This is a genomic window from Psychrobacter sp. 1Y6 (assembly GCF_052258385.2).
In the GTDB taxonomy this organism is placed as follows: Bacteria; Pseudomonadota; Gammaproteobacteria; order Pseudomonadales; family Moraxellaceae; genus Psychrobacter.
The window spans coordinates 1,153,427-2,076,172 of the sequence record NZ_JBQQEW020000001.1 but is presented as its reverse complement, the minus strand read 5'-3'; the positions used below and the strand labels follow the sequence as shown (position 1 = coordinate 2,076,172).

General features: G+C 43.1%; 744 protein-coding genes, 3 tRNA genes, 1 other RNA gene and 6 pseudogenes (2 of these 754 only partly in view). 332 read left to right on the top strand and 422 right to left on the bottom strand.

Annotated features, from left to right (window positions below):
• The 3 genes from ACTXGF_RS22375 to ACTXGF_RS22365 all read right to left on the bottom strand — a co-directional run.
• Positions 1 to 1,121 carry the 5' portion of a cation:proton antiporter gene (locus tag ACTXGF_RS22375; protein ID WP_443532707.1) on the bottom strand. Its footprint begins 127 nt before the window's first position, so the window shows 1,121 of its 1,248 coding nt (coding positions 1-1,121); the start codon lies at positions 1,119 to 1,121; its stop codon lies off the left edge, out of view.
• A gap of 250 nt (positions 1,122 to 1,371) precedes the next feature.
• Complete coding sequence (gene ilvD, locus ACTXGF_RS22370) at positions 1,372 to 3,258, bottom strand: dihydroxy-acid dehydratase (protein WP_443532709.1); 1,887 nt, start codon at positions 3,256 to 3,258, stop codon at positions 1,372 to 1,374.
• Positions 3,259 to 3,479: 221 nt separating this feature from the next.
• Positions 3,480 to 4,340, bottom strand: coding sequence for a hypothetical protein (locus tag ACTXGF_RS22365; RefSeq protein ID WP_443532711.1), 861 nt, complete (start codon positions 4,338 to 4,340; stop codon positions 3,480 to 3,482).
• 233 nt (positions 4,341 to 4,573) lie between these two features.
• On the opposite strand from ACTXGF_RS22365, the gene ACTXGF_RS22360 reads away from it, so the two are divergent.
• The 3 genes from ACTXGF_RS22360 to dusB all read left to right on the top strand — a co-directional run bounded on the left by ACTXGF_RS22360 (position 4,574) and on the right by dusB (position 8,523).
• A complete protein-coding gene (locus tag ACTXGF_RS22360; protein ID WP_443532713.1) occupies positions 4,574 to 5,014 on the top strand; it encodes an HIT family protein in 441 nt (146 codons plus the stop codon).
• 311 nt (positions 5,015 to 5,325) lie between these two features.
• The gene (locus tag ACTXGF_RS22355; protein WP_443532715.1) at positions 5,326 to 7,371 is read left to right on the top strand and encodes a BCCT family transporter; all 2,046 of its coding nucleotides are present in this window, start codon (positions 5,326 to 5,328) and stop codon (positions 7,369 to 7,371) included.
• 120 nt (positions 7,372 to 7,491) lie between these two features.
• Positions 7,492 to 8,523: a tRNA dihydrouridine synthase DusB gene (gene dusB / locus ACTXGF_RS22350; RefSeq protein WP_443532716.1), complete on the top strand. Its 1,032-nt coding sequence runs from the start codon at positions 7,492 to 7,494 to the stop codon at positions 8,521 to 8,523.
• 91 nt (positions 8,524 to 8,614) lie between these two features.
• Here dusB and ACTXGF_RS22345 read toward each other — a convergent pair whose 3' ends face one another.
• Positions 8,615 to 9,016, bottom strand: coding sequence for a DUF1622 domain-containing protein (locus ACTXGF_RS22345; RefSeq protein WP_443532717.1), 402 nt, complete (start codon positions 9,014 to 9,016; stop codon positions 8,615 to 8,617).
• A gap of 218 nt (positions 9,017 to 9,234) precedes the next feature.
• Here ACTXGF_RS22345 and ACTXGF_RS22340 point away from each other — a divergent pair, with 218 nt between their 5' ends.
• The 5 genes from ACTXGF_RS22340 to ACTXGF_RS22320 all read left to right on the top strand — a co-directional run bounded on the left by ACTXGF_RS22340 (position 9,235) and on the right by ACTXGF_RS22320 (position 14,116).
• A complete protein-coding gene (locus ACTXGF_RS22340) occupies positions 9,235 to 10,122 on the top strand; it encodes an SDR family NAD(P)-dependent oxidoreductase (protein ID WP_057759469.1) in 888 nt (295 codons plus the stop codon).
• Positions 10,123 to 10,431: 309 nt separating this feature from the next.
• The gene (locus ACTXGF_RS22335) at positions 10,432 to 11,469 is read left to right on the top strand and encodes a DUF1852 domain-containing protein (RefSeq protein WP_443532719.1); all 1,038 of its coding nucleotides are present in this window, start codon (positions 10,432 to 10,434) and stop codon (positions 11,467 to 11,469) included.
• A gap of 54 nt (positions 11,470 to 11,523) precedes the next feature.
• Entirely contained in the window at positions 11,524 to 12,552 is a 1,029-nt protein-coding gene (locus ACTXGF_RS22330; RefSeq protein ID WP_443532720.1) for a methionine synthase, read from the top strand.
• Between the two features lie 105 nt (positions 12,553 to 12,657).
• Complete coding sequence (locus tag ACTXGF_RS22325; protein WP_443532722.1) at positions 12,658 to 13,173, top strand: flavin reductase; 516 nt, start codon at positions 12,658 to 12,660, stop codon at positions 13,171 to 13,173.
• Positions 13,174 to 13,300: 127 nt separating this feature from the next.
• The gene (locus ACTXGF_RS22320; protein WP_443532723.1) at positions 13,301 to 14,116 is read left to right on the top strand and encodes a sulfite exporter TauE/SafE family protein; all 816 of its coding nucleotides are present in this window, start codon (positions 13,301 to 13,303) and stop codon (positions 14,114 to 14,116) included.
• 147 nt (positions 14,117 to 14,263) lie between these two features.
• Here ACTXGF_RS22320 and ACTXGF_RS22315 read toward each other — a convergent pair whose 3' ends face one another.
• The 3 genes from ACTXGF_RS22315 to lipB all read right to left on the bottom strand — a co-directional run bounded on the left by ACTXGF_RS22315 (position 14,264) and on the right by lipB (position 16,414).
• The gene (locus ACTXGF_RS22315; RefSeq protein ID WP_443532725.1) at positions 14,264 to 14,728 is read right to left on the bottom strand and encodes a hypothetical protein; all 465 of its coding nucleotides are present in this window, start codon (positions 14,726 to 14,728) and stop codon (positions 14,264 to 14,266) included.
• A 157-nt stretch (positions 14,729 to 14,885) separates the two neighbouring features.
• Positions 14,886 to 15,416, bottom strand: coding sequence for an inorganic diphosphatase (locus ACTXGF_RS22310; RefSeq protein ID WP_443532726.1), 531 nt, complete (start codon positions 15,414 to 15,416; stop codon positions 14,886 to 14,888).
• Between the two features lie 194 nt (positions 15,417 to 15,610).
• Positions 15,611 to 16,414, bottom strand: coding sequence for a lipoyl(octanoyl) transferase LipB (gene lipB / locus ACTXGF_RS22305; protein ID WP_443532727.1), 804 nt, complete (start codon positions 16,412 to 16,414; stop codon positions 15,611 to 15,613).
• 406 nt (positions 16,415 to 16,820) lie between these two features.
• Here lipB and ACTXGF_RS22300 point away from each other — a divergent pair, with 406 nt between their 5' ends.
• The 4 genes from ACTXGF_RS22300 (at position 16,821) to pncB (ending at position 23,183) form a co-directional block, all read left to right on the top strand.
• Positions 16,821 to 18,305 carry a coniferyl aldehyde dehydrogenase gene (locus ACTXGF_RS22300; RefSeq protein ID WP_443532728.1) on the top strand — a complete coding sequence of 495 codons (1,485 nt, stop codon included), beginning with the start codon at positions 16,821 to 16,823 and terminating at the stop codon, positions 18,303 to 18,305.
• A 453-nt stretch (positions 18,306 to 18,758) separates the two neighbouring features.
• Entirely contained in the window at positions 18,759 to 20,687 is a 1,929-nt protein-coding gene (locus ACTXGF_RS22295) for a glycine betaine ABC transporter substrate-binding protein (protein WP_443532729.1), read from the top strand.
• Positions 20,688 to 20,772: 85 nt separating this feature from the next.
• Complete coding sequence (locus ACTXGF_RS22290; protein ID WP_397477006.1) at positions 20,773 to 21,684, top strand: ATP-binding cassette domain-containing protein; 912 nt, start codon at positions 20,773 to 20,775, stop codon at positions 21,682 to 21,684.
• A 272-nt stretch (positions 21,685 to 21,956) separates the two neighbouring features.
• Complete coding sequence (gene pncB, locus ACTXGF_RS22285; RefSeq protein WP_298807784.1) at positions 21,957 to 23,183, top strand: nicotinate phosphoribosyltransferase; 1,227 nt, start codon at positions 21,957 to 21,959, stop codon at positions 23,181 to 23,183.
• Between the two features lie 82 nt (positions 23,184 to 23,265).
• On the opposite strand, the gene xseB is transcribed toward pncB, so the two are convergent.
• The 3 genes from xseB to ACTXGF_RS22270 all read right to left on the bottom strand — a co-directional run bounded on the left by xseB (position 23,266) and on the right by ACTXGF_RS22270 (position 25,840).
• On the bottom strand, positions 23,266 to 23,511 hold the full coding sequence (xseB, locus tag ACTXGF_RS22280) for an exodeoxyribonuclease VII small subunit (protein WP_101205385.1): 246 nt from the start codon (positions 23,509 to 23,511) through the stop codon (positions 23,266 to 23,268).
• A 58-nt stretch (positions 23,512 to 23,569) separates the two neighbouring features.
• A complete protein-coding gene (gene xseA, locus ACTXGF_RS22275) occupies positions 23,570 to 25,102 on the bottom strand; it encodes an exodeoxyribonuclease VII large subunit (RefSeq protein WP_443532732.1) in 1,533 nt (510 codons plus the stop codon).
• 369 nt (positions 25,103 to 25,471) lie between these two features.
• Positions 25,472 to 25,840, bottom strand: coding sequence for a hypothetical protein (locus tag ACTXGF_RS22270; protein ID WP_397477009.1), 369 nt, complete (start codon positions 25,838 to 25,840; stop codon positions 25,472 to 25,474).
• Between the two features lie 302 nt (positions 25,841 to 26,142).
• On the opposite strand from ACTXGF_RS22270, the gene ACTXGF_RS22265 reads away from it, so the two are divergent.
• The 11 genes from ACTXGF_RS22265 (at position 26,143) to purF (ending at position 36,978) form a co-directional block, all read left to right on the top strand.
• Complete coding sequence (locus ACTXGF_RS22265; RefSeq protein ID WP_397477010.1) at positions 26,143 to 26,793, top strand: alpha/beta hydrolase; 651 nt, start codon at positions 26,143 to 26,145, stop codon at positions 26,791 to 26,793.
• Between the two features lie 142 nt (positions 26,794 to 26,935).
• Positions 26,936 to 28,036, top strand: a complete 1,101-nt coding sequence (gene zapE / locus ACTXGF_RS22260; protein ID WP_443532734.1) for a cell division protein ZapE — start codon at positions 26,936 to 26,938, stop codon at positions 28,034 to 28,036.
• Between the two features lie 122 nt (positions 28,037 to 28,158).
• Entirely contained in the window at positions 28,159 to 28,827 is a 669-nt protein-coding gene (locus tag ACTXGF_RS22255) for a nitroreductase family protein (RefSeq protein ID WP_443532736.1), read from the top strand.
• 126 nt (positions 28,828 to 28,953) lie between these two features.
• Positions 28,954 to 30,246 (top strand): NAD(P)H-dependent glycerol-3-phosphate dehydrogenase, encoded by a 1,293-nt coding sequence (locus ACTXGF_RS22250; RefSeq protein ID WP_443532738.1) that lies wholly within the window; start codon positions 28,954 to 28,956, stop codon positions 30,244 to 30,246.
• A 57-nt stretch (positions 30,247 to 30,303) separates the two neighbouring features.
• Positions 30,304 to 30,762, top strand: a complete 459-nt coding sequence (locus ACTXGF_RS22245) for a SixA phosphatase family protein (protein ID WP_443532740.1) — start codon at positions 30,304 to 30,306, stop codon at positions 30,760 to 30,762.
• Positions 30,763 to 30,952: 190 nt separating this feature from the next.
• Entirely contained in the window at positions 30,953 to 32,224 is a 1,272-nt protein-coding gene (gspL, locus tag ACTXGF_RS22240; RefSeq protein ID WP_443532741.1) for a type II secretion system protein GspL, read from the top strand.
• 32 nt (positions 32,225 to 32,256) lie between these two features.
• The gene (locus ACTXGF_RS22235) at positions 32,257 to 32,826 is read left to right on the top strand and encodes a type II secretion system protein M (protein ID WP_443532742.1); all 570 of its coding nucleotides are present in this window, start codon (positions 32,257 to 32,259) and stop codon (positions 32,824 to 32,826) included.
• Between the two features lie 201 nt (positions 32,827 to 33,027).
• Positions 33,028 to 33,429 (top strand): DUF4870 family protein, encoded by a 402-nt coding sequence (locus ACTXGF_RS22230; protein ID WP_227526596.1) that lies wholly within the window; start codon positions 33,028 to 33,030, stop codon positions 33,427 to 33,429.
• Positions 33,430 to 33,643: 214 nt separating this feature from the next.
• Positions 33,644 to 34,678 carry a quinone-dependent dihydroorotate dehydrogenase gene (locus ACTXGF_RS22225; protein WP_443532744.1) on the top strand — a complete coding sequence of 345 codons (1,035 nt, stop codon included), beginning with the start codon at positions 33,644 to 33,646 and terminating at the stop codon, positions 34,676 to 34,678.
• A 30-nt stretch (positions 34,679 to 34,708) separates the two neighbouring features.
• Positions 34,709 to 35,206 (top strand): CvpA family protein, encoded by a 498-nt coding sequence (locus ACTXGF_RS22220; protein ID WP_102090972.1) that lies wholly within the window; start codon positions 34,709 to 34,711, stop codon positions 35,204 to 35,206.
• A gap of 236 nt (positions 35,207 to 35,442) precedes the next feature.
• Positions 35,443 to 36,978 (top strand): amidophosphoribosyltransferase, encoded by a 1,536-nt coding sequence (gene purF, locus ACTXGF_RS22215; RefSeq protein WP_102094783.1) that lies wholly within the window; start codon positions 35,443 to 35,445, stop codon positions 36,976 to 36,978.
• Positions 36,979 to 37,095: 117 nt separating this feature from the next.
• On the opposite strand, the gene ACTXGF_RS22210 is transcribed toward purF, so the two are convergent.
• From ACTXGF_RS22210 to yajC, 6 genes are all read right to left on the bottom strand, one after another.
• The gene (locus ACTXGF_RS22210; RefSeq protein ID WP_160020849.1) at positions 37,096 to 37,455 is read right to left on the bottom strand and encodes a branched-chain amino acid transport AzlD family protein; all 360 of its coding nucleotides are present in this window, start codon (positions 37,453 to 37,455) and stop codon (positions 37,096 to 37,098) included.
• Positions 37,445 to 38,176 carry an AzlC family ABC transporter permease gene (locus tag ACTXGF_RS22205; protein ID WP_443532746.1) on the bottom strand — a complete coding sequence of 244 codons (732 nt, stop codon included), beginning with the start codon at positions 38,174 to 38,176 and terminating at the stop codon, positions 37,445 to 37,447. Before ACTXGF_RS22205 ends, ACTXGF_RS22210 begins: the two co-directional genes overlap by 11 nt.
• Positions 38,177 to 38,331: 155 nt before the next feature.
• Positions 38,332 to 39,738: an MATE family efflux transporter gene (locus ACTXGF_RS22200; RefSeq protein ID WP_443532747.1), complete on the bottom strand. Its 1,407-nt coding sequence runs from the start codon at positions 39,736 to 39,738 to the stop codon at positions 38,332 to 38,334.
• Positions 39,739 to 39,969: 231 nt separating this feature from the next.
• Positions 39,970 to 41,232 (bottom strand): protein translocase subunit SecF, encoded by a 1,263-nt coding sequence (gene secF / locus ACTXGF_RS22195; protein WP_443532749.1) that lies wholly within the window; start codon positions 41,230 to 41,232, stop codon positions 39,970 to 39,972.
• 9 nt (positions 41,233 to 41,241) lie between these two features.
• Complete coding sequence (secD, locus tag ACTXGF_RS22190) at positions 41,242 to 43,119, bottom strand: protein translocase subunit SecD (protein ID WP_101205370.1); 1,878 nt, start codon at positions 43,117 to 43,119, stop codon at positions 41,242 to 41,244.
• Between the two features lie 392 nt (positions 43,120 to 43,511).
• Positions 43,512 to 43,841 (bottom strand): preprotein translocase subunit YajC, encoded by a 330-nt coding sequence (gene yajC / locus ACTXGF_RS22185; RefSeq protein ID WP_057759529.1) that lies wholly within the window; start codon positions 43,839 to 43,841, stop codon positions 43,512 to 43,514.
• A gap of 547 nt (positions 43,842 to 44,388) precedes the next feature.
• On the opposite strand from yajC, the gene ACTXGF_RS22180 reads away from it, so the two are divergent.
• From ACTXGF_RS22180 to ACTXGF_RS22170, 3 genes are all read left to right on the top strand, one after another.
• Positions 44,389 to 45,687, top strand: a complete 1,299-nt coding sequence (locus ACTXGF_RS22180) for a CNNM domain-containing protein (RefSeq protein ID WP_443532943.1) — start codon at positions 44,389 to 44,391, stop codon at positions 45,685 to 45,687.
• A gap of 355 nt (positions 45,688 to 46,042) precedes the next feature.
• Positions 46,043 to 46,537, top strand: coding sequence for a hypothetical protein (locus ACTXGF_RS22175; protein ID WP_101205368.1), 495 nt, complete (start codon positions 46,043 to 46,045; stop codon positions 46,535 to 46,537).
• Positions 46,538 to 46,782: 245 nt separating this feature from the next.
• Positions 46,783 to 49,773 carry a LysM peptidoglycan-binding domain-containing protein gene (locus ACTXGF_RS22170; protein ID WP_443532752.1) on the top strand — a complete coding sequence of 997 codons (2,991 nt, stop codon included), beginning with the start codon at positions 46,783 to 46,785 and terminating at the stop codon, positions 49,771 to 49,773.
• A 164-nt stretch (positions 49,774 to 49,937) separates the two neighbouring features.
• Here the strand turns inward: ACTXGF_RS22170 and ACTXGF_RS22165 are convergent, their stop codons facing one another.
• Together ACTXGF_RS22165 and ACTXGF_RS22160 are read right to left on the bottom strand one after the other, a co-directional pair.
• Complete coding sequence (locus ACTXGF_RS22165; RefSeq protein ID WP_160020845.1) at positions 49,938 to 51,146, bottom strand: transglycosylase SLT domain-containing protein; 1,209 nt, start codon at positions 51,144 to 51,146, stop codon at positions 49,938 to 49,940.
• A gap of 1,095 nt (positions 51,147 to 52,241) precedes the next feature.
• Positions 52,242 to 53,066, bottom strand: a complete 825-nt coding sequence (locus tag ACTXGF_RS22160) for a Nif3-like dinuclear metal center hexameric protein (protein ID WP_443532753.1) — start codon at positions 53,064 to 53,066, stop codon at positions 52,242 to 52,244.
• Positions 53,067 to 53,446: 380 nt separating this feature from the next.
• Between ACTXGF_RS22160 and ACTXGF_RS22155 the strand changes: the two genes are divergently transcribed.
• On the top strand, positions 53,447 to 54,772 hold the full coding sequence (locus tag ACTXGF_RS22155) for a S1C family serine protease (RefSeq protein WP_201566687.1): 1,326 nt from the start codon (positions 53,447 to 53,449) through the stop codon (positions 54,770 to 54,772).
• 170 nt (positions 54,773 to 54,942) lie between these two features.
• On the opposite strand, the gene yfaE is transcribed toward ACTXGF_RS22155, so the two are convergent.
• The 7 genes from yfaE to ACTXGF_RS22120 all read right to left on the bottom strand — a co-directional run bounded on the left by yfaE (position 54,943) and on the right by ACTXGF_RS22120 (position 63,172).
• A complete protein-coding gene (gene yfaE / locus ACTXGF_RS22150) occupies positions 54,943 to 55,212 on the bottom strand; it encodes a class I ribonucleotide reductase maintenance protein YfaE (RefSeq protein ID WP_101205363.1) in 270 nt (89 codons plus the stop codon).
• A 171-nt stretch (positions 55,213 to 55,383) separates the two neighbouring features.
• Positions 55,384 to 56,517 (bottom strand): class Ia ribonucleoside-diphosphate reductase subunit beta, encoded by a 1,134-nt coding sequence (gene nrdB / locus ACTXGF_RS22145; RefSeq protein ID WP_057759544.1) that lies wholly within the window; start codon positions 56,515 to 56,517, stop codon positions 55,384 to 55,386.
• Between the two features lie 97 nt (positions 56,518 to 56,614).
• Complete coding sequence (locus tag ACTXGF_RS22140; RefSeq protein ID WP_443532757.1) at positions 56,615 to 56,986, bottom strand: hypothetical protein; 372 nt, start codon at positions 56,984 to 56,986, stop codon at positions 56,615 to 56,617.
• 437 nt (positions 56,987 to 57,423) lie between these two features.
• Positions 57,424 to 58,479 carry a DUF2971 domain-containing protein gene (locus ACTXGF_RS22135; protein WP_443532758.1) on the bottom strand — a complete coding sequence of 352 codons (1,056 nt, stop codon included), beginning with the start codon at positions 58,477 to 58,479 and terminating at the stop codon, positions 57,424 to 57,426.
• Between the two features lie 121 nt (positions 58,480 to 58,600).
• Entirely contained in the window at positions 58,601 to 60,877 is a 2,277-nt protein-coding gene (gene nrdA, locus ACTXGF_RS22130) for a class 1a ribonucleoside-diphosphate reductase subunit alpha (protein ID WP_102090443.1), read from the bottom strand.
• A gap of 490 nt (positions 60,878 to 61,367) precedes the next feature.
• Positions 61,368 to 61,694, bottom strand: coding sequence for a YbeD family protein (locus ACTXGF_RS22125; RefSeq protein ID WP_320158009.1), 327 nt, complete (start codon positions 61,692 to 61,694; stop codon positions 61,368 to 61,370).
• A 518-nt stretch (positions 61,695 to 62,212) separates the two neighbouring features.
• Positions 62,213 to 63,172: a bestrophin family protein gene (locus ACTXGF_RS22120; RefSeq protein ID WP_443532760.1), complete on the bottom strand. Its 960-nt coding sequence runs from the start codon at positions 63,170 to 63,172 to the stop codon at positions 62,213 to 62,215.
• Between the two features lie 350 nt (positions 63,173 to 63,522).
• Between ACTXGF_RS22120 and ACTXGF_RS22115 the strand changes: the two genes are divergently transcribed.
• Together ACTXGF_RS22115 and ACTXGF_RS22110 are read left to right on the top strand one after the other, a co-directional pair.
• Positions 63,523 to 65,058, top strand: a complete 1,536-nt coding sequence (locus ACTXGF_RS22115) for a methyltransferase regulatory domain-containing protein (protein WP_443532762.1) — start codon at positions 63,523 to 63,525, stop codon at positions 65,056 to 65,058.
• 976 nt (positions 65,059 to 66,034) lie between these two features.
• Positions 66,035 to 67,534: a SulP family inorganic anion transporter gene (locus ACTXGF_RS22110; RefSeq protein WP_443532764.1), complete on the top strand. Its 1,500-nt coding sequence runs from the start codon at positions 66,035 to 66,037 to the stop codon at positions 67,532 to 67,534.
• A 261-nt stretch (positions 67,535 to 67,795) separates the two neighbouring features.
• Here the strand turns inward: ACTXGF_RS22110 and ACTXGF_RS22105 are convergent, their stop codons facing one another.
• The 7 genes from ACTXGF_RS22105 to bamD all read right to left on the bottom strand — a co-directional run bounded on the left by ACTXGF_RS22105 (position 67,796) and on the right by bamD (position 76,784).
• Entirely contained in the window at positions 67,796 to 68,104 is a 309-nt protein-coding gene (locus ACTXGF_RS22105) for an ArsR/SmtB family transcription factor (RefSeq protein ID WP_101204781.1), read from the bottom strand.
• Positions 68,105 to 68,647: 543 nt separating this feature from the next.
• Entirely contained in the window at positions 68,648 to 69,178 is a 531-nt protein-coding gene (locus tag ACTXGF_RS22100) for a DUF2798 domain-containing protein (protein ID WP_443532767.1), read from the bottom strand.
• A gap of 30 nt (positions 69,179 to 69,208) precedes the next feature.
• The gene (locus tag ACTXGF_RS22095; RefSeq protein WP_443532769.1) at positions 69,209 to 70,003 is read right to left on the bottom strand and encodes a siderophore-interacting protein; all 795 of its coding nucleotides are present in this window, start codon (positions 70,001 to 70,003) and stop codon (positions 69,209 to 69,211) included.
• Positions 70,004 to 70,019: 16 nt separating this feature from the next.
• On the bottom strand, positions 70,020 to 70,463 hold the full coding sequence (locus tag ACTXGF_RS22090; protein ID WP_427620581.1) for a MarR family winged helix-turn-helix transcriptional regulator: 444 nt from the start codon (positions 70,461 to 70,463) through the stop codon (positions 70,020 to 70,022).
• A 352-nt stretch (positions 70,464 to 70,815) separates the two neighbouring features.
• Positions 70,816 to 72,738, bottom strand: coding sequence for an RNA polymerase sigma factor RpoD (gene rpoD / locus ACTXGF_RS22085; protein ID WP_443532771.1), 1,923 nt, complete (start codon positions 72,736 to 72,738; stop codon positions 70,816 to 70,818).
• 517 nt (positions 72,739 to 73,255) lie between these two features.
• Positions 73,256 to 75,463: a DNA primase gene (locus tag ACTXGF_RS22080; protein ID WP_443532772.1), complete on the bottom strand. Its 2,208-nt coding sequence runs from the start codon at positions 75,461 to 75,463 to the stop codon at positions 73,256 to 73,258.
• A 139-nt stretch (positions 75,464 to 75,602) separates the two neighbouring features.
• The gene (gene bamD / locus ACTXGF_RS22075) at positions 75,603 to 76,784 is read right to left on the bottom strand and encodes an outer membrane protein assembly factor BamD (protein WP_057759574.1); all 1,182 of its coding nucleotides are present in this window, start codon (positions 76,782 to 76,784) and stop codon (positions 75,603 to 75,605) included.
• A gap of 924 nt (positions 76,785 to 77,708) precedes the next feature.
• On the opposite strand from bamD, the gene ACTXGF_RS22070 reads away from it, so the two are divergent.
• Positions 77,709 to 78,764: an RluA family pseudouridine synthase gene (locus ACTXGF_RS22070; protein WP_413786726.1), complete on the top strand. Its 1,056-nt coding sequence runs from the start codon at positions 77,709 to 77,711 to the stop codon at positions 78,762 to 78,764.
• A 40-nt stretch (positions 78,765 to 78,804) separates the two neighbouring features.
• A complete protein-coding gene (locus ACTXGF_RS22065) occupies positions 78,805 to 79,683 on the top strand; it encodes a purine nucleoside phosphorylase YfiH/LACC1 family protein (protein ID WP_443532775.1) in 879 nt (292 codons plus the stop codon).
• A 236-nt stretch (positions 79,684 to 79,919) separates the two neighbouring features.
• Here ACTXGF_RS22065 and ACTXGF_RS22060 read toward each other — a convergent pair whose 3' ends face one another.
• Complete coding sequence (locus ACTXGF_RS22060; protein WP_443532777.1) at positions 79,920 to 81,173, bottom strand: YeeE/YedE family protein; 1,254 nt, start codon at positions 81,171 to 81,173, stop codon at positions 79,920 to 79,922.
• A 694-nt stretch (positions 81,174 to 81,867) separates the two neighbouring features.
• Between ACTXGF_RS22060 and ACTXGF_RS22055 the strand changes: the two genes are divergently transcribed.
• The 5 genes from ACTXGF_RS22055 (at position 81,868) to guaD (ending at position 90,263) form a co-directional block, all read left to right on the top strand.
• Positions 81,868 to 82,485, top strand: a complete 618-nt coding sequence (locus ACTXGF_RS22055; RefSeq protein ID WP_443532779.1) for a flavodoxin family protein — start codon at positions 81,868 to 81,870, stop codon at positions 82,483 to 82,485.
• A gap of 915 nt (positions 82,486 to 83,400) precedes the next feature.
• A complete protein-coding gene (locus ACTXGF_RS22050; RefSeq protein ID WP_443532780.1) occupies positions 83,401 to 85,119 on the top strand; it encodes a xanthine dehydrogenase small subunit in 1,719 nt (572 codons plus the stop codon).
• A gap of 95 nt (positions 85,120 to 85,214) precedes the next feature.
• On the top strand, positions 85,215 to 87,788 hold the full coding sequence (gene xdhB, locus ACTXGF_RS22045) for a xanthine dehydrogenase molybdopterin binding subunit (protein ID WP_443532782.1): 2,574 nt from the start codon (positions 85,215 to 85,217) through the stop codon (positions 87,786 to 87,788).
• The gene (locus ACTXGF_RS22040; protein WP_443532784.1) at positions 87,781 to 88,752 is read left to right on the top strand and encodes an XdhC family protein; all 972 of its coding nucleotides are present in this window, start codon (positions 87,781 to 87,783) and stop codon (positions 88,750 to 88,752) included. Before xdhB ends, ACTXGF_RS22040 begins: the two co-directional genes overlap by 8 nt.
• A gap of 104 nt (positions 88,753 to 88,856) precedes the next feature.
• Positions 88,857 to 90,263, top strand: a complete 1,407-nt coding sequence (guaD, locus tag ACTXGF_RS22035) for a guanine deaminase (protein WP_443532786.1) — start codon at positions 88,857 to 88,859, stop codon at positions 90,261 to 90,263.
• A gap of 125 nt (positions 90,264 to 90,388) precedes the next feature.
• On the opposite strand, the gene ACTXGF_RS22030 is transcribed toward guaD, so the two are convergent.
• The 7 genes from ACTXGF_RS22030 to uraD form a co-directional block, all read right to left on the bottom strand.
• Positions 90,389 to 91,183: a DUF5020 family protein gene (locus ACTXGF_RS22030; protein WP_443532788.1), complete on the bottom strand. Its 795-nt coding sequence runs from the start codon at positions 91,181 to 91,183 to the stop codon at positions 90,389 to 90,391.
• 499 nt (positions 91,184 to 91,682) lie between these two features.
• Positions 91,683 to 92,213 (bottom strand): ureidoglycolate lyase, encoded by a 531-nt coding sequence (locus tag ACTXGF_RS22025; protein WP_443532790.1) that lies wholly within the window; start codon positions 92,211 to 92,213, stop codon positions 91,683 to 91,685.
• Complete coding sequence (gene alc, locus ACTXGF_RS22020; RefSeq protein ID WP_443532945.1) at positions 92,213 to 93,313, bottom strand: allantoicase; 1,101 nt, start codon at positions 93,311 to 93,313, stop codon at positions 92,213 to 92,215. The genes ACTXGF_RS22025 and alc overlap by 1 nt, the downstream gene beginning before the upstream one ends.
• 143 nt (positions 93,314 to 93,456) lie before the next feature.
• Positions 93,457 to 94,437 (bottom strand): allantoinase PuuE, encoded by a 981-nt coding sequence (puuE, locus tag ACTXGF_RS22015; RefSeq protein ID WP_443532792.1) that lies wholly within the window; start codon positions 94,435 to 94,437, stop codon positions 93,457 to 93,459.
• An 81-nt stretch (positions 94,438 to 94,518) separates the two neighbouring features.
• The gene (locus ACTXGF_RS22010) at positions 94,519 to 95,877 is read right to left on the bottom strand and encodes a urate hydroxylase PuuD (protein WP_443532793.1); all 1,359 of its coding nucleotides are present in this window, start codon (positions 95,875 to 95,877) and stop codon (positions 94,519 to 94,521) included.
• A gap of 111 nt (positions 95,878 to 95,988) precedes the next feature.
• Positions 95,989 to 96,357 carry a hydroxyisourate hydrolase gene (gene uraH, locus ACTXGF_RS22005; protein ID WP_443532795.1) on the bottom strand — a complete coding sequence of 123 codons (369 nt, stop codon included), beginning with the start codon at positions 96,355 to 96,357 and terminating at the stop codon, positions 95,989 to 95,991.
• Between the two features lie 77 nt (positions 96,358 to 96,434).
• Positions 96,435 to 96,956, bottom strand: coding sequence for a 2-oxo-4-hydroxy-4-carboxy-5-ureidoimidazoline decarboxylase (gene uraD, locus ACTXGF_RS22000; RefSeq protein ID WP_443532797.1), 522 nt, complete (start codon positions 96,954 to 96,956; stop codon positions 96,435 to 96,437).
• A 523-nt stretch (positions 96,957 to 97,479) separates the two neighbouring features.
• On the opposite strand from uraD, the gene ACTXGF_RS21995 reads away from it, so the two are divergent.
• Positions 97,480 to 98,145: a TetR family transcriptional regulator C-terminal domain-containing protein gene (locus ACTXGF_RS21995; RefSeq protein WP_298807721.1), complete on the top strand. Its 666-nt coding sequence runs from the start codon at positions 97,480 to 97,482 to the stop codon at positions 98,143 to 98,145.
• 158 nt (positions 98,146 to 98,303) lie between these two features.
• On the opposite strand, the gene ACTXGF_RS21990 is transcribed toward ACTXGF_RS21995, so the two are convergent.
• The 5 genes from ACTXGF_RS21990 to tolQ form a co-directional block, all read right to left on the bottom strand.
• A complete protein-coding gene (locus ACTXGF_RS21990) occupies positions 98,304 to 99,710 on the bottom strand; it encodes a nucleobase:cation symporter-2 family protein (protein ID WP_443532799.1) in 1,407 nt (468 codons plus the stop codon).
• A gap of 505 nt (positions 99,711 to 100,215) precedes the next feature.
• Positions 100,216 to 101,508, bottom strand: a complete 1,293-nt coding sequence (locus ACTXGF_RS21985) for a beta-propeller domain-containing protein (protein ID WP_443532801.1) — start codon at positions 101,506 to 101,508, stop codon at positions 100,216 to 100,218.
• Positions 101,509 to 101,644: 136 nt separating this feature from the next.
• Positions 101,645 to 102,667, bottom strand: coding sequence for a cell envelope integrity TolA family protein (locus tag ACTXGF_RS21980; RefSeq protein ID WP_443532803.1), 1,023 nt, complete (start codon positions 102,665 to 102,667; stop codon positions 101,645 to 101,647).
• 73 nt (positions 102,668 to 102,740) lie between these two features.
• Positions 102,741 to 103,199 carry a protein TolR gene (gene tolR, locus ACTXGF_RS21975; protein WP_443532805.1) on the bottom strand — a complete coding sequence of 153 codons (459 nt, stop codon included), beginning with the start codon at positions 103,197 to 103,199 and terminating at the stop codon, positions 102,741 to 102,743.
• Positions 103,196 to 103,918, bottom strand: coding sequence for a protein TolQ (gene tolQ / locus ACTXGF_RS21970; RefSeq protein ID WP_057759620.1), 723 nt, complete (start codon positions 103,916 to 103,918; stop codon positions 103,196 to 103,198). Before tolQ ends, tolR begins: the two co-directional genes overlap by 4 nt.
• 627 nt (positions 103,919 to 104,545) lie before the next feature.
• On the opposite strand from tolQ, the gene ACTXGF_RS21965 reads away from it, so the two are divergent.
• From ACTXGF_RS21965 to ACTXGF_RS21955, 3 genes are all read left to right on the top strand, one after another.
• On the top strand, positions 104,546 to 105,841 hold the full coding sequence (locus ACTXGF_RS21965) for an NCS2 family permease (protein ID WP_101204806.1): 1,296 nt from the start codon (positions 104,546 to 104,548) through the stop codon (positions 105,839 to 105,841).
• Between the two features lie 738 nt (positions 105,842 to 106,579).
• On the top strand, positions 106,580 to 109,843 hold the full coding sequence (gene putA / locus ACTXGF_RS21960) for a bifunctional proline dehydrogenase/L-glutamate gamma-semialdehyde dehydrogenase PutA (RefSeq protein WP_443532807.1): 3,264 nt from the start codon (positions 106,580 to 106,582) through the stop codon (positions 109,841 to 109,843).
• An 11-nt stretch (positions 109,844 to 109,854) separates the two neighbouring features.
• Positions 109,855 to 110,547, top strand: coding sequence for a 1-pyrroline-5-carboxylate dehydrogenase (locus ACTXGF_RS21955; RefSeq protein ID WP_057759629.1), 693 nt, complete (start codon positions 109,855 to 109,857; stop codon positions 110,545 to 110,547).
• A 191-nt stretch (positions 110,548 to 110,738) separates the two neighbouring features.
• Here the strand turns inward: ACTXGF_RS21955 and ACTXGF_RS21950 are convergent, their stop codons facing one another.
• Positions 110,739 to 111,911, bottom strand: a complete 1,173-nt coding sequence (locus ACTXGF_RS21950) for a JmjC domain-containing protein (RefSeq protein WP_443532809.1) — start codon at positions 111,909 to 111,911, stop codon at positions 110,739 to 110,741.
• Between the two features lie 190 nt (positions 111,912 to 112,101).
• Here ACTXGF_RS21950 and ACTXGF_RS21945 point away from each other — a divergent pair, with 190 nt between their 5' ends.
• Positions 112,102 to 112,287, top strand: a complete 186-nt coding sequence (locus ACTXGF_RS21945; protein ID WP_057759633.1) for an NF038104 family lipoprotein — start codon at positions 112,102 to 112,104, stop codon at positions 112,285 to 112,287.
• 212 nt (positions 112,288 to 112,499) lie between these two features.
• Here ACTXGF_RS21945 and purB read toward each other — a convergent pair whose 3' ends face one another.
• Positions 112,500 to 113,891: an adenylosuccinate lyase gene (gene purB, locus ACTXGF_RS21940; RefSeq protein ID WP_443532811.1), complete on the bottom strand. Its 1,392-nt coding sequence runs from the start codon at positions 113,889 to 113,891 to the stop codon at positions 112,500 to 112,502.
• A gap of 212 nt (positions 113,892 to 114,103) precedes the next feature.
• Complete coding sequence (gene mnmA / locus ACTXGF_RS21935; RefSeq protein ID WP_522885866.1) at positions 114,104 to 115,330, bottom strand: tRNA 2-thiouridine(34) synthase MnmA; 1,227 nt, start codon at positions 115,328 to 115,330, stop codon at positions 114,104 to 114,106.
• A 260-nt stretch (positions 115,331 to 115,590) separates the two neighbouring features.
• Between mnmA and ispF the strand changes: the two genes are divergently transcribed.
• The 5 genes from ispF (at position 115,591) to ACTXGF_RS21910 (ending at position 120,730) form a co-directional block, all read left to right on the top strand.
• Positions 115,591 to 116,094, top strand: coding sequence for a 2-C-methyl-D-erythritol 2,4-cyclodiphosphate synthase (gene ispF, locus ACTXGF_RS21930; protein WP_443532813.1), 504 nt, complete (start codon positions 115,591 to 115,593; stop codon positions 116,092 to 116,094).
• A 116-nt stretch (positions 116,095 to 116,210) separates the two neighbouring features.
• On the top strand, positions 116,211 to 116,561 hold the full coding sequence (grxD, locus tag ACTXGF_RS21925) for a Grx4 family monothiol glutaredoxin (protein ID WP_057759647.1): 351 nt from the start codon (positions 116,211 to 116,213) through the stop codon (positions 116,559 to 116,561).
• A 268-nt stretch (positions 116,562 to 116,829) separates the two neighbouring features.
• Positions 116,830 to 117,378, top strand: coding sequence for a hypothetical protein (locus tag ACTXGF_RS21920; protein ID WP_443532815.1), 549 nt, complete (start codon positions 116,830 to 116,832; stop codon positions 117,376 to 117,378).
• A gap of 257 nt (positions 117,379 to 117,635) precedes the next feature.
• Positions 117,636 to 119,531, top strand: a complete 1,896-nt coding sequence (mnmG, locus tag ACTXGF_RS21915; protein WP_443532816.1) for a tRNA uridine-5-carboxymethylaminomethyl(34) synthesis enzyme MnmG — start codon at positions 117,636 to 117,638, stop codon at positions 119,529 to 119,531.
• Between the two features lie 239 nt (positions 119,532 to 119,770).
• Entirely contained in the window at positions 119,771 to 120,730 is a 960-nt protein-coding gene (locus ACTXGF_RS21910; protein WP_379544172.1) for an AEC family transporter, read from the top strand.
• Between the two features lie 111 nt (positions 120,731 to 120,841).
• Here ACTXGF_RS21910 and ACTXGF_RS21905 read toward each other — a convergent pair whose 3' ends face one another.
• From ACTXGF_RS21905 to katG, 5 genes are all read right to left on the bottom strand, one after another.
• The gene (locus ACTXGF_RS21905) at positions 120,842 to 121,006 is read right to left on the bottom strand and encodes a hypothetical protein (RefSeq protein ID WP_156410686.1); all 165 of its coding nucleotides are present in this window, start codon (positions 121,004 to 121,006) and stop codon (positions 120,842 to 120,844) included.
• A 48-nt stretch (positions 121,007 to 121,054) separates the two neighbouring features.
• Positions 121,055 to 122,056, bottom strand: coding sequence for an LLM class flavin-dependent oxidoreductase (locus ACTXGF_RS21900; RefSeq protein WP_191115163.1), 1,002 nt, complete (start codon positions 122,054 to 122,056; stop codon positions 121,055 to 121,057).
• Positions 122,057 to 122,402: 346 nt separating this feature from the next.
• Positions 122,403 to 124,946 (bottom strand): membrane-bound PQQ-dependent dehydrogenase, glucose/quinate/shikimate family, encoded by a 2,544-nt coding sequence (locus ACTXGF_RS21895; RefSeq protein ID WP_443532818.1) that lies wholly within the window; start codon positions 124,944 to 124,946, stop codon positions 122,403 to 122,405.
• A 204-nt stretch (positions 124,947 to 125,150) separates the two neighbouring features.
• The gene (locus ACTXGF_RS21890; protein ID WP_057759664.1) at positions 125,151 to 126,080 is read right to left on the bottom strand and encodes a LysR substrate-binding domain-containing protein; all 930 of its coding nucleotides are present in this window, start codon (positions 126,078 to 126,080) and stop codon (positions 125,151 to 125,153) included.
• Positions 126,081 to 126,459: 379 nt separating this feature from the next.
• A complete protein-coding gene (gene katG, locus ACTXGF_RS21885) occupies positions 126,460 to 128,643 on the bottom strand; it encodes a catalase/peroxidase HPI (RefSeq protein WP_443532947.1) in 2,184 nt (727 codons plus the stop codon).
• A 784-nt stretch (positions 128,644 to 129,427) separates the two neighbouring features.
• Here katG and ACTXGF_RS21880 point away from each other — a divergent pair.
• The 5 genes from ACTXGF_RS21880 (at position 129,428) to ACTXGF_RS21860 (ending at position 136,024) form a co-directional block, all read left to right on the top strand.
• Positions 129,428 to 131,344, top strand: coding sequence for an AmpG family muropeptide MFS transporter (locus ACTXGF_RS21880; protein WP_443532820.1), 1,917 nt, complete (start codon positions 129,428 to 129,430; stop codon positions 131,342 to 131,344).
• Between the two features lie 50 nt (positions 131,345 to 131,394).
• Complete coding sequence (prmC, locus tag ACTXGF_RS21875; protein WP_443532822.1) at positions 131,395 to 132,267, top strand: peptide chain release factor N(5)-glutamine methyltransferase; 873 nt, start codon at positions 131,395 to 131,397, stop codon at positions 132,265 to 132,267.
• A gap of 47 nt (positions 132,268 to 132,314) precedes the next feature.
• Entirely contained in the window at positions 132,315 to 133,118 is an 804-nt protein-coding gene (locus ACTXGF_RS21870; RefSeq protein ID WP_443532948.1) for a HesA/MoeB/ThiF family protein, read from the top strand.
• Positions 133,119 to 133,288: 170 nt separating this feature from the next.
• The gene (locus ACTXGF_RS21865) at positions 133,289 to 134,632 is read left to right on the top strand and encodes an ABC1 kinase family protein (RefSeq protein WP_443532824.1); all 1,344 of its coding nucleotides are present in this window, start codon (positions 133,289 to 133,291) and stop codon (positions 134,630 to 134,632) included.
• A 126-nt stretch (positions 134,633 to 134,758) separates the two neighbouring features.
• Positions 134,759 to 136,024: a YbfB/YjiJ family MFS transporter gene (locus ACTXGF_RS21860; protein WP_443532826.1), complete on the top strand. Its 1,266-nt coding sequence runs from the start codon at positions 134,759 to 134,761 to the stop codon at positions 136,022 to 136,024.
• Here ACTXGF_RS21860 and ACTXGF_RS21855 read toward each other — a convergent pair.
• Positions 136,021 to 136,509, bottom strand: a complete 489-nt coding sequence (locus ACTXGF_RS21855; protein WP_443532828.1) for an Lrp/AsnC family transcriptional regulator — start codon at positions 136,507 to 136,509, stop codon at positions 136,021 to 136,023. The genes ACTXGF_RS21860 and ACTXGF_RS21855 overlap by 4 nt on opposite strands.
• A 221-nt stretch (positions 136,510 to 136,730) precedes the next feature.
• On the opposite strand from ACTXGF_RS21855, the gene leuA reads away from it, so the two are divergent.
• Both leuA and ACTXGF_RS21845 read left to right on the top strand, forming a co-directional pair.
• Positions 136,731 to 138,515 carry a 2-isopropylmalate synthase gene (gene leuA / locus ACTXGF_RS21850; RefSeq protein WP_443532829.1) on the top strand — a complete coding sequence of 595 codons (1,785 nt, stop codon included), beginning with the start codon at positions 136,731 to 136,733 and terminating at the stop codon, positions 138,513 to 138,515.
• A 218-nt stretch (positions 138,516 to 138,733) separates the two neighbouring features.
• Positions 138,734 to 139,369: a hypothetical protein gene (locus ACTXGF_RS21845; protein WP_443532831.1), complete on the top strand. Its 636-nt coding sequence runs from the start codon at positions 138,734 to 138,736 to the stop codon at positions 139,367 to 139,369.
• A 150-nt stretch (positions 139,370 to 139,519) separates the two neighbouring features.
• Here ACTXGF_RS21845 and accC read toward each other — a convergent pair whose 3' ends face one another.
• The 4 genes from accC to ACTXGF_RS21825 all read right to left on the bottom strand — a co-directional run bounded on the left by accC (position 139,520) and on the right by ACTXGF_RS21825 (position 143,918).
• Positions 139,520 to 140,881, bottom strand: a complete 1,362-nt coding sequence (gene accC, locus ACTXGF_RS21840) for an acetyl-CoA carboxylase biotin carboxylase subunit (protein ID WP_057759692.1) — start codon at positions 140,879 to 140,881, stop codon at positions 139,520 to 139,522.
• A 125-nt stretch (positions 140,882 to 141,006) separates the two neighbouring features.
• Complete coding sequence (gene accB, locus ACTXGF_RS21835) at positions 141,007 to 141,438, bottom strand: acetyl-CoA carboxylase biotin carboxyl carrier protein (RefSeq protein ID WP_443532833.1); 432 nt, start codon at positions 141,436 to 141,438, stop codon at positions 141,007 to 141,009.
• A gap of 240 nt (positions 141,439 to 141,678) precedes the next feature.
• Positions 141,679 to 143,046: an MATE family efflux transporter gene (locus ACTXGF_RS21830; RefSeq protein WP_443532835.1), complete on the bottom strand. Its 1,368-nt coding sequence runs from the start codon at positions 143,044 to 143,046 to the stop codon at positions 141,679 to 141,681.
• Positions 143,047 to 143,429: 383 nt separating this feature from the next.
• A complete protein-coding gene (locus tag ACTXGF_RS21825; protein ID WP_191115172.1) occupies positions 143,430 to 143,918 on the bottom strand; it encodes an EVE domain-containing protein in 489 nt (162 codons plus the stop codon).
• Positions 143,919 to 144,234: 316 nt separating this feature from the next.
• Here ACTXGF_RS21825 and hemW point away from each other — a divergent pair, with 316 nt between their 5' ends.
• Positions 144,235 to 145,545 carry a radical SAM family heme chaperone HemW gene (gene hemW / locus ACTXGF_RS21820; RefSeq protein WP_443532949.1) on the top strand — a complete coding sequence of 437 codons (1,311 nt, stop codon included), beginning with the start codon at positions 144,235 to 144,237 and terminating at the stop codon, positions 145,543 to 145,545.
• Positions 145,546 to 145,646: 101 nt separating this feature from the next.
• Here hemW and ACTXGF_RS21815 read toward each other — a convergent pair whose 3' ends face one another.
• Complete coding sequence (locus tag ACTXGF_RS21815; protein WP_057759705.1) at positions 145,647 to 145,787, bottom strand: entericidin A/B family lipoprotein; 141 nt, start codon at positions 145,785 to 145,787, stop codon at positions 145,647 to 145,649.
• A 256-nt stretch (positions 145,788 to 146,043) separates the two neighbouring features.
• Here ACTXGF_RS21815 and ACTXGF_RS21810 point away from each other — a divergent pair, with 256 nt between their 5' ends.
• Positions 146,044 to 146,604: a tRNA (cytidine(34)-2'-O)-methyltransferase gene (locus tag ACTXGF_RS21810; RefSeq protein WP_443532838.1), complete on the top strand. Its 561-nt coding sequence runs from the start codon at positions 146,044 to 146,046 to the stop codon at positions 146,602 to 146,604.
• A 127-nt stretch (positions 146,605 to 146,731) separates the two neighbouring features.
• Here ACTXGF_RS21810 and ACTXGF_RS21805 read toward each other — a convergent pair whose 3' ends face one another.
• The 4 genes from ACTXGF_RS21805 to tusD all read right to left on the bottom strand — a co-directional run bounded on the left by ACTXGF_RS21805 (position 146,732) and on the right by tusD (position 148,321).
• A complete protein-coding gene (locus ACTXGF_RS21805) occupies positions 146,732 to 147,076 on the bottom strand; it encodes a TusE/DsrC/DsvC family sulfur relay protein (RefSeq protein WP_443532951.1) in 345 nt (114 codons plus the stop codon).
• An 8-nt stretch (positions 147,077 to 147,084) separates the two neighbouring features.
• Positions 147,085 to 147,414 (bottom strand): hypothetical protein, encoded by a 330-nt coding sequence (locus tag ACTXGF_RS21800; RefSeq protein ID WP_443532840.1) that lies wholly within the window; start codon positions 147,412 to 147,414, stop codon positions 147,085 to 147,087.
• Between the two features lie 54 nt (positions 147,415 to 147,468).
• Positions 147,469 to 147,792 (bottom strand): hypothetical protein, encoded by a 324-nt coding sequence (locus tag ACTXGF_RS21795; protein ID WP_057759713.1) that lies wholly within the window; start codon positions 147,790 to 147,792, stop codon positions 147,469 to 147,471.
• Positions 147,793 to 147,859: 67 nt separating this feature from the next.
• Positions 147,860 to 148,321, bottom strand: a complete 462-nt coding sequence (gene tusD, locus ACTXGF_RS21790) for a sulfurtransferase complex subunit TusD (protein ID WP_443532842.1) — start codon at positions 148,319 to 148,321, stop codon at positions 147,860 to 147,862.
• Between the two features lie 408 nt (positions 148,322 to 148,729).
• On the opposite strand from tusD, the gene glnE reads away from it, so the two are divergent.
• The 5 genes from glnE to ACTXGF_RS21765 all read left to right on the top strand — a co-directional run bounded on the left by glnE (position 148,730) and on the right by ACTXGF_RS21765 (position 155,977).
• Entirely contained in the window at positions 148,730 to 151,594 is a 2,865-nt protein-coding gene (gene glnE / locus ACTXGF_RS21785; protein WP_443532843.1) for a bifunctional [glutamate--ammonia ligase]-adenylyl-L-tyrosine phosphorylase/[glutamate--ammonia-ligase] adenylyltransferase, read from the top strand.
• A 376-nt stretch (positions 151,595 to 151,970) separates the two neighbouring features.
• The gene (locus tag ACTXGF_RS21780; RefSeq protein ID WP_296207733.1) at positions 151,971 to 152,900 is read left to right on the top strand and encodes a branched-chain amino acid transaminase; all 930 of its coding nucleotides are present in this window, start codon (positions 151,971 to 151,973) and stop codon (positions 152,898 to 152,900) included.
• 106 nt (positions 152,901 to 153,006) lie between these two features.
• Positions 153,007 to 153,843, top strand: coding sequence for a glycosyl transferase (locus ACTXGF_RS21775; RefSeq protein WP_443532845.1), 837 nt, complete (start codon positions 153,007 to 153,009; stop codon positions 153,841 to 153,843).
• 102 nt (positions 153,844 to 153,945) lie between these two features.
• Positions 153,946 to 154,812 (top strand): glycosyltransferase, encoded by an 867-nt coding sequence (locus ACTXGF_RS21770; RefSeq protein WP_443532847.1) that lies wholly within the window; start codon positions 153,946 to 153,948, stop codon positions 154,810 to 154,812.
• 64 nt (positions 154,813 to 154,876) lie between these two features.
• Positions 154,877 to 155,977, top strand: a complete 1,101-nt coding sequence (locus ACTXGF_RS21765; protein WP_443532849.1) for a glycosyltransferase — start codon at positions 154,877 to 154,879, stop codon at positions 155,975 to 155,977.
• On the opposite strand, the gene ACTXGF_RS21760 is transcribed toward ACTXGF_RS21765, so the two are convergent.
• The 4 genes from ACTXGF_RS21760 to ACTXGF_RS21745 all read right to left on the bottom strand — a co-directional run bounded on the left by ACTXGF_RS21760 (position 155,974) and on the right by ACTXGF_RS21745 (position 160,106).
• The gene (locus tag ACTXGF_RS21760; RefSeq protein ID WP_443532851.1) at positions 155,974 to 156,741 is read right to left on the bottom strand and encodes a hypothetical protein; all 768 of its coding nucleotides are present in this window, start codon (positions 156,739 to 156,741) and stop codon (positions 155,974 to 155,976) included. The genes ACTXGF_RS21765 and ACTXGF_RS21760 overlap by 4 nt on opposite strands.
• 93 nt (positions 156,742 to 156,834) lie before the next feature.
• A complete protein-coding gene (locus ACTXGF_RS21755; protein WP_443532853.1) occupies positions 156,835 to 157,848 on the bottom strand; it encodes an NAD-dependent epimerase in 1,014 nt (337 codons plus the stop codon).
• Entirely contained in the window at positions 157,848 to 159,014 is a 1,167-nt protein-coding gene (locus ACTXGF_RS21750) for a nucleotide sugar dehydrogenase (RefSeq protein ID WP_443532854.1), read from the bottom strand. Before ACTXGF_RS21750 ends, ACTXGF_RS21755 begins: the two co-directional genes overlap by 1 nt.
• A 90-nt stretch (positions 159,015 to 159,104) precedes the next feature.
• Positions 159,105 to 160,106, bottom strand: a complete 1,002-nt coding sequence (locus ACTXGF_RS21745) for a stealth family protein (protein WP_443532856.1) — start codon at positions 160,104 to 160,106, stop codon at positions 159,105 to 159,107.
• 295 nt (positions 160,107 to 160,401) lie between these two features.
• Here ACTXGF_RS21745 and ACTXGF_RS21740 point away from each other — a divergent pair, with 295 nt between their 5' ends.
• Positions 160,402 to 161,523 carry a glycosyltransferase gene (locus ACTXGF_RS21740; protein ID WP_443532858.1) on the top strand — a complete coding sequence of 374 codons (1,122 nt, stop codon included), beginning with the start codon at positions 160,402 to 160,404 and terminating at the stop codon, positions 161,521 to 161,523.
• A gap of 69 nt (positions 161,524 to 161,592) precedes the next feature.
• On the opposite strand, the gene ACTXGF_RS21735 is transcribed toward ACTXGF_RS21740, so the two are convergent.
• The 4 genes from ACTXGF_RS21735 to aspS form a co-directional block, all read right to left on the bottom strand.
• Positions 161,593 to 162,450, bottom strand: a complete 858-nt coding sequence (locus ACTXGF_RS21735; protein ID WP_443532860.1) for a WaaZ-like lipopolysaccharide core biosynthesis protein — start codon at positions 162,448 to 162,450, stop codon at positions 161,593 to 161,595.
• Between the two features lie 96 nt (positions 162,451 to 162,546).
• A complete protein-coding gene (locus ACTXGF_RS21730; protein WP_443532862.1) occupies positions 162,547 to 163,347 on the bottom strand; it encodes a glycosyltransferase in 801 nt (266 codons plus the stop codon).
• A 150-nt stretch (positions 163,348 to 163,497) separates the two neighbouring features.
• Positions 163,498 to 164,511 carry a lysophospholipid acyltransferase family protein gene (locus ACTXGF_RS21725; protein ID WP_443532864.1) on the bottom strand — a complete coding sequence of 338 codons (1,014 nt, stop codon included), beginning with the start codon at positions 164,509 to 164,511 and terminating at the stop codon, positions 163,498 to 163,500.
• A gap of 67 nt (positions 164,512 to 164,578) precedes the next feature.
• Positions 164,579 to 166,405: an aspartate--tRNA ligase gene (aspS, locus tag ACTXGF_RS21720; protein ID WP_443532953.1), complete on the bottom strand. Its 1,827-nt coding sequence runs from the start codon at positions 166,403 to 166,405 to the stop codon at positions 164,579 to 164,581.
• A 374-nt stretch (positions 166,406 to 166,779) separates the two neighbouring features.
• Between aspS and sohB the strand changes: the two genes are divergently transcribed.
• The 5 genes from sohB (at position 166,780) to ACTXGF_RS21695 (ending at position 172,545) form a co-directional block, all read left to right on the top strand.
• Positions 166,780 to 167,760, top strand: a complete 981-nt coding sequence (gene sohB / locus ACTXGF_RS21715) for a protease SohB (protein ID WP_160021877.1) — start codon at positions 166,780 to 166,782, stop codon at positions 167,758 to 167,760.
• A 258-nt stretch (positions 167,761 to 168,018) separates the two neighbouring features.
• The gene (locus ACTXGF_RS21710) at positions 168,019 to 169,269 is read left to right on the top strand and encodes an acyl-CoA dehydrogenase family protein (protein WP_443532955.1); all 1,251 of its coding nucleotides are present in this window, start codon (positions 168,019 to 168,021) and stop codon (positions 169,267 to 169,269) included.
• Between the two features lie 229 nt (positions 169,270 to 169,498).
• Positions 169,499 to 170,743, top strand: a complete 1,245-nt coding sequence (locus ACTXGF_RS21705) for a phosphotransferase family protein (RefSeq protein WP_443532866.1) — start codon at positions 169,499 to 169,501, stop codon at positions 170,741 to 170,743.
• Between the two features lie 48 nt (positions 170,744 to 170,791).
• Positions 170,792 to 171,556, top strand: a complete 765-nt coding sequence (locus ACTXGF_RS21700; protein WP_443532868.1) for a histidine phosphatase family protein — start codon at positions 170,792 to 170,794, stop codon at positions 171,554 to 171,556.
• 119 nt (positions 171,557 to 171,675) lie between these two features.
• Positions 171,676 to 172,545 (top strand): SDR family oxidoreductase, encoded by an 870-nt coding sequence (locus ACTXGF_RS21695; protein WP_443532870.1) that lies wholly within the window; start codon positions 171,676 to 171,678, stop codon positions 172,543 to 172,545.
• A 91-nt stretch (positions 172,546 to 172,636) separates the two neighbouring features.
• On the opposite strand, the gene ACTXGF_RS21690 is transcribed toward ACTXGF_RS21695, so the two are convergent.
• The 5 genes from ACTXGF_RS21690 to ACTXGF_RS21670 all read right to left on the bottom strand — a co-directional run bounded on the left by ACTXGF_RS21690 (position 172,637) and on the right by ACTXGF_RS21670 (position 179,493).
• A complete protein-coding gene (locus ACTXGF_RS21690) occupies positions 172,637 to 174,337 on the bottom strand; it encodes an AMP-binding protein (protein WP_443532872.1) in 1,701 nt (566 codons plus the stop codon).
• 641 nt (positions 174,338 to 174,978) lie between these two features.
• Positions 174,979 to 176,676, bottom strand: coding sequence for an AMP-binding protein (locus ACTXGF_RS21685; protein WP_443532874.1), 1,698 nt, complete (start codon positions 176,674 to 176,676; stop codon positions 174,979 to 174,981).
• Between the two features lie 461 nt (positions 176,677 to 177,137).
• Positions 177,138 to 177,914, bottom strand: a complete 777-nt coding sequence (locus ACTXGF_RS21680; protein WP_443532876.1) for an ABC transporter permease — start codon at positions 177,912 to 177,914, stop codon at positions 177,138 to 177,140.
• 147 nt (positions 177,915 to 178,061) lie between these two features.
• Positions 178,062 to 178,898 carry an ABC transporter ATP-binding protein gene (locus ACTXGF_RS21675; RefSeq protein ID WP_443532878.1) on the bottom strand — a complete coding sequence of 279 codons (837 nt, stop codon included), beginning with the start codon at positions 178,896 to 178,898 and terminating at the stop codon, positions 178,062 to 178,064.
• A gap of 7 nt (positions 178,899 to 178,905) precedes the next feature.
• Entirely contained in the window at positions 178,906 to 179,493 is a 588-nt protein-coding gene (locus ACTXGF_RS21670; RefSeq protein WP_443532880.1) for a thioesterase family protein, read from the bottom strand.
• A 205-nt stretch (positions 179,494 to 179,698) separates the two neighbouring features.
• Here ACTXGF_RS21670 and xthA point away from each other — a divergent pair, with 205 nt between their 5' ends.
• The 3 genes from xthA (at position 179,699) to ACTXGF_RS21655 (ending at position 182,705) form a co-directional block, all read left to right on the top strand.
• A complete protein-coding gene (gene xthA, locus ACTXGF_RS21665) occupies positions 179,699 to 180,523 on the top strand; it encodes an exodeoxyribonuclease III (protein ID WP_443532882.1) in 825 nt (274 codons plus the stop codon).
• A gap of 190 nt (positions 180,524 to 180,713) precedes the next feature.
• On the top strand, positions 180,714 to 181,937 hold the full coding sequence (gene argJ, locus ACTXGF_RS21660) for a bifunctional glutamate N-acetyltransferase/amino-acid acetyltransferase ArgJ (RefSeq protein ID WP_443532884.1): 1,224 nt from the start codon (positions 180,714 to 180,716) through the stop codon (positions 181,935 to 181,937).
• A gap of 369 nt (positions 181,938 to 182,306) precedes the next feature.
• Positions 182,307 to 182,705: a DUF4377 domain-containing protein gene (locus tag ACTXGF_RS21655; RefSeq protein WP_057759787.1), complete on the top strand. Its 399-nt coding sequence runs from the start codon at positions 182,307 to 182,309 to the stop codon at positions 182,703 to 182,705.
• A gap of 114 nt (positions 182,706 to 182,819) precedes the next feature.
• Here ACTXGF_RS21655 and ACTXGF_RS21650 read toward each other — a convergent pair whose 3' ends face one another.
• Positions 182,820 to 184,256: an L-serine ammonia-lyase gene (locus ACTXGF_RS21650; RefSeq protein WP_443532957.1), complete on the bottom strand. Its 1,437-nt coding sequence runs from the start codon at positions 184,254 to 184,256 to the stop codon at positions 182,820 to 182,822.
• 519 nt (positions 184,257 to 184,775) lie between these two features.
• Here ACTXGF_RS21650 and ACTXGF_RS21645 point away from each other — a divergent pair.
• Entirely contained in the window at positions 184,776 to 186,200 is a 1,425-nt protein-coding gene (locus tag ACTXGF_RS21645; protein WP_443532887.1) for a solute carrier family 23 protein, read from the top strand.
• 137 nt (positions 186,201 to 186,337) lie between these two features.
• Here ACTXGF_RS21645 and ACTXGF_RS21640 read toward each other — a convergent pair whose 3' ends face one another.
• Positions 186,338 to 187,270, bottom strand: coding sequence for a DMT family transporter (locus ACTXGF_RS21640; RefSeq protein WP_347162264.1), 933 nt, complete (start codon positions 187,268 to 187,270; stop codon positions 186,338 to 186,340).
• A 481-nt stretch (positions 187,271 to 187,751) separates the two neighbouring features.
• Between ACTXGF_RS21640 and ACTXGF_RS21635 the strand changes: the two genes are divergently transcribed.
• Positions 187,752 to 188,774 (top strand): WG repeat-containing protein, encoded by a 1,023-nt coding sequence (locus ACTXGF_RS21635; RefSeq protein ID WP_443532889.1) that lies wholly within the window; start codon positions 187,752 to 187,754, stop codon positions 188,772 to 188,774.
• Positions 188,775 to 189,032: 258 nt separating this feature from the next.
• Here ACTXGF_RS21635 and ACTXGF_RS21630 read toward each other — a convergent pair whose 3' ends face one another.
• Positions 189,033 to 190,082 (bottom strand): alpha/beta fold hydrolase, encoded by a 1,050-nt coding sequence (locus tag ACTXGF_RS21630; protein WP_102092481.1) that lies wholly within the window; start codon positions 190,080 to 190,082, stop codon positions 189,033 to 189,035.
• A gap of 27 nt (positions 190,083 to 190,109) precedes the next feature.
• Positions 190,110 to 190,274 (bottom strand): rubredoxin, encoded by a 165-nt coding sequence (locus ACTXGF_RS21625; protein WP_057759803.1) that lies wholly within the window; start codon positions 190,272 to 190,274, stop codon positions 190,110 to 190,112.
• Positions 190,275 to 190,639: 365 nt separating this feature from the next.
• Between ACTXGF_RS21625 and ACTXGF_RS21620 the strand changes: the two genes are divergently transcribed.
• A complete protein-coding gene (locus ACTXGF_RS21620; protein ID WP_102092480.1) occupies positions 190,640 to 191,206 on the top strand; it encodes an adenine phosphoribosyltransferase in 567 nt (188 codons plus the stop codon).
• A 236-nt stretch (positions 191,207 to 191,442) separates the two neighbouring features.
• Here the strand turns inward: ACTXGF_RS21620 and ACTXGF_RS21615 are convergent, their stop codons facing one another.
• Together ACTXGF_RS21615 and ACTXGF_RS21610 are read right to left on the bottom strand one after the other, a co-directional pair.
• The gene (locus tag ACTXGF_RS21615) at positions 191,443 to 191,910 is read right to left on the bottom strand and encodes a hypothetical protein (protein ID WP_443532892.1); all 468 of its coding nucleotides are present in this window, start codon (positions 191,908 to 191,910) and stop codon (positions 191,443 to 191,445) included.
• Between the two features lie 110 nt (positions 191,911 to 192,020).
• Positions 192,021 to 192,965: a transaldolase gene (locus ACTXGF_RS21610; RefSeq protein ID WP_102092478.1), complete on the bottom strand. Its 945-nt coding sequence runs from the start codon at positions 192,963 to 192,965 to the stop codon at positions 192,021 to 192,023.
• 475 nt (positions 192,966 to 193,440) lie between these two features.
• Between ACTXGF_RS21610 and pheA the strand changes: the two genes are divergently transcribed.
• The 6 genes from pheA to ACTXGF_RS21580 all read left to right on the top strand — a co-directional run bounded on the left by pheA (position 193,441) and on the right by ACTXGF_RS21580 (position 200,478).
• The gene (gene pheA, locus ACTXGF_RS21605; protein ID WP_102092477.1) at positions 193,441 to 194,613 is read left to right on the top strand and encodes a prephenate dehydratase; all 1,173 of its coding nucleotides are present in this window, start codon (positions 193,441 to 193,443) and stop codon (positions 194,611 to 194,613) included.
• Between the two features lie 117 nt (positions 194,614 to 194,730).
• On the top strand, positions 194,731 to 195,873 hold the full coding sequence (gene hisC, locus ACTXGF_RS21600; protein ID WP_443532894.1) for a histidinol-phosphate transaminase: 1,143 nt from the start codon (positions 194,731 to 194,733) through the stop codon (positions 195,871 to 195,873).
• 110 nt (positions 195,874 to 195,983) lie between these two features.
• Positions 195,984 to 198,317 carry a bifunctional prephenate dehydrogenase/3-phosphoshikimate 1-carboxyvinyltransferase gene (locus tag ACTXGF_RS21595; RefSeq protein WP_443532896.1) on the top strand — a complete coding sequence of 778 codons (2,334 nt, stop codon included), beginning with the start codon at positions 195,984 to 195,986 and terminating at the stop codon, positions 198,315 to 198,317.
• A 195-nt stretch (positions 198,318 to 198,512) separates the two neighbouring features.
• Positions 198,513 to 199,475, top strand: a complete 963-nt coding sequence (rarD, locus tag ACTXGF_RS21590; protein WP_443532898.1) for an EamA family transporter RarD — start codon at positions 198,513 to 198,515, stop codon at positions 199,473 to 199,475.
• A 42-nt stretch (positions 199,476 to 199,517) separates the two neighbouring features.
• Complete coding sequence (gene folB / locus ACTXGF_RS21585) at positions 199,518 to 199,955, top strand: dihydroneopterin aldolase (protein WP_443532900.1); 438 nt, start codon at positions 199,518 to 199,520, stop codon at positions 199,953 to 199,955.
• Between the two features lie 25 nt (positions 199,956 to 199,980).
• The gene (locus tag ACTXGF_RS21580; protein ID WP_443532959.1) at positions 199,981 to 200,478 is read left to right on the top strand and encodes a 2-amino-4-hydroxy-6-hydroxymethyldihydropteridine diphosphokinase; all 498 of its coding nucleotides are present in this window, start codon (positions 199,981 to 199,983) and stop codon (positions 200,476 to 200,478) included.
• A gap of 187 nt (positions 200,479 to 200,665) precedes the next feature.
• Here the strand turns inward: ACTXGF_RS21580 and cysE are convergent, their stop codons facing one another.
• From cysE to ggt, 5 genes are all read right to left on the bottom strand, one after another.
• The gene (gene cysE, locus ACTXGF_RS21575) at positions 200,666 to 201,574 is read right to left on the bottom strand and encodes a serine O-acetyltransferase (RefSeq protein ID WP_443532902.1); all 909 of its coding nucleotides are present in this window, start codon (positions 201,572 to 201,574) and stop codon (positions 200,666 to 200,668) included.
• A 189-nt stretch (positions 201,575 to 201,763) separates the two neighbouring features.
• Positions 201,764 to 202,645: an RNA methyltransferase gene (locus ACTXGF_RS21570; RefSeq protein WP_443532904.1), complete on the bottom strand. Its 882-nt coding sequence runs from the start codon at positions 202,643 to 202,645 to the stop codon at positions 201,764 to 201,766.
• On the bottom strand, positions 202,645 to 203,025 hold the full coding sequence (locus tag ACTXGF_RS21565) for an Hpt domain-containing protein (RefSeq protein ID WP_057759831.1): 381 nt from the start codon (positions 203,023 to 203,025) through the stop codon (positions 202,645 to 202,647). Before ACTXGF_RS21565 ends, ACTXGF_RS21570 begins: the two co-directional genes overlap by 1 nt.
• Positions 203,026 to 203,097: 72 nt before the next feature.
• Complete coding sequence (gene dnaE, locus ACTXGF_RS21560; protein WP_443532907.1) at positions 203,098 to 206,817, bottom strand: DNA polymerase III subunit alpha; 3,720 nt, start codon at positions 206,815 to 206,817, stop codon at positions 203,098 to 203,100.
• Between the two features lie 295 nt (positions 206,818 to 207,112).
• Positions 207,113 to 209,071, bottom strand: coding sequence for a gamma-glutamyltransferase (gene ggt / locus ACTXGF_RS21555; protein ID WP_443532909.1), 1,959 nt, complete (start codon positions 209,069 to 209,071; stop codon positions 207,113 to 207,115).
• Positions 209,072 to 209,410: 339 nt separating this feature from the next.
• Between ggt and ACTXGF_RS21550 the strand changes: the two genes are divergently transcribed.
• Genes ACTXGF_RS21550 through ACTXGF_RS21540 form a run of 3 tightly spaced genes read left to right on the top strand, consistent with a single transcriptional unit; the run spans position 209,411 to position 214,069 of the window.
• The gene (locus ACTXGF_RS21550; RefSeq protein ID WP_443532911.1) at positions 209,411 to 211,504 is read left to right on the top strand and encodes a hypothetical protein; all 2,094 of its coding nucleotides are present in this window, start codon (positions 209,411 to 209,413) and stop codon (positions 211,502 to 211,504) included.
• Positions 211,505 to 211,559: 55 nt separating this feature from the next.
• Entirely contained in the window at positions 211,560 to 213,146 is a 1,587-nt protein-coding gene (locus ACTXGF_RS21545) for a hypothetical protein (RefSeq protein WP_443532913.1), read from the top strand.
• A gap of 44 nt (positions 213,147 to 213,190) precedes the next feature.
• Positions 213,191 to 214,069: an exonuclease domain-containing protein gene (locus ACTXGF_RS21540; protein ID WP_443532914.1), complete on the top strand. Its 879-nt coding sequence runs from the start codon at positions 213,191 to 213,193 to the stop codon at positions 214,067 to 214,069.
• A gap of 105 nt (positions 214,070 to 214,174) precedes the next feature.
• Here the strand turns inward: ACTXGF_RS21540 and ACTXGF_RS21535 are convergent, their stop codons facing one another.
• Complete coding sequence (locus ACTXGF_RS21535; protein WP_339343414.1) at positions 214,175 to 214,690, bottom strand: Spy/CpxP family protein refolding chaperone; 516 nt, start codon at positions 214,688 to 214,690, stop codon at positions 214,175 to 214,177.
• Positions 214,691 to 215,064: 374 nt separating this feature from the next.
• Here ACTXGF_RS21535 and ACTXGF_RS21530 point away from each other — a divergent pair, with 374 nt between their 5' ends.
• The 3 genes from ACTXGF_RS21530 (at position 215,065) to ACTXGF_RS21520 (ending at position 223,985) form a co-directional block, all read left to right on the top strand.
• The gene (locus tag ACTXGF_RS21530) at positions 215,065 to 215,751 is read left to right on the top strand and encodes a response regulator transcription factor (protein ID WP_057759848.1); all 687 of its coding nucleotides are present in this window, start codon (positions 215,065 to 215,067) and stop codon (positions 215,749 to 215,751) included.
• A 14-nt stretch (positions 215,752 to 215,765) separates the two neighbouring features.
• Positions 215,766 to 217,403 (top strand): sensor histidine kinase, encoded by a 1,638-nt coding sequence (locus ACTXGF_RS21525; RefSeq protein WP_443532916.1) that lies wholly within the window; start codon positions 215,766 to 215,768, stop codon positions 217,401 to 217,403.
• A 429-nt stretch (positions 217,404 to 217,832) separates the two neighbouring features.
• Positions 217,833 to 223,985 (top strand): YadA-like family protein, encoded by a 6,153-nt coding sequence (locus tag ACTXGF_RS21520; protein WP_443532918.1) that lies wholly within the window; start codon positions 217,833 to 217,835, stop codon positions 223,983 to 223,985.
• A gap of 171 nt (positions 223,986 to 224,156) precedes the next feature.
• Here ACTXGF_RS21520 and ACTXGF_RS21515 read toward each other — a convergent pair whose 3' ends face one another.
• Positions 224,157 to 225,335, bottom strand: coding sequence for an acyl-CoA dehydrogenase family protein (locus ACTXGF_RS21515; protein ID WP_443532919.1), 1,179 nt, complete (start codon positions 225,333 to 225,335; stop codon positions 224,157 to 224,159).
• A 349-nt stretch (positions 225,336 to 225,684) separates the two neighbouring features.
• A complete protein-coding gene (gene maiA / locus ACTXGF_RS21510; RefSeq protein ID WP_443532961.1) occupies positions 225,685 to 226,335 on the bottom strand; it encodes a maleylacetoacetate isomerase in 651 nt (216 codons plus the stop codon).
• Between the two features lie 157 nt (positions 226,336 to 226,492).
• On the opposite strand from maiA, the gene ACTXGF_RS21505 reads away from it, so the two are divergent.
• Entirely contained in the window at positions 226,493 to 227,350 is an 858-nt protein-coding gene (locus ACTXGF_RS21505) for an IclR family transcriptional regulator (protein WP_443532921.1), read from the top strand.
• 45 nt (positions 227,351 to 227,395) lie between these two features.
• Here the strand turns inward: ACTXGF_RS21505 and ACTXGF_RS21500 are convergent, their stop codons facing one another.
• From ACTXGF_RS21500 to ACTXGF_RS21480, 5 genes are all read right to left on the bottom strand, one after another.
• Positions 227,396 to 228,448 carry a TRAP transporter substrate-binding protein gene (locus tag ACTXGF_RS21500; RefSeq protein WP_443532962.1) on the bottom strand — a complete coding sequence of 351 codons (1,053 nt, stop codon included), beginning with the start codon at positions 228,446 to 228,448 and terminating at the stop codon, positions 227,396 to 227,398.
• Positions 228,449 to 228,585: 137 nt separating this feature from the next.
• Entirely contained in the window at positions 228,586 to 229,161 is a 576-nt protein-coding gene (locus tag ACTXGF_RS21495) for a VOC family protein (RefSeq protein ID WP_179797180.1), read from the bottom strand.
• A gap of 146 nt (positions 229,162 to 229,307) precedes the next feature.
• The gene (gene fahA, locus ACTXGF_RS21490; RefSeq protein ID WP_443532923.1) at positions 229,308 to 230,609 is read right to left on the bottom strand and encodes a fumarylacetoacetase; all 1,302 of its coding nucleotides are present in this window, start codon (positions 230,607 to 230,609) and stop codon (positions 229,308 to 229,310) included.
• 308 nt (positions 230,610 to 230,917) lie between these two features.
• Positions 230,918 to 232,114: an amino acid aminotransferase gene (locus ACTXGF_RS21485; RefSeq protein WP_114701101.1), complete on the bottom strand. Its 1,197-nt coding sequence runs from the start codon at positions 232,112 to 232,114 to the stop codon at positions 230,918 to 230,920.
• 157 nt (positions 232,115 to 232,271) lie between these two features.
• A complete protein-coding gene (locus tag ACTXGF_RS21480) occupies positions 232,272 to 233,219 on the bottom strand; it encodes a LysR family transcriptional regulator (RefSeq protein ID WP_443532925.1) in 948 nt (315 codons plus the stop codon).
• Between the two features lie 178 nt (positions 233,220 to 233,397).
• Here ACTXGF_RS21480 and hppD point away from each other — a divergent pair, with 178 nt between their 5' ends.
• The 4 genes from hppD (at position 233,398) to ACTXGF_RS21460 (ending at position 237,598) form a co-directional block, all read left to right on the top strand.
• Positions 233,398 to 234,498: a 4-hydroxyphenylpyruvate dioxygenase gene (gene hppD, locus ACTXGF_RS21475; RefSeq protein WP_057759888.1), complete on the top strand. Its 1,101-nt coding sequence runs from the start codon at positions 233,398 to 233,400 to the stop codon at positions 234,496 to 234,498.
• Between the two features lie 132 nt (positions 234,499 to 234,630).
• Entirely contained in the window at positions 234,631 to 235,593 is a 963-nt protein-coding gene (locus tag ACTXGF_RS21470; RefSeq protein ID WP_443532927.1) for a phenylalanine 4-monooxygenase, read from the top strand.
• Between the two features lie 162 nt (positions 235,594 to 235,755).
• Positions 235,756 to 236,097, top strand: a complete 342-nt coding sequence (locus ACTXGF_RS21465; protein WP_443532929.1) for a 4a-hydroxytetrahydrobiopterin dehydratase — start codon at positions 235,756 to 235,758, stop codon at positions 236,095 to 236,097.
• 97 nt (positions 236,098 to 236,194) lie between these two features.
• Entirely contained in the window at positions 236,195 to 237,598 is a 1,404-nt protein-coding gene (locus tag ACTXGF_RS21460; RefSeq protein WP_522885865.1) for a Na+/H+ antiporter NhaC family protein, read from the top strand.
• 68 nt (positions 237,599 to 237,666) lie between these two features.
• Here ACTXGF_RS21460 and ACTXGF_RS21455 read toward each other — a convergent pair whose 3' ends face one another.
• Both ACTXGF_RS21455 and ACTXGF_RS21450 read right to left on the bottom strand, forming a co-directional pair.
• Entirely contained in the window at positions 237,667 to 238,413 is a 747-nt protein-coding gene (locus tag ACTXGF_RS21455; protein WP_443534912.1) for a siderophore-interacting protein, read from the bottom strand.
• A 73-nt stretch (positions 238,414 to 238,486) separates the two neighbouring features.
• Positions 238,487 to 240,664: a TonB-dependent siderophore receptor gene (locus ACTXGF_RS21450; protein WP_443534910.1), complete on the bottom strand. Its 2,178-nt coding sequence runs from the start codon at positions 240,662 to 240,664 to the stop codon at positions 238,487 to 238,489.
• 435 nt (positions 240,665 to 241,099) lie between these two features.
• Here ACTXGF_RS21450 and ACTXGF_RS21445 point away from each other — a divergent pair, with 435 nt between their 5' ends.
• Positions 241,100 to 242,605: a PepSY-associated TM helix domain-containing protein gene (locus ACTXGF_RS21445; protein WP_443534908.1), complete on the top strand. Its 1,506-nt coding sequence runs from the start codon at positions 241,100 to 241,102 to the stop codon at positions 242,603 to 242,605.
• Positions 242,606 to 242,774: 169 nt separating this feature from the next.
• Here ACTXGF_RS21445 and ACTXGF_RS21440 read toward each other — a convergent pair whose 3' ends face one another.
• A complete protein-coding gene (locus ACTXGF_RS21440; protein ID WP_443534907.1) occupies positions 242,775 to 244,523 on the bottom strand; it encodes a multidrug ABC transporter permease/ATP-binding protein in 1,749 nt (582 codons plus the stop codon).
• 96 nt (positions 244,524 to 244,619) lie between these two features.
• The gene (locus ACTXGF_RS21435) at positions 244,620 to 246,926 is read right to left on the bottom strand and encodes a TonB-dependent receptor (RefSeq protein WP_443534905.1); all 2,307 of its coding nucleotides are present in this window, start codon (positions 246,924 to 246,926) and stop codon (positions 244,620 to 244,622) included.
• A gap of 396 nt (positions 246,927 to 247,322) precedes the next feature.
• On the opposite strand from ACTXGF_RS21435, the gene ACTXGF_RS21430 reads away from it, so the two are divergent.
• From ACTXGF_RS21430 to ACTXGF_RS21415, 4 genes are read left to right on the top strand one after another with little or no spacing between them, the layout of a single operon-like run.
• A complete protein-coding gene (locus ACTXGF_RS21430; RefSeq protein WP_443534903.1) occupies positions 247,323 to 248,639 on the top strand; it encodes a flavin-containing monooxygenase in 1,317 nt (438 codons plus the stop codon).
• A complete protein-coding gene (locus ACTXGF_RS21425) occupies positions 248,636 to 249,523 on the top strand; it encodes a bile acid:sodium symporter family protein (RefSeq protein WP_443534901.1) in 888 nt (295 codons plus the stop codon). Before ACTXGF_RS21430 ends, ACTXGF_RS21425 begins: the two co-directional genes overlap by 4 nt.
• Complete coding sequence (locus tag ACTXGF_RS21420) at positions 249,516 to 250,496, top strand: SDR family oxidoreductase (protein WP_443534900.1); 981 nt, start codon at positions 249,516 to 249,518, stop codon at positions 250,494 to 250,496. The genes ACTXGF_RS21425 and ACTXGF_RS21420 overlap by 8 nt, the downstream gene beginning before the upstream one ends.
• A gap of 32 nt (positions 250,497 to 250,528) precedes the next feature.
• On the top strand, positions 250,529 to 251,323 hold the full coding sequence (locus ACTXGF_RS21415) for an SDR family oxidoreductase (RefSeq protein WP_443534898.1): 795 nt from the start codon (positions 250,529 to 250,531) through the stop codon (positions 251,321 to 251,323).
• A 279-nt stretch (positions 251,324 to 251,602) separates the two neighbouring features.
• Here the strand turns inward: ACTXGF_RS21415 and ACTXGF_RS21410 are convergent, their stop codons facing one another.
• A complete protein-coding gene (locus tag ACTXGF_RS21410) occupies positions 251,603 to 252,619 on the bottom strand; it encodes a bile acid:sodium symporter family protein (protein WP_443534897.1) in 1,017 nt (338 codons plus the stop codon).
• Between the two features lie 331 nt (positions 252,620 to 252,950).
• Between ACTXGF_RS21410 and ACTXGF_RS21405 the strand changes: the two genes are divergently transcribed.
• A complete protein-coding gene (locus ACTXGF_RS21405) occupies positions 252,951 to 254,408 on the top strand; it encodes a phosphatase PAP2 family protein (protein WP_522885864.1) in 1,458 nt (485 codons plus the stop codon).
• A gap of 104 nt (positions 254,409 to 254,512) precedes the next feature.
• Positions 254,513 to 255,160 carry a glutathione S-transferase gene (locus tag ACTXGF_RS21400; protein ID WP_443534893.1) on the top strand — a complete coding sequence of 216 codons (648 nt, stop codon included), beginning with the start codon at positions 254,513 to 254,515 and terminating at the stop codon, positions 255,158 to 255,160.
• A gap of 47 nt (positions 255,161 to 255,207) precedes the next feature.
• Here the strand turns inward: ACTXGF_RS21400 and ACTXGF_RS21395 are convergent, their stop codons facing one another.
• Positions 255,208 to 255,471: a hypothetical protein gene (locus tag ACTXGF_RS21395; protein ID WP_443534892.1), complete on the bottom strand. Its 264-nt coding sequence runs from the start codon at positions 255,469 to 255,471 to the stop codon at positions 255,208 to 255,210.
• Positions 255,472 to 255,998: 527 nt separating this feature from the next.
• Positions 255,999 to 256,208, bottom strand: a pseudogene (locus ACTXGF_RS21390) (TRAP transporter substrate-binding protein); the annotation flags it as partial.
• Positions 256,209 to 256,418: 210 nt separating this feature from the next.
• Between ACTXGF_RS21390 and ACTXGF_RS21385 the strand changes: the two are divergent.
• Positions 256,419 to 256,886: an OsmC family protein gene (locus tag ACTXGF_RS21385; RefSeq protein ID WP_443534890.1), complete on the top strand. Its 468-nt coding sequence runs from the start codon at positions 256,419 to 256,421 to the stop codon at positions 256,884 to 256,886.
• Between the two features lie 121 nt (positions 256,887 to 257,007).
• A complete protein-coding gene (locus ACTXGF_RS21380) occupies positions 257,008 to 257,262 on the top strand; it encodes a hypothetical protein (RefSeq protein WP_443534888.1) in 255 nt (84 codons plus the stop codon).
• Between the two features lie 101 nt (positions 257,263 to 257,363).
• Here ACTXGF_RS21380 and ACTXGF_RS21375 read toward each other — a convergent pair whose 3' ends face one another.
• From ACTXGF_RS21375 to ACTXGF_RS21340, 8 genes are all read right to left on the bottom strand, one after another.
• Positions 257,364 to 257,591 (bottom strand): hypothetical protein, encoded by a 228-nt coding sequence (locus tag ACTXGF_RS21375; RefSeq protein ID WP_443534886.1) that lies wholly within the window; start codon positions 257,589 to 257,591, stop codon positions 257,364 to 257,366.
• Positions 257,592 to 257,600: 9 nt separating this feature from the next.
• A complete protein-coding gene (locus tag ACTXGF_RS21370) occupies positions 257,601 to 259,697 on the bottom strand; it encodes a hypothetical protein (protein WP_443534885.1) in 2,097 nt (698 codons plus the stop codon).
• 17 nt (positions 259,698 to 259,714) lie between these two features.
• Entirely contained in the window at positions 259,715 to 260,029 is a 315-nt protein-coding gene (locus ACTXGF_RS21365) for a hypothetical protein (RefSeq protein WP_443534883.1), read from the bottom strand.
• The gene (locus ACTXGF_RS21360; RefSeq protein ID WP_443534881.1) at positions 260,029 to 260,913 is read right to left on the bottom strand and encodes a hypothetical protein; all 885 of its coding nucleotides are present in this window, start codon (positions 260,911 to 260,913) and stop codon (positions 260,029 to 260,031) included. The genes ACTXGF_RS21365 and ACTXGF_RS21360 overlap by 1 nt, the downstream gene beginning before the upstream one ends.
• Positions 260,914 to 260,923: 10 nt before the next feature.
• The gene (locus ACTXGF_RS21355) at positions 260,924 to 264,565 is read right to left on the bottom strand and encodes a hypothetical protein (protein ID WP_443534879.1); all 3,642 of its coding nucleotides are present in this window, start codon (positions 264,563 to 264,565) and stop codon (positions 260,924 to 260,926) included.
• A gap of 55 nt (positions 264,566 to 264,620) precedes the next feature.
• Positions 264,621 to 265,022: a hypothetical protein gene (locus ACTXGF_RS21350; RefSeq protein ID WP_443534877.1), complete on the bottom strand. Its 402-nt coding sequence runs from the start codon at positions 265,020 to 265,022 to the stop codon at positions 264,621 to 264,623.
• Positions 265,019 to 268,360, bottom strand: a complete 3,342-nt coding sequence (locus tag ACTXGF_RS21345; protein ID WP_443534876.1) for a tape measure protein — start codon at positions 268,358 to 268,360, stop codon at positions 265,019 to 265,021. Before ACTXGF_RS21345 ends, ACTXGF_RS21350 begins: the two co-directional genes overlap by 4 nt.
• An 83-nt stretch (positions 268,361 to 268,443) precedes the next feature.
• Complete coding sequence (locus ACTXGF_RS21340; RefSeq protein ID WP_443534874.1) at positions 268,444 to 269,028, bottom strand: hypothetical protein; 585 nt, start codon at positions 269,026 to 269,028, stop codon at positions 268,444 to 268,446.
• A gap of 401 nt (positions 269,029 to 269,429) precedes the next feature.
• Between ACTXGF_RS21340 and ACTXGF_RS21335 the strand changes: the two genes are divergently transcribed.
• Both ACTXGF_RS21335 and ACTXGF_RS21330 read left to right on the top strand, forming a co-directional pair.
• Positions 269,430 to 269,969: a hypothetical protein gene (locus tag ACTXGF_RS21335; protein WP_443534872.1), complete on the top strand. Its 540-nt coding sequence runs from the start codon at positions 269,430 to 269,432 to the stop codon at positions 269,967 to 269,969.
• A 1-nt stretch (position 269,970) separates the two neighbouring features.
• Positions 269,971 to 270,162 (top strand): hypothetical protein, encoded by a 192-nt coding sequence (locus tag ACTXGF_RS21330; RefSeq protein ID WP_443534870.1) that lies wholly within the window; start codon positions 269,971 to 269,973, stop codon positions 270,160 to 270,162.
• A gap of 87 nt (positions 270,163 to 270,249) precedes the next feature.
• On the opposite strand, the gene ACTXGF_RS21325 is transcribed toward ACTXGF_RS21330, so the two are convergent.
• From ACTXGF_RS21325 to ACTXGF_RS21140, 38 genes are all read right to left on the bottom strand, one after another.
• On the bottom strand, positions 270,250 to 270,993 hold the full coding sequence (locus ACTXGF_RS21325; protein ID WP_443534868.1) for a phage tail tube protein: 744 nt from the start codon (positions 270,991 to 270,993) through the stop codon (positions 270,250 to 270,252).
• Positions 270,994 to 271,061: 68 nt separating this feature from the next.
• A complete protein-coding gene (locus ACTXGF_RS21320) occupies positions 271,062 to 271,265 on the bottom strand; it encodes a hypothetical protein (RefSeq protein WP_443534867.1) in 204 nt (67 codons plus the stop codon).
• A 24-nt stretch (positions 271,266 to 271,289) separates the two neighbouring features.
• Positions 271,290 to 271,763, bottom strand: coding sequence for a phage tail terminator protein (locus tag ACTXGF_RS21315; protein WP_443534866.1), 474 nt, complete (start codon positions 271,761 to 271,763; stop codon positions 271,290 to 271,292).
• The gene (locus ACTXGF_RS21310; protein WP_443534865.1) at positions 271,756 to 272,205 is read right to left on the bottom strand and encodes a phage virion morphogenesis protein; all 450 of its coding nucleotides are present in this window, start codon (positions 272,203 to 272,205) and stop codon (positions 271,756 to 271,758) included. The genes ACTXGF_RS21315 and ACTXGF_RS21310 overlap by 8 nt, the downstream gene beginning before the upstream one ends.
• A gap of 2 nt (positions 272,206 to 272,207) precedes the next feature.
• Entirely contained in the window at positions 272,208 to 272,639 is a 432-nt protein-coding gene (locus tag ACTXGF_RS21305; protein WP_443534864.1) for a gp436 family protein, read from the bottom strand.
• Positions 272,640 to 272,650: 11 nt separating this feature from the next.
• A complete protein-coding gene (locus ACTXGF_RS21300) occupies positions 272,651 to 272,875 on the bottom strand; it encodes an Acb2/Tad1 domain-containing protein (protein WP_443534862.1) in 225 nt (74 codons plus the stop codon).
• A 69-nt stretch (positions 272,876 to 272,944) separates the two neighbouring features.
• Complete coding sequence (locus ACTXGF_RS21295) at positions 272,945 to 273,934, bottom strand: major capsid protein (protein ID WP_443534860.1); 990 nt, start codon at positions 273,932 to 273,934, stop codon at positions 272,945 to 272,947.
• Between the two features lie 70 nt (positions 273,935 to 274,004).
• Positions 274,005 to 274,349, bottom strand: coding sequence for a hypothetical protein (locus ACTXGF_RS21290; RefSeq protein WP_443534859.1), 345 nt, complete (start codon positions 274,347 to 274,349; stop codon positions 274,005 to 274,007).
• A gap of 85 nt (positions 274,350 to 274,434) precedes the next feature.
• Positions 274,435 to 275,427 (bottom strand): hypothetical protein, encoded by a 993-nt coding sequence (locus ACTXGF_RS21285; RefSeq protein WP_443534857.1) that lies wholly within the window; start codon positions 275,425 to 275,427, stop codon positions 274,435 to 274,437.
• 319 nt (positions 275,428 to 275,746) lie between these two features.
• Entirely contained in the window at positions 275,747 to 276,097 is a 351-nt protein-coding gene (locus tag ACTXGF_RS21280; RefSeq protein WP_443534855.1) for a hypothetical protein, read from the bottom strand.
• Positions 276,094 to 277,758, bottom strand: coding sequence for a phage head morphogenesis protein (locus ACTXGF_RS21275; protein WP_443534854.1), 1,665 nt, complete (start codon positions 277,756 to 277,758; stop codon positions 276,094 to 276,096). The genes ACTXGF_RS21280 and ACTXGF_RS21275 overlap by 4 nt, the downstream gene beginning before the upstream one ends.
• Positions 277,751 to 279,241, bottom strand: coding sequence for a phage portal protein family protein (locus ACTXGF_RS21270; protein WP_443534852.1), 1,491 nt, complete (start codon positions 279,239 to 279,241; stop codon positions 277,751 to 277,753). The genes ACTXGF_RS21275 and ACTXGF_RS21270 overlap by 8 nt, the downstream gene beginning before the upstream one ends.
• Positions 279,242 to 279,256: 15 nt before the next feature.
• Positions 279,257 to 280,879: a phage terminase large subunit gene (gene terL, locus ACTXGF_RS21265; protein WP_443534850.1), complete on the bottom strand. Its 1,623-nt coding sequence runs from the start codon at positions 280,877 to 280,879 to the stop codon at positions 279,257 to 279,259.
• Between the two features lie 108 nt (positions 280,880 to 280,987).
• Entirely contained in the window at positions 280,988 to 281,488 is a 501-nt protein-coding gene (locus ACTXGF_RS21260; protein ID WP_443534848.1) for a DUF1804 family protein, read from the bottom strand.
• Between the two features lie 3 nt (positions 281,489 to 281,491).
• Positions 281,492 to 281,755, bottom strand: coding sequence for a hypothetical protein (locus tag ACTXGF_RS21255; RefSeq protein ID WP_443534847.1), 264 nt, complete (start codon positions 281,753 to 281,755; stop codon positions 281,492 to 281,494).
• The gene (locus ACTXGF_RS21250) at positions 281,755 to 282,039 is read right to left on the bottom strand and encodes a hypothetical protein (RefSeq protein WP_443534845.1); all 285 of its coding nucleotides are present in this window, start codon (positions 282,037 to 282,039) and stop codon (positions 281,755 to 281,757) included. Before ACTXGF_RS21250 ends, ACTXGF_RS21255 begins: the two co-directional genes overlap by 1 nt.
• Positions 282,036 to 282,257 (bottom strand): TraR/DksA C4-type zinc finger protein, encoded by a 222-nt coding sequence (locus ACTXGF_RS21245; protein ID WP_443534843.1) that lies wholly within the window; start codon positions 282,255 to 282,257, stop codon positions 282,036 to 282,038. Before ACTXGF_RS21245 ends, ACTXGF_RS21250 begins: the two co-directional genes overlap by 4 nt.
• Before the next feature lies 1 nt (position 282,258).
• On the bottom strand, positions 282,259 to 282,480 hold the full coding sequence (locus ACTXGF_RS21240) for a hypothetical protein (protein ID WP_443534842.1): 222 nt from the start codon (positions 282,478 to 282,480) through the stop codon (positions 282,259 to 282,261).
• The gene (locus ACTXGF_RS21235; RefSeq protein WP_443534840.1) at positions 282,470 to 282,694 is read right to left on the bottom strand and encodes a DUF7940 domain-containing protein; all 225 of its coding nucleotides are present in this window, start codon (positions 282,692 to 282,694) and stop codon (positions 282,470 to 282,472) included. The genes ACTXGF_RS21240 and ACTXGF_RS21235 overlap by 11 nt, the downstream gene beginning before the upstream one ends.
• A 27-nt stretch (positions 282,695 to 282,721) precedes the next feature.
• The gene (locus ACTXGF_RS21230; protein ID WP_443534838.1) at positions 282,722 to 283,189 is read right to left on the bottom strand and encodes a hypothetical protein; all 468 of its coding nucleotides are present in this window, start codon (positions 283,187 to 283,189) and stop codon (positions 282,722 to 282,724) included.
• Positions 283,189 to 283,974: an N-acetylmuramidase family protein gene (locus ACTXGF_RS21225; protein WP_443534836.1), complete on the bottom strand. Its 786-nt coding sequence runs from the start codon at positions 283,972 to 283,974 to the stop codon at positions 283,189 to 283,191. Before ACTXGF_RS21225 ends, ACTXGF_RS21230 begins: the two co-directional genes overlap by 1 nt.
• A gap of 135 nt (positions 283,975 to 284,109) precedes the next feature.
• Positions 284,110 to 284,709, bottom strand: coding sequence for an HNH endonuclease signature motif containing protein (locus ACTXGF_RS21220; protein ID WP_443534834.1), 600 nt, complete (start codon positions 284,707 to 284,709; stop codon positions 284,110 to 284,112).
• Positions 284,693 to 284,950, bottom strand: a complete 258-nt coding sequence (locus ACTXGF_RS21215; protein WP_443534832.1) for a hypothetical protein — start codon at positions 284,948 to 284,950, stop codon at positions 284,693 to 284,695. The genes ACTXGF_RS21220 and ACTXGF_RS21215 overlap by 17 nt, the downstream gene beginning before the upstream one ends.
• Positions 284,951 to 285,024: 74 nt before the next feature.
• A complete protein-coding gene (locus tag ACTXGF_RS21210; protein ID WP_443534830.1) occupies positions 285,025 to 285,303 on the bottom strand; it encodes an HU family DNA-binding protein in 279 nt (92 codons plus the stop codon).
• Positions 285,304 to 285,307: 4 nt separating this feature from the next.
• Entirely contained in the window at positions 285,308 to 285,703 is a 396-nt protein-coding gene (locus ACTXGF_RS21205) for a hypothetical protein (RefSeq protein ID WP_443534829.1), read from the bottom strand.
• The gene (locus ACTXGF_RS21200; RefSeq protein WP_443534827.1) at positions 285,700 to 285,993 is read right to left on the bottom strand and encodes a hypothetical protein; all 294 of its coding nucleotides are present in this window, start codon (positions 285,991 to 285,993) and stop codon (positions 285,700 to 285,702) included. Before ACTXGF_RS21200 ends, ACTXGF_RS21205 begins: the two co-directional genes overlap by 4 nt.
• 5 nt (positions 285,994 to 285,998) lie before the next feature.
• Positions 285,999 to 286,283, bottom strand: coding sequence for a hypothetical protein (locus ACTXGF_RS21195; RefSeq protein WP_443534826.1), 285 nt, complete (start codon positions 286,281 to 286,283; stop codon positions 285,999 to 286,001).
• 12 nt (positions 286,284 to 286,295) lie between these two features.
• Positions 286,296 to 286,922 carry a DUF3164 family protein gene (locus ACTXGF_RS21190; RefSeq protein WP_443534824.1) on the bottom strand — a complete coding sequence of 209 codons (627 nt, stop codon included), beginning with the start codon at positions 286,920 to 286,922 and terminating at the stop codon, positions 286,296 to 286,298.
• Positions 286,915 to 287,184, bottom strand: coding sequence for a hypothetical protein (locus ACTXGF_RS21185; RefSeq protein WP_443534823.1), 270 nt, complete (start codon positions 287,182 to 287,184; stop codon positions 286,915 to 286,917). Before ACTXGF_RS21185 ends, ACTXGF_RS21190 begins: the two co-directional genes overlap by 8 nt.
• Positions 287,165 to 287,425, bottom strand: a complete 261-nt coding sequence (locus ACTXGF_RS21180) for a hypothetical protein (RefSeq protein ID WP_443534822.1) — start codon at positions 287,423 to 287,425, stop codon at positions 287,165 to 287,167. Before ACTXGF_RS21180 ends, ACTXGF_RS21185 begins: the two co-directional genes overlap by 20 nt.
• Before the next feature lie 13 nt (positions 287,426 to 287,438).
• The gene (locus tag ACTXGF_RS21175) at positions 287,439 to 287,852 is read right to left on the bottom strand and encodes a hypothetical protein (RefSeq protein ID WP_443534820.1); all 414 of its coding nucleotides are present in this window, start codon (positions 287,850 to 287,852) and stop codon (positions 287,439 to 287,441) included.
• Between the two features lie 41 nt (positions 287,853 to 287,893).
• Positions 287,894 to 288,355 carry a Mor transcription activator family protein gene (locus tag ACTXGF_RS21170; RefSeq protein WP_443534818.1) on the bottom strand — a complete coding sequence of 154 codons (462 nt, stop codon included), beginning with the start codon at positions 288,353 to 288,355 and terminating at the stop codon, positions 287,894 to 287,896.
• A 68-nt stretch (positions 288,356 to 288,423) separates the two neighbouring features.
• Positions 288,424 to 288,873, bottom strand: a complete 450-nt coding sequence (locus ACTXGF_RS21165) for a gp16 family protein (protein ID WP_443534817.1) — start codon at positions 288,871 to 288,873, stop codon at positions 288,424 to 288,426.
• Positions 288,863 to 289,123: a hypothetical protein gene (locus ACTXGF_RS21160; RefSeq protein WP_443534815.1), complete on the bottom strand. Its 261-nt coding sequence runs from the start codon at positions 289,121 to 289,123 to the stop codon at positions 288,863 to 288,865. The genes ACTXGF_RS21165 and ACTXGF_RS21160 overlap by 11 nt, the downstream gene beginning before the upstream one ends.
• On the bottom strand, positions 289,120 to 289,557 hold the full coding sequence (locus ACTXGF_RS21155) for a hypothetical protein (protein ID WP_443534813.1): 438 nt from the start codon (positions 289,555 to 289,557) through the stop codon (positions 289,120 to 289,122). The genes ACTXGF_RS21160 and ACTXGF_RS21155 overlap by 4 nt, the downstream gene beginning before the upstream one ends.
• A gap of 13 nt (positions 289,558 to 289,570) precedes the next feature.
• Positions 289,571 to 290,446 carry an AAA family ATPase gene (locus ACTXGF_RS21150; protein ID WP_443534811.1) on the bottom strand — a complete coding sequence of 292 codons (876 nt, stop codon included), beginning with the start codon at positions 290,444 to 290,446 and terminating at the stop codon, positions 289,571 to 289,573.
• A 15-nt stretch (positions 290,447 to 290,461) separates the two neighbouring features.
• The gene (locus ACTXGF_RS21145; RefSeq protein ID WP_443534810.1) at positions 290,462 to 292,447 is read right to left on the bottom strand and encodes a Mu transposase C-terminal domain-containing protein; all 1,986 of its coding nucleotides are present in this window, start codon (positions 292,445 to 292,447) and stop codon (positions 290,462 to 290,464) included.
• A 22-nt stretch (positions 292,448 to 292,469) separates the two neighbouring features.
• Complete coding sequence (locus ACTXGF_RS21140) at positions 292,470 to 292,733, bottom strand: helix-turn-helix domain-containing protein (RefSeq protein WP_443534808.1); 264 nt, start codon at positions 292,731 to 292,733, stop codon at positions 292,470 to 292,472.
• 197 nt (positions 292,734 to 292,930) lie between these two features.
• Here ACTXGF_RS21140 and ACTXGF_RS21135 point away from each other — a divergent pair, with 197 nt between their 5' ends.
• The 4 genes from ACTXGF_RS21135 (at position 292,931) to ACTXGF_RS21120 (ending at position 295,507) form a co-directional block, all read left to right on the top strand.
• Complete coding sequence (locus ACTXGF_RS21135) at positions 292,931 to 293,428, top strand: helix-turn-helix domain-containing protein (RefSeq protein ID WP_443534806.1); 498 nt, start codon at positions 292,931 to 292,933, stop codon at positions 293,426 to 293,428.
• A gap of 4 nt (positions 293,429 to 293,432) precedes the next feature.
• Positions 293,433 to 293,876, top strand: coding sequence for a hypothetical protein (locus ACTXGF_RS21130; protein ID WP_443534804.1), 444 nt, complete (start codon positions 293,433 to 293,435; stop codon positions 293,874 to 293,876).
• Between the two features lie 69 nt (positions 293,877 to 293,945).
• Positions 293,946 to 294,158 carry a hypothetical protein gene (locus ACTXGF_RS21125; protein ID WP_443534803.1) on the top strand — a complete coding sequence of 71 codons (213 nt, stop codon included), beginning with the start codon at positions 293,946 to 293,948 and terminating at the stop codon, positions 294,156 to 294,158.
• A 314-nt stretch (positions 294,159 to 294,472) separates the two neighbouring features.
• Positions 294,473 to 295,507 carry a hypothetical protein gene (locus ACTXGF_RS21120; RefSeq protein WP_443534802.1) on the top strand — a complete coding sequence of 345 codons (1,035 nt, stop codon included), beginning with the start codon at positions 294,473 to 294,475 and terminating at the stop codon, positions 295,505 to 295,507.
• A gap of 256 nt (positions 295,508 to 295,763) precedes the next feature.
• Here ACTXGF_RS21120 and ACTXGF_RS21115 read toward each other — a convergent pair whose 3' ends face one another.
• From ACTXGF_RS21115 to ACTXGF_RS21100, 4 genes are all read right to left on the bottom strand, one after another.
• Entirely contained in the window at positions 295,764 to 296,858 is a 1,095-nt protein-coding gene (locus ACTXGF_RS21115; RefSeq protein WP_443534800.1) for an NADH:flavin oxidoreductase/NADH oxidase, read from the bottom strand.
• A gap of 133 nt (positions 296,859 to 296,991) precedes the next feature.
• On the bottom strand, positions 296,992 to 297,837 hold the full coding sequence (locus ACTXGF_RS21110) for an IclR family transcriptional regulator (protein ID WP_443534799.1): 846 nt from the start codon (positions 297,835 to 297,837) through the stop codon (positions 296,992 to 296,994).
• Between the two features lie 220 nt (positions 297,838 to 298,057).
• Complete coding sequence (locus ACTXGF_RS21105) at positions 298,058 to 299,290, bottom strand: MFS transporter (RefSeq protein WP_220455972.1); 1,233 nt, start codon at positions 299,288 to 299,290, stop codon at positions 298,058 to 298,060.
• Positions 299,291 to 299,451: 161 nt separating this feature from the next.
• Positions 299,452 to 300,606, bottom strand: a complete 1,155-nt coding sequence (locus ACTXGF_RS21100; RefSeq protein ID WP_238069931.1) for an acyl-CoA dehydrogenase family protein — start codon at positions 300,604 to 300,606, stop codon at positions 299,452 to 299,454.
• A 329-nt stretch (positions 300,607 to 300,935) separates the two neighbouring features.
• Here ACTXGF_RS21100 and ACTXGF_RS21095 point away from each other — a divergent pair, with 329 nt between their 5' ends.
• From ACTXGF_RS21095 to ACTXGF_RS21065, 7 genes are all read left to right on the top strand, one after another.
• On the top strand, positions 300,936 to 301,712 hold the full coding sequence (locus ACTXGF_RS21095; RefSeq protein WP_443534797.1) for an enoyl-CoA hydratase: 777 nt from the start codon (positions 300,936 to 300,938) through the stop codon (positions 301,710 to 301,712).
• Between the two features lie 131 nt (positions 301,713 to 301,843).
• Positions 301,844 to 303,409, top strand: coding sequence for a 3-hydroxyacyl-CoA dehydrogenase (locus ACTXGF_RS21090; protein ID WP_443534795.1), 1,566 nt, complete (start codon positions 301,844 to 301,846; stop codon positions 303,407 to 303,409).
• A 73-nt stretch (positions 303,410 to 303,482) separates the two neighbouring features.
• Positions 303,483 to 304,685, top strand: coding sequence for a 3-oxoadipyl-CoA thiolase (locus ACTXGF_RS21085; protein WP_443534793.1), 1,203 nt, complete (start codon positions 303,483 to 303,485; stop codon positions 304,683 to 304,685).
• A gap of 169 nt (positions 304,686 to 304,854) precedes the next feature.
• On the top strand, positions 304,855 to 306,525 hold the full coding sequence (locus ACTXGF_RS21080; RefSeq protein WP_443534791.1) for a fatty acid--CoA ligase: 1,671 nt from the start codon (positions 304,855 to 304,857) through the stop codon (positions 306,523 to 306,525).
• 167 nt (positions 306,526 to 306,692) lie between these two features.
• Complete coding sequence (locus ACTXGF_RS21075; protein WP_443534789.1) at positions 306,693 to 307,172, top strand: acyl-CoA thioesterase; 480 nt, start codon at positions 306,693 to 306,695, stop codon at positions 307,170 to 307,172.
• 204 nt (positions 307,173 to 307,376) lie between these two features.
• Positions 307,377 to 308,372, top strand: a complete 996-nt coding sequence (locus ACTXGF_RS21070) for a hypothetical protein (RefSeq protein ID WP_522885863.1) — start codon at positions 307,377 to 307,379, stop codon at positions 308,370 to 308,372.
• A 135-nt stretch (positions 308,373 to 308,507) separates the two neighbouring features.
• The gene (locus ACTXGF_RS21065) at positions 308,508 to 309,335 is read left to right on the top strand and encodes a hypothetical protein (RefSeq protein WP_443534785.1); all 828 of its coding nucleotides are present in this window, start codon (positions 308,508 to 308,510) and stop codon (positions 309,333 to 309,335) included.
• Between the two features lie 37 nt (positions 309,336 to 309,372).
• Here ACTXGF_RS21065 and ACTXGF_RS21060 read toward each other — a convergent pair whose 3' ends face one another.
• From ACTXGF_RS21060 to ACTXGF_RS21040, 5 genes are all read right to left on the bottom strand, one after another.
• Positions 309,373 to 310,368: a glycosyltransferase family 2 protein gene (locus ACTXGF_RS21060; protein ID WP_443534783.1), complete on the bottom strand. Its 996-nt coding sequence runs from the start codon at positions 310,366 to 310,368 to the stop codon at positions 309,373 to 309,375.
• Positions 310,369 to 310,429: 61 nt separating this feature from the next.
• Entirely contained in the window at positions 310,430 to 311,731 is a 1,302-nt protein-coding gene (locus ACTXGF_RS21055; RefSeq protein ID WP_443534781.1) for a hypothetical protein, read from the bottom strand.
• Positions 311,731 to 313,044, bottom strand: coding sequence for a glycosyltransferase (locus ACTXGF_RS21050; protein ID WP_443534780.1), 1,314 nt, complete (start codon positions 313,042 to 313,044; stop codon positions 311,731 to 311,733). Before ACTXGF_RS21050 ends, ACTXGF_RS21055 begins: the two co-directional genes overlap by 1 nt.
• Positions 313,045 to 313,219: 175 nt before the next feature.
• Positions 313,220 to 314,731, bottom strand: coding sequence for a glycosyltransferase family 2 protein (locus ACTXGF_RS21045; RefSeq protein ID WP_443534778.1), 1,512 nt, complete (start codon positions 314,729 to 314,731; stop codon positions 313,220 to 313,222).
• Between the two features lie 474 nt (positions 314,732 to 315,205).
• Positions 315,206 to 316,081 carry a LysR substrate-binding domain-containing protein gene (locus ACTXGF_RS21040; protein WP_443534777.1) on the bottom strand — a complete coding sequence of 292 codons (876 nt, stop codon included), beginning with the start codon at positions 316,079 to 316,081 and terminating at the stop codon, positions 315,206 to 315,208.
• A gap of 127 nt (positions 316,082 to 316,208) precedes the next feature.
• Here ACTXGF_RS21040 and ACTXGF_RS21035 point away from each other — a divergent pair, with 127 nt between their 5' ends.
• Entirely contained in the window at positions 316,209 to 316,910 is a 702-nt protein-coding gene (locus ACTXGF_RS21035; protein ID WP_443534915.1) for an SDR family oxidoreductase, read from the top strand.
• 126 nt (positions 316,911 to 317,036) lie between these two features.
• On the top strand, positions 317,037 to 317,915 hold the full coding sequence (locus ACTXGF_RS21030; protein ID WP_341610643.1) for a DMT family transporter: 879 nt from the start codon (positions 317,037 to 317,039) through the stop codon (positions 317,913 to 317,915).
• 225 nt (positions 317,916 to 318,140) lie between these two features.
• Here the strand turns inward: ACTXGF_RS21030 and ACTXGF_RS21025 are convergent, their stop codons facing one another.
• From ACTXGF_RS21025 to ACTXGF_RS21005, 5 genes are all read right to left on the bottom strand, one after another.
• The gene (locus ACTXGF_RS21025; protein WP_443534776.1) at positions 318,141 to 319,061 is read right to left on the bottom strand and encodes a homocysteine S-methyltransferase family protein; all 921 of its coding nucleotides are present in this window, start codon (positions 319,059 to 319,061) and stop codon (positions 318,141 to 318,143) included.
• Between the two features lie 178 nt (positions 319,062 to 319,239).
• Positions 319,240 to 319,917, bottom strand: coding sequence for a DUF4377 domain-containing protein (locus ACTXGF_RS21020; RefSeq protein ID WP_443534775.1), 678 nt, complete (start codon positions 319,915 to 319,917; stop codon positions 319,240 to 319,242).
• Between the two features lie 184 nt (positions 319,918 to 320,101).
• Positions 320,102 to 320,602 (bottom strand): META domain-containing protein, encoded by a 501-nt coding sequence (locus ACTXGF_RS21015; protein ID WP_296210449.1) that lies wholly within the window; start codon positions 320,600 to 320,602, stop codon positions 320,102 to 320,104.
• Between the two features lie 331 nt (positions 320,603 to 320,933).
• Positions 320,934 to 322,061, bottom strand: coding sequence for a zinc-binding dehydrogenase (locus ACTXGF_RS21010; RefSeq protein WP_397477967.1), 1,128 nt, complete (start codon positions 322,059 to 322,061; stop codon positions 320,934 to 320,936).
• 127 nt (positions 322,062 to 322,188) lie between these two features.
• Positions 322,189 to 322,866 (bottom strand): glutathione S-transferase family protein, encoded by a 678-nt coding sequence (locus ACTXGF_RS21005; RefSeq protein ID WP_443534773.1) that lies wholly within the window; start codon positions 322,864 to 322,866, stop codon positions 322,189 to 322,191.
• Positions 322,867 to 323,050: 184 nt separating this feature from the next.
• On the opposite strand from ACTXGF_RS21005, the gene ACTXGF_RS21000 reads away from it, so the two are divergent.
• Both ACTXGF_RS21000 and ACTXGF_RS20995 read left to right on the top strand, forming a co-directional pair.
• Positions 323,051 to 323,962: a LysR family transcriptional regulator gene (locus ACTXGF_RS21000; RefSeq protein WP_443534771.1), complete on the top strand. Its 912-nt coding sequence runs from the start codon at positions 323,051 to 323,053 to the stop codon at positions 323,960 to 323,962.
• 149 nt (positions 323,963 to 324,111) lie between these two features.
• Positions 324,112 to 324,615 carry a hypothetical protein gene (locus tag ACTXGF_RS20995; protein WP_443534770.1) on the top strand — a complete coding sequence of 168 codons (504 nt, stop codon included), beginning with the start codon at positions 324,112 to 324,114 and terminating at the stop codon, positions 324,613 to 324,615.
• A gap of 14 nt (positions 324,616 to 324,629) precedes the next feature.
• Here ACTXGF_RS20995 and cueR read toward each other — a convergent pair whose 3' ends face one another.
• Both cueR and ACTXGF_RS20985 read right to left on the bottom strand, forming a co-directional pair.
• Positions 324,630 to 325,022: a Cu(I)-responsive transcriptional regulator gene (gene cueR / locus ACTXGF_RS20990; RefSeq protein WP_397477979.1), complete on the bottom strand. Its 393-nt coding sequence runs from the start codon at positions 325,020 to 325,022 to the stop codon at positions 324,630 to 324,632.
• Between the two features lie 97 nt (positions 325,023 to 325,119).
• Positions 325,120 to 327,597: a heavy metal translocating P-type ATPase gene (locus ACTXGF_RS20985; RefSeq protein WP_443534767.1), complete on the bottom strand. Its 2,478-nt coding sequence runs from the start codon at positions 327,595 to 327,597 to the stop codon at positions 325,120 to 325,122.
• Between the two features lie 410 nt (positions 327,598 to 328,007).
• Between ACTXGF_RS20985 and ACTXGF_RS20980 the strand changes: the two genes are divergently transcribed.
• Positions 328,008 to 328,721: a DarT1-associated NADAR antitoxin family protein gene (locus ACTXGF_RS20980; protein WP_443534765.1), complete on the top strand. Its 714-nt coding sequence runs from the start codon at positions 328,008 to 328,010 to the stop codon at positions 328,719 to 328,721.
• An 87-nt stretch (positions 328,722 to 328,808) separates the two neighbouring features.
• On the opposite strand, the gene ACTXGF_RS20975 is transcribed toward ACTXGF_RS20980, so the two are convergent.
• The gene (locus tag ACTXGF_RS20975; protein ID WP_443534764.1) at positions 328,809 to 329,717 is read right to left on the bottom strand and encodes a LysR family transcriptional regulator; all 909 of its coding nucleotides are present in this window, start codon (positions 329,715 to 329,717) and stop codon (positions 328,809 to 328,811) included.
• Positions 329,718 to 329,878: 161 nt separating this feature from the next.
• Here ACTXGF_RS20975 and ACTXGF_RS20970 point away from each other — a divergent pair, with 161 nt between their 5' ends.
• Together ACTXGF_RS20970 and ACTXGF_RS20965 are read left to right on the top strand one after the other, a co-directional pair.
• Complete coding sequence (locus ACTXGF_RS20970; RefSeq protein WP_443534763.1) at positions 329,879 to 330,325, top strand: DoxX family protein; 447 nt, start codon at positions 329,879 to 329,881, stop codon at positions 330,323 to 330,325.
• 88 nt (positions 330,326 to 330,413) lie between these two features.
• Positions 330,414 to 331,241, top strand: a complete 828-nt coding sequence (locus ACTXGF_RS20965; protein ID WP_443534761.1) for a DODA-type extradiol aromatic ring-opening family dioxygenase — start codon at positions 330,414 to 330,416, stop codon at positions 331,239 to 331,241.
• A gap of 231 nt (positions 331,242 to 331,472) precedes the next feature.
• Here ACTXGF_RS20965 and ACTXGF_RS20960 read toward each other — a convergent pair whose 3' ends face one another.
• On the bottom strand, positions 331,473 to 332,360 hold the full coding sequence (locus ACTXGF_RS20960) for a LysR family transcriptional regulator (protein WP_443534759.1): 888 nt from the start codon (positions 332,358 to 332,360) through the stop codon (positions 331,473 to 331,475).
• 170 nt (positions 332,361 to 332,530) lie between these two features.
• On the opposite strand from ACTXGF_RS20960, the gene ACTXGF_RS20955 reads away from it, so the two are divergent.
• Together ACTXGF_RS20955 and ACTXGF_RS20950 are read left to right on the top strand one after the other, a co-directional pair.
• Positions 332,531 to 333,670: an alkene reductase gene (locus ACTXGF_RS20955; protein ID WP_443534758.1), complete on the top strand. Its 1,140-nt coding sequence runs from the start codon at positions 332,531 to 332,533 to the stop codon at positions 333,668 to 333,670.
• A 109-nt stretch (positions 333,671 to 333,779) separates the two neighbouring features.
• Positions 333,780 to 334,001, top strand: coding sequence for a putative antibiotic biosynthesis monooxygenase (locus tag ACTXGF_RS20950; RefSeq protein ID WP_443534756.1), 222 nt, complete (start codon positions 333,780 to 333,782; stop codon positions 333,999 to 334,001).
• A 35-nt stretch (positions 334,002 to 334,036) separates the two neighbouring features.
• Here the strand turns inward: ACTXGF_RS20950 and ACTXGF_RS20945 are convergent, their stop codons facing one another.
• From ACTXGF_RS20945 to ACTXGF_RS20915, 7 genes are all read right to left on the bottom strand, one after another.
• Complete coding sequence (locus ACTXGF_RS20945; RefSeq protein WP_224737935.1) at positions 334,037 to 334,504, bottom strand: DUF305 domain-containing protein; 468 nt, start codon at positions 334,502 to 334,504, stop codon at positions 334,037 to 334,039.
• A 43-nt stretch (positions 334,505 to 334,547) separates the two neighbouring features.
• Positions 334,548 to 335,642 (bottom strand): copper resistance protein B, encoded by a 1,095-nt coding sequence (locus ACTXGF_RS20940; protein WP_443534754.1) that lies wholly within the window; start codon positions 335,640 to 335,642, stop codon positions 334,548 to 334,550.
• Positions 335,643 to 335,667: 25 nt separating this feature from the next.
• Positions 335,668 to 337,368, bottom strand: a complete 1,701-nt coding sequence (locus tag ACTXGF_RS20935; RefSeq protein ID WP_443534752.1) for a copper resistance system multicopper oxidase — start codon at positions 337,366 to 337,368, stop codon at positions 335,668 to 335,670.
• Positions 337,369 to 337,485: 117 nt separating this feature from the next.
• Positions 337,486 to 338,136 (bottom strand): DUF411 domain-containing protein, encoded by a 651-nt coding sequence (locus ACTXGF_RS20930; protein ID WP_443534750.1) that lies wholly within the window; start codon positions 338,134 to 338,136, stop codon positions 337,486 to 337,488.
• A gap of 155 nt (positions 338,137 to 338,291) precedes the next feature.
• Positions 338,292 to 338,909, bottom strand: coding sequence for a c-type cytochrome (locus ACTXGF_RS20925; RefSeq protein WP_443534748.1), 618 nt, complete (start codon positions 338,907 to 338,909; stop codon positions 338,292 to 338,294).
• A gap of 194 nt (positions 338,910 to 339,103) precedes the next feature.
• Positions 339,104 to 339,382, bottom strand: a complete 279-nt coding sequence (locus ACTXGF_RS20920) for a hypothetical protein (RefSeq protein ID WP_058025813.1) — start codon at positions 339,380 to 339,382, stop codon at positions 339,104 to 339,106.
• 177 nt (positions 339,383 to 339,559) lie between these two features.
• The gene (locus ACTXGF_RS20915; protein ID WP_201569095.1) at positions 339,560 to 339,844 is read right to left on the bottom strand and encodes a hypothetical protein; all 285 of its coding nucleotides are present in this window, start codon (positions 339,842 to 339,844) and stop codon (positions 339,560 to 339,562) included.
• 219 nt (positions 339,845 to 340,063) lie between these two features.
• Between ACTXGF_RS20915 and ACTXGF_RS20910 the strand changes: the two genes are divergently transcribed.
• The 3 genes from ACTXGF_RS20910 to ACTXGF_RS20900 all read left to right on the top strand — a co-directional run bounded on the left by ACTXGF_RS20910 (position 340,064) and on the right by ACTXGF_RS20900 (position 343,671).
• Positions 340,064 to 340,786, top strand: coding sequence for a heavy metal response regulator transcription factor (locus ACTXGF_RS20910; protein ID WP_443534746.1), 723 nt, complete (start codon positions 340,064 to 340,066; stop codon positions 340,784 to 340,786).
• Between the two features lies 1 nt (position 340,787).
• Complete coding sequence (locus ACTXGF_RS20905; protein WP_443534744.1) at positions 340,788 to 342,335, top strand: ATP-binding protein; 1,548 nt, start codon at positions 340,788 to 340,790, stop codon at positions 342,333 to 342,335.
• A gap of 208 nt (positions 342,336 to 342,543) precedes the next feature.
• Positions 342,544 to 343,671: a M14 family metallopeptidase gene (locus ACTXGF_RS20900; RefSeq protein WP_443534742.1), complete on the top strand. Its 1,128-nt coding sequence runs from the start codon at positions 342,544 to 342,546 to the stop codon at positions 343,669 to 343,671.
• A gap of 191 nt (positions 343,672 to 343,862) precedes the next feature.
• Here ACTXGF_RS20900 and ACTXGF_RS20895 read toward each other — a convergent pair whose 3' ends face one another.
• The 4 genes from ACTXGF_RS20895 to ACTXGF_RS20880 all read right to left on the bottom strand — a co-directional run bounded on the left by ACTXGF_RS20895 (position 343,863) and on the right by ACTXGF_RS20880 (position 349,046).
• On the bottom strand, positions 343,863 to 344,294 hold the full coding sequence (locus ACTXGF_RS20895) for a DUF6789 family protein (protein WP_443534740.1): 432 nt from the start codon (positions 344,292 to 344,294) through the stop codon (positions 343,863 to 343,865).
• 420 nt (positions 344,295 to 344,714) lie between these two features.
• Entirely contained in the window at positions 344,715 to 346,145 is a 1,431-nt protein-coding gene (locus tag ACTXGF_RS20890) for a patatin-like phospholipase family protein (RefSeq protein ID WP_443534738.1), read from the bottom strand.
• A gap of 278 nt (positions 346,146 to 346,423) precedes the next feature.
• Entirely contained in the window at positions 346,424 to 347,410 is a 987-nt protein-coding gene (locus ACTXGF_RS20885; protein ID WP_443534736.1) for an EamA family transporter, read from the bottom strand.
• Positions 347,411 to 347,666: 256 nt separating this feature from the next.
• Entirely contained in the window at positions 347,667 to 349,046 is a 1,380-nt protein-coding gene (locus ACTXGF_RS20880) for an aminotransferase-like domain-containing protein (RefSeq protein WP_443534734.1), read from the bottom strand.
• A gap of 265 nt (positions 349,047 to 349,311) precedes the next feature.
• Here ACTXGF_RS20880 and ACTXGF_RS20875 point away from each other — a divergent pair, with 265 nt between their 5' ends.
• The 4 genes from ACTXGF_RS20875 (at position 349,312) to ACTXGF_RS20860 (ending at position 354,370) form a co-directional block, all read left to right on the top strand.
• The gene (locus ACTXGF_RS20875; RefSeq protein ID WP_443534733.1) at positions 349,312 to 350,493 is read left to right on the top strand and encodes an MFS transporter; all 1,182 of its coding nucleotides are present in this window, start codon (positions 349,312 to 349,314) and stop codon (positions 350,491 to 350,493) included.
• Positions 350,494 to 350,751: 258 nt separating this feature from the next.
• The gene (locus ACTXGF_RS20870; protein ID WP_427611252.1) at positions 350,752 to 351,969 is read left to right on the top strand and encodes an acetamidase/formamidase family protein; all 1,218 of its coding nucleotides are present in this window, start codon (positions 350,752 to 350,754) and stop codon (positions 351,967 to 351,969) included.
• Between the two features lie 348 nt (positions 351,970 to 352,317).
• Positions 352,318 to 353,172 (top strand): SDR family oxidoreductase, encoded by an 855-nt coding sequence (locus tag ACTXGF_RS20865; RefSeq protein WP_443534731.1) that lies wholly within the window; start codon positions 352,318 to 352,320, stop codon positions 353,170 to 353,172.
• A gap of 289 nt (positions 353,173 to 353,461) precedes the next feature.
• Positions 353,462 to 354,370, top strand: a complete 909-nt coding sequence (locus ACTXGF_RS20860) for a helix-turn-helix domain-containing protein (protein WP_443534729.1) — start codon at positions 353,462 to 353,464, stop codon at positions 354,368 to 354,370.
• Positions 354,371 to 354,799: 429 nt separating this feature from the next.
• On the opposite strand, the gene ampC is transcribed toward ACTXGF_RS20860, so the two are convergent.
• Positions 354,800 to 355,975, bottom strand: a complete 1,176-nt coding sequence (gene ampC / locus ACTXGF_RS20855) for a class C beta-lactamase (RefSeq protein WP_443534728.1) — start codon at positions 355,973 to 355,975, stop codon at positions 354,800 to 354,802.
• Between the two features lie 363 nt (positions 355,976 to 356,338).
• Between ampC and ACTXGF_RS20850 the strand changes: the two genes are divergently transcribed.
• From ACTXGF_RS20850 to ACTXGF_RS20840, 3 genes are all read left to right on the top strand, one after another.
• Positions 356,339 to 357,520, top strand: a complete 1,182-nt coding sequence (locus ACTXGF_RS20850) for an alpha/beta fold hydrolase (RefSeq protein ID WP_443534726.1) — start codon at positions 356,339 to 356,341, stop codon at positions 357,518 to 357,520.
• A gap of 121 nt (positions 357,521 to 357,641) precedes the next feature.
• Positions 357,642 to 358,826, top strand: coding sequence for an L-lactate dehydrogenase (locus tag ACTXGF_RS20845; RefSeq protein WP_443534724.1), 1,185 nt, complete (start codon positions 357,642 to 357,644; stop codon positions 358,824 to 358,826).
• A 24-nt stretch (positions 358,827 to 358,850) separates the two neighbouring features.
• On the top strand, positions 358,851 to 359,828 hold the full coding sequence (locus tag ACTXGF_RS20840) for a dihydrodipicolinate synthase family protein (protein WP_443534722.1): 978 nt from the start codon (positions 358,851 to 358,853) through the stop codon (positions 359,826 to 359,828).
• Positions 359,829 to 359,836: 8 nt separating this feature from the next.
• On the opposite strand, the gene ACTXGF_RS20835 is transcribed toward ACTXGF_RS20840, so the two are convergent.
• Together ACTXGF_RS20835 and ACTXGF_RS20830 are read right to left on the bottom strand one after the other, a co-directional pair.
• The gene (locus ACTXGF_RS20835) at positions 359,837 to 360,445 is read right to left on the bottom strand and encodes a Crp/Fnr family transcriptional regulator (protein WP_443534720.1); all 609 of its coding nucleotides are present in this window, start codon (positions 360,443 to 360,445) and stop codon (positions 359,837 to 359,839) included.
• Positions 360,446 to 360,988: 543 nt separating this feature from the next.
• Positions 360,989 to 362,635 (bottom strand): BCCT family transporter, encoded by a 1,647-nt coding sequence (locus ACTXGF_RS20830; protein ID WP_443534718.1) that lies wholly within the window; start codon positions 362,633 to 362,635, stop codon positions 360,989 to 360,991.
• 326 nt (positions 362,636 to 362,961) lie between these two features.
• On the opposite strand from ACTXGF_RS20830, the gene ACTXGF_RS20825 reads away from it, so the two are divergent.
• The 9 genes from ACTXGF_RS20825 (at position 362,962) to ACTXGF_RS20785 (ending at position 372,844) form a co-directional block, all read left to right on the top strand.
• Positions 362,962 to 364,155: an aromatic ring-hydroxylating oxygenase subunit alpha gene (locus ACTXGF_RS20825; RefSeq protein ID WP_443534716.1), complete on the top strand. Its 1,194-nt coding sequence runs from the start codon at positions 362,962 to 362,964 to the stop codon at positions 364,153 to 364,155.
• A gap of 1 nt (position 364,156) precedes the next feature.
• Positions 364,157 to 365,587, top strand: a complete 1,431-nt coding sequence (locus ACTXGF_RS20820) for an aldehyde dehydrogenase family protein (RefSeq protein WP_443534715.1) — start codon at positions 364,157 to 364,159, stop codon at positions 365,585 to 365,587.
• Positions 365,588 to 365,613: 26 nt separating this feature from the next.
• Positions 365,614 to 366,969 carry an FAD-dependent oxidoreductase gene (locus tag ACTXGF_RS20815; RefSeq protein WP_443534714.1) on the top strand — a complete coding sequence of 452 codons (1,356 nt, stop codon included), beginning with the start codon at positions 365,614 to 365,616 and terminating at the stop codon, positions 366,967 to 366,969.
• Between the two features lie 10 nt (positions 366,970 to 366,979).
• Positions 366,980 to 368,296 (top strand): NAD(P)/FAD-dependent oxidoreductase, encoded by a 1,317-nt coding sequence (locus ACTXGF_RS20810; protein ID WP_443534713.1) that lies wholly within the window; start codon positions 366,980 to 366,982, stop codon positions 368,294 to 368,296.
• A gap of 19 nt (positions 368,297 to 368,315) precedes the next feature.
• Entirely contained in the window at positions 368,316 to 368,666 is a 351-nt protein-coding gene (locus ACTXGF_RS20805; RefSeq protein ID WP_201607756.1) for a EutQ-related cupin domain-containing protein, read from the top strand.
• 297 nt (positions 368,667 to 368,963) lie between these two features.
• Positions 368,964 to 369,881 (top strand): LysR substrate-binding domain-containing protein, encoded by a 918-nt coding sequence (locus ACTXGF_RS20800; RefSeq protein ID WP_443534711.1) that lies wholly within the window; start codon positions 368,964 to 368,966, stop codon positions 369,879 to 369,881.
• Between the two features lie 503 nt (positions 369,882 to 370,384).
• Positions 370,385 to 371,254, top strand: coding sequence for an SDR family NAD(P)-dependent oxidoreductase (locus ACTXGF_RS20795; RefSeq protein ID WP_443534709.1), 870 nt, complete (start codon positions 370,385 to 370,387; stop codon positions 371,252 to 371,254).
• A 142-nt stretch (positions 371,255 to 371,396) separates the two neighbouring features.
• The gene (locus ACTXGF_RS20790) at positions 371,397 to 372,446 is read left to right on the top strand and encodes a zinc-binding alcohol dehydrogenase family protein (protein ID WP_443534914.1); all 1,050 of its coding nucleotides are present in this window, start codon (positions 371,397 to 371,399) and stop codon (positions 372,444 to 372,446) included.
• Between the two features lie 92 nt (positions 372,447 to 372,538).
• On the top strand, positions 372,539 to 372,844 hold the full coding sequence (locus tag ACTXGF_RS20785; protein ID WP_341609381.1) for a putative quinol monooxygenase: 306 nt from the start codon (positions 372,539 to 372,541) through the stop codon (positions 372,842 to 372,844).
• 166 nt (positions 372,845 to 373,010) lie between these two features.
• Here the strand turns inward: ACTXGF_RS20785 and ACTXGF_RS20780 are convergent, their stop codons facing one another.
• Positions 373,011 to 373,178: a zinc-binding dehydrogenase gene (locus tag ACTXGF_RS20780; RefSeq protein ID WP_443534706.1), complete on the bottom strand. Its 168-nt coding sequence runs from the start codon at positions 373,176 to 373,178 to the stop codon at positions 373,011 to 373,013.
• Between the two features lie 79 nt (positions 373,179 to 373,257).
• A complete protein-coding gene (locus ACTXGF_RS20775) occupies positions 373,258 to 373,731 on the bottom strand; it encodes a winged helix-turn-helix transcriptional regulator (protein WP_443534705.1) in 474 nt (157 codons plus the stop codon).
• A gap of 102 nt (positions 373,732 to 373,833) precedes the next feature.
• On the opposite strand from ACTXGF_RS20775, the gene ACTXGF_RS20770 reads away from it, so the two are divergent.
• Together ACTXGF_RS20770 and ACTXGF_RS20765 are read left to right on the top strand one after the other, a co-directional pair.
• Positions 373,834 to 374,562 carry an SDR family oxidoreductase gene (locus ACTXGF_RS20770; RefSeq protein WP_443534703.1) on the top strand — a complete coding sequence of 243 codons (729 nt, stop codon included), beginning with the start codon at positions 373,834 to 373,836 and terminating at the stop codon, positions 374,560 to 374,562.
• Between the two features lie 63 nt (positions 374,563 to 374,625).
• Positions 374,626 to 375,213, top strand: coding sequence for a 2-hydroxychromene-2-carboxylate isomerase (locus ACTXGF_RS20765; protein WP_443534702.1), 588 nt, complete (start codon positions 374,626 to 374,628; stop codon positions 375,211 to 375,213).
• A gap of 171 nt (positions 375,214 to 375,384) precedes the next feature.
• On the opposite strand, the pseudogene ACTXGF_RS20760 reads toward ACTXGF_RS20765, so the two are convergent.
• Positions 375,385 to 376,110 (bottom strand): annotated as a pseudogene (locus ACTXGF_RS20760) (carbon-nitrogen hydrolase family protein).
• 143 nt (positions 376,111 to 376,253) lie between these two features.
• On the bottom strand, positions 376,254 to 377,144 hold the full coding sequence (locus ACTXGF_RS20755; protein WP_298810786.1) for a LysR family transcriptional regulator: 891 nt from the start codon (positions 377,142 to 377,144) through the stop codon (positions 376,254 to 376,256).
• A gap of 131 nt (positions 377,145 to 377,275) precedes the next feature.
• Between ACTXGF_RS20755 and ACTXGF_RS20750 the strand changes: the two genes are divergently transcribed.
• Together ACTXGF_RS20750 and dddP are read left to right on the top strand one after the other, a co-directional pair.
• Positions 377,276 to 378,145 (top strand): DMT family transporter, encoded by an 870-nt coding sequence (locus tag ACTXGF_RS20750; RefSeq protein ID WP_443569804.1) that lies wholly within the window; start codon positions 377,276 to 377,278, stop codon positions 378,143 to 378,145.
• A gap of 198 nt (positions 378,146 to 378,343) precedes the next feature.
• On the top strand, positions 378,344 to 379,693 hold the full coding sequence (gene dddP, locus ACTXGF_RS20745; protein ID WP_443534699.1) for a dimethylsulfonioproprionate lyase DddP: 1,350 nt from the start codon (positions 378,344 to 378,346) through the stop codon (positions 379,691 to 379,693).
• A 20-nt stretch (positions 379,694 to 379,713) separates the two neighbouring features.
• Here the strand turns inward: dddP and ACTXGF_RS20740 are convergent, their stop codons facing one another.
• Together ACTXGF_RS20740 and ACTXGF_RS20735 are read right to left on the bottom strand one after the other, a co-directional pair.
• Complete coding sequence (locus ACTXGF_RS20740; protein WP_443534697.1) at positions 379,714 to 380,328, bottom strand: GNAT family N-acetyltransferase; 615 nt, start codon at positions 380,326 to 380,328, stop codon at positions 379,714 to 379,716.
• 132 nt (positions 380,329 to 380,460) lie between these two features.
• Positions 380,461 to 381,336, bottom strand: coding sequence for an MBL fold metallo-hydrolase (locus ACTXGF_RS20735; RefSeq protein WP_443534695.1), 876 nt, complete (start codon positions 381,334 to 381,336; stop codon positions 380,461 to 380,463).
• Positions 381,337 to 381,483: 147 nt separating this feature from the next.
• Between ACTXGF_RS20735 and ACTXGF_RS20730 the strand changes: the two genes are divergently transcribed.
• Positions 381,484 to 382,377, top strand: a complete 894-nt coding sequence (locus ACTXGF_RS20730) for a LysR family transcriptional regulator (protein WP_443534693.1) — start codon at positions 381,484 to 381,486, stop codon at positions 382,375 to 382,377.
• 170 nt (positions 382,378 to 382,547) lie between these two features.
• On the opposite strand, the gene ACTXGF_RS20725 is transcribed toward ACTXGF_RS20730, so the two are convergent.
• The 3 genes from ACTXGF_RS20725 to ACTXGF_RS20715 all read right to left on the bottom strand — a co-directional run bounded on the left by ACTXGF_RS20725 (position 382,548) and on the right by ACTXGF_RS20715 (position 385,055).
• A complete protein-coding gene (locus ACTXGF_RS20725; protein WP_443534691.1) occupies positions 382,548 to 382,937 on the bottom strand; it encodes a nuclear transport factor 2 family protein in 390 nt (129 codons plus the stop codon).
• A 183-nt stretch (positions 382,938 to 383,120) separates the two neighbouring features.
• Positions 383,121 to 383,777, bottom strand: a complete 657-nt coding sequence (gene nfsB, locus ACTXGF_RS20720; RefSeq protein WP_443534690.1) for an oxygen-insensitive NAD(P)H nitroreductase — start codon at positions 383,775 to 383,777, stop codon at positions 383,121 to 383,123.
• A gap of 303 nt (positions 383,778 to 384,080) precedes the next feature.
• The gene (locus ACTXGF_RS20715; protein ID WP_443534689.1) at positions 384,081 to 385,055 is read right to left on the bottom strand and encodes a hypothetical protein; all 975 of its coding nucleotides are present in this window, start codon (positions 385,053 to 385,055) and stop codon (positions 384,081 to 384,083) included.
• A 175-nt stretch (positions 385,056 to 385,230) separates the two neighbouring features.
• Here ACTXGF_RS20715 and ACTXGF_RS20710 point away from each other — a divergent pair, with 175 nt between their 5' ends.
• On the top strand, positions 385,231 to 386,145 hold the full coding sequence (locus ACTXGF_RS20710; protein ID WP_443534688.1) for a LysR family transcriptional regulator: 915 nt from the start codon (positions 385,231 to 385,233) through the stop codon (positions 386,143 to 386,145).
• An 82-nt stretch (positions 386,146 to 386,227) separates the two neighbouring features.
• Here the strand turns inward: ACTXGF_RS20710 and ACTXGF_RS20705 are convergent, their stop codons facing one another.
• The 6 genes from ACTXGF_RS20705 to pqqA (ACTXGF_RS20680) all read right to left on the bottom strand — a co-directional run bounded on the left by ACTXGF_RS20705 (position 386,228) and on the right by pqqA (ACTXGF_RS20680) (position 390,594).
• Positions 386,228 to 387,277 carry a dipeptidase gene (locus ACTXGF_RS20705; protein WP_443534686.1) on the bottom strand — a complete coding sequence of 350 codons (1,050 nt, stop codon included), beginning with the start codon at positions 387,275 to 387,277 and terminating at the stop codon, positions 386,228 to 386,230.
• Complete coding sequence (gene pqqE, locus ACTXGF_RS20700) at positions 387,274 to 388,446, bottom strand: pyrroloquinoline quinone biosynthesis protein PqqE (RefSeq protein ID WP_443534684.1); 1,173 nt, start codon at positions 388,444 to 388,446, stop codon at positions 387,274 to 387,276. The genes ACTXGF_RS20705 and pqqE overlap by 4 nt, the downstream gene beginning before the upstream one ends.
• Entirely contained in the window at positions 388,443 to 388,739 is a 297-nt protein-coding gene (gene pqqD, locus ACTXGF_RS20695) for a pyrroloquinoline quinone biosynthesis peptide chaperone PqqD (protein WP_057760106.1), read from the bottom strand. The genes pqqE and pqqD overlap by 4 nt, the downstream gene beginning before the upstream one ends.
• A complete protein-coding gene (pqqC, locus tag ACTXGF_RS20690; protein WP_443534681.1) occupies positions 388,736 to 389,494 on the bottom strand; it encodes a pyrroloquinoline-quinone synthase PqqC in 759 nt (252 codons plus the stop codon). The genes pqqD and pqqC overlap by 4 nt, the downstream gene beginning before the upstream one ends.
• A gap of 42 nt (positions 389,495 to 389,536) precedes the next feature.
• Positions 389,537 to 390,448, bottom strand: coding sequence for a pyrroloquinoline quinone biosynthesis protein PqqB (pqqB, locus tag ACTXGF_RS20685; protein WP_443534679.1), 912 nt, complete (start codon positions 390,446 to 390,448; stop codon positions 389,537 to 389,539).
• A gap of 71 nt (positions 390,449 to 390,519) precedes the next feature.
• Positions 390,520 to 390,594 (bottom strand): pyrroloquinoline quinone precursor peptide PqqA, encoded by a 75-nt coding sequence (gene pqqA, locus ACTXGF_RS20680; RefSeq protein ID WP_082894360.1) that lies wholly within the window; start codon positions 390,592 to 390,594, stop codon positions 390,520 to 390,522.
• A gap of 364 nt (positions 390,595 to 390,958) precedes the next feature.
• Between pqqA (ACTXGF_RS20680) and ACTXGF_RS20675 the strand changes: the two genes are divergently transcribed.
• Positions 390,959 to 391,210 (top strand): hypothetical protein, encoded by a 252-nt coding sequence (locus ACTXGF_RS20675; RefSeq protein ID WP_201569055.1) that lies wholly within the window; start codon positions 390,959 to 390,961, stop codon positions 391,208 to 391,210.
• A 255-nt stretch (positions 391,211 to 391,465) separates the two neighbouring features.
• Entirely contained in the window at positions 391,466 to 391,711 is a 246-nt protein-coding gene (locus ACTXGF_RS20670) for a hypothetical protein (protein WP_057760113.1), read from the top strand.
• A 164-nt stretch (positions 391,712 to 391,875) separates the two neighbouring features.
• On the opposite strand, the gene ACTXGF_RS20665 is transcribed toward ACTXGF_RS20670, so the two are convergent.
• Both ACTXGF_RS20665 and ACTXGF_RS20660 read right to left on the bottom strand, forming a co-directional pair.
• Positions 391,876 to 392,772: a 3-hydroxyacyl-CoA dehydrogenase gene (locus ACTXGF_RS20665; protein WP_443534677.1), complete on the bottom strand. Its 897-nt coding sequence runs from the start codon at positions 392,770 to 392,772 to the stop codon at positions 391,876 to 391,878.
• A gap of 531 nt (positions 392,773 to 393,303) precedes the next feature.
• Positions 393,304 to 394,209, bottom strand: a complete 906-nt coding sequence (locus ACTXGF_RS20660; protein ID WP_443569802.1) for a LysR family transcriptional regulator — start codon at positions 394,207 to 394,209, stop codon at positions 393,304 to 393,306.
• 200 nt (positions 394,210 to 394,409) lie between these two features.
• Here ACTXGF_RS20660 and ACTXGF_RS20655 point away from each other — a divergent pair, with 200 nt between their 5' ends.
• The 4 genes from ACTXGF_RS20655 (at position 394,410) to ACTXGF_RS20640 (ending at position 397,676) form a co-directional block, all read left to right on the top strand.
• Positions 394,410 to 395,162: an outer membrane protein gene (locus ACTXGF_RS20655; protein WP_443534673.1), complete on the top strand. Its 753-nt coding sequence runs from the start codon at positions 394,410 to 394,412 to the stop codon at positions 395,160 to 395,162.
• Positions 395,163 to 395,434: 272 nt separating this feature from the next.
• Positions 395,435 to 395,875 (top strand): antibiotic biosynthesis monooxygenase family protein, encoded by a 441-nt coding sequence (locus ACTXGF_RS20650; RefSeq protein WP_296206809.1) that lies wholly within the window; start codon positions 395,435 to 395,437, stop codon positions 395,873 to 395,875.
• A gap of 118 nt (positions 395,876 to 395,993) precedes the next feature.
• Positions 395,994 to 396,842 carry an NAD(P)H-binding protein gene (locus tag ACTXGF_RS20645; protein WP_443534671.1) on the top strand — a complete coding sequence of 283 codons (849 nt, stop codon included), beginning with the start codon at positions 395,994 to 395,996 and terminating at the stop codon, positions 396,840 to 396,842.
• Between the two features lie 87 nt (positions 396,843 to 396,929).
• Positions 396,930 to 397,676 (top strand): glutathione S-transferase family protein, encoded by a 747-nt coding sequence (locus ACTXGF_RS20640; protein WP_443534669.1) that lies wholly within the window; start codon positions 396,930 to 396,932, stop codon positions 397,674 to 397,676.
• 92 nt (positions 397,677 to 397,768) lie between these two features.
• On the opposite strand, the pseudogene ACTXGF_RS20635 reads toward ACTXGF_RS20640, so the two are convergent.
• A pseudogene (locus ACTXGF_RS20635) lies at positions 397,769 to 398,438 on the bottom strand (IS1595 family transposase).
• Positions 398,439 to 398,690: 252 nt separating this feature from the next.
• Here ACTXGF_RS20635 and ACTXGF_RS20630 point away from each other — a divergent pair.
• The 3 genes from ACTXGF_RS20630 (at position 398,691) to ACTXGF_RS20620 (ending at position 412,333) form a co-directional block, all read left to right on the top strand.
• Entirely contained in the window at positions 398,691 to 399,611 is a 921-nt protein-coding gene (locus ACTXGF_RS20630) for a helix-turn-helix transcriptional regulator (RefSeq protein WP_443534667.1), read from the top strand.
• 605 nt (positions 399,612 to 400,216) lie between these two features.
• Entirely contained in the window at positions 400,217 to 411,787 is an 11,571-nt protein-coding gene (locus ACTXGF_RS20625; protein ID WP_522885862.1) for a YadA-like family protein, read from the top strand.
• A gap of 81 nt (positions 411,788 to 411,868) precedes the next feature.
• Complete coding sequence (locus ACTXGF_RS20620; protein ID WP_443535362.1) at positions 411,869 to 412,333, top strand: outer membrane protein assembly factor BamE; 465 nt, start codon at positions 411,869 to 411,871, stop codon at positions 412,331 to 412,333.
• A 632-nt stretch (positions 412,334 to 412,965) separates the two neighbouring features.
• Here the strand turns inward: ACTXGF_RS20620 and ACTXGF_RS20615 are convergent.
• Positions 412,966 to 413,892 carry a hypothetical protein gene (locus ACTXGF_RS20615; protein WP_443535361.1) on the bottom strand — a complete coding sequence of 309 codons (927 nt, stop codon included), beginning with the start codon at positions 413,890 to 413,892 and terminating at the stop codon, positions 412,966 to 412,968.
• A 469-nt stretch (positions 413,893 to 414,361) separates the two neighbouring features.
• Here ACTXGF_RS20615 and ACTXGF_RS20610 point away from each other — a divergent pair, with 469 nt between their 5' ends.
• The 5 genes from ACTXGF_RS20610 (at position 414,362) to ACTXGF_RS20590 (ending at position 417,990) form a co-directional block, all read left to right on the top strand.
• Complete coding sequence (locus ACTXGF_RS20610; RefSeq protein WP_443535359.1) at positions 414,362 to 414,658, top strand: hypothetical protein; 297 nt, start codon at positions 414,362 to 414,364, stop codon at positions 414,656 to 414,658.
• A gap of 26 nt (positions 414,659 to 414,684) precedes the next feature.
• Positions 414,685 to 414,987 carry a hypothetical protein gene (locus ACTXGF_RS20605; protein ID WP_443535357.1) on the top strand — a complete coding sequence of 101 codons (303 nt, stop codon included), beginning with the start codon at positions 414,685 to 414,687 and terminating at the stop codon, positions 414,985 to 414,987.
• A gap of 126 nt (positions 414,988 to 415,113) precedes the next feature.
• Positions 415,114 to 415,656 (top strand): hypothetical protein, encoded by a 543-nt coding sequence (locus ACTXGF_RS20600; protein WP_443535355.1) that lies wholly within the window; start codon positions 415,114 to 415,116, stop codon positions 415,654 to 415,656.
• Positions 415,657 to 416,005: 349 nt separating this feature from the next.
• Positions 416,006 to 416,734, top strand: coding sequence for a hypothetical protein (locus ACTXGF_RS20595; protein ID WP_443535354.1), 729 nt, complete (start codon positions 416,006 to 416,008; stop codon positions 416,732 to 416,734).
• Between the two features lie 542 nt (positions 416,735 to 417,276).
• Positions 417,277 to 417,990: a hypothetical protein gene (locus ACTXGF_RS20590; protein ID WP_443535352.1), complete on the top strand. Its 714-nt coding sequence runs from the start codon at positions 417,277 to 417,279 to the stop codon at positions 417,988 to 417,990.
• A gap of 333 nt (positions 417,991 to 418,323) precedes the next feature.
• On the opposite strand, the gene ACTXGF_RS20585 is transcribed toward ACTXGF_RS20590, so the two are convergent.
• On the bottom strand, positions 418,324 to 419,229 hold the full coding sequence (locus tag ACTXGF_RS20585; RefSeq protein WP_379544349.1) for a LysR family transcriptional regulator: 906 nt from the start codon (positions 419,227 to 419,229) through the stop codon (positions 418,324 to 418,326).
• A gap of 266 nt (positions 419,230 to 419,495) precedes the next feature.
• On the opposite strand from ACTXGF_RS20585, the gene ACTXGF_RS20580 reads away from it, so the two are divergent.
• The 3 genes from ACTXGF_RS20580 to ACTXGF_RS20570 all read left to right on the top strand — a co-directional run bounded on the left by ACTXGF_RS20580 (position 419,496) and on the right by ACTXGF_RS20570 (position 424,999).
• The gene (locus ACTXGF_RS20580) at positions 419,496 to 421,202 is read left to right on the top strand and encodes an L-lactate permease (protein WP_443535350.1); all 1,707 of its coding nucleotides are present in this window, start codon (positions 419,496 to 419,498) and stop codon (positions 421,200 to 421,202) included.
• The gene (gene dld / locus ACTXGF_RS20575; protein WP_443535348.1) at positions 421,199 to 423,007 is read left to right on the top strand and encodes a D-lactate dehydrogenase; all 1,809 of its coding nucleotides are present in this window, start codon (positions 421,199 to 421,201) and stop codon (positions 423,005 to 423,007) included. The genes ACTXGF_RS20580 and dld (ACTXGF_RS20575) overlap by 4 nt, the downstream gene beginning before the upstream one ends.
• A gap of 309 nt (positions 423,008 to 423,316) precedes the next feature.
• Positions 423,317 to 424,999, top strand: coding sequence for an NAD-dependent malic enzyme (locus tag ACTXGF_RS20570; RefSeq protein WP_101205849.1), 1,683 nt, complete (start codon positions 423,317 to 423,319; stop codon positions 424,997 to 424,999).
• A gap of 248 nt (positions 425,000 to 425,247) precedes the next feature.
• Here the strand turns inward: ACTXGF_RS20570 and ACTXGF_RS20565 are convergent.
• From ACTXGF_RS20565 to ACTXGF_RS20555, 3 genes are all read right to left on the bottom strand, one after another.
• Positions 425,248 to 425,323 (bottom strand) — tRNA-Arg (locus tag ACTXGF_RS20565).
• Positions 425,324 to 425,396: 73 nt separating this feature from the next.
• Positions 425,397 to 426,203, bottom strand: coding sequence for a hypothetical protein (locus ACTXGF_RS20560; RefSeq protein ID WP_443535346.1), 807 nt, complete (start codon positions 426,201 to 426,203; stop codon positions 425,397 to 425,399).
• Between the two features lie 66 nt (positions 426,204 to 426,269).
• Positions 426,270 to 426,797 carry a hypothetical protein gene (locus ACTXGF_RS20555; RefSeq protein ID WP_443535344.1) on the bottom strand — a complete coding sequence of 176 codons (528 nt, stop codon included), beginning with the start codon at positions 426,795 to 426,797 and terminating at the stop codon, positions 426,270 to 426,272.
• A gap of 439 nt (positions 426,798 to 427,236) precedes the next feature.
• Here ACTXGF_RS20555 and ACTXGF_RS20550 point away from each other — a divergent pair, with 439 nt between their 5' ends.
• The 3 genes from ACTXGF_RS20550 (at position 427,237) to recD (ending at position 438,643) form a co-directional block, all read left to right on the top strand.
• Positions 427,237 to 431,751 carry an exodeoxyribonuclease V subunit gamma gene (locus tag ACTXGF_RS20550; protein WP_443535342.1) on the top strand — a complete coding sequence of 1,505 codons (4,515 nt, stop codon included), beginning with the start codon at positions 427,237 to 427,239 and terminating at the stop codon, positions 431,749 to 431,751.
• 68 nt (positions 431,752 to 431,819) lie between these two features.
• Positions 431,820 to 436,358 (top strand): UvrD-helicase domain-containing protein, encoded by a 4,539-nt coding sequence (locus tag ACTXGF_RS20545; RefSeq protein WP_443535340.1) that lies wholly within the window; start codon positions 431,820 to 431,822, stop codon positions 436,356 to 436,358.
• Positions 436,359 to 436,432: 74 nt separating this feature from the next.
• Complete coding sequence (gene recD / locus ACTXGF_RS20540) at positions 436,433 to 438,643, top strand: exodeoxyribonuclease V subunit alpha (RefSeq protein ID WP_443535338.1); 2,211 nt, start codon at positions 436,433 to 436,435, stop codon at positions 438,641 to 438,643.
• A 92-nt stretch (positions 438,644 to 438,735) separates the two neighbouring features.
• Here recD and ACTXGF_RS20535 read toward each other — a convergent pair whose 3' ends face one another.
• Positions 438,736 to 439,299 (bottom strand): hypoxanthine-guanine phosphoribosyltransferase, encoded by a 564-nt coding sequence (locus ACTXGF_RS20535; RefSeq protein WP_057760160.1) that lies wholly within the window; start codon positions 439,297 to 439,299, stop codon positions 438,736 to 438,738.
• A gap of 102 nt (positions 439,300 to 439,401) precedes the next feature.
• Positions 439,402 to 440,070 (bottom strand): hypothetical protein, encoded by a 669-nt coding sequence (locus ACTXGF_RS20530; protein ID WP_201579714.1) that lies wholly within the window; start codon positions 440,068 to 440,070, stop codon positions 439,402 to 439,404.
• Positions 440,071 to 440,372: 302 nt separating this feature from the next.
• On the opposite strand from ACTXGF_RS20530, the gene ACTXGF_RS20525 reads away from it, so the two are divergent.
• The 3 genes from ACTXGF_RS20525 to ACTXGF_RS20515 all read left to right on the top strand — a co-directional run bounded on the left by ACTXGF_RS20525 (position 440,373) and on the right by ACTXGF_RS20515 (position 443,572).
• Positions 440,373 to 442,055 (top strand): carbon starvation CstA family protein, encoded by a 1,683-nt coding sequence (locus tag ACTXGF_RS20525; RefSeq protein WP_057760164.1) that lies wholly within the window; start codon positions 440,373 to 440,375, stop codon positions 442,053 to 442,055.
• Between the two features lie 115 nt (positions 442,056 to 442,170).
• On the top strand, positions 442,171 to 442,482 hold the full coding sequence (locus ACTXGF_RS20520) for a cory-CC-star protein (RefSeq protein ID WP_160021768.1): 312 nt from the start codon (positions 442,171 to 442,173) through the stop codon (positions 442,480 to 442,482).
• A 73-nt stretch (positions 442,483 to 442,555) separates the two neighbouring features.
• On the top strand, positions 442,556 to 443,572 hold the full coding sequence (locus ACTXGF_RS20515) for an ArsA family ATPase (protein WP_443535336.1): 1,017 nt from the start codon (positions 442,556 to 442,558) through the stop codon (positions 443,570 to 443,572).
• Positions 443,573 to 443,597: 25 nt separating this feature from the next.
• Here the strand turns inward: ACTXGF_RS20515 and ACTXGF_RS20510 are convergent, their stop codons facing one another.
• From ACTXGF_RS20510 to ACTXGF_RS20500, 3 genes are all read right to left on the bottom strand, one after another.
• On the bottom strand, positions 443,598 to 445,274 hold the full coding sequence (locus ACTXGF_RS20510) for a GTPase/DUF3482 domain-containing protein (protein WP_443535334.1): 1,677 nt from the start codon (positions 445,272 to 445,274) through the stop codon (positions 443,598 to 443,600).
• 249 nt (positions 445,275 to 445,523) lie between these two features.
• Positions 445,524 to 446,495 carry a sterol desaturase family protein gene (locus tag ACTXGF_RS20505; RefSeq protein ID WP_443535333.1) on the bottom strand — a complete coding sequence of 324 codons (972 nt, stop codon included), beginning with the start codon at positions 446,493 to 446,495 and terminating at the stop codon, positions 445,524 to 445,526.
• 211 nt (positions 446,496 to 446,706) lie between these two features.
• The gene (locus ACTXGF_RS20500; protein ID WP_443535331.1) at positions 446,707 to 448,107 is read right to left on the bottom strand and encodes a DUF2868 domain-containing protein; all 1,401 of its coding nucleotides are present in this window, start codon (positions 448,105 to 448,107) and stop codon (positions 446,707 to 446,709) included.
• A gap of 219 nt (positions 448,108 to 448,326) precedes the next feature.
• Between ACTXGF_RS20500 and ACTXGF_RS20495 the strand changes: the two genes are divergently transcribed.
• Complete coding sequence (locus tag ACTXGF_RS20495; RefSeq protein ID WP_443535330.1) at positions 448,327 to 449,118, top strand: SDR family oxidoreductase; 792 nt, start codon at positions 448,327 to 448,329, stop codon at positions 449,116 to 449,118.
• Between the two features lie 38 nt (positions 449,119 to 449,156).
• Here the strand turns inward: ACTXGF_RS20495 and ACTXGF_RS20490 are convergent, their stop codons facing one another.
• The 12 genes and pseudogenes from ACTXGF_RS20490 to ACTXGF_RS20435 all read right to left on the bottom strand — a co-directional run bounded on the left by ACTXGF_RS20490 (position 449,157) and on the right by ACTXGF_RS20435 (position 464,421).
• On the bottom strand, positions 449,157 to 450,710 hold the full coding sequence (locus tag ACTXGF_RS20490) for a bifunctional 2-methylcitrate dehydratase/aconitate hydratase (protein WP_443535328.1): 1,554 nt from the start codon (positions 450,708 to 450,710) through the stop codon (positions 449,157 to 449,159).
• 143 nt (positions 450,711 to 450,853) lie between these two features.
• Positions 450,854 to 451,480: a GNAT family N-acetyltransferase gene (locus ACTXGF_RS20485; RefSeq protein ID WP_443535326.1), complete on the bottom strand. Its 627-nt coding sequence runs from the start codon at positions 451,478 to 451,480 to the stop codon at positions 450,854 to 450,856.
• Positions 451,481 to 451,551: 71 nt separating this feature from the next.
• Positions 451,552 to 453,405 carry an ABC transporter ATP-binding protein gene (locus ACTXGF_RS20480; protein ID WP_443535324.1) on the bottom strand — a complete coding sequence of 618 codons (1,854 nt, stop codon included), beginning with the start codon at positions 453,403 to 453,405 and terminating at the stop codon, positions 451,552 to 451,554.
• 38 nt (positions 453,406 to 453,443) lie between these two features.
• Entirely contained in the window at positions 453,444 to 454,697 is a 1,254-nt protein-coding gene (prpF, locus tag ACTXGF_RS20475; protein WP_443535322.1) for a 2-methylaconitate cis-trans isomerase PrpF, read from the bottom strand.
• 80 nt (positions 454,698 to 454,777) lie between these two features.
• A complete protein-coding gene (locus tag ACTXGF_RS20470; protein WP_037025847.1) occupies positions 454,778 to 455,038 on the bottom strand; it encodes a Txe/YoeB family addiction module toxin in 261 nt (86 codons plus the stop codon).
• A 107-nt stretch (positions 455,039 to 455,145) separates the two neighbouring features.
• Positions 455,146 to 455,406: pseudogene (locus ACTXGF_RS20465) on the bottom strand (type II toxin-antitoxin system Phd/YefM family antitoxin); the annotation flags it as partial.
• A gap of 228 nt (positions 455,407 to 455,634) precedes the next feature.
• Positions 455,635 to 458,268, bottom strand: coding sequence for a Fe/S-dependent 2-methylisocitrate dehydratase AcnD (gene acnD / locus ACTXGF_RS20460; RefSeq protein ID WP_443535366.1), 2,634 nt, complete (start codon positions 458,266 to 458,268; stop codon positions 455,635 to 455,637).
• 307 nt (positions 458,269 to 458,575) lie between these two features.
• Positions 458,576 to 459,703, bottom strand: coding sequence for a bifunctional 2-methylcitrate synthase/citrate synthase (gene prpC, locus ACTXGF_RS20455; RefSeq protein WP_298809825.1), 1,128 nt, complete (start codon positions 459,701 to 459,703; stop codon positions 458,576 to 458,578).
• Positions 459,704 to 459,795: 92 nt separating this feature from the next.
• Entirely contained in the window at positions 459,796 to 460,452 is a 657-nt protein-coding gene (locus tag ACTXGF_RS20450; RefSeq protein ID WP_443535320.1) for a DUF2059 domain-containing protein, read from the bottom strand.
• 100 nt (positions 460,453 to 460,552) lie between these two features.
• Positions 460,553 to 461,446 carry a methylisocitrate lyase gene (prpB, locus tag ACTXGF_RS20445; protein WP_114700000.1) on the bottom strand — a complete coding sequence of 298 codons (894 nt, stop codon included), beginning with the start codon at positions 461,444 to 461,446 and terminating at the stop codon, positions 460,553 to 460,555.
• 372 nt (positions 461,447 to 461,818) lie between these two features.
• Complete coding sequence (locus tag ACTXGF_RS20440) at positions 461,819 to 463,105, bottom strand: NRAMP family divalent metal transporter (protein ID WP_379544368.1); 1,287 nt, start codon at positions 463,103 to 463,105, stop codon at positions 461,819 to 461,821.
• A gap of 284 nt (positions 463,106 to 463,389) precedes the next feature.
• Positions 463,390 to 464,421, bottom strand: coding sequence for a LysR family transcriptional regulator (locus tag ACTXGF_RS20435; protein WP_443535318.1), 1,032 nt, complete (start codon positions 464,419 to 464,421; stop codon positions 463,390 to 463,392).
• A 234-nt stretch (positions 464,422 to 464,655) separates the two neighbouring features.
• On the opposite strand from ACTXGF_RS20435, the gene ACTXGF_RS20430 reads away from it, so the two are divergent.
• Together ACTXGF_RS20430 and ACTXGF_RS20425 are read left to right on the top strand one after the other, a co-directional pair.
• Positions 464,656 to 465,675: a hypothetical protein gene (locus ACTXGF_RS20430; protein ID WP_443535316.1), complete on the top strand. Its 1,020-nt coding sequence runs from the start codon at positions 464,656 to 464,658 to the stop codon at positions 465,673 to 465,675.
• Between the two features lie 162 nt (positions 465,676 to 465,837).
• Positions 465,838 to 466,290, top strand: a complete 453-nt coding sequence (locus tag ACTXGF_RS20425; protein ID WP_443535314.1) for a hypothetical protein — start codon at positions 465,838 to 465,840, stop codon at positions 466,288 to 466,290.
• Positions 466,291 to 466,552: 262 nt separating this feature from the next.
• Here the strand turns inward: ACTXGF_RS20425 and ACTXGF_RS20420 are convergent, their stop codons facing one another.
• From ACTXGF_RS20420 to ACTXGF_RS20390, 7 genes are all read right to left on the bottom strand, one after another.
• On the bottom strand, positions 466,553 to 467,716 hold the full coding sequence (locus ACTXGF_RS20420) for a TauD/TfdA family dioxygenase (RefSeq protein WP_443535313.1): 1,164 nt from the start codon (positions 467,714 to 467,716) through the stop codon (positions 466,553 to 466,555).
• Between the two features lie 257 nt (positions 467,717 to 467,973).
• A complete protein-coding gene (gene ppc / locus ACTXGF_RS20415; RefSeq protein WP_443535311.1) occupies positions 467,974 to 470,754 on the bottom strand; it encodes a phosphoenolpyruvate carboxylase in 2,781 nt (926 codons plus the stop codon).
• A 160-nt stretch (positions 470,755 to 470,914) separates the two neighbouring features.
• Positions 470,915 to 472,372: an alanine/glycine:cation symporter family protein gene (locus tag ACTXGF_RS20410; RefSeq protein WP_394123458.1), complete on the bottom strand. Its 1,458-nt coding sequence runs from the start codon at positions 472,370 to 472,372 to the stop codon at positions 470,915 to 470,917.
• 67 nt (positions 472,373 to 472,439) lie between these two features.
• The gene (locus tag ACTXGF_RS20405) at positions 472,440 to 473,927 is read right to left on the bottom strand and encodes an aldehyde dehydrogenase (protein WP_443535309.1); all 1,488 of its coding nucleotides are present in this window, start codon (positions 473,925 to 473,927) and stop codon (positions 472,440 to 472,442) included.
• A 52-nt stretch (positions 473,928 to 473,979) separates the two neighbouring features.
• Positions 473,980 to 474,843 (bottom strand): 4-hydroxy-tetrahydrodipicolinate synthase, encoded by an 864-nt coding sequence (gene dapA, locus ACTXGF_RS20400; RefSeq protein WP_443535308.1) that lies wholly within the window; start codon positions 474,841 to 474,843, stop codon positions 473,980 to 473,982.
• Between the two features lie 100 nt (positions 474,844 to 474,943).
• Complete coding sequence (locus tag ACTXGF_RS20395) at positions 474,944 to 476,206, bottom strand: NAD(P)/FAD-dependent oxidoreductase (RefSeq protein ID WP_443535306.1); 1,263 nt, start codon at positions 476,204 to 476,206, stop codon at positions 474,944 to 474,946.
• A gap of 69 nt (positions 476,207 to 476,275) precedes the next feature.
• The gene (locus tag ACTXGF_RS20390; RefSeq protein ID WP_443535305.1) at positions 476,276 to 477,265 is read right to left on the bottom strand and encodes a proline racemase family protein; all 990 of its coding nucleotides are present in this window, start codon (positions 477,263 to 477,265) and stop codon (positions 476,276 to 476,278) included.
• A gap of 234 nt (positions 477,266 to 477,499) precedes the next feature.
• Between ACTXGF_RS20390 and ACTXGF_RS20385 the strand changes: the two genes are divergently transcribed.
• Positions 477,500 to 478,297, top strand: coding sequence for a helix-turn-helix domain-containing protein (locus tag ACTXGF_RS20385; RefSeq protein ID WP_443535303.1), 798 nt, complete (start codon positions 477,500 to 477,502; stop codon positions 478,295 to 478,297).
• 41 nt (positions 478,298 to 478,338) lie between these two features.
• On the opposite strand, the gene ACTXGF_RS20380 is transcribed toward ACTXGF_RS20385, so the two are convergent.
• Both ACTXGF_RS20380 and ACTXGF_RS20375 read right to left on the bottom strand, forming a co-directional pair.
• Positions 478,339 to 479,604: a tyrosine-type recombinase/integrase gene (locus ACTXGF_RS20380; RefSeq protein WP_443535302.1), complete on the bottom strand. Its 1,266-nt coding sequence runs from the start codon at positions 479,602 to 479,604 to the stop codon at positions 478,339 to 478,341.
• Between the two features lie 1,308 nt (positions 479,605 to 480,912).
• Positions 480,913 to 481,404, bottom strand: coding sequence for a hypothetical protein (locus ACTXGF_RS20375; RefSeq protein ID WP_443535300.1), 492 nt, complete (start codon positions 481,402 to 481,404; stop codon positions 480,913 to 480,915).
• 202 nt (positions 481,405 to 481,606) lie between these two features.
• Between ACTXGF_RS20375 and ACTXGF_RS20370 the strand changes: the two genes are divergently transcribed.
• Positions 481,607 to 482,275, top strand: a complete 669-nt coding sequence (locus tag ACTXGF_RS20370) for a hypothetical protein (protein ID WP_443535299.1) — start codon at positions 481,607 to 481,609, stop codon at positions 482,273 to 482,275.
• Positions 482,276 to 482,410: 135 nt separating this feature from the next.
• On the opposite strand, the gene rhuM is transcribed toward ACTXGF_RS20370, so the two are convergent.
• The 5 genes from rhuM to ACTXGF_RS20345 all read right to left on the bottom strand — a co-directional run bounded on the left by rhuM (position 482,411) and on the right by ACTXGF_RS20345 (position 486,745).
• Entirely contained in the window at positions 482,411 to 482,698 is a 288-nt protein-coding gene (gene rhuM / locus ACTXGF_RS20365) for a RhuM family protein (RefSeq protein ID WP_443535297.1), read from the bottom strand.
• A gap of 45 nt (positions 482,699 to 482,743) precedes the next feature.
• A complete protein-coding gene (locus ACTXGF_RS20360; RefSeq protein WP_443535295.1) occupies positions 482,744 to 482,887 on the bottom strand; it encodes a virulence RhuM family protein in 144 nt (47 codons plus the stop codon).
• A 74-nt stretch (positions 482,888 to 482,961) separates the two neighbouring features.
• On the bottom strand, positions 482,962 to 483,705 hold the full coding sequence (locus ACTXGF_RS20355; RefSeq protein WP_443535293.1) for a M90 family metallopeptidase: 744 nt from the start codon (positions 483,703 to 483,705) through the stop codon (positions 482,962 to 482,964).
• Between the two features lie 176 nt (positions 483,706 to 483,881).
• The gene (locus ACTXGF_RS20350; protein WP_443535292.1) at positions 483,882 to 485,936 is read right to left on the bottom strand and encodes an autotransporter domain-containing protein; all 2,055 of its coding nucleotides are present in this window, start codon (positions 485,934 to 485,936) and stop codon (positions 483,882 to 483,884) included.
• A gap of 224 nt (positions 485,937 to 486,160) precedes the next feature.
• Positions 486,161 to 486,745, bottom strand: coding sequence for a TetR/AcrR family transcriptional regulator (locus tag ACTXGF_RS20345; protein WP_443535290.1), 585 nt, complete (start codon positions 486,743 to 486,745; stop codon positions 486,161 to 486,163).
• Between the two features lie 118 nt (positions 486,746 to 486,863).
• Here ACTXGF_RS20345 and ACTXGF_RS20340 point away from each other — a divergent pair, with 118 nt between their 5' ends.
• Both ACTXGF_RS20340 and ACTXGF_RS20335 read left to right on the top strand, forming a co-directional pair.
• Positions 486,864 to 488,303 carry an NAD(P)-binding protein gene (locus ACTXGF_RS20340; RefSeq protein ID WP_443535288.1) on the top strand — a complete coding sequence of 480 codons (1,440 nt, stop codon included), beginning with the start codon at positions 486,864 to 486,866 and terminating at the stop codon, positions 488,301 to 488,303.
• Between the two features lie 33 nt (positions 488,304 to 488,336).
• Positions 488,337 to 489,437 (top strand): DUF2855 family protein, encoded by a 1,101-nt coding sequence (locus tag ACTXGF_RS20335; protein ID WP_443535286.1) that lies wholly within the window; start codon positions 488,337 to 488,339, stop codon positions 489,435 to 489,437.
• 160 nt (positions 489,438 to 489,597) lie between these two features.
• Here the strand turns inward: ACTXGF_RS20335 and ACTXGF_RS20330 are convergent, their stop codons facing one another.
• Entirely contained in the window at positions 489,598 to 490,236 is a 639-nt protein-coding gene (locus ACTXGF_RS20330) for a GDSL-type esterase/lipase family protein (protein ID WP_443535284.1), read from the bottom strand.
• Positions 490,237 to 490,457: 221 nt separating this feature from the next.
• Here ACTXGF_RS20330 and ACTXGF_RS20325 point away from each other — a divergent pair, with 221 nt between their 5' ends.
• The 7 genes from ACTXGF_RS20325 (at position 490,458) to ACTXGF_RS20295 (ending at position 509,935) form a co-directional block, all read left to right on the top strand.
• Positions 490,458 to 492,815, top strand: a complete 2,358-nt coding sequence (locus ACTXGF_RS20325; protein WP_443535283.1) for a circularly permuted type 2 ATP-grasp protein — start codon at positions 490,458 to 490,460, stop codon at positions 492,813 to 492,815.
• Between the two features lie 86 nt (positions 492,816 to 492,901).
• The gene (locus ACTXGF_RS20320; RefSeq protein ID WP_201579743.1) at positions 492,902 to 493,687 is read left to right on the top strand and encodes a transglutaminase family protein; all 786 of its coding nucleotides are present in this window, start codon (positions 492,902 to 492,904) and stop codon (positions 493,685 to 493,687) included.
• A gap of 42 nt (positions 493,688 to 493,729) precedes the next feature.
• Entirely contained in the window at positions 493,730 to 494,470 is a 741-nt protein-coding gene (locus tag ACTXGF_RS20315; protein ID WP_201570928.1) for a proteasome-type protease, read from the top strand.
• A gap of 608 nt (positions 494,471 to 495,078) precedes the next feature.
• Complete coding sequence (locus ACTXGF_RS20310; RefSeq protein ID WP_443535280.1) at positions 495,079 to 498,480, top strand: BRCT domain-containing protein; 3,402 nt, start codon at positions 495,079 to 495,081, stop codon at positions 498,478 to 498,480.
• Positions 498,481 to 498,551: 71 nt separating this feature from the next.
• Positions 498,552 to 506,222 (top strand): HEAT repeat domain-containing protein, encoded by a 7,671-nt coding sequence (locus ACTXGF_RS20305; protein ID WP_443535279.1) that lies wholly within the window; start codon positions 498,552 to 498,554, stop codon positions 506,220 to 506,222.
• Positions 506,219 to 508,486, top strand: a complete 2,268-nt coding sequence (locus tag ACTXGF_RS20300; protein WP_443535278.1) for a hypothetical protein — start codon at positions 506,219 to 506,221, stop codon at positions 508,484 to 508,486. Before ACTXGF_RS20305 ends, ACTXGF_RS20300 begins: the two co-directional genes overlap by 4 nt.
• 3 nt (positions 508,487 to 508,489) lie before the next feature.
• Positions 508,490 to 509,935 (top strand): reverse transcriptase family protein, encoded by a 1,446-nt coding sequence (locus ACTXGF_RS20295; protein WP_443535276.1) that lies wholly within the window; start codon positions 508,490 to 508,492, stop codon positions 509,933 to 509,935.
• Positions 509,936 to 510,219: 284 nt separating this feature from the next.
• Here ACTXGF_RS20295 and uvrA read toward each other — a convergent pair whose 3' ends face one another.
• From uvrA to yghU (ACTXGF_RS20270), 5 genes are all read right to left on the bottom strand, one after another.
• Positions 510,220 to 512,787 carry an excinuclease ABC subunit UvrA gene (gene uvrA / locus ACTXGF_RS20290; protein WP_443535275.1) on the bottom strand — a complete coding sequence of 856 codons (2,568 nt, stop codon included), beginning with the start codon at positions 512,785 to 512,787 and terminating at the stop codon, positions 510,220 to 510,222.
• A gap of 250 nt (positions 512,788 to 513,037) precedes the next feature.
• Complete coding sequence (locus ACTXGF_RS20285; RefSeq protein WP_443535273.1) at positions 513,038 to 514,282, bottom strand: DUF819 family protein; 1,245 nt, start codon at positions 514,280 to 514,282, stop codon at positions 513,038 to 513,040.
• A gap of 277 nt (positions 514,283 to 514,559) precedes the next feature.
• Entirely contained in the window at positions 514,560 to 516,230 is a 1,671-nt protein-coding gene (gene csdA, locus ACTXGF_RS20280) for a DEAD/DEAH box helicase CsdA (protein WP_179799169.1), read from the bottom strand.
• 604 nt (positions 516,231 to 516,834) lie between these two features.
• Positions 516,835 to 518,130, bottom strand: a complete 1,296-nt coding sequence (locus ACTXGF_RS20275) for a DUF1176 domain-containing protein (protein WP_443535272.1) — start codon at positions 518,128 to 518,130, stop codon at positions 516,835 to 516,837.
• Between the two features lie 264 nt (positions 518,131 to 518,394).
• Complete coding sequence (yghU, locus tag ACTXGF_RS20270) at positions 518,395 to 519,216, bottom strand: glutathione-dependent disulfide-bond oxidoreductase (RefSeq protein ID WP_443535270.1); 822 nt, start codon at positions 519,214 to 519,216, stop codon at positions 518,395 to 518,397.
• A 342-nt stretch (positions 519,217 to 519,558) separates the two neighbouring features.
• Here yghU (ACTXGF_RS20270) and ACTXGF_RS20265 point away from each other — a divergent pair, with 342 nt between their 5' ends.
• Positions 519,559 to 520,935 carry a DHA2 family efflux MFS transporter permease subunit gene (locus tag ACTXGF_RS20265; protein ID WP_443535269.1) on the top strand — a complete coding sequence of 459 codons (1,377 nt, stop codon included), beginning with the start codon at positions 519,559 to 519,561 and terminating at the stop codon, positions 520,933 to 520,935.
• 175 nt (positions 520,936 to 521,110) lie between these two features.
• Here ACTXGF_RS20265 and bfr (ACTXGF_RS20260) read toward each other — a convergent pair whose 3' ends face one another.
• The 3 genes from bfr (ACTXGF_RS20260) to ACTXGF_RS20250 form a co-directional block, all read right to left on the bottom strand.
• Positions 521,111 to 521,590, bottom strand: coding sequence for a bacterioferritin (gene bfr, locus ACTXGF_RS20260; RefSeq protein WP_443535267.1), 480 nt, complete (start codon positions 521,588 to 521,590; stop codon positions 521,111 to 521,113).
• 68 nt (positions 521,591 to 521,658) lie between these two features.
• The gene (gene bfr, locus ACTXGF_RS20255; RefSeq protein WP_443535266.1) at positions 521,659 to 522,147 is read right to left on the bottom strand and encodes a bacterioferritin; all 489 of its coding nucleotides are present in this window, start codon (positions 522,145 to 522,147) and stop codon (positions 521,659 to 521,661) included.
• A 360-nt stretch (positions 522,148 to 522,507) separates the two neighbouring features.
• Positions 522,508 to 522,699: a (2Fe-2S)-binding protein gene (locus tag ACTXGF_RS20250; protein WP_101205900.1), complete on the bottom strand. Its 192-nt coding sequence runs from the start codon at positions 522,697 to 522,699 to the stop codon at positions 522,508 to 522,510.
• Between the two features lie 388 nt (positions 522,700 to 523,087).
• Between ACTXGF_RS20250 and ACTXGF_RS20245 the strand changes: the two genes are divergently transcribed.
• Positions 523,088 to 523,417 carry an ArsR/SmtB family transcription factor gene (locus tag ACTXGF_RS20245; protein ID WP_057760261.1) on the top strand — a complete coding sequence of 110 codons (330 nt, stop codon included), beginning with the start codon at positions 523,088 to 523,090 and terminating at the stop codon, positions 523,415 to 523,417.
• Between the two features lie 164 nt (positions 523,418 to 523,581).
• On the opposite strand, the gene ACTXGF_RS20240 is transcribed toward ACTXGF_RS20245, so the two are convergent.
• From ACTXGF_RS20240 to ACTXGF_RS20220, 5 genes are all read right to left on the bottom strand, one after another.
• Positions 523,582 to 524,304 carry a sulfate/molybdate ABC transporter ATP-binding protein gene (locus tag ACTXGF_RS20240; RefSeq protein WP_082624600.1) on the bottom strand — a complete coding sequence of 241 codons (723 nt, stop codon included), beginning with the start codon at positions 524,302 to 524,304 and terminating at the stop codon, positions 523,582 to 523,584.
• A 96-nt stretch (positions 524,305 to 524,400) separates the two neighbouring features.
• The gene (gene cysW / locus ACTXGF_RS20235) at positions 524,401 to 525,351 is read right to left on the bottom strand and encodes a sulfate ABC transporter permease subunit CysW (RefSeq protein ID WP_102093573.1); all 951 of its coding nucleotides are present in this window, start codon (positions 525,349 to 525,351) and stop codon (positions 524,401 to 524,403) included.
• 1 nt (position 525,352) lies between these two features.
• Positions 525,353 to 526,237 carry a sulfate ABC transporter permease subunit CysT gene (gene cysT / locus ACTXGF_RS20230; RefSeq protein ID WP_443535265.1) on the bottom strand — a complete coding sequence of 295 codons (885 nt, stop codon included), beginning with the start codon at positions 526,235 to 526,237 and terminating at the stop codon, positions 525,353 to 525,355.
• Positions 526,238 to 526,460: 223 nt separating this feature from the next.
• Positions 526,461 to 527,552, bottom strand: coding sequence for a sulfate ABC transporter substrate-binding protein (locus ACTXGF_RS20225; protein ID WP_443535263.1), 1,092 nt, complete (start codon positions 527,550 to 527,552; stop codon positions 526,461 to 526,463).
• 268 nt (positions 527,553 to 527,820) lie between these two features.
• A complete protein-coding gene (locus ACTXGF_RS20220; protein WP_443535262.1) occupies positions 527,821 to 528,948 on the bottom strand; it encodes a sulfate ABC transporter substrate-binding protein in 1,128 nt (375 codons plus the stop codon).
• A gap of 405 nt (positions 528,949 to 529,353) precedes the next feature.
• Between ACTXGF_RS20220 and ACTXGF_RS20215 the strand changes: the two genes are divergently transcribed.
• Complete coding sequence (locus ACTXGF_RS20215) at positions 529,354 to 529,851, top strand: hypothetical protein (RefSeq protein ID WP_443571689.1); 498 nt, start codon at positions 529,354 to 529,356, stop codon at positions 529,849 to 529,851.
• Between the two features lie 133 nt (positions 529,852 to 529,984).
• On the opposite strand, the gene sat is transcribed toward ACTXGF_RS20215, so the two are convergent.
• Positions 529,985 to 531,247, bottom strand: coding sequence for a sulfate adenylyltransferase (gene sat, locus ACTXGF_RS20210; RefSeq protein ID WP_443535259.1), 1,263 nt, complete (start codon positions 531,245 to 531,247; stop codon positions 529,985 to 529,987).
• Between the two features lie 343 nt (positions 531,248 to 531,590).
• On the opposite strand from sat, the gene ACTXGF_RS20205 reads away from it, so the two are divergent.
• The 6 genes from ACTXGF_RS20205 (at position 531,591) to ACTXGF_RS20180 (ending at position 542,360) form a co-directional block, all read left to right on the top strand.
• Positions 531,591 to 533,282, top strand: a complete 1,692-nt coding sequence (locus tag ACTXGF_RS20205) for a nitrite/sulfite reductase (RefSeq protein ID WP_443535257.1) — start codon at positions 531,591 to 531,593, stop codon at positions 533,280 to 533,282.
• Entirely contained in the window at positions 533,275 to 533,895 is a 621-nt protein-coding gene (locus ACTXGF_RS20200) for a DUF934 domain-containing protein (protein WP_443535255.1), read from the top strand. The genes ACTXGF_RS20205 and ACTXGF_RS20200 overlap by 8 nt, the downstream gene beginning before the upstream one ends.
• 84 nt (positions 533,896 to 533,979) lie before the next feature.
• Positions 533,980 to 534,618, top strand: a complete 639-nt coding sequence (locus ACTXGF_RS20195) for a phosphoadenosine phosphosulfate reductase domain-containing protein (protein WP_443535253.1) — start codon at positions 533,980 to 533,982, stop codon at positions 534,616 to 534,618.
• A 294-nt stretch (positions 534,619 to 534,912) separates the two neighbouring features.
• Complete coding sequence (cysG, locus tag ACTXGF_RS20190; RefSeq protein WP_443535251.1) at positions 534,913 to 536,553, top strand: siroheme synthase CysG; 1,641 nt, start codon at positions 534,913 to 534,915, stop codon at positions 536,551 to 536,553.
• A gap of 152 nt (positions 536,554 to 536,705) precedes the next feature.
• Positions 536,706 to 538,322, top strand: a complete 1,617-nt coding sequence (locus tag ACTXGF_RS20185) for an exonuclease SbcCD subunit D C-terminal domain-containing protein (protein WP_443535250.1) — start codon at positions 536,706 to 536,708, stop codon at positions 538,320 to 538,322.
• A 93-nt stretch (positions 538,323 to 538,415) separates the two neighbouring features.
• The gene (locus ACTXGF_RS20180) at positions 538,416 to 542,360 is read left to right on the top strand and encodes an AAA family ATPase (RefSeq protein ID WP_443535248.1); all 3,945 of its coding nucleotides are present in this window, start codon (positions 538,416 to 538,418) and stop codon (positions 542,358 to 542,360) included.
• Between the two features lie 118 nt (positions 542,361 to 542,478).
• On the opposite strand, the gene ACTXGF_RS20175 is transcribed toward ACTXGF_RS20180, so the two are convergent.
• Positions 542,479 to 547,326, bottom strand: a complete 4,848-nt coding sequence (locus ACTXGF_RS20175) for an NAD-glutamate dehydrogenase (RefSeq protein ID WP_443535246.1) — start codon at positions 547,324 to 547,326, stop codon at positions 542,479 to 542,481.
• 459 nt (positions 547,327 to 547,785) lie between these two features.
• Between ACTXGF_RS20175 and purD the strand changes: the two genes are divergently transcribed.
• On the top strand, positions 547,786 to 549,102 hold the full coding sequence (purD, locus tag ACTXGF_RS20170) for a phosphoribosylamine--glycine ligase (protein WP_341609433.1): 1,317 nt from the start codon (positions 547,786 to 547,788) through the stop codon (positions 549,100 to 549,102).
• Between the two features lie 449 nt (positions 549,103 to 549,551).
• Positions 549,552 to 550,946, top strand: coding sequence for an ABC1 kinase family protein (locus ACTXGF_RS20165; RefSeq protein ID WP_191113630.1), 1,395 nt, complete (start codon positions 549,552 to 549,554; stop codon positions 550,944 to 550,946).
• A 134-nt stretch (positions 550,947 to 551,080) separates the two neighbouring features.
• Here the strand turns inward: ACTXGF_RS20165 and ACTXGF_RS20160 are convergent, their stop codons facing one another.
• Positions 551,081 to 551,755, bottom strand: a complete 675-nt coding sequence (locus tag ACTXGF_RS20160; protein WP_443535243.1) for a class I SAM-dependent methyltransferase — start codon at positions 551,753 to 551,755, stop codon at positions 551,081 to 551,083.
• Between the two features lie 189 nt (positions 551,756 to 551,944).
• Between ACTXGF_RS20160 and ACTXGF_RS20155 the strand changes: the two genes are divergently transcribed.
• Both ACTXGF_RS20155 and ACTXGF_RS20150 read left to right on the top strand, forming a co-directional pair.
• Complete coding sequence (locus tag ACTXGF_RS20155) at positions 551,945 to 552,136, top strand: DNA gyrase inhibitor YacG (RefSeq protein WP_057760289.1); 192 nt, start codon at positions 551,945 to 551,947, stop codon at positions 552,134 to 552,136.
• A 40-nt stretch (positions 552,137 to 552,176) separates the two neighbouring features.
• On the top strand, positions 552,177 to 553,358 hold the full coding sequence (locus tag ACTXGF_RS20150; protein WP_443535241.1) for an aspartate aminotransferase family protein: 1,182 nt from the start codon (positions 552,177 to 552,179) through the stop codon (positions 553,356 to 553,358).
• Positions 553,359 to 553,478: 120 nt separating this feature from the next.
• On the opposite strand, the gene ACTXGF_RS20145 is transcribed toward ACTXGF_RS20150, so the two are convergent.
• The 6 genes from ACTXGF_RS20145 to ACTXGF_RS20120 all read right to left on the bottom strand — a co-directional run bounded on the left by ACTXGF_RS20145 (position 553,479) and on the right by ACTXGF_RS20120 (position 562,323).
• A complete protein-coding gene (locus ACTXGF_RS20145; RefSeq protein WP_057760292.1) occupies positions 553,479 to 554,378 on the bottom strand; it encodes a LysR family transcriptional regulator in 900 nt (299 codons plus the stop codon).
• A 233-nt stretch (positions 554,379 to 554,611) separates the two neighbouring features.
• A complete protein-coding gene (gene dnaX / locus ACTXGF_RS20140; protein ID WP_522885861.1) occupies positions 554,612 to 556,735 on the bottom strand; it encodes a DNA polymerase III subunit gamma/tau in 2,124 nt (707 codons plus the stop codon).
• Positions 556,736 to 556,804: 69 nt separating this feature from the next.
• Positions 556,805 to 558,067, bottom strand: a complete 1,263-nt coding sequence (locus tag ACTXGF_RS20135; protein WP_443534323.1) for a hypothetical protein — start codon at positions 558,065 to 558,067, stop codon at positions 556,805 to 556,807.
• A 115-nt stretch (positions 558,068 to 558,182) separates the two neighbouring features.
• The gene (gene lysS, locus ACTXGF_RS20130) at positions 558,183 to 559,721 is read right to left on the bottom strand and encodes a lysine--tRNA ligase (RefSeq protein WP_296209946.1); all 1,539 of its coding nucleotides are present in this window, start codon (positions 559,719 to 559,721) and stop codon (positions 558,183 to 558,185) included.
• A gap of 130 nt (positions 559,722 to 559,851) precedes the next feature.
• On the bottom strand, positions 559,852 to 560,943 hold the full coding sequence (prfA, locus tag ACTXGF_RS20125) for a peptide chain release factor 1 (protein ID WP_057760300.1): 1,092 nt from the start codon (positions 560,941 to 560,943) through the stop codon (positions 559,852 to 559,854).
• 234 nt (positions 560,944 to 561,177) lie between these two features.
• A complete protein-coding gene (locus ACTXGF_RS20120) occupies positions 561,178 to 562,323 on the bottom strand; it encodes a beta-ketoacyl-ACP synthase III (RefSeq protein ID WP_057760302.1) in 1,146 nt (381 codons plus the stop codon).
• 295 nt (positions 562,324 to 562,618) lie between these two features.
• Between ACTXGF_RS20120 and pnuC the strand changes: the two genes are divergently transcribed.
• From pnuC to creD, 4 genes are all read left to right on the top strand, one after another.
• Positions 562,619 to 563,329, top strand: coding sequence for a nicotinamide riboside transporter PnuC (gene pnuC, locus ACTXGF_RS20115; protein WP_443534320.1), 711 nt, complete (start codon positions 562,619 to 562,621; stop codon positions 563,327 to 563,329).
• Entirely contained in the window at positions 563,301 to 563,888 is a 588-nt protein-coding gene (locus ACTXGF_RS20110) for an ATP/GTP-binding protein (protein WP_443534318.1), read from the top strand. Before pnuC ends, ACTXGF_RS20110 begins: the two co-directional genes overlap by 29 nt.
• Positions 563,889 to 563,949: 61 nt before the next feature.
• Complete coding sequence (locus ACTXGF_RS20105; protein WP_298807645.1) at positions 563,950 to 564,474, top strand: TIGR00645 family protein; 525 nt, start codon at positions 563,950 to 563,952, stop codon at positions 564,472 to 564,474.
• Positions 564,475 to 564,643: 169 nt separating this feature from the next.
• Positions 564,644 to 566,281, top strand: coding sequence for a cell envelope integrity protein CreD (gene creD, locus ACTXGF_RS20100; RefSeq protein ID WP_443534315.1), 1,638 nt, complete (start codon positions 564,644 to 564,646; stop codon positions 566,279 to 566,281).
• Positions 566,282 to 566,395: 114 nt separating this feature from the next.
• Here the strand turns inward: creD and ACTXGF_RS20095 are convergent, their stop codons facing one another.
• A complete protein-coding gene (locus tag ACTXGF_RS20095; RefSeq protein ID WP_443534314.1) occupies positions 566,396 to 567,079 on the bottom strand; it encodes a DUF421 domain-containing protein in 684 nt (227 codons plus the stop codon).
• A 323-nt stretch (positions 567,080 to 567,402) separates the two neighbouring features.
• Between ACTXGF_RS20095 and ACTXGF_RS20090 the strand changes: the two genes are divergently transcribed.
• Positions 567,403 to 568,320, top strand: a complete 918-nt coding sequence (locus tag ACTXGF_RS20090; RefSeq protein ID WP_443534312.1) for a DMT family transporter — start codon at positions 567,403 to 567,405, stop codon at positions 568,318 to 568,320.
• A 186-nt stretch (positions 568,321 to 568,506) separates the two neighbouring features.
• On the opposite strand, the gene ACTXGF_RS20085 is transcribed toward ACTXGF_RS20090, so the two are convergent.
• A complete protein-coding gene (locus ACTXGF_RS20085) occupies positions 568,507 to 568,920 on the bottom strand; it encodes an organic hydroperoxide resistance protein (RefSeq protein WP_160021698.1) in 414 nt (137 codons plus the stop codon).
• A 166-nt stretch (positions 568,921 to 569,086) separates the two neighbouring features.
• Here ACTXGF_RS20085 and ACTXGF_RS20080 point away from each other — a divergent pair, with 166 nt between their 5' ends.
• Both ACTXGF_RS20080 and ACTXGF_RS20075 read left to right on the top strand, forming a co-directional pair.
• A complete protein-coding gene (locus ACTXGF_RS20080; RefSeq protein WP_296209964.1) occupies positions 569,087 to 569,938 on the top strand; it encodes an AraC family transcriptional regulator in 852 nt (283 codons plus the stop codon).
• Positions 569,939 to 570,202: 264 nt separating this feature from the next.
• Positions 570,203 to 570,532, top strand: a complete 330-nt coding sequence (locus ACTXGF_RS20075; protein ID WP_102091713.1) for a hypothetical protein — start codon at positions 570,203 to 570,205, stop codon at positions 570,530 to 570,532.
• A 171-nt stretch (positions 570,533 to 570,703) separates the two neighbouring features.
• Here ACTXGF_RS20075 and ACTXGF_RS20070 read toward each other — a convergent pair whose 3' ends face one another.
• From ACTXGF_RS20070 to ACTXGF_RS20045, 6 genes are all read right to left on the bottom strand, one after another.
• Positions 570,704 to 571,309 carry an SAM-dependent methyltransferase gene (locus ACTXGF_RS20070; RefSeq protein ID WP_443534311.1) on the bottom strand — a complete coding sequence of 202 codons (606 nt, stop codon included), beginning with the start codon at positions 571,307 to 571,309 and terminating at the stop codon, positions 570,704 to 570,706.
• Between the two features lie 140 nt (positions 571,310 to 571,449).
• On the bottom strand, positions 571,450 to 575,724 hold the full coding sequence (gene hrpA, locus ACTXGF_RS20065; RefSeq protein WP_443534309.1) for an ATP-dependent RNA helicase HrpA: 4,275 nt from the start codon (positions 575,722 to 575,724) through the stop codon (positions 571,450 to 571,452).
• Positions 575,725 to 575,930: 206 nt separating this feature from the next.
• The gene (locus tag ACTXGF_RS20060) at positions 575,931 to 576,521 is read right to left on the bottom strand and encodes a DUF1543 domain-containing protein (protein ID WP_443534307.1); all 591 of its coding nucleotides are present in this window, start codon (positions 576,519 to 576,521) and stop codon (positions 575,931 to 575,933) included.
• An 85-nt stretch (positions 576,522 to 576,606) separates the two neighbouring features.
• On the bottom strand, positions 576,607 to 577,401 hold the full coding sequence (locus tag ACTXGF_RS20055) for a metallophosphoesterase family protein (protein WP_443534305.1): 795 nt from the start codon (positions 577,399 to 577,401) through the stop codon (positions 576,607 to 576,609).
• Positions 577,394 to 578,332, bottom strand: a complete 939-nt coding sequence (locus tag ACTXGF_RS20050; RefSeq protein WP_443534351.1) for an alpha/beta fold hydrolase — start codon at positions 578,330 to 578,332, stop codon at positions 577,394 to 577,396. Before ACTXGF_RS20050 ends, ACTXGF_RS20055 begins: the two co-directional genes overlap by 8 nt.
• A 218-nt stretch (positions 578,333 to 578,550) precedes the next feature.
• Positions 578,551 to 579,972, bottom strand: coding sequence for an SLC13 family permease (locus tag ACTXGF_RS20045; protein WP_341609267.1), 1,422 nt, complete (start codon positions 579,970 to 579,972; stop codon positions 578,551 to 578,553).
• A 409-nt stretch (positions 579,973 to 580,381) separates the two neighbouring features.
• Between ACTXGF_RS20045 and ACTXGF_RS20040 the strand changes: the two genes are divergently transcribed.
• Complete coding sequence (locus tag ACTXGF_RS20040) at positions 580,382 to 580,534, top strand: hypothetical protein (protein WP_166739249.1); 153 nt, start codon at positions 580,382 to 580,384, stop codon at positions 580,532 to 580,534.
• 93 nt (positions 580,535 to 580,627) lie between these two features.
• Here the strand turns inward: ACTXGF_RS20040 and ACTXGF_RS20035 are convergent, their stop codons facing one another.
• Together ACTXGF_RS20035 and ACTXGF_RS20030 are read right to left on the bottom strand one after the other, a co-directional pair.
• A complete protein-coding gene (locus tag ACTXGF_RS20035; protein ID WP_443534303.1) occupies positions 580,628 to 581,323 on the bottom strand; it encodes a YoaK family protein in 696 nt (231 codons plus the stop codon).
• 135 nt (positions 581,324 to 581,458) lie between these two features.
• Positions 581,459 to 582,268 (bottom strand): enoyl-ACP reductase FabI, encoded by an 810-nt coding sequence (locus ACTXGF_RS20030; protein ID WP_341609266.1) that lies wholly within the window; start codon positions 582,266 to 582,268, stop codon positions 581,459 to 581,461.
• A gap of 541 nt (positions 582,269 to 582,809) precedes the next feature.
• Between ACTXGF_RS20030 and folE the strand changes: the two genes are divergently transcribed.
• Positions 582,810 to 583,406: a GTP cyclohydrolase I FolE gene (gene folE, locus ACTXGF_RS20025; RefSeq protein WP_185156591.1), complete on the top strand. Its 597-nt coding sequence runs from the start codon at positions 582,810 to 582,812 to the stop codon at positions 583,404 to 583,406.
• Positions 583,407 to 583,538: 132 nt separating this feature from the next.
• Here folE and ACTXGF_RS20020 read toward each other — a convergent pair whose 3' ends face one another.
• The 8 genes from ACTXGF_RS20020 to ACTXGF_RS19985 form a co-directional block, all read right to left on the bottom strand.
• The gene (locus tag ACTXGF_RS20020) at positions 583,539 to 585,227 is read right to left on the bottom strand and encodes a YadA-like family protein (protein WP_443534300.1); all 1,689 of its coding nucleotides are present in this window, start codon (positions 585,225 to 585,227) and stop codon (positions 583,539 to 583,541) included.
• A 211-nt stretch (positions 585,228 to 585,438) separates the two neighbouring features.
• Entirely contained in the window at positions 585,439 to 586,653 is a 1,215-nt protein-coding gene (gene msrB / locus ACTXGF_RS20015) for a peptide-methionine (R)-S-oxide reductase MsrB (protein ID WP_443534298.1), read from the bottom strand.
• Positions 586,654 to 586,932: 279 nt separating this feature from the next.
• Positions 586,933 to 588,237 carry an iron-containing alcohol dehydrogenase gene (locus tag ACTXGF_RS20010; protein WP_443534297.1) on the bottom strand — a complete coding sequence of 435 codons (1,305 nt, stop codon included), beginning with the start codon at positions 588,235 to 588,237 and terminating at the stop codon, positions 586,933 to 586,935.
• A 283-nt stretch (positions 588,238 to 588,520) separates the two neighbouring features.
• The gene (locus ACTXGF_RS20005) at positions 588,521 to 590,125 is read right to left on the bottom strand and encodes an ABC transporter ATP-binding protein (protein WP_443534349.1); all 1,605 of its coding nucleotides are present in this window, start codon (positions 590,123 to 590,125) and stop codon (positions 588,521 to 588,523) included.
• 76 nt (positions 590,126 to 590,201) lie between these two features.
• Positions 590,202 to 591,251 (bottom strand): ABC transporter permease, encoded by a 1,050-nt coding sequence (locus ACTXGF_RS20000; protein WP_443534347.1) that lies wholly within the window; start codon positions 591,249 to 591,251, stop codon positions 590,202 to 590,204.
• Positions 591,252 to 591,313: 62 nt separating this feature from the next.
• Positions 591,314 to 592,384, bottom strand: coding sequence for a microcin C ABC transporter permease YejB (locus ACTXGF_RS19995; protein WP_179798986.1), 1,071 nt, complete (start codon positions 592,382 to 592,384; stop codon positions 591,314 to 591,316).
• Positions 592,385 to 592,487: 103 nt separating this feature from the next.
• Entirely contained in the window at positions 592,488 to 593,267 is a 780-nt protein-coding gene (gene gloB / locus ACTXGF_RS19990; protein ID WP_443534296.1) for a hydroxyacylglutathione hydrolase, read from the bottom strand.
• A 126-nt stretch (positions 593,268 to 593,393) separates the two neighbouring features.
• Entirely contained in the window at positions 593,394 to 595,226 is a 1,833-nt protein-coding gene (locus ACTXGF_RS19985) for an extracellular solute-binding protein (RefSeq protein ID WP_443534345.1), read from the bottom strand.
• 233 nt (positions 595,227 to 595,459) lie between these two features.
• Here ACTXGF_RS19985 and ACTXGF_RS19980 point away from each other — a divergent pair, with 233 nt between their 5' ends.
• Together ACTXGF_RS19980 and ACTXGF_RS19975 are read left to right on the top strand one after the other, a co-directional pair.
• Positions 595,460 to 596,386: an RNA-guided endonuclease TnpB family protein gene (locus ACTXGF_RS19980; protein ID WP_443534294.1), complete on the top strand. Its 927-nt coding sequence runs from the start codon at positions 595,460 to 595,462 to the stop codon at positions 596,384 to 596,386.
• A gap of 12 nt (positions 596,387 to 596,398) precedes the next feature.
• Positions 596,399 to 596,614 (top strand): annotated as a pseudogene (locus ACTXGF_RS19975) (transposase); the annotation flags it as partial.
• Positions 596,615 to 596,886: 272 nt separating this feature from the next.
• Here ACTXGF_RS19975 and serC read toward each other — a convergent pair.
• The 5 genes from serC to ffs form a co-directional block, all read right to left on the bottom strand.
• Positions 596,887 to 598,014 carry a 3-phosphoserine/phosphohydroxythreonine transaminase gene (gene serC / locus ACTXGF_RS19970; RefSeq protein ID WP_443534292.1) on the bottom strand — a complete coding sequence of 376 codons (1,128 nt, stop codon included), beginning with the start codon at positions 598,012 to 598,014 and terminating at the stop codon, positions 596,887 to 596,889.
• A 92-nt stretch (positions 598,015 to 598,106) separates the two neighbouring features.
• Entirely contained in the window at positions 598,107 to 599,033 is a 927-nt protein-coding gene (locus ACTXGF_RS19965; RefSeq protein ID WP_443534291.1) for a DNA polymerase III subunit psi, read from the bottom strand.
• Between the two features lie 114 nt (positions 599,034 to 599,147).
• A complete protein-coding gene (locus ACTXGF_RS19960) occupies positions 599,148 to 602,108 on the bottom strand; it encodes a M48 family metalloprotease (RefSeq protein WP_443534290.1) in 2,961 nt (986 codons plus the stop codon).
• A 13-nt stretch (positions 602,109 to 602,121) separates the two neighbouring features.
• Positions 602,122 to 602,718 (bottom strand): LemA family protein, encoded by a 597-nt coding sequence (locus ACTXGF_RS19955; protein WP_443534288.1) that lies wholly within the window; start codon positions 602,716 to 602,718, stop codon positions 602,122 to 602,124.
• A gap of 268 nt (positions 602,719 to 602,986) precedes the next feature.
• Positions 602,987 to 603,083, bottom strand: an RNA gene (gene ffs / locus ACTXGF_RS19950) — signal recognition particle sRNA small type.
• A 308-nt stretch (positions 603,084 to 603,391) separates the two neighbouring features.
• Here ffs and ACTXGF_RS19945 point away from each other — a divergent pair.
• The gene (locus ACTXGF_RS19945; protein ID WP_371547160.1) at positions 603,392 to 604,108 is read left to right on the top strand and encodes an SIMPL domain-containing protein; all 717 of its coding nucleotides are present in this window, start codon (positions 603,392 to 603,394) and stop codon (positions 604,106 to 604,108) included.
• Positions 604,109 to 604,187: 79 nt separating this feature from the next.
• Here the strand turns inward: ACTXGF_RS19945 and ACTXGF_RS19940 are convergent, their stop codons facing one another.
• The gene (locus ACTXGF_RS19940) at positions 604,188 to 604,931 is read right to left on the bottom strand and encodes a DUF4124 domain-containing protein (protein WP_404692939.1); all 744 of its coding nucleotides are present in this window, start codon (positions 604,929 to 604,931) and stop codon (positions 604,188 to 604,190) included.
• 202 nt (positions 604,932 to 605,133) lie between these two features.
• Positions 605,134 to 606,543, bottom strand: coding sequence for a type I glutamate--ammonia ligase (gene glnA / locus ACTXGF_RS19935; protein WP_057760355.1), 1,410 nt, complete (start codon positions 606,541 to 606,543; stop codon positions 605,134 to 605,136).
• A gap of 828 nt (positions 606,544 to 607,371) precedes the next feature.
• On the opposite strand from glnA, the gene ACTXGF_RS19930 reads away from it, so the two are divergent.
• The 5 genes from ACTXGF_RS19930 to ACTXGF_RS19910 all read left to right on the top strand — a co-directional run bounded on the left by ACTXGF_RS19930 (position 607,372) and on the right by ACTXGF_RS19910 (position 611,933).
• A complete protein-coding gene (locus ACTXGF_RS19930) occupies positions 607,372 to 607,995 on the top strand; it encodes an anthranilate synthase component II (RefSeq protein WP_443534286.1) in 624 nt (207 codons plus the stop codon).
• 97 nt (positions 607,996 to 608,092) lie between these two features.
• Positions 608,093 to 609,214 (top strand): anthranilate phosphoribosyltransferase, encoded by a 1,122-nt coding sequence (gene trpD, locus ACTXGF_RS19925; RefSeq protein ID WP_443534285.1) that lies wholly within the window; start codon positions 608,093 to 608,095, stop codon positions 609,212 to 609,214.
• 170 nt (positions 609,215 to 609,384) lie between these two features.
• Positions 609,385 to 610,254 carry an indole-3-glycerol phosphate synthase TrpC gene (gene trpC / locus ACTXGF_RS19920; protein ID WP_443534283.1) on the top strand — a complete coding sequence of 290 codons (870 nt, stop codon included), beginning with the start codon at positions 609,385 to 609,387 and terminating at the stop codon, positions 610,252 to 610,254.
• Between the two features lie 107 nt (positions 610,255 to 610,361).
• On the top strand, positions 610,362 to 611,093 hold the full coding sequence (locus ACTXGF_RS19915; RefSeq protein WP_179798976.1) for a Smr/MutS family protein: 732 nt from the start codon (positions 610,362 to 610,364) through the stop codon (positions 611,091 to 611,093).
• Between the two features lie 207 nt (positions 611,094 to 611,300).
• On the top strand, positions 611,301 to 611,933 hold the full coding sequence (locus ACTXGF_RS19910; RefSeq protein ID WP_443534281.1) for a DNA-3-methyladenine glycosylase family protein: 633 nt from the start codon (positions 611,301 to 611,303) through the stop codon (positions 611,931 to 611,933).
• 60 nt (positions 611,934 to 611,993) lie between these two features.
• Here the strand turns inward: ACTXGF_RS19910 and ACTXGF_RS19905 are convergent, their stop codons facing one another.
• The gene (locus ACTXGF_RS19905) at positions 611,994 to 613,919 is read right to left on the bottom strand and encodes a mechanosensitive ion channel family protein (protein WP_443534343.1); all 1,926 of its coding nucleotides are present in this window, start codon (positions 613,917 to 613,919) and stop codon (positions 611,994 to 611,996) included.
• Positions 613,920 to 614,418: 499 nt separating this feature from the next.
• Between ACTXGF_RS19905 and ACTXGF_RS19900 the strand changes: the two genes are divergently transcribed.
• The 8 genes from ACTXGF_RS19900 (at position 614,419) to ACTXGF_RS19865 (ending at position 629,378) form a co-directional block, all read left to right on the top strand.
• On the top strand, positions 614,419 to 616,341 hold the full coding sequence (locus tag ACTXGF_RS19900) for a TonB-dependent receptor plug domain-containing protein (protein ID WP_443534279.1): 1,923 nt from the start codon (positions 614,419 to 614,421) through the stop codon (positions 616,339 to 616,341).
• A 351-nt stretch (positions 616,342 to 616,692) separates the two neighbouring features.
• The gene (gene ahcY / locus ACTXGF_RS19895) at positions 616,693 to 618,117 is read left to right on the top strand and encodes an adenosylhomocysteinase (RefSeq protein ID WP_191113667.1); all 1,425 of its coding nucleotides are present in this window, start codon (positions 616,693 to 616,695) and stop codon (positions 618,115 to 618,117) included.
• Positions 618,118 to 618,130: 13 nt separating this feature from the next.
• Positions 618,131 to 618,979 carry a methylenetetrahydrofolate reductase [NAD(P)H] gene (gene metF, locus ACTXGF_RS19890; RefSeq protein WP_101204983.1) on the top strand — a complete coding sequence of 283 codons (849 nt, stop codon included), beginning with the start codon at positions 618,131 to 618,133 and terminating at the stop codon, positions 618,977 to 618,979.
• Between the two features lie 300 nt (positions 618,980 to 619,279).
• Entirely contained in the window at positions 619,280 to 620,176 is an 897-nt protein-coding gene (locus ACTXGF_RS19885; RefSeq protein WP_443569794.1) for a 16S rRNA (uracil(1498)-N(3))-methyltransferase, read from the top strand.
• 173 nt (positions 620,177 to 620,349) lie between these two features.
• The gene (locus ACTXGF_RS19880) at positions 620,350 to 622,062 is read left to right on the top strand and encodes a putative bifunctional diguanylate cyclase/phosphodiesterase (RefSeq protein WP_443534276.1); all 1,713 of its coding nucleotides are present in this window, start codon (positions 620,350 to 620,352) and stop codon (positions 622,060 to 622,062) included.
• Positions 622,063 to 622,770: 708 nt separating this feature from the next.
• The gene (locus tag ACTXGF_RS19875) at positions 622,771 to 624,564 is read left to right on the top strand and encodes an acyl-CoA dehydrogenase C-terminal domain-containing protein (RefSeq protein WP_443534274.1); all 1,794 of its coding nucleotides are present in this window, start codon (positions 622,771 to 622,773) and stop codon (positions 624,562 to 624,564) included.
• Positions 624,565 to 624,911: 347 nt separating this feature from the next.
• A complete protein-coding gene (locus ACTXGF_RS19870; RefSeq protein ID WP_101204979.1) occupies positions 624,912 to 626,696 on the top strand; it encodes an acyl-CoA dehydrogenase C-terminal domain-containing protein in 1,785 nt (594 codons plus the stop codon).
• A 237-nt stretch (positions 626,697 to 626,933) separates the two neighbouring features.
• Entirely contained in the window at positions 626,934 to 629,378 is a 2,445-nt protein-coding gene (locus ACTXGF_RS19865; protein ID WP_443534273.1) for a site-specific recombinase, read from the top strand.
• A gap of 139 nt (positions 629,379 to 629,517) precedes the next feature.
• Here ACTXGF_RS19865 and ACTXGF_RS19860 read toward each other — a convergent pair whose 3' ends face one another.
• The 6 genes from ACTXGF_RS19860 to rsmA all read right to left on the bottom strand — a co-directional run bounded on the left by ACTXGF_RS19860 (position 629,518) and on the right by rsmA (position 634,589).
• Positions 629,518 to 630,039, bottom strand: coding sequence for an endonuclease V (locus ACTXGF_RS19860; RefSeq protein ID WP_443534271.1), 522 nt, complete (start codon positions 630,037 to 630,039; stop codon positions 629,518 to 629,520).
• 50 nt (positions 630,040 to 630,089) lie between these two features.
• On the bottom strand, positions 630,090 to 631,007 hold the full coding sequence (locus ACTXGF_RS19855; RefSeq protein WP_443534269.1) for a hypothetical protein: 918 nt from the start codon (positions 631,005 to 631,007) through the stop codon (positions 630,090 to 630,092).
• 236 nt (positions 631,008 to 631,243) lie between these two features.
• Positions 631,244 to 631,906 carry a tetratricopeptide repeat protein gene (locus ACTXGF_RS19850; RefSeq protein WP_443534267.1) on the bottom strand — a complete coding sequence of 221 codons (663 nt, stop codon included), beginning with the start codon at positions 631,904 to 631,906 and terminating at the stop codon, positions 631,244 to 631,246.
• A 187-nt stretch (positions 631,907 to 632,093) separates the two neighbouring features.
• Entirely contained in the window at positions 632,094 to 632,573 is a 480-nt protein-coding gene (locus ACTXGF_RS19845; protein WP_443534266.1) for a hypothetical protein, read from the bottom strand.
• A gap of 174 nt (positions 632,574 to 632,747) precedes the next feature.
• Positions 632,748 to 633,584 carry a symmetrical bis(5'-nucleosyl)-tetraphosphatase gene (locus ACTXGF_RS19840; RefSeq protein WP_443534264.1) on the bottom strand — a complete coding sequence of 279 codons (837 nt, stop codon included), beginning with the start codon at positions 633,582 to 633,584 and terminating at the stop codon, positions 632,748 to 632,750.
• A gap of 141 nt (positions 633,585 to 633,725) precedes the next feature.
• Positions 633,726 to 634,589, bottom strand: coding sequence for a 16S rRNA (adenine(1518)-N(6)/adenine(1519)-N(6))-dimethyltransferase RsmA (rsmA, locus tag ACTXGF_RS19835; RefSeq protein ID WP_201567912.1), 864 nt, complete (start codon positions 634,587 to 634,589; stop codon positions 633,726 to 633,728).
• Positions 634,590 to 635,105: 516 nt separating this feature from the next.
• On the opposite strand from rsmA, the gene ACTXGF_RS19830 reads away from it, so the two are divergent.
• Complete coding sequence (locus ACTXGF_RS19830) at positions 635,106 to 635,885, top strand: transglutaminase-like domain-containing protein (protein ID WP_443534262.1); 780 nt, start codon at positions 635,106 to 635,108, stop codon at positions 635,883 to 635,885.
• A 160-nt stretch (positions 635,886 to 636,045) separates the two neighbouring features.
• Here ACTXGF_RS19830 and pdxA read toward each other — a convergent pair whose 3' ends face one another.
• Positions 636,046 to 637,146: a 4-hydroxythreonine-4-phosphate dehydrogenase PdxA gene (pdxA, locus tag ACTXGF_RS19825; protein ID WP_443534260.1), complete on the bottom strand. Its 1,101-nt coding sequence runs from the start codon at positions 637,144 to 637,146 to the stop codon at positions 636,046 to 636,048.
• A gap of 298 nt (positions 637,147 to 637,444) precedes the next feature.
• Between pdxA and dnaB the strand changes: the two genes are divergently transcribed.
• The 3 genes from dnaB to argF all read left to right on the top strand — a co-directional run bounded on the left by dnaB (position 637,445) and on the right by argF (position 641,291).
• The gene (gene dnaB / locus ACTXGF_RS19820; protein WP_057760393.1) at positions 637,445 to 638,848 is read left to right on the top strand and encodes a replicative DNA helicase; all 1,404 of its coding nucleotides are present in this window, start codon (positions 637,445 to 637,447) and stop codon (positions 638,846 to 638,848) included.
• A 195-nt stretch (positions 638,849 to 639,043) separates the two neighbouring features.
• Entirely contained in the window at positions 639,044 to 640,150 is a 1,107-nt protein-coding gene (gene alr / locus ACTXGF_RS19815) for an alanine racemase (RefSeq protein WP_443534258.1), read from the top strand.
• Between the two features lie 217 nt (positions 640,151 to 640,367).
• Positions 640,368 to 641,291 (top strand): ornithine carbamoyltransferase, encoded by a 924-nt coding sequence (argF, locus tag ACTXGF_RS19810; protein WP_057760398.1) that lies wholly within the window; start codon positions 640,368 to 640,370, stop codon positions 641,289 to 641,291.
• Positions 641,292 to 641,399: 108 nt separating this feature from the next.
• Here the strand turns inward: argF and rpiA are convergent, their stop codons facing one another.
• The gene (rpiA, locus tag ACTXGF_RS19805; protein ID WP_057760400.1) at positions 641,400 to 642,059 is read right to left on the bottom strand and encodes a ribose-5-phosphate isomerase RpiA; all 660 of its coding nucleotides are present in this window, start codon (positions 642,057 to 642,059) and stop codon (positions 641,400 to 641,402) included.
• 306 nt (positions 642,060 to 642,365) lie between these two features.
• Here rpiA and ilvA point away from each other — a divergent pair, with 306 nt between their 5' ends.
• Positions 642,366 to 643,919 (top strand): threonine ammonia-lyase, biosynthetic, encoded by a 1,554-nt coding sequence (gene ilvA, locus ACTXGF_RS19800; RefSeq protein WP_443534256.1) that lies wholly within the window; start codon positions 642,366 to 642,368, stop codon positions 643,917 to 643,919.
• A 187-nt stretch (positions 643,920 to 644,106) separates the two neighbouring features.
• Here ilvA and ACTXGF_RS19795 read toward each other — a convergent pair whose 3' ends face one another.
• Positions 644,107 to 644,328, bottom strand: a complete 222-nt coding sequence (locus tag ACTXGF_RS19795) for a hypothetical protein (RefSeq protein WP_443534353.1) — start codon at positions 644,326 to 644,328, stop codon at positions 644,107 to 644,109.
• Between ACTXGF_RS19795 and ACTXGF_RS19790 the strand changes: the two genes are divergently transcribed.
• The 7 genes from ACTXGF_RS19790 to ACTXGF_RS19760 all read left to right on the top strand — a co-directional run bounded on the left by ACTXGF_RS19790 (position 644,306) and on the right by ACTXGF_RS19760 (position 649,141).
• Positions 644,306 to 644,410: an excalibur calcium-binding domain-containing protein gene (locus tag ACTXGF_RS19790; RefSeq protein ID WP_201579448.1), complete on the top strand. Its 105-nt coding sequence runs from the start codon at positions 644,306 to 644,308 to the stop codon at positions 644,408 to 644,410. The genes ACTXGF_RS19795 and ACTXGF_RS19790 overlap by 23 nt on opposite strands.
• Before the next feature lie 98 nt (positions 644,411 to 644,508).
• Positions 644,509 to 644,937 carry an Hsp15 family ribosome-associated heat shock protein gene (hslR, locus tag ACTXGF_RS19785; RefSeq protein ID WP_443534254.1) on the top strand — a complete coding sequence of 143 codons (429 nt, stop codon included), beginning with the start codon at positions 644,509 to 644,511 and terminating at the stop codon, positions 644,935 to 644,937.
• A gap of 199 nt (positions 644,938 to 645,136) precedes the next feature.
• Positions 645,137 to 645,634 carry a low molecular weight protein-tyrosine-phosphatase gene (locus ACTXGF_RS19780; protein WP_443534253.1) on the top strand — a complete coding sequence of 166 codons (498 nt, stop codon included), beginning with the start codon at positions 645,137 to 645,139 and terminating at the stop codon, positions 645,632 to 645,634.
• A 315-nt stretch (positions 645,635 to 645,949) separates the two neighbouring features.
• Entirely contained in the window at positions 645,950 to 646,990 is a 1,041-nt protein-coding gene (murB, locus tag ACTXGF_RS19775; RefSeq protein ID WP_443534341.1) for a UDP-N-acetylmuramate dehydrogenase, read from the top strand.
• Between the two features lie 49 nt (positions 646,991 to 647,039).
• Complete coding sequence (locus ACTXGF_RS19770; RefSeq protein ID WP_443534251.1) at positions 647,040 to 647,768, top strand: YdcF family protein; 729 nt, start codon at positions 647,040 to 647,042, stop codon at positions 647,766 to 647,768.
• Between the two features lie 115 nt (positions 647,769 to 647,883).
• Positions 647,884 to 648,144: a cbb3-type cytochrome oxidase assembly protein CcoS gene (gene ccoS, locus ACTXGF_RS19765; protein ID WP_443534250.1), complete on the top strand. Its 261-nt coding sequence runs from the start codon at positions 647,884 to 647,886 to the stop codon at positions 648,142 to 648,144.
• 97 nt (positions 648,145 to 648,241) lie between these two features.
• Positions 648,242 to 649,141, top strand: coding sequence for a sulfite exporter TauE/SafE family protein (locus ACTXGF_RS19760; protein WP_443534249.1), 900 nt, complete (start codon positions 648,242 to 648,244; stop codon positions 649,139 to 649,141).
• A 106-nt stretch (positions 649,142 to 649,247) separates the two neighbouring features.
• Here ACTXGF_RS19760 and ACTXGF_RS19755 read toward each other — a convergent pair whose 3' ends face one another.
• Positions 649,248 to 650,402, bottom strand: coding sequence for a DEAD/DEAH box helicase (locus tag ACTXGF_RS19755; RefSeq protein ID WP_102091784.1), 1,155 nt, complete (start codon positions 650,400 to 650,402; stop codon positions 649,248 to 649,250).
• A gap of 290 nt (positions 650,403 to 650,692) precedes the next feature.
• Positions 650,693 to 650,908, bottom strand: a complete 216-nt coding sequence (locus tag ACTXGF_RS19750) for a cold-shock protein (protein WP_057760416.1) — start codon at positions 650,906 to 650,908, stop codon at positions 650,693 to 650,695.
• Between the two features lie 446 nt (positions 650,909 to 651,354).
• Here ACTXGF_RS19750 and aroQ point away from each other — a divergent pair, with 446 nt between their 5' ends.
• Together aroQ and ACTXGF_RS19740 are read left to right on the top strand one after the other, a co-directional pair.
• A complete protein-coding gene (gene aroQ, locus ACTXGF_RS19745) occupies positions 651,355 to 651,891 on the top strand; it encodes a type II 3-dehydroquinate dehydratase (RefSeq protein WP_443534248.1) in 537 nt (178 codons plus the stop codon).
• Positions 651,892 to 652,014: 123 nt separating this feature from the next.
• On the top strand, positions 652,015 to 653,316 hold the full coding sequence (locus tag ACTXGF_RS19740; RefSeq protein ID WP_443534246.1) for an ABC1 kinase family protein: 1,302 nt from the start codon (positions 652,015 to 652,017) through the stop codon (positions 653,314 to 653,316).
• Positions 653,317 to 653,349: 33 nt separating this feature from the next.
• Here ACTXGF_RS19740 and ACTXGF_RS19735 read toward each other — a convergent pair whose 3' ends face one another.
• Complete coding sequence (locus ACTXGF_RS19735; protein ID WP_057760421.1) at positions 653,350 to 654,180, bottom strand: ion transporter; 831 nt, start codon at positions 654,178 to 654,180, stop codon at positions 653,350 to 653,352.
• Between the two features lie 317 nt (positions 654,181 to 654,497).
• Here ACTXGF_RS19735 and ACTXGF_RS19730 point away from each other — a divergent pair, with 317 nt between their 5' ends.
• The 4 genes from ACTXGF_RS19730 to ACTXGF_RS19715 all read left to right on the top strand — a co-directional run bounded on the left by ACTXGF_RS19730 (position 654,498) and on the right by ACTXGF_RS19715 (position 657,937).
• Positions 654,498 to 655,247, top strand: coding sequence for a YebC/PmpR family DNA-binding transcriptional regulator (locus ACTXGF_RS19730; RefSeq protein ID WP_443534245.1), 750 nt, complete (start codon positions 654,498 to 654,500; stop codon positions 655,245 to 655,247).
• 194 nt (positions 655,248 to 655,441) lie between these two features.
• Entirely contained in the window at positions 655,442 to 655,786 is a 345-nt protein-coding gene (locus ACTXGF_RS19725; RefSeq protein ID WP_443534243.1) for a FeoA family protein, read from the top strand.
• Positions 655,787 to 655,882: 96 nt separating this feature from the next.
• Complete coding sequence (feoB, locus tag ACTXGF_RS19720; protein WP_443534241.1) at positions 655,883 to 657,802, top strand: ferrous iron transport protein B; 1,920 nt, start codon at positions 655,883 to 655,885, stop codon at positions 657,800 to 657,802.
• 9 nt (positions 657,803 to 657,811) lie between these two features.
• Positions 657,812 to 657,937, top strand: coding sequence for a FeoB-associated Cys-rich membrane protein (locus ACTXGF_RS19715; protein ID WP_443534240.1), 126 nt, complete (start codon positions 657,812 to 657,814; stop codon positions 657,935 to 657,937).
• A 112-nt stretch (positions 657,938 to 658,049) separates the two neighbouring features.
• On the opposite strand, the gene ACTXGF_RS19710 is transcribed toward ACTXGF_RS19715, so the two are convergent.
• Together ACTXGF_RS19710 and ftsY are read right to left on the bottom strand one after the other, a co-directional pair.
• On the bottom strand, positions 658,050 to 658,622 hold the full coding sequence (locus tag ACTXGF_RS19710; protein ID WP_443534239.1) for a methylated-DNA--[protein]-cysteine S-methyltransferase: 573 nt from the start codon (positions 658,620 to 658,622) through the stop codon (positions 658,050 to 658,052).
• Positions 658,623 to 658,676: 54 nt separating this feature from the next.
• Positions 658,677 to 659,588: a signal recognition particle-docking protein FtsY gene (gene ftsY / locus ACTXGF_RS19705; protein ID WP_443534339.1), complete on the bottom strand. Its 912-nt coding sequence runs from the start codon at positions 659,586 to 659,588 to the stop codon at positions 658,677 to 658,679.
• 762 nt (positions 659,589 to 660,350) lie between these two features.
• Here ftsY and ACTXGF_RS19700 point away from each other — a divergent pair.
• The 3 genes from ACTXGF_RS19700 to ACTXGF_RS19690 all read left to right on the top strand — a co-directional run bounded on the left by ACTXGF_RS19700 (position 660,351) and on the right by ACTXGF_RS19690 (position 663,707).
• Positions 660,351 to 660,500, top strand: coding sequence for a hypothetical protein (locus tag ACTXGF_RS19700; RefSeq protein WP_156410696.1), 150 nt, complete (start codon positions 660,351 to 660,353; stop codon positions 660,498 to 660,500).
• A gap of 65 nt (positions 660,501 to 660,565) precedes the next feature.
• A complete protein-coding gene (locus tag ACTXGF_RS19695) occupies positions 660,566 to 662,062 on the top strand; it encodes a M16 family metallopeptidase (RefSeq protein WP_443534237.1) in 1,497 nt (498 codons plus the stop codon).
• A gap of 67 nt (positions 662,063 to 662,129) precedes the next feature.
• Positions 662,130 to 663,707, top strand: a complete 1,578-nt coding sequence (locus ACTXGF_RS19690; RefSeq protein ID WP_443534235.1) for a M16 family metallopeptidase — start codon at positions 662,130 to 662,132, stop codon at positions 663,705 to 663,707.
• 148 nt (positions 663,708 to 663,855) lie between these two features.
• Here the strand turns inward: ACTXGF_RS19690 and ACTXGF_RS19685 are convergent, their stop codons facing one another.
• Both ACTXGF_RS19685 and ACTXGF_RS19680 read right to left on the bottom strand, forming a co-directional pair.
• Positions 663,856 to 664,431 (bottom strand): hypothetical protein, encoded by a 576-nt coding sequence (locus ACTXGF_RS19685; protein ID WP_443534233.1) that lies wholly within the window; start codon positions 664,429 to 664,431, stop codon positions 663,856 to 663,858.
• A gap of 268 nt (positions 664,432 to 664,699) precedes the next feature.
• Positions 664,700 to 665,647, bottom strand: a complete 948-nt coding sequence (locus ACTXGF_RS19680; protein WP_443534231.1) for a D-Ala-D-Ala carboxypeptidase family metallohydrolase — start codon at positions 665,645 to 665,647, stop codon at positions 664,700 to 664,702.
• A 284-nt stretch (positions 665,648 to 665,931) separates the two neighbouring features.
• Between ACTXGF_RS19680 and rodA the strand changes: the two genes are divergently transcribed.
• Positions 665,932 to 667,074 carry a rod shape-determining protein RodA gene (gene rodA, locus ACTXGF_RS19675; protein ID WP_057760433.1) on the top strand — a complete coding sequence of 381 codons (1,143 nt, stop codon included), beginning with the start codon at positions 665,932 to 665,934 and terminating at the stop codon, positions 667,072 to 667,074.
• Positions 667,075 to 668,181: 1,107 nt separating this feature from the next.
• Positions 668,182 to 668,523: pseudogene (locus ACTXGF_RS19670) on the top strand (septal ring lytic transglycosylase RlpA family protein); the annotation flags it as partial.
• A 162-nt stretch (positions 668,524 to 668,685) separates the two neighbouring features.
• Here ACTXGF_RS19670 and radA read toward each other — a convergent pair.
• The 11 genes from radA to ACTXGF_RS19615 form a co-directional block, all read right to left on the bottom strand.
• A complete protein-coding gene (gene radA / locus ACTXGF_RS19665) occupies positions 668,686 to 670,122 on the bottom strand; it encodes a DNA repair protein RadA (protein ID WP_290176845.1) in 1,437 nt (478 codons plus the stop codon).
• Positions 670,123 to 670,515: 393 nt separating this feature from the next.
• Positions 670,516 to 671,226, bottom strand: coding sequence for an LPS export ABC transporter ATP-binding protein (lptB, locus tag ACTXGF_RS19660; protein WP_379544987.1), 711 nt, complete (start codon positions 671,224 to 671,226; stop codon positions 670,516 to 670,518).
• A 143-nt stretch (positions 671,227 to 671,369) separates the two neighbouring features.
• Positions 671,370 to 671,927: a lipopolysaccharide transport periplasmic protein LptA gene (gene lptA / locus ACTXGF_RS19655; protein ID WP_057760441.1), complete on the bottom strand. Its 558-nt coding sequence runs from the start codon at positions 671,925 to 671,927 to the stop codon at positions 671,370 to 671,372.
• A gap of 89 nt (positions 671,928 to 672,016) precedes the next feature.
• Complete coding sequence (gene lptC / locus ACTXGF_RS19650; protein ID WP_443534229.1) at positions 672,017 to 672,601, bottom strand: LPS export ABC transporter periplasmic protein LptC; 585 nt, start codon at positions 672,599 to 672,601, stop codon at positions 672,017 to 672,019.
• Complete coding sequence (locus ACTXGF_RS19645; protein ID WP_443534227.1) at positions 672,598 to 673,164, bottom strand: KdsC family phosphatase; 567 nt, start codon at positions 673,162 to 673,164, stop codon at positions 672,598 to 672,600. The genes lptC and ACTXGF_RS19645 overlap by 4 nt, the downstream gene beginning before the upstream one ends.
• A gap of 77 nt (positions 673,165 to 673,241) precedes the next feature.
• Entirely contained in the window at positions 673,242 to 674,234 is a 993-nt protein-coding gene (locus tag ACTXGF_RS19640) for a KpsF/GutQ family sugar-phosphate isomerase (protein ID WP_443534226.1), read from the bottom strand.
• A gap of 219 nt (positions 674,235 to 674,453) precedes the next feature.
• The gene (gene hfq / locus ACTXGF_RS19635) at positions 674,454 to 674,987 is read right to left on the bottom strand and encodes an RNA chaperone Hfq (protein ID WP_443534225.1); all 534 of its coding nucleotides are present in this window, start codon (positions 674,985 to 674,987) and stop codon (positions 674,454 to 674,456) included.
• Positions 674,988 to 675,314: 327 nt separating this feature from the next.
• The gene (miaA, locus tag ACTXGF_RS19630; RefSeq protein ID WP_443534224.1) at positions 675,315 to 676,481 is read right to left on the bottom strand and encodes a tRNA (adenosine(37)-N6)-dimethylallyltransferase MiaA; all 1,167 of its coding nucleotides are present in this window, start codon (positions 676,479 to 676,481) and stop codon (positions 675,315 to 675,317) included.
• Positions 676,482 to 676,563: 82 nt separating this feature from the next.
• Positions 676,564 to 678,342, bottom strand: a complete 1,779-nt coding sequence (gene mutL, locus ACTXGF_RS19625; RefSeq protein WP_443534222.1) for a DNA mismatch repair endonuclease MutL — start codon at positions 678,340 to 678,342, stop codon at positions 676,564 to 676,566.
• Positions 678,343 to 678,395: 53 nt separating this feature from the next.
• Positions 678,396 to 678,926 (bottom strand): tRNA (adenosine(37)-N6)-threonylcarbamoyltransferase complex ATPase subunit type 1 TsaE, encoded by a 531-nt coding sequence (tsaE, locus tag ACTXGF_RS19620; RefSeq protein WP_443534221.1) that lies wholly within the window; start codon positions 678,924 to 678,926, stop codon positions 678,396 to 678,398.
• Complete coding sequence (locus ACTXGF_RS19615; RefSeq protein ID WP_443534219.1) at positions 678,919 to 679,536, bottom strand: 6-pyruvoyl trahydropterin synthase family protein; 618 nt, start codon at positions 679,534 to 679,536, stop codon at positions 678,919 to 678,921. Before ACTXGF_RS19615 ends, tsaE begins: the two co-directional genes overlap by 8 nt.
• A gap of 351 nt (positions 679,537 to 679,887) precedes the next feature.
• Between ACTXGF_RS19615 and ACTXGF_RS19610 the strand changes: the two genes are divergently transcribed.
• A complete protein-coding gene (locus ACTXGF_RS19610; RefSeq protein WP_021815223.1) occupies positions 679,888 to 680,010 on the top strand; it encodes a hypothetical protein in 123 nt (40 codons plus the stop codon).
• Between the two features lie 141 nt (positions 680,011 to 680,151).
• On the opposite strand, the gene ACTXGF_RS19605 is transcribed toward ACTXGF_RS19610, so the two are convergent.
• The gene (locus ACTXGF_RS19605) at positions 680,152 to 680,484 is read right to left on the bottom strand and encodes a YnfA family protein (RefSeq protein ID WP_057760460.1); all 333 of its coding nucleotides are present in this window, start codon (positions 680,482 to 680,484) and stop codon (positions 680,152 to 680,154) included.
• A gap of 221 nt (positions 680,485 to 680,705) precedes the next feature.
• Between ACTXGF_RS19605 and htpX the strand changes: the two genes are divergently transcribed.
• Complete coding sequence (gene htpX, locus ACTXGF_RS19600) at positions 680,706 to 681,620, top strand: protease HtpX (RefSeq protein ID WP_443534218.1); 915 nt, start codon at positions 680,706 to 680,708, stop codon at positions 681,618 to 681,620.
• Positions 681,621 to 681,686: 66 nt separating this feature from the next.
• Here htpX and ACTXGF_RS19595 read toward each other — a convergent pair whose 3' ends face one another.
• The 3 genes from ACTXGF_RS19595 to ACTXGF_RS19585 form a co-directional block, all read right to left on the bottom strand.
• Complete coding sequence (locus ACTXGF_RS19595; RefSeq protein ID WP_443534217.1) at positions 681,687 to 682,226, bottom strand: hypothetical protein; 540 nt, start codon at positions 682,224 to 682,226, stop codon at positions 681,687 to 681,689.
• Between the two features lie 207 nt (positions 682,227 to 682,433).
• The gene (locus ACTXGF_RS19590) at positions 682,434 to 683,708 is read right to left on the bottom strand and encodes a saccharopine dehydrogenase family protein (protein ID WP_102091503.1); all 1,275 of its coding nucleotides are present in this window, start codon (positions 683,706 to 683,708) and stop codon (positions 682,434 to 682,436) included.
• 275 nt (positions 683,709 to 683,983) lie between these two features.
• Positions 683,984 to 685,225, bottom strand: a complete 1,242-nt coding sequence (locus ACTXGF_RS19585) for a carboxynorspermidine decarboxylase (RefSeq protein WP_443534215.1) — start codon at positions 685,223 to 685,225, stop codon at positions 683,984 to 683,986.
• Between the two features lie 174 nt (positions 685,226 to 685,399).
• Here ACTXGF_RS19585 and ACTXGF_RS19580 point away from each other — a divergent pair, with 174 nt between their 5' ends.
• Positions 685,400 to 685,990, top strand: a complete 591-nt coding sequence (locus tag ACTXGF_RS19580; protein ID WP_443534337.1) for a DUF924 family protein — start codon at positions 685,400 to 685,402, stop codon at positions 685,988 to 685,990.
• A gap of 136 nt (positions 685,991 to 686,126) precedes the next feature.
• On the opposite strand, the gene ACTXGF_RS19575 is transcribed toward ACTXGF_RS19580, so the two are convergent.
• From ACTXGF_RS19575 to lpxB, 3 genes are all read right to left on the bottom strand, one after another.
• Positions 686,127 to 687,380, bottom strand: a complete 1,254-nt coding sequence (locus ACTXGF_RS19575) for a CAP domain-containing protein (RefSeq protein WP_443534213.1) — start codon at positions 687,378 to 687,380, stop codon at positions 686,127 to 686,129.
• Positions 687,381 to 687,716: 336 nt separating this feature from the next.
• Entirely contained in the window at positions 687,717 to 688,595 is an 879-nt protein-coding gene (gene rnhB / locus ACTXGF_RS19570; protein ID WP_443534211.1) for a ribonuclease HII, read from the bottom strand.
• Between the two features lie 22 nt (positions 688,596 to 688,617).
• A complete protein-coding gene (lpxB, locus tag ACTXGF_RS19565; protein WP_443534209.1) occupies positions 688,618 to 689,934 on the bottom strand; it encodes a lipid-A-disaccharide synthase in 1,317 nt (438 codons plus the stop codon).
• Positions 689,935 to 690,358: 424 nt separating this feature from the next.
• On the opposite strand from lpxB, the gene ACTXGF_RS19560 reads away from it, so the two are divergent.
• Positions 690,359 to 691,441 (top strand): 3-deoxy-7-phosphoheptulonate synthase, encoded by a 1,083-nt coding sequence (locus ACTXGF_RS19560; RefSeq protein ID WP_102078467.1) that lies wholly within the window; start codon positions 690,359 to 690,361, stop codon positions 691,439 to 691,441.
• A 212-nt stretch (positions 691,442 to 691,653) separates the two neighbouring features.
• Here the strand turns inward: ACTXGF_RS19560 and pepN are convergent, their stop codons facing one another.
• On the bottom strand, positions 691,654 to 694,254 hold the full coding sequence (gene pepN / locus ACTXGF_RS19555) for an aminopeptidase N (protein ID WP_443571679.1): 2,601 nt from the start codon (positions 694,252 to 694,254) through the stop codon (positions 691,654 to 691,656).
• Positions 694,255 to 694,687: 433 nt separating this feature from the next.
• Here pepN and ACTXGF_RS19550 point away from each other — a divergent pair, with 433 nt between their 5' ends.
• The 3 genes from ACTXGF_RS19550 (at position 694,688) to ACTXGF_RS19540 (ending at position 696,959) form a co-directional block, all read left to right on the top strand.
• Positions 694,688 to 695,296 carry a DUF6231 family protein gene (locus ACTXGF_RS19550; protein WP_443534206.1) on the top strand — a complete coding sequence of 203 codons (609 nt, stop codon included), beginning with the start codon at positions 694,688 to 694,690 and terminating at the stop codon, positions 695,294 to 695,296.
• Positions 695,297 to 695,437: 141 nt separating this feature from the next.
• Positions 695,438 to 695,956, top strand: coding sequence for a peptidoglycan-associated lipoprotein Pal (gene pal, locus ACTXGF_RS19545; protein ID WP_057760480.1), 519 nt, complete (start codon positions 695,438 to 695,440; stop codon positions 695,954 to 695,956).
• A gap of 187 nt (positions 695,957 to 696,143) precedes the next feature.
• Positions 696,144 to 696,959, top strand: coding sequence for a 4'-phosphopantetheinyl transferase family protein (locus ACTXGF_RS19540; RefSeq protein ID WP_443534205.1), 816 nt, complete (start codon positions 696,144 to 696,146; stop codon positions 696,957 to 696,959).
• Positions 696,960 to 697,095: 136 nt separating this feature from the next.
• On the opposite strand, the gene ACTXGF_RS19535 is transcribed toward ACTXGF_RS19540, so the two are convergent.
• Complete coding sequence (locus ACTXGF_RS19535) at positions 697,096 to 697,974, bottom strand: hypothetical protein (protein ID WP_443534203.1); 879 nt, start codon at positions 697,972 to 697,974, stop codon at positions 697,096 to 697,098.
• 593 nt (positions 697,975 to 698,567) lie between these two features.
• Here ACTXGF_RS19535 and ACTXGF_RS19530 point away from each other — a divergent pair.
• Positions 698,568 to 699,326 carry an IclR family transcriptional regulator gene (locus ACTXGF_RS19530; protein ID WP_191113714.1) on the top strand — a complete coding sequence of 253 codons (759 nt, stop codon included), beginning with the start codon at positions 698,568 to 698,570 and terminating at the stop codon, positions 699,324 to 699,326.
• 206 nt (positions 699,327 to 699,532) lie between these two features.
• On the opposite strand, the gene mmsB is transcribed toward ACTXGF_RS19530, so the two are convergent.
• The 8 genes from mmsB to ACTXGF_RS19490 all read right to left on the bottom strand — a co-directional run bounded on the left by mmsB (position 699,533) and on the right by ACTXGF_RS19490 (position 711,666).
• On the bottom strand, positions 699,533 to 700,477 hold the full coding sequence (gene mmsB / locus ACTXGF_RS19525; protein ID WP_443534201.1) for a 3-hydroxyisobutyrate dehydrogenase: 945 nt from the start codon (positions 700,475 to 700,477) through the stop codon (positions 699,533 to 699,535).
• Between the two features lie 169 nt (positions 700,478 to 700,646).
• Positions 700,647 to 701,912 (bottom strand): enoyl-CoA hydratase/isomerase family protein, encoded by a 1,266-nt coding sequence (locus tag ACTXGF_RS19520; RefSeq protein ID WP_443534199.1) that lies wholly within the window; start codon positions 701,910 to 701,912, stop codon positions 700,647 to 700,649.
• 55 nt (positions 701,913 to 701,967) lie between these two features.
• On the bottom strand, positions 701,968 to 702,750 hold the full coding sequence (locus tag ACTXGF_RS19515) for an enoyl-CoA hydratase (RefSeq protein WP_443534197.1): 783 nt from the start codon (positions 702,748 to 702,750) through the stop codon (positions 701,968 to 701,970).
• A gap of 32 nt (positions 702,751 to 702,782) precedes the next feature.
• Complete coding sequence (locus ACTXGF_RS19510; protein ID WP_443534196.1) at positions 702,783 to 703,943, bottom strand: acyl-CoA dehydrogenase family protein; 1,161 nt, start codon at positions 703,941 to 703,943, stop codon at positions 702,783 to 702,785.
• A 219-nt stretch (positions 703,944 to 704,162) separates the two neighbouring features.
• Positions 704,163 to 705,647: a CoA-acylating methylmalonate-semialdehyde dehydrogenase gene (locus tag ACTXGF_RS19505; protein WP_443534195.1), complete on the bottom strand. Its 1,485-nt coding sequence runs from the start codon at positions 705,645 to 705,647 to the stop codon at positions 704,163 to 704,165.
• Between the two features lie 343 nt (positions 705,648 to 705,990).
• Positions 705,991 to 708,012, bottom strand: a complete 2,022-nt coding sequence (locus tag ACTXGF_RS19500) for a propionate--CoA ligase (protein ID WP_443534193.1) — start codon at positions 708,010 to 708,012, stop codon at positions 705,991 to 705,993.
• A gap of 313 nt (positions 708,013 to 708,325) precedes the next feature.
• Entirely contained in the window at positions 708,326 to 709,996 is a 1,671-nt protein-coding gene (locus ACTXGF_RS19495) for a fatty acid--CoA ligase (protein WP_443534192.1), read from the bottom strand.
• Between the two features lie 479 nt (positions 709,997 to 710,475).
• Positions 710,476 to 711,666, bottom strand: a complete 1,191-nt coding sequence (locus tag ACTXGF_RS19490; RefSeq protein ID WP_443534335.1) for an MFS transporter — start codon at positions 711,664 to 711,666, stop codon at positions 710,476 to 710,478.
• A 535-nt stretch (positions 711,667 to 712,201) separates the two neighbouring features.
• On the opposite strand from ACTXGF_RS19490, the gene ACTXGF_RS19485 reads away from it, so the two are divergent.
• The 3 genes from ACTXGF_RS19485 (at position 712,202) to ACTXGF_RS19475 (ending at position 715,061) form a co-directional block, all read left to right on the top strand.
• The gene (locus tag ACTXGF_RS19485; RefSeq protein ID WP_443534191.1) at positions 712,202 to 713,134 is read left to right on the top strand and encodes a dienelactone hydrolase family protein; all 933 of its coding nucleotides are present in this window, start codon (positions 712,202 to 712,204) and stop codon (positions 713,132 to 713,134) included.
• A 313-nt stretch (positions 713,135 to 713,447) separates the two neighbouring features.
• Positions 713,448 to 714,194, top strand: a complete 747-nt coding sequence (locus ACTXGF_RS19480) for a hypothetical protein (protein WP_443534189.1) — start codon at positions 713,448 to 713,450, stop codon at positions 714,192 to 714,194.
• Between the two features lie 120 nt (positions 714,195 to 714,314).
• A complete protein-coding gene (locus ACTXGF_RS19475; RefSeq protein WP_443534188.1) occupies positions 714,315 to 715,061 on the top strand; it encodes a hypothetical protein in 747 nt (248 codons plus the stop codon).
• 125 nt (positions 715,062 to 715,186) lie between these two features.
• Here the strand turns inward: ACTXGF_RS19475 and ACTXGF_RS19470 are convergent, their stop codons facing one another.
• From ACTXGF_RS19470 to ACTXGF_RS19455, 4 genes are all read right to left on the bottom strand, one after another.
• Complete coding sequence (locus ACTXGF_RS19470) at positions 715,187 to 715,702, bottom strand: Rrf2 family transcriptional regulator (RefSeq protein WP_443534186.1); 516 nt, start codon at positions 715,700 to 715,702, stop codon at positions 715,187 to 715,189.
• A gap of 111 nt (positions 715,703 to 715,813) precedes the next feature.
• A complete protein-coding gene (locus ACTXGF_RS19465) occupies positions 715,814 to 717,061 on the bottom strand; it encodes an NnrS family protein (protein ID WP_443534185.1) in 1,248 nt (415 codons plus the stop codon).
• Positions 717,062 to 717,271: 210 nt separating this feature from the next.
• Complete coding sequence (locus ACTXGF_RS19460; RefSeq protein ID WP_443534183.1) at positions 717,272 to 717,709, bottom strand: DUF3429 domain-containing protein; 438 nt, start codon at positions 717,707 to 717,709, stop codon at positions 717,272 to 717,274.
• 69 nt (positions 717,710 to 717,778) lie between these two features.
• Positions 717,779 to 719,161, bottom strand: coding sequence for a DASH family cryptochrome (locus ACTXGF_RS19455; RefSeq protein WP_443534181.1), 1,383 nt, complete (start codon positions 719,159 to 719,161; stop codon positions 717,779 to 717,781).
• A gap of 213 nt (positions 719,162 to 719,374) precedes the next feature.
• Here ACTXGF_RS19455 and ACTXGF_RS19450 point away from each other — a divergent pair, with 213 nt between their 5' ends.
• On the top strand, positions 719,375 to 719,623 hold the full coding sequence (locus ACTXGF_RS19450; protein WP_443534179.1) for a hypothetical protein: 249 nt from the start codon (positions 719,375 to 719,377) through the stop codon (positions 719,621 to 719,623).
• Positions 719,624 to 719,739: 116 nt separating this feature from the next.
• Here the strand turns inward: ACTXGF_RS19450 and ACTXGF_RS19445 are convergent, their stop codons facing one another.
• A complete protein-coding gene (locus ACTXGF_RS19445) occupies positions 719,740 to 721,218 on the bottom strand; it encodes an aldehyde dehydrogenase family protein (protein ID WP_443534177.1) in 1,479 nt (492 codons plus the stop codon).
• A gap of 427 nt (positions 721,219 to 721,645) precedes the next feature.
• On the opposite strand from ACTXGF_RS19445, the gene ACTXGF_RS19440 reads away from it, so the two are divergent.
• The 7 genes from ACTXGF_RS19440 to ACTXGF_RS19410 all read left to right on the top strand — a co-directional run bounded on the left by ACTXGF_RS19440 (position 721,646) and on the right by ACTXGF_RS19410 (position 730,054).
• Positions 721,646 to 722,245 carry a TetR/AcrR family transcriptional regulator gene (locus tag ACTXGF_RS19440; RefSeq protein ID WP_057760518.1) on the top strand — a complete coding sequence of 200 codons (600 nt, stop codon included), beginning with the start codon at positions 721,646 to 721,648 and terminating at the stop codon, positions 722,243 to 722,245.
• A 368-nt stretch (positions 722,246 to 722,613) separates the two neighbouring features.
• Positions 722,614 to 723,825 (top strand): iron-containing alcohol dehydrogenase, encoded by a 1,212-nt coding sequence (locus ACTXGF_RS19435; RefSeq protein WP_101205076.1) that lies wholly within the window; start codon positions 722,614 to 722,616, stop codon positions 723,823 to 723,825.
• A 167-nt stretch (positions 723,826 to 723,992) separates the two neighbouring features.
• Entirely contained in the window at positions 723,993 to 725,042 is a 1,050-nt protein-coding gene (gene curA / locus ACTXGF_RS19430; RefSeq protein WP_443534174.1) for an NADPH-dependent curcumin/dihydrocurcumin reductase, read from the top strand.
• Positions 725,043 to 725,281: 239 nt separating this feature from the next.
• Positions 725,282 to 725,959 (top strand): type 1 glutamine amidotransferase domain-containing protein, encoded by a 678-nt coding sequence (locus tag ACTXGF_RS19425; RefSeq protein WP_443534172.1) that lies wholly within the window; start codon positions 725,282 to 725,284, stop codon positions 725,957 to 725,959.
• A 30-nt stretch (positions 725,960 to 725,989) separates the two neighbouring features.
• Entirely contained in the window at positions 725,990 to 726,619 is a 630-nt protein-coding gene (locus ACTXGF_RS19420; protein ID WP_191113732.1) for a glutathione S-transferase family protein, read from the top strand.
• Positions 726,620 to 727,017: 398 nt separating this feature from the next.
• Positions 727,018 to 728,706: an MFS transporter gene (locus ACTXGF_RS19415; RefSeq protein WP_443534170.1), complete on the top strand. Its 1,689-nt coding sequence runs from the start codon at positions 727,018 to 727,020 to the stop codon at positions 728,704 to 728,706.
• Positions 728,707 to 728,791: 85 nt separating this feature from the next.
• Entirely contained in the window at positions 728,792 to 730,054 is a 1,263-nt protein-coding gene (locus tag ACTXGF_RS19410; protein WP_443534168.1) for an HlyD family secretion protein, read from the top strand.
• A 142-nt stretch (positions 730,055 to 730,196) separates the two neighbouring features.
• Here ACTXGF_RS19410 and pdxH read toward each other — a convergent pair whose 3' ends face one another.
• The 5 genes from pdxH to cysS form a co-directional block, all read right to left on the bottom strand.
• Positions 730,197 to 730,868: a pyridoxamine 5'-phosphate oxidase gene (gene pdxH / locus ACTXGF_RS19405; RefSeq protein WP_443534333.1), complete on the bottom strand. Its 672-nt coding sequence runs from the start codon at positions 730,866 to 730,868 to the stop codon at positions 730,197 to 730,199.
• 124 nt (positions 730,869 to 730,992) lie between these two features.
• Positions 730,993 to 732,360, bottom strand: a complete 1,368-nt coding sequence (glmM, locus tag ACTXGF_RS19400; RefSeq protein WP_443534166.1) for a phosphoglucosamine mutase — start codon at positions 732,358 to 732,360, stop codon at positions 730,993 to 730,995.
• A gap of 212 nt (positions 732,361 to 732,572) precedes the next feature.
• On the bottom strand, positions 732,573 to 734,045 hold the full coding sequence (gene guaB / locus ACTXGF_RS19395) for an IMP dehydrogenase (protein ID WP_057760534.1): 1,473 nt from the start codon (positions 734,043 to 734,045) through the stop codon (positions 732,573 to 732,575).
• A gap of 277 nt (positions 734,046 to 734,322) precedes the next feature.
• The gene (locus tag ACTXGF_RS19390) at positions 734,323 to 736,308 is read right to left on the bottom strand and encodes a mechanosensitive ion channel family protein (RefSeq protein WP_443534164.1); all 1,986 of its coding nucleotides are present in this window, start codon (positions 736,306 to 736,308) and stop codon (positions 734,323 to 734,325) included.
• Positions 736,309 to 736,462: 154 nt separating this feature from the next.
• Positions 736,463 to 737,923, bottom strand: a complete 1,461-nt coding sequence (cysS, locus tag ACTXGF_RS19385) for a cysteine--tRNA ligase (protein WP_443534163.1) — start codon at positions 737,921 to 737,923, stop codon at positions 736,463 to 736,465.
• A gap of 232 nt (positions 737,924 to 738,155) precedes the next feature.
• On the opposite strand from cysS, the gene ACTXGF_RS19380 reads away from it, so the two are divergent.
• Positions 738,156 to 738,752, top strand: a complete 597-nt coding sequence (locus ACTXGF_RS19380; protein WP_179798902.1) for a cob(I)yrinic acid a,c-diamide adenosyltransferase — start codon at positions 738,156 to 738,158, stop codon at positions 738,750 to 738,752.
• Between the two features lie 131 nt (positions 738,753 to 738,883).
• Here ACTXGF_RS19380 and ACTXGF_RS19375 read toward each other — a convergent pair whose 3' ends face one another.
• A complete protein-coding gene (locus ACTXGF_RS19375; protein ID WP_443534160.1) occupies positions 738,884 to 739,822 on the bottom strand; it encodes a hypothetical protein in 939 nt (312 codons plus the stop codon).
• A gap of 331 nt (positions 739,823 to 740,153) precedes the next feature.
• Between ACTXGF_RS19375 and ACTXGF_RS19370 the strand changes: the two genes are divergently transcribed.
• The 7 genes from ACTXGF_RS19370 (at position 740,154) to ACTXGF_RS19340 (ending at position 749,517) form a co-directional block, all read left to right on the top strand.
• Positions 740,154 to 740,882, top strand: coding sequence for a glycerophosphodiester phosphodiesterase (locus ACTXGF_RS19370; RefSeq protein ID WP_443534158.1), 729 nt, complete (start codon positions 740,154 to 740,156; stop codon positions 740,880 to 740,882).
• A gap of 471 nt (positions 740,883 to 741,353) precedes the next feature.
• Positions 741,354 to 742,532 carry an acyl-CoA desaturase gene (locus tag ACTXGF_RS19365; RefSeq protein ID WP_443534331.1) on the top strand — a complete coding sequence of 393 codons (1,179 nt, stop codon included), beginning with the start codon at positions 741,354 to 741,356 and terminating at the stop codon, positions 742,530 to 742,532.
• A 335-nt stretch (positions 742,533 to 742,867) separates the two neighbouring features.
• Complete coding sequence (locus tag ACTXGF_RS19360; protein WP_443534156.1) at positions 742,868 to 744,334, top strand: protein adenylyltransferase SelO; 1,467 nt, start codon at positions 742,868 to 742,870, stop codon at positions 744,332 to 744,334.
• A 382-nt stretch (positions 744,335 to 744,716) separates the two neighbouring features.
• Entirely contained in the window at positions 744,717 to 747,035 is a 2,319-nt protein-coding gene (locus tag ACTXGF_RS19355) for an NADP-dependent malic enzyme (RefSeq protein ID WP_160021186.1), read from the top strand.
• A gap of 278 nt (positions 747,036 to 747,313) precedes the next feature.
• Positions 747,314 to 748,495: a tRNA nucleotidyltransferase/poly(A) polymerase-related protein gene (locus tag ACTXGF_RS19350; protein WP_443534154.1), complete on the top strand. Its 1,182-nt coding sequence runs from the start codon at positions 747,314 to 747,316 to the stop codon at positions 748,493 to 748,495.
• Positions 748,496 to 748,532: 37 nt separating this feature from the next.
• A complete protein-coding gene (locus tag ACTXGF_RS19345; RefSeq protein ID WP_443534329.1) occupies positions 748,533 to 749,345 on the top strand; it encodes a pteridine reductase in 813 nt (270 codons plus the stop codon).
• 95 nt (positions 749,346 to 749,440) lie between these two features.
• Positions 749,441 to 749,517 (top strand) — tRNA-Ile (locus ACTXGF_RS19340).
• Positions 749,518 to 749,706: 189 nt separating this feature from the next.
• Here the strand turns inward: ACTXGF_RS19340 and ACTXGF_RS19335 are convergent.
• The 6 genes from ACTXGF_RS19335 to ACTXGF_RS19310 all read right to left on the bottom strand — a co-directional run bounded on the left by ACTXGF_RS19335 (position 749,707) and on the right by ACTXGF_RS19310 (position 758,405).
• Positions 749,707 to 752,103 carry a TonB-dependent receptor gene (locus ACTXGF_RS19335; protein ID WP_443534152.1) on the bottom strand — a complete coding sequence of 799 codons (2,397 nt, stop codon included), beginning with the start codon at positions 752,101 to 752,103 and terminating at the stop codon, positions 749,707 to 749,709.
• 317 nt (positions 752,104 to 752,420) lie between these two features.
• Positions 752,421 to 752,768, bottom strand: a complete 348-nt coding sequence (locus ACTXGF_RS19330; RefSeq protein ID WP_443534150.1) for an RraA family protein — start codon at positions 752,766 to 752,768, stop codon at positions 752,421 to 752,423.
• The gene (locus tag ACTXGF_RS19325; RefSeq protein ID WP_443534148.1) at positions 752,744 to 754,228 is read right to left on the bottom strand and encodes an MFS transporter; all 1,485 of its coding nucleotides are present in this window, start codon (positions 754,226 to 754,228) and stop codon (positions 752,744 to 752,746) included. The genes ACTXGF_RS19330 and ACTXGF_RS19325 overlap by 25 nt, the downstream gene beginning before the upstream one ends.
• A 201-nt stretch (positions 754,229 to 754,429) precedes the next feature.
• Positions 754,430 to 756,607, bottom strand: a complete 2,178-nt coding sequence (fhuB, locus tag ACTXGF_RS19320; RefSeq protein WP_443534146.1) for a Fe(3+)-hydroxamate ABC transporter permease FhuB — start codon at positions 756,605 to 756,607, stop codon at positions 754,430 to 754,432.
• Positions 756,604 to 757,527 carry an ABC transporter substrate-binding protein gene (locus ACTXGF_RS19315; RefSeq protein WP_443534144.1) on the bottom strand — a complete coding sequence of 308 codons (924 nt, stop codon included), beginning with the start codon at positions 757,525 to 757,527 and terminating at the stop codon, positions 756,604 to 756,606. The genes fhuB and ACTXGF_RS19315 overlap by 4 nt, the downstream gene beginning before the upstream one ends.
• A gap of 113 nt (positions 757,528 to 757,640) precedes the next feature.
• Positions 757,641 to 758,405, bottom strand: coding sequence for an ABC transporter ATP-binding protein (locus ACTXGF_RS19310; RefSeq protein ID WP_443534143.1), 765 nt, complete (start codon positions 758,403 to 758,405; stop codon positions 757,641 to 757,643).
• A 193-nt stretch (positions 758,406 to 758,598) separates the two neighbouring features.
• Here ACTXGF_RS19310 and ACTXGF_RS19305 point away from each other — a divergent pair, with 193 nt between their 5' ends.
• Positions 758,599 to 759,942 carry an SIP domain-containing protein gene (locus ACTXGF_RS19305; protein ID WP_443534141.1) on the top strand — a complete coding sequence of 448 codons (1,344 nt, stop codon included), beginning with the start codon at positions 758,599 to 758,601 and terminating at the stop codon, positions 759,940 to 759,942.
• 278 nt (positions 759,943 to 760,220) lie between these two features.
• On the top strand, positions 760,221 to 761,138 hold the full coding sequence (locus ACTXGF_RS19300) for a haloalkane dehalogenase (protein WP_443534139.1): 918 nt from the start codon (positions 760,221 to 760,223) through the stop codon (positions 761,136 to 761,138).
• A 199-nt stretch (positions 761,139 to 761,337) separates the two neighbouring features.
• On the opposite strand, the gene ACTXGF_RS19295 is transcribed toward ACTXGF_RS19300, so the two are convergent.
• Both ACTXGF_RS19295 and ACTXGF_RS19290 read right to left on the bottom strand, forming a co-directional pair.
• A complete protein-coding gene (locus tag ACTXGF_RS19295) occupies positions 761,338 to 761,922 on the bottom strand; it encodes a TetR/AcrR family transcriptional regulator (RefSeq protein WP_443534137.1) in 585 nt (194 codons plus the stop codon).
• Between the two features lie 139 nt (positions 761,923 to 762,061).
• Positions 762,062 to 762,742, bottom strand: a complete 681-nt coding sequence (locus tag ACTXGF_RS19290; protein ID WP_443534135.1) for a glutathione S-transferase family protein — start codon at positions 762,740 to 762,742, stop codon at positions 762,062 to 762,064.
• A 287-nt stretch (positions 762,743 to 763,029) separates the two neighbouring features.
• On the opposite strand from ACTXGF_RS19290, the gene ACTXGF_RS19285 reads away from it, so the two are divergent.
• The 6 genes from ACTXGF_RS19285 (at position 763,030) to yihG (ending at position 768,207) form a co-directional block, all read left to right on the top strand.
• Entirely contained in the window at positions 763,030 to 763,320 is a 291-nt protein-coding gene (locus ACTXGF_RS19285; protein ID WP_443534133.1) for a putative quinol monooxygenase, read from the top strand.
• A 392-nt stretch (positions 763,321 to 763,712) separates the two neighbouring features.
• Positions 763,713 to 764,267, top strand: a complete 555-nt coding sequence (locus ACTXGF_RS19280; protein ID WP_101205249.1) for a carboxymuconolactone decarboxylase family protein — start codon at positions 763,713 to 763,715, stop codon at positions 764,265 to 764,267.
• Between the two features lie 110 nt (positions 764,268 to 764,377).
• Positions 764,378 to 765,031 (top strand): DsbA family oxidoreductase, encoded by a 654-nt coding sequence (locus ACTXGF_RS19275; protein ID WP_443534131.1) that lies wholly within the window; start codon positions 764,378 to 764,380, stop codon positions 765,029 to 765,031.
• Between the two features lie 70 nt (positions 765,032 to 765,101).
• Entirely contained in the window at positions 765,102 to 765,989 is an 888-nt protein-coding gene (gene yghU, locus ACTXGF_RS19270) for a glutathione-dependent disulfide-bond oxidoreductase (RefSeq protein WP_443534129.1), read from the top strand.
• Between the two features lie 187 nt (positions 765,990 to 766,176).
• On the top strand, positions 766,177 to 766,719 hold the full coding sequence (locus ACTXGF_RS19265; RefSeq protein ID WP_101205252.1) for a peroxiredoxin-like family protein: 543 nt from the start codon (positions 766,177 to 766,179) through the stop codon (positions 766,717 to 766,719).
• A gap of 519 nt (positions 766,720 to 767,238) precedes the next feature.
• Positions 767,239 to 768,207 (top strand): 1-acylglycerol-3-phosphate O-acyltransferase, YihG family, encoded by a 969-nt coding sequence (gene yihG, locus ACTXGF_RS19260; RefSeq protein WP_443534127.1) that lies wholly within the window; start codon positions 767,239 to 767,241, stop codon positions 768,205 to 768,207.
• Positions 768,208 to 768,362: 155 nt separating this feature from the next.
• Here yihG and ACTXGF_RS19255 read toward each other — a convergent pair whose 3' ends face one another.
• Together ACTXGF_RS19255 and ACTXGF_RS19250 are read right to left on the bottom strand one after the other, a co-directional pair.
• Positions 768,363 to 769,046 carry a cupin domain-containing protein gene (locus tag ACTXGF_RS19255; protein WP_443534125.1) on the bottom strand — a complete coding sequence of 228 codons (684 nt, stop codon included), beginning with the start codon at positions 769,044 to 769,046 and terminating at the stop codon, positions 768,363 to 768,365.
• A 92-nt stretch (positions 769,047 to 769,138) separates the two neighbouring features.
• Complete coding sequence (locus ACTXGF_RS19250; protein WP_443534124.1) at positions 769,139 to 770,002, bottom strand: universal stress protein; 864 nt, start codon at positions 770,000 to 770,002, stop codon at positions 769,139 to 769,141.
• 405 nt (positions 770,003 to 770,407) lie between these two features.
• Here ACTXGF_RS19250 and ACTXGF_RS19245 point away from each other — a divergent pair, with 405 nt between their 5' ends.
• From ACTXGF_RS19245 to ACTXGF_RS19215, 7 genes are all read left to right on the top strand, one after another.
• Entirely contained in the window at positions 770,408 to 770,941 is a 534-nt protein-coding gene (locus ACTXGF_RS19245; RefSeq protein WP_102078489.1) for a DUF2058 domain-containing protein, read from the top strand.
• 455 nt (positions 770,942 to 771,396) lie between these two features.
• Positions 771,397 to 771,801 carry a hypothetical protein gene (locus ACTXGF_RS19240; RefSeq protein WP_102078490.1) on the top strand — a complete coding sequence of 135 codons (405 nt, stop codon included), beginning with the start codon at positions 771,397 to 771,399 and terminating at the stop codon, positions 771,799 to 771,801.
• Positions 771,802 to 772,163: 362 nt separating this feature from the next.
• Positions 772,164 to 774,212 (top strand): dihydrolipoyl dehydrogenase family protein, encoded by a 2,049-nt coding sequence (locus ACTXGF_RS19235; protein WP_443534123.1) that lies wholly within the window; start codon positions 772,164 to 772,166, stop codon positions 774,210 to 774,212.
• Positions 774,213 to 774,395: 183 nt separating this feature from the next.
• Positions 774,396 to 775,694: an ABC transporter substrate-binding protein gene (locus tag ACTXGF_RS19230; protein WP_443534121.1), complete on the top strand. Its 1,299-nt coding sequence runs from the start codon at positions 774,396 to 774,398 to the stop codon at positions 775,692 to 775,694.
• Positions 775,691 to 777,454, top strand: coding sequence for an ABC transporter permease (locus ACTXGF_RS19225; protein ID WP_443534119.1), 1,764 nt, complete (start codon positions 775,691 to 775,693; stop codon positions 777,452 to 777,454). Before ACTXGF_RS19230 ends, ACTXGF_RS19225 begins: the two co-directional genes overlap by 4 nt.
• Positions 777,455 to 777,569: 115 nt before the next feature.
• Entirely contained in the window at positions 777,570 to 778,202 is a 633-nt protein-coding gene (locus ACTXGF_RS19220; protein ID WP_443534117.1) for an ABC transporter ATP-binding protein, read from the top strand.
• An 80-nt stretch (positions 778,203 to 778,282) separates the two neighbouring features.
• On the top strand, positions 778,283 to 778,909 hold the full coding sequence (locus tag ACTXGF_RS19215; protein WP_443534115.1) for a CDP-alcohol phosphatidyltransferase family protein: 627 nt from the start codon (positions 778,283 to 778,285) through the stop codon (positions 778,907 to 778,909).
• 43 nt (positions 778,910 to 778,952) lie between these two features.
• On the opposite strand, the gene ACTXGF_RS19210 is transcribed toward ACTXGF_RS19215, so the two are convergent.
• The 9 genes from ACTXGF_RS19210 to speB form a co-directional block, all read right to left on the bottom strand.
• A complete protein-coding gene (locus ACTXGF_RS19210) occupies positions 778,953 to 779,564 on the bottom strand; it encodes a TetR/AcrR family transcriptional regulator (RefSeq protein WP_443534113.1) in 612 nt (203 codons plus the stop codon).
• Positions 779,565 to 779,814: 250 nt separating this feature from the next.
• Positions 779,815 to 781,341 carry an aldehyde dehydrogenase family protein gene (locus tag ACTXGF_RS19205; RefSeq protein ID WP_443534111.1) on the bottom strand — a complete coding sequence of 509 codons (1,527 nt, stop codon included), beginning with the start codon at positions 781,339 to 781,341 and terminating at the stop codon, positions 779,815 to 779,817.
• Positions 781,342 to 781,496: 155 nt separating this feature from the next.
• Positions 781,497 to 782,903, bottom strand: a complete 1,407-nt coding sequence (locus tag ACTXGF_RS19200) for a YjiH family protein (protein WP_443534109.1) — start codon at positions 782,901 to 782,903, stop codon at positions 781,497 to 781,499.
• The gene (gene dld, locus ACTXGF_RS19195) at positions 782,884 to 784,686 is read right to left on the bottom strand and encodes a D-lactate dehydrogenase (RefSeq protein WP_443534107.1); all 1,803 of its coding nucleotides are present in this window, start codon (positions 784,684 to 784,686) and stop codon (positions 782,884 to 782,886) included. Before dld (ACTXGF_RS19195) ends, ACTXGF_RS19200 begins: the two co-directional genes overlap by 20 nt.
• 104 nt (positions 784,687 to 784,790) lie before the next feature.
• A complete protein-coding gene (locus ACTXGF_RS19190) occupies positions 784,791 to 786,512 on the bottom strand; it encodes a 5-guanidino-2-oxopentanoate decarboxylase (RefSeq protein WP_443534105.1) in 1,722 nt (573 codons plus the stop codon).
• Between the two features lie 91 nt (positions 786,513 to 786,603).
• Positions 786,604 to 787,347, bottom strand: coding sequence for an MBL fold metallo-hydrolase (locus tag ACTXGF_RS19185; protein WP_443534103.1), 744 nt, complete (start codon positions 787,345 to 787,347; stop codon positions 786,604 to 786,606).
• A complete protein-coding gene (locus ACTXGF_RS19180; RefSeq protein WP_443534102.1) occupies positions 787,344 to 788,144 on the bottom strand; it encodes a carbon-nitrogen hydrolase family protein in 801 nt (266 codons plus the stop codon). Before ACTXGF_RS19180 ends, ACTXGF_RS19185 begins: the two co-directional genes overlap by 4 nt.
• Complete coding sequence (locus tag ACTXGF_RS19175; protein WP_443534100.1) at positions 788,141 to 789,487, bottom strand: purine-cytosine permease family protein; 1,347 nt, start codon at positions 789,485 to 789,487, stop codon at positions 788,141 to 788,143. The genes ACTXGF_RS19180 and ACTXGF_RS19175 overlap by 4 nt, the downstream gene beginning before the upstream one ends.
• A gap of 139 nt (positions 789,488 to 789,626) precedes the next feature.
• Complete coding sequence (gene speB, locus ACTXGF_RS19170; protein ID WP_057760617.1) at positions 789,627 to 790,595, bottom strand: agmatinase; 969 nt, start codon at positions 790,593 to 790,595, stop codon at positions 789,627 to 789,629.
• 184 nt (positions 790,596 to 790,779) lie between these two features.
• Here speB and ACTXGF_RS19165 point away from each other — a divergent pair, with 184 nt between their 5' ends.
• The gene (locus ACTXGF_RS19165) at positions 790,780 to 791,682 is read left to right on the top strand and encodes a LysR family transcriptional regulator (RefSeq protein WP_227680805.1); all 903 of its coding nucleotides are present in this window, start codon (positions 790,780 to 790,782) and stop codon (positions 791,680 to 791,682) included.
• A 16-nt stretch (positions 791,683 to 791,698) separates the two neighbouring features.
• Here ACTXGF_RS19165 and ACTXGF_RS19160 read toward each other — a convergent pair whose 3' ends face one another.
• From ACTXGF_RS19160 to ACTXGF_RS19150, 3 genes are all read right to left on the bottom strand, one after another.
• On the bottom strand, positions 791,699 to 793,489 hold the full coding sequence (locus ACTXGF_RS19160; protein ID WP_443534098.1) for a potassium/proton antiporter: 1,791 nt from the start codon (positions 793,487 to 793,489) through the stop codon (positions 791,699 to 791,701).
• Positions 793,490 to 793,940: 451 nt separating this feature from the next.
• Entirely contained in the window at positions 793,941 to 794,276 is a 336-nt protein-coding gene (locus tag ACTXGF_RS19155) for a GlpM family protein (RefSeq protein WP_443534096.1), read from the bottom strand.
• A 189-nt stretch (positions 794,277 to 794,465) separates the two neighbouring features.
• Positions 794,466 to 796,136 carry an alpha-keto acid decarboxylase family protein gene (locus ACTXGF_RS19150; RefSeq protein WP_443534094.1) on the bottom strand — a complete coding sequence of 557 codons (1,671 nt, stop codon included), beginning with the start codon at positions 796,134 to 796,136 and terminating at the stop codon, positions 794,466 to 794,468.
• A gap of 260 nt (positions 796,137 to 796,396) precedes the next feature.
• Here ACTXGF_RS19150 and ACTXGF_RS19145 point away from each other — a divergent pair.
• Positions 796,397 to 796,471: transfer RNA gene (locus ACTXGF_RS19145), tRNA-Gly, on the top strand.
• A 470-nt stretch (positions 796,472 to 796,941) separates the two neighbouring features.
• Here ACTXGF_RS19145 and ACTXGF_RS19140 read toward each other — a convergent pair.
• The gene (locus ACTXGF_RS19140) at positions 796,942 to 797,172 is read right to left on the bottom strand and encodes a helix-turn-helix domain-containing protein (protein WP_443534092.1); all 231 of its coding nucleotides are present in this window, start codon (positions 797,170 to 797,172) and stop codon (positions 796,942 to 796,944) included.
• A gap of 122 nt (positions 797,173 to 797,294) precedes the next feature.
• Between ACTXGF_RS19140 and ACTXGF_RS19135 the strand changes: the two genes are divergently transcribed.
• From ACTXGF_RS19135 to ACTXGF_RS19120, 4 genes are read left to right on the top strand one after another with little or no spacing between them, the layout of a single operon-like run.
• Positions 797,295 to 797,510: a hypothetical protein gene (locus ACTXGF_RS19135; RefSeq protein ID WP_021815097.1), complete on the top strand. Its 216-nt coding sequence runs from the start codon at positions 797,295 to 797,297 to the stop codon at positions 797,508 to 797,510.
• 26 nt (positions 797,511 to 797,536) lie between these two features.
• Positions 797,537 to 798,781, top strand: a complete 1,245-nt coding sequence (locus ACTXGF_RS19130; RefSeq protein WP_443534090.1) for an Arm DNA-binding domain-containing protein — start codon at positions 797,537 to 797,539, stop codon at positions 798,779 to 798,781.
• Positions 798,778 to 799,071: a hypothetical protein gene (locus ACTXGF_RS19125; RefSeq protein ID WP_201573068.1), complete on the top strand. Its 294-nt coding sequence runs from the start codon at positions 798,778 to 798,780 to the stop codon at positions 799,069 to 799,071. Before ACTXGF_RS19130 ends, ACTXGF_RS19125 begins: the two co-directional genes overlap by 4 nt.
• A 7-nt stretch (positions 799,072 to 799,078) precedes the next feature.
• Positions 799,079 to 799,402, top strand: a complete 324-nt coding sequence (locus ACTXGF_RS19120) for a hypothetical protein (RefSeq protein ID WP_443534089.1) — start codon at positions 799,079 to 799,081, stop codon at positions 799,400 to 799,402.
• A 138-nt stretch (positions 799,403 to 799,540) separates the two neighbouring features.
• Here the strand turns inward: ACTXGF_RS19120 and ACTXGF_RS19115 are convergent, their stop codons facing one another.
• From ACTXGF_RS19115 to ACTXGF_RS19060, 12 genes are all read right to left on the bottom strand, one after another.
• Positions 799,541 to 800,908 (bottom strand): sigma-54 interaction domain-containing protein, encoded by a 1,368-nt coding sequence (locus tag ACTXGF_RS19115; protein ID WP_443534087.1) that lies wholly within the window; start codon positions 800,906 to 800,908, stop codon positions 799,541 to 799,543.
• Between the two features lie 6 nt (positions 800,909 to 800,914).
• Entirely contained in the window at positions 800,915 to 802,261 is a 1,347-nt protein-coding gene (locus tag ACTXGF_RS19110; RefSeq protein ID WP_102092562.1) for a hypothetical protein, read from the bottom strand.
• A 14-nt stretch (positions 802,262 to 802,275) separates the two neighbouring features.
• Positions 802,276 to 803,439: an iron-containing alcohol dehydrogenase family protein gene (locus ACTXGF_RS19105; RefSeq protein ID WP_443534085.1), complete on the bottom strand. Its 1,164-nt coding sequence runs from the start codon at positions 803,437 to 803,439 to the stop codon at positions 802,276 to 802,278.
• A 468-nt stretch (positions 803,440 to 803,907) separates the two neighbouring features.
• Positions 803,908 to 805,146, bottom strand: coding sequence for a PDDEXK-like family protein (locus ACTXGF_RS19100; protein ID WP_443534084.1), 1,239 nt, complete (start codon positions 805,144 to 805,146; stop codon positions 803,908 to 803,910).
• A 36-nt stretch (positions 805,147 to 805,182) separates the two neighbouring features.
• Positions 805,183 to 805,635, bottom strand: coding sequence for a DUF1810 domain-containing protein (locus ACTXGF_RS19095; protein WP_443534082.1), 453 nt, complete (start codon positions 805,633 to 805,635; stop codon positions 805,183 to 805,185).
• Between the two features lie 50 nt (positions 805,636 to 805,685).
• Positions 805,686 to 806,360 (bottom strand): hypothetical protein, encoded by a 675-nt coding sequence (locus ACTXGF_RS19090; protein WP_443534080.1) that lies wholly within the window; start codon positions 806,358 to 806,360, stop codon positions 805,686 to 805,688.
• 27 nt (positions 806,361 to 806,387) lie between these two features.
• Positions 806,388 to 807,479 carry a helix-turn-helix transcriptional regulator gene (locus ACTXGF_RS19085; protein WP_443534079.1) on the bottom strand — a complete coding sequence of 364 codons (1,092 nt, stop codon included), beginning with the start codon at positions 807,477 to 807,479 and terminating at the stop codon, positions 806,388 to 806,390.
• Positions 807,480 to 807,519: 40 nt separating this feature from the next.
• On the bottom strand, positions 807,520 to 808,662 hold the full coding sequence (locus ACTXGF_RS19080; RefSeq protein WP_443534077.1) for a PD-(D/E)XK nuclease family protein: 1,143 nt from the start codon (positions 808,660 to 808,662) through the stop codon (positions 807,520 to 807,522).
• Between the two features lie 87 nt (positions 808,663 to 808,749).
• Complete coding sequence (locus ACTXGF_RS19075; RefSeq protein ID WP_443534075.1) at positions 808,750 to 809,631, bottom strand: PP2C family protein-serine/threonine phosphatase; 882 nt, start codon at positions 809,629 to 809,631, stop codon at positions 808,750 to 808,752.
• Positions 809,632 to 809,814: 183 nt separating this feature from the next.
• Positions 809,815 to 810,336 (bottom strand): hypothetical protein, encoded by a 522-nt coding sequence (locus ACTXGF_RS19070; protein WP_443534073.1) that lies wholly within the window; start codon positions 810,334 to 810,336, stop codon positions 809,815 to 809,817.
• A gap of 97 nt (positions 810,337 to 810,433) precedes the next feature.
• The gene (locus tag ACTXGF_RS19065) at positions 810,434 to 811,453 is read right to left on the bottom strand and encodes a WG repeat-containing protein (RefSeq protein ID WP_443534071.1); all 1,020 of its coding nucleotides are present in this window, start codon (positions 811,451 to 811,453) and stop codon (positions 810,434 to 810,436) included.
• A gap of 400 nt (positions 811,454 to 811,853) precedes the next feature.
• The gene (locus ACTXGF_RS19060) at positions 811,854 to 812,480 is read right to left on the bottom strand and encodes an AAA domain-containing protein (RefSeq protein WP_443534070.1); all 627 of its coding nucleotides are present in this window, start codon (positions 812,478 to 812,480) and stop codon (positions 811,854 to 811,856) included.
• Between the two features lie 479 nt (positions 812,481 to 812,959).
• Here ACTXGF_RS19060 and ACTXGF_RS19055 point away from each other — a divergent pair, with 479 nt between their 5' ends.
• The 10 genes from ACTXGF_RS19055 to ACTXGF_RS19010 all read left to right on the top strand — a co-directional run bounded on the left by ACTXGF_RS19055 (position 812,960) and on the right by ACTXGF_RS19010 (position 823,764).
• A complete protein-coding gene (locus ACTXGF_RS19055) occupies positions 812,960 to 813,952 on the top strand; it encodes a phosphotransferase family protein (protein ID WP_443534068.1) in 993 nt (330 codons plus the stop codon).
• Positions 813,949 to 814,290 (top strand): hypothetical protein, encoded by a 342-nt coding sequence (locus tag ACTXGF_RS19050; protein WP_102094028.1) that lies wholly within the window; start codon positions 813,949 to 813,951, stop codon positions 814,288 to 814,290. Before ACTXGF_RS19055 ends, ACTXGF_RS19050 begins: the two co-directional genes overlap by 4 nt.
• Positions 814,283 to 814,993: a histidine phosphatase family protein gene (locus ACTXGF_RS19045; RefSeq protein ID WP_404692794.1), complete on the top strand. Its 711-nt coding sequence runs from the start codon at positions 814,283 to 814,285 to the stop codon at positions 814,991 to 814,993. Before ACTXGF_RS19050 ends, ACTXGF_RS19045 begins: the two co-directional genes overlap by 8 nt.
• 4 nt (positions 814,994 to 814,997) lie before the next feature.
• Positions 814,998 to 816,158 carry an acyl-CoA dehydrogenase family protein gene (locus ACTXGF_RS19040; protein ID WP_404692793.1) on the top strand — a complete coding sequence of 387 codons (1,161 nt, stop codon included), beginning with the start codon at positions 814,998 to 815,000 and terminating at the stop codon, positions 816,156 to 816,158.
• A gap of 10 nt (positions 816,159 to 816,168) precedes the next feature.
• Positions 816,169 to 816,936: an SDR family NAD(P)-dependent oxidoreductase gene (locus ACTXGF_RS19035; RefSeq protein WP_404692792.1), complete on the top strand. Its 768-nt coding sequence runs from the start codon at positions 816,169 to 816,171 to the stop codon at positions 816,934 to 816,936.
• 24 nt (positions 816,937 to 816,960) lie between these two features.
• Positions 816,961 to 818,865 carry a sigma 54-interacting transcriptional regulator gene (locus ACTXGF_RS19030; protein WP_404692791.1) on the top strand — a complete coding sequence of 635 codons (1,905 nt, stop codon included), beginning with the start codon at positions 816,961 to 816,963 and terminating at the stop codon, positions 818,863 to 818,865.
• A 115-nt stretch (positions 818,866 to 818,980) separates the two neighbouring features.
• Complete coding sequence (locus ACTXGF_RS19025; RefSeq protein WP_443534065.1) at positions 818,981 to 820,615, top strand: AMP-binding protein; 1,635 nt, start codon at positions 818,981 to 818,983, stop codon at positions 820,613 to 820,615.
• 27 nt (positions 820,616 to 820,642) lie between these two features.
• Positions 820,643 to 820,954: a DUF485 domain-containing protein gene (locus ACTXGF_RS19020; RefSeq protein WP_443534063.1), complete on the top strand. Its 312-nt coding sequence runs from the start codon at positions 820,643 to 820,645 to the stop codon at positions 820,952 to 820,954.
• Positions 820,947 to 822,566 carry a cation/acetate symporter ActP gene (locus ACTXGF_RS19015; protein ID WP_443534061.1) on the top strand — a complete coding sequence of 540 codons (1,620 nt, stop codon included), beginning with the start codon at positions 820,947 to 820,949 and terminating at the stop codon, positions 822,564 to 822,566. Before ACTXGF_RS19020 ends, ACTXGF_RS19015 begins: the two co-directional genes overlap by 8 nt.
• A gap of 397 nt (positions 822,567 to 822,963) precedes the next feature.
• The gene (locus tag ACTXGF_RS19010) at positions 822,964 to 823,764 is read left to right on the top strand and encodes an alpha/beta fold hydrolase (RefSeq protein ID WP_443534059.1); all 801 of its coding nucleotides are present in this window, start codon (positions 822,964 to 822,966) and stop codon (positions 823,762 to 823,764) included.
• A gap of 228 nt (positions 823,765 to 823,992) precedes the next feature.
• On the opposite strand, the gene ACTXGF_RS19005 is transcribed toward ACTXGF_RS19010, so the two are convergent.
• The 11 genes from ACTXGF_RS19005 to ACTXGF_RS18955 form a co-directional block, all read right to left on the bottom strand.
• Entirely contained in the window at positions 823,993 to 825,246 is a 1,254-nt protein-coding gene (locus ACTXGF_RS19005) for an NAD(P)/FAD-dependent oxidoreductase (RefSeq protein WP_404692786.1), read from the bottom strand.
• 96 nt (positions 825,247 to 825,342) lie between these two features.
• Positions 825,343 to 826,371: an ornithine cyclodeaminase family protein gene (locus ACTXGF_RS19000; RefSeq protein ID WP_404692785.1), complete on the bottom strand. Its 1,029-nt coding sequence runs from the start codon at positions 826,369 to 826,371 to the stop codon at positions 825,343 to 825,345.
• A 92-nt stretch (positions 826,372 to 826,463) separates the two neighbouring features.
• The gene (locus tag ACTXGF_RS18995) at positions 826,464 to 827,861 is read right to left on the bottom strand and encodes a D-2-hydroxyglutarate dehydrogenase (protein ID WP_522885870.1); all 1,398 of its coding nucleotides are present in this window, start codon (positions 827,859 to 827,861) and stop codon (positions 826,464 to 826,466) included.
• A gap of 167 nt (positions 827,862 to 828,028) precedes the next feature.
• The gene (gene amaA, locus ACTXGF_RS18990) at positions 828,029 to 829,315 is read right to left on the bottom strand and encodes an L-pipecolate oxidase (RefSeq protein ID WP_443533624.1); all 1,287 of its coding nucleotides are present in this window, start codon (positions 829,313 to 829,315) and stop codon (positions 828,029 to 828,031) included.
• Between the two features lie 17 nt (positions 829,316 to 829,332).
• Positions 829,333 to 830,790 (bottom strand): Na+/H+ antiporter NhaC, encoded by a 1,458-nt coding sequence (gene nhaC, locus ACTXGF_RS18985; protein ID WP_443533626.1) that lies wholly within the window; start codon positions 830,788 to 830,790, stop codon positions 829,333 to 829,335.
• Between the two features lie 106 nt (positions 830,791 to 830,896).
• Complete coding sequence (gene amaB, locus ACTXGF_RS18980) at positions 830,897 to 832,387, bottom strand: L-piperidine-6-carboxylate dehydrogenase (protein WP_443533628.1); 1,491 nt, start codon at positions 832,385 to 832,387, stop codon at positions 830,897 to 830,899.
• 148 nt (positions 832,388 to 832,535) lie between these two features.
• Entirely contained in the window at positions 832,536 to 833,984 is a 1,449-nt protein-coding gene (gene hglS, locus ACTXGF_RS18975; RefSeq protein ID WP_443533630.1) for a 2-oxoadipate dioxygenase/decarboxylase HglS, read from the bottom strand.
• A 63-nt stretch (positions 833,985 to 834,047) separates the two neighbouring features.
• Complete coding sequence (locus tag ACTXGF_RS18970; protein WP_443533632.1) at positions 834,048 to 835,325, bottom strand: 2-aminoadipate transaminase; 1,278 nt, start codon at positions 835,323 to 835,325, stop codon at positions 834,048 to 834,050.
• Between the two features lie 225 nt (positions 835,326 to 835,550).
• Positions 835,551 to 836,459 carry a LysR substrate-binding domain-containing protein gene (locus ACTXGF_RS18965; protein WP_443533634.1) on the bottom strand — a complete coding sequence of 303 codons (909 nt, stop codon included), beginning with the start codon at positions 836,457 to 836,459 and terminating at the stop codon, positions 835,551 to 835,553.
• Positions 836,460 to 836,884: 425 nt separating this feature from the next.
• Positions 836,885 to 837,307: a hypothetical protein gene (locus ACTXGF_RS18960; RefSeq protein WP_443533636.1), complete on the bottom strand. Its 423-nt coding sequence runs from the start codon at positions 837,305 to 837,307 to the stop codon at positions 836,885 to 836,887.
• Positions 837,308 to 837,500: 193 nt separating this feature from the next.
• Positions 837,501 to 837,869, bottom strand: a complete 369-nt coding sequence (locus tag ACTXGF_RS18955) for a hypothetical protein (protein WP_298810882.1) — start codon at positions 837,867 to 837,869, stop codon at positions 837,501 to 837,503.
• Positions 837,870 to 838,118: 249 nt separating this feature from the next.
• Here ACTXGF_RS18955 and ACTXGF_RS18950 point away from each other — a divergent pair, with 249 nt between their 5' ends.
• The gene (locus tag ACTXGF_RS18950) at positions 838,119 to 838,412 is read left to right on the top strand and encodes a hypothetical protein (RefSeq protein WP_443533638.1); all 294 of its coding nucleotides are present in this window, start codon (positions 838,119 to 838,121) and stop codon (positions 838,410 to 838,412) included.
• A gap of 800 nt (positions 838,413 to 839,212) precedes the next feature.
• Here the strand turns inward: ACTXGF_RS18950 and ACTXGF_RS18945 are convergent.
• Both ACTXGF_RS18945 and ACTXGF_RS18940 read right to left on the bottom strand, forming a co-directional pair.
• Positions 839,213 to 840,508, bottom strand: coding sequence for a PQQ-dependent sugar dehydrogenase (locus ACTXGF_RS18945; RefSeq protein ID WP_443533640.1), 1,296 nt, complete (start codon positions 840,506 to 840,508; stop codon positions 839,213 to 839,215).
• A complete protein-coding gene (locus ACTXGF_RS18940) occupies positions 840,505 to 840,933 on the bottom strand; it encodes a DUF2231 domain-containing protein (protein ID WP_443533642.1) in 429 nt (142 codons plus the stop codon). Before ACTXGF_RS18940 ends, ACTXGF_RS18945 begins: the two co-directional genes overlap by 4 nt.
• 455 nt (positions 840,934 to 841,388) lie before the next feature.
• On the opposite strand from ACTXGF_RS18940, the gene pqqA (ACTXGF_RS18935) reads away from it, so the two are divergent.
• Both pqqA (ACTXGF_RS18935) and ACTXGF_RS18930 read left to right on the top strand, forming a co-directional pair.
• On the top strand, positions 841,389 to 841,463 hold the full coding sequence (pqqA, locus tag ACTXGF_RS18935) for a pyrroloquinoline quinone precursor peptide PqqA (protein WP_075107140.1): 75 nt from the start codon (positions 841,389 to 841,391) through the stop codon (positions 841,461 to 841,463).
• Positions 841,464 to 842,461: 998 nt separating this feature from the next.
• Positions 842,462 to 842,773 carry a DUF1244 domain-containing protein gene (locus ACTXGF_RS18930; RefSeq protein ID WP_427568082.1) on the top strand — a complete coding sequence of 104 codons (312 nt, stop codon included), beginning with the start codon at positions 842,462 to 842,464 and terminating at the stop codon, positions 842,771 to 842,773.
• Between the two features lie 76 nt (positions 842,774 to 842,849).
• Here ACTXGF_RS18930 and ACTXGF_RS18925 read toward each other — a convergent pair whose 3' ends face one another.
• From ACTXGF_RS18925 to ACTXGF_RS18895, 7 genes are all read right to left on the bottom strand, one after another.
• The gene (locus ACTXGF_RS18925; RefSeq protein ID WP_443533644.1) at positions 842,850 to 843,293 is read right to left on the bottom strand and encodes an SRPBCC family protein; all 444 of its coding nucleotides are present in this window, start codon (positions 843,291 to 843,293) and stop codon (positions 842,850 to 842,852) included.
• Between the two features lie 81 nt (positions 843,294 to 843,374).
• Entirely contained in the window at positions 843,375 to 844,379 is a 1,005-nt protein-coding gene (gene rluF, locus ACTXGF_RS18920) for a 23S rRNA pseudouridine(2604) synthase RluF (RefSeq protein ID WP_443533646.1), read from the bottom strand.
• 312 nt (positions 844,380 to 844,691) lie between these two features.
• Entirely contained in the window at positions 844,692 to 845,396 is a 705-nt protein-coding gene (locus ACTXGF_RS18915; protein ID WP_443533648.1) for a hypothetical protein, read from the bottom strand.
• 303 nt (positions 845,397 to 845,699) lie between these two features.
• Positions 845,700 to 846,839 carry a CaiB/BaiF CoA transferase family protein gene (locus ACTXGF_RS18910; RefSeq protein ID WP_443533650.1) on the bottom strand — a complete coding sequence of 380 codons (1,140 nt, stop codon included), beginning with the start codon at positions 846,837 to 846,839 and terminating at the stop codon, positions 845,700 to 845,702.
• Positions 846,832 to 849,021 (bottom strand): 3-hydroxyacyl-CoA dehydrogenase NAD-binding domain-containing protein, encoded by a 2,190-nt coding sequence (locus ACTXGF_RS18905; protein WP_443533652.1) that lies wholly within the window; start codon positions 849,019 to 849,021, stop codon positions 846,832 to 846,834. The genes ACTXGF_RS18910 and ACTXGF_RS18905 overlap by 8 nt, the downstream gene beginning before the upstream one ends.
• 72 nt (positions 849,022 to 849,093) lie before the next feature.
• Positions 849,094 to 850,302, bottom strand: coding sequence for an acetyl-CoA C-acetyltransferase (locus ACTXGF_RS18900; RefSeq protein WP_443533654.1), 1,209 nt, complete (start codon positions 850,300 to 850,302; stop codon positions 849,094 to 849,096).
• Positions 850,303 to 850,364: 62 nt separating this feature from the next.
• Positions 850,365 to 851,516, bottom strand: a complete 1,152-nt coding sequence (locus tag ACTXGF_RS18895) for an acyl-CoA dehydrogenase family protein (protein WP_443533656.1) — start codon at positions 851,514 to 851,516, stop codon at positions 850,365 to 850,367.
• Positions 851,517 to 851,896: 380 nt separating this feature from the next.
• On the opposite strand from ACTXGF_RS18895, the gene ACTXGF_RS18890 reads away from it, so the two are divergent.
• Entirely contained in the window at positions 851,897 to 852,535 is a 639-nt protein-coding gene (locus ACTXGF_RS18890) for a TetR/AcrR family transcriptional regulator (RefSeq protein ID WP_443533658.1), read from the top strand.
• Positions 852,536 to 852,701: 166 nt separating this feature from the next.
• Here ACTXGF_RS18890 and ACTXGF_RS18885 read toward each other — a convergent pair whose 3' ends face one another.
• The 5 genes from ACTXGF_RS18885 to ACTXGF_RS18865 form a co-directional block, all read right to left on the bottom strand.
• Positions 852,702 to 853,337 carry a hypothetical protein gene (locus tag ACTXGF_RS18885; RefSeq protein ID WP_443533660.1) on the bottom strand — a complete coding sequence of 212 codons (636 nt, stop codon included), beginning with the start codon at positions 853,335 to 853,337 and terminating at the stop codon, positions 852,702 to 852,704.
• 403 nt (positions 853,338 to 853,740) lie between these two features.
• Complete coding sequence (acuI, locus tag ACTXGF_RS18880; RefSeq protein WP_443533662.1) at positions 853,741 to 854,724, bottom strand: acrylyl-CoA reductase (NADPH); 984 nt, start codon at positions 854,722 to 854,724, stop codon at positions 853,741 to 853,743.
• Positions 854,725 to 854,806: 82 nt separating this feature from the next.
• A complete protein-coding gene (gene acuR / locus ACTXGF_RS18875) occupies positions 854,807 to 855,439 on the bottom strand; it encodes an acrylate utilization transcriptional regulator AcuR (protein ID WP_443533664.1) in 633 nt (210 codons plus the stop codon).
• Between the two features lie 97 nt (positions 855,440 to 855,536).
• Entirely contained in the window at positions 855,537 to 856,121 is a 585-nt protein-coding gene (locus tag ACTXGF_RS18870) for a YqiA/YcfP family alpha/beta fold hydrolase (RefSeq protein ID WP_443533666.1), read from the bottom strand.
• Positions 856,122 to 856,177: 56 nt separating this feature from the next.
• Complete coding sequence (locus ACTXGF_RS18865) at positions 856,178 to 857,092, bottom strand: hypothetical protein (RefSeq protein WP_443533668.1); 915 nt, start codon at positions 857,090 to 857,092, stop codon at positions 856,178 to 856,180.
• A gap of 738 nt (positions 857,093 to 857,830) precedes the next feature.
• Between ACTXGF_RS18865 and ACTXGF_RS18860 the strand changes: the two genes are divergently transcribed.
• The 3 genes from ACTXGF_RS18860 (at position 857,831) to ACTXGF_RS18850 (ending at position 862,943) form a co-directional block, all read left to right on the top strand.
• On the top strand, positions 857,831 to 859,030 hold the full coding sequence (locus ACTXGF_RS18860; RefSeq protein ID WP_443533670.1) for a sugar transporter: 1,200 nt from the start codon (positions 857,831 to 857,833) through the stop codon (positions 859,028 to 859,030).
• Between the two features lie 353 nt (positions 859,031 to 859,383).
• Positions 859,384 to 860,661 (top strand): MFS transporter, encoded by a 1,278-nt coding sequence (locus tag ACTXGF_RS18855; protein ID WP_443533672.1) that lies wholly within the window; start codon positions 859,384 to 859,386, stop codon positions 860,659 to 860,661.
• 413 nt (positions 860,662 to 861,074) lie between these two features.
• Positions 861,075 to 862,943 (top strand): autotransporter domain-containing protein, encoded by a 1,869-nt coding sequence (locus ACTXGF_RS18850; RefSeq protein ID WP_443533674.1) that lies wholly within the window; start codon positions 861,075 to 861,077, stop codon positions 862,941 to 862,943.
• Between the two features lie 157 nt (positions 862,944 to 863,100).
• Here the strand turns inward: ACTXGF_RS18850 and arfB are convergent, their stop codons facing one another.
• The 6 genes from arfB to ACTXGF_RS18820 form a co-directional block, all read right to left on the bottom strand.
• Positions 863,101 to 863,514, bottom strand: coding sequence for an alternative ribosome rescue aminoacyl-tRNA hydrolase ArfB (gene arfB, locus ACTXGF_RS18845; protein ID WP_443533676.1), 414 nt, complete (start codon positions 863,512 to 863,514; stop codon positions 863,101 to 863,103).
• Positions 863,515 to 863,871: 357 nt separating this feature from the next.
• Positions 863,872 to 864,714 carry an HpcH/HpaI aldolase/citrate lyase family protein gene (locus ACTXGF_RS18840; RefSeq protein ID WP_443533678.1) on the bottom strand — a complete coding sequence of 281 codons (843 nt, stop codon included), beginning with the start codon at positions 864,712 to 864,714 and terminating at the stop codon, positions 863,872 to 863,874.
• Between the two features lie 344 nt (positions 864,715 to 865,058).
• Positions 865,059 to 865,820 carry an SDR family oxidoreductase gene (locus ACTXGF_RS18835; protein WP_443533680.1) on the bottom strand — a complete coding sequence of 254 codons (762 nt, stop codon included), beginning with the start codon at positions 865,818 to 865,820 and terminating at the stop codon, positions 865,059 to 865,061.
• A gap of 174 nt (positions 865,821 to 865,994) precedes the next feature.
• Positions 865,995 to 866,777: an SDR family NAD(P)-dependent oxidoreductase gene (locus tag ACTXGF_RS18830; RefSeq protein ID WP_102078818.1), complete on the bottom strand. Its 783-nt coding sequence runs from the start codon at positions 866,775 to 866,777 to the stop codon at positions 865,995 to 865,997.
• Between the two features lie 3 nt (positions 866,778 to 866,780).
• On the bottom strand, positions 866,781 to 867,788 hold the full coding sequence (locus tag ACTXGF_RS18825) for an NADP-dependent oxidoreductase (protein ID WP_443533683.1): 1,008 nt from the start codon (positions 867,786 to 867,788) through the stop codon (positions 866,781 to 866,783).
• Positions 867,789 to 867,810: 22 nt separating this feature from the next.
• A complete protein-coding gene (locus ACTXGF_RS18820; protein ID WP_443533685.1) occupies positions 867,811 to 869,616 on the bottom strand; it encodes an acyl-CoA dehydrogenase family protein in 1,806 nt (601 codons plus the stop codon).
• Between the two features lie 181 nt (positions 869,617 to 869,797).
• Between ACTXGF_RS18820 and ACTXGF_RS18815 the strand changes: the two genes are divergently transcribed.
• On the top strand, positions 869,798 to 870,820 hold the full coding sequence (locus ACTXGF_RS18815; RefSeq protein WP_443533687.1) for a GlxA family transcriptional regulator: 1,023 nt from the start codon (positions 869,798 to 869,800) through the stop codon (positions 870,818 to 870,820).
• Between the two features lie 19 nt (positions 870,821 to 870,839).
• Here the strand turns inward: ACTXGF_RS18815 and ACTXGF_RS18810 are convergent, their stop codons facing one another.
• Complete coding sequence (locus ACTXGF_RS18810) at positions 870,840 to 872,117, bottom strand: LD-carboxypeptidase (RefSeq protein WP_443533689.1); 1,278 nt, start codon at positions 872,115 to 872,117, stop codon at positions 870,840 to 870,842.
• A 203-nt stretch (positions 872,118 to 872,320) separates the two neighbouring features.
• On the opposite strand from ACTXGF_RS18810, the gene ACTXGF_RS18805 reads away from it, so the two are divergent.
• The gene (locus ACTXGF_RS18805; RefSeq protein ID WP_443533691.1) at positions 872,321 to 872,800 is read left to right on the top strand and encodes a YkvA family protein; all 480 of its coding nucleotides are present in this window, start codon (positions 872,321 to 872,323) and stop codon (positions 872,798 to 872,800) included.
• A 122-nt stretch (positions 872,801 to 872,922) separates the two neighbouring features.
• On the opposite strand, the gene ACTXGF_RS18800 is transcribed toward ACTXGF_RS18805, so the two are convergent.
• A complete protein-coding gene (locus ACTXGF_RS18800) occupies positions 872,923 to 873,228 on the bottom strand; it encodes a hypothetical protein (RefSeq protein ID WP_102078823.1) in 306 nt (101 codons plus the stop codon).
• Between the two features lie 116 nt (positions 873,229 to 873,344).
• The gene (locus ACTXGF_RS18795; protein ID WP_443533693.1) at positions 873,345 to 873,890 is read right to left on the bottom strand and encodes a hypothetical protein; all 546 of its coding nucleotides are present in this window, start codon (positions 873,888 to 873,890) and stop codon (positions 873,345 to 873,347) included.
• A 348-nt stretch (positions 873,891 to 874,238) separates the two neighbouring features.
• Between ACTXGF_RS18795 and dnaQ the strand changes: the two genes are divergently transcribed.
• The 8 genes from dnaQ (at position 874,239) to ACTXGF_RS18755 (ending at position 883,486) form a co-directional block, all read left to right on the top strand.
• Positions 874,239 to 875,873, top strand: a complete 1,635-nt coding sequence (gene dnaQ / locus ACTXGF_RS18790) for a DNA polymerase III subunit epsilon (protein ID WP_443533694.1) — start codon at positions 874,239 to 874,241, stop codon at positions 875,871 to 875,873.
• Between the two features lie 147 nt (positions 875,874 to 876,020).
• Positions 876,021 to 877,703 (top strand): hypothetical protein, encoded by a 1,683-nt coding sequence (locus tag ACTXGF_RS18785; protein WP_443533696.1) that lies wholly within the window; start codon positions 876,021 to 876,023, stop codon positions 877,701 to 877,703.
• A 245-nt stretch (positions 877,704 to 877,948) separates the two neighbouring features.
• Entirely contained in the window at positions 877,949 to 878,893 is a 945-nt protein-coding gene (nudC, locus tag ACTXGF_RS18780) for an NAD(+) diphosphatase (RefSeq protein WP_443533699.1), read from the top strand.
• Between the two features lie 258 nt (positions 878,894 to 879,151).
• Positions 879,152 to 879,997 carry an RnfABCDGE type electron transport complex subunit B gene (locus ACTXGF_RS18775; protein ID WP_443533701.1) on the top strand — a complete coding sequence of 282 codons (846 nt, stop codon included), beginning with the start codon at positions 879,152 to 879,154 and terminating at the stop codon, positions 879,995 to 879,997.
• Positions 879,998 to 880,168: 171 nt separating this feature from the next.
• Positions 880,169 to 880,813: an endonuclease III gene (gene nth / locus ACTXGF_RS18770; RefSeq protein ID WP_520714942.1), complete on the top strand. Its 645-nt coding sequence runs from the start codon at positions 880,169 to 880,171 to the stop codon at positions 880,811 to 880,813.
• A gap of 483 nt (positions 880,814 to 881,296) precedes the next feature.
• Positions 881,297 to 882,463, top strand: a complete 1,167-nt coding sequence (gene metK, locus ACTXGF_RS18765) for a methionine adenosyltransferase (RefSeq protein WP_443533703.1) — start codon at positions 881,297 to 881,299, stop codon at positions 882,461 to 882,463.
• Positions 882,464 to 882,539: 76 nt separating this feature from the next.
• Positions 882,540 to 882,896: a DUF3144 domain-containing protein gene (locus ACTXGF_RS18760; RefSeq protein ID WP_102078350.1), complete on the top strand. Its 357-nt coding sequence runs from the start codon at positions 882,540 to 882,542 to the stop codon at positions 882,894 to 882,896.
• Between the two features lie 233 nt (positions 882,897 to 883,129).
• Positions 883,130 to 883,486, top strand: a complete 357-nt coding sequence (locus ACTXGF_RS18755) for a hypothetical protein (RefSeq protein ID WP_443533705.1) — start codon at positions 883,130 to 883,132, stop codon at positions 883,484 to 883,486.
• 142 nt (positions 883,487 to 883,628) lie between these two features.
• On the opposite strand, the gene ACTXGF_RS18750 is transcribed toward ACTXGF_RS18755, so the two are convergent.
• From ACTXGF_RS18750 to ACTXGF_RS18690, 13 genes are all read right to left on the bottom strand, one after another.
• Entirely contained in the window at positions 883,629 to 885,281 is a 1,653-nt protein-coding gene (locus ACTXGF_RS18750; protein ID WP_443533707.1) for a BCCT family transporter, read from the bottom strand.
• A 243-nt stretch (positions 885,282 to 885,524) separates the two neighbouring features.
• Complete coding sequence (locus tag ACTXGF_RS18745) at positions 885,525 to 887,177, bottom strand: BCCT family transporter (protein WP_443533709.1); 1,653 nt, start codon at positions 887,175 to 887,177, stop codon at positions 885,525 to 885,527.
• Between the two features lie 244 nt (positions 887,178 to 887,421).
• A complete protein-coding gene (locus ACTXGF_RS18740; RefSeq protein ID WP_443533711.1) occupies positions 887,422 to 889,065 on the bottom strand; it encodes a BCCT family transporter in 1,644 nt (547 codons plus the stop codon).
• A gap of 178 nt (positions 889,066 to 889,243) precedes the next feature.
• Complete coding sequence (locus ACTXGF_RS18735; protein ID WP_443533713.1) at positions 889,244 to 890,509, bottom strand: PQQ-dependent sugar dehydrogenase; 1,266 nt, start codon at positions 890,507 to 890,509, stop codon at positions 889,244 to 889,246.
• Positions 890,510 to 890,716: 207 nt separating this feature from the next.
• On the bottom strand, positions 890,717 to 893,314 hold the full coding sequence (gene clpB / locus ACTXGF_RS18730; protein WP_443533714.1) for an ATP-dependent chaperone ClpB: 2,598 nt from the start codon (positions 893,312 to 893,314) through the stop codon (positions 890,717 to 890,719).
• Between the two features lie 308 nt (positions 893,315 to 893,622).
• Positions 893,623 to 894,204, bottom strand: a complete 582-nt coding sequence (locus ACTXGF_RS18725) for a L,D-transpeptidase family protein (RefSeq protein ID WP_443533716.1) — start codon at positions 894,202 to 894,204, stop codon at positions 893,623 to 893,625.
• 111 nt (positions 894,205 to 894,315) lie between these two features.
• Positions 894,316 to 895,110, bottom strand: a complete 795-nt coding sequence (locus ACTXGF_RS18720; RefSeq protein ID WP_443533718.1) for an SDR family NAD(P)-dependent oxidoreductase — start codon at positions 895,108 to 895,110, stop codon at positions 894,316 to 894,318.
• 72 nt (positions 895,111 to 895,182) lie between these two features.
• The gene (locus ACTXGF_RS18715; protein ID WP_443533720.1) at positions 895,183 to 896,898 is read right to left on the bottom strand and encodes an AMP-binding protein; all 1,716 of its coding nucleotides are present in this window, start codon (positions 896,896 to 896,898) and stop codon (positions 895,183 to 895,185) included.
• Between the two features lie 308 nt (positions 896,899 to 897,206).
• On the bottom strand, positions 897,207 to 898,337 hold the full coding sequence (locus tag ACTXGF_RS18710; RefSeq protein WP_443533722.1) for a DNA topoisomerase IB: 1,131 nt from the start codon (positions 898,335 to 898,337) through the stop codon (positions 897,207 to 897,209).
• 210 nt (positions 898,338 to 898,547) lie between these two features.
• Positions 898,548 to 898,832, bottom strand: a complete 285-nt coding sequence (ppnP, locus tag ACTXGF_RS18705; protein ID WP_057760713.1) for a pyrimidine/purine nucleoside phosphorylase — start codon at positions 898,830 to 898,832, stop codon at positions 898,548 to 898,550.
• Positions 898,833 to 898,893: 61 nt separating this feature from the next.
• A protein-coding gene (gene prfB, locus ACTXGF_RS18700) for a peptide chain release factor 2 (protein ID WP_102078362.1) occupies positions 898,894 to 899,989 on the bottom strand; the annotation gives its coding sequence in 2 pieces (ribosomal slippage) (positions 898,894 to 899,916 and positions 899,918 to 899,989; 1,095 coding nt in all).
• 124 nt (positions 899,990 to 900,113) lie between these two features.
• Positions 900,114 to 900,815, bottom strand: a complete 702-nt coding sequence (locus ACTXGF_RS18695; RefSeq protein WP_394123709.1) for an HAD family hydrolase — start codon at positions 900,813 to 900,815, stop codon at positions 900,114 to 900,116.
• 179 nt (positions 900,816 to 900,994) lie between these two features.
• On the bottom strand, positions 900,995 to 901,531 hold the full coding sequence (locus ACTXGF_RS18690) for a gamma carbonic anhydrase family protein (RefSeq protein ID WP_443533723.1): 537 nt from the start codon (positions 901,529 to 901,531) through the stop codon (positions 900,995 to 900,997).
• Positions 901,532 to 902,033: 502 nt separating this feature from the next.
• Here ACTXGF_RS18690 and carA point away from each other — a divergent pair.
• The 8 genes from carA (at position 902,034) to ACTXGF_RS18650 (ending at position 913,492) form a co-directional block, all read left to right on the top strand.
• A complete protein-coding gene (gene carA / locus ACTXGF_RS18685) occupies positions 902,034 to 903,275 on the top strand; it encodes a glutamine-hydrolyzing carbamoyl-phosphate synthase small subunit (protein WP_443533724.1) in 1,242 nt (413 codons plus the stop codon).
• Positions 903,276 to 903,428: 153 nt separating this feature from the next.
• A complete protein-coding gene (gene carB / locus ACTXGF_RS18680) occupies positions 903,429 to 906,692 on the top strand; it encodes a carbamoyl-phosphate synthase large subunit (protein WP_102091162.1) in 3,264 nt (1,087 codons plus the stop codon).
• Between the two features lie 330 nt (positions 906,693 to 907,022).
• Positions 907,023 to 907,499 carry a transcription elongation factor GreA gene (gene greA / locus ACTXGF_RS18675; RefSeq protein WP_443533727.1) on the top strand — a complete coding sequence of 159 codons (477 nt, stop codon included), beginning with the start codon at positions 907,023 to 907,025 and terminating at the stop codon, positions 907,497 to 907,499.
• Positions 907,500 to 907,970: 471 nt separating this feature from the next.
• Entirely contained in the window at positions 907,971 to 908,864 is an 894-nt protein-coding gene (locus tag ACTXGF_RS18670; RefSeq protein ID WP_443533729.1) for a hypothetical protein, read from the top strand.
• Positions 908,865 to 909,154: 290 nt separating this feature from the next.
• A complete protein-coding gene (locus ACTXGF_RS18665; RefSeq protein WP_443533731.1) occupies positions 909,155 to 909,652 on the top strand; it encodes a hypothetical protein in 498 nt (165 codons plus the stop codon).
• Between the two features lie 141 nt (positions 909,653 to 909,793).
• On the top strand, positions 909,794 to 911,062 hold the full coding sequence (locus tag ACTXGF_RS18660; protein WP_057760729.1) for a putative DNA modification/repair radical SAM protein: 1,269 nt from the start codon (positions 909,794 to 909,796) through the stop codon (positions 911,060 to 911,062).
• A gap of 75 nt (positions 911,063 to 911,137) precedes the next feature.
• Positions 911,138 to 912,010 (top strand): TIGR03915 family putative DNA repair protein, encoded by an 873-nt coding sequence (locus tag ACTXGF_RS18655; protein ID WP_443533733.1) that lies wholly within the window; start codon positions 911,138 to 911,140, stop codon positions 912,008 to 912,010.
• 150 nt (positions 912,011 to 912,160) lie between these two features.
• Positions 912,161 to 913,492, top strand: a complete 1,332-nt coding sequence (locus ACTXGF_RS18650; RefSeq protein ID WP_443533734.1) for a glycosyltransferase family 4 protein — start codon at positions 912,161 to 912,163, stop codon at positions 913,490 to 913,492.
• A gap of 122 nt (positions 913,493 to 913,614) precedes the next feature.
• On the opposite strand, the gene relB is transcribed toward ACTXGF_RS18650, so the two are convergent.
• Entirely contained in the window at positions 913,615 to 914,373 is a 759-nt protein-coding gene (relB, locus tag ACTXGF_RS18645) for a type II toxin-antitoxin system RelB family anti-toxin (RefSeq protein WP_443533736.1), read from the bottom strand.
• The gene (locus ACTXGF_RS18640; protein ID WP_394123717.1) at positions 914,348 to 915,088 is read right to left on the bottom strand and encodes a gamma-glutamyl-gamma-aminobutyrate hydrolase family protein; all 741 of its coding nucleotides are present in this window, start codon (positions 915,086 to 915,088) and stop codon (positions 914,348 to 914,350) included. The genes relB and ACTXGF_RS18640 overlap by 26 nt, the downstream gene beginning before the upstream one ends.
• 466 nt (positions 915,089 to 915,554) lie before the next feature.
• On the opposite strand from ACTXGF_RS18640, the gene ACTXGF_RS18635 reads away from it, so the two are divergent.
• The 6 genes from ACTXGF_RS18635 to ACTXGF_RS18610 form a co-directional block, all read left to right on the top strand.
• Positions 915,555 to 916,898, top strand: coding sequence for a glutamine synthetase family protein (locus ACTXGF_RS18635; RefSeq protein WP_298807278.1), 1,344 nt, complete (start codon positions 915,555 to 915,557; stop codon positions 916,896 to 916,898).
• 1 nt (position 916,899) lies between these two features.
• The gene (locus ACTXGF_RS18630; RefSeq protein ID WP_379544665.1) at positions 916,900 to 918,276 is read left to right on the top strand and encodes an NAD(P)/FAD-dependent oxidoreductase; all 1,377 of its coding nucleotides are present in this window, start codon (positions 916,900 to 916,902) and stop codon (positions 918,274 to 918,276) included.
• A 198-nt stretch (positions 918,277 to 918,474) separates the two neighbouring features.
• The gene (locus ACTXGF_RS18625; RefSeq protein WP_443533739.1) at positions 918,475 to 919,968 is read left to right on the top strand and encodes a Na+/H+ antiporter NhaC family protein; all 1,494 of its coding nucleotides are present in this window, start codon (positions 918,475 to 918,477) and stop codon (positions 919,966 to 919,968) included.
• 135 nt (positions 919,969 to 920,103) lie between these two features.
• Positions 920,104 to 920,973, top strand: a complete 870-nt coding sequence (gene aguB / locus ACTXGF_RS18620; protein WP_227676906.1) for an N-carbamoylputrescine amidase — start codon at positions 920,104 to 920,106, stop codon at positions 920,971 to 920,973.
• Positions 920,974 to 921,041: 68 nt separating this feature from the next.
• Positions 921,042 to 922,157 (top strand): agmatine deiminase, encoded by a 1,116-nt coding sequence (aguA, locus tag ACTXGF_RS18615; protein WP_443533741.1) that lies wholly within the window; start codon positions 921,042 to 921,044, stop codon positions 922,155 to 922,157.
• Between the two features lie 97 nt (positions 922,158 to 922,254).
• Positions 922,255 to 922,746: the start of an NAD-dependent succinate-semialdehyde dehydrogenase gene (locus tag ACTXGF_RS18610; protein WP_443533743.1), read on the top strand. It continues 882 nt past the right edge of the window; the window shows 492 of its 1,374 coding nt (coding positions 1-492); it begins with the start codon at positions 922,255 to 922,257; the stop codon falls past the right edge of the window.

The window sequence follows — 922,746 nt, the reverse complement described above, 5'->3', positions numbered from 1 at the left end:
CCTTGATTAAGCGCATAGGACAGATAATATAGGGTACCGATACCGCGAATACCCAAAGCTGATATTGCGTATTTTTCAGTATGAGGTAAGTTCAATCCTGATAAAGCAATAAACCCACCAATCGGCCGTATAAGTAGTAGGAAGGTAAAGCTGACGATATAGACGCGCCATGTCAGCTCGACACCTGCTTGCAACCCTTGACCGAGGAACATGCCGAAGATAACCAGCACTAATGACATCAATAAGCCTTCTGATTGCTCAGCGAAATCATGCAGTTTTTGATGATAGGTATGCTCACACTCTGAGCGACGAAACGCAAATGCAGCCACAAATACAGCGATAAAGCCATAACTGTGTACATATTCTGCAAGTCCATAGGCTAGTAGCGTCAATGCAATAACCACATAGCCTTGCGAGATGGTAGTCTCGCGAGTATGTTTAGAAAACACGACTTTGGCCAATATCTTACCAACCAATACACCTACCACTACACCTGCGCCAACCTTCCACAAAACGTCATGAGTAAACCACGACCATAGCATCTCGTAAGTAAAGGCTTTGCCTTCACTGAATGCTTCCGCAATTTTAATCGCTAGGTACACAAACGGAAAAGCCAAACCATCGTTTAACCCTGCCTCTGACGTTAAGGTAAAGCGCGGAGTGTCTTCTCCTCCTGTATTGGGAGGTCCCACCTGAATGCTCGAAGCCAACACTGGATCAGTAGGCGCTAACACTGCACCTAACAAAATAGCTGCACCAAGGCTCAAACCAAACGCGTAATACCCCAAGACTGCCATCGCAAAAATACCAATAGGCATGGTAATAAGTAGCAGTCTTACTGTTGGTCGCCATAATCGCCAAGACAACTCTGTGTCGATTTTAATACCAGCACCAACCAATGAGACCAATACAACAATCTCAGTCAGTTTTTCGATGAGTAAACCGTTATCAAGTGGGTCTAAAAAGGATAAAGACGTCCACCAGTAGCCCATCATCAGACCGAAGCTGACTTGGAGCATCGGTAAAGAGATAGAGGTGCGCTTAAAAATAACAGGAAACAAGGCCCCTAGTAAAAAGGCAATCCCGCAGATTAATAAGAATAAGTTATATTTTTCAATCATAAGGTTTACGCACGTCGTTATGTTTTAAGGGTCGATTTTAAGAGGGTAATTTTAGATATTGATGATAATTCACAGCAATAGTTGATAGTCAGTCACTGATACCCTTTATCATGACGCCAAAATAAAATAATTACCGCAAAAAATAGTTATCAAAACGACAGCTACGTTGTTTTTTGGTGAAAAAAAAGCCTGCATTGCGCAGGCTTAATATATTCTTATCAGTATGTTTGAAGCGTTGATAGCTTACAGACTAGCGCTCCACTTGGCTCACGTCACGGACGGCACCAGTATCAGCGCTGGTAGTCATAGCAGCGTAAGCACGTAATGCTGGCGAGACATGACGATTACGGTTGACAGGTTTCCATGCATCACGTCCACGCGCTTCCATGGCTTCTCGGCGAGCAGCTAAGTCTGCATCGCTTACTTGCATGTTGATGGTACGATTTGGGATATCAATATGAATGCTATCGCCTTCTTCAACCAAACCAATCGCCCCACCTTCAGCAGCTTCTGGGCTAGCATGGCCAATTGATAAACCTGATGTACCACCAGAGAAACGACCATCAGTCAGTAGGGCGCATTCTTTACCCAATCCTTTTGACTTCAGATAAGTCGTTGGGTACAGCATCTCTTGCATACCAGGGCCGCCTTTAGGGCCTTCGTAGCGAATGATGACCACATCGCCTGCAACGATTTGATCAGCCAATACCGCAGCAACCGCATCATCTTGTGATTCAAATAGACGTGCGCGACCAGTAAAGGTCAAGATACTTTCGTCGACGCCTGCGGTTTTGACCACACAGCCGCGCTCAGCGATATTGCCGTATAGTACGGCTAAGCCGCCATCTGTAGAATAGGCGTGTTTGGCGCTACGGATACAACCTGACTCACGGTTGACGTCGAGGTTTGACCACTCTTTTGATTGTGAGAATGCTTCCGTGGTACGTACGCCACCAGGTGCTGCAAGGAAGCGTGCGCGAGCTTCATGATTGTCAGGATTCATGATGTCCCACTTATCGATGGCCTCTTTCATCGTTGCGCTATGGATAGTTGGCACGTCAGTCTTTAGTAACTCGGCGCGATCAAGCTCAGCAAGTAATGCAAAGACACCGCCAGCACGATGCACGTCTTCCATATGATATTTCTGTGAGGCAGGGGCTACTTTTGCAAGGCAAGGCACACCGCGACTCAAACGGTCAATATCAGCCATCTTAAAGTCGATCTCTGCTTCATTGGCCGCAGCAAGTAGATGCAAGATGGTATTGGTTGAGCCGCCCATGGCGATATCTAAGCTCATAGCATTTTCGAAGGCGGCTTTGGTAGCGATAGAGCGTGGTAGTACAGAGTCATCATCTTGCTCGTAGCGGCGTTTCGCAAGCGACACAATGGTACGACCAGCTTCTAAGAATAGTTCGCGGCGCAATGAATGGGTAGCTAGCAGTGAGCCGTTGCCTGGTAAGGCTAGGCCTAAAGCTTCGGTCAAGCAGTTCATCGAGTTGGCGGTAAACATACCAGAGCATGAGCCACAAGTAGGGCAGGCTGAAGCTTCGATAGCGGCGACGTCTTCATCACTGATGCTATCATCAGCCGCGTCCATCATCGCATCGACGAGGTCAAGTTTGCGAACAGCACTGCTATCACTACTATCGGTATTGTGGCTCTTACCAACAGTACTGGCTAAGATTTTGCCCGCTTCCATTGGGCCACCTGAGATAAACACCACTGGAATGTTAAGGCGCATGGCGGCCATCAACATACCCGGAGTGATTTTGTCGCAGTTAGAGATACAAACTAGTGCATCTGCACAGTGAGCATTGACCATATACTCGACAGAATCAGCGATCAAATCACGGCTTGGTAGCGAGTACAACATACCGCTATGGCCCATCGCAATCCCATCGTCGACCGCAATGGTATTGAACTCTTTTGCAACTCCGCCTGCTTGCTCAATCTCACGGGCGACCAGTTGTCCAAGGTCTTTTAGATGCACATGGCCGGGTACAAACTGGGTAAAAGAGTTAGCAATCGCAATGATTGGCTTGCCAAAGTCGCCGTCAGTCATGCCGGTTGCACGCCATAATGCGCGCGCGCCTGCCATATTACGACCGCCGGTAGAAGTTTTTGAGCGATAATCCATGTGATATTCCTTACAAATAGGCGGGGTTGTTAAAATGTGCACCCTCAGTTTTAATAGGGATAGTGTGCTTTTTATAGAGAGTGAGTACTAGTGAATAATACTAATTCGTTACCATACCATTAGATATGAATAACTAAAAACAATATGCTAATAACAGTGAATTAATAATAACGAATTAATAACCACAAGCGATGAGCAAAAAAAACAGTTATTTAAAATATCTATTCAATACGTTCTAATATGGCTTTGTCAAACCAAGGAAGATCGGCTTTGTCTGCTTCTAATTTCACAATGGCTGCAAGCGCATGAGTAGCCAGTAGCTGCTGATAATCACTACTAGCTTTAATCGTCAGCAATGATTCGGCAGGTAGTGCTTGCGTATTGGGGTTTTGCTCGTCAATACTAATTAATGTCTGCTTATTATTTTTATAAAGGACGTCTACACGACCAAAAAACTGCCAGTCTTTAAAAGCGGCAATAATAGCGTCGGCAGCATCCTTGGTATATACCTGCTGCGTCTCTTTACCCGTATTGGTCCAATGTAGCCGTACAGCCAACTGCAATGCCTCACTAAATACTACCAACGAGCCAATAATTTTCACATGCCAAGGACTGGTCAGCAGCTCCTCGTCAATGCCAATTAACTTGGCAGCTTGATGAGCCGACATGGGTGTGTTGAATTGAATTAGTAGCTCAGGAGTAAGCGGGTGCGTTTGTTTGATCGCATCATCTAAACTGTCATAGTGATACAAAAAAGGCAGTGGCAAATCTTGCGTGACAGTTTTCTTTATAATTTTACAATTGTGTATCTGCCAGCTGATGGCTTTATCAGTCAATGCTTCTGCTAATATGATAGCGTTCGGATCGATGGTTTGAGTAGTGTTTGTAGACTCAATGTTAGGTTGCGCTGGGTCAAGTTGGTCTGAGGCAAGGTTGTCAGACACAGAGAGACCTTCTCCAAAAACTAGGGTCGCTCCAGACACTTGAGCTGCTTCATCGCGCACAGCGTCAGTGTTGTTATCTGAGCTATCTAAGTTGTTTGAGTTATCTGATGTATTGGTCGGCAAAGTAGGCAAATCCATAAACATAGCGTTATTAAAATAGAGGGTTAATATAACATTTTAAGGGCATGACTCGCCAATAAATTAGTGAGCTAGCATGGTTGGAATATGGCTTGATATTTTTCAAATTCGATTGTCATACTGACTTGTACTAAAGTCATATTTCGTCCACTATATGACAGACACTTTTATCTATTTTTGATAGCTATTAAGCTATTAATCAACTAATAATAAAACCCTTAAAGGAAGAAATAATGACTGAATTGAATCAACAGACTACTTATGACGACAATAATATCTTTGCCAAAATGTTAGATGGTGATATTCCGTATCATAAAGTGTATGAAGATGATAAAACGCTCGCCTTTATGGACATCATGCCACAAGCAGAAGGCCATGTATTGGTGATACCGAAGCAAAAAGCGGTAGATTTGGCCGATCTGGAGCCAGAGTATGCCGCTGCAGTATTGATGACCTCTAAAAAAGTTATGCAAGCCCAGCGTCAAGTGTTTGAACGTGAAGGTGTTATCCAAATGCAGTTGAATGGATCACAAGCAGGTCAAACGGTCTTTCATTATCATGTGCACCTCATTCCATCAAGTATCCATGAACTGGGTCGTCATGCAGTGACCCAAGCCGATAATAGTGATTTAGCAGATATTGCGCAGAAGTTGGCGGCAGTGATTAATGCCTAGTTAGGAAACAGAGTGCTTCTGTTTAGGTATAAAAAATATTGGTATTTACGAATTAGCGAGCATTTATAGATTATAGATCACTAAAAAAATACATATACAATCAAAAGGCAGCTAGCAAGCTGCCTTTTTTATTTTCTTGGTAATAGTCATGTAACATTCGTTAAAGTCATGTTACGAGTTGAACGCTTGTCTAGGGTTTTGGAAAAGAGTGTGATAATTATTATAACCATTCACACACATTTTCTAATATTTGCCTTAATTAAAAATTTTCTATAAAAAGGCATTGTCAACTTTTGAGGATATTATCTTTCATGAGTAAATTACCTCGTTCGACTATTTTATTACCAGTCTTTGTACCTGCAGCAATTATTATGCTGCTATTGGTCATTGGTACGGCTATTAATCCTGAAGCAGCGGGTGCTCTGTTTAGTGATGTGCTTAGTTTTACGACTGAGACATTCGGTTGGTTTTATATGCTGGCAGTGGCACTGTTTTTGATGTTCATTATTGTACTGGCGTTTTCGTCTTATGGCAGTATCAAGCTAGGCCCTGATCATGCTGAGGCGGAGTACGGATTCCTTGAATGGTTTGCCATGCTGTTTTCGGCAGGTTACGGGATTGCGCTACTGTTTTATGGGGTAGCGGAACCAGTAATGCACTTTTCTAGTCCGCCAATGTCGGATCCGCAGACTATTGCTGCGGCAAAAGAAGCGATGCAAATTGCGTATTTCCATTGGGGTTTTCATATTTGGGCAATTTATGGTGTCGTTGGTTTATCACTAGCTTATTTTGCGTTTCGTCATGGTCTACCACTATCAATACGCTCGACGCTGTACCCGATTATCGGTGACAGGATTCATGGCCCTATCGGTCATACGGTTGATGTGTTTGCGATATTAGGTACGATGTTTGGTATTGCGACCAGTCTTGGCTTATCAGTGTCGCAAATCAATGCGGGACTCAATTATCTATTGCCAGATATCATACCAGTGAATACGACCGTACAGGTGATCGCCATTGCCTTGGTGACCGCCGCGGCACTGGTATCGGTATTGGCAGGGATGGATAAGGGTGTAAAACGCTTATCTATTTTAAATATGCTATTAGCAACTGCGCTGATGCTGTTCGTATTTGTTGTCGGTCCGACCATTTTTATCTTGAATGCCTTTATGGAAAATACAGGTAGCTATTTGGGTAATATTGTCGAGCGTACCTTTAGCTTGCAGGCATACGAAAATAGCAGTTGGATCGGCAGCTGGACTTTATTTATTTTTGCATGGACGATTGCATGGGCACCTTTTGTAGGTCTGTTTATCGCCAAGATTAGCCGTGGTCGTACTATTCGTGAGTTCGTATTGGGTGTGATGCTGGTACCGACCTTCTTTACATTCTTTTGGTTTTCGGTGTTTGGCGATACCGCGCTACATATGATTATGGTCGATGGTTATACCTCATTAATCAGTGAAGTACAAAACAACCAAGCAATTGCTTTGTTTAAACTGTTAGAGAATCTACCGTTTACTGAATTTGTGTCGTCGTTGACCATTTTATTGATTATTACCTTTTTTGTGACGTCATCGGATTCTGGCTCATTGGTAATCGACTCGCTAGCGGCAGGTGGTCGCAGTGATACACCATGGTGGCAGCGTAGCTTTTGGGTAGTGACTGAAGGTGCTGTCGCAGCAGTATTGCTACTTGCAGGTGGTTTAGAAGCCCTACAAACAGCGGCTATCGTTAGTGCGTTACCATTTGCGATTATTATTCTTATTTCAATGTTTGGGATGTGGCGTGCGCTGCGTATCGAAGGACATCGTAATCAGAGCCTTGGTAATGACAACAGACTGCCGCCGCATTTACTCAAACCGTCTGCATGGCGCGAGCGTATTGATTATATGACCGATAAGCCAACGCGTGAAAAGGTTCTTAGCTATATCAAAGAAGTGGTTATGCCTTCGATGATGGAAGTGTCGTCTAAATTTGCAGAAACTGGCTGGACGACTGAGGTCAATTATGACGCGGTCAATAACCGAGCCGTATTAGAGCTACAGCGCGGTGACGATGTCGAGTTTTGGTATGAGGTGCGCTTATCTGAGCATGATGCGCCTGATTATTATACTGAAGACAGCGCAGATACTTTGCCACAAGAGCACCATCATCGCGCTGAGGTGTATCTACGCCGTGGTGGTCAGACCTATGACTTATACGGCTACAAATCTGAATCAGTGATTAATGACATCATTGATCAGTTTGAGAAGTATTTACATTTCCTCAATGTATCGCCTGATAGTCTGCCGTGGCGCATGCAAGAGCATGATGATGACATCACGCTAGAGCAGGGCAGTGTGCTTGATAAATAATGCATGGGATGTATTAAAAACGAGTAATGCTTATGCAAGCTATTCACGTTAATCGCTTGCAATAAGTGCAAGAATCCTTAGAATAACGGCTTGTTTTCCTTACAAATCAAGCCGTTTTTTATGTCTATTGATTCTCCCATTTTACCTTCGTCCTCGACTTTGTCTGACCATCCATTGTTGCAGCCATTAAATATCGGTGGCCTGACGATTGAAAACCGTCTAATGGTCGCACCGATGGCAGGCGTGACAGACAATCCTTTCCGCCGATTGTGCAAGTCATTTGGTGCAGGTCATGCGGTCAGTGAAATGATCATCGCTGATACGGCACTTTATGCGCGCAAAAAATCCTTGTATCGTGCCAATTTTGACAATGAGATTGCGCCTATCTCGGCACAGATAGCAGGTGCTGAGCCGGATAAATTGGCTGAAGCAGCTCGTTATCAAATTGATAATGGCGCACAGATTATCGATATCAACATGGGCTGTCCGGCCAAGAAGGTCTGTCGTAAGCTGGCAGGCTCTGCATTGTTGCAAGACGAAGATTTGGTCGCGCGTTTGCTAGATGCAACGGTCAATGCCGTTGATGCGCCTGTCACGCTAAAGACACGTTTAGGCTTTGAAAACGGTCGTGAAAACATCTTACGAGTCGCCAAGCGTGCTGAGCAGGCAGGCATTGCAGCGATTGCTATTCATGGCCGTACACGTGAAGACATGTATACAGGCAATGCACGCTATGAGCTAATACGTGAAGTCAAAGAAAGTATCGGTATTCCTGTCATTGCCAATGGCGATATAGATAGCGCACAAAAAGCCCAACACGTCTATGAAATGACAGGCTGTGATGCGGTGATGATTGGGCGTGCTGCACAAGGGCAACCATGGATATTTCGCGATATTGAGCATTTCTTGCGTACTGGCGAGCGTATAGAGGCACCGAGCGTTAGTGAGATAAAAGAGATCGTACTGGCTCATTTGCAAGAGCTTTATGATTTCTACGGGGAGTACTCAGGGTGCCGCATCGCTCGCAAACATATTGCATGGTATACGACAGGTATTCCAAATTCTAATGCCTTTAGACAGGCGATGTATGGTGAAGAAAGTACCGCTGGGCAATTCAAAGTGGTCGAGACTTTTTTACAGGCACACGAGTAGTAATCGCTTAAATCTTGTTTTATAAACTCGTGCTAATTACTTTCAATAGTGCTTTTTACGTACTGCCTTTTGATAGCGTTTTATCTAACAGCTATGCTTTATCAATTGGCACAGTATGATTATCAGTATCGGACTTTTTATCAGGCGCAGGTTTCCTATTTTGCCAAGGGAATCGACCTTCTAGTTCAACCTGTAACGATAAGCTTAAAAAGGTTCGAATCAGTACGATAAAACCTAGCACCAGTACGCTGCGTAGCGATGGCTCGGTGACAACAGTAGCCACGATATCAGCGGCGATTAGCACCTCTAACCCCAACAATATAGACTTGCCTACGGTCTGTCTGATTTCAACATAAGTAGCATTGTTGAAATGGCCAGACGCTCGAAAAGCTCTATATAAAGCAAGAAATAGCCCAAAAAACATAATGAGGACGCCAATGACTTCGATCATTTTGGCAATTAAGTCGATATAGTGAGTTAGTGTGTCTATCAAAGCAGGTACTCCTCATAATTGATCAGAAAAAAGCTTAGCACTTAACACTTAGTACTTAACAATAAGCTAAAAATGTATCTATAAATATTTATGTCGACGAAATTTGTAAAAGTCCCGTTAGCTAACGCCCACTATGGTTTTGTTCACTCCATACGACATTTTTTTGCTATGCTATAACCGAATACCAATAACTATAGAATAAACGAAAAGGACTTTTTATGGCCAATCTCTCGAAAAAAGCAATTACCAAAGCCGTCAAAGGCAAGAATATTATCATCACAGGCGCATCAAGTGGTATCGGCGAGCGTACGGCTTTTTTGCTCAGTGAATGTGGCGCGCATGTTATTTTGCTAGCCCGTACTGAAGATAAGCTAAAAATGGTCAAGGAAAATATTGAAACGCTTGGCGGCGCGGCTAGCTACTATCCATGCGACCTTACCAATATGGATGAGATTGAAAAAACCAGTGAAAAGATTTTGGCTGACTTTAAGCATGTCGATGTACTAGTCAACAATGCAGGGCGTTCGATTCGCCGTTCAGTGCATGAGTCGGTTAACCGTTTTCATGATTTTGAACGTACCATGGAGATTAATTATTTTGGCGCGGTCAAAATTATTCTTGGCTTCTTGCCAACGATGATTGGTCGTCAAACCGGTCAAATTGTGAACATATCCTCAATTGGGGTATTGGCAAACAGTCCGCGTTTTTCAGCGTATGTCGCGTCAAAGGCGGCTTTAGATGCATTTAGTCGCTGTTTGGCTGCTGAAGTCAAAGGCGATAATATCAAAGTAACCAATATCTTTATGCCACTTGTACGTACCCCGATGATTGCGCCAACCAAGCTATACCGTTATATGCCAGCACTGATGCCTGACGAAGCAGCGATGATGGTCGCAAAAGCCATCGTTCATAAGCCAAATAGCATTGCTAGTAATATGGGTAAATTTGCCTCGGCGACTTATTCACTGGTACCAGCCTTTAACGTTGGCGTTCAGTCCATTGGCTATCGCATTTTCCCAAGTTCGACTGCTGCACAAACGACTGATAGCAAGCCTAATCTTGCTCAGCGTGCCTTTGCCAAAATTCTTCCTGGTGAGCATCACTAGAATCAATTTGTTATCAGGCTCGAATTTGAATAAGAAGGATACTACGGTATCCTTTTTTTATGCCTCAAATACTCTTAAGCAGTATAAGAACCTTCTTCGCCGTTTGTATTTGAAGGGCTTAGTTATACGTTAAATGAACTCTTAAAACTTCCTCTGTTAAATTTCCTTTATATCTATAATTTTCAGGAAGATGAATAAAATTCATCTTATGTTTAAATAGTATCGTTTTTATTCATGTTTAGATTTCGGTATGATTCACCTCATACAAAGATTTGGTTTTATCTCAGATAAATAAGGTAGCGGATCACCATGAGTAAAGAATTCAATTGTTCAATTAAGCACATTCGTTTTGACGAAAACTATCAGCCTGCAGATAGCACGCGTTTGACGACTAACTTTGCAAATTTGGCACGCGGCGAGCACCGCCAAGAGAACTTACGCAAAACGTTAACCATGATCAATAACCGATTCAATGCATTGGCGCATTGGGACAATCTGACAGCAGATCGTTATTCTGTTGAAGTTGATATCATCTCTGTCGACCTAGATGTTAAAGGCAATGGTCAGACGTTTCCTATTATCGAAACGCTAAAAACCACGATTGTGGATCATAAAGAAAACAAGCGTATCGACGGTATGGTTGGCAACAGTTTCTCCTCTTACGTACGTGATTATGACTTTAGTATTGTGTTACCAGAGCATCGCGACAAAAACCTAGCATCCATAACGCCAGATAATTTTGGTGAGTTGCATGGCAAACTGTTTCAATACTTATTGAATTCAGAAGCTTACAACGCTCACTTTCACAAAAAACCTGTGATTTGCCTGAGCGTGTCAACCAGCAAGACTTACTACCGTACTGTCAATCAGCATCCTGTATTGGGCACTGAATACAAGCAAGATGAATACTCGTTGACCGACGACTATTTCCATAAAATGGGCTTAACGGTACGTTATTTTAAGCCTAAAGGTAGCGTCGCGCCATTAGCATTTTATTTTGCAGGGGATTTGCTAAGTGATTACACCGATCTTGAGCTGATTAGTGCAATTAGCACCATGGAGACCTTTCAGAAGATCTACCGTCCTGAGATTTACAATGCCAACTCAAGCGCTGGTCAAGTGTATCAACCTAGCTTGAATTACCAAGACTATTCATTGACGCAAGTGGTCTATGATCGCGCCGAACGTAGTCAAATGGCAGTGACCCAAGGCAGATTTACTGAGACACATTTTATCAAGCCGTATCAAACTATCCTTGAGGAATGGGCTGCAAGCTATGATGTAACAGGCGATACTGCTCAAAAAGAAGCTGCTGACAAGAAAACGGCTAGGAAGCAAGCAGCTTAACTGAGCATCACTCATCAACATAATAAAAAATAAATTAATTAGAAGATAAATCGTATGAAACTACTATTACCGACGTCTACCGCTGGCAGCTTACCAAAACCGTCTTGGCTAGCAGAACCAGAGAAAATTTGGTCACCTTGGGCGTTAGAGGGCGAGCAGTTGCTTGAAGCCAAGCGAGATGCGCTGCGTGTATCATTGCAAGAGCAGCAGCATGCAGGGATCGATATTGTCAGTGATGGCGAGCAGACCCGTCAGCATTTTGTGACTACATTCATCGAGCACCTTGATGGTGTTGACTTTGAGAAGCGCGAAACGGTAAAAATCCGTAATCGCTACGATGCGAGCGTGCCATCAGTCGTTGGTGCGGTGAGCCGTCCAAAGTCCGTATTCGTTGATGATGCCAAGTTTTTACGTCAGCAAACCGATCAGCCAATCAAATGGGCGTTGCCAGGACCGATGACGATGATTGATACGCTATATGACGGTCATTATAAAAGCCGTGAAAAATTGGCTTGGGAATTTGCTAAAATTCTGAACCAAGAAGCAAAAGAATTAGAAGCGGCTGGCGTTGATATTATCCAGTTTGATGAGCCTGCATTCAATGTATTCTTTGATGATGTAAACGACTGGGGTATTGCAACTTTAGAGCGTGCCATTGAAGGCCTAAAATGTGAGACAGCTGTCCATATTTGCTATGGCTATGGCATCAAAGCCAATACTGATTGGAAAAAGACACTGGGCTCAGAGTGGCGCGAATACGAAAAAGCGTTCCCTAAACTGCAACAGTCTAAAATAGATATTATCTCACTGGAGTGTCAAAACTCACGTGTACCTATGGATCTGATTGAGCTGATTCGCGGTAAAAAAGTGATGGTCGGTGCCATTGATGTGGCAACCAACACTATTGAGACACCAGAAGAAGTGGCAGATACGCTACGCAAAGCGCTACAATTTGTCGATGCCGATAAGCTGTATCCTGCCACTAACTGCGGCATGGCACCTTTGTCTCGCCAAGTCGCACGTGGTAAGCTCGCGGCATTAAGCGCTGGTGCTCAAATCGTTCGTCAAGAACTGACTACTTAGAGTTGAGCCGTTTAGGAAATTCTATTTAAAGAATTTCCTTTGCAAAGCTAAAATTTAAGCACAATTTTTTAACGTTATTTTTTAACGTTTCTCGGGATTGAAGCAATGATTAAAGATAGGATTGACGCGACCGACTTTAGAGATGCCATGTCTTTGCTAACGACTGCGGTCAATGTGGTGACCACATCAGGCGCGACGGGCATACATGGGTTTACAGCATCGGCAGTATGTAGTGTCACAGACACACCGCCGACCTTGCTTGTCTGTATGAATCAAACATCTCGGTCACATGGCTATTTTCTGGAAAACAAGATTTTAACTGTCAATGTGTTAGGCGCGCAACATGAGCAGCTGTCCAATGCTTTTGCCTCTAAACTGTGTTCAGAAGAACGGTTTGAATATGGTTCTTGGACACAATTACAAACAGGCGCTCCTGTATTGGAAGATGCGTTGGTCAGCTTTGATTGTGAGATTGAACAAATTCAAGAAGTCGGCACGCATAGCATCTTTATGTGCCGCGTTGTCGCCATCAATCAGGCTGAGCCACAAGGCGTAACTGATGAAGGGTTGGTTTACTTTAACCGTGCCTATTCTAGAGTTGGGCAAGTAGAGCTTATTTAATCCAATATTTATAGTCCAACATCTATAATCCAACACCTAAGCCTATGGACTATTGCTCGTTCAACAGTAAGCAGTCATTTAACTATAATAATCATCTCATTAAATCTAAATAAGAAGTAACTATCCTGTGGAATTAATAACTTTTTTAATAATAGGGGCGCTAGCAGGATTTGCTGCGGGGCTATTTGGAGTAGGCGGTGGCACTATTATCGTGCCACTGCTATTTATTGTCTTTACGCAAATGGGTTACAGTCCTGACAGTATTATGCACTTGGCCTTGGGTACTTCACTAGCGACTATTATTGTCACATCTATAAGCTCGGTCATGGCGCATAACAAAAAGGGCGCAGTCATGTGGCCTGTCTTTAAAAATCTGACGCCAGGCTTAGCGATAGGCTGCTTTTTAGGGGCGGGGATCGCAGGACAGATATCTGGATTATATCTGCAGTTGATTGTTGGTGTGTTTTTGCTTTGGGTCGCTTATAAAATGTTTATGGGTGGCAAAAAGAAAGCAAATAGCGATGCTGGTAATGTCCATATAGCTTTGCCTTCAAAACCTAAGCAACTAGCAGCAGGAGCTGGTATCGGTATCGCTTCTGCTATTTTTGGGATTGGCGGTGGTAGCTTAACCGTACCTTATCTCACGCGTTACGGTGTAGTGATGCAAAAAGCCGTTGGAACCTCAGCCGCTTGTGGATTGCCTATCGCGATTGCAGGTGCGCTAGGATTTATGTTCTTTGGTATGCAAGCTCAAGTCGACGTGCCCAATACGATTGGCTTTGTCCATATCTATGCTTTTTTAGGTATTAGTATCATGAGCTTTTTTACCGCCAAGCTAGGCGCAAAAGTTGCTCACGCATTATCGCCACAGTTGCTGAAAAAATGCTTTGCAGTACTGTTGACTGTCGTAGGCTGTTACTTTTTATATAAAGGGTTGCTATAAGTGATTTGAGAGTTATAAACGTTTTGAGATGCTTTAAGGGCAGGTTTTCAATTAGCATACCGACTAGCTACATTCTTAAATTATAGCTAGTCGGTATGCAGTTTTATAGAAGGTATGTTGATTCAGTCCTTTATTTAGCTAAATCACTTAACCAAATACTCGCCATAATATCCAAAATATTCCTATCATCAAGACAGCAATGACGAGCAGTCGTTTTAGCCAATAAGGTAGTAGAGGTTTCTTGTAGCCTAAGTCATTCAACTGACTATCGACACCATCTTGCAGCCCTTTAAACCCTTGGCTCTGCTTAGTCGTTTTAACACGGTTTTTTACCAATGGTCCAGGCTCTTCTTCCTCTTGTTCTCTATCAAAGCTAATGGCTTGATTTGGAATGCCTTGTTTACTAGCGATGGTATTAAGCTTCTGTTGTTGCTTTACCTTTAGCTGGGTCTCATAAGCATCAATTTTACTTTTGGCTTCATCCATACTGATGTTCTCGTCTGCCGCCAAAGTTTTAATGGCCATTACTAAGTTGTTTTTTTCGACCATCATAATGACGTCTCTTGGCAACTTGGTATTGACCGGTTTTGCGCTAGGGTCGGGGTTAAACATGACTGTCCTTATTACGGCGTATAAGTGTGAATGAGTAATATGCTCATTATAACCATGTTAGATAAGCAATGTTCAAGCAGAAAAATACCGCGGCCACTATGGTGACTGCGGTATTTTATTATTTATCATTATTGGCATTTTTGCCAATATTTGATAATTATAGATCTTTCCAACGTTGGATAGACTCTTTGATAACTTCTTTCGCTTCTGCAACATCACCCCAAGATTCAACAACCGTCGTACCAGCTTTTTTCAGATCTTTATAATGACTGAAATGGAACTCTAATTGGTTGATCAACTGCTTTGGTAGGTCTTCTAAGCTGTTGTAAGCATTGCCTGTGTCACGGTCATCAGCAGGGACAACAACGATTTTGTCATCTACTTCGCCATCATCAACAAACTTCATCACGCCGATAATTTTGGCTTTTAAGAAAATACCAGTCGGTAATGGCTGTTCAGTCAATAGCAATACGTCAAGCTCATCGCCGTCTTCGTCAAGTGTTTGTGGGATGAAACCATAGTTACAAGGTTTGGCAAAAATCTGTGGGTCAATACGGTCAAGCTCAAATACTGCTAATTCGCGATTCCACTCAATTTTATGGCTGCTACCAGCTGGGATCTCTACTACTACGTTGATGATGCCGCCGTCTACGTCGCCTGCGTCCAAAATTTTGTTAAAATCTGCCATAAAATGCTCCAATTTGCTTTTGTTTTAAATGTTTGAATAAGGGGTTGAGCTAGGGATCCAGCAAGGATAGTTGCTGCGTCCGATTTGTACTGCATGCGATTATAGCAAGTTTGTACTGAATTTTCTCTTAATGCTTAAGTCTAAGCGTGCAAGATATTATGCAAAAAAAGATTATGCAAAAATGGGCTCAAAACTTACTTAGGCGCGATAGCTCGCAACTCAATCAGTCCAGCATGGCGCTTGGCAATATTATCGATAAGTTTTTGAGTGACTGTCTCATAGCTGAATGAGTTACTCATCTGCTGCTCTGTTTGCTCTGAATCTGTCTGCATGGCTACAAAATCAGACAGTCGCAACATTTGCATGCCGGCATAGCCACAAGGGTTGATGGCGTTAAATGAAGACAAGTCACAATTTAAATTAATCGCAATACCATGGTAGCTAAAGCCATGCTTAATCTTAAAGCCTAGCGAGGCCATTTTGCCAAGCATAATCTTATTATCCAGAGAACTGTCATCTGTTGCAGCAGTATCTGCATATAAGTAGACACCTGGGGCATCGCGGCGTGCATGAGCACTGATATTGTCGCTACTAGATGGTGAGCTACGCAAACAGTCATTGATGACGTCTTCTATCGCTTGCTCAGCATGGGAGACAAGATTGCGCACACTCCATTTAAGACTGTCCAAGTCAAACAACCAATAGATCACTAACTGCCCATGACCATGCCATGTCACTTGACCACCGCGATCGGTCTTGATGATAGGCGTATCAGTGCGCTGTAATATGTGTTCTTCTTTGCCTGCCTGTCCAAGCGTGTAGACGTCGTTATGATCTACAATCCATAATTCATCAGGCGTACGCAGCCCTTGTCGTTTCTTTAGATCGATACGTTCAAGGGTGCGTGCTAGCATCGCATCGAGAGTAGGGACATAATCGGCCGCTGAGAGAGATTTGCTGACAAGCGTATCATTAAGGAGTTGTGTGTCATTTTGCATGAGAGTATCTGTCTTATTATTATCAAGTTTAAAATAAATAATGCTCATCGGTAGTGTAGCAGTTTTGGCGACTATCGCCCAAAGATATATACTGTCGTAATGTCTGCAAGTGGTGTAAATGCTAATAATAAACAGCTAACAATGGACGAAAAAGTAACTGGTATAGAACAGTGGTAGGTCGCTTACAAAGGTACTGCTAGTACAGACGCAGTAGTCAACCAAAGGTGCTGTTCATTGCTCAGTCGATGCGCTACATTAAAGTGTGATGAATGGAATCTGATGAAATTTATAGTCAGAGTAGGTTATCAAAGAGTGCACCTGACTAGAAAGATAGAGCCTCTAACCCAATATAATGTAGTGACTACAAACCTTATGACTATTACTATGATTATGACAAGGAAGACAAATGACAGATAGCAACCAAAGCGCCCATGAGCAGGCAGTGACCGAGACCGGTTTTGCGCTGCAGCGTGTGCCTGAAGCCCTAAGTACGGCGACGACTATCGATGAGATGAAAGTGCAATTTTCACGCTTGCAAATGTTAAGCCGTACCCAGCCAATCAATGATTGGGGCACTCGTACGATGCAGCTAGACAATCTAGAAGTGATGCTTAGCGATAACCAAGAGAGTTTTGCAAAGGCGATTAGTGCAGATTTTGGCTATCGTAGCCAGTCAGAGACGCAGTTTGCTGAGTTATTTCCTAGCTTTACCGGTATCAGCCATGCCAAAAAACACGGCAAAAAATGGATGAAAGCACATCGTGCGCCTATCTCAGCGCTGTATATGCCAGCCCACAATGAAATTCAGCCGCAGCCTTTGGGTGTGGTCGGTATTATGGTGCCTTGGAACTATCCGTTATTTCTAGCAATCGGCCCTATGATTGATGCAATCACCGCGGGCAACCGCATCATGGTCAAGATGAGTGAAGCTGCGCCGCAATTTGCCCAGACGTTTGCTGACGCAATTGCTCGTTATTTTTCGCCAGATATGATCTGTGTGGTACTCGGTGAAGTTGAGATTGCCGCCGCCTTTAGTGAGTTACCGTTTGACCATCTGCTGTATACCGGATCAACTGCGGTGGGCAAAAAGGTCATGGCTGCCGCTGCACCAAATCTAACGCCAGTGACGCTTGAGCTTGGTGGCAAATCACCAGTGATTGTACTGGATGATGCCAATCTAGAGTCTGTCGTCAATCGTGTGATGATGGGGAAGACACTAAATGCTGGGCAGACGTGTATTGCGCCAGATTATGTTTTGATTCAGCGCCAATACCATGACCAGTTTATCCAACTTGCAAAAGAGTGGATGACCAAGCATTATCCTGATATCGAAGAAAACCCAGATTATTCTCGCATTATTAATAGTGAGCAGTTCAAACGGGTAAAAGGCTATCTAGATGCGTTAACCGGCGGCGAGGTACATGCGTTAACTACCGTTGAGCCTAATATAGAAACCCGTCTAATGCCACCAGTCATCGTCAGCGAACCTGCGCCTGACAGCGACCTTATGCAAAACGAAATTTTTGCCCCGATTTTGCCGCTGATGCATTATGAGACGCTTGATGATGCCATTTATTTTGTGAACGCGCGTCCACGTCCATTGGCGCTATATGTGTTTAGTGACAACTACAGCAGTATCGAAAACGTACGTAATAATACGGTCTCAGGTGGCTTATGTATCAACGAAGTTTTGATACATGTAGCTCAGCATGATTTGCCATTTGGTGGTGTGGGTGACTCTGGTACTGGCGCGTACCATGGTAAGGCTGGCTTTGAACGCCTCAGCCATATGAAACCGATTTTTGTACAAACCAAGCTCAATGGCCTGAATTTATTACTGCCGCCTTATGGTGGACTGTTTAAAAAGGCGATGGCGCTGTTTTTAAAATAACTGTTCTTGAAATAAAGGTCTTTAAAATAACCGCTCTTAAAAGAGTTGTCTTTAAAGTAACTATTCTTGAAGTAGACGTTTTATAGTAGCTATAGAAAGTAATAGTGACCTTTTTAATCGATATCATAACCAATAGCACTTATCCAGATAGGTGCTATTTTTTTATCTAAAATATGAATTTTCAAACATGGATTTCTAAAATTAAGAGCGACTTATCTTAAGAGCTTTATCAAGATTATCGTAAATTTATATACTGAACTAATCGACAAATAAGCGTTTGTCATCACTTCTATAAATCGCTACACTTTGTAGTAAGTCTAAACAACAGTAGATAGTAGCTGAATGGTCTATGGCTAGCATTGGTAAACTTGATATAGCGACGTTTAGCTGTTTTTTAGTTCTATTGTTTCAATGGTGATTTCATGCCGATACAACATAATAATAGGAAAGAGTATGCGCCAATGGATTGCATTAAGCTTACTGTGGATGAGCGCGATACTACTGCCTGTATCGGCGTCTGCTACCTGTAACTCAACGATTAAATTTGGGGCACTGACATGGGAGAGTGGGCAGTTCACCTCCGGCGTACTCAGACATATCGTAGAAGATGGATACGGCTGCACAGTAGAGGAAGTACCAGGAGCAGGGCCTGCACTTGATACGGCGCTATCACAGAATGACATTCAGGTCATCGGGGAGCAGTGGGTTGGTCGCTCGCCAATCATGGAAAAAGCCATTGAGCAGAATAAAGTAGCCATCATCGGTGATACGCTAAAAGGTGGTGCAACTCAAGGCTGGTATGTCCCGCGATACGTCTTGGAAGAAAACCCAGGACTTCGTAGCTATCAAGATTTGCCTAAATATACTGAGCTATTTAAAGACCCTGAAGATCCTGGTAGATCACGCTTTATGAACTGCCCCTCTGGTTGGACATGTGAGATTTTTAACACACGTTTGCTAAAAACCACCGGTCTAGACAGTCTTTTTAACAACGCACATCCTGGTACGGGTGCTGCTCTCGATGCCGAAATTGCCTCCGCTTTTGAACAGCATAAGCCACTGTTGTTTTACTACTGGCAACCCACTGGGCTAATGGCAAAATATGACCTTGCGCCATTAGAGTTCCCAGCTTATGAGGATGCTTGTTGGCAAAATCTGCTGCTCGCTGATGGTAAGATGGATTGCGTGTCAGGATTCCCAGTATCGCCGCTAGGTATTGCCGTTTCTACCCCGTTTGTCGAATCCAATCCTGAACTAGCAGCTGTCTTTGAAAAGGTGCAATTTACCTCTGATGAGCTAAACGGTGCTATCTTGGAGATGAGCGAAAGTAAACACACTGGCGATGAGCAAGCCATGGTGTTTTTGCGTGACAACCCAGAGGTTTGGCAAGCATGGCTGTCCGATGAAGCCGCTACCAATCTCGCTACCAAGTTAGGTCTTAGCTCAACGGGTGCTACCTCTACCGGTACAACTGCATCTAATATCAATGCGTCAGCGCTTGCATCAAGCTTTCCTTCATGGTCGCTTGAGACCCCACTCAATAATGCCTTAGCAAACGTCGTCCAAAACTATGGCGATGTATTCCGTACTATTAGCACGATGGCCCTTACTTATCTGCTACTACCTATTGAGCGATTATTAACGGTTATCCCGCCTTGGTTGATTATTGCATTTGTGACTGTGCTTGGCTGGTTTGGTGTCCGCAAGATTTGGTTCGCGCTGGCATGTGGTGCAGGGCTGTTTTTGATTGGTGCTTTTGGTTTATGGGGCGCCCTGATTGATACTTTAGCGCTGCTTATCGTATCGGTACTGGTCACGGTGGTGATTGGCATTCCTATTGGTATCGCTATGTCAGGTAGCAAACTGCTACGCAAGATTGTGACGCCAGTGCTAGATATCATGCAGACCATGCCGAGTTTTGTATATCTTATACCAGTGTTGATGCTGTTTGGCATTGGTAAAGTGCCTGCGTTATTCGCGACCGTGATTTATGCGTTGCCGCCCTTGATTCGCCTGACGACATTAGGGATTACACAAGTCAATCATGAAATGGTCGAAGCAGGGCGCTCTTTTGGTAGTACGCATTTACAGCTACTTCTCTGGATTAAATTGCCACAAGCGTTGCCCAGTATTATGGCAGGTATCAATCAGGCTGTGATGATGTCACTTGCCATGGTGGTATTGGCCTCAATGATTGGTGCTCCTGGGCTTGGTGAAGACGTATTGCAATCTATCCAAACGCTCAATATCGGTCAGGGTCTACAAGCAGGTACGGCCATCGTTATCGTTGCTATTATCATTGACCGTATCACACAAGCATTTGGTCAAGGTAAGCGTACCCGTCAAAAAACCATCGAAGCAGGCAGACGTCCGATTGGATAAAAAATTATCTAGTGGTATACGATTGGACCAATGGTAATTGACCGAAGCCCTAATGATAAAAACCACGTGAATAGTGAGAGCACCGATGAATCATATCCAATTAAAAAATATCAGTAAAATCTATAATGCGAGTAGTACGCAAGCACAGTCTGCATTGGCATTGCTGGCTGAGGGTATGGATAGTATCAAGGTAAAAGAGCAAACGGGCTATTCAGTGGGTCTTTATGATATTAATCTAGATATTAAGGCAGGCGAGTTGCATTGTATTATGGGGCTATCAGGCTCAGGAAAATCAACGCTGATACGTCATATTAACCGCTTGATAGATCCAACCAGTGGTGAGATATGGGTAGATACTGCTCTGAATAGAGAAGATGCGACTCATACAATGGCTGATAGGCAATCAGTGACAGATAATACAAGTACGGCAGTAGAAGACAGTTCTGCTATGGCTATTAATATTTTAGCGCTCAACGATAAGCAGTTGCAGCATTATCGTCAGCAGACAGTCAGTATGGTTTTTCAGCATTTCGGCTTAGTGCCGCACATGACGGTCATACAAAATGTCGCTTATGGACTGCGTGTTCGAAAAATGAGCGTAAACGAGCGACATGAAACGGCACGACATTGGCTCAATGAAGTCGGTCTATCGAATTTGGAAAACAGCTACCCTGATGAGTTGTCAGGGGGTATGCAGCAGCGCGTTGGTCTGGCTCGTGCCTTAGCGACGGACAATCCAATTCTACTAATGGATGAAGCATTCTCTGCGCTTGATCCGCTTATTCGCGCTCAACTGCAAGACCAACTACTTGAATTGCAAGAACGATTGAACAAAACCATTGTATTTATTACCCATGATATCGATGAAGCTGTCAAAGTAGGTCAGCGTATCAGTATGCTAAATGGCGGTCGTCTTATACAAACGGGGACGCCAAACGAGTTACGGCATAATCCTGCTGATGATTATGTGGAGCAGTTTATGAGTGCAAAAGCGTAAGCCGTGTTAACCATCCATGAATAGGTTGTCTGGATAGACTTATACGATGTTTTTATGAATGGTTTAAATAATCGCAATCGTTTTACTGGCTTTTCACTATCATTTTGCTGCAATCAAAAGTGAACTCTGAAATAAATACCAAACTTCGTTATACTGAACGGTTTATCGATGGCTCATAATGAATGAGCGTGTATTGTTTATCGTCCACATATGATGTCGCTTTGTCTATCAAATGACGTTTGTTTCTTATTTTACACTTTTAAGGCCATAGCATGACCGTTTCTTATGCACCTATTATTACTTCATTGCTTGATAATGATTTGTACAAATTTACGATGTTACAAGCCATGCTGCATCAATTCCCGCAAACCCATGGTGTTTATCGCTTTCGCTGCCGTAATAACAAAGATGCAGCCTATCCATTGGCTGATATCCAAAAAGATCTAGAGCAGCAACTAGACAGCTTATGCGAATTGCGCTTTTTGCCAGATGAGCTAGAGTACTTACGTAGCTTACGCTTTATTCGCTCAGATTTCGTTGATTATCTAGAATTGTTTAAGCTAAAACGGCGTTTTATTACGGTAAGTACAGACGATAAAGGTCGCTTGTTTATCGATATCGAAGGGCCGATGATTCAAGCAATGTTCTTTGAAGTATTCGTACTAGCCATTGTCAATGAGCTGTATTTTGATGCGCTATCTAATGACAGCGTGATTGAAGAAGGACAACGTCGCCTCGATGCAAAAGTAGCGCTATTACATCAGTACGCCGAAAAGCAAGCTCAGTACGGTCAGGATATGCCGCCATTTATAGTTGCTGATTTTGGCACGCGTAGACGTTTTAGTCGACGCTGGCAAGCACATGTTGTAGAGACGCTACATAAAGCTGAGCCAAAGATAGTCGGTGGTACATCAAACGTGTATTTGGCCAAGCAATTAGGGATGACACCAATAGGCACAATGGCGCACGAGTTTATGCAAGCGTTTCAGGCATTAGATGTGCGTCTGCGTGATTCACAAAAGGCCGCACTTGAAGCATGGGTGCATGAGTATCGTGGCGACTTAGGTATTGCATTAACAGACGTAGTCGGCATGGATGCGTTCTTACGTGATTTCGACTTGTATTTTGCCAAGCTATTCGACGGTCTACGTCATGATAGCGGCGACCCTTACATCTGGGGCGATAAGGCAATTGCCCATTATGAGAAGTTAAAAATAGACCCAAAGACAAAGATTTTGACTTTTAGCGATGGCTTAAATTTAGAGAAGGCGTGGGAGCTGCATCAATATTTCAAAGGTCGCATTAGAACCAGTTTCGGCATCGGCACCAATCTAACCAATGATATGGGCATTACGCCGATTAATATCGTGCTCAAGTTGGTAGAGTGCAATGGTCAGCCAGTCGCCAAGCTGTCTGACAGCCCAGGCAAGACTATGATCAATAACGACACGTATCTTGCCTATCTGCGCCAAGTCTTTGAGGTTGACGAACCAGAGTAAACCAAATATCAAACTGTTGCGGCATTAAATGAGATTGATACGCTTGGCTTGACCAAACAGCTGCTATCTAGTGGCTGTTTTTTTAACTATCAACACTACTGGTAGATTTTTCTTCGGCAAAGGCCGCATCTAGTGCTTGCTGTACAGCATTGATACGAGTCTCGCAAACGCGATAAGCGGCAATAGATTCTTCGACCGTTGTCATCAGATTATCAATATCAGGCTCATCTTGCTGCTGCAATTCAGCGGCATTGGTTTTTAGAATATCGTAAGCCGCCTTAAAGGTCTTTGGGGCGGCTTTTTTGCGTCTGCGAGTAGGGGTAGTCATAAAATTTCCTAATTGTTAAAGGTAAGTCGGTGAGTAATCTGTAGATATTATTATGTGATTAAGTTGGAACGCCTGAGGTTTCCGTTGCTTTCTTATCCATATTGACACCGACAATCTGCGCTTTTGCGTTGCCATCTTTTAAAATGATATTAACGGTTTGCTCAGGATACAGTTGGGTACTACTAGTGAGTGTTTGCTTGTTTTGAGCATCCGTGAGCATGGTGTAGCCTTGCTTGAGCACGCGAGAGGGGCGATGTAATAGCACGATGTCACGTAGATGTTCGCTATCGCGCTGTGCTTGCACAATTTTCTGCTGCGCGTTCTGCATGATTGACTCTTGATGATTTCTGCTATTAGTAGCGGCTTTAGCGAGCTGTTGATGCGCTAAGGTTTGCGTTTGTGTGTATCGCTCAGCTGTCAGCCTGACTGCTTGCTTTACTTGGCGCTGGGCACTTTGTTGAATACTGCGCCATGCATAGTCACTGTCTTTTCGTAGAGCGGTGAGCTGCCCAATCGTTTGCGACTGTATTTGGCTTAACTGGCGTGCGGTTTGTTGCTCAGCAATATTCAATTGACGCTGAGCCGCTTGCTTGATTTGCGCTTGATATTGTAGCGTCTGAGTGACGAGCTGGGCTAAATGGCTATGGATAGCAGCAATCACCTTTGAGGGTGTGTCAAAACTGGTATGTGCCACTTCATCTAAGATGACTTTGTCACGCTCATGACCGATACCTACCCAGACAGGAATAGGCTGCTCGGCAACCAAAGCTGCCAGCTCATAATCATTGAGATAAGCCAAGTCACCAACCGCACCGCCGCCGCGAATAATAACCAACAAGTCTGGTAGACGCTGATAAGTATCGTAAAACTGCTGCTGGGCGCTAACGATGGCTTGGCGGATTTCAGCAGGCGCATGATTACCCTGAAAAGTCGCATTATGGTAGTGGAAGTGACACGCACCTGTACTGGCTAGACGATCGGCATCCGCTTGAAAATCACCCAATCCTGCTGCCTTTTCAGGAGCGATGACTAGCACATGCTCGATATCAAAAGGAGCAGGTAACTGCTGATTAAGATGTAATAGCCCTTCGCCTGTTAAGCGGTCGACCATTTCTGCATATTGCCGTGCTAAGTCGCCTAGCGTATAGCTGGGATCGATATCTTCAATCGTGATTGAGAAGCCGTACTGGGCATGAAATCCTGCCGATACTTTGAGGAGTACGGTCAAGTCACGCTCAAGCGGCATACCCGTTGCGCGCTCAAACTTGGCTAATACACGAGCAGCTTTAAAACGCCATAGATTGCCGCGGCAGCTGGCGACCACTTTGCCATCGTCATCTTTTTCTGCTAGTTCAAAGTAGTAATGACCACCTTTACTCGACAGATTACGAATTTCAGCTTTTACCCAGACACGGTGGTCAAAAGTTTGTTTGATGACCATTTCAACCGCTGATAAGTAATCACTCAGGCGTAGGACCGTATCCTCTAAATGATCTTCCTGCTCAGCGAGTTCCGCCTCTAGAGTGGCCAAATCTTTGGCAGGTGCTAATACTTTGGCCTGTTTAATATTTGAAAGATTGGGTTTGCGCATAATATTAGACCAAAGATAATGAAAATATAAAGACTGACGAGGATGTGCTGAATACGTAGCGGATAGTTTAACTTAAAAAGGAGAGCACAAAAAGCGAAGCCAACAAGCTTTGATTGATATATTATCTATATCGCAGTTTGTTGGCTGTTTAATCAGAGAACGATTGTATGTCACTTCATGTTAGCGGTTAGATCGTAAACCTGTTTGCGTCTAAAAGAGATTGTCGTGTAGAGAAAAGTAGATAGATATTTTTATCTAGATATAGTCGGTTCGAGATAATTTAGATACAAGGAAGGCAAGCGAAAGTGCTACAAATAGTAGACTGAGTGAGCCTGACACTGTATCTGATTTATATGGTATTGACGATATTTATTGGCAGCGAAAGTTAATGGTATATTCATAATCATCGTTACGTGACAGATCTGGTGTACCCGTGCCAAATATCGAGCCAACGACAGCTCCTACTTGGCCAACCATACGGCCAGTACGCTCATTTAAGATACCGTTATATTTTACGTTGTCATCAACGATAATCACTTGCTTGCTTCGACAAGTTTTTTGAGCACTATCGATCGCATTTTGTTGTGCTTTGACCTTGGTATCAGCGATACCGGTTGTCTCATAGATAGAGTTGGCACGCTGAATCACGGGTGAGGAAGGTGTACTTTGACAGGCGCTCAAAGCAAGTGCAGCCACTAACGTTGCCGTCAAACTGGCAGTTTTATTAAAAGTGTTCATAAGTAATTCCTGATTTATATAAGCAGAACGTCTTAGCTATAGGCAAAGCTTTATGAATGTAACTTATCCAGATATTAAGTGTCTAGACAGTTATTGTGTGCTGTATTACCGGTATATTGCCGATGAACCTTGCCCTAGATATAAACGAGTTTAATATCTTAAGAACAGCAATATTTCAAAACTACAGACAACCGTTATGGACCAAAAATAAAACAAGTCGCATCCGTACACAGCAAATCACTTGAAATATAAATTGTATCTAGGATAATTGAGCCATTCATTTTTTATTAATAAGTAATACTATGCAATTAATTCCTGCTCCTGCTGGCGTGCTCGAGGTTGACGCACTGTGGCAAAATGATAATCCTAATGATCCAAATACAGACACGGTGGCGCTACTGTGCCATCCCAATCCGTTGTTTGATGGTACGATGAATAACAAAGTGGTCACCACCATGTATCGCTTTGCCCGTGATAATGGTATGCATGTGGTGCGCTTTAACTTTCGCGGTGTGGGGCAGTCCACCGGCGAGCATGATTACGCGGAAGGTGAAGTGGTCGATGCAATGACCGTGCTACAATGGATTGCTGAACAAACCAATGCTCGAAAGCTATGGCTGGGTGGTTTTTCTTTTGGTGGCTATGTCACGGCACGCGTGGCTGAGCAAGTGCTTGAAGCTGCACATATATGGGGACTGGGTGACTTTGAAGTCACGAAAATTGCCCTTATCGCACCATCAGTCGAAAAAAACGACAGTACTGATATTAATCTGCCTGCGGATAGAACTTTTGAGATTTATGGTAATGCGGATGAAGTGATTGAACCTGACAATATGCAGGCATTTGCAGACCGATTAGGTATTGAAGTCAGCGTGGTCGATGGCGCGGGTCATTTCTTCCATGGTCGCTTATCAGAGCTCAAGGGCTTATTAGACAAGCATAGCTTTGGGTAGGATAGCTAATTTATTTGCTACCTAGCTCAGCTTGATAGCTTCCGTTTTGATATGGTTTAGCATGGCTTGCTTGGCAGCACCAGCATTATGCTAAATTATCCTACTATTTTGATATTTATTTAATCCAACGATGAGTCGTATTATGAGTTTATCTCCATTGCAACGTTACGAGAAAGCCGTCAGTACAGATGAGTTTACTCGGGATGAGCAGCAATTTCAGGCCATGAGCTATCTTGATGAGATATACGATCAGCTCATCAATAGCGCACCGCAAAAGAAAGGTTTTTTTGGCTTTTTAAAATCTAAGCCAGTCGCGCCAACGGGCCTTTATATGTGGGGCGGTGTGGGCCGCGGTAAAACGTGGATGATGGACATGTTTTATGACTCGTTGACCATCGAGCGCAAGATGCGTCTGCATTTCCATCATTTTATGCAGCGTGTCCATAGAGAGCTTAACAAACTACAAGGTGAGAGCGATCCACTCGAAAAAGTCGCTGATATTATTTATAAAGAAGCGGTTATTATTTGTTTTGATGAGTTTTTTGTTTCTAATGTCTCTGATGCCATGATATTGGGCGATTTGTTCACTATGCTGTTCAATCGCGGTATTACTTTGGTTGCCACCTCAAACATTGAGCCAGCTGGACTGTATAAAGATGGCTTACATCGTGACCGTTTTATGCCTGCCATTGCGGAAGTTGAGCGTCATACGACGGTAATGAATATCGACTCGGGAATTGATTATCGTCTGCGCGTATTGCAGCAAGCTGAATTATACGAAGCGCCGCTTACTAAGGCGAACTATCATTGGCTAGCCAACCGTTTTGCGAGCTTATCTAATAATCAGAAAATCAGTAAAGAGCCCATTACTATCAATGGACGAGAAGTAAAAATCAACGCTTGTACCGAAGATATCTTATTCTGTGACTTCCGTCATCTCTGTATGGCACCGCGCTCAGCCGCTGATTTTATTGAGCTTGCCAAACGCTTTAGCACTGTTTTAGTTGACTCTGTGCCAGCACTGGATGACGACTTGCGTGATCCAACGCGCCGTTTCATTTATCTCGTTGATGAATTTTATGATCGCCGTGTAAAATTATTGGTACGGGCAGAGCAGCCTATTCTAGACTTGTACCAAGGAGAGAAGCTAGCGTTTGAGATTGAACGTACTCGCTCACGTCTGCTTGAGATGCAGTCAGAAGACTACCTACGCATGGACCACCGAGTCGAAGATGTTGCGTAGTTTATCGCTGAGTTGAGACTGCCTATGTGTAGCTCTCAACTGCTCTATAGCTGTTAAAAAATAAGAAAATGATATTATAAATAATAAGTAGTGATAGATAATAATAAATTAAGGATAAAACAATGACTACAACTGACAATGCTGATAATGAAAGTCAAGAAGTAGAAGATAAAAAACTGTCTGTGAAGAACGTAGCAGCGAATGATATCTCATCTACCAGTGACGAGCTGATAGGTTGGATCAATTCAAGACGCAGTATGGGCAATCTAGATGAGCCAGCCCCGACGCGTGCGCAGATTGAATCTGCCATTGAGTGTGCGGCGACTGCGCCAGATCATAAAAAATTGCGTCCGTGGCGCTTTATCGTGACGCAAGGTGAGGCGCGCCATGAATTAGGCCGTGCCTTGCTCGAAGCTGCCCAAGCAAAATCGCTACAAGATGGCGAAGAGTTGTCTGAAAAAACCATCACTAAAACTAAAAATATGCCGCTGCGAGCACCGCTAATCATAACGGCCGTGACTCAAATGCAAGAACACAAAAAAGTGCCACCTTTTGAACAGATGCTCAGTGCGGGTGCCGCTGTGCAAAATCTAATTTTGGCATTAAAAGCCCAAGGATTTAGTACGGTTTGGCGCACTGGGCTGCTGTGTAATGAGCCTGCGGTAAAAGCATATTTCGGTGTAGGCCCAGATGATTATGTGACCGCTTTTGTTTATACTGGAACAAGTCCCAAGGATGAGTCCAAACGCAAACCTATCGATATCGAACCGCTAGTTCGCTTCGAGTCGTAATGTAGCTCATTACTGTCTATTTATAAGATTATAATTGCACAAAGTTGTAATTCAAAGATAATAAGGCCAGTAGCTGAGCACGATAGATTCTATTGATAATACGTCAGTCAACACGGATAAAAGAACATGACAAGCCCTAACAATAGTAATAAAAACAACACCAGTGCTAATAATGAAACGGACAAAGAGTCGTCTGAAAAGCAGAACGGCATGCTTGCAGGGATCTTTGAGCGAGCAACCAAGTCAGGTCTCGGCCGTAAAAAGTCAAATCCTAGTCCTGTTGAATCAGCTGTGGCAAAGGATATGGCCGACATTCATAGCAATCCAACCAAGCTGCGTTTGGCGTTTTTAGGTGGTGGTAGCTTCGGTACGGCAATGGCAAATTTAGCCGCACGTAATGGCTGTGATACTACGCTGTGGGTACGTAATAAACGTACCGTAAAAGCGATGGCGAAAACACAGACCAATAAAAAGTATCTACCAGGCTATAAGCTTGATGATCGATTGAAATACAGCCATGATTTGGCGGCAAGCGTCAAAGATAAAGACATTATTTTTATCGCTGTGCCAGGTTTGGCCTTTCGTGAAACGCTAAAAAACATCGCGCCTTTTATCAGTGGTCAGTCTATTGTGTCGTTGACTAAAGGTATGGAAAAAGACACCTTTGCGATGATGAGCGATATCATCAAAGAAGTGTTGCCAGAAGTGAACTTTGGCGTTATGTCAGGGCCGAACCTCGCTATCGAAATCATGAAAAATATGCCGTCTGCTACGGTTATCGCAAGTGAGTCAGAGCCATTACGTCATGCCGTACAAGCAGCATTACATAGTGCCTTCTTTAGAGTATTTGCTAGTGATGATATACGCGGCGTCGAGCTTGGCGGCGCGCTCAAAAACATCTACGCAATTGCCATGGGTATGGCGGCCGCTTATGAAGTAGGTGAGAATACTAAAGCGATGATTCTTACTCGCGCTTTAGCAGAAATGAGTCGTTTTGGCGTTGAAGAAGGTGCCAATCCGCTCACTTTCTTGGGCTTATCTGGCGTAGGCGATTTATATGCTACTTGTAGCTCAGAGCTAAGTCGTAACTATCGTATCGGTAATATGCTTGGACGCGGTATGAGTATCGATGCCGCGGTCAAAAAGCTTGGCCAGACCGCTGAAGGGGTGAATACCATTCAGCAAGTACATGAAAAAGCGACCAAAGCGGGTATCTATATGCCAATTACCCATGCACTCTATGCAGTCATTTATGAAGACAAGGCCGCTCTAGGCGTTGCGCTACATCTGATGGAAGCTGGGTTCCGTAGCGATGTTGAGTTTGTCATGGCGCATGATCATAGCAATGCTGCACTTACCGCTCATATGAAAACCTCTGGTAGCAATACTGAAAGCAAAGACAGCGATGCTGATAAGTAAGACATACCATTAAAAATCAGTATTAAGAAAGTCGAACTTAGCGCTCCAAGGAAGGTTATGAAAATTATATTAGTACGTCATGGTCAAGCAGAAGACGAGACACGTCCAGATAGTGCACGTCAGCTGACGGACTTTGGTCAGCAGCAGGCAGCACAAACGGCAGAGTATGTGACTACTCACTATCGTCCAGATCGTTTTGTGGTTAGCCCTTATACGAGAGCGCAGCAGACTTTATCTGCGTTCCAGTCACGAGCACCGCAAGTAGCCTCATCTGTGCAAGACAATATCACGCCCTCGGATGACGCTCGCCAAGCTTTGATAGATATTGCCAATATTGAAGCTGAGTGTTTGGTCGTTGTTTGTCATATGTCTATAGTCGCCTATATCGCGGGATTGCTGACAGGTGATTATCCTGAGTCATTTTCTCTAGCGGAAGCCAGAGTGTTTGATATGGAGTTTGTGATGACTGGCATGGCAACGGAAGTTGATCGTTTTGTTCCTGACCAGCCTTATTAGACTAGACATTCTAATATTTTGCTTAGAAACGATTTGCTAGAGCAGAATTGATTAGATATGACGGATTTAAAATGGTATTGGCGAGAAGCATGCCAGTTATTAATCATATAAAATCATCCAGCTGTTTCAAAAACCGCATCAATCATTAACGATATTTTGATAACCGCAGCAATAATTGAGGACACGTTTAGTGTTACATGTTTGGTTACGAGCGCAGCATAGCCCGCTAGCTGTCTGGCACGAAGATGTACAGCAATGGCAAATGGTTGATGGTTGGCAACAGCTGCAAACAATCTATGGTAACTATAAGTCCAGTAGCCAAAAGACGCTTTGTCTATATTTTCCCTCAAGTCATGCGTTGCAAGTGGACACGGCGCTCAATGCTGCTCAGCTTAAACAGCTTGGTAATAGCGGCAAGCAGTACTTATTTGAAGAAACGTCATTAACGCCTATTGAGCAATTGAACATCCGTCAATTGAGCCATGCTGATACGACGCAACTGTACGCACTGGCACAAAACGATATTGAGTCATGGCAACAAAGCGCGCAGCTAGCCGGTATGAATATAGTAGCATTACTGCCAGATTTTTTATTGTTGTCACCGCCAGAAGAGGGCGCAGGTCAACAAGTAACCCTTTATCAAGATTCGCAGACTATGCTGCTGCGCCAATCATTGCGTCAGGGTATGGCCGTCAGCTACTTACCGCTAATGTTTGAGCGTTTCCCGCATTTAAGTGAGGTAATGGTACTGCCGTCTATTGAGGCAGCTATTGACGCATCGGTCGACTCACTAGATTCCTCATCGCCCATGGATTTAGTGGCGCAAACTAAAGCGCTGATCGCTGATCATCAGCTGCTACTGACGACCCTGCCTACAGTACCTAAGCCAATTGACAGTCCCGAACGTCACGCGCTTAATTTCTTTATGAAATCTACTGACTCACAACTATCACCATACTTGCGAGTGGCAATGATGGTTGCGCTATCAGCGTTAGTGCTGCAAATGGCAACCGATGGTGTGCAGTGGTATAAGTATAATGAAGCGACCGCCGCAACCAAGACTGCAATTGCAGCACAATATCAGTCTTGGTTCGCCAATGAGCCACTGAGTACGCGCACCAAACTGCAGGTACAGCTGCAACCAAAACTGCGTAGCGATAGCCAAGCGCCTGCATCGCATATGGCCGCACTGTCACGCATATCACCATTAATTAAGCAGTCCTCATTGCATGCACAGTCACTGGTAATGCAACCATCGGCGCTCAGTTTTACCTTGATTGCTCCAGATCGCGGTAGTCTTGATAAATTTACGAGCACGCTGGTAGCACAAGGCTTAAATGCCAAACTTGCACAAGTGAATAGTAATGAGCAAGGTCAGTTTAGTGGTCAAGTCACTGTCAATGTGATAGAAAATAATATTGCAGAAAACAGTGCCATGGCAAATAATGCGGCAGCGTCGTAACTCATCAAGGTATTGGTAATAAAGGTCAAAACATGAAACGATTACAACGCCGTACCAAACGTAATGCAGCTGTCTCTGCAACCAGTACTAAGGCTCATGTATTGTCAGAGCGTATGAATAATTATCAAAATGTACTCACAACGCGCTGGCAAGCATTACCTCCCCGTGATCAACTAGCGCTAGCTATATTGTCTATATTTTTACTGTTATTTATTGGCGGCTATGGTGGCTATAGCGTTCATCAAGCAGCGAGCGATAGTAAAAACGACTATCAGGAGCAAGTGGCAGATTATTTTTGGTTGCGTGCTCAAGCAGGTAATATTGATAGTAGTGTATTGAATACTGGGAATAACGCTACTGGAGAGGCTGATATGCCGCCTGCTAGTCGTATTAACGCGCTGCTCAATAACTCAGGTATAGCAGGTGCTCAGGTAGTTGCCACGGGCGATGCAGTACAATTGAGCTTTACGCATCCTAGTCAAGCGGTGGTCAGCACTGCATTGGGTAAGCTTGAACAGCAAGGCTGGCAATTTACACAGCTATCTATGCAGCAAGACCTGACCAATAAATCTATTCAGGTACAAGCAACGGTCACTTCATAAAACGCATCATTTTGTGATGAAGATTTTAGATACTTATATCACTATGTGCTTTTACTCGACACTCGATATTAGACAGCAGAATACTGCTTTATCGTTGGTATCATTGAAAAGCCATTTATCCGGCTCCATTAAATAGTTAATCATATGACTATTAAACAAAAATATTACCAGTAAGGAAAACCTCACATAATGCGGGACAGTATGAGCAACGATAAGCGCCGTTCTTTAATTACTTATAACCATATCACTTATTTCTTATATGTGATCAGCTACTTTACTGCAGGTCTATTGTGGATTGTGCCGATCGTCATGAACTATGCCAAGCGCCATGATGCTAATGGGTCATGGTTAGCCACGCATTTCGATTGGCAAATCAAGACCTTTTGGTACAGTATCGTTTGGTTCGTCATTGGCATTATTTTGATTACCTTTGCACTAGGCGGCTTTGGCGTTAGCGTACTAGCGGATAGTGGCAATATTGCTATTGGTTCAATATTATTGGCCGGGCTTGGTTTACTGATTATGACTTTCACCTTTATCTGGCATTTATATCGCATTATACGTGGTTGGATTGCGTTGACTGATGGGCGTCCAGTACCTTAGATGTCTAAGAGTACCTTTGTACTATGTTTTTAGCTTAGAAAACGACAATTCATCGTTATGTAGGAGAGATTCATCAGTATTGGTTACTGCTTAAATGTAGAAATTTAGCGACTGAAACTTTGCTCTTATTTCTGTTAAGCTGATATAATCGCTGCGCCCGATTTCATTCGCATTTTTTATTCACTATTTCTTCCAAGCAGGGTCTGCCATCACTATGTCTTATGCCTTACTTCGTCCTTTTTTGTTTAATATGGATCCCGAACACGCCCATGAGATGACACTATCTTTATTGGATAAAGCGCATAAAGCGCGTGTTTTAGGCTTGGCGTATGGTCAGTCAATGCAACCAACAGACTGTATGGGTTTGCAGTTCTCTAACCCAGTTGGTCTGGCAGCAGGCTTGGACAAAAACGGCGATTATATTGACGCGCTGGCTGAGTTAGGATTTGGTTTTATAGAAGTAGGAACCGTCACGCCAAGACCGCAAGCAGGCAACGACAAGCCAAGGCTGTTTAGAATCAAGCAAGCAGACGCAATTATCAATCGTATGGGCTTTAACAATGAAGGCGTTGATTATCTAATCGAGAATGTTAAACGCTGCAAATACAAAGGCAATATCGGTATCAATATTGGTAAAAATGCCGATACGCCGGTAGAGCAAGCCGCCGATGATTATGTGTATTGCTTAGAGCGTGTGTATCCGCATGCCTCATACATTACGGTCAACATCTCATCGCCAAACACCAAAAACTTACGTGATTTGCAAAGTGGTGAAGCACTAACTCAGTTGATGGATACGATTAAAAACCGTCACAGTCAGTTGGCTACTGAATATGGTTTTTATGTCCCATTAGTGCTTAAGGTTGCTCCAGATTTAGAGCCACTACAAGTTGATTATATCTCGCAGCAATTAATAGACTTTGAAATTGATGGTTTGATTGCTACTAATACGACATTAAGCCGCGTGGGTGTCGAAGACTTGCGTGATGGCGACCAAATGGGTGGTCTATCAGGTCGTCCTGTGAGTCATATTAGTACTCAGATTTTGCAACAGTTCTCTGATCAGTTAGATGGTAAAGTCGCTTTGATAGGCGTAGGCGGTATCGATAGTGGTGCCAAAGCCGTCAAAAAAATCGAAGCAGGCGCAGACATGGTACAGCTCTACACAGGGCTTATTTATCGTGGGCCTGGACTGGTGCAGTCTTGCATTCAGGCAATCGGTGGCTATTACGATGCCATGGAAAGCTAATCCAATAAATAAGGTGATAAGGCGTAAAGCATGAGTGGTTTAGATATTGTGATTGCTATCGTTGTCTTGATTGGCTTATGGCGCGGCTTTCAAGTAGGACTGATTAAAACAGCAATAGGCTTGGTAGGTTGGTTTATCGCTCTTATCGCTGCTACTAGGCTGGCAGGAGTAGTGTCGCCCCAATTAACGGGTATCGTACAAAACCCTGTACTACAGATGGCCATGGCCTTTCTATTGGTAGTGATTGCCATATTGGCAGTCATGCATCTGATGGCTTTCGTGTTCTCAGGCGTGCTCAAAACCTTACGTTTGGGCGTCTTGGATAAAATGGCGGGCGGCGTACTGGGTGCTGCCAAAAACGTATTGATGGTCTTGGTTGTACTGAGCGTCAGTGCGCCATTGCTAGTACAGATGCCGCAGTGGCAAACCTCCGTACTAGCGCCAGAGCTAATGCCATATGCACCGATGGGTAAGGCGTTAGTATCGGACGTATTAGGCATGGCTTGGGATCAGGTCAATCAGTCATAATGGTTTAATTGCCTATTATTTTATCTAACTGTCTATTATTTTACTTCTTTTTATACTTCTGAATTTTTGCACGTGTCACTGATAATCAAAAACAGATTATCGAAAAATCTCGTTAAGTTTCTTACAATATCATCAGGTTAGCGGCGTGCGACAGTGAATTATTTTAGCAATATACTGTCGTTAAGTTTGCCGTTATTGTCGTACTAATGTATGAGTCAAAATAGGATATAGCTATTATGTGTGGAGTCATTGGAGTTGCAGCTCACGAACCAGTCAATCAGATTCTTTATGACGGTTTGACGATGCTACAGCATCGCGGGCAAGATGCAGCAGGTATTGTCACTTTGCAAGATGGGCGACTCTATCTACGTAAAGAAAATGGTATGGTACGTGACGTATTTATGAATCGTCATATGATGAAGCTGGTTGGTAAGTTCGGTATCGGTCACGTTCGTTACCCGACAGCTGGTACTTCTAGCAGCGCTGAAGCGCAGCCATTTTATGTCAACTCACCGTATGGTATTACCCTTGCGCACAATGGTAACCTGACCAATGCTGAGAGTTTGGCCAAATCTTTGTACATCGAAGATCGTCGCCACCTTAATACTGACTCAGATTCTGAAGTACTGTTAAACGTACTGGCACATGAGATGCAGAATCTAGGCAAAACACATCCAACGGCTGATGATATTTTTGAAGCAGTAAAAGCCGTCTATAAACGCTGTGAAGGTGCTTATGGCGTTGTCGCTTTAATCACGGGTCATGGCTTACTGGCGTTCCGCGATCCAAATGGTATCCGTCCACTTATCTTTGGTAAGCGTATGGCACCGAATGGCGGCACTGAGTATATGGTTGCCTCTGAATCAGTTGCATTGACAGGTTCTGGCTTTACTATCGTTCGTGATGTAAAACCAGGCGAAGCAATCTTTATCGATTTAAACCATAAGCTGCATACGCATCAGTGCGTAGAGCAAAAAGAATACACGCCTTGTATCTTTGAGTATGTTTATTTTGCTCGTCCAGATTCGATTATGGACAATATCTCAGTTTACAAATCACGCCTACGTATGGGTGAAAAACTGGCAGACAAAATCCTTGCTGAATGGGGTGATGATCACGATATCGATGTGGTCATTCCAATTCCAGATACCTCGCGTACTTCAGCGATGGAGCTGGCACTAAAAATGAACGTCAAGTACCGTGAAGGGTTTATGAAAAACCGCTACATCGGTCGTACATTTATTATGCCAGGTCAGCAGCAGCGTAAAAAATCAGTTCGCCAAAAGCTGAGCGCTGTGCCACTAGAGTTCAAAGGCAAAAACGTATTGTTGGTTGATGATTCTATCGTTCGTGGTACGACCTGTCATGAAATTATTCAAATGGCACGAGATGCTGGTGCTAATAAGGTGTTTTTTGCCAGTGCTGCGCCACCAGTGAAATTTCCAAACGTATACGGTATTGATATGCCCGTACGTAGCGAGCTTATTGCTTCGGGTAATAGCGTTGAAGAAGTACGTGATATCATCGGCGCCGATCGTTTGATCTTCCAAGATTTGGATGATTTGATCGACGCAGTAAAAGATACCAAACACAGCCGAGTGGAAGGTTTTGATTGTGCGGTATTTAACGGCTGTTACATCACTGGTCAGATCAATGAAGCGTATCTTGATCACCTGCAAGAGCAGCGTAACGATACTGCCAAGACTGGTAAAAAAGGCGTACAAATAGTGGCTGATACCCCAGTTGATATGATGGGCGTAGAAGAGCTTTAAGTCGTACTAAAGCCATTGTTTTCAGATAACAAAAAGCTAGATTCTAAATAGAATCTAGCTTTTTTATGTTTAAAATATCGCTAAGGGTACTGACGTTTATATAAGTGGGCGGAATTTTTAGCCTAAGAAACTGCTAAATAGCCAAAACAGACCATTGATTGCTGCTATACCGACAACCATACTGACCAAAAGCTGACGGCTGATATGATAGATAAACAATACCAAAATAAGTGCACCGACTTGTGCCATTAATAGATGTAATTCGGTATCGCTGAAAGCAACAGTCGTCGATATGTCTTGATAGGAGAGGCTAGTCAAAATAAGCAGCACCATCACTGATAATGGCAAACTCTCATTTAATCGATGTAGCCAAGGTGTATCGAGCAGCTTTCTAGGTATCAGTGCGGGTAGCGCACGAGTGATAAAGGTCACTGCTGCCATGGCAAGCGTAGCAAAAATAAGATAACTACTGGTCATAAGAGTCTCCCGTCTTTTGACGCTCTATCCAAAACCCACGTACCAAAATCATAAACATACAGATAGTGATGGCTACTAGTAGCAACCAGTCACTGGTAAATAGTGAAGCAATGATTAAGCCAAGCACGGCAATACCAATTGGGAAGTAGCGTTTGATACTTTGAAATTGCTCATACGCGAGAATTGCAAACAGACAAACCAAAGCAAAATCTAAATTTGGCACCAAATCACTGAGCGTACTGCCAATCATGACGCCAACCGTACTCGCCAGTACCCACCAGCTTTGGTTAAATAGGCTGATAGGAAGTATCAGCGCTTGTCGTGACTCATTTGGTAAGCTAGTCATGATCGAAAAAGTCTCATCAGTCAAAGCGAACAGACAATACGTCTTGGCCAGCTTATTTTTCGGTAAATACTGTAATAACGGCATACCATAGAATACGTGGCGTAGATTAATCGCGGCAATATTGGTGGCGATATTACCAATCGGTAGGCCAGCGCTCAGCATAGGCAGACAAGCATACTGAGCTGCACCAGCATAGAGAACGATACTGAGCATAATCGTTGCCCATATCGGGATACCTGCTACCTGTGCGAGTACACCAAAGGCAATACCGGCAGGCAGATATCCCATAGCAACTGGCAAGCTTTTCTTAAAGCCTTCAGCCCAGTGGTAGCGGTTTTCATGTTGATGGCTTAGTTCATTCGAATGAGTATTCACATGACATCCTAAATTTTTCTTATGATATTTTTATAAATCTATCTATATAAAAACTATTGATTCAAACGGTATTGCTGCAAAATTAAAAAGTGAAAAACGAGCGTAATGAAAACGTTCTATCGAAAATTGATAGAGCAAACACGATATAAAATCAACTAAGCTTCAGGTTGTAGTTTCTCATAACTGCCAGTCTGATTAGCACGGTACAAAAACCCACCTAGGATGACTAGTCTCAATAATAATAGACACCACACGCTAAGCCAAATACCTGTCATATCCCATTGCTGATAGAGCAACCAGCTCAAAGGGAAGAAAATCGCAGCCAGTATCAGCGCCGCATTACGGATCACGCTACCAGCCGTCAAGCCAAAAAATATCCCATCTAGCCAATAGGCACCAACGCCGACAAGAGGCAATAATACAGCATATAAATGGTAATCATAGGCAAGGGTAAACACTGACTCAATATTGGTCATAAATCCCAAATACGTAGGCATCGAAAGCCACCAAATGGCGCTCAACATAATAGCAAGGCCATAGCTAACTATGCCTGTACGCTTTATGATAATACGAAAACGTGGCCAATCACGTCGCCCTGCAGCTTGTCCACTTAGCGTTTCAGCAGAGACAGCGACGCCGTCCAGAGCGAAGGCAGATATGCTTAATACTTGCAATAAAATAGCATTAGCAGCCAGTATGACATCACCGCTTTGCGCAGACAGTCGAGTAATCCAAGCAAAGCTTAGCGTTAAAATAAGGGTACGTACAAAGATATCTTTGTTTAAAGAAAATAGCCTAAGCATTTTTTCTTTTGTAAAATACTGTCGATCTGCTTTGAACAATACAGGCCACGATATTTTTAGATGTTGGCGGCTCAACCATAATGCCATCAGTATTCCAAACCAAAATGCAATAGTCGTTCCCAGTGCAACACCAGCCAATCCCATTTGCATTGCAAATACAAAAAACAGAGTCAGTACAATATTAAGTACGGCAATAAAGCCTTGCTGATACAGCATATAACGGGTCTTACCTTGTCCTGCAAACCAACCGATAAATGCAAAATTCATCAGCTCCGCAATCACGCCCCAAAAGCGTACGTCTAAATAGGTTTTCGCCGCGCGTCCACTTTCAGGATTTGCTGATAGGGCTTGTAAGCCAAAATCAATCAGCCATGGCTTTGCGAGTAGTAATATTGCTCCAATAACAAACGCCAATAGTAACGCGCGTTGTAAGATAGACAGCAAAGGCGTGGGCACTGATACGGCCGATGTATTGCTAGTATTATTAGCCAGCTGTCCCAATGCCTGCGCAGCAAGCCCAGATGATGCATACTGCAAAAAGTTAAAGCTAACAAGCAATAGCGACAGCAACTGTATGGCTAGACCCATACCAGCAAGTTTCGCCGTGTCATTCATATTGCCGACAATGGCCGTATCAATAACGCTCTGCAATGGCATAGCCAAATTGGCCAGTAGCACAGGCAATGCAATCGCGACAATACGCTTATAGCTTGTGTCAATAGGTGGCATCGCGTGAGAAGTTGCGGAATTAGCTGACATGGGTGACTCGTTTATACGTGAACGATAAAGAGGTGTGTTCGTTAAATGATAATAGACTCGTAAGGCAATACATCTAATATGAGGGACAAAATAGCTATAAAGACAAAAGCACCTAGACTCATTATTCATGAGTCAGGTGCTCTTATTTAAACATTGTAGCTGTGCACTCAGTAATTATATAAAGTGTGATGACACGCTAGTTCACCGTATCAATCTATCTAATATACCTTACTAAACGTTGTCTTGCTCAAACATTTTTGGATCATTGAAAGTAACGATTTCTTCTTCAAACTCTGGTTTTACTTTTACGATAAAGTCATCACGCGACAAACCCATGCGCAGCGGAATCGAGCTGGCGATATAAGTCGATGAGTAAGTACCCGCAAGCAAACCAATGAATAGAGCTACTGAGAACCAGTATAACCCATCACCGCCCAAGAAGAGCATAGCTAATACGACCAATAGAACAGTTGAGATGGTCATAATCGTACGACGTAGCGTCTCGGTCAATGACAAATCAATCGTCTGTTCTGGCGTAATACCACGAACACGGCGGAAGTTTTCACGAATACGGTCATACACAACGATGGTATCGTTCAATGAATAACCAATCAATGCCAATACCGCAGCCAATACTGTTAAGTCAAACGGGAAGCCGAATAGCGCAAATACACCGATGGTTACGACAGCATCATGGAACAGTGATAGTACAGCACCTAGAGACAGTTTGAACTGGAAGCGTAGGGCAACATAGCCAAGCATACAAACCAGTGCCAACACCAATGCCATGACTGAGTTTAGATAAACCTCATTACCAACTTGGCTACCAATGATATTCACGTTGCTAATCGTAGCGGTATTGCTAGGTAATGCCAGTGCTTGCGTCAGATTTGCGCTTAGCCCATCGACGTTATCAGACTGAGGGGGTAGGCGTACGAGTAGCTCTTCACGCGTACCTAGGTACTGTACAACCGCATCATCGAAGCCATTGTCTGCCAGTGCTTGTACAACAGCAACTTGCTCAACAGGCTGCTCATAGCGTACATCAGCAGAGACACCACCAGTAAAGTCTAATCCTAAGTTCAGACCATTTACCGCGATAGCAATGATACTACCGATCACCATAAATAAAGATAGTAGTGCCATTGGCTTTTCTATCTTCATAAATGGAATGATACGCTGGTTGCCAACCGCTTTGATCCCACCTTCAGCGACAGCTGCGGCATCATCAGCGGCGTCACCTGATATTACGTCAGAATCAACAGCGGTAGACAGTGCTTGACTGTCTTTGGCATTTTGACCTTTACCGCCGCGACGACTAGGGCTTTTTCCTGACTTTGCGGTAGTAGGGTTATTGGTTTTAGTATTGCTACCTTTACCATCACGACGCGGTTTGTTACGGCGACGCGTACTTGCATTGGTCATGTCACCGTTTGAGCCATTTCGATCAGGATTATTCTGCTGTTCTAAAGGGTTGTTATTATCGATCGCCATAATATTCTCCTAACCGATGCTCAGACTTTTGATGGATTTACGCTTACCATAAGCAATTTGTACCAGTGCACGTGTCACCAAGATTGCAGTGAATAGCGAGCTGACAATACCAATAGCTAACGTAATCGCAAAGCCTTTAATCGGACCAGTACCAATCGCAAATAGGATAAACGCGACCAATAAGGTTGTAATGTTGGCATCAAAAATACTGCTAAATGCGCGATCGAAACCTGCCACGATGGCTGATTTTGGCCGGACGCCATTGGCAATCTCTTCTCGTATTCGCTCAAAAATCAGTACGTTGGCATCAACCGCCATACCGATGGTCAAAACAATACCTGCGATACCAGGTAGGGTAAGTGATGAACCCAAAATTGACATAATCGCAATGATAATAATAACGTTAACGGCTAGCGCAACGTTGGCAATCACACCAAACAGACGATAGAAGATAATCATAAACGCGAAGACTAATAGATAGCCGACCTGCGTAGAGAACAATCCTTTATCAATGTTTTCTTGACCGAGTGATGGACCAATAGTGCGCTCTTCTACGAAATACATCGGTGCAGCAAGTGCGCCTGAACGTAGCAATAGCGCAAGCTCAGCTGCTTCAGCACTACTGTCTAGACCAGTAATACGGAATGATGAACCTAATACCGCTTGAATGTTGGCGCGGTTGATGACTTTGGTTTCAGCGTAAGGTGTGCGTACTTCAGTTGTCTCACCGGTCGCTGGATCTTCTTCGTAAGTGATTCTTTGTTTGTTTTCAATGAACAATACAGCCATCTGTTGACCAACCGCTGTACGTGTGGCGTTCTGCATGAGCTTGCCGCCCGCACTGTCCAAGGTAATACTTACTTCAGGTAAACCACTTTCATCCAAGCCAGTTTGCGCGTTGGTTACTTTGTCCCCGGTGACGATCGCTTGACGATCTAACAATACAGGAGGACCATCGAGTGTTTCGAATGGGAATGCCTCTGTACCTGCTGGAGGTATGCCGCCAGTATAGGTATCAGCATCTTCTGCCACCATACGGAACTCAAGGTTTGCAGTACGACCAAGTACACGTTTGGCTTCAGCAGTATCTTGTACACCAGGTAGCTCAACGACGATACGGCTAGCGCCTTGCGACTGTACCAAAGCTTCGGTAACACCCAGCTCAGCGATACGATTACGTAGAGTCGTCAAGTTCTGATTGACCGCGTAGCTATTGATTTCGTCAAGTGTCGCATCGTTATACGATAAGACCAATGCAGGACCTTGATCATCAATAGAAGACTGCAAGTTAAACGTATTGCTCATCGAGCCTTGTAATACGTTTTGGGCACGGTTACGAGTGTCAGTATCGGCAAAATGCAATACCACGCCTCGATCTTCGGTCTTGATACCTTTGATTGCTACTCGCTCAGCACGTAGCTCACGTCGCATATCACGACTGGCACTGGTCAAACGCTGTTCAAGCGCTTTGTCCATATCGACTTCGAGTACAAAGCGTACACCACCACGCAAATCGAGACCAAGCTTCATCGGTCTTGCACCAATATCGCGTAGCCACTGCGGAGTAGTCTGTGCTAGGTTAAGGGCAACGACATAGTCTTCGCCCAAGTTTTGACGTAGCACTTCTTGCGCTTTTAGCTGATCGACTGGGTTATTGAGGCGTACCAGCGCGCTGTTGCCCTCAAACGTACCATCGTGGTTATCTAGACCTGCCTCTTCGAGTAAGCTTTGAGACTCAGTTAAGATGCCTTCAGATAGCTGAGTTCCTGCGGCTGCGCTCGTAATCTGCACAGCAGGTTCGTCAGGGTAAAGGTTGGGGGCAGCATATAGACCGGCAACGAGTAGCACGACGGCAATTAGTAAGTATTTCCAAGCGGGATATTGCATAATCACTTCTTTAAGTTGATAAACGACTGGCGACGTAGGCCACAAGTTAGCAGATGGGAAGTTAGCGATAGCAACGGTCGAGTGCTATGTTCAGCAGCCGTCATCATGCACCATTGCGATCATCCGCGATGATAGTAACGCATAAAACAGTAAAGCAAATAATACAGATGTCTGTTTATCTGGTCACCAAAAATTATATGGCAGACTTGGATAAAGATAGGACATCTAAACAGTAAGCCTAATTTATATAGCAATTTTACCTTACTGTGTTAATAGCGAAAAATGACCGTAAATCATATACGGTCATTTTTTAGTCATTACATTCATTAATGTGACGACTATTGAATGTTCACTAATAAATGTTCACTAATAAAAGCTAGTGAACATTCTAATTAAACGCTTTCGATCGTGCCAGCAGGTAATACTGAAATAACAGAAGCACGTTGTACTTTCACGTCAGTATTGTTGTTTAGGCTCACAACGGCATAGTCGCCTTCGATTGCTTTGATACGACCCATTAAACCACCAGCAAAAATGATTTCACTACCAACGGTTAATGCGTTAACCATGGCACGGTGCTCTTTGGTACGCTTAGACTGCGGGCGAATGACCAAGAAGTAAAAAATCGCAAAAAACGCAACAGGCAGTAAAATCTGACCGAATAGACCTGCAGCACCTGCAGTCTCTGGTGCAGCATGGGCAGCTTGAATAAATAAGCTCATAATATCTCTCAGTAAGTCATAGACAATAATAAAATTAGACGCATAGTAACAAAAAATCCCAGACTTGGTAACTGTTAATCATAGGCTGAGCGTGTTTTTCTTAGCGTAAGGCATACTATCAGCCAACGGGTAGGACAACAATGTTTTTACTATATTCAGATAACTTATATAAAGCCTCAGGCTAAATAGCTGTCATGAATTGGCTAGTAAAGATGTCGTCATACAACCGTTAATAGTAGGGCAATAAAAGTCATCAAAAAACAAAAACTTAAAAATGGTGACTTATTGTGAAATGGTATCATCAATGCTACTATCAAATGGCAATGATTGCCTGTATTTAGTATGCTATATATTGAACCATATTACGGATTTTTAAAGCATAGTATGGCTTTGAAATAGCGATTAAATCAGCTTTGAGTAACTATTTATACGATAGACAGATATCTTTTATTACTTTGTTAAAGATAATCTGAAAATCAATATAAATTGCTCATGACATTATCTTCCTTTTACTCTTTTTAGGTTACCTAACTTGTTCACCACTTTTATGTTTGTACCTCGTTTATGTCGTCCGCGCGCTCATCGTAAAGACGCATCTGCAGAACCTCCCCCGAGAATGACTACTAGTTCTCGATTTGGTTATACTTCTTTTTCAGCACTATTTGCATTAGCAATACTTATGCTACCGCAGGCAGTGTGGGCAGCTGGTGTTGTATCAACATCCAGCGAGGCGGCAGCACCAACTGCGCTTAGCGTTTCTTTATTGATATTTTTTGTCTTACTCGCTATTGGTGTCTCTTTTGTCTGTTCATTAGCAGAGTCTGTTTTGCTAAGCATGACGCCATCGTTTATTGCAGATGTGCAAGAGACCAGTCCCAAAAAAGCAGAAATGCTTAAAAGTCTCAAAGTGGACAATATTGACCAGTCACTAGCCGCTATTTTAACGTTAAATACCGTTGCCCATACACTTGGCTCTATCGGTGCGGGTGCACAGGCTACGATTGTATTTGGTAGTGCGTGGTTTGGTCTGTTTTCTGCCCTCATGACGCTTGCTATCTTGTTCTTATCTGAGATTATCCCAAAAACTTTGGGTACAGTTTACTGGCGTCAACTAAGCGGTCTGGTTGCTTATTTCGTTCGTGGTATCATCATGCTGCTATATCCGTTAATTTGGTTCTCAGAGCGTCTGACAAAACTATTGGTACGTGGTAAAGAACCGCAAACATTTAGCCGCCGCGAATTTGCTGCTCTTGCTAGTATCGGTGAAGAGTCAGGACAAATTGACCCACTTGAATCGCGTATCATTCGTAACTTGCTCGCGTTTGGCGCCATTAAAGTCGAAGACATCATGACCCCGCGGTCAGTGATGCTTGCATTCGAAGAAAATAAAACTGTTGCTGAGCTATTAGTTGATCGTCCAAAGCTAACGTTTTCTCGCTTGCCAATCTATGATGGTGACTTGGATAACATTACAGGCTTTGTCCTAAAAACGGACATGCTATTGGCTAAAGTCAATCATGCTATGCATAAGCCGTTGACGCAATTTCAGCGTGATATCACTTTTGTTTTCTCTAAAATGAAGCTGTTTGATTTGTTAGAGTTGATGCTAAAAAATCGTATTCATATTGCGATTACAGTCGGTGAATATGGTGAAGTTAAAGGACTTGTCACGTTAGAAGATGTATTTGAGACATTGTTAGGTCTTGAGATTGTTGATGAAATAGACCGCGTCGAAGACATGCAAGCCTTGGCTCGTCAGATGATGGACAGACGGGTAGAGCGTTTGGGTATGAAGCTCAGTGATGATGAGCAGTATGAAGATAATAACAACGAACCTAAGTCCTAACGAAGCCTTAACTATGCCTTCATGAAGCCAAACTATAACGTTGACAGTTTAACCATAAGTATTGATGGTTTAACAATGGTCAGCTCATTATGGGCTGACTATCAAGCTAGAGCCACGAAGCATCTAACCGTTTGAGCTAGGATTTACAGCATAAAATGTTAAGAACATTTGATTTGATATCCTGTGTTTCTATTCGCAATAATTACACAGGGTGTCACATGGCTGTGAGAATTTGATGATAGGCTCGGCATATGATATGAGTATACTTATACAGATACACTGCCAAAATAAATGATAAAAGAGCGTTAATCGTCACTATATGACACTAACGAAAAAAATATCGCTAAGGATTATCATGAAAAAATTATTGGGAAATAGGCTATTAGCTCTATTGGTGAAAAGCGCCAGCATCACTGCAATCGTAGCAGTAGCCAGCACCATCAGTATCAATGCGCAAGCGGCTACTATGACCGAAGATTTGGTACAGAACTATGCCGCCGCAATGAAAGCATCAGCGAATAGCCAGAGTATCAATCAGGTATCGCGCCTTGTGTCAGATGACGCGCTTATTTCTTTATCTAGAAAAGGTAAATCTACCAGTTTAGATAAAGATGCGTACTTAAAGCTGCTTCAAAACAGTTGGAATGATACGTCTAATTATCGCTATGATATTTCGGTAGACAATGTGGTAATTACTGGTTCACAAGCCAAAGCCAATGTGACGACCAATGAAAGCTGGGTAAAAAATGGTCAGCAAGTATCATTTGTTACCACATCTCGTGTGACCTTGACCTTATCCACTGGCAATGCAGTGCTCTTGCGCGCAGTATCACAGGTAGCTATTAATTAAGTCGCCATTGACCAAGCAAGACTTAAAATATAATAGGTAACATAAACAATAGCAGATTGAGCTAGCTGCGATTTTGACCTATAAAAAGTCTTAGCTGGATAATAATAGTCATTACTTAGTTTTATAGGCTACTTGAGCGTCTATTATTATCTTTTATATTAGGCTAGTCTTTGCTTTACATTGCATACTATACTATCCATCAACTTTATCTTATTAATTTCTGTCGTTAGGAAACCTCCAATATCATGTCTACTGTGCTATCACACTCTCGCTCATTTATTGCGTTGCCATTGACGCTTGCGGTATCCACTTTACTGATTAGTGCGTGTAGCAATACATCAGCGGTAAAAAACAAAGGTGCGACCAATAGCTCATCTGTTATCACCAAAAGTCCTACCAGTCAAGGGGCTAATACAGGTAGTACAGACTACTCAACTGCGTTTTTGGACGCAGAGAGTTTGGATGAGTTGGCTGACTTGTTAGAAGCCACTGACATGACCATGGTAGAAGGTAACCAGCTTGCTATTCAGCAATATGGTGATTTGTGGAATCGTCTACGCGCAGGCTACCGCATGAATGGTGGTAAGCCAATCTATAATCAGCGTATTGAAGGTCAAAAAAGCTGGTTTACCAGTAGACAGGATTATCTTAATCGTCTAACTGCACGTGCCAGTCGTTATATTTATCATACGGTACGAGAGGCAGAGCGTCGCAATATCCCAACAGAGCTTGCCTTGTTACCAGTTATCGAGAGCTCTTACGATCCAAGTGGTACGAGTAGTGCAGCAGCTGCAGGTTTGTGGCAGTTTATTCCAAGTACGGGCCGTATTTATGGCTTGAATCAAAGCAGCACTTATGATGGTCGCCGCGATGTTATCGAGTCGACACGTGCTGCCTATGACTTCTTGACAGCATTGCACAACCAGTTCGGTAGTTGGGAGCTAGCATTGGCTGCTTATAACGCTGGCCCTGGTCGTGTACAGAAAGCAATCGATGCCAACGCAGCGCGCGGACTGCCAACAGATTATTGGTCGCTTCAATTACCGACCGAAACGATGAACTATGTGCCGCGTTTCTTAGCTGTAGCTGAAATCGTCGCCAAGCCTGAGCAGTATGGTGTGTATTTACCCGCTATCGCTAACCGTCAGCATTTCCGCAGTGTACCTGTTAACTATGGTGTGAGCTTGGCAGAAGTATCGCAGTTAACTGGCGTTAGCTACGATGAGCTAGAGCGTCTAAATACTGCACTGACATCAGGCCGTGTTGACTCTTCAGGTCCACAGCGTGTCATCATTCCTAACGACGTCAGTCTCAATGCCGATGCCAAATTAAGTGGGCTCAGAGGTAATGGTACAGGTAACGTGCTTGCATCAAATAACGCAAGTAGTTCAAGTACGACAGCGACTACGCCAAGCTATAATAATAAACCATATACTGCCTCATCTCTGCCATCTACTGGTAGCGCATTGGCTGATTATGCAGCTAGCGCAAGTGTACCTCAGCAGACTACCAGCTATATCTCACCATCTGCGACGCCAACTAGCAGCTCGGTATACAGTGGCAATTCCTCAGCTCGTACAGAGCCACCACTGACTACCGCAGAGACCAACAAAATCAATGCTGAGCTTAAGAGCAGTAACAGTCTACCGACTACCTCAGCTCAAATTACTCAGAACAATACGATTGTCCAAGAGCCACCGCTTAGCAAAGAAGAGCGTGATTTTATTGCTAATCAAATCCGTAGAAATACCTCTGAGACCAATGTTATCAATGCTGACGGCAACATCAATCTATCAGCCGTACAGACGCAGCAGTCTATCTTAGAAGCGAGTGGCGCAGAGAAAAAACTTAGCTTTGCTAAAACCTCGGTAAGTAAACCAAAACCACAAGGCACTCGTACCACTTATACGGTAAAACGTGGCGATACGCTCTCGAACATTGCGAGTCGAGCAGGGGTTAGCTGGCGTGATATCGCAGAATGGAACCAGATAGATGCTAGTGCCAATCTGCTCTCTGGCAGCACGTTATATCTATATGACGCCAAGACTATCGAGCCATTGAGTACTGCTAACAACGCAACCGCTAGTCAGCCTGACAGTTATGTTGTACAAGGTGGTGATACGCTTATCGGTACGGCCAATCGCTTTGGCTTATCGGTCACTCAGCTAGCCAGCTATAATAATCTGAGCAGCCGTGCTGATCTGCTCAGAGGTCAAAAATTATGGCTCATACCGGGTAAAGTGACTGCACCTGCGACGACACCTGCAGCGCCTTCTACCAAGCCGAGTAAATCAAGCACTGCGACCAAGAATTATAAAGTAAAAGCAGGGGACGGCTTAATTGCATTGGCACGTCAATTCAATGTGTCGACAGATACTTTAGCCAGTCTCAACGGTATCAACAGCACAAGTTCGCTATATGTTGGCCAGACGCTTAAAGTGCCAGCTAGTGTTGATTTTGATGCTGCAAGTACGACAAGTGCTAGCAGTAGTAACAGCTCAAGTTCGGTCGCGACCACCAATTACAAAGTGAAATCAGGTGATACGCTGATTGGCATTGCGAACAGCATCGGAGTGAGTGCAACGGAACTTGCTGCGGTAAACAGCAACTTTGATGCGAAAGCTCGCTTGCAACGTGGTCAAACGATTAAAGTACCTGCTTCTAAGGAGTTGGTCGACCGTCAGTTAAATGACAAAGCGGTCAGCTACAAAGTTAAATCTGGCGATACCTTGACGGGTGTCGCTAAACGTTACAATATTGGCTTAAGTGATTTGGCATCAGCAAATAATTTAAATACCAATTCGAATCTGATACTGGGCCGTACTATCACTATTCCTGCGAGCGGAAGTGTTGCAAGTGCATCTAATAGCAGTCAAAGCAGTAGCTCTACTAGTAGTAACAGTAGTAGCTCAGCAAGCAGCGGTACGAAATTAGGTAATACTGAAAGCTACAAAGTTAAATCTGGCGATGGTTTGATTGCTTTGGCACGTCAGTTTGGCATCTCAGTAGAGGATTTGGCGGCGACCAATGATCTAGCGACCAATGCACAACTACAACGCGGCCAAACGCTTAAAGTACCAAAAGCGACGGTAAGCTACACGGTTGGCTCGGGTGATAGCTTGATTGGTCTAGCACGTAAATATGGCGTATCGACGCAAGAGCTGGCTGATATGAACAATATCGCCGCTGATACGATGTTGCAGCGTGGTCAGCGTCTGACTGTACCTAATCGCTAATGAATAAAATATTAATGGATACCGTTTAAACGAGACGTCATTAATATTAACTATGAATCGTAACGCACAAAAAAGCTGCTCTTTATAAGAGCAGCTTTTTTTATTCAATAAAAATGACTTACTGTTAGAAGTTAGCTTGCGAACTGTCTAGTAATAGCTACGAATTAGACAGTCTGGGTTTTGATAGTCTCAAGATAGCTTCTGATATTACTGACATAATGCATGGCTTGACCATAGCGGCTATTCGACGCTCTATTATCTGCTAAATAGGCATAGACGTTCGCCCAGCTCTTATCATCGATACCTTGAGCTCGTAGTTCGCGCTGGATTCTTTTTACCGCATTGGGACCCATGTTATAACCTGCAAGGGCAAACCAGATACGGTCAGTTTTTGGCACGTCAGAGAAGTCTGCTTTCACTTGCTCTAGATAGCGTGCACCGCCACCAATACTTTGGTAAGGATCAACACGGTCTGAGACGCCCATCGCTTTCGCAGTGTTATTGGTCAGCATCATCAACCCGCGTACGCCAGTCGGCGAGACAGCGTTGGCATCAAGATGTGACTCTTGATAACCCATCGCGACCAATAGTTCCCAATCATGATTATAATTGCGTGCTTGCTCTTCAAACGAAGATTGATAGTCCGGTAACTTTTCCGTCAACGTTCTCTGGAAATGATCCTGACTATAGGCATCTTTAAGCAAGTTTTGATTGTAGAACGCGGCAAGTTTCTGTGTGTTTTGTAGCTTGATGCTATCGCACAAAAAGTAACTGGCCTTTCTTGATAGTGGGTCATTGGATGAGCTAAACGTCCAACTTACCTTAGGGTGTAGTCCGTTCTTAGTCAGACTAGAATCGTAACCACAGCTGACATTGATAGACGATAGGTTCAGCTGACTTTTTAGCTTGGTGCTAGCCGTAGTCAGCGCCATGTCAGCGTTGCCGGTTCTTAGTGCTTTTAGCGCCGCTTCTTCACTGGCGTAGGCTTTTAGATTGATATCGACACCGAGCTCGTCAGCATAAGTGCGCACCAGATCAAACCCAAAACCATGTTGGAAGCCATCGGTAGCAAAGTAAGTGCTATCGCCTGGTACCGCAGCAATGGTCAAGGTGTTTTCCAGCATGACGTTGTCATAAGCTGGTACCGATGTGTTCATGGTCGTCAAACTCTCAGCGGGCAACGAGAGTAGAGCGATGCTAGAGATTTGTGCCAGCTTCTTGGTTCTGGCAAAATGATTAGACGCAATAGGGGTAACGGATGAAACGATGTTACTTTTGGTGTTCAGTAGGCGTTTAGATGGACGCAGTAAATAAGAAATACGGCGTTTGGCCCCTTGCGCAGATACTTTTACACGATAAGTAATACGCTGCATGGATGTCTCCTGATTTTAGCCATCCTTCTTACCGCAAAAACACGTATAAATATATGTGCATAATATTGACATATATCGATATCGTGTCTCAAATAGAGTGGCATTTTTAATAGGATAAATGCCGCTCTATCTTGTTTGACTATAGCGCCACTAGCGTACTCTCTCTAAGAGTTAGTGGGATAGTTTGTCGTCAGCCAGCTATCGATATGTCATAAAAACGTTCTAAACAGTGTTTATAAGTACTGGTTTAAAATACTGAACGCACAACGACGCGAAGGATATAAATCAGATGATTCCTTCATCGATAACTAAATATGGCTAGTGGCCAAACAACTATATATCAAACATAGGTAAGGTCATGATTAAGTTATTGAGACAAAGACATAGCTTGAAACATTGATGTAAGGTTTTGCCAATGAGGCAAATACATTCATCTGTTTTAACTATGCTAACTTTGATGGCTGGCTATACTTTGAATCACTAATATTAAGTTACTAGTAATAGAATAGTTGGCTACTAAAGTTGTTTGTTCAGCGATGAGGGTAAGCAAAATAACCAGAATTGATAGTTTATAGCTGTCTATCAAACTGACTATGTCGTACCGTCATCGCGACACCAAAAATAAAAAAATACCATGCTGCTAACATATATAGTGCAAACATAGTATTTCAATGGGTAGCGGTTTAAAATCTTATCGTTGATATAGCATGATAAAGTCTTAAACAATTACCAGCATTATTTTAGTGCCATAACCGGAAGCTGTAATAATGGGAAGTTTCATGACAAAACGTTCTTTCTTACGGGTAGTAATATGCGGTTACTAATTGCATTATTCAAGTGGAGTTAAGAAAAAAGCGATAAAACTTAACAATTGAGATATAAACGGTTAATTTTACAGATATTTGGTACATAATAATCAAAAATAGAATAACAAAGTTTAAATAGTAGTCAAACTAGACTTTATGCATACGATGTGACTATAGCTATTAGCAAGTCTAGTTTGACTTTTGAACTATCATTTTTTCTACGAGTTTTTATCTGCAAATTTTTCTCTATCAATGATAACCGTTTAAACTGAGCTTTTGAGTGGCTAGTTTATGCTGGGTTTTCGATATTGATAAAGGTAACTGGCAGATCAAACTTTTGAGCGACTATCTCTCCTAACGCTTGAATACCGCCACGCTCCGTTGCATGATGACCACAAGCAAAATAGTCAATCCCAAGCTCACGTGCGCTATGCGTAGTACGCTCAGATATCTCACCAGAGATAAACGCATCACAGCCCATGCTAGCCGCTTGCTCAATCATATCCTGCGCACCGCCCGTACATATACCCACACGTTTGATCAGCCTACCACTTGTCTGAGCAGAAGCGTCTGTATGATACTCAGCTGAAATATGTAATGGCGTGCGACCTAAGGCTTGAGTAATGGTGGCAATAAGAGCGTCAGCACTTTGCGGTGTACAAGTAGCAATATTGCCAACAGGATGGGACTCGGTAGGATAGAGCGCACCGTTGATCGTCATGCCGAGTACGTCAGCAAGCTTTGCGTTATTGCCAGAGATCGGGTGTGCATCAAGCGGTAGATGATAGCCAATCATAGAGATACTGTGTTGCATCAACTTGCGCACGCGTCGACCTTTCATCCCAGTAAGCGTAGCAGGTTCGCCTTTCCAGAAGTATCCATGATGCACCATAATTGCATCGGCATTGTCAGCGATCGCAGCATCAATTAATGCTTCACAAGCTGTGACACCAGTGACGATACGCTGAATCGGTCGTCCGCCATCGACTTGTAGACCATTTGGCGCATAGTCTTTAAACGCGCTGGTAGATAAGTAGTCGTCACAGAACTGTGTCAATGTCTGAGCGCTGATGCTTTGAGTATTGGGTTCAGCTGTCGTATGATTTGCAGTCACTATGTTTTCCTGTCATCAATAAAATGTATGTCGTAAGGTGCTATAGATTAACTAAGCAAAAATTATGTATTATCTATCATGTTTGAGAGTGTTTGGTTTTGGGCTTCTAGCTTTATGTTCAATTCTCGAAATGTTTAAGTGTCGAGTATCGTAAAAGCTATTTTAACATGCCGTTGTAAGCGAGCAGACAAGCTGGATAACTGAAATGGTACACGATACGTTACTATTTACTGGTATTGCGGTTATAATTTATACACGTGAGTCTGCCTAGCTGTATAGCATTTGACCATCCTATGAATGGATCAAGACTAGCTAAGCGGTCGCTATTATCTCACATCGTTTTTCACTGTCTGTTTGCAATAAATTTATAGAGGTTTTATATGTCGTCATCCCGGAACACCAATAACAAGGCGTCTTTATTAAAATGGTTACCTTGGGTCTTATTGCTGCTAGTGTTGGCAGCGTTTATCTGGTTGTTCACGAGTATGAAATCGACGTCGGAGGCCACATGGGAGCCGCCGAGAACCCCGCCTGCGGAACAGCAAGCAGCAGAACCAGTGTCGGACACGCCAGCGCCTATCTCTTCTTATCATAATGCAGTTGCGCGTGCGTCGCAGTCTGTAGTCAATATCTATACGACACAAACCATGACCGAGCATCCTTATATGGATGATCCCGTACTGCGCCGGTTTTTTGAATATCATGGTGGCCCATCACAAGAGCAGGGTAATACCAATTTAGGCTCTGGTGTGATCGTATCAGAAGATGGCTATATCGTGACCAATGCCCATGTGATCGAAAAAGCAGATGAAATCACAGTCGCGTTCAATGATGGTCGTAAGAGCCGTGCCAGAATCATTGGTACAGATCCTGATAGTGACCTAGCTGTGATCAAGGTCGATATGACAGGGCTGACGCCACTTGGCTTCCGCGAAGATCCGATTCGTGTGGGTGATTTGGCACTAGCGATTGGTAATCCATTCGGTGTGGGTCAGACAGTGACACAGGGGATTATCTCAGCGACTGGTCGTACTGGACTGGGCGTCAATAAGTTTGAAGACTTTATCCAGACGGATGCGGCGATCAATCCGGGTAACTCAGGCGGCGCACTGGTCGATGCTCACGGTGAGCTAGTTGGTATCAACACCGTCATATTCTCGCGCTCTGGTGGCTCGATGGGTATTGGCTTTGCGATTCCGACGGCATTGGTTGAGCAAGTGATGAATGCATTAATTAAAGACGGCCGTGTCAGTCGTGGCTGGTTGGGTATCGAGATTCAGTCACAGCTACGTGACCCAACGCAGCTAGAGACGTCAACAGGTGTAGAAGTACTAAACGTCATTGATAACAGTCCAGCGGCGAAAAGCGGTCTACGTGTCGGTGATATCGTCCTAACCATCGACGATGTCGAGATGACAGATGCCAATACCTTGATTCAGTATGTTGCTCGTAAGCCACCAAATACTGAACTGGATGCGCAAATATTGCGTCAAGGTAAAAACGCCCAGGTAAAAATCACGCTAGAAGAGCGTCCAGCACAAGAACCACTTGAGCGTCCTGTTGTACTACAAAATGAGAGCATGGGCGGAATGGAGCAGCCAAACATTCAAGGTGATGAAGAAACACCGATGATGTCAAAGGCAGAGCGTGATCGTATGCGTGAAGAGCTGATGAAACTGTTTGAACAAGATGCCGCGTCGCAGTAAGTCGTAGGTTATTCTTACCACTATGTGCTGACTCATAATTTGTGTATGAGACAGCACATGCATTTAGCTGATAGCATAAAAAAGCGCGTTCCTTATCTAAAGGAGCGCGCTTTTTGTTGGAGCTAGTTTTTCTAAATTTTAAAGGCTAGGTTCATTTATACGTAACGCTGCTATAACTTCTCAATCGGGTCATGATTGATATAAATGACACCTTGCACACGGCAACAGCAGGGCAGGATCTCATCTTCTTCAATCATCGCCAATGGGTCAAATGGATAATCGACCGTATGCGAGCTAGCAATACGCTTGACTCGGCAACTACCACAGTAGCCTTCGCGGCATTGATAGTTTACCTCGTGTCCGGTGCGTAGCAGTCCATCTAGCAGACTCTCGTCATCATGTAGATAGAACTGCTTTTTACTGGTCATTACCCAAGTCATCGTTAATCCTATTGGGATATGTCTGTGCTACTGCTATCCCTACTATTAACCCATAAGACGATTACAGCGGTAAAAATTTTATAACTTAAAATCTCTACCGCTCAAGCCTTTATCATTCCAAGCTTTTATAATTTAAAGTCTTTCTAGCTCAAAGCTCTTACAACTCAGCTTTTATAATTCAAAGTCATCAAAATCACTGTCTGATAAGTCAGAGTCAATCTGACCAACCAAGTACGAGCTAATCTCAGTCTCTTGCGGTGCTACTTGCACATTGTCAGACGACAACCACGTGTTGATCCATGGGATTGGGTTTGATTTTGAGTTCGGGAACGCCGCTGGCAAGCCGACGGTTTCCATACGCAAATTAGTGATATATTCGATATATTGGCAAAGAATGTCTTTGTTTAGACCAATCATCGAGCCATCTTTGAACAGATAGCCTGCCCATTCTTTTTCTTGCTCAGCAGCTTTGCGGAAGATTTCGATACTTTCCTCATAGCACTCTGCGGCAATCTCGACCATCTCAGGATCGTCACGACCGTTGCGCATCAGGTTCAACATGTGCTGAGTACCTGTCAAATGCAGCGCTTCATCACGAGCGATTAGCTTGATGATTTTGGCATTACCTTCCATCAATTTACGCTCAGCAAAGGCAAACGAGCAAGCAAACGATACATAGAAACGAATGGCTTCTAGGACATTGACCGCCATGATGCATAGGTACATCTGCTTTTTCAGTGATCTTAAATCAACCGTTACTTGCTCGCCATTGATATTGTGCGTACCTGGCCCGTACAGGCTATATAGCTGTGAGTTGCGATACAGCTCATCATAATACTGGGCGATATCAGAGGCACGGCCTAAGATATGCTCGTTTTGCATGATGTCATCAAAGATAATATTTGGGTCATTGACGATATTGCGAATGATATGCGTATAGCTGCGCGAGTGAATGGTCTCAGAGAATGACCATGTCTCAATCCACGTCTCAAGCTCAGGGATAGACACCAGCGGCAGTAGCACCACGTTTGGACTACGACCTTGGATCGAGTCGAGTAGGGTCTGATACTTGAGGTTGCTCAAAAATATGTGCTGCTCATGCGAGGACAGATTGCTAAAGTCGATACGGTCGCGTGATACATCGACTTCTTCTGGACGCCAAAAGAACGATAGCTGCTTTTCAATCAATTGCTCAAAGATTGGGTGCTTTTGTTGGTCATAGCGCGCCACGTTGACGGGCTGACCAAAGAACATCGGCTCTTTTAGCGCATTGTTTGGCGTTTGAGAAAAAATCGAGTAAGTCATGGGACTGCCTTTATAATTGATACGGTTATTAATTTATAGGGGTGTGACTGGTTTTGATTTGAGGTTATGACACGTTTTTGGATTATAGCGTTTTAGCTTAGAGGTTCTCTAGTGATATCTGTGATGACTCTTGCCCATCGTTCATATAGGCTTTGAATATTTCGCTCAGCTCACTATCATCGAGTGCTTCTAATTCATCAAGTGCGCTTTTGCGTAGGGTACTTACATCAGACTCTTCTGCTGCTGTTTTTAAGTCTTTTTTAGCCGCTCTTGATGCTGGTTTTTTGGCTGCTTTTGCCACGCTTTTTTTGGCGACAGTTGTCTTTGGTGCTTCATCCACACCTAACTGCTGACGCACCTCTGCAATATCAACCTCGACTTGTACGATATGCGAGCCACCATCGTTTAGGTCTGAAAATACGTTTGGGATAAACAAACCACCGTCTTTGATGATTGCGGTATATTGCACATGACCTCCGTCGTTTTATTCTGTCTGTATGTTTTAATGATAACAGTAGCCAATCCCGCCTACCGCTTGTATCTGCTTTGCCGCTGGCGATGCAGTCTATTGTGTCTGACCGCATTTCTGTTGTCTCGATACTACGTCCAGCCATAGACTGCATCGCCATCGTCGTCAGCAGGATAGTTGCTACAGAATTTGCGAAAATGCAAATTCTCTTGCGCTCGGACGAAGCAATGCTTCGTTATTTCCTCGCTCAGGGACTAAAAAGCCTTGCTAAGGCATCTTTCTTTATCCTTAAGGACTTTTTCGTTTGGGCGCACCCTACAATTTCCTATGCATTTGAGTAGGTTGGTGTCGAGGCACAAGACCCAACAAAGACTCAAAACGTTGGGTTTCCTTCGTCAACCCAATCTAGGTGCTGGGCGCACCCTACATCTAATTAATCATAAATCTACGATATTGATATCACCAAAAATATCAAACTTAGCTTGGCTAAATGTTAAGTGACGCAAATCAGGATTTTTCCGTGCTTTTTCAATAATATTTTGTTGTTGAAACTCATTAACTGAAACACCAAAAACAATCGACTCAAGAGCGTCAAATGGTATTTTCTTGAGGCAAATTTCATGATAGCTACTGAACTCTTCAAGCAAATAGTCAGGTATATTTTCGTTTAATTTTGGAGTAATAACCTTGCCTTTCTTTTCTTCGCAAACTTCTAAAGGACAAATTAATCTTTTTTCTTGTTCCTCACTCCACTTTCCATTCTTCGTATATAGCAACTTTTTTGTAATCCCACTAAGTTTATCTTTTTGTTGAGAAATAAAATTATAAAGACTTAATAAGTTTATAGGCTCATTCAGTTCTAAGTTTCTTAAAGGCTCACCGTTTATTCTTATAGTATTTTTATAATAAGTTATAGACGCTCTATCTTCGCGTTTATAACTGATGTCTTGAACACGGAAGTCTTGAAAGAATGAATGTTCTTCTTTGAATTCAACAGCTAATCCCATATGGTTATTAGCGTAGTGTACCCACATTTTTTCATTATCAACACTCTTGGACAGTGAAAAGATACCTATATGACTACTGATAGCTTCCAATATTGAATTGTTAAATTCTTCCACTGACTTTTTTAGCTCTATACTTTTTGCCTCGTAATATTCCTCCTTGGAAGCATAGTCTGTAAAACCTAAAAGAGTTGGAGTATTTTCCAAAGTATAATGATCTCCAGATGGCTCCAAATGAAGCCTGATGAGGTCTTCATCAGCTACCTGTTTAGTTCTAGAACCCGTATTAAAACTGTTTGAACACTTTCGAGCATAAGCCAAATCGGCAGGAGAAAACTCATTTAAATATGGATAGAATCTGGCTTCACTACCTTTATCATTTAAAAATATAGGCTGTGTCATTCTAAACAAGCCATTTTCTAGAAATTCAGAACGCGGTATATGTTCATTTCTTTCATTAATTGTAGTGCCTAGATATTTTACTAACATAAAAATCCTTATTTAATGATAGTCAAAACTAGTACTATACGGATAAAAAACAGCGAGCTTAACCCAAAAGCCAAACCCGCCATACTTTAGAAATTCTCTTTAAAGAACTTCTCTTTCAAACTTAAATCTTACACGCACCGCCAGCACAATCATCTTCCATATCCGCTTGGGCATCGTTCGCACCATCACGAGTGTTATGGTAGTACAACGTCTTCACACCCATTTTATAAGCGTTTAGCAAGTCTTTTAGCAATATCTTCATCGGTACACGGCCACCAGCATAACGAACTGGATCGTAGTTGGTGTTGGCAGAGATGCTTTGATCGACGAACTTCTGCATGATAGCGACCAGCTTCAGGTAACCGTCATTGTTTGGCATTTGCCATAGTAGCTCGTACTGATCTTTTAGCTTATCAATCTCAGGCACGACTTGCTTTAGGATGCCATCTTTTGACGCTTTGATAGAGACCAGACCACGTGGTGGCTCGATACCGTTGGTCGCGTTAGCGATCTGACTAGAGGTCTCAGACGGCATCAAGGCGGTTAGGGTAGAGTTGCGTAGACCGTGCTCAGTGATCTCGCCACGTAGCGTTTCCCAATCGAGATGTAGCGGCTCTTGGCAGATTTTGTCTAAGTCGGCTTTGTACGTGTCAATCGGCAAGATGCCTTGCGAATATGTAGTCTCATTGAACGCAGGACACGCGCCTTGCTCTTTGGCCAATTTGTTTGACGCTTTTAAGAGATAGAATTGCAATGCTTCAAACGTCTGATGGGTCAGACCCAATGCTGAGTCGTCTGAGTAGCGTGCGCCATTCTTAGCTAAGTAGTAAGCATAGTTAATCACGCCCACACCAAGCGTGCGACGACGCATGCTGCCGTTTTGAGCCGCTTTTACGGGATAGTCTTGATAGTCGAGCAGGGCATCAAGCGCACGGACGATTAGCTCAGCTGGCTCTTCGATGTCGCTGACGTTTTCGACTTTACCCAGGTTGACCGCTGATAGCGTACAAAGCGCGATTTCGCCTTCTTCGTCATTGATGTTATCAAGTGGCTTGGTTGGTAGTGCGATTTCCATACATAGGTTTGACTGGCGAATCGGGGCAACCGTCGCGTCAAATGGGCTATGGGTGTTGCAATGATCGACGTTTTGGATATAGATACGACCCGTACTGGCGCGCTCTTGCATCATTAGGCTGAACAAGTCTGCTGCTGGGATCTGACGGCTACGTACGTTAGGATCATTTTCGTACTTGGTGTATAACTCTTCGAATTTGTCTTGATCTTCAAAGAACGCGTCATATAGGCCTGGTGTGTCACCTGGTGAGAATAGCGAGATGTCTTGGCCTTTGATTAGGCGCGTGTACATTGTCTTGTTTAACTGTACGCCGTAATCCATATGACGGACACGGTTGTCTTCGACGCCGCGGTTGTTTTTGAGTACCAGTAACGACTCAACTTCTAAATGCCACAATGGGTAAAATAGAGTCGCAGCACCGCCACGTACGCCGCCTTGTGAGCAGCATTTCACAGCAGTCTGGAACAGTTTGTAGAACGGGATACAGCCAGTATGCTGTGCTTCGCCGCCACGGATAGGGCTACCAAGGGCACGGATACGGCCTGCATTGATGCCGATACCAGCACGCTGTGACACATAGCGTACAATGGCGCTAGTAGTTGCGTTGATAGAGTCTAGGCTATCACCACATTCGATCAATACGCACGAGCTGAACTGACGAGATGGCGTACGCACACCAGACATGATAGGTGTTGGTAGTGAGATTTTGAATTCTGAGGTCGCATCATAGAAACGTTTGACGAAATCAAGACGATCTGACTTGTCGTATTGGCTAAACAGACACATACCAACCAGCATGTACAAGAACTGCGGGCTCTCATAGACAGTCTTGCTCACGCGATCTTGTACTAGATATTTACCAGCCATTTGCTCAACAGCAGCATAAGCAAGATTCATATCGCGCCAGTGATCGAGATATTCTTCTAACTCATCAAATTCAGCACGGCTATAGTCAGCTAGGATATGCTGATCGTATTTGCCAGCGTCAGTCAAAGTTTTGACATGATCATATAGGTGCGGCGGAGTAAATTTGTTATAAGCAATCTTACGTAGATGGAAGATGGCCAAACGCGCAGCCAGATACTGATAGTCAGGCGTGGTTTCAGAGATTAGGTCGGCGGCAGATTTGATGATGGTTTCGTGAATGTCACGAGTCTTGATACCTTCATAAAACTGGATGTGCGACTTTAGCTCAACTTGAGACACAGATACGTTGTCCAAGCCGTGAGCTGCCCACGCTATTACCTTGTGAATTTTGTCTAAATCAATAGGCTCTAAACGTCCATCACGTTTGGTTACTTGGATTTTGTCAATATGTGTCATGCTGGCCTCTATTTTGATTGCTTATTGTGATGCTGCGCGCTGAATCAGCGGCAGACATTCTTTATAACGCTATTATGCTGGGTTGTGCTAGCTGGTTTTTTTGGACAAAAAGCTACCACTACTCATAGTGACGGTTAAAATCACTGAGTACTACATATAGCGTGTTTGTTAATTGGTAGGCACAATATAGCGGGAAAATTTTGAAAATACTATATTGATTTTAGAATAAAACTATGTTGCTACAAGGTTGTAGGCAGTCCAAATTTTGGCAAAGGACGATGGGATAAGGGTTAGACGCAAATGCGGTCAATAATAAAATTTTTGTAAAAATATCGTGAGTTTTACTTTTCATTCTCTCGGTTATTGTCAACTGATAACGGTAGTCATGGCGGCAATAATGCGGGCGCAGATTGTACATCAAACCACAAAAAATCGCCACCCGTATGAGTGACGATTTGGACTAAAAAGGCGTTAAAGTTTTTTATGCCACTTATAAAACAATACGAACCGTTTTTGCATTATCCAGTGAGGCATAAAGCGCATTCACTTGCTCAGCAGCGGTTAGGTACAAATTGACCCGTGCTGAGTGAAAACGACCCGTTTTAGACGGCTTAACTTCGATAGACGCCAAATCAAAATCAGGGAATTGGCTACCCAAAATTAGCTTCACTTCATTAAGCAAACTCTCACGCTCGCCTTCATGACCGATGATGCTCAGTGGGTAGTTCATCGGGAACTCCCAAAGCTCTGGGTTTTGAATATCGGTCTTCTTGCCTACCAATGCGCCCTTATTTGGCGTCAGGTCAGTGACTTTCACTGATGGCTGATTGCTGGTTGGGTTATTTGCGTTGTTGTCGACGTTGTCGTTGTTGTCTTTTGAATCATCACTCATGATATGAGCCTCGCTTATATAGGTAAATAGAAAAAAGTTAATCAGTCATTAGCAGTAAATAAGTAAATAAGTAACTAACATTAAGTCATTCGAAAATCGCTGCTATAGACATTCAGTTAGTTACACATCTGCTCAAATCATACCAAAATCATAACGCCAAAATCTGAGACTTGCTCAGTGTGGACATCAGTGGCATTTAAATCAGTCAAGCTATAGTCGATTCAATCTAAAAGTAGCACAAGGCAACCGAGTATAGATGTATGTGTGATACTTCAAGCGAGGTTAACGCTGTCATACTTTTATAGTGGAATGGCTATATTAGGCAGAGAATATATGCACTGTTTATAGTGGTCTATAGATGATTATTCAAGTGAAGTCTGTATTTAGTCCGTTCTATCTTGAAGTAGTAAGCCAAATGGCTTTTATTAAAACTATTATAAAAGCTATTGCAAATAGCCGTTGATAGGAGTGATATCAGGCGGAATATCCGTCTCTCCCAATGCTTCTCGCAGGTTAATCTCTATAGTGCGTGACAAGGCAGTTAGAGGTAACTGGTTAGCCGCCAAGCCAAAAGGCTCTTCTAACTCTTCACTAAGCGCATCCAGACCAAAAAAGGTATAAGCAATCACCGCACAAATCAACGGGGTCGCCCAACCGAGTGATGCCACCAAACCAAAGGGCAACATAATGCAATACAGATAGGTGGTGCGATGTACCAGCAGCATGTAAGCAAAGGGCAGTGGCGTGTTATGAATGCGCTCGCAAGCTGCCAGTACAATTGTCATAGAGGTCAGGCGCTCGTCCATGTTTTGTATGACTTGCTCCGATACCAGTCTTTGACGCCGAATATCGCCTAGCTGCTTACCCATTAGGCGCATTATATAATCAGGTACGTTTTTCGCTTGGCGCATACGGTCATGATGTAACGCTGCGACAAGAGGCTCGATATCCGCCCAAGGTGGCGTACCACGCAATCGGTGGCGCACAGCATGGGCAAACGCAATGGTCAGATATACCATCGTTCGCTGAGTATCGCGTCCAGTCGCATTGTGAACCTCGCCATCTTCTATACCAGTCGCATCGTCATTATCTATAAAGGACAGTACTTGGCGGGTTAAGCTACGAGAATCATATACCAGCTGACCCCATAGTCCGCGAGCTTCCCACCAACGCTGATAACTGGCGTTGTTCCGAAACCCAAGAAACAATGATAACGCAATTCCTAGCAAGGTAAACGTTGCCATACCATAATAGGGAAACGAGTCAGGAAGCCAGTGCTGGATAATCGTGATGAGCGTACTAAGAATAGTAATCAGCAAAATTTGCGGATAGATTTTTGGAATGATTGATCCACGCAGGGTGAAAAATATCTTAAGGGCATTGGGTGTTTGCCGGACAATCATGTCAGTTTCCTAGCGATGGGGTATATGGAGACATTATTCAATGTCTCGTGTGATTCTAATATAGAAACGAAATCTGTAAAGGGTGTTTTGCAATTAGGGAGGTGGTAACATTTCAATAAGATTCAATAGCATTCTTTATAATCAGGTAGTTGTATAACAGTGAAAATAAAAAATGTGGAAAACTATTAAAACCACTTTAGCCAATTAATAGCAAAAAGGGTATTATTCTAAATGATCAAACTAATTTCGGTAGCTTTATTAACATTATTAGGTTGGATGAGTTTGCAATAAACACATTAAGATATTTTGAGTAGCGTGTATTTAAATTAATCATATATAAGGATATAAACATGGCAAATTGGTCAGAGGGTTACATTAGTGATATCGATTATACTTACGGCTATTATCCAGAACTTAGCCCTAATAATGTCAAAATCCCTTTCTTGATGTCAGGACTTGAAGTACCGAAATTCAATACGGCATGTGAACTTGGCTTTGGTCAAGGAATATCAATCAATACACATTCCGCTGCATCGGATGTCCAATGGTATGGCACTGATTTTAATCCTTCACAAGCAAGCTTTGCTAAAGAATTATCTGATACTTCAGGCAGTAACACCCATATCTATGATCAGTCTTTCAGTGACTTTTGTAATCGTGATGACCTACCGGATTTTGACTTTATCGGTTTACATGGTATCTGGTCTTGGGTGTCTAACGAAAACCGTGGCATTATTGCCGACTTTATTCGCCGTAAACTAAAAGTTGGTGGGGTGCTATATATTAGCTACAATACTTTACCAGGTTGGGCTGCAGCTTCTCCTATACGCCATATGCTAACAGAGCATGACCATATGCATGGTAGCCGTGGTAAAAGTATTAGCAGACGTGTCGAAGATTCTATCAAGTTTACACAAGAGCTTCTTGAGCTTAGTCAGCCTTTAGTACAACAAGTCCCCTCTATTCCACACCGCTTAGAAAACATTAGTAAGCAAAACCCTAATTATTTGGCTCACGAATACTTTAACCGTGATTGGCAACCTATGTACTTTTCTGAAATGGCAGATTGGTTATCACCCACCAAGACCAGTTTTGCTTGTTCAGCCAGCTTCTTGGAGGATTATAGCCCTTGCTGCTATACCGATGAACAAAGCGAGTTTCTCAAAAGTGTCGATGACCCCATGTTTGAACAAAGTATCAAAGATTATATGCATAACAAACAGTTTCGCCGCGATTACTGGGTAAAAGGAGCACGAAAAATATCTAGTGCTAAGTTAGAAATGACGTGGTACCAATTGCGCTTTATGTTGATTGCTAGTGAACAAGACATCCAATATGATCTGAACGGTGCAGTTGGTAATGTCTCTCTAAACAAAGATATTTATAAGCAAGTTGTCGGTCTCTTAAATGATTATAAGATACATCAGGTAGTTGATTTGAAAAAGAAATTGCCTGATGATTTTAAACAAAGTTGGTTATGCGAGTCTTTGGCTATCTTACACAGTCAAAGAGCAATTGTTCTTGTCCAAGATGATAATGTGATAAAAGAGGTCCAAGAACAGTGCAAGAAGCTTAATGCATATATTATGCAGCAGAGTCTTGTAAGTCCTGAATTGACAGCGCTGGCTAGCCCACTGACAGGGACTGCTTTAACATTCGGAAGATTCCCGCTTATTTTCTTGCATGCTTATATCCAAGGTAAAAATAAACAGGCAGACTGGGTAGATTATGCGTGGCAAGCGCTTAAGAAAAATAACCAACTATTACTCAAAGATGGAAGTACACTTCAAGCAGAAAAAGATAATATCGATGAATTGTATAAAATGGCTGATAACTTCGAAAAATATACTCTCCCATTGGTGAAAAGATTAAAAATCGTCGAATAATAAGTGAAGTTGTGCTCTCATTTATGTGAAGGATTATGCTTTTCATTACATTGAGGTATGAAGCTATTCTCAACAATGGATATAAGCAGATGGTCTTATCAGAACGTCGAGCGCTCTTTAGAAGAGGGCTCGTTTAGTTAGATATGTTCAATCAAATTCTAAACTTTAAATTCAGATAGCATCGTGCTGAAGGGGATCACTAGGGCAGCGTTCATAGCAGAACCATTAATCAGAATAGCAGCGAGTTCTGGATCTACCTCTTTCTTTTTTCCTTCTCTTTGGTCCAGTTAGGCCATCTAATAAAATAATTCTCTGAATTTCTGGATCTAGCGCACCCTTAATGTAAATTTGTGCCTTAATTAGTAATCTTTCCCAAAGGCTCTCGAACCCTGTTGTTCTAGCCCTTGTGTCTAAACTTATTAAGGGAGGTGATCTGAAATTTATAGCTAAAAAAGTTAAATCCTCAGCGTAAAGGGCGATGTTTTTATTAATCCACTTTATGTATGTTAAAATGACGCGGAATATCACTTCTTAACTCTATAAAAGCTGTCACCACAAAGATGAATACGCCACCCTAGCTGTACCCCTCCTCAGTAATGATTGCTTCCTATAGCAATTACTCTCATAAAGCGTATAACGCTTTTTCTTGTGCGCACGCACTGCTTTAACGTTTGTATCACTATTCGATATATCTAGTGGATCATAAAGATTATCCCACTAAAAATATGTTATGACGATAACTCGCTAACTATGATCGTTCGCATTTTTATATTTATTACCTGACAGGTAATGGGCAACGTGTCTGGATATCAAAGGGTATAAATAGAGATGTGCCTAGATAGAGATGCGTCAGACTTTTCATGTGAGCTAATTTCTAACTACTTTTTAGATACTTTCCAAATAGATGTTTTCTAAACAATGATTAGATACCTCGTTTATTGACAGACTACAGCAGTTCCCCAAAACTGAGTTAAATATGTTAAATACAATTAAAGAACATTGGTTATCCAATGCGCGCGGCGATGTCTTGGCTGGCATGGTCGTCGCTTTGGCACTTATCCCTGAAGCGATTGCATTTTCTATCATTGCCGGTGTCGATCCCCAAGTAGGGCTTTATGCCTCGTTTTGTATCGCGGTAGTGATTGCGTTTGTCGGTGGTCGTCCAGCGATGATTTCGGCGGCGACTGGTGCGATGGCGTTACTAATGGTGACGCTGGTCAAGGATTATGGATTGCAGTATTTGTTGGCAGCCAGTGTGCTGACAGGTGTTATACAGATTGTCTTTGGCTTCTTAAAGCTGGGTAATCTTATGAAATATGTGTCGCAATCTGTGGTACTGGGCTTTATCAATGCCTTGGCTATTTTGATTTTTATGTCGCAGGTTCCTGAGCTGATGCCGCAGGCAGGTTCAAACCTAGTACACGTATACGGTCTTGTAGTGCTAGGTCTCGTCGTTATCTATGGCTATCCATATATCCCAAAGATCGGTAAAGTGATTCCATCACCATTGGTTAGTATTGTACTGGTCACAGCTATAGCCATCCTATTAGGTGCAGAGGCGCGAACCATCAATGACATGGGTCAGCTGCCTGATACCCTGCCGATGTTTTTGATACCTGATATCCCGTTGAACTTGGATACGTTGATTATTATTTTTCCGTATTCTATCAGTTTGGCGATAGTGGGCTTACTTGAGTCTATGATGACCATGACTATCGTAGATGATTTGACTGATACCAAAGGCGACCGTACGCAAGAGTGCAAAGGCCAAGGTATTGCCAATGTGGTTAGTAGCTTTTTTAGCGGGATGGCAGGCTGTGCGATGATTGGGCAGTCGATCATCAATGTCAAATCAGGCGGTTATACACGTCTTTCTACTTTAGTAGCAGGCGTATTTTTATTATTGATGGTAGTGTTCTTAAGCGATTGGCTAAAGATTATTCCAATGGCCGCATTAGTCGCTGTGATGATTATGGTGTCTATCGGTACTTTTAACTGGGGCTCTTTTAAAGAGCTAAAAACCAAGCCGCTGCAAAGCAATGTGGTCATGATTACGACCGTTGCTGTGGTGGTCGCAACGCATAACTTGGCCTATGGCGTATTGATTGGGGTACTGCTGTCAGCATTGTTCTTTGCCAATAAGATTGAGCGCTATATGAGCGTGCATAGTCATATGGATGAAGCAGCGCAAACGCGTTATTATCGAGTTGACGGACAAGTGTTTTTTTCATCAGCAGAGCGTATGATTGATTCCTTTGATATTAAAGAATCTGTCTCTAACGTGGTCATTGACGTGTCGCGCGCGCATTTTTGGGACGTGACAGCAGTCGCTGCCATAGATAAAGTCATCATTAAATTTCGCCGCGAAGGCACTGAAGTAGAGCTCATCGGTTTGAACGAGGCGAGCCAAGCGATGATAGACAATTTCGGTGTGCATGATAAGCCAGATGCTGAGCAAAGCTTAGGCGCGCATTAAATTAGCTACGTATTAATAGTGTCATATTGATAAATATTATAAAGCTGAGTGTATCTCGGCTTTTTTTATGCAGATTAAAAGACTATATTCTTTTATGGATAAATATCTTAGAAGGTAATAGGACGGCAGAAAGGAAGGGGTAGCTAGAAGGGAAGAAGTAACAGGTTTGGATGATGCGGTATGGAGATAGTTAATCGTTATATTGAAATATCTAGATGTTTTGTGATAAAGAAGAATAGCTCTATAGATTATGAGAATTTTTTAAAGCTTCAACAGCTCTTTTTCAACTTCATTGAGAAATGCTTCGATGTTAGCTTCATGACGCTGATAAAACGTCCATTGTCCATGGCGTTCGGACGTAACCAATCCTGCTTTTTTTAACACACCCATATAGTTTGAAATGGTTGATTGCGACAATCCAGCTTTTTCTTGGATGTAACTGACGCATACACCATCCAGATTAGCATGCTCTGGTAATGAGGCTGGAAAGTTTGATCTGTCTTTCAACCACTTTATGATTTGGCGACGCATGGGGTTGTTAAGTGCAGATATTATGTTTTCTGTATTCATAAAATGTGTGATATCGATACCTAGTTAATAATCAACAACTGTCAGAGTGGAACATTAGATTTTTAGCTTACTCATTATGAATATAAACACTAAAGCGTAGTAGTATTTGTTTACTACCAATGTGTCAACCATATACAAATAAACGGCTACTAGTAGGATACTGCTTGTAACTAGCGTTTATATTCTGACTATACGTTTCTATAACAGTAGAGTATACAGCCAAAACCAGTTTAATTATGACAGTTGTACTGTCTAGTCATCGGAATATTGTCGAATAGTAACAATATATGATGGACAAAAAAAGACTGTTTCAAATCGAATCTAACAGTAAAGGTTGTTACGACTGACTCATTAAATACACGTTAGTTCTTTGCCAAACTAGCAGTAAAATAGTATTAGAAAGCTTCCGACATGACAAGGGCGTGTTGAATATTCAACACGCCCTTGATGCTTTATGTTCTTCAATTTTATTAAGCTTTTTTATTAATCTGGTTAGCGTCGTGGTAAAGTACCGAAAAACCTAATAAGCATCGTCGTGATATCTTAGCTTTTTAGAAATGCCTCAATTTTTGGTTTAATAGTCATAGAAACGATGACCATTAACGTCAATCCTACTGGTAATGCAACTAGAAACCCTTCTAACCAGCCATTTAAAAATGCCGTTTGATTAGCAAAACCAATCGTCTTTGAGGCAGTACTAAAGGCCAACATAGACTCCATTATACAAGCCATCAACACACCTGTAATGAGATTGCGCTTGTATGCTTTGGTATTAGGTAGCTTGTGATTAATAAATTTTGTGACCAGTCCCATCAGTAAGAAGCCAATCGGCATGATCGCATACGCCGCCAGTAGCGCTCTAGACCAGTCTATAAAAAACGTATCGGAGTATCCGACATTTATATAGGTCATCACACCTGTTAAGAGACCACCTATGACAGTCATTAAGGCAAGTATTAATAACACTTTGTAGAGCAACGGTGTTTTTTTAGTGCCATCATTCTTAGCGCCACTATTTTTAGAGCCATCAATGAGCAGGGTCTCGGTATTTGACGGCATAGTATTTGGAGCCATAGTCATTTTCCTCTCATAAAGAGCGTTTAATTAGTCAGTGTTTTTTTCTGCCTGTCGATCGCTTACAGATTGGTCTTCTGCAACACCTGCTTTCCAGTAAGAAAAGGCATATAGCTCATCTTTAGACCACTGTTGCTCGACTTTTAGGTAATGACGAAGGGCTTTGACAGATGAGAATTCGCTAGCGATATAAGCAAATCGGCTCTGTTCTGCAGTTGGTAATGTGAGAGATTTTACTGTATTGATTAATTGACTGCCTTGCGTTGGATCTGGGTTATGTAACCATGTCATGGTGATATTGGCTGCTGTCGGCAACTCTTGTTCATCTTCTGTACCGTGCACTTCGATGATGCATTGACCAGTCGCACTGGCAGGCAAGCTTTCTAATATTGAGCCGAGCACTGGTATCGCTGTGGCATCGCCAATCAGTAGAAAATTATCTGCATCAGGACAAAGCGCTTTGGTTTTAGGCTTCATTAAGATACCAATCTCGTCGCCAACCTCAGCATGAGTAGCCCAACCTGAAGCAGGCGCCTCGTCACCATGAGCGACAAAATCAATCCAAATCTGTTGTTTTGCTACATCAGCGCCGCGATGAGTATAAGTACGGACAATGAAAGTAGTATTGTCATTTAGATCAATTGACTGAGCTTTATCGACAGGGATAAGTACTTTATTGTTTGCGCCAACTGTCATGGTCGCGATATTGGCAATAGTATCTGCTTGGCCTGTGAGGTATATACGGATGTAGTGCGGAGTAATCATTTGCTTGTGAGCAACGGTCATGATTTCGCGTACGGGTTTTTGATTTATTGTGTTATTCATATGGATCTGTCCTTACTTATTTATCGGTAGTCTTGCTGCTGCTAACGTTGTCTATCATGGTGCGACTGACACGGAAAAATAACGCAAGCTCTACGAGGCTTAAATCTTTCGTTAATTGCTGTCTTGTCCACTCTTCTGCTGCATCAAGCTTTGTCATAACCTCTTCGCCTTTAGAGGTCAGCTGTAGTAATTGGCTGCGACCATCAAGCGGGTTGTCTGTCTTTAATATTAGCTCAGCCGCCAATAGGTCATTTAAGGCACGGGTGATTTGCGCTTTGTCTCGCTGCATATGCTTAGAGATCGATAGCGCAGTGCTATTCGGGTTATAACAAACGCCTTTTAAGGTTCTGATATTGGTCACGGACAACTCTACCCCTTGCTGACGAATGCCTTCTAGTAGTAGGTTGGTATAGGTATGCATCAATTGATGTAGTGTTTCGCTTAATGAATTGTTAGACATAAAAACTCTTTGATATAGTTGATAGAAGCAACTATATAGAATAAGGTTGATAGTGTCAACTATAAAGTGTTTTTTGAAGGATAGTTTGTATCTATAGTTAAATAATTTTTAATGAAAGAAGGTAGTAGAAGATAAAGAAAATAGAGGTATATATTGAATGAGGAGCGCTTGGGTTAAAAAGATTTATGACTAGGACGCTTTGCAATTAATAAGCTTTGTAATTAACAAATGCTGTGATTAATAAGTTCTAGAATTAAAAAGCAGGCACAAAAAAAGCTGAGATATACTCAGCTTTTCTATTTCTAGCAACTATCTGAAACCTATTAGCTAGGCTCAGTACTTCTCTGAAAATTTAGTCATTTTCAAGGAAAGAGCGCAAGTGCTCAGAACGTGATGGATGGCGCAATTTACGTAATGCTTTTGCCTCAATCTGACGAATACGCTCACGCGTTACATCGAACTGTTTACCGACTTCTTCTAGAGTATGATCGGTTGGCATATCGATACCGAAACGCATTTTTAGGACACGCGCTTCACGTTCAGTCAGGTTACCCAATACATCACGCGTCGCTTCTTGTAGACCAGCAGCAGTCGCATCATCGACAGGGCTTGAAATCGTACCATCTTCGATAAAATCACCTAGGTGCGAATCTTCATCATCACCGATAGGGGTTTCCATAGAGATAGGCTCTTTGGCAATCTTCAGCACTTTACGGACTTTAACTTCGTCCATCTCTAAGCGTTCGCCTAATTCCTCAGGTGTTGGCTCGCGGCCCATTTCTTGTAGCAATTGACGTGAGACACGGTTGATTTTGTTGATCGTCTCAATCATATGCACAGGAATACGAATGGTACGCGCTTGGTCAGCGATAGAGCGGGTAATCGCCTGACGAATCCACCAAGTGGCATAGGTCGAGAACTTATAACCACGGCGATATTCGAACTTATCAACGGCTTTCATCAGACCAATGTTACCTTCTTGGATAAGATCCAAGAACTGTAGACCACGGTTGGTATATTTTTTGGCGATAGAGATAACCAGACGTAGGTTAGCTTCAACCATTTCTTTTTTCGCACGGCGAGCTTTTGCTTCACCAACAGCCATACGACGTGCCACATCTTTCATATCGTGGATTTTCATATCGAGCTGCTGCTCGTAATCACGAATACGGCGCTGAAGTAAAATAACGTCATCAGTGACTTTTTCTAGCGTACCAGCAAATGCAGGCTTACCTTTGATACGTTCAATCAACCAATCAACATTGGTTTCATTGCTAGGGAAGGTCTTACGGAACTCTTCACGCGGCATACGACCACGGCGAATCACCAAACGCATGATTTGACGCTCTTGCTTACGCACGTCGTCGTAGACGTCATGCATGATAGCCATGACTTGGTCTGACAAGCGATTGTTTAGCTTTAGCATCATAAAGCGTTCAGCAAGTAGGGCATACGCGGTATCAGCCTGTATGCTACCACGGCCATAATCAAGCAAGGCTTGCTTGGCTTTGATAAATAGATGCTCGATCTCTTCTAGACGCAAACGAACTTCTTCTGGATCAAGACCGCTGGTTTCTTCTTCAGCTTCGTCTTCAACGTCATCTTCGTCTTCGTCGTCATCATCAAGCGCAGCTGCTTTCGCATTGACCTTGGCTTTGATAACTGGTGGGTTTTCTTTTTCTTCTTTGATGCGCTCACGCTCTTCTTTCGCCGCTTCTTTTGCTTCTTGGGCTGCGATTTTGTCTTCTTCGGTCTCAGGGTCTAAGAAACCAGTGATGACATCAGATAGTTTCTTTTCACCGTCTTGTACTTTTTGATACTCGTCAAGGACAAACTGTACGGTACCAGGCCAGTAAGACATGGCATGCTGTACATCGCGAATACCTTCTTCGATACGCTTAGCAATGGCAATCTCGCCTTCGCGAGTCAGTAGGTCAACCGTACCCATTTCACGCATATACATACGTACAGGGTCAGTGGTACGACCAGGCTCAGTTTCAACAGAGGCGAGTACTGCCGCTGCCTCATCTGCTGCCATATCATCATCGCTTGAATCATCGTTCATCAAGATGTCATCGGCATCAGGAGCTGATTCAAAGATTTTGATACCGACATCGGTCAGCATTTGCACAATGTCTTCGATCTGATCGCTTTCGGTAATAGAGTCGGGCAGCTGGTCATTCACCTCAGCGTAGGTAAGATACCCTTGCTCTTTGCCCATTTGGATTAAGGTGGCCAGTTGAGATGTGGACTTAGAAACTGACTTATCGTTCATAAATACTCGCTTACTTGCATCGGACATTTTTATATTGTGACTCGCTATCGCTCGCTCTTTGCGTTGATCTTATCAATCGATTGATCAAAATATGGCGTAGAGGTTGTCAATAATATCAAAAATGAGTTGATATGAATAAAGGCTCAAAACACTACAATAACAATGCTGAAAAACAGCTAAAAATTAGAAAAGCTAAAAAGACTTCAATATGGTACTTAAAAAAATACAGTACTTAAAAAATAGTATCTAAAAGCGGATACGTAAAAATAATACCTAAAATTTGTGCTTAACGATGCATGCTCACAATCATTCACCAAGCAGTGCTGTCAATATACAGCGACACAGTTTAACACAGACCACAGTCGTCAAGCACGAGCTAGTGATAGCTACCGACCATTTTTTACTGATTATTTGCCATCAGCCAAATGATTTGGGAGCGACTCATGCTACTGGGTATAATCATTAGTAGTGGGGGCAGCTGCTAGACTTTTAAAGGGTCAACATTTGAAATTAAACATTAAGACTGCACAGTGACCATCTGTGCCGATTGCTCTGCCTGCTGTGCCCGTAGCCAATCATTCAATAATTGGGTTTGTTTACGGACGATCGCAAGCTTAATATGATCTGGGTTCTGTATCAGCTCTTGTATTTTTTTCTTCATGTTGCGCTCAAGCAGCTGGCTGACTAGCTCTTCGATTAGGCCATCAAGCCCCAAAATATTGCGTGCGGTTAGCGCTTTATAGAAGCCGCCCCAATTACGGCTGAGCATGTCTTGGGTTGCAGGCTTTACGTTCGATAAAATAAAATGCGCCGCTGCATTAACGTCTTTTGGTAGGTAATTAAGACAGCGCTTGATAGTGCTTACGATGTCTAGCAGGGCAGCATCTTGCAAGTCTTCCCAGGCAAGCGGACGCAGAGTATCAGGTGATGCTTTTTGTTTGATATGGGCAGGTAGGTGTAAGCCATTAATCCCTGACTGTTGCCAAATCGACTCAATAGGGTCGTCGATTAACGCGCGCGGCTGAAACAAAAAGCACAGCTGCAATTGCTGACTGATGGTCATATCACCATCAAAATCTAGCAGCGCATCTTTGGCCTCGACATTTTGACTGCGTTTACCGCCAAGCTTTTGATAAACGTCATTGTTGAGCAAATAGCGAAAGCTACTGCCTTTGGGCAAGGCGGTCGTCAACGAGCGTACTTGAGACATGAGCTTGGCTTTGCCTTCAGCCAGACTCATGTCATAACGCTCACTCAAATACGCAAAAATATACTGTGATAGCGGCATGGCATTAGCGATTTGCTCACGCATGGCATCGCTGCCCTGACTCTTAATAAAAGTATCAGGATCATGATTGTTCGGCAGGGTTAAAAACCGTAGTTCTTTATCATCGGCTAGTACAGGCAGTGCAACTTCAAGTGTACGCCAAGCGGCTTTTTGGCCTGCGCTATCTCCATCAAAGCTCAAAGTAAGCGTTGGATTGAGTGTCAGTAGACGCGATATTTGGCTTTCATTAATCGCTGTACCCATCGAGGCAATTGCCCCATAGATACCTGCTTGATAAAGGGCTATCACATCCATATAGCCTTCGACTACCAGCCAGCTATCTGCACGCTGCTGACGTGATTCATAATAGCCGTATAGTACATGCTGCTTATGAAAGACGGGCGAGTCTGAGGAGTTGATATATTTAGGCTTTACTTCGTCATCGAGTGCCCGACCGCCAAAACCGATAGTGCGGCCTTGGTTATCACGAATTGGGAAGATGACTCGGTCGCGCAATAGATCGTAGTCACGCCCAGACTCTGATTGACGTACCAATCCTAAGGCTTTTAGACCATCAATATCCTGCGGAAATTGATGCTCAAGATGCTGCCAACCAAATGGTGCATAGCCAAGACCAAAGGTCTCAAAGATGTCTTCGGTGATACCGCGCGATAAAAAGTAGTGCTTGGCATGGGGATGCGTGGTTAGGTTGTGCTGATAGAATTGCTGGATTTGTTCTAGTAGCTCATATAGATTGCCATCTTTATCATCGCTTTGCTCAATACCATGAGCGTCCTGCATACCAGCGCTAGTATCGGTATCTGTCAGCCATGCTGGCGGATAGCCACTGTCGTCTGAATGGTTTGGTGAATACGGCTCTGAGGAATACGAGTCCATCGAATAGGACGCTGAATCATACGCCTCTAACGGCGGGAAATTCTCGTAGCCCTGATTGTCATTATAAATGGGCTGGTCGATGTAGTTTTGGTCGCTTTGGGCGACATTGTTTTGATGACTGTCTTGACGATTGTTTTGATGGTTGTCTTTATTTGTACTGTCTTGATTTACTTTGCTATGTTCTACGGTTGGGTTAGGTACATTGTGCACAGGCGGCGGCGCAATAGGTTTGGGTGCGCGACGTTGATAACTAACGTTTTGCTGTTCTTCTTTAGGTACTTCGATGCCTGTTTGCTTTGATAGTTCATTGACCGCTTCAATGAATGTCAAATTTTCATAATCACGCAAAAAACTGATGGCATTGCCACCGACGCTACAGCCAAAGCAGTGATAGATGTTTTTTTGTGGATTGACATAAAAAGAAGGCGATTTTTCACCGTGAAAAGGGCAGCAGCCTTTATATTCACTACCAGCGCGTTTAAGCGTGGTGTGTTTGCCAATGATACTGATCAGGTCAGCTTGGCTATTTAGTTGTTCAAGAATATGGTTAGGAATGCTCATACAAAAAACAGTTTACCATAGGTCGATTATGTTGGGGCAGAGGTAATAAGGTACTGCTAGAAAAATAAGGCCAACATAATGTTGACCTTATTATCAATGAATACAGACAGTGTTGGCTAGGCTAAAAGACTTAAGGTAATCAATTATTATCCATATCACTCACACTGTCGTCATTTAGCGTAGTGCGACGTGTTGGATTGGTATTTAAGGGATCGACGTTGGCTTCTCTTGCAGTCGAGCCAGTACTTGATTGGCTGGTCACGCGCTCAGCTGACGCTTCAGGTAGACCTAGGCCTACGCTAATACCATTACGCGCAGCAGCATTATTGGCGACTGGAGTATTGGCAGGCGTCGTATTTGTCCCTGCTAGTCTCAACTGGGCTGCATTACGAATCATTTGTGTCTTGGTTGCGCCGTTATACTCGCCAGACGCGACTGATTTGTCAGTCGTGTTCGAACGTCCAAGCTTGCCAAAGGTGATCTTATTGAGCCAAGTACGGTCACGTTTGGTGCTCAATTTCACACTACCGTTGCTGGTTAGCATTTCTGGGTAGTTGATCTGCAACAGCGTTTTGTATTCATTGGCCAAATCGGTTAGACCAAGTTTTTCATGGCTATAAGCTAGTACCGCAAGAGCATCTGGTGTTGACTCACTTAGCGGGTAGTACTGGAATACCCATTTGGCACGGTTAACCGCTGCTACATAAGCTTCACGCTCGATATACCAGTTGGCTGCGCTCATTTCGCTCTCAGCAAACTGATTGTAAATGAACGTCATACGCTGAGCGGCATCTGGTGCATATGGGCTGTTTGGATATTTATTGATAAGCTCTTGGAAGTTGGCAAAGGCAATACGCAAATACGCGGTATCACGCTCAGCTTGGTTCAGTTTAAAGAGTTTTAGGCTCTCAGATGAACCTTCCATATTGGCAACGCCGCGCACATAGTAGGCGTAGCTGACTTGTGGGTTAGATGGGTAGAGACGGATAAACTGCTCAGCACTTGCTGCTGCCATCTCATACTTGTCGCCTTCGTATTGTGCATACATCATGTCAAGCAAAGCTTGCTCAGCGTACTGTCCGGTTGGGTAGAATGTGCGCAGATTGGTCAGCTCTTCGATACCTTGGATATAGTGACCTTTGTCAATCTGATTGACGGCCTCGTTATAATACCCTTGCTCTGATTTTTCAGCTGTTTCTACTGCCTCACCATCTTTGGCGCCAGTTAGATTTTTGAAAGTCTGGCAACCCACTAGATTGACGCTAAGCGCCAGTAGGGTTATTGAGGACAGTTTGATAAACGTATTGCCAACAGCTTGCATACTTCTTCTCCGACACAAGACGCATAATAGCAGCGGCGCTATCATGCTATATAAAAGGTTAGTGATAAAAAACGACGCTAAATAGTCAGCGATCCACCAGCAAAAATTTTTTATCGAATGCAGTTTTTGTTATGACGTATTGTACTGATAGATTGGGTCTGATACATAGTGCTTGTATAGTAAGTCAGTCATAGACCACATGTATTTAGCCATAGTCAAACGGTTTAAATGGCAAACACGGTCAACAAAACCCAATGCTATTTTTATACTGTATCTAAATACGGCATTCGCATACAGTGCCATAGCATACAGCAAAACATGGCTATACTTTATAGAATAACATTTGCTACGTCTATTTTTTCGCCATCTATATTGTATAGGCAGTTTAACATGAGCGGCTGTCACGAGCGATATCGAATGTCGCTAGCATGAGTAAATATACAGTAAATTACAGCAATGTCATGTTCTAGAGAGTTAAGCGAGGCATCTTACAGCCCAAAGGTATGCTCAAAAATTATCAGATAGCATGCAGCTTCTATAGGGCTTATGCGTGCGACATGATACACTAGAGCGGTATTGTCTTCGCTTTTTTGTACCTTGAAGGTTGTTATCTGCTATTTATAGGCAAAAAACGACAATTTTTTATACTGCTATTTATAATACTATCTTCGAAGTCACCTCACAAAACACTGTCAGGGGCTTTGCCACGTATCAATGTATCAATCCGCTATGAATAATGATGCCATGACTACCAATTTATCACCGAATCAATCGCTAGATACTGATTCATCAGCACAAGAGTCACCAATGCCAAATGATGTTTTGAACAATAATGAGCTACCTGATAATCAACCAGTAATAAATGAGCAAGTGCATGATGATGCGTTTGATAATGAAGAGTTGCTCATCGATGATGGTAATGGTCTGAACGATAGTGACATTGATGATAATGATATTGATGACAGCGATATGGACGGCGACGACGATGAAGCCCCAGTAGCGGGTCAAGCTGTGCCAGTGATTGTAGATATGACGCATGTGGTCACAGAAGATCAGGCTGGTCTGCGTATTGATAAGGTCGCCTCACAAGCGTTTTCGGACTTTTCGCGTGTACAACTCCAGAACTGGATCACTGACGGCAGTCTGCTCTATAACGGCAGTGTTCAAAAACCGAAAGTCCGTGTCAAAGCAGATGACGTATTGCATCTATCAACGACGTTACAGCAGCATGGTGAAGACCAGCCAGAAAACATAGATATCGATGTCGTCTATGAAGATGATGACGTATTAGTAATCAACAAACCTGTCGGTATGGTGGTTCACCCAGGCGCGGGTAATCAAAACGGCACTTTGGTCAATGCATTGCTATATCATTATCCTCAGCAGCATCATTTACCGCGTGCAGGTCTCGTACACCGTATTGATAAAGACACCTCTGGATTGCTATTGATTGGCAAAACCAAACCTGCTCAGATGGCACTGATGGAACAGCTAAAAGACAAGTCTGTTTATCGTCACTATAAGTGTGTGGTAGCAGGGGACCAAGCAAGTTTATCTCGTCATCGTCGTATCGATGCCCCGATTGGTCGACATCGTAACCAGCGTACTAAGATGACGGTGATGACCGCTGGCCGTGAAGCAGTAACGCATCTGCTAAATGTCACACCATTGAACGAAAACTACTGTCTACTAGATGTTGGGCTTGAGACTGGACGTACGCATCAAATTCGTGTGCATCTAAGTCACATTACTTATCCACTAGTCGGTGACCGTGTCTATGGTGGCCGTCGTCAGTTGCGTTCTGGATTGACAGAAGCTCAGCGCCAAGCTATTAATAATTTCCCGCGCCAAGCACTGCATGCCTATACGTTAGGATTCGTGCATCCGACGACAGGTGAGGACATTGAGGTGACGACGCCGCTACCTGAAGATATGCAAAAACTGATGGCCGTACTCAGCGACGGTTATTATGAAGAGTAAACGCTAATGTTTACTAGATGAGAGGTGAGAGCGAGCAGCCATGACGAACACGTTACCGATGACAATGATTGCGCAAATTGATAATGTGGCTGTTTTTCAGACAGCTGCTTTTGTGCATGATGATATTGATGACTCTGCTACTAAAAACCAGCGTACAGGGTATGAAGACCAGTCAAATTACGGTGAGCTAAATCTAGGTCTTCATGTCAATGATAATGCATTACAAGTATTAGATAACCGCATGAGTCTATTGGCTGCTATCAATGAGCAGCTGACAGATAAGTCTGCACAGAACGAGCAGAATATAGCCATTAATCGCTTGCATTGGGTCAGTCAGGTTCATGGCAAACACATTCATGACGTCGATGCTACTACGTTAAATATGGCGCCGATGTCTGCTGATGCGATGGTCAGTCAACAAAGTGGTCGCGGTCTGGCAATCATGACGGCAGATTGTGTGCCTATCGTATTATATCAGCCTACCAGTGGCAAAATCGCAGCGATTCATGCAGGCTGGCAAGGATTGGCCTGCGGTGTGATACAAGAGACTGTTAGTCGCTTTACTGATTCAGGCCCTATACAAGCTTGGATAGGAGTGTGTATCAGTCAGGAAAATTATGAAGTAAATACAGACGTTCGCGATAAGTTATTGGATGGGTGTATAGTCAACCAGACGTTGCCAGAGAAGCATATTGATGACTTTGTGTCGCTATTTTCTATATCGTCTCATGATGACAAGATAAAGCTGGATTTACCGAAGCTTGCTGCCATGCAGTTAGAAGCTGCTGGTGCTACAGTCATGAATAATTTGCCTGTTGACTGTAGTTACGCAGATACTCACTATTACTCGTATCGCCGCCAGACTCATATGCAGCAACCTGCCACGGGTCGGATGGCACTGGTCATCGTCCGTCGCTAGCAGCTTTATAGTCAGCGAACTACTAAACTGCTACGGTGTTACCCTCCCTAGATGTACTATATATACAATCTACGGTCGGCTGCCTTGTAGCTGTTTTAGATTTCTTTGACTATATAATAATGAGTAGTGGCAAGGAAGTGATAAACAATAAAAAAACAGCAGATTATTCTGCTGTTTTTTTTGTTTGAGTGCTACATTTGTATTAATACAAGGTCTGTATTAACACGAAATTTGTATTAACAAACGGAGTCGCTAGATTTTGGTACTGACAGGCCAAATAGAGGACGTAAATACAGTGCCAAGAACGTACCTGCCATTGCCAGTATGCCCCAGATATAACCATGCAAGCTAAAAGAAGCGATACCACCGAAGTAAGCGCCGATATTACAACCGAACGCGAGACGTGCGCCATATCCCATCATCAATCCGCCAATGACCGATGCTGCAAAGTTACCTGCAGTAATCTTAGTAAACTTGAACAAGCCACCAGCAGCAGAGGCGATAAACGCGCCAATGATAATGCCGATATTTAATACAGTGGTCGAATCTGCAAATATAGAAGCCTCAAGCGCCGCTGCATTAGCGCCTTGCCAGTAGCCCCAGCTAGCCACATCCATGCCAAAGCCGCTTGCAATTTTAGAGCCCCATAATGTAAATGCTGACGTAATACCCCACGGTTGACCACGTGTAAGTAATGTCAGACCATTAAGTAAAGCCAAAACGATTGCGGCAGCAAATAGCGGCCAAGAACCACGGAAGATTCGTTTCCAGCCAGACTCAGAAGGCACTGGTGCCATCTTTGGTGCGTTTCTTTTTTTCTCAACGACTAATGTTACCCATGCGATAATGCCGAATATGGCCAGCGACACCAGCCATGCCCCTGTATAACCAAGACCTGTAGAGGTTGCCAAAGAGAAAGGTGCATAAGCAGGCATCTCTTCTGTCCAGAATGGCAAGTGATAAGCCCCAATCGTGGCGCCCACTATGAAGAAAATAAAGGTGATGAACATAACAGAGCGTCCACCGCCTACCGCATAGAGCGTACCAGAGGCACAGCCACCGCCAAGTTGCATGCCGATACCAAATACAAATGCGCCGACGACCAAACTAACCCCTAGTGGTGCGACATAACCTGTAACAGGACCACCAAACAGCGTCGTGCCATAAGCAAGAATAGGCGCGAACAGCGTGACAGCAACTGCCAGCATCAGCATGTGTGAACGCATCGCCTGACCGTTACCCACTGACATCATACGTCTAAAAGCAGACGTAAAGCCAAAGCGGGCATGAAAAAGGGTATAGCCTAACAAAAGACCTATCCCAAGTAGCAATGATTGAGAGATATGTTGAGTGGCTAATAGATACACAAGCACTATCAATCCTATGATGCCACCACCCATAATCAAGGATTTTTGCGGTGCATTTAAGGCCAGATCATCTCTGACGATAGGATCTTTTGTGTCGTTTACAGGTTGAACGAGAGTAGTCAAGGTAATAGCTTCCTTATCCGATGATGTTATCAGATATCATTTTTATAAGAATTTATATGAGTATAATTGCGCAGGTTTGCAGAATTGGAAACTGTATTTCTGTTAATTTGGTTAAGCAGTAAGAAGCGTTACATCATAATCCTATTGTCATTAATGTAAATACGGAAAGATTAGAAAAAATAGAATTAGTATATGACTATATGGAATAAATGGGCTGCTGTGTATATGGTCTTATATCAATAGTTATCTATAGTGCTGATAATTATAGGCTTATCAGCTATCACAGAATGGTTTTTACCATTTCATCAGTTAATGCGACTGACCCATTTATACAAAATATATTAAAAGTATATGTGATCTGATTAGTCAGACTTTAATAAATAACTTAAAAACGAAAATACGTCTGATACAATGGGCTTGAATTCAATGAAGTTCATCGCATATATACTGGTATGTATATGCTGCCGTATAAAGACTATGCGATTGCTCCATCACCATTGATATTTCTACCAGTTAAATTGACTCAAAAAAGCGTTATTTGATTCTATTGTATCGTATCGCCTGATAGTTTAAGAGCTTGAGTTATCGATAAGTATTTACCAGTGAAAATAAGGCCACTAACTGTCGGCTGTGGCTAAATATCAATATTTTATAAGCTTTACTATTCAACCAATTATTTATTATTAGAGTATGTATGAATACACCTGCTAAATCGTCTGACACCTCTACACCTACTGATAACGGGCCTAATGTCTCAATCGCTGTTATCTTCCATAGTAACTATGGTCATACCAAGCGTGTCGCTGAGGCGATAGTACAAGGTGCGCATCAGCAATTGCCAGAAGCGCAAGCCAAAGCTGTCGATGTTTATGATGTTGATTGGGACTATTTAGATCAGGCAGATTTGCTGGTTTTTGGTAGTGCGGTGTATATGGGCAGTGTGACGGCTGAGTTTAAGACCTTTATGGATGAGACATCTAAGCGTTGGTATCATCGTAAATGGGAGGGTAAATGGGCAGCAGCGTTTGCCAATTCGGGCGGCCTGAGTGGTGATAAACTTGCTGTATTGCAGCAGATTTCCCTATATGCGATGCAACATGGTATGAATTGGATTGGTCTGCCATTGATGCCGACAGGTCATGAGGCTCACGACTTAAACCGTCTGTCTAGCTTTTTGGGTTTAATGACTCAGTCGCTTGATGGCCCACCTGAAGAGACACCAGGTTCGGGCGATATTGATACTGCTATTTGGTTTGGTGATCATCTAGCCAAAACAATTATTAAGCATCAACCAGCTGATACTAAGCTCTAAAAACAGCTAGAACCGACAGAGCAATCGAATAAAAAAGCAGGCATTATTGATGTCTGCTTTTTTTGTGCCCAATTTTTATTGAGCGATAAGTGCTATTAATAGCTAGGCTGCTTTATGGAGCGGCAATCTTAGTAGGGGCGGGCTTCACAGGGATAGGACTGTCAACGAATTGAAACGATTGACAACCTCCTAATAGCATCGTTGCTACTAGCAAATAGGTAAAGACAAATGACTTCATATTAATATCTCGAAAACGATTTTAGCCCAACGATATGTCACGATTACTTATCATTAGAAGTCACAACAGTGAAGAGTCAGGCTTATTTTCAGACATTATATATAAAAATCAGCTGTTCATAGCAGTTAAAGGCGATATATATTCGGTACTGTTCTTACGCAGGCTATCTAGCTGTTTATAGTATGGCTTATCTAACGCTTCGTTTAATTTATTATGTATAAAATTAAATCTGTTTATAAAAACAATGTCTAATATTGAGTAGCTGAGCAGTGAATAAAGTCTACAAAACGTATAGATATTCCCTTAGATTTAAGATATTCATCAATTATTTGCCAACTATTCGATAGTATCTATAGGCATTTTAACGGGTTGTGTTATAAATAAGAATAGTGATAATATGTTGAAAGCTGACCAAATAGTCAAGTATCCTACAGTACGAGTTTTCTAACAAAATTGTTTGATGCTTGCTGATATTTGCAACCGATTTACCTGATATTAAAAAGCGCGATGTACTGATTTTTTTAACTCTTAAGAGTGTACTAGCAAATAAAACAGAATAACCGTACTTGAACGGTTGCACCACGATATGAACCAAGTACTTACGTTCAGCATTTAAGCCAACAAATTCCTTAAGCCTTATGCTTATCTTCATTATTTTATTTTAGCCGAGTCTTGCTATGATTAGTTTTTACTTAAATGGGAAACGCCACGAGCTAACCCAGCTTAACCCTAATACGACGGTGCTTGAGTATCTACGATTGCATGAAGGCCAAACGGATACGAAGGAAGGCTGTGGTAGTGGTGATTGCGGTGCCTGTACCGTAATGGTTCAGCGCCTGCCTAACGCTAGTCAGCCAGCGCTTAATGATGAAAATAGCGACGAAAAAAATGTGACGCCACCGTTCTATACAGTCAACTCCTGCATTACGCTAGTGTCGCTTATGGATGGTCATCATCTGATGACGGCTTCTTATTTAGCAGATAATCCAGAACATCATCCAGAACGTGCTCTGCTGCATCCAGCCCAGCAAGCGATGGTTGAATGTCATGGATCACAGTGCGGTTTTTGCACGCCTGGGTTTGTGATGTCGCTGGCTTGTGTTTACGAAAACAATCGTATGCAGACAAGTCAAGAGACAGCAAGTCAGAACTATGCCAAGCAACTAAGCTATGATGAAGTGGTTGCTTCAATCTCTGGCAATCTATGTCGCTGTACAGGCTACAGGCCAATTATCGAGGCTGGCCTATTGATGAGTGATATCGGTCAGCAGAGAGAGGCGGAGCAGTCAGCGGTGAAAGACTTGACTATCAGTCTAGCCACAGACGCGATGCGTAGTACAAAAGAATCAGCAGTATCTGAAAACGTGCTAGATAACGTCGAATTAAAGAATGAAGAGTCGAAAGCGATTGCCCCTGTAATCAGTGATGCTGGGCGACAGTTATATATGCCTAAGTCACTAGATGAGCTTAATCAAGTATTAGCGGCTAATCCAAAAGCTACGATTTGGGCAGGCGGTACGGATTTGGGATTGAGTGTAACCCAGCATTTGGTTGATCACGAGGTCATTATCCAGCTTTCAGGTGTTGAGGCACTAAAGTCATGGTCACTACTTGACGCAAAGTCCGACTCAAGCAATGAAGGGTCAGATAACGAGCAAGCTTCTAGCCAATCACTAGTACTGGGCGCTGGCATGAGCTATCAGCAGATGTTGCCTGTGCTTGAGCAGTATTTTCCAAGCTTTGCGCAAGTATTTGAGCGTATTGCTTCTCCGCAAATCCGTAATATGGGCACCATCGGTGGCAATATAGCCAACGCTTCTCCAATTGGTGATTTACCACCGATTTTATTGGCGTTAGATGCATCAATTCATCTGCGTCATTGTGCGCCTGATAGTCGAGAGTCAGGTAATGATTCAGATAATAGCGATGCGATCTATATTGATGAGATCATACCTTTATCAGAGTTTTTCTTAGATTATAAAAAGACCAAACTGCAAGCAGGCAGTTACGTAGTCGCTATCCATATTCCTCTGATGCATGACAATCAGCACTTATTTATTCATAAAATTAGCAAACGCTACGAAGATGATATTTCTGCTTGTTTACTAGCGGCGCGAATTGATGTGTCAGCAGATGGCATGACGATAGAGAATGCAAAGATTGGACTTGGCGGCATGGCCGCCATACCGTTATTAGCCACAACCTGTCAGCAAGCGCTCGTGGGGCAAGCGGCAGAAGTTGCGAGTTTTGAGCAAGCAGCACAAGTCTTGTCTGCAGACGTTACGCCTATGACTGATGTCAGAGCCAGCCGTGAATATCGCTCACATGTGGTACAGCGTCTACTGGTGAAGTGCGGTAAGCAGTTGGTAGCAGATAGACAGACCGAAACCGCTTAACTAGCAAAGTTGTTGTTTGCTAATACTACCCCATCGTTATATTTGCCAAGAATAAAAGAGCATTAATAAAAGCGTCCTAATAGAAGAGATCCGCCATGAGCCATCATTCGTCCTTATTTGACAGTTATAGTATCCGCCGCGTGCGTCCGCCAAAAAACAAAATTGGCACCTCGGCTAAGCATGATAGTGCGATCAGCCATGTCATGGGGACGGCAACCTATGTGGATGATATTGCAAAGCCGCAAGGCACGCTACATCTGGCAGTAGGTAAAAGCAGCCACGCTCATGCACGTGTACTGAGTATGGATTTAAGCGCTGTCAGAGATGCGGATGGGGTGGTAGATGTCTTAAGTTTTAAAGATTTGCCTGCGCAGACGGATATCGGTGCGGTGTTCGACGGTGAGCCACTGATGGTGGATGACATCACAGAGTATGTGGGTCAGACGCTATTTGTAGTGGTGGCTACCAGTCATCGTGCTGCCAAAAAAGCGGCTACCAAGGCAGTGGTGGAGTATGAGCCATTGCCAGCGGTACTTAGTATAGATAAAGCGTTAGAGCAAGAGTTGTTTGTGCGTCCGAGTCACTTTATGAAGCGTGGTGACGCGGCGACTGCGCTCGAGAACGCACCGATTCGCATTGCAGGTCATATTCATATGCGCGGGCAAGAGCACTTTTATCTCGAAGGCCAAGTGTCTTATGTGGTGCCTTGCGATGATGGCGGGCTAGAAGTTTATACGTCTTCACAGCATCCAAGCGAAGTACAGCAGCTCGTCGCCGAAGTGACAGACTTGCCATTTCATGCGGTAAATACAGTCGTGCGCCGTATGGGTGGCGGGTTTGGTGGTAAAGAAACGCAAGCCGCTGCTTGGGCGTGTCTATGCGGTATCATCGCCAAACGCCATAATGTCCCTGTCAGTATGCGTCTAGATCGTCAAGATGACATGGTGGTGACGGGTAAGCGTCATGAGTTTGCCAACCGTTATGAGGTTGGTTTAGACGAGTCTGGGCGTATATTGGGCGTCGATATGCAGCTGGCTGGTTTGTGTGGCTATGCGCCAGATTTGTCTGATGCCATCGTTGATAGAGCGATGTTCCACTGTGATAATGCCTATTACTATCCAGCTGCTCATGTAGCAGGGCATCGCTGCAAAACGCATACTGTATCCAATACTGCCTATCGAGGATTTGGTGGTCCACAAGGTCTGATGACTGCTGAATATATGATGGATCATATTGCTTATACGCTGGGGCAAGATCCATTACAAGTACGCTTGGCAAACTTATATCAAGATGGTCAAAGTACGCATTACGGTCAGACGATTGAGCATTTTGATTTAGCGACTATCATGACCAAGTTGGCAGACGATTGCGATTATGACAATCGCCGTCAACAAATTCTAGAAGCCAATCAAAAAGCTGCCGCTGAAGGCAGTGATAAGCGCTTAGGGCTTGCGTTGACGCCAGTAAAATTCGGTATTTCATTTACGGTACAAACGCTCAATCAGGCAGGCGCATTGGTACATATTTATACCGATGGCAGTATCCACCTTAATCATGGTGGTACGGAGATGGGGCAGGGTTTATATATTAAAATCGCCCAAATTGTTGCCAATGAATTTGACGTTGATCTGGATACAGTTAAAGTATCAGCGACACGTACGGATAAAGTGCCTAACACTTCACCAACCGCCGCGTCATCAGGTACCGATATCAATGGTAAGGCGGCTCAAAACGCTTGCTTGAATATCAAAGCGCGTATACTTGAATTTGCTGCTGAGCATTTCGACGTAGCGCAAGAAGACATACGTTTTGAAAAGAACCATGTCTATATTGGCGATAAAGAAACATTGACTTTTGCTGAGATGATTCAACTATCGTACCAGAACCGTATCAGTCTATCGTCTACTGGCTACTACAAAACGCCGAAGATATTTTATGATCGCTCTAAAGCATGGGGACGTCCGTTCTTCTACTTTGCCTTGGGTGCTGCCTGTGCTGAGGTGGAAATTGATACATTGACAGGTGAGTACAAAGTCCTGCGCTGTGATGTGCTGCATGATGCGGGACAATCGATCAACCCTGCCATTGATATTGGCCAGATTGAAGGTGGCTTTGTGCAAGGCATGGGTTGGCTCACAGCAGAAGAGCTAATCTGGAATGACAAAGGTAAGCTCGCATCTGATAGTCCTGCTAATTATAAAATTCCAACCGCGCATGACTTGCCTAAGCAGTGGAATGTCAAATTGTACGATCGCAAAAACGAAGAACAAACGATTTATAACTCTAAAGCCGTTGGCGAGCCGCCGTTTATGTTGGCAGCCAGTGTTTGGTGTGCCCTTAATAATGCAGTGGCTAGCCTTGGTGATTATAAAAAGAATCCAGAGCTGACCATGCCTGCGACGCCAGAAGCGGTTTTAAAAGCAGTCATGCACATGCAAGGCACGTCGTGGGATTTAACAACTAAAGCAGATACAGATACGGTTGATAGTTTAGTAAAAGGCGCAGAAGAGAACAGTGACCTTTACAACGAAAAAGCAATGCCGCAAGACGTACGTCATGCTAAAGACATCGATCCAAAAGAAGTCGAAGGCAAACAAACCGATGACCAGCCTAACGCGATAGAGCATCCAAATGTAGCAGGGGCAAGAGGTCCTGCGCACAGTGAATGAGTCGTTAGCACCGCCAGTCGTTTGGTATGAAGGTCTAGCGCGATATCAGCAGCAAGGCATCGCTCACGTGTTGGCGACGGTCGTAGCCGTAAATGGATCTGCTCCTCGAGCACTACAGGCAAAGATGATCGTCACGCAAGATAGTATCGTGGATACGTTAGGCGGCGGCGGCCTAGAGCACGACGTTGTCAATACGGCACGGCAGCTATTGAATGGTGAAATAGCGGCAACGGTATCAAAAGAAGTCAAACCAAAAGTTTATGAAGCTAATGATACAAGCGCGCTAACCCCTTCTAAAGGGGTACGCCGTGATACTGTCTACACCAAGCACTACCCGCTAGGTGCGAAATTGGCACAGTGTTGCGGCGGTAGCGTCACCGTTATGTTCGAATGCTTCAATGTAACGCCGCCGATGTCAGTACTAGTGTTTGGTGCAGGGCATGTAGCATCAGCGCTAATGACCATCCTCGCTGAGCTACCTTGTCAGGTAGATTGGGTGGACAGTCGCCCAGAGATGTTTAAGCGTTACTTAGTTGATGAGTCTAATGCTAATCCATCCAAACTTTATAACTTACCAGCGCATATCCGTCCGCATATCAATGATGAGCCTGTAGATTTTGTGCGCCCATTTATCGAGCAGGGTGGTCAGCGTTTTATTCTGGTTATGACTCATGACCATAGTGTTGATTTTGAGTTAGTGCGGGCAGCATTAGGTACTATTTCTGATACTAGCTCACCTCATGATAAACGCTCAAATATTTCAGTACCTTATGTAGGTTGCATTGCCTCGGCAACCAAAGCCAAGCGCTTTAGAGATCGCTTGATTCAGCGTGGCTACAGTGAGCAACTGGTCAATCAGTTGGTCATGCCAATTGGATTGCAAATTGGCGGAAAAGAGCCGATGGCAGTGGCAGTTTCTATCGTGGCACAGCTCCTACAACATTATCATCAGGCTACTCCTTGAACGGCTCACTCCATATAACTTTTATACTTGTTATTAAATCATTAAAACGCTCAGTACTATTTATCAAAACGCTCAGGACTACTAAGCCATTGTGAGATCTACGAATGACCCTACATATCTATCAAGCTCGACTGCTGCACTACTTGACCGAAAGCGATCGTACTGAGCGTACAACTTCTAATCATTCACAGACATTAGCTGTGGAACGAGACATTACGTTGCTACCAGTGATTAAAGGTATACAGGTTTATCCTGAATATATCGCTGATGGTGCGCTTGTCGTAGATGATGTGACAGGGTGCATTGTAGAGTATGGGCATAACGAGACAATACTAGCGAAATATACTAATACCTTTGAGCAAGTAGACCAGCCAGTAGTCAAAGTACATGATTATCGCGATAAGTTAATCATGCCAGGCTTTATTGACACTCATGTACATTATCCGCAAATAGATATGATTGCTGCTTACGGTGAGCAATTACTTGATTGGCTTAATAATTATACTTTCGTCACCGAGGCCAATTTTGGCGATCCAAAAGTAGCACATGACACAGCGCAGTTCTTTTTAAATCAGCTGCTGGCCAATGGTACAACGAGCGCCATGGTGTTTTCTACCAGTCACCCTGAATCAGTGAACGCATTTTTTACGGAAAGTCACAAGCTCAATACTCGTATGATCACAGGCAATGTCTTGATGGATCAAAATGCGCCTGATAATTTGTGTGTACCTGCTGAGCAGGGCATTCGAGATACCCAAAACATCATTGATAATTGGCATGAGCGCGGCCGCCAACATGTGGCGATTACCCCGCGCTTTGCTATTACTTCGACACCCAAGCAACTACAAATGGCAGGTGAGCTGTATGCCAGTTACGAGAGTGTTTATCTGCAAACGCATCTAGCAGAAAATCATGATGAGATTGCCTTTGTGAAACAATTGTATCCCAATCATAAAGGCTATCTCGATGTCTATGATACGATGGGATTATTGGGTCGACGCACCACCTTAGCACATGGTATTCATCTTGAAACATCGGAGTATGAGCGTCTGCGCGCGACTGGCACACAAATATCACACTGTCCGACGTCTAATCTGTTTTTGGGTAGCGGACTATTTAATTTACCCAAAACGTTAAGTTATACCGGTGTCAGTATCGCTACTGACGTTGGAGCAGGGACGAGTCTGTCGATGCTGACCACTCTGTCAGAAGCATATAAAATCCAACAACTACAAAGTAATCAACTATCTGCTCACCAAGGGCTATACCAAATTACGTTGGGTAATGCCCAGTCGCTATTATTGGACGATAAAATCGGTAACTTTATGCCAAATAAAGAAGCGGATTTTGTAGTCATCGATATGGGTGCAACGGAATTGCTTGAGCGACGTATGGCGCAGACCAAGACACTGGAAGAGCAGCTGTTTGTACTAATGATGCTGGGTGATGATAGAGTAATTGATCAGACAATCATCGCAGGCGTGAGTCGCTATCGTAAATCAACTTTATAGGTGTAGATAAACGCTGTACCTAAATTAGAAACAAGTGAGAATTTTTTCAGATATAAAAAACAAACCCTTGTTTCTATATTGTAGGAACAAGGGTTTATTACTGCCAAGAGAGTTTCTATTGAGTATTAAAAATGGAATTTTACCAACGCACTAGGAGAGTTTTGATTTACGCCATCAACACCGTATTTATTTTTCCAATAACTATACTCCATACCGACTTCTAAGCGGTTATCAATACCGAGCATTTCTTGTAAATTGTATTTAATTTGCGGATTAATATGAATATTATCTTCAATGTCATCATTATTAAATGAATAATCAATAAAACCATCCACTACGAAGTTGTTGCGCTCCCAACCATAGGTTAAGGTAATTTGCTGATCATCGTCAGTATTGTCATTAAACGCATGATATAGAGTAGCCGACGCAAACTTCATTCCTGGAATAGGTACATTGAGATCTGCGCCAATACCAACCAGATAATTATCTTGGTCAAAGCCAGTGCTGTTCGAACCAAATTCATACGTAGCGGCTAAATTAACCTGCTTGATAAAACTGTCATTCAAAGTTGCTATTTTGAATGTAGGAGACAACTCGCCATAAGTTTCTCTAAATCTATTGTTTTCAATGTCATCGGCACCTTGGTTTCGATCGACAAAGAAGAACACGCCGCCCCAGTCGTGCGCAGAGGCATGCTCTAATGTAACGGTTGTCAGCTCTCCGTCTTCTACGAGTTCATAATCATTACCGTAAAGTACGGAAACACTCGTATCAGTAAAAAAGGTCTTAGCATGGATGTTCGACATGCTACCTAAAGCCGCGATAGCAACAGCTGCCATCGACAAAGGTTTGAGTAAAGCTAGCTTTTGGCTAGATGAATTGGTATGACAGGATAAGCTCGTTAATAAATCAAAACGCAAAATATGACCCCTTTATGTACAATTGATTGTTGATTGCCCCAAAACTGCATCGTTATTATTTGCTAGCAAACAAACTATTAATCCAATGCTCGTTAGACAACGGTTGGTTGATAGCGCTTAAATGCTTACTACTAAAGAGCATTCAATAACCGTGCCATAAATGCCCTAGAAGGCTGTCTTCTACAGAGTCGCCTAACTTTTAGTCTTATTAGCCATTAATAAGGATAGAAATAAGCAAAATAGTCCTTAACTATTCTCAAGTGAGAGAGCCAATTTCCGTGTATTTAGATATATGTGGCAAACAATGTTTTTCGAAGGATCAGATGCGTCATAAAAGCACCAAAATGGATATCTATGTGCCCCAAATTGGGTCGTCTGACGGACTTTAATCAATTGATAGGCCTATGATTTAACAACTCAATGAACATAAAAAAGCCAGCTAATAGACATTAGCTGGCTTTAAGTTTGTATATGTCGGAGGCGACTATTTTATATTCAATTAACTGCATTCATCTTCTAACTCAATAAACACATGCCAATCTGTGATATCAACCTCATGACAATTATTACCCTCGCCATTGATACGATCAATAACTAAAAAGTCACTGTCACGTCCAAGCGCGAGTAGAGGGTGATGCCAGACATTAGCATCGTACTGTACACCTTGGTAAGATTTCGCATAAAACACTGTTAGGTCATCAGGCGACTGCGGCGGCACACCAGCTTTAGCGACGACGACGATATAGTCTTGGCCTTCCATAGATACAAATGCTTGTGTTCCAAGCGGATGGTATTCCATGACTGAGAGTACAATCGGGTTCTCACGTTTCTTGGCCCGAAAGATACTCATACCAACTGAGCCACCGTCTAGCTTACTTTCGGCAAGTGCATGATGACGAACCGCATAGCCATTATTGATCTCATAAGTATTGTCAGCCGTTTGCTCATTATCACTATAGCGCTCGATAACCGAGCCGTAAGGGGCAAAGTTTGCCTTGGTTAAAGGCTTAGCTGTTAAAGTGACACTCATTATTTAGCCTCTTTACTATCAACATCAGTACCAGTTTCAATATTAGCCTCAGCAATTTTGCCATACACACGTACACGGCTAATGCCACCATCTGGGAAGATATTGACCCGAATATGCGTGATAGGCTGGTCTATCTGAAGCTTGTCTTTACCAAAGTGATGAATGTCATCCGCATTGGTTTTTTGTGGTTCAAGTAGGGTTTCCCAAAACATACTCTGAGTCACTAAAGTTTGCTCTGGTGTATTTGGAGAGTAGACGGCTTGGATCGAGACTTTATCAGGGTAATTGCCTTTAAAGTGGGCAGTATCTATCTCGATGGAATCAACGATACCTGCTTGACCTAGTGCGATGATGCACCAGTCATTGCCTGGCTCACGGCGACGACGAGTCTCCCAACCATCACCCATGTTAGGCGCTTTAGTTGGTAGTAGTAAATTACTAGCCGCACCAAAGTGCGCATCGTTACTGGCAATGGCACGACCACCATTTAATGCGCCTGCCAAGTCAAGCGTCTCGCCTTGTATGTTTAGGCTGGCATCAAGTTGGATGTCACCATAGACACGTAGTCGGGCAACGCCGCCATCTGGATAAATATTCAAACGAATATGGGTGACCGTTTGCTCATGATCAATCTCGACAAGCTCATGATTGTGACCTTGAAGCGGGGTCATACCCACTAGTGCCTGCCAATTTTTATTGTCCCAATCTTCTTTGCTTAGACTAGTAAGTTCAGCTTCATCTTGCTGCAGTAGCTCGGGCGCGTATAAAGCATCGACACTGGCGGAAGATGGAAAATTACCCGTAAAGTGACTGGTATCAATATCGAGACCAGAAATTTTGGTTGGGCGAGCAAGCTGGATAACTAAATAATCGTAACCCAAGTGGCGCTTGCGACGAGTTTCCCAGCCGTCCATCCACTTACCGTTGTCATCGAACTTACCCACGACAAATATAGGTGCATCAGGATTTAGAATACGGCTTTTATCCGCAAAGAAGTCATCGGTAGCGAATAGTGATTTTGCACCCAAGCGACTGTCAGCGACGTTTGATTTTTTGGTAAATGCTGGTAGGGTATCAGGTAGATTATTTGCGGAGATAATTTGTCCAACTTCTGAAGTATTTTGACTCACAATGATTCCTTTTTAATAACGGTGTGTGTTGATAGTGTGGGTGCTATCTTATTTATTCATCTATGCGCACTCGCTTAGCTAAGTAGAACGAGTGCTATGACGATAGCCTAAGCTTACATCCAGTTAGCAGTGTTGTCTGACGTAGCAGGATGGTTTTCGTACCAGTGTTTGGCGATATCATCACGGCGGCATATCCATACGTCATGCTTATTAGTGATATATTGCAAAAACTGCTTTAACGCTTTGATGCGTCCTGCACGTCCAATAATGCGGCAATGCAACCCAATGGTCAGCATTTTAGGTGTGTGTGCGCCTTCTTCGTATAAGGTGTCAAAGCTGTCTTTGAGATACTGATAAAAGGGCTCTGCATGAGTAAACCCTGGACTTGAAGAAAAGCGCATGTCATTGGTCTCTAAACTATAAGGGATGACCAAATGCGGCTTGCGCGTGATCAGATTGCCATCTTGGACCTTTACATTGAGCCAATATGGTAACTCATCACCGTACGAGTCAGAGTCATAGGTATAGCCACCTTGTTCAGCGACCAGTTCACGAGTATTTGGACTATCGCGTCCTGTATACCAGCCAAGAGGTTGACCACCGAGCATGCGTTTAAATATCTGGGTGGCACAGCGAATGTGTTCGCGCTCCGTCTCACGGTACATATCCTGATAAGTAATCCAGCGTAGACCGTGACTGGCAATTTCATGACCATCTTCTAATACACGCTCAATAATATGCGGGGTTTTTTCAGCAGCGGCGGCACAGGTAAACGTGGTGATAGGAATACCATAATCTTTAAAGACATCTAATACACGCCATACACCGACACGGCTACCGTATTCGAATGCAGACTCAATAGACTGGTGACGGTTGTTAAATTCTGGTGTGCCTAAGATATCAGACAAAAAACGCTCTGATTGGCCATCGCCATGGATGACGCTATTTTCTGCACCTTCTTCGATGTTTAATACAAACTGTACGGCGATTTTTGCGCCACCTGGCCAGTTCGCTTTCGGTGGATTGCCAGCATAGCCTTTTAGGTCGCGGGGATACGTACTGATATCAAAGTCACTGGTAATTTTTTTGCTCATTATCTATATTCCTATATCGCTTAGAGCCTTAGATATTTGTTTAAATATTGCTCGTAAAGGACAGTTATTTTTTATCAAAAATTAAAGTGATGATGCATAGGCCACAAGCTGTTGGCGCTCAGCATCCGTCAACTGAGTAATATTACCAAGCGGCATATAGCCAGTCTGTACCGCAGTGACGATTTTCGCTTTATGTATTTTTAGGTCTTCTGGTGTCTGCAAAATGATTCCTGCTGGCGGCGCGGCAAAGCCTTGCTGTGTTGGCTGCACAGCATGACAGGTGCTACAGCGTGTATGCACGACATCCATCATGGCGTCATCTGCTGACGCGCTCACGGGTACGGCTTCAGCAGTAGCTGCATCAGTGCTAATACTTTTATTAGCACTGCTAATAGCACTACTATCAGAATTGCTATTAGCGTTAGCAACAGTATCAGTGTTTGAGTTAGTAGTCGCGCTTGTAGCTGGCGGCGTGCTTTCAGTCGTTGTAGATGCTACGGAGACAGTAGCAGGCACTGGCTCAATTGGTTCAGGTCGCATCCAAATAATTAATAATACGGTTAATACGGCTGGAATAACCAAGTAACGAGGTTTTTTATGACCCAAATGCTTTTGGTTAAAGTAATGACGGGCAGTCGCGGTAATGATACCGACGAAGACCAATACTAACCAACCTTTCTCATGAGCATACATCATTGGGTAGTGGTTGCTGATCATGGTAAAGATAAGCGGTAGGGTAAAATAGTTATTCATCAGTGAGCGATTTTTGGCTTGTAATGCCAATTCAGCCACTTCTTTACCAGGCTTTTCGCCGCGCCGCACACAGTCAACGAGTGCGCGCTGAGCTGGCATAATACCGAAGAATACGTTACCTACCATCACCGTGCCCAAGATAGCACCAATATGTATAAATGAGGCGCGATCACTGAACAGCTGGTAAGAACCCCAGCTCGCGATGACCAGCAAGATAAAAATCAGCGTACTAAAGATAAACGCATTTTTACCCAAATGACTGCGCACGATAACTTCATAAATGAAATAACTACCAAACAAGAAAAGCAAGCTGGTGGCAATGGCACCGATACTGGTAAAAGGTACTTTGCTTGGGTCAATTAGGTAGGCAGTTGCATTGGCATAATAGACGATAGACATCATCGCCGCACCCGTCAGCCAAGTGGTATAAGCTTCCCATTTAAACCAATGTAGCGTTTTTGGCATCTCTTCGGGTTCGAGTTTGTATTTGGCAATTTCATAAAACCCGCCGCCATGGACGGCCCAAAGATCACCCGAAATACCTTTGTCTGTTTTCCACTGTGGCGGTTTGCGTAGGCTTAGATCTAGCCACACAAAATAAAACGATGCACCAATCCATGCTACCCCAGCGATAACATGAAACCAGCGGAAAAATAAACTCAACCATTCGAGAAGATAGGCGCCCATGTAATAAATGTCCTTTAATATGACAGTGTCTTAATAAAATGTCTTGGTAATTTCTTTTGATAGTATTTCTTGTAAGCTAATAACAAATCAGAGAGCTAAACAACGCCAAAGCTATGATCCGCGATAAGTGCTATAACCGTGCGCACTAAGCAGAAGTGGCACGTGATAATGACTGGCATCGTTTACCACAAAGTCGATAACCACTTGCGGGTAAAATGCTGTCAGCTGCTGAGCATTAAAATAAGACTGAGTATCGAACGTTACGGTATAGCGGCCAACATTTAGCTGATGCTCTGTGCTATCGATGGCTGTATCAAACTGCCAAGCGTCTGGTGTGATACGGCCATCACGATTGGTTGTACCATGCGCTAGTAATGTGGTGACACCATTGTCTTGTACGCGGTGTAAGGTAACGGCGACATCAGCGGCAGGTTTGCCAAGATGAGTGTCTAAGATATGTGATGATAGGGTGGCAGACATAATGCTTCCTTTAAATTTGTGAAAAATATAAATCGGGTAAAAATGCTAGTCTAACTCTGCGACTACTATTTGCATGTCTAAGCATTGTCTAGTAGTTTGTTTAAACGTAGACGCGTAATTTTGTTTTGTTCAGCGGCTGCATTGGCAAGCTCTGTAGCACGATCGTTAGGCAGGCGCGCTAATAACAGGTCGAGCATTTGCTGCGCGCTTTTGCCCGTCGCAAAGACAATAAAAATAAAGCCAAATTTATCAAGATAGTCGTGATTGCCTTTGGCAAGTGCTTCGAGCACCTCATCGGCTGCATCGTTAGCGCCTGATTGTTCGTGTGCAGCGCTACTTTGTGTGTTGCGGTATTTTTCTTTTAGAGATGCCACGTTACCGATTTGCGGATGTCCATCAAACGCTTCTAATAAGTTAGCCTCATCATTTTGTACTTTGTTCCAGATAGCGTCGCTACTTGCTAGCAGTGCGTCAACGTCTGCAAAAGGGCGGGCGTCTGCAAGTTTATATGCCCAGTTTTTACTAGTGCAGCAAGTCAATAGCTGAGCGATGGCGACTTCTTGTGATAAATCGTTGAATTGCGCTAAGGTTAAGCTCACGATGACATCCTTTTCTAATAGGGTAGCCCGTTATCTGTATTGGGCGATAAATGTTTGATAGAGGTTTATACCTTATGATCATTTGCATAAACTTATAGGTACAAGCAGTAATTTTGATAAGTAGCGGTTGCTTCAGCTTTATGGATAATTTGATTAAGCTAGTCGCTACTAATTTGCTTAAAATCAAAAGCTGATAATCTATGTGTTCGTAGTCAGAGCTTTGGCGCTTATATACGATTTGCATAATTTCAAGTTATAGTGAACTGACAATATGAAACAGATTTGCTAAGGAAACACTGATATTTTAGCCGTCTAAAACGTCTGGCAAGAGGCAATTAATGACGGCGTAATTGATTTACAGTTCCCATTTTGCTAAAACCTGACTAATTGGTCAACTGTTTTATGCGAAATATTTTTATTTAACAGGTTATGCTGATCAAATCTATGTGTTTATATAAGAATACATAGCAAAATATAGCGACTATTTTGTCGAACCTGTCTCTTAGAGTGAGATACCACTGCTATGACTCAAAACAATCAAAAGGAAGAAACCTCAGTGACTGATACGCCTTCGCACCGTAGCCAACAAGCCATTCGCGCACAGAATCAAGCGCTTATCTTAGCGGCAGCTGAAGAAGAGTTTGTGCTTCAGAGCTATCGCGGCGCTACGATGCAGGGCATTGCCGATAGGGCAGGCTTGCCTAAAGCCAATGTTCACTACTACTTTAAAAATAAAAAAAACCTCTACATGGCAGTGCTACGCTCGATCATTCAAGAATGGAATGAAGGTTTGGTAACCATGACAGTAGATAGCGACCCAAAAACAGTCATCGAAAAATTCGTCCGTACCAAGCTACATCAGGCATTTGTCAATCCAAGTCGGCATAAACTATTTGCGATTGAAGTCATCGGCGGCGCACCGCATCTGCATGAATTTATGTCCACTACGATGAAGGAGTGGGTACACGATAAAGCACAGGTAATGAAAGAGTGGCACAAGCAAGGCAAAATTGGGATTACTGACCCTCTCCAACTACTGATTTTGATTTGGGCGACTACCCAACGTTATGCTGAATTCGAGATTGAAATCGTTGGATTAATGGATAAGACGGCATATGACGCAGCAGATGAAGCACGTGCGGCAGACTTTCTGGTGCCTTTTATTCTAAGGGGCTGTGGCCTTGAATGATGACAAGATAGATATTTGACAAGGTTCCTATTTGACAGAATACCTATTTAATAAGTCAGGTGCTTAATCAGCGAAGTGCACAGATTGTTTCTATTTTTCTGTGCACCTCGTTTACGGCTAAACACTTCGATATATTTAACCCTAGCTTTTTCTTACCCTTACGCTACTTCTTGCGTTGGTTCCAAGTTGTCTTTTGCATGCTGTGCTTTGGTATCAAACTCGATGCCATAGTTTTTGGGTAAAATCATATCAAGGGTGATAGCCACAATCCCTGCCATCGTTACTGCTGAGCCAAAGATATTCTGAAAAAACTGCGGCGTTTGTGACAGTACGTCAGGGACAAAGGCGATACCCGTTGCCAGACCCAGTGAGGTGGCAATGATTAAGACATTACGATGCGTAAATTGCACGGTAGATAAGATACGAATACCAGCAGTCGCTACCGTCGCAAACATCAGTAGCGTGACGCCGCCAACGACAGGCTTCGGTAACTGCGTAAAAACAGCACCAAGGACAGGGAATAGCCCCATCAGGCATAAGAGACCGCCCACATAGAAACCCACATAGCGACTGGCAATACCCGTCATTTGGATCACACCGTTGTTTTGGCTAAAGGTTGTCACAGGGAAGGTGTTGAATACCGCCGCAATCAGAGAGTTAACACCATCTCCTAGTACGCCGCCTTTGATGCGTTTCTCATAGATAGGGCCTTTGATCGGTTCACCTGATATCATTGAGGTAGCCGTCAAATCGCCTGAAGTCTCGATACTGGTAATGATATACATAAAGGCAATAGGAATAAAAGCCTGCCAATCAAAACCAAAGCCATACTTAAAAGGGATTGGCACCGTAAAAAAAGCCGCTTCAGAAACCAGTGAGAAATCGATACGTCCCATAAATACGGCCGCGATAAGGCCGAGCATCAAACCGATAAAGATGGCGCTTGAGCGAATGACTTTATTATTGATGATACTAATCAGTACGACACTTGCCAGCACACCACCGCCCAAAAGTAAGTTCGGAATACTACCAAAATCGTCAGCACCAAACCCGCCCGCTAAGTCAGTCAGACCTACTTTAGTTAATGACAAACCAATCGTGACAATTACGCAGCCTGTAACAATAGGACTCATAAAGGATTTGAGTTTGGTAATAAATTGACTCAAAAATATCTCAACAAATGCACCGAGAAATGAAACGCCAAAAATAACTGATAATATCTCTTCTGGACCACCACCGCGGTTTTTTACCACAAAACCTGCTGTCAGTACCGCTGCCAAAAATCCAAAGCTAGTGCCTTGTAATGCCATAAGGCCAGAGCCAACAGGGCCTACTTTACGAGTCTGAATAAAGGTTGCGACGCCAGATACTATCAATGACATACTGAGAAGGTAAGGGATATGCTCTCCTAAACCTAATGTGCCACCTATGATAAGAGAGGGTGTGATGATACCTACAAACGCTGCAAGTACGTGCTGTATAGCACCTAAAAAAGCTTTAATGGGGGTGGGACGGTCATGCAGTCTATACAGTAAATCGGTATTCGCTGGAACGTTTTCACTCATGGTGGTTTCCTCCTAAAATAACTGCTTAGTACCCGCTTGACTGTAGATATCAGACAATGTGGTAAATCACGAGATCAAAGTTTTAACCCAATCTTTGATTTGTTTTTTATCGATGTAAACAATAGGGGTACGCATCCGTCTGTAAGATAAACAATGAAAATAACTAATATATATCGGCTAATATTTGAACAACCTGACCAATTAGTCAAGTCTATTTAGGGTATAGGTAAAATACAAGTCATTGCAATGTTTTTTTTGGTACTAGTGCGTTTACAGGTTTGTTACGAAAGAGGGAGGGTTAGGTAACATTGAAAAGCAGATCAAAGACGAGGGGGTGCTGACCATTGAAAGTAAATAAGTACTAAGATCTATCGGCCTCTCTATTGCTGTTTTTTAATCAAAAAAAGCCCCAATCATAACGACTATGATTGGGGCATTTCAATTTTGCTTAACAGTTGATCTTTATTCCACTATAACCAAAATTGCTACTTTGGTGGATGACCAGTTATTTTGGACTTGATGACCATACAGGTGAGCGAATAACGCCTTGTCCTGACTTACCAAACGCTTCGCTACCATTGAGAGATTTGATGGTCAGCACGCCTTTGCCGCCTTGGGTCGATGCGTAGACCACGCGTTTACCGTTTGGTGAGAAGCTTGGAGCTTCATCGATACCTGTATTGCCAAGATTGGTAGTAACAGCACCATTACTATTCATAATAGCCGCTGAGCGCCCACTCAAAAAGGCAATTTGTGTACCGTCACTGCTAAACTGCGGGCTGGTTGCATAACCACCGTTTGACACTTTAGTTGTTTGTCCTGTGGCAAACTCGTAGCGATAGACTTGTGGCTTGTTAAAGCCAGTTTTATCACTGACGAAAACGAAAGATTTGCCGTCTGGTGCATAGCTTGGCTGCACTTCACTGCTTGGTAAATTAGTGAGCCTTCTAGGTGTACCGCCGCTGGCACTCATCTCATAGATATCAGCGCTACCTTCAAAGCTGCTAGAGAATAATATCTTGCTGCCATCAGGAGAGAACGAAGGGCTTAGGTTACTACCTGAAAAAGGCGTCAGAGCAGTTGCACCGCCGCCACTGACGTTTTGCACGTAGATAACAGGATATGATTTTTCACGTTGTACCGAGTAGGCGATACGGTTGCCATCAGGTGACCATGCTGGTGAAAAAATAGAGCCCGCCACTTCAGTAATGGTTCTAGCGTTTTCGCCATCAGCATCCATCACTTTGAGACGAGAGATCTTTTGCTTGCCAGTTCCTGTTTCTTCAATATAAGCAATGCGTCCTGAGAAGTCTCCTGGAGTACCAGTAATCAGCTCGTATACTTTGTCTGCAATGACATGACCAGCGTAACGCATGCTTTCTCTATTGTTGTCAGCGGTTAGGCTTTGCTTGCCTTCTATCACGCGACCAGATTTGACATCAATGACTTCATAATCGGTGATTATTTTGCCACGATTGGTACGCGTACTGCCGACGACCAGATACGGTATACCCATGCTTTGCCAAACAGGTAATGTACCTGTCAGCTCTTTACTACTGTGCGGCTGCTGCGGTAGATCTTGATTGGTTACTTTTAGCTCGGTTTTACTCAAGTCATTTAATACAATCGGTGATAAGACCGAGTCACCCGCAAACGATACAAACGCGACTTGGTTTTGCTGAACAGGAATTTCATAGTCCAATTCTAGTACAACAGGTGCAGCGAGCACGCTTTGCGATATTAGCAATGCTGAGGTACTGGCGAGTAATGAGACTAGTAGTTTTTTGTGGGTACGCATGGGTAAATGGAGCTCCTAAAATTAGTATGATATTCATTTTTTATTTAATGAGACAAGCATCTAGATGAGGCAGCAACCTATGCGAAACAAGCCGCTTAACGTCACGTTACCAATATTATAAGGACCTAGCAACTGATTAATTGCTGCCTTTAAACTGTATGGTAAAAGTCGGGTATTTAGGGTCATCAGCATCAATCGGGAGGCTGCCAGTATTGAGTACCGCTTGTCTTGCCGCTTCGTTGACCGTGCTATCAGGTCCAGAGGCGGTCACATTGATCACATCGCCATTTGCATTGACAGTGATGGTTAGGGTGGCACGTTGAGTAGAGCCTCGCGCGGCGGTAGGCGGCGTATAGTTGCGCTTGATTAAATTGATGATTTCGCTGTTGCTGGCACCGCGACTGCCACTGGATGCAGAACGACTACTGCCCTTGGATGTACTAGAGGTTGACGTATCACCAGACATAGTAGACTGCCCATCTGATAGGCTAAAGGTTTTACCTGCATTGCCAGAGCCGGCAGTATCAATCTCAATATTGCGATCAGTAGCAGTGGGACGTTTTATCTTTGGTGGATTGTTTTGCTTTTGACGAAACTCTCCCAGCCTTTTTTGTTCTTCTATGAGCTGATCACGTTTGCTTTGATCGACTTGGTCAAGCTCTTCCATGGCTGACTCGTCTAATTGTGCTGCCCACTCAGCCATTTTGCGCTCATATTCTTGATTTTGCTCAAGCAAACGTTGTTGATGGTCTTCGCTCATCAGTATGGGTTGACCAGCGGGCTCCTCAGATCGTGTAAATACAGGCACGCGCTGAGAGCTTGACTGACTTTGATTTTGCGCACTTACGCTACTACCAGATATTTCTGGCTGGGCACTACTAGACGAGTCGCTAGTGCTACTATCCATCTGCATTGCGCTGGCTGCTGCACGGTTGGCCAATATTTGTCCTTGCATTTCAGCAAGTTGCTCAGGAGATACCATGACCGTTTCGATACTACCAGCAGTCTCAACTTCAGTGGTTTGATAGTTATAGACCAGTATGCCAATGACAAGGCCATGCGCCAGTAAGCTTAGCAATGTCGGCAGTGTTAGGCCGTTGCTTTCTGGTTCGGTAGGTACATAGACGGCAGGAGCATTATGCATGGTAAGGATACTCATGAACGTGATTTATCAGATTGATTACTAGGATTGGCTATTATGATATAAGACATTTACTAAAGGGCGCTTATCACTATAAAGAAGGCGTGGGTAGTGGTGCACCAGTCAGTAATCCAACTTTTTCGATACCTGCTTGTTGCAAAGTCGCCATGAGTGTCATGATGGCACCATATTGATTGTTTTGGTCGGCATTGATCATTACCTGTACTGGCTCAGCGTTACTATTATCGCTCTGAGACTGCAGGTTAGATAATGTATTAATCAGCTCAGGCTCACTTACAGGCACGTCAATATTACTTTCATAGCTGATAAAAATATCACCCTTGTCAGTCAAAGAAACAATCACAGGTAGTTGGCTTTGACTCATGGTATTGGTTTGCTCTTTTGGCAAATCAACATCGACGCCTGTAATCAGCATCGGCGCTGTCACCATAAATATCACCAGTAGCACCAGCATGACGTCAATGTAAGGTACGACGTTCATTTCTGCATTCAGGGCTTTTTTTTCACGGCCGTAGGGGTTTGGTTTCATAGCCCTGTCACCTGACCTGCATTAACTTGGGTTTCTTTACTAATAGGCGCTTGTACGCTGGTCTCACGCTGCAACATACCTGTCATCTCATCACAAAATAAAGCACGCGAGTCATATAATCGGCTCGATTTTGCTGTGAAATGATTGTATGCCAATACCGCAGGGATAGCGGCAAACAAACCCATGGCTGTGGCAATCAGCGCTTCGGCAATACCGGGAGCTACCGAGGCGAGGGTAGCTTGCTCAGTTTGAGACAGTCCCAAAAAGGCATTCATGATACCCCACACGGTACCGAACAATCCGATGTACGGAGCAACGGAGCCAATGCTGGCTAGTGTCGTCAGTCCTGACTCTAGCAATTGCTGCTGGCGACCTAGGCCGACGCGTAGCTTGCGTTCAACACCATCGATAATGTCATCTTTAGGTTGACGCTTTTTATGCATTCTTAGGTATTCTGAAAAGCCCACATAAAAAATCTGCTCAAGCCCTTGACGGTCAGGAGAGCCCTGAATGCCTTGATATAGCTTGGCTAAGTCTTCGCCTGACCAAAACCAAGTCTCAAATTGTTGATCAAAGTTTTTGGCTGTACCAAGTCGCGCACTCATGCGAAAGATAATAACCCAGCTGAGCAAAGAAGCTAATAACAGTAGTGCCATCACAATCTGCACCAATAGACTGGCTTGGGTAATAAGATCGACAATATTTAATGATTCAGGCATGTAATGGACTCACGAATAATTGATAACAGCTGGCTGGAATAGTGATATCCGAACCAGACAACCCCTAAACAAACACTATTTGCTTTTTAGTATTTAATAAACTGCACGTTTCTTCACTAAAAATTTGTAACTGTGCTCAGAAAAATGCTGCAACAGTAAGTATCGCGATTTAGGTATCGGTATAATAACCCCCTAGTTTACTTCTAAATGAGAGAAAGGTCATTATTAATGTGTTAAACGACTATTTAGTTGGGCTACTACTGATTAAGTCAGTAGTTAGTTGGATAACATGAATAATAACCGAGCAAATACTTACTACCTAAACTTATGACCCAAATCGAATATTACTTTAATGACGAATAGAAAGTAGTTTTTCGAATAGCGTAGGGCAACATGGCTGTATGTGGCTTTTCATATGGCTTTTCTGACCAATAGTCTTGAAGTCTCTCAAAATCGCATTTTGTACGAGATAGACATTATCAACGATTGAGTTTGTAAGATAACTGGTCTAATATGTTACGCTTTGTTACTACATTATTCTTATTGTGGCATCGTTATTTTTTCGCTGAGGTCATGTTTAATTTTAGGTAATGATGACTTTTTATTAGCCAGTCGGGGGCGACACTTATGAATGCAATTGAACGCTATTTTGGGATTAATGGTGAAAATACCACGATCAAAACAGAAATCATCGCTGGTATAACCACGTTCTTGACGATGGCTTATATTATCTTTGTCAACCCTAACGTCTTAGCCGATGCAGGTATGGATAAAGGGGCCGTATTTGTAGCGACCTGTATAGCAGCAGCAGTAGGTTGTTTCATCATGGGTATCTACGCCCGACTACCAGTTGCGCTCGCACCAGGTATGGGTCTTAATGCCTTCTTTACCTATGGTGTGGTGCTTGGTATGGGCTACGCATGGCAGACAGCGTTAGGTGCGGTGTTCTTGTCTGGTTGTATCTTCGTACTATTGAGTCTATTCAAGATTCGTGAAGCAATCATTAATGCCATTCCAACGTCTCTCAAAAACGGCGTAGTCGCTGGTATTGGTGCGTTCTTGGCGTTTATTGCATTGCAAAGCGCAGGTATCATCGTCAATCATGATGCAACCTTAGTTGGCCTTGGTGACATGACATCATTTGGTCCTGTCATGGCTTCATTAGGTTTTGTGGTTATCATTGGCCTGTCTTATAAGAGAGTCCCAGGTGCGGTAACCATTGGTATTTTATTGGTTGCCCTGATTAGCTTATTAATGGGCTATACACAGTTCACAGGTATCATCTCTTCACCGCCTTCTATTGCACCGACGCTGATGCAATTAGACATTGCTGGTGCATTTGATGTGGGCATGATCAGTGTTATCTTTGCTTTCTTATTTGTCGATTTGTTTGATACTGCTGGTACTTTGATTGCTACCACTAGCCAAGCAAAACTAACGGACAAAGATGGCAATATCCCGAACATGGGCAAAGCACTACTCGCTGATTCAACCGCGACAGTAGCGGGTTCTTTACTGGGTACTTCATCAACGACCAGTTATATTGAGAGTATCTCTGGTATTGCCTCAGGTGGTCGTACAGGCTTAATGGCTGTTACAGTAGGTGTGCTATTCCTGTTTAGCATTTTCTTCTCGCCACTAGCAGGTATGATTCCAGCTTATGCAACGGCTGGCGCTATCTTTTATGTAGCCGTACTTATGATGGGTACTTTAAAGGACATTAACTGGAGCGACTTAACAGAAGCAGCACCAGTGGTCGTGGTATTGCTATTCACACCGCTTACATACTCTATCGCTGACGGTATCGCACTTGGTTTTATTACCTTTACAGCTGTAAAAGCAATTGCAGGCAAGTTTGCAGATATCAGTATCGCTGTCTGGATTTTGACTGCTATATTGTTGTTCAAGATTATTTTCTTATAATGCAAAGTGTAGTAAGACATTAATAGCATCTTAAACAAAAAACCCTCCTTACCAGCTGATGATAAGGAGGGTTTTTTTTGTCAGCATTATAAGCCTATCGTCTTAATTTGAGCTCAGTATTCTTGGGGGTAATGTTTAGTATTTCTGATACCAGTATTAAGTAGGGTGATGCCAAACTATGGGCAATAGTAAACAAAAAAACGTAACCAAAGCGTCATGGCCAATAAAGTGCTTGTAAGTTATTGTTATTTAGATATATATTAATTTATGAAAATAATAAATTTCGTTAGTTTGAAAAAAACTTTCGTGATATTATAGCCGAGTTAAGCGCATCACCTCAATCAACGCCGTAGAGGTTTTTCTTACAGTGAATTAGCATCACCAAAGATGACAGATTTGTGATTATTAGAGCGATTTTTCGGTTCAATAAGGCGATATTTGGTCATCACACTCCTTTCACTACTAACAAGAAGAAGGCACTAATGCCGCTTAGCTTTTCGTTGTTGCCTTTGTATTGTTAACGTAGCCCGTTTAACAGTCGAACGACCTACTTAACCGTCTCCAGCCTATGCTGGATTTTTAGTTTTGTGATGGCGCCGTTTGGTCTTTTGATTATTGCTGTGAATATCCGTCAATAACCACTATTTTTTGATAGCGGTTATGAGCAGTTATACAGGACGATCAGACTTCCTAAAGCACCATTTATTATGGTTTTTAAACGATAGTTATGGAGTTATTATGAACCCAGTAGACCAGTTTACCCCGCAAGAGCCGATCTTGTTTAATCCTGTTGATATGCTGTCGCCTGAGTATCTCGCCCAGTCAGCAGAAGCGCTAAATAAGCGTATCTCACCGCTATATAGCGCCGATGAAGAACGTTGGTTGTCTGAGTTATTGCCACTTGCCAAACCCAGTATAGAAGAACGCGATGCTGCTGCTGAGCAAACGCGCAAACTGGTCGAGCACGTGCGTAATGATGGTAAAGCCGTCAAGATGGTTGACTCATTATTGCTGGAGTATAGCCTTGATACCCAAGAAGGTATCTTGCTAATGAGCTTGGCAGAAGCCTTGATTCGTGTGCCAGACAACTATACGGCTGATGCATTGATTCATGACAAAATGAGTGTGGCTGACTGGAAAAAGCACATTAAAAATGACAATGGCTTTATGGTCAATGCCTCTACTTGGGGCATGATGATGACTGGTCGCGTTGTCAGTATTGACAGCAGCACCACTGCATCAGGTTTCTTGGATCGCATGACTAAGAAGATGGGTGAGCCTGTCATTCGTAGTGCGATGCAAAAAGCCATGCGTATCATGGGCCATCAGTTTGTATTGGGCGAGACCATTGAAGACGCCAATAAAAATAGCCAGCCATATCGTAATAGAGGCTATACCTATTCATTTGATATGTTAGGCGAAGCGGCGATCACGCATAAAGATGCGGAAAAATACTTCAACGACTATCTACATGCGATCAGAGCTACGGCCAACGTAAAAGTCAAAGAAGGCATGCCAAAGCCGTCAGTGTCTATCAAATTATCAGCACTGCATCCTCGCTATGAAGCCACGCAAGAAGCACAAGTAATGGGCTTATTGCGTCAGCGCTGCCTGCTATTGATTGAAGCGGCACGTGAAGTCAATGTCGATATCAGTATTGATGCTGAAGAAGCAGATCGCCTTGAGATTTCTCTAAAACTGTTTGAGTCTTTGTACCGTGATAATTTGACAGCGGACTGGGATGGTTTAGGTATCGTTGTACAAGGGTACTCTAAACGTGCTATCGCTGTATTAGCATGGCTTGCTCGTTTGTCTACTGAAGTCGGTGATCGTATACCAGTACGTCTAGTAAAAGGCGCTTACTGGGATACTGAGATCAAACTTGCTCAGCAAAAAGGTCTATCAGGCTATCCAGTTTGGACACGTAAGGAAGGTACGGATACTGCATACCTTGCTTGTGCGCGCTTCTTATTGTCAGACCATCTGCGCGGACTAATCTGGCCACAGTTTGCGACGCATAATGCGCATACACTGTCATCAATCATGACCATGAGTGCACATAGAGACTTTGAGTTCCAACGTCTGCATGGTATGGGTGATGCGCTTTATGATCATATTTTGCAAGCTTATGAGATTCCTGTACGTATCTATGCGCCAGTAGGTGCACATAAGGACTTGCTACCGTACTTGGTACGCCGCTTGCTTGAGAACGGTGCCAACAGCTCGTTTGTTCATCAGTTGCTAGACAAGTCTTACCCAATCGAAAAGCTAACAGTGCATCCATATGACAAGCTGCTTGGTAATGCAACATTGCACAATCCAGACATCCCGTTACCGTTAGAGATTTACGGTGAACGTCGTGCAAGTTTCGGCCCTAATATCTTTGTAGAGTCACAATGGCTGCCGTTCAAATCAGCTATTGATAGCCATCTGCATAAGACATGGTCAGCAACCTCTATCATTAATGGTAAAGCTGTTGATACCTATGAAGTAGATGGTCAAACGAATCAGCTTGATAAGCAGACTGTACTTGCGCCTTGGAACCACGAAGTTAGTGCTGGCAAAGTAACTTATGCTAACGCTGAAGTGGCTCGCCAAGCGATTGACGTTGCTGTTGCTGGTCAAGTTGTATGGAAAAATGTACCAGCTGCTAAGCGTGCTGAGATATTACGTAAGATTGCTGAGCTATACGAAGAAAACTACGCTGAACTAATGGCACTATGCCAAGTTGAAGCGGGCAAAACCATGCAAGATGGCATCGATGAAATCAAAGAAGCTGTTGATTTCTGTCGTTTCTATGCTGACGAAGCAGAGCGTCTAGATGACGTCGTACATGAGTTCACAGACTTGGCTGGCAAGCAGTCTCGTCAAGTGTATAAAGCACGCGGTACTTTCGTTTGTATCAGTCCATGGAACTTCCCATTGGCTATCTATACGGGACAGATTGTAGCTGCACTTGCTGCAGGTAACACGGTAGTAGCGAAACCTGCTGAACAAACCAGTCTGGTAGCTCACTTTGGTGCCCAGTTGATGTATCAAGCGGGTATACCAGCCGAAGCATTGCAATTGGTCATTGGTGCAGGCGACGTAGGTGGTGCTTTGACGGCTGCTGATAATATCGCAGGTGTGATATTTACAGGTTCGACTCAAACAGCCCAACGTATCAACCAAAGCTTAAACGACCATGCACAAACCAGTGGCGAATTGCCTGTCTTTATCGCTGAGACTGGCGGTCAAAACGCAATGATCGTTGACTCAACAGCATTGCCAGAGCAAGTCGTTAGAGATGCGGTACTATCAGCATTTGGTTCAGCAGGTCAGCGTTGTTCAGCTTGTCGCATATTGTGTGTACAAGAAGAGATGGCGGATGATTTAATCGAGCTGTTGCAAGGTAATATGGCTGAGCTGTCTGTAGGTAATCCTCTATATGCTGCCACAGATGTAGGTCCAGTGATTGATGCGGATGCTAAGCATGGTTTAGAGGCGCATATCGAACGTATGAGTGCTGAGCCGACTGCTACTATCTTGGCACAGACGCCGATGAGCTCAAGCTCAGTCGTCAGTCAAGAGAAGTCTACCTTTGTATTGCCAACCGCAATCGAAGTGAAGAGCATTGATGTGATCGGTGGTGAGCACTTTGGCCCAATTCTACACGTACTGCGTTATCAAGCGCGTGATTTGAATAAGCTGATTGATGCTATCAACAATACAGGCTTTGGTTTGACGTTAGGTATCCATAGCCGTATCGAAAATACTGTTGAGCACATTGAGCGCCGTGCCTTTGTCGGTAACACTTACATCAACCGTAACCAAATCGGCGCGGTCGTAAACGTACAGCCATTCGGTGGTTGTGGTCTATCTGGTACTGGCCCTAAAGCTGGTGGCCCGCACTATGTCGCGCGTCTAATGCAACTTAGTTCAGAAACAGTCAACGCTGAACAGTCAGCTGCTCATATGACTGCGACTGAAACCCAAACTACCACTCAAACAGAACTCGCATAAGGAGTAGCAACATGGCGACTGAATTCAAAAAAAATCATGCCCAGGTTTGTGAATCTTGGCGATTACTCGGCGCAGTCAACCGCGCAACGTATCTACAAGCAGCCATTCCAAAACTGGCATTGCTCACTGGTGACGCCAATAAAGCAAAGCGTTTATTCAACCATTTGTTGAGCGCTGCGCCTAGCTTGGATGAGATGCATCGTATGACAGGTGCGACAGGCGAGTCCAATGACTTGTATGTGACTGGTCGTGGTAAAACCATGGTCATCGGTGGCGAAACTGCTAGAGCCATGGCAGTATTAGGTCAGCTTATCGCGGCACTCCTAACAGGTAATGAAGTTATATTGCATTGCCCAAGCCAAGATGAGATGTGTAATGAAGCTGCTAAGATACTGCACGACACAGGTATCAGTGAAGATGTATTGAGTGTGGCTAACGATTCGCAAACGGTCACGCTTTTATATATCGATCGTCTAGCACAAGTGGCTGTCTCTGGTAGCCGCAGCGAAGTGCAAGCCGTCAGTCAAGAGCTTGCCAATACTGACGGTATTTTGACACAGGTTATCAGTGTCACTGATATGGAAGGCTTGTCAGAAATGCTAACGCCTGACTATCTGCATCGTTTTGTCACTGAGCGAGTCAAGACTATCAATACCACAGCAATCGGTGGTAACGCGAGCTTGCTTGAGCTTGGTACAGAGTAGAATCAATGCAGTAATTACGAATCCGCTTCGCTTTTATATCAACTTTTATAAATTCTAAGCGGTATTTGGTAGCGCTATAACTACCAAACTAGTGATTGCATAAGATGTATAAGAAAAAACCGCTATCTGAGTAATTATCAGATAGCGGTTTTTTTGTTTATGCTGTTTAACTGAAGCCTGATGACAGGATGTTATTCAGCAATATCAACCCATACCCAACCGTTTTCTAGCCATTCGCTCAAATCATCTGCATCCACATCGGTGACGTCGCTATGTTGTAATGCTTCACCATTAGCCAAGCGTACTAGTACTGCTATCGCCGCTTCATCAAGCCCATCGATACGTTGACCGTTGGCATACAGCACGGTGCCATCAGTGGTCTGGCTATAGAGTAGGCGGTTGCTATAGTCCGCCTGCAATGTGGCTCCTTCTGATAGCGCTTGCATAAGCTCATCGGTATCTAACGTTTCTTCTGGCATCAGCGCATCATATTGGCGCTTACTAACCACTTCAGAGACTGCTTGGCGAATCATGTCATCACCGCGATCAGATTGTAGCATTTCTAGCAATTGCGCCTTGATAGCGGCTATACTATCTGATTGCAATTCACCTGACGCTTGTAGCGCTTGCGGTAGTAACATCGGGATAAATAACTTGCTGTCATTGGTTGCGATATCGGCCACGCTATCGATGATTTGCATCAGGTTTGGACGGCGGCAACCAAACGAGAAAGTCAGACAGTCGTCTTGTGCCACACCGAAATGTGATAATTTAGGCGGTACATAAAGGACATCACCCGCTTCTAGTATCTCATCAAAGATCAGTTCGCCCATGTCGTCAAATAAACGAAGCGGCTCATCAGCAACAAACTCTGTCTGGTCATCACAAAACTTGCCCAACTGCCAACGTCTAGAGCCATAGCCTTGTGCCAAAAATACATCGTAGTCGTCATAATGCTTACCAACCGACCCACCTGCTGGCGCATAAGAGACCATGATGTCATCGCGTTGCCATTGCGGAATAAAGTCAAATGCTTGCCACAATTGACCAAGCTCTGGTGACCACTGCTCAAGATTCTGTACCAATACGGTCCATTGCTCTGGTAGATTTTCAAAATTAGTCTCATTCAATGGGCTTTTTTTAAGTTGCCACTGTGCCTGACCTTCTTTTTTACTGGCTGCTTGGGTCAGCAGTCTTGCACTAGCATCTTCTTCAAGCGCAAGACCAATCATGTCATCTGGCTCAAACATATCAACTAGCTGCGGCAACCCTTGCTTGATAAGCAGTGGCTTCTTTTGCCAGTATTCAGTTAGGAATTGCTCAGGCGTGATAGAGTCGGGTAAACAAAGAGGAATAGAAGTCATTGATAAATCCATATTTTGGCGGTGTACAAGATTAATAATAAGGGATGCTTTATAGGAAGGTTTTAATAGTTTAAGATTATCATCTATTTGATGTCTATTATTTTGGTGACGTTTATATAGTACATATAAGCGATAACGATTATCAAAATAATAGCTGTCAGCAGAGCATCCACTCAATCGTAGGAACGTTATGAAAAAGCTGCATTTTGTTGTCATCATCGCTAGCGTATTTTTGCTACAAGCCTGTGTCCATAAAATCGTCACAGTACCCGCAAAAATCGCTTATAAAACTACCAAAGGCGTGGTTAAAGGAACCGTTGCTGTGGGTAAAGCCATCATACCGGGCGACAGTGATGACGATGATGATAAAAAATAAAACCTTACTTATCGACTATGGGTTTTGAATCAAAAGCAATCGAATCAAAACCAATCATAGCGTTCAAAGTAAGGTTATTATTTATTCAGACAATAGCTATTAAGATAACAACTGAATAAGATAAAAATACTATCAAGTAGGAGCGAGTAACTAATACTAGGCGCTCCTACCTCTCTAGTCCGATCTTATTATCAGTATGCTCTTATTAGCTATTAAAGCTTGGCAATCCATTCTTTAATAGCGCGTGCTTGCTCAGCGGCATTACCGATATAAGTAGCAGGCGTTAATGCACGTAGGCGTTCTTTATCCGCATCACTAACTGCCGATAGCTCATCGCTTTCGACGAACGTTAGCATGGCTTCACGAGTCATGGCATTACCACGAGTCAAGGCTTTTAGTTTCTCGTATGGGTTTTCAACACGGTAGCGACGCATGACCGTTTGAATCGGCTCTGCCAACACTTCTTGCGCTTGATTCAAATCATCATTTAAACGCTGTGCATTTAGCTCAAGTTTACCTACGCCTTTTAGGCAAGCGTCAAACGCAATCATGCTCTGTGCTAGGCCAACACCGATATTACGCAACACCGTCGAGTCAGATAGGTCACGCTGCATACGTGAAATTGGTAGCTTCTCACCCAGATGGGCCAGCATCGCATTGGCAACGCCCAAGTTACCTTCAGAGTTTTCAAAGTCGATTGGATTAACTTTATGCGGCATGGTAGAAGATCCGACTTCACCGTCTTTTAGGCGCTGCTTAAAATAGCCTAAGCTAATATATTGCCAAATATCACGGTTGAAATCGATCAAGATTGTGTTGAAGCGCTTAACAGCATCAAACAACTCAGCGATATAGTCGTGTGGCTCAATTTGAGTCGTATAAGGGTTAAATGTTAGCTCTAAACGCTGATTGATAAACGCTTCAGCATGGCTCTGCCAGTCGACGTCAGGATACGCTGAAAAATGCGCATTATAGTTACCGACTGCGCCGTTGATTTTACCTAATAGCTCTACTTGATTGATTTGATTGATTTGACGGGCTAGGCGGTAGGCCACGTTTGCCATCTCTTTACCAAGTGTCGTTGGACTGGCTGTCTGACCATGTGTACGTGATAGCATTGGCTGATCAGCGTGAGCAATAGATAAATCAACGATACTGTCAGTCACTTGCTGCATTTTTGCAACGACTAGCTCGCGGCTGTCTTTGAGCATCAATGCATACGATAGGTTATTGATGTCTTCACTGGTACAGGCAAAGTGAATGAACTCAAGTGAGTCAATCAAGGCATCCTGACCACGGAACTTGTCTTTGATAAAGTACTCAACCGCTTTTACATCATGATTGGTCGTCGCTTCGATGTCTTTGATAGCTTGAGCATCTGCTTCGCTAAAGTCATCAACGATTGCATTCAAAAAAGCGTTGGTCTGGTCATCAAATGCTGCTAATTCACCAATTGCGCTGTTGTTAGCTAAAGACTGCAACCAGCGAATCTCTACCGTAACGCGAGCTTTGATTAGACCAAATTCAGATAAATAAGGACGTAAGCTGTCAGCCTTTGATGCGTAACGACCATCAATTGGAGAGAGAGCGGTAAGTGGGGTCATGGTTATGCCTCAGTAGTTATGAAATAAAAAACTGCAAGAGTCTGGATAAAAAATTACCATATAAAAAACGACGTTGAAATCGTTGCGCGTAATATAGCAGAAATATAATATTAAAAAAGCGGTCTATGCAAATAAAGCGATGTTGACGCTCGTTAAAATAAATCTATTTACTGCGTCAACATCTGTGTTTTAAGTTGGGTCTTAGGAAGTAATTAAAATCCGCAAGGTGCATCGATAGATTCAATCACGCCGCCGCCTAGACATACTTCATCGATATAAAATACCGCTGACTGACCAGGGGTGACGGCGCGCTGTGGCTCATCAAATACCACGCGCACTTCGCTGCCATCAGCATTGGTCGCAAACACGCGACATGCTTGGTCTGGCTGGCGATAGCGAGACTTTTCCATACAGGTTAGACCTTCGTCGCTAAACACATCCGCAGGTGGTAAACCATCAATCCAATCGAGCTTATAGGCTTTTAGCTCGTTGCTCATCAGCATGGGATGTTCATGCCCTTGACCGACGATTAAACGATTTTTCTCTAAATCTTTTGCCAATACAAACCACGGTTCTTCAGGACGGTCTTTAACCCCGCCAATGCCGATGCCGCCGCGTTGACCCAGTGTGTAATACATGAGGCCGTCATGAGTGCCGATGACTTTATTATCATCAGTAAGTATCTCGCCTTTTTGGGCAGGCAGATATTGCTGTAAGAAGTCTTTAAAACGGCGCTCACCAATAAAGCAAATACCTGTAGAGTCTTTCTTTTTAGCCGTCGCTAGGTCATGCTCTTCAGCAATCTGACGTACCACTGGCTTTTCAAGCTCGCCAACTGGGAACAGCGTTTTGGCGATTTTGTCACCGCCAACCGCATGTAAGAAATAGCTTTGATCTTTATTATTATCAAGCCCGCGTAAGAGCTGCGCAACCTCGTCACCTTCGGCATTGGTATAGTTCACACTGCGGCGCGTATAGTGACCGGTCGCGATATAATCTGCCCCAAGCGTCAACGCATAGTCCAAAAACGCCTTAAACTTAATTTCTTTATTGCACAAGATATCAGGGTTTGGGGTGCGGCCTGCTTTATATTCCGCCAAAAAGTGCTCGAATACGCGATCCCAGTATTCCATAGCAAAGTTGGCCGTGTGTAGCTTCATACCGATTTTGTCACATACGGCTTGCGCGTCTGCTAGATCATCCATCGCCGTACAGTATTCGGTGCCGTCATCTTCTTCCCAGTTCTTCATAAACAAGCCTTCAACCTTGAAGCCTGCCTGTTGAAGTAATACGGCTGATACAGAAGAATCGACCCCACCTGACATACCGACAATCACATGCTTGGTGCTAGGATTTTCGACATCGGCAAGTGTTAAAGGGCGATGAGCATTAAAAGACTCAGAAACGGTTGTGCTTGAGGTATTTTGTATGGCTGACATAAAACGGCTCAACTATTTATACGTTATCCAAAGTACATGCCGACGCCAAGTGTTATACCATCACTACAATACGTAGTCTCAGCACAACAACGTCAGCTTGTCTTTTGGATCTGGTATTATGATAAAATAAACGTCATATTATACCAGTTAATTGAAACTGGTGGCGACCGATGGTGTCTGGCTACTAGTAAAACCACTTTGAAAATTCAGATAGTGGTTTTGAATTATTTTAATCACCTTTAACTTATCTTGGAATAATAATGATAAAAATTGGTCAAGGTATCGATGTTCATGCTTTTCATAATAATGGTCAGCAGCAACAATATGTCATTCTAGCAGGCGTGCCTATTGAGCATACTCACAGTTTGCTGGCACACTCTGATGGTGATGTGGTGTTACATGCATTGGCTGATGCGCTACTTGGTGCATTGGCGCTTGGTGATATTGGGCAGCATTTTCCCGATACCGATGCGGCACATGCTGGATTGGATTCACGAGTATTGCTGCGTTATGTCTATAGTAAAGTGCAAGAGGCTGGTTATAGCCTAGGCAACGCTGATATTACGGTGATGTGCGAGCGTCCAAAGCTAGCGCCGCATAATCTAGTCATGCGCGCTAATATCGCTAGCGACTTACAAACAGATATTAGCAATATCAGCGTGAAAGCCACCACGACTGAAAAATTGGGATTTACGGGTCGTCAAGAGGGCATCATGGCCAATGCCGTGGTATTATTAGTCCCTAATGCTATCGAACCTATATAGATAGAAATTCGTGCTTGTAATACAGCGGCAGTCGCCCCATGTATCAGCCACGTCTTTATACAATTATTTTATATAAATAATCATTTTAATGAACCGCTTTATCAATAGGAGCTTTTATGAGTGAGCAAACCCCAAACACTGCTGCAAACGACGTTGAACAATTGATCCGTGATCAAATCCGTGACAATAAAGTTATTATCTACATGAAAGGCACACCGCAATTTCCACAGTGTGGCTTTTCAGCGCGCTCTATCGAAGTGTTGACTCAGATTGGTCGTCCATTTGCGTTTGTAAACATTTTAGAAAACCCAGAAATCCGTGCAACGTTGCCAAAAATCGCTAACTGGCCGACGTTCCCGCAGTTATGGATTGATGGCGAGTTGATGGGTGGATCAGACATCATCTTGCAAATGTATCAATCAGGCGAGCTAAAGCCATTGGTTGAAGCAAACAGCCCTGCTGCTTAATACTTAAAAGTGTTGGTTAGATGTCTTTGATGTCTAATTAGACTTTGCAAGATACAAGCACAGCAAACCCAGATAGTCATTTAATGGCTGTTTGGGTTTTTTTTATTGTCGCTATTAATGTCGTTAGTAGCGTATCTATTCTTGTCCCCATTAGTATTTTCACGCGCCTATGTCATTAGGCTTCGTTGTTTTTATAGGATTTACCCCCATATAGTGTCCAAGATGTCAGCGATATAAATAATAATTATCAGATGAGTAAGAGAGCTTTATGAATAACCAAACCAGCGAACAGTTAAATGAGCAAAGAGAAGCGGCTGAGCAGGCAGCGATCGAGAAGCGCCGTGAACGTTTAAAAAATGAATCGACACGCATTATTGAGATTGCCAACAATGAGTCATACTCAGCACTTAAATGTATTCATCAGCTTAGTGTGGCGGGCGGTGCAACTGAAGCAACATATGTCGCTATCGAGCAGCGCATCGTTGTAGACCAAGATCCTGCAGGTGCTTATCATTTGGCACTGTTGGCACAGAACACACCAGATTTGCCAATCGATGCCCGTCAGCTTATCGAGTTGGTGGTCAATAAGGGTGATAATCATCAGCGCTTGGCCTTGCTTAAAAACTTACCATTACCGCCAGTTGAGCTCATCAAAGAGCAGATCTTGGCCAGTGATGATGGTGAGGCGATTGGTCAAATGAACGCCTATCTACAGATCAATCCAGAAGGGTATGGTAGCCATCATATGCTGTCTAGTGGTCAATCAGATCAGATCGTACCGCTTAGCCCTGGCAATAATAACCAAAATGATTATTAAAATAGTCATTAGTAAGGCAACAACTAGCAAGACAGTAACCAGAGTAGAGAACTTTTTGCTTAATTTTAATAGTTTTTGTTCTAACGTTTTTTAAGTATCAAAAAATTGTTATAATTATGGGTTATTTACTCAATTATGAACGACTTATCTGAGTCGTTATCTTCTTATAAATTCGACTGACGTTTATTTGCTGATTGTTTTCTTATTTGAATATAGGATATGGCAATCAGCAGCGTTATGAGTCAAGTGAGGCACACATGCAATACCCAAAACATTACGACGTGATAGTGATCGGCGGTGGTCATGCTGGTACAGAAGCTGCTCTGGCAGCGGCACGTATGGGCGCACAGACCTTATTGTTGACGCATAATATTGAGACGCTCGGGCAGATGAGTTGTAACCCTGCGATTGGCGGTATCGGTAAATCGCATCTAGTACGTGAGATTGATGCGTTAGGCGGTGCAATGGCATTGGCCACGGACAAGGCTGGTATCCAGTTTCGTGTACTAAACAGCCGCAAAGGAGCTGCCGTTCGTGCCACGCGCGCGCAAGCAGACCGTATTCTTTATAAAGCAGCTATCCGCCATACATTAGAAAATCAGCCAAATTTAGATATATTCCAGCAAGCCGCTGATGATATCTTGGTTGAAAACGATCGTGCGACGGCAGTCGTTACTTCTACAGGTATTATCTTTAAGACCGAAACAGTGGTACTGACCTCAGGAACTTTCTTGGGTGGTGTGATTCATATTGGTATGGAGAACTCAAATGGTGGCCGCGCAGGGGATCAGCCTTCTATCAAGTTGGCAGATCGTTTACGTGAACTTAAGCTACCAGTCGGTCGTCTAAAGACAGGTACGCCAGCACGTATCGATGCACGTAGCGTTGACTTTAGCGTGATGACTGTACAGCCAGGTGATACGCCATTGCCAGTGATGAGCTATATGGGTGACGTCTCTATGCACCCTGAACAGGTCAATTGCTATATCACGCATACCAATGCGCGTACTCATGACATCATCCGTGAAAACCTTGACCGTTCACCAATGTTCTCTGGGAAAATCGAAGGCGTAGGCCCGCGTTATTGCCCATCTATCGAAGACAAAATTCATCGTTTTGCGGATAAAGACAGCCATCAGATCTTTATCGAGCCAGAAGGTTTGACCACGCATGAGCTATATCCAAATGGTATCTCAACCAGTTTGCCATTTGATGTGCAGTTAGACTTTATTCATAGTATGAAAGGCTTAGAAAATGCCCATATTACTCGTCCAGGTTATGCGATTGAGTATGATTACTTTGACCCACAAAACCTAAAGCCAACGCTTGAAACCAAGTCGATTGATCGTCTTTACTTTGCGGGTCAGATCAATGGTACGACAGGCTATGAAGAAGCGGGCGTACAAGGTTTGCTCGCAGGTACCAACGCAGCATTGGTCACTACTAACAATAGCGAGTTTGACACATGGACACCGCGCCGCGATGAAGCGTATCTTGGTGTGCTTGTCGATGACTTGATTACCCATGGTACTACCGAGCCATATCGTATGTTTACGAGTCGCGCAGAATATCGCTTGCTCTTACGTGAAGACAATGCAGATCAGCGTTTGACTGAAACTGGTCGTAAGCTGGGTCTAGTAGACGATGTACGCTGGCAAGCCTATCAAGAAAAAATGGAAGCCATTGCGACAGAAACCTCACGCCTAAAAGATATGTGGGCAACGCCTGCTAATGCATTAGGTAAGCAAGTCACTGAGCAAACAGGTGAAGTGCTGTCTAAAGAGTCTACTGCCTTTGATTTGCTAAAGCGTCCGCAAATACATTTTGCTGATATCGCGGCTATCACTGACTCAACTGTCGATGCACAAGTGGGTGAGCAGATAGAGATTTCTGTCAAATATGCCGGCTATATCGATCGTCAACAAGAAGATATCGATCAAATGAAGCGACTAGAAAATACGGCGCTACCGTTAGACTTTGATTATAGTATCGTGTCAGGTCTATCGAACGAGATAGTACAAAAACTTACGCAAGTTCGTCCTGCGACGCTAGCTCAAGCGGGACGTGTGAGTGGTGTAACCCCTGCTGCCATTCAGTTATTGGCAATGACGGTTAAAAAGCATAAAAAAGCAAAAGCTGCATTGGACTCATAATAGCTATGCAATAAAGCCTTTTATTATAAAGCACTTATCGTATAAAAAGCCCGTAACGATATTTCGTTACGGGCTTTTGTTTGTCAAAAAAACAGTCGATTTTGAAAGAAAGTCACATGTAACCTTGTCCTACTTGCTACTTTGTCTCTATACTAGGTCAGTAAATTTTCTTACTACTTGTTAATTTGTCTCGCTGATGTCCATATATTGATGGGCTTGTCGCCGAACTGAGTCTACTTATGATTGATGCTATTGTTTTTGCTATTACCATTGTCTTACCCAACCTTGCCTTAATGTGGTTGGGTTTTTTTATGCAAAGACGCGGTGAGGCAAGCCAAACTTTTATCGATCAGGCATCAAGTTTTGTCTTTAATTATTGCTTGCCGTGTTTATTGTTCTTTAGCGTGGTCGATAGCGATGTCGATTATGGTAAGCAAATTACGCTTATCCTTGTTGGTATCTTGGTGACGTTTATATTATTTATTGGCGCAGAGTTTTATGCCAAACGCTTCGTCAAGCGTCCTGAAGACCAAGGTGTGTTTGTACAAGGCGTATTCCGTAGCAACATGGCCATCATCGGCCTTGCAACCGTGGCCAACGCTTACGGCACGCAAGGATTAAGTATCGGTGCTGTCTATATGGGCGTGGTGACGATACTGTTTAATATCTTGGCAGTCATTACCTTGAGCCGCGTATCTAAAAGTGTGGATGATACATGGATTAGTCGCGGTACAATGATCGTAAAAAAATTGCTGACAAATCCTCTAATTTTGGCATTGGTTGGCGCATTCGTCTACAAAGCACTACCATTACCACCGCTTACTGGGGTGATTCATACCACTGGCGACTTATTAGCAGCGGTGGCTCTGCCGCTAGCACTAATCTGTGCAGGTGCTAGTATTAACCTAAAGTCTATGTTGCATCCTTCTGGCTTATCCATGCAAGCAAGCATTGGGCGAATTGTCATTGCACCATTGATTGCGATCGCTGTTGGGCTCGGGTTCGGGTTGTCAGGGGTGCATATGGGGGTGTTGTTTTTGATGGTCGCATCACCCACAGCTGCAGCCAGCTATGTCATGGCAAAAGCAATGGGTGGTAATGATGTATTAGCGGCTAATATTTTGGCATTTACCACTGTTGTCGGCATGTTTGGTATGGCGATTGGGGCAGCGACGTTACGTGCCCTTGGGTTAATGTAATGCAAATTTTATACTATTTTTAAATAAGTAAGTACTTTCGCTTTATCTGATTTTGGCAGCATTAAAAAAAGCCCTCTTTTCAAATAAGAAAAGAGGGCTTTTGATATTAACTTAGCGTTCACTATTACGCTTGTCTTCACGGCGCTGCTTGCGCTTTGGACTAGTACGGTAGGTCAAATAACCACCGATAGCCATCACTGCAAGAAAGGCGACGATATACATAAATATTGACGAGCCAATCATGAGCGATGCACCGATAATGGGAGTTGCTTCCATGTCAAAAATCCAGTTAAGGTTCATCAATAATTATGCAAGCGTCTCATTTCATTGTAAAGTAAATAAGTTTAGCTCCGGTGTAAGTTCAAGTGAACGGATACGAGCGGCTTGGTCATAGATATTGGCCGTCACAATTAGCTCATCTGGCTGATAGGTTGCCAAAAACGCAGCAAGTCTTGGTTTGACCGTGTCGACAGAGCCAATGAATGATACTGACAATGCGTTATCTACCATCATTTTCTCTGCTTGACTCCAGATACTGTCCATATCGTGAGTAGGCTTAGGCATTTGACCTGTTTCGCCACGACGCAGACGTACAAAGCTCTGCTGTGCTGAAGTAAAGTGATATTGAGCGGTCGCATCATCATCAGCCAGCAATAAGTTAGCAGCCAACATCACATAAGGCTTATCTAGATAGACAGACGGTTTAAACTGCTCACGGTAAGCCTCAATTGCTTGCCCAAGCATTTGCGGAGCAAAGTGAGAGGCAAACACATAAGGTAGTCCTAAATGCGCAGCCAAAGTCGCACCAAATAGAGAAGATCCTAATATCCAAATCGGTATGCCTGATTTTGCGCCAGGGAATGCCTGTACAGGGCTGCCATCTGTATCATTACCTAAGAAATACATCAGCTCTTGCACATCTTGTGGGAAGCGTTCTGCATCTTTCATTTGTCGACGAAGTGCCTGAAACGTCGCACCATCAGTACCAGGCGCACGGCCTAGGCCTAAGTCTACACGGTCGCCATATAGTGCCTGCAAAGTACCAAACTGCTCAGCAATCACGAGAGGGGCGTGGTTCGGTAGCATAACGCCGCCAGCACCAATACGGATACGGTCAGTTTGACTACCGATATGCGATAGCAGTACTGAGGTGGCTGCACTGGCGATACCCGGCATATTATGATGCTCTGCCATCCAGTAGCGGTTTAAGCCTGATTTTTCTGCTTGCTGTGCGGTTTCCACCGTTTGGGCGATGCCTTCAGCGATGGTTTTGCCTTGAGGGACAGGCGCAAGATCTAGGAAAGATAAAGGGATTTTATTACTCATAAATGTTCCAGTAGTGTGTAAATTATTTTCTACTGATATGCTTATAGACAGTGGTAGTTTCAAGTGCCGCTAGTTACTGTTAATGAATCATAACAAAGTCAGCTAACTCTGTTTTTAAGCTCGCTTAACAATTATTAAGGTGTATTTATAAAGGTTGTCACTGGTCAAAATAAGCGATAAATAAACCATAAATAAGGTCATAAAAGGATTTGGCAGCATTACACTATGGCATTAAAAAAAGATGGCATTAAAAAAGCAGGCAACCTAGGTTACCTGCTTCTCTAATTAGTCGATTATAAGATAATAATAAATTGAATAATCAATATCTTAAGAACCAAATGCAACACTACTTATCTTGGTCACCAAGCTTATAAGCTAAGACATAATCACCAATGGTTGTGCCAACTGAACCATGGCCACCTGCGACCAATACGACCATTTGCTCACCTTTAGAGTTTAAGTAAGTCATTGGCGTGGCTTGACCACCTGCTGGAATACGGACATTCCATAGTACGTCGCCATTTTTCAAGTCATAAGCTCGGAAGTTGTTTTCTGTCGCCGCTGACAAGAACGCGACACCGCCTTTAGTGATGATAGGTCCACCGATACCAGGTACGCCCAATTCCAGTTTGATAGGAATAGGAGACAAGTCTTGTACCGTACCATTTTTGCGTTGATAAGCAATATCACCTGTGGCTAGGTCAGCACCAGCGATCGTGCCCCATGGTGGCTGCTGACATGGCACGCCTAATGGTGACAAGAAGGGACCTAATTCTACTGCATAATCTGCCCCTTCATTGGCATTGACGCCTTGCTCGCCTTTATTGGTCTCTGCATCGCCTAACGTGTCTCTAGGAATGAGTTTCGAGGTAAATGCTAAGTAAGTTGGCATACCGAACATCACGCCATTCTCAGGATCGACTGCGATACCGCCCCAGTTAAAGGTACCAAAGTTACCAGGATAGACCAAGCTACCATTGGTTGATGGCGGGGTGTAGCGACCATTATAGTTGAGCTGATTGAACTCAATACGGCACATCATTTGATCGACGAGACTGGCACCCCACATGTCTTTTTCAGTCAGTGGTTCAGGCTCAAAGCTCAAGCCAGAATAAGGCTGAGTTGGCGCTGCGTGCTCTCCTGCTATGAGATAGCCTTGCGGTGCAGGACGCTCCTTGATAGGTACAATAGGCTCACCCGTTGCGCGGTTCAAGACGTATACATCACCTTGTTTAGTTGGTACAACCAGCGCAGGCTGTACACCATCGGCCGTATCTAGATCAAGTAAGGTTGGCTGAGCAGGCGTGTCCATGTCCCAAAGGTCATGATGGACAAACTGCTGAACCCAGCGTGCTTCACCAGTTTCGATATCTAGAGCGACAACAGACGTTGCATATTTTTCTTCAGCGGCATTTCGGTAGCTACCTAGCTGATCTGGCGTACGGTTACCCATAGGGAAGTAGGCCAATCCAAGCTCTTCATCGGCAGTAGCGACTGACCATGAATTTGGCGAGCTGGTCTTATAAGTTTGGGTTGGATCATTGACATCGAAAGGCGCTGTATTATCAGGATCGCCTGAGTCCCAATTCCAAAGAAGCTCACCGGTATTGACATCATACGCACGTATCACACCAGAAGGCGAGTTGACATCATAGTTATCATTGACAGCACCAGCTACGATGATAGTATCACCCGCGATAACTGGTGGTGACGTAGAATAATAGTAACCTGCTTGATTGAATGGCATGTTATGCATCAAGTCTAATGCACCATCATCACCAAAATCTTGGCAGCGTTGCCCAGTATTTGGATCGAGTGCATATAGTTTCGCATCAGAAGTTGGGATAAATATCTTGGCATCGCATTGCTTAGATGCGTTTTCAAAGGTATTACCAGCAATTTTCTGTACTTGCACGGGGCTAGCTGTACTGTTGCTATTCTCTGCTGAATTATTAGCAGCGGTAGAGATAGGGTCAGGACTGGTTGCTTGACCAGCATAATAAGACACACCGCGACAGGTTTGATGCTGGCGTTGTAAGTTTTCCTCTACTTGAGGATCAAACTTCCACAGCGTCTCACCAGAGTCGGCATCTAGCGCTAGTACCCAGTTATGAGGGGTACATAGGTATAAGCCATTGCCGATTTTCAATGGTGTTGCCTGATAAGTTGTCTCACCGACATCGTTAGGCCCTTTGACATCACCTGTTTGGATTTGCCATGCTAGCTCTAAATCTTTGACATTATCGGTATTAATTTTATCGAGAGGTGAGTAGCGCTGACCATAATCAGTACGACCATACGCGCTCCACTCGCCATCTGGCGTTTGCTGACCGTTTGATAATGGGTCACCAAGGTTAGCTGACGTCTCATCTGAGCTGACGTTTTGCTCGTCATCATTTGCAGCAGTCAAATCAAGCTCACCGAGTTTGTCAGTGGCATTGTTGGCTAGACTACCAAAAGAGAGTAGTGCCCCTACGGCCACGCTTACGAGCAGTCCCCAATAATACAGAGGGCTTTTCTTAACAGTGTTTGTGGTTGATGTATTAGCTGCAGCATTTGCGTTTACTTGAGTTTTAGGCCCACGCATTTTGTTGGATACCCATGGCAGTAGCATGAGCAAACCAAATATAAGCGGGAAGCCAACACGAGGTGCTAGCGCCCACCAATAGAACCCAGATTCCCAAAGTGCCCAAGCCATGGTTGCTACGATAAATAGCGCATATAACCCGTAAGCACTCCAGTGTTTTTTGAACAATAAAAAAGCTGTCGTTAGTATAATAACGCCAGCAATAAGGTAGTAAGGACTACCGCCTAAGGACAATAAATAAGCGCCGCCAATAAGTAGAGGGGCGGCAAAAATTGCCATAATGATCGCTACGAATTTTTCCATGAGCGGTATCACCTGTTTACAGAAGAGCAAGTTAATATGTATTGATATTTAGTCGCTAATCAATTTTATTCGACCAAATATCAACACAAGTGTGAATAATATATAAAAGAAACATTGAATAACGTTCTAGAATCTATTTTATCATCCACAGCTCAGTCGAGTAAGGGTGAGCAAGTCTGAGATACTTTATTTAACAAATGCTCATTAATTTGCAAATTGCTTTTGGCATAGCTCCATGAAAGCGCGACCATACTGACGGATTTCTGCATCATCACGTACCGCCATCCAACTGGTAAAGCGACCAAAATGATCGACGGGGATGGCCGTCAGGTTTTGATAATGGCTTGGCTCAAATGCCATTTCTGCGATGATACCAATACCTAGGCCCAGACCAACATAGGTGCTAATTACATCGGCATCGAGCGCCGCTAGTACGATATCTGGCTCCAGTCCTGCTTCATCAAACGTCTTGTCAATCGCGCCGCGTCCTGTAAAACCACCGTGATAAGTCACAATCGGATAGCTGGCAAGCGTGGGCAGGTCAATAGACTCTTGGCTAGCCAGTTCGTGATCACTCGGTACGATAACGCGATGCGTCCAGTCATAGTAACGATAGCATCTAAGATAATTATTATGTAATAAGGATTCAGTGGCAATACCGATATCGGCTTGACCGCGGATGACCATCTGAGCGATGGTCTCAGGATCTGCCTGTTGCAATATCAAATTTACTTTAGGAAAACGATCTTTGAACTCTTTAACCACTTGCGGCAGTACATAACGCGCTTGTGTGTGAGTGGTGGCAATCGTCAGCGTACCGATATTAGGATTATTAAAATCTAAACTTAGGTTTTCAATGGTACGAATTTCAGCAAAAATAGACTCGATATGCGGCATAAGCGCTGTGCCCATGGTAGTCAGTCCTGTCAGGCGTTTGCCTTGACGCACGAATACTTCCGTCTTTAACTGGTTTTCTAGCGCCGCAATATGCTTTGATAAGCTTGATTGACTGGTATGTAGCACGGTCGCCGCTTGGCTTAAGTTATAACCGTTAATCACCGTATGCCATACTGTTTCTAGCTGTTTGAGCTGAATCTGCAAATGCCGTTGGTTGACCACTACGTCGATTGCCATAACTTAATCCTATTGTATAAATATACAAACCTCGTCTGTATATGAAAGTAAAAATGTCTGAACATACAGTAATAAAGTAGTGTAAAACAAAGCTATTATTCTTGTATATAATAAATAGCTATCAATTTATGATAATTATGAATATAGAGTTTGTATTTTGCAATGCTAAAAAATTATTTGTTCAGTAAATGCTACTTATTCAGTAAATACTTTTTAACCAGTGAGGTAATTCGATCTAACAATCCATAAAGAACAGTCATTATCGAGCATAAAAAACTAAGCATAAAAAAACAGCTACCTTCTAGAAGATAGCTGTTCGTTAGTTATAAAGTTATTTATTACTATTAGTTAGTCGATACTGACCAACTTCAAACTCAGTTTATTTTGCAATATCAAAGCGATCTGCATTCATAACCTTGTTCCAAGCGCGGACGAAGTCACGAACGAATTTCTCTAAGTTATCATCCTGCGCGTATAGCTCAGCATAAGCACGTAATATAGAGTTAGAGCCAAATACCAAGTCTACACGGCTTGCTTGCCATTTGACGTTTCCTGTACCACGCTCACGTACTTCATAGCTATTAGCAGTATTGTCGGCTGCTTTTACAGGGTGCCATGTGTAGTTCATGTCCGTTAAATTAACAAAGAAGTCATTGGTAAGCACGCCAGCACGTTCAGTAAAGACGCCATGTTGGCTCTGGCCGTGGTTGGTATCAAGCACTCGCATACCACCAAGCAATACAACCATCTCAGGCGCTGTCAGTCCCATTAGCTGCGTGCGATCAAGTAGCATCTCTTCCGGTGATACCGCATAGTCGCCCTGAATCCAGTTACGATAGCCATCATGTAGTGGCTCTAAATCAGCGAAAGATTCGGCGTCAGTCATTTCAGCGTCAGCATCGCCGCGACCTGGATTAAACGGTACAATAATATCTACGCCTGCATCGTTTGCTGCTTGTTCAATAGCGGCGTTACCAGCCAATACAATAAGGTCTGCCAAGCTAACGTCTTTCTCAAAGTCAGACTGAATGCTGGTCAATGTCTCAAGTACACGCTGTAATTGTTCTGGCTCGTTTCCTGCCCAGTCTTTTTGTGGGGCTAAACGGATGCGTGCACCGTTGGCACCGCCGCGATAGTCCGAAGCGCGGAAGGTACGAGCGCTGTCCCATGCTGTAATGATCAACTCGCGACGACTAAGGTCACTGTCTAATATTTGCGATTTTAGCGTTGCAATATCATCAGCAGTCAAGTCTGCATTACCTGTAGGAATAGGGTCTTGCCATACAAAGTCTTCGCTCGGTACATCAGCACCTAAGTAACGAGATTTCGGCCCCAAATCGCGGTGAGTCAGTTTGAACCATGCTCTAGCGAATACTTCATCAAAGTATTCTGGGTTGTTATGGAACTTCTCTGAAATCTCACGATAGATAGGATCTTTGCTCAATGCCATATCTGCATCAGTCATAATTGGGTTACGACGAACACTTGGATCATGAGCATCTAACGGACGATCTTCTTCTTTGATGTCAGTTGGTTCCCACTGCCATGCGCCGGCTGGACTTTTGGTCAGTGCCCATTCATGGTTTAATAGTAGCTCGAAATAACCGTGGTCCCACTGGGTCGGATTGGTAGTCCATGCGCCTTCGATACCACTTGAAACAGTATCGCCTGCATTACCACGACCTTTAGGATTGCGCCAGCCTAGACCTTGCTCTTTGACGTCAGCGGCTTCTGGCTCGTCTTCCAGTATCGTCGCATCACCATTACCGTGACATTTACCAACGGTATGTCCACCAGCGGTTAGAGCGACAGTCTCTTCATCATTCATTGACATACGAGCAAAGGTAGTACGCATATCTTGAGCAGTCTTTAGTGGGTCAGGATTACCATCGACACCTTCAGGGTTGACATAAATCAAGCCCATTTGTACTGCTGCTAGTGGGTTTTCTAGTGACGCGCGGTCTTCGTCGCTGTCATAACGGTTTTTGGTAGCGGCTAACCATTCGCGCTCAGAACCCCAGTAGATGTCTTTTTCTGGATGCCAGATATCAGCTCGGCCACCGGCAAATCCTAGGGTTTTGAAGCCCATAGATTCATAAGCCATGTTACCTGCTAAAATCATCAAATCGGCCCACGACAATTTATTGCCATATTTTTTCTTGATTGGCCATAATAGACGACGGGCTTTATCAAGGTTGACGTTGTCAGGCCAGCTGTTCAATGGTGCAAAGCGTTGGTTACCAGTGTTAGAGCCGCCGCGACCATCAGCACCGCGATACGTACCAGCTGAATGCCAAGCCATACGAATCATCAAGCCGCCATAATGACCCCAATCCGCTGGCCACCATTCTTGCGACTCAGTCATTAGATTTTTTAGGTCAGTTTTGACCGATTCTAGATCTAGCTGTTTAAAAGCTTCAGCATAGTCAAAGTCTTCACCCATTGGGTCAGTCTTTTTGTCTTGCTGATGCAATATGTCTAAGTTCAGTGCATTTGGCCACCAATCTGTCGCAGCAGATGCAGTGGTAGTATGTGCCTGATGCATAACAGGGCAGCCGCCCATGCTCGGACGCTCAGGCTCATGCGAGTTATCAACGTTTTCGCTATGGATCGTTGGGCCTTGACCATCGCCTTTGTCATAAGTGGTATTGGTTGATGCAGTATTATTGTTGCTTTCGTGATCTACAGGACAACGAGCAGCATCTGGGGCAGTGTTTTTATCAATGGTGTTATTGGCTGAGTCGGACATGGTATAACTCCTAGGCTATGATAATCGAAAAGAACAAACCGTGAATCTCGGTAGTCGTTGTTTATGTACAAAGCATAACTAAGCTGAGTAGATTTATAAAACTAATATATAAGAATTATAAGTTTTAAATTACCAATCGTAAAAGACTTGATGTTTTGTTTATCTCAATCATTATTAACGCCTATGCTTATCATCGCCAGTTAAGAGTAAACCAATAGAGTGCCCCCAACCAATCAAGCCTGCGTCAGTTTTACTACTACCTTTATATTACCTATAAATAATGTCATTGTCAGACATCTTTCAAAACAGAAATTAGCAATAAAAAAGAGAGCTAAGATAACCTTGGTAAAACACTGCAGTTTTTTGCGTTACTATTAAGAAATATAAGCGATTGCCCATGGCCTGCAATCGCTAAGTTAATGCAAAAACATCTAGTCAAGATAAAGGTTCTCAAGTACCATAACTGGATTTTGTTGTAATGATAATATTGGTGCAACGTAGAGCAATTTTTATCGATCCTTTTGTCGATAACTGATTCTAAAGATTGATAAAAATTGTGCGCGGTTGTGTTCTTTGTCTGAATTGTTGGTGAGTTATTATGTCTGCTGTCAAATCTGTACCGCCCAATCAACCAATTGCCAAAAAGTCATGGGGCGAGGCTACAAAAGCTTATCTCGATCCTCGTGTCATTATTATGCTGTTTTTGGGGTTTTCAGCGGGTATACCTATTCTGCTGATTTTCTCAAGTCTATCGCTATGGCTGAGAGAAGCAGGCATAGATCGTAGTGTCGTCACTATGTTCAGCTGGGCAGCATTGGGTTATTCGTTCAAATTTATTTGGGCGCCATTGATTGATGCGCTCCCTGTACCATTTTTGACCAAGTGGCTGGGGCGTCGTCGTAGTTGGATGGTGGTATCACAGCTGCTTATCGTGCTGGCGATCTTTTTGATGGCAAGGGTAAATCCTGTTAGCGAAGATGTCTTGGTTTATATGGCAGGCGCGGCCGTGTTGCTTGGGTTCTCTTCTGCGACGCAAGATATCGTAATTGATGCGTACCGTATTGAGCTTGCACCGCCGTCTATGCAGTCTATCTTGTCCTCTATCTATGTGTCAGGCTACCGTATCGGCATGATTGTCGCAGGGGCAGGCGCGTTATATTTGGCTGATTATTTCGGCTCAAATGAGACATTTTATAGTTATGAAGCGTGGCGCAATACCTATTACATCATGGCAGGGGTTATGACATTAGGGGTATTAGCGACGTTTGCCAGTTATGAGCCAACCGCTGAGACCCTGCAAAGTAAAAAGCAAAAGGGTAACTTAAAAGTATTCCTGATTTATTCAGCGTTACTGCTTATCCCAGGCCTGCTGTTTGGTGTTATTTACCTAGTTAATATTTTGATCAATACAGTATTTGATAGCACAGTGGCCTTGATACCACTAATGGTAATGCCAGCGATTAAGTTTTACTTTTTAGCATTGGTCGCGTGCGCACCATTGTTATTGCTGTACTTTATTATCAATCAACCAAAAATCATTAACAAAGCTCCGTTGGTCGCTGAAACTCGTGAAGACTACGTCAGACTGGTAGCGTTGTTTGTATTTTCAGTGATTGCCTTCATCGCTGCTTATATATTAATGGGACAGGTCTTACCAGAGTTCGAAGGCGCTTTTTCTAGCTTCTTTGTAGAAACTTTGCACTTATTAGTAAGCCTAGGCGCGGCGATGGCAGCAGGTTATGCACTGGTACAAGTAGGACTGGTGAAAAAAGAAGTGGCCATGGCAACATGGATCGAGCCTGTCTTAGACTTTTTCCGACGTTATGGCAAAAAAGCCCTGCTGCTATTAGCATTGATTGGTCTATACCGTATCTCAGATATCGTCGCAGGCGTGATCTCCAACGTCTTTTATCAAGACATGGGCTTTAGCAAAACTGATATCGCCAATGCCGTAAAACTGGTCGGTGTGATTATGGCAATTGCAGGTGGCTTCTTGGGCGGGATTTTGGCTCAGCGTTTCCGTATCATGCATGCCATGATGATTGGTGCGATTTTAGCGTGTGCGACCAACCTGTTGTTTGTGGTATTGACATACAACCCAGGTAGCCTGCCGATCATGTATATGGCAGTGATATTTGATAACTTGGCTGCGGGCCTTGCGAGTGCTGTATTTATCGCTTTCTTATCAGCACTGACATCGATTCGCTTTACCGCAGTACAGTATGCGATTTTTTCCTCATTGATGACCCTGATACCAAAAGTGATGGGTGGGTACTCAGGTGCTATCGTCGATAATATGGGTTATCCATTTTTCTTTATCTTTACCTTCGCTATTGGTATTCCAATTCTGGCACTGATCTACTTTGTCGATAGACATATTGTCATTGGTGATAACGATGATATTTATGGCGATGACAATAATGATGGCAGCGGTGGCAATAGGGTAGGTGACAAACTGAGTAAAACCAATCCTAACCTGACCGATACCAAAGAGCCACCACGCGCATCAGAATAGGCTAAGCAGTATTTTACCTTTATCCATTCATTGTTTTTTAAGAGCTATCTATGACCGTATCAACCATTCGTCAAATTAAGCAGCAGATTCAACAACTGACGAATGGTGAGTCAGATAATCAGCTGCCGTCGTTTTGGTTCACTGATTGGTTATTGCATGTCATTGATAAGCCTGCGATAGCGTTAATGACGGATGAAGATTATCAGTTAGCTGATAGTGAGGTCGCACGTTTCAATGACGGTGTGGTAAAAATGCAGCAAGGCATACCGCTTGCGTACATGACTGGACAGCAGGAGTTTTGGTCGCTTAGCTTTAGGGTAAACGAGCATACCTTGATTCCTAGACCCGATACCGAAGTATTGGTTGAGCAAGTATTGAATTGGATAAACACTCAGCCAGCGCAACTCAATAATAAGCGATTGTTAGACTTGGGCACAGGGTCAGGTTGTATCGCTATCAGTCTTGCCCATGAATTAAAACACGATAACTGGCAAGTCGTGGCGGTTGATTTATCGTCAGAGGTGCTTGAAGTTGCTCAGTACAATGCCATGAGCAATAATGTTGCCACTGTTGAGTTTGTCCAAAGCAGTTGGTATCAAGCGCTACCTACTAATGATGAGCATCAGTTTGATATTATTGTGTCAAACCCTCCTTATATTGACGAGACAGACGAGCATTTGGCGGGTCTAACAGCTGAACCTATTAGTGCGCTCAGTGCACCCAATCATGGTCTGGCTGATATTGAGCATATCGTCCAGCAAGCAACGACATATCTCTGTACAGGTGGGTTATTGGCTATCGAGCATGGCCATGATCAAGGTGATGCGGTTCGGCAGCTGTTTCTAGACAATGGGTTTGAGTCAGTACATACCGTAAAAGATTATGGTGGTAATGATCGCGTTACGCTAGGGCAAGTTCAATAGATAGTTTCTTGATAGTAGATTTCTTTGGTTATAGGTTGTAGATGAATATGGTAAAAGAGATGGTACAGCTATCAGATGACGAGCTGCTCCGTTATGCTCGGCAAGTTTTATTAGACGGTTGGGATATGGATGCTCAGCTGCGACTAAAGACAGCTCGTGTGGTCATAATAGGGGCAGGCGGCCTTGGTTGTCCTGCGTCTGAGACATTGGTGCGTGCTGGGGTGGGTTATGTCCATCTGATTGATGATGACGAGATTGAGGCGAGCAACTTACAACGGCAGACGCTGTTTTTACCTGACGATATCAGTAAGCCCAAAGCACTGACCGCAGTAGCCATATTAGCGCGCATCAATCCCTTGATAAAGACTCGTGGTACAGTCGCACGACTAGATGAAGACAACGCCTATGAATTGCTCGATATAGCAGCAGGCAAGCCTGACTTACTCTTAGACTGTACGGATAATTTTGCCACGCGCGACATCATCAATCGTATTAGTGTACGCTACCAGATTCCGCTGTTATCAGCCTCAGCGATTGCGATGCAAGGGCAGTTGGCACTGTTCGAACCTCAGATCGATACAGGTTGTTATCATTGCGTATTTGGCTCAGTAGTGCTCGACGAAGCCGCTGACGAGCGTACTTGTGCCAATTCAGGAGTACTGGCTAGCACTACTGCCGTCATGGGTAATTTGCAAGCCAATGCTGCACTGCAATATTTAGGATTAACCAAAAATCCACTGACAAACAAGCTGCTCATATGGGATGGTAGCCAGATGCAGCAGCGGCTAATGGGTTATCGAAAAGACCCACAGTGTCCTGTCTGTAGTAGTCCTATAGTCAACTCTCTATAAATTGGATACGGTGTCAGGCTTGCTTAGTCTACGACTTGTAGTACTTTCACTCGCCTTCCTTGTATCTAAATTATATTGAACCGACTATAACTGTGTAATCTGATTTTAATGCATTTTTATATTGTATTGCCTATCTTCAAACCTCCTTCTTATTACCATAGTTGTTTTTTATGAAAATTCATCGTCCGCATTTATTAAAGCATACTTTTAATGTCATGAACCGTGTTCGCCAAACAGCGAGTGTGGCAGGTTTGTCTGCGCTAAGAGTGGCAAAAGGTGAGAAACCTGACGCGATGCTACTCAAAGAAACCTTTGAGCAGTTAGGTACGACTTATATCAAAATCGGTCAATTTATCGCCAGTACGCCGTCATTGTTTCCACGTGATTATGTCAAGGCTTTTCAGAGCTGCTTGGATCAAACTACGCCATTGTCTTATGCTTATATCGAGCAAGTGCTAAAAGAAGAGCTGGCGACTGATGGCATGAACCTTGATGATACGTTTGCGCATATTGACTCAGAGCCGCTAGCATCAGCTTCTATCGCTCAAGTGCATGCAGCTCGTCTGCACAATGGCGATGAAGTAGTGCTAAAGGTGCAAAAGCCTGGCGTCGAGACCATCATGCAGACCGACTTGGGCGTATTACATGGCGTAACTAAGCTACTTGAAATACTGATGCCATCGATGAAATTTGCGAGTATTGCGCCGATTATCGATGAGATTCGCCTGCGTATGCTTGCCGAGACTGACTTTATCGCTGAAGCACAGAATATTCGCGATTTTCAGCAGTTCTTAGCGGTATCAGGCAATACTCGTGTCGTTGCACCAGCAGTATATGAAGAGCTGACTACCAAGCGTGTGCTAACGATGAGCCGTCTCTATGGCGTTTCTATGGTCGATGAGTCGCTCATGCGCCAATACTGTGCAGATCCTGCTCAAGTTATGGCAGACACTTTAAATACATGGTTTGCCAGTCTTATGCTGTGCAATAGTTTCCATGCTGATCTGCATGCGGGCAATCTAATGCTATTGACCGATGGCCGTATTGGCTTTTTGGATTTTGGTATCGTCGGCAAGCTAAAAGCTGAGAGCTGGCGTGCATGTATGGGCATGATGCAAGCCATGCAAGACAGTGACTATCAAGCCATGGCTCGCCATATGATTGATATGGAAATGACGCATGGTGGCAATAAAGTCGATGTGGCTGCACTGGGGAATGACTTACAGCGTATGATGACAACCATCATGGCAGAAGATAAAACCTTTACCAGCGGTGTTCCTTTCAATAGTAAAGAGCAAGCCGATGAGCTTAATAAAATGATGCTTGAGATTGTTGAGGTTGGTAAACGTCATGGCATCCATTTCCCACGCGACTTTGCTCTATTGACCAAACAGATGTTGTATTTTGATCGGTTTATGCGTACGCTAGCTCCAGATATGGATATGTTTAGCGACCAGCGGGTACAGATGCTAGGGCAGGATACGGTAGAGACGACAACGTTAGATGTGTCATAGTTTTTCTAGTACTTTATGCTGGCCTAATACATCTGATAGCTTCTCTATTTCTGCGTTTATTTATTACTGCTTTTGACTGTCTAACACAAAGGATTGTGTGCTAATTGCCGCAAAAATGGCTCTGTCATGATGACTGCTTTTAAAAGCCGTATGGTTCCGACGATTACCAACGAAGCTGCCATTGCCTGTATCGGTATGTACTGCATGGCAGTCGTCATGGGTTATGGACGCTTTCTGTTTACCGCCACCTTACCTGATATTATGGTGCAATTGTCGCTATCAACGACGATTGCAGGCTGGCTGGCATCAATCAATTATATCGGTTACTTTATTGGCGCTCTTATTGCTATGTTTGTGCCTCAGCGCTCGACATGGCAGGCGATGACACTTTGGGCGATTATAAGTGTTGTTACCACGATGTTACTCGTCATACCAAATATGTCGCTCACACTATGGTATATCATCCGCTTAATTGCAGGTATTGCAAGTGGCGTGGCGATGATTCTAAGCTCATCGTTTGTCATTCAAACCCTTAGCCCTGAGCGCCGTTCTGTATTGTCAGCAGTCCATTATGCAGGTATTGGCGTTGGCATTAGCGCCTCTGCCATCGTGACGTGGTGGCTATTAAAACTAGGCTATCACTTCGATGTAATTTGGCTAGTCGCAGGTGTCACCAGTTTACCGCTTGTGTGGCTACTGTATGCGATAAAGCCAAGACAAGTACGGGCTGTTGATTCACAGCAGATTGATGCCAAACAACACGTGTCAGTGCACCAGACCTATTTAAACTTTAAACGCTCCTTATATGAGGCAATTTCTGGACACCATAAAGCGCTTGCTTTACTTTTCGTCAGCTACGTACTGGCAGGGTTTGGTTATATCAGCTCAGCAACTTTTTTACCCGTCATGGCAGCACAGCGGCTAACGACACAGACGTATGCTGGATTGATGATTTGGTTGGTTGTTGGTATTTTTGCAATGTTGTCAAACCCTCTATGGGGCGCGCTTGCCAAACGTATCGGTGAGATAAAAACCCTAATGGGGCTGACGGTATTGCAAGCATTTGGGATGTGCTTGCCGATATGGTTTGATGGTGCACTTGGATTGTATGGCAATGCTGCGATTTTGGGATTGACCTTTGTCGGTATGGTATCGATGACACTGACTTTATTTAAAAACATCAATCCTGCCTATTCTAATTTACTGATTGCACTAGCGACGTTAGCTTATGCATTGGGGCAGTTTTTAGGACCCTTGGTGACAGTGGCACTGGCAGGGAAAGATGGCAATTTCAACGCAGGATTACTTGTCGCTGCTGTCGGGTTGATGATCGGATTTGTACTATTGGTATGGTTCCGTCGACAGTCGCCAAAGACCGCTCAGATCGTCTAAACCACGCTACGGCTAAATACTTCTCGTAATTCAAAACTGGTATGAACTTGAGCCACGCCTTCGATACGATTAAGGCGATGCAATAAAAACTCTTCGTAATGTGTCATATCACGTACTCTGACCTTAATCAGATAGTCTTCGGTGCGACCTGTGACAATACTACAACTGATGACTTCCTCAAAGCTCTGAACCTTGCGTTCAAACTGCTCAAAACGTTCTGCTGTATGACGATCCATACTAATAGCGATAAACACGGCTAGCGGATAGCCAAGTTTTTGTGCATCGGTTTTGGTGTGGTAGCCAGTGATAATGTTCGCATCCTCTAAGCGCTTTATACGACGTGCACAAGGGGTAGCAGACAGGTTGACGCGCTCAGCAAGTTCAGTAATGCTCATACGCGCCTGTGTTTGCAATAAGCGTAGCAACTGTCTATCTATCTCGTCTATGTCTGCTGTCCCTGTATTATCAATATAATTGTCTGGCATTTTTCAAGCCTTAATAGTGAATTTATTCGATTATAATGTCTAAATTGTGTTTTTCCACTAAAATAACAGAAAATAAAGTAAAAGAAAGCAGGTTTCTCTCTGTTAAACTTTGATATTATTATGGTATGAACACTAGTTATCTCATATGATAAATACTGATCTAATCAACAGCTAATCGCCTAGCTAAATATATAAATAACCAAGTCATCTAAGGATTGATTATGTCTGACCAAGCCACGCACACTGCAGCCACAGGGACTGCAAAGATTACACCAAAAAGTGCCGCTTTTGACTTCCGTAAATACCGTCCATTTGCATTTGCGCCATCGCTGCCAGATCGTATTTGGCCAAGCAAGACGATTGAGAAGTCACCGATATGGGCAAGTGTGGATCTGCGTGACGGTAACCAAGCACTGATTGATCCGATGACCATTGAACAAAAAATGCGCTTCTTTAAGACCTTAGTAGATGTGGGTTTTAAAGAGATTGAGATTGGTTTCCCGTCAGCGGCGCAGGTAGAGTTTGACTTTGCGCGTAAGCTTATTGAAGAAAACCACGTACCTGAAGATGTAACGCTACAAGTATTGGTACAAGCGCGCGAGCATTTGATTGCCCGTACTTTTGAATCATTAAAAGGTGCGAAACGTGCGGTTGTCCATGTTTATAACTCAACCAGCCGTGTACAACGCGAAAAAGTCTATGGCAAAGATAAAGCTGAAATCAAAGAGATTGCTATTGCAGGTGCCAAGCTATTACAAGAATATGCAGCAAAGTATCCTGAGACAGATTGGGTATTTCAGTACTCGCCAGAGAGCTTTAGCCAGACAGAAACTGAATATGCAGTAGAGGTTTGCGATGCAGTGTGTGACGTGTGGCAACCACAGCAGGGTCAGGAGGTTATTTTTAACTTGCCAGCGACGGTTGAGGCTTCTATGCCCAATGTCTTTGCTGATCAAGTAGAGTACTTCTGCCGTAATCTAGCGCAGCGTGAGCACGTGATTGTGAGCTTGCATACCCATAATGACCGTGGCTGTGCGGTAGCGGCAGCTGAGTTAGGTGTGCTTGCAGGCGCGGATCGTATCGAAGGCACATTGCTTGGTAACGGTGAGCGTACAGGTAACATGGATATCATGGTCATGGCCATGAACTTGTTTAGTCAAGGTATCGATCCTGCGCTTGATTTTAGCAACATGAGTGAAATCGTACAGGTTGTGAGCGAATGCAATAACTTACCATTGCACCCACGTCATCCTTATGTAGGCGAGTTGGTCTTCACGGCATTTAGTGGCTCACATCAAGATGCAATCAAAAAATCTCTCGACTACAATGAAAGCAATCAGAGCGAAACAGACAACGTCTGGGACGTGGCTTATCTACCTATCGATCCTGCGCATATTGGGCGTAGCTACCAAGATGTAGTACGTATCAATAGCCAATCGGGTAAAGGCGGCGTCGCATATATCTTGCAACGTAATTACGGTTTCAACTTACCACGTTGGATGCAGATTGACTTTAGCCGTGTGGTACAAAAGCAAGCTGAAGCAGCTGCACGCGAGTTGCAGAATGATGAAATCTTGCAGACCTTTGAAGATACTTACTTGCAGCAGGGCAAGTTTGAGCTGCTAGACTATAGCGTCAACAATAAAGGCGGTGCGGTTTACTTTAGTGGTCAAGTACAAATGAATAGCGACACCATCGATATTGATGGTACTGGTAACGGCCCATTGTCATCGTTTATTGATGGACTTGCACAGCATACTGGCAAATCCTTGCATATTATTAACTATGCAGAGCATGCGATTAACCCGCATCATAACAGTGGTAATGGTATCGATGATGATACCAATAGTGATAACAAAACCAATGCCAACGCTGCCGCTTATATACAGCTTAATGTAGATGGCGAGGTATACTCTGGCATCGGTACTTGTAGCAGTACGGTGTCAGCCATGCTAAAGGGGGCGTTATCAGCTTTTGCTCAAGCGCTAAATACAGAAGCTGCTTAATATTAAGTAGTCATTGATATCACGCAGAATTCTGTATGCTAATAACGCCATCGCTCCTTGTATTCATACAAGTAAAGCGATGGCGTTATTTTTTGCTATAAATACCTATGAAATTCCAACTACAGGTTTATGAGCAATAGCATAATGTTACTTGTGTTTTTGGTGTCTAAGACTTACGCTAATGTATATATTAAAATATTATAAATAAAAGGTTAATTATGGAACCTATTTCATTTGCTTCATTCACGCTGGCATCTATTCTAGCCTCGTTGCCTGCGAACGGTGAGGCTATTACCAAGCCGACCATCACCACTCATATTAGTCCAGCCATTGCCGGACAGTGGGAAATAGACTTGGACAGTAGCGCTTATTCTACTCACGCCATGATGACCAAGGAAGCGGAAGCTAACCAGTCAGTATCAAATAGTGCGCAACAGCTTAACAGTGTAGAGCCTAAGGTAACGGTAGACATGGATGGCGGCGTACTGACTCAAAGTGAAGAGCGGGTTCTAAATATCAAACCAACTACTAGTAAAAACTTACTTGCATCAGTTGGCAAGTCTAACCAGTGCCGTGAACTATATAACTTTAGTGCGGATAATGAGATGTGGTCTGTCAGTGGCAAAGAATGGACATACGGCCGCTATCTAGTCACCCACCGTGAAGAAGGGCTGCCAGTTATTGCGATTAAGACTGTTTATGATAATAATGAAGTAGACTGCTCAGGTAATCAGATCGACCAGACTGATGAAGCGTTGATTGCATTTATCAATCATGATGGTAATCAGATGCAATGGTGCGCTGACCCTGATGGTAACGAATGCTTTATGAACTTCAATAGAGTGTTGCCATAATTAGAAATGCTCGTTGCACTTTACGTATGATTGAGAGTTTATTGATGACATAAAAAAACCACTATATTGATAGCGGTTTTTTTATGTGCTGTTTTAATTAAAGTCACGACTAAATTTAATAAACTTAGCGAACTCTATAAGTATTTCAGCCTATGAGTCTTTTTTAGCTTTATTCGCAGTCAGCAGCTCTCTTTCGAGATAGTGAATGTTTTGCGCTTCACGAGTAAAGTTATCATCCGCTAAAATCACATCACGATGCAAAGGAATATTGGTTTTGATACCTTCGATAATCAGCTCATCAAGGGCATGTACTGTCTTAGCAATGGCTTGCTGACGAGTTTGACCGTGACAAATAAGCTTACCAATCAATGAATCATAATAGGTCGGTATTTCATAGCCAGGGTATAGATGAGAGTCAAAACGGATACCAGAACCACTTGGCGTGAACAATTGACTGATAGTACCTGGGCAAGGTACGAAAGTCGCTGCATCTTCGGCATTGATACGACATTCGATCGCATGACCCTGAATCTCAATCTCACTTTGACGATAGGATAGGCCGTAACCGGCAGCAATTTTAAGCTGTTCGACCACAACATCAATACCAGTAATCATCTCAGTCACTGGATGCTCAACCTGTACACGAGTGTTCATTTCAATAAAGAAAAACTCGTTATTTTCAAACAAGAATTCAAACGTACCAGCACCGCGATACTTAACAAGCTCGCAAGCTTTTACGCAAGCTTTTAAGATTGGCTCACGTACATCATCTGGTATGTCTGGAGCAGGTGCTTCTTCTAGTACTTTTTGATGGCGACGCTGTAATGAGCAATCACGGTCATATAGATGGATAGCATTACCATTACCATCGCCTAACACCTGTACTTCTACGTGGCGCGGGTTTTGTAGATAGCGCTCCATATAGACAGTGTCATCACCGAACCAAAGCTCAGCTTCTTGTTTAGCAGCTTGTACTTGACCAATCAATTCGTCAAAGCGTTCAACCACACGCATACCGCGTCCACCACCGCCAGAGGCCGCTTTAATCAATAGTGGAAAGCCAATATTGCGTGCTTGCTCTTCAGCATTGTGCAGGGTCACAGCGCCAACTGAACCAGGTACGGTTGGTACGCCCGCTTTTTTCATGGCGTTAATGGCAGAAACTTTGTTGCCCATGAGGCGAATATGATCAGCATTAGGACCAACGAAGGTCAATCCTGCTTCTTCTACTTGTTCAGCAAATTCAGCGTTCTCAGACAAAAAGCCATAACCGGGATGGATAGCATCTGCACCAGTGATTTCAGCAGCGGTTAAGATGGTATTGATATCAAGGTAGCTTTGGTTAGCATTAGGCTTGCCAATACAAATTGCCTCATCAACAAAGCGCAAGTGCATCAAGTTGGCATCTGCAGTAGAGTAGACACCTACCGTTTCGATACCTAGCGCTTTACAGGCGCGGACGATGCGCAGGGCAATTTCACCTCTGTTGGCAATGAGCAATTTTTTTATCATGGGTTCATCCTTGTCGAAGCGTCAGTCATTGACTGAGTTTCGATACATAGCATCAAGTTATTTAGCATTGACGCGGTATATATACCAAAAGTCAGCCATAATGAAATAAAGTATGGCAAATATCGTTACGCTTTATAGCGTATGACAGGTTGACCGAACTGTACGACTTCAGAGTTATCTACCAAGATTTCGTCAACAATACCACTTTGAGTCGCTTCAAGCGGGTTCATGATTTTCATAGCTTCGATGATACCTAAAGTATCACCTGCCTGAACCTTTTGACCGACTTTCACAAATGGTGGGTCATTAGGGCTTGGTGCTGAATAGAAAACACCAACCATTGGTGAAGACTCAACGCTACCCGCTTTTTCTGCAGGTTTGCCTTCAACAGTGGCAGCAGGAGCAGCGCTCGCAGCTGGGGCAGCCATCATAGTTGGCGCAGGCGCGTCATAGTGACGAGTTAAGCTAATATGCTCGTCGTCAGAACTGATTTCTAAATTAACCAGTTCACTTTCTTCCATAAGGGCGATGAGGGTGCGTATTTTTTCAATATCCATAGTTTTTATCTGGCCTTGTACTAAATTCGAGAAATAGTGTAACTAAATATTGTCTAATTAATTGCTAATGATACCTAGATTCAGGGCAATGAGCAATCAATGTACAGTTGTTAACTGAGAATTTTTACATATTTTGACGTAAGCCATCTTTTTAGCAAGAAAATATCTACGATTTTTCATAGTCTGTATGATCAAATAACGCTAACAATGATTATAAAATGCAATCCATAAGCAATTGGCTTAACCCCATAACACAGTTAAACGTTTTTGCTGATAGCGTAGACGCAAAGTAAGTAAGATAGATGATAAGAACAAACCTGTAATCAACGCCATCCAAAACCCTTGTGCACCAACGTCAGTAAAACGCACCAGATAGACGCCAAGTGGTAGGGCAACTAACCAATAGCAGAAGAGCGTTACCCACATCGGTATGGTGGTATCTTGCATGCCGCGCAATATACCAGCGACGTTAACCTGCCAGCCATCAAATAACTGATAGGCGAGTGCAAAGATAAGCAAATGCATAGACTGGGCTCTGACCTCTGGGTTATCAGTGAATGCTGCTGCCAGTTCTGGTCTGAATAGCCATATCCCAACCATACAGGTCAAAGCGATCAATACGGTCCATACCAGTCCAGTAGCTTGCACTTGGCGCAGTGCTAATAGGTTTTTTTGGCCAAATCGATTGGAGACCATGATAGTGAGCGCCATGGCGACAGATATCGGTATCATAAATAGCTGTGAGGTCACTGACAGCGCCACTTGATGCGATGCTGTTGCTAGCTCACCCAATGGACTGATAACGAGTGCGCCTAAGCTAAATAAACTGGCTTCAAAGAAGATAGAGATACCAATAGGGATACCAAGTTTTAACAGCTTTTTAATCTGTGTTCGATTAGGGCTAGAGAAGCCATAAAAAAATCGCGTGCTCACAAATTCACGGCGTTTTGTGAAGCTAGTATAGGCCACCAATAATAGGACATTTATCCATAAGACCAATGCTGTCGCCACCCCGCAGCCTGCACCGCCCATTTCTGGCATCCCAAATAACCCATGAATAAAAATATAGTTCAAGGGAATGTCTGCGAGTAGGCCAATGATACTAATGACAGTCACGGGCTCAGGACGACCCAATGCCTCACAATAACTGCGTAGAACGGCATATACAGCGAGCGCTGGGAAACCAAATGAGACACCATGTAAATACTGTGTCGCTATCGGCTGAATGTTTTCTGGGACACCCATAATGCCAAGAACATTGGGAGCCAAATTGACAATGATAAAACCGATAATGCCAATGACACCTGCGGTCCATAGAGACTGCTGCGTGATATGTGGTACTTGGCCGTGCTGGTCTTGACCAATCGCTTCACCAATTAGAGGCGTGGTTGCGATAAGCACACCTGTGGCCAATAAAAACAGTGGTAGCCAAATACCAGACCCAACGGCTACCGCAGCCAAGTCAAGTGCCGAGACTTGACCTGCCATGATGGCATCGACCACGCCAAGTGCGGCTTGGCAAAACTGAGTGATTAAAATAGGGAGGGCGAGTACGCCTAAACGTAAGCTGTAGCTTTTAAAATCTTTGAAAGACAATGGAAAAACCATGGTAAGCAACTTTTTATTCTTTGCGGTAATTGTTATTAAGGTAGTTATTATTAATAAACAAACACTGCTATCAATCGACTAAGATTGACGCAGCAAGGAGAGCGTAGTGCCGACGATAATACTCCGATAAATAATATGAGCAAGCTTATAATGTTGCATAAGTAGATAGACAGAGTATGAAAATAAAAGTAAAGACACTAAAATAAAAATAACCCGTCGATCCAAGTAGTGGATTGACAGGTCATATACATAGTAAGATGGTAAAGAAGCCGCACTATGATGTCAACGCTTTAGCGCCGCTATGCAGGTATTAATCTTAGGTTTTTTGTACTCTGCTTCATAGCCAATAGCCAATAGCCAATAGCCAATAGCCAATAGCCAATTCAATAAGTTTGCTCCGGTAACAACTCAAGTGTCTCCGCCATATCCATAATCGCTCGCCAATGTTTGGGCTCTAATGGAATCACTGTTAATTGCTGACAGCCTTTCCTTAGTAATAACGAGTCTTCCAAAGCTGGCAAAAACTTTAGCTCTGATAGTGGTAACACCTCTGTAAAAGCTTGCTCAAAAGTGAGATCGACCATATACCAACGAGGTTCCTCTTCAGTCGCAATAGGATCATAATGACGATGCTCAGGGTGAAACTGAGTAGGATCGGGATACCCTGCTGTAGTGACTGTCATGATACCAGCGACTCCAGACGGTTTGGCGCTAGAGTGATAAAAGAATACCTTGTCACCAACTTTCATATCATCACGCATAAAATTACGCGCGCGATAGTTGCGAACGCCGTCCCAACCGTCGGTGCCCAAGCGCTGCAAATCTTCAATACCAAAAAATTTAGGGTTGGATTTCATTAACCAATACGCCATATATTTGTCCTTCGATTTTTTATTTATTTTTTAATTTGTTCTTAAAATTATCAGAGTTAGTTTCTATTGACTCACTCTCAAACCCATTTTTAATAGTTTCTGTTCTTAGTAGAGGCTGTTTTTAACAGAGTCTCTATATATTGCCCATAAGTTGTCATGGTGAATAGGGCGTTTCTACGTGTTTTTGTTAATAATTTTATGATAGATAGGCTTTTCTTTATCTCATCTAGTCGCTATCCTAGCCTTACTTTTGATATCGATCATTATTGCTCACTACAAAATAAGTTTATTTATGCCCAAAGTGAATACAGACAGTATGCTAAATGACCTGAATACGTTAAGTCTTACTGAACCAACGACGGATACTATCGCGGTAGACGTGACCGACATTCCATTGTCTCTTTACATTCACATTCCGTGGTGTGTGAAGAAGTGTCCTTATTGCGATTTTAATTCGCATGAGCTACCGATAGACAGTGAGCTATCCATGTATGAGGAATACGTCGATGCATTATTGTTAGACGCCGCGATGCAGCAACCTTTAACTCAGAACCGAAAAATTGGTTCGATATTTATCGGTGGCGGCACGCCGTCTTTGCTACCTATTGCTCAATATCAGCGATTATTTACTGGGTTACGTACGTGTTTTGAATTTGCAGAAGACATCGAAGTCACGATGGAGGCCAATCCCGGCACGCTTGAGCATGCACCATTTGCGCAGTATTTAGAGGTTGGTATCAATCGTCTGTCTATCGGCGTACAGAGCTTTGCCGCTGATAAGCTAAAGGTACTTGGGCGTATCCATGATCCTATGCAAGCATTATCAGCAATTCGAGCTGCCAAAGCAGCTGGATTTGCACGGGTCAACGTCGACCTGATGCACGGTCTACCGAAGCAAACCATGAATGAAGCGCTAGAAGATATCCAAATGGCGCATGATGCTGGCGCAACGCATATCTCTTGGTATCAACTGACTATTGAGCCGAATACCGTGTTTTACCGTAGCCAGCCTATTTTACCCGATGAGGACAATTTGGCAGATATTGAACAAGCAGGTCAGTCGCTATTGCAGCAATTAGGTTATAGCAACTATGAGGTGTCTGCGTGGGCAGGTGAGTCAGATAAACCATGTCGTCATAATATCAACTATTGGCAGTTTGGCGACTATTTAGCCATCGGCGCTGGAGCACATGGTAAGGTGACGATTGGTCGTAACGATAGCAATGGTGGTCATTCATCAGACGTAAAAGATAAAATGGAAGATGACTTGTTAATAGCGTCAGGTATCTATCGCTTTAGCAAATCACGTTTACCAAAAGATTATGTAGTAATGAATCCAGATGCCACTGAGATGTCCGATACACGTCAAATCACACCAAAAATGGTTGGCTGGCAAGTGATTGATCAAGAGGAGTTAGTGAGCGAGTTTATGCTAAACGCACTGCGCTTACAAGGCGGTGTCGCTTGGTCACTGTTTGAAAAGAGAACTGGATTAACGCTTGATAGTATTACTGAACAAGTAAACAGTCTGGTCAAACAAGGATTGTTGGTAGATAGTGATACGCAGTTGCAACCGACCGTATTAGGTCAGCGTTATCTCAATCAGATATTACGCGCGTTTTTATAAAATCATACTTGGGTGATTGTTTAACAGCAGCGAAGTAAGAACACAAAAAAGGCTTATCAAATAAATGATAAGCCCTTTTGAAAATCTAAAAAAAGCAGACCTTAGATTTTGTTTTGTACTTCTTGTGCGCCGCCAGTTACAGCATCGCCAGCGCTTGATACGTCTTGGCCAAAGCCTTTGAACGTGTTGCAACCAGTTAGAACGAACATAGCAGTTAAAGATGCGATGATTACTTTTTTCATAATAGTATCCTCAAAGATAAATGAATGGTTATAAATAACAACAGTGACGCTAAGCGTGTGCTCAAGCTTCACTGAAGGGGTATTGGATGAGACAGTCATACATAAATGCTATCGCGTTATCCATTACAGACATCATAGTGAAAGTTAAAAACGCTGCACAGTATCAAAATGTAATTATTGGCAGTAAACTGTAACTTTCGATTACCTACCGCGCATAAATTTAAATAATAGAGCGCTGAATATTTGTGGAGTAAGAATGACCATCCATATCGTGCTAGTAGCACCAAAAATGCCAAGTAACACTGGCAATATTATTCGACTGTGTGCCAATAGCGGGGCACAGCTGCATTTAGTCAGACCGTTAGGATTTGAGCTTGATGATAAAAAGCTACGCCGTGCAGGTCTTGATTATCACGAATATGCTCATTTGCAAGTGCATGATGATTGGACGGCTGCGAGACAAGCTCTAAAAGCCGCTGACTGCCATGTCGTTACCGCATTGACAACCAAACTGAGCAAACCGTTCTACGATTATGACTTTGGCAAAAACTCGGACTCTGAAGCATCTAATAAGGCTGCTATGCCCAATATCGCGCTAGTCTTTGGTTCTGAGACGGCAGGTCTGGCAGATGATATACGTGAAGATATCGGTGCTGATAATTGGCTAAGACTGCCTATGCTAGCTGACTCGCGCAGTTTGAACTTATCAAATAGCGTAGCTATATGTCTATATGAGATATGGCGACAGCAAGGATTTTCAGGCGATGAAGGTCGTAGCGTTGGTTATGAGACATTGACAGTCTATGACCCAAAATAGCGATTCCACAAAGCAATAACTATAGACTTAAAAATATTTGTGTACTTAATGAGCAGTTATACACTGCTCAAAGCATATGATAAGTTTCTAGTGCGCCATCGATTGTATCTTATCGCCTATAAAGCACTTATAAACAGTTTGGTGGTTTTGGTAGTCCTGCTAAGCGATTGACATGACGCGCGACTAAACCTGTATTAAACAACTGCTGTAGCTTTTGATTGCTAATATCGAGTTCTGGCAAAGTCTTTTGTAGCCATTTGATTAATGGACGGGTTGCTGGCGCGTGATTAAATTTGTCAAAAAATGCGCGCACTTGTTGCAAAATTTCTAAATGCTCATCGCTTAGATCAACCTCTAGTGTGTCTGCTAATTGCTGCGCGATAGCAGGCGTCCAAATCGTATGGTCACACAGATGGCCGTCTTGATCTAATTCGATATCAGCCGCCGATAATGCAGCGTTGTGAGTGGTCATATCATTACTCATAAGGCAATCGTCACCACTTTATCAAACTGACTGCTCTGAGTCAGGTTCACCCATTCTGCATCGGTTAAAATAGCAGTCAACTTAGTCTCTAAATTAAGCTTGGCAGTTGTATTTGCTGTGAGCTGTGCGATGTCATCTGCTAATGCGTAAATACCAGCAATATCCTCGATATCGCTATCATTTAAATAAGCATTGAGCCAATCAATAAAAGCTGGAGTGCTGCCAAGCAGAAGGATGCTGTCGCCCGTGCGCCAAGTGCGAGACATCTCTTCGGTGCTGCGTCTAAGGGTAGCCATCGTGCTATGCAATTGATATAAAGTTGCCATAAAGGTATCCGATTACGTGCTTTATTATTTTATAAATCTAAGTTATATAGCGATTTAAAAGGTAAGTATCTGCTCAAAGTCTTGTGCGTTGATGACCTCTGGCACGAGTGTAAGCTGTGATGCCAGATCTGTCGGCAACATACCAGTGACCCAGCCACTAAAGACGTCATCAGGTAGCCAAGCTGCTGGCATATCGTAAAGCTCAAGTGACTGAATCATGCCATGCAGCCGCGAGTCAGATTGCATCAATAAGCCAAAGACAGGCGCATCTAAGAACAATTGCACCTCATGACCAAATGTCGCTAAAGTTAGCGCAAGCGCACAACCTTCGTAGCTTGCTGCTTCAGTGGGCGTATGCAGCTGAATTAATAATCTCATTATATATTCCTAAAAATAGTTACCGCTACCAGTGATCCCAATAGACAAGTTATCAAACGACATGCTATCAAAACTGTATCAAACGACAGTTATCCTGCATCATCATCGCAAGCTCACTGAGTCCCACTAACGTAAACCCTGTCGCAAGATTGGCACCGTCAAGCTGATGGCGTGAGCTGTTGTCTACATCACTCACACCGCGGCTAAGTGCTGTACTGACACAGACAGGCAGGGGTAATTGATACTGCTCAGCCAATGACTGCCATTCTTTGGTCAAGTCTAATTGATCGGCTGACTGCCAACGCAATCGATTGGCTATGTGAGCCGAATCCCCATAAAAGAAGACATTGAGCAATGGTTGTTCAAAGGTAGCATTATCGCTGCTGCCTATGCTATTAGTGTCAGTGTTATCAATATCATGACTATTCGCTGCGCCCTTCAAATAAGCACGTGCATAGCGTAACGCCAAGTGTGCCAATGGGTGACTAGGGTCAGCAGTAATCAGTAGTAACGGGGTAGTGGTCGTCATAAGGCGCGGTATCACATATTATAAATAAGAGTTTAAAAATTATGGCCGAGTTGCTATAAATGCTTTGTATAAAGTCATTTGGTCGTTATTATTATAGTGCTTGTGTGCAAATTTGCGTGATAGAAAACAGAATTTATACTGATAATGCGACATACAGCGGATCATACTGTCACGTCAAATATCGTTATGTCATAAAAGAGCGGCGCGTCGTCTCTATCAAAGATGTTTATGCTAACATAAAGCGCCGCAAACCAAATAGAGTCACTGTTATTTAACGTGGTTTTATCTCAAGTGTAGGCACACTGAGTATTATTATTTGATGCTGTGACTGCCTCGTAAGAAAAAACAATAAACTTATGAGCTAGGTTCACGTAGTCTTACCATTCTATGTAAGGAGTTTTTGTCACTATGTTACCTGCTATGCCCTCACGTGTGAACAATGGTACAGATTATCAGCCTACCGTAGAACAACTGCAAGTCCTGCAGACAGCGAGCGAATTTGCTTATCAGATTTGGGAAAGTCGGACCGTTTCATGTCAGACGTTTTTGCGTAGCTATCCATTGAATAGTACGTTGACCCGCCAGCAAATCGATGATCTGATACAAGATTATACGTTAGATGAGAACTATCAACTCGCTGATGAAACCAAGGTCATGAGTGGTCTGCGTCACTTGCGCACGCTACTAATGATGCGCTGGATTTGGCAAGATGCCTTGCAGACGATCAGTCTGGAGCAGCTGACCGATGAGTTGTCTGAATTTGCAGATGGCTGTATCTCTTTTGCTAAGGATTATACTTATCAGCATTTGGTTGCTAAATATGGTGAGCCGACCTTTATCAATGAACAAGGCAATATACAAATCGATGATATGGCAATCATGGCCATGGGTAAACTTGGTGCGCAAGAGCTGAATTTATCAAGTGATATTGACCTAATATTTGTGCATCAAGCACGCGGCGAGACCAATGGCAATAAGGCAAAAGGCACACGTAGCATAGATAACAAACGCTTTATGACCAGATTGGGTCAAGGCATTATTAAACTGCTTGATAACAAGACCGCTGACGGTTTTGTCTTTCGAGTAGATATGCGCTTACGTCCATGGGGCGATGGAAGTGATTTGGCCATTCATCTGTCCGCATTGCAAAAGTACTTTACGATGCATGGGCGTGCATGGGAGCGTTTTGCTTGGTTAAAAGCACGCGTGGTCGGACAAATAGACCAGCCATTTTATGAAGAGATACAAGCGCTGATTAAGCCATTTGTCTTTCGTTATTACGTGGACTACAGTGCGTTTTCGGCATTGAGAGAGATGAAGTCTCTTATTCAAAACCAAGTTGCACAGCGTGAAGACTTGGACAATATCAAGCTTGGCGCGGGCGGTATCAGAGATATCGAGTTTATCGTACAGGCATTTCAGCTTATCTATGGCGGTCGGCATCCACAGCTGCAAATCAAACCTTGCTTGCAAGCGATGCAAGTATTATGTGAGCTTGGCTATCTGGAGCATTCAACTTATGAGCAGCTACAGGCAGCGTATCGGTTTTTACGCCGGCTTGAACATGCTATTCAAGCGATTAATGATCAGCAGACCCAGCGCTTACCACACGATGAGCAATGGCAGCATAATCTAGCCGTGACGCTAAATTTTGAAAACTGGCATGCCTTATTAGATCAGCTTAATCGTCATCGCGAGAGTGTCAATGTACCGTTTGAGCGTATGGTCACTGAACGTCAAGTACCTGATAATGAAGATACTGATCTAGAACCAGAGCACTTAGATGAGCAAATTGCCCGTTTAAATGAAGTGCTAACAGAAGAAAATCGCGAGTTACTACAGAACTTTTGGCAATCAAAAATGGTGGCTAACTTAAGTGATGAGGCCAGAGAGCGTTTAGACGATGCATATCCTGTCATTGTCCATGCGTTGTTAGCCCATCAAGAACAGCAGCAACTTGCCAATACTGCTTTACCAAGATTAATCTCACTGCTTGAAGCGATTTGCCGTCGTTCTATCTACTTGGTCATGATTGCTGAAAACCCTAATGCAACGATTGAGCTGATTCCAATGCTATCTGCCAGCCCGTGGATTGCAAAAGAGTTGGCTCAGTATCCTGTATTATTAGACACATTTTTGCAGCAGCGTTATCGCCATCTGCCAGATAAACGTGAGCTGCGTGATATCTTGCGTCAACAGTTGCTACGCGTCGAGCCAAACGATGAAGAAGAGCTGTTGAGCGTCCTACGTCTGTTCAAGAAGAATCAAGTGTTGGCTGTCGCTGCTAGTGATGTATTGGCTGAACGCCCGATTATGAAAGTATCGGATTCATTGACTTACATCGCTGAAGTGGTACTAGAAGCAGCATTAGAGCGCGCTTTTGCAGAGATTGTTAACCGTTATGGGTATCCCATTGGCCAAGATGGCGACCCAGTCACTGAAGCGGACTGCGGCTTTGCGATTATCGGTTATGGCAAGCTTGGTGGCTTAGAGTTATCGTATTCTTCAGATTTGGACTTGGTATTCTTACACAAGATAAAAGAGCAAGGTATGACCACTGGTGAAAAATCAGTCAGTGGTATGAAGTTTGCCGCGCGTCTTGTACAAAAGCTGATGAATTATCTCAATACTCAAACCCGTGATGGCCGTGCCTATGAGATTGATATGCGCCTGCGGCCTTCAGGAAACGCTGGCATGATGGTAGTGTCTTGTCATGCCTTTGAAACCTATCAAATGGATAAAGCATGGTCATGGGAGCATCAAGCGTTGGTACGTGCTCGTGCAATTTGCGGGGACAGACGAGTCACTGCACGCTTTTGTGATATTCGCCGCGACGTATTGTCGTTGCCACGGACACTGGATCAAGTACGTAGCGAAGTCACCAGCATGCGTATCAAAATGCAAAAGCATCTAGGCACGAGTCAATGGCAGCAGGAAGCGGGTAAGTTTCATCTTAAGCAAGATGCAGGCGGTATTGTAGACATTGAGTTTTTAGCACAGTTTGCTGTATTGGCTTACTCGCATGAATATCCGAGTTTGACCAAATGGAGCGATAATGTGCGAATTTTTGCAGAAGTTGCTTTGCTTGGTATTTGGAATGACCAAGTCTGTCAGGATTTGACCGATGCCTATCTAAGAATACGTGCTGCCACGCATCAGTTAGCACTATCAGAGCAGTCTTTGCTCGTTGATGAGTCACTGTGGCAGGAGACGCGAGCGTTAGTACAGTCACAGTGGCAGCATCTCATGGGCGTGGAGACAGATGACGAGTAATATCGAAACTTGTATGATTAAGGCCTTGCCGATAGTCCAAGAGACGCTTAAACTGTAATGCGTTACGATAAATAGAAGCTATAAACAAAAACTATCAATAAAAGCTATAAACGAAAACTATGGATAGAATTGGTAGCTAGGAACGATATAATTAAAAACCATATAGTGCCAAACCAAAAGAATTCATTTGCCAAGACGGCCAGTGATATAATCGGTCACACATCATCATAATACTGTCAGTCGTTTGTCATAATGAAGCTGTTGTTTAGGCAGTAAAAATTGACGCTGCGGTGTTATCATACGATGTTGATCAATACTGTTAAATAAAACCTACCTAAAAAAAGTTAGACGTCAGTGCTAGCATAAGGACAATAAAATGAATATGGCAACACAAGATGGTAAGCTTTGGATGAATGGCACGATGATCGAACAGCCAGATGCTAAAGTTCATGTGCTTACACATAGCTTGCATTACGGTATGGCTGTGTTTGAAGGCGTACGAGCTTACCAAACAGCGGATAATCGTACCGCTATTTTCCGCCTAAAAGAACACACCGAGCGTCTACTTGGCTCAGCTAAAATCTTTCAAATGGACGTACCTTTTGATGCTGCCACTTTAGAGCAAGCACATAAGGATGTGGTCAAGCAAAACAACTTGGCAGAAGCTTATATTCGTCCGCTCATTTGGGTAGGTGCAGAAAAACTTGGCTTGTCTTCACGTGATAACAGCATCAATGCAATGGTTGCTGCTTGGCATTGGGGTGCTTATCTTGGTGAAGAAGGCATCAAAAATGGTATCCGTGTAAAAACGTCATCTTATACACATCACATGCCAAACGTGACTATGTGTAAGGCTAAAGCCTCTAGTAACTATCCTGTGTCTATCATGGCCAATCAAGAAGTGACGCGTAATGGCTATGACGAAGCTATCTTGATGGATCCACAAGGATTTGTATGTCAGGGTGCGGGCGAAAACTTATTTTTGGTGAAAAATGGTGAGCTACATACGCCAGACCTATCAGGTGGAGCGTTAGACGGTATTACCCGCCGTACTATCTTGCAGTTCGCGGCTGACCTAGGTATCAATGTTATCGAACGCCGTATCACTCGTGATGAGTTTTACTTGGCTGACGAGATATTTATGACAGGTACTGCTGCTGAAGTGACACCTATTCGTGAATATGACGATCGCATCATCGGTAATGGTGGCCGCGGACCATTGACTGAAAAACTACAGACCTTATACTTTGATGTTGTTCATGGTCGTAATGAGCAATATATGGACTGGTTAAGCTTTATTGATTGATAATGCCGTTACTTTAAAGACCAAAAAGGCTGAACATAATTGTTCAGTCTTTTTTTTATGCTAATATAGCCATCATATTTATTCATACGATTAAAGTGAGCAGTCAATGCCAATAGATTCTAGTACAGCCGACAATAAAAATATCAAACAAATTATTTGTATTAAATGGGGTACAAAATACGGTGCTGATTACGCCAATAAACTATATGGTATGGTATCTCGTAATATCACTCCACCGTTTCGCTTTGTCTGTTTTACGGATGATACGACTGACGTACGTCCAGAAATCGAATGTCAAGAATTGCCACCATTAGATGTCACTATGCCAACGAATACGTTAGGAAAGTGGCCTAAATCTCGTTTGTGGGGTGAAAAGCTCGGTGATTTGACAGGGACAGTATTATTTGTAGATTTGGATGTGATTATCGTCGATAGTCTCGATCCTTTCTTTGAATATGGCGAGCCAGATGATGTTATCTTGTCTTATAACCCAAGTAATCCATTAGAGCGCCTAGGGCAAACGTCTTGCTTTAGATTCAAGATCGGGTCGCTTGTCTCATTACAAGAGAAGTTCAAAGCTGACCCACAAGGTATCGCTGATGAGTATCGTTTTGAGCAGCGCTTCGTCACCCGCAATGCACCAGGCGGTGTAAAACTATTTCCAAAAGCTTGGGTGGCACACTTTAGACGTAAATGTCGCCAACCATTCCCGCTTAACTACATCAAAGAACCGAAGATTCCTAAAGGCACTCGTATTGTTATCTTTCCAGGTGATTTGTATCCTACGCATGCTATTGAAGGCAGATACAATAAAAACGCCGCCAATAATGCTAAAGACCATCTAAAAAGACTTACTGAGCCTAAAAACTTGAAACGCCCATTGCGCCATTTGCGTCATTTTATCTTGCCAGTAGGGTGGATTGAAAAGTACTGGAAAGAATAGATTTAACTTTATAGTTATTACCATATTAGCAAACGTTAGTATTGATGCTTCTATCTTTATATTCGTGAAGATAGAAGCATGACCCAGTGAATGGATAGAATTATGAAAACAAATGATACCATCAGAGTCTTTGTTGGCTGCGACCCAAATAACTGTGATTTAGAGCAGATGATGGTTCTAGATTATAGTATTCATAAACATACTAGTATGCCAGTGGAAATAGTATGGATGCAGTTATCGCGTGATCCGGACAGCTACTGGTATTCAAATCCTGAGACTGGTAGGGGCTGGGATACTACTAAATGGTCAACGCCTTTTTCTGGTTTTAGATGGGCGATTCCAGAGTATTGCAATTACTCTGGACGTGCGATCTATATGGATGCTGATGTTGTTATTTTAGACGATCTAGCAAAGCTATGGCAGCATCCTATCCAAGGGCAGTCTATAGTAGCCGCTAAAGCAAATGCTGATATGACTCGCCTATGTACCTGTGTGTGGGATTGTGATGCTGCAAAAAATGTGGTTTTGCCTATCGAGAAACTTAAAAAAGATCCCAAAAGTCACAAAGAGATGATGGCTTTATTTAAGAAAAAACCGCAACTGATTGAGCCTTATCAAGATAGCTATAACTGTATCGATGGTGAAGACTTAGCAATAGAAGAAGTCAAAATTTTGCATTATTCGGATATGGGAACGCAATTCAGTCATAAGTACTCCTTACCTAGAGTGAATGCGGAAGGAATTGAGCATTGGTTTGACGGTGAGGTATTACCACATCCAAGACAGGATTTGGTCGATCTTTTCGATACCTACTATAATGAAGCGCTTACTGCTGGATATGATTTAGAAAGTTATCGAATTGAGCCATTTGGTAGTTTTCCAAAAAAATCACAACAAGGATACATAGGCAATAAAGTAACTCGTCCAAAGGCTTCTAAATCGCTATTTGCAAAATTATTTAAACGTTGATTCATTTAATATAATAATATTTCACACATTAAATGAATAGAAATTCATCCATAGGTTGTCGTTTATGAAGCAGGATAAAAAAGTAGCGTTGCTCGCTATTAATTGTTTACAAGGTGGAGGGGCAGAGCGAGTCGTTCTTACTTTGGGGCAGGGGTTTTACGAATTAGGATACGAAGTACATATTTTAAGATTCAAACCACGGGTTGAATATGATCTTAATCCAAACCTTATTTATCATGTGCTCAAATTCAAGCCCTACAAGATGATACCAGGAACACAGCGTCGCGATAAATTTTTCGCTCATGCGGTAGATCGTTATGTCAAAAAAAATATCGGACAGCCTGATATCATTTTGTCTAACCTTGATCGTTCAGACAGTATTTTCAGCTATAGTAGCTTGCCGAACATCATTTACGTGATTCATAATACTTTGTCATTATTGTATAAGTTTGCAAAAACAGATGTTGGTCATCAGAGAAAAGAAAACTTTACGAGAATTTATTCCAAAAATCCTTGTGCCTGTGTTAGTAACGGAGTAGAAAAAGATTTTGTAGAAAACTTTGGTCATGTTACCTCAACTACAGCAATACATAATCCTATTGATAGAGACGGTATTCAAAAGTTAGCTGATGCTTTCATTCCAGAATATCAAAATTATATTATTCACGTTGGTAGTTTTAAAGAAGCAAAACGTCATGATGTGCTATTGAGAGCTTACGCAAAGACAGATCAGTCTTTGCCGTTGCTTCTTTTGGGCAAAGGTAAGCTTCAAAGCAGTACAGAGGCGTTGGTAGCAGAGCTCAACTTAGAAGATAAAGTTGTCTTTTTAGGTTTCCATGAAAACCCTTTTCCGTATATAAAGCATGCGCAATTTAAAGTATTGACTTCTGATTGGGAAGGGTTTGCCTTGGTGATAGCAGAGTCTTTAGTGTTAGGAACACCAGTTATCAGTACTGACTGCCAATCCGGGCCAAGTGAGTTGTTACCTCAAAAAAACCTAATGCCTATGAGAGACATAGATGCTATTGCAGCTAAATTAAGCCTAGCTATGAAAGATCCAGAGCAATTCCACTCTGAGTTTAGTGAAGCACTTCTTCCTGTCACAATAGCCAAGAAATATATCGAATTCGCATCGAATGTTAAGAATGTAGATAAAAGGTCTTAATCTAACCACCATTTGGACCAATCATCTCTATGCAATTGCCGTAGAGTAGCGAAAGCACTTTGGTTGTTCTGTAGTTTTTCGAATACAGCGAGTAGTATAGTCGTAGCCAATTTATCGACTTTCTGAAATTTATTATAGCGTTTACGCATATTTCTTAAGCTATCATCGGTACCAATACGGAAATAAGTAAGTCCATCGTATAGAGGCAAATCGCCGGCATAAAGTATGTCGGTTTTTTCGTCTAATAACGGCTTAGGTTCAGCATTAGTGCTCAGTTGTAAAAAGTTTTTGGTCTCATGAACTCTTAAGGTATTCATTAGAGTGATGACGTTCATTAGAATAGCAGCTCTAATACTGTTATTTGAGTGATCAATGAAAGTATCGCAGGCTGAGACAATCCAGCGTAGCGAAAGGTGCTCTAATAAATATTCGCTTTCTGATTCCCAAAGCCTCTCAAATTCAGCAAAAGTTTTATCTATTTTGTATTTGCGGCGCATCAATATAATAAGCGTATTGTGATAAAAGCAGAGCTCAGAATCTCCTAATGATTGATACTTTAAATTATTTAAGTGGATTTCTAAGTCTGTACTTTTACGCTCATCTGTCAGTGCTTCAATATCACATGATGACTCGGTGATTATTGTCGTTTTCATCTCATCAAAGCTTTTACCATCATAGTTTTTGACAATCTTACCCGCATTCAATCTTTTTTCACTTAGAAATATCAATAGCAGTTTTCTTTGCCAGTTTGAAGGTGTAGTCATGTCACTAAAATCCTTTGAACAAGTATGATGCAATTAGAGCTTAAACGTCTGTCGAAAAAATTGATACCAAAATAATTTATGAAATATTTCTGCTTAAACTGAATAGTATTGCTTATACCATTCGACAAACTTTGTGATTCCATCTTCGATACTGGTATCAGGTTTGAAATCAATATCATCTACTAGCTCGTCTATATCTGCATAAGTAATAGGCACATCACCTGCTTGCATCGGTAATAAATTCTCTTGCGCTTTTTTACCACAAGCGCTTTCGATGGCAGTGATAAAACGGCGTAAAGTTACTGGTTGATTATTGCCAATGTTATATATTTTATAAGGGGCGGTCGCTGTAGTGATAGTAGAGTATTGAGGAGAGGGGGCTTTATCCATTATTCGAATAATACCTTTTACAATATCATCAATGTAGGTAAAGTCACGCTGCATATCACCATTATTGAAGATATTGATTGGCTCACCAGCTAGAATTTTTTTGGTAAAAGAAAAATAGGCCATATCAGGTCGACCATAAGGACCGTAAACGGTAAAAAACCTTAATCCTGTCGTAGGGATATTATATAAATGGCTGTAGCTATGAGCCATGAGCTCGTTTGATTTTTTGGTAGCCGCATATAAGCTGATAGGAAAATCAACACAATCAGCGGTAGTAAAAGGCTGTTTTATATTCATACCATAGACAGAGCTGGAGCTAGCATAGATTAAATGCTTGATATCATGATGGCGGCAGCCCTCAAGTATATTAACAAAGCCAACCACATTTGAATCAATGTAAGCATTCGGATTTTCAATAGAGTAGCGCACACCTGCTTGGGCACCTAAATTAATGACAATATCGAACTGATAGGTAGAAAAAAGATCAGACATAGCTTCGCGATCAGCAAGGTCTAGCTTAATGAACGTAAAGTATTTTGTTTCTGATATTTCGTTTAGTAGTGTTAAGCGATCTTCTTTTAAACTCACGTCATAGTAGTCGTTGATGTTATCAATACCAACGATGCAGTTATTGTTATTAGGCAGCTGTATTTGTAATAGGGCTTTGATTAGATGAAAACCAATAAAACCTGCCGCACCAGTGACTAATATATTCATCAGTCGCTCCCGAATAAATCTCTAGTAAAGACCTTGTCCGCCACATCTTCGATTTCAGCAGATAAACGGTTTGCCACAATGACATCACTCATTGATTTAAACGCTTCTAGGTCTTGAATAACTTGTGAGTTGAAAAAGGTACTTTCTTTCAATACTGGTTCGTAAACAATGACTTTGATACCTTTTGCCTTAATACGTTTCATGATGCCTTGTATGGCAGAAGCTCTAAAGTTGTCTGATCCGCTTTTCATAACCAATCGGTGTATACCTACAATTTTCGGTTTTCGTTCAATAACTTTATCAGCGATAAAATCTTTACGAGTTCTGTTGGAATCGACAATGGCTTTTATTAGGTTACTTGGCACCTCGTCATAGTTGGCTAATAGCTGTTTGGTATCTTTAGGCAAGCAGTAGCCACCATAGCCAAATGATGGGTTGTTATAATGATCACCAATGCGCGGGTCTAAACCAATACCTTCTATAATTTGTTTGGTTTCGAGCCCAAAGGTTTGAGCGTAAGTATCAAGCTCATTAAAATAGGCCACGCGCATTGCTAAATAAGTATTAGAAAACAGCTTGATTGCCTCAGCTTCAGTGGGCTTTACAAACAGTAGTGGTACGTCCTTTTTGATCGCGCCTTCAAGGAGTAAGTTAGCGAATAATTGAGCCCGTTCTGACTGTTCACCTACAATGATTCGAGAAGGGTAAAGGTTGTCATGCAGCGCTTTACCTTCTCGCAGAAATTCGGGTGAAAAGATAATACGGTCAGTTGCATAACGCTCTCTAATACTCGCCGTATATCCTACTGGTACGGTAGACTTTATAATAATGGTTGCTTGTTGATTGACCAAAAGTACTTGCTCAATCACTGCTTCTACCGTTGATGTATTAAAGTAATTGGTCTTGGCGTCATAATCAGTTGGTGTCGCCACAATAATAAAATCAGCGCCTTTATAGGCCGCCGACGCATCAAGTGTCGCAGAAAAGTTGAGATTTTTATTTGATAAAAAATCCTCAATATCATCATCTTCAATAGATGACTGCTGAGTATTCAATAAGTCGATTTTTTCAGGAACAATGTCGACAGCGACGACTTCGTTATGCTGTGCCAATAGCATTGCATTTGATAAGCCTACGTAGCCTGTACCTACTACTGCTATTTTCATAATATATCCAATTGATGTTTATGCTTTAGAGATTCTAATCCAAAATTGGTTTATGCTAAATATGATTCAAAATAATGCTACCGTGTCAGCTCAGCTAACTGGCGTTCCCGTCACAGAAACGGGGAGATACGCTAAAAATTTATGCTTCATAGCTTGGCTAATTTTTTTGTGTAAATCTGGTTCCAGAAGGTCTAGGCTCTGGATACAACCGTACTTGATAGACTTATCTTCTAAAGCAGTAATAAAGTCATCGACACTATTTTCATTTTTTAGATAGTTGACAGAGATATCGGGTTTTAGATTTGCTTCATCTTTTTGAATTTTCAGATGATTCATCAGGGTTATCGGATTCACCTGAGCCACATCTCTAAATTTATATCTAATCTGCTCTGTCAGTAGCTGAGGCTGGTTTAGCAAATAATCTTTCAGTATGTTCCTATCAACGATATGAGGATAGTGATGAATTTCAAAGAATTGATCCATACCGATTATTTTGGCGCTTAGCATTTGGGCGATAGTATGCCTTGGTTGAATCGGTGTTCCAAACAATTTAAAGCGCGATTTTCGGAAATTAAGCTTAGCATTTAATGCCGCACTTTTACGCCAGTGGCCGTGAATGTTTAGCTTTTTACCATCTAAAAAGTCATCTATTTTTACTGGTTGGTTAAAAAAGAAATCATCGTTCATATAGATGAAGTAATCAGACAGCCCCTCAATATTCCATATCATCGACTCAATCGATCGGGTATTAAACGTAGGCAAAAACTGCTCGTAACCGGAAAATATGTCCTTATGATCAACGACACGTATTTTATCTACTGAGCAAATACCTTGCTCGGCGAACTCATCGATGAACGCTGGCTTTTGTTGATCTGTGACGATATATATATGACGACAAAAAGGCACATATTTGATGATAGAAGCAATATTATAATATATCTCATCGTCACTGGCGAAACGCGTGTCAGTTATTGCGTCAGATGCCACTTCTTTAGTTGGCTTATACTGTTCTCGCTTTTGTTTGAGTATAGGGTCTGCGCCATCTACCCAAGCAATGACGATGTCTAATGTATTTTCATTAGGCTGCTTCATAACTGATCCTGCTCTCATCGGATATGCATCTATTTTAGTAGCTATATTAGACCAGCTATGATATTTGCTGATGCAATTATTAACAAGGTTTAATCGATTTAGATAGTTAGACTCATTATAATTTTTATAGAGATACCGTTAAATCCCGCTCGTACTTTACTGAGTAGATGCCGAGCACCAGCGGTAGGTGAGACTAGCATATAAAGTCAGAATGCTGCAATAATTATGACCATAGTTGCATTCATTTGGCTGACCTATCATACCTATACCGTTAAAAAATCAAGCTGAGACACTGATGCCACCTATTATTCTACTTGTTTTAAAAGCGCTTGAAGGTCGCGGTGCTGAGCGTATGGTTACGACTTTGGCAAGCGCTTATGCAGATATAGGCTATCGTACTCATATCCTATGCTTGGAAGCGACGCAAGATATGCTACTAGACGCTCGTGTGCAATATCACATCGTGCCATATGACGAGGTGTTTTCTGAGCAGAATCTTGACCCAGAATCTACACAAGCACAAGCCTACGAATCAGTTGCTAAACGTATTGATACTTACGTGCTTAGCCAAATAGGAGTGCCAGATTTGATACTGGCCAATATCTATAAAATAAACTGGATTATGGCATATAGCCAGTTGCCAAACATCGTAAATGTACTGCATACAGCGCTATCAAAGCAGTTCCAAAACCAATTATTAGAGGCGTCAGTACAGACTGTAAATCATTTGAAAATGGTCTATGGCGCTCATCCTTGTAGCTGTGTGAGTAAGGGTGCACGCCAAGATTTGATTGATCTTATAGGAAATATTACCAAAACTACAACAATCTACAATCCTTGTGATGCTACTGATATAAATACCAAAGCAGTAGCGTCTAGCCATCTTGAACATTTCGGCTTAGTAGATAAAGAGTACATTATACATGTTGCCTCTTTCGATAGCATGAAAGGTCATCGAGACTTACTACAGGCGTATGCCAAAACAGAACGAAAGCTACCATTAGTACTAGTAGGTAAAGGTAGGCTTGAACCAGAGATTAAACAGTTGGCTGTCCAACTAAATATTAGCGATTGGATTAAGTTTTTAGGCTTCCAGACCAACCCTTATTCATTAATTAGGTCAGCCGCACTGATGGTGCTTACTTCTAAGTTTGAAGGCTTTGGCTATGTCATTGTAGAGGCGCAAGCACTGGGTGTGCCAGTGATCAGTACGGATTGTCCTTTTGGTCCACGAGAGTTATTACCTAAGCAAAACTTAATTGCGGTAGGTGATATTGATGGCTTGGCCATTCTCATTGATCAAGCCATAGACAACCTTACAGATTATATCGTGCCGCTAAACCAGCAGTTACTACCTAAAAATATTGCAAGACAGTACTTAGCCTTGGGTTCTGTTTTAGATTCAGATAAAAAATGAGAGTTTATAAGTCTTAGTGGTTCTTAATTAAACGCCATCAAGTAGAGGTTACTAACGGCGAGTTATTAACTAGAAAGTGTCGAATAGTGATTTAGAGATAGGAGAGTGATTGACGACGGGTACACCATGCGATTGATAGATTCTGCCGAGCAAGTTAAACGAAGGGACAATCCGCTCGTTCATGACTTTGCTAAGCATACTTGGTGCACTATTATTTTTATTTTCATAAAACCGTGGTTGCTTGCTGTTAAGCAGATCAATACCGTACAGATGAATACTCGCTGCTTGACGCGAAAACGCTAACTGCGCCGCCACATAAGCGACAGTGCCTGCTTCCACAAATCCATGAGTAATGTTAAGAGAGACACCGATGTCAGCCGCTTTATGATCGCTATCAATAATAAAGTTTGGATTATTGATAAAGTACGATAGCGGCATTTTTTTATTGAGCAATTTTTTCTTAAAGATAAGCTTATTAAAAGATAGCTTGTTTGACTTGACTCCCCATGGCCTATCTACTGGGTACAACACTCGCATAGCATGATGGTACGTTTGCATAATATCAGGGTGCGTGGTGGCCATCGCTTCAAAGACAGCTAGCGTTGCATATAGAGGTTGCCCTGTATAGTACTGCTGTAAAATCTCAGGCTGATGATTGATAAATCGCGCATCACTGATGACGTAACCAGCAATATCGGTAAACTGATGCTGCCCAATCAGGCTGATACTGCCATTAACAAAAATAGTAGGTGTATCTAGTAGCTCTGCTAACGGCAGCTGCTGTATAGATGGCCCTGAGGCGATAATATTGACGTCTTTTCCATGCAGGCTTTGTGCTGGCTCATTAGCATTAAAAGCATTGATAATGATGAGCTCATTATCAATATTGAACCCAGCAGTAGCAGGTAATCTCAAATATAACGCCATACTATTTTCCAGTTGTTTATCTCACATATCTTATATCTTAATACACTGCCTTTACGCTAATTATAAATTGTCTACATACGGTTAATTGCTAAGCATCTATTGCCAATGGTTTTTTAACCATGGGCTTGGCTTCACATGTCGATACCATTTACCGCCACTACCAGCAATTGCATCGGGCGGGTTAATCTCACCGTGGAAAATAACGATTTTTGCATCATCCGGCAGAGTAGGTGTGCGTACAAAATTAAAAGGAATCGGCGCAATACATTGGTACTTAAAGCTGACACACCATGTCTTATCCCAATACTCTAGGTGGTGATGCTCACGCAAATAGTTAGAGAGGTAAGCCTGCTCGTGACGTACTTGGGTGCGAATGGTTTCAAAGTTCCGCTCAAAATTGGACAGCAAATCAGGATAGGTATTCATGCCAATATTAAAGCGGTAGACGGAGCTGTTGCCAATCATGCGCCAAGGTTTTTTCCAGTCGCGGATGATGACGACACTGTCTTCATTCTCAGCTTGGTAAGTAAAAAACGCATCGATATTATCAACAATGACGATATCGATATCTAAAAATAGGGCCACACCTTTCAAATCATACAGCTCAGGCTTAAAGGTAGTCAGTTTTTTCCAACCACGTTCAGGACCTGCTGGCAAATCCATATCGGGTATCGGATAACAGGCAATCGCAGGATCAATACCTGTGCTGTCATCGGTCAAGCAAACCATTTGGAAATCTAAGGTTAGATGTCGACTAACCATGTTGTAGAGACGATTGACGTATTCAGGACCATATTTGTCGCCCCATTTCATACAGATGATATAACGCTGTTCAGCAGCATTTGTGCTGGTCTGATTAGGATCTGTAGATGAAGTCTTAGTTACGTCAGATGTCATAATGCACTCGTATTGAGATAATAGTCAGATAAATGAAGGATTAATAAAAGTAAAAGAATATAGAGTTCAGCCAATATTAGCATAGCTGTGACTGATGGTACGTCTAAACTGATGGTATGTCTAAATAGTGCAACGCTAGGTTGGTGATGACTAATGATTGTCGAGCTTAGTGTTATCGGTTTTAACATTGTCGATTTTAACGTTGTCATTTTGAACGCTATCGTTGATATCGTTATCAGAACGACTAGAAACGTTAGAATGGTGAGATTGGATAAAGGCTGCTAAAGTCTCTTTATCTTTTCGGTAAGGATTACCTAAGTTTGGTATACGCTTAAAACGTCGATAGCCCCACATATAATGACTGTAGTTATCTGTAATTATACGCTCCATGGCCTGATTGAGAGCATGAGTTGCCACTTCAGCATTGCGGTCATATAAGGCTGGATCATCGAGTTTGTAGCAGTAAATATCAAAGCCGCGTCCATCGGTACGGCGAATACAAGATAAGCCAACCAGCGCACATTTGGTTTTGCTGGCCAGTTTAGAGGCAAGTGTACTGGTCAATGTTTCGATACCAAAGAATGGAACGACAACGCCGCCTGATGGCTCTGGAACGTGGTCGGGCAGTACGATACTAAAACCACCTTGCTTGAGCGTTTTAAACACGGCTTTGACGCCGCTCCCATCAGTAGGTACCAAAGTGGCATTGAGTCGCGCTCGACCCTGAAGGATAAACTCATTAGCGAATTTGCCGTCAACTGGCTTATACATAATGGTTGGCGCACCAAACTGGTTGAGCCAAGCATTCATCATCTCCCAAGTGCCGAGATGCGGTACGATAGCAAGCATGCCATTTGGATTGGCAAGACCCTCTAAAAAAATGTCTTTATTATGGACATCACGAATCTGAGCGATACTCCATTCAGGTGGCATCGCCCAGCTTTTTATAGATTCAATACTGGTCAGACATTGATGATAAATAATGTCTTTGGTCAACGCTCGCTTTTGCTGCTCAGACAGTGTATGAGTAATCAGCGCCATATTGATCTGAATGGTACGCATGATACTTAGACTGGGTATCTTAATAATCACCCACGCAATAAAACGTGCCAGCATCTGCAGTACAGACAATGGCACGATTTTGAAAATATGGTACGGATTCATGACCACTCACATGGTAATGAATCACGTAACAAGCACTGTAGACAGCAACCGCGCATCATCAAACGATTTATTCAGCAGGCTTGTTGGTATCAGCCTGTGCTTTTTCACGCACACGGATACCAAGCTCACGTAGTTGTTTGCTATCAACGCCAGCAGGTGCTTGGGTCAATGGGCAGTCAGCCGTTTTGGTTTTTGGGAAGGCGATAACGTCACGGATAGAGCTTGCGCCTACCATCAACATAATCAAACGATCCAAACCAAATGCTAGGCCGCCATGCGGTGGCGCACCAAATTTTAGAGCATCAAGTAAGAAACCGAATTTGTCTTCAGCTTCTTGCTCACCAATACCCAAGGCTTCAAGTACAGCTTGCTGCATATCATAAGTGTTGATACGTAAGCTACCACCACCAATCTCAGTACCGTTCAATACCATGTCATAAGCGATAGAAAGGGCAGATTCTGGATTGCTTTTCAACTCTTCAACTGAGCCTTTAGGCTTAGTAAACGGATGATGCATCGACGTCCAACGACCATCGTCAGTCTCTTCAAACATTGGGAAGTCGGTCACCCAAAGTGGTGCCCATTCACAAGTCGTCATTTCAAGATCGAGACCGATTTTTTGACGTAATGCACCAATCGCATCATTCACGACACTGGCTTTATCCGCACCAAAGAAGATAATGTCGCCATCTTCTGCAGCAGTACGCTCGATCAAGCTGACAAGTACGTCATCAGTCATGTTTTTGATGATTGGAGACTGTAGGCCTGACTCTTTATCCACACCGTTGTTGATGCTACTAGCGTCATTGACTTTGATATAAGCCAAACCGCGCGCGCCATAGATACCAACAAACTTGGTATAAGCATCGATCTGCTTACGGCTTAATGATGCGCCACCAGGGATACGTAGGGCAGCCACACGACCTTTAGGATCGTTAGCAGGGCCAGCAAATACTTTGAAGTCAACGTCTTTCATCAAATCTGCAACGTCAACCAACTTTAGAGGAATACGTAAGTCAGGCTTGTCTGATGCATAGTCACGCATGGCTTCTGCGTAAGTCATGCGTGGGAACTGTTCAAACTCAACGTCCATCATTGTCTTAAACAAATGCTTGATAAGACCTTCGTTGATGTTCATGATTTCTTCTTCGTTCAAGAAAGAAGTCTCAATATCTACCTGAGTAAATTCAGGCTGACGATCGGCACGTAAATCTTCATCACGGAAGCATTTGGCAATTTGATAGTAACGGTCAAAACCTGACACCATCAATAATTGCTTAAATAGCTGTGGTGACTGTGGTAGGGCAAAGAAGTTACCTGGACGAGTACGTGATGGTACAAGATAATCACGCGCACCTTCAGGCGTTGCACGAGTCAAGATAGGCGTCTCAACATCCAAGAAACCATGATCGTCTAAATAACGACGAATCGCTGACGTTGCCTTGGCACGGAACACCATACGCTCTTGCATTTGCGGACGACGCATATCAAGATAACGATACTTTAGACGCAGGTCTTCAGATACGGTCGTTTTTTCGTCATTTAATGGGAATGGCGGTGTTTCAGATTTAGCCAGTACTTCAATCTCTTTGCCCAATAGCTCAATCTGGCCACTGGTCATATTATTATTTTCAGTACCTTCATAACGGCGACGTACACGGCCAGTTATCTTTAGCACGTATTCAGGACGTACAGCATCAGCTGCTGCGAAAGCTTCTGGGGTATCAGGGTCGACCACGACCTGTAAGATACCCGCGCGGTCACGCATGTCTAAGAAAATCACGCCACCGTGATCGCGACGACGATGTACCCAGCCTACGATACTAATGGTTTGCTCAAGCAAGCTCTCGGTTACAGCTCCGCAATACTCGTCTCGGTATTCGCTATGCGTCATAGTGCTTTGCGTCATAATATGGTTATCCAGTTATCAGCCCAATTCGAAGTACAATAATGCAGCCATTGTTGTGCGTTTCAAGCTATTTGCAAAAAAAACACACAAACAACGCGATTAAGACATATGGTCATCACGTTGGCTGCAGAAAATTTGTTATAAACGCATATTATGCCTAATCTGCCTTTGTTATACAACCGGCTGAGTTCAATCAAAGAACGGGAGTCTGCAAGTATCTGAAGTATTTATTCTGCGTTATTTATATTGGGTTAAATATCGTCATCATGCTTGAAAAAACCGCTTAGTGTGCACATATCAACCGCACGCTAATAAAAACAGCCATATCAATATATTTACTGACTTGAGGATTTGTAACCATGCTATTTCATCCCCCTAAAAACCCTGTTGAGCTTAAAATACGCCACTTGAATGATGCTCAAAAGCAGCGCCGCGAAGATTTGATGGAAGCCACCCAAGGCAAAGCTGCCCTCAAACAGTTCAAAAAAGTCATGGCCAAAAAAGCCAAGCAAGCATTGAAAGCAAAAACCAAAAATAAGAAAAAACATACCGATGATAAGGCACAAGTTTTTGTGCTCGATTTTGACGGTGATATCAAAGCAACTGCGGTCAAACATTTGCGTGAAGAAATCAGTACTCTAATTAGTACCGCAAATAAAGGTGACGAAGTTATCGTCCGTCTCGAATCAGGCGGTGGTCTGGTACATGGTTATGGTTTGGCTGCAGCACAGTTGGTTCGCCTAAAGGATGCTGGCTTAAAATTGACGGTCTGTGTTGATAAGGTGGCGGCAAGCGGTGGTTATATGATGGCTTGTGTTGCAGACAAGGTAATAGCCGCACCATTCGCTATCATTGGTTCAATCGGTGTGGTGTCGCAATTGCCAAACTTCCATAAATGGCTAAAAAACCATGACGTCGATTATGAGATGTTTACCGCTGGTGACTACAAGCGTACGGTAACTGTATTTGGTGAAAATGATGCCGAAGACCGTGCCAAATATCAAGAAGAGCTAGAGCAGACGCATGAGCTATTTAAGCATTTCGTTAATACCTATCGTCCAGAACTCGATGTTGCCAAAGTAGCTACGGGTGAGCATTGGTATGGCGAAGATGCGTTAAAGCTTAACTTGATTGATAGTCTACAGACTTCAGACAGCTATATTTTAGAGCGTATGGAAGACAACGAAGTGTATGCACTATATTCACGTCAGAAGCCGACGTTAGCAGAAAAGTTAGGATTGGCTCAAGCAGCAGAAGCGACACTGAGCATGGCCGTAGATAAATTACCTGATGCACTTGCACGTTTTGATTTGAATAGTCGTCTAAATATTCTAAAATAATGTTAGTTATCATTATGATAGTTAAATAATGGTATTTTAGTACTTAGAAGTTTTTAGATACATTGTTTATATTTTGTAAAAGGCGTGGCCTAGCTGGTCGCGCCTTTTTGCTGTTTATTGACAATTGCTGTGTTATAAATGTAGAACACGGAAAACAGTATACGTGCGTGCACTAAAGCTCTAGTAGAGCTTTTTATCAACATTTGATTTAGACAATCAATAAAGAAAAGGAAGTCATTTATGTCTAACGACAATTTAATGTTTACCGCAACAGAACATGGTCAAGCCATGCATGCCAAAGTCAAAGCGTTTATCGAAACGAATATTGAGCCTATCGAAGCCCAATTCTGGGAAGAGTGTCATAAGAAAAACCCTGATGGTAATTGGGAAAACTGGGAGTGGCCAGAAGCCTACGAAAACCTGCGCAAGCAAGCGCGTGAAGAAGGCTTGTGGAATTTATTCCTACCAGATGATACGTTAGGTGCAGGACTGTCAGTCACTGATTATGCGCCTATCGCAGAATTGACGGGTCGTAGTTTGCTAGCACCTCATGTATTCAACTGTAATGCCCCTGATAGCGGTAATATGGAGCTGTTGTGGCGCTACGGTACTCAAGAGCAGCAAGACAAGTGGCTTACCCCAATCCTAGAAGGTAAGACACGCTCTGTGTTTTGTATGACTGAGCCTGATGTGGCATCAAGTGATGCAACCAATATGCAAGCAACCGCCGTAGTAGATGGTGATGAGATTGTCATCAATGGTAGCAAGTGGTGGTCATCTGGTCTTGGCGATCCAGCGGTTGATGTCTTGATTGTGATGGCATATACCGCGGATGAAAGTGCCGACCGTCATCATCAGCATTCGATGGTGCTTGTACCAGTCAACACTCCGGGTGTGAACATTAAACGTATGCTTAAAGTGTTTGGCGATTACGATGCACCGCACGGCCATGGTGAGATTAGCTTTGAAAATGTACGTGTGCCAGTCAGCCACTTCATTGGTGGACCTGGTAAGGGCTTTGAGATTGCACAGGGTCGTCTAGGGCCAGGCCGTATTCATCATTGCATGCGCTGTATCGGTGCTGCCGAAAAATCTCTTGAATTAGCGGTCAAACGTGGCATGTTACGTACTGCCTTTGGGAAGCCATTACTACAATTGGGTGGTAACTTTGAGCGTATCAGCGAGGCTCGTATCAAAATTGACCAAGCACGCTTGCTAACATTGTACGCCGCCCAAAAAATGGATGCTCAGGGCACCAAAGCAGCATTAACGGAAATCTCTGCTATCAAAGTAGTGGCGCCAACTGTACTACAAGAAGTCGTTGATATGGCGATTCAAATTCATGGTGGTATGGGCGTCTGTCAAGACACATTGCTACCAAACTTTTATGCGCAAGCACGTGTACTACGTTTAGCGGATGGCCCTGATGAAGTACATAAAACCATGATTGCTAAGCTAGAACTAAAACGTCAGGGCTTTAGTCGTTCTGCTAAATCTGACAAAGTTTAAGCTTAACAAACGGTTGTGTGAGTTAGTTTTGATTTGCTCACGCAACTATTAAGAATAAGCCAATCGAAATGCTAATTTAAAATTCACTATTAACGATTTAGTAGTGAATTTTTCATCACTAGAGCGAGTCCTCATTTCAAAAATAGCGAGAAGAATGAGATAAATTGAATTGAGAACTAGTTCGCATATCTGTTATAAAAATAAATGACCACATGATAAGGAATATCTCATGGCAACTGATAATAAAGTACTAGACAAAGGCGGTGCCGTACGCGAGGGTGAAGAGCTTGATGCCAAAGCAGTCAGTGAATGGCTTCGTGGTCAAGGTGTCGGCGTAGTAGGCGAGCCTACAGTCACTCAGTTCTCAGGCGGCGCATCAAACTGGACATATCGACTACAGTATGAAGGTGAAGATAAAAACCAAGATCTCATATTACGTCGTCCACCAAAAGGTACCAAAGCAAAATCTGCCCATGACATGGTGCGTGAGTACACCGTTCAAAAAGCATTAAAAGATGCTTATCCTTATGTACCTGAGATGATTGCGCTATGTACGGATGAAGCTGTTATCGGCGCTGATTTTTATGTGATGGAGCGCATGGAGGGTATTATCCCTCGTGCAGAATTACCAGAAGGTATCGATCTAAATCCTGAGCAAACGCGTCTGCTTTGTACCAATGTATTAGACGCTTTGGTAGAGTTACATCAGATAGACTATACCGAGCATCCTGATTTGGTCAATTTGGGCCGCGGTGAAGGTTACTGTGAACGCCAGATCAGTGGTTGGGATAAACGTTATGTCAAAGCAAAGACGCCAAACGTACCAAGCTTTGCATTGGTCAGACAATGGCTTGCTAAGCATACGCCTGCTGATAGCAAAACTTGTATCATTCATAATGATTGGCGCTTTGACAATGTCATACTTGATGCAGATGAGCCGACCAAAGTGATTGGCGTGCTCGATTGGGAGATGGCAACCCTTGGCGATCCACTGATGGACTTGGGTAGTGCGTTGGCTTACTGGATTGAAGAAGATGACAATATCATCATGCAGCAGTTCCGTCGTCAGCCAACACATTTAGAAGGCATGATGAAACGTGATGAAGTGGTTGAATATTATCTAAAACAGTCAGGTTTAGAGATAGATAATTGGACCTTTTATGAAGTGTTTGGATTGTTCCGCCTCTCAGGCATTATTCAGCAAATCTACTATCGTTATTATCATAAGCAAACCACCAATCCAGCTTTCAAAAACGCTTGGCTCGTTATACATGTCATGCATGCTAAATGTCTCAAATTAATTGCGCAATATGAAGGTGAAGCTTTATTCAATGCGCATGTGCAGCCGCATTTAGAAGACATAGGCGTAGATGCTGCTGCTATTGAGCAGTTACCAAGCCCTGTTCAAAAAGTGGTCAAAAGTATTTTACCAAAAGGTTATTTTGCAAAAGCACCTGACTCTCCTGAAGCGTAAGCATTCAGCAAACCGTACTTTAGCAAATATGATAAAAGGTAATAATTTATGACAACCATACTTTTAGCACGTCATGGCCAAGCGTCTTTTGGGCAAGAAAACTATGATCAACTCTCAGAACTAGGCACTGTTCAGGCACAAATGCTAGGTCAGCACTATGCAGCTACGCAGCGCCGTATTGATGCCATATTTACTGGTAGGTTGGTTCGACAACAAGACTCAGCACGTCATTTTTGGGAGCGTTACCAATCGTCTGTACATGCCAATAATAGCAATGGAACAGCTGTTGCGCCCGCAATCAACTTTGATCAGCCTGACAGTTATATTCTGCCGCAGTTTGATGAGTTTAATCATAAAGACGTGTTTGTTAAGTCAGCAGAGGCATCTGGTAATCGATCTGACATCTCAGCTGAAGTCGCCAAAGCAGAATCGCCAGCCACGCGACTGGCTGAGCTATTTGATCAAGCGATGCAGCGCTGGCATGCTGGTGACAATGACCAAGATTATATTGAAAGTTGGCCACAGTTTAATAACCGTGCACAGCAAGCGCTTGAACAAGTGCGTACGAAAGTAGCAAGTATGAGCTTAGATCAGGACAGTACAGTACTCGTATTTACTTCAGGTGGTGTCATCGCTGCAATCACTGCACAATTATTGCGACAAGGCAGTCAGACGGCCTATCAATTGAATAAAAGCTTGGTCAATACGGGTGTGACCTCTATTACTTTAAAGAATCAAAGTTCTCGCTTGTTGTCTTTGAATGAATACAGTCATTTATTCTCTGATGGTAAACCATTCGTGACATGGCGATAATTTTGCGTGTAATTTTGCGAATAATGTAGTGTCATATCTGTTTAAAGTATAAGCCTTACTGACGTTTATACTAGATACCAATTTGATTCTGTGCAATATCGATATACAAAGGACGGTACATGCAAAATAAATTAATAAAATTGGTTGCTAAAAGTGCGCGCCATAGCAAAAACCAGATAGTAGGCGCGGTTCGACCTGCAAGCTATCTAAAAGACCTGAGTAAGCAGCAAGTAGGCACAGGTAAAACGGTGCTTATCACAGGGGCCAGTTCAGGTCTGGGTGAAGGTATGGCCAGACTGTTTGCTAGCCTTGGCTACAACTTGGCCATATGTGCGCGTCGCACTGATCGTTTAGAGCATTTAAAATCGGAGATAATGGACAAGTATCCTGATATCCGAGTCGAATACCAAGCACTAGATGTAAGTGATTATGATACGGTTTTTCAAGTATTTGATGCTTTTGCATATGATTTCGGTAGCATTGAGCGAGTAGTGGTCAATGCGGGTATTGGTGACAGTCGGCGCATTGGTAAAGGGCATTTTGAAACCAACCGTCGCACTGCTGATGTCAATTTTGTAGCAGCACTGGCACAGTGTGAAGCCGCTATGAATATCTTCCGTGCTCAGAACAATGGCCATTTGGTAGTGATATCGAGCATGTCAGCCATGCGTGGATTGCCTAGACACTTGACAACCTATGGTGCAAGTAAAGCTGGCTTGGCTCACTTAGCAGAAGGCATTCGTGCTGATATGCTTTTGACTAATCTTCCTATTAAAGTTTCTACGATTTACCCTGGTTATATTCGCACTGAAATCAACGAAGGGTCTAAGCCATTACCGTTCGAAGTCGATACAGATACTGGTACTCAAGCCATTGTCGCGGCTATTGAAGCGGGTGTGGATGAAGCCTGTGTACCGAGCCTGCCTTGGTCTATGGTCAGTCATGCGATGAAACACTTGCCATTACAGGTAATGAATAAACTAAGCTGATCAGGTTGGTTTTCCTAAGGTAGAAAAGAAGAAGCCCACTACAATAGTAATGGGCTTCTTCTTTTATTTACTCTAAATAGCAGGGCAAGTATTACAATGTTTGAGGATTGTTTGACATATGCTGTTCACGCAATTTTTGACGCAGTACTTTACCAACATTACTCTTTGGTAGTTCACTGACAAACTCAATATGGCGTGGACATTTATAACCAGTCAAATTTTCAAGTGCGAATTCCTTGATGACTTCTTTAGTGACGTTATTATCAGCAGGTACGATATAAATTTTAACCGCTTCACCTTGATTTTCATCAGGAATACCAATCACGGCACAATCGACGATACCATCACAATCAAGCATGACAGATTCGATCTCATTCGGAAATACATTGAAGCCTGAAACTAAGATCATGTCTTTCTTACGATCTAGTAGAGTAAAGTAGCCTTTCTCATCCATGCTAACGATATCACCAGTGCGGAAGTAGCCATCGCGAGTAAAGTCATTGCTATTGTCTTTATTAAAGTATCCTGACATTACGTTTGGACCTTTGATACACATCTCGCCTGATTGATGCATGCCAACACGCTCACCGTTTTCGTCAACCACGATAATATCGACACTCGGTACAGGTATACCAATAGTACCGTTGAATTTGCGATCAGTGATAACGTTGGCAGTACCGCCAGCCACACCTTCCGTCATACCCCAACCTTCAACCATGGGGCAGCCAGTCACTTCTAACCAACGTGCTGCGGTTTGCTCGGTTGCCGCCATACCACCTGCTTGCGTAATACGTAGCGAGCTAAAGTCCAAATCTTTAAAGTTTGGTTGGTCAAGTAACCCTTTAAATAGAGTGTTGACTGCAGGGAAGATATGGAATGGTTGTTTTGATAAGGTTTTGACAAACCCTGGCATATCGCGCGGATTAGGCACTAGGATAAAGGTATAACCTGAACGCATACCGAGCAAACTCAGCATAAAGGCAAAAATATGATACAGCGGTAAGGCCATAACCATATTGATGTATACCTCGTTGATACCTGAGGTCACAGGGCGATACCATGCCTCTGATTGCATAGCAGCAGCAACGACATTACGTTGTGTTAGGACAGCACCTTTAGATAAACCAGTCGTACCACCTGTATACTGCAAAATCGCTTTTTGTTGTAGGGTAGTCTTTGGTGCTTGAATCGGTAGGTTTTTTCCCTTTTTTAATACTTCAGGGAATTTAGTGACATTGTACTTAGGGTCATTCAGGTTGTATTTTGGAACCAAGCGTTTAACCTGACGAATAACGGTATTGACCAAAATACCTTTCAGACCCATCATATCGCCCATTTTCGATAGCACGATACGTTTGATATTGGTCTCTTCAATAACTTGCTCAAGCGCTTGGGCAAAGTTGTCAACAACAAAGATAACCTGAGCGCCCGAGTCATTCAATTGGTGACGCAGTTCACGACCCGTATATAGTGGGTTTATCGGCGTACAAACATAACCTGCACGCAGAATACCAATCATAGTAGGTAGGTATTGTGGAACGTTCGGCATCATCAGAGCCACCACGCTGCCTTTAGGTAAACCTTGAGCCTGTAACCATGCTGCGACTGCCAGTGAAGCGTTATCAACATCACCATAAGTATGCGTAACACCCATACAGATAGTCATCGGATGCATACGAAAGCGGTTAAAACACTCTTCATATAACTCTATGAGGCTTTCATATTGATCCGGATTAATCGTCTTGGGTACGTTTTCCGGGTATTGAGCAAGCCAAGGTTTATCTACAGTCATGATTAGCGTCCTTAAATATTAAAATAAATTAAGGCTCTATAAAAAAGTAGTCACATCCATGTCAACAATTTATATTGCTGTTCCGTTAGCAAGAAATTGTCGAGTGTTATCCTATATATTCACATACTGCTAAAATACGAGGCCCTTATAAAGTTTGATTCAACCACAGAGCATAAATATCTCATCAGGTTAAAAAACAGTTAATGTTTTGGTAATGAAAATAGCTACTAGTAATGCTGCTAATCAATCGATATTAGTCATAATTATATAAGATCAAAATAACAGAAAGTATAGTGACACATTTTGGCAATACATTAACATAACTACAACCGTGCCTGTTATTCTTATACAAGAACTTGATAGTTTACAGTTAAATTTGATAAATGAAACAATATATGTTGAATAATTAGAAAATAGCTAGACAAATAATTTACTTTCTTATCAAGTAATTAACATGAAATTTATTCAAAAAATGTCATATACCTGAACATAAAGGTAGATTTGTAGTAATGGTAATAGAGAAATTTTATATTTGAATGACAGAAGATGAATATATAAAAAGGGCATCTTACAATTACTGTAAGATGCCCTTTAGTAAAAATAAATTCATGTTTTTAGAATTTTTTAAAAATTGTCTCTATTTATACTTGAGGGTAGTCTGCATTGTGTTTTTCACGCAATTTTTGACGCAGTACTTTACCGACATTACTTTTTGGTAAGTCGCTTACAAACTCAATGTGACGTGGACACTTATAACCCGTTAGATTATCTAATGCAAAGTCTGTAATTACTTCTTTGGTAACATTATTGTCTTCAGGTACTACGTATATTTTGACCGCTTCACCTTGATGACTATCAGGAATGCCAATTACCGCGCAGTCAAGAATACCATCACAATCAAGCATCACAGACTCAATTTCGTTTGGAAATACGTTGAATCCTGAAACCAAGATCATGTCTTTTTTGCGATCGAGCAGTTTAATATAACCTTTGTCATTCATGCTGACAATATCACCAGTACGGAAATAACCATCACTAGTAAAGTCAGCACTACTGTCTCTATTCAGATATCCAGAGGTTACGTTAGGGCCTTTAATACATAGCTCGCCCCCTTCGTTTAGATCTACATGCCTGCCGTCTTCATCGATAATAATGACATCTACGCCAGGAGCGGGTACACCGATAGTACCGTTAAACTCACGATTGGTAATAACGTTAGCGGTGCCAACTGCAACGCCTTCTGTCATACCCCAACCTTCGATCATCGCACAGCCAGTCACTTCTAACCAGCGATTTGCAGTTTGTTCAGTAGCCGCCATACCACCAGCTTGTGAGATACGCAAAGAGCTAAAGTCCAAATCTTTAAAATTAGGATTATCGAGCAGTCCCTTAAAGAGGGTATTAACCGCAGGGAAAATATGGAACGGCTGTTTTGATAAGGTTTTAACAAATCCAGGAATATCACGTGGATTAGGTACTAGTATAAAGGTATAGCCTGAGCGCATACCAAGTAAACTCAGCATGAATGCGAAGATATGATACAACGGCAGTGCCATTACCATATTGATATATACTTCGTTGATTTCTGACGTAATAGGGCGGGTCCATGCTTCTGATTGCATCGCTGCTGCTACGATATTACGCTGTGACAAAATAGCGCCTTTCGAAAGACCTGTGGTACCTCCTGTATATTGTAAAAATGCTTTTTGATCCAAAGACATTTTTGGTTGCTGAAAAGGTAGGTTTTTACCTTTTTTCAATACTTCAGGGAATTTAGTAACGTGGTATTTAGGGTCATTAAGGTTGTACTTGGGTACTAAGCGTTTGACCTGACGAATAATCGTATTAACCAAAATACCTTTCAAACCCATCATATCGCCCATCTTCGATAGGATGACACGTTTGATAGCCGTTTCTTCAATGACTTGCTCAAGCGCTTGGGCAAAGTTATCGACCACAAAAATTGCTTGGGCACCAGAATCGTTAAGCTGATGGCGTAATTCTCGGCCAGTATATAGTGGGTTGACAGGGGTGCATACATAGCCTGCACGCAGTATCCCAATCATAGTTGGTAGATACTGTGGAACGTTTGGCATCATGAGAGCGACGACACTACCTTTTGGCAAGCCTTGGTTCTGTAGCCAAGCAGCGACTGCCATCGAAGCATTATCAATATCACCATAGGTATGAGTCACTCCCATACAAATGCTCATCGGATGTCCACGGAAGCGATCGAAGCATTCTTCGTACAGCTCCATGATGCTGCTATATCTATCGGGGTTAATGGTTTTTGGCACACCGGCTGGATATTGAGAAAGCCAAGGTTTGTTCGATATCATAGTTAGCATCCTTGCGATTTGATATAGGCTAAAGTATTTTGAAAAGGTAGTTGTCAATCTATCAATGGTACAAACCACTACTTATTTAAGTGGTATCTACCGTATTCAATAGCATCCCTGTCTATTGATTAATAGCTAGTTTTTTGCTGCTGTCACAACATTTTATTTAATAAATATTTATATAAAGCATCAAATAAAACAAATAAATAAAAAGTTCAGTAATAAAAATAATGTTTGTTCTAAAAATATTTATCTGCAACTTACAAATAAATTATCAAAAAAAACGATACATTTGAGCAATACATTAGCATGAATTTAGTCTAAAACAATAACAGTAAGCGATACTGATCAGTACATATATTAACTTATAAGAATATATTGACTTTGTTAGCTGATAAAAGAAGGATTAGATAATTAATATTGGTGAGTTGATGAAACACAAAAGAATGTAGATGCCAAAATTATTGCGGTAAAATGAATTGATCTTTTTTATTAAAGAATCTTCGATAAATAAGTAAGGCACTGATGGTGCAGCCAAGCGTGCTGCTGACACATATCAGGAACATAGTGACTATTTGATAGCGTACGGCTTGAGTAGGATCGGCGCCCGCTAGGATTTGACCCGTCATCATACCTGGTAAACTAACAATACCGACGACTAGCATAGAGTTCAAAGTTGGAGTCATGCCATTAGTAATAGCTGCTTTTATCTGTTCATAGACGGCTTCGAATGGCTTAGCAGATAGACTGAGCATCATTTCGATACGTCCTGATTGCTCATGAAAGGATTCAATCAGTTGATTGCTCGTTAACGAAATGGCAGTCAGAGAGTTCCCTAATATCAGACCTAATATAGGAATAATAAATTGCGGTGTATACCAAGGCTCAACATTCAAAATCGCTATAATCGCAATCGCCGTTACTAATATTGCTGAGATACCGACTGCTAATAACGTATCTGTTAATAACCCTTTATAGCTGCGTTTGACACGATTTTTGGCGGCACTTCCTGCAATTAAAGTCATGACCGTTAAGATAAGTAGCACTTCATACCATTGTTCACGTGCAAAAATCCACGCCAGTATCAGCCCAATAAAGCTAAGCTGTATAATCGTACGAAGTGCCGCTATCAAAAGGGTCTTGCTGAGCTTTAAACGTAAGCGCCAAGAGATGAGTAATACAATGATAACCAGGCTGCTAGCAAGAGCGATATCACCATAAGTGAGAAAAATTTGCATATCATTCGTACCACTCATATGAGCTTATTTATGAAGTAATTATAGTAATAATACAAGGTGATGGTTAAGGTTATTAACGTGCCAAATTGTCTGAGCAACTAAGCGACGACTTACTCATTTGATTAAATATTGCCAATCAAGAAGATGTCAAGGGTCTACGGTGAGTACACCTGCTTGCATGTGCCAATGTCTATTTGCCAAAGGCATGATATCTTTTGTGTCGTGAGTCACCCATAGGAGTGTGCGCTGTGCATCTGCGTGCAACCAGTTGATGAGCAAGTTGACTAGCTGTGCTGAAGTGTCCATGTCCAAAGCAGCAGTTGGTTCATCTAAAAATAGAACTTGTGGATTGAACTGTAATAGACGCAATGTATTGACCAGTTGGCGCTCGCCACCAGATAAGTGCTTGGCGTCTTGTTGCAAAAAATCTGCACTTCTATCTAAGTGTTCAAGCTGAGCAACATGCCAGTCTCTATCAAAAGTCTGCGACTGGTGAGCATGCAATTGATAAGGCATTTGTAAGTTTTCAAGGACACTGCTGTCTAACAACTGTGGGTGCTGAGCGAGTAGGGCGACCTGCTTGCGCCACCGCACAGGTGCAGTCTCATGAATATCGTGATAAACATTACTCGACGTGTCATCGTGCAAACGAACAGTACCGCTGCTCATGGAAAATAATCCTGCCAATACTCGCAGCAGTACTGATTTACCGCTACCAGACGCTCCTGTCAAAACAGTGACTTGCTCTGACAATAGCGTACCGCTCGCACCGCTTATTAGCGTTCGATCATGAATTGATGGCTCTTTATCCAGTGAGGTGTTTGCGGTTAGCTTGCTTGTCCATTTTTGATAAATGCTAGACGGCATAGAGATTTTATTCGAGGCTTCTTTGCTATCTTTAATGCTATGAGTACGTATCGTTCGTTGGCTATGTACCCATAGATTATCAAATTCAAACAACACGATATCCGTATCTATGCTCATAGCAGTTCTACTGCTGACCATTTAATTGCTCGTCGATAGCTTGTTCGATCGTAACGCGCAGTTTTTTTGGTACACGAATAGGACGCATTGGTGGGGTTGTCGCTGCAGTATCTGGTTTATCGCTGCCTATTTCATCATTACTCATTGGCTCTGGTTTGACAAGGTTTTGTACGCAGGCAATAACGATTTTGGTGCTGCTTAGTAGCTGGCTATCATCTGTTTCCGTAGTACTATGATTTGGTAGATTGCGATATATACTTTGGTAAAATATGATGCTGGCAGGTTTTAGCTCCACTTTATCAATACGTACGCTAATTACCTCATCTAATAGAATAGCTCTTTTGTATTGCAAGTCGGCCTGACTCACGACAAAATGCTGCACTTCACCACTGTCAGTCTGCAAAAAATAGCCATTTAAGCCCAGCTCAGTAAACCAGTCGCGTCGGCAGTTTTCAAAAAACACCAAATGATTGGCGTGATAGACTATACCGCCAGCATCAGTATGGTTAATATAGACGTTATAATCTTTAGCAAATAATGGTTTGGTGTCATCATTCATGGCTGATGTCGTATTTTTTTGCTTAATTGTTGTCATAGTGATGCTCGATATTTTTAATAAGTATTGTTGAATAAAAGTGTTTCAGATAGACCAATAATAGATAGTGCTTACAATATAGTTACTCTAGCTCAAGATATCAGGCCATGCAACCGCTAGAACCGCTTACATTTGTTATCATAGTCGTTTATATTTCACCCATTTATAGAGCGCTATATTCTAACCAATCAGTATAGGACAGTTTATGACCCGTTTTGTCAGTTTTAACATCAATGGTATCCGTGCACGTCAGCATCAGCTCGAGGCGGTGCGCGAGGTAATCGATCCTGATGTCATGGGCCTACAAGAAACCAAGGTTCATGATGATCAATTTCCGCTTAGCGATATCGAAGGTCTGGGCTACCACGTAGAGTACTTTGGACAAAAAGGGCATTACGGCGTTGCACTATTATCCAAAGCTACACCTGTATTCGTACAAAAAGGCTTTCCTGGCGAAGATGAAGAAGCCCAAAAGCGCTTTATCCATGCACGTTATGAGTTTGAAGGTCGTGAAGTAGATGTGCTTAACGGATATTTTCCGCAAGGAGAAAGCCAAGATCACCCGACCAAATTTCCAATGAAGCGCGCTTATTATGCCAATCTGATGGCTTATATTGATACGCTAAAAGCGGAAGGTCGTTCGATTATCGTCATGGGTGATATGAATATCGCACCAGAAGATATCGATATTGGTATTGGTGAAGTTAATGCCAAGCGTTGGTTGAAAAATAGAAAAACCTCATTTCTGCCAGAAGAGCGCGAATGGTACTCAGCATTGATGTCACGTGAGTTAACAGATACTTACCGTCTGCATTATCCAGAGAGCACTGAGTTATACAGCTGGTTTGATTATCGCAGTCGCGGCTTCAATGATGAACCTAAGCGCGGGTTACGTATTGATCATATTCTATGTACTTCAGACTTAATCGATAAATGTATCGATGCTGGTATCAGTTATGAGCTACGTGCTATGGAAAAACCATCTGACCATGCACCAATTTGGTCAGCATTTGACTTAAAGAAACCGTAATACTTATATACCGTGATACCTATATATAGTCAATCTCATGTCAATTAGATACGATGATTAGCTTGTTCAGTCTGCTTATTGTAGCACTGTAGCTAGCTCTCCTTGTATTTAAACTGTCTTGAACTGACTATATATTTATCACTTCGTATTTCATAAATAACGATAAAAATTGAAGAATAAGGATTTTATTATGGCTGTTGGAAATGTATCAGTACCTGACGTTATCTATCCTATCGATGGTATCAAACTCAGTGCCACAGCGGCAGGCGTTCGTTATAAAGACCGCGATGATCTAGTAGTCATCGCAATATCTGACAAAGCTACTACTGCGGTTGTCACCACTAAAAATACCTTTTGTGCCGCGCCAGTGCGAGTATTGCGTGAGCACTTTGCTAAGGTTAGTCCGCGCTATTTAGTCACCAATACGGGTAACGCAAATGCAGGTACGGGCGCTGATGGCAAGCGCCGCGCTATTGATATCTGTACAGCGTTGGCTGAAAAGGCCGGTGTAGATACCAATGCGATATTGCCATTCTCTACCGGTGTGATTGGTGAGCCGTTAAATAGTGATGCGGTCATCGCAGGTCTGGATAATGCATTGGCTAACCTAGCGCCTGATAGCTGGCTAGCCGCTGCTAATGGCATTCGCACGACAGATACTATTCCTAAATTGGCCAGCCAAAAAATTGATGTAGCAGGTACTAGCTATCATATCACTGGTATGTCTAAGGGCTCAGGAATGATACGCCCGAATATGGCGACTATGCTAGGCTATGTGGCGACAGATGCTAATATCGCTGCTGACTTATTACAAGAGATGCTAAGCGCTATCAATGAGCAGTCTTTCAACCGCATTACTGTCGATGGCGATACCTCAACCAATGACTGTTGTGTGTTGATTGCAACAGGTGCTGCTAGCTCAGAGGTGATTGATAGTCCAGAGCATCCACATTATCAGCCTGTATTCGATGCATTGGCTGATGTGTTTGTCCGTCTGGCACAACTGATTGTGCGTGATGGTGAAGGCGCTACTAAATTTATGACAGTCAAAGTGACTGGCGGTCAAACTACGCAAGAATGCTGCGATGTGGCTTATGCAGTCGCACATTCACCCTTAGTAAAAACGGCATTCTTTGCCAGTGATGCTAACTGGGGACGCATATTAGCAGCAGTGGGCTATGCTGGTATCGAAGACCTAGACACAGAGCAAGTCGATGTGTATCTAGATGAGGTAATGATTTGCCAAAATGGCGGTGTTGCACCTGACTATACAGAAGAAGCAGGCAAAACAGTCATGAGTCGACCTGAGATTACTATCCGTATCGACCTTGCACGTGGTAATGCTAGTGATACCGTATACACCTGCGACTTGTCATACGATTACGTCAAAATAAACGCTGATTATCGTAGCTAGTCATTCTTAACAAAACAGAATTTGCATAGTTGTATCAAAGCCAGAACAATATTTGTTCTGGCTTTTTTATGTCAAACTTCTGCTCAGTAGCAAATAACTCCGCTATTCAATACGCTTCATTAACATCAGTTGCAAAAGCTGACGTTACTTTACAAAGTAGTCATAGAGGGTAAGACAGCTAGCGACCTATACTGGTTTCAGTAAGAAGTAAACAACCTTATTAGCTTGTAGCAAAGCAAGAGAAGGTGTTCAAAATAATAAGTTTATCTAAGTAACAATGAGTACAATGAATTATTAGCAAAGCCAATAAATGAGCCAGTAATTAAGCTATCAATAAAGAATTAATAACAATTATCTGAGGATTGAATAATGAAGAAATTAGCACTTGCAGCATTGATGACGACTTTTGCCCTTTCTGGTTGCTCTACGATGGGTATGGACAATGAGCGCACGATGGTTGTTGAAGGACAACCTATGAATGTAAAAGTAGTAAACATCCCAAGTTTTGAAGTGGAAATTGCACCGCGTAAAGCAGTGTGTGACTTAACTGCTACTGATGGCAGCATGGTTGAATCACAGTGCTTGCAGTATCGCCAAACCTATCAAAAAAACTACACTACGCTAAACGGTAATATTCAGGGCTTTACCTATGAGCCGAACTATCGTTATGTCCTAGATGTACGCCAAGAAGCAGTAACAGCAGAAGGCTCAAACGTAGTGCAGCCAGTATGGATTCTAAACGAAGTGGTATCAAAAACTGCTGAATAATATTGATAGCAATATATAGACGATAAAGCAGTTATACATGATAAAAAGGCCTCTAATTCGTTAGAGGCCTTTTTACGTGTTTATTGTTAGTAAATTATTTTTCGAGAAGTCGGATTAGCATTGACTGTAGTTGACACTGACGCCGCGCGTTGCTGTAGGGATTCTATTATCAGCATAAACCGCCAGGCCGCCTCGTGCCGTCTCTTTATATTTATCAGACATATCGGCACCTGTTTGCTTCATCGTCTCTATCGCTTTGTCTAAAGAGACGAAGTGCTGACCATTACCTCTACAGGCTAGACGTGCTGCATTGATTGCTTTAACTGCACCCATCGCATTACGCTCGATGCAAGGCACTTGTACCAGTCCGCCAATAGGATCACAAGTAAGACCTAGATTGTGCTCAATGCCAATCTCTGCTGCATTTAGGCATTTAGCTGGCGTGCCATTCATGATTTCTGCCAGTGCAGAGCCTGCCATTGCACACGCAGAACCAACCTCACCTTGGCAACCGACTTCAGCACCAGAGATTGAAGCATTTTGCTTGATAAGGCTACCGATAGCAGTGGCGTTTAGCAAAAATTTACGAACGCCATCTTGGCTGTAGTTGGGCAAAAAATCACGATAGTAGTGCAGTACGGCAGGAATGATACCTGCTGCGCCATTGGTTGGAGCCGTGACTACTTTGCCGCCATTGGCGTTTTCTTCATTGACGGCGAGCGCGTACAAATCGACCCAGTCCATAGCGGCTAACTTATCAGTCTTGGTGATAGGTTGGTCTTTTTCCGCGCACAGCTGCGTATGCAAATCTTGAGCACGGCGTTTAACATCTAATCCGCCCGGCAAGATGCCGCCATTTTCACAGCCTTGTTTGACGCAGTCTTGCATTACTTCCCAAATGCTATCTAAGTAAGCAAAGACTTCTTCTTTGACATGAAAGTGACATTCGTTTGCCAGTACCAATTCGCTGATACTCAAATCATGCTCACGACATTGTTCTAGTAGCTCTGCTGCGTTATTGAACGGATAGGGAACTCTATCGATGGTCGGGCTGGCATGATCTTCGTCTGGGTTAGTTGCATCTTCTTCATTAATGACAAAACCGCCACCGACTGAATAATAAGTCTGCTGATAGCGAACACCTTCAGTTGAGATAGCGCGTAGCGTCAATGCATTAGGGTGATAAGGCAGCACAGTATCGTCATACCAGTAGATGTCTTGCTCTGTATCAAAAGCAATCGTATGCGTGCCTGATACATTGAGAATTTTGTCAGAGAAGATAGGAGATAGGTAGCTACTGGTCATGCGTGTGTCTATCGTGCTAGGCGTGTGCCCAAGTAGGCCTAGTAAAATAGCCGTATCGGTTGCATGGCCTTTTCCAGTCGCCGCCAAAGAGCCATATAGTTCAATCTCAATGGTCTTAACCGCAGTCAGTTCCATCTGCTCAGTTAGTGAGGTCAAAAATAAGTTTGCAGCGACCATCGGTCCGACGGTATGCGAACTGGATGGGCCGATGCCGATTTTAAATAAATCAAAAACACTGATCATAATAAGTCACCAAAAATTTTAAGCGCTTTAGCCTATTTTATCTATGGCATTGGGCGCTTTTGTGAAAAATATAATAGACAGCCATCGCTCCTAGTCACCATTGATAGGTGGGCGCGAGACACTATTTATGAAGGTTATAAGGTAAATGAGCACTGAGGGCAGTTGAATAATAACTTTTATTTATTTTGAAACTCCGTTATCATGCTCGCAGTCAACAACTATGTAACATCCTGTAAGTTGGTTATCATCGTAAAATAAGACGGATTAAAAAAGACTGAGTTTTTCAGTTAGACATATCCGTATTCATACATCTAGCAAGATATGGCTATCATACCAAATAATACTTTTGGTTTGTCATATTACAACATAAATGAATGAATTGGGATGACATATTATAGATAGAAAGACTTAACGTTCTGCTATTTATACAAGCCTTTAGAAATATGTCCATTTATTAATATACTTATTTTATCAGTTATTCTAGCCTATTACTTTAGCTTAGCTCACATAGGACAAGCGCGCATGCCATCTCAAAAAGACCCTTCATCAGCGTCAGACAATAGCGCTCAAGATCTATCGACTCAAAATGCCTTGGAGTCTGCAGGCATTGATTCAGCTACTATCAATTATCCGCACAATCCAGATTTTGAAAATGGCCGTTGGTTTCCGACATGGCGTCCTTATAAGGGCGACTTGGATCGTGATCCAGTCGGCATCAATGACTATTTGCCACCATCCAAGAGTATATTACTCGGTGTGCAGCATACGTTTGCCATGTTTGGTGCAACTGTGCTGGCGCCTTTATTAATGGGGTTTGATCCTAACTTAGCCATCTTGATGTCTGGTATCTGTACGGTAATGTTCTTTATGATTACCGGTGGGCGCATGCCGAGCTACTTGGGATCAAGCTTTGCTTTTATCGGTCCAGTCATCGCGGTGACCGCTTATGCAGGCGCAGGGTTCAATGACAATCTAAATGTTGCGCTAGGCGGTATTATGGCCTGCGGTATTATTTATGCATTGATTGGTCTGCTAGTGATGAAGACAGGTACAGGTTGGATTGAGCGCTTGATGCCGCCTATCGTGACGGGTGCGATTGTCATGATTATCGGTCTTAACTTGGCGCCAGTGACTATTCAAGGGGTGTCTGCCAACCAGTTTGATGCTTGGATGGCCACTTTGACCGTATTGCTCATTAGTGGTGTGGCAGTATTTACTCGCGGTATGTTGCGTCGTCTGTTGTTACTCGTCGGTCTGGTGCTGTCGTACGTTGCTTATTTTGTCATGACCAATATTTTAGGCTTTGGTACAGCGATTGATTTTAGTACAGTAGCTGCCGCTTCATGGTTTGGACTACCAAGCATTCATACGCCGCGCTTTGAGATGAGAGCTATTATCCTAATTGCACCTGTGGCCTTTATTTTGGTGGCTGAAAACCTAGGGCACTTTAAAGCAGTAGAGGGCATGACCAAGGCTCGTGTGACGCCTTATATGGGCCGAGCATTTTTGGCGGACGGTTTAGCCACGACCTTTTCGGCAGGATTTGGTGGTACAGGTGTTACTACTTACGCTGAAAACATCGGTGTCATGGCGGTTACCAAAGTGTATAGCACGACGATATTTGTCGTAGCAGGTTTGGTTGCTATCATATTGGGACTCTCACCAAAGTTTGGTGCGATCATTCAGACCATACCAGCGGCTCTATTAGGTGGTGCTTCTATTGTTGTTTTTGGTCTTATCACAGTTGCTGGGATAAAAATATGGATCGATAGCCATATTGATTTTAGTAAAAACAGCAATTTGATTATTGCAGCAGTAACGGTCATTATGGGTACTGGTAATTTTAGCTTGCACTTAGGCGGCTTTGATTTAGGCGGTATCGGTACTGCTACTTTAGCCGCTATCGTGTTGAATGCTTTGTTTAACCAAAGTTCTGAAACTAAATAAGTAAGGCTGATGAGATTGAAGTTTGAGCTGATCAAATAAAGATGGTCAAAGCATATCTCATCTAACAAAAAGCGCCCATGTTATCGATAGCATAGGCGCTTTTTTGTATGGCCATATTGAGCAATAGTAGTAGCAAGCTACTTATAATCTCGCTTATAAAATCTTGAAAAAAATCGATAGCGGCGAAGGGCGCGTGGCTTTGGCTTTAATGAGCCTAAATAAATAGCAAACATTGTTAATAGTGCGCCACTCCACTGTAAAGTGTTAATCGGCTTGTCGAGCCAGCTATAGTCAATGACAAGGGCTGCAATAGGTTCAGTCAACAATAGCAGCCCAGTCAGTGCCAGAGATAGCTTAGGAATAGAGTAGGCAATCAATCCCCATGCCAAGCACTGCATTACCGTACCATAGATAAGCACCCAGCCAATCTCAGACCATGTATTGGGCAGGATATTACCTGTGTCAAATACAAACATCGGTATAATCATGGCTAAGACGCCGCCGATACTGATCAGCTGCATTAGCATAAATATAGGTGTCGGTTCAGTGTCATGCGTTTTGCGGATAAAGGTCATTGATGCCGCTAGCATGGCACCTGACACAATACCAGTGACAAAGCCCCAAGTCGCAGCGGTATTATGTGCGAATTCAGGACTACCTATCATCGCCACGCCTATCATGGCCAAAAACAAACTAATAAGCTGCACGATAGACTGACGCTCATTGAAATACATAAACCCAATCGCAGCCAAGAAAAATATTTGCAGACTATTCAGCAGCGTCGAAATACCAGGCCCAACCGCATAAATACTCTCATGCCACAGCGCCAAATCTAATCCTAAAAACGCCCCTGATAGTAGCGCATAAAAAATGGCGCGTCTTGATTTGGGCATACGTTGGCCCATTATCTTAGCCAATACCGCAAATACAATACCAGAAACAGCCAATCGCCAAAACGACATGGCCCAGCCACCAATATCGACGTGAGCGACAATTAAGCTGCCCAATCCAAAAATGATACAACCAATGACTAAGCCAATAGGTGCAGATCGCGTTGAAGCAATAGCCATAATTTATCCTTATAACAGTATTTGAATAACAGCATTTTGAATAACAGCACTCTTATTATCATTGCATCATGTCAGAACTTATGTTGACATAGAGCCATATTGTCGTGGTTTTAAACGCAAAATGAAATGGCAAAACCATAATTTATTACGGTGAATACAGGTACTATCGCTATGCGGAAAATTATTGGGCATGTTGGACGAAAATAAATAATCAAAGTGTTTGATATAGCTGCGTTTTTCAAAATAAACCTATGGCAGTTGGGTAATGGTACTTATATCAAAATATTTGTATCAGGGCGACGATTCGTAGGAGTATGAAAGCGCATAATGTATATAAGTGATATTTCTGCACGGAGGATATGTGTGTAGCACTTTAAGCGACATTATTGCTGCAACACATGTATAGTAGATTGACGATATAATGTACTTAACGTCTGATTGGTTATATCAAACAATCTATATTATTTGTCTAGGTTTATTTATGCTTCAACGATTGCTATCAAAAAAACAGCCACATACATTGTCTGGCTTGCTACCAAAAATATCGCAATACAGTGTCGTCGTAACGATGCTATCTAGTGCATTGTTTTTGATGCCTAGCGCACACGCCGCCAGTTGTAAAATCCCAAAAAGTTATTATAAAAACGTCTTCTGCACGGCTAGTAGCAGTTACTTTTTGGCGATCAAAGACTTTGGTGCACCAGTGGCTTTAATTGATAAAAAAGGCAAACGAGTCGTTGATTTGTCACGTTATCAAAAAGTCGATGCCGATAAACTGTCAGGCGGTCTGTTGCCTGTACTGCGCAACAGTCGCGTCGGTTATCTTAATATGCAGGGCCGTGAAGTCGTGCCTGCCATGTACGATATATTGACAGAGAGTCAAGGTTGGGCGCGCCCTGTATCGGATGGGCGTATCGTGGTAAAAAAAGAGGGTAACTATGGTGTGATTAACACAGCCAATAGTACCGTTGTCTCGTTTTCTGCAGCGATTGATGATATCGATAATTATCGTAATGGGGTGGCGCGTGTACGTAAAGGTCGTGCCACCAGTTGGGTGGATAAAAATGGTAATGCAGCGAATGATCCAAATGCCCAGAATAACACTCAGGTAGTGAATAAACCTACTTCTTCTAACGAAAAATCTAGTAAAGCATCACAGTCTGTACCAGCGCGTTTTACGACGCTTCAATCACGTCAGCAAGATGGCAAATGGGGTTTCGTCGATGACAATAATGTCACGATGATTACCTACTCATTTGATGAAGTGCGTCCGTTCTCTGAGGAATATGCTGGCGTGCGTATCGGTGAAGAGTGGGGCTTTGTCAATTTAGGCGGTGAGCTAGTGATTCCTTTTCGCTTTGCTAATAATGGTGTGAACGCTAACGATAGCTATCAGGGCAAACCATCCTTTGTATTTACAGGTGGTAAGGCGTGGATTGGCAACCTAAAGAATGGGAATAAAATGTGTATTGATAAAGAAGGGGCTGGTGTTGCTTGTGATTGATGCAATTACTAGGGCGTGTCCTCATTTTAAGAATGGTGATAAAAATGAGATAAATCGCAGTCAAACAAGGATAATATCGAGATATTAGTCAGCTATTTGACGCCATTTGGCAAGATTTAGCCATTTTTAACCCATTTAGATAACTATCGATTGAATTGAGGACACGCCCTAGGATTAAATAGGCAACAAAAAAGAGTGTAAAACCTGTGATTTTTCGCTAGGTTTTACACTCTTTTTTTGACATTGATGTTTTTAAAGCTATTTGCTCGATAAATGATTGCTGATTAAGTCAACCATATAAGGCTGATAATACTCTGGAATATCGTGTGCCATGCCTTCGATGAGATGGAACGTAGCATTAGGGATGGTTTTAGCAACGACTCGGCCCTGCGAGGCAGGCAGGAGTCCGTCAGCGCTACCATGTAATACAATCGTTGGTGCTTTGACTTGCTTACTAAACCGACTGATAGAACCTGATGCCAAGATAGCATTGAGCTGCTGCACCGTACCAAGCGGGTGGAAGTTGCGCTGATAGCGAATCTTAGCGATTTCACGGACCATACGCACATTCACATGACCTGGTGTACCAACGGTCTTCATAAACCAAACACTATGACGCACGATATCACGCTCAGAGTGGCTCTCTGGACGATTGATAAGGGTGTATAGCTGTTTGGGCTTGGGCGGCTTCAAAAACGCACGATTGGTCGTGGTAAACATAAGCGCCATTCGCTGCACTAAGCTTGGATAACGTGCCGCCACGATTTGTGCAATCATACCGCCCATTGAAGCCCCAAGCAGATGTGTCTTACCAAGCTTGAGTGCTTTAATTAGACGTGCGGTGTCTTCAGCCATGTCCGTCAAGTTATAAGCAACTTGTGTGCTTTTGTTAGACAGCCCTGTCTGTAGACGAACCATCATTTTAAGCTGACTAATACGCGGCAAGCCTTCTATTTGCACTTTAGAAGACAAACCGATATCACGATTATCAAAACGAATCACAAAAAAACCAGCATCGATAAAGCGCTTAATAAAATTGTCTGGCCAAAATATCATTTGTGAGCCTAGCCCCATGATCATCAGCAGCGGCGGATTGTTGGGATTACCGCCAGCTTCGACACACAACTCAATACCATCACCGATGTCAATCATTGCTTGACGAAGGTGCTTACTCAAGTCAGAGTCGCGCCATTGATGCTCCCCAAACTTGCGCCACTCAGGAGTAGGGTAGTTATTCAGATGATCTTCTAGATTGTTATCTAGCGTTTCAGGCAATTTGGCACTATTGATGTCATTTGATTTTGTCATGAAGTGTCCTAATTAGAGGGTCATCTACTACAGCTCAAGCATCTCAAAATCAAGCTTGCCGACACCGCACTCAGGGCAAGTCCAGTCATCAGGGATGTCTTCCCACTTAGTACCAGGTGCGATACCTTCTTCTGGGCAGCCAAGCGCCTCATCATATATCCAGCCGCAGACAATACATTCATAACGTTTCATAAATAGTCCTATCGATCATTACCAGTATTACAGTTACAGCGTGCTATAAACGCTCATTTTTAATATTACAGCTATTATATTAGACTGCAAAAACGCACGTAGTTTAGCATATAACCGCAATTTTCATAGTTAAGTTTACACTTGTATATTGAGATGACTTTTCTTTTATCAAGTCAATCACATACGTTACCTTATTAGCGCTTAATAACAAGACTGGACGCCAGCCCGCCATACGAAAACCAATTATGCTATAATAATCGCCGCTAAATTCACAGTAATGCTTAGCATTTATCGCTGATATATCATCCAGTTGTTGTCTTATCTAAACTAACTAAACCATCTAAATACATAAGCTAAGGGTCATCATGAGTACCAATGCCGCCGCCACATCCGCCACCAACAATGATACGTCACATATGCTCAATACTGACCATCCGTTTTGGCAGATTATTCGCACAGTACCAGACTTTCCAAAAGCTGGCATTGATTTTTATGACATTACCCCGTTACTGCGCAGTCATATTGACGCTGTTATCGATGCGCTACTTGCCGCTTTGCCAGAAGGGCTTATGGACGAGGTAGATTGTCTGGGTGCGGTAGAAGCGCGCGGTTTTGTATTTGCTAGTATGCTAGCAGGCCGTCTAGGCAAAGGCATGATCTTGCTACGTAAACCAGGTAAGCTGCCGCCACCTGTTGCCAACAAAGCCTATGCACTGGAGTATGGTAAAGACACGCTTGAGATGCAAAACAATCTACCGCCTGAGCGCGTACTATTGGTCGATGATATCTTAGCGACTGGTGGTACGTTGACCACCGCTTACGAGCTGTGTCAATCAGCTGACCATACCGTGGTCGGCGCGCTAGTGTTATTGGACTTGGTCGACTTGCATGGCGAGTTCCCAGTACCTGTTTATACGGTACTAAAAGCTTAAAATGAATGGCTATATTTTTGACTACTAGACACATTGGATAGTCGATATATAGTCGGTGAACTACTAAATCGCTACGGCGTTACCCTCCTTAGATGTATTATTTGTACAATCTGCAGTCGGCTGCCTTGTACCCATTTTAGAGTTCTTTGACTATAGTTAAACGACTCGCCAAATGAAAAAGCGCCCTGATATAGTATCAGGGCGCTTTTTTTAGTACTGTATTGAGTAGGCTGTATTTATTGTTCTTCGTCTTGTTCGTAGTCTTTACAAGACTGCTCTATCACCGTACGACCGACTGTCTTTGGGGTGGTGACTTTAAAATCTTTTGTAGTCAATATTGGTTTTTCTGACTGCCATGATTTGGTTACTTTGCCTTCAGTATCGTAGTTAACAAAGGCTCGTCTATAGTAGCTGGCATCTTTACATGAAATGAGTAGTTGTTGCTCACTATGGTCAATATTGCTTTTTTCTTCCTTCGAGTCATCTTTATCGGCATCTTTGTCTTTAGGATAGGTTCTAAGGATAGATACCGTGATATTTTCGACGTCTTTTTCATCTATGATACTGATGTCAGAGCTTTCAATAGAATCCAAATCTATACTAAAAATTGATCCAGAGCTGCTCTCGGACACCTCTACCCAGTTAACTGCCTGGGCGCTGATCGCTAAAGCACTGCCTGCCAATAATATTGATAGCCGTTTCATATAAGCCTTGCTTCTTGTCATTTGAAGTAGGTAATGATAGCCAACTTACTATTAGTAGGCAAATATCTTTTGTGCCAGCTCAGTATCCGTCGTGCTCCATCGTGTGGCTATTATTGTCCGCGAATGGCTGCTAATGTTTTAGCCAGCTCGTCACGCGCTCCGATAAAACCGTCAATACCCTTAGGTAACAAGTCCTGTGTAACCTTGTCTTGCTGATACGCAGCACTAAACTCTTCATGCGTTAAGCTTACTTGAGTCATCGCTTTCATATCCATCGACATACTCGGAGACAGTTGGCGAGTTACCTCGGTATCCATGGCTGCCAACTCATCAATGAGGTTAGGAGCTATAGTCAGTAAGTCACAACCTGCCAATGCCAAAATTTGCTCGGTAGAGCGGAAACTAGCGCCCATTACTTGCGTCTCGTAACCGTGCTGTTTGTAATACTGATAAATGAGCTTGACTGACTGTACGCCCATGTCATCAGAAGCCGGTACGTTTTGACGGCTTTGTTGGCGTTTTTGCCAATCTAAAATACGGCCAACGAAAGGTGATATCAGGGTCACGCCAGCATCTGCACAGGCAATCGCTTGGTGTTGTCCAAACAGTAGGGTCAGGTTGCAGTGGATATTTTGAGTCTCAAGATAGCGCGCCGCCTCAATACCTTGCCAAGTTGCCGCCATTTTGATCAATACTCGCTCTGAATCGACGCCCGCTTTTTGGTAAGCATCCATAAAGGCCAGTGCCTTATCTATCGTCGCTTGAGTATCATAAGATAAGCGAGCATCCACTTCGGTAGAGACTCGGCCTTCGATCAGCTCTAAAATATCGCAGCCAACCTGAATGGTCAGCGCATCGATTACGGCATCCACGTCACCATTGTGACGACTCATGGTCTCTGACAGCATACCTTGGTTATCAGGATGAATCAGAGCCTTGGTAATAAGGCTTGGGTTGGTGGTTGCATCGATAGGTTTTAAACGGGCAATAGCGGCAAGGTCACCAGTATCAGCAACAATCGTGGTCATAGTGCGTAGCTGTTGTAATGCGCTCATCAGGTATCCTTTTTCTTATTAATCACATGATGCTCCTCTTATATATAACAGGGTAGGGAGCTGAACTGGAACTGTAACACAGTTTTGGGCAGGTGTTGCCCCATAGTTATGCTATGCGTCACTGTTATCTGGCTCAGCTGTGCTAATATTAATAACAGTTGGTATATTTATACGCATTTACGCATGGGCACTGACCTTAGTTTTTGCTATAGTAGAGCCGGCTATGTATCAAGCTGCTGTATTTGGCAGTAAATATAGTATTAACGCTAAATGGCACTAGCAATATAGGGTGTTTTTGATAGACTGTTTTGAGGTTGATTTTGAAGATAGTTTCTATCATCAGGCTTAGTCTTTAACTAAAAACAGAAAACAGTCAGATTTGGCAATAGTGCTACCTAAGTAATAGCAATGTAATAGTAGAATTTAAATAATAGTAATATCTAACAGCGATAAAATCTAAAAAGGATGGGCGGTAATGAGCGAGCAGTCACCAGAGCAAACAATGGATAATCTAAATCAAACCACTACAGGCGCTAGCGATACCGCAACTGAAAAAGAGTTTTTAGACAATATTCGCCAAAATATTGACGCAGTAGACTGTGAGATCCAAACGTTAATCAACAACCGTGCAAAGCTGGCTCAGCAAGTAGCCATGGTAAAGAAAAATCATACCGCCGCTGATGACAATAGCAATCCTATCTTTTACCGCCCTGAGCGTGAAGCACAGGTACTAAAAGCTGTCATGGAGCGTAATGCAGGTCCAATCGCTGATGAGAAAATGGCGCGTTTATTCCGTGAAATCATGTCAGTATGCTTGGATTTAGAAGCGCCGCAGCGTATTGCCTTCTTGGGTCCTGTCGGTACCTTTACGCATGCCGCTGCGCTCAAGCACTTTGGTAAAGCCGCTGATACCGTACCGATGACAACCATTACTGATGTGTTCCGAGAAGTCGAAGCGGGTACAGCGATGTATGGCGTGGTTCCTGTCGAGAACTCTTCAGAAGGCGTAGTCAACCATACTCTAGATGGTTTCTTGTCTTCTACCTTGAAAATCATTGGCGAAGTTGAATTGCCAATTCATCAAAACTTCTTGGTTGCTGAGCATACTAAGATTGATGGCTTGAGCCGTATTTATTCGCATCAGCAGTCGCTTGCTCAGTGCCGTCATTGGCTAGATGTAAACTTCCCTAATGTTGAGCGCGTTGCTGTATCAAGTAATGGTGAAGCCGCTCGCCGCCTCAAAAACGAATGGCATTCAGCTGCGATTGCAGGTGACGTCGCTGTTGCAGAGTACGGCTTGCATAAACTTTACTCAAATATTGAAGACAATCCAAGTAACACCACACGCTTCCTTATTATCGGTCATGAGGCGATTGCGCCATCTGGTCAAGACAAAACCTCTATCGTCGTCTCAGCTCATGATAAAGCAGGCGCACTGATCGAAATCTTGAAACCTTTGTCATATCATGGCGTATCGATGACTAGTATTGAGACGCGTCCTGAGCGTCCTAATAAGTGGGCATACGTATTCTTTATCGATATGAATGGTCACGTTAATGATCCGAACGTTAGCGCTGCCATCAATGATATTCGTCCATTGGTCAAAGATTTGCGCATATTGGGCTCATATCCAAAAGCTGTCCTATAGATAACTACCTATAGGCAACTACAGGCTTACTCACAGGTATTCATACATAATAGATGGGTCTTAGCTTTTGCAGATAGCATTAAAAAAGCATTTACAGATACCATCTAAGGATAAACCATGCAGACTACTCAATTGACCGCGTCAGATCTATCGCCGTTAACGCCAGCTTACGACAGTATTTTGGCATTGGCACCTTATCAAACTGGTAAGCCAATTGAGGAGCTGACACGTGAGTATGGTGTCTCAGACGTGGTAAAGCTGGCTAGCAATGAGAATCCAATGGGATGCTCACCACGAGTGACGCTAGCAGTGACTGAGCAGCTAGGACAGTTGTCACGTTATCCTGATGGCAATGGTTACTATCTAAAGCAGGCGCTGGCTGACTTTAACGATGTCAATGCCAATCAAATTACCTTGGGTAATGGCTCTGATGATTTGCTCGATATTTTGGCACGTAGCTTTGTGGGTGCTGATGATGCCATCGTTTATAGTCAGTATGCTTTTGTGGTTTATCCTATGCTAGCGAAGATGCAAGGTGCCACGGGCATTGAAGTGCCTGCTCAGCGCTTCGGCCATAATCTAAAAGCCATGAGCCAAGCGGTTCAAGACAATCCAAATACCAAAATCGTCTTTATTGCCAATCCGAACAATCCAACGGGTACGCAGCTAGAGCAAAAAGAGCTACACCAGTTCGTTGCTAGTGTACCAAGCTCAGTCCTGGTAGTACTAGATGAAGCTTATATCGAGTATAGTCCTGAGAGTAATAACCGCGCCTTATTAGATGAGTTCGATAATGTCATTATTGTGCGCACTTTTTCTAAAGCTTATGGGCTGGCAGGTTTACGCGTCGGTTATGCTCTAAGCTCGGTGGCAGTGGCGGATTTACTAAACCGTATTCGTCAGCCATTTAACGTCAGCCGTGTCGGTTTGGCTGCTGCTGCTGCTGCACTTGCTGATCAAGACTTTATTGAAAAAACTCGTCTGATAAACGATGAGCAGATGCGCTGGTTAGAAAAGCAGTTTGACGCGCTAGGATTGGGTTTTGTGAAGTCGCATGCCAATTTTATTATGGTCGAAGTGCAGGTTGAGATGGAAGATATAACCGCTGCTTCTATCCATCAGGCACTACTTGAACAAGGCGTTATCGTCCGTCCGCTGGATGCTTATGGATTACCTAACTGGCTGCGTATCACAGTAGGTGTGGCTGAAGACAACCTACGTTTGATTGATACTCTGCGTTCTATTTTGACTGAAGACTAAGCGCATCCATAAGTGCTTTGTAATTTAAAAATTGTTCTTAATTAGCCATTAAAATTTATAACACTAAGACTGGCCCTATCTATGTCTTAGTGTGTCCAACGAGAAAAGCCGTGAGTAGTCAGAAAAATAATAAACTTCAATCGTCTCTAAATACTACGCCACCTATATTTAAACAAGTTTGTGTGATTGGGCTTGGGCTGATTGGTGCCAGTTTTGCGCAAGCTATTAAAGATAATGGCTTAAGCGCGCGTCTGGTAGCAGTCGATAGACATGCGCCAAGTATCACAGAAGCTATTGAGCATGGTCTACTTGATGCTGGTAGTGCAAACCTACAAGACGTCATCGCTGGCAGTGATTTAATCATCATTGCAGTGCCAGTACAGGCAGTTCAAGCAGTGTTCGTTGATATCAAACAAGCGATGGATAACGGACAGCTTGCCAGTGACTGTATCATGACGGATGTCTGTAGTACCAAAGTCAATATCATTGATGCCGCTAAAGCAGTGTTCGGCTCGCTACCGATAGGATTAGTGCCAGCGCATCCAATTGCTGGGGCTGAAAATTCAGGGTATCATGCGCGCCGCGCCAGTTTATTTGTTAATCATAGTGTCATTATTTGCGAGCTACCGACAACCAGTGCAACTGCTATTGCAAAGCTGCGACTATTATGGGAATCAGTAGGCGCAAATGTCATGTCAATGGATGCTGAGCATCATGATCGCATATTAGCGCACACCAGCCATTTGCCACACCTGCTTGCCTTTAATTTGGTTGAGCAATTGGCAAGCCATGATGATAATTTAGATATGTTTCGTTATGCCGCTGGTGGGTTTCGCGATTTTACGCGTATCGCTGCCAGTGACCCTAAAATGTGGCATGATATATTTTTTGCCAACCAAAGCGCGATTGTTAGCGCCCTTGATGAGTATGGTGTCTATTTACAGACGATGCGCCAGCTTATTATTGATCAAGATTCAACCGCCCTGATGGGACTTTTGGGCCGCGCGCAAGCCGCACGGCGACATTTCGGCCATATGTTAGCCAGCACCCCTTATACGGATACTTCTGCTATGTCAGCTTCTTATAATATCACCCCTAGCAATACTGTTTCTGGCACCATCGCGATTCCTGGTGACAAATCTATCTCGCATCGCAGCATTATGCTCGGCAGTCTTGCCACAGGCGTGACAAATGTGACTGGGTTTTTGGAAGGGGAAGATGCGCTAGCGACGCTACAAGCATTCCGTGATATGGGTGTGACTATCGAAGGTCCTGATAATGGTAACGTGACTATTCATGGTGTCGGTATGCATGGTTTAAAACCTAGCAAAACCCCTTTATACATGGGTAATTCTGGCACCAGTATGCGTCTGCTGTCTGGTATCTTAGCCGCGCAATCATTTGATAGTGTGTTGACAGGTGATACTAGCTTGAATAAACGCCCGATGGAGCGCGTAGCGGCACCGCTACGGTCTATGGGTGCCGTGATTCAGAGTACTGGTCATAGTGGTACGGCGCCGCTGAGTATCACTGGTCGTGATACAGCTGGTAAGCCATTACAGGGCACTGAATATGATATGCCAGTTGCTTCAGCTCAGGTAAAGTCTTGCTTGCTACTAGCAGGTCTATGGGCAGAGGGTACGACAACGGTAACACAGCCGGAGATTAGCCGTGACCATACTGAGCGTATGCTATCAGCCTTTGGTTATCCAGTAACCGTAGAAGGCAATCGTATCAGTGTCACTGGCGGCGGCACACTAACAGGGGGCGATATCGCGGTTCCTGCTGATATCTCATCTGCAGCGTTTTTTATGGTGGCAGCAGCCATCAGTCAAGACAGCGAGCTGACCTTGACCCAAGTAGGTATCAACCCTACGCGTACTGGCGTCATTGATATTCTAAAATTAATGAATGCAGATATTAGCCTAAGCAATGAGACGCATGTGGGCGGCGAGCCAGTTGCTGATATTACGATTCGTAGCTCAAACCTAGTCGGTATTGAAATACCAGAGCATCTTGTACCACTGGCGATTGATGAATTTCCTGTACTGTTTATTGCGGCTAGCTGTGCAAAAGGCCGTACGGTCTTGACTGGTGCCAAAGAGCTGCGTGTTAAAGAATCAGACCGTATCGCTGTGATGGCAGAAGGGCTACACACACTTGGTATTGATTGTACTGTAACTGATGATGGTCTCATTATCGAAGGCAAAGGCGCCGCTACTGAAAGCGGTGAAGTCAACAATGACCAACCTGTCTTTGGTGGCGGTCATATTGTCTCGCATCATGATCACCGTATTGCAATGAGCTTCTCTGTTGCCAGTCTGCGTGCATCCAAGCAAATCACCATTGAAGGGGTTGAAACGGTTAATACCAGTTTCCCAGGATTTGCTGAACTTGCCAACCAAATCGGTATGTCTATTCAAGTGGATACTGGTGCTGAGTAAGTCGCTAAGCTACTATTAACTCTTAAAGATTTAATCTAACATCGTTAGCAATGTACTCATGTCACTATTGGCATGAGTACATTGCTTTTTACCTTATAATCTCACTGTAGTAACCCTGCGCTTTCACGATTCGATTGACAATAATAATTAGAATTAGGTGAGAGTGCGCTTTGCTCTAAAAAGTTGTCCTATATTATGACTACCCAAAATGTCATCAAAAAACCCGTTGCCCCCATCACCACAACTAGACGCGGCATTATTACTGCGCTGATCGCGTTCTTTATTTGGGGTGGATTTCCGTTATACTTCAAGCAGTTATCCGAATACGATGCCACTGAAATTATTGGCCATCGCATTATTTGGACATTTTTATGTTTGCTGGTGCTGCTGGTAGTGACCAAGCGCTGGCAGTGGATTGACACCTTAAAGCAAAATCCAAGATGGATTGTATTCACCTTTTTGTCTGGTTTAATTATTGCGACCAACTGGCTGACCTATGTATGGGCGGTCAATCAAGACCGTATTCTTGAGGCCAGTTTGGGTTACTTTATCGGGCCATTGGTCGGCGTTGCGCTATCCATGATTTTGTTCAAAGAGCGTTTGCGCACGCTACAATGGGTCGCTATTGGATTTGCACTGCTGTCTGTCATCATTCAAGTGGTGATGCTTGGTAGTCTGCCGTGGATATCGTTGATTTTGGCGTTCAGTTTTAGTACTTACGGGACGATTCAACGACAAACGCCATTGACTGCTGTCGATGCCATGTTTGTCGAGACCGCAATGCTAGTACCTGTATGTCTTTGGTGGTTTTGGCAATCTGATGTGGCAAGTCATCAACTGAGCTTTTGGTTTAGCTCAAATATTTGGCTGCTTATGATCGCAGGTCCGATTACGCTAATACCGCTTTTATTATTCAATAAATCTACCAAGCTCGTTGCATACAGTATTCTGAGCTTTATGAACTATCTGACGCCGACCTTTATTTTCTTTTTGGCGGTGTTCTATTATAAAGAACCGTTCGATTTACAACGTTTGGCAGTATTTGGTTTGATTTGGTTAGGTCTGCTATTATTCAGCATTGACCTGTGGCGCCATCGTCCAAGTAAAGTGTTAAAAGCGGCGCGCCTACGTGAAGAAGCGCTACAATCGGTTAAGTAAATATTAAAAACACGAAAAAAATTAGCAAACAAGGATGAAAGCATGTTCCATAATCAGTCTGACGTGGTATTTATAAAAGGTCTAAAAGTTGAGGCAGTCATCGGTGTTTTTGATTGGGAGCGTGCTATCACTCAGCCATTACTCATTGATATCGCGCTTGAGACTGACATTAGCCGTGCTGCTGTGTCAGATGATGTCAGCGACGCGCTGAGCTATAAAGAAGTCTGCGATGATGTGAGTGAATGGTGCAAAGAGATTCAAGCAAAGCTGCTTGAGCATTTAGCTGGTCAAATCTCTGATAAGATATTTGCAAAATATGACTGTCAAAAAATAACGTTGAGCATTGCTAAGCCTACTGCTATTGCTCAAGCTGATGCGGTAGGGGTGCAAATAACGCGCTATGCGTCAGCATCAACCAACGAGCTAGCTACTAAAAAAGCTGCCAAAGAAGTTAACGTCAGCCAAGCTGATGATGCATAAAACGTCAGTGGATTTGAATTTGGAAATGCTAACACAATGCGCACCTGAGACTGTGCAAGCGCATCCCGTGGTAGAGCTAGTGTTAGCGCTAGGTAGTAACTATCAAGCCGACAAGTATCTCCCGCTTGCTCGGCAGCGCTTGGCAGCGCTAGGTGAGGTGCGATTGTCTACGGCTTTTCAAAATCCTGATTTTACTGCAACACTGGAACAACCAAAGCCTGACTATACCAATCAATGTGTCCATTTAGTACTGACCACACCGATGAGTCTAAAACAACTACAGCAAACCTCTAAAACTCTTGAAAGTGATTGTCATAGATGTCGGCAGACTAAGCCGAACCAAGTACGGCGAGTGACAATGGACATTGATATTCTGATGATTAAATTGGCTGACAAAGAAAATAGCCTAAGCAAAGAGTCGATATCTAAATCAATGTCTGATTGGATTGTAATGGCCGATCGTTATCCATTTAAAGTGCACGAGAAAGCGGGAGTCAGGGAATTAACTGCATGCATCTATTGATTAAGCGTTTGAATAGAGTTTGAATAGCGTTTTAAGGGAAAGTCGATGATAGATTTAGACAGTTAGTGGGGTGACTTATTTTAACTGACACTGAAAACGTCTGATATTTTTGCAGTAGATAAAACTAAGGGGCGTACAGTATATTGTACGCCCCTTAGTTTTATTTCTTTTACTGAAGTTCTAGTAGTTACTTCTGCTCGTTATCTACGTCATTGATATCAGCACGACCAATCACATCTAAATCTTCTAGACAAAGCTTGTCATATTCTTTTTTGCAAAAATTAGGATCAATATCACACATCGCTGACTGCAGTTGATCGAGGCGATTCTCTGACTGTTGAATATGTTCGAGCATTTTGGCAAAAGCTTCTGCGACAGGGTCTTGTGAATAAGGATCGATACCATAAGCACGGAAGGTATTGGTGCGTTTGGCAGTAGGGATGGTGTCGTTAGTTTGATCGTTGCTCTCACCAGCTTGTGCGACTTTTTCTTGTTGCTTAGCGTCTTGTACTTTTGTCGCGATTGGATTGCCTTTTTCATCGTGATGATCTGAGATCATACGCGCGGCACTGCCGACCATCGTAGCGCCTGCTGGTACTGGCTTGACTACCACTGCATTCGAGCCGATTTTAGCGTTTTTACCGACCGTAAATGGACCCAAAACTTTTGCGCCAGCACCGACCGTTACACCGTCTTCTAGCGTTGGGTGACGCTTGCCATTATTCCAAGACACACCGCCCAAAGTGACACCATGGTATAGCGTCACATCGTTACCAATCTCAGCCGTCTCACCGATGACGACGCCGACACCATGATCGATAAAAAAGCGTCTACCAATCTTGGCAGCAGGGTGGATTTCGATACCTGTCATGATGCGCGAGCCGTAAGAGATCACGCGAGCGGCTAGTTTCTGTTCATTGTTCCAAAGACAGTGTGCACCGCGATGCAAAACAAGAGCATGTATGCCCGGATAAGTTAGGATCACTTCCAGACTATTACGCGCCGCAGGATCTCGGGTGAATACTGCATCAATATCTTCTTTCAAATCATTCTTGATAGTAACAAGTGATTTGAATAATTTGGATGGCAATGACATAAAGCGTCCTATCTATTCGTCGGTAGAGTGTCGTTGCGAAAACAGCGATGCCTCTAACCTGTGGTCATAAAGTTCGGATAATCAGGAATATATATTTTCGCTAAGCTTCTGCAAGTTATAACAGCTTTATACGGCAAAATATAGTAAAAAGCTGTCAAACAAAGGCAAGCTTATAAACTACGGCTTGTTTTAGTCTTTCGATAGTTTGGCAATCAAAGCGCTTAATAGCTGATATTCTTTTTGATCAAGCTGTAGGCGTGACCCAAGTCTAGACAAGCGTGATGGCAATGACTTTAAATGTTCGCTATTGGCTAGTCCACGCTGCACCATAAGTTCAGTGGTGCGCTGAGTGAGCTGTTGCAGCTGCTGCTGATTAATAGCAGGCTCATCCCATTGCTGACGCAAATTCACATTGATTGTCGATTGGGTGTCTGTGCTTGTATCCGAATCTAAACTATCAGCTGTCTGAGCATGCGTTTGAGCATAAGCAAAAATAAAACTGGCGATGACTTGCACCGCTGATGCGACATTTAGCACAGGGTAAGCAGGATTGGCGTCAATTTGAATATGATAATCGGCATAAGCCAATTCTTCATTGGTCAATCCACGGTCTTCACGTCCAAATAGAATAGCAATATTTGGTTTGTTAGAAGTAGCAGCAGATGAGGTATCAGCATTACTATCGTCTGCACTTAGAGCTGCCTGTGCATCGATAAAGTCAAACATAATCTTAGCGGCTTGCGTAGATGTCACGACAGGGCGAGGTAAGTGACGGCTACGACTGCTAGCGGCAAACACCAACTGACAGCCAGAGATAGCAGACTCTAAAGTAGGTGCAATCAAAGCTGACGATAATAGTTCACTGCCACCTGCTGCATGAGACACACTAGTTTCATCAATCGGTAATTTGGGGTCGACCACCGTTAAACGAGACAAGCCCATGGTGTGCATCGCGCGGGCAGCCGAACCAATATTGGCAGGCAAAGTTGTATTGACCATGACTACTTGTAGGCAAGCAAGATAGTCGTTCACTGTGCGTGATGATACGGGTGATGAATCGTCGTTACTCATTATTGTCCCAGTCTCTGATTGATTTCTTGTTCAGCACGGTGTAATGCAATGGCAATCTCTTCGATCAGGACGGCTTGCTCATTAATCCGGCGCTCACGGCAGTATTCTTGTAACTGGCTGCTAAGACGGACTAATTGAGTCGTACCTAAGTTGGCGCTGGCACCTTTTAGAGCATGAGCAGTTTCGAAGCCATTGGCGTTATCGTCTTTTTGATGGGCAATTCGCAGTGCTGCAACTCTTTGCTTACTATCAGCAAAATATACTTGTATCAAATCAACAAAGTCTTCTTCGAGCAGGTCACGCATGTCCTCGAACTGTTCATGATTGATAATCTCTTCATCAGTTTGTCCGAGCATATTATTATTTGTAGTGTCATCCATGGTGGTTGTCCAATTTATAAAAGTTAAAGCAATAAGATTACTATAATGAATTTTTAAAACGTAATGTACGTCTTAGCTGTAATGGAAATGTAAGTTCTCTTCACTGACCAAAGTCTTTAATGTCTGCAGGTTGTCGTCATTTGGGTAAACGCGCCAGTGTTCAGACAGTCCAACATTTGCGATGCCATAGACTTCATAAATGCTTAGTCCAAGTGGCAGACAGTTATCATTGATAGAAGCGTCAGTATTACTCAGGGCATTATTGGCATAACTGGCTGACATACCGTTTTGATTGGCCGCATCATGGTTCATGTCGCTCTCTAATGCCAATAAGTCATTACCGTTCTCATCATACAAGCTGCCACCCATTGCAGGATCGTAGACATTGTTACCGCTGCTACCTTGCTCGTCTTGCTCTTGGTTATAAGCCAGACGCGGCTCAGGAATAATGTCAGCTTGGGCTGATTTGAGTAACGGCTGTAGACGTGTGAGCAAATTAATATCACTACCGTGAACTTTGATACTGATTTTTTTGAGCCAACGTAGTCTGGCATCTACCATGCTCATGGCACTATCGAGACGTGCGAACAAACGTCCATCACGCTCACGGATACTGCCTTTGATGATGACGACCTCATCGATTTTCAACTGTTCTTTGACACGATTAAAACGCTCAGCGTAGCAGCTGACCTCGAGTCTCGATGTACCATCATCTAAAGTAATCACATTGCGATTACCAAAGTTGGCAATATCTATAATAAGCCCCGAGAAATAGCAGCTGCCGTTATAGCCAGTATCTGTTAACTTATCGAGACGTGCACCAGAGGTGTAGCGTTTCAACTCATCCAAATACTCATTGATTGGATGTCCCGTTAAGTACAGCCCCAAGGTGTTCTTTTCAGCTTTTAGACGGTGTTTGTCACCCCAGATGAGCTCTGGCGTCATGACTAACGGCGGTGCTGCGACCACACCATCCATTTCACCAAACAAATCCATCATACCGATTTCACGGTTTTGACGGTCTTGCTCAGCGGCTTGTACGGCGCTTGGCAATTGACTCATCAAGGCGCCGCGAATCTCGTAAGCTTCCTCGGTTGGTAAGTCGGGTCGTAGCGTGGCGGCAAAGTCATCAAAACAGCCAGCGCTGACTAAGGCTTCAAGTGTGCGCTTATTGACTTTTTTGATGTCGACACGGCGGCAGAAGTCGTATAAGTCTTTAAAAGGACCATCCGTGCGGCGTGCATCTACGATAGACTCTACCGCACCTTCACCCACGCCTTTAATTGCGCCAAGACCATAGATGATATTGGTCGGAGTATCGGCAACGAAATGCCACTCACTACGATTGACCGAAGGATTGACTACGGTTAACCCAAAGTTTTCACGGCAGTCATTGATAAAGAACACGACGTTGTCGGTGTTGTTCATATCAGAAGTTAAGACCGCTGCCATAAATTCGGCAGGGTAGTATTGCTTTAGATAAGCCGTTTGATAAGCCAATACCCCGTAAGCCGCAGAATGCGAGCGGTTAAAACCGTAACCTGCGAACTTTTCCATCAAGTCAAACACACCGCCTGATGTGACTTCATCGATACCTTGTGAGGTGGCACCCGTGACAAAAATATCGCGCTGCTTGGCCATCTCTTCAGGTTTCTTTTTACCCATCGCACGGCGTAGCATATCAGCACCGCCCAAACTATAGCCTGCCATCACCTGTGAAATTTGCATCACCTGTTCTTGATAGACAATAACGCCATTGGTGTTCTCTAAAATCGGCTCAAGATTAGGATGGTCATAAATGACTTCTTCGCGACCATGCTTACGGTCGATATACATCTCTACCATGCCTGCATCGAGTGGGCCAGGACGATACAGCGCACACATAGCGATGACATCCTCGATATTGGTCGGTTGCAGTTTAGCCAGATATTTTTTCATGCCCATACTTTCTAGCTGAAAGACCGCCGTGGTTTTGGCATCTTGCAGCAGCTTATAGGCTTTGCTGTCATCTAACGGCAAATCTTCTAAAACTAAGGCAGGTACGTTTTCTTTTGCACGGCGTAAATTAATATTCTCAACCGCAGCGTTGATGACGGTTAAGTTACGTAAACCCAAAAAGTCAAACTTCACCAAACCAACAGCTTCTACATCGTCTTTATCAAACTGGCTGACACGGTGACCTTCATCATCACAGTAAATGGCACTAAAGTCAGTGATTTTGTGCGGAGCAATCAATACACCACCAGCATGTTTACCCACATTTCGGCAGACGCCTTCAAGCTTAATCGCCATCTCCCAAATCTCAATGGCATCTTCATAATCCATATTGTCAGGATTAGAGATCAAGTCTTTGAGCTGTGGTTCTTGCTCAAGCGCTTGGCTCAGTGTGATGCCAGGCGTTTTTGGAATCAGCTTGGATATTTTATTGGCCAAAAAGTACGATTTGCTTTGTACGCGTGCCACATCACGCACAACCGCTTTTGCGGCCATCGTACCAAAGGTAATAATCTGTGAGACGGCATCACGGCCATAGGTCTGCGCAACATAATCAATAACGCGGTCACGACCTTCGATACAAAAGTCGATATCGAAATCGGGCATCGATACACGCTCAGGGTTCAAGAAGCGCTCGAATAGTAGATCGTAATGAATCGGGTCAAGGTCGGTAATGTTTAGGGCATAGGCGACCAACGAACCTGCACCAGAACCACGTCCAGGGCCTACTGGTACGCCATTGGCTTTTGCCCAACGGATAAAGTCCATGACGATTAGGAAGTAACCTGGGAAGCCCATGGATAGAATAATATCTAACTCATATGCAAGGCGCTCATCGTATCTCTGACGGAAGTCGCTCCAATTGTCCGTACGTGCTTCGACAGGAAACAGCTTATCTAAGCGCTGCTCAAGCCCGCGTTGCGACTCGGCACGGAAAAACGATTCAATCGTTTCGCCTGCAGGCACAGGAAAATCAGGTAGGACGTTAATACCAAGCGTTAGGGTGACATTGCAACGTGTAGCGAGGCGCAAGGTATTATCAATAACTTGCGGAATATCAGCAAATAATTGCTCCATCTGAGCTTGTGTTTTTAGATACTGCTCATCTGAGTAAGTCTGCGGACGGTTTGGGTCAGCAAGGACATAAGAGCCTGCAATACATACGCGGGCTTCATGAGCATCAAAATCATCCTGCTCTAAGAAACGCACGTCATTGTGCGCAATGATAGGGATATTGTGTTTGGCGCCTGAATGGATAGCTGCTCTAATAAAAGCATCTTCGCCTGAACGATTGGTACGCTTGATCGCAAAGTACAAACGATCATCAAATTTTGACTGCCATTCAGTAAGTAGTTCATCAGCTTTTTCTGGCATCGAGCCGACCAATGCTTGACCCACGTCTGACTTTTCGGTGAGCAGTACAATGACACCTGCTGCATGCTCTAAGATATGACTGCGCTTAATAACCGGCGTGCCATGATTAATAGGATCAGCGCGACCTTCGGTGAATCCAAGCGATACGATACGGGTAATGTTTTGATACCCTTCGTCATTCATCGCGAGTAGGGTGAGGCGTGTGTCTTCATTATCCATGATGACTTCACTACCAATAATAGGCTTGATACCCGCACCTAAGCAGGCACGATAAAATTTCACCGTGGCATATAAATTGGACAAATCGGTCAATGCCAACGCGCGCTGGTTATCAGCCGCAGCAGCTTTTACCAGCGGTTTAATACGCACGATAGAATCGGTGATGGAATATTCGCTGTGAATGCCAAGATGTACAAATGCCATAGAAGACTCTTACTGGTACGATCAAAGAAATAAGCTACCGATAAAATAATTGATTATTATCAATCAATTATACTGATATCTAGGGGCCGATAAGACCTCGATAGCCATATTGATACGTTTTAAATGGGGTCGTCAATAATAGCATTATTTGCCGCAGACAGCCACAGGTTCAAAGGGTTTAATCTGCGTGAGTTAAGTCATTAAGATATAAAAACTCGGTTATAGACAACAGCAAAAAGCCCTCAATACAACGAGGTATAGAAGGCTATGTGATTGATAATTAAAGTCAGTTTGTTTAATAACCAACCACTGCCGCATCGACAATACGTGGATCAGACGATCCATACACGCCATTTGGTGTCAGCATGATCGATTGCGTAGATCCCATCGCGGATTTTGGACTGACGGTATGACCCATCGATTCGAGCTTTTTCACGGTATCGATATTCAGTGCTTTTTCCACCCGAATCTCATCAGGTAGCCATTGATCGTGGATACGCGGCGCATGCGTTGCCTCCGCGATATTCATATCATGGTCAATGACGTTAGAGATAATCTGAGTGACAGTCGTGATGATACGGCTACCACCTGGACTACCAGTAACGATGTAAGGTTTGCTGTCTTTGAATACGAGCGTTGGACTCATAGAGGACAGTGGACGCTTATTGGCTTCCACAGCATTGGCATCGCCACCAAGTAAGCCGTAGCCATTTGGTACGCCCGGTTTGGCAGAGAAATCATCCATTTCATTATTAAGCAGAATGCCTGTACCATCCGCAACGAGACCAGTACCATAAGAGAAGTTCAACGTATAAGTATTGGCTATTGCATTACCGTCTTTATCTACAATAGAGAAGTGCGTGGTTTGATCGCTTTCATAAGGTAGCGGATTGTTTGCTTTGATAGTGGCTGCTGGCGTGGCTTTATTGGGATTAATCAACGTACGCAGTTTGTCCGCATAGGCTTGTGACGTTAAGCCGCTGGCAGGGACATCAATAAAGTCAGCATCTCCCAGATACTCAGCTCGATCTGCATACGCTAACTGCATCGCTTCCGCCATTAGATGAATAGTCTGTGCGCTGTTTTGTCCGTAGTCTTTGAGCGGATAGCCTTCTAAGATATTTAAAATCTGGACGATGTGAATACCACCAGAGGAGGGCGGCGGCATAGAGACAATCTCATAGCCACGGTAGTAGCCTTTGACAGGTTCGCGAGCGATGGCTTGATAATTGGCCAAATCCTGCAGGCTCATGCTGCCGCCTGCTTCATTGACTGCTTTGACCAGTTTTTGAGCGGTTTCACCCTTATAAAATCCATCGGTACCCTGTACCGCAATCCGCTTTAGTGAACGCGCAAGCTCAGGCTGTTTCAACCGCTCACCCGGCTGATAAGCGCTGCCATCAGGCTTAAAAAACACTTTTTTGGTACTTGGCCATTTCTGCAAGCGATCACTCAACGCCGTGAGTGACTCGGACAAGCCAGCGGTGACTTCTATACCGTCTTCAGCCAGTGCTATCGCTGGTGCCATAACTTGCTCGCGGCTCATCGTACCATGCTCTTCTAGTGCTTTTAGTAGTCCTGCTACTGTCCCTGGCACGCCAACTGCTAGGCCGTGATAACGAGACAAGTCGCTGACAGCATTGCCTTCGTGATCAAGGTACATATCGCGTGAGGCGCTACTTGGTGCTTTTTCACGGTAATCAAGCGCCACTGTTTTGCCTTGCTTGGCATCATAAATCATCATAAAACCGCCACCACCGATATTACCTGCACGCGGCAAGGTTACTGCTAGGGCAAAACCCACCGCAACGCCAGCATCTACCGCATTACCGCCGTCCTTTAGAATCTGTAAACCGATGTCAGAGGCAAGCGCTTCTTGGGTAGCGACCATGCCGTTTTTTGCCCAAACTGGATGGTGAATGGCGTCTTCAGAATAGATGGCTTGGTCACTATTAGTATTGTTAGCATTGTTCGATGTGGTGTTAAGTGTATTGGTCTTCGCTCGCGTGATGCGCTTGGTTTCAGATAATACCGTTGGAATATCAACCATGATGGCCAAGTTTATGGCACTGGTATTGATTGATGTGTTGTTGACCGTCGCATTACTTACTGAGGTCGTTGACTCTACAGCCTGTGCGGATATAGATAGCAGTAGCGTACTGGTAATGAGCACGATGCTAGATTTGAGTAAGGTATTAATTTTCGGTTTACGCTGCTGAGCGGTTCGATGGTGGCGAGATAATAACTGTGACATCGCAAAGTCCTTTTTACGCGAGTGGAAAGCATAGAGCTAGGAAATAGATAAGCCTAAATAGTAACGAAAATATGAAATAGTAGAAAGTTGTTTATTATCTTTTGTGGTGTACGCTTTTATAGCGCTTGTCTGTATCAGCTGTATTTTAAATAAACGAAGCTAGTTTTCAAGTAAATGAAGCTACTGATAAGACAACAGTTATACAGAGAAAGTTATTTATGAATGAAGACATTCTTTAAAAATATTCGCTAATATTACTAAATTGTAACGTCTTGTGATATAAATAACGGTACCAATATACACTCATTATCGACTGTCTATTCATACAAAGAGATTACTATGTCATCACACCATATTAATAACCGCAATCGACAGCGCTACTCTGAGACTGCGCCTACTTATTTATCTACCACTGATCATAAAAACTATAATGGTAAAAATAACAATGGTCATCTATATCCAACCAGTAAATTGACTTCTATCGCATTGCTAGTTGGTAGTGCCTCGCTTGTACTCGCAGGTTGCCAATCAACTCCAGCCAGCTCATCTTCCAATCTGTCGTCGAATAGTAGCGCCTCTAGTAACATGATGGACTTTAGTGTCGCCGATGCCACGCAGAGCCAACGTCAGGGTCAAGCCTTTACTGCCAGTCAAAACGCTCAGGCCGCGCGTTATGAGCAGCTGTTTGATCAGGAGAAGTATCCAAGTACCGAAAACCAAGCCAAGTCGCACTTGTTAGCAGCCATTCGTCAGCACTTGGCGACCGAGCATGTGGCAGTCGCCACAGCCAATTATCGATCAGCACCATTCATTGACCCAGATAGTATCGACGCAGGATCTAGTAGCTTGCTCAGAACTATTATAGAAACCTACGTGTATCAGCCTGAGGGTATGTATGATAGTAGCGATGATGAGCCATACAATGATCACTATAACGATTATGATGACGCAAAAGATTCGATAGAGTCCGACTATCCTAGTGATTACGATAAGTCTAGAGCAGAAGCTGAAGCAGAGAGAAGAGCCATTGCTGCTATATTGGCTGAAGCGGGGGAGAATGAGCCGACGAGCAATGATGCTAGCAGCGATAACGAGTATGCTTACGATACAGCAGATGACTATAGTAGCGCTGATTATAGTAGTGAGGACTATGATAATTATGATGAATACAGTAGCGGTGCTGAAGGTATGCTCTCAGGGATGTCGGGTTTAAGTCCCAAGTCAATGGCTGCAAAATATGAAGCCATGCAAATGGCAAAACAGCAAGCTAAGACAAAGACGGTAAATCGTGGCAGCCTACCAATATCATCTACAGGTATGATTGGCAATATACTTGATATGTTCCATCGTACTCCTGAGCAAATAGCTGCATCCAATGCTTATCAGTATGAGCATTTAACATTCAATAGTGTCAGTCAATACCGTCCCAAGCAGCGCCAACTACAAAGTGTCTATAGTTACGACTACGCCACACCAACGATTAGCTCATCGATACAGATACCGTTGGCATTTGATTTTAATAACAGCAGTGTCGTAGTAGATCCATCGGCCATTATGCCGATTGTTGCACTTGTTAACCCTGAGAATACGCCATTGCCAGCACAGATGACCTCGCACACGGTGCGCTTTGGTTTGCCTGAAAGCATCACGGCACAGTTGCCACCAGCGGTGCTCTACGATGCGGTGCTCAATGCGATACAGAACAGTATGGCTGAGCTCGCGCCTGAGCATTTTAGCGCAGTAGATATCAGTGGTGACGCGTTTGCCAAAGAAGTCGGTGCGACTCGTGCAGTCAAAGTCTATTTCGGTAGTCAGCAAAGCGGTGAGATGATTGGTAAGACGCTCAAATATGTGACAAAAACACTGCAAGAATACGTAGATGCCAATCCAGATAAATATCCTGATGGTGCTGCACTAAAGACAGCACTTGCTAAAGCGCAGCTATACAATAAAGGCTATCAAAGCGCAGATGTCGGTTCGCTATTGCAGCTTATCGAAGCTATCGGCCCTATCTCGTTTAATAAAATCAACTACTATTACTTAGACAGCTCAGATCGACTGCTGGCCAAGCAGCAACGTGTCAATATCGGTAGTGATTTTATGGGGTCGACCACAACCATGCTAAACCAAGTACGTTACGATAAAGCCAGCTTCAACCGTAATGCCTTGACACCGCTCCTCGCTGAGTCTTTTGGTCCAGACGCTACGCCTCCTATCGATGGCAATGCATGGATAGCTAAGCAGCGCGATAAAAAAGACAGATTACAAACGGCTCGCTATGCACGCTACGACTATCAAGATAGCGGTGTCGAAGGTGCTTATAGCAGTAATGAATATGGTACTGATGAGTATGGTAACGATAATGACAATGGCGTAGACGCTGTCGATGAGAGCCGAGTTGACGATGCTCAAGATGATATGAATGAAAAATAGAAGTCAAATGACATCATCTCATTGCATTTACGCTCATATCTATTAAGGATAAAAAATGAAAACAGTACATCACACCATTGCACAACGTCTGCCATTTAAGACTAAAAACAATCTGCTAGTCACCAGCGCATTTTTGACAGGGGCGCTGTTGTTAACAGGTTGCCAGTCTACCAGTTTGGGCCAGTCCAATACGGTGGCTGTAAAACAAGCACCTAGCATGGCCAAAAAAACACTAGAAACAGCACTACAAAAACAGCGTCGTCAGTCCTTTAGCTATCATAGTAATCTTGAGATTGGCAATAACCAACAATTTACAGATGCCGATACTAATACTAAGAAAATGGCGGCATCAAACTATGTAGATGAACACTGCGAAGAAGCGCATGACCAAGCGTACGCTGCTCTAATCCTGCAAGCCGAACAGCAAAACAAAGATATCTTAGCGGTAGATTACGATACTAAGCGTGACAGCGTAAGGCAGTCGTACTTTGAGTGCGTAGCTGCCTATCATGCATGGGATGACCATCAATACGATAGCGATGTAAAAGTAGCACCAGATTATCAAGCGCTATTTGATAATTATGAGGATAAACAAAGACCGTTAGATGTGAAGAAAGCACAGTTATTAGATGAGTATTTACTAAAGCCGCTTTCTATCGACTCTCAAGGGATCTATCAACCGATGGCAGGCAAGGCTACGATGCTCGCTAGTGCGCAATATCAAGCACGTAATCATCACAGCAGTATCAACCAGCCTATTTATATGGATTTTAAAAACGGTGATATTTACCTATGGGCAGATAATTTTGCAATTCTAAACTCAGAATTGTTAGATGATAAACTCGGTACAAAATGGCAAAATAAGTGGTTAAAAATAGCCATTGATGATGGTACATTGCCTAAAGGTTTTGGTGGTGAAGTAATCAAAAGCCACTTTGCGGCGTTAGATGCGACTTATGATGCGGCTCCTGTCAGCCAGTTTAATTATGTGACAGCTAACTCACTTGCATCACTGTCTCCAAAGCTGTCCGCGCACCAGTTATCGGCTATGCTACCAAGCGATCAAATCATTCGCCGAGTACAACGCTTTGAGGATTATCAAGCGTCGCAACAGAAATATATGCAAATTTTCTACGATCGGATCAGTGAAAAATACCCAGAGCTGGTACAAGAACCCGAACCGATGACAGCGTTTGAGTCGATTCAAAATCCAAAGGCATTTACCAGTAAGTCTATTGTACAAAAAATACTGGCTATGATAAAAGACCAAATGAATGAGGAAGCAACGACAGGTGAAACCGTTGCCAAAACAGAAGTACAGGAACTGTACGGGTTTGATAAACGCGGTCAACTCAAGTGGGAGCACTTACGTCGTCAGTTAGATAACACTAGCGAAGCGAATAACAACAAAGGCATGAGGATAGATGTGTTGCAGCAGTATTCTGCTATCAGCACTAAGGACTTGGCGTTTCCTAACCTACCAAGCAATGTGCAGATGCCGAACACTAGCAATAGCATTGATTTACGAAAGTATGCTCCAGAGCTGCTGCAATATTACCAAGATGGTAATGGCACGGCAGTAGGTAAGATGGTCTTTAACATGTTGCCGATGGTCAGAGAGCGTATTGGTTCGGTTGAGTAGGTAAAGATAATTTAGAGTAGGCCTACTGTATTAAGGAATATATAGTGAACTTTGTTACCATTGATGTTGAAACCGCTAATAGCGATGTAGGGTCTATCTGTCAAATAGGCCTAGCAAAATACTTAAACGGTAAGTTAATTGATACCTACTGCACTTTAGTATTACCCCAAACTTCTTTTAGTGGTCAAAATGTAGAAGTACATGGGATTACTAGCAGGATGGTAAGAAATGCGCCGTCTATGTACGATATATATGGGCAGATACTAAAGTTTATTGGCGATAACGTTGTTGTTAGCTACACTAACTTTGATCAAAGAGCTTTGATAAAAAGCTTAGAAGCTCACAAACTACCAGTACCAGAGCTACAGTGGGTAGATGCAACTGTATTAGTACGTAGGACATGTCATCGTTTCGCAGTAAAAGGCTATAGTCTGGCAAATGTATGTAAAGAGTGGAATTACCAATTTAATCATCACGATGCACTTGAAGATGCTAAAGCATGTGGCTTTATAACGGTAACTATCCTTAGAGAAAATAGTCTATCAATTCATGATTGGGTGACAGATAGCAACTATAATCGTATTTATCACCAGCAAAGACGTCTTAATAGTAGAAGTTATCCAAGTAATATCACGAAGGTAGGGAGTGAGTCCGGAAGATATGCAGGTCTTAATATTTGTTTTACAGGAGACCTTAGTATTAGTAGAGCAGAGATTGCTGACATAGCAGCTCAAAATGGTTTTAATGTCAAAGCAGGGGCTTCAAAAAAGTTAAATTATCTTGTAGTTGGTTCTCAGGATCTAACATTGCTAGCAGGTCATGAAAAAAGCAGTAAGCATCGAAAGGTAGACGAGTTGATACAGAGTGGGCTGGATATTAAAATTCTTGCAGAAAAAGAGTTCTTAAAATTAATCAAAATTTAAGATTAGTTTGAAAGCGAATATAGAAAAAGCGCACCTATTAACGGCGCGCTTTTTCATTTTATACGTATACAGCTAGGTAAAATAACACTTTTCCGGAGTGGCTTATTACATACCTTGATGCTGTTTGTCATGGCCTTTACGATCTTTTGAATGCTTGCGACCTTTTTCTTGTCTCTCTGACTTCATCTGTTCCATCTTTGCACGTTGCTCAGCAGTCAACACTTGAGCGATGGCATGTTGGGTTTGTACACGTTCGATAAAGCGTTGCTTTTCTTTTGCCGCTCGTTGATCAGCCAGACGATTTAAAGCAGCAGTATTCAAAGTGCTAGCATTGGTCAGTGCTTGTATTTGCTGATCCATTTGCGCGCGTTCTGCTTGATGTTCTGCACGGTCAGCAGTGCGATCGCCACGTTTGTTTTGCATGATGGCTTTAATTTGCGCTTGCTGTGTCGCTGTTAGATCCAATTTTGACATTGGGCCTCTCATCGCGCCATCTTTGTGGTTCTTTTGCATTTGTGCAGTTGGCGTTGTATCAGTAGTCGCGTTAACGCTGGTGCAAGCCGTTACTGTAAATATACTAGAAGCTGCTAATACTGAGCCTAATAGTAATTTTTTCATCATAATATCCTTGATTACATTGAGTTTGATTTCATAAACACTAAATTTTTATCTCGCAAGTAGCATCTGTCGAACGTTATCGCTCGTTATGGTCAGCCATCTTAGAAATGCAATACTTGCTGTTGATAGGAGTATATTACGACAGTTAAAGGTTACGAACATTTATGAAGTATTAAGAAAGGTAACGTTTCTGGTGAATTGGCAAGTGCTTGCCTGATAATATGCTTAACTACAGTCTACCGGCAATAAAAATGCCACGGCGGCAATTTCGCTAACCATATCACAATGACACTTGTACGCGGATTTATTGCGTCATGATTACTATAGAGTGATTGGATTGAGTAAATAGAGATAAATAAAAATTAAAGGAGAGAAGCATGCCAAACATCCTGATAGGCGATGACGACGAAGAGTTGACTCAGTTATTGCAAGAGTACTTGGACAATCACGGCATTCGCTGTGACTGCGTACATGATGGTGCAGCAGTCATACAACGACTCAAGGCAGTGGCACACGAAGATACGGTTTATGATTTACTCGTGCTCGATATTATGATGCCAAAACTAGATGGGTTAAGTGTGCTGCGCCAATTACCAAATATTATCGATATCCCAGTCATTATGCTGACAGCAAAAGGGGAAGAGATTGACCGTATTATTGGTCTAGAGCTTGGTGCTGATGATTATATTACCAAACCTTGTAACCCTCGAGAGCTGCTAGCGCGTATCAATGCAGTGATTAAACGTACCAATACAACCGCATCAGAGCATACTCCGTTGCCAGAGAGTCGTTTGCATCTTGACCAAAACCAACGTGCCTGTCAGATAGATGGGGTGACGCTACAAGTCACGGGCACAGAGTTTGATCTGCTCGTGGCCTTGCTCAAACAAAAAGGGGAAGTGGTAAGTAAAGCATGGCTGTCAGAAAACGTCTTGCAGCGTGAATTACAGCCATTTGACCGTAGCCTCGATGTACACGTATCTCGCTTACGCAAAAAACTTCAGCCTTTCCATGATGAGCCAATAAAAGCGGTGCGTGGAAAAGGTTATCAACTGGTGCTGTAATGACGGACATATCGATGAAAGCTTCTGAACAGACCTTCAAAAAAGCACCTAAGTTTAAGGTGCGCGTCACCTTGTTTTGGCGTCTGTTTTTGAGCCTATTATTGACGATTTTAATCACCTCTGTATTGTCTATCCTAGTAGAACGCTGGTTGGCTGAAAAAGAGCTGACCTCTCGTATGGACGTACAAATCGATAGCCTATTGATAAAGCGTGAAGAGATGGTCGCGTCACTACGGGCTGGTGATGTAGAGTCTGTCAGGCAGATGTATCGTCAAGACCGACAGCTGATGAATCAAATCAGAGTTTATGATGAGCAAGGCGCTATTATATTCCCGCGTTACCGTGACAAAGACGAGCGCGCGCAAGGACAACTGCAAAGTGGTCGGCAGCTGATGGATCGTGCGATACAACCGGTGCGACCAGTGTCACCTAGACCACCTAGAGTAGAGAATAATGTTTATGGCGTAGAAGGTCGTAATGCTGATAATAGACTACGCGAACACGACAATGAGATACCAAAAGATGAGCCGTCTTTTTGGCAGAAATTCCTAAAGCCAAGAACGGCAAGTAGTGCCGCAGTAGCTGATATCGATACTCGTCCTGAACTGGCCGATATGTCTGTTGAATTACCTGATGGTCAGTCAATCATCATACAGTTACGTCCGCACTTGCGTTTTTCAGACGTGGTAGAGATACAGCACGGCAATTTTCCAATACGTTTGCTATTGATCATTATCTTTAGTGTACTGGTCTGCATATGGCTCAGTCGTACGCTAACCCAGCGAATTGGCCGTGTACAAAATACCGTACACCGTATGATTGAAGGTAATTATCAAGCCAATCCAGAACTGTCCAAGATGGGTGATGATGAGTTGGGGCTACTAGCTAAAGACGTTGCCCATCTATCGACTAGGCTGGTTGACAGTGAGCTGGCACGCAAGCAAATGCTCAGTGATATCTCACATGAGCTGCGTTCGCCGCTTGCTCGTCTGGATGTCGCGACTGAACTGACTCGAGACTTTGCGCCCAATGCCAATCGTTATCTAGACCGCATCGATAAAGAATCTACACGAATGAATGAGCTAATTGAGCAAATCATTCATATTCAGTCTCTACAAATGCAGCAATATACCGTTGATAACTTGGAGAGTGAGGCAGTCGATATATCTGACATCATTAGTAATATCGGAGAAGATGTCTGCTTTGAGTTTCAACATAAAGACGTACATTGGCAATGGCAACCGCCTGAAGCCTCAGCGCTAGATGGTTTGGAAGGATTTTGGACAGTCCAAGGTAATGCAGAGCAGTTGTATAGTGCACTTGAAAATGTCATTCGCAATGCTTTTATGCACACGGCAGCGGGTTCGAGAGTGATTGCGGAAATTAAAGCAATACAAATGGACAATAAGGCACCAGCTGTTCAAATTAATATAACAGACGAAGGTGGCGGTGTCGCAGAAAAAGACTTAGAACGTATTTTTCATCCCTTTGTGCGGCTCGATACTGCTCGGCATCGTGATACTGGCGGCTATGGTCTTGGATTGGCTATTGTTCATGCTGTAGTCATGGCGCATAAAGGATATATTAATGCTCATAACCGCCAAGATGGTATTCAAGGGTTAGTGGTTCAAATAGTGCTACCTAGCAGATAAAAAGATAAATAATGTAGAAACAATTTATGTAACCAACATGCGCTTATCATGTATTTTTAATATGTATAAGCGCATATTTAGTAGTAGATAAAAGCTGACTCTTTTTAAAACCGACGTAATTTATTATAAATAGACACAAATTAAAAGTAATTATATTCGTTTATATGAATATAACTGACGAACGGTATCAAAACACAGATGAACGGCATTGTCTCTCTGTATATATTCGGTAATACTAATATATACAGAGAGTGATAAAGATTATACAAAACAGAACGTCTTATTCCTTAAAGACTACTACAACTATTATTTGAACAAGGTCTCGTTATTATAAGCTTATAACCCGTTTTATTTTGTCACATCGTCTCTCTGACATAGATCTTATCTCTGATTTTTTAAATCTGACAAGTCTGTAAGGGAGTACGCATCATGAACCGCATCTATAAAGTCATCTGGAATGAAGCCTTAAGTTGTTTTACCGCCGTTGGTGAATACGCGAAGGGACGTGGCAAATCTTCCAAATCTAGCGTTAGCTCTAACGCTACCATCAACACAACGTCTAACCTGTCCGTTATCCATACGTTACGTCTAAGCACTATAGCGCTTGGGCTACTAACTGCTGGCTTTGGTATGCAGGCAAATGCATTGGGTACCTACTTTGTTGGAGACGACCCAACACCTAGAATACATACCAATTCATTCCTTCATCAAACACTAACGGTGCAGGGTGGAGAGACGGTCATTGGCGATCCCAATACCAAAAATATCAGCGTGACTGCCAATAGACATGATAAGTCGTTAACGATAAAGCTCGATGAAAATGTCGACTTAGGGACTGATGGCAGTCTTAAGATGGGTGATACTTTAGTCGATAACTCTGGCATTAAGATTACAGCCATAAATCCTGCCAATAGTGTCATTTTGAGCAGTAGTGGCCTAAATAATGGCAATAACAAAATCACCAATGTATCCAATGGTGCTGTGATGGCAGGGAGTAAAGATGCAGTTAATGGCTCGCAGCTATATAGGCTAGTTAATATAGTCAAGGATAACAAGACTAAGTATTATAGTGTTGACTCTGAAGCTATTGGCAATGCAAATAATGATGGTGCAACAGGCTACAATGCGATGGCCATGGGTGGCAACGCAAAGGCGACTGGCAGCCAAACCATCGCTATTGGTAGCTCTGAATTTGGACAACAGACGCTGGCAAGTGGTGAACAATCTATTGCTATTGGTGCCAATGTCGTTTCAAGAGGCGGCTCTTCTATTGCCATCGGTGGCGATGACCTAAACTTAGCATCGATATACAATATCGACGGTAGTATCACTAGCACTGATCTAAACAGTGGTACAGTCAATACGGCTTTTAATGAATATGCGGGTCGAGATCTACTGGATGCAAGTGATCCATATACAGGAAATACTGAATCGGGCGGGGCAGCTTCCATAGCAATTGGTGTCAAAGCTCGTACAGCGGGTCATCTTGCAACTGCAATAGGTACGCATGCGAATGCTGCTGCAACCGCGTCATCAGCGTTCGGTGTGGCTGCCTCTGCTACTGAAAAAGGGGCCTTGGCACTGGGTGCTGGCGCTCAGTCTAATGCTCAAGATGGTGTGGCACTAGGTTCGCAATCTGTGGCTAACGTTGCAGGTGGTGCGGTTGGGTTTGCTCCAACAAGTGCTAGTGTCGTAGACAAAGCAGCTATTACAGCAACTAATAGTACAGGTCTTGGTGCAGTTTCTGTTGGTAGCTCTACTAATGGTACTCGCCAAATTGTAAATGTCGCAGCAGGTACTCAAGACAGTGACGCAGTAAACGTATCTCAATTAAAAGCGTTAGATACTATCGTTGCTGGCATTGATTTCCCTATCCGCTCTAGCAGTGCACAGCCATATACTACGTCAGTAACAGGTACTGACGCTCTTGCCGTTGGCTCGAATGCCAATGCAAAAGGTAATAATGCAACCGCTGTTGGAGAGAACGCATTTGCAAACGCAAATGCAACCGTTATCGGTGAAGGCGCAAGATCTTCATTCAACGGCTTTGCTGGTGGTCAAGATGCAAAAGCAGGGGTTAATTCAGTTGCGATAGGTCAACGAGCCACAAACGGCAGTGCAAGTCGTGCGGTTGCGATAGGCTATCAAGCAAAAGCCATGGCTCAAGACACCATTGCAATTGGTCTTGATGCACAAGCTAAAGCGCAAGGCGGTGTGGCACTCGGTAAAGGTGCTAGTGCAAATGCTCTAAACAGCGTGGCTTTAGGTCAAAACTCTATTGGGGCGGTACAAAGCGGCGCATCTTTCTTAACCAATGTTGCGGCTGATGCCAATAACGGCACCGTCTCAGTAGGCGCTGTTGCAAGCGAACGTCGTATCGTTAACGTTGCAGGTGGTTCAGCAGATACGGATGCAGTGAACGTATCTCAGCTAAAAGTGGTTACAGAAACAGCCAATAGAGGCTGGGATATCAGCGCACAAGGTGATAGTGCTACCGCAAGTACGGTAGAACCTGGCGACTCAGTTGACTTCAATAGTAAAAACAGCAATATCACTGTTTCTAAAGACACTACTAATAATGATGTCTCGTTCGAACTCAACAATAACTTAGACCTAGGTAATAACGGTAGTGTAGAAATGGGCTCAAGCTCTCCATTCGGTTTTGGTGATACAACGACACTTGATCGTTCTGGTCTTAAAACAGGTAACTCATACCTTAGTACTACCGTTGATGGCTTAGGTGTTAAAACGGGGAATAGGTTTGTTAACACAAATGTTAGTAGTTTAGGCGTCGCTGTATCAACGCCATTTTCTAAAACTCTTCTATCTAGTAATGGTCTCAATATTATTGGTGGTCCAAGCGTAACAAAATCTGGTGGTATCAATGCTGCCAACAAAAAGATTATCAATGTTGATAACGGTGAAGACCCAAATGATGCTGTCAATGTCAGTCAGCTAAGTAGCTCGTCTGCCGCTGCCAGAACCAAAGTCTTAAAGGGAACCAATGTTTCTAGTGTTGATTTCTCAATCGACAGTGACACAGGACAAGATGTTTATACTGTTAATGCTAATGGTGCTAAAACCTCAGCAGGATCTGCAGCTGTCACAGTTACTGCAGGTGAAAAAGACTTAGCGACTAACACGACCGATTATGCCGTTGACTTAAGTGCCGATAGTAAAGCCAGTCTAGTTAAAGCAGACAGTGCCATGCAGACTATTATTGCCCAAATAGATGGCGTTAATGTCAAAACGCTCAATAAAACGGATAATAAGGCTAACTTCCTAACGGGAGATAACATTGTTCTTAATGCTGAGGATGGCGGTATTAAAATCGCTACAAAAGAGGATGTCACTTTCACTAGTGCCAGCTTTGCTAATAGTACAGTTCGTTTGAGTAGTGAAGGTCTTGATAATGGCGGCAACAGAATCATCAATGTAGATGATGGTGATGCGCCTATGGACGCTGTCAACGTCAGGCAGCTAAACGTCGTGACAGAAACTGCTAATAGAGGTTGGGATATTAGTGCACAAGGTAATAGTGCTACCGCAAGTACGGTAGAACCTGGCGACTCAGTTGACTTCAATAGTAAAAACAGCAATATCACTGTCTCCAAAACAGCTAACAACAATGATGTCTCGTTCGAACTCAACAACAACTTAGACCTAGGTAATAATGGTAGTGTAGAAATGGGTTCAAGCTCTCCATTCGGTCTTGGTAATACAACGACACTTGATCGCTCTGGCCTCAAAACAGGTAACGTATTATCTAGTACTACCGTTGATGGCTTAGGTGTTAGAACGGGTAATGCACTGGCTAGTACATCAGTTAATGGCTTAGGAGTATTTGTGAATGGTCCACTAGGTATTCCTAGAACTGTTCTAACCATGGATGGTTTAACAATTATCGGTGGTCCAAGCGTAACAAGATCTGGTGGTATCAACGCTGGTAATAGAAGGGTTGTCAATGTTGATAACGGTGAAGACCCAAATGATGCTGTCAATGTCAGTCAGCTCAATAGTGCCTCCGCTGCCGCTAAAACAGAGGTCGCCGCAGGTACTAATATTGCGGGTGTTGTGAAGTCTACAGGTGGTAACGGTCAAGATGTCTATACCGTTAATGCTGATGGCGTTACTGCTTCAGCAGGATCTGCAGCTGTCACAGTTACTGCAGGTGAAAAAGATGATACAACTAATACGACCGATTACGCTGTTGATTTAAGTGCTGATAGCAAAGCCAGTCTGGTAAAAGCGGACAGAGCCATGCAGACCATTGTTGCCCAAATAGACGGCATTGATGTCAAAACGCTTAATCAAACTGATAATACGGCTAATTTCCTAACGGGAGATAACATTGTTCTTAATGCTGAGGATGGTGGCATCAAAATCGCTACAAAAGAGGATGTCACTTTTACTAGTGCTAGCTTTGCTAATAGTACAGTTCGTGTAAGTGGTGAAGGTCTTGATAATGGTGGTAATAGAATCGTCAATGTAGATGATGGTCAGGGAGACACAGATGCCGTCAATGTTAGACAATTAAATGCAACCAACAATACAGTGGACCTAGGACTGAACTTCACAGGAGATGATACAACCGTTGTCGTCAATCGCAAGTTAGGTCAAACGTTGACACTCCAAGGAGGCGCGACAGAGTTAACTGAGAACAATATCGGTGTGATCGCTGATGAAGAGGGCAATCTAAATGTTAGATTGGCTGAAGATGTCATGCTTGGTAAAAACGGTAGCGTGAGAATGGAAAGCACGGTGCTTAACAATGCAGGCGTCACCATCACTGATGGTCCTAATCAGACCATTACGTTAAGCAACGAAGGTCTTGATAATGGTAATAATAGAATTATCAAAGTTGATAAGGGAATTGCCCCAACCGATGCCGTAAACTTTGCACAGCTCACTATGACTAATGATGAAATTGCTAAAGGTATCAAAATTGGTGACGGTAATGTTGCTAATGATCAGCAATTTGCATTAGGCGATACCATCAATGTCACAGGAGATAGCAATCTGACTACTGTCGCTTCTGCAACTGGCGTCCAAGTGAAACTGAATAATCAGTTAGACCTCGGAGATGATGGCAGTATACAGATAGGCAATAGCATCATGAGTGATGCAGGCTTTACCTTCGTTGGAAATGGCGTGAATAGAATGGTTTCACAGGTCTCATTGAGTAGTCGTGGTCTAGACAATGGGGGCAACATCATTCGCAACGTTGGGGAAGGTGTGCTAAATACGGATGCTGTTAATGTTGGGCAGCTAAAAGATGTCGCCATTGCCTTGGATCAAGGTTGGGGCATCACCGCTCAAGGTGATATCGCTACGATGGTAAAACAAGGAGATGCCGTCGACCTCAGTAGTAAAGACGGTAATATCAAGGTATCTAGGAAAGCAGTGAGTGATGTGGCTGCTTTCGATAGTAGTCCATCACTACAAGCTGCAGCCATACCTACCAATGCTAATGATATTAGCTTTGATTTGAACCCAGATATTACTTTGAATAGCGTAACCACTGGTGGTACGGTTATGAATGACGATGGACTGACCATTGCAGGTGGCCCAAGCATCACAAAAATTGGTATTGATGCCGCTAATACCAAAATTACCAACGTTCAAAATGGGGAAGTTTCGGCGACAAGTCAGGACGCCATAAATGGTGGTCAGCTTTATGCCCAAGGCACTGGTATCAGTAGTATTATCGGTGGTGACACTGTTTATGATGCTGAGAGTGGTACTTTTACCAACAGTGATATTGGTGGAACGGGTGAAAGCAATATTGATGGTGCTATTGCTTCTATCAGACAAGGCACGATTGAAATTAGTGAAAATGTGCAAATTAACACAGAGAGCATTACCACTAATACAACCAATATCGCGACCAATACGACAAATATTGCTACGAATACCAGCAATATCACGACCAATACCACGAATATCAAAACCAATACGGATAAGCTAGATGCTGGACTCAATTTTGGCGCAGACAGTGGCGCTAATATCAACAAACCAATTGGCGATGAGAGTGTCCTCAGTTTCACTGGTGGCAATAACATCACCACCACAGCAGATGGCAGTAGTATTAAGTTTGATCTAAACGGTAATATCAGCGTTGACAGTGTCACAGTTGGGACAACGATTATCAATAGTGAGGGCATCAGTATGCAAGATGGGCCAAGTATGACGTCTCAAGGTCTATATGCTGGTAACCAACGTATGACTGGTGTCGCCGATGGGGTCGAAGCAACAGACGCCGTCAATTATAGTCAGCTTAGCGCGCTTGATAGTCGACTCAACAATAACATGAGCGATCTTGGCTACAAAATCGACGAAGTAGAAGACGATGCAAACGCAGGTATCTCAGCTGCGATGGCAATGTCGGCAATGCCTCAGGCTTATATCGCAGGTAAGTCATTGATAGGTGGCGGTGTCGGTACCTATAATGGAGAGAGTGCTGTAGCAATTGGTTTCTCTAAGTTATCTAATGACGGTCGCTGGGTCATCAAGGTAAATGGTACGGCAGATACTCAAGGCAACGTAGGCGGTGCAGTGGGTGCAGGCTTCCATTTTGACTAACAAAACCTCTCAATTGTAGTTATTGGTAGGCTATAAAAAAGCAAGACATTGGATGTCTTGCTTTTTTACGGTTTAAAGATAAACAATTAAAGTAATAAAGCTATCGATAAATCAAAATAAGCGCTTGCAAATTGTGTCTTACAGGCGTTTATTATTTCTAATTAAGGGCTTCTATATTCTGAACATTGCGCCATTCGGTGTCAGTCCAACATAGGCCATACCTGCTTGATTCATCCAGTGAGGTTGAATAATGCCATGCTGTAAAATCGCATGAATATCTCTATGTGCTCGTTCTATTTTATGCTTTTTATATAGAGAGGCTGTGCCAGCTACTGCGTAAATTTCAGATAGCATCTCGCGAGCTTCTCTTGCGGCTTCACAAGACGCTGCCCATACATCTGCAAGCTGTATATCAGTAAAGGTGTTCTTCTGCTGTGTTTCTTCCCATAATATATCTACACTGTGATGCAGTTGGGTGCGTTTTGATGCTAGTACTGTTTTACTCTTAGCAATGGTAGCTTGTACCGTTGCACGGTCGCGTAAATCTGGACTCTTACCAGGCGTTACTCTCTCAAGGCACATATCAACCAAGTCATCCATAGCGGCTTTTAATACGCCTAGCGCCATCGCCGCACAGCCAGCAGCATTGATACAACCGATAGGCAGACGACTGTAGGCAGTGTCGATAGCCACAGGACTATCGAAGTCAACTGCATAAGCCTCTTTGACAAAAGCGTCTTTGACGACTATATCGTGGCTACCTGTGCCATTTAAACCGCCCACATCCCAGGTATCAATGATTTTTACATCTTTCTTGGGAATAAAAAACAGCTTTAATTTTGCACCTGGGCCAAGGGTCGTAGGAGAGCCTTCGGAGATAACGAGGCAACGGAGCACAAACCAGTCAGCCAATTGGCATCCAGAGACGAGTGTCCATTGTCCTGATACCATATAGCCATTATCTACTGTTTGGGCCACGCCTTCAGGCCGTGCGGAATTGGCATAAATATGAGAGGGGTTACTGTATACCTCTTTCATACTGGACTCGTCCAAAAATCGACCGAATGTACAGGCCAAATGGTTGTTCCAAACGATCCAAGCAACGGAGGCCTCAGCACTGGCCAAGGTCTCATAAGTTTTTAGCGTTTCTATTGGGTTTCCTGCCCATCCTCCTAACGATTTAGGCAGCCCCATTCTAAATAATGCAAATTCTGAAAGTTTATTGACTACCACAGGTGCAATTTTTCTAGCGCTTTCTGTTTCATCTCTGAACATGACTGCAGATGCATAAATCTTGTTTGCTGCATCCGATGGTAGGGTGGTTATCTCTGCTGAGGATATATCATTCATATTGTTCAACCTTATTATGATGAATAAGACAGTACTTTTTTCTACAGCTGATAAAGTACAAATTTGAGCGATGACAAATGCTTATATAAAGAATAACCAACAGCTGCCCACCATACAACCGTTAATATGAATATATTAAAAATTATATTGTAAAAATTGAATAAATAATAATCAATGAGGCTGAATTCAGCAATTAAGCTAGGAATTAAGCTGTAAAAATAGGTAGGGGTAAAGAATAGCGAAGAATAAAGCTCGACCAAATATTAAGTGTTAATTCTAAGCCACTTAATATTTGGCCGAGAAGATAAATATTCTATAAAGATAGGTATCCTATAAAAACTGTCTTAAATTAGGCATCACGTTTCGGCGCATCAGGCTGCATCATAGGATCCGCATCTGCAAATGCCTTTAGTGTACGGCAATGAGTATCAATGGCGACGATATTGGGATAAGCGCTCAAATCTACTTTGAAGCGGCGAGCAGAAGAGACTTGCGGAATCAAATAACAATCTGCGAGAGTAGGACTGTCCCCATAGCAGAACTGTCCGCGATTGTTATCCGCTGCCAAACGTGTCTCTAAAGCGGCAAAACCTTCACTGATCCAGCGATTGCACCATGCAATCACATCTTTCTCGTCTACTGACAGCTCATTGCGTAGGTACTGTAAAATGCGGCGATTATTAATTGGGTGGATGTCGCAACCAATCATGGCGCTCAGCGCGCGTACTTGCATATGCCCAGCAGCATCGTTAGGTAATAATGGATGCTCAGGGTAGACCTCTTCTAACCACTCCAAGATAGCTGGACTTTGATATAATAATAAATCATCAGTTTGTAGGACAGGTACTAATCCTTGCGGATTAATCGCTTTAAAAGCAGCTTCTAACTGTTCATCTTGTGCCAGATTGATCGTGATATCATCGTAATCTAAGCCTTTTAGGTTCATAGCGATACGAGTACGGTAAGACGTGCTACTACGAAAGTAGCCATAAAGTGTCATCATGATTCATGTCCTTATATTGATGTGTTTTTATAAAGATAAATATTATGAAGTAGGGGCTGTATCTCAGTGATATTTGATCGGATAAACCCTTATTGAACAGACCACTAACAACCAAAATTAAAAAATAACCAAGCACACCAGAATCGAGCAAATCATGCCAGCAGACAAAACCCTTATAGACAGCTCTATCACCAGTAAAAACCAAAGTGGCGTCCAGTCGCTTGAGATTGGGCTGTCGATACTCGATGTGCTGATCGACCGCAATGAGCCTATGATGTTAAAAGATATCGCTGAAGCCATGCAAATGCATCCAGCAAAATCCCATCGTTACTTGGTCAGTCTCATCCGCAAAAACTATGCGCGTAAGCTTGATGATGGACGCTATGGGCTTGGCGATAGGGTCAATGCATTGGCATCACTAGGACATACTGAACTCAACCAAAACAATCTTTTGGCACGTCTCACGCAAGTGGCTAATGAAATCAAAGACACGTTAAATTGCGGTGTGCAAATTGCCAAATGGTTTAGCGAAGGCCCTATTATTATTCAGTCCGTCGAGCCAGACAGTCCGATTAGTATCATCACTCGCATTGGCTCACGTATGCCTCTGACGACATCGGCTACAGGGCAGTTATTTGCCAGTTATCAACCTGATGCCGTCATTCAGCCATTGGTCACAGCTGAATGGTATACGAGTAATACCGCCGCAGATATGGCCGAGAAGAGGCAGCACTTTACCCAGCTACAAGCTAAAATACGTACTCAAGGCTATGCGACAGTGACGGGCGATATGCTCATGGGTATTAACGCCATTACGATTCCTGTCATATTGCCACAGCTTGCCAGTAGCGCTGTTAACCCACCCACGAGTAGTGATAAAATTGTTAACGAAGCGCTACCGCTAGAATATGCTATCACTATCATTGGAACAACAGAGCAGTTACCGATGAGCGAGCAACATAACGTGGTTAAGCAAATACTGGCGATAGCACAGCGTTATCAAATTGCCTAGCCAGTATATGGTGCTATAAGCTAGGACGTGTCTTCAATTCATCCTCTAAACCATACAGCCGCTACTGGCCGCTTTTGCTTTTTCGTATACGTTGTCAGCGTCTAGGCCAGTTGCATTCACTTCATTAAGGTAATGTTGAGAACCTTCCATTAATGGACCTCTCCAATCTGGATCATTAAGTGGATCAGGGATATCAATCATAATATCGCCTTTTTCTTTGGCAGCGGCCATTGCTTTGGCATTGCTGACGTCAAATACTTTAGATATATGTGCTGCCAACTCTGCGCCAGAATTATCATCGATTACTTTTTTGAGGTCATCAGGCAAACGGTTGTATTTCTCTTTGTTCATGCTAATCACAAAGGTGGAATTATAAAAAGGAATGTTGGTGTGCGTATTGATCAGCTCATCAAGGCGAAACGCTTGAATGGGTTGCCAAGTAAAGCTGAGCCCATCAATGACACCACGCTGCAGAGAGGTATAAGTATCACTGGCAGGCATGCCGACAGGTGCAGCACCAGTGGCCTCGATAATGTGGCTAGCAACCGCAGAAGGTTGGCGAATACGCAGACCTTTCATATCAGCTGGCGTGCGAATCGGTTTATCAACCGTATGAAGCGCACCTTGTCCAGTTCCTATCAACGCGAGCAAGTGAGTGTCTTCATACTCATCTTTAATAACACCATCATCATATAGCTTATGAAGTATACAGCTCTGCTGCTGTGCGGTATTTGTGATACCAGGCAACTCTACAATTTGCGTCAAAGGAAATCGTCCAGCTGTATATCCTTGTGCTTGCATACCAATATCTACGCTACCTTTAGCTGTAGCGTCATAGGTAGCACCTGGTTTGCTGAGCGTCGCAGAAGGGTATATCTCAACCTTTAAGCGACCTTTTGAATCTGCTTCAATTTTCTTTGCCCATGGCTCTAACGCTTCGGTATTTATATTGTCAGTGGCAGTCATGAAATGCGAGAACCGCAACGTTGTCACTTCACCTGCATCTGTAGACGCGCCTGTTGCTTGGTCGTTATTGGAGCAACCAGTCATCGCAAGCGAGGCGGCTAAGAGTATTCCTAGAGGGGTTCTTATTTTCATCATAGAGTCCTTTCATGATGGTGATATATGGTTCGCTATTTATTGTTACATAGAGTAGGTCGTCAATTAGCACCTTTATAATTAAAGCGATGATTAACTAATCATTTAAAAACGTAGCAAGCAGGATTACAGGAGAGTTACTCGCCGACAGGAGCAACTTCGCGTGCTTCAGCCAACTCATCACTATGCAAAAACTGTGTATGTGCTGGGGCGCGTTTGGTACGAGACCACTCATCTAGCATGTCTTGCTTGATGGCGTCTGTAATCATCGATACTTTGTCTTCTGAGGTTGGATCATCATAGGTCAGCTCGAGACGATGACCGTTGGGATCAAAAAAGTAAATCGAGTGAAAGATGCCGTGATTGGTCACGCCAATGACATCAATGCCGGCATTTTCTAAATGCTCTTTGGCAACGATTAGCTCGTCACGGTCCTTAACCTTTAGCGCTAAGTGCTGCACCCAGCTTGGGGTATTTGGATCAAAGCCCATCTCAGGTTGATTGGGTACTTCGAAAAATGCTAAGACATTGCCATTACCAGCGTCCAAAAAGACGTGCATATAGGGGTCAAAGGCTTTGGTCGAAGGCACATGGTCTTCTGCGAATGCCAAGATAAAATCCATGTTTAGATTTTTTTTATACCATTCGACGGTTTCTTTTGCATCTTTGCAGCGGTAAGCCACATGATGAATTTTCTCAATTTGAAAGCTCATATCAAACTCCTTTTGATAAGACGTGTTACTCATTTGGCTGTATTCACATAACGATGAGTAGGTGAATGCGTTTGTCTTCCTATCCGCCTGCATGAGAATTTTCACGCCTATTTTGCTATTTCTCTATCTATGTTATTTCTTAAATGCTACTTGTCAAAATCAAAGCTAAGCGCTGGTAACACCTTGCCGCGTACTTCACCAAAGCCAACACGAATGCCGTCTTTTTCGCTATAGCCTTTCATGATGATCGTGTCACCATCTTCGATAAAGCTGCGCGTCTCACCGCCTTCAAGCGTGACTGGTTTGGTAGCGTTCCAAGCAATCTCTAGCATCGAGCCATAAGAATCAGGCGTTGGCCCTGAAATCGTACCTGAGCCCATCATGTCGCCAACTTCAACTTTGCAGCCAGTGATGGTGTGGTGGGTGAGCTGCTGTGCCATTGACCAGTACATGTATTTAAAATTGGTCTCGCAAATGACTGTTGCTGTTTCTGCATTTTCAGGCAGTAGCTCAACTGATAGATTGATATCAAAGCTGTTGTCGCTCGATTTTTCATTTAAATATGCAAGCGGCTTGGGTTCTTGAGTTGGGCAAGCTGTTTTAAACGGAGCCAATGCATCCATAGTGACAATCCAAGGAGAAACCTCGGAGGCAAAGGTCTTGGCATTAAATGGACCTAATGGCACGTATTCCCATTTTTGGATATCTCGGGCTGACCAGTCATTGAGCAACACCATGCCAAAGATATGATCAGCGGCATCATCTACGGCGATTGGCTGACCGATATGATTACCTTTACCAACGACAAAGGCGGTCTCTAGCTCAAAATCCAAGCGCTTACAGGCAGAAAAAATAGGACGCTCATCAGGGCTAGGCTTTAGCTGACCTGATGGACGCACGATATCCGTCCCGCTAACGATGACGGTACTGGCGCGTCCATTATAACCAACAGGCATTTCGGTCCAGTTAGGCAATAGGGCGTTGTTTGGATCGCGGAACATGGTGCCGACGTTGGTCGCGTGCTCTTTCGATGAATAAAAATCGGTAAAGCCCGGTACTTGCACTGGCAAATGCATGGTGACGTCTGCCTGCTTAAATAGCGCCTTTTTTTGCAAGTCTGCATTATCACGTAACGTGTCATTGTCATTAGACAGCAGTGTTTGAATAGTCGAGCGTGCCTGCGTCCAGTTGTCTCGACCTGAATCAATAAAAGCATTTAGAGTGGATTGGCCAAAATAAGGGCCACCGTCCAAACTTAACAAGCCTTCTGTCTCTAATACAGACAGGTCGAGCACATGCTCACCGATGGCAACGCCTGCACGGCGCTTGTTATCACCAGCATCGTCTTTGGTAACGCTAAAGATGCCATAAGGGAGATTGTGAATAGAAAAGTCAGAGTCAGTAGCGATATCGATAAAAGAGGTGAGGGTGCTGTCAGTCGTTGACATGATTTGCTCCTTGCTAATACAAATTAGGAATTACGTTATAATTAATTACTTACGTATAATGTAATTTATTGATATATGGATTGCAAGTTTTTTGTGCAATGTCTTTCGTAAAAAGGCTACTTTGAAAAGTGGTTGTCGTTGTTTTGACTAAACGGTTCTGACTAGATGATTTTAATAAAATAGTTCTGACGAAATAATTTTGATTAAATGTTAGGTACAAAAAAAGGCCGAGCAATCGCTCAGCCTTTATTATCCACGTTTATTTTTTATCAAGTTACATATTGAGTAACATGGCTTACGTGGTTTAATCAGTCTTTTAAGACGTCTGCCATGGCATTGGCCACATAGTCGATGTTACTAGTATTCAGTCCAGCCACACACATACGTGAGTTAGAGACCATATAGATACCAAACTCGGTCTGTAGGCGTTCGACTTGCTCAGGCGTGAGACCAGTAAAGCTAAACATACCGTTTTGACGAGTGATGTAATCAAAGTTACGGTTAGGGATTTTAGCCTCTAACACTGACTTTAACTTTAGGCGCATGGCTTTGATACGGTCGCGCATCGCATAAACTTCGCCAACCCACTGCTCATGTAGGGCTTCATCGTTCATGACGATATCGACCACGCGTCCACCATGTGATGGCGGGCTTGAGTAGATACGGCGTACGGTTGCGTTTAGCTGACCGAATACGCGATCGGTTTCGTCTACGGTTGGGCAGACGACTGATAGGCCGCCGACGCGCTCGCCATATAGCGACAAGTTTTTAGAGAATGAGTTGCTAACAAACAATGGCAAGCCCATCTCAACCGCTTTACGAATAGCGTAAGCGTCGCTGTCCATGTCTTCGCCAAACCCTTGATAAGCGATGTCCATGAATGGAATCAGCTCACGCGCCTTCACGACGTTGAGTACAGTGTCCCATTGCGCTTGGGTCAAATCCATACCGGTTGGGTTATGGCAGCATGGGTGTAGCAAAATGACGTCATTTTTGTTCAATGTTTCAAAAAACGCAATCATTTCATCGAATTTGATGCTGCTGTTGGCTTTGTCGTAGTACGGGTATTTACCGACTTCTACATCAGAGCCTTCAAAGATAGCGATATGGTTGCCCCATGTCGGATCGCTCACATAGCACTTAGCTTGTGGGAACCAGTCATGAATAAATTCAGCACCAACTTTCAACGCGCCAGAACCACCGATTGTAGCGATAGTAGCGACCAAGCCATCTTTTAAAATCTGAGCGTCTTTACCAAACAGTAATTCCTGACAGCCTTTACGGTGGCCTGGTAGACCTGCCATTGGTAGGTATGGACGCGGTGCGATAGGATCAGCAATACGCTCTTCGGCTGTTTTTACACAGTCGAGTACAGGCAATACGCCATTCTCATCATAATAAATACCAATACCTAAATTGACCTTGTTAGGATTGCTATCTGCTGAGTATTTTTCCATAAGACCTAAGATTGGATCACCAGCGTAATAATCGATACGTTCAAACATGCCATTTCCTTATAAAAATATAAATCGAGCAGCCGAAAATCATAGAGCAAATCGCGGCTGAACTCAACACGAGAGTGGGTTATATGCGGCAATTAATAAAATAAATAGCCAAATAGATTGTTTCTATGCTTATCAAGCGCATTTGACATGCTATACGTCATTCGCTAGACGACGATTCAGAGTGATGTAGGTCGTTATAATGGGTCGCAAAATAGGTTTGCAAAAAATGCTTAAAAGCAATTGTCGCCGGAGAGAGCGCACGTGAAGCACGTTGATAGATAAAGAATTGCCGCATTTTGACTGGTTGAGTGAGTGGACGCATCAGCAGACCATTGGCGCTGACCCAATCAATAACTTCAGGCATATAGGGTAGACACAGCGTGATACCAAAGCCTTGGCGTGTCATCTCAAGCGCGGTGGACATAAAATTCACCTTGTAGCGGGCTTGTTGCACATGAGCGGAGATAGAATCATCGAGCTCTGAGGTTACTTGCTCAAGGAACGGGCCTTGTAAGGTAATCAGCGGCGTTTCTAATAAATCTTGCCAAGTGATTTCGTCTCTTTGTGCCAGTGCATGGCTGTCTGGCATAACCACACAAAATGGTAGCTGATACAACAAGTCAGCCCCGATATCATCTTCAGTTTCTATAAAACCAAGCTCAGTACCAACGCCTAAATCGACTTCGATATCTTGAATATGCTTAAGTAAATTTTCGGCTGAGCAGTCCAATAGTGAGACGCCGATATTTGGATATTCTTTGGCAAATTGAGCGATGACGGCAGGTAGGGAAGACGCCGCGAACTGTGATACAGCCAAGCGCACCTGACCTTGTGCCAAGTTGGTCAAGCTACTCGCTTCATTTTCAAACAGCTGCATCTCATTCAAGATACGCCGCGCTTGTGGTAGTAGATGCCGTCCTACTGCTGACAGAGACAACTGGCGAGTGGTTCGATCAAACAGCACGATACCGAGACCAGTCTCTAGCTCTTTAATCAATCCACTGACGGCAGATTGAGTTAGATACATCTGTTCACTGGCACGAGTGAAACTGCCGTTGTCAGCGACTTTGATAAATGCGGTCAATTGGCGAATGCTGATATTCATAAGTAAACCTGATAAATAAATCATAAAAAACAATTAGTCTTATAAATAAAGCTAATCTAATATAAATACAACGTCAACAATAAAGATTGATTATTAATCGTTTTATAGACTTTCGCTAATAACCGACTTTTACTACTCATCGATTTTCTATTACCAATTGAAATTAAGGATAATTACAATGGCAGATTTATTTGACAACCCAATGGGACTAAATGGATTTGATTTTGTCGAGTTTGCTTCTCCGCAACCTGATGCAGTCGACGCATTGTTTAAGCAGCTTGGTTTTGCCCATGTCGCCAATCATCGCTCGAAAGACGTTGCTCTATATCGTCAAGGTGATATCAACCTTATCCTAAACCGCGAGCCAAAAAGCCAAGCCAGTTATTTCGTTGAAGAGCATGGCGCAGGTGCTTGTAGCATGGGCTTTCGGGTAAAAGATGCCAAAAAAGCATATGAGCGTGCGGTAGAAATGGGCGCGCAGCCAGTAGATGTGCCAACTGGGGTGATGGAGCTTAGGTTGCCAGCTATCAAAGGCATCGGCGGCTCACTAATCTATTTGATTGACCGCTATAAAGATGGCGAATCTATCTATGATGTCGACTTTGAGTTCTTTGCAGATATCGACAGAAACCCTGTCGGCTATGGCTTCAAAGTCATCGATCATTTAACGCACAACGTCTATCGTGGACGCATGGCGTATTGGGCAAAATTCTATGAGCGTATCTTTAATTTCCGCGAGATTCGTTACTTTGATATCAAAGGTGAGTACACAGGACTAACCAGTAAAGCCATGACCGCACCCGATGGAAAAATCCGTATTCCACTGAATGAAGAAGCCAAACAGGGCGGTGGTCAAATCGAAGAGTACCTAATGCATTTCAATGGCGAAGGTATTCAACATATTGCGCTAGCCAGTGATGACTTGTTTGCCAGTATCGATAAGCTAAAAGCGGCTGGTATTCCGCTTATGACCGCCCCAAATGCTGCTTACTATGAAATGCTGAGCGAGCGCTTACCGAACCATGGTGAAAATGTCGCTGACTTGCAAACGCGCGGTATCTTGTTAGACGGTACGACAGAAGGCGGTGCACCGCGTCTGCTACTACAGATTTTTTCTGAAACTATTTTGGGTAGTCCAGTGTTCTTTGAGTTTATTCAGCGTAAAGGCGATTATGCAGATGGCTTTGGTGAAGGTAACTTTAAAGCGTTGTTTGAGTCGATAGAGCGCGACCAAGTACGTCGCGGCACAGTCGGTCAGCCAGAGACTGAAACGCTATAAAGCTACCTAACGCTTAGCCCAAATCTAACAATTGGACAAGACAAAAGGAGTTTGTGTTGTCCTTAATAGGAGTATTACCTACAAGCACGACAGCAAAGGTAATGCTCTCATTGCGATAAAAGGAATACAGGCATGGAACGCCTATCACAGATAGATTCTCTTAATACTGCCATCGGTACCAATAACGTTGCTACTAGTAAGCAAGGCAACGATGCGTCCAGTCATTCTAACGCGACAAATAAAAGACAGCCGTATATTTCACACCAGCCCGATAGCAATGGTCATATTCACTATAGTGATGATGAGCATGTGATGTGGCAAGCGCTGCTAGCACGTCAAGCGGAACAAACGCCCAATCGTGCATGTAATGCATATCTAGAGGGTTTGACTAAGTTAAATTTACCGACAACGCATATCCCGCAGCTGCATGATATCGATGAGGTATTGCAAGCGACCACAGGTTGGCAAACTGCCGCTGTGCCTGCGTTAATCAGCTTCGGTAAATTTTTCAAATTACTGGCCAATAAGTCCTTCCCTGTGGCGACTTTTATTCGCCGATTCGATGATATGAACTATATTGAAGAGCCTGATATTTTTCATGAAATCGTTGGGCATTGTCCACTATTGACCCATCCTGCGTTTGCAGCATTTAATGAGACGTATGGTAAGCTTGGTCTTAGCGCAACGAAAGAGGAGCGTTGGTTTTTGGCACGACTGTATTGGTTCACTATTGAGTTTGGCTTGGTTGGCAGTCGCATAGAAAATCGTAGAATCTACGGCGGCGGCATATTAAGTTCACCTTCTGAAACGGTCTACGCACTTGATCATACATCGTACGGCCAACCAGAAGCTCAAAATACAATACAATATCAAACTAAACAGCATCAGTCTAAACCGCAGCCTGAGCACCGAGCATTTGATTTGCTCGATGTATTGCGTACGCCTTATCGTATTGATCAAATACAGCCGATTTACTATGTCATTGATGAATTAGATACCTTATTTGATATCGTCAATAGTGACATCATGGGAGCGGTAAAAAAAGCTATGTCGCTTGGACTATTTGAGCCGACCTACCCAGAAAAAACTCGTTAAAAACGTCAATTCAAAATTAAACATGAAAACCAACACTTCAGTGCGGAATATTGAGATAGCAGCAAAGCTATATCAGCATTGATGTACGAGTATTAGAAAGTAGTTATCAAAACAACCATTAAAAACTGACATCGAAAACAGCCATTATAAAAGGATTTTATTATGACAGCACTATCACAAAACAGCTGCGAAGCTTGCCGCATTGGCGCACCGAAAGTCGATGAAGCCGAAGCACGAGAATTATTACCGCAAATTCCTGATTGGTCACTAATTGAGGTGGATGGTATTCAACAATTGCAGCGTCAGTATAAATTTAAAAACTTCGTCTCAGCAATGGCATTTGCCAATCAACTGGCAGACATCGCTGAAGTAGAAGGGCATCATCCGGGTATATTGGTAGAGTGGGGTAAGGCTACGGTCACTTGGTGGTCGCATAGTATCAAAGGTTTGCATCGCAATGATTTCGTCATGGCAGCTAAGACCGATGACTTACTGGGTAAGTAATAGGTTGCTTTACTAACAAATCACTTTAACCATACTTCTACCATCAAAATTAAAATCAATTTAGTGCCAGTATTTACTGGCATTTTAAGGATGTGTCATGCCACCAAAACCCCTCACATTAATCAGTGCCAAGCTCGCCTTTATCATATCCGCCATCGTCATCGGTATCATGGGCATTACCATGATTGGCTTTGGCTGGGTGCCGCACTTGTCTCTTATATTGGCCATCTGTGTACTACTGGCTATCGGTATGTATAAAGGACTCAGCTTTGATGACATGCAAGCTCAAATGGCCTCAGGTGTCATGCGTGGTATTGGTGCCATCTATTTGTTCTTCTTTATCGGACTGATGGTTGCGGCTCTGATGATGTCAGGAGCGATTCCAACGCTTATGTATATGGGCTTTCAGCTGATCTCACCTGAGTACTATTATATTTCCGCCTTTATCTTGACCTCTATTATTGGTATTGCTCTAGGCAGTAGTTTGACGACTGCAGCAACGCTTGGCGTGGCCTTTATTGGTATGAGTAATGCGTTTGATGCCAATGTGGCGATAGCAGCGGGGGCGGTAGTATCAGGGGCGTTCTTTGGTGATAAGATGTCGCCATTATCTGATACTTGTACGATTGCCTCTTCTGTAGTGGGTATCGATCTGTTTGAGCACATTCGCAATATGATGTATACAACCGTACCTGCGTGGATACTGACGGTGATATTGTTTTGGATGTTCTCAGGACAGACGACCAGTGCTGATCTGAGTCAAGTGACTATATTACAAGGTCAGCTGATAGACAGTGGTTTGGTACATGGGTATTCAGTATTACCCTTTGTCGTATTAGTCGGACTAGCACTGTTTCGGGTCAATGCGATTTATACGATTATCTGTACTATTGCTGCGGCACTTATCATTACTTATATCCACAGCTCACCAAGCTTTGGTCAATTGGGTGGTTACTTGTTTGCAGGCTATGCCCCTGCTGAGTCATTAGAGCTGGGTGAGGTAGGTGGTATGCTGTCGCGTGGCGGTGTACAGAGTATGTTCTTTACTCAGGCGATTGTGATACTAGCATTAAGCTTAGGTGGGTTACTAACCGCACTAGGGATTCTGCCAGCACTGCTATCTGGTATTAAGGATACATTGACGACATCAGGACGAGCGATATTTGCCGCAGCGATGTCGGCACTAAGCATTAACGTGCTGATTGGTGAGCAGTATTTGAGTATTCTATTGTCAGGTACGGCATTTCGGTCGACGTTTGAGCGCTTACACTTGCATCCTAAGAATTTATCTCGGACGATTGAGGATGCAGGAACGGTGATTAATCCATTGGTGCCTTGGAGTGTGTGCGGGGTGTTTATCAGTCAGGCATTAGGGGTACCGGTGTTAGATTATCTGCCTTATGCATTCTTCTGTTATTTGTCATTACTGCTGACACTGCTATTCGGGTTCACGGGGCTGACGATTAGTAGAGTGAAAGAGGGGAAGGTAGTCGAAGCATGATAGATAATGATTGATAAAAAAAGGTGGGACTAATATTAGCCCCTCCTTTTTTGTTTCGAAATACGTATTTACTGATCTTCCGTTTGCGCATCCTGACTTTTGACGATTTTATGCTGATCTTCTGTGCTATCGACTTTCCAGTAGCTAGAAACATATAAATGCGTCTTTGGTATCGCGCACTCAACTTTGAAGTATTGGCGCAGTGCACGCATACTATGAAATTCACACGCTGCCCATACAGCAGGTTGACCATCAAGCCAATTCAATGATTTAACACAGTTCAGTAAGGGGCTATCGTCTGCATTTGGATGCGCATTAATCACCCAATGTATCTCGACGTTCTCTGGTTTTTTGAGCGTCTGACGATCTGCCTCAGTCGTCACTTCAAGTGCTGCGTAACCATGAGCATCAATAGGTAACTGGGCTAGGTTGACCGTAATCGCTGGTAGCGCGGTCATATCGCCGACTAATAAAAACCAATCTGCTTCATTGTTAATGAGTTTCTTTGGCCCTGGACCACCTATCAGAATTTGATCACCGACTTGCGCATGTCGTGCCCATGCCGATGCAGGTCCTTCCGTCTCATGTAAAGCAAAATCAACATCTATTGCGTCATCACGTTGCACGCTCACCGTATAAGTACGCATCAATGGGCGACTATCTGCATCTTGAGGAAATATCAGTTTGATATAAGCACTTTCTTGATCGATAGGGAAATCAACCATGCCAGCACCGCCAAGCGTGACACGGCACATATTTGGCGTAATGTATCTAGTGCCAATAACTTCTAGTACTCTTGGAGTAGGTTTTGCCATATTGTGCTTTCCTTCCAACAGCGGGTTAAGGGTTAGCTTACTAATACAACCAACCCGCTGCTTGTAAATTTGATTAAAAATTAGCTTTTAGGCTGACTGACATTTGACGTTCAGGTCCCATCCAGCAGTCAGCGATGCTATAACAAGAACTAACATAGGTCTTATCAAATAGATTGTTGATACTCGCACCCACAGCCAGCATAGGGTTGATCTGATAGCTACCGCCGACATCTACCAGCGTTACGCTTGGCAGTTCATCTGAGTTTTGTTTATCAATCTGCATACCATCTTCATAGCGAATGCCAGCATTTAGAGTGAGTTTGTCCGTAGCATAGTAGTCTGCCCATAGTGTGGCTTTGTGTTTAGCAGTTTGGGCAGGAGTGTTGCCGACCACATCAGGGTTGAACTCATCTTCTGTGATCTCAGCATCGGTATAGCTGTAGCTTGCCGCGAGATCTACCCAGTCATTAAGCATACGACTGCCTGATATCTCAAAGCCTTTTGATTCAATTTCACCAGTTTGAACTTTCTGTCGATAATCAGCGGGATTGGTTACTACGACATTTTTCTGTGTGATATCGAATACGGCAAGCGTTCCTTGAGTGGCACGGTCTGGAGACAGATATTTGAGGCCTGCTTCTAGCTGATCAGCAGTACTTGGTTCAAAAGGTTCATTAGTAATAAAGTTGCTACCAACAACGGGCTGGAATGACTCTGAATAGCTGACAAATGGTGATAAACCATTGTCAAAATCATAAATCGCAGCAAAACGGCCGCTAGTTTCTGATGCATCATTACCAAACGTCTCATTATTATAAACTGCACCTTGAGAGGCGTCAGTTTGCTCGGTCGTACTCTCGAAGTTGTCGTGACGTAGTCCGGCTACAACGGTCAAATCTTGCCACCTCATCTCGTCTTGCACATAGAATCCAAGCTGGCTTTGTTCGATATCTTGCGTCTGACGATAGGTATCTAGCGGTAGCGTAGCCGTATTTATTTGTGAGTAGTCTGGATTAGACAAGTCAAGATTTGGCGTGCCATTTGCACCAGCATCATAGTAAATCGCGCTGCTGTCTGTCTCTTGATACTCAGCACCGAACAGTAGATTGTGCGAGGTATTGGCAGTATCGAATGTATAGGCCAGTTGGTTGTCCGTGGTCCAATTATTCATGCTCTCATCCGTGGTATATGCCACGCGATTGAGAATCGTGTCACTACCTTCTACAAACCCTCTATTATACATATTGCGTTGCTGTGCTTCGGCATCGGTATAGCGCGTGATATGTTTAAAAGTTAACTGGTCATTGATATCCCAGTTTACGGTGACGCTTGGCATAAATACTTCTTTACTAAACTTATTCCATTCATCGCCTGCATAGGCATCACTGTCTAGCTTGCCATAGCTTGCCTTATATACGGTGCCGACAGCAGGCAATGGGGTAGAAGGTACCATCTCTGGATCATCTTGATAAAACAGATTGGCAAGTACCGAGACATCATCAGTTGCCTGCCATTCAAGCGACGGATTAATCAGCAAGCGCTCTTCTTCTGTGGTTTGCATTTGTCCATCTTTTTGACGTTTTAGCGCGACTAAGCGATAGTTCAAGGTGTCGGTGATAGGCCCCGTGCTATCGACGGCCACTTCTTTTAGGTTTTGATTACCGAGTCGTAGCTGTACTTCGTTCTCTTGAGTGCTTTTAGGGGCTTTGGCTATTTGGTTCACCATGCCACCGGGTGCTGCATAGCCATAAAGGGAAGAGGCGGGTCCTTTCACGACTTCGACCGCTTCAGTCGCATAGACATCGACTTGTGGCATTAGGTTCCAAGCGCCATCGTAGGGCAGTCTTAGTCCGTCATAAAAGTTTGAATAGGTTTTAAATCCGCGGATATTGTACTCATCAAAGACAGATACCGTACCGCGGCTTTCAGAGCTTACGCCTGGCTCATAACGTAATGCAGCATTGACACTATCTGCCTGACGCTTTTGCAACAGGTCTTGATCGATTCTGGTATAACTCATTGGCGCGTCGTTTGGGTCCAATGCAGTTTTGGTGCCAGTACTACGATAGCCATCTGAGTAGACAGTAATAGCATCTAAGGTGGCTGATGGTGTAGCAGCCTCATCGTTTTCAGTATTGTTTGTCGTCTCTACAGCGTAAGCGGCGTGACTCATACCCATGATCAGGCCAATTTGTACTGCTGTGGTGAGATATTTTTTGCGAATGACGTTAGTGGTTAGATGAGACCGCATCAGATTTCCTCTTGGACTAAAATGATTAAATATTATGTATAACAGTTAAAGCAAATTTACAACGACGCCAATAATAACACTAATGATAATTATTATCATTAAAAAATTACAACGAGACAGTTTTGAGAAGTATTTGCAGAACTTAAAAAGGTAGAGGCGCAGTATTGCAAATGAAGCAGTATTGCGAATAGAGTCACGCAGACTTGCTGTTTTGAGTGATGTATTTTAAACAATAGTTTTTTTTAGATTTTTCTCGTATTATGCAGCAGCATTCTGAATACAATTATTTACAGTATAGTTTTTACATCACTGTATCGGCGTTATTCTAGCTTTCTGCGAGACCTTTTAAGATTGGTCTTGCAAGCAGATATATCACTATTATCGATAGGTTTACGTTGTTCATTGAGCAACCAAAGATTGTTTAAGGTCACATTTATGGACACACCCTCCAACCAATCCACCAATAACCAACGCTATTTCACAGTGTGGCGTTGGCATTTTTATGCAGGTGTTTTTGTTGCTCCCTTTCTAGTTGTCTTGGCGATAACGGCGCTCGGTATGCTGTTTATGTCTAACACAGTAGGACGTGACAACGACCGCTTAACGGTTGTCGTGCCAGAGTCTACAGTTCAAGCACCTGTCTCTACTCAAGCAAAAAACGCGCTGAGCACCTTGCCTGATAGCACACTGATTAAATATATCGCCCCTCGTGATACTGATACGGTGGCTTTATTTCAGATAAAATCAGACGACCAAAGCAATATGGTGGCAGTCAACCCTTATACGGCTGATATCGTCCAAAGTGTGCCTACTAGTAGCGATCTTTATAGTACGTTCAATGATATTCACAGTGATTTGCTGATTGGTAAAGTCGGTGATTATCTGTTAGAAACGGCGGCATCATTGACTATTTTGATGGTTCTGTCTGGTTGGTATCTGTGGTGGCAGAAACGTAAATCAGTCAAAGCGATGTTGATACCTAACGAGAGGGTAACCAATAAGAAAAAACGCTCTTTTATCCGTACGATTCATGCGACATTGGGCAGTTGGATATCTGTGCTGCTACTGTTTTTCTGTATATCAGGTATGGCATGGGCAGGTGTATGGGGCGAAAGAGTGGTGCAAGCATGGAGCCAGTTTCCTGCGGGTAAGTGGGGCGTTGCGCCTGTTCCGGTATCGATTGACCACAGTCAACATGCTGCTATGCAAGAGTCTACACCAGCGCCGCATGTACATGGTGCGGCAGCGTCTGAAGCGCATACTGAAGTACCCACGCATGGCAGTGCTCTAAACTCGGGCGACACCAAAGAAGTTCCTTGGGTGCTTGAGCTGACGCCAATGCCTGTGTCAGGCACGACTATGGGTAAAGATGGTATTGCCGCCAATATCCCAATTATGATTGATACAGTGGATCGTTACGCTCGTGAAATCGGTTTTGAAGGGCGTTATCAATTGAACCTACCACAAGGTAGTACAGGCGTCTGGACCATTAGCCAAGATTCAATGAGCTATGATATGAAAAGTCCGACAGCAGATCGTACGGTACATATTGACCGTTATTCGGGTAATGTCTTAGCTGATATTCATTTTGACGACTATAATGCGTTTGGTAAGTTCATGGCGGCTGGTATCGCGCTGCATATGGGCACGCTCGGATGGTGGAGCGTACTGGCTAATGTGCTGTTTTGCCTAGCAGTAATCGCTATTTGTGTCAGTGGCTATATCATGTGGTGGCAGCGTCGCCCTCGTCAGGCGAGTGATAGCGTGGGATTAAACCCACCAGCTCGCGGCTTAAATGTTTCCGTCTGGTGGCCGCTTGCTATTCCTTTATTAGTTGTGGCTATCATATTCCCGACTGCTATTATTGCGATTGTGGCTATCGCGCTATTAGACTTCTTGGTGATTTCTCGAGTTGGGTTTTTACAGAAGTTATTAAAATAAGTGAATAGCAGAATAATGTTGTTCCTTATATAGCAAAGGAGCGTCTTGTAGTAAGGCGCTCCTTTTTTTGCTTAAAAAATGCTTAGATTAACTGCCATTTAGCTTAAAGTTGATCAAACGTTTTATAGGATTGAAATAGCTCGGTTCATGCTAGTAGTTAAAGCATTGCTTACTTAAGCATAGCAATGGCATCTTTGCTGGCACGCTGTCGCTCTTCGGCATTTAGCTCAATGAGACGGCCTTCTTTCATTAGTAATAATCGATCAGCATGCTCAAAATAACCATCATCATGACTAATAATAAACAGTGTCTTACCCATGGCTTTTAGCTCAGGGATGAGCGTCTGATAAAACACGCGGCGAAAGGCAGGGTCTTGGTCGGCTGCCCACTCATCGAGCAGTAATATATCCTTCTGTTCAGCGACAGCGATTAGCATTGCCAAGCGTTTTCTCTGACCTTGCGACAGCTTATCTGTAGAGAGTTTATGGTCAGACACACTTACTTTTTCTTGTAGATTGAGCTTATGCAGCCAGTCAGATATCAGTGCTTCATTAGGTTGATTGCCCTGATTTCCAATGAGCTGTTTAAACAGATGCTGATCACTAAAGATAGCAGAAAACAGCTGTCTATAATCGGCATTACTCTCTGAATCAACGATGCCTTGGTCTACGTGTATAGAGCCTGTGGTAGGGGTGAAAATCCCCGTGATGATTTTGGCGAGAGTTGATTTGCCACTACCATTGGCGCCGATTAAGAACACCACATCGCCACGTCTCACAGTAAGGTTGACCGATTTCAAGATATCATCAGCAGGGTTATTTGCGTCAACAGCTATCTCTTGTGCCTGCGTATTGATGCCGCCGTAGCGATAACCAACGTCAGTCAGTGATATCGATTGCCAGTCTTTTGCCACATGGTCAGTCATAAATGCTGCTTGATAGTCAGCCAGCTCTAGAGACTGTATTTTGTCTAGTGCCACTTGGGCAGTCTGTAGGGTCGGATACGCACCAACTGCATGCAGAATGGGTGACTGCATAAATAGAATCGTTAAGGAAAAGGTGGTGGCGACACCCATCGGTATATTCAGATAATTCGATACCGCGAACACCACGCCAATCGAGGCAAACATCATAATATTGGACCAGTTCACCGCTGATAAATGAAAAGTATCAGACTTGGTTACGGTCTTCTCGTACGATTTGGCATGAGCCAAGAAGTCATCTGTATACAGTTTTTCTGCTCGGTGTTGGTTAAGTGCTAGCTCTTTGCGTCCTTCTATTATCGATTGATAATCCTGATATAACGCGTCATTAATCTCTCTCAACTCGGTCAAATGCGTATAGACATGCTTGACCAATATGGTACTGATCCAAATCGTCATCACAATCCAAAACATGACAATAAACAATAATGGCAACGATAACCATCCCAGATATAGCCCAACGCCAACAGATAAAATAATACCTTGTACAAGCTCTGGCATACGGACAAAAGCAACGGTAATCGATTGAATATCTGAAGACAAGCTGGCAAGTAAGCGTGCACTACCCAAATGATCTATTTGAGGAACGGTGGTATCGATGATTTGTTTGACCAATTTGGTTCTAAGCTCATAGACAAATCGATGCCCCAATCGCGTTAAGGCATATTGCGACAAAAATGTCGTCACCAGCAGTAACAGTACCAGCAGTGAAAACTGCCCCAAGCTGAGCCAAGATAAAGTATCAAATACTGGCTGACTAATAAAGGTGTGATTGATATAGGCAATGATACCGACACTGACAGCTGCGTTGACCAGATTTAGCAGAATGACTTTGAGAAAAGGCAGACGATAATTCGCCCAAATCATATGATATAAAGAAGGGGTCGTACGATAGGACACTGTGGTATGAGAAGACGCTGTGGTACGAGAAGGCATAGTAACTCAGTAATAAAATAAATTTTTGATAGCATAAAAGGGAGTAGGTCGCGCCTAATCCCTTTTATAGAACCTAATAAAGCCTACTAATAAAGCTTAAAAGTCGAACGTTGCCGATACTTTTAAGGCCGTTGGCTCGCCCGCATTTAGATAGCCATAGCCTGGTAATCCACCTACAGATTGCCAGTAGTCTTCACCTGTGACATTGGTCACCATACCTTTTAGAGTAACGTTTTGTCCTGCCAGCATAGTACGATAGCGAGCACCCAAATCTAGGGTAGTATAGCCATCAACTTTTAAGGTATTGGCGGCATCGGCATAACGCGCACCTGTATGGATGATATCGCCCGTTAATGTCAGTCCTTCAACGGCGGCTAAATCATACTCTAGGTTGACGTTGCTCTGTAAAGTAGGCAGGCCAATGACGCTATTGCCATCTAATGCACTATCGCCAGTATCTTTTTGCTTAGCACTTAGATAGGTAACACCAGCATTGAGGCGCATGTTTTCGCTTGGACTACCAAAGACAGTTAGCTCAGCACCTTGATGACGGTTCTCGCCAGTCGCGGTAAAGGTATTATTGTCATCGATATAAGCTCGTGGCTCATCAGTATGGAATATGGCAAAACTGCTACCGATCACACCATTGTCGTATTTAACACCTAGCTCAGTTTGTTTGCTTACATAGGGATCTAGGTTTTGTCCTGCATTGGTTATGGCATTGCCAGAATTATCAACCAATGGCGCAGCGGCACCTTTGGCAAGACTTTCAATATAGTTGCCATATACAGACCAGTCCATCGTTGGCTGATAAACGATACCGACGCTTGGTGTCCATGCGCTTTCATCATAGCTAGCTGTTTTGGCTTGGGTATTATAGTCATAGCTGGTTGTTTTGATATTTTGATGACGTACGCCTACCGTAGTTTTTAGCTTATCGTTGAACAGTGAGAACGTGTCTGCGAGCGCAAAACTCTGTAGTTGAGTTTCGCCCGTAAGTGTTGGATTATCTGAATTACCTACAAAAACGGCACTATCCGACCAGTTGTTATCATGATAACTAGTAGGATTGTATAAATTAGTAGGACGTCCATCTTCAAAAGCGTAAGCGCCTTTTTCCTCTTGGTCGTAAAGATTAGCTGCGATTACCCAGTTGTGATCAATCTTACCTGTTTGCCATTGACCACGCAGACCAAGCTCAGCACTTTGGACTTTATCTTCTCGAACGTTATCAAAGCGGGAGGTTGAGCCAGTGCCATCTGCGTCAGATACTGTAAGATTGGCTAACGAGTTGTCCTCATCACCATGTCTGATACCGTAGGCACCATAACCAGTGATGTTGTCATTAAAATCATATTCTCCGCGAATCGTACCAAAGACATCCTCTTCGTTTGAATAACTCCAAGGTTGCGCCCAGTTTTTTAAGCCGTCTGGTGCTTTTGATACATGAGAGACACCAGCAAGCGTCACACTAGGACGAGTCTCTGACAGCTTATTGTCTTGCCAGCCCAAATCGGCTGATAGACGATACTGATCTCCTCTATAGTCTAAACCAAGGGCAGCCAAACCCAAAGTCAATGACTCATCATCGATAGCGCTGTCACCATCTTGATAAGCAGCATTAAAACGAACACCAATAGCATCATCGCTACCAAAGCGATCACTGACATCTACTGCGACCTTACCTTGGTCACCTTGACCATAACCAACCGTTAGCTGACTTAGCGGCTCATTATCCGCTCGTTTGGGTAACAGGTTGATAGTACCACCTGCGCTACCACCACTCGGTGCTGCGCCATTTAGCATCGCTGAGGCACCGCGCTGTACTTCGACGCGCTCAAACAATTCAGTTGCAATATATTGTCTAGGTAGTATGCCGTATAGACCATTGAACATCGTATCGTCTGAGGTGGTCACAAACCCACGCATAAAATACGCTTCTTGAAAATTACCGAAACCTCTAGCCACACGTACAGTAGAATCTTTTTTGAGTAGGTCACCCACACTTTGCGCTTGCTGATTGGCGATATATTCATTGGTATATGAGGTGGTAGAGAACGGCGTGTCCATGATGTCTTGGTTGCCCAAGAGTCCAACGCGGCTGCCTGTTGCTACCTGTCCACCTTCATATGCGCTAGGTAGCCCATCTGCGGACGCATCAGCACTACTGGTCACGACGATAGTGTCCAGTACCACATTAGGGGTGGTTTGAGTATCTGCATCATCTACTAGCGCCCATGCCGAGTGACTTGTGGTTAGTATGATGACTGAACATAGTGTTTTTAGAGGTAGCGATTTCGTTGATGGCAAACGTGAGGGTATGGACGCTAGTCGTAGAGAAGCGCCAGACACATTCAGAGAGTTAAGACGAAACAAAGCAGCAGATAAGCGAGACAGTTGCATGAATATTTCCAGCATGTAATTTAAATCGTTATTATAATGATAATCATTTCTATTACAATGAATTACTGAGTCAATTTTAAATATACTAGGTTTGGTAAAGTACGGCTGTTGCTTGATAAGGTGCTAATAGCATCATCTATAAGTAGGGCAATGCTTTTATATTTGGGAGAAGATTAGGCTGTATAGAGCGAGCAAAAAAGAAGTATAAAGCAGAGGATGGATTTACCTATTATAAGTAGTCTATATGGACAATTTATTCATTTGAGCCAGTTCATGTATCAATGTATGATATTGTTTTATCACGGGCATGGAGTACGCTGGTATCGCCCACCAGAGGTGCAGTCAAACGGAATTGACTGATTTATATAATTGAAATGGATTTTAAAGGTGGCGCTTATGTACGCAGTAATTGGAGCAGGTCCAATGGGGCTCGCTGCAGCCCGAAATTTGCAAAAACTCAATATTCCTTTTGTCGGCTTTGAGCTACATACAGATGTAGGGGGGCTATGGGATATCGACAATCCGCACAGTACCATGTATGAAAGTGCCCATTTGATTTCGTCCAAGCGTATGACGGAGTTCAAAGAGTTTCCTATGAGTGACTCAGTCGCGGCGTATCCTCATCATACCCAGCTCCGTCAATACTTCCGCGATTTTTCAGATACGTTCAATCTAAAATCACACTACGAATTCTCCACGCGTGTGGTCAGCATGGTGCCTGAAGGGGACGGCTGGCGCTTAGTCAGTGAGTGTAATGGTCGAAAGCAATCGCGACTGTTTGATGGTGTCCTCATGGCAAATGGCACTTTACATACCCCCAATATGCCAAGTTTGCCAGGTACGTTCGCAGGCATGTTGATGCATTCTTCTGAATATCGTAGCCCGTCAGTGTTTAATGACAAACGTGTGTTGATCGTTGGCTGTGGCAATTCGGGTGCTGATATCGCTGTTGACGCGGTACATCATGCCAAGTCGGTCGATATCAGTCTGCGCCGCGGCTATTACTTTCTGCCTAAATTTATCAAAGGTCAGCCGATTGACACACTAGGCGGAAAACTAAAATTACCGCGTCCAGTTAAGCAGCGTATGGATGCAGCGATGATTCGTATGGTCATCGGTAAACCTTCTGATTATGGACTGCCAAACCCAAACTATCGCATGTACGAATCACATCCTGTGGTCAATTCATTGGTATTGCATCATTTGGGTCATGGCGATATTAAAGCACGCCGTGATATTCGCCGCATCGATGGTCATACGGTGAGCTTTAGTGATGGTGAAAGTCATGATTATGATTTGATTCTTATGGCGACTGGGTATTTACTAGACTATCCATTTATTGAGCGCGCGCAGCTTAATTGGCCTGCCAATCATGACGCGCCGCAGCTTTATATGAATGTCTTTCATCCTGAGCATAATAATTTATTTATGATGGGTATGGTTGAGGCCGCAGGGTTGGGCTGGGAGGGTCGAAATCAACAAGCGAGGCTTGTCGCACTATATATTCAGCAGCGTCAGCAAAATACAGCAGCCGTTAAACAGTTCAATAAAGTGAAGCGTAAGCGTGCAGGCAAGACACTCGATGGGGGCTATGACTATATTAAGCTTGCGCGTATGGCATATTATGTGAATAAAGATGAATACTTAGAGACGCTGTCCAAGCATATCGCTGAGCTCGAAACAGAACAGCCTGTATTGGCATCAGAGGTATGATAGCGGCAGTGGCGTTTGAGCCACGGAGCTTGATTCTGCTCAATCTCATCTTGGCGCTGATGATGTTCGGCGTGTCATTGAGTTTACGTCTTGAAGATTTTAAGCGTATCGTTTTGTCTCCTATTGCGCCGATAGCGGGTCTGTTCGCTCAGTTCTTTTTATTGCCAATAGCCACGTGTCTGTTTACGTGGGCGTTGAATATCGATCCCGAGCTGGCGCTAGGAATGATTTTGGTCGCGTCTTGCCCAGGTGGTAGTTTTTCTAACATTATGACTTGGCTGGCACGCGGTAATGTCGCGGTGTCAGTCAGTATGACAGCGGTATCAAGTCTCGCTGCGGCTATATTAACGCCAGTCAATTTTGCATTTTATGGTTGGCTTAACCCACACACGCGTGAGTATCTGACAAAGATAACGATTGAGCCTAGTAGTATTCTGATACTGGTTCTATTAGTGCTAGCGTTACCTTTAGTACTAGGGATGATAACAGGACGACGCTTGCCCGATCTGGTCGTACGTATCCAAAAACCGCTACGTATCTTCTCGCTACTTGTACTGATGGCTTTTGTGACGATCGCTTTTTCTAGCAATTTTGCGCTCTTTTTAGAACGTTTTCATAGCTTTTTTTGGCTGGTCGTTGGTCATAATTTATTGGCGCTTTCGTTGGGTTATGGCATGGGGCTGATGCTCAAGTTGCCAGTCGCGGATCGGCGCGCGGTGACTTTAGAAGTAGGAATACAAAACTCAGGGCTAGGACTGGTTATTTTATTTACTTTTTTCCCAGAAGCAGGCGGCATGATGCTGATTACGGCATTCTGGGGCGTATGGCATTTGGTGTCAGGACTGACACTTTCACAAATTTGGGCACGGATACCCTATGAATAAAAGCGCAATGAATAAACGCATAGTGAATAAACGCATAGTGAACAAGCGTATATTAATCACTGGTGCCGCAGGTTACATCGGCCATCAGTTGGGCAATCGTCTGGCTGCTCATTATCATGTAGTCGGCACAGATCTTCGTAAGCGTGATGATCTAGACTTTCCGATTCACGTATTAGATGTACGCGATGAGGGTTTGGCAACGCTACTAAAAGAAGATGGCATCACCCATGTCGTGCATCTCGCTTCTATCTTGCAAGCGTCAAAAGATCGTGCTCGTGACTATGATATCGATGTCAATGGCACGCGCAATGTAATTGATTGCTGCATCAAAGCAGGTGTCGCACATATAACGCTCACTAGCTCGGGTGCTGCCTACGGCTATCATGCTGACAATCCTGAATGGATTGATGAGCAGGATGCCCTACGCGGTAATCCTGAGTTTGCTTACTCGGATCACAAAAGACAAGTCGAGGAAATGCTTGCAGAATTCCGCGAGCAGCATCCACAATTACAGCAGTTGATTTTTCGGCCTGGCACAGTACTAGGTGCTGATACGCGAAATCAAATTACCAGTCTGTTTATGGCACCGCGTGTGCTTGCGCTCAAAGGCAGTGAGTCGCCTTTTGTGTTTATTTGGGATCAAGACGTGATCGGCGCTATGGAAATAGGTATTTGCGAGGATAAAACAGGCATCTACAACATGGCAGGCGATGGCGCATTGACGATGAGGGATATCGCAAACCGACTTAATAAACCGCTATTGACTCTGCCAGTGGGTTTGGTTAAAGCTGGCTTACAGGTGGCAAAGTGGGCCGGTAAGCCAACGGGACCAGAACAGGTTAATTTTTTGCGTTATCGCCCAGTACTGAGTAATAGGCGACTCAAAGAAGAGTTTGGTTATTGTTTAGAAAAAACGTCTGCCGAAACCTTCGAGTACTTCATCGAATGTAATGGATTGCGTAAACCCAAATAGGGAGATAATCATCGATGCCATCAATGTCATCAATGTCATCAATAAATGTTACTTTAATCACTGGTGCTGCATCAGGACTTGGTTGGGCAATGGCACAGCACTGGTATGCTGCTGGACATCACTTAGTACTCGCTGATATAGATAAGCAAGCGCTGATCGCCCGCGCTCGTGAGTTAGAGGACTCAGTTAGAGTTATGACAGTCGTCACTGATATCACTCAAGTTAATGATATTGCTGCGCTTATTGAGCAAGTCGGTGAACGTTTTGGCCGTCTTGATCTATTGGTGAATAATGCTGGGATTACCCATCGATCACCAGCACATCAGACTGATCCTGCGGTGTTTCGCAAAGTAATGGCGGTAGATTGGCAGGGGGCAGTGGAGCTGACTATGGCTGCGCTACCGATGCTAAGAGAATCTAAAGGTCAAATTATATGTATCGGCTCAATGGCTGGCTGGATGCCCGTTCCTGGACGGGCAGCGTATTGTGCGGCAAAAGGTGCGCTGACACAGTTCTTTGAAGTATTGCGCTTGGAACTAAAGTCTGAGGGTATACATATCCTTATGGTCTATCCCAGCTTTCTTGATACACCTATCGAGAACCATGCGCTCGGCCGTGATGGTAGTATTGCAAAGCATCCACGGTCAATGATCGGTAATATGCGTAGTGCTGAGTGGATGGCCGAACAGATCGATCAAGGTTTGCAGCTGCGCAAACGTTGGATATTGCCGGACCCTATCTCACGCTTTGGCAGTTTACTGTGGCGTATTGCGCCAGCTTTATACTTGCGTCAGGTGCGTAAACGTTTTGGAAATGAGTTACGGTAGACTACGTTAAGTGAGAACCTAGAAGAGAGGCTAGTAGTTCATGCAAATTGTCGACAGTGCTGTTCTAAAAATACTATGCTGGAGAGCGCTATATTAGAAGGTGCTTTATTAGAAAACACTATGTTAAAAGTCTCTATGTTAAAAGACTCTGTATTAAGAGGTACATTATTAGAGAACACTATGCTAGAAACAATGATCTAGCATAGTATTTTAACTCATAGCGTTTTAACTTTATTAGCTAGTTAAGTATTACCTAGCTTAGTATTATCTTTATTAGTACTAATGATTTCTGATTGGTTTACCAAGCTCCATGGTCTCTTCAGTCTCGATGACGGTAGGATTTTTCGCTTCCTGACGCTTATCCCACCAAGCGAAGATATTGGCCAATATAGAGCCAGAAACAGAGTGCCAAATACAAGCGACGGCGGCAGCGATGGCGGACTCTGCATTGCCAGGGAAAAACTTCGTACTTAAGCCCGTGGCCAACCCTGCATTTTGTACGCCAACCTCGATAGATATGGTGCGTTTTTTGGGTTTACTCATACCAAATAAGGCACCTGAGTAGTAACCCAATATATAACCGACGATATTGTGTACCGCGATGGCCAAGATAACGACTAGCCCTGACCGCAAGAACTGATCACCAAATACAGCGGCAACGCCACCGACGATAGCGGCGAAAGCTAATACGGCCACGCCTGGCATCACTGCACGTACATCATTAAACCAGTGTTTGTTTTGAAATAGTATGTTTAACATAGAGCCGATAGCGACTGGCAACAATGTCACTAATAGCATAAAGCGGAACATACCCCAGCCATCCATTTCTACAGACTGACCAACCAAATAATTGAGCCAAAGTGGCGTCACTAACGGTGCAATGATGGTCGATACGGTGGTCATACCTACCGAAAACGCCACATCACCTTTGGCAAGGTAGCTCATAATGTTTGAAGACACACCACCAGGACAAGTACCAACCAATACTAGACCCAGTGTCAGCCCAGGCGATAAATCAAACAATCTGGCCACGCTAATCGCTAAAATCGGCATAATGGTATATTGGATAATTGAACCGATAAAAATATCAAGCGGGCGCTGGGCCAACACCTTATAGTCTTCTTTACCTAGTGTCATACCCATTGCGAGCATAATGACACCTAGAACGATGACTTGGGTATCACCTGTCACCCAAGAAAAAGTCGCAGGCTCTATAAATGTCACTGCGGCCGCTAAAATAATAACCAATGCCGTAAATCGACTCAACTGCTGACTTATCATCTTCAAAAACTGCATTTCTCAAATCCTTCTAAGTCCGGAAAATAGTCAAGTATAAGTTCAAAACCACTGTATTTCCAATGGGTTTGGGCAGTTTTTAGCCAACAATAAGTTGCTATTATGACAACTTTAACTATGATTATATTGCCAAAGTTTTTTGAAATGTTTATTCAATATTCAAATGAGGTACTAGGTGTTGCAAACTCCATCAAATTTAAATCGATTCAAGCACCTAGGTCTTGCGTTATCGATATTTTATTTGCTCTATAATTTGACGACTGTTTATAGCGTATCTTTACATACACTCTACCCATCGCAAATTCATAATCTTGCCACGCCATTTGACAGTATGATTCCTTTCATTCCCGCTATGATCGTTCCTTATAGCTGGTCGTTGATTTTATTTGTGGCTAGTTTTTTCTTAGTGCGGACGTCTACGCAATTATCTTTATTGACCTACCGCTTAATTTTGACGACCATTGTTGCCTGTTTGATTTTCTATTTCTATCCCGCTCGTTTCTCATTCAATCGATCGATACCTGATGATTGGACGCAGTTTGGTTACCAGTTTTTGCAATTGTTGGACAAGCCATTCAATCAGCTGCCATCATTGCATGTCAGTTATGCCATGTTGCTTGGCGTATCATTATGGGATGTTGTAGCGTCTAAAAAGAGATGGATTTTAGCGGCTTATCGATTGTTGCTGACTGGCATATGTGCATTGATTGCCCTGTCGACAGTGTTGACGTATCAACATCATTTGTTAGATATGTTTGGCGGGGCAGTGTTGGCAGTGTTGGTGCTGATACTCTCAAATCGAATCCGTAATACACTGGTAATCAAGCATCTGACACTAGGAGTAATAGGATTCTTATTGATAGCGGTAGCAGGGTTTTACTTTGCTAATATGAGTATGATAGCGTCTGAAGTTGCAGAAGATTTAGCCATTATTATTGCTTCATATTGGTTAATCAGCTTTACGATGTTGGCTGGTGCCTATCAACAGGTCAAGCCAATACAGGATATACGCTGGTTTCAAAAATCCAGTAGCGGTCGACTGACCTTACATACTTGGATTAAGTTTGCGCCAATCATTATTATTTATAATGGCATGTCACTTTTAGGGCAGTGGTATTTTAAAGTTTTCTCCAAAAGTCAAAAGTATCCACTCACGCCGTATGCTATTAATGACAAGGTCAAAGTTGTTGCTTCAGCTCGCTTGATGCAGACGGATCTAAGTAGTTATTTAACGTATTGGTTATTTGGCTCCAGCTCATTAGAATTGCCGAGTTCGCCAGAAAGCAATCGGCCTACAGTTCGCTATCAAATTATTGTTGTTGATTTGGCTGCTGAGATATCTAGCCACGCTCATAATCTTAAAATAGCTGCTAATAGCAGCGTGAGTACGACAGTTCATTATTTGTATTTGCCTTTGTTGGATTTGCAGCCATTAAATGATGTATTGCTCCAAGACTACATTGATCTATTTCAACAAATTGAAGCGTTGATACAATCAGCAGAGACACAACCGATAACCGCTAATAATGAGAATTTGGTAGAGGGTAGTCAGGTAGAAAATAGTCAGGTAAAGGTTAGCCTCATCACACTTATTAATTTTCATTGCGTAATGGGGTTGTCACGTAGCATCGCCGTTCAGGTTTTATATTTATTATATTGTGGTACGCTAACTGTCTATAACTATCAATCATGGATTGAGCAGCATTATCCGCACGCGCACCTGAAAGATGCTTATCTACCACAGTCATTAGTAGAAACTATGGCCAATTATAAGTCTGTCACCTATTAAACAGCGCCTTAATAACTATTAATGTCAGTAGGTTTGCGTCTGCTAATTTTTGTTTGTTTGCTTTTTACCTATTGCTTAATTCCTATTCAACTATGGAGGAATCTATGAACACCTCGTTGCCTCGCTTATATTCTTTTCGTCGCTGTCCTTATGCTATGCGCGCTCGTCTCGGTCTAATATTCGCCGAGTTGCCAGTAGAGCTACGAGAAATCACGCTGAAGAATAAGCCAGAGCAGATGCTAGCGATTAGTCCAAAAGGCACGGTGCCTGTGTTACAGCTTTCAAATGGATCTGTCATTGAAGAGAGTGCGGAGATCATGATGTGGGCGCTTGAGCAAAACGATCCTCAGGGTCTGCTGGATGGAAACGTTGTATCTCAGGCCAATGCACTGATAGCACAAAACGACAATGAGTTTAAGCAGTGGCTCGATCGCTACAAATATTCCGATCGTCACCCTGAGATGACTCAGACAGAGTACCGGCAACAGGGTGAAGTTTTTCTGCAGGATTTAGAAGCGTTATTGACTAAGAATACGTATCTACTAGGTAATAACGTGACGGTTGCTGATATTGGTATCATGCCGTTCGTTCGCCAGTTTGCCCATGTAGATCGTGATATTTTTTATGAATTGCCTTATCCCAAGCTACAGCTGTGGCTACAACACTGGTTGGAACACCCGTTATTTGTACAAGCCATGACTAAGTTTCAGCCATGGCAGGAAGACGATGAGGTAGTGGTGTTCTCTGCTTAATATAACGGGTTCTACATAAGCTGTATAGGGTATCAGTCTTGCTTGGTTTATCTTGATTTCACAACGACCACTTTTTGTGCTGGATGTTTATCTTTAACGACGATTACTTTTTTGGCTTTAGGTTTTGCTTTTGCTACGACCACTTGTTTCGCTTTGGGCTTTGCCTTCACGACGACAGCTTGTTTTGTTTGATGTTTGTCTTTTACTACGACAACTTGTTGTGCAGCATTTGCTGGACCGATCATAGCAAAGCAAGTAGATACGGCCAATAGTGAGCTGATAGCGATTTTTTTCATGTTGAAGTTTTTCATAGTAAGGTCCTTTTAGGCTAATTATAAGTAAGCGTGTTTATTTAATGGTTGAAGGTATCTGAATTGAACGTCGTTCTATTGAATAAGTAGATAATAGCGAGTTATAGCGTTACGTACTTTTATGAAAGTTAAAGAAAGGTGACTTTTTCTAATAGGTACTGAACCATTAATGCAATCTTAAGAGCTTTTTGCGAAAGGTCGGCAGGCTAGCAACACTCTAGAGATGATACTTACTGAACTTCATCTAAATTCGTAGCTATGATACGAGAGGAATGGTAATTTCTGCATGGATTTGAAAGGTTTTAAGCGACTAGAAGTGATGAGACATAAAAAGGGGCGACTTAAGATAAGTCGCCCCTTTTTATATAGGTATATTAGATGCATTAGTGATTAAAAAAGTTTAATAATTTTTCAATGAACCAGACTGTTATTAACTCATTATTCATCAAGATCATTGGTCAAAGCAAACAGCACTCCCCATTTCATAGCGGCTTTCACGATTTACTTTCCTAAATGAGTAATGTCGTTTAAACCTTACAAGCCGCGCTCGCTTCTTTGGCTTTTTCATAGACAGCTTGAGGGTCTAAACCTAATGCTGCGACATCGTTTAGGTATTTTTTAGTATCCGCTTCTAATGGGCCTTTCCATTGTGGGTCATTTAATGGATCGGGAATGTCTATCATAGTGTCGCCTTTTGCTTTGGCTTCTGCCATGAATTTTGCGTCTTCTGCATCGAACACGAGGCGACCGCCAGACTCTGCTTCGACCTTAAAGGTCCTTGGCCTGAACAGACAGATGAGCGCCAAGATGACTTAGTTCCTAAAGAATATGGTTGTAGTCTTGATACATCAAGCAGATAGCGCTTTAGCCCAATAAGCGGTGATGTAACAAAAACTGTGTGTCGCATAAATACTAAAATTTTAGGCTATTTGCAACGCGGAGTTCAAATGTCAGAGTATTTTACCAAAATCAACTGGGTGAGAGACAGCCAAGAAAGCTATATTGATAATAAATATAGCCGAGAGCACGAATGGGTTTTTGATGGGGGTGTCGTCGTGCAAGCATCGTCTTCTCCTCACGTTGTTCCGGTGCCTTATTCTGTTGAGGAAAATGTAGATCCTGAAGAAGCTTTGGTTGCCTCTCTTTCAAGCTGTCATATGCTATTCTTTTTATCTATTGCCGCAAAAAGAAAATATGTGATTGATTCATACATAGACAATGCGGTAGGCACTATGGAAAAAGACAGCGATGGTAAAATCTTAATGACTAAAGTGATATTAAAACTGCAGGTTGCATTTTCGGGTGATAAGCAGCCGACCATAGAGCAGCTGGAAAAAATGCATCATCAGGCGCATGAGCCATGCTTTATCGCGAACTCGGTAAAAACTGAGGTGGTGACGGAGATTGTGGTTTAATAAAGTGTCAAATAAGGACGAAAAAACAGTTGGTTTTCCCTTTTTTGTTAATTTTAGCCAACCATTTTTCGCCTCTTAGTGAGACGTTAGATTATTCTCATTCCAAAAGGGTATTCGTGTAATGAAAAAATTAGTTGGTCAAGTTATTGCCCTTACCAAGAACATTCTCCTAAATGAACCTGAAGATAAAAAGCTTGGTATGGAACAGTTTTCCGCAGGGAGAACCAATCCGTTTAGTTTTGGTGGGTTTGGTATTGAGTGGTGGTATACAGAAGCAGCCTATAAACTTGTAGAAAATATATCCTTTATGATTATCACTGAATATCCTTCATTTTCTGACTGTGATCATTGTAAAACGGCGATTAGTTGTGCATAAATACGCATTTAATTGTGCATGACGTAAAACGTAAAAAGCATTTAATTGTACATAGATATGTACAATTAAATGCTTATAGTTTAGCAGCCTTTAAACGCTCATTAAACGGGATATTCTGCGTAAGTGACATTAGGTGCTTCGCCTAGTACCTTGCTGCTCACTCGGTCATAATAGACCTTCTTACCTGTCTCCATCTCTCCATCAAGCAATATAGTCGCTCCTGATTCAGTCTGAGCCACTAACTTGCCACCGCCACGCTGTCCTGTCACGAGAGCAGTGCCTCGCTCAGTACGACTGAACAATTGGTCAAACTGACTTAATAGATTCATCTATAGCTCCTATGCGTCCAAATAACGATCGACGCTGATTGACTGCCACACTGTAGGCGCATCGTTGTCTTGATCGACATCGACGCTAACACCAGTAATCACGCCACGCCATGCGCCCTCTGGGTCGTTGAATTGCCATATCTCGCCTAGCTGTGCAAGCGGTAGGTTATATTTGTCTGCCCATCGTAGCTTTAGCGTATAGTCGCCGTGTGTGCCACTGTCAGAGAGTATAGCAGTGCCTGCGGGTAACATTACGTCTCTATCAGTGTAAAGCGGATGGTCTTGTGTCGATGCTTCAGCGTCACGTCCTTGCGTTTGTCTATAAACCTCCGCGCCATCGCTTGCGCTATTGAGTCGCACGGTGTTGTAGCGTGGATTGACACGCTTTTGGTCATTTATCTGTCTGATAACGTCTGCTGGTACTATCACATCAGGCGTAGCAGTTGTCATGTCCCACGCTGCGACTTTCCAGCGGGGCTTTAACGACACCGTAGGCTCACTAGGATGGCTTGTAAGGAATCCACCAGCTGCCTTGGCAATGTCTGCTAATACAGCAATGGGCGTCTTACCTGCTACACTGTAAGCGGCGGCTGGGACTAACCAATCATTGATATCCCAGTCCAAAATGCTGATAGACAGTCCATTAAGCTGCTGCGCTGCAATTTGACTGACGTAGCTTGCCTGGTCAATTAATCCACCTTGCGAAACCGCATAGTCTGCACCCAGACGCGCTGTGATTGATCGTCCGCTCAAGCTGTACGTCTGCTGTGCAAACTGACGACTGCGCTGCTGATCCTCTGCTATAAAGCTCAACGGGAAGCCGTTTACTGTCACATTAATCATCGGCTCTGATCCGCGCGGTACGTCAAGCTTTGCTTTGATCTTAGCGTAATCTTTGGCAGTGATAGTGATATTGCCTTGCCAATAATAGCCATCCATATCCGTTTTGATACCAAATGACAGCGGGTCAATAGCTATACCGCCGACATTGGCCGTAATGATGTTATGCACGATATAACTCCTTAAATTGGGTATTGCCTGCGGTGGATCATCATGCCAACACGTCATCGACAGCGGTAAATTGCTTGATAATAATCCGCGTCGCTGCCGTGACATACGTAGCGGTAACTCGCTGCTTGGCGGTCTAATGCGGCAGACGTTAGGCGGCTTAACAGGCGGCAGTATCGGGATTGGGTAATAGCGATCTGGCACTTGGACAGCGTGTTGCACTTTAATGCTTTGGCATCTATCAATACCAACGCCATGTACTTTATGACCTGCGCTAGTTGCAAAATTAACCGCTGGGTCGAGCGGTAGCGTCTTGCAGGTGCGATGGTGCAATACCTTTGTACTGTGCGCCTTAACACACCTCGTATAGCCGACTGTTGAGCTATGTTTAAATTGACGCTCATTGTATATCGGTATAAACGCGATATAGCTAATACGTGCGTCGCGTGCTAACTCAAATACTTGTGATGTGAGCGTAAACGCATCATTAGCGATCGGTATCAGTCCGCGCATCTGCATGGCGTAGCGCTGTGCAATGTTGACGACGTCTGTACGCGTGACAGTACGGTCATTAGCTACATCACGCCCGTTATGATGCCAGTCACGACATTGATTAATGCCACGCACACCCGTAATGACATTGCTAATACTCGCAGCCAATGCCGTCATCGGTAGTGCATACTCAAGCGGCGGCTCTGGATCGACTGGATCAGTTGGGTCGGTAGGATCAACGGGCGGATCAATTGGTACAACTGGCGTACCAAATATCGTACCGAGCTTACGTGTCATACCTAGCGGCAGGACGTTAGATGCTGGTTGCTCAGATATCAATACAGACAGCGGTAACGGTAGCACGTTTGGGGTAACGTAACGCGGCGGCATCAGCACACCACGCGGATTGGTCATTGCCAGTGTTAAAGCGCTAGGCAATGGCTGCTCGCTAATCCTGCGCTCCATGCGGAGTGGTAGTGCATTACCGTAAACGTATGTATAGCGCGACAACTCACCAAGCTTGCGGTCAAGCGGTAGCTCTAGCGCATTAGAGCGCCGCGAGCTACTTATCGCACGCTCAAGTAAAAGAGGTAACGAGTTAGACATAATTACCTCAGTTTAGTTTAAGTTTGCCAAGATGCATACAGTGCTTGCTGCTCCGCGATGGTTAAATCGTCAGCAGGCTGGACGTAATCCCATACAAATGGCTCATACTCTTTTTTGTAGTCGCGTACCATGACTAGATAACGCTTGTCAGGATCAAGATCCATAAATATATAGTGACCATTTTCGATTGATACAATATTTTTCTCGACTTGCATTGTCGTGGCATCAAATAGCAGGATTGAGCGAGCAGCAGGCTTGTTTTGCACCGTAACAATGCCGTCGTTAGCGCCTGCGATATAACCAGGCTTAGCAACTCCGTAGTAGATATGCATTAGTAAACCCAACCATCAATAGCGACATAAGCATTGTCGTTGTTATTTCCGCTTGTAGCAAAAACAATACATTTTGAGGTAGTGTTAGAAACGACATCTTTAACTGTGAGGTTTTTTTCAGCCGCACCATTGAAAGGTAATAGCAACCCTGGTATCAAATACAATTTCTTATTCGCAGTCAGAAAGACATCACTCAGATGTGCGTTATCAGTGAGCGCTGTTTGGCCATTCGCGCCACTCTTTAAAAGTATATCTGTCGTAACAGTTGTACCATCTAATAATTTACCGTAGACAAATGCTTGAGCGTCTAGACGTAAATTACCTGCATAATGTCCAGTAACGTTGGAGTGCGAAGGCTCTGCGTTTGTGCCACCTGTGTGCTGCAAGTAAACAGCTCTAGCAGATTGGACGGCGGGTATAACATCGCCCACAAACATATAACCGCCTGTTTTATCAGCTTCGCCACCGTAACGCTGTTCACTAAAAAACCAAAATCCACGAGTCGACGCTACTAATAACCATTTGCCAGTTGAGTTTCCAGTCGCATACTTGAAGGGTGTGGCGCATTGTAGTTTTAAATCACCTATATTTGCATCAGTCATATTTAAATACACTTGAGTTGTCATCATTACGCCTGTGTCCGCTGACACCCGCACATAAAAATCAGTATGCGGACTAACCTCTGGGCGTAGCACCTTAATTCCTGCCGATGCATCCTCGAAAGGCATTGTCCATCCCGCAGGCTCTTTAGTACCGTAACCTGTAACTAGACAAGCTTTAAAGATTACTGCCAAACAGCTAGGACTCTTATCAAGTAACGGCGCATTCGCGTCATCCCATTTATAAACTTTAACCGGCACACGCTCTGGTGTTAATAAACTCATCTCTCTCTCCTTAAACTGTCATTTCTGTCGTGTCACCGTACAGACACATCGTATAACCATCAGTGCCTGTCGGTGGGTTTGGGTTTGGTTGCACAGCGCACAGCACCAGTATTGGTAGCAGCGTGCCCCATGTATTAAAGCGGATAATGTCTTGATTAGCCCACGGCGCATCGGCACCGAAAGCTTGTTTTGGTAACGTAAAATAAGGCTTACCTGTGGCGGGATTAAGTGGGGCGAGGTCGGTCAACGTATCACCACGCTTGACGAAACCCAGCGTCTCGCCGTATAGCTCAAACTGATTCGTGCCCGTCATCTTAATCATCCAGCGCTCTTTAATTGCACCATCATCAGTCAAGATCATGGGAAAGTCTTTAAGATTGAGCTTGTTGAGCAGCTGATCGCCTACGGGTGTATCAAGCCAGACGTTATTCCACGATTTTTGCGTAAATGGCACTGAGACGCGCACTTGCAAATCACCACCGATCAACACGCTAGACACGTATGTATCGGCGATTGGATAGCTGCGACGATTAGCAAAGATGAGTGATAGTGTGCCGTCGATATCAGCTTCGCGGATGCGGTTGCGTTCTTCTTGTGCGTGCATCACTTTCAACGGCATTTTATAGTCAGACAAATCAAGCGGCGTACGCCATGTAATCGTCCCCGCTGCAAGGTCGTAGTCCCACAGCTCAGCATTGATTTGCTTATCGTCCGCATCCACGACAGCGATACGTGTGACGTCTGTGCGTGGTAGCGTGACAGTCTGACCGCCTGTGTGAGCACTACCAATATCAGTCGTTTGGCGGTTGCCGATGATGATCGTGTCGCCGCGACGGAAAATCGGGATGCGGCCATCTTGTGGTAAGCGTACCGTATCAATTTTGACGACGTTGCTATCAATCGGTAGATAGCTGTACGAGCGCGTATCGTAAGTGATGGTATTGGCGAATACGTGCTCTGGTCGCCATATTTTGCCATCAGCATTGACCGCATCGGCGTTATACCAAGGCTCTGACTCGTTGCCAGCTGCTGTCATCCAACTACCAAACTGCACTTGCCCCAAGCCATACTCAGCATCGACAAAACCTTTGACACCTGGCGCGTCTAACTTACCAGACAGGTCGGCTTTGGCGCTGAGATTAACGCCGTCTAGCGTTGTGGCTCGCACCTCTAAGCTACCTGGACGGATGGGTGCGGATGGCGTGCGGAATGTCACGGAATCGACTGGATTGCCGTTTAAGCTAGTCGCTAAAGATTTGAGCGCGGGCTTTGCGCCATCCGTCCATTGCCATTGTGTCAGAGTTACATGCGCCGCTTGATAATCGACACTACCCGCAAGCGTGGCCGCACCTGTTTTGGGATCTAAATCGGTATAGATGCTACCGTTTTTGTCAAAGTAGTTTTTACCCGCATAGCTAAAATTCACACTCGACGGTGTAACGATTTCAGCGTAAGCTGGCAATAAGTCTATATCAATATTGCCACTACTGAGCTGCTCAGTGATAGTAGTCGCAGCAGTAGCATCAAAAGCTGAAGCATCGGCACGAGTGGTGCCAGCCGTCGATAGCGAACATTCAATCTCTGCATACTCATAACCTGACAAAAAATAGTTTTGCATATAGACACCGCCGCCAGAGCCGCCACCGTTGCCAAATGCGCCGCCATTTGCGACGAGCACTAAGTTACTAGGTGAATATATCGCTTTTGCCAGACGACGAGTGATAGCGGGATTGAATCGTCCTTGTCCTGTCTCGTAGTCGATAGTGCCCACAATCACGTTAGCATCATTGAGTAAGTTGCCAACGCCATCATCACGTACCGTGCTGTCGATATAGCCGTTAATCGATTCAGTGTAACCACTTGGCAATACCGTCTGATAACGGATAGACAAAGTGTTTGGTAAAAAATCAGGCGCGGTAAATGTTGTGTCACCGTTGCTGTCAATCGCTGATAACGTGATATTAAAATCACTTGCTGTGCCGGTGCTATAACTCACAGTGATGTCTAATTTACCAGCAGGATGGTTGAAGTTAGCGCCAGTATCAATGAGGATTTGACGGGTGTCTTTGTTGTATTTACCTGTCCAACTGCCTGTGATATTACCGCGTGCATCAGACACCGCAGTTTTTGCCGTGCCATCATTCCATCCAATAGATATCGACGCAGGTACTGCTGCTTGCGACAGTTGTAGCACCATCTTTGCCGTTGGCACAGCATCTGAGCGGTTAAAGTAGCGAGCGCGTGTACCCCATGAGTAGATGATTGCGCTACCCACGTCGGGCAACTCACCCGTGCTCATCTGTACGCCACCAGTCACAAAGTTAACGTTACCTGAGCCATGAGCAGCTGATGCCCCGCGTAGCACACCTGTACCATCATCACGCAACTCGTACCAGCGGCCTTGGGCACGGTAGCTGACGATAAGACTGCCTGGCGCGGGTGGCGGATTGATATTTTTTGTCCAGCTGCTGCCGCGATTATTGATCGTAACTTCTTCGCGTGCAGTATCTGCAACTTGCAGCTCGCTACCAGCAGGGCGGAACGATACTGAATTGATATAGCCCGTGTAGTTGGTCGCATTGATAAGTATCTCACCAGCGCTATAATTAATCGTACCGACAGCGACATCCCCTTGCATCAACGTGCCACCGTTGTCAGCGATTAAACCACCATTATTGGAGATAAATACGGTATTAGGCACAGCAGCATTGCCTAAATATATCGACGTGGTGCTGCCAGCACTATGTGATTTATTGACAGCCAATGTAACCACGCCATCATTGCCTGCCTTAGCACCATCAAGCAAGGTTTGACGTTGCCCAGCAGCCGTTAAGTTGGTCAAAAAAGTTTCAATCTGATTGGTCGGTACGATTTTCTCCATCAGGCTTGGGATTTTCAGCGTTTGACTGTCCTTGGCAATGGCTGCGGCCAGCGGCTTAACCCCGTAATACTGCGCGGCATCAGCAACGCTGGTCTCACGGATTTTGCACGGGTTATCAATATAGCTCTCAGCTGGATAATCACTACCGACAAAGTCAGCTTCTAGTTGACTGCTGATTTCCATCTTGACGACTGTGCGCGTAAATTCTTTTTTACTGTTGTCTTGTGCGGTAAAGGTACGATCCTCAGACGTGACACGAGTAACCTGTATGTATTGCTCAACTTTAGGGAAACCTGCCTTGTCCTGGCGCAGACAATAGACATCACCAACCAATGGCAGCGGCTCACCGACGCGCTGATAGGCTTGGATCAGACGACTGTTTTGTGATTGTGTCGATAGCAGTAGCATCCGCGACTCAATAGTTGCCACGTTGTATGCCTCAATGCGGTCAAGAGACTCATGACGCAGCTCACCAAACTTGTTCGCACGCGACAATAGATAGCTGACCGTCTCATCAGATGGTGGCTTTGTGATTGCTGCAAACGAGCCGATCAATGGCTCGTCATCAGCACGTAGTACGCCTGCATATACAAGGCGTGAGTAAAACCCGCCGTTGACGCGAGCAATGCCTGAGATGGGATTAAACAGCTCATTCGCCTCACCGCTAATAGGTGTGCCAAGCGGCATACCACCGCCATCGTCATTGTCTGTGAGGCGTTCCGATGGGAAAAACTGTAAGTCGCTGCGGTTAATCTTGGTTTCAGTTGCCATTTAATAATCCTTTGAGCTGCTTTTGAATTGGGTTTAATACCGACTTGATAGCCAGTTAAACGGTCAATAAATTGATGTTGGCCGTAAACTTGTCATCAGGATGCTCATCACCTGCGCGTATGACTTTGACGGGGGTTATGTCAGTCAATGCAGGGGCAGCAAAGAGGACATTAAAAGTGCGACCATCAGGATGCCTCAGTGTCATCGTCAGCTCTGGAATCTGCGCCCACGCTTGCAGCTGCTCAAGCTCGCTGCGTTTGATACGAGCATTGGTACAATCAAGCGTAATAGGACGACCTGCGAGCATCGTGCCTTGCTGGATATCAACCGCGCCGCTTAAGGTGTAGACGGGCGCTGACTGCTTAAGTGATGACCACGCGTATTCATCAATCCAGTGATATTGACTGTGTAGGCTCATCACGGCCTGATCGGTATTGCGTTTTAGTGTCCAGGTCATGTGCGTCGTTTCGCCTCGTCTTTTAGTTGTTGTGCAAAGTTTGCGACTGCTTCAGCTGCCGCTTGTTTTTTGGCAGCTTCTATACGTGCGTCCAGAGCATCTACAACCTCAACTGCATTGTTATTACTGCGAGTACTGTTGGTCGTGTTAGACGTACTGCTATTAGATTGACGGCTAGATGGTATCGGCGCATTGGACTGCTTTGTTTCTCGTTCACGATCACGCGCTTGCTTACGTTCTTCTTGATTAATCTCTTTTTGCAGTTTCAGCGCCTCACTGTAATACTTGATTTCTTCGGGATAACCACGTTCACGAGCATCAGCAAGTAGATCTTCAATTTCTTTCAATTCTCTAGCTTGTTCAATTTCGAGCGCTCTACTATCATCACCACGTAGCTTTGCCAGCTCTCCTTCGAGCTGTTCAGCCGTTTCTCTTGCATTATCAGCAAAATCTTCCATTTTCTTTTTCGTTTCGTCGATCGCATTTTGAAGGTTGTTGAGTGTAGACTGATCCATACGGATAAGACCCTTTACGCTCGCATCAGTTGCTTGACGTAGTGCGTGCTGGGCTTCGACCAAATCACGGCTAGTCACAGTGCTACCACTGAGTGCCTGCGTCATCTCTTCAGCTCTATTTTTGGCATTCTCAAAGCTGGTGATTTGCTTACTGACAGCATCGTCGACGCGCCGCATGTTGCTTGCAAAATCAGCGATGCCATTAAACTTAATACCATTCATGCTATCGGTGAAACTGCGCCAGACACCATCGACTTGTTCAGTCGTTGCGCCCATTTGTTCCAGTGCGCTTATTTTGTTTTTGATTGTGCCTGTGATCTGCTGCATGACGGCAAGGCTAGCGCTTTCGTTTTGGGTAGATTTGGCAATAGCAGCAGCCGCTTTATCGGCGGCATCAGCCTGTTCTTTTTTAGCATTTGCGTTATCAGCTGTGGTATTGGTGTTGTAGGTGTTTGCGAGGGCATTATTGTTTAACGCCTTGGTTTGCGCGTCTACAGCTTCAGCACCGCCTTGCATTCCCACGCGTAGTAGTGCCATTTGCTCAGCAGTGACTTGACCAGACACACCAGCTGCTTTAAGCGTTTGGCTAATAGCTTCAAAATCCGCTTTGGTCTTGGCCGCAGCAAGTGAAGTATCTAATGCTTGAGTCAGCGCCGATTTTAAGGCATCAGCACTGGTGGCTTGTTCTTTGATAGCGGTGATGCCATTGCGTAGCGTCGTCACCATTTCTAAGCCAGACGCGCTCATGCTTTGATTGACGGCATCCATGCTGATGCCGAGACGTGACAAAGCAGCGGCTTGATCGTCCGCAGCACTTTTTGCATTCTTCTGCTCGAGCGCAACACGTTTGACTTCGTCAGCGAGTTGGCTGTTACCGTTGGTGGACGCAAGCAGTTGCTGTTGCAGCATGGCTTGAGCTTGGACGTTGGTACCGATCTTTTCAGATGCAGCGCCATAGGCGCGAGCGAGCATAGCGGTATCGTCACCCGCTATTTGCGCCACCTCACTGAATGCGGACAGCGACGCTGTGACCTTACTATCCATGCCAGTTGCAAAATATTCAGCATCAAGACCTAGCGTCTTAAACGATGCCGAGGCTTTATCAATCTCGCGGCTTAGCTCTTCTGAGATGCCAGCAGCATCTTGCATGGCTCTAGATTGCTCAGCGATAGCAACAATAGTAACGCGACCTGTCTCGCTAATTTGAGCTTGTAGGTCTTGCTCAGCAAGCTCAGCCTCTAATCTTGCATCGACGACACCACCATTGGCTTTGATAGCATCCAGCGCTGCTTTGACATAGGCTTCTTGAATCTTACCCGCTGATGCTGTACCGTCAGCAGCCATTTGCTCATAAGCTTGGCGTGACTTAACCGCTGTTTCATCCAGTCTTTGTTGATGTGTCTTAGCGGCGTTGTCAGCAGCAGCGACCGCAGATGATTCAAACTCTAAAGCATTCTTTTTGGCACGGGCGACCATCTCGTCGCCTTTTGCCATCATGGCATCAGCGGCGTCAGTGCTGCCTCCTGTTAGCTTGGCGTAGGCTCCAAGCAGCAAGCTTATACCCTTGAGCATTCCTCCCCAAGCAAGGTCGCTTGCGATTTGCAAACCTTTGACACCATCGGCAATATGACCGATAAAAATAGACAGCTCTTGAACTATCTTAGTTAAGAGTCCAACCTTTTCGCCAGCAGCAGTAGTACCATCAAAAGCGTTCCAAAGATCGCCTAAGTTTTCAGATGTCCTTAAGACGTTCGTGCCTAATAATTGAGCGACTTCGCCAAGCTGGGCAAATGCCTCTTTTACGGCATCAACGGTAGCGGGATCGATATCCTCTAAGCCCTCTGCCATTTGCTGAATAATAGACGACACGCCGCCTGATGAATTGAGCTGTTTATCAATATCACCGACGAAACTTAAAAAATTGTTTTTTAACTGTGTTAACGATTGACCAATCGTAAGTGGCATCGCATCAAATTCAGACTGGATCGCTTCGCCTTGTGATTGCACCGCATTGATGACGACCTCAGATGTCAGCTTGCCTTCAGCTGCCATTGACCGTAGTTGACCCAATGTGACGCCTAAACCATCTGCCATTGCGCGTGCGAGGCGTGGCGACTGCTCCATAATGGAGTTGAACTCTTCACCACGTACGACACCTGATTGCAAGCCTTGGATCAGCTGCGTAATCGCGGCTTGATTAGACTCAGCGCTACCGCCTGATAGCTGTATCGCCTCGTTAATCGTTTTGGTAACAGACAGCACGTCTTGCTGTGCCAGATTCATCTCTTTACCAGCACGGCTAATACGAGCAAATAGCTCGCCTGTATCCTCTATACTGGTAAAAGTCTCGTTAGCGATGTCTTGCACACCGCCAAAGCCATTGATAAAGTTGACACCCTCACCAGTGGCTAGTTTTATTTTTGCTTCTAGGGTCTTGTAAGAGTCTGCCATCTCTAGCAGTTCTGTCGCACCGACTGATATACCAAGCGTGGCTATCAATCCTTTTAGACCATTGAGCGCACCTTTGACGCTATCGACACCTTGACCCAGTCTATCGGCTGAATTGTTTGCTTCATCTGTACGGCGTCGCAACAGCCCTAAGTCACCAGCGCTATTATTGGCAGCATTACCAAGGTCACGTAGCCTAGAGGCTTGCTCTTCAGCAGACAAATCATCCCATTCGCTATTCAATCGACGGGCAGCATCGCGCAGCTGCTCGGTATCACCACCAGCTTCTTCGATTTTTGCGATAAGCTTGTCGATATGCTGTAAGCCGTCCACACCAGCAGTGATGAGCAGCTCAGTATCTAAGCGATTGGCCATAAAAAAACCCTAGTAAGTTACTAGGGTCATTGTTACGGATTGGGTCGCTGGCGGTTAGATGATGCGGTTCAGGTAGTTAGTGCTTAACGCATAAACTTAGTATCGTAGCCACTGAAGTCAAAAAAGAACTCAGCTTCAGGTACATCTGTGAGAGGTAGCGTTAAGGAGGCGTTAGAAGATACTTGCACAGCTTTTATAATACTACGTAGATCGCGGGCGCTGAAGCTGTCATTTGTCAGCAAGCTCTCGGACGTTTCGCGAACCGTATAAACATCGCCAGTCGTACCATTCTTTTTAAGTCTTAGATTACACGATACATCACAAGCAGTATCGGCAAAGAATACAGCGACCGTAATAGACAAGCTTACCTCACCATTGCTCGCAGTAAAGCTCTGCAATCTAATTTGCATCAAAGCATCGTTAAAGTTATTACTGGTAGCTACAGTATTCAATGAACGTATCTCAGCGAACCTAGACGATCCCACTTGGCTATACTCCCATAAGCTATCACTATCAGGTGTAGGCACAGACGGATTGTCATTATTGCCACCGCCGCCAGTGCCAGGAACGCCAGGGCGATCTAACGCATCTCGGATAGGTTCTATATCATCGTCACCGCCACACCCAACCAACGCCAAACACAGCGCAACCACTGCCAATCGTCTCATATCTCACCTATGATAAATATATTATTTATCGCATCATATACGAAAAAACAGTAGTAAACAAAATTTGTCTATCTCGCATCATATAAGCATCAATCATATTTATGCACAATTAAATGCTTATTTTACTTGATAATCATGTTTTGGTTCGCTAACATACGTTTTAAGGACTCAAAACCTTATCAAACAGCGGAAAATCGCTCCCGACAGACCAGCGGTATTTTTATGCCCAAATTTTGCCAGTTATGGTATCATTTAGCCATTGAAGACCCTCTATGTCGGGAGGGCGGAGAATACAATACCTTAGTGGAAATAATCCCGACTGTCTGTTTGCAGTTTTTGAGTCTCCCGACGCCCTAATATCTTTAGGGTACAACCTCAAAATTATCAAACAGGAACCACCCATGAAATACACTTTTGCTATATCCTCTGACACTGCCCAATCTATGAGCAGCCTGCAAATATCTGAACTTGTTAATCAACGTCACGACAATGTTAAACGCACTATCGAACGGCTTGTAGACCAAGCGGTTATTGAATTACCTCAAATTGAGGAGATTAAAACCGCAACCAAACCAGCTAAAACCTACATTTTTAGTGGCGAACAAGGTAAGCTCGACAGCATCACCGTCGTCGCTCAACTGTGCCCGCACTTTACCGCCATGATCGTTAAGCGATGGCAAGAATTAGAGCGGTTCGTCTCTACAGACAGCTATCAGATCATGCAAGCGCAAAACCAAGCCCTGAAAGACGAGTTACTACGGGCACGTCCTGCGTGGGCTGATATCATTCATTACAAGCACATGGGCTTGGGTACATCAGAAGTCGCACGGCTGATTGATCGTGCCAACAGCACAGTCAACACCTATATACGCACTATGCAAGCGCTCGGCTACGATATCGCCAACGAACCGCAGCCTGCCCAGCTCACACTGGAGGTGTAATATGGATCGGACACATCTTGATATCGCTTACGCTATGTTGTATCGCATACAGTTTATGCAAGCACTGGCGTTTTCAGCGCAGAACGAGCTAGATAAGACCTACCATATTATCGACTATGTCGATACGATAGATGACTCGGTCAAGCAGTTACAAGCCGCATTAGATGGTTTAGAGCGCAGCTTAGCTGCTTAGCTGCTTAGCTGCTTAGCTTTTGTATCTTATGACATAAAAAAAAGGGACGCCATAAGTGGCGTCCCTTTTTTGTCTATACAGCAACAGTCAAGACTGCTGCTTGTACTCAGTAAAGCGCATAGTCGGTTTGCCTGGGTCTTTGATAAGTGGGCCAGATAGTCCGCCTTCCCACCAGTCGTCGCTAAACCAGTTGATATCGCTATCGCTCGATAGATCAGAGTGATACATATCTAGGATGCCATCTTGACCAGAGATACGATCCTTACCGTCAAGGTACATCTCAAGCGGTAATGACGTCAGCGTATTGGCATCGATCTGATAACCTGCTGAGCCTTTGGTTGAGCCGCTATAAGTAATATTAGCGCCTGCGGTGACTGTGGCCGTATCTTTAAATCGCACCAAGCCTAGACGTGGATTGACTTCATAAGTCGTCGCATCAATGACCGCATCAGCATCATCAGTCAGCACCAGCGTCGTCTCATCGATGTCACGATAGGCAAGTTTTAGCCAGTTTAAGCCTACGGTCAGTGGCTCATCAGTAAACGCGATAGGCGTGGTCGATAAATCAACTGCTTCGCCCATCATCACTCGTGCCAAGGCGTGCTTATCAAAGGTGTTAAATTTCATGCTGACATTGGTAGCACCTGCCACGCTTTCTGACTCTAGTACTTCACCATATTCGCCGCGACCCGTACTGGTGAGCTGATTACTTTCAGACTCCTTAGTCGTCGTCAGCTCCGTCACGTTGCCGATTTTTTCAAAGCCGTCGTCTGTGCCGTGTTTTCGAGCATACAGATCACCGCTATACTTTTTGCCTCGTTGTTGTGCCATGTGCTTATTCCTTCTGGTTTAAATGTCGTTTAATGGATGTATAAACGTATGTTAATAAAGCGTTAAATTTACTTTTTAGACTTAGTGCGGCGGTTATTACGTGCGTTATGTCCGATGTAAAACCAAGGCGCGCGAAAGTCCAAAGTACTAACTGAATATGTAATGGCGTAATCTTTATTTACAGTGAGTGGCGATTGAAAACAGTTTTTTACGCCTGTCGCTAATCCCATTAATAAAGTCGCCAACATAGGTTTTAGATATCGTTTGAGCATGGTAAATCCTTATTGATTATCAGGTCAGTTATCAGAAAGTATTGCCACTTCAGCGGTGAAGCGCAGCGGGAAAAAAGCAAAGCCATCTTCGTATTGGATCGGTAGCGGGGTGCGTGACTCAAATGGCTCGGTCACTAACGCTTGACCTTGCTCATTCTTTGGATCAAAGCCTTGTAGCGCTTTTGATATTGCTGTCAGTGTCTTACCGACATCGTCAGCCGCAGGGTTAGGTGTAAATTGCTGCTTGGTCAATATCACACTAAAGCCAATCTCAATCAGCTGCTCACGGCTGTTGCCATTGCTTAACGTTGGCGTATAGCCATCAAGGATTAAGTAGACCGCGCCATCAAGCGGAACTTGAGTACGGTTAGCGCCGCTAATCGCTGCAAAGTCAGCCGCTTCTAGCACGCGCTTTACTTGAGTCACTTCGTTCAAGCGTTCGAGCAAATATGGATAACACGCCAAAGCGTTGTCGCTCCAAGCTGGTACATTAGCCATTGACTACTCCTGCCATAAAGTCGTTCATTAAGTCCAGCACATCAGTACGATCTTGAGTCGAGATACCAAATATCGGACGGGCTTCCATTCGCTCTGAGCCGTCTTGATTCTTGGTGCCCGTCTGGTGATACTTGGCATACGGTCTGTCTGTACCGACTGCCGCCGACGTGCTGTTGGCATAGCTGGTGATAGAGCGCATGAGATCGCCATATTCGACCATCTTGCTACCACGTCCGTTTTTGGCCTCAAGCGTAGACGGTTTTAGATCTGCCCAAGTCGAGCCATCAGGCGCGGTCTTGGTGCGGAATCTATCGCGGGTGCTGTTCTCAATGACAGCAGCCACACCGCGCATGAGCGGCGTTAGGTCGCCGCCAAGCTTGAGATAGATCTCGCTGACATTGTCACGTAGCTCTGGTAATTGACTGTTGACATTGATTTGCATAGTCAGTCCTGGTAAAGATTAGGGACAGTTTGAGGTATGACACTAATACCACCACTAGCATTGGGCTGCTCAGCGATAGGCCCTGTCAGCATCGTTGGGTCTTTTTTGACCTTATCGAGCCACTTAACCGCATCGTCATAGCGTTTTTCGACCGTTTCGGTTGTACCGTTGCCATACAGATAATAACGAGCGATATTACAAGTATGCAGTGCTAGATCAGATGGCAGTTTTGCGCCATTGCGGTAGATAACTTTACCCAGCGCATCGACACTAACCAGATTGGCTGATCGCAAATATGAGGCAACTTCACCCTCAGCATCAGCGATAGCCGTATCAATGACAGACTCAACAATGAACTGATAATTGTCCCTATCCGTCAGCTTGATAAGCTCTTTTTCGCCAAAGCGGTCAATTAAGTCTTGTTGCGTTATCATAGGATGCTCGCTTAAAAACTATCTGGCTGGGCGATACCGCGCGTTAACCACATAAAGCCAGTTTGCAACTCAGTTTTGCCGATATTGATTGCGCGTTGGTCTAAGCCACTAGACATCTGTAACTGCGAAACCAACTCACCAACTTCTTCAGCCTTAGCTTTGATTTTATTGATAGCCGCAATCTCAGCATCTGTTAGCTGGCGGTAGCCTTTCACTTTTGGTTTATCATCACTCATGATTTTGTCCTAGTTAGAATTTGAGTAAAACACCTTGACCAGCCGTAGCCAGTCAAGGGTTTTAGGCGTTTAGGTCATCTTGAGTGTAGCGACCAGCTCAGGACGTAGTAACAGCGGCAATGGGTTAGATTGCGCCTCAAGACTCCAGCCTTTGTCATGGTCCAGCTTTTCACGACTGGCGTAGTACGGTAGCGCCTTGGTGTTGACCGTGGACGACATATCAGCAGGGGCAAAGAACTCTTTAAACGTGTTCTTGGTACCAGCAGGTAAGATAATTGCTTCGCCTTCTTTGATTTGCAGACCAGAGTCAAACACATGATCGTAGTTGATAAACTTCAATTTCTTATGCTCAAAACCGACGCTAGTATCGCCGCTACGATAGGCAGAGCCTTCTTGGTAGCGCTCATAGATCGCAGTAACAGTCTTGTGATAAATAACCGCATCCATAAACTCTGGTGAACAAAGCACGATCCAACCATTGACTGGCTCGCCGCCACGCTTTTTGCTTAAATTACGCACGGCACTGTCAATCATTGATCCAACGTTGCCGTTGGTCGCTGATAAATTCCAATTGATGGTTTGGCGAGTGATCCCAAAGCGATCATAGATATCAACAATTGGGTCGCCGTTAGCGTTCAAAATCTTGCCTGATAACGCACCTAGCATCAGATGCTCACGGGTATATTCGATGTCTGATTTCATATCAGCCAATTTATCATTGACCTTTTCGGCGACCGTTTGCGCTTTATTGCCACCGCCAAAGGCTCGCACGTTTTGCACATCATCAGCGCGAACAATATCGCTCTTAGGCAAATGCAACATCTCAAAGACTTGACGATTGCCAAGATTGCTTGCTACAGGATCACCAGGCGTTCCACGAGGCACAGCATTGACTAGCGTCAACACACCGTTTTTGGACTCCACAGCGACAGACGTTGTGCTTTCGTACTGCGGTTTAAACAAGCCAAGCTCGCGAATGATGGTAGGATTGGCAGGCAATCGATTGATTGCCTCGGTCATTGGCACCACACCATACTGACTGTCATTAGATAAAGGCATAAATAATTCCTAGTATTGTTACTGCGTTAAATATGATTTAAATCGGGTTTAAAGGGCTGTTAGTCAGCGCTTAAGTGGTTGCAGCTTTAGGCGTGCCGATATACTTGATACCGTACAGATCGCCTTGGGTTTTTAGCGTGGCAACTGTCAGCGGCACCAAACCTTCTTCATCGGTAAACACCGCATCAATATTTGCTTGCGGGATACTGCCCAAAAACACGGTGCAATTGTGCGGTTGTACCAACACTTCGCCGTTGGTCTCGTCAGTCAACGCAATGAGATACTCGTTGCGCTCGGTATATTTGACCAGCTGTCCTGTCTTGGTGCCGTCAGTAGCAGGAATAGCGATACGGTTGCTTGAGTCCGCTTCAGACTTCAAAATATCGCCAATAGTGACGTAAGGTTCGCTTGGCATGTTGTGCTCCTAGGATTAATCGATAAGGCTAATAAGTGGTTGAAACATCTGTCCGCGCTGGACACTAGTCCAGCACGGCTATCGCTTAGATATAGTTCTTGGCTTCTACTGCACGCGCTTCAGCATTGGCAAGCATCGGATTAGACGACAACTGACGGTCTTGACCACCGTTGCCATTTGGCTTGTGCTGCTCACCTAGCAAGTAATCAGGCACATTGTTTTGCTGACTTGGCGCTCGCAAATCACCGATCATAGCCTTGGCATCTTCGGGACTGGCAGACAACAGCATATTGACCGTCGCTGTGCCTACGCCATTCCATGCTTTGCCATCTTCAGTTTTGGTAAAGCCTGCTTGTGACAGTTGCGCATCGATAGCGGCAGCTTTTGCCTCAGCCTCGGCTTCGGTCTTTTCTTTGACCAGCTCTGCGTTTTCTTCTTTGAGGGTTTTGATTTCTTCCGCTTGGTCAGCGACTTGCTTTTGTAGGGCTGCGATTTCTTCAGGAGTCATGGTGGTGTCCTTTTGCGTATTGGGTTGAGAGTTGGTTGTTTGGGCTTTACCATCATCGCCAAGCGCGACAGCAGAGGTTTCATTGTCTACACCAGTTGGAGTAAATGAGATTTCAGAGACGCTACAATTTTTTAGGATGACCATTGGGCCAGTGATCGTTTGACCATTGACCGTTGCTGTCTCGTTTTGTCCCAGCTCTGTGATGCTATTGGCATTGATATGCGCAGACATCTGCCACGGGAATCCAGCATCTGACTCTTCAGCGACTTCACGCCCGAACTGGTTGTCGAGTAACGTGCCATTGATGAGTAATTGGTTGTTTGTGACACTGAGTGCGCCAAAGCCTGCACGTTGGGCGCGGTCATGTAGCAATAATGCTGGGACGTTTGCTTTATACTGAATATCAGTCAGATCAACGACAACCATTTCACCGTAATGATTAAACGGCTTGCCGCTATTGGCGACGCCGCTAAACTTACGTGGCAAAGATTTGTCAGCATCGGCAGGGGCGTCAGCGACATTGACTTCAGAGAGCAGGTAGATATTTGGCTTTTTGTGGTCTTTTGGCATAATGACGTCCAGCTAATGAGTAAAATCGTGACAACGTAAAATACAGAGTGTCGATAAAGTCTCATTATGATGGTCGGTGTTATAGTCGGTTAGATGATGCGGTTCAGGTAGTCATGCATGAAAAGTAAAGTTGCTCAAATTTGCGATTTAAGCGGTCATAGAGGGATTATTCACATAAGGGTAGGACTTTGGCGTCTGCGCCTCACAGTCGAGCGATTAAACGGGTGTTAAACGCTATTGCAACGGCAAGTAAGAGGGTCATAAACGGTAGACACAAAAAAACCCACCGATTAGGGTGGGTTTTTTGATTAATACGATACTAATAGATCATTAAATCGTCTAACAGCTCAGCGGCCACTTGCTCATCGTCTGTGAGCGGCTCCAAATCATCAGGCCATTTTGCGACATAAGGCGACAACGTGATTGGGAACTCATCAGCAGGTAACTCAAACATCAAGCAAGTGGCAAACTGCTCAATGTTGCGATAAGCATCGTCTATCGCAATCGCAGGGACTGGCGTATAGTCTGAGCCGTAGTACATCGCTGACGACTGCGCACTATCGATGATAGCTGCCAACTTATTTTTGGCAGCACTATTACCGATCAATAAACCTTGCTTGAGGTCTAAAGTCAGTTTTTGGCTATCAAACATAAAGTCGATGGTCGTCATGGCGTGTATCTCGTTAATAGAGCTATGGCTAAGTATAGCATATCAGGATCATTATCTAACAAGTGTTTTATCGTAAGCGATTGCGCTTGACCACTGCCTAAGATTGTTTGCATCGTCATAGTAATCAGCTCAAGCGGCTTAGGGTCTGTATCACTGCCATAGTTACGACCGATATAGACATTGGCAAAGTTGTCTCGTCTGCCGACTTCGCTTGGTGCGTAATACGGATACTCGCCGCGCTCTTTTTGTATCAGTGCCAGTGGGCGCGTGCGCTCGCCTTTGGTTCGGTCTATCCATAGCTGTTTAAAATAAGCGTCTAGCTCAGGCATGATGGCTTGCAAACGATGACCGTATTCATGAATAGCAACATCAAAGCTTGCCGCATCCATCTTACCTTTGGTCATCTTGCCAACTTTCATAAAGCTGTCGCCTGGCGCAATATCATCGACGAATTTAGCAAACACTTTTAACTGCTTATGCCTTGATATTTGTGTTTTTAAGACGTTCGAGGTTTGATCGCTATCAACATACAAGTGAAATGCACGAGTCGGCAATTCTCTGACATAGGTCGTACCAGCTTCATTTGCTTTATCGACCCATGATGACGGATAGCGCCCCAATATCGCTTGCACCTCGCTGGTCTTGTCACCGCCAAGCTTAGCAAGCGCCCCAGTGGGCACGCCCTCACGCTCCATCACCTCTATAAGCGCATCTGAAAATGCGTACTCTTTATCCAAATCGACGGCATCAAATGTCTCGGCGTGCTTGCGGTAGATTTCTTTACCAATGGCAGCAGCCTCTTGCCACTGAGCAGCAGCGGGCAATATAGCCGTTGCTATTTCAGGTACGTTGTAGCGTGCTAATATCTTATTAGCCTCGTCTTGCAGCTGTTTGGCAAAGTCACTGCCATGCTTACCTTCAGCAATTTTTAGTAGTGAGCCGATCCTATCGCCGTGATTATGCGCAAAGCTTAAGCTGATGCCCGTCGGCACACGCTCTATCTTGCCTGTACGCGGGTTTTCGACGTCCTCGTACTCGATGTCTTTATCTTCAGTGACGCCGCCCGCACGTTCGGCTTGAGTGCGTGTTAGCTGCTTAACCCAGCACAGACACCCGTAGCCGTTCGGCGGTAGTATTTGCTGCCAGATTGCGTCGTCAACGGGTCTAATGATGCCATAATACTGCTTGTGGTCGCGTCGTCTACGAGTCGCGAGAGACGGCATATATTGCAGGTATGGCAGTGCCTCTTTAGTCTGCTGTATACGATCCCATTGACCAGCCGCGTATGCGGTGTGCAGGTTTGTTTGGTAGATAGTACGCAGACGACGAGTTGAGCCTAGTTGCACCTTTTGTATTGAGCCGTCTTTTGGGTCGCTCATGACTTGCTCACCCCACCAGCCTTTGCTCATCAGATACGGCTTCAGACGCTTTTGAAAGTCTCGAAAATCTGTGCCGTTTTCTAATGCCGCGCTGATAGCATCACGAGTCTCAGCCAGCATATCAGCGTCCATCATCTTAGCGACGGTAAAGGCGACAGCGTGCTCATGCGCCAGCACGTCTAGATAACTAAAGCTTGAGCCAACCATCTTGGCATTGAATGCAGCAATCGCCTCAGCATTGGGCAAGATGTTAAAGTTGGCATCGGTGTAAGCATCAGGCATCTTTATCGTCCTTGTTGATGCCTAGGCCGTCAGTAAAGCTATTGACCAACTTGTCAGCGAGAGCGGCAACCAAACCCTCATCAGGCAAATCAAGCTTGGCAAGCCCTAGCTTTAGCTCATCATAGCTGTCACATTTTTGTGATAGTGCTAAGAGTGCGGCCATTTTAGGCTCCATCAAACCGCGCTCTTGCTCGATATCGTCATCCGTCGCAGGGTCAGTAATGATGGTTGGTAGGTTTTGCGACAGCTTGTATTGTAGTGATAGCTGGTCAAGTATTTGCTGCGTAGACGGTACTGGCGTCGGTGCAGGCGCAGTACTATCGATAATCTCAAACTCAGACTCTTCATAGCCGACATTGAGCAGCCTTTGCTTAGTCAAGCGCACTTGCCCAGTACTGACGTATTTTGCGTCAATCTCGGCCTCATCTTTATTAAACTTTTTGACGACTGGATATTCGAACCAGATGCCTTGTGGGGCGTTTATTGGCACACCCCATGCTTGGTTTACCGCAATGATGGCATCGATAGCATGTTGTATGCCGCGAGTCATCAGCCCTAGATAGGACATCACTCGGTCTTGGCGTGCCTCGTCGTCCGTTTCTTGCGCTGAGCGTGAGCCTGCGGTCAACTCGCTGGTCTTGACGCGTCCCAGTAGCAGCTTTTGGATACGTCTATTGGCAAGGCGTTCAAACAGCTCAAACGCTGAGCCGTCGCCTGATAGTTGGTGCATCTCAATCTTATCGTCTTTACCGATGCCAGCAGCACCGCCATTGATAAAGCTAAATATCTTACTGGTAAAGTCACCAAGCGTCGTGCCAAACCCACTGTCAGAGCCTTGCATACCAACGACATAGGGCTGCGAGTAGCGAGCAATAAACTGTCCAGCATACGCCCATTCGCGTCGGCGTAGTGCTACCGCAGGATAAGCACGGACAATCATCAGCTCACCCGCTGGACGCGCGGGAACGGCCTTACTGGTAAGAACCAAGTACTTAATCGTTTGATTGATTTCAATGTTGTCATCTTCAGTCTTGAGCTGCATTGAGCCATCACGCATGGGCGTATAGTTATCAAGCTCACCGTCTTTTGACAAAAGACTGTGTAGCGTCAAAAATCCGTCAGGCTCTTTTTTAAAGACGTATTCAGCCACGGCGTAACCGTTGAATTTTGCCAGTACTGCAAGCGACGCAAAATCATTATGCAAGCGGCGTATGATGCGATAGAGCCGATTGACTGTGTCTTCATTGACATCGTCGCCCCAAATACGCCATGCAGCAGCGCTGATAGCACCTTCGATATCCTCACGGCAGCTGATGACCTCGTCGTCTGCCATCACTGCATCGAGCAGCTCTTGGCGCGTCTTACCCGTCTCTTGTAGCAGTACGTCAGCACTGACCGCATCGCTACTCTCAAGCGCACTATCAAAAGCGACATAGAGTGTTTTTTGGTCTACCTTTTGCTTCTTGGGTTTTATGCCAAACATAATCTATCCTTATCGCTAATTGTGGTACAGGCTGGGCTGAGGCACGTTGAATGCAGCCATTGGCGTAGCGGCAGCTTTGGCAAAGCTAGTCGCAAGCTTCCAGACCATCTCAGTCGCATCGGGGCCGTCATCGTTTTCGTGTTTGGGGAAATGGGTAAAATGTGCAATTAGCGTCTTTTGCTTGTGATGCAATAACAGCAACTCGTTTTCCATATGCGGCTGCAATGCCGTAATGCGCAATATCTTGTCGCTATGCGGATGGACAGCAATAGCAGGCACATGCACCCCAGCAGCGGCGGATCGCTTGACAATCTCAGTACGCAAAAACTCCTGAAACTGCACAGCTTCAACAGCCCAGCCAAGACAGTTATATTCCTTTTGATAGCGGATGACGTCGGATATAATCTTGTCAGGCGTACGGCGCTGGATATCTGCTAATACGATATACAGCTTGCCATGCAAGCGGTCATAGCCGCCAATAACGATAGCAGACGGGTCGCCGCGTTTACGCTTAGCGCCTTTTTTACCCAGTGAAGGATCGAGCGCGGCAAAGTAGACCAATCCCGCAGGCAGATCGCGCCAGTAATTGATTGAATCGGTAAATGGTGAGTCTTCACCCGCAGCAGGGTCGTTTTGCAGCTCGCTATCAAAGTTACTGTGTCCGTCACGGGCGCGGATAATCATCAGCTCAAGAATGGGCCTAGCATCCCACGACACAACAGCGCCTTTGTTCATCTTGCGTTTATACTTTTGATAAAACGCGATGGCGGCAAGCTCACCTTTATCGTGGTAAATAGCTTCCCACTCATCCCACAATTTCATGTTGTCAGGCCATTCGATCAGCGCTCTGAAGACACGCGTCGTCCAACCTTTATTTTTTAGTATGCGATTGAGTACGCTATCGTGATGCAGTATCGTACCGATATAGACGACGTCCATCTTTTCGCCAGCGGCGGCAAGCTTCAGCGGTGTACGCTTTAACCAGCGCTCTAGTTTGTCGCGCTGATCTGGATTCTCTACATTTTCATCGTTCTCTAGGTCATCGAGCAGCACCAAATCAGGACGATAAGCCCCATAAACCCAACCACGCATTTTCTTACGAGCACCGGCACACTGTATCTTGATACCATTGGCAGTATTGATGGTTTCTGTCTGCCAAATACGGCCAGTACCGAATGCTTTAGGGAAGTCGGCCTTAATGCGCGGATTGAACTCAAGCTCGGTTTTGATGGCTTGTAAAAATTCGGACGACTGATCGATACTGTCAGAGATAATAGCGATGTATTTCTTCTGATCTGTGACGACGCAGTACAGGGCAAACAGACGGGTGACAATGGTTGATTTGGCTTCACCACGCGGCGCGGCCAGTGCATCCAATTCTGAGCGCTCAGACGATAGGATTTGCGGTAAGCGAGCAAACAAATACTTGTGCAGGTGCGACTGGGATGGGTTACGCAGGTAGTGCGGAAAGTAATGTGTGACAAAGTATTCAAAGCCCGTGACTTTATCATTGACCTTTTCGACGCGCTCTGCGATTGCAGCGGGATCATTATCCCAGTCATTGCAATGCGCATCGATGTCGGCTTGCAGCGCACGGGCAATATCCTTAAGACGATCAGCAAACTCTTTGTTTCTCATATTATCTCGCACACGTCTTTAGCATAATAATAAATAGCCAGATGCAAACCCATGGCAGCTTGCTGCTAATGGTCTTTAATTGTTCAAGCAGCTTGGTTTCAAAGTCGGTCACTTCAGTTCCTTAGATATCAAATCACCAAACGGATCAAGCACACTCATAAACTCAATAAGCAGGTCGGGCTTGTGCTCTTGGATGTACTTTGCGAGCAGCTCCAGTACTTGCAGGGCAATAGCGAGCTTGGATGTTTCAGGCAATAGCTTACGGCTTGATGCGACAGTTTTGTTATACGCATCAGCAAGCGAGGTTAGCATCTCAACGCGCTGTCCTGGCCCAATATCATCAGTCGCTTTGATAGACTCCATCGTCGCCTTGAACTGGATGATAAAATCAGTCAAGATTTGGCGCGATATGTCTTCTAGGTCACCACCCGCCATCGTGTGTGCAACTTTGACTTTGTCCCAGTCATCACCTGCATCAGCTGCTTGGTTTTTCCAGCGCTGTGCGGTTGCATAGCCGACATCAGTTGTGACAGCCGCCATTGTTAGCGATAGGCCATCAAAGATGTATTTCTTGCGTAGATCGTCTTTTGTAGCCTGCGAGTGCGCCATCGATCAGCCTCCAAACTTAGCTTTGATAAGCTCTATGCCGACGCTGATGACCGTGCCACCAACGCCACCAGTAAAGGCACCCGCCATTGCACCCGCCATCGTGGCGCGTTTACTGATATTGGTCTCTAGTGCGTCAAACTGACTCATCATGGTCTGATTTTGCGCTTTGATATCGCCGAGTAGTTGGACGACTTCATTAGGTGCGTCTGTCGCATCTGTAGACGTTGGCGCGGCTTGCTTATTAAAGTGCTGTTGCTGATTGGGCATTACTTGTCCGCCTTTTTGTCCATTTTGTCGCCAAGTCGGACGACATCGGTTTTAATCTCACGCAGCATACCGAGGATCTGCTCGCTATCACGATGCGACTCAGACTTGCTTTGATAGTCGCGATATACTTCAGCCTTAAGCGCTGCCACGTCTGCCGCAACCGTATCAATCTGATTGCCGTTTTTTTCTTGGACTTGGCTAATAGAGCTGACCCAGCGCCAAAACACGGTAGACACGAGAGTGACAACGGTAGCGAGTCCAAACATAATCAAGGTATCAGTCATCGTCTGCGCTCCCATGCTTCAAACTCATTCTGGCAAGGGATGCAGCGCGTCGCTGAGGGCATGTATTGCTTGCGCTTCTCACCGATAGGCTTTTCGCAGTCCTCGCACTCAGTTGCATCACTAGGCGTCAGCGCTTGCTGTTTAAGCCGTGCAGCTGCTATAGCGGCGTCACGATGGCGCTGCGCTTGTTCGTTCGCTTTATCGATGAGATCGTCCATGCTATAGCTCGGATTCTAGTGCAGCGGTTTTTTTGAGGTGCAATTGCATCTCTTTTATCAGCTTTAAGGTTTTCAGATTGTGCTGACCCAGCTTGCGCACCTTTGGATTGGTAGCCTCAAAAGGAGTACGGCTATTTGATTGCTTTAAATACCAATCTTCTTGCTCTACAAAGTCTTCATTGGTCAGCTCAATAATCTCACCGCATACATCTTCAATACTCATGATCGTGTCCCATTCTTTTTGATTGATCGATAAACCGCAGGATAAGTCCCGCAAAAGCAACAATAGCAATGGCTTGTTTTTGGTTCTCTTCTGGCAGTAGCATGAGCAGCTCAGGCGGTAACGGCGTGGTTGCTAAAAAAACCACGAGCACAAACGCCCAGTTGCTAAGCCATTTCCAGCCATTTCGCCAATTCTCTACGGGTTTAATATTCATTTTTGACTCACTCATTCGTTGCAACCATCATCTTGCGTCTTGCAAGAGTCTGATGTCGTTGACGTGTCCATCAGCTGCTTTTGCCAGCGCTGTAATTGATCCGCTACATTCTTTGAGTAGCTGACCTGTGGTAGCGGCGTACTGAGCACGATAGGTGGCGTCGGTTTCGGCATTGGCGGCGAGTCGGTCGATAGTCTGTGACAGCCGCTCATTAGCAGTATTAGCACTAGCAATGGCGCTAGCATTAGCCGCTTCGCGCTTTTTATGATCGTTGATGGCAGTGATTGTCTGGTCATATTGCTCTTGCTCCAGTTTGCGCGCACGGGTCTGATAGTCAGCGTTTAATGTGGTCAGCTCAAGCGCGTGCTCGGTTTTGAGTTGCTTGATCTGCTTATCTTTTTCTCTACAGCCATCGACGGCAAAAGCAAACGTAAAAACAAAGCACAATGTCAAAATCTCATAGCGCCATCGCCATGCAATCATTAAGTAAGTCATTACCAGCCCTCACGTTTGGCTTTGGCATAAGCGCTCATCAGCTTGTTGTCGTAGTCATTGCGCTGATAGTCTGAGCCGTTATAACCCTTAGCAAATGCAGCCCAGTCATGCTTACGCAATGCAGCATCAAGCCCCGTCACTTTGATATAACGACACACCGCATCAAGCTGCTGACCTTCCGACTCATACATTCGCGTGACAAAATCACGAATAGACTCATAGCCCAGCTTTTGCCAGTTAAAGCCCATCACTTGCCCAAAGCCCCATGATGCTGACTCATGCGCGGCATCCCAATTAAGGGTTGCTGCTATCTCTAATTTTTCATATTGCGGTCGTACGTTATACGCGCCACTGCTTCCATTACAGACATCAGGATACTTAGCAACCATTTCATTGCGTTTGGTATACCAGTGGCGCTTAGTCAGTGCGTCATAAAACTTATGGCGCTCAAACAAGATGACAGGCGTACCATCTGCATAAAACCCACCTTTTGGTGACTCAATATCATTGAGCGCTTTGATAGTAGCGGGATCGACATTGATACGCTTAGCAGCGCTAATGATCTCCTCGCGCGTGGCTTTTGGCGGGTTCTTACGAGGGATGAGCAGCACAGGCAAAGACGCTAAGCCCATGCTAATGAGTACGGCCATAAGACGGTCAGGCGGTGTGTGTTCAAGCAATTCTTTAGCGCCATCGACATTCAATTGTGTCAGTTTGCGATCTGGCACTTGTGTGCGTAGCCAATCATAAAACTGGGTATCATCGGGTAGTGTGTCAACTGTCATCACAATCTCATATCAATAATTGATGTAAGCCCATTATGATGATGGTGAGATAGAGCGGTTAGATGATGCGGTTCAGGTAGGCAATAAAAAACCCGCTATCAGAGGACTGGTAGCGGGTTGGGTAAAGGCGGTTATTTATCTTGCTCTATTGTTCACATGATAATTAAGGGTTTCGGTCAGTAGCACTGCTTTATTGATATCGACATCATCGGCAAATCGCTCATCGCGGTGATTGACTTTACCGTTGACTTCGACCGGCACACAGATCAGATTTTCAAGGCTGCAATTGCTGCGGTCATTATCCAAAAACCGTATCACATGCCGCGCTGGTATCTTACCATTGGTTTGCTGCCACACATGACGATGCTTTAACTCAAACTTACGCGGCTCTGCGACTTTAATCATGATGTAGCCTTGAGTGTTTTTATACTCGTGTCCGACGGGCTTGTGATTGTAAGGCATTTGACCTTTTTTAAACGTCGTTCTGTTGCGGCCAGTCAGTCCTTTAGTGCCTTTATTCCACGACTCTTGACCTTCTTTAAAAACAGTATCAAGTCCATTTGCCCATTTTTTACGTTTGCACAATGCGCCTAGGTTGTCAGCACTAAGCTCACGCTTGAATGCGGCGTTAAATTTAGTCGCCAAATCTTTGCGACTGATGCCCGTTTGATTGGTCTCTATCCAGCTGAGTTCCTCATCTGAGTAAGGAATAGCGCGATTATTTCGACCCTGCATGGCTGATCTCCTTTGGCATAAGTGTCTCAACCATACGCTCTGGTGCGTACTCCGCGATGATCTTAGCTCGTTCGTTGATGACGCGCTCACCGTCGATGATTTGTGCTGATAGATTGGTAATGGCTTTGCTGCGTTTGATTTCAGCTTCGATGGCTTCACCTTCTAGATCAGGGTTTAGCAGTCGTTCGAGTTGGTCATGCAGGTGGCCGTTAAGGGCGTTTATGCTGCGATCCTTTGACATAGTATTACTCCAATTTGATGTAAAAAAGACTGGCTCAATGCCAGCCTTTATAGGGGTTTAAATGGCATTTAAATCTAATCTAAATTAACGATGTCTTTTAATCCTTTACCAGCGATGAAGCTGATACGCTTTTTGGCAGGGACTTCGACAGGTTCGCCGTTTTGAGGATTATGCGCCATGCGTGCTGGTTGATGAGTTGCCTTAAACGTGCCAAAGCCGACCAGCTTCACATCTTCACCTGATGCCAGCGTATCAGTTATGGCATCAAGAACGACTTGCAGAGCTATCGCAGCGCTCGTGTCAGTACGATGCGAGTCTTGAGCGATTTTCTTGATTAATTCTTGCTTATTCATAATTTCATCCTTTTGATTTAATTTCATAATTGGTTGCTATTTCATAATCGAAGTCAAATTCGATAACGTTGACAGTGATAAACTTAGTGCCAACCAAACCTTCAACCTCATCAAGCATCTGATTGACACCTCGTGGACTCCAAGGCTTGCCATCCGCGAGATACTCAATAATCCTTTGACCATAAAACTTGATGACACGTCTTATAACATCACCACCGCACTGCTTCAGACTTTGTTCATGCCACATATAAAACTGGTGCATTTCAATCCAGTACTGGTAAGGCATATCAACTTGCATCTCAAATATCAGTTCGATATCGTCATTGATGGTATCCATATTTACTAGATACGTATTCGTATCCTGCTGCTGCGCTATTTTTCTAATCTCTTCTAGTCTCATGACGCCTTCCTTGTTTTTGATAGTTGATGAATGGTTTTTTCACGGTGCCAGGCTTTAAAATAAGCTGCTAGATCAGCGTTTTTTAATTGCATCAGCTTTTTGTATCTGACTTCACTCAGATAGACGCTGCAATCGCCTTGTCTTGAAGCGGGTCTACAAATAACGATATGACGTGTCTCACGCTCAAAGCGGACGATGATGCCGTGTTCATTGAGCCGACTGTTTAGCTTTTTGATATATCGTTTGATACGTCTTGGCGCTGCGTTTGGGTCATGTTGTTGTCGTTTCATGATAACTACCCCCAGTTTTTGCAGTATCTGAGCAAGGTTCTATCAGTCTTCAGCATTAGACGCAGCAACTTTTCATCATCTAAGTTAAAGCTAATACCAATACTTTTATCAGCCGCTGTTTGATTAATCATGTACTCTTCACCGTCCCACCAAACCATCATGTCATAATGTTCAAGGCGCTCATTCAAAGGCTCAACCATTCGATCTAGACATATTTTAGTCCTATCGCTAACCAGTTTGAGCTTGTCGATACTGTGCATGATTTCATGTATTGTTGCTTTTTTAGCCATAACGCATCACTCCTACACATTACTAAAATCAAGTGAGATTTGATGATAAGCGCCTTGCTCATCACGCTCATAAAAGCGGATATACTCTTTGGTATCGGTGACTTGGATAGCATCACTAATGGCATCCATCGCGCTTGTCCACTTGTCGTCATTGATATCTAAACTACGTAGCGCAAGTACACGGCCCGTTGAGATATTGCCTTCTTTGTCAACTTGGAACGCTTGATTAATCAGCACTTTGATATTGTCGTTACTGTCTTGCGTCCAATCGGTGAGACATTCATCAATCAGCTTTTTGGCAACTTGCAGACGCTCATCAAAGACAATATTTTCAGAGACAGCGACTTGTACTTTATACTTACCATCAAACGACAGCAGCGTTGTATTGCCTTTTTTACCGCCTAGAGTCACTTTGTACTCTTGAGCTGACAAGGCGACAAAGTCATTAAACGTATCAAACAGCTTGTTTTTAGCAATGCGCATCTCAGCACGTTGTTTGATAGCAATAGCGATCATGTCTTTGACGACTTCGTCACGCAGTTTATCGACAGGCTTGACCTTATCGACAGGGATCAAGTGACCTTTGGCGTTTTGCATATAACCATCTGGCACTTGAGTCGTTTGATTTTGATTATTCATGGGTAGATTCCTTTTGGTTTTTTGCTTTATCAGCAGATATTTTGTTAATAACTCTTTCAGTCGTGAACCTCACTGGCTCGGCTAACGACTCATGATGGATCTCTGGCTGTGCGTCAATAAACTCTTGCGCTGATACGACGATTTCGTCTGTTAAGTTAGGTGCGAGTCTGACGATTGTTCTAACAAGTAACTCGTACTGGATGCTTTCGCACATCTCTTTCCAGTCAGCATCATTGTTCACTTTAAATTCTCTGGTTTGCATTGGTTTCTCCTTCCGTGGGTGCGTTATCAAAAATATCAGCAGCATTTGTAATAACGGCATATGTATGATAATTAACGAATTTCACAGTAACTTGATACGTCGGCGTGTTATGACCATAACCATTAGTACTACAAACGATTTTTATCTCTCTGTTTTTTGCCGTTTTGGGTATTAGCTTTAGAGCAGCTTCTGTCGCTTGATCTTCATTACCTAAAAAGTAAAAATTGATTGTGTTTTCCATTACCTTTATCTCCCTAAGCCACCAAAAACATAAGCCAGACACCCAGTGCCAGTAGCAAACCTAGCAGCACCACAATGACCATGTTGAAGACGTACATCTGATCCATTCGCAGCTTCAGCTTTGCGATGTCATTCTCAGTCGCCACCTCAAAATCAGGATAGCGAGCGAGCATACAGGCTTGATATTGCTGCTTGAGATACTCATCGACACTGGGACGCAGCGCATGAGGATAGTCATCATGGGCAGGCGCATCCCAATTAAACTCGCGCAGCTCATCGGCCATCGCTTGCTCATCAGTGCTCAGCACAGGACAATCGATTTTTGCACGCATCTTGTTCATGCCGTCACGATAGTCATCAGCACTAGGTAGTACAGGCACGTCAAGCGGTACAGGCGGTTTTTTCATCGTCGTATTCGTCATCATCATCACCATTTCGTTAATTTTAAAATTAGGGTTAAAAACAAAAATCAGTTATCAAACAAGCTCAGTTGCGTATCAGCTCGCTTGCTCTCAGCGCTTAGCACTACGTATGCCCAGCGCTCAGTAAAGCCGTACTGCGGCGCGTATAGGTGGATAGCGGCGGTCTGTGTGTCACCGCGTGCGACCATCATCATCACTTTTTGACGAAACTCTTGATTGCGTAGCTGTATCAGTGCCACATGACAGCGTGGGATGTAGACATCATCACCACCAAAGGCTTGCATAAGCTTTCGAGCGGCATCTTCACCGACAGTTGCGATCAACTTATCCATCGCGGCGCTTGATACTTCACCCTTTGGCATCGGAAAATCAACACCACCAAAGGCTTGCACAAGTTTCAGCGTCGTTTCATAACCAATGAGGTTAGAGATATCGACGACGACATCAGGCAATAACTCTGGTAACAGCTCGTTTACTAATGCGTCGATGTCGATGTGTTGCTTGCTCATTGGCGGCTCCAGCTGTGTTTATTTGATAAATTTGCGTTCATTTATGCTTTGGTATTACAGGTTTGCGTTCATTTCGGTTCTGGTACCGCTTTTTTCTGTGCGTTTGCCGCCGCTTTTTTGGCTTCTCGGCGCTGATGCACGCTCAACGCTTGGGTTACTTTGTATAGTTGGTTGTCATTTAAGAATTGCAGGCGCTTAATCTGGAACATACTGTCTGCCATGCCGTGTGCGTAGTTCCAATGCAGCCCCATATCAGCCAATATCGCCTCAATCTTGCTCATTAGGTTCTTGCGACGCTTGATAACATCAGGTTTTTTGCCGTGTTTTGGCGTTGCTTTTGGCTTAAAACCGCTGTTTTGCATGTCTTTGACCACGCTCTCAAGCTGGGCGATGGTCATATCAGAGCATGAGCGCTTACCTGTGACGCGCCACAGCACGTCGCGGTAGGTGTCATCGTCAAGACCGAGGTCTTTTTTGCCGATATGCACCTTTGCCATAAGGATTTTTTTAGAGTTCATTGGGCGTCTCCCTTTCTTTACGCTGTCTCAAAACCGTATCCCATGCCCGTACTGCTGCTACATGAGCATCTTTTACTTCTTGACCGTCTTTGACAAATAGCGTGGTGACGTATTGGCCTTTCATGACTTCCGTACCGTGACAACCTGCATATTGATTTTTAAAATGCAGTTCATTAAGGCGGTTTGCCATGCGTATAGCTGACTCTTTGCTGAGCGCACCAACCTTTATGCTTTTGAATTGCTTGCTCATTGGTCGTCTCCTAATACCGATGAAACTAAATCTTCGCAATGTTGCTGTGTTGCAAAATCAACCTTTGCGCTCGGTTTGTCTTCAATCACTTCAACGCTATCGCAGACGGTGTTTAAGTGGCGTAGCGCCTGACCGATACTGGCAAAGTCAACTCTGCGAACCCCCATATCAACCTTTTCCTTCTTCTTGCTACGTGGGCTTTTTCTTACATATCGAACATTTGGCATATAAAACTTACTTTCAGGATGCAGCTCAGGATCAAGTATCCAACCACCCTTTAGCTGGCCGTTAACATATAAAACCACTCGCAATTTGCGTTTGTACAACCGCTCTTGTAGCGATATGGCGTAGCCGTCGCACATGAGTTTGAGTCCTGAATATATATAGCTTTCAGTACTCAACGTCTTAATCTGCTCTTTACTTAACTTTGGCATTCCGTGTTCCTTATTAGTCAATCAACATGTCGGCAAAACGATCAATCATCTCTACCGTGACAGGCGCTTTGTTAATCACAGCGAGGCGATTGATACCGCGTAGCAGCTTGTTTAAACGACGCGCATTACCGCCAGAAACTTTCTCTAAACGCTCGTTAAACGCATCTGTACCCAGCGCCGCTTCACAGAACATCGCGATATCAGTAGCAGGTAGGCGCATTTTGAGATCATGCACCATGCCGATACGGCTGTAGATTTGCTTGTACTGTCCACGCGCACCGCGCAGGTTGGCACGTAGGCGTGGCATACCAGCGAGCACGATACCGATGCCCGCCTTGTCATGAATGCGGCGCAGTATCTCAAGCGAGTTCAGTGTCAGTAGCTCAGCTTCATCGACGATGAGTAGACGGTCAGAGCCTTTTAGCTTTTCGATCACAGCCGTCATCATGGCGTTGTTGTTGCGCCCAGTTGTCACACCCAGCAAGTTGCAGAGTTCAGCCAGTAGTACTTTCGCGCTAAAGGTAGGATCAACTTCTAACATCACCACATTGCTATGACGGGCGGCATACTCTTTAAGCGCCATTGTTTTACCTAGCCCAGCATCACCGATGACCAGCTGCATATCGTTCATGGCGTGAGCAAAACCACAGCTTTCAAGCGTGCGTTTGGCAGTTGGCGTAGCGATAAACTCACTCGATACATCAGTCGATTTGCTCTCTTGGCGCTGGGTCAGCTCAGCAACCGCTTTATCAATGCTTTTAACGTCGCCGCTATAAGTCCCTTTAAGGTACTGATTGATGACTGAGGCAGAGTAGCCAAGTTGTGAGCCAACCTGCTTTTGACTCATGCCAGTGGCTTCGATATGTGCTTTTAATAGTTCGATACTCATGATTAATGTCCTTATTTATTTAGCTTGTTTGTTATTGGTGTCTTCAGCATCTGTGAGGAACATAAAATATTCGGTTTTGGCTTCTGGTGTCACAGTCGTCGGCATCAGCTCATGCAGCGTCTGCGCCTTTTCGTGCTCAATAGCTGGGCGGGTCTCAGCGATTGCCTGTGCTTTTTTCTCATCCAGTTTCTTGATACGAGTCTCAGCACGTTGACGCTTGGTGCGTTCGACCAGTGTTTCAGGGAATGCCAGACGCTTATTGCCATTCAGAACACCATCACAGATATAGCTGCCGTCTTTGTCGCGGATGATGACCGTTGCCGCGTCGTGCTGATCGATAAAGATATCGACATACTTGCCGTCCCAAGCTTCTAGCGCCTGATGCCAGTACTCATTGTTATAGACCGTGACCCATGCGCGTTGCACTTTACGGCTCACCGCAGGGCGGAACATGTCGCGAGCTTCAACTTCAGTCAGCGGGATGATGTCTTCAGCATCCATCTGATTAAAGATATGCTGACGCATCGCCGCTGGGGTCACATTGCCAAGCGCGGTATGCTTGTGCTCTGTGTTGTACGAATGGATGACCGCTTCAGTGACATCAAGCAGTTGCTGCCAGCTTGGTAGTTTGCCTTTGGCCCATGCTTGCTTAGGCGTCAGTACTTCACGTCCCGCAGCTTGTGCATTGGCAAGGCTTGTCGTCGCGGTACTGATTCTGCGGTGCGTGTCGCTGTCAACGTTCGGGCCGTGATACGTTTCAAACTGACGGGCGATAGGCTGGGCAATCGTTTTCATGACACGCTCAATGATGCCGCGTCCTTGTGGGTTTCCTGGTATACCCGTCTCATGATGGACGCCAAGACGCGGGAAAATGCCGATCACATCCGTATCAAACGTCTTATTTTTCTGACCTGAGCCGTTATCCGAGTAGTAAATCGCAGGGATACCGTGCTTGGTCATCGCATGACGCAGCGCATCACCGACAGCGAGCATGTTTTCTGAGTAAGCCATCGACCAACCAACGATATAGCGACTTGCCGTGTCCATAATCAAAGTCAGCTCAGGTGTAAACGGCTTGCCGTGGTCAGGATGGGCGACTTTCATTTTTAAGCTGTGACCATCACCCGTCCACACATCGTTATTGACCAGCGTTGACCAGTCGCGCTTCACATAAGTCTTAAGTGCTTTCATACTTGCGCCAGTCAGACGGCCACATTCGCGCACATATTTCGGCATCTTATCCATCGCACGGCGTACCGCATCATAATGAGGGACGGCGTCAGCGCCATGCTTTGCGCCGTATGACAGCTCAAACGTGCGATACGCTTCAGCCATGCTCAGACCATTGGTATTGCGATACACCGCCATAAAATCTGGCAGCCACTCCATACGGGTTGGTTTAATCACAGGCTGTCCTTGCTTTTGTGGGGCAAGCGCCAGCAGTCGTTCGGTTGGCGTCTCACACTTCGCAGCATCTAGACACCATTGGTGCAACCTGCGTACACCGACGCCAGCCTTACCGCGAGTCTTAGCCAAAGCCGTTGCACAGACCGTGTTGTAGTCAGTTGACTCATCAACAGGCAGCGCCAAATCACGACTCATCTCAGACACCAGCTTGATAGCAGCAGTACGACTACCCGCAGACACCTCGTATTGATCGACCAGTAAGGTCATACGCAGACGAGCATCAGCAGTGGCGCGTTGGTCGCTGTCTAGCGTGTCGATACTACGGTTAGCGATCATCGCGATATCACGTTGTGCCTTTGTCGATTGCTTAGGCATCAACGCCTTATAAGCCTTGGCTTTGATTTCTGCTTGTGCGTCAGCGGGTAAACTATCAAACGCATATTCCAAACCGCCACCGCGACCCGACCTTTTTCGAGACACCCAGTTTTCTTTTTCAGCTGTAGTTCGCACATTGCGATGGAACGTAGGCAATGACTTTAATCGCATATCTGCGATCTCTTTAGCTGTGTAATAGGATTTAATTTCAACACTCATGTGCATTTCTCCCAATTATGAGTTAACATGAGCGTAAGGTTGGTGTAAAATTACGTTCAGCAAAACGTTCTGGCCAGATAGTTTCAGGGGCAACGCCAATTGCCTCCGCAATTAACCGCTCAGATTTAGGATAAGGTTTATCCAAGGCACTGCGTACCGTGCTTTCACCTAATTTATGCGCCCTTGCTAACGCTGCTACTGACCAACCTCGCTTGTGTAAAGCTGCAATCACATCCGCACGATGCCAGTCGTGTGGTTTTTTTTGATTGTCTTGTACGTGGTTCATTTTAGTTGCTCCTTTGAGTTGATAAACATATTTAAACATGTGCGTTTGATTAAATCAACATCTATTTAACCGCACATGTTAAATAAAAAGGATAATTAAACATGAATAATCATAAGCCCTTGTTTAATATCAATTTATTTTTAATATGTGCGCTAGATTTCATTTTTATGAAACGCACATGATTGGAGTAACCTTACATGTGCAATAAAGATTTCGAAAAACGCTTAGAAATAGCTATCCAGAAAATAGGAGGGGTTGGTTTGGCTTGCGCAAAAGCAGGCATTACTTATCCAACATTGACGAGATGGAAGGAAGGAACTTCAGATCCGAAACTGTCTAACATAGTAGCCTTTGCAAAAGCGGCTAATGTAAGCTTAGACTGGTTGGTTAACGGGTTAGATGGAAATACTGGAGAGGTTAATACAGAAATACCTGATATCGCCGCTATAAGTGCTGCAAAGGGTATCAGCGTAGAGGACGCTATAGATACTCTCAAGGCCATGATTGATACCCAGCATAAGCTCACAGAAGAAGAGAGATTCCTACTTAGTGAGTTTAGAGTCTTAGATGATGACCAGCGCCGCATGATGCTACGCTTTATCATTGGCGGATTTGACAGCCTCAACAGTGGTGGTGATAAGAAAGGCATCTTTGGCAGTCCACACGCAAAAATAGAAGACAGCTTCAAAGGGTAGTGCAATGAAAGCACCTGATTACAAAGGGGTTTTTGCTAGCCCTAACGCCCAAATAGCTGACAGCTTCAATGTATATCGGCAGAAACCGCCGCCAGAAGATCATCCTAACGCTATTGTTTGTGTGCAGTGTGATGAACTTACTTGGCGTCTGACTGATTGTTGCATTCATTGTGGGTTTAATATGGATGCTTACGCACAAGAACTGATTAGGCTAGAAAACCTAGACCAACTAAGGTTTGAGCAGCAACAGCTTAAGAAAAAAATACTGCCTCTTCTGATTCTAATGTTAGTTCTTGCTGGAGGTGTAGCGTTGGCGGCACTTCTAACCGATATCCACCCTTTCGCATACTGGATATTAATTGGCGGAATGGTAACAATATCGATATTTATCAAACCTTTAGTTGAAAAGATAGAAAATACTCGTCATCAAATACGAGAGTTACAGTAGCTCGACAAGCTATAACCTGCCTGATTGGAGGTATTATAATTATGAAAACATATAATTTAAGGAATTAGAATGGCTATCGACAATACCATGAGCCAAAAAAGCTTAGATATTCAAAAAGATGTAGACCGACTACGCAATGAGCTGGACAATATCAAAGCTAAACTCAAAACCACGGCTGACAAGGAAGATCTTCTAGAACTCAAACTATTGCTTAGCATGAGGAAAACGGAATTAGTGTCTCGTGAGTTGGACTTAGAGCTATCCGCGAAAGGTTGTAAATAACAATGCAGTGTTCATAAAAAAGGGCAACCAACGCGGCTGCCCTTAATCACTATTTAAACATCGTTTAAACGCCTATCAAACTATCCTCATATATGCACAATTAAACACCGCAATTATATCAACATCTCTCATTCCTGCTCAAAATCTATTCGTGCATAACCAGCGCCACCAAATATGCTTAACCCTTGATATCATTAGCCTAGTGGTTGATAATAGAGGCACATCTTCTTCACTATCCCTATGCACAACTAATCACTGCCCCACATCATAAATCTATTCAAACTAGCGTACGAAGTACTTTACGTGAAATATGTGTGGATAAGCATGTTTTTAATAGTGATGATGTCTGTTTTGGCAGAAAGAAAACACTATTTGAATGTCGTTCAGTTTCTAATACTGAATACTTTGCAAAGTACTTATTAGAAAAAATAATAAAAAATGTCAAATCCTCTATTACAGATTGGTGTGTTATATACACCGCACCAAGAATATCGGGAGATACATTTTTCATTGAGTCAGAAAGAATCCATGTCATACATAAATCTGATAAAAGTTATTGGAGTAGACTATCTGATATTGGATATGTAACCAATGATATAAACCCTGAAACTGGCAATTATAAAGATAGAGAGACAACTCAATTTAGTCGCTTAAGCTATGAGTATTTATTTATAACTGAGTCAAGAGGCACACTAAGTGGTAGTAGATTTTCATCATCATTAAAACTCAGAAAGTTATTTTCTGTCATTTACGCTGTATCCACTAAAAATAGACTTCACAAAGTAATGGCAAGAGCTTACTCGCATTCAATGCAAATTCCGCATAAAGACTCAAATATTAATATGTTTACAACCTCTGAAATAGGTAAACTCTTACCATACTATTTAGAGGAAAAGGTATTAAACGCTGAGGACATAAATAAAATTAAAGCATGGTATGAGCTGGAAGCTAGGTTACCAAAAGAACAGAGAGATCGAATTAATAAATGCGCACATTTTATTAACAAAGGTATGAATTCAAAAGATATCGAGTCATATATTCAATATTTTGTAGCTCTTGATGCGCTTTATGGGAACAGAGGATCTGTTGAAAAATCTATTGTGAATGGTGTATCAGAACTCCCGCAAAATAATGGTTGGAAAGAAAAAATTACGTGGCTATTCGACTTGCGAAATGAGCTGGTACATGGAGGAAGTCGGTTTATTGAAGAGTGGCCTGATTATATGCGATATTACAAGCACTTCAACTCTGAGCCTGCTTTAGATATAGAGCAACTTGCATTTTTGGCATTATCCAGTATGCCGTCAATATTTACAGAGTCTAACAAGTTGCTCAATAAAGAAAAATAACTGTTGGCCATCGACTTGTAATTTTGGCCAGTCATTATTTTTCCTCCTAGCAAGGCGTTACCACAGCCCACTTTTGGCACTAAGCCAACCGTCAATACTTAAATAGTATGAATCTTTACTTTTCTTTTAATCTTACAAAACAGCCTAAGCTCGCGTTTTAGCGACTTCTATGCTGAAAAGCACTCGCTAAAGACTCCATTCATAACAACAAAGCTCAATTGGTCATAACCCATTGAGCCAATACTTGCCTATACATTTACTCTATCGGAGACGGCTTACCATGTGGGCTTGAGCGTATATATTGTTTGGGTGCTTTGACGGTTGCACCAAGCTCGGCAGCAGCGTGCCAAGGCCAGTGCGGGTCATAAAGTATACCGCGTGCTAATGCAACCGCATCCGCTTGCTGCTCAGCAATGATGCTTTGCGCTTGCTCGGCTTCGGTGATTAAGCCCACTGCGATGACGGGTATATCTACAGCTTCTTTTATGGCGGTTGCGAAAGGCACTTGGAAGCTAGGCTCTACAGGGATCTGCTGGTCTGGGCTAAGTCCTGCGGTGCTCACATGGATATAGTCACAGCCTAACGCCTCCAATGCTTTAGCCAGCTCGATCGTTTGGGTGAGATCCCAGCCGCCTTGGGCCCAATCGGTTGCAGACACACGCACGCCCACTGGCTTTTTACTTGAAAATTCGGCCCGAACCGCTGTAAACACGTCAAGTAACAAGCGCATTCTGTTCTCAAGGTTGCCGCCGTATTGATCATCACGGTTATTAGAAAGTGGCGATAAAAACTGATGTAATAGATAGCCGTGCGCACCATGCAGCTCAATTAAATCAAGACCCAGCGCATCGGCGCGTTTTGCCGCATTCACAAAATCACTTATTAGCGCATCAATGTCATTTTGACCCATTGCTTTAGGCACGTTTGAGTTTTCGTCATAGGCAAGCGCCGACGGTGCCACCGTTTGCCAGCCATTTAGCTGATCAGGGGCAATTGAACCGCCGCCGTCCCATGGTTTTTCAGTTGACGCTTTACGCCCAGCATGGGCAAGTTGTACGCCTATTGGCATAGGACTGTACTGCCTAATTGCTGTTAGCGTTTTATCCAGTGCCGCTTGCGTCCTGTCATCCCATAATCCCAAATCAGCATAGCTGATACGCCCTTGTGGATTGACAGCAGTCGCTTCTAAAATAAGTAGTCCTGCGCCGCTCAAACTCATTTGGCCCAAATGGATCGTATGCCAATCGCTTGCCGCGCCATCGTTGGCAGAGTACTGGCACATAGGGGCGATGATAATACGGTTATCTAGTGTGAGTTGCCCAAGTTTTAAAGGCGAAAAAAGCTGGCTCATGGTGAATCCTCAAAAAACACGTCTAAAGGCATGTAACATAAAATGCAAAAGCGATATGAATGATTTATATGATTACCGCTTGAATAGTTGGTGGAGATGAATCGTTATTTTTATAGGGCTCATTTGAGTGATGCTAGTTAATATATAGATTACTCTCAATCATATTTTTCATATGTAGTAGGCGAGGGGCAATATCTTCTTCTAGTTTGGTGCGACTAAGGATAAAACTTGGTGCGCCGCAGTTAAAAGTGAGCAAGCCTTCCGTCGGGTGCATCAGCGCAATGGCTACCGCATTGACATCCTTTTGCCATTCACTAATTGAAAAACAATAACCGTAGTCTTCATAGTCTTGAAAGGCTTTATCTAATCCTCGTCTAATCTTTAGCCAATCATCCTTATACTTATTACGAATCGCATTAAGAATAAACTCTTGCTCAGCAGGTGGCATACTCGCCAAACAGGCTCTCCCCATCGAACTTAAATGAATAGGCAAATAAGAGCCGACATTGCGTTGCATGGTCGTGGTCCCTTGGCCTTGTACAACGTTTAGATACACCATCATCAGTCGATCACGAGTAGCCATGGCAACGGCACTATTGGCATAGTCTGCTAGCTCTTCCATATAAGGAGTCGCAAGGTTATTGATAGAGATATTAGTCATCATCGTATAACCAAAACTTAGTACCCCTGTTGAGAGCTGGTACTTACTGCTATTGGTCGATTGTTTTAAGTATCCCAATTTGACCAATGTATAGGTCAGACGAGTGATGGTTCCTTTAGGAAGTCCTGTCAGCTGACTTAAGTCTTGGTTACCTAGATAAGGCCGCTGCGGGGTAAAACAACGCAGCAGCTCTAATCCTCGAGCCAACGCTGTGACAAACTGTCTGTCGTTTTTATCTCTCATCTCTGCAATGGGTTCTAACAGTTCAATATGCATCTCATTGTTAGTGTCTTCATCGGCAAGGGTATCATTAGTCATATGTCGTCTATTATCCCCAATCAAATTCATACAAACGTTATAAAATCACAAAACTTTATTATTCATAGCATTCTGTGAGCGAATATCAGCTCACAGTTACCCACTGTCTCTTTGATTATATTATATCAATTTACTTTCACATTCTCAGCATAGCATAACGAGAAACTATTGTTTCGCTATGCGGTATGAACGGTAGCGATAGTCATTATAAGAGGTATGGTTAGGCTTGTTGTGGATCATATTGCTTTTCTTTAATGAATAAAGTAGGGATAAGACCACATAAGAAATATGCACCTGCCATAAGTAATAAACCTGCGCCGATAGAGTTATGCATGGCCATATAACCAATGGCAACAGGAGCAATCACAGAGCCAAGCCGTCCAATATTAAATGCACCACCGATAGCAGTACCTCGGATAGCAGTAGGGAAACTTTCGGTTAGATAGGTGGCATTAATGGCATAGGGGATACCGTATAAGAAACCAAAGGTGATCATTAACCAACCGATATTTTCTGGAGTATGCATATACACTAGAATAGGAATAAACAATGCAGTGCCCATCGTACCAAAGGCAAATACTATCTTACGTCCGATTTTATCAGCCATAAATCCAGCCACAACTTTGGCAAACATCATAGTCAGGTACGTTCCCGCCATATACAGTGCCATTTCTTTGAACTTGATACCCAATTCAGTTTCTAGATAAGAAGGTAGCCAGTTACTGACACCAAAATAGCCGAATAACAAAAGTCCTGAGCTCATTGACCATAGGATAAACATAATACGGTGTTTCGGATTTTCCATTATCGCTTTGTATGGGTTCTCTGCTTTTTTGAGAGTATCTAGTGCGCCGCTCAGTTTTAGTGCTCGAGCGTCTTTCCAAGACTGGGGTTCGGGGACTAAAAAGTACATTGATACTGCCAAAAGTATCGGCAAAAACGTCAGTAGATATAGTGTGCGCCAACCATAGCTAGGAATGATCCAAGCGGATACACTGGTGATAACCAATGAGCCTAAAGTAAATCCAGTCATTAATGCAGCAAGTACAGTGGTTCGATGCTTGGTAGGTACCATCTCTGACATAAGCGTATTGGTAGCGATATAAAGACTACCAAGCCCCAAGCAGGCAATAACCCGTAGCGTGACAAACTGCTCATAGCTCTGCACCAATCCACTAAAACCAGACAATATAGAGAACATGCCAGTCGCAAGAACGATGACACGTACTCGGCCAAAGCGATCGCAAGCCCAGCCACCAAAGAACCCACCGATTGCCATCCCAAATAACGACCAACTGCCTAGAGCGCCAGCTTGTACATTGGTCAGTGCAAACTCTAGTTTTAGGCTGGATAAGGTAAAGGCAAGAATACCGATATCAGCTCCATCACATAGTAAAACTAAAAAACAAAAAACAAAGGCCAGTTTCCAAGGTTGTTTTTGGGTGGAGCTCATACTTGGATCTGCAGTTATAGCGACACTTTTCACAATTTATATCCTTAACGTTGTGAGAATGAAAAACTAATTTGATGCGTAGTGGTAAAAATAGAGGGGAACGGTATCAGCATCCTAGCAAATACCGCCGTGCATTTTGGTGGATGAAAAGGTGGTAAGGATTACTCACTGGCTTCTTTAATCATATTGCGGGCAATGATGACTTGCTGAATTTGCGTGGTACCTTCATACAAACGATATAGACGTACATCACGATAAAAACGTTCAATACCGTAGTCTGCGATATAACCGGCACCGCCATGGATTTGTACCGCTCTATCAGCAACACGGCCACACATCTCAGTGGCAAACATTTTGGCGCATGAGGATTCGGTAACGACGTCTTTGCCTTCGTCACGCAGACGTGCCGCATCTAGCACCATGGATTTGGCGGCATAGATTTCTGCTTTTGAGTCAGCGAGCATGCCTTGAATCAGCTGAAAACTAGCAATCGGTTGACCAAATTGCTTACGCTCGACGGCATAGTTGAGTGCATCATTTAGCATGCGAGTAGCAGCTCCAGTACTGGCTGCCGCAATATGCAAGCGCCCTTTATCAAGAACTTTCATGGCCGTTTTAAAGCCAACCCCCTCAACACCGCCGATGAGTGCATCCGCTGGTACGACGCAATTATCAAAGATCACATCACAAGTATGCGCGCCTTTTTGGCCCATTTTTTTGTCAATTTTGCCCAAAGTAATACCAGGTGTGTCGCTTTCAACAATAAATGCCGAAATACCGCCAGAGCGTTTGTTTTGTGGATCGGTGCGTGCCATGACAGTGAATACACCAGCCTGCGGGGCGTTGGTGATATAGCGCTTGGTACCATTGATGATATAAGTATCACCATCCTTAATAGCGGTCGTTTTCAATGATGCGGCATCTGATCCTGACTCCGGCTCGGTCAAACAGAATGAACCGATGATTTCACCACTGGCCAACCGAGGTAGATACTTTTGCTTTTGTGCTTCAGTGCCATCAATGACTAGGCCAGATGAGCCAATACCATTATTTGTCCCTATTAATGAGCGAAACGCAGGAGAGGTACGTCCTAACTCAAATGCCAGCGTGACCTCTTCTTCCATAGTGACACCAAGTCCGCCGTACTCTTCAGGTATGGTCAGTCCAAAAAGTCCTAATTCTCGCATTTGCTCAATGATCTCTTCTGGAAGGCGGTCATTTTCGGCAACCCAATGTTCCATAGGGATAAGTTGATTGTTAACGAAGTTACGAATGGTTTGGGTGATGTGGTCGAGGGTCTCTTTATCTCTAATCATATGAATCTTCCTTGTTTGATTGATGCCTAATATCAGTATCGGCGCTGTGACTGTAATAAATAATGTGACGTCCTTGGATAAACAGCATAATCGATGAATTATTAAATTACAATAGTTTTGGTTTAAAAAACCGCATTGCGGTATTTATATAATTGAATATAGCGTTTTACTTTACATTTATTCTAATTTATCAAATTTTTATGCTTCACAAACCAAAATAAACAGTATATATTGATATTAAATACCGCATAGCGATATTTAATATTCAAAATAAATGCTTTATTACGGTGTTTATACTTTATGCAAGAATGATGTTTAAGGAGTCGATCATGGAAGAGCCACTCATTATTTGTGAGAAAAAAGGAGAAGGCGTGAGTGTCGTTAGACTTAATCGCCCTAAAGTGCGCAATGCACTAAACAGCGAGCTACGTCAACAAATGGCAGATCTGTTCATTCAACTAAATGATGACCCACAAACCAAAGCGATCGTCCTTACTGGTGGTGACAAGGTGTTTGCCGCTGGTGCGGATATCAACGATTTTTTGACTACAAGTACAGTGGATATGTACCTGCGTCATAGTGAACGCTATTGGGATGCCATTACTAACTGCCAAAAACCCATTATTGCTGCCGTCAATGGTTATGCGCTGGGCGGTGGCTGCGAGTTGGCCATGCATGCTGACATCATCATTGCAGGCAAGTCTGCCAAATTTGGCCAACCCGAAATCAAGATAGGACTCATGCCAGGTGCTGGCGGGACGCAGCGTTTGTTTCGCGTGATTGGCAAACATAAGGCCATGAAGATGGTACTAACGGGCGATATGATCAGCGCTGATGAGGCGGACACAATGGGGCTGGTATCTGAAGTCGTTGAAGATGAGGCTACTATCACACGCGCCATTGAGATTGCTGAGCAGCTATCACATTACTCTCCTATTGCCTTAGCACAAATCAAAGAAGTGGCAAATCTAGGTGTTGATATGCCTTTAGAAGGTGCGTTGGCTTTAGAGCGTAAGGCTTTCCAGATTTTGTTCAATACCGATGACCAAAAAGAAGGCGCTAAAGCCTTCTTGGAAAAGCGTCCTGCAGAGTACAAAGGGCACTAATCCATAGCTGCGTTAATTCATAAGCACGTGAATTCATAAGCACGTGAATTCAGAGCCACATTGTGATCGCTTTTGAACCAAGTTATCACCTTTGAACCGAAATTTCATAGCAAACTATGTAGAGAGTTATTATGACTGTGAACACAATCGCCATTATTGGCACTGGTATTATGGGCATGGGTATTGCTCAAATTGCTGCTCAAGCTGGTATCCAAGTACTGTTATATGACGCCAAATCAGGCGCTGCTGAACAAGGACGACAATCCTTGCAAAGTACCCTAGAAAAACTAACTGCTAAAGGCAAATTTAGCGATGAGCAGCTACAGGATACTTTAAGTAATTTGACCGTACTACAAGAGCTTAGCCAAATTGCGACTGCTGAGATAGTGGTTGAAGCCATTATCGAAAATCTAGACATCAAAAAACAACTTTTTGCCCAGTTAGAAGGTGTGATCACTGCCGATACTATTTTGGCGACCAATACCTCCTCCTTATCAGTGACCGCCATTGCTGCTGACTGTGATTATCCAGAACGTGTGGCAGGGTTTCACTTCTTTAATCCAGTCCCTTTGATGAAAATTGTAGAGGTCATTCCAGGTCTGTCTACTCAGCAATCAGTGATTGACGTTCTCTCCGATTTGGCCAAACGTATGGGTCACCTAGGTGTGGTAGCAAAAGACACACCGGGTTTTATCGTCAATCATGGCGGTAGAGCGTACGGTACAGAAGCGTTAAAAATATTGGGTGAAGGGGTAACAACGTTTGAGAGTATTGACCGAATTTTGCGTGAAGGCGCAGGGTTTCGCATGGGGCCGTTTGAGCTGTTAGACCTCACTGGTATCGATGTGTCGCACCCCGTGATGGAGTCGATTTACAATCAGTTCTATCACGAAGCGCGTTATCGCCCGCATCCACTGACCCGTCAAATGCTAGTAGGTAAAAAGCTCGGCCGTAAGGTTGGTGCAGGGTTTTATCACTATGAAAACGGTCAGAAGTTGTCAGCAGCTACTGCTCAAGATCAGTCGTCCGAAGCACTCATATCTGATGCCGTTATTACCTCAGTTTGGGTTGGCGCTGATCTGGCAGAAGACAAAACTCAGCTGGTCGATTACCTAAAGTCTCAGGGTATCACTATTGATGACAACGACAAGCCAAACCCTGATAGTTTGGTTTTGCTAGCACCCTATGGCGAAGATACGACCAATGCTGCCATTCGTTATCAAGTTAATCCTAAGCAAGCCGTTGCCATTGATATGCTCATTGGACTAGCAAAGCATCGTACTTTGATGCCAAGTCTCGTCACGCAGGAAAAATTTGTCGCACAAGCTTATACGTTATTTGGTAAAGGCTTGGATGCTAATGAAGCAGCCACACAGCCTATAGTCGATGCCACGCTGATTTCCGAAAGTATCGGCTTTGTGACACAGCGTGTGGTCGCTATGGTGATTAATCTCGGTTGCGACATTGCCATGCAAGGGATTGCTTCACCTGAAGACATCGATAATGCTGTCAAGCTTGGGCTAGGTTATCCATATGGTCCTATCTCTTGGGGCGATCATCTTGGGGCCTCGCGTGTATTGCTCATTTTAGAGCGTATCTACGGGCTGACAGGTGACCCACGTTACCGTCCAAGCCCTTGGTTGCAGCGCCGTGCCAAGCTTGATGTGTCATTGTTTACTCAGCAAAACACTTACTAATTTGAACGACAAGATATGGTTATTAAACCATAAAACCATTATTTAGAGTTAAAAAATACAACAAGGAAAGGTTATGTTAGATGCCTATATTTATGATGGATTAAGAAGTCCTTTTGGTCGATATGTTGGCGCATTAGCAACCGTACGCGCTGATGATTTGGTTGCCGGCGTGATGAAAGCGTTGGTCGAAAAGCACCAGCTATCTGCTGATATCTTTGATGAAGTGTTGCTAGGCAGCGCTAACCAAGCAGGCGAGGATTCTCGCAATATCGCGCGTAACGCGGCTTTGTTAGCAGGGTTGGATGTAACAACTCCAGGTCAGACAGTAAACCGTTTATGTGCGTCAGGTCTGTCTACTGTTGTCGATGCTGCTCGCAGTATTACGTGCAACGAAGGGGATATTATTTTAGCAGGTGGGGTCGAGTCGATGACGCGTGCGCCGTTTGTATTTGCCAAGACAGAGCAGCCTTTTAGCCGTGACTTTAAAGTATTTGATACCACTATCGGTAGCCGTTTTCCCAACCCAAAAATTATTGAGAAGTTCGGCTGTGATACCATGCCGCAGACGGGCGATAATGTCGCGCAGAAGTATGGTATTACACGAGAGGAAGCCGATAAATTTGCAGCCGCATCACAGGCCAAGTACCAAGTCGCCAAACAAGCAGGGTTTTTTGACGATGAGATAACACCTATCACTGTATCCCAAGGTAAGAAATTGCCTGCAAAAGTAGTCATAGATGATGAGCATCCGCGTGCCAGCTCTAATATTGAAGCACTACAAAAGCTCAAACCGTTAAACAAAGATGGAATCGTCACCGCAGGTAATGCGTCTGGTATCAATGATGGTGCTGCCGCGCTCATCATTGGCTCAAAGCAAGCAGAGGAAAAGCTAGGCTTTAAACCGATTGCCAAGATCCTATCATCAGGTGCAATGGGTATTGAACCCAATATCATGGGCGTGGGTCCTGTTGAAGCGATTAAGCTTGCACTAAAGCGTGCTGGTTTGAGCCTCGAGGACATGTCTATCATTGAGATCAATGAAGCTTTTGCCTCACAGGTACTGGGTTGTCTAAAAGGGTTAGATATTGATTTTGATGATAAGCGTGTCAATCCCAATGGTGGAGCCATCGCTGTCGGCCATCCGCTTGGCGCATCAGGTGCCAGAATCGCCTTGAGTACTGCTCGAGAGCTACAGCGCACAGGTGGCAAATATGCCGTTGTCAGCCTGTGTATTGGTATTGGGCAAGGGCTTGCCATGGTGATAGAACGCGTCTAAGACTCAAAAGTATGCTCGCCCCATTATTGACTATAGTTGAGTCAGTTTAAAAGAGAGACAAAGCAACCGAGCGCAGATGTAACTGTGATACTTCAAGAGAGGTTAACGCTGTCACTCTTTTATAGAGGATTGACTATATCAAGGACAATTTATTATCAAGGAAGATACCATGACAACCATACTCAACGAACACGATAATTACCATCAAGCCGAAGAGGCGTATGGGTTCCCGTTAATTATCAAACAGCTACTAAACCGCGCCAAGATTGCTTCCACCAACCAAACCATTAGCTATGCCGACAAAGTCACTTATACCTATGCTGAGTTTTTTAAACGTATTAATCGCTTGGCCAATGTGTTAAAAAATATGGGCTTGCAGGCAGGTGATGTGGTCGCGGTCATGGACTGGGATAGTCATCGTTACCTTGAGGCCTACTTTGCAGTACCAATGTCGGGCATGATTTTGCAAACCGTTAATGTCCGTCTGTCTGAAGAAAAAGTGCTATATACCGTCAATCATGCTGCGCCAAAAGCCTTATTATTGAATGCTGAATTTGCGCCGATGATTAAAGATTATCGTGACGATGCGCCTTCTATCGAGCATGTAATGTGGGCTGATGATGCAGACGATAAAGCTGAGCTGCCAGACTATGTCGATGGCGAATATGAGGCGCTATTAGCAGCTGCCAGTGACGAGTTTGACTTCTCAGACTTTGATGAAAATACCATCGCTACTACGTTCTACACCAGTGGCACGACAGGTGATCCAAAAGGGGTTTTCTTTACTCATCGTCAGATCGTACTACAGACGATGGCAAGCACTTTGGCGTCAGCCCTCAATGCCGAAGGTCAAGGCGCGCGCTACAACGATGTCTATATGCCGATGACGCCTTTGTTCCATGTACATGCGTGGTGCTGGCCGTATGGCGCTACCATGATAGGACTCAAGCAAGTATATCCCGGGAGATATCTGGCACCAAAATTGGTCGACTTGATCGAGCAGCACAAAGTCACATTGTCACATGGTGTCCCAGCAATACTACAGATGCTCCTCAAAGAAATGGCAGAGCGCGGTCGCAAATTTGAAGATCTTAAACTGTTACTAGGTGGCTCAAAGCTTAATGAGGGCTTAGCCAAAGCCGCTATCGAGTGCGGTATCGAGTTTATGTCAGGGTTTGGAATGTCAGAGTCTTGCCCTGTACTGTCTCGAGCAGTATTCGATGACAAAACAGAGTCAATGACGCTAGAGGATAATCTTAACTATCGTTGTCTGTCAGGTTCACCCATTATGCTAGTGTCGATGGAGATCTGGGATGAAAATGGTAAACCACAACCCATGGATGGCAAATCGACAGGCGAGCTTGTGATACGCGCGCCTTGGTTGACCCAAAGTTATTTTAAAAATCCTGACGCAGGTAATGAGTTATGGAAAGGCGGCTGGATGCATACTCAAGATATCGCCTGCATGACCGCTGATGGTACGCTAAGCATTACCGATAGGCTAAAAGATGTTATCAAGTCAGGCGGTGAGTGGGTGTCCTCGCTCGAGGTCGAAACCATTTTGTCCTTTCATCCTAGCGTTGCTGATATCGCGGTGATTGGTGTGCCAGATGAGCGTTGGGGCGAGCGCCCCTTGGCATTGATCGTGCTAAAACCAGACCATGTCGACACAAAAATGGAAGATATTTTGGCATTGGGTCATCAAGCAGTAGAGAGAGGCCATCTGCCAAAATACGGTGTGCCAAGTGAAGTGAGGTTTTTGCCAGACATGCCAAAAACCAGCGTCGGTAAACTCGATAAAAAACGCATGCGTTCGATGTACTCAGAAAATCTCATCTAGTCAAACAATCCGGTCACCATCAAATCGACTTTGAAAAAAGTGAAAGCTTGCATAAACCCTAGTGTTTGACTAAATGCTAGGGATGGGGAAGGTGTGTGAGTCACGAGAACCCTGAGTTACACTCATCATCTATATAACAAAACCTGTCTAATAAAAAGAGAGAAACTATGGAAGCTGCGCCTACGTTCCCAAAAATACAAGAGATTGTCACAAGCGATGACAATCATCCATTGCATGACTTTACCGTTATTTATCCTCAGCAAGTGGAGTGGGGTGATATGGACTCCTTTGGTCATGTCAATAATGTGGTTTATTACGAATATGCTCAAAACGCTCGTATCTACTACAACAGGCGGCTTGGTCTATTTAACGAACAAACGTCTTCGGTGATGGCAGCCTCGTCATGTCGATACCTTAAATCGGTTGCTTACCCTGATGAATTATGGATTGGCGTCAAGGTCAAAAAAATCGGTAATTCAAGTCTGATTCATGAATATACCTATTACAGTACAGTGCAGAAAATAGTCGTTGCAATCGGTGAGTCGGTGTTGGTATATCTCGATAAATTGAGTGGGCAAAAAAAGCCGATCGATGAGTCGCAAAAAGAAGCGATTGCTGCGTTAGAGAATATTAATCAAGAAGCGTAACACCTAATATATCGGTCAAATAATGATTGGGGTTTTTAGTTAGGAAGTATTTATTAAGTAGACGTTAATTTTCATCTAAAAGGATTATTTATTTTTATGTATTAAAGAAAACGTAGTAGCAATTGGGATTGATAAGGATATCAACATAAAACAGGGAATAGATGAATGATGCTTTATATAGAAAGGCTATCTGTAGCTTTTGCTATGGTTGTAACATGCGTATCTGCACAAGCAATTGATCTTGTGACAACAGGCGACACGACTTTGAGTATCGGTGGTTACATCAAAGCAGAAGGTGCTTTTAACTCTCCTGATGAAGGCGAGTCGGAATTCAAGGGTAATTTACGCCAGTCTCGTATCAATATTAAGACGACCAAGTCGGTAGATGATAAAAAACTCACGGGGTTTGTCGAAGGTGATTTTTATGGCGATTACGCCAAGGGCGGCTCAAATCTGCGCTTGCGTCATGCGTATGTTCAGGTTGATGATTTGACAGTGGGTAAGACTTGGAACGGTCAGTTTTTGGCAGTGGCACCTCTGTCTACGGAGCAGCTTGACTTCTGGGGTACTGGTTTGGGCACGGCCTCTGGTGGTGGCTCTTATATTCGTCCAGATTTGACGTTGCACTATACTTATAAGGGGCTGCGCTTCACGGCTCAAGACCCTGTTTATGATAATGCGAGCTTACCTGATATGGTGGTAAGCTACAAAGATAAGATATCTAACTTTGACTATAACGTGGCTGTCACGGCTCGTGATGCTGAGAACGGAGATGGTTCAGATGTGGGTATCGGTGTTTCTTTAGCGGGCAAGCTGACATTGGGTAAAGATTCACTCCATGCCAGTATATACAATGGTAAAGGCATGGGTGCCTATTCTGCCATCTGTGTTGGAGGACCGCTAGTTATGAATGGCGGCGTAGACTGTGATGCCGAGGATGGGAAGCTCATCTCGCAAACGGGCTATAGCGTAGGATATAAGCATCAATTCACCCAAAAGCTGCGTGGCAACTTGCGTTATGGTGAGGTAAATGTAGACGATGCGGCAGACACTTCTGCCAATGTAAAAAGCGCAAACCTTATCTATGAGTATTTACCAGATTTAGATTTGGGTATTGAGTGGAGAAATCAGGATGTGACGACATTCCCATGGATGCCAGCAGGTCAGCAAATTGAAATTATGGCAAAATATGATTTTTAAATTAAATAAGTATGAAGTAGTAGACTTTTATTAAGATAAGGCTTTATCCATGCATAATAGGGGTAAAGCTTTTTCTATAAAAATCGCTAATAATGCTAAAGTAGCAATCAAAAGATTACATTAACTAAGGTTGCTATGTCTAATACAGAGTCCAATACAAAAAAACCAATACTTAAACAGAGTATCTCGCTGTCAGAGAAGAGCGAATACATATCTAATGACATAAGCACAGCGCGGTCTGCTTTCTTAACGCTACCAGTCGTTATACAGACTGCCTTGGATCAAGCTAAACGAGTCGTTCTAATTGCAAATAATCCTGCTGTGACCACGACGCAGCTTGAGATGCTATTACAGCCCGATGATGTCTTAGTGTTATTTAATCACTTTATTCACGCTGATTTTTTTGCTAGCCATCAGTTAGCTAGTTCACTACCTAAGCTGTTGTTTTTTCGGCAGATTGGTGATAGTAAGCTGCATTTTGGTCTACCACCTAGAAGCAATCATATATCAGTGATAGAGCAAATGGCAGAGACCGCGCCACTAGGGGTATTGACGAGCAACCAGCCTTATCAGTTTCCAACATTAGCTGATGATCCAAGCCTTAATGACGATCCTATCACTGCTCATCGCATCTTAGATATTTCTTCGAACATGCAAAAACTATTATCAAGCCCTACCTACCACAGTGTGCTATCAGAGCGTCATGAAGTCGTTGCTGACTATCCATGCTTTACCGATATTCATTCATCAGCGCCTTCATCCGGTTTTTTATTGTATCGGCTGATGCTGGCAGCTCGAGCATACTTACACCATATTCGAAAAACGAAACTACCGTTAGAGATAGTAATGATCGGCTTCAATGACAATGATAAAACTGCTCACTTTTGGCATGGTCATAATTGGGATTTTGAACGTCAGGAAATGAGTCGACTACCTAAAGGAGTGTCTATTCATCGGTACTAGAATATTGATTAGCTAAGTTTTCGTTAGCTAAAAATAGTCAAACATAAGGAGCGTCTGGACAATGGGCGCGCTTTATCTCGTTATCGCTAGGCTCTCGTCGTACAGCTATCAATACTGACTGTTCTTCGGTCCAATCAATCAGATCCATATCGGAAAACTGTGACAACCATCCTGCCATGGGCCAACAGTGCCATTTTTGATAGAAGCGATTGGCATTGACAATGATACTGTCCAAATGATTAAGAGGTGGCCGGTAGACACTATGCTGCTGATGATAAGCGATATCGGCAGTAAGGTAAAAATCGATACCTAACCGACGTGCTGTAAAGGCAAAATCGGTATCCTCTGCGCCATAACCTGTATATTGGGTGTCGAAACCGCCAATTTTATCAAAAGTCTGTCGCTTGATAGCGAAGCACAGGCTCCAAAATGCACCGTAATCATCAGTTTGTTTGATAGCGGTTTGCTCTGTTTCAGTAGGATATGAGTCAGCTTCATCAAAATTATAACGATAAGGGTTATAGACAGACAGCTCATCTAAAATAGAGACAGGCAGATGGTTAATTTTTAATTGTGCATTTTCTTCTACTGATAAAGGTCGCGTTAGATAGCGTGGTTGACCCATCAAAAGTGCATTAGGATATTGCAGAAGCTTCTCATACATTTGCTCAATAAACGTAGGCGCTACGATACAATCAACATCCAAAAAAATCAGCATATCGTGAGTTGCCTGCAACGCTCCAAGATTGCGATTATGTCCGATATCAAACTCTGTAGTTTTAATATCATCACCGTTATTCACAGCTGATTTAACCGTAGTCGGTAATTTCACGATATTTAATGAAAATTCAGCTAACTGATTGGGGTCAGCGTCGTCGTTGACGATAATGACTTCGGCTGGCTTTACACTACTGTTTTCTAGACTACTGAGTAGGTTGTAGAGATGACGATTACGACCATAGCAAGTCGTAATGACGGTCATCGATACAGTATTAGAAGTCGTGCTAGCGTTACTAGTTGGCTGAATGGTCATCGCTTGTCTTTACCTCGCTATCAGGTTGCCTTTTGTTTTTAATAAGTCAATATTTAATAAGTCAGTCTTTAATTGTTGATTTAGGTGTTAAGTTGAGTTGAGGAAGCAGCCAGTTTTCAAACCAACGCTTAGTGGTAGGATAATCAGTGGTGCTATGCATAAACGCTTGAGCAGCTGTTAGCGTAGTTGCGTTGGTTTCCTCGCCGCTATCTTCCTCACTGTTAATTTTTTCAATGCTATCGACCGAGGTAGTGAGGTGTGGTTTGCTTCGGCCATGAATGGTTTGGGCAATAGATTCAGATTGACCATCATTGACGCTCATTAAGGTTTTAAACTGCTGCCAATTTAGCGCTTTGTTTTGAGCGACTAACGCTTCAGCCATGACGGCCTGTTCATTATACGGCCTGTCATCAGGCACTACTATGAGCGGCGTATCGTAATGATACGCTTGCGCAACAGCGTTTAGGCCACAGGCCATCATCAAATAATCGCTATGACAAATAAATGGTATGACGTCATCTACCTCAGCTGAGATATCGACATAACATCGTTTGTCATCGTCTATAGGCCCGAGAGAGACAATTAATGCATCGGGTAGCAGTGAGCGTAAATCTGGTAATTTTTCGTCAATCGCTTTATGTCCACCGTAGCCTTTAATGACGGTGATAATAGGTGTTGTAGCTCCGGAATTGTATGTTAATTGAGCCTTGATAGATGGTAGGTTTGTAGATTTAAGATCAGAAGTTTCGCCACCTACGCTTAATTTTTCCAAAATATCTATAAAGCTCTCATAAGTGTATGACTCGGTTTTTTGAGAGTAGATAAAGTCAAGATAGAGCGTTTTATCACAGACCCATTCGGATGTCTGGGCAGACTCTAACGCTTTAGGATAAGGCGCTAGTAAGGCAAGCGCGCCAGCAAAAGCACCTATATGTGGCGCATCGTCGCGAATACCCGGAAGCCTAACGTAAAGGTAAGGAATACTTGCCGCACGGCAGAGCATGGCCACCTCGACGCTGACATCGATAATCATCAGATCGATCTTATGTTGAAAGATAGTATCTAGTATTTGGTGACTGCGTTTTTGGATATCGGTATTGCCTACGGGCGAGTAGTGTAGGCTGGCTGGTTGCCAATATTCTCCCGCACGACCTGCTAATATGTCATCGGGTCGTTCATCTTCTGCATTCAAACGCACGATTTGTTGTTCATTAATAGCGGTAAAACGATAGCTATCTATATCTAAGCTTGTAAATACCGTTAATTGCGATCTTACGTTATTAGGTAGCAATGCAGCCAGTTTGTCTGCCTGTCGGCAATGTCCTGAGCCGTGATGATGAGCATAATATCCAATACGCATCATTATGATCCCTCAGAAAAGCTAACAAGATTATTCTCAGTTTCAACTGGTGCTTGAATGGCTTGATTAAAAAATTGTAGGAAGTCTTTTGTTAAATCAGACAGCTCATAGCTGTTGATACCGTTAATACTATTGATATAACTTTCTGAATTGTCTTCTATTAACGCAGTTCTATTTTTTAACGCTGCTCGGTAAAGTTCCAGATAGCCGTCTACCATGGCTGACACTGAACAAAACTGCAAAGCACGGTCACGGCAGGCTTGGCGTGATATGTTTTTAATCGTAGAAAAACCATTGATAAAGGCGGCTTTGTCTTTTTTAGGTACGATGACTCCTGTCTCTGGAGTAATGATTTCGGCACTGGCTCCTGCATCGAAACCAATGACTGGTGTGCCACATGCCAAACTCTCAGCTAAGGTCAATCCGTATGGCTCGTCCCAAGTACTGGTAAATAGCATGGCAGTTGCTTGGCACAAATAATTATTGATCTCGTCCTGGGTGACATGACCTACATAACTGAATAGTTTGTCGTCGCCACTCTTACTGTCTTTAAATAACAAAGGGGCTACTTTTTGATTGAAGTAGTCTTCGTTGCTTTTAGGTCCTGCTATGATAAGTTTCTTCCCAGCTTCCATACAGTACCGCATGGCTAAATGAGTGCCTTTCTCAGGGCAGATGCGTCCATACCAGAAATATACCTCGTCATCGCTACCATTTGTATTGCCAAGCGATTCTGTATTGGCAGTAAAGGATTCGACGTCGATACCGTTGTATACCACTTGTGAGGGGACAAACTCAGCGAATAACTGCTGTTGGTGCTTACTAATTGCTGTAAATTGAGTGGTTGTACCAGAGCGCAGCGTCAAAAGAGCCAAACGTAACTGCGGAAAAATAGGCGTGTGAAAAGTGGTAAAAAACCTTTCGCCAAACGCTTGGCCTGTCATCATCGGAATGTGATGCAGACTGTGGTTATGTACGATATCAATCTCACCACGCTCATCACGTTCGATAATATCTCGTAAGGCTATCTGATAGGTGAGATATTGGTACATCTCTTCACGGCCCATGGCGACCGTTTCATGCTCATTATCATAGACCATCTTATTAAACTCATGACGAGTCAATAAAGGCACCAATGTTGCTTTCGTCTCGCTATCTTTATGAGCGTAAAGCAATACCTCATGACCTTGCGCCACCAATTCGTCACAAATCAATTGGGTAATCATTTCTAGACCACCCGCATATGGCTGGGCAATGGGATACAGTGAATGCGCAATAATGGCAATACGTAGCGGTGAATTCGAAGACCTAATCATGTTTTTAAGACCTTTATAGTTATAAGCATCATGGCTATAAGCGTTATGGTTAGTAGAATGGTGTATAGGGGACCTAGTATAGAAACGATAAAAGACAATAGAATGACCTTGGTTCAAAACTGGCTTATATAAATCGCAAGTTTTTGAGAATCACTATCTTTATAAGTACTGACTTTTACGAGTCGATAGTTTTTTTATCTTTAAATAAAGACGTCGCATAAGATGTCGTGATAGTCGTCTTTTTTTCATGGGCTACTTTTAGAGTCTTTTTTAGAACCTTACTCATACTTGGCATATCTGCTCGAGCATTAGAGAAATTATCCATTGCTACCTTGGCTGCGCTTAGTTTGAGAATACAAACTGCCGCTGCACATATAAATAGTACTGGTGAGTAGAGCGGTGAAAACGGTGCTACAACTAGGGCTGTAATGATATTTAGCACTAACAGCAGTTTTGGTAACGCCGCTATATTCTTAAGGAATAATGAATGTCGACTTTGGATATATTTTTGTTTTGGCGTACAGACAAAAGGTTTCTCTCGTCCCCACAGCACCGGAAGCCATGACAAGGCACCAATTTCCCAAAAGTTCAAATGCATCAACCATGCTCGTACTTTTCTGCCAAAACGTGGCTGATGGTCGTCATCTATTTGTTGATTGAGAGGCGATTGATCACGGCAATATGCCCACAAACGTCTAAAGATAAAAAACGCATAAACCGCATAAACCACATATAAAGGTGCAAGCATCGACATGTCAGCGTTATTTACCAAAAGCATGTCAACCATCACCAGTAATGAGCAGATATGCAAAAGGATAAAGAACCCTGTAAAATTGACCCAAGCACTCAATTGAGACAGATGAGCGCGTATATATGCTAGACGTTCACTCATACTTTTGGATTGCGATACATACTGAACTGGAGAGTGGTGCGGGACTGACAGGTAATCCGTGAGTACTTGCATATTGCCGTAGATCCAGCGTCGGCGTTGACATATTAGGTCATCTAGCGTGTTAGGCAGTAAACCCGTGGCAATAACTTCTGGTACAAACTGACTGCGAAAACCTTGTCGATGCATAAGCACGCCCATCTGAGCATCTTCAGTGATAGAAGCGCCTGACCAGCCTCCTATGCTCAAAAGATCCGAGCGTCGAATGACTGCATAAGTACCCGTTGATAAGGCGCGATTGCGATTAAAAGAGCGGTACAGATGATGGTTAAAATAGTGATTCAACTCGCTACGCGCATCGAGCTGTCCTTCATTACGATAAAACTGCGGAAACTGCAGTAGGGTATGCTCAGGATACTGGGCAATAGCCTGTGTAATAGAGGCTCTAGCATGTGGTAATGCTTGGTAATCACTATCGACCACCACAATGTGACTACAGTCTGGACTCATTAACCCAAGTGCCAAGTTTAAAGCGCCCGCTTTGAATCCTTCGACACGATCAATGTGATAAAAATGGACGTTCAATTTAGCGTCTAAGCTTTGGCAAAATGCTGCCAACGGCTCATATAACGATGTCTCTTTATTATTATTATCGATAATCAATATCTCATCGTGTGCTTCTTTTACTGCTAATAACGACTTTATCGTAGCAATAACCAACTCTGGAGGCTCAGCTCGCGTCATTAATTGAAAACTGAGTGCTGCGCTAGTCAAAGCTTCTTGTGTGTTAGCAGTCATGTCTGGTCCTTAAGCAGGTACAACAAGTGAAATTTATATAAAAAGAATGGCTTATAGACAATGTAAGTACTTGTATCTTCAATCTTTTATTGAATACCAATGCATACTAATACAAAATTAAGTAATGATTTAGCCGATAATTGTTTATGATAAATTAACTGTGTAAGTTGTACGTAATGTGACATAAAAAATTAGTGGTTTAACCACGTGAAAATCGGCTGCTTCTGGATTGAGAAGAGAGTAGGTAGCTGTGTTTTATTTTTGAGTTAGGATAGTTAGATATAAGGAAAAATTAGAAAAGACGAGGATAAAAAAGAAAGAAGGTCTGCATCATTATGTTGAAGCACGACTGTAGTAGGATAGAAAAGCACGACTGAAATCTTAGTTAGCTTTACAGGTTAAAAACGTTAATAAGTTTGAGATTAGATTATTTATATTGACGTTTAACTTAATGCTTAGCTAGCCCTGACTAAATCAAGCCAGTGCTAAATGAGTGACACACCAGTTCCAGACAGCGTCGACAGTTGGTGTTGATGATGAGTGTTTTTTGCGAACAAGATAATAATCTGGATCGACTGTTAGCGTTGACTCGCTTATCTGTACCAATCTTCCTGCATTCAAATCCGCTTGTACAAACGCCTGACAAGCAATCGCAACGCCTTGACCCGCTAGCGCTGCATCTAAAGCCAATGCGGTCTGGTTAAATACAGCACCGGCTAGCTTACCTGTAGTACCAAAAAATCGTGGCCAATGATGATGTGAGTCATGGAGCAATGGCATCTCTTGTAGCGCTTCAAGTGATATAGGCAGTTCTCTATTGGCCATTAAGTGAGGGCTAGCCACGGCTACGAGCGTTTGTTTGAACAGCAGCTGAGTATCAAATACCGCAGGGAATGGTGGGCGCGTCAGGCGTACCGCGATATCTACCTGATCACGGTCAAAGTCTGCAACGGACTCGGTCGCTACAGTACGCAACTCGACATCAGGGACCGCAGCAGTCAAAGCCGATAAGCGCGGCAATAATAGCTTAGTGGCAAAAGTCGGCGTCACGCTAATAGTGACAGTTTTAGGTTCTCTGAGTAGCTGAGCTGTTGCTTTATCCAAAATCTTAAAAGCGCAAGTAACTTCTGCAAAGTAAACAGAACCTTGGCTGGTGAGCGCCACGCCTTTTGGTAGTCTTTGAAACAAAGCAAAGCCGATATGCTTCTCTAGCATTCTTACCTGCTGAGCGACCGCGCCCTGTGTCACAAACAGCTCATCCGCCGCTGCCCGAAAATTAAGATGACGCCCTGCAGCCTCAAATGCACGTAAGGCATTGAGCGGTGGCAATGTACGATGACTGTTTGTCACTTTATTTTCCTAGACTGTAGATTTTCTACAGTCTAGCATCTTTTATTATGATGTTAGGAAGCTGATTTTATTGGTTATGATAAATGAAACGATAACTAATGGAGAAAGACATATGGATAATATTACAATGACAAAAAAAGTGGCGCTTATCACAGCAGGCGGGTCAGGCATGGGTGCTGCCGCTGCTCGTAAACTTGTAGCCGATGGTTATCATGTCGCTATTTTATCTTCCTCTGGTAAAGGTGAGGCCTTGGCAAAGGAGCTGGGCGGTATTGGTGTTACTGGCTCCAACCTTATTAATGAAGATGTACAACGTTTGGTTGATTCGGCGATGCAACAGTGGGGACGTATTGATGCGCTTGTAAACTCTGCTGGTCACGGCCCGCGCGCAACTATTTTAGACATCACTGATGAGGATTGGCATAAAGGGCTAGAGGTTTACTTTCTTAGTGCGGTACGTGCAATTCGTTTGGTCACGCCAATCATGGTGGCACAAGGTAGCGGTGCTATCGTCAATATATCTACTTCTTGGGTAACGCAGCCGACTGCGCTTTTTCCTACGTCAACGGCTTTTCGTGCCAGCCTTGGCGCTTTTACCAAGATTTTCTCAGATGATTATGCAGCAAAAGGTGTGCGTATTAATAATGTCTTACCTGGCTGGATTGATAGCTTGCCTGAAGTCGATGAGCGACGCGAGAGTGTACCGATGGGGCGTTATGGCACTTCTGAAGAAATCGCCTCAACGATTGCCTTTTTATTATCCGAAGCTGCTGGATACATCACTGGGCAGAATATACGGGTTGATGGTGGCGTCATTCGCTCTGTGTAACGAGTTAGTCAGTACAAGCCTATTGATACAAGATAGTTAATACCAGACTGTTAATACAAGCAATAAAACACTGTCGACGCTAGCTGTTTGAAAAAAGCAGCTCATCTATTTGTTAAGGCCAATGTTATGTTTCGAGCATATGCTGCACTGGTGCTTCTCGGGGTCATCTGGGGGTCGAATTTTATTTTTATGAAATGGGCGACGGCTCTAATCAGCCCCTCACAAACCGTATTTTTACGCCTGCTATTTGGGTTCTTGCCATTGGTTGCCGTTGCTTGGCACAGCAAAGTAATTACTCGGGCGCAGTTACAGCATTTGCCACACTTTATAGTGATGTCGGTGCTTGCAACTTCATTTTATTATTATGGATTTGTCGCAGGTACGGCGCTATTGCCCAGTAGCATTGCAGGTCTATTAAGTGGCTCAATCCCTATATTTACCTTTTTAGGCGCGGCGCTGTTCTTACCTGAAGAGCGTCCGACCAAGCAAATGGCGATTGGACTTGCGCTAGGATTTGCTGGTATCGCATTAAGTGCGCGACCATGGCAAGGCGCTACTGGTGTCTCACTCGTTGGCGTTTTATGGATGTTGGCAGGATCTTTGAGTGTGGGTGCATCTTTTGTGTATGCGCGGCGCTATCTGTCTCCTCTGAGATTGCCACCACTAGCGTTAGCCACTTGGCAAGTGGGGTTAGCCGTCATAACGCTTTCCGTACTCATTGATTTTGATGGTATAACCCAGCTGACGACAGATACTAGGGCAATGTGGGGAACGATACTTGGTCTGGGTGCTTTGGGTACTGGCGCTGCTTTTTTGATTTATTATTTTATTATTGAGACGTTAGGTTCAGTGCGGGCTGCTGGTGCTACTTATATTGCTCCAGTCGTTGCTGTAATCATTGGCGCGTTAATTGGCGAGGACATCACCAGCTTAGAAATTATAGCGTTGGTACTGATTTTAAGTGGGGTCCTACTGATACAAACGGGTAGACAGACTTCAGGGTAGCGGGAAAGAGGGTAGACTGTTAAGAATACAATACGCGTACTTATAACAAGCTAGTCGATAATTTCATTCAAGCCTGTAGCTGCTACTGAATTTTTCGATACGCTTACAGCCCTAGCTCCATGACCAGCAACATGCCGACCATCAAACAACATTCGATGGTCGTCAGCATGATGAACTCAATATTCTAACTATCTTACATTTTTCTATATTCAGATCAGCCTATATCTAAGCAGTAGTAGTGAAATGTTGGCTTAATTCCTGAATATGCTCAGGACCAATACCGCAGCAGCCACCGATTAATGAAGCGCCCTGTGCTTGCCACTTTTGTGCCCAGAGCAGATAGGCAGGCGGGGTTAAATCATCACGCACTTCATTAAGCGTATCATTTGCCACAGCATTTTTTGGTTGCGGCGGAAAGGCATTGGCATAAGCGCCAAGTTTGATATGCTGCGCTCGTTTTGCCTGCAGTACAGTTTGCGCAACATCTAGTGCTTGTTCGATGACATCAGGTTGGCAGCAGTTAAAGAGTATTGCCTCGACATCGAGAGCAGCCATCGTTGCTACGGCTTCCTCGACGGTTTCTCCTGAACGCAGACGTGGTACATCGATATTCATACTGTCTTCTAAAGTAAAAGCTACCCATAGCGGTTTATTGTCTGTATCTAGCGTACTAAGTAGCTCACGAACAGCGATAGACTCGGCGATTAGACTCTGAGTCTCAGCGAGCCAAAAATCGACATACGGATTTAGACCTTTGATCAGTGGGGTAGCGATATCTTCTACGTGGTCAGCATCAAACAAGTCTGCACGGTAGGAGCCAAACAGTGGCGGTATAGAGCCTGCTACTTTGGTTGCTGCGCCCTCTAGCGTCACTGCTGCACGTGCCATTTCACCTGACGCTGCTGCCAAATCTTGTGCTTGCGCCGCAAAACGTTCCTCGCCGATATGAAAGGGTACTAGCGCGTAACTGTTGGTCGTAATGACTGCCGCGCCGCTCTTAATATAAGCACGGTGTACATCACAAACGATCTCTGGCGCTTCTATCATTGCCAGTGCTGACCATTCAGGTTGACGAAACGGTGCACCGCGTTTCGCCAGTTCTCGTCCCATGCCACCATCAATAATTGTGGTTGTATTTGTTGGCATAACGAATCCTTCTTTATTGTGAGTAGACAAACCTGTAGAGGTGTTATTGTTAAAAATAGAATTATTTAAAGAAGCGAAATACTAGGCGTAATAAATGTCAGATGCAACCACAGGTTGAATAATGTTAACAATTAATCGTGTGGTTGCTTGTCTGTTTAGAGGGGTTATATCTTTATCACTAAGGCTGGGTTCTTTTCTTTTCAATGACTTGAATCAGTTTGCTCTGCACTGACGATGCATCAGCAGGTGGTCTAGCAACGGCTGTATTTTTTATAAGCAAGGTATATTCATAATCCGGCTCATAATCAAAACCCTCTATACCACTGTATCTATACTGCCAATCTGTTTGACTGCCTACTTGGTCAGCTGGCTTTGTTAAAAGGCAGGATTGTGGCGCAACGCCTACGCAGTCTACTTTATGGTCAGCGACAATGATCTTGCGTAATACATATGGCATGGCACGTACAGTTAGCTGACGCTCGCCATCTGGCTTTGATTGCTTGGCTGTTACTTCTACGTCACCTTCGACTTCTATATAGTCACCCATCGCCAATTTTTGCATTTGATAAGCATTCTGCTGACCAAAATTAGCTTTGCTAATAGACGCGGTATAGGACTTTCCATCTTGGGCTACGATAGTGACTTTTTGCTGATTTCTATCTTGCGAAGTAATACCTGTTACTTGACCGATTATCGCTTCAGCGCTGTTTGGCTTTAGGGTGCTTAGGAATGAGTTACTGTCTTCAATCTGGCTAATACTCGTTTTAGCATTCGAGTTGGCTTGGTTGTGACTGCTACACGCAGTTAGAGAGGATGTGGCAATGAGTGCCAAAGTGCAAAATTTAATAAACGACATGACATATCCTTATTATGGTTGATTTATATATTTATTTTTAATGCTCGATGAAACTGCCTAGAGCGATTTCTGTTACTGTTATTGTTGTGATGCTGAGGCTAGCAGTTTGTTGATATAAATAATGCCTCGCTGATTCATAGTGAGGCATTATTCATAAATTTAAGATAGAGCTACGTAACAGTCCTTAAGGTGTTTTTGTTTTAGGAACGGCTTTGAAGTGAGCCGTTTGATTGTCATTCTTAATGACTAGCACAGGGTTGTTATCGCTATTTTTACCAAAGCTGTATTTGCCTTGTACTGTTGTAGCAGCAGCACTATCAAACTGTGCTAAGTGTTCAGGGCAGGCCATTCGAGTACTTCTGATTGCACTCAGTTCTACCTCGCCATTCGTCACACTGTATCCTGCGCTCATATTGTTGCAAGTATTCATAAGGCTTACCATATTGCGACCTTCAACAGTCATAAAATCCAGCGTTAATGGTCTTGATGGATCAAAAAATAACGCTTCAACCAAGTCTCCATTATTAAGCTTGGCATCTATAAGGCGCCAATTATTCGCCTCTAACGTCTCTACTGTGATTGGCTGTACGGCTGGCTTGGTAACACTAGTCGTTGTTTGGCAGCCAGTCGCAAGTGCACTCATAACAAGCGTGGAGGCCATCATTATTTTCATTGTATTTTTCATAGTCATCTCTCAAAAAGTAGATAGTTTAAAATGTCTAATATTTTTATTTAAAAGTTAGCGTGTCTGGATTTTAATTATCACAAAGAAGTCATATAACTACAAGGACGCTTTGATTTTCAGATAAGGAGTCTACAGAAAGGCAATACTCGAAAAGACAATGTTCATAGAGTCAGCATTTAAAAAGGCTAAGTTACCGCCTTTTACTTACATCGTTCAATAACAATTAAGTACAAAAAAAGCAGATACCGTTATCAGTATCTGCTTTTTATATCAAAAATCAGTCTATGAGAAAGTTGCTATATCTTAAGTTATAACAGCTTTTTAGACATTATTAAGCTTGAGGCTTGATCAAGTACTTCTCACCAGTCGCCTGTTTGCCATAAGCGGCGATTGATTTTAACTGTAGCGCTTCTTCTAGGGTCACTTCATGCGTATAGCTGCTCGCAAAGGTGGTGGTGATTTCTTCTGCCACGCGTTTGCGCATGGACTGAACCGTTTCACTACCAAGTTTGCCAAGTGCATTGAACAATAAGAATCCATTCACACCCCACGCAAAACCAAAGTTACGGTTTAAGGTGATCGGACCACGGTCTAAGGCGCCATAAATATAAGCTTGTTTAAAGGTATTTGAGCCATAGACGCTGTATTCTTCTACGTCACGAGTAATAGCTGCTTCCATACAATTTAGAATATCGCTGGTGAGCTTACCGCCACCGATAGGGTCAAAAGAAATCGTAGCGCCTGTTTCAGTAATCGCGGCGGTCAAATCGGCAAGGAACGTCTCGCTGCTTGAGTTCACCACATACTTTGCGCCCATATCGCGCAATAGCTTTTCTTGCGAATCTTTACGTACGATATTCACCAAATCAACACCGTCTGCCATACAGATACGGTTTAGCATTTGGCCAAGGCTAGAAGCGGCTGCTGCATGTACGATGGCTTTGTGACCTTCAGCGCGCATGGTTTCGACCATTGCCAGTGAGGTGAGCGGGTTTACAAAAGACGATGCGGCCTCGGTAGCTGTCGTGCCGTCTTGCATTTCTATGCAACTTCTTACATTGACACAGTGGTATTGACGATATGTACCGCCACCAATCACCGCAACCATTTTGCCCATGAGTGCTTGTGCGGCTTCTGATGAGCCTGCTGCGACGACTGTACCAGCGCCTTCGTTACCGACAGGCGTGTCTTTATTTACCCGCGTTTTGAGTGATGGCATGAATTTCGCAGGCACATCAGCGGTAATGATCGGGCTGTCATCAGTGCCTGATTGTACAGCGGTTGACATATCAGCGGCGCTGAACATCACACCAAAATCAGAGGGGTTCAATGGCATGGCTTCCATGCGAACGACAACTTCGTCAGCACCGGGCTGTGGCATCTCGATGTCTTTTAAAGACAGGGTTAATTTGTTGTCATCACTGATGGTTGAAACCAGTTGTTTATTTTTATCGGTCATAAGATTTGCTCCTGCAAATAGTTGGATTTTTAGACCAATCCCTTTACGGCATTGGTCGTTCTTTAGATTATCGAGTTTTAGTAATTTTCTTAATGTGGCTCATTTTTAGTGGCCACATTGTCATATGTTATTTAGCGTTTGCGGCTTGGATTTGAGCTTTAACGTGTTGCATAAATTCAGGCATGTTTGCTTGACTGTCTGCCTGAACACTTTTTGCAATGTCAGTTTCACTCATGGCTTTGTTCCATTCTTTCATGCCATCCACTTCTGCCAGTACATCCCACTCAAGCTGAGTCGCGCCAAAAGCGTTGACAATGGTATTGACGTGATGAACATAAATATCAGCCATTGTGAATTGCTCACCTGCAATCCAAGGAGAAAATTTACATAAGCGATTCATGGCAATAATACCGCGGCCCAATACTTGACGTACTTCCTCTTTGATTGCGTTAGGTGCTTGAGTACCAGAAAATACATATGGAATCAGACGGCGGCTTGGTAGCTCAAAATACAGCTCTGCTATTTTCATAATCTGACGTACAGTCGCGCGTTCTGCTGCATCGGTAGGATATAGCGGCTGTTCAGGATAGGTTTCTTCCAAAAAGTCACAAATCACGTTAGATTCCGACAGATTAAAACCGTCAGGCATGGTGATCGCAGGTACTTTACCCACTGGACTGACGGTCAGTAGATCATCACTACCAGCGTACAAAAGGTCCTCTTGAAATGGAATGCCCTTATATAAAAGAGCGTGTTTTACTATGTTGTAATAGTTGCTTGCAGCAAAGCCGTGCAAAGTAATCATAAGTCATTCTTCCATTGTTGACGTAAAAGTTATTTTTAATCGTGTTTTCATTGCAACGTTTAAGTTAAACACATTATTACTGGTTTTAATGTGGTTATATATAAGGAATAACGTGAATCACTATTGCTTTTAAGACAATAATAAAGCGAAAATACTTAAACATTCATCTAAATGGAGAGGTCAGTTGGATCAATTACGTGCCATTAAGTATTTCAGCAAAGTCGTAGAAACGGGCAGTTTTACTAAGGCGGCAAGTGCATTCAATGTACCGCCATCCTCACTATCGAGACGAGTATCTGATTTAGAAAAGAGCTTGGGCGCGACACTGTTAAAGCGCTCGACCCGAATCGTTAAATTGACCGAAGTAGGGCAGGTTTATTATGACGATATGCAGCAAGTATTGGATCAGCTCGAGCAAAGCAAAGAAACAGTACGCAGTTATCAAACGACGCCAATGGGACGGTTACGCATAAGCTCTATGGTGGGTTTTGGTGAAAAAATACTGCTACCACTGTTGGATGAGTTTGGTAAGTTATACCCAGAGATTGTGCTAGATGTTAGTCTCAGTGATGAGCTATCGGCATTAGGACGTGACGATGTCGATATTGCGATTCGCGGGGGTTATGCACCAAATGAGCGAGTGCTTGCCATTAGGCTCATGGACAATGGGTTTATACCGGTTGCGTCGCCCAGTTATTTAGAGATGCATGGCGAACCTAGTCATGTGATGGAATTAAAGGAACATAAAGGCCTGTATTTTAAAGCGCCAAACGGGCCAACGCCTTGGCTCTGCTATGTGGACGATCAGTGGCATGATGTCTCAGGGCCAGCAGTGGCAATTTCAAACAATGGACCATGGCTTGCCAAGAAGGCTTGTAATGGTGAAGGGATTTTGATGTCCACTCGGTGGGCACTATCCTCATACCTTGAGTCAGGCGCATTGCAAGAGATTAAATTTGAGCATCCATTAGCAATCACGCAGCACGCTGATATGGCCGTATATCTGCTGTATCAAAAGCAGCGCTATCTAGTACCAAAAGTAAAAGCCGCCGTCGATTTCTTGGTTGAGAGGATAAAAGTAGGAAATGAGCGTTGATATAAGGGAAGTGTGCTAGTCAGCTTATTTGGGGTATGAGAGGTACTCAATGCAAATTAACTCCTTTTATGAGTACATTAAGTAACCTTTATAGTATGAGAATCATTACGTCTACATACACGTTTCGAAATCTGCATTGTGAGGTAATTTTGAAATTTAAAGATTTGATGGGCCTTCATTCAGATCAAGCAGGAAATATAGATATTGACGAACTGATCTTGAAACTGCCTAATACACCAAGAGATGTGTTAGAACAGTTCTATCGAGATCATGGACGTAAAGATCAGTTTCAAGAACAATACTCTGAATTAGACATTTATAATTTAAGTTGGGAGCTTATTAGCGTCACCTTTGACGAAATATCATGTGCTACAGTTTTTCCTAGTTTTCAGAAGTGGGTGAATACCTGCTATATAAAGTCTTGTGGCGTTTCTATAGATTCAGACTGGAAACTAATTGGGCATACAAAACAGACTGCAATGTATTGGGAGCATAATCACACGTGGAAAAGAGCACCACTTTTTCTTGAGTTAGATTATAGGTTACATTTGATCGAAGGTCATTCCAGATTTGGATGTTTAAAAGGACTTGTAAGCAAAGGGCTAATTCCTAAAAATAAAACCCACAAGGTATGGTTAGCAAAAAATGTATAACTAACTCATTTACTTTATTGACCCTGTCCTAGATCCTCTAAAATAGCGCACTCTGCATTATCATCGCCTGCGCAATGATCAAAAGAGTTCTGTAGCGAGTCGACCATCTCTTGCAATTGAGCGATTTTTTGGTTTAACGTTTCAATATGCTCTTGTGTCAGTTGCTTAACATCCGCGCTCTGACGATTGGCATTTTTACGCAGATACAGTAACTCTTTCATTTGCTTGGATGAAAACCCCAAGTCACGAGAGTGTCTCAAAAAGCATAAGTCGTCGATATCGTCTTTAGAATACAAGCGATAACCTGAGTTCGAACGATTGACTGTTTCTAGCAAGCCAATCTGCTCATAGTAGCGAATCATTTTGGTAGAGATACCTGATTGCTTTGATGCTTGACCAATATTCATATTTCTCCTCCTAACCTAAAAAGGGACTTAAACAACAAAAGGGTTTAAATAATCTATGTATTTAAACCCTATATGGATATCCTTTACGATTCTATATTCACTCTGTAATGACAGGTGCTTTAAAGTACTTGAGACGTAACGCATTACCCAACACGAAAACAGAAGAGAGCGCCATGGCGGCTGCCGCAAAAATGGGTGAGAGCAGGATACCAAATGCGGGATACAAGACACCTGCGGCAATCGGAATCAAGGCGACATTATAAATAAATGCCCAAGCCAGATTTTGTCTGATATTACTGATGGTGGCTTTACTCAAGGCAATCGCGGTAGGCACGCCTTGCAGACTACCTGACATTAGCACCACTTCAGCCGCCTCAATCGCCACGTCTGTGCCTGTACCAATGGCCAATCCAACATCGGATTGAGCCAATGCAGGGGCATCATTGATACCGTCACCGACAAATGCAACTCGGCCATATTGTTCTTGCAACTGGCGTACTGCATCCACTTTTCCTTCGGGTAATACTTCTGCCACTACCTGATCGATATTTAATTTTGCGGCAATCGCTTGGGCGGTATGGCGATTATCACCTGTAATCATGGCCACTTTTAAGCCTAACTGATGTAGTGCGGCGATGGCGGCATGAGTCGTCTCTTTAATAGGATCGGCAACGGCGATGATAGCGGCCAACTGCTGGTCAATAGATACATAGAGTGGGGTTTTACCTTCTTGCCCCAAACGTAGCGCATCTTGTTCAAAAGGCGCAACATCAAGCCCCAATTGTTGCATATAACGATCCGCGCCAATATGAATCACTTGGCCTGCCACGTTTGCTTGAATACCCAAACCTGTCATCGCCTCAAAGTCAGTGATAGGTAGCAGTTGAATATTCTGTTGTTCTGCGGCTTGTACAATGGCTAAGGCAATGGGATGTTCAGACTTTGCTTCAACCGATGCCACCACACGTAAGACCTGTTCTTTCTCAAATCCTTGTTGAACTTGAAAGTCTGTCAAGGTAGGTTTGCCTTCAGTCAATGTGCCTGTTTTATCAACGGCAACCACGCTCACGTCCTGAAGCATTTGTAGCGCTTCACCTTTACGAAATAGCACACCCAATTCTGCACCGCGACCTGTACCGACCATAATAGAGGTGGGAGTGGCCAATCCCATTGCACAAGGGCAGGCTACAATGAGGACGGCAACCGCATTGATTAAACCAAAGGTTAAGGCAGGGTCAGGGCCAAAAATCAACCAAACTATAAAGGTTAATGCTGATAAAAACATCACCGCTGGTACAAACCACAGGGTGACTTTATCCACCAATGCTTGAATCGGTAATTTAGAGCCTTGGGCTTGTTCTACCATACGAATGATTTGGGCCAATACAGAATCTTCACCAATGGCCGTTGCCCGAATATTCACGGTACCGTTTTGATTGATAGTACCGCCGACCACTTGATCACCGGCTTGTTTTTTCACAGGAACAGGTTCACCAGTAATCATAGATTCATCAATATAACTGTGACCGTCAACGACTTCGCCATCGATAGGTACACGCTCGCCTGGACGAATCTCAACGATCATTTTTGCAGTGACGTCTTCTACAGGGACTTCAATGACTTTGCCATCTTGGTGTACACGGGCGATCTTTGCCTGCATGCCTATTAAATGCTGAATGGCCCCAGAAGTACGTCCTTTAGCCTTTGCTTCAAAATAACGACCTAATAATATCAAGCTTACAATCATGGCAGCAGCTTCGTAATAGACGTGCACCGTGCCTTCAGGTAGCGCTTGCGGGATAAAGGTCGCTATTAGAGAGAACCCATATGCTGCGATGGTACCAATCGCCACTAGCGAATTCATATCTGGCGCAAAACGCAATAGGGCTGGCACGCCTTTTTGATAAAAGCGTCGGCCTGGAAAGAGTAGTACCAATGTGGTCAAAACAAACTGTATCAACCAACTTTGCTGAGTGCCGAGGTTATTCACCACCCACATATGAAAGGCGGGAATCATATGCGAGCCCATTGCTAGAATGAATACGGGCAGTGACAACAGCGCAGAAAGTCCTAAATCTCGTTTAAGCTGATTTTGCTCTGAGGCTTTTTTATCTTGTCGATCACTTTGGTCTTGTTCTACCAGTTTGGCCTCGTAGCCTGCTTTTTTAACGGCCTCAGTCAATTCACTCGTTTGTATTTGAGCGTCGCTTTTAATCCAAGCACGCTCAGTCGCAAGGTTTACTGTGGCTTGTTGCACGCCAGCGACTTTGGCCAAGGATTTTTCGACCCGTCCAACGCAAGAGGCACAGCTCATGCCTTCTATAGATAGCTCGATAGGCTTGGTTTCAGTCACCTTATAACCTGCGCGCTCTACCGCTTTGTTTAACTGGGCAACATCTACAGGCTGCGATGAGTAAACAGTCGCCTGTTCAGTGGCAAGATTTACCTCGGCGCTTTCAACGTGCTCAATATTTTTTAATTGTTTTTCGATACGCCCGACACACGAGGCGCAACTCATGCCTTCAATGCTCAGCACTTCATGATAAGTAGGGGCTTTAGTATTTTTTGTTTTCATAACAACCTCTGTCGTTTTTAATCTATAGTGACAGCATATAGGTTGACATCATGGTAAGGTCAAGCGTATTTCTATAATACTTTTAAACCCGTTTATAGTAGCGTCTTATATTTATCGTTGAATACAAAATAGCTCAATTATGGTTTATTGTTGAAGGTATGGCGGCATTAATTCTAAAATAGGGCAGGATAAATGGCTGATAATAAGATAAACTGCCCAGCGAGCGCTGATAGGGTTCGATAGCTCTCGATAGCTATCGATCAATTCACTGTATTTGGCTACTAGCGAATAAAACACCAATAATAATAAACGCTGCTAACAATGACAGAGTACGCCGTCAACAGCAGGTGATATCAGCACCGTTAACACAAAACATTTATACAAGACCATTGATATTAAGGCACATCACTATGGAAGAAGTACCAAATACGATAGAACAAAGACCCGTATTCATGCCCAAAGTCAACAGTGACAATTTGGTAAAAACGGATATGGTTATGTTTGAGCGACATGTGGGATTTGCGACCAGACAAAAGAAAAAATCCATCAATGACTTACAGCAAGTCATTCGCAAAAAGTATGGATTTAAGCAAGTTTTAGAGCTGTCTAGCAAATCTGGTAATAAGCTGAGTTTTCCGCTAAGCCCGTTTAGCTTAAAAATTACCGATGAGCATGATGGCAATCCATATAGTGTCGAAAATGCTTTTCAAGCCAGTATGGTTTTTGAAGATGGTGGTCCTTATACGGATTTGCTAACAGTAGCGCCAAGACAAGCCCGAAAGGATGAGCGGTTGATGACCTCGGGCGAGCTCATTGGCTACAATTACTTTGGTATGGAATGGGGCGTAGAGCCGTTAACGACATTCTATGATTGGCTGTACGTGAATGCGCTCAAGCAAAACCCTCAGCTGCATGAAGAAGTGGTTCAATATCAGGGATTTACTGATATTACCTTTAATCCTAAAAAATCTATCCATAGTGCAGCGTATGCGTTGGCGCTGTTTGTGGCACTGCATAAAAGAGAGTTGCTCGATAATGTTGAAGATCCGATGGCATTCTATGACTTATGTAATAACTTTAAAATCAGCAATACTGAGCACCTATTAGAAGAAGGTTGGATCTGATCGTCAAATCAGCTCGCTTAAGTTTGCTTGAACCAAAAGCTACGATACATAATGTATCGTAGTTTTTTTATGTCTCTATATTTAGAGCTATATATTCTCATCCCAATATGGCGGCGTGCCGTAGTAGTCGGTCATAAAGTCGATAAAGCATCTGACTTTGTGAGGTAGTAGTTTTCTATGGGCATAGACTGCATACAACCCCAAAGGGCTAGGTTCATGTTCTGGCAACACTACCACCAACTTGCCAGTACTTAATGCTTCGCTAGCAATAAAAGTCGGCTGTAATATCAATCCTCCGCCTGCAATAGCTGCTTCAACGAGTACGTCACCATTATTACTATGGAAAACGCTACGTTCTTTGAATTGTTTGGTCTTTAGGTATTTGTAGATTTGACCCTTAGTTTCTACATTCATATAGCTATAATGCAAATAGCGATGCGACTCTAAATCCTCAAGTTGCTTAGGTGTGCCATGAGCTTTGAGGTACTCGGGCGAGGCGCACAATACCACGCGAATCGGAGCAATCTGCTTGGCGATAAGCGATGAGCTTTGGAGCTGTCCGATACGCAGAGCAATATCAAACCCTTCTTCAACGATATCTACTTTTCGATCACTCAGCTGCAAATCAACGGTAACTGACGGATAGCGCGCCTGAAAATCAGTGATGAGTTTTGCCATATGCTTTAGGGCAAAGGAGACGGGCGCACTGATTCGCAGGACGCCTTTGGGATGCTGTTGTAAGCCGCCTAACTGCGATGCCATCTCATCAATACTCAATAAAATCTGCTGCGCATGCGTAAAGTATTGACTGCCAGCTTCAGTTAGGCTGACTTTGCGCGTAGTGCGGTTGAGCAGGCGAGTATGTAGTTCCTCCTCTAGCTTTGCTACATACTTGCTTACTAGCTGCGGCGAGAGCTGCATCGTAATAGCCGCTTTACTAAAGCTACCTTCTGTCACTACCGCGACGAAAGCACGCATAGCATCGATTCTATCCATATCTGTCCCTATCATTGTCTCGATATCAAATTCATTATAAACAGTATATTGATAATTATTCAATATAACTGAGATTACTCTTTTATAGCGTTGATAGTAAAGTGTGCCTATATCATTTTCGACACTATTTATTCTAATCACACCTTATGGAGTAAGCATCAATGAAATCATCACTATTAAATACTATTTTGTCATCAAAAGCTGGACTGGCGGCCTTAGTTCTTCGGGTACCCGTTGGCTTAATTTTAGCAGCCCATGGCGCCCAAAAGTTGTTTGGTTGGTTTGGTGGTAACGGACTGGCAGGTACGGCTCAATGGTTAAGCAGTATGGGTATGGAGCCGGGTTATTTGATGGCGTTACTAGCAGGCGGTGCTGAGTTCTTCGGTGGTCTGGCTCTGGTATTAGGTCTGCTAACCAGACCAGCGGCTTTAGCCGCAGCCTTTACCATGTTGGTGGCTATTTTTTCTGTCCATATTAGCAATGGGCTATTTGCTGATAATGGTGGTTATGAATACGCGCTAACCTTGATGGTAGCTACACTTGCTTTAGCCATCCAAGGTGGCGGCTCCCTCAGTATGGATAAAGTATTATCAGAAAAATTAGGCTAGGTTTTATAGTTGTAAATAGTTTTATACAATTTTAGTGAATAAAGCCATTTGAAAATAGCCATTTAAGACAAGCAACAAGGAGAAAGCCATGACAGCACTTTTATCTAATGAGCCAGTCAGCCAGCCTGTACTGTTTATACCGCATGGTGCAGGGCCTTGTTTTTTTATGGATTGGCAACCAGCAGATACATGGTATGAGATGGCAACGTTTTTAAAGGGCATTTCTGCTCATTTGCCTGAGCGACCAAAGGCTATCTTAATCATTAGTGCGCATTGGCAGACGGCTGAATTTAGTATTACTTCTAGTAAACAACCTAATCTCATTTATGATTATTATGGCTTTCCTGAGCATACTTATAGTTTGAGTTATCCAGCCTCAGGCGCGCCAGCATTTGCGGAGCAAGTCAGTAGTCTATTGACAGAGGCAGGGGTAGGTAATCAACAAGATGCGGAGCGCGGTTTTGATCATGGGGTATTTATACCGCTTAAGCTAATGTTCCCTGAGGCGGATATTCCAGTGGTCCAACTATCCTTGCGTCATGATTTAGACCCACAAGCGCATTTGGCTGCTGGTCAAGCGTTGGCATTACTGCGTACAGAGGGTGTACTAATCGTCGGTAGCGGCATGAGCTTTCATAATATGCGCGGTTATGGCGATACCAGTTTTACTGAACCATCAGAGCATTTTGATGAATGGCTAACGAATACTGTAGAATCAGCAGATTCGGATAAACGACTCACGGCCTTGGCCAATTGGAAAAATGCTCCTCACGCGCTTGACTCACATCCGTTAGAGGCAGCGGAGCATTTGTTACCGCTTATGATAGCGGTGGGTGCAGCAGGACGTGACAAAGGGCAAAAGATTTACTCCCAGCAAGTGCTAAAAACGCAATTGTCTGCCTTTCAGTTTGGGTAAGTATTCTAAAAAGCATAGATCACAGTGTTTCAGCGTAATTGTCAAAAATAAGACAACCTTTGAATCTCAGAATCAAAGGTTGTTTTATGTTAATAGAGCAGTTATTAACAGTATATCAAATAAGAGATGTTATCTCTTATTTGATATATTTTGCCACTACATTATTTCCGTCAAGCTCAAGTTTAAAAATGTTCGATGTCGTTTCAAAGTTGGCTATAGCTAAGTTAATTATTATAGATTTCGTAATTGCTCGATTAACCAACGATGTATGCCACTGTCAGCAGTACGTGGATGCCATGCTGCGATGACCTTAAAAGTAGGCGGCAATGCTTCCACCTTAAGTTCTTTGACCTTACTGCTCGGCAGTAACCGCGAAGGATAAAACGCAATCATATCGGTCGTGTGCAAAATATCTGGTACGGCCGAAAAGCTCGGAACTGACATCACAATATTTCGTTTTAGACCTCTTTCTGAAAACCATTGATCATGAGAGCCTCGTAAATTAGCCCGCGACGGTGATACCACCAGCTGCGGGTGTGCGGCAATTTGTGCCAGTGTAAATACCTCTGTGGCAAAGGTGTTTTCACAACCCGTCACGCATAAATGTTGCTCTTCAAATAAAGTCACATACGATAAGTTATCGGGGATAAATTCAGGGAAGGTAATCAACAAATCAAGCTCGCCTGCTGCAATCAGCTGATTGATATTGTCTGAGGCAAAATCACGTACGATTAACTTTAAATCTGGTGCGTCGCGTCGCGTAATATTAAACAATTGCGGTAATAATGCCTGCGTCGCATAGTCAGTCGCACTAATCGTAAAGATGCCCTTGTAGGTCTGCGGCATAAAAACCTCTGGCTCTAACAAATCTTCCAACTTTTTTAAGATATGGTCAAGGGGTTGCTGCATCGATAGCGCCTTTGGCGTTGCCACCATGCTATTCCCTTGACGAATAAACAAGCGATCATCAAACACCTCGCGTAACTTACGCAGCTGCTCACTGATGGCTTGTTGGGTCAGCCCCATCTTGCGTGCGACTTGTGACAAGTTTTTTAGATCAAGCAGTGCTTGTAATACTCTAAGCTGCTTAATATCGAGCCGATTCATTCCATTCATCATGCATACCATTAATAGTTGTATCTTAAACAATAACTGGTTGTTTCTAATTGTACCCTCAAAACGCTATGCTGACTAACATTGCTTAAGTAGCCACTAAATGAGCTATTAAGCATCAAAACAGGCCGAATACCTTTAATAATAAGCCATCAGCTGCTTTAAAAGAGACACTTATGACACAAACCACTCTAAATACAAATACACTATTTTCCTCTGTAGCACTTGGGCCTTATACACTCAACAACCGTATCGTCATGCCACCATTGACACGCTCTCGTAGCACGCAACCTGACAATATCCCTAATGACTTAATGGCCAGCTATTATGCACAGCGTGCGTCAGCAGGCTTTATGGTGACGGAAGGTACGCAGATTGAGCCAAGAGGTCAAGGTTATGCTTGGACGCCAGGCATCCATTCATTAGCCCAAGTTGAAGGTTGGAAAAAAGTCACGCAAGCAGTACATGACAAAGGCGGTATTATTTTTGCTCAGCTTTGGCATGTAGGCCGTGTGTCGCACACCAGCTTGCAGCCTAATGGTGCTCAGCCGGTAGGGCCTTCTGATATTACTGCTGATAACGTCAAAGTATTTATTGAAACAGGTCCAGGTGAAGGCGCATTGGCCGATCCAAGTGAGCCACGCGCCCTCAGTACCGATGAAGTTGGTGAGCTGGTAACGATGTATGCGACAGCTGCGCGCAATGCATTGGAAGCGGGTTTTGATGGGGTAGAGCTGCATTGTGCTAACGGTTATTTGGTCAATCAGTTTATTTCTGAGCATAGCAACACCCGTGATGATCAATATGGTGGGTCATTGACCAATCGTTTGCGCTTCTTAAAAGAAATCGTGGCTGCTGTCAGTGATGTGGTCGGTGCTGATCGTTTAGGCGTGCGTTTTGCGCCTTTGTTTGCGAGTACGGATGAGACGCGTGTGTATTTAGGCTTGGTAGAGTCAGATCCCCATCATACGTATATTGAGGCGATTAAAGTCATTGAGCAAGCGGGTATTGCTTATTTGTCCATTGCAGAAGCTGATTGGGATAATGCGCCTGATTTACCAGACACTTTTTATCGAGCGGTCAGAGAAGAGTTTTCAGGCCGTATTATTTATGCTGGCAAGTACACGGTACAAAAAGCCGTAAACATTTTAGAAGAAGGCTACGGTGATTTATTCGCGTTTGGTCGTCCTTTTATCGCTAATCCAGATCTACCTGAGCGTATCGCCAATAACTGGCCACTCAATGAAGTAGATCCTACCACGATGTATGGTGGTACCGATGTTGGCTATAGTGATTATCCTCGCTATCAAGAGTAGCGAAGCACTTAAACAATGAATAAGATAAGGCCATTAATGGCCTTATTTCTATTTACAAATTTAACGCTTTTATACAAGCAGAGGCTTAATTATCAGTCGGCATCATACAATGAATAAAAATTCCAAAGACAGACTTATACGCATATTGGTAGGGTATGTTGGACTTTATCCAACGCTCCTGATTGTATTGACGTTATTGAAGCCTATAACCCAAGGCCTAAGCCTACCGATAGTGGTATTAATTGAAACGATAATACTTGTTCCACTGACACAGTTGGTGTCTTTCCCACTAGCAGGCTGGGTCATTGAACGTCTGAGCAGAAAAGAGTGATCACTTTTCGCAGCGTTCACTGGTACACCATTCTCTTATTCAAGCTCATCAATCAACTGTTTCATTTCATCAATTTCACGTTTTTGAGCTTTTATAATATCATCAGCAAGCTGCTGCACACGCGGATCTTCAATATCAGCGCGGCTACTGGTGAGAATGGCAATCGAGTGATGCGGTATCATCGCCTGCATCCAATCGACTTGATCGACAGTCGCTTGAGATCTAACGCCCCAGATACCAACTGCAAACATCAATACACTTAGACCATAGATCATCAAATTGACCTTGGTCTTCTTATACATATTGGTCATAAATGCCAACATGACGACTGCCATACCGGCACCCATATATAGCGCCATATAAGCTCGGGTTTCACTAAAGTAAATGTGATCCCACTGGTAGGTATTGAAGTACATCATGATATACATGATGACAGTCGATGTCAGAATCATTAAGGTAAATTTTACATAAGGGTTCATATTTTTTTGCTTAGCAGCTTCCATGATATGACCTCCATTGTTTTGTTAAATTAAAATGGGTAGACAGTTAAAACCAGAATTTAACTCCCGCAGTCAAACTACTGCTATCAACCGATTCATCTTCTTGACGTCGTTGACCACGAGCTTTGCCAAGTGCTGTCTCATAACTAACACCCACATAAGGTGCTAGCTGGCGACTGAACGTCTCGTAAGTCAGCCTAACCTCAGCTTCCATCTCATTAAAGCCCTTGGTAATACCATTATCATGGTCATCTTTACTAAAGGCAGTCAGTCCAACCTCCGGTATGACTACCCAATGCTGATCCAAACGCCATTCGTACTCTGCGCCCAGATCAAGACGAAGTTGACCATCGGTATATAAGTAGGCTCTTGCATCCGTTTCGATAAAATAAGGCGCGGTACCGACAATACCTGCCATTATGGCAGCGTTATCGTTTTCAGTATCGTAAGCGACACCAGCTTCACCATTCCAAAAAATGCTCAGCGGTTTCCAATAAGCAAGCGAGCTCAAGCTATCGATTCCTTTATCATCTTTAGTCTGAGCACTACCTTCAGTGCGTAGTCTTATACGATTGCTATCAGTACCGTACCAACCCGTCGCTTCGAAGTTGATTTGATCTTGGTCAAACTGATAGCCCAAGTCGTCTACTGAGACTCCCCATAATGGCATGCTGCCCATCATCATTGGCTTACCATACTGCCCGTAGGGAACTCCGTTTGAATAGTCTGGACTGCGAGCATCGGCTGGTGGCTGCCCACCTTGCATCCCTGACATATCCATACTGCCATGATCCATATCGGACATATCGCCTGACATGTCCATGCCGCTGTGATCCATATCAGACATATCACCTGACATGTCCATGCCGCTATGATCCATATCGGACATATCGCCTGACATATCCATGCCGCTGTGGTCCATATCAGACATATCACCCGACATATCCATGCCACTGTGATCCATATCAGACATATCGCCCGACATATCCATGCCGCTATGGTCCATATCAGACATATCACCTGACATATCCATGCCACTATGATCCATACTCGACATCTCAGCAGCTGTTGCCAAAGAGGATGTGAGCAAGACTAGCGATGACAAACCAATGAATGACAGATTTTTCTTAGATATTTTCATAATAAGCCTCATATTCGAAGGTTTGTTAAACGACGGCAACTTCTCTGAACATGCCGGCTTCCATGTGATACAGCAGATGACAGTGCCATGCCCATCGTCCAACTTCTCCCGTCACATCGAAGCTAATTTTTTGCGCTGGCTGAACCACAATCGTATGTTTACGTACCTGAAAGTCTCCAGATGGCGTGCGCAAGTCGCTCCACATACCATGCAGATGCATAGGATGGTTCATCATCGTGTCATTGACTAAGGTGATACGCACGCGCTCGTTAGGCTTAATATTGACAGGCGTTGCATCCTTAAACATGACACCATCTAACGCCCAAATATAGCGCTCCATGTTACCCGTTAAATGTAGCTCGATCTCTCTAGTAGGCTTGCGCTGCTCCGCAAATATAGCCTCATCCACGGAATGTAATTGGTCATAAGTCAAAACCTTTCTATCAATATCACGCAGGTTAATACCGGGGTCATCGAGGTTCATACGTGGACTGTCGACACGCATATCAGATTTAAAGTCATACTCGGTCTTAGCATGCTTTGCTTTGTAGCCTTTATCACCCATCGCACCCATCATATCTGCCATGGTCAACCATTCGATCTTGTCCATAGCAGGTATGGCAGCTCGCGCGCCTTTTTTGGTCGCAAGCGTGGTCGCGACATAGCCCGAACGATCAATGTTTTGGGCAAATATGGTATGTGCGTCTTGAGTCGGCGTGACAATGACATCATAAGTCTCAGCCACCCCAATGCGGAAATCATCAATCGCAACGGGTGCGACGTCAATACCATCTGTTGCCACCACAGTCATTTTGAGACCCGGTATACGCACATCAAATATCGTCTGTGCTGAGGCGTTGATAAAGCGTAGTTTGACGGGCTGTCCCGCTTTCACTAGTTGTGTCCAATTGGCGGCTGTGGTCTTACCGTTCATAAGGTAGGTAAAAGTCTTTTCGCCAGATAAATCAGTAAAATCCGTCGGCATCATGCGCATCTGATTCCACATTTTGCGCTTGTCATAAGCGGCTTCTAAATCTGTTGCGGCAATATCAGACAATAGTTTTTTGAAGTCTGGCAGATGATAATTATCAAAGTCAGCGCGCTGTTTGAGCAACTTCAAGAGATTGTGTGGATCGCGGTGCGTCCAATCACTCAGCACGATTACATGGTCTTCTGCGACTGGATGACGCTCACGGCCTTTTGGTTCAATGACAATAGCACCGAGCATACCGGTTTGTTCTTGAAAGCCACTGTGTGAGTGATACCAATAGGTGCCTGATTGTTTAAGTTTGAATTTATAAGTAAAGGTGCTGTTCGCGGGAATGCCATCAAAACTGATACCTGGTACGCCATCCATCTCGAAAGGTACGAGCAAGCCATGCCAATGAATAGAGGTTGACTCATTCATCTGGTTATGAACACGAATAGTTACGGTATCGCCTTCACGCATCTTTAGCGTTGGTGCTGGTAGCGAGTCATTAATCAGTGTTGCCATACTCGACTTGCCATTGACAGTGACGGGCTTCTTGCTGACATACAAATCAAACTCATTCCCAGTTAAGATAGGTACGATATAGTCGGCTTTATCACTGTTGACGGCTACATTCTGCTGGCCTTTTCCTAGCGCACTATTGGCAATAGACGGTAGGGTGGACAGCATGGATGCCCCTAACAAGGTAGAAGATCCTGTCAAAAAACGCCTGCGGTTAAGCATAGTTTTGTTCATAATAATTCACCTGATTTATATTCATAAAGTGAGAGTTGAGTCTGTATTTATCAGCTAAGCCTATGCCTTTGGCCGCTTATTAATAGAGCTGGATAAGCTATTTAAACGACAACCAAGCTAGATTTGCTGCTGCGGTGTGTCAATAGTTGCATAAATAGCTGTTGAGCCATCTTTATTAAGCTGCATCACTTTATATGGCATAAATTTATCTTGGTATTCCATACCTGGGCTACCGACTGGCATGCTCGGTACAGCAAGTCCGATCGCATCACTTGGCGGGTTTTTTAGGAACTGCGCCATATATTTAGCAGGGACATGACCTTCGAAAACGTAGCCATCAGTAGTGACGGTGGTATGGCAAGAGCGCATTTGCTGCGGTACGCTGTATCGCTCTTTAAACAAGGACACGTCTTCGACATTCTGTGCGGTTGCGTTTAAACCATGACCTTCGGCATAACCAACCCATTCTTTGCAACAGCCACAATTGGCATCTTTATAGACGGTGGCTGAGATATTTTTTAGGATAGTTGATTGGGTATCTGAAGGAGCGCTGACTGGCATTATTTCAGCTGTTGGTTGCTCCGTTTGCGTAGTTTGCACGTTTTGCGTAGCAATAGTTGGCTCAGTCGCTGGTGTTGAGTCAGCAGCGGAATTAGGTTGACTACAAGCAGCAATGGTTAACGATAATGGCAATACCACGATCGCCGAGAGCACACGGCCAGATATCAGATGATGATCATTAATAAATCTATTAGTATAGCGTCTCATAAAACTACTCCCGAGCGTCTGTCTGACGATTAAATATTATAAAAATTAGAGCCACATCACTGGATAAAATAGCACTGGACAAAATAGTGCTAGCAAAGCTTAAAACGCAAATCGCAAAAAGCAGCACTATTGAGCACTGCATTTTGTACAAAAAATCAATGTTGCATTTCGGATCCATCACCTGACATATCCATCTCACCATCACCTGACATATCCATCTCACCATCAAATGACATATCCAACATACTATCGTCTAACCGAGTCGTTAGCATGGTGTACTGGTTTTCATTTAGGTCAGGTAACGATCTAATAAAAGCGACCATCGCCCATATCCTGTCATCATCGTGAGTAGCGCCCCAAGCGGGCATGCCAGACGCCATAATGCCATGTTTAATCGCCCAAAAGCTTTGTCTGGCACCAGCTTCGGTTTGATAGCGCTTAACGATATCCGCCTCAGTAAAGTTAGGAGGCTTTGGGTACATACCGCTATTTAAATCTGTACTGTTGACGCCGGGAGACAAATGGCAGCCTGCACACATATCTTTGTAATCTGCACCGCCCGAGCTGATCATCTCCGCCTTCTTTAAATTGGGAACCAAAATATTCTTACTGGCATGTTCAATTGAGCGTGTGCGGGCAGTTTCCAAAAAATCGTAAACCAGCGGACTATGAGCTCGATCAGCACCGATATTTATCATGCCACTAGTCACCGTAATAAAAATACCCGTAATAGCGACAAAGACAGTAAAAAGTATTCCTAACAAGAACTTCATAGGTTTGTCCTAAAAATCCATTTTCTTTAATATTCCATTACTGCTTGATCAGCTTCTCTGACAATATAGTCAAGTCTATATAAATCTGCTACAGCGTCATCCTCGCTAAGCATACTAATGTATAACTTGCACTCGGTTTCCTTGTATCGAAATTATATTGAACTGACTATAGTGTTGAACTTATAAATTGATATTTAAGAGTCGCTATCGCTGCTCACACAGTGCTTTTGGTACATCGCTTTCATTTTGCTCATGTTAGCCATCATGGCTTTCATAGCAGGATCATTCATATCCATTTTGCTATGATCCATTTTTTGCATCATCTGCATATGCTTTTGCATTTTCTCACAGTTCATCTGGTCTTTTTCAGCATGCATTTTTGGGTCGTGCGCCAAAGCAGAGGTTGAAACAACTAAGGCTATAGCAGTTGCTACGATTGATTTAGACAGTGGCATTGATTTGAATAGTGACATGGTAAATCCTTATTTGATTTGGTATGTAGTCGAAAAGACTTTAAGATATTAAGTTACTTTAAAGCATACTTTAGTGATTCTGACAGAGAGATGACGGTAAGATTACAATTCTGTCATCTTAGTATTTATGGTTTTTAATGTTGTCAGTAATCCTTTAGTATGACATCAGAGCTGATATCACTTATCGCTACCATATTTATTGATAAAGTATTTTTCAGACTGTAGATGTTGATCTTTGTGTTCAATCTCACAAGCCACTCTCGCATCGATATAGCTTTTCATTTGTGAATTTGAGAGCTGAGCATCGTTATGATCCAAGTTTTTTGCAAACTCAGTCACAGCGTCGCAGTTGTTGATGATTGAAGTGCTTAGATCAGTCGTATGCGCATTGGCAGTGGTAGTACCAATAAGTACAGAGACTGATAGCAGTACTGCTTTTTTGAATGAACCGTGAATTTTCATATAAAACCTCTTTTGTAAGTTGTTTATATTGATTACCGATAAAAATAATTCATCGTAGCTAAGTATTGAAACGAGCAGCTATGTACCGTTTATATAGATTAGCAAAATAAAACTGACAGTCTGATTACGAGCACATGACATCTTTGTCAGCTATCAGCCAATGTTGTCACCTGTGCTGGTTAGAACGTTAAACAATCATGACCGTATTGAGGAATTACAATGAAAGTACTGCTGGTAGAAGATGAATTGAAGCTTGGCGAGTATATAAAAAAAGGCTTAACCGAAGCTGGGTTTATTGTGGATCATCAGCTAACAGGATTAGATGGCTATCATGCATTGATGACGGAAGAATTTAGTGTGATATTGATGGATGTGATGCTACCTGACGTTAGTGGCTTTGAGCTGGTGCGTAATTACCGAGCGGCTGGCAAGCATACGCCTGTGTTATTTCTAACGGCAAAAGATGACTTGAGTGACAAGATAAAAGGGATTGAGATTGGTGGTGATGATTATCTGACCAAACCTTTTGCCTTTGCAGAATTGATCGTCAGGATGAAAAGCTTATTACGACGTGCCAATCAAGCCGACTATCAAAGTACGATTATGCAAATAGCGGATCTCAAGATGGACATTGCCAAGCGCACGGTGCATAGAGGAGTCAAGCCTATTAAGCTCACGGCAAAAGAGTTTTCCTTACTACAGTTTTTATTAGAGCGCCGCGGTGAAGTGCTTCCACGCTCAATCATCGCTTCCCAAGTATGGGATATGAACTTTGAAAATGATACCAATGTGATTGATGTGGCGATAAGGCGTCTTCGTATAAAAATAGACGATGATCATGACGCAAAGCTGATTCATACGGTGCGCGGGATGGGCTATCGGTTAGAAGCTGTCGATACAGCACTTGATAGCAAACCATCTCACGAAGCTGGCAATGTCTAATATGAAATATAGGTTTGATAATCGGCGCTTGCCACTATTATGGCGTACTGTATTGCTGCTCACGATATTTGTTGTTATATCGCAGGTTATTATTTATATATGGATACAACGTTCTGTTAAAGGCCATTTTGAGCAAATGGACGCTGAGATTATGACTCATGCGGCTTTTAACCTACGTAAGCGAGTGATAGAACCTAGTAGCCCTATAACTTCCCAAACCCTACCAATCTCTCAAAATCTATTGAATAATCAACAGTCGCTAAGAGCGGCACCTGACGTAATGCCTGATGGAGATACTTCTACCGCAGTGATATCAGATGAAGTTGATCATCAGCATTCTTCTTGGCTAGATTACGATCTAAAAACCATTATCGCTAATAAAGAAGGGCAGATACTGTCTAGTACACCCAATAACTTTGCTCAAGAACTAGGGGAAGGGTTTAATCTGTCATCACTGAAACAAGATAATGATAAGCAACAGTTTGTGATGAATATCAATAGCCGATACTATCGAGCAATGGTCATTGAAGACGACAAAATGCTCGCGCTTATCGCATTGCCTATAGATGTGCATCATCAGTATTTATTACAGTTCAATCGTCAGCTTAGTATGATTTTGTTCGCGATTACCTTGTTGCTCGTCTCAGTAGCGGCGTTGGGTGTGTACTGGGGTTTTGCACCTTTGGCGACCATCGTCCAAAAAATGAAAACAATGAATCCTGAAAGGTTGGATGACAGAGTCACGGTCAGTGATATGCCGTTAGAGCTGCGACCACTAGCAGAATCTTACAACTCGATGATGGCCAAGCTTGAAAGTAACTTTGAGTCTTTGTCTCGGTTTTCAGACAATATTGCCCATGAGCTGCGCACTCCAATAGCGACACTCAGCACGCAAACGCAAGTCATGTTAAATAAGCCAAGAGCTGGTGATGAATACATTGAGCAGCTACATCATCAACATGACACGTTAGAGCAGCTGTCGGCCATGATAAATAATATGCTGCTGCTGGCAAAAACCCAAAAAGGATTGAGTGACTCGCAAATCAGTCATGTGGATACGGACAGTTTAATCACCAAGCTCATTGATTACTACGAAATGATTGCAGAAGACAGAGGTATCGCTATTGAAACCAAAGGTGAGTTCAGCGCTGTCTTAGGAGATAAAAGTTTATTACAAAGGCTCTTTGCTAATCTGATATCGAACGCGATTTATTATGCTGCTCAAGATAGCGTTATAACCATTAGGGCAGATAGAGTAAACTCAGATGAGATGGTGGGCACAACGATAAGCAGTCTTCAACAATCAAAACAAGCTATTTTACGAATGACCATCACCAACCAATTAGATGAGCCGTTGACACAAAGTGAGGCAGATAAGTTGTTTGAGCGCTTTTATCGACATCACAAAACAATAAATCGCCATACAGGAACAGGTTTGGGGCTGTCTATCGTACAGTCTATTGTTGGGGCGCATAACGGTAACGTCAGTATTACTATAAAAGACGATGATTACTTTCAAGTGAGTGTCGAGTTATTGGCAGACGTTTAATCTTTTAGCAGTCAACGATAGATATTCAATCCGAATAGATATATTCGATAGATGATTGCCTTGAAAATGAGCTGGTAATGACCAAGTAAATGTATGTCTAATGCCCAATATAAAGCTAGAGATTATTAAAAGGCAATAGGTAAAATAGTAAGTCGATAACGAACATAATACTTAAAACACAATCATAAAAACCAATTAGGGAATGACTATGCATATCACGGCTAATTTTGATGCAGGCAACATTGACATTATTAATGCAGATGACAAAAAAGACATTCAATTAGCGATTCGTCCAGATGTTGGTGGCGAGTTTTTTCAATGGTTTAACTTTCGTCTGTCAGGTCAAATAGGGGAGCAGTATGTTCTCAACATTTTGAATGCAGGAGAGGCGTCTTATCTAGAAGGGTGGGAGAACTACCAAGCGGTGGCTTCTTATGATCGTCAGCATTGGTTCCGTCTGCCAACCTCTTATAAAGATGGCAAGTTGACCATCGTGGCAGAGTTAGAGTGTGAAACCATTCAGATTGCGTATTTTGCGCCTTATAGCTATGAGCGTCATCAAGATTTATGGGCTGCCGTGCAAGTGCATCCGCTAGTGACGTTAGAGCATCTAGGCGAAACGCTTGATAAACGTGACTTGACTCTAGTCAAAATCGGGGATGGAGATGCTAGTAAGCGTAATATATGGATTACTGCCCGTCAGCATCCAGGTGAAACGATGGCTGAATGGCTCATTGAGGGTTTGTTGTATAGCTTGTTAGATAGTGATAATGCGACTGGCAAACAGTTGTTAGACAAGGCCAACTTCTATATTGTACCCAATATGAACCCCGACGGTAGCGTGCGCGGACACCTGCGTACTAATGCTGCCGGAACCAATTTAAACCGTGAATGGCAAAGTCCAAGCTTAGAGAAAAGCCCTGAAGTATTTCATGTGATTAATAAAATGGAAGCGACGGGCGTGGATCTATTTTATGATGTGCATGGTGATGAAGCATTGCCGTACGTATTCCTCGCTGGTTCACAAGGGACGCCAAGCTACAGTGACCGTCTTGCTGGACTACGTGATAAGTTTTCAGACGTATTGAAATTAGCTAGTGCTGATTTTCAGTCTGAGATTGGCTATGAGATCGATGCACCAGGTGCTGCCAATATGACCGTTGCCACCAATTGGGTAGCAGAGCGTTTTGATTGCCTCGCTAATACGTTAGAGATGCCATTTAAAGACAATGATAATCTGCCCGATGAAGAGATGGGTTGGTCGCCAGAGCGTTCTATCAAATTAGGCGAAGCATCACTGGTAGCAATGCTAGCTGTCGTGGATGATTTACGATAACTATAGAAAAAAAGCTGCAGAAAATAAAAAGCTGCTAATGATGGCCAAGTGTTTTAGTGGTCATCGTTAGCAGCTTATTTCAAATACTTATAAAGGCACTTAAGTTTATACTTTTGATGTCATTTTCTAATGTTGATTTTTGATATCGAACTTCAATCAAACATTCTTATAGCTAATTGGTTTTCAAGTGTTTAGTGTGCGGCAACCAGTTTGGCATAAACTTTGCCCAATACTACACCAAATACGAGATGTAGCATAAGAGTAGCGATGGGAATCATAATGCCGCTTGGCATAGATAAACCAAATAAGCCATTGCCCATCATGGGCATAATAGCAATCATCATCATAAACCAACCAATTGCACCTACCATTGCGCCAGTCAGCGTAAAGTTCTTACTCCTATCCGTACCTGCTATCAATGCCATGACGATACCATAGCCGATCGATCCGATCATAAAGTGAGCAATCCACGCTATTATGTGACTGCCACCCATCATCGATGCAAGCATCGTAATAATATCTAAATCAGGCATGAGGCCTATTGCACTTTTTAGCATGAGAAGTAGCGACATAACGATGGTCGCGATAAAAGCAGCTATTATTCCAGCCATATATTTGTTCATAGTAGTCATTCCTTTTTCAGGTTTGAATCGTTATTATTTTCTTAACGTTTTTAATTTTGGTTATTATCCAGTCGTAATACATTGGAGGTAGACGGCTGCTTATGTATACGGTAGAGATATTGAAGAATATGGGTAATCTTCAAGACTATCGTGTACTACCTGCCAAGTATTAAAAACCCCAATATGTATTGTTTCTACGATAAAAGGTCTTGAACAGTCATTCAAGTAATTTTGAGTAATCGTTCAATATTACTTGTAACCACAAGCACGTTATGAATGTTCAGTTCGAGAAGAAATGAGGCGGATATAGTAGGCAGAGAGAGAAAAGCGATAAATATAGGCTGGCATGCTATCAGTCATGATGCTGCTAAGAAATTTTGACAGTCACGCATACTTGGTTATTGGCAAGCAAGATGACGGTCATTGGAGGGCATCGCGGAAATTTTGAAACTCTTTAGATTGTTCAAGTAAATCACTGCCCAAATAGCGTAGGTCATCTACTTGTTCAGGTTGTAAATGAAAGGTGGTCGGCATGGCATCGAACTTTGCACGCTCTGTTTTATCTTTGACTTGATCAAAGGTTAATACGGAGAAATGCACTTCTACCTGAGGCGCATTTGCAGATCGCTGAGCATTTACATGCTCTCCCCATTGTAAAAATTCTTTTTTGGCCAATGAGACAGTTTCGTTATTTAGTGTGCCTAGTGCGACTTCACTCGCCGCTGAAATGGTATCAAGAAAACTCGGGTCTTTATTTTTTACTGACCACTCATGCTCTGAATAGGTCTGAGCATTGGCTACAACGACCAGTACTTGTTTGACTTGGCGTAATTTCGCAGGACTGAAGGCGCCTGCCATGTTGGGCACATCACCATATTGGGTCACAGGACTCATCATTGAGCCGCGCACACCTAGATTATCAGTTACCCCACCGTCTACCAAGCGCACTACTGGCATTCGATCTGGCTGCGAATACCTATCTAGTGCGCGAGCTATCGCATAACTACGCGGCAAATGACTGTCTTGATTTAGTGCGTCATTAACCCAAGGCTGCGAGCGCTGCGAACAATCAGAAAAGTTGTGTAGGGCAATAGGGGCAAAGATGCCAGGGACTGAGGAAGACGCCATCACCGCATTGGCAACTGGGTAGCTTGATAAGTCCGAACACAAAAAGTCGAACTGCTGCTGAGTAAATGAAAAGGTCATGGCGTTGTTTAAATCACTTGCATTTAGGATAACGTAAGGCAATTTTCCACGGCTCATATCAGCAAAGGTCTTTTGTTGAAATAGACTGTTGTCTAAATTGTTAGCCACCAAATCCCCACGATTGTATTCAGAACTGCTCATCGCTATTAGGCTTTGCGGACGTATCGCAAGTCTAATCAGTCGTGATTGCCAGTCTTCATACAAGAATTCTGGAGCAAACTTCTCAAAAATGTCATCGCCAAATAGTCCGTAATATGCTGCTGTGTAACTCCCGCCAGATACCGAAGAAATGACATCGACTTCATCTAATAGTCGGCGCTCTACGCCATTGATAGTTACTGGTGTATCACGTAGCTTTTCTAGCACCCCGTAGCTGAGTGCTGCCGCCCGTGTACCACCGCCAGAAAAGGCAAGTACAACAAAGACTTCGTCTGAGTTTTTTGGGAGGTTGTTATGAAAATCATAGCGAGCAGTGCTCTTATCTATAATGGGCTTGTTCCAGACTCGTTTTGCGCAACCAGTGAATAACAGCGAGATAACAATGATGATAAATAAAAAAAACGCAAAGCATAATCGAGGTGAAACCATCAGTTTTGAGAGTTTCTGCAGCAGACGATCATAGTAAGTCGGTATGTCTATACGCATGCAAATCACCTCAAAGTTTGTAGACTATGGTTCGCTCTGTATTTTTTACTTGATGACAGAGCAAATCACGTCAGTTTTCGACTTCCATGTCGGTTGTGACTTAACACTTAAGAGCAGTAAACTTAAGAGCAGTGGATACTTTCTAAATATGACGTATATAAAACAAAGCTGATATAGATTGATTTCTTACTAGTATCAGTCACGGTGAGCAATTTAATTACTATGAATAAACCTTAACTGGACGGTAATAGCGAGTCAAGATAAAACTGAGTAACCATTCAAATAGCCCTTCTTTTCATTTTCATCTTCACATTTGCTAATAGCAGCCCTGATAAGATCAACATCATGGCCAGCATCTTCCACCACGTCACTACTTCTCCTGTGAGTAGTACTGAGGTCACCATACCGAATACGGGCACCAATAGTGCAAACGGCATAACCTTGGACGCGGTATTTTGACTGAGTAAGTGTGCCCACAGACCAAAGCCAATTAAGGTTGAGATATAGACGATAAACCCAAGTGAGAGCCAAGACTTGAGTGATGCTTTAGTAAACGTCGCCATCTGCCATGCATCAGTCTCAAATGTAAGAGAAGATATCGTTAACATCACGCAAGCAATGAGACCGCCCCAGACTACCAACGCTAGCGCAGACAAAGCAGAGGCTTTATTTTTTCCAGTGCTAGATGTAGCAACAGATACACTTGTTCCTTGCTGCATCGCTTTTAGAGCCGTTTGCTCTGACGCTTTTTCTAACGTTTTTTCTGAGGCCTGTTTTGATGCTTGCTTGGATGCAATATTGCCAAAGCTCCAACCGATGGCAGCTATCAGGATACAGATGAACCCTGCCAAAGGCATATCACCGCCAAGGTTTAGCGCAATCACGCTGAGTCCTAGTACACCGACCAACATACCGACGATTTGCATACGGCTGACTGCTTCGCCCAATATAAAGTACGCTAGCAATACTGTGATAAAAATCTGAATTTGTAGCAGTAGTGCCGTCAGCCCTGGGGATGAACCCAGATGCATCGCTGTGAAGACAAAGGCATACTGCATGACAAATGTACCGATGGCATAAATAAACAAGGTACGGTTGAATTTAGGCGGCTTTAGAAACAAAACCAGTGGCACAGCAGTAAAGAAAAAACGCAGAGCAGTAAGCATCAATGGTGGAAAGCTCTCAAGACCCCACGCAATAAAAGTAAAGTTTACGCCCCAGATAAAGGTAACCAGTACAGCCAATGCAGTATATATAGGGGACATATGAGCTATCCTAGAGAAATAGTATTCGTTGTCGGAAGTGATTAGATTTGACTGTGTTTGGCTTATGTTTGACTGATATTTAGGCTATAGAATTATAGTCGAAAGGTCACTATATAATAGGACGGTACTAGCACTATAGTCGATTCGATTTAAAAGTAGTACAAGGCAACCGAGTGTAGATGTACATGTGATACTTTAAGCGAGGTTAACGCTGTCATACTTTTATAGTGGAATGACTATATAAGTCTCTGATTGGTCAGTCTAACGATTTAGCCAATACCTCGAAAACTTTTGAATGACTCATCTGTGCCACATTGAACCGCATAAAGTTTTCAGCATTTTCCGATTGACTAAAAACATTGCCCGGTGCCAATACCACACCTTTGGATAAACAGCGATTGGCCAATTCGGTCGCATTATTATTCTTAGGTAATCGACACCACAGGAACATACCTGCTTGTGGGAGCAGCCATGGTACGATGCCTAATTTAGCCAATCGTGGTAGCGTATGAGTACGCGCGCTTGCCAGCCGAGTATGGATATCATTCATATGCTTACGGTAGCCGCTATCAGTCAACGCTGAGAACACAACCGCCGCTGCTAACTGACTGCCACCAAAGCCAGTCGCTATCTTTAAATCTACCAAACTCTCGATCCATTCTGTAGGCGCTGCAATATAACCACAGCGTAGGGATGCGGATAACGTTTTAGAAAAACTGCCGATATAGAATACTCGTGATAACCCATCCAAGGCCGCCAATCTCGCCGCAGGCTTCACTTCAAAATCTGCAAAAATATCGTCTTCGATAATGTACAAACCAGCAGTCTGGGCCAACTGTAATACACGGTATGCCGTAGCAGGTGATAACGTTGCGCCCGTAGGATTATGAATGGCAGCATTGGTGATGTACAGGCGCGGCTTATGCTCATCTAAAATCGCTGCAAAGGCATCTACATCTGGCCCATTTGGCGTATAAGGGACGCCAACCACTTTGACCCGATGGGCAAGCAGCTGTGCTCGAAAGTTAAAATAACAAGGATCATCGACGATGACCGTGTCACCTGGCGTCAGCAAAAATCGAAAAATCAAATCTATCGCCTGAGTGCCTGAATCCGTCAATATGACCTGTGACGGTTCTGCATGGATACTCAATCCTGCCATACGCCGCATGAGTAGTTGACGCAATGCTAACAGTCCTAGCGGCGTTGCATACTCACTGATAATAGACGCGTCAGCTTTTGCTACATTTCGCAGACCACGGCGTATACCTGCCTCAAATAGCCAGTCCGCTGGCAACCACCCACAGCCTGGCTTTAGCGCACCATCGGGTGGCTCCAACGACTGCCGTGATACCCACAATGGATCTACCACTCGATCAATTTTTGGTGCTATATCTGTCAATGATAGCGGCGCTGTCGTCTCTGCCACATAGAACCCTGAACCAGGGCGGGAGTAAATAAAGCCCTCAGTTTGCAGGCGTTCATAGGCTTCAACCACGGTCGATGGTGAGAACCCATAATCTTTGGCAGCGGCACGGACGGAGGGTAATCGCGACTCTGGCATGTAGATAACGGTCGCTATTTTCTCTTTGACGTCAGCCATGACAACTTCGATGCGTGTTAGCTTCTTATTCATATTTTTTACAATTTTTGGTAAGGCGGCTTTTATGAATGTCTTATCTCAAGGTTACAGCTATGACGATATATGGGTAGGATATCCCAACTGTATGGGTTTTATAGACCAAACAGTTCTGTCTAATTGTACTGTATTGTATATAGATAACCTACTGTACTTTTGTTTTAATTATTGAACGTAAACGATGTGGAGGTAGATGTGTTTCTATTGTGAACCGCACTTACCTCAGTCAATTTAACGATTGTTCTTCAAAAAGCAGTGATATATGACCACGAAAAAATATAATAAATATCTGGCTTTTGCCTTATGTGTGATAACGACAAGCGTCAATATCCAAGGGCCGCTTTATGCTGTTTATGCGCACAATGATGGCTATGGTGTGCTAGCAACTACGATAGCGTTTTCCTTTTATGTATTGGGTGTCATACCTGTATTGTTAGCTTTTGGCGGATTGTCTGATCGTATCGGACGGCGCAAGGTGATTTTAATCTCTCTAGTACTATCGATAGCAGCGACGGCTCTTATGTTGTTTTATCCATACACGCGAGCGCTAGCATTAGCGCGATTCGTACTGGGTGTGGGAACAGCTCTAATGGCTGCTACGGCGACAGCCTATATGATTGAGCTGCTTGGTTCATCAGATACGATGCGTGCGACAGCATGGGTGACAGCCAGTACAACGATAGGTTTTGGTCTTGGCCCTGTATTGACGACAGTTTCTTTGATGTTTTATGAAACCAATCAGCCAGCCAGTTTTTTCTTACTGCTAGCGAGCGGGCTGTTCGCTATGTTTTTGTTATACCAATTACCAGAGACAGCACCTAAACGCACTAATTTGCCCACCTCTATGCTACGGCTACCTTATTTTAACCGTGAAGTCATTTGGTATGGCAGCGGTATTTTGATTTGTTGGGCGACGACAGGTTTGGTACTGTCAGTTATTCCCTCAGTACTGGCCACGCATGGACTCGCTAAGTATGCAGGGATATCCTCTATGTTAGCCATCAGTTGTGGATTGATCGTTCAGCCAATCGCCCGAAAACTTGACCCTCAAGTTTCAAGCAAGCTTGGTCTTCTGATCTTACTACCAGCCTATGCTTTGTTGGCTTGGGGGACGTTGAATGCCAATCTACCAGTGATTCTTTTGGCGGCATTTTTGGCCAGTACTAGTTGCTATGGCTTTGTCTATTTAGGCGGTATGTTAGGAGTCGCACGCTCTGCCGGCAATGAGCAGGCACGTGCAAGTGCAGGCTATTTTCTGATGGCATATATAGGGTTTAGTGTACCCGTCATTTTTACTGGTTTGATTGTGGATAGGTATGGTCCTGCCACTGCGTTCTACGCCTTTGGTGTGTTTTCATTAGTTGGTGTGATTGTCTTATTTGCCAGTCAACCTATATTGAGAATTGGACGTCGTTCGAACGCCAATTTGCATAGCGTGTCTTAAAATAAGATTGATAGTACAGTTCTCTATCCATTATCGTTTCATTCAATACCTTTTAATTTAATACCTCTGCATGCAATGTCTATGCTCTAAAACAATGCTTTTTTTATGCTGAAGCACCACGATAAAGCAAACAATTGTATCAATATAGTGCTTTTATCCCTAACTTTAATAGAAAACACCGTTTTGCCCATGGCATAGAACTTGCCCTTATACAGGTATGACAATATTGTCATGTTTTAACTAAAGAGGGTATGTTCTATGTTCAAAAAAACCATTCTTTCACTGTTTATTCTAAGCGCGTTTGGTATATCAGTATCCCAAGCAGAAGACTTTACGGTTCTCAAGCAAATAGCAGATAAACCTACTCAGTTGAGTAGTGGTGAATATAAAGGAAATTACTATGTACCTTCTACTTTAGACACCATAACATGGGGATATTTGCCCAACAGAGACGCCAGTCCCGTTATGTCTGTTGCCTCTGGTAGTGTGGTGACTTTTGATACCGTCTCACACGAAGGTTTGCTCGAAGATCAGGGCCGTGATGCAGCAAAATACTTTAAGTCAAAAGGGGTCAAAGACGACTTTATTTTAGATGAAGCAAAAACAATAACAAAATCAAAATTAAAACATGACTTTGATAAAGATGGTCCACATATCGTGACAGGCCCTATCGAAATCAAAGGGGCGCAACCAGGCGATATCCTAAAAGTAGAAGTCATCAACGTTGAGCCGCGTGTGCCGTATGGTGTCATCTCTAACCGCCATGGCAAAGGCGCATTGGCAGGCGAGTTTCCCAAAAAAGCAAAACAAGACAACGCGTCTGCCGCTCACCCTGAGCGCTACGGCAATGTCTCCGTATTTACGCCTATCGAAAAAAATGCCAAAGGTGAATACGAAGGTATCCTAAAAACAGATTCTGGTAAGTCTATACGTTTTCCACTCAGTCCATTTATGGGTCTAATGGGTGTCGCAGCAAACACCTCAGAGCGAGTACATTCAGTTCCACCTGCGATGTATGGCGGCAATATTGATATCAACGAATTGGGTGCAGGGGCAACGGTTTATTATCCGGTACAAGTGGCAGGTGCACTGTTTTATACAGGTGACAGTCACTTTGCCCAAGGCGATGGCGAGGTTGCATTGACTGCCCTTGAAGCGTCTGCTCGCGCCACTTTTAAATTTACATTGCTAAAAGCAGGTAAGGATAAGATTCCGGGTAAAGAGATTGTGCAACCGTTGGCAGAGAATGCTGAATTTTGGATCACGCCAGGGCTAGATGAAGATTTGGATGAGGCGATGAAGAAGTCTACTCGTGAAGCGATTCGTTTCTTAAATCAAGAGTATGGCATTGATGAGGCAATCGCTTATGCTTACCTAAGTGCAGCGACAGATTTTGAAGTATCGCAAGTCGTGGATAAGACCAAAGGTATTCACGCCAAAATTCGTAAAGCAGATTTCAAAGAGTTTGAAAAATAGTACAAATTAACGATCTCAACTTCAGAAAAAAAGTCCTTTATACTGATATAAAGGACTTTTTTACATTCATTATATTAGTTTAAAAAAGGTGAATGTCACTAGAGACACAGTAACGTTCTGTTTTTCTATACTCGTAGAGTGGAGATGAATGGAGCAGATAAAAATAGATTCGAGTAAAGCATAAAACAGCAAAAGAAACTCCGCTGCTGAATATATGTGATTTTGTCCACCCTAAAAGCAGTTTTGTGCACTGCGCCAATATTAGCTATGAATATAATAACTTCCTGAATCGCTAGAGGGGCAAACCTCCCTTCTAAAAATAATCACAGCTGCATTGAGGAAGTTATAATGAATAAAGTTATTTTGGTAACAGGTACATCAACGGGCTTAGGTTTAACCCTAGCGGTAAAACTGGCTAAACAAGGCAATACTGTTTATGCCACTATGCGTGATTTAAATAAAGCTAAATCCATTCGCGAAGCTGCTGCAGCTGTTGATGTAACCTTACATATCAAACAACTAGATGTGCAAAAACAGCAAAGTATTCAAACTTGTGTCGATGAAATTATCCAAAAAGAAGGTCGAATTGATGTACTGATCAATAACGCAGGTGCAGGTTATGTGCGAACGACAGAACAATCGACAGAAGAAGAAGTGAATTGGGTTATGGATGTTAACTTTCATGGTGTGGCGCGCTGCACTAAAGTCGTACTGCCACATATGAGAAAAGCAAAAAGTGGCCATATCATCAATATTTCATCTGTCGGCGGTTTAGTTGGCCAGCCCTTTAACGAATATTACTGTGCAGCTAAATTTGCCGTTGAAGGTTATATTGAGTCCCTTGCCACCTATGTTACACCTACTTTTGGTATTCATTTCACTAATGTTGAACCGGGTGGTATTACATCTGAATTTGCCAACAACGTGATGGAAAAGATTAGTGCAACAGGAGGTATTCTAGATGATGAATATCGTCCTATTCTGGAAAAATACATGGCAGGAGCTGCCGCTAGATCAAAAGAAGGACTATATCAAACACCTGCAGCAGTCGCTGACGTAGTAATAAAATGTATGCAAACGGACAAGCCGCCAATTAGACAAAGGACGTCTCCTTGGGCTAAAAACTTCACTCGTTTTAAGACTGAATCGGACCCAACTGGGCATAAACAGAATGAGCAGGTATTTAACCAGTTTTTAGCTTGATTTATTTTATTGAAGTAAATGGTCTGTGCTGATTATATCAGGATAAGGACACGTTTAACTGCAACCTTATCTATGCTTAATACCGCTTATTTCAACGATTCAATTACCTAGGGCATTCATGTCCTAGGTTTTCAAATTAGCTTTACACAGAAATTTTGTCATCGAGTAAGTATTTGAATTATAAGAAACATAAATATAAAAAAGACGATTTTTATTCAGATCTCAGGTTATGCAAGCAGTGTGGGAAAGGCAATGGCATAATGGCAATGTTTAAATTTAGGATAAACGGATGAAAAATATACATTATAAATCGATAGGTGAATATTTAGCGGATGTAGGTAAACCAGCACCAGAACATCCACTATTTACCATTATTTCAGTCAATACAGATACCTCTGGTACTCAACTAGATTGCCCCGATTTTGAGACGACAATTACCACAGACTTTTACGCTATATCCTTAAAAAATGTGATTGAAGGTGAGATTTTATATGGCAAAACACGTTATGACTGCAGTGATGGCACTATGCTATTTCTTGCGCCGAACCAAGCTTTTAGTACTCAAGGAATTAAAATTAAATCTGAGGGTAGACTAATACTTATTCATCCAAATTATTTTGTTGGCCACCCACTGAGCGATTCAATTAGGCATAGCGATTTTTTTGATTACTCAGTGAATGAAGCCCTTCACCTGTCGTCAAAAGAAGAACAACTAGTAGCCGGTGTTTTTGATAGTATTTTACAGGAATACCAGTCGCATTATGATGATTGTAGCCGTGAGATTATTTTATCTTATGTCAAAACATTGTTGAGCTACGGCCAACGTTTTTACAAAAGGCAATTTATCCAACGAAGGGAGTTAAATGATTCATTGTTCACTAAATTTACTCAATTGCTTGAACATCATTTTAATCAGCCTGAATCTAATGGCTTACCAGCATTAAGCGATATAGCAGATTGTATGCGGCTATCTAATCGATATCTAAGTGATGCCCTTAAATCAGAAACAGGCAAGTCGGCTAAGGAATGTATGCAACAGTTTATTATCGACAGAGCAAAAGCAATGCTGATAAATTCAAATACCTCTATCACCAGTGTTGCTTACGACTTAGGTTTTGATTCACCACAATATTTTGTGCGTCTTTTTAAAAAGAAAACGGATATGACACCAACCGAATTTAGAGACAGTTTGTATTAAAAGCAGAGCGACAAAAATCAGAATACAGCAGATAAAAGTAGACTCGAGATTCGAGCAAAAGAATAAAACAGCAAAAGACTACAAGTAATTATTTCCATAGGAAAATATGACAAAATACTAATTTAATTTAACTTTATATGTTCCTTACACTTAATGTATTGGCAATTTTCTAATTTATGGTTTCCAACGAACCTGACTGCACTGGTATAGAGAACAGTCAGGTCTTCCCCCTTTTTATTTTTTTTGACTTTAGCTTTATGGCAAAATCCGTACTCGAATGCAGCCAAATCGGCGCTGTCATTTCATGCAAATACAAGTCTTTTACTAGGTCATTTTTCTATAATCGTGCATCTTTCCAATCACGCCATATATTGGTTTAAAAAAGGTGGACGTCACTAGAGACACAGCAACGTTCTATTTTCTTCTACTTCAATTAGCCATCGCACTTTGCAGGATGGTGTAAGCCGCTTTGACCCTCTCTGCGTTGGGGTAGTTCTTATTTGCCAAAATGACAATGCCAGATTTTTTTGCGGGAATATAAGCGATATATCCACCGAACCCATTGGTAGCGCCTGTCTTGTTCACCCATACATCGTTTAAAACAGGTGTCGGCTGATTGTTTGCTATGATGGGCTGTGGCTTGAGTACCACATCCGTTGAATTACCTTCAAGTAGTGTGTCTAGGTGAGTGGGGAATGGATACATTTCCCACGCCAATCCCTGTGTAACAGTGCTCGATTGATAGTATCCCTTTCTAGTGTTTTGCAATGACTGTTGAATATCTTTATCCAAAGGAATTAACCCCATATTAGCCGCCATGTAATGGGTCATATCCGCGCTGGTTGATTTAATACCATAAGCTTCGGCGTCCAAAATCCCAGGGTTAACTCTTATCGGCTCTCCAGCAGCGTTATAACCAAACGCATAATCGTCCATTTTGTCGTTAGGAACATTGACAAAGGTACTAGGCATATTGAGTAAGGGCAGTATTTTATCTTCCATCACCTGTGTGTAATCCGCGCCCATACTCAAGGCTGATATATGGCCGAACAGTCCTATACTGGCGTTAGAGTATAGACGTTTTGAGTTGATAGGGAAGGCAGGTTGCCACGACTTATAGTAGCGGAACAATTCCTTATTGTTTTTGATATCGTTAGGTACTTGAAGTGGTAGACCACCTGCCGAATAGGTGGCTAGGTTGATAAGCTTGGTGTTACCAATGGCGCTGTCTTGTAGATAAGGAATGTATTTATCAGCGGTATCCTCCAAGTCGAGTGTGCCATTGAGTTCGGAGTAACTGGCCAAAGTCGCGGCAAAGGTCTTACTGATAGAGCCCAACTCAAAGATAGTGTTTTCTGAAACAGCCTTACCAGATTGCTTGTCAGCCAAACCATAGTTATAAAAAGACGACTTTCCATCGACAATAATACCAAACGCCATACCTGGAATATCATGTGCTTTCATTAGCGACTTGGCTTGTGCATCGACTATGCTTTTCAGATGACTATCGCTGTCTGCTGCTTGCACTTGTCCAGATATCAATGAGGCGGCAACGACAGCAGTCAGACCAACTCGGCTAAAAAGTGTTTGCACTGATTTTTTCATGATTAGATTACTTGTCCTTTTTGTTAGAAGTAGCGGTGGTCTATTCCTTTAGCGAGTCTGCAAATAGGTTACTGACTTCCAGAATATCACTTCGTATTTCCCTATTTTATTTCTACAGAACCTCCGTATTTTTACAGAATACCAATATTCCGGCAAGCTGAAATCGGTTTATTGAATATAGATTAAGGGCTAATTCATACTTCTACTATAAGTATTTAAGTGTATTTATCTCTCATTTATTGAGGAATTGTCGTGTGCACGACAAACTTCTAAGCGCTGTTATGAAATTATAGTCTACAGGCAAGGGATGTCGTCAATGATAAACCTTAACTTATCACTAAATAAATTAATCAGGGATGAATGATGAATAGTAATAAAAATGCTTATGGTACCGATACGCTTGATCCAAAAATCAGATCGCGTTTTGTTGATAACAACAATGGCCTAAATGTTCATGTTTTAGAAGCAGGGTTTGAAGAAGCGGAGTCTGAGAAAGGAAGCCGACCAGTCGTGCTGCTTTTGCATGGTCATCCAGAGCTGGCCTATAGTTGGCGCAAGCAGCTGGTGCCTTTGGCTGACCAAGGGTTTCATGTGATTGCTCCGGATTTACGCGGTAGTGGCAGAACAACAGGGTGGGAGACAGGTTTCGACTGTAATCTTGACCAGTTTAGTTTATATAACAACGTACAAGACATGATTGGGTTGGTATATGCATTAGGCTATAAAACAGTTGCAGCCGTTGCAGGACATGATTTTGGTTCTCCTGCGGCAGCACTATGTAGTTTTATCCGTCCTGATATTTTTAAGTCTTTAATCATCATGAGCACACCTTGGCCAGGCACGCCGCAATTTCCATTTAATTCAGCCAATCTACCAAAAGATACTACAAACTACGATCCAACCTTGACCAAAAGTATGGAAGAGCAGCTTGGCTCTTTAGTACCACCCCGCAAACACTATCAAATGTACTTTGCCTCATCGCATGCTAACGATGAGATTATGAATGCACCTCAGGGAATTCATGATTTTATGCGGGCATACAATCATGCCAAAAGCGGTGACTGGCAAGAGAACAACCCACACAATCTACAAGCCAAAACGCTTGAAGAGTTTTCTAAAATTCCAAAATACTATGTGATGGATCTGGATAAAAGCATGCCTGAGCAAGTCATGGAGTTTATGCCAACCCAAGCGCAAATAGATGCCTGTGAATGGTTACCCGATAACGAGCTAAAAGTGTTCTCTGACGAATTCGCCCGCACGCAATTCCAAGGCACTATGAATTCTTATCGCTGTGCCACTAATCCAAAATATTTCCATGCGATAAAAACCTTCAGCGGTAAATCTATCGATGTGCCCGTGGTATTTATAGCAGGCGAAAAAGACTGGGGGCCGTATCAGAGCTATGGCAACTTTGAAGCAATGAAGGCGAGTATCGCGCAGCTAGAGATTCATTTTGTAAAAGGCGCAGGGCACTGGGTGCAACAAGAGCAGCCAAAAGCGGTGAATGACATCATGATTGAATTTCTCAAAGATAAAAAATAACAGCGCAAATACTTGGCATTGCGGTTCATTATTTGAATCTGCAATGCTCACTACGTGGCTGATTTTAAATATGGCTGGCTTTAAAGGTGGCTGACCTTAGAGGTAGCTTTGGAGAAAAGCAATGAGTAAATATGATGTCGTGGCTATTACGACCAATGATTATAAAAGACAGGCCAAACAACGCTTGCCCAATTTTTTGTTCGATTACATAGAGGGCGGCGCAAATGCTGAGCAAACATTGCAAGCGAATACAGCAGATTTTAAAAGATATACGCTAAGACAGCGAGTCATGCGAGACGTGTCAGCTGTCGATACCTCAACGACTCTTTTTGGAGAGTCTCTGTCTATGCCGTTAGCATTAGCACCAGTCGGCATGGCTGGACTGTTTGCAAGGCGCGGAGAAGTGCAAGCGGCGAGGGCAGCAGAAAAGAATGGCATACCATTTACCCTGTCTACCGTAGCGATATGTTCGTCTGAAGAAGTGCAAAGTGCGACCAATCAGCCTTTTTGGTTTCAGCTGTATATGCTGCGTGATAGGGCACTTGTGCTAGATATGTTAAACCGTGCTGCTGCATCAGGTTGTAAAACGCTGGTATTCACGGTCGATTTAGCACTGCCTGGTATGCGTTTAAGAGACTACCGAAATGGTATGTTAGGTGGCTCTACAAAAGGAAAAATGTCTTATCTAACGCAGTTGTTAATGCGGCCAGGATGGTTGCTCGATATTGGCATTTTGGGAAAACCACACAGTTTAGGCAACCTGAAACACAAGGTTGAGAGTGCAAGTGACCTTGATCGATACAAAGCGTTTGTAGAAAGCCAGTTTGATCCAAGCGCCACATGGAAAGATATTGCATGGCTTCGTAATAATTGGAGTGGCAATATTATCATCAAAGGCATCATGGATGCAGATGATGCGAAAGCAGCGGTCGATGCAGGTGCAGATAGCATTATTGTCTCCAATCATGGAGGCCGTCAGCTAGATGGTGTCTCGTCTACCATTGATAAGTTGCCGAGTATAGCGAATAGCGTTGGGCAGCAAACCAAAGTTTTATTAGATGGTGGTATACACAATGGTGTCGATGTCGTGAAGGCCATAGCGCTGGGGGCAGACAGCGTTTTGATAGGGCGCTCTTGGGTATATGCGATGGCAGCGCAAGGAGAGGCTGGCGTGAACAAGCTGTTGGCTCTCTATCAGCAGGAGATAGCTGCGACGATGGGATTGATGGGGGTAAGCCGTATCGAAGCGCTCAATAGCGATGTCATTGAGCGATTCAATCAACCACTTAATAACCTGCTCAGTTAAATACCTTCTATTTGGAGAAGCCACATGACTTGCATGACGACTAAGACTAAGACCATGACACATGGCGTATATCCCGTTGTTCATACGCCATTACATGAAGATGAAAGCATTGATTTTGAGGGTTTAAAAGGGTGTTTAGAGTATTACAATCAAACAGATTTACCGGGTGTTACTTTGCTTGGAAGCGGTGGGGAGTTGCCTTATTTTTCAGACAGTGAGCAATATGACATTATTAAGGCAGCTTTTAATTATCTAGACGGTAGCAAGGCGATTATTGCTGGTGTCCATGCGTATAGCAGTGCGCAGGCGATAGAAAAAATAGCCTCATATAGGGCTTACGTTGACTACATATTGCTATTGGTTCCTGATTATTACCAAAGCACTTTTGAAGATTATCTACAAACATTAGAATGTATTGCGCAACACTCTGCAAAACCTATTTTGTTTTACTATTTCCCGCAAATCACTCAAAAGACATTTACGTCAAATCAGTTGATTGCCATTCTTTCAATCGACAATATTATTGGTATCAAAGACAGTTCTGTACATATTCCAACGGCCAAACGCATCTTGTCTGATGTACCAGATACACTCTACTTTAGCGGGCTTAGCTTGTTATTAGAGCCTTTGATAAAGCTAGGTGCAGTAGGTGCGATTTGTCCTATTGCCTCAGTACTGCCACAGCAAGCACATGAGTATTTTTGTGCCATCAAAAACAGCGATAAAAATCTCACAAAACACAGAGCACCATTAAAGCGTATGTTGCCGATTGTTAATGTATTAAATCTATCGGAAAAAACCCAGTATCTGGCGTTAAGTCTGCTTAGCACGAGCCCAGTGAAGCTGATAAAAAATGTGACCAGCTCTCACGCTAAAATCAAAGAGGCTCTAAGATTTAAGGGCTTGCCTATTCAAAGAACGGTCAGAGCGCCTTTACCTGGTCTATCTGATACAGAAGCTGAAAAAATTGCGCTAATTATGGATGATTTAGCATCGCTTTGATCGCTTGTCTAATTAGCATCGTGATAGGCTTTTGAGAGTGCATCCATACTGTTGATAACGATTTTTCCATATTGAATACAGATAAGCTTGTCTCTCTCCATTTGTTTAAGCTCTTTGCTAACGCTCTGCCGAGAGGCACCTACCATCCTTGCTAAGTCTGCGTGTGAAATAGTAATTTCTAGCTCATTGCTTTGTGCCATTTTTGAGCTTTGATTGACCACTATCCTATATATACATCGTGACAATCTTTGATGTAAGGGAAGCGTCAGGTTGTCAGTATTGATCTCAAAGGCCACCCGCATTCGGTGAGAGAACATGATTAGGAGCTGAGTGTTTATCTCAGGGTACTTGTTGTTAAGTCGAAAAAAATGTCTCTTGCTCAATACATTGACAACAGAATCACCTACTGAATAGGTATTGGTGGCTCTGGGTAATTCATCTATCAATCCTTGCTCACCAAATGTCTCTCCTGACAATAGCGTACCGATGACTACCTCTGTACCATCATGGCTATATATATTACATTTTATGTTACCCGATATTACTTGGTACAGCTCATTAGACGGTTCTTGTATACGAAACAAGGCTTCTCCGTCAGATAGCGTTCGCTGAGTCATCGCTGAACGAATGTCCTCCTGAATATCTGTAGGAAGTTTTTCAAACCAGTTATAAAATATTAACGTATTCAGAAGAATGCCCTCATTTGAGTTAAGAATAATAATCTAACATACTTTGATTCAAGCATTCCTATTCGTTTATACGAGAGACGGTGACGCTAATTTTTATGTAAAAGAGAGGTGTGCTTAGGTCTGTCTAGGGCGTGTTCTCAATTCAATCGATAGTTATCTAAATGGGTTAAAAATGGCTAAATCTTGCCAAACGGCGTCAAATAGCTGGTCAATATCTCGATATTATCTGCGCCATTTTCCTTGTTTGACGGCAATTTATCTCATTTTTATCACCATTTTTAAAATGAGGACACGCCCTAGTAGTTACTCTAGGTAGTAGTCGTTTCAAGTAATAGAAAATTGAAGCAACAGCAATTCCAAGCAACAACAATTCCAATCAACAGCAATTCTAAATAACGGTCATTTTAGGTATCAAACAAAAAAATAGAAACTCCTAAGAGTTTCTATTTTAATCAGGTAAAGCAGATTTTATTATGATGCTTTTGTTATATCTTGATCTATAGTCTTAACGTTTGAATGAAGAGCACTATAATTCTCTATCCTGTCTGCTTCTTTGTTTAAGCTCTTGTATAGAGTAATACACATAATGAAAAGGAAAATTGAAATTGGGAAACCAGCGATGATAGAGGCTGTTTGCATGGCTTTTAGCCCGCCAGCATAGAGTAACCCACCAGCAATAATAGCGATTAATACCCCCCAAACAACCCGCATTTTTTTGGGAGATGTCTGCGCGCCTTCTGCATCCAGAAAGCATAAAACATAAGTACCACTATCAGCGGAAGTGATTAGAAATGTAGCAAGTAATATACAAGCTAGAATGCTTAATACCTGTCCGATTGTGTCGCCGCCCACGCTATCAAACATAGTAAATAAAGCAAAAGTGGTGTCTAGCTGGACAGCTTCAACGATAGGTCCACCGATAAAAGCTTCTTGCGCAGGTAGTCCTGATTCAACCAATGCTGCCGCTTGCGTTTCATAAACGTGGCGAGCATCCTGCTCAACTTTTAAAGCAGAGCCACCTACGACTGACATCCAAATCGCTGTGATCAAAGTTGGCACCAGCAGTACGCCACCAATTAGTTCACGGATAGTGCGCCCCTTAGAGATACGAGCGACAAACATACCAACGAAAGGTGCCCAAGTCATCCACCATGGCCAGTAGTAAGCCGTCCACCAGTTCTGCCAGCCTGAGTCTTTTTGTGCGTCACTCCATAAGCTCATGCCTATGATGTTTTGAGTATAGTTTCCAGTGGTTTCTAGCAGCGTATGTAGGATATAGCGAGTTGGACCGATAACAAGGAGGATAATAATCAAAGCAAGTGCCAACAGCATGTTGAGATTAGATAAATATTTCATCCCTTTATTGACACCGGTTACTGCCGAATAAGTCGCAATCGTACACAGCACGCCCAATAATAGCAGCTGATTAGATAGACCATTATCAATACCGAAGACTTGGCTTAGGCCTGTGTTGATTTGGAGCGCACTCATACCGAGAGATTGAGCAATGCCGAACGCTGTAATGACGATAGTGAAGATGTCAATGACATGTCCAATGGGCCCATAAATACGGTCTCCAATGACTGGATAAAGTATGGAGCGTAAACTAAAAGGCAATCCTTTTCGATAGCTAAAATAAGCCAATGCTAGAGCTGTGATACAGAATATCGCCCACGGATGTAACCCCCAGTGAAAGAAGGTGAGCTGCATCGCCATACTTGCAGACTCATCGCTCAAATTAGCAGCGAAAGGGTTGCTCATATAGTGATAGATAGGTTCGGCCGCAGACCAAAAAACTAGACCCACGCCCATACCACCAGAAAACAGCATGGATATCCAACTGATAAAGCTGAACTCTGGCTCCTCATCGTCTTTACCTAAGCGTATATGACCAAGACGGCTGAACATCACAAAAAACAGGAAGCCGACCACACCTGTCATCAGAAAAATATAAAACCACTTAAAATTTTGCAACAGCATGGTTGAAAAGCTTTCGAACGCTACACCTGCCTGTTCTGCTTGGAGCGCACAAAATAATACGAAAGCAATAACCAACACTTTTGAGACAACCGTTATGGTTGGATTTAGTCCTTTAAAAATGCCTGATGTAGCTAGCATGATCACTCCTTGAATACGTTACAACAGCCAGATTTCCATAGCCAGCTGCGTGTTTGGGTTATTCAGAGTAGTGCTATGTGCTAGTACCTTTCAACCTATTTATTATCATAAATACATGAGTTTTATTAATAGAAAACAATTGTAGGTATTTAATACAAAGAATCTTTATAAAATACATGACGAAAACTCATGAATATCTAGCAAAAAAGTCGTTTGTCAAACTCCGCAATGTCTAGCAGAATCTTCATCAAGCAGTACACATTGCTCATAAATGGCTACAGCCAACGCAAGGAAGTATGCGTCATTTTATTACATGGAGATTCAACATGAACCAAACTAACCACAACCGCATCTCAATCAAACAAGTAGAGAGTGTTTTGCACCCCATCACTGAAGCAAATGGTATGCCTAATACTGCTTATGTCAGCGAAGAGTATTTCAATTTTGAGCGCGATAACATCTTAAGTAAAACTTGGGTATGTGTCGGGTTTGCCTCTGATCTTATTAAAAACGGCTACATCAAACCTGTCGAATTTATGGGATTGCCATTATTGATGATGCGCAATCGTGAAGGTACGGTACAAGTGTTTCATAACGTTTGTAGTCACCGCGGTATGAAACTGGTTCATGAAGAGGGCGTGGTACAGGGCGTGATTCGCTGTCAGTACCATTCTTGGAGCTATGATTTAGACGGAAACTTAAAAGGAACACCGCACGTAGGCGGTATAGGCAAACACAAAGATGAGCGTTTTAAATGCGAAGACCATGGTCTACGTGCATTACGTTCTAGTGTTTGGATGGATATGGTCTTCGTAAACATATCAGGGGATGCCGCACCGTTTGAAGCGCATATCGCTCCTTTGTTAGAGCGTTGGAAGCCGTTTTGGGGAGAGAATGGTGTTAATCAAATCCACCGTGTGGATATGAGTGAGGGTTTAGAGATTGAGGTAGATAGTAACTGGAAGTTGACGGTCGAAAACTACTGCGAAGCCTACCATTTACCTTGGGTACATCCAGCATTGAACACGTACTCAAAGCTAGAAGACCATTACAACATTATGTTTGAAGACCGCTTCGCAGGACAAGGTAGCTATAAATACAACTTGTCTGATACTCAAGGCACTCATTTGCCTAAGTTCCCAAGCTGGCCAGAGGACAAGTTGCGTCACGCTGAATATGTGGCTCTGTTTCCAAACGTACTATTAGGCATTCAGGCAGACCATGTATTTGCGATGATGATTGATCCTATCAGTGCCGAAAAAACAACTGAAAAACTCCGCTTGTACTTTGTCAGTGATGAATCTGCCAAAGACATTTATGCAGCTTGTCGTACAGCGACGCTAGAGTCTTGGCGTGTGGTATTCAGTGAAGACATTACGGCGGTCGAAGGTCTACAAAAAGGTCGTCATTCTCCAGGGTTTGGTGGCGGTGTGTTTTCACCCGAGATGGACTTACCAACACATTTCTTCCAAAAATGGCTAGCCACACAAGCGAAAGCTGCACTAGAAAAGGAGGCATAAGATGCAACATTACCTCAATTATATCAATGGCGAATGGAAAGATTCACACAGTCAACTGACTGTGATGAACCCTGCTACTGGTGCACCCTATGCCACTGTTGCTCAAGCAAGTATCGAGGATGCTGATCTAGCAATGGCCGGAGCAAGGCATTGTGTGAGCCAAGGATTGCTCACCGATATACGCCCAGCGCAGCGTCTTACTTGGATGCTCAAGGCAGCTGAGGAAATTCGTAAAATTACGGAAGAGGCCGCTTTAGTGCTGTGCTCAGAAAATGGTAAAAACTTGGATACGGCTCGTGATGAGTTCATCGAAGCGGCCCGTTACTTTGAGTATTACGCTGGCCTCGCAGACAAAATTGAAGGGATATCTGTGCCATTGGGCAAAGACTACATCAATTTTACTCAATACGAGCCAATGGGGATATCAGTACAGATTGTCCCTTGGAATTTCCCTGTATCAATTTGCGCGCGTTCTTTGGCGCCAGCTTTAGCCGCTGGCAATGCGGTGGTTGTAAAATCTCCTGAGATTTCGCCCATCGCTATGACATTGTTATTTAAAGCGATCGAAAAAGCTGGTTTTCCACAAGGCGCGGTGAACTTACTTTGCGGCAAAGGCTCAGAGGTTGGCTCGCACTTAGTCAAGCATTCAGAAACCAATCAAATTGTATTTACAGGTTCAGTACCAACTGGGCAACGCATCTTAAGAGATGCTGCTGAACGCGCAACGCCTTCAGTAATGGAACTGGGAGGAAAGTCTGCTGCCATCGCACTAGCAGATGTGGATCTAGACACGTTATTGAGCAGTGTCAAGGTCGGTATTTTCTACAACTCTGGGCAAGTATGCTCAGCGATGTCACGCTTACTGGTACATCGCAGCCGTTATGACGAAGTAAAAAATGCAGTCGTTGATTTGGCACAGAGCTTAAGTATCGGAGTAGGTGAAGATAACTCTGATTTAACGCCTGTAGTATCTAAGAGTCAACAGCAGCAGATTCTAAAAATGATTGAGTCTGCTCGTGAAGAGGGTGCATGTATTTTGACAGGTGGCAGTGCACCTGACTTAGATGGTTATTTTGTATCGCCAACGATCATCGAAGCCAGCCATGAGATGAGTATCACGCAGCAAGAAGTCTTTGGACCTGTCTTAGTGATAATGCCATTTGATGAAGAAGAGCAAGCGATTGAGATGGCCAATGGTACAGAGTTTGGTTTGGTGGCTGGGGTGTTTGGCGAAGGGTTAAGTCAGACGTTACGGGTGGCAAACAAACTGGTTGCTGGGCAGATATTCATTAATGAGTGGTTTGCAGGCGGGGTTGAGACGCCTTTTGGCGGCGTAGGATTGTCAGGTTTTGGTCGAGAAAAAGGGCAGGAAGCCATCTATAGTTATGTTCAGACGCGCAATATTGGTATTCGTCTGAGACACAACAAGTAGTCACAGAGTAAAAGGGAGTAGGCACAATGAAAAAATGGTTATGTATTGTCTGTGGTTGGGTTTATGACGAGGCGAAAGGCTGGCCTGCTGATGGAATCGCACCTGGCACAAGATGGGAAGACATTCCAGAAGATTGGTTGTGCCCTGACTGTCAAGTGACAAAAGCTGATTTTGAGATGCTCGATATTACCGATGAAGAAGAGGAAAGTATTGGCAACGCTATCGTTGATAATACTATTGAACCAATCGTTATTATCGGAAGTGGTCATGCAGGTTATCAGTTGGCGTCAGCATTGCGTAGCCAGTCTCCAGATTTGTCTATTACCTTATTCACCGCCGATGATGGTTCGGTCTATAGTAAACCCGCATTATCTAATGCGCTTGCTCTAGGCAAAAGCGGTGATGATCTAGTAAGAGAGTCTGCGCTGAGCTGGGAGCGACGTTTAGATATTCGTGTATACGCACACACTCGTATCAACAAAATTGATCGTTCACAAAAAAGACTCTACACCACAATAGGTGAATATACCTACGGACGCTTAGTATTAGCGACTGGCGCGACGCCAATCGTCATTCCGGTAGAAGGTGAGCAATCCGCTCTATTCAGTGTGAATGATCTAGCAGATTACAAACAGTTCCGCTCTCATCTAACCGATAAAAAACATATCACTATTTTAGGTGATGGCTTGATTGGTTGTGAGTTTGCTAATGATCTGGCAGCACATGGTATGGCTGTCACAGTGGTAGGGTTGGGAAAATGGCCTATGGAGCGACTAATCCCGCAGCAGTTGGGTAGTGCGTTGCAGCAATCGTTGAGCGGAATTGGTGTGGAATGGAAGCTGGAGAATAGTATCCGCTCTGTTCAATCAATCGGTGGTCGTTATCAGTTAGCGCTACAAGATGGACAATGTATAGAGACAGACTTGGTACTCAGTGCCGTTGGCTTGAGACCAAATATTGCATTGGCTCAAACAGCAGGTTTAGTAACGGGCCGAGGTATCCAGACTGATTTAAATCACCAGAGTAGTGACCCTGCAATATATGCATTAGGGGATTGCGCTGAGGTGAATGGTGAATGGGCACCTTATATCAATCCTATTAATCAGGCGCTACCTGCTCTGGTCAATAGCTTATTAGGGAAGCCGACGCCGGCATCATTGAAGGCGACGCCGATCATCGTAAAGACGCCTGTTTTACCGCTGAGTATATTGCCCGGGGTTGGCGCTGGGGACTGGAGGGTTGAACAGTATGGACAAGAGCTGGCTGCAGGTTTTTATGATAAGACAGGCAATCTAACAGGCTTTGCACTGCTTGGTGCGACATTACAAAGCCAGCGCAATCAATGGCTTGAAAAAATCACGCTCAATAAAACGGCAGCTTGAGGAAATAATAATGGTTAATTTACCGAACGATGACAAAAGCTGTGGTTGGTATTCCGTATTGCCTGCGCCAGAACCTGCCAAAAAGCTGCTTGGAACACAACAAGCCGACTATGCGATTATTGGTGCAGGCTTTGCTGGCCTAGCGGCCGCAAGACGATTGGCTGAGCTAAAGCCAGAGGCGCGTATTATATTGGTAGATGCGCAGCGTGTGGCAGAAGGGGCCTCAGGGCGCAACTCAGGCTTTGTGATAGATTTACCACATAAGTTTTCATTAGAGCACCCAGATCCTGAGCTTAAGAAAAAGCTATTACACCTAAATAGAACCGCCATATCTCAGTTGCAAGGATTGGTCGAACAGCACAACATCGATTGTCAGTGGTCGGCGGTAGGTAAGTACCAAGGCGCAGTTGGCGAACGTGGTGAGGAGCACCTAAAACATTTTGAGCATTTGATGAAAAACCTAGGGGAGCCTTATCACTGGGTAGATAAAGCAGAGCTCAGTAGCGTTCTTGGAACCAATTATTATAGCCGTGCTATTTTTACGCCTGGCTCTTACCTCATGCAGCCTGCCGCTTTAGTACAAGGAATGGGTAACAATCTACCTGAGAATGTAGAACTGTTTGAAGAATCACCAATTACAGACATACAGAAATTAAATGGTAATTGGGTACTGACCAGTAATAAAGGAACAGTGATTACACCTAAGTTATTGCTGGGCACTAGTATCTTTACACGAGAGTTTGGCTATCTCAAAAATCGTCTATTACCCGTGATGACTTTTGCCAGTTGGACTCGTCCGTTAACTGATGAAGAGATGAAGATATACAAAGGTGACTTAAACTGGGGGTTAACACCAGCTGACCATGCTGGCACGACATTACGCATGACTGCGGATCGCCGCATCCTTATTCGTAATACCTACAAACATGTACCAAAATATGGCAAAAGCATCAGTGATGAGACACGCCAATGGGTTCAGACGGATCATCGAAAAGCATTCTTAGCCCGTTATCCTGAGCTGGCAGGTGTGCCTTTAACCCATACATGGGGAGGTGTTTATGCCATCTCACGTAATTTTACGAACTTCTTTGGAGCGTTAGAAGATGGCGTGTATGCCAGCGCGTGTGACAACGGTGTTGGTGCGGCGTGGGGAACCATTTCTGGAACGCTACTCGCAGATCTGGTGGTAGGAGCAGACTCCCAAGATTTGCGTGATATTCAATATGTGACTGATATGCCAAGCTTAAACCCACCAGAACCGTTTTTAGGACTGGGGGTCAAATTTCGCATCAATCTCGCAAAATGGCAAAGTCGCAGTGAACTATAGCAATCGCTAGGAAATAATAATGAGTGAAGTAAGATTAATAGATAGTAAGAACCTCGAATTTAGTGTACGTGGCGACTCTCCAGGCATGGCTTATGTGGCTAGGGCATTAACGCCTGACGTTTCTCCAAATATGGGGATAGGCTTTGCTCGTTGGGAAGGTGCAGAGGTCTCATGGCAAGTACTCTACGATGAGGTTGTCTTTGTGATAGAAGGCTGCTTTGAGTTGACGGCTAATGGTCAAAAGTACGAAGTGCGTCCAGGACAGATGCTTTGGATTCCTGAGGGAACAGAGCTTATATACGGTGGTCATGCCTTATTTGGCTATGTTGTGCACCCTGGTAACTGGAAAGAAATCCATGGATTGACATAAATGCGATATTTAAGCACAAAGCTCTTTAAGTCTTAGGATTTAAAGGGCTTTGTGCTTTTATAACCATTCTTATAAATATTGATATTAGAGTCAATAGCCACGTACTTAAGTGATAATGATTAACATACATATATCTTAATGTCCTTACTTTTGAAGTGTGAAACACCGCGATCAGTTTTTACGACGTCTAGTGATATACTCAAGCTTTCAGGTATCTCTATTTATAATCTAATTTTATTTACGTTCTAATCTAAGGAATAGATTAGCTATTGCCAAGATGACAAGCTAGGAGTGTCGATGAAAATCAAGCCATTACCACCGATGAACAGCCTTATTATGTTTGAAGTAGCAGCTCGCTACCAGAGCTTTACCTTAGCTGCTGATGAGCTAAACGTCACGCAAGGAGCCGTCAGTCGTCAGATACGCCAATTAGAAGAGTATCTTGGCAAAGAGTTGTTTATTCGAGCCAACCGTAAGATTTCTTTATCGGCCACTGGATTGCAGTATTATCAAAGCATTTATGGTGCGCTGATTAATATTGCCCAAGCGACCGGAGAAATCAAAAAATGGCGCGGTGAAAATCAAGTCACAGTAGCCACCACACATGCAATGGCAGCACTTTGGCTACTGCCTAAGGTTGCACGATTTCAGCAAGAAGAAGGCATAGACCTGAGAATACTAGCAACTGATAATGTTGTAGATTTGCATAGTATGGACTGCGATTTAGCTTTGTTTTATTGCCGAGTACCACCTGCAGGAATGGAGGTAACCCCTCTATTTCCAGAAGAAGTGTTCCCTGTCTGTAGTCCAGATTATTTGGTACAGTTTAATAATGATAGATCGCTAGAGAAAATATTTGGTGGTACTTTATTGAATCTTGATGAGGCACGAATAGACTGGATGACTTGGCCTGAGTGGTTTAGTGAAGTAGGTTATCCTACTATCACGCCTAAAAACAAAGTCCATATCAATAATTACACGATGTTGCTTCAGGCTGCAATCAATGGTCAAGGTATTGCTTTGGCGTGGGGCTCACTTGTAGATGACTATCTGAAAAGTGGCGCTCTAGTGCGCCCAGTGGATACCGTTCTACGTACTGCAGAAAACTTTTATATGTTAGAGCCTTTAGGTCGACATAACACGTCAATGAGTGTGACCAAATTCCGGAAATGGTTATTACAACAGCTTCCTGAACTTGTAGGGGTAAAAAATTGATTGAATCAACGAATCTTCTGATGAGCCATTTCTTTACTCAAGCCAATATACTGCATATAGTCGATTAAATGTTTTTGTATGGCACTGACTGTTTAACTTAACTTCCTAAACCGACTTTAATGAGCAGCTTCAACGATCCGCTTCAACGAGCCGCCCTTCTTTTATATCAACGCGACTATCTAGACGGTTTTCAGTGCAATACCATCTAGATAGCATTGCTTAATGTCTCGACTCCATTACTATCAACTTGTGAGATCTACAATGAAATAGAGTGGCTTTGTCGATAGTTACATTATCTTCAGTCTAACTAGCAACCACTTAGATCACAGTCTAAATAACCCATTAAATATAACTCACTTTCAAAATTATATTGAAAGTGTTTTAGGTGATGACTACTGTTTGACCCACAACACTTTCATTACAATGGACGCTATCACGACGGATAAAATAGAGCAGGTATCCAAAACTGAAACAATAATTCAAACAAATAATAAGGGCGGTTTATGACTCTGAATACAACTAAAACTAAAACGATTTTAATCACTGGCAGCACAGATGGCATTGGCAAATTGGCAGCGCTAAAACTGGCAGAAGCTGGGCACCAAGTGTACTTGCATGGCCGCGATGCTGACAAACTTGCTAGCGTCATTGCAGAAGTTCAAGCAGTCGCGACAGGCGCAGCAGTAGATAATATTGATGGGTTTGTGGCTGATTTTTCTGATTTAACGGATGTGCTAAAGATGGCAGCAGACGTCAATGAAAAACTGCCCAAGCTTGACGTGCTCATAAATAACGCAGGGATTTATACCACGGCATCAGCATTGACTAAAGACGGTTTGGATGTACGTTTTGTAGTCAATTACCTAGCGCCTTATGAGCTGACCAATGCTTTATTACCTTTGCTCAAGCAGTCTGATAAAGCGCGTATCGTGAACTTAAGCTCAGCTGCGCAAGCGTCAATATCTTATCAAGCACTTGCAGGCCAGACCCGCCTCGATGATAAGGATGCTTATGCCCAAAGCAAGCTGGCACTCACGATGTGGAGTATGGCATTAGCTGACACCGTCGCTAGCAACGATATTAATGTCATTGCCGTCAATCCAAGCTCGCTGCTGAACACAAAAATGGCCAACGAAGCGTATGGTCAGCATTGGTCATCAGCAGACAAGGGCGCAAATATCTTAGCGGAGTTGGCCATCTCGGATGAGTTCGCTGATGATACTGGTAAATACTTTGATAACGATATAACAGATGGCGCACATGGCGATGCAAGAGGGGCGTTTGGACGACCACATGCTGATGCTCTAAACCAAGCAGCCATTACAGAGCTTGAGCAGCAGACTCAAACAGTATTGCAGTCAATTTTTGCATAAGATGCATAAAATTTGCATTTAGCAGCATTAATAAATTTCGAACAATTGAACCATTAATAACTATATTTTCAAATAACTATATTTTCAAATTTTATTATTAAAAACTTTCTCATTAAAAACAGGACACAATATTATGCAAACTATCAAAGCCATTGGTTATCAAAACAATCTACCTATCGATAACGAACAATCGCTACAAGACATTACCCTTGATAAGCCAGTTGCTTCAGGCCGCGATATTCTCGTGGAAGTGAAAGCCATATCAGTCAATCCAGTAGATTACAAAATCCGTGAAGGGCGTCCTGCCGCAGAGGGTGAGTATGCTGTTATTGGTTGGGATGCTGCTGGTACTGTGACGGCTGTCGGTGAAGACGTCAGTTTATTCTCAGTAGGCGACAACGTCTACTATGCTGGAGACTTGACCCGTTCAGGCAGCAATGCTGAATATCAGTTGGTCGACGAGCGTATCGTTGGACACATGCCAGCCTCTTTGTCTTTCGCTGAGGCAGCGGCATTACCACTCACAACGATTACGGCTTGGGAGATGTTATTTGACCGTTTACAAGTGCCTGTCTCTGATAGCGCAGCGAATGACAGCGGTAGTAGCGAGAACGCTGATGACGTCTCAGTATTGGTCATTGGCGCAGCGGGCGGCGTTGGATCTATCCTAACTCAGTTATTAAAAACAAGAACGTCTGCCACGATTATTGGTACGGCTTCGAGAGATGAGAGTGTGCAGTGGCTCAAAGATTTGGGTGCTGATCATGTTATCAATCACCGCAACCCATTGTCTGATGAACTACCAAAAACAGGTATTGCTGAAGTAGACTACGTGGTGAGTCTCAATAATACTGAAGATCATTATGAAGAAATCATTAAATGCTTAAAGCCGCAAGGTAAGCTTGGACTGATTGATGATCCAAAATCATTAGATGCCAACCCTCTTAAAACCAAAAGCTTAAGCCTGCATTGGGAATTTATGTTTGCACGCTCAATGTTCAATACGCCAGACATGATTGAACAGCATCATTTATTAAATGCAGTGGCAAAATTGATTGATGCAGGCGAGATCAAAACCACAGTTGCTCACAATCTTGGGGCTATCACCGCTGAACATCTACGTAGTGCGCACCAAATGCTAGAAAAACAGCAAGCGCATGGCAAGATTGTATTAGAAGGCTGGTCTGCATAACGCCATTTAGATTAGTAGGTCCAATGTGACGCTTTTAGTAGACACGTTGGACATATTTAAATCAATGATAATAATAAACATAGGATAAATAGATGAGCACGCAAGCAAACAAACCACTTACCATCGTCGCCACTATCAAAGCCAAACCTGAGCACGTTGAACAAGTTAAAACTGAGCTGCTTAAACTGACAGCAGCATCACAAGATGATCAAGGTTGTATTCAATATGACTTACATCAAGAAAATGCAAATAGTAACGGTTTCGTGGTTTATGAGATTTGGGAAAACAACGAGTGTCTTCAGCAACATGTACAAAGCCCGCATTTCCAGAACTATGTACAAGTAACAGATGGGATGGTCGATGAATTCATCGTCACTGAAATGACAGTTATCTCATAGGTTTAATCTATATTCTGCTGCTAACAATAAAATGAATGGTTGAAAGTCACTACTGAAACGACTGACTTTTATGCTTCAAAACAGTAGCTATTGATCTAGATATGAATGGCTTTGAATAAAATATTCAAAGCCATTCATACGCTATTTATTTGCTATTGAACGATGATTATTCTTGAGCAACGTTCAAAACGATTTTACCGACATGTTTCTTTTCTAAGAAAACCGCTTGAGCAGTATGTATCTCTTTTAATGGAAAGGTACACGCCACGATTGGATTTATTTTACGTTGTTCGATACAGTTAACAAGGTTTTGGAACACTTCAGGCTGAAGCACAGTACAACCGTAAAAGGTTAAGTCTTTTAAATAAAGTGTTCTGATATCTAGCTCCAGTTATTCATAAACCCCTACTATATTAAATATGCACTTCATCATTACCGATCCATTTGGGTCCTATCTCAACCTCAATATCACGTGCAGTAATGGGCTCAGCGCACTTGGAGCATACTGTCACCGGATGCATAATGTGACCACATGCCTTGTGTCTATGCAACAGCGGTGCCCCGCGTTCATCAGCCATGTATTTATCACCCCAACTGACCAATGCCAGTACGACAGAGTGCAAATCTAATCCACACTCTGTCAGTCTATATTCCTCACGTAGCGGCCGCTGCTGATAGGCGACTTTTTTTAAAATATCGTATTCAACCAGTTTGCGAAGACGGTTAGATAGGACATGGCGTGTAATGCCCAAGCGTTGCTCAAATACGTCGAATCGTCTGACTCCCAAAAAACAATCACGCAAAATCATGAGCGTCCAACGATCACCAATGACTGCTAAAGTGCGAGCCACCGAGCAAGACTGTTGGTCCAGTTCATCCCAGCGCATAGGTTATCTCCTTTATCGTTAAGTCATAGGTTAGCTTGACAGGGTCCAAAAATAAAGCTATGTTTTTGTTAGTTCTAAAAAGGAACCTATAAGGAAATAGACATGAACAGAGCACCCGTAGCAGTTGTAATCGGCGCAGGCGATGCCACTGGCAGTGCTGTTGCCAGACGTTTTGCGCGAGAAGGTTTTACTTTGTGCGTGACCAGAAGGACTGTTGAGAAGCTAGAGGCATTAGTCCGTGATATCGAAGCGGCTGGGGGAGTAGTCAAGCCATTTGGTTGTGATGCACGTGTCGAGCAAGAGATGGTTGAGCTGTTTGCTCATATTGAAAAAGACATTGGGCCGATTGAAGTGGTGGTGTTTAATATCGGGGCAAACGTTCATTTCTCCATCTTAGATACGACAGAAAGGGTCTATCGAAAAGTGTGGGAGATGGGTGCCTTGGCTGGATTTTTGACAGGTAGAGAAGCGGCAAAAGTTATGATTCCACGTGAGAGTGGGACAATTATTTTTACGGGTGCAACAGCGTCTTTACGCGGTAGTAAAGGTTTTTCGGCTTTTGCTAGCGCTAAGTTTGCTCTGCGGGCATTGGCACAAAGCATGGCGCGCGAGTTGGGACCTAAAGGCATCCATGTCGCACATCCCATTATTGACGGTGCCATTGATACTGATTTTATTCGTGACAACTTTCCCGAGCGCTATGAGCTAAAAGACCAAGACGGTATTTTAAATCCAGAACATATCGCTGAGCAGTATTGGCAGTTGCACTGTCAGCCAAGGGATAGCTGGACGCATGAGCTAGATTTACGCCCATGGATGGAAACTTTTTAATCTTATCTAGTTAGTAACCGTCAAATTTTAATGGATCTTTGATATATTGCAAGGAATGCAAAGATGAGTAAACAGATAGAGTTTTTCTTTGATGTGGGTAGCCCAGCCAGTTATTTGGCATGGACACAGTTAGCGAGTATCGCGCAGCGTCACAATGCCGAGATCGTTTGGCGACCTATGTTACTTGGCGCAGTGTTCCAAGCCATTGGTAACACCTCACCAGCTGCCATACCTGCTAAAGGCGCTTATATGCTCAAAGACCTTAAGCGTTTTTCAGCCATCTATGACGTACCTTTTCGCTTCAATCCATCTTTCCCAGTCAATACGATGCAGCTTATGCGCGGTGTTACCGCTTATTTGGGGACACCTAAATTTGAGAGTTATTTATCCGCTGTCTTTAATGCGCTATGGGCTGAAAAGTTAAATATGGAATCACCAGAAGTCGTGGCTGAAGTTCTGTCGAAAGTAGGCATTGAGGCGACTGATTTTATGGCACGTATTAGTGAGCCTGAGGTTAAGGCGCGTTTAAAATCTAGCACCGAAGAAGCAGTAGCACGAGGCGTATTTGGGGCACCAAGTTTCTTCGTAAATGGTGAGATGTTTTTTGGTCAAGACCGGTTGAGCTTTGTTGAAGATGCTTTGAGAGACTGAGAGTAGTAAGTCATAGGATATATAGATTGCGCTGTACTAGCTCAACGATAGTCCATTGGCTTTCAAGCCACCAGACATCAGCCGCGATACGTAACCGTGATTTTTCTTCACTGTGGTTTCTCTAGAAAACAACCTTGCCACTCAGTTTAATGATTAAGCTCTATGGTTACATTAAGACAAGTCTATATATTGATAGTTTTGCTTAGACTGCTCTAGTTCCTCTAAATCTATATTTACTGTTACTATATCTGGCGACGAACCAAGTTTTTTGATAATTCGTCCTGTAGGAGAGACGATTAGGCTCTCTCCTACAAACTGACCGCCATGACCGACGCCGACACCATTGCAGGTAATCACAAAACATTGGTTCTCTATAGCCCGAGCTTGAGTCAATACATAGTGGGTATTTGCATAGGGAGACATATTGCCGTTTGGCATAAATATGATCTGTGCGCCTTTTTTTGCCAGTGCTCTTGAGCCTTCTGGAAATTCTAGCTCAAAACAAATCTGAGCACCGCAAACCACATCATTAATGCTAACCACTGACAGGTCTTCTCCGCTGGTAAATACCCCAACATCATCAAGTCAAAGCTTTGACTTTCGGTGTTTATGAATGATGTCTCCGTTTTTTATAAAAGAGCATGCGTTATAGAAAAGTTGATCTTGTTTGTCAACATGTCCAATAATGATGGTTGAATCTGTATTTTTGCTTGCTTCCAATATGCTGTGAAAGTGCTCTGTTGATTGATGATACAACGCTTCAATATTGTCTAGCGTCGGAAAGCCAGTCAAAGCAAGTTCTGGAAAAATCATAAAGCCATCGCAAACTTGATGATCATGGATTGATTTTAATATCGCAGCAGCATTTACTGATACTTGATAATCGGTAATCTCCATTTGATTGAGGATTATTTGCATAGGTCTTGCTCTTTATCGTAGGGGGTTGATACTTTCACAGTGCTTATTGGTCGCAATTATAGGTAATACTCGTTAATGACGGTCTTTAGAAACACTTATTTAAAATGCTATTTAAAACACTTTTAAAGACATTGTGACTCTAACCAACGACTCAATTTAATGATGTCTGGTTGATTTGACTTTAAGTCATTATAAAAGAAATAGAAACTGTCGCCAGTGAGTAATTCATGCATTGGGATTTTGACAAGATTTTGCTGATGTGTTTGTTCTAGCATCATATAGTTGTCGGTAAGCGTAATACCTAAGTTATAACGTGCAGCCTGTGCGGCAAGCAGTACATGGCTAAATTGATTAATCTTTACCTCGCTTGGCAGCTCAAACCCGCCTGCTTTACACCATTTTAACCAATCATTAGCCGTACCTTCACTTTTGTCAGAATATTTTACGGACAGTATAGGGTGTTGCCATAACGCCTCAGGCAATGGCTGATCCTTTATTTCCGCCCAAAGTTTTTGGCCACAGACAGGAAATAGCTTCTCAGCGAATAAAAGCTTGCTGACTACATTGCGTTTCGGTGGATTGACGGTAATAAAGCAATCCGAACACTGCTCATTATAGTCGTCTTGGTCTGTCACCATATTTAAGGTCAGCTCAATCTCTGGGTGCTGTTCGCGGAAGTTTTCTAACCGAGGAATCAACCAATTGACAGCCACTGAACTATACAGTGCTAGGCGAATATGCCCAGGCTTATCATGGCGAATGGCCTGACTGGTATTGGACAGAGCCGTCAGCGATTGATTTACTTCTGTGAAATAACGCTCGCCTATATCTGTTAAAGAAAGGGTTCGGCCCTGCCTATAAAACAACGCTTCACCAAGATATTCTTCAAGCGTTCGAACCTGGTGACTCACGGCACTTTGCGTCACGTTGAGGCTTTCTGCTGCCTTAGAAAAACTATTAAGCCTTGCTACAGATTCAAAGCATTGTATGGCACGTAATGGGGGGAGTTTCATTATGAGTTCAACTAATACTAAACGTTTTTATATCATTATACGTCATGAGTATACGCGAATATACTATTTATCTGACCATTAGATTAAATGGCTTAATTTAAAATTTTATGTATTTTGAGATAGGTATAAGCATGATAATGCCGAAGATAAGTGTTGGGTTTGCAATGTTACTATTGGTTGCAGGAAACATGATTGCAGTCCTTTCGGATGCGCTGATAAAAGAGTTGCCAGATGGCGCAGCGGTCTATCAGTTTGTGCTATTGCGTCAGCTAACAGCTGTCTTGATACTGCTACCGTTTTGTTTATTCAACCAAAAAGCCAAGCTACTTAGTAACGTAAAATGGCATTTTGTACGGGGGCATATTTGGTTATTTGGCGCGGTATTTATGGTGTTGTCTATCCAAGCGCTACCGCTGGCAACGGTGAATGCGATTTTTTATACTGCACCTTTACTGATGTTGCCGTTAGGGTTTCTGTTTTATAAAGACAGGCTCACAGCACCAAGCATCATTGTGGCAATACTAGGCTTCATAGGCATTCTTGTCGTGGTAAAACCAACACAAATTAATATGGGTGCTATATTTGCGTTGATCGTGGCCTTAACCATGGCGACAAACAATCTATTGGTTCGTAAATTGCCTTCGAATCACACCGTTGCTCAGACCTTGTTTTTGACCAATTTAGTCGGGATACCGTTGGGGCTTGGTTTGGCTATTTGGGAAAATGCCCCTTTGAGTTGGTATGCGCTATGGATAGCAGCAGGCTCAAATTTGTTTATTTTGATTTATGCGGGTATCTGCGTGCTGGTCTACCGAGCGGTTGAAGCCCATAAAATATCTAGTGCAGAATATACTGGTCTGTTAGGGGCAGTGGTTATCGGCATCGTATGGTTTGATGAAATACCGGATATCAGTCTTTTGATAGGTTCGGCTCTGATTGTCTTACCTTTGATTTGGCTCGCCACGCTTGAGTCTATTAAATATAAAAGAACAGCCTTATAGCGTTTTGAAACATAGAGAGCGGATAAAGAAAGCGTCATAATATTAGCATGACTTTATGTCATGAATTCGTGTGTTTAAATCGTTTTTTCATACTCATTTTTTGTGGCAAATTACTATAGATACAACCATTCAGGCAAGGCTCTATTCTTCAATGGCGCTCTTGTTTGCTGAAGTTATTACTATGAGGTAGGCCAAATAATGAGCAATATAACCACATTCTCAGTCACATCTTCAAATCGAAAAATCGACCCTTCACGGCGTCGAGGTGGCGCGTTTAAAGCTGATGGCTCTCTGAACGATAATGACCGTGTCGAGATAGGTCCAACAGATCTTGCATTCAATGAGTGGGCTGAGCTAGGGCTGACACCTCCTAACCTTGCACGAATGCGCGAATACCGCCTCCAAAGAATCGTAAAAGAACTACAGAAAAGAGATCTTGGCGGCATCTTATTATTTGATCCTCTTAATATTCGATATGCGACTGACTCCACAAATATGCAGGTATGGGTGACCCACAATCACTCTAGAGCCTGTTTTGTATCTGCATCAGGACATCTTATTTTATGGGATTTTCACAATTGTGAGCACTTATCAGCACACCTTCCTTTGATCAAAGAAGTCAGAGGAGGCGCTTCTTTCTTCTACTTTGAAACCGGTGATAGAACTGACGAACATGCCTCTAGATTTGCTTCAGAAATTCAATCTATTTTACAGGAGCATGCTGGAGACAATAAAAGATTGGCTATCGATAAAATTGAAATTGCTGGTTTCAATAAGATAAAACAGTCAGGAATCGATGTTTTTGATGGTCAGGAAGTGATGGAGTTTGCTCGATCTATTAAGAACGAAGATGAAATTAATGCCATGCGATGTTCAATTGCCTCAACAGAGGTTGCGATGAAGTGCATGCAAGAAGCAATAGTACCCGGTATCACTGAGAATGACATATGGTCTATTCTTCATGCGGAAAATATTCGTCGAGGTGGTGAGTGGATAGAATGTCGAATTCTTTCTTCAGGGCCTAGAACCAATCCTTGGTTTCAAGAAAGCGGCCCTCGAATTGTGAAGGAGGGTGAGTTACTTGCATTCGATACAGATCTGATTGGCCCTTATGGAATGTGTGCAGACTTGTCTCGAACTTGGATGATTGGAGAGAGCTTGCCAAGTGCAGAGCAAAAGCATCTCTATCAGGTAGCTTATGAACATATCCAACACAACATGACTATATTGAAACCAGGAATGACATTTGAAGAGGTGACAAAATCTGGTTTATTACTTCCTGAAGAATATAGAGCGCAAAGATATGGTGTGATGATGCATGGCGTTGGTCTTTGTGATGAATACCCGTCTATTCGTTACCCCGAAGACCTTGAATGCCATGGCTATAGTGGTGTGTTGGAGCCGGGCATGGCACTCTGCGTTGAAGCGTATGTAGGGCGAGTTGGTGGTAAAAATGGTGTCAAACTTGAAGATCAAATCATTATTACAGATACTGGGTTTGAAAACCTTACTAACTATCCATTCGAAGCTGCTTTATTGGCTAATTAAAGATAGTCTATACAAGCTTGTCAAGATAAAGATTTGACATAGGTATAGTGCATTATCTGCGGGTTTAGATGGTTGGGATACTCATCAACACGCTGATAGCCATTATTATCGTAGTACTGATAAGTGCACAGGGTATCTGTATGTAGTGCATACGTGGTTACGCCCTGTGCCACGAGATAAGCCTCAAATGCTTGAATCAACGTCGCTCCAATACGGTGGCGACGATAGTTTGGATCTACACAGAAGAACTGTAGCTCGCTATCAAAATTGACTGTCTTTCGTTTCGCACCAGCCGTTTCTTTTTTCTGTAAATCAATTAATACCTGTCGACCTTGTTTAGATAAACGCAGCTTGTTTTCTATCTGATCAATAATAGGCTTATTATCGAATAATAAAGCTTTATGTGGATATTCTTTAGTGACCCCTATCACCACACCACAAATAATGTCATCATATTCTGCAACTTGTATAAAAGTAGCACGATGACAGTCTTTCGCAAGAAATAGGGTAGCCAGTTGCTTTAGAACCTGCTTATCTGTAGCAGTAGTAAATACACTCAAATTCATATTGACGACAAAGAGGTCGACAATGGCTGTAAAGTCTTCAGGCGTAGCACGACGATACTGTATTGTCATTAGTCACTCTCATTTATCATTAAAAGTGCTAGCGTATGCTGATTGACCAAGCATTTATACGCCAGCATTTTGACACTCGTATTTCGCTAACAGACTTACCAAATAATGATATTTTTATCTAATAGTCCGTACTTACCACTTCATTTCACCTGTATTTACTTTACTGCTCAACTCTAAATCACTTCCTCCGGGCAAGGCTGGATAAGCCGATTTCATGATGGTAATCACTTTTTCTGATTGCTTAGAATCTTGTTTTTTTGCTTCGTCGAGTGCTTGCTCAAAGGTTTTTAGATAACTGAGAGTGAAATCAACAGCGTAGTCTTTTTTGAGTAGGTTGCCTGAATAGTGACCTGGTATCACAAGGTTTGGCTTTAATTGCTTCATGTGTTCCAATGATTGCATCCACTCGCTACGAGCTTCTTTAGTTTGGGTATCAGCAGTCCACACATGCATACCTGATGTTACCGATACACCGCCGAAAACGGTTTTTGACTCTGGTACCCACATATATGCTTGATGGGTTCCGAACGCTTTGATTTCAATTTTATGGCCTTCTAAGGTCAGTGTAGACTGATCAAGTGTTTGAGGTACTGTAATTTTGGTAGGTGCATGTTTACCAAGGATTGGACCCCAATGCTCTAATTTTGCATCTTTAGTCGCCTCAATGTGTTTAATAATAGAAGGGCTAGACATAACCTTTACATTGGGGAAGGCTTTAACTAAAGGTTGAAGACCGAAATAGTAATCTGGATCGCCTGCCGTGATATAAATCATTTTTAGGTCTTTATTGCTTTTTTTGATCATATCAACCAATGCTTCACCATCTTTGACACTAAACTGTGCATCGAACAAGATAGCATCTTTCTCGCCACTTGCCAGCACAGAGGTCACTGGGAAAATAGCATTTTGATCTGGTTTATATGCTTGTAGTTGTAGATCGGCTGCGTTCGTTTGGGTTGCAAGCAGTAGAATACTGGCCGCCATAGAAGCTGTCATTAATTTTTTCATAATTCACCTATATTTTCGTTTGAGTAAATAGACCGCGTTAATGGCGGTATTCGTTGTTAGTGGCTATTCTATTCGATTGTATTTCGTTTAAATACGCTATAATTCGGCATTTACTGTTTCATTTTTCGCGCAAATAAGGATAGATAAATGGATAGGCTGACCGCGTTACAGGTGTTTGTTACGATCGTTGAGCAAGGTAGCTTGAGCCGTGCCGCGGACAATTTAGACATGTCTAGAGCTAAGGTAACGCGCTATCTGACAGAGCTTGAGAGCTGGATGGATATGCGCTTATTACATCGCACGACTCGAAGTCTGAGCCTCACTGCACCTGGTGAGCAGACTCTTGAGGTGGCGTACCAGTTGCTTGGATTGACCGACTCGTTGGATCAGATACGCAATCAGAATACTTTGGAGCTAAAAGGTCAGCTACGAATCACTGCCAGCTTTTCGCTGATTGATAGCCTTTTGATGGATGTGGTTGGTCGCTTCGTATCTCACTGGCCGCAAACAGCGATTGATATTCTTACCACTGATGATTCGGTCAATTTGGTTGATGCCCGTATTGACTTGGCGATTCGTATCACCAATGATTTGGAGCCAAATGTCGTTGCCAGACGTATCGGTGAGTGCCACTCTATCGTATGCGCTGCACCTGAGTATTTACAAAGGCGTAGCAGACCTACAGACGTACAGTCGCTTGTACATCACAACTGTCTATCGTTTGCGTATTTTGGACGGTCGGCATGGGTGTTTGACGGGCCAAATGGTCCAGAGTCTGTTCCTATCTCTGGCAACATCAGCGCCAATATCTCTGAAGTCTTGCTCTCTGCCACGTTGCGTGGACATGGGATCAGCTTACAGCCATCTGGCGCAGTCAAATCTTTGATTGCATCTGGACAACTTATTGAGTTATTGCCTGAATGGAAACCCAAAACCTTGGGTGTTTATGTGGTTTATGCCAATCGAAAGCAGGTGACACCACTACAAAGAAAGTTTATTGATTTTCTTGCCGAAGAAATAAAGCGTTCGCCTTATTGGTAGCAAGAAACTCATAAACTAGGATATTAATAGATAGGAAATATCTTACGACGGCTCCAATGTTAACGTTAGCCAATAGGTCTCTATTACTACTATGATTAAGGATTAAAGGCGTAGATTATGCACAGTCTGATTACGCATAAAAGGGGTTGTCACCTCTCTATATATATGAACTAATACATGGTTTGATCATTAGTAGAATCTTTGGGTATTTGTTGGATAGAATCCCAATGCTCAACAATTTTCCCACTATCATCAAATCGAAAGAAATCCATCGTCACGAATTCATCGATGGTTTTATCTTCGTTATGCCAGACTTGATGGGTATGCAATGAGACTAAGTCATCTTCAGCGATACAACGTACAAACTCAATTGACTTGTTCGGATACTGTGCTTGCATCCGTTCAAAGTATTCAATAAATCCTGATTTACCATTGGCTACGGCGGGATTGTGTTGAATATAATCATCGCCCACATAATCAGCGACGGCTCTTTGTGGATTACCCTCGTAAGCGGTCTGATAGAACGCGATAGCATTCTTTTTATTGTTTGCCAAATTCATCGTCGGCTCCAGTTATTATTTATGTTTATTTTAAAAGCAATACAGTAAATTAATAAGAAATATTATTAAAAAACGTCAGAAAATCTTCAGAAAATCTATAGCAGAAACTCAAACGGCCAATAGCAACGCTAAAATTATGCTTATTGACCATTTGATAATGTTTAGACTTCGCTTAGTGATTGCTTAAGCCTTAATAAAAATAGTCTCTTCACTCAAGCGTGATTTAGGTATTTTGGCATTAAAGTCATCATCGCTGCGGTAGCCAAACGATACCACTGCCACAGCAGAATATCCTTTGCTACGTAAGTCGAACTCCGTATCAAGCGCCTGTAAATCAACCCCTTCCATAGGGACGGTGTCAATACCCAAAAGCGCACTGCCCAATAGTACCCCGCCCATGTTGAGATATACCTGTTTGGCAAGCCAATGTGGCTCATCTTTGGTATCGAATCGATGCATATCTAAGAACAATTGGCGACCTTGATGCATCTGTGCTTTGAATTCTGACTGCGCATAGCGACCATCTTGATCTTCTTTTTCTAACACCGCCTGCATGTATTCATCGTCGGCATGAATACGAGTACAGAAAACCACCACGTGTGAGGCATCTAGGACTTTAGGTGTATTAAAATGAAAGGCACCTTGCGTGCTTTTGGCAATGCGTGCTTTGCCTGCGTCATCATCTGCAATGACAAAGCTCCATGGTTGAATATTGGTGCTTGACGGACTCATTTGTAGCATGTCTTTGATCTGCTCAAAATCTTCAGCAGATATCTTTTTATTGGCATCAAATACTTTGGTGCTGTAGCGCCAGTTTAGTGCTTCATTAATGGTTTTCATGATTGTCCTTAAGTAAAGTAAGTTTCAGTTTTTTAGTCAGCTGGTAATACAAACGGATTTAACAAACGGTGCCACTCAACCCTTATCGTTCATCGTTAAGTTAACTGATTAGTCCGTCCTAGTGATGATTCATAATAGTAAAGTTCATACATTAGAACCACTAGCTACAAGAGAAAACACTTTCAATATTATTTTGAGAATATGGCGTTTTTAATCTGTTTAAAGGTTATTTATTAGCTATATTAGGACGTATAATGAAGGTGCTTTATCAATTGATAAATCCATTAAACGCATAAGCTCATCTTAAAACGGCGCGAAATTATCAGGCTGACTGTGCGTAGCAGTCCAACGTTGATTGGCATCAATATGACTATTAAGCCCAACTCCTTGTGGTACTTGCATATTATCGCCATACAGCCAAAGCACCATATTGGTACGTTTGCCACTAGTGATTGGATGTGCGGCGTGCGGCACCGAGCCTCTATGAATAATCGCCATACCAGGTTTAAAGATGGCACGTTTGGTTTGCCCTAAATGGCGATCAACAAAGTCAACTTCTGATCCAGTAAAGTCTTCGCCTGGCAGATTTAGGTTAATATTCATAGTCACCGCTGAAGCATCGGTATGAAGTTGTAGCGATGTATCACCTGTCGGCTGGTATTGAATCGAGAACCCAAAGGTCTGAGTGTCATAGCCATAAATATTGGCAAATAACAACCGAGCGATAGGGCGCATATATTGATTCATGACTCTATGATAAAACGCCTGAAAATTAGGGGTGGCCAGATAGCCTAGCGAGCGCGCATCTAGCATGGCCCCATTACTGTTCAATGCGATACCGTAAGGAGGACGTACAGGAATGTTAGCGTCTGCGATTGCTTGCAGATAACGGCGCAGTGTTGATAGTTGTGCTGGGTCAAAGAGTTGCCCCTGATATACGTCAGGTAGTATCTCTTGCCATAAATTTTTAACAGCCGTCTCCGTAGAAGGAGTGCGCCATGCTTGCGTCACTGCATCACGTAGAGTTGGATCAAATAATGAGTCATCAAGTACAGGTAAGTCATGCTCAGTGGTTTCCCACTCTGCCCATGCTTGCTCTAGTAACTGGCTGTTTTGATGCCAAAAATGCTCTACCGATGGTGCACGTCTAAGCATGTCTGATTTTGAAGGTAGTGGTAAGTTGCGTGCTTGCTGTAGTGCGCTTTGTTGATTATCTCCATCATAGTGGCTATGGTGTTGAGTATCCTGTGTGCTCGTAGGCCGTATTATAGTATCCATCGTGTATCTCCAAATGTGTGAGTAAACCTTATAGGTGCATGCTACTATAATTAATGATTTTGATAATCAGCAGGTTTAGAGAAACAGTTTCAATAGTTTTTATATAATGATGAGGCTAGCAGCAGCAAGCGATGGTGGTTGCTAAGTTAGACGCTAATTGAACGAAGGCATGACGATGAAAAATTTGCAGGATTTACGTATTTTTATTGAGACCGCTCGCTTAGGCAGCCTATCTGCCTGTGCTCGGCACTTAGATCTGTCGCCTGCAGTTGTGAGTGCAGCGATCAAGCGATTAGAAGCCGAAATTGAGACGGTATTGTTTGTTCGCTCTACTCGTAGGCTGCGTTTAACTAGCAAGGGTGAGCAATATTTAAAACATTGCCGAGATGCGGTGGCTATTTTAGACAATGCTTATGCAGGACTGCATGACAATGATGCTGAGCTGACGGGTACAATTCGGCTGTCGGCGTCATCAGATTTGGGACGAAACCTAATTTTGCCTTGGTTGGACGATTTTATAGACATTCACCCAAAAGTGACGGTGCAGCTACATATGTCAGACAGCTATGTGGACTTGTACGGTCAGCAGATTGATTTGGCACTACGTTACGGCGCGCCCAAAGATTCATCACTGGTCGCACTACCCATAGTGTTGAATAATCGCCCTATACTGTGTGCGTCAAAGGAGTATTTGAGCAAAATTGATAAAGGTATCGGTATCCCAAAAATGCCAGAAGATTTATCGCAGCATAACTGTTTACGTTTGGGGCATGATGAAAAGTATTTGAGCGAGTGGACTTTTGAGAAAGCGGGCAAGACTAAACGTGTGGCCGTGGATGGCAATCGCAGAAGTAAAGACGGTGACGTTGTACGCCGCTGGGCAGTGGCGGGTAAAGGCATCGCATTAAAGTCTCAGTTAGATATAGCCGGCGATTTAAAGGCAGAGAGACTTGTCGAGGTAGAGTTGGACGGCTGGCAAGTGGCCAACTATCCGCTGTATTTGATTTGTCCAGAACGGCGCTTAATCGATCCACTGTTTAATGCGGTCAAAGAATACTTGATTGAACGGGTAGAGCAGGTATTAAGGTAAAACGAAAACTGATGGTTACCCTGTTTGCTCAGACGAGCAAGACAGCAATCCCTAGACAGTAATTGCTGGATGGCTATTATAATTATTGCCATACCTTATCAAGCACCGTAAACCAGTTTTTTGACGTCACCTTTTCAATAAGTCGGTTTGAGAAGTGACGTTGTTGCATTCGCTCAATCAGCATAGAGATTTGACTGATATCAGATAACTCATCAGGTAGTAGGCAACCATCGAAGTCAGAGCCAAACCCAACGTGATCTTCGCCTAGATGGTCGATCAGATAATCAAGATGATCGACCATCACATCAAGTGAGGTTTGCGTATTACGTTGCCCATCTGCACGAAGAAACGCCACATCGAAATTCACCCCAACCAAACCATCACTTTGTTTAATAGCAGCCAGCTGCTGATCAGTTAAGTTCCGTGCTTGCTGACAGAGAGTATGTGCGTTTGAATGTGTCGCAACAATAGGCTGGCAGGCAATTTCTAACGTATCCCAAAAAGCGCGTTCATTCATATGCGACACATCTATCAGCATATGCTTTTCACTGCACTTAAGAATGAGGTCTTTGCCTTGAGTCGTGAGCCCAGCTCCCGTATCTGGAGAATGCGGAAAAGACGCATTTAAGCCATCACCGAAGAGGCTCTTTCTATTCCATAGTGGGCCAATGCTTCTGAGTCCTGCCTCATAAAACACATCCAGCAGTTCAGGCTCAATAGCCAAAAACTCAGCACCTTCTAAATGTAATACAATGCCCAGTTGCTTATTCTGCTGACAGGCTTGAATTTGTTCTAACGAGGTGCAAATCTGAATCTGACCGTCAGATCTTGCCTCTAGTTGCTGGGCTAGTTTCAATTGCGCACAGCAGATATCGACGATTTCTTGCGGAGTAAAATCTGAATGTGATGGGTTGGCTAATTTGTCAGGATGGTTGTTTTTCACATAAGCGTAGGGCGGCAGGAAAATAGAAAATAATCCGCCCATCCAATTCGCTTCTTTGCAGCGTTGTAAATCCAAATGTCCCGGTAACGTGCCATAAATAAAGTCATGTACCGGATCGGCAGCTGAACTTAGCCAAAGGCGAGTCAATAGATCATTATGTCCATCAAATATCACAGGCTGGGTATTCATATTTCACCTGTTACCATACGAGTAGGAATCAATTTGTCTTTATTCAGCTGCTTGTTAATCAGTGATTTAGAATTCTTTGGATTGCGAAAGCGCAATTCCTCAAAAGGTACAGGCGTCTCGCTGTTGATACGTGCCTCCTCAATCAGGTAGTGATAAGGCGATTTGCCACAGACAGGATCAGCATTTTTGGCATCCCCAGTTAGCATAAACGCTTGGCAACGGCAGCCGCCATAATCGCGCTCTTTATCTGGGCAGCTTTGGCATATATCGGGCATCCAATCGTCACCGCGAAACTGATTGAAGCTCGCAGACTCATACCATATATCTGACAGCGGTGTCTCTCGTACATTGGGGAACTGTATTGGCATTTGTCTGGCAGCATGGCAAGGTAGGGCTGTACCGTCTGGTGCGACTGTTAAGAAAATCTTGCCCCAGCCATCCATACAAGGTTTCGGACGTTCTTCATAATAATCAGGCACCACAAAAATAAGTTTGCATTTGATACCACGTTTTTCAATCTGCTTACGGTATTCATTGGTAATGCGTTCAGCTCGGACCACTTGCGCTTTGGTTGGTAGTAAACCCTCTATATTTTCAAACGCCCAACCATAAAACTGACAAATAGCCAGCTCAACCGTGTCGGCTTCCAGCTCTAAGCAGAGATCAATAATCTGGTCAATCTGATCGATGTTTTGCCGATGAATGACAAAGTTAAGCACCATCGGATAGTCGTATTGCTTAACCAGACGTGACATCTCATACTTTTGCTCAAAGGCATGTTTTGAACCTGCCAAGGCATTGTTGACCGTTGGATCACTGGCTTGAAAGCTAATTTGAATATGCTGAAGACCTGCTTCTTTTAAGCACGCAATCCGAGCTTCGGTCAATCCCATACCTGAGGTGATTAAGTTGGTATAAAAGCCTTGATTGTGCGCATAAGCGACCAGTTCTTCTAGGTCTTGACGAACCAGTGGTTCACCGCCAGAAAAGCCAAGCTGCACCGCACCCATTTGCCGCGCCTGATCAAAGACATCAAACCATTCTTGCGTCGTTAGCTCATCTTTATACTGAGCATAGTCAATAGGGTTTGAGCAATAAGGGCATTGTAAGGGGCAGCGATAGGTTAGCTCAGCAAGCAGCCATAGCGGTAGCCCGACTGGCGCAGTCATACTAAGTCAATCCAATGTTCACGCTGGGCGACCAGCATATATTCAATGATATCTTGCTCGATTTCGGGAATATCACCAAACATAGCTTGCACCTTTTGGATAATATCAGCAATGGACGCTTGACCATCAATATGTTGCCCAATGATGCTGGCACTGTCATTGAGCTTAATCATACCCTCAGGGTAGAGCAAGACATACGCATTTTGCGCTGGCTCAAACTGAAAACGATAACCGTGACGCCATACCGGTACGATGGATTGATCCAGCTCAGGTAAACTAGCAGGTATACTCATTTGAACAATCCTTTATGCCAGACATTGTCAGTGGTAACGCTTTGATAAGGGGCTTGATTATGCACATAGGCTAGGCTCAAGGCGTCCAATATCGTCCACAAAATATCGAGTTTAAATTGTAATATCTCAAGCATACGCTCTTGTTGCTCAGCTGTTTTGAACGAGTCGAGCGTGATGGTCAGACCATGCTCAACATCGCGGCGCGCTTGACTCAAGCGTGAGCGGAAATAGGTATAGCCTTGCTCCTTTATCCAAGGGTAATGCTTGGGCCAAGATTCTAAACGCGACTGGTGAATCTGCGGGGCAAACAACTCTGTAAGTGAGCTACTAGCGGCTTCTCGCCATGAAGTCCGACGTGCAAAGTTCACATAAGCATCGACGGCAAAACGCACACCCGGTAGCACCAGCTCTTCAGAAATCACCTGCTCACGAGTCAAACCAACTGCCTCTGCCAGACCTAACCATGCTTCACGGCCGCCGCCGTCAGGATACACACCATCTTGATCAATCATGCGCTGGATCCATTCTTGACGTACGCGCTGATCAGGACAGTTTGCCATAATGGCCGCGTCTTTCAATGGGATATTGATCTGATAATAAAAACGGTTAGCAACCCACGCTTGGATCTGCTGCTGGGTCGCTTTGCCTTCATGCATCATGATATGAAAAGGATGGTGGATATGATAATACTGACCTTTTGCCATAATCGCTTGTTCAAACGCTTCTGGGCTTAGCGCTGTGTTTTCTTCTTGCATTGTTCTCACCTTACGATTGCTATCTTTGCCTTACCGTTTGTCTTAAAGCTCAATCTGCATACCATCAAATGCTACTTCAACACCATGTTGTTTTAATGTCGCGGCTTGTTCAGACTGTTCATTCAATATCGGATTGGTGTTATTAATATGGATCAGCACCTTACGAGCGTTATCGAGCTGATCTAGATAATTCAGCGAGCCATCTTCACCACTAATATGTAAATGCCCCATGTCTTGGCCAGTCTTTGTACCGACACCGCACTCTTGCATTTCATTGTCAGTCCATAGCGTACCGTCAATCATCAAGCAATCAGAGCTCTTCATGATCTGCATCACTTGATCGTCAATCTTACCGAGACCTGGCGCATAAAAGAGTTGTTTTTGTGTTTTCAAGTCTTTTACAATCAGGGCAATATTGTCGCCATCATGCGGGTCATTGCGATGCGGAGAGTAGGGCGGTGCAGAGCTTCTAATCACCAAAGGCGTCAATTCTAAATTATCAAAACCTTCAATCTTAAACGTCTTTTCTGGATCAATTTGATGATATTGCAAGCCGCCATTCCAGTGCTTCAACATGTTAAAGAGAGGGAATCCTGTCGTTAGATCTTGATAGACCATGTCAGTACACCAAACAGGCATTGGACAACCTTCACGCAGGGTCAATAGCCCCGTCGTATGGTCAAGTTGACTGTCCATCAAGACCACATTGGTGATGCCTGTATCTCTCAATTGACGTGCTGGCTGTGCTGCCTTGAACTCAAATAATTGTTGGCGGATATCAGGTGACGCATTGAATAAGATCCAATCCACACCATTTTCTGATATGGCTATCGAAGATTGGGTACGGGTTTTTGCCTGAATTGTGCCTTGACGCACACCGTGGCAATTATCGCAGTTACAGTTCCACTGCGGGAAACCGCCACCAGCAGCTGAGCCTAAAACGTGAATATACATAAATCAATATTTCCAAAAAAATAAAAGCCCTAATCATCTAGGGCTTTTAATGGATTGAGTGCTAATGAGTTTTAGCGTGCTTCGAAATACATAGTCACTTCGAAACCGATACGAATGTCTTGAAAAGCTGGTTTGGTCCACTGCATGGGATTACTCCGGAACGATCTTACTATTTAAGAAGTAAGATTAATAAAGTGAATGAGTGATAAAGGGTAGTATAAGCTGCCCCCCGCTGTCAATTTCTTAGATGTTAGTAAAGCGTTAACGGGCATCGTTCAAGCAGTCTTTTATAGCACAAATGCAAGCCGATTTATCATACCGAAAAGACAGTATATCGAGCATAAGATTAAAAATATCTTTGAATAGATTGAGCATAAATTCTAACTATAAAAAATCTGTTCGAGGGAAGTCAGGTGTATTTCGAGAACTTATGAGTTATACAGATATATTGCAAAAACCGAATTTATCTATAAAGTAATAGATTAACTTGATAGATACTGGAGCCTGAAGATGATTGCTGAATTACAAGGCAGTGAGTTAACCAAAGCAATCTTGGAAAATGTCAGCAACTATGTATGGTGTGCTGTCAGCAACGTTAGCGATGATTATGCTGTAGCAACCATAGATAATGGTTACTACGAATTATTGGTTCCTATTGTAGCCTTTAATAACGACCAGTTCGTTTGTGATAAAGGTGATCTATGGGAGTACGCTGTCTCAGTAAAGAGAGTGGCACTTACTCATGATGATGTAGGGCTATAACTCATTATCAATATAATGACTGTTGCGTTCTACATACAGATTAGTTTTACAGCCTATGCATGAAAATCTACCATCTGTCTACAACTTCTTGTTCTAGCTGACAATACATCTGTACTATATATTTATAAGCTCATCTGTCTAACCATCAATATTTTGCAACGATAGATAAAACAGGTTCGAAGATGCTCAAGTGATTGCTGTTACAAAACCGCTTGTTTAGCTTACTAATCATTGTCATTGAATAGGAGTAACAACATGGATACGGTAATTGTTGGAAGCGAACTAACTCGTTCAATGCTTGAGGACGGTCATAAAAATATATGGTGTGCTGTAAGTGATGAGAGTGATGAGAATGCTCTAGAAGATCAGGTAGGTAATGACTTCACATCTCGCATTGTGGCTTTTGAAGATGGCCAGTTCTATTGTACGGGCGGTATGCCTTGGAAGTATGCAGTGCCAATTGAAATAATTGCATTGACGCGATATGACTTTTCTCTTTAGTGAACAACATAACTTAGATAAGTTTGGATAGTCATCGCCGAAAGTAAATCCTAATATTAAGATATTTAGTTAAATAAAATGCGCGACTGACAAGGCCATTCAAGCGATGCAATATACAGCTTGAATGGCCTTTTGTGTTTTGGAGCCAGTTTGAAAGCTATCTATTATTTCAAAAAATCAGGCTGCATAAAGGCAGGGTTTGGATAAGTGTAGAATCCTTCACCAGTCGCGAATCCTAGTTTGTTTTGATCGATTAATTGCTCTTTTAAATATTGAGCAGCCTTAAACCTTACAGGATTTTGAGTTTTTTCAGCAGATAGCTTTGTGATGTTGTAGGCAGTATTGATACCGATAGTGTCCAATATGGCAAAGGGACCTGACGGCGCGCCAGTTACTATCATCCACGTTTTATCTATCGTATGTGGATCGGCAACCTCTTTTGCAACCAATTGCAAAGCTGCATCTATAAAAGGCGCCAACAAACTGTTCATGATATAGCCGGGTTGCTCCTTATCCAGCGGCATTGCCACCATACCGATGGCAGTAGCAAAAGCAACAACCTCATCAAATACTTTAGGATCTGTGCCAGGATGTCCCATGATTTCGGCGACATTATGCATCCAAATTTTATTGGCAAAGTGTAGCGCTAAAAACTGCGCAGGTCGTCCCGTTGACTCTGCAAACTGACTAGGAAGTAAGGTAGAGGTATTGGTTGCAAAGATGGTTTTCTCTGGCGCTAGTTTGGCAAGTTTTTCATAAAATTCGATTTTAATTTCAGGAATCTCAGGAATGGCTTCAATCATCAGGTCAGCATCTTTGACCGCTTCTGCTAAGTCTGAGGTATAGCTCAGATTGTCAAAGGCCATGTCCAACTGCTCTTGAGTTGCCCTCAAATCCTTTCGAAAAGCTTTACACATCAATTGAAATTTTGATTTTGATTTTTCTAAAACCTCATCATTGATGTCATAGACACTAACATTAAAACCATGAAATGCGGCTTGAAAAGCAATTTGATAGCCTAGGATGCCGCTTCCAGCGACAGTTACATTTTTATACGTCATTGTATTTATTTCCTAATAGTAGTGGATATAAGTTGCTAGATAAATGTCTAGAACTTATAGATCTATTATTAGATGGTTTTACCTTATTATTCAACCTTCATTTTTATAAAAACATTAAAGAAAACCCAAAAATATCGCTATGCAAGTATCAAATAATTTCATACTACTTGACTTATTATATTATTAAATAATTCAATAACTTGCTGACTGTATTGCTAGCTTCATACCTAATGATTTTATGATAACTGAAGGCTAATTTAATATCATAACGACATTTTTAATGACTGCTGATGTCAAAATCTTGTCGACGAGGTTATAAAGGAGGACGTAAGCAGTGATGTAGGAATACTCAACAGACTCTAGGGCGTGTCCTCAATTCAATCGATAGTCATCTAAATGGGTTAAAAATGGCTAAATCTTGCCAAACAGCGTCAAATAGCTGACTAATATCTCGATATTATCTGCGCTATTTTCCTTGTTTGACTGCGATTTATCTCATTTTTATCACCATTTTTAAAATGAGGACACGCCCTAGTACGTTCTAAAAATATCAGTAGACGCGACAACCTGTTCCCTAAACCACTGATGCTTAGGGTTTTTTTGATATTTCTTGTGCCACAGCATCCGCATAGTAATCGGTGTGGGTTGATAAGGTAATGCCACGCTGTCTAAATGCTCAAATCCCAACGTATTCAATTTACTAGGGACAATCGCCATTAACTCTGACCCTTTAACGAACGTTGCCATCGTCGCAAAGCTATTGGTGCGTATGACGGTATTGGCATCTATCGCTTGAATAATGTGTTTATCCGTTTGGCTGGCAGACGCTCCTTTGGTAAAGCTTAGCCCCACGTAGCGAGCATTATCAAAATCTTGCTCGGTTACTGGAGGTGAGCGGTACGCAGGATCGTAATAACACCGTGCCACATCGTCAAATAAGCGTACGCTCATAATGTCATTGTGATCAGGGGCAAAGGGGGAAAATGCCACATCGACACTATGTTGCCGAAGTTGCTCAATATTCGGCTTGCGAGAAGGCAATATATTCAAGCGAAATGAGGCCACTTGTGCGCTAATTTGTTGCATTGCCTGTGTTAAAAACACACCCACCTGATAATCATTTGCCAAAATCGTGTAATCAAAATGAGCCAGCTTTGGCTCAAACTCTTGGGTCTGCGTTAACTCATCGAGTCGAACTAATAACGGCTTAATTTCTTGATACAAGTACTCACTTTTTTGGGTCGGCATCACGCTTCTACCCGAACGCACAAACAATTCATCGTCAAATATTTGCCTTAATTTTTGCAAACTGTGGCTAATGGTCGATTGTGTCAGATCCAGTTGTTCGGCAGTTTTAGTCACTGTGCCGACCTCGTGCAAGGTGGTGAATACCAACAAGTGCTGTCCGCTTAACGCTAAATAATCGAAATCTTTCATAATAAGTATGAATAAACCTCTGTTTTTATTCATGAGTTGGTAGCATATGATGGTTGTCATCGGGTTGCAAGAATTTAATATTCCAAAAACCCCAATTCTTAAATACTGCTTTATTAAATACTGCTTTATCAAACATTAGGTCTTTAATAAAGCAGTCACTAACCATTGGCTTTGAACACCTTCTTAATTAGGGAACACTTATGACATCTTTAACCAACGCAAAAGCATTATCTACCTTTGCTGTTTTAGGCTTATTTGCACTACCTACAGTCGCCATGGCAGATATGGCAGATATGGCAGAAGGGCTGTATGGCACAGCACAACTGGGCTATAGCATTGCGGATACTGACTCGAAAGCCTATGGTAATAACATTGCAACTGACAACGATTTCCCAAGTTCATTTGAAGCTGATAATAGTATGGTCGGCGGTATAGGCTTGGGTTATCAGTTTAACCAGAACCTACGTATAGAAGGTCGATTGGCAAAACGTAGCTTTGATATTGATGACTCACGTTACGGTACAGGCGCTCGTGATGGCGAGCAATACATTTTAAACGGTGAGTTTGAAAGCTTAACGATGACTCTTGAAGGATTTTATGATTTCCCTATTAGTGCCTCATTTACCCCTTATGCTAAGGTAGGTATTGGCATCTCAAAAAATGACTATTCTGCTCGATTAGGCGGAACTGGCGTAGCAGGGTTTGACGCATTTGATGGCAAAGCAGATGGCTATTATGACAACTACGCTGATGGCGACTCTAGCGAATTTACATGGAATATCGGAGCAGGTGCAAGCTATGCATTGACCCCAAGCACCCATTTATATGGAGAGTATCAATACATCGATTTTGGTGGCGACGTACAAACAGGGCAAGACGGCTTCAGCGATGGCTTTGAGATCAACGACGCCTCTGCTCATGAATTTAACTTAGGCTTACGCTATCAGTTTTAAGGTTTTTTAATTTATCAACTTATCTTAGGGCGTGTCCTCAATTCAAACGAGTGTCCTCTAAATGGGCTAAAAACAGCTAAATTTTGCCAAACATCGTCAAATAGTTGGTCAATATCTCGATATTATCTGCACTATTTTCCTCGTTTGACGGCAATTTATCTCATTTTTATCACCATTTTTAAAATGAGGACACGCCCTAGTCTCGATATTTCATCTGTATCTAAATACTTAAAACAAATTTTAAATCATCAATCTATCCAAAAGGTATCACTATGAAGATTTCAAAAGCTGCTTTATTAACCACTGTCGTTATCAGCACATTTGCATTGACTGCTTGCAACAATTTGCAACCTGCTCATCAAGCTCAAAAGCATACGCAGCATAATAGCCATCATCAAGGTGCTGACGTAGTATCAAACGCTAAAGTGATTGAGATTGCCTCTTTCAAACTTAAACCAAGTATCTCTTACGATGATTTTGCCGTTCTTGATCACAGCGTTGAGGTCAATCATGTGGCAAAACAAAAGGGCTTTGTGTCTCGTGAGTCAGCAATGGGCGAAAACGGCGAATGGGTGGTTGTGGTGCATTGGGAAACGTTAGCGGATGCGGATGCTTCCATGACAAGTTTTACTAAAACACCTATGGCAGCTGAATTTATGGGCAGTATAGACTTAAAGACGATGGCAATGAATCGTTATACCTTAGTAGATTAGTAGGTTGGTTTGGAATAAACAGCAATTTCAATCGGTTGCAAACCAGTAGATCGATTAGGGTTTATCTATTAACCCTAATCGACGTTCATTCTAGTTAAGCGAATCAAAGAGGTGCACTATGAAGATCGCAGTTACAGCCGCTAATGGAAAACTAGGGTCTGCCATTATCGAGAATCTCCTACAGGCGCATGCTGCAACAGACATCGTGGCGCTGGCACGCACTCCTGCCAAAGCTGAGTTTTTGACTAAGCAGTATGGCATAGAGGTCAGAGCAGGTGATTATGATGATGTACAACAGCTTGAGAATTCATTACAAGGTATAGATAGCGTTTTACTGGTATCTAGTATGGATGAGCCTGCTAAGCGTATTGGTCAGCATCGCAATGTTATCGAGTCTGCGAAAAAAAATGATGTGACAAAAATCGTGTATACCAGTATTCAGGGTTCTAGTACTCAGACTGCGTTTGCGCCGATTGTGAAGAGTAATCAGCAAACAGAGCAAGATATCAAAGATAGTGGTCTCAATTGGGTGATAGGTCGCAATGGTATCTATATCGAGCCTGATGTGGATTATATCGATAGCTATAAGGCACAGGGTGATATTGCCAACTGTGCAGGTGAGGGCAAGTGTGGCTATACCACTCATGAGGAATTGGCGGTCGCTTATAGCCAAATGCTAATCAATGCTAAGCACGATGCCAATACTTATAATTTAAATGGTGAATCCATTACCCAGCAGCAGCTCACTCAGTACTTAAATGACAGGTTTGGTACGACGCTTAGTTATCGCTATATGACCGTGGAGGCGTTCAAACAAGACCGTATTGATGAACTAGGCGAGTTTATCGGTACAGTGATCGCTGGTATTTACGAGCAGATAGCAATAGGTGCTATGCACAACCAAAGCGATTTTGCCAAGGTAGTGGGGCGCGAACATATGAGCTGGACTGAGTACTTTAATAATTAATAAGACCGCGCATACTCAAGCTAGATATTATTTGAACGCGATAAATGAACGCTCTTTTATGTAATGCGAAATGTAAGGAAGACTATTATGCCTGTTATTACGCCTACGAATAAATCCGTTACCAAATTCGAAGGTTTACACTTGTATCACGCGCCATTTTCCAACTGTGCCATGCGCGTAAGGATTGCATTAGCTGAGAAGCAGCTAGAGTGGACAAGCCATCTTATTGACCTATCTAAAGGTGAGCAGCGTACCAAAGAATATCTAGGAATCAACCCTAATGGTGTGGTACCAACCTTGGTAGATGAGGGTGTGGTTATTATTGATTCGACCGATATCATTGATTATTTAGACACCACCTATGAACCCAATTCGTTGCGTCCTGATACTGAAGCTGAAATGCAGGCCATGTATGATTGGATGCATATGGCAAAAGACAATCATCTGCCTATAAAAACTTATATGTATTATAAATTAGGTGCAACGGGTCTTAGCGAAGAAGAGCTAATAGAATACCGCAAAAATCAAACTTACGACAGAACACTGTTAGCGTTTCACGAGCATCGTAGTACACATGGTTTTAGTCAAGAGGATATTGATAAGGCAACCGCAGTGCTTGATGACTGTTTTGCAAAAATGGACGTGCGTCTCAAAGATCATGATTGGCTAGTTGGCGACGCCTTTTCATTGGCGGATATTACTTGGATTCCGCAACTGGTTGTTTTAGGTAGAGCAGGCTATCCTTTTGCTCAGTATGCACACTTTGAGCGTTGGAAAAATGCAATTATGGCACGCCCTAGTTTCAACCAAGCAGTTACTGATTGGTTGAAGTAGAGATGAGTAATGACACCGGTAAGACTATAATAAAATGCAATTATGACAGTAAAACTTTGGTGTAAAACCTAAGGGACTGTAGTAGATAAGGATTAAATATTACACCATTTTCTTAGGGTTTTAAGCTTCAAGCTGATTAGATGGCAAACCATAGTTAAATCTAAACTCACACTCTTTTCAAAATAGAGGGAAGTTTTTCTTATCAATACTCACACTCTTTTCAAAATAGAGGGAAGTTTTTCTTATCAATTCCATTATACCTTCTAAGTATTCGTTTAGACTGATTCCAGGAGTTCTCGATGCCATTAATGTGATTATTTTTACCGCAAGTAAACTCTTTAGAGTGATTGACTCTAAAGAGTTTAAACTAACTCACATCTAACGCATTGTAACTTCGATAGCTATCAGTATAAACAAAGCTGTTGGGCTTGATAACGGGTATTAGTGTACTTTGTTTGATGTCTGCTACGACAATGGTATAAACCTTACCATTTTGCTTAAAGATACTAAATATGGCTGTTTTACCAGCAGCACCGCGACCTCTTTTGCCTTTGCGTACACCGCCAAAGTAACTTTCATCTAATTCGAACTCACCCTCAAACAGCTTATCGGCTTATCGGCTTCTAGTGAGAGATGGTAATCTATTACAAGTCTAATTTTATGATAAAAAAGTGCAGCAGTGTTAGGTTGGGAGTCGAGCGAGATTGGACTTACTCTGGTGAAATTTACAAAGGTGCAAAACCGCAGAAATGGTAGTAACATGCGTAGATTTGAACCATCTATCTAAAGCACCCCCTTGTTTTATTCTACTCATTTGTGTATTAGTGAATATAAGTAATAGTTGATCGTAACCGAGCCTAAAAGAATGATGAAAACTGAACACAGTACCCATAAAAGTATAATGATTGCTATAAGAGAAGCAGCGACTCTGTACCTATTTAATAGGAATCGCGAAAAGGATATTCCTAAATTGCAGATTTTTTTTTATCTTTAGATGACTACCCCGGCGAAAGGGTGCCTGTAGCAGAAGTTGTTAAGGAAGTTAACGCTTTATCTAGCGTGTTACAAGACAGTCACTTAGGTTTGAATTTAAACATGTTGGTTAAGATAGAGTCATTACCTATTTACAAGGCCATTAACGAATGTTTAAAGCCTTTCTCTCATATGACTAATGAACTGCCCTTTTTATTAGTGAGTCGAATTGTATTTCGTTTTTTCTTTTTGTTGACACAGTCTATTGAGCTTAAACTCAATACGGAGAGAGGCTTGATTCGATTCGAATTTATCTCCAATGCACCGGAAAGTATGAATAAAAATCAAATGGACGGAGCTATGGTATTGGTTCATCGAATACTAGAGGACTTTTCCCCTGGAATGTTAAATAGAGTATGTGTTGCATATCGTCATAGCGATTATGAGTTGGAGTACTATCAATCAGTATTTGGCGTATTTGTTGAGTCTGCTGATACAACAAGCTTGATATATAACTTAGATTGTCATGATCACTATAAAAAAGCTGCCAGTTTATTAATAAAGTCAGAAGAAGAGCTTGGTAGAAAATTTTTCATTAACCCTTTATTTAATATGTTGTCTACTCAGTTCTCTGGGCTGAGCTACAAAGAGCGCTGTGAGATAGCCATTACTACAATCATGGGTATTACTCCGCCAACGCGCGATCATGTTGCAGACGCAATGAGTATTAGTGTAAGTACGCTACAAAGAAGGCTCAAGGAGGAGGGGACATCCTTTCAAAGGATTCTAGAAGAAACCAGAAGACAACTGGCTGAGCTGTACTTAACAGAGAAACAACTATCTACAACTGATGTTGCTTATTTATTAGGCTACAAGTCCCATAGTCAATTCTTTAAAGCGTTCAAAGCTTGTTTTGGGATAACGCCGAAAGCCTATCAAACCAACCTTATCAATCGTACATGAGTTAATAGTGATTAATATCATGCCCATATGGATGATATCTCAGCATTACCATATTCAAACTAACTTACCTTTCAAAAGGTCAGATCTGAGTATATAAAAAAGCCATTTATCTTTAAGTGGCTTTTTTAATGGGTAACTTATGCTAGCAAAACTTACTAGTATAAAAACGACCATCATTATTAATCGCATTGTGGAACGTTTATTGCATAAAATTACTTGGTCAGTATGTTGCATTTCGAGTCAGTGCTATTGCGCTTTGTCCGTTTATGAGTGACATTTGTTTAAAAACTGTCAAGTAACAACATCTATACTATCAAGTAACAACATCTATATAGTACAATCTTTATTTTATATTACATCGTAAGTGTTAATTTTTAGTAACAATTGTACGTACAAATCACATGGGCTTCATATTCTCTAGTGCCACCGAAAAAAGCTCACATCAAATTTTGTTCTGTATTTTCACTGCTCTTAGAGTAGTTAATACGTTTGGTATACCAGTAGTGTTATATAAAACTTAATGTAGACACTGTCTCGTTTAAGACTAATGGCTACAGGTTTTATTCATATTTGCTCACTTTTAATATATATAGGATGTATAAGTTATGAATCGTAGCTATAAAGTCATCTGGAACGAATCATTAAACTGCTTTATGGCTGTTGCAGAATATGCCAAAGCCCGTGGAAAATCTTCTCATAGCTCAGTCAGTTCAAACTCTGTAGCATCAGAAGCGACCAACTCAGGCGCGAAATTATTGCGGTTGACGGCGATATGTGCAGGAATTGCGGCATCTGGATTTAGTATGCAGGCGATAGCCGATGATGGTAATTTTGATAACGTTACAGCTAATGGAAATGTTACGGCTACTGGAAACGTTACCGGAGCGAGTATCACAGCTAGTGGTATGGTGAATGCGAATGGTGGCTTGACCGTTGCTGGTGGTCAGATGGTAAATATGAGTGGCAATAAGGTGACTAATGTCGCTAATGGTACCGCTACCACAGATGCGGTGAACTTTGGTCAGTTAGAGGCAGTTAAGACAACTGCTAGTCAAGGCTTTAATATTCAAGCCAACAGTGGCGTTGCAGAACAGATAGGTCCAGGAGAAACGGTTACTTTTCAAGATGGTGATAGTAATATTAAAATCACACGCACGGGCAACACGATTTCTATTGCCACTTCCGCAAACCCCAATTTTACGACAGTAACCACTACAGGTAATATCACTGTTGGTGGTACGTTAAATGCGAATGGTGGTCTCACCGTTGCCAGTAACAAAGCAGTCAATATGGGCGGCAATAAGGTAACTAACGTTGCTGATGGTACCGTCGTCACAGATGCGGTGAACTTTGGTCAATTGGATGCGGTTAGAACAACCGCCAACCAAGGCTGGAATATTCGAGCAAATGGTGGCCCCACACAAACGATTGCTCCTGGGGATACGGTTAACTTTACGAATGGCAATAATGTTGTCATCAGTCGTAGCGGCAATGCAATCTCTATTGCCACCTCACCAAACCCCAATTTTACGACAGTAACCACTACAGGTAATATCACTGTTGGTGGTACGTTAAATGCGAATGGTGGTCTCACCGTTGCCAGTAACAAAGCAGTCAATATGGGCGGCAATAAGGTAACTAACGTTGCTAATGGCACTATTGCAGAAAACGGCAAGGACGCCGCGACTACCGGTCAGCTGTGGAGACTCACTGAGGGCGGAGATGGCGTTAAGTACTTTCATGCTAATTCTGAACAGCCAGACTCCGAAGCCATAGGTCAAGAGTCTGTTGCTATTGGTCCAAAAACTAAAGCTGAAGGCGTCAGTGGTTTAGCAGCGGGTGATAGTGCGTCAGTAACGGCACAAGGCGAAGGTGCAATTGCGCTAGGACAAAATGCCATTGCTGGGGGTGCTGCTCCAGGTAGTGGTGGCGCAGGTGCAGTAGCTGTAGGTCGCAATAGTGTCGCTTCCGGTAGTAGCACCACAGCGCTAGGTGATGGTGCTCAAGCACGCGGTGGAAATGCTACGGCGTTAGGTAAGGGGGCTCAAGCAAATGGTGGTAATAGCATTGCTCTTGGTCAATCTACGGCTAGTGCGAGTAACGCTTTCGCTGCAGGTAATGGCGCTGTAGCTAATGTATCGGACGGTATATCAATAGGTACTGGTGCGGGTGTGGGTACTACTAGTACGGTAGGCAATGACCAAAGAGATAACATCGCCATCGGTAGGCAGTCTGGTCAAAATGTAGGTGCTAAAGAATCTATCGGTATCGGATTTGAAGCCGGCTCAAATGTTAAAGGTGACAATAATACAGCCATTGGCACTCAAGCTGGTATGGGTGTTACTGGCGAGTATAATATTTCTATGGGCTATCAGGCTAATAAAAATGCTGGAGTCCTTGATCATTCAACTGTAGTGGGTAGTAAAGCCAACGCTGGTAGCAACTCAGTCGCTTTGGGGTATGAGGCGCAGGCAAGTAGTACTGACGCAGTAGCCGTAGGTAGTGGCGCTATCTCTGATGCTCAAGGGCTAGCGCTAGGTGCTAATTCAAAATCTGAAGCCAACAATATAGCATTAGGTTTTAACTCGAAGGCGCTTGTTAGTGACTCGACTAACAGTAGCTATTTGACAGGTAACGTATCAGGTCAAGGCGTAGTCTCCGTTGGTAGCACCAGTGCAAATATCAAACGTCGTATCGTCAATGTGGCAGATGGTGCTAATGGTACTGATGCGGTGAACGTCAATCAGTTAAAAGGCGCACAACAAAGTGTTGCCAATCTAGTGGGCGGTAGCGTACCGCTTAATGCTGATGGAAGTTATGGCAAGATAACAGTAAACAATATAGGTGGTGGTACAACAGAGTTTGATACTGTTGTAGATGCTATTGGTGCAATTACTAGTGGCACAGTTAGTATTCTTCCTGCAGAAGCAGCAAAATATAACTCAGACGGAACACTTGATGTGGCCGCTGGCACAATGAATGGTCAGGCTGTCAACCTAGGGCAGCTAAATACTGCTATCGCAGAAAACGGTATTCAGTATTTTAGTGTTAATTCCACCGAGGGTGCTAACCGTAATAATGGCGGAGCTGCTGGTACCAGCGCGATAGCAATTGGTCCTGAAGCATCTGCATCGGCTGATGAGTCTCTAGCGCTAGGTCATAAAGCGCGCGCTGATGCTGATGTTTCAATTGCAATCGGCAATAATGTTCGTGCTGAAGGGAAACGATCTACTGTGCTTGGTAATGAGAGCCGGGTATATGATGCTAACGGTGTAGCAATTGGTTACGAGGCAGTTAGTAACGGGGAAAACTCATTAGTAATGGGTACCGGTGCTGAATCTAACGAAAAAACAACTGGTGAAGGTGTCGATAATGCAATCGTCATTGGTACTGAAGCTAGATCCACCGCATCAAATGATGGTATCGCAATTGGTAGAACTGCGCTGGCTAGAGAGGAACGTGCTGTTGCCCAAGGTTTTAATGCACAATCTACTGCAGTAGATGCTATTGCACTTGGTAGTCGTTCTCGAGCCAGTGGCATTAGTTCCCAAGCAAGTGGTACTGATGCGAGAGCGAGTGGTGGAAATGCTCAAGCGAGCGGTACTAGCGCTAATGCCAGTGGTACAAACGCACAAGCCAGTGGTACGAATGCAAGCGCCAGTGGTTCTAGTGCTATGGCGCAGGGAACTCGTGCGACAAGTTACGCCACTGATGGTATCGCTATGGGTACCGGTGCAATATCTGGATTTGAAGATCCAACTAACCAAGATCCTCAGCGTAATATGGCAGGTATTGCAATTGGTAAAAGCTCACTAGCAGATGAGAAAAACGCCTTAGCGCTAGGCGTTGAAGCAAATGCTCGTGCCCAATCAGCAACAGCAGTGGGTGACGGAGCCAATGCTAGTGGTATAAATGCATTGGCTATAGGAACAGGTGCTGCCGCTAATAAACAAGATGCGACAGCGATCGGTAACGGTGCAAGCGCTAGCGCCCAGAATGCCACCGCTTTTGGACGCGGTGCTGCTGCTAGTGCCCAAGATGCCATAGCCTTTGGTCGTGAAGCGCAGGCCGTAGCACAAGGCGCAATAGCGCTTGGTCAAGGCGCCAAAGCAAATACCAATGTCAATGATGTGGCATTAGGCACAGGCTCAGTAACGGGTGCTGTTGTCAATACTCCAAATGCTACGATCGACAAGAATACTTATACTTATGCAGGTACCAGTGCAACTAGCACGCTCAGCGTAGGTGCAGTAGGGAAGGAGCGCACGATTACTAACGTCGCTGCAGGGCGTGTATCGGCAACCAGCACCGATGCTATCAACGGCTCGCAGCTTCATGGCACTAATCAAGCAGTAACTGCATTGGGGAATAATCTAGATACCGCAGGTCAAAGCGTTGCTAATGCTCTTGGTGGTAGTTCAGCCTATAACTCAACGACTCATCAAGTCAACGCAAGTCTAAACGTCAATGGTAATACATATACTACCGTCGAAAGTGCCATTAAGTACGCAGCACAAGGTTGGAATGTCCAAACTAACAGTGATACGGCGAGCAACGTTGCTCCTGGTAGCACTGTACAGTTCAAAGATGGCAAAAATATAAAGATTACGCGTAACGGCAAAGACATTACAGTCGCTACTGCTGACGATGTAACCTTTACTAAAGTTACATCAGGCAGTATGACGGTTAACAACACTGATAGCATCGCCAATGGCAGTACTAAAAACTATGTCACCCAAGGCAGCACTTCTGTGGTTAATGGTGGAGACGTCTATACCGCCATCAATACCACTAATCAGCAATACCAAGGTGATAACGGCGCAGTCGTCACTCGTAATCCGAACCAAGTATTGAAGGTGAAAGGCGGCGCTACGACGGGTACAGAAAACAATATTCAAACCGTATCTAACGATACAGATGGCAGTATCAGCGTTAAACTGGCTGAAAAAATCGATCTAGGCACTGATGGCCGTGTAAAAATAGGCAGCACGACTGTTAATGATACTGGCGTGACCATTGTAGGTGGTCCAAGCGTTACCTCGACAGGTATTAATGCTAGTGATAAAGTCATTACAGGTGTCGCTAATGGCTCAGTAACTGCTGGTAGTAAAGAGGCGGTTAATGGCGGTCAGCTCAGTAGTGCTGCTGCTGCTGCCAAGACAGAAGTTGTGGCAGGCACCAACGTAGCCGGTGTGACTAAGAGCACAGGCGGTAACGGTCAAGACATCTACACCATCAATGCCAAGGGTGCTAGTACAACAGCAGGCTCAAGTGCAGTCACGGTAACTAATACCACTGATGCTAACACCAATGTAACTAATGCTGCAGTTGATCTTAGTGCTGATAGTAAAGCAAGCTTAGCTAAGGCGGATAACTCTGTACAGTATGACAATGCGGGTAAAACCAGTGTCACCTTAGGCGGATCAGGGGCTAGCCCAGTTAAAATAACAAACGTAGCTGATGGTACGCTTAGTACAAGCTCAAAAGATGCGGTTAATGGCTCTCAATTGCATACTACTAACCAAAATGTAACTAAGAATGCAGGTGATATTACAACTCTTCAAGGTGGTTTCACCCTAAATAGTAATGGTGCTAATGGCGCAGCTATCAAAGCTGGTGACACTATCGATATCGGTACTGCAAATGGTGAGACCAACCTTACAGTCAATAAGTCAGGCAAAACCATTGACTTTGCTTTGAACAAAAACCTGGATCTAGGAGCTAGTGGCAGCGTAACGACTGGTGCCACAACCGTTAATGATAATGGCATCATCATCACCAAAGCGGCAGGGGCTCCTGCTGGAATCACTAATGTCAGCTTGACCAATACAGGGCTTGATAATGGTGGCAGCAAGATCACCAATGTAGCAGCCGGCACTATCGGCACAGGTTCAACTGACGCGGTTAATGGCGGTCAGATTCAAGCAGCTGGCGACAGTTTAGCGACTAACGTATTAGGCGGAAATGCCGAGTATGTAAATAACAGCTTCACCATGAGTGATGTTGGCGGCACCGGTGAGAACAACATCAATGACGCCATTGCCTCAGCCAACACCGCTGCAAATGCAGGTTGGAATGTGAGTGGTTCGGGCGCCAATGAAGTAAACATCGGCCCGAATGGCAAAGTTGACTTTGTTGGTGACAGTAACATTACTGTGGCGCAGACCGGCTTAGAAGATGACGGTAAGATTGGCATTACCTTAAACCCAGACTTAGACGTTGACAGCGTTAAAACGGGTAACAGCAAGCTTGATAATAGCGGCTTATCTGTCACTAATGGTACTTATACCAGCAGTGTTGGTGCCACGCAGATTGTGGCCGGAGGTGTCAATCCAGTCACCGTGAATGGCGCAACAGGAACCGTCAACGGACTCACCAACAAAACCTTTGACCCTACAAGCTTTACCTCAGGCCAAGCCGCGACTGAAGATCAGTTGAAGTCAGTTAGTGATGTGGCAAATACCGGTTGGGACGTCAAAGTTAATGGCATCGCATCTGACAACGTAGCTCCAGGTGAGACCGTACAATTCGTTGATGGTAAGAACATCAAAGTCACCCGCGACAATGATCAAGTCATCAAAGTGGCGACCAGTGACGAAGTTGAATTCACCAAAGTCACCTTAGGAGATGCTACTAACAACACCATTCTAACCAGCAATGCAAATGGTTTAGATGTCGGCGGTGACAAGATCACCAATGTAGCAGCCGGCACTATCGGCACAGGTTCAACTGACGCGGTTAATGGCGGTCAGATTCAAGCAGCTGGCGACAGCTTAGCGACTAACGTATTAGGCGGAAATGCCGAGTATGTAAATAACAGCTTCACCATGAGTGATGTTGGCGGCACCGGTGAGAACAACATCAATGACGCCATTGCCTCAGCCAACACCGCTGCAAATGCAGGTTGGAATGTGAGTGGTTCGGGCGCCAATGAAGTAAACATCGGCCCGAATGGCAAAGTTGACTTTGTTGGTGACAGTAACATTACTGTGGCGCAGACCGGCTTAGAAGATGACGGTAAGATTGGCATTACCTTAAACCCAGACTTAGACGTTGACAGCGTTAAAACGGGTAACAGCAAGCTTGATAATAGCGGCTTATCTGTCACTAATGGTACTTATACCAGCAGTGTTGGTGCCACGCAGATTGTGGCCGGAGGTGTCAATCCAGTCACCGTGAATGGCGCAACAGGAACCGTCAACGGACTCACCAACAAAACCTTTGACCCTACAAGCTTTACCTCAGGCCAAGCCGCGACTGAAGATCAGTTGAAGTCAGTTAGTGATGTGGCAAATACCGGTTGGGACGTCAAAGTTAATGGCATCGCATCTGACAACGTAGCTCCAGGTGAGACCGTACAATTCGTTGATGGTAAGAACATCAAAGTCACCCGCGACAATGATCAAGTCATCAAAGTGGCGACCAGTGACGAAGTTGAATTCACCAAAGTCACCTTAGGAGATGCTACTAACAACACCATTCTAACCAGCAATGCAAATGGTTTAGATGTCGGCGGTGACAAGATCACCAATGTAGCAGCCGGCACTATCGGCACAGGTTCAACTGACGCGGTTAATGGCGGTCAGATTCAAGCAGCTGGCGACAGCTTAGCGACTAACGTATTAGGCGGAAATGCCGAGTATGTAAATAACAGCTTCACCATGAGTGATGTTGGCGGCACCGGTGAGAACAACATCAATGACGCCATTGCCTCAGCCAACACCGCTGCAAATGCAGGTTGGAATGTGAGTGGTTCGGGCGCCAATGAAGTAAACATCGGCCCGAATGGCAAAGTTGACTTTGTTGGTGACAGTAACATTACTGTGGCGCAGACCGGCTTAGAAGATGACGGTAAGATTGGCATTACCTTAAACCCAGACTTAGACGTTGACAGCGTTAAAACGGGTAACAGCAAGCTTGATAATAGCGGTTTATCTGTCACTAATGGTACTTATACCAGCAGTGTTGGTGCCACGCAGATTGTGGCCGGAGGTGTCAATCCAGTCACCGTGAATGGCGCAACAGGAACCGTCAACGGACTCACCAACAAAACCTTTGACCCTACAAGCTTTACCTCAGGCCAAGCCGCGACTGAAGATCAGTTGAAGTCAGTTAGTGATGTGGCAAATACCGGTTGGGACGTCAAAGTTAATGGCATCGCATCTGACAACGTAGCTCCAGGTGAGACCGTACAATTCGTTGATGGTAAGAACATCAAAGTCACCCGCGACAATGATCAAGTCATCAAAGTGGCGACCAGTGACGAAGTTGAATTCACCAAAGTCACCTTAGGAGATGCTACTAACAACACCATTCTAACCAGCAATGCAAATGGTTTAGATGTCGGCGGTGACAAGATCACCAATGTAGCAGCCGGCACTATCGGCACAGGTTCAACTGACGCGGTTAATGGCGGTCAGATTCAAGCAGCTGGCGACAGCTTAGCGACTAACGTATTAGGCGGAAATGCCGAGTATGTAAATAACAGCTTCACCATGAGTGATGTTGGCGGCACCGGTGAGAACAACATCAATGACGCCATTGCCTCAGCCAACACCGCTGCAAATGCAGGTTGGAATGTGAGTGGTTCGGGCGCCAATGAAGTAAACATCGGCCCGAATGGCAAAGTTGACTTTGTTGGTGACAGTAACATTACTGTGGCGCAGACCGGCTTAGAAGATGACGGTAAGATTGGCATTACCTTAAACCCAGACTTAGACGTTGACAGCGTTAAAACGGGTAACAGCAAGCTTGATAATAGCGGCTTATCTGTCACTAATGGTACTTATACCAGCAGTGTTGGTGCCACGCAGATTGTGGCCGGAGGTGTCAATCCAGTCACCGTGAATGGCGCAACAGGAACCGTCAACGGACTCACCAACAAAACCTTTGACCCTACAAGCTTTACCTCAGGCCAAGCCGCGACTGAAGATCAGTTGAAGTCAGTTAGTGATGTGGCAAATACCGGTTGGGACGTCAAAGTTAATGGCATCGCATCTGACAACGTAGCTCCAGGTGAGACCGTACAATTCGTTGATGGTAAGAACATCAAAGTCACCCGCGACAATGATCAAGTCATCAAAGTGGCGACCAGTGACGAAGTTGAATTCACCAAAGTCACCTTAGGAGATGCTACTAACAACACCATTCTAACCAGCAATGCAAATGGTTTAGATGTCGGCGGTGACAAGATCACCAATGTAGCAGCTGGCACTATCGGCACAGGTTCAACTGACGCGGTTAATGGCGGTCAGATTCAAGCAGCTGGCGACAGCTTAGCGACTAACGTATTAGGCGGAAATGCCGAGTATGTAAATAACAGCTTCACCATGAGTGATGTTGGCGGCACCGGTGAGAACAACATCAATGACGCCATTGCCTCAGCCAACACCGCTGCAAATGCAGGTTGGAATGTGAGTGGTTCGGGCGCCAATGAAGTAAACATCGGCCCGAATGGCAAAGTTGACTTTGTTGGTGACAGTAACATTACTGTGGCGCAGACCGGCTTAGAAGATGACGGTAAGATTGGCATTACCTTAAACCCAGACTTAGACGTTGACAGCGTTAAAACGGGTAACAGCAAGCTTGATAATAGCGGCTTATCTGTCACTAATGGTACTTATACCAGCAGTGTTGGTGCCACGCAGATTGTGGCCGGAGGTGTCAATCCAGTCACCGTGAATGGCGCAACAGGAACCGTCAACGGACTCACCAACAAAACCTTTGACCCTACAAGCTTTACCTCAGGCCAAGCCGCGACTGAAGATCAGTTGAAGTCAGTTAGTGATGTGGCAAATACCGGTTGGGACGTCAAAGTTAATGGCATCGCATCTGACAACGTAGCTCCAGGTGAGACCGTACAATTCGTTGATGGTAAGAACATCAAAGTCACCCGCGACAATGATCAAGTCATCAAAGTGGCGACCAGTGACGAAGTTGAATTCACCAAAGTCACCTTAGGAGATGCTACTAACAACACCATTCTAACCAGCAATGCAAATGGTTTAGATGTCGGCGGTGACAAGATCACCAATGTAGCAGCCGGCACTATCGGCACAGGTTCAACTGACGCGGTTAATGGCGGTCAGATTCAAGCAGCTGGCGACAGCTTAGCGACTAACGTATTAGGCGGAAATGCCGAGTATGTAAATAACAGCTTCACCATGAGTGATGTTGGCGGCACCGGTGAGAACAACATCAATGACGCCATTGCCTCAGCCAACACCGCTGCAAATGCAGGTTGGAATGTGAGTGGTTCGGGCGCCAATGAAGTAAACATCGGCCCGAATGGCAAAGTTGACTTTGTTGGTGACAGTAACATTACTGTGGCGCAGACCGGCTTAGAAGATGACGGTAAGATTGGCATTACCTTAAACCCAGACTTAGACGTTGACAGCGTTAAAACGGGTAACAGCAAGCTTGATAATAGCGGCTTATCAGTTAACGATGGTGCAGGCAACCTAATCACCGTCACCAATGATGGCTTAACCGTCACTGGTGGTCCAAGCGTCACTAAGAGTGGCATTGATGCTGGTGGTAAAGTCATCACAGGCGTTGCCAGTGGAGTGGGTAGTGACACTAACGCGGCAAACATTGGTGACCTAAAGGATGCAGTGACTAGCGTTACAAATGCTGGTTTAAGCTTCAAAGGCGATCGCGGCATTGCTGTCAATCGAAAACTTGGTGAGACTCTCAATATCACAGGTGGTGCAGCAACAGGAGCAGCACTAACGACAGGTAATATCGGTATTCGTAATGATGGTAGTGAGGGTTTGATTGTAGAGATTGCCGAAAAAGTCGACTTAGGTATTGATGGTAGTGTTAAGACTGGTGTTACTATTATAGACAATACTGGTTTGACTATTGTAGGCGGTCCAAGCGTTACACAAAGTGGTATTGATGCTGGCGGTAAAGTGATTATAGGAGTTGCTGATGGTTTAGTGGCTACTGGTAGCAAAGAGGCAATCAATGGCGGTCAACTGTTCGGTACTGCAAACTCCGTTGCCAACAACTTCGGTGGTGGTTCTAAAATGAATGATAATGGAACTATTAGCGCTCCAAAGTATGAGCTAAATGATGGAGTAGATATATACGATAATGTAGGCGATGCACTTGGCGGCCTAGACGATCGTGTTTCTGCTAATGCCGATAACATTACTAATATAACCAATGGTACGGCAGGTATTGTCCGCCAAGATCCTACTACTGAAGATATTACTGTAGGTAGTCAGACAGGCGGAAATAGCGTTGACTTTTCTGGGATAGATGGTAATCGAGTGTTAACTGGCGTTGCTGACGGTAAAGTTGAGTTAGAAAGTAAAGATGCGGTTAACGGCGGTCAGCTACATAATCTTGGTAGTGATGTTGCTGGTATTATCGGTGGCGACGCTACCTATGATGCGAATGGCAATCTAACCGCTAATAACATCGGTGGTACAGGTAAAGGAAACATTAACGACGCTATTGCTTCTATTAATCAAGGTAACGCACAGGCCAACGAAGACATCAAAGTCAATGCCGATAATATCCAAGCCAATACTGATAGACTCGATTCGGGTCTTAGCTTTGGAGCAGATACTGGTGACAATATTAATAAGCCTATTGGTGACAGTAGTGCGCTTAAGTTTGAGGGCAGCGATAATATCACCACCTCTGCTACTGGCAACAGTATCAAGTTTGACCTAAACGGTAATATCAGTGTGGATAGTGTCACGGCTGATAATGTGACTACAGGTAACACGACAGTCAACACCAATGGCATCACTATCAAAGATGGTCCAAGCATGACCACTGACGGCATCAATGCCGGTGATAAAGCGATCACTGGTGTCGCTGATGGTATCGAAGTCAATGATGCTGTCAACTTTGGTCAGCTCAATGCGCTTGATGGGAAGCTCAGTAACAGCGTTAACGAGCTCGGTTACAAGATCAATGAAGTAGAAGACGATGCCAACGCTGGTATTTCAGCAGCAATGGCAATGTCTTCACTGCCACAAGCTTATATCCCTGGTAAGTCAATGGTTGGTGGCGGTATCGCTACTTATAATGGTCAAAGTGCCGTGGCGATTGGTGTGTCTAAAGTGTCTGATAATGGCCGCTGGGTCATTAAAGTAAATGGTACCGCAGATACCCAAGGCAATGCTGGTGGCGCAGTGGGTGCAGGCTTCCATTTCTAATCTACCACGCGATGTAGTGACAGCGTCTATTCATGAATAGACGCTGTCAACTCACTTATAAAACATATTTAGGGATGTATAATGAAAAAATCTGTATATCGTTATGGCTTACTAGCGACAACGGCGTTACTCTTCACGATGACGGGTTGTAGCCAAAAGAACATTTTACCAACTTGGCACTTAACACCTGGGGCGCAGTATGGCTCTGTAGATGCCGATAGCTTGGTATTCCCTGATCCAAACAAAGCTTGGCAAAAAGGCGGTACTATCGTCAATCATGATGATGTCGCCAAGATTAGTGTAGGAACTACTAAAGATGAGATTTATAAACTCATAGGTACCCCTCATTTTAGTGAAGGCTTCAACGCTCGTGAATGGGATTATATTCTCAAATTTTACAATACCGATAATGAAGTAGAGGTTTGCCAGTATAAAATTATTTTTGATGACAGTTATGAAGGGAGAATGCGTGACGACGAATTCTTTGCAACTGAATTCTATTGGCTGCCTGCATCCTGCGAGAAGTATTCGGAGTTTGCGCGTTAACTAAAAAATCTAACGTCAGAACATCGACCAAGGTAAGGTTCGTTATTGTCATTGTTAATACTGCCTTCCAAGCTATGAATATAGCTTGGAAGGCTTTTTTATGGTTTTTGGGTTGCTCTAATAACATTTAGCTAATTCATTTAAAAAACTAGATCCATAACCTTTAAAGTTTATTTGTATACGGTGTCTCTTAGTCTTATCCGCTAAGCAATCATACTTAAAATCAAAGCCATGGAAAATATGAGTCTGAGACTGAATCGGCAGTTGAGACACTGGCTATTTAATTGTTTTGGACATTTATGGAGTTTAGTAGCCTATCCAATTAAACGCTATCCATAGAATACTGTTCTTATTTATAAACAATATGACTTTCTAATCAAAGGCGCTCTTTAGATATCATTATTTTCTAGATAGTGCTAAAAATTCAGCGATGTCAGACTCTATATAAAGACCGACATATAAAACGGTGATAAGCTATTGAGTACTTTTATGATCCAGTGATTAGCCAGTGAGTTCCTCTTTGCTTGAGTTTAATATTAGTGATCAAACATAAAAAAAGCGCCTATTACAGGCGCTATTTTTTATTCTATTTTATAAACAAGACTCATGATAGCTTTTTGGTAAAAACTATTTTAGTAGTTGGCTTTGATTTGTGTTTCTAGGAAATTAGCCGCGACGTCATTGTAAAGACTACAATAAACTTCTTCGATATCAGGGTTAGTATTGAAATTCTCTTGGACTCCGCTTTGATTATAGAAAGCATCATATATCAAACCGTTGTATCTAACAGCTGCCACGATTTCGCCATCTTCATCAGTATACCGAGCAGCTGGTAGCTCGTTGTCGATTCCGATGTTTTCTTTGACAAGATTGGTGACAGTGTTATACGTTTTCTCGTTAGCAATCCACTCATCTATAGTCATGCTACCTTCATCTTCGTCTTCAGAAAAGGTATAGAAATTTTGATTAGGTGTCTCTAGGAATATATAGCATTGAGAGCCGCTCGGAAAAACAGGGTTAACGCTGCTAGGAAAAGAAGATAACTCAGTGTCAATACCAGTTTTAGCATTGAATGGCTGTTTGCCTACGCCTTCAAGGTTAAGGGTTACAATGTCATAAGTTGAATTGACGGAAGCATTTCCTGAACGAATATTTAGCTTGAACGTATCACTATCAACAAAGCTAATGTTATAAAACTGACTATCAAAATCCTCAGGAACCGCAATGAACAAATTTTGGCTAGCGTAAAACTCCAATTCAGAGACATCACCTACGCTATCCTGATATGCAGTAGGTGAGCTTCCTACAATAGTAGATATTGTCTGCATTAAGCCGCTATTGCTAAGTCTATAAGCGAGCTTACCCCATCCATCTTTATATTGGTTATTTGATATATCAGTAAAGGGATCAAACTCTGTATAGCTCAGTTCACTATTAACGATAGGACCACCATCATCACCATTGCTTGCGACGTACTGACCGTCACTATCTCCGCCACATCCCGTAAGTACTAAGGCACTGGCCAATGCGAGGCCCGTATATAATTTATTGATTTGCATATTGTTACCTATCGTTAGCTTCCTGTAAGAAAGCAATCATAGTTAAAGCTATATTAAATTGCAAAACAAAATTTCAGTCTTAACGTTATCGCTACAATTGTAATATATTTTACTTAGTGAGATTGTCCTGATTATTTATTAAAAATCTACAATTTATAACTTGGGTTACTTGAGCAGCTAATAGCAATGGTCTGATTTATAGCAAGAGAAAAAGGCATTGATACAGGTACTATTGCCGGAAAAAAAGTCAATGATTATTAATGGAAAAGATTATCGTATCGTTTTATTAGCTAGCTTTAGACAAGTTATTTATATTTATCATATAAAATATATTCATGGAAAATGATGAATATTTCTGATATACCTAGTTATACTAATTAATTTGGTTAGTTTATCTAATTAAACTAATTGGCTATATGGATTTTTAATCTTATGTATTGGAGTTAAGCAACCATAAAGGACGATAACTATGAAATTAGCAAAAGCTGTACTCGCCAGCATCTGTATTTTACCTTTAGCCACCATCGCTTATGCTGAAGACGTTGATACCCAAAACTTACGTATCTCTGAAACCTCAATGATGAGCGTCAATGAAGCGACACCATCAACCATGAAAATGCACAACGAAAATGACCACATGAGCGAAAAATCGAACGCCATTCAAGACGGCAGCGATGTAGAAGTTGATGCTAAACGAGGATGGCGCTGGCCTTGGCAGAAGAAGAACAAAGAAGTAGCGACACCTGAGCGTCCAAAGTGCTGTTAGTTCATTAACTATAAAGGACTACCACGATGAAATTATGGAAAGCCATCTTAACCAGTATCTGCATTTTACCGTTAGCTGCTATCGCTTATGCTGAAGACGTTGATACTCAACACTTACGCATCTCTGAAACCTCAATGATGAGTGTCAATCACGCTGCACCCTCAAGTATGCAGCAAAAAGAAGCAACGCAGATCAGCAATCAATCAAGTGCCATCAATAATTCAAATGATGTCGAAGTGGATAAGGAAGAGGGCTTTAGATGGCCTTGGCAAGGGTTAAAGGAAGCTCTCAAGTTTAGAAAAGACTTTAAGAACCAATCAAGACCCTAAAGAGACTCGGGCAGATAGTCCGTCATATGGATCATTTGATGGCAAATCTACGTAGATTCTTACAGTGGTTTCAGCTGTTCACAGTGATTTATTGATATTAAATACTTTTACACAAGGATGTATATTATGAATATTTATAAGCAAATAACGATACTGACACTGAGCATGTCTTTAGTAGGGATCAGCCATGCCGCCGATGATATGGCAGGTGCCAAAAATGGTATTACTTTAACTGAGAATAGTGACGTGAGTATCAGAAACCACAACTGGAGCACAACGAATAGAGAACCTAAGCATAAGCGTAAACGTAGTACCGTTAAAGTGAGTGCACCGATGGAAGAAACCGCCTCGCAAGTAGCTCTTACTAAGTTTGCTAAAGAAAATAACATGATTGAAAAAAGCTATGGCGACGTTTGTGGCGCCTTTATGGAAAGCCAAATGACAGAGACTAAATCGCAAGGACATCGCTGGGGCAAGTCTGAGTCACATTGGACCAAAAAATCATTTAAGATTTTTAAAGCACGTGAATTTACGATTGGTGAAGAAGAGCTGGCGCAAAGCGCAGGTCATCTATTTGGTAAAACTATAAAAAAACATAACTGTATTACTACTAAAGTAGGGATCAATGACGAAAACGTTGAACTTGAGTCCATGAAACTAGCAAAATAATCGAACAATGCTATATATGCTATCTAGGAGTAGAACAAAGTGACAGTTAAAAATTTAGCTGTCATTTTTTATGTACTAAGCCACATTTTGGAGAGTATTCATGAAAACCTTTTGTTACCTACTGGTGAGTCTGCTTTTTTTGTATTCTGCTCAAGCCAATGCCCTAAATACTAACGAGAAAATGATCAATGAGCTGTATCAGGATACTGAGCTTGATATTGATAATGTAGATGACGTTTTTGCATACGTGTTATCACAGACTGACGATACCCTCACTATTTACCCTTCAGAGGGCTATTATTACTTTAACTTTTACCATCAGGGCAACTTAATAAAAGGCAATATGTTGGTGGGTCATAAGTTAAGACAGCAGAGCAGCTTATCTTTTATATATTTTTATGACATAGCCGGCAAAGAACGAGGTGAGTTTAAAACGCATCATAAACTATATAAATTATCAGATATATTTAGCCTGAAAGAGCAGCAACCTAACTTATATCAATTAACCTTCAAAAATATCAAAAAAGACCTTGAGATTAATCAGATAGAGACAGATGCTGATTTTGTAAAGACGCTTGAGAGTCAAGGTTTTGAAGTCAACCTACCAATGATGGATGATTCGGGGGTTACGTTTTATTTGGCATTTCATCCTACTACCAATAACTTTTATTATATTAATCCTTTATCCAGAGATGATGAGTTTTACTATCCTGTTGGCGAGGTGCTTAAAGTGGGTGCTAGGACTCAATTTGTATACCTACCTATGGAAAAATTTGCCATATTAGTAGGCGTCAATGCCAATAATGTTTATAAAAATAACTATTACGATGGCCCTTTTGATCAGCTCCCTGACGAGGCGTTAGCTGATATAGACTATAAGTCTTATTTGTATCGAGTAAATCCAAGTTGGAAAGATAAAATATATGATGACGGCTATTTTATAGATGACCCCGATGCTCGTGTTGCACTGACCAACTATTTTGAGTATCTATCACTTGATGAACTCAAAAAAATCCAACCTTGTGCGTCTGATAAAAATCCGTTGCAGTGTTTAGAAGACAGTGGGATGCGTTTTTGATTTTGCATGATGCTTTCTCATATAAGAACACTGCTAGTTATCGCCGTACGTTGCATCACGATTGATGATAGTAAAGCAGGCGAAGATATAGTCTACTTGATTTCCATAGTAAAAATCGTAATAGGGCTTAACACTTATTAAAGTTTCTCTAAAGTAAAAATTGATATTATCATTGCAATATAATCGATCTACTATTTCGTCACTATAATTTTTTGAGTGAGTAACGACAAGTAGCCACGACGTTTAGACAGGTGCGTATACGCATATCCGTCTGACTATGACTAACTTTCAAATATCAATCCAAACGAGAGCGTGTTATGACCCTTACAAAAATAGCTAAAGCTTTCAGCTTGCTTGCTATTGTCACCGCCATACAAGTTTCATCACTGATCTCTGCCTACGCCCATAATCCTAGTGCACATACTCTGCCTGCCAAAGAATGGTAGATCACCGGCCAGCCTAGTGTCGCTGCTGATTTTATTAAATTAGAAGACGACATGGTTTATTTGACAGACAATCACCATTAGCTACTCTCTTTTAACTTGTCAGACTTTTCAGCCGATGATCAAACTTATATTTTGGAAAAAAACGCTCATATTCAAGCGCTCAATCAGCTAGCAGTGATTGAAAATCTAGTAAGTAGTAATCAATTAACGGCTATCCAAAATCCAAGCGATACTACTGTTATCGCCAATGATAATGGAACTAAGCTAAATAAAATTGATGCGGAAAGTTCTGTTATAACGGATAACAGTGACACGCGCTCAGTCTTATTCTTCTACTTGTTGGGCGGCTTGGTCTTAGCGAGTGGTTTGGTTTTGTTCTATGTTTTGAATATATGCCACAAAAAAAACCGAACCTCAAAAGTAGCTTATTCAGTTTTTGGTGTATTGGGTTCAGCTGCTTTACTTGTCGCCTGTAGTAGTACTGAGACGGCCCAAAATATCGGTGCAAAGACGAAAGAGGCGATTGCTCATTTGCCAGTACCAGCCAATGACATTGATTTTATGACGTCAGTATTTGGCTCATTTGATAACGTCAGCACCCATCATGATGATAAATATCTGTATGTCGAGTCAACTGGTATCCCAAGCCATGAAATGATGACAGGTATCACCAGTTGGCAACAGCAAGTACCTATCGACCAGGATTATACCAATGAGAACAGTTGGGTTATTCCCTTACAGCCTGAGCTTGCCGATGAGCCTTTAATGGCCAAAGATAATTTTATGAAAGGGGCTATCGCTTATTTTTGATAACGAAAAAGCAAATGCTGAATTCATTTGGTCAACCAATGTAGTACTCGATAATGAAGTTATCGTACGCTATACAGTAAATGGATTATAAAACTTTATTTAGATTGGTCAGCTTTTATGAAAGCTACTAAGCAATAAAGTTGCAGCTATTAAACGCCTATATTGATAACATTATCTAGTACAACTGAACTTCATGTCTGAGCACTTTATACTTATAGCTAATAGTGCTCAGGTATTCTTTGCTTTGATTAAAGCGAAGTCGACATATATGACTATTATCGTCAAACATTCTCATCCATCTTTGCTTATTCATATGAAAAACAGGCTTATTACTTAGCAGTAGTAAGCCTGTTTTTGATGTAATGATTCTCGCAAATGCGCTACAAGCAGTTTCAATTTTTGGTCCGGTTGCCGTGCCTTGGGGTAAACCGCATACATGCCCATTTTCTTTCGTGTAAAGCGTTGCAAAATCTGAGTGAGCGTGTTTTGCTGCATCTCTTCATAAACAAGTGCTTGTGGTAAAAAGGCAATACCTAGGTCGCTGAGCGTGGCTTGTTTAATCGCATTAAGATGATTGCTATGAAACCGACCCTGTACAGGAAGCAGTTGCTCCGTGCCATCTATATATAGCGGCCATATACCATTTGCCGTATGATCAAACTTATAGACCAAACACTCATGACTCCGTAATTGTTCAGGAGTTTGAGGTGTACCGTGTCGTTCTAAATAGTCTGGTGTTGCACATATGACCCACTGGCTATCTATAAGACGTCTGGCAATGAGTGATGAGTCTTCAAGCTCTGCTGTCCTTATCGCCAGATCAAATCCTTCTTCTATCAAATCAACCAATCGATTGGTAATCTGTAAATCTACTGATATTTCTGGGTGTTGTTTACAGAATTCGGCAATGGATTCGCTCAATATTAGATTTGCAGAGACCGCTGGCATGGTTATACGTATGTTGCCTTTCATGTCCTCACCATAGCCTGTAACGGCATTTTCAGCTTCCTGAAAGGCAAATTTAGCGATTTTAGCTTTGTTATAAAGCGTCCTTCCTGCATCGGTTAAGCTTAACTTTCTGGTTGTTCTATACAGTAGCTGTGCATTTAAGCTTTCTTCTAATCTTGCAATGCGTTTACTTACCACTGAATTCGTTAATGACAGCTTTTCAGCGACCCGAGAAAATGAACCTTCATCAACCACTTGGACGAATAAAACCATATCGTCAGCTTTGCTCATACTTGTTCCCCAATTGGTGTAATACGTTTTGGATTATAGCAAAAAAAGAAAATAACATTGTCCTTTGATGCAATATATCAATGTATTGACAAGGCGTAGAATATTTTAGGGAATTTTGAGCATTTGTTTATTTAACCATTCTATTAATCATGTCACTGACAGAGATTGTTTTCGGCTTCGTCTGACCGACAGCATGAAGTTATAAAAACAAATGCTTAGATGAAGTTGTTCAAGGAAGATTACACGATAACAAAAGGATTATGATTTTGAATCAAACAATATATGGACTGTTGGCATTACTGCCAATCGTTCTCTGTGGTATTTTTTTGATAGGCTTGCAATGGTCAGCCAAAAGGACTATGCCAATCGTTCTGGCGGTTACTGCCGCGCTTGCCCTCTTTGTATGGGATATGACGCTTAATCGCGTGTCTTCATCTATTATTCAAGGGATGGTCATTACCGTCTCAGTATTGTGGATCGTATTTGGGGCTATTTTTTTACTGAATACGTTGAAGCATACTGGCGCCATCGCCGTTATCCGTGCTGGGTTTACCAATGTATCGCCAGATAGGCGGGTGCAAGCCATTATTATTGCTTGGTGTTTCGGTTGCTTTCTTGAAGGAGCTGCTGGCTTTGGTACAGCGGCCGCTATTGCCGCGCCTTTACTCGTCGCGATAGGGTTTCCAGGGCTGGGTGCTGTGTTGATGGGAATGATGATACAAAGTACGCCTGTATCGTTTGGGGCAGTCGGTACGCCTATCGTTATTGGAGTAAATAAGGGGTTAGATACAGTAGCCATTAGCGCCCAACTGGCACAACAAGGACTAGAGTGGGGCGATTTTTTACAACTGATCACCAGCCAAGTGGCCATTATGCACGGTGTTATTGGTACATTTATGCCACTTTTTATGGTGATGATGCTCACGCGCTTTTTTGGGAAAAATAAAAGCTGGAGAGAAGGCTTCGCTATTTGGCCATTTGCTATTTTTGCGGGTTTAGCATTCACAGTCCCTTATACCCTAACAGGTGTTTTTTTAGGGCCAGAGTTTCCATCATTGGTCGGTGGTTTGGTCAGTATCACTATTGTTGTTAATGCGGCAAAACGTGGATTTTTAGTACCAAAAACCACATGGGATTTTGAACCGAAAAAAAGCTGGCCAAGTGAATGGCTTGGTAAGCTAGTAGTCAGTAAAGAAGACATCACTCCTGCGTTGAGTGATAAAAAGATGTCCACGGTCATGGCGTGGTTTCCTTATCTATTAGTTGCCCTTTTATTGGTGTGTTCTAGAGTATTAACAGGCTTTCAGTCTTTGCTGAACAGTGCGACAGTAGACCTAACCTCGATTTTAAGTGAGGCAGATATCAGTGCCAGCTTTAGTCCTTTATACTTACCAGGCGGCTTGTTATTAATTAGCGCCTTGGTTGCCGCCGCTTTTCAAACCAAAAGACCTGCCAGTGCACTAAATAATGCCTTTAAAGAATCAGGCAAGACTGTATTAGGGGCTGGGTTTGTCCTTATTTTCACGATTCCAATGGTTAGAATTTTTATTAATTCAGGCGTAAACTTATCAGATGTGGCGAGTATGCCTGTCGCCAGTGCAGAGTTGTTTGCGGGTACTTTTGACAGTGTTTTCCCCTTAATTAGTGCAACCATTGGTGCGTTAGGTGCCTTTATCGCGGGCTCCAATACCGTATCTAACATGATGTTTAGTCAATTCCAATACGAAGCCGCCATGAGCTTACATATTTCACCTTCTTTAATCATTGCGGCTCAAGCAGTCGGTGCGGCTGCTGGTAATATGATTGCAGTACATAATGTTGTGGCTGCATCGGCAACGGTGGGCCTACTCGGTATGGAGGGTGCCACACTTAGACGTACTATTTTACCTACCATCTATTATGTGTTGTTCTGCGGGATTATCGTCATGGCTGCCATTTACCTCTTTGGTTTTCAAGGGCCTTTAGCATCATGAGTGACACACAATCACCAAATAAAGAGCGTCATATGCCGTCATTAAATAGAACTTCATCAAACCTTTTCTCATCAAATATAGCGCATCAAGACCAAGACACACTTCATCCTGAGCAAGTGTTAGACAAGCTAACCCATTTACTGGGAGCCGGCAATGTACAGGCCGATCCAGAAAAAAATGAACACTATAGAATGGGGTGGCGCTCTGGTGGCGGCAATGCTTTGGCTGTTCTGTTTCCACAAACACTGCTGGAGATTTGGCGTAGTCTAGAAATATGTGTGGAAGGCGACTGTATTATTATCATGCAAGCAGCAAAAACAGGCCTGACGGAAGGCTCAACCCCGAGCGGTAACGACTACGATAGACCAGTGGTTGTGATCAATACCCTTGCAATGAATCAGTTGTATTTGGTGAATGATAACGAGCAAGTGATTAGCTTACCTGGCGCCACGTTGCATCAGTTGCAAAGTGAGCTTAAAGCCGTAAATAGAGCACCTCACTCGGTCATCGGTTCATCGACGTTAGGCGCGTCAATTATTGGCGGTGTCTCTAATAATTCAGGTGGGGCACTGGTTAAAAGAGGTCCTGCTTATACCGAGCTTGCTTTGTTTGCCCAAATAGACAAGCACGGTCAGCTAGTATTAGTTAATCACCTAGATGTAGAGTTAGGCGACACTCCAGAAGAAATACTCACTAATCTGCAAACAGGTAATTTTGATAAAAGAGAACTACCTGACACTGGCAAGCTCGCATCTGACAAAGAGTACATCGCTAGAGTAAAAGATGTTGATGCAAGCACACCAAGCCGCTTTAATGCGGATAGGCGAAGACTTTATGAAGCCAGTGGCTGCGCTGGCAAGCTTGCCGTGTTTGCAGTACGTCTTGATACCTATCCAACGGCTGTAAAAGAGAAAACATTTTATATAGGTACCAACAGTGTGAGTGAGCTTGCACAGCTCAGAAGGCAAATATTATCGAGCTTCGATAATATCCCTGAAGTGGGTGAGTACATGCATCGTGATATATTCGATGTATCCGCTAAATACGGAAAAGACACGTTCCTGAGTATTAAGCATCTCGGTACCAATGCCTTACCTAGATTGTTTTCTATCAAAGGCGCTATGGATGCAAAATTCCATAAATGGTCATGGATGCCAAAGCATTTCACTGACAAAGTCATGCAGTTCATCGCCAATATATTTCCAAAGCATTTACCGAAGCGAATGCTAGAGTATCGCCACCAATATGAGCATCATCTCATCTTAAAAATGAGTGATGATGGCATAGCAGAAGCACAGGATTTTCTAAAGGTATTTTTCGACGCTTCAAATACGGGTAACTATTTTGAATGTAGTCAAGAAGAATCGGAAAGCGCCTTTTTACATCGCTTTGCCGCTGCAGGTGCCGCACTAAGATATGAAGTCATACATGAAAAAGAAGTCGGCGATATATTGGCATTGGATATTGCTATACCACGTAACGAATTAGAATGGCTGGAAACCCTACCTGAAGAAATTGAACAGCATTTGGAGAAGAAGCTGTATTACGGACACTTCTTTTGTTATGTATTTCATCAAGACTATATTCTGAAGAAGGGAAGTGATGCACATCTTGTTAAAAAAATGATGTTAGAGCTACTGAGCGCACGCGGAGCCAAATATCCTGCTGAGCATAATGTAGGGCATCTATACGAAGCAGAACCTGATTTGCAAAATTTCTATAAAAGCCTAGACCCAACCAATACCTTTAATCCAGGTATTGGTAAAATGTCGAAAACCAAACGTAATTGCTCGTGTTGTTTATAACTGAACTCTATAACAGATATTTAAAACTGGCATTGGGCTGATTATTTATCAGTAGCTAAGTAGCTGAATAGTTCAGTGTTTGTCTATTATAAATGTTCAATACACCCTCAAAAGCACTGCCGATTGGTAGTGCTTTTTTATTATTTCTAGATAAATTTATCAGTGACCTCGAGTTCAGAAGCACATTTATTCAAAATGATTTTGTTATCTATTGTTAAATACCAGTCGATGCTATGTATAATGCAGCACTAGCATAGCTTTCACTCAGTATGGCTTTCACTCATATGCCTTTAATAAGAAGATTACATTATGTCAAACAAGCGTCCTTTATATATTCCTGTTGCTGGACCCGCTCTTTTAGAGACACCTTTACTGAATAAAGGTAGTGCTTTTTCATCAGAAGAACGTAGTAGCTTTAATTTAACAGGGCTATTACCTCATAATATTGAAACGATTGAGGAGCAATCATTACGTGCTTATCATCAGCTAAGCTCATTCACTGACGCGATGGATAAACATATTTACTTGCGTAATATACAAGATACCAATGAAACCTTATTTCATCATCTAATTGAGCAGCATATCGAAGAAGTCATGCCGCTCATTTATACCCCAACCGTTGGTCAGGCGTGTGAAAAATTCTCGCAAATTTATCGTCGTAAACGTGGTTTGTTTATCTCATATCCTGAGCGTCACAAAATCGACGACATGCTACAAAATGCCACCAAACAAAACGTCAAAGTGATCGTTGTTACTGACGGTGAACGTATCTTGGGCCTAGGAGATCAAGGTATTGGTGGTATGGGTATTCCAATCGGTAAGTTGTCTTTATACACGGCTTGTGGTGGTATTAGCCCAGCTTACTGTCTACCTATCTTGCTGGATGTCGGCACCAATAACCAACAGCTGCTTGACGATCCTATGTATATGGGCTGGAGAAATCCGCGCATCTCTGGCGATGAATATAATGAATTTGTGGACTTATTTATTCAGGCCGTTAAGCGCCGTTGGCCAGAAGTATTATTACAATTTGAAGATTTTGCTCAGGAAAACGCGACCCCGTTATTGAATAAATATCGTGATCAGCTATGCTGCTTTAATGATGATATTCAAGGGACTGCTGCGGTTTCAGTCGGCACTTTGATTGCAGCGTGTCTAAATAAAGGTCAAAAACTTAGCCAACAGAATATCGCATTTTTAGGCGCAGGGTCTGCGGGTTGCGGTATTGCTGAGCATATTATTCGCCAAATGCAGCGTGAAGGATTGACTGAAGAGCAAGCTCGTAGTCAAGTATTCATGGTTGATCGTTATGGCTTGCTAACAGATGGCATGACAGAGCTGCAAAAATTCCAAGAACCATTAGTACAAAAGGAATCAGCTATTGCTAGCTGGGACAAAAGTAAGAAACTCGGCTTAGCGCAAGTAGTTAAACAAGCAAAAATCACCGTATTGTTTGGTGTTAGCGGACAAAAAGGTCTGTTCACCCAAGAAGTGATCGAGTCGCTATGTGCTAATACTGAGCACCCAATTGTACTACCACTTTCAAATCCAACGTCTCGTGTGGAAGCAACGCCGCAAGAAGTCATGAATTGGAGTAAAGGTAAGGCAATTGTTGCGACGGGTAGTCCGTTTCCTCATACCACTTATAACGGTCAGTCTTTTGAGGTTTCTCAGTGTAATAACAGCTATATTTTCCCTGGTATTGGTCTGGGTGTTTTAGCAGCACGTGCGACAGGTATCAGCGATAATATGCTAACGGCAGCAAGCCAAGCCCTTGCAGATATATCCATGGAATATGAAAAAGCACCTGGTGCCATCTTACCGCCGATTAAGGTTATTAGAGAGATCAGTGAAAAAATAGCGTATGCAGTGGCATTGCAAGCAGCTCAAGATAAGCTAGCACTACCTATCACATCGGAGAACTTACAACGCCGATTAAAAGCGAACTTTTGGTTACCTGAATATCGTAACTATCGCCGTACTTCTTTCTAGGTTAGAGATTAGATATAAAAATTTCTAATATTAGGTACATTATCTAAGTAAAGCATTAAATAAAAAAGGTTGCTAACGCTATATTATATATAGTGTCGGCAACCTTTTTTGTTTATGTAGTGATATAAAACTATAAGGTTTGTATGGTCGCTTAGCTTGTTTTAGTTATGTGTAAATCAATATACGTAAAAAAACCCTTGTTGCTCCAGGCTTACAAGGGTTTAAATAATTACTACTCATATCTTAACTGGTGCGCCCACCAAGACTCGAACTCGGATCGATCGCTTAGGAGGCAACTGCTCTATCCTGTTGAGCTATAGGCGCATTATGGAGTGACATTGTAGAAAAAAGCAGTCATAAAAGCAATCAACAAAAGATAAATAAAGACAATTTATCCTTACTCACCATTGCTAAGCGCGTCAGTGACATCTACAGCATGATCACCTGATGCATTTTTTGCCTGTGAGGTTGGTTTAAATAAGTCATTTACACTATTCTTATAACCACTGATATTTTGATAATCATATTTTTTTAGTATATCTTGACCTGTGCTCGATAGTAAAAAATTACGGAAGCTAATAGCAGTTGTATCGTCTGTCAGGATGACACCCTCAAGCGCTTGTTCATCTTTTAGAGCATAGTTGAAGGGATTTAGAGTGTGTATCTCTTTATCTTTATTATGCGTTCTATTATCGCTATTTTTATCAGAAGCGTCATTTATACTAGCACTATCAATGCTTTTTTGACTTTGACCATTTCTATCTTGTGCCTGTTGCAATTCTGACTGTAGGAGTGATACTCGTTCTGTAGATAGGCTATCGTCATTGGTAATAATCATATCTGTATCAAAGACAAAGTCAGAGAGTTTATCTTTGGTAGAACCACTACTTGGTACTGTAAGAAGGTCGTTAGAGGGGACATAGCTCGCTAACACTTGTACGTGCGGATAACGAGATTCAAAGCTCACAATGATATCGTCCAAAGGTATCTGTAACTTCTCCTCTGCTCGAATATATAGAACACTGTCAGCAATCTCTCTTGATTCATCACCTTTCGTACTAGGGTCTGCTTCACTTTCACTTGCCATGATTGGCAATGGGTCTGTGTTTTTTCGATTACTGGTCCACAACCAAATAAAGACTGCGATAAAGATTGTGAGCAGTAGCAAAATTAGCCCAGCCAGCAGTAGTTTGTAGTCTTTCATATATTACTGCTCTTTTATTATTAGTTGATTCATAGCAAAGTTTATATACAGGGTGGTATCTAGTTTTTAAAGCTTTTGTTCTAGTACTTCATCGGTTAATTCAGCCAACATGTCTGCAAAGATATCCGTGTCTGTAGAAGGGGTAGATACTTGTTCTTCATTAACTTCACTACTTTCATCAGTATGATTATTGGTTTGGCGATTTATTAGAGAATCAGGTTGGTCGTTTAATACCTTGGCAGCAGATGTAGTAGTTTGATGCGCTGCTAACGGCGATTCACCGGTTAACAATCTGTCTTTTAACCATCTAAACCCATGTGCCTCCCACCATGCTTCAAAACGTGGCAACGTGCTACCACGTACTGCTACAGGTAGATCTAGCGTTCTCAGTTTCTGCGCAAGGATAGGGTCGTTGATAGCTTGATGGATGCTCAAATAAAGTGAGCTACTATCATCCGTATAGGGCCGTCTGTTTTGCCATGATCTGTCATCGATTTTCATACGTGGCAGTTGCCACAACTCACCGCGATAATACACGACGTATAAGCGTTGTTTTGGATGGACAAAAATGGCATCAATGGGACGCAATGGCATAATATTAAGTAATCCCGTCAATAGAAAGTATTATTTAGATACAGGTTGTAAAGGCCCATTTAAAAACCGCAATGAGATTATTTTATAGTAAATATGAATGATAGTATAAAACGACACTAAATGTCGCAAGCTTATTATAATATCGGCATTTACACTAGTAAACGATAACCATCAATGGCACACTGATAGCAAATTTGGCAAGTCAACGTTATCAATGGATATGTAGAATTTGCTACTATGATTGTTTTTGTTTATGGCCCTCATGCTAGCAGAAATGCATCATAGTAACGACCATCAAACATGGATTGATGAGTATCGATTTTTGTTTTGTCTTGACGTTTTATAGCGTTTTTGACATTGGATACAGACATCTCATCGTAAGTGAAGCCTTTTTTATTAATCCTAATATCTCACCTTTATTGCAATCAGATTATTGTCTATGTTCACTATTATTCAGTCGCACCGTACCGAAAACCTCGTTGATCAATTGCTTGTACAATACCAGTCCAAGGATCAGCCTATTTTTGAACCCTTTATTGTCATTGTGCCATCAATGGTATTGGGCGATTGGTTGGATAAAACTATTGCTAGCCGTGCTGGTATTAGTACCTTGGTGCGTACTAAATTTTGGGGTCAGTATCAATGGACGCTGATGCAAGATGTATTGACTCGCCATAATGCATACTTACTGGCGCAAAGCCCTGAAGCGACAACTCTAAATGTACCCGAAGTGGCGGTGTTATCACCGACAGTAATGCAGTGGCGATTGTTTGGATATTTGACTTATTATCAAGAGTCGATCGTTGCAGATGAAAAGCATCCAGTTCATCCGTTGTTAGCGTCTTTGATTGATGACCCACAGGCAATTGCTCAACAAGATAGCTTACAACAGGACAATTTACAGCAAGGCAATGTGCTAAAAGACAATGTGCGACAGGATAAGGCGCAACAAGATGCTCGTATTTGGCAACTGGCAAGCGATTTGGCTAGGGTGTTTAACCGCTATTTGACTCACCGTGAGGATTGGTTGGCATTATGGTCGCAAAACAAGCCGTTGAGCGTAAGTGAGTTGATAGCAGATAAAGACGCTTTATCCCTGCGCTTTGATAAGTATGCGCGCGGCACGCCTGAGTGGTTGGTCGACCATTATGTTGAGTTAGAAATTGCCCAACGATTCTTGTGGTCGCATTTGTTTGCCGATGTCCATCTACACCGTGTAGCACTAGAGCGTGCGTTTTGGTCAGCTTTAAAAGGCAACAAGGCGAATGAGCGTGATCAGTTACCCAAAGTATTGCGTATATTTACCATCCAGCAACTGCCACAGACCGAGTTGGACTTTCTACAGCGCTTGTCGCAATACATGAATATCACACTATTGCATTACAATCCATCAAAGCTGTTTTGGGCAGATATCGTCGATAAGTCTTGGTTACAGCGTCAGCAGATTATCAACCCTGAGAGTGTCTTTTTGCGTGATTATGGTCATAGCTTGCTATCGCGTTTAGGCAAGCAGTCGCGCGATGCTTTTGCCATGCTTGCCAACTTATCGGGTAATGAGCAGTACGACGATGCACTGGTTGAATGGCAAGATAATTTTAATGATACGCTGAGCATTGCTTCTAATCATGGGGTTGCTGCTGAGTATATCGACGATGCTAGTAGCGCTCAGAATAGTCCAAGTTTGTTAAAGCGTTTGCAGAACGATGTGCTGATGCTTGATGAGCAATCGACCCAGCAAGCAACGGCTGCTACAGTCTCGCAAGCAGTAAGTCAGCAACTAGAGCCAAGCTTTGATGGAGATAAGCCAGCAATGGCCTGGTATGAAGATGAGGCGTTAGAGAATAAGCGCTTTGAAAAAGACCGTTTTTGGGCAATCTCTTCTCAAGATAATAGCCTAAGCATTCATTCGTGTCATAGTTTGCAGCGTCAACTTGAAGTATTGCGTATTATGATTGGTCGTTGGCTAAATGAACCTATCAAACTAGGTGAAAAGAAACGCCATATCTCCGACATTGTTGTACTGCTACCCGATGTTGAACGTCATCATGCGCTGATTGGCTCTATCTTCGTCAACGGTAAGGGTCAGGATGGTTTGACATTGCCTGCTAAGGTAACTGGTGTTGTTGATGCCGACATTCGCCAGTTATGGGAAGCCATTATCGGGTTTTATAAACTATTGGGTAGCCATAGCGCTCGTTTTGAAGCGGCTGAAGTCTTAGACTGGCTCATGTTACCGCCCTTGTTTGAAAGCTTTGGACTGACTCATGAGCAGATGAGCCGTGGTTGTGACTTATTGGTAGAGGCGGGCTTTATTCGCGGTTTTGACGAGCTGCATCTTAAGCAAACGTTGGACAGTAATGATTACGACTATCGCTTTAGCTTTGCACAAGCACTAGACAGATTAACTTTAGGTCTGGTCATGCCAGAGGCTGAGTTGAGCGACTGCTTATATGCTCTAAATGAAGATGAATGGCCAAGCACTGCGTTACCAGAAATGACCTTGCCATTGCCACAAGTGAGCCTAAATGATGCGTTGATTGTTGAAGCACTTTGTCGTATTTATACTGGTTTGGTTGCACGACGTGATGATCATACACAAAAAATGAAAGCGGAAGATTGGCTCGATCAGATTGAGACACAAGTTATCCATCGCTATTTTGGTGATGTGGATCAAACGCGTACCATGCGCGCCATCTACAACGCGATGAATGGCTTTAAGTCGAGTCTACGAGCCAATCGTCACTATAGACAGTACGCTAGTGGTGATGTCGACAACAGAGAAGTGGAGCAAAGGCTGGCAGGTGTGGAGCAATTGCCGCTCAAGCTGAGCTTTATGCTAGACAGTATTGAAAACGAGCTTGAAAGTCAGCAAGTCAGTGCGGAGCCGACGGGGGTGATTACCTTTGGTCGATTCGGTGCACTAAGAAACGTGCCGTTTGAGTTGGTGGTGATGCTCAATATGGATCTCTCTGAGTTTCCTGGGCGTGACCGAGATAACCGCTATGATTTGATGAAAGCGACCAATGCACGCCGCGGTGACAGAGTTAGTGAAGATGATGACAACGGTGCATTTTTAGATGCGCTACTATGTGCGCGCAGTGCATGCTGGATGTTCTACAACGGCCAAAGCTTGACGGACACCCATGAGCATCTGCCAGCCAACCCAGTGAGCGAGCTATTGCAATTCCTACAAGGCGAGGTGCAATGGCAGGTGAACTCGCTTGAGACATTGCCTGAGAATATTGATCCCACTACCGAGAGTCTCAAGCGCTATTTGCCTAAATTGATTAAGCAGTGGTTGGTGACCGAGCATCCTGCACTGCCTTTTCATGAGAGTCTGTTTGAGACAGAAATCGAAGGCACTGATGTTTTTGAGCAAGCATCTCCTGATATTGATGACAATGCTAATGCCAATGTTCAGGATTCTAGCCCTGTCGATATGATTGATGAGCTGGATACTTTATTAAATAGAGCCATGCGCAAAACCAAACTGGCTCAGAAAAAGCAATTTCCGCCTGCGCCGCTTTGGCAAGCGGTGTTTGACACATTGAAAGGGCGAGTATCTAGTGAGCCTATGCAACTGGTGGGCTTACCTACAAAGGCGCAGTATGAGTCAATCGCTCAGGTGTTGGGTCAAGGCTTAGGTCAGCTAGGTCAAGTAGACAATCAAACCTTGTCTGCATTGGCTAATATGCTAGCACTAGATACATCTGTTGATGCTAGCGATGTCAATGGCATGACAGAGGTGCTATCTGATAGCATATTTAACATCGGAGAGATAGATATTGAAGGGGCATTGGCTTACCAAGTGCGCCATCCTGCCAAAGCATTCTTACGGTCTCAAAAGGTGCATGTAGTACAAGGTGAAGAAGCATTGTCGCAGCAAGAGCCGCTATTCTTAGACAGTTTAACTACCTATCAAATCAAAGATCATTTGATTAAGAAATTGGTCGCCGATGAGACTAAGAAGGATGATAGTAATGCAGCGGCTGAAACCATCACTCCAATCCTGATGTATCAAAAAATTATGCCCGCTGGTGTCGCTCGCCAAACTACATTACCCAATCAACAAAAAAAACTACAACAGCAATGCTTGGAATTTAAAGAGCAATTAATGGCTAATGGCTTTGATGAGAGCAGTATTCTCAACGAGAGTGGAGCAGATGTCGCTACAGTATTAAAGCTACTGACGCCAACTGCCGAGCATCCGGTTCAGATAGAGCTAAAAAATATACTGAACAATACTGATAACGAGTCAGGCAATCAGACGAATATAGAGGGTATAGAAACACTGCTTAAGCTGCTGCCAAAAATCATTAAGATCAAAGGTTCAGTACCAATATTAGCACCCATATCAATTATTCAGGCGGGCATGCCTTATGCTCAGCAATCACCCAAGCAGTGGTTAAACATATTGCCCAATTCTGCCAGTCCTAGGCATTTACTCAAGTTTTGGTTGTCACATTTGTATTGGCAAGTGGCCAGACGTACCACTGCCGAGCAAGTAGCCTCAAATGATGGCGTGAGTATTTGGCGTTTTAATAAGCCTAGCTCACAAGTCAAAAAGTATGACAAAGTGATCGCATTTAAATTAAGCCCGATCGTGTATGAAGATGCTGTGATTGAGCTGATAAAATGGGCTGTTTTTGGCAAATTAACGGGTCAAGTGCCCATTACGTTATTACCAGAATATGCACTGAATTACCTTGATAAGTATCTAACCGCTGAAGAAGGTGACAGCAACCGCTACTGGCCAAAACGAGCCGACTTCTCAGACTGGTTAAGACCCAACTACAACTCAGACACGGTATACGATACTTGCTCGCAGCATGCTATTTGGCAGTACGTGCTACGTGACCAAGATGCGTTTAAGGCGTTATCATCAGCGTTGACTACATTAGCCCAGCCATTATACGCGCCGATGTTTAATGCGTTAACTAACTTAGATGGTTAGCCCATTATCTAGAATCGTTCTTTTTGATCTCTTGCTCTAATAAATAATAATTAAAAGTATGCGCCCATATGACAGACTTTACTGACCCAACCAGTACCATTGACTTGTCTACACAACCGAATTTATTTGATGAATATTCAGATGAGCTGCCTTTATCTGCTGTGCCTGAACGTAAAAATGATGTCATACCGGCAGTTGATGTTGATTTAACTGGTAAACACCTGATTGAAGCCTCAGCGGGCACGGGCAAAACTTGGACGTTGACTGGTATCGTACTACGCCTACTGATCGAAGCGCGACGTGCGCCAGAGCAAATCATCGCCACGACTTTTACTCGAGCTGCCGCTGCCGAAATGCGTCAGCGTATCCACGATCGTTTGGTAGATTTCTATCAGTTGTTACAATGGGTTAATAGCCTAAGTGCTAATACTAGCAATAAAGAGAGTCTCTATCCCAACATACTGCAAGTTATGCCCGAGGGTAATAAAGACGCAAAAGCAGGCAGTAATTCAGACCTAGACGCAAACGTTGAAACAGATATTGACGAGTTAAATCAAGACCTTGCTGCTGATAAGCAAGCGGCGGCAGAGAAACGTAAACAAGCAAAAAAAGACCGCGAAGATTGGTTGGTGAATCAGGCCAAATATGTGCGCTTAGATGGCATCATGCAAGATCCTATTAACTTGCATCTCGCCGGCTATTTGCTAGATCACGTGTACAGTTACCCCATGGCGGAAGCTATTAGACGTACGGCACTGGTACTCACCACATTGGATAAGCTGTTTGTAGGCACGCTCGATAGCTTGGCGCAAAAATGGTTGACTGAGTACAGTAGCGAAACTGGTCACCAGCAGGGTATGGGGATTATTGAAGACAGCAGTATTGAACAAGTTACCGATAGCATTGTTCATGATGAGCTGCGTCAGTTTCAGAGCCGCTTATACTATGAGCAGCCTAAACTTTATGCGCTAATGGATCAGCAAGGTAAGTTGTCTGCAGTAGGTGATCATAAGAAGTATGTGACTCGCTCGCTTAATTTTATCTCTGCGCCGATTGATGAGATAAGGATTGAGAAAGGCTTTGATTTTGATGCATACGAGAAGCTAATCAATGAGTTTTCTCAGTTAGATTTAGCTGATATCCAGCCTTATTTAAACCCTGATTATAGAAAGTCTCAAGGATTCCGTGGTGGTTCTAATTTAACCAAACAGTTTGATGCCATTATCGAGGTGCATCAAAAGATATCGCAGTATCAGCTGACCTTTAATAGCTATTTAAATGAGAGCGAAAACAAGATTTTGACATCATTGCAGGATTCTAGATATCCCGATGAAGATGGTAAAATTAAGAACTTTAACAAGAATAAAGAAAAAGAGCATCAGACGCTTTTTGAATTAGAAACCATTAGTAAGTTAATGGCTCTCTTAGACATGCTTGATAGTTTGAATCAGCATATTTTGTTGGTATTGGCCAATCTTAACCGTCATATTGTGCTGGCTGTGCGCAATAGGCTACCAGTCATTTTGGAAGAGCGCGGCGAAACGACCTTTAGTTTGCAGATGGTACGCTTAAACCAAGCATTAACTGGTCGTCAAGGAGATAAGCTGGCGCGTTATATTCGTCATCATTATCCAGTGGCATTGATTGACGAGTCGCAAGATATCAATGGCGAGCAAGCCATTATGATTGAAAGCATTTATTTGCCAAAGAATAAGCGTAAACAGTCGGACAGTGACAAGCAATCAACCACTAAGAAAGCCAATAATGAGTTTCTGCTATTGGTTGGTGATCCCAAGCAGGCTATTTATGGGTTTCGTGGTGGCGATGTAGCCAACTACAACTACATGAAAGCCCAGTTTGATAAAAGCGCCCTTTGGACGCTTGATATCAATCGCCGTTCTAATGCCGGTGTGATTAACGCATTGAACTGTTGGTTTGGTATGGCGAGTGCAACAACTGCTGAGAATAAGCTGTCGCAGTTGGGTGCTGGGATTCATTACCAACATATCAAAGCAGCAAAACCGGAATATGAGCTGTCTTGGTTTAATGCGTCCGATAGGCTGGATGATGTACTGGTGACAGAGGTGCTTTCTGCTCAGCCAGTGAGCTTATTGCACCTGCCTTATGACAAGGACAAAGAGTTTGATTATGATGAACATGAAATCACAGCTCGCCATATAGCCACTTTGCTTAATAGTGGTCAGACACTTAAAGGTAAGCCGATTCAGCCCAGTGATATTGGAGTGCTGGCACGTGCCAAAAAAGATCTGAAAAGGGTCGAAGATGAGCTAGTGAAACTTAATGTGCCGACTTTGACTACTAGTGATGTCAGTATCTTTGAGACTATTATGGCAGAAGATGTGGCGGCATTGCTAAGTGCCATGTTATACCCGTATCGTCATGACATGATTAATCGGGTGTTGACCAGTCACCTATATGGACTGAGTATCAAAAACATCAAAGCCATGATGACGGATCATGAGTCAGGCATTACCGAGGGTAGCAGTACACCAAGCGCCCATTCAAATAAGTCTAATTCGAAAGACCACCCAGCCAATGAAGCTACTGATATTAAAAAGAGCTATCAAGACTTTATTACCTATCTAAAAGAAGGGGCACAGCGTTGGCAGCACTTTGGCATCTTATCGGCGCTACATTATTTATTAGATAAAAGCCCTGTGCAGCCGCAAGGCGTTTGGCAGGCCTTAGCTGCTCATCCAGAAGGCGATCGCCATATCATGGACTTGCGTCATGTGATGGATATCTTGGCGCAGTATGGTTTAGGAATGGGTGAGTATGAGTTGTTGGCGTGGTTCAGACAGCAGATAGATACAGCACCCAACAGTGATTGGGCTAAGCAATATCCGCTACCGACAGAATCTGGCGTGCAACTGATGACCATTCATAAGTCAAAAGGGCTTGAATTCCCTATTGTCTATGTATTGGGAATGGGTGATGCCAGTAGGAAGTCTGGCAATAAGGAGGACTATGGACTGTACCTATATAACGTGCAACAAGCGCCTTCAGCGCTAGTGCGGCAGTCGATAGAAGTACAGCAGTCGACAGATAATCAATCGGGTAATCAGCGCCGCTTCTCACCATTGCAAGGCTCTGCTACGGATGAGGATTACTACACCGATATCGAAACACAGGAAGGTTTTGATGAGATAAGACGGCTTGGCTATGTGGCATTTACTCGGGCCAGTGAGCAACTTTATGTTGTGCTACGAGATCCGAGTAATAAGACAGGGTTTGAGCTAAAGCCAGTGTTCTATTGGTTTGAATCGCCAGAAGCAAAGTTTGAATTACCTGATAGGCTCAAAGGTACCATAGGCATGCTCAGAGGTAATAAGGTTAATGAGTTCTATGACAATAATTACGCAAACAATGGTGCTAACTCAGCAGGCGTAAATGACAGTGCTCAACTGGATACTACCAAATCAAATGCTCATAAGCCTACGACAGAGGTTATTGAATACGCGCCATTTTCTGAGGTGATGAAAACCAATTATTTTTATGGCTGGGCCAAGACCAGCTTTACCGCTCTGGCACGTCAGCTCGATGAATCTACACAAGCAATGGCGATAGTGGATGAGCGTATTGATGATGCGATAGACATTGATATGACGGAGTCTTCAGTTTCAGACCTCTCTTCACTGAATAACGACGAGTCTCTCGAACAAGACGGTGAACTAAGCCTCAAGGTAGAAGATGATATCCGCTTTACCTTTGTAAAAGGTGCCAATGCCGGTACGTTTTTGCATGAGATATTTGAACAAATAGACTTTAACAATAAAGCCCAGTGGCCGCAGGTTATTGATAGAGCGATTAGTAGCTATCAGTTGCCGCTGATATATAGCAGTGCGGAACAGCAGAGCCGCAGATCCCAAGGCAAAAAACAAAGAGATAGCGATGGGTTTGATCTTGAGTCAATAGATACAACCAAGCATGAGGCATTAATTAATTGGATTGAAGAAGTGTTGCATACGCCACTACTGGCTTCCAATCAACCCTTGATTGCTCTTAATAAAGGTAAGCGATTTGCCGAGTTAGAGTTCAACATGGGGCTGTCAGAGAATTTTAAAGCACAGGATATTAGTAAGCTTTTTCAACGGTATTTACCTGACGAGACAGATAAACACGTTACTCTAGTGCCACAAAATAAAGCGCATCTTTATCGTTATCTACGTGGTGAGATTGACTTGGTGTATGAGCATTCTGGCAAGTATTATGTGGTCGATTATAAGAGTAACTTTCTAGGAAATAGCCTAAGCGATTACAATGAAGATACGCTCAAGAAAGCAATGTCCAAGGCAGGGTACTGGCTACAAGCAGCAATCTATCAAGTAGCATTGCATCGGTTCCTTGCTATGAGGATCAGTGATTATACAGGTAACGAAGATAAATATTTAGGCGCTGTAGAGTACGTGTTTTTACGCGGTGTGTATGACCCGAATGCTCAGGCAGCTACTATGCCTACATCACAAGATAGGGCTCAGTCTAATCACGATAACTTGAGTGATAAAAGTTGTTATGGGCTGGTTACTTGGGATATTCCCATTGCATTCATTAAAGGTCTAGATGCCTTGTTTGGCCTGCCGGACTAATAAACCTTGTATAGCAACTAGGTAGATAAAAATTGTTATAGCAGTTAATCAGATTGATAAGAGATAAATATACGATGAGTCATAATAACAACAAGAGCAAGTCAGCCATTAGTTTACAAGAGAGCTGGGCCAGTAATCTCAGTGATTATATTTTGCTGCGCCGTCAGCAAACACATGTAGCATATGACGCAACAGATGCAAAGACAAACGATGAAAATAGAAGAATCGGTAAGTCAAAAGATAGCGATTTATTTACGGCTCTATTCGTTATTTTAGCGGCTCATTTGGAAGAGGGTCACACCGTATTAACGATTGATATAGCCGATCATGAAACGCCGCTACAAGGGCAAATTAATGGTGAGTTGGTTGAACTATATGCATGGCAGCAGCAGTTATTACAGATACTGGCAACACCAATTTTTGCGCTGATTGATACTCAGATAAAAACGCAAATAGACACGCAATCAAACGATGATACTACAACGGAGACATCGCTATTTGTATTACTAGATACTTTGTTTGGTCAGCGAGATTACCTGTGGGCGCAGCTAGCACTTAGTAATCATGAAAAAGAGACGTTGCTCAAACGTTTTGATGCGATAACTACGTTATATCATCGCTTGAAAAATAGCGACTTAAATACTTTCGTTCATTCAATCCATGAACATGCTTTATTTGCTAATGTTAAAGCGAACACTAATTGTAACAACAATCAAAATAGCCTAAGCAAAGATAATCGACCAATTATTTATAGCATAGCTAAGAATAAAGAGACCCAAAATTCGAAAATCACATTTTGGCTACACCGCACATGGCAAGCAGAATTTAACTTAGCACAGCATATCAATCATATTTTGAATCAGCAGATAGTGCCTTTAGACATTAGTATGCCTGAGAACTTAAATGACCAACAGATAGCCGCTATCAATGTGGCGAACAATAATGCATTTAGTATCATTACTGGTGGCCCAGGGACAGGTAAAACCTATACAGTTGCCCAGTTAGTTATCGCGTTACAACAGGCGACAGAGAGTAGGGGAGATGAGTCTGAACATATTAGGTTTAGCACAGACAGTGCTAGTCTAGCATTAGCAGCGCCAACGGGTAAGGCGGCCCAACGTATGCAAGAGTCTCTACAGGCGGCTTTAGATGACGCAAATGTAGAGCTGCAGTTGCAAGAGGCGAAAACTATCCATCGTCTACTAGGTATCGGTCGAACGGGTAGACCGCGCTACGATGCCAACAACCCACTGGGCGAAGATATTATCATCGTCGATGAAGCATCTATGCTCGGAGTTGAGCTGGCTAACTATCTTGTGAGCGCGGTAAAACCAGGTGCTAGGCTGATATTATTAGGCGATGCTAATCAGTTGGCAGCCGTCGATGCAGGAGCAGTATTGGCTGATCTATGCCGTATTCCACTATTGCAACCCATACATGCAGAGCTAACAGAGAGCCGCCGATTTAGCGCCGACTCAGGTATCGGTAAACTGGCCACTCAAATTAATAAAGCAGAGACAAATCTTCAAGCTATTTGGCAATTACTAAGGCAAGACACTGCTTTGAGTTTTCAATATGTTAATACGTTACAAGCAGAGTCCATATCAAATAATGAGATAAAAAATAGCCTAAGCAAAGAAAAAACTATTTCAAGAATATCCAATAATTACCAGTCATACATAAATAAAATTAAAAATTTACTAGAAAATCCAATAGAAAAATCCGTGCCAGAATCAGTTAAAAATACTACCTCTTCATTAATGGAGGTATTTAATCAATTTAGAATCTTAACTGCTGGTCACAATGGTGAGTGGGGCGACCACTATATTAATAACTATCTTACTCAATGGCATCTTGCTGAGTTGAAGTTGCCATTGGGTCAAAATACATGGTTCCATGGACGTCCTGTTATGGTGCTACAAAATAACTATGAGCTTGGGCTATTTAATGGGGATATTGGTTTCTGCTTACAAACGTCAGATAAAAGGAGTCAATTAGAGGTATTCTTTGAAAATAAGACACAAGAGATAGCTGTTAATTTGCTAAATGAAGAGGTGATAGCCACCGCGTATGCAATGACTATTCATAAGTCACAAGGATCCGAATTTGATCATGTTGCTATTACTTTTGATAATAGTCATGCACGATTACTGAGCAAAGAGCTTATCTATACAGCAGTGACTCGTGCTAAGAAGCAGGTAACGATATATAGTACCAAGCACGCCTTAGAAAAAGCAGTTCAAACACCAACTGAGCGGCATACTGGTTTGGCATTACAGTTTTAACGATTCATTCAAGTTGTTGTCGGCGCAATAAAAAAGCATCCAAATTGGATGCTTTTTTAGGACTTAACTATTTTAATCAATTAAGTCTAGAATTAAACTTTGTCTTCTTTGATTGCATAGATACCTGGCAGGTGACGCAAGTAACCATGGAAGTCCATACCGCAACCGTAAACATAGCGATCTGCAACATCAATACCCACAAAATCTACGTCAAAATCTGCAACTTTGCGATCATGTTGCTTATTAAGCAAGACACAAGACTCAAGTGATAAAGGCTTTTCTTTACTTAATTCTTCAACAACTGCTTTTAGGGTAATGCCTTCGTCAAAGATGTCGTCGATTAACAATACGTGTTCACCTTCTATACTAACATCAGGCTTGAATTTCCAATCAAGCTCATTAGTACCTTCGTTATCACGATAACGAGTTGCATGAATATAGTGCATGCGATGGTAGAACGTAAGATGTGTCAGTAGTTGACCAGCTGGGATCAGGCCGCCGTTCATCACGACCATAACAATTGGGTTTAGACCAGCATAATGTAGATTGAGCTGAGCGGCCAAACGCTCATAAGCAGCAGCTACTTCGATACTGCTAATAAGGCACTCTGAGTTGCGTAAGGTTTTTTCAATTTCTTGGTTACTGATTTGGGTCATCGGGTGCGCCTTTGGTAAAAAGTGCCGCTTATTTTAGCAAATTTTAGTGAATTTGCCCAACGTCATATGACTTTTGGGACAAAATTAATCCAAATTTTGGGATTATTCTGGCTTTTCTATAATAAATGGACGGTAATAATTGGCCAATCTATTCAATGAGTCATTTGGTAGGTCAGGTAATAGCTTATTAAGTGCCATACTCATGCCTTTATCAATTGCCGATTTGGCAACTGGAACTGACTTACGTTTGATCATGCCTAGCTTTAATGTCTCGGCATAACGACTGATAAAATGGGTCAACGTCTCTTCATTCATGGTTTCAAGTGCTGTTTTAAATTTGGCTCTATCTACATGTTCAGGCGTGATAGCAGCAAAACCTTCAGTGATGGTATTGGCATCTTTTTCTGACAGTTTAAAGCCGACACGTTTAACACCTTCATTATCAATAAAGGTTGCATGATCCCTTAGAAAATGAAAACTTGGTAATACGTCTTTGTTGTTTTCTTTACCTAGTAAGATATTGAGCAAAGTATCTGTCGCGCGTTCAATCGTTCCAACAATTTTACGCATAGAGGCTTGGCGCTCAGGGTTCGGAATAATCTCTACCAAACCCACCAATAAATTATCAGTAAGATCACGCGCTGTCTGATGCGTAAGAGCATCGCGATAAGGGTAGTACTCTACATTCTCATTTGAAGCAACGACTTGTTCGGCCTCACTGATTAAAGCTTTTAGTTTATCTGAGGGTACGAATCCAAAATAATGTGCCATTGCACTTCCTTTATTTGTTGTTTTTTATGTCTTACTTACGTTACATTTATCACCAAATCGGTTATTATTCAAACAAAGTTTTAGTCTCAGGCTCATCAAACCAAATGCTGATTAGTGACATGCCCTAGTTATAAGATAAATGACTTTGTTGATTGGTAATAATTTTGCAAATTGCTAGAATTTACCTAAACGATAGATGAGCTGAGTCACTCATCGCACACTAATTTAGCATATTTTTCATATTTTAATTCAAAAAGCTTGAACTTATAAGGCTATTGACTACTTGTCTAGGGAGAGATGAGATGAATAGTGCTATCGTACTACTATTCGCCGTTGCCGCTATGCTCTGCGGCTACGTGTTTTATTCAAAATTTATCGCCACCAAAATTTTAGCATTGGACAACAGCCGTCCTACACCCGCACATACGATGAAAGATGGGATCGATTATGTTCCTACCAATAAGTATGTATTGTGGGGGCATCACTTTACGTCAGTAGCAGGGGCTGCACCAATTATCGGTCCTGCGATTGCAGTTATTTGGGGCTGGGTGCCTGCCATTATTTGGGTAGTAGTAGGTACTATCTTTATGGCTGGTGTACATGATATGTCTGCTATTTGGGCAAGTATGCGTAATAGAGGTCAGTCGATTGGCTCTATCGCTGGTACTGTCATGGGCACACGTGTCCGCAGCTTGATGATGGTTGTCATTTTCCTATTACTACTGATGGTTAATGCTGTATTTGGCGTAGCTATTGCCAATATGATGATTAAGACGCCATCTGCGGTATTGCCCGTTTGGGGTGCCTTAGTGGTTGCCTTCATCATCGGGCAGTGTATCTATCGCTACAATATGAATCTGGTCTGGGTGTCCATTATCGGGGTAACTGCCTTGTACGGGCTTATCTATCTTGGCCCTATGTTCCCGATTGTGTTACCTGAGACCGTGATGGGTTTGCCTGATAACGCGGTATGGATCTTGATCTTGTTTGCCTATGCAGCGATTGCGTCGTTGTTGCCCGTATGGATGCTGCTTCAACCTCGCGATTATATTAATGGCTTACAGTTATTTGTCGGTTTGATTTTATTATATGCCGCTATTTTTATTGGCACGCCTAATATTGTCGCGCCAGCCGTTAACACTGCATTGCCAGCCGATACACCGTCACTTCTGCCATTGTTGTTTGTGACAATTGCTTGTGGTGCCATATCAGGTTTCCATGGTTTGGTCGCCACAGGGACCACTTCTAAGCAGATTGATAAAGAAGAAGACGTTCGTTTCGTTGGCTACTTCGGTGCATTGGGTGAGGGTATGCTAGCACTTGGGGCAATTCTTGCAGCAACTGCAGGTTTTGCGACTCTTGGTGATTGGCAAGCGGTCTATCAAAAGTTTGGTGATGGCTCTATCGGTGCGTTCATCGACGGCGGTGCGACCATCTTGAATGCCGGCGTTGGTATCGACATGGTGCTATCACAGACCATGCTTACGGTAATGGCTGCATTGTTTGCTGGTACGACGATGGATACTGGCGTACGTTTACAACGTTATATTTTCCAAGAATTTGGTGAATTTTATAATTTGCCCGTACTGAATAAGAGTGTCGTTGCAACGTTACTTGCTGTCGGAAGCTGTTTGTTATTAGCATTCGGTGCTGGTGGTATCGATGGCGCGGGTGGTATGATTATTTGGCCGCTATTTGGTACGACCAACCAGTTAATGGCCGCCTTAACCTTGATGATCGTTACCATTATCTTGTTACGTAAGGGCAAGCCAGTTTGGTACACCTTAGCACCATTGTCGTTCTTGTTGGTTATGACTGTCTTTGCACTATTGATTCAGCTCAAAACCTTCTTTACTGATGGTAATTGGCTACTTATTATTATGGATATTATTATCTTAATCGCGACCATTTTGGTGACGTTTGAGAGTTTGTCTGTACTACGAAAAGAGTGGTCACTACATAAAGGTAAAAGCGGTGAGGTTTAAACGTTAACCCACATTGAGTGTCTGTTTAATAAAAAACGCTAGCAGCAATTGCTGGCGTTTTTTGTATCATATAGGCATGATAGGTCATAAGAATTAAGTAAAATACGAGTACATTATGGAAAATAAAAACACGTCAGATAATATAGAAAACGTTCAACCATTAGAGAACACTCAACCATGGTGGCAACGGTTTAAGAGTGGATTAAATGAGTTTTATCATGCACCTTATCGTCAGACGATGGCACGCGCGGCACGTGATGAAGAAGATTTTTTTATGTTGCTTATGTTTGCTGAGAGCTTGGGTATTGATAATCCCGCCAGCTTTTATACATTAGAGCTACAGCCATTATTTTTAGAGAACTTTCATGAGTGGCATACACGTATGGGAATGGATAGATGTCCATTTGACCACGTTGGTTGCTGCTAACAGTAGTGGATTGACTATATAAAAAAGTAGCTAAACATTTATTAGATAATGAAACAAAATACGAGATAACGATATGGCATTACACCCTTTACATGGATTGGTAGAGCAATTAGAGACACAACCGATTATATTTATCGGCGGCAAAGGTGGTGTAGGGAAGACCACCACTGCAGCAGCTCTAGCCAGCTACTATGCAAGCCAACAGCAAAAAACCTTAATTGTCTCAACCGATCCGGCACATAGTTTGGGCGATGTGTTGAATGTACGACTCAATAATGAGAAAACGGTGATATCACCTTATCTAGATGCGATTGAGTTAAATCCTGACGTGATTGTCGATGAGCACTTCGCTCAAGTTGAACGTACAATTAAAGCTTATGCCAACCCAGATATGATGCCAAAAATTCGTGAGCATCTGAGGCTGTCTAAGTCGGCACCTGGCGCCCAAGAAGCCGCGATGCTCGAATCCATGTGTCACCATTTAGTCGAAGCCGCAGATGCTGGGTATGAACACATCATCTTTGATACCGCACCGACAGGTCATACTTTGCGATTGTTGGTATTACCAGAAATGATGGGAGCATGGACGGATGGGTTGCTTGCACAGCAGCGACGACAGGCCAAATTACGTTCGGTGGCGACGCATTTAGACAGTCACAATCAAAAACAGAGCACGCAAAAGAACGACGTGGCCAATCCGTTTGCAGCCAAAAAATCAGATCGCTGGGAGCAAGCTGTCTCCGTATTAGAAAATCGCAAGCAATTGTTCCGACAAGCAGGGTTGCTACTACATGACCGTACACAAACAGCGATTGTGTTGGTGATGACCGCTGACGTCTTGCCATTGGCTGAAACCAAGCGCGCTATCGAGCAATTGGAAGATAGTAAGCTCATGCCAGCAGCAATCGTCATCAATCAGTTGATATCAATAACGCAGTCGGATGAGTTTTGGCGCCGCCGCGCTGAGCGTCAGCAGCATCTGCTGCAGGATATCGAACAAAGCTTTACCAAGTACCCGCTGTATCCAATCTATCTGCAGCAGACGGATGTACGCGGTACTGATGCATTGAGTGCGTTGTTAAGTGCATAGGGTGCATAGATAGTTAGCTAGTAATTTATGACTCACGCTTATACGACTGTAGTTTACCTGACAGCGACCATGCCATGTCTGTGCGTAATAACTGAGCTTGTTCAGACTTGCCGCTGCTAAGCGACGACCATTGTGGTTTACCACGCGCTTTTTTGAGCTCACTTGGTAGTTTGTGTGCTGGCCATACCGTAATTGGATTATTGTCTTCATCTGCATGGTCACTGTCGTCAGTTAACGACGTTCCAAGACTACTGTTTTCGCCCTTATATAATAACTGAGTGGCATCTGTAGCAGCATGACCACGATGACGTAAGGCCGTAAGTAAGTCTAATGCTCGCGTGGCTAGCAATGTTAATGTTGCAGGATCGATATATAAGCGTTTTACCCCAGTAATCCTATCTGCAATACTGCTGGTGTTTGATAGCAACCCGCCTGCGATACCACCTATTGCGGCACCCAATCCCAGTGTCGTACCTAGGGCTGCTGCATCGATACCTAATCCTAGAAGCGCACCAGCTGCTGCACCAGAAGTGGTACGAATACCGTAGCTCTTGAGAAGTTCAGGGTCGAAAGGATCTTGTTGATAGGCTTGTAGTTCAAGCGGCGTTGCAGCAACGGCATTGTCATAAAACTTATAAAGGTTAAGGAGATTGTGCTGCATCGCACGCTCACTTTGTCTGACCGCTTCTTGCATTTGCTGTAACACAGGAAGTGGGTCGTCATCTTCATTGATCTCGCGTACAAAAGCAGCAACATTCAATAAAAAATCAGCGATGATGATATTGGCCTCATCATAGAGCTGCGCCCAGTCTTCCGTTCGACGTTGCATCAGCTGCTCAAGCATCTCAGAGTGGGTGAGCATGGTGGCTAGGTTTTTCCATAGGCGCATCTCATCCTCAAACTCAAACGCGACCGAATCAAAACGCGTTGAGATATGAAGATTGCGTCTTGCCAGCATCGTTTGCCAGTCGTCGATATTGGCATTCTGACTGTCAGTAAAATTAAAAACAGGCATCACAGGAATCGCAGCCCAAGACAAAATTGCTAGCTCGTCTTTATATTTACCCAATACAGGCTCACGAGCATCTACTACGTAGATGGCCATATCACTTGTCAGCAGCTGACGAATTACTTTGGCTTCTTGACTATAATCATAGGGCAAGTCATAGCTGTCTGCACCTTGAGCGACATCCGCCGCCAAAAACTGTTGCAGACGTTCAATACCATCACGGCGACTGGCAGTATTATCCTCTAGCCAGTCCATAAGCCCTGAAGCATCTTCCAGACCAGGCGTATCGTATAGTGCTACTAGCACCTCACCAGTTCGACTGTCTGTCAGCTGTGCTTGCTCAACGTGACGCGTGGTCGCAGCTTCGTTTTTGACTTCACCAAAATATACGTCACGCAGTAATGTGCGCAGTATAGAGGTTTTGCCCGTATTGGTATGACCGACGACCGCCAATTTAAGCGGTTCACCACTGGCAATCGTTTTCTTTGTTACCCTTGACGCTGGTGCTGTCGTTGCTGATGTATCGGTTGATACAGGTTGATTATCCTGAGTAGCTATTGACTGAGCTACTGTGGATTTTGAGGTGTTGTCTGAAGGATGATTTGAGACATCAGGGGTCGGCTCATAAGCCTTGTCCGCAAAGAGACCCGCAGGCTTGTCATTCTGGTGATTATTTTTATTGTCATTATTCATAGTAACGTCTTATATTTATTAATGGCCAAAAAATACAGTAGCCATTTATTGTAAAACAAATCTGATTGAGTATCGGTTATCAATGCGTATTGTCCCTATCATAAATCGTAGTCCACGCATTTTTGATCATGCTATAGTCGGTTCGATATACTTTGGATAACTTGGATACAAGGCAGCCGAGTGAAAGTACGACAAGTAGTAGGCTAAGCAAGACTGACACCGTATCCAATTTATAGAGGATTGACTATATTAGACTGCGCTAGGTGGTCTGAACAATACTTTTAACTTCTGCTTAAATCCTTTGGCACGAAAAAACCGCTGCCACATACGGTAAAAGACGCCAAATATCAGGCTGATGATATTGTCATGGCTGGTTTCACCAACGGCACCATATTTGACAGGGTTGTTGACCGTATCTTCTTCTACATAAGTGCCAAACCAGCGATCAAAAATAATGAGTACGCCGCCATAGTTTTGGTCAATGTATTCGTCGTTGGTACCATGATGGGCACGGTGATTGGATGGGGTATCAAAGACATACTCAACCCATTTTGGAAATTTTCCCACGGTTTCGGTATGGATAAAGAATTGATAAATCAAATCTAACGCGTAAAAGAAGAATACCCAGACAGGATGCACGCCCAACATCATCAGTGGGACAAAGAATAACCACCAACCCGTCACTGAGTACAGCAGGCTTTGACGCATGGCGGTGGACAGATTCATATGGTCATCTGAATGATGCACGACATGCGCTGACCAAAACCAATTCATACGATGTGACGCGCGATGGAACCAATAATAGCTAAACTCAACCGCGACAAATATAGGGATGGCGGTAAGCCATGTCACCTCAATAGTAAATAAGCGATATTGATATAACCATAAGCAGATAGGTATGACGATAAGCGCTTGAACAATCAATTCAAACCCTAGATAAGAGCCGCCCAAGCTAAAATTGGTCATTGCACGGCGCCAGCTAAAGCTTTTACTATTGCCGCGCTTGGACTGATAGAGCCATTCTGCCAAAAATAACAAGAAAAATGGACCACCAGCCAGCGGTAGCAGCCATTCTTGCCAATACGCAGGCAAAATGCTCGCCAGCATTGGCTGCCACAACTCTGGAGCAGCCGTTAAGATACTTTGGTTTAATGCCTCTCGGTATCCATCCAATAGTTGACCATACTGTCCTAGGGTCATAAGGGAGTTGTCTACTGCCATCTTGGGCTCCTAGCCACGATAAAACATCCTTGTCATCTTAATATGACGTCACAGCTATCAAAATATATCTTAACTCTTATATCAATAAGTCTTTAAGACTGCCTGAAGTGATAGACCTATAATATTTATTTATTGTATATCATAATAGTCATAATGATAAGTTCGGATATGAACAACAGATCGAAAGTAAGAGATTAAAAATTAGAAAGTATTAAATATCTATATCAACCAAGCCAATTTTTCGTGCAGAAAGAGCCGTTTGCCACTGTTGATAGCGAACCGTTTGTTTGTCTGACGGCTCATCATCGGTACGTGCGTCAGTTAAGTCAGCAGTAGAGTTGGTATCGCTAAGCAGCTGTACAATAAGCCCATCTTTGGCGTGAGCCGCGATTTGATCGAGTTTGCGTAGCGTACCGCGGTCGGGCAGTGCATTGCTATGAATGCCAAGTAAAACTTGCACCGGATGCGTATCTAAGTAATTTTTTAGCCGTGTCATATCATCACGGTCATCGACGATACCAAAATCCTTAACTTCGCTTGATTGTTCAAAACCATGGTTGCTGCCACCAAGCCCTGACTGCCACCATTTGTCCTGATCTGCAGGGTATTCAAGTAGAGCAACTAACTTCTTGCCCGCACTGACCGTTGCTTTTGGGGCGATAGGGGGTGGTGCCTCAGTAAAGTCATCAGCATCTACCACGTGCCGCTGCCAAAAATTTAGGATTTTTTGATAATAGGGCTGTTTGATATCCAAACACATTTTTTTGCGGCGGAACATCAATGCACAAAACGCCCATACTATCGCTCGCGGTACAATGCCGTACATCAGCAAGCTACCAACCAGTAATCCCGCCCATTGCCGTGCAACAGACAACGGCATAGCTTCGGTGACAAGCCTGCTCTGTGCGATCGCTGTACTGTCTGGTACACCAAATCCCACCATACTTGGTAGCCAGCCTAATACCTGAGTCAAGCTCACAAGCGCTTGATCAGAGAGTAGGGTTGACTCCCAGCTAAAGCTATACTGACGTACAACCAGCAAAAATATAATCGCAAGCAGCATACCGGTCAATGTCGCAAGCCACAACTGATGGCTAAACCGCCCCAAATACCAACGCATACCGCTATGCTGCAACTGGCGTTCATACAGATCGACGGCCGCTTTGGTCACATCATCTTTACCACGTATGAGGTAACTTGGACTGACAAAGCTCGCAAACCAACTGGGCGATTGCTGATCTCGATTGATGAGTGTCATCACCAGCCAGCCACCAAGCATAATGGTATGAAAACCAAGCAGACAGACCAACACATAAAAGAAGTTCACAACATTAGACTGCAATAGCGTGAATAACCCCAAAAACCCTGAGATACACCACACCACGCTCATAACGATCATGATGCCCTTTATACGGCCGTCAATCTTACCCAGTACACGTGCAAGCACCCCGTTGCTGTCTATACGTGACGCCCGTCGATGCAGCTTTTGGATAGGCGTACCGTCCTCACCCTGTAGCTTTTCCGTGATTAATAACGGGTCAGTGGCAAAGACGTGCTGATCGGTCTCTAAAGCACGTACCAGCTCGGTCAGTTGATCTTGGGGTGATAGCATAATGCGATAATATCCGTATGAAGGTGTCAATATAAGAAATAGCAATCCGAAAACAGTCGCTTTAATCGTTATAGATTATTGTAGCGTATATAGAATAAGGATGACTTGTATTATTTCTCTCATAGTAAACCCTCATAAAATCAGCCAAAATGAATACATAAAACCAAATCGTGTCAAAAAGCGTATCAAAGAGACATATCAAAAAAAGGAAGGTGCCATATGAATAACGAAATGAATAATAAAACCTACCTTATCATCGGTGGAACAGGCGGTATTGGTCAGGCCATGGTGCAGCAGCTAATACACACAACGACTGTGAGTCAAACGGACAGTCAATCTAATCAAAGCCATCGCACACAAGTATTTGCTACTTATCATCGCAATGAGCCGAATATTGAAGCAGAAAACCTGCACTGGCTGCCAATGAATGTCAGTGATGAGGACAGCATTAAAAAAGCTGCCGATACCATCAAACAGACGGTCGGTCATGTGGATTGGGTAATCAACTGCGTGGGGTTACTACATACAGAGACAGCGCAGCCAGAAAAGGCCTTGCGACAGATGGAGACGGAGTTCTTTTTACAAAATATGCAAATCAATGCCCTAGCAAGTTTGCTGATAGCCAAACACATCAAACCGTTGCTTGCCAAGGCTAATCGAAGCGTCAATCATCCTGCCGTTTTTGCTACCGTATCAGCCCGCGTCGGTAGCATCACTGACAATCAGCTAGGCGGCTGGTATAGCTATAGAATGAGCAAGGCGGCGCTCAATATGGGGATGAAAAACCTGAGTATTGAATGGGGCAGATCACTTAAAGATGTATGCGTGGTCGTTATGCAACCAGGCACTGTCAACACTCAGCTGTCCGCACCGTTTCAAGGCAATGTCGCTGAAGAACATTTGTTCTCGCCAGCTTATAGCGCGGAATGCTTATTGGAGGTGCTCTCAGAGATGACTGCAGCTCAATCAGGCAGTTTTGTCGATTGGGCTGGAGAGTCAATACCTTGGTAGCCGTTAAACTGACGCTAGCGTACTAGTAAGCCATCAATCTAATACGCTTCAAACAGCGCCATAAACTCATTAACAGGCGTCTGCTCCAGTCTTTCTTGATCGTCGCATAACTCAATGATGTGTTGACAGCGACTTTCGATAAAACGAGTGGCTAGACTGGCGTGGAACTTGGCTTCCAGTACAGGGATGCCTTCGGCGCGGCGACGCTTATGGCCAATAGGATACTCTACAGCCACTTTTTCTGTACTGGTGCCATCGTTAAAAAATACTTGGATGGCATTGGCAATAGAGCGTTTACTGGGGTCATGATAGTCTTTTGAATACTGCGCGTTTTCCTCTACGACCATCTTGCTGCGCAGCTCATCGATTGACAAATGCTGTTCGTGATAGTCATCCTCGTAGTTCTCTGCCATCAGATCGCCTGTCAACAACGGCACAGCCACCATATACTGCAAACAGTGATCTCGATCTGCTGGATTGGCAAGGGCGCCTTCTTTAGAGATGATGCGAATCGCTGAGTCATGGGTAGTCAGGACGATTTTGTCGATATCGTCAATTCTGTCTTCGATGTGTGGGTGCAGAATCACAGCGGCTTCACAAGCAGTCTGCGCATGAAATTCAGCTGGAAAGCTTATTTTAAATAAGATATTTTCCATCACGTAACTACCAAAATCCCGCTGGAATTTAAAACGACGTTCGCCTTCAGGCTTTGTCGCTAGATCCTTGTTGGTATGGCTAAATAGCACATCATAAAACCCCCACTGCGGTGCAGTTAATGCGCCAGGGATGCCCATTTCACCACGCGCCGTTATATCGACCAGACGTACCGCACGACTGGTCGCATCGCCTGCTGCCCAAGATTTTCGGCTGCCAGCATTGGGTGCATGACGATAGGTGCGTAGTGCCTGACCATCGACGATGGCTTGTGAAATCGCTGCCATAATGCGCTCACGTGGCAGCTGATAAAGTTTGGCGACGACGGCTGTTGATGCCAACTTGACCAAAAACACATGATCAAGACCCACACGGTTGAATGAGTTTTCGAGTGCCAGTACGCCTTGAATTTCATGCGCCATGATCATGGCTTCAAGCACTGCTCTCATGGTTAATGGTGCTTGTCCTTGGCTGATATTTTTTTGACTAATATAGTCGGCGACTGCCAAGATACCACTCAGATTATCAGAAGGATGGCCCCATTCTGCAGCAAGCCACGTATCGTTATAGTCAAGCCAGCGCACCATACAGCCAATATCAAAAGCGGCCTTGACGGGGTCTAGTCTATAGGAGGTTCCAGGGACGCGAGCGCCATGCGGCGTTATTTGATCGGGGCAATCAGGCCCCAAGTGCTTGGTGCACTCAGGGAAGCGCAGCGCAAGTAAGCCGCAGCCAAGCGTGTCCATCAGACAGTGGCGCGCGGTATTCCACGCATCAGTAGGGTTTGGGGATTGCCTGTCTATTGAATAGTTGAGAACGTAATCGGCGATTTTTTGAATTTCATCATCATATTCTGGACGGACGTTGCTCTCTACCGTCGCATCGTTTGTATTTGAATTGGCTTTATTTGAATGATTATCTAAGTGATTATTTGACATGGTTGGTTCCTCATCCTGAGTGTGCTACTTCCTTGACTGATTATCTCAGCCATCCTTTTAAAGGAATCATTATTTAAAAGTAGCATACTCAATATGGAACAACCAATTTGAATTATGTTAAGAATTAAGACGTTAGCAGTGGTCTAAATCATTAAGTACAACAGACCTAAAACAAACAAAGCGGCCATGATAAACAGCAGGAAACTTAACACTTTGGTCGTGGTTGATGCAGTGTCTGTGCTCTCTTTTTTGATTTTATTTTTCTTAGCAACGTATAGCACCATTTTTACATGCTCGATATTGTCCTCGAGGTAGTGCTCGCCTTCAGGCACAAAACCTAACGACTCATAAAAACTCAGTAAGTAAACCTGTGCCGAAATAATAATCGGGCGCTTTTTACCGTACTTTTTGCGGCACTGTGTAATAGCCTGATTCATCATCTGCCGTGCTAGACCATCACCTCTATACTCCGATAGCACAAGTACTCTACCGATAGCAGGCATCGCGGTGTGGTTGGTTTTAATCGCAGGATCAGCTACTGATAGATTGGATTTTAGCTTATTAAACTCAGGTGGGATGATACGGCAATAGCCCACCAATGCTGCATTTTGATGAGCGATCAGGTGCAAGCAATCAAAATCCACTTCATCCATATCTTGATAGGCACAGTTTTGTTCGACGACAAACACTTGAGAGCGCGCCTTTAAAATATGATAAAGATCAACTGAGGTCAGCTCGTCAAAGGTTTTTAAAGAAAATTCACAAGTCATAGTGGGCTAGCTTCTGGCAATAGGCAGTAAAAGATTGGCATTATAACGATTTAGGCAGGCATTAACCATTCCTAACCGTTTAGGGTCTGGCTGATTTTGTCTAGGTTTAGGCTATCAGACATAGCGCTAAAGATTTCAAAGTATTTGCCACGTTGGGCATAAAGTACCTCATGCGTACCTGTCTCAACCACTTCGCCATTTTCTATCACCACGAGATCATCTGCATCGATGATTTGGGCAATATTGTGCGAGACCATAATGACGGTACGGTCTTTTTTAATCAGATCTAGGCTTTTTTTGACCTGTTGGCTGGCAATGGCGTCTAGACTGGCTGTCGGCTCGTCCAAAAATACAATGGGCGGGTCTTTTAAAAACATCCTTGCCAATGCAATACGCTGCTGCTGACCACCTGATAGGGATTTGGCAGTACTCTCGTAGCCATCTGGTAGAGACATGACTTGCTCGTGGATAGAGGCTTTTTTTGCAGCCACGATGATGTCATCTTCGCTGGCATTCATATCACCATAGCGGATATTTTCACTGATCGTACCCGAAAAAATATGATTGCTCTGTAGTACTAGGCCGATGCGCTGACGCAACTCATGGGTATCACAGTCAGCCAAATCATGTCCATCTAGGCAGATCGTGCCAGCATCTGGGGCATAGAACTTGACCAATAGATTGATAATTGTGCTCTTGCCCGCGCCAGAAAGGCCAACCAACGCGGTGATACGATTGGGCTTGATAGTAAAGCTGACGTTTTTTAGCGCTTGCGTACCATTAGGATAGGTAAAATCGACATTTTTAAGCTCGATATGGCCCTTTAGGTTTTCGCTACTGATGCCATCGATGTTTTCGACTTGTTTATCGTCTTCTAAAATATCAAAAAAACCTTCGGCATAGGTCAATGCATTATTTATCTGGTCGTAGATGCGGTGCAATTGACGGATAGGGGCGGCGACGTTTTGAAACAGCATGACATGAAACAAAATCATACCAATGGTCATCTCGCCTTTTAGCACAAAATAAGCGGTGAGAAGAATGATAACCACCACCCCAATCTGCTCGATAAAGGTTTTGATGGCATCATAAATAAAGCCAATACTACGAATGCGCAGTTGATTGTCCGTCATTTCCTTTTGAATGGCTAGGTGTTTCTCAGCCTCAATGGACTCACGGACAAAGGATTTCACCACGCTGATCGAATTAATCAAAGAGATCACCAAACCGCTTTTGGCTTCTCGAAACCCACGCATCTGCCGACGAAACCCTTGCAAACGGCGTGCTTGCTTTTGGCTGATAAAGAAGTAAATGGGTATGATAATAAGACCGACCATGCCAACCCAAAAATTGGTCGAAAACATGATAATAAGTGCCACAACTGCATTGGCAAATAGCGGTAGCATGTCGATAAAGAAGTTTTGCACGAGGCTGGTTAAACTGCTGACCCCGTAATCGATACGGGTTTGCAATTTACCACTGTCGTTCTCACTACTGGTATAAAACGCCATCCGATAGGTAAGGATGCGCTCAATGATTCTTTGGGACAAGTCACGAGATAAGTTGATGCGAATCTTTTCACCAAAAAAACGCTGACCAAAAGAGATGAATATCGACAGGATCTCTTTGGTCAGGAGGACCGCGCTAATAATACCTAACATACGCAGACCTGCTTGCCATGGCTCGGCAAGCGTAGCAATTTCGGTTAACGTATCAACGGTATAACGTAGTACAAACGCATTGACCTGCGCGGTAAAGGAGCCTAGGGCGGTCAGCACTAAGGTAGCAATAATAAGCAGGCGATACGGTTTAGCAAATACCGCCAGTTTTTTTAATATATCCCACAGCAGTGCCCGCCGTTCTTTCTTTTCGACTGGAGGCTTTTTGTCTAATTGCACACGGCGTGGCTGGGGAGATGTTGGCATAAAACTCTATCGCAAATTGAAATAAGCCATGGCTACGCTTAAAATGCATCCGCTGGCACAAAAACTTCACCAACCATAATACGCCTTGCTGAGCGGCTCATCGACACTTTTTTGGCTTGCCAGCGCCCATCGACCAGTTCGGTTTTTCCGCCGACGAGCAATGTGCCTGATGGGTGGCCAAAACGCACCTCTGTCAGCTCGCCAGCGCCTGCTGCTTGATTGACGAGCGTGCCTTGTGTGGTTGCTGCAGCGGCAATAGCGACGGCTGCTGTACCCATCATGGCGTGATGCAGTTGACCCATACTCATGGCACGTACCACTAAATCAATCTCACTTGCATCGACCGACTTACCACTAGAGGCGGTATAGCTCTGTGCTGCGCCAACCCAAGCGACTTTAGGAATGTGTTGGCTGGTCTGTGCCTCGCTCACGTCTTTAAATAATCCCATCGCAACACCGCCTGTGGCACGGATTTTCTCAAGTTTGGCAAGTAGCTCACCGTCGCTATTGATGTCGCCTTGTAATTCAGTACCGGTAAAACCTAAATCTTCTGCTTTCATAAAGATGGTTGGGATGCCTGCGCTAATAAAGGTCGCTTTGACGCTATCGGTATTTAAACCGCAGCCAGTTACATCGAAGTCATCGACCAAGTTGCCAGTAGGGAACATGTCGCTGGTGGCATCTACAGGATCGATAAACTCAATTTTGACTTCAGCCGCTGGGAAGGTTACACCGTCTAATTCAAAATCGCCCGTCTCTTGAACCTGTACTTTATCATCTGCATCTTTATAGACTGGGACATAGGCAATAATCGTTTTACCGATATTTTCTTGCCAAATGCGTACTTCACAAATACCGCTATCTGCATTGTCATCGATGCTATGAGCAATCTTGTCAGCATCGACCAAACCCATATTAATGGCACAGGCACCGACGGCCGCGGTTAAGTTGCCACAGTTACCCGCCCAGTCAATCATAGGTTTGGCGATATTAACTTGTCCAAACAGATAATTCACATCGTGGTTTGGTCTGTCAGAGGCCGATAAAATAACCGTTTTTGACGTGCTAGAGCTACCATTGCCCAAACCATCAATCTGCTTGCCGTAAGGATCTGGACTACCGATGACCCGTAATAGGAAGTTATCACGTGACTCGCCAGCGACTTGGCAACGCTCAGGTAATTCAGATAATTTAAAGAAAGTGCCTTTTGAAGTACCACCGCGCATATAGGTAGCAGGAACGGATAGTTGCGGGGCGAAAGAGAGTTTTGATTTAGTATTGGTTTGGGCCACTGTATTAAGTCCTTTTTATATTGTTATAAGAATAGGTATGGTGCCATCAGCAAGTAAATATGTATGATTAAGAGCGCTCGTTAATAATGATAGCGGCAAGAGATAATCGTCAGATAGTTATCATCGACGGCATATACCAAACGATTGGCGTCGTCGATACGTCTTGACCAAAATCCGGATAGGTTTTCTTTTAGGGGTTCAGGTTTGCCAATGCCTTCAAACGGATTACGCTTACATTCGGTGATGAGTTTGTTAATACGTTTGAGTGTTTTTTTGTCTTGCGTTTGCCAGTACAGGTAGTCTTTCCACGCAGCATCTGTCCATGCTAGTTGTTCACTCATTGTTAGACCCTTTTCCTTTGGATGGATTACAGTCTTTGAGTTCAAGCACTTTCAATATCGCCATCCGTATGCTCATTATTATCGTTGCTACCATCACCTTTATCACTATCTTCTACCGTATCTATTAGCTCACGCGTAACCGTCTTGCCAGCTTTATATTGGGCAATAGAGTCCGCTAAGTGCGCTGCATTGGCAGGAGATTTTAGCAGATAGACGGTTTCCATCAGGCTATTGTAATAATCAAGTGACATAACGACTGCATCATCAGCGTCACGGCGGGTCACGATAGTGGCATTGGCATCATCGTTTACCGTGTCTAGGACAGATTTTAGGTGCTTTCTGGCTTCTGAAAAACTAACGACTCTCATGGCTTACTCCTTTCATGACACTCTAGATGACTTGTACAATATATAGTACATATTACGCCATTGGTTAAGTAAACTCAATATTTAGCTACTATCTAGTACTTAGGAGTAAGTAACAAAACTCAGTATATAGAACGCAAAAGCAAATAAAAGCCGATGTCATATAAGGTTATACAACATCGGCGACTTCTATACTTTTCTATTTATCATGCTAAAACCTACAAGAGACTTTTAGACAATATCAAGCGTACCTTCGATAAACTCTTTAGCAAAGCGTTGTAGCATACCGCCAGCATTGTACATTTTGACTTCATCAGCTGTATCTAAGCGGCAGATAATAGGCGTCTCAGTGGTACTACCATCGGCACGATGAATCACTAGAGTCATCAATCCGCCAGCCGAGACTTCACCTGTGACATCAAAGGTTTCCGTGCCATCGATATTTAGCGTATGGCGAGTCGTACCTTCTTCGAACTGTAAAGGTAGCGCGCCCATGCCAACTAAGTTTTGACGATGAATACGCTCAAAGTCCTCAGCAACGACGGCTTCTACGCCAGCGAGACGCACGCCTTTGGCAGCCCAGTCACGGCTTGAGCCTTGACCATAGCCATCACCTGCGATGATGATAAGCGGCTGCTCACGGTTCATGTAGGTTTCAATCGCTTCCCACATGCGCATGACTTGACCTTCTGGTTCGACGCGCGCCAGTGAGCCTTGGACAACTTCGCCATCTTCATCGCGTACCATTTCGTTCAATAGTTTAGGGTTGGCAAAGGTGGCACGTTGCGCGGTTAAATGGTCGCCGCGATGGGTCGCGTATGAGTTATAGTCCTCAGCAGGCAAGCCCATGGTATCGAGGTACTCGCCAGCTGCCGATGAGCCCAGAATAGCGTTTGATGGTGACATATGGTCGGTTGTGATGTTATCACCAAGGACTGCAAGCGGGCGTAGGCCTGTCAGTTTATTTTTCTTAGCCATTTTGCCTTCCCAATACGGCGGACGGCGAATATAGGTCGTCATTTCACGCCAGTCATACAATGGGCTTAGTGCCTTACCTGTGTCTTTTTTGGCTTCATCAAACATTGGGATATATACGGCATTAAATTGTTCAGGCTTCACGGCAGCAGCAACAATGGCATCCACTTCTTCATCATCAAACCAGATGTCTTTTAGATAGACGTCATTGCCGTCTTGGTCTTTACCCAATGAGTCTTTTTCGATATCAAAACGGATGTTACCAGCGATGGCATAAGCAATAACCAATGGCGGCGATGCCAAAAATGCTTGCTTAGCGTACGGATGGATACGACCGTCGAAGTTACGGTTACCAGATAGCACTGCCGTGGTAAATAAATCATTGTCGATAATTTCTTTTTCTATATCAGGGTCTAGCGCACCGCTCATACCGTTACACGTCGTACAAGCAAAGCCGACTACATCAAAACCGATTTCTTGTAGCTCAGGCATCAGGCCTGCTTCTTCTAAGTACATTTTGACGGTTTTTGAACCAGGTGCTAAGGATGACTTCACCCAAGGTTTACGTAATAGGCCTTTAGCATTGGCGTTACGGGCAACGAGGCCTGCGGCCACCATGTTGCGTGGGTTTGAAGTATTGGTACAGCTGGTGATAGCAGCGATAATCACCGCGCCATCTGGCATGAGACCGTCTTTAGGTTCCGGCAGTTTTTCGTCAGCGCCATGAGCAATACCTTTGGCAACCAAGTCCGTAGTCGATACACGGGCATGTGGGCGCGATGGGCCTGCCATATTACGTACCACTGATGACAAATCAAACTCAAGGACGCGTGCGTATTCGGCTTTTTCCATGCCGTCAGCCCATAGGCCCGTTTGCTTGGCATACTGCTCAACCAGTTTAATCTGTTCCTCAGAGCGACCAGTCAAACGCAGATAATCAGTGGTTTGCTCATCGATATAGAACATCGCGGCAGTGGCACCATATTCAGGTGTCATATTGGAGATAGAAGCGCGGTCACCGACACTTAGCTGGCGTGCACCGTCACCAAAGAATTCGATATAGGTAGAGACCACACCTGCGTCACGTAAGAACTCAGTCATCGCCAGTACAAGATCCGTACCAGTGATGCCTTTTTGCAATTTGCCCGTTAATTTAACACCCACATAATCAGGCAAGCGCATATATGATGGGTTACCTAGCATGACGCTTTCGGCTTCTAGACCGCCAACACCGATTGAGATCACACCTAGTGCATCGACCATCGGCGTGTGGCTATCAGTACCAACCAATGTATCGGCAAAAGCGACTTCTTCACCCGCTTTATTGTGCACGACCTGTACGACAGGTGACATTTTTTCTAGGTTGATCTGATGCATGATGCCGTTACCAGGCGGTACGACGTTTACATTGTCAAAGGCATACTGGCACCAGTTGATGAAGTGAAAACGGTCATCGTTGCGGCGCTCTTCAATCGCACGGTTTTTCTCAAATGCGTCGTCTTCGAAGCCTGCATGCTCAACGGCCAATGAATGATCAACGATAAGCTGAGTTGGCACGATAGGGTTTACCTTAGACGGATCACCGCCTTGCTCAGCGATAGCATCACGCAAGCCTGCCAAATCAACAAAGGCCGTCTGACCTAAGATATCATGACAAACGACGCGGGCAGGGTACCAAGGAAAGTCGAGGTCTTGCTTGCCTTCGATATGCTGCTTTAGGGCATCGGTTAACTCTTCTGGTGGGCAACGGCGTACTAAATTTTCACACAATATTTTTGAGCAAAACGGTAGCTTGTCATACGCGCCAGCTTCGATACTCTCGACAGCCTCGCGGGTGTCAAAATAATACAAATCAGTACCGGGAAGTGGCTTTTTGAATTGTTCGTTCATTGGTTGTACTAGGGCGTTGTCCATAAGTCACCTTTGGCTGTTGGCTAATTATAATAAGTAGTTAAGCGTTGATATTGGGTAAAAATTCATTCCTTTAGCAAAATCATCGTTCGTTATTATAGGCTTTGCTAAAGAAGCGATATTGAAAATTAAAAGGGCATAGTCTATAAAAAAGATAGTGTATGACGATTAAACCTGAAAAACTCATAGCAAGGCTCAATCATCATACCTGTATCAGCTAGCACTGCCGCTAGCTGATAAGATTACTTAGCAAAAATCATCTTAATAATTGCTAAATAACAGCCGTTTAACGCGCACTCATATCTGGTACTGGGCGCAGATCTTCACCTGTATATTCCGCACTTGGGCGAATGATACGGTTATTGGCACGTTGCTCAAACACGTGAGCGGCCCAACCTGTCAAGCGTGAACAGACAAAGATTGGCGTGAACAGTTTGGTCGGAATACCCATGAAGTGATAGGCCGATGCATGGAAAAAATCAGCATTACAGAACAGTTTTTTCTCACGCCACATGACTTCTTCACAGCGTACTGATACTGGATATAGCACTTCATCACCAACGTCCGCAGCTAGCTTCTCAGCCCAGCCTTTAATCACCACGTTACGCGGGTCTGACTCGCTATAGATCGCATGACCAAAGCCCATAATTTTGTCTTTACGAGCCAGCATACCCATCATCTCTTCTTCAGCTTCATCAGGTGAGCTGAAACCTTCAATCATATCCATCGCCGCTTCATTCGCTCCACCATGCAATGGACCGCGTAGTGAACCGATTGCACCAGTGATACAAGAATGAATGTCAGATAAGGTAGATGCACACACACGAGCGGTAAAGGTCGACGCGTTAAACTCATGCTCTGCATAAAGGATAAGCGAGACGTTCATTACTTTTTCGTGTAGCTCGTTTGGTTTTTCACCTTTGAGCAAATGTAAGAAATGTCCGCCAATAGTGGCATCATCTGTATCGGTCTCGATACGTACATTGTCGTGGGTAAAACGATACCAATAGTTGATAATCGATGGGAAGGCCGCTAGCATACGGTCAGTTTGATCGTTTTGCTGAGCAAAATCAGTTTCGGTCTCAAGGTTGCCGAGCATAGAGCAGCCAGTACGTAGCACGTCCATTGGATGCGCATCAGCTGGGATACGTTCAAGTACGTCTTTAAGTGCTTGTGGTAGGCCGCGAAGGCTTTTGAGTTTGGCTTGATAGGCGTCAAGCTCGCTTTGAGTAGGCAAGTTGCCGTATAACAGCAAATATGCCACTTCTTCAAAAATACATTTATCTGCCAGCTCTGATACATCATAACCGCGATAGGTCAGACCAGAGCCTGATTTACCAACGGTAGATAGAGAGGTTTTACCAGCGACTTGTCCACGTAGACCTGCGCCTGAAAGTTCTTTTTGTGCTGCCATGTTTACATTCCTTTTGTTGGTAGCTTTTTTGAGTGAAAACAGTGTTTCTGATAATAAATTTATTGGTTAATGACTATAGCGCTAGTTTAGCGTTATGCAGGCTGTTCAGGCTGTGGACCGTCTAAATCGACGTTACAACGCTCAAATTCAGCTTCAATAGGGCCATTTAATACTTCCATTGCGCTGCCTTCGCCTTCTGCATTGTTGATTTGCATATACTTAGCACCCAGTGGCGACTCCATAAATGTCTGAATCTCAGTCATTTCTTCTGGAGTAGGGTCAGCCATTGGCGTTGCTACTTCTTCGCCATTCATAACGCGCAATTGCTCATTGCCAAAAGCAAGCAGTTTTTTACCTACATCCGACGTATAAAAGTCATCTAATTCTTTTAACTCCGCATCGGTAAACTGACTCTTATAAAAACGATCGACTTCGGCTTTACCCAAGTCTTTGTCGCGTGATTCAAGGCAGCTGACTTGCTCTTCACTGAGCGCACCGCTATTGATGATTGGTGCAAACAATAAGCTGTTGACGGTATCTAGCGTAATCGTCGTCATGATCAAGTCGTTTTGAGCATCAGTCTCTGATGATGCAGTTTCGCTTTCGCTAACCACAGTTTCGCTCGTATCACTGGCAGTATCGTCAACGGTTTCTGGTGTTTTATCACAGCCCGTCATGAACAACAGTGCCGCAAGCGTGCTACTAAGTAGTGAGGATTTGACAACCGTATGAGCAGTAAAAAATGGCATAAATAACCTAAAGGTAAATAAAGACGGGTTTTGAAACGATAAAGCACACAGAGGTGGTTTACCGTTTCGGCGTTGCTAATTGGCAATTATTAGTTATTAGCTACTTATTATCAGCAAATAGCTTGTCTAGTGTCTGCTCAAACTCATGATAGTTCAAGAAATCATAGAGCTCCATACGAGTCTGCATGGTATCGACGACTTTGTCTTGTGTACCATCATCTAACAAATGCTGATAAACGTTCAATGCCGCTTTGTTCATAGCGCGGAAAGCGGATAGTGGATATAGCACCATCTCGACACCCACACTATACAACTGATCGGTGGTATATAGATCTGTCTGACCAAACTCTGTCATGTTTGCTAGTACCGGAATATCCAACACATCAGTGAACTTACGATACATCTCGATATCGGTTAGCGCTTCTGCAAAGATCATATCTGCGCCAGCTTCTTGAAATGCGACGGCACGTTCAACAGCAGCGTCCAAACCTTCTACTGATAGGGCATCTGTACGAGCCATCACTACAAAGTCAGGATCGGTTTTGGCATCTAGTGCCGCTTTTAGACGGTCGACCATCTCTGAGATACTAACGATTTCTTTATTAGGGCGATGACCACAGCGCTTTTGCGCCACTTGGTCTTCGATATGTACTGCCGCGACGCCTGCTTTTTCCATCTTTCTGATGGTTTGAGCGATGTTAAATGCGCCACCAAAGCCCGTATCGATATCGACAAGCAGTGGGGTATCGACTGCATCAGTGATACGGCGAGCATCTTCTAGTACGTTATCAAGGCTGGTCATACCTAGATCAGGTAAACCAAATGAGGCATTGGCCACGCCAGCACCAGAGAGGTACAACGCTTGATGACCAACTTGGGTGGCCATCATCGCTGTATAGGCATTGATAGCGCCTGCAATCTGTAATGGTTGGTTGTTATCATTTTTTTGAGTGAGGGCACTGCGAAAGCGCGCGCCTGCTGAAGATGAAGTCATGTGATTGTCCTTACATGGAGGGAAAATATTCTAATTGTTGTAGTTGATTATACTCAATTATTCATGCCTGAAAAGTTTAGGTTTTTGATTGATATTTAATTTAAATAATAATTGAATGTAGTATTTTTAATATTATTCATAATTCAAATAGCATTATGCATTTATTAGTAATTTCTCACAATAAGTATTCATATTGCTTAAAATCACAGCTTTTAGAATCCTCTATTTTTTACATTTAGTTACAATTACTAAAGCTGCCTTGCCTTATTGATATAATTACACTCATTAAAAAGCCCCAACAGCTAGGCTATCAGGGCTTATGTTTTGCTTGAATAAGATTGTTAAGTGCTGAGTTTTAAATTAAGCAAAAGCTTAAGCAAATAAACCTGCCATATTGGCCAAGAACAATAACGCGAAGCCTGCCAAGAATATCAAGCCCGCGATAGACAGAGCATTCATACCTGCTGACAGTTTCTTATGCTTTTTAACCAATGAGTAGTTTAACCAACCAAAAATAGGCGCAGAGACGAACGCCGATATCATGGCAAACTTGAGCATAGCGCCTAGTTGTCCTGTGAAGAAAGTGATAATTACTAGACCACCACCGATAGCATAGGTCGTCCAAAAAGCGATCTGCTTTTTATTGATTTCGCTTTCACCTTTTAGCAGGCGCCAGCATTCAGCATTAGCGCGTCCATAACCATCAGCACAGGTAATGGTCGTGCCAAACATACACATAAAGGCGACGAAAGCGACCAGCAATCTCGACCATTCACCAATGGTTGCGGTATACATATTGATTAACTGGTTGATATAAGCACCGCCGACCAACTCAATCTCTTGTCCTGATCCGTACTGGACAAACACACCTAACGATAAGAAGAACAACGCCAATATCGCTGATACTGCATAGCCAACATTGAAGTCTAACAAGCCTTGGCTATGCGTGGTGTGATCTGCTTTGACTTTGGCAGAGGTCCACATAGAGGTAATCGCTGCAAACTCTAGCGGTGCTGGCATCCAGCCCATGAGTGCTACGATGAAGCCCAATGTGGCTAGGTTCCAAGGAGAGGCCGCCACAAAATCTACTGCCATAACGGTTGGCTTGCCAGCAGCAATGATAACTGCAGCAACGGTTGCCGTGGTAAGCGCAATCATAATCCACTTAGTCACACCATCGAGCAATTTGTAATGCCCTGCAATCAAAAAGAACCAAGAGACTGCGACGATAATGAGAGATAACGCCATTGTCGACAGACCAAGTGAGGCTGGCAACATAAAGCCCAAAATTACGGCAGCAATAAGTGAAACCGCACCCGTACTAATAACCGCTGACAAGATAGAAAGAATAAAATATACCCAAAGATATACCTTTGAGCGTTTGGCATAGCCTGCAATCAAACTCTCGCCAGTATCGTAGACGTAGTCAGTTGCAAAGCGAAAAAACGGATACTTAAACACGTTGGCCAATACAATCATAATGGCCAATTGCCAGCCATAGATAGCACCGGCCTGTGTTGACGAAATCAAATGCGAACCACCAATGGCAGCAGTCGCCATCAAAATACCTGGGCCAAAGATGCGCCAGCTAAAGCCCTCTTGTTGCGAGGCAACGCTATCGTCAGGGGCACTTGGGTTGTTGAGTTGTTGTGTGGACATGAATACCTCGAAATGGTTAAAACAGCAAATTATCACTTACCTGTGTCAGCTTGCCAATGATCAGAAAAGAACGTCCTATAAATCGTCTAAATATAAAACGATTTACATCGTATCGACTTTATCACACCAACACTGTCCAGGAGAATGATTATTCTAGTTATTATTACTATTTGTTTGCATTGCTATTCTTGTTAGTTAGCATACTTATAAAATAATATCAATATTTAAAATGAATTATTTTTGGCGGTTCTTTATAACACAATATTCAACGGATATCTGCCCATTTAAGGCTGTGACACAAAATTTTGCTGCCGATAAGTAATGCCGCGCTGTTCGTAGACGTGATAAATGGCTGTGAGCAAGTCAGGTATTTTTGGGTGTACGAAGTCTTTGAGGGTGTGTAAATAAATAGGGGAGGTGACATTTTCATGAACCAAACGTTGGTAGCTGATCTGTTCCGTACGTACGGTTTGCAAGCTGGCAGGCACCAATGTAATGCCTTCGCCTGCCGCGACCAGCCCCAATGCTACCTGCAAATCGCTGACTGTCGTGGTCATAAAAGGTGAGATGCCATACTGGGCAAAAAGATGTAGTAAAGGCTCAGTAATAGGCTCGCTAGCGCTAGATGATGCTTCATGAGTAGCAGCACGGTTGACTCTATTTGTAGACAGCTTATCGTTCGCTTGGGTCACTGCCTCTGTCGTCACCGTGGACGATACTGGCAAATGTGTTTGATGGTATAAAATTAAGCGATTGTTTGCTAGATCTATCAAGCGCTGCTTACGTACATTGGCAAGCGGGTGTGATTTTGGCAATGCCACCACATAGCGTTCATGACGTAGCAGAATCTGCTGAATCCATGGATCTTGATGGGCAAATCGGCCAAAACCAACATCAATCTCACCAGACTTGAGGGCATCCATTTGTTGATATGAGCTAATGTCTTTTAAATTAACGTCGATATCAGGGCTGAACTGTTTAAGCGTGGCAATGATTTCAGGCAGCAGGCCATATAGCACTGAGGGCACAAAACCTATATTTAAAACGCTGCTGGGTGCTGATAGACGCTGAGTCATACTGGTCACCGTATCAATCTCGGTCAGTATGGTGCTTATTTTATCGTAGAAAAAACTGCCCGCTTCTGTCAGATGTAGTGGCCTGTGGTAGCGATCAATAAGCACCACGCCCATGTCAGTCTCTAACTGTTTTAGCAAGCGACTCAGGCTCGGCTGTGACAGTCCTGTCTTAGTGGCGGCAGCGCTAAAGCTGCGCAAATCGGCAACCGCGATAAATGCATTGAGCTGTTTTAAATCCATACTATTGAGCCTGTCATAGTCTATGCTATCTCTACATAGAACAGTTCTTAAGGTTGGTTTATCATATTATTTAGAATAGTTCTTATCAATATTAGCGCTATCCCATAAATTGTGCTTGAAGATAATAGGTCGAGCAACTATATTGGTGGCTAATAACACTGTTACACTATAGTAAGAAAATTCATTCTAGCAATCATTTAACACCAGTAGAGAAAACTGGTCTGGTATTATTCTATGAGCGACGAAAAAGAAGACGCTGGCACCGATTTTGATGAAAAATTGACTAGAATTATTGACCAAAAGTCGCGTAAGCGTAATAACAACGACATCTATGAACGCTTTATTAATCGAGTCCATGGCTCCGAAGAGAACGATCAGGCTGCGTTTGAAACACTAGAAAGTGCAAAGAACCTTGCCGCTTTCGAACCCTTGAGCACAGAAGAGTTGCAGCTTTTTGAAGATCAAAGCAGTGAGCAAGAGTTATTACTAGAAACAGAAGATGCTACAGTAGCAAACATTCCCTCTAAAGCCTCAAATACAAGTACAGTATTTGAAAATTTATCTGAAGATAATGTGTTGAGCATAGCTAACGATAGCGACAGTATTAGTATCGATGTCAATGATGTCAGTTCAGATACAGAGGCCTCAGAATATATAGATCGCAACAATATAGATAGTAGCAATCAAACAGAGACACCCTCTACGATTGATCATAGTGAATCTGTCATAACTGAGATATCAGATGATGATTCTTTAAACATCCCTTTAAAAATTGAGAATGTGCCTGAATCAGTTATCGAAGAGCCAGTCATAGACAATAAAGTGATCAAAAGCAAGAAACCATTCATAACAGTTGTGGCGATTGGTTTAATCGTATTGGTTGCTATTGCATTAATGCTTGTATTTTCAGGAGTCTTATCTACTTCTACGGTTGATGATAAACATAACAGTACTGATGGTCATGTAGAGACAGACAGTACACCGACTGTTAGTGCTGAGCCAGAACTGTCTACTGACAGTCAAACAACTACGGATGGCGTTGACCCTGTAAGTACGCAACCAGCCACTACTCAGCAAGATGCTTTGGACAACAATAGACAGAACCTGCCAGCTGTTAGTGAATCAGTGTCAACTTCTGAAGCTCCTACATCAGAGAATGATGCCGCAGTTATAGCTACTGAAGAAGCTGCCATAACTTATGAAGATTTTAGACAAGAGTCGCAGACTACCTTGTACCGCGAAACCAATGATTAAATGGTTTACGTTTTATACCATTTCAGACGGTTAGATAACCGTCTATCAATTTATTCGAGACGTTCGTACTAGAAATTGTTGCAATACAATATAAAATTCATATCATTATGTAAAAGGCACAGTTATGTGCCATTGGTGATATGAATTAGACGGTACGTAACTATGAATGAATCAGAAAACGTGAATAATGATATCGAGCCAAAAAGCATCAGACCCCGTAGTCTTGTTCTTGCTATTATCAGTGTCATCTGTATTGTTCTAATATCTGCCTTCTATATGTCTAACCGTATCTCTTCCACGTTATCTCAAGCGTCGACGACTAATAACGGTTTAACAGTCAGCAATATTACTAAAGAAGCTAATGCTAATCAGACTGTACAACAGCATTCGAATAGCCAAAATCAACCTAGCAGACCTATAGTTATTGACGGTCATGAAGATGACACCGCCATTAGCTATCATGACTTCAAGCAAGAAGCGCAAAATGTGCTATTCCGTGAGGAAGAACAGATCATACAAGCTAAGTACAGTACACATGGTCTTACGCCTGCTATAAGCGCTGCAGACTTTAGGATAGAAGCACACAAAACCCTATATCGTGAATCCAGTTATTAAGGCCACTATTAGTACTATAAGATTATGTTGATAGCTATAAGTCAGTAAGTGAATAATATTAAGCCCCATTTCTCCTCTCTAAACATGAGAGAAGAGAAATGGGGCTTTTTTTGTGAGGTCAATACGCCATGCTTTAGCTTGGTGTTATTTGTGAAAGGTCGTAAAGCTGCTTGATAGAGCGCTTGTATTTTTCATAAGGGAACATGAAGGGACGCAGCTTAGAGTCATCAACAGACACCGAGGCCAAGTACTGTGGGTCGTGTTAAGCCAGTTGCTTTTTGAGCGTTCGCAAACGGCTTTTGAACTCTGAGCGGTCAACATAACAGCCTTTGAGACGACGCTCACCGACGTTTTCATCAAATGCGTTACGCCCATGCAGGACTCGGCGATTATCAAAAACTACCATTTGACCCGCCGCTAATTTTAATTCAATCTTATAGCGACTGTCTTTTAGTCGAGCCATCAGCTCTCGATAAGCAAGATAGTAGTCGTACATTACGTCACTTGGTAAATCGAAAACATCTGCAAGATGGGCGTTGTATTTGATTTCGACAATATTGCCAAAGTTGTCTAGATTGATGACAGGGTGGTGCTCACGGATATCATGGGCAGTGTCATGAAAACGAAAGGGGATGGCATATTCGGCAAGCAAGCGAAAATACTCAGGCTGCTCTTTTCGTAACCCTTCTAACACCTTTAATCCATCTACAAAAGTAGATTCGCCACCTATGCTTTCATTACTCAAAAAATGCAAGAATTGATAGCCTGGAGGCAACTCCTGATTTGGCAAGTCGGTATGCAAAGGTAATGAGAGCGAGGTATAAGCCAAATTGATTGGTGACTTTTCTGATATCACATCAAAGGTCATACCGAAGTTAGTCTGCCGCAGATAATCGACTCGCATGGCGGTCTGTACACCAGCATCAGAGTCATCTGGCATATTATCAATGATAGTAAGCCCATATTTATCCAGCGCACTCATCCACTCATATAAAGCACTGTCACTGGTCATGATACTCTGCTGGTCATACATGGGGATGTGGTCAATAAACGTGCCATCCCAACTTTCATAAGGACTGCTATGGTCCTTGGCCAATGCACTAGAATACCCAAACTCACGTAACCAACTCTGATCAAAGTGACTGATATGCGCTTGTTCTGACCATTCAATCGTTAGCGTTGTCTCATCAAAAGAGACGGATAGTGGATGGATATCTTTTGAGACACTCAGTAAATCAAAGCTACGCTCGCCAGTGTGCGGATGAAAAGCCGATGGGCAGTTATCACGCAGCCAGATATAGTGGTGCGTACTGTCGATACCATCATTCCAGCGTATTTGAATAGCGCGGTCAATGAGTGCAACGGATTCTATATGGCAATCAATTGCTGCGATGTCTAAAGATGGTGTTAATTGAGGCGTTTCCATTGGAGCAGACCCTACATATACATGAAGTAAAAATATATTTTACGGTATCTTGTTCGGACCGGTTATTCAAACAATGAATTACGAATCACCTAATAGGCAATATCAATCAACGCAGTACTAAACTGCGATTGATATCTGGCGAGATATTTTCTGAAGGGTTTTAAATAATATTAAGGCTTCGCGAACGAAGCCCTAATATTTGCGATAATTGGTATAAGCTTTTTGTTTATTCGAAAGCTACTTATCGAAAAGCTACCCTAACCAGTATTTCGTAACCCTGCAGCTAGCGCATTGATACTACGGATTAATGGATCTTCTACATTAAGGTCGCCATGTGCCAAATCGTTCGGGGTGTCCTGTTGTCTGGCACGCTTTAACAGCTCAATCTGGATATAGTTGATAGGATCTAGATAAGCGTCTCGCCACTGCAGGGATGAAGCAAGATTCTGCTGATTGGATAATAAGGAGTCTTGCTCAAGCAGAGAGTTTAATCCTGAATTGGTCAGTGTGTGTTCATCGGTGACCGCTGTCATAATTTTTTCGCGTAACGGCTCATCATCACATAGTTGGCTATAGGCCTCGGCAATATTCATATTGGCTTTGGTAAAGGCCATCTCGATATTACTGATAAACACGCTAAAAAACGGCCAGTGCTTATTCATCTCTTTCATCAATGCTTCGTCTTTTTTGACGCTATCTAGCGCACTACCAACGCCATACCAAGCAGGTAAGGTAAAGCGTGCCAATGACCAGCCAAATACCCAAGGAATCGCTCGCAAGGTGGTCTTACTTGGTAGGCCTTTTTTGCGATGGGCTGGACGTGAGCCAATGTTTAACAGAGATATTTCTTGTACTGGGGTGACCTCAGAGTAGAATTTATAAAACCCTTCGGTATGATCGGTCAGCTCGCGATAGCGCTGCTCACCAGCATCCGCCAAGCGTGCAAACAACGCTTCATACTCTGGCAACTCAGTCGGTTGTACCACAAACCTTGTAGAGCAGGCTTTTAGCGTACCTGTAATCGCCATGGTCAGCTCAAACACAGCGGTATCTGTATTGGCATACTTGGCATAGAGCACTTCGCCTTGCTCAGTTACCTTAATCTGACCATGTAGCGTGCCAGCTGGCTGTGCCGCAATGGCTTTGTGCGTTGATCCACCACCACGGCTCACAGAACCGCCACGACCATGGAACAAGCGTGTTTTTATACCATATTGCTCAGCAATGTTATTAATGGTCTGCTGTGCACTATAAAGCTGCCAAGCAGAGGTGATAATGCCGCCGTCTTTTGATGAGTCTGAATAACCCAGCATAATCTCTTGCGTGTTGTCCGTGTTCCGTAGCAGTCCACGATACAGTGGATTATCTAACACGGCAGGCAAGATTTTATCGATATTTTTGAGATCTTCGATGGTCTCAAATAACGGTGCGACAGGTAGGTCAGCAGACAACTGACCTTCGTCATCAATTCTGCATAAGCCTGCAAACCGCATGAGCAGCAATACTTCTAGTAGCTGGCTAGCATTATTGGTCATCGAGATCACATAGCTACCAAAAGTAGCCTGTCCCACCAATTTGCGTAGAGTAGCGACCGAATTCATCAGTGACAATTGCTCACGCGTTTTGTCTGTCAGGTTATCAGTATAGATAAGCGGCGTGCCTGGTTTTTCTAGCAATCGTGTGAGCCATTCTTGACGTTCGGTTTCACTTAGCGTTTGATAATCAGGCAGGTTGGAGGCACTGGCAAAGATATCGGCAATCACTTCGCCATGGTATGACGACTCTTGGCGGATATCGAGCGCTGCCAAATGAAAGCCGCAAGTTTTGACCAAACGAATGACATCTAGTAGTAATCCATCGCTGTGTGCCGTATCGTGTGTATTGACACTTTGACGGATAATGCGCAGGTCTTCTAGTAATTCTTCTGGATTGGCATAGGCATCTTTTTCAGCTTCGATATCCGTGCCTTTGCTTTGGATACGGCGATTGGTTGCTTTGACTTTAGTCAGAATAATAGAGAGCAGGCGACGATATGGCTCATTGCTATAGTCATCTAGGTTATAGTCAAACACACGCTGATCGAGCTCATCATAACTTTTGATTTTGGCATATACGTCAGGTGAAACGGTGACAATAGTGTCACTATGAATCAGCTGGCGGCGCAGTTTTTTGAGTAGCACTTGATAGTGACGCAGCACGGTATCAGCATGCATCAATACGGCAAGCTCTGTGGTCTCAAAAGTCACAAAAGGATTGCCATCTCTATCACCACCAATCCATGACCCAAAGCTCATAAAGGCAGGCAGTGGATAGTCTGTGAGCTCTGGATAGATGTCGACAATGGCTTTTTTGATATTACGATACACTTTAGGAATGGCATTGAACAAACTGGCATTAAAGTAATGCAAGCCATTATTAATCTCATCATATACCAACGGCTTACGGGTGCGCACCTCATCAGATGACCATAACAGATCAATCGTTTGCGCCGTTTGTTCTTTTGCTTGCTCGTAGGCGAAGCTGTTTTCAGACACGTTGTTTAAAGCGTCGCTATGTGTGAATAGACTTTGTAAGATATTCATCGTAGTACGGCGACGCGCTTCGGTAGGATGCGCCGTAAATACAGGTGTAAACTTTAGCTGATCGATCAGCTCTTGCATTTGAGCAGGCTCGATATTGCGCTCACGACACTCAAGTAAGGTACGACGAAATGATCCTTCCCAGCTTTGCTCAGATTGCATACGCTGCGCATGACGCTGCTCACGCAAGTAATTCTCTTCGCTTAGATTGGCTAGGAAAAAATAGATAGAAAAGCCGCGTATGACGTTTTTTAAGGTTTGATTATCCAAAGAAGCAATAAAATCGATAAGCTGCTGTTTATGCGCCTCATTCGGCTCACGGCGCTGTTGAATAAAGCCTTTGCGCAGTGTCTCAATCGTATCTAGCGTCTGCTCACCAGATTGGCGAGAAATAGCATCACCTAATAATGAACCCAACAAGCTGGTGCGTTTACGTAGTACGTTGTTATCTAGTGTCATCTTCAACCTTCCTATCAAATGAGTGGATACAATACTATGGTTATCTTATACGTAATATCCTTATGGTTTTTTGCAATTTAACATAAATAGGTGAGGCCTGCTTGATGTTGATAGCAACTTTTTTACTAGTAGATACTGGCAGACCTCTAATGCACTATTATTAGAGCGATTTTTTATGACCATGCTCATTGCTATATTCTATCCAAAAGTCCGCATTATCCACTCCAGCCTTTCTAGGGTCAAAGACAGGATTTATACCTAATTTCATCTGCTCGTCGTAGTCTTTTAGAACTTTTAGAGCAACTTTACTTAGCAGTAAAATGGCAATGAAGTTTAAGTAGCACATACTGCCAAACCCTATATCACCTAACGCCCACATCATACCGATTGACTGAACACTACCAGTGAAACAAACGATTAAAAAGACCAGTTTGAGTACATGTTTGAGAATGGGGTAGCGCAGTTTATTGTCCAAATAGACCAACGTAGTTTCGGCAATATAGTAATAAGCAACCAAGCAGGTGAAGGCGAATAAGAAGATAGCAATCGCAACAAAGCCACTTCCATACTGGTTGAAGACAGTAGATACAGCCGCTTGGGTAAATGCCGTGCCAGCTTCAATACCCGGCATATTATCAACTAGGGTTATACCTTCAGGGGTCACCACGTTATACATGCCAGTTGATAGAATCATCAACGCTGTTGCAGTACAGACAAGCACCGTATCGATGTAGATAGAGAAGCTTTGCACTAAACCTTGTTTGGCAGGATGTGATACTTCGGCTGCCGCTGAGCTAAAAGTCGCCTCGCCAGCACCCGCAACGTTTGAGAAAACAGCACGGCGTACGCCCCAAGAGATTGCGGTCCCAACCATACCACCAAACACTGCATCCATGCCAAAAGCGCTCTTAAAGATAAGTGCAAACATTGCAGGGATATTTTGAGCGTTAAATGCCAATACAATCACCATCATGAGGATATAACCGATTGCCATGACAGGTACGACTTTTCCTGCAAAATTAGCAATACGCTTCACACCGCCAAATATAATGATACCTAATAGTACGACAAGGATAATTCCTGTTACAACGGGCGGTATATTAAATGCTGTATTAAAAGAGTCCGCAATGGTATTGGCCTGAACACCAGGCACTAACACGCCGTAAGATAGACAGGTCACGATAGCGACGATGATAGCAAAAGGTTTTAGCTTTAATCCTCTTTCAATATAGAACGGGGAGCCGCCACGATATTGATCACCGACCTTATGTTTGTATACCTGCGCTAAGGTAGACTCAATAAAAGCGCTAGCGCCACCTAACACACCCATGAAAATCATCCAAAATACCGCGCCAGGGCCACCTGCTGCAATGGCTGTTGCAACCCCAGCGATATTACCCACACCAATACGTCCTGATAGCGCCATACAGAAAGCTTGGAAGGAGCTAATCCCTGCTGATGAACTTTGTTTGTCGAACAACAGCCTAATCATTTCTTTGAAATAACGGATTTGCACGGCACGAGTCATAATCGTAAAATATATGCCGACACCTAACGCAAGATAGACCAGGGCGTCACTCCAAATATACCCGACGATAGTATTGATGATATTTTCCATAACTTTACTTCCTTGTAGTGTTTTCGGTTATGCTGACTTGGGCGTGGATAGCGGACAATGTCAGTTGTTAGTTCACTAACCAGATAGTTTTGGTTTGGGTATACTGGGACAACGCCTCTAAGCCATTGTCACGACCGCCGAAGCCAGATTGTTTATAACCACCAAAAGGTGTCGTAATATCGCCCTCAGAAAAACCATTAATCGAGACGGTACCAGCTTTAATAGCGGATGCCACGCGGAATGCGCGATGGATATTTTGTGTATAGAAGGATGCAGCAAGCCCATAATTACTCTGATTGGCGAGCTGAATAGCTTCCTCTTCGGTTTCAAAACTAGTGACAGCTAAAAGTGGGCCAAAAACCTCTTCTTTAAACAGCGTCATGTCTGGGCTGACATTATCAAAGACGGTAGGCTCGATATACCAGCCACTACCGAGTTCATCGTGGATACGTCCACCTGCGATCAAACGAGCACCCTCCGTTTTTGCAGTATTGAGATGTGATATTACTTTCTCAAAATGCGCTTTTTCGATCATTGGGCCAATAGCGACCTCGGGATCATAAGGATGACCAACCTTCCAAGACTGAAGACCTTCTTTTAATAGCGTTAACAACACTTCTTTTTGGCTAGAATGGACAAGTAGGCGTGAACCACAGCTACAGTTTTCGCTCATATTCCAAAAGGCAGCGGATAAAATATGCTCGATGGTTTGTTCATTGATAAGGGCATCTGCAAAGACGATTTGAGGGCTTTTGCCACCACACTCTAAGACGACTTCCTTGAGGTTGCTTTGTGCAGAGTACTGTAGAAATAGTCGGCCGACCTCAGTTGATCCTGTAAAAGAAACCATATCAACATCCATATGCTGACCGAGTGCCGCACCCACTTCTTCACCAAGCCCACAGACTAACTGCAACGCCGCTTTTGGCACGCCAGCCTCGTACGCCAATTGTGTTAATCGATATGCTGAGAGCGAGGTCAATTCAGCAGGTTTAACAATGACTGAGTTGCCAGTTATTAATGCGGGTGCAACTTTCCATGCATACATTTGCGCTGGGAAATTCCATGGTAGTACTGCACCCACTACACCGATAGGCTCTTGTACCACAAGGCCTAGCGCATCAGCGCCAGTAGGAGCAACCTTGCCAAAAACTTTATCAGCCGTTTCGGCGTACCATTCAAAGGTTTCAATCGTAGCGGGCAGGTCAGTGTTGAGACATTCCGTAATAGGCTTGCCTGCATCGACGCAATCTAAGGCAGCTAACTCATCCATATGCTCATGCATTAACTGACACCAGCGCTGCATGATAGCTTTGCGCTCTGCAGGAGACATCCGTCGCCACTCACCATGTTCAAAAGCGTCTCGGGCTGCCGTTACCGCTGTATTAACATCTTGCTGAATTCCATTAGCAATGCTACCTATACAGGTATTATCAATAGGGCTGTAGTTAGGGAGTGTTGTCTCGGATACTGGTGCTGTGGTATCTATTAAATGGCCTGCCCAAAGCTGTTGGTTGCTGGCGAGTTCGAAGACTTGCGCTGTGGTCATACTCATTAGATTGTCCTTTTCTATACAATGGTAGGAACGATAAGAATGGTGCGATGTATCAAGACAGAAGTGCTAAAAATGACTGAGTCTCTTCTTTTGACATATCAGTCAAAGGTAGTCGTACTGACCCAACATTAATGCTCCCGTTAATGCAGCCTACTTTGGCTTTTTGGTTATAGTTTCCAGACTCCATAGAGTGGATAGCAGGATACATGGCTGTCATCAGCTCTTTAGCACGGTTCCAATCACCTTTTTGTGTGGCTTCAAACAATGCAACTTGTTCTGCTGGAAATACGTTAGCCGCACCAGCGATCCAGCTCTTAGCACCCCAAAAGAAGAAATCTACTGGTTGGTCGTCACAACCACAAACCACTTCAAAGTTTTCAAAATCAGCCTGTAGCATACGTAATGCATGGCTAAAATCGCCGCTGCTTTCTTTGACACCTACAATATTGGGATGTTTGGATAAATGCGCGACGGTTTCAAATTCAATGCTCACACCGACGCGTGCTGGAAAGTTATACATAATGATAGGTAGGTCAGTGGCATCAGCGACGGTTTCAAAATGCGCAATAATACCGTCTTGGTCTGGTAGGCTATACGGATTGGCTGATAACATTAAGCCGTCGTAGCCCAGATTTTTGGCTTGATGAGCAAGTTCGATAGAATGATTGGTCGATAAACTGTTGCTACCTGCAATTAGAGTGACTTTGCCTTTGGCAGCATCAGCGATAGTGGTCAAAACCAGTTCACGTTCTGCAGGCGAGAACGTGTAGTATTCCCCCGTTGTACCGCAAGCTACGATTCCGGTAACGCCTTTTTCTATGAATACATTGACCAGTTCGGTTAACTTTTGAGTATCGATATCTCCATTAACATCGAAAGGAGTAACGATAGGGACTAAAACGCCATGAATGTTCATATAAATATCCTTATTTGGAAGTAAAGGCCGTTAGTAAGCCATGAGCTGTTAGCGACGTTGTTGGTTCTATGAGTTGTCATAGAGATGAAATGTTCGATTATTATTTAAAAGACTTACGTTTGAAGCGATTTAGACGATAGGCAGTAAGATCTACCATGGCAGTATCGCCAAAATACAACGCTGCAATCATCTGTGCGCTTACGACAGCTTGGGTCAGACCTAGATGCTGATGACCAAAGTTTAAAAAGACTGAATTACGTCTATCTATGATGGGTAGTGAGTCTGCTGTAGAGGGTCTAAACCCCATCCATTGCGTATTGCTGTCACTATCTAATGGGGTCTTTAGCATTGCTTGAGCTTGTTTCAACAGCATATTCGCACGGTTCATATTTGCCGGCGCCTCAAGTCCTGCATACTCAACAGTGCCAGCCAAGCGCAGCCCTTTTTCCATTGGTGTCATAATAAAGCGGCGGTCCATGCTAGAAATAGGGATGTTGAAACGCTGACTTTCGTTAGGAAGCATCAGGTGATAGCCTCGCTCTGTATCCATTGGTACTGAGACGCCTGTTAGCTGTTTGGCTAAGGCTTTGGAATGAGCTCCTGCGGCGAGCATAACTTTGCTGGCATGAAGCTGCTTTTGTGTCGTCGTCAAACGAATACCATCAGTTATTACTTCCGCGCTCAAAACACGGCAATTCTCATAAATTTGACCACCAAGCGATCTAAAAATAGTACTTAATTTATGGGTAATGGCTTCTATATTGGTGATATGACCTGTCTCTGGAAAAAACAAAGCACCCAGTTGATTGTCTTTTAACGCAGGTTCAAGATCTGTCAATGCTGACTGTGAGAGTAGGCTGTTAGAAACCCCTAAACTGTTTAAACGTTGACCGTGCTCAGTCAGTACTTTTAGACTGTTGGGCGTCTCTGCGGTTAATACAGATCCTTGTATTTGTACCCAAGAATGTAACTGCCACTCTTTGGCAAAATCTTGCCAAGCTTGAAGGCTCTGTGCATTTAATGCCAAAAGCGCTTGGTGACTGCGTGCAAATGGTTCGGTACGCATATTAAGTAATAACTTGAATGCCCATGGTGCTAAGCGTGGAAGGTAGCGCCAATCTATCCGCAGAGGTCCTTCAGGGTTGAGTAGCATGGCAGGAACATGTCTTAGGATACTAGCATCAGCAATAGGGAAAACCTGTTCAGTGGCAATGTGACCTGCGTTGCCATAAGTTGCACCGCGACCGATTTTATCCGCTTCCAAAATCGCAACTTTTACCCCGCGAGACTGTAGGGTAACCGCAGCACATAGCCCGATAATGCCACCACCGATGATATGTATATCAAACACTTGTGTGTCCATGAGAGTCTCGCTTTTTTGACCTTACTGAGCAGTGATTGGTTACTTCCTAAAAGCTATATAAACTGGTATCTATAAAGAAATACCCCATTTGAACGGATCGCTGTCTTGAACGATGAGAGAGGTCTCTGCACATACGTAGGCGTACCCTCGGATCGTGGGTATAATAGTATTGATAGGGTGGTTATGAAGAGGGCTATGGTTACTAAGCACATCAATAGGCTGATAGCTGGCACTAAAGACACTGCCAATGATGCTTTGCTGATACCAAGTCTCACCAGGTGCGAGTACATTGTCTGCGGCTAAGCAAGCCAATTTGGCACTGGTTCCCGTACCACAAGGAGAGCGATCGTAGGCAGATCCAGGGCATAATACGAAGTTTTTGCTGTTAGTGCCGGTGAGATCGCTCTTGCCAAACAGTTCTATATGATCAATTTCGCCATTGTCAGCACCCGTGATTCCAGACTTATGAAGTGCTTTTTTGATCTGTATGCTAAATTGAGTGAGTACTTCAACATTATTGGCTTCAATAGCTTGCTTATGATCGTTGACTAAGAAAAACCAATTACCACCCCAAGCGATATCTCCATAGATAGGACCGATATTGGGTACTTGAACTTCTACCTGTTTTTGGTAGCGATAAGAGGGGACATTCTGGACGCTACAACTACCATCATCATGTAAGGTTGCTTTAACTAGGCCTACGCTTGTTTCTAGATAGTGATCACCAGCGGTTATTTTTTGTTGATAAGCTAGAGATGCAATAACGCCGATAGTGCCATGGCCACACATACCTAAATAGCCATGATTATTAAAGAAGATCACGCCAGCCGTGGCACGAGGATCAGAAGGCGGGCACAAAAGCGCTCCGACAAGCACATCATTACCACGAGGTTCTAGGATAATACTTTGACGTAAATGATCGAAATTCTGTTTGAAGTCCTGAAGTTTTTCTTGAATAGATTGCCCACTAAGCTCAGGAAATCCTTCATATACCATACGAGTAGGTTCACCGCCAGTATGCGAATCAATAATCTTAAGAGTAAAAAGCGTATCAAACATGACTGCCTACCTGATTCATCCGTGAGTTAATATACTGTTAGCGTTATTCATAAATGAACAAGGCGTAAATATAGAATGACGTTTTTCAGAAAAGCAGTCTTGATGTTTTTATATGAATAAATGCGCATTTCTGCACAGGTTATAAAGATATTTAGGAGTATAAATATGGTGTAGCACCCTAAAATACCTGAAAAGCTCAACGACAAGCTTGAGATGCTATATGGGAATATACCGATGCGGCCGTTAGTACTAGAAGCACCTACAAAACAACTGTCAAAACACCTAAAAACTTATCAACCAGCCAATTTTGATGAGTTTGTTGGCAATATATCGTTATTGATGCCTTTGTTTGATACTATGAAAAATGTGGTGTTTTTTGTTAAAGATGACCAAGCATGCTATCGATTAGTCAGCAAAACGCTCATTAAACGTAGCGGGCTTAAAAACAAAAAAGCACTAATAGGACTAACTACAGAGCAAGTGTTTTTGAAGTCTCAAGGCAAGGATTATCTCAATCAGGATCTGAGAGTGTTAAGGGAAGGCAGGGAGATTGTTGATAAGTTAGAACTTCATAGCTATGCATCAGGACAGCTAGGATGGTGTATCACGCAAAAAATCCCCGTCTATGATGTAGAAAATCATATTGTAGCAATGGTAGGTATATCAGTAGATATTGATGAAGATAACGAGCGGATATTACGCAAACACGCTCGATTGGCAAGCGTAGATCAATACGTACGAGACAATCTTGATCAAAAAATCAATATTGGTCAATTGGCGAAATTGGCAAATCTTAGTCAATCGCAATTGGAGCGTACCTTCAAAGCAGTGCTCAATATGTCACCCATTCAGTTTGTACAAAAAATGCGCCTAGAGCATGCCATTCGACTACTAGCGAATCATAAGCTAACAGTAACTCAAGTCTCCTTAAACTGTGGATACGGTGATCATAGTGCCTTTAGTCGACAGTTCAAACAATTTACTGGGATGTCTCCTGTGAACTTCCGTAAAGTACATTTCAAAGAAGCATAAATAAAAGCAAAAAAATATGGTTTTTGACTCTAAAATAATCTCTAACGACTCCGAAGCTCATCTATATAATCTGCCCAATCTTGCATCATCTGTACCCTAGTATCGATTTCATCGAGTCTGTTGTAAGCCCCGCCATGTGTGTCTTTTATCCTGTGACCTAGCTGTAACTCTGTGACGATGTCAGAATAGCGTAGCTCAGGCTGTTCCATGAGCAAAGTTTTAGCGGATGCTCGAAATCCATGCGCACATTGCACGTCTTTATATCCAAGCCGGTGGAATATCTGTACCAACGTCGCTTTACTAATATAAGCATTGCTTGAACCGCGCATCGAGGCAAATACAAATTCCTTATGCCCAGTAATTGACTGAATGTTTCGTAATCGCGTAATCACTTGCGTGGCTAAGGGAACAACTAAGTGCGAGACCATATCGTCACGACCTTCGCCTTTGGTCGGGGAGAACGCCCATGTATTATTGTCCCAATCGATGTCATCCCAACGCATCGAGCGCAGATCGATACTACGTACAAACACGTAAGGTAATAAGTTCATAGCCTCTAATGTGATCTTACTTGCACCTCTAAAATTCGACATATCCTTTAAGAGAGTCGCAAATTGATCTGGTTTGGTGATGGCTGGCAAGTGATTGCCTGAATTGGCAGGTGCAAGCTCACCACGGGTATCGACTGCCACATTTCTATCGCACAACCCTCGAGCAACAGCGAATGAAAACACTTTTTCAGTATACAGACGAGTGCTTGCCCCAACGAAAGTTGCTTGATTTTCATTGTTTTGGATAGACTCACACACACTCAGTATCATCTCACTGGTGATATCGTCCATTCTTAAATCACCAATTTCTTGGCACATATATCCTAAACATAAATCCCAAAACTTGAGAGTTGACTCACTGTATGACGGTTTTTTAGATTTACTTTGAGTGCGACCTGCTGTTTTGTGTTCTCGCCATGCTTGAGCAATCTCAGAAAATGGTGCATTTTTTAGGTGAGTATATTTATTGGTTTGTTCTTTTTGCTGGATAGCTTTAGGGTCAGAGCCTTTTGCGACCATATCAAGAATGGTGTCTGCTTTATATTTAACCTCATGGAGACTGACATCCTCAATCTTACCCAACATCATCCTAGGGCGTTTGCCCTCGATATGCGGATGGGAATAACGTAAGTAGTATTCCTTTTTGCCATTTGGATAAATACGCAGACTTAAGCCAGCCACACCTGAGACACTGACAGAATAATCTTTGTCTCGGCATTCTAGTTTGTTGATATCGTTTGCAGTGTCGATAGCCATAATGTATATCCGTAATCTGATAATTAAAGTTAATGATAGGTTTATGATTGATGACTTATAAAAAGTCTCTTATGTAGAAAAATACAGAAGTATTGGACACTGTCATGGACACTGGTATTCATTAGTGTTTTTAGTAAAACCTTATAGAGTAATAGTTTTGATACTTAATTATCCCCAAGGTTCACTTGGGGATAATTATAGCATAGTGACCAAATATTGAGTAGGCCATACGCTGAGAGGGTTACACGGCATTTTTACCAGTTATTTCGATACATAGTTAAATGCGATTATGGTGTCCATGAGTGATTCGGCAAGGAGTTGAGCATATTTTCTACAAAGCATACGCTCCTGTACTCGCACAGAATATAAAAATCAGGGTCATAGTACTGTCCTGTGCAAATTTAGAATGCACCAATTTTGAGGGGTTTATAGAAAATATATAACAAAAGACTAGATACATTAAAAAATATCAATAGATAGCTCATTCCTCTTAAAAATGGCTTGGTAACAACAAATAGAGGGCTACTGTTTATAGGTAGATAAAATTCATCTCTTTGCAAGAATAAATAGCGTCAGCTTTAATACATAGACAATTTGACTATGATTTCAATTTAAAAGGTTATACGTGATGACTTAGGTATAGCGTTTGAAGGCTAGCTAAGATTAGAAATATTCGAAGGAGTTATATCGTTTGGCTGAGTTTTTGCAATTTAATCTGGGTTGGCAGTATTAGAGGATATCTAACCATACAAACGATGGTTATCAAAAATAGGTTATCAGCTTTTCTATATTAAGGATTTAGCCAACGGACATAGATAATAAATAAACTATCGCAGACGAATAACCATGATCATCTCGAATAAAAAGCTAATGACACATTTGGAAATAGCCATTAATATTTTAGCGAAGCATAGAATATTAGCCGCTAATCATATAGAGCATGCAAATTTCAACGTCTAATAAATCGTTAGGTGACCGATGTAATAATCTGCCTGCGAGAGATGCTTAGAAGTAACACTAATCAAGCGTAAAATATCACCCAAAAGATTCGGTTTAATTAACAGGAAAGAGTTAGTCGGTGAGAGCTAAACAGTTTGGTGAGATATTTATATCCAATAGCATCAGAAATACATAATCGTTATGATTCTATATTTAGTAAGGCTTAAGCCTATAACCTAATAAACCTTATTTAACATAATATACATTATGCGAAAACAAACCAACGGTTTTAGTAGCTAAGCGAAAAACCATTTATACCATGTCATTCTTATACCTTAACTCGGATTTGATATTCGTTATAGACTTTTACTAACGACAAGTTTCAAGTAAATGCTGACGCAAAGTTTTGCCATCCCGATCTAAAACCACGTCTGCGACTTGGCAAGTTTTATCATTGTCATCACATGACAGCTCATAATAAACATCGCTACCTTGTGCCAAGCTAACCTGAACCAATCCTTGACCAGTTATTGAAAACTTTTTGTCTTGCGTATAGTCAGGATCTTGCGAGTTCCAAAGTACATCGTAATCTATATTACAGGATGTCTGAGTTTTATCAAAATATTCTTGCTCAAGTTGCATGGCTGCTTGCAAGTCAGCATCAGCGTATTGCTGCAGCACTACAGGATGACTCATGCCTTGATCATCAATATCTTGTTGGTACATTTTCGTGATAGTCGCAATCTTTATATTAGCCATGGCATTTTGTTTTTGAGCTGCTTTTGATACATCCGCTATAGCGTGACCGACAGACATCAGTCCTATGGTCAATAGTAATGTCAGCGATTTATATGTTGGCATGGTGTTCTCTGCGAGCTTCTGTCCTATAAGTGTTACCGACTATTACATCATACCTATATTCGGACTCTGCTGTATTATCGTATCATTCAGGTTTACTTACCAAAATATCGATTACATAGCGCTTTTATGGTATTTTTTACCGGTTCCCATGACAATTTATAGCGATGTTTCTTTCGCTAATAACTGTGCTAAGGATGATTTTATGATGACATTACCTGCTTTTTTTAAGGAAAAATCTGCGACATTAGTCTCTAGCAGCCTTCTGTTATTCACGCTAGCTGCGACGGGTTGTCAGTCTGCTTCTGAGTCCAGTGAAGCCATTGTATCTCAGTCAACCAGTAGCTCATCAACACCTAGTAATGCTGATATCAGTCAGCAAACTCTTAGACAGCAAGCGTTACGTATACAGCGCGCACTAGCAAATAAGGACTTTTCTAGAATCACTAATGACATCCATCCAACACGTGGCGTTCGTTTTTCGATGTACGCTTATGTACGGCCTGAATCAGATAAAATCTTTAGCCGCGGGCAATTTGCACAGTATTTACAGCAGTCTAACATTCAATTTATTTGGGGCGAAAAAGACGGCACTGGCGATCTGTTGGTTACACCGTTGCCTACTTATTTGGATACTTGGGTAGATGGCAAAAAATTCAATAGTGCTAGTATCAATGTCAATGAATTCAAAAATAATGGTAATTCTATCAATAACTTAAAAGAGATGTACCAAACATCAGATGTTGTGGAGTTTTATTATAAAGGCACGGATGAGTATGATGGTATGGACTGGCGGGTACTGCGCTTGGTATTTGATGAGTATCAAGGCAAGCGATATCTGGTGGCTATCATTAATGACCAATGGACGGTTTAAGGTGTAGAGAAAGATTGCCCGACAACTTCTATAAGACTTGTTTAAATGGCAGCCTACTCTATCTGGTTATAAATGCTATATATATTCGAAAAAATATATATAACAGCTTGTGCTACATGGTTTTTGTTATCGTTTTTAATGACAAGCTTTGTCAGTTCTAAGCTCGGGGCTTATGCGGTTTTTTTTGATTAATTTTAGCGCCTGTTGCAATTCAGTAGAGTTTTTATTGAAGCGCTTTTGATTGAGCGTATAGCCTTGTACCAAGTATTCACGTAAGCGCTGCGTTGCCCAACGCCTAAATTGCACACCTTGAGAAGATTTGATGCGATAACCGACTGATATAACCACGTCTAAGTCATAAAAAGTCACAGGACGGTTTGAATTTGCAATATGCATTTTTTGCATATTGCTTTTTTCAGCCATTTCTTCATCTTTTATGGCATTAGCGATATGACGAGAAATTACTGATTAATCACGACCAAACAACTCGGTCATTTGTGCTTGTGACAGCCAGACAGTATCCTGCTCGAAACGTACATCTACTTGCGCTTTTCCATCAGCACTTTCATAGATTTCTATTGTTGCCACATTACCACTTATAGCGTTAGTCACCTCAGCCTCCCCAATTCCAATAGGCTTATGCTGTCTTAAATACAGCTTACTATCACCATCCCTATAAATATCACTTATAACGGCGTCTGACGAAAGAACTTCACCATAATCTCATAAATATCCGGATAAGCATCAACTAGCTTTTGCGGCGTTTCAAAAAACACTTCGCTGAGAACGGCAAAAAATTCTGCAGGATTGGTTGCTCCATAACGATCAAGCCCTGACTTGCGATGTGTTTGAAAATCTTCAAAATCGCGACTCATAATCTGAGTCCAGTTTGCAGGATCCATATCAGGTTGCATCGGTGGAAAACCATTGGCGCGGCCGTTCATCATATCGAGCTTATGTACAAATTCATGAACGACAACATTATGTCCGTCACGTTCACCTGAGTGCTTGGCATCTTTCCATGAAAGAATAACAGGCCCTCGCAGCCATGCTTCTCCGCTACGGTGCTGAGTGCCCTCATGGACGATCCCAAACTCATCCACCGTGGTGCTAGCACTCTTGTACGAGCCAGGATAAATGATGATGGATGACCAACCAGCATACCAATCAAGGCCTAAGTTCAAGATCGGCAAACACGCTTGCAGTGCAATCGATTGTCTGACAGTATTGGTAATCTCAAAACCTTGTGCACCAGTGATAGATTTATCAGCTAAAAATAATGTTGCGAGCTCAAACAGATGTGATAGCTCATCGGTACTTAATCGATCCAATATGACAATACGTTCGGCTGCCTTTTTCCAGTCAGCATGGCTAAATTCACTATCATCTAGTATGCGCTGTTCACGCCAGTCTTTTATGATGCCAAACATACACGTCACCCTCTATTCTTTTAATATTTCGCACACATTGATATCAATGATATCTGAGTATTGTAGCGGCAATCAGTAATATGCACTTATAATCAATATATTGACATGCATAAGCAAAAAACGCTGCTCATAAATGAATTATTGAGCAGCGCAATCTGACATTCACACATTAAGATTTAAAATTGATATTGCAAGCCTAGTTGTACTGAGCTGTCCTTATCGTTACGTGCAAAGGTGGTATCGCCATTCAGATACGCATAAACGTTTTTATGAACCTTGTTACTCACACTCAGCTCAAAACGTCCATAGTCATCATCTTTATCTGTTTGGGTAATACTAACGTTTCTCGTTTGTCCATCAGCTAAAGAGGTTGTCGATAAACTGTCTGTTAAACCATCGTCGATAACATGCACATAAGCGATTTTACCTTGAAGTTTGGCAGGCGTGCCCATCAAATTAAAGCCATACTGTAACTGATAACCAAGCTCTGAATCCCATGCCTCGCTAGAGGTGCTATCAACCTTTAACGCAGTGCGAGAGTTTGCCTTGCCGCTAGTATAGCCATCTATATCTGTATCACTGTAATTCAGACCCAAAAAGGCGCCATGTGCGACATTTTTCTTGATAAGGAAATTATAGCCAAGCTCATTGTATGCGCTAAACACATCGGCATCCGCATCACCGCGTTCACCATTGTTGATAATGTTGATGCCGTCATTACCATCCAGTCTTACAGTTCTATTAACGTCCAAGTCATGTTTAGATAAGCTTAGAGATGTAGTGTTCCACCAAGCCGTGTCTTTACCGCCCAATAAAGAATAGGCTTGCACACCATAGCTTGTGTCTTTTTTAATACCGTTTTCTACCCTTTTGTTGTTTTGATTGGCCGCTTGTACACCTACGCCAACACGCCAGCTCGGCTGTACGGTATATTCGCCATATAGACCAATATTAGCGCGAGTGCCCTCTTGCACCTCATCAGCATCCACGTAGCTTTGGGAGCCATCTACCCAAACCTGAGTACGCGACTCGGTATCAAAAGGCTGCGCATCATCGAGAGTATGTAATGCTAAAGCATTGGCGCGCTCAAGCACTGCTGAGTGTGAGTCGTTAGCATTATTTTTTAACGCAGCGCCCATTGTATTTTGAAGATTGAGCGCACTTTTGGTTGATGCGATGATATCAGCATTGGTTTGCTCAACAATCAATCTGCTGATGATACGTGAGTAGTCACGCATTCTTTGGGCTATACGTTCTGCACCAAAGGCCACAGTAAGTACTTCTTCGTTATCTAATGCAGGGTTATGCCACGTATAGCCGCCTGGAATATCTGGGTTTTCAGTTTGCGTATAACCATCATAATTAGGCCCAAGGCCCCAGTTAGTCGCTTCAAACCCGACGACCTGCATGACGCTATCAAAAGACTCCTGATCGCTACAGCAGCCAACACCATAAGGCTCGTATGGCTCTGTCTCACCTGGTGCAATAATGGCTGGATTGACTTCTAGTGTAATACCAAGCTCTTTTGCAATGCGCAGTGCATTTTCACGCAAACTTACATTGGCAGCTACTTCGTTGCCATCATTGTCATAAGCATTTCGCCCTGCATTGGCATACATTTTGTCGCCTGTAATCAGACTATCTAGGTTAATCATACCCAACGCTGCTGATTTTTCCGCGTCCGTTAGTTGATTAACAAACGCCCTTGAACCATTGAGACCGCCCTCCTCTGCACCAAATGCCACAAATTGAATATCATGTTCTGTCTCAATGCCAGTCAAGTTTCTGGTCAACTCAGTTAAGACGCCAGACCCAGAAGCATTATCGTCCAGTGCCTCTAGATTTTCATAGTTTGGATAGGCAACGGCAGAATCATAATGTGCGCCGACAAATAGCGTTCTGTTGGTGTCAGCACTGCCTTTTTGGGTTACGACAACGTTATTACTCGTTAACGTCTGACCTCTGAACAAACCACGAGGCGCTACGAAATCAAACGTTTGACGATTGACTTGGTTGTTACTGCCATCGATGGTCATGCGCTGCTGCATATAATCAGCAGCTTGGACTTCTTTATCGGAACCTGTATAACGACCAGCATAATCACGGGCAAGCGTCAGCGCCGTTTCTGTACCATAATCCCCATACTTGGCCTCTGCAAATACTTGCGAGCCTGTAAGCAGTGTCAGCGCTGCAACCACTGAAATCTTAAGCGGTGATAAGTTAGTATCCAAACTGCTTCTCCTTGGTTAAAGAACGGTAAACGATACTGAAAAATAACCTAAAATAATGCAGTTTACAAGATAAAAGACATATGTTTGCTTACTTGATTTTTAAGTAAAGCAATGGATTATTTAAACGCTATGTACCTACCTGCGAGCAATATTTACGAATCGCTATTTAATATTTATTGTTACCTTCATACTGCTGATTTACCGGGTTGTTCGGGAAGGCTTTATTAATACTTAGCTTTGGTTAGGTCAATGGCATCCAACTGTACTTCAACCACACGAAGTGCCATCGTCTTCCAGTCTAGCTCCAGTCCATCGGCGAACACCACATGGTGACTGATACTGACGTACCCATGTACGATTGCCCAGATATCTAACGCTATTTGCCGACGTTCCGTCATGCTAGCATCTTCTGATAAATAAGAACCTGCCACCCGAACCAACTTTGAAAACGCGCTATCTCTGGCTGCAGTGGCCTCGATTGAGGGCTGATATCCTGCATCAGTTTCCCCAAAAATCAGTCGATAATGCGCCTCGTGTTGCTCGCCTACATTGAGATACCCTAGGCACGCCTCTAGCACTTGCTCTTTGTTTGCTCTACCCTCTGGAATGACATCCATGGCTTCACGAACGAGATTAAACCCTTCTATGTACAGCGCATCTAGTATGCCTTGCTTACCTTGGAAGTGACTGTATATACCGATGGTGGACAGTCCTGCCCGCTTGGATATAGCGCGTACACTCAAGGCGTCCCCACCCCCTTCTAAGAAAAGCTCAGATGCGGCGTTTAGTATTTTGGTTCTGGCATCCATTAGATTCTCACTATGTCTTGACAATTATAACAGTGTTATTCTAGTATATAACACTGTTATGCACAAACGATTATAAATTGATTGTATTGATGAAAATTCAACTTAGAGTAAGGACGCTATGAGTATTCAACAGCTAGAAACGGACTATCTAATCATTGGTAGTGGCGCGGTGGGCATGGCTTTTGCCGATGTGCTGCTCACAGAAACAGATGCTAATATTATTATCGTCGATAAACATCATAAGCCAGGTGGTCATTGGAACGATGCCTATTCGTTTGTCACACTACATCAGCCGTCGTCTTTTTATGGCGTTAGCTCACGTGAGCTTTGCGGCGGTATGATTGATAAAATTGGTTTAAATAAAGGCTTATCTGAGCTGGCGTCAGGCGCAGAAGTCATGGCGTACTTTGATAAAGTCATGAAGCACACGTTTTTACCAAGTGGCCGCGTGAAATACTTCCCGATGTGTGAGTACAAAGGCGACGGCAAGTTTTCATCGTTGCTGTCTGATACCAGCTATGAGGTTAAGGTCAATAAGAAAATCATTGATGGTACTTACTTTAAAACCTCAGTACCAGCGACCCATACCCCAAACTTCGAGATTACTAAAGGTGTCAAATTTGGACCACTAAATGATTTGCCGAGTTTAACCAAACTCCGTGATGGTTACGTGATTATCGGCGGCGGAAAGACAGGTATAGATGCGGTTTTATGGCTACTAGAAAACCAAATTGATCCAGACCATATCACATGGATTATGCCAAGAGACGCTTGGCTGATCGATCGTAAAAACACCCAACCCTCTCGTGATTTTTTCACCCATACTATTGGAGCACAGGCTACTCAAGCAGAAGCGATTGCTGAAGCTAAAAACATCGAAGACCTGTTTAATCGTTTAGAAAAAGGCGGCGTATTAATGCGTATTGATCCAAATGTACGCCCGCAAATGTTCCATGGTGCCACCATTAGTAGTGAAGAGCTTAAGCAATTACGCCGTGTTAAAAATATTGTGCGTAAAGGTCGCATAACTCGCTTAGATACTGACAAGATTTATTTTGGTGAGGACAGCATTTCTACCACCCCCAACACCATGCATATCGACTGCTCTGCACGGGCAGTACCAGTGACAGAGACGTACGATGTGTTCAAAGGTGATACTGTGGTGGTACAAACCGTACGTACCTATCAGCCTGTGTTCAGTGCGGCATTTATCGCCCACATCGAGGCCAATTACGATGACGAAACCATCAAAAATGAGTTGTGCCAAGTGGTGCCAATCCCAAATCATGATACGGACTTTTTGGTTGGCCTTGTTAAACAAATGCAGAATCAGATGCGTTGGTCAAAAGAGCCTGCGCTACGTGAATGGATGATTAACAATCGCTTAGATGGCTTCACCAAATTGGTACGAGCCAGCGAAGACACACCTCCTGAAGAGCTTGCTATTCTTAATCGTTTAAAAGAAGCAGGACCAAAAGCCGCTGCAAACATGCCCAAACTCATGGGTGAAATCATGCAGATTACGGCATGGCATCAAGCCAAAACTGCTAATACTTAATCCGACAACTATAAAATAAAAAAGGAAATAACCATGCAAGAATTTCAAACCAATAAAGCAAACCTAACCCAAGCTCGTCTACAAAAGTCGCCTATACACACTCTCGGCGATGGTGAAGTACGTGTCAAAGTTGATCGCTTTGCCTTTACTGCGAATAATATTACTTATGCAGTCATGGGTGACCAATTACGCTATTGGCAGTTTTTTCCGCCAAATGGTGACGAATCTGAGAAATGGGGCATTATTCCAGTTTGGGGCTTTGGTGATGTGATCGAATCAAATAGCGATGCACTACCTATCGGTGAGCGCTTATTCGGTTACTTCCCGCCCGCCAATGAATTGATCATAACACCCAAGCGAGTCACGCAGAGTAGCCTGCTGGATGGTAGTGTCCATCGTGCCGAGCTACCACCCGGTTATAACTTATACCAGCGCGTCAATCATGAACGAGGCTATGACCGCGCTCATGACGATCAGCGCATGCTGTTGTTCGTATTGCACCTGACCTCATTTTGCTTACATGATCTATTGAAGAGTAATGACTGGTTTGGTGCAGAGCAAGTAGTGATTATCAGTGCATCAAGTAAGACCAGTACAGGTTTAGCATATGGCCTAGCTGATGATAAAGACGCACCGCACGTTATCGGTCTAACCTCAAACCGCAATATAGATTTTGTTAAGTCAATTGACGCTTATAACAGTGTGCTTAGCTATGACACCCTTGAGCATATTGATGCAAATCAGCCAACGGTTATTGTCGATATGTCGGCCAACACTGACGTGCTTAGCCGTCTACATAAACACTTAGGCGATAACATGCGCTACACCAGCAATGTCGGTCTTACGCACTGGGACGAGCCACGTCATACCGAAGGTATCATTCAAGCGCGTAGCCAGCAGTTTTTTGCGCCCAGTCATGTACAGCAACGTATGAAAGAATGGGGCCCTGAAGAGTTCAATAAACGCTCTATGCACTACATCATGAATAGCACCGCAAAAACTAGTGCGTGGTTAAAGATTCAAGAGCTTGATGGAGTCAATGGCTTACTAGAGGTTTATAAAGATATCTGCGAAGGTAAGATAGCTGCTGATGAAGGTTTGGTAGTCGTCATAGGTGACAATGAAAAAGACTAGGCTATTAAATTTATCGACTATTTGTCATTAGCAAAATGAAAATTAAAAAGCAGAGAACCTAGTCAATAAACTCTCTGCTTTTTTGTGCTTCATACACTGACTACAGACATACGCTCTACTCATAATCTTTAAGCTTAAAAGCTGTGGTTTACATTGTGGTTTAACGTACCCACCCTTCGTCTTTTAGATAATCATGCAACCCTTCAGCGAACTGTCTATAGCCTGCAGCATTGGCATGAATTTTATCAGATTTCAATGCATCATCTGACAGTACAGTGGACCAGCCATCAGAATATAGAGGTATGCCTTCAGCTTCCGCAATATCTTCATACAGTGGATTATCACTGGCCTTACCAAACAAAGCACTGGTACTGAGATGCGGCTCAGCGATTAGGACAACATCAATATTATTGGATTGTAAGGTATCGATAGTCGCGATGATATTGGCACGAGTGGTATCAGGCGCAATGCGCTGCAACACATCATTACCACCCACACCCAGTAAGACCAAATCTGGGTTTTGCTCAGTGATCTCATTCACTCGAGTAAGCACATCTTCAGACGTATCACCATTGACCCCTGCATTAATGACGTTCCATTTGCTTAGCTCTGCTAGCACCGTAGGATACGCTGTTTTAGGATTTGCGCCGTAACCATAGGTTAATGAGTCGCCAAGTGCGACCACTGTGCTACCAGCGGGCAAGATATCTTGTTGTAGTTCGCTACCACAGCCAGTCATACTGATAGTCGCTGACAACCCTATACCTGCCAGCATTAAAAACCTACCACGTAGCTTCATGTCTTCTCTCCTCCTGTTTTTATTGAGTTAAACTTATTGGAATTAGATTCAAGTTTTTAAAAATCTATTATTTAACTCTTGTTGTATATTGCTCAGTAACCGTTGTATAGTCCATACAGGAGATAGACTACCTGTTGGGCGCAGTACAAGTGCTACTCTACTTAGCATAGACAGTGTATTCATCATAAAGTATAACTTTACCAAGGATACGTGAGGTATTTATGAATAAAATAGCATCTCAAAGTCAGTCTAAGGATGGAAACCCAGACAAAGAAAAATCTACAAATCAAAGTCAGAGTCAGAGTCAATCCATCAAAGTGCCAAATGACAATACTAAAAGTCCCGCGTCAACACCGATCGAAGATACCTTAACAAAAGACACTTTAGACAAACCTGAGAAAAAGCCACAAAGTTTCGATGAATTGCAGATCAGTAAGGGTAAGTATCGCCCAGTGGCACAAGCTGTTGGCCATTGGCTTGATAACATCAACATGGATGCCCTCAATTATCTAAACGAACAAGCAGAAAATATCTTTTACCGTAAAGGCGTCACCTTTACCGTCTATAGCGATGCCAAAAACATCGAGCGTATGATTCCGTTTGATATCATTCCACGCATTATTGCCGCGAGCGAATGGAAACAAATAGAAGCAGGCTGTAAACAACGTATCACCGCTCTCAATGCATTCTTACATGATATCTACCATGACCAAGCCATCATGAAGGCCGATATTGTCCCTGCCAGCTACGTCTATGCCAGTGGCTGTTATGAGCCATGGATGATGGGCATTGAGCTCGACAAACCTATCTATTCGCACATCAGCGGTATTGATTTAATTCGAGACGAGACAGGTAAATTTTGTGTGTTAGAAGATAACCTGCGTACCCCATCAGGCGTCTCATATATGCTTGAGAGTCGCAATATATCAGAGACACTATTAGCTGATATATTTTCTGACACGCCTATTATGGGCATCAGTGATTATCCTAACCGTCTCAAAGCCTGTCTAGCCAGCTCTACATCCAAATATGATCCACAAGTCGTCATTCTAACTCCAGGTCGTTTTAACAGTGCCTATTATGAGCATGCCTTCTTAGCGCATGAGATGAATGTACCACTCGTCCATGGGTATGATTTGGTCGTTGAGGACAGCAAAGTCTATATGCAAGGCATTCGCGGCAAGGTACAAGTCGATGTAATCTACCGCCGCATTGATGATCCCTATATTGATCCGTTAGCCTTTAAATCTGACTCCATATTGGGTGTGTCAGGGCTAATGAGTGCTTATCGTGCTGGTAACGTGGTGATTGTTAACGCCCCAGGTACGGGCGTGGCCGATGATAAGAGCCTCTATCCTTTTGTACCAGATATGATTAAATTCTACTTAAATGAAGAGCCCATCCTACCTAATATCGAGACATACCAGTGCCGTAAGCCCAACGATCTCAAATATGTGCTCGACAATCTAGACAAGCTAGTGGTAAAAGAAACACAGGGCTCAGGCGGCTACGGGATGCTTATTGGTCCAACATCAACCAAAAAAGAAATCGAAGAATATCGCCTGCGCTTGCTTGAAAACCCAGCCGGCTTTATTGCCCAGCCGACTATCTCATTATCTACCAATCCTACTGCCGTAAGCGATGGTATCGCACCGCGTCATATTGACTTGCGTCCCTTTATCCTCAGTCATGGTGATGGCACAGTAGATATTGTTCCCGGTGGTCTGACACGAGTAGCCATGGTTGAAGGCTCTTTGGTCGTCAATTCATCACAAGGCGGTGGTATCAAAGACACTTGGATTATTGATGACAGTGATTTAGATAGCCAGCAGACCGACAAGTGCTCGCCTTTATCATCAATAGGTGTCAATGCTTCAGGACATGCGAACTACTATGATCGTGTCCAGCCCTTAGAAACAGGTTACGAGAGTTTAGATGATGCGCCCATGATACTGCTACTCTCTACCGCCAGTCACTTAATATGGCTAGGCCGATATAGTGAGCGTCTGTATTACTACGACGATGTGATGAAACAACTTATCAAAGGCGATCTCAAAAAATCACAGATCAGACATCTAATTAGTCACTTAGGGTTTGCCGTTGATGGTGAAGTGTCACTGACCACCATGAAAGCACAAATGATGGCTGATTTGGAACAAAACATCATACCCAATATCGTGCAATCGATTGAGGACAATGTCCAAGAGGCCAAAGGTGTCATTGGTAAAGATACCGCTGAGTTATATAACTTGATCAAGCGTTTATCGAGTGCTGGCACGTATCGAGCAGCGACTTTGCAGCTACACGCGTGTAACGCTGCGATGAAACAAGAAAATCCGACAGTGACTTGCTTTTGGCAATTAGGGCGTCACTTTGAGCAGCTTGAGCGTGCCGTCTTGTTGGGAGAGGATTCAACAGAGATCAGTTTTGAATTCAGACACTGGATTAATGAGTTGCCGGAGAATACGCGCTGGCGTGAGCTTATCCGCTTGACCAACCAAATGATTAGGTCAAAGAAATTTAGTGATTTTGCGCTGATTAGCAAAGAGTTCAATCTCATATTGCGTCAAGGTGTATAGAAGGTGTCTAGCCAAAAACCAATAACAACGGCTCATGAGACATATGGAATAAACAGAAGATAGAAAGATGCTATAAGGAAAATGCCATGAAACTTCAAATCAGTCACCAAACCAACTATTATTACGATGAGCTGGCGCAGCGCAGTGTACAGTATATACGCATGACCCCCATGCAAATGCCGCATCAGACCATTCATAAATGGGATGTGATGCTCCCTAAAGTGGCGACCAACCAAAAGGACGGCTTTGGTAATGCATGGCTCACGCTCAGTCGTAACGAGGCACATAACAACTTACAAATGCAGGCGTCGGGTATCGTTGAGATCAATACCGAAACCGAACGTTTAGAGGATATGGATCATGTTCCCTACTTGCTATTTACCGTACAAACCCCGTTGACCAAATGCTCACAAGAGATGCGAGAATTCGCAGCGCCGTATCTAAAAACGCCTACTCATGACAGCCTAAAGGCGATGGCAAATGCCCTTATTATGAAAATGCCTTTTGTCAAAGACGTCACACATGTGGGTACGACCGCTGCTGAGGCTTTTGCGACAAGTGCCGGTGTGTGCCAAGACCATACGCATGTATTTTTAAGTATCTTGCGCGATCAACAGATTCCAGCGCGTTATGTGTCTGGTTATCTGTATGACGATACCGAAAATCACATGGCCAGTCACGCATGGGCTGAGGTTTGGCTGGATGGTTACTGGTATACTTTTGATATCTCAAATCAGGCATTTACCCCAAACTCACATGTGTACGTGGCTATTGGGCGAGATTATCTAGATACAGCGCCTGTTCGCGGCGTGCGTATGGGCGGCGGTTACGAAAATCTTTACAGTTTGGTATTAGTCAAAAAGCTATCATAGCGTTTGCTATTTTCTATTACTTTTTTTCATCAAGGGTATCTTATGACCTATTGTGCTGCCATTCGTCTAAAAGACGGTATGGTCTTTGCCAGTGACACGCGCACGAATGCCGGTGTTGATCACATATCGACATTCAGAAAGTTGTATCAATACGGCGTTGAGGGCGAGCGTTTTATGGTATTACAGACAGCTGGCAGCTTAGCGACATCGCAGGCAGTGTTCAATAAACTACAAAGCGACATTGACCAGCGTGCTGAGAGTAACCTCAATACAGTAGCGACGTTGTTTGATGCCGCGCAAATGGTTGGTGAATGTATGCGTGATGTTATGAACCATGCAAAAGCAGTCGCTAACTCTAGTCGTGATGGTGCATTTACTAGCTCGTTTATGCTTGGTGGTCAAATCAAAGGACAGCCACCTGAGCTATACCTAATCTATCCTGAAGGCAATTGCATCAAAGCCACTGAAGATACGCCCTTCTTTCAGTTAGGCGAAAGCAAATATGGCAAACCTATTTTGGATCGTTCTGTCAGCTATAACACGGATGTAAGACACGCGGCACGTGCGTTGATGCTGTCATTTGATTCCACGATTCACTCAAATCTATCAGTCGGTATGCCGATAGATTTTGTACTTTATGACAATGACAGCCTAGCTCTACCCAATGGCCGACGTATTGATGAGCGTGACGAGTACTTTAATACGATTCGTCATCAGTGGTCAGATGCGTTACGTCGCACGTTAGTTGAATTGCCTAAATGTCCTGATGGTTATTGGGGATAAATAGTTCCGTATGAAATCATACTTTCTGTACTAAAAAGCCCTTTGTCTATCACAAAGGGCTTTTTTATTATCAACTAATAATCAGGCAATAACAAACCGGAGTAGCGCTGAATAAACAGCCCTACTCCGGTTTTGCTTTAAAGGCCTTGAGTGCCATCATAATGATGTAGCACTCAATTGTTGTGTAATCTACCTCATGACCTGGTACATGGAAGACTCACTGGACTGCACCTAGATAAAGGCCCTAGTGCATTAGCTCAATCACGATTGCGTGATTGCGCCAGCGAGCTAATGACACTAGGGCCTTTATCTAGGTATTAGCAGGACTGAAACAGTCTTCCTTGGGTAAAATGTAATGGCTTGACTCGTGGACGACGCAACGTCGCCCCTCACCGTAAACGGTGAAACGCTAAATCTCACAACTCGTTAAGTTTGCCTCATAACAGTTATTATTGTCAATATATAATTGCAAATAAAATTATGCGCGACGCTATATGTCGCAGCCTATATATTTCCTTACAAAAGTCCTTGATATTTTCTGTGAAACGCGCTTTTATGGTGCTACAAAATTACGCGCACCGACAAAATAAAAATTAAGGCAAATTTCTATGAGTCTGTCATTTTCACAAATTCAGCAAGCTTGGCAAGCCCAAGATCCAAGTTTGGTCGATAAATTATGTACATTGGCAACTCAAGCTGATGCGATTCCCGAGACGCCCATCCCTGAGCATGAGCTTACTTTTGATCGGTTTTTAGATAAGATATTTAGTCATCAGTTTCGGGAGCAACACCCCGAAGTACAGTTTGCAGAGCGTGTGGCAATGATTACCAAACTGGAAGCAGACGAAGGTGTTTACCCCCTCCCAGATCGCTACAAAATCCACATAATACTGACCGCACTGTGGGAAGATGGCAGCGCGTATTCTAGAACTATTTTAAAACAAGCCATTACAGCTTTGCCAGTCAGCTACGGTGTGTGGAAAGGTTTAAAGCGTATTTATAAGCAAGCTGAATTTTCTCAAGATTATGAGATTTTTGGACAAATAGCTGCCAAGATTGATTTACAGCGTTTCAATCAAACCGCCAACTCTGCGGTCAGCCTCGCCACCAAAACCTATATGAGCCTCAGAGCATGGCGTTATCTGCGGCAATTGGGTCAGCAAATGCCAATTGGCTATATTGATGCTGCCGTCTCTGTACTCGCCAGCTATGACGAAACCATGACAGCTGGCAGTCCTGAACAAACGAACAGCTGGGTACTTAATCATATCTGTTTCCATAATAGCCTTGATTATGGTGTCAATCGATTTAGTAGTCGCTCACCTCGCAAGCTCTTTGATGCAAAAGGTCGCGCGTTCTCTGAGGCATGGCAACGAGACCCTGAACCACTTATTGAGTTACTGACCATCGCCAAAAACGAGGCTATCAGACAGTTTGCAACCGATAGCCTAAAGCACGATTTCAAGACCCAATTACGTGATGTGAGTGGTGAGACGCTACAATATCTATCTGCTGGACAAGCGCACAGTAAAGCGCGGGATGAGATGATTGTTTGGCTATTAGAAAATTCACCGCATTTTGAAAAGTCTAAATTTCAAGTATTGGGCTTGCATCAAGTCGTACTGCAACTACTCCATTCACACTATCCTGCCGCCTATCAATATGCGATTGGCTATGCCAAAAGCTACGCTCAAGACTTATCGCTCACTGAGCTGATGCTACTGGCCATGTCAGATTATGAGCCTGTTAGAGCATTTGCCATCAACAATATCTTGAGTCGTGATCCTGTTTCTGATATCGGTGTCAACGGTTGGGGTCAGCTGTTAGACACCGAGCATCACTATCAAACGGCGAGCAAGCAACTTAGCAAACACTTTACGAGGCGCGATTTAACCCCTGAATGGTTTTTTGAACGACTGACTAGCGGCAGAACACACAGCGTAAAATTTGCCATAAAAAAGCTGCCTGAGCTTTATAGCGCAAAAGAGCTAGGGACTGAATACTTTATTCGCATTGCCCAGCAGTTAGATATACCAGAGCAACAGGACTTCGCTGCTAATAACGACAGCGACTGCATGGACTTTGCGTTGGGCCAGCTCAGACGTTTGGATTTGAGCCAAGTAAATGCTGCCGTGTGGCAAATGCTGCTATTACATCCACTGTCGCAATCCACTATTACCGATTGGTTTAATGAAGATATACTGTCAGCAGCAACGCTTGATATGAGCTATTGGCATGCACTTGCCTATGAGCCTGATTGGCAAGTAAGTGAATATATTGAACAATTAAAATCTGCTGACACTCCTATTAAAAACTGGCAAAAGCACTTGGCCTTTGATGAGTACTTAGCAGAAAACGTGCGGGATTGGCTGTCTGATGTGCGTCGGTTTGCGCCGATAGATTTAGGTTTCGACTGGCTTATGAATCTTGCGCATAGCGAACAAGCGCTCTATCGTGAATTTGCGATTGAACGCATTAACAAAGGATTCTTGCCTGCCGACTTTATCGCATATCTCGACAGCAATGAAGGCGACTCTACTGACAACGCTTCCAGTAATGGCACTGACGATAAAGACTCAAATAGCGACGCTGCTACTGAAGTAGATTTAACTGGCCAACGGTATTTATTCACAGGCAAGATGCAAAGCATGACTCGTGGCGAGGCCGAAAAAGTTGTGAAAGCAGCTAATGGTGCCATCAGTGGTGCTGTTAATGGCAAGTTGGATTATCTAGTCATCGGTGATGATGGTTCACCGTTATATGGCAATGGCCGTAAAGGTAGCAAGCAAGTTAAAGCCGAAAGCTTAATCGCCGATGGTGCGCCGCTAAAGATTATTTCCGAAACCGCTTTTTTACAGATGCTGAGTGGTCAATCGAGAGAGGTGTCTGAAGACGATACTTTTGCAGGTGCCAATGCACTGTGGCATATGGCAACAGATGACGCTACTGCACCTATCAGCGAGCTTGCGATCAGCTACCTCAGTCATCATCATGAACAGATCTGTATGGCACTGACAGACAGACCAGTCGATCCCGATGCGATTATCCCTTCTTCGTTCTTTGATGCAGAGCGCGTCATTCCTTTACTGCAACACCGTAACAGCCAGCTGCGAGCATTTGGCTTATTACTGAGTGAGTATGAGATGGCGACGTGGCAACCAACGCCAGCCCTATGGCTAATGATGGCAGAATCTCCCTATACGGATATCACTCAACTGCTAAAGCGTGCGCTATTGGACAAGCCATCTGTTGCCAATCGACGTTATCACATCCAGTCAGCACAATTGAATGCTGGCATGTTGAATGCTTTGATTGAAAGCAAAGCGCGAGTCGCTCGCCAAATCGGCATCACCTTGCTGCAGCGTCATGCCAATTTCCAAGATGTGCAGTCTTTATATCGATTGACCCAAAGCACAGACCGTGAAGTACGTTATGCTGCCGTGACTATGCTATGGAAACACTACAAGGCGCGTCACGTGTCTCCAAACTGGCAACCAACCAGTAGCGATAGTAAAGATAAAGATGCTGCACCAGATAAAGACAACAGCGCTCAACCAGTCATAACAGAACAGTCAGATAGACGTTTGGCAAGCTTGCCTGCAGAAGTCGACCAATTATTGATGCTGCTACGCCGTGGTCTTTTTGAGCTACCACCTGGTCGTCTAGGCGGTTCGCAAGAGCCCAATGCTAGTGACAGCAATAAGCATAAGCAACAACGTTACTCAGATAAGCGCTCAGCATCACCACAGTCATCAGAGCACGCTGAGTCAGATAGCAACATCACGCTAAAACCCATATCTGCGAGTCGTGCCAAACTGGCGTTGATTGAGACCTTTCGTGATGTGGCATTGGCTGACAGCACCTTTGCAGCGCTCATTATGCCTACACTGTTCACCTTTACACACTCGGCAGGCAAGATGGAGCGTCATGCGTGTTTGGTTGCCGTCACACGGTTATTGCATCGCTATCCTGAACTATCTAAAAATCTGCAGCCAGTGGCATCTGCTTGATGGCTTTTGCAAACAGATATAGATAAAAGATACTTAAAAAAATATGACGTCACCTCAACTGAGATAACACCATGAAAACAATAACACTCCCCTATTGGGGTCAAATTATTGGCTTAGTCAGTAAGGCCAACAGTACTCAAGCGGCAACTCAAAAGACAACCAAGCAAGATGGGCGCAGTCTTTTTATTACTCGCCAGCAGCAAGCAGCTGCCACGGTCTTATACGTCCTCGATCAACAAGGTGAGCAATTTAGCTTATCGACAACTGCACTGCCTTGTGCGATGCAAGCCATCACCAAAATAGATGACAGCACTATTGTGATGATTGGTGATGATGGTCATCTTTACCAAACGGATTGGCAAGCAAAGAAAGTTAAGAAAACCAGTGCCAAATCCTTGCTCGATGCACCTGAAAATAATAACAATGATATAGGCCGTGCTGTAGCCATGGCACCACTACAAGATGCATTGGCTATCTTATATCCGAAACACATCGTGGTATGGCCTTATCAGGACAGTCAAGCCAGCAATACTGTCATTATTGAGCATTATTCGTCTTCTATAGCAGCATCAAGTAAAGAGTCTGTATTGACAGCGCTAGCAACCTCAAATGATGGCTCGTGGTTAGTCGTGGCAGATAAAACGGGAGATGTTAGTAGCTATCAATGGGTATCAGATAAAGCTCAGCTCACTCTAAGTAGCCGCAAACAGCTCCACCAAGGTAAAGTAAACGCGATTTGTTTTGAGCCAGTTGGGCAGTATTTCTTCTCAGCAGGCGCAGATAAGTGCTTATACCGTACTCATGTCCAAGGCGATCTGCATCCTGTTGATAGAGCCAAGTCTAGTCAGCACAGTGAAATGATCACGGCGCTTTGTGTCTCAGACACTCGGTTGTTCACTGCCGCCGATGACAAGAGCGTCAAATCGTGGGCATTTGATAAAGGTCAACCAAACAGCTGTAAAGAGGATCTAACCAAGGCTCGACAGATCGTCTTATCTTCTTACGCTGAACAACCAGCGCTCATCGTCGTCAGTGCCGATCAGAGCTTACGTTTCATACCTATTGACCATACTCAAAGCACGTCACAGAGTAGTACGTCAAAAAATAGCAAGCTATTGCCAGTCACTTATATCATCAAAGACGGCTATCAGAGAATCAGCCAGTTACTGACAGATACGTCAAACAATAATGATGTGTCATTTAAAGAAGGCTTGGCGCTGCTACAGGCGCAAGCAGACAACCAAACGTTAGAGCTGGTTAAAAAATTACTTGCTGATAGCGACACACTTACGGCCAATCAAGCATTGCAATTGGTACAGTGGGTTGCTACTACTAATCTTGATAAAACTGCACAGGTTTTAGAGCAGCAACTAAGCTCGGCGCACAGTGCAAACGTACGTCTTGCTGCTTTTCATGCCTTAGCCGACCGCGCAAGTACGGCGAAGCGTCCATTGCATTATTTAGAAGAAGCCTTTAAAAACCGTTACTACGAAGAAGTGGTGGCTTCTGCGTTACAAGGTTACCTAAAGGTCGCGATGAGGGATGCCTCAAGCCAGCGCCGCATCTTACCTATTTTAAGAGAGGCGTTATCACACAGTTTTGCAAATATTCGCAAGCAAGCATTGGCCTCACTTGAGACACTGTTGCCAGAGAACAGTCCTCAAGCAGATTTGATGGCATTAGACTGCAATCAATCAGACATTGTCCAATCAGGGTTAATTCGTCTATATCAGCGCGGCATGCTAAACCACCTTGAAGTCTCGCGTCAGTTGATGCTGCTACAGAATCATCGTAATACAGAGATTAGGCAAACGGCGTTTTACGTCTCATTGCTGTCTCAGCCTAAGTTGATAGAGGCGTTGAAACAGCAAGGTGACACACAAACATTGCGTACCCTGTCTGATTTTGATGACTTTCGCTTACTGCGCGGCACGCTACTAGATAACGCTAGTAGCACAGCGGCGAATGATAATAATGTTAAACAATCCAATGAGGAGATCCGTTTAACCTTATCCACGCAGGATTTTATCGCTCAAGCCGATCGCATACAGATAGCCGGTTCTAAGAATAAGACCAAAACGGCAAAATCTAAGAAACCGACTGCTGAATCCATAAAGCTCAGCAATGACACGTTAGAGCCCTTATTACAGAGCTTAAGCAACAGTCACGAAGATATCAGTTTCCGAGCGGCTTATGCGCTGGCTTGCCTACAAGACAAACGAGCGTTTGGCACCCTGATTAGTCTGATGAGCCATGAAGACAGTGCCATCATCCGTGCTGGTGTGGCCACCGCGCTTGGTCATTTAAATATAGAAGACGCCAAAGCAGTCCTACCGACATTACTAGACGATAAGGACGCTGGCGTGCGCCAAGTGGCTATGCAAGCCTATGGCAAATTGGCAGACAATGCATTGTCTTGGGCAGCGACAGGTTTTGCTTCTAAACATCAAGACATTCATGAGCAGTCTTTAGCGCTGTTTTTAAAGCATGTCGCACCAGATAGCTCAAATAGTAGTGACAAAAGCGCTCAGATGTCGTCAGAGATGACAGACATATTGCTACAGGCATTGAACAACCCTTTTACCAGTATTCGGCTAGAAGTGGTTAAAGTTTTATTAAACCGCCAATTTAAGCAGTCATCTGACAGCGCCATCGTTGACATCATTGAGCTATTGCAGCAGAGCCTCTTTGAAGATGTGCATCAAGTGGCGATAGAAGAATGGCAACGACTGCTGCTAGCGATGAACTCGAAGCATAAAACAAATAAAGCCAATAACACTGAAGAAACGAATCACCAAAAGACCAATCAAGCTGTCCTGACCCTGTTCTTTGCGGATACGTTTGCCGCCATCCGTAAGCAAGCCTTTGACATCGCATTGAAACAGAGCAAACACTTAGGGTTTGCTGACGTCATGTTGAGCGCGCTTGCCAGCCCTTATGCTGATACCAAGCAACTGGCCCTTACGACAGTGCAAGCCAGAGCGAATACGACTCAGCTGACACAGTTGATGCCAGCTCTAGTGGCCATGTTCGCTGATGACAGTATTGAGCTGCGTAAACAAGCATTAATTGTTGCTTTGGCGCTGACAGACTTACAGCCTACTATTTTAGCGGATCACAGTAGCTTAGATGATAGTAGCGCCGATGATCAACCGAATCATCACGAAGCATTGATTACCGCAGCCCTAAACAGCCCTTATCCTGATATTCAGCTAACAGTCGCTCAACTACTGGCCAGCCAATCACGCCTATTTGCTGACGAAGAACAGGCACAGCGGAGTGATGAACAAGCGTATCAAGTCTTTAAACACTATCTAGAACTGCCTATGCCCTCTCAAGGCAAGAAAAGTGACAGCTATACCCAGTGGCACAGTCATGTAAGCCAAGCGCTGTCTGGATTGTCTAAACTGGCATATCCATCAAAGTATGATGCGCTAGGTTGGTATGCTAAATACCTACACCACCCTGATGCTGATTTTAAACCTCTTGCACCAAAACTTACGCAAATAGTCTCCCTTGAAGACATTGATCTACTGGTGAAATGGCAAAAAGATGAGCGCGACATTATCAATCAATCAGCCAGTTTGTGTTTGGCTATTTTGGGTGACGCTCGCGGGCAATACTTCCTTACTCATAACATAAGAGACGAAACAAACAATCTGAGTACGCTTGTCGCACCGATGACGCCTACGCATTGGCTACAAGCGCAGCACGGTTTAGGTATTACACATGCACGGCAATTACAGCCTTTGTTTGAGTCAGAGTCCTATGCCGTAGCAGCCAGACTGTTATTGATATTTGATGACTTACAAGGTGACTGGCAAGGTAGCCTGCAAGCTCCTAAAAAGACCGCTACTAGCATTGGTCGACCTAACCGACTGATAGAAGCGTTAAGCTTTGCGGATAATGATACGGCTGTAGTCTATGCCAACATACTCGCTCGTTACCCGAATGACGTACAACACCCTAATAACCAGCAAGCACTATCGTCAACATGGCAGTACCTAAGTGATTACTTGTCACGTCAATTAGGCAGTGTTTTATCGTCTCACTCTGAAGTCATCACGATGATGATGGATGCTATACCAAACACGGCAGATAAAGGTGGTGCTAAAGGACAGTCGCATAATACGGCTTCTATCCGAGCAAGTATTCTAACGACGGTGAGTACCGAAAACTTACAACAGCTCGCCAACCTCAGTCACGATCAGCAGCCATTGGTACGCGCCCAAACCATTAGTGTCATTTGCCACTTATCTGAATTACTCGCTCATGATTATTATGACGATGAGGACGATGTTTTTGAGACATTACAAAAATGGCAGCGCAGTTTGCAGGCATTGTTAAGTGCTCACCCAGTTACGGCCACCGTTAATATGGCAGGCGATAGCTCTCCTACTGACAAACAAGACAGTTCTGAAGTGTATTATCCTTACCAATCTCTTGCTTTTGGTGCTTGGATTGGCGTCATACGCGCAGGCGATGATTATTATGCTAATAGCAGCACCACAGACCAAGCCATTCGAGGGCTAATGTGGCTTGCTACTCAATCATCGCAGCTTAACACCAATAACAACACTAATAACGATGAGGACTGGCGGGACAGTACCAGTCGCGTGCTATTACCACTACTTAACCACCGTAGTTTTGACACTCGTGAGCTGGCGTGGGAATGCTTGTACAAGCTAAACATGCCTACCAAAAAGCTGGCTGACTATGCCATGAGCACGCCCTATCGAGATATGGTCAAACGCGGCTTGGATTTATTGTTAGATACCGCAAAGAACGATGCCATACAGCAGCAAAGCAAACCATCGGATACAGCGACTGTCAGTAGTAGCGCTGATCAACAACTCATTGATTTGTTAAAAACCAATAATCACACCTTAGCAGAAGAGACCTATCAGCTGCTAAAAGGCCGACTAGGCCATCTGCCAGCCAGCTTGCTTGGGCTACAGACCTATTGTCAGTCGCTACTGCCTCAGATCGTTGCTGAATGGAAACAAGTCATCGTCACGCCCTTTGCAGACAGTCAATCGCCGTCAGGGCAGCGTCAAGACAAACTGACATTTTTGCTGCACGCTGTGAAGAGTGATGACTGGAATGCAAAATATCAAGCACTGAGTCAACTGGTCGAGTTTCATGACGTACTCTTTGCGGACAGCACGCTATTTGATAGCTTATTTGATTTTGCTGAAGACGCTCAGTCCAGTAATGAGAGATATCGTAGCTGGAAATTACTTACTGAGGCACTCACGTCGTACCAATTCATCAATAAGAACACTGTAGAGGGTCGTTTAAATAGCAGCTTTGATAGTGGTTTAGAGAGTAGCTTTAATATTGCGACTGCTGAACAGGTCGCCAATGAAGCGCACTTACGATTATTAGCCTTACTTGATGATCCACATATCAACAAACCTAAGCAGTTTATTTATTGGGATATCGCTGACCTACGTAACACGAATCTCGTGGCGCCATTACTACAGCGTTTAGAAAGTCTGTTTGAGCACACGCCGCAAAAAAATAAAGAAGAGCGTAAATATTTATTTGATACCTTAGTAAAAATCAGCGGTTACGATCAAAATATCGATGACTATCTAGATGAGCGTGAAGACACCCGTTGGTTACAACGTCAGCACCCTAGGGACTCGCAAATCTTGTTGTCACTGTTTACTACGCTTATGAATCATAGTGATTATGCTCATGCCGCGCAGCTATTACCGTCACTCGCATGGGTACAATCGGACGACAGCGATCTATCCTCACGCATTGATACCGCTTTAGCACTCGCTTACGAGCAAATGCCAGCTAAGCATACTTTTAAATTGGTCGAGGCACTGGCATATCGAGCCAAAAGGCGGCAAGGCAGCATTGCTTCATTACAAAACGCTCTACGCAATAAAGACGCCGATGTGCAATTTGCCGCGGCTGAAGGACTCGCTAAATGCGGTCATGCTGATGGGGTCAATATCTTGATGGCCACTATCGATTATAACCCTGATGCTGAGTTCCGCAGCTGCAGTGTGTTAGCCATTGGCGAGCTACTAGGCAGCAATAACAATCAAAATGCTGACTCGCCTAATGCTAGCTCGCCTGCGGACAACGCTGATAAAAACTTACAGGTTCATACCTTATACAAAGCCTATGATAAGTTAATCAAACTGGCCGAGGACGACGAGCACTACTTACAAGACGTGGCCAGTGAAGCCTTAGGTCGCCTTGCACAAGGTGGTGACTTTGAGCATAGTTCGCATATTTTTGAGCTATTAAAATCGCACTTGTCAGACCCCGCAGTCCATTTCACCAATCCCGCCATTGTCCATTGGTTAAATGGACTGCGCTGGCTCAACACAACGCCTGCTTGGGAACAAATCCGCAGCTATATCCGCACTCATATCGATAAAGCCATATTTTTCCGTCCGCAAAGGCATGCGGTATGGCTACTGCAGATGAATGATAACGATGCCAATAAAGCATTAATTTTAGATATCTTAAAGCAAAACAACCTAGATCGTGCTGTGCTCATGGCGGCTTATACTGCGGCACAGAAAACCTGGGGCAGTCTCGCGTCGCAGATTTATCCTTATGATTGGGCAGCCATTCAAAGCCATAATAATGACTTTATAGAAGAGACTGAGCATTTGAGTCTAAAGCGTATCATTGATAATAGCAGCATCGATGAGCTGGCAGCATTTATCACCCAGCATGGCGCGCACTTACCATCCGACATCTTGATGGCACTGCAAAATGCCATTATGGCCAAGCAAGACATGCCAACATCGCAGCTTACCGCGTTGATTACCAGTAGTAACACACTGACACAGCATATTGGACTGTGCTATCTGACCCAATACCCGACCAACTATCTTGATAAAGAGATGGTTACGACGTTGCAGCAGCGTTTTGACACTGCAAGCGAGCAATGGCATACGCTTATCGATACCATCAACCGCAGTCCAACGACCATCAATAATAGTCAGTGGATTAGCATGGTTGAGCAAGTGGGTACCACCATCTCGCAACTGGTGTGGCTAATCATGCGTCATATAGCCATTACAACTGCCAAAGGAACTGTCGACAAAGCGGCTACTAAGCAAATCGCGGCAATGCTTGATTGGCTCAATGATGCTCGTCAACCATTGACCATCACCTCTATTCCACTGCTCTCTACGACTGTTAGCAGTTGGTGGCAGCAAGCGCTGTTAGGACTACTGGCCAGACCAGTCGCTGACGATAAGGTGTTATCAAATATAGTGCCAACATTGAGCAGCGTATCAACTACGGTTCAATCACCGCTCACTTATGACAACCGAACCTTACTATCAACGCTACTAACTCGTATTGAACAAAGCGATACATCTACCCAAAAATCCATAATAACGGTAGTAAAGAATGCGCTCAAACATAAGGGCTCGTCTACCGAGATACCAATCAATCAACAGCTGCTACAGTGGATCAGAGCAAAAGACGCTGATGCACTCTATCATTGTGCAAATAATGACAACATGGAGCTGACGGTTCGTATCCGTGCTATCGAAGCGCTTGGGCAGCTACATGATCCAAATATTGAACAGTGGCTGACGACGCTTATGGCACATGAAAATTCAGACATTCAGAAGCTTGCTTATAAAGTACTACGCCGCTGGCAACGTGCCATGATACGAGCACAGCAAAAGCGTCCGTTGGCATATAGTCAGGACAGCAGTCAAAAAAGCAATCAGGGTGAAGGAGACAGTCAATGACTATAGACAATCAATTAGACCAAGCATCAGAAATAGAGTCAGAAGTAGTAGCCAACACTGATGGCCTGATGATGCAGTTGGACTACGCCGCCCCTAGCCAAATCAGTCAAGTTAACGAATCGTCAGACTCATTGTTGGAGGCGCAAACGACCGAACACACTCAGCATGTGGCACTATTTGCTCAGCTGAATCGGTCGGAGGTTAACTTCCACGGTAAGGTCAAGTCTCCCCTTGTCTTTCGTGACAGTTTGCTAGCGCTGTTTGATGTGGTCAGTAGTGACTACCGTTATGTGCCAAAAGACCGCTCAGCGTACACGGTATTTATGCAGATGCGCCGTGCCAGCAGCAATAAAAATCTATTTACCGCGCAGCGTGATTATTTCACGTGGCTATTCGACAATGACCCACTCGCCTTTTGTATTTTGGACCCGATTATTCAGGTGCATGAGCAAGGTGTTAGCTTTGAGGTATTTAGCCGTGATGAAGGCTGCTATGCTCAATTGACATTGACCAATGAGATTTTTGAGCAAAGTGCCGAAGCTACCCTTGGCACCACCAGTATTGATTACAGTGCGGCTTTGTTTAACGGTATTGAGAAAATACGAGATCATCAACAAACGATATTAGATATTGGTCATGAAGCGGTCGGCTTACAATTACTCGAAACCATGCCAGAGGCTGATAATGACGAGGCAAACAGTACAGGTACTGATAGTGCATTCACCGCACCCACCGTAAAAAAACAAATCATAGAAAAACGCATTAATGTACCCAAAAGCTGGGTCAGAGCACTGCTGCAAGTACAGTCTGCAGGTCAATTGCCACAAGACACCATTCATCTCGATCCAATCGCGCTATATAACGTGCTGTTTAAGCTGCGTATGCATGCTGACATCAAAGGCAAACGCCGTGGATTATTGATTGAGCTTAGACCTCAGCAGCTGCCAGTGATTATATTAGAGCCTTTTGATATCACTGTCACCAGCCAAGTCAGCCAACAGCAAACGCCTTATCAAGGCCAACAGGCCAAACTGATTCGCTTATGGGGTCGCCGTCGCCTCAGCCTATTAAAACGACTGTTGCCGCATGCTGATAGTGTTTCCGTCTCTTTATTGGGTCAAGGCATGCCAAGCTATTGGACCGTGACGGGCAAAGGATTTCACTTCACCTTTGCCATGACAGGCTTTAGCCAAGCCAACTGGTCACAGTCGTTAAACTTTGACTTATTGCTGCCCAAGCGTCCATTGCATAATACATTAGCTGCTAGTGAAGGGTTATCAGGCAGTGGTAAAGCAACCTTAAACGCTCGCAATGATGATAATAGCGATGACAATAATGGCCTGTCTGTATTGATGACCACGCTGGCAAATACCCCCAGCAATCTAGAAGACTTGGTAAAGTCGCTATCAGCAGATGCTTCATTAACGTCTGTGCCTGTTTCTCACTCACAAGTACAGCAGTGGTTACTGTCAGGTACTCAGCAGGGCTTGATTCGCTATGATGTGGCGACGCAGCTGTATCATTACAGACCATTGACCCAAGCACCGCTTGAGATGGCGCAGTTTGCTTATCACAATGAGGCAGAAAAACAGGCCTTTGATTTATTAAGTCGTGCCGATGGTGTACAGAATTTTTCGGTTGAGACTGTTGCTGTCAAAGGCATTACCATCCGTGCAGATATCCATGTCGAAGAAGACAGACGTACTTATCACAGCCAGCTGCAATTAGGCGATGAAGGGCTAGTCACTAAGGCGGAATGTAGCTGTCCGCAGTACTTGCAGCACCGACTCACACAAGGCGTGTGCGCGCATCTTATTGCGCTACGACTTAGATATAATCAATACGACCCAAATAACACGGGCAATGACAGTTGGCATGACACTCGTGTCTTGAGTAAACGCGTACCGAGTAAGCGCTTTAATCAGCCTAAGAACAAACAAGAAAGCGTACAAGTAGCATCCAATAGCTCGTTGATGACATTACCTTCTGCACCGACGCTTGATTTAACGGCCTTAGCCCAACCAGCTGCTCAGATACACGCGACTACAAGCGATAAGACACAAGCGTTAACCGCACAAGAGACCACTATTGCTTATGTTTACATCACCATTGCCCATAAGAAGATTACCATTGAACAGACAATAGGTGACAAGGATACGCGCCAGCAGCTGGTGTTCAATCAGCCTGCTCAAGCCAAAGCCGCTTTTTTACAACATATTGCCAGATTTGAAGCCAAAGGCTTTATCGAAAATCAAGGGATGTAAGGTATGACCACACAAACAACCAACAATAACGATTACATCAGCCCTGAGCCAGCACCCACTCTTTTTGAGCGTCAGTGGCAGCAACTATGGCAAGATATTGAGCTGGCAGGCGGACGTTACCAATATGTTCAGCAGCAGCTAGTCAGTCAAGGCTTTATGGTCGAGCGTCAACCTGTCGATAACATGAGCCCAAAAGAACGGGATCGCTATAAAAAAGCTTTGAAAAAAGAGGCAGCTGAAGAAAAAAGTCTCAAAAAAGCTGCTTGGCAAGCATACAAAGCGCATCACATGGTTTATCTTGGTCATCATATATATTGGACGGACGATACCAGTACCGATAAGTGGGACGTAAAAGACGCGGCCAATCGGCTGATTGAAAACAAGCTGCCACTGCTGCGTAAACATAATGAGCTAGCAGAAGCAGTTAACCTTACCATCCCGCAATTAAAAGGATTGTGCTATCAAAGAGAGGTCGCCACCAATCTGTCTTATTCGCATTTCACTATTGCCAAACGCAATGGCACAGCGCGTCAAATATGGTCGCCGATACCACGTTTGAAGTTTGTACAGCGCTGGATTTTGCACAATATTTTGAACAATTTAATGACCCATGGTGCCGCGCATGGGTTTGTACGTGGCAAATCCATCGTGACCAATGCAGCAGTTCATAGCAATAGCGATCTGCTTATTAAGCTAGATGTCAAAGATTTCTTTCCTAGCGTGAGCTGGCGCCGTGTCAAAGGGGTCTTTCGTCATGCTGGCTACCCAGAACAAATTGCGACATTACTGGCATTACTCTGTACAGAGTCGCCCAGACAGGTGGTGCAGCAAGATGGTGTTACCTATTATGTGGCGTTGGGCGATAGAGCTTTGCCGCAAGGTGCGCCTACCAGTCCTGCATTAACGAACATCGTTTGCCTAAATCTGGACCGCCGCTTGACAGGATTGGCAGAAAAGTTGGGCCTACGTTATAGCCGCTATGCCGATGACTTGACCTTTAGTGTGCCCGCTATTGAAGACACCAAACCCAAACCCAAACCGAAGGCTAAAACAACGATTAAAGCCACGACTAGCACCGCAAAGAAACAAGCCGATACGCAGCACAACAAGCTGATCGGGCAACTGCTCGGCTCAGTCCATAAGATATTACGCGAAGAAGGTTTTGCGTTAAATAACGACAAGACACGTGTGATTCGTAAAGGCAATCAGCATAATGTTACTGGTATGGTCGTCAATGGACAAGGCGTACCTAGGGTATCTCGTCAGATCAAAAAAATGTTGCGGGCGGCGGTACATAATTTAGAGGCAGGCGGGCAATTGCGTGCTGATGAGACTTTAAATACGCTGTCAGGATATGCCGCTTGGATAGCCTCGGCAGAGCCAGAGCTAGGACACAGTTATCTAGCTAGAATTGAACGTTTGCAAGTGCAGCAAGAGACACCTGCATAGATATTTATTTATATTTATAAAAAATGAGTATTAGGGCGTGTCCTCAATTCAATCGATAGTTATCTAAATGGGTTAAAAATGGCTAAATCTTGCCAAATGGCGTCAAATAGCTGACTAATATCTCGATATTATCTGCGCTATTTTCCTTGTTTGACTGCGATTTATCTCATTTTTATCACCATTTTTAAAAAGAGGACACGCCCTAGAAAAATTCTATTTCTAATACTCATTTTTACATCAGTAACATGTACTGATGTAAAGACACTGATATAAATATAGCGCCATTACACCAATAAAAACGGTGCAGTACGGCTATATTTTGACTGAGAGACGTTATATGGCGTACCTTGAGCAACAATCATTCCGCCCGCATCCCCAGCCTCTGGCCCGATATCAATAATCCAGTCACTGTTGCTAGCCACTTGCATATCGTGTTCAACCATGATGACGGTATTGCCCACATCGACGAGACCATTTAACTGTGTCATTAGCATGGACACATCAGCAGGATGTAGACCTGTGGTTGGCTCATCCAATATGTATAGCGTGTCGCCTCGTTGCACACGCTGCAGCTCGGTGGCAAGCTTAATCCGCTGCGCTTCGCCGCCTGATAACTCGGTAGCAGGCTGACCCAGACGTAAGTAGCCAAGTCCAACTTGTAGTAATGCCTCTAATGCACGCAAAATAGGCGCTTCATCGACGAAAAATTCATGGGCTGCTTCCACTGTTAGGTTCAAGACTTCAGCGATGTTTTTATCTCGATAAGTGATTGCCAGCGTTTCATCATCATAGCGTTGACCATGACATACCTGACAAGGCGCATAGACACTGGGCAGAAACAACAGCTCAACACTGACAAACCCTAACCCTTCGCAATTTGGACAGCGGCCTTTGGTAGTATTGAACGAGAATCTGCCAGCATCATAGCCATGAGATTTTGCTTGCTTAGTCGCCGCAAACAGCTTACGCACATCATCAAACAAACCCGTATAGGTTGCCAAGTTAGAACGAGGTGTACGACCAATTGCTTTTTGATTGATGTTAATAAGACGACGGACGTGCTTCATACCAGCGACAATTTCACCGCCAGTTACTGACTCAAGCTCTTGCTCAAGTAAATCCGCTTCCCCAACAGGCGCTTCTGTGACTGTCTTTTGACCCAATGCTTCATTGATAAGCTCTACCAACGCTTGACTGACAAGGCTTGATTTGCCTGAGCCCGAGACCCCTGTGACGCTGGTCATCACCCCAAGCGGAAACTCAACGTCTAATCCTGTTATGTTATTTCGCTCAATGTTGGCAAGCTTAAGCCAAGCTGCTGGCTGCCTTGTGCTAGATTTTGACTGTGCGTTAGACGTAGCATTGGCAAATAGATATTGACCAGTATGCGACTGCGTAACTTCACGAAGTCCATATATAGGCCCACTATAAACAATCTCGCCGCCATGTGTACCTGCCTTTGGCCCGACATCGACTACCCAATCGGCATGTCTGATGACACTCACATCATGCTCAACGACAAACACCGAATTACCAGCGGCAATCAGCTCATCCAACGCACCTAGCAATGCTTGAGTATCAGCGGGATGCAGACCTGCCGATGGCTCATCAAGGACATATACCACGCCAAACAACTGCGAGCGAATTTGAGTGGCTAATCGTAATCGCTGTAGTTCACCGGGAGAGAGTGTCGGTGTGGTACGCTCAAGCGAGAGATAGCCCAACCCTAACCTTGTCAGCGCTTCAACACGAGAGAGAATGTCACTGGCGATACGCTGGGCGACGATGGCTTTTTCGCGGTTTGGTGTGTCATCGGCTACCTTGGTACGAGCGGTTACTTCTAATTTTTGTGCCATTTCTGTTAGCGTTAGCTGTGATAGCTCGCCTATATCCAATCCTGCAAACTTAACCGATAGCGATTCTTTCTTTAGTTTTTTGCCATGGCATTCTGGACACTCAGATATCTGCATAAACTGCGAGACGCGCTTTTTGGTACGTGGGCTCTGAGTGGTGGCAAAAGAGTGCAAAATGAAGTTTTTGGCACTGGTAAAAGTACCCATATAGTTTGGCTTTTCGCCTTTTTCGATCGCATCACGCGTTTGCTCAATGTTGTATTCAGGATAGACAGGCACCGTCGGCGTATCATCCGTAAACAAAATCCAGTCACGCGTCTTTTTTGGCAATGTATGCCATGGTTTATCGATATCATAGCCTAATGTAGTCAATATACGGCTGAGGTTTTGACCTTGCCATGCTGGTGGCCAAGCTGCAATCGCACGCTCACGGATTGTCTTGGTGTTATCTGGCACCAGCAGCTCTTCAGTGACCTCAAATATGCGGCCGATACCTGAACAAGTCGGACAAGCGCCATCTGGGGTGTTGGGGGAGAATGCGTCAGCGTATAGAATCTCTTGATCAGCGGGATACTCTCCTGCGCGTGAGTACAACATACGCAGACCGTTGGATATCGTCGTCACGCTACCCACGGACGAGCGCACTGAAGGCGTACCTCGCTTCTGCTGCAAGGCGACTGCTGGTGGTAACCCTTCTATAGAATCAACATCTGGCTCATCAACTTGATCAATGAGTCGTCTCGCATAAGGCGATACAGAATCAAGATAGCGGCGTTGTGACTCGGCAAACAACGTACCAAATGCCAATGAGGACTTCCCTGAGCCTGAGATACCGGTAAAGACCACTAATGCATTGCGAGGTAAATCAACATCAACGTTCTTTAAGTTATGTACACGTGCGCCTCTGACCTGAATATTGTCTTGATCAGGGTTATAAAGGGCATTTCTCACTGTGTTTGTTTTACTTGTTTTTTCTTCTAGTTTTTTTGAGTTTGCCATAGCGTTATTGTTCCTATGAATCGTTGTTTATTCCTAACGTGCTTAGTTTTCTTTATTTAATTAGTTGTCCTTATTTAATTAATAGAAAGGTTAACACGTACTCATGCGTGGCCATGGCTGGGCTTACGTATCAATAGCATAGATAGACAAAATGATAACTCAAGTCACCCAATCATTAATAATAAAAAACCCGCATCAACGCGGGTTTTGTTTAGCAAGAAATGCTATTAAAAGAGTGGTAACTTAGACATTAAGACACAACCAAGCGCATCAGTTGGGTGCTGATATAACCACCAAATGTCCCTACTGCGTAACCTAAAATACCCAAAAACACTCCGACAGGGGCCAGTGATGGATGAAAGGCAGTAGCGACAATCGGGGCTGACGATGCACCGCCTGTATTGGCATTAGAGCCAACTGCCAAAAAGAAAAATGGCGCACGAATGATTCTAGCGACAGCAAATATGATAACGACATGGATGCTCATCCATAGTAAACCGATAAGCAATAGTCGCCACTGTGAGACGATACCAGCCAGATTGATTTGCATACCGATTGCGGCGATTAATACAAAGATAAATACTGTGCCGATTTTTGAGGCGCCAACATGATCTAACCTGCGAATCTTAGTGAATGAAAATATAACGCCTATTAGGGTAATAATTACAACCATCCAAAAGAACGAACTGGCAAAGCTATACTGAACGGCCCAGCTATAAGGCGCAAAGAACTCTGCAATCTGGCCACCGATAAAGTGTGCGACCCCGACCATGGCAAAGCATAAGCCAAACATCACCATCAAATCATTGATGGTTGCTGGGCGGGCATGATCACGCTCATAGCTTTCAACGGCTTTGACTACTTTATCAATGCTACTGGTATCAGCGCGCAAAAAACGGTCTATCTTATCGCTGTGTTTAGCCATCACTAAGATAGCTAGCAGCCACAGTGATGCATTGGTGGTATCGACCAAAATCATCATACCAAACAAATCATCACTGACCCCAAACAGCTCTTTCATCGCTGCTTGGTTGGCCGCGCCGCCTATCCAGCTGCCCGCTACGGCCGAGAACCCACGCCATAACGTATCATCGGTAAACATCGCAGGCGATATCCACTTAGCGACCCCCAAACTGATCGGACCACTGATGACGATAGCAATACTGGCAGCAAAAAACATCGCAATCGCTTTCCAGCCTAAGCCCAATATTTTAGGTACATCCATGGATAAGGTCATCAACAGCAAACTTGCTGGCAGCAAATAAGTCGCAGTAAAGCCATAAATCTGCGAACCAACGCCATCGGCAAACACGCCTAAACTATTTAGAGTTGCTGGTATAAAGCAGCAAAGCACAATACCAGGCAATATGGCATAAAACCGACGCCAAAACTTACCCGGCAAGCCTTGGGTATAAAAAACCAGACCAATAATGGCCATGATGATGCCAAAGGCTAATGGCAAATTATCAATTGCTAAGTTTGAGGTGGCAGGCATCAAGGCGCTCCAAGAGTTACAACGGGCAAAAGTAAATCAGTATAGACAAGGCAAAAAACTCCTGCAAGCAGCCATCGATTATTAGCTAGGATTTGCCGAGTAGTATTTGACAGGATGAATAGCAAGGTAACGGCTAGGCAGGTAAGGACGTAAGCTAATCATGGTGCAATACAAAATAAGTAAACGCAAAAAAGCCAGATAACAAGTATCTGGCTTTTTTAGTGCTATCTTTAAACGATTAATGAATCAATGATTTTAATCGTCAAATATAGCTGTATTACGAGTTGTTACCACGGTTGCCGCCGTTTGGACGACCTTGGCCACGGCTGTCAGAACGACCAGCTGGACGACCTTGGCTGCCGCTTGGACGACCGCGACCAGTTGCAGCACGCTCACCACGTGGAACGCCATTGCTATCACCGCGGCTTGGGCCACCAGTGCGCTTGCCTTGATACGGCTTGCCACCTGAACGCTCATTTGGTTTGCCAGACGTGTCACGTGGCTTACCTTGATAACCGCTGTCGTTGCTAGCGCGTTGACCAGTTGGAGCACTGTCGCTTGAACGACCACGACCTTGACCACCACCGCTAGATTTACCAGCATAGCCACCGCCTGAACGACCACGGCCTTGACCGCCACCGCCGTTAGAACGACCACGACCACGGCCACGACCATTACCTTTGTTTTCGCTAGGTACGTAAGTTTTCTTAGGCTCCATACCTTCGATAACACATACTTCCATTTTGCGATCTAAATAACGGTTGATAGCGTTAAGCTGTGGACGATCATCCATGCTACATAGGCTGATAGCAACACCAGTACGACCAGCACGACCACAACGACCGATACGATGGACGTAATCTTCAGTCTGACGCGGCAAGTCATAGTTGATAACGTGCGAGATAGCTGGGATATCTAGACCACGAGCAGCAACGTCAGTCGCTACTAGGATTTTGACTTTACCATTACGTAAGTCTTGAACGATACGGTTACGCTTGCTCTGTGGCAAGTCACCATGTAGGAAGCTTGCTTTATGGCCCGCTTCTTGTAGCTGTTTAGCCAGTTTTTCAGTGCTACGTTTGGTAGCAGCAAAGATAATGATCTGTTCCATATCTTGTTGGCAAACGATTTTGTCAAGTAAACGGTTTTTGTGATCAAAATCATCACAGTAGTACACTTTTTCTTCGATGTGTGCAGATTCTACTTTGATTGATACGCGCTCAGGGTTCTTAGTGAAGCTGGCAGCGATTTTACCGACTGGGCCATCCCAAGTTGCTGAACACATGATCGTTTGACGATCGATTGGTGCTGCACGAAGGATATCACTGATATCATCAGCAAAACCCATGTCTAGCATACGATCTGCTTCGTCAAGTACCAATACTTCTAGGTTTGACAAATCAACGCGACCTGCATTGATATGGTCAAGTAGACGACCAGGAGTTGCAACGATTACTTGAACGCCCTTTTTCAAAGCAGTGATCTGACCGTTGTATGGTGCGCCGCCAACTAATGGCACACAAAATAGACCGCGCATGTCTTTAGAATAAGTACGAACGCTGTCATGTACTTGCTGAGCAAGTTCACGCGTTGGCGTTAGGATAAGTGCTTTGGTTAGTTTGTCAAAGCTAGTAGCACGGCTCAAACGGTCAAGTACAGGGATAACGAAAGCCGCTGTTTTACCACTACCCGTTTGCGCTGACAATAAAAGGTCACGACCGGCTAGAGCAAAAGGAATGGCTTGTTCTTGAATAGGGGTTGGATTGGTATAGCCACTGCGATCAAGCGCAGTAAGAATTGGCTTAGCAATGCCAAGATCAGTAAAGGTGATTTTGTTTTCTTCAGTGGCGTCAGTAGCAGCCGCTTGAGTATTGTTATCAGTATTTGGAGTGTCAGTGCTTTCGATGATGCCGTTTTCAGCGGCGATTGCAGATAAGATGTCAGTCATAAGAATCCTTGGTAAGTATAAGTTGCTGTAAATTCAGCAAACTTGATGCATACCACTGATAACCGTTCACCACGCTGCTCTTATTAGCATTATCGAGCAATATAAAATTGTCGATAATTAGAAACCAAGCCAATAGAGCTTAGCGTCTTTATAATAAATGCGTTCGTGCTGTCTGACGTATTTTGGTGGTAGTGCCGAGTGTCTTATCCTTGCTTGATATACGCTCATTATCAATGCTTTGTCCAAAGCAGATAAAGGCAAACAGCAACCAATCTAGACCCTAGTTATAGGCCAGTAGATAAGATATGAGTCAAAAATAACGGATATTTTTAAAGGTTATTTAAGTACACAAAATCATCGGCAACAATTACTTATGGTCATCCTAGACCCAAAATCGCAGGCGATGTTATCAATCTCATAATTCACGAAAGCCTAAGCTAACGTGGCGACGCAGTATAGCACAATAAAAAACTATATGTACCTATTTCTTCAATTACTGAGTAAATAAGCACTAACAGTGTTGATAATAAACAAGTTTAGATGTTTTATTTAATGACTAAACCAAAATTTAATAACCAAAGTAAATGAACTATTAGCGATTTATCTATCGTACTACTTTGACTTCTGTGACATAGGTAGGTAGCTGCCATGCCCCGCCCGCCTCGATTAAACGGCAAAGTCCTGTGGTGCTTTCATGACTTTTTTCAAATGCACGGCCCGTCCATAGCCAATCGGTTTTACTCATGCAATCACCGATGCCGCGACCTTTTTGTACAGAGGTAAGCTTGCCTTTATCGTAGCCAGTAGCATTGGTCGTTACCAATGTTGGCTTATAAGGTTTACTATCATTGATCACCCAAACCCCTGCTCCAGCGTTATAAGCGCCTGTCCAGCACTCATGCTGTGCCAACAGTTGTGAGCCATTTAGACGACTGATACGCCAAGGTGATTTGTCTGAAAGATTGGGACAAACACTGTCTGCATCTTTCATTGTGCCTTTTACCAACGATGCCAACTGAGAAGACTTCATTACAAAATTTTTATCATTGCCATCATCAGCCTTGGCACTTGGCACAACAAACCGCAGTACTGGCGCTGCTTTGGGAGGCAATATACCGCCACTAGATTTAACAGCATCGTCATTTTTAATAAAAGCACTGGATGTACCAACGCGACCTTGGAACTCATCGGCTTTTAGCATGGCAGCACTGGCACCTTTGTCAGAGAGCTGCCAACGTGAATTGCGCAAGGCCAACGTAATCTTGCTAGATTTGGTCAAAGCCTCTAATAATGCAGTTACCTGCGCTTGAGTCAGCTCAGCATTACCTGCGGCGGCTGAATACGGCTTAGTCTCGCCATAATCCTTGTCATTAATAAACAACGAGATGCGATGACGGTTACCGAGCTGCATTAAGGCTTTAGACGAGCTGTCCTTTGCCCCGCCAAGCTTTATTTTACCATCCACGCCAGCATTCGCACCTGCACGGCGTACGAGCAATATAGAAACCGGAAACTCGCTGTTATTCTCTGCTTGATAGCCTGCTAGCCGGCACGTACGCGTATTATCGCAGGCAACTTGCCAGTCTTGACTGGTAAACTCAGTCGATGTACTGGACATACTGGTGGTACTGAATAAAGCTGTGCTAAGCGCTGCAAGTACAGGCAGTAATATTTTATTTTTCATCATATAGGTGGGTTGTTCTTTTATTTTTTTAGGTATGTTTTCTGAATGATGCTCTACAGTGATGTTTTTGGGATTTTTATTAGATTGGGCATTACTGTTGTGACTGTCGTCATTATAACTATTATCGTCACAGGTATTAATGCCTGACCTACTAACACCAGTTAAACCAGCGCCTTTTGATAGCGACATATCGTTTATATAATTATTGTCTTTCATAATCATCACCTTTCAGTAGAAGAAGTATAAACACCTGTCTATTGTAATGGTGCTCGGCTATCTTAACGCACTAGTGTTTCTATCTGTTGTACTAATGTATCATTGTGTAAAGATAAAAGAAAGACCTAGCATACATTATATTCATTTTTATGAATATAAATAAAAAGGCTGATAAGCTATTTGCTTATCAGCCTTGCTGCTGTGTTTAAGGTTTATTTATGCTTAAACTGTAGTGCTAGATCTAAACTGTATTGGATACTTAGTTTAGTCGATTGGTTTTAGTTCTAACGCTACTGCACGTTTAACCGCAGGACGTTCAGCGATTTTCTTAGCCCACCGCTGCAAGTGCTTGTAGTCTTCTACTTGTAAAAACTCTGCCGCGTCATAGAGCTTACCTAGTGCCAACTGGCCATACCAAGACCAGACAATCATATCCGCAATGTTGTAATCAGATTCATCATTGCCACACAGGTACTCATGGTCTTTTAGATGCGTATCTAATACATCGAGCTGACGCTTGGTTTCCATCGTATAGCGGTTGATTGGGTACTCTAGAGGTTCAGGCGCATATGCATAAAAGTGACCAAAGCCGCCACCTAAGAAAGGCGCGCTACCCATTTGCCACATAATCCAAGACAGACAATCTGCTCGCGCTTTACCAGTAGCCAGTGGCAGGAACTTATCAAACTTTTCTGCTAGATACATTAAGATTGCGCCCGACTCAAAGAGTGCTATCGGCCCCTCTGCTGTATCAGTAGAATGATCGACCAAAGCTGGAATCTTTGAATTGGGGTTTATCTCTACAAACCCTGAGCCAAACTGCTCACCTTTAGAAATATCGATTTTATAAGCATCATATGCTGCCCCATCAATACCAAGTTCGGCCAGCTCTTCTAATAGTATGTTTACCTTGACACCATTTGGCGTATTTAACGAGTACAGCTGTAACGGAGCTTTGCCAACAGGCAGCTCTTTATCATAGCGCGCTCCAGACGTTGGACTGTTAATACTAGCAAACTTGCCACCGTTGTCTTTATCTTGCGTCCAAACTTTTGGTGGTACGTATTTATTATTATCTTGACTCATAATTTATCCTCGGTTTGTATTTATGACTGCCGCGAGAGTTTACTATAACGAGAACTCGTGACGATATTAAAGTCCTCTCTTGTAATCAATGTTGTGTTTCTACTGCTAGAGTAAAAGAGGATAAGCTATTAGCAGGCATCGAATTTTTTGTTTTATTTCGCCTCTTTAGCTATCTGTTAGCTACCCTTTGCATCGTTGCTCTTATATAAGTTATCTTATATCAGTTACTTTGAGTCACTTTTATTATGAGCCAGGCTTTCTTATACTACTCGGCTTGCATAGTGATCTGCTCGCAAATCCGCTATTTTCTTACTTCATAACGAGACGTTCAATGGGACTCACATGGTAACGCTCACCCCGACTCAAGAGAAATACCTACCTTACGTACTAGCGGTAGCGCTATTTATGCAAATTTTAGACGCTACTATTTTGAACACCTCGTTGCCACAAATGGCGCAGGCACTGGGTGAGTCACCACTAAAAATGCAGTGGGCCGTCATCAGCTATGCATTAACCTTGGCGATTTTTATCCCTATCAGTGGTTTTTTAGCGGATAAGTATGGCACACGCCGCGTATTTTTATCCGCGGTCATCATTTTTTGTGTTGGTTCATTACTGTGCGCGGCGTCGCAAACGTTAGACTTTTTGGTTGCTTCACGTGTGGTACAGGGTATCGGTGGTGCCATGATGACGCCTGTCGCTCGTTTAATATTGGTTAAGTCTTATCCGCGCAATAAGCTGCTTACTGTGATGAATTTTGCTGTGATACCTGCGTTGGTTGCACCGCTGGTCGGTCCAGTATTGGGTGGCTATATCGTGCAATATGCCAGCTGGCATTGGATATTTTTGATAAATATACCGATGGGTGTGGCAGGTTTTATTATGGGTAAAAAACTGGTGCCAGCGCTATATGAAGATACCAAGCGTCTTGATTGGACAGGGTTTGTATTGTTTGCCGCCGCTGCCTGCGGATTCACACTGGCTGTCGAGTTTGGTTCACAGACAGGTCGCGGGATTTATGGGTTGTTGCTTGGGTTAGGCGCAAGTCTATTGATCGGCGCATATGTCTGGCATGCCAAACGGCGAGCAGCTCCCCTGTTTCCACTGAGCTTGTTTGATATCCGCACCTTTCGAATCGGTATTACAGGCAATTTGTTCACGCGGCTTGGTATCAGTGCCGTGCCCTTTTTATTGCCTTTATTACTACAAGTGGTGTTTGAATATTCACCTTCGCAGGCAGGTTGGTTGCTTGCCCCGATTGCAGTGGGTGCTATAGGCATCAAACCTTGGGTTAGCAAGATTATTCAACGGTTTAGCTATCGCAAAGTACTGGTCTACAATACCTTGTTTATGGGTTCGCTTATCATTGTACTAGCGCAGTTTAACGATGCGTCGCAGTGGCTATGGTTTATACCCATCTTGACCGTCATGGGTGCCTGCAACTCTATGCAGTTTAGCGCGATGAATACGATTACGATTGGCGATTTACAGGGGACACAAACCAGTAGTGGTAATAGCTTAATGGCGGTCAATCAGCAGTTAGCGATTAGCTTTGGTATTGCGTTTGGTGCTGCTGTGTTGAATCTACTACGTGAGCGTCTACAGATGGATACACTAGTGGCGTTCCAAACCACTTATTGGATATTGGGAATTTTGACCATTCTCTCGGGGCTGTATTTTTTACGTCTGAAACCTGAGGATGGCCGAGGTTTATACTAGGGCGTGTCTTCAATCGAGATAAGTTTTCTATTGAGTGAGACTTTACGTACGGCACGTCTCTATTCTGTATAGTCGAAATTTTAAAAATATCTTATCTATAAACAGAAAAAAGCCAGTATGCGATTGGATTATCAATCTTATACTGGCTTTTTATTACGACTTACATTAACAAATATTATGCGTCATCATCACTCATTTGCGATTGGATATAGCGCTCTACACCAATGCTCTCAATCAAGTCCTGCTGCGTCTCTAACCAGTCTTCATACTCTTCATTGCCATCTTTTAGCGTGACTAATAGCTGGCGAGAGACATAGTCCGACTTTGTCTCACATAAGGTGACGGCATCAGTAATAATATCGAACTTTTGTCTCTCAAGGCGTAGGTTGCACTCAATGATTTCTGGCACATCTTCACCGACCAATATCTTGCCCAGTTCCTGCAAGTTTGGCAAACCGCCTAACAATAAAATACGAGCGATTAGGTCGTCTGACCATTTCATCTCAGCAATAGATTGCTTATATAATGAGTCATTAAGCGCTTCTAGCCCCCAATGACGTGCAATACGTGCATGCAAAAAATACTGGTTGATGGCAATCAGTGACTGCCCAAGTACTTTGTTTAACGCGCGAATAACTTCTTTATCCCCTGTCATTACCTTTCTCCCTTAATCTCTGTTATTTATGCTAAATACTGTGAATGCTATTCATACGTAGGATGATATCAGACAATATTAGGAGTGACTTCAGCCATTTGGCTTTGTAGGTAATTCGGTAGACCAATCATGTCGATGAGACGGAGCTGCTGCTCAAGCCAGTGCGCATGGTCTTCTTCGGTGTCTTTCAATTGCTCGACCAACATCTCGCGCGTGACATAGTCATGCTCTGCTTCGCAAAGTGCGATACCTTCTTTTAGATGCTTTTGTACTTGATACTCTAAATCTAGGTCAAGCTGCAACATCTCAGGGACAGTCGCACCAATATGGATAGCGTCGACAGACATCTTTGGGGTGCCACTTAACATCAAGATACGGCGAATGATGTTCTGTGCGTGTAGCGTTTCGTCTTCCATTTCATGATGGATACGGTCGTATAACTTGCCATAGTGCCACTCAGCGTACATCTCTGAATGAATAAAATATTGGTCACGAGCGGCAAGCTCACCACCTAGTAAGAAATTCAAATAATCAATGACTTTCTGGCTACCTATCATAACGCGTACTCCCCTATTTATTTTTACCGATCACCATACATCCACAATTTATTATATAAGGATAGCATAATTGGCAAACTGATCAGTAAAAATCAAAATCAATAAAATGGCTTCTAATCTCAGGTAAATATAGTAGCATACAGGCGCAGTATAGGGTGTAACGTTATGAACTAAGAATAAGATGCTAATTGAGAATCATAATTAGCTACAACCAGTATTGATACGTGTTATGTAACATGCTGGCGTTTGAGTGAGATTATATGGACGTTTGCACCCGACCCTTTATGTATAATAAATTTAGATGCAGAATATTGAATATATTTTATCGTATTATATTACAAGGTATATGATTGATAATATTTAAACGGCGTATGCTAGATTATCGAGTTTTGCATGATGTTCGTCTAGGTAGTCATTGACCATCGGCTCGCAGCAGCCACAGCACGTTGCTACATCGAGCGTATCTTTTAGACCATCGAGCGTATCAACACCTGCAGCAATAGCTGCTTTGATTTGCTTTTCTTTTACGTTGTTACAGATACATACGTACATGGATTGGCTCCTCGGAATACCACTATTCGATAATTACGGCATATGACACTTATATAAAAACTTTTGTGATAAGTGTCATTGATAAACGGATAATTTACTGTTTTCTAGCAATGAAAAATTAGTCGTTGAAATCACGTTTATCGCTTGCAGTATAATAACGATAATTATTATCATTTTCAATCACATTCGATATATTTATTCGTCGAGACAGTATCCTTGTATTACAGGCAGTTCATTTATGTAAGTGGATATAAGTGTGCGTGTAACCGAATATTGTCAAAGGTAGTGAATTGACGATGAACTGTAAATTTGCTTATTTTTTAATCGATTTTGTAGATAACTGCTGTTATATTGAACCCCTATTAACGAAGCCCATTGGAATTCACCTATGTCTGATAATAACTTTACGATACGACCTATCGATTTATTCAAAGTCCTATCTGATCCGACACGTCTAAAAATATTTCAAATTCTTTTTAAAAAAGAAGCACGTTGCGTGGGTGATTTGGTAGATATGCTTGACCAGCCACAACCAACGATATCACGCCACCTAAACCACTTGAAAAAATTGGGTATTTTGAGCTGTGTGCGTGACGGTACTTGGATGTGGTATGAGGTCGCTGATGATTTACCAGATTGGTGTCAAGATATCTTAGACATCACCTACGAGCAAATCACTCCTAGAGGAACTAGTAGAGATGTATCGGATCTTGCGTAGATACTATTGTCCGCTTAGATTTTTAGCTCTGTGACTGCGCTTTATAAAGGGCGCTTGAGACAATAAATCTGCGGCAATGCTCCAAACCAAAAAAGACCTACTTTCGTAGGTCTTTTTTTGTTCAACAATTGATTATTCGACCTAAATTGAGCTAGGTCAAATAATTATACAAGATCTAAGAAATCGCTGATAAAGGCGTTGGCTGGCTGGTGTATCAGCTCCTCTGACGTGCCCACCTGCTCTACTCGGCCCTGATTCATCACGACGATCTCATCTGATACCGCACGTGCTTCTTCTTGATCGTGCGTCACCATGATACTGGTGATACCAAGCTCATGGTGGATGTTTTTTAGCCATGTGCGCAGCTCTTTACGGACTTTGGCATCTAGTGCACCAAACGGCTCATCTAGCAGCAGTAGCTTTGGTTTGACAGCAAGTGCACGTGCTAGCGCTATGCGCTGGCGCTGACCACCTGATAGCTGATGCGGATAAGCATTGGCAACTTGTGGTAGCTGTACAAGGTCTAAGAGCTCTGCCACACGCTTATTGATATCAGCTTTGCTCGGGCGTTCGTTTTTTGGTAACAAGGTCAAGCCAAAGGCCACATTGTCCGCGATGTTCTTATGACGAAACAGTGCATAATGCTGAAACATAAAGCCAATATGGCGTTTTTGGACTGGAGTATTGGTCACATCCAGCTCATCGAACAATACCTGTCCAGAGTCAGCATATTCCAGACCCGCGATAATACGTAGCAAGGTAGTCTTACCGCAGCCTGATGGACCTAGTAACGTCGTCAATTTGCCAGTCGGCACCGTGATATTGATATTATCTAAAGCCGTAAAATTGCCGAATTTTTTATTAACGTTGCGAATCTCAATGCTCATAATCGTATCTCTTATTATATCTTTTGTCGTATCGTGGCAAGTAGCTGAGTAGCGACTGCATCAATAGTATTAACATCATTTATCAGATAATGGCAGTTATACCTTACCAGTACTGTCCGCACTCGTCGATTCAGTGGCGGCCGTTGCGTTGGCACTCACTGGTAGTTCAGGTGCGCTGGCAAGCCGCTCAGACTTGGCAAATTTACGTTCTTGTATCTTGGTCATGACTTGCTGAATCAGTAGCGTCACTAAGGCCAATGCAGCCAATATGCTCGATAAGGCAAAGGCAGCGGTAAAGTTATAATCGTTATAGGCAATCTCAACCAATAGCGGCATGGTGTTGGTCTCGCCGCGAATGTGACCAGATACCACACTGACGGCACCAAACTCACCCATCGCGCGGGCATTGGTCAAAATCAAACCATATAGCAGCGCCCATTTGATATTAGGCAATGTCACATGCCAAAACGTCTGCCAACCAGTCGCACCTAATGTTAACGCTGCTTGCTCCTCAGAGTCGCCTTGAGTCTGCATCAATGGGATCAGCTCACGTGCAACAAAAGGAAAGGTCACAAATAGCGTCGCCAAAATGATACCAGGCACCGCATAGATCACTTGGAAACCCATGCTCTCAAGCCAGCCACCGATAGTAGAGTTCAGTCCAAACAGCAGCACAAACATCAAGCCTGCAACCACTGGTGATACCGAAAATGGCAAATCTAGCAAAGTGGTGACCAGCTGCTTACCTTTAAACTGATAGCGCGTAACCAACCATGCAATCGCGATGCCCATTACCATATTAATCGGTAAGACAATGCCTGCCGTAATAAGCGTAAGCTTGATGGCTTGCAAAGCTTCAGGGTCTACTAATGAAGCAATATATAACTGCCAACCATTTTTGAAGGCTTCATAAAACACAGCCAGTAATGGAATGACCAACATGACAATCATAAATAACACTGCAATGGCAATAAAGGTGCGACGTATCCATGGGGTATCTTTGGTCGCGGCGTTGCTTTGGTAGTCGTAGCTATTAGATATTTGCATATTAGCGAGCTCCTACACGGCGCGACAGTTTCCACTGCATGATATTAATGGTCAACAAGATAACAAATGATATGAGTAGCATAAATAGTGCAACCGCAGAAGCCCCTTGAATATCAAACTGCTCAAGCTTACTGATAATGATGAGTGGCAAAATCTCAGACTGCATCGGAATATTACCCGCGATAAAGATAACTGAGCCATACTCGCCTGTGGCACGAGCAAACATCATACCTGCACCCATCAGCAAGGCTGGCAATAACTCCGGCAAAATCACTTTACGAAAAGTCGTCAAACGATTAGCGCCCAATACCGCAGCAGCCTCTTCAAACTCAACTGACAGCTCAGCAAGTACTGGCTGCACCGCGCGGACAATAAAGGGGAAGCTCACCACAACCAGTGCTAGCCAAATACCTATCGGCGTAAAGGCAACTTGAATATCGAACTTGGCAAACCATTGACCGATCAAGCCATTAGGCGCATACAAAGTGGCAAGCGAGATACCTGTAACGGCCGTTGGTAGTGCAAATGGCAAATCCACCAAGGCATTAATCAGTGACTTACCCCAAAACTCATAGCGGACAAGTACCCATGCGACCAATGTGCCAAATACCATATTGGTCAGCATCGCCAAAAACGACATCCATAAGCTTAGCTTGATAGCGGCAGTGACTTGTGGCTGGGTAATGGTTTCCCAAAAGCCAGTCCAACCCATCTGCGTCGTGGTATAGGCCATCATAGCAAACGGTAGTACCACCAATAACGACAAGCTAAAGACAGTAATACCCATGCTCAGACCGAACCCGGGTAGCACATTGCGCTGACGCAAACGGGTCAGCCAACCTTTTTTATTGCCGGGCTTACTGGCATAAGAAGATGTTGCACTCATAGTGATGTCCTATTGCCTAACTGATGGTACTTAGCGAGGGTGCTCACTGTAAGACCATTATTACCATTGTTATCAAAATTATTATTGGTCGGCTTATGATATAAAGGACATAGTGCGTACGACCATGTCCTTTATGGGGTGCTTCATGACTGACTGTACGAATAATTGAGTTAATCCGTTTCAGCGGTTAGCGCAGTAGCTGCTCTAAGCACTCAGCAAGTGATTACTGAGGCGCGTTAATTGCCAATTGGTCAAATACACCGCCATCACTGAAGTAAGTGCTCATGATCTCATCCCACGTACCAAAGGCATCATTCGGGCGGAAAGTCTCAACTGGCGGTAATTTGTCACCGTTTTTGTCAAGCACACTCTTAACGCTAGGACGTAGATATAGATTGGCTGCTAGCTGCTGAGCAGGCTCACTCCATAAGTAATCAAGATACGCTTTGGCAGCGTCTGTAGTGCCTTTTTTATCTGTTACCGTCTTCACAACTGCCACAGGACTTTCTGATTTGATTGAGTATTTTGGATAAACGATGTCTACTTGACCCGCGCCAAAATCAGTCGCTGCAAGGTTGGCTTCGTTTTCAAACGTGACCAACACATCACCAATACCGCGCTGTACGAAAGTCGTTGTCGCGGCACGTCCGCCGTTTTCATAGACTTTGACATTTTTTAGCATGTCTTTTACGTAGCCTTTAGCTTTTGTTTCATCTTTATTAAAAGCATGTAGACCATAACCGTATGCACCTAAGAACGCGTAACGACCGTTACCCGTCACTTTTGGATTGGCCATGACAATCTCAACACCTTCTTTGGTCAAGTCTTCCCAGTCTTTGATATTTTTTGGATTGTCTTTACGTACCAAAAATACGATCGTGCTGGTAAACGGAACCGCGTTGTCTGGGAATTTACTTTCCCAATCTGACTCAACCAAGCCTTTTTTCTCAAGCAGCTCAATATCAGAACCTTGGTTCATGGTAGCAACATCGGCTTGTAGACCATTGGCCACAGACAGTGCTTGCTTACTTGAGCCGCCATGCGACTGCTTGATTAGGATATTGCTGTCTGGATTTTCAGCTTTGTAGTGCTCAACAAACAACGGGTTGTAGTCTTTATAGAAGTCACGTGCCACATCGTATGAGACATTAAGTAGCTCGATATTTTGCCCTTCTGTCGTCGCTGAACCATCAGCTGCGGCCTCAGTAGTCTCACTGTTGCTACAGCCAGCTAGACCAAGAGTCAAAGCAACGCCAGCAATACTCAAGGCACTAAGAGTTTTACTTTTCTGTTGATAACGAGCTACGTCTGTCATAAATACCTCAAAGATGTCTGTTGTGTAATGCAAGTATGCTAACAGCGCCATCTTATTATGTTTAATGATGAATATGCGTATGTTATTGCCAAAAGGGAATAACCAGCAAACAAAGCCAGACATATCAATAAGTTGTTAAAAGAATCTATATGTATAACTGACTGTTTGTTTATTGATGGTTTTAATACTGGCATGTGCTCTATCTATCTTGTCCGCGTTTCATTGAAAGCAGCTAAGGTAGATAGCTATATAAACTGAGAATTAACGACTACTTCGTGGTTGCCAGCTGATCAAAACGGCCGCCATCTACAAAGAAAGCATCCATAACCTCTGCCCATGAGCCAAACACTGCCACAGGTTCAAACGTCTCAATATCAGGCAAAGTATCTTTATGAGCAGCTAAAATTTGCTCATCACTTGGACGCATATACATTTTTGCCATGAGCTCTTGGGCAGGCTTATCCCATAAACCTTTCAGATAAGCATTAGCTGCTTCTGTCTTACCAGATTTTTCAGTCACTGCCGTTATGACCGCTACTGGGTTGGCAATCGTAATCGAATAGCTCGGATATACGATGTCAACGTTACCCTTTGCAAATTGTTGGGCAGTCAAATGTGCTTCGTTTTCGGTCGTGATCAGCACATCACCCAAACCACGCTGAGTAAAACTGGTCGTTGCAGCGCGTGCGCCATTGTCATAAGTGACCACGTTTGCCAGCAACTTCTTGATAAAATCATTGGTTTTTACAGGGTTTTCATTACTGCTTTCTTTGAATTGGTGCAAGCCATAACCATAGGCACCCAAAAAGGCATAACGCGCTGTACCACTGGTTTTCGGGTTCGGGATGACCACATCGATATCATTACGGGCCAAATCTGACCAGTCTTTGATATTTTTTGGATTACCAGCGCGAACCAGTAATACCATGGTGCTGGTGTACGGCACGGCATTATTTGGTAGTGCTTGCTGCCAGTCAGCAGCGACCAAGCCTTTTTCCACCAATAGATTCATGTCGCTCTCTTGGTTAAAGGTCACCACATCCGCTTGCAAACCGTTGGCAACAGAGAGCGCCTGCTTACTAGAGCCGCCATGTGACTGATTGATATTTACTTTGCTATTTGGGTGAGTCTTCTGGTAGTCGGTACTGAATAAGGTGTTATAGTCTTTATAAAAATCGCGAGACACATCATAGGAAACGTTGAGTAGATTAATATTCTGTGTCCCGCCACTGGCATTATTTGCCGCGTCATCTTGCGTCGCTTCTGTTGGACTGCAGCCTGTCATTATCATCGCTGCTGCGAGCATGCCGCTGGTGGCAAGTACACGCGCTTTTACAGGCTTATTATTAGTTGATTGAATGCTAGCAATGCTGATTTGTTGGAATTTTTTTTGCATGATGCTCTCGATAAAAGTATTAGAAGCGTTTTGTCAAAATCTTGACCATCATCACAGAGCCTACAATCTTCTGATTTCGGTTGTCGGGATGATGCAGGCTATGCTAGCAGCATAAATAGCAAACGCTTAGTGACGAATTAGCTTATCGACTAGTGAAGTTGGCATAAGTGATAGGAGCAATCGTTTTGCATTATTAAGAATAAAATGAGTTGAATAGTTGCTGGCAGGTTTATTGAGTAGACTATGATTTGGGTAGGCTGTACCATTATTTGTACGTCATAAAGTTTGCTGTATTAATGATACTTTCATTATCTCGATACTATGCAAACCTTACCCTCCTACTTGACCAAAGGCCCTTATATGAATACTTCATACCATCAATTTCGTTCTGTTGTAGGGCTAATAATGTTGACCTCTACCCTAGCTGCTTTAACAGGCTGTAATAACGTGTCGCCTACGGTGAATAGCGATAGCCACAGCGCTGTTAAAATAGTCACTAGTGAAACACTAGCCATGCCAGTGAGTAACAACAATATTCTTGGAGACAAGGTTTTAGCGGATTACGCTACTGCCGACTACGACAAACGAGCACAAGGCTATGATTGGGTTGGCGTGATGGTACGAGCAGATGGTGATCGACAGATTGACATTAAAGTTCGCTCACGCAGCGATATCAAAAAACCTACTTGTCACTTCGATGGTAAGGCAATATTAATGGGGCAAGATACTGCTCACGGTACGATTTTTCAGGCAAAAGTAAATGACAGCACCGCCTTCTTTCAATTTAAAGACGACAAGCTCATCATCGACAGCCCAGACAAGTATGCACTGAACTATTTTTGCTCAGGTGGCGGCTCGCTTGCTGGAGAATATAAAAAGCTGGCAGTAGGTTTGGAGATTTAATAGACAGCGCTAGTATGCGTTAAGTTGTTTTCCATTTTAAAATAGTGCTAAAAACAAAAAGGGGCCAGACCATAAGTCTGACACCTCCTTTATGACTGGCTTAGTACGAGTTATTTATACTGATGATCTGCCCTTATACCGCAGATGCACCCGTTAATTTAACTTCAGCACGCTCTTCTTTTGCAATGCCGGCATAGTAGTCACGCAAAATTTGTAGTACTTCTGGACGGCTAAAATTATCTGGTACATCTTCGTCTTCTGATAGTGCTTTACGCAGCTTAGTACCTGACACTTTAACGTGCTCAGAGGCGTCATGCGGGCAAGTTTTGTCTGATGCCATCGCATTACAAGCGTTACACCAGAACGTCCAGCCAATTTTGAGCGGTTGGGTGATAAGGTCGTCTTTACCAACATGTTCAAAAATAGTTTGCGCATCAAACGCACCATAGTAATCGCCAACACCCGCATGATCACGACCAACAATCAGATGGCTACAGCCATAGTTTTGACGGAATAGCGCATGTAATAATGCCTCACGTGGGCCAGCATAGCGCATATCCAACGGATAGCCTGCTTGGATCACGGTATCTTGTCTAAAGTAGTTATCAATTAACGTTTTAATGGCTTCTTGACGGACTTCTGCTGGGATGTCACCAGGTTTCAATGCGCCTAATAATGAATGAATCAATACACCATCACAGATTTCAATCGCAATCTTAGCCAGATACTCATGTGAACGGTGCATTGGATTACGCGTTTGGAATGCAGCCACTGTTTTCCAGCCTTTAGCATCCAAAATTGCGCGCGTTTCTGCTGGCGTTTTGTAGATTTCTGGATATAACGTTGGGAACTCGCCTTCACTCAATACTTCAACACTACCGGCAATATTGATGGCTTCTTGGTTCAATACTTGCTGTACGCCTGGATGCTCTGAATCCGTGGTCGTGAATACTTGCTGACACTCATGTTCTTTATCGATGGTATAAGTCTCTTCTACCGTCAAGATACCCATGACTTCACCATCTTGAGCGACCAAGGCTACTTTGTCACCTTGACTCAAATTATCCGCAGTTTCTTTTGGCGCAGACAAAGTGATAGGAATTGGCCAAAACAAGCCTGCGTTTTCACCGCTTTGCAGACGCATGTTGTCTACCACGCCCTGCCAGTCCGCTTGATTCATAAAGCCATTTAACGGAGTAAAACCGCCGATACCGAACATGATTAAATCACCGCGCTCACGTGAGCTTAGGGTGATGGTCGGCAATGTGCTGGCAAGCTCTAATGCTTGATCGCGTGCTGCACCGTTTAATAATAGTGGCTTAAGCTCGGCACTGCCATGTGGTGGAACCAGCTTTGATTTGAATTGGGATTGGGTTGGGCTTTGAGTCTGAGACATATAGTTATTAAAACCTCTTATAAAAAGAATGGTTGGAAGAGATGAGCAAAAATGCAAAAGCGATTAAATGTACAAAACTGAGAAGAAAGCTGACGATAGATAATAAATAGCGTACTAGCGACTGGGCATTACATTTGATACGCATAGGCTACCTAACTTTCGTTATGAAAATTTATGCTGTGTTTGGATATGGATATGTCTGAAAGGAATTTATGATTTTGAGTACAAGCTTATATGATGTATAGCTGAATTATTTACATTGCGAACGGCAATAACACCTATTACACACGCAAATCATTTTCGTCGCTGATTTTAAGATTAAAAACAAAACTGAGATTACGTCATGTATCAATATAATTACGCTGACCAAACTTTGGTAGAGGAACGAGTTGCCCAATTTCGCGACCAAACCGAGCGGTTTTTGGCAGGTGAGCTGCCAGAAGAGCAGTTTTTGCCATTGCGGTTGCAAAACGGCCTGTACATCCAGCGTTATGCGCCGATGTTGCGTATCGCCATTCCTTACGGTTTGCTTGCCAGCTACCAGTTGCGCAAACTGGCCGAAATTACTCGCAAGTATGATAAAGGCTACGGGCATTTCACGACGCGTACCAATATCCAGCTGAACTGGCCAAAGCTAGAAGATGTGCCAGATATTTTGGCTGAATTAGCCTCAGTACAGATGCATGCCATCCAAACCTCAGGCAACTGTATTCGTAATACCACTACCGATCCATATGCTGGTATTCATAAAGAAGAAATCGCTGATCCACGTCCTTACTGTGAGATTATCCGTCAGTGGTCAACCTTCCATCCTGAGTTTGCTTTTTTGCCGCGTAAATTTAAGATTGCTGTGATCGGTACTAATGATGACCGTGCGGCAACCCAAGTACATGATGTCGGTCTACATGTAAAAACCAATGATGAAGGCGAGATTGGTTTTGAAGTATTGGTTGGTGGCGGTCTTGGTCGTATTCCTGTCCTTGGTAAAGTTATCAATAAATTCTTGCCACGTCAGCATCTGCTGAGTTATTTAGACGCCATCTTGCGTGTCTACAACTTGCACGGCCGCCGTGACAAAGGCAGCAAGTACAGATCACGTATCAAAATTTTGGTCGAAAGCATGGGCGGTCCAGCCTTTGCTAAATTGGTCAATGCTGAGTGGGAAGCTCATACCAAAGATGGCCCACTTACCTTGACTGATGAGAACTTTGCAACGGCAACTGGTTTCTTTAGTGAGCCTGACTATGCATCGTTTGACGCATTACAAGTACAGTCTGAGCTACAACAGCAACTAAACGCTGATAAAGATTTTGCCAATTGGTATAACCAAAATACCGTAGCGCACAAAATAGCTGGCTATCGTGCCGTGGTTATTTCTCTTAAGGCAGGTTTGGTCGATGGCAAATATGTACCATCCGGTGACGTCAGTGAATCACAAATGGATGCACTGGCTGACCTGTCTGATAAATATAGCTTTGGTGAGCTACGTGGTACTTATCAGCAGAATCTAGTATTTGCTGATGTGCAGACCAATAAACTTTATGAGTTATGGCAGCAACTATCAGAATTGCATTTAGCGCGCGCAAACATCAACACCCTAACGGATATGATTGTCTGCCCAGGTTGGGATTACTGCTCGCTTGCTAATGCAACGACGCACAACATCGCTGAACAAATCGAAAAACAGTTCGATGACCTAGACTATCTATATGATTTGGGTGAGATTCGCCTGAACATGTCTGGCTGTATCAATGCTTGTGCGCACCATCATACAGGCGATATTGGTATCTTGGGTGTCGATAAAAAAGGCGAACACTGGTATCAGATTAGCCTTGGCGGTAACTCTAGCGACGATGCCAAACTTGGCAAAATCTTAGGAAAATCTGTGCCTGCTCTTGAGGTTGCCAACACCATACAGCAGATCGTTGATGTCTATGTAGACTTACGTGTTAGCACTGATAACGATGTAGAAAGCTTTGGTCAATTAGTTGAGCGCGTTGGTATTGATCCATTTAAGGAGAAGGTCTATGGCTAATCACCATATTTTGGACAGTCACGGCGTCGATATTGGCAGTCAAGATACGTGGCATGTACTCACTACTGATGCGCTACCAGAGAGCATTGTATCGACCAACATTACGTTGCTTGAGCTACTACAAAAACAAGAGAAGCCTGACGTCATCGTGCCACTTGTTGATCTGTTAGATACGACAGGCGCACAAGCTGGTGGTCTAATCAAAGAAGTCTATGAGCTGATCGTACAGCACAGTAGCCGACTTGGATTGTGGGTTACTGCCGATACTGACGCTGATGCACTAGAAGGACTTAGTGAGTTCTTATCAACGCACGCGCTTATCGTGATTGACGTGCCGAAATTCGCTGATGGTCGTCACTTTAGCTTTGCACGTACGCTGCGCCAAATCGGTTATACAGGCGAGATTCGAGTGGCTGGCGCGTTTGGTCGCGATCAAATTGCTTATATGCTACGCACGGGCGTTGATAGCTTTGTATTGAGCGAGCATGACCTAGAAGCAGATTCTAAATTTGGCATTGAGCAAGCCTTTACTGCCCTTTCCAGTAGCTATGATGGCCGAAGCGCTTCAGACTTACCGATGTTTGCACAATCGTCAGAGACTTCAGTCGCATAGTTTTAGCACTGACCACAATCTTTATAGTAATACCCAATATTTTTAATCAACCCTTTTATATTAACAACAATTAAGGAACGTATTATGAGCCAATTACACCCAAACCTAGACCTTGACCAAGCCAACCAAGACCTGCAAGGTAAGTCACCTGAGCAAATCGTTGAGTGGGCACTGACTCAAGCAAAGAACCCAATCATCACTACCAACTTCCGTCCGTATGAGTCGGCTATTTTGCACTTGGTTGCCAAACAGCGTCCTGATATCACGGTATTGTGGGTAGACTCAGGCTACAACACTGATGCTACTTATCAGTTTGCCAATAAGCTTATCCATGACTTGAACCTAAACGTTGTTACCTACATTCCTAAGCAAACGGCTGCACACCGTGACGCGACGATGAATGGTATCCCGGGTATCGATAACCCACAGCATGACGAGTTTACTGATCAGGTAAAACTTGAGCCATTCCGCCGAGCATTAGATGAGCTAAAGCCAGATGTTTGGTTCAATGCTATTCGTAAGGATCAAACTGAATTCCGCCAAGGTCTTGATGTACTTAGCTTATCAAAAGACGGCGTGCTAAAAGTGGCACCATTGTTTGAAAAAAATGATGCTGATTTAGATGTTTATCTAGATGAGCATAACTTGCCGAATGAGCATGACTACTTTGATCCGACTAAAGTAGAAGAGAGCCGTGAGTGTGGTTTGCATACTCAGCTATAGTAAGGCGCTGACTGTAGCGATTGTTTGTTGAACAATGGCTATAGCTATATCAATAAAGAAATCCCGCTTGGCTCTTATAGAGTCATTGAGCGGGATTTTTTTGTACCCTGTTTTACTATATTGGAAATTTACCGCTATTCCTATTATTAGCGAAAACAGGTATTAATATCTCAAAAACGAATATGCTAATGCCAATTCACTAGGTGAGAGTGTGCTTGTGATACCTCATAATGGCGGCATTCCTTATATCTTTTCTACCTTTTTATAATAAACAATTAAATATACGGTGACATTATGAACACCTTCCCGCTATTTTTTAAATTAGAAGACCGTAAAGTGCTCATCGTGGGCGGCGGCGAAGTGGCACTGCGTAAAGCGGATTTGCTCAGCCGTGCAGGCGCCTGTATCACTATACTTGCACCTGATATCAGCCATGAGCTACAAGCTTTGCTAACTGATGATAAGCACCAGTTTATCTATGAGAATTATAATAAAACCTATATGTCAGGCGCACGGGTAATCATTGCCGCGACTGATGATGAAACGCTGAATCACCAGATTCATGCAGATGCGACTGAGCTAAACATTCCAGTCAATGTGGTCGATACCCCGCATTTATGTGACTTTATCTTTCCAGCCATTATCGATAGAAATCCTATTGTGATTGGTATTTCATCAAATGGTAAAGCGCCTGTGCTGGCACGCTTATTACGTGCCCGTCTTGAGACATTAATCCCGCAAGGCTATGGAAAATTAGCCAAGCTGGCAGGTGAATTCCGCAGTGAGGTAAAAGCCAAAATACCAACGCTTACTGGCCGTCGTCAGTTTTGGGAGCGCGCGTTTGAAGGCCAAGTCAGTCAGCTCATGTTCGCCGGTAATGAAACTGAAGCGACTGCACAACTGCAAGCTGATTTAGATAGCACTGCCGCTGCTATCAGTAAGAAACGCGACGATGCAAATGCGGTTAAAGAGACAGACACGATTACTGCGACTCTATCTGATGAATCAGAAAAAGCCTTACCAGCAGTCGGTGAAGTCTACATTGTGGGCGCAGGCCCTGGTGATCCAGAGCTTTTAACCTTTAAAGCACTGCGTTTGATGCAACAAGCAGACGTGGTGTTTTACGATGCACTGGTCTCACCGCAGGTGTTGGACCTATGTCGCCGTGATGCTGACAAGGTATTTGTCGGTAAAAAACGTAGCAATCATACAGTTGCGCAGTTGGGTATCAATGAGCTACTTGTCAACCATGCCAAACAAGGCCGCCGTGTCGTGCGTTTAAAAGGTGGTGATCCGTTTATCTTTGGACGTGGCGGAGAAGAGATCGAAAGCCTACAAGCAAACAATGTACCTTACCAAGTCGTACCAGGTATCACCGCTGCCAATGCCGCTGCTAGCTATGCAGGCATTCCGCTCACTCACCGTGACCATTCACAATCAGTGCGTTTTGTGACGGGGTTTTTGAAGGCTGGTGCACCCAACAGTAACTTTAAAAGCTTCTTAAATACTGATGAGACGGTCGTATTTTACATGGGTCTGCATTCGCTGGCACGTTTGACTGAAGGCTTGGTTGACGCTGGTCGTAGTAGCGAAACGCCGATTGCTATCGTCTCTAATGCGAGTATGCCCAATCAGCAGGTATTGACAGGTACGCTTGCAACGATTGTTGCCAAACAAGAGCAAGCACAACTGCCAACGCCTGCCCTCCTAATTATGGGCGACGTGGTCAGCTTGCATCATGATTTGGCTTGGTATAATTTGCAAAATCAGCAGCACAGTCAAAACAGCGATGATATAGCTAAAAATTGGTTGCGTGAAGGGTCAAGAGGTGAAGCAGTAAAACAACCAATAGACCAACAAGCGCACGCCCTATCGATGGTCGCAAATCTTGCGACGCAGCAAGGAGATGGTTTTGAGCAATTGATTGTTGACTAGCGCTTACTGCTAACCTGCAAAACGATGAGTCTTAAATAAAAAGAAAACCCTACCAGTATATTATTGGTAGGGTTTTCTTTTGGCAACAGCGCAAATCTCAACGATTCTTGCTAGAATGAAGACTTTCTACTGCTCACACTTATAGTCTACTTATGCCCATACCTGATGCTAGCTTGCCTTCTTCTTTAACCACGCAGATGAAACCTTTGACCATACTGCATACCTCAGACTGGCACTTGGGGCGACGTCTGTATGGGCGTCTTCGTTACGAAGAGTTTGAGTTATTCCTGCATTGGCTACAAGACACTATTAGCGCACAGAAGGTAGATATATTAATTGTCGCTGGTGATATCTTCGATACCATGACCCCAAGCAATAAAGCCCAAGCGCTATATTATGAGTTTTTGGGTAAGGTCTCACGCTCCTGCTGTCAGCATGTGGTTATTGTCGCAGGTAATCATGACTCACCGACATTTTTAGACGCGCCAAGCAATGTGCTTAAATTTTTGAATGTGCATGTGATTGGCACGGCTTGTGATGATTTGGACGACGAAGTGTTGTTGTTGAATGATGCCAAAGGCATACCCAGTTGTATTATTGCGGCAGTGCCTTATCTGCGAGACCGTGATGTTCGCAGTAGCGGTGCTGGCGAGTCTATGGACAGTAAAGATGCTAGCGTGATTAGTGGTATTTGCGCACATTATGATGCGGTGGCTACCATTTCCAAAGACCATCAGCAGGCCATAGCTAAAGCCCACAATCGGCATATCCCTATCATTGCTACAGGCCATTTGTTTGCATCAGGTGGCAGCACTACTACTGATGATGGCGTGCGTGACTTGTATATTGGTAACTTAGGAAAAATATCTGCTGAGATGTTTGATGAGTGCTTTGACTATGTGGCACTCGGCCATTTGCATGTGCCGCAACGCGTGGGTGGGCGCGAGCATATCCGCTACTCAGGCTCACCCATCGCGATGGGGTTTGGTGAAGCCAAGCAGCAGAAACAGGTCTTACTAATACAGTTTGGTGCTGCAGAACATTTTAATAATGGCATCTCAGAGCTGAACGTCGCACCTGATAGTATTACTTCTCCTGCTATACATACAGCTGCTACTATTGAAGTCGGCAAAGTTAAAAATACAGTAGATAAATTAGCAGAAAAAACCGATAAAAAAGTGGCGAGTCAGGCACTACCTTTCATAGATGACTTGTTTGGCTTTGATGAGCCTTCAGATGATGAAGATGTGGCACAATCTACTGCCGTAGAAAATACTCCTGTTAAGCAAGATACAAACAATCAACCAACCTCAGATGATGCCGTGACTAGCAATGAAATACTGCATCGCGATGACGCTAATCAAATGCAAGTAGTCTCCCTGCCCATCCCAAAGTTCCAACAGCTGGCGCAAATATCTGGTGACTTAACCACGATTGATCAAACCGTTAGAGCGCTTACGCAATCGGACTCTATTTGGCTAGAAATTGTCTATACAGGGGATGAGATTGTCAGTGATTTGCGTGAGCAAGTGCAAGCAATGGTAGAAGGGTTACCCTGTGAAGTGCTTAAGATAAAAAACACTCGTACTTATAATAAAGTACTGAATCAAGAAGCGATGTCCGAAACTCTACAGGACTTAAATGAGATGGATGTGTTTGAGCGCTGCTTGAACGTTAATGAGGTGACCGATGCGCAAAAGCTGACATTACGGGATGCATATGCTCAAATTATTCACGATATTCATCATAAAGATGCGCAAGCCGAATAATAAAGTGATCTTAATGATTTAAGCTTGATTGCATGATAACGAATTAACCCACTTTCACCTTTGATAGCCATCTAATAACGATAAGACCCTGCCATGCGACTAATTGAACTGCGACTAAAAAACCTAAACTCTTTAAAAGGCGAATGGCACATTGACTTTACCGATGCCGCGTTTGTTAATGAGGGTATTTTTGCTATTACAGGGCAAACAGGTGCTGGCAAGACCACTATTTTGGATGCGATTTGTTTGGCACTATATAGCCGAACTCCTAGATTGGGCGACATTACTGGCTCAACCAATGAGATGATGACCCAAGGCACAGGTGAGTGCTCTGCCGAAGTGGTAATAGAAATTGCTGATAAACACTATCGCTGCTCATGGTATCAGCATCGGGCGCGCAAAAAAGCCAAAGGCAACTTATTACCTATCAAACATGAGATTAGTGATGTCCACACTACCAAAGTATTGGAAGAGAAGAAGTCAAAAACTGCAATTTATATTCAAGACTTAATTGGTATGGATTTCAATCAATTCACTCGGTCTATTATGTTGGCTCAGGGCAGTTTTGCAGCATTTTTAAAGTCTGATGTTGCTGATAGAGCTGCCATTTTGGAAAAAATAACCGGCACAGCAATTTATGCGCAGATATCTAAAAACGTGTTTGAAAGAAAACGATATGAGGAGAACCAGCTCGCCAAACTGCAAGCAGGTATCGACAGCTTACCACTATTAAGTGAGGAAGATGAGGCAACACTGCAAGCAGAGCTGAGCACTCATCAGCAACAACAGACTGTGCAGCGAGCAACTCTTAAAACCGTGAGCGAGCAGCTGCAATGGCTAAATAAAATAACAGATTTACAGGGCGACCTGACTCATTATCAAGGGCTCATGACCGAGGCTGTAAAAGCACAGAAAGACTTTGTGCCAGAGGCCAGCCGTTTAGATGCCGCCAATAAAGCATTGGAGATTGATAGCCCATTTAAAGAGTTACTCTATAGCCGAAAATACGTGCAAAACTTACGTACAGAACAAGCCGAAATCGCACAAAAACTGCCATTGCAACAGCAGCTTTGCAACCAAGTAACTATAGCATTAAACGCTGCCACTACTAATGAGAACCAAGCAGCAACGGTACTTGACGACACTTTTCCGATTATCGCAAAAGTTCGTGGCCTTGATAGCGAAATCAATCAGCAAGTTCAATTGTTAGCAGACGACAACCAACGTAAAAGTGCACTCGTTATTAGCATGCAGAACTTACGTCAACAAATAGAAGCACACCAAAAAACTGAAAACGACGTTAAAAAACAGCTAAGTAAAATAAGTGAATTTTTCGACCATTACCCAGAGCTGGGTGATATTGATACTGATATGGTCAATTTTGATACGCATTGTGGCAGGCTAAAAACGTTATTGGAAAGTAACATTAGCCTATCAGCAGACAGACAGGCCTATAGTCAGAAGGCTGACCAGCTGCAACGCAACACTGATACGTTATCTCAGCAATTAGAGTCAAGTAAATCATCTATTGCCCAGCAGCGTACGCAACTGACCACCTTACAGCAGCAACAATCAGAAATTGTCAATCATCAGTCAATTGCCAGTATGCGAGCTGAGCAAACACAAGCTGGCCAGATAAGCAATCAAGTCGAGCAAGTGGGTTATAAACTACAGCGTTTGGCTGAAATAGCTGATCAAATCGGTAAAGCACAACAAACATTCCCAACATTAAACAAAAAATCAAACGAGTTAGAGGGTTTGATTGCACGTAATCAATCTGATATTCAGGATGCCAAGGAAAAACGACAAGAACAGCAGACGCATCTACAGCTACTACAAAAGGTCGCTAGGCTTGAAGACTATATCATAGAGTTAGAAGATGGCACGCCCTGCCCGCTTTGCGGTGCGCATGAACATCCTTATGCAAAAAACCATCCACTGCTAGACCAGCATACAGATGGTCATAGTCAGACTACTGATAAAGATCAGCTGTCTCAAACCCAGAGAACGCAGCAGCAGATTACGGAGCTGACCACACGCATTGAAGATTTAGAACACACTTTAGCGACCTATAACCTTGAACAAGCCACCACGAAAGCAGCCTTGCGTAGCAATCAGCAGCAAGCAGAGACGCTACAACAGCAAGCCAAAGACGTCGCGAGTGATATTCAATCTGTGTTGGTCTCGTTACTCAGTCCTCAAAATACGTATACCGATATGCTGACCGCCATTACATCTGGGCTTACTACCATTAGTGATTTTTTTAGTAGTGAGACTGCTTTTGATATCGCAAACATTACGCGCTTTATCGCTTTGCTGAATAATACCCAGCAGCAGATTGAGCGACAACAGCGATCGATTCAAGACGTCCTCATGGATTATGATGCCCGAGCCGACAGTATAGCTACGCTGAGCCACACAATTGACACCGATGAAAAACAGCAGCAATCGTTAACTGATAACCTTAATAGTTTGACTACTGACATTAGGCTTATATCACAAGAAATAGCAGGAATAGACAACCAGATTGAAGCCAATTTTTCTGAGATTACGCCCATTATGGCGACAGTGTCGTCATTAGTAGATAAGTATGATACTGATAAATACAAAGAGTCTTTGAATACGACATATAGCGCCGCAGATATTCAAGCAGCACTCACGCAACTGCATCATAGCATTGAGACATCAGCAGTATTATCCAAGACTGATTGTGACAATCATATCAAACTATTGCGCCAACAAAGTGGCGCTCTAAGAGGGTTAAAACAAACTTATAATGAAATAAAAGAACAGAAAAATCAGCTAAGCAACGACTTAAGCCGTGTCAGCGCGCAAATTGATACCAAGCAACAGCATCTAGCAAGTGACGACAACGCGCTGAAAGAGTTAGAAAATAGTATTTCGAAAAAAACAGATGCGCATCAACAATTAAAGGCTGATAGACACTATCTGTTTGCAGATAAAGACCCTGATAGCGAGAGTAAGAGGTTACAAGCTGCGTTAGACGCAGCAAAAACCCATGCGACAAATGCGCAACGACAAACAGACAGCGCAGCACAAGTGCTCGAACAATTACAATTACGCGAGCAGCAACTAGCAAGTGAGCTTCACACGGCCATCGCAACTCTTGATAATCAGCAGACTACTTTTTCTAATTTACTACTACAGTCACAGTTTGCGAGCGAGGCAGATTTTGAGCAGGCACGACTACCAAAAGAGGTTCGTGACGACTTAAAAGCTCGCCAGTTGAGCATTGAGCAAGCACTCAGTCAAACCAAAGTACAGCTGCAGGCTACTCAAAACGTATTGGATGAACAGCTGGCGAGCCCTTTAACTGAGGAGTCTAAAGAGGTGCTGGCAGGTAGGCAGCAACAACTACAAATAGAGATAGACACACGCTTTGGCATACTGGGAGCGATCGAGCAACAGCTCAAAACCAACGAAGCACAGAAAATCGCTCAAAGTGCACAAGGCATTGCTATTGCAGCACAAAAAGAAACCATGCAAGTTTGGCAACAGTTATATGAATTAATCGGCTCTGCGGATGGTAAAAAATATCGTACCTTTGCCCAAGGTTTAACGTTTCAGGTGATGATTGACCATGCCAACAAACAATTAGGGAAAATGAGTGACCGTTATTTACTTATTCATGATACAGACAACGCATTAGAGCTGAATGTCATTGATAATTATCAGGGCGGTGATATTCGCAGTACCAAGAATCTATCGGGCGGTGAAGGCTTTATCATCAGTCTTGCTTTAGCATTAGGACTGTCTCAAATGGCCAGTCAAAACATACGGGTAGATTCGCTATTCTTGGATGAAGGCTTTGGTACGCTTGATGAAGAATCGTTAGATATTGCACTCGACACTTTGACCAGCTTACAACAAGAGGGGAAAATTATCGGTATCATCTCCCATGTTCAGGCACTCAAAGAGCGTATCCTTACCCAAATTAAGGTAGAAAAAATCTCTGGTGGCTTTAGTCAAATCAGTGGCCAAGGCTGTCAGAAAGTCGTCAGTGAAAAAGCATCATAATTTAATCACTTTACTACTTAATACTTTCAATTAAACCATTTATTTTAGACAATAAAAAACCACCGAACATTAAGAACGGTGGTTTTTTGTGAGACAGTTTCGGGTTGATATTACTTCGTTATTTAGTAACTAAACCACTCAGCTCACTCATCAATACCGACAGCGTTGAAAGACCGATTTGACCTTCTTCCTCGTTGCTATGCAGCTCATCTAACTTGTTCATCTCTGTGGTGACTGCTGCAAGCTGATCGACGTGTCTTGCTCTCCATTCACTAAATGCTTGCTTAGCATCTGGTTTTGAGAGTACCACATCCATCAATAGACGCAAGCTGCGTGACAGCTCGTTCACTAACGCATGGCGAGCTCGGCGATCCCAATAATCTTGCTGTGGTAGGCTGGCAATATTTTCCATCATCCAGTCTAATTGCAACACTTGATAAGCTTCAAAGTATAAAGTTGCAATTTCATCGACAGGACGTTCGTATTGCTCAGCAAGCAATGCAGCATCAAGCGCATCGACATGGTACGGTAGCATCGCAAATAGCGTAGCGTCATTATCAGACAGCTCTTTTTGCATCAAGCGTTTGGTATCTTCTTGCAGATATTGGGCAAATTGCTGCTCGATAAAACCACTTGGCTTGGTCAGTTTTTCTACACTTTCACTGAAGCGGCTAATCATATCAGCGACTTGCAAGTTTTGACCAAAGGCATTGATGAACCAGACCACACCGCGCTCAAGTGAATCACGTAGACGTAGCTCAAGGTTCAGCAGTAATGTCGCTTCAACTTGATTGTCTAGGGCTTCAAGGGCTTTCCAAGCGCGCGATACATTGAATACATCACGGCTAATCGCATAACCACGCACGATAGTAGCTAGTGATTGATCGGTTTCCTCAAAGAGACGGAACAGCGCTTCGATACCTAAGCGGTTGACTACACTGTTGGTCAAGTAAGTACTGATAATCTCGCGATGCAAACGGTGTTCAGTCATCTCATCAAAGAAGCGTGACGCAAGCTCATCTGGGAAGTACTTACGTAGCTCATTGATAAAGTACGGATCATCTGGTAAATCAGATAGTAGTAGATTGTCATAAACCCACATCTTACCATAAGCCAAGACTACTGCTAGCTCAGGATTGGTCAGACCAGTATCCGCTTTTTGGCGCTTCGCAATCTCTTCGTCTGATGGTAGATACTCAATCGCACGATCCAGACGCCCTTCACTCTCTAACATCTGAATAAAACGCTGATGATCGCTCAGGTTGGCTGCGGCACGGATATGGCTTAGCTCAATGGCTTGTGGTTGCAAGTAGTTCTGACGCAGTACCAATTCTGCTACGGTGTCAGTCATACTCTCAAGCAGCTCATTACGTTGCTTCAGCGTCATATCACCTTGCTCGACCACTTTGCCAAGTAGGATTTTGATATTGACTTCATGATCCGAACAGTTAACACCGCCTGAGTTATCGATTGCATCTGTATAGATACGTCCGCCCGTTTGAGCGTACTCGATACGACCTTGCTGAGTTAGACCTAAGTTACCACCTTCACCAACGACGGCTGCACGTAGCTCATTACCATCGATACGCAGCGAGTCATTCGCACGGTCGCCCACGTCAGCGTGTGTTTCGTTTGCACTTTTGACATAAGTACCGATACCACCATTCCAGATAAGATCGACAGGTGCTCGTAGTAACGCACTGATCAAATCATTCGGTGCAAGGCTGTCTTCACTGATATCAAAGAGCGACTTCATCTCAGGACTGATAGCGATGGTTTTGTCTTGGCGCGAGAATATACCACCACCTTGACTGATTAATGATGCTTCATAATCTGCCCATGAGGAGCGTGGTAATTCAAACAAACGTGCGCGCTCAGCGTATGAGGCCGCCGTATCTGGATTAGGATCAATAAAGATATGCAAATGGTTAAAGGCAGCAACTAGCTTAGTATGCGTTGATAGCAACATGCCATTACCGAATACATCCCCACTCATGTCACCAATACCGACAACCGTAAAGTCATCACGATTTTGAATGTCCATACCGCGCATACGGAAGTGACGTTTGACCGACTCCCAACCACCGCGCGCTGTAATACCCATTGCTTTATGGTCATAACCTACTGAGCCACCTGATGCAAAGGCATCATCTAGCCAGAAGTTGTACTCTGCTGCTAACGCATTGGCTATGTCAGAGAAAGTAGCTGTGCCTTTGTCTGCTGCAACAACTAAGTACGGGTCGTCCTCATCATGGCGTACCGTGTTGGCTGGCGGGACAATGTTACCATCTACAATATTGTCTGTGACATCAAGCATGCCGCGTAAGAATGTTTGATAGCAAGCGATACCTTCTGCTTGGAACGCCTCACGACCATCAGCCATGCTCTTGGTTTTTACAATAAAACCACCTTTAGAGCCCACAGGGACGATTACTGCGTTTTTGACCATCTGTGCTTTGACAAGGCCAAGTACTTCAGTACGGAAGTCTTCCATACGATCTGACCAGCGCAGACCACCGCGAGCGACTTTGCCGCCACGTAAGTGCACTGCTTCGACGCGTGGTGAATACACAAATATTTCAAACATTGGCTTTGGTTTAGGCAAGTTTGGAATGTCTGCTGCCAAGAACTTAAATGACAGACGATCTTTGCGCTGACCATTGCTATCGACTTGATAGAAGTTGGTACGTACCATCGCATTGATCAAATCTAAGTACCAACGCAAGATACGATCTTCATCCAGGCTATCTACATCTGCTAACGCAGCGGTGATTTGCTCTTGAATGGTAGCAGCCTTTTCTTGACGCGTATCGAGGCTATACTTAGGATTCATGCGCGCGTCAAACAAACTACCTAACGCGACACTGATATCACTGTTTTTGACCACAGTTTGCTGAATATAAGCACTAGAGAATGGCGCACGAGCCTGCAGCATGTAGCGAGATAGTGCACGCAATACGACGACATCATAAGTATCGAGCTTGGTCGTTAGTACCAACTCATTGAATGAATCGCTTTCAACGCGACCTGCCCAGATTTGCTTGAGGCTATCTTCGAACTGACCACGCACTACTTGCATATTGACCGTATCGACATGCTCTAGGGTCAGCTCATACTCTTGCATCCAGATAGGCTGCTCTGGCAAGTCAAACTCATAAGTCTGTGCCGAGATAACTGACACACCAAAGTTTTCAAGTATTGGTAGTACTTTTGACAAGATAACCGGCTGCTCGCGACCGTATAGCTTTAGGTGGAGCTGGTTACGTGCATCGCCTGTCGACTGGTATAAGTGCCAGAGCATCGGTTGCTCTGCGGTCAGTCCTGCCAGACGCTTCGTGTCTTCGACTGCGGTACGAGCATCAAAACGCTCTTGGTAGGCAGCAGGAATATAGTTTAAGAAACGACGATTTAAAGCATTGGCTCGTTGCTCGCCTACATTATCGAGGAGCATTTTTTGATAATTATCATCCCATGATTGCATGAGTGCTGATAATTTGGCTTCAAGTGTGGCGATATTGACGTCATTTACTTGACCAGGCACGGTACGTACGTGGACGTGCACGCGAGCATGCGCAGATTCATTGAATTCAGTAGTAAACCCTGAAGACATACCGTTATAGGCGTCTTTTAGGACGTTTTGGACTTTAATGCGTAGCTCGGTGTTGAACTTATCACGTGGGATATAGACCAAGCACGAGACAAAACGCTGATAATGGTCGATACGGCTAAATAGACGTAAGCTTTTCTTGTCTTGTAGTTGAGTAATGCCCGAAACAATTGGATATAGTTCTTCGACGCTGGCTTGGAACAAATCATCACGGGGTAAAGTGTTAATCACATGCATCATCTTATGATGAGCGTGACCGTCACGTGGCAAGTCTGCCATCGCCATAATTTTATTGGCTTTTTCGCGCAATAACGGTATTTGCTGTACAGTCAGCTGATAGGCTTGTGACGTTAGCAAACCGATAAAGCGGTATTCACCAATTAGGTTACCATTGTCATCGAACTTATGAATGCCCAAAAAGTCCATATATACTGAACGATGCACAGGTGACACACGGCTTGATTTAGACAGCATCAACACGCGCGGCTCAGTCAACAATTGCTTTAAGCCTCTAGGTAATTGGCTAAAACTTTCTGATAGCTTGTCTTTTTCAGAACCACGTAATAGGCCAAGGCCACTGTTACCGATTGCGAATAAATCTAAATCGGTCGGCTCAGAAGTCACTTCGATAGACTGACCACCTTCTAAGCGGTATTCACGATATCCTAAGAATATAAAGTGATCGTCTAAGATCCAATCTAAAAATGCTTGGATTTCTTGTTGTGAGTAGAATACTTCCGGTAGCGGCTTAGTTGAAAGCTCAGTTTTGATGTCATTCAACTGCGCACGCATCTGTTTCCAGTCGCCAACGACCGTATCAAGCGTGTCAATTTTTGACATCAGCATCTGTTGCAGCGCTTCCAAGTCTTCGTTGTCTTGGTAAGCAATTTCGCAATGAATCAATGACATATGTGAAGTGGCACTTTCATGTGCGCCTTCGATATGGGTAATATCACCATTGTCATCACGCTCAACACTGATAATGATATTATAAGTACGATGAACATCGATACCTTCAGCTTCTAGGCTCATCAAAATCGTATCAACTAAGAATGGTCTATCATAAGCTGCGATTTGAATGACAGTGTGCGAGCTGTGAAAGTGCTGCTCTTCTGCTGCTGGGTTTAGTACTGTCAGCTGCGGCTTGCTGCCGTCGTAAGCTTTGAGTAGTGTAAAGTGATGTAGCGCCATGCCCGCCAAGTCAGCATTACTAATCGCCTCTGCAGTTTCTTGATGCAGCGGCTGATAATAGCTATGAATAAAATGATCAAATAGTGATTTGTCTTTTTGTACATAACTGGTAGCAATATCGCTTATCTGGCTAATGCGCTCTTTTGCGATACTGAGGGAGTTTGGCATTTCCTGCGTCCTTTTTTTATAGATTTGGTTTAACATTTATTTATTTAAGTTTATCGATTTAGATTGACTACTGTTACTGCATATTCATGCATTGGTGCAACGGTGCAGTATTTCCATTCACGCGACTTATTTTATTTTTATAACAGTTAGAAATTTTCTCCTTTTTTGCTCTTATTTTTTATTAATATGTAGCCATCAGAATTTAATACTACCAATATAGTGAAGTGTAACGCACATAAGGCGCGAGCTAAAGTGTACAACATCATTTCATGAATCAGCGATGTGTCGATAACCTTTACTAATGAGACAATGCATTTTTAGACATCGATATGGATGATTCGGTGCTGGCAGGCGGATACTCATGGTAATTGAAGGCGTTTTTTTGTTAGAATATGCCAACATATTTAAGAGCGTACGACTCGCTCACTATTAACTTTAATGCTAAGGGCAAAAGGTATGATGAATATTTTGGTGGTTGGCTCAGGTGGTCGCGAACACGCATTGGCATGGCAATGTGCAAAAGATGACAATGTAAAAAATGTCTACATCGCTCCTGGCAATGCTGGCACCGCCCTTGAGCCTAAATGCCAAAACGTTACGCTAGAGTCTACCGACGCTGACGCAGGCGAGCATAGTGCTGTTATCGCCTTTTGTCAGAATAACGATATCGACATGGTAATTGTTGGTCCAGAAGCGCCTTTGGTCACGGGTATTGTTGATGCTTGTCGTGAAGCAGGTATCAAAGCATGGGGCCCAACAGCATACTGTGCACAGTTAGAAGGCTCAAAAACTTTTGCTAAAGAGTTCATGGAGCAAAACAACATTCCAACCGCTGCTTATCAAGGTTTTACAGACGCAGTCGCTGCAAAAGCCTATGTCGATGAGCAAGGCGCGCCTATCGTTATTAAAGCAGATGGTCTTGCTGCAGGTAAAGGCGTTATCGTTGCTGAAACGATCGAACAAGCACATGAAGCTATCGACGATATGTTAGCAGACAATAAGTTTGGTGATGCTGGCAGCCGCGTGGTTATTGAGCAGTTCTTACAGGGTGAAGAAGCCAGCTTTATCTGCATGATTGATGGTGATAACATCTTGCCAATGGCAACTAGCCAAGATCACAAACGTGCTTTTGAAGGCGATACTGGTCCAAACACTGGCGGTATGGGTGCTTACTCCCCTGCTCCAGTTGTTACCAGCGATGTTCATAACAAAGTCATGCAGCAAGTGATTCAACCAGTAGTCGAGGCCATGAAAAACGCAGGCCATCCTTATACTGGATTCTTATACGCTGGTCTTATGATTGATAAGGCAGGCGACCCGTATGTCATCGAATTTAACTGCCGTTTTGGTGATCCAGAAACGCAGCCTATCTTAATGCGTTTGCAGTCATCAATGGTCGATTTGGTCGCACAAGGTTTGGCAGGTCAATTACCTAGTGAAGCAAAATGGGATGCGCGCCCTGCTCTAGGTATCGTTGTCGCATCAAAAGGCTACCCTGAAACTTCATCTAAAGGTGATGTGATTGCTGGCTTGCCAGAACTAGATCCTAACAACGACAATGCTGTGAAAGTTTTCCATGCTGGCACGGCATTTTCTAACGATAATGATAAAGAAGTCATTACAAACGGTGGGCGCGTCTTATGTGTAACTGCGCTAGCAGATAGTATTTCTGATGCTCAGCAAGCAGCATTAGCAGTCACCGCTGCTATCAGTTTTGATGGTGCTCAGTACCGCCGTGATATTGGTCACCATGCCATCACTCGCGAAAACGCTTAGCAGTTAAGGCATCCCAAGAGACATATGGAGTAACGCCTTAGGCAATATTTTAGATAATGCGAAAGTTTCGCTCAATGTGTTTGATTAATAGTATTTTTATATTTTATAGCTCTACATCACTATTTGACCTAGCATCATGCTAGGTCTTATTTTTTAGTATCTTTTTAATACTAATCTATTGGTTATAAATAGATTTTTCTAAGTTTTAATAACCAGTGAACTTGCTAAAAAATTCTAGCTATTTATGAATCATACTCAAATTAGTAAGCACCTATTTATCAATAGTTACTGCTAGATATTAGCTTACAAAGTAACTATCAATGGCCAGCTCAGGCTCATAAAACCAACGCGCTTTATATGATACAATTTTGTACCTGTGCATCACGTCTCCCTTGTATTGTAGGTTTCGAACCCGCAAATCAATACCAATTGGATGAATGATTATACTTATGGCAAATGATACGTCTAAACCTTTTAGCAACAAGCAGTCAATCGATAGCCTAAAAACCTCAGGGTTTGATCGTCGTATGTCGATTGCAAAAACTTCTTTGAATATTGGTCGTCGTTGGGCGGGTAATAGCGTGTCTGGTATGTTCTTAAACAAAGAAGCACGTACTGCACGTAATCAGGCGTTTATGGAAACGCAGGCAAATTATCTGGCATCAGAGCTGGGTAAATTGAAAGGTTCGGTCGTCAAGATTGGTCAAATGCTAGCGATTTATGGTGAGCATATATTGCCGCCAGAGATCACACGCGCTTTGCAAACTCTTAATGATGATACAGCAACATTGACTTGGCCGACGATTGAGCAAACATTACGCCAGTTACTGGGCAATAAATTAAACGAGCTAGACATTGATCCTGTCCCCATTGGAACTGCTTCTCTTGCCCAAGTTCATCGTGCGACCGTGCTCGCCACTGGCGAACAAGTTGTGTTAAAAATTCAGTATCCGGGTGTGGCAGATGCTATCAACTCTGATCTTGCCTTGTTCAAACGATTGTTAAAAGTAAGTAATATCGTCCCCCAAACACGCGCACTCGATGCTTGGTTTGAGGAAATACGTGACCTACTCCATCACGAAGTTGATTATGAAGCGGAAGCGGCTACGACAGAACGTTTTTACGAGCGTTTAATCGATGATCCCCGCTATATCGTGCCTAAGATTAATCGCACTTATTCTAAAAAGCGTCTACTATGCATGTCATACGAGCCAGGTATCACTGTGGTTTCAGAAGCATTGCAGCTATTACCTCATGAACGCCGCAATGCCATTGGTCAAGCGGCCATTGAAATCATGATGCAAGAGATTTTTGTATGGGGTGAAATGCAGACAGATCCCAACTTTGGTAATTATTTAGTGCGTGTGAGCGAAAACGAAGAAGATATCGATAGATTGGTTTTGCTAGATTTTGGAGCGATTCGTCAGTTTGATGGTAACTTATTAACGATTGCTCGTGGTCTACTACGCGCGGGATATCGCCATGATCAGCAAGCAATGAGCATTGCTATGAAAGGATACGACTTTTTCGATAGCATGAGTAATAAAGTACGTTCGGATATTGCCTCGTTATTTTTACTTGCTACCGAGCCTTTTAGTGACCCTGAGAAAAACACTAATATCCCTAGCGAATGTTTAGATGAACAGAATCGCTATATTTGGGCCAACAGTAAACTACATTCACGCCTATCCACTACGGCCACACGTGCAATGCAATCTTTTGAATTTAATCTACCACCAAAAGAATTTATGTTTATCAGCCGTAAGTTTATCGGTGCATATACTTTTCTGACTGTTTTAGATGCGCATACCAACTCTAATAGCCTCGTAAAACCTTATTTATAAACCGTGCAAATTTTAAGCCGTCCTTTAGTGACGGCTTTTTAATGTTTTTATTTTATCTGCTTAGGCTATTTTATATCTAATATTACTAACTTTACTGTGTATCACTGACATAAGCCCTATATTTACTTAGGCTATTATTTTTCGCTTATAGCACTTACCTGCCAATCATCAAATCTTGTTTTATACCATTTTGGCTTACGAATACTTAGCTCCCAACACACTTCTTGTCGTGCAAGATATTTCACTTCGAAATGAGTGCGCTGACTGGTCACTGGTACTCGAGAACGTATTGATGGTAGACACCATACTTTAGTTGCTTGGTGTTCTGCATTGTCCATATAGGATTCAATATTGGTCACTAATATCACTTCTCCACCCACTTGCAAGCGTGATAATAGAAACTCAAAAAAAGGCATATTCAGCCATTGCTGATTTGGATTGTGCTGTTCAGGATTGGGATAAAGAATGAAGATTTTAGCCAAGCTGTTTGGTTTAATGGCATGCACTGTCCATGCAATCGCATCCGCATGAATCGCGTCTAGGTTTGATAGATTTTGTAGAGTGGCTAATTTTGAGAACGCTTCAAATTTATTACGCGTGCGTTCAATGGCTATCAGATGCTTATCAGGATTTTGTGCGGCAAAGCTAAGTGCATGCTTACCCTTCCCTGCCCCAATCTCTAGCATCAACGGTTTTTCATTTTTATTGTCATTAATGATATTTGTAATAATAAAGTCACGCGGTGCTGACAGTTTTTGTGGTTGAAAGGCACGCTCTTGCTGATGCGTGAGATCAATATTGTCGGTCATCTACTATCCTTAAAGCATTTGTCTTTTGTCATTATTCGGCCCCATGCTATTATATAGTCAATCCAATTGAATAGTAATACAGCGACAGCAAGTACGCCTCGTTTCGTCGAAATTTAAATGACGGATGCGTTTTATGCTTGTGTCGTATACAACCAATACTAATAACATTTAGGACACTGCTCTTTTCTTATGACTGACTCTACTGCAAATACGCCCCCAAAGACCTACCCTTGTCCACGTTGCGGTACCCAGACGGCCTGGCAAGACAATAAATATAAGCCGTTTTGTAGCAGTCGCTGCAAGCTAATCGACTTAGGTGCTTGGGCAAACGAAGACTACACCTTACCTGCAGAAACCACGCCTTTTTCTGACGAGCTATAACCCACACTTTTACTCAATTATTATACCAAGGATGTTTTACATGTCTGCTACTTACCTGATGCCCACTTATAATCGTCAACCAATCAGCTTTACACGCGGTGCAGGCAGTTGGCTCTATACCAAAGATGACACGCCTTACTTAGATGCTTTGACTGGTATTGCGGTATGCGGCTTAGGACACTGTCATCCACAAGTCACTGACGCGATTCAGCAGCAAGCAGGTACGTTAATTCATACAAGCAACTTGTTTGGCATTGATTGGCAAGAGCGTGCTGGAGAGATACTATGTACCGCCGCTCAAATGGACAGTGTGTTTTTTGCCAATAGTGGCGCCGAAGCCAATGAAGCTGCATTGAAACTGGCACGTTTATACGCGTACAAGCAAGGTTTTAAACGTCCAAAAGTTATCGTGATGGAGCAATCGTTCCATGGTCGTACGTTATTATCTTTGTCAGCTACTGCAAATCCAAAAGCGCGAGAAGGGTTTTATACATTAGATGAAGACTTTATTCGTGTGCCATTTGGCGATATCGAAGCTGTCAAACAAGCTGCTCAAGAACATGATGATATCTGCGCTATCTTTGTAGAGCCGATCCAAGGCGAAGGCGGCCTAAATACTGCAGCCAATGGCTTCACTTATCTTGAAGAGCTACAAGCAGAATGTGACGCTCATAACTGGCTATTTATGCTGGATGAAGTACAAACAGGTAATGGTCGTACTGGTAGATACTTTGCTTATCAACACAGTAACGCTCGCCCTGATGTGTTGACGACAGCTAAAGGTCTAGGCAATGGTTTCCCAGTCGGTGCGTGCATGGTACGTGGCCGTGCCAATGGTTTGTTTGGCGCTGGTAGTCATGGCTCTACTTATGGTGGCACGCCATTGGCCAGCCGTGTGGTACATAGCGTGTATGACGTGCTAGCAAATAGTAATATCATGGAAAACGCAGTGACTGAGGGTTTATTTATCAGAGAAAGTATCGTTGATACATTTGGCCAACATGGTGTTAGCAGTCGCGGTGCAGGTATGATGATTGGTATCGCGTTACCTGAAGACATGGATTGTAGTCAACTGGTGGATCGTGCTCGTGATGAGCAAAAGCTAATCATCAATGTGACGGGTGGTCATGTTGTACGTTTGCTACCACCACTTAACATGAGCCGTGATGAAAGCACACAAGTCGCTGAGCGTTTAATCAATCTGTTAAAACCATCATTTTAAAGTATGTTTCAACGTTAATAACAGACAATAAAAAAGCCTATAGATGATTCATTATCTATAGGCTTTTTGCTAACTACTTACTGCTAACTAAAAACGTTTCGTGCTTAGTGAGAACAACACTTAATTTGCATGGAAGTATTTTTTTAGTACTTCTAGGCAACGAGTGATTTTGGCTGGCTGTTGGTCGCGATTTAAAGTGACCGCATATAGCACAAAGCTTGGTAACTGATAGCCAGTCAACACTTCTACCAGCTCACCGCTCTCAAGCTCTTTTTTGACATCCATTTCTAACATTCTAACCAAACCATGACCTTCTTTAGCCAACGTCGTTGCCATGAATACGTTGTTGGTATAGATACGTGAGTTCATTTTAACACGCGTTTTTTTGCCAGTTTCAGTCTGAATCATATCGATCTGATTGGCATCTTTCATGATTTCAATACAGATCAGTTGATGCTCAGCCAAGTCTTTAGGCGTATTTAGCTTACTATGCTGACGCAAATACTGAGGTGAAGCAACCAATAATTGGCGCACATCAGTCAATGGATGACTGCTCAGACTAGAATCATTAATCGATGGGCTCATGCGAATAGCAATATCAATACGCTCGTCAATCATATCAATATAATGATTGTCAGCTAGATAAGTGACACTTAGATCATCATGTGCCGCCATCCACGTAGAGAGTGCTGGCAGTATGTGATTAACACCAAGCTCAGGAGTTGTCGATACACGCAAGCTACCTGCCAGCTCATCACGCAATTGATTAACTTTAATACGCCCTTGCTCCGCTGCACTGACGACATCTTTTGCCGCTTCATAAAAGCTCTCACCAGCTTCTGTTAAGCTTAGCTTACGAGTTGAGCGATGTAGCAACACCACGCCAAGCTCGTTCTCTAATGAACGAATTTGCTGACTGACTGCACTGGTTGTAATACCTAGCTCACGTGCTGAGCCACTAAAAGAGCCATGTCCGACCACACTGGCGAACACAGCCATACCGCGTAAATTATCCAACATATTCTCACCTAAACGTCATTTCAGTTTTTAATATAACTTAACCATTATAACGACTTTGCATTCATCTTATCGTTATCAAATGGTTCTCTCTTGTTTGATAAATATATTTTGACCCGTAATAAAAACAAAAATATCAAGGTGATATATTGCTATCACCTTGATATTTAATATAAAACTACGTTCAATATATAAATATACTTTTAGATATTTTGAGCAAACACTGCTCTAAAATCTTAATACAGCTGTACTTTACCCATTTTCCCCTCACCACGTTCAGTTAAATACTGCATTACTGGTGTTTTTAGTAATTTCGTTTCAGCAACGGTTTTCGCTTGCTCTAAACGTTTTTTCTGTCGGCGCTCTGGGGTTTTATCTTCGGTCTGCATGATACTACTATCAATTTTCAAGTCAATGTCAGCTTGCGTAAATTGCTGTTGTAGCTTAGCTGCCAATTGCTGAAAAGTGACCTGCAAATGCTTACTATCAACACTGGTCAAAAACGTGGCTTTACCATTACATTGACCAGTCATTGTACCTTGTCGTGCCAGTGCTAGCTCATCTTGTGCCAATACCTCGCTTTCACGAGCAGTTTGCAACCAGTAGTCCCACTTTTCCGGGTTCCACTCGCCTGTCAGTTCCTGAGGTGGACAACGCAGCAATGTGCGTGGATCTTCATCAGAGTGTGCTGTTAACTGAGAATCATTTACACCAGGCTCAACAACTGGTTCAGGCTCAACAACTGGTTCAGGCTCAACAACTGGTTCAGGCTCAACAACTGGTTCAGGCTCAACAACTGGTTCAGGCTCAACAACTGGTTCAGGCTCAACAACTGGTTCAGGCTCAACAACTGGTTCAGGCTCAACAACTGGTTCAGGCTCAACAACTGGTTCAGGCTCAACAACTGGTTCAGGCTCAACAACTGGTTCAGGCTCAACAACTGGTTCAGGCTCAACAACTGGTTCAGGCTCAACAACTGGTTCAGGCTCAACAACTGGTTCAGGCTCAACAACTGGTTCAGGCTCAACAACTGGTTCAGACATAGCACTAGCCACTGACTGTGCTAAATTGTCATTATTATCAATACTGCTTTGTAGCTCATCGTGACTTGGTAGCTGATAATCAACATTATAAAGCTCTGGCGGCGGTGCTGACGCTTCATGTGCAAAAGCATCTGGAGCTGATGCCGAAGAAAATGGTTCTATAGCTGGTACTTTGGTAGCAGACCCATCATTATCATAAGTATTGCTCAAGACTTCATCGACTGGTAATGGACGAAACGCCAGCAATCGCAAGATGCACATCTCAAGCGCTTGCATCGGTGTACTTGCGAGCTTGACACCTTCACGGGCTTGCACAACAATTTCATAATACAGCTGCAAGACATCAGGGCTGATATGCTGAGCTAGCGTATAAATATCTTTTGCTTGCGCCTCATTGACATTAAGAGCGACTTCAGGCAACAGCTGAGTCAATGCCAACTGATGTAGCAGCTCAGCGAGCCCATCAAACATACTGGTCGCATCGACCATTTGCGCACGCATTTGCTCAATATGAGCAGCGACCGCGGACTTATCATGATTATAAATATCTGTGATTAGACGTACTAAGTCAGCAGCATCAATAAGACCAAGCATTGCATTAACAGTCGCATCATCCAGTGCGCCTTGACCAAAAGCAATGGCTTGATCGGTCAATGATAACGCATCACGTACAGAACCTTTGGCTGCACTTGCCAACTGCCAAATGGCTGGCTGAGTATAGCCTACCTGCTCTTTGGTCAAGATATTTGCCAAGTGCTCGCTAAGTAACGTTTGTGGTAATGGGCGTAGTACAAACTGCAAGCAGCGCGAAATAATCGTAATCGGTAACTTTTGTGGATCAGTCGTCGCTAATAAAAACTTCACATGCTCAGGTGGCTCTTCTAGCGTTTTAAGTAACGCGTTAAAGCTGTGCGTAGACAGCATATGTACTTCATCAATCAGATAGACCTTGTAACGCCCTTGGCTTGGCGCATAAGGCACGTTGTCTAACAGCTCACGCGTGTCTTCGACCTTGGTACGAGAAGCGGCATCAATCTCAATAAGATCAATAAAACGCCCTTGATCAATAGCAACACAGTTATCACATACGCCGCAAGGAGTACTAGTAATACCAGTATCACAGTTCAAGCATTTAGATAAAATACGCGCAATCGTCGTCTTGCCCACACCGCGCGTACCTGTAAACAGATAGGCATGATGCAAACGATTATAATCAATCGCATTAATCAGCGCTTGAGACACATGCGTCTGCCCAATCAACTCGTGAAAGTTTTTTGGTCGGTATTTGCGAGCTAAAACTTGATATTGCTGCGTCATAATAAATGCCAATGTAAATAATACAAATATAAAGGAAGCGTCGGGTTAGTGAATTATACTATGTTTAGGTTATAACTGAGCTTGAAGTTGGGCCAGTCGATCATATAAGCGCTGAGTACTTTCATCAATAAATGAGCCTGCTTGATGAAATATATCCAGATAAACCTCAGTATTTACGCTATCTTCGCACGGCCTAAACTCTACGCCCAGTAAAAACAAATCATCCATTACAGGCTCTTGTAATTGGACATTAATATCTGACAATAAATCTTTATAAGAGAGCCTAACATTTTCTGCGCTCAGCGAACTGCTATCGTCTTGCGCATAAAACACCATAAGATAATGGCGTCCAAATACATGATAAGAATGCTCATGGCGGACGTATCCATTCCAACGCGAGTCTTGATCCATGGTTCTATAAGCTAAGATTTTTTCTACTAGACACGCATAGGTATACATTGACTCATCTACCAAAATATCAACCTGCTCATTTGGTAAAGGTCTACCCGCTTCATAATAACGCTCAATCACACTGTTAAATAGCTTGAACCACATACCAGTATTTTTTTGCATCTCAGCCATTAGAGCATCGGCAAATACAGTCTGATTCGGCTCTACTGCTTTGAGTAAGCGTAATTCAACTTGCTCAATTAACTCGTTATCAATTAGCTGTTCTTGTACCCTAATCGCTCGTTGATGAAAGTCAGGTGATTGTAGAAACTGTTTAAGTAATGTCGATTCGTTTTGAAATGATGCAAAGCTAGATAGTTGACGACGATGGAAGTCTAAAAAGGTTGTTAAATCACTTGGCGTCACCAATTGATTGAGGATATCAACGAAGTTTTGATGACTAAAGACTTGTAGGATACTTTGCTCATCATCTAAGTCTAAAACACAGTCTTCTGCAAAAAACCGACTGCCATACTCGTAGCCAACTGCATAAGATGAATGGCCCGATTGATCGTCTTGATGATTGATAAACAATGACGTTAAGCCAATAAAATAAACTGCTTTATCAGCTGTCGCGGCACTTCTATCTACAATTAGGCTATCGTTTTTTTGATAAATCTGAGCGTGGCGTTTGATGAGTTGGTTAACAACTTCTTTTCTCCACTCGCGAACTTTAGCATTATCTACTTCTTGCTTATTTGCCTGCATCACGACGGTATTGACGAGCAAATAAATAGTAGCGCCGGAAAACTCAAAAACAAAATCATAACCCTGAAAATGATCAGAGTCAGTGATTTTGTCATCAGGCAACTCATACAATGATAAAAAACATTGCTGAATCATTTTTTGCCATGGCGCATGTGATGCTTGCTGAATATCCATAATACCTCTATAAACGATATTTCACAAAAAAGCTTATACCCAATCTGTGAAAATGAGCAAAAGCTTTTTATGCTAAGTTAAGTATCAGTTTGGATTTACAGCAAGCAAACCCACATTAGCTGTCTTGTTTGCGGCGCATATGCGGGAACAAGATCACATCACGGATACTAGCAGAGTCTGTAAATAGCATTACTAGACGATCGATACCAATACCTTCACCAGCTGTTGGTGGCAAACCGTAAGACAATGCTTCGATATACTCTTCATCGAAATGCATGGCTTCATCATCACCCGCGTCTTTTTCAGCAACCTGACCACGGAAACGCTCGGCTTGGTCTGCTGGGTCATTAAGCTCACTGAAGCCATTGGCCAACTCGCGACCACCAACGAACAGCTCAAAACGATCAGTAATCTCAGGATTGTCATCACTACGGCGCGCTAGTGGTGAGGTCTCAGCAGGATATTCAGTGATGAACGTTGGCTGACGTAATTGATGCTCAGCCGTTTCTTCAAAGATAATCGTCTGTAGTTTACCCACACCAAACACATCTTTGACTTGTTGCTTAAGTGTCGTAGATGCGTACTCTGCTAGGTATTCACGATCATTGATACGCGCCATGTCAAAATTTTCAGCATATTTTGCAATCGCATCAGACATTGATAGACGAGCAAATGGTGCTTTTAGGCTAATGGCTTCTTCTTGATAAGTCAGCTCTGTTGTGCCCAACACATCTATTGCTAACTGATTAAACAGACGCTCAGTCAAATCCATCAAGTCATGATAATCAGCGTATGCTTGATAGAACTCAATCATGGTAAATTCAGGGTTATGACGGGTTGAAACGCCTTCGTTACGGAAACTACGGTTAATCTCAAATACGCGCTCAAAACCACCAACGACCAGACGCTTAAGATAAAGCTCAGGCGCGATACGTAGATATAAAGGCATGTCTAATGCATTATGATGTGTCTCAAACGGACGAGCTACTGCGCCGCCTGGTATCGGATGCATCATTGGCGTTTCGACTTCCATAAAACGCTCATTGAGCATAAATTGACGAATACCGCTGACGATCTGACTACGAACCATAAAGGTATTGCGAGTCGTTTCATTGGTCATCAAATCAAGATGACGATTGCGATAGCGCGCTTCTACATCAGCCAAGCCATGGAACTTATTCGGCATTGGACGTAGGGATTTGGTCAATAGCGTAATTTCTTCAATATGCACATACAAATCGCCTTTACCTGAGCGACCGATATAGCCTGATACACCAACGATGTCACCCAAATCTAGTGATTTGATGCTCGCACGCGTCTCCTCATCAAGCTCTTTACGTGCTACATATAACTGAATACGGCCTGTCATATCTTGGATCACGATAAAAGAACCACGGTTGAGCATGACTCGACCTGCCACGTTTACCTGTGTTTTTTCACCATTCGCTGCTTTTTCTTCAATTTCCTGCTTTGAGACACCATCAAAAGCCGTCTGTAAGTCTTGCGCATAATCAGTACGTTTGAACGTATTAGGATACGGCTGTTTACCTGAAGCACTGATATCATCTAGCTTGGCTTGCAGTTGTGCGATTAGCTCGTTAGCATCTTCTACGACTGGGGTTTGATCTTGGTTCTGATTATTGTGCTTTGACATAACACTCTCAATATTTTTAGGTAATTAAATGGATAAACGAAAACAGAAAAATTAAATCAATACTTATTATTATAAGAACAGACACGGTGATAAAAACGATAAAACTGTTAATACTTTTACAGACCAACTACTAGTCATTGCCACCGATACTGGCCATCAAATCAGCCTGATGCTCACGTAGTAGTGCATCAAGAATCTCGTCCAAGTCGCCTTCCATAATGGAATCAAGCTTGTATAAGGTAAGGTTGATACGATGATCGGTCATGCGACCTTGTGGAAAATTATAGGTACGGATACGCTCTGAGCGATCGCCACTACCAACCAAGTCACGACGTATAGAGTCCGCCACATCGACCTGTGCTTGCACTTTGGCTTGTTGAATTTTAGAGACCAGCATTTTCATAGCATGCGCACGGTTTTTGTGTTGGCTACGCTCTTGCTGACACTCTACCACGGTACCTGTCGGAATGTGCGTCAAACGTACGGCAGAATCAGTCGTGTTAACATGCTGACCACCCGCGCCGCTTGAGCGGAAAGTATCCATCTTGATATCAGCAGGATTGATATCAACGGTATCATCAATCTCAACTTCTGGCATGACTGCGACCGTGCAAGCTGAGGTATGCACACGACCTTGACTCTCGGTCTCAGGGACACGCTGTACACGGTGAGCGCCTGATTCAAACTTTAGACGACCATATACACTATTGCCAGATACGCGAGTGATGATTTCTTTATAACCGCCATGCTCACCTTCATTTGCAGAGAGCACTTCTAGTGTCCAGCCCTGGCTCTGCGCGTATTTTTGGTACATACGGAACAAGTCACCAGAGAAAATCGCTGCCTCATCGCCGCCTGTCCCAGCACGAATCTCCAAAAACGCTGGTACTTTGTCGTTAGGGTCTTTTGGTAGCATCATCAGATTGAGTGCTTCTTCCATCTCTACGATGGTATCACGCGCACTCTCAATCTCATCGATCATCATCTCTTTCATGTCAGGATCTGTTGCATCGGCTAGCATCGCTTCTGCATCAGCCTGATCCGTTTCTGCACCCACGTAGTTTTGCCACAGCGTCGTGATCTCCATCAAGTCGCTGTGCTCAACAGACAATTCACGGAACTTGTTATTATCACTGATGACACTAGGATCTGATAATAAAGCGGTGACCTCTTCATAACGGTCTACCATCTGGTCTAAACGCAGGCGTAAGGATTCTTTCATAAAAGGACTTTTAATTGGATAAGAGGAATAAGCCCGTGATTATAGCAAATTTTTTGGGGTAAATTAAAACCTCTAATCATTCTTGTTGATATTGTCGGTAATCTCGACATTATCTTCTCAAACATCCCTGTTTATATTTAGATGTCACAGCTCAATTTCAATAGCAAAAACAACAGACAAAAAAATAGCTAAGAATATTCTTAGCTATTTTTATCAGGACAGGTAGTTAAAGTATTAGACCTTGCGAACTAAGACCGATCCAATAGAGTAACCTGCACCAAATGAGCAAATAACGCCCAGATCACCTGATACTAAGTCGTCTTTGTGGCGATGGAACACAATCATAGGACTCGCTGAGCTGGTATTGGCGAATTCAGCAATAACACTTGGGGCAATTGATTTATCGGCATCTTTACCGACCACGGTACGTAGAATCAAATCCAACATATTAGCATTGGCTTGATGCAACCACATCATCTTAACATCAGATGTTGGGATGTCGTTTTCTTGCAAGTGCTCAGTGATGATCTCTGACACTTTTGGACAGACTTCACGAAATACTTTACGACCGTTTTGCAAAAACAGCTTGTCAGTGACTGGTGCTTTGATATCTGGATACATTTCAGTCTGCGCTGCTAGATACTCTGAGCGATCCATAAAGCCATATTCGTTTTTGATATTGGTCGAAAACTGAGTGAATAGCTTAGAGTTTAGAATCTCATAACCTTTTGGCGTATCTAACTCTTCAACGATAGAAGCGGTCGCTACGTCACCGAAGATAAAGTGGCTGTCACGGTTACGCCAGTTTAGATGCGCTGAGGTAATCTCAACGTTGACCACAGCAATACGTTTGGCCAAACCAGAGATGATAGAACCATGTGCTTGTGACAGACCAAAAGTCGCCGCACTACATGCAACGTTCATATCATAAGCAAAGCCGCCAATCATACCAATTTCGTTTTGGATTTCGATAGCCACCGCAGGATAAGTACGCTGAAAGTTTGAGCAAGCAAGGATGATACCGTCTAAGTCATTGGCCTCAAGTCCAGCATCCGCCAAAGCGTCTCTAAGTGCTGCTGCACCCATTTCGGCCATTACCGACAGCTCTTCGCCCAAGTTGCGGTAAGGAATAACTGGCGCCATGATTTCAGTATTTAAGATACCTTCTTTTTCCATCACATAACGTGATTTGATACCAGATACTTTTTCGATGAAAGCAGCTGAAGAAGGCTCAAGTGCCGTCACTGTCTCTGCAGCTATCTCTTCAGCATGTTCGGTATTATAGTTTTCAACATACTGGTTAAATGACTCAACTAGCTCTTCGTTACTAATGCTGTAAGGTGGGATATAAAGACCAGTGCCTGTGATACAAGTCGTCATGATAAGCTTCCTTGTCTACTACTGTGGTGCTTGGAATAAGCATAAAAGTGGAAAAATAATAGCCATTCAAATTCAGTGAATAACTGTAAACTTAAAATCAGTGTGTTTATTATGCCTGAATATTATAATTTTTCTAATACTTTGTTACAAATAATCTGTTTCTTGCCATAAATTAGCAAAGACTGCCGTCCTTTTTCGGTAGCTACGTTATAATTGGCATCATTTATTCTGTACTACTCATCGAACTATCTTAATTATTCAGAACATTGATACACGCTCATACTTAGGAATGCTAATGGCAGAACTTCTCAACTGGTTATTTGGTCAATACGCTGACTACTCTACGATATTTATCATTCTTGAATTGATTGCTGTTGTTTTCGGCGTAGCAAGTGTCTTACTCGCCAGCAAAACCAGTATTTTAGTCTTCCCTATTGGATTGGTTAGCACTGCTATATTTGTGTACCTACTGTGGAAGTGGCAGCTGTTTGGCGATATGTTCATCAATGCTTACTATACCGTGATGAGCTTGTATGGCTGGATTAACTGGTCAAAGAACAAGAAAAACCAGTCTGTTGAGCACAAGCAGTCAAATACCAATGACGTCCGTATTGAACATTTACATGCAGGTGACATCCCTATACTTTCTGCTTTGGCAGCAGGAACGATAGCTTTTGTAGGATTGGTTTATTATTTCCGTCCCGTAATTAATAATGGCTTTAGTTTCGATGGTGCGGCACTTGGAATCCATCTATTTACTTGGGTCGATTATACTGACATGCTCACTACGGCTTTATTTTTGATGGCAATGTGGCTCATGGCACGGCGCAAGATTGAGCATTGGCTACTCTGGATCATCGCTGATGCGATATCGGTACCGCTATACTTCTATAAAGGTTTTACTTTTACCGCGCTACAATATGTAGTCTTCACTCTTATTGCAATCTGGGCATACTATGAATGGCAACGACGCTACCGTGTACAACCTCGAGCAGCATACGCCTAAACCCGTCATCAAAGTCGCGGTCTTAGGGGCAGAAAGTACGGGTAAGACGACCTTATGTCGCGATTTGGCCGCGCATTTTGATAGTCCATGGGTGTCAGAATATATGCGTACCTATTTACAAGTAAAATGGGACGACGAGCAGCTGACTTGTACGTGGGAGGATCTACTACCTATCGCACAGGGGCAGGTTACACTAGAGAATACCTTGGCCAAACAGGTCGCTCAGTCGAATAATGCCCGTCATTATTTGTTTTGCGATACCAGTTTGTTTGAGCTGATGGTTTATTCTTATTGGTATTATGGCGACTGCCCTACGATCCTTGAGCAAGCAGCGTTGGCGCATCATTATGATTTGATATTATTGACTGATGTTGATACGCCTTGGGTGGCTGATGACCTACGAGACAGTCCACACCAACGCGATGAGATAAGTGCTTATTTCGCCAATCAATTGAGCAAGCATCAAAAACCATTTCAACGCATTAGTGGCGATAGAAAAGAGCGCGTTCGGCAAGTAGTAGCGCAGCTCGCTGATATAGATAATATATCGCCTGACTAAAGCTAAAATGAACCATACCCATAATCAACGTTATTTATTCTTTAAGACTTAAGAGATACCCATGCTAAAGAAGTTTGAGCTTTATTTAGAAAAAACCATATTTAATAGCCGCTGGATACTGGCACCCTTTTATCTAGGATTAGTGCTAGGCATTATTTTATTATTTATTAAGTTTGTCCAAAAGCTATGGCACATGTTCGCTGACATTCTGACGGCCTCTGAAGCCAGTGTGATTGTAGATATATTGGTATTGGTTGATATCTCTCTGGTTGCTAGTTTACTGCTTATTATTATATTCAGTGGCTATGAGATTTTTGTCTCAAAAATCGATACTGGTACCCATGATGATCGTCCTAGCTGGATGGGCAAAGTGGACTTTTCTGGTCTAAAGCTCAAAGTCATCGGAGCGATTGTCGCTATCTCGGCGATTGACCTTTTGAAATCCTTTATGGATATCTCTAGCGGAATGAGTGAACTTGATGCCGACAAACTCATGTGGAAGGTTATTATTCATATGACCTTTGTATTTTCTGGCTTGTTATTCGCTATTATGGATAAAGTCGTTGGCGACACGAAAAAGCATTAAAAACATTAATAATCAAAAAATAATTATCCAGTAATATCAACTTTTACCCTTTCACAGTTATTCCATATTTCCTGCACATCTTCTCTTCATGCCCTCTCTATGATGTCTTTTAAAACCACGGTCTGCTATCTCGGCAGCTGTGGATTAAAGACACTTAGGAGGCGAAAACATGCAAAAAACATTATTGACTAAGTTATCTATCATTGTAGGACTTTGTATCGTCTTTTTGATTGGTCTCACTATGATTGGCGATATCATATACGAGAGGCAGTACTACGCAGAGTCAGTGATAAAAGAAATCAGCGAGCAGCATGTCAATCCACAAGAAGTGATTAATCCATTTATAGCTATTCCTACGACAGTCACACCAGCATGTCAGTCAGATGCATCTGATACACCAAATATAAAGAGCAAATGCGAACCGTCATACTCGAAGATTGAGACGATTTTTGCCTCTCAGACGCAGGCTGTACAAAACCTAAAAGTAAACACAGACACTTATAAACGCGGTATCTATAGTGCTACTAGCTATGATGGTCAACTGACATTCGATCAAAGTTATACGCTTGATGAGACTTTAGAAAATTTAGATCAGGTTGGCACTACAATTGACGATGATGCAGATTCAGTCGGTATATCTCTTAATACAGACAAAACGCAATTAACCAAAACCATTATCCACTGGAATAAAGCAAAACTTATCATTCCTGTGTCTGACTTACGCGGTGTCGCTACCCTGCCTACTGTCACAATTAATCAAAAATCAATTGCAGCAAACTATCCGCAGATACCAATGATAGAGAACTTAACCTATGTCGAAGTAGATATACCTAAAGATATATTGGAGCAATTAATCAATCCTACTAGCCAACATAATAAAGATAGCCTTGTTGCCACAAGCTCAATAAATAAAAATCTAGATAAATCAGAGGTAAATAGCCAGTTATCTAATCCTAAAGACAATCAAGCGCTGAATATTGTGATCGACTTGCCATTAGCTGGCATTAGTAATGTAACAACTGTCCCAACTGGGCAGAACTTTATTCTGTCTATGCACAGTGACTGGCAGACACCAAACTTCATCGGTAAAGCATTACCAAATACCAAGAGTATTACCGCTAAAGGATTTGATGCCAGTTGGCAAAATCAGTATTTAACCGTTGCAAACAATCAGTACCTCTCTCAATGTCTCAGCGTGCCTAACCAGCAATGTACTGTCATAAGTGAATCAACGCTCAATACCGATAGTCATTCGTACAATCCTAATTCGTTTGAGGCATCAAGAAATCCGACGACAGACAGTGCAGCAGTAGCTGGTAGTAATCAAAGTGTTCTGCTAAACAGCTTTGGCGTTAGTTTTGCGAGCCCCAATGATGTCTATCTACAAACTGAACGAGCCATGAAGTACGCCTTGCTATTAATGTTGGTATCGTTTGGTACTTTCTTTTTATTTGAAGTGCTCAAATCAAGTCGCATCCACCCTATTCAGTATCTGTTAGTCGGCTGCGCACTATTTGTCTTTTATGTCTTATTACTGCCGCTTGCAGAACAAATCGCATTTTGGCAAGCCTATATGGTAGCGGCCAGTGCTTGTGTTGGGCTTATTGGCTGGTATAGCTACTATGTATTTGGTGGTTTCAAACGGGCAGTAATCTTTACCGCGACACTTGCTGGGCTATACGCTGCATTTTTCGGTATTTTAAGTACAGAAGATCTCAATCTGTTACTGGGTGCGATATTCTGCTTTGTGATACTTGCTTGCGTAATGGTGATGACTCGCAAACTCGACTGGTACAAAGTCACGTAAATTATGCATACCTCTTAACCTACTTTCTTTATTTTGAATTGAAATTTTAAAGGAAAAAAGCATTTGGCTGCCTTAGCTTATTAACTGAGCTAAGTAAGGCAGCTAATCGTTATATTATTTGACGATATGATTGTTTAACGCTTTAGCCCAGTTATTGCAATTATCCTCGCAGCGCGGGCAACACTGATTAGGGTCAGAGATTTCATCAACATAACCGCAATACATACAAGCATAATGAACCCCTGCTTCTACTTGCTCGACCGGTCGGTATTGCTTGGGGAAAAGCGGCATCCCGTAGTCTGTCTTTTCGGAGGTATGCAATAAAATACTAAAATTGCCATCAGCTTCGAGCAAACCGACACGTACTTGACCTAAATGCTCAACCCCTTGTTGGCGCATTTCAGCAAAAAACTCATCGTGTGACATCTCACCTTTTTTGATTTTATCAAGCACCAGCATGCCATCTTCTACAATATACATTGAGCGCCCCTCTAGCAGGTCCTCAAAAGGCTGGAACTTCATCATCGCCCAAGTACACAGCCTATAGAGTGAAATGACCGTACCCATGATGAGTACCGCTTGGATAATGGGCAGGTCTTCGGTGAACATAGGATCACCTGCAATAGAGCCTAGCGATAAAATAATGGTCAGCTCAAAAATAGAGAGCTGACGGACGCCGCGCTTACCAGTGAATCGCAAAAATGTGATAATTAATACAAACATTACAGTGACACGTATTAAAATTTCTACGGCAAACAACCAAGTTGTGTCATAAATAAAAATACTTGCCCAATTCATACTATCTTTTCCTATTTATTTATCTAATTTATTGTTTTTAATGAATGTTGTTCTAACAGTTCGTTTGACGCGAAGCACATCATCCCTATTTTTAGACCTTATCGTCAATACAACTATCGTTATTCTGATTTAAAAGAGACTTTTTTCCATAAGTACGACAAAATATCCTGTCCTGTGAGACAGCTATGGATTAGATTAATCAGTTATCAATCTATTATCTTTGCTAAGAAATAAGCGTTCGTTATAACAACGTATCTCAAGACCTAAAACTAAAATCCTATGTTTGCCTGTTTTGTGCCATTTATTCATTGTAGGAATTACTTTTGAAAGCCACTATTTATACCATTATTGCGTTAATCGCCTTTGCCGCAAACTCTCTGTTTTGCCGAATGGCATTGGCAGAAGGCTACATCGATGCTTGGAGTTTTACGATCATTCGTCTGCTCAGTGCGACTGCCTGTTTGATCTTTATCATGGCTGTACATGCTTACAGACTGCGACGCCAAACGTCTAATCATGACGAACCTACCGTCCACGCTATATTAAATGATAAAGGCAGTTGGTTGAGTAGCGTCAGCTTGGTGATTTATGCGCTGTGCTTTTCAATTGCGTATGTAGAGCTGGATACTGGCACTGGTGCATTGATTTTGTTTTCAGCGGTTCAGCTGACGATGATTGGCTGGGGTATCTACAAAAAAGAGCAGTTAAGCACACTACAGTGGTTAGCGTTTGTCGTTGCAGTTGCAGGGTTTGTATATCTGATGCTGCCATCGGCTGCCATACCGTCACCATTAGCAGCAGCGTTAATGGCTATGAGCGGCATAGCTTGGGGAATATACAGTATACGCGGCAAATCATGTATCTCACCGCTACGAGCGACAGGGTTTAACTTTGTGCGTAGTTTAGTCGCTGTGCCTATACTATTACTGGTAGGTATGACGTATCTAGATGACTTAGGTTTGAAAAATATCAATTTGGAGGACATTACCACTGAAGGTGTACTACTCGCCTGTGCATCAGGAGCAATCGCCTCAGGGTTGGGTTATAGTATCTGGTATACAGCGATGCCACTATTGAAAAACACACAAGCCGCTATCGTTCAGCTATGTGTCCCTGTGATTGCTGCGTTGCTAGGTGTGGTGTTTTTATCTGAGCAACTAACTTTGCCATTTATAGTTGCAAGCACAGTCATTTTGGGCGCGGTCTTGGTGTTTACCTTAAATAAAAAAGTACCGGTATAAAATAAGGCTATTAATAACCTATCATTAGCCAAGTTGCTCAGAAAAGGTTCCAGATAATTACGTTACCGGACAACATAAAACGCCCCGACTCTTATAAATCGGGGCGTTTATGTATTCGAGTTATTATTTTAATATTGCTAGTCTACGGTCACTAGTCTTTAAACAACCGTCTGTACGCAACAGCCTTTAAACAACGGTCACTTCTAGACGAGTATCGACATTGCCGCGAGTAGCATTAGAATACGGGCACACCTGATGCGTGGCTTCGATCAACTGCTGCGCCTGCGCTTCATCAATACCTGATACTTCTACAGACAACTCTATCTCTAAGTTATAGCTACCGTCAGCTTTCATACCGATACCCACTTGCGCAGAAGTTTTTGAAGCGGTAACAGGCAATTTCATGTGCTGTGCAGTCATGCTCAAAGCGCTATCAAAACAAGCCGCGTAACCCATGGCAAAAAGCTGTTCTGGGTTCACGCCTTCTTTGTCTTGCTCTTGAAAAGATACCAGGTCAAATCCTAAAGAACCATCGTCTAATCCAGTATGGCCAGAACGTCCACCAGTAGCGGTTGCGCGCGTTTTATAAAATATTTTCATGATTAATTATTCCTTGTTTCATATTATTAGAGGTCGTACTTACGCTGTTGCGATGAAATTATTATAGAATCCTCTGCACTTATACGTTAGAACAAACCTCTATAACTCTTGCCTAATCCTACAAATATTTATACTATCAGGCAATCTTATAAAATAAGCACTCGTGATGAATCAAACGACTATTGACCAACTTTTAGCAGTACTACCTAGAAATAAAACTATTGAATCTGCTGTTTCAGGCTTGTTCTTTTACTGCGCGGACAAACCAAGCAAAGCCGTGAGTTATATTCAAGAGCCAAGTATTTGTATTGTACTGCAAGGTGAACGAGAGATTTACTTGGGTGCTGACTGTCAAAGGTTTGACAATAGTAACTTGATGTTCTGTCCAGTTAATATACCGCTAAGTATGCATATCAAGCACGCTTCGATAAAGAACCCTGTCATTGTTTTATCAATGAAATTAGATTTAGCTATGATTAGAGATGTATTAGCGCAGATACCGACCACACACCCAGTAGCAGGCAGTCATTTAGGAATAAAGTGGCACTTAGATGACACCATAATGGACGCGTTTGATCGATTGATACGCTTGCTTGATTATCCAAACGATATTGATTTTCTGTCTTCTTTAATTCAACAAGAAATATACTATCGCCTACTCTTGGCTGAGCAAGGCAACAAACTTAAGCAATTGGTCGTTAGCGGTAGCCATACACACCGCATTGCCCAAGCGACTGACTGGATAAAGGCACATCTAGATGAACCTATTATGGTTGAAAGCTTAGCTAGTAGATGCGGCATGAGTGTCTCAGGGTTTCATCAGCACTTTAAAGAAATAACCCAGCTGAGTCCGTTACAGTATCAGAAAAGCTTACGTTTAATGGAAGCCAGACGCTTAATTAAGATGCATGGGGCGCAAATATCACAAATAGCGATGCAAGTAGGCTACGAAAGCCCTAGTCAATTTAGCCGAGAATATAAGCGGTTTTTTGGTCTAAGTCCGAGTAATGAGTTGTAGTTATAATTTTATTTTCTAATAGGATAAATTTAATTTGCTTAGGCTATTTTCTATTATATCTATGGAATTCTTCCCCAGAAAACATCATTTTTAAATTGAATGATTTATGGACTATTTTAAATAAATAGAAAAATTGGTTGACGTGACCATATATTCGTATTATAACATATTATATATATTTAAAATAATGAATGTATAGGAGCAGCTTTACTCTGCGTACGATCGATGTGAAGCGATCAATAGAAAGCTTAGGGAGGAGATAACATGATTCGTTTAAGCTACACTCTCAAATGCTGGGCACTTGGCATCACGTTTTTTACAGTGTTCTACTTTATGGTAGTCATGAGTGACCCTGGCTTTAGTAAGTACATTTATATGTTAGCTTTCAGCACCTTGCTATTCCCTATTGCTAAGCGTGCAGTCGATGTCATGACCGATTTTTTCGCACCAGATATTGAGCTGTTCAATGGATTGTTACCATCACTTTTAATCAATATTGTGATTTGGATGCTTACTCCATTTATCGTCGCATTAACTGTGATTGCCTATGTACTTTATAGCATGGGTGTACTGACAGAAAAGATTAGCCATTAAGTACCAATCATTAAGTGTCAATTATCAAGTACCGATCATTAAATACTAGTCATTAGATACCAGTCGCTAATTATCAGACATCAATAGCTTATAGAGAAGATAGTTTGCGAACTAGCTTCTCTAACTATGTATATAGCTACTAAAACGACTAATAGATTTAACTTACAACGGCTAGTTGCTAACTTTTTTGCCAACAAACTGTACTACAGCGCTAAGCCCTTGATGCCGCTTTCCTTCTGATACCATACGCAACTTCTCTACACCAATCACTTCGTTCAGCCCTACAAGCTCATTTTGAAAGTTCTCTAAAGCGCCAAAACGTTCACTTTGACTGGCTGGTGGTCCACCGACTGCCTCTGTTTCAAGCTGTCGTTCTGTATAAGCTTCGACGATAAATACTCCCTCTGGCTTGAGAGCGGTGCCAACTTGTGCATGTACGTATTGACGTACCGTTTCAGGCACGTGTGCCCAGATAGAAACTATAGCGTCCCATTTATCCTGACCAAAGTTATAATGTTCTAAATCAGCTACTTGGGTAGTAATAGCTACCCCTCTATCTTTGGCCAACTTATTCGCTTTGTTTAACCCTACTTCGGACATATCCATCGCAGTTACCTTGAAACCTTGCTCAGCTAAGAATACTGCATTCCTACCCTCTCCCTCTGCTAGACAAAGTACGTGTCCACCTACAGGTATCTGCTCAAATGTCTCTCTCAAAAAATCATTAGGTTCGGTGCCAAATGCGAACTCTGTGCCACTATAGCGTTCATCCCACATTTTAATCGTCCTTTTGTTTGAGATTGATATCTAATTTAGTAGGTAACATATTGCATTTAGAACGCTTAGTTATAGAGCCCATATCTTGAAATTGATGTATGCTCTATAACATAACGTACCATACAAAACTAAAATTTAGCCTAACTCACCTTGTCCCACATTTTGCTTAGACGCTTGGGCGATACTGCCACACGAGTTTTCATAGGCTGAGCAAACAGTTGAATACGGTATTCCTCCACCATCCAGCGATACTCACTGATGGCCTCTTTGTCCGCACGTCCTGCTAGCCGCTCCATATGCAAATCAAGCGCGTATACACCATCAAGGTCAGCGTCGAGGTTGTGCTCCAAACGCTCTAGTCGAATCTGTAGCGCTTCAAGATAGCGTGGGTACTGTTGCCAATGGCTATAATCCATCCGATAAACAAAATCTGCCAAATGTAAATCTTCCAACTGATCTTCGATATCATCGATAGACTCACCAAATATCTCGCGATCTAGCATCAGTAACCCTTGGCGAATATGTTGCCAACGAGTGTAGACATTCTTAAGCGTTTTGATGACGCTTTGACCAGTTAATAAGAAGTTATTGACTACCACTTCGAGAGTCTGGGCATACTCCTCAGAGGTAAACGGTAGCTCTTCGCTCAATCCGACTGCGATGTCATCAGCGCTTTCTGGTAAACTCTCAGAGTGATCAAATAAGACATAGTGCTCTTCGAGAGCCGCGTCTAACGCAGCATCTATAACGATCGTTTTGAGTTTATCCATGTCGCCAAGTGGCGCAAATGCCAGTTTAAATATACTGTCGATTTGGCTCGTTAGCTGCTTTTTCTTTGCACCAAGTTTGCCTTTGATTAAAGTCAGCACCCCAATACGATGTGCTTGAAGTGCTGCATTGACATCAGTGTATTGATGAATCGATACAGCTTCTCCCGCTTCATCAGCGACAAGCGCTGCAAACTGTTTCATTACCACACCTGCGCTATGATGGTTTTTGCTAAAAGCAAAATGCTCAGGGAACTCAGTATGCACGCCTTGCTGCTCATTTACCGCTTGACTGGTCTCAGATGCATGACGAATTTGTAGGGTTTGCAGATCACGACCTTTTTCGATGATACGGTTTTTCTCATCGACCACGCAGATTTGTGGCTGCAAATAACGATCAATCGTAGATGGATTGAAGTTCTCTGGCGTCACCGACATAATACCGCGACGATGTAATGCCTGACACAGCTGCTTCAGCAATCCTTGTCCACCCTTTGGCTGCAACTCATCAAACAAACTGTCTGCAGTATTGGGTATCGGTACGATTTGACGACGTATCTCCTTTGGCAGTGACTTGAGCAGTTGCAATACCAACTCATAGCGCCAACCAGGCACGCCCCACAGTAGCTCAATCGCATCGAGCTGCGGTAATGCGGCAAGCGGTACACGTATGGTCACGCCATCATCATCACTGGCGGGATCAAAGATATAACGGAGTGGCAGCTTTAGATCGCCCAGCTTCCACACTTCTGGGAAGTCCCCTGTGGTCGGCGCTTGGCTATTAAGTACATCTTCATCGGTAAAGAATAGATGCTTGGCATCATGCTTTTCAACTTCTGCACGCCAATCCTCAAACGCTTTGCGACTAGCGACGTGCTCAGGAATTTTCTTATCATAGAACTGATACAGCGTCTCTTCATCTACCAACAAATCACGGCGGCGAAGTTTGTCCTCGATACGCTCAACATGAGCAATCTTATCCATGTTATGTTGTAGAAATGGTGCATTGCGCCCAAAGTTACCAGTTACCAAGCCATCACGAATAAATATCTCTCGTGATTCAACCAAGTTAACTTGCTCATAATTGGTCAGCTGCTTGCTAATAATAATCAGCCCAAACAAACTAATCTGTGCGTAGGCTTTGACGCGTCCTGTTTTCTTGGACCAATGTGGTTCGAAGTAATGATATTTCAGCAAATCACCTGCCGCTGAAATAATCCATTCTGGTTCGATTTTGGCAACAGTACGCATAAAGACTTGTGAAGTCTCCACCATTTCAAACGCCATCACCCAAGGTGGTATTTGTTTAAACACCGTACTGGCTGGGAATATCTTGGCCTTTTGCTGACGCGCCGCCAAATACTCACCGCGGCTTTCGGTCTTATGCGCGATGATAGACAATAAACCCGTCAATAATGCTCTATGCAGATTGGCATATTTGACTGCTTTTAACTCTTCATCTTCGATCGCTGTCGGATCATTGACAGCCACATTTTTATCAGCAGCTTTTGACTCATTAACATCAGTTAGCTTCAGCTCAGTGACCATTTGTACCAATTGACGGTGTGTCTGATGCCATTCTCGTACACGCGGGAAGCTTAAATAGTTCTTCTTAGCAAACTGCTTACGCTGATTGCCAGACAGTTTATTACCGTCTTCATCTTTTTCAAACAGCGCCTTCCATAGACTCAGATAAAACAAAAAGTCAGAGTCGTCTTGACGGAAGACCGCATGCTTTTGATCCGCTTGCGTGCGTTTATTGGCAGGCCGCTCACGTGGATCCTGTACAGCGAGCGCGGCCACAACGATTAGCATTTCGCGAATACAATCAAAGTCGGAACCAGCCACCAGCATACGTGCTAGCCTTGGATCAATTGGCATACGTGCCATTTTCTGACCAGTTGCTGTCAAGCGCAGATGATCAAGTCCTTTTCTCGCTTTTGGCTTGTTGGTTTTGTCCTGAGCAGCAGTATCTTTCTTGGAAGTAATAGCGCCCAATTCATCTAGCAATTTATGACCATCAGTAACCAATCGGCTATCAGGCGGCTCAATGAATTCAAAATCATCCACACTACCTAGACGTAGATTGGCCATTTGTAGGATTACTGACGCTAAGTTGGTACGTAGAATCTCAGGCTCAGTGAACTCAGGGCGGCCACTAAAATCTTCTTCACTATAAAGACGAATACAAACACCTGGAGCAACACGGCCACAGCGACCTTTACGCTGATTGGCAGCTGCTTGCGAAATTGCTTCAATCGGTAGGCGCTGTACACGCGAGCGATATGAGTAACGCGAAATCCGTGCAAAACCCAAGTCGATCACATAGCGAATACCCGGCACGGTCAATGCAGTCTCAGCAACGTTGGTCGCGATAACAATACGGCGACCTCGACCCGATGGTTGAAAGATACGCTGCTGCTCTTCGTAAGTCTGCCGTGCAAATAGTGGCAGTACTTCAGTATGGCGCGGGCCATGACGCTCAAGCACCTCTTGCGTCTCACGAATCTCGGCTTCAGTCGCGGCAAATATTAAGATATCAGCTTGATCGGCATGACCTTTACTCTGCGCATCGCTAAAGCACTCTTCAACAGCGGCAACCACAGCACGCGGCAGGTTCTCTTCAAAATCATCGTAGCTGTCATCTTCTGAGCTATTTACTGGCTCATCTGTCAACGGACGATAACGGACTTCTACAGGAAAACTACGCCCTTCTACATTAAAAATAGGCGCAGGAACTTGCCGTTTGAGCTTATTGTCATAACGGCTGAAGTATTCACTAAAGCGCTTAGTATCGAGGGTCGCCGAGGTAATAATGACTTTTAAATCTGGGCGTTTGGGCAGCATCTTTTTGAGATAACCCATAATAAAATCGATGTTTAAGCTACGTTCATGCGCCTCATCAATAATAATCGTATCGTACTTACTCAAAAACCGATCGTGACCCAGTTCAGCGAGTAAGATACCATCCGTCATGAGCTTTACAACAGATTGCGCTGTCCCTTGCTCATTAAAGCGAATCTTAAAACTGACCGTATTACCTAATGGCTCACCTAGCTCTTCTGCGATACGGTTTGCCACACTACGAGCAGCCAATCGTCTTGGCTGTGTATGCCCTATCTGCCCTGTAATACCGCGCCCTGCTAGCATCGCAAGCTTAGGCAACTGCGTCGTTTTACCAGAACCGGTCTCACCAGCGACAATAATGACTTGATTATCGATAATCGCTTGTACTAAGTCTTCTGCGCGCTGGCTAACGGGTAGATCTAGATTTAGCTTGGCAGGTAAATCACTTGGAATACTATCGATACGTGCCTGCACAGCTTCTTGAGAACGTGTCTTTATTTTCTCGTACTCAGCACGTTTCTTGGCGAGTACATCATCTGAATTGTTCTTTTCTTTAGAATCATGATTAGATTTTTTATTCTTAGATACAGCAGCACGTGCCAGCTCTCGTTCAAGACGGCTTAAGTAGTAACTGTCTTTAGCAAGTACTGGTAGATCAGAGGCAATGCTAGTCTGAACAGCAGTTCTATCGTCGCTGAACTTGTTATTCGAGTGGCTGTCATTTGGATTTGTCGTCTTATTTATTTCTTCAACGCTGCTTTCACTAGGCATTTTTGGTTCATTCTCAGAAGTATTGGGCATATTTACTTAGGCTATTTATTATGTAGAAGTGGTTAGATTATGGGGGTAATTGGGGCATGATTCAAGTTAGTCGAGTCCTGATTGCTCTTGTATCAATAATGCTGAAACTATCACACATTACAGAACGTATCCAAACTTAAGCTATCCATTAAGTTCATTTAATCAGGCGTGTATTGGGTTACTTTTATAAAATTTAGATAAACCTATTATAGGGCCAATTTCTTTAAATTCTTGATGCTTAGATAGCCGACGTACTCTTTGTCTTCTTTAGCATTCAGCTCATCTGTAGCACTAATAGGCTCAATCGAAAGCTGAACATTGGAGATAAGATCGTTTACGTTATATATGTCATCTATATCTACTGCAAACTTATCATCAATATGAGAAGCTGCATTGAAAGGTGACGTTTCATCTTTAAAAGTAAACTGCTTATAGAAATCACTTTTCTTCGCTTGTTTGATGGCGTCAGCTTGGTTAGGTGCAACGATGAGTAGCTTATAATGGAATTCTTCAAAACTACCCTGCTGATAGCCACCTAGATTGATAAAGAATAACTCCAAATCAGTATTTTTGCTTACTTGCTCGTCTGACTCAATAAGTTTGATAGTGTAATCATTAACTTTGGTAATTGCTCGATATGAATCAATATGCCACTTATTTTTTACCTCAGGCCAATGCTCATTGATATCTCCTATCAAGTCACTCACTTGATAGGCTGCGCCAAAGAAAATATCGTGTTGCTCAATCAGACGGCCTTTAGGACGACCGCCAAGCTGAACCATATATAGTGTTAGCATTTTACGTAATCTCTATTAAATCAAAATTCATAGTTAATCTAAAGGTAATGCTGTCATTGCTAGGATAGAATGTTTTTAAGTACTGTTATACTGGAACCACTCTACCCGTCTTCAATGCAAATGCCCAATCTTCACGCCCGTTTCTTAGAGCCATATTTGCTGCTGCTTCATGGTTATAAGCCACCTTGACATGCTCAGTTTGCCAATATTTACCTTGTTGAGTCTCAATACACTTGATAAGAGCATAATTAGCATGAGGCGAATAAGTTTGCATCTTATGAATAATAGGCAAATCATCTTCGTAAGCTGGATAGCCAACGCTACCACTATTCACAATAGTTTGTCTTGACGACAGTACTACTGTTCGTGGGATATGTGTGTGACCACATAAGATAACATCATTATCAATACCATCGAGTAACGCCAATATAGTCGAATCATTACGCACTATTGGTTGACCCGTTTCGATATCCTCTAGTAAATATATCATGTCATCGGTCGGTGAACCGTGGCAGAGGTATACATCCTCACTGACATGAAAATCAAATGGCAAAGACCGCATCCATTCAATCGCTTTTTTAGAGAGATCTTTGATAATAAAACCCATGGTTGGATTATTAGCAATTTCTGCCGTAGTGGCTTCATAAATCTGCCTATCCTGATTGCCTCTAATGGTAATAATATCATCTTGATTTTCCATTAATAGCTCATAGGTAGCATGAGGTGCTATTGGCCCGTATAAAATATCACCAAGATTGACAATCTGATCAACATCTCGATATCTTATATCCGCAAGCACAGCTTCAAGAGCGTAGACATTACTATGAATATCTGAAATCGCAGCGATGGTTGTTATCTGTTTCTTTCCTAAGTTATCCATTTCCTAGCTCACTAATCAAAAACTGCTTTACAACGTCAACGGTTGCTAACGGATCTTCTTCGTGCGGTACATGACCTAAGTTATCAAATATCTTAAGCTGACTATTACGTATATCTCTATGAAATAACGCGGCGTTTTCTACAGGAATAAGATCATCTTTTGCACCCCATAAGATCAAAGTCGGTATGTCTAGCTGCTTTATCTGCGCTTGGTCACTGGCATCATCGCTCTCATTTAGGCGACGACTCAAAGCCTGCCGATTACCTTGGCGCAAGGTCAATTCATAATATCTATCAACCAAGGCATCGTTTACTTTGCTATTGTCTGCATACACGCTTAAAACGCTTTTCTCAACAACACTTCTGGGTAGGATACGATTTAGAATTGATGACATCATTGGATATTTAGCAAGTTTAAAACCAATAGGAATATGTTTTGGCGTTGCTGGATAACCAACTGAGTCTACCAATATCAATCGACTGACACGCTCAGGATGCAAAGCTGCGGTACGCCACGCTACCTTGCTTCCTAATGAATTACCGGCTAGCGTAACACGATCTAATTTCAAATGATCGATCACCTGAATGACAAACGCCGCATAATTTTCGCTGTTATATTGCGTGCTCTCGTCCACATAAGGACCTGTCAAACCAAACCCTGGCAAATCCATGCTCACGACACAGTACTGATCAGACAGCGCCTTGGTCCAGCCCTCCCATGTATGCAAACTTGCCGATGTACCATGCAATAAAACGATTGTTTCAGGTTGATTCTTTTCAGCTGTATTGCCACGATTTACATGACAATTAGCTGACTGCGCCACATGCGCCTGCATACCTTGTATGTCTATAAATTCGCTGTTGGGTAGTTGCCATTGTTTTAGCTCAGCGACGGTACGATCAGGTGCCCAGCATTTTGCTATAAATATCATTAACACAGCAATTGCGCCTATTACTATGAGACTAATTGCTTTTGATAAGTACTGTGTCATGTGATCAAATCCATTTAATAATATGACGTTAATAATAAACATTCTATACCGTTAGCTCATATGATAAGCCATAAAAAACCCCAACGTTCAATTTGTCTTGAACATCGGGGTTTCATTTATACTAAGCAGATATGACTAGGATTGTAATGACTACTTGATTATATCAAGAAAAAATACGCCCATAGCCCGATAACGATAGTAGCAATGATATTTAATATGATACCTGTACGAATCATTTCTGTCTGTTTGATCAAACCTGTACCGAACACAATAGCATTTGGCGGTGTGGCAACTGGCAACATAAAGGCACACGATGCACCAATACCGATGACCAATACGAGCACTTCATGTGGCAAACCCATCTGCTCTGCAATAGCGGCAAATACAGGTACTAGCAATGCTGCCGAGGCAGTATTGGAAGCAAATTCTGTCAAGAAAATAATAAATGCTGAGACTGCCATCATCACAACAATAAGTGGTGCCGAAGACAACGCAGTTGCTACGGTTTCCCCTAGTACCAAAGACGCCCCAGATACTTTCAAAATTGTCGATAGCGCAATACCACCACCAAACAACATGAGCACACCCCAATCCGTATTATCTGATACTTGCTTCCAAGATACCAACCCTAAGCTCACTACTGCTGCAGCTGCTGATAGTGCAACGATGGCATCAGTATCCGTGATGTCTAAAGCTGCTCCGATCTTTTTGGAGAATATCCAGCTCAATGCCGTAACGATAAAGACGATGATAGTGACGATACGTGGCTTGTTCCAAGCAATTGGCGCATCATCAACGAGGACAATAGTACGATTTAGGTTCGGCTTTAGGAACACATACATCGCACCCAACAATAATGGTAACAGTACCAACATCATCGGAATACCAAACTTCATCCAGTCTACAAAAGCAATATCGAGCGCCTTTGCGGCAATAGCATTGGGCGGTGAACCAACAATCGTACCTAGGCCACCAAGGCTGGCTGAATAAGCAATACCTAATAGTACAAAAACAAACGTACCGCGGTCTTTTTCACGATCAACTTGCGTCAAGATACCGAGTGCCAATGGGAGCATCATCGCAGCCGTAGCAGTATTCGATATCCACATCGACAAAAATGCCGTCACACCAAATATCAAAAATACAGCTGTACTCAGTTTGCCACCAGACATCGATAGAATCTTTAGTGCGATTTTTTTATCTAGCTGCTGCACATGCAATGCTGCTGCCAAGGCAAAACCACCAAAGAACAGATAAATAGTAGGATTGGCAAAGCTTTGCAGACCGATTTCAGCATCGAAGTCTGGTATGCCAACCAAAGCACCGATTACTACGACAAGTAGCGCTGTTATGGTGACGTGCACAGCTTCTGTAAGCCAAAGTACCCCAATAAAAAACAGGACTGCGAGACCTTTATTAGCATTGATATCGAACGGCAACACATTATAAATAATCAACGCAATAATCGCGGCAATAGCGACAACAATTAGCCCTTTGCCTGTACCTTTTGGGAAAGTATCAGTAAATAAATATTCATTACCATCATTAGGAAGATGGCTATCTAGCTTTTGCTCTGACATAGAATGTCCTTATTGAATCAAAGACGGTGTAAGAAACCTAAAAATAAAACATAAATGGTTGGTTAGTGTATTTTGATAATACATATGACCACTGAGGTAAATCTAATTATCTGCAGACATCACTTGAGATATATACGTCGAAACTCGCTTTTCTACAACTTATGCTAGTAATTCGCAAACTTAGTCGTTAACCACGTGATCAGCTTTATTATTAGCTGCATGGTTGATTGCAGCATTAGTTACACATAGTCACTAAACAAGTGTACTCTGTATATGTACAAGACTATGACCACATTGCATACTAGATAAGTTAAATAAAAGCCAGGCGCTACTAAATACGAGCGTCAACAAATAAAGATTTAATTAAAACATCTCTATTAAGAAGTAAATAAAAACACTGGAGTACTTTATGACAGACTCAAATAAAACGGACTCAACGACCAAAATGGCACCAAAAGACATCAATCAAGATGGCCTAGCCAAAGAAGATCAACAACGTACTGACGACTCTATGCTCGATATGATGCAAGGGATGCATGAGCACGAAGATCATAAAGAATAAGACCAAAGCATGTTTTGATAGCTCGCTATTCTACACCTAAATAAACATGCAAAAACCAATACGGTTAATAATAGGCACGATAGGCGTTTATCACTATGATAAGCGCCTATCTTTTTTTGGTTCTCTCACTTCTGGCAGGTGATCTGAGACATAGTTATATATAAATGCTGCTGTCGACACAATGGCGATGGGAACAAACAAAGCATCATAGCTGACTTTTGCAAATAAGAAAGCGCCTACTGCGCTACCACCGCAAAAGCAGTACCAAATAATAGCTTGAAACCCCAAGGTTGGCTTACTAATAGAGCGACCAGCAAGCCAATTACCGATTGCTGCACCCATGTCTGATGTCAACCCTGTCAAGTGGGTGGTACGAATGACCGCCCCACTATAAGTTGCCACCATCGCATTTTGCAGTCCACATGCCATTGCTGCTGCTAATTGCCCCAAGTAATCATGCTGCTGATATAACCAATAACTCACCAACAGTAGTGCTGCTTCTAGATATAGCGCTCGCCCATAACGACGACCGAGTTTCAATGATGTCTGTCCAATGACAAAGCCGCTTAGTATAGCCCCTGCCAAAAAGGACAGCAACAAGGTACCAATATATAAAATACTACGCGCGTCTGAATGAGCGATTGCTGCTGCAAACAAGCTTACATTGCCCGTGACATGCGACACTGATAAATTGGCAAACCCCATTAATGCCGTCGTATTCACGCAACCAGCACTAAATGCCAATACCGCCCCGCCCCATAGTATCCACTTTGGTAACTTGGTTATCATATCCCTCGCTCAAAAGCACTTAACTAAAAGTGCACACTGCTAAAAAAAGCACGTAGCCAAAAAGACTCATAGTATAACTAGAAAAGACAGCCAATTGGCTGTCTTTTCTATTATCAAACGAATCATTTATAACAATTACTGTGCTGGTTCATCAAGCATCATCAACTGCTCACTGATAGCAACTGTATTAAAACCTGCATCAACGAACATAATCTCACCTGTGATACCAGATGCCCAAGGCGACAATAGGAACAATGCGGCGTTACCTACTTCTGTCTGTGTGATGTTGCGCTGTAGTGGCGCAATTTTTTCGCTGATATCGAGCATTTTACGGAAAGATTTAATGCCACTAGCCGCTAGCGTGCGGATAGGACCTGCAGATATCGCATTAACACGAATACCTTCACCGCCCATAGACGTGGCTAAATAACGAACGCTGGCTTCTAAACTGGCTTTTGCCATACCCATGACATTGTAGTTTGGCAATACCGAAATGCTGCCTTCGTAGGTCAATGTCAACATAGAGCCATGGCGCATCGCTAGTAACTCACGAGACGCTTTAGCCAATGCAACGAAGCTATAGCTAGAGATATCATGCGCGATATGACTGCCTTCACGAGTCGTGGCATTGACAAAATCGCCATCCAACTGATCCATCGGTGCAAAACCAATGGCATGTACCACACCATTAATACCGTCGCCCCAGTGAGCAGTCACTTGCTCAAAGCATGCAGCAATTGACTCATCAGAAGCTACGTCACATTCTAGAACCAAATCTGCTTCAAATTTTTCAGCGGCCATATCGACGCGTTTTTTGATTTTATCATTCGGGTAAGTCAGAATTAGTGAAGCCCCTTCGCGGTGCAGCGCTTCTGCGATAGCCCAAGCGATAGAGAGTTTACTTGCGATGCCAGTTACGACAAATCGTTGTCCTTGCAATAGCATAAGATTTCCTTTTGAATCAATCGAGATGATTTAGAATAAGAATTTATTTAGAGTAATTAGAAGATTGAGACTACTAAATAGTACAAATGAAAAGATGAGTTATTATACACGAATTAATTTAAGTAAACAGTCGTAAACTGTATTTGGTTCTTGTTATTGGATTGACTAATAAAAACAACTAATGATGTCAAAATGACCAATAGCAACTTATCACTTAAAATAGTATAGACAGTGAGAGTTTTTCGCGAATTACTAGAATACATTTTAGCATCAACGCTTCAAGATAAAATACTCAGGCTATAGTAGTTTGCTTATTTTATGAAAAAATCGCACTTCGAATATTAACACTATAATCGTTCAGACTGAGTACCAAGCACCCCTTTATTGATTAAAGACTCAACTGCTAGCCACAGCAGTATGAAGTTCAGCAGATTTCGAGTATAATCACAGCCCTTCCCAGCTTGCACAATTTTTATAAGAATCCTCACATGATAGGATTCAACGTTAAGCTACACCCACATTTTGGATGGCTGCCAAACTTATGAGTAACACCCCCATCATAACCCCAGATTATAAAGAAAGTACCGAATCTTATCGCCAACTGATTGCTTCAACTGGCGAAGACTTAGATCGTCCGGGTTTGCTAGATACGCCTGTACGTGCTGCAAAGGCCTTTGCCCATCTGACCCAAGGCTATCATCAAAGTATAGATGAAGTGGTCAATGATGCTGTGTTTCCATCAGCCAATCGTGAGCTGGTACTGGTACAGAACATTGAGTTTTATTCATTGTGTGAGCATCATATGCTACCGTTCCATGGTGTCGCTCATATCGGCTACTTACCTGACGGCCAAGTACTGGGACTGTCAAAATTTGCCCGTATCGTCGATATGTTTGCTCGTCGTTTGCAGATACAAGAAAACCTAAGTGAGCAGATTGCACAGACCATTATGGATGTTACTGGCTGCCGCGGCGTAGCAGTCGTCATGGATGCATCGCATATGTGTATGATGATGCGCGGAGTTAGTAAGCAGCATTCAACCACGCGTAGCACCGCGATGCTTGGCGAATATCAACACAATAATCAAGCCCGTAATGAATTTCTAGGTGCGGTTCCTAAACGTCAACCAGCGTTTTAATTGGCTGTTAATTGATTAGGCTATTGTAAATAACAACCAAACAAAAAGGACGCATATGATGCGTCCTTTTTGTTTAGGTAAAACCTACTGTGTAATTACAATAGGTTAATATAGGAATGAACTAAAAAATGCTTATTGACCGAATATATAAGACACGCCAACTCTTCCACCAAATCTTGAATCAGCAAAACCAAATGCACCGCTGACTGATGTTCGACCATTATCTAACATAGTGGCAGCACCAATAGCAACAGCGCTTTGTCCTTCATAATGACCCATGCCGCCAAACACAGCCACATTACCTGGGCTGAGATTAGGAATAGCCTGCTGTGTCGCTAAAGAGATCGCCACACCACTATTTGCAGTTTTTTCCACATCATCAACTCGACGATTTACACCGTTAGAATAGCTTTGAAAGCTGCTATTCAAAATATCATATTTGTTATCAGTATAGGTGTTAGATTCGGTTACAGCATTGATTTTTGCGGTATTCAACTGTCTGATATTGGCTGCATCTGTATTCTGTGTGCCATCAGCCACATTGATCACCTGACGCTCACTACCTGCTGCGCCAACTGACACTGTGTTATCACGGGTTGATGTTGAATCACTTCCAACAACGACTGCGTTGTTGACTGCAGTACTAATGCCATTTCCTAAAACGACTGTGTTATTGCCAGTTACCGTATTATTATTACCAAAACTATAGCTGCCTGAACCACTGACTGTGCTTGGATCACCAATCGCGCCAGAGTTTTTACCTGTTACCAAATTACCTACACCGATACTAATAGATTGACTGCCTTCAGCTACTGCGCCATTACCTATTGCAATGGCATCTTTGCCTGTTGCTTGGGCTGGTGTGAGTGTACTATTAGAGGTCTGTATAGCGACATTGATATTAGCATCCTTACCTGCTTCGCCTGTATCACCTTTCACGCCCTGAGCACCAGTTAGACCGATATCGCCTTGAGCACCTGTATCTCCTTTAGCACCAGTTAGACCGATATCGCCTTTATCACCTTTGGCACCAGTAGCACCAGTTAGACCGATGTCGCCTTTATCACCTTGGGCGCCAGTATCGCCTTTGGCACCGGTCAAACCTTGAAGACCTTGCTCACCTTGAGCACCAGTTTCACCTTTAGCACCAGTCAAACCTTGAATACCCTGTTCACCTTGGGCGCCAGTATCGCCTTTGGCACCGGACAAACCTTGAATACCCTGTTCACCTTGGGCGCCAGTATCGCCTTTGGCACCGGTCAAACCTTGAAGACCTTGAAGACCTTGTTCGCCTTGAGCGCCTGTATCGCCTTTAGCGCCAGTTAAACCTTGAATACCCTGTTCACCTTGGGCGCCTGTATCGCCTTTGGCACCGGTCAAACCTTGAAGACCTTGCTCACCTTGAGCACCAGTTTCACCTTTAGCGCCATCCATACCAGGCATACCCATAGGACCAGGCATACCCATAGCACCAGGCATACCCATAGCACCAGGCATACCCATAGCACCAGGCATACCCATAGCACCAGTAGCACCAGTAGCACCAGTGTCGCCCTTATCGCCCTTGGATCCAGTTGTCAGTTCTGTCAGTTGTGCGTTACAAATAGCAGGATCAACCCCAGGCTCTCCCAACTCATTGACTACACAGTTGGCAATAGTTGTCCAATCTGCTGCTACGGCTTCTGCTGTTAGATATATACCACTAACTGCCAACATACTAATTGCCAAATATGATGCTTTCTTACTTGCTTTATGATTTTCTTTACAAGTAGAAATAGCTGTTGTTGCAGATGCAACCATACTTTGTGATCTTTTCAACATAGCTTACGTCCTTCGAAGTAGTTTCACAATTTAGTAACGGAAACTTTGATTAAAAAATTAACTAAAAGTATACATTTCAGTAAGTGTATTATAAAAAATACTTCAGAAGAACACTTTTTTTTACTAAATAGAAATAATATTGCATTGGACAAAAAAATGCTCACTATACCGTCTAGACAGTAGTGAGCATTTTTCATACCAAGAATTGATGCTAACCAACTGGTTTTACATCATCTACCCAATCACCATAACCAGCAGCTTCCATCTCTGCAAGTGGAATAAAGCGAAGCGCTGCTGAATTCATGCAATAGCGCTTGCCTGTCGGTGCTGGGCCGTCATCAAACACATGGCCCACGTGTGAGTCCGCGTAACGGCTACGAATTTCAGTACGAGTCCCAAATATTCCTCGATCTGGCTTTTCAACCACTAAGCTCGTATCCAATGGGCGAGTAAAGCTCGGCCAACCCGTACCAGATTTATATTTATCACGCGAAGAATACAGTGGTTCACCAGATACGACGTCTACATACAATCCAGGCTCTTTGTTATCCCAGTACTCATTATCAAAGGCACGCTCAGTACCTTCTTTTTGAGTGACTTTGTACTGAATATCACTAAGCGATTTCTTTAGCGCATCTTGTGAAGGTTTTACAAATGTATCTGGGTTAAAACCTTTGCTTACTTTGCTATCTGATGTGTTATTTGACGTCACTTGCTGTGTGCTATCTGATTCGGGCGTAAACTTACTAAAATCAAGCTCGTAGTTTTTACCATAGACACTCTCGATAAATTGATAGCGACCAGAATTGAAGGTATAAGCTTTGTAGCGTATCGGGTTCTTTTTATAGTAATCTTGATGATACTCTTCAGCAGGATAAAAAGTGCTAGCAGGTACAATCTCGATTACTACTGGTTTGTCATACACGCCAGATTCTTGCAGTGATTGCTTGGCCGCTTCTGCGATTTGCTTTTCTTGCGCATTGTTATAAAAAATCGCTGGACGGTACTGTGTGCCGCGGTCAACATACTGCCCTTTATCATCAGTAGGATCAGCGATTCTCCATAGCGCCTGTACTATGCCATTGTAAGTAATCTTCTTAGGATCATAATATACTTGCGCTGCCTCGGTATGCCCAGTACCACCTGCTGATACTTGTTTGTAGGTTGGGTTTTCAGCGGTGCCACCCGTATAGCCAGACACTACCTCCACCACGCCAGGGATTTTTTCATAGCCTGCTTCAACACACCAAAAACACCCACCCGCTACTGTAGCTACTGCCAGTCCTGGCGTAGTCGGTGCATATGGGTTAGCGGCAGTTGTATTCTTTACCGTAGAGCTGTTTTCAGTTGATGCGCAGCCTGCGTAAATCGCACTACTCGCTATGATAACTAACCCTATAATTTTAGATGGTAATATGCGGTTCATGAAAATCTCCTAAGCGTAATGTCCTTTAAACATCCTAACGCTTTTGTATCACTGAAACATTCCTATACTGTTATATATTTACAGTTTATTAAGATATTTTTTATCAACTGAGTTTAATTACAAGATAAATTAAACGATTATTTGATAACGATTATATATTTTAGTATGAGTTAACTATAGAAATAAGACGAAAGCTTTGTTATCTCAATGCATTAAAAAAGCCTATCCTCCAAAGAGTAATAGACTTTTTTATTTTAATAACACTAGCTCTATAAAAAACTATGACGCTGCTTCATTATTACTATCAGCACGTTCGTCACTTGCCTGCTTAATCTTCGTTAGAATTTCTTTGATTTCAGCTGCTGATAGATAGGTTGGCACAGCATAGGTGTCACTGACTTCTTTTGCAGCTGCCTTTGCAATATTATTAAAGTCGCTGGTTTGCATACCATTAACAGTCGGGTCAATATTTAGATCTGCAATCAAGTCTCTAACTTGCGTAATAAGGTGATCTGCTATCTCATTATCGCCATTATCTGCTTGACCATCCTGTACCATACCGGTTCTTTTAGCCAATGCAGCCAGTCTTTTTTTGCTCGCTTTGCGATTGACGTCGAGCACATAAGGCAACACGATGGCATTGGCACGGCCATGAGGAATACTATAGTAAGCGCCTAACTGATGCGCGATAGCATGCACATAGCCTAGACCTGCTTTATTAAAAGCAATCCCGCCGTAATGAGCGGCGATACCCATCTCTTCTCTTGCTTTTAGATTGCCACCGTCTTTATAAGCTAGTGGTAGATAATGCATGACAGATTTTACGGCAGAGGCTGCATAGTAATCTGTCTCTACGCTGGCATTGGCACTCATCCATGCTTCTAGTGCATGGGTCAATACATCAATACCAGTATCTGCTGTGATATGGGCTGGCATGCCTTTCATGATAACTGGGTCAATCGCTGCGGCTAGCGGTACCATTCTTGGATCGATAGACAATGCTTTTTGATGCGTTTTGTCATCAGACACTACTGCACCAAGTGTCGCTTCTGAACCCGTGCCAGCTGTCGTTGGTACGCAGTATAGCGGGGTCGCAGGCTTTCTTGCCTTAAGAATACCGATTAGCTGTTTGGGCTTACACTTGTTGCCTTGAGACATGGCAATCATTTTGGCAGCATCGATCACTGAACCGCCACCAATGGCTACGATAGAATCACAATTGGCTCCGATAGACTGACGGAGCCCTTCTTCAACTACTTTAAAAGTAGGATCTGGCGTAATACCGTCATAGATGTGATAACTGATATTTTTCGCATCTAGATAATCAGTGACTTTCGCAGGTATGCCCAGTTCGTTGAGCACCGTATCCGTGACGATAAACACATTGGTATTGCCTTCATTGATAAGCATATCGCATAGCTCATCGCAGGCAGTCTCGCCAACGAATAACATCGGTCTTCTGATAGGTATCACATAAGACACTGCTTTTAATACCTTCGCCCGAGTCTTAGCAACAGCCAAATAACCAGCATGCTGCAAGCTGTTGTTCTTTACCAATTTCGTAATACTGTTTTGTGTTTTCATGAGCACAAAAATCCTTTTTAATGATGGTTTTAACGGCAATAAAGACCGTTAAAGACCGTTTTTGCCAGCCAGTTAAATATTACTAATTTACGAGCGCCAGAATGTATAAAGATATGTATCACAGCATTATAAAATGGGCAGCTCTCTAAAATTATTGTACCACTGCTTTTTTCAATATGTCGCTATTATTATGAACTGCGATGTGTCAATTTTATACCAAGCCGCTTATTTTAGTCGCTTAGTTTGATTGATCAATCTCAGTGACTACAGTAAGTCGTTTAAACTAGTCAGTACTTGCCTTTAACAGTTGCTGAGTGTAAGTATGTTGTGGATGATTAAAGAGATCTTCGGTACGTCCAGATTCCACACACACCCCTTGTTTTAACACCATGATATGCTGACACAGTGCACGTACTACCTTGAGATCATGACTGATAAAGACATAGCTGACTTGCAGTCTTTCTTGGATTTCTCGCAGTAAGCTGACCACTGTTACCTGTGTGGTACTGTCGAGCGCAGAGGTCGGCTCATCCAATATAAGTAGACTGGGTTTCATAATAAGTGCACGCGCCAGTGCCACGCGTTGACGCTGGCCACCTGACAGCTCGTGTGGATAACGCTGCGCAAAGGCTAAAGGCAAATGTACCGTAGCCAGACTATCTAGCACCGCTTGCTGACGGGCGACTTTATCCACACCTTGTACCAGCAATCCCTCTTCAACAATTTGCATGACTGTCATACGCGGATTAATACTGGCAAATGGATCTTGAAATACCATCTGTATCTGCGAGCGGAAATTACGCAGCGCCTTTTTGGACAATGCTGAGATATCTTGATCATTGACCACTATCTGCCCATTCACACGTGCTTGGTTGCTCAGTAATTGGCTGAGCGCCAGTGCAATGGTGGTTTTGCCAGAGCCAGACTCACCGACGATACCCAATGCCTGACCTTTTTGTAGTGTCATATCGACATCTTTAACTGCATCGAACCAGCGCTTGGTACCACCAAACAGACCTTTTTCAATTGGGAACTGTACATTAAGACGCTTCACTTCTAATACGCTTGATTGTTTATCTGCGTTATCGTCTTCTATGGCTAATGCTTGCCCAAAGTCTTGCTTGATAAGTGTGCGAGTATAATCGGCTTTAGGCTGATCAAATACTGAAGATGTTTGACCCTGTTCGATCGTTTGACCTTGGCGCATAACGATAACCTCATCACTATAGCGCCTGACCAGATTGAGATCATGGCTGATTAATATCATTGCCATATTGTGCTTGCGTTTGAGATCATCTAGTAGCGCCAAAATCTCATGCTGCAAGGTAACATCGAGCGCAGTCGTTGGCTCATCAGCAATCAGAATATCAGGCTGCTGAGCCAATGCCATGGCAATCATCACTCGTTGGCGCTGACCACCTGATAACTCATGTGGGTAACGGTTCAACTTGTCAGCAGGATCTGCAATATTGACATCATTTAGCAAAGCGATGCTGGTGTCTCGCCATTGCTTCTTAGCTACGCCAACTAGACGCAACGATTCAGCAATTTGTTTCGCGACCGTATGTAGTGGGTTTAATGCCGTCATCGGCTCTTGAAAAACCATGCCGATCCGCTGCCCACGAATAACACGTAATGCCGCATTGCGTGTTTTGTCATTCGCTATCGGTAGTTGAGACATGCCTGCTGTGCTTGCCAGCTGAACCTCACCCCTAATCGTCAAATTCTCTGGTAGCAGACCTAGTAACGCAAGACTGGCGATCGATTTGCCAGATCCTGACTCACCAACGATAGCCAAAGTTTGCCCTTGTCTTAGCTCATAAGACAGCGCATCGACCAACTGGACACCTGTAGTCGTCGTGATACTTAAACTATCTACAGTTAGCATAAGCTTATCTTGTGCACGATTAGGGCTTTGACTTAATGCGCTGTTTTGCTTGGTGGCGATAATATTTTTAATCATATTAAGAACGCCTCGGATCAAACGCGTCACGCAGTGCTTCGCCAACGAAGATGAGCAATGACAAAATAAAGGTCAAACTAAAGAATCCTGACAAAGCAAGCCAAGGTGCATCAAGGTTGTTTTTACCTTGTACCATTAGCTCACCAAGAGACGGCGAGCCAGGCGGCAATCCATATCCTAAGAAATCCAGCGCAGTCAAAGCGATAATATTAGCCGTTAGAATAAATGGTAACTGCGACAAGCTAGAAGCTAATGCATTAGGTAAGATATGTCTGAGCATGATTTGGCTGTCCGAAACACCGAGATTACGCGCGGCACGCACATAGTCAAAATTACGGGCTCGCAAAAACTCTGCCCGTACCAAACCAACTAGACCCATCCAGCCAAACAACAGCATCATGGCAAACAGCATAATAATGCTAGGACTAAACAGACTGACCAAAATAATAATCATAAACAGCTGAGGCATACCGCCCCATACTTCCATAAATCGCTGCCCTGCCAGATCTACCCAGCCGCCATAATAGCCTTGTACCGCACCAACGATAATCCCAATCAGTGCGCCCGCAAGCGTCAAGGCCAAACCAAACAGTAACGACACTCGCATACCATAAAGTATCCGTGCCAGCACATCACGCCCCATATCATCAGTACCAAGCCAGTTCTGGGCATTGGGCGCTGCTGGATAAGGCAAACCAAGCTCGACATTCGGCGTCTGGTCGGCAAACGGGATAGGCGGCATTATATAAAACCCTTGCTCATCAATCAGCGACTGCACTGCAGGGTCTTTATAATTGGTTTCGGTCTCAAATACACCGCCAAACGTCGTTTCAGGATAGGCCTTTAATACCGGAAAGTAATAGTCGCCTTGATACTGCACTAGTAAGGGTTTGTCATTGGCAATGACATTAGCCGCCATGCAGATGACAAATATCACTGCGAAAACAAACAGCGATATCACCCCTAGACGATTTTGGCGAAAGCGATTTAAACGCGCTTGCCATATAGGGTTTAAGCGTTGCTTTTTTGTGGTAGATAGCTGCTCAAGCATTGGCGCTTTATCTGGTTCGCTATTAATAGGACTGCTCTTTGATGAAGGTTGATTATTTGACATTAGCGCCCCTCAAAATCAATACGAGGATCGATTAAGTGATAGCTCAAATCACTGATTAATTGCAGTAGCAGCCCCACTAAGGTAAAGATAAATAGCGTGCCAAATATCACTGGATAGTCGCGTTGCTGAATGGCTTCAAAACCTAGCAAACCAAGGCCATCAAGTTTAAAGATAATTTCAATCAAAAAATTACCCGCAAAGAAGATACCAACGATAGCGGCTGGAATACCTGCAATGATAATCAACATCGCATTGCGAAACACATGGCCGTATAGCACTTGACGCTCACCTAAGCCTTTAGCGCGTGCGGTCAGTACATACTGCTTGCCTAATTCCTCTAAAAAGCTGAATTTAGTCAAATAGGTCAAACCCGCAAAACCGCCTACAGTACTTGCCAGTAACGGTAACGCCAAATGCCAAAAATAATCTTTCACTTTACCAAGTGCGCTTAGCTGATCAAAATTTTCGGACGTCAGTCCCTGTAATGGAAAGATATTCCAATAGCTGCCACCTGCAAAGAAAACCAGTAAAATCACTGCAAAGACAAACACAGGTATCGCATGTCCTATAGCAAGCAGCATAGCCGTGGCTTTATCAATGCCTGAGCCATGATGCATCGCTTTATAGACGCCTAGCGGAATAGCGATCATATAGATGAGCAACGTACTCCACAGCCCAAGCGATATCGAGACTGGTAACTTCTCTACGATAAGATCGGTCACCGACTGCCCTTTAAAAAAAGACTCACCAAAATCTAGCTGAGCGTAGTTCTTTAACATGAGCCAAAACCGCTCTGGAGCAGATTTATCAAAGCCATATTGAGCGTTGATTGCAGCGACCATCTCCTCAGAGAGACCACGCGTGCCTTGATAAGTACTGTCGTTGCCACCTGCACTGCCCGCACCAATATTACCGCCAAGCGCATTATCTTTTGCGCCCTGTTCGATAAGTGCCAGCTGCTGCTCAACAGGCCCGCCTGGTGCCGCCTGTACGATCACAAAGTTGGCAAGCAATATCAAAAATAGTGTCGGCAATATCAGTAGTAGTCTTTTTAAGATATAACGACCCATAATGGCGACTTCCTAAGTAAAGAGAGATAGCAATGACGTTCAGCAGCGAATTGCGGTGTGTTAAAGAGGTTCTTAAAAGCAAATTATTTGTTAAAAACTTGCTTTAAAAGTTGTTTTTCAGCTCACGTAACGCTGCAAATATTGTCAATGACTTTTCATCATCGATAGACATTTTGGATTTTACTCCTTCGATTACGCTTGGCTCTTGTGTACGTAAAAACACATTTACCGCGCGCTCATGCTCTAGTGTCACTGGCAGCGTTGCCATGCCTTGTTCAGTTTGCGCCTCTGCTCGTGCTAATGCTTGCTGCATTGCTTCGTTGTCAGGTTCAATAGACAGGCCAAAACGCAGATTACTCGCTGTATATTCATGCGCAGGATACAGTAGCGCCTCATGAGGCAAGCCGTTCAAACGTTTAAAGCTCTCATGCAATTGCTCAATCGTACCAGTAAACACACGCCCGCAACCTGCACTAAACAACGTATCACCGCAGAAGCAGTGCTTTTGCCCATCTATATCTAAGATATAGGCCATATGGCTAGCGGTATGCCCTGATACATCCCAGACTTGCGCAGAGCAGCCCCATGCGCTCACCGTGCTGCCATCTTTGATAGTTTGATCTTCATCGACACCATGCTCACTATGTGCAACCAGATGAGTCATCGGATACGATTCCTGTAACTCTGCGACGCCGCCGATATGATCGTGATGATGGTGAGTCGTCCAAATCGAGGTTAGTTCGAGCTCATGCGTCTCTAGATAATCAATGACCGGCTGGGCTTGACCTGGATCAACGACAATCGCCTGCTTATTATTTTCATTGATCAATGTCCAGATATAGTTATCGCTAAATGCTTTGATTGGGTGAATACGGATACTCATGTCAAATCCTTACCGGTAGTTATTTTTGTTACGTGTTATTTGATAACAGCAGCATATATTTGATAAAAGCAGCATATATGCTCAGCTGTGAGTTATTATCGGGTCAAACTTTATAGTAAAAAATGTCTACTGCTTTAAATATTTATCAATGCGCCCTTCTGCCTCTTTATCCACCCACCAGTAATCGATACCAACAGCATTGGTCGGTAGTTTTTCGGTATGACGATACTGATCCCAGTAAGCGACATTGGTGCCAGACTTGCCGTATAGCGGTACGACATAATGTCCTGCGCGCAATAACCGATCTAGCACCTGCGTATACAGTACAATCTCGTCACGATTTTTAGCATTACCAAGAGCAGCAACGACCTTATCGACGGCAGCATTTTTGATACCAGCACTGTTATGATTACCCGGCTCGTCAGCAGCAGCGCTACCCCAAAATGCCGCTTGTTCAGCACCAGGAGATAGACTTTGGGCAAATACGTCCACGACCATATCATAATCGAAACGGCGCATACGCTCATAATATTGCGGCCCATCGACTTGGCGCAATGTTGCATCAAATCCCAAGCGTTTTAGATTGCGAATATAAGGTAACAATACACGGCCCATGGTCTCGCCTGTCATCAAAATCTCAATCTGGGCAAGCGATCCATCAGGCTGATATAGTTTCATATTCTCATAATAAAACCCAGCCTCTAACAATAGCTTACGCGCCTCTAATAATCCTTGACGATTAAAGCCATTACCGTCGCTGGTGGGTAGCTGCCATTCTGCTAATGTTGCTTGGCGCTGTGTCGGTTCAAGCTCAGATAATAACGGCGTCAATACCTGCATCTCTGCACCAGATGGCGTACCCCTTGCGGCAAGCTCTGAGCCATGAAAAAAGCTTTGCAAGCGTTCATATTGACCGTGAAATAGGGTTTTATTCATCCATTCAAAATCATAAGCAGCCGTCAGTGCTTGACGAACTTTGATATCTTGAAAGATTGGGCGTCGCATATTCATCACCAACGCTTGCATCGGTACTGGATTTTGGCTGGTTATCGTCTCTTTTTGGATAAGCCCTGCTTTCACTGCGGGGAAATTATACCCAGTCACCCAGTTCGATGCTTTATTTTCGGGGCGAAAACGGTATTGACCAGATTTAAAACCTTCAAAGGCAATCTCATCGCTTTGATAATAAACAAACTTGATCATATCAAAGTTGTAGCGGCCACGATTGACCATCAAATCACGACCCCAATAATTGGGATCACGTATATAACTTACCGAACGTCCCGCATCGACGCGACCCAATTTATAAGGACCACTACCCATCAATGGCGACAGACTGATTTTCTCAAAATCGGTATCAATGGAAGACTTGGCAAATATAGGGAACTGTCCAACGGTCAGTAAAATCTCTTTGTTGTCAGCAGAGGCAAAGACAAACTTTACTTGTTGATCATTAATGATTTGAATGTCTTTGACATCACTTAGATAACTGCGAATATACATGGGGCCTTTGTTCAATATCGCCTCAAAAGTCGCTTTTACATCGCGACTGGTCACACCCGACCCATCCCAAAAACGAGCATCAGGATTGAGATGATAGATAATCCAGCTCGTATCATCTGGGTCATATGTCACTTTACTTGCCAGCTGCGGATACATGGTAAAAGCTTCATTTAATGAACCAGTCATCAAAGTATCATACAGATAGTCTGTGCCAATCATCGCCACACCCGTGGTCATCCATTTATTGGCGCTATTAAACGTACCACGAGCATCTAAAGAAAGCGTGCCCCCTGATGGCGCTTTTGGATTGGCATAAGGTAAGTAAGGTGCATTGATGTACTCAGTAGGGCTATTGTGACCAAGCGCGGTCGTCGTGATAGGTGCAGCGATACTGCTCGGTATCCAACTGACAGTGATGGTTAGCAACATGGCTTTTAACAGGGCGTTTTTTATTATCATGACGTTATAACAAACCTCTATGCTAACCAATATAAATATCAAAACGTAAAGCCTGACAGCAAAACAGCGTTATAGCAAAATTTTATCATAACAAACTTAGGTTTTTTAACACTTCAGCGCAGAAGCTCCCTACTTCTAAAGTAGTGGGATGAATGCATTGTTGGTAGTAACTATTTCTACATGTGGTATTATTAATAATAAATATAGCACGAAATATAAGCACCGTCTGTATGCCCACTCAAATTCTAAACGCCCATAAAGTTAGGATATATCCTAATACCGATCAGCAAGTATTCTTTGCTAAATCATTCGGTTGTACGCGCTTTATTTGGAATAAAATGCTTGGTGATAAGATTGATCATTACAAAGCTACTGAAACCACCCTAAACAACACCCCAGCTCAGTACAAAAAAGAGTTTGAATGGCTCAAAGAAGTGGATAGCCTGGCATTGGCTAACGTACAGCAACAGCTAAGAGCTGCCTATAGCAAGTTTTTCAAACAAGGCTCAGGTTTTCCTAAATTCAAGAAAAAAGGCATTAAAGACAGCTACACCACCAACAATCAAAAGGGAACGGTAGCCGTCACAAGAAACACCGTTAAACTGCCTAAAATAGGCCACATCAACGCCAAATTCCCCAGTAAAATAAACGGCTTAATAAAAAGTGCCACCATAAGCAAAACCCCGTCAGGCAAGTATTACGTCAGCCTATTGGTTGAAACGGTCGTTGAGCCACTACCAAAGACTCACTCTAATATCGGCATTGATTTAGGACTGACCCACTTCATCGTCTTATCAAATGGATGCAGAGTTGCCAATCCTAAGTTTCTGGCAAAGTTGCAAGATAAACTGGCGCGAGAACAAAAGATTTTAGCCAAACGTAGAGCTGTGGCCAAAGCGGATCAACGTAAACTATCAGAGAGCGGTAACTACAAGAAGCAAAAACTTAAAGTTGCTAAAGTCTACGAGAAAATAACCAATAGCCGCAAAGACTTTCTACATAAGCTCTCATTCAATATCATCAAAAACCACGATGTTATTGCTATTGAGGATTTGAATGTAAAGGGTATGGTTAAGAACAGGAAACTTGCCAAAGCCATATCGGACAGCGCTTGGTCGGTCTTTACCACCATGCTGGCATATAAAGCGGAATGGTAAGGTAAAACGCTTGTTAAAATAGACCGGTGGTATCCATCCTCTAAAACGTGCTCAGGATGCAGTCACTTGCTAACGAAAGCTGAATTACCGCTGTCGTTAAGATCTTGGAATTGTCCAAGTTGCCTGCAAGAAAATGACCGAGACCTCAACGCCAGTATTAACATCTTAAATCAAGGATTGCTACTGGCTAAACACTCAAAAACTGTCGGTGCGACAGGGTTAGCTTAGTCAATTCGCTTAACCGCTGATACAGAATATCGTGTCAAGTATGAGCGTTACCTAAGAAACCCCTACCTCTAAGGTAGTGGGTAGTTCATCCTAATGGTTTGCCGTGTTACGCGGCATCAGTGCGACATCTATCAGTACGACATCATTGATATTAGATATAATGGCGGCAGATATTAAACGCTTCTTCCTAAAACTGCGCATCGACAAATATACTCATAAAAAAAGACGCAACTTGTAAAAGCAGCGTCTTTTATTTTAAAGGCTATTATGACTTATGCATGCTTTTTTTCAAAGGCAATCATAAAGTCAACCAACTGCTGTACCCACTCAAGTGGTACGGCATTGTAGATACTGGCTCGCATACCGCCTACGTCACGATGACCCTTTAGATTTAACAAGCCAGCTTTCTCTGACTCTTCTAGGAACACTTTATCAAGGCTGCTGTCTGCTAAAGTAAACGGCACGTTCATGATAGAACGATACTTAGAATCTACTGGATTATTATAAAAACTGCTCTCATCGATTGTCTTATAAAGTAAATCGGCTTTTTGCTGATTGATTTTACCAATAGCAGCCACACCGCCCTGCTCTTCCAACCAATCAAACACTAACCCAGCTAAGTACCAAGAGTACGTCGCTGGCGTGTTAGACATAGACTCTTTGTCAGCTTGATGCTCATAGTTCAGCAGCATAGGACACCATTCACTTGCTTGCCCCATCAAGTCATCACGGATAATGACAATGACTAGACCTGCAGGACCGATGTTTTTCTGTGCGCCCGCGTAGATCATACCAAACTTAGACACATCTATCGGCTGTGACAAGATACAAGATGACATATCAGCAATAATTGGCGCATCTACTTGTGGTGGCTCAAATATCTGTAGGCCATGAATTGTTTCATTGGCACAGTAGTGAAAATAAGCGGCGTCTTTACTGATATTCCAATCGCTTTGCGCTGGTACGTCAGTAAAGTTATTCTCTTTGCCAGTTGCAACTAAGTTAATCTCGCCCAAACCCAATGCTTCATAGCGCTTGGCTTCTTTGATTGCTTTACCTGACCACGCGCCTGTCGTCAAATAGTCACCGCGTCCGCCATTTAACAGATTCAATGGAATCGCAGAAAACTGTAAGCTAGCGCCACCTTGCAAAAACAGCACTTTATAATTATCTGGTATTTCCATAAGCGTGCGTAGCTTAGCTTCTGCTTTGTCAGTAATGGCCATATACTCTTTACTACGATGGCTGACTTCCATGACCGACAGGCCGCGACCTTGCCAATCAAGCAGTTCGCTCTGCGCGCGTTCTAATACGGCTGTTGGCATGGTAGCAGGGCCAGCACAAAAATTTGGCAGGCGATGCGGTGTGGCAGTTGCTGTAGACGTTGGGGTTGTAGGCATAATCACAGTCCTAGTTATGATGAAATAAAAGGATGTTTTTTATTTCAGTTTGTTGATAAAGGCATTGGTATCGATGTTAGTTTTCATACAACTCAATGAGATATCTGTTCCCACAGCTGACGTTTAGCATCACTGTCTGCGAGCATTTCTTCTAATGTCGGCACGGTGGTCAGATTGGGATGTTGGAGGTCGTCAGGTAGCACAGTCAGTGCAGCAACTTTTATCTCTTCGCTTCGGCCAATTCGAAAGATATATCCTGCAAGACTGGCATTGGCAAGCTCAGCAGTATCCATACCATCACAAATCGGAAATGAGGTGGTCTCGCAAGTGATTGATAGCGCCTGAGTAATGTTTTGCCATAGTTTTTGACTGTCACTATTTAGCGCTTTGATATCAACCAATATTACCCAGTCACCATAGCGACCACCTTGCAGGTCAAATGGTGCTACTTTTTTTAAACTATCATCATTTATGCTGTCATCATTATTACTTTGCGGAAAATCGCTCTGCGGAAAATTACTTTGCGCAAATTGAGGTTGCTCAATAGGGGCGGTCGTCGAGGTTACAGCAGTTTGGTTCGATGGAGTACTTGGGATATTATGATAATTAGATTCAGTACTTGAACTAACAGCATCTGAACTGACCGTATTTGAATCAGCGGAATCAAAACTATAAGTAACAGGGCTTTGCTCACTAGCCGTCAGTTCATTGGTAGCTTGCAAATCAGTACCATACTCATCGGCAACATAGCCGTTAGCATTGTAATTATTGATATCATAACCATCAGTCGGTTGATCAACTGTGTCTACCACTACAACGCTCGCTACTACTTCATTGTTATTAGACTCAATATCAGTGAAATCAATATTTGATTGCTCAACCGAAGCTGTCGCAATGTCAGCCATATTGATAGTTTCTGACTCAGGCTGTACCCACTGATTGATACCCATCATCGCTAGAATTTGGCGTTGCTGCACACGGCGCTGTAATACAGTTAGCGGGTCTTGGGTATCACTCATTCGACTCTACTATCCTACTCATTTTGTTTATATCATTTATAAATATGTTTATTATTTTGGCAGCTCTCACTGAGGATGCATCACACTATCAATTAAGTACTAAATACATACTCATCAAAACAGCTGTCGAATACCGAGCCAACGCTCTGATATTGCCAACAAACAATCGTATTCATCTTGGCTGATTATCGTATCGTGTAACATCACCGTATGCAACGTACTTAGCCATTGACGATACTCATTATGAGTCGGCTGGTTCATCTCACCTTCATTATAATCTATTTGGCTACCATCCTGTTGCTTCTCTCGATAATTATCAGCATTCTGAGCACCTACCAAGCGCTTGATAGAGTGATTGGTAGAGGTAGGAACTGCAGAAATAATCGCCAATAACTGAATGCTATTCAAGTGCTGTGCGGTCAATAATAACCACTGCAAATTAACATCGCTTACTGTCATAAGATCAATATCAATCAAGCGCGCATGCCGTCTCAAATCTACAATATAATGCGCCACACTGTTATTACCCTCACTCAATAACGATCGGTCATACATTGAGATCATTTGGCCTTTGGCATCTTTTGATAGTCGATAAGCCAATAAGACAACAACTGATACTTCTGCTTTATTAAGACCTGTAAACACCTGACCCGAAGGATCTAGTTGCGCCCTTACGTCTTCCATACCAGCCTTCAATATCTGTGACCATAGAGATTGCGCGTCTGTATCTTGTAAAACTTCAGACAATATCGGTAGCAACTGCTGCAAATGCAACGCTCGCCATAATGATAATATTGGCGATTTTTGAAGTGTTGAAGCTAACGAGTTATTCAGAGCAATCGCATGAGCGTTATCACTAGGTATATTTTGATCTGACGAATCAGAAGCTAAGCTTTTGGTTAAGTCAGATGTCAGCTGTTGGTTAAATAACTCAAATATGCCCTGCTGATAACGCAACAACATCGTACGGCATTTCTCTTGTTTTTTATAGTACTGATGACTGTCGTGACTATGATCGTCTTTACTTTTAAGCTTTAGATCTTCGATACATAGTTCAGATAAATTCTTTTGACGCAATTGGGTTAAGGCGAGCTCAATCAAAGCGCTGTCTAAACGCCTGTCCAAACTGGCTACTACTGTCATCAGCTTAGTATCTATCGTATGCGGCAATACTTGCTCATGGGAAGTCGAGTCAGTCGCATCAGAGAAGCCATCATTCCAAATATCATTCAAACTATAAGTGGTAGTTGTTGATAAGGGTTGATACTGATGGCAAAGCAAGACAGCTTCGATTAATGCTAGCGCACCTAGAGGATGATGACTATGGTTGAGTATATACTGAGGTAGTGACACCTTCTGAATATCATTAAATCCAATTAGTGTGTTTTCTGGTAGATCAGCGTCAGGTTTGGACTGCCACGGTTTTAATAGCTGATGAGCACCAATGTCTTCGGCCTGTACCTGAAGCCGCCCATCAATTACCACATCAGCTTCTACGGTAAACTCTAAACCGTCATCACCTTCTGATTCACTACTATCTTTATTACGACTGTCTCTTGTAGACTCAGCAAAAACTTTTCCGTCATTTGTCTGTTTATTGTCTCTTATATTAATCGTTGCAGCTGTTTGAGATCCAAGTAACGACGACTGCTGCAAGTTTTTGTCTGGCAAATCTTCACTTAGGCTATTTTCTTTTGTTGCCCCCCAATCACCTAAGCGGCGTTGCCTATATATTTCTTTAACCTTTTGCTGATTTATTCGCTTTTGTTTGGCGACTTGTACCGCGAACTGATGATAAGCATCCGCATTAATAGCGCTCATACGCTCAGTCAAGCTTGGATGGGTGGCAAACCATGACACATCACCCAAGTCTGCCCCACTACTAGCAAAGAAAAAATGGCTGAGTCCATTGATATCGGCGATGCCAGACAAACGCGAGCCGAGCGAGTCTTGATGAATGGCTTTTAAGGTTTCGATAATCGCAGGCGTACGTGTCAACTGAACACTGGTGGCATCAGCAAGTAGCTCGCGCTCACGATTAAAACTGTGCTTAATCAGCTGCGCGCTTGCCATACTGGAGAAGCTTAAACCATGCAGTAGCAATGTCCAAACACTACGCGAGGCTTGACGATCTATTATAGGTGGCGTTTGCACCCATTTAGACTGACGCTTAGCTGAGGACTGCTGTTGTTGTGATTGCTGCTGCCAGTAAGCGACCCATTCACTATGCGTGGTGAAATTGGCCGTTTGCGCTTCTGTATTGCGTGCAAGCGTATCAACCTGTCTTTGTGATAAAGACTTTTGGGAGGTACTATCGCTATCAAAATAACGGTAATTAGAGATGTGATTAGATATTGGGTCACTCCAGTCGTATAGTATCTGCAAGCCCGCCAATACTACCATCAGCTGTAAATTGAACGTAGCATCGCCGTGCAATATATGACCATATTCATGACCAATGAGTCCGTATAGAGCCTCATCAGACAGTTTATCTAGCGCACCTTGGGTAACAACAAGTACCATATCTGAGCTATGGCGACCAGCGACAAAACCATTGATACCCTGCTCGTCAGGTAACACATATAAAATAGGGGTTTGCAAACCTGCCGCAATGGCCAGTTGCTGTGCAATTTCATAATAGCGGCGATAGACGGGCGGAAAATCGCGCTCGTCACGTACTGCTATATGACGTGAACTATAGCGAACCTTTTCTTCAGCTTCGTGTTGATGAGCGACTCCTTGACTGTGCTCCCAAGCTTCTTGACTGTTATCGATAAACAGCCTAACCGCCCCTACTCGCTGAGCAATAGCGCGACCACCTGCTCGCAGGCGTCGATACTCTAAAAAACTACCACCAACGAAACTACCTAACGTCAAGACAATGACCAGAACCAATACCCAGTGGTATATACCGTCTGTAAATACTGTCAGTAGTATAGACATGACAGCCAGTCCTACAGCCATATGAGCAAGTACAATCAGGAAAAACAGTCCATAAAGTAATAGACTGCGACGCGTACGTATCCGCTGTTCACCAAAAAAATCCATCAGATTAGGCTGCCTAGAGTTCGCCAAAATTATCTAAACCTTAGCCCATATTGACAATCGGTGCCTGAGCAATCGCTTCTCTATCTTCAAATACCAACTGACTGAGTGGACGAAAGCCAAAAGTCGTACTAACGAGGTTATTCGGGAATACTTCGCGATCATTATTATAAAACATCACGCTGTCATTATAATGCTGACGCGCAAATCCGATGCGATTTTCCGTATTGGTTAATTCGTCCATGAGTTCCTTGATCATACTATCGGCTTTTAGCTCTGGGTAGGCTTCGACGACAGCGGAGAATTGACTCAACGCTTTGGACAACATACCTTCTGCTTTTGCAAATAGTGCCATGTGCTCTAGCGAGTCTGGCTGATGCTTATTAGAGTCTTGTAGATCTTGGGCGTGATTACGCGCACTAATAACGCGAGTAAGCGTTTCTTCTTCATGACTCAAATAACGCTTGGCGGTTTCGACCAAGTTTGGAATCAGATCATGACGACGCTTTAATTGCACATCTATTTGAGCAAAGCCATTCTTTGCTTGGTTACGTGCGCGTACCAATCTATTAAAAATGGATACCCCAAACACAACCACCAATACCACAAATGCAATGAATAGCCAAATAAACATCTTCATAATCAAACTCCAAGGTGTCTAGAATGTTAGTAAAAAGTTAATACATTGTATTTTAACTCATATTAATCAATAAAACCTTAGAACTAGATCGGAACTACAAAGGAAATCGAACAGGAAGTTAAATTGAAAACTACATAAGCAAATAGATAACCATCAGACAAAATTTTGACCAAAAAAAAGCCCTTTACAATAAAGGGCTTCATACATCACAAATATGTCTTTTGTACTTTATTGATATTTATATCAAATTTTAGGCAAAAAAAAGCGACTCCATCAGCACATCCTCGGCACACACTATAACTATTACCGTTGCTACCTTCCGGTCCTGGCGGGATTCATAGAACAATGTTGCGAGGCTACCAATGGAGCCACCAGTCGCAAATTATACAAGAATTTTTTAATTTTACAACCCCTATCTTAAAACTGTTTGCTTTAGACCCTAAATAGCACTGTCATTTAGTTCATTAACTCATGTCCGCAATGTATGAGCACAAATTATATCAGTAACTTAGGTCACAAAATTCTCACAGCAACTTATATGAATTTTGCTATTTTAGTGAATGAAGTTGCACCCATGTCGATGTTTAAAAAACAATAGGGACAACTTTTCATGTATAAATGAGTGTTGATAATTGTCATTTATATATTATTAGAATCAACTTAGGAGATAATAATGAAAAATACTTTATTGAATAAAGCAGCACTAGCTTCTGGTACGGTCTGTCTTATGACAGCGATGATGGGTAGCGCCCATGCAGAACCCACTGGCTATGATCAACTGACGTTTCAGACAGAAATAAAAGAAGAAATTCAGAACGACGAAGTACGCGCCAGCTTGTACAAAAAAGCACAGGCCACTGACTCTAAGACTTTAGCCACAATGCTTAACACCTCAATCAACAATGCCATGAAAATCGCCAAGCGCTACCCTAGCGTGACCGTGAGCACAGGGCAACAGCGCACCTATCCACGCTACGACAAAAACGATAAAATTATTGGCTGGACAGGTCAAGCAAACATAGACTTAAAAAGTACAGACTTTTCAGCGACTAGCCAACTCATTGCTGACTTACAAGAAACCTTGGTGATGGACAATCTTAATTTTGGTGTATCAGACACCAAAAAGGATGCTCTAGAGCAAAAATTAATGACCGAAGCCTCTCGTGCTTTTCAGCAGCAAGCTAAGAGCCTTACCCGTGCTTGGGATGCTCGTGGCTACCGCGTCGTCAATGTTAACCTAAATACAGGTAGCAACTATCCACGTCCGATGTATAGCGCTATGAGCATGAAAGCAGATTCGCTTGAATCTTCTGTACCAAGCCAAAGTTTTGAGTCTGGTAATAGCACTATTTCGGTGACTGCTAACGGTACCATCGAGTTAACTAAATAAGACAGCTTATAGTTAAAATAAGTGATTTACATCAAAAAAGGCAAGCATCGTTAACGGTGCTTGCCTTTATATTCAATCATTATTGAGACTGAGCAACTTCCTGTTGACGCAGTTTTAGCATCAATTTTTGATACCAAGCTAACTTTTGATAAGCCAACAGCTGCGCTGCCTTTCTTTTGTTGTCTTGCAATGTGGTTGTATTTTGAATCACGTATACAGTACGTGTGATTTGCTCAAGTGTTTGGCCAGTTTCGCTTTGTACAACCGCCTTGATTGTATGAGCACCTGGCAAAACATCAACAGTAGCAATAGATGCGCTCAAACCTTGTGCAACCTCTTTATCATCAAAATAAATACGGGCACTATCACCTGCCTGTAACGCAGGCTTAATCTGTACATTGACATCGATATTCTGTACGGGACGACGATAGGCTCTCTCTTCGCTAGGTTCAGTAATGGCTAACTGATAGTTTACTGGCGTGGTCACCTTAGTATTTATCGCAGGCGACTCAGTAGCAGTCGCTGTCTGCGACGCATTTGATGATTGGCGACTTGTATTAGAATTGGTTGTCGTATTCAGACTAGTTGACCTGCTCGTCTCATTACCTGTCGTAATAGCCATTTGACTGACTTGTTTGCCAGCTTGCTGCTCATAATCCTGTGGACGGTCAGTAAAGGTGACTTGACCGGTTTGCTCGTCGACCACCTTATAAATGGGTGCAGCATTTGTGAGAGGTGTACAAAGACTAGCTAGAGCAACCGTAGTCCATAACCCAACTCTAATCTTATCCTTCAAGAAACTCGGTTTTGCTAATAAAGTCATAATCCATCAACCTAGATAGTGTCTACTATTAATATAATTTTATAAAACTATTATGCGTGAGTTTTGACATGAAATCAGTAGCGATTTCAAAGAAAATTCAGCAATTGGACTGATACACTTTATTAATACGCATAAAAAAACCAGCTAAGAATAACTTAGCTGGTCTTTTTGACTCAAAATAACTGAGTGCTTTAGCGACTAATTAGCAGCTGTAGTACATGTCAAATTCAACAGGGTGTACAGTTACGTTCAGACGTTGTACTTCTTCTTCTTTCAAAGCGATAAACGCTTCTAGCATGTCTTCAGTGAATACATCGCCTTTTAATAAGAAATCATGATCGTCACGCAGTGCTTGCAATGCAACATCTAAGCTCTCTGCAACCGTTGGGATTTGTGCTTCTTCTTCTGGTGGCAAGTCATACAAGTTTTTGTCAGCAGCTTCACCTGGATGCATTTTGTTTTGGATACCGTCAAGGCCAGCCATCAATAGTGCAGCAAACGCTAAGTATGGGTTAGCCGTTGGATCAGGGAAACGTGCTTCTACACGTACCGCTTTCGGGCTGCTCACGTGTGGAATACGGATAGATGCTGAACGGTTAGATGCTGAATAAGCAAGTTTGATAGGCGCTTCATAATGAGGAACTAGGCGCTTATAGCTGTTCGTTGATGGGTTAGTAATCGCATTCAACGCACGAGCATGCTTGATAATACCGCCAATGAAATACAACGCTGTTTCAGACAGGCCAGCATACTCATCGCCAGAGAATGTGTTTACACCGTCTTTTGAGATTGACATATGTACGTGCATACCTGAACCGTTATCACCAACGATTGGCTTAGGCATAAAGGTCGCTGTTTTGCCAAACTGATGCGCAACGTTATGAACAACATATTTCAATTGCTGAACTTCATCCGCTTTACGTACCATCGTGTTGAATGCAACACCGATTTCAGACTGGCAAGAAGCAACTTCATGGTGATGAACTTCAACCGAACCTTCACCAACGATTTCTTCGATGCGTTCACACATAACAGCACGCATATCATGTGAGCTATCGATCGGTGGTACTGGGAAATAACCGCCTTTCACACGTGGGCGATGCGCCATGTTGCCCCACTCGTAAGTCTCGTTAGTCGACCATGCTGCTTCTTCAGCCGTGATTTTATGACTAACGCCAGACATATCGACTGACCATTTAACATCGTCAAATACAAAGAACTCAGGCTCTGGACCGAAGTAAGCAGTATCACCGATACCAGTAGACTTTAAATACTCTTCAGCGCGACGTGCGATAGAACGTGGGTCACGGTCATAACCTTGTAGCGTTGATGGCTCGATGATATCGCAAGTCACTACCACAGTCACCGCGTCAAAGAACGGGTCAACAAAAGCAGTTTCTGGATCAGGACGCAAGATCATATCTGACGCTTCGATACCTTTCCAACCAGCGATTGATGAGCCATCAAACATTTTGCCATCTTCCATGACATCTTCATCAACGGTATGCGCTGGGAAGCTGATGTGCTGCTCTTTGCCGCGTGTATCAGTAAAGCGAAAATCAACCCATTTAGCATTAGAGGATTGGATAAGATCTAATAGTTTATTCGACATGAATAGTCTCCGTTGTGTTGATCACGTAATTGCGATTTAAAATTATTAATATGATGTTCTTGTCCAAGAATGTCAGATGTGCTCTCAATACTAAAATAGCGCATTCGATATTATGCTTATTATCAGCACTATTTTGTGTATTAGTCAAGATGCTCATCTAAAGCGTTTACTCAATCAGACCAATATTTGTGCACATGGTCTAACATACGCCAATTCAATCCTAACGACATTCTAGCAATATACAACTCATAATGCTGAACTCTTCGAGCTCTTGTTAATAATTATTCTTAGACCAGTTTTTTGGCTTTAAAAATAATCATAACAGCAATAATGCAAAGGCTATGCCAATGTATTGACACTCCAACTCCAGATATAGTTGTAGGCAGATATAATTACCAATAATTACAGTGATTTATATATTTAATATCATTGGATATTAATTAATTCCCATCAAATTAATTGTTAGGGCAGCACTCAATTAGAGCACCAGTTGAGAACCAAAGGCACTTAATTGGTGCAAATACAAATATATTTATTATTGAAATGCTATTTAATAGTGCAATGCTAGTAGTTGAATTAATAACATTATCCCTGCTCAAACTATTCTCATTATCGACAAAATAATAAAAAATGTGTTTTTACTTGGTGCTTACTTAGATAGCCTATACCCTACATTTGATAGAAAACAAAATAGTGGTAAGATAACCGCGCGCAATAACCCCCTCTGTTATAGTCGTAGCTATTTATGTTTGGCAATCAAGTGACTCGATAACAGTGAGAACCAATTTTATGTTAAAAATATAATAAAACTGATAAGTTGAATCCTTAATGATTTTGATGATCGATAATTACGATAGCTTTACGTACAATATCGTACAGTACTTCGGTGAGCTAAAGCAGGACATCACTGTCTGGCGTAATGATCAGGTCAGCATTGAGCAGATTAAAAACCTTGCACCTGATGTTATTGTGATTGGCCCAGGTCCGTGCGATCCTGACCGTGCAGGTATTTCGCTGCAAGCCATTGAGACATTTAAAGGGATTATTCCCATACTGGGTATTTGCTTGGGTCATCAAGCTATCGGTCAAGCCTTTGGCGGCCAAGTGGTCAAAGCTGGCGAAGTGATGCATGGACGCTTATCAGCTATCTATCACAACGAGCAAGGTGTGTTTGCTGGATTACCTAACCCGTCACAGGTCACGCGTTATCATTCGCTCGTCATTGACAAGACAAGCCTGCCAGACTGCTTTGAGCTCACTGCATGGACACAGAATGCCGATGGTAGTATTGAGGAAATCATGGGTATTCGCCATAAGGCGTTTGCGGTAGAAGGTATTCAGTTTCATCCTGAGTCGATATTGAGCGAAGCAGGTTATCAATTGCTCAATAACTTTTTACAGACTCACGGATTGGCTACCCTGACATCCGATGAGCTACCGCAAGTTGGCTAGATTTGTCTAAAAGCACCTTGGCAAAAATACTGCTTTCATAAGCCTATGCCACATTTCACACAGATTCATATAAAAAATAATAGTAAGCGAGACCATAATGAGTACGAAAAAAATAGAAGAAACGCACACGCCAGAGAGTATTGCAAAATTGTCTGATGAACAAACACATCAACTGTTAACCACAGCTTTGGGCAGAATATTTCAACACATCGATTTAACTTTTGATGAGATGTATCAAGTGATGCTCATCATCATGCAAGGTAGATGTAGCGACGCTATGATGGGCGCTATCTTGACAGGCCTACGCATGAAAGGCGAATCCATCGACGAGATTACTGCATCAGCCAGCGCCATGCGTGCACTAGCCGCCAACATTAAACCAAAGAACTGCGACTACTTGGTAGATATCGTTGGTACTGGCGGCGATGGTGCTAATCTGTTCAATGTCTCGACTGCGTCGGCATTGGTTGTTGCGGCAGCTGGTGCACAAGTTGCTAAGCACGGCAATCGCGGCGTCTCAACCAAATCTGGTAGCTCAGACTTACTTGAGCAAGCAGGCATCAGTCTTGCGCTCACGCCAGAGCAGGCGAAAGACTGTATCGAAAACCAAGGTATTGGATTTTTATTTGCACCCAATCATCATAGTGCCATGCGTTATGCCAACCCTGTACGCCGTGAGCTAAAGGCACGTACCATCTTTAATATTTTAGGCCCATTGACCAACCCTGCTGGCACGCCAAACTTAGTCATTGGTGTATTTACTGCGCAGCTATGTGAGCCGATTGCCAAAGTGATGAAAAACTTAGGCGCACGTCATGTCATGGTAGTAGGCGCGAAAGATGGTCTTGATGAAATCAGTCTTGCGACTTCGACCACAGTCGCTGAGCTAAAAGATGGCGAGATATCAGTCTATGACATGATGCCAGAAGATGCGGGTATCGAGTCACAAACTCTTATTGGCCTCGATGTCGACTCTCCAGCACAAAGTCTTGAGTTGATTCGTGCTGCGCTATCTGGAGCCGACACTCATGACCGTGCCGTACTTAAAGCACGTGATATGATTGCGCTAAATGCAGGTGCCGCGATATACACCGCAGGACTTGCCAGCAACTACCCTAACGGTGTTAGCCGAGCACAAAAAATTATTCAAAATGGCGATGCTTTACTAAAACTTGAGTCTTTAGCCAACTATACCCAACAGCTAGTCGCTCAAGGTTAACTTATAAGCACTTATATACTGTCTATAGTCAAAAAAATCTAAAACGGATACAAGGCAGCCGACCACAGATTGTACAAATCGTACATCTAGGAAGGGAAACGCCGTAGCCATTTAGTAGTTATTAATAGCTCTCTGACTATATTTACATTTAACGATATTCGGATACCAGTATGACCACAATCCATTCAGACATACCGTCAGTGCTACAGCGCATTGTCGCCACTAAAGTAGAAGAAGTAAAAGCCGCTCGCGAAGCATTGTCTTTAGAGGACTTGCAAGCACAGGTCGCAGCTGATGATAAACCGCGTCGAGGTTTTGCCGCGGCATTACGTGCTGCTGGCACTAAAGAAAATGGTATCGGTATCATTGCTGAGATTAAAAAAGCATCGCCGTCTAAAGGCATTATCAATCATAACTTTACCCCTGCTCTATTTGCGCAGCAGTATGAGCAAGCGGGCGCTAGTTGTCTGTCTGTATTGACCGATCGTGATTACTTTCAGGGCGATGACAGCTACCTTATTCAGGCGGCTAATACCTCAAGTCTACCGATATTACGTAAAGACTTCATGATTGATGTCTATCAAATTTATCAATCTTACCTAATGGGCGCTGACTGCATCCTACTCATTATGGCATGCCTAGATGATGCGCAAGTGCAAGAGCTACATGCGCTCAGTATTGAGCTTGGTATGGACGTATTGATAGAAGTGCATACCAAATCTGAGCTTGAGCGTGCGCTACAATTGCCACGTTCAGCGCACAATATTTATGGTATCAATAACCGTGATTTGAATACCTTTGATGTGGACCTGCAAACCACGCTTGATCTTAAGAATATTTTAAACGACGCACTTGCTACTGATAGTGCTGAGCAAAAACCACTTATCGTGACCGAGAGCGGCATTCATAGCAGTGATGATATCCGTCTCATGTTAAACAATAAGATTCAGCACTTTCTAATCGGTGAACAATTTATGAAAACCGACCATCCAGGGCAAGCGTTACAATCCTTACTTGCGGGCGTCGCAGCAGACGGGTAAAGTAACTCAATAATTTATGCTTAAATATATGCTAATAGCTTGAACAATGTCTGCGCTATAGACATAGTTCAATCAACCATTCATCAATCAACGATACGTTAACTTTTATGTCAAACTCTCTATTTTCAAAAGAAATGCAAGACCAGCTCAAAGAACTCAAAGGCCAGCTGAGCAAGGGGCGTGATACCAATTCACCTGAAGGTGAAAATCAAAAGCCAACTGAACCGGTATCGCTACCGACTCAAAAACAAGTAAAAAAGACGGTTAAGCAGCTAGATAGTGAACATATCGATGACGATAAAGTTCTGTTTATGCAAGCCATGCACGGTGTCAATCAGCTAGAAGACAAAAATGTCCGCTCACCTGCCAGCGCAACTAAAGCAGGTAAGCCTGATGCAGCGACACTATCAAAACGTGCTGCAGCTCAAGGCAGTGAAGCCAGTGATCTAGGCGCAGGCTTGTCAGATATGCAAGCACTACTGAACCCTGTCGCTGCTGAAGCTTATTTGTCTTATAAGCAGCCAACACTGCAAAATAAAATCTTTGATCAGCTCAAAAAAGGCAAGCTGCGTTGGTATGATGCGGTAGATATCCATGGCTGTACGATAGAAGAAGCTCGCGAAGCGATGACTCAACTATTGAGCCAAGCCAAGCAGAAAAACGAAACTATGGTAAAAATCGTCCATGGTAAAGGTAGTGAAGCGATTTTAAAAACCTGTATCAATGGCTGGTTGCGTCAATTGCCAGAAGTATTAGCTTTTTGCTCTGCGCCACCAAAAGATGGTGGTAACGGTGCTGTATTGGTACTACTTAAAAAACCTAAAGCAGATGGCGAATAGGTCTACTGTTAGTGATATGGTACTACATCAAAAGGACTGCTTGTTTGCAGTCCTTTTTTTATCAATTATCCATGGCTCAGACACGGACTGTAACAATGCTTCCTTCAATGAACGCTCTCTTTAATGTACATTCCATTTAATGTTAGCTTCTCATTCTGCATTAATATATTGACTTGAGCTCCTTCTAATTATCAAAGCGGAATCACTATGAGCATACAGACTATTGAAAACACCAACGAACTAGAACAGCAAATTGCTGCACTGATTACCATTGAACCAAGGTTTGCTCCTGTCCATAAGCAGGTTGGTACCCCTAACCTTAGGCATAACGCAGGTGGGTTTGAGCAGTTGATGAGAGCGATGGTCGGTCAGCAGTTATCAGTTGCCGCCGCTGCCAGTATTTGGAAACGGTTGGTTGATGCAGAATTGATCACACCGCAAGCGATACGTGAAGCGACAGACGATAGTTTGAAGACGCAAGGATTGTCTAAGCAAAAAACTCGTTATGTACGTTCATTAGTAGATCATGATATAGACTTTTTAGCATTAGAAACTTTGCCAAATGAAGAAGTCATAACAACCTTGACAGCCGTGACAGGGATTGGACGTTGGACAGCTGAGATGTATTTATTATTTTCGCTAAAACGTGCAGACATACTTGCAGTCGATGATTTGGCCATTAAAGTTGCAGCCATGGAGTTGTTAGGCTTAGCAGAGCGCCCAACACCCAAGCAGCTAAAAGACTTAACTCAGCACTGGTCACCTTATCGTAGTGCTGCCAGTCTATTGCTTTGGTCGTACTACGGCTCATTACGTGATAAAACCGCAGTACCTTTATAGCTAATTGAGTAAAGACAGAGCTAGTATTATTCACCACTATTCATAAGAAAAGAGTCTCTTTTAAGGCTGGTTCCATATAGAAAAGCCAGATTTGTTTTTAGTGTGCTTAAACTTACTTTTTCTTAGCATATGACTTTTATGCTTTAGTGCCTTAAGCGCACCACTTCTGCTGACGGTCGCCATAGAGAATTTGTGGTGACTTGCAACATCATTTTTAGCCTTGTCGCTATCTTTACGAATATTAACGCCATCGTCGTTGTAATCTTTTCTATATACGCTTGTGTTTACTTCCTTGTTATCAGACACTTCATTATTAGCAGAGTTGCTACTGTTATCTGATTCATTTCCTTCTGCTGATTCATCAGTGCTAGTTCCCACATGATGTTCAAGCTCCGTTTGATTAACAATCAACTGCTGAGTCGGCAATGCATGTTCTACTTTATATTTCGCGACTTTCTTTAATATATCTACAAACAAAGCGTTTTGTTTGTCATAGAACTCAATGATACCAATAGCATTCACATAAGCTTGCAACTGAATAACATAGCAATCTTGGCGCAGCTCCAAAATATTGACCTGATTCCATTCTTGATTGGTCAAATCATGCTCTTTTATAAATTCATCCAAGTCATTAACCATTTTGAATATTACGTCAAGATCAGCGGTACGCTTAATATATAAGTAATGGAAAAAACGAAACATATCGCGAGAGGTAAAGTTTTCGATCTGCATCGATGAAAAATCACCATTTGGTACCGTAACAATCGTCCGCGACAAGGTCCGTACGCGCGATGAGCGAATACCAATATCGATAACTGTGCCTTCGTAAGTACCGAATTTACAGTAATCACCGATACGTACAGGTGAGTCTGCCACCACTACAACACTACCAACTAAGTTTTCGATCGTCTTTTGCGCACCAAGGGCTAACGCCAAACCACCCACACCCAGTGCCGCAATACCAGTGGTCAAATCAAAACCCAAATTACCAAAAATGACAATCACTGCAAATATCAGGAGTAGCGCTTTGACAACCTTGCGCAGCAGTCCCAAAATTGAGACACGCTCAGTATAGTTTTTCTTGTAGCTTAGATTTACCGCTCGGGTAAATATCGCATCGATCACTCGCAATAGTAGCCAAGTCAGCGCCAGCCAAGAGGCGATATCCGTAAAGCGATTGACCGGCTCACGCAGTGTTACCGATACGCCTGCATAAACCATAACCTCGGATAGTATCAATGCCATAATGACCACAGAAAGTGGCAATATTACCTTGTTAGGTAATGGCAATGGTGTACCACGCAAATACGGATAAACAATCCTTAACAAATGGTATAGCAACCATACCGCGACATAAGTGAGTACAAAGCTAGTCACAATCATGGTGAGCGCGGCGACCAAATCAGCTAGTTGATAACCGAAAAGCTTTTTACCATCTAAAGAATCAACGGTGTAGCGCGAGACCAAGGTCGGCTCAGTATTTTCTATCACCTCTGGTACTGAGGTCAGCGTATCGCTAGAGAATTGCCAATATTGTTCGTTCTGTTTTGAGACCACCCTTTCTAGCAATAGCGGAACACTTCGCTCCCCAATATTAATCACACCGACATTTTCTTGGCTAGGTGGCAGTTGGTCAGTTAGATTACCCTCAGGTGAATTGCTAATCTGTAGATCCGGCTGAAAACGCCCTCCTGCATCCAGTGCCTGTTTAAACTGTCGCACAACGGTCGTTGGGTTATCGGACTTAGATAAGTTGAGATAATTACTTGCCAGCAGATAATCATTTTCGCCCAGAGCACTGATAAACCCTTGTACCGTATGACGCGGCGTATCTCTTCCAAATGAATCAGGTAATGGCGTACTTACTGTCTCTCCACTACTGTCATTACCCACTCCCAAAGCCCCAGCCTCAACAGCGTAGGCATTATTTGGCAAGGCAATGCTCAACAGCATAGTCAGTAATAGCATCGCGACTATAAATGGCATCTTAGTAATAGCAGAGAATAAATTAGGAGAAGGACTGGGAGTCAGATTATGCTTGATAGACAAAACAAACCTCTTAGTTTAAAAATGGCATGATAAATGACAGGTGGCGTCCATACTATAGTAACAATTATTTATAACAGCAGTGCTTTTGATTACGCAATTTTGTAGCTAACTGTATTGATATTTGGTTTCTTACTCTACATGCGCTTCTAATATAGTAGGTATTTTTAAGGATAGGCTTCTCTTATAAAGTTGAATTATTTCTTCTAGAATATCTAAGTAAAGTAATTTTTAACTGACTATTTAGCAAGCTAACATGAATAACATTCAGCCTATCCTGAATAAACATTAGGTTAAAGTAGTTTATAAAGCAGGTTAATTTATAGATAATGAGCGCAGTTTTGCTTATATACTGTTTTTTGTAACTTTTGACCCCTTTTACGTCATAATAGTTACCTCTCATTTCTGCATTTTTAACTTGATTACTTTGGAATCGACTATGTCTGTATCACGTGCATCTTCACGTACCTATCTTCGTTTAAGTATTTTGAGCGCGCTTGGCTTACTTGCAGTAAATACCGCAATGGCAGCCACTTCTGAAAACACTTCCATCAACGATAGCAATTTGCCACAAGTTGAGCTTGATGAAATTATCGTGACAGCCACTCGCACACCTACTAAGACAAGTAATGTAATTGCGCAAACACGCGTAATTACTAAGGAAGAGTTACAACGTTATCAAGGTCAAACCGTAACAGATGTATTAAAGAATCAACCGGGCATCAACATCACTCAAAGTGGTGGTATGGGAAGTGTTAGTAACTTTTACATGCGCGGTTACGATAGCAAGCAAATACTTGTACTTATTGATGGCATCCGCTATAGCTCTATTTCTTTAGGCACGCCAGCATTAAACTTACTTTCTGCTGATCAAATTGACCGTATCGAAATACTATATGGTGCATCAGGCTCTAGTATATATGGCTCTGACGCTATGGGCGGTGTCATTCAAATATTTACCAAAGGCTCTAACATCGAGCAAAACAACATTTCAGTCACGGCGGGAGCAGGGTCTCACAACCTCTATAACTTGGGAGTAAATGGTCAATATACCAATCAAGATACAACGCTTAGCTTAGGCATTAGTCATACTGATACTGATGGTTTCAATGCTGTCGAAACTGGAAGCAATTTCAATCCAGATGACGATGGATTTGATATGACTTCCGCAAGCCTTGCTGTGACAAAAAAAATCGCACCTAATGTAAAAGCAGGTCTAAGCGCTTTATACAACAAATCAACGTCTGAATTTGATGGATTTGCTGATTGGACAACTGGGGCTGTACATCCTAATGCTCATAGTGATCAGAAAAATGGTTCAGCAACAGCATTTATTGAACACACTAACGATCTTGCTACTACTAAGCTAAGCTATGGTCGTAGTATCGATGAAATCTCTACTTATGAAGATGGTAATGATTTAAATAACAGCACTGTTTTTGATACTGAACAAGACCATGCACGTTTAGAAAGCCAAATTAAAGCAGGTGATGGTCATGCGATTTTGGGACTTGAACACTTAAAGCAAAAGATAGACTCTACTACTGAATACGATGTCGATAGCCGCACTATAAAAAGTGCTTTTATCGGCTATCAATTAGCCGACACGTATTACGACTTGCAAGCTAATTACCGTGTTGATGATAATTCCCAATATGGCAATGAAAGCACCTACAATATAGGTGCTGCTATACGTCCGTTAAAAGGTGTACGTATTGGTACAAGCTATGCCACAGGGTTTCGTGCTCCTACGTTTAACGATCTATACTTCCCAGGCTATGAAAACCTAAATTTAAAACCTGAAACCACTAAGAACACCGAAATATTCGTGGAGTATGTCACTGATAATCAGCTATCACGACTTACTGGTTACCATACTGATGCAGAAAACTTAATAGCATCTGGGGAAAATATCGGTGAAGCAAAGATCAAAGGCTTAAGTTTAACGTCAGATTGGCAAATCAATTCTTTCTTATTTGGCTTTGGATATAATTATTTAGACGCAGAAGATAGAAACCCTATAAAACCTGCATTTGGTGAGTCTACCTACGGTAATTACCTCGTTTACCGCCCTAAAAATAGCGGTTCAATTTATGTAGGCTATCAACAGCCAAAGTTTGATGTGCGGTTAGAAGCTAAATATACTGACGAAAGATTTTCCGACGCGGCGAATACGACTAAGTTAGATGATTACACCTTACTAAACTTAAGTGGCTCTGTTTACATTACACCTAATCTTCGTGCTAACTTGCGCGTTGACAATATCACTGACGAAGATTACACGTTATCTAATCAGTTCGGCACAGAATACAGCACCGACGGCACTAACTACTTTACCTCTTTAACTTATAACTGGTACTAAGCTAATTTAGCAATTAAAAACCTAGCGCTTATTTAAATATAAAAGGTCATCTACAGGTGGCCTTTTTTTATACCTATGAAAAATACGCAGGTGCTTATGCCATGATTGCTTATCATTTATCTCAGTCAATAGGTGACAATTAACCACTCATCTATTACAATAACGACCTCCGAGAGGTGTTGCGCCATAACAGTGATTTACTGCATTAACATTCTGTAGTTATGCAATCACAGGTTATGTTAGGCTCGGTTAACTGTCGAGAGTCCATATTTTTGGTCGCTCACAGCGCAAACAACGGCACCTGCGTTTTTATTCTTTTTATCATTCGTTAACCACTGATAGGAGCATATTATGGACGCAGTGTCTACTACACCATCTGCCCATACGATCGATCCCTCTTTCACTGACTATAAAGTCGCTGACATCAGCCTTGCTGATTACGGCCGTCGTGAAATCACCCTTGCTGAAGCCGAAATGCCTGCCTTAATGGGCTTGCGTCGCCGCTACGAAGCAGACCAGCCGCTTAAAGGCGCGAAAATCGCTGGCTGTATCCACATGACCATTCAGACTGCCGTACTTATCGAGACACTAGTCGCGCTAGGTGCTGAAGTACGCTGGACATCATGTAACATCTTCTCAACTCAAGACCATGCTGCTGCTGCAATTGCTGCTGCTGGTATCTCTGTTTATGCTTGGAAAGGCGAAACAGAAGAAGAGTATGAATGGTGCCTACGTCAGCAAGTCCATGTTGGCGGCGAAGCATCAGGCCAACTTTGGGATGCTAACTTAATCTTGGATGACGGCGGTGACTTAACTGCTTTAATTCACAGCGATTATGCAGAGCTGCTTGACAACATCCATGGTATCTCAGAAGAAACCACTACTGGCGTTCATCGCTTGGTTGAGATGCTTGGTAAAGGTACGCTTAAAGTACCAGCTATCAACGTCAACGATGCGGTTACCAAGTCTAAAAATGATAACAAATACGGCTGCCGTCATAGCTTAAACGATGCTATTAAACGCGCTACCGATATGTTCCTTGCTGGTCGCCGCGCTTTGGTTATCGGTTACGGCGATGTAGGTAAAGGTTCTACGCAAAGCCTACGCCAAGAAGGCATGATCGTACGTGTTTCAGAAGTTGACCCTATCTGTGCTATGCAGGCATGTATGGACGGCTTTGAAGTATTATCACCATACATCGACGGTGACAACACGGGCGGCGCAGCTAGCATCAACAAGCGCTTGCTTGAAGACACTGATATGATCGTCACCACGACTGGTAACTATCACGTTTGTGACCGTCATATGCTAGCAGCCCTTAAGCCTGGAGCTGTGGTATGTAACATCGGTCACTTTGATACCGAAATCGACACACAATTTATGCGTGATAACTGGCGCTGGGTTGAGATCAAGCCACAAGTTCATCAAATCTTCCGCTCAGACGATGAGAACGATTATTTGATCTTGCTTGCTGAAGGTCGCCTAGTAAACCTAGGTAACGCAACTGGTCACCCATCACGCGTGATGGACGGCTCATTTGCCAACCAAGTATTGGCTCAAATGTATCTGTTCGAAGAAAAATTCGCTGACTTGCCAGCTGACCAACGTACTGACAACCTATACGTAAAAGTATTGCCTAAGAAGTTAGACGAAGAAGTAGCTGCTGCGATGGTTGCAGGCTTTAACGGTACGCTAACTAAGCTGACCCAAAAGCAAGCTGAGTATTTGGGTGTGCCAGTTGAAGGTCCATTCAAGCCTGACGCTTATAAATACTAAAAGGAGCCTGACTGTGAGTAAGCCTGCTTTCTCCTTTGAGTTCTTTCCTGCAAAGACCGAGCAAGGTCACGAAAAGCTTCTCAGCACTTATGATGAGCTTAATAAGTTGTCACCAGCTTATTTTTCGGTAACTTATGGTGCGGGCGGTTCAACCCGTAGCCGCACCTTAGATATCGTACAAGCGCTAAGTGCACGTGGTACTACTGAAATCGCGCCGCACATGTCTTGTATTGGCGATGACAAGAGTGAAATCGCTGAATTGCTCGAGTATTATAAGACTTTAGGTATTAGACGCTTAGTAGCGCTACGCGGCGACTTGCCATCAGGTCAGGTAGGCATGGGTGAACTACCATTTGCGGTAGATTTGGTAAAGTACATTCGTGAGCATTCAGGTGATCACTTCCATATCGAAGTGGCCTCCTACCCTGAAATGCACCCACAAGCGCGGAGCTTTGAGTTTGATATCGATAACTTGGTAAATAAATACCAAGCTGGTGCCAATGCGTCGATTACGCAGTTTTTCTACAACGCTGACAGCTATCTTTACTTGCGTGATAAGTTAGAGAAACGCGGTATTGACACAGTAGCTCAGCCTTTGGTCGCTGGTATCATGCCAATTACCAATTCAAGCAATCTCTTGCGTTTTGCTGATAGCTGTGGCGCTGATATTCCGCGCTATGTACGCAAACAGTTGACGGATTTTGGTGATGATCGTAAGGCTATTCGTGAGTTTGGCTTTGATGTGGTTTATCGCTTGTGTGAACGCTTGATTGCCGAGGGCGTACCCGCTATGCATTTTTATAGCATGAACAAAGTTGAGCCAAACAAACGCTTAGTAGAAGCTTTGGGATTGACCGCTTAAACTTGTAAGCATTCTAGAATATCCCTCGATCATTCCTGAATACATTATTAATGACTGGCGCTTCTAGGAGCGCCAGTTTTTTATTGTCAAAATTTTGACCAATAACCCTTTACCGTTTTATTCATACACTTTATCTTATTTGATTTTTAAAAATTTCTTCACTGTGTAATAATGCTGCTCTAAAAATAATTATCTTTATTAAGAAAAATTCTCATAAAACAAATGTCATTAATTGTCTCAAGTGATATTCTATAGATCTAATAATAACTATACTCAATTAAATAATAGGAATAAGACCACGTGCGACGTTTTTTTTATGCCGTTAACAACGACAATGCTGATGCCTCATCACTACCTAAATTGGGTGAGTTACCGCTAGGTAGCAATGTCGAATTGCCAGATAGTGTAGTCCATCACTGGTGCCGTGTACTACGAGCCAATATTGGTGATCAAGGGATTTTGTTCGATGGATTTGGCGGCGAATATACAGTAGAGCTACAGGCAATCAGTAAAAAAAATGCCACGGCTACTTTGCTTACACATATAGATGACGATCGTACGCCGCCTACTATCACTCAGATTGGTTTGGTAATGAGCCGTGGTGAGCGTATGGACTATGCTATCCAAAAAGCAACTGAGCTTGGAGTGACTGCTATTCAGTTGCTCAGCAGCCACCATGGTGAAGTCACATTGAAACCCGCTCAAGTTGAGAAGAAACTGGCGCACTGGCAACAAGTGGCAATCGCCGCTTGTGAACAATGCGGTCTTAATCGCCCACCTCTTATTCTTGCGCCACAATCTATCAATGAATGGCTAAGTAATACCAATTCTGAGGCTACGGCTACTGAAGCTATGGCTACTGACGTTACGAAGGCGCAAATGGCCGTCAGTTCTATCGTTTCTGTGCTTAGCCGTGATCCTTACTACCAAGTATTAGCAAACGCTGCAGATCTGTGTATGCAGATGAGCGTACCAGCAGCAGGACAGCCTGCCATGCCTAACGCTTTACCCGTTACTCTCAAACAACAGACCCCTTATATCAAACTGTTGATCGGGCCTGAGGGTGGTCTGAGTCAAGATGAATGTCAGCAGGCACAGAGTGTTGGATTTGAGCCTTGGCAAATCGGCACAAGAGTCTTGCGTACCGAGACTGCACCAGTGGTAGCGTTAGCTACTTTACATGCTTTAAGCACCTAGTAAAAACTGATAAGTATTAGTATGACTATCGTAGTTTTTATCTTTTATGCTTATAGTCAAAAATAACGTCTGTTCTGTATCGTACACAGTAAAACGCGATGCTAACTCAATGTTAATAAATTGATAATGCAGTTCTTATTTTTATAAGCCCTTATCTTTTGTGAGCCACTATTATGAGCAATTTTGACACTATTCCAGTATCAATCAAGCAGCAGTTGATGAGTACGCTATGTGAACAGCTTGAAGACGCCATATTTGTATTAGATGATAATTTACGTTATTTAGCGGTCAATGCCAGTTATGAGCTTATGATTGGCTACAAAGAAGAGTTCTTGGTTGGTCGGCCACTTGGTATTTATGCTGCCGAATTTTTATCAGAAGCAGAGCAGCTGATCTTGAAAGACATCAGTAAAAACCTAGACAGTCATGGATTTTACGAACTTGATTTTTCGATGATCAATCGTTATGGCGAACCTATTGATTGCCATGTCACTTATCGCAAGATTTATGTCGAACAGACAGCCTACCATGTCGGTATGTTGCGTGATATGTCATCCGTTATCAAAGACCAAAAACAGGTCGCGCATTTACTCAACTATGATCAGCTTACGGGGCTTCCTAACCGCAAGGTGTTTTTGAGTCAGACAAGTGACATGCTATTGGATAGTTACCAAGAGGTTGTCCTTGTACGCTTAAATATTGATCGCTATCGCAATCTTGCCAGCCTACTAGGGCCTGATGGTGCCAATGACTTAATAAAAAACTTTGTAGAAGAAGTCGAGAAGCTCAAACTGCATAATTTACGCTCTTTTTCTCACTTTGGTGGTGATGATTTTGCGCTACTGTTTGAAGTTAAAGATGCCAATATGGTACGTCATCAGCTAGACACACTTATGCAAATGTGTGAACGCCCCTTCTCTACTGATAAGAGCCATGCGACAGATGCAAATATTTACTACCATATCTCTGTGGGTGTCAGCTGTTTTCCAAAAGATGATAACGAAGTAACCGGTTTATTGACCAAAGCAGAAAAAGCATTGGACTATGTCAAGCAGCATGGTGGCGATGATATTCGCTGGTACGACGAGGCAATTGAAAGCGCCACCGCTGGTAGCTTAGAGCTAGAGTCTGAGCTTAGGACTGCTACCCTTGAAGGTCAATTCGTTCCTTATTATCAGCCAAAGTTCTCATTAGAGACTGGGGCTATCACAGGTTTTGAAGCATTGGTACGTTGGCAACATCCTACTCGCGGATTACTCAAACCCATTCATTTTATCAATGCCATTATCGCACACAAGCTATCCTTTGATTTGTTTTCGCAACTAGCCATTAAAATCGTCAAACAACTAGCCGTTTGGCAACAGCAAGGGTTTCATCAACACGTCTGTATCAACGCTGATGCCGCTGAGTTCAGCCACCCTGACTTCTTTGACATGGTGAGCACACTACTGACAGAGAATGGTGTTGCTGCCCATCAGTTGCATATCGAAGTGACCGAATCGTCTTTGATTCAGCGTCATGATAATGTAAAAAAACAGCTTAACTCGCTTAGAGAGCTTGGCGTGCGTCTAGCGCTCGATGATTTCGGTACTGGTTATGCATCATTGAGCTACTTGCAAGAATACCCATTTGATTTTATCAAAATCGATAAGAGCTTTATCTCCAATATTGAAACCGATCGTACCCAGCACGCGATTGTAAAAGCCATTTTAGACTTAGCAGTCGCTTTAGATATGCAGGTCGTTGCTGAAGGTATCGAAACTGAGCAGCAGCGCGATGTGTTATTAGATATGGGTTGCAAAATTGGTCAGGGCTATTGGTTTAGCAAACCTGTGGCTGCTGATGTCGCCACTGCGATGCTGATTAAACAAAATGCTTCTGAGTAAACGCTAAGCTATTCGCTATAAGTTATTGATCATAAACTACTATAATCATCCACTATAAAATTATTACAGCGTTAACCTCGCTTGAAGTATCGCATATACATCTGCACTCGGTTGCCTTGTACTACTTCTAAATTGAATCGACTATATGTTAAGACTCCTAGCATACGAGCATGTTTAACGCCTATTACAGTTTATTGCATTTATATCTGTGATATTGGTTGCATGCTTGGTTCTACCAAATAGTGTTGTAATTTATACCGATGCGTTTGTCTTTATGGCGAACGCTATTTTTTTGGCTGTCATTTTTTCACGTTAATACTAATCATATAAAGGACTATCTGTCTTAGTAACGTTAGAGTTTTCATATGCTTAATGCTGCTGTTTCCTAGCGCCTAACGTCGATTGCATAACCGATGCAAGATAGGTTCATGACTTATCAGTCCTGTCACCAAACTTGTATAATCACCTATGAAAGCCTATCTTTTATAGTGAATTTGTTAGAGCACATTTATTCTCTCATTGACTCTGACAATCACCACTCTTTTTAACACTATTTTATGTAATCGATAGCATGGTTAACCTGCTTTACTGTTTATCATTTATTTAGATTTTCAGATTGGCTAGGTAATAATAACGCACTAGAGGATAGTGCGACCATATGCTCATTATTGGCTATGATCGGTTACATTCCAAAAAGGACAGGAAGTTATGCAATACAAAGCGCCCTTACGTGATATCCAATTCGTTATGCATGAACTACTCGATAGTGAAAGCCACTACAAAACTTTGCCTGCGTTCCAAGAAGCTGACCGTGAGCTAATGGACAGCCTGTTTGAAATGGCTGCAAGCTTTGCTGAAAACGAACTGTCACCATTGAACCAAAGCGGTGATGCTGAAGGCTGTAAGTTTGACAATGGTAAGGTCACCACGCCAAAAGGCTTCAAAGAAGCTTATGACGCATATTGTGAGCTTGGCTTCCCTGCTTTATCTGCTGAAGAAGATTTTGGCGGTCAAAACATGCCGTTCTCATTGTCTACTGTCATCAATGAAATGGTTGGTACGGCTAACTGGTCGTTCTCTATGTACCCTGGCCTATCACATGGTGCTATTCAAACCATCGAGCATCATGGTACTGACGAGCAAAAGCAAACCTATTTAGAAAAAATGGTTACTGGCGAATGGTCAGGCACCATGTGTCTTACTGAAGCGCATGCGGGTTCTGACTTGGGTATTATCCGTACCAAAGCTGAGCCTAAAGAAGATGGTAGCTATAGCATCACGGGTCAAAAGATTTTCATCTCTGCCGGTGAGCATGATCTAACCAGCAACATCATCCACATTGTATTAGCTCGTCTACCAGGCGCGCCTGCTGGCACCAAAGGTATCTCATTGTTTATCGTCCCAAAAATGACGGTCAACGCAGATGGTAGCATTGGCGAAAGCAACAATGTCGTTTGTGGCTCTATCGAACACAAAATGGGTATCAAAGCCTCTGCAACTTGTGTCATGAACTTCGATGGCGCAACAGGTTACTTGATTGGACCTGAAAACCGCGGCCTACAGTGCATGTTCACTTTTATGAACGTAGCACGTATCGGTACTGCTGTACAAGGTTTGACTGCAGCAGAGTATGCATTCCAAGGTTCATTGACTTATGCAAAAGACCGCTTAGCGATGCGTTCACTATCAGGTACGAAAGCACCAGAGAAAGCAGCTGATCCTATCATCGTACATCCAGCTGTTCGTAACATGCTATTGACTGAAAAAGCCTTTGCTGAAGGTGGTCGTGCGCTAGTTTATTATCTCTCACACTTTGCAGATACCGTCGCAAAAGGCGAAGGCGAAGAGTTGAAGTTTGCTGATCAAATGTTGTCACTACTGACGCCAATTGCTAAAGCGTTCTTGACTGAAACAGGTCTAGAAGCCGCTAACCATGGTATTCAGGTTTATGGTGGTCATGGTTTCGTTAGCGAATGGGGTATGGAGCAGAACGTACGTGATACGCGCATTTCTTGCTTATACGAAGGTACCACAGAGATTCAAGCGCTTGACTTGCTAGGTCGTAAAGTCTTGGGTTCACAAGGTAAGCTACTTGCGAACTTTGTAAACGTTATCCAAGAATTCTGTGAAGAAAACAAAGAAAATGACGAGATGGGTCAATTCATTCGCCCACTTGCCAAGCATCTTAAAGAATGGGGCGATTTGACTGCACGCATCGGCATGCAAGCAACTGAAACTCCAGACGCTGTCGGCGGCGCTGCGGTAGACTATATGTATTTCAGCGGTTATGTAACTCTAGCTTACTTATGGGCACGTATGGCACTGGTTGCTCAGACTGCTATCGCAAACGGTACTGGCGAAAAAGCATTCTATGACGCTAAAGTTAAAACGGCTCAGTTCTACTTTGCTAAGCTATTGCCACGTACTACTACGCACGTACAGCGTATCAGCACTGGTGTGGAGCCATACATGAGCATGGACGTTGATCAGTTTACCTTTTAATTAAAGCGCTAAACTTCGTAATCGTATAATCAGAGCGGCAATATACTTCGGTGTGTTGCCGCTTTATTTTGCGCGTGCTTATGACAACTATCAACATAGTTTTAACAGTAGCAACTATCTATAAGCACCGACCCGCCTACCTTCTCACATTATAGTTATCAATGAGGCATCTATAAGCACTTCAATAGCCGCTGCTAACTTTTGGTGTACGCACAATTCACGAAGAAATACACTCGCTCACAAGCTTATTTGTTAAACTTTGATTATTAATCGCTAAGGTTATACCAAGAAAACAGTTGATAATCTTAACAACTTCAATTTTAATTATTTGAACCAAAGGAATGTTTATGGCTGTTTATAATGCCCCTCTTAATGACATGCGCTTCATCTTAAATGACGTATTCAAGGCGCCAGAGTTTTGGCAAAACAACGAAAACTTGGCTCATGTCGACATGGAAACTGTCGATATGATTTTAGAAGAAATGGGAAAACTGTCAAAAAACATTCTACTTCCTATTAACCGTAGCGGTGATGAAGAAGGCGCAACTTTCGAAGGTGATGGCGTCGTCACGACTCCGACAGGATTTAAAGAAGCCTATAAGCAATATGCTGAGTCAGGCTGGGTTGGCTTAAGCGGTAATGCTGAATACGGCGGTCAGGGCTTCCCTAAAATGGTTACCATGCTCACCGAAGAGATGGTTTTCACTGCCAACCAATCATTTGCCCTGTATCCAAACCTAACGGTTGGTGCGACGCTTTGTTTAAATGCAGCTGGCTCTGAAGAGCAAAAGCAAACTTATCTAGAAAAAATGTACAACGGCGAATGGGCTGGCACTATGTGCTTGACAGAGCCGCATGCTGGTACTGATTTAGGTATTATCAAAACCAAAGCCGTGCCTAATGATGATGGTAGCTATGATATCTCTGGTACCAAAATCTTTATCACTGGTGGTGAGCACGACCTTACTGACAATATCATTCATTTGGTATTGGCAAAAACACCTAATGCACCAGAAGGTTCAAAAGGCATTTCACTATTTGTCGTACCAAAATTCTTGGTCAATGCAGATGGTAGCTTAGGCGAGCGCAATACGTTAGCGGTAGGCTCTATCGAACACAAAATGGGTATCAAAGCCTCTGCGACTTGTGTCATGAACTTTGATAATGCCAAAGGCTGGATGGTTGGCGCGGAAAACACTGGTCTATCATCAATGTTCATCATGATGAACTATGAGCGTGTCACTATGGGCTTGCAAGGCCTTGGTGGTTCTGAGCTTGCCTATCAAAATGCAGCGTTATATGCCAATGACCGCGGTCAAGGCCGTAGCGATACCCAGCTACAAAGTCCAGAAAAACCTGCTGATGCTATTATTCATCATGCTGACGTCCGTCGTATGCTATTGAATGCTAAAGTAAACACTGAAGCGTCGCGCTGTTTTGCGATGTACGTTGCCAAAAACCTTGATGAAGAGAAGTTTAGTACCGATCCTGAGTCAGCCAAAGCGGCTGCAGCTCGTGTTGCTCTATTGACACCGGTTGCTAAAGCGTTCTTGACTGATAAAGCACTAGAAGCAACTGTTGATTGTCAGCAAGTCTTTGGTGGTCATGGCTATATCCGCGAATGGGGTATGGAGCAGATCGTTCGTGATACACGTATTGCGCAGATTTATGAAGGTACCAACGGTATTCAAGCGCTTGATTTGTTAGGTCGTAAAGTTGCTCGTAACAACGGCAAGTACGTCACTCACTTCTTGGGTGAGATTCGTGACTTTGTTAGCAACATGCAAGCAGATCATGCTATCAAACAAGCTACGTTGAATGCAGCAGATACCATCGAAGAGCTAACCACAACTGTGCTTAACAACATTGGCGAACGCAAAAACGAAATCAATGGCTGTGCGGTTGACTACATGCATGCGTTTGGCTACCTTGCTTACTCATACATGTTTGCGTTGATGGTAGAAGCCGCTAATGGTAAAGAAGGCGAGTTTTATACCAATAAAGCCAAGCTTGCGGATTACTTCGTTGGCCGTGTCCTACCGCGTATCGATGCTCATGCCCAAATGGTCAAAGCTGGTAGTGACCCAATGATGAACTTTGATCTTGCTTATTTCGACGTTCCTGCAAGCTAAGCTAGCTTTACAACTAACCTAAAATACCTTGATTAAAAGGACAGTCGTGTTACTGTCCTTTTTTTTGTCAAAATAACTGCTAACAAAATAATTCAATATCAATTGGCAGTTCCGATTAAAATAACGCAAGACAAGATGTCGCTCGACTACAATTGAACGATTGGTAAACATTACTCAACCACTTATACCGACTTAAATAATAAAAACGATTGAAACAACCATGATAAAGGGTGCGACGTGTCAGAATTAAAACGCATTTTACAACAGATTACCGCCTTGAGCGACGTGCCAGATCCTGCGGTACTCAAACGCTTGATTGATGAGCTACGAGTCAGTGATAAAGAACCTGCATTGGCCAACGAAAAAATTCAATCCCTTATTGATATCATACATCAGCATCCAGAATATGGAGATGGGCTGTCTAGTTTTGTGCTAAAACTGATTATCCAATATCGACAAATTGCGCTGTATACCGATACTGGTATTATGTCCGACCAAGGGTTTTTTAACAGTTTACGCCGGTTGATTGGCCATCGGTTTTTACCATTATTACCACAAGACGACTCTGTCGTAGAATTGGTGGGCTACTTATTTAATAAACGCTCTGATGAACGCTGGCTGGCCAATATCGAAAAGGAAAAATGGGACAAACTGGTTGAGCTGGTTCGCGTAGAAGAGAAGCATTTAAATCTAGTAGCTACCGCAAAAAACAGTATTTTAAACGCCATTATCATTTTATCTTATCGCATCAGCGGTATCGGCTTGCACCCTGATTTGATGGAGTCCTATCCACAAATACTGAACTATTCCGCATCTTTCGTTGCACAAAATCAAGAAGCCGTACTCTTCGTCAATCAATATCGTCAAGCACATGAGCTTGACACCTTGACAGATATTACGCCCGAGCAAGCAGTCGACCCTGCGCCCCTATTGGTTATGCTGGAACAGTGCGAAGATATCGTCGCTACCGTACGCAAGCGGATTTACAAAACTGGTATCTCTATTCGTTTGACCAATATGATGCTGCGTTTGGATCAAAGCTTGCAGCGTATGCGGATTTTGACTGAGCTGGTCACAGACGATAATCAAAAGCGAGATCGCGCTGTTATCGAACTGATACAGGCGCTCATCACTACGGCCAACCAGCGCTATAGTATTGGTTATTTGATTGATAACAATACCAAACTACTCTCTCGCAAAGTCACAGAAAATGCCAGCCGCGTCGGTGAGCATTATATTAGTACCGATAAAGCTGGCTATCAAAAGATGCTCAAAAAAGCCTCTATTGGTGGCTTTATCATCGCATTTATGGCAACCATAAAAATACTGGCGTATCACTTAGCGCTCGCGCCCATGGGTCGTGCGTTCATCAACAGTATGATCTATGGTTTGGGCTTCGTATTTATTCATGTTATTCGCGGCACAGTCGCGACCAAGCAGCCAGCCATGACCGCGGCTGCAATCGCTTCTACCATATCTGAAGGCTCTGGTAAAAAATCGCATCAGTTGACCAAGCTATCAGAATTGGTCGTCGATATCTTGCGCACCCAGTTTATCGCTATCATGGGTAACGTCATGTTGGCCGTACCCGTCGCTTTGATTATCTCTTTTGCTTGGTTGCAATATACTGGCGCGCCAATGATCGATACCGAAAAAGCAGGACACCTGCTACATGATCTCGACCCGTTCCACTCATTAGCACTTCCCCATGCTGCCATTGCTGGGGTTTACCTGTTCTTATCTGGTTTGATTGCCGGTTATTACGATAACTTGGCAGTTTATAACAACGTAGGCGCGCGTATACAACGTCACAGATTGTTGAAATACATATTGCCTAGCTCATGGCTTCAGCGTTTAGGCGGCTTTATAGAAGCCAACTTGGGCGCTATCATGGGTAACTTCTTATTCGGGGTGTTCTTAGGTAGTACCGCGACTATCGGCTATATCTTCGGCTTACCAATTGATATCCGTCACATTGCCTTTGCTTCAGCAAACTTGGCACATGGCCTATTCAATATATCTGCTGATGACATCAGCTGGAGCCTCATTCTAATTTCTATACTTGGTGTGGCCCTTATTGGTTTGGTCAACTTAATTGTTAGCTTTTCGTTGGCACTGTTTGTCGCCCTGCGTTCTAAAGAAGTTCGCTTTTTTGAATGGAGTCGCCTCACAAAACTGGTATTTGGTCATATTATTAGCCATCCGTCTGACTTTTTCTGGCCACGTGATAAGCCAATGAAATATGCGCGTATCGATAGTCAGGGTCACATGATATTTGATGATACCTCCGCACAAAAAAATGGTAAATCCATACCAAGTAATTATGTGGTAAGGCGTTTGTCCGATGTCAGGATACTGCCTGAATCTAAACATGCTGATGCTCAACATTCCCAGACGAATACTGACATCAACTATGAAAAGCAGCCGACAGATGAGCATACGCAGCCGTACAGCTCTCCTGAAAAGGTAATGGATCTGGACGATGGTTTAGTCGATGACGAACTAAACAGCGTTCCTTATACCGATGATATCCAATACGATAAGGTCACCAAAACGATAAGTGCGGTTGATAGCGACGTTGTTAGTGATGAGCCATACCATATTGACTCTGATGACAAGCAAACTGGTGATGCAAAAACACCTTTACCGAAACCTAAAAAACCACCGAAGCTGCCTAGTTAAATAGGTAGTTGCGGTGGCTTTATGCTCGATCGTCTGTTGATATTAAAATTATTTGTCATAAGACCTGTTATGGGAAGAAGATCGGTTCCCTAGTTAGAGTTTGGCTGTAGTCCAAACTCTTTCAATAGGTATATATGTTCTAATTGATGACACGGCCTAGTTTATCTACATCAGAGACCATTTTAGGCATTCGATGTTCACCTTCCATTTCACTGACCATCTTTTTCGCCGTTGTAATGTTTATACCAATACTGGTGACATATAGAGGGTGCTTACTTATTCCTCGCCAAATGGCATAATCTTCTGTAATGTCATAAAAATTATTTTTAGCGATGCCAATGATTGGCTTTTTATTGACTAGGTTGTCATATAAATACTTACCCAATCCTGCTTTGCTAACACCATCCAGAAATACATAGCCGTCGATGATAATGGCATCAAAAGGTTCGTCAATCTGGTTAATCAAAGCCAGTAAGCAAGGCATTTCTCTTTTATAGAACTGACCTGACTCATAAGGCGCAACGTCATTAACTTCTACAGTATATTCATTTAGAATACGTGATTGCTTAATGCCTTCGAAGCGGATACCTGCAACAGTTGCTGTAACAGCGTCGGTTTCTTGGCCTTCTTTATAATGTACGTCTAGAATTAGGTAAATCAATTTATTACTACCTTAAAATACAGATGACTTAATTTTAGTGCTTCAAACAATTAATAATTCAGTATTACAATATTGGTATCGGGCATGTGGTATTTGAGTCGATTTATTTGCTTCGCTGAGGTCATCTTATCTAAACGAACCTCTTTTAATTTTCCAAATACTTGTTTATTAAAAAAGTAATCGAAATCCTCTAAACCATCTAGTCCATTAAGAGACATGCTTTCAATATGTTCAAAGCTGTTATTTTTGACCCATATATTGAATAAGTCTTGTATGAAGCTTTTATCTATATCTAATCGTATAGACTTGCCAAATATAAATCTCTTATAATTACTCAATATTCTATACACGTCAGGCACAGATATAGGACTTTCCATATAAGATTTTGTGATTAAGGTATTGCCTGCGACTTCAAAATAGCTAATTCTGTTCAACGGTTCAGTGTATCTTATGCCAACCTTTTCATCATTGTTTTCTCCGCAAACAGAACTATAATAATTGAAATTTATTTCAGTTGAATGTACATCGTAAGAGTGCATCACTCCATTATCGCAATAATTTAATAAAAATTCTTTTGGTTCATACGAAAGAGTATTCCAGTCAATTCGATTTTCGGATATGCCGTCTTCGTGAGTATATAACTCTAGGTTGCACCTACCTTCTACAAAGGTATAAGACATACCTTGATACAGCTTATTCTTATAGAGTTGTGGTATTCCACGAGAACCATATATATCATCAATCTCGTTACAGAACTCTGTAGAATCTATTTGGATAGGCGAAGATAGTCCTCTCTGACAGGGTGATACATAAGGCCTGATAATCTCTCCATTTTTGACCTCATAAGCTTCAAGTTGATGGTCAGGTTTATCAAAGAAGATAATGCCTGTGTATAGCTTATCGCGCTGATACCATTTACCGTTACTTTTATTTAACAATGCTGATTTCAATCGTTGCATATTACTCATGTTAATCTTCTCTGAAAGAGGAGTCATTAATCGTGCTAGTAGAAACGGTAATGCTAGAAGGATTCATTTTAAAATATACCTACACCGAACCAATCAGGTTCCTTCACTGGTTCGGTTCCCTAGTGAGGACTTGAACACTAGGCTGTAGACGAAGGATATCAATAGTTTTATTTATTTAGATCATAGTAGTGTACTTCACAGTGTACATAACATTAATTTTTTGAGGTTAAACTGACTTAATTTTGATTTAGTTTCCTATAGTTATTACAGCTTTCTTGTTGCCCATTTTCACAAGCCTTACCAAACCAGTTCTTTGCTTGAACATTATCTTGATTAACACCTACACCATCGCGATACATCGCACCAAGATTGTTTTGAGCAGGAGCATATCCCTGATTAGCAGCTTTTGTATACCACTTAAGAGCTTGTGAAAGGTCTCGGTCTACGCCATTGCCTTGGGTATACATTAAGCCAAGGTTATACTCCGCTTCAGGAAAGCCTTGATTGGCTGCTTTCGTATACCATTTAATTGCTTCAGCATAGTTTTGAGGGACTCCTTCGCCTTCACGATACATTACACCAAGATTATACTGCGCCTCAGGGAAACCTTGATTAGCCGATTTTATATACCACTGCGCAGCTTTGGCATAGTCTTGATGAACGCCCTCTCCTATATCATACATCCAACCCAAATCGAATTGTGCTTCTGCATCGCCTTGTTCGGCTAATCCCTGTACGTCTTCAGCTTTAGTTTCTGTCTCTATTTCCTCAATAACTATTTGCCCCTCAGAAGCTTCGTTTTTGGCTTCACTTTGCATTTTTTGACAGCTCGTAAGCGTAAGAGGTAATAAGGCAGTAGAAAAAAGAAGGGCAACTAATTTAGTTTTTTTGAAAATCATATATTTGATTCACTGGTAGAAAAAGCGTTGAATAAGTAGATTATCTTAAAGTTTCAAAAGAGCGACTCTCTAAGCAAAAAATATTGATTAATTTTTTTAATGTATTTTTATTTACTATAACGTTTGTCATGAGAGTATGTTCGGTGCGCTATACAGGCATCGAACTGCTTTGGAAAATTATTTTATTCTAACATCCTTTATATCTAGGAGTTTTCCACAACTCAGGCATATGAGGGAAATTTACAAACTCTTCATCTATTCTCTCAATATATGTTAATCCATCTATAGCAACATAGTCTTCATCGAACAAATAGCTCCATAAATTAAGTAGAAATTTATTATATGCAACATACCAATCGTCCACTTCTTCAATTCCTGGAAGATATATATCAATAGGTACGGTTTCGTTTGAATGAATGATTTTTCTTAAGCTTGTTTTATATAATTTATACCCTTGATTTGTCTCCTTATCTATTTTGTACAATAGTCTATTCAACCATTTCAATAACTGTTCTTGATCCTTAAAATCTGCATCATAATAATCTTCGTACTCTTCTTTCAAGTGATGCTCTAATGAATCATCTGTTAGGGCAAAGAGCAAATTCGCTACATGATACGGTGAGTACTCTAAAACAATAGTCTCTTTATTATTTTTAAATGAAATCATTTTTAATAGATCCTTTGTTTGTAGTGGTCAACTAATTTAGGGTATATCCCAGCGGAACCAGTTATTTCACCCTTCAAACCTATTAACAGACTACTTAAAACAGACTGATATAATGGAGCCACTTATAACAGACTGTTTATTTAGCCTTTTATATTGAGACGCTTATAACTCTCTTTATGGACTCGGGCACTGTGCGCTTGAGGTTATTACCTTGCCGTCACCCAATCTATAAGCCAATAGATAATTACCCCACACGCAGCCACCGTCGAGTGCGCGCGCATGTGGCAAATCAATCTCTCCTTTTAGCGCAGCCCAATGACCGAATAGTATCTTACGAGTGCGCGGTACTTGCCACTCAAACCAAGGCAAAAAATCGGTTGGCATAGCTTCATCTAAGCCTGCTGAAAAGCTAAACTCAAGCGACCCATCCTGCTTACACAAGCGCATACGCGTAAAGTAATTAGCAATCGCCCGCACCTTAGTAAATCCTTCGATACCTGCATGCCATTCATCCGCTTCTTTGCTATATAGATTCGGCAGCAATTGATCGAGCTGCGCTAAATTACTTTGCAGCTGAGCTTCTAATTGCTGCGCGTATCCTACGGCGGCTTCAATACTCCAATGCGGTGGAATACCCGCATGTACTAGCACCGTATACTCATCAGGATAGGCTAATATCGGCTGCCTGCGTAACCATTCGAGCAACTCATTACAGTCATCCGCAGCAAAAATAGGTGCGGTTTTGTCTTTATTTTTAAGCTTGGCAGCACCGCGCCAGACTGCTATCAAATTAAGATCATGATTGCCCAATACCGTTGCCGCAGCGCCTTGCTCACACAACGCTTTGACATGACGCAGCGTGTTCAATGAGTCCTCGCCGCGTGCTACCAAATCACCAGCAAACCATAATTTGTCTTGGGCAGGATCGAAATCCAGTGTTTTTAGCAATTGTAGATACGCAGCATAGCAACCTTGTAAGTCACCGATAACATACTGATGGCGAAAACTCATAATACCTCAACGATTTGAACACAATAGTTAAAGACAGCTCGATAAGAAATAAATACCTAAGCGCTAATCACAAAAATAAAGCATAAAAAACCGCCATTATAATTGACGGTTAGTAGCATGCTTTTATGTATCAAAAATACATTATACGTCTAGCTGTTGTGAATGATTGCTTAGGTTCACAAAGTCCGTGACGCTTAATGTCTCAGGTCGTGCCTGCGGATCGATACCACAAGCTGCAAAATCGTCTTCGCTCAATGTCGGCAGCAACGTTGATTTTTTGAAGATAGCACGTAGCGTCTTGCGGCGATGGTTAAAAGTCTCACGTACGACAATCGCAAAGTGCTCTTCATCATTTGCAACTATTGGTTTGTTGATATGCGGTGTCAGACGGAAGACGGCACTAGTCACCTTGGGTGGTGGATTAAACGCACCGCGAGGAACGGTCAGCAAGTAATCTGTATCACAGTGGTATTGCATGATGACCGATAAGCGGCCATAAGTCTTGCTACCCACGTCGGCTGTGATACGCTCGACCACTTCTTTTTGCAACATAAAATGCATGTCTTGAATCACATCGGCATAGCTAAGCAGATGAAATAAGATAGGCGTTGAGATGTTATACGGTAGGTTACCCACCACGCGCAGCTTACCGCGCTCTTCACTATATAGCTCACGGTAGTCCACATGCATCGCGTTGTCTTTGATAATCTCAAAGTTTGGGTGGCTATTGGCACCAATACGAATACGCAAGCTATCTGCTAAATCGCGATCTAGCTCCACCACTGTCATCGCATCCACTTCTGCCAATAACGGCTCGGTCAATGCGCCCATACCAGGCCCAATCTCGATCAAATTGTCATCGCGCTCTAGACGAATACTTTCGACGATTTCGCGAATGACGCTGGTATCATGCAAGAAGTTCTGGCCAAAGCGCTTACGCGGCTGATGTTTGGCAGTACGTAAGCTGTTAGAAATAGTTTGAGCATCAAATGAAGTTTTGGACATAAAAGAGTCTTAATGTATAAAGGAGAAATGGGCTATGATAATGTAATGGCAGCGATATACTGACTTTATAATAACAAATTATACCACAGCTCATAATTAGGCTGTGTTTTTGAATAATTATTATCGATAGACGAGCCATGCTTTCGAGTAACCAACCCGGTAACTTTTTACCTCTAAATCCATATAATATAAACTCTGATCATGCTAAATGGCAGCGTCAAATCAAGTGCTAGCAGACAGAAACAGGTCCAAAGATGGAGTCCTCATAACAATCGCGGCGTAAAACTAAATCGATAATTAATCGATTTTTAACACTTCTCAGGTTCATTAAAGCCCGACTGCATAACGCAATTGGTTATGTCTCACCTTTTGATTCTGAAAAGCGGTATTATGATAATTTAATCCTGTCAGGTATTGGTGTCTGACTCCAGTAAACCAGTCTCTGATATAGTCGGGAGCGGTTCAGCCCCACGCGATCGTCAGCCCGCCAGATAAATACCCTTAGGGAATTCACATATGATCCTGAAACTTAACGTCACCCTCCATTATCGACTCTCAGAGCCAATGGATCTTTTGCTTCAGATCGAAGCCGCCGATCTTGCGGATCAACGGGTACGGTCAGCCGAGATTTGGACATCAGACGTTGCGCATTTTTCACGGGTTACCGCCGATGATGGCATAGGAGAGCGGATTTGGATTCACGCTGAAGGGGATTTTAGCTGCACTTATCTCGCAGAAATCGCCGTTGACCGTCCTGCCTTAGACATATCGGCATTGTCCCAAACGCCCCTGCATCTTTTGCCCGGAGAGACAATCAGGCATTTAATGCCGTCTCACTATTGCCCTTCAGAACAGTTCCATGCCTTCGTGGACACCGAGTTTGGCGATCTCACTGGCGGCGCACGGATTGCCGCGATGCGTGACTGGATCGAGTCGGCATTTAGCTACGTACCCGGATCAAGTCATGCTCAAACCACCGCGCTTGACAGCTTTGCTCAACGTCAGGGCGTATGCCGCGACTTTGCGCATGTTCTCGTAACACTAGCGCGCGCGTCATCGATACCAGCTAGATTCGCGAGTGTTTATGCGCCCGATGTGACACCACCAGACTTTCATGCCGTGGCCGAGGTCTATCTTGAAGGGAGCTGGCACCTCATTGATCCGACTGGCATGGCAGGTGCCGACACAATGGCCCGCATCGGTGTTGGGTCCGATGCGTCCAGCGTCGCGTTCTTAACCTCGTTCGGATCCATGGAGCTGGTCAATCAATCGGTATCCGTAACCAGACAGTCTTAGGGTCTTGACCCTAGGCTTTCGAGCCTAAGATCAGGACAGATACTGTTCCTCATGCACGATAAAAGCTTTACTAAATCGTCTTAAGTGGCTGCTTTTTAGATAGGCATTACTGATAATAAAATTATTAAGTACTATGTGAAAAATATCTATAAGCACTGACTTATACAGCAGGTACAGCGATAAGTGATTTATCAGCCATCTCATTAGCCATACTTAGTGCTTGATATAAGCTGGTCGCACTCGCACCGCCGTTTCCTGCCAAGTCTAGCGCCGTACCATGATCAACAGAAGTACGAATATAAGGCAAGCCTAAGGTTAGATTGACGGTATCACCAAAACCGTGCGATTTTAATACTGGTAAACCTTGGTCGTGATACATGGCAATGACCGCATCACAGTTTGCTAAATGTCTGGTGGTAAATAACGTATCGGCAGGCATCGCCTCTGATATATTGACACCTGCATCGATGAATTCTTGCAACACGGGATTGATAATCTCAATCTCCTCACTTCCCAAGTGCCCGCCCTCGCCTGCATGTGGATTGAGGCCGCAGACCAAGATACGAGGCTGCGTGAGACCAAACTTCTCTCGCATATCATCGATGACGATTCGTACCGTTTGGCGTACATTATCGGCAGTAATTGCAGCAGGGATATCCTTTAATGGTAAATGCGTAGTGACAAGCGCTACTTTCATCGCTTGATTGGCCAGCATCATGACGACTTTCTCACAGCCACTTTGCTGCATAAAAAATTCAGTATGACCACTAAACATGGTGCCGTCTAACAGCTTGATACCAGCATCTATCAACGCTGATTTTTGCAATGGCCCAGTGACGATGGCAGCGACTGTATTATTTATTGCCAGTTTATGAGCAATATCTAACTGCTGAGCCACCATCGCTGAGTTAGCGATATTGATTTGCCCGCAGACAACTGGTGCCGCACAAAGAATATCCAGTAGGATGAAAGCACTATCAGCGTCTATATCTTGCTGCGATATCTGCTCTACCAAGTTAACATCGAAGTTATCGGCATTTATATCTGTATTGATAGTATGCCAGCTAGGTGTGCTTTTGAGCACGCCAGCTGCAATCAATTCCTCCGCGCGAGTTTGCATGGCTTTAGCATCAGCAGTCACCCAAATTGGCCGAGCAAAGTCTTGTAACTTACCCTCTGCTGCTAGTCCTAGTACTACGTCCATGCCAATACCCGCAGGCTCACCTGTAGTGATTAATAGAGGTCGTTTTTCTTCTGTCATAACAATAGCCTTATGTTACTCAAATTATTGATTTTATTGTATTTATAATTCGTATTTTAAATTTTTATACTTAAACATTGTATGGTGTCTCTTACTTCGTGAAAAACAATCACTTCAGATTTAGTTCTTTATCAAGTCTAAAAAACCACATTATGTGTTAAACTTTCGCATCTGATTGTAGCATTTACAGACAAACCTGAGACCGCGTTTTGGTACTTCTATCGTAGAGGCGCGCTACGTTTGTATTGCTCTATCATCGACATCCTTTTTCATACCCATTTTAACTCATTAGGCACTCATGGCAGAAAACGACAAAACCGACGACTTACTCAATCAGACACCGCCGCACAATATTGATATTGAAAAGGCATTGCTCGCGTCTTTGATGAGTATCGAAGAGGCGTACGACAAGATTGCCGATATTGTCACCAAAGATGACTTTTATGCTGGGCGACATCAATATATTTTTGATGCCATTGCCCATTTGGCGGCAGTGAATGAGCCTTATGACACGGTCATGGTACACGACTGGTTAGAAGCGCAAAAACTACTCAAAGGTGCAGGTGGTGACAGTTATTTGGCTGATATTTTGAGCCAAAGTCCTGCGACCTTGTTTAACCTGACAGCCTACGCCCAGCGTGTGCGTGAGCTCTCAACGCTGCGTCAACTAATTACCACTGGTAATGACATGTTGACGCTTGCCTATAATCCAAAAGACCAAAGCGTTAGTGACATTCTAGACAATGTCGAGGGTAAGATATTTAGTATCAATGAGCAGCATAACAAACGTGCGGAACAGCGCGGCCCTGTCGGTATTACTTCTGTCTTGACCAATGTTATCGATAAGATTCAAGAACTCAAATCAAACCCCGATGGCATGATTGGTTTGCAGACACCATTTGCCGAGCTAAATAACAAAACCCAAGGCCTACAAGCCGGTGATTTGATTATTGTCGCTGCGCGTCCTTCGATGGGTAAAACCACTTTTGCGATGAACTTGGCAGAAGGGATTTTGTTTAATGAAGATTTGCCAGTAGTCGTGTTTTCGATGGAGATGCCTGCTGAATCTATCGTCATGCGTTTGCTATCCTCATGGGGCGCGATTAACCAGACGCATCTGCGTTCTGGGCAAATGAATGAAGATGAATGGGCAAAGATGATGAACGCCATTCAACATTTGCAATCAAAGCATTTGTATATTGATGATAGTACCGCCCTACCGCCGTCTGAGATGCGTTCTCGCTGCCGCCGTATTGCCAAAAACCATGACGGTCGCTTGGGTGCTATCGTAGTCGATTATCTTCAGCTGATGAAAGTACCCAGCTTAGATGGTAACCGTGTTGGCGAGATTTCTGAGATTTCTCGTAGTCTGAAGGCACTAGCACGTGAGCTTGAATGTCCAGTGATTGCGTTATCACAGCTTAACCGTAGTCTAGAGAACCGTCCAAATAAACGCCCTATCATGTCGGATCTACGTGAATCTGGTGCGATTGAGCAGGATGCCGATTTGATTATGTTCATCTATCGTGATGAGGTTTATAATGAAAACTCGGACCACAAAGGCGTGGCTGAAATCATCATTGGTAAACAACGTAACGGCCCTATCGGTACTATTCGTCTAGGCTTTGAAGGTCAATTTACCCGCTTTATTAATCTAACGCCAGAGTACTACCAAGGCGTGAGTTTTGAGAATGATGAGTAATCTATTTTATAAAATTTAACCCTAACAAAGACTAAGCCTAACAAAGACTAAGCCTTATATAGACTCAGTTTCAATTATAGGTTAATGAATAATTTTACATAACCAGTTTTTAGCACAATAGCCAGTACCGCATCAACCCAATCGATGCAGTACTGGCTTTATAACTTCATAACTCTACTCATACAGAAGGCGATTATGCGCACAATTACTATAAAACCAAAAGCCCTTACTCATAACCTAAATCAAGTCAAACAACGAGCACCCCAGTCTAAAGTATTGGCTATGGTCAAATCCAATGCTTATGGACATGGCGTGGCGGCAGTCTTGCCAGCCCTGCAGCAAGCAGATGGTATCGGTGTCGCTACGTTGACTGAAGCGCTAGAAGCCAGACAGCTAGGATGGGAGAAAACCATCGGTCTAGTAGAAGGTGCGTTTACCGCTGATGAGTGGCAACAAGCGATTGAGCATGAGATTAGCTGCGTGATTCACCACGGACCACAGCTAGAGTGGGCCCTACAAAACATCCCGCCAGCTAGCAGTGCAACTAGAGTAGCTTGGCTCAAATACAATACAGGTATGAACCGTTTGGGCTTCAATGCTGAAGGTGTGCTATCAGCAGCAAAACGCCTACATGAAGCGGGTTATCAGCTGATTCTAGCCACGCATTTTGCCAATGCTGATGACCACGACCACCCATTAAATGCGATGCAGATTGAGCGCTTCTCAAGCGTACTAGCGACTTTGAAAGATACCATTAGCCCAGATATCCAAGGCTCATTATGCAACTCTGCTGGTATCGTCAACTTTCCAGAACATCATTATGATTGGGTACGTCCAGGCATTATCTTATACGGTAGCTCTCCTGTCGTTGATAAAAGCGCACAAGAATTAGACTTGCAGCCTGCAATGGAGTTTACTGCTCAAATCATTGCTCTACAAACTGTTAACGCAAATGACGCAATAGGCTATGGTAGCCGCTGGCGTGCGCAGCAAGATACCAGAACCGCTTTGGTCAGCGTTGGATATGGCGATGGCTACCCACGTGTGGTCACTGACGATGCGTATGTCACTGTTATGGATGCTAACGACAATCAAAGCTACCGTTGCCCTGTGATTGGGCGCGTAGCTATGGATATGATTGTTATTGATATCAGTAGCGCACCTGAGAGTCTTGCTATAGATAGCAAGGTCATGCTCTGGGGCAATTCGCCGCGTGTTGATGAAGTTGCAGGTCATGCTGGGACGATTAGCTATGAGCTATTATGTCGCCTAAGCATACGTCCAAACCGTACACAGGCATAATCATTAGCGGCACAGTCATTAGCATATAAGGTATCGTGGCTTGCTAATGTGATTTCGATCTATTTGGCAAGCCATTTGATCTCGATAAAAATGAACGTTTACATTGAAAGTAAATACGCTATACTAAAAGTTTGTTGTCAACCCAGTATACGCACTGACGCGATGCTATTGAAGACTGATGACGTTTCACTGACTGCGATCGACTGCTAGGATTACTATGAGTTTGCGCCATTTTTTAACCTTATCTGATTTAACCAAACAAGAACTAGAAAACTTAATCAAACGCGCAAGCGAATTGCGTAAGATGCAACACGCAGGCGAGATATACCAGCCTTTTGTTGGTCGTACGCTTGGCATGATATTTGAAAAATCTTCAACGCGTACCCGTATCTCATTTGAGACGGGCATGGGTCAATTTGGTGGTAACGCCATATTTTTATCACCAAACGATACACAGCTCGGTCGCGGCGAGCCACTAGAAGACTCAGCACGCGTGATTTCTAGCATGGTTGATATCATCATGATTCGTACCTTCGGGCACGAAAAAGTTGAAACCTTTGCTGAATACTCAAGCGTACCGATTATCAATGCGTTGACCGATGACTATCATCCATGCCAGTTGCTCGCTGATATGCAAACCTATTACGAGCATCGCGGTAGTATCGAAAATAAAATCGTCACTTGGGTCGGTGATGGCAACAATATGTGTTCATCATTTATGCAAGCGGCCAATCAGTTTGGTTTTGAATTACGTGTGGCAGCACCTTATGGGTTTGAGCCTGATCCGAAACTTATGGAACGCTTCTCACACTGTGTCAGTCTGGTAGAAAACGTACAGGACGCGGCAAAAGATTCTAACTTAATTGTCACCGATGTGTGGGCAAGTATGGGTCAAGAATCAGAGCAAAACACGCGTGCACGTCGCTTTGCGCCTTATCAAGTGACGCCGTCTCTATTAGACAAGGCTGATCCTGAAGTGGTGTTTATGCATTGCTTGCCAGCTCACCGCGGCGAGGAAATCTCTCATGACATGCTTAATGACCCACGCTCTGTCGTATGGGACGAAGCGGAAAACCGTTTACATGCCCAAAAAGCATTGATGGAGTTTTTACTCAAAGACAAAATAAAGCTGCCTGCATAACCTACTTTATAAAAAGAGAGTGGTATAACGTATTAACAAGCTCACAAATAAAAAAGCCGTCCAGATCTGGGCGGCTTTTTTTATTTATACAAATGATTTAGAGATAGTTTAACGCGTGAGCGTTGTCACACCATTAGCACCTGCTTTTAGCAGAACGTCTGCTTGGTTTGCTGCAAAGATACCATTACAGACCACACCTACGATATTATTTAGCTCTTTTTCGAGCGCGATTGGATTACTCACATCCAAATCATAAGTATCTAGAATGACATTACCATAATCAGTGACAAAGTCTTCACGATATACTGGCTCACCGCCCAATTTGGCCAATTGGCGAGCCACATACGAGCGTGCTTGTGGTAATACTTCAATCGGTACTGGAAACGCGCGACCTAATATATCAACGCTTTTACTATCATCGACCATACAGACGAACTTGTTTGAAGCGGCTGCCACAATCTTTTCGCGAGTCAATGCACCGCCGCCGCCTTTAATAAGTTGCAAGTGTTCATTGACTTCATCAGCACCATCGATATAAACATCCAATGTACCGGCAAAGTTTAAATCGACTATTTCGATACCAAGCGCACGAAGTTTGTCTTCTGTCACCTGTGAGCTAGCGACAGCGCCAGCAAGCTTCAATTGTGGCAACAACTCAATCAAACAGTTGACCGTACTACCTGTTCCTACCCCAAGTATCATATCGTCTTCGATATAGCTTAGAGCAGCTTTGGCCGCGGCTTGCTTTTGTGCTTGCTGATCACTCATCATAAATCCTTGGAAAATAAACGTATGGTCTTAAAAAAAGTAAAAGGCTAAAACAGATAAAATGCGCGGCTATTATAACCGATGATATTAACGGATGTTAGCGCATCATGACGCTAATTTGTGAGTCCTATCGTGCCTAGCTAAGGCTTAACTTCGGCAAATACCTGCACTTTATGTAAATTCAAGCACGAAATCCCAAGAAAACTGCAATTGAGTCTTGCAAGATACTAAAAATCGGCATAGGCTAATCTATTTCGTTTTTATATTCATCTACACTTTTTATATTCACTCTGTTTAGGGATTACTATGCTGTCACACTGGGTACGAGCCATCTTACAAGCCACCGTCTATGACGTTGCTATTCAAACACCACTTGAAACGGCGCCCAAGCTGACCCAACGTTTTGCCAATGACATTCGATTTAAGCGTGAAGACTTACAACCGGTCAAATCATTTAAATTGCGCGGTGCCTATAACCGCATTAGTCAGTTGAGCAACGAGCAAAAAGCGCGCGGCGTCATCTGTGCGTCAGCAGGTAATCATGCGCAAGGCGTGGCTTACTCTGCGCGCAAATTATCATTAAACAACATCATCGTCATGCCAACCACGACTCCTGACATCAAAGTGGATGCGGTAAGAGCACTTGGTGGCAATGTAGATCTGCACGGTGATAGTTTTGATCAAGCAAACCGTTATGCGATTGACCGCGCTGAACGTGAAGGCCTTACTTTTATTCCGCCTTATGACGATGAGCTAGTCATCGCAGGACAAGGTACCATCGGTCTTGAGCTGACCCAACAGTGGCGCAACATGGACTATGTATTCGTTGCCGTGGGTGGTGGTGGCCTAATCTCTGGTGTGGCCGCATTCTTAGGCGAAGTTGCACCACATGTAAAAGTGATTGCGGTAGAAGCCGAGCAGTCAGCTTGTCTAAAAGCAGCGCTTGAAACAGGTGAGCGTGTCAAGCTCGAGCAAGTAGGATTGTTCGTAGATGGCGTGGCAGTCGCACAGATTGGTGAATTACCTTTTGACGTCGTCCGTACGCAAAAAAGCGATAACTCAGGCCCTATCGTTGAGCCTGAAGTGATCACTTGTACCAATGATGAGGTGTGTGCCGCTGTCAAAGACATCTTTGAAGAAAACCGCAGTATCGTTGAGCCTGCTGGTGCGTTATCAGTCGCTGGTATGAAAAAATATATCGAAGCCAATAATATTCAAGACAAAAATTGCGTCGGTATCATTTGCGGTGCCAATATGAATTTCGACCGCTTGCGTTATATCGCTGAGCGTACCGAAATTGGTGAGAAAAAAGAAGCCATCTTTGGGGTCACTATCCCTGAACAAACAGGCGCTTTCTTGAACTTCTGTCGCAGTCTACACGGCCGTAACATCACAGAGTTTAACTATCGTGCTGATAGCAAAAAGTCACCAGACTCAATGGAGCCTGCTTCAATCTTCGTCGGCATTGCTTTAAAAGAAGGCGAAAAAGAGCGTCAAACCATCAGTAACCAATTGTCAGACGATGGCTACACTGCTCACGACCTGACTGACGATGATATCGCCAAATCACATATCCGTCACTTGATTGGTGGTCATGCTCATGTCGAAAACGAGCAATTGCTACAAGTGGTATTCCCAGAACGTCCAGGCGCATTGCTAACGTTCTTAGAAAAGTTGGGTGATGACTTCAATATTACTTTATTCCATTACCGCAACCATGGTGCTGCTGAAGGTCGTGTACTGGTTGGCCTGCAAGCCTCTGAAGGCAATTCTCGTCAGTTACAAGACGCACTTTTAGATATTGGTTATGACTGTGCCACGGTCAATGAAAATATTGGCTATCAGTTGTTTTTGAGATAGTAAAAATAGACGAATATTTCTTATTTAATGGCAGTTTTTAAGTCGATTAAAAACTGCCATTTTCATATTAATAATGATTATGAGCTGGCAGGTATGGCACAGTGATAAACAAAGTATTAGTGATATTGACCTGTCTGATTTTCGTGCTTATAGGTTATAGGGTCCTTCAACCTAAAAATACAGTACATCAGCCTGCAACCAATGCAGCAGCAGATATCGTAACACAACCTACTCTTACCTCTAATGACGTTGATAATATTGATGACATACCACCAACATACGTTGATTTGGGTACCACTTCAACATCAGCGCCAACTGCCACTCCAGTCTTATCAACACAACCAGCCCCAAGCTTTTCATGTGACGGCAGAACACATTGCTCACAAATGACATCCTGTGCAGAAGCCACTTATTTCACAAACTACTGTCCTAATACCAAAATGGATGGTAACCACGATGGTGTACCTTGTGAACAACAATGGTGCAACTAACCCACAGTCATCAAATCTATTTGCAAATATTAAAGTTGCCCTAATATTGTTTATATAAAACTGTGATTTAATATAAAAACGAATGCAGAGTGATTCTTATGAAGAAAAATGCTAATGCTGATGATAACAACAAAGGTTTGGTGAAAATCCGTCTCGATAAATGGCTATGGGCAGCTAGGTTTTATCGTACACGCACCCTAGCCAAACAAGCGATTGAAAGTGGACGCGTACATTATGCTGGTAGCCGGGTAAAAACCAGTAAAGAGATTTCAGTCGGAGATGAACTAACCATTCGCCAAGGCTCAGCGACCGCGATGACCGAAAAGACGGTCATTGTTGAGGCGCTATCTGCACAGCGTGGCAATGCGACCGCCGCTGAGGTACTATATTCAGAGACTAAAGAGAGCGAAACCCGCCGTGCTTACTATGCCGAACAGCGCAAACTGGCCAACCTTGCTCGTCCTGATAACAAACCCAACAAAAAAGAGCGACGCGATCTACAACGTTTTAAAAGTAATCAAGATTAAAACCATCTTACCTTTTGGCCATGCATCATATGGCCAAAGCTTCATTGTTAAATGACGCTATTGTTTAGTCTCTATCCTTGCCATTCCAAGCATTAAGCGTTACGCTAGCAGCTGATTCAATCGATTGCATGCTAATAAAAGCCGCATTAACAATGCCGGTCTCTTATAGCATGTTTTTTTTGTTATAGAAGGTCATATTATGCTGATGAAAGCTTGTACTCCCTCGTCTGTATTATTGGTATGTTTGGGAAATATCTGCCGCTCCCCTACTGCTGAAGAAGTTTTTCGTCAGCAAGCAGCGATTGCTGGACTATCCATAAAAGTAGACTCAGCAGGCACTAGTGATTGGCACGTTGGCAGTGCGCCTGACGCTCGCTCACAACGTCATGCTAAGTCACACGGCTATAAAATTAATAAGCTAGTCGCTCGTCAAGTCAGTGCCAATGACTTTCGTGATTTTGATTTAATATTAGCCATGGATTCACAGAATCTAGCTGATCTACAAGCTCTCAAAGACAGCATTGCAGAGTCAGAAGATAACTTAGCAACACTAGCACTATTCAGTGAAGAGGACCCTACCTATTGCGGCAGTGATGTGCCAGATCCATATAAAGGCGATAACGATGATTTCGAAGAAGTGATCGAGCGTATCGAATCAAGCGCCCAAGCTTGGATAGAAAGTTGGAAAGCCTGCTAGCCATACCGTCTATATTTCTGCTACTCTTGCATCCGGTATCCTCTATAATATGGTTAATCTTCTATAAAAGAGCTACAGCGTTGACCTCGCTTGAAGTATCACAGTTACGTCTGCACTCAGTTGCCTCGTATCTCTTTTAAATTGAATCAACTATAGCTACCTTATCATTTATTATCCTTTTGCCACATAGGCTATGTTATGACCCAAGCTGCACGCCTTGACCACAGTACTCAGTCTACCATCAGCTCTGATGTTTCGAATGATTCAGCGACTGCCGTAGTCAATGATTCAATCGACTTGTCACACGACAATACTATGGCATTGGCCTGTGTTGCTGACTCTGTCGTGACATTAGAGAATGAGGCGCAGCTTGATGACTTTATGGCAGCTTATATAGAGGATACAGCAGACAAATTACCATTGTTTGTACTGTCTGGCGGTAGCAATGTTTTATTGCCTGCCGCGTTAAAAGCCATAGTATTGCAGCCAAAGATGCGTGGTATACATCTGACCAATCAAGCCGACGATTATGTTGATATCGAGGTAATGGCTGGTGAGAACTGGCATGATTTGGTTGTACATACGGTCAATCAAGGTTGGTATGGGTTAGAAAACCTTGCACTAATACCAGGTCTGACGGGCGCGGCACCCATACAAAATATCGGTGCATACGGCGTACAATTAGAAGATCGCTTACAGTATGTACGCGCCTATCATTTGCCGACACAAACTTGGCACCATTTGTCAGCTGTTGATTGCCAATTTGGCTATCGTGACAGTATTTTTAAGCGCACACCAAACACATGGCTTATTAGCCGTGTAGGTTTCAGATTACATACTGATTCCACCAATATTCTAGCCAGTTACGGCGATGTACAGACTGTGGCGCAGCGCTATGCGGAGCAACAAGATCGCGAGCACGCGACGCCTGCTGACGTTATGCAAGCCATTATAGATATTAGACAACAAAAGCTGCCAAACCCTAAGCAGCTACCTAATTGTGGCAGTTTTTTTCAAAACCCTATTATCGCTCAGGAGCAATTCACAGCGCTGCAAGCAACTTATCCAGCTATCGTTGGTTACGCGATGCCTGATGCAATGGTAAAGGTTGCGGCTGGCTGGCTCATTGAACAAGCAGGATTAAAAGGCGGCGGCATTGCACCTATTTTTACTCATAAGCAGCAAGCACTAGTACTGACCAACCATACGCCTCAGCAAGCCACGCAAGAGGATGTAGCCATAGCGCAGAAATATATCGCTGCTACTGTCTATGAAAAATTTTCCATTCAATTATCACGTGAGCCAGTCTGGGTAAATGCCGATGGCTCAATTGGATATGCTGAGCATGTGGCCTAAAAAATCATGGTCTAAGCGGCTATTATCTAAACGATTATGGCGATATTACTTGCGGTTTTCTGAACGCATGGTGACACTATTTCGCATTATCAATATTACTTTTATACTAGGCTCCACGTCTGTCATTTTAGTGATTATTAGCTTATTTACTCCGCTGTTTTCGCAAGCAATTGTTTATATCTTTTCTCTATTGCCGCTACCTGATATGCCTGCTGCTGCCATGAGCTCACCGCCTACTGCCTATGTAGTCTTAGGCGGCGGTCTGACTAATGACCACAACAACCAGATTATCTTGAATCATTATAGTCTCAATCGCGCCCGTACCGCTGCAGGCGCTTACCATGACTTACCCCTACCGATCGTACTGAGTGGCGCTGAAGCTCCATGGCTCGGTCAATGGTTGATGGAACACGGTATCGACGGACTGATCAGTGAAAATGCCAGCATGAATACATGTGAAAACGCCCGTTTTACAGCCAAACGTATTCCGCTACGCCATGTATATCTGATTACTGATAGCTATCATATGGCGCGTGCACGCAGACAGTTTGCCTTAAATGGTATCAATAGCACACCACTTCCTGCGCCATTACCAGTGAGGCGCGACTGGATGAAGCCTGCCCACAACTTAAGCCATTCACGGCGCGCTGTTTATGAAGTCGCAGCCTACCTGCGCGATGTGATACGTCCCCAGATGGACTGCCGCCATGCCAATGATGTGACTTCACAGCAGCTATTGACCCCAAGAGGCAATGCCGCAAAAGACTCTGACGAATAAACGTTAAAGACGTATACGATACTATTGAGAGACTCGTTCTAAATGCTACCGATCATCCACTACATTTGTGATGGGTGTATAATAATAAGAGACACTGCTATTTAAGAGATTTGCCATGCTCAGTATATTTTTATTAATTCCATTAAGTCTCATGCTGTTTGTGGTTGCTATTTGGGCAGTGCGTTATGCGGTCAAGTCAAATCAATTCGAAGATCTGGACAATGCATCACAGCGTATTATATTGGATGACCGTCAAGAACGCCGCCAAACCATGCAGGCTCATGAACGCTCAGCACCTACCCAGCAAAAAGACAAAACAGCGGCAACTGATGAAAATAACGATAATTCTGAGATGGATAAAAACTCAGAAATCTAATTTATCTGCCTTATATATGCGTAATTCATTGGTACCGTTTTATTAAATAATTCAGCACTAGCAAGTTCGCCCTTTACCATTCTTAGGAGACGCATTCATGACCATCGCTTTACTTGTGGCGGCATTACTAATGGGATTCTTTGGTTCACCGCATTGCTTAGGCATGTGTGGTGGTCTTGTGACCGCGTTTGGTCTGTCTATGAAAGATGTCAGCCCTGCCAAGCGTCGTGCTTTGGTGGCCACTTACCATCTTGGACGTTTAACGAGTTACGCATTATTGGGTTTGATTGCAGGGCTTATCGGTATTACTGTATTAAAGCCATTAATGATGGGTAATAGTACACCGCGTATTTTATTAGGATTGGTACTGGTATTCGTCGGTGTGACGATGCTTGGTGCACCATTTTTGACTAAGCTCGAACGTTTTGGTATGCGCTTTTGGCAATATCTTAGCCCATTGCGTCAAAAGGTATTTCCACTCAATACTTTTCCGCGCGCACTAACAGCAGGTTTGCTTTGGGGCTTTTTGCCTTGTGGTCTGGTATATGGCGCTCTACTGATTGCGGTCGTTGCTCACAATCCATTAAGCGGTGCTGCGTTGATGTTTGTCTTTGGTCTAGGAACCATACCGATGTTGGTTGCGACGCATGAAACGGCCGGTTGGCTACGTGATAAAATTGGACGTTTTCGCTTAAGACAACTAAATGGTGCGATTATGGTAATTTCAGGTTTGGCAGTAGCGGTCGTGCCCATGGTCATGGCAAATATGCATGGCGGCCATGGTGAGATGAATAATGGTAGCCACACTGCTATGATGTCTGATATGGATTCTCATGATATGAGCCAAATGAATCATGATATGGATATGGCAGAAGACATGGATCATAACATGCAAAATATGGACGACCATATGGATCATAGCATGCACGACATGAGCGATGAATCAATGGACATGAATCACCATGAGCATACTGAAATGATGGAACATGCTCAATAAAGACGTCTAAACAGATATTATTAACACTTAGCATATAAAAAAGCCCTCAATACCATTTGCGATATTGAGGGCTTTTGCTTGTTGAATAATGCTCAGTTTATAGCAATTATTCCTGCCACTGCTCAAGCGTAAACTTGGTTTCTAAATGCTTCTCTAATGCCGGTATATTAAAGGCATCATCCTCACTCACAAAGCTGATGCTAATACCTGTCTGTCCTGCACGGCCCGTACGACCAATGCGGTGTACATAATCATCTGGTTGGTCAGGCAAAGTAAAATTGACCACATGGCTGATATCATCGACATGGATACCGCGCCCTGCTACATCTGTCGCCACCAAGATAGACGCGTGACCATCTTTAAAGCGCTGTAAGTACTTCTCACGTTTTTGCTGGATGACATCGCCCGAGAGCATTACAATATTATGCGCTTGACGCAGCTTGTGATACAGACGCTTTACTTGATCTTTACGATTGGCAAAGACGATGACCTTCTCTACTGCTTCATCACTGATAATACGCTGCAAGGCGTCCAGCTTTTGATCTTCTGTCAGCAAATAAAAATGCTGATCTACTAACTCGCTGGTCTTGTGTTCAGGCTCAATTTCAACAAACTGAGGCTCATGTAACCAGCGGTAGGCCAAATTCATCACATCTTGGTTAAAGGTTGCAGAAAACAGCAAGCTTTGACGATCAGTATTGGCAGGCATTCGACCAACTAGACGCTTGATATCAGGAATGAACCCCATATCTAGCATACGATCGGCTTCATCAAGTACCAGCACCTCTACTCTATCTAGATAGACCATGCCTTTATTAGCAAGGTCAATTAGACGGCCAGGCGTCGCTACCAAGATATCAACGTATTGACGTTCAAGCTCGTGCTGCTGAGTTTCATAGTTAGTACCGCCCATAATACAGACGCTATGTAGCGAGGTATATTTGGTTAATGCAATGCAGTCATCAAATATTTGCTGAGCCAGTTCGCGAGTTGGTGCCATGACCACAGCGCGCGGCTCTCCAAGATAGCGCTCTTCGTCGTTGGTAAATGGACGCTTAAGCAAGGCTTCCATAATAGTCAGTAGAAAAGTCGCTGTTTTCCCTGTACCCGTTTGTGCTTGTCCGATAGCATCTTGATGTGCCAATGTATGCGGTAGTATCTTTGCTTGAATGGGTGTCAATTCAGTAAAGCCTAAATCACTTACTGCACGCAAGGTCGCTGTTGAAAGTGGCAAATCAGTAAACGTTGTAAAATTGCTCAAAAAAATATCCTTTTAAATGAATTGCTCGTATTTTATTAATTATAAATAGGCTCAAAATGAACCTCTATAGGGTCAAATGTAGCGCTTGAACCGTAATCAGTAAGAGTAGCTTTATTAATTCTGCGGAGAACCATCAGACATATAGGCATAAAAAAAGCCAAGCCCGAATCCAACCCTACCAAATATGCTGCGGTTCACTCAACATAGGTAAGATAAGATGGGCTTGACTCAGTAGTATATCAGTAGTTTGTACAGACATTATAACTAAACCGCTTTAATGTCTGAGTAAATTACTCTTCTATCTTTCTGACTTCTTCAGCTTGCAGACCTTTGTCACCTTCCACTACGCTGAACTCAACTTTTTCGCCATCTTTTAGAGAACGATAGCCATCACCCTGAATCGCGCGGAAATGGACAAAAATATCTTCTCCGCTGTCACGTTGAATGAAACCAAAGCCTTTTGAGTCATTAAACCACTTAACGATACCTTGCTCACGAGCTGACATAATATTACTTCCTAAAAAAGTCCGCTTAGCCCTAGCTTCCTTTGCGACATTGCATATAAACAGGGTCTAAGATTATGAAATCAAAAATTAAGAGTATTACTACTCTACTTACCATCGTCTATGTAGTACTTCAATTACCTACATAGTGCTTTCATAACGAATTCGCTAAACGCGCTTATTGTCATGAGATTTGATGATAGCAACAAACTTGCAATATTTATTGCATAAAAAATATCATAGCACGGGTTTTTAGCAACATAAAGACTTTTAATATGCTTTTTGATATCTAGATAATTTTTTTAGACAAATTTTTATAACCTAGCTGGCAAGCTGTTATGATAAAGAGCAAAATGCGTTGAAGCCAATTTAGCTTAACGCCGCGCACCTTAGATTATTCTTATATTATAATAAATTATTAACACCGCTCAATAGTTACCGAGACCATTATGACCTCCTCTACTCCATCAAAAACAGCCGAACAATCGACTAACGAAAATTCAAATCAAATATTGACTCATAAATTACTACTGGTAAATGGCGTAAATCTGAATTTACTAGGCAAGCGGGAACCGCATATTTATGGTCATACGACACTTGCTGATATAGAAAAGCAACTAGTTGAGCGCGCCGCGTGCCACGGTGTAGAGTTAATATGCATACAGTCCAACCATGAAGGTAAGCTAGTAGACGACATTCAGCATCATGGATTGTTGGCGGATAAATCTGCTCAAGTCGATGCTATCATCATCAATCCGGCTGCCTTTACGCATACTTCAGTGGCTCTACGCGATGCGCTATTGGCCACCCAAAAACCATTTATAGAAGTACATTTATCCAATGTTCATGCCCGTGAGCCTTTCCGTCATCATTCATATCTAAGTGACGTTGCGGTCGGAGTTATTTGCGGCTTGGGACAATTGGGCTATCAAATGGCACTTGATTACTGGTTGAGCAATATGTATGCAGTTGACACAAACAAATGATATGACGGCGCTTACTTTTTTATAAATGATTACTCGCGTCTTCACACATTAGTCAAACAGTAATCTTGCAATTAAAATAATAGAATTACGACTGAGCAAACAACCCATTATACGGTGACATGAATGGCAAAATCGTCCGGAAAACGCTTTATGAAACTTGCTGGCATGACAGCGAGTATTGCTGGCAAAGCCGCCAAAAACTCATTTAAGCATCTCTCAAGTGACGAAGAAAAGCGTCTGCAAGCTCGCTCAGATCTAATGCAAGACGTGGGCGTTCAAATTGCCGAGACGTTGGGTGAGATGAAAGGCGCAGTGATGAAAGTCGGTCAGATTGCTTCACAATATAAGGATGTTTTCCCGCCTGAGGTTGCGTCAGCGCTCGAAAAGCTACAGAAAGATGCGCCGCCAATGCCGTATGCGCAGATACGAGCCCAAGTTGAACGTGAATTGAAAGCGCCTATCTTAGAATTATTCAGCGAGTTTGATGAGACCCCCTTTGCCGCAGCATCCATTGGACAAGTGCACAAAGCAACGTTGCCATCGGGTCAAAAAGTAGTGGTCAAAGTCCAGTATCCTGATGTCGATGAAAACTGTGATAGCGATCTCAAACAAGTACGTATGGCTTTAAAAATCGCTGGCGTGCTCAATATGAGCAAGCAACTACAAGAGCAGCTTTTTAACGAGATTCGTCAGAGCCTGCATGATGAATTGGATTATGTCAAAGAAGCTCATAACTTACGCGTGTTTGGTGCTTTTCATGCAGAAGATGAAGGCCTTGTTATTCCCAAAGTGATTAGCAGCCACTCTTCTAGACGGATTTTAACGTTGACCGAAGAGATGGGAGAGACGTTGACTGTCGCTGCGACATGGGACAATGACGTCAAACAAAAAATAGCTGAGCGTTTGTTTCATTTTACCGCAGGCCAGCTATTTGGCTTATACCGTATGCACTGCGACCCTCATCCAGGTAACTTTGCGTTCCGTCATGACGGTAGCGTCGTGGCATATGATTTTGGTGGCATCCGCAGTTATAGCGATAGCGAAGTGCAGCTATTCAAACGCTTTGTCAAACATGCGCTAAGAGGTGACGTCACTGCACTTGAACAAGATCTGATTGCACTAGATATTCGCCGCGAAGATGACAAGAACATCCCTGGTGAATTTTATGAAAAGTGGCTATCAATCGGACTCAAACCTTTATCCATTAGCCCCTATCAAGAAGGTTCATTTGATTTCGGTAGTAGCCAAGTCCATCACGAGGCCATTGCACAGATGCGTACGTCTTTGAAGTACTTTGGTCAGTTCCAACCCTCAGCTACCACTATGATGCTAGACCGTACTGTATCAGGACAATACTGGAATCTGGTCAATCTAGGCGTCGAGATCGACCTGTCACCACTGGTTAATGAATATGTCGATGCGTAGTAAGTATACTGACTGTCACGATTAAATCTATCTCTAGATATGTAGCGCGTGTCCGCAACGATCGCAAAAGTCTGCCCCTACTGCATGGCCGAATTTACCACAGTTTGGACAAGTCACTGGGTTAAGTTGTGGACGCATGTTACGTGCTAGCTCTGACGTAAAAATACCTGTTGGTACAGCAATAATCGAATAACCCGTGATCATGACCATGGTTGCAATTGCTTGGCCGAGTGGTGTTTTGGGTGACATATCACCATAGCCAACCGTCGTCATCGTGACAACTGCCCAGTAGATAGACAGTGGAATACTGGTAAATCCATTCTCCGGCCCTTCTACCACATAAATAATTGAACCGAAGATGGTTACCAATAATACAAGCGATAAGAAAAAGACCGTGATTTTCTGCTGACTGGTTTTTAATGCAGACGCCAAGAACCCAGCCTGTTGCATATAGGCTTTGAGCTTAAGAACGCGGAACACACGTAAAATACGTAATACCCGTATCACGAGTAGATACTGTACACCCACAAACATTAGGCTCAAATAACTTGGCAATACAGACAGTAAATCTACTATCCCAAAGAAACTAAAAGCATAGCGTAAGCGGTTGGGTGCTGAAAACAGCCTTAACGCATACTCAATGGTAAACAAAATGGTAAAAAACCACTCTGCATAAAAGAACAACGTGCCATACTGCAAACGCATATATAGCACACTATCAAGCATAACGACGGCCACACTGGCTAAAATTGCAATCAGCAATACAATATCAAATAGCTTACCCAGACGAGTATCTGTGCCTTCAATAATGATATGCGTACGGTTACGCAAGTGTGTAAGAGCTTCGGCGGTTGGTTGCTTCATAGAATCAGTACTTTATAAAATCAATGGCTTGATAGCAAGCAATGACTTAAAATGTGATGGATAAGGGCAAGTTGGTCAAAATAGCTAAAACTGGTTTATAATATCGCTCACCTATCACAGTGAATACAATCTATAAGTTGCCACAGTGTAGCAAAAAAGCACTCTCAACAACATACAAATCGTTAACGTGCCAGTAGCGCTACTACCTCAAATAGACAAAGTAATGATAGTATAAAATCAGGCAATCAGATATCGAAGGTTGTTGTTGATCACTTTTTTTACCCATAAAAATAGTACGTAGAACTTAAGGATGTTATATGGCAGGCCATTCAAAATGGGCAAATATTAAACACCGTAAAGCCCGTCAGGATGCAGTAAGGGGTAAGATATTTACCAAGATTATTCGCGAAATCGTTTCAGCTGCCAAACAAGGCGATCCCGATCCTGACAAAAACCCACGCTTACGTGCCGTTATCGAAAAAGCCCTATCCGTCAATATGACGCGCGACACGATTAATCGTGCTGTCGACCGTGGTACAGGTGGCGGCGATAATGAGAATATGGAAGAAGTCAGTTACGAAGGCTACGGTGTTGGTGGTGTGGCTGTACTGGTCGAAACCATGACTGATAATCTTAACCGTACGGTCAGCGAAGTACGTCACGCTTTTACCAAGAATGATGGTAATCTTGGCACATCAGGCTCAGTGGCGTATCTATTTACTAAACGTGGTGAGATCACTTTTAACGATGTTAGTTTAGAAGATGAAGTCATGCTCGTTGCACTAGATGCGGGCGCCGTTGATATTGAAAATGATGGCGAAAGCTTGCTCGTTATTACTGAATGGGAAAGTTTCGGTCAAGTCCAAGATGCCCTTAATGCGGCTGGTCTGATTTCTGACAACGCCGAGGTCACTATGTCACCATCTACCACGGCTGAGATCGACAATGTCGATGATGCTGAAAAGATCATGAAGATGATTGATATGCTAGAAGATGCTGATGATGTGCAAGAAGTTTATACTAACGTGAACTTCTCTGCTGACGTCATGGCGCAGCTTGAGGGATAATTTAGACAGTCTCGAATATAAGTAGTAATGCTAAATATCTCTGCTAAAAAACCAGATGGTTCCATACTGTCTGGTTTTTTTTGTTATCACAATAACGCTTTATAACGGTTGTTTTTCTTATAATCGAGGCATATAATTAAACAAAAATAGTAATAGTTATCATTTGCAAAGACATAAACCACTAAGGACTCTCTATGAGTTTGACGATTCTACCCTCTTATCCCATCACTGCTGACTCTCCTACTCTCACAGATAAGAAAATCACTCCATCACCTTTGTGTTCATTACTAGAGCTAAATAAGCGCCAACCTGCCATCATTGACGACATTGTTGCCAATAAACGATTTGGTGAAATCGATGGTGCGATCAGTCAAAGACTCAAAGACTTGGGGTTTTTGCCGAATACTGTGATTCATATTGTTGCTAAAGGTCTGTTTGGTAAGCCGCCTTATGCTGTGCAGCTGAGTAGTGGTGCTCAATTTAGCTTGCGTACCGATGAGCTGGTAAAAATCAGATGCCGCGCGATAGTATCAGCATAAAGATAAATGATAGACCTGCACTGTTCACTCAATGCCAACCCGCTTTATCCAAACAGCTTCCTCATATAAATTTCTCCAGAAGCGATGCATAAGCTTATGTCCTCTTCAGTATCAATTTCAGTACCAATCAAACAAATCAAAGCCAGTACAGCCCCTATCACACTGGCTTTGGTAGGTGCGCCCAACTGCGGTAAAACGGCGACTTTTAATGTACTCACAGGCTCCAAAGCCAAAGTAGCCAATTACTCTGGCGTTACTGTCGATAAGCGTAGTGCCAGCCTACTTGGTCACTCCAATGTCAATATTTTAGACTTACCAGGTACCTACAGCTTAAAAACAGCCAGCCTAGACGAAGAAGTCACTCGCAAAGTTCTCTTTGGTCAAATGCCTGGTGAATCTATCCCTGATGGGATCATTTTTGTGGCAGACGCCACCAACCTGCGCATGTCCATACGGATGTTGCTTGAGCTAAAAAACTTGGGCCTACCCATCATTGTCGCACTCAATCTGAGCGACGTTGCACATAGCCGTGGTCTTGTAGTAGATGAAGCGATATTGTCTGATGAGCTGGGTGTGCCTTTCGTCAAGACTGTTGCTATCAAGCGCAAAGGCTGCGAACCATTACTGAATTTGGCTAGTGAGCTGATTGAGTATATCGGTGGTAGTGATCAACCCATACATTTTTTTGATAGTGATAGCGACACTCATGCCATGTATCAACAGGCTGATGACATTTTGAGCCGAGCGGTGACGAGAGCACAACGTTTGCCAAAGTGGCATGAGCGTCTGGATCAACTGACTCTGCATCCTGTCATAGGCGTGGTTATTTTATTGATGATTCTTTTTGTCATATTTCAAGCCGTATATGCATGGGCTGCACCGCTGATGGATGGTATTGAGTGGCTAGTTGGTAGTGTGGGCACACTACTCATGCAATGGCTACCAGATGGTATCTTACAGAGTCTCATAGTAGATGGCATTGTGGCTGGTGTAGGTAGCGTCATAGTATTTATACCTCAAATCACGCTACTGTTTTTGTTCTTATTGATATTAGAAGACTCAGGATATCTACCCCGCGCAGCGTTTTTGTTAGATAACTTACTGGCCAAAGTGGGGTTGTCTGGACGCTCATTTATTCCATTATTATCAGGTTTCGCTTGCGCTGTACCAGCCGTTATGTCGACCCGTACGATTCCTAGTCATAAAGAAAGATTGGTAGCGATTGCAGTACTACCGATGCTGACCTGTTCGGCTCGTCTACCGATTTATGCGCTCATTATTGCGGCAGTGATACCTAGTCAGACGGTACTCGGTATATTTAATTTGCAAGGCATCACTTTATTTATCTTATATGTTGCGGGCACTTTATCAGCAGCGTTGGTCTCATGGTTATTTAAACATTTTCATAATGCAAAGTCAGAATCATCTGCTTTTCCATTATTAATGGAGCTACCAACTTATCGTATGCCCAATGTTAAGCATATCGCTGGTGAACTTTGGGACAAGGTGAGTACATTCTTGAGAAGAGCGGGTACGGTTATTTTCACTCTATCCGTTGTACTATGGGTGTTGGTCACCTTTCCTTCTGCACCTGCTGATGCAACTGGACCCGCTATTGATTATAGCTTTGCTGGCATGCTTGGGCATTTGATTGAACCTATTTTTGCACCCATTGGCTTTACTTGGCAGATGTGTATTTCTTTGATCCCAGGACTGGCAGCGAGAGAGGTCGTTGTAGCAGCATTGGGCACAGTATACGCGGTGGGCGGCGTTGGTGATGAAGCCATCAATCAAACACTGATTCCTATCATCCATGCCCAATGGGGTCTAGCCACTGCTTTTTCATTCTTAGCATTTTATGTGTATGCCCCCATGTGTTTGGCTACCCTTGCTGTTATTCGCCGTGAGACCAAGTCTTTTAAGCAGACTTTTGCCATTACTGGGTATCTGTTTATTCTGGCTTATTCAATGGCTTGGGTAGTTTACCGAATCACGGGACAAATTTTTGGATTTTAAGGAGTTGATATGAATACATGGTTAGAATACTTTCTTGTCTTTATCATCGTTGCCATCTCTGTCTATTATGTATGGACAAAGATTATCTTTAAGAAATCTCAAGGCTGCTCTGGCTGTAATAAGTGTGCCAAATAGCCAGAGCACTATATAAAAGAAACACCACATAGAAAAAGCACTAAACCCGATTACAGGCTTGGTGCTTTTCTATATATTTAATAACTTAACGGATACAGCGATATATTCGCTACTACGATTTACATTTGACCCCTTCGAGCGCTAGCAAATATTCCTTTTTGTCCAGCCCGCCTGTATAGCCACCTAGCTTGTCATCACTGGCAATCACTCGGTGACAAGGGACGATAATACTAAAAGGATTTTTACCATTGGCCTGCGCAACCGCGCGAAACCCCTTTGGGCTGTTAACACGCTGCGCGAGGGTGGCATAGCTAATGGTTTCGCCATACTCAATACCTTGCAGTGCCTGCCATACTCTTTGCTGAAACTCAGTACCCATAGAGAAGTCTAAAGGCAAATCCAACGTCTTACGTTTACCGTCAGCATAGTCTTTGAGTTGGAAAATCGTTTCTATCAATAATGCTTGAGCAGGATCATTCATGCTTAGGCTATTTTTATCTATAAAAGTAAAGTCTTCATCTGTCAGACCATAATACTTTTTAAGTTTAGGTACAGATTTTGAGCTATGCCATGAGTTACCCGCCAGCAGCCAGTTGGCTTCAACAAGTATAGGTTGACCATGCTCATTAACACGAGCAATCAGTGTTAATCGATGTGACCCAAAGTCTGCTGTGGTAACTATCATAGCGTCTACTTCCCTATTGTCTTAAAAATAATTTACCAGATAAAAATGGCTATTTTATTCTTTATCGTCGGTCTCGAACAAGGCGGCGACAAATTGCTTCGGACTAAAAGAACGCAAGTCATCAATCGACTCACCCACACCAATATAGCGGATAGGCACATCTGTCGTTTCGGCAATATTAAACACCACGCCACCTTTAGCCGTACCGTCTAGCTTAGTAATAGTAATACCTGTCAGCGGCACAACTTTATTAAACAGCTCAACTTGGTTGATAGCATTTTGACCCGTGCCAGCATCTAACACAATCATACCTTCATGCGGAGCACTTGGATCCGCTTTACGCATGACACGTACGACCTTCTCTAACTCTGCCATCAAATGCTTTTTGTTTTGCAGACGTCCCGCAGTATCGGCGATGAGTACATCGATATTTTTTGCTTTGGCTGATTGCATCGCATCAAAAATGACAGAAGCGCTGTCAGAACCATGACCTTGAGCTACCACTGGAATATGATTGCGCTCGCCCCAAATCTGTAGCTGCTCAGTAGCTGCCGCACGGAACGTATCACCCGCTGCCAGCATGACTGATTTGCCTTCACCTTGTAGGCGCTTGGCAAGCTTACCAATCGTTGTGGTTTTCCCTACGCCATTGACACCTACTACCAATATAACAAACGGCTTTTTGCTAGTATCAATCACCAATGGCTCAACTTTTGGCGTGAGGATATCAACCAATTCACTTTGCAACGCTTTATATAAAGAGTGTGCATAAATCAAGTCACCACGATCTGTCTGCTCGGTGAGGCTCTTGATGATACGGTTCGTCGCGTTGACGCCGATATCAGCTACCAATAGCTGATCTTCGACTTCTTCTAAGAGCTCGTCATCAATCTCTTTACCACCGATTAAGATACTGACCATGCCTTCGGCTAAGTTTTTGCGTGACTTACTGAGGCCCGTTTTCATACGGTTGAACCAGCTACCCTTTTTCTTATTTTCTTTAGTCTCTTGTGACTCTGTAGCAGGCTCTTTGGTAGTAGCTGCCTGTGTGTCGCTGTCAGCCACTGGGTTGACACTTGGCGTATCACCCAATTGCTCTTGCAACGGCATAGCAGGAATGGTTGACGCAGTATTAGATGGACTTGTAGCGGCTGTCTCTTTAGCGCTCGAAAAGCTTTCAGAATGACCTTTAGGGACATTATGCTCTTCTGTCATGACAATTGGCGTCGCTAAAGCAATATTGTCTGCAGCGTCATTACTAGAGACGTCTTGGTTTACCGTACTGTCCTTTTGCGGAGCAACACTTTCTGTTTCATCAATAATGGGCACAGATTGCACCGGTAGACTGGGTAAGGTAATATCATCGTCATCTAAGTCGTCAAGACCAGCATCAAGGTTAATGACTACGCGGTTGCTATTGTTTAGGTTGTTCATAAGTTTGCCCTAAAAGTTATCACGATCAATTATTTGTTTATTGTTAACGGATTTATAGGTTGTCATCTGGCTACGAGCGACATGACGCTTAATTTTGATCTATTTTAGCATAATTCAAGTCATGCTCAGCCCTTACCCTATTAGACTATCGTCAAAATTTATCTGTTTAAAAAATCACTCGATAATTTGAGAAAGTTTTGCTTAAGGTTTGGACACAAAATTCTGACCTGTTCCTTGTCGGACTTCGCCTACTCTACCAAGACTTATTCGATAAATACTTATTAGGAATCCGTTATGTCATTATTCTCTAAGCACTATAAAAAAATCAGCAGCATCAGTGTGGCTGTTTTATTAACGACGACTATATTGGTGACCGGTTGCACCACGACGCAAGAGTTTAGACCGACTGCTAGCGTTATGGTTGGTGCTCAGACCTCTTTGTAATGCCATTTATTACTATGATTAGCATTTAATTCTTCTATTATTATTTTATATAAGTAGACCATACCATGCCATTGTCTTTACCTCTAGCAGCTTCGCCATTACGCATGGCTTGTGCCTTAGCAGTAGCAGCGTCACTTGCTGCATGTCAAACCAATACGATGCCTACTAACTCTGCAACCGCGACAAGCTCAATCGCAACCGATAGCTTGGCTCAAAACATATCAGATGAAAATAAAACGAGCAAAGACATACAGTCATCTGAGTTGACAATGGACATGTCAGGTAGACATGAATATCAGTTAGAAAATGGTCTAAAAGTCGTCATAAAAGAAGACCACCGTGCCCCTGTCGCTATGACACAAATCTGGTACCGAATGGGCTCGGCAGATGAGCCTCTTGATAAAGGTGGTATCTCCCACTTACTCGAGCACATGATGTTTAAAGGCACGGCCAACGTTTCTAGTGATGATTATGAGCGGCTAATTGCTAAGTTTGGCGGCGTCAACAATGCCTTTACCAGCTATGACTATACCGGATACTACGAGCTATTCCCTGCCAATCGTATGCCGTTAGCGCTAGAGCTTGAAGCAGATCGCATGAAAAACCTTATATTCGATGACAAAGAATTTGCCAAAGAGCATCAAGTGGTCATGGAAGAGCGCCGCCAACGTACTGATGACAATCCGCTTGCCAAAGCGTATGAGTCATTTCGTCTGCTAGCTTTGCCTGACAGCCCAAAAGGCGAATCTGTCATTGGGCCTATGAACGAGCTAGAATCGATTAAACTTTCAGATTTAAAAGACTGGTATAAGACATGGTATGCACCAAATAATGCAACGTTAGTCATCGTCGGCGACGTGCAACCGCAAGAAGTACTTACTCAAGTCAAACGTTACTTTGGTGATTTAGAAAAAAGCAACCTACCCAAACGTACTTCTGTGACTCAAAAAGGCTTCCGTGGTTATCAAAAGGTCGACTCTGAGCAAGCCGTACAAGTGCCCGTTCTACTGATGGGTTACAACGTGCCAAGCCTTGCCACGGCAGGCTCAAACAATGAAAAACAAGCTTATGCCCTGTCACTCGCTCAAGATGTGCTCGATGGCGGCTTATCTGCACGCTTAGAGAGTCGACTGATACGTGAGCAAGGTCTTCTTACCACGGTTGGTACTTCTTACGACTTGCTAGATCGCGGTGATGGGCTGTTTTTGATTCAAGCAACACCTCGTGAAGGCGTCAGCTTAGAGCAAGCACAACAAGCCATAACCTCAGAAATAGAAAAGCTAAAAACCGATCCTATTGCCGATGACGAAATCAGTCGTGCCAAGACTAATACGGTTACTGGTTTGATCTATGCACAAGACAGCATGGAAGGACAGGCACGTATGATTGGCTCGTTACAATCTATCGGTCTAGATGACAGGCTACTTGCTAAGTTGCCAACTAAGCTCGACGGTATCAGTGTGGCTGACATTCAGGCTGCCAGTAAAAAGTATTTGGTCAAAGACAACTTAACGGTGATGCATGTCGTACCACCTAAAGACAATAAAACCTCAGCGAAATAGTCGCTGCCTATTATCAAACGTCTCATAGAAATGACCATAACACCGTATTCTTAATAAGAAGAAACTCATGATTCAGAATAAATACGACCCTAAAGCAAGACAAAAATTTTTTAAGACTGCTTCATCCTCTATAAAAGGCACTATCGCATCTACAAAGCGAGCCTACCTCAGTGCTAGCGTAGTTTTTGTTTTTAGCGTCTTAGCTACTACTGCGCAGGCAGATACAACAGCTGCTGAAGATTACCGCGCACCTACTGCAGTCGATGCAAGTGCGCCAATTGCTGCTCTATCTAAGCTAACCAGCTTAAACGATGACAAACCTTTAAAAGTCACCGTACCGACCATTCAACAGTTTAAGACCAAGTCTGGCGTACCTGTTATGTTTGTACAAACGACCACCTTGCCAATTGTCGATATTGATTTGCGTTTTAATGCGGGTAGCGCGCGTGATGGTAGTATCAAAAAGGATGGTTTTGGTATTGCTAATATGACAGCGACGATGCTCGAACAGGGCTCAAAAAGTCTAGATGAAAACGCATTTACACGTGCAGTGGAAACGTTGGGCATCAATCTAAGCAGTAGCGCCTATAAAGATATGTTCGTCGTTTCACTGCGTAGCTTATCTGATGATAAGCATCTCCTACCAGCCATTGATTTAATGACACAGATGGTAAGTGAGCCTACGTTTGACGAGCAAGTTCTAGCACGCAATAAAGCAAGACTGTTGGTAGGCCTGCAGCAACAAAAACAAGATCCCAATAGCCTAGCAAGCATCGCTTTCAATGATGCTTTGTACGGTACTCACCCTTACGCGCATCCATCAGTCGGCACGCTAGAAAGCGTTCCTACGATTGAGAAGCAACAACTGATAGACTTTAAAAACAAATATCTAGTGGCAGCAAACGCATCTGTCGCTATGACCGGTAACCTGACATTAGAACAAGCCAAAAAACTGGCAGAAGACATCACTGCTAAATTGCCTGCTGGCCAAGCTGCCACTGATTTACCTGAGCCGAAACCGCTTACCAAAGCGCAGCACGTTCATATTCCATTTCCCAGCACTCAAACCACTGTACTCATGGGACAGCTGGGTAGTAAACGAGCTACCGACCCAATAGCACAGCAGCAGCAGACCAACTTTGCTGTTGGAAATGAAGTTATGGCAGGTAGTGATTTTAATGCGCGACTAATGACGGAGGTAAGACAGAACCTTGGCTATACTTATGGTATCTCGGGGTCGATGAACCCAATGCTCTCTCGAGGTCCCTATCAGATTGGTTTTTCAACACGTAATGACAAGGCTCGTGCGGCTATTGATGCAAGCTTAGCGGTTATCAATGAAACGCTAGACAAGGGTGTCACTAGTGAGGAGATGCGCCTGACTACAGATAATTTGAAAAACAGCTTCCCGATGGGATTTGCAAGCAATGCAGGTATTAATGGCTTACTCGGAATGATGAACTTTTACCAATTACCGAATAATTACTTAGCTGACTATACGAATCGCATTGATCAAGTCACTCTTTCAGAGGTCAATCAAACCATGCGAAATACGCTAAAGCCTGATAACTTTTTGATAGTTACGGTTGGGCAAGAAGATCCGTGGAAAGAAAATAAAGCGGCAAAAAAAACCAGTAAGAAATAAATCGCTAGGAAGTAGTTTAGAAAAGATAAGGCTTATTAATTTTGTGGACGTATTATAAGTGGTAAAGAATACTGCTTATAATATGTCCATTAATATTTGAACGGTTATATTTTTTAAATAAGAAGTGGAATATTAGGAATGCTTAGTATTAAGAATACTTGGCATCAGAAATTTTTAGCGCAACATCATAGACAAAATGCTCAGGCTTATGGGTAGCCCCGTTATAGCTCAAACGGATAACATGCTTATCATAAGACGTCACTTTATAATTACCATTGGCAAAATTGTGTAGCGTTGGCACAATTAATAGCGCTTCTATCTGACGGTTATCTACTTTAACATTGAGGCGCTGACCCTCTCGCGGATATAAAAAATAATCACAGTAGTCATTTACCATGACCTCTGATATACGTTCGATAACCTGATTACCTGTTTCTTCTTGAATTAATTTTGGACAGACATCAGAGCGCTTAGAGGCCAAACGAGCATAAGAGTTCTTGATACTATCTTCTATCTCTTTAGAGCTTTGTATATGTCTATCAGCCTTATCCGTCACTATCATATTGTTTTCAGAGGACATCTCTGTACTACACGCACTAATCAGAAATACCGACATAAGTGCAGAAGTAAACAAAGCACCATACTTATAGTTAGAGTGCAAAAAACTTTGTTTCTCGTTATTTAATCTATGATAGCTTTTCATCGTCGAGCGCTGATTTTTCATAGTTTTCGCTTAAAGTAAATTTGGTGGTTTTCTTTATAAGCCATGAAAATATAAAGGCGATTGATAACACATATTATTAAAGCATAGTTTTTAAAGACCAAACAAATTTTTAATGGACTCATGCGTCTAGCCTATAAATCCTACCAAATAATTACAAAATTATTATTTTTAGTAAACATCGTAATAGTATATATAAAAATGAATATATATCTAGAGTTATCTCGGCTAACTTTATAATTATTTAAATTCTCGATTCTTGACAAGTCAATTAATAACGGCAAGAAGAAGAACTACTAGCGTGATTGAATCCCCATTTGCGATAACCATCAGTATCTAAATGAATAGCCCCTGTCGCATATAATCCTAAGCCAAAGTTATAAGGCTGTCCTTGATACTGCCAAAACTGACATAATCCATCATGCATGGTACTCAAGCGCCATAAATTGTCTTCGTACTCAGGCACCCAGATATCCATAGCACTTGCATTCATATGCTTACTACCGTCTGCCCCGCCTGCACAGTCATTCAAACCTGGGTTACGATATACCGAACGTATCTCACTGCTGAGTGGTAAAATACCTTGGTTTTTCAACTCACTATAAAGGCGCAATGTTGGTACAATGTTAGACCATAACTCCTGAGGCGGCAATTGATACGGCTCATACCCGCATTTACTCCAACTACGGGCAGTCGTCAGCAGTTGAGACAATGGCGGTACATTCTGTGACCCGACTCGTGCGCTGAGATAGCGTTCATACTCTGCTACTTGTCTGGCACGATAGCTATTGCTATTTAACCATGCATTAAAATCCATATTCATAGAATCGTTATAAGCACCATTATAGGTGTTGTTTACTGTACTATAAGTAGTACCTCGTCTCACTACATTCACACGTTTGTTTTCTTCAATGGACAACCTAGCATCAATCTCGAAATCACGCTGTTTTTGTACAATCAAGTTTTGCATACTGTCGCCATTTGATGCATTCGCACCACTCAACATAGTGACACCAGGACGCTGATATGAGCTGTTAGTAGAGGGCGTTATATACGCATTACTGTTACTACTTTTACCACTACTTTGACGTATTTGAATACGGCGTTCACTATCGTCACTGATAATAACGGCATGAGCACTGACACTGCCAGCACACAGGATAAGAGTAATAATAGGTTGGCAAATTTGCCTATACGCATGGGTTTTTGATTTTATCATTGCAAGAAACTACCGCTAAAAACGTTTTATCGATACTATCAAATTTTCAACAAGCAGGCTAAACTATCGCTTCTAATTTGAAGTCCAATATTGATAATTAACACTTATCCTTACAACTTTTATAATTGAGTGACTTTATTATTATTTGTGAATTATATAGCCATTGCTTGCTCGCATATTTTTATTAAAGTCGGTACTTTTAAGTACGCTTCTCATCATTATTTATAATGAGCTAATTTAGTTAGTACTTCCCTCCTACACCAATTGTTAGCCAAATTCTGCCTATGTCTTCTAACCCGCAATATCGTTTTTCACGTCAAAGCCATCATTTGGGTCAAGGTCACGCACCGACACTATGGCAACGTATTCATATCGACCCATGGTTAACTTTACTGTTATTGACGGTTTGTTGCATTGGTCTGACGATTCTATACAGCGCCGCAAGCCAAGATATTGGTATGGTCATTCGCCAAATGGTCAGCTATGGGGTGGCATTTGCTGTAATGTTTACCATGGCGCAGATACCGCCCAGTCTCTATCGTACTTTTACGCCTATATTTTATGTCTTAGGGCTTATATTATTAGTGCTGGTAGATATTATCGGTGAAGTACGTATGGGTGCTCAGCGCTGGATCAATTTGCCTGGGTTCGGTAGTGTGCAGCCTTCAGAGTTTATGAAGCTTGGCATGCCAATGATGTGTGCTTGGTTTTTGTCTAAGCGTGATTTGCCACCGTCAGCGTCTAGTATTGCTATTACCTTGGCATTGATCATTGTACCGGTGCTATTAATTGCCAAAGAGCCCGATCTTGGTACGTCACTACTGGTCGCTGCTAGCGGTATATTTGTGCTTTTCTTAGCAGGCCTTTCATGGCGTCTAATCTCTGCTGCTGTAATTTTGGCTGTACCATTTATTGCCTTTGCTTGGAACTTTTTACTTCATGACTATCAGCGTACACGGGTATTAACACTCCTTAATCCTGAAGCAGATGTACAAGGTGCTGGGTGGAACATCATTCAATCGAAGACAGCTATTGGTTCAGGCGGCCTCACTGGAAAAGGTTATCTAGAAGGCACGCAATCACACCTACATTTCCTACCAGAAGGCCATACTGACTTTATTATTGCCGCCTTCTCCGAAGAATTTGGTTTACTCGGTGTGATGCTACTGATGTTCATTTATTTCTGCCTTTTATCACGCGCCCTATATATCGCTTTCACTCATCCTGATGTTTATAGTAGATTGTTGGCTGGTGCTATCGCCATGTCTTTCTTTGTTTATATATTCGTCAATGTCGGCATGGTTGGCGGCATTTTGCCTGTCGTAGGTGTTCCACTACCATTTATTAGTTATGGGGGTACGGCTATCGTGACTCTGATGGCAGGATTTGGCCTACTCATGTCTATCCATACACATAAATCCGGCTAATTTTGTATCAGGTACTTTTTATACAAACCAACTTTAAAGTAAGTCGTTGTAATAATTATGGTAGTGCCATTAAGATAAATTGTTTTGTACTACTAATGATTTGATAAAAGACAATGATCCATAGCGCGAAGAAGAGTTTTATTCTTCGCGCTATTGCTTTTTTATTTTAATGGTTTTCATATAATGTATGTTCGTATCAACTACTATAATAGTTACAAATCTGAAATAATTGTTCGTTTTAGCGCCTCCTATTTTCACTAAAAAATAGACACAATTTCCGATATCAGTTAATTGCCTATGAGTCTAGAAAGATTTTATTCCTTGTTTTTTACAAAAAATTGCGTTAACCTCGTTTTACTGTACTCTGATACATAACCCGTACATAGCTACTAATAAACTTTGCATTTAAATATATTTAGGTTGTAGCGTAGCCGTATAGTTAGCATCTTGTAGATTCCAGACTTTCAAATACACTACTTAATTAACGGTTTGATAACATAGCGATACGCGATGTCCTCTGAACCATTTATTAACGTAGCATTCTAAAGAAGTTTGTATATCGCACATTATGTAAATACGACATATAGTGACATTGTCATTTAGTCCTGATTTTGGACTTTGTATTCAATGCTTATCGCTAACTATCATTTGAGCGTATCGTTAGTCACTTTAGCTCTATTTCTGCTGAACACTGATGATAATGAAATGAAAAATTACCATATATTAATATCTATAAGAGCCACGCATTAATCAATATTAAAACAATAGATTAATGCCATGCTCAATCTAAAATATTTAGAGTTAGGTTTTGATGTATAAGTTATAGAGGTATTTATGAACAAGCGTTTATCTGGTTTACTTACAATGTCAGCAATGTTATTTGCTGGCTCTGCAGTCGCGACCAATGCAAGTGCTGTAGAAGCAAAGACCACACTTGCTATGATTTCGCAAGATAACGCCTCCCACATTGACCGTGTACTTGGTGAATTAAGCCGTCAGCATGATGGTGCATCAAGTTTGGTAAAGTCAGCCCGTCAGCCGACTTCATTGGCACTTAGCAGCTCATTGTTAGCCAATGATACGACACAAGTTACCAATGATGAAGATGTATTAGAGCGCCTAACAGCTGTCGCCTCTAACTCTGTCAGCAAATTTAAGCAAACTGGCCTTGCGTCTTGGTATGGTCGTAAGTTTCATGGTCGCAAAACTGCCAGTGGCGAAACTTTCGATATGAACGGTTTAACTGCAGCGCATCGCTCATTACCATTGAACTGCTATGTCAAAGTTACTAACAAGACCAATGGTAAAAGTGTCGTGGTAAAAGTGAACGATCGCGGCCCATTCCATGGTAACCGTGTGTTAGATTTGTCTTATGGTGCTGCCAAAAAACTCGGTATTACGAGCAAAGGCGTGGGTAACGTTGCTATTGAGCGTGTTGCAGGACCTTAATTCTAGGTATCAGTTTTAAAGACCAATAATATTACTAGCCTATATAGCAAAAAAAGCCTAACTAATAATTAGTTAGGCTTTTTTTATGGTTCATATTTATCGCTCTATGCTAATAGTAGAGACTAAACCACTCAAAACAAAGTACTATTAATCCTATGTGCTTTATAACTCAAATGCGCTTTCGATAGCATCATCGAGTCGCTCAACAGCAATCACATTGATACCTTTAAACTGAGGCGCATCTTTAGCAGGTGCATTGGCCTTTGGGATGATGGCATGCTTAAACCCATGCTTCATCGCTTCTTTCAGGCGCTCTTGTCCGTTAGGTACTGGGCGTATCTCACCCGATAGACCGACTTCGCCGAATACTGCTAATGAAGATGGTAATGCCTTCTCTTTGATGCTTGAAGCACAAGCCAACAATACGGCCAAATCAGACCCTGTCTCTATGACTTTGACGCCACCAACGACGTTGACATAGACATCTTGTCCACTGGTATGGATCCCGCCGTGGCGATGCATCACCGCTAGTAGCATGGATAAACGTTGGAAATCTAGACCCAACGCCATCCTTCTAGGCGAACCTTGTGAATCATCGACCAAGGCCTGCACTTCTACTAGTAACGGCCTTGTACCTTCACGGCTGACCATCACCACAGATCCAGCAACAGGTTTATCGTAACGACTTAAAAATATCGCTGATGGATTGGCGACTTCTTTGAGCCCCATATCAGTCATACCAAAGATGCCTAGTTCATTAACCGCACCAAAGCGATTCTTAACCGCACGAATCATACGAAAACGCGAGTCAGACTGGCCTTCAAAATAAAGCACGGTATCAACCATATGCTCTAATACTCGCGGACCTGCTAGCGTACCTTCTTTGGTTACATGTCCTACTAAAAATAGTGCCGTTCCCGTTTGCTTAGCATAGCGCGTCAAAATCGCAGCAGACTCTCTAATCTGACTGACACCACCTGGCGCAGAATTGATGGCATCCGTATAAATCGTCTGAATAGAATCAATAATAGCGATGGCTGGCTGCTCTTGCGTTAATGCAGCACAAATGGTTTCTACGTTAGTTTCGGCCAGTACACGCAGTCTATCAGCAGGCAAGTCTAAACGTTTGGCTCGCATGGCCACCTGTGCAAGTGACTCTTCACCTGTCACGTATAACGCACTACCTGCTAGTGAATCCGCCCGTGCCATATTGGTCGCCGTTTGCAGTAGAATCGTTGATTTACCAATACCTGGATCACCACCGATTAACACCACAGAACCTGCCACTAGTCCACCGCCGAGTACGCGATCGAACTCACTGATACCGGTTGGTAGGCGCGTGTCGAGCGTCACACTTACTGCATTAAGCGGCATGACAGCACTGTGAGTACCAGAGTAGTTACCAGCTGGCGCACTGGTACCACGAGTAGCAGCTCGTGCGTTATTGGGCTTCGCGGTGCTTTTATTGTGATGTGGCATGCTGACATTTGGGGCTTCGACCAAGCTATTCCATTCCCCGCAATCCGTACACTGCCCGGCCCATTTACCAAAATGCGCGCCACAATGCTGACAGACATAGCTGCTTTTATTTTTTGCCATAGCTTATAAGCCTTATTCAAAGGATCAATCGAGAATAATGAAGAAAGTATTGTCACGCTTTATAAGCGCTGATTCAAAAATATTTGTCATGATAAGTCAGCCATTAGTTTTACAAGCTGTACTTGAAAGAGGATGATATTAATTGTAGAGATGTTAATTGTAGATATAAGTAGTAACTGGCTTATAAGCTCTATATAAAATAGTTTCAGCCAGCTCTATTAGTTAATTAGAAAACACAAAATTGTTGGTATGAATTTTACGCAGCGTTTTGAAGGCAAAATGCAGAGGAAGTAAGGAAAATCTATGCCACCACAACTCTACTTTAACGGCATCTTTCTGTTCTGAGTGCACTATATAAAATAGAGTATGAGATAAGAAATTTAACGCTCTCACTTATACTTGAAAGTCTTTACCTAGATAAACGGATTTCACTAAATCATTTTCTAACACTTCAGCCGAAGTGCCTTCTGCAATGATAGCGCCTTCTGATACGATATAAGCCTTTTCACAAATAGCCAGTGTATCTCGAACATTGTGATCAGTGATTAAAACACCAATGCCGCGATTTTTAAGCGTCAAAATAACGTCTTTAATATCGCCAACAGAGATAGGGTCTACCCCTGCAAAAGGTTCATCCAATAAGATAAACTTAGGATCAGCGGCCAATGCTCGCGCAATTTCACAGCGTCGACGCTCACCGCCTGACACGCTCATACCCTGAGACTTGCGCACATGTTCTAAATGGAACTCACCAATCAATTTTTCAAGTTCTTGCTGCTGTTCAGCTTTACTTAATTCTGTACGAGTCTGTAGGATAGCTAAGATATTATCTTCGATAGACAATTTACGAAAGATTGATGCCTCTTGTGGTAGATAACCAATACCTGCACGCGCTCGCTCGTGCATTGCGTATTTAGATAAATCCATTTTACCTAGCGTCACACGGCCTTTATCCATATTGACTAATCCCACTACCATATAGAAGCTAGTTGTTTTACCAGCACCGTTAGGCCCTAACAGTCCGACAACTTGACCCTGTTCGACAGAAAATGAAACGTCTTTGACCACCCAACGCTTTCCATAGCGCTTGCCTAGATTTTGCATAGTCAATCGAGCGACAGGCGCCGTATTGGTGTTTGATGCCGATAGGTCTAGATTTTTATCATCGCTCATAACTTACTCTTACTTTCACAAAATTTAAGCATTGCTAAAGGCAGACTTATTTACTCATAGCCTGTTTATTTGGATTAACGTACGCCACTTTGGTTTGTACCATTGTTAGGCGGGAATACCAATTCAACGCGCTGATTACCACCAGCGGTTGCTTCAACATCACCTGCTTTTAGGCTATAACGGATAACATTGCCAGCGAAGCTTGCACCATTTTGAACCAGTTTTGCATTGCCAGTTAGTGTAATAATCCCAGACACTGCGTTGTAGTCAATCTTGTTAGCCTGCCCTTTTGCCAAGCCCTTTTCTTGCGTGACTACTTGCTGCATAGTCGCTGGACGGCCAGTTGCTACTGCTGAGTTAATGCTACGCTGCTGAGAAAGATTGACCGTGATGTTATCAGCCGTCATCTTAAACGTACCTTGAGTGATAATGACATTCCCTGCATAACTGGTCACGCCGGTACGCTCACTATAAGTAGCTTTGTCCGCTAGCAATTTAATCTGCTGATTAGAATCTGATGGCAATGCGTGACTATATAGCGGTAGCGCCAATAACATCACCATTGGCAGTGCGCGCAATTTGTGCAAGCAGAGTGACGATGCGCGTAAAGTAGGCAAAAATTTAAGTTTCATATAAATAACTCATTTCATAATAGGTGGTAGGATTTGCAAACTTTATGCTAGCTGCTATTTTTTGACACAGTAAATAAGAAAGACTTTGATTAAAATAATGCTTTGTCTTGGCGTTCAGATGGAGAAAAGGCAACAGCAACTTGGCCAAATTCATACTCTCCCGTCTCAAGATTGGCAGTCATACTAGAGGCTTCAAATCGATTCATGCCTTGTTCGATTTTCACAGGCGCGTCACTGTATACTTTGCCTGATTTCGTATTACCTTTTAGCGTACTACCAGTCACTTTTATCGGTTCGATATCAGGGGTACTCTTATTGCCTTCGCTCACCAGTGCAAATCCACCTGATAAACTAAGCTCCCCTGTCTGTTGACTGATGGCTGCACTGCCCGCTTGAATACGATAACGTTGCTCTGCAGATGGTTCCCAATTCATGGTAATACCTGACATTTCATCCTGATTGGTCTCAGGATTATGTGTCAAAGATTCAGCAGTAAGCTCATATTCGGTTTCGCCCTGCTCATTGGTCTGCACGGCTTTGATATCAGTGGCTTCATAATCGACATCTGTCGTTTCAATATTGACTGGCGGCGTTACGTCGCCTTGCTGTTGAAAAAACCAACCCGCAATACCGGCAATAATTAAGGCTAATACAATTAAGACACGTGTATTCACGACTGTTTATCCTGAGTTTGCGCCTCATCAAGCGTGTAATGCGCGATAAAGTCTTGATAATGTCCATGACCTTTTAAAATCAGATCACATATCTCGCGCACCGCTCCAGTACCGCCAGCACGAGTCGTTACCATGTCACTGCGCTTGATAACTTCAGCATGTGCATTAGGTACGGTTGCCGCAAACCCTACTGTTTGCATCGCTTTAATATCTGGTAAATCATCGCCCATATAGGCACAGTCGGCAGCAGTGATATTCATGGCAGGATCTAGAGAAGACAGCAGCTCGTTTAGTGCAATGAGCTTATCATCACGGCCTTGCACCACATGGTTGACGCCCATTTCTGCTGCGCGCTTGTTCACCATTGCACTACTACGACCCGTAATAATGGCTGTCAAAATACCGTAGCGCGCTAGAGACTTAACACCCACACCATCCTGTACGGAGAACGCTTTGGTCTCAACACCGTTAGCATCATAAATAATTTGACCATTGGATAAAATACCATCGACATCCATGACCAATAGTTTTACTTGTCCGGCTTTCTGTATCAAGTCCTGCATTATTTATCTCTTTTTAATATTTATTTTCGAAGCGTTATTCTATATAGCTTAACTATTTCAGCGGCAACTCACAAACCTTATTTAACCCCAGCTTGCAGCAAATCATGCACGGTAATAATAGCTTCTAAACGATCTTCATCATCAATAATCAATAACTGGCTAATACTACTTTCATTCATGACACTAAGCGCATCTGACGCACGCATCGTTTTACTGATATGACGTGGATTACTGACCATTACTTCATGCATTGGCGTTTGTAGATCGATGCCTTTTTCTAACCCTCGGCGCAAGTCACCATCTGTGAACACACCGACGACCTTATTGTTATCATCAGTCACTACTGTCATGCCTAATCGCCCAGCGGACATGGTAAATAAAGCTTGTTGCAATGGATCCTGCTGATGAATCAAAGGCAAGTCTTCTGAATTGGTATGCATCAAATCTTCGACACGCGTTAATAGCTGACGACCCAGAGCACCAGCAGGATGCGATAATGCAAAATCTTCAGAAGTGAAATTACGGGCATGTACTAAAGCAACCGCTAACGCATCTCCGAGCGCTAAAGTAGCCGTCGTACTGGAGGTAGGCGCTAGATTAAGTGGACAAGCCTCTTGCGACTGACCGAGCGTCAATACAATATCAGCTGCTCGTGGCAACATACCGCGCTTATCACGACTGATACTGATAAGAGGGATATTTAGATGCTTAACAACTGGTAATAGCATCTTGATTTCGTCTGACTCACCTGAGTTTGAAATAGCAAGCAGCACATCACCTTTTACAAGCATACCCAAATCGCCATGCCCTGCTTCACCAGGATGCATAAAAAAAGCAGGCGTACCCGTTGAGGCAAAGGTCGCTGCAATCTTGCGTCCAATTAGCCCTGACTTACCCATGCCCGTGACTACCACTCGCCCCTTACAAGTCAAAATAATGTCGCATGCTTGTGCAAATCTGTCGTCAATCTGCTCTGTTAGCAGTGCTAACGCAGATATTTCGGTATTAATGGCCTCGATAGCAGTGGTAATAAATTGCTCATGGGTTAAGTTGTTTTTGGTATCACTCATGAATCCGCTCTATTTTTATAATGAATCAATACGCTATTTTACTACACTATGTTTCATATTAGTAATGGTCTACAAAATCTACACTAATATAGTGCTGCATACTGAATAAAGAACTTGCTGCTATCTATACAAAAAAAACCCACTATTATCAGCAGGTTTTAAGCGAATAAATCATGTCTTAATATTTTTTCAAACCACATGCTCAATTAATGCAACAAGTTAGCTGTTGCTATCATTAGAACCGTCATTTGGCTTATCTTCAAATCCTGTATTATCTGCCGTGGCATCAAACCCACGATCTTGACCGAAGCCACCACGCTCAAAACCGCGCTCTTGACCTTGACCTTGACCAAAGCTACCGCGTTCAAAACCGCGATCTTGACCTTGGCTAAAACCACCACGATTAAATCCACTACGACTCGATGCAAAACCACGTTCTTCAAAGCCGCCAGCAGCAGGGTTGCTACCACGTTCGAAGCCACCGCCTTGATATCCAGTCGGTGCTGCGCTCTGCGGCTGAGCACTTGTACCTGTCGTCGTACTACTACGCGGGTTACGTGCTGGCACGACTGTTGAGATAGCATGCTTATATACCATTTGGCTCACTGTGTTTTTCAGGAGAACAACATATTGATCAAATGATTCAATTTGGCCTTGTAATTTAATACCATTTACCAAAAAAATAGAGACAGGAATGCGATCTTTGCGCAGCGAGTTCAAGAACGGATCTTGTAAAGTTTGTCCTTTTGACATGAAATCTCTCCTAAATATTATATAGTTATGTTTTGAGTGCCAATTATTTTAAGTGTTAATTTAATTATAATGGCTAAAAGGTAGATACAATAAGGTGTTTTCTTTATAAAACGTATCTAAATAAATATTCGTTGCTCTTAAGTGATTCCACTTTATCGCGAATACGTTATTATTGTAAATAATTAAGTAACTAGTTGTTTCGTTAATAATTTCTATCTACAAAAGTTCATAAAACAGACATCATAACAATGCTCAACGCACTGAGCCAAATTATAACAGCTATCTATGTCAATTTTTGAAACTAATTGTGTTAGCTATCATTGTACCTTAAGACAAGTACTCTCGTGCTTCGGCCATGGTTTCAAACGTTTGCAATATCATACGACTGCTAGTATCAGCCCCGCTCTCAGAGTCTGCTATTCCATTTGATGACGCACTGGGCAACTGCATTACCTTTCTCAGCCATGTGTATTGACGTTTTGCTAGCTGCCTTGTAGCATATAATGCCTTATTTTGCATTTCCTGACAAGCAAGCGCCTCAGTCTCTTGGTTAGCCATGTTTGGTTGAGCAGCTGACTGAGCAACATTATCTGAAATTTCTTTTTCTTCGTTGACAGCTATATGCTTTTCAAAAGCTTCATAAAATTGAGTTTTATCCAGATGAGTCTCATCAAATATCGGATGATCAATGTGCACCAAGTATTCTAGTACTTGCCTGTAGCCCACACAGCGCATCGAAGGCATATTAGGCGTGAGCGGATACTTTTTTAGTAAGTCTATGACTTCAGTCACTAGTCCTTCATTCCACATGATATCTAGGCGTTGTTCGATACGATCATGTAGCCATGGACGAGCCGGCATTACCGATAGCGCATGCCATTGCTGCTTCGGATTATGTGCCAATGCTTGCTTCGGCTTGCGCTGCCAGTCACTTATTGGAATATTTGTTTGTAAATAGACTTCAATTGCTCGCGTGATACGCTGAGTATCAGTAGCATTCAAACGCTCATGACTTATAGGGTCTATACTGCCTAAATAATTATATAGGGCACTAATACCTTCCTCTTGACGCCACTGCTCTACGCGCGCGCGTACGCTGTCATCGCTATCGGGCACAGGAGACAATCCATCGAGTAGCGCCATGTAATACATCATGGTGCCGCCTACTAATAATGGTATCTTGCCATTTCTGTGACACTCGTCAATAAGGCGGGCAACGTCACTGACTAACTCTGCCACACTATAGCTTTGCATAGGATCAATGATATCGACCAAATGATGTGGATAACGCGCCAGCTCAATCGCTGTTGGCTTGGCTGTGCCAATATTCATGTCACGATATATCAGTGCTGAGTCCACAGAAATTAATTCAAAACGGCCAGTATCGTATAGCTCGTACGCTAGTGACGTTTTGCCGCTAGCAGTTGGTGCCATAAGACAAACTACGCTGTTATCCGTCAGTTTGTGAGGTAGGCTATCAGACGAATGTTGCATAAAGTGGCCTTTCATAATATATGGATAACTCAGATATCGATTGGTTTAATTGCTTTAAGATGTTGTAATTATTTTCAGATATTCAGGATAGCATTAGCTTTACTAAGCGGTGACTATCTATCGCTTTAATAGCATTGTTCTTAATTATTTCAGTAAGATCATTTGCAAAAACCATTGAATCTTGCGCAGACATTTGCGTATTGACACTAATAAGTTGCTGATTAATCTCAGTAGCACTTTTTGGCAATCTATCTTTTTTGAATACTTGCTGACTAGAGGTAAGTGACTCAAATAGCTGGCTTATTTTAGACTGCCAGTCTTTAGCACTTATCAGTGCACACTGCCCTTTATGATAAAACAACAGCCAAGGTAGCTTTTTATCATCTGCGTTTAAGTCCATATCAACAGCTTCTAAATCGTTAATAATATCTAAGCAAATTGGTAAAGATGCAGAAGTAGCTGCTCTATCAGAATAATATGAAGTGCTGTTGTTACTATTGTTGCTTTGGTCTGATCGCTCATTGATATAAGGTTGCACTGACTCTTGCAATAAAGGATTATTCGAAAATGATTGGTTTGCAGTAGACTGGTAAGACTGTCTAGTAGACTCTACTTGATTATTCTGCCTTAGGTTATTAGTAGGCTGAATAATCAAGATGGGCATTTCAGAAGAACGACTTAAAGAAGCATCATTATTTGCCCGTTCCGCAGATTTGTATTGACTATCAGTTTCGGTCGTCGCTACGGACGCAGATGCAGACTCAGACCCAAACTTAGCTACATCAATCGTTTTCAACTGCGTACGAACTGTATGGCCTAAGTGCGCCATAATATTATTCAATGGACTGATTTTGATACGTTGTTTAGATGGATGCACGTTGATATTTAACCACTGATTTGGCAAATCAAAATACAGTGCATACCCCATACCTGCTAGCTGCGCACCTTGTGCCAGTTGACGTATCTGATTGCTAATCAACGCTTCTTTTACCAGCCTACCATTTACATAAATCAGCTTTGGTAAATCAGTTTTTTCATGATGCAATGGCCATAACCAGCCACTAATCGCTGCTTGATTAACATTGCTATCATCGTACGCTACAGACGACTGTACCAGACTCGACAAATCTATCGATATTGCTAATGCATTATCTGTCAATACCATACCAGTCGCTTGTTCTAGACGCGGCAGTGGCAAGCGGCTGTCATTGTTACCACTAATACCCGTAGCACTTGCAGATAATGATAGCCGCTGTTTATTGTCATGAAAAAGTGTCAAAGCAACATCGGCACGCGCCAGTGCAACCTCTCGGACGATGGTTTCGATATGACCAAATTCAGTAGCAATAGATTTTAGGTTGCCACGGCGGGCAGGCACATTGAAATACAAATCTTTTACGATGATCGTTGTACCGCGGTTATGCACAACTGGCAACAGTTTCGGTGTGTCATCTAATACGCCAGCGACCTGTAATTGACGGCCAATGCTACTATCATCATGACTACTGGTTAAGGTTAAACGAGAGACAGCAGCCATGGCCGCTAACGCCTCACCGCGAAAACCCAACGTCGTAATACCATGCAAATTAGCAACGTCAGCAACCTTACTGGTCGCATGACGAGTGATGGCCATGACCATGTCATCAGGATGAATGCCGACCCCATTATCCACTACTTCAATCAGACCCATACCGCCTTGAGTGATGCGCACCTCAATATTGGTCGCACCAGCATCGATGGCATTTTCCAGCAGTTCTTTGACTACTGCTGCTGGACGTGTCACCACCTCACCTGCCGCTAATTGATTGATTAGCAGCGGCGATAGTTTTTTAATGCGGGTATTAGGGTGATTATCTGGCATAGATAGATGTCATATTTTTGGAAAGTAGCGATTGGTGTAATTTAAATATTCATTTAGATGATAAGTTGCGATAGATCCAGACCCTGCGCTTGACCTGCCTTTGACAACCTCAACTGCACTTGGCGAGCTTCAGTGTCGTTATCATCGCTGAGACTTTGAGTCATATCAATGAATAACGTGGGCGGTGGCAGATAGCTATCAGCACGGCTAGCCCATTCGATGATGACTAGCGCTTCAGGTTCATCTAGATACTCATCAAACCCAATAAAAGACAACTCTTCTGGATCTTGGAGACGATATAAGTCTGCATGATAGACTGGCTTGGTCGAACCATCCTTGCGCTGAATACTATAAGGCTCAACCAAAGTATAGGTTGGACTTTTCACTGCACCTGTATGACCGAGCGCTTGTAACCAATAACGCGTCAATGTAGTCTTTCCAGCGCCCAAGTCACCTGCCAGCCACACGCTACCTGTCAGCGGCAATGTCGCTAATTGCTCAGCCAATGCTTGAGTATCTTGCTCAGAGTTTAATATTAGAGTCTTTAAGTATTTGCTATTTTCTATAGATTGACCATCACACATCAGACTGAACCCGCTCTGTCTGTACCTGCATGGTTACAGTTGGATTGGTAAAGCTTTCACCGCGAATCAGTTTGGCATACAGCTCAGAGTCAATCCACTCAGCACGAACCTGCTCACTGAATTCACAATCTTCTAGAACTAGTTTACCCATTTGATCGTTTGCAACATCATCAGCAAAACACTGCGCATACCCTGTCGCCGTCTCGTGAGCAATTACTGAGTACACGCTGACATCTGCTTCACCATTTTGCATTTGTGTCTGGCGTAGTATTTCTTGCGCCCAAAAGAATATTACTCGTGAAAACTGCTCTGCCGATGGTGAAACTGGCAAGCTTATCCAACGTGCGCTGAATTTCTTACACGCTGCGATATACTCAGGATCATCTTTGTTCCAAAAACAAATGGCATGATCAAAGCTATCAATAATGTCTTTGATCGAAGATTTTAGCAAACCAAAATCATAAACCATTTGCCCATGGTCTAAACGAGTGGCCTCAAGGATCAGCTCAATCTGATAGCTGTGGCCATGAATCGAGTGCTTACAACGCTCAGAACTACAGTTACGAACGATGTGAGCATTTTCAAATTTGAACAGTTTACGAATACGCATAATAATTTGACCAAAACAGTAAGCACTATGGTGCTAAATGTTAATAAATAAGAGTTTGCCGCGTTTATGAATCGGTTTATGGTTCATTATAGCAAATCGCCATGTATCCGTAAGTAAGCACTTATTAATACAATGATTGATTGAACGAATCAATTGGTAAACTAGGACTAACCGTAAACATAAAGAATTTGAATGATACTTGAATCGTAGACGAATTGTGCGAGCGCTATCTATTACTAAAGCTTAAGCCTATACTCTATTCAGTAAACAGCTATGTTAGCTGTATTCACACTGTCTTGAATTCGCTGAACTTGGCGTAATGAGTAGTGTGCTGTAAAAAAGGAAACGATGATGAGCAAAGGTCAAGATAGTAAGAAGAACGTTAAGAAAAAGCCCCTTTTGACTGCTAAAGAGAAGAAAGCTGCCAAACAAGCCAAGAAAGACGACAATGGTAGTATTTTAGGCAAACATTAATAATCAATACATCAATACATCAATACATCAATATGCCAATCTGACTTAACCGTTTGATTGGTATTTTTTTGGTTCGTCATTAGCCTTTATAAGTACTACTCTCTTAATTAGGTACAGTTTTTGCTTAAGCTTTGGTTTTGATTAAGCTCCGCGCGGCGCAAACATAATGATCGCCATTCCTAATAGCGCAACTACTGAGCCCACTATGTCCCACATGGTTGGTCTTATACCATTGACCGTCCACAACCATAAAATCGCCATACATATATAAACACCACCATATGCAGCATAAACCCTGCCCGCAGCAGTCGGATGTAATGACAGCAGCCAAACAAATGCGACCAAACTCAGCGCACCAGGTATCAGTAGCCAGATTGACTTGCCTTCTCGCAGCCAAAGATAAGGCAGATAACATCCTGCAATCTCAGCCAATGCAGTAAGCGCAAATAGCCCAACCGTTTTTAATTCTGTCAAAAATTACTACTCCTCATCTACTACTGTTCTAACCTGCTAAAACCAGTCAGGTATTGTACGGCATTTCCCAGAATAATCACTCTATCTCTGTTACCTCTTATAAAAGGCTATTTTTTCTGACATTACAGTTAAAATCACAGTAAAATCTATCATAGCAAACAAACCTCTTAGAGAGCGCTCTATCGAGGCCATACCGACATTGTCAATAGGAAGTTAGCATCATGATGCGTATTGGATTATTTTTATTAACCAACTTAGCAGTGATTGTGGCATTTAGCATCGTGTTTGGTATATTGTCGAGGTTTTTTGGGATTGGCGGCGTGCACAGCGCAGGTGGTCTTAACTACATTAGCCTTGCTGTTATGTGTGGTATCTACGGTATGGTCGGCTCGATGGTGTCGCTATTTATATCAAAATGGATGGCTAAAAGATCTACTGGTACGGTAGTTATAGAATCTCCACGCACCGCTACTGAGCAATGGCTAATCGATACCGTAGCCAAACAAGCGCAAGCCGTAAATATCGGTATGCCTGAGGTTGGTATTTTTGATAATTCACAGCCAAATGCCTTTGCGACTGGCTGGAATAAAAATAAAGCGCTGGTGGCGGTGTCGTCTGGCCTATTACAGAATATGAATCAAGATGAAGTCGAAGCCGTATTGGCGCATGAGATTGGTCATGTGGCCAATGGCGATATGGTAACCCTTGCCCTTATTCAAGGCGTGGTCAATGCGTTTGTAATGTTCTTTGCACGTATTGTCGGTAGTTTCGTTGACCGTACTGTGTTTAAAAACACTAGTGACCGCCCCGGTATTGGTTACTTTATTACCAGTATTGTAATGGATATCTTACTTGGGTTTTTGGCATCTGCCATCGTGATGTGGTTCTCACGCTTACGTGAGTTCCGTACAGATCAAATGGGCGCAAAACTTGCTAGCCGCGAAAAAATGATCAGTGCGCTTGATGCATTGCGTCCTTCTGCACAGCGACCGGATCAAATGCCTGAGAGTATGAAAGCATTTGCAATCTCGTCTGGGCAAACTCAAGGCTTTAGTATTGCAAATCTATTCCGCTCACACCCAACATTGGATGACCGTATTGCGGCGTTGCGAGAATATAATCCTAGTGAGGGATAATGGAGAAAAATATAGCTACGATATCATTAGAAGTACGATGTAGAGTACAGTGCTTATCTCACTACTCTAGCTAATCCAATCTATTTCCATGAGTTTATCGATTTCTTTTCTATACTTTGGCTCTACATAAATAGGAATATACTTCTCCCCTATTTCTTTTGCAATAGCATACCGGTGATGGCCACCCTTCAATATGACCTCGCCGATAAGGTGAGGTTTTACCAGTGGCGGTGATATAGGTCTCTTTTCAGATAAATAAACAATCAAATATGCCAGTCTACTTTTATACCCTACCGTCCACAACTCACCTTCATCTCTACGGCTAAAGTGACATAGTTTTTTATCTAGAGCATCTAATTTCACTGTTCCCAATATAAAGCTTTCTGGATAGCGAGTTTTAAAACTTGATTCATTCTCACCATCTAAAGAGAAGCGTTGACCTTCTTTTGATAAGTCCCAATTAAAGCTGATAGGTGGCCAATCTGAAGAATCTGTTTCTATATACTGACTTGCTTCACTTAATATTCTTGAGCGTAACTTATATTTGTCCTGATAAACCTCTAATGTTTCACCTGCTATAGCAGCAAAAACCTCGTCCATATCCATATTTAATCCTATTTCTCAAATATCAGGCGAGCTTCATAAATCTTATTCGTTATATATCAACCTTGAAAATACTCCGCTCTTGATCCTCGTTAGTAGTATCTAATCATTCTATAAAAATAGTGAATCAAGCTTCTCTTTTTTACAATACAGCCAAACACAAAAAAGCCTGTCTCTAGTAGACAGGCTTTTCTAAATAACATTTGCTAATTAAATATCAAACTCTAGTGCTCTATCACCTTCGCTATCTTTGATACGCGTTGGCAAACCAATCTTATTTAGTAGATTGATAAATGGCTTAGCATCTAGCTCTTCGACGTTGACCATTTTGCCTGCATCCCATTCGCCAGTCGCGACTAGTATCGCAGCAGCAACAGGTGGCACGCCTGCGGTATACGAAATCCCTTGGCTACCAACTTCGTTGTAAGCATCTTTATGATCTGAGACATTGTAGATAAATACTTCAGTCTCAACGCCATTAATCTTGCCTTTGACTTTGTCACCGATGCAGGTCTTGCCTGTATAGTTCGGTGCAAGCGAGCTTGGATCTGGTAGTACTGCTTTAACGACTTTTAGTGGCACAACTTCTTGACCTTCAGCAGTCATTACTGGCTGCTCAGACAATAGTCCTAAGCTCTGTAGGACAGTGAAGACATTGATATAATGCTCACCAAAGCCCATCCAAAAGCGAATGTTTGGTACATCTAGATTGGCTGACAATGAATGCACTTCATCATGACCGCTTAGATAGCTGTTTTGCACACCCACAACTGGCAAATCGTCTGTACGTTTGACTTCAAACATTTTGTTAGACTGCCACTTGCTGTCTTGCCAAGAGTAAACCGTACCAGTGAACTCACGGAAGTTGATCTCTGGGTCAAAGTTGGTCGCAAAGTATTTGCCATGGCTGCCTGCATTGATATCAATAATATCGATATCCGTCACAGATCCTGCATCCATCATGTCATAGCCCAGACGCGCGTAAGCGTTGACCATACCGGGATCAAACCCTGCACCTAAAATGGCAGTGACATTGTTGTCTGCACAGCGCTCTTTACGTTGCCACTCATAGTTGTTGTACCACGGCGGTGTCTCACAAATCTTACGTGGGTCTTCATGAATAGCCGTATCTATGTAGGCAGTACCTGTCTCAATACAAGCTTCTAGTACGGTCATATTAATAAATGCCGAACCAACATTGATGACTATTTGTATTCCAGTGTCTTGTATCAGCTGCACGAGTGCTTGGCTGTCCATCGCATCGACTTGATGCGTATGCAAGACCGCAGCCTGCTTAAAGCTGTCTTTTTCTTTTACGCTTTGGGCGATGGCATCGCATTTGTCTTTTGTACGTGAGGCGATATGAATCTCACCAAGTACATCATTGTGCATCGCGCATTTATGCGCGACCACTTGAGCGACACCGCCTGCTCCGATGATCAGTACGTCTTTTTTGTTAGGCTTAGCTTGTTGGTTTGTGTTCAATGAACAATCCTCCTTTGTGTCCCTGTCGATACCATTGATAGCGGCTATGCAAAACAGAAACGAGTGAATGATATGCGTGAATTAAAAAGGAAGACCGAGGAAAACCCACGCACCCGTCGGGCAAATAATACTCCATTATTTGCCCGACGCGATTATAACAATTTTTATTCCCTTATCGGTAAAAAATAATGTATCAATAGCAGATACCTTAAAATTACCCATTATTAAGACTAAGCCTTTGTTTTCTAATGTAGAAAACTCACAAAAATATCGCGTTAAGACAAGCTGGCTTTATAATCTTGATAATTAAACTCACGCTGGATATCGATACTGCCATCCAATCGGCGGATGACTATCGCTGGCATGTTGACACCATTGAACCAGTTTTTCTTAACCATTGTATAACCAGCAGCATTGCCAAAGGCAATCTTATCGCCTATCTGAAGATTACTCGGTAATGCATACTCACCGAAAATATCACCTGCCAAGCAAGAACGACCATAAATAATGGTATGGTCTGCTGACTCAGCATTCGCTTCAGACGGTGCAGCTTCTGCAGGATTACCGATAGGCGCAATATTGGCAACTGTATAGTTAATCGCAGCAATCGGTGCTGACTCACGATAAATCAATAGATCAAGCATATGCGCTTCAATAGAAGCATCGACGACTGCTAGGTTTTTTTCGTTATGCATGGTATCCAATACAGTAGTTACCAACGTGCCTGCACCATGAATACTTGCTTCACCTGGCTCAAGATACACTTGCACGCCATAGGTTTCGCTAAACGCTTTTAGACGTGCAGCTAGTTTATCTAATGGATAATCAGGCGCGATAAAGTGGATACCGCCGCCCAAACTCACCCACTCAAGCTGCGCTAAAATACCACCAAACCTTTCTTCGATATCTGCCAAGCTTTCACTAAAGGCTTCAAAGCTGTCATTTTCGCAATTGTTGTGAATCATGACGCCAGTGATATCGCCAAGTACCGCTGCGATTTTATCTTTATCGTGCTCACCAAGACGGCTAAATGGGCGTGCAGGATCAGCAATCAAAAACGATGAGTTGCTGGTCTTAGGGTTGAGTCGTAGACCTACAGGTATATTTTGCGCGGCGGCTTGCTCTTTAAAAGCGTTGAACTGTGAGATTGAGTTAAAAATTATTTTATCCGCATAGTTCAGCACTTCAGGGATTTCATCTGCACTATAGGCAACGCTATAAGCGTGCGTTTCTTTTCTGTCGCTACTACTGGCATCATCGTTATTACCAAAGGTCTCATAGCCCAATCTGACTTCGTTAAGTGAAGACGAAGTCGTGCCATGCAGATAAGGCTGCATCACATCAAACACGCCCCATGTGGCAAAGCATTTTAGTGCCAATAATGCCTTTGCACCAGACAGCTCACATAGCCTTGCAATGATTTTCATATTGGCAACGATGGCCGCTTCATCAAGCACGTAGTAAGGCGTTGGTGGCAATGCCGCGTTGATAGAATTCTCTAGATTTTTTGCATTCATAATAGATTACCTAATAGACACTCTGCTGTTGCTATCTTGACAGACAGATATAAATATTTGCGCTATAGTAGACTAAATTCATCATAATTAGAATATCTTATGGCACTCTCAACCGATTATTCCACCTCAGCCAGTCGATCCCATTCATCACAATTGGATCCGAAAAACATAGATTTGAATTATCTAGATCCTGATGCGCGTGCCGTGTTGGATTTTTGGTTTGATAAAAACAATGAAGCTTACTGGTTTGAACAAAACGATCGTTTTGATAAGCAAATACAAGATAAGTTTGGCGGCATTTGGGAAGCAGCGAAACAAGGCGAATGTGTCACTTGGCGTATCGCAGAGTCTTCATTGGATGGTAATAGCTCGATAACGGCGTTGGCAGGACGCTTGGCAGAAATTATTGTGCTGGATCAGTTTTCACGCAATTTATGTCGCGGACAAGCAAGTGCATTTGCGCAAGATGGTATGGCATTAGCACTCGCCCAAGAAGCCATTCAACAGCCTTATTTTGATACTCTACCGATGCAATGGCGTAGATTTATTATCATACCGTTTATGCACTCTGAGTCGGCCATGATTCATAAGCGTTATCTACCGCTATTTGAACAATTAGACGATGCAAACACATTAGACTTTGAACATCGTCACAAACAAATCATTGATCAATTCGGGCGATATCCACATCGCAACGAGGTACTAAATCGCGACTCAACCGAAGATGAAAAGAACTTTTTAAAACAGCCTAACTCATCGTTTTAGGCGAGACTCCTAGTATTGTATGAAGGTAATCAAAGTTATTACACAAAAAACTATCATATAAAAAGAAGGTCTGAATCATAGCACTGGTTCAGACCTTCTTTTTTACGACAAATATTTAGAGCGTATTAAATGCTTATTAGTAATTTACCTTACCAGTAGTAAACGTAAATGACTGCTTCTCTAATACTTTATCGTCAATCAAAATATCAAAGCTGACCTTATATTTGCTATTGCCATAAAGTCCACAATTACCACCTTTATTACTACCTGATTCACAGCTCTTGAGCGCATCCGTTAATGGCAAAATAAATGCTTCATTCGCTGGCAATGCATAATTCGTACCTTTGTACGGATCATTGTCAGAATCAAGCAGTTGAATCGGCAAATCTATATTACGCTGCACATCTCGGAATTTAACGTTACTCACTTTAACTTTATCAGTGGATGGCATGTTGATATAAACCGGCTGTCCGATAGGATCAGTACGTAGATTTCGCCCAGAGCCTCTGACTGGATTTGGGGTTTCGTTATAAAGTGCAGTGACTGTCCCCGTCACATCTTGACATGGGTACGTAAAAACACCTTCAAGCGTTTTATTTGTCGTAGTTTTTGTCCCTGCAGCATTGCTTACCAAAATATAGCCTTTATTGTTAGCAGCATTTTTACTACTAGGCGTATAGGTAACCATTCCTGTTCCTACTACGCCTGAGGTTGGCAACATTAAAGAGCGTAGATGATAAGGCGCTGACAACAACGACTTTGCCATAGAGCTTGCCACAGCTTCTGTGCTCAAAAAATTGCCTGCCGAACTATAATAGACAGACTGAGCAATGTTTTCAGTGACACCATATTGAGAATTGCCATAGTCCGCATTGATCAATCGATCTGCCAGATCTAATCCACTAAAAAAAGGATTGTTAGAACCTGTCACACTAGCAATATCGCTAATTTCATTTTCGAAATGCGCGTTAAAGCTGCTTGGTGAGCTATTAGCAAATACATGTTTAATATAATTTGCGTGCTGAATGGCAATATCATCTAGTTCTGTATCAACGGATAGACCATTTAGACCACAGCTGGTTCTTGCTAGACTGAACTGATTATTCGCACTTAATGCTGCTTGTACATTGTTATCAGCTGACCCATTGCCATCAACGTTAGGAGTACCATCGCTTGGCTCGTCACCCTGAGTAGTTGGTGTCGCTATAATCGGAGCAGAAATAATAGGTTCCGACGTTGTTGGCTGGGCAGCTTCATCATTTTGGGAATTGTCTGGTGTATTAGCAGATGTAGAACTACTATCAGAATCTCCGCCTCCGCCGCAAGCGCTGAGAAATATCGTTAAAAATAGCACTGCCGCAAGATTTTTTTGAGAAGTATAAGAAGTCATCGCTCATCCTATAAAATAATAACCTGCTTGTGAAAAGCAATGAGAGTCAAAATCAGTTACAGGGTAGTTAGTGATTGATTTAACAGTGTTTTATTTCAATATAATGTCTATTGTATTACAAATTATGAACTTTTGCGCGTTATTTTGTAAAAAAACCTGCTACTCACTGATTGCAAGTAACAGGTTTCTTTTTGGGTCTATAAATTAACACTAAGCTTAGGCTGTTTTTAAGGCAAAGATATCATCTATAAAGTACGATTCTTTTGTATCCGCTATACAGTCACTTTTCCATGATCACGTTTTTATAGTCACTTTTCTATAGCCACTTGTTTATGGCTACTGTATTTCTAGCGCTTTTCTCACTGGTGCAAAACTACGTCTATGCGTTGGCAAGACACCATGTTTTTCGATTGCTTCCATGTGTGCGCGCGTCGGATAGCCTTTATGTTTAGCAATACCGTATTCCGGATATTGAGCATCCAGTGTATACATCGATTCATCACGACTTACTTTTGCCAATATACTGGCCGCTGCAATACTAGTATGACGCGCATCGCCTTTTACCCATGCTTGACAATCAATCGCAGATGGCGCCACCTCTAATTTTTTAAAGCTATCATAGTTCAACTCAGGGCAACGATTTCCATCAAACAGTACTTCGATCTTTAATTGATCGAGCGACGTGCTGTTAACATTTCCAGTAGTCGAGAAGCTTTTAAAAATCACTTCTAGCAACGATTCAGTACATAAGCGCATACCAAGCATCGTTGCCTGCAATATATTCACCTGATCAATCACTGCTGCTGGTATATCAGCGATGATATAACCGATAGCATGCTGCTGAACCAATGGATAAAGGATATCGCGCTTTTTTTCACTCAGTTTTTTGGAGTCTGTCAGTATCGACAACGGCGTGTCTTTGAGCGGTTGTTCCTCAATCAATCCTGACCAGGTCGCAGGTAATATTGCCGCCGCCACATTGACACTACCTAGTAATGGCCCACGTCCTGCTTCATCAACGCCGATTTGCAGTATTGACTGCTCTGTCTCTTGGTTATCATAACTGAGATATTGGGTAAGCAGCTCAGCGATATTCATTTGCCCATATAAGTGTATGGGCGCTGCTAACTGAATATATTGTCCTTTGACATCAATATGCTCAATATTGATGTCAATTACTTGAGCTGAGCTTTCTGTACTGTGTTGAATATGCATAATGTTAGAAGGTCTTTCTTGTTTAATTATGATTGACGGTATCGGTATTTTGGATAAACCACTGTTCAATCACGCTGTTTGCAGGCTCATGGTTGCTTTGCTGTTGTAGCGACTGCTTTGTCACTAGTAAGTCATGTAATTGCTCGGCATAAGCGCGTGGTTGCAGCAAACGCATTACGGTGCGGCAAATATTGTCACCGCTCGCCTGCTCTTGAATAAGCTCAGGTACGATTGGCGCATTAGCCAATATATTGGGCAATGCCACATATGGTACCTTTACCAGACGCTTGGCTATTTGGTAAGTCAGCTGATTTAATTGATAGACTACTACCATCGGCCGTTCAAGCAGCATTGCCTCAAGCGTTGCTGTCCCAGATGCCAGCATCACGATATCTGATGCCGCCATGGCATGTTGGCTAAATTCTGGCTGGGTATCATCGTAAACCACCACAATTGCTTCACGTAGCTGTTCTGAGCGTTGGTCGATCACTTCTTGTACGATATATTGATGGTTTTGATCGACCGTTGGAATGATAAAGCATAGCTTAGGATCTAACAGGATTAACTTTTGGATGCCATCAAGCATCAATGGCAGAATAGCTGTAATTTCACCGCGCCTAGAACCTGGCATTACACAAATAAGCTGACTTACATCATCGAAGCGTTCAATAAAAAACTGCTGCAACCCATCGTTGTCCCAAACGAGCTCACTGCGACGTTGATTGATTGGCGTATCGATCAGATTCTGATCAATGGTTCGTAGTAATGGATGACCCACACAGATCGCTGGATGGTTATGTCGCTCATAAACTGGCAACTCAAACGGGAATAGACATAGCACCAAATTGGTCGCCGCTTTAATATTATGGATACGTGACTCACGCCACGCCCAAATAGAAGGACTGACGTACTGCACACAGAATACGCCTTGGGGCTTTAGTTTTTTGGATACTCGCAAATTAAAGTCAGGCGCATCAATACCGACGAACCAATCAATATTGGCAGCCTTAAATGCGCTCAGAAGCTCACGGCGCGCTTTGAGCAAATCTGGTAGCTGCGACATGACTTCAACCAGACCCATCACTGCCAAGCGCTCTAACGGGAAAATACTCTGTAGCCCTTGCGCTTGCATCTTTGTACCGCCTACGCCTACCCAGACAATATCATCACGTAGATTATTCATTTGCCGCATAAAATCTGCGCCTAAGCTGTCACCAGATACCTCACCTGCGACGATGCCTATCACTAGCGGCGTAGCATTTATATTTGCTACTTGAGAATCCGTCTCGGCTTGATGAATGAGGTCAGTATGGTGATGAGACGTAGCAGAATCTGTCATGACAAGCTCTCGATATTAGAAATACACAAAATAAACCGTTATTATAAAATATAACGTAATAAATCAGCGATATGGCTTTATGAATAATATGAGTACTCATCCCTACTGTTTTAATGCCACAGTTTGGGCCACCCATCGCTAATGTTGCTATCATACTTGACGATGATACAAATAGCGAAATTCACGCATAAAATCTGAGCGTTATGCACCAAAAACTCAACCAACTCTTATTAATAGATAGAAAAACCAAATGCTAAACGTGCATTTAGAACGTCAAATATCACGCTAAGTCTCTATAAGTATAACTAAGTTTTGTTTTCCACATTCCAGTTATCAGTCAATTAACTGCTCGACTACCCTTGTCAACCAACACTTTTGTCCGCATAATGAATGTTCCTATAAATCAGCTAGACGATATATAACCATGACAACATCAGTTACCCATAATGCAGATATTGACGACGTGAATATTGAAAAATTTATTCCTTTGATTACCCCCGCCGAGCTAAAAGCCGAGCTGCCTCTGTCAGACGACGCGTATAACACCGTACTAAAAGGTCGTAATACTATTCAAGATATCTTGGACGGTAAAGACAAGCGTTTGTTTGTGGTCATTGGCCCCTGCTCTATTCACGATATCAAAGCCGCTCACGAATATGCCGATCGTTTAGCCGTATTGGCAAAAGAAATCGAAGACAGTGTATTTGTGGTCATGCGTGTTTATTTTGAAAAACCTCGTACGACGGTTGGTTGGAAAGGCATGATCAACGACCCTGACATGAATGACAGCTTTGATATAGAAAAAGGCTTGCGCACGGCTCGTAAACTGCTACTTGATTTGAATGAAAAAGGTCTACCTTGCGCGACTGAAGCACTTGATCCAAATACGCCGCAGTACATCCAAGATCTAATCAGCTGGTCAGCCATTGGTGCACGTACCACTGAGAGCCAAACGCATCGCGAAATGAGCTCTGGCTTATCATGCCCAGTTGGATTTAAGAACGGTACCGATGGTGGTATGACGGTTGCTGTCAATGCCATGCAAGCGGTTAAAGAAGGTCATAGCTTCTTAGGTCTGTCATCAGATGGTAAAGTCTCTATCATCAAATCTAAAGGTAACCCTTACGCGCACGTGGTACTTCGCGGTGGTAATGGCAAGCCTAACTATGATGAAACTGCGGTAGCCCAAGTTGAAAACGAGCTGGCAAAAGGCAAAACCAATAGCAAGATTATGATTGATTCAAGTCATGCTAACTCAGGTAAAGACCCTTACTTACAACCGATGGTTATCAAAAACGTTGCCGAACAAATTCAAAATGGCAATAAATCAATTATCGGTATGATGATTGAGAGTCACTTAAAAGGCGGCAATCAAAAATTGACTGCTGATTTAAGCCAGCTTGAGTACGGCAAATCTATCACCGATGGTTGCCTAGATTGGGATAGCACCGTCACAGCATTACGTGACTTACGTGATATGGTAAAAGATGTGCTACCAAATCGCTAATAGCTATCCACGATAATTTATCGTCGAGCAAACCATAAAAAGCCCCTTTTGCACTAATGCGAAAGGGGCTTTTTATTTATTAACATTCTATAAAAAATAATGTATTCTAAAACTCGATTAGCAATGACCATTAACGATACGTGTTTCATTAATTGGTCAGAGCTAACCTTATTCTGAAAATGGTATTTTAGCTAGTACTGCACTGCTCTCAATTAACTATTTGCAGCATCTAGCACGCTCTCTAAGCTTTCGAGCACATGCTTAGATGAGACATTCTTCTGTAAATCTACTAGCTGCTCATGCGCCATTTGACGGCGAGGTTCAGCCAATGTATTCCAGCGGGCTAGTACTTGCAGTAAGCGTGACGCTAACACAGGGTTGGCATTATCTAGTTTCTGAATCACGCCTGTATACATCTCTAGACCTTCCGCCGTCCAAAGTACCGTTGGTTGCGAGCTAAACGCGCTGATAACTGAGCGGACACGATTAGGCGTATTCCAATCAAAGTCTGTGTGCGTCAGTAGCGACTTAACCATATCAGGCGTCACATCATCAGCGGCAGCTTGTACACTGAACCACAGATCGATAACCAAATCATTTGCTTGGAAACGCTCATAGAAGTCCGCTAAGTACTTATCTGCACCTGTCAATTGATGATTGACCATGGCCTTCAATGCACCGAAGCGCTCAGTCATACAGCTCGCATTTTCATACTGCTGCTGTGCCCAGTCTGCTGCTGCATCTACATTGGCAGTCAACGCCATATCGAGCACGACATTACGCAGCGCACGAATACCTCGAGCTTCAGCGCTGTCCTCATAAGACTGCATTGGCAGATTGTTGTACAGCTCAGCCCATTGGTCTTTTAACTTATCAGCCACTTGCTTATATAGCCCATCGCGCTGCTCTTTAACCAACACTGGATCGTAGTCTTTAGAAATAGCAGAAGCCAACTCTTGCGCTGATGGAATATCAAGCAACCGTGCCGCTAGCATCGCATCGTCAGCCGCTAAGACGGGTAAGGTTTGTGCCAATGCTTCCAAATACACATCAGGGCTACTCTTCGCACCTTGCCCTTGCAACAAAATACGATTCACTAGCATTTGAGTTACTTGCCAGCGGTTAAACCCATTGGTTTCATGCTTAAGCAAAAATGCTAAGTCTGCATCTTGGTAGTCATAGCTAAGCTGTACTGGCGCGCTAAAGTCACGTAATAATGATACAACAGGCTCGCTCGCTACATTCTCAAATACAAAGGTTTGCGTCGCCTCGTCAAGCAACAACATACGCTCAGCAACGATAGCGCCTGAGTCTTTGTCAAACAATGCCGTTGCTACAGGTATCGGCAATGGTTTTGGTGCATCAAAGCCTTTGACATGGCGTGTCTGTTGATTCAAGGTGATGGTTAGCGTCTGCGCTGCGCTATCATAAGTTTGAGAACCCGATACCACTGGCGTACCAGGCTGACGATACCAATCAATAAAATTCTCTATTTTGTCGTCAGTGATACTGAGTGCTGATAAAAAGTCCTCAACCGTTACCGCTTGTCCATCATAGCGACGGAAATACTCATCTGTGCCTTTACGGAAATCATCTGGCCCCAACGTATTGGCAATCATACGCACAATTTCAGCACCTTTCTCGTAGACGGTCGTCGTATAAAAGTTATTAATTTCAACAAAACTTTCTGGACGCACTGGGTGCGCTAATGGACCTGCATCTTCGCTGAATTGATGGGCACGCAAGGTCGCTACGTCATCAATACGCTGTACCGCGCTTGACTGTTGGTCTGCTGAAAATGATTGATCACGGTAAACGGTAAAGCCTTCTTTTAAACACAGCTGGAACCAATCACGGCAGGTAATACGATTGCCTGTCCAGTTATGAAAATACTCATGAGCGATAATAGCTTTTACGCTAAAACTACGGGCATCAGTGGTCGTCTCAGGGCTAGATAACACGCAAGCGGTGTTAAAAATATTGAGACCTTTATTTTCCATTGCACCCATATTGAATTGGCTGACCGCCACAATCATATAGCGATCTAGATCATAGGCTCGGCCATAATTGACCTCATCCCACTTCATAGCATCTTTCAAAGCTTGCATACCGACATCGCATTTATCGATATCGGCAGACTTGGCATACAACTCAAGCAAGACTTCTCGACCTTCGCTAGTCGTATAAGAATCTGTCAATACATCTAAATCAGCTACCACACAGGCAAATAGATAGCTTGGCTTATTGGTTGGATCGTGCCAGATGGCATAATGACGGTCTGGCGCATCGGCCACTTCGCCTGCTTCGACTAAGTTACCATTGGCCAATAACGTCGGATAGCGCTTATCTGCTTCGAGTCGCGTGGTAAATATCGCCAACACATCAGGGCGATCGGGATAAAAAGTAATCTTACGGAAACCCTCTGGCTCGCACTGCGTCACAAACATCGTGTCGTCACCGCTACCGGCCATATATAAGCCTTCAAGCGCGGTGTTGGTCTGTGGACAGATACGCACTTGAATATCTAAAGTAGCTCGCTCAGGGGCATTATAAATCGTCAGCTTACCCTCTTCCTGCTGATAATCCTCAGTGCTCAGCGTCTTACCATTCATCGTAATCGTTAGCAGCTCTAATGACTCACCAAATAAAACAATATCCCCTGCCGTTTGACGTACCATCTCAAGCGTACTGTCTACCTGCGCGTAGTCTTCAAACAGTTTGATATCTAAATGTACTGTCTCGACATCAAAACTTGGTTTGGTATAGTCTTTTAGATTAATCTTGCTTGGCGCATGGGGCGGCACATCTGGCATTTCAGGATTGATGATTTGTGCATCAGTTTCAGCAGTAGACATATGGTGTCCTATTATTATCGTTGATTTGGTTATAAGGTAGTTTTACTAGGGGTGAATAATATAATAATGAGTAATATCATTTCGCTATTTGCAAAAGGCACTAGTCAAATAAAGACCTTATCTTTAGGCTAACTAATCAGTTAAGCGCTTAATAAACTAAGCACATACACAAAACTTCGCAATGATTAAGCTAATTTTTATTACTAAATTGGTTTTCTTGTTAAGCTTATAGCTAGATTGACCTAAATCACCAAATTTCAAGTATGTAAAGTAAGATATCGTCGGTTCAAGATGATTTAAATATGAAACATACGTTATCAATTGGATAATGTCGTTGAAAATGATTTAATAGTCATACTGATGACCAATCATTTAACTAACGGCTTATTATATGACAAAAAATACGGTGAAACGCGCAGACATTACCTTACCTTTGCTTATAGAGTATGTTGATGCATTACTACCCTCACTGACGACTCAGACAGAACAGTCACCTGAGCATAAAAAAGATAATAGTGAAGCATTATGGGTAACACATAACCATGCGGACTTATTAGCACTACAAGCACAACTTGACGACACTACATCTACTAATGAGAACACTGAATCAAGGCTGAACGCACGACACTTATCAACGCTATCAGATCTTGCTAAACAGCATGTACCTGATCGTTATGATCTTGCTTGCTTTTGGCTGCCCACCTTGTCAGAAGAGCTGACTCAACACTATGTGCCGCTACTGATGCGCTACCGTGACCTGTATGCCGCGCATTTGCTTATTGCATTGGACAGCTCGATAGACCTAAAACCTTATGGCTTTACGCCATTTGATATATTGAATGAGCCATCTCTAAATATTGATGACATTCAATCTATTACCTCATCAAACGTTACGGCAACGCTTTGGCAATTTAACCTATATGATTACAAACAACTACCAAATTGGCTCAATGCTGACTACTGGGCCAACCCTGAAAACTGGGACAAGCACCGCTGGTAATACACTCAATTTTATCTATCGTAATTTACAGTAAAAATACTTACATAAATTAACATTTAGTATATTATAGATAGAGATTGCCTAAGTTTTATCGGAAGCAGTTTAAAAAAACAAATTTAATTAAAATTTTAGGAGCTCGTCATGTCAATCAGTTTTTCTAAGATCGCTGTTCTTGCTGTGCTATCAAGCGCCGTTGCACTAACCACTGGTTGTGCTACCAAGCGTTCTACCTCAGAAGTTGTCGTTGCCCCGCTAGGTATTCCAGGTGGACAAGTTGGCTACAATGGTGCGGTTATCGTTGATAACTCAAACGCTGTCATTACTGGCGCTGAGAATATTCAAGCAGTGGTCTACTTTGCCTTTGATAGCAGCGAAATTACTGCTCAATCAGCGAGCGTCCTTAACCAACACGTAAGCCTGCTAAATTCAAACCCAGCAGCGACTGTCGTTATCGCAGGTCACACTGATGAGCGCGGTAGCCGTGAATATAACATGGCACTAGGTGAGCGACGCGCACAAGCTGCACGTAACTACCTTGCTGCTCAAGGTGTCACTGCAAACAATATCCGTGTCATTAGCTATGGTGAAGAACGCCCTGCAGCAGCTGGCAACACTGAAGACGCGTATGCACAAAACCGTCGTGCTGAGCTGTCTTACTAAATTGTGATTTAGCGTTATTCATAGCGTTCGATAGTTTAATAAAAGCCCAGCAAGAGTATATTGCTGGGCTTTTTGGGGTTTTAGTAGGTTAATTAGATATTAATTATTTAGACAGCACATAGCGTTCAAATTTACACATTTTTATGCACTCGATTCTATAATAATCGTTTTTGATGACTAGTAATATATGCCGACTTCCAACCTTACTCAGATACAGTACACTCAACTCGACACCACGACATGGTGTGTGACAGCTCAAGTGAGCGAGTCAATCAGTCATTTAGTCACTGAAAGCTTATGGAACAAGTCATTATGGTTATCATCATGTAATACGTCGTATAAAGACATCATCAAGTTCAGTAGCTTAAATTGGCACTATCAGGTGGCGACAACAGTACCTAAACACTCAGTATCTACTCTAGCGCGTAAACAGCGTCAGCAGCAGCGGCAAGGCGTCAGGCAACTATTACAGGAACTGCTCAAAAAATTAGAAATAGATGACACCTTGGATGAGTCATGCTTTCCCTATCGGCTCGTCAACAGTCAACATTATGTGTGCTTTAGCCATACAGGAGCTGGTAGCTCAAAGCAAACTACAGAATCGAATCAGACAAATTTTACACATTTACACAGTAAAATAGCGGTCGTTATCAGTCGTCAGCGTCCTGCTGGTATCGATATAGAGACCAATAATATTACATGGCATGTAGTCAAGCGTTTCTATTCAGAGAGAGAGTTGACGATTTTACAGGAGCTGTCTACAGATCAGCGTGAACGCACTACCAAACTGTTATGGCAAATAAAAGAAAGCTTTATCAAAATTAACCAATACACATTGGCTCAAGGCTTAGGTATGGATTACTCTCACCTTATTCCTAGCTTGATTGAAAATAATAGAGAGATTAACTCTGCCTTTGTACCCAATGATAGTGAGGATACGGATTACCAATCTGCTTACCGCATTGCCACGTTACAATCGCAGCAGACTGTCATCGTTTTTTGAGCAAGGTCTTCTAAGCAAAGTTCAAACCTGAGTTTTAGTATATCTTTTAATACTTTATTTTAAGCATAAAAAACGACCCTAAAAAGGATCGTTTTTTTTACTTTCTACTAATGACAGTATTTAAACTGTGATTAGATTAGAAACGGTAAGTTGCACCAACTTTAACGATTGGCAACCACTCTAACCAGTCTTTATCTTCTAGCTCTTGCTCAGCAAGTTTAGCAACTTGACCCGCATTAAGACCAGAAGGTATATCAGTAACACCGTTAGAAACTCTCACAACATTTTCTGGGTCAGTTGCATTTACTGTAGCATCTGTTTTACCCATGTAAGCTGCGCCGATTTCACCAAATAAACCGAAGTTATTTGTGATGTTTGGACGGAAACCAATAGTAGCGTAAGGAGCTAGCTTGTTACGATGCTCCATAGTACCTTGTAAAGTACCTACATCATCTGCGTTGTATGACACATCATTAATTTTGTAAGTACCGCCTTCAGAGTTAGCAGTTACATCAAAATCGTTGTCAGGAACGATAATACCAGCGCCAACTGTGAACCAGTTACCAGTAGGACGTAATTGTACACCTAGGTACGGGTTGCTAAAATCAGAATCTACATCGTAGTTTACGTCGTCTGCGTCAAAATCACCGCCGAAAAGGTCAGCTACATCGCCACCTGCCCAACCAGCTTGCAATTCAGTTTTTTCGTTAAGTGACCAACCGATGTTAGCACCATAACCTAAAGTACCAACTTCAGCGCTAACTGATGCTGGGTTTACTACTTTATTGAAGAAGCCTTTAGTGCCACCAACAACAGCGCCAGTAGTGTTGCTTACTACACCAGCGTCAGCATCGTATGCATAAGAAGCAGGTTCTGCTTGATAAGCAACTGCAACTGGCTCAGCTTCATATGCAACTGCAGCATTGTCATCAACAACGATAACTGGCTCAGCAGCTAATGCAGCAGTTGATGCTAGAACAGCAGCAGAGATTGCCGTCAATTTAATCAATTTCATAATTATTCTCCTAAAGTGTGAAATAAACCCGCCCATAAAAAACGATGATTGTGCTTTTGTTAAACCATCATTTTGTTGAGGTGATTAAAACAATTCTGACTTAAAAAGTCACCCCTACTGATGCTGTTTTTATTTGCCATTATGTAAAGATTGCATAGGTACTGTAATAATTGCTACACCAATCTGCAAAAATTCGCCTTTATGTTACATAACGTCCTTAAAGTAACCAAACAGCGTAAACATGAGATTTCACTTGCTTAATGTTTATGTAAGGGTATTGCAAAACATATCCACATAATTATCTAGAACGTACTTTAAATCAATGACAGTTATATGGCTTAACCTTACAGAATAGTGTGCCTTGTTAGTTGACGTATCTATTGTTACTTACACGAGAAAATCTACGCTAACAAATAAAACGATATAAATGATCTCACATAACGCGACTAACGCTTGCCTCAAGCGAGTATTATGCTAAATTAGTTGTTATAATAGATTTGTTATAGAACGTTAGTATTGTCACTATTTGTCTTATTTATGAAAATTTTGTGATGCTGTCTGCTCTATTTCTTTACTCCTACTGAGTCATATATATGCCTAAAGTATCGTCGATTACCCGTGTCCTAGAAATCATAGAAGCAGTGTCCTATGCTTCAAAACCGCTTTCTCCACTCGAGCTCTCACAAGAGCTAGATATCCCTAAACCGACCATTCATAGATTGATTCAAAACTTGGTTGATGATGGTTTTTTGACTGTTGATATTGGTGGCGGCATTATCCCTGGTAAGCGCGTACGCAATTTGAGCGTTGAGTTATGGCAACAACGACTGTTCTTTAACGAGCGACAGATGATTTTGCAAAAACTGGTTGATGAGCTAAAAGAAACTTGCGGTATTGGCATTCCCTATCATATGGATATGATCTATACCAACCGCGCTCAGACGACCTTGCCACTACAGATTTATCTTCCTGTTGGGGCAAAGTCACCCATGTGGTGTACAGCAACTGGTAAGCTCTATCTAAGCCAACTATCTACAACTAGCCGTATGAAAATACTACAAGGGTTGCCACTAGATAAGTTCACTAAGAATACGATTACTGATATCAATGAATTGAATGCCGAGCTTGATCGCATTGCTGATACTGGTATCGGCATTGATAACGAGGAGTTTATCTCTGAGATGGTCGCAGTGGCTGTCCCTATACTGGACAAAAAGTCACGCTATCTGGCTTCTCTCTACTTACATGCGCCCACCATACGGGTATCACTTGACGATCTGCTGACTCATGTACCACGCCTACAAAAAGCCGCGCAAGACGTTCAGACGCTCGTCTACGATCTACAAAGCTAATACTATCTATTAGCCATCAAAAAAGGTCTACGCTATGATTTTAGCGTAGACCTTTTTCTTTTTCGCAAATGCATTCTCTTAATTAACGCCACTTACTAGTAATACTAAAAATTCTTAATATTAGTATTTTTAAGAACTGGTATTCCTAAAAATTGATATATCTAAGAAGGTTATATTCAAAAGAGACACAGTCAAGAGATTCATGTTTAAGACAATAATGAGACATCATGACATCCGATAATACTAGAAAAGTCTTTATCACCATTCTCTACAGTATGTGAGGCGTATAGTTCTGTCGCTTTGGCACCCATTGGCGTTTCTACTTCAGTGTCTTGAGCAGTCTGCATCGCAAGGTTTAGATCTTTTTGCATCAATTTGCTCATAAATCCGCCTTGATAGCCATTGCTCGATGGTACGTTCTCCATTACTTGCGGGTAAGGATTGTACACTTCTAATGTCCAGTTACGCCCTGAGCTTTGTAGCATAATATCTGATAGCACCTTGGGATCTAGACCGTTCTTGACGCCTAGATTAATTGCCTCTGCCGTTCCTGCCATTAGAATACCTAACAGCATATTATTGCAGATTTTTGCGACTTGTCCTGCGCCGTGCTCGCCAGCATGAAAGATATTCTTTCCCATCACGGCAAGTATTGGCTCAGCCTTAGCAAAAGCGGCATCGTCGCCGCCGACGATAAAGGTCAAACTACCAGCAACTGCCCCACCTGTGCCACCAGAGACTGGTGCATCTAAAAAGTCTATCCCAAGCTTACTTGCCGCCTCTGCTACTTTCCTTGCATCAGCCGCCGCAATCGTACTACTGTCAATCACAAGCGTGCCTTTTGGTAGCTCTGCAAGTAACCCATTAGATCCGCTATCACCTAAATATACAGAATGTACATGCTGACCTGCAGGTAACATACTAATTACAACTTGGGCATTACTTGCGGCATCTTTAGGACTTTTTGCGATGCTAGCCCCTGCTTGTGCTAAGCGCTGGGTTGCAACCTCAGACAAATCAAAAACAGATAGCTCGTAACCTGCCTTTAATAAGTTCTCTGCCATTGGCGCACCCATATTACCAAGCCCAATAAAGGCAATATTTGGTTTAGTGGTGTCATTGTTTATTGTACTTATATCCTTTGTACCCATCTCATCACTCCTTGATGATTTATGATGTAGCTATTGCTACATACTATTTAACAGTGTTTATTAGCGAGTATTGCTTACTAATGAATGCTGCTATTTTAAGTCTCAACATCCTTCTTTAAAACTTTATGAAATCGCTGATAGTCTTACGTTATAGATCCCTTTTAGGCAATTAGCCGACATACTGACTACCCAAGGCATCCTTACCCAGCCAATCGCCCAAAGGATGCTCACCTTTTGGATAAGGGTTGGCAAAGTGCTTATCGATATACGCCTGCCCTTCTATACTGAGACAGTCTGCTAATGAACGCGACCATTTAGGACTTCTATCTTTATCAATTAATAATGCTCGCACGCCTTCTTTGAAATCAGGATTGGCCGCGCAGTGTACTGCGACGTTGGTTTCTAAATACAGTACTTGTTCGATCGATAGGTCAGCGACTTTATAATAGAGCGCGTAGGTCAATGCTGCTGTCACTGGGCAACCATGCCGATAGGTTGCAACTGCTCGCTGAGTCCAGCTGTCTGCTGCAAAGTCTTGGTTTAGCTGTGAGAGCGCAGTATCGCTTTGTAGCAACGCATCGATATCGACCAGACCGCCACTATTCATCAGTTGCTGAATAGGCTGCCAGTAAGTTGCAAGCTTACTATCAGGCATTTCGGCAATAGGTAGTTCAGCAAGCGCACGACTGACAATACTATGCGCATTATTATCATGGCACTTATTTGAACTGCTAGTGTTATCTACCGTTCGCCAGTTGCTCTGTTTGAGGCGCTGCATGACGGCATTATAGTCATGACTAGCAACGGCATACTCTGCTAGATTAGCCAATAGCGCATCGTTGCCATTGCACATCGCGCCAGTTAGACCTAAGAACAAACCCGTTTTGGCAGGCATACGCTGCAAAAACCAGCTGCCAGATGCATCAGGGAACAGTCCAATCGTGACCTCAGGCATGGCAAAACGCGTGCGCTCAGTGACTAGACGATGACTACACCCTGCCATCAGTCCCATACCGCCGCCCATGATGATACCGTCACCCCAAAGTATTAGTGGCTTTGGATAAAAGTGCATTTGACGATAGAGACGATACTCGTGACTGAAAAACTCAGTGGCATACGGGTTTGGCATTGGTGCACTGGTAGACATGCTGTCATAGAGCTTACGAATATCACCGCCCGCACAGAACGCTTTATCGCCCGCACCTTTTAACACAAGCGCTACCACTTGCTCGTCCGCTTGCCACTGCTCTAACTGCGCTGAGAGCAGTTGACACATATCAACGCTGAGTGCATTAAGCGATTTGGGTGTATTAAGTGTCATTACCCCAATCAAGTGCCCGCAATCTGTCGATTCAGTATTGAACAATACAGGCGCTTCTTGTGCTGCATTATTTACTGAATTTTGGGAGTTAATATCCTTCGTCGCTGCTGTCATAAAAGTGACCTACAAAATTAAATAATAAAAATGGCTTAAGCGTTTTGACCGCGGCTTATTTGTTTTGCCAATTGGGTTTACGCTTTTCTAAGAATGCTTGTACCCCTTCGCGCTGATCTTTGGTATCAAACAACTTCACGAACGCTTCACGCTCATGGATAAGATTTTGCGCAGGTGGGGTGTCTCTAGCCGCTTGAATAAGCTTTTTAGAATAACTGACGGCGACGGGTGATTGCTTAGCGACTTTTTTTGCCAAGGCCTGAGCGATTTGCAACCCCTTACCTTTTGCAGCGACCTCCTCAACCAGACCGATACGCAATGCCGTATCTGCATCGACCCGCTCACCGCACAGTATCATGCGTTTGGCCCAACCTTCCCCTACTAACATAGGTAGGTTTTGCGTGCCGCCAGCACATGGTAATAATCCTACGCCTGTCTCTGGCAGTGCCATCTGGGCATGCGCTTCTGCAATACGGATATCACATGCGAGCGCACACTCAAGACCGCCGCCCATCGCATAGCCATTGATGACAGCGATACTGACACCGCGATAGGCAGACAATGCTTCGAACGCTTCACCAAATGCAATCGCCATGCTTATGGCGCGGCCTTTATCGCCATCTGAGAAGTTGTTTAAATCTGCACCAGCTGAAAAGAACTTTTCGCCATCTCCATGCACGATTAATGCGTAGACATCGTCGTTGGCATTGAGGTCGGTGATGAGCTGCTTAAGCGCATGCAAACTGTCCATCGTCCATGTATGTGCCGGTGGGTTATTCAACGTCAATGTTGCGGTATGGCCATCAATTGATAGCTGTAGATTTGTATAATCTGTCATAAAACATCCTTGTTTCAGTAAAACGAGATAAATTAGCGGAGCTGACTTAACCCTTCATCTTGCAAGACCTGACGTGAAATAATCACTCGCATGATCTCATTGGTGCCTTCTAAAATTTGATGGACACGCAAATCGCGTACGTGGCGCTCAAGTGGATATTCGTTTAGATAACCATAGCCGCCGTGTAATTGCAGGGCTTCATTGGCAACATCGAAACAAAGATCTGTAGATAAACGCTTTGCCATTGCGCAGTAGGTAGACGCTTGTCCATCATTGTTATCGACTTTATCAGCTGCTAGATACAGCATTTGGCGTGCGGCGATGGTCTGAGTCAACATATCAGCAAGTTTAAACTGTACCGATTGTAAGCTGGCAATCGGGCTGCCAAATTGACTGCGCTCTTGCACGTAACTGGTTGCGGTCTCTAACGCCGCTTGTGCTGTACCTACCGCACAAATACCGATATTAATACGACCACCATCTAGTCCTTTCATCGCGATACGAAAGCCTTGGCCTTCCTCACCTATCAAGTTCTCTACTGGAACTTTTACATCTTTAAAGCTAATCGTGCGTGTCGGCTGTGCTTTCCAGCCCATTTTGTGCTCGTTTTTTCCATACTCGATACCAGCACTATTGGCATCTACGACGAACGCTGACACGCCTTTTGGCCCTGCCGCGCCAGTACGCGCCATCACTACCAATACATCGGTTGAGCCTGCGCCAGAAATAAAGGTTTTTTCACCATTCAGTACATAATGATCGTCTTGCTTTTCCGCTTTGGTACGTAAGGAGGCTGCATCAGAGCCTGCATTTGGTTCTGTTAGGCAATAGCTACCAAGCCACTCACCGCTGACCATGTTAGGTAGATATTTTTTGCATAGCGTATCGCTGCCATATTCACCAATCATCCATGCGGCCATGTTATGAATACTCATATAAGCAGCCACAGCCGTATCGCCCCATGCAAGTTCTTCGAATACCATCGCTGAGTCCAGTCTTGGGAGGCCTAAGCCGTCATACTCTGGATTGGTATACAATCCCAAAAAGCCGAGTTCACCAGATTTTTTGATCACATCTATTGGGAAATGCGAGTTACGATCCCATTCGGCAGCATTTGGCTTTAGCTCTTTTTGCGCAAACTGGCGGGCGGTTTGGCGAAAGGCGACTTGGTCATCGGTCAATGAAAAATCCATAGGGTCATCCTTGTTCTTATAGATCAAATAGAGGGCTTAAATCTCAGATAAACGTTAATAAAAGCGTTAGTAAAAATGTTGATCAGAGATTTTATAAGACATTAGCGCGACATGATAGCGGCATAACGATAATAAAATTGCGTTTAATAGTACCGCAAGTCGCATTATCGTCATACCGAAAACACAAAATGTCATACTGAAACAACAATGAGCGGACGCTTAAATTGAAATCGTTGTGTTAACACCGCGGCTCGCTTCATCATCAAACCAACGCGCAGTCACGGTCTTCGTCTGAGTATAGAACTGTACGGCTTGCTTGCCATAAGGACCTAGGTCGCCAAGCTTACTGCCACGTGACCCTGAGAAGGAGAACATTGGAAGTGGCACTGGAATCGGCAAGTTAATACCGATTTGACCAACCTGAATGTCTTGTTGGAATTTATGTGCAGCTGCCCCTGACTGGGTAAATATCGCCGTGCCATTGCCATGCGGATTGGCGTTCAGTAGTGCAATCGCTTCATCTAAGCTCGCAGCACGCATGATACACAGTACTGGGCCAAAGATTTCTTGTTGATAAATTTGCATATCGCTTGTGACGTTATCAAAGATAGTCGGGCCTACAAAGTTACCTTTCTCGAACCCTTCAACAGTAATTCCACGACCATCCAAAATCAAGCTTGCGCCCTCTTCTACCCCAGTTCCAATCAAATGCTCAACACGAGCTTTGGCGGCAGGCGAAATCAGTGGGCCTAAATCCTTGTCATTTTTGCCAGCTGAGACGACCAAGCTTTCTGCTTTTGCTTTAATCTCATCAATCCACTCGCCAGCTGCGCCTACTAGTACGACGACCGACAGTGCCATACAGCGCTGACCAGCGGCACCAAATGCTGCGCCTGCTAGCTGATTGAGCGTCTGTTCTTTATTAGCATCTGGCAAGATAACGCCATGGTTTTTTGCGCCCATCATGCACTGTGCACGTTTACCTGACTGGCTTGCACGCTCATAGACATGTTTGCCAACATTGGTAGAACCCACAAAAGAAACGGCTTTGATATCTGGATGGTCACAGATAGCATCGACGGTGGCTTTGCCACCATGCACTACGTTAAGAACGCCTTCTGGTACGCCCGCTTCAATCGCTAGCTCTACGAGACGCATTGTGACCATTGGATCTTGCTCAGAAGGTTTTAGGATAAACGTATTACCCGTAGCAATCGCCATTGGGAACATCCATAACGGAATCATCGCTGGGAAGTTAAATGGCGTAATACCAGCGCAAACGCCGAGTGGCTGCCAAATGCTATAAGTATCGACCCCTGACGCAACATTTTCTACAAAGTCACCGATTTGCAGATTGGCAATACCAGCGGCATGCTCTACTACTTCTAAACCGCGGAACACATCACCGCGTGCATCAGCAATCGTCTTTCCTTGCTCTGTGGTCAAGATTTCTGCCAGCTCATCCATATGATCACGAATCAGAGACTGATACTTTAAAAAGATACGCGCACGCGTGGTAATTGGCGTTTTGCGCCATGTTTCAAACGCTGTCTGTGCAGCTGCGACTGCTTGATTAATCTCATCATTGGTGGTTTGTGGCACTTTGGCGATGACTTCTTGAGTCGCAGGATCGGTGATATCAATCCATTCGTCGGTGTTTGATTGTACGAACTGACCATTGATGAGCTGTTGAACGTGGTGCATAAGATATCCTTATCTTTTTTGCGAGACTACCGTGTGACGGCACCTAGATATTTATTAGAAAAATAAAAGCGATGAGTGTTTGTCTATAAAACATTATTAAAAACTGAATTTTAAAATGATTTATTTTGTATCGTTATTGACTATAACAATAAACCATTTTTATGGTCAAGCGCTTTATCGAAATTTTATCTAAGTTTATTTTGATGGCACGTATTCCTATAAAAATTGTTTAAATAACAAAAACAAAAAAGCCCATGATGACTCATGAGCTTTTTAAAGTTAACCTAACTTTGATACGCGATGAACAATATTACTATTTTTGTATGAGGTTAATTTATACCAATCAATAATCTTTCATCGCTTGCTTGATCGCATCGATAGCGGTTGGGTTATCAAGCGTTGACATGTCTCCTGTCGGTTGGTTTTCTGCCAGAGCACGAATTGAGCGACGTAAGATTTTACCAGAGCGGGTTTTTGGCAGTGCCTGCGGGAAATAGATAGCGGCTGGTCGCGCAATACCTCCCAAAGATTTTACGACAGCACCTATCACTTGCTGCTCGATGCGGAAACGGTTTTCAGTGGTTTCAATTTGCGTCTGATCTTTTAAGACACAGAATGCAATAGGTAGCTCGCCTTTTAGCTCGTCTTGAATACCCACTACAGCGCACTCTGCCATCTCTGGATGTGTACTGATAGCCTCCTCAATCTCTTGCGTGCCTATGCGATGTCCTGCGACGTTTATCACGTCATCGGTACGCCCTAAGATATAAAAATACCCTTCTTCGTCTGTCACTGCATAGTCCGAGGTTGAGTACTGCTGGCCATTAAACAGACCAAAGTAGCTGCTGATAAAGCGCTCGTCATTACGCCATACCGTGGTGAGACAACCAGGCGGCAGTGGTGCTTTAATCGCAAGCAATCCTTTTTCGCCAGCCTGACAAGGACCGCCTGTTTCCTCATTGATGACATGCGCCTCATAGCCATACATGGGGTAACCAGGTGACCCCTGCTTGTGCGGCTTATGATTGAATTTTGGCGTATGGCTCAAGATTGGCCAACCAGACTCTGTTTGCCAATAGTGATCTAAAATCGGTACGCCTAGATGCTGAGTCAACCAACTAGCCGTCGATTCATCAAGCGGCTCGCCTGCCAAAAAGAACGACTTCACACTAGACACATCGTAGCGCGTCATCCAGCTTTCGTCTTGTTTTTTGAGCATACGCACACCTGTGGGTGCAGTGAACAAAATATTGACTTTGTTAGCTTCAACGATACGCCACCAGATACCTGGATTTGGCATATGCGGCAAGCCCTCATACATAATACTGGTCATACCAGCCAGTAACGGCGCATAGATAGTATAAGAGTGCCCTACAGCCCAACCAATATCAGATATCGCCCAAAACGTCTCGCCTGCCTTGCCATCATAGACATAATCTATCGACGTCGTCAGCGCGACTGCATGACCACCGGTATCGCGCTGCACCCCTTTTGGTGTGCCAGTAGTACCAGAAGTATAAAGCAAATAGGATGGGGTATTTGACTCAAGCCAAACTGGCTCTACGACTGCATTGGCCTCACAGCTATGTCGACGCTCGGTCGCATAATCAACATCGATGTCTTTTGTTTCAAATGGCAATATACCACGATTGACCACCAGTACATGCTCTGGCTTGACAGTCGCTTGCTCGACGCCTTGATTGACTAGGTTTTTATAATTGACGACTTTACCGCCGCGTAGCCCTGCATCTACCGTAATGACCATTTTGGCCTCGGCATCATCCATACGGATAGCCAAGTTATGGGCGGCAAACCCACCAAATACGACTGAATGGACGGCACCAATACGCGCACAAGCCAGCATAGCGTAAGCGGCTTCCAATATCATTGGCATATAGATAATGACACGGTCACCCTTGCCAATACCGTGACGTTGTAGCACATCGGCAAAATAATTAACTTCTTTATACAAGTCATTATAAGTCAGGCGACGCTTGGTATAGTCTGTATAAAACTCAACGTTGTTACCCAGATCTTTAAACGAATCAACAACTGCTGGAAAGGTTTCTATCAACTCTTGATTAATCTCTGATGACACCCACACAAAAGCATCTTGCTCTGCACGGTCTGCTAGATGGCGATCGACGCAGTTGTAACAAAGATTGGTCTCACCGCCGACAAACCATTTGGCAAAAGGCAGATTACTGTCATCTAAAATTTGTTCAGGCTCTTTATGCCAATAGATACGCTTCGCCTGCTCAGCCCAAAACTGCTCTCGATCCGAAATAGACTCATGATAAATATCAGCGAAGTTTGGCGTGTCTGTCGTTTGGGTAGAAACTGGGGATTGGGAATGGTCGCTCATAGTAGCTGTCCTTAGCATAAACGAGAAATGAGGCAATAGTATTTTATAGTTAAGGCACTCAATAAGTTATAACGGTATTCACCTCGCGCGACGCTCTGTCTGCGTGCAACTGGCTGATACCAACTCTAAAATGCTTCAACTATAAAAAACCATGTCTTAGTAAATACTGGTCATCCTTGCCAGAATTAAAAAACCGATACGATATGTATCGGTTTAAAATGTAGCAGAGCCTATCGGAAAGGTCAACTATTAAGCGTGTAATACGCACTACATTTTGACGAATACAAATATTTGAACATTTAATCAATACTAATTATATCTCAGTTTGATTGGCATACATCTCACGCATGACTTTTTTGTCGTGTTTGCCAACGGAAGTTTTTGGTAGCTCATCAACGAACTTAAACTGACTTGGCACGCCATATTTAGGAATGATACCGCGCTCTACCGCCTTTTCTGCAATCGCTTTAATATCATCAGCACTGGTATCCTTAGCATCAGGCTTTAGCACCACCAAAGCCAACGGACGCTCACCCCATTGCTTATCACGCACCCCAATCACTGACACATCAGCCACTGACGGATGTAGTGATAAAATGGTCTCAATCTCTAATGATGAAATCCACTCACCACCTGATTTGATTACATCCTTTAAGCGATCGGTGATTTTGATATAGCCATCAGGACGTATGTAGGCGATATCTTGGGTATGCATATAGCCATTTTCCCACAGCTCTTTGCCAGCGTCGTCATTTTTGAGATAGCTTTGGGTCAACCAAGGCGCGCGTAGTACAAGCTCACCTGTATTGTCTGGCCCAGTTCCCACTGACTTGTTGCCTTCACCCCATACCTGAGCATCGACCATTAATACTGGCTTACCTGTCATACAACGACGGGCAATGTCTTCTTCTTCAGTCATTTCAGGCTCATCGAGACTAAAACCCGTTAAGCTAATAAGCGGGGCGGTCTCCGACATCCCATAGCCTGTATAGACCTCAATGCCTTGGGCCATCGCCGTTTTTGCTAGACCTTCGGTCAATCTTGAACCACCAATAATCATTTTTAAACCATTAAAGCTGGCATCGCGATCCTGTGCTTCTTTGAGTACCATTTGCAAAATCGTTGGTACACAATGGGTGATACTGACCTTTTCATTGATAATTAAATCCATCAACGTATCAGGTGCATAACGACCTGGATAGACTTGCTTTAGACCTACCATCGTTGCTGTAAACGGAAAACCCCATGCATGTACATGGAACATTGGCGTCATAGGCATGTAGACATCGCCATAGCTTACGCCTTGCTTATCAGGCAGCATACCCAAGGTTGCCGCTTCTGCTAGTGTATGTAGCACTAGCTGACGATGGCTAAAGAAAACCCCTTTTGGATCACCTGTCGTGCCTGACGTATAAAAGGTCGTCGCAATGGTGTTTTCATCAAAATCTGGGAAATCAAATTCGCTATTGGCAGCTTCTAATAGCGCTTCATACTCGCCTGTGACACGGCTTTGGTTGCTACCAAAGATACCTTCAGCAGTGACACCGTTGTCATCAAGCCAGATAATATGCTCGATACTTGAGTTCTCAAACTGATAATCTTTAACCAATGGCGCAAACTCAGAATTGAGCATGAGCACTTTAGGCTTAGCATGGTTGATGGTATAGAGGATTTTTTCAGGCGATAGACGGATATTGACGGTCTGTAAAACGTACTCTGACATTGGCACGGCAAAGTAAGACTCAAGATAGCGATGACTGTCCCAATCCATCACGGCAACCACATCACCTGCATCAAGCTTTAAGTCTGCCAATACATTGGCCAAGCGATTGATACGCTCAAACAACTCTTTATACGTCAGGCGCTTTTTGTCCGCATACACAATCTCTTGATCTTGCGATACCGTTTTTGCACGGCTTAATAATTGCTTGACCAGTAATGGATAATCGTAGGCAGATGGTGCACTGTGGTAAATGTTTGACATAGATTTGACTTCCTTGTTTGTCGTACTTATAAGGGATAAATAACAATAATAATCAAGTTAATAGCAGCATAAAATCTACTGCGCTAACCATTTTAATTTTTATAATAATAGGGTCTGTTAAACATTCAAATGTGGTGCTGGCAGTCACTATTTTTTAGACAATATGCAGTGCAATTTTTGACGCCTAGTCATTCTAGGTTAGATAATTTCGCCATATATTGGCAAAAAATAGTACTGCCCTGAAAGGCTGATGCTAAAATCACCCCAAACGTTGTTGCAAACCTAGCTAAGGTCTCGACATTATCGTCGGCTTGCGCCTCGTTTGGTGCACCTTTAGCAATCAGCAGCCCTAATATTTGAATGTTCAACAGACCCTAACATCGTTATTGATAGTAAGAAAAAAGCGACGCTGTGTAAAGCGGTCTTACATTAAGTATCATAAGATAGCTAACTAAACATATACTACATCAGACAGCCAGTCACTTTGCCCGTACTGTGGTTTTAATCATTCCAAAACTGGCTATTAATAACGCCAGTACCTGCACAAACAATAACAACCATACGGTAAGAGACCACTGCCCTCGCGCATAAGCTATGCCACCTAGCCATGCCCCTAGCGTACCACCTGTATAGTAGCCCATATAATATAGACCCGATGCTAATGAGCGGCCCTTTTTCACATTGACCGCAATATAGCTGATAGTCGCTGACTGCGTAATAAACACACCTGACGACATAATAGCCAGTCCTATAATCACCCCCCATAATGGCGCGACCAAAGTTAATAACAATCCAACCATAGATACGATGATAGCCACCCGTACTGTACGCGCTGAGCCAAATCGGCGTAGCAATGTCGTCGATAATGGCGTGATAATAACACCAAGCAAATATACTGCAAAAATATTGGCGAGCGCACCAGTACCAAGCTCATAAGGCTTATCTGCCAAATGTAAATTGATAAAAGTGAAGCAGCCTACAAGGGAGAACAGCACGCAAGCGCCAAGCAGACATGCTGTTACCACATAGCGATTGGTGACATGCTCACCCAGCGTCTGTATCGCCGAGCGAAAATTAGGGTTGGCCACAAAGTAACGAGACGATGGTAGCATCTTGCCGACCCATATCGCGCCTAGCAAGGTCATTGCGGTCATGACGTAGTAACCATGCCGCCAGCCAATCAGCTCATGTAAATGCCCTAACAAGAACCGACCCATAAAGCCGCCAAGCACGCATCCTGACACATAAAAGGACATCAGCTCAGTCATCGCCCGGCCCTCAAACTCCTCACCGATATAGGCAATTGTCACCACCGTAATACCCGGTACAGACAATCCTTGCATGAAGCGCCAAATGCCGACCCATTCAATGCTCGAGCTCTGGGCTATGAGCGCTGTCGGTATCGCTAAAAACAATAAAGCACCAACGATAAACGACTTGCGCCCGACTGCATCTGAGAGCATGCCTAGAAATGGTGACATAATCGCAATGGCTAACACAGTGGCACCAACGATCATGCCTGCTTGTACTTCGGTCGCAGCAAAGTCCACCATCATGACCGGTAGTACTGCCTGAATAGAATACACTTGCAAAAAAGCAAACATACCTATTAGACCAATTGTGAGCTTCAATATCCACGACGTTGAATGATTAGAGGTGACTGATGGCACAGCTGTTATATCTTGGATCTGATCTTTAGAATTATTCACAGGGGATCTGACTATATTGGTTATACCATGACTGCAAATAATAACCGTCACTGGCGTGGATGATAGAGAGGAATAACGGTGATTTATGCTAAATGTATAAGCAAAAGCACCATTATTAAATGATAAATGCTTATCATAATGACAAGCCAATTATGGTAGCACACTCACCAATATACTCAGGTTTAAAAGTGTTATTAACGCTTGATAGATTCTTTATTTGGGTACGAGATTATCGTAGAAAAAATTGACTAGGAATCACATTTCGACTTGAGACGGTAAAGACCGTTTTCGACTCACAAGGTCATGATCAACGTTACGTTTACTGCATATACAGGATAGTATGGTTAGATGCTCTTGACGCACTTGTTAAGTACTTAACTGCTTTAACGATAGATAGCGTTGACCGTCCACAATCACTACCTACGTCTATTTTTTCTAACCTAAAGGCGTGCACGATTACACAACTTTTAGAATACAATTTACTATGACAAAAAATATGGTGCTTTCACAACTTATTATCGCGATGAGCACATTGGTTTTCTCTACAATGGCTGTAGCAGAAATAACTGTGTCCGAAACTAAGGTTAAAGGTCTCAGTCCAGTTGAATCCACACTCGACTCTACAAAATCACTAGCGGCAGTAGACTGTATAAAGGATGACGCTATCACTGCTACTGAGCTCATGAAGACACGCGATAACGGTCCGTTTTCTATCAGTACCAAGCATGTGAGTCGCCAATCAGCCAATGGCTTCGGTGGCGGTACCATACACTATCCAACGGATGCTACTAGCTGTGGTCTGCTAGGTGGTATCGCGGTAGTGCCAGGTTACGTGTCTTATGAGTCTTCTATCAAATGGTGGGGACCGCGTTTGGCCTCTTGGGGATTTGTCGTTATTACTATTAATACTAGCTCCATTTACGACAATCCAGATAGCCGTGCTGAACAATTGAGCGCAGCTCTCGATCATCTCCTCGCTGATGAAACAGTGGGTCATATGATAGATCAAAATCGTTTGGGCGCGATTGGTTGGTCAATGGGCGGCGGCGGTGCGCTACGATTGGCAACTGAGCGCAGTACGGTGCAAGCCATCATTGCACAAACGCCCTATCATGATACGAGCTATGGTGCGATGGATACGCCTGCTCTATTCATCGCTTGTGAAAATGACCGTATCGCTCCGAATAAAAAATATACCAATACTTTCTATCAAAAAGCTGACGGTCCAAAAATGAAGGTCGAGATTAACAACGGCAGTCACTTCTGTGCCAGCCATCGTTTTAACGAGAAACTATTAAGTAAACCTGCTATCGCATGGATGCAACGTTATATTAACGGCGATACACGTTTCGATAGATTCTTATGTGGCAATGAAAGCTACAAAGATGATTCTCTTATCTCAGCCTATGATTACGAAGACTGTTTATAGCTATTTTTTAATCTACTTATAAAAGGAAGAAAAGACAGCTTTCATTGCTGATGATGACATTTGAATAACAACTCTTTTTTATTTTTACACATTTACATTGCTTCTATCTTTTTTCTTACAGACATTACTGCCATAAAAATTAATAATCGTATAGTCAATCCTCTATAAGTTGGATACGGTGTCAGGCTCGCTTAGTCTACAACTTGTAATACTTTAACTCGCCTTCCTTGTATCTAAATTATATTGAACCGACTATAGCGTGCTACAAACAAGTAAAACGATTGAATAAATGAACGATTAAGGAGCAATATTGATGACTGATGAGATGTATGATTTGGGTGCGGGATTTTGGAGTATTCGAGGCTCATTTATTAAAAATGGCATACTTGATATTGGGGTTCAATGTGCAATTATAAGACTATCATCAGAGCGATTTATCTTTTTAGATAGCTATACATTAACTGGTGATGTGCGTCAGCAAGTCATGGCATTGACCAATGATGGTCAAAATGTCGAAGCCGTCCTCAATGTTCATCCGTTTCATACAGTACACTGTGCTCAAATGGCCAAAGACTTTCCGCAAGCAATATTCTATGGGAGTAGCCGACATCCAGAGCAAGTACCTGAAGTCAATTGGGCAGATGACTTGGTCGAAAGCGATGCCGTTGCTGCACGCTACCCTGAACTCCAATTTTCTATACCTCAAGGCATCCATTACATCTCACCTGACGAGACGGTTCATGCCAGCTCATTGTTGGTCTATCATCCTGCTAGCCAGAGCATTTATGTCGATGATACCTTTGAGATACCCCCTTCCAAGTTAATAAATGCCGTGCAGCCTAACCTAGGCTTACACCCTACTACCAAAAAAGCGCTCAAAGATGAGCCAAACGCAGCTAAGCACTATTGTAATTGGGCAGTAGAGCTAGCACACGAGTGGCGCGATGGTCGTCATTTTTGCGGTGCGCATTCGGGATTGGTGATATTTGATAAAGGTCAATTTGAGTCAGCACTTATATCAGCGATTGATTTGGCTCGCCCTGAGCTTAAAAAAGCATAAAAGCGTGAACCTTTAGAAAATATATTATTAAAAAAACTCGAAAGATGAAGCTTACAGTGAAAAAGAAGCTTTGTTTTATTTACATATTTTATTTCATTAACTAGATGAGGAAAATTATAAATGACTGATCACATTCATGATTTAGGCGCGGGGTTTTGGAACATACGCGGAACATTCCGTCTCGGTGGTGTGTTAAACATTGGCACTCAATGCTCGCTGATCAAACTACCATCAGGGAAATTTATCTTTTTGGACAGTTATGCCCTAACAGGTGATGTTCGAGATGAGGTCATGGCACTCACTAACAATGGTCAAGATGTCGAAGCGGTGCTGAACGTACATCCGTTTCATACAGTCAGCTGTGCTCAAATGGCCAAAGACTTCCCGCAAGCCACCTTTTATGGCAGTAGCCGTCATCATAAAAAAGTACCAGAAATCGATTGGGCCGATGACTTGGTTGAAAGTGACGCAGTCGCTGCACGCTATCCTGAGCTTAAGTTTTCAATGTCAGAGGGCATTTATTATATATCGCCTAATGAAATGATTCATGCAGGCTCTCTATTGGCCTATCATCCTGCCAGTCAAAGCTTGCACGTAGATGATACTTTTATGAGTCCACCAACGAAGTTATTAGAAGCTGTATTACCTGAGCTAATACTACATCCTACGACCAAAAAAGCTCTGAAAAACGAGCCAAACGCTGGCGCGCAATACTGCGACTGGGCGACCAATTTGGCTCATGAATGGCGTGACGTTCGCAACTTCTGTGCTGCGCATTCTTATCTTGTTCAGTTCAAAGAAGGTGGGTTTGAGAAAGCACTGGTGAAAGCTGTCAAGAAAGCACGTCCAAAACTAGAAAACGCCTAACTTCTCACACCTTAAACATATATTCTTAATAAATATAAAAACGGGTCGCTATTACTATATTTACTAGTGTAGCGACCCATTTCTTAAGCCAATGACTTTATAAAACATGCGATGATCGAAACTTATTATCGAAACAGCAATGTCGCAAGCTCATCTTCATTATTAAGAATATCTGCTAATGTATAACGTTCAAGCACATTGATAAATGCGGTGAGTGCTTCAAAAAACACGCTTTTTAGCTGACAGGCTGGACTAATCACGCAGCCTAGTGATTTATTCGTTTTTTCCTCAATGAATGTCACTGGCAAATCCGCCTGATGAGCGCCCTGCTCACTATCCTTATGAGACGCTGGTACGGCAAAGCACTCTACCAGATTAAAATCAGGCTCTATCTGTTTGATCAATACGCCCAAATTAATATCTTTAGGCGCACGTGCCAAGCGTATGCCGCCATTTTTGCCGCGCACACTTTCTATATAACCGAGCTGACCCAGCTGATGAATAATTTTGGTCAAATGACTTTTAGAAATACCATAACTATCAGCAATATCGCTAATATTAGCCAATAGTGATGGATCTGGTCTTACGGCTAAATAAATCAATGAGCGTAGCGCATAGTCACTATAATTGGTCAGTCGCATGTACTTGCGTTCCTATTTTTATAAATTTTATATATTAAGCTAGACAAAGTAAGTCGCATTTTTGGTAATAACATTTGGACAAGCATTTGTAAACAGTATCGTTAGCCCGCTTTAACCAAATAAACCGTCAGGCCGAGGACGTGCCAGCATGGGCAGATAACTGATGCAAAATAGCACAAAACACGCAATCCAAGCACTTTGCGCCATCATAATCCATATTAGGTAATGACTCATATCTACTAATGGTAGTAACACACGGCTGATAAATACCAATACCATCAAACCGTACATAACGCTTACCGTTTTTGGCGGTTGATGAATACTGCGACCCGTATGTCCCAGAGATACTCTAGTCATCATGGCTAACGTCATCATACCAACACCAGCAATCGCCAGTCCATGCATAGCGATGCTGTGCGGATAACCGAGCCAAGACTGTAATGCGTATAGTAAAAAACTCAAACACATGCCTAGAAACGCAATATACAACGACCAAAGTAATGGTTTTTTCCAAATACCGTGATGATACCACCCTATCAGACGAACGATATTAATCACTGCCACACCAAGTGCAGTAACCGTCAGCAGATATTTATTTGGGTAAAATACATCACTAATAAAAAAGGCGAAGAAAAACACTAAGCTTGCGATATCTTGTGTATTACTATTACGTAGTTTAACGGGTTCTGACTTTTCTATACCCATACTAAGACCACGTTCGATAAAAAATGGTACTACGCGTCGGCCAATCGTTAGCACTAACCCAATGATCAAGTAGAACCCAAAATAAATGCCTATCTTGGTTGTGTTCATATCAGCATTGATAATGCCCCAATAGCAAAGTCCGTTGCCAAATGTCAGCAGAGCCAGTTTTGCCAAGATACCTATTTGCTTATACTGTTTGACCTGTAGTACCGCTTGGAATATCACAAATGCCATTGAGGCGATAAATAATACATCAAAAATGGCTGCTATATATAACAACGATACACTACTACCTGTGACCGCTATGCCAATCCCAAAACCCAACCAGCTCAGACGTGCCAGCAACCAACAGACAAAGATACCTAGCAGCTTATAACCATGCGGCATCATTACCCCTGTCCATGTTTTGACCGCGGTTAGCAAGAACCCTGCTACCACTGACAAGGCATAACCATACACCATTTCATGGCCATGCCAGTATAACGGGTTCAAAACCTGTGCATCGATATCCGTATAACCAGTAAACACAAACGCCCATAGCAGCATCGTTACTACGGCAAATAGTGCAGCAGCACTAAAAAATACGCGAAAGCTCAAATTAAGGATAGGATGTGGGGAACTTGGTGGCTTGCTAGGTAACTTGATAGATTGCATAGCCATCTTCTTAGAGGAGTATAGATGACCTTAATTATAACATTCATTTAAAATGAACTTTATAAATATTTAGTTTAACTATCAAACACTTTACTCATCGAAGTGCTATGCTTGCGGAAATCTCTAAAATAAATTTCCCAATTATAAAAATAGAGAAATCAGGCTGGCTGTTCTTTAGCTATTATTTAGACATGACTTAGTCAATACCACTTACAACTGTAATGCCGCGATGACTAACGATATGACCACTATCGCCGTGACATACTGCCTAACTTTAAAATATGTGTGACTGATAATCTGCGCTCGATGAAGGCTATAATCAATAACCAACAGACTTATAAACCCAATCACTAATAGCCAAATAAAACTGCTGGCTGATAAGATTAAAAACCCAAGCCAAAGGCCAAGCGCAATGACATTGCTATATAATGGAAGCCTAACTGCCCACTTATTGTCTTCAGCTAAATCTAAATGATTACCCCAATGCGCACCTGCCATAAATGAGCCAATCACTAGTCCATAAGTACTCAATACATCGAGTACTGAACCAAGCATAGGCACGGTAACAACGTCTATCATCAGCAAAAATGCACAGGCGACAAACGGAATAGCACCTGCAAAAGTTAAATAAGGACTGGGCTTTTTCATCGTTTAAACCTATCTTATGATTACTCTAATAATAGTTATCACCTGTTGAGTGGGAGTTTTCAACATACATTAATCGCTCTTTTGAGTGTTGCCTTGCCACTGGCGGATAAACTCACCATTTGGATCATATTGCTGGGTTTGCTTATCGATATTGAACTGCCTGCACCCTCTTGGGTCAGCACCCACGCCTGCCAGATATTGCCAATTGCCCCAATTACTGCCGACATCGTAGTCGATAAGTTGTTGCTCAAAGTAAGCTGCCCCGTAACGCCAATCAAGCCCTAGCTCATGGATAAAGCAACTGGCAACCAGTTGTCGTCCGCGATTCGACATATAACCTGTCGTACGCAATTGGTTCATGCATGCGTTGACGATAGGATATTGTGTTGTACCATTTTTCCATTGTGCTAACAGATTTTCGTCCAATTGAGTTGAAGGCGCGTGCTGAGCGATGCCTTTAAACCAAAACAACTTTTGCCGATGGGTGACAGCATACCAGTAGAAATACTCACGCCACAGCAGCTCAAACCATATCCAGTAGGTAGAGTCATTTGCGATAATATCGCGCTCATAGCGACGCAGACGATTCAATACCGTGTTTACAGACAGTGAGCCGTTTGCAAGCCAAGCGGAGAACTTTGTGGAATGCGCCCACTCATCTAGTGCGTTTCGTGTGATTTTATAAGTGCTCGGCGCATCGGAATCAAAATAAGCATCTAAGTGCTTGAGGCCATTTGACTCACCACCTCTAAAACTGGATGACGGCTGCGATGGCTTATCAAGCTCTGCCTGATTAGACAACTGCGATTCAAAAAAGTACTCGTCCCTACTCTGCATATTGTCAGGTAATGGAGCAAGTGTTTCTGGCGTTGGATAAATGGCAATATCTTTTTCTGCATGCAGCAAATCATAATCGGTTTCGATTTGTTTACGAAACTGTGTAAAGCTTTTGGGTAAGCTCTCTAGCGGTAACTCGTCAAACAAAGTCGCCGTTGTTTGAATGTGCCACTGTATCTCGGGATGCTTGGCATGTAGAAGGCCATATACTTTGTTTTGATTATAATCTGCCGTCTGACTGATGCAGATATCTGTTACTCGTTGCTGCGCTATTAGATCACTCAACTGAGTAAAGACGTCTAATGCTTCATCGTCTTTCTGTAAATACAGCAACCTATTACCACGCTGTATCAATGACGCATTTAAATCAGCTAGGCTCTCATTCAAAAACTGCTGGCGGGCTCGACCCATAGCCTCATAACGATAGGCATCGTAATGGTCTTTATCGTCTAATATATCTGTCAACGATGAGGCATAAACCAGTAGTAGCTTTCCATCAGTGGAGATTTCAGATGCTTTTAATAGAGTGGCATTGTCCGCTACCCGCAAGTCATTATGAAATAGTACCAATGTGACATTTCTGTTCTCTGAGTTGTTCGCTGCTTGATTTGGCATACCCTATCCTTCTGGCTGTTTAGCGCTTATCTATTATTTTTAATCTTTAGTCTTCAATCTTGAAATATCATATACGATGTAAAACATACTTAGCATTCAACTATGATGCGAGCCTAACACTTGTAAGGCAATGCGCTCAGCCCCAGAAACTACTTATAAGCATTGACTATCATATGTCTGACTGCTTAAATGGCTTACCTCTAGGAGAACACCATGACTCAAAATAATACTACGACTGAAGAAAATAAATCAGATGAAAAGCGTAAACTTATCAATCGATTTTTGATGAGATTGACGAAGGAACAGCCTCGAATGTATTACGCGACTACCTCTGAGATATCGCGGAGTATTCATACGATGATAAAAGAGCACACCAATCGCCTGTCGGTAGAAGAACAAGCACTGGTAAGACGAATGACGATGGAAGAGATTGAAGGGTTACTTGGCTTTCATGCCAGATAAATGATTGACTAACTTCAAATACGTCATTATCAGTAAGTTGCCAAATAACACACAAAAAAAAGACCGCTATCAAAGCGGTCTTTTTTATTAGCTATTAGCATTCTATTTTAGGACAATTAGAATGGATATTCACGTGGTTCATTTTGCATTGAGATCCAATGTGTTCTAGTGAACTCTTCTAGTACCCACTCACCGTTAAAGCGACCAATGCCTGAGTTTTTCTCACCACCGAATGGCGTATTGCTTTCATCATTGACTGAGATGTCATTGATATGAGTCATGCCAGCTCTGATACCGCGAGCAAAACGCAAACCTTTTTGCATATCAGCAGTGAATACCGCGCTAGATAGACCATACATAGAATCATTGGCAATCGATAGCGCGTCGTCTTCGTCTTTAGCACGAATGATACCAACCAATGGTCCAAACACTTCATTGCGTGATAGGTCCATTTCGCGAGTCACTTCGGTAAAGATATGCGGTGGTACGACTTGGCCTTCAATCTCGCCACTTAATATCATTTTTGCGCCTTCTTCCTGCGCTTTAGCGATTTTTTCTTTGAGTGATTTGACTTGTTTTTCGTTGATGATTGGTCCAACAGCAGTATCTTGCTTATTAGGATCACCGACATTCAATGTTTTGACGTGCGCTAAGAAACGTTCTACAAAGTCATCATATATCTCGTCTTCTACAATGACTCTGTTAATCGCGATACAGATTTGACCTTGATGCAAGAATTTACCAAAGGCAGCTGCTTTTACCGCTTGCTCAATATCAGCATCTTTTAGTACCACAAATGGACTGTTACCACCTAGCTCAAGTGCCACTTGTTTGATGTATTCACCACCATTTGCCAACTCACCGATATGTTTGCCCACTGAGGTCGAACCTGTAAACGACACTAGACTTGGTGCTTTATGTTCAACGATTGCATCGCCTATCTCACCACCTGAGCCGACTACAACGTTTAATAGACCTTTTGGCAGACCCGCTTCTTCAAACACTTTGGCCAATAGCAAACCACCTGTCACTGGCGTATCGCTAGCAGGCTTGAGCACCACGGCATTACCAAGTGCTAAGGCTGGCGCGATAGAGCGCTGCGTTAAATGTAGTGGGAAGTTCCATGGGCTAATGACTGCTACCACACCGATAGGCTCACGATAAATGAAGTTTTCTTTACCAGGAGTATTCGATGGACGAATCTCACCATGGACACGATTAGGGAATGTCGCTGCTTCAAGGGTAATCGCGCGCGTCGCACCGAACTCGACCATGGCTTTGATACGGGTACTGCCCGACTCTTTGATTAGCCAATCGACGATTTCTTCTTGTCGCTGATCAAGTATGTTTACGACTTTATACAACACTGCAGAACGCTCTGCTGGCGTCTGCTTGGCCCACGCTTCTTGGGCTTGGGTCGCCGCATCATAGGCTTCGTTCAACTGATCCTTGGTCGCTTGCTGGATCTCTACCAGCGTATCACCGTTATATGGGTTGGTATTGGTGTTGGTGCTATCGTCCTTACCGGTTTGCCATTCACCAGCGATGAACTGTAAATGGAAATCACTGTATGCACTAGTCGTATTGGTTGACATAATCATCCTTATTTTTAATTTGTTGTGTTGAGTATTGGTTTTCGATTATTAAAATAAAATTATTAAGTCGGCGATATCTTAATGAGAAAATATCTGGCAAGTAGTAAGTCTGAAATCGTTACCAAGCTATCAATCAATAGTCATCAATTAAAAAAGCTCTAATGAAAAATGATCTTTAGCAATAAATACTAACGGTAACGGATAACAACAAAACCTACCTTGCTAGACGACTGGTCTAATGCTACCATAGCTACTAATAAAACGAGACTACTTTGTCAGTAAATATTGTTGATAAAACGTAACACATATAACTATATCCTATTACAATACGCCATCAACGTGACGTTCAAATGAACCTTAATTGTTTTAACTGACTGTTTAATACATATGCTAATACAAGCGACTACTAAGGGAGACAATCCTGTTTATGTCTAATACAGACGCAACTACCCCAGATACCAAAGCTCATTTACTTGCTACTGGCTACCAACTAATCGCCAAAAAAGGTTTTACCGCTGTTGGTCTAAAGCAGATTTTAGATACAGCAGGTGTGCCAAAGGGTTCTTTTTACCACTATTTCGCTTCCAAAGAAGCCTTTGGTGAAGCCATTATTAATCATTACTTTAGTTTATATAAGACTCGGTTAGATGTCATCGATGCACAAGATGTCAGTGCGCAGCAAAAACTATATGATTATTTTCAAAACTGGTATGACACCCAGCAGAACGGCTGTGACCATGAGAAATGCTTGGTGGTTAAGCTCAGCGCAGAGGTAGCTGATATGTCAGAAACCATGCGTAAGGCACTCGATACTGGCTATCAGCAGACGACCATGTGGCTCGCTAAGCAGATCAAAGCTGGCTGGCTCGATGAGTCCGTACCTCGTCACGATAACATTTCGGCTGAGAGTATGGCCAAGCGCTGGTATTTTGCATGGCTTGGCGCAAGCTTGATTGCAAAGATTAGCCAAACCAATACGCCTTTAGCAGAAATTTGGCAAATGACCACGACCCAAATGGGACGCTAATCGTTAACTGTTCAGATTTCTAGCAACTGCACTTCTAACGTAACCATTAAAGCACATTGAATATTTACAACTCTCATAGATAGCAGCTGTCAGTACTATGCTTGAGTGTTCAGTGTGCTTTATTGCCTTCTCTTTTTTAAACAAATTTCTAAAAACATCTGCATATGACTTAAACAGTTATACGAGAGTTTTGTAAATATCACTAGACGACTGGTCTAATTGGTGTACAATGCGCACAAATATTAAGAATGAATGTCTATACGAGCATTGCTTATCATTCATTGATTGATATCAGACAATATCCCATGTCAAAACAATTTAATTGAACCGTTTTTATTAAAAACTTTTTATTACTAATTAGGAATCTTATGAATAACTTCCAATACTACAACCCAGTCCGTATCGTTTTTGGTGAAGGTCAAATCGAGCAATTATCAGATCTAGTCCCTACTGATGCGCGTGTCCTCATTACTTATGGTGGTGGTTCAGCACAGCGCACTGGTACATTAGATGAAGTAAAAACAGCATTAGCAGCGAGCGGTAACCGTACTGTATTTGAATTCGGTGGCATCGAAGCTAACCCAGAATTCACCACGCTACTTAAAGCCGCTGATATGGTTAATGAGCACAACATCGACTTCTTATTAGCAGTTGGCGGTGGTTCTGTGATTGACGGCAGCAAATTTGTCGCACTCGTTTCTTCATTGACTGAAGAAGACGGCACTGTCTCACGTGACCAAGCTTGGGATGCCTTAACTGGTTATTGCAAAAATATCGACTCTGCTGTCGACTTGGGCGCAGTATTGACTATCCCAGCCACAGGTTCTGAGATGAACTCAGGTGGCGTGATCAACTATAGCGAACGTCAAGCAAAACTACCGTTTGGTAACCCACTTGCCTTCCCTAAATTCTCAATTCTAGATCCAATCAAAACACTTACCTTGCCTGAACGTCAGGTTATGAATGGTGTGGCTGATGCATTTGTTCATGTAATGGAACAATATTTGACGTACCCAGTAAACGCTAAAGTACAAGATGCCTTTGCTGAAAGCTTGCTTAAAATCCTTATCGATGAAGGTCTAGTTGTTAAGCAAGATCCAGAAAACCTAGAAACACGTAAGAACATTATGTGGACAGCGACCATGGCATTGAACGGTCTGATCGGTACTGGTGTACCACAAGATTGGACAACTCACATGGTTGGTCATGAGCTGACATCATTACACGCAATCGATCATGCACGTACGCTAACCATCGTATTGCCATCAGTGATGCGTGAGCTAAAAGAAAGCAAAAAAGAAAAACTGCTTCAGTATGCACGTAACGTATGGAACATTACCGATACTGACCTAGATGACGATGCCATCATCGAAACGGCCATTGTTTACACTGAAAACTTCTTCCGCGAGCTTGGCTTGCCAGTTAGCCTAGAAGATGTTGACTTGACGGAATCAGCGATTGATCCAATCATCAAGCAGCTTGAAGTGCATAACATGGTTAAGCTTGGTGAACATGGTACTAACGACTTAGAAGTATCACGTCGTATTCTGCAGCGCGCTGTCACTAGCAAAGCGTCTTAATAAGCGCTTTAGCAAGAACTGTTTAAAGAATTATAAGAAAAATCCCGACAGTAACAATAAGTACATATCGTTATGCTATTTATAATAGTAGCTATTCCATGCTGAGTAGCTACTACATTTAACACCACTATAATAATGACAATTAATAAATATAAAGGAGTCCTACAATGAGCTTCGACAAACAACAGAATCAACAAACAAACCGTCAAATCAAATTGGCTAGCCGTCCTAATGGCGTACCTACTGCTGACAATTTTGACATGGCGATTAGCGACATTCCTACGCCAAAAGATAACGAGATGCTACTACGCACTGTATATCTATCACTAGATCCATATATGCGTGGGCGTATGAGCGATGCAAAAAGCTATGCAGACCCGTTAGAAGTCGGTGACGTCATCATGGGTGGTACCGTAGCGCAAGTGGTCGAGTCGAATATCGATAACTTCGCGGTAGGCGACTTAGTCGTATCAAACTCAGGCTGGCAGGACTACAGTGTCAGTGATGGCGAAGGCGTCCTCAAACTAGACAAAAACATGTCTAACCCTTCTTATGGTTTAGGTGTGTTAGGTATGCCAGGGTTCACCGGTTACATGGGTCTGACTGATATCGGCAAACCACAAAAAGGCGAAACTTTAGTCGTGGCAGCAGCCACTGGACCTGTCGGTGCCACTGTCGGTCAAGTGGGTAATCAATATGGTTTACGCACTGTCGGTGTGGCAGGCGGCAAAGAGAAATGCGACTTTGCGGTCAATGAGCTTGGCTTTGATATCTGTATCGATCATAAAGCCAATGACTTCGCTGAGCAATTAAAAGCAGCATGTCCAGATGGTATCGATATCTACTATGAAAACGTTGGCGGTAAAGTATTTGATGCAGTGATGCCATTACTTAACGACCACGCACGTATTCCAGTATGTGGTCTGGTATCGCAGTATAACGCAACTGATTTACCGGATGGCAAAGATCGCCTAGGTATGTTGATGGGTCTTATCTTAAGCCAACGCCTAACTGTCAGAGGCTTCATTATCTTTGAAGAGTATGGCGACCACTTCCCAGAGTTCTTAGAAACCATGAGCAAATGGGTGGAGTCAGGCGAAGTAAAAACCAAAGAGCACATTACTGACGGTTTAGATAATGCACCAGATGCATTTGTCAGTATGTTAAACGGTGATAACTTTGGTAAGACTGTAATCAAAGTATCTGACGTTAACTAGTTATTGGTTAAACATTGACTAGTTAAGCAACTACTGACAGTTAGCAATCGTTGTGAATAACTACTTAACAACATAAATTGCTAATATCACTACTGAAAGTTGCTCGCAAAGCAGGAATAATGCTAACAGTCATTATTTGCATTTAGGCTAATTAAGTAAAAACGGCTAATGATGTAACGTAAAACTTATGACTGTTGGCTATATAGTTACTAACACATAAATAATAAACAAGGATAATTATGAACATTTTAATGGTACTAACTTCTCATGACCGTTTAGGCGATACTGGTAAGAAAACTGGCTTTTGGCTAGAAGAATTTGCTGCTCCTTACTACGCGTTTCTTGACGCTGGCGTAAATGTAACTCTAGCTTCTCCAGCTGGCGGTCAGCCACCACTAGATCCTAGTAGTGACACAGAAGACACGCAAACCAAAGATACCACTCGTTTTAAAAACGACAAAGACGCTCAAGAGCATTTGGCTAATACCAAAAAACTTGCTGATTTGAACGCTGAAGATTTCGATTCAGTATTTTATCCTGGTGGTCATGGTCCATTGTGGGATTTGGCAGTAGATAAAAACTCTATCAATCTGATTGAGACTTTTGTTAAGCAAGACAAGCCTGTTGCTTTTGTTTGTCATTCTCCTGCAGCGCTTAAAAACGTTAAAGTCGATGGCGAGTACTTAGTAAAAGGCAAAACAGTGACTGGTTTCACGAACTCTGAAGAAGACGCAGTTGGCCTAACAGACGTAGTACCGTTCTTAGTAGAAGACGCATTGAAAGCCAATGGCGGTAACTACGAAAAAGCGGCTGATTGGGAATCGTTTGTCGTTGAAGATGGTTTACTAATCACAGGTCAAAACCCTGCATCATCAGAAGAAGCTGCCAAGCGTCTAATGGCGAAGCTTAAAGGTTAGTCAAATTCACTACGCAATAAGGTCGATACCATGATTCGCTTACATCATCTCAATCAATCACGTTCATTACGTACGCTATGGCTCTTAGAAGAGTTAGGCGTTCCTTATGAAGTAGTCAGTCATCAGCGCGATGCCAAAACTCATTTAGCACCAGATTCTCTAAAGGCTGTACATCCACTCGGTAAGTCTCCGGTTATCGAAATGGATGGACAAATTTATGCTGAGTCAGGTGCTATCACTGAGTTATTGATTGAGCGGTTTGCGCCAGAGCGTCTGCGCCCTGCTACAGGAAGCTCAGACTATGGCTACTATCTACAGTGGATTGATTTTGCAGAAAGCTCGCTCATGTTGCCATTAATGCTTGAATTATTTACTAACAAAGCAGGTATCAATGACAATGAGTTTTTAAACGGCTATATCGAGACAGAAAAAACCAGATTGTTTAAATATCTGGATGCCTCAGTTGAAGGTAAGTCATTTATTGTAGGTGATAAGCTGAGCGGTGCCGACTTTATGCTGTCATTCGATTTGATTATTCTTGCTAAGCGTCAGAAACTTGACGCTTATCCGCATATCAAACAGTATGCTGAAAAGTTGGCCAGTCTTGATAGTTATCAGCGTGCGATGCAGCTAGAAGCGAAATACGATGAATCAATTTAGTATTTGATATTCATTGATACTTTGGTATTAGCCAAAATATTATGTATTAACTGACCAATTTTTCGATACACAAAAACAGCTCTGTATAGAGCTGTTTTTTATGCTTATAGCATTTTTTGCTTGTTGCATCGTTTGTTTTAATGTTCGTTAAATTGCATGAGACACTGCTATATCTTTATTAAGCAGCGCCGATGAGTTACGCGGTGATGACAAAAGCACTGTAAAAGTTATGATAAAATATGCCCTGCATTTCTTATGTTATCTTTCCAGTTTGACCAGCATTTATATCAGCTACCCCGCTGTTTTTTAAGCTATGAACATTCATCGTACTGACCTGATTTTGCGTCTGAAATCTGTTCTATGCCATTCTATTTCCTTATACAGATGATGGTACGTCCATGAGTAACGAATATCAGTTTAAGCCCCACGAACAACCGATAATGGTGGGCTCTCCTGCCAATCCTGATCATCCTGCACGCCGTAAATTATTTTACTTACTGATTGGAATTTTCGTTGGTCTTACTGCTAGCTTCCAAAATGGTCTGCTCGTCGCAAATCTTACTCAAATTCAAGGTCAACTGGGCTTAACGCCAGCCGAAGGTGGTTGGATATCTGTTAGCTATAATATGACCAACGCCTGTATCACCGTTCTGCTGTACAAGATCCGCCAGCAGTTTGGTATGTCACTTTTTAGCAAAATCACTCTGTTCTTTTTGTTGGCCGCCACGAGTTTACAGTGGCTAATCAGTAGTCACTTATTAGATACGCCTAATATAGGAATTGAGCCTTATTACCTAGAGATTGTCGCCAGGGGACTTAGTGGTATGGTGGCAAGTGGCATGACCATTTTAGGGTTATTCTACTGTTTGCAAGGCATGCCAACCGTCAAGCGGACCAGTGGCTTAATATTGGGTTTTGGCTTGGTGCAGTTTGGTATTCCATTATCACGAATCATCTCGCCCTATCTCGCCATCGACGGTCAGCTTGAAAACTTATTTTTATTTCAATTTGGCTTGGCACTGATTTGTTTTGGGCTGATTAATATATTGGAGCTACCACCAGGCAATACAGAAAAAGTATTTGAGAAACTCGATTTTTTAAGCTTTGCTTTTTTTGCGAGCGGTTTGGCGGCACTGGCTGTAATTTTGGTGCAAGGTAGGATTTTATGGTGGACGACGCCTTGGCTCGTCTATCCACTGATGATTGCTATTGTTGGGATTGGCATCGCTCTATGGATTGAAACACATCGCAAAAACCCAATGTTACAAGTCCGCTGGATGCGTAGCCGCAATATTATTGCCTTTATGATTACCGGCGCTGTTATGCGAATTTTGCTATCTGAACAAAATGTCGGTGCTGCAGGCCTACTTGCTAATTTGGGTTATGGTAACGATCAGCTGGTTACTTTTTATGCTGTCATAATGGCTGCCAGTGTGCTGGCTTTGGTGATTAGTATTTTTAGTACCAATCCAATGGACTTGCGCCGTCCTGTTATTTTTGCAGTGGCATTGATTGCCTTGGGCTCTTGGATGGACGTTGGGGTCTCTATCAACTCCGCTCCCTATATGTTTTATATTAGCCAGTTTTTGATTGCATTTGCCGCGGTATATTTCATGGGACCTTTGGTTTTCGAAGGATTCTTGCGAGCTATTGCTAGTGGCCCTGCTTATATCATTAGTTTTTCGGTTATCTTTGGTATTTCCCAAACGGTTGGCGGATTGGCAGGTGCAGCGGCTATTCAGGCATTTACGACCATTCGTACACAGGTCCATTATGCAGATATGGTCAGCTCACTGAATTTGGGTGATCCTACGTTTAGCGCTCAAATTGCTGGTACTCGCAGTGTATTATCAAATCAAACGACGGATACAGCGCAAGCGAATGTGGCCGCGATGAGCCAAGTTTTGCAAGGGATGCAACGCCAAGCTACTGTCTCCGCTTATAGCGACCTGTTCTTTTTGATGGCCAGTTTTGCTACTTTCGTTACAGCCATTTTATTAATCAACTATTTTTATAATCGTTACCACAAGCGCAATCCACTTGCTAAAGAGCTTGCCGTTATTGCAAAAATGCGTGAGTCAAAATAGCTCAGCTTATTATATTAATCATGTTTCACCCCATTCAGTTATAGCCAGTCCATTTTAATATTTATTAAAAATTTAGGAGCACGTCATGAGCCAAGAAAAACCAAATGAGCTTAGTCAAACACCTCAGACGTCCACTGGCGCTCCAGCAACAGACACACCTATAGCGTCCGATATAAGTAAAGAAGAGTCTGCTGCAACTTCTTCACCATCAGTAACTAAGACAGCAGAAGGTGATGTAGAAAACAGTTCAGACAGCAATGAACCACCGATGCCGCCAAAAGAACCAATCCCCGATACTACTGGTTGGTCGCCTAAGAAAAAGTCCTATCTAAACTTAGGCTTATTAATTTTATTGATTGTCATTGGCGTGGCATTGATTTTGTATGCATGGAAGCTCCCACCGTTCACTCCAACCGTACAGCAAACCAATAATGCTTTTGTTAAAGGTCAGACGACTATTATTAGCCCGCAAGTTTCTGGCTATGTGACTAAGGTAGCAGTGCAAGATTTCGCCAACGTAAAAGCTGGCGACTTACTCATAAAGATAGACGATCGAACCTTTCAGCAGCAGCTCGAACAAGCACAGGCAAATACCGAAGTAGCTCTTACCAACCGCTCTACCAATGACCAAGACACGCAAACCAGCCAAGCACAAATCGAAGCACGTAGAGCGGATTTATATAGTGCCAAAATCAATGTGGAGAGTGCGCGTGAAGATGTCAACCGTTATCAAGGTTTAGATGCTATTGGTGCGGTATCAAAAGCAGAAGTTGCTCATATCAAGGCTCAACTCGCCCAAGCACAAGCAGGTTTACAACAGGCAGAAGCCAATTTGCAAGCCGCTCAAGAAAACCGTGAAAAGACTAGCGGTAGTCGCTCATCGCTGGACGCAAATATCAAAAATGCTGAAGCAGGCGTCAAGCAAGCGCAAATCAATCTAGACAATACTATCATCACTGCGCCTGAATCTGGCCAGCTAAGCCAAGTCAGTGTCAAAGAAGGTCAATACGTCAGCGCTGGTACGCAGCTCATGTATATCGTGCCAAAAGGCATTTGGATCATTGCAAATTTTAAGGAAACTCAAATAGCCAATATGGCAATCGGTGAGCCTGCGACCATTCATGTCGATGCGCTTGGCGGCGCCAAATTTACGGGGCACGTGAGTAATATCTCGCCGGCGACTGGTAGCGAGTTTAGTGCTGCTGCAGCCAACCCTGCGACAGGTAACTACATAAAAATTGCTCAACGTATTCCTGTACGCATCGACCTAGATCAAAACCAGCCTGAACTGGCACGCTTACGTCCTGGCATGTCAGTCTCAGTGGATGTCGATACCAATATTAAATGAAAGGTTGAATAAAAAGCTAAATAAAAAATAATGCCAAACAAGGTAAATAGTCAACGTAAAAAAGCCACTCTAGACAACAAAGAACTTGGATTTAGAGTGGCTTTTTTAGTTTTGTATAATCTATAGCTTCAAACTACAGCAACTATGGTAATAAACGTTTGGTCGTCCAGCTTGTATTGCCTTCACTGACTTCACTGTTGTCGCCGCTACTCTGCGTATACACAATTCGGTCATGCATCCGATTGGCGCGACCTTGCCAAAATTCAATACTTTCAACCGTAATCTCATACCCACCCCAAAACTCTGGCGTTGGTACAGTAGTATTGTCAGGGTGCGCTGCTTGAAGCTGTTCAAACGTTTGCTCCATGATTTCACGATTGGCCACTTCACCACTTTGCGGTTGACTGACCCAAGCGCCTACTTGACTATCATGGGGACGCTTTTGGAAGTAAGCAGCCGATTTATCAGCAGCAATTTTAGCGATACTACCGCTGATACGGACTTGACGCTCCAGCTCATGCCAGAAGAATAACGCTTCAGCGTTAGGGTTTTCTACAATATCTTGCCCTTTTGCGCTTTCATAATTGGTATAAAAAACGATACCTGTCTCAGTAATTTCGCGTAGTAACACAATACGGACACTAGGCTTATTGTCTGCGCCACATGTTGCCAAACTCATTGCATAAGGCTCTTGCACCTTTTGTGCTAACGCTTCATTCATCCAAGCTTTAAAGAGCTCAAATGGTGACGTTGGTACTGACTGTTGATCAAGCTCACCTTTCTCATATGAGAGGCGTTGGTCGGTAAAGTCCATGCTCATGGCAGTTCCTTATTTGAAAACTATAATGTTGTTGTCTCGAATACCAGTTATTGTCTTAAATACCGGTCATTTAGATATCAGTCATTATCTTAAACACCAGTTATTGCTTCAAATGCTATTAGCCTAGTACCGATTTTATAAGATCAGCTAAGTCATTAGCCATTACATCGCATTCTATTTCATCATCTGACTCAACCATCACGCGAATCATAGGCTCTGTACCTGACTGACGTATCAACAGACGACCACGACCCTCTAGCGTTGCCTGTGCTTTATCAAAAGCAGCAACCAACTCCTCATGTTTGAATGGATCTTGCATTTGAGACAAACGTACATTGACTAGCTTCTGCGGCAACACTTCAAAACCTTCAACAAGCTCACTTAACGCACGTTCTCTGGCTTGCATCACTGCCAGTACTTGCAAACCAGCAATGATAGCATCTCCTGTGCGACTTTTGTCTAAGCAGAGAATATGACCAGATGGCTCACCGCCCAATATCCAGCCATTAGCTTCTAAATCCTGCATCACATAGCGATCACCCACTTTTGCACGGGTAAACTGAATATTTGCATCTTTTAGCGCCAGCTCTAATCCCATATTGCTCATGAGCGTGCCCACTACGCCTTCAGCTTTGGTTTTACCTTGGGTAGCAAGTACGTATAAGATACCATCGCCATCGATCAGCTTACCCGTCTCATCAACCATTACGATACGATCGCCATCACCATCTAGTGCAATACCGACATCTGCATCATGCTCAAGCACAGCCTTTTGTAAGCTTTCAGGATGAGTAGAGCCACATTCAGCATTGATATTGATGCCATCTGGCGTATTATTGATGGCAATCACGTTTGCCCCCAACTCGCGCATTACTCTAGGTGCTACGCTATAGCCTGCGCCATTGGCACAATCCACTACTACCGTCAGATGACTGAGGTCATATTGATAAGGGAAGCTACCTTTGCAAAACTCAATATAGCGACCTTTTGCATCGTTAATACGATTGTTCTTACCTAAATTTGCAGGATCAAGAATAGGCATCATAGCAACGTCACTACTAACGTCGTTCATAATTGCCGTCAATTTATCATTGATTGCAGTTTGCATCTCATCAGTAAGTTTTTTGCCGTCACCTGAGAAAAACTTGATGCCATTATCATAATAAGGATTGTGCGAGGCTGAGATAACCACGCCAGCATCTGCATTAAAGCTACGGGTCAGATGCGCAATCGCTGGAGTTGGCAGTGGTCCAAGCATATAAACATCAACACCAGCCGCATTAAAACCTGCTTGTAATGCTCCCTCTATCACATAGCCTGACAGACGTGTATCTTTACCAATCACCACACTTGGCTTACGCATAGGATTTTCATTTTTTTCTATAAGAACAAGCCCAGTGACGTAGCCTAGTTTTAAAATAAAATCCGGTGTAATTGGTAATTCACCAAATTTTCCGCGAATTCCATCAGTGCCAAAATAGCTCATTATGTGTCCCTCAAGTCAAAAAAATAAAAGGCCAAACGTATACGCAGGCAATACTATTGTTGTAATAATCTGTTTCTGTATTTTACAAAAAAAACAGCCAACAATAACAGAGCATTGTTGGCTGTTTGTATCTTAAGCTCGCTGCAGCCTTACGTCTCAGCTAACATTAATACGATTTAAATCTATAAAAGAGAAGTATTTCACGGAACGATTTAGTTTACTCGATAGTTTGGTGCTTCTTTAGTGATTTGCACATCATGCACATGCGACTCTTTCATACCCGCTGAGGTTACTTTGATAAACTGCGGATTGGTACGCATATCTTCAATCGTGGCAGAACCAGTATAACCCATTGATGAACGTAAGCCACCAACCAACTGATTAACGATACCCGCAACTGGTCCTTTATAAGGAACACGGCCTTCGATACCTTCTGGCACTAACTTCTCTACGCCATCTTTTGCATCTTGGAAGTAGCGGTCTGAAGAACCGTTTGATCCTGACATCGCACCCAAACTACCCATACCGCGATAAGCTTTATAGTAGCGACCTTGGAACAGCTCAACTTCACCTGGTGCTTCTTCGGTACCAGCCATGAGTGAACCAACCATGATGCATGATGCACCAGCAGCGATTGCTTTTGCCATATCACCTGAGTAGCGGATACCACCGTCAGCAATCAATGGAATGCTGTCTTTTAAAGCACTAGCAACGTTATCAATCGCTGAGATTTGTGGTACACCGATACCTGCGATAATACGCGTGGTACAGATAGAACCAGGGCCGATACCTACTTTTACTGCATCAGCACCTGCGTCACGTAAAGCGATTGCAGCTTCACCTGTTGCGATGTTGCCACCGATTACTTGTACATGCGGGTAGTTTTTCTTGATCCAAGATACTTTATCGATCACGCCTTTTGAGTGACCGTGTGCAGTATCAACGACGATAACGTCAACGTCAGCGGCGATTAATGCTTCAACGCGTGCTTGCGTGTCTGCACCAGTGCCCACAGCTGCGCCAACACGTAGGCGACCTTGCTCGTCTTTACACGCATTTGGATTGTTTTCAGCTTTGGCAAAGTCATTAACAGTAATCAAACCACGCAGACGGAAGTTATCGTCAATAACGATGACTTTTTCGATGCGGTGCTCATGCAACAATCTTTTGATATTCTCGTTGCTTTCACCTTCATGCACAGTTACTAGCTGCTCTTTAGGCGTCATGATCTGGCTAACTGGCAATGACAAATTGGTCTCAAAACGCCAATCTCTATGGGTAACAATACCCACAACGTTATCTGTGCCTTTTTCGACTACTGGCACACCTGAGATATTGTTATCTTGGGTCAAACGCAGCAATTCACCGATCGTCATTTCTGGATGTACGGTGATAGGATCAACCACGGTACCCGCTTCAAATTTTTTGACACGGCGTACTTGGGTGGCCTGCTTTTCGATGTCCATGCTCTTATGCAAAATACCCATGCCACCAAGCTGTGCCATAGTGATAGCCATTTCAGACTCAGTCACAGTATCCATTGCCGCAGAGATTAGCGGAAGATTAAGTGTGATGTTTTTGGTCAAACGAGTAGACAGATCAGCAGTTTTTGGCAGAACTTCAGAATAGGCTGGTAATAATAAAACGTCATCAAAGGTTAAGGCTTCATCGACAATTCGCAACATACAGACCCCTAGTGGTGGTTATTTTGATGGGTAGGAGCTCAGGGTTAAGCGTATCAATCATTGCAGCTGCATATACAGTGCTGACTCATGGCTAACCACTCAGTTATCCTATAAAAATAACGCCACATTATAACAAATAAGCGCCTCGCTGACACACTATATTTGTCAGATTATTTTACACAAGTGCGTCTTTATTGATGGCAGTCATGTCTGAAACCATTAATAACTCGCTTTTGAAGCTAATCAGGCTCGCAAGACTTATAGCTACTTCTGACTTCTATTCGCCTTTTGTTAACGTAAAGCGCTCTGTGGGTAGATACTTGTTTTGCTGTGCATGCAGGTAACCAAGCATTTGCTCCCGTATCTCACAGGCTAGCGTCCATGCCTCTATAGGCCCTACCGATGAAACAGCGCCGCGCAATTGAATAGTGTTTTCGGTTACATCAACCACATACATTTCGGGTTCTGTTTTATTATCCCAAAGCTTATTGTCCTTGACCATCGATATAAATGCCTCTCGAATAGCGTCGATATCTGCGCCATAATCGATATACAAAAACACAGGACAGGTCTGATGTACTTCCGTATGCGACCAATTTTCCACTCGTTCAGTGATTAGCTCACGCATTGGCACGATCAAGCGACGCTCATCCCATGTTTTTAGCACGGCATACGTGTAACGCAGGTCTTCGACCGTACTAAAATTACCATCCATTATCACACTATCACCAATCCGCACCGGCTGCGTCACTGCCACCTGTACACCAGCGATGATATTTCCTAATATTGGCTGTGCCGCAATACCGATAACCACACCTGCAATACCCGCTGAGGTTAATAAAGTCTTACCAAGGCCTTCCATATTGGCAAATTCACTAAGACCTATCCAGAAACTTCCCAAAATCATCGCGAAAATAAACACACGGCGAAATATCGATACATAAGTACGGCGGCGACGTTCTTTATCAAAATGCTCTGCAGCCAAATTTTCAATCTGCATATCTTGATAGCGATTGGCAAAAAAGTTAATGATACGAATACCCAACCACATGGTACTAAATACCAGCCCAACCCAAATCAATGGACGAGTAGATGAGGCGACTGCATCTAAATAAGGAAAACCACCCGAAACCAAGGTAAAAACCAATGAAAAACTGATGGCAAAGGTTAATGGTACTGTCAGCTTGCTAACCAAATCTGCCACGCCGTTGGTACTGCCAACATACATGCTGTATTTTTCTTCATCGATATAATGATTGATGATCTTTGCAGTACCTTTACTCAGTAGCCAACCCATCCCCATGGTTAATAAAAAGAACAATATCAGCGCTGAAAACTCCCATAACGCAATTCCAAAAAACTTTAGCTTTAACCAAGTAGGCAAATAACGTTCGAACTCAGCTGGGTGATACTGCTCATAGAGATTATCAATATTGCCTACTGTCTGCGCCGAAAACACCCAAACAGGGGCTTCATCCCCTACTCGCACTCGCTGCAAATAAATAGGAACACGGCGCTCGCGATAATCGACATAGCCAAGCTGAATAGAACGTCTGGCAATACCCATGACACTGCTATTATTACCAAGCGGTGGTTCAATTAAGCCATCGGGACGATCCGGCATATCGTCGAATACATAGAGCTCTTTTTCGGACAATAAGAAATCCAGTCGCTTTGTGAGATCAAGCGCACGGCTACGTTGACTTTTCTCATCAATTAAATTCATGTTTAGTGCGTAAGCGGCCAAATCATACTGCTGCTTCATTAATGCTGATTGAAAAAACTCTAAGGCTGCAAGCGGCGTTTCTAAGTTAGGTGGCTCAGATAACGGCGGCAACCCAGCATTTAGTTTATCGAGTATATAATAGCTCTCACTATATTCTCCGGTCAGTGCCGTATCACCTTGCAGTCTGCCTGCCTGCTCTACTGCATTACGCTCAGTAGGATCAAAGATCTCTTCAGTAATACCAGAAATACTGACACTTTCATCTTTGAGCGCATTGACTTGCTGGGCTGCATATTCAGTAAAACTATCAGGCTTACTAGGCGTTTGTTTTTCCGGCTCGCTCGTACTCTGTCCATTTTCACTATTTGCTGCATATACAGGCACATAGATGACACTTATAGCGACAATCAAAAAGCCCAACAATACTTGCAGCACATGACTTTGAAAACGACTTTTCTCTACATCTGATTGATAATTATCATCTGAGCGAAAAACAGCACAATGATTGTTCATAGGATTGTCTTTAAGAGTATTCATGTTTTCAAAGCCATCAGTCTACAAAAGGAAAGTATAAAAAAATATATCGGTGTTGCTTTAACCTAATTCAGTAAGCAAAAAAAAGCCAGCCTAAAGCTGACTTAATTTATTACGAGATTTGTAGCTATTTACCTTATAAGCGGCAAGAGTTGTTTTAAGCGCGGCGCCATGTCGTGCCAGCACGGCTATCTTCGAGCTCAATACCCGCCTCTTTTAGTTGCTCACGTATCTCATCGGCACGGGCAAAGTTTTTGTTGGCTTTAGACTCTGCACGTTCGATAATCAAATTATCAATAACCGCATCCGTTAGACCATCTTCTGCTTGATCACCGACCACTGCTTGCAAAAACTGCTGCACTGGCTGCTGTAAAATATTTAATACCTGAGCCAATGCTTTTAGTTGCTGGGCTAATTGCCATGCGGTATCGACGTCTTCCGCTTTGATAGCTTTATTGATATCACGAGCCAATCCGAATAAGACGCTGATAGCCGTCGAGCTATTGAAGTCGTCATTCATCGCCTTGATGAAGTCTTTTCCAACCGCGCTATTGTAAGCCTCAGCTACTAAGTCTTCGTTGATTACGATTGACTGTCCTTTTTGCTGCTCAGCCAACTTTAGTGCATTATATAGTCTGCTTAGGCTATTATGTGCTTCATCTAAGGCGCTGTCAGAGAAGTTAACTTGGCTGCGATAATGGCTCGATAATAAGAAAAAACGCACCGTTTCAGGCAAGTACTTTGCCATCACATCACGAATAGTAAAAAAGTTGCCCAATGATTTAGACATTTTTTCGCCATCGACATTGATAAAACCAACATGCATCCAGTTGCGTGCATACTCACAACCAGTCGCTGCCTCAGATTGGGCGATTTCGTTTTCATGATGCGGGAACTGTAAGTCATGACCACCACCATGAATATCAAAGGTACTACCTAAGCACTTAGTCGACATCGCTGAACATTCAATATGCCAGCCTGGACGCCCTTGACCCCATGGTGATGCCCACTGCGGCTCGTCAGGTTTTGCCGCTTTCCATAGTACAAAGTCAAATGGGTTGCGTTTATCATTTTCAACTTCGACTCGCGAACCTGCCTGCATATCGTCTAGATTGCGCTTAGATAATTTACCATAATCGTCAAAGCTATCAACAGCATAATAGACATCACCGTTGTCGCCTGCATACGCATAGTTGCCAGTGACTAATGTCTCAATCATATCCTGCATATCATCGATATGATCAGTCGCACGTGGCTCAGCATTTGGCATCTCACAACCAAGGGCAGTCGCATCTTCATGCATCGCTTCAATAAAACGCTGCGTCAATGTACCAATCTCTTCACCATTTTCAGCAGCGCGAGCAATGATTTTATCATCGATATCAGTGATATTACGTACGTAGTTCACGTCATAACCCAAACGTGCCAACCAACGAACAGCCATATCAAAACCGACCATCACTCGTGCATGACCAATATGACAATAGTCATAAACGGTCATGCCGCACACATACATACCAACCTGCCCTGCTTTGAGTGGTACAAACTGACGCTTGCTACCAGTCAATGAATCGTAAATAGCAAGTTGGGACATCGCATCTGCAAGTGGTGTGGTCATAGTAAAAAAGCCTTGTAACGTAAATAAAATAAAGAAATGGGAAATCTCAGTCGCCATGTATGAATAAGCCATACTAACGACTGTGACTATAAATCAGGAAAATAAAAAATTCAGACCAAAAAACGTCGTGATATAAAACGTAACCCATTATCTTAGCGAAAACAGGCGTAAAATACTACAATGAGCGTGCAACTAACGCTATTCAATCATAAAAACCGTTAAGGATGTAAAGATGGGCAATCGCTTAAGCAAAATATACACACGTACTGGAGATGACGGCAGCACTGGTATGGCTGATGGCAGCCGCCTTAGTAAAGCGGACGATCTATTTAGCGTCATGGGTGACATCGACGAGCTCAACTCACATATCGGCTTGGTACGTGCGCAACTAAAGCACAATAAAGGGCAATCTATAGAGAAAGAGTTCTCTGAAGCCTTGGTCATCATTCAGCACTTGTTATTCAATATAGGCGGCGAGCTTGCCATGCCAGAATATGAAGGGGTTAATGCCACTCATATTGAATGGTTAGAGCAGCAAATAGATATGATGAATGCCACATTGCCACCTCTAAAAGACTTTATTCTGCCCACAGGTTCTATATTGGTCAGTCAGTTACACGTGGCGCGTAGTGTGTGCCGCCGCGCTGAACGTCAAGCTGTGATATTGCAACAGCAGCGTCCACAAGCGATTCGTCGTACTGCTGTCAGCTTTATCAATCGCTTATCTGATTGGTTGTTTGTTGCTGCACGCTTTTGTACAGACCCAGAAAAAGTCTCTGAGGTGTTGTGGGACAGTCAAGCCTTGAAAACGTTCACTGACAGTCAATAATACAAACTAAGTATTTAGCAATAAAGAGCTTAAACGCAAAACCCCCGCGACATGATTGTTGCGGGGGTTTTATTATTGAGCGATAGCAATTCGGCTTACTAGAAATCGCTACCTCTTATTATAATGATAAATTAATAAGTCGCGCTGTTGTCTTCAATGATGACCATATCGATGGTTTCATCTTTAGGTACGGCTTTTGGTGTAGCGGGCTTACTAGGCTCGGCAGCTGCTGCTTGGGTGTTTGCAGTCGAACTGCTCTGATTTTCAGCAGGCTTATTGATGGTTGGCGGCGGCGTAGGTTCAGTTGGGCGAATTGGCTCAACTGGCGTTACGGTTCTTGGCTGACGGATGGGTGCTGTTTGAGTCGTATCGTTGTTCTGTGTTGCACGGCGCTCAGCAGCACGTTGGGCGCGTTGCTCATCCATTGCAGTTTTAAACACAGAACCTGCCATCACATCCGCAACAACAGTAATCAAAGCAGGCTGACCTGCAATACGCGTACGCACTTGACCGCCTTGAGTACCGACGATGTAAGTGAACGCGTCGTCAACGAGCATATTGTTATTGATACGGATATTGTCTTGCGCTAAACGCGATTGTAGACTTGGCTGATTATTGGCCGCTTGTACCTGACTGGCTTGATACAAGTCTTCACTTGGTAGCGTCATGCTGACACTTGCTTGACAAGTGGTCATGCCGTTCTCATTGGCTTGTTGCAAGATGGCAGCGTTTTGGACATCAATGACAACGCCATTGGTTTTTTCACTAACCACACCGTTTGCTAAACTGATTTCAGCATCATTTGCATAATTGGCAGCCAATGACTGTGCTTGTTGATTGAGCGTATTCTTTAGAGCTGACTTAAGGCGATCTTGCACCATAGGATCATCACAGCTGATCGCAGGCGCAACGCTATTTTCAGCATCGACCGTCTCTTGTTCCGTTAGCTCTGCCTGCTCAGGAGTGTCTTCTTTATCTGAGCGATCACAGCCTGCAAGCGCCAAACCACATACCAATCCAATCCCAGCAACTTTATGCCACTTGCTCAAACTTATATTTGCTACGCTCATACTAACTCTACTCCCAATTTACAGGTTCGTACCGCCACTGACTGACAGTGTTCAACATTCAAATCGCAACGCTAGCTGCTACAGATATGAAAACCACATCATTATACGGTGTTTAAATCAAATGGTCATTAGTGTAGCCCATGGATATACAAATAGTGCCCCTCATTGTGGAAAAAACCTGCGTTTGGTTGCAAAAACATAACAAACATTCGCAGATTTGGACTCTAAAAAGTCATATTTAAAAAAGTACGAATTGCATCACAGTTTTTGTTAGACGTCATTGATATGACGCTATATGATTGGGCATAAAAACCATCGATAATTGGTGCATATGATAAATTTTAGAGATACGTTATTACTAGGTCATCGAGGCGCACGTGGTGAGGCGTTAGAAAATACCTTTTCAGGCTTTCAATACTCTCAAAATCTTAAGTCAAGAGGCTTAGCAGGCGTAGAATTTGATATACAACTAAACGCTGACGGTCACTTAATCGTATTCCACGATGACGATCTAGAGCGTATGTGCGGTCGGCAATCACGTATTGACCAGTTAAAACTGACTGAGATTCAATGCCAACTGCAGTTTGGCCAACCTATTATGACATTGGCGAGCATAGCACCTGCGCTTAGTGGATTTAACGTCATTGAGCTGGAAATTAAGACGCATAGCCGTACCAATTATGCGGTGTTGATTGCAGCGCTTCGGCAGGCATTTATTGATACACCTCTTGCCAGCTTACCAGTTGTATTGACGAGCTTCGATGTCGAGTTACATAACCGTTTGCAACGTCACAAACTATTATCTCATATGCCTCGCGGCTTGCTTATTCGTACGCCAGAAGCGTTGGCAAGCGCGACCAATACCGCATTGCAACTCGGCTGTATTCAACTGGGCATTCATTATCCGCTTTTGACCCAAGCTATCATCAAGCATAGCCACCGTTATGGATTACCCGTAAGTGCTTGGACGGTTAATGATATTCCCACCATTGAGCAGCTCATAAAATGGCAGACCGATGTTATCATTACGGATTTTCCAAGTCATTTGCTGTTGCCTTAACCGAGTTATCCGTACTTTTTTGATATTTAATCATTTTTTCGATAAACGCATTCTTTTCTACATATCTACCCTCCTTGTTACACTTCTCCTTCATGTCTGATAAGTCACTCGTATTTTTGACCAATACATTCTATAATCCATACAAGTTATTGTTATTTAGCAATATTTTTATAGTGTATAAGTGTTCACTTTACACGCTTTTTAAGGTACTATGGTGGCTTAAATTAATACCGTTAGGGATATTATATGATTGCAAAAAAAGCACTTGGCTTACCGCTTAAAGGCTTACGTTTCGCTATCAAATCTGGTGACACGCTTGTAAAGACCGCCAGCACTCAAGTAACGCGTTTTAAGACTCGTTTTGATGAGAAAAAAGCGCAAATGGCTCTTGATGAGCAGCCTGTTGCCAAACGCAATTATGCTAAAGCTTCTGAGCAAGCGGATCTTTCTGCGCAAGAGCAAAGCATTGATATGCGCGAGTTTGAATTTACCAAAGCACCGATCAACTGGATTCCGGCAACTATTTTGGTGGCGACGCCGATTGCTGCTGCTATCATTACGCCATGGTACTTGTTCACTCATGAAGTGAGCGCACCTGTTTGGGGTGTATTTGGTGCCTTTATGGTATGGACTGGTATCAGTATTACGGCAGGTTACCATCGTCTAATGGCGCATCGTGCTTACAAAGCGCATCCAATTGTCAGAAACTTTTTATTGCTTGGTTCTACCCTAGCGGTACAGGGTTCTGCGTTTGATTGGGTTTCTGGTCACCGTACTCATCATCGTCATGTAGATGATCGTTTGGATGATCCGTATTCAGCACAGCGTGGATTCTGGTTCAGTCATATTGGCTGGATGCTACGTAACTACCCTAGCGGCAAGTTCGACTACAAAAACATTCCTGATTTGACTAAAGATAGAGTCTTACAGATTCAGCATAAATACTACGGTCTATGGGTAGTTGCCATGAACGTTGGTATGGTTGCCGCTATCGGTTGGTTGCTTGGTGATGTTTGGGGTACGTTGGTTATCGCAGGCCTACTACGTTTGGTATTGACGCATCACTTTACGTTCTTTATCAACTCGTTCTGCCACATGTTTGGTACACGTCCTTATACGGATACCAACAGTGCTCGTGATAACTTCTTCTTGGCTATCTTTACGTGGGGTGAGGGTTATCATAACTACCATCACTTCTTCCAATACGACTATCGTAATGGCGTGAAATGGTGGCAATATGACCCAACCAAATGGTTAATTGCTAGTTTATCAAAACTTGGTTTAACCTCTGAGCTACGTACTGTTGATGATACGACTATCAAACATGCAGAAGTCCAAATGCAGTTTAAGAAAGCTCAGCAGCAAATCGATACAGCAGCAGTAAGCGGCATTGATCTTCCTCATGCGATGAAGAGCTTCCAAGACCGTATTAAGTTTGAATATGATGCCTTTACGCAGACTGTTGAAGAATGGCAAGCGCTAAAAGCAAAAACTATCGAGCTTAAGAAGACAGAGTTTGCTGATCGTTTGCATGAAGTTGATGATAAGTTAAAACATGATTATGCCAAAATTGAACAGAAAATCCTTGAGCATAATAGCAATCTAAAAACCGCTTTCCGCTCTATTGGCGCGAACGAAAAAGCTGCTTAATTAATCTCTGATTTGTTTTATAATTTTGAAGCTTCTCCATCCCCCTATCCGTCCTAGATAGGGGGATTTTTTTGCTTATAATTTATCGCTTATGTCACTACAGCTACTTCTAATGATTTTATTATCATAATAAATAATCAAATACATCGGCTAAACTGTGACGACCTCTAATCTAAAAACAATAACAATCTCGTCCACTAAAATCAGTTGATTAAAGACCGAAAAATTTATTTTTTAGCCATATATTACAAGAGACGGACAGAGTACAACGATGCCATATGAGAGCTATGCTATAGTGACATTCTCACTTTTATATTTTAATGGAAACGGCCTGTATGCGTTATCAAAACACTTACGTCAACCTAGACACGCGCCTTTATCATGAGCAGCCACCGACGCCACTAGACAATCCTCGTGCCGGTCACTTTAACACTCAAGTTGCACAGCAGTTAGGCTGGGCCGACGACGAGGACCTGATTACCAATTGGGTTGAGATATTGGGCGGTCAATACGTGCCAGCTGATTTTAAACCACTATCGATGGCCTATGCTGGTCACCAGTTTGGACAATGGGCTGGGCAATTGGGCGACGGACGCGGTTTACTCATGGCGCAGGTACTCGATAATGATGGACAGCCACAAGACTTGCATCTTAAAGGTGCTGGCTTGACACCCTATTCACGCATGGGTGATGGACGCGCAGTCTTACGTAGTACTATTCGCGAGTACCTATGCGGTCATGCATTGACCCAGCTTGGCATCCCTTCGTCTAACGCTTTGGGGTTTGTGGTATCTGATACGAGAGTGCGCCGTGAGCGTATCGAAGCAGGTGCAGCATTGATGCGTGTGGCAGACAGTCATATTCGTTTCGGTCATGTCGAATGGATTGCCAGCTTCGCCCCTGACGTACTGGGTGAGTTCACTGACTATATGATTGACACTTATTATCCAGAGTGCCGCGATAGCGAAACGCCTGTCTTAGCTTTCTTGACCGCAGTGGTTGAGCGTACGGCTCGTATGATTGCTGATTGGCAATTGATTGGCTTTGCTCACGGTGTGATGAACACAGATAACTTATCTATCACAGGCAGTACTTTGGACTTCGGGCCGTTTGGCTTTATGGAGCGCTTCAATCCTGCATGGATTAATAATCACTCAGACCATACGGGTCGCTACGCTTATCAGAATCAGCCTGCTATCGGGCATTGGAACCTAAACGTTTGGCTGCCACACTTTATGCGCCTAGAAGGCGTCACCCGTGAGACGCTTTCTGATTGCTTAGCGCCTTACGAAGCAACCTTCATGCAGCATTATCAGCAAGGTCTGTGCCGCAAGCTTGGCCTACCGCATCAAAGAGAAAGCCTCAGCTTGGCCTTTGAATGGTTGACACTATTAGAAGACAACTTGCTTGACTACACCAATAGCTTCCGCGCCCTACTCGGTTTGGTCACACCAGCAGATCATCTTTATGAGCAAAAGCTACTGGCTACCATGACCACTGAATTAAGTGCTGATGCGCAGCAAGTATGGCAAGACTGGTCAACACGTTATCTAGCACAGATTGAGCAGCTGCCACTTGAGCAGGCAATTAATGACATGACAACCAACAATCCTGTCTACGTCCTTCGTAATAGCATGGCGCAGCGTGCGATTACTGCCGCAGAGCAAGGCCAGTTTGAAGAAGTTGATCGAGTGTTTCGTTTATTAGCCAACCCTTATAGCGTGCAAGATATTGCTAGTGATTTAGATACTAGTGCGTCTGCGCCTGATACACCGCAGATGCCTATTAGTTGCTCGTCTTAGTAGCTGCTCATCTTAGTAGTTGCCCGTCTTAACACCTTTCAATTCTGTAATATTTTGAAACATTATAAAATTAAGGTTGATATCTAACTGCATTTTTTGGCATTATCAACGAGATAAATAACGAATATCATTTTATTATATTATTCGCACAATTCACCGTTGTTGACTAGGCAGTGAATTGGCAATAATGCTAGAATGAATATTTTAGCTAGTTTGCTTTTTTGACCTGATCTTTGATCGTCGACCATGATTCTGATGGTCGTGAGTCGTTTAACGTCTTTATCACTTTCAATTATTATCATTCAATGATCTTTGGAAGGTTAGACGTTGTTTTTTATCACCATTTAATTTATTCCAATTTATTCCAACCATGGCAATTATTATGAATGACGATACCACTTCGAATACGGATAACCTCAGTACAGAAAAAGAGCAGTTTGAACAAGCTGCCTTACATTACCATGAGTTTCCACGCCCAGGTAAAATTTCGGTAACCCCTACTAAGCAGCTAGCCAACCAACGTGATTTAGCACTCGCCTACTCTCCAGGTGTTGCTGTACCTTGTCTTGAGATCCAAAGAGATCCAAAACTTGCGTCTAAATACACGGCACGTAATAACCTAGTTGGTGTTATCACTAACGGTACTGCTGTATTGGGTCTGGGTAATATCGGTCCATTGGCATCGAAGCCAGTCATGGAAGGTAAAGGCGTTCTATTTAAGAAGTTCGCAGGTATCGACGTTTTTGATATTGAAATTGCTCAAAACGATCCAGATAAATTCATCGAAGCGGTTGCCTCGCTTGAGCCTACCTTTGGTGGTATCAACCTAGAAGATATCAAAGCACCAGAATGTTTCAAAATTGAGCGCGTACTACGTGAGCGCATGAACATTCCTGTGTTCCATGATGACCAACATGGTACGTCAATCATCGTTGCCGCAGCCATGCTAAATGCTTTGTTGATTACTGGCAAAAAAATCGAAGAGATTAAAATTGTTTGTTCAGGCGCAGGCGCAGCAGCCATTTCTTGCCTAGATATCATTTGCGCGCTTGGCGTTAATAAGAACAACATTATTGTTTCAGATTCACGCGGTATCATCAGTACTAGCCGTGAAAACCTTGATGAAACCAAACAGCGTTATGCTCGTGATATCACGGCTACTTCTATCGAAGAAGTCATGGACGATGTCGATATGTTCCTAGGCCTATCAATGCCAGGTACACTATCAGAAGATATGGTTCGCCGTATGGCAAAAGACCCTATCGTCTTTGCACTTGCCAATCCTACACCTGAAATCATGCCAGAATTGGCACATGCGGTACGTCCAGACGTCATCATGGCAACTGGTCGTTCAGACTATCCAAACCAAGTAAACAACGCGCTATGCTTCCCGTATATCTTCCGCGGCGCATTGGATGTTGGTGCGACCACTGTTAACGAAGAGATGAAAGTTGCTTGCGTAAAAGCAATCGCTGCGATGGCACACGTCGAAGCCACTCCAACTACCAGCGCTAGAAACATCGAAAAGATGCAGAGTTTTGGCCGTGATTACTTAATCCCAGGCCCTCTAGAGCCAAATCTAATCATTGAGATCGCGTCTGCTGTGGCCAAAGCAGCGATGGATTCGGGCGTTGCCACGCTACCGATCGATGACATGCAAGCCTATCGTCAGCGTCTGTCTGAGTTTGTTTATAATTCAGCGTTTGTGATGAAGCCAATCTTTGCTCGTGCTAAAGCCGATCCAAAACGTATCGTGTACTGTGAAGGTGAAGACAACAATATCTTGCTTGCTGTGCAAGTCGTCGTTGATGAGAAGCTAGCACAACCTATCTTGGTTGGTCGCCCGTCAGTTATCGAAGCCAATATCAAAAAGCTAGGCCTACGTCTAAAAGCTGGTGAGAATATTACCATCGTCAACGTTGATGACGATCCTCGCTACAAAGACTACTGGCAGGGTTACTACGAGAAGAACAAACGCCGCGGTGTAAGCATTGAGCTTGCGCGTCGTGATGTTCGCCGTAAGACGACTTTGATTGGTTCTTTGCTAGTCGAAAACGGTGCGGCAGATGGCATGGTATGTGGTACCTTTGGCCATTACCAATTGCATCTGAAATACGTTGAAAGCGTCATTGGCAAAAAACAAGGTATGAACGACTTCTATGCGATGAATGCAGTACTCATGCAAGATCGTAATATCTTTATTGCTGATACCTATGTCCATGAAGACCCAACGGCTGAACAATTGGCTGAAATGACTGTCTTGGCAACGGATCAATTACGTCGTTTTGGTATCACGCCACGCGTTGCGCTAGTATCTCATTCTAACTTTGGTGCTTCAGATCGTGCCAGCGCTGTCAAAATGCGTAAGGTTCATGAGCTACTAACCAATATGAACGTCGACTTTGAGTTTGAAGGCGAAATGCAAGGTGATGCCGCGCTTAATGAAAATATTCGTCTAAACGATATGCCATCAAGCCCGTTGAAAGGTGCAGCGAACTTGCTTATCTTGCCAACCCTTGATGCCTCAAACATCGCTTTCAACCTGCTTAAAACAGCGACTGGCAGTGCTTCTATTGGCCCTATCCTATTAGGTACTAACAAGCCGGTACACATTTTGACGCCGTCAGCGACAGCACGTGGTATTGTCAACATGACAGCATTGACCGTCACTGAAGCGCAAGACCTAGAAAACGAAAAATAGTCATGTATCATACCCAGTATGAATGCACTATAGTCGGTTCAATATAGTTTGGATACAAGGAAGCCGAGTGAAAGTACTACAAATAGTAGACTGAGCGAGGCTGACGCCGTACCCAATTTATAGAGGATTGATTATATTAAAAAGGGCTCTGTCATTCATTGACAGAGCCCTTCTGCTATACTAAAACCAGTCAATGCAACTTATAGAGCATTGGCTGTTTTTTTGATTTATAAAAATTTAGCTAGCAATATAAAGCTAGATAATAACAAGAGGCTTCTATGCAAATATACCTTGTGGGCGGAGCGGTTCGCGATCGACTCCTAAAGCGTCCTATCAAAGACAAAGACTTTGTCGTCGTTGGTGCAACCGTTGCAGAGATGATCGATGCAGGGTTTCAACAAGTGGGCGCTGATTTCCCTGTGTTTTTGCATCCTAGCAGTCATGAAGAGTACGCACTGGCACGTACGGAACGGAAGCAAGGCTCAGGCTATCAAGGCTTTAGCGTACATGCCACTCCTGATGTTAGTCTAGAGGATGATTTGCGCCGTCGTGATTTAACCATCAACGCGATGGCAATTGAAGTTACTAGCTTAACCGATGATACTCCGATTAATGGACAAGTCATCGACTACTATGGCGGCCTACAAGACTTAAAAAGCAAGACATTACGTCATGTGTCTAGTGCTTTTAGCGAAGACCCATTACGTGTACTTCGAACAGTGCGCTTCTATAGTCGTTACTACGATTTGGGATTTACCATCGCGGATGACACTTTAACACTGATGCGTCAATTGGTCGATACAGGAGAGCTGGCTCATTTAAGTGCCGAACGTATCTGGCAAGAGTCGAGCCGTGCGACTATGCAACTATCACCGCAAGTCTACTGGCAAAAACTGTTTGAAATTGGTGCACTCACAGAGTATTTCGCGCCTTTGCATCAAGCTTGGGACAATGTCCAAATAAGAGAAACAGTGCAGACAGCGTTATACTTTGCAGGACAGATGCATTTAAATTTATCACAGCGTTGGGCGCTACTAATGACTAGCCTGTCTTCATCATTATTTAATAGCGAAAACTCTGAGTCTACCTCTAACGTATCAACCGCTATAAAAAATATTAACGCTATCGGTAATAAAGCCAAAGTCCCAAAAGTACATACTCAGTTCGCAACTTTATTCGCTCAGCAAGCTGAAAAACTAAGCACAATAAACAGTCTAAATGCGGCTGAAAAAATCGATCTAATCCAAGCCTGCGGTGCGCATAAGGAGCCTGACAAGCTCTCTCAACTGCTAGTGTGCAGTCATGTGTTACAGCTAGCAATACAGCATCGCCAAATGATGTTAGCAATAAATAGCTTTCACGCCATCGGTATGACCAACATTGCATCAGATCTTAAAGGCCCCGCTATTGGTACAGCCTTACGCCAAAGTAGGATTGAACACTTGCAAGCGCAACAATGATATAGACAAGCACCTTATAGAAAAAAGTAATATTGCTATGCATCAAGAAGTTAATGCCTACCAAGCAGAAAATATAAGTAGCCAAGCGCCAGTGATGCTTGTCACAGGTAGTGCTAGGCGCATTGGGGCTGCTATTGTTAAAAAAGCTCATAGGCAGGGTTATCGCGTCATCATTCATTGTCACCGTAGTGAACAAGACGCTAATGACTTAGCTGACTATCTGAACGATATCCGTGCCAATAGTGCAAAAGTTATCGTTGCTAATTTAACGATAGTCAACGATGGGGCGGCTTTAGACAGCTTTGTTAAAAATATCGTAGAGGCGTTTGGTCAGCTTGATGTATTGGTGCATAATGCTTCGCGGTTTTATCCTAGCCCACTCGGTAGTATCAATCATGCACAGTGGGATGAGTTGCTTTTAACCAATGCCAAGGCCCCTTTATTACTAAGCCAAGCCCTATTACCTTATCTAAAGCAACAACAAGGCTGTATTATCAGTTTGTTGGACATACACGCGCATGATAGACCGTTTAACAACTATACTGTCTACAACATGGCAAAGGCTGCGCATCGAATGATGGTACAGTCGCTAGCGTTAGAGATGGCGCCAGAAGTACGGGTCAACGGGGTTGCTCCTGGAGTCAACATTTTACCTGACCCTACTAGCGACCAAGCTATTGATAATGAGCAGCAGAAAAGTATCATCGATGCTATCCCTATGCGGCGCATAGGCCAACCTGATGAGATTGCTCATAGTGTGCTGTATCTTGTGCAGGCAAATTATGTCACAGGAGAGATTATCACCGTGGATGGAGGTCGTAGTCTAACCATAGCTGGTGGTCACCTGTAATACAAAAATATGGCTCAATAAAAAATATCTCAATTACTGCCTATCTTTTACTTGAAAAATTAAAAAAATCAGGTATCATTGTGCGTCTAACGTTAGGGCCCATAGCTCAGTTGGTTAGAGCAGAGGACTCATAATCCTTTGGTCGTAGGTTCAAGTCCTACTGGGCCCACCATATATTAAATCAGGCTTGTTCGCAGCGATGCGGCAAGCCTTTTTTTATGCAATTTTAGAAATATTATGAACAGTGCAGCGAATAAAAGCTGGTATTTAGCCAAGTAAAATTATCTAAAATATAGACATAAAAAAAACCCTTCACGCTAACTTTTCATAGCCTGAAGGGTTTTTTAATGTGTGGCGCTTTTTAGTAACCGACGGTATAGCTTAAGCCATAAGTCGTGCCTGAGGCGGGTAAACGGTTTAAATCACCAAATGTGGTTTGATGATAGACCGTTAGATAGTCTTTATTAAGCAAGTTATAAACGCCATAGTCTACTCGGCCGACTGGCATGTTTACTTGGCCCAATACATCAAGGGTCATATAACCAGTGACAGGTAAGGCACTAGAGTCAGGGTCTTGTTGTTGGTCTTTAAAAGCCTTGTCATCACCGCCGATTGCCAATGCTTGTAGACGAATATTGCTGCCCTCATCGAAGTTATACTGAGCAAATGCCGTACCTTTTAGCGGTGTTAGACGTACTGCATCGAGCTCTAGCCAATCGCCATCTTTGTCATACTGACCACGGGTATAGGCCACACTACCGCCTACTTGCCATTTGTCACTGATATCATGACTAAGCGACCCTTCTACCCCATAGACACGCTCATCGGTATCGACAACTTCTACGGTATAGCTGTCAGTAAAGCGTACGACTTTGTCTGATTCGTTGTAAAAACCACTCAAGCGTGCTGCTGTACCGCCATGTTTGCCTTGCCAGCCAAACTCGTAGTTATTGGTTGTAATCGGTTGTACGTTGTCTGAATTAACCACGAAACCGGCACGTACATCACGTAGCGCCCGCTGGATATCCGCTGTGGTGAACCCTTGTGAAAAATTAGCAAATATTTGATCATTTGGGGTTAATTGATAGCTAGTACCGAGATTGAACAAGGTTTTGTCGTGGTCTGTGCTGCCTTTTTCTACGTCGCCTGCCTGATAGTCAATGCCATAAGCTGCGCTTGTTCCACTGATAGCAGGGCTATTAAAATACTCTTCAAGCAGCTGCTCATAGATGGGCGTAAAGGTATCAGTCTCCGACTTTAACTTTTGGTAACGCACGCCAGCACTGGTATGCCACTTGTCGGTTATATCTACGTCTGCATTGACAAAAGCACCCCATTTATCAATGGTGGTATCTGGTCCACCGTTATAAGTGAGCCCATTGGTTTGGGCGCTTAAGCCATTACTAGCAAGAAACGTATTTAGGTCTTGACCATAGTAAGTTTGCTCACTGTTTTCGCGCTCGACATCAGCGCCGTAGCTAAACAGCGTCTTTTTACCTGCGATTTCAGTTTCGGTTTGCATGGCTGCTCGCAAACCCATTACTTCGATATCAGCTTCTGACTGAGTGACGACGACTGCACCGCCTAGTAATTTTTTTAGCGTATTCTCATCGGTAAGGCCATTAGCCACCCAGACTTTGCCCGCTTGTTTAGGGAAATCTTTACCAGAAGGATAAAAACGGCCTTTCTCATCTCTATAATAGCTTGTCAAGCTTAAGCTAGAACCTGAGCCTACAAAGTCATCATCGTTATAGCTTAAATTTACTGAGCTTTTTTCGGTATATGGCTCATTTTCTACGTTGGCACCATTAATGGCTTTCAAAGACGGTGGTGCGTCCTTAGGTTTTAGCAAGACCTGTAAGTTATCGCCATAGTCTGGACCGTAGTCGGTGTCTTGTTCATCCTTATAGTAAGTCACTGCAAGATCAAGACGTTGGCTATCAGTGAACTCTACACCCAAGCTACCATTTACACTTAGCGATTCGGTATCTTGTTGATCCGTTTGGTTGGCGTCTGGGCTGATACGATCGCCATGACTATCAAACTTGCCGCCTTTATTATCATAATCAACATCTAAGCGACCATACACTCGCTCGCCGCCATACCCTAAAGTTTGCCCAACGTGATAACCCAATGAATCTGAGTCAAAATCTCGGCTACTACTGATGCCGACTCTGGTCTGTCTGATCGGGCCATACCCTACCAAAGATTTGGTCACAAGGTTAATCAGGCCACCTGCCGCACCAGCACCATAGATACTGGTAGCACCTGAGAGTACTTCTACCCGCTCAAGCTGCGCAGGATCGATACTATTTAGCTCGCGTGATAGGCTACGTGAGCTGCTCAACGGCACACCATTCAACAAGAACTGTACAGGGCGACCGTGCATGGTCGTACCATAGTTACTGGTTGAGCCACTACTGGCACCCAGACTCGGTATCAACTGTGCCAAGATATCACCAGTGGTACGGTCACCCGTTGCCTGCATCTGAATCTCATTTTCAGTAATTACTTGGGTGACTGCTGGCATCTCACTAATTTTCTGTGCCAGCGCCGTGCCCGTTCTGGCTTTGGCCGTGACATTGATAGTATCTAAAGTCACATTGGGCGTCTCATCAGACACAGTACTTGAAGCCAGTTCCGCTGAGGTCTGCGCATTTAATACGGCATCTGCTTCATTGATATTGTTTTGTGCATATAATTGCTGACTAATACAAAGGGTAAGAACAGATAGAGCAACTTGATGATGGCTTTTCATAATTATTTCACTTAGGTTATTTCACTTAGTTGAATAAATAAACATTGGTATGAGTAATATTTAGCTAATAATACTTTGTGTACTAACTTTGTGAATATCATTGTAAATGATAATCGTTTTTATTTCTATATATATCTATATCTTGTTAGCGGTGCTTATTTGTGTTGTTCTCACAGGTATAATTGACTACTTAACCTTTAGTAGTTTCATTAGTCATTGAATAATTTATCTAGCTCATTGTTATGACATGCCTTAAAGAAACGTTAGAGTGCCATCTCATCCTCTCTATGTTTATTTTGACGACCTGATAATAGCTGCTATGCTACATCAACAGATAATATAAATACACCATCACTATCGATAATGGCAATATCGCCTGAACGAATAATCGCTATCTGCTCATCTAAGCGACAGGCCATATTAGCCGCTAGCTTACCTTGTGTTTGGTTACTCTTGAACATAGTCACAGCGCTGATACCCTGCATAAATATAGGAAAGCCCAACTTACTTATAGCCAGTGGGTGAAAAGGACGATTAATTAATAATGCCCATTGCTCTAAGGCGATTAATGCCTGCTGCCAAAAATCAATGATATTTCCGTCTTGATAAGTTAAAGTAAACCTCGATACGGGGTATTTGTTTATGGGGATCGTGGTAATTTGCACGCTGAAGGAATCGTGAATAGTAAAACCACTGCGATGATCACCAGTATTTCTCGGATGGCGCTCGCCGTGCTGTCACTACTACCTACTGCTAATAACTGCGCACCTCGACTGTCTATATAAAGGGTGGACAGCGTGATAAATATAGTAGAGATAATTCGGCGACTGATGTTATTAAGGGCGGCTCCCTCAGTGACTGCTTCTTTGGGTAAGCTGCTAAACCCAACGGTCGTGGTTGGTAGGTATGCTAGACCCACTCCGACGCCTCGCATACTCATAATTAGCATTAATAGCCAAAGCGTGGGCTGATACAAGCACCATGCCAGCATCAAAGTAGACAGCGCACTAATCGCAATTCCTACGATGCCAATACCTCTGGCACCTCGCTTATCTACCATCTTGCCAGCGTAATGGGTAGTGACACTGGCTACGAGCGTCGCGACCATCAGGACAATGCCTGTCCATAAAGCACTCTCGCCCATCACGTCTTGTATCAACACGGGTAATAGCAAGAGACACAGCATCAAACCGACTGTTTGGCTAATGCTAATGATATTACTGTGCAAATAGGTTTTATTACGGAATAAGCGCACGTTCAATAATGGATGTTTCTGCCGCCGCTCATAGGCCCACCAAACCACCGCGGACAGTAAAAATCCGACAGACAATAAACCTAAAGTGGCTATCTTTAATAAGCTGTCACTGCTGAATAATCCACCAGTGAAGTCTATCTTCAGCGTGCTCAGCCAAACCATCATCGCAAGCAGCCAAATAAGCAAACTGACAAACCCGATGGTATCGAAAGGGCTTTTTTTATCATGCGAGCGTATGTCAGGTATTAACCACCACACCATCGCCATGACCGCCGCACTGAGTGGTAACGTAATGGCAAACAGTGTCCACCACACAAACTGCTCAACCAAGTAAGCACCGACCAAAGGGCCAAACGCCAACGACATCATAATAACAATGCCCCATAGCGCCATTACTCTGCCATGCTGCTGCTGCGGATAAATCTGATACAGCATACCAATAGATAGCGGAATGATCAGACCGCCACTCAGTCCTTGTATGGCTCTGGCAATGATGACAAAGCTCATACCATAGGCCAGCATGCCAATGACTGAGCCCAACATAAATCCAAGAATTGCCGCCAAATAAACATGCTTAAAAGGAAATTTTTTGTTTAGGTAGCCGCTGAGCATCAGCCCCACACTCATGGCTAAGACATAAGCATTTAACACCCAGCCGCCCATCACAATGTCGACATCAAACACCGACATAAAAACAGGAATGGCTGGGTTAAGCGCACTATTACTAAAGCTGACAACCGTACCGCCGAGTAATAGTGTCAGTAATACCTGCTGTACTTGTTTGTTGCTCAAGCCATCACTACTACTCTGAGAGGCTTCGTTTATAGGCGACTCATTTGTAGAGGCTTTATTTATAGGTGCATTGCTCATTAAGCAGTGGCACCATAAAATTGGGTGATTGTCGGCATGACTTGCTCCTAGTTATTATTTTGCTAGCCTGCCAAGCGCGTCATCCAATCTAGCTGAAACTTAGTATCGTTATTCTTATTAAAATACTGATCAAATAAGGTTCGATAGACCTCTGCTGAATAAAGCCAAAATTGTCGGCTATCCAATGCTTGCAGACATGAGCTATCTATTTGCTGAGGCTGGCATCTTACGAATGAGCCATAAGAAATATCCACCACCGATAATGGCAGCAATCGTACCGGCAGGCAGTTCATAAGGGAAAATAACATAACGGCCAATCCAATCCGCTATCACCATCACCCCTGCCCCTAAGAGTGCAGCTAGTGGCAATTGCCGTTCAAGCTTCACAGCTCCCAGTGAGGTAGCTAAGTGAGGCACCATTAAACCAATAAAGCTCAATGGACCAACGGCAAGCGTACTGGCCGTACTAAGCGCTGCTACTAATGCCAATAACGACAAAGTCACTGGAGTAACTGCCACACCTAGATTACGCGCCACACCTGTACCTAGTCCAAGGACACGTAAAGGCTTAATCAGCAATAGACTGAGTATAAATAAGATAGCGGCAATACCAATGAGATACCATACTGTACTGGGCTGAGCGCTATAAGTTGTCCCTGACAGCCAGCTGAGCATCGCTTCTAGACGCGGGTCTCCTGAGAGCTTGACCATATGCATCACCCCATCCATCATGGCGGCAATACCAATACCTACTAATAATAAATAACCTGAGCTGACCCTGCGTGCCAGCCAAATAATCAATAGCAGCACAGCCATCGCACCTGAGAGTCCTGAAATCAGCAACGTCCCTGCTCCAGCAGATAGCCCTAAACTTGGTAATAATAAAAACCCTAAAATAACCCCAAGTGCCGCGCCTGAACTGACCCCCAACACCTCAGGACTGGCCATGGGGTTACGCGTTAAAGTTTGTAATAGCACACCAGCGACTGCCAGCATCAAGCCTGTGGCAGCAGCGCTCAAACTACGAGGCAAACGGTACTGCTGCGTGAGCGCCCACTCCGTACTGAGCCCCCACCCATTGATATCTTGCACAAACAGACAAGCCAGCAGGATAAGGGCGAGCACACCAGCGCCCCATCGCCAAAATGCAATGGATATATGCTTACCTGTAAGCATCGGCGTCACTGTCTCTATCCGCGCGCGGCGCTGACGCAAAATCAGCCAAATAATCAACGGTGCACCCAAGATACCTGTCATGGCACCAGCTGGAATTTGCATATCAAGTATTGGCTCAAGCAATAATGCGACATTACTGGTCAACAATAACAGCAGCGCTCCCAACCCAAAGGCTGCGGCCAAACGCTTACCAATAGAAGAAATACCCAGTGCATTGACCAAACTTGCCGCACCAAGACCAATGAATCCAATCAAGCCAACTTCACTAATCACTAAGGCAGTCACTACGGCGACCATCAATACAACAAGTGCGCGAATCCCATTAATAGGTACACCCAGACGTTTTGCCTGCGTATCATCTAGACTCATCAGCGTTAATGGTTTCAATAATGGCAGACATACGACCGCTATCAAAATAGCAGTGATGACTAGCGATATACTGGCATGCCAGCTGTTTTGTGCCAAAAACCCAGCCGCCCACGACAGCATCCCATTACTACGCTCAGCAAAAAATAGCACTAGTACATTGGCTACGGCCGCCAGCAAAATATTGACCACCAAACCGGCCAATATCAAAATCAATGGATTAAATCGACTGGGTGCTGATAAGGTAAATACCAGACCCATACTAATGATAGCCCCTACAAAGGCCACGTAAATTCCGCCATAAATAGCTAAGCTTGGCAAAAATAACGTGACGATGAGCATGGCCAACTGTGCACCCACGCCCACACCTAGCGTCGTATCTGATGCTAGTGGGTTTTTTACCAATTGCTGTAATAAAATACTGACCACGCCTAATAGCCCGCCAGCCAACAACGCCACTACGCTGGTTGCCACTATATGTAGCTGTATCGCCATACTGGCAATATCTAATTGCGAGCTTGGTATCAACAAATCACGAAGTGGGCGCGTCCACTGTTGATCTAGCAGCGCCCAACTACTCCATAATGACAAAGCCGCTAGTCCGATTAGCATGGCCCATAGTCGCCAAGACAAATTGGCAAACAAGGAAGTTTGGGGACTGGGTTGATTCGGTGGCTGATTCAGTGGTGATGACTGTTTCAATGACGTTGATGAGGGTTTTGGAACTATTGCTGCTTGAGAGGCTGATGTCATCGTATGAGCACTGTCGTTATGAGAACTGTCGGTGTGGTTATTGATATTATTGTTTTTGTTGTGAGTGTCTACATTGGCGCTCATAGTACTTCCCCGCCTTTTAATGAAACGTCTGACAAGTTATTTGCTAGGCTAACCAATGATGACATCCCACCATAAATCCATACTGGTGGTAGCTCGCCCACACAGCGGGTATTACCATAACCCAGGCGCTGCCAAATTAAGCTGTCATCAATTTCAGCTCTAGTGATTGGGCTCAGCGGGTCGATAATTAATAGACAAGTCTCATCATCTAATTGCGCCAAATCTCCCATCCGTATCGGCACAAATCCCCAATTATTGCCTTTGCCCAATACCACAAGCTCTCTATCCATCTGCTCTAGCGCAGGCTGAAATAGGCTGTTCGCCACATACATACGCATGTTATTGGCATCCGCAAACTGTACCACTGCGAATTTCTTGGCTTTTGGATAACGCTCCTTGAATTGCTGGCTGGCCAGCTGTATGTCTTTCTGACTTTGTACAATATAGTCCTCAGCCATCTTTGGGTTATCGATCAGTACGCCAAGCTCCCGCGTCGGTTCCGTATAGTCAGCCCACGTTGCCGTCTCTCCTTTGGCAGCAAACATCACAGACTCCGCAGGGACATCGCCGTATAAATTGCGTGCATGCTCATAAAAATAATTATCTATGATCATATCGACAGGCAGTTGAGCGATTAGCTCAGCGTTGGGCTGATAGCGGATGCCTAAGTCTGTGATCGACGTTGGTAGTTTGGGGCTTCCCACCCATCTGTCCCAAACCCTGACATCACCCGTTGCAATTGGCGCATGCCCCATCGCTGTCAAAGTCGCTGCATTACCCCAGTCAGGAGAAACGATATTCATTCTATCGCTGTGACTGTTTTCTGCTTCTGAGGTAGCCGTTGTTTGCGTGGATGGCTGACTATGACAGGCGGTCAATACCAAGCACAATGCGAGGGCGAACCATTTCAATGTTGTCATTACTGATACTGACGTAACTAGTAGATGTTTCGATAATTTATCTGTATAAAAAACGGGAGGCATAAAAGCGTATCTTTGTAGGCGAATTAAAAAGAAGGAGCAGAAACCAGACGTTAAGCGACTGCGACAGGCTGTCCAGTAATAGGATGACTGAGCAGCTGCATATCAACATTAAAGATATCGTGTAGCACGGTAGGTTGCATGGTACTGGCGATATCGCCGTTGTGACATATTTGGCCATTTTTCAGCGCGATGACTCGATCGGCATATTGCGCGGCCAGATTAATATCATGGATAATAATTACCACGCTTAATCCTTGCTCATCCACCAAACGACGAATGAGCTGAATGACCTCGATTTGATAATGCATATCAAGCGCAGCAAGTGGTTCATCGAGCAATAAGTAACGGGTATCCTGTGCCAGACACATCGCGAGCCACGCACGAGCGCGCTCACCACCAGATAGCGTGGCAGTAATTCGATCAGCAAACGCTTCGGTTTGAGTTACTTTTAATGCTTGCGCAACTTTGTCTTTATCTATTTGAGTTGGCTTTTGCAGCCATTTTTGATGGGGATAGCGCCCTAGCATGACCAACTCACGCACCGTGAATCCAGCGGCTTCTGGCAATTGCTGTGGCAGATATGCCATTTGCCGCGCCAGTTCTTTATTGCCGTAGTCATTGATACTGTGCTCATCTAATGTGACATTGCCGCTACTACTTGCCATCTCACCCGCTAGCGCTTTGATCAAGGTCGACTTGCCAGACCCATTATGCCCAACCAAAGCCACCAGTTGATTGGTATCAATCTCACAAGTCACGTTGTCTAATAGAGTATTTCCTTGACGGCTGATAGTCAGCTGGTTTGCACGTAGCATATAAGCACTCATTGTTGATAAAGATAATATGTCATAAAAATGATGGTTCATCGGCCATCGGTTGTAGACCAATTTTTGACGATCAAACCACAATAAAAATTGATTTTACTCGTAAATGATAACAAAAACAATTATCATTAACTATAAACTCATTCACTTTAATTTCAACGCTCTGTTGATTGCGAGTATTTATATGACTAATCTTCTTTTAGCTACTACAGAAAACACCGATAACCAAAACAGCCAATACACTCCCCTAAACGACCCTGAAATAGCAGGTGTGGTCGCGCATATTAATGAAGAGCACCTCGACGAACTGCTTGGATTTTTGAGTGCATTTACCTCATTATCTACCGCCGAATTGGATCTGTTCGATGCGCAAATAACTGATATTTATGCTGAAGGCATTGCCATACAAACTCGTCCAAAAGGCTCAGAGACTCAACTGGTTGGCGCTCACAATAGCTCGCTCTATGACCAGACTTTCTTTATCGCTTTTGCCGCCCCTATCTCCCAGCTTGATGATTTGCAAGCCCAATATATCTTGCTAAAACAAAGAGCAGATAAAAAGCTAGGCAAAAAAACAATCAAACTGACCAAGCAAGTATTTGATGTACAAAGTAGTTATAGAGTCAGCAAAAATATGCTGCGCCTTGAATTGAGCATGCCGTCATTAAATAGTGATACACCATTAAATAATGCCGCTCAATTAAGCGATGTTAAAGGCGCAACAAGCTCGACGTCAGTGCCTACCAACGAAGCGGGTTACGCTTACTTGTTTGATTTAGAGCACAATGCAATGACCGATGCATCAACGACGGACAGTACTGATGGCAATAAAGCTGGTGACTATAAAACTAATGGTAGCGAGAAGGAAAACGTACGCCCTGCTCGTCCTCACTGCTATTACACTTTGAGAAAAGCATGGCAAGCTGATGATGAGATACGAGCATGGGTTGATGTTTTTTTACATGGGGATACGCCGGGCGGCAACTGGGCAGCAGCACTACAAGCAGGCGAGACCGTTGTCACAAAACGAGAGTTTCCAGAAAAGGTAGAGCACTTACGAGACGGTCAAGCGGTACTGATTGTCGACGAGACCTCGATGCCAACGGCAGCACGATTGCTGGAGCTATGGAACAACCCCACGCCACCATTGGTCATTTGTGTGACGCAAGATGCAGCCGATCAAAGCTATTTTGATACGGTAAAAATGCGCAGTGGCATTGATAACATTGGTAATGACAACAGCAATACTGACAGTGACACTAATAATGATTGCGATACTGAAAGCCGCAAGGATAACCACTTTACCGTACTGCCTATAGTAACCAATCAACCAAACTCAGGAGCAGAGTTAGCCACGCTAATTGATAGGAAGTTAGGCGACTATTTGACTGACAATCCTCTACAGATTGATAAAGTTTGGGGGGCGCTAGAAGCAAATACTGCCAAAGCATTGCGCCCATTGCTGAAAGACAGACTTGAGCTAAGTCGTACCGATGTCGTGGTAAAGGTCTACTGGCGTCACGATTAGTTTAGCTTTATAAAATGAAACTCAAAACCTATCCTTATCAAAAATTATCCTATATGTAGTGGATGCTACTGGCGAATCCACTATTAATGTTTGCAGCAACGAATGTTTGTAAGGTATAGTTTTCATTTTGAACGTTTAATCAATATAGACTATAGTTAGATAGCCTTATCACTAGGATTACCAGTGATAGTCGAGTAGCACTTAAAGACTCACTTTTAATAGACTGTCTAACACCAGTGCCAGAATGCACTGTTATTTTTCTAACCCAAGGATGATATATGAAAAAACTTAGGACGCCTGATTCGTATTTTGCTAACTTGCAAGATTACGATTTTGAACCGAACTATTTGATGGTCGATGATACAGAAGGTGGCGAGCTACGCGTACACTACCTTGATGAAGGTCCAAGCGACGCCGACCCTATCTTATTATTACATGGTGAGCCTTCTTGGTCTTATCTGTATCGTAAAGTCATTCCGATACTAACAGCAGCAGGACACCGCGTTATCGCGCCAGACCTTCCTGGGTTTGGACGTTCAGACAAACCTGCATCGCGTACTGACTACACTTATCAGCGCCATGTCGATTGGATGCAATCGGTACTTGATCAATTAGATTTAAAAAATATCACACTGTTTTGTCAAGATTGGGGCGGCTTAATCGGCCTACGTTTAGTAGCAGCGCAACCTGATAAATTCGATCGTGTCGCAGCAGGTAATACAATGCTACCGACCGGGGATCATGATCCGGGCGAAGGCTTTCGCAAGTGGCAGAAGTTCTCTCAGGAGACGCCGAAATTTAATGTAGCAGGCACCATTAAAAGCGGTACTACAACGACATTATCTCAAGCCGTACTGGATGCTTATGATGCGCCCTTCCCTGATGAGTCCTATAAAGAAGGCGCCAGACAGTTTCCTATCCTAGTGCCCACGACACCAGATGATCCTGCTTCAGAAAACAACCGAGCAGCTTGGGTCGTGCTAAGCAAATGGACCAAGCCATTCATTACATTGTTTAGTGATTCCGACCCAGTAACTGGTGGCGGCGATCGCATCATGCAAAAGCTGATTCCTGGTACCAAAGACCAAAATCATACGACTATCACTAACGGTGGTCATTTCCTGCAAGAAGACCAAGGCGAAACATTGGCTGAGCTTCTACTGAAGTTCATCAATGACAATCCAAAAGCACAGTAATAGATAACAAAAACCCTGATCGCTAATGTACTAGCAATCAGGGTTTTTAGTAATACTATAATGATTGGTCAATGATAAAGTGCGCGAGCTGTTAAAACCAAATCATTGGTATTTAATCAAATTGTATTTTATCAAGTAGCATCTTATAAAAAGCAACAGCTTGATCGACAATAAAAAATCTACTTTTTATACAACCCTGCTATACGATATTTTCAAAAATATCATCGATATATTTTTCTACTGCATCATTGTCGTTAGTGACTTGCGCATAAGTCCTGAGACCTATAATTTGAATTTGGAAATAACGCGCCAGTTCAACTGGGTCTTTTTCTGCGCTAATCTCACCGCTATCAATGGCTTGTCCAAAGAGCACGGCAAACGACGCCTCTATACCTTCCAATATATTCGTTGCATGTGCGAGTAGATCTGGACTATCGTTTTGAGTAAGCTCAGCGACTGTCTTGACGATCATGCACATACCACTAGGCGCAGTGGCACTATTACAGACAATCACTGTATGGATAAAATGTTTTAAGCCATCCAGCACTGTGTCTTTTTGCTCAATACAGTCGGCCAATCTCTTGGCACCATCTGCGGCATAGCGATTCAGTGACTCTGTAAACAGTTTGTCTTTACTACCAAAAGCTGCATAAATACTACCTGGGTGCATATTCACCACATCTTGCAAATTGCGCATTGATGTCGCGTGATAGCCTTTCTCCCAATAGAGGTTTTTTGCTTTTTCGATCACATCCTCACGATTGAACTTTATCGGAGCACTCATAATTTTCACCTTAATATCTTTGCCTTAAAATCTATTTTAAGGCAAAGTTTGTAGAATCAACCTTAGTTACTGGTTTTAATCACTTTTTATATTATAAGACTTATTAAGTCTCTTTGCTTCGATTAACTATTTTTATCGATTAACTATTTTTATCAAAGTTTTGCGGATAAAGCGCGCGTGCAGCAACGTCATCAAACTCAGTTTTGAAATCAATACCTTTAGGAATGTCACGGGCTTTTTGTACCGCTGGACGGGCATTAATGCTATCAAACCAGCGCTTTAAATTCGGATAGTTATCCAAGCCGCCTTCGCCTAGTACAACTGTCGCTTTATCAATCCAGCCCCAAGTAGAAATATCAGCGATTGAGTAGCTATCACCAACCATATATTCACGGCCTTCTAAGTGCGTATCTAGCACTTCATAATGACGCTCAGCTTCACGAAGATAGCGGTTAATGGCATATGGGATTTTCTCTGGCGCTTTATGTCTAAAGTGAACAGATTGACCAGAAAAAGGGCCCAATCCAGATGCCACAAACATTAGCCATGACAGCATCTCGCTACGTTCTTCTGGCTGTCCTGCCAGCTTGCCTGTTTTTTCAGAAAGATACATCAAGATAGCTGTAGAATCAAATACGCGTTTGCCATCATCTTCCAGCGCAGGCGTTTTGCCATTTGGGTTGATAGCACGGTACTCAGGTGTATGCTGCTCACCTTTTAGCGTATCTACTGCCACAAGTTCATAAGGTAGCCCAGTTTCTTCAAGAAACAATGCTACTTTCATTGGGTTTGGTGTTTGATGAAAATAAAATTTAAGCATAACTTTATCCTATTATATGAAGACAGTCGTCTGATGACCATCAAATCTAGTGACTATATTAATGGCTATAAAAGCTGTAATGAGATAACAAAAATAGACGTCGAAATTTGAAGCACATTTTTATTGTCTGATATACACTATAACCACAAATGAACGGTCGTTCAAGTAATGTTATATATTGATATAATAAATACAGTATCGATATAACTCTGTTCGTATATAGACTCTTTTACCAACAGTCACCCTCAAAACTCATCCAACCATCTCACCAATTCAAAGGATTAGAAATGACTACATTAACCGTCATCGCCCACATCACAGCAAAGGACGATAGCATCGCTCTCGTAAAGGCTGAACTCGAAAAACTCATACCAGCTACCCGCAGCGAAGAAGGCTGTATTCGTTATGATTTGTTCCAAGATAATGAAAAACCCACTCACTTTATGTTTCATGAAAGTTGGGCCACGCGCGAGCTATGGCAAATACATATGGAAAACCAACATCTAAAAGACTTCTCTGCCGCAACAGAAGGCGCGGTTGAATCATTCGTACTACATGAGATGACTGAAGTTCATTAATCTCGATTCATTCAATCCTTTCAATAAGCTTTGTCCGTAACACTAGAGAAAATAACGTTATTAACGCTAACAATCATTTTTTTACCATTATTTTCTCTTATTACTTACACAGTGTTACCTTATTAAGGTACTGATATTAATAGAATAATATGTATTACGCAGAGGAATGTAATTGAGCCATTACAATTTACTTGAACGATTACTCAAATAATTATTGAGCGATTGCTCAATATCATTTATAGTAGTCTCTATTGACTCGTTGACTAAGCAAAGTTGCTAATTTTGAGTAACTACTCAAGCCAATAATTAAATGTAAATCAGCGATTGCTTTGAAGCGAGCATGAAAACTCTAAAACACACTAAATCTCAAACCTATTATTAGGAATTATGTTATGACCGAATTTACTCTACACGATAAAGACACAGCCCCAGCAGAAAGCAAAGACTTGCTTGATTCTTCTATCAAAGCATTTGGCATGGTACCTAACCTACACGCCGTGATGGCTGAAGCGCCTGGCTTGCTAGAAGGCTACCAACAGCTACATCAACTGTTTTTAGACAGCAGCTTTGATGATGAAGAAACCACTGTGGTATGGCAAACTATCAACGTTGAGCATGCTTGCCATTACTGTGTACCTGCGCATACTGGTATTGCTAAGAGCATGAAAGTAGATGACGCTATCACTGATGCATTACGTGATGAAACGCCACTACCAACTGAAAAATTGGAAGCATTGCGTACCTTCACACTATCTGTAGTCCGTAATCGTGGTAACGTTGATGATAGCGCGGTTCAAGCATTTTTAGATGCAGGCTACACTAAGCGTCAAATTCTTGAAGTTATTCTTGGTGCTGCTCAAAAAGTCATGAGCAACTATACGAACCACCTAGCTAACACACCAGTCGACAAGCCATTTCAGAAATTTGAATGGCACAAAGCTGACTAATATATTTTTCAGCCAACGCTGACACAGTCCATTTGATGTTTTCATACTGTTGTTCGAAACATCTTCGGGCAGCAGTTTTTCATTTTAATTTATCGCTAATGAGAGATCCTATGGAACAGGCAAAAAAACCCTTACAAATAGACATCGTGTCAGACGTTGTATGCCCTTGGTGCGCTATCGGTTATAGCCAATTGGCCGAGGCATTAAAACAAACCAACACGCCGCACGAGATTCACTGGCACCCATTTGAATTAAATCCTAATACGCCGCACGAAGGACGAAACTATCGTGAGCATATTATGGAGAAGTACGGTACGACTGCTGAGGACGTTAAAGAGAACCGAGCTAGAATGACAACAGTAGGTGCAGAAGCTGGATTTAACTTTCAGTTTACCGATGATTTTCGTACCTACAATACCTTTAATGCGCATCAGTTACTGCATTGGGCTGATCAGCAAGGACGTATGCACGACCTAAAACAAGCATTATTCGTTGCGCATTTCGTTGATAATAAAAACGTGGCTGACAGTACCGTACTGGCAGATGTCGCAGCAGATATTGGACTAGATCGTAATGAAGCACTCGCCGTTATCGCAGATCAACGCTATGCCAATGTGATACGTGAAGCCGTACAGCATTCAAAGCAGCAAGGTGTTCAAAGCGTACCATCGGTTATCTTTAATGGTCGTCATCTGGTGAGCGGCGCGCAAGGTGTAGAAAACTACAAAAACATCTTAAAGCAACTAGCAGACATGCCAGAATAAAAACAATAAACTGGATCTGATTTACCAATTACACCCTACTGAGCACAGTATATAAAAAGGTATCATCATTATGTCAAACACTAATCATTACGAGCCACCTAGCGTCTGGACATGGGATGCAGAAAGCGGCGGTAAGTGGGCAAGCGTCAACCGCCCTATCGCTGGCCCAACACATGAAGCAGAACTACCTCGCGGCAAACATCCGTTGCAAATCTACTCAATGGGTACCCCTAATGGTCAAAAAGTCACCATTATGGTCGAAGAATTATTGGCATTAGGTGTGACAGAAGCTGAGTACGACGCGCACCTGATTCAAATTGGTGAAGGCGGACAGTTCTCATCAGGTTTCGTTGAGCTAAATCCAAACTCAAAAATTCCTGTGCTTTTGGATACCGAGACTGGTAGCCGTGTGTTTGAGAGTGGCGCTATTTTGTTTTATCTTGCTGAAAAATTCGGAAAGCTACTGCCTAAAGATGCAGCAGCACGTACTGAAGTGATGAATTGGCTCTTCTGGTTACAAGGCTCTGCTCCTTACTTGGGTGGCGGTTTTGGACATTTTTACTTTTATGCACCAGAAAAGTTTGAGTACCCTATTAATCGATTCACGATGGAAGTAAAACGTCAATTAGATGTACTAGAACGTGAGCTTGCAGAAAATCGCTATCTAGGTGGCGATGAGTATACGATTGCAGATATCGCCACTTGGCCTTGGTATGGCAATCTAATACTAGGCGAAGCATACAATGCAGGAGAGTTCTTACAAGTTGAGACCTATCCAAATGTTCGTCGCTGGGCAACTGAGATTTTAGAGCGTCCTGCTGTGCAACGTGGTCGCAAGGTAAACCGCACTTGGGGTGAGCCTGCTGAGCAATTACACGAACGTCATGATGCCTCAGACTTTGAGCTAAAAACTCAAGATAAACTGGATGCTCAGACAACCGAAGAAGCAAAAAAATAGACGCTTTGTCTATGACTTACTAGCTTACTTAAGTAGTCTTATTAATCGATTTTAAAGGTAATGTTTACTTTTCCTATTACTACTTGGAACTACTGTAAACATCCAATACTTTTGCACTTAAGACTGCTAATGTAAGGTTGTTAAATACCAACTAACTATAAAGACACTACTAAAAAGGATAAGAACTATGTCAACAGATTATGCTCAAAAAATTCAAGCCGGTACTACGTTTCCTGAAATGGAAGTACAAGTATTAAACGGTGAAATGACTTCATTAGGCAAACCTGAAAACGGTCATGATTGGAAACTGGTCGTTGTATACCGTGGTAAGCATTGCCCAATTTGCACAAAATACTTAAATACCTTAGAGACAGTAAAACAATCTTTCTATGACGTCGGCGTCGATATCATCGCAGTATCTGCAGACAGCAAAGAGCAGTTAGAAGGTCATCTAGATCAGATAGATGTTAGTTTCCCTATGGCTTATGGTCTGACTATCGAGCAGATGAATACGCTAGGTCTATATATCTCTGACCCACGTTCAGAAAAAGAAACCGATCATCCTTTCGCTGAGCCTGCTGTGTTCGTTATCAATGCTGAAGGAAAAGTACACATTGTTGATATCTCGAACGCACCGTTCTCTAGACCAGATCTTGAAGCCTTGGCAAACGGTTTGGCTTTTGTTAGAAACCCAGAAAACAACTACCCTATCCGTGGTATGCACGGCTAATTGATATAGTAAATATAGAGTGTTGATTCACTCGATTATTTAGCTGATCAATATCTAACGGGTTAAATTATAGAGGGCGTATCGAGATAATTCTTGATACGCCCTTTATTTGTTTATTGATAACTTAATTGCTATCAAAATATTTAACTTCATTAGTATTTGCTCAGTACTAATGTTTGAGTAGTAAGGTCAATCTATAAAAAGAGGTTCTAGACGAAACTCATAGACTAGCCAGCATATAAGGGCTATATTTGAGCTCGAAATATCATCATCAACATTTTCCCTTTTGAATAATCTATATTTCTTTTTTCATCGGTTGGTTTTTATAAATAAAACAGACTGTTTTTATGGTTTGATTTGTCTTTCTTTTTGGCTAAATCTTGATACGATCGTACGTTCTGATTTATCAATGCTGTTTATTATTTGTTGTTAACACTCGTACACTGAGATTGATTTCTGCTAAAATCATGCAGCAACATTATCAATATCTCATCATAGATATGAGTAAAAGGATTCGATATGCGATTGAAATCAATCGTTCAAAAACTACATGAACGCGCTCCAAAATTGGGCAAAGCTGCCTCACTGACGACAGCAACCAGTGTGATTACCTTTAATAGTATGTTAGCTGGGCTACCTGTCTGGGTAATGGGTGCTACCAAGGCTATCACCGGTGCTGCCATCGCTGACAAAGCCGTTATCGATGTGACGAACTATTGGATCAATAGTAACAATGCATTGATCGATAACGTATTACCGCGCAAAGACTGGCGCATTAACTTACCTGATGATGTGCATACCAACGGTAAGTATCTATTGGTTAGCAATCATCAGTCATGGGTTGATACCAGTATCGTGCAATATATCAGCGAAAAACGTTTGCCATTAACGCGCTTTTTTACCAAGTTTGAGCTCATATACATCCCTGTCATTGGTCAGGCTTTCTACTTTCTCGACTTTCCTATGATGCGTCGACATTCTAAAGAAGCCATCGCTAAAAACCCTGCTCTAAAGGGTAAGGATATCGAAGAAGCGAAACGAGCATGTGCGTTGCTCAAGGACAAGCCTTTTACGCTATTGAACTATCTAGAAGGGACTCGCTTTACCGCTAGCAAACACGATAAACAAGAATCCCCTTATACGCATTTACTTAAGCCACGCGCTGGCGGGTTATCACTGGCTATGAGTGCATTAGGGGAAGAGATCGATGGGATTTTAGACATGACGATTGTCTACCCTGACGGTGTACCCACTTATAGCGATCTATGGAAAGGTAATATCAAACGTTTAGGCGTCGATGTGCGACATATTGAGATACCTGAAGATCTGTTCACTGCGATTAAAAACGGCGGTTATGAAACAGATGAAGCGATAAAAGCACAGATGTTTGATTGGGTAGAGCAAATATGGCATCAAAAAGATCAACTTATCACAGAAATGCTGGCTGATTTTGAAAGCAAAGATACTATCAAAACAAGTGATCTTTGATACTTTTACCTAAAGATACTCATATATAGATAAGAATTTCTCATAGTGTACTAAGTTCTAATACAGATAATTTGGCACCTCATGACTGAAAAGTTGACGTGCCAAAGTTTTTGATAATGTATGTTTCAATAACTAGCTATCAATAACGAAGTCATTCAAACCTCTTCAATGTCTAAACCAATGACATAATTAAGATGGCCAGTTTTTAAGTATATGGTTGCGCCCTCTACCCCTGTTTTTATTTGTACATTTGTATCTACCGGTAGGCGTATCCAACTATCCTGCTGATATACCTGTCCACCCTCTATTAGCTCGCCTGCTACAACTAATATTTCTGCACCGCCATGGACTGTCTCAGTGAATAGTAACTCGCCTGCATCGATACGCTGCAGACTAACGTGCTCTACCCCATCGGAAAAAAGCGGGCAAACAGTACGGTTAGCTTGTTGCTGCCAATTAGCATCATTATAAGTGTCGATAGCCACGTGCTGCGTTTCGTCAGACGACATTTGCCTCAATTTAACGAAAATAACAGCACCTTCGTCACTATAAGGCCGATGACCTGAAGACGGTGGGTTACGTAGATACCAACCTGCTGGATAATGAGTGTCATCTGCAGAAAAAGTGCCGGACAATACCAATATCTCTTCGCCGCCTGGATGCAGATGATGCGGGAAGTAAGAGTTTGGCGCGTAACGCACAAGACTGGTAGCGCGGGCCTTCTCCGCGCCCACACGATCAAGCATCACACGCTCTACACCATTTTGTGGTGACTTAATCCATTGATGTGCTTCGGGGGCCAGTGAAGCACGTTGTGAAAAATCTGCATTAATTAGCATAAAGTATTCCAAAGGTATTAAATGATTAGGGCGTACCCACAATATGAAACTGAGGACACGCCCTAGACGATAAACATAAATATATAACGTTATTACCGCACTAGAATGACCGGCGATAACGTGCTAGCGATAATTTCTGTCGTTGTACTACCGAGAAACAGTTGCTGCCATTTCGAATGTCCGTACGCACCCACCACCATAATGTCGACATTGTTTTCTACCTGAAACTTTAACAATCCGTCCACCGCATCAGAAGCAGATAAGTGATGTGCTTCAACAACAAACCCAGCATCTTCTAACTGTGCGGCGGCGGCGCTCATACTTTGCTTAGCAGCGTCATTATGATTGCCTACCATTACGATATGGCCTTTCAGACCTTTTAATAGTGGACTTTTTGACACCATTCGTGCCGCTTTAATAGAGGTTTTGCTACCATCAAAGGCAATCATATAGGAGCTTGGCTCTTCAAATTTCTCTGAGCAAATCAATATAGGAATATCTGACCCACGAGCGACCGTCTCGATTTGACTACCAATATTGATCCGACTGTTCTTATGATCTTCTCCGCGGCGTCCCATCACAATCGCACGATTTTCTTCTTTAAAATGCTCAATACTAGGAAGCAGTTTGCCGTGGCGTTGATAAACGCGAACATTGACATCAGCGAAACTGCTTTGAATGTGGCTTTTTGCATCTTGTACCAACGCATTACTATAGCTGTTGACGACTTTTGCTCTTTGTTCATCCAATTGGGACAATTCTTCTAACAAAAACTGACGGCTATTGATGCCTATAGCACCTGATAAATCCCGTCTGGTCGATACTGGTATGTCACTGACATGCAATAATCCAACAGGTACGTTTAGTTTACTGGCATACCATGCTGCATAGTCACAAACCGATTCAGTCACTGCCGAGCCGTCAATACAGGCCAAAATGTGCTGTGATGTTGTCATAATCTGTCCTTAAATTTAATTATTTAATCCTATACAGCTTGTTAGATCTGACCAAGCTATGCTCTTTGGCTTATGTTCTTTAACTTATACTCTTTAGCTTACGTACTCTGATTGGGGTATGTTTCATTTACCTTATAATAGTTATTTTTCAAAAATTATCTTATCAGGTAAATTTACCCCTTCATTTGATAATAACCAATTTACACGGCTTCATCCAGCGATGTGTGCGACCCTTTTGCAATAATTGCAATTTGTTACTGACAGCATCGTGCATGGCTCACCGCAGACTGATATCTAGCTATATATAAAGTCTTATCATCGTCTGACCACATGCGCTAGCAAAGTTTGCTACAATGTATTTTTTAGCATTTATGATTTCGGTATCGTTATTTAGGTGATTGGATTATGGCAAAAAATGCCCTACAGGCTCAATTATTAAAGGCTGGCTTGGTTGATAGCAAAAAGGCCAAGAAGATCAGCAAGCAAACGCAACATGCCAAGCGTACTGGTGACTCAGAAAGCGTGGAAGCAAAAAAAGCGTTGGCAGAGGCGCAAGCTCAAAAGCTAGAAAAGGATCAAAAGCTTAATCAAGAAAAACAGCGCGTATTGGAAGAGAAAGCATTAAAGGCCAATATCGTCCAAATGATTAAGCAGCATCAGATTACTGAGACAGAAGGTGAAGTCAGCTATCAGTTTGTCGATGAGTCCAAAGTAAAGAAAATTGCTATCACTCAGAAACTATATGATCAAATCGTGGCTGGCCACGTAGTTATCGCACGCTTGGAAGAAAGCTACGCGCTATTACCTCGTCCATTGGCTGACCGTATCGATTCAAAAATGGAAGGCTTTATGGTTGTGTCCAATGACACTGCTGAAGAAGCATTGGCAGAAGATGATCCGTATGCCGCTTATGTGATTCCAGATGACTTGATGTGGTAAGGCATTATTTTACTGCTGTTGGCTTTACTATAGTGTTATAAGCATCTCCTCAAAAGCCCTTTATAGAATTTACGTTCTATAAAGGGCTTTTTGCGTTTATACGGGTTAGGCAAATCTTTATAGCGCAAGATAAACTTTAAATGTGTCGATAGACTCAATCAAACGTACACAAATCGAGCTTCTTTAACCTAACATTGCTGGTTTGGTTAAAGAAAGTAACCCAACCCTATAATTGCTAGAATATGGATATATTCAACTTGAACAGTTATTCAATAACCACTACAATGCGTTTTTAGTACATTTTGTGGTAATACTTTGTTTATTTTTGAGTAATCACTCAACATTGTTCATATTTTACCTGTGTTTGTTACCTGATAGTTCGGTGCCATCGTGCCCGTTTTATTTGCTTAATTTGTTCCAATTCACTTTTACTTTTTCTCAAAAAGAGATAATCCATGCCAAAACATTTGCCACTCTCACTATTGTTTCTTCGCCTTGGTGTTTTCATCGTATTCTTCTTTTGGACACTCGACAAATTTGTAAATCCTGAGCATGCCGCCAATGTGTTTGCTAAATTCTACGCTTTAGAAAACTTGGGCATCACCATTGTTTATTTGATTGGTAGCTTACAAATTATTCTTATCTTCTCGTTCGTCATGGGTTTATTCAAAAAATGGACCTACGGCATCATTTTATTACTACATGCCGCTTCTACATTTGCCTCCTTTGGTCTTTATCTAACGCCTTTTGATAACTTGCTGTTCTTTGCTGCATGGCCGATGCTGGCAGCCTGTTTGGCTCTCTTCCTAATGAGAGACTATGACACCCTAACATTGGGTAAAAATACGTCTCCAGTATAAATGTCAGCGGCAGTGCTTATTGCTTAAGTAGTATAAATATCAGACAGCAAGACATAATTTATATACTATTAAGACTGCCGACTTAATTTTTTTATCGTAGTTAGGCGATTCAGACAATTCGATTTGATCGCCACGGTACTCAAATATTGTTACTTAAGTATTGTTACTTAAGTTTAGTTATTCAGATGATGAGTATTCTACAGTTTGAGTAATAACTACGATTTTAGCCTTTGCTCCCTTATTTGGCCGGATTTTCCATGATTAAAAGAATATTTTTAATACTATTAATATTGATATTAGCGGCAAGCTTTTTTTATTTTGACCTAAATCAATTATTGACGCTTGATGGCTTAAAAGGGTCGATGGCGCAATTTAATGAATACAAAGCGCAGTCACCGCTGTTGATTATCGGTGGGTTTTTCTTACTATATGTTGTCGTTACTGCCCTCTCCTTACCAGGCGCTGCGATTTTGACGCTAGCCGCGGGTGCGCTATTTGGTTTGGTTCAGGGCTTACTCGTTGCCTCATTTGCATCGAGTATTGGTGCGACCATTGCCTTCTTGGCATCGCGGTATTTACTGCGTGATACCATCAAACAGCGCTTTCCTGAGCGGTTGGCAGCTATTGATGCAGGCGTCGAAAAAGAAGGTGGATTTTATTTATTTACCTTACGTCTGGTACCCATATTTCCATTCTTTTTGATTAACCTATTGATGGGTGTAACGTCTATTAAAACATGGACTTACTACTGGGTCAGTCAAATCGGCATGCTGGCTGGAACGTTTGTCTTCGTCAATGCAGGGACACAGCTGGCACAGATAGACAGCTTATCGGGTATTTTATCTTTCAACTTAATTGTCTCGTTTGCGTTATTAGGTTTCTTCCCATTAATAGCAAAAGGAGTGTTGAACATGTTTAAAAAACGCCGTGTTTATAAAGGCCATACCAAACCTAAAAAGTTCGATCGCAATATGATTGTGATTGGCGCAGGCGCTGGTGGATTGGTCACAAGCTACATTGCCGCAGCAGTCAAAGCGAAAGTCACACTGATTGAAGCAGGTGAGATGGGCGGCGATTGTCTTAATTATGGCTGTGTACCTAGTAAAGCCATCATTAAGAGCGCAAAAATCGCTGACCAAATTCGTCATGGGGAAAACTACGGTCTAGAGAACACCGTACCGCAGTTTTCGTTCAAAAAAGTGATGGCACGCGTACACAAAGTAATTGCAGATATCGCACCGCATGACAGCGTCGAGCGTTATACCAATCTGGGCGTCGATGTGGTCAAAGGCTATGCTAAATTGATTGACCCATGGACAGTAGAAATTCAACTAAATGACGGCGGTATGCAAACCCTAACAGCACGTACTATCGTTATCGCCACTGGCGCTCGCCCATTTGTACCACCTCTGCCAGGTATAGAAGAAACAGGTTACGTAACCAGCGACACGCTATGGACTAAGTTTGCTGAGCTAGAAGAAGCTCCGAAAAAGCTAGTAGTACTGGGCGGTGGTCCAATCGGTAGCGAGCTTGCTCAAAGCTTTGCTCGATTGGGTTCTAATGTGACGCAAATTGAGATGAGCGATCGCATTATGGGCAAAGAAGACCTTGAAGTGTCTACCTTTGCTCACCAGTCGCTCACTGAAAGCGGTGTCAATATTTTGACCTCACATCAAGCGATGCGCTGCGAGATGCGTGATGGTAAAAAATACATCATCGTCAAACACAATGAAACAGAAATCGATATCGAGTATGATGAGCTACTTTGTGCCGTTGGTCGTAGCGCACGTCTTGAAGGTTATGGTTTAGAAGCGCTAGGTATCGAAACCAATCGTACGATTGTGACCAACGAATATTTAGAGACGTTGTATCCCAATATTTTTGCCGCGGGTGATATCGTCGGTCCATACCAGTTTACTCATGTCGCTGCCCATCAGGGTTGGTACGCCGCAGTGAATGGTTTATTTGGCAACCTGAAAAAGTTTAAAGTAGATTATCGTGTGATTCCTTGGGTTACGTTTATCGACCCAGAAGTCGCTCGTGTCGGTATCAACGAGCAAGAAGCCATTGATAAAGGCATCGATTACGAGATTACTCGTTTTGAGTTTGAAGAGCTGGATCGCGCCATTACGGATAGCGCGGCTAAAGGTTTTATCAAAGTCATTACGCCAAAAGGTAAAGACAAAATATTGGGCGTTACGGTGGTGTCTGAACATGCAGGCGACCTAATCGCTGAGTTTGTACTGGCAATGAAACATGGTCTGGGTCTCAACAAAATATTGGGCACCATTCACAGTTACCCTACTTGGGCAGAAGGCAACAAATATGCCGCTGGTGAGTGGAAACGTGCTCACGCCCCTGAGACCGTATTGAGTTGGTTAGAAAAATACCATACTTGGCGTCGCGGTTAATTAATGACAGTTAGTTAATGGCAGTTTGCTCGTAGGCATCGTTAAATGATGCGACTGGTAGGAAAGCTCTAAAAAAAGCCGAACAAAGCTGGTTTAGATTTCGTAGTATCTGTTTGGTTTGATATGACAGCCTATGAGATCTTTACCGGCTTTACTAACATTTAAATCATAACGGAAACTTGAATGCACGTTATTACCGCTTTACCGATGCTCAAACGTCTTACGCGATATAGCACCTACGCTATGGTGATGAGCATTTGTATTGGTATATCAGCAAGCACTGCATCACCTACTACTGCCAATATTAACAAAGACCTATCACCTTGGCAGCAGATAGAAGCCAAAGGCAGCAATCAAGACGTCTACTTTTATGCATGGGGCGGTGATCCGCAAATTAACGCCTATCTACAATGGGTCGCCGATCAAGTCGATGATAAATATAATATCAACTTAGTCCATGTTAAATTGAGCGACACCAGTGAAGCAGTCAGTCGGGTACTCGCAGAAAAATCCGCTCACAATGACGATCAAGGCAGCGTGGATCTCATATGGATTAATGGTGCTAACTTTGCCACCATGAGTGAAAATTCATTATTACTCAAACAATGGGCAAACAAACTGCCCAATTTTGCGTTGACGGACCCAGAAAATAATCCAACCGTAAATTTCGACTTTGGTGTGCCGACCAACGGCATGGAAGCACCATGGGGACAAGCCTCTCTGACGTTTTATTATGACAGCTTGTCGACCAGTAAACCGCCAACAACGCTAACTGAACTGACTACTTGGACAGCACAAAACCCTGGCCGTTTTAGCTACCCAAAGCCACCTGATTTTTTGGGTATGAGTTTCTTAAAATACGTCTTAGTTATGCTGCATGAGCAACAAGACGCTCAAATGGGTAAAAATATTAGCGCACAGCTCAACTTGCCTGCCACTGAAGAAAACACCGCGCTCGTATTAGATCCGCTATGGGCATTTTTGGATAACTTTCATCCAACCTTATGGCGTAATGGCGAGCAGTTCGTGCAGACAGGTGCACAAATGCGACGCTTGGTCGATGATACGGAGCTGAGTCTCGCCTTTACCTTTTCAGCACCAGAAGTTCCTGCGGCCGTGCAGCGTTATGACTTACCCCAGAGCATTCGCAGCTATGCGATGAGTGACGGCAGCTTAAGCAATACTCATTTTGTCGCTATCCCTTATAACGCTAGCCATCCTCAGGCGGCACAATTAGTAGCCAACTTTTTGATGAGTCCAGAAGCCCAAGCAAAAAAACAAACCCCTTCGGTATGGGGTGACAAAAGCGTACTGGTTCAATCTACACTTAGCCCTGCACAACAAGCTTTATTTAAAACCAAGCAGCCTCATCCAAGCGCCCTGCCCTTTGACAGTGTCAAACGCACGGTAAGCGAGCCGCATCCAAGTTGGGTAGAGGCCATCCAGCAAGGCTGGCAAGCACGTTATGGGGTGAGTCCATGAGCCAAGGTTTTGATAAAATAACGAAAAAAGGTGATAGCCCTAGACCTATTACGCTTGAGAAAAAAGACCTATTTACGCGTATCGTGTCTTTTAGTCCTAAACTCTTAATTCTTATATTAATATTACCGGTACTCTGTGGCCTCATCTGTGTACTGCTGCCCGCCCTGAGCTGGCTTCCTGCCCTAGAAAAAACAACCTTGAATCTGCAAGGATTTATAGACCTATGGCAAACGCCTGGCATCACGCAGATGGCTGCATTAAGTCTTGCTACAGGACTTATCAGCACCTTACTTGCTTTTGTCATTGCCCTGATGATATTAGCCGCGTTCTTTAACAGTGTTTGGTTGCAGCGTATTGAGCATTTATTAAGCCCTATCTTGGTCATTCCTCATGCAGCTGCAGCTATTGCCGTTGGGTTTTTGATTGCGCCGTCAGGCATGTTTGCACGGCTCATCTCTCCTTGGCTAACTGGTTGGGAGATGGCACCCGATGGTATGTTTCCACATGATCCATACGGTATCAGCATCATCTTGGGTTTAACCTTAAAAGAGCTGCCGTTTTTGCTATTAATGGCTTTGGGCGCGCTGGCTCAGCCTGAGCTTGGCAAAAAACTGCGTCAACAATATACCGTTGCGCTCAATTTAGGTTATTACCCAATTACTGCCTTTTTTAAGGCGGTCTTGCCACTGTTATATCCTTTTCTACGTTTACCAATTTTAGCAGTGCTTGCCTATGCCAGTGCGAGCGTTGAAATGCCGTTGATATTGGGCCCTAATACACCGCCAACGCTTGCCGTCTCTATCATACAATGGTTCAACGATGTCGATCTTACATTGCGTATCAAAGCATCAGCAGGGGCATTATTACAACTCGTACTGACAGCAGGGTTAGTCGCTTTTTGGCTGGGCGGCGAAAAAGCTATCAAAACAATATTTAGTGTTTCGTCAGTCAATGGTAAACGTCATTATGCAGATACTATCTGGCAAAAAATCACCGCCATTCTTACCGTAGGCGTGATTGGTTTTATGTTACTGTCACTCTCTGGCCTTGTATTATGGGCATTTGCAGGATTTTGGCGGTTTCCGGCGATGCTACCAGAGCAATTCGTACTATTACATTTTCAAAGTGCTTTTACTCAAATGAGCACACCACTGCTCAATACGCTTAGCATTGGGGCCGTCAGTACTGCCTTTGCTGTTTTTCTGACTTTGCTATGCTTGGAAGCTGAGCAACTGAGTGCTAAACCACTGTCACACTTCACCAGTTTTATTATTTACTTACCGCTACTGGTACCAAGTATCGCGTTTCTATTCGGCTTAGTATGGTTACAGCAGTTGGCCAATCATCAATCGGAATTTTTTAATGTGGCATTTGCCCATCTTTTATTCGTGCTACCGTATGTGTTTTTATCATTGGCCAGTAGCTATCGACGCTTAGACTCACGTTTTGCTCATGTGGCCGCAAGCCTTGGCGCTGCCCCTATCAAAGTGTTTTTTCAGATAAAACTGCCGCAGCTATTTGCCCCTATCTTGATTGCCATTGCTCTCGGTCTAGCGATCAGCTTTGGTCAGTACTTGCCAACTCTATTGGCGGGCGGTGGACGTATTGCCACTATCACAACAGAAGCGGTGACATTGGCAAATGGAGCCAGTAGGCGTACCAGTGCCGTCTATGCCATTATGCAAATGGCGCTACCGCTCATCGGTTTTATATTGGCTTGGATGCTACCCAAATACTTTTTTAGAAGTGGCGCACGGTAGCAGGGTTTACCATGACATGAATAAGAGCAATTGTGAAAATCAGCCGTTATGCAAAAACTAGCCACTAAAAATACTAAAATCATTAGTCATAGAAAACGCAAATAAAGGGTTCCTGATGCCATCATCTCTACAGATAAAAGACTTACAGCTGTTTCGTCAAAACGAGCAGTTATTGAGTATCAATGAGCACATCGCTGGTGGCGACATCCTAACCGTGATGGGCCCTTCTGGTAGTGGCAAGTCCAGCTTACTGAACTGGCTAACAGGCACTTTGGCGAGCGATTTTACTGCGACGGGTACTGTCTGGTTAAACGATAAAAATGTGACTCACCTGCCTGCGCATTTGCGCCATATTGGTGTTCTGTATCAAGACGCACTGCTGTTTTCACATCTATCCGTCGCAGGCAACATTGCTTTTGCCATGCCAAAAGGAAACAAAAAACAGCGAGTTGAAAAAATAGCGCAGTCTTTAGCGCAAGTGGGCTTAGAAGGGATGGGAGATCGTCACCCTGATAACTTATCAGGTGGTCAACAAGCACGTGTCGCCCTACTACGCACGCTACTGAGTGAGCCCAAAGCGATACTACTTGATGAGCCGTTTAGCAAACTTGATACTCAATTGAGGATGGATACGCGGCAATTGGTATTCGATCAGATTCGTACTCATAAGTTGCCTGCTATTATGGTCACGCACGACCAAAGCGACGCTGAAGCAGCCAATGGTAAGGTTATTTATGTAGGACAATAGTTTTGGACATCAGAGTCAAATATCAACGCTAAGCACCCAATCAAAGTACCAAAATAAGCAAAATATAAAAGGCAGCTCGCATGTTAGACAAGTTTATTACGCCCATTATCAAGCCACTGCTAACCCCGATAGTAGCGACATTGCATAAGCTTGGTATTACGGCTGATCAGCTTACAGTAGCTGGGTTCTTGGTCGGTATGTTGGCATTACCACTACTCGCGTTTGAGCTATGGTATGGCGCGCTAGCAGCGATTATATTGAATCGTATCTTTGATGGGCTGGATGGCGCAATGGCACGCTACGCACAGCAAAGCTCAAGCGCTGGCGGCTACTTAGATATCACCCTCGATTTTTTGTTTTATGCCGCTGTGCCACTCGGGTTTATTTTGGCCAATCCTGCGCAAAACGCTATTGCAGGCGCGTTGTTATTAGCGGCATTTATTGGGACAGGTTCGAGCTTTTTGGCTTTTGCGATTTCTGCAGAAAAGTTTCAATTAGACAAGCCGCAGTTTAAATATAAGAGCTTTTATTATCTCAACGGCCTCACCGAAGGCACCGAGACCATTGCTCTGTTTATTGCTTTCTGTATTTGGCCGCAGCATTTTGTGCTACTTGCTGGTATCTTTGCTACTGCCTGCGCTATTACTATTTTTACTCGTATACATGGTGGGTATCATACTCTTAAGCAGCTCGAATCTACCAAGTAAGCGTCTAAAGATATATGCCGTATCAAAATCCAGCAATGAACTTCTAAGCATTTACCGAATCATCGAGTCGCAGTGCTTCTATAGATAAGGCCATATCTTCAGCAAGGGCGTGTACCGTCGAGCTCTCTATGTCACGCTGTGCAAAGGCACGTAGCCCCATGACTTCTGCCTGTAGACGGCGTCCAAGTCTAACCGGATCAAGATCACTATCCATCTCACCGACATTCTGCGCTTCCTTAAAGCATTCTATAAAACGCGTCTCCATACCTGCCAGCAGCATTTCCACCTTGGTTAACGCTGTCTGCTCACGCACACCTAGCTCTAGTAAGCTTTTGACCAACATACAGGCTCGGCTCGGTAACGCCTTATCACGAATCCCGCCAAGCTGACGTATATAAGCGGCCAGTCCTAATAAAGGCGTTTCATGATGGCTCAACACTCGCTCAAGCTCGGTCAGTCCTAGACGCGCATAATATTCTAGTGCTTCTTGAAACAGGCCTTCTTTATTACCGAAAGCGGCATAGATACTGCCTGGGCGCATATCGAGCGCTTGCTCTATGTCTTTTAGAGACGTGGCATGAAAGCCCTTTTGCCAAAAAAGCTGTAGCGCACGCTCCAAGGCGTCATGACGGTTATAAAGTGCGGTGCGTGACATAATGTGCCCCATTTAAAAAGCCGTGACCTCATATAAAAATGGGCACGGCTATAAAACTTGAATGATTGCTCAATTTTATCCTGAATGGGTGCGACAGTAAAGTTAATATAAGAAACGGTCTGGTAAACAAACGTAATGCTAGGGCGCGATCTAGCTATCAACAATCACTCCACAATAATTCAACAGTCATGCTGATAGCTAGGAAATAGCCACTCTATAGTGGCTAATGACAATCTAGTTAAAAATCCAATTAATCGGTCAACAATACGTGTTTGCTCTTCTGATAAGCAGACAAACCATCACCGCCTAGCTCACGTCCGATACCACTTTGTTTAAATCCACCCCACCCAGTTTCAGGCAACACGATTTGTTGCTCGTTAATCCAGATATGCCCGGCTTTTATTTGTAGCGACATCTCAAGCGCAGCAGTCTCATCGGCGCTCACGATGGTAGCTGCTAGAGCAAACTTGCTATCATTAGCTAGGCGAATAGCCTCTGCATTGTCGATAAAGGTTGTACTGACTAATACAGGCCCAAACACTTCCTCCATCCATAACTGACTGGTCGTTGGCACATTCGTATAGACAGTTGGCGTTACAAAATAGCCAGATGCTTCTAATAGCTCACCGCCAGTTAAGTAGTCCAGATTTTCAGCTGTCGCAATATCAAAGAATTTTTTGACCTGATTTAACTGTTGCTCGCTAACCAATGGACCCATTTGCGTCTCTGTCGCGAAACCATCACCAATTTGCAGACTTTCCGTTTTGACTTTTAATGTGTCAAAAAGCTGTTCAGCGATGTCTTGATGGACAACCAATCGCGACGTGGCCGAGCATATCTGACCTGCATTGGTAAATATGCCGCCAATGATTAAATCACAAGCATAATCAATATCAGCATCGGCGCATACCACAATAGCAGACTTGCCACCCAGCTCTAGGCTAATGTCTTTGATACCTTTTGCTGCTTGGATCATGACCTTTTCACCGACGACATTACTGCCAGTAAAAGAGACTTTGTCAATCAGCGGATGACTGGTCATAGCAGTGCCCACTTCGGCAGCACCTGGTAAAATATTAACCACTCCTTTTGGCAAACCTATCTCCGATAAGATATTACCTAGCATAAGCTCTGGTAATAATGTCACTTCAGACGGTTTCAATAGCACGGTACAACCTGCCGCTAGCGCAGGCGCCAACTTCCAAGAAGTCGTTACCATTGGAAAATTCCAAGGGGTAATCAGCGCACAAATACCCACTGGCGAGTATGTCTTTAACAAGCGTATACCTGACTCAAGCGTTGAAACCTTAGACCATGTGGCCTGATCTGTGATGAGATTGGCATAGTAGCGATAGCAGGCAATAGCATCCCCTACGTCTATCTTTGCCTCTTCAATTGGCTTGCCGTTGTTTAATACAGACAGTCCAACCAACTTATCGAATTGCTGTTCCATAGACTCCGCAATCGCATTTAGATAGCGGGCACGCTCACTTACACTAGCCTGTGACCAGCTAGCAAGGGCTTCATCAGCCGCTGCAACTGCCTGCTCTACATGAGCACTGGTACATAAGCGAGTCGTTGCGATCACCTCGCCTGAATTTGGATCATACAATGTTTGGTTATTTGTATTATCAAAGCTTGCATCACCAGAATCGGTCGCGAGCGCTTCAATCGTCTCCCAGTCACCATTGATATAAGCGGCATTGAGTACAACTTCGTTTTGAGCCGTTTGTATGGCAGTTTCTCTGGTTAAGTCTGTAGAGTTCAGCATTTCCATAATGGTCAATCGCCTTATATTTTTGATCAAATTGTCTTTATGTGCGTAACGTCCGTAACGTCATTGGCTAAATGGTCGGTGTAGCTAACTACAGAAAAACCGACCATTTGCATATTATTGTTAGGCTAGATGCCTTGTGAATACTAGACACGCCACTAATACAGTAGATGCGCCACTGATGTGATGACTACCAAGCTGATAAGCGTACGAAGGATAAAGATCAAAAATAGCTCTAAGACATTAAGCTTGATGTTTGACTTCAAAATCAGTGCACCTACTTCAGACATATAGATAATCTGAGTGATTGAAGCAGCACCAACGATGAATCGTGTCATCTCACTCTCGATACTTTTACCCACCAATGCTGGCAAGTACATATCTGCAAAGCCCATAATCATGGCTGGGCCAGCTTTGGCCGCTTCTGGAATCTGTAACCATTCAAGTACTGGTACAAGCGGTGTCGCAATCCAATTAAAGACAGGCGTGTACTCTGCTAAACCAAGGCCAATCGTACCGATAGCGAACGTAACTGGAATTAGTCCCAAATAGATATCAAACAGATTGTGTACGCTGCGTTTGAACACTTGACCTAAGCTAGGCATAGAGTGCGCACGAGTGACGGCACGATTGACAGCCCATTGGTACGTTGTATATTCAGCAGGAATGCCTTCATCAAGCATGCTTTTTCCCGAGTGATACGTATCAGGCTTGAGAGACAATGGCGGTATACGCGGCATGATAATCGCAGCGATAAAACCAGTTAGCGCAATGGTCAGATAAAAGAAGACGAAGTTATTGTCCACGCCGATGGTTTTGGCAACCACATAGGTAAAGGCGATAGAAGTGACTGAAAATGTGGTCGCGATAATGGCGGCTTCACGTTGGCTATAGAAACTCTTATCATATTCTTGCATAGTGACCAGCAAGCCGATAGACGCTGCACCAAACCAAGAAGACATTGCGTCGACAGCAGAACGACCAGGTAGTTTAAAGAGCTTGATAAATACTTTACTGGCTAACGTGCCCAAAAACTCCATCAAACCGAAATCAGTCAAAAATGGCAGCGATAAAATGGCAAAGAAGAACAACGGAATCAAAACAGGAATCAAATCCTCAAAAATGACACCGCCTGTATTACGATTGATAATAAACTCAGGGCCAACTTGTAGAAAAATCATCCAAACAAATGCCATGCCTAAAAACCGGATAGCAAGCCAAAACCACTCAACATCAAAGAGTTTTTTGGCAAGTGAACCTTCACTCAGATTTGGCTTCAATACTTTAACGGCTAGCGCACCAAAAAAGGATATCGTCACGAGCGCCATCGTGATATAGGTCACCAAACCACCTAAGGCGGATTGTAGCGTATCGGTCAACACACCCAATAAAATCGTGACTTTACCATCCCACTCAAACGGTATGATAAATAACGCAATACCCAATGCTGAAAACAACAAAAACTTCCACATTGCTGCACGCCACTGTCCTGCTTTTGGCGTTTCTGGATCGACCGTATTATTCCCTAAAATCGGCTGCTGCGACTTATCCATATAACTCGTCATTTAACTTCTCCTTAATGGGCGATGATTGCCAGTTTTTCCATTTCTCTGTCTGACCAATACCTGGGTTGAGCGAATTGGTTGGATCCAGTTTTTTATAAAAATAATGTAGCTCAGTTTTAGCAGGATACACATGGCCCACATTGTGTTCGGCAGGATACTCAATATGACGTTGGTCATAAAATGCCAGCAGCTCATCCTTGAATTGCTTAGCATTGGCCATCGGTTTCAATAAATAGTCTTGGTGCATGACATGACAGAAAAAATGCCCTAAATAAAAGGTTTTGCTGACTTTTTCTTGCAAGTGTTCAGGTAGAGTCTCGTCCCAATCTACGGCATTTCTAGGTAAAGCAATATCGGTCGATAGCAGCTCGCCAAATTTATCTTGATTTAAATTATGATAACGAAACATAGCAGCGGTTGCGGCACTGCGAAATGCCAACAGTGATTGTGCTTCAAGCTCTGTACATACATGCAGCACACCTTGATACTGCTGTAGATGGTTTTGTAAAAAATCTTGCGCAGCGGCGATATTGTTGCCATCATTTTTATTAGAATATTTATCAAAACCATCTGCGACTTTTATAATCAAATGGTATTTATATGAGAGCGCTTGCGTACTCAAAGTGGCTGGTAATGACGGCGGCATAAACCTAGATGTCATCTGTAATATCCGATCTGGCAGCATCTTTGGAAGATGCCATTTATCCAGATAGTAGCCAATCTTTGCTTGTAGTCGATACAGCGTCCCTATCTTGCTAGCAGGAAGCTTACGCATGCTCAGACAAGTGTCTCGACCATAACGCATGGTAATGTCATTATAGTCTTTGTGCATATACTCAGCCAACACAGGTAATTTTAACTCGCTTTTTAACCATTGTTTTCTAAGTGTGGTCAAGGTATCAGCGTCGTTGGTCGAGATATAAAACGTTTGCTCGTTTTTAGGCTTGGCAAATGTCGCTACCCTCACCGCAAATACAATGACCTTGCCAGCTGAGCCAGATGCTTCATACAGACCGTTGGGATCATTGTTAAATCGAGCAGGTGTCTCTGCCTCACAATCACGGACTTTGTATTGATAATGATGGTTGGTACAGGCTTTACTGTTACTCGTACTATTTGAGACCTTATTAAACGTACCAGCTTGCAAGTTCTCTAGCATTTCCTCTGGCTGCGACCCCAAATCCAGTCCCAGATGATTGATTAACTCAAACGCTCCTGAGGTATTGCGTCTGGCAAATAACGCCATCTCAGTGTAAGCAGGTCCACGCTGCACCAACATCCCGCCCGAGCTGTTGCAGATGCCGCCTATCACTGATGCACCCACACAACTAGAGCCCAGTACTGAATGCGGCTCACGCCCTAATGGCGCAAGGGTCGACTCTAATTGCTGCAAAGTAGCGGCTGGCAAAGCAATCAGCTCTGCTGCATCATTAAATAAATGCACACCGCCCAATAACTGCATAGAGATTACGACTAGTAGTCGATCATAATCTCCATTCGGAGTTGAACCACCTGTTAGGCCTGTATTGGCCGTTTGAGCAATGATAATCACGTCAGCGGCTGCACAGATATTAATGACGCGCCATAGTGCCACAAGAGAGTGCGGTATCACAACTGCGATGGTCGCATCTGTGACAGCCTCAATCGCACCTTGCACATAAGACTGCTGTTGGCTAGGTTTTGTCAATACATTGGTCATACCAACGACAGCAGCAAGCTCCGTTAACAAACGCGGCATTTGCTCATGTCTATTTTCTGACATTTCTCTAGCATTTGGCGTCATGAACGTGCTTCCTTGCGTAACCAGCGTTTGTCATTTTTTTGTCTTTTTTTAGACCTGTGACTATCGGTCTCGTGATTATTCGTGACGTTTGAGCCAGTATTACTTTAACTAAAATAAGTCACTGTCTTAACCATTTCTTTTAGAAAGTCGTCCGCTTCATCAATCTCATAAATGATTGGCTGTTTACCCTTTGTGTCTGTCTTTAATGCGTCTAGCAATTGCTGCTTATCGGTGATTCTACGATAGCCAGCGCCAAATCCTGCTGCTAGTGGCTCAAAGTTTGGCGTTTTGATATTGACGCCAATTAGTGGTAAACCGCCCTCTTCCATGTAACGACGAATCTCACCGTAGCCTTGGTTGTTCCATAGCAAAACGATCAATGGTAGCTCAAGCTCGGCTGCGCAGATAAGCTCGGCAATTGTAAATTGAATGCCGCCATCACCCATTAGACTGATGACAGGTAAATTTGAGCCAATCATGGCTCCGATAGCGGCAGGCAAACCATAGCCTAACGTGCCAAAACCTGTCGAAGAATTAAACCATTTGCGCGTCGCTAAGGCTTCAAGACCAAGGTTGCCGCTATAGACAGGCTGCGTTGAATCACCAACGAAAATGACGTCTTCTACCTCATCTCTAATCAGCTTTAGTAATGCATTTTGACCTGCAAAGTCTGTCGTTACATCCTTCAAAATGGCCTGCTTTGCCTCGTTTACTCGTGACAGTGCTTGATGATCGAATTTCTGACCTTTTAAGCGACTACATAAACCACTAATCGCCATCTGTGCGTCAGACAGTACCGCAATATCTGCTCTAAATGGACGCTGCAATTGCTGGGCATCACAGTCAATACGTACTAGCGTGCCGTTGATTTTAAACTCACCATTAAAGAACACATCATAGTCAGTCTCACCAAGCTCAGTACCAATCGCTAGTACCCAGTCGGCCTCGGTAATCACGGCGCGGCCTGCGTCTAATGACTGGTTGCTACCCAAACTTAATGGATGAGCAGGTGGCAGCAAACCTTTGGCATTAATTGTCAAAAACGTTGGCGCATCTATCAACTCTGCCAATCGCTGTGCATCATGATCGACATCGACGCAGCCGCCCCCATAAAGTATTACAGGATTTTTTGCGGTTTGTAATGACTGTACGATTAGGTCTAACTGCGCAGGATTCGGCAGTGGTCTTGTGACCTGTGGTAGACTCAAATTATTTGTACCAGCTTCGCTATTTGCTACAGCATTTAAACTAGGCGGCTTAGCAACATGACTGGCATCAGCGGTGATGATATCAATCGGTAATTGAATATGTACTGGCCCCGGACGTGCACCGTTAAATAAGGCAAAAGCTTCTGCAATGACTTTCGGTAGCGATTCAGGTTGCCAAATAGTCTTACTCGTCAATGCTACTTTGCTAATCATGCCTTGCTGATCATGCAACTCATGCAAATGCCCTTCACCACTACCCGTGTCTTTGACTTTATTGACACTAGAGATCACTAGCATCGGTATCGAATCAGCCAGTGCTTGCGCCATCGCCGTCATAATGTTGGTCATACCAGGGCCAGTGATGATGAAGCATACGCCAATCTTGCCAGAGGCACGGTAGTAACCATCCGCCATAAACCCGGCGCCTTGTTCATGACGCGGTGTCACATGACGGATATTGGTACTAGGCAAGCCGCGATACAGTTCTACCGTGTGTACACCAGGGATACCAAAAACGGTCTCTATACCATAATATTCTAGCCACTGCACCAATAGCTCACCGCAGGTTAGAGACGAGGTTTCAGACAAAGAAGAAAGCGTTTGCGTCAATTGGGTCATGGTCAGTCATCCTGAAAAATATAATTAGTATTAAGTTAGAATTTTTATATTGGCTAATGGTTTATTTTTAATCGTTATTGAGTGCTACTCATTACAAGTCATGGTGCCGTAACCAATCATCAATCATGATGTTTAAGCGTTTACCTGAAAAGCTAGGGAAATGCCCACCATGAACGACTCGCACCGGCAGTGCATTTAAGCGGCGCATGCTCTTGGCGTAGTCAGCCATGTTGCTGTGCCACGTATCTTCAATTAATGGGCCATCATAGATAAGGTCACCAGAAATCAGCGTTTCGCTAGCAGCTTCCCACAAGGCAATACCACCTGGAGAATGGCCAGGCGTATGAATTACTTCAAATTGACGATTGCCCAAATCAATCACGTCACCGTCTTCAAGCTGCATAATTTTCGCTGGTGCAGCAATTTTATAGCCGCAATGGGCATAAGGTTCAGGCGGTAGCGCGTCAAACATCTCATCGTTGACAAACATATCTGCCAAAGTACGAGCATTATCTGGTTCAGCTAAGATGTGTGCTTCAGCAGAATGGACATGACAACAGTCAAACTCATTTGCTGCGCCAATATGGTCAAAATGGGTGTGACTGGCAACACCAACGATATCGCGATCAGCGAGCAAAGCGACATGGCGGCGCAATGGTACAGCACCTAACCCAAAATCGACTAATAAATCACGTTCGCTACCCCGTACGTGCCACAGATTGCAGCGAAAAAACGGCTTAATCCATGGCTCGTCGATAAGTGTGATTCCGTCACTTAGCGTAGTGGTTCGATACCAGTTTTCTGGATTGATTCGAGGTAATAGCTGTTCACTCATAAGTCAGCTCCATTAACGACATGAGTATCTTTAAGAACACGCAGGTCCTTAAGATAATTTTGATGCATACGACTCTCATCAATACGGTCAAGATCAATATCTACTATCATCGTGCCAGCAGTCAAACCAAGCCTTCCGATTACCTCGCCATCGGGACCAGCGACGATGCTATTACCACAGTAATGAAGAGTGTCTTCTATTCCTGAGCGGTTAATACAAGCAACAAAGCATTGATTGTCCATGGCACGAGCGCGGATTTGGAGCACTGGACGTTCTGTATTTGGCAACATATTTGCTGTCGGTGACAGTATGACCTCTGCGCCTGCTTGAGCTAGCTCTCTTGCCACTTCTGGGAACTCATTATCGTAGCAAATCATCAATCCTAATTTGCCGAATCGAGTGTCAACCACGCAGGATTTTTTACCTGCTGTAAAGAACTCGTTTTCACGATCCCATAAATGACGCTTGTTATAAGTCGCAAGGTGTTGCCCATTGTCATCTAGCAGTATGGCAGAGTTGCTTAGCTCACCATTAGACTGTCGCTCAGCGAGACCAAACAATAGATGCAAGTTATATTTATTAGCAAGCCTAGCTGCTTCAGTGACAATTGGACCATCGATAGTTTGCGCTAAGCGATCAAGACGCTCAAAGATGTTGTAGCCTGTGAATGCAAGCTCTGGCAACGCGAGCAGATCTACTTTTGCCTCTACTGCTAGGCGGCAAAGCGACTCTAAAGCTTCTAGATTGGCCGTCGCTTCAGCCAGTAAAGGACTGGTTTGAGCAATCATCAATTTCATAATGACGACTCCTTCTGATCTGAAGTAACAGCGCTATTAGGACGAGTAAACAAAGTCGCACCTAACCAGTAAAGTCCACCAGTAATAATAAAGACAGGTAATGAAGCACCGAAAGATGGAGGCGCTATCAAAGTCCAGTATGCGGCAAGCGCTGCACCGATTAGATATGCTGCGATAGCAATCTTTGCCGTAGGACGGCCTAACTGCTTGGTAGAGTCAAGCAGCTTTGCGGTGTAGCCTTCTTGGCCAACAAGGTAATAATCAACAATCATGACTGAAAATGCTGGGATAAATAGTGCACCTACGATCAACAAGAAGTTTTGGAACTGGTCTAAAATACCTGGTATCAGCGCCCCAAAGATAGTGACCAAACCAATGATAAGTGCAGGTTTCCAAAAGCTCATGTTAGGAGCGATATTCATGCAGGATAGCGTTGCACTATAGACTGCCATTACATTGGTTGTCATGACTGAAAAGAATATAACTAGCGCAGCTGGCAAACCAAAACCAAAGTCAGCAAGCAAACGCGTCGGGTCATAAGTCTGCTCCATGCCATACATGATAGACAATCCTGAAATGGTAGCACCTAGACCCATCGCAACGATGGCTGCCACAATGTAGCCAAAATAAGTACCCCATACGGCAATCTTTGAGGTTTTACAGTTACGGTTGTAATCAGCTGCCGAAGACATCCAAGAGAACGCAGTAGCAATGACGATATCAAACGCGATACCTAGCGTAATACCATTACGTGATTCAACTGGCATCTCAAACAGTGTCGATACATCATAATGTTGGTTTAGCTGATAAAGCACGACAACCGTAAGACCTGCCATGGCTAGTGCCGCCCAACGCTCGACAAGCTCAATACCGAGGTGACCGCGTAGCACAATTAGCACCACGACGGTCTCGCACAGAATCACAAACAGTGGCAGGTTACTATAACCTGTGGTCGCTTCAATCGCGTAGTTCAGACTCATGCCAGCGAGTAGTGCCTGAATACAGCTCCACGCAATGAGCACACCCATGTTTACCAGTGAAATCAACTGGCTACCAAGTGGTCCATAAGCTCTACGTGTCAGAGCCATCGATGGTAGGCCGGTACGCTGGCCCATCAAACCAACCAAAAGCAGTGGAATTGCACCGATTAAAGAACCAATGAGTACGGTCGTAATAGCCGTGGTAAATCGTAGATCTGGTACCAACAACATCCCAGTTAAGATGGTCGTGACTACGATATTGGCACCAAACCACAGCGCAAACGTACCAATTGAACCCAAACTGTGTCCAGCTTCATTTGGAGAGAGCGTATCTTGACCAAAAAATGAAGAAGGTTTACTCATTAGTGTCTTCCTTAACCGAGTTATATTAATACCAGTCATTGCACTGGTGCCGATAAAGCTACTCTATGCTCTACATCTAACCAATAAGAGACTGTTAATAACCCATTCCTTTCACGGTTATCATGTTGAGATATAACGACTAGTAAACCGCCTTAACCTTGTCGTCATAGCGTACGCCCGGCAGGATGCATAGCATCTCGAACAATAAGTTCGCCGCCAATACCGAGGTATTACCAAATGGATCATAAGGTGGTGATACTTCGACCAAATCCCCGCCAACTACATCTAAGCCACGCATACCGCGAATGATTTCGATACCTTGAGTAGAGGTCAGACCGCCGATTTCAGCAGTGCCCGTACCTGGCGCAAATGCCGGATCGATACCGTCGATATCGAAGCTTAAATAGACAGGACCATCGCCTAGCTTTTCGCGTACTTCAGCCATGAGCGGTGTTAGCGACTTATACCAGCACTCTTCAGCAGGTACCACACGGAATCCTTGCTCAGTTGACCAATCAAACTCTTCAGCGCTGTAGCCTGTACCGCGTAAACCAATCTGTACCACACGATTGCCATCGATTAGGTTTTCTTCAACAGCACGGCGGAACGGCGTACCATGAGCGATTTTTTCGCCAAACATATCATCATTGATATCAGCATGAGCATCGATATGCACCATACCGACAGGGCCATGTTTTTTGGCAAGTGCACGCAGAATAGGCAACGCGATAGTATGATCGCCACCTAGCGTTAAAGGAATCGCGCCGTGTTTGACGATTTTATCGGTATAGAATTTTTCGATGATATCAACGCTTTTTAGCAGGTTGAATGTATTGATAGGCACATCGCCGATGTCGGCGACTTGTAATGACTCAAAAGGCGCAGCGCGAGTGGCCACATTGTAGGGACGAATCATTCTGGACTCATCACGAATCTGTCTAGGCCCCAATCTTGCACCGCTACGGTTGGATGCACCAATATCTAAAGGTACGCCAACGAACGCCACATCTAACCCTTCAGCATCGGCTTGAGTTGGCAGACGCATCATAGAAGCGAAACCGCCAAATCTTGGCATATCATTGCCGCTTAATGGTTGATTGAATGTCATAAGTTACTTCCTTGTTCTATTTGGTTTAAGTACACAATTTGCTACATACCCTTGACAATACCTAAATATAAGATGGCAAACCATGGTAAAATTCAGAAGTAAACTTCTAAATCTTCGTAGTAAAACAGACTTATACGTTATTAGCAGAAGTTTGTTGAAGAGAGTATTTATCGGAGGATGGTTTTTGATATTAGATGAGTTGATAAAAATAGACGTAAAAACCCTACGTAGCTTTATGGCCATCGTAGACTGTCAAGGGGTGACAGCAGCTCAGACGCGCCTAAACGTCACACCTTCGGTGATTAGCGGTCATTTAACCCATTTAGAAGACCGTTTGGGCATGACGTTATGCCATCGTGGTCGTGCAGGATTTAAGCTGACAGAGGATGGTGCAGCGGTTTATGAGGCTTGCGTCGCCTTTACCGAATCAGTCGCCAACTTTCAACATCAGCTGCATTATATTCAGCAACTAGACTCCGTTCATGGCGGGCACATTAGACTGTGCCTAACCGATCAAATGCCCAAGTTTTTTTATGATGTACTTAGACAACGGCTGGCTAACAGCTACCGTAATAACCCTTTGATACACTTTTCTATTGACGTTCAAAGTCCTGAAAGCATGATAGAAAAGCTCTTAAGTAATGAGAGTGATATTGGGGTTGGTTATTTTGGCAGTTTTCCACCATTACTGACGTTTAAGCCAGCATTTGTAGAGAGACAGGTCGTGTGCTGTGGACGCGAGCACCGGTTATTTTATAATTCAGAAGGTTTGACATTAGAGGACTTAGAACAAAACCATCCGTGGATAAAAAGAGGCTATATTACTGATGTCAGCATCCATCATGTACGCCCCAAAACATTAAGCGCTACGACGTATCATATGGAGGCTACTGCACAGCTTATCCTTGCAGGTCACCATGTTGGCTACTTGCCTCGTGACCTAGCCATGCGCTACGAAAGAGAAGGTTTGATGAAAATATTACTGCGGGAAGAAGCCAGCTATGCCGTCGAGCACCATTGGGCGTATCGGCAGAACCAGCACAAACACATTGCTGATTTTTTGAATAAAATGATGAATTTATTGTAAAAACCACTGCACACAACTAAACTGCTGTTGGTAGCTCTTGGTGTTTTAAACCAATGGTTCTTAGCTTCCCTTTGTCATCGACTTCCTTAATAACCAGCGACCATTCATCGCTTATCACGACGGTGTCGCCCGACACTGGCGCGGTACCTAAGTGTGATTTCACGTACTCAGCTACCGTCTGCTCCCACATATTTTTTGCGCTGCCTTCGTCGGACGTTTTGAGTGTTTTTACCAATGTCTCAGACGCCATAATTCCTGTAAAAAACGGCAAGTCTCCAAGCTTGACACTCGGTGATAGCAACCAATCGCCATAGAAATCATCGATAGCTTTGCGATCTAATGTTGTGTCATTAAAAATCTTGGCAATTTTGCTCGCGTGATTACCTCTCATGGCATACCAGACACTGTCGCCGAATTTTAACTTTGTATTGTCATCGACTACTACGATTTGCTGATTACGGACTAGCGCAAAGACACTGATTTCATCTGGATTGATACCTTTGGAGATACCCATAGGATGACGCCCAATGGCAAATGCACCTGACTTTGCCTCAAACTCATACAGCGTGATACTGGCCTTATCCGATACCCAAACCTCATGCTCTTCTTTCGGATCTTTGTTGGTTGGAATACGTACCTTAAACAGATTGGCCATCGTAGGGATGGTCGTACCTTGCAAAATCAACGATAGAACCACGACGCCAAAGGCAATATCAAACAGCATAAAGGCGTTATCTATCCCAGCCATGACTGGTAAAATCGCTAAGGTAATAGGCACTGCACCGCGCAAACCGACCCAAGAGATAAACCCAATCTCTCTGTCTTTGAATTTGAATGGTTTGACACTAGTATAGACGGCAATAGGACGTGCCACAAAGATCATAAAGAGCGCGATTGCAACCGAATAATGCCAGACATTGAGGACGTTTGAAGGAGTAACCAACAGTCCTAATACCACAAATAGCACGGCCTGAGACAGCCAAGCAAAGCTGTCCATCACTCGCATGACATGCTCTGTCGAGCGCACCTTGTGGTTGCCGATTAGCACGCCAGTGAGGTATACCGCCAAAAATCCACTGCCGCCAATGAGGTTGGTCGCGGCGAACACAGCCAAGCCAGCAGAGAGAATCAAAATAGCGTACATGCCTTCTGCTAAATGTACCTTGGGCAATAATCGGGATAAGAAATAACCGAACAATAAGCCCATGCCTAGCCCAAAGCTTAGCTGCTGTAGTAATAAAACTAAAAAGCCAAATACTGTCTGACCATCAGGATCAACATTTAGGGCAATCAAACCAGTAACTAATAAAATAGCCAAGGGATCGTTGGCACCAGACTCAAGTTCAAGCGTGGCTTGTACACGGTCGTTAAGCTTGACGCCGCCATTACGTAATAGAGAAAATACCGCTGCTGCATCGGTTGAACCGACAATCGCTGCCATCAGTAGACCAAAGCGCCAATCGACATCGAGCAGCCAAGTGACAAACACCCCTAGCACCATGACAGTGACCAACACGCCCCATGTAGCCAGCGTAATCGCAGGTTTTAGCCCTACTCGAAACGATTTAAAGGATGTGCGTAAACCACCATCTAGCAAGATACAGGCTAAGGCTGCCTGCCCAACGAAATTGGCTAGCGCATACTGAGAGAACTCAATACCCAAGATACCCTGCTCGCCTGCCAACATACCCACTATCAAAAACAGCAACAACAATGGTACGCCTAAGCGCGCCGATAATGTACTCGCCATGATACTGGCGAAAATTAATACTGCGCCTACGAGATACAGGATATTTAAGGTATCCATTTTTTTTGAGCCCTATTTTTTATTATTAAGAATAGTAATTGATTGCGATGGGGTTTTCGTTATCTTGCTGTTAGTAGATATTACACCAGTGAGCCTATCATAAGCGGCCATTATTCAAAATATGAATGACAATTATTTGTAATGATATTAGCATCACCATCAGAACTAGCAGCCAATACTAGGGCGTGTCTTCATTTCAAAAATGGTGATAAAAATGAGATAAATTGCCGTCAAACAAGAAAAATAGCGCAGATAATATCGGGATATTAACCAGCTATTTGACGCTGTTTGGCAAGATTTAGCCATTTTTAGCCCATTTAGATGACTATCGGGTGAATTGAAGACACGCCCTAGATCAATAAAAAAGACTTCAATAAAAAACGCTCGAATATTAAAGTAAAGCTTGTAAAATACTATTACTGTGTTGAAAACCTCTATGTCTTAATATTACTTAACCTTGAATGTATTGCCACGTCAACACTAGAATTGCAGCGGCTATCGTCCAAGCGACCACCCCTAATAGCAATGCCTTATATAAGCTCATATAACTGATGCTAAAAAACACCACAAAAGTATAAATCAAATGCGGTATGACACCAAGCATACTGAATATCAACGCGACCTTTAAATCAGCAGGACTGCGCTCAGTACCAACGATAAAGTGACTGATTAACGTAAAGGTGGGAAATAGTGGCGCAAGCGCGGCCAAATAAAAAAAGCGAGTTTGGGCGAATAACTGAATCGCCAATACCATTAATGCGCCGATAAGCATTTTTAACCAAATCACGACGTGTCTATCTCCTGTTGACTATAAAGGCTGAACGTAGCCCAATCCGCCATGATACTAAAGTCTGCAAACTGACATAAGAGCAATCGCTGATTAATTAATCCGTATGATAAAAAATGCAAAAAACCCCACTTAGCTAAGTTGCTAAATGGGGCTGTTACTTTTATTCAGTAAGCTTTTACGAATGACTTAGTCCTTTTTTGGCTTTAATGCCGCGCTGATGTCTGCCAGCAATGGCGGGATATCATGCTTGTCTGCAATCACCTCAATCATTATAAGCTTATCGGTAGTCGCAGCAGCTTTGTCGAAAGCAGATTTTAGCTCGCCTGCTGTCTCTGCTTTGAGTAATACGCTATTTTCTTCTGTCGCGCCAAACGCTCGCGGCATGATTTGCCAATCGCATTTAGGGATATCATTATAGTATTGGTTTTCGCCATGAATCGCACGCTCTACCGTATAGCCGTCGTTATTGATTAAGACGATCACAGGATTGATGCGCTCTTGAATCATGACCGCTAGCTCTTGGATCGTTAGCAATGCTGAACCGTCCCCAATTAATAACACGCTACGCTTATCTGGCGATGCGATTGCCGCGCCCAAGCTGGCAGGTAACGTGTAGCCAATTGATCCCCACATCGGCTGCCCATATGACGTCACCCCTTCTGGCAGGCGCACATCACTGATACCAAAATAGGCCGTTCCTTGTTCAGAAAACACCAAGTTATTGTGATCTAAGCGGCCAGCGATAATATGCCATAAATCATCTTGGCGGATAGCCTCACTGTCTTTACCTTTTTGTTCATGCGGCTTAACTTCTTCACAGAAAGGTTTTGGCACGATGTTAATGCCAGAGGTCATCACTTCATGCAGGGCTTGCAACGCATCTTTTAGCGCAATCGGTGCAAAGTTCTTACCACTGATAGAAGCACGCTCATAATGCAAGTCTACGACCACATCTTCATTGATATCTTGGCTAAACCCTGCGGTGGTAGTGTCAGTATATTGCACCCCTACTTTGATGAGACATTCGCAGTTTTCTACCGCATCTTTGACAATTGGACGCGAAGCAACACCCGCATAAGTGCCTGCCCAACGGTCACTATTTTCATCAAGCAGCGTCTTGCCCCAAGATAGCGTGGTATAAGGAATATCGGTATCAGCAATCAACGCTTTGAGCTGCGACTGCAATCCCAAACGATGCACCATCAAATCTGCCATTAGGGTCGTGGTCTTATTTGGCAAAAACTCGGTTAGTGCTTGCTTAAAATCTGATAATGCCGCTTGGCTAGTAATATCTTCTTGGCTATCGATCAACTTGGTTGTTGGTGGATAGATAGGCTGACGAGCAACATCTGGTGATAATAGTAAGTAACCTGGGCGATGCTTTTTGAGAATTAAGCGAATTACTCTATCAATTTCTGAGGCAGCATTTTCAGGGGTAAGCTGCGCACGGGCTACCGTCACAGGCTCAACCATCTTAATAAAATGATTGAACACGCCATCACCAAGCGAGTGATGAATACGGCGCTTTGAGTCTTGTAGAGCCGTGCTTGGTGCACCTACGATATGCAATACCGGCGCATACTCAGCAAAAGAACCTGCGGTCGCGTTGATCGCTGATAGTTCGCCTACACCAAAGGTCGTCACCATAGCGGCAAACCCACGCTCGCGTGCATAGCCATCGGCAGCATAGCCAGCATTTAGCTCATTGGTGTTACCTACCCAGCGTAGCTTGTCAGAAGCAAGAACATTGTCCAAAAAAGTTAAATTAAAATCACCAGGTACGCCAAATATCTCAGATGCGCCCGCTTCTGCGACACGATCAAACAAATAATCAGCGATGGTATATTGTTGACTCATTTTTTATCCTTATGACTTATCTTTGTAAGTATTGATAATTGTGAATGTGATTGAGGTTAAATTATAAAGTGCGTCCCAGCTTATTTATGTACTACAAAGCTTTTGGAATACATATTATAATAAACCGTTATAACATATATTTATGACCAGAAGACACGCCTATTTTAATAACTTTAATTTTTTTCGTTATAGGTGTTGACACCTAAAAAAAACTGCGTATAATACGCCTTCATCAACTGACGATAGTTAATTGATAATTAGCGGGAATAGCTCAGTGGTAGAGCATAACCTTGCCAAGGTTGGGGTCGAGAGTTCGAATCTCTTTTCCCGCTCCAAATACTTAAAAAGCCTCACTTAACAGTGAGGCTTTTTTTTGTCCGATTTTCAAGGGCTGTAGAAGATATTTCGAAATATTTTTTCTGTTTCAGTTAAGTTTAGCTACTCAATCGAAAAGCTCGTTTTCAGTGTGGTGCCCATTTGGTGCCCAAACCGTGCCCTGCCCTAAAACTGCGTATACGTATCTGACCACAACCTCGCTATTTTTGGTTCAAAAATCATCATGACACCTAACCTAGTAAATTTGGCACTATGCTGATTTTTGAACCCAACCTCAATTCAGCAAAAAACGTGTTTCTCAGAGGTCTAATTTTTCTGAAATGCATTTTAGTTTTATAACATCCAAAATTAATTGTCGTTTAAATAGTGATGACTACAACCTAATATTTGAAAATAATTAGGACGAGTAGCATATTTATCGGCGCTAAGCTTGATGATTTTCAAAATACTTCAAAGAACCATCCTAACTTTATTCTGAACCTCTTTCCTCACAAACCTCATCTTCTTCATAGAGGATAATATCGCCAGGTGTGCAATCTAAAAGCTTACAAAGCTCATTTAATGAATCAAAGTCTATTCTAGTCACTTCATTATTGTACATTCGATACAAAGTAGATCTTCCTAATTTAGACATCCTGTCAGCATCAGCTACACGGATACCTCTTTGTGCAAATAAAACAGGTAAATTGAGCTTAATCATATATAAAATCCCTAAAGTGATAAAAAAGTGCTTGCAAGTGATAATATTTATAGATAGTATGTACTCATTAGTGATAACTAATCATTCACTAATAGTAAATTTATTTCACATGGAGAACTATTATGTCACAGACTTATCTCACTACTCAAGAATTAGCCGACCGTATCAAATACGACGCACGTACTATCCGTAACCAACTTAAGGACACTGTTTTGATTGAAAACATCCATTACATTCGTCCTTTTGGCGGTCGCAAGATTTTGTACGTATGGGAGCGTATCGAAGAGGATATGTGCAAGCCGGTTATGAGTGCCATTAACGGTATGGCTTTACAGTAATTTTTATTTAAGCAAGGAGCTAAACAATGGCCTCAATAAGAGCGAGACGTGGCAAGCTATTCGTAGATTTTCGATATATGAATATGCGTTGCCGTGAGACAACCAATCTCACAGACACTCCAGCTAATCGAAAGAAGCTGGCTAAAATTATCGAAAAAATGGAAGCAGAAATCACTCTAGGTATTTTCGACTATGTCGCTTACTTTCCAAAGAGTGAACGAGCACAGGAGATGACGGCACTGGCTGATAGAGCCGAAGCTTGTATCAGTCGCAATCCAACCTTTGAGCAGTTTGTCGATATTTGGTATGAGGAGAAGAAGATTGAATGGCGACCGAGCTATCGACAAAAGATACAGATTATTCTAGATAAGTATCTCTTACCTGCGTTTGGTGGCAAAGCGGTACATGCCATAAAAAAATCAGACTTGCTGACCTTCCGTAGCTCTCTCGCCAAAGTTCGTTACGGTAAAGATGGTCAGTCAAGTCTGTCAGTAGCACGGATCAACCAGATCATGATACTTCTTCGTATGATACTAGAAGAAGCATCAGATCGCCATGAGTTTGAGATGCCTTATAAAAATATTAAGAATCTCAAGCAAGCTCGTCCTGATGTAAATCCTTTTACCTTAAGTGAGGTATGGCTGATTTTAAAACATGTCCGTGCTGATTATAGGCCCTACTACACCATTCGCTTTTTTACCGGGATGCGTACCAGTGAGATTGATGGGCTTAAATGGGAGTGCATTAACTTTGATCGTCGTGAGATCAGTATAAGAGAGGCATTAGTTAATGGTGAGATGGGTCCGACGAAGACATTAGGCTCACAGCGTGATATTGCGATATCACAGTTAGTTTATGACGCCTTACTGGAGCAAAAGACTCGTACCTTTGGTAAGTCAGAGTTTGTGTTTTGCAATTCACAAGGCAATCCAATGGAGTACCGTAATGTGAATAGACGGGTGTGGAAGCCAACTCTTGCCCTACTCGGTTTGAAACACCGGCGTGCTTATCAAACTCGGCACACGGCAGCGACGCTTTGGCTCGCTGCTGGTGAGAACCCTGAGTGGATAGCACGTCAGATGGGCCATAGCAGTACAGAGATGCTGTTTCGAGTATATAGCCGTTATGTACCTGATATCACTCGTCAAGATGGCTCAGCGATGGATAACTTGCTACTGGCGAGCAAGGAGAAGCTAACCAGTGCATCGAATAGCTCTGACACTGAAGCACTAATCACGAATGCACAAACTGACAAGGAGACGTCACAATGAAAATCATCAATTATGAGCAGCTGTTTGGTGAGTTTAAACCTGACGGTGCAATCAGTGAGGATGCAAACCTTATCGCTAATGCATTGATGCGTGAGTTATATATTTCATCTGGTCATAACCTAGCACGCTTCTTAGGATTGAAGCAGTGTTTTAATAACGATATGGCGATGCGTGTGTGGGTGCAGAAGCGCTTGGATGCTCAGGATGGGTACTTTGTGGAAGATATGCGCAGTCAGCTTCAAAGCGAACTTTATGAGCTACTACCGCACTCTGACTATGGCAGCTACTGAGGAGAATATGATGAGTATAAAACTTCAGCCTAATATGACGCAGAGCCCATATGATATCAAAATATGTGAGGATTACTGGGCATATGATAATCAGAGCAGCTTTATTAAACATGTGAAGACGCTTTGTGAGAAGTATGAGGTAAGTCCTCAAGTATTCTTTGAGACAGTTGCTCAGTGTTATGCCTACTTAGACGATGTGGTATGTGAGTACTGCGGTTATGCTTGTCCAATCGAAGTACCTGCTGACATTCCTTATATGCGTGCACAAGACAGTTGGTTATGCGCAATATGTGAGCATGCTTTATGGCGGACAGATAAAGAAAACAAATAAGTGTTAACCATCGAAAAGGCCAGGCAGCATAAATTGTCTGGCCTTTTCTTGTATCTAGTATCTCTTATACACAGTTTAAATTTAGTTCTGAAATATCTCCGCTAATTGATAGCAAGCCCTAGCTTTGTTAGAAATACATTAAGATATATTCTTACTTTCATTAATACGCCAACGCTTTTGTTTTTTGACCAAGGTTGATTGATCAATATTAAGAGCGTTAGCAGCTGCCCTTGTAGTGCCATACTCCGCTATAGCTTCGTTGATTAATTTTTGTTCTAGAACCTCTACTTGTGATTTCAAAGAGCGCTTATCTTGTTTCAAAGGGCTTTTTAAACCGAATTCACTGGGTAAATGTGCAAATGTAATTAATGACTGATCAACGGTAACTACTAACCTTTCCGTTAAGTTAATCAACTCACGAATATTACCGGGCCAGTTATAGCCGCTTAATTGTGAAAGAACATCTTCGTGCCAATGACAATCTAGTTCATATTTTTCATTAAAGTATTGAATGTAATGTTCTAGTAATGGACGAACTTCATCGCTTCTTTCTCGTAACGGTGGTAGATAAATGGGAACAACACTTAATCGATAAAGTAAGTCTTCTCTAAATAATTTTACTTCTACCAGTTTTTTTAAATCATAATGTGTAGCGGAAATTAAGCGGAAGTTTGTTGTTTTAAACTCAGTGCCACCGACAGGTATAAAGCGATTTTCAGCAATTACTTTAAGTAACTTTGCTTGCAAACTGAGCGGTAAATCACCAATTTCATCCAAGAATAAAGTGCCGTTATTGGCGGCTTCAAGCAGTCCAATCTTTCCTTTTATCAATGCTCCAGTAAAGGCTCCCGGCATATATCCAAAAAGTTCAGCTTCAAGTAGTGCTTCTGGCATAGCCGCGCAATTAAGTTCAATAAATGGACCGTCACAGACCTTGCTATACTGGTGGATGGTATTTGCTAATAATGTTTTGCCAGTACCAGTTTCACCTTGAATAAGCATTTTGGCACTAGTTGCAGCAACTTTTTTTGCCAAATCGTAACAAGCCTTCGTATTACGACTAATAATAAACCTTTCTTGCGCAGTATCCCCTTTGGCTGACGTTCCGTAATTCTCTCTTAGTTTTAATAATTGCTCAAGCTGTTCTTCTGCATGCTTTGCTTTTAAAAGCTCTGTTATGTCCCTTGCTGTAGTGACAACGTACTCTATCCGCCCTTGTGCATCAAACATAGGAGTACCAGAGACAAATATTTTATGATTACTACCTATTGTTTGGATGATAGTAATAGCACGCAGTTCTTTTAGTACTTCAAGTGAAACGGAGCGCGAAATAAAACCAGCCTGGACGACTTCAGACATGTGCAAACCGACCAAACGCCGCTTAGGTAGTCCAGTCATTTGCTCATAAGCTTTGTTCATAGTAATTGTTATACCATTACCGTCAGTGATATAGACGCCATCACTTAGCGCATCTATAACCTTCTGTAGATTTTCATCAAGGAACACTCAGTTCTACTCCTTTATTTTTTCACGCAAACGCCAACCATATATTAAGAAGCATAATAACACCCCTGCAGCGAATGCCCACGTGGCACCTTTTATAACTAGTATTCCAGCAATAACACCAGCAATACCTAGATCACTATCGCAACGCGCTTCTTGAATGCCAATTCGAACACTAACATAGCCTTGAATCAATAATGTTAAAGCTAATGCTATTCCTAGTATTGGTTGTACTAAACTGACTACAGGCAATAGTAACAATCCAGTATTAGTCCCCCAGCGGAAAGAACCAGCACCCCCAAATATTGAGTCCATTGCCTGTCTGCCCTGCTTGTATCGCTCAACAATCACAACATGCATTGCCGCCCACAAAGGACCACACATTGCAACATCTGGTCCCATAATACTCATTCCCAGATTTCGAGCGCCAAAAATCAGATGTGCTCGATTCGGATCGTAATCAATTTTTTCATCTTGGCGTGCTTCATCAGCTTCTTCTAATATGGATTTGCTTTGTAATACATCACCAAATAATACGATGTAAGCAGCCAGGACTGTTGGAATAGCTGTTAAATACATTGTCATTGGAGGGAGACCTACACCAAATACAGTATATTCAGTAAACATTGTCACAAAGTCTGGCTTTGTGATACCCCACTGGATATCTGGCCAAGGTGCCTCTGAGAACATTGGTGCAAGAATAATTGCCAGTACAATAATAGGAAATACACCAAGGTTACCAATAAAACGAAAGCTCCAATGATACTTTCTTAACTTAGCAAAATGCTGCGAAAAGATTAAGTAAAATGCGATCCCAACAGCGATAGTAACAGTAAACGGATAAGTCTCAAACCGCCCGCCTTCTTGAAAAACCACAGATACTGCAGCTAGCCCAGCACCCATAATGATGCCTGCTTTAATTGCACTAGGAATAAGATGAACGACTCGCTTAGCTGCACCTGATGCTCCTAAAAATATGGCGAATAAGCCTAACATCATCTGAAAAGCAATGAGCGCATGGACTCTACTTTCTCCTTCAGGAAAAGTAGATACATACATAATAAGTAGAGGTATAGCAGGTGTGATCCACCCAGGTACGACAGGATCACCTAATAGGTGATGGAGTAGATAAAAAATTCCATTGATCATCACAATGGCAAGGGCTGCTTCAAAGGGCATACCCAGTAGTTCTGTCATTAGCGGAATAGCAGCTAAATCAACAGCACACATGAGTAGACCTTGGAAATAATCAGGCCACTCAAAACGGTAATGTAGAAAGGGTAGTCGGACTTTAAATGGTCCTAGTGGATAATAAGATGCTTCTCCTGCTGCCGTTCGCTTCTTCCATAAAGACATAGCAGACTTCCTCCTTAAAAGGCTTCTTGGTATATAGTTTCAATATCTTTGACACTAAGTTGTCTAGGGTTGTTTCGCAATAACCTGGTCACAGCACTAGCTGAAGTAGCTAACTCTTTTAAATCGTCAAACTCGATTCCAAACTCTCTAAGTTGTTTAGGGATAGATACAGACACACATAATGCTTCAATTTTAGCGACTACATAGTCCCCCGCCTCAGATTCACTAATAGAATGGTCTGCACCCATAGCAATCGCAATATCGATAAACTTGTCTGGGCAACTAGTACTATTCCACCTCATCACATGAGAAAACATAACTGCATTACTAACACCGTGAGATAAATGGAATCTACCACCAAGCGGATACGCAAGCGCGTGTACAGCTCCAACGCCAGCATTACCAAAAGCTAACCCTGCCATTAAACTAGCTGTAGCCATTTTCTCACGTGCAGCTATATTAGTAGGCTCTTGATAAGCAACAGGCAATGCATCAACAATCATTCGGATTGCAGCAATGGATAAAGATTTAGTGATTTCGGAAGCAAAATTAGATAAGTAACTCTCTACTGCGTGTACTAGCGCATCAACGCCACTTGCAGCAGTAACAAATTCTGGGCAGCTCAATGTTAGCTCAGGAGCGACAATAGCAACATCTGGTAGTAGCTCATTACTTACTATGCCTTTTTTAATCTGTGCTTGAACATCCAACAATATTGATATGTTAGTAACTTCAGAGCCTGTTCCTGCTGTTGTTGGCATACAAATTAAAGGGATTTTCCGAGGCGCTACTTTATCCTCACCGAATAATTCGCTCAATGATCTTGTTTCACCACTATAAATCGCAACGGCTTTTGCCGTGTCCATTGCGCTACCACCTCCTATAGCGATAACCCCATCACATTGATTTTCTTCGAAAGTCTCACAGCAAGCCTCAACAATGTGGGTTTCTGGCTCTGCTGAAATATCACTGTAAATAAATATATTTTCAACACCATTTGATTTGAGGTTATCAATTACTGGTTGAATAATACCGGCGTCTTTGACACCTTTATCCGTTACAATTAAAGGTCTTTTTACATTTAAACTAGCCATCTCTTCAGGTAGCAGATAACTAGAATTCTCACCTGTCAACAGTCGACGAGCAGTTTTAAAGATTTGAACGTTATCAGTATTCATCAATTCACCTCGAGTATTTATAAGTTAAACTCTAGTAACATTGATGCAATCTACGTACCAATCTTATGAAGAAAAATATAAGTAACTGATAAAAAAGATTAAATTAATTAAAATGATTGCAAAGACTATTGATATTGATGAATAAAATCATCATTAATTTTTATTTTATGATTTTATTCATCAAATAAGACTGAGTGTTCAAATAAAAGTATTCATAAGATTGTCAATCCTACCAAAAAATAAACCGCCCTACTTTATAGTTAAGACGGTTTAACAAATTTAGGCTGAACTGTAATGGTCAACTAAACTAGGACACCTGATAAGTGTAGCGGCATAGTAAAATTGGATGATTTTCGCGAACCTTGCTTCTCATAATGATATTATCCACATTTCCATAGAGTTATAACCAGCATTGTAGTTTGGCTCATAAAAATAGTTTTTTTGTTAGTGTGAGGTCAAAAGCCTAACTCAGTCACTAAAAAAACCTTTTTCATTTGAAACCTGAAACACTGTGTCCATTTCTTCCAAAATTTTATCTACCATTGTGCCTTTATTTATCATTAACCATGCCTCACTCGAACCTTTCCAATCCTGGGGATCAAAATAGTAGTAAGCGGGCCATTGAGCAGAAGAGCTCACTTTTTTATCAGTCAGCATCGTATTCAGTACCGTTTTCATAGTTTCTGTATGTGGACACGCTTTCGCGGCTTCTACAGAAGTGAACTTAATTCCTAGAATTGGACGATCAAACCCTGCATTATCAAACTCGAAGCAAACCCATGCCTTATTATAGCCAGGAATTATGAATCTAATTTGTTCGTATCTTCTGCCCTCGCCGATATAACTAATATCTAATTCATAATCAGTTTTTTGATATTTTGCTAACAAATCTATTTTTAACTTAGCTATCAGCTCTTTCTTCATTCGATCTACAGTGTTAGATACCTTGATACTGGCATCAATAGTAGCCGCATTTTTTTTAATAATATCTAAAACTGCATTATCTTCGTTCATATCTTCTATCCCCATAAACTGTTTCTGAACAAACTTAGTTAGCTGTGCAATAAATTCACTGACACTATGATTTTGGCATTCTACTTGACACGCTTTGAGCCAACTAATCAGACTGCTAAATCTAAGATGACTATATTGATTGCTAGTTATCCAACCTTCTAAAGTTTTAGTATCAACGCTATACTCACTTGGTACGTCATTATCTTCGTTTAGATAAACAAGATGCCAAAGCTTATGTTTTCTATTTTTAAGTTCAATAGCATAATCTTTCATTTGGTCAAGCTGATCTGCTGCATAAGGTTTATTTTCGATACAGATACCGTAGCTGTGATCACCTACCTGACATCTTAAGTAAATATCCATACGACGCTGGGTATTACTTTTCCCCGTTATTTCTTCAAGAAAAACCTCTGTTTTCTCAAGGTTATTAAGAAAAACCTGCCAGTTATCATCTTTATATATAACAGGCAAACAATGCTCAACAAATAACCTTAAAAAGCTTTCTTGCTGAGCATGACTTCCTTTAGGATCAAGCAGAGCTGCCAAAATACGACTAAGTCCTAATTCATCGGTATTAATATAATCAAAAGTACTGAAGTCTGGAGAAAGTTGACGGCTATAGAGTGCTTGCGCTGTCTCTAATGCGTTAATCTTTTGGCTCACATCATTTATCAAACTTTGCACGATACTCATACTCATCTATCCTCTTAAAATCTCACTCGGTTTCATTCACTTATATTTCTGGTCATTGATTTGCTTTAGCATTTCTATAGTGCTTATATCGTAACTGCCCTCATAGAACTGGTATAAAAGCTGCTCAAATACACACTTATTACCAGCGGCAAAGGCAAACAACGTTAGCGAAGATTGCAGCTTCAGATTATCTGGTGAACCAAAGATATCTAAAGCACTTTTATCAGGATGCAACAGCAATAATTCAGCGCACTCTATTAACCGTGCTCCAAGCACTTCATACTGCAAATACGCTTTCGCTTGCTCCAGGCTCCCTATTGCGAAGCGTCGAGACATCTTACTGTGCCCTAACCCTTTCACCTGTGGAAAGATAAACCACATCCAATGCGTACGCTTACGACCTTCGGTCAGCTCTTCAATCACTTGTGAATAGATAGTATCTTGAGCTTGGATAAAATCATCGAACAAACCTTTCTCTATTGTTGTCATTTTTCACACTCCTTATGATTTAATTAATGAGCATTTGCCTACCTGCCACGCTAACCAGCCACATATATCGCTCCCATCCGGAAATGGTCAGATTTATCAACTATCCTATTGCCGTAAAACACTTCTGCATTATCAGCAATTCGGTTTTCAACAGCAGTTGTGATACTAAAAAACTCATCAAGAGATAGCTTATAAACGCTTTCAATATCAAGCATCATATACTCGATACTAAGACCTTCAGGAATTTGATTGAGTAGATGATTAACGGCACTTTGTACTTGTTCTGAGTCTGGCTTATCGGTTACCCTAGCTTGTATAAATTTAGCAGTCTTTTCAGCTCCGCAGGATCTTTCGATATCATTAACATCTATACCAATCTTATCCCGATCAGATAATACTGATTCAAAAACTGTCATCACCTGTCCAACTTCTCCCGCTTTGCAAATAATTATCCCGTCTATTACTTCGAATCTATCAATATGCTTATCTGTGGTTTGTAGCGCAAACAATGTGCAGCCGACTTGTTGTTGTAGATTTAGCAATGACTGTTCATCCCAACCATCTTCGATAACGATAAACCCAACCTCAGACAAGAGGTAGCTATCCGATTGCAGCGCATATAAAGTAGTTAAAGGTATGGGCTCTATCTGAAGCTCATCATTACGTTCTTCGTTGATGTCGTTTTTTAGAGTCTGTTTATCTTTAACACTACTATCTACTGTCATATTCGGCTCCTTTCTAAAGTGAAATCATTAATTACGGTTATAAAGCTGCATCCCACTTTCTAAACGCTCAAGAATAACTGTCTTTAGCTCTAATGGTTCAATGACGACGGATAATTGCGACATACTCACCAGCCAATCTTGTAAACGAGTAGTATTAGCAACCGTAGCGCTGACTTGATTCCAAGTGTCGTCGATAATTATAATCTTCTGATCTATCGATAATGGACGCTCATAAAGATGCTGACAGGCATATTTCTGTACTTTTAAAACTAAGTTGATTTCAATATTTTCCCCAAACTCTAGCTTGCCCAGCTTCTGTAAGCTATCTAATGTAAAAACGTCACGCCCTACCCAGTCAGGTATTGGTTTATCTATGACTACTGCCCCGGTAATACGATTGACTGCAAAATTGCGATGCGCTTTTAACAGTACCTCATCATCGATATGATCATCTACTGGATTAAAGCCAGTGAGATAGATCATATTGTCAATAAAAATCAGTCCTTTGGGATACACCATTCTTTGAACTGGTGTTTCTTCCCATTTATTTTGATAGCCTATTCGTAATTGACGATTCTGTAGCAGAGCCTGATGAATACTTCCAATCACATCACTATCAAGCTTTGGCGCTTGCACGATACTAGGTAAGGTGATGAGATGATCTTGCCATTGTCCTAGCAGACTTTGATGAAATTTATCTTTATCTTGTCGACGTAATTGAGTGAGCTTGTCTGTGACTCCTTGTTTAAAAGATATTGGTAAATAGTTTGCAGTATATTTATCCAGCATCTCCCAAAAGAACACCGTCTGCTCGTTAATAACATCGATACTAAAGCTCGGTTCAATATAAAATCGCGCTGTTTGTCCACTGATTTTTTCTCCCCATCTAGGTACTCGAACCAGAGCATCACTATAAAAAATATCGTTAAAGATTTGGTTTAGTGCAATCAGATCGTTTTCTAAACTCTTACGCTCATTCGTATGATTATCAGGGTTATTACCATAGGTGTTCATCAACTCCGTCAGTGACACAGCATCCGTTTCACTCCGAGGCAAACATTGATATAAAGCAAATAGACGTACTGACTTTGTATAGCTGGCGATTGAATGAGTGGGCATAGTTAGGTCGCCTATTTTGATATTATTAAACGATGCATTTTTAGTTTATGTTTAACTCGTAATCGTCTAAAATTTTCATTAGTTCGATAATTCTCTTAGACACTTCCGTAATACTAAATTCATTGTACTTCCACATAAACCAGACATTATTATTTTGAAGCTTTTTATCATAAAGAGATGGATCAACTCTATATTCTTTTATTATTTCTTCTAATTTAATTAGTAAGTCGCCGAGGTTGTCGTAAAACTCTATATGAATCGTAAAAGTCATTTCATTAGATTTATCGTCCTTCCTGATACAAAACACTACACCAGAAGATGAGTTAACCCATCTTTCGTTATAGAATCGAATATACGGTTCATAATAATTCCATTTATCAATTTTTGTTTTACCAGAAAAACCTTGCAAACTATTTCTTAAATCAATGTTTATCTTTGCAGCTATTTTAGGAATAATATCCTTATAGAGATATTCACTTAGCTTAAAATAGTCATTTATATTTTCCGTCAAAAACTCAATCTCATCTTTACTTATTTCACCCACGTTATCTAACTCCTTTAAGTGCAATAAAAATTCTCTAGCGAACAGCCCCCATTTGTTATAGGGATTATCTAATAACGCCTTTGACAAATACGGTTCAATGGCTTCTACTAATTTTTGATAAGAAATGCCATACCAGCCATTACTCTTAATGACATCATCAATTCTACCGTCAAGACAAAGCACTATTTGGACTAGGGTCTTGTCTTGCTCATCTTCTTTTTTATTATCTTTGATACGTTGCATACCATAGCTGGTGTAGTCATCAAACGGATTATTTTGCTCATGATAAATCTTACACTCGACTATGATTAAGGCGTTTTTCGTTTCGATTAACAAGTCGATGCGATTGCCTTTGGCGGTTGATACTTCAGTCTCTACATTTTCCAAGCTACCAAAGGTAGCCATCTTGTTTTTGTTTTCTAATAAATATTTTATCCCTTTAAAAAAGCAATCTTCTAAATTATGAGCTTTAGTTGTGTCTAAAAAAAAACTAAGCAGTTCCGTCGTTGGATTTTCAAAGTGACCACGAGCACCGACATCGAATAGTGTGAGCTCTTTGGTTACAATATCTAGCTGTTTAAACTTATTGATCAGCGCTTTATAGCCCTCTAGATTGGATACTCTTGCTAAATCAGTCATTTATTTCCCTTAAAGTAAATAGGTTTTAATTAAAGCTAACATGTTTAACAGCTAAATAAGCGCCGCACTAAAATTTAATAAGCTCTATCACTCGAACCGAACCACAATAGCCGTACCATTGTCATAAGCATTGCCATCAGATTCGTAAACTTGGTTCTTGAGATTGATTAACCAAGCTTGTAAATCGGTTTCAGCACTGACAAGTTGCCAATGACGACTCGGCACCAAGTCATGAATATCATCCGTACAAACCAAGAGACAGTCGCCACTACTAAGATCAATCTTGCAAGAGCTGCCTTCTGGTGCGTCACTGCTTAGATAACTTTCGTCAGCCGTCAATACAAAGCAGTCAGTAATGCTATATAAACTCCCTGCCATTCCTTCTCGGTTATAATCAGAAAACTCCACTTGGCGACCTTGCTCTTGTACCTGCTGATCAATGAGTTCGTTCAATAGATTATGATCTGGAGTCAAGCACTGCCACTGTGATGCACCTTTCGATAACTGATAAACACGACTGTCGCCCACATGCATTATCGTCGTCTTTGTGATTTCAGCACTATCTAACTCACAGACAACCATCGCGAGGGTTGCCGCCGCGCCATTACGCTTAGCTGAATGCTTGGTTTGGTTAATAAGCTGATGAATGTTATTTGAAGTAATACTTTCCTGATCGTTCCATAACCGTCTGATCGCCTTTACCACCGCTTTTGAGCAGTGCTGTGAGTGATTGGAGCTTGCTACGCCATCAGACACTGCTAGACAAAATGGTAATGCAACTGATGTCACTGCCATCACACCTAGATCTTCTTGATACCAATTATCTAAAAAGAAAAAAGCGTCTTGCTGTAGGGTATTACTAGCATTTCCTAGAAAGGTAATTGCACAGGTCTGTGCAATAGAAGGAGTTTCTTTTAAAGGACAATGGTCAAGAGGAGCAGGAGCAGGAGCAGGAGCAGGAGCAGCCATGATGGTAAGCCTATATGTTTGTCATAGAGGCCAGTATAGCGGACAACCTTTAAATTTATTTTCTAGGTTGAAATATAAGATCATTTAGATAGTACATGAGTAACACAGAGTTGCTTTATATAAATAAAAAGGTGATGAACGTTCGCCCATCACCTCTTATGCACTATCTTAGGTCAATAAACCTTAATACTCTCTTACCATATTTTTTTGGGCTTTGTCATATTTAAAGCAAAAAGGTTGATCTACATAGCTGTCAGACATTCTATAAGCGTCTATATCGCCAGAAAAACAAAAGCGATTAGATTTAGTACTAAAATCAAAATCAATCGTATCGCCTTTCTCATTAACGATTATTGGCTTACCATTTGATCCAGTTGCCGCTGATAATGAATAACCAAAAGGTACTACTGTCTTCTTAGCAGGGTCAATCACAACCAAACGATAGGGCTTTTTGTTGACGTACCCTGTGTCATTGGTTTCAAAGATATAGATAATCTGATTACTATTGAAGTTAGGCTTACGCTCTTTCATAACAGTTGCATAGCTTTTCAAACGACTGTCTGTACAAAATTTCTCGTCCTCATAATCAAAATCACATTCAACTACTGTGACACCATATTTTGTTTTAGGTGCTGCATTAGCCGTAGAGGATAGACCTAAGATAATCATCGATGCTGCTAGTAGTAGGCTTGTCCTTTTAAACATGAGATTTTTCCTATAAATTTAAATAAATTGAGTACTTTTTACGCGGCTCACTTTCAAATGTCAGTAAGTATGCATTCTTAAGAATAGATGTGAGAAATTACTGATCGTTTTGCGGATAGCGTTCTTGGTCTATATCATTCCAGTCCATATAGGTTTTTTGGGAAAGCACTTTTCCTTGGCGGTCTAATGTATAGCGCGTGATACTGTCATAGCCATTATCATAAGCATTAGCGCCTTTGGTATTTAGGTTATAGACATCAAGTTTCCCATTTTTATAGCGACCACCATCGACATCTACAGCATCCCCCATTGGCTCCATATAAGCCATATCATATTTTGGTGGGACAACGACCTTTCCTGTTTTATCAATGACGCCCCATTTACCACTTCTATAGTCTCCAATCTTGACAGCAGACAGTCCTCCTGAAAACTCCATTGCCTCATCCCATTTGGCTGCTATCACTGTTTTGCCAGAGGTGTCTACAAAACCTGTTTTGCTATCTTCATCACCCAATGTAGATGTGTTATATCTGGCCAATCCTTCTGAATAGTCATCTAGCCAGTTAAATTTAAACGGTACGACTGTTTTACCTGTTTTATCAATTGCTCCAAATTTATCATTTTTACTCACCACTGCTAGCCCATCATTAAAATCACCGGCACTCTGATATAAATAAGGTATGGTCATTTTCCCTACCTTATTCATATAGCCGTATTTACCGTCTTTGTATGCGGCTACCATCCCTTCTTGGAAATCTCGGAAATCAATGTAATAGCCACCAGTCATCGGTGCTTGATGCTCAACAGGTATGACTAATTTGCCCGCTTCGTTAATATAGCCTTGCCAGTACAGATAGTCTTCGTAGTCCTCACCGCCGTCATAGCTTTTGACCATTCCCATTTTCATAATCGCGACACGAGCCATACCTTCAGAGAAACCACCACAGCTGTAATATTTTGCAGGTACGATGACTTTTCCTCTGTCATCTTTGTAGCCACACTGAGATTGCTCCGTATTCTCTGATTCAAAAGCTTGTAAGCCAGCGGTTGCACTACCTGCGCCAAACATTACGCATAGACCAAATACTGTGGCCGCTTTACTATTATATTTTTTCATTCAAATCTCATTTGTAAGGTATAAACGCTCTCTGTGATCCAAAAATATATCTATGAAATACAGCCTATAAATATCACTACATTAAATAAACAATAGTAGTCAACTTTATTTTAATAATCAATATATATGTTATCCGATGCAATAATTTTAGATAGTCTTGAAGAATCTATAAGCATAAAAAAGGACACAACGTCATCGTTATGTCCTTCTGTATATTTTATGAATGTTTACTATGGCTTCGCTATGACATAATAAAAGATTTAGGGTTTACTGTTCAGACTGTTAATATCATTTTTGAAATTCATAAGCAGTCTACTTTATCTATCCTCAAAATTTTTAGAACTCAAAAAATCTATTATTTCACTCGACCAGTTATATCTACTTCGTTAATAAAATATTATTAATGTAGAAATATAGCTTGTTCTGTATATGTAGCGTTTGTATCGCTACTCATATACATGACTGCATTAAATAAATTTACTTTTCTTAGCTGTTCGACACTGTTAACAGAGGTATTACCAAGATTAGGATTTGCTACTACGATAGCCAATGTTTGCGCTCTAGAAATCGCCACATTAATGCGGTTTTTATCGAATAAGAAGTCCATACCTCGAGGCGACTCATTGGCATCACTAGCACACATACTCAAAAATACGACTGGAGACTCTTGACCTTGAAATTTATCTAAGCTTCCAACTTTTGCTTGTTTACCCAAGACGTTTTTTAGCTTACTAACTTGATGATTGTATGGGGCGACAAACAACATATCGTTGAAATCGTGATAATTAGTTACTTTCCGGTATCCATCTAACTCAATAGGTAATCGATAGCCCTTTGCCTCATTCACAATCATAAAGTCAATATATCTGTTACTTCCATTTGAGTCAGTAAAATGAAATTTTGCAGTGACATCCTCGGGGCTTATTCCTGAAATTTTAGCTAAAATACTTTTAACAAAATTTTCTTCATATCCCACAACGTGCTCAATCCGTTTTCTATTTTCTGCTATCCATTGTTCCCAATTCATTAATACTATCTACTACCAAGATCATTGATTGATATCCATACAACTCCAATGGTTGTTGGCTTTAACGCATGCTTATATGACAGTTCAATTTAAGAACAAATATAGGTCGAGTTATATGCATATTATCAGCGTACAGGCTTTTAGCCTAATACATAGAGCTCTCTTATAGTACTGCTCAGTTTTTGTTTAATGATCAGCTATATGATTCGAATAATAGGGTCTGCTTATTGAAATAATGGCACTATTCTTTCTAGTACTAAATAACTGTTGGAAGTATTCGGTCTCATACCTTGAAAATCGTTTTATATGAGCTAGACAATCGTATTACCAACCTGAAATAAAACTATCAAAATTCATAAATGAAAATATATTTCATTTATGAAAAGACATTAAATAATTAAGTGTTTGATTTATATATAAAAAAATACTGGCATATAATTTGCTAATTAAAAGATAGTCGATTTAACACAGGGATAGTCATGGATATTTATAGAGTTAATCAATTAAAAGAACTCCTCGTAGATCAGCTTAATTTGAAAGTAACGGCACACTTGAAAGTGGTAAAAATGAGCGGTGGTGCTATCCAAGAAAATTGGTTGATTCAAGATAACGATTTTGCATTAGTCCTACGAAAAAACTCAGAAGCTGCTGTTTCGGTCAGCTCTGACCGCGAGCAAGAATATCGACTACTCTCACGTTTATACCAATTAGGAATTAAGGTTCCTAAACCAATCTATTTTAAAAAAGCCCCAAATTTTTTGAATAGTGATTTTTTCATTATGCAGAAAATCAACGGAGTGGCTGAAGGCCATAAACTGGTTCGGCTGGCCGATGCCAACATCCGAAAAAACATCACGCAAGATATCGGTAGGTCATTGGCTTCTATTCATCAAGTACCTCTTGGTGATGAATTAACGGAATTTTTACCTAAACCTAATAAAGATCAATATCTTGCAGACAAAATTCACTCTTTTCGAGCGCAGTTAGATTTGCTGCAAGCAACTAACCCTATTTTAGAGTATGCAATTAGTTGGATGACTGATAATTTACCTAGTATTGATGAGTTGGTGCTGGTACATGGAGATTTTCGTACGGGCAACATCATGATTGAAAACAATCATATTTCAGGCATTCTTGATTGGGAGTTTACCCAATGGGGAGATCGCCGTGAAGACATTGGTTGGTTCACGGCTAAGTGCTGGCGTTTTGGTCAAAATAAGAATATTGCTGGTGGCATTGGCTCTTATGAAGATTTCTCTCAAGCATATACTGATGTTTGTAGTGCTGATGTGCCAAAGACCGAATTAAAGTTTTGGCACATACTATCTCATGTGCGTTGGGCGATCATTGCTATGCAGCAGTCAAATCGCAATGATGATATGGAAATACCTTCTTTAGAACTGGCTTTAACCGAGTTTATGGTACCTAAGCTTGAGAAAAACATTCTAGATATCTTGGGAGATAAAGTATGAAACAGCAAACGTTCATTGACTTAATAGAAACCAGTCAAACTGTTATCAAAAATGAGCTCTTGCCTACCTCTGACAATAAATACAGCTTATTGATGGTTATGAAAAGCTTTGAATTATTGAAAAGCTATCTCTTAGAACAAGAAAATCATGCCTCAAATATTCATAAGATATTAGAACCAGTATCCGATATGCCAATTGAAGATAATGAACAAGCCTTAGCATTGTTGAGCCAGAACATTCGAGAAGGTAAGAAAATCTCTAACCTTTCTACGGTTTTAGAATCATTAAACAATGAGGTATTAAAGATAACTGATCCTAAGGTAGCAAATCATGACTGATTCTTGGCTACGTATTTTTCTAGTACGGCATGGTCATGTGGCTTATTTTGATGAAAATAATAAGCCCATAAACCCAAAATATGCTCAGTTATCGCCACAAGGTATTGAGCAAATTAGCTTACTCGCTGAGTGTTTAAAAGACATATCTTTTGAACGCGTTTACTCATCTACTATGCCCCGCTCTATACAAACGGCGGAAATATTAACCCAATATCAACCTTCAAAAAAGGTATTGGCAGTAGATGCTATTAGAGAGATTAAGTCAGGGAGACTCAAAGACTTACCTAACGATCAATCTGAAACAGCGTTGAAAGAGGCGTATCTACTGCAGACCAATCAGCTCGAAAATTTTATTCAAGGCGAAAGCTGGAAAGAGTTTAGCCATCGAGTGAGTGATTGGTTCGAGCAGACGATATTGTCTAAACCAAGCCGTCAAAACATCTTGATATCTTCTCACGATGCAGTCAACCGAGTGATAATTAACTGGATGTATAACCATCACTTAGCAGACATTTATACCCAAGAGCAAGATTATGGGTGTTTAAACATTTTAGATATAAAGGTTAAAAACAATCAAATTTTGCACAAACGTATAAAGCTCCAAAATTTTACTATTTATAATTCGCTTAAAAATGGGTTATTCAATAGTGCCATGGACGATGTTTATAACATGTATGTCAATAACAATGGGTTTAAGGAATAAACATATGATTATATTATCAGACGATTTATTAGCGTTACAACAACAGGTAAAAGATTTCATCGCCAAAGAAATCATTCCTTTTGAGCAGGACCTTCGTCAGGACAGCCACGGTCCAAGTACTGAGCTGCGTGACGATATTGTTAGCCGTGCTAAAGCGGCAAAACTGCTCACACCGCATGCCAGCGTTGAGATGGGTGGACTGGGTTGGTCACACATGCAAAAAGCCATTGCATTTGAACAAGCAGGCTATTCTGCATTAGGCCCTATCGCTATGAATATTCATGCCCCAGATGAGGGTAATATTCATTTGTTAGATTTAGTCGCTAATGCAGAACAAAAAGAACGTTGGCTACGAAAAATGGTGAGTGGTGAGACGCGTTCTTGTTTTGCTATGACGGAGCCTAGTCCAGGTGCTGGTTCAGACCCTTCCATGTTGCAAACCACTGCTGTGCTAGAAGGTGATGAATACGTTATCAATGGCCGAAAATGGCTCATTACAGGTGCCGATGGTGCGGCATTTGCTATCATTATGGCAAAGATGGAGGATGGTAGTGCTTCCATGTTTTTGACAGATACCGACGTACCAGGATTTATTTTAGAAAAAAACATGAATGCCATGGATTCTTGCTTTGCAGGCGGTCATGGTGTATTAACGTTCGACAACCTACGAATCCCAAAAGAAAATGTGCTAGGTGAAATAGGACAAGGCTTTAAATATGCTCAGGTTCGATTAGCACCTGCTCGCCTAACCCATTGTATGCGCTGGCTTGGACAAGCACAACGAGCGCATGACATTGCCACACAATATGCTAGAGAGCGTCAGTCTTTTGGTAAGCGATTGGGTGACCATCAAGGCGTTGGTTTTATGTTGGCGGATAATGAAATAGATTTATTAAATACCAGATTGGCCATCCATTATTGTGCTCAAGTATTAGATGCAGGACAACGAGGTAACTATGAGTCAAGTTTAGCCAAAGTTATCAGTTCTGAAGGTATTTGGCGAGTTATTGACAGAAGCGTCCAGATTCTTGGTGGACAAGCCATGACAGATGAATCTATTGTCTGCAAAATTTTTAAAGATGCTCGTGGCTTTAGAATCTATGATGGCGCAAACGAAGTCCATAGAATGAGTATTGCTAGAAAGCTATTAGGAAAGAAAAACTAAGGAGATAACAATGAGCTTATTTGATGTTAACAATAAAAATGTACTTATTACAGGCGCTTCTGGTGGCTTAGGCAAACATATTACTACTTTGTTTGCCCGAAAAGGCGCAGATGTTATTATCTGCGCCAGAAGTGCTGACAAATTGCAGCATCTAAAAGTAAGTCTTGAACAAGACTTTGGTATCAACGTTCATAGCTTTGTATTAGATGTAAATGACCGTTATGCATTCAAAAAAATGATCAGCAGTCTAGAAGGCAACGGTATCAACATAGATGTGCTTATCAACAATGCAGGCGTCAGTGATACCAAAAGCTTTTTGAATTATGATGATGACGACTGGGATAAAATTGTTAATACGAATCTAAAAGCTCCATGGCAATGCTCGCAAGAAATTGCTCAGCACATGATCAATTCAAACATTAGAGGGGTTATCATTAACATCACATCTATTTTGTCCGAGTCGGTCAACTTGGGTGTTAGCCCGTACTGTGCGTCTAAAGCTGGCTTGCGCCATTTGACAGAAGTGATGGCCGTTGAACTAGCCCGATTCGGTATCAATGTGAATGCCGTTGCTCCTGGGTATATGGTTACGGATATTAATGAAGAGTACCTAATGAGTGATCTAGGACAACAGTTGCTAAAACGCATTCCAAGCCGTAAATTTGTTGATTTTGAAGAGTTAGACGGTGCATTATTATTGCTTGCATCAAAAGCAGGTAAAGGAATCACTGGCATAGAGATCAAGGTAGATGGTGGGCACAGCTGTGTCCCCATATAATACGATTATTTAAGGATATAAAAAATGCCCCATAATAAGCCCATTAATATTTTGTTTACTTATCTCCACACCCCGAACATTAATGGGATTCGCTCTTTGGTCGAACAAGCAATATCGGAAATTAATTCACAAGATATAGGTTTTGTTGAATGTCATATTTCTGATGTTGAGGACGTAGCACAACAATTAACTGTAAATGGTTGCCAAATTATTTTGTGTACAGGGGCAACAGCTAGCTATCTACAAAAAATATTGAGCATCGAAATCCAGGTCATTAGAACAGGTATGTTTGATGTTATCCAAGCCATCTCTAGTTTGAAGCAATACAAACGTATTGCTTTACTCGGAAAATCTACCACTACAGTCAGTCTCGAAGATTATTCAGAAATTTTTTTACTAGATATAAAACAGTTCACCTATGACTCTTATTTTGATGCTAAAAGAACCATTCAACTGATTAAAAAAGAAAAATTTGATGCTGTCATTGGTTCACCTATATCAGTAGAGCTGGCCATCAGTGAAGGACTGGTCGGACAATTGACTATGACGGTTGTATCACTTAAAGATTTACTTACGAATGCGTTAAGCAGCTTAGAGAAGATAAGAAGAGAACAATCCACAATTAACCGTCTTACAGAGATATTTAACCATCTAAATGAAGGTGTTTGTTTTATCACCAAAAATAAAAAAATATCTTTTATCAATACATCTATGGCCGAACTGCTTAAAAAGTCTCCCGCTGACGTACTAAATAAATCGCCTGCAGATGTCTTTGGCAACTTAGATCTAGATATAAGCCATCATAATCCACGTCAGCTACTTGATATCGAGAATTACCAGTTGGCGGTTCATATTTTAGAGATGAACAACGATTATATCAATGGCTATATTTTAAGTGCTCAAGAACTCAACGCATTAGAATATTCTAGCAGCGAGTTTAGAAAAGTATCTTCTAGAAACGTTAATACCCGCTACCACTTCAACCAACTCTCTACTCGAAACGCCATTTTCAAAACCACTTTAACCTTAGCTAAAGCCTATGCTAAAACTGACAGTACTGTGTTAATTACAGGTGAGAGTGGAACAGGTAAGGAAGTCTTAGCACAGAGTATTCACAATCATAGTAGTCGTAGTAAAGCACCTTTTGTAGCTATCAACTGTGCCTCTTTCCCAGAAAGCTTATTAGAAAGTGAACTATTTGGTTATGCCGAAGGTGCATTTACTGGCGCCAAAAAAAATGGCCGGATTGGGTTAATAGAGTCTGCACATAATGGAACTTTATTTTTAGATGAAATTGGTGACATGCCTCTGCATTTACAGACACGGTTTTTAAGAGTGTTACAAGAAAGACAAATTAGCCGGCTAGGTTCAACTGCTAGTCATCATCTCAATATTCGCGTTATCGCCGCCACACATGCCGACTTAGAAAACTTGGTTGCCAATGACAATTTTAGGGCGGATTTATATTATCGTCTCAATATTCTTCGTTTATCCATACCACCTTTGAGAAACCGACCAGAAGACATATTGACATTGGCTGATAGTTTTCTAAAGAAGTATAGAAAGTCGATTAAAGACCTACCAGACGCCCTTCCACACTTGTTAAAGAAATACAGCTGGCCTGGAAATATTCGTGAACTAGAAAATATTATAGAGAGAATACAGGTACTGTTTTATTTTGACAAAAGTCATAGTCAGCCTGATTTCTTGTCTCTGCATTTGCCGGAGCTTTTTTCATCTACCCAAAAAGAAAATAACACTTCTTTGTTAAAGAAAGCCAAAATAAATCAAGAAACACTACTAATAGAGCAGACACTACAGGAGGTTGATGGAAATTTAGAGTTGGCTGCCAAAAATCTCGGTATTAGTCGTACAACACTATGGCGAAAAATGAAAACTATGAATAGTGATGTTTCAAATATGAAATGATTTTTCAAAATGAAAATATCTTTTTGTATTTAAGTTATTGATTTATATAATTAAAATATTTGGCATTATAGTTGCATCATCATTAACATCGACCATCTTAACTAAGGAAAGAAAGATGATTAATGGAATGATGATGCATTGTAATCTAAATATCACTTCTATCATGCAGCATGCTTTAGCACTCTATTCTGAGCAGAAAATCGTAACTCTAAAATCAGATGGTGTGACTACACATGAGTATACCTATGAAGATGCTTTTGATCGAGTTGCCCAGTTTGCTAATAGCTTAGACCGACTTCAAGTTAGTAAAGGTGCTAAGGTCGGAACGATTGCTTGGAATACTTACCAGCATTTTGAACTCCACTATGCCATTCCTTGTTCAGAACGCATTTATCATACTATCAATCCAAAATTACCCCATGAGCAATTAATACAAATTATCACATCTGCTCAAGATGAAGTTATTGTTGTTGAGCAAGACTGTCTGCACATTATCGAATCCCTCCATGAACATCTTAAACCTTTCGTGAAATATTTCATTGTACTAGGTGAGATAGACGAAACATTAGAGTCATCACTGGATTTTATATTCTATGAAGAGCTTATTGCTAAAGAGTCAATCACTTATGATTGGCCTGATATCGCTGAACAAAGTGCAAGTGGTCTTTGCTATACGTCAGGTACGACAGGTGCCCCAAAAGGTGTCCTGTATTCACATCGTAGTACGGTTTTGCATGCCTTAACATTAAGTATGGCCAACGTAGTAGGGTTAGACGAAAACAGCTGCATTATGCCAATTGTACCTTTATATCACATCAGTGCTTGGGGTATACCTTTCAATGCTGTGTTATGCGGTTCAAAAATTGTATGGCCCAACTCATTTGCCGGAAAGATTGAAAAAATCTACAACTTGATACAAACCCAAGCAGTAGATGTTTCTATGGCAGTACCCACTATTTGGACAGCCCTTAAAAACTATCTTCAAGAAAATAATATTACTGAAATCACATTGAAACGAGCAATTTCTGGTGGTTCTTCAGCCTCTTACTCTTTAATTGAAAGTCTTAGCCATCATGGTATTGCCCTTGAAAATGCTTGGGGAATGACTGAAACAAGCTCTATGGGTGCTTGTAATAGAATAAATAATCTAAATGGTCTTTCTAAATCTCAAGTTCTAAAATGTGGGAGACCTATCTTTGGTATGCAAATGCGGTTGAAAGGCAAAAATAATGAGCTTCTTCCGCACAATGGTGTTTCTGAAGGATTATTAGAAATTAGAGGACATAGCGTTGCAGAAAGCTATAACAGCAATAGTAGTGACCAGCCGACTGATAAGACAACTGGTAACATGAAAGTTTGGTTCGACACAGGGGATATAGCAACAATCGATGTACGAGGCTATATGAATATTACTGATCGTGCAAAAGATATGATTAAGACTGGTGGAGAATGGGTCAGTAGTGTGGAGATTGAAAATGCCATGTTGGGTCATGAAAAAGTTGCTGAAGCTGCAGTAATTGCTGCTAATCACCCAAAATGGGGAGAGAGGCCACTATTGATCTTAGTCGCTAAACCTAAAGCCTATATCAAACATATAGAAATAGAAACATATTTAGCCAATAGACTACATAAGTGGTCGATACCCTCAGCAACTATCTTAATAAGCGAAATGCCTTACACAGGTACAGGGAAAATTAGCAAAAAGTCTTTGAGGGAAAAGTACTACGACTATTTTATGGAAAACCAATAAAAGCGGCATAATCAAAAGGATTTTGATATGAATCAACAAAACTATAAAGATATTGTTCGAGATAGCAATTTTACTCATATGGTAAAGGTAAAAAAAAGATTTGCCGTAATACTAACTATTATCGTACTTATTATATATGCAGTGTTTATGGCTATAGCCACTTTCGCTCCGCATATTCTTGCGCAATCAGTAGGTAGTTCAAATATAACAACTGGCATTCCAGCTGCAGCTCTAGTAATCGTTGCTTGTTGGCTGATTACAGGTTGCTATGTCTATGTAACCAATCAGTATTTTGATAAAAAAGTAGAAGAAATCAAGAAGGAATATCACAATGACTAAGGGAATAGTTTTTTTACTACTTATTTTAGGAAGTAATGCGGCTTTTGCCGCAGATGGTACCCCAACGAACTTCACTGCAATTGCCATGTTTGCAGCAGTGGTTGGTTTATCATTGTTCATTACGTTTCGTGCAGCCAAACAAACCATTTCAAAAGAAGATTTCTATACTGCTGGAAATTCAATTTCAGCTAGGCAGAATGGTTTAGCAATTGCAGGTGATTATATGTCTGCTTCTACATTGCTAGGTGTTTCAAGCATGGTGTTCTTTAAAGGCTACGATGGATTCGTCTATGTTATTGGCTTCTTTGTTTGCTGGCCTGTTCTAACATTTCTTATGGCAGAGAAGTTAAGGAACTTAGGTAAATATACATTTGCAGATATTGTTTCTTATCGTCTAGAACCAAAGAAAACACGTATCTTGTCTACTGTAGGCTCTTTAACAGTGGTGCTCTGTTATTTAATACTGCAAATGGTGGGCGCAGGACAATTAATTAAATTGTTGTTTGGATTAAGCTATAGTACAGCAGTCATACTCGTTGGTTGCTTAATGCTAGTATATGTTATTTTTGGGGGCATGTTAGCTACTACATGGATACAAATAATTAAAGCAATTCTATTGCTATGTGGCGGTACAGTTTTATTGTTTCTAGCATTTCGTCAATTCGATTTTAGTTTAAATAGTATGGCAGAGTCGGCTATTATCGCACATGATCTAGGTAAGCAAGTTTTAGAGCCAGGAATGATGCTATCCAATCCAATTAATACTTTATCAACCTCAATAGGTCTAATATTCGGTCTAGCAGGTTTGCCACATATCCTGATGCGCTTCTTCACTGTTCCAAAGGCAGCTGATGCAAGGAAATCTGTATTCTATGCCTCAGGATATATTGGTTACTTTTTTATTCTCGTATGTGTTTTAGGCTTAGCAGCGATATCTATTGTTGGTACCAATTCAGACTACTTTGTTGATGGCGACATTGGTGGCGCCCTCATCGGGGGTACTAATATGGTTGCAATGCACTTAGCTAAAGCACTTGGAGGAGATTTGCTTCTAGGCTTCTTATCTGCAGTCGCATTCGCTACAATTTTAGCAGTTGTTGCTGGTCTCACACTGGCAGGTGCATCAGCCATTTCTCATGATCTGTTTCAAAAAGTGATCAAGAATGGTGACGCTTCAGAAAAGCAAGAAATGCTAGTATCTAGAATTTCGGTAGTTGTTTTAGGTATTGTAGCAATTCTATGTGGCATATTATTTGAGAATATGAATATTGCATTTCTAATGGGCCTGACTTTTGGTATAGCAGCTTCTGCAAACTTTCCCGTACTCATTTTATCTATGTACTGGAAAGACTTAACTACTAGAGGAGCAATGTGGGGAGGGTTTGTAGGAATTGTATCTGCGGTAGTTCTTGTGATTTTATCACCTACCGTATGGGTAACTATTTTAGGTCATGAGAGCGTTTTCTTTCCATATGACAATCCAGCATTATTCTCAATGCCATTAGCTTTCTTAGTAAGTATAGTTGTATCACTAACAGATCATAGTGATCGCGCTAAAATTGATAGAGCTGGGTTTGAAGCTCAATTAGTAATGTCTGAGCTTGGTAACTAAAAACTTATTTGTAGGTAAGCTATACTTTAAATCAGCTTCTAACAATAAGGTCTGTTCTAGCTAATTTTATTTATAACAGACCTTTAAATTTTTATCTATATTGAGAAAAACCTTAGTCTAAGTTCTGTACCAATAATTTTTAAAATTTTTCGAACTTCTCTATATTCTCAAACATTCATAGTTCTATCATCAAGCATTAAAGTCACTACACCACAGAGGAATACTAAGCTGTCTAGCAGACAACAATGCTAAATATGTTCATAAAATCTAATCTCATAATTTATTGCTTTTAATGACTCAGAAACTCTGATAAAAGTATAAAAGTTAAGGCAAATATCATGCTCTTTACATTGTAAGAGCCATAAAGATCAATAGTGTTTACACAAGGAAAAAGATCATGCCAAATATTAACGTGAATGGAACTACCCTGTTTTATAGTGACGAAGGGCATAAAGACGCTCCGGTTTTGGTGCTAAGTCACTCGCTATTTTTTGATCATAAAATGTTCACGCATCAAATAGAACATCTATCTAAAACCATTCGAGTAGTGAGCTATGATGATCGGGATCAAGGGCAAAGTGCCCGATCAGAATTGAAAAGCGTGGATATGGATACTCATACCAACGATGCGATAGCATTAATTGAGGAACTCGATCTAGGACCTTGCTTTTTTGCTGGTAACTCTATGGGCGGGTTTATTTCGCTACGTTTAGCCGCTCGCCGTCCCGATTTACTAAAGGGTTGCATTGTACTTGGGTCTAGCGGAGAGCTTGAATACAAACTGGCTGATTTTTCGCCTTTGGTTGAGGGCTTAGGTGCGCAAGGTACTGAGCCATTTATCGATACGCTCATGTATATCATGTTTGGCGATGACTATTTAGCAGATGCCTCTCGAGCAAGCGAGCGTGAGTACTGGCGTGATCATATGCTAAAACTAGGACCAGACATCGCGCGCAGTGCTAATGGCGTTATTCATCGCACTGGCATATTAGATGAGATTAAAGGGTGCAAAGTACCTACGCTAGTATTGGCAGGCGAACAGGATCATGCGTATGAAGTACCTCTGTCAAAAAATATTACTAAAACAGTAGCAAATGGCCAAATGTTTGTGATTCCAAAGGCTGGCCATTCGGTAGCACTTGAGCAACCGGAAATCGTTAATAGATATATTGCAGATTTCATTTCAGCACACTCATAACGCTATCAATCATGCTTAATCGGTAAGGCTTCTAGGTTTTGATTCAGTGTTTCTACAAGTACAGAACAATAATAAGAAGTGAGTACTATATGCCATTTCTTATTATTGTTTGATAGCTTCACTGAAATAGCTATTGAAACTTATTACTTATTAGATAACTCAGCTTGTCTCTTCAGTTTTTCAAAAAAATTTTACTTACGACGATGGTGTTTACTTAATTTAATAGAATTACAGGCCAAGTGCAAAGCGCTCACTACTAAATGGTTGCGCATCAATAAACAGTGGCTTGCCATTAATCATCTCTTCAATAAGACGCCCTGTCACTGGCCCAAGCGTTAAGCCTTGATGCGCATGACCAAAAGCAAACCACAAATTGGTGTGTTTTAATGCAGGCCCAATAACTGGCTTCATATCTGATATACAAGGTCTTGTGCCACACCATGCTTCAGACTCTACAGCTACGTCAAGTGGTAGAACCTTGCGTGCATACGTCAGTACTGATTCTAACTGATCAAAGTTTTTTGGGTCATCTTTCATTGCCATTTCAGCTCCAGTCGTAATCCTAATGCCTTGATCCATTGCTCCTATTACAAAGCCTTTTTCTACATCAAATAAGCTGTGAGAAAATGCGTTTTTATCAGTCATTTGAAAGTGTTGATGATAACCACGCATAGGAAATAATGGAATCTTATAACCCAATGGCTCGATGAGATTAGCTGACCAAGGACCTGCAGCAATTACTAGGTTCTGACATGAATAGGTTTCGCCATCCGTCATAACCCGCCAACCCTCTTCCGTCTGTATAACGCTGTTTACCGTTGACTGCTTTATCTTCCCAGCCATTTTTTCAAAATTTTCAGCATATGCTTTGACAAGATTGCCAGGGCTTTTTATCTGCCAAGAATTTTTCCAATGGATACCACCGATGTAGTCTGTAAAGTTTATGTTTGGCTCTAACTCTTTTAGCTCTACTAATGATAAAACTTCATACTCTACGCCTTGATCAACCGCTTTTTTTGCTTTACCAATGGCTTTTTCAAAGCTACTGGGGAAACGATGCAGCTCAATCCAGCCTATTTTTCTAACTAGCTCATCAGCGCCTGATGCCTTAATCATAGGGTCATGCTCGTTTGTACAATGCTGAATGAGCGTAGACCATTCTTTATCTATCTCTTCAACCTTTTTCGGACTGGAATTTATCCAGTATTGTAATAAGGGGCGCTGAAGATTATAGATAGCAGACCAACGGTATCGAATATCGGTACTATTATTCGGCAATACTCTGAAAACTTCTCTAAAACTTCTAGGAAATGGTTTAATATTTACGGCTTCTCTTGTGATAATACCTGCATTACCATATGACGTTTCTTCTCCTGGTTGCTTTTTATCGAGCAAGAGAACTTGAGAGTTGCTTTTTTGAAGATGCCAGGCTATAGAGGTTCCCACTATGCCTGCACCAATAACGATCACGTCATAGCGCATATGAATGCCCTTAAGTATCAAGCCAATTTTGTTAATTTAAAGTGATTGCCTTTACATAGATTTTCATAAGAAAGCTAAATTATTGGTGGCTTATTTTTATAGCTCAATAGACTGGCCTAAACCTTCTTTTTTAGCTTTTTGGGCAATCTTTATGGCAACTGCTGCATCAAAGCTTGCGGCGCCCACTGATTTAAATAGCGTAATACCTTTACCCTCATTCGCATCAATACTGATTTTTTTATTGACAAGATCACTTAACGTACCTGTCAGTTGATCCCATGTCCAAGTGCTCTGAATGTCATTATGAGCTTGTATTAAATCACCTGCTTCATGTAAACCACCTTCTGCATCATCGATAATAATAGCAGTACTGGCTTCTATAACCGAGTTGCTGACTTCTTTCATCGTTGCTTGATAAGCACCAACTGCATTGATATGAGCATCCGGCTTTATTTGTGAAGCTTCAAAAAGTCCTGTCGTCGCTCTTGTTGCAAGATTAATAATATCAGCGTTTTTAATAGCCTCTTCGACACTTTCATAAACTTTAAAATCGACTTGCCATTGTGGATATTCTTGCTCAAATTTATTCTGAAATTCATGTGCCGTTTGAGGCGTCCTGTTCCAAATATTTACTTGTTTAATATTTGGACGCACAGTGAGTATCGCATTGAGTTGTTCATATGCCATTCCTCCAGTACCTATCACCGCTGCCTCACTACTAGCTGGACTCGCTAAATATTTAGTCGCAATTCCGGATAATGCTGCTGTTCGTACTTGGGTGATATATATGCCATCCAAAAATGTCAGCACCTCTCCTGTTTCATTGTCTGATACGGTAATGACTGCCATGGTTGTTGGCTTATCACGTTTAGGGTTGTCTGGACAGATATTTACCAGCTTTACCACTGCATACTCGTTATCACCATCAAAAACTACTGAGGGCATAGATAGATGTGAGCCAGATGTGTTTTTGTTACTTTCCTCAAAAGTAGGAATCACTAGGCGCTCAGGTGTCTTAATCCATGTTGGATGGTCGCCTTGTACTTTTAGTAAATCCTCAATAGCGTTGATTGCCATTGACATCGTCAGTTGTTTTTTCACCGTATTAATATCTAAAATTTGCATAATTATCCCCAAACTGCCCTGTGAATTTGTTATTACGGATTATAAAATGTTATAGAGCATAAAAATTAAACATTGTTAATACCTAAGTTTTTTTATTCAATATCAAAAATCTTACCACGGTTCATAATGTTGTTTGGATCGAATACTTTTTTGACTTCTCGTAAATAATCAATCTCAGTCTCACTGCGGCTATAGTGCAAGTACGGTTTCTTTGTCATACCAACCCCATGCTCAGCAGACACCGAACCGCCATATTTCTGTACTGTCTCGAACACATATTTATTGACGACCTGACACTCAGCAAAGAAATCATCTTTATTCATATTCTCAGGTTTTAAGATATTGAGATGCAAATTACCATCGCCAATATGTCCAAACCAACAGACTTCAAAGTCTGGATAGTTACTGCTGACAATATGATCAATCTCTTCGATAAAGGTCGGTACGTGGCTTATCAGCACCGATACATCGTTTTTATAAGGGGTAAAGACTGAGATGGTCTCAGAAATGTATTCGCGAAGCTTCCACAGCTCTGCTGCTTGTGTGAGATTTTGGCTCATTACCCCATCAACGACCCAACCTTGCTCCATACAATGCTCAAATATGGCCATGGCTTTATCCATGATTGGCTCATAGGGTGCTTCAAATTCTAACAGCGTATAAAACTTAGTACGTGATTCAAAGGGCTCTTGTACTTGACCATGTGCCATCAGCTTATCAATGGCTACATCGTCAAAGAACTCAAATGCCGTCAAATCAATTTGTGCCTGAAAGGCAGAGAGTACGTTCATCACATCGTTAAAGCTGTCCATGCCAAGCACCATGACGTTTAAGTCTTGTGGCTGACGTTCAAGCTTAATTTGCGCATGAGTGACAAGGCCAAGCGTACCTTCACTACCGATGAACAATTGGCGCAAGTCATAACCCGTGGCATTCTTTACCATGCCGCGATTCAGCTGCAAGATATCACCTTTACCAGTGACAACAGTCAGACCCATGATCCATTGACGGGTCATGCCGTAGCGGATGACTTTGATACCGCCAGCATTGGTGCCAATGTTGCCGCCTATCTGACTAGAGCCTGCTGAAGCAAAGTCAACAGGGTAGTATAGGTCTTTTGATTCAGCGAATTCTTGCAACTGTTGGGTGACGACACCGGCTTCGACTTTAACTATTCGATCGGCAGGATAGAACTGTCCAATCTGGTTCATTTTATCCATACTAACGACTATCTCGCCATTAGCAGCCACGGCACCAGCAGACAGGCCTGTACGACCGCCACTTGGGGTTAGGACGACGTTGTGCTCATTGGCAAGCAGGACGATAGTCTGTACTTGCTCAGTGGTCTTTGGAAAGACGATGGCAGCAGCAGCAGGGGCAAAGTGCTTGGTCCAGTCTTTACCCCAATGCTCTAGACTTTCAGCATCGGTTTTGATTTGGCTAGCGTCGTATTTATAATCATATAATAGCGACTGTATTAGGGTATTGATAACGACTTGAGATGATTCTAAAAGTTCATGCACCAGATGTATTCCCTACTATGATGAAAGATAAAACAGACCACCTAATTACCACGTACCATACCAATGGTGTTTATATTGATAATTATCAGTGAGACCTTTAATGAAATATCTATTATTGCTACCTGATATTTACGTTAGCGAATAATTTTTAAGCATTGCCCTGCATGATATAAAGTAAGGCCTACCTCGGTAAATACAGACTTCATGCTCGATAAAGCGACTTTGGATTCCTGTAGCGTTTTAAAAGGCAGTGGGATACTGCTTCTATCTCCCGTTAGAATATAATCAGCAAAGCATTTGCCCATTAGTGTACCAGTAGTGATACCACGGCCATTATAAGCTGTGGCTGTTAGAATGCCTTCATCAGGCTCTAATACCCGAAAAATATGGTCTTGCGTAAAGCCAAAATTTCCATACCATTCATATTGCCAATTAAACTTAGGTAAATCGGGGTAATAGCTTTTTTGCACACAATCTGCCCATGACTGATAAAAAGATTTGGGCTTACAAGCTCTACCACCTACTGTACCGAGTAGCAGACGGCCATCATGATCGCGGCGAAAACTAGACAAGGCCAAGCGGGTATCCCAAGCCCCATTTTTATGAGGCAAGATACGATCGGCCAACTCACCCGTCAGAGGTTCAGAAGCAATTTGATAGTAGGAAACAAAGTAAAAAGTCTTGGATACTTCGGTCCATTCACCTTCAGTGTAAGCATTGGTTGCGATAATGACGCGCTCTGCTTTTACGCTAGCTTTAGGCGTTCTTACATACCACTCTCCATCAGATTTTTCTAAAGTATTAACCGTAGAGTGCTCATAAATCGTCACTCCTAATTCAGTTGCTACTTTTGCAAGACCGTTTACATAAGCTAATGGGTTCAACGTGCCTGTGCGGTGATCTAATAGCGCCTTATTAATGCTGGTAGTACCGCAATATTCATGGCAACGGCTACCCGTTAGCACTTCTACATTCACACCGCGGCGCTGCAATTGCTCATATCTAATATCAACATCAGCTTCACCTTTAGCATTATGAGCCATATGAATATTGCCATTCTGGGTGGCTTGGGCATCAATTCCGTAGCGTGAAATCAAGTCAAATACGAGACTGGGCGCATGTCCTAATGCTTCTGTCAAACGCTCACCTTCAACTTCGCCCAAAGCTATATTTAAATCATCAGGACGTGCCCAAGTGCCTGCATTGACCAGACCAACACTTTTCCCAGAGCCACCACTACCAATACTCTGGCTCTCTAACAGGGTAACTTTGACCCCTTTTTCTGCTAAATGGATAGCAGCTGATAATCCTGTATAACCGCCACCAATGATGCAAACACTGGTCTGGGTATCGCTACGAAGCTCATCATAGGGATGAATTTTGGGCGCAGTTACGCTCCACAAACATTGCTCTTGCAACATTTCGTACTCCGGTGAAGTTATAATTTATTGAGAGAAGGTACTGTGATATCTGTAGCCGCAACAGGTTCGTCACGCGGTATGAATTTATCCAACACAGCCCATAGCAAACCAAATAAAGGAGACAACCAACAGGCAAAGGCAAAAGGTGCATAGGTTAATGTTGCTATACCTAGCGTGGCGGCGACAAAACTACCACCCATGTTCCAAGGAATTAGTGGTGATAATAGCGTACCCGCATCTTCAATAGATCGTGTCAATGTGGTTCGTTTATAACCCATTTCCTTATACTTATCTTTGAGCAGACGTCCTGGGAGTACCAACGTGGTATAGACATCACCAATAATCGTTCCTACTCCAAGAACACTGGCATAGGTTGTGAGAATCAAGCCTAAACGCGATTTCACTATTTTATCTACTTTTACCATAATGGCTTTGAGCGTACCGTAATGCTCAAGCGAACCCACAAACGCTAGTGCAAAAATAGTTAGAGTAACAACCCATGTCATCGACATTAGGCCACCTTTTGATAATAATTTATCAACAACCTCAAAACCCGTCTCACTCTTAAAGCCGTTTTGCAAAACATTGAAAATTTCGCTAACACCAATACCTTGCATGAAAAAAGCTACTAATGAGGCGACCACTACACCACTTAACACCGTAGGTATAGCGGGTATTTTCATAACAGCAGCACCAACTACTACTACAGCAGGTAATAGAGTAATAATACTTAAGCTATAATTATCCGCTAGTGTGCTTTGCAATGCTTGAATAGAAGATAGGTCGACACTATCATCACCGTAACTAATGCCAATCCAAGCATAAAGAGCTAATGCTGTGAGCATCGCAGGAATTGTCGTCGGTAACATACCTTTGATATGGTCCCAAAGATCCACACCAGCGGCGGCAGGGGTTAAATTGGTTGTATCAGACAATGGCGACATTTTGTCACCAAAGAAAGCACCAGAGACAATAGCTCCGCCTGTAAAATGTGCCGGAATACCAAGGCCCATACCAATACCCATCATGGCAAGCCCTACTGTGCCCACAGTACCCCAAGATGTACCGGTAGCAACCGAAATAATGGCACAAATAAGACAGACAGAGACCAAAAATGAAGACGGCGAAAAAATGCTAAATCCATAATAAAGAATGGTCGGCACTGTCCCTGCTATAATCCAAGACCCAATCAGCATGCCCACGCCCATTAGAATAATCATTGCGGGTAAGCCTATTTTTACCACTTTTAAAAATCGCTCTTCCATACCAGCCCAGTCTCGACCACGCAGCTTCATAAACAAGCCCGTAATTAGAATACCGCAAGCCAATGGAATGTGGGGGGTAAAGTCTTTAAACACAAAAAACTGTACCATCAATATCATGGCGGTCAAGACAAGTGGGGCGATATCGAGTAAGAAGCTAGAAGAGGCACCATAGCCATCTTTAGCAGGATCGTGCTGTGTGTCATCAATCATGATAGTTCTACCTTCCTTAGTAATAACTACTGTTAGTACTGACTATTGATAACAGTACTTATAGCTATCAATAGTCAGAATCATCAATGCTTAGCTTCTATATCGCTTAGCCAAAATTAATACCTTGAGCAAGTGGCAACTCTGTTGAATAATTAACGGTATTAGTCTGACGACGCATATAGTTCTTCCAAGCATCTGAGCCTGACTCGCGGCCACCGCCTGTTTCCTTTTCACCACCGAATGCTCCACCAATTTCAGCACCACTAGTACCAATATTGACGTTGGCAATACCACAATCACTGCCACGATCACTCAAAAATATCTCAGCCTCACGCAGATCATTGGTAAATACACATGATGATAATCCTTGAGGCACATCGTTTTGCATCTCTAGTGCATCATCAAATTTTTTGTAAGTCATGACATATAGGATAGGTGCAAAGGTTTCAGTTCGTACGACATCGTTTTGCTCATCAAATTCGACAATAGCAGGCGTTACATAGTAAGCATTGGGGTATTTATCTGACAATACACGCTCGCCGCCTGTGACTTTGCCACCAGCACTTCTTGCTTTTTCTAATGCTTCTTGCATGTTTTCAAAACTGTCTTGGTCAATCAATGGGCCTACTAGATTTCCTTCTAATGGATGCCCGATACTGACTGTCGAGTATGCGGCCTTAACCCTTGGCAAAATATCATCTTTGACTGATTCATGAACAAACAAACGGCGCAATGTAGTACAACGCTGACCAGCTGTACCCACTGCCGAAAATAGAATGCCGCGGAGTGCTAAATCTAAATCAGCAGTTGGGGCCAAGATCATTGCATTATTACCACCAAGCTCTAGCAAGCATTTACCAAAGCGCTCAGCAACTTTAGGTCCAACCGTTTTACCCATGCGTGTACTGCCTGTCGCGCTGACCAATGCAATGTCTTTACTTTCGACTAAAGCATTACCAACATCTGTCTTACCTAACAAGACTTGCGACAAATGAGATGGCGCATCACCAAACTTCGCTAATGCTTTTTCAAACATCGCCTGACAAGCCAATGCGACAAGCGGTGCTTTTTCTGATGGCTTCCAAATAACTGGGTTACCACAGACAATAGCAAGTGCTGTATTCCAAGCCCAAACTGCCACTGGAAAGTTAAAGGCAGAAATAACACCAATGACGCCAAGTGGGTGCCAAGTTTCACGCATATGGTGACCTGGACGCTCTGATGCGATAGTCAAACCATATAGCTGACGTGACACACCTACTGCAAAGTCACAGATATCTATCATCTCTTGCACTTCACCAAGGCCTTCTTCTTTAATCTTGCCAGCTTCTAGCGATACTAAGAAACCCAAATCTTCTTTATGCTCGCGCAGCACTTCACCTAACAAACGAATCAACTCACCACGCTTTGGTGCAGGAACTGTGCGCCATGCTTGAAAAGCAGTTTTGGCATTTTGAATTTTGGTATTAACCTCAGCAACACTGTCTAAAGTAACCTTGCCAATAACAGTGCCATCAATCGGAGTATTTATTTCAAAGTCACCATTTTGATAGTGTTCCTCTTGTACGCCCATTGCAGACATATATTGCTTAATCATAATCAATCCTTTGTATAATGGTTTATTAGTTTCTCAACATACTTATTAAATTACCTCGCAACCTAATAACTTGCAAAATAATAAAATTCTTGCAGTCATTCCATTTAGGAATGGCCCTTAAATGTACGCGTTAATATTATTGTCAACTTCAAACAGCAAGACATTGTTGTAAGCTTTGAGCCTGTATTTCTTCATATAATTTAAGCTCGTCATAGACCGTAGTTCCTAATGCTTGTTCAAAATCCTGTTGACTTGAATTTATTTCATAGCTATTGTTTTTACTCTGGTTAAGGTTAGATTGAAAAATTCCTGCTGCACTCACAGGCAAAAAATCTTCATACATAATTGGCTCAATACGAATGACACCATCATCAATAAGCGTGCTCAGCTCAGCACGAGATATTGTGTTCAAATCAACTTTGTGAAATGCGGCTGATAGCAATGCTTGTGCTTGACCAGAATCATGTGTGTTGTCGGTTAGCTGATAATAAAAGTATGCTAGATCGGCATCATGTAGGGTTCGATAGTTGTCAGGGAATTTGCTAAATGTATCGTCTAGAATCTGATAGTACTGGGACGCATTGTCTTCATTAGGTGTTACCCCCAACCGGTTACGAGCTTCGTTAAGCAAAGTGTCATATAACGCTCTACCCTTTGGAGTTAACGCTACTCCGCGTTGCTCAACTTCACCGAAGCGTGCCGTATGAGACCCTTGCTCATAGCCATCACAGCACTCATCTGAGTCACCTATATAGGCATTTCTAAAGCTCACAGACTCTTCTAACGCTTTGAAACTTGTTTGTCTTAGCAAGATTGGGCACGCTCTTCGAGGTGGTCCTTCGATAATGGCTTTTGATGGTATACCTCCTGTCTGCATTTTCTGTTGAGCCGCATCAATATCCAGTGTTCTGGGTGTTAGATGATTAATATGAGGGCCTTTAAAACCCACCACATCAGCAATAAGCGGATGCTGGTGTAATAATTTCTGGTATAGCTCTTTTGTCACAGGGGTTTTGTCATGCCAGCGAAAAGTCTCTAACGCTTCTTTTATAAAATGTCGAGCATCCTCAGGGATTAAGCCCTCTTGCACCTCAAAACGTTCAATAAGTTCAATCACATCATCAGTGAAAATACAGCGCTTTTGTAGTGTCTTAATAGCCTCTCTTTCAAGAGCCACATCACCAATGAGATCTAGACGCAATAACGAGGTAAATACTCGAAAAGGGCTTTTGTGCAACGAATGAGAGTCCAGAGTCCGGAACGCAGTCGAATGCACTGGCACTCCAGCAGGAGCTAAGTCATAGTAGCCCACAGGATACATACCCATAACAGCGAAAAGACGGCGCATCATACTCAATTCTGATGCTGTACCCAACCGAATCGCGCCATGCCGCTCCATATTCAATCGCTCAATTTCTCCAGTATGTAATAATTGAGATTTGATCTCAGGTTGCGTGGCCAAGACCTCAGCATTTACTTTACTGACCAAATCAACAAGGTCACCATATAACGGTACTTCTGCTTGATACATCGCTGACATGGCCATAGAAAACTCATGGCGAATGTCATCACTGCTCATAAAGCTGTTATTACTCATAGATATTTATCCTTTTTTACATCTACGGCAGGCTTGAATCCCATTAATAATTAATCTGTATATTTAAGACCACTCGACTGGATTTTGATTAGGAATCGTACGTAATACGTCTCTTAAAATATCAAGGCCAGCTTGCAGCGTTTCAGGCTCAATGGTCAGAGGTGGTAACAATCGAATGATATGACGGTATTTACCACTTGGCATGAGCAGTAAGCCTCGCTTTCGCGCGTGGGTTAGTACGTGAGTCATCACACTAGGATGCGAGCCATACGTAGCATGACGCAGCTCAATACCGCGCATCGCTCCAATACCTGTGAGACCATACAGCCAAGGAGAGACGCCTTCCGCCTGCCATTGCGCGATACTTGTTGCAATCACTTGCGCATAGTGCTTGGCAGATGCCCATATCTCATCCTCTTGCATGATGTCTATCGTGGCATTTGCCGCTGCACACGCCACTGGATTACCAGAATATGTGCCACCCAAACTGCCTTTAGGCAAGCCATTTATCACACTGGCCTTGCCTACGACTGCACCTAAGGGCAAGCCGCCTGCGATACTTTTGCCCAGCAGTATCATATCTGGCTCAATGCCCAAATGTGAAAAGGCAAATGGTGAGCCAGTACGCCCATAGCCTGATTGAATCTCATCCATAATCAATAAGATACCGTGCTCATCACAAAAGGCGCGCAGATACTGAGCGAAAGATGGCGACATTAACTGAAACCCTCCCTCCCCTTGTATAGGCTCTGCGATAATCGCACCAATATTACTGATGTCAGTTTCTACTTCAAACAAACGATTTAATGCATCGATTGCCTGTTGGTCACTCACCTCGTTGTCTGGACTTGGGAAAGGAATGTGATAGACACTGCCGGCTAACGGTCCCAACCCTCGCTTGTAAGGAGCAACCTTGCCATTTAGATTAACAGCAGCGAGTGTCCGTCCATGGAACCCACCATCAAACGCGATGACACCGACGCGCTGAGTTTTGAGACGGGCAATTTTTATGGCGTTTTCTGTGGCTTCTGCACCAGAATTGGTGAGCATGCCCGATAGCGCACCACTGATAGGGATGAGCTCGCACAATCGTGGCATGAAGGTTTGATAGGGAGTGTGAGCAGCTGCATTGTAAGCATAATGAATGAGCGATTGGGTTTGATTGATAATGGCTGTCACGATGTGAGGATGGCAATGTCCGAAGTTCAAGACCCCTATACCACCCACAAAATCGATGTAGCATTGATCATTATCGCCCCAGATTTTTGCATTTTTACCTTTGGTTAAGGTGATGGGATGCACCATCGTAAAAGCATCAGTGACGTTGTATAGCTTATCCATTAAGAGTCTCTTATCTTCCTTAAATGTGACCCTCATTTCAGCAAAACCTGATGCGCTCAGCAAACGAATAATAGTTGTGCTTTCATTCCTTTTCGTCAGTACGACTGTTATTTGAAATTTGAATAAAAAAATCCAGGCGTAAACCTAGATTTTTTTGTATAAAAATTAAGCAGCATGTATTCCACTGAAAGAGTGAACTAGCCTGCCTTTATGCTAAAAAAAACATCAAGCCATAGACTCTGTAATCCATTCTGAAATAGCCTTCACTTTATGTGAATTGCCTAATGATAAAGGATAAGACATATAATACGCTCCTCTACCCTTTGATTCATAATCCCACACCGTTACTAATGTTCCTAGTTTCAGCTCCGGTTCTACCAAACGTAACGGTACGAGGGCAATACCATATCCAAGTAAAGCGGAAGCAATACAGGCATGAAAAGTATCAAACCTTGGCCCTCTAAATGTTCCATCAACACTGATACTTTGCTGTTTAAAATACTCATACCATGCACTAGGGCGGGAGCTTAATTGCAATAATGTAAATGCATCTAAATTATCAAGACACAAAGATTTGTCCTGTAGGTATTCAGGCTGACAAACTGCAACACAATATTCATCAAACAATTTTATAGTTTCCATTCCTCCCCAAACACCATCGCCATACAAAAAAGCGATATCGACATTTTGGTCTTCAGGAAAAAATGGACAAACTTCTTCCTTGATATCTAATGTAATTAACGGATACTCTTTACTAAATCCCTTCAATGTAGGAATCAACCAGCGCGAGCAAAAAGTTGGATGTGCTACTACTTTAAGTACTTCTGTATTACTACTATGTGACATCAAGTTCGTAGTCGCAAATTCAATATGCTTAAGAATACCTAAAACTTCGATGTAATAAGCTTTTCCAGCAGGTGTTAAAGATATTCGTTGAGGTGTACGGTAAAATAGAGAAAGATTTAACATCTCTTCTAGCTGAGAAACCTGCTTACTAACGGCACTTTGAGTCATATGCATTTCTTGCGCAGCATTAGTGAAACTTAAATGTCGAGCTGCCGTCTCAAAGCACTGTAAAGCAGTCGTTGAAGGATACTTCCTAAAAGCTAGTGGAGTTTTGATTTCAGTTTTCATAATTTATTTATTCTTGTGTACCATATGATTTAGAGTGTAAAAACATATTCTGTTTTACTCGGGTTGACCTATGCTGTCAATCTTCTAGTCATTAGCTTGGGAAATTTTACTGACGCAGCCTAGCGATAATAATCAAACTACACTTGTCTTGGCGTTTTATAGCTAAAACCCATCTGCATTCTAGTTCCACTTCGAACATTCTGAGAGAATATGATAGCCCCGGGACGGTCCACTGTTATGAACGGATTTTTTTGGTTCTAGATCCATTTCCCATAACGTCCGTTATGGGAAAAAGGGCTGCTCTAAGCCGTTTTTTAACGCCTATTTTAGATGGTGAAAAGGTAGTGACTTAACATCATTATGGGGACATATTCCTACAACGTTTCTTACGGAAAATGAATGCTAAAGTACTCAAAATAAGTTAATCATTCATCATCACTAAACTTCACATAACTATCAATTTTTTTACCTTTGAGACTGTCCAGTATTTGTTTTATACGACCATTATCATATTGATTAGCATACGTATTCTGTTTTCTTAAATAATGCATGAACTCTTCTGATAATGACACTTTATAATTTTTCACTAAATGAGGAATCATCATTGTCCAGAGATAGCAACCATCAGTAAAGACCTTAGTTCGCACAGTAATTTTACTATCAATGATATCTAGATCAGGCGATAGAAATTCTATTACTTCTATGCCATTTATCAAATATTTATAAACAGTATCTATATCAATATTTGATAGTTTGTTAACTTTAGTTTTTACACTTGGAAATTCTTTTGAATTTATTACTGGGTTGGAAGTACCAACCATTTCTGAGAAAGGAGCTAGTTTCTTCATGTATTATTTTTCCTATTCTGACTAAAACACCTTATTCAAAATGGCATACCTTCGCTTTTAAAATTTCGGTTCCCTAGTGAGGACTTGAACACTAGGCTGTAGGATGATGGTATCAACGTTTTAACTTGCTGAGATAGTCACAGTGTACTTCATGGTGTACAAAACGTTAGCTTATCAAGCTTAAGATTAGCTATCACCAGTAATCCTGCTCAGCTTTAGTAAGCCATTCATTAAAATTCTCGAATATCATGAATGAAGGCAAATCAGTAAGATCAACTACTATTACTCTTGGATCACCTGAACAATCATCGCCATCAAAGTAAGCCATCCATTCGCTGTTTTGAGCGAATGGAACTAAGTTAAAATCCTTAATTTTATTGTTTCTAAGACTATATGATAGTTTGGCTCCTTCAGTTGTAGAGTCTAAGAACCACCATTGAAAATATTCATCAGACTTGACTGTTTCTGTATTCTTTGTCAATTGGATGTAAGCAGCAGGATAAACGAATCCTACTGGTAATATTTCTGATGAATAAGGTTTAAAACTTTTTTGTTTGATCATTACTTTATTACCTCTGGGTCATATTGATCGATGCGCTATACAGGCATCGAACAGCAGATTTTAGATATAATCTTAATGCCTATGAGGTCATTGATTAAAAATTACTAAGTTAGCTTCTGCAATCTCTCTATCGTAGCTTATGTTTAGGATATTTTAAGCTGTATTATAGATATATTTGGATATTTATTTTCTGGAACTTAAGTAGAGGTATAAGTGAATATCTGTAGAATTAGTGCACAAATTAGGGAAATGTATGAAGCGGAAGTAAATTCAGATATTGGTACGTGGAGAGATGTTCTAAGTAGCTTTGACAAAGCAGTAGAAGGATGCTCCGATGTTGATATGTTAGTTAAGTGCTTATTAGAAGATGACTTATGGTATATACCTTTTGATTCTAGAATGAAGCTTATGGAAAAAGCAAAATCTTTAGGCGGATGCTCATTGGAGTTTTTGGCAGATTACTATTCATTTAAAACAGCATTTCTAGATCCAGGCAAAGAATATGATGATGCTGTCGTAAAACTAGATGAGCTATTTCAATAGGTTCTGTTAGGTTATACCCCAACGGAACCAGCTGTTTTACACTCTAAACCTATCAACAGACCACTTAAAACAGACTAGTATAATGGAACTAATTATAACAGACTGCTAAACTCCTCATGTTTATCAAGGCCTATTATGCCACTACACTCGTTATCACTAAAAAAATCTAGGCAGCTAAGCTTATTGTAGAATAGGCTTAGCAGATTAAAATAATCTATTCAAAACCATTAGAAATTTCAAGCAATAAATCTTACTTTTCTACTCATCAATTAAGTACTTATAGATATCACTTCGAACCTCTGTATGCATATCAAACTCGACTTTCACCATAGATACGCCAGAGGTAGTGGTCGAGAGTTCGAATCTCTTTTCCCGCTCCAAATATGGCTTGAAAAAGCACTAAAAGCCTCACTCCTTAAATAGGTAGTGAGGCTTTTTTTTGTCCAATTTTCAGGGGCTACAGCGTTTTTATATCTAATTGACCAATCAAACTATAATGAAAAAGCACCTATTGTTTATAGAGGTAGAAGACGACTACCCCTTCATATAGTCAGCCATTCAAGCCCTAACGTCTCAGATTGGCTACATGCCTGAGACTCCGTAATCAGGGTATAAAAACTATACAGATCAGACCATTCCTCCCTTCATACAAGCAAAAAGCAATAGACGTAACGATTTTCTGAAAACACCTCCGGCGTGGCTATAGTCTATTTCGCTCTGCTAATGATAGGAGAGCTATTATTTGATAACTCTACATGGGTAAAAGCAACCCACGTAGAAGGTTTCCTACATGCTGCTTATCAATTTGGTGTCACCCGCCAAATGGTATTAGAAAGGTCATCGGCAACGATGAGTGCCCCTTTTGGATCCACTGTCACGCCTACTGGTCGACCAAAGGTTTTGCCATTCTCTCCCTGAAATCCAGTGACAAAGTTAACTGGGTCCCCAGCTGGTTTCCCGTTGCTGAAAGGGACAAACACTACGTCGTAGCCCGCTGGGTCTGAGCGGTTCCAGCTGCCATGCTCACCGATGAATGCGCCTTCGCTGAACTTGCTGCCCATGGTTGTCGTTGAGAACGCTATACCTAAAGGAGCTTTGTGCGACCCAAGGCTGTAGTCTGGAGCAATCGCGGCGGCTACCATATCGGGTTGCTGCGGCTTGACCCGCGGATCGACATTTTGTCCCCAGTAGCTGTAAGGCCAACCATAAAACTTACCTTCTTGAACTGAGGTCAAGTAATCAGGTACCAGTCGTGGGCCGAGCTCATCACGTTCGTTGATCACGGCCCATAACTGGTTAGTACCAGGCAGTATAGCTAACGCCGTTGGATTACGCAGACCGGTTGCATAAGGTCGATGAGCACCGCTTTTGGCATCGATCTCCCAGACCATAGCGCGATCCGCCTCTACATCCAGTCCGTTTTCAGTAATATTGCTGTTGGAACCAATGCCCACGTACAGGAATTGCCCATCCGGACTGGCCGTCATCGCCTTGGTCCAGTGATGATTGACCATGCTAGGCAGGTCGGTGAGTTTGCGTGGCGGTCCACTAGCGGTGGTCTGTCCGGGCTGATAATCGAATTGCACTACCGCATCTTGATTGGCAACGTACAGTTGGTCTTCGATTAGTGCAAGACCATAAGGCGCATTCAGATTCTCGGCGAATACAGTACGTGTCTCGTAAGTGCCGTCGTCATTACTGTCGCGCAGAAGAGTCAGACGGTTGCCTCCTTTAACGGATGTAGTACCTTTAGCCTTGAAATAAGTAGCAATAATGTCCTTAGGACGTAGCTTGGGTGCACCACCACCCTTGCCCTCAGCAATCAGTATGTCACCATTGGGCAAAACTAGCGTCTGCCGTGGAATCTGAAGGTCAGTGGCAATGGCTGTGATTTTATAACCTGACGGCACTATAGGTCGGTTATCACCCCAACCTGCTGGCTCAGCTATTTTTAAAGTAGGTAATAAGCCGCGTTGAGCTTCAGGCAAGGTTGGATTGGCACCTAACTGTTCTGCATCGTTTACATTATTTTCGCCACATGCGCTTAAGAGAGCAGCGACTAAAAAAGATATCGATAAGATATTGAGTGATTTCATCTTGCACCTCCAATGCGCCAGCTTGTGAGGCCAATCCAGGTTGCAATGCAGGCCAGAATGACAGTGATAACAGATAGAATAAGCCCTGTCGGCATACTGGCCCAGACATCCTTTGCATGGATAAATGAGTTGAGGATACCTAGTACAAAGGTGACCAGTAGCAACAGAAAATAAGCCATTGGTGTACCCATGCGCTTATCAGCGCGAACTAGAGATAAAATTGAGCCTAGCATGGCCAAACCATTAAATACCAGCGCACCTATAAGCATCCAAGAAGCGAAGTTCTTCCATTGAAGCTCGTAGCTGGACCAATAGGCGTAATCGTTAAGTAAGACCCCGATAAACAGAGGCACCATTCCGGCTAGAAAAAACGCATGCAGCGGGTGCAGCGCGGTGCCGGAGTGTCGGGCAACAGCACTAGTCATGGCAGTTTCCTTGTTGATAGTAAATGAGGATTCGATCGACCGTACTAATTGTACTGGCCCGAACTACGCGTGATAGAATTCAAATTACATGAAATGAAAGCATGGCTTGAAACATACCAAAGCCAAGAGAGTTCTTCAATCTTTTTTTGGTTATTTAATGAACATAAGCTGGTTATTATTTCTTAAATGAGCATTAGCTATAGTCCTTTTTTAGTTACAGAATCTGAAGTCCATAATTAGCGTACTGCATCGACAATCTCCAAATACTAACTTCACAATTAGGGGTTTTTATTTATAAACATAAGTATACTTTGCTATTGCTGATAAACTTCATAGCTAAAATATTCCAAGCTAACATCTAATAAATTGACAGCAGGGGTCAGGTTGTAATAGCATGAGGCATTCCTTTTATTAATCTTGCCTATCAACTAGTAACATCATTCAGGAGCAATCTCATGCAGTGGACCAAACCAGCTTTTCAAGACATCCGTATCGGTTTTGAAATTACTATGTATTTCGAAGCCCGTTAAAATTTACTAAACTTATATCCATTAAAAAAACCCTAGATCACTAGGGCTTTTTTTTGGAAATACTGATTTATTTTTACTTATGTTTTAGATTCTTCTGCTGATATGCTTTTTCCGACCCAGAATTGCAATTGCCATAACTATCACGATATTCGGCTAGGAATCATACAGGAAAAGACCTGCACCCAATCTTCGATAGCCATATCATAAAATTCTAAAGATTGGATTTTATTCAATCTTTAGGTTGCCACTAGTCAGCAAATGTTTGAATTTAAGTCGTTAAAGCTAGCACGTTAATTGAGAAATACTGACATCATCAATGTGGTCCTGACAGACAGTCAGCGTGACCATGTGGCGGGGCTATTAACCCTGCGTGAAGATTGTTCGATTCTTGTTTGACGCACTAACATGGTCTATCAAGATCTAACGACAAGACTCCTTTTATTAACATTGTTGAAGCACTGGCACGACGATTTGCAATGCCGTCAAATTGATCCAAAAAAAGCTTTTAAGATTGAAAGGTTTGGCAATTTAAAATTGACGATTCTGGTAATTAGAGACTATGCATCACTCTGCTCTGCTCTGCTCACCATAATGATCCATATAATAAATAGAGGTTTCTATCGTTAAAGAGCACAACACAATATGTTGCAAAGCCTATTAGCCAAGTATGTCAATTACCTCAGCCAAAAATTCAATCGATAGCTTCATAAGGCACGCTAATTAATTTAGAATTTCTTTACAAAGATGAAGCTATATCACACATTTTGTACTTGATATGATAAATTAGCCCTTTGTTTTATGAGCTCTACCCATTTGGCTTCTCGTATTTTTTGATTTAATTGATGACAAGTCGTAATTGATATTAGAAGAATACAGAGTACTATTAGTGGTTGACTATCACTACAGTGCATTCTAATTAATGACATAGGTTGCGCAATATTTATGTCGTTAGTATCATGTTGGTTTAGAAGTAGCTCAACTACAATTAGGAAAATATTATGGCAAAATTAGAATCAAACATTGAGCTAGAAGCAGCGGCATTTCGTCGCTTACTAGCTCATTTAGACGAACGTAAAGATGTACAAAATATTGAGCTAATGAACCTTGCCGACTTTTGTCGTAATTGCTTATCTAAATGGTATAAAGCGGCTGGTGAAGAGCGTGGTATCGAAATCGAATACGAGGATGCGCGTGAGCTTGTTTATGGTATGCCTTATGCTGAGTGGAAAGAGAAATATCAACAGAAAGCAACGCCAGAGCAGCTAGCGCGTTTTAACGAGATTGAAGCTGCTAAGAAAAAAGCGGATTGAAACTGACAATGATAGCTCAAATAAAATAAGCCACCACTAGAGAGTAATATCAAAAAAACCCAACATTGCCGCTAGATTAGCGGCTTTCTATAGATTTGAGTATGCTACTAAACCCTATGGTTCCTTGTTTCTGCATTTGACGGTCAAATAGGCGACCGACTAATGGCAATGGTACAATCAATCGACCCTCAGATACCCAAGTCACATGTGTGGTGCCATCGCCCAAGTCTTTTAAATCAATGATACCTTTATCATGTCGCATTTTGATAGGTTTAGAATTTTCGATTTGGTATTGCATATGAGTAGGACGCTCAAACGCTGTAATCCGCTCCCAGAACTTAACAGGTCCCGTTTGAATGCTACGTAAAGCTCCGACGCCATTGCGCTCCTCGTCACCTTCATTCACCAACTTAGCCACTCCCACCGCTTTAAATGAGCCATAACTGGCATGGTCACTCAGTGCTTCAAATACCTCATCAATTGGTTTTTTGACAATGCGCTCTACTTTTATTTTAAACATAATATTATCTCATTAAAACTAAATTTATTTAGCTTACGGCTATTTTACAAATAAATATAGCCGTCACATTGTGAAAAATTATTACCGTGAAGAGCCGCGTCCCTTTGAAGGACGCCTGCCATTTGTAGTAGGTTTGCCATTGCCCCCAGACTTACCATTACCCCCTGACGGCTTACCACGACCAGTAGGACGTCCATCCCTACCTTTAGAACCTGCTGGTTTTTTAGCATCATCCTTGGCATATTTGTTACGCCCCTTTGCTGCCCCTGCTGATTTTGTAGGTGGTTTTGACTTTGATGAAACATCAACACGAGGTTTTTTTCGTGGTGCATTGCGAGATTTCTTGCCCGCATGATTGTCTTGCGAAGAGGAATCTTCTACAGATTTAAGTAACACGGACAGTTCTTTTGGAGTTAAGTCGCGCCAGTCACCAACGGGAAGACCTTTGAGACTTACATTCATAATCCGCGTACGTTCAAGCTTGACGACTTCGTAGCCAAAGTGCTCACACATACGGCGAATTTGACGGTTCAGACCTTGAACGAGAGTGATGTTAAAGACATTAGGAGCTACTTTAGTCACTGGGCATTTTTTGGTCATCTTGCCAAGCATCGGCACACCGCCCGCCAAACCTTCGATAACACTATCAGTTAACGGCTTATTTACTGTAACTAGATATTCTTTTTCATGGTTATTACCAGCACGCAATACCTTATTGACCAAATCGCCATTGTTAGTCAAAAAGATCAAACCTTGAGAATCTTTGTCTAAACGGCCAATCGGAAAAATACGCAAACTATGTCGCACAAAATCGACAATATTGTTTTTCTCAGAGCTTTCTGTAGTACTCACAATGCCCACTGGCTTATTCAACGCAATAAAAATAAAGTCATCAGGCTCTCGTGGCTCAATAAGCTGCCCGTTGACTTTTACTGCATCACTAGCAACCACCTGATCACCGACCGACGCACGTTTGCCATTGATGTATACATTACCTTGTTCAATAAAGCGGTCAGCGTCTCGCCTAGAGCAAATACCACTTTCACTGATGTATTTATTTAAACGAGTCGAGGAAGCGTTGAACATAAAGCACCGTTTTACCTGATAAGAAGCATTTTTTGCTAAGAAAAAAGCCTAAATTGAATGGATCAACAATAACGAAATAGCTCACATTATATAGGAAATCGACTGACCCTTTGATGAGAGATGGGTAAAAGCCTAGAAATGTATCGCGTCATGTGATTTTGGATGATGTCGAAACAACTTATTTATGAGGTTAATAATTTAAAAAGCCTCACCATTCATCATACGAGCAGTGGGGCTTTTTTCTAGTTTTTCAGCTATATAATTTTTCAAATCTGTTCTTTTGCTGATTACTCTACTAACTTATCTTCCACACTACTCAGCATCATCCAACAGTTTATTAAGCTCGTCCACCATGGGATCGTCAATGATACTGCCTTCTACATAGCTGATTATCTCATCTACAGTCGTCAGATCCATTTCACGAATACCTAAACTGGCCAGTTGCGCATTAATAGACTCTAAGCTGTCATTATCTTCAGTGTCATCTAATAAATCCTCTTCAAATCTACCTCTAACAAACCAGTACATTTTTTCTAGTACAGTTTCTTTTTTGGTCAAAGTAGAATAACCGTCGCCATAAATAAACAGGTTGAAATGATAAGGTATCTCTACATCATTGATGAAAAATGTACGTTGGCACTCTAACGTATAAGCTTGAATCTCTTCACTCTCAGCGCTTTCATCACTTTTGTTGTCTTCATCATATTCAATCGCCTCTTCTATCAACTCACCTAATACTTGATAGTTACCGACTTTGATTTTATGATTATAAATGATAGCAGAGTCTGCAATTGCATCGAAAATAATGGCACTGACATCTAAGGTGTGGTTATCGATATCATAGAATGCTTTTAACGCTGGCAAAAACTTGGTCAGCTCTTCTTCTGGCACTTGAATGAGAAACTGCTGCTCGTATATGTTAATCATATCTTCAGGAGCATAGGTATTAGCAGTATTGGTCTCGTTTCTACCTGTTGGCTGCAAAGGTAAAAAATTATACGGGTTATGTTTGGTCATTCAGAACTGCCTTTTTGCTTAAGTTAAATTTATTAAATGTCTGTTTTGCTCAATCTCTAAGAGCCTTTGAACGTGCTACTATTTTTTAATACCCTAAGACTTTAGGATTTATGGGCGTATTGTCTCTTATTCAGGCAATTTTAGATAGACAGTTATAAATATACAAGTTCAATCACTCTACTTTAGACAGGCAGTCAGAATAATACAGACTAAAAAGACGATTCTAGCCAGCAGCATCTTGATATCGTTTTCAAAGGCTAATCCAATATTCTCTTTTCTCTAGAACTACTTACATACCAATTATTAATTCACTTGCTGCCACCCTGACGTCGCATGATGCTCATCTTGATGTGCAAATAAAGGGTGGGCTTTGGCTTCATGTAAACTCAGCACAGGGGTCACACAGACATCTTTTGCTGCAAATACACGTTGCCAATGCTCAAGCGTTTGACTGGCGAATTTTTCCGCGATTGTGTTGGTCGCGGCTTCACTCTCAGGTCTATTGGGCATGATACCAAGCTGCCAGTGTATTGCTTTAAGCGCTGGCAACTCCAATACCTCACATAGCCCTTGCCAAAATTTTAACTCTAAGGAACCAACTGCCATATAGCGCTGGTCAGCGGTTTGGTACAATCGATAGCATGGCAATGCACCACCCAAAAAGTCATGCTGCGGCAGTAGAGTGTCGTTTAAGCCATTTCCTGAAAGGCTATTAATCAGTTTGCCTGTTACCTTTGGCATGACCATATGGTTGTACAAACTGTGCGTCATGCTAATAGCAATGTGTCGCCCTTTGCCCGTATGTTGGGCGGCAAGTACAGCAGCCAACAGGGCTATCACGGCTGTGTCACTACCACCTGCCAAATCCGCAAACTGGATATTGGTCATGGCTTGCTCACCCTGAGATGTTTTTAACTGATCTAGTACACCGCTCATAGCCATAAAGTTGATATCATGACCTGCCTTATCCGCCCAGTCATAAGTCACTTCAGAACCATCTTCTGAGTCAGCATCTTCTAAGTAAATACCTTCTTTTGCGTAATTGCCTGCTACGCCATAGCCAGTGATTGACACTATTACTAGCTTTGGGTTGATGACATGTAGGGTCTTAGCATCTAGTCCCATTTCTGCCAAGACACCTGGACGAAAGCTATCTAGCATCACATCAGCTTCTTTAAGATGTGCTTTTATAGCCTCAATCGCTTTGGGATCATGAAAGTCATATTTTTCGGTAGTCTTGCCGTGGTTTAGAGCTGCGAACAGCTCACCAAATACCCGAGCAGGATCACCTTGTTTGGGTTCGATTTTAAGGACGTCCGCGCCCAAATCTGCTAGCAAACGCGTAGCAAAAGGCCCCGGCAAGTTACGAGTCAGATCGATCACTCGTAACCCTTGTAGACAGTCCGCCATTTGATCATGATTTGATACATGCATGTCAGTCATCAGAGAACGCCTCGCCTTTGGCTGCCATATCTAGCAAGATTTGAGCAGGCTCAAAACGCTCACCATATTTTGCCGCCAGCTCATGACTACGTTTGATGAACTCGTCCAAACCCATTGCATTGATAAACTGTAGCGTACCGCCATGCTGCGGGGCAAATCCCCATCCAAAGATAGACCCTATATTGGTATCGGCAACTGAGCGCACGACATTTTCCTCATAGCATTTGGCAGATTCATTGGCTTGAATAAACATCAGGCGATCAACCAAATCTTGCTGCGAGGGTTGCTCTGATTTTGGTGGGTATAAATTTACCAACTCAGGCCATAGATATTTATCACCCTCTGTTGAATAGTCATAGAATCCTTTGCCATTTTTCTTACCTTCGCGCCCATGCTCATTGACCAGTGTTTTTAGTATGTCATAAGAAGGACGCACTACGATTGACTTACCTTCGGCTGCCATATCAAGCTGCTGCTGTTCGCTAACATGCAATGCGAGGCTCAATGACACTTCATCTTGCAATGCTAAGGGCGGCATCGGCATACCTGTTTTCAGTCCGGCAACTTCGATGCTACGCGGATGCACACCCTCTCCTAGCATCGCAATGCCCTCTGACACATAGGTACCAAATACACGCGAGGTATAAAATCCGTGACTGTCATTGACGACGATAGGCGTTTTACCTATTTGTACAACATAATCGAAAGCTTTGGCCAATGTCGCATCGTCGGTTTGCTCGCCCATGATAATTTCAACCAGCGGCATCTTATCTACTGGGGAGAAAAAGTGCAGACCGATAAACTGGTTTGGGCACGTACTGGCTTTTGCCAGTCCAGTAATTGGTAGTGTTGAGGTATTAGAAGCATAGACGGCCGTGTTTGTAATCACTGCTTCACTTTGCTGGGTACACTTTGCTTTGATTTCTCGGTTTTCAAACACCGCTTCGATAATAAGATCGCAATCTGCCAAATCATCGTAAGAAACTGTTGGCGTAATGCGTTCTAGGAGGGCTTGTTTTTTCTCTTCGGTAGCACGCTTTCGGCTAATGGCTTTATCCAAAATATTGGCAGAGTACGCTTTGCCTTTTTCAGCATTGACAATCTCTGTGTCCAATAAAACGACATCTATACCTGCTTTGGCAGTGACATAAGCAATGCCTGCGCCCATCATGCCAGCGCCCAAGATACCGACTTTTTTGGTGGTTGTACGTTTAAACCCTTGAGGACGAGACTGACCTTTTTTGATGCTATTCAGCTGAGTCCATAAGGTGTTAATCATGTTTTTAGATTCAGTGGACAGTACGCAAGCGGCAAAATAACGCGACTCGATCTCAAGCCCTGTATCGATATCTACTAGGCATCCTTCAAACACACAAGACATAATGTGAGTAATCGCTGGATAGTTGCCATGTGACTTTTGATTGGCCATGGCTGGGGCGATAGAGAATATAGGAACTACTTTTGGATGCTTACTATCGCCGCCAGGAATTTTAAAACCTTTATTATCCCATGGCTGCTGCGCACTTGGATTATTTCGAATCCAGTCTTTTGCTTGCTCCAGCATATCTGCTTGATCAGTAGAAGTCGCATCAATAAGTCCAATGTCTTTTGCAGCAGCAGCGCGAAGTTCTTTGCCTTGCGTCATCAGCTCCAGTGCTGCTTGAATACCGACCAACCTTGGTAAGCGCTGCGTACCACCGCCACCAGGTAGCAAGCCCAATTTTACCTCAGGCAAACCAAGCTTGGTCTTAGGCGTGTCAATGGCAATACGATAATGACAGGCAAGTACCAACTCTAAACCACCGCCTAATGCGGTTCCTGTCATAGCAGCGACCACAGGTTTGCCTGAGGTCTCAAGCTTACGCAAACTACGTTTTAATTCTTCAGTCACTACAAATGCTTGCTCGGCTGTCTTTATCTGGTTCAATTGATCGATATCTGCGCCAACCACAAAGGATTCTTTGGCCGATGTGAGAATTAAGCCTGTGGCTGCGTCATCATTGATGAAACTATCGACTATCGTGGCGAACGACTCCATAAAACCATCACCAATGACATTCATTTTGCGTTTACTTTGGTCAATCGTGACAGTGACGACACCATCGTCATCACGCTGGGCAGAGAAGTTTTCTAATTCATTAATGGCTATTACGCTAGCTGCTGTCTGGTTATTTGTCATCATTTTTATCCCTTAAATGATTCTTTGTATATTGCGTTTTAGTCTAATTATTTTTTAGTCTATTTTAGAGAAAAGTTAAACGCGCTCGATAATGGTGGCAATACCCATACCACCACCCACACATAGCGTAATCATAGCGGTCTTTAGGTCGCGACGTTCTAACTCATCAAGGACAGTCGTCATTAGCATCGCGCCTGTTGCCCCAAGCGGATGACCCATGGATATCGCACCACCGTTGACGTTGACGATATCAAGCGAAATGCCAAAATCATCAGCGGTATTCATCGGCACAGCAGCGAAGGCTTCGTTAATTTCCCAAAGGTCTATATCAGAAGCTTGCATACCTGCTTTATCGAGAGCTTTTTGGCAAGCTGGCGTTGGACCTGTGAGCATAATGGCAGGCTCTGAGCCAATGACTGAGGCCATTGTGATCTTGGCGCGTGGTTTTAACCCTGCTTTTTGACCAGCTGCCGCGCTACCGACCAAACAGATGGCCGCACCATCGACGATGCCCGAAGAGTTGCCTGCATGATGTACGTGATTCACCGTTTCAATCGTGGTATACCTATCCAAAATAACGCTATCAAAGCCCATTTTTCCCGGCATAATAAAAGAAGGTTTTAGCCCAGCTAAGGTCTCGACATTGGTATTAGGACGGATAGTTTCATCTTTATCTAACAGCATCATGCCATTGATATCGGTGACAGGGATGACAGATTTGTCGTAATAGCCCTTCTCCCACGCCTTTGCAGCGCGGCGATGCGACTCGGTGGCAAAGGCATCGACATCACTACGACTAAAGCCTTTGAGCGTCGCGATGGTATCCGCACCTACTCCTTGCGGTACGAAATGCGTCGCTTCATTGACACGTGGATCCATGTACCAAGCACCGCCATCAGAGCCCATCGGCACACGGCTCATAGACTCAACACCGCCTGCCACTACCATGTCTTCCATACCTGACATGACTTTAGCCGCAGCTAAATTGATAGATTCTAGACCAGAGGCACAGAAACGAGACAAGGTAAGACCTGCCACACTTTGCGCCCAGCCAGCATCGATAGCAGCAATACGGGCAATATCAGAGCCTTGCTCACCCACTGGTGTCACACAGCCAAGTACCACATCGTCGACCAAACTGGTATCCAAGTTGTGGCGCTGTTGCATCTCTTTTAGTAAGGTGCGTGTCAGCCAAATCGGTGATGCCTGATACAACGAACCGTCCTTTTTTCCTTTGCCCCGTGGCGTGCGAATCGCATCATAAATATAAGCAGTCTCAGTCATAAAAAATCCTTTTTTTATTTTGTAAATAAACAATAGTTATTGTAGTCTTATAATATAAGCGTCTACATAAATCGTGAAGCCAGCTCTTTCATAATCTCATTGGTGCCGCCATAGATTTTTTGCACGCGCGCATCAGCATATAAACGTGCGATAGGATACTCTGTCATATAGCCATAGCCACCAAACAACTGTACGCATTCGTCGATAACTTCGCACTGTTTTTCGGTGACCCAGTATTTGATTAATGAGGCATGCGGTACAGACAGTTTGCCCTCAAGCATCGCATCTACTGCCGCATCACACATGGTACTGGCAGCGAGATAATCGGCATAGCATTCCGCCATCTTAAAGCGCGTATTTTGAAACTTCCAAATAGGTTTGCCAAAGGCTTCGCGCCCTTTTACGTAATCTAAAGTTAAATTGATCGCCAACTTCATCGAGCCAACCCCAGATAACGCAATGATTAAACGCTCACGCGGCAGCTCCTGCATCATTTGGATAAAGCCCATGCCTTCTACCGTACCCAACAGGTTAGTTTGTGGCACACGGACATTGCTAAAAAATAGCTCTGAGGTATCTTGAGAGGTCAGACCAATCTTGTCGAGATTACGTCCACGCTCAAACCCTTCTACTTTATCCGTTTCTACGATGATAAGTGAGACGCCTTGTGCGCCTTTTTCACGGTCTGTTTTGCATGCTAACAAGATAAGATTGGCGTGCTGACCATTGGTGATAAAAGTCTTAGAGCCATTGATAATGTAGTCATCACCATCTTTTACTGCATAGGTTTTGATGTTTTGTAGGTCGGAGCCAGTGCCAGGCTCGGTCATGGCGATAGCGCCGATATATTCGCCCTTTGCCATTTTTGGTAGCCACTCTTGTTTTTGTTCTTCAGTACCGTGGTCTAAAATATAAGGCGCGACAATGCCTGAATGCACCATACCGCCAAATCCCGATTGGTTGGCCTCAGTCTGTGCGTAGATAAGCGCCGCTTCATGACCAAAATCCCCGCCGCCGCCGCCATACTCAGCTGGTATCGCTGCACACAAGAACCCCATCTCGCCTGCCTCTTCCCACGCAGCGCGATCAATCATGCCATTTTTACGCCACTGCTCATCTTTGGGATCCCAAGATTGAAACATTTTTAAGGCGCTGTCGTGCACCATCTGATGCTCTTCGGTCATCCAGTTTGGGGTAAATTTTTCGATACTCATGGTGTCTATCCTTGACAAGGGGGAGTGAATAATAACTATATAGTCAAGTCTATATAAATCCGCTACATCGTCATCCTCGCTAAGCATACTAATGTATAACTTGCACTCGGTTTCCTTGTATCGAAATTATATTGAACTGACTATAGCTAAGTCGTTTTAAAAAATTTATGGTAATTTATATTACCGTTATAGATATACGATAAATTCTTTGTATTTATTAATATATGAGTCTTATACTAGGCTACGAAAAACTACTTCGCAATCAATTAAATAAAAATGGTAATTTACATTACTTGTTAATTTAATCACGTTAAACTATCGAGCAAATTATTTAACTGGTAGGACGTATTAAATAGCCAATACTTTAAGAAGCGATAAATATGAAAACCTTTAGTCATTCAGATAGCCTCACGCAAACTCGATCTCTAGCGCCCCTATCCGATATGCGGCCCGCAACTTTGGATAAAATTGAGCAAGCCGTTCGTAAGGTCTTTGCAGGATTTGACGCTAATGAGGTGACGATGGCGCAGATTGCAAAGTCTGCAAACGTTTCTTTGCAAACGCTCTACAAGTACTTCGGGGACAAGCAAACGCTGTTTTATACCATCATGGATATTGTGCTCGGCAGATTAGCCGCTCGGATTATGGATCATCTGCAAGGGATTGATAGCGTACAAGATCGTCTACGTAAGACACTGTGGGTCTGCTTTGATTTTGTCGACTCGCATCCAGATGCGGTGATGGTGCTGTCTTCTGTGTCGGCATCACGGATACGCAATATCGCAATCTATGAAAACAAAGAGTTAATTGGCGCGTTTTTGGCGGTATTAGAAGATGGGCAAAATCGTGGGGTGCTCAATGACGCTGTTCCACTGCACATACTCTTCGATGTGTTTATGGGGTTTATCAGTCGACTTGGCTTAATGCATACCATTCGCCAAACAGAGACGCCATTAAATGCAGAGTTTGATGCGCTATTTGTGATTTTATGGCGCGCCATCTCTAAACCTGAAGCCTAAAGCTTAAAATGAATTTTATAAAACTGATATTTAGCAGTGTTTGACTCTTACAAGAAAACATAACGTAAAGAACCAAAAAGCCCCACGATAAAGTGAGGCTTTTTTATACTGAGTCTTCTTAGTCGATGAGCTTAGATTATTACACTCTTCATATACTCACAGCATTTTAGATACTGCTAGATTTTGGCAATCCATACTCTGCATGGTCGACCACGTGGTTGTGTTGTTCAATAGTCAGTCGATAGCCTTTAATGATACCGTCGTATGGTAAACTGCCCTCATACTGCTGATAATGCTCGCAGATGCTGTCTTGAATCACTGATTTACGGGCAGCATCGTCTAATTTGGCAAAACCGCTAGGTAAATGTACTTGGGCAAAACGTGAAGCCGCACCACGAGACATCCAATTATCGGCACTCGTAAATGTAAAATCTACTTCCGCTCTTAAGCTATATCTGGGTAGCGTATTAGAGTGATTCGCCAAGTCGTATTTAATCTGCGCAATATCTTCTGCGAATGGCTGATACGGTATCTCAAGTACGGCAAACAGTTTTGCTAAAAACTCATCAGCGGTAAAGTACTTGTCCATATAGCTACCATCAAGCCCAAGGAATTTGCTCGATAGTACATGACGCAGGCGGTCATAGGCAGGTATGGTATGTTTAAGAGGATAGCCCATTTGCTTGACGATATCTTGCGGACGCAGCTCAAGCGACTCTATTTGATTGATAATATATTGCGCTAGAGAATGGCGTGGGTAATAACGACGGGTATATTTAGATGGATTAGCAATGTGGCTCATGATATTGAACACCTTAGACTCCTGTAACTCCGACGAAAAAGTATGATATACGCCCAAATAGGCAAAAAATCAGGCACAAATGAGGTTGTCGGAGTACAGGCTCATGCGCTTTACCAGAGTTGTTTTATATCGTGCTGGAAGTTGCAAGGTTTGTCACGCCACCATTAGACTATTGTCATGGTCGGCAATAACAAAACTGTTAAACCCACGATAGATCGTTCAACGATGATAGCACATCAGATGCCAAAAAATAAATACCGATATTTGTGACCGTTTGTGAATAATTCTTTTTCACTTTGCGCATTCAATCTTAGACGTTTCGATGAACCACTTATTCATGTGCTAACACGAGGTTCAACACCGAAACTTTAATGTTGAAGTATTAAAAGTTATGCTTGATAGCCTAACGATTGACATCAACAATCATTCGACCACGAACCTTGCCATCCAATAACTCGCTTGCTGTCGGAATGACTTCGCTTAGACCAATCTCTCTGGTGATTGCATCCAATTGCGTCATATCCAAACTTGTACTCAAACGCTGCCATGCTTCTACACGCTCATCATAAGGTCGTGTCACACTATTGATACCAAGCAAACTGACACCGCGTAAAATAAATGGCGCAACAGTAGCAGGGAAATCCATGCCTTGAGCCAATCCACAGGTAGCGACTAGACCATCCTCACACGTACTGGCACAAACGTTGGCCAGCGTATGACTACCAACAGAATCAATTGCGGCAGCCCACTTCTCCTTACCAAGTGCGCGTCCCGGACTACTCAATTCAGCACGGTCTATGATCGTCGTTGCACCAAGGCTCTTTAAGTATTCGGCTTCTTCCAGACGTCCCGTAGAGGCAGTGACAGAGTAGCCTTGGTTTGCCAAAAGTGCGATGGCAAAGCTACCAACACCGCCATTAGCACCCGTCACCAATACTTCGCCACTCTCTGGTGTGAGTCCATGACGCTCTAATGCGATTAAGCAAAGCATTGCGGTATATCCTGCTGTGCCAATTGCCATCGCCTGACGTTCAGTCATCGATTCGGGGAGCGGGATCAGCCAGTCACCGTTTAATCGCGCCTTTTGTGATAGACCGCCCCAATACTTCTCACCCACACTCCAACCATTCAACAACACTTTGTCGCCAGCTTTGTAGCGGGAATGGCTGCTTGTTTCCACAGTTCCCGCTAAATCGATTCCTGGAACCATGGGAAATGTCCGTACCACAGGGCTACGGCCAGTAATGGCCAATCCATCTTTGTAGTTAAGTGTGCTATATGCCACACGAACCGTGACATCCCCTTCTGGCAATTGTGTATCCTGTATCTCTGTCAGATTAGACTGATAAACATCGTCATTTTTTCCAATTAATATTGCATTAAACATAGTAGCTCCTATTTAGACCAATCATCTATAAATGAGTAAAAAATAATTTAGACAGGTCGTCTAAAAATATAGATAAAAAAAATTACTTCTGTATTCCTGCTACAAAACCTCGGAAAAAAGCATCTAATGGACTGACATCTTGTACCAACTTAGCACGCAAAACCGCACCTTCCCATCCGATCCAGAAGAAAGCAGCAAGCTCATCACAATCACTATTAGGATGTATTTGTTCTTGTTGTACTGCAAGACGCAAGCAAGCCGCTAAACGCTCCTGCCAATCAAGCAATATGTTTTCTAACTCACAGCGAAAACTCTCAGGCAACACGACAATCTCTTGACCCAAGTTGCCTACCAAACAGCCGCGTCGAAATTCATGCCTGATCATTCCCGACTTAGCATCTTCAACGAAGTCACTGATACGCTGCATGGGAGATACTTGCTCATTCAGAAAACAATGATCTAGCTTACGAGCAAAATACAATGCGTACTGCCGTAATACTTCCTGTCCAAATGCTTCTTTGTTTTTGAAATAATTGTAGAAAGAGCCTTTAGGCACATTGATGCGTTTGAGTATGGCATCGATACCAGTGGTCGCAAAACCTTGCTCTGTCAACATCTCCATCCCAGATCTCAAAAGAGCTTCACGGGTATCCGTAAACTCTCGTTCAACATTAGGTGGACGCCCTCGACGGGCTTTTGGCTTAGTAATCGTCATGCATGAATATTATGACCGATCGTCTTTAGTGTCAATTAATTATTTTTAGCGGTCTATTTATCCATTGGCTACTCTATTTTTTTAACCGTGCTCGCTATCAGTCTTCACCATGATACGTCGCCTCATCCATCCAAACGATGGGATCTTCGCACAGATGAGTTAAGTGATACCAAATATCACTACTACGAGCGATACGGTGATGACCGCCTGCAAAGTAATCAACGTTCCAGCTATCAGGTAGATTTACCAATGTTCGTCTAGCCACCGCCACATCCAAGCTTTCATCATCGACTTCTACCATAACCCGCACCATCTCGGTATTGGTCGTGGGAAAAGACAGCTTCATATCAGCCACGTCAGGGATACGGTCAGCCAATATCTCACTTGGATAGATACAAGGCGCAATTAGCAGCGCGCGCAAGTTGTATTTATGCGCAAAATGATTGGCAAACCAACCACCAAGCGAATGCCCTGCCAACACCACTCGCGGGTACTGTGCGATTTTCTCGCGAATCAATGCATCATAAATCTCAAATATTTCTGCAAAATTTTCTCGATAATTGACCGTTTGACAGTATTTAGGCTCACGCGTGATACAAGTATATTTGCTGGTCTCATTGCTGGAATCGAGACCATGAAAAAACAGTAAAAGCGTGTCATTGTTTTCGATAGGACAAATCATAAGGTTCTCCTTGTTTAATTATTATTTAAGTTTCTTCTTGATAATTTTTTTATAAATCAAACTGGTTTTTGGCTAGCAACCTGCGCTTGATGCAAACTCAAAATCTCCTCACAAGCCTGCATTGAGATATTTTTTGCAAAGCCTTTATCAAACCAAAAGTCATAAACCGCTTGGACAATAGCTTTCACCGCTTCTGCATTTTCTGGCTTTTGTTCTTTTAGTTTCATCGCAATGTCTTGCGCTTGTATATCCGACTCGCTATAGGGCGCGCTCCAGCCCACGCCATAACGATAAAGCACATCATTGATTGCCAATATGAATATGGCATTGGTCACCCCAAATGAGCCAATAAGCCTGTCAAGCATTGCACAGCGCTCTTCATAAATGCTGACCTCTATCGGCATATCAGCCTGCTCAAACAGACAGTCACAACTCACCATGTGCGAGGGCTTACTAAAATCATCCCACAGTAATGGATAAGTTCCTCGAATCCCGCCCTTTTCTACTACATTAAATTGCCAGATCGCATAATGAGTATCTGGCCCCTTATAAGGCACATGTATAAACCACTGCATCATCGCATCACTGTCGTACATGATATGAGTACTACCAATCCGCACGCCCTGCGTAGGTAGTACATCCTGATACACACTATCCATGTCATCATTATAGAACGTCACTTTGCGTAAGTTTTCATCACTGCTATCACCTAGCTTTGCTCTGGCTTCTTCTATGCTTCGATAGGGTCTAAATGGCGCTACCCATCTGAGTGTCTCATCGGTATTGTTCACGAAGTAAATGTCATCTTCATAACTGTCTATAGAAAACGTTTCGAGGTAAAACAATGGCTGTTTTCGTACTCGGCCCCTTTCATCATTTGCTAGTGCCGTTATACCAGATAGCTTTGAGCCATCCGACCACTTAAAGTTATCTATACGCTTTTGTTCAAACTGATACGTTAATGTCGTCATCGTTATATCCTTATTATTTTGATTGGTTGTTTAGCCACAGTTTTTCGTTGTTGTCATATTCTGAGTGCCGATTTCAAGCCAGCCGAGCCTATTCGCCATTGTTTAAATGACGTCATTATCTATAAAGTTAAGTAAATTAATCGACTTGGTAAGGTAGTAGCTTTTAATTCTAATAGGCTTTTTAGCCACAGTTTTTCGCTATTGCATCGCTCATATTTTTGCAACGGCAACGAGCTTTTTTCTGCTAAATTTTTTGCTTATTAATAAATATAATTTTTTCGGCTTGTACAGGCGTAGAAGTTTAGGATTAAACGTAAATAACACTACATAGAAAGACTTCGCTAAGATAGCGCTTTAAAAACTCAGTTGAGAAGTGAAGCATTGCGCCCCGAGGGTCAACTGTTTCTTATCTCATGTTATTCTGCCTGACCTAATAACTATAGTATAAGCTCACATAAAAATAAAGCTGTTTAAAATTATCTGCGACAACTGGTGTCGCTTTTCTTTAAATGAATTGTAGTTTAGTCGTTAGCAAGTATCCCAATACAATAAGTATAATTAGCGACAGTTTCATATTGCTCAAGCATCCTCAATAAACATCCAATTAACAATCCTTATCAAAAAACACCTTTCACGATTGACGCGGGCTTGCTATCTTGCTCCGCAAACCTTGTATTCTAATTAAGCCTACCCCACTTTGACATATCACACGTAGTATTCGCATCTGTATTGGATTTTATGACACATAACCTTGAGGCTAGCTCCAACGCTCGCCGAACTCAGTATTTTCAAGTATTTTTGATGGGCGTTAGTGCCTTTATTATGAATACCACAGAATTTGTCCCTGTGGCGCTGTTGAGCGACATTGCCCAAGACTTCTCCATTACGACGGCAGAGACTGGCTGGATGTTGACACTCTATGCTTGGATTGTCGCTGCGATGTCATTGCCACTAATGCTGCTGACCAGTCGATTTGAGCGCAAACGCTTACTCTTGGGTCTTTTTGCCGTATTCATTGCCAGTCACGTACTGTCCGTATTTGCATGGAGCTTTGATGTGCTGCTCATTAGCCGAGTTGGGATTGCGTTATCTCATGCGATATTTTGGTCGATCACAGCTGCAATCGCGATACGCGTCGCACCTGAAGGCAAAAAAGCCATGGCGCTTAGCGTACTAGCAACGGGTACGTCGTTAGCAATGGTATTGGGTGTGCCGCTAGGACGTTTAGTCGGACAATGGTTTGGTTGGCGTGCGACCTTTGGCGGTATTGGTGTCATCGCCTCAATTGTATTTATTCTACAAGCAAGGCTATTGCCAACGCTACCTAGTATGTTTGAAGGGTCTTTTAGAAAGATTCCAGAACTCCTTAAAAACCCCCTATTAGTGTGTTTGTACCTGCTTATCTTATTGGTCTTTACAGCGCACTATACGGCTTATTCTTATATAGAACCATTTATGCGCCAAGTCGGTAATATCAGTGAAAACGCTGCAACTTTTGTACTGTTGCTATTCGGTGCAGCAGGAATTGTAGGTAGTGTGATATTTAGTCGTTGGGGCGATCGGTTCAATACCAGATTGATGCTAATATCGACCATACTGATGCTCGTGTCTATGCTTGCGCTGTTGCTAGCAGTGACCTCTGTATGGGCGCTCAGCTTTATCGCCTTACTATGGGGCGCGGCGCTCATGCTACTAATTATCTCAATGCAAGCCAAAGTCATCATGGTCGATGTCAATGCGCAAGACATGCTGATGTCGATGTTCTCAGGTATTATTAATTTGGGGATTGGTACGGGTGCGCTATTCGGTGGTTATGCCGTCACACACATTTCACTATCTAGCGTAGGATATACAGGTGCGGCTATCGCAGTTGTGGCGTTACTCTTGATGCTATTTATGATTAAACGCTTTCCTGAATTGAGTAAACGACTTGGTTAACTAATAAGTCGATATTAAGGGATAGCCAAAAATAGCAGTCGGGAAGGAACCGTCAGAGAACAATAAGTAGAATGCCAGCCATATAAATGGGCTGGCATTTTTTGTTATGGTCTGTGAAAGCATCACGAGGATTGCCTATATACTCATTGAACGAACGTTCAGCTGCAGTTATACTAATTTTATTGGGCATAAGTATGCTTAGGCTATAAGTATACTCAATAAAGGACTGATAGGGATTAAGCACAAAAGGATGAGTGTGAAATGGATACTATTCAAAACAAGGAAGTCATTACCTACGATCTAAATTTAGTGACGATATATATTGCGAATTTTCAACTTGTTGGAGGTTCGTGATGCCTGACGGAATGACTCAACGAGACAGTCAAGATCAAGGAGATCAAGATAACACTGCGCCCCTTAGATTGGGTAAATTGCATTATGCTTGGATCGTTGCCGCTACAGGCTCTGTAGCAATGTTCTGCGGACTTGGCTTAGGACGATTCGCATTTGGCATGTTACTGCCATCCATGTCATCTTCTCTAGGATTAAATTATACTCAAAGCGGAATCTTGGGATTCACTAACTTGATAGGATATCTGGTTGCAGTGCTTCTAAGCCCTTTTATTCTACCTTGGTTGGGTACTCGAACGACTGCGACAGCTAGTCTATTCCTTATTGCAGTCTCTATGTTCGGTATGGCTTTTACCACCAGTTTTCCCATACTTTGCGCACTCTATGTGTTGACAGGTATTGGTAGCGGCGGCGTGGTCTTACCAATGATGAGCGTGATGTCGCATTGGTTTTTCCCTTCACACCGCGGGCTTGCTCTAGGACTGGTCATGGCTGGGCCTGGATTTGGCATCATTTTATCGGGATTTGTCGTACCCAAACTCTTACCCATCTCTACTCTACTGTCTTGGCAGACAGGTTGGCTAATTTTTGCCGTGATTAATATTGCGGTAGCTTGGCTCACCTTTACTTTGATTCGCAACCATCCAGACGATGTTAGTCGAAACCCTTTTGGGCGCGCACCCACCTTACCTGTTAAAAATAATAAAAAGCTAGAACGTAGCAATATTAAGCTGCTCGTACATTTAGGTGTCATCTTTGCTATTTATGGCGCCACCTATATGGTTTACGTCACCTTCATTGTCACCAGTATGGTTGGCTCGTATCAACTAAGTGAAGCGACTGCTGGTGGTGTTTGGGCATGGATTGGACTGCTGAGCATGTTCTCAGGCATGTTGTTTGGCTGGATTTCTGACCATATTGGTAGACGCCTTGGTCTGACGCTGGCTTTTTTCTTCCTTGCCATCGCTTATCTGTTGGTCGGACTTACTGATTGGAGTTTAGGGCTATATTTGTCCATTATCTTGTTTGGCCTAGTGGTTTGGAGTGTGCCTGTCATTATGGCAGCTTCTGCAGGCGATTATTTCGGGCCTGCGGCAGCAGCGAGTGCACTTGCGGCACTGACTTTTGCCTTTTCAGGTGGACAGGCTCTCGGGCCAGTGGCAGCAGGCTATCTTGCAGAAGCCACTGGAGACTTTAGTAACAGTTATATGATATCTGGTATCGCCGCTTTTGTAGCACTTGGGCTTGCCTTATTATTACGTACAAAAAAACAAGCTTAATTTCAGTTTCTATAGTATTGTTACTGCTAACTATACTTTGAGCTAGCCGCTAGTGACGTCTGTATACGAATTTGGCCTGATTATCTTACTGTGGAGTGTTGAGTTTATACTATTTATGACTAAGCAGTTGTTTAGGCTAAATAAGCAATATCGATAGATAATTCTTATATTTTTCAACAAAGACAACTAAATAAAAATCAGGTGCTTACAGCATAATTACATAGAAGGAAACAAAATATTATGTGAGCGAGACAGTATGATTTTTTAATACTTGACCTCCTTTTTTTATGCTCTAAAAACTTACTTAGATAAGGCAATATTCTTGCAATTTTGCAATCAAAACGATTGCTAGCTTTCTAAAAAGTGGTTACACTCGGTTGACAAACTATTACATTGATGACAAGGAAGTCGCTATGCCTCGTAATACTTCACGTTCTAAAATTAGCCATACCACTCTTAAAACTTTTACCAAAAGCATGCTGGCTGTCAGCCTATCTATCGCTGGTATTTCTCACGCAAATGCTTATGACAGTGTCACCTTTTTTGGTGATAGCCTGACTGATGGGGGCTATTTTAGTCCTCTAACTCAAAATAATTTTGGGATTCCAGAGTCAGGTCAGTTTACTACCAATCCTGATAATACATGGGCGACCTCATTTGCTGAGCAATTGGGTACAACCTCTGTCACCAATACTTATGACGGTAGTCAAACTGGGAATAATTATGCCATTGGCGGTGCAAGAGCTGGCGTAGATGTTGCTGCTTTCGGTATTCCAGTAGCTTCTGCCAATAGCCAAGTCGATAGCTACCTCGCCAATAACACAGTAGACTCTAATGGACTGTATGTGGTGTGGGCAGGTGCAAATGATTTACTTGCGGCGGCTGAAGATCCTGCTAATGCCCAAGCGACCATACTTGGAGCAGTAGCTAGCCAAACCGAAACGATTAATGCATTAAAAGACAATGGTGCCAAATATATCTTAGTACCTAATATTCCTGATGTCGGTCTAACCCCTAGAGTTATTGATCAAGGGCCTGTAGCACAGGCGCAAAGCACTGGTGCTACTAGTCTATACAATCAATTCATGCTTAGTGCCGCAGCAAATACTGGCGCTAATATCATACCGCTAGATATGTTTAGCTTAACTCAAGAGATCATTGCGTCGCCTGCTCAGTATGGTTTCACTAATGTCACCGATGAAGCTTGCGGTGACAACAATAGCTCTCTAACTTGTGGACCTGATAGTCTTGTAGAAGCAAATGCCAACGAAACCTACTTCTTCGCTGATGGCATACATCCAACAGGTGCTACCCACCAACTGATCGCCGACTATGCAAATGCTGTAGTCACAGCGCCTAGTTTAATCGGTGTGCTGCCGCATATTGCAACGACAACGGGACTTGCAACAAATGAGCGCTTACAGTCACACGTTAACCAAATCCAAAGCAGTGAGCAAAAACCTGCTCGTACCCTATGGGCCGTCGGTGAAGTCGCTAATCAAGAAGTTGCAGGGTTTGATGGTGATAATAACACCCAAGTATTGCTTGGTGTAGATTTTGCTCATCCTAACTCAGCAAATGCAGTGACAGGCTTATACGGAAACATCACTCAGAAAGACTTTGAAAACTCAGACGTTGGCACAGGTTTGAGTGATATTGATCTAGGAGAGGTCGGTTTTGGTGTCTATCACAGCAACAAGTTTGGCGGTTTACAGATCAATGGTGCTGCAGGATTTGGCAACATGGATGTCGATGTCACACGTGCTGTGACACTAGGCAGTAACCAACAACAGTTTAAGTCAAATGCTGATGGCAAGCGCTTTTATGCCAACTTGCAGGCAGGCTACCCAATGCAAGTGAGCAATATTGCCGTCACGCCTTATATCGGTGCAACAGCGAGCCGCGTAAAAATTGACGGACTCAAAGAAAAAGAGATGTCTGGCATTGCTATGCAGTTCGATGAGCAGAAATACTCTACGACATATGGCAAGCTTGGCCTCAAAGCCAATCATAGCTTGATGGAGAACCTCAACTTATTTGGTGACATTCATTACCAAAAGCAGCTGAGTGATAATCGTGAAGCAGTAACCGCACGTTTGAATACGCTACCAAATATCAGCTTTGAGACGCCTATGGTCGAAACTGATGATGATAATGTTGCTATGACACTTGGCCTATCTAGAAGCTTTGGCCTATTGAATGCCAACGCTGGTGTCACGCATTCACAAGGTAATGACGACGATTCAACCAGCCTATTTATTGGACTTAATGGTGCATTCTAAATAAGTTGTTAATCTAGAAGAATGGTATAGGTAATAGGTAATAGTTAATCGCCTATACCATTATAAATTCAAAAGTTGCCATAACCTACTACGATTTTTTTCTATAAGTTTTCTGCCGCACAACTTCTCAACGACAAAACCTAATATCACAGACTCTCTAAAAATCTACTTTACCGCGCAAAGCCTTTGTCTTACCACGCTGGGTCTTTTTATCCACCCATTTACGTTTGGCATTTCTGCTTGGCTTGGTAGGCCTTCTTGTTTTATTAACGTAAGTGGCTTTGGTGATAAAACTTTGTAAACGCTCAAGCGCATCTATTTTATTACGCTCTTGCGTTCGAAACTGTTGCGCCTTGATAATTAGCACGCCTTCCTTTGTTATTCGGCTATCTTTACTATTTAGCAGTCGCTGCTTGTACTCATCGCTCAGACTTGAGTTGTTAATATCAAAACGCAGGTGAATGGCAGAAGATACTTTGTTGACATTCTGCCCACCTGCGCCTTGCGCTCGTATGGCGCTGATCTCTACCTCATTATCATTGAGGCTAACATTATTATTAATAAAAATCATAGTATGCTTTGATCGAATGTGAATAGATATGGTTCATGATAAAGCATTATATAGTCAACCCTCTATAAATTAGGTACGGTGTCGGTCTCGCTTAGTATACTGCTTGTAATACTCTCACTCGGCTTTCTATGGCGTGTCCTCATTTTAAGAATGGGGATAAAAATGAGATAAATTGCAGTCAAACAAGGAAAATAGCGCAGATAATATCGAGATATTAGTCAGCTATTTGACGCCATTTGGCAAGATTTAGCCATTTTTAACCCATTTAGATAACTATCGATTGAATTGAGGACACGCCCTAGTAACCAAATTATATTGAACCGACTACTTATATTGAACCGACTATGGATTGGTCTGCTACTTTGCCAACAGTTGACGACTGCGCTCAATCACTGGCGCATCTACCATCTCGCCATTTATTTTGAATACTGCCTGCCCGCTCCGTTCGTACTCCTCAATCACACGCTGTGCGAATAACAAAGTCTCATTTGTTGGTTGCAATGCTTGTTGGACGACCGCCACTTGTTTGGGATGAATACACAGCATTCCTGACATGCCCATTTGTGACCATAACTGTACTCGCTCGCTCAGTCCAACTTCGTTATTGAAATCAGGATAAATGGTATCGATGGGCGGCGATAATTGGTGCACTTTTGACGTCAGGATTAGTTGATAGCGGATTTGATTGGCGATGATATCAGCGGCAGGCGTTCCTACTTGCACGTGTAAATCATTGCACAGATCTAAAAATCCATAACTAAACGCGGCCAACCCGACTGCTTTTGCCATACTATCGATTTGATACAATCCCATCGCACTCTCAATCAGTGCAATCACAGGTAAATTGGTAAGCTGATGTACGCTTTCTATATCACCTGCTTGCTCAGCTTGGGCCAATAATACTCCCGCTAAATGTGGCATCTTCTGACAGAGCACTATGTCTTTGAAAAATTCTTCACTACCTGCTTTATTAATACGTAGCCAAATCGGCTGATAACCTGCACTGTCGTGATATTGCTGCAATACTTCGCGTGCGGACGCTTTATCTTCTAGCGCAACGGCATCCTCTAAATCTACAATAACCGCATCTGCACCACTAGCAAAGGCTTTCGCTACTCTATCGATGCGAGTCGCTGGCACAAACAGCCATGTTTTATTTTGAGAAATCGTATTTATTTTATTGTGGATAATTGAATCCATGCGTGACTCCATCATATTGTCCAAGTAGCTATTAGCATATTTATTATGCCACTATACAGCTGATGCTCATTTAAAATTAGCAATTTATTCGATAGTGCAAAACCAAGATTACTTAGACATTCTATTAAAAAACCAAATCAAAAAAACCGCATGAAAGAATTATTCATGCGGTTCTTGATTCTCATGCAGTTTTAAACAATTACTTTCTTATCTAACCTATGTCTTATAGTCGATTCAATTTAAAAGTAGTACAAGGCAACCGAGTGTAGATGTATATGTAATACTTCAAGCGAGGTTAACGCTGTAATACTTTTTATAGTGGAATGACTATATAGATTATCTAATTAAGCTAGCATGCCACCATCGACAACGATAGTCGCGCCTGTGGTATAGCTTGAAGCGTCCGACACTAGATACAATACGGTACCAGCCATTTCGTCAGGCTCAGCCACACGTCCTAGCGGAATCGAGTGTAGTGCCATTTTTAAGACTTTATCGTTAGTAGTCAATGCAGAGGCAAACTTAGTATCCGTCAAACCTGGCAATAGCGCGTTGACACGGATATTCAGTGAGCCACATTCTTTAGCAAAGGCTTTAGTCATGCTGATGACTGCCGCTTTAGTAATTGAGTAAATGCCTTGCTTGTCGCCTGCTACTAAGCCATTGACCGATGCGGTATTTAAGATGACACCGCCACCCTGCTCTTTCATCATTTTGCCAGCGGCCGTCGACATAAAGAAGTAACCACGGATATTAACTTCAACCGTTTTATCAAAAGCGGCTAAATCTGTATCTAAGATATGGCCATAGTAAGGGTTGGCTGCTGCGTTATTGACCAAGATATCAATTTGACCAAATTCACTTTTGATATGCTCAAAAATTGCGTCAATTTGCTCCATATCTCCTACGTGGCAAGCAAAAGCACTGGCTTTATGACCGTCAGCTTTGATGCTATCTGCGACTGCTTGGCAAGCATCAATTTTGCGGCTTGAGACAATCACATGTGCGCCTCTTGATGCCAATAGACGGGCAATAGACTCACCAATACCACGGCTAGCACCAGTTACTAGAGCAACCTTACCAGTTAAATCAAATAAATCTTTCATCGTTATTCCTTATATTTTTATAAACTTTATATTTTAAATAATTTTTGAGCGCTAAATTCATGTATCTAAAACGTGTATCTAAAATCAGATAACTAAACGCAGATAATCGCTGTCATAACTAACAGCGATTATCGAGCACTAATAAACTGAACAAAGAGCGCTCAACGATCACGGTTACGCTAGCATACCACCATCTAAGGTGAAGGCATGACCATTCATAAAACTGCTTTCATCGCTGGCAAGCCATGCAATTGCACTAGAGATTTCACTGACGTTTCCTAGGCGGCGCAGTGGACTGGCCTTAATCGTTGCTTGCTGCGTACGCTCATCCATCGTTGCCATGGTATTGCGTACCATTGGCGTATCAATGAAGCTTGGGCATACCGCGTTAAAACGGATATTGGCACGAGCATACTCATGGGCAGCGGATTTGGTCAGACCCATAACCCCATGTTTAGCTGCACTATAGGCTGAGATCATAGGTGCTGAACGCAGACCTGCAATAGATGCGACATTAATCACATGACCACCGCCATTAGGTATCATACAATTGACCGCAGCACGCATACAGTGCCAAACACCTTTTAAATTTACTGCGATATTACGATCAAAGTCGTCATCGCTTAGCTCGTGCATTGGTGAAGGCTTGTGATCGATACCAGCATTGTTTACCACAACATCTAGGCCACCAAGCGTTTCTACTGCAAAATCAAACAACGCACGCACTTCATCACCACTGGTCACGTCTACTTTTTTGAAGACGATACTGTTGCCAGCATCTTGACCTTGTTTGGCAACTGCTTCGCCCATTTCTTCTGCCATATCACCAATGACGACTTTTGCGCCGCGACTGGCTAGTAGTAATGCACTTGCTGCACCAATACCTGACGCACCGCCCGTGATCAAAATTCGTTTGCCAGCTACATCTGATGCAATTCCATTTGTATTCAGTGTCATGATCTATCCCTCTACCTTAAGTACTAGTTTACCGAAATTTTCACCGTTAAAGAGCATCATCAGAGTATCAGGGAATGTCTCGATACCCTCAACGATATGGTCTTTCACTTTCATATCACCTGACTGAATCCAGCCAGCGATATCCTTCATTGCGATTGGATATTCTTTGATATTATCGAACACCACGATGCCTTCCATGCGAGCACGATTGACCAATAATGATAAATAGTTCGATGGGCCTTTTACTGCTGTGGTGTTGTTATATTGACTGATAGCTCCGCAAATAACGATACGCGCATGTAGATTAATCTGGGTAAGCACGTCATTCAAGATATCACCGCCTACGTTGTCAAAGTACACATCGACGCCGTCTGGGCAGGTTTTCTTTAGTGCTTTTTTCACATCTTCGTTTTTGTAATCAATCGTCGCATCAAACCCAAGCTCATCGACCAAGAACTTGCATTTTTCAGCGCCGCCCGCGATACCAACGACTCGGCAGCCTTTAATTTTGGCAATCTGACCGACCAAGCTACCAACCGCACCAGCAGCTCCTGATACCACTACCGTCTCGCCTGCTTTTGGCTGACCTGTTTTTAGCAGACCGAAATACCCTGTCATACCCGGCATACCGAGGACGCCTAAGTAGTAAGACAGCGGCGCTAGACTTGGGTCAACTTTATGTAGACCTGTGCCATCATTGACCGCATACGACTGTACGCCGTCGTGACCTGCGACATAGTCACCTACTGCAAATTTTTCATTTTTACTTTCAATCACTTCACCCACAGTACCGGCGCGCATAACTTCACCAATTTGTACTGGTGCAATATAAGATTTGGCATCGTTCAACCAACCACGCATCGCCGGATCGATAGAGATGTATTCAACCTTAATCAGTAGCTGACCATCGGTGATAGTCGGTATTTCTGTCTCGGTATAATCCCAAGTTTCAGCGCTTGGCTCGCCTACTGGTCTTGCTTTTAGGCGCCATTGTTTGTTTATCGTTGTCATGTCTCTTTCCTTAGAGTTGTCCTTAGAACCAGTCCGCTTGCATATCAGTGCAAACCGAGTTGGTGTTGGTTAATAATTCGATGTCGCGTTTAACTAATGGTAGTTCCCAATCAATGAAGTATTTAGCCGCTTGTATCTTGCCTTTGTAGAAGTTTTGCTGCTCGACATCTTGCGTCGTACTTAGTAGCTGCTCGGCTTTACTGGCTTGGCGAATCCAAATCCAACTCAGTACAATTGAGGCAAAAATATTCATCAGTGCTTGAGCATTACCAGTCAATGTCAGCGCTTCTTCTGTCTGCAACACTTTGCCCAAATGCACGAGCACTTCATGCAACTGACCCATATAAGGCATCAGTTTGCCTGCAAGTTGCGCGCTCTCAGGTGTCGTGATGCTTTCTAAATCTTGTGTAATTTCACGTTTTAGGATTTGAATGCCTAACCCACCTTTTTGCCATAACTTGCGGAATGACAAATCTAGCGCCTGCACACCGTTTGTGCCTTCATGGATAGGATTTAGACGATTGTCACGCCAAAACTGCTCAGCCTGATATTCACGCGTATAGCCTGCGCCGCCCAATACTTGAATACCTAAGTCATTGGCTTTTGGACCATACTCAGATGGCCATGCTTTTAGCACTGGCGTTAGCAAATCTAATAGTTCGGTTAGCTCATTTTGTAGCGTTTCGTCTTCACAGGTATTGATACGGTCAATTAGGTTTGAGCCATATAAGCACAATGAGATGCCACCTTCAGAATAGGCTTTTTGTGCCAATAGCATGCGCTTTACGTCACCATGCTGAATAATAGCCGTTGCATCATCTTCAGGCTTATTGTTTGGCGCAATGCGACCTTGTGTACGGTCTTTGGCATAATCTAGCGAATACTGATAGCCACGATAACCAATCATAGAAGCGCCAAAACCGACAGCGATACGTGCCTCATTCATCATCTTGAACATATAGCGCAAGCCAAAATGCTCTTCGCCGATCAAATAACCATGACAATCGCCTTCATCACCGAAGCTCAATGCCGTAGAAGTCGCACCTCTATAACCAAGTTTATGAATCAGTCCGGTGAGATGTACATCATTGCGCTCGCCAACAGACAAGTCAGCGTTCAAGCGATACTTAGGCACGGCAAATAAAGAGATACCTTTAACACCGCCTGGACCACCTGGCACTTTGGCTAATACCAAATGCACGATATTGTCAGACAGCTCATGGTCGCCTGCTGAGATATAAATCTTGCTGCCTTTGACACGGTACGAGCCATCATCCTGTTTTACAGCGATGGTTTTGATATCGGCAAGCGACGAACCTGCATGTGGCTCGGTCAGTGCCATGGTGCCAGTAAATTCACCTGTCAGCATACGCGGCATAAAGGCTGCTTTGATATCATCACTAGCAAAATGCGAGATGACGTTGATTGCCGCCGTGGTCAGAAATGGATAGGCAGTCGTTGATGGGTTGGCTGCCATAAAGTAGCCTGCCACAGCAGTCATAACCGTCTCAGGTAACTGCATGCCGCCGTCTTCGAAGCTATAACGACCTGCAATAAACCCAGACTCGCGGAACGCATCAAAAGCGACTTTCACATCGTTTATCATGCTGACTTTTTTACCATCGAACTGTGGTTCGTTCTTATCTGCAATATGGTTGTGCGGTAGAAATAAATCTGTCGCAATCTTATTTGCCGTCTCTAATACAGCATCAAATGTCTCACGGCTATGCTCTGAAAACTTTGCGTGCTCAGTGAGTGATTCTGTACCTAGCACATCATACAATTGGAAAGGTAATTCGAAATCGTTTAGGAGGGTATCTGCGGCCATAGTATTCTCGTTAACTGATTAAATGTGATTATCAATTGATATTAGTCTAATTTGACACCTGTCCGTATTGTCATTTATGACATAATTATGGTCAAATAAGACACAAACAGAGTATCTAACCAGTTAAAATAAACCAAATAATGGCTATTTTAGTCAGTACAGCAAAGGAAACGAGTGACTTATGCCCTATTTCAAACCTTTTAAAATGATTATTCTTGGCTTCGATGGTGTACTTGGCAGTGTCCTCTCTGGTGCATTGGACTTGTTTTCATTCACAGGGGTCAGCTGGCAGCGCTTTTCAAATGAGTCTGTAGAGCCACGATTTAATGTGCAAATCGCAAGCTTGGGTGGCGGCGATATTAGGTGTAGCAATCGGTTAATCATGCAAGCCCACTGTGATATCCGAGATGTGACAGAGTGCGATTTATTGCTCGTACCCACCATTGGCGATTCTATTGATAAGGTAATAAAGCAAAATAGTGAGCTGCTGCCACATTTAGTACGACTTGCGAATACCAAGGCCGATATAGCAAGCAATTGTAGCGGTGCATTTTTTTTGGCAAAGGCAGGATTGTTAGATCATAAGATAGCCACCACGCACTGGGGCTATGCTAATAAGTTTAAGGCAGATTTTCCATTGGTGGACTTACAAGAAAATCAGTTTGTGACCCATTCAAGAAGCGAGTCAACAAACCAGTCGGGCAATATATTTTGTGCAGCTGGTGGCAGCGCCTTTTATGATTTGGGGCTATTATTAATAGAGCGTTACTGCGGACGTGAGATTTCTACACAGGTGGCAAAAACTCAAATTATTGATAGCAAAAGAGGCAGTCAAAATAGCTACACTAATGTGACGTTGCACAAGCCGCATTCGGACCATTTGATTAAACAAGTTCAAGAATATATCGAAGAAAACTTTCAGCATTCTTTGCAGGTCAGTAGTTTAGCCGCTATGGTAAATATTACCCCGCGCACTTTAAACAGGCGCTTCCAGTCCTGCGTGGCAATGCGACCGATTGAGTATATTCAGGCCGTCAGAATTGAACAAGCCAAACGCTTACTTGAATTAGGCGATGTATCGATAAAGTCGCTTGCCGATCAAGTAGGTTATGATGATATCTCTTCATTCACGCGCTTGTTCAAACGCGCGACAGAGCTAACGCCTAAAGAATATCAAGATAAATTTTCACGGTTGGCTATTTAAAAAGGACGGTGATTAACGTTTAAGCATCTTGCCACAACCCTTCTACTTGGATAGCATCAGCCTTGATGGTTGGATAATTGGTAAATAATAGCTGATAGCCACCATCTGTATTAGGTATAAGCTGGCAAGTTGCTCCTAGCGGAAAACTGTATTTTTTGCCGATATGACCAAAAGACATACCACTATATATCGGCAATCCTGTTAGTTCATGCAATTGGCGAATGACTGTGGCGACATCATAACGTTTGTCATAACTGTCCTCGCCCGTACCAGACAATGCCCCAAATATAATCGCTTGCTGACCTTTAAATATGCCTGCGAGATATAAGTCATATAACATGCGCTCAATACGATACGCCTGCTCGCCGACATCTTCTAAAAACACAATGCCGCCATCGATACGCGGTAAATACTCACTACCTGCCAGCGCTGACACCACGCTTAGATTACCGCCCCAAATCGTACCAGTTAACAGTTTTGGCTCACCCTTTGTCAGTATGGCAGGTAGCTGCTGACTGGTTAAGGTAGCATCCTGTATGCTGATAGTTAGATTGGGATTGGTTAGTGCTTCAACAAACTGCTGACAGCTGACCTTATCAGGCGCAGTTTTGCCAAACTCGCTATAGAGCATCGGTGCGGCAAGCGAGCTCATTGACCCTTTTGCCAATAGCGCACACTGAATAGCCGTCACATCACTGAATCCTGCGAGTATCGTGCCGCGCTCCTTCATAACCCGTCCTAGCGTCGCCCAGTCCACCATAGGCAATATACGCATGGCACCGTAACCACCGCGCACACCTAGCAGCAGCTTTGGCACGGCTATTGCCCCAGTGGCAAGGTTTTGAAAATCGCTAGCGCGTTGCGAGTCCGTTCCCGCAAAGCGTAAATATTGTCGATTGGTAATAGCAGGATTCTCTACTTTAAACCCAGCACAAGCCATGCGATCTAATGCCAACTGATTACGCTCATCACTCCCACCAACGTTGGAGCTGGCAAAAAGTCGTGTCTCAATCGCAGGCGTGATACAACCTGCCTGCGTCAGTGACTCCTGTGACATTTGTGATGATGAGTGTCCCTCTAACAACGAAGTTGGCAGATCATCTTTAGTCAGCTGCGTACTATGACCAGACTCGATAGGACTGGCTGCAAGCGCTTGAGAAATACCTTGGCTCGCTAATACTGCTGTGCCTGCACTCACACCGATTCGACGTAAAAACTGCCGACGGTTTAGCCCAGATGTTGTTTCAGTTGCACAACTATTTTTATCATCTGTCCATGACTGACGCTTAATCCCCATATCTTACTGCTACCTTATCGCTTTTATTTTTATGACTTGTGTTTTTAGACCTTGTGGCAGCACATTGTAGACGCTTTTCTGATACTGATGGTTGCCTAATCTTTACCGATATTTACTTTTTCGCTACTGAGACACACAATATAGGTCGACTAGATTTGTTACTGTAAATACAAATTCATCGCAAAAAATAAAAGGTAATAATTATGTTTAATAAAAAAACCGATAAAAACAAGTCACTTGACTCTAATTTAGAATACTTGCTGGGCAAAGAAGATAAGCTGAAAGAAAAGTTAGAAGATAGCGGTTATCTTGAGCCGTTTAGTGATGATTTAATGCTATTTATGAGTCTTGTCAAAGACTATTATAAAGGTGACTACCGTAAGATCCCTTTCAAAACAATTTCAGCTGGTGTTATTGGTGCGCTCTATGTGCTAAATCCAATTGACCTCATTCCGGATTCTATTCCGTTTATCGGCCATATCGATGATGCGCTAGTACTTAAGTTCTGTCTAAAGCAGGCCAGAAAAGATCTGCAAAAATACAAAGAATGGAAGCAGGAACAATCAGCTACTAAGGATAAATTAGAAGCTAACAACGACACTAGTAAGATTGATAACGATAAAACTAGTAGTGATGAGAAAGATAGCGACGAGACTGGTACTAATCTGAAGAAATCCTCATAAATATTAATACTTTCAGCTATTAAAAGAAGTGATTCATAATCACAGTATTAAAAAAGCCACGACCGCGAATTAACTTTTCGGTCGTGGCTTTTTAGTTTTCATGATTCATCTGTCGTTAAATTTTAATCAGGCACTTCATAATTAGCTTTTTCTGGATTAAGACCAAACGAGTAGACGAATGTCGCAACGAGGCTATTGACAATAATGAAAGGTAAGTCAATCGCAGCATGACCAAGCGCATAGCGACCAAGCAGCCACGAGACGATCAACATGATAATAAAAAATGCACCCAAATATGCCAAAATTGCAGGGTGTTTCAAATTATAAGGCTGCTCAGGCGTCGGTTGTTTGTCTAATACATACGTCCTTACCGCCCAACCAGCTGCATAAGAAAACCCGCCTAGCACCACGTAACTGAAAAAATTCATATCGCTTAACTCTAATGGTATGACTGTTTATAACAAAATACTATCTATGCAAATATCATCGACCAACAATGGTACTTATAGTCGATACTTATCTAAATACTATCATCAATGCTTATTTAAATACTGTCATCAACATTATCGATAACAAGATTGGCATGTGGATTGGCTAAAATATCAGTATTCACCTCATCACATTCCACGCGGTAGATCGTGTTGGCACCTCGGTAGATATACGACAAGTACTCACTGTCTAAGAGCGGATCAATATTTGCATAGGCTGGTTTGACGTGCGCCAGTACAAGCACTCGATCAGGACGACCAATAACCGCATCGACATTGTCTGGATCAATAGAGAAAAACTGCGGTATGTCACTATTCTCGATCACTTCTAACGGCTCTGGAGTATCCCAGACGCGCTTAGCAGTGACGGGTTCTTTCATCTGCATCACCCAATTGTCATTTTGTTTGCTGACCTTTATCTGAGCAGGCTCATCTTGACTCACCGTATAACAACCTTCAAAGACAGACAGATCTGCTGCAACTTCGGTATCTACTTGAGGGCTAGTATCATTACAAGCGCTCAGAAAAATCGCGCTACTGGCAGTCACACTGAGCATCAAATAGGTCAGTCTCTTATTAAATAAATTCGAGCGTAAGGACATAATGGGTTATCCTGCAATCATGCATTAAAAACTTTTATTAAGTGTACTATTGTCAAAAAACCATCAAATAGCAGATACGAAAAATGCGCTTGGGCATCTTTGTAGCAAAGGCAGCTCTGTAACTAAAAACTAGAGCCTTTCAGAGAGCTTCGCTATTTTAACAGAAAACCAAGACGTTACTATTATGTTATAAGTTACCGTAAGGGTTTTATGACTTTGTGCGTCACGACTGCCCATATTTATGATAGATTTGTTATACTCACAACGCCATCATCATCGTTCGAATAGCGTGAACGAGATGCTCTAGTACTACCCTATGCTTACCACTTATCAGGTCCATACTCTTTTATGTCAGACAACCGTAATTCAATGCCAAACACTCATAAAGACAACGCGATTGATCCATTGGCTGCTAAAACAAATACCACTGTGGCTTATACTGATGGTGCTTGCAAAGGCAATCCTGGCGCTGGCGGCTGGGGCTCACATCTTATATTTAGTGATGGCAGCACGCAAGATTTGTACGGTGGCGACAAAGAAACCACCAATAACCGTATGGAGCTAATGGGTGCGATACAAGCCCTGACCCATAGCCCGCATGAGCATACACTTGAGATTTGGACTGACTCCAGTTATGTCAAAAAAGGCATCACTGAATGGATTGAGGGTTGGAAAAAAAAGGGCTGGAAAACTGCCAGTAAGAAGCCAGTCGCCAATCAAGACCTATGGCAACAATTGGATAAACTCTGCCAACAGCGTGATGTTAGCTGGCATTGGGTCAAGGGTCACGCTGGACATGCTGGTAATGAAAAAGCAGACGAGCTGGCAAACTTAGGTGTCACCTCAAACAGCGGCCATTCAGCTATAGTCAGTGAAGCAGATACGACTAAAAAAAAAGACCAAATAGTGACTGACATTAATACTGATACTGATACCTTGCAAAACACGTCTAGCGCTGACTGGCTAAGTTTCGATCCATTGGGTTTAGATATGATGGACGATGAGTTTGATGAAGAGCTCTTAGAACCTGAGCCGCTAAGAGAAGATAGTCAGAGTGCTGCTGACAATCGTAATATGAATGAAAACATTGCTGTAGAATCTAACAGCCATCAAGACAATACATACAACCCGACGAGTACCAAAGCTATGCCAGATATTCAAACGCACCTAAATGATACCGTCGACAATGATATATTGCCAAGTGTAGAATCTGACGCCCCTAAGTTCGATGGGGATACTAGCCGTGCCAACCCATATTTTAAGCCCCTACTACCAAAGCCGATACACCGCCATGAAGCAGATCGCCAGCTTATCATGGATACAGAAACCACAGGGCTTGATGCACTAAAAGGCGACCGTATTATCGAGGTTGGTATTGTGGAGCTAGTCGGACGTAAGTTTACTGGTGAAAAGCTGCACGTTTATATCAATCCGCAGCGTGGCATGGATGACGAAGTCATTCGTATTCATGGTATCTCTGAAGCATTTTTGACCGACAAGCCGACCTTTGATCAAGTTGCTCAGTCTTTATACGACTTTATGGACGGCGCTGAAATTATCGCTCATAACGCTACTTTTGATATGAACTTCTTAAATATGGAGTTTGCAAAAGTTGGTCTGAATGACTTTGCTAATCGAGTGCAAGTAACCGATTCACTGGCGATGGCCAAGCAGCAATACCCTGGGCAAAAAAACACGCTAGATGCCCTCGTGCGTCGCCTAGATGTTGGTAAGCAAGACCGTACTTTTCACGGGGCATTACTTGACTCAGAGATTTTAGCTGAAGTTTATCTGGCGATGACTGGTGGACAGGTCACGCTAGCCATTGAAGAGGATACAGATACCGATGGCGGACAAACCGCTCATGCAAGTTTCGCCAATTTAGCGAATTTATTGCTGGCTTCAACGGCGGATGAAACTGCTGACCAAAGCTGGTATGCCGCTTTGGCAGAAGATTACCCTGCCCTAAAAGCTAGCATATAATTGTCGTTCGAATTTTTATTGAACCGACATTTGTATAATTTAGTCTTGATTATTATTATAGAAAGCGTTAAAACATCACTAGCTAATACTTTCTAAATCAAATTTATAATATTGCTATTCTCATCAGTACATTATGGAAAAATACTTATGGACCAGTCTGCGCAAATGAAGCTAACCGCCCCAACGCTTAGTGTTACTGATTTTAACCTACCATCACTCCATTTACTGCATGATGAGGTTATAGCAACGCTTAAAGACACCGAGATTCATTTAGGTGAGTTCAATGATGATAGTAGTCAGGCGCCTTTGTTGTCAGACTCTATCGAAGTATTAAAGCAGCTGTCTTGTATTTTTAAACTGATTTCTTTGGTCGGTGCAGAAGCATTGAATGATGCCATTGTTGGTGGTCTACAGAGACTTTATGATAATGGTGATAACAATGATACTGATTTGATCATGGATCTATCAGAAGCCATCATGACCTTAGATCGTTATGTCGAGTTTGTACTATTGACTGAATCGGTAGAGCCTACTCTACTGATACCTGTCATTAACAAGCTTAATGCGCATAGTCAAAAAGCTCCTATTACAGCAGACTATTTTTCTGCATTTGGTAGCAGTAGTGTCATCATCGCCAATCCTGAACAAAACTTTGAATCTCTAAGCACGCTTAATCTAGACACAGAGCTGCTGACCAACGCGTATCGTAGTGGCCTTGCGGTTGCACTACTCAATCAAGATGGCAAAATTGACTCTGCGGATCAGCAAAAGCTGGATGCTATGAGTGCAGCTTGTGCATTAATCGCTGCAAATACTGATAGTTTGTTTTGGCAAGCGGCGACTGCTGCCGTGACTGATATCGCAGCAGTATTACCATTAAACCTAAGTCAAAAGCACACACTTATCTATTTAGAGCAGCAATTTCAAAGCTATTTACCAGTCATGGATACCCGCTTTGCAGATTTAGTGAGCTTTGCCTGTCAACGTGATAACGAGCAAGCGCAGCAATTACGTGCACAGTATGCAAGCAATCATTTAGAAGGTGCTCAGCTAGAACAAATGAAGCGCTTTTTATTCGGTCCTAACCGCGAACTTACCGATACGTTGAACACAATTATTCAAAATCAGATCAATAACATTAAAGAACACGTCGATAGTTATGCACGTGGCGATTCAATTAACCCTATTGACATGCAGACAGCGCAGATTATTAAAGAGCTGACTGAACTGAGTTCGGCATTACGTTTATTAGGTCTGTCCAACGCAGCCAATAGTCTTAGCGAAGCAGCAGAAGCTGTGAGCCATTGGCAAGCGCCTTCTCCTGAAGATTTTGATCATTTGCTACTAGCGCTAATGCATGCAGAGAACGCCACCATTGCTATGGCAGAGATGCATACACCAGGGGCAATCTATCTACCACTGAATAATCCGCATATCTCATTGCATCAGCTTAATACGGCCAATGATACCTTGATACAAGAAAGCCGAACTGCGATTGCTAGTGCTGAGCAAGCCATCAATGATTATTTGGCGGAGCCTGAGCGCGACATGCTTAACATCCAAAATATACCTGGGATGATGCGTCAAGTAGCAGGCGCGGTACGTTTCTTACAGTTGGCCACACCTGCCAGCATGCTGAGTCAGCTAGCCAACTACATTGAAAAGCGTATCGAAGGCGGACGACGTATCGAAGACAGTACGTTAGCCTGCATCGCTGATGTTATTATGGCGGTTGATCATCACTTAGATGGTTTTGAGAATAATCGCCCTGTCAGCAAGCAAGCGCTTGATGTTGGTCAACAGAGCTTGAGCCACCTACTTGCTGCTTAACTTTTCTTATTGTCATGGCATGGTTATTATCTCTTAGCCATGACATCTCATTTGAATACAGATAACTCAAGATAATGTAGGTACAAGTCAGGTACGTGAAAGCGCTACAGTCATTAGGCTGAACCAGCCTGACAACATATATGGATATCTGCATATCTGATTTGTATAGAATTGATGATACTTTACTCTAAAACAGTCTGTGTCTACATCGATGCGGACTTACTTTATAATGTTTGGAATTTTATATGGCCCATGCTTTTGTATTAAGTGATGACAGTATCTTATGCCGTCAAATGCCAGATGGTTGGTGGCCTTTGCAAGTTCAGCTATCACCCGATAGTAATGACTTAAGCGAGCAAGCTTATCAGGTTGGTCACGTAACGCTGCACGAGAGCCTAGCACCAAATCATTGGTTATCAGACGACAGCAATAGCACTGGCAACTATGGAGAGGATACGGTTGATGCCAATATGGCTCATAGCTTTACTGCCCAAGCTACGAGCGCCATGACTTATGACTATGCAGTTGCTCATAACGTAACGCTACCAATTATTGCTGAAAGTAGTGGTAACACTTTTGTTCCTTATCGAAAACTGATGACTCATTTGCCAGTCGCCTTGTCAGATCAGATTAGCCAAGCAATACAACTATTAAGCTGGCAAGCAGATACGCAGTTTTGTAGTCGCTGTGCTAGCCCTACCGTACATGCTAGCCAAGGCGAACGTGCCATGGTTTGTCCAGTATGTCGATTGCGCCAATACCCTCGCGTACAACCGTGCGTCATCACTGCTATTACTCGGCCAAATCCAGTGACAGGTGAGATGCAAATCTTATTGGCTCACCATCATCGTCATGGACAGCAAAACCTACCGCCAATGTATGGTTTGATCGCAGGGTTTGTAGAAGTTGGAGAGAGTCTGGAGCATGCCGTAGTACGTGAAGTCGCAGAAGAGGTCAATATCAGCGTGTCAGATATCCGCTATGTGAGCAGTCAGCCATGGCCATTTCCCTCTAACTTAATGCTTGGTTTTCGTGCATCGTATGCCAGTGGTGATATTATCTTGCAAGAAGATGAGCTAGCACATGCTGATTTCTTTGATCTCTCAAACCTACCCAGAATTCCGCCAAAGGGTAGTATCGCTCGCGATTTGATTGACCAAGTGGCTAAAGAACAAAAGATAGATTTATAATCAGCACTTATCTATAAACACCACATTACGCTATAGTGTTGTATTTTCAATCTCATCTCTTTAAAATCGCTGCTTCTGTGATAAGCGTTTTACTTTAAATCTTATTTTTTAATAAGTAACACGCTAACATGAGTAGTAAAACGCTAACATGAGCAGATGCTCTTATAGATACTGTTTTACAAAGACCGCTTTCTCAACCTTTTATCTCTATTTATACTAATACCAATTCTAACGACTGGTATTAAGGTCCTTAATTAAATGCAAAGTAGCACCAATATACGCTTAGTCAACCTACCTATCTTATTTGATACATTACACATTGATACTTTGCCCGCTGACATACAGGCAAAAATTGCACGTGTGGATGCTTGTTTGCCACAGACGCAATGCGGACTATGTGAGCATCCAGATGGTTGCCTGCCATATGCCGCTGCGATTGTATTAGATGGCGAGCCGTACAATAAATGTGTGCCCGGTGGTCAGCCAGTCACGGACGCGATTGCTCAGACTCTCGATATAGACACTCCTAACGCTATGCTGATGGCAGTGCCTTCACAGTGGCCAATAGATGCCACCTCTGAACGTCCGACCGAGGTTCGTGCGGTTATCCGTGAAGATGACTGTATCGGCTGCACCAAATGCATCCCTGCTTGCCCAGTCGATGCTATCGTTGGTACTGGCAAGCATATGCATACGATTTTTACAGATTTGTGCACGGGCTGTGAGCTATGTATCGCGCCCTGCCCTGTTGATTGCATTGACTTAGTCACGATTGAGCGAGAAATATCTGAGCCTGAGCGAATAGCAGAACAAGAGGATTTGAGACAACGCTACCACACTCATTTAAAACGCGTCACAGAACAGCTTGCTGATACGAGCAATAGTAGACCTGTCGTTAGTATGATAGAGGCTAAGCTCAATAATGCAGCAAATCAGTCTCTAAACATCAGTGAGTCACAAGCAAAAAACACCATTGCTGCTGCCAAGCTCCGTACCAAAATCAAAAAACTAGAAAAACAACTGAGTGTGCGTGCAAACGATAAGAAACAAGCCGAGCTCGAATCCTTACAAGCCGAGCTTGAGTCATTACAAGTAGAGCTATAACGGTAATAGCTGATTACGCAGTTAGTTCGTTAATAAGTTGATACTTTAATCATTAACATGAATGCTAGCGCTAGCATATAATTTGGCACCATCATTCATTAACATAATAGTCAAAATGCCATGAGTAAAACGGTCAAACATAAAACAGCTGACACGCCGCCCTCTAGACGAATGCCTAATCGTGACGTGCGTCCCTTCTTTGAAAAACTGGCAGCGACTATTGATGAACCTGTCACCGAGCTTAATTATGACAGTAATTTTGAATTACTTATCGCGGTAATTCTGTCCGCACAAGCGACTGATGTCAGTGTCAATATTGCTACCAAGCAATTGTACCCTGTGGCCAATACACCTGAAGCCATACTGGCACTAGGCGAAGACGGTCTAAAATCCTATATCAAAAACATTGGTTTATATAATGCCAAAGCAAAAAATGTTATTAAAACCTGTCGTGATTTGATTGAAAAATTTGATAGCACTGTTCCTGATAACCGCAAAGACTTAGAATCACTGGCAGGTGTCGGCCGCAAAACTGCCAATGTCGTGTTGAATACAGCCTTTGGCCAGCCGACCATGGCCGTTGACACGCATATCTTTCGGGTGGGCAATCGTACTGGGCTTGCTACTGGCAAAACCGTACTCATCGTCGAGAAAAAGCTGGTCGAGCGAATTCCAGAAGACTTCATCGTAGACGCCCATCATTATCTTATCTTACACGGCCGCTATACTTGCCAGGCACGTACACCCAAATGCGGCGCTTGTCCGGTGTATGAAGAATGTATGTTCAAAGATAAAGCTGCATTTTTAGAGTTGTAACGTATTGTTCATTTCAAGCAGATGCTAGCTAATCACTCAGCTAGATAAACTGCTATCTAGTAACCATCTTTGATTGCAGTGAACTACTTGTTGAGCATTTCTTATAGTAGAGCAAGTGTTGCTCACTAGAGTTTTATAACGTTTCAAGGTAGAATAACCCTATTTTGCGTTAAGAGATTTTGGCCATTACCCTGCTTCTGATAAGGCAATCTGCACATTAGCGTTGTCTATTAGGGCAAGTACTGACCCAACTCGTTACCGCCAAGACCATATTAGAGCGAGGCAGTATCATTTTATATATTGATTGAATGATAGTCAGCTCACCTTTTGGTCATATTTATTAGCAAAGATTTTAGTCAAAACCGATTTTAAATTGAGAAATACCGATTATCTGCCGCGTAAATGCGTGGTCAAAATTAATTAGAGCAGCACCCAGATGTGCTGCTTTTCCTACCCTTATTGATTCAATTAAGCGATCCCATTATGCGTGAATACAACTTATTTACCTCAGAATCTGTGAGCGAAGGCCATCCTGACAAAATGGCTGACCAAATATCAGACGCTATCCTTGACGCTATCTTACGTGAAGATCTGCACGCACGTGTGGCATGCGAAACCTTAGTAAAAACAGGCGCAGTCATACTTGCAGGTGAAATCACTACAACGGCAAATATCGATTTAGAGCGTCTGGTTCGTGACACCGTAAATGGCATTGGCTATCACCATTCAGATTTAGGCTTTGATGGCGAGACTTGTGCAGTCATCAACATGTTAGGCAAACAATCTCCTGAAATTGCGCAAGGCGTCGATCGTAGCGACCCTGAAGAGCAAGGTGCAGGCGACCAAGGCTTAATGTTTGGTTATGCAAGTAATGAGACCGAAGTACTAATGCCAGCGCCTATCGAGTATGCCCATCGTTTGATGGAGCGTCAGTCGGAGCTGCGCCGTGCAGGCGAGCTGCCATGGTTGCGTCCAGACGCTAAAGCGCAGGTGACTTTGAAGTATGACGGCAATCGCCCTGTCGCCATCGATGCTGTTGTATTATCAACACAGCATGATCCAAGCATCTCGCAGTCAGACCTACAAGAAGCCGTGATGGAATCTATCATCAAGCAAGTGCTCCCAGCTGACTTGTTGCACGCTGGCACACGCTATCATATCAACCCAACTGGTAAGTTTGTGATTGGTGGTCCTGTTGGTGATGCTGGTCTGACTGGTCGTAAAATTATTGTTGATACTTACGGCGGCATGGCACGTCATGGTGGCGGTGCCTTCAGTGGTAAAGATCCTTCAAAAGTGGATCGCAGTGCTGCTTATGCGGTACGTTATGTTGCCAAAAACATCGTAGCAGCAGGTCTTGCTGAGCGCTGTGAAGTACAGGTCAGCTACGCGATTGGTGTCGCCGAGCCTACCTCTATCTCTGTTAATACTTTTGGTACTAGCAAAATCAGTAACGATGAGATCATCCGCTTGATTCGTACGCACTTTGACCTACGTCCTTACGGTATTACCCGTATGTTGAACTTACTACAGCCAATGTATCAGCAGACTTCTACCTTTGGACACTTTGGTCGTCCAGGTTCAGAGACTGCCTTTACGTGGGAAAAAACAGACAAAGCTGATATCTTAAAAGCAGACGCTGGTTTATAAGAGTCACTACTTTAAAACGTTTACCAACCATTTTTATATACTAAAAACTACTGACACTTATTATTAGGAGTTGCTTATGTCTCAAGACAATATTCAAGACCAAAACGCTGATGCTAACATCGAAATCACCCCTGAAATGCAGGCATTTTATCAACGTGCTGATGCTATCATCGGTATCGCCAACAGCCAGCTAGGTCCTGAAGCACATTCAGGTCAAGTAGGTGCTTCTTTATTGTATGCTGCAGCACGCTATAGCGCATCAGTTGCCTCTATCGGTTTTGTCAAAGGCGATGATTTCGCCAAAGAAAAAGACGATATCGTCGAGTTTTATGTCAAACAGTATCGCCAAATGCTGAGCGATAATTTAACTGATTATGCTCAAAACTTTGACAAGTACGTGCAGCTAAATCAAGACGACAAACCAGCTGAATAAGCGAATCTCGTCAGTCTAGATGTCTTTGATTTAGACATACTGTCGTAAAATCAGTATTTGATTGTAGAAAATAAAACCCCAAGCTTCATTGAGCTTGGGGTTTTTTGTACGGTGTTTAAGTAGATAGCTACTGACAAATGAGCTACCATAAATGCTTAAGCGTTTAGCCTCAGTAGGCAAATCCATCATCGATAACAGGACGCTATCGAATATTATTAATAAGGACATTTTTTATGAAACAAACTCTATCCAATCGTCGATTTTCCACAATTAATCAATCTCCGTTCAAACCTTCATCACTTATATTGATATTAGTTCTAGCTTTAACTGGCTGTAGCTCTATGTCTGATGTAGGCACGTCTGGTCAAACACCTACCCCATCCAGTCCTGATATCAGTCAGCAGTTTGAAGGTGCTCTGACTCAATGCCCGCCCGCTAACCCTGCCAACAATATCTGTACAGCCCAGTATGAGCCGGTCTGTGTAAAAACGAAAGTTGGAGCAGTTGTTAGCTACCGAACGGCTAGTAATGCCTGCTCAGCCTGTAATATCCCTGAAGCTATTGGTTACTCAAAAGGCGAATGTAGCTAATCTATAAATCGGTTGTATCGAAAGCTACTGTATTGAACGCTGGTGTATTAAAAGAATTTCTATTAAAAATATTGAACATCCATAAAAATACCCAGCCTATATAAGCTGGGTATTTTTGTAGCTAAGAAATAAACTCTAAAACTTAAGCATCTTTCTCAAGTGCTGGTGGGCCTTTTAGCAACTCTTCATCACGGAATTCATTGGCCGAATTGTGCTCTGCCGACTCTTCTGTGGTGAACCATTGCTGATTACGATACAGTATCAAACGATCTCGACTGAGACCGCGCAATAGAGAATACATCATCACGACGATCACAATAGCAAAAGGAAATCCTGAGACAATCGATGCCGCTTGTAATGCACTTAAGCCACCTGCTGCCAATAATACAGCTGCGATAACACCTTCAGAACCTGCCCAAAATAAGCGCTGAATCTTTGGCGGATTTGTATCACCACCTGAAGTCAGCATATCAATGACAAAACTGGCTGAATCTGACGAGGTAACAAACCATAATACAATCATCACCACAATGAGCAAGTTGACCGCACCTGTTAATGGATAAGACTCCATCAATTTAAAGATAGCGCTACCTGTATCGGCTTTGACTGCTTCGATCAGACCTGAGCTAACTATGTTAGGGTCTGCTGCTGCCACCAGCTCCATATTTACCGCAGAACCACCAAAAGCGGTAAACCACAGGAACAATATCGTGATAGGAATTAATAATACGCCTAATATAAACTCACGGATGGTACGGCCACGAGAGATACGTGCAACGAATACCCCAACGAATGGTGACCAACTAATCCACCATGCCCAATAGAAAATCGTCCAAGAAGCTTGCCAATTTTCTTCGCCTCTATAAGACTCTGTCCATAGACCTAACGGCACGATTTGATGCAAATAGTTGCCGATGTTTTCTACGAAGCTATTAAAAATAAACTGCGTAGGCCCAAAGATAATCACAAAACTTAGCAATATCACAGTGAACAATATATTGGTATCACTTAGACGCTTGATGCCTTTATCCAATCCCATAAACAGAGATAACCCTGCTAGCATGGTGATAAGGCCAATCAAAATAATCTGCACCGTAATATTATTGGGTATGCCAAATAACGTCTCAAGGCCTGAGTTGATCTGCAAGACGCCAAGACCTAACGTGGTCACTACCCCAAACATCGTACCAAATACGGCAAGCGTATCTACCGTATGTCCCCAACCGCCGTAGATCTTTTTACCCAATATTGGATAAAGTGTCGAACGGATAGCCAGTGGTAAACCTACTCTATAATGAAAATATGCGAGCGATAGCGCGACCATGCCATATAGCGCCCATACATGTAGACCATAATGTAGGAACGAGATATTCATCGCTTGCTTGGCAGCGGCAACTGTCTCTGCCTCGCCTAATGGTGGTGCCATGAAATGATACAGCGGCTCAGCGGTGCCCCAATAAAGCAGCCCAATACCGATACCTGCTGAAAACAACATGCCAATCCAAGAAACCATATTGTACTCTGGTCTTTCATTCTGATGACCGAGTCTGATATCGCCATAGCGGCTAAATATCATATATATACTCATGACCAATGTTAAATTGACCACGACAATAAAGAACCAACCGAAGCGTAAAGAGACAAATGCTTTTGCTTGGTTAAATACTACTTCTGCTTGTTCATTGAATAAAGCGCCAAAAATAATGAACGCCAGTATCAAGATTGCTGAAGTCAAAAATACAGGTTTACTTACCCGCGGAAAAGGGCCTAATCGGCCAACTTTTACATGATCCATAGGTATATCCCCAAAAAAGTGCGTAACCATACCAAGGTATGAACGAATTATCAAATATAACACCTTGTAAATACTACCGAATGTATAGAAATGGTAGTAACATTCCGGTAATAATTTTCAACAAACTGAATTTGTCCTGAATAAATTTAAGTATCTTCACCCAATAAAGAAGCCCCAACTTAAAAATAAATTAGGGCTTCTTCTATCAAAAGCTTAAGTAGCTGTCTTACTTTTACCTACTTTTTAGTCACCTTTAACAATCTTAGGTGGCCCTTTTAGTAGATGCTCGTCAGCAAATTCATCTGCCGAGTTATGATCTGCTGACTCTTCAGTAATATAATGCTGCTGCGCTCTATATAGTATCAGTCGATCGCGGCTCAAACCACGCAGTAGCGCATACATCATGGCAAATATAACCAAGGCAAATGGCAATCCTGCTACGATTGCGGCTGCTTGTAACGCGCTCAATCCACCAGCAGCTAACAAAACAGCAGCAATGACGCCTTCAGTGCTTGCCCAAAATAAACGTTGAATCTTTGGCGGATTGGTATCACCACCTGCCGTCAGCATATCAATGACAAAACTTGCTGAATCTGATGAGGTCACAAACCACAATACAATCATAATCACAATCATAAATGTGATGGGTTGCGCCAATGGATAGTACTCAACCAATTTAAAAATGGCACTACCAAAATCTGTTTGTACCGCCTCGACCAGTCCAGGACTAACCAACGCTGGATCAATAGCAGCGAGCAGCTCCATATGAATAGCAACGCCGCCGAAAGTTGAAAACCAAAAGAACAATATGGTCATAGGGATAAGTAACACCCCAAGTACGAACTCTCTAATCGTACGGCCACGGCTGATACGAGCAATAAACACACCGACAAATGGTGCCCAACTTACCCACCATGCCCAATAAAATATCGTCCATGCTGACTGCCAGTTTGCCTCACCTTCATAAGACTCCCCCCACAGACCTAATGGTACAACCACTGAAAGATAGTTGCCGATATTTTCTAGGAAGCTATCAAAAATGAAAAGCGTCGGCCCTAAGACGACCATAAAACCAAGTAGAATAGCCGTCAAACCGATGTTCACATCGCTTAGACGTTTGATACCTTTATCCAAGCCCATCATGACAGAACAGGCGGCTAAAGCAGTAACAAAAGCAATCAGAGCGATTTGTATTGTGAGATTATTAGGAATACCAAATAATTTCTCAAGCCCTGAGTTAATTTGCATAACCCCAAGACCGAGTGACGTCACCACACCAAACATCGTACCGAATACGGCTAAGATATCAACGGCATGACCCCACGAGCCATATATCTTTTTACCCAATATAGGATAAAGGGTTGAGCGAATCGATAGTGGTAAGCCACGGCGAAAATGGAAATAGGCTAAAGATAGCGCTACAATTGCGTACAATGCCCAAGCATGTAAGCCCCAGTGTAAGAAGGTAATATTCATCGCCTGCTTGGCGGCCTCTATCGTTTCCTTTTCACCAAGCGGCGGTGCCATAAAGTGATATAAGGGCTCTGCTGTACCCCAGTAGACAAGTCCAATACCGATACCAGCAGAGAACAGCATGCCGATCCACGAAAATAGACTGTACTGTGGTGTCTCAGTTTGAGCACCAAGACGAATATCGCCATAACGGCTCATAGACAAATAAACACAAAGTCCTAAGGCCACATTAACGAGAATAATGAAAAACCAACCAAATTTATCGGTAATAAAGCCTTGTAAAAAACTGAACAACGTGCTGGCAGATTCAGTAAAAAAAACGCCAAGAATAATAAATATAATAATAAGTAATGCTGAAGTTAAAAAAACAGGTTTACTTACCCGCGGGAAAGGGCCTAACCTGCCAACTTTTACATGATCCATAGGTATATCCCCAAAAAAGAGCGTAACCATACTAAGGTATGAACGAATCACTAAATATAACACCATGTAAATACTGCCGAATGTATAGAAATCGTAGTAACATTGCAGCAATAATATTTCAACAATCTGAATTTGTTCTGAATAAATTTAAATATCTTTACCCAATAAAGAAGCCCCAATTTAAAAGTAAATTGGGGCTTCTTCTATCAAAAGCTTAAGTAGCTGTCTTGATGCTATCTACTTCTTAGTCACCTTTAACAATCTTAGGTGGCCCTTTTAGCAGATGCTCGTCAACGAACTCATTCGCTGAGTTATGGTCTGCTGACTCATCCGTAATAAAGCCTTGCTGCGCTCTGTATAGAATCAGACGATCGCGACTCAAACCACGCAGTAGCGCATACATCATGACAAAGACCACTAAGGCAAACGGTAGTCCCGCTACAATAGCCGCCGCCTGTAGCGCAGACAATCCACCAGCCGCTAGCAAGATAGCGGCGATAACACCTTCTGTCGTTGCCCAAAATAAGCGCTGGATTTTAGGTGGGTTGGTATCGCCACCAGCAGTCAACATATCGATGACAAAGCTAGCAGAATCTGATGATGTCACAAACCATAGCATAATCATGACGACAATCAGTAGCGTAATCGGTTTTGCCAATGGGTAGTACTCAACCAACTTAAAGATGGCACTACCAGAATCCGCTTGTACTGCTTCAACCAATCCTGGGCTAACACCTGACACAGCAGAAGCAAGCTCCATATGAACAGCAACGCCGCCAAAGGTGGTAAACCAGAAGAACAAAATCAGCATTGGAATCAGTAGTACACCAAGCGTAAATTCACGGATAGTACGACCACGAGAGATACGGGCGATAAAGATACCAACGAATGGTGCCCAACTAACCCACCATGCCCAATAAAATATCGTCCAACTACTTTGCCAATCTGTCCCGCTATAAGACTCACCCCATGTACCTAGAGGTACAATCACAGTCAGATAGTTGCCGATGTTTTCGATAAAGCTATCAAAGATAAATAGCGTTGGTCCTAAGATGACCATAAACGCTAATAAGACGATAGTGAAACCAATATTGATATCACTTAAACGCTTAATACCTTTATCCAAACCCATCAAGACTGAAGCTGCCGCTAGCGCTGTGATGAAAGCGATCAAACCAAACTGTACGGTAAGACTGTTAGGCGTACCAAACAGCTTTTCGAGTCCAGAGTTGATCTGCATAACCCCAAGCCCAAGCGAGGTAACCACACCAAACATCGTACCAAACACAGCTAAGATATCGACCGTGTGTCCCCAACGACCATAGATCTTCTTACCAAGTAAAGGATACAAAGTAGATCGAATCGATAATGGCAGGCCGCGACGGAAATGGAAGTACGCTAAAGATAGCGCTACAATCGTATAAATCGCCCAAGCGTGTAGACCCCAATGCATAAACGAGATATTCATTGCTTGCTTGGCGGCTTCTACTGTCTCTGCATCGCCCATTGGTGGTACCATAAAGTGATACAGCGGCTCGGCTGTACCCCAATAAACCAGACCAATACCAATACCTGCAGAAAATAGCATGCCAATCCAAGAGAACAGATTGTACTGCGGTCGTTCTGTTTGGTTGCCTAGTCGAATGTCACCATAGCGACTCATTGCCAAGTAAATACAAAGCGCGAGCGCGGTATTGACCAGAATAATGAATAGCCAACCAAACTTATCGGTAATAAAATTTTGTAAAAAACTAAAAACAGCCCCTGCTGTTTCGGTGAAAAACGCACCGAAAATAATAAAGCCAACAATCAGCAGTGATGATGTAATAAACACAGGTTTACTTACCCGCGGAAAAGGTCCTAATCTGCCTACTTTTACTTCTTCCATGTGCAAGTCTCAAATTTCAAGGAACGTTACCTTAACAAAATAGGTCTTAACTATCAATCTATTACAAAATAAAACTTGATAAAACTATTAATTTACTCTAAAAGACTTGAGCGGTTTTATTAAAATAATTAAATATACAGGCAGGTAAATACGTCATCAATTCGATGCTATCTAGATGTTATTTGGGTAATAATCTGAGTAATTGTGCATCATTACCATCTTCAAGTGTCCACACTTGCCCGTCTATTGCTAGCACACTGCGGACACGCTCTCCCATGTCATAGCGATAACGCTCAGCCGCGGTATTGTCGTCGTTTATGCCCACTACGATAAGCGCTTTAGATGACAAGCCACTGATAAGCGCATTGCCTTGCCAGCTAGGAAAGTCATTGTGAGTACCAGCCGCATAGATGCTCATAGCAGATGGTGATATGACAGGTGTCCAAGTAATTTTGGGTGCCGCAAACTCTGGCTTTGTATCATGGTCAGGAATATCTAAACCTGAATAATTGCGTCCATTGGATACCACTGGCCAGCCATAATTGTTACCCTTCTCAATAATATTAAATTCATCCCCGCCTTTTGGTCCCATCTCGTGCGCCCAAAGCTGTCCACTATCGTCAAATGCCATGCCAAGCACATTGCGATGTCCGATGGTCCAAAACTGTTTGGCCAACTCATTATCAGTAAACGGATTGTCTGTCGGGGTGTTGCCATCAGGACTCAACCGTATTATCTTACCTAGATTGCCATTCATGTCTTGTGCTGGGTCTTTGTCTTGGCGCTCGCCTGAGCTGATATATAGATAGCGGCCATCGGGCGCAAACAGCAAACGATGACTATAATGTCCCTGCCCTGTGACTTTCGGAGACTGTTGCCAGATAGGCGTGATATCTTGCAACGTAGGTATGGCTGTCTCAAATCCTGAGAGTGTCGCTTTGATAACTTTAGCACCGAATTTATTGCTATCACTTCCTGTTCCTGCTTCTGCGTAGCTAAGATAGACGGTATTGGACGTCGCAAAATCTGGCGACACGATGATGTCTCCTAAGCCGCCTTGACCACCGTAAGCGACTGTAGGCACGCCTTCGATTTTGGTCTTATTACCTGTCGCTGTATCTACGATAAATAGCTCACCTGTTTTTTGTGTTACTAGTAATTTTGGTGCTTGACTACCTGTATTGAGTAAGGCTGTCATAGCCCAAGGCTCATCAAAGGTAGCGATTGCTTTGGTAGTAAAGTCAGGCTTGCTAGTCTCTTTTTGTGTGGTGGTTTGAATATCACTATCTGAAGTAGAAACTTCTTTAAATTCTGTTGCAGTGCTTTTGTTATTGCTAGGACTTACTGCTGAAGGGTTGGAGCACGCAGCAGTGCTAAACAACAATGCTGCAATGATTAGCGGCGAAGTTAAAGGTATATTTGTACGTTCAATATGAGCTGTCATCGTTCTGTTTCTCCATTCAGTTGATACTGATACTATTAGTCTTTGATTTAGTTATAGCATAGTCCTGAGACTTAAGAGATATCGAAATGGTAAAAGAACAGTAACGTAAAACGCGCCTTATAAATAAAAACCCCTTACCTACGATTGTAGATAAGGGGTTTATTTTAAAAGTACAGTTGGGTCATAAAGACATCGAAGCCAATGTGATTAGCTCATTCTAAGCTTATCAAAAGTTAGCTTGTCATCGGCACCTACATCGACTTTGATAATATCACCAGCGACAAAATCACCTGCCAATAGCTTCAATGATAATGGATTTTCAATCTCTTGTTGAATGGCTCGCTTTAAAGGACGAGCGCCATAAACAGGGTCATAACCCACGGCAACCAATTTATTCATCGCATCTGCTGACAGCTCAATATCCATCTCACGCTCTTGGATACGCTGACGTAATCGATCCAGTTGAATATCCGCAATACCTGCCATCTGCGACATACCAAGCGGATGGAAGACTACGATTTCATCAATACGGTTGACGAACTCTGGACGGAAATGCTGCCCAACAGAATCCATTACTTCCGCTTTGATATCCTCGTAGCTTTCGCCAACCATCTCTTGAATTTTATGCGAACCCAAGTTACTGGTCATGATGATCACAGTGTTTTTGAAATCTACCACGCGACCTTGCGAATCGGTTAAGCGGCCATCGTCCAATACTTGCAGCAAGATGTTGAACACATCAGGATGCGCCTTCTCTACTTCATCGAACAATATGACGCTGTATGGCTTACGGCGTACTGCTTCAGTCAATGTACCGCCTTCTTCATAACCGACATAACCTGGAGGCGCGCCTACCAAACGGCTGACACTGTGTTTTTCCATATACTCACTCATGTCGATACGTACAATCGCATCTTCAGAGTCAAACAAGAAGTTTGCTAGTGATTTGGTCAGCTCAGTTTTACCGACACCCGTAGGTCCTAAGAATAAAAACGAACCAGATGGACGATTGGGATCAGATAAGCCTGCACGGCTACGACGTACCGCATTGGCCACCGATTCGACCGCTTCGTTTTGACCAATGACACGCTCATGGAGCTTTTCTTCCATTGCGATCATCTTGTCACGCTCGCCTTGCATCATTTTGCTGACTGGAATACCAGTCGCGGCCGCAACCACTTCGGCGATTTCGTTGTCTGTGACTTTGTTACGTAGTAGCTTAATCTCAATAGGCTCACCGTTCTGCTCTTTTTGCTCGGCTAAATCGAGATTAGCAATTTGCTTTTCAAGCTCAGGAATAATGCCATATTTTAATCGTGACATCTCAGCCACATCACCTTCTCGAGTCACTTTTTCTAGCTGGATACGTGCTTTATCCAAGTCCTCTTTATGTTTTTTACTGCCTTCAACCAATGCTTTTTCTGCCTGCCAAATCTCATTTAAATCAGCAAGCTCTCTCTCTATTTCTTCTATTTGTGTATCGAGCAACTTGGTTTCAGCTTTAGCGCCAGCATCCTCTTCACCTTTGAGTGCTTCACGCTCCATTTTTAGCTGAATTAAGCGACTATCGAGCTTGCCTAACGCTTCAGGCTTACTGTCCATTTCCATTCGCAGACGACTGGCCGCTTCATCAATCAGATCAATCGCTTTATCAGGCAGTTTGCGATCGGTAATATAGCGATGACTCATGCGCGCGGCGGCAATAATCGCGCTGTCTTGAATACTGACCGCATGATGTAGCTCATAACGCTCTTTTAGACCACGTAATATTGCAATGGTATCTTCGACCGTTGGCTCATCGACCAGTACTTTTTGGAAACGACGCTCAAGGGCGGCATCTTTTTCGATGTACTTGCGGTATTCATCCAGCGTCGTCGCCCCAACACAATGCAGCTCACCACGAGCCAGTGCAGGCTTTAGCATGTTGCTGGCATCCATTGCGCCATCGGCTTTACCTGCACCGACTAAAGTATGCAGCTCATCGATAAATAAGATGACATTACCTTCTTGCTTCGCCAAGTCGCTCAATACGCTTTTGAGGCGCTCCTCAAACTCACCGCGGAACTTTGCCCCAGCAATAAGTGAACCCAAATCCAATGACAGCACTTCTTTGTGACGCATACCCTCTGGCACTTCACCATTGATGATTTTTTGTGCCAAGCCTTCAATGATAGCGGTTTTACCAACGCCGGGCTCACCGATGAGCACAGGGTTGTTTTTGGTGCGGCGAGACAGGACTTGAATGGTACGGCGGATCTCTTCGTCACGACCAATCACTGGATCTAACTTGCCAAGCTCTGCTTGTTCAGTCAGGTTGATCGTGTATTTGTTGAGTGCATCACGCTGATCTTCGGCGTTTTGGTTATTCACTGTATCATCGCCGCGCAATTGCTCAATCACCGCTTTTAGTTTGCTTGCCGTTACGCCGGCACTTTCAAATATCTTTTTGGTTTCGCCTTGCTCAGCAAGTGCCAATATGACCCATTCTGTTGCGATAAAATCATCGCCTTCTTTTTGTGCCTGACGATCGGCCAAGTTCAGGATTTTAACCGAGTTTGGGTTCAGGTTGACGTCACCTGTCGGCTCCGAAATCGTCGCTTGATTGTCCAATGCTTTGGCAACGCCATTTTTTAGCGCTGGAATAGAAGCACCTGCTTGTTGGCAGATGGATAAATTAGACTCATCTTGTAGCAACACGGCAAGCAAATGCACAGGATCAATGCCTGTATGATCACGCCCTAACGCTAGACTTTGTGCTTCTTGAATGGCGGACTGCAGTTTTTGAGTAAACTTCTCAAATCTCATGTCTATATCCTTTTATAATTGGTATTCTCAGTAGCACCTCTAAGGATTATCTTAGTCTAGTGCCCACTGTTATCTGTCACTTATATAAGGTATATATACACCTATTTCAAGACGATTACCAAATAAAACCTTACTTAAAGCAATGATATTTATTATTAATGATATTTAAAGGAGCTATTAATATCATTTAAAGATGGTTAGTAATCAGTTACGCCATTTTATTAGTGCAAATGAAAGATAAATCTCCACTAAATACGCCAATAAATAATGCATCTACTTAGTATAAATTAGATAACAACCCGACTATTCTACTCCACGATTTCAATAGGAATACCAAGTGTCACCGCTGCCATAATTTCATCCATCTCGTTATTAGTGACAGCGATACAACCATCTGTCCAATCGCGTCGTTGATTAAACAATGCCAAGTATCCAAAGCCGTTCATTTGCCCATGAATCATGATATCGCCACCTGGATTGACCCCTAATGACTGCGCTCGCGCCTTGTCTTCATCATTGGGATAGCTAATATGAATCGAGCGATGCGCAATAGAGTTCTCATTTTTATAGTCTAATGTATAAACCCCAACGGGCGTACGCTGGTCGCCTTCTTGTTGCTTGTGACCTGATGGACTGTCCCCTAGCGCAATACGATACGACCTAATAACTTTACTATTGCTCATCAATTTTAAGATACGATCTGATTTATCGACGAAGACTCGATCAATGACTGCCGACGCAGGAATAGGGTTTTTGGGTTTTGAGGTGCTTTTGGCATAAGCAATGGCGCTGGTGCTAACAATGGCAGCAAGACTAAGGCCAATGATAATGGGCAGCCAAGGCGTACGCTGCTCATTTGATGAGTAATATTTTTTACAAAAAAATGGCATAGACTCTGATTCCCATAATTAATTTTTCGTCATTAATCATATGTATCAAAGCACTATGCCAGATTCTGTAGATACGTTTTGTGCAAAAGTGATGAATCACTCGCTAGACTGCTACACCATGCGAATCGCACCATCTAAGCGAATAACTTCACCATTTAGATAAGCATTATCGATGATATGAGTCACCAATTTGGCAAACTCATTGGGTGCGCCCAAACGTTTAGGATATGGTACACCTGCCTCTAGCTGCTCGCGTGCCTTTTCAGGAATACTGTCCATCATCGGCGTAGCAAAGACACCTGGTGCGATAGCCATCACGCGAATGCCATGACGTGCCAGCTCGCGAGCAAGTGGCAAGGTCAGACCGACCACGCCTGCCTTAGACGAAGAATAGCTGGCTTGACCTACTTGACCATCAAAGGCTGCAATAGAGGCTGTATTAATAATAATGCCTTGATCTATGTTCTTTTCTTGATTGCTTTTTTCTGCGCTGCTGTCATTGGCGAGGCGCTTGGCAATGCTAGCAGCGACCAAACGAGCGACGTTAAATGAACCGACCAGATTGATATTGACCCCGCGGCTAAATGCCTCAAGGTCTGCCGGATTGTTATCACGATCTAGCAGTTTTTGTACCACTACGATACCAGCACAGTTGATGGAACCTTGTAGGCCGCCAAAAGCTGATTCTGCCATTTCAACCGCTGATTGCACTTCATCACCGTTAGTAATATCACAGCGTACAAAGCGCGCACTATCACCTAACTCGGCGACCAGAGCTTGTCCAGCAGTTTCGTTTAAATCAGCGATGACGACGTTGCCACCTTGACCGACAATTGCCCGAGCCACTGACTCACCCAAACCTGATGCACCGCCTGTGACCAAAAAGCTGTTTTCTTTAACTTGCATGATTATTCCTTTAAATTTTTGCTTCTTATTAGGTACTTTTCTATTAGATTTATAAATGCTTTACCAACTCATTTATGCAGCAGACAGACTACGCAGCAAAAAGCGTTGAATCTTGCCACTTGGCGTTTTGGGCAGTTCTGTCACAAACTCGACCTCACGCGGATAAGCATGAGTAGATAGGCGTTTGCGTACCAGCTCTTGGATTTCTTTGGCGATTTGCTCACTGCCTTCGATACCATCTTTTAGTACCACATAAGACTTAATAGTGTGACCGCGCACTTCGTCTGGCACGCCTACTGCCGCAGACTCTGCCACTGCTTCGTGCTCTAAGACGGTATTTTCGACATCAGTAGGCCCTACGCGGTAACCTGCAGTAATAATGATGTCATCATCACGTCCTGAGAACCAGTAGCTGCCGTCACTATGACGCTCGACCACGTCGCCTGTCAGATAGTAATCATCTACAAAGGCCTGCTTTTCGTTCCAGCTATAACCACGGAAATAGAACGCAGGTGATTGACTGACGACGACTGCCAGTTGCCCTTGCTCACCCTCCGGTACTACATTCATATCATCATCTAGTACGACTAGCGTATGACCTGGTAGCGCCATACCCATCGAGCCAACAGGACACTCATGCGCCAGTGCATGATGTGCACAGCAAGTCATGCCCGTTTCTGTTTGACCATATTGGTCTTTGACTTGGCACGCCAGATAGGTTTCGACCCAGTTGACCACTTCGGTATTCAGCGTCTCTCCTGCCGAGTTGGCACAGCGTAAAGATAGCTTAGTATTAGTATCGTTATGAGCGCCTTCATTAACACTATCAAACACGCCACTAGATTTCATCATTCGAAATGCCGTTGGTGAAGAGGCCAAATTGGTAATCTTGTGACGCACCATAAACTCACGGGTATTGGTCGCGTCAAATCCTGCTTCATTAAAATAAGTGGTGATGCCCAGTAGCAGAGGCCCCGTGATGGCATAGTACAAGCCATATGCCCAACCTGGATCTGCCATGTTCCAATACTGATCGTCTTCGCGTAGGTCGATGGCATAACGCATATATAAGTAAAAGGCAGGTAACGCAGCCAATGGAACGCTGACCCCTTTTGATTTACCAACCGTACCAGAGGTAAACATTTGCAAAAATGGCGCATCCGTATCGAGCATCACGGGTTCGAGCGCTTGCGACTGTGCTGCCATAGACTGGGCATAGTGATCGTCACCCCATGTCTGAGCATCCTCAGCACTGCCGACCAATACCATTTTGGTTTGCTCAGCCAAATCTTCAAACTTGCTGCGATTTTCTAAGTTAGTAAAAACGACTTTGGTATCGGCTTTATCCATCCGATATTTGATGGAGTCATAGCCAAAAGCGGTAAATAGCGGCTGATATACTGCGCCGATGCGCCATGTTGCTAATACAACAGTAAGAAGCTCTGGTGTGCGTGGTAGCATAGTCGCTACCTTGTCGCCCGCTTTTACCCCATACGACTGTAGTAAGTTAGCGATTTGAGCACTTGCTTTGTCAAGCTCATCAAAACTCATGCGCGTTACATTGCCCGCCGTGTCTTCGTGTACTAGCGCAGCATTGTCAGCGCGGCCATCACGTACATGTCGACCACAGCAAGCCATATAAGCATTTAGTCGATCGTCCACCTGCTCGCCGAATATTTCTGACAGCAGTGTATCCATATTAAAATTATTATAGTAATCGGTATAGTTTTTTGGTGTGACGGTAGTATCTGTATCAATATTCGTCGGAGTTTGAGAGGCGGTGTTCATAAGCTAATCCTTTAGCAATATCAGGTAACTGGCAAAATGGTATTTATAATAGAAAAACGGTCACATCCTATAGACCGTTTCATAGGTTCGTATTTATCATGCTCTATTAGTAACGCATTTTTACGTTTATTTCAATACATAACGTATCATTTTTATTTTATAGAAATAGAGGTAATCTATAACTAATTATCATTAATTCGCTATAAGTCCGCGAAGACACCTGCAATCAATAGCCAAAGTACTGCCGCATATTTTCAATTTCCTATTAAAGAATTAACACCTCAATATTATTATCTAAAACCTCACACTTAAACATCAGCTCTTAAAAACCCTAACAATGCTTTTTCTTCACAGCTTTGGTATTTCTTAGTTCGTCCACGGCGTGCTTGTTTGTAAGTCTCAAAGAACTGCCCTGCCAAAAAACGCTCAATGACAATGGGATGAATATAAGAGGCACGGCATACGGTCGGCGTGTTGCCTAGCTCTGCTGCGACACTTTTTACCATCTCAGTAACTAATTGCTGTCGCTCAGCGCTTTCTGGTGCACTGGTTAATATGTTAGCGCCTGCAGACGTTTGTAGCTCATCATATAGGTAGCTTGCTGCGAGTACACTTGCCATCCATGTACGAAAATCCTTTGCGCTGTATAGCTTGCTTTCGCAGTCCATGCCGCACGTGTGCATCCGTAAGTAGTCATTAATATCGCTACTGTCAACGACTTGTTTATGCCCGTTGTCATCTAAGTATTTGAATATTTGATAGCCTGGCAGCTCAGAGCAGGCCTGCACGATGTCAATCAGTCGCTCATCTTGCAGTTCAATATGATGCTCTTTTGCGCTTTTTCCGACGAAATCAAACGCTAGTCCATTGTCGGTTTCACTGACATGCTTGCTGCGTAGTGTACTCAGACCATAGCTTTTGTTTTGTTTGGCGTAGCGGCTATTGCCAATACGAATCAAAGTGGTCTCTAGCAATTTAACAACGGCAGCAAGCACATTGGTGCGTGATAAGGACTCTGCTTCCAAATCTGTCTCGACCTGCGCGCGTAGATTGGGCAGTGCCTCTGCAAATCCTATCATCGCATCAAACTTTGCTTGGTCACGGATATTATTCCATGACGGATGATACAGATACTGTTTGCGCGATTTTTCGTCTCGCCCTGTTGATTGCAGATGGCCTCTTTCATCTTGGCATATCCAGACCTCTGACCACATGGGCGGTATCACCAATGCATCAAAACGTTGACGCAGGGCTTTGTCTTTGACCGTGTTGCCTGTTGCATCGCGATAGGTAAAGCCGCGGCCCCAACGTCTACGCTCATAACCTGGTTCATCGTCACTCACATAACGCAAATTAGCACGGCGTGCGAGATGCTCGTAATCATGACGCACGTCTTTGGTCATTGTTTGCTGGCTTGCCTTTACTGTTGCCTTTGTCATAAACCTGTATACCTTTGAGAATTCATGGTTTTAGCATAATTAATGACGGTAGTTTTTGCTGTTTATTTGGCACAGACAAAGTGTAATGCTGTGTAAAACATGGTTTTCAGGATAGTAGCTTAAAATTTATTTGAAATATGACACAAAAAAAACGCCAAGCATAAAATACTTGGCGTTTTTCGTTTTGATACTGCTATAACTTAGAAGTCGTTATTTACCATATACACATAGATAAGCGGTTTCGACGTCTACTTTTACTTGGAACTTTTGATTGGCTTCAACCGTGAATTGCTCGCCAGCGTTAAACGTTTGCCACTCGTCACTTTCTGGTAGCTTAACAGTCAATGCACCGCTCACCACGCTCATGGTTTCGAATTCACTGGTGCCAAACTCATATTCACCAATTTCCATGACGCCGACAGTCGCAGGCTTGGTCGCCGTTTGAAAAGCAATAGAAGTCACTTTATCATCAAAATAATTATTAACGCTTGGCATAATTTTCCTTAATTAAATATTGGTTACTATTTTAAAACGGCTGCTTATTTAAAACGGCCTTTTACAGTCCTGCTTTTAGACTCGCTTCGATAAACTGATCGAGGTCACCATCTAGCACCGCTCCGGTGTTAAAGGTTTCAACACCCGTACGCAAGTCCTTGATACGTGAGTCATCGAGCACGTACGAGCGAATTTGACTGCCCCAACCGACGTCAGACTTGCCATCTTCGACTGCTTGCTGTGATTCCATACGTTTTTGCATTTCAAGCTCATACAGCTTAGCACGCAGCATTTTCATCGCGGTGGCTTTGTTACCATGTTGACTACGCTCATTCTGACAGGTCACTACCACGCCCGACGGCTCATGGGTAATACGTACCGCAGAATCTGTCGTGTTTACGTGCTGACCACCCGCCCCAGATGAGCGATAGGTATCGATACGCAAATCCGCAGGATTGATATCAATCTCGACGTTGTCGTCAATCTCAGGCGAGACAAACACCGCAGCAAACGACGTATGACGACCATTATTACTATCAAATGGTGATTTACGTACTAGACGATGGACACCAATTTCGGTACGCAACCAACCAAAGGCATAATCACCTTTAATCTCAATGGTTGCCGACTTGATACCAGCCACACTACCTGAGGACACTTCAATCACATCTACTTTGAAGCCATGAGCTTCTGCCCAGCGTGTATACATGCGCAGCAGCATTTCAGCCCAATCTTGCGCTTCAGTACCGCCACTGCCTGACTGAATATCCAAGTAGCAGTTGTTTGGATCCATCTCACCGCTAAACATTCGGCGGAATTCTAAATCAGCGACACGTTTCTCGGCGCTATCTAGCTCGCTCTGCACATCAGCTAGCAAGGACTCATCTTCTGCTTCGACTGCCAACTCTAGCATAGCAGACGCGTCCTCTAGTGTGGTTTCAAGAGAAACCACCACATCGATGACACCGTCAAGGTGACTTTTTTCTTTATTAATTTTGGTCGCGCGCTCTGGATCGTTCCATAGCTCAGGGTTTTCTAACTCTAAATTGACTTCTTCTAAGCGTTCTTGCTTACCATCGAAGTCAAAGATACCTCCGCAAGTCCTGCCCACGCTCTGATAAATCTTTAATCTGCTCTTGATACGGATTGATTTCCATAAATATTCCTGTTTTTCTAATAAAATAAATAACGCATGTGGCGCTATTTTAAATGAGATTGATACTAAATGGTTCGCTAATTATCGCTGATGCCAATGTTGCTACTATTACTAGCTTAAATAATCTAGATCGACCAATCTTCTACTGCCCATCGATGGGCCAAAGCATGCGCATGTAACGCATCATCAGGTGATACGCAAACGGCCACATCAGCCCATTCGAGTAACGGAATATCATTTTTGGAATCTGAATACGCATACGTTTTTTCAAACGTGATACCAGAGGCTTGCTGTTTATTTAGCCATTTATCCAAATGGTATATTTTGCCCGCTTGAAAGTTTGGTCTGTCAGTTAACTTACCTGTATAGCGATTATCTTTGATCTCTAATGGCGTTGCCAATACATTGGCTTCTTCTACACCAAAACGCTTGGCAATGGCCGACACTACAAAATCATTGGTCGCAGAAATAATCACTACATCGTGCCCTTGCTCAATGTGCTGACACAATGCTTCCATTGCTTTTGGGCGAATATGTGGCTCGATTTCGCTTTTGATATAGTCTTCTCTTAGCTCATCCAGTCTATCAAGCGGCAGACTGCTTAAAAACTGCGCGACGAATTCATTGTACTCTGTCGCGTCTAGCGTGCCTTCAATATAGTCATTATAAAATTTCTGATTGGCAGTACGGTACTGCGCCTCATCGACAAGGTCATGCTTTACGATATACTCACCCCAGAGATAATCGCTATCGACATCAAGTAATGTATGATCTAAATCAAATAGTGCCAGTTGTTTTTGTTTTGTTTGTGCTTGATTTGCCTGCATGGTGAGACCTTATCGTTGGTTGCGAAAAAATATGAATTGTTTAATAAAATTGGGTACAGTTATCTACTAAGGCTGACCGTATTAATTGAACAGTCTATCAATGAAATAAGTATGAGCCCTATCGTCTATCTATTTAAACTTGTAGCTTGTCCGTTTAAAATCAACTCGTTTGCTTACCCTTATTCAGGCATCGCTATTGCTGTTAAGCCTGTTTTAAATTTCTGACAACGCTCAGCATAATGTAGCGCTGACATTTTTAGCATCGCAGCTTGCTCATCTGTTAGCGTCTTGACTACTTTTGCAGGCGCGCCCATCACCAGCGAGTTATCTGGAATAACTTGACCTTCAGTAATCAAGGCTTTCGCCCCTATCAGACAGTTTTTACCGATCTTGACATTGTTAAGTACCACAGCGCCAATGCCAATCAAGCTATTATCACCGACTTCACAGCCGTGCAACATAGCCAAATGGCCGATAGTCACGTAATTACCGATAGTAACTTTGATGCCTGCATCAGTATGAATCACACTGTTTTCTTGCACATTACTATAGTCACCGATATGGATACGATCGTTGTCACCGCGTATCACTGCACCGAACCAAATATTGGCTTGATGGCCTAAATATACATCGCCCATCACTTGCGCTGAATCTGCTACCCAACCGTTAAATGGTGCGGCAAACTCAGGGGTTTTGTCTAAATACTGATAAATCATAACGACTCCTTGTCATTTTCATTATTGTTATAACAAACGATCATAAAAATTGGGTCTAGCGCTGCGCTGTCCATTGTGGCAAAGCCAACTGCGAAAATCCAGCGCTATTAATATACGCTTAATGTCGAATTCGATAAAAGAGAGAGTAGTTAATTTTTGCTTAGGCTATTTTATAAAGTCAATATCTTTATAGAGTCCTCATTATTAGCTATGAAATGACTATTAATCCAGTAAATCGGCTAGCTATAATCGTCTATTTTGTATATAATACGCAAAATCTGTGCCTAAGCGAGCGGACATGATGCAAGTTACCTATTCACTATCTAGTGGGTTTTGTAGTTTTCATCAATAATGTCTTCTCGCTTTTTTGTGGAAAATTTTTGTGTATCGCCCTTTTTTTACTTTTATATGACAACAGTCAAATGCCGTAAATAAAAGGATACGGAGCAATTTTAGACCAACAAAACATGATGGCACTCACCAATAACAGCGGAGGCAATCCTTGAATTCATCGGCAGAAATACAAGCAATTTTGGCACTAGCAGACGGTACAATCTTTCGCGGTGTCAGTATCGGCAGCCTAGGTCATCGTATTGGTGAAGTGGTATTTAACACAGCCATGACAGGGTATCAAGAAATCCTAACCGATCCAAGTTATGCCCGCCAGCTGGTGACTTTGACTTACCCTCATATCGGTAATACAGGCACCAATAGCGAGGACACAGAATCTGGCAATGGCCACAAAGTATGGGCAGACGGTCTTATCATCCGTGATGCCACTATGGCAACCTCTAACTTCCGTAACTCAGAGTCACTTAGCGACTATTTACAGCGTAACGAAACAGTGGCTATCGCTGAAATTGATACGCGTCAGCTAACACGTCTATTACGTGATAAAGGTGCACAGAACGGCTGTATCATGACTGCCTCAAACGGCGAGACTATCAGCAGCGACGATGAGCAAAAAGCGATTGAGTTAGCGAAAAGCTTTGCAGGTCTAAAGGGCATGGACTTGGCAAAAGAATGCTGTACTAAAAAGAACTTCGAGTGGACAACAGGCACTTGGGATCTGTCAGACACCCTACTCAACCGTGATATCCCTGGTAGTCATGATAGCGGTACTGGCGGCTTCTTTAAGCAACTCGGCACTCACATCGATTCTAAATACAACGTCGTCGCTTATGACTTCGGTAGCAAAACCAACATCTTACGCATGCTCGTCGACCGCGGTTGTCACGTAACGGTTGTACCAGCACAGACCCCTATCGCTGATGTGCTAGCAATGAACCCAGATGGCATCTTCTTATCAAACGGCCCTGGTGACCCTGCAGCTTGTGATTACGCTATCAATGCGGTACGCCACATCATTGAGCAAACTGACGTGCCAACGTTTGGCATTTGCTTAGGCCATCAGCTGATTGGTCTGGCTAGCGGTGCAAATACTATCAAAATGAAAACTGGCCATCATGGTGCCAACCATCCAGTACAAGATTTGGCGACTGGCACGGTTATGATTACCAGTCAGAACCATGGTTTTGCAGTTGATGAAGACACGCTACCTGACAACGTTAAATCTACTCATCGCTCATTATTCGATGGTACTAACCAAGGTATCGAGCTGACTAATAAGCCAGTCTTTAGCTTCCAAGGTCACCCAGAAGCCAGCCCTGGTCCACATGACTGCGCGCCATTATTTGATAAGTTTGCGGATATGATGGAACAGTCTAAAACTGCCCAAGCGTAAACGGTTGATTATAACTACATAATAAGTAAACGCTTGAATCGTCCATAGCGGTTCAAGCGGCACTAAATAAAGCACTGCAAGTATAAAACGCCATAAGCGTTATCAAAAACAAAGATTACTCAAATTATCACCCAAACGAAGGTAGCTCTAACTATGCCAAAACGTACCGACATAAAAAGCATTCTTATCATTGGCGCAGGCCCTATCGTCATCGGCCAAGCATGTGAGTTTGACTATTCAGGCGCACAGGCGTGTAAAGCACTAAAAGAAGAAGGCTACCGCGTCATCTTGGTCAACTCAAACCCTGCGACCATCATGACTGACCCTGTCATGGCTGACGCAACCTATATCGAGCCGATTACTTGGCAAACCGTTGAGCAAATCATTGCCAAAGAACGTCCAGATGCAATCTTGCCAACCATGGGCGGACAGACGGCTCTAAACTGTGCGCTAGAGCTAGACAAGCACGGCGTATTGACCAAGTATAACTGCGAGTTAATTGGCGCGACCAAAGACTCAATCGAGATGGCAGAAGACCGCAACTTGTTTGATAAAGCCATGAAGCGTATCGGCCTTGAGTGCCCTCGCGCCGAGACCGCTGAAACCATGGAAGAAGCCTTTGCGACTCAAGAAAAAATGGGCTATCCGTGTATCATTCGTCCATCATTCACGATGGGTGGTTCAGGCGGTGGTATCGCTTATAACCGCGATGAGTTCATTGAAATCTGCGAGCGCGGTTTTGATTTGTCTCCAAACCATCAACTGCTTATCGATGAGTCATTGATCGGTTGGAAAGAATACGAGATGGAAGTGGTTCGTGACAAAAACGACAACTGCATCATCATCTGTGCTATCGAAAACTTTGACCCAATGGGTGTGCATACCGGCGACTCAATCACCGTCGCGCCAGCACAGACTTTGACCGACAAAGAATACCAAATCATGCGTAATGCGTCATTAGCAGTACTACGTGAGATTGGTGTTGAAACAGGCGGTTCAAACGTACAGTTCGGTATCAACCCTGATACAGGTCGTATGGTCGTCATCGAGATGAACCCACGTGTATCACGTTCGTCTGCCCTAGCCTCAAAAGCCACTGGTTTCCCGATTGCCAAAATCGCAGCGAAACTGGCCATTGGTTATACGCTAGACGAATTGCAAAATGACATCACTGGCGGCAAAACGCCAGCCAGCTTTGAACCTGCGCTTGATTATGTCGTCACCAAGATACCTCGTTTTAACTTCGAAAAATTCCCACAAGCAGACAATATCCTGTCGACTCAGATGAAATCGGTCGGTGAAGTGATGGCAATTGGTCGTAACTTCCAAGAGTCGATGCAAAAAGCCTTACGCGGTATGGAAACAGGTGCGGATGGCTTTGACGAGCAAATTGACTTATCAAAGGTAAGCGCCGAAAAAGCACGTAGCGAAATCATCAACCGCCTAACCATTCCAACACCTGAGCGTATCTACTACGTTGCTGATGCATTCCGCGTCGGTATGAGTGTCGATGAAGTGTTTAACTTTACCAAGATTGACCCATGGTTCTTGGTACAGATAGAAGACATCGTTAAAACAGAAGCCACGGTGAAATCACTTGGCTTTGGTGGATTAAACGAGAAAAATCTACGTAGCTTTAAACGTAAAGGTTTATCAGATTTGCGTTTGGCTAAATTGCTTGGTATCTCACAAAAGCAACTACGCAAGAAGCGCTGGGATCTAAACGTCTATCCAGTCTATAAGCGTGTCGATACCTGTGCAGCAGAGTTTGCTACTAGCACGGCCTATATGTACTCGACGTACGATAGCGAATGTGAAGCAAACCCAACAGACAAAAAGAAAATCATGGTTATCGGTGGCGGTCCTAACCGTATCGGCCAAGGTATTGAGTTTGATTACTGCTGTGTGCATGCAGCACTTGCCATGCGTGAAGATGGTTACGAGACCATCATGGTCAACTGTAACCCAGAAACGGTTTCAACCGATTATGACACCTCAGACCGTCTATACTTTGAGCCAATCACGTTAGAGGACGTGCTAGAGATCGTTCGTATCGAAAACCCTGATGGCGTGATTGTACAATTCGGTGGTCAAACACCATTGAAACTTGCTCGTGCACTAGAGTCAGCAGGCGTTAAAATCATCGGTACTAGCCCAGATGCAATTGACCGTGCCGAAGACCGTGAGCGCTTCCAGCATATGATTCAGCAGCTAAACCTAGTACAGCCGTCAAACGCACTAGCAACCAGCTTAGAAGACGGCTTGGTTAAAGCAAAAGACGTAGGCTATCCATTGGTTGTACGTCCATCTTATGTATTAGGTGGCCGCGCGATGGAAATCGTCTACAACGAAGACGAGCTAAGACATTACCTACGTACTGCGGTACAAGCATCGAACGAGGCGCCTGTCCTGCTAGATCGCTTCTTAGATGATGCTATCGAAGTTGACGTAGACTGTGTCTGTGATGGTACTGATGTCGTCATCGGCGGTATCATGCAACATATTGAACAGGCTGGCGTCCACTCAGGTGACTCAGCATGCTCACTGCCGCCATACTCACTGTCTAAAGAGCTATGTGACGTGATGCGAGCACAGACGGTCGCTATGGCAAAAGAGCTAGGCGTTATTGGTCTAATGAACGTACAGTTCGCAGTAAAAGGCGAAACCGTATATATCCTAGAAGTGAACCCACGTGCTGCACGTACAGTACCGTTCGTCTCTAAGTGTATCGGTACTTCGTTAGCACAAGTTGCTGCTCGCTGTATGGCTGGTACTTCGCTTAAAGATCAAGGCTTTACCACTGAAATTGTCCCAGCATTCTATGCGGTCAAAGAAGCGGTATTCCCATTCGCCAAGTTCCCAGGTGTTGACCCAATCTTGAGTCCTGAGATGAAATCAACAGGCGAAGTCATGGGCGTGGGCAAAACCTTTGGCGAAGCATTCTACAAGGCTATTATCGGTAGTAACGAGCGTCTGCCAGGTCTACCGACTGAAGGCGAGACAAAAACCGTCTTTATCTCAGTTCGTGACAGCGACAAAGCCCAAATCGCTCCGATTGCTCGTCAGCTTGCCGACTTTGGCTTTAAGATTGTCTCGACCACTGGCACGCAAAAAGTACTGAGCGACGCTGGTATCGAAAGTCAACAAATCAACAAGGTCACTGAAGGTCGCCCGCATATCGTTGATGCCTTGAAAAACGGCAAAATCGACCTTATCATCAATACCACTGAAGGTAAGCAAGCTCAAGAGGATTCGTTCTCTATTCGCCGCAGTGCGCTACAGGGCAAAGTATTCTACGTCACCACGTTAGGTGCCGCTGATGCCGTCTGCAAATCTTACGCTATTGACTTACCGTTTGATGTCTATAAGTTACAAGATTTGCATGAGCAAGCAAAGTCTATTGACGTGGCTGAATAATTTCAGTAGATTAAGCATAACCGTTAGGCTTGCCTAAAAGCTCACTCAAGTATCGTTGTTTGCTTTAAATATAGCCAACCATGCTTGAGGAACGATACCTTTACCGTGATAGATCTAAAAAGCATAGTGGCTAAATTGCGACTATGCTTTTTATTACGTAAGCTTAAGTGCGCCTATGCTTGAATTGAGGTGAGATACACTCATAAATGATAGCCAACTTATTCATTACATCGTCTTAATTATCACTCTTTTATATTTTATATCCATTGCAACAACACTGACACCATCTCATTATGAGGTGGTGTGGTGTTATTGGTTTAAGGAAAAAACATGCAACGTTACCCAATGACTCCGCAAGGACACGCGGCTCTAGAAGCCGAATTAAAACAGCTAAAAAGTATCGACCGTCCACGCATCACAGCATCGATTGCTGAAGCACGCGAACACGGCGATTTGAAAGAAAATGCTGAATACCATGCTGCCCGCGAGCAACAAGGTTTTTGTGAAGCACGTATTCGTGATATCGAAGCCAAACTTGGTGGCGCTCAAGTCATCGATCCTTCGACACTGCCAAAAGAAGGCCGTATCGTGTTTGGCGTCAGCGTCGTGATTGAAAACATGGACACCGAAGAAGAGAAACAATACAAAATCGTTGGCGACGATGAAGCTGACTTTAAAGCTGGCAAAATCTCAGTCAACTCACCAATCGCTCGTGGTTTGATTGGTAAATTCGAAGGCGACGAAGTGCGCATCGAAACGCCAAAAGGCGTGGTTGAATATGAAGTCATGAAAGTTATCTACGACTAATAGCTACACTGCGTTCTAATCTAGAGCTTTGATATTCTCAATTATAGACAGTTTGAGAAATGACTTTTAGATAATAGTTTTTATGACAATGATTGCGCCTGATTACTTTGCTATTCAACTCCATAGATGAAAGCTGTACTACACATAGATAGTATTTATACCATTTCGGTTACACAATGCTGCTTTTATCCATGATTTGTTTTGGCGCATAATTATTTGAGTTTGAGTGCACAACAGCTTTAGTATTCAGTTTATTCAATAAGAAATAGTTAAGATTGAATAGCTTTTATACAAGTTAGTATTGCGGCGCTTTTACTAAAAATAATGATGGTCTGATCGCAAACATAGGCTAATATCAGCACTACTACCCTCGTTATTTGGCATATTTTTCGGTGTCATTTAGCGGGGGTTTTGTTTATCTAGGCATTATCTATTGTTGTATTACTTACTATTATTTTTGAGGAGTCTTTTATGATTATGAACGATGGTTTTCAAGCGTTAACTACTAAAACAACTATGGCAAAAAATGCAACTCTGTCTGCATTACTAGCAGGTATCATGTTGGCCGCATCATCGGCCAATGCTGCCCCTGAGATCGCTATTAGCTCATCTGCGAGCGGTAGCACCACTGTGGTCGAGCAATACTCTGATGGCAAAACTGCTACTATTACGGCGACGCCAAACGGTATCACCATGCAAGACGGCATGCCGTACGCGGTAACTCAGGTGACCACTGTGCCACGCTATGTCGTGCGTCAGTCTCCTATTGTCCAAGGTATGACGACCGTTACTAGCGTACCAGTGACTAACTCTATTACCAATAAAGTCACTAAAGTAGATGTGATTACCACGCCTGCTAGCAGCGTGACGCAAGTACTACCTGTCGCAACCAATGTCACCCCGCCAGTGATTATGCAGCAGCCAGTGACCAATCAAGTAACGACAACGACGACAACTTTGGATACGTTGCAACTGACCCCTACCTTTAGTACGCCTGGCGTGGTCAATGCCAACACCAAAGTCATGAAAATTCTAAAAAATGCTGATGGACGTGAAGTTGCCGTTCCTGCCAATCATATTGCCCCAGGCGATGTGATTGAGTATCACACTACTTATACCAACACCACAGCACAGCCTGTCAATGACATCAACGCAATGATCTCATTACCAAGTGGCGTCCAGTTAGTTTCGTTGAATAGTCCTCTGCCGACGCTTGCTACCACTGGCGGAGACAGCTATCAGACCATTCAGCAGGTTGGCAATACGGTGGTTGTCCAAGAAAACTACTCTGGTCTGAAATGGAACTTGGTGAACTTTGATGCCAATGCGGCCAAGACTGTCGTCATACGTGCCAAGGTTCAATAAACATTAAACTGTCGCGCATTATTATTTGACAGCTATCGAAATATGTAAAAGGTCTTGTGGACTAGCTATATAGTCCACAAGACCTTTTTTTTGGAAAATAGCCAACTTATTGTGATATAAATAAACGTTTATTCATCTGAAAAATGAGCCTTATACTTGTATCGGCTATACCACGTTATTATTAAGCTCTATATCACTAAGGAAGATGAATAATGAGCATCCTGTCCATTAGAATACTTCTATTCATCCTTGTTCTTATTGGCATATTTATTGTATTTAAAGCGATAAAATTGTTTAGCAATGCATTCAATGGCATCATATTATTGACGCTACCATATAACGATAATGCAGGTAGTTTCACTGTCTCAAAACCAGGCGTTTATGCAATCTGGCACAAAGGCCCTCTGTTCAAAAAAACGCCGCTGACCTATTTTAAACCACATATTCTCAATACCGCTACTAACAAAGAAATCAAGATTAACCGCTCGATACTGTCTCCGCGCTCAAACAATTTTGATACTGGAAGAATGGAGCTTTTTACTTTTAAGGCGGAAGCGGGTCACTACGAATTAAAGCTAGGACCAGGTTCAAGTACCTCAAGATTTCAAGCAATGATAGGAGGCGCCATACCGTTGGCCAATATTGATTCAAACCACTACTCTATTGAGATTCAAAAAAGCCAAGCACAGATATTCACGATACTAGCCATTCCTCTCCTACTACTCGGTATTGCAGGTATTGTTAGCGGATTGGTGGTTGGATTATTAGCTGAAAAAATCTTTATGTAAATTCAAACCATATCCAAAAGTCCAGATTTTTGTGACGACAACCGTTGTCGCATATCATTCTAACTTCACCTATAAATACAATGACTTAGCGATAATTTTGGTAAAATAGTCTTTCATCAATTAATTGGTAAAACGCAACTTATGGCAAACATCAATTATGAAAGATTACAGGGCAAACTCAATATCTTGGCCGATGCTGCCAAATATGATGTCTCTTGCTCATCCTCCGCTGGTACTCGCAAAAACCAAGGCGGCGGACTAGGTGATGCCTCAGCAACAGGCATCTGTCACAGCTATACCGAAGATGGTCGCTGCGTCAGTCTGCTAAAGATTCTTTTGACCAATCACTGCATTTACGACTGTGCTTATTGCACCTCGCGTAAGAGCAATGACACGCCGCGTGCTGCGTTTAGTGTCGAAGAAGTTGTCGACTTAACCATGCAGTTTTACCGCCGTAACTATATCGAAGGGCTATTCCTCAGCTCGGGCATTTTTAAAAGTGGTGACTATACGATGGAGCGACTGGTCGAAGTCGCTAAGCTCTTGCGTACGCGTGAACGCTTTAATGGTTACATCCATCTAAAGACCATCCCAGGTGCGTCAAAAGAACTGCTGCTAGAAGCAGGATTATATGCTGATCGTTTGAGCGTCAATATCGAGATTCCAACCAAATCAGGATTGGCTTTGCTTGCGCCAGAAAAATCACATGACCAATTAAAAGCACCCATGGAAACGGTAAAAGAAGAGATTATCACCATCCGTGAGAGCCGTAAAACCCATAAGAAAGCGCCTAAGTTCACGCCAGCAGGTCAGACCAGCCAAATGATCGTTGGTGCGAGTAACGAGACTGACTTGCAAGTGATTCAACTATCGAGTCACTTCTACAAAACGTACGATCTCAAGCGGGTCTATTACTCAGGTTATGTACCTATGCTCTCTGACAATCGTTTGCCTGCGATTGGAACGCCTGTGCCGATGGTGCGGGAGAATCGTCTGTATCAGGCAGATTGGTTAATGCGTTTTTATGGTTTTGGTGCGCATGAGATTGTGGAACCAGAGTCGCCGTTTTTAGATTTAGACTGCGATCCAAAACTGGCTTGGGCGATACGCCATCGCGAGCATTTCCCAGTCAATATCCAGACAGCGACTTATGAGATGATTGTGCGTATCCCAGGTATCGGTACAAAGACTGCTAAAAAAATCGTCAAAGCACGTAAGTTCAATCAATTAACGCTATACCATCTAAAAAAGATGGGCGCTGCGGTCAACCGTGCTAAATACTTCATCGCGACCACTGGCAAAAACGAACACCTTGCACATCTAACGCGCGATAATTTCCGTCAGTATGTATTGGCTCAAACACAGACCAAATTTAACGATCAACGTACTGGGCAGTTGGCTTTATTTTAGAATGGCTCTAGATAGCACGTGTTAAAAAACCTGCTATCTCGCTATTGTATTTATGATAGAAATGTAGGATAAAACATGTCAGCACTTATGCAAAATGACTCTTACGCTGTCGGTCAATTGACGCCTAGCATTGTACTGTATGAGCCTAGCTTTGAAGGTTGGCTGAGTGCTGTGTTTTATGTTTATGCCAATCGTCTACAAAACGATATGTCACTGAAGCTAACCGCTCAAGATTGCTATGTGCCATCACTCATCGCTCAGGCGACTAATGTGGCAACTGATGAGGATAAAGCCGAGCGTGTGTTGGTCAAATTAAATACCTTATTAGGTCGATCAGGCATGCGAAATATCTTATGGGGATTTTTATCAGAGAAAGACGATATCGGTACGACATTGTTTCGCGTGGTCAAATACGCCATCGACTATCCCAATCGTCAAATCATGCAAGATTTAGGTAATTTGGACGTGCTTGAGCTGGTGCAGACAGTCAAATCTGTTGGCCGTGAGAAACATCGCATGGAGGCGTTTGTACGTTTTGAGCATACGACTGATGATATTTATTTTGCACGTGTAGAGCCTGATTTTAACGTATTACCATTAATCGGAGAGCACTTTCGGCAGCGCTATCAAGATCAGCACTGGGCGATCTATGATCTGACTCGGGGCTACGGCATCTATTATGATAAAAGTAATAGCACGCCATCACGTCCAGCAAAGTTGCAAACCATCACCGACCTCGATGATGCGGTACTACGCAACCCTACTAGCATTCATAGTCCTGATGAACAGCGCTATCAAAAATTCTGGCAAGGTTACTTTACCAACGTCAATATCAAAGAGCGCAAAAACCCTAAGCTGCATAAGCAATATCTCCCGCAGCGCTACTGGAAATACTTGAGTGAAAAACAAGTACTGCCCAATGCTGAACATTTACAGAAACGACGCTAACGGCTTTTGGTGTTTATTAATCCACGTCTTACGCTTATATAGTCTAAAAACCACCTATCTAACCTCATCTTTTTATCTTGATGGTTGAGTTTTAATCGCTTTTAACTGACAATAGCAAATTGATATTACTAACCGGTGACCAACGCTATTATGAAAGTTATGCGCTTACTGTCGTCTCTAAAGCATGATGAATCCGAGCGCGGCATTTTTCATCTTGGGCGAGCATTGGTCAAAAATGAGCATACCTCTATCATTGTCTCGAGTGCCGATGAAGACAATGACTTGGTTAGACGTCTCAAACGCGATGGCAATATATACCATCAGCTACATGTGAATAAAAAGTCTTGGCTATCATTATTGCAAGTCTCTGCCCTACGGCATTTGATAGAAAAGTACGAACCCGATGTCATTCATGTACATTCGCGTACTCCTGCATGGATATTGCATTTGGCACTGCGCCGCGCACGCGTCAGGCGTTTTCCCAAACTGGTCTCGACCATGTATGGTTTTTATCCAATTAATAAGTACTCTCAAGCCCTACTCAATGTTGATACGATAATCACCGTATCTGATAGTGTCACTCAATACTTAAAAAAAGGACTGCGCATCGAAGATGTAGATCCCAAAGTCATCACGCGTATCTATCGCGGTATCGACACTCGGCGCTACCCTTATCGTCACAACCCGTCGGTTTATTGGTTACGTCATACCTTTGCTGAATACCCTGAGCTTGAGCACAAAAAATGGCTCGTATTCCCAACCGTCATCGGTAATGAGTACGGGCAAGAGTGGCTGATAGATATCTTGGGTAACCTGCAAGAGCAGTTCCCCAATATTCACGTCATTATTATGGATGAAGACTATAAAGACGGCGATGTCGCTCATGAAGATTTTCGCCAACGCACAAACAGCTTGGGACTGGCGGAGCGCATTACCTATGTGGGTAGCAAGCGTAATGATATGCGGGAATGGCTATCGGCGGCCAATATTGTGATGGCACTTGCCAATGAGCCCGAGTCAATCGGTATCAATGCCCTACAAGCCATACACCTAGGTACGCCAGTCATTGGTTGGGATCAAGCTGCCTTTAGCGAGATTTTACAACCACTCTACCCACAAGGATTGGTAAAAAAGTACAATGCCAATGCGCTTTGTAAAGCGGTTAGAAACCAGCTAGAGAGCGTGACGCGTCCTGAAATGACCAACAAATTCACCATGCGTGAGATGATTGAAAAAACGCTTGAAGTATATCAAAGCTTACATGATGCGGCGCTTGCCGAAGAACAAGCAGAAGCAGATGCTATCGCAGTTCGACGCATCAAACGCAGTCTGAAAAAAGCGTCTAAACCTGCCCTAAATGTCGCTGTGAAAAATATCGAACCTGTTGCTAAAAATCCAAAAATAAAGCTAATCAAAGAAAAATCGAAGACAGCAGATAATGTAGATATGGTAGAAACCACTGAAGACAATCAACAACCATAAGCTAAGCGTTTCATTCGATAGGTAATTTTATAATCAAAAAAAGGCTACTTCTAAAATGGAAGTAGCCTTTTTTGTTCAATCATCACTGTGCAATATCAAACCTAACGAAATTTAGCTTAGGTTTAATAAGTCGTCGGTGTATGGGCGCTTACGATACGGGTGATGCTATCGGTAGGATTAATAAAAGTATGCGGCTGAATGGTATCAATCACATAGCTATCACCTTGATTTAGTAAATAGGTACTGTCTTCGATACGAATAATAATCTTACCCTCGATGACCGTACCAATCTCCTCACCTTCGTGAGCGATCTTTTCTTCTGTTGAGCTATTTGGCTGATAGGTCTCGATCAAGAACCCTAAGTTCCTTGTCCTACTGCAGTTATAGACCTGCTTTAGTGACACTTTGCTATTGGGTTCATTGAGCTCTAATAGATCTTTTGGCGTTACGATTACTCTAGCCTTTGGCTCTTTCCACTCGTCACTAAAAAACGTGGTCAGATCAGAGCCCAACACTGTCAAAATCGCCTTTAACGTATTGACCGCTGGACTGACCTTATTGCGCTCAATCGAGCTGATAGACGTGTTCGTCAACCCTGACAGTTTTGCCAATTTACGTTGCGAGTAACCTTTTGCTAGACGCAGCTGGTTAATCTTTTTGCCAATGTCTTCTTTCAACGATTCATCTGCTTCAGAAGTCGACGCTGTTTCAGAATCATTCAATTCCTCATCATCGATATCATCTATTTCAATATCAATATCAACATCAGCTGCATCTTTGTCATCGACACTATCAACATCGTTTTCAATGTTATCACTATCAGTGACAGCAGTTTCTGCCTTACTTTTAGTTGTGCTACTCGGTTTGTGGTTCTCTGGCATGGTGAATAAATTCCGTGAATAGAAATTTGGACAAGCTATCTTGCGCATAATTTAACTCAGGATGCCATTGTACACCAATCATAAATGGATGTTGTAACAAGCTGATAGCCTCCACCAGACCGTCAGGTGCTAACGCTTCGACGAATAAACGCTCGCCTACTTTATTGATGGCTTGTTTGTGCAAAGAGTTGACGTGCCACTTTTCACCGAATGCTGCCAGCCTTCCTTGAGGTTGAATGATGACGTCATGTATGGGCTGATACTGCACTTCAAGCGGCTGGGTATTGTCTTCTAAATGCTGCTCATAAAACCCATCAATATCACGCCAGTCAGGATATAGCGTGCCACCAAAATGAACATTCATCTCTTGCAAACCTCGACACACTGCAAACAGCGGAATGTTTTTTTCGTCTGCATAAGCCAATAACTTGAAGCTCAGCTCATCACGGCCTAGATCTTGTTTGGCTTCGGTATGCGTCGCGCCATATCGATTTGGAGCGACGTTGCTATAACTACCAGTCAATAAAATTCCATCTGCTATTTCGAGCAGGGCATCGAAGTTTTCGCTATCGGCAGCTGTATTTGGCAGCAATATAGGATTGCCACCATAAAAGTTTACTGCATCGATGTATTTTTGATATACCGCCTGTGCTGGCTGTCCGTCAACCATCTTATGACAAGACACAATAGCAATAATAGGTCTGGAATTTTTCATATCATTTTCCCTCGTTATAACAACTAGACCTAGGCTGTCTATGTTGTCTAATCCCTTATTTAGCTAAAATTTAACACAACGCCTCGTAAAATGTAAACTATAAACTTCATTAATATCGGTATTTGTGCTAAAAACCCGCATTTGAGTTATTTTAAGATAATTTTAAATAAAAATTGACAATTATAGTTTTCATCCATATATTAAAAGTCAGCAGCAATGATAACCAACAGAATTTAACTTTTAGACTGAATAAAAATGCCTAAGAGCACAGCCTATAAGTCACTAATATCATTGATAAAAAATTTAGCAGTAGTACAAATACCTCATATTCAACCCGTCATTTATCAAATACTTATTTATTAAGTGTTCGTTATAAATGCCACTAGCATAGAGTTTAGACACCACAGCCAAAACGTAGTAGCAGTAACAAACCCAGTAATTCTACAAATTCATAGGAAGAACAGACATGATGACAACCAATGGAATGGTCAAATCTGCAAACAGCACAGAGTACGTCTATGTTGCCGCAGGAGATATCAATGGCTTACTTCGTGGTAAGCGCATCCCTTTTGATCAAATGGAAAAAGCAGAAAACGGTGCAATCCGATTACCTCTGTCAATCTTAGGTGTCGATATATGGGGCGCTGATGTCATCGAGTCTTCGCAGTGCAATGGTGATATCGATGCCATTGCCCGTCCAACTGGTCGTGCTGCCTATCCGCTTCTCAATACCAGCGCCCCTTCATCGCTACTACCGATTTGGCTATATACCGAAGACAATGAGCCTTACTACGGTGATGCCCGCCACGTTTTGGACCACATTAGCAAAAAGTTCAAAGCACTGGGACTGACGCCAGTGATGGCAACGGAGCTAGAGTTTTATTTGGTTGACTATACCGAGGGAGAGACACCTAAGCCACCTATCCGCCCCAAGAGCGGTCTAAGACTAAATAAAACATCCATCTTAAGTATCAATGACCTATTACAATTCGATGAATTTTTAGACGAAGTCTACGCGCAGTGTGAAAAGCTCGATATCCCTGTGGATGCGGCACTGGCTGAAAATGGTTGTGGTCAGTTTGAGATCAATTTATTACACGTCGATGATCCATTAAAAGCTGCTGACGATGCGATTTTGTTTAAACAAGTGGTCAAAGCCGTGGCAGCTCGTCGTAAGCTTACCGCGACCTTTATGGCAAAACCTTTTGGTCTACAGTCTGGCAATGGTTTTCATGTACATTGCAGCTTATTAGATAAAGATGGCAACAACGTATTCGATGATGGGTCAGATGAAGGCTCAGATATGTTGCGTCATGCAGTCGCTGGACTGCTTAAGACCATGTCAGATTGCACCTTATTGTTTGCACCGCATGTCAACTCTTACCGCCGCTTTACCCCCGGTACATTGGCCCCAAACAACGTGTCATGGGGTTATGAAAACCGCACCGCAGCTGTACGTATCCCCGGCGGTGACACAAAAGCACGCCGTATCGAGCACCGTGTATCTGGCGCAGATGCCAACCCTTATCTAGTTTGTAGCGCAGTATTGGCGGGTATGCTGTATGGTATCGAAAACAAGCTTGAAGCACCTGAGCCGATTAATAGCATTACTTATGATGCAGCAGAACTAAAAACCTTACCGTTGGACTGGCTCTCAGCCATTCGTCAATTTGAGAGCAGCGATGTGGTTGACTCACTATTTCCAAGCGAGATGATTGAGCTATTGATTGCGGTCAAAAAGCAAGAGGCCAAACGCTTTGCTCAGCAAGTGACCAACCTTGAATACCTCACCTATTTACAGGATGTTTGATATGTCAAATAGCAACCCAAATAGCAATCAAAGTAGCAATATGGCAACGAACCAAAACCCACCTTCTAACAACACGCGCAATATCCCGCATTACTCGGATAAGGGTCAATACCCTGATAGCTATTATGCAGCCAGTCGTAACCCTAAGCCTGACAGACCAACGCTTAAAAACGATATTCAAGTAGAAATCTGCGTGGTCGGTGGCGGTTACAGCGGCCTATCAACTGCCCTGCACCTTATCGAAACAGATCATGAGGTCGTCGTGCTTGAAGGCGCACAGATTGGGTGGGGCGCATCAGGTCGTAACGGCGGTCAAATCGTCAATGGTCTAAATGCTAGCCTGCAAAAAATCAAAAAATCTTATGGTCAGCAAAGCGCAGACTTCGTCGGGCAGCTCGTGACTCGCGGTGGCAAAATCATTCGCCGCTTTGTCAGTGACTACGATATCAGCTGCGATTTGAAAGAAAAAAACATCTTTGCAGCATTGAATAACGGACAGCTAAAAGATTTGCAAGAAACGCATGCACTGTGGGAAAGCCACGGTATGCACGACCGAGAGATGCTAGACAAAAATGGCATTCAAGAACATATCAAGTCAGATGCTTATGTGGGCGGTGTCATCGACCATTCAGGTGGACACTTCCATCCATTGAACCTTGCATTGGGTGAAGCGGCAGCTATCGAAAAAAATGGCGGCACGATTTATGAAAACACCTTAGTCGTAGATATTGAGTACGCTGACGACTCTATCAAAGTCATTACTGAGTTTGGTACGGTGACTTGTAAGCAAGCCGTTCTATGCGGTAACGCTTATCTCAATAAAGTCATTCCTAAGCTGACTGATCGCGTAATGCCAGTATCGACACAGATTATCGCGACCGAGCCATTGGGTGATTTGGCCGATCAACTACTCCCTACTGACGTCTGTGTCGAAGATGTGCGCTACATTCTTGACTACTATCGCCTCTCAGCAGACAAACGCATGTTGTTTGGCGGCGGTACGGTTTACGGCGGTCAAGATCCTGCTGATATCACCGCCAAAATCAGACCCAATATGAATAAGATTTTCCCAGAGCTGCGCGATGTAAAAATCGACTACGCGTGGAGTGGTAACTTTGCCCTGTCCTTCTCTCGCGTCCCGCAAATGGGCAAACTACATGAGCGCGTATATTTCGCCCACGGCTATAGTGGACACGGCGTAACAGGCTCTCATCTGTTCGGGCAAATCTTGGCTGATGCCATCAATGGCAAAACCAAAGAGTTTGACACCTTTGCACAGATACCTTGGATTCCATTCCCAGGTGGCAGGGCTCTACGAGTTCCTTACTCGGTCATGGGTTCGTGGTGGTATGCACTAAAAGACACCACCGGCATGTAAATATATGACCAACCGTGCATAAAAGCGGTCGACATAGACAACGCTTTTATCATAAAAACTACTGTTGCCTTGACCTATCACAGTAATGGATTGCTGTGATAGGAAGCTCGATAGAAAGTTGATTCGCTACTGTCTGTCGAGCATCAACCACCGAATAGAGTTTGTTTTAAAAAATGAGGTTCTACAGGGAGCGTAAGTATGAACATGAAACTCAATGATGCTGTCGAAGGGCACTATCATAACAAGCGAGTCTTTCTCACCGTAATAGTAGCCGTCGTCATCTATCTGGCCTTTGCTTGGCTATCCATGAGCCGTGGACCAGATGAATCTTGGGGTGCTTTATCTTTATTACCCACATTATTAGTATTAGTCACCGCCATTGTCTCTAGGCGACCGTTTGAGTCTATGATCGCAGGCTGCGTCGCTGGCCTTGTGATGCTCAACCCCTTTGATCTGGTTTCCCCCTTTGCAGACAATATGTCGATGGTCTTGGGCAACGAGACCATTATCTGGATTGTCCTCGTCTGTGGTCTAATGGGCGGGTTAATTCAGCTCCTTGAAATTAGTGGCTGCCTAGATGGTTTTAGTGAATGGCTACAAAAAATTATCAAGTCGCGTCGTCAGTCATTGTTGGCCACTTTTGCTTTGGGCGTTGTGGTTTTTATCGATGATTACTTGAACTGCTTAGCTGTATCAACTTCCGTCAAAAAGCTCACTGACGTCTATAACGTCTCTCGTGAAAAGCTCGCCTATATCGTCGATTCGACCGCTGCCCCTATGTGTATTATCGTGCCTATCTCGACTTGGGCCGTTTACTTTGCAGGTCTGCTAGAAGAAAACGGCGTAGCAGCAGATGGCGAAGGCATTGGACTTTATATCAGCGCTATTCCTTATATGGCCTATGCTTGGTTTGCCTTACTTATTGTATTCTTGGTCGCTTATGGCATATTGGGCGATTGGGGACCGATGAAAAAAGCAGAGAAACGCGCCAAGTCTGGCAACCCTGTTCCTGAAGCGTTTGTCGAAGAGCAACTGATCTCAAACGTCAAAGCCAAGCGTAAGCTGTCATTCAAAGCCAACATCGCTAACTTTGCTTTTCCAATGATTCTATTGATTGTCTCAACCGTTTACTTTGAAATCGACCTGTTACGCGGGGCACTATTGACCTGTTTTGTGACTGTCGTTGTCTACTGGATGCAAGGTATCTTGAGCTTTGAGACACAAGTTGAAGCTATTTTTAAAGGCTTTAAAGTCATGCTCTATCCCCTCTCAACCGTTATTGGTGGTTTTTTCTTAAAAGCAATCAACGATGAGCTTGGTATGACCATGTATGTGATTGAAGCTATCACGCCTTATATGACCATTATTATCTTCCCTGCGGTTATCTTTGCGGTCATGGCATTCTTGACCTTTGCCACTTCATCAAGCTGGGGTTTGTACGTGTTGGCGATGCCTATCGTGTTCCCAATATCGCTCGCCCTTGGCGTGAGCACACCACTTATGATTGGCGCCTTGTTATCGGCCTCATCATTCGGTAGTCATGCGTGTTTCTTTAGTGATTCATCATTACTTGCCGCGCAAGGTGCTGGCTGCTCACCCATGCAGCATGCCTTTACCCAGTTCCCGTATGCGATGTTAGGTGCAGGACTCTCCGTCGTGACCTTCTTAGGATTGGGCTATATGATGGCTTAAGCCGATAAAACTTAACCAATATGGACTTAACTATTGTCGCTATACACTAACGAATGATGAAAAATTGTTCGTTAGCAAATACGAATCATCATTTACCTATAGTATTACTTATCTATCAATAAAAGGATTGAGATCATGCGAAACGTTACTGTGGCGACTACGCAAATGACATGCGGCTGGGACATCCAGCAAAACATTGCGACCGCGACTGACTTGGTCAAAAAAGCGGCCAACGATGGTGCCAATATTATCTTACTTCAAGAACTGTTCGAGACGCCCTACTTCTGCCAAGTTCATGACTTTGATTATTTTAAACTGGCGACTTCAGTCGAAGATAATGCAGCTATCAATCACTTCAAAAAACTGGCAAAAGAGTTAGAAGTGGTACTACCGATTAGTTTTTATGAGAAATCAGGCAATACTTTCTTTAATAGCATCACTGTGATCGATGCCGATGGCGAGATACTGGGCACTTATCGCAAAACGCACATACCAGATGGTATTCCTTATGCCGAAAAGTTTTACTTTACCCCTGGTGATACAGGATTTAAGGTTTGGCAAACCAAATACGCTAAGATTGGTGTCGGTATCTGCTGGGATCAATGGTTCCCTGAATGCGCCCGCAGTATGGCATTGATGGGTGCCGAGTTGCTGTTTTACCCCACTGCCATTGGTGATGAGCCGACACTCGGTATCGACTCAAAAGGTCATTGGCAGCGCTGTATGCAAGGCCATTCTGCCGCCAACCTGATGCCAGTCATTGCAGCCAATCGCATTGGCACAGAAACCATCAGCCAAAATGGCAATGACAGCACGATGCAGTTCTATGGTAGCTCATTCATTACCGACGGCCGCGGCGACATCATAAAAGAAGCCTCAGCAAATACTAGCGAAGTGATTAGTACCACCTTTGACTTAGATCAACTGGCTATCGATCGTCAGCAATGGGGTGTGTTCCGTGACCGTCGTCCATCGATGTATGGCACGCTGCTCACTCACGGTTAATTTGATTTCCGTCTCTTTAGTTTACTCTCACTATTTTTATAGTCGCTCGTGTACGATAAGGTGATTTTATGTCTATATTACTGACAGACTCAACCCCGCAGCAAGATGGCTTTTATATGCCAGCAGAGTTTGAGCCAATACAAAAAGTATGGATGGTCTGGCCATACCGTGCTGATAACTGGCGACAACAAGCGGTCCCTGCCAAGAGGGCTTATGCTGATGTTGCATTGGCAATTAACAAGTTTTGTGAAGTTGGCGTACTGGTCAATCCTGATGATTATCAGCAGTGCCGCGATAGCTTGCCTGATGATATCGACGTTATCTCTATGCCTAGCAACGATGCGTGGGCGCGTGACACAGTGCCGACATTTTTAATCAATGACGCAGGCGAGCTACGCGCTTGTGATTGGACATTCAATGCGTGGGGCGGAGACTATGATGGCCTCTACTCGCCATGGGATGACGATGATAAACTCGCAGAACGCTTGTGTGAGCAGCTAGATATTCCGCGTTATCGAACGGATGACTTTGTCATGGAGGGCGGCGCGTTTCATGTCGATGGTGAAGGCACGGTTTTGACCACGCATATGTGCCTGCTAAGCCCAGGGCGCAATCCACATCTGAATGAGCAGCAAATCGAGGATAAGCTAAAAGCCTATCTCAATGTCCAAAAAGTGCTCTGGATTGATGATGGTATCGACCCTGATGAGACTACAGGTCACATCGATGATATCGCTTGCTTTGCGCGCCCTGGTGAAGTCGTTTGCTTATTCACGGATGATCCTGAGAATCCATTCTATGAAGCAACGCAAAAAGCCTATAAACAGCTCTCAAATATGACTGACGCAAAAGGCAGACGACTAACAGTCCATAAGCTGTGCTGTACTCAGCAGCCAGTGACCTTGCCCGACGATTATGACATTGTACAGTCTCATGACGCCAAACCTCGCCTAACGGGTGATGTTTGTATCGCCTCATATGCCAATTTTTTGATTTGTAATGACGCGGTCATCGTACCGCAATATGATGATATAAATGATGCACTCGCCATCGAGCAGCTTGAAAAAGTCTTTCCTCAGCATCAGGTAGTGGGAGTACGAACAAGAGAGATTGTTTTTGGTGGCGGTAATATTCACTGTATTACGCAGCAGCAACCAAAGCCATCAATCAAAGGCAATAACTAAAAGCATTAATCAAAAGCTTTAATTAAAAGCACCCGCATAAAAATATAGACCCAAATGGATTTTGAACCCAATAATATTTTAAAATAAAGGACATAATATGAGCGATTATCAAGTTAATAACCCAGCCACTGGTGAAGTAGAAGCCACTTACCCTACTGCCACTGAACAAGATATCCAACAAGTCATTGAGCAAGCAGACACTGCTTATCAAGATTGGCGTAAAGTGCCGTTAAATGAGCGCAGTGCATTACTGCATAAAATCGCTGATATCTATCTTGAGCGCCAAGACGAGCTATCACGTATCGTTGCCAACGAAATGGGTAAACCTGTTGCCCAAGCAAAAGGCGAGATTGGTCTGGTTGCTGATATCTACCGCTACTATGCAGACAACGCTGAGCAGCTACTAGCTCCAAGCACTATTGATGTAGACTCAGGGTCAGCGTCGGTAGAAAAACATCCTGTAGGCGCGCTACTAGGTATCATGCCGTGGAACTATCCACATTACCAAGTAGCCCGTTTTGTCGCGCCAAACTTTATGGCAGGTAACACGATTATCCTAAAGCACGCACCGCAGTGTCCAAACACCGCA

Excerpts from the sequence above, each read along its gene's own strand:
- ilvD (WP_443532709.1), bottom strand. The coding sequence starts at position 3,258 with ATGGATTATCGCTCAAAAACTTCTACCGGCGGTCGTAATATGGCAGGC.
- ACTXGF_RS22365 (WP_443532711.1), bottom strand. The coding sequence starts at position 4,340 with ATGGATTTGCCTACTTTGCCGACCAATACATCAGATAACTCAAACAAC.
- ACTXGF_RS22360 (WP_443532713.1), top strand. The coding sequence starts at position 4,574 with ATGACTGAATTGAATCAACAGACTACTTATGACGACAATAATATCTTT.
- ACTXGF_RS22355 (WP_443532715.1), top strand. The coding sequence starts at position 5,326 with ATGAGTAAATTACCTCGTTCGACTATTTTATTACCAGTCTTTGTACCT.
- dusB (WP_443532716.1), top strand. The coding sequence starts at position 7,492 with ATGTCTATTGATTCTCCCATTTTACCTTCGTCCTCGACTTTGTCTGAC.
- ACTXGF_RS22340 (WP_057759469.1), top strand. The coding sequence starts at position 9,235 with ATGGCCAATCTCTCGAAAAAAGCAATTACCAAAGCCGTCAAAGGCAAG.
- ACTXGF_RS22335 (WP_443532719.1), top strand. The coding sequence starts at position 10,432 with ATGAGTAAAGAATTCAATTGTTCAATTAAGCACATTCGTTTTGACGAA.
- ACTXGF_RS22330 (WP_443532720.1), top strand. The coding sequence starts at position 11,524 with ATGAAACTACTATTACCGACGTCTACCGCTGGCAGCTTACCAAAACCG.
- ACTXGF_RS22325 (WP_443532722.1), top strand. The coding sequence starts at position 12,658 with ATGATTAAAGATAGGATTGACGCGACCGACTTTAGAGATGCCATGTCT.
- ACTXGF_RS22315 (WP_443532725.1), bottom strand. The coding sequence starts at position 14,728 with ATGTTTAACCCCGACCCTAGCGCAAAACCGGTCAATACCAAGTTGCCA.
- ACTXGF_RS22310 (WP_443532726.1), bottom strand. The coding sequence starts at position 15,416 with ATGGCAGATTTTAACAAAATTTTGGACGCAGGCGACGTAGACGGCGGC.
- lipB (WP_443532727.1), bottom strand. The coding sequence starts at position 16,414 with ATGCAAAATGACACACAACTCCTTAATGATACGCTTGTCAGCAAATCT.
- ACTXGF_RS22300 (WP_443532728.1), top strand. The coding sequence starts at position 16,821 with ATGACAGATAGCAACCAAAGCGCCCATGAGCAGGCAGTGACCGAGACC.
- ACTXGF_RS22295 (WP_443532729.1), top strand. The coding sequence starts at position 18,759 with ATGCGCCAATGGATTGCATTAAGCTTACTGTGGATGAGCGCGATACTA.
- ACTXGF_RS22290 (WP_397477006.1), top strand. The coding sequence starts at position 20,773 with ATGAATCATATCCAATTAAAAAATATCAGTAAAATCTATAATGCGAGT.
- pncB (WP_298807784.1), top strand. The coding sequence starts at position 21,957 with ATGACCGTTTCTTATGCACCTATTATTACTTCATTGCTTGATAATGAT.
- xseB (WP_101205385.1), bottom strand. The coding sequence starts at position 23,511 with ATGACTACCCCTACTCGCAGACGCAAAAAAGCCGCCCCAAAGACCTTT.
- xseA (WP_443532732.1), bottom strand. The coding sequence starts at position 25,102 with ATGCGCAAACCCAATCTTTCAAATATTAAACAGGCCAAAGTATTAGCA.
- ACTXGF_RS22270 (WP_397477009.1), bottom strand. The coding sequence starts at position 25,840 with ATGAACACTTTTAATAAAACTGCCAGTTTGACGGCAACGTTAGTGGCT.
- ACTXGF_RS22265 (WP_397477010.1), top strand. The coding sequence starts at position 26,143 with ATGCAATTAATTCCTGCTCCTGCTGGCGTGCTCGAGGTTGACGCACTG.
- zapE (WP_443532734.1), top strand. The coding sequence starts at position 26,936 with ATGAGTTTATCTCCATTGCAACGTTACGAGAAAGCCGTCAGTACAGAT.
- ACTXGF_RS22255 (WP_443532736.1), top strand. The coding sequence starts at position 28,159 with ATGACTACAACTGACAATGCTGATAATGAAAGTCAAGAAGTAGAAGAT.
- ACTXGF_RS22250 (WP_443532738.1), top strand. The coding sequence starts at position 28,954 with ATGACAAGCCCTAACAATAGTAATAAAAACAACACCAGTGCTAATAAT.
- ACTXGF_RS22245 (WP_443532740.1), top strand. The coding sequence starts at position 30,304 with ATGAAAATTATATTAGTACGTCATGGTCAAGCAGAAGACGAGACACGT.
- ACTXGF_RS22235 (WP_443532742.1), top strand. The coding sequence starts at position 32,257 with ATGAAACGATTACAACGCCGTACCAAACGTAATGCAGCTGTCTCTGCA.
- ACTXGF_RS22230 (WP_227526596.1), top strand. The coding sequence starts at position 33,028 with ATGAGCAACGATAAGCGCCGTTCTTTAATTACTTATAACCATATCACT.
- ACTXGF_RS22225 (WP_443532744.1), top strand. The coding sequence starts at position 33,644 with ATGTCTTATGCCTTACTTCGTCCTTTTTTGTTTAATATGGATCCCGAA.
- ACTXGF_RS22220 (WP_102090972.1), top strand. The coding sequence starts at position 34,709 with ATGAGTGGTTTAGATATTGTGATTGCTATCGTTGTCTTGATTGGCTTA.
- purF (WP_102094783.1), top strand. The coding sequence starts at position 35,443 with ATGTGTGGAGTCATTGGAGTTGCAGCTCACGAACCAGTCAATCAGATT.
- ACTXGF_RS22210 (WP_160020849.1), bottom strand. The coding sequence starts at position 37,455 with ATGACCAGTAGTTATCTTATTTTTGCTACGCTTGCCATGGCAGCAGTG.
- ACTXGF_RS22200 (WP_443532747.1), bottom strand. The coding sequence starts at position 39,738 with ATGTCAGCTAATTCCGCAACTTCTCACGCGATGCCACCTATTGACACA.
- secF (WP_443532749.1), bottom strand. The coding sequence starts at position 41,232 with ATGGCGATCGATAATAACAACCCTTTAGAACAGCAGAATAATCCTGAT.
- secD (WP_101205370.1), bottom strand. The coding sequence starts at position 43,119 with ATGCAATATCCCGCTTGGAAATACTTACTAATTGCCGTCGTGCTACTC.
- yajC (WP_057759529.1), bottom strand. The coding sequence starts at position 43,841 with ATGAGCTTATTTATTCAAGCTGCCCATGCTGCACCAGAGACTGCAGGT.
- ACTXGF_RS22180 (WP_443532943.1), top strand. The coding sequence starts at position 44,389 with ATGTTTGTACCTCGTTTATGTCGTCCGCGCGCTCATCGTAAAGACGCA.
- ACTXGF_RS22175 (WP_101205368.1), top strand. The coding sequence starts at position 46,043 with ATGAAAAAATTATTGGGAAATAGGCTATTAGCTCTATTGGTGAAAAGC.
- ACTXGF_RS22170 (WP_443532752.1), top strand. The coding sequence starts at position 46,783 with ATGTCTACTGTGCTATCACACTCTCGCTCATTTATTGCGTTGCCATTG.
- ACTXGF_RS22165 (WP_160020845.1), bottom strand. The coding sequence starts at position 51,146 with ATGCAGCGTATTACTTATCGTGTAAAAGTATCTGCGCAAGGGGCCAAA.
- ACTXGF_RS22155 (WP_201566687.1), top strand. The coding sequence starts at position 53,447 with ATGTCGTCATCCCGGAACACCAATAACAAGGCGTCTTTATTAAAATGG.
- yfaE (WP_101205363.1), bottom strand. The coding sequence starts at position 55,212 with ATGACTTGGGTAATGACCAGTAAAAAGCAGTTCTATCTACATGATGAC.
- nrdB (WP_057759544.1), bottom strand. The coding sequence starts at position 56,517 with ATGACTTACTCGATTTTTTCTCAAACGCCAAACAATGCGCTAAAAGAG.
- ACTXGF_RS22135 (WP_443532758.1), bottom strand. The coding sequence starts at position 58,479 with ATGTTAGTAAAATATCTAGGCACTACAATTAATGAAAGAAATGAACAT.
- nrdA (WP_102090443.1), bottom strand. The coding sequence starts at position 60,877 with ATGACACATATTGACAAAATCCAAGTAACCAAACGTGATGGACGTTTA.
- ACTXGF_RS22120 (WP_443532760.1), bottom strand. The coding sequence starts at position 63,172 with ATGATTGTCCGGCAAACACCCAATGCCCTTAAGATATTTTTCACCCTG.
- ACTXGF_RS22115 (WP_443532762.1), top strand. The coding sequence starts at position 63,523 with ATGGCAAATTGGTCAGAGGGTTACATTAGTGATATCGATTATACTTAC.
- ACTXGF_RS22110 (WP_443532764.1), top strand. The coding sequence starts at position 66,035 with ATGTTAAATACAATTAAAGAACATTGGTTATCCAATGCGCGCGGCGAT.
- ACTXGF_RS22105 (WP_101204781.1), bottom strand. The coding sequence starts at position 68,104 with ATGAATACAGAAAACATAATATCTGCACTTAACAACCCCATGCGTCGC.
- ACTXGF_RS22100 (WP_443532767.1), bottom strand. The coding sequence starts at position 69,178 with ATGGCTCCAAATACTATGCCGTCAAATACCGAGACCCTGCTCATTGAT.
- ACTXGF_RS22095 (WP_443532769.1), bottom strand. The coding sequence starts at position 70,003 with ATGAATAACACAATAAATCAAAAACCCGTACGCGAAATCATGACCGTT.
- ACTXGF_RS22090 (WP_427620581.1), bottom strand. The coding sequence starts at position 70,463 with ATGTCTAACAATTCATTAAGCGAAACACTACATCAATTGATGCATACC.
- rpoD (WP_443532771.1), bottom strand. The coding sequence starts at position 72,738 with ATGAACGATAAGTCAGTTTCTAAGTCCACATCTCAACTGGCCACCTTA.
- ACTXGF_RS22080 (WP_443532772.1), bottom strand. The coding sequence starts at position 75,463 with ATGAGCATTCCTAACCATATTCTTGAACAACTAAATAGCCAAGCTGAC.
- bamD (WP_057759574.1), bottom strand. The coding sequence starts at position 76,784 with ATGCAAGCTGTTGGCAATACGTTTATCAAACTGTCCTCAATAACCCTA.
- ACTXGF_RS22065 (WP_443532775.1), top strand. The coding sequence starts at position 78,805 with ATGACGAACACGTTACCGATGACAATGATTGCGCAAATTGATAATGTG.
- ACTXGF_RS22055 (WP_443532779.1), top strand. The coding sequence starts at position 81,868 with ATGAATACACCTGCTAAATCGTCTGACACCTCTACACCTACTGATAAC.
- ACTXGF_RS22050 (WP_443532780.1), top strand. The coding sequence starts at position 83,401 with ATGATTAGTTTTTACTTAAATGGGAAACGCCACGAGCTAACCCAGCTT.
- xdhB (WP_443532782.1), top strand. The coding sequence starts at position 85,215 with ATGAGCCATCATTCGTCCTTATTTGACAGTTATAGTATCCGCCGCGTG.
- guaD (WP_443532786.1), top strand. The coding sequence starts at position 88,857 with ATGACCCTACATATCTATCAAGCTCGACTGCTGCACTACTTGACCGAA.
- ACTXGF_RS22025 (WP_443532790.1), bottom strand. The coding sequence starts at position 92,213 with ATGAGTGTCACTTTAACAGCTAAGCCTTTAACCAAGGCAAACTTTGCC.
- puuE (WP_443532792.1), bottom strand. The coding sequence starts at position 94,437 with ATGAGCAAAAAAATTACCAGTGACTTTGATATCAGTACGTATCCCCGC.
- ACTXGF_RS22010 (WP_443532793.1), bottom strand. The coding sequence starts at position 95,877 with ATGGGCGCCTATCTTCTCGAATGGTTGAGTTTATTTTTCCGCTGGTTT.
- uraH (WP_443532795.1), bottom strand. The coding sequence starts at position 96,357 with ATGTCTGCCACCCTATCATCACATATCTTAGACACTCATCTTGGCAAA.
- ACTXGF_RS21995 (WP_298807721.1), top strand. The coding sequence starts at position 97,480 with ATGACTCAAAACAATCAAAAGGAAGAAACCTCAGTGACTGATACGCCT.
- ACTXGF_RS21990 (WP_443532799.1), bottom strand. The coding sequence starts at position 99,710 with ATGAGTGAAAACGTTCCAGCGAATACCGATTTACTGTATAGACTGCAT.
- ACTXGF_RS21985 (WP_443532801.1), bottom strand. The coding sequence starts at position 101,508 with ATGCGTACCCACAAAAAACTACTAGTCTCATTACTCGCCAGTACCTCA.
- ACTXGF_RS21980 (WP_443532803.1), bottom strand. The coding sequence starts at position 102,667 with ATGAGTATCCTTACCATGCATAATGCTCCTGCCGTCTATGTACCTACC.
- tolR (WP_443532805.1), bottom strand. The coding sequence starts at position 103,199 with ATGAAACCAAACCCCTACGGCCGTGAAAAAAAAGCCCTGAATGCAGAA.
- tolQ (WP_057759620.1), bottom strand. The coding sequence starts at position 103,918 with ATGCCTGAATCATTAAATATTGTCGATCTTATTACCCAAGCCAGTCTA.
- ACTXGF_RS21965 (WP_101204806.1), top strand. The coding sequence starts at position 104,546 with ATGAATGCAATTGAACGCTATTTTGGGATTAATGGTGAAAATACCACG.
- putA (WP_443532807.1), top strand. The coding sequence starts at position 106,580 with ATGAACCCAGTAGACCAGTTTACCCCGCAAGAGCCGATCTTGTTTAAT.
- ACTXGF_RS21955 (WP_057759629.1), top strand. The coding sequence starts at position 109,855 with ATGGCGACTGAATTCAAAAAAAATCATGCCCAGGTTTGTGAATCTTGG.
- ACTXGF_RS21950 (WP_443532809.1), bottom strand. The coding sequence starts at position 111,911 with ATGACTTCTATTCCTCTTTGTTTACCCGACTCTATCACGCCTGAGCAA.
- ACTXGF_RS21945 (WP_057759633.1), top strand. The coding sequence starts at position 112,102 with ATGAAAAAGCTGCATTTTGTTGTCATCATCGCTAGCGTATTTTTGCTA.
- purB (WP_443532811.1), bottom strand. The coding sequence starts at position 113,891 with ATGACCCCACTTACCGCTCTCTCTCCAATTGATGGTCGTTACGCATCA.
- mnmA (WP_522885866.1), bottom strand. The coding sequence starts at position 115,330 with ATGTCAGCCATACAAAATACCTCAAGCACAACCGTTTCTGAGTCTTTT.
- ispF (WP_443532813.1), top strand. The coding sequence starts at position 115,591 with ATGATAAAAATTGGTCAAGGTATCGATGTTCATGCTTTTCATAATAAT.
- grxD (WP_057759647.1), top strand. The coding sequence starts at position 116,211 with ATGAGTGAGCAAACCCCAAACACTGCTGCAAACGACGTTGAACAATTG.
- ACTXGF_RS21920 (WP_443532815.1), top strand. The coding sequence starts at position 116,830 with ATGAATAACCAAACCAGCGAACAGTTAAATGAGCAAAGAGAAGCGGCT.
- mnmG (WP_443532816.1), top strand. The coding sequence starts at position 117,636 with ATGCAATACCCAAAACATTACGACGTGATAGTGATCGGCGGTGGTCAT.
- ACTXGF_RS21910 (WP_379544172.1), top strand. The coding sequence starts at position 119,771 with ATGATTGATGCTATTGTTTTTGCTATTACCATTGTCTTACCCAACCTT.
- ACTXGF_RS21905 (WP_156410686.1), bottom strand. The coding sequence starts at position 121,006 with ATGGAAGCAACTCCCATTATCGGTGCATCGCTCATGATTGGCTCGTCA.
- ACTXGF_RS21900 (WP_191115163.1), bottom strand. The coding sequence starts at position 122,056 with ATGAGTAATAAAATCCCTTTATCTTTCCTAGATCTTGCGCCTGTCCCT.
- ACTXGF_RS21895 (WP_443532818.1), bottom strand. The coding sequence starts at position 124,946 with ATGGAAAAATTCGTAGCGATCATTATGGCAATTTTTGCCGCCCCTCTA.
- ACTXGF_RS21890 (WP_057759664.1), bottom strand. The coding sequence starts at position 126,080 with ATGGCAATCGACGTAGTGGTCAACCAACGGCATTTGCAGATTCAGCTC.
- katG (WP_443532947.1), bottom strand. The coding sequence starts at position 128,643 with ATGGGCGGCTGCCCTGTTATGCATCAGGCACATACTACCACTGCATCT.
- ACTXGF_RS21880 (WP_443532820.1), top strand. The coding sequence starts at position 129,428 with ATGTCTGCTGTCAAATCTGTACCGCCCAATCAACCAATTGCCAAAAAG.
- prmC (WP_443532822.1), top strand. The coding sequence starts at position 131,395 with ATGACCGTATCAACCATTCGTCAAATTAAGCAGCAGATTCAACAACTG.
- ACTXGF_RS21870 (WP_443532948.1), top strand. The coding sequence starts at position 132,315 with ATGGTAAAAGAGATGGTACAGCTATCAGATGACGAGCTGCTCCGTTAT.
- ACTXGF_RS21865 (WP_443532824.1), top strand. The coding sequence starts at position 133,289 with ATGAAAATTCATCGTCCGCATTTATTAAAGCATACTTTTAATGTCATG.
- ACTXGF_RS21860 (WP_443532826.1), top strand. The coding sequence starts at position 134,759 with ATGATGACTGCTTTTAAAAGCCGTATGGTTCCGACGATTACCAACGAA.
- ACTXGF_RS21855 (WP_443532828.1), bottom strand. The coding sequence starts at position 136,509 with ATGCCAGACAATTATATTGATAATACAGGGACAGCAGACATAGACGAG.
- leuA (WP_443532829.1), top strand. The coding sequence starts at position 136,731 with ATGTCTGACCAAGCCACGCACACTGCAGCCACAGGGACTGCAAAGATT.
- ACTXGF_RS21845 (WP_443532831.1), top strand. The coding sequence starts at position 138,734 with ATGGAACCTATTTCATTTGCTTCATTCACGCTGGCATCTATTCTAGCC.
- accC (WP_057759692.1), bottom strand. The coding sequence starts at position 140,881 with ATGATAAAAAAATTGCTCATTGCCAACAGAGGTGAAATTGCCCTGCGC.
- accB (WP_443532833.1), bottom strand. The coding sequence starts at position 141,438 with ATGGATATTGAAAAAATACGCACCCTCATCGCCCTTATGGAAGAAAGT.
- ACTXGF_RS21830 (WP_443532835.1), bottom strand. The coding sequence starts at position 143,046 with ATGGTTTTTCCATTGTCTTTCAAAGATTTTAAAAGCTACAGCTTACGT.
- ACTXGF_RS21825 (WP_191115172.1), bottom strand. The coding sequence starts at position 143,918 with ATGGCGTATTGGTTAATGAAATCCAACCCTAAATTTTTTGGTATTGAA.
- hemW (WP_443532949.1), top strand. The coding sequence starts at position 144,235 with ATGCTAAATGACCTGAATACGTTAAGTCTTACTGAACCAACGACGGAT.
- ACTXGF_RS21815 (WP_057759705.1), bottom strand. The coding sequence starts at position 145,787 with ATGAAAAAAGTAATCATCGCATCTTTAACTGCTATGTTCGTTCTAACT.
- ACTXGF_RS21810 (WP_443532838.1), top strand. The coding sequence starts at position 146,044 with ATGACCATCCATATCGTGCTAGTAGCACCAAAAATGCCAAGTAACACT.
- ACTXGF_RS21805 (WP_443532951.1), bottom strand. The coding sequence starts at position 147,076 with ATGACCACTCACAACGCTGCATTATCGGCGGCTGATATCGAATTAGAT.
- ACTXGF_RS21800 (WP_443532840.1), bottom strand. The coding sequence starts at position 147,414 with ATGGCAACTTTATATCAATTGCATAGCACGATGGCTACCCTTAGACGC.
- ACTXGF_RS21795 (WP_057759713.1), bottom strand. The coding sequence starts at position 147,792 with ATGAGATTATTAATTCAGCTGCATACGCCCACTGAAGCAGCAAGCTAC.
- tusD (WP_443532842.1), bottom strand. The coding sequence starts at position 148,321 with ATGACGACCACTACCCCGTTACTACTGATTACTGCTGACCCTAGTCAC.
- glnE (WP_443532843.1), top strand. The coding sequence starts at position 148,730 with ATGTTACCTGCTATGCCCTCACGTGTGAACAATGGTACAGATTATCAG.
- ACTXGF_RS21780 (WP_296207733.1), top strand. The coding sequence starts at position 151,971 with ATGAATATGGCAACACAAGATGGTAAGCTTTGGATGAATGGCACGATG.
- ACTXGF_RS21775 (WP_443532845.1), top strand. The coding sequence starts at position 153,007 with ATGCCAATAGATTCTAGTACAGCCGACAATAAAAATATCAAACAAATT.
- ACTXGF_RS21770 (WP_443532847.1), top strand. The coding sequence starts at position 153,946 with ATGAAAACAAATGATACCATCAGAGTCTTTGTTGGCTGCGACCCAAAT.
- ACTXGF_RS21765 (WP_443532849.1), top strand. The coding sequence starts at position 154,877 with ATGAAGCAGGATAAAAAAGTAGCGTTGCTCGCTATTAATTGTTTACAA.
- ACTXGF_RS21760 (WP_443532851.1), bottom strand. The coding sequence starts at position 156,741 with ATGACTACACCTTCAAACTGGCAAAGAAAACTGCTATTGATATTTCTA.
- ACTXGF_RS21755 (WP_443532853.1), bottom strand. The coding sequence starts at position 157,848 with ATGAATATATTAGTCACTGGTGCGGCAGGTTTTATTGGTTTTCATCTA.
- ACTXGF_RS21750 (WP_443532854.1), bottom strand. The coding sequence starts at position 159,014 with ATGAAAATAGCAGTAGTAGGTACAGGCTACGTAGGCTTATCAAATGCA.
- ACTXGF_RS21745 (WP_443532856.1), bottom strand. The coding sequence starts at position 160,106 with ATGAAGCAGCCTAATGAAAATACATTAGACATCGTCATTGCTTGGGTA.
- ACTXGF_RS21740 (WP_443532858.1), top strand. The coding sequence starts at position 160,402 with ATGCCACCTATTATTCTACTTGTTTTAAAAGCGCTTGAAGGTCGCGGT.
- ACTXGF_RS21735 (WP_443532860.1), bottom strand. The coding sequence starts at position 162,450 with ATGGCGTTATATTTGAGATTACCTGCTACTGCTGGGTTCAATATTGAT.
- ACTXGF_RS21730 (WP_443532862.1), bottom strand. The coding sequence starts at position 163,347 with ATGACATCTGACGTAACTAAGACTTCATCTACAGATCCTAATCAGACC.
- ACTXGF_RS21725 (WP_443532864.1), bottom strand. The coding sequence starts at position 164,511 with ATGAATCCGTACCATATTTTCAAAATCGTGCCATTGTCTGTACTGCAG.
- aspS (WP_443532953.1), bottom strand. The coding sequence starts at position 166,405 with ATGACGCATAGCGAATACCGAGACGAGTATTGCGGAGCTGTAACCGAG.
- sohB (WP_160021877.1), top strand. The coding sequence starts at position 166,780 with ATGCTATTTCATCCCCCTAAAAACCCTGTTGAGCTTAAAATACGCCAC.
- ACTXGF_RS21710 (WP_443532955.1), top strand. The coding sequence starts at position 168,019 with ATGTTTACCGCAACAGAACATGGTCAAGCCATGCATGCCAAAGTCAAA.
- ACTXGF_RS21705 (WP_443532866.1), top strand. The coding sequence starts at position 169,499 with ATGGCAACTGATAATAAAGTACTAGACAAAGGCGGTGCCGTACGCGAG.
- ACTXGF_RS21700 (WP_443532868.1), top strand. The coding sequence starts at position 170,792 with ATGACAACCATACTTTTAGCACGTCATGGCCAAGCGTCTTTTGGGCAA.
- ACTXGF_RS21695 (WP_443532870.1), top strand. The coding sequence starts at position 171,676 with ATGCAAAATAAATTAATAAAATTGGTTGCTAAAAGTGCGCGCCATAGC.
- ACTXGF_RS21690 (WP_443532872.1), bottom strand. The coding sequence starts at position 174,337 with ATGACTGTAGATAAACCTTGGCTTGCTCAATACCCGGAAAACGTACCC.
- ACTXGF_RS21685 (WP_443532874.1), bottom strand. The coding sequence starts at position 176,676 with ATGATATCGAACAAACCTTGGCTTTCTCAATATCCAGCCGGTGTGCCA.
- ACTXGF_RS21680 (WP_443532876.1), bottom strand. The coding sequence starts at position 177,914 with ATGCAAATTTTTCTCACTTATGGTGATATCGCTCTTGCTAGCAGCCTG.
- ACTXGF_RS21675 (WP_443532878.1), bottom strand. The coding sequence starts at position 178,898 with ATGAGCATAGATACGGATATCGTGTTGTTTGAATTTGATAATCTATGG.
- ACTXGF_RS21670 (WP_443532880.1), bottom strand. The coding sequence starts at position 179,493 with ATGACAACAATTAAGCAAAAAAATACGACATCAGCCATGAATGATGAC.
- xthA (WP_443532882.1), top strand. The coding sequence starts at position 179,699 with ATGACCCGTTTTGTCAGTTTTAACATCAATGGTATCCGTGCACGTCAG.
- argJ (WP_443532884.1), top strand. The coding sequence starts at position 180,714 with ATGGCTGTTGGAAATGTATCAGTACCTGACGTTATCTATCCTATCGAT.
- ACTXGF_RS21655 (WP_057759787.1), top strand. The coding sequence starts at position 182,307 with ATGAAGAAATTAGCACTTGCAGCATTGATGACGACTTTTGCCCTTTCT.
- ACTXGF_RS21645 (WP_443532887.1), top strand. The coding sequence starts at position 184,776 with ATGCCATCTCAAAAAGACCCTTCATCAGCGTCAGACAATAGCGCTCAA.
- ACTXGF_RS21640 (WP_347162264.1), bottom strand. The coding sequence starts at position 187,270 with ATGGCTATTGCTTCAACGCGATCTGCACCTATTGGCTTAGTCATTGGT.
- ACTXGF_RS21635 (WP_443532889.1), top strand. The coding sequence starts at position 187,752 with ATGCTTCAACGATTGCTATCAAAAAAACAGCCACATACATTGTCTGGC.
- ACTXGF_RS21630 (WP_102092481.1), bottom strand. The coding sequence starts at position 190,082 with ATGACAAAATCAAATGACATCAATAGTGCCAAATTGCCTGAAACGCTA.
- ACTXGF_RS21625 (WP_057759803.1), bottom strand. The coding sequence starts at position 190,274 with ATGAAACGTTATGAATGTATTGTCTGCGGCTGGATATATGATGAGGCG.
- ACTXGF_RS21620 (WP_102092480.1), top strand. The coding sequence starts at position 190,640 with ATGAGTACCAATGCCGCCGCCACATCCGCCACCAACAATGATACGTCA.
- ACTXGF_RS21615 (WP_443532892.1), bottom strand. The coding sequence starts at position 191,910 with ATGAAACGGCTATCAATATTATTGGCAGGCAGTGCTTTAGCGATCAGC.
- ACTXGF_RS21610 (WP_102092478.1), bottom strand. The coding sequence starts at position 192,965 with ATGAGCGCATTACAACAGCTACGCACTATGACCACGATTGTTGCTGAT.
- pheA (WP_102092477.1), top strand. The coding sequence starts at position 193,441 with ATGAGCGAGCAGTCACCAGAGCAAACAATGGATAATCTAAATCAAACC.
- hisC (WP_443532894.1), top strand. The coding sequence starts at position 194,731 with ATGCAGACTACTCAATTGACCGCGTCAGATCTATCGCCGTTAACGCCA.
- rarD (WP_443532898.1), top strand. The coding sequence starts at position 198,513 with ATGACTACCCAAAATGTCATCAAAAAACCCGTTGCCCCCATCACCACA.
- folB (WP_443532900.1), top strand. The coding sequence starts at position 199,518 with ATGTTCCATAATCAGTCTGACGTGGTATTTATAAAAGGTCTAAAAGTT.
- ACTXGF_RS21580 (WP_443532959.1), top strand. The coding sequence starts at position 199,981 with ATGCTAACACAATGCGCACCTGAGACTGTGCAAGCGCATCCCGTGGTA.
- cysE (WP_443532902.1), bottom strand. The coding sequence starts at position 201,574 with ATGTCATTGCCATCCAAATTATTCAAATCACTTGTTACTATCAAGAAT.
- ACTXGF_RS21570 (WP_443532904.1), bottom strand. The coding sequence starts at position 202,645 with ATGAGTAACGACGATTCATCACCCGTATCATCACGCACAGTGAACGAC.
- ACTXGF_RS21565 (WP_057759831.1), bottom strand. The coding sequence starts at position 203,025 with ATGGATGACACTACAAATAATAATATGCTCGGACAAACTGATGAAGAG.
- dnaE (WP_443532907.1), bottom strand. The coding sequence starts at position 206,817 with ATGGCATTTGTACATCTTGGCATTCACAGCGAATATTCCATCACCGAT.
- ggt (WP_443532909.1), bottom strand. The coding sequence starts at position 209,071 with ATGTCACAGTTATTATCTCGCCACCATCGAACCGCTCAGCAGCGTAAA.
- ACTXGF_RS21550 (WP_443532911.1), top strand. The coding sequence starts at position 209,411 with ATGTCATCACACCATATTAATAACCGCAATCGACAGCGCTACTCTGAG.
- ACTXGF_RS21545 (WP_443532913.1), top strand. The coding sequence starts at position 211,560 with ATGAAAACAGTACATCACACCATTGCACAACGTCTGCCATTTAAGACT.
- ACTXGF_RS21535 (WP_339343414.1), bottom strand. The coding sequence starts at position 214,690 with ATGATGAAAAAATTACTATTAGGCTCAGTATTAGCAGCTTCTAGTATA.
- ACTXGF_RS21530 (WP_057759848.1), top strand. The coding sequence starts at position 215,065 with ATGCCAAACATCCTGATAGGCGATGACGACGAAGAGTTGACTCAGTTA.
- ACTXGF_RS21525 (WP_443532916.1), top strand. The coding sequence starts at position 215,766 with ATGAAAGCTTCTGAACAGACCTTCAAAAAAGCACCTAAGTTTAAGGTG.
- ACTXGF_RS21520 (WP_443532918.1), top strand. The coding sequence starts at position 217,833 with ATGAACCGCATCTATAAAGTCATCTGGAATGAAGCCTTAAGTTGTTTT.
- ACTXGF_RS21515 (WP_443532919.1), bottom strand. The coding sequence starts at position 225,335 with ATGAATGATATATCCTCAGCAGAGATAACCACCCTACCATCGGATGCA.
- maiA (WP_443532961.1), bottom strand. The coding sequence starts at position 226,335 with ATGACACTTTATGGCTACTTTCGTAGTAGCACGTCTTACCGTACTCGT.
- ACTXGF_RS21505 (WP_443532921.1), top strand. The coding sequence starts at position 226,493 with ATGCCAGCAGACAAAACCCTTATAGACAGCTCTATCACCAGTAAAAAC.
- ACTXGF_RS21500 (WP_443532962.1), bottom strand. The coding sequence starts at position 228,448 with ATGAAAATAAGAACCCCTCTAGGAATACTCTTAGCCGCCTCGCTTGCG.
- ACTXGF_RS21495 (WP_179797180.1), bottom strand. The coding sequence starts at position 229,161 with ATGAGCTTTCAAATTGAGAAAATTCATCATGTGGCTTACCGCTGCAAA.
- fahA (WP_443532923.1), bottom strand. The coding sequence starts at position 230,609 with ATGTCAACGACTGACAGCACCCTCACCTCTTTTATCGATATCGCTACT.
- ACTXGF_RS21485 (WP_114701101.1), bottom strand. The coding sequence starts at position 232,114 with ATGTTTGAACGTATCGATTATTACGCTGGTGATCCAATCTTAGGTCTT.
- ACTXGF_RS21480 (WP_443532925.1), bottom strand. The coding sequence starts at position 233,219 with ATGAATATCAGCATTCGCCAATTGACCGCATTTATCAAAGTCGCTGAC.
- hppD (WP_057759888.1), top strand. The coding sequence starts at position 233,398 with ATGGCAGATTTATTTGACAACCCAATGGGACTAAATGGATTTGATTTT.
- ACTXGF_RS21470 (WP_443532927.1), top strand. The coding sequence starts at position 234,631 with ATGGAACGCCTATCACAGATAGATTCTCTTAATACTGCCATCGGTACC.
- ACTXGF_RS21465 (WP_443532929.1), top strand. The coding sequence starts at position 235,756 with ATGACAGCACTATCACAAAACAGCTGCGAAGCTTGCCGCATTGGCGCA.
- ACTXGF_RS21460 (WP_522885865.1), top strand. The coding sequence starts at position 236,195 with ATGCCACCAAAACCCCTCACATTAATCAGTGCCAAGCTCGCCTTTATC.
- ACTXGF_RS21455 (WP_443534912.1), bottom strand. The coding sequence starts at position 238,413 with ATGGCAAAACCTACTCCAAGAGTACTAGAAGTTATTGGCACTAGATAC.
- ACTXGF_RS21450 (WP_443534910.1), bottom strand. The coding sequence starts at position 240,664 with ATGCGGTCTCATCTAACCACTAACGTCATTCGCAAAAAATATCTCACC.
- ACTXGF_RS21445 (WP_443534908.1), top strand. The coding sequence starts at position 241,100 with ATGGACACACCCTCCAACCAATCCACCAATAACCAACGCTATTTCACA.
- ACTXGF_RS21440 (WP_443534907.1), bottom strand. The coding sequence starts at position 244,523 with ATGCCTTCTCGTACCACAGCGTCTTCTCATACCACAGTGTCCTATCGT.
- ACTXGF_RS21435 (WP_443534905.1), bottom strand. The coding sequence starts at position 246,926 with ATGCAACTGTCTCGCTTATCTGCTGCTTTGTTTCGTCTTAACTCTCTG.
- ACTXGF_RS21430 (WP_443534903.1), top strand. The coding sequence starts at position 247,323 with ATGTACGCAGTAATTGGAGCAGGTCCAATGGGGCTCGCTGCAGCCCGA.
- ACTXGF_RS21425 (WP_443534901.1), top strand. The coding sequence starts at position 248,636 with ATGATAGCGGCAGTGGCGTTTGAGCCACGGAGCTTGATTCTGCTCAAT.
- ACTXGF_RS21420 (WP_443534900.1), top strand. The coding sequence starts at position 249,516 with ATGAATAAAAGCGCAATGAATAAACGCATAGTGAATAAACGCATAGTG.
- ACTXGF_RS21415 (WP_443534898.1), top strand. The coding sequence starts at position 250,529 with ATGTCATCAATAAATGTTACTTTAATCACTGGTGCTGCATCAGGACTT.
- ACTXGF_RS21410 (WP_443534897.1), bottom strand. The coding sequence starts at position 252,619 with ATGCAGTTTTTGAAGATGATAAGTCAGCAGTTGAGTCGATTTACGGCA.
- ACTXGF_RS21405 (WP_522885864.1), top strand. The coding sequence starts at position 252,951 with ATGATTCCTTTCATTCCCGCTATGATCGTTCCTTATAGCTGGTCGTTG.
- ACTXGF_RS21400 (WP_443534893.1), top strand. The coding sequence starts at position 254,513 with ATGAACACCTCGTTGCCTCGCTTATATTCTTTTCGTCGCTGTCCTTAT.
- ACTXGF_RS21395 (WP_443534892.1), bottom strand. The coding sequence starts at position 255,471 with ATGAAAAACTTCAACATGAAAAAAATCGCTATCAGCTCACTATTGGCC.
- ACTXGF_RS21385 (WP_443534890.1), top strand. The coding sequence starts at position 256,419 with ATGTCAGAGTATTTTACCAAAATCAACTGGGTGAGAGACAGCCAAGAA.
- ACTXGF_RS21380 (WP_443534888.1), top strand. The coding sequence starts at position 257,008 with ATGAAAAAATTAGTTGGTCAAGTTATTGCCCTTACCAAGAACATTCTC.
- ACTXGF_RS21375 (WP_443534886.1), bottom strand. The coding sequence starts at position 257,591 with ATGAATCTATTAAGTCAGTTTGACCAATTGTTCAGTCGTACTGAGCGA.
- ACTXGF_RS21370 (WP_443534885.1), bottom strand. The coding sequence starts at position 259,697 with ATGTCTAACTCGTTACCTCTTTTACTTGAGCGTGCGATAAGTAGCTCG.
- ACTXGF_RS21365 (WP_443534883.1), bottom strand. The coding sequence starts at position 260,029 with ATGCATATCTACTACGGAGTTGCTAAGCCTGGTTATATCGCAGGCGCT.
- ACTXGF_RS21360 (WP_443534881.1), bottom strand. The coding sequence starts at position 260,913 with ATGAGTTTATTAACACCAGAGCGTGTGCCGGTTAAAGTTTATAAATGG.
- ACTXGF_RS21355 (WP_443534879.1), bottom strand. The coding sequence starts at position 264,565 with ATGGCAACTGAAACCAAGATTAACCGCAGCGACTTACAGTTTTTCCCA.
- ACTXGF_RS21350 (WP_443534877.1), bottom strand. The coding sequence starts at position 265,022 with ATGACCTGGACACTAAAACGCAATACCGATCAGGCCGTGATGAGCCTA.
- ACTXGF_RS21345 (WP_443534876.1), bottom strand. The coding sequence starts at position 268,360 with ATGGCCAATCGCTTAGATACTGAGCTGCTCATCACTGCTGGTGTGGAC.
- ACTXGF_RS21340 (WP_443534874.1), bottom strand. The coding sequence starts at position 269,028 with ATGAGACGATTGGCAGTGGTTGCGCTGTGTTTGGCGTTGGTTGGGTGT.
- ACTXGF_RS21335 (WP_443534872.1), top strand. The coding sequence starts at position 269,430 with ATGAAATACACTTTTGCTATATCCTCTGACACTGCCCAATCTATGAGC.
- ACTXGF_RS21330 (WP_443534870.1), top strand. The coding sequence starts at position 269,971 with ATGGATCGGACACATCTTGATATCGCTTACGCTATGTTGTATCGCATA.
- ACTXGF_RS21325 (WP_443534868.1), bottom strand. The coding sequence starts at position 270,993 with ATGGCACAACAACGAGGCAAAAAGTATAGCGGTGATCTGTATGCTCGA.
- ACTXGF_RS21320 (WP_443534867.1), bottom strand. The coding sequence starts at position 271,265 with ATGCTCAAACGATATCTAAAACCTATGTTGGCGACTTTATTAATGGGA.
- ACTXGF_RS21315 (WP_443534866.1), bottom strand. The coding sequence starts at position 271,763 with ATGGCTAATGTACCAGCTTGGAGCGACAACGCTTTGGCGTGTTATCCA.
- ACTXGF_RS21310 (WP_443534865.1), bottom strand. The coding sequence starts at position 272,205 with ATGCAAATCAATGTCAACAGTCAATTACCAGAGCTACGTGACAATGTC.
- ACTXGF_RS21305 (WP_443534864.1), bottom strand. The coding sequence starts at position 272,639 with ATGATAACGCAACAAGACTTAATTGACCGCTTTGGCGAAAAAGAGCTT.
- ACTXGF_RS21300 (WP_443534862.1), bottom strand. The coding sequence starts at position 272,875 with ATGAGTGATGATAAACCAAAAGTGAAAGGCTACCGCCAGCTAACAGAT.
- ACTXGF_RS21295 (WP_443534860.1), bottom strand. The coding sequence starts at position 273,934 with ATGCCTTTATCTAATGACAGTCAGTATGGTGTGGTGCCAATGACCGAG.
- ACTXGF_RS21290 (WP_443534859.1), bottom strand. The coding sequence starts at position 274,349 with ATGCCAAGCGAACCTTACGTCACTATTGGCGATATTTTGAAGTCTGAA.
- ACTXGF_RS21285 (WP_443534857.1), bottom strand. The coding sequence starts at position 275,427 with ATGCCAAAAGACCACAAAAAGCCAAATATCTACCTGCTCTCTGAAGTC.
- ACTXGF_RS21280 (WP_443534855.1), bottom strand. The coding sequence starts at position 276,097 with ATGACGACCATCGACTTTATGTTTGATAGCCAAAAACTGACTTTAGAC.
- ACTXGF_RS21275 (WP_443534854.1), bottom strand. The coding sequence starts at position 277,758 with ATGCCTGATGCTTACACCGATGCCAACTTTAACATCTTGCCCAATGCT.
- ACTXGF_RS21270 (WP_443534852.1), bottom strand. The coding sequence starts at position 279,241 with ATGTTTGGCATAAAACCCAAGAAGCAAAAGGTAGACCAAAAAACACTC.
- terL (WP_443534850.1), bottom strand. The coding sequence starts at position 280,879 with ATGAGAAACAAAGAGTTTGCTGATCGTCTTAAGGATATTGCCCGTGCG.
- ACTXGF_RS21260 (WP_443534848.1), bottom strand. The coding sequence starts at position 281,488 with ATGGCGCACTCGCAGGCTACAAAAGACGATCTACGCAAGAAATACATC.
- ACTXGF_RS21255 (WP_443534847.1), bottom strand. The coding sequence starts at position 281,755 with ATGCCCAATCAGCAACAGCACTTTAATAAGCAAGCCGCGCCAACGTCT.
- ACTXGF_RS21250 (WP_443534845.1), bottom strand. The coding sequence starts at position 282,039 with ATGACTGATACCTTGATTATGTTTGGACTCGCTACCGTTGTCACTCTC.
- ACTXGF_RS21245 (WP_443534843.1), bottom strand. The coding sequence starts at position 282,257 with ATGGACGATCTCATCGATAAAGCGAACGAACAAGCGCAGCGCCATCGT.
- ACTXGF_RS21240 (WP_443534842.1), bottom strand. The coding sequence starts at position 282,480 with ATGAGTATTGAAGATGTATGCGGTGAGATTATTGAGCTGACCAATGAA.
- ACTXGF_RS21235 (WP_443534840.1), bottom strand. The coding sequence starts at position 282,694 with ATGAATATTAAACCCGTAGAGAATTGGCGAAATGGCTGGAAATGGCTT.
- ACTXGF_RS21230 (WP_443534838.1), bottom strand. The coding sequence starts at position 283,189 with ATGACTTACTTAATGATTGCATGGCGATGGCGCTATGAGATTTTGACA.
- ACTXGF_RS21225 (WP_443534836.1), bottom strand. The coding sequence starts at position 283,974 with ATGACAGTTGACACACTACCCGATGATACCCAGTTTTATGATTGGCTA.
- ACTXGF_RS21220 (WP_443534834.1), bottom strand. The coding sequence starts at position 284,709 with ATGCAGGGTCGAAATAATCGCGCTATTCCTTACTCAGATGAGGAACTC.
- ACTXGF_RS21215 (WP_443534832.1), bottom strand. The coding sequence starts at position 284,950 with ATGTCAAAGGATCGCAGCATAAACGCCCTTAACGGCCACCTGCATGAC.
- ACTXGF_RS21210 (WP_443534830.1), bottom strand. The coding sequence starts at position 285,303 with ATGAATAAGCAAGAATTAATCAAGAAAATCGCTCAAGACTCGCATCGT.
- ACTXGF_RS21205 (WP_443534829.1), bottom strand. The coding sequence starts at position 285,703 with ATGAGACTAGAAGAGATTAGAAAAATAGCGCAGCAGCAGGATACGAAT.
- ACTXGF_RS21200 (WP_443534827.1), bottom strand. The coding sequence starts at position 285,993 with ATGAAACGACAACAACATGACCCAAACGCAGCGCCAAGACGTATCAAA.
- ACTXGF_RS21195 (WP_443534826.1), bottom strand. The coding sequence starts at position 286,283 with ATGGCTAAAAAAGCAACAATACATGAAATCATGCACAGTATCGACAAG.
- ACTXGF_RS21190 (WP_443534824.1), bottom strand. The coding sequence starts at position 286,922 with ATGAATAATCAAAATCAAACGACTCAAGTGCCAGATGGTTATATGCAA.
- ACTXGF_RS21185 (WP_443534823.1), bottom strand. The coding sequence starts at position 287,184 with ATGCAAACCAGAGAATTTAAAGTGAACAATGATGCTGACTGGAAAGAG.
- ACTXGF_RS21180 (WP_443534822.1), bottom strand. The coding sequence starts at position 287,425 with ATGGAAAACACAATCAATTTTTACTTTTTAGGTAATGAAGATCAAGCG.
- ACTXGF_RS21175 (WP_443534820.1), bottom strand. The coding sequence starts at position 287,852 with ATGATGATGACGAATACGACGATGAAAAAACCGCCTGTACCGCTTGAC.
- ACTXGF_RS21170 (WP_443534818.1), bottom strand. The coding sequence starts at position 288,355 with ATGAGCAAGCAACACATCGACATCGACGCATTAGTAAACGAGCTGTTA.
- ACTXGF_RS21165 (WP_443534817.1), bottom strand. The coding sequence starts at position 288,873 with ATGAACTCTAAAAAAATCCTTATGGCAAAGGTGCATATCGGCAAAAAA.
- ACTXGF_RS21160 (WP_443534815.1), bottom strand. The coding sequence starts at position 289,123 with ATGAGCAAGCAATTCAAAAGCATAAAGGTTGGTGCGCTCAGCAAAGAG.
- ACTXGF_RS21155 (WP_443534813.1), bottom strand. The coding sequence starts at position 289,557 with ATGCCAAAGTTAAGTAAAGAGCAGATTAAGACGTTGAGTACTGAAAGC.
- ACTXGF_RS21150 (WP_443534811.1), bottom strand. The coding sequence starts at position 290,446 with ATGAGTATCGAACTATTAAAAGCACATATCGAAGCCACTGGCATGAGT.
- ACTXGF_RS21145 (WP_443534810.1), bottom strand. The coding sequence starts at position 292,447 with ATGAGTGTTGAAATTAAATCCTATTACACAGCTAAAGAGATCGCAGAT.
- ACTXGF_RS21140 (WP_443534808.1), bottom strand. The coding sequence starts at position 292,733 with ATGAACCACGTACAAGACAATCAAAAAAAACCACACGACTGGCATCGT.
- ACTXGF_RS21135 (WP_443534806.1), top strand. The coding sequence starts at position 292,931 with ATGTGCAATAAAGATTTCGAAAAACGCTTAGAAATAGCTATCCAGAAA.
- ACTXGF_RS21130 (WP_443534804.1), top strand. The coding sequence starts at position 293,433 with ATGAAAGCACCTGATTACAAAGGGGTTTTTGCTAGCCCTAACGCCCAA.
- ACTXGF_RS21125 (WP_443534803.1), top strand. The coding sequence starts at position 293,946 with ATGGCTATCGACAATACCATGAGCCAAAAAAGCTTAGATATTCAAAAA.
- ACTXGF_RS21115 (WP_443534800.1), bottom strand. The coding sequence starts at position 296,858 with ATGAGCCAGCTTTTTTCGCCTTTAAAACTTGGGCAACTCACACTAGAT.
- ACTXGF_RS21110 (WP_443534799.1), bottom strand. The coding sequence starts at position 297,837 with ATGACTAATGATACCCTTGCCGATGAAGACACTAACAATGAGATGCAT.
- ACTXGF_RS21105 (WP_220455972.1), bottom strand. The coding sequence starts at position 299,290 with ATGAGCTCCACCCAAAAACAACCTTGGAAACTGGCCTTTGTTTTTTGT.
- ACTXGF_RS21100 (WP_238069931.1), bottom strand. The coding sequence starts at position 300,606 with ATGATTAGAGATAAAGAGACCCTCGACCACATCACCCAAACCATTCGT.
- ACTXGF_RS21095 (WP_443534797.1), top strand. The coding sequence starts at position 300,936 with ATGGAAGAGCCACTCATTATTTGTGAGAAAAAAGGAGAAGGCGTGAGT.
- ACTXGF_RS21090 (WP_443534795.1), top strand. The coding sequence starts at position 301,844 with ATGACTGTGAACACAATCGCCATTATTGGCACTGGTATTATGGGCATG.
- ACTXGF_RS21085 (WP_443534793.1), top strand. The coding sequence starts at position 303,483 with ATGTTAGATGCCTATATTTATGATGGATTAAGAAGTCCTTTTGGTCGA.
- ACTXGF_RS21080 (WP_443534791.1), top strand. The coding sequence starts at position 304,855 with ATGACAACCATACTCAACGAACACGATAATTACCATCAAGCCGAAGAG.
- ACTXGF_RS21075 (WP_443534789.1), top strand. The coding sequence starts at position 306,693 with ATGGAAGCTGCGCCTACGTTCCCAAAAATACAAGAGATTGTCACAAGC.
- ACTXGF_RS21070 (WP_522885863.1), top strand. The coding sequence starts at position 307,377 with ATGGTTGTAACATGCGTATCTGCACAAGCAATTGATCTTGTGACAACA.
- ACTXGF_RS21065 (WP_443534785.1), top strand. The coding sequence starts at position 308,508 with ATGTCTAATACAGAGTCCAATACAAAAAAACCAATACTTAAACAGAGT.
- ACTXGF_RS21060 (WP_443534783.1), bottom strand. The coding sequence starts at position 310,368 with ATGACCATTCAGCCAACTAGTAACGCTAGCACGACTTCTAATACTGTA.
- ACTXGF_RS21055 (WP_443534781.1), bottom strand. The coding sequence starts at position 311,731 with ATGATGCGTATTGGATATTATGCTCATCATCACGGCTCAGGACATTGC.
- ACTXGF_RS21050 (WP_443534780.1), bottom strand. The coding sequence starts at position 313,044 with ATGATTAGGTCTTCGAATTCACCGCTACGTATTGCCATTATTGCGCAT.
- ACTXGF_RS21045 (WP_443534778.1), bottom strand. The coding sequence starts at position 314,731 with ATGACTGCTAACACACAAGAAGCTTTGACTAGCGCAGCACTCAGTTTT.
- ACTXGF_RS21035 (WP_443534915.1), top strand. The coding sequence starts at position 316,209 with ATGACAAAAAAAGTGGCGCTTATCACAGCAGGCGGGTCAGGCATGGGT.
- ACTXGF_RS21030 (WP_341610643.1), top strand. The coding sequence starts at position 317,037 with ATGTTTCGAGCATATGCTGCACTGGTGCTTCTCGGGGTCATCTGGGGG.
- ACTXGF_RS21025 (WP_443534776.1), bottom strand. The coding sequence starts at position 319,061 with ATGCCAACAAATACAACCACAATTATTGATGGTGGCATGGGACGAGAA.
- ACTXGF_RS21020 (WP_443534775.1), bottom strand. The coding sequence starts at position 319,917 with ATGTCGTTTATTAAATTTTGCACTTTGGCACTCATTGCCACATCCTCT.
- ACTXGF_RS21015 (WP_296210449.1), bottom strand. The coding sequence starts at position 320,602 with ATGAAAAATACAATGAAAATAATGATGGCCTCCACGCTTGTTATGAGT.
- ACTXGF_RS21010 (WP_397477967.1), bottom strand. The coding sequence starts at position 322,061 with ATGACCGATAAAAATAAACAACTGGTTTCAACCATCAGTGATGACAAC.
- ACTXGF_RS21005 (WP_443534773.1), bottom strand. The coding sequence starts at position 322,866 with ATGATTACTTTGCACGGCTTTGCTGCAAGCAACTATTACAACATAGTA.
- cueR (WP_397477979.1), bottom strand. The coding sequence starts at position 325,022 with ATGAATATTGGTCAAGCATCAAAGCAATCAGGTATCTCTACCAAAATG.
- ACTXGF_RS20985 (WP_443534767.1), bottom strand. The coding sequence starts at position 327,597 with ATGAAAACAAAAAATACTAAAGCCCCTACTTATCATGAAGTGCTGAGC.
- ACTXGF_RS20980 (WP_443534765.1), top strand. The coding sequence starts at position 328,008 with ATGGAAGAAGTACCAAATACGATAGAACAAAGACCCGTATTCATGCCC.
- ACTXGF_RS20975 (WP_443534764.1), bottom strand. The coding sequence starts at position 329,717 with ATGGATAGAATCGATGCTATGCGTGCTTTCGTCGCGGTAGTGACAGAA.
- ACTXGF_RS20970 (WP_443534763.1), top strand. The coding sequence starts at position 329,879 with ATGAAATCATCACTATTAAATACTATTTTGTCATCAAAAGCTGGACTG.
- ACTXGF_RS20965 (WP_443534761.1), top strand. The coding sequence starts at position 330,414 with ATGACAGCACTTTTATCTAATGAGCCAGTCAGCCAGCCTGTACTGTTT.
- ACTXGF_RS20960 (WP_443534759.1), bottom strand. The coding sequence starts at position 332,360 with ATGATGAATGGAATGAATCGGCTCGATATTAAGCAGCTTAGAGTATTA.
- ACTXGF_RS20955 (WP_443534758.1), top strand. The coding sequence starts at position 332,531 with ATGACACAAACCACTCTAAATACAAATACACTATTTTCCTCTGTAGCA.
- ACTXGF_RS20950 (WP_443534756.1), top strand. The coding sequence starts at position 333,780 with ATGAATAAAAATTCCAAAGACAGACTTATACGCATATTGGTAGGGTAT.
- ACTXGF_RS20945 (WP_224737935.1), bottom strand. The coding sequence starts at position 334,504 with ATGGAAGCTGCTAAGCAAAAAAATATGAACCCTTATGTAAAATTTACC.
- ACTXGF_RS20940 (WP_443534754.1), bottom strand. The coding sequence starts at position 335,642 with ATGAAAATATCTAAGAAAAATCTGTCATTCATTGGTTTGTCATCGCTA.
- ACTXGF_RS20935 (WP_443534752.1), bottom strand. The coding sequence starts at position 337,368 with ATGAACAAAACTATGCTTAACCGCAGGCGTTTTTTGACAGGATCTTCT.
- ACTXGF_RS20930 (WP_443534750.1), bottom strand. The coding sequence starts at position 338,136 with ATGAGACGCTATACTAATAGATTTATTAATGATCATCATCTGATATCT.
- ACTXGF_RS20925 (WP_443534748.1), bottom strand. The coding sequence starts at position 338,909 with ATGAAGTTCTTGTTAGGAATACTTTTTACTGTCTTTGTCGCTATTACG.
- ACTXGF_RS20920 (WP_058025813.1), bottom strand. The coding sequence starts at position 339,382 with ATGTCACTATTCAAATCAATGCCACTGTCTAAATCAATCGTAGCAACT.
- ACTXGF_RS20915 (WP_201569095.1), bottom strand. The coding sequence starts at position 339,844 with ATGAAAATTCACGGTTCATTCAAAAAAGCAGTACTGCTATCAGTCTCT.
- ACTXGF_RS20910 (WP_443534746.1), top strand. The coding sequence starts at position 340,064 with ATGAAAGTACTGCTGGTAGAAGATGAATTGAAGCTTGGCGAGTATATA.
- ACTXGF_RS20905 (WP_443534744.1), top strand. The coding sequence starts at position 340,788 with ATGAAATATAGGTTTGATAATCGGCGCTTGCCACTATTATGGCGTACT.
- ACTXGF_RS20900 (WP_443534742.1), top strand. The coding sequence starts at position 342,544 with ATGCATATCACGGCTAATTTTGATGCAGGCAACATTGACATTATTAAT.
- ACTXGF_RS20895 (WP_443534740.1), bottom strand. The coding sequence starts at position 344,294 with ATGAACAAATATATGGCTGGAATAATAGCTGCTTTTATCGCGACCATC.
- ACTXGF_RS20890 (WP_443534738.1), bottom strand. The coding sequence starts at position 346,145 with ATGCGTATAGACATACCGACTTACTATGATCGTCTGCTGCAGAAACTC.
- ACTXGF_RS20885 (WP_443534736.1), bottom strand. The coding sequence starts at position 347,410 with ATGTCCCCTATATATACTGCATTGGCTGTACTGGTTACCTTTATCTGG.
- ACTXGF_RS20880 (WP_443534734.1), bottom strand. The coding sequence starts at position 349,046 with ATGAATAAGAAGCTAACACGCATCGAAGTTGTCATGGCTGACGTCAAA.
- ACTXGF_RS20875 (WP_443534733.1), top strand. The coding sequence starts at position 349,312 with ATGACCACGAAAAAATATAATAAATATCTGGCTTTTGCCTTATGTGTG.
- ACTXGF_RS20870 (WP_427611252.1), top strand. The coding sequence starts at position 350,752 with ATGTTCAAAAAAACCATTCTTTCACTGTTTATTCTAAGCGCGTTTGGT.
- ACTXGF_RS20865 (WP_443534731.1), top strand. The coding sequence starts at position 352,318 with ATGAATAAAGTTATTTTGGTAACAGGTACATCAACGGGCTTAGGTTTA.
- ACTXGF_RS20860 (WP_443534729.1), top strand. The coding sequence starts at position 353,462 with ATGAAAAATATACATTATAAATCGATAGGTGAATATTTAGCGGATGTA.
- ampC (WP_443534728.1), bottom strand. The coding sequence starts at position 355,975 with ATGAAAAAATCAGTGCAAACACTTTTTAGCCGAGTTGGTCTGACTGCT.
- ACTXGF_RS20850 (WP_443534726.1), top strand. The coding sequence starts at position 356,339 with ATGAATAGTAATAAAAATGCTTATGGTACCGATACGCTTGATCCAAAA.
- ACTXGF_RS20845 (WP_443534724.1), top strand. The coding sequence starts at position 357,642 with ATGAGTAAATATGATGTCGTGGCTATTACGACCAATGATTATAAAAGA.
- ACTXGF_RS20840 (WP_443534722.1), top strand. The coding sequence starts at position 358,851 with ATGACTTGCATGACGACTAAGACTAAGACCATGACACATGGCGTATAT.
- ACTXGF_RS20835 (WP_443534720.1), bottom strand. The coding sequence starts at position 360,445 with ATGACTCAGCGAACGCTATCTGACGGAGAAGCCTTGTTTCGTATACAA.
- ACTXGF_RS20830 (WP_443534718.1), bottom strand. The coding sequence starts at position 362,635 with ATGCTAGCTACATCAGGCATTTTTAAAGGACTAAATCCAACCATAACG.
- ACTXGF_RS20825 (WP_443534716.1), top strand. The coding sequence starts at position 362,962 with ATGAACCAAACTAACCACAACCGCATCTCAATCAAACAAGTAGAGAGT.
- ACTXGF_RS20820 (WP_443534715.1), top strand. The coding sequence starts at position 364,157 with ATGCAACATTACCTCAATTATATCAATGGCGAATGGAAAGATTCACAC.
- ACTXGF_RS20815 (WP_443534714.1), top strand. The coding sequence starts at position 365,614 with ATGAAAAAATGGTTATGTATTGTCTGTGGTTGGGTTTATGACGAGGCG.
- ACTXGF_RS20810 (WP_443534713.1), top strand. The coding sequence starts at position 366,980 with ATGGTTAATTTACCGAACGATGACAAAAGCTGTGGTTGGTATTCCGTA.
- ACTXGF_RS20805 (WP_201607756.1), top strand. The coding sequence starts at position 368,316 with ATGAGTGAAGTAAGATTAATAGATAGTAAGAACCTCGAATTTAGTGTA.
- ACTXGF_RS20800 (WP_443534711.1), top strand. The coding sequence starts at position 368,964 with ATGAAAATCAAGCCATTACCACCGATGAACAGCCTTATTATGTTTGAA.
- ACTXGF_RS20795 (WP_443534709.1), top strand. The coding sequence starts at position 370,385 with ATGACTCTGAATACAACTAAAACTAAAACGATTTTAATCACTGGCAGC.
- ACTXGF_RS20785 (WP_341609381.1), top strand. The coding sequence starts at position 372,539 with ATGAGCACGCAAGCAAACAAACCACTTACCATCGTCGCCACTATCAAA.
- ACTXGF_RS20775 (WP_443534705.1), bottom strand. The coding sequence starts at position 373,731 with ATGCGCTGGGATGAACTGGACCAACAGTCTTGCTCGGTGGCTCGCACT.
- ACTXGF_RS20770 (WP_443534703.1), top strand. The coding sequence starts at position 373,834 with ATGAACAGAGCACCCGTAGCAGTTGTAATCGGCGCAGGCGATGCCACT.
- ACTXGF_RS20765 (WP_443534702.1), top strand. The coding sequence starts at position 374,626 with ATGAGTAAACAGATAGAGTTTTTCTTTGATGTGGGTAGCCCAGCCAGT.
- ACTXGF_RS20755 (WP_298810786.1), bottom strand. The coding sequence starts at position 377,144 with ATGAAACTCCCCCCATTACGTGCCATACAATGCTTTGAATCTGTAGCA.
- ACTXGF_RS20750 (WP_443569804.1), top strand. The coding sequence starts at position 377,276 with ATGATAATGCCGAAGATAAGTGTTGGGTTTGCAATGTTACTATTGGTT.
- dddP (WP_443534699.1), top strand. The coding sequence starts at position 378,344 with ATGAGCAATATAACCACATTCTCAGTCACATCTTCAAATCGAAAAATC.
- ACTXGF_RS20740 (WP_443534697.1), bottom strand. The coding sequence starts at position 380,328 with ATGACAATACAGTATCGTCGTGCTACGCCTGAAGACTTTACAGCCATT.
- ACTXGF_RS20735 (WP_443534695.1), bottom strand. The coding sequence starts at position 381,336 with ATGAAAAAATTAATGACAGCTTCTATGGCGGCCAGTATTCTACTGCTT.
- ACTXGF_RS20730 (WP_443534693.1), top strand. The coding sequence starts at position 381,484 with ATGGATAGGCTGACCGCGTTACAGGTGTTTGTTACGATCGTTGAGCAA.
- ACTXGF_RS20725 (WP_443534691.1), bottom strand. The coding sequence starts at position 382,937 with ATGAATTTGGCAAACAATAAAAAGAATGCTATCGCGTTCTATCAGACC.
- nfsB (WP_443534690.1), bottom strand. The coding sequence starts at position 383,777 with ATGAAAACCATTAATGAAGCACTAAACTGGCGCTACAGCACCAAAGTA.
- ACTXGF_RS20715 (WP_443534689.1), bottom strand. The coding sequence starts at position 385,055 with ATGGATACTATAATACGGCCTACGAGCACACAGGATACTCAACACCAT.
- ACTXGF_RS20710 (WP_443534688.1), top strand. The coding sequence starts at position 385,231 with ATGAAAAATTTGCAGGATTTACGTATTTTTATTGAGACCGCTCGCTTA.
- ACTXGF_RS20705 (WP_443534686.1), bottom strand. The coding sequence starts at position 387,277 with ATGAATACCCAGCCTGTGATATTTGATGGACATAATGATCTATTGACT.
- pqqE (WP_443534684.1), bottom strand. The coding sequence starts at position 388,446 with ATGACTGCGCCAGTCGGGCTACCGCTATGGCTGCTTGCTGAGCTAACC.
- pqqD (WP_057760106.1), bottom strand. The coding sequence starts at position 388,739 with ATGAGTATACCTGCTAGTTTACCTGAGCTGGATCAATCCATCGTACCG.
- pqqC (WP_443534681.1), bottom strand. The coding sequence starts at position 389,494 with ATGCAAGAAGAAAACACAGCGCTAAGCCCAGAAGCGTTTGAACAAGCG.
- pqqB (WP_443534679.1), bottom strand. The coding sequence starts at position 390,448 with ATGTATATTCACGTTTTAGGCTCAGCTGCTGGTGGCGGTTTCCCGCAG.
- ACTXGF_RS20675 (WP_201569055.1), top strand. The coding sequence starts at position 390,959 with ATGATTGCTGAATTACAAGGCAGTGAGTTAACCAAAGCAATCTTGGAA.
- ACTXGF_RS20670 (WP_057760113.1), top strand. The coding sequence starts at position 391,466 with ATGGATACGGTAATTGTTGGAAGCGAACTAACTCGTTCAATGCTTGAG.
- ACTXGF_RS20665 (WP_443534677.1), bottom strand. The coding sequence starts at position 392,772 with ATGACGTATAAAAATGTAACTGTCGCTGGAAGCGGCATCCTAGGCTAT.
- ACTXGF_RS20660 (WP_443569802.1), bottom strand. The coding sequence starts at position 394,209 with ATGAAAGATTTCGATTATTTAGCGTTAAGCGGACAGCACTTGTTGGTA.
- ACTXGF_RS20655 (WP_443534673.1), top strand. The coding sequence starts at position 394,410 with ATGACATCTTTAACCAACGCAAAAGCATTATCTACCTTTGCTGTTTTA.
- ACTXGF_RS20650 (WP_296206809.1), top strand. The coding sequence starts at position 395,435 with ATGAAGATTTCAAAAGCTGCTTTATTAACCACTGTCGTTATCAGCACA.
- ACTXGF_RS20645 (WP_443534671.1), top strand. The coding sequence starts at position 395,994 with ATGAAGATCGCAGTTACAGCCGCTAATGGAAAACTAGGGTCTGCCATT.
- ACTXGF_RS20640 (WP_443534669.1), top strand. The coding sequence starts at position 396,930 with ATGCCTGTTATTACGCCTACGAATAAATCCGTTACCAAATTCGAAGGT.
- ACTXGF_RS20625 (WP_522885862.1), top strand. The coding sequence starts at position 400,217 with ATGAATCGTAGCTATAAAGTCATCTGGAACGAATCATTAAACTGCTTT.
- ACTXGF_RS20620 (WP_443535362.1), top strand. The coding sequence starts at position 411,869 with ATGAAAAAATCTGTATATCGTTATGGCTTACTAGCGACAACGGCGTTA.
- ACTXGF_RS20615 (WP_443535361.1), bottom strand. The coding sequence starts at position 413,892 with ATGCAAATCAATAAATTATATACGGGCCTCGCATTGGCCAGTGCCTTA.
- ACTXGF_RS20610 (WP_443535359.1), top strand. The coding sequence starts at position 414,362 with ATGAAATTAGCAAAAGCTGTACTCGCCAGCATCTGTATTTTACCTTTA.
- ACTXGF_RS20605 (WP_443535357.1), top strand. The coding sequence starts at position 414,685 with ATGAAATTATGGAAAGCCATCTTAACCAGTATCTGCATTTTACCGTTA.
- ACTXGF_RS20600 (WP_443535355.1), top strand. The coding sequence starts at position 415,114 with ATGAATATTTATAAGCAAATAACGATACTGACACTGAGCATGTCTTTA.
- ACTXGF_RS20585 (WP_379544349.1), bottom strand. The coding sequence starts at position 419,229 with ATGAGCAAAGCTGACGATATGGTTTTATTCGTCCAAGTGGTTGATGAA.
- dld (WP_443535348.1), top strand. The coding sequence starts at position 421,199 with ATGAGTGACACACAATCACCAAATAAAGAGCGTCATATGCCGTCATTA.
- ACTXGF_RS20570 (WP_101205849.1), top strand. The coding sequence starts at position 423,317 with ATGTCAAACAAGCGTCCTTTATATATTCCTGTTGCTGGACCCGCTCTT.
- ACTXGF_RS20560 (WP_443535346.1), bottom strand. The coding sequence starts at position 426,203 with ATGAAAGACTACAAACTACTGCTGGCTGGGCTAATTTTGCTACTGCTC.
- ACTXGF_RS20555 (WP_443535344.1), bottom strand. The coding sequence starts at position 426,797 with ATGCCATTGCGTCCCATTGATGCCATTTTTGTCCATCCAAAACAACGC.
- ACTXGF_RS20550 (WP_443535342.1), top strand. The coding sequence starts at position 427,237 with ATGTTCACTATTATTCAGTCGCACCGTACCGAAAACCTCGTTGATCAA.
- ACTXGF_RS20545 (WP_443535340.1), top strand. The coding sequence starts at position 431,820 with ATGACAGACTTTACTGACCCAACCAGTACCATTGACTTGTCTACACAA.
- recD (WP_443535338.1), top strand. The coding sequence starts at position 436,433 with ATGAGTCATAATAACAACAAGAGCAAGTCAGCCATTAGTTTACAAGAG.
- ACTXGF_RS20535 (WP_057760160.1), bottom strand. The coding sequence starts at position 439,299 with ATGACCCAAATCAGTAACCAAGAAATTGAAAAAACCTTACGCAACTCA.
- ACTXGF_RS20530 (WP_201579714.1), bottom strand. The coding sequence starts at position 440,070 with ATGGCACATTATTTTGGATTCGTACCCTCAGATAAACTAAAAGCTTTA.
- ACTXGF_RS20525 (WP_057760164.1), top strand. The coding sequence starts at position 440,373 with ATGAATAGTGCTATCGTACTACTATTCGCCGTTGCCGCTATGCTCTGC.
- ACTXGF_RS20520 (WP_160021768.1), top strand. The coding sequence starts at position 442,171 with ATGGAAAATAAAAACACGTCAGATAATATAGAAAACGTTCAACCATTA.
- ACTXGF_RS20515 (WP_443535336.1), top strand. The coding sequence starts at position 442,556 with ATGGCATTACACCCTTTACATGGATTGGTAGAGCAATTAGAGACACAA.
- ACTXGF_RS20510 (WP_443535334.1), bottom strand. The coding sequence starts at position 445,274 with ATGAATAATGACAATAAAAATAATCACCAGAATGACAAGCCTGCGGGT.
- ACTXGF_RS20505 (WP_443535333.1), bottom strand. The coding sequence starts at position 446,495 with ATGGCAGTAGACAACTCCCTTATGACCCTAGGACAGTATGGTCAACTA.
- ACTXGF_RS20500 (WP_443535331.1), bottom strand. The coding sequence starts at position 448,107 with ATGCTATCACCCCAAGATCAACTGACCGAGCTGGTACGTGCTTTAGAG.
- ACTXGF_RS20495 (WP_443535330.1), top strand. The coding sequence starts at position 448,327 with ATGAATAACGAAATGAATAATAAAACCTACCTTATCATCGGTGGAACA.
- ACTXGF_RS20490 (WP_443535328.1), bottom strand. The coding sequence starts at position 450,710 with ATGTCAAATAATCACTTAGATAATCATTCAAATAAAGCCAATTCAAAT.
- ACTXGF_RS20485 (WP_443535326.1), bottom strand. The coding sequence starts at position 451,480 with ATGACTTGTGAATTTTCTTTAAAAACCTTTGACGAGCTGACCTCAGTT.
- ACTXGF_RS20480 (WP_443535324.1), bottom strand. The coding sequence starts at position 453,405 with ATGCCAACATCTCCCCAGCCACGCCGTGTGCAATTAGACAAAAAGCCT.
- ACTXGF_RS20470 (WP_037025847.1), bottom strand. The coding sequence starts at position 455,038 with ATGAGTGAACAACTAGCATGGACAGATGCTGCGTGGAAAGACTACCTG.
- acnD (WP_443535366.1), bottom strand. The coding sequence starts at position 458,268 with ATGAACGAACAATTCAAAAAGCCACTTCCCGGTACTGATTTGTATTAT.
- prpC (WP_298809825.1), bottom strand. The coding sequence starts at position 459,703 with ATGGCAGCACAAAAAGAACTTTCAGGCGCAGGTCTACGTGGACAAGTC.
- ACTXGF_RS20450 (WP_443535320.1), bottom strand. The coding sequence starts at position 460,452 with ATGCCATTTTTTACTGCTCATACGGTTGTCAAATCCTCACTACTTAGT.
- prpB (WP_114700000.1), bottom strand. The coding sequence starts at position 461,446 with ATGACTTCATCTTCAGCAGGCGCGCGCTTTCGCAGTGCCCTCACTCAA.
- ACTXGF_RS20440 (WP_379544368.1), bottom strand. The coding sequence starts at position 463,105 with ATGTCCACACAACAACTCAACAACCCAAGTGCCCCTGACGATAGCGTT.
- ACTXGF_RS20435 (WP_443535318.1), bottom strand. The coding sequence starts at position 464,421 with ATGGATTTAAAACAGCTCAATGCATTTATCGCGGTTGCCGATTTGCGC.
- ACTXGF_RS20430 (WP_443535316.1), top strand. The coding sequence starts at position 464,656 with ATGAGCGACGAAAAAGAAGACGCTGGCACCGATTTTGATGAAAAATTG.
- ACTXGF_RS20425 (WP_443535314.1), top strand. The coding sequence starts at position 465,838 with ATGAATGAATCAGAAAACGTGAATAATGATATCGAGCCAAAAAGCATC.
- ACTXGF_RS20420 (WP_443535313.1), bottom strand. The coding sequence starts at position 467,716 with ATGGAAACGCCTCAATTAACACCATCTTTAGACATCGCAGCAATTGAT.
- ppc (WP_443535311.1), bottom strand. The coding sequence starts at position 470,754 with ATGACACTAGATAACAACGTACTACGTAAACGCACCAGCTTGTTGGGT.
- ACTXGF_RS20410 (WP_394123458.1), bottom strand. The coding sequence starts at position 472,372 with ATGGAAAATATCATCAATACTATCGTCGGGTATATTTGGAGTGACGCC.
- ACTXGF_RS20405 (WP_443535309.1), bottom strand. The coding sequence starts at position 473,927 with ATGAGTATGACCACAGCGCAAGTCTTCGAACTCGCCAGCAACCAACAG.
- dapA (WP_443535308.1), bottom strand. The coding sequence starts at position 474,843 with ATGAACATTCATGGCGTTTTAGTCCCTATCGTTACTCCTTTCGATGTT.
- ACTXGF_RS20395 (WP_443535306.1), bottom strand. The coding sequence starts at position 476,206 with ATGGACACACAAGTGTTTGATATACATATCATCGGTGGTGGCATTATC.
- ACTXGF_RS20390 (WP_443535305.1), bottom strand. The coding sequence starts at position 477,265 with ATGTTTGATACGCTTTTTACTCTTAAGATTATTGATTCGCATACTGGC.
- ACTXGF_RS20385 (WP_443535303.1), top strand. The coding sequence starts at position 477,500 with ATGCGGCCGTTAGTACTAGAAGCACCTACAAAACAACTGTCAAAACAC.
- ACTXGF_RS20380 (WP_443535302.1), bottom strand. The coding sequence starts at position 479,604 with ATGGCTATCGACACTGCAAACGATATCAACAAACTAGAATGCCGAGAC.
- ACTXGF_RS20375 (WP_443535300.1), bottom strand. The coding sequence starts at position 481,404 with ATGCCAACATATAAATCGCTGACATTACTATTGACCATAGGACTGATG.
- ACTXGF_RS20370 (WP_443535299.1), top strand. The coding sequence starts at position 481,607 with ATGATGACATTACCTGCTTTTTTTAAGGAAAAATCTGCGACATTAGTC.
- rhuM (WP_443535297.1), bottom strand. The coding sequence starts at position 482,698 with ATGGCTGAAAAAAGCAATATGCAAAAAATGCATATTGCAAATTCAAAC.
- ACTXGF_RS20355 (WP_443535293.1), bottom strand. The coding sequence starts at position 483,705 with ATGTTTGGCATCATAAAAGACTGGCGTGAACAGCGCATACTAGATGAT.
- ACTXGF_RS20345 (WP_443535290.1), bottom strand. The coding sequence starts at position 486,745 with ATGGATGCCAGAACCAAAATACTAAACGCCGCATCTGAGCTTTTCTTA.
- ACTXGF_RS20340 (WP_443535288.1), top strand. The coding sequence starts at position 486,864 with ATGAGTATTCAACAGCTAGAAACGGACTATCTAATCATTGGTAGTGGC.
- ACTXGF_RS20335 (WP_443535286.1), top strand. The coding sequence starts at position 488,337 with ATGCAAGAATTTCAAACCAATAAAGCAAACCTAACCCAAGCTCGTCTA.
- ACTXGF_RS20330 (WP_443535284.1), bottom strand. The coding sequence starts at position 490,236 with ATGAAGCTACGTGGTAGGTTTTTAATGCTGGCAGGTATAGGGTTGTCA.
- ACTXGF_RS20325 (WP_443535283.1), top strand. The coding sequence starts at position 490,458 with ATGAATAAAATAGCATCTCAAAGTCAGTCTAAGGATGGAAACCCAGAC.
- ACTXGF_RS20320 (WP_201579743.1), top strand. The coding sequence starts at position 492,902 with ATGAAACTTCAAATCAGTCACCAAACCAACTATTATTACGATGAGCTG.
- ACTXGF_RS20315 (WP_201570928.1), top strand. The coding sequence starts at position 493,730 with ATGACCTATTGTGCTGCCATTCGTCTAAAAGACGGTATGGTCTTTGCC.
- ACTXGF_RS20310 (WP_443535280.1), top strand. The coding sequence starts at position 495,079 with ATGAGTCTGTCATTTTCACAAATTCAGCAAGCTTGGCAAGCCCAAGAT.
- ACTXGF_RS20305 (WP_443535279.1), top strand. The coding sequence starts at position 498,552 with ATGAAAACAATAACACTCCCCTATTGGGGTCAAATTATTGGCTTAGTC.
- ACTXGF_RS20300 (WP_443535278.1), top strand. The coding sequence starts at position 506,219 with ATGACTATAGACAATCAATTAGACCAAGCATCAGAAATAGAGTCAGAA.
- ACTXGF_RS20295 (WP_443535276.1), top strand. The coding sequence starts at position 508,490 with ATGACCACACAAACAACCAACAATAACGATTACATCAGCCCTGAGCCA.
- uvrA (WP_443535275.1), bottom strand. The coding sequence starts at position 512,787 with ATGGCAAACTCAAAAAAACTAGAAGAAAAAACAAGTAAAACAAACACA.
- ACTXGF_RS20285 (WP_443535273.1), bottom strand. The coding sequence starts at position 514,282 with ATGCCTGCCACCTCAAACTTAGCAATTGATAATTTGCCATTAGCCTTT.
- csdA (WP_179799169.1), bottom strand. The coding sequence starts at position 516,230 with ATGACTGACATCTTATCTGCAATCGCCGCTGAAAACGGCATCATCGAA.
- ACTXGF_RS20275 (WP_443535272.1), bottom strand. The coding sequence starts at position 518,130 with ATGAAAGACAATAATTATATAAACGATATGTCGCTATCAAAAGGCGCT.
- yghU (WP_443535270.1), bottom strand. The coding sequence starts at position 519,216 with ATGAGTCAAGATAATAATAAATACGTACCACCAAAAGTTTGGACGCAA.
- ACTXGF_RS20265 (WP_443535269.1), top strand. The coding sequence starts at position 519,559 with ATGGTAACGCTCACCCCGACTCAAGAGAAATACCTACCTTACGTACTA.
- bfr (WP_443535267.1), bottom strand. The coding sequence starts at position 521,590 with ATGACAGGGGATAAAGAAGTTATTCGCGCGTTAAACAAAGTACTTGGG.
- bfr (WP_443535266.1), bottom strand. The coding sequence starts at position 522,147 with ATGATAGGTAGCCAGAAAGTCATTGATTATTTGAATTTCTTACTAGGT.
- ACTXGF_RS20250 (WP_101205900.1), bottom strand. The coding sequence starts at position 522,699 with ATGTACGTATGTATCTGTAACAACGTAAAAGAAAAGCAAATCAAAGCA.
- ACTXGF_RS20245 (WP_057760261.1), top strand. The coding sequence starts at position 523,088 with ATGTCTGATAATAACTTTACGATACGACCTATCGATTTATTCAAAGTC.
- ACTXGF_RS20240 (WP_082624600.1), bottom strand. The coding sequence starts at position 524,304 with ATGAGCATTGAGATTCGCAACGTTAATAAAAAATTCGGCAATTTTACG.
- cysW (WP_102093573.1), bottom strand. The coding sequence starts at position 525,351 with ATGCAAATATCTAATAGCTACGACTACCAAAGCAACGCCGCGACCAAA.
- cysT (WP_443535265.1), bottom strand. The coding sequence starts at position 526,237 with ATGAGTGCAACATCTTCTTATGCCAGTAAGCCCGGCAATAAAAAAGGT.
- ACTXGF_RS20225 (WP_443535263.1), bottom strand. The coding sequence starts at position 527,552 with ATGACAGACGTAGCTCGTTATCAACAGAAAAGTAAAACTCTTAGTGCC.
- ACTXGF_RS20220 (WP_443535262.1), bottom strand. The coding sequence starts at position 528,948 with ATGCAAAAAAAATTCCAACAAATCAGCATTGCTAGCATTCAATCAACT.
- ACTXGF_RS20215 (WP_443571689.1), top strand. The coding sequence starts at position 529,354 with ATGTTGACCTCTACCCTAGCTGCTTTAACAGGCTGTAATAACGTGTCG.
- sat (WP_443535259.1), bottom strand. The coding sequence starts at position 531,247 with ATGTCTCAGACTCAAAGCCCAACCCAATCCCAATTCAAATCAAAGCTG.
- ACTXGF_RS20205 (WP_443535257.1), top strand. The coding sequence starts at position 531,591 with ATGTATCAATATAATTACGCTGACCAAACTTTGGTAGAGGAACGAGTT.
- ACTXGF_RS20200 (WP_443535255.1), top strand. The coding sequence starts at position 533,275 with ATGGCTAATCACCATATTTTGGACAGTCACGGCGTCGATATTGGCAGT.
- ACTXGF_RS20195 (WP_443535253.1), top strand. The coding sequence starts at position 533,980 with ATGAGCCAATTACACCCAAACCTAGACCTTGACCAAGCCAACCAAGAC.
- cysG (WP_443535251.1), top strand. The coding sequence starts at position 534,913 with ATGAACACCTTCCCGCTATTTTTTAAATTAGAAGACCGTAAAGTGCTC.
- ACTXGF_RS20185 (WP_443535250.1), top strand. The coding sequence starts at position 536,706 with ATGCCCATACCTGATGCTAGCTTGCCTTCTTCTTTAACCACGCAGATG.
- ACTXGF_RS20180 (WP_443535248.1), top strand. The coding sequence starts at position 538,416 with ATGCGACTAATTGAACTGCGACTAAAAAACCTAAACTCTTTAAAAGGC.
- ACTXGF_RS20175 (WP_443535246.1), bottom strand. The coding sequence starts at position 547,326 with ATGCCAAACTCCCTCAGTATCGCAAAAGAGCGCATTAGCCAGATAAGC.
- purD (WP_341609433.1), top strand. The coding sequence starts at position 547,786 with ATGAATATTTTGGTGGTTGGCTCAGGTGGTCGCGAACACGCATTGGCA.
- ACTXGF_RS20165 (WP_191113630.1), top strand. The coding sequence starts at position 549,552 with ATGGCAAATGATACGTCTAAACCTTTTAGCAACAAGCAGTCAATCGAT.
- ACTXGF_RS20160 (WP_443535243.1), bottom strand. The coding sequence starts at position 551,755 with ATGACCGACAATATTGATCTCACGCATCAGCAAGAGCGTGCCTTTCAA.
- ACTXGF_RS20155 (WP_057760289.1), top strand. The coding sequence starts at position 551,945 with ATGACTGACTCTACTGCAAATACGCCCCCAAAGACCTACCCTTGTCCA.
- ACTXGF_RS20150 (WP_443535241.1), top strand. The coding sequence starts at position 552,177 with ATGTCTGCTACTTACCTGATGCCCACTTATAATCGTCAACCAATCAGC.
- ACTXGF_RS20145 (WP_057760292.1), bottom strand. The coding sequence starts at position 554,378 with ATGTTGGATAATTTACGCGGTATGGCTGTGTTCGCCAGTGTGGTCGGA.
- dnaX (WP_522885861.1), bottom strand. The coding sequence starts at position 556,735 with ATGACGCAGCAATATCAAGTTTTAGCTCGCAAATACCGACCAAAAAAC.
- ACTXGF_RS20135 (WP_443534323.1), bottom strand. The coding sequence starts at position 558,067 with ATGGATATTCAGCAAGCATCACATGCGCCATGGCAAAAAATGATTCAG.
- lysS (WP_296209946.1), bottom strand. The coding sequence starts at position 559,721 with ATGTCAAAGCACAATAATCAGAACCAAGATCAAACCCCAGTCGTAGAA.
- prfA (WP_057760300.1), bottom strand. The coding sequence starts at position 560,943 with ATGAAAGAATCCTTACGCCTGCGTTTAGACCAGATGGTAGACCGTTAT.
- ACTXGF_RS20120 (WP_057760302.1), bottom strand. The coding sequence starts at position 562,323 with ATGACGACTTGTATCACAGGCACTGGTCTTTATATCCCACCTTACAGC.
- pnuC (WP_443534320.1), top strand. The coding sequence starts at position 562,619 with ATGGCAGAACTTCTCAACTGGTTATTTGGTCAATACGCTGACTACTCT.
- ACTXGF_RS20105 (WP_298807645.1), top strand. The coding sequence starts at position 563,950 with ATGCTAAAGAAGTTTGAGCTTTATTTAGAAAAAACCATATTTAATAGC.
- creD (WP_443534315.1), top strand. The coding sequence starts at position 564,644 with ATGCAAAAAACATTATTGACTAAGTTATCTATCATTGTAGGACTTTGT.
- ACTXGF_RS20095 (WP_443534314.1), bottom strand. The coding sequence starts at position 567,079 with ATGAATTGGGCAAGTATTTTTATTTATGACACAACTTGGTTGTTTGCC.
- ACTXGF_RS20085 (WP_160021698.1), bottom strand. The coding sequence starts at position 568,920 with ATGAAAATATTTTATAAAACGCGCGCAACCGCTACTGGTGGACGTTCT.
- ACTXGF_RS20080 (WP_296209964.1), top strand. The coding sequence starts at position 569,087 with ATGAATCAAACGACTATTGACCAACTTTTAGCAGTACTACCTAGAAAT.
- ACTXGF_RS20075 (WP_102091713.1), top strand. The coding sequence starts at position 570,203 with ATGATTCGTTTAAGCTACACTCTCAAATGCTGGGCACTTGGCATCACG.
- ACTXGF_RS20070 (WP_443534311.1), bottom strand. The coding sequence starts at position 571,309 with ATGTGGGATGAACGCTATAGTGGCACAGAGTTCGCATTTGGCACCGAA.
- hrpA (WP_443534309.1), bottom strand. The coding sequence starts at position 575,724 with ATGCCCAATACTTCTGAGAATGAACCAAAAATGCCTAGTGAAAGCAGC.
- ACTXGF_RS20060 (WP_443534307.1), bottom strand. The coding sequence starts at position 576,521 with ATGCTAACACTATATATGGTTCAGCTTGGCGGTCGTCCTAAAGGCCGT.
- ACTXGF_RS20055 (WP_443534305.1), bottom strand. The coding sequence starts at position 577,401 with ATGGATAACTTAGGAAAGAAACAGATAACAACCATCGCTGCGATTTCA.
- ACTXGF_RS20050 (WP_443534351.1), bottom strand. The coding sequence starts at position 578,332 with ATGATATTTATAGCAAAATGCTGGGCACCTGATCGTACCGTCGCTGAG.
- ACTXGF_RS20045 (WP_341609267.1), bottom strand. The coding sequence starts at position 579,972 with ATGTCAGAGCAAAAGCTAGATAGCCATCTTCCTAATGATGGTAATGAA.
- ACTXGF_RS20040 (WP_166739249.1), top strand. The coding sequence starts at position 580,382 with ATGACAGACTCAAATAAAACGGACTCAACGACCAAAATGGCACCAAAA.
- ACTXGF_RS20035 (WP_443534303.1), bottom strand. The coding sequence starts at position 581,323 with ATGATAACCAAGTTACCAAAGTGGATACTATGGGGCGGGGCGGTATTG.
- ACTXGF_RS20030 (WP_341609266.1), bottom strand. The coding sequence starts at position 582,268 with ATGCTATTGCAAGGACAACGATTTGTCGTAACTGGCATCGCAAGTAAA.
- folE (WP_185156591.1), top strand. The coding sequence starts at position 582,810 with ATGAGTAACACCCCCATCATAACCCCAGATTATAAAGAAAGTACCGAA.
- ACTXGF_RS20020 (WP_443534300.1), bottom strand. The coding sequence starts at position 585,227 with ATGTTGAAAAGATCACAAAGTATGGTTGCATCTGCAACAACAGCTATT.
- msrB (WP_443534298.1), bottom strand. The coding sequence starts at position 586,653 with ATGAACCGCATATTACCATCTAAAATTATAGGGTTAGTTATCATAGCG.
- ACTXGF_RS20010 (WP_443534297.1), bottom strand. The coding sequence starts at position 588,237 with ATGAAAACACAAAACAGTATTACGAAATTGGTAAAGAACAACAGCTTG.
- ACTXGF_RS20005 (WP_443534349.1), bottom strand. The coding sequence starts at position 590,125 with ATGCTAACTGTAGATAGTTTAAGTATCACGACGACTACAGGTGTCCAG.
- ACTXGF_RS20000 (WP_443534347.1), bottom strand. The coding sequence starts at position 591,251 with ATGCTTGAGCAGCTATCTACCACAAAAAAGCAACGCTTAAACCCTATA.
- ACTXGF_RS19995 (WP_179798986.1), bottom strand. The coding sequence starts at position 592,384 with ATGGGTCGTTATATCTTAAAAAGACTACTACTGATATTGCCGACACTA.
- gloB (WP_443534296.1), bottom strand. The coding sequence starts at position 593,267 with ATGAGTATCCGTATTCACCCAATCAAAGCATTTAGCGATAACTATATC.
- ACTXGF_RS19980 (WP_443534294.1), top strand. The coding sequence starts at position 595,460 with ATGCCCACTCAAATTCTAAACGCCCATAAAGTTAGGATATATCCTAAT.
- serC (WP_443534292.1), bottom strand. The coding sequence starts at position 598,014 with ATGCCTACAACCCCAACGTCTACAGCAACTGCCACACCGCATCGCCTG.
- ACTXGF_RS19965 (WP_443534291.1), bottom strand. The coding sequence starts at position 599,033 with ATGAGTGATACCCAAGACCCGCTAACTGTATTACAGCGCCGTGTGCAG.
- ACTXGF_RS19955 (WP_443534288.1), bottom strand. The coding sequence starts at position 602,718 with ATGAAGATGTTTATTTGGCTATTCATTGCATTTGTGGTATTGGTGGTT.
- ACTXGF_RS19945 (WP_371547160.1), top strand. The coding sequence starts at position 603,392 with ATGAAAAATACTTTATTGAATAAAGCAGCACTAGCTTCTGGTACGGTC.
- ACTXGF_RS19940 (WP_404692939.1), bottom strand. The coding sequence starts at position 604,931 with ATGACTTTATTAGCAAAACCGAGTTTCTTGAAGGATAAGATTAGAGTT.
- glnA (WP_057760355.1), bottom strand. The coding sequence starts at position 606,543 with ATGTCGAATAAACTATTAGATCTTATCCAATCCTCTAATGCTAAATGG.
- ACTXGF_RS19930 (WP_443534286.1), top strand. The coding sequence starts at position 607,372 with ATGATTTTGATGATCGATAATTACGATAGCTTTACGTACAATATCGTA.
- trpD (WP_443534285.1), top strand. The coding sequence starts at position 608,093 with ATGAGTACGAAAAAAATAGAAGAAACGCACACGCCAGAGAGTATTGCA.
- trpC (WP_443534283.1), top strand. The coding sequence starts at position 609,385 with ATGACCACAATCCATTCAGACATACCGTCAGTGCTACAGCGCATTGTC.
- ACTXGF_RS19915 (WP_179798976.1), top strand. The coding sequence starts at position 610,362 with ATGTCAAACTCTCTATTTTCAAAAGAAATGCAAGACCAGCTCAAAGAA.
- ACTXGF_RS19910 (WP_443534281.1), top strand. The coding sequence starts at position 611,301 with ATGAGCATACAGACTATTGAAAACACCAACGAACTAGAACAGCAAATT.
- ACTXGF_RS19905 (WP_443534343.1), bottom strand. The coding sequence starts at position 613,919 with ATGCCATTTATAGTCGCGATGCTATTACTGACTATGCTGTTGAGCATT.
- ACTXGF_RS19900 (WP_443534279.1), top strand. The coding sequence starts at position 614,419 with ATGTCTGTATCACGTGCATCTTCACGTACCTATCTTCGTTTAAGTATT.
- ahcY (WP_191113667.1), top strand. The coding sequence starts at position 616,693 with ATGGACGCAGTGTCTACTACACCATCTGCCCATACGATCGATCCCTCT.
- ACTXGF_RS19880 (WP_443534276.1), top strand. The coding sequence starts at position 620,350 with ATGAGCAATTTTGACACTATTCCAGTATCAATCAAGCAGCAGTTGATG.
- ACTXGF_RS19875 (WP_443534274.1), top strand. The coding sequence starts at position 622,771 with ATGCAATACAAAGCGCCCTTACGTGATATCCAATTCGTTATGCATGAA.
- ACTXGF_RS19870 (WP_101204979.1), top strand. The coding sequence starts at position 624,912 with ATGGCTGTTTATAATGCCCCTCTTAATGACATGCGCTTCATCTTAAAT.
- ACTXGF_RS19855 (WP_443534269.1), bottom strand. The coding sequence starts at position 631,007 with ATGAGTAATATGCAACGATTGAAATCAGCATTGTTAAATAAAAGTAAC.
- ACTXGF_RS19850 (WP_443534267.1), bottom strand. The coding sequence starts at position 631,906 with ATGATTTTCAAAAAAACTAAATTAGTTGCCCTTCTTTTTTCTACTGCC.
- ACTXGF_RS19845 (WP_443534266.1), bottom strand. The coding sequence starts at position 632,573 with ATGATTTCATTTAAAAATAATAAAGAGACTATTGTTTTAGAGTACTCA.
- ACTXGF_RS19840 (WP_443534264.1), bottom strand. The coding sequence starts at position 633,584 with ATGAGTTTTCGCCATCAGTATGTTATCGGTGACTTACAAGGTTGCTAT.
- rsmA (WP_201567912.1), bottom strand. The coding sequence starts at position 634,589 with ATGTCCAAAACTTCATTTGATGCTCAAACTATTTCTAACAGCTTACGT.
- ACTXGF_RS19830 (WP_443534262.1), top strand. The coding sequence starts at position 635,106 with ATGATCCTGAAACTTAACGTCACCCTCCATTATCGACTCTCAGAGCCA.
- pdxA (WP_443534260.1), bottom strand. The coding sequence starts at position 637,146 with ATGACAGAAGAAAAACGACCTCTATTAATCACTACAGGTGAGCCTGCG.
- dnaB (WP_057760393.1), top strand. The coding sequence starts at position 637,445 with ATGGCAGAAAACGACAAAACCGACGACTTACTCAATCAGACACCGCCG.
- alr (WP_443534258.1), top strand. The coding sequence starts at position 639,044 with ATGCGCACAATTACTATAAAACCAAAAGCCCTTACTCATAACCTAAAT.
- argF (WP_057760398.1), top strand. The coding sequence starts at position 640,368 with ATGAGTTTGCGCCATTTTTTAACCTTATCTGATTTAACCAAACAAGAA.
- rpiA (WP_057760400.1), bottom strand. The coding sequence starts at position 642,059 with ATGAGTGATCAGCAAGCACAAAAGCAAGCCGCGGCCAAAGCTGCTCTA.
- ilvA (WP_443534256.1), top strand. The coding sequence starts at position 642,366 with ATGCTGTCACACTGGGTACGAGCCATCTTACAAGCCACCGTCTATGAC.
- ACTXGF_RS19790 (WP_201579448.1), top strand. The coding sequence starts at position 644,306 with ATGACATCCTGTGCAGAAGCCACTTATTTCACAAACTACTGTCCTAAT.
- hslR (WP_443534254.1), top strand. The coding sequence starts at position 644,509 with ATGAAGAAAAATGCTAATGCTGATGATAACAACAAAGGTTTGGTGAAA.
- ACTXGF_RS19780 (WP_443534253.1), top strand. The coding sequence starts at position 645,137 with ATGCTGATGAAAGCTTGTACTCCCTCGTCTGTATTATTGGTATGTTTG.
- murB (WP_443534341.1), top strand. The coding sequence starts at position 645,950 with ATGGCATTGGCCTGTGTTGCTGACTCTGTCGTGACATTAGAGAATGAG.
- ccoS (WP_443534250.1), top strand. The coding sequence starts at position 647,884 with ATGCTCAGTATATTTTTATTAATTCCATTAAGTCTCATGCTGTTTGTG.
- ACTXGF_RS19760 (WP_443534249.1), top strand. The coding sequence starts at position 648,242 with ATGACCATCGCTTTACTTGTGGCGGCATTACTAATGGGATTCTTTGGT.
- ACTXGF_RS19750 (WP_057760416.1), bottom strand. The coding sequence starts at position 650,908 with ATGTCAGCTCGTGAGCAAGGTATCGTTAAGTGGTTTAATGACTCAAAA.
- aroQ (WP_443534248.1), top strand. The coding sequence starts at position 651,355 with ATGACCTCCTCTACTCCATCAAAAACAGCCGAACAATCGACTAACGAA.
- ACTXGF_RS19740 (WP_443534246.1), top strand. The coding sequence starts at position 652,015 with ATGGCAAAATCGTCCGGAAAACGCTTTATGAAACTTGCTGGCATGACA.
- ACTXGF_RS19735 (WP_057760421.1), bottom strand. The coding sequence starts at position 654,180 with ATGAAGCAACCAACCGCCGAAGCTCTTACACACTTGCGTAACCGTACG.
- ACTXGF_RS19730 (WP_443534245.1), top strand. The coding sequence starts at position 654,498 with ATGGCAGGCCATTCAAAATGGGCAAATATTAAACACCGTAAAGCCCGT.
- ACTXGF_RS19725 (WP_443534243.1), top strand. The coding sequence starts at position 655,442 with ATGAGTTTGACGATTCTACCCTCTTATCCCATCACTGCTGACTCTCCT.
- feoB (WP_443534241.1), top strand. The coding sequence starts at position 655,883 with ATGTCCTCTTCAGTATCAATTTCAGTACCAATCAAACAAATCAAAGCC.
- ACTXGF_RS19715 (WP_443534240.1), top strand. The coding sequence starts at position 657,812 with ATGAATACATGGTTAGAATACTTTCTTGTCTTTATCATCGTTGCCATC.
- ACTXGF_RS19710 (WP_443534239.1), bottom strand. The coding sequence starts at position 658,622 with ATGATAGTTACCACAGCAGACTTTGGGTCACATCGATTAACACTGATT.
- ftsY (WP_443534339.1), bottom strand. The coding sequence starts at position 659,588 with ATGAAAACGGGCCTCAGTAAGTCACGCAAAAACTTAGCCGAAGGCATG.
- ACTXGF_RS19700 (WP_156410696.1), top strand. The coding sequence starts at position 660,351 with ATGTCATTATTCTCTAAGCACTATAAAAAAATCAGCAGCATCAGTGTG.
- ACTXGF_RS19695 (WP_443534237.1), top strand. The coding sequence starts at position 660,566 with ATGCCATTGTCTTTACCTCTAGCAGCTTCGCCATTACGCATGGCTTGT.
- ACTXGF_RS19690 (WP_443534235.1), top strand. The coding sequence starts at position 662,130 with ATGATTCAGAATAAATACGACCCTAAAGCAAGACAAAAATTTTTTAAG.
- ACTXGF_RS19685 (WP_443534233.1), bottom strand. The coding sequence starts at position 664,431 with ATGAAAAATCAGCGCTCGACGATGAAAAGCTATCATAGATTAAATAAC.
- ACTXGF_RS19680 (WP_443534231.1), bottom strand. The coding sequence starts at position 665,647 with ATGATAAAATCAAAAACCCATGCGTATAGGCAAATTTGCCAACCTATT.
- rodA (WP_057760433.1), top strand. The coding sequence starts at position 665,932 with ATGTCTTCTAACCCGCAATATCGTTTTTCACGTCAAAGCCATCATTTG.
- radA (WP_290176845.1), bottom strand. The coding sequence starts at position 670,122 with ATGGCAAAAAATAAAAGCAGCTATGTCTGTCAGCATTGTGGCGCGCAT.
- lptB (WP_379544987.1), bottom strand. The coding sequence starts at position 671,226 with ATGCAAAATCTAGGCAAGCGCTATGGAAAGCGTTGGGTGGTCAAAGAC.
- lptA (WP_057760441.1), bottom strand. The coding sequence starts at position 671,927 with ATGAAACTTAAATTTTTGCCTACTTTACGCGCATCGTCACTCTGCTTG.
- ACTXGF_RS19645 (WP_443534227.1), bottom strand. The coding sequence starts at position 673,164 with ATGCAGGACTTGATACAGAAAGCCGGACAAGTAAAACTATTGGTCATG.
- ACTXGF_RS19640 (WP_443534226.1), bottom strand. The coding sequence starts at position 674,234 with ATGAGTGATACCAAAAACAACTTAACCCATGAGCAATTTATTACCACT.
- hfq (WP_443534225.1), bottom strand. The coding sequence starts at position 674,987 with ATGTCAAAAGGACAAACTTTACAAGATCCGTTCTTGAACTCGCTGCGC.
- miaA (WP_443534224.1), bottom strand. The coding sequence starts at position 676,481 with ATGCAACATTCGTCTGATAGCCTACCTCACAAACTGACGGATAACAGC.
- mutL (WP_443534222.1), bottom strand. The coding sequence starts at position 678,342 with ATGCCAGATAATCACCCTAATACCCGCATTAAAAAACTATCGCCGCTG.
- tsaE (WP_443534221.1), bottom strand. The coding sequence starts at position 678,926 with ATGTGTGATGGTCAATCTATAGAAAATAGCAAATACTTAAAGACTCTA.
- ACTXGF_RS19615 (WP_443534219.1), bottom strand. The coding sequence starts at position 679,536 with ATGCGTATTCGTAAACTGTTCAAATTTGAAAATGCTCACATCGTTCGT.
- ACTXGF_RS19610 (WP_021815223.1), top strand. The coding sequence starts at position 679,888 with ATGAGCAAAGGTCAAGATAGTAAGAAGAACGTTAAGAAAAAGCCCCTT.
- htpX (WP_443534218.1), top strand. The coding sequence starts at position 680,706 with ATGATGCGTATTGGATTATTTTTATTAACCAACTTAGCAGTGATTGTG.
- ACTXGF_RS19595 (WP_443534217.1), bottom strand. The coding sequence starts at position 682,226 with ATGGATATGGACGAGGTTTTTGCTGCTATAGCAGGTGAAACATTAGAG.
- ACTXGF_RS19585 (WP_443534215.1), bottom strand. The coding sequence starts at position 685,225 with ATGAATGCAAAAAATCTAGAGAATTCTATCAACGCGGCATTGCCACCA.
- ACTXGF_RS19575 (WP_443534213.1), bottom strand. The coding sequence starts at position 687,380 with ATGACTTCTTATACTTCTCAAAAAAATCTTGCGGCAGTGCTATTTTTA.
- rnhB (WP_443534211.1), bottom strand. The coding sequence starts at position 688,595 with ATGCATATTCAACACAGTACAGAAAGCTCAGCTCAAGTAATTGACATC.
- lpxB (WP_443534209.1), bottom strand. The coding sequence starts at position 689,934 with ATGACAGATTCTGCTACGTCTCATCACCATACTGACCTCATTCATCAA.
- ACTXGF_RS19560 (WP_102078467.1), top strand. The coding sequence starts at position 690,359 with ATGACAACATCAGTTACCCATAATGCAGATATTGACGACGTGAATATT.
- pepN (WP_443571679.1), bottom strand. The coding sequence starts at position 694,254 with ATGCCAGATGTGCCGCCCCATGCGCCAAGCAAGATTAATCTAAAAGAC.
- ACTXGF_RS19550 (WP_443534206.1), top strand. The coding sequence starts at position 694,688 with ATGACAAAAAATACGGTGAAACGCGCAGACATTACCTTACCTTTGCTT.
- pal (WP_057760480.1), top strand. The coding sequence starts at position 695,438 with ATGTCAATCAGTTTTTCTAAGATCGCTGTTCTTGCTGTGCTATCAAGC.
- ACTXGF_RS19540 (WP_443534205.1), top strand. The coding sequence starts at position 696,144 with ATGCCGACTTCCAACCTTACTCAGATACAGTACACTCAACTCGACACC.
- ACTXGF_RS19535 (WP_443534203.1), bottom strand. The coding sequence starts at position 697,974 with ATGAAATTGATTAAATTGACGGCAATCTCTGCTGCTGTTCTAGCATCA.
- ACTXGF_RS19530 (WP_191113714.1), top strand. The coding sequence starts at position 698,568 with ATGCCTAAAGTATCGTCGATTACCCGTGTCCTAGAAATCATAGAAGCA.
- mmsB (WP_443534201.1), bottom strand. The coding sequence starts at position 700,477 with ATGGGTACAAAGGATATAAGTACAATAAACAATGACACCACTAAACCA.
- ACTXGF_RS19520 (WP_443534199.1), bottom strand. The coding sequence starts at position 701,912 with ATGACAGCAGCGACGAAGGATATTAACTCCCAAAATTCAGTAAATAAT.
- ACTXGF_RS19515 (WP_443534197.1), bottom strand. The coding sequence starts at position 702,750 with ATGACAGATTATACAAATCTACAGCTATCAATTGATGGCCATACCGCA.
- ACTXGF_RS19510 (WP_443534196.1), bottom strand. The coding sequence starts at position 703,943 with ATGGATTTTTCATTGACCGATGACCAAGTCGCCTTTCGCCAAACCGCC.
- ACTXGF_RS19505 (WP_443534195.1), bottom strand. The coding sequence starts at position 705,647 with ATGCACCACGTTCAACAGCTCATCAATGGTCAGTTCGTACAATCAAAC.
- ACTXGF_RS19500 (WP_443534193.1), bottom strand. The coding sequence starts at position 708,012 with ATGAGCGACCATTCCCAATCCCCAGTTTCTACCCAAACGACAGACACG.
- ACTXGF_RS19495 (WP_443534192.1), bottom strand. The coding sequence starts at position 709,996 with ATGTCAAACATTTACCACAGTGCACCATCTGCCTACGATTATCCATTA.
- ACTXGF_RS19485 (WP_443534191.1), top strand. The coding sequence starts at position 712,202 with ATGGTGCTTTCACAACTTATTATCGCGATGAGCACATTGGTTTTCTCT.
- ACTXGF_RS19480 (WP_443534189.1), top strand. The coding sequence starts at position 713,448 with ATGACTGATGAGATGTATGATTTGGGTGCGGGATTTTGGAGTATTCGA.
- ACTXGF_RS19475 (WP_443534188.1), top strand. The coding sequence starts at position 714,315 with ATGACTGATCACATTCATGATTTAGGCGCGGGGTTTTGGAACATACGC.
- ACTXGF_RS19470 (WP_443534186.1), bottom strand. The coding sequence starts at position 715,702 with ATGCGACTGACCAATTATAGTGACTATGCGCTACGCTCATTGATTTAT.
- ACTXGF_RS19465 (WP_443534185.1), bottom strand. The coding sequence starts at position 717,061 with ATGCAATCTATCAAGTTACCTAGCAAGCCACCAAGTTCCCCACATCCT.
- ACTXGF_RS19460 (WP_443534183.1), bottom strand. The coding sequence starts at position 717,709 with ATGAAAAAGCCCAGTCCTTATTTAACTTTTGCAGGTGCTATTCCGTTT.
- ACTXGF_RS19455 (WP_443534181.1), bottom strand. The coding sequence starts at position 719,161 with ATGCCAAATCAAGCAGCGAACAACTCAGAGAACAGAAATGTCACATTG.
- ACTXGF_RS19450 (WP_443534179.1), top strand. The coding sequence starts at position 719,375 with ATGACTCAAAATAATACTACGACTGAAGAAAATAAATCAGATGAAAAG.
- ACTXGF_RS19445 (WP_443534177.1), bottom strand. The coding sequence starts at position 721,218 with ATGTCAACCAATACGACTAGTGCATACAGTGATTTCCATTTACAGTTC.
- ACTXGF_RS19440 (WP_057760518.1), top strand. The coding sequence starts at position 721,646 with ATGTCTAATACAGACGCAACTACCCCAGATACCAAAGCTCATTTACTT.
- ACTXGF_RS19435 (WP_101205076.1), top strand. The coding sequence starts at position 722,614 with ATGAATAACTTCCAATACTACAACCCAGTCCGTATCGTTTTTGGTGAA.
- curA (WP_443534174.1), top strand. The coding sequence starts at position 723,993 with ATGAGCTTCGACAAACAACAGAATCAACAAACAAACCGTCAAATCAAA.
- ACTXGF_RS19425 (WP_443534172.1), top strand. The coding sequence starts at position 725,282 with ATGAACATTTTAATGGTACTAACTTCTCATGACCGTTTAGGCGATACT.
- ACTXGF_RS19420 (WP_191113732.1), top strand. The coding sequence starts at position 725,990 with ATGATTCGCTTACATCATCTCAATCAATCACGTTCATTACGTACGCTA.
- ACTXGF_RS19415 (WP_443534170.1), top strand. The coding sequence starts at position 727,018 with ATGAGTAACGAATATCAGTTTAAGCCCCACGAACAACCGATAATGGTG.
- ACTXGF_RS19410 (WP_443534168.1), top strand. The coding sequence starts at position 728,792 with ATGAGCCAAGAAAAACCAAATGAGCTTAGTCAAACACCTCAGACGTCC.
- pdxH (WP_443534333.1), bottom strand. The coding sequence starts at position 730,868 with ATGGACTTTACCGACCAACGCCTCTCATATGAGAAAGGTGAGCTTGAT.
- glmM (WP_443534166.1), bottom strand. The coding sequence starts at position 732,360 with ATGAGCTATTTTGGCACTGATGGAATTCGCGGAAAATTTGGTGAATTA.
- guaB (WP_057760534.1), bottom strand. The coding sequence starts at position 734,045 with ATGTTGCGAATTGTCGATGAAGCCTTAACCTTTGATGACGTTTTATTA.
- ACTXGF_RS19390 (WP_443534164.1), bottom strand. The coding sequence starts at position 736,308 with ATGAATACTCTTAAAGACAATCCTATGAACAATCATTGTGCTGTTTTT.
- cysS (WP_443534163.1), bottom strand. The coding sequence starts at position 737,923 with ATGACCACACCACTTGCAGATGCGATGTCCCAACTTGCTATTTACGAT.
- ACTXGF_RS19380 (WP_179798902.1), top strand. The coding sequence starts at position 738,156 with ATGGGCAATCGCTTAAGCAAAATATACACACGTACTGGAGATGACGGC.
- ACTXGF_RS19375 (WP_443534160.1), bottom strand. The coding sequence starts at position 739,822 with ATGAGCGTAGCAAATATAAGTTTGAGCAAGTGGCATAAAGTTGCTGGG.
- ACTXGF_RS19370 (WP_443534158.1), top strand. The coding sequence starts at position 740,154 with ATGATAAATTTTAGAGATACGTTATTACTAGGTCATCGAGGCGCACGT.
- ACTXGF_RS19365 (WP_443534331.1), top strand. The coding sequence starts at position 741,354 with ATGCGCGAGTTTGAATTTACCAAAGCACCGATCAACTGGATTCCGGCA.
- ACTXGF_RS19360 (WP_443534156.1), top strand. The coding sequence starts at position 742,868 with ATGCGTTATCAAAACACTTACGTCAACCTAGACACGCGCCTTTATCAT.
- ACTXGF_RS19355 (WP_160021186.1), top strand. The coding sequence starts at position 744,717 with ATGAATGACGATACCACTTCGAATACGGATAACCTCAGTACAGAAAAA.
- ACTXGF_RS19350 (WP_443534154.1), top strand. The coding sequence starts at position 747,314 with ATGCAAATATACCTTGTGGGCGGAGCGGTTCGCGATCGACTCCTAAAG.
- ACTXGF_RS19345 (WP_443534329.1), top strand. The coding sequence starts at position 748,533 with ATGCATCAAGAAGTTAATGCCTACCAAGCAGAAAATATAAGTAGCCAA.
- ACTXGF_RS19335 (WP_443534152.1), bottom strand. The coding sequence starts at position 752,103 with ATGAAAAGCCATCATCAAGTTGCTCTATCTGTTCTTACCCTTTGTATT.
- ACTXGF_RS19325 (WP_443534148.1), bottom strand. The coding sequence starts at position 754,228 with ATGAGCAATGCACCTATAAATAAAGCCTCTACAAATGAGTCGCCTATA.
- fhuB (WP_443534146.1), bottom strand. The coding sequence starts at position 756,607 with ATGAGCGCCAATGTAGACACTCACAACAAAAACAATAATATCAATAAC.
- ACTXGF_RS19315 (WP_443534144.1), bottom strand. The coding sequence starts at position 757,527 with ATGACAACATTGAAATGGTTCGCCCTCGCATTGTGCTTGGTATTGACC.
- ACTXGF_RS19310 (WP_443534143.1), bottom strand. The coding sequence starts at position 758,405 with ATGCTACGTGCAAACCAGCTGACTATCAGCCGTCAAGGAAATACTCTA.
- ACTXGF_RS19305 (WP_443534141.1), top strand. The coding sequence starts at position 758,599 with ATGACTAATCTTCTTTTAGCTACTACAGAAAACACCGATAACCAAAAC.
- ACTXGF_RS19300 (WP_443534139.1), top strand. The coding sequence starts at position 760,221 with ATGAAAAAACTTAGGACGCCTGATTCGTATTTTGCTAACTTGCAAGAT.
- ACTXGF_RS19295 (WP_443534137.1), bottom strand. The coding sequence starts at position 761,922 with ATGAGTGCTCCGATAAAGTTCAATCGTGAGGATGTGATCGAAAAAGCA.
- ACTXGF_RS19290 (WP_443534135.1), bottom strand. The coding sequence starts at position 762,742 with ATGCTTAAATTTTATTTTCATCAAACACCAAACCCAATGAAAGTAGCA.
- ACTXGF_RS19285 (WP_443534133.1), top strand. The coding sequence starts at position 763,030 with ATGACTACATTAACCGTCATCGCCCACATCACAGCAAAGGACGATAGC.
- ACTXGF_RS19280 (WP_101205249.1), top strand. The coding sequence starts at position 763,713 with ATGACCGAATTTACTCTACACGATAAAGACACAGCCCCAGCAGAAAGC.
- ACTXGF_RS19275 (WP_443534131.1), top strand. The coding sequence starts at position 764,378 with ATGGAACAGGCAAAAAAACCCTTACAAATAGACATCGTGTCAGACGTT.
- yghU (WP_443534129.1), top strand. The coding sequence starts at position 765,102 with ATGTCAAACACTAATCATTACGAGCCACCTAGCGTCTGGACATGGGAT.
- ACTXGF_RS19265 (WP_101205252.1), top strand. The coding sequence starts at position 766,177 with ATGTCAACAGATTATGCTCAAAAAATTCAAGCCGGTACTACGTTTCCT.
- yihG (WP_443534127.1), top strand. The coding sequence starts at position 767,239 with ATGCGATTGAAATCAATCGTTCAAAAACTACATGAACGCGCTCCAAAA.
- ACTXGF_RS19255 (WP_443534125.1), bottom strand. The coding sequence starts at position 769,046 with ATGCTAATTAATGCAGATTTTTCACAACGTGCTTCACTGGCCCCCGAA.
- ACTXGF_RS19250 (WP_443534124.1), bottom strand. The coding sequence starts at position 770,002 with ATGACAACATCACAGCACATTTTGGCCTGTATTGACGGCTCGGCAGTG.
- ACTXGF_RS19245 (WP_102078489.1), top strand. The coding sequence starts at position 770,408 with ATGGCAAAAAATGCCCTACAGGCTCAATTATTAAAGGCTGGCTTGGTT.
- ACTXGF_RS19240 (WP_102078490.1), top strand. The coding sequence starts at position 771,397 with ATGCCAAAACATTTGCCACTCTCACTATTGTTTCTTCGCCTTGGTGTT.
- ACTXGF_RS19235 (WP_443534123.1), top strand. The coding sequence starts at position 772,164 with ATGGCGCAATTTAATGAATACAAAGCGCAGTCACCGCTGTTGATTATC.
- ACTXGF_RS19230 (WP_443534121.1), top strand. The coding sequence starts at position 774,396 with ATGCACGTTATTACCGCTTTACCGATGCTCAAACGTCTTACGCGATAT.
- ACTXGF_RS19225 (WP_443534119.1), top strand. The coding sequence starts at position 775,691 with ATGAGCCAAGGTTTTGATAAAATAACGAAAAAAGGTGATAGCCCTAGA.
- ACTXGF_RS19220 (WP_443534117.1), top strand. The coding sequence starts at position 777,570 with ATGCCATCATCTCTACAGATAAAAGACTTACAGCTGTTTCGTCAAAAC.
- ACTXGF_RS19215 (WP_443534115.1), top strand. The coding sequence starts at position 778,283 with ATGTTAGACAAGTTTATTACGCCCATTATCAAGCCACTGCTAACCCCG.
- ACTXGF_RS19210 (WP_443534113.1), bottom strand. The coding sequence starts at position 779,564 with ATGTCACGCACCGCACTTTATAACCGTCATGACGCCTTGGAGCGTGCG.
- ACTXGF_RS19205 (WP_443534111.1), bottom strand. The coding sequence starts at position 781,341 with ATGGAAATGCTGAACTCTACAGACTTAACCAGAGAAACTGCCATACAA.
- ACTXGF_RS19200 (WP_443534109.1), bottom strand. The coding sequence starts at position 782,903 with ATGACGAGTTATATGGATAAGTCGCAGCAGCCGATTTTAGGGAATAAT.
- dld (WP_443534107.1), bottom strand. The coding sequence starts at position 784,686 with ATGACGCCAAATGCTAGAGAAATGTCAGAAAATAGACATGAGCAAATG.
- ACTXGF_RS19190 (WP_443534105.1), bottom strand. The coding sequence starts at position 786,512 with ATGACCCAATTGACGCAAACGCTTTCTTCTTTGTCTGAAACCTCGTCT.
- ACTXGF_RS19185 (WP_443534103.1), bottom strand. The coding sequence starts at position 787,347 with ATGAGTGAACAGCTATTACCTCGAATCAATCCAGAAAACTGGTATCGA.
- ACTXGF_RS19180 (WP_443534102.1), bottom strand. The coding sequence starts at position 788,144 with ATGAAATTGATGATTGCTCAAACCAGTCCTTTACTGGCTGAAGCGACG.
- ACTXGF_RS19175 (WP_443534100.1), bottom strand. The coding sequence starts at position 789,487 with ATGAGTAAACCTTCTTCATTTTTTGGTCAAGATACGCTCTCTCCAAAT.
- speB (WP_057760617.1), bottom strand. The coding sequence starts at position 790,595 with ATGACATTCAATCAACCATTAAGCGGCAATGATATGCCAAGATTTGGC.
- ACTXGF_RS19160 (WP_443534098.1), bottom strand. The coding sequence starts at position 793,489 with ATGGATACCTTAAATATCCTGTATCTCGTAGGCGCAGTATTAATTTTC.
- ACTXGF_RS19150 (WP_443534094.1), bottom strand. The coding sequence starts at position 796,136 with ATGAGTCAACAATATACCATCGCTGATTATTTGTTTGATCGTGTCGCA.
- ACTXGF_RS19140 (WP_443534092.1), bottom strand. The coding sequence starts at position 797,172 with ATGATTAAGCTCAATTTACCTGTTTTATTTGCACAAAGAGGTATCCGT.
- ACTXGF_RS19135 (WP_021815097.1), top strand. The coding sequence starts at position 797,295 with ATGTCACAGACTTATCTCACTACTCAAGAATTAGCCGACCGTATCAAA.
- ACTXGF_RS19130 (WP_443534090.1), top strand. The coding sequence starts at position 797,537 with ATGGCCTCAATAAGAGCGAGACGTGGCAAGCTATTCGTAGATTTTCGA.
- ACTXGF_RS19125 (WP_201573068.1), top strand. The coding sequence starts at position 798,778 with ATGAAAATCATCAATTATGAGCAGCTGTTTGGTGAGTTTAAACCTGAC.
- ACTXGF_RS19120 (WP_443534089.1), top strand. The coding sequence starts at position 799,079 with ATGATGAGTATAAAACTTCAGCCTAATATGACGCAGAGCCCATATGAT.
- ACTXGF_RS19110 (WP_102092562.1), bottom strand. The coding sequence starts at position 802,261 with ATGTCTTTATGGAAGAAGCGAACGGCAGCAGGAGAAGCATCTTATTAT.
- ACTXGF_RS19105 (WP_443534085.1), bottom strand. The coding sequence starts at position 803,439 with ATGAATACTGATAACGTTCAAATCTTTAAAACTGCTCGTCGACTGTTG.
- ACTXGF_RS19100 (WP_443534084.1), bottom strand. The coding sequence starts at position 805,146 with ATGAGTATCGTGCAAAGTTTGATAAATGATGTGAGCCAAAAGATTAAC.
- ACTXGF_RS19095 (WP_443534082.1), bottom strand. The coding sequence starts at position 805,635 with ATGACAACAATAGAGAAAGGTTTGTTCGATGATTTTATCCAAGCTCAA.
- ACTXGF_RS19090 (WP_443534080.1), bottom strand. The coding sequence starts at position 806,360 with ATGACAGTAGATAGTAGTGTTAAAGATAAACAGACTCTAAAAAACGAC.
- ACTXGF_RS19085 (WP_443534079.1), bottom strand. The coding sequence starts at position 807,479 with ATGCCCACTCATTCAATCGCCAGCTATACAAAGTCAGTACGTCTATTT.
- ACTXGF_RS19080 (WP_443534077.1), bottom strand. The coding sequence starts at position 808,662 with ATGACTGATTTAGCAAGAGTATCCAATCTAGAGGGCTATAAAGCGCTG.
- ACTXGF_RS19075 (WP_443534075.1), bottom strand. The coding sequence starts at position 809,631 with ATGGCTGCTCCTGCTCCTGCTCCTGCTCCTGCTCCTCTTGACCATTGT.
- ACTXGF_RS19070 (WP_443534073.1), bottom strand. The coding sequence starts at position 810,336 with ATGTTTAAAAGGACAAGCCTACTACTAGCAGCATCGATGATTATCTTA.
- ACTXGF_RS19065 (WP_443534071.1), bottom strand. The coding sequence starts at position 811,453 with ATGAAAAAATATAATAGTAAAGCGGCCACAGTATTTGGTCTATGCGTA.
- ACTXGF_RS19060 (WP_443534070.1), bottom strand. The coding sequence starts at position 812,480 with ATGAATTGGGAACAATGGATAGCAGAAAATAGAAAACGGATTGAGCAC.
- ACTXGF_RS19055 (WP_443534068.1), top strand. The coding sequence starts at position 812,960 with ATGGATATTTATAGAGTTAATCAATTAAAAGAACTCCTCGTAGATCAG.
- ACTXGF_RS19050 (WP_102094028.1), top strand. The coding sequence starts at position 813,949 with ATGAAACAGCAAACGTTCATTGACTTAATAGAAACCAGTCAAACTGTT.
- ACTXGF_RS19045 (WP_404692794.1), top strand. The coding sequence starts at position 814,283 with ATGACTGATTCTTGGCTACGTATTTTTCTAGTACGGCATGGTCATGTG.
- ACTXGF_RS19040 (WP_404692793.1), top strand. The coding sequence starts at position 814,998 with ATGATTATATTATCAGACGATTTATTAGCGTTACAACAACAGGTAAAA.
- ACTXGF_RS19035 (WP_404692792.1), top strand. The coding sequence starts at position 816,169 with ATGAGCTTATTTGATGTTAACAATAAAAATGTACTTATTACAGGCGCT.
- ACTXGF_RS19030 (WP_404692791.1), top strand. The coding sequence starts at position 816,961 with ATGCCCCATAATAAGCCCATTAATATTTTGTTTACTTATCTCCACACC.
- ACTXGF_RS19025 (WP_443534065.1), top strand. The coding sequence starts at position 818,981 with ATGATTAATGGAATGATGATGCATTGTAATCTAAATATCACTTCTATC.
- ACTXGF_RS19020 (WP_443534063.1), top strand. The coding sequence starts at position 820,643 with ATGAATCAACAAAACTATAAAGATATTGTTCGAGATAGCAATTTTACT.
- ACTXGF_RS19015 (WP_443534061.1), top strand. The coding sequence starts at position 820,947 with ATGACTAAGGGAATAGTTTTTTTACTACTTATTTTAGGAAGTAATGCG.
- ACTXGF_RS19010 (WP_443534059.1), top strand. The coding sequence starts at position 822,964 with ATGCCAAATATTAACGTGAATGGAACTACCCTGTTTTATAGTGACGAA.
- ACTXGF_RS19005 (WP_404692786.1), bottom strand. The coding sequence starts at position 825,246 with ATGCGCTATGACGTGATCGTTATTGGTGCAGGCATAGTGGGAACCTCT.
- ACTXGF_RS19000 (WP_404692785.1), bottom strand. The coding sequence starts at position 826,371 with ATGCAAATTTTAGATATTAATACGGTGAAAAAACAACTGACGATGTCA.
- amaA (WP_443533624.1), bottom strand. The coding sequence starts at position 829,315 with ATGTTGCAAGAGCAATGTTTGTGGAGCGTAACTGCGCCCAAAATTCAT.
- nhaC (WP_443533626.1), bottom strand. The coding sequence starts at position 830,790 with ATGATTGATGACACACAGCACGATCCTGCTAAAGATGGCTATGGTGCC.
- amaB (WP_443533628.1), bottom strand. The coding sequence starts at position 832,387 with ATGATTAAGCAATATATGTCTGCAATGGGCGTACAAGAGGAACACTAT.
- hglS (WP_443533630.1), bottom strand. The coding sequence starts at position 833,984 with ATGAGTAATAACAGCTTTATGAGCAGTGATGACATTCGCCATGAGTTT.
- ACTXGF_RS18970 (WP_443533632.1), bottom strand. The coding sequence starts at position 835,325 with ATGGATAAGCTATACAACGTCACTGATGCTTTTACGATGGTGCATCCC.
- ACTXGF_RS18965 (WP_443533634.1), bottom strand. The coding sequence starts at position 836,459 with ATGAAAACTGAAATCAAAACTCCACTAGCTTTTAGGAAGTATCCTTCA.
- ACTXGF_RS18960 (WP_443533636.1), bottom strand. The coding sequence starts at position 837,307 with ATGAAGAAACTAGCTCCTTTCTCAGAAATGGTTGGTACTTCCAACCCA.
- ACTXGF_RS18955 (WP_298810882.1), bottom strand. The coding sequence starts at position 837,869 with ATGATCAAACAAAAAAGTTTTAAACCTTATTCATCAGAAATATTACCA.
- ACTXGF_RS18950 (WP_443533638.1), top strand. The coding sequence starts at position 838,119 with ATGTATGAAGCGGAAGTAAATTCAGATATTGGTACGTGGAGAGATGTT.
- ACTXGF_RS18945 (WP_443533640.1), bottom strand. The coding sequence starts at position 840,508 with ATGAAATCACTCAATATCTTATCGATATCTTTTTTAGTCGCTGCTCTC.
- ACTXGF_RS18940 (WP_443533642.1), bottom strand. The coding sequence starts at position 840,933 with ATGACTAGTGCTGTTGCCCGACACTCCGGCACCGCGCTGCACCCGCTG.
- ACTXGF_RS18930 (WP_427568082.1), top strand. The coding sequence starts at position 842,462 with ATGGCAAAATTAGAATCAAACATTGAGCTAGAAGCAGCGGCATTTCGT.
- ACTXGF_RS18925 (WP_443533644.1), bottom strand. The coding sequence starts at position 843,293 with ATGTTTAAAATAAAAGTAGAGCGCATTGTCAAAAAACCAATTGATGAG.
- rluF (WP_443533646.1), bottom strand. The coding sequence starts at position 844,379 with ATGTTCAACGCTTCCTCGACTCGTTTAAATAAATACATCAGTGAAAGT.
- ACTXGF_RS18915 (WP_443533648.1), bottom strand. The coding sequence starts at position 845,396 with ATGACCAAACATAACCCGTATAATTTTTTACCTTTGCAGCCAACAGGT.
- ACTXGF_RS18910 (WP_443533650.1), bottom strand. The coding sequence starts at position 846,839 with ATGACTGACATGCATGTATCAAATCATGATCAAATGGCGGACTGTCTA.
- ACTXGF_RS18905 (WP_443533652.1), bottom strand. The coding sequence starts at position 849,021 with ATGATGACAAATAACCAGACAGCAGCTAGCGTAATAGCCATTAATGAA.
- ACTXGF_RS18900 (WP_443533654.1), bottom strand. The coding sequence starts at position 850,302 with ATGACTGAGACTGCTTATATTTATGATGCGATTCGCACGCCACGGGGC.
- ACTXGF_RS18895 (WP_443533656.1), bottom strand. The coding sequence starts at position 851,516 with ATGAGTATCGAAAAATTTACCCCAAACTGGATGACCGAAGAGCATCAG.
- ACTXGF_RS18890 (WP_443533658.1), top strand. The coding sequence starts at position 851,897 with ATGAAAACCTTTAGTCATTCAGATAGCCTCACGCAAACTCGATCTCTA.
- ACTXGF_RS18885 (WP_443533660.1), bottom strand. The coding sequence starts at position 853,337 with ATGAGCCACATTGCTAATCCATCTAAATATACCCGTCGTTATTACCCA.
- acuI (WP_443533662.1), bottom strand. The coding sequence starts at position 854,724 with ATGTTTAATGCAATATTAATTGGAAAAAATGACGATGTTTATCAGTCT.
- acuR (WP_443533664.1), bottom strand. The coding sequence starts at position 855,439 with ATGACGATTACTAAGCCAAAAGCCCGTCGAGGGCGTCCACCTAATGTT.
- ACTXGF_RS18870 (WP_443533666.1), bottom strand. The coding sequence starts at position 856,121 with ATGATTTGTCCTATCGAAAACAATGACACGCTTTTACTGTTTTTTCAT.
- ACTXGF_RS18865 (WP_443533668.1), bottom strand. The coding sequence starts at position 857,092 with ATGACGACATTAACGTATCAGTTTGAACAAAAGCGTATAGATAACTTT.
- ACTXGF_RS18860 (WP_443533670.1), top strand. The coding sequence starts at position 857,831 with ATGACACATAACCTTGAGGCTAGCTCCAACGCTCGCCGAACTCAGTAT.
- ACTXGF_RS18855 (WP_443533672.1), top strand. The coding sequence starts at position 859,384 with ATGCCTGACGGAATGACTCAACGAGACAGTCAAGATCAAGGAGATCAA.
- ACTXGF_RS18850 (WP_443533674.1), top strand. The coding sequence starts at position 861,075 with ATGCCTCGTAATACTTCACGTTCTAAAATTAGCCATACCACTCTTAAA.
- arfB (WP_443533676.1), bottom strand. The coding sequence starts at position 863,514 with ATGATTTTTATTAATAATAATGTTAGCCTCAATGATAATGAGGTAGAG.
- ACTXGF_RS18840 (WP_443533678.1), bottom strand. The coding sequence starts at position 864,714 with ATGGATTCAATTATCCACAATAAAATAAATACGATTTCTCAAAATAAA.
- ACTXGF_RS18835 (WP_443533680.1), bottom strand. The coding sequence starts at position 865,820 with ATGAAAGATTTATTTGATTTAACTGGTAAGGTTGCTCTAGTAACTGGT.
- ACTXGF_RS18830 (WP_102078818.1), bottom strand. The coding sequence starts at position 866,777 with ATGACACTGAATACAAATGGAATTGCATCAGATGTAGCTGGCAAACGA.
- ACTXGF_RS18825 (WP_443533683.1), bottom strand. The coding sequence starts at position 867,788 with ATGACAACGATAAACAAACAATGGCGCCTAAAAGCAAGACCAGTAGGC.
- ACTXGF_RS18820 (WP_443533685.1), bottom strand. The coding sequence starts at position 869,616 with ATGGCCGCAGATACCCTCCTAAACGATTTCGAATTACCTTTCCAATTG.
- ACTXGF_RS18815 (WP_443533687.1), top strand. The coding sequence starts at position 869,798 with ATGCCCTATTTCAAACCTTTTAAAATGATTATTCTTGGCTTCGATGGT.
- ACTXGF_RS18810 (WP_443533689.1), bottom strand. The coding sequence starts at position 872,117 with ATGGGGATTAAGCGTCAGTCATGGACAGATGATAAAAATAGTTGTGCA.
- ACTXGF_RS18805 (WP_443533691.1), top strand. The coding sequence starts at position 872,321 with ATGTTTAATAAAAAAACCGATAAAAACAAGTCACTTGACTCTAATTTA.
- ACTXGF_RS18800 (WP_102078823.1), bottom strand. The coding sequence starts at position 873,228 with ATGAATTTTTTCAGTTACGTGGTGCTAGGCGGGTTTTCTTATGCAGCT.
- ACTXGF_RS18795 (WP_443533693.1), bottom strand. The coding sequence starts at position 873,890 with ATGTCCTTACGCTCGAATTTATTTAATAAGAGACTGACCTATTTGATG.
- dnaQ (WP_443533694.1), top strand. The coding sequence starts at position 874,239 with ATGTCAGACAACCGTAATTCAATGCCAAACACTCATAAAGACAACGCG.
- ACTXGF_RS18785 (WP_443533696.1), top strand. The coding sequence starts at position 876,021 with ATGGACCAGTCTGCGCAAATGAAGCTAACCGCCCCAACGCTTAGTGTT.
- nudC (WP_443533699.1), top strand. The coding sequence starts at position 877,949 with ATGGCCCATGCTTTTGTATTAAGTGATGACAGTATCTTATGCCGTCAA.
- ACTXGF_RS18775 (WP_443533701.1), top strand. The coding sequence starts at position 879,152 with ATGCAAAGTAGCACCAATATACGCTTAGTCAACCTACCTATCTTATTT.
- nth (WP_520714942.1), top strand. The coding sequence starts at position 880,169 with ATGCCTAATCGTGACGTGCGTCCCTTCTTTGAAAAACTGGCAGCGACT.
- metK (WP_443533703.1), top strand. The coding sequence starts at position 881,297 with ATGCGTGAATACAACTTATTTACCTCAGAATCTGTGAGCGAAGGCCAT.
- ACTXGF_RS18760 (WP_102078350.1), top strand. The coding sequence starts at position 882,540 with ATGTCTCAAGACAATATTCAAGACCAAAACGCTGATGCTAACATCGAA.
- ACTXGF_RS18755 (WP_443533705.1), top strand. The coding sequence starts at position 883,130 with ATGAAACAAACTCTATCCAATCGTCGATTTTCCACAATTAATCAATCT.
- ACTXGF_RS18750 (WP_443533707.1), bottom strand. The coding sequence starts at position 885,281 with ATGGATCATGTAAAAGTTGGCCGATTAGGCCCTTTTCCGCGGGTAAGT.
- ACTXGF_RS18745 (WP_443533709.1), bottom strand. The coding sequence starts at position 887,177 with ATGGATCATGTAAAAGTTGGCAGGTTAGGCCCTTTCCCGCGGGTAAGT.
- ACTXGF_RS18740 (WP_443533711.1), bottom strand. The coding sequence starts at position 889,065 with ATGGAAGAAGTAAAAGTAGGCAGATTAGGACCTTTTCCGCGGGTAAGT.
- ACTXGF_RS18735 (WP_443533713.1), bottom strand. The coding sequence starts at position 890,509 with ATGACAGCTCATATTGAACGTACAAATATACCTTTAACTTCGCCGCTA.
- clpB (WP_443533714.1), bottom strand. The coding sequence starts at position 893,314 with ATGAGATTTGAGAAGTTTACTCAAAAACTGCAGTCCGCCATTCAAGAA.
- ACTXGF_RS18725 (WP_443533716.1), bottom strand. The coding sequence starts at position 894,204 with ATGCCATTTTTTTGTAAAAAATATTACTCATCAAATGAGCAGCGTACG.
- ACTXGF_RS18720 (WP_443533718.1), bottom strand. The coding sequence starts at position 895,110 with ATGCAAGTTAAAGAAAACAGCTTTTTGGTCACAGGCGGTGCATCAGGT.
- ACTXGF_RS18715 (WP_443533720.1), bottom strand. The coding sequence starts at position 896,898 with ATGAACACCGCCTCTCAAACTCCGACGAATATTGATACAGATACTACC.
- ACTXGF_RS18710 (WP_443533722.1), bottom strand. The coding sequence starts at position 898,337 with ATGACAAAGGCAACAGTAAAGGCAAGCCAGCAAACAATGACCAAAGAC.
- ppnP (WP_057760713.1), bottom strand. The coding sequence starts at position 898,832 with ATGCCAAGCGTTAATAATTATTTTGATGATAAAGTGACTTCTATTGCT.
- ACTXGF_RS18695 (WP_394123709.1), bottom strand. The coding sequence starts at position 900,815 with ATGCAGGCAAATCAAGCACAAACAAAACAAAAACAACTGGCACTATTT.
- ACTXGF_RS18690 (WP_443533723.1), bottom strand. The coding sequence starts at position 901,531 with ATGATTTATCAGTATTTAGACAAAACCCCTGAGTTTGCCGCACCATTT.
- carB (WP_102091162.1), top strand. The coding sequence starts at position 903,429 with ATGCCAAAACGTACCGACATAAAAAGCATTCTTATCATTGGCGCAGGC.
- greA (WP_443533727.1), top strand. The coding sequence starts at position 907,023 with ATGCAACGTTACCCAATGACTCCGCAAGGACACGCGGCTCTAGAAGCC.
- ACTXGF_RS18670 (WP_443533729.1), top strand. The coding sequence starts at position 907,971 with ATGATTATGAACGATGGTTTTCAAGCGTTAACTACTAAAACAACTATG.
- ACTXGF_RS18660 (WP_057760729.1), top strand. The coding sequence starts at position 909,794 with ATGGCAAACATCAATTATGAAAGATTACAGGGCAAACTCAATATCTTG.
- ACTXGF_RS18655 (WP_443533733.1), top strand. The coding sequence starts at position 911,138 with ATGTCAGCACTTATGCAAAATGACTCTTACGCTGTCGGTCAATTGACG.
- ACTXGF_RS18650 (WP_443533734.1), top strand. The coding sequence starts at position 912,161 with ATGAAAGTTATGCGCTTACTGTCGTCTCTAAAGCATGATGAATCCGAG.
- relB (WP_443533736.1), bottom strand. The coding sequence starts at position 914,373 with ATGCCAGAGAACCACAAACCGAGTAGCACAACTAAAAGTAAGGCAGAA.
- ACTXGF_RS18640 (WP_394123717.1), bottom strand. The coding sequence starts at position 915,088 with ATGAAAAATTCCAGACCTATTATTGCTATTGTGTCTTGTCATAAGATG.
- ACTXGF_RS18635 (WP_298807278.1), top strand. The coding sequence starts at position 915,555 with ATGATGACAACCAATGGAATGGTCAAATCTGCAAACAGCACAGAGTAC.
- ACTXGF_RS18630 (WP_379544665.1), top strand. The coding sequence starts at position 916,900 with ATGTCAAATAGCAACCCAAATAGCAATCAAAGTAGCAATATGGCAACG.
- ACTXGF_RS18625 (WP_443533739.1), top strand. The coding sequence starts at position 918,475 with ATGAACATGAAACTCAATGATGCTGTCGAAGGGCACTATCATAACAAG.
- aguB (WP_227676906.1), top strand. The coding sequence starts at position 920,104 with ATGCGAAACGTTACTGTGGCGACTACGCAAATGACATGCGGCTGGGAC.
- aguA (WP_443533741.1), top strand. The coding sequence starts at position 921,042 with ATGTCTATATTACTGACAGACTCAACCCCGCAGCAAGATGGCTTTTAT.